The sequence below is a fragment of the Sulfitobacter sp. KMM 9851 genome (assembly GCF_057178245.1).
The window spans coordinates 849,311-1,759,922 of sequence record NZ_CM169991.1; the positions used below are offsets into that span (position 1 = coordinate 849,311).

872 protein-coding genes, 10 tRNA genes, 1 other RNA gene, 12 pseudogenes and 1 riboswitch (1 of these 896 only partly in view) are annotated in these 910,612 nt (G+C 60.6%); of the genes and pseudogenes, 477 read left to right on the forward strand and 418 right to left on the reverse strand.

Annotated features, from left to right (window positions below; all coding sequences use genetic code 11):
* The 5 genes from AC1965_RS04180 to AC1965_RS04200 all read right to left on the reverse strand — a co-directional run.
* On the reverse strand, positions 1-1,004 hold the 5' portion of the coding sequence (locus AC1965_RS04180; RefSeq protein WP_483886037.1) for an ABC transporter ATP-binding protein. The gene continues 634 nt to the left of window position 1, outside the view; the window shows 1,004 of its 1,638 coding nt (coding positions 1-1,004); it begins with the start codon at positions 1,002-1,004; the stop codon falls past the left edge of the window.
* A gap of 2 nt (positions 1,005-1,006) precedes the next feature.
* Positions 1,007-2,008, reverse strand: coding sequence for a BMP family lipoprotein (locus tag AC1965_RS04185; protein WP_483886038.1), 1,002 nt, complete (start codon positions 2,006-2,008; stop codon positions 1,007-1,009).
* A 139-nt stretch (positions 2,009-2,147) separates the two neighbouring features.
* A complete protein-coding gene (locus tag AC1965_RS04190; protein WP_483886039.1) occupies positions 2,148-2,576 on the reverse strand; it encodes a GNAT family N-acetyltransferase in 429 nt (142 codons plus the stop codon).
* Positions 2,573-3,196: a tRNA (adenosine(37)-N6)-threonylcarbamoyltransferase complex dimerization subunit type 1 TsaB gene (gene tsaB, locus AC1965_RS04195; protein ID WP_483886040.1), complete on the reverse strand. Its 624-nt coding sequence runs from the start codon at positions 3,194-3,196 to the stop codon at positions 2,573-2,575. Before tsaB ends, AC1965_RS04190 begins: the two co-directional genes overlap by 4 nt.
* The gene (locus tag AC1965_RS04200) at positions 3,189-3,749 is read right to left on the reverse strand and encodes a NifU family protein (RefSeq protein WP_483886041.1); all 561 of its coding nucleotides are present in this window, start codon (positions 3,747-3,749) and stop codon (positions 3,189-3,191) included. Before AC1965_RS04200 ends, tsaB begins: the two co-directional genes overlap by 8 nt.
* A gap of 227 nt (positions 3,750-3,976) precedes the next feature.
* On the opposite strand from AC1965_RS04200, the gene AC1965_RS04205 reads away from it, so the two are divergent.
* Positions 3,977-4,330 carry a hypothetical protein gene (locus AC1965_RS04205; protein ID WP_483886042.1) on the forward strand — a complete coding sequence of 118 codons (354 nt, stop codon included), beginning with the start codon at positions 3,977-3,979 and terminating at the stop codon, positions 4,328-4,330.
* 112 nt (positions 4,331-4,442) lie between these two features.
* On the opposite strand, the gene AC1965_RS04210 is transcribed toward AC1965_RS04205, so the two are convergent.
* The 3 genes from AC1965_RS04210 to AC1965_RS04220 all read right to left on the reverse strand — a co-directional run bounded on the left by AC1965_RS04210 (position 4,443) and on the right by AC1965_RS04220 (position 6,111).
* Positions 4,443-4,901, reverse strand: coding sequence for a universal stress protein (locus AC1965_RS04210; RefSeq protein WP_483886043.1), 459 nt, complete (start codon positions 4,899-4,901; stop codon positions 4,443-4,445).
* 89 nt (positions 4,902-4,990) lie between these two features.
* Positions 4,991-5,869 (reverse strand): branched-chain amino acid aminotransferase, encoded by an 879-nt coding sequence (locus AC1965_RS04215; RefSeq protein ID WP_483886044.1) that lies wholly within the window; start codon positions 5,867-5,869, stop codon positions 4,991-4,993.
* An 11-nt stretch (positions 5,870-5,880) separates the two neighbouring features.
* Positions 5,881-6,111 carry a hypothetical protein gene (locus tag AC1965_RS04220; protein WP_483886045.1) on the reverse strand — a complete coding sequence of 77 codons (231 nt, stop codon included), beginning with the start codon at positions 6,109-6,111 and terminating at the stop codon, positions 5,881-5,883.
* A 126-nt stretch (positions 6,112-6,237) separates the two neighbouring features.
* Here AC1965_RS04220 and AC1965_RS04225 point away from each other — a divergent pair, with 126 nt between their 5' ends.
* From AC1965_RS04225 to AC1965_RS04235, 3 genes are read left to right on the forward strand one after another with little or no spacing between them, the layout of a single operon-like run.
* Positions 6,238-6,951, forward strand: coding sequence for a M48 family metallopeptidase (locus AC1965_RS04225; RefSeq protein ID WP_483886046.1), 714 nt, complete (start codon positions 6,238-6,240; stop codon positions 6,949-6,951).
* A 57-nt stretch (positions 6,952-7,008) separates the two neighbouring features.
* The gene (gene lfb1, locus AC1965_RS04230) at positions 7,009-7,368 is read left to right on the forward strand and encodes an LIC10280 family protein (protein ID WP_483886047.1); all 360 of its coding nucleotides are present in this window, start codon (positions 7,009-7,011) and stop codon (positions 7,366-7,368) included.
* Positions 7,368-7,724 carry a YigZ family protein gene (locus AC1965_RS04235; RefSeq protein ID WP_483886048.1) on the forward strand — a complete coding sequence of 119 codons (357 nt, stop codon included), beginning with the start codon at positions 7,368-7,370 and terminating at the stop codon, positions 7,722-7,724. The genes lfb1 and AC1965_RS04235 overlap by 1 nt, the downstream gene beginning before the upstream one ends.
* Here the strand turns inward: AC1965_RS04235 and trhA are convergent.
* Both trhA and AC1965_RS04245 read right to left on the reverse strand, forming a co-directional pair.
* A complete protein-coding gene (gene trhA / locus AC1965_RS04240; RefSeq protein ID WP_483886049.1) occupies positions 7,721-8,341 on the reverse strand; it encodes a PAQR family membrane homeostasis protein TrhA in 621 nt (206 codons plus the stop codon). The genes AC1965_RS04235 and trhA overlap by 4 nt on opposite strands.
* A 61-nt stretch (positions 8,342-8,402) precedes the next feature.
* A complete protein-coding gene (locus tag AC1965_RS04245; protein ID WP_483886980.1) occupies positions 8,403-8,663 on the reverse strand; it encodes a hypothetical protein in 261 nt (86 codons plus the stop codon).
* A gap of 454 nt (positions 8,664-9,117) precedes the next feature.
* On the opposite strand from AC1965_RS04245, the gene AC1965_RS04250 reads away from it, so the two are divergent.
* Entirely contained in the window at positions 9,118-9,564 is a 447-nt protein-coding gene (locus AC1965_RS04250) for a hypothetical protein (protein ID WP_483886050.1), read from the forward strand.
* A gap of 1 nt (position 9,565) precedes the next feature.
* Here AC1965_RS04250 and rimO read toward each other — a convergent pair whose 3' ends face one another.
* Positions 9,566-10,954 (reverse strand): 30S ribosomal protein S12 methylthiotransferase RimO, encoded by a 1,389-nt coding sequence (gene rimO / locus AC1965_RS04255; protein ID WP_483886051.1) that lies wholly within the window; start codon positions 10,952-10,954, stop codon positions 9,566-9,568.
* 62 nt (positions 10,955-11,016) lie between these two features.
* On the opposite strand from rimO, the gene AC1965_RS04260 reads away from it, so the two are divergent.
* Together AC1965_RS04260 and trpB are read left to right on the forward strand one after the other, a co-directional pair.
* Positions 11,017-12,942 carry an AsmA family protein gene (locus tag AC1965_RS04260; protein WP_483886052.1) on the forward strand — a complete coding sequence of 642 codons (1,926 nt, stop codon included), beginning with the start codon at positions 11,017-11,019 and terminating at the stop codon, positions 12,940-12,942.
* A gap of 112 nt (positions 12,943-13,054) precedes the next feature.
* The gene (gene trpB, locus AC1965_RS04265; RefSeq protein WP_483886053.1) at positions 13,055-14,287 is read left to right on the forward strand and encodes a tryptophan synthase subunit beta; all 1,233 of its coding nucleotides are present in this window, start codon (positions 13,055-13,057) and stop codon (positions 14,285-14,287) included.
* Positions 14,288-14,385: 98 nt separating this feature from the next.
* Here trpB and AC1965_RS04270 read toward each other — a convergent pair whose 3' ends face one another.
* From AC1965_RS04270 to AC1965_RS04280, 3 genes are all read right to left on the reverse strand, one after another.
* Positions 14,386-15,399, reverse strand: coding sequence for a hypothetical protein (locus tag AC1965_RS04270; protein ID WP_483886054.1), 1,014 nt, complete (start codon positions 15,397-15,399; stop codon positions 14,386-14,388).
* Between the two features lie 68 nt (positions 15,400-15,467).
* Entirely contained in the window at positions 15,468-16,037 is a 570-nt protein-coding gene (locus AC1965_RS04275) for a HutD/Ves family protein (protein WP_483886055.1), read from the reverse strand.
* Between the two features lie 2 nt (positions 16,038-16,039).
* On the reverse strand, positions 16,040-17,668 hold the full coding sequence (locus tag AC1965_RS04280; RefSeq protein WP_483886056.1) for an AMP-binding protein: 1,629 nt from the start codon (positions 17,666-17,668) through the stop codon (positions 16,040-16,042).
* 107 nt (positions 17,669-17,775) lie between these two features.
* Here AC1965_RS04280 and AC1965_RS04285 point away from each other — a divergent pair, with 107 nt between their 5' ends.
* From AC1965_RS04285 to AC1965_RS04295, 3 genes are all read left to right on the forward strand, one after another.
* Positions 17,776-18,693 (forward strand): DMT family transporter, encoded by a 918-nt coding sequence (locus AC1965_RS04285; protein ID WP_483886057.1) that lies wholly within the window; start codon positions 17,776-17,778, stop codon positions 18,691-18,693.
* Positions 18,690-19,337 carry a sulfotransferase family 2 domain-containing protein gene (locus AC1965_RS04290; protein ID WP_483886058.1) on the forward strand — a complete coding sequence of 216 codons (648 nt, stop codon included), beginning with the start codon at positions 18,690-18,692 and terminating at the stop codon, positions 19,335-19,337. The genes AC1965_RS04285 and AC1965_RS04290 overlap by 4 nt, the downstream gene beginning before the upstream one ends.
* Positions 19,338-19,544: 207 nt before the next feature.
* Positions 19,545-20,207, forward strand: coding sequence for a Hint domain-containing protein (locus AC1965_RS04295; RefSeq protein ID WP_483886059.1), 663 nt, complete (start codon positions 19,545-19,547; stop codon positions 20,205-20,207).
* Between the two features lie 96 nt (positions 20,208-20,303).
* Here AC1965_RS04295 and AC1965_RS04300 read toward each other — a convergent pair whose 3' ends face one another.
* The 8 genes from AC1965_RS04300 to AC1965_RS04335 form a co-directional block, all read right to left on the reverse strand.
* On the reverse strand, positions 20,304-22,505 hold the full coding sequence (locus tag AC1965_RS04300) for a 3-hydroxyacyl-CoA dehydrogenase NAD-binding domain-containing protein (RefSeq protein ID WP_483886060.1): 2,202 nt from the start codon (positions 22,503-22,505) through the stop codon (positions 20,304-20,306).
* A 25-nt stretch (positions 22,506-22,530) separates the two neighbouring features.
* Positions 22,531-22,824, reverse strand: coding sequence for an acetyl-CoA acetyltransferase (locus AC1965_RS04305; RefSeq protein WP_483886061.1), 294 nt, complete (start codon positions 22,822-22,824; stop codon positions 22,531-22,533).
* Complete coding sequence (locus AC1965_RS04310) at positions 22,824-24,035, reverse strand: acetyl-CoA C-acetyltransferase (RefSeq protein ID WP_483886062.1); 1,212 nt, start codon at positions 24,033-24,035, stop codon at positions 22,824-22,826. The genes AC1965_RS04305 and AC1965_RS04310 overlap by 1 nt, the downstream gene beginning before the upstream one ends.
* A gap of 17 nt (positions 24,036-24,052) precedes the next feature.
* On the reverse strand, positions 24,053-24,691 hold the full coding sequence (locus AC1965_RS04315) for a glutathione S-transferase family protein (RefSeq protein ID WP_483886063.1): 639 nt from the start codon (positions 24,689-24,691) through the stop codon (positions 24,053-24,055).
* 136 nt (positions 24,692-24,827) lie between these two features.
* Positions 24,828-25,979 carry an acyl-CoA dehydrogenase family protein gene (locus AC1965_RS04320; protein WP_483886064.1) on the reverse strand — a complete coding sequence of 384 codons (1,152 nt, stop codon included), beginning with the start codon at positions 25,977-25,979 and terminating at the stop codon, positions 24,828-24,830.
* 19 nt (positions 25,980-25,998) lie between these two features.
* Positions 25,999-26,211, reverse strand: a complete 213-nt coding sequence (locus AC1965_RS04325) for a hypothetical protein (protein WP_483886065.1) — start codon at positions 26,209-26,211, stop codon at positions 25,999-26,001.
* A 51-nt stretch (positions 26,212-26,262) separates the two neighbouring features.
* On the reverse strand, positions 26,263-28,044 hold the full coding sequence (locus AC1965_RS04330; RefSeq protein WP_483886066.1) for an acyl-CoA dehydrogenase C-terminal domain-containing protein: 1,782 nt from the start codon (positions 28,042-28,044) through the stop codon (positions 26,263-26,265).
* Positions 28,045-28,124: 80 nt separating this feature from the next.
* On the reverse strand, positions 28,125-28,526 hold the full coding sequence (locus tag AC1965_RS04335; protein WP_483886067.1) for a MerR family transcriptional regulator: 402 nt from the start codon (positions 28,524-28,526) through the stop codon (positions 28,125-28,127).
* Between the two features lie 196 nt (positions 28,527-28,722).
* Between AC1965_RS04335 and AC1965_RS04340 the strand changes: the two genes are divergently transcribed.
* Both AC1965_RS04340 and AC1965_RS04345 read left to right on the forward strand, forming a co-directional pair.
* On the forward strand, positions 28,723-29,484 hold the full coding sequence (locus AC1965_RS04340) for a helix-turn-helix transcriptional regulator (protein ID WP_483886068.1): 762 nt from the start codon (positions 28,723-28,725) through the stop codon (positions 29,482-29,484).
* Positions 29,485-29,606: 122 nt separating this feature from the next.
* The gene (locus AC1965_RS04345; protein WP_483886069.1) at positions 29,607-29,858 is read left to right on the forward strand and encodes a hypothetical protein; all 252 of its coding nucleotides are present in this window, start codon (positions 29,607-29,609) and stop codon (positions 29,856-29,858) included.
* A gap of 2 nt (positions 29,859-29,860) precedes the next feature.
* Here AC1965_RS04345 and AC1965_RS04350 read toward each other — a convergent pair whose 3' ends face one another.
* Positions 29,861-30,241, reverse strand: a complete 381-nt coding sequence (locus tag AC1965_RS04350) for a MerR family transcriptional regulator (protein ID WP_483886070.1) — start codon at positions 30,239-30,241, stop codon at positions 29,861-29,863.
* 315 nt (positions 30,242-30,556) lie between these two features.
* Between AC1965_RS04350 and AC1965_RS04355 the strand changes: the two genes are divergently transcribed.
* The 3 genes from AC1965_RS04355 to AC1965_RS04365 are packed head-to-tail and all read left to right on the forward strand — an operon-like array spanning position 30,557 to position 32,857.
* Positions 30,557-30,979: a PaaI family thioesterase gene (locus AC1965_RS04355; RefSeq protein ID WP_483886071.1), complete on the forward strand. Its 423-nt coding sequence runs from the start codon at positions 30,557-30,559 to the stop codon at positions 30,977-30,979.
* Entirely contained in the window at positions 30,976-31,488 is a 513-nt protein-coding gene (locus AC1965_RS04360) for a PaaI family thioesterase (protein WP_483886072.1), read from the forward strand. The genes AC1965_RS04355 and AC1965_RS04360 overlap by 4 nt, the downstream gene beginning before the upstream one ends.
* 16 nt (positions 31,489-31,504) lie before the next feature.
* A complete protein-coding gene (locus AC1965_RS04365; RefSeq protein ID WP_483886981.1) occupies positions 31,505-32,857 on the forward strand; it encodes an MATE family efflux transporter in 1,353 nt (450 codons plus the stop codon).
* Positions 32,858-32,950: 93 nt separating this feature from the next.
* On the opposite strand, the gene arsC is transcribed toward AC1965_RS04365, so the two are convergent.
* The 3 genes and pseudogenes from arsC to AC1965_RS04380 all read right to left on the reverse strand — a co-directional run bounded on the left by arsC (position 32,951) and on the right by AC1965_RS04380 (position 34,698).
* Positions 32,951-33,295 (reverse strand): arsenate reductase (glutaredoxin), encoded by a 345-nt coding sequence (gene arsC, locus AC1965_RS04370; RefSeq protein ID WP_483886073.1) that lies wholly within the window; start codon positions 33,293-33,295, stop codon positions 32,951-32,953.
* A complete protein-coding gene (locus tag AC1965_RS04375; protein WP_483886982.1) occupies positions 33,292-34,332 on the reverse strand; it encodes a quinone-dependent dihydroorotate dehydrogenase in 1,041 nt (346 codons plus the stop codon). Before AC1965_RS04375 ends, arsC begins: the two co-directional genes overlap by 4 nt.
* A 16-nt stretch (positions 34,333-34,348) precedes the next feature.
* Positions 34,349-34,698: pseudogene (locus tag AC1965_RS04380) on the reverse strand (DUF952 domain-containing protein).
* Between the two features lie 116 nt (positions 34,699-34,814).
* Between AC1965_RS04380 and AC1965_RS04385 the strand changes: the two are divergent.
* Positions 34,815-36,371, forward strand: coding sequence for a bifunctional metallophosphatase/5'-nucleotidase (locus AC1965_RS04385; protein WP_483886074.1), 1,557 nt, complete (start codon positions 34,815-34,817; stop codon positions 36,369-36,371).
* A 141-nt stretch (positions 36,372-36,512) separates the two neighbouring features.
* A complete protein-coding gene (locus AC1965_RS04390) occupies positions 36,513-36,926 on the forward strand; it encodes a VOC family protein (RefSeq protein ID WP_483886075.1) in 414 nt (137 codons plus the stop codon).
* A gap of 34 nt (positions 36,927-36,960) precedes the next feature.
* Here the strand turns inward: AC1965_RS04390 and AC1965_RS04395 are convergent, their stop codons facing one another.
* The 4 genes from AC1965_RS04395 to AC1965_RS04410 all read right to left on the reverse strand — a co-directional run bounded on the left by AC1965_RS04395 (position 36,961) and on the right by AC1965_RS04410 (position 41,620).
* Entirely contained in the window at positions 36,961-38,253 is a 1,293-nt protein-coding gene (locus AC1965_RS04395; protein ID WP_483886076.1) for an MFS transporter, read from the reverse strand.
* A 106-nt stretch (positions 38,254-38,359) separates the two neighbouring features.
* Positions 38,360-40,132 (reverse strand): tetratricopeptide repeat-containing sulfotransferase family protein, encoded by a 1,773-nt coding sequence (locus AC1965_RS04400; RefSeq protein ID WP_483886077.1) that lies wholly within the window; start codon positions 40,130-40,132, stop codon positions 38,360-38,362.
* 137 nt (positions 40,133-40,269) lie between these two features.
* Positions 40,270-40,623 (reverse strand): cupredoxin domain-containing protein, encoded by a 354-nt coding sequence (locus tag AC1965_RS04405; RefSeq protein WP_483886078.1) that lies wholly within the window; start codon positions 40,621-40,623, stop codon positions 40,270-40,272.
* 88 nt (positions 40,624-40,711) lie between these two features.
* A complete protein-coding gene (locus tag AC1965_RS04410) occupies positions 40,712-41,620 on the reverse strand; it encodes a LysR substrate-binding domain-containing protein (RefSeq protein WP_483886079.1) in 909 nt (302 codons plus the stop codon).
* A gap of 99 nt (positions 41,621-41,719) precedes the next feature.
* Here AC1965_RS04410 and AC1965_RS04415 point away from each other — a divergent pair, with 99 nt between their 5' ends.
* Together AC1965_RS04415 and AC1965_RS04420 are read left to right on the forward strand one after the other, a co-directional pair.
* On the forward strand, positions 41,720-42,943 hold the full coding sequence (locus tag AC1965_RS04415) for an acyl-CoA dehydrogenase (RefSeq protein ID WP_483886080.1): 1,224 nt from the start codon (positions 41,720-41,722) through the stop codon (positions 42,941-42,943).
* Between the two features lie 135 nt (positions 42,944-43,078).
* Positions 43,079-45,253: a thiamine pyrophosphate-dependent enzyme gene (locus AC1965_RS04420; RefSeq protein WP_483886081.1), complete on the forward strand. Its 2,175-nt coding sequence runs from the start codon at positions 43,079-43,081 to the stop codon at positions 45,251-45,253.
* 65 nt (positions 45,254-45,318) lie between these two features.
* Here the strand turns inward: AC1965_RS04420 and AC1965_RS04425 are convergent, their stop codons facing one another.
* From AC1965_RS04425 to AC1965_RS04450, 6 genes are read right to left on the reverse strand one after another with little or no spacing between them, the layout of a single operon-like run.
* On the reverse strand, positions 45,319-46,551 hold the full coding sequence (locus tag AC1965_RS04425; protein ID WP_483886082.1) for a mandelate racemase/muconate lactonizing enzyme family protein: 1,233 nt from the start codon (positions 46,549-46,551) through the stop codon (positions 45,319-45,321).
* Between the two features lie 26 nt (positions 46,552-46,577).
* Complete coding sequence (locus tag AC1965_RS04430; RefSeq protein WP_483886083.1) at positions 46,578-47,420, reverse strand: NAD-dependent epimerase/dehydratase family protein; 843 nt, start codon at positions 47,418-47,420, stop codon at positions 46,578-46,580.
* A 19-nt stretch (positions 47,421-47,439) separates the two neighbouring features.
* The gene (locus tag AC1965_RS04435; RefSeq protein ID WP_483886084.1) at positions 47,440-48,213 is read right to left on the reverse strand and encodes an HpcH/HpaI aldolase family protein; all 774 of its coding nucleotides are present in this window, start codon (positions 48,211-48,213) and stop codon (positions 47,440-47,442) included.
* Positions 48,210-49,412: an NAD(P)/FAD-dependent oxidoreductase gene (locus AC1965_RS04440; RefSeq protein ID WP_483886085.1), complete on the reverse strand. Its 1,203-nt coding sequence runs from the start codon at positions 49,410-49,412 to the stop codon at positions 48,210-48,212. The genes AC1965_RS04435 and AC1965_RS04440 overlap by 4 nt, the downstream gene beginning before the upstream one ends.
* 9 nt (positions 49,413-49,421) lie before the next feature.
* Positions 49,422-50,021 (reverse strand): DsbA family protein, encoded by a 600-nt coding sequence (locus AC1965_RS04445; RefSeq protein WP_483886086.1) that lies wholly within the window; start codon positions 50,019-50,021, stop codon positions 49,422-49,424.
* Positions 50,014-51,030 (reverse strand): phosphotransferase family protein, encoded by a 1,017-nt coding sequence (locus AC1965_RS04450; RefSeq protein WP_483886087.1) that lies wholly within the window; start codon positions 51,028-51,030, stop codon positions 50,014-50,016. The genes AC1965_RS04445 and AC1965_RS04450 overlap by 8 nt, the downstream gene beginning before the upstream one ends.
* Before the next feature lie 104 nt (positions 51,031-51,134).
* On the opposite strand from AC1965_RS04450, the gene AC1965_RS04455 reads away from it, so the two are divergent.
* The 5 genes from AC1965_RS04455 to msrB all read left to right on the forward strand — a co-directional run bounded on the left by AC1965_RS04455 (position 51,135) and on the right by msrB (position 55,074).
* Positions 51,135-52,364 (forward strand): acyl-CoA dehydrogenase family protein, encoded by a 1,230-nt coding sequence (locus tag AC1965_RS04455; RefSeq protein ID WP_483886088.1) that lies wholly within the window; start codon positions 51,135-51,137, stop codon positions 52,362-52,364.
* Between the two features lie 87 nt (positions 52,365-52,451).
* The gene (locus AC1965_RS04460; protein ID WP_483886089.1) at positions 52,452-52,994 is read left to right on the forward strand and encodes a sigma-70 family RNA polymerase sigma factor; all 543 of its coding nucleotides are present in this window, start codon (positions 52,452-52,454) and stop codon (positions 52,992-52,994) included.
* Positions 52,991-53,680, forward strand: coding sequence for an anti-sigma factor (locus tag AC1965_RS04465; RefSeq protein ID WP_483886090.1), 690 nt, complete (start codon positions 52,991-52,993; stop codon positions 53,678-53,680). The genes AC1965_RS04460 and AC1965_RS04465 overlap by 4 nt, the downstream gene beginning before the upstream one ends.
* Before the next feature lie 244 nt (positions 53,681-53,924).
* Positions 53,925-54,479 (forward strand): fasciclin domain-containing protein, encoded by a 555-nt coding sequence (locus AC1965_RS04470; protein WP_483886091.1) that lies wholly within the window; start codon positions 53,925-53,927, stop codon positions 54,477-54,479.
* A 112-nt stretch (positions 54,480-54,591) separates the two neighbouring features.
* Positions 54,592-55,074: a peptide-methionine (R)-S-oxide reductase MsrB gene (gene msrB, locus AC1965_RS04475; protein ID WP_483886092.1), complete on the forward strand. Its 483-nt coding sequence runs from the start codon at positions 54,592-54,594 to the stop codon at positions 55,072-55,074.
* Between the two features lie 9 nt (positions 55,075-55,083).
* Here msrB and hrpB read toward each other — a convergent pair whose 3' ends face one another.
* Positions 55,084-57,507 carry an ATP-dependent helicase HrpB gene (hrpB, locus tag AC1965_RS04480; protein ID WP_483886983.1) on the reverse strand — a complete coding sequence of 808 codons (2,424 nt, stop codon included), beginning with the start codon at positions 57,505-57,507 and terminating at the stop codon, positions 55,084-55,086.
* Positions 57,508-57,586: 79 nt separating this feature from the next.
* On the opposite strand from hrpB, the gene meaB reads away from it, so the two are divergent.
* A complete protein-coding gene (gene meaB / locus AC1965_RS04485) occupies positions 57,587-58,555 on the forward strand; it encodes a methylmalonyl Co-A mutase-associated GTPase MeaB (RefSeq protein ID WP_483886093.1) in 969 nt (322 codons plus the stop codon).
* Here the strand turns inward: meaB and AC1965_RS04490 are convergent.
* From AC1965_RS04490 to AC1965_RS04500, 3 genes are all read right to left on the reverse strand, one after another.
* Positions 58,552-58,977, reverse strand: a complete 426-nt coding sequence (locus AC1965_RS04490; protein ID WP_483886094.1) for a PACE efflux transporter — start codon at positions 58,975-58,977, stop codon at positions 58,552-58,554. The two genes, meaB and AC1965_RS04490, sit on opposite strands and share 4 nt — an antisense overlap.
* 108 nt (positions 58,978-59,085) lie before the next feature.
* A complete protein-coding gene (locus tag AC1965_RS04495) occupies positions 59,086-60,027 on the reverse strand; it encodes a tyrosine recombinase XerC (RefSeq protein WP_483886095.1) in 942 nt (313 codons plus the stop codon).
* A complete protein-coding gene (locus tag AC1965_RS04500; RefSeq protein ID WP_483886096.1) occupies positions 60,024-60,731 on the reverse strand; it encodes a DUF484 family protein in 708 nt (235 codons plus the stop codon). The genes AC1965_RS04495 and AC1965_RS04500 overlap by 4 nt, the downstream gene beginning before the upstream one ends.
* A gap of 277 nt (positions 60,732-61,008) precedes the next feature.
* On the opposite strand from AC1965_RS04500, the gene AC1965_RS04505 reads away from it, so the two are divergent.
* A complete protein-coding gene (locus AC1965_RS04505; protein ID WP_483886097.1) occupies positions 61,009-61,929 on the forward strand; it encodes a nitrilase-related carbon-nitrogen hydrolase in 921 nt (306 codons plus the stop codon).
* A gap of 183 nt (positions 61,930-62,112) precedes the next feature.
* Here the strand turns inward: AC1965_RS04505 and fsa are convergent, their stop codons facing one another.
* Entirely contained in the window at positions 62,113-62,766 is a 654-nt protein-coding gene (fsa, locus tag AC1965_RS04510) for a fructose-6-phosphate aldolase (protein WP_483886098.1), read from the reverse strand.
* Between the two features lie 121 nt (positions 62,767-62,887).
* Between fsa and AC1965_RS04515 the strand changes: the two genes are divergently transcribed.
* From AC1965_RS04515 to AC1965_RS04530, 4 genes are all read left to right on the forward strand, one after another.
* On the forward strand, positions 62,888-65,077 hold the full coding sequence (locus AC1965_RS04515; protein WP_483886099.1) for a primosomal protein N': 2,190 nt from the start codon (positions 62,888-62,890) through the stop codon (positions 65,075-65,077).
* 151 nt (positions 65,078-65,228) lie between these two features.
* Positions 65,229-66,461 carry an MFS transporter gene (locus tag AC1965_RS04520; protein WP_483886100.1) on the forward strand — a complete coding sequence of 411 codons (1,233 nt, stop codon included), beginning with the start codon at positions 65,229-65,231 and terminating at the stop codon, positions 66,459-66,461.
* A gap of 84 nt (positions 66,462-66,545) precedes the next feature.
* A complete protein-coding gene (locus tag AC1965_RS04525; RefSeq protein WP_483886101.1) occupies positions 66,546-67,418 on the forward strand; it encodes a 50S ribosomal protein L11 methyltransferase in 873 nt (290 codons plus the stop codon).
* 109 nt (positions 67,419-67,527) lie between these two features.
* Positions 67,528-67,872 carry a hypothetical protein gene (locus AC1965_RS04530; RefSeq protein WP_483886102.1) on the forward strand — a complete coding sequence of 115 codons (345 nt, stop codon included), beginning with the start codon at positions 67,528-67,530 and terminating at the stop codon, positions 67,870-67,872.
* Positions 67,873-68,039: 167 nt separating this feature from the next.
* On the opposite strand, the gene AC1965_RS04535 is transcribed toward AC1965_RS04530, so the two are convergent.
* On the reverse strand, positions 68,040-68,258 hold the full coding sequence (locus AC1965_RS04535) for a DUF1127 domain-containing protein (RefSeq protein ID WP_483886103.1): 219 nt from the start codon (positions 68,256-68,258) through the stop codon (positions 68,040-68,042).
* Between the two features lie 334 nt (positions 68,259-68,592).
* Here AC1965_RS04535 and ruvC point away from each other — a divergent pair, with 334 nt between their 5' ends.
* The 16 genes from ruvC to folD all read left to right on the forward strand — a co-directional run bounded on the left by ruvC (position 68,593) and on the right by folD (position 84,027).
* Complete coding sequence (gene ruvC / locus AC1965_RS04540; protein ID WP_483886104.1) at positions 68,593-69,096, forward strand: crossover junction endodeoxyribonuclease RuvC; 504 nt, start codon at positions 68,593-68,595, stop codon at positions 69,094-69,096.
* Positions 69,093-69,770: a Holliday junction branch migration protein RuvA gene (ruvA, locus tag AC1965_RS04545; protein WP_483886105.1), complete on the forward strand. Its 678-nt coding sequence runs from the start codon at positions 69,093-69,095 to the stop codon at positions 69,768-69,770. Before ruvC ends, ruvA begins: the two co-directional genes overlap by 4 nt.
* A 76-nt stretch (positions 69,771-69,846) precedes the next feature.
* On the forward strand, positions 69,847-70,866 hold the full coding sequence (ruvB, locus tag AC1965_RS04550) for a Holliday junction branch migration DNA helicase RuvB (RefSeq protein WP_483886106.1): 1,020 nt from the start codon (positions 69,847-69,849) through the stop codon (positions 70,864-70,866).
* A gap of 28 nt (positions 70,867-70,894) precedes the next feature.
* Entirely contained in the window at positions 70,895-71,524 is a 630-nt protein-coding gene (locus AC1965_RS04555; RefSeq protein ID WP_483886107.1) for a hypothetical protein, read from the forward strand.
* On the forward strand, positions 71,524-71,919 hold the full coding sequence (locus AC1965_RS04560) for a YbgC/FadM family acyl-CoA thioesterase (protein WP_483886108.1): 396 nt from the start codon (positions 71,524-71,526) through the stop codon (positions 71,917-71,919). The genes AC1965_RS04555 and AC1965_RS04560 overlap by 1 nt, the downstream gene beginning before the upstream one ends.
* A gap of 120 nt (positions 71,920-72,039) precedes the next feature.
* Positions 72,040-72,735 (forward strand): protein TolQ, encoded by a 696-nt coding sequence (tolQ, locus tag AC1965_RS04565; protein WP_483886109.1) that lies wholly within the window; start codon positions 72,040-72,042, stop codon positions 72,733-72,735.
* A 3-nt stretch (positions 72,736-72,738) separates the two neighbouring features.
* Positions 72,739-73,212, forward strand: coding sequence for a protein TolR (gene tolR, locus AC1965_RS04570; RefSeq protein ID WP_483886110.1), 474 nt, complete (start codon positions 72,739-72,741; stop codon positions 73,210-73,212).
* 3 nt (positions 73,213-73,215) lie between these two features.
* Positions 73,216-74,388, forward strand: a complete 1,173-nt coding sequence (locus AC1965_RS04575; RefSeq protein WP_483886111.1) for an energy transducer TonB — start codon at positions 73,216-73,218, stop codon at positions 74,386-74,388.
* Between the two features lies 1 nt (position 74,389).
* The gene (gene tolB / locus AC1965_RS04580) at positions 74,390-75,733 is read left to right on the forward strand and encodes a Tol-Pal system beta propeller repeat protein TolB (RefSeq protein WP_483886112.1); all 1,344 of its coding nucleotides are present in this window, start codon (positions 74,390-74,392) and stop codon (positions 75,731-75,733) included.
* 91 nt (positions 75,734-75,824) lie between these two features.
* On the forward strand, positions 75,825-76,349 hold the full coding sequence (gene pal, locus AC1965_RS04585; RefSeq protein WP_483886113.1) for a peptidoglycan-associated lipoprotein Pal: 525 nt from the start codon (positions 75,825-75,827) through the stop codon (positions 76,347-76,349).
* A gap of 12 nt (positions 76,350-76,361) precedes the next feature.
* Positions 76,362-77,192 (forward strand): tol-pal system protein YbgF, encoded by an 831-nt coding sequence (ybgF, locus tag AC1965_RS04590; RefSeq protein ID WP_483886114.1) that lies wholly within the window; start codon positions 76,362-76,364, stop codon positions 77,190-77,192.
* Positions 77,193-77,198: 6 nt separating this feature from the next.
* Entirely contained in the window at positions 77,199-78,482 is a 1,284-nt protein-coding gene (tilS, locus tag AC1965_RS04595; protein WP_483886115.1) for a tRNA lysidine(34) synthetase TilS, read from the forward strand.
* A gap of 104 nt (positions 78,483-78,586) precedes the next feature.
* The gene (ftsH, locus tag AC1965_RS04600; RefSeq protein ID WP_483886116.1) at positions 78,587-80,503 is read left to right on the forward strand and encodes an ATP-dependent zinc metalloprotease FtsH; all 1,917 of its coding nucleotides are present in this window, start codon (positions 78,587-78,589) and stop codon (positions 80,501-80,503) included.
* Positions 80,504-80,619: 116 nt separating this feature from the next.
* Entirely contained in the window at positions 80,620-81,201 is a 582-nt protein-coding gene (locus AC1965_RS04605; RefSeq protein ID WP_483886117.1) for an MOSC domain-containing protein, read from the forward strand.
* Between the two features lie 158 nt (positions 81,202-81,359).
* Complete coding sequence (locus tag AC1965_RS04610) at positions 81,360-83,036, forward strand: formate--tetrahydrofolate ligase (protein ID WP_483886118.1); 1,677 nt, start codon at positions 81,360-81,362, stop codon at positions 83,034-83,036.
* Between the two features lie 100 nt (positions 83,037-83,136).
* Positions 83,137-84,027 carry a bifunctional methylenetetrahydrofolate dehydrogenase/methenyltetrahydrofolate cyclohydrolase FolD gene (folD, locus tag AC1965_RS04615; protein ID WP_483886119.1) on the forward strand — a complete coding sequence of 297 codons (891 nt, stop codon included), beginning with the start codon at positions 83,137-83,139 and terminating at the stop codon, positions 84,025-84,027.
* Here the strand turns inward: folD and AC1965_RS04620 are convergent.
* The 17 genes from AC1965_RS04620 to AC1965_RS04700 form a co-directional block, all read right to left on the reverse strand.
* Positions 84,024-84,446 carry a PaaI family thioesterase gene (locus tag AC1965_RS04620; RefSeq protein WP_483886120.1) on the reverse strand — a complete coding sequence of 141 codons (423 nt, stop codon included), beginning with the start codon at positions 84,444-84,446 and terminating at the stop codon, positions 84,024-84,026. The two genes, folD and AC1965_RS04620, sit on opposite strands and share 4 nt — an antisense overlap.
* Positions 84,446-85,117 (reverse strand): ligase-associated DNA damage response endonuclease PdeM, encoded by a 672-nt coding sequence (gene pdeM / locus AC1965_RS04625; RefSeq protein ID WP_483886121.1) that lies wholly within the window; start codon positions 85,115-85,117, stop codon positions 84,446-84,448. The genes AC1965_RS04620 and pdeM overlap by 1 nt, the downstream gene beginning before the upstream one ends.
* A 286-nt stretch (positions 85,118-85,403) precedes the next feature.
* Complete coding sequence (locus AC1965_RS04630) at positions 85,404-87,857, reverse strand: ligase-associated DNA damage response DEXH box helicase (RefSeq protein ID WP_483886122.1); 2,454 nt, start codon at positions 87,855-87,857, stop codon at positions 85,404-85,406.
* A 95-nt stretch (positions 87,858-87,952) separates the two neighbouring features.
* A complete protein-coding gene (locus tag AC1965_RS04635; RefSeq protein WP_483886123.1) occupies positions 87,953-88,738 on the reverse strand; it encodes an NAD(P)-dependent oxidoreductase in 786 nt (261 codons plus the stop codon).
* 10 nt (positions 88,739-88,748) lie between these two features.
* A complete protein-coding gene (locus AC1965_RS04640) occupies positions 88,749-90,056 on the reverse strand; it encodes an ATPase (protein ID WP_483886124.1) in 1,308 nt (435 codons plus the stop codon).
* A gap of 78 nt (positions 90,057-90,134) precedes the next feature.
* Positions 90,135-90,629, reverse strand: a complete 495-nt coding sequence (locus tag AC1965_RS04645; RefSeq protein ID WP_483886125.1) for a prepilin peptidase — start codon at positions 90,627-90,629, stop codon at positions 90,135-90,137.
* A 4-nt stretch (positions 90,630-90,633) separates the two neighbouring features.
* Positions 90,634-91,485, reverse strand: coding sequence for a tetratricopeptide repeat protein (locus AC1965_RS04650; RefSeq protein WP_483886126.1), 852 nt, complete (start codon positions 91,483-91,485; stop codon positions 90,634-90,636).
* A gap of 29 nt (positions 91,486-91,514) precedes the next feature.
* Positions 91,515-92,117 carry a tetratricopeptide repeat protein gene (locus AC1965_RS04655; protein WP_483886127.1) on the reverse strand — a complete coding sequence of 201 codons (603 nt, stop codon included), beginning with the start codon at positions 92,115-92,117 and terminating at the stop codon, positions 91,515-91,517.
* A complete protein-coding gene (locus AC1965_RS04660; protein WP_483886128.1) occupies positions 92,117-93,094 on the reverse strand; it encodes a type II secretion system F family protein in 978 nt (325 codons plus the stop codon). Before AC1965_RS04660 ends, AC1965_RS04655 begins: the two co-directional genes overlap by 1 nt.
* A gap of 12 nt (positions 93,095-93,106) precedes the next feature.
* On the reverse strand, positions 93,107-94,069 hold the full coding sequence (locus AC1965_RS04665; RefSeq protein WP_483886129.1) for a type II secretion system F family protein: 963 nt from the start codon (positions 94,067-94,069) through the stop codon (positions 93,107-93,109).
* Positions 94,070-94,133: 64 nt separating this feature from the next.
* Positions 94,134-95,573 (reverse strand): TadA family conjugal transfer-associated ATPase, encoded by a 1,440-nt coding sequence (locus tag AC1965_RS04670; protein WP_483886130.1) that lies wholly within the window; start codon positions 95,571-95,573, stop codon positions 94,134-94,136.
* Between the two features lie 24 nt (positions 95,574-95,597).
* Complete coding sequence (locus tag AC1965_RS04675) at positions 95,598-96,839, reverse strand: CpaE/TadZ family protein (RefSeq protein ID WP_483886131.1); 1,242 nt, start codon at positions 96,837-96,839, stop codon at positions 95,598-95,600.
* A gap of 297 nt (positions 96,840-97,136) precedes the next feature.
* Positions 97,137-97,835, reverse strand: coding sequence for an OmpA family protein (locus AC1965_RS04680; RefSeq protein ID WP_483886984.1), 699 nt, complete (start codon positions 97,833-97,835; stop codon positions 97,137-97,139).
* Complete coding sequence (locus tag AC1965_RS04685) at positions 97,822-99,258, reverse strand: type II and III secretion system protein family protein (RefSeq protein WP_483886132.1); 1,437 nt, start codon at positions 99,256-99,258, stop codon at positions 97,822-97,824. Before AC1965_RS04685 ends, AC1965_RS04680 begins: the two co-directional genes overlap by 14 nt.
* A 205-nt stretch (positions 99,259-99,463) precedes the next feature.
* On the reverse strand, positions 99,464-100,321 hold the full coding sequence (cpaB, locus tag AC1965_RS04690) for a Flp pilus assembly protein CpaB (protein WP_483886133.1): 858 nt from the start codon (positions 100,319-100,321) through the stop codon (positions 99,464-99,466).
* Between the two features lie 153 nt (positions 100,322-100,474).
* Positions 100,475-100,708: a hypothetical protein gene (locus tag AC1965_RS04695; protein WP_483886134.1), complete on the reverse strand. Its 234-nt coding sequence runs from the start codon at positions 100,706-100,708 to the stop codon at positions 100,475-100,477.
* 79 nt (positions 100,709-100,787) lie between these two features.
* On the reverse strand, positions 100,788-100,958 hold the full coding sequence (locus AC1965_RS04700) for a hypothetical protein (protein WP_483886135.1): 171 nt from the start codon (positions 100,956-100,958) through the stop codon (positions 100,788-100,790).
* 363 nt (positions 100,959-101,321) lie between these two features.
* Between AC1965_RS04700 and AC1965_RS04705 the strand changes: the two genes are divergently transcribed.
* Positions 101,322-102,134: a lytic transglycosylase domain-containing protein gene (locus AC1965_RS04705; protein WP_483886136.1), complete on the forward strand. Its 813-nt coding sequence runs from the start codon at positions 101,322-101,324 to the stop codon at positions 102,132-102,134.
* Between the two features lie 118 nt (positions 102,135-102,252).
* Here the strand turns inward: AC1965_RS04705 and AC1965_RS04710 are convergent, their stop codons facing one another.
* The 5 genes from AC1965_RS04710 to dprA all read right to left on the reverse strand — a co-directional run bounded on the left by AC1965_RS04710 (position 102,253) and on the right by dprA (position 108,419).
* Positions 102,253-102,891 (reverse strand): CoA transferase subunit B, encoded by a 639-nt coding sequence (locus AC1965_RS04710; protein ID WP_483886137.1) that lies wholly within the window; start codon positions 102,889-102,891, stop codon positions 102,253-102,255.
* Complete coding sequence (locus AC1965_RS04715; RefSeq protein WP_483886138.1) at positions 102,891-103,595, reverse strand: CoA transferase subunit A; 705 nt, start codon at positions 103,593-103,595, stop codon at positions 102,891-102,893. The genes AC1965_RS04710 and AC1965_RS04715 overlap by 1 nt, the downstream gene beginning before the upstream one ends.
* A 95-nt stretch (positions 103,596-103,690) precedes the next feature.
* Positions 103,691-104,278, reverse strand: coding sequence for a L,D-transpeptidase (locus tag AC1965_RS04720; protein WP_483886139.1), 588 nt, complete (start codon positions 104,276-104,278; stop codon positions 103,691-103,693).
* Positions 104,279-104,397: 119 nt separating this feature from the next.
* Entirely contained in the window at positions 104,398-107,046 is a 2,649-nt protein-coding gene (gene topA / locus AC1965_RS04725; RefSeq protein WP_483886140.1) for a type I DNA topoisomerase, read from the reverse strand.
* Between the two features lie 206 nt (positions 107,047-107,252).
* Complete coding sequence (dprA, locus tag AC1965_RS04730; RefSeq protein ID WP_483886141.1) at positions 107,253-108,419, reverse strand: DNA-processing protein DprA; 1,167 nt, start codon at positions 108,417-108,419, stop codon at positions 107,253-107,255.
* A 171-nt stretch (positions 108,420-108,590) separates the two neighbouring features.
* On the opposite strand from dprA, the gene AC1965_RS04735 reads away from it, so the two are divergent.
* Positions 108,591-109,856, forward strand: coding sequence for a hypothetical protein (locus AC1965_RS04735; RefSeq protein ID WP_483886142.1), 1,266 nt, complete (start codon positions 108,591-108,593; stop codon positions 109,854-109,856).
* Here the strand turns inward: AC1965_RS04735 and tldD are convergent.
* Entirely contained in the window at positions 109,849-111,270 is a 1,422-nt protein-coding gene (gene tldD / locus AC1965_RS04740) for a metalloprotease TldD (protein ID WP_483886143.1), read from the reverse strand. The two genes, AC1965_RS04735 and tldD, sit on opposite strands and share 8 nt — an antisense overlap.
* A 179-nt stretch (positions 111,271-111,449) precedes the next feature.
* On the opposite strand from tldD, the gene coxB reads away from it, so the two are divergent.
* The 10 genes from coxB to AC1965_RS04790 all read left to right on the forward strand — a co-directional run bounded on the left by coxB (position 111,450) and on the right by AC1965_RS04790 (position 120,446).
* Entirely contained in the window at positions 111,450-112,367 is a 918-nt protein-coding gene (gene coxB, locus AC1965_RS04745) for a cytochrome c oxidase subunit II (RefSeq protein WP_483886144.1), read from the forward strand.
* A gap of 70 nt (positions 112,368-112,437) precedes the next feature.
* On the forward strand, positions 112,438-113,376 hold the full coding sequence (gene cyoE, locus AC1965_RS04750; RefSeq protein ID WP_483886145.1) for a heme o synthase: 939 nt from the start codon (positions 112,438-112,440) through the stop codon (positions 113,374-113,376).
* Positions 113,373-113,540 (forward strand): cytochrome C oxidase assembly protein, encoded by a 168-nt coding sequence (locus AC1965_RS04755; RefSeq protein ID WP_483886146.1) that lies wholly within the window; start codon positions 113,373-113,375, stop codon positions 113,538-113,540. The genes cyoE and AC1965_RS04755 overlap by 4 nt, the downstream gene beginning before the upstream one ends.
* Positions 113,540-114,115, forward strand: a complete 576-nt coding sequence (locus AC1965_RS04760; protein WP_483886147.1) for a cytochrome c oxidase assembly protein — start codon at positions 113,540-113,542, stop codon at positions 114,113-114,115. Before AC1965_RS04755 ends, AC1965_RS04760 begins: the two co-directional genes overlap by 1 nt.
* Positions 114,116-114,150: 35 nt before the next feature.
* Positions 114,151-114,960, forward strand: a complete 810-nt coding sequence (locus AC1965_RS04765) for a cytochrome c oxidase subunit 3 (RefSeq protein WP_483886148.1) — start codon at positions 114,151-114,153, stop codon at positions 114,958-114,960.
* A 111-nt stretch (positions 114,961-115,071) separates the two neighbouring features.
* Positions 115,072-115,758: an SURF1 family protein gene (locus tag AC1965_RS04770; RefSeq protein WP_483886149.1), complete on the forward strand. Its 687-nt coding sequence runs from the start codon at positions 115,072-115,074 to the stop codon at positions 115,756-115,758.
* A 4-nt stretch (positions 115,759-115,762) separates the two neighbouring features.
* The gene (gene thrC / locus AC1965_RS04775) at positions 115,763-117,151 is read left to right on the forward strand and encodes a threonine synthase (RefSeq protein WP_483886150.1); all 1,389 of its coding nucleotides are present in this window, start codon (positions 115,763-115,765) and stop codon (positions 117,149-117,151) included.
* Complete coding sequence (locus AC1965_RS04780) at positions 117,148-118,410, forward strand: M16 family metallopeptidase (RefSeq protein ID WP_483886151.1); 1,263 nt, start codon at positions 117,148-117,150, stop codon at positions 118,408-118,410. The genes thrC and AC1965_RS04780 overlap by 4 nt, the downstream gene beginning before the upstream one ends.
* Entirely contained in the window at positions 118,410-118,994 is a 585-nt protein-coding gene (locus AC1965_RS04785) for a GNAT family N-acetyltransferase (RefSeq protein WP_483886152.1), read from the forward strand. Before AC1965_RS04780 ends, AC1965_RS04785 begins: the two co-directional genes overlap by 1 nt.
* A gap of 39 nt (positions 118,995-119,033) precedes the next feature.
* On the forward strand, positions 119,034-120,446 hold the full coding sequence (locus AC1965_RS04790; RefSeq protein WP_483886153.1) for an FAD-binding oxidoreductase: 1,413 nt from the start codon (positions 119,034-119,036) through the stop codon (positions 120,444-120,446).
* 51 nt (positions 120,447-120,497) lie between these two features.
* On the opposite strand, the gene AC1965_RS04795 is transcribed toward AC1965_RS04790, so the two are convergent.
* Together AC1965_RS04795 and AC1965_RS04800 are read right to left on the reverse strand one after the other, a co-directional pair.
* Complete coding sequence (locus tag AC1965_RS04795) at positions 120,498-121,028, reverse strand: adenine phosphoribosyltransferase (RefSeq protein WP_483886154.1); 531 nt, start codon at positions 121,026-121,028, stop codon at positions 120,498-120,500.
* A 125-nt stretch (positions 121,029-121,153) separates the two neighbouring features.
* Entirely contained in the window at positions 121,154-122,026 is an 873-nt protein-coding gene (locus AC1965_RS04800) for an S-methyl-5'-thioadenosine phosphorylase (protein WP_483886155.1), read from the reverse strand.
* 176 nt (positions 122,027-122,202) lie between these two features.
* On the opposite strand from AC1965_RS04800, the gene AC1965_RS04805 reads away from it, so the two are divergent.
* Positions 122,203-123,834 carry a SulP family inorganic anion transporter gene (locus tag AC1965_RS04805; protein WP_483886156.1) on the forward strand — a complete coding sequence of 544 codons (1,632 nt, stop codon included), beginning with the start codon at positions 122,203-122,205 and terminating at the stop codon, positions 123,832-123,834.
* Positions 123,835-123,920: 86 nt separating this feature from the next.
* On the opposite strand, the gene AC1965_RS04810 is transcribed toward AC1965_RS04805, so the two are convergent.
* Positions 123,921-124,526 (reverse strand): flavin reductase family protein, encoded by a 606-nt coding sequence (locus AC1965_RS04810; RefSeq protein ID WP_483886157.1) that lies wholly within the window; start codon positions 124,524-124,526, stop codon positions 123,921-123,923.
* Positions 124,527-124,607: 81 nt separating this feature from the next.
* On the opposite strand from AC1965_RS04810, the gene AC1965_RS04815 reads away from it, so the two are divergent.
* Entirely contained in the window at positions 124,608-125,108 is a 501-nt protein-coding gene (locus AC1965_RS04815; protein WP_483886158.1) for a GNAT family N-acetyltransferase, read from the forward strand.
* A gap of 48 nt (positions 125,109-125,156) precedes the next feature.
* Positions 125,157-125,924 (forward strand): EcsC family protein, encoded by a 768-nt coding sequence (locus tag AC1965_RS04820; RefSeq protein ID WP_483886159.1) that lies wholly within the window; start codon positions 125,157-125,159, stop codon positions 125,922-125,924.
* A gap of 97 nt (positions 125,925-126,021) precedes the next feature.
* Here AC1965_RS04820 and modC read toward each other — a convergent pair whose 3' ends face one another.
* Genes modC through modA form a run of 3 tightly spaced genes read right to left on the reverse strand, consistent with a single transcriptional unit; the run spans position 126,022 to position 128,527 of the window.
* Positions 126,022-127,110, reverse strand: a complete 1,089-nt coding sequence (gene modC / locus AC1965_RS04825) for a molybdenum ABC transporter ATP-binding protein (RefSeq protein WP_483886985.1) — start codon at positions 127,108-127,110, stop codon at positions 126,022-126,024.
* Positions 127,107-127,799: a molybdate ABC transporter permease subunit gene (gene modB, locus AC1965_RS04830; protein ID WP_483886160.1), complete on the reverse strand. Its 693-nt coding sequence runs from the start codon at positions 127,797-127,799 to the stop codon at positions 127,107-127,109. Before modB ends, modC begins: the two co-directional genes overlap by 4 nt.
* A complete protein-coding gene (gene modA, locus AC1965_RS04835; RefSeq protein WP_483886161.1) occupies positions 127,796-128,527 on the reverse strand; it encodes a molybdate ABC transporter substrate-binding protein in 732 nt (243 codons plus the stop codon). The genes modB and modA overlap by 4 nt, the downstream gene beginning before the upstream one ends.
* A 111-nt stretch (positions 128,528-128,638) precedes the next feature.
* Between modA and AC1965_RS04840 the strand changes: the two genes are divergently transcribed.
* From AC1965_RS04840 to ptsP, 4 genes and pseudogenes are all read left to right on the forward strand, one after another.
* Positions 128,639-129,109 (forward strand): NUDIX hydrolase, encoded by a 471-nt coding sequence (locus AC1965_RS04840; protein WP_483886162.1) that lies wholly within the window; start codon positions 128,639-128,641, stop codon positions 129,107-129,109.
* Between the two features lie 60 nt (positions 129,110-129,169).
* A complete protein-coding gene (locus tag AC1965_RS04845) occupies positions 129,170-129,616 on the forward strand; it encodes a DUF1178 family protein (RefSeq protein ID WP_483886163.1) in 447 nt (148 codons plus the stop codon).
* 136 nt (positions 129,617-129,752) lie between these two features.
* Positions 129,753-130,991: an aspartate kinase gene (locus AC1965_RS04850; RefSeq protein ID WP_483886164.1), complete on the forward strand. Its 1,239-nt coding sequence runs from the start codon at positions 129,753-129,755 to the stop codon at positions 130,989-130,991.
* Positions 130,992-131,133: 142 nt separating this feature from the next.
* Positions 131,134-133,378 (forward strand): annotated as a pseudogene (ptsP, locus tag AC1965_RS04855) (phosphoenolpyruvate--protein phosphotransferase).
* 181 nt (positions 133,379-133,559) lie between these two features.
* Here ptsP and AC1965_RS04860 read toward each other — a convergent pair.
* Together AC1965_RS04860 and AC1965_RS04865 are read right to left on the reverse strand one after the other, a co-directional pair.
* Positions 133,560-134,201, reverse strand: a complete 642-nt coding sequence (locus AC1965_RS04860; protein ID WP_483886165.1) for a GntR family transcriptional regulator — start codon at positions 134,199-134,201, stop codon at positions 133,560-133,562.
* The gene (locus AC1965_RS04865; protein WP_483886166.1) at positions 134,201-135,553 is read right to left on the reverse strand and encodes a formimidoylglutamate deiminase; all 1,353 of its coding nucleotides are present in this window, start codon (positions 135,551-135,553) and stop codon (positions 134,201-134,203) included. Before AC1965_RS04865 ends, AC1965_RS04860 begins: the two co-directional genes overlap by 1 nt.
* Before the next feature lie 82 nt (positions 135,554-135,635).
* On the opposite strand from AC1965_RS04865, the gene hutI reads away from it, so the two are divergent.
* From hutI to hutU, 4 genes are read left to right on the forward strand one after another with little or no spacing between them, the layout of a single operon-like run.
* The gene (hutI, locus tag AC1965_RS04870) at positions 135,636-136,829 is read left to right on the forward strand and encodes an imidazolonepropionase (RefSeq protein ID WP_483886167.1); all 1,194 of its coding nucleotides are present in this window, start codon (positions 135,636-135,638) and stop codon (positions 136,827-136,829) included.
* Positions 136,826-138,331 carry a histidine ammonia-lyase gene (gene hutH / locus AC1965_RS04875; RefSeq protein WP_483886168.1) on the forward strand — a complete coding sequence of 502 codons (1,506 nt, stop codon included), beginning with the start codon at positions 136,826-136,828 and terminating at the stop codon, positions 138,329-138,331. Before hutI ends, hutH begins: the two co-directional genes overlap by 4 nt.
* A complete protein-coding gene (hutG, locus tag AC1965_RS04880; RefSeq protein ID WP_483886169.1) occupies positions 138,328-139,122 on the forward strand; it encodes an N-formylglutamate deformylase in 795 nt (264 codons plus the stop codon). Before hutH ends, hutG begins: the two co-directional genes overlap by 4 nt.
* Complete coding sequence (gene hutU / locus AC1965_RS04885; protein WP_483886170.1) at positions 139,119-140,810, forward strand: urocanate hydratase; 1,692 nt, start codon at positions 139,119-139,121, stop codon at positions 140,808-140,810. Before hutG ends, hutU begins: the two co-directional genes overlap by 4 nt.
* A gap of 126 nt (positions 140,811-140,936) precedes the next feature.
* Here the strand turns inward: hutU and AC1965_RS04890 are convergent, their stop codons facing one another.
* From AC1965_RS04890 to AC1965_RS04935, 10 genes are all read right to left on the reverse strand, one after another.
* Entirely contained in the window at positions 140,937-142,001 is a 1,065-nt protein-coding gene (locus tag AC1965_RS04890; RefSeq protein WP_483886171.1) for a DUF1513 domain-containing protein, read from the reverse strand.
* Between the two features lie 2 nt (positions 142,002-142,003).
* Positions 142,004-143,038 carry an imelysin family protein gene (locus AC1965_RS04895; protein ID WP_483886172.1) on the reverse strand — a complete coding sequence of 345 codons (1,035 nt, stop codon included), beginning with the start codon at positions 143,036-143,038 and terminating at the stop codon, positions 142,004-142,006.
* Entirely contained in the window at positions 143,038-144,546 is a 1,509-nt protein-coding gene (locus AC1965_RS04900) for a di-heme oxidoreductase family protein (RefSeq protein WP_483886986.1), read from the reverse strand. The genes AC1965_RS04895 and AC1965_RS04900 overlap by 1 nt, the downstream gene beginning before the upstream one ends.
* 126 nt (positions 144,547-144,672) lie before the next feature.
* Positions 144,673-145,689, reverse strand: a complete 1,017-nt coding sequence (locus tag AC1965_RS04905) for a hypothetical protein (protein WP_483886173.1) — start codon at positions 145,687-145,689, stop codon at positions 144,673-144,675.
* An 81-nt stretch (positions 145,690-145,770) separates the two neighbouring features.
* The gene (locus AC1965_RS04910; RefSeq protein ID WP_483886174.1) at positions 145,771-147,030 is read right to left on the reverse strand and encodes an imelysin family protein; all 1,260 of its coding nucleotides are present in this window, start codon (positions 147,028-147,030) and stop codon (positions 145,771-145,773) included.
* A 12-nt stretch (positions 147,031-147,042) separates the two neighbouring features.
* Complete coding sequence (locus AC1965_RS04915) at positions 147,043-147,519, reverse strand: hypothetical protein (protein WP_483886175.1); 477 nt, start codon at positions 147,517-147,519, stop codon at positions 147,043-147,045.
* A complete protein-coding gene (gene hemP, locus AC1965_RS04920) occupies positions 147,516-147,683 on the reverse strand; it encodes a hemin uptake protein HemP (protein ID WP_483886176.1) in 168 nt (55 codons plus the stop codon). The genes AC1965_RS04915 and hemP overlap by 4 nt, the downstream gene beginning before the upstream one ends.
* Before the next feature lie 302 nt (positions 147,684-147,985).
* The gene (locus AC1965_RS04925) at positions 147,986-151,288 is read right to left on the reverse strand and encodes an error-prone DNA polymerase (RefSeq protein ID WP_483886177.1); all 3,303 of its coding nucleotides are present in this window, start codon (positions 151,286-151,288) and stop codon (positions 147,986-147,988) included.
* On the reverse strand, positions 151,288-152,754 hold the full coding sequence (locus AC1965_RS04930; RefSeq protein WP_483886987.1) for a Y-family DNA polymerase: 1,467 nt from the start codon (positions 152,752-152,754) through the stop codon (positions 151,288-151,290). Before AC1965_RS04930 ends, AC1965_RS04925 begins: the two co-directional genes overlap by 1 nt.
* On the reverse strand, positions 152,723-153,400 hold the full coding sequence (locus AC1965_RS04935) for an ImuA family protein (protein WP_483886178.1): 678 nt from the start codon (positions 153,398-153,400) through the stop codon (positions 152,723-152,725). The genes AC1965_RS04930 and AC1965_RS04935 overlap by 32 nt, the downstream gene beginning before the upstream one ends.
* A 567-nt stretch (positions 153,401-153,967) precedes the next feature.
* Here AC1965_RS04935 and AC1965_RS04940 point away from each other — a divergent pair.
* The 9 genes and pseudogenes from AC1965_RS04940 to AC1965_RS04980 all read left to right on the forward strand — a co-directional run.
* Positions 153,968-154,383, forward strand: a pseudogene (locus tag AC1965_RS04940) (transposase family protein); the annotation flags it as partial.
* 385 nt (positions 154,384-154,768) lie between these two features.
* Positions 154,769-155,137, forward strand: coding sequence for a helix-turn-helix domain-containing protein (locus AC1965_RS04945; protein WP_483886988.1), 369 nt, complete (start codon positions 154,769-154,771; stop codon positions 155,135-155,137).
* Positions 155,138-155,205: 68 nt separating this feature from the next.
* Positions 155,206-155,610, forward strand: a complete 405-nt coding sequence (locus AC1965_RS04950; protein ID WP_483886179.1) for a hypothetical protein — start codon at positions 155,206-155,208, stop codon at positions 155,608-155,610.
* Between the two features lie 41 nt (positions 155,611-155,651).
* Entirely contained in the window at positions 155,652-156,080 is a 429-nt protein-coding gene (locus AC1965_RS04955; RefSeq protein WP_483886180.1) for a plasmid mobilization protein, read from the forward strand.
* On the forward strand, positions 156,074-157,597 hold the full coding sequence (locus AC1965_RS04960) for a relaxase family protein (protein WP_483886181.1): 1,524 nt from the start codon (positions 156,074-156,076) through the stop codon (positions 157,595-157,597). Before AC1965_RS04955 ends, AC1965_RS04960 begins: the two co-directional genes overlap by 7 nt.
* A gap of 51 nt (positions 157,598-157,648) precedes the next feature.
* Positions 157,649-157,978, forward strand: a complete 330-nt coding sequence (locus AC1965_RS04965; protein WP_483886182.1) for a type II toxin-antitoxin system RelE/ParE family toxin — start codon at positions 157,649-157,651, stop codon at positions 157,976-157,978.
* A gap of 1 nt (position 157,979) precedes the next feature.
* Complete coding sequence (locus AC1965_RS04970; RefSeq protein WP_483886183.1) at positions 157,980-158,309, forward strand: helix-turn-helix domain-containing transcriptional regulator; 330 nt, start codon at positions 157,980-157,982, stop codon at positions 158,307-158,309.
* 115 nt (positions 158,310-158,424) lie between these two features.
* Complete coding sequence (locus tag AC1965_RS04975; RefSeq protein WP_483886184.1) at positions 158,425-158,646, forward strand: hypothetical protein; 222 nt, start codon at positions 158,425-158,427, stop codon at positions 158,644-158,646.
* Between the two features lie 52 nt (positions 158,647-158,698).
* Positions 158,699-159,456 (forward strand): IS5 family transposase gene (locus AC1965_RS04980; RefSeq protein ID WP_483886989.1). Its coding sequence is split into 2 segments (ribosomal slippage): positions 158,699-159,020 and positions 159,020-159,456, totalling 759 coding nucleotides; the frame shifts between segments, so codons are not numbered across the junction.
* Between the two features lie 122 nt (positions 159,457-159,578).
* Here the strand turns inward: AC1965_RS04980 and AC1965_RS04985 are convergent.
* On the reverse strand, positions 159,579-160,472 hold the full coding sequence (locus AC1965_RS04985; RefSeq protein WP_483884247.1) for a LysR family transcriptional regulator: 894 nt from the start codon (positions 160,470-160,472) through the stop codon (positions 159,579-159,581).
* A 168-nt stretch (positions 160,473-160,640) separates the two neighbouring features.
* Between AC1965_RS04985 and AC1965_RS04990 the strand changes: the two genes are divergently transcribed.
* The 5 genes and pseudogenes from AC1965_RS04990 to AC1965_RS05010 all read left to right on the forward strand — a co-directional run bounded on the left by AC1965_RS04990 (position 160,641) and on the right by AC1965_RS05010 (position 164,802).
* Entirely contained in the window at positions 160,641-161,489 is an 849-nt protein-coding gene (locus AC1965_RS04990; protein WP_483886185.1) for a sulfotransferase domain-containing protein, read from the forward strand.
* Between the two features lie 61 nt (positions 161,490-161,550).
* Positions 161,551-161,943 carry a hypothetical protein gene (locus AC1965_RS04995; protein ID WP_483886186.1) on the forward strand — a complete coding sequence of 131 codons (393 nt, stop codon included), beginning with the start codon at positions 161,551-161,553 and terminating at the stop codon, positions 161,941-161,943.
* A 173-nt stretch (positions 161,944-162,116) separates the two neighbouring features.
* Entirely contained in the window at positions 162,117-162,749 is a 633-nt protein-coding gene (locus AC1965_RS05000; RefSeq protein ID WP_483886187.1) for a tyrosine-type recombinase/integrase, read from the forward strand.
* Between the two features lie 443 nt (positions 162,750-163,192).
* Positions 163,193-163,600, forward strand: coding sequence for a hypothetical protein (locus tag AC1965_RS05005; RefSeq protein WP_483886188.1), 408 nt, complete (start codon positions 163,193-163,195; stop codon positions 163,598-163,600).
* Between the two features lie 183 nt (positions 163,601-163,783).
* Positions 163,784-164,802, forward strand: a pseudogene (locus AC1965_RS05010) (IS110 family RNA-guided transposase).
* 394 nt (positions 164,803-165,196) lie between these two features.
* Here AC1965_RS05010 and AC1965_RS05015 read toward each other — a convergent pair.
* Complete coding sequence (locus AC1965_RS05015) at positions 165,197-168,082, reverse strand: hybrid sensor histidine kinase/response regulator (RefSeq protein ID WP_483886189.1); 2,886 nt, start codon at positions 168,080-168,082, stop codon at positions 165,197-165,199.
* 709 nt (positions 168,083-168,791) lie between these two features.
* Positions 168,792-168,865, reverse strand: a tRNA-Cys gene (locus AC1965_RS05020).
* Positions 168,866-169,009: 144 nt separating this feature from the next.
* Here AC1965_RS05020 and AC1965_RS05025 point away from each other — a divergent pair.
* From AC1965_RS05025 to AC1965_RS05070, 10 genes are all read left to right on the forward strand, one after another.
* Entirely contained in the window at positions 169,010-169,663 is a 654-nt protein-coding gene (locus AC1965_RS05025) for a protein-L-isoaspartate O-methyltransferase family protein (RefSeq protein ID WP_483886190.1), read from the forward strand.
* 80 nt (positions 169,664-169,743) lie between these two features.
* A complete protein-coding gene (locus AC1965_RS05030) occupies positions 169,744-171,168 on the forward strand; it encodes a TolC family outer membrane protein (RefSeq protein WP_483886191.1) in 1,425 nt (474 codons plus the stop codon).
* Positions 171,169-171,242: 74 nt separating this feature from the next.
* The gene (locus AC1965_RS05035; RefSeq protein WP_483886192.1) at positions 171,243-172,307 is read left to right on the forward strand and encodes a hypothetical protein; all 1,065 of its coding nucleotides are present in this window, start codon (positions 171,243-171,245) and stop codon (positions 172,305-172,307) included.
* Between the two features lie 129 nt (positions 172,308-172,436).
* Entirely contained in the window at positions 172,437-172,895 is a 459-nt protein-coding gene (locus AC1965_RS05040; protein ID WP_483886193.1) for a (2Fe-2S)-binding protein, read from the forward strand.
* Positions 172,896-172,898: 3 nt separating this feature from the next.
* On the forward strand, positions 172,899-175,139 hold the full coding sequence (locus AC1965_RS05045; RefSeq protein ID WP_483886194.1) for a xanthine dehydrogenase family protein molybdopterin-binding subunit: 2,241 nt from the start codon (positions 172,899-172,901) through the stop codon (positions 175,137-175,139).
* The gene (locus AC1965_RS05050; protein WP_483886195.1) at positions 175,136-175,711 is read left to right on the forward strand and encodes a hypothetical protein; all 576 of its coding nucleotides are present in this window, start codon (positions 175,136-175,138) and stop codon (positions 175,709-175,711) included. Before AC1965_RS05045 ends, AC1965_RS05050 begins: the two co-directional genes overlap by 4 nt.
* 91 nt (positions 175,712-175,802) lie before the next feature.
* Positions 175,803-176,390: a uracil-DNA glycosylase family protein gene (locus tag AC1965_RS05055; protein ID WP_483886196.1), complete on the forward strand. Its 588-nt coding sequence runs from the start codon at positions 175,803-175,805 to the stop codon at positions 176,388-176,390.
* Positions 176,383-177,165: an SseB family protein gene (locus AC1965_RS05060; RefSeq protein WP_483886197.1), complete on the forward strand. Its 783-nt coding sequence runs from the start codon at positions 176,383-176,385 to the stop codon at positions 177,163-177,165. Before AC1965_RS05055 ends, AC1965_RS05060 begins: the two co-directional genes overlap by 8 nt.
* Before the next feature lie 120 nt (positions 177,166-177,285).
* Complete coding sequence (locus tag AC1965_RS05065; protein WP_483886198.1) at positions 177,286-177,810, forward strand: YHS domain-containing (seleno)protein; 525 nt, start codon at positions 177,286-177,288, stop codon at positions 177,808-177,810.
* A 50-nt stretch (positions 177,811-177,860) separates the two neighbouring features.
* Positions 177,861-178,295 (forward strand): rhodanese-like domain-containing protein, encoded by a 435-nt coding sequence (locus AC1965_RS05070; protein ID WP_483886199.1) that lies wholly within the window; start codon positions 177,861-177,863, stop codon positions 178,293-178,295.
* A gap of 3 nt (positions 178,296-178,298) precedes the next feature.
* Here the strand turns inward: AC1965_RS05070 and mdoH are convergent, their stop codons facing one another.
* The 8 genes and pseudogenes from mdoH to AC1965_RS05110 form a co-directional block, all read right to left on the reverse strand.
* The gene (gene mdoH / locus AC1965_RS05075; protein WP_483886200.1) at positions 178,299-180,215 is read right to left on the reverse strand and encodes a glucans biosynthesis glucosyltransferase MdoH; all 1,917 of its coding nucleotides are present in this window, start codon (positions 180,213-180,215) and stop codon (positions 178,299-178,301) included.
* Positions 180,212-181,737 (reverse strand): annotated as a pseudogene (locus AC1965_RS05080) (OpgD/OpgG family glucan biosynthesis protein). The gene mdoH and the pseudogene AC1965_RS05080 overlap by 4 nt, the downstream one beginning before the upstream one ends.
* Positions 181,737-183,005: an OpgC family protein gene (locus AC1965_RS05085; protein WP_483886201.1), complete on the reverse strand. Its 1,269-nt coding sequence runs from the start codon at positions 183,003-183,005 to the stop codon at positions 181,737-181,739. Before AC1965_RS05085 ends, AC1965_RS05080 begins: the two are co-directional and overlap by 1 nt.
* Before the next feature lie 29 nt (positions 183,006-183,034).
* Positions 183,035-184,384 (reverse strand): tetratricopeptide repeat protein, encoded by a 1,350-nt coding sequence (locus AC1965_RS05090; protein ID WP_483886202.1) that lies wholly within the window; start codon positions 184,382-184,384, stop codon positions 183,035-183,037.
* 153 nt (positions 184,385-184,537) lie between these two features.
* The gene (locus AC1965_RS05095) at positions 184,538-185,752 is read right to left on the reverse strand and encodes a CaiB/BaiF CoA transferase family protein (protein WP_483886203.1); all 1,215 of its coding nucleotides are present in this window, start codon (positions 185,750-185,752) and stop codon (positions 184,538-184,540) included.
* Positions 185,736-187,352: a thiamine pyrophosphate-binding protein gene (locus AC1965_RS05100; RefSeq protein WP_483886204.1), complete on the reverse strand. Its 1,617-nt coding sequence runs from the start codon at positions 187,350-187,352 to the stop codon at positions 185,736-185,738. The genes AC1965_RS05095 and AC1965_RS05100 overlap by 17 nt, the downstream gene beginning before the upstream one ends.
* 123 nt (positions 187,353-187,475) lie before the next feature.
* Positions 187,476-188,066 carry a GcrA family cell cycle regulator gene (locus AC1965_RS05105; RefSeq protein WP_483886205.1) on the reverse strand — a complete coding sequence of 197 codons (591 nt, stop codon included), beginning with the start codon at positions 188,064-188,066 and terminating at the stop codon, positions 187,476-187,478.
* A gap of 102 nt (positions 188,067-188,168) precedes the next feature.
* Positions 188,169-189,077, reverse strand: coding sequence for a DMT family transporter (locus AC1965_RS05110; RefSeq protein WP_483886206.1), 909 nt, complete (start codon positions 189,075-189,077; stop codon positions 188,169-188,171).
* A gap of 282 nt (positions 189,078-189,359) precedes the next feature.
* On the opposite strand from AC1965_RS05110, the gene AC1965_RS05115 reads away from it, so the two are divergent.
* From AC1965_RS05115 to AC1965_RS05125, 3 genes are all read left to right on the forward strand, one after another.
* Complete coding sequence (locus AC1965_RS05115; protein WP_483886207.1) at positions 189,360-190,535, forward strand: acetylornithine transaminase; 1,176 nt, start codon at positions 189,360-189,362, stop codon at positions 190,533-190,535.
* Positions 190,536-190,614: 79 nt separating this feature from the next.
* Positions 190,615-191,520, forward strand: coding sequence for an ornithine carbamoyltransferase (gene argF, locus AC1965_RS05120; protein WP_483886208.1), 906 nt, complete (start codon positions 190,615-190,617; stop codon positions 191,518-191,520).
* Positions 191,510-192,523, forward strand: a complete 1,014-nt coding sequence (locus AC1965_RS05125) for a 2-dehydropantoate 2-reductase (protein WP_483886209.1) — start codon at positions 191,510-191,512, stop codon at positions 192,521-192,523. The genes argF and AC1965_RS05125 overlap by 11 nt, the downstream gene beginning before the upstream one ends.
* On the opposite strand, the gene AC1965_RS05130 is transcribed toward AC1965_RS05125, so the two are convergent.
* The gene (locus AC1965_RS05130; protein WP_483886210.1) at positions 192,520-194,001 is read right to left on the reverse strand and encodes an inorganic phosphate transporter; all 1,482 of its coding nucleotides are present in this window, start codon (positions 193,999-194,001) and stop codon (positions 192,520-192,522) included. The two genes, AC1965_RS05125 and AC1965_RS05130, sit on opposite strands and share 4 nt — an antisense overlap.
* A 113-nt stretch (positions 194,002-194,114) precedes the next feature.
* Positions 194,115-194,573: an NUDIX hydrolase gene (locus tag AC1965_RS05135; RefSeq protein WP_483886211.1), complete on the reverse strand. Its 459-nt coding sequence runs from the start codon at positions 194,571-194,573 to the stop codon at positions 194,115-194,117.
* Positions 194,574-194,719: 146 nt separating this feature from the next.
* Here AC1965_RS05135 and gndA point away from each other — a divergent pair, with 146 nt between their 5' ends.
* Positions 194,720-196,150: an NADP-dependent phosphogluconate dehydrogenase gene (gene gndA, locus AC1965_RS05140; protein WP_483886212.1), complete on the forward strand. Its 1,431-nt coding sequence runs from the start codon at positions 194,720-194,722 to the stop codon at positions 196,148-196,150.
* Positions 196,151-196,222: 72 nt separating this feature from the next.
* Here the strand turns inward: gndA and truA are convergent, their stop codons facing one another.
* Positions 196,223-196,993 (reverse strand): tRNA pseudouridine(38-40) synthase TruA, encoded by a 771-nt coding sequence (truA, locus tag AC1965_RS05145; RefSeq protein ID WP_483886213.1) that lies wholly within the window; start codon positions 196,991-196,993, stop codon positions 196,223-196,225.
* 88 nt (positions 196,994-197,081) lie between these two features.
* Here truA and AC1965_RS05150 point away from each other — a divergent pair, with 88 nt between their 5' ends.
* From AC1965_RS05150 to AC1965_RS05185, 8 genes are all read left to right on the forward strand, one after another.
* On the forward strand, positions 197,082-198,509 hold the full coding sequence (locus AC1965_RS05150; protein ID WP_483886990.1) for a YcjX family GTP-binding protein: 1,428 nt from the start codon (positions 197,082-197,084) through the stop codon (positions 198,507-198,509).
* Positions 198,506-198,970, forward strand: a complete 465-nt coding sequence (locus AC1965_RS05155; RefSeq protein ID WP_483886214.1) for an N-acetyltransferase family protein — start codon at positions 198,506-198,508, stop codon at positions 198,968-198,970. The genes AC1965_RS05150 and AC1965_RS05155 overlap by 4 nt, the downstream gene beginning before the upstream one ends.
* The gene (locus AC1965_RS05160; RefSeq protein WP_483886215.1) at positions 198,970-199,968 is read left to right on the forward strand and encodes a YcjF family protein; all 999 of its coding nucleotides are present in this window, start codon (positions 198,970-198,972) and stop codon (positions 199,966-199,968) included. The genes AC1965_RS05155 and AC1965_RS05160 overlap by 1 nt, the downstream gene beginning before the upstream one ends.
* A 198-nt stretch (positions 199,969-200,166) precedes the next feature.
* A tRNA-Gly gene (locus AC1965_RS05165) sits at positions 200,167-200,240 on the forward strand.
* 127 nt (positions 200,241-200,367) lie between these two features.
* Complete coding sequence (locus AC1965_RS05170) at positions 200,368-202,176, forward strand: ABC transporter transmembrane domain-containing protein (protein ID WP_483886216.1); 1,809 nt, start codon at positions 200,368-200,370, stop codon at positions 202,174-202,176.
* Between the two features lie 70 nt (positions 202,177-202,246).
* The gene (gene lysM, locus AC1965_RS05175) at positions 202,247-202,678 is read left to right on the forward strand and encodes a peptidoglycan-binding protein LysM (RefSeq protein ID WP_483886217.1); all 432 of its coding nucleotides are present in this window, start codon (positions 202,247-202,249) and stop codon (positions 202,676-202,678) included.
* Between the two features lie 184 nt (positions 202,679-202,862).
* Complete coding sequence (locus AC1965_RS05180; protein WP_483886218.1) at positions 202,863-204,740, forward strand: acyl-CoA synthetase; 1,878 nt, start codon at positions 202,863-202,865, stop codon at positions 204,738-204,740.
* Complete coding sequence (locus AC1965_RS05185; protein WP_483886219.1) at positions 204,737-205,675, forward strand: alpha/beta hydrolase; 939 nt, start codon at positions 204,737-204,739, stop codon at positions 205,673-205,675. Before AC1965_RS05180 ends, AC1965_RS05185 begins: the two co-directional genes overlap by 4 nt.
* A 3-nt stretch (positions 205,676-205,678) precedes the next feature.
* Here AC1965_RS05185 and AC1965_RS05190 read toward each other — a convergent pair whose 3' ends face one another.
* Positions 205,679-206,515 carry an alkaline phosphatase family protein gene (locus AC1965_RS05190; protein WP_483886220.1) on the reverse strand — a complete coding sequence of 279 codons (837 nt, stop codon included), beginning with the start codon at positions 206,513-206,515 and terminating at the stop codon, positions 205,679-205,681.
* A 349-nt stretch (positions 206,516-206,864) separates the two neighbouring features.
* Between AC1965_RS05190 and AC1965_RS05195 the strand changes: the two genes are divergently transcribed.
* Together AC1965_RS05195 and AC1965_RS05200 are read left to right on the forward strand one after the other, a co-directional pair.
* Entirely contained in the window at positions 206,865-207,353 is a 489-nt protein-coding gene (locus tag AC1965_RS05195; RefSeq protein ID WP_483886221.1) for a hypothetical protein, read from the forward strand.
* Between the two features lie 266 nt (positions 207,354-207,619).
* Complete coding sequence (locus AC1965_RS05200; protein WP_483886222.1) at positions 207,620-208,588, forward strand: homocysteine S-methyltransferase family protein; 969 nt, start codon at positions 207,620-207,622, stop codon at positions 208,586-208,588.
* Between the two features lie 164 nt (positions 208,589-208,752).
* Here AC1965_RS05200 and AC1965_RS05205 read toward each other — a convergent pair whose 3' ends face one another.
* A complete protein-coding gene (locus AC1965_RS05205) occupies positions 208,753-209,664 on the reverse strand; it encodes a LysR family transcriptional regulator (protein WP_483886223.1) in 912 nt (303 codons plus the stop codon).
* Between the two features lie 131 nt (positions 209,665-209,795).
* Here AC1965_RS05205 and AC1965_RS05210 point away from each other — a divergent pair, with 131 nt between their 5' ends.
* On the forward strand, positions 209,796-210,044 hold the full coding sequence (locus AC1965_RS05210) for a DUF1127 domain-containing protein (RefSeq protein WP_483886224.1): 249 nt from the start codon (positions 209,796-209,798) through the stop codon (positions 210,042-210,044).
* A complete protein-coding gene (locus AC1965_RS05215; protein ID WP_483886225.1) occupies positions 210,031-210,294 on the forward strand; it encodes a hypothetical protein in 264 nt (87 codons plus the stop codon). The genes AC1965_RS05210 and AC1965_RS05215 overlap by 14 nt, the downstream gene beginning before the upstream one ends.
* A 207-nt stretch (positions 210,295-210,501) precedes the next feature.
* On the opposite strand, the gene AC1965_RS05220 is transcribed toward AC1965_RS05215, so the two are convergent.
* On the reverse strand, positions 210,502-210,957 hold the full coding sequence (locus tag AC1965_RS05220; protein WP_483886226.1) for a MarR family winged helix-turn-helix transcriptional regulator: 456 nt from the start codon (positions 210,955-210,957) through the stop codon (positions 210,502-210,504).
* Positions 210,958-211,027: 70 nt separating this feature from the next.
* On the opposite strand from AC1965_RS05220, the gene AC1965_RS05225 reads away from it, so the two are divergent.
* Positions 211,028-211,396 carry a DUF1428 domain-containing protein gene (locus AC1965_RS05225; RefSeq protein WP_483886227.1) on the forward strand — a complete coding sequence of 123 codons (369 nt, stop codon included), beginning with the start codon at positions 211,028-211,030 and terminating at the stop codon, positions 211,394-211,396.
* Entirely contained in the window at positions 211,393-212,043 is a 651-nt protein-coding gene (locus tag AC1965_RS05230; RefSeq protein ID WP_483886228.1) for a glutathione S-transferase family protein, read from the forward strand. Before AC1965_RS05225 ends, AC1965_RS05230 begins: the two co-directional genes overlap by 4 nt.
* An 18-nt stretch (positions 212,044-212,061) precedes the next feature.
* Here AC1965_RS05230 and AC1965_RS05235 read toward each other — a convergent pair whose 3' ends face one another.
* From AC1965_RS05235 to AC1965_RS05260, 6 genes are all read right to left on the reverse strand, one after another.
* A complete protein-coding gene (locus tag AC1965_RS05235) occupies positions 212,062-212,640 on the reverse strand; it encodes a CatB-related O-acetyltransferase (protein ID WP_483886229.1) in 579 nt (192 codons plus the stop codon).
* 27 nt (positions 212,641-212,667) lie between these two features.
* The gene (locus tag AC1965_RS05240; RefSeq protein WP_483886230.1) at positions 212,668-214,317 is read right to left on the reverse strand and encodes an ABC transporter ATP-binding protein; all 1,650 of its coding nucleotides are present in this window, start codon (positions 214,315-214,317) and stop codon (positions 212,668-212,670) included.
* The gene (locus AC1965_RS05245; protein ID WP_483886231.1) at positions 214,314-215,129 is read right to left on the reverse strand and encodes an ABC transporter permease; all 816 of its coding nucleotides are present in this window, start codon (positions 215,127-215,129) and stop codon (positions 214,314-214,316) included. The genes AC1965_RS05240 and AC1965_RS05245 overlap by 4 nt, the downstream gene beginning before the upstream one ends.
* Positions 215,130-215,208: 79 nt before the next feature.
* Complete coding sequence (locus tag AC1965_RS05250) at positions 215,209-216,228, reverse strand: ABC transporter permease (RefSeq protein WP_483886232.1); 1,020 nt, start codon at positions 216,226-216,228, stop codon at positions 215,209-215,211.
* 15 nt (positions 216,229-216,243) lie between these two features.
* Positions 216,244-217,848, reverse strand: a complete 1,605-nt coding sequence (locus AC1965_RS05255) for an ABC transporter substrate-binding protein (RefSeq protein WP_483886233.1) — start codon at positions 217,846-217,848, stop codon at positions 216,244-216,246.
* Between the two features lie 119 nt (positions 217,849-217,967).
* Complete coding sequence (locus tag AC1965_RS05260) at positions 217,968-219,962, reverse strand: CocE/NonD family hydrolase (RefSeq protein ID WP_483886234.1); 1,995 nt, start codon at positions 219,960-219,962, stop codon at positions 217,968-217,970.
* A 174-nt stretch (positions 219,963-220,136) separates the two neighbouring features.
* On the opposite strand from AC1965_RS05260, the gene pepT reads away from it, so the two are divergent.
* The 6 genes from pepT to AC1965_RS05290 all read left to right on the forward strand — a co-directional run bounded on the left by pepT (position 220,137) and on the right by AC1965_RS05290 (position 225,943).
* A complete protein-coding gene (gene pepT, locus AC1965_RS05265; RefSeq protein WP_483886235.1) occupies positions 220,137-221,378 on the forward strand; it encodes a peptidase T in 1,242 nt (413 codons plus the stop codon).
* A 189-nt stretch (positions 221,379-221,567) separates the two neighbouring features.
* A complete protein-coding gene (gene proS / locus AC1965_RS05270) occupies positions 221,568-222,908 on the forward strand; it encodes a proline--tRNA ligase (protein ID WP_483886236.1) in 1,341 nt (446 codons plus the stop codon).
* An 8-nt stretch (positions 222,909-222,916) separates the two neighbouring features.
* Entirely contained in the window at positions 222,917-223,420 is a 504-nt protein-coding gene (locus AC1965_RS05275; RefSeq protein ID WP_483886237.1) for a DUF2937 family protein, read from the forward strand.
* A 53-nt stretch (positions 223,421-223,473) separates the two neighbouring features.
* Positions 223,474-224,769, forward strand: coding sequence for a lipoprotein-releasing ABC transporter permease subunit (locus AC1965_RS05280; protein WP_483886238.1), 1,296 nt, complete (start codon positions 223,474-223,476; stop codon positions 224,767-224,769).
* The gene (locus AC1965_RS05285) at positions 224,762-225,445 is read left to right on the forward strand and encodes an ABC transporter ATP-binding protein (protein WP_483886239.1); all 684 of its coding nucleotides are present in this window, start codon (positions 224,762-224,764) and stop codon (positions 225,443-225,445) included. The genes AC1965_RS05280 and AC1965_RS05285 overlap by 8 nt, the downstream gene beginning before the upstream one ends.
* A gap of 84 nt (positions 225,446-225,529) precedes the next feature.
* Positions 225,530-225,943, forward strand: coding sequence for a c-type cytochrome (locus AC1965_RS05290; protein ID WP_483886240.1), 414 nt, complete (start codon positions 225,530-225,532; stop codon positions 225,941-225,943).
* Between the two features lie 15 nt (positions 225,944-225,958).
* Here the strand turns inward: AC1965_RS05290 and AC1965_RS05295 are convergent, their stop codons facing one another.
* The 7 genes from AC1965_RS05295 to AC1965_RS05325 form a co-directional block, all read right to left on the reverse strand.
* Positions 225,959-226,636 (reverse strand): hypothetical protein, encoded by a 678-nt coding sequence (locus AC1965_RS05295; RefSeq protein ID WP_483886241.1) that lies wholly within the window; start codon positions 226,634-226,636, stop codon positions 225,959-225,961.
* 119 nt (positions 226,637-226,755) lie between these two features.
* Entirely contained in the window at positions 226,756-227,157 is a 402-nt protein-coding gene (locus AC1965_RS05300) for a PaaI family thioesterase (protein ID WP_483886242.1), read from the reverse strand.
* 99 nt (positions 227,158-227,256) lie between these two features.
* Complete coding sequence (locus tag AC1965_RS05305; protein ID WP_483886243.1) at positions 227,257-227,385, reverse strand: hypothetical protein; 129 nt, start codon at positions 227,383-227,385, stop codon at positions 227,257-227,259.
* Positions 227,386-228,058: 673 nt separating this feature from the next.
* The gene (locus AC1965_RS05310) at positions 228,059-228,646 is read right to left on the reverse strand and encodes a hypothetical protein (RefSeq protein WP_483886244.1); all 588 of its coding nucleotides are present in this window, start codon (positions 228,644-228,646) and stop codon (positions 228,059-228,061) included.
* A 215-nt stretch (positions 228,647-228,861) separates the two neighbouring features.
* Positions 228,862-230,817 (reverse strand): DNA topoisomerase IV subunit B, encoded by a 1,956-nt coding sequence (gene parE / locus AC1965_RS05315; protein WP_483886245.1) that lies wholly within the window; start codon positions 230,815-230,817, stop codon positions 228,862-228,864.
* A 90-nt stretch (positions 230,818-230,907) separates the two neighbouring features.
* The gene (locus tag AC1965_RS05320; protein WP_483886246.1) at positions 230,908-231,798 is read right to left on the reverse strand and encodes an alpha/beta fold hydrolase; all 891 of its coding nucleotides are present in this window, start codon (positions 231,796-231,798) and stop codon (positions 230,908-230,910) included.
* A 52-nt stretch (positions 231,799-231,850) separates the two neighbouring features.
* Complete coding sequence (locus AC1965_RS05325) at positions 231,851-232,717, reverse strand: LysR family transcriptional regulator (RefSeq protein WP_483886247.1); 867 nt, start codon at positions 232,715-232,717, stop codon at positions 231,851-231,853.
* A 95-nt stretch (positions 232,718-232,812) separates the two neighbouring features.
* Between AC1965_RS05325 and AC1965_RS05330 the strand changes: the two genes are divergently transcribed.
* Both AC1965_RS05330 and AC1965_RS05335 read left to right on the forward strand, forming a co-directional pair.
* Positions 232,813-233,181 carry a DUF4260 domain-containing protein gene (locus AC1965_RS05330; RefSeq protein WP_483886248.1) on the forward strand — a complete coding sequence of 123 codons (369 nt, stop codon included), beginning with the start codon at positions 232,813-232,815 and terminating at the stop codon, positions 233,179-233,181.
* 60 nt (positions 233,182-233,241) lie between these two features.
* Positions 233,242-234,585 (forward strand): MATE family efflux transporter, encoded by a 1,344-nt coding sequence (locus AC1965_RS05335; RefSeq protein ID WP_483886249.1) that lies wholly within the window; start codon positions 233,242-233,244, stop codon positions 234,583-234,585.
* 92 nt (positions 234,586-234,677) lie between these two features.
* Here the strand turns inward: AC1965_RS05335 and AC1965_RS05340 are convergent, their stop codons facing one another.
* Both AC1965_RS05340 and AC1965_RS05345 read right to left on the reverse strand, forming a co-directional pair.
* Positions 234,678-235,079, reverse strand: coding sequence for a hypothetical protein (locus tag AC1965_RS05340; protein WP_483886250.1), 402 nt, complete (start codon positions 235,077-235,079; stop codon positions 234,678-234,680).
* 13 nt (positions 235,080-235,092) lie between these two features.
* Positions 235,093-236,295: a pyridoxal phosphate-dependent aminotransferase gene (locus tag AC1965_RS05345; RefSeq protein ID WP_483886251.1), complete on the reverse strand. Its 1,203-nt coding sequence runs from the start codon at positions 236,293-236,295 to the stop codon at positions 235,093-235,095.
* A 93-nt stretch (positions 236,296-236,388) separates the two neighbouring features.
* Here AC1965_RS05345 and AC1965_RS05350 point away from each other — a divergent pair.
* The 3 genes and pseudogenes from AC1965_RS05350 to AC1965_RS05360 all read left to right on the forward strand — a co-directional run bounded on the left by AC1965_RS05350 (position 236,389) and on the right by AC1965_RS05360 (position 237,628).
* Positions 236,389-236,788: pseudogene (locus AC1965_RS05350) on the forward strand (helix-turn-helix domain-containing protein).
* Entirely contained in the window at positions 236,781-237,053 is a 273-nt protein-coding gene (locus tag AC1965_RS05355; protein WP_483886252.1) for a succinate dehydrogenase assembly factor 2, read from the forward strand. The pseudogene AC1965_RS05350 and the gene AC1965_RS05355 overlap by 8 nt, the downstream one beginning before the upstream one ends.
* A gap of 74 nt (positions 237,054-237,127) precedes the next feature.
* Positions 237,128-237,628: a MarR family winged helix-turn-helix transcriptional regulator gene (locus AC1965_RS05360; protein WP_483886253.1), complete on the forward strand. Its 501-nt coding sequence runs from the start codon at positions 237,128-237,130 to the stop codon at positions 237,626-237,628.
* On the opposite strand, the gene AC1965_RS05365 is transcribed toward AC1965_RS05360, so the two are convergent.
* From AC1965_RS05365 to AC1965_RS05385, 5 genes are all read right to left on the reverse strand, one after another.
* Positions 237,622-238,356, reverse strand: a complete 735-nt coding sequence (locus AC1965_RS05365; RefSeq protein ID WP_483886254.1) for a DUF1194 domain-containing protein — start codon at positions 238,354-238,356, stop codon at positions 237,622-237,624. The genes AC1965_RS05360 and AC1965_RS05365 overlap by 7 nt on opposite strands.
* On the reverse strand, positions 238,353-239,078 hold the full coding sequence (locus AC1965_RS05370; RefSeq protein WP_483886255.1) for a DUF1194 domain-containing protein: 726 nt from the start codon (positions 239,076-239,078) through the stop codon (positions 238,353-238,355). The genes AC1965_RS05365 and AC1965_RS05370 overlap by 4 nt, the downstream gene beginning before the upstream one ends.
* Positions 239,072-239,506 (reverse strand): VOC family protein, encoded by a 435-nt coding sequence (locus AC1965_RS05375; RefSeq protein WP_483886256.1) that lies wholly within the window; start codon positions 239,504-239,506, stop codon positions 239,072-239,074. Before AC1965_RS05375 ends, AC1965_RS05370 begins: the two co-directional genes overlap by 7 nt.
* 66 nt (positions 239,507-239,572) lie before the next feature.
* Positions 239,573-240,952, reverse strand: coding sequence for a tetratricopeptide repeat protein (locus AC1965_RS05380; RefSeq protein WP_483886257.1), 1,380 nt, complete (start codon positions 240,950-240,952; stop codon positions 239,573-239,575).
* Between the two features lie 53 nt (positions 240,953-241,005).
* Entirely contained in the window at positions 241,006-241,929 is a 924-nt protein-coding gene (locus tag AC1965_RS05385; protein ID WP_483886258.1) for a thymidylate synthase, read from the reverse strand.
* Positions 241,930-242,238: 309 nt separating this feature from the next.
* Between AC1965_RS05385 and AC1965_RS05390 the strand changes: the two genes are divergently transcribed.
* From AC1965_RS05390 to AC1965_RS05400, 3 genes are read left to right on the forward strand one after another with little or no spacing between them, the layout of a single operon-like run.
* A complete protein-coding gene (locus AC1965_RS05390) occupies positions 242,239-243,072 on the forward strand; it encodes a thymidylate synthase (protein WP_483886259.1) in 834 nt (277 codons plus the stop codon).
* Position 243,073: 1 nt separating this feature from the next.
* Entirely contained in the window at positions 243,074-243,553 is a 480-nt protein-coding gene (locus tag AC1965_RS05395; RefSeq protein ID WP_483886260.1) for a dihydrofolate reductase, read from the forward strand.
* Positions 243,554-243,597: 44 nt separating this feature from the next.
* Entirely contained in the window at positions 243,598-244,785 is a 1,188-nt protein-coding gene (locus AC1965_RS05400) for a cytochrome P450 (RefSeq protein WP_483886261.1), read from the forward strand.
* Here the strand turns inward: AC1965_RS05400 and AC1965_RS05405 are convergent.
* Positions 244,775-245,035, reverse strand: coding sequence for a hypothetical protein (locus AC1965_RS05405; protein WP_483886262.1), 261 nt, complete (start codon positions 245,033-245,035; stop codon positions 244,775-244,777). The genes AC1965_RS05400 and AC1965_RS05405 overlap by 11 nt on opposite strands.
* 172 nt (positions 245,036-245,207) lie before the next feature.
* Between AC1965_RS05405 and AC1965_RS05410 the strand changes: the two genes are divergently transcribed.
* Positions 245,208-245,501, forward strand: a complete 294-nt coding sequence (locus AC1965_RS05410; protein ID WP_483886263.1) for a hypothetical protein — start codon at positions 245,208-245,210, stop codon at positions 245,499-245,501.
* Positions 245,502-245,560: 59 nt separating this feature from the next.
* Here AC1965_RS05410 and AC1965_RS05415 read toward each other — a convergent pair whose 3' ends face one another.
* The gene (locus tag AC1965_RS05415; protein ID WP_483886264.1) at positions 245,561-245,767 is read right to left on the reverse strand and encodes a cold-shock protein; all 207 of its coding nucleotides are present in this window, start codon (positions 245,765-245,767) and stop codon (positions 245,561-245,563) included.
* 174 nt (positions 245,768-245,941) lie between these two features.
* Here AC1965_RS05415 and AC1965_RS05420 point away from each other — a divergent pair, with 174 nt between their 5' ends.
* The gene (locus AC1965_RS05420; protein WP_483886265.1) at positions 245,942-246,262 is read left to right on the forward strand and encodes an arsenate reductase family protein; all 321 of its coding nucleotides are present in this window, start codon (positions 245,942-245,944) and stop codon (positions 246,260-246,262) included.
* A 7-nt stretch (positions 246,263-246,269) separates the two neighbouring features.
* On the opposite strand, the gene AC1965_RS05425 is transcribed toward AC1965_RS05420, so the two are convergent.
* From AC1965_RS05425 to thrS, 5 genes are all read right to left on the reverse strand, one after another.
* Entirely contained in the window at positions 246,270-246,812 is a 543-nt protein-coding gene (locus tag AC1965_RS05425) for a DoxX family protein (RefSeq protein WP_483886266.1), read from the reverse strand.
* Positions 246,809-247,567, reverse strand: coding sequence for an HvfC/BufC family peptide modification chaperone (locus AC1965_RS05430; protein WP_483886267.1), 759 nt, complete (start codon positions 247,565-247,567; stop codon positions 246,809-246,811). The genes AC1965_RS05425 and AC1965_RS05430 overlap by 4 nt, the downstream gene beginning before the upstream one ends.
* Positions 247,564-248,412 carry an MNIO family bufferin maturase gene (gene bufB / locus AC1965_RS05435; protein ID WP_483886268.1) on the reverse strand — a complete coding sequence of 283 codons (849 nt, stop codon included), beginning with the start codon at positions 248,410-248,412 and terminating at the stop codon, positions 247,564-247,566. Before bufB ends, AC1965_RS05430 begins: the two co-directional genes overlap by 4 nt.
* A gap of 65 nt (positions 248,413-248,477) precedes the next feature.
* Positions 248,478-248,780, reverse strand: a complete 303-nt coding sequence (locus AC1965_RS05440; RefSeq protein ID WP_483886269.1) for a BufA1 family periplasmic bufferin-type metallophore — start codon at positions 248,778-248,780, stop codon at positions 248,478-248,480.
* A gap of 224 nt (positions 248,781-249,004) precedes the next feature.
* Positions 249,005-250,951 (reverse strand): threonine--tRNA ligase, encoded by a 1,947-nt coding sequence (thrS, locus tag AC1965_RS05445; RefSeq protein ID WP_483886270.1) that lies wholly within the window; start codon positions 250,949-250,951, stop codon positions 249,005-249,007.
* Positions 250,952-251,178: 227 nt separating this feature from the next.
* On the opposite strand from thrS, the gene AC1965_RS05450 reads away from it, so the two are divergent.
* From AC1965_RS05450 to AC1965_RS05470, 5 genes are all read left to right on the forward strand, one after another.
* Positions 251,179-252,465 carry an MFS transporter gene (locus AC1965_RS05450; RefSeq protein WP_483886271.1) on the forward strand — a complete coding sequence of 429 codons (1,287 nt, stop codon included), beginning with the start codon at positions 251,179-251,181 and terminating at the stop codon, positions 252,463-252,465.
* 51 nt (positions 252,466-252,516) lie between these two features.
* Entirely contained in the window at positions 252,517-253,269 is a 753-nt protein-coding gene (locus AC1965_RS05455) for an alpha/beta fold hydrolase (RefSeq protein ID WP_483886272.1), read from the forward strand.
* A 4-nt stretch (positions 253,270-253,273) separates the two neighbouring features.
* On the forward strand, positions 253,274-253,702 hold the full coding sequence (locus tag AC1965_RS05460) for a VOC family protein (RefSeq protein WP_483886273.1): 429 nt from the start codon (positions 253,274-253,276) through the stop codon (positions 253,700-253,702).
* Positions 253,703-253,719: 17 nt separating this feature from the next.
* Entirely contained in the window at positions 253,720-254,343 is a 624-nt protein-coding gene (locus tag AC1965_RS05465; RefSeq protein ID WP_483886991.1) for a hypothetical protein, read from the forward strand.
* Between the two features lie 91 nt (positions 254,344-254,434).
* Entirely contained in the window at positions 254,435-255,145 is a 711-nt protein-coding gene (locus AC1965_RS05470) for an alpha/beta fold hydrolase (RefSeq protein WP_483886274.1), read from the forward strand.
* An 84-nt stretch (positions 255,146-255,229) separates the two neighbouring features.
* Here the strand turns inward: AC1965_RS05470 and AC1965_RS05475 are convergent, their stop codons facing one another.
* Both AC1965_RS05475 and phaZ read right to left on the reverse strand, forming a co-directional pair.
* On the reverse strand, positions 255,230-255,817 hold the full coding sequence (locus tag AC1965_RS05475; protein WP_483886275.1) for a DUF6151 family protein: 588 nt from the start codon (positions 255,815-255,817) through the stop codon (positions 255,230-255,232).
* A 5-nt stretch (positions 255,818-255,822) separates the two neighbouring features.
* Positions 255,823-257,094 carry a polyhydroxyalkanoate depolymerase gene (gene phaZ / locus AC1965_RS05480; protein WP_483886276.1) on the reverse strand — a complete coding sequence of 424 codons (1,272 nt, stop codon included), beginning with the start codon at positions 257,092-257,094 and terminating at the stop codon, positions 255,823-255,825.
* Between the two features lie 114 nt (positions 257,095-257,208).
* Between phaZ and AC1965_RS05485 the strand changes: the two genes are divergently transcribed.
* The 3 genes from AC1965_RS05485 (at position 257,209) to phaR (ending at position 260,303) form a co-directional block, all read left to right on the forward strand.
* Positions 257,209-259,014, forward strand: coding sequence for a PHA/PHB synthase family protein (locus AC1965_RS05485; protein ID WP_483886277.1), 1,806 nt, complete (start codon positions 257,209-257,211; stop codon positions 259,012-259,014).
* 140 nt (positions 259,015-259,154) lie between these two features.
* Entirely contained in the window at positions 259,155-259,598 is a 444-nt protein-coding gene (locus tag AC1965_RS05490; protein WP_483886278.1) for a phasin, PhaP, read from the forward strand.
* A 144-nt stretch (positions 259,599-259,742) separates the two neighbouring features.
* A complete protein-coding gene (gene phaR / locus AC1965_RS05495; RefSeq protein WP_483886279.1) occupies positions 259,743-260,303 on the forward strand; it encodes a polyhydroxyalkanoate synthesis repressor PhaR in 561 nt (186 codons plus the stop codon).
* Between the two features lie 98 nt (positions 260,304-260,401).
* Here phaR and AC1965_RS05500 read toward each other — a convergent pair whose 3' ends face one another.
* From AC1965_RS05500 to secG, 17 genes are all read right to left on the reverse strand, one after another.
* A complete protein-coding gene (locus tag AC1965_RS05500; protein ID WP_483886280.1) occupies positions 260,402-261,580 on the reverse strand; it encodes a DegT/DnrJ/EryC1/StrS family aminotransferase in 1,179 nt (392 codons plus the stop codon).
* 186 nt (positions 261,581-261,766) lie between these two features.
* Positions 261,767-263,071 (reverse strand): NAD(P)/FAD-dependent oxidoreductase, encoded by a 1,305-nt coding sequence (locus tag AC1965_RS05505; protein WP_483886281.1) that lies wholly within the window; start codon positions 263,069-263,071, stop codon positions 261,767-261,769.
* Positions 263,072-263,087: 16 nt separating this feature from the next.
* Positions 263,088-264,449 (reverse strand): glutamine synthetase family protein, encoded by a 1,362-nt coding sequence (locus AC1965_RS05510; protein ID WP_483886282.1) that lies wholly within the window; start codon positions 264,447-264,449, stop codon positions 263,088-263,090.
* The gene (locus tag AC1965_RS05515; RefSeq protein ID WP_483886283.1) at positions 264,449-265,138 is read right to left on the reverse strand and encodes a type 1 glutamine amidotransferase; all 690 of its coding nucleotides are present in this window, start codon (positions 265,136-265,138) and stop codon (positions 264,449-264,451) included. Before AC1965_RS05515 ends, AC1965_RS05510 begins: the two co-directional genes overlap by 1 nt.
* A 12-nt stretch (positions 265,139-265,150) precedes the next feature.
* Positions 265,151-266,485 (reverse strand): glutamine synthetase family protein, encoded by a 1,335-nt coding sequence (locus tag AC1965_RS05520; protein ID WP_483886284.1) that lies wholly within the window; start codon positions 266,483-266,485, stop codon positions 265,151-265,153.
* A gap of 100 nt (positions 266,486-266,585) precedes the next feature.
* On the reverse strand, positions 266,586-267,392 hold the full coding sequence (locus AC1965_RS05525; protein WP_483886285.1) for an ABC transporter permease: 807 nt from the start codon (positions 267,390-267,392) through the stop codon (positions 266,586-266,588).
* Positions 267,389-268,270 carry an ABC transporter permease gene (locus tag AC1965_RS05530; protein WP_483886286.1) on the reverse strand — a complete coding sequence of 294 codons (882 nt, stop codon included), beginning with the start codon at positions 268,268-268,270 and terminating at the stop codon, positions 267,389-267,391. The genes AC1965_RS05525 and AC1965_RS05530 overlap by 4 nt, the downstream gene beginning before the upstream one ends.
* Before the next feature lie 80 nt (positions 268,271-268,350).
* On the reverse strand, positions 268,351-269,088 hold the full coding sequence (locus tag AC1965_RS05535; protein WP_483886287.1) for a transporter substrate-binding domain-containing protein: 738 nt from the start codon (positions 269,086-269,088) through the stop codon (positions 268,351-268,353).
* A 26-nt stretch (positions 269,089-269,114) separates the two neighbouring features.
* Entirely contained in the window at positions 269,115-269,891 is a 777-nt protein-coding gene (locus AC1965_RS05540) for an ABC transporter ATP-binding protein (RefSeq protein WP_483886288.1), read from the reverse strand.
* Between the two features lie 95 nt (positions 269,892-269,986).
* The gene (locus tag AC1965_RS05545) at positions 269,987-270,427 is read right to left on the reverse strand and encodes a tellurite resistance TerB family protein (RefSeq protein ID WP_483886289.1); all 441 of its coding nucleotides are present in this window, start codon (positions 270,425-270,427) and stop codon (positions 269,987-269,989) included.
* A gap of 138 nt (positions 270,428-270,565) precedes the next feature.
* Entirely contained in the window at positions 270,566-271,003 is a 438-nt protein-coding gene (locus AC1965_RS05550; protein ID WP_483886290.1) for a tellurite resistance TerB family protein, read from the reverse strand.
* A gap of 9 nt (positions 271,004-271,012) precedes the next feature.
* A complete protein-coding gene (locus tag AC1965_RS05555; protein ID WP_483886291.1) occupies positions 271,013-271,663 on the reverse strand; it encodes a hypothetical protein in 651 nt (216 codons plus the stop codon).
* Between the two features lie 20 nt (positions 271,664-271,683).
* Positions 271,684-271,977, reverse strand: a complete 294-nt coding sequence (locus tag AC1965_RS05560) for a DUF1330 domain-containing protein (protein WP_483886292.1) — start codon at positions 271,975-271,977, stop codon at positions 271,684-271,686.
* 15 nt (positions 271,978-271,992) lie between these two features.
* Positions 271,993-272,772: a 23S rRNA (adenine(2030)-N(6))-methyltransferase RlmJ gene (rlmJ, locus tag AC1965_RS05565; RefSeq protein WP_483886293.1), complete on the reverse strand. Its 780-nt coding sequence runs from the start codon at positions 272,770-272,772 to the stop codon at positions 271,993-271,995.
* Positions 272,773-273,042: 270 nt separating this feature from the next.
* Positions 273,043-273,792, reverse strand: a complete 750-nt coding sequence (locus tag AC1965_RS05570) for a phytanoyl-CoA dioxygenase family protein (RefSeq protein WP_483886294.1) — start codon at positions 273,790-273,792, stop codon at positions 273,043-273,045.
* Positions 273,793-274,095: 303 nt separating this feature from the next.
* Positions 274,096-275,742 carry a CTP synthase gene (locus tag AC1965_RS05575; protein WP_483886295.1) on the reverse strand — a complete coding sequence of 549 codons (1,647 nt, stop codon included), beginning with the start codon at positions 275,740-275,742 and terminating at the stop codon, positions 274,096-274,098.
* 179 nt (positions 275,743-275,921) lie between these two features.
* Entirely contained in the window at positions 275,922-276,284 is a 363-nt protein-coding gene (gene secG, locus AC1965_RS05580) for a preprotein translocase subunit SecG (RefSeq protein ID WP_483886296.1), read from the reverse strand.
* A gap of 327 nt (positions 276,285-276,611) precedes the next feature.
* Between secG and nthA the strand changes: the two genes are divergently transcribed.
* From nthA to AC1965_RS05595, 3 genes are read left to right on the forward strand one after another with little or no spacing between them, the layout of a single operon-like run.
* Positions 276,612-277,220, forward strand: a complete 609-nt coding sequence (gene nthA / locus AC1965_RS05585) for a nitrile hydratase subunit alpha (RefSeq protein ID WP_483886297.1) — start codon at positions 276,612-276,614, stop codon at positions 277,218-277,220.
* Positions 277,221-277,251: 31 nt separating this feature from the next.
* On the forward strand, positions 277,252-277,926 hold the full coding sequence (nthB, locus tag AC1965_RS05590; protein WP_483886298.1) for a nitrile hydratase subunit beta: 675 nt from the start codon (positions 277,252-277,254) through the stop codon (positions 277,924-277,926).
* The gene (locus AC1965_RS05595) at positions 277,923-278,252 is read left to right on the forward strand and encodes a nitrile hydratase accessory protein (protein ID WP_483886299.1); all 330 of its coding nucleotides are present in this window, start codon (positions 277,923-277,925) and stop codon (positions 278,250-278,252) included. Before nthB ends, AC1965_RS05595 begins: the two co-directional genes overlap by 4 nt.
* Positions 278,253-278,255: 3 nt before the next feature.
* On the opposite strand, the gene AC1965_RS05600 is transcribed toward AC1965_RS05595, so the two are convergent.
* The gene (locus AC1965_RS05600; RefSeq protein WP_483886300.1) at positions 278,256-278,651 is read right to left on the reverse strand and encodes a DUF6524 family protein; all 396 of its coding nucleotides are present in this window, start codon (positions 278,649-278,651) and stop codon (positions 278,256-278,258) included.
* Between the two features lie 167 nt (positions 278,652-278,818).
* Here AC1965_RS05600 and AC1965_RS05605 point away from each other — a divergent pair, with 167 nt between their 5' ends.
* Complete coding sequence (locus AC1965_RS05605; protein ID WP_483886301.1) at positions 278,819-280,114, forward strand: adenylosuccinate synthase; 1,296 nt, start codon at positions 278,819-278,821, stop codon at positions 280,112-280,114.
* 4 nt (positions 280,115-280,118) lie between these two features.
* Positions 280,119-280,340 (forward strand): DUF2842 domain-containing protein, encoded by a 222-nt coding sequence (locus AC1965_RS05610; RefSeq protein WP_483886302.1) that lies wholly within the window; start codon positions 280,119-280,121, stop codon positions 280,338-280,340.
* Between the two features lie 68 nt (positions 280,341-280,408).
* Here the strand turns inward: AC1965_RS05610 and AC1965_RS05615 are convergent, their stop codons facing one another.
* Positions 280,409-282,616, reverse strand: coding sequence for a hypothetical protein (locus AC1965_RS05615; protein ID WP_483886303.1), 2,208 nt, complete (start codon positions 282,614-282,616; stop codon positions 280,409-280,411).
* 132 nt (positions 282,617-282,748) lie between these two features.
* Between AC1965_RS05615 and AC1965_RS05620 the strand changes: the two genes are divergently transcribed.
* Positions 282,749-283,444 (forward strand): thiamine diphosphokinase, encoded by a 696-nt coding sequence (locus tag AC1965_RS05620; protein ID WP_483886304.1) that lies wholly within the window; start codon positions 282,749-282,751, stop codon positions 283,442-283,444.
* On the opposite strand, the gene AC1965_RS05625 is transcribed toward AC1965_RS05620, so the two are convergent.
* Both AC1965_RS05625 and AC1965_RS05630 read right to left on the reverse strand, forming a co-directional pair.
* The gene (locus AC1965_RS05625; protein ID WP_483886305.1) at positions 283,380-284,306 is read right to left on the reverse strand and encodes a DMT family transporter; all 927 of its coding nucleotides are present in this window, start codon (positions 284,304-284,306) and stop codon (positions 283,380-283,382) included. The two genes, AC1965_RS05620 and AC1965_RS05625, sit on opposite strands and share 65 nt — an antisense overlap.
* Positions 284,307-284,519: 213 nt before the next feature.
* Positions 284,520-285,941, reverse strand: coding sequence for a diguanylate cyclase (locus tag AC1965_RS05630; protein WP_483886306.1), 1,422 nt, complete (start codon positions 285,939-285,941; stop codon positions 284,520-284,522).
* 96 nt (positions 285,942-286,037) lie between these two features.
* Between AC1965_RS05630 and AC1965_RS05635 the strand changes: the two genes are divergently transcribed.
* The 7 genes from AC1965_RS05635 (at position 286,038) to AC1965_RS05665 (ending at position 292,741) form a co-directional block, all read left to right on the forward strand.
* The gene (locus AC1965_RS05635; protein ID WP_483886307.1) at positions 286,038-286,322 is read left to right on the forward strand and encodes a DUF3572 domain-containing protein; all 285 of its coding nucleotides are present in this window, start codon (positions 286,038-286,040) and stop codon (positions 286,320-286,322) included.
* Entirely contained in the window at positions 286,319-287,020 is a 702-nt protein-coding gene (locus tag AC1965_RS05640; RefSeq protein WP_483886308.1) for an HAD family hydrolase, read from the forward strand. Before AC1965_RS05635 ends, AC1965_RS05640 begins: the two co-directional genes overlap by 4 nt.
* A 119-nt stretch (positions 287,021-287,139) precedes the next feature.
* Complete coding sequence (locus AC1965_RS05645; protein WP_483886309.1) at positions 287,140-288,699, forward strand: trimethylamine methyltransferase family protein; 1,560 nt, start codon at positions 287,140-287,142, stop codon at positions 288,697-288,699.
* Positions 288,700-289,009: 310 nt separating this feature from the next.
* Positions 289,010-289,597 carry a heme NO-binding domain-containing protein gene (locus AC1965_RS05650; RefSeq protein WP_483886310.1) on the forward strand — a complete coding sequence of 196 codons (588 nt, stop codon included), beginning with the start codon at positions 289,010-289,012 and terminating at the stop codon, positions 289,595-289,597.
* A complete protein-coding gene (locus tag AC1965_RS05655) occupies positions 289,594-290,694 on the forward strand; it encodes a diguanylate cyclase (RefSeq protein ID WP_483886311.1) in 1,101 nt (366 codons plus the stop codon). Before AC1965_RS05650 ends, AC1965_RS05655 begins: the two co-directional genes overlap by 4 nt.
* 68 nt (positions 290,695-290,762) lie before the next feature.
* Positions 290,763-291,812 (forward strand): glycosyltransferase family 2 protein, encoded by a 1,050-nt coding sequence (locus AC1965_RS05660; protein WP_483886312.1) that lies wholly within the window; start codon positions 290,763-290,765, stop codon positions 291,810-291,812.
* Positions 291,809-292,741, forward strand: coding sequence for a glycosyltransferase family 2 protein (locus AC1965_RS05665; RefSeq protein WP_483886313.1), 933 nt, complete (start codon positions 291,809-291,811; stop codon positions 292,739-292,741). Before AC1965_RS05660 ends, AC1965_RS05665 begins: the two co-directional genes overlap by 4 nt.
* Before the next feature lie 53 nt (positions 292,742-292,794).
* Here the strand turns inward: AC1965_RS05665 and AC1965_RS05670 are convergent, their stop codons facing one another.
* Complete coding sequence (locus AC1965_RS05670) at positions 292,795-293,541, reverse strand: WecB/TagA/CpsF family glycosyltransferase (protein WP_483886314.1); 747 nt, start codon at positions 293,539-293,541, stop codon at positions 292,795-292,797.
* Between the two features lie 225 nt (positions 293,542-293,766).
* On the opposite strand from AC1965_RS05670, the gene AC1965_RS05675 reads away from it, so the two are divergent.
* The 8 genes from AC1965_RS05675 (at position 293,767) to AC1965_RS05710 (ending at position 312,514) form a co-directional block, all read left to right on the forward strand.
* Positions 293,767-295,224, forward strand: a complete 1,458-nt coding sequence (locus AC1965_RS05675) for a hypothetical protein (protein WP_483886315.1) — start codon at positions 293,767-293,769, stop codon at positions 295,222-295,224.
* Positions 295,225-295,482: 258 nt separating this feature from the next.
* Positions 295,483-301,920, forward strand: coding sequence for a type I polyketide synthase (locus AC1965_RS05680; protein ID WP_483886316.1), 6,438 nt, complete (start codon positions 295,483-295,485; stop codon positions 301,918-301,920).
* Positions 301,921-301,922: 2 nt separating this feature from the next.
* Positions 301,923-302,927 carry a glycosyltransferase family 2 protein gene (locus AC1965_RS05685; protein WP_483886317.1) on the forward strand — a complete coding sequence of 335 codons (1,005 nt, stop codon included), beginning with the start codon at positions 301,923-301,925 and terminating at the stop codon, positions 302,925-302,927.
* Positions 302,924-307,501 (forward strand): MupA/Atu3671 family FMN-dependent luciferase-like monooxygenase, encoded by a 4,578-nt coding sequence (locus AC1965_RS05690; RefSeq protein ID WP_483886318.1) that lies wholly within the window; start codon positions 302,924-302,926, stop codon positions 307,499-307,501. Before AC1965_RS05685 ends, AC1965_RS05690 begins: the two co-directional genes overlap by 4 nt.
* The gene (locus AC1965_RS05695; RefSeq protein WP_483886319.1) at positions 307,498-308,178 is read left to right on the forward strand and encodes a 4'-phosphopantetheinyl transferase family protein; all 681 of its coding nucleotides are present in this window, start codon (positions 307,498-307,500) and stop codon (positions 308,176-308,178) included. The genes AC1965_RS05690 and AC1965_RS05695 overlap by 4 nt, the downstream gene beginning before the upstream one ends.
* A gap of 3 nt (positions 308,179-308,181) precedes the next feature.
* Complete coding sequence (locus AC1965_RS05700) at positions 308,182-309,126, forward strand: hypothetical protein (protein ID WP_483886320.1); 945 nt, start codon at positions 308,182-308,184, stop codon at positions 309,124-309,126.
* Positions 309,123-311,666: a hypothetical protein gene (locus AC1965_RS05705; protein ID WP_483886321.1), complete on the forward strand. Its 2,544-nt coding sequence runs from the start codon at positions 309,123-309,125 to the stop codon at positions 311,664-311,666. Before AC1965_RS05700 ends, AC1965_RS05705 begins: the two co-directional genes overlap by 4 nt.
* Positions 311,657-312,514 carry a glycosyltransferase family 2 protein gene (locus tag AC1965_RS05710; protein ID WP_483886322.1) on the forward strand — a complete coding sequence of 286 codons (858 nt, stop codon included), beginning with the start codon at positions 311,657-311,659 and terminating at the stop codon, positions 312,512-312,514. The genes AC1965_RS05705 and AC1965_RS05710 overlap by 10 nt, the downstream gene beginning before the upstream one ends.
* 8 nt (positions 312,515-312,522) lie before the next feature.
* Here AC1965_RS05710 and AC1965_RS05715 read toward each other — a convergent pair whose 3' ends face one another.
* A complete protein-coding gene (locus tag AC1965_RS05715; protein WP_483886323.1) occupies positions 312,523-313,719 on the reverse strand; it encodes a glycosyltransferase in 1,197 nt (398 codons plus the stop codon).
* A gap of 153 nt (positions 313,720-313,872) precedes the next feature.
* On the opposite strand from AC1965_RS05715, the gene AC1965_RS05720 reads away from it, so the two are divergent.
* Positions 313,873-315,183, forward strand: coding sequence for an oligosaccharide flippase family protein (locus AC1965_RS05720; protein WP_483886992.1), 1,311 nt, complete (start codon positions 313,873-313,875; stop codon positions 315,181-315,183).
* Between the two features lie 71 nt (positions 315,184-315,254).
* On the opposite strand, the gene AC1965_RS05725 is transcribed toward AC1965_RS05720, so the two are convergent.
* From AC1965_RS05725 to AC1965_RS05740, 4 genes are all read right to left on the reverse strand, one after another.
* Complete coding sequence (locus AC1965_RS05725) at positions 315,255-316,553, reverse strand: GumC domain-containing protein (protein ID WP_483886324.1); 1,299 nt, start codon at positions 316,551-316,553, stop codon at positions 315,255-315,257.
* A gap of 86 nt (positions 316,554-316,639) precedes the next feature.
* Complete coding sequence (locus tag AC1965_RS05730; protein ID WP_483886325.1) at positions 316,640-317,566, reverse strand: CpsD/CapB family tyrosine-protein kinase; 927 nt, start codon at positions 317,564-317,566, stop codon at positions 316,640-316,642.
* 88 nt (positions 317,567-317,654) lie between these two features.
* Positions 317,655-318,428 (reverse strand): sugar transferase, encoded by a 774-nt coding sequence (locus tag AC1965_RS05735; RefSeq protein ID WP_483886326.1) that lies wholly within the window; start codon positions 318,426-318,428, stop codon positions 317,655-317,657.
* 748 nt (positions 318,429-319,176) lie between these two features.
* Complete coding sequence (locus AC1965_RS05740) at positions 319,177-320,370, reverse strand: GAF domain-containing sensor histidine kinase (protein ID WP_483886327.1); 1,194 nt, start codon at positions 320,368-320,370, stop codon at positions 319,177-319,179.
* 368 nt (positions 320,371-320,738) lie between these two features.
* On the opposite strand from AC1965_RS05740, the gene AC1965_RS05745 reads away from it, so the two are divergent.
* From AC1965_RS05745 to AC1965_RS05785, 9 genes are all read left to right on the forward strand, one after another.
* Complete coding sequence (locus AC1965_RS05745) at positions 320,739-321,152, forward strand: hypothetical protein (RefSeq protein WP_483886328.1); 414 nt, start codon at positions 320,739-320,741, stop codon at positions 321,150-321,152.
* On the forward strand, positions 321,149-321,697 hold the full coding sequence (locus AC1965_RS05750; RefSeq protein WP_483886329.1) for a head-tail connector protein: 549 nt from the start codon (positions 321,149-321,151) through the stop codon (positions 321,695-321,697). The genes AC1965_RS05745 and AC1965_RS05750 overlap by 4 nt, the downstream gene beginning before the upstream one ends.
* Positions 321,694-321,924, forward strand: a complete 231-nt coding sequence (locus tag AC1965_RS05755; RefSeq protein ID WP_483886330.1) for a hypothetical protein — start codon at positions 321,694-321,696, stop codon at positions 321,922-321,924. Before AC1965_RS05750 ends, AC1965_RS05755 begins: the two co-directional genes overlap by 4 nt.
* 395 nt (positions 321,925-322,319) lie before the next feature.
* The gene (locus tag AC1965_RS05760) at positions 322,320-324,023 is read left to right on the forward strand and encodes a terminase TerL endonuclease subunit (RefSeq protein WP_483886331.1); all 1,704 of its coding nucleotides are present in this window, start codon (positions 322,320-322,322) and stop codon (positions 324,021-324,023) included.
* On the forward strand, positions 324,020-324,355 hold the full coding sequence (locus tag AC1965_RS05765) for a phage head closure protein (protein WP_483886993.1): 336 nt from the start codon (positions 324,020-324,022) through the stop codon (positions 324,353-324,355). Before AC1965_RS05760 ends, AC1965_RS05765 begins: the two co-directional genes overlap by 4 nt.
* A complete protein-coding gene (locus AC1965_RS05770; RefSeq protein WP_483886332.1) occupies positions 324,352-324,702 on the forward strand; it encodes an HNH endonuclease in 351 nt (116 codons plus the stop codon). The genes AC1965_RS05765 and AC1965_RS05770 overlap by 4 nt, the downstream gene beginning before the upstream one ends.
* A complete protein-coding gene (locus AC1965_RS05775; RefSeq protein ID WP_483886333.1) occupies positions 324,695-325,930 on the forward strand; it encodes a phage major capsid protein in 1,236 nt (411 codons plus the stop codon). The genes AC1965_RS05770 and AC1965_RS05775 overlap by 8 nt, the downstream gene beginning before the upstream one ends.
* The gene (locus AC1965_RS05780; protein WP_483886334.1) at positions 325,930-326,508 is read left to right on the forward strand and encodes an HK97 family phage prohead protease; all 579 of its coding nucleotides are present in this window, start codon (positions 325,930-325,932) and stop codon (positions 326,506-326,508) included. The genes AC1965_RS05775 and AC1965_RS05780 overlap by 1 nt, the downstream gene beginning before the upstream one ends.
* Positions 326,509-326,510: 2 nt before the next feature.
* Positions 326,511-327,575, forward strand: a complete 1,065-nt coding sequence (locus AC1965_RS05785; RefSeq protein WP_483886335.1) for a phage portal protein — start codon at positions 326,511-326,513, stop codon at positions 327,573-327,575.
* A gap of 114 nt (positions 327,576-327,689) precedes the next feature.
* On the opposite strand, the gene AC1965_RS05790 is transcribed toward AC1965_RS05785, so the two are convergent.
* Together AC1965_RS05790 and AC1965_RS05795 are read right to left on the reverse strand one after the other, a co-directional pair.
* Positions 327,690-328,247 carry a hypothetical protein gene (locus AC1965_RS05790; RefSeq protein ID WP_483886336.1) on the reverse strand — a complete coding sequence of 186 codons (558 nt, stop codon included), beginning with the start codon at positions 328,245-328,247 and terminating at the stop codon, positions 327,690-327,692.
* A complete protein-coding gene (locus AC1965_RS05795) occupies positions 328,244-328,474 on the reverse strand; it encodes a helix-turn-helix domain-containing protein (protein ID WP_483886337.1) in 231 nt (76 codons plus the stop codon). Before AC1965_RS05795 ends, AC1965_RS05790 begins: the two co-directional genes overlap by 4 nt.
* A gap of 74 nt (positions 328,475-328,548) precedes the next feature.
* Here AC1965_RS05795 and AC1965_RS05800 point away from each other — a divergent pair, with 74 nt between their 5' ends.
* From AC1965_RS05800 to AC1965_RS05815, 4 genes are all read left to right on the forward strand, one after another.
* Entirely contained in the window at positions 328,549-328,935 is a 387-nt protein-coding gene (locus AC1965_RS05800) for a hypothetical protein (protein ID WP_483886338.1), read from the forward strand.
* Between the two features lie 84 nt (positions 328,936-329,019).
* Complete coding sequence (locus tag AC1965_RS05805) at positions 329,020-329,514, forward strand: hypothetical protein (RefSeq protein ID WP_483886339.1); 495 nt, start codon at positions 329,020-329,022, stop codon at positions 329,512-329,514.
* Positions 329,515-329,524: 10 nt separating this feature from the next.
* Positions 329,525-329,707: a hypothetical protein gene (locus AC1965_RS05810; RefSeq protein ID WP_483886340.1), complete on the forward strand. Its 183-nt coding sequence runs from the start codon at positions 329,525-329,527 to the stop codon at positions 329,705-329,707.
* Positions 329,704-330,774 carry a tyrosine-type recombinase/integrase gene (locus AC1965_RS05815; RefSeq protein WP_483886341.1) on the forward strand — a complete coding sequence of 357 codons (1,071 nt, stop codon included), beginning with the start codon at positions 329,704-329,706 and terminating at the stop codon, positions 330,772-330,774. The genes AC1965_RS05810 and AC1965_RS05815 overlap by 4 nt, the downstream gene beginning before the upstream one ends.
* 20 nt (positions 330,775-330,794) lie before the next feature.
* Here the strand turns inward: AC1965_RS05815 and AC1965_RS05820 are convergent.
* The 5 genes from AC1965_RS05820 to AC1965_RS05840 form a co-directional block, all read right to left on the reverse strand.
* A tRNA-Glu gene (locus tag AC1965_RS05820) sits at positions 330,795-330,869 on the reverse strand.
* A 77-nt stretch (positions 330,870-330,946) separates the two neighbouring features.
* Entirely contained in the window at positions 330,947-332,686 is a 1,740-nt protein-coding gene (gene recJ / locus AC1965_RS05825) for a single-stranded-DNA-specific exonuclease RecJ (RefSeq protein WP_483886342.1), read from the reverse strand.
* Positions 332,687-332,747: 61 nt separating this feature from the next.
* Complete coding sequence (gene glpX / locus AC1965_RS05830) at positions 332,748-333,716, reverse strand: class II fructose-bisphosphatase (protein WP_483886343.1); 969 nt, start codon at positions 333,714-333,716, stop codon at positions 332,748-332,750.
* A gap of 175 nt (positions 333,717-333,891) precedes the next feature.
* Positions 333,892-335,178 (reverse strand): homoserine dehydrogenase, encoded by a 1,287-nt coding sequence (locus AC1965_RS05835; protein WP_483886344.1) that lies wholly within the window; start codon positions 335,176-335,178, stop codon positions 333,892-333,894.
* A 69-nt stretch (positions 335,179-335,247) separates the two neighbouring features.
* Positions 335,248-335,553, reverse strand: a complete 306-nt coding sequence (locus AC1965_RS05840) for a hypothetical protein (RefSeq protein WP_483886345.1) — start codon at positions 335,551-335,553, stop codon at positions 335,248-335,250.
* 75 nt (positions 335,554-335,628) lie between these two features.
* On the opposite strand from AC1965_RS05840, the gene AC1965_RS05845 reads away from it, so the two are divergent.
* The gene (locus AC1965_RS05845) at positions 335,629-336,213 is read left to right on the forward strand and encodes a TetR/AcrR family transcriptional regulator (RefSeq protein WP_483886346.1); all 585 of its coding nucleotides are present in this window, start codon (positions 335,629-335,631) and stop codon (positions 336,211-336,213) included.
* A gap of 391 nt (positions 336,214-336,604) precedes the next feature.
* Here the strand turns inward: AC1965_RS05845 and AC1965_RS05850 are convergent, their stop codons facing one another.
* Entirely contained in the window at positions 336,605-337,516 is a 912-nt protein-coding gene (locus AC1965_RS05850; protein ID WP_483886347.1) for a pirin family protein, read from the reverse strand.
* A 109-nt stretch (positions 337,517-337,625) separates the two neighbouring features.
* Between AC1965_RS05850 and AC1965_RS05855 the strand changes: the two genes are divergently transcribed.
* Both AC1965_RS05855 and AC1965_RS05860 read left to right on the forward strand, forming a co-directional pair.
* Positions 337,626-337,919 carry a hypothetical protein gene (locus AC1965_RS05855; protein WP_483886348.1) on the forward strand — a complete coding sequence of 98 codons (294 nt, stop codon included), beginning with the start codon at positions 337,626-337,628 and terminating at the stop codon, positions 337,917-337,919.
* Positions 337,920-337,987: 68 nt separating this feature from the next.
* Positions 337,988-338,926 (forward strand): NAD(P)-dependent oxidoreductase, encoded by a 939-nt coding sequence (locus AC1965_RS05860; protein WP_483886349.1) that lies wholly within the window; start codon positions 337,988-337,990, stop codon positions 338,924-338,926.
* A gap of 85 nt (positions 338,927-339,011) precedes the next feature.
* On the opposite strand, the gene AC1965_RS05865 is transcribed toward AC1965_RS05860, so the two are convergent.
* Together AC1965_RS05865 and AC1965_RS05870 are read right to left on the reverse strand one after the other, a co-directional pair.
* Entirely contained in the window at positions 339,012-340,385 is a 1,374-nt protein-coding gene (locus tag AC1965_RS05865) for an L-serine ammonia-lyase (protein WP_483886350.1), read from the reverse strand.
* Positions 340,385-341,083: a glutathione S-transferase family protein gene (locus AC1965_RS05870; protein WP_483886351.1), complete on the reverse strand. Its 699-nt coding sequence runs from the start codon at positions 341,081-341,083 to the stop codon at positions 340,385-340,387. The genes AC1965_RS05865 and AC1965_RS05870 overlap by 1 nt, the downstream gene beginning before the upstream one ends.
* A gap of 195 nt (positions 341,084-341,278) precedes the next feature.
* Here AC1965_RS05870 and rpiA point away from each other — a divergent pair, with 195 nt between their 5' ends.
* From rpiA to AC1965_RS05910, 8 genes are all read left to right on the forward strand, one after another.
* Positions 341,279-342,067, forward strand: coding sequence for a ribose-5-phosphate isomerase RpiA (gene rpiA / locus AC1965_RS05875; protein ID WP_483886352.1), 789 nt, complete (start codon positions 341,279-341,281; stop codon positions 342,065-342,067).
* Between the two features lie 28 nt (positions 342,068-342,095).
* Positions 342,096-343,478 (forward strand): glutathione-disulfide reductase, encoded by a 1,383-nt coding sequence (gorA, locus tag AC1965_RS05880; protein ID WP_483886353.1) that lies wholly within the window; start codon positions 342,096-342,098, stop codon positions 343,476-343,478.
* Positions 343,479-343,544: 66 nt separating this feature from the next.
* Entirely contained in the window at positions 343,545-344,762 is a 1,218-nt protein-coding gene (gene hflK / locus AC1965_RS05885; RefSeq protein ID WP_483886354.1) for an FtsH protease activity modulator HflK, read from the forward strand.
* Positions 344,762-345,661 (forward strand): protease modulator HflC, encoded by a 900-nt coding sequence (hflC, locus tag AC1965_RS05890; RefSeq protein ID WP_483886355.1) that lies wholly within the window; start codon positions 344,762-344,764, stop codon positions 345,659-345,661. Before hflK ends, hflC begins: the two co-directional genes overlap by 1 nt.
* The gene (locus tag AC1965_RS05895; RefSeq protein ID WP_483886356.1) at positions 345,658-345,852 is read left to right on the forward strand and encodes a DUF2065 family protein; all 195 of its coding nucleotides are present in this window, start codon (positions 345,658-345,660) and stop codon (positions 345,850-345,852) included. Before hflC ends, AC1965_RS05895 begins: the two co-directional genes overlap by 4 nt.
* 68 nt (positions 345,853-345,920) lie before the next feature.
* A complete protein-coding gene (blaOXA, locus tag AC1965_RS05900; RefSeq protein ID WP_483886357.1) occupies positions 345,921-346,745 on the forward strand; it encodes a class D beta-lactamase in 825 nt (274 codons plus the stop codon).
* 132 nt (positions 346,746-346,877) lie between these two features.
* Positions 346,878-348,362, forward strand: a complete 1,485-nt coding sequence (locus tag AC1965_RS05905) for a Do family serine endopeptidase (RefSeq protein ID WP_483886358.1) — start codon at positions 346,878-346,880, stop codon at positions 348,360-348,362.
* Between the two features lie 178 nt (positions 348,363-348,540).
* On the forward strand, positions 348,541-349,068 hold the full coding sequence (locus tag AC1965_RS05910) for an N-acetyltransferase family protein (RefSeq protein WP_483886359.1): 528 nt from the start codon (positions 348,541-348,543) through the stop codon (positions 349,066-349,068).
* A gap of 31 nt (positions 349,069-349,099) precedes the next feature.
* Here AC1965_RS05910 and AC1965_RS05915 read toward each other — a convergent pair whose 3' ends face one another.
* Positions 349,100-349,660 carry a peptidoglycan-binding domain-containing protein gene (locus tag AC1965_RS05915; RefSeq protein ID WP_483886360.1) on the reverse strand — a complete coding sequence of 187 codons (561 nt, stop codon included), beginning with the start codon at positions 349,658-349,660 and terminating at the stop codon, positions 349,100-349,102.
* 168 nt (positions 349,661-349,828) lie between these two features.
* Here AC1965_RS05915 and AC1965_RS05920 point away from each other — a divergent pair, with 168 nt between their 5' ends.
* From AC1965_RS05920 to AC1965_RS05930, 3 genes are read left to right on the forward strand one after another with little or no spacing between them, the layout of a single operon-like run.
* Positions 349,829-350,152, forward strand: coding sequence for a 2Fe-2S iron-sulfur cluster-binding protein (locus AC1965_RS05920; RefSeq protein ID WP_483886361.1), 324 nt, complete (start codon positions 349,829-349,831; stop codon positions 350,150-350,152).
* Positions 350,152-350,847 carry an FG-GAP repeat domain-containing protein gene (locus AC1965_RS05925; RefSeq protein ID WP_483886362.1) on the forward strand — a complete coding sequence of 232 codons (696 nt, stop codon included), beginning with the start codon at positions 350,152-350,154 and terminating at the stop codon, positions 350,845-350,847. The genes AC1965_RS05920 and AC1965_RS05925 overlap by 1 nt, the downstream gene beginning before the upstream one ends.
* Positions 350,844-351,233 carry a hypothetical protein gene (locus tag AC1965_RS05930; protein WP_483886363.1) on the forward strand — a complete coding sequence of 130 codons (390 nt, stop codon included), beginning with the start codon at positions 350,844-350,846 and terminating at the stop codon, positions 351,231-351,233. The genes AC1965_RS05925 and AC1965_RS05930 overlap by 4 nt, the downstream gene beginning before the upstream one ends.
* Positions 351,234-351,281: 48 nt before the next feature.
* Here AC1965_RS05930 and purD read toward each other — a convergent pair whose 3' ends face one another.
* Positions 351,282-352,544 (reverse strand): phosphoribosylamine--glycine ligase, encoded by a 1,263-nt coding sequence (gene purD / locus AC1965_RS05935; protein ID WP_483886364.1) that lies wholly within the window; start codon positions 352,542-352,544, stop codon positions 351,282-351,284.
* A gap of 76 nt (positions 352,545-352,620) precedes the next feature.
* Here purD and xseA point away from each other — a divergent pair, with 76 nt between their 5' ends.
* Positions 352,621-354,165: an exodeoxyribonuclease VII large subunit gene (xseA, locus tag AC1965_RS05940; protein WP_483886365.1), complete on the forward strand. Its 1,545-nt coding sequence runs from the start codon at positions 352,621-352,623 to the stop codon at positions 354,163-354,165.
* A 62-nt stretch (positions 354,166-354,227) separates the two neighbouring features.
* Here the strand turns inward: xseA and AC1965_RS05945 are convergent, their stop codons facing one another.
* Together AC1965_RS05945 and AC1965_RS05950 are read right to left on the reverse strand one after the other, a co-directional pair.
* A complete protein-coding gene (locus AC1965_RS05945) occupies positions 354,228-354,623 on the reverse strand; it encodes a hypothetical protein (protein ID WP_483886366.1) in 396 nt (131 codons plus the stop codon).
* 110 nt (positions 354,624-354,733) lie between these two features.
* Positions 354,734-355,744 (reverse strand): alkane 1-monooxygenase, encoded by a 1,011-nt coding sequence (locus tag AC1965_RS05950; RefSeq protein ID WP_483886367.1) that lies wholly within the window; start codon positions 355,742-355,744, stop codon positions 354,734-354,736.
* Positions 355,745-355,917: 173 nt separating this feature from the next.
* Here AC1965_RS05950 and AC1965_RS05955 point away from each other — a divergent pair, with 173 nt between their 5' ends.
* Positions 355,918-357,630 carry an NAD(P)H-dependent oxidoreductase subunit E gene (locus tag AC1965_RS05955; RefSeq protein ID WP_483886368.1) on the forward strand — a complete coding sequence of 571 codons (1,713 nt, stop codon included), beginning with the start codon at positions 355,918-355,920 and terminating at the stop codon, positions 357,628-357,630.
* 178 nt (positions 357,631-357,808) lie between these two features.
* Positions 357,809-359,200: a signal recognition particle-docking protein FtsY gene (gene ftsY, locus AC1965_RS05960; RefSeq protein WP_483886369.1), complete on the forward strand. Its 1,392-nt coding sequence runs from the start codon at positions 357,809-357,811 to the stop codon at positions 359,198-359,200.
* A gap of 20 nt (positions 359,201-359,220) precedes the next feature.
* Here the strand turns inward: ftsY and AC1965_RS05965 are convergent, their stop codons facing one another.
* Entirely contained in the window at positions 359,221-359,706 is a 486-nt protein-coding gene (locus AC1965_RS05965; protein ID WP_483886370.1) for an MgtC/SapB family protein, read from the reverse strand.
* A gap of 63 nt (positions 359,707-359,769) precedes the next feature.
* Between AC1965_RS05965 and AC1965_RS05970 the strand changes: the two genes are divergently transcribed.
* Positions 359,770-360,672 (forward strand): DMT family transporter, encoded by a 903-nt coding sequence (locus AC1965_RS05970; protein WP_483886371.1) that lies wholly within the window; start codon positions 359,770-359,772, stop codon positions 360,670-360,672.
* Between the two features lie 9 nt (positions 360,673-360,681).
* Positions 360,682-361,287: an inner membrane-spanning protein YciB gene (locus AC1965_RS05975; protein ID WP_483886372.1), complete on the forward strand. Its 606-nt coding sequence runs from the start codon at positions 360,682-360,684 to the stop codon at positions 361,285-361,287.
* Positions 361,288-361,344: 57 nt separating this feature from the next.
* On the opposite strand, the gene AC1965_RS05980 is transcribed toward AC1965_RS05975, so the two are convergent.
* Together AC1965_RS05980 and AC1965_RS05985 are read right to left on the reverse strand one after the other, a co-directional pair.
* The gene (locus AC1965_RS05980; RefSeq protein ID WP_483886373.1) at positions 361,345-362,046 is read right to left on the reverse strand and encodes a glutathione S-transferase N-terminal domain-containing protein; all 702 of its coding nucleotides are present in this window, start codon (positions 362,044-362,046) and stop codon (positions 361,345-361,347) included.
* Entirely contained in the window at positions 362,030-362,986 is a 957-nt protein-coding gene (locus tag AC1965_RS05985) for an alpha/beta hydrolase (RefSeq protein WP_483886374.1), read from the reverse strand. The genes AC1965_RS05980 and AC1965_RS05985 overlap by 17 nt, the downstream gene beginning before the upstream one ends.
* A gap of 101 nt (positions 362,987-363,087) precedes the next feature.
* Positions 363,088-363,164, forward strand: a riboswitch (SAM riboswitch).
* 64 nt (positions 363,165-363,228) lie between these two features.
* On the opposite strand from AC1965_RS05985, the gene metZ reads away from it, so the two are divergent.
* The 6 genes from metZ (at position 363,229) to AC1965_RS06015 (ending at position 369,643) form a co-directional block, all read left to right on the forward strand.
* Positions 363,229-364,410, forward strand: a complete 1,182-nt coding sequence (gene metZ, locus AC1965_RS05990; RefSeq protein ID WP_483886375.1) for an O-succinylhomoserine sulfhydrylase — start codon at positions 363,229-363,231, stop codon at positions 364,408-364,410.
* A 78-nt stretch (positions 364,411-364,488) separates the two neighbouring features.
* The gene (gene folE2 / locus AC1965_RS05995) at positions 364,489-365,580 is read left to right on the forward strand and encodes a GTP cyclohydrolase FolE2 (protein ID WP_483886376.1); all 1,092 of its coding nucleotides are present in this window, start codon (positions 364,489-364,491) and stop codon (positions 365,578-365,580) included.
* A gap of 107 nt (positions 365,581-365,687) precedes the next feature.
* Positions 365,688-366,167, forward strand: a complete 480-nt coding sequence (locus AC1965_RS06000) for a DUF2867 domain-containing protein (protein ID WP_483886377.1) — start codon at positions 365,688-365,690, stop codon at positions 366,165-366,167.
* 41 nt (positions 366,168-366,208) lie between these two features.
* Positions 366,209-366,520: a DUF1127 domain-containing protein gene (locus AC1965_RS06005; protein ID WP_483886378.1), complete on the forward strand. Its 312-nt coding sequence runs from the start codon at positions 366,209-366,211 to the stop codon at positions 366,518-366,520.
* An 82-nt stretch (positions 366,521-366,602) separates the two neighbouring features.
* Positions 366,603-368,051 (forward strand): TrkH family potassium uptake protein, encoded by a 1,449-nt coding sequence (locus AC1965_RS06010; RefSeq protein WP_483886379.1) that lies wholly within the window; start codon positions 366,603-366,605, stop codon positions 368,049-368,051.
* A complete protein-coding gene (locus AC1965_RS06015; RefSeq protein ID WP_483886380.1) occupies positions 368,051-369,643 on the forward strand; it encodes a 5-guanidino-2-oxopentanoate decarboxylase in 1,593 nt (530 codons plus the stop codon). The genes AC1965_RS06010 and AC1965_RS06015 overlap by 1 nt, the downstream gene beginning before the upstream one ends.
* A gap of 126 nt (positions 369,644-369,769) precedes the next feature.
* On the opposite strand, the gene AC1965_RS06020 is transcribed toward AC1965_RS06015, so the two are convergent.
* Positions 369,770-371,611: a serine protease gene (locus AC1965_RS06020; RefSeq protein ID WP_483886381.1), complete on the reverse strand. Its 1,842-nt coding sequence runs from the start codon at positions 371,609-371,611 to the stop codon at positions 369,770-369,772.
* Positions 371,612-371,803: 192 nt separating this feature from the next.
* Here AC1965_RS06020 and AC1965_RS06025 point away from each other — a divergent pair, with 192 nt between their 5' ends.
* From AC1965_RS06025 to glmM, 9 genes are all read left to right on the forward strand, one after another.
* Positions 371,804-372,769, forward strand: coding sequence for a glycine--tRNA ligase subunit alpha (locus tag AC1965_RS06025; RefSeq protein WP_483886382.1), 966 nt, complete (start codon positions 371,804-371,806; stop codon positions 372,767-372,769).
* Positions 372,766-373,281: a DUF6446 family protein gene (locus AC1965_RS06030; RefSeq protein ID WP_483886383.1), complete on the forward strand. Its 516-nt coding sequence runs from the start codon at positions 372,766-372,768 to the stop codon at positions 373,279-373,281. Before AC1965_RS06025 ends, AC1965_RS06030 begins: the two co-directional genes overlap by 4 nt.
* 79 nt (positions 373,282-373,360) lie before the next feature.
* Entirely contained in the window at positions 373,361-374,176 is an 816-nt protein-coding gene (locus AC1965_RS06035) for a DUF1206 domain-containing protein (protein WP_483886384.1), read from the forward strand.
* A 107-nt stretch (positions 374,177-374,283) separates the two neighbouring features.
* Positions 374,284-376,530: a glycine--tRNA ligase subunit beta gene (gene glyS / locus AC1965_RS06040; protein WP_483886385.1), complete on the forward strand. Its 2,247-nt coding sequence runs from the start codon at positions 374,284-374,286 to the stop codon at positions 376,528-376,530.
* Positions 376,531-376,858: 328 nt separating this feature from the next.
* Positions 376,859-379,396: a putative PEP-binding protein gene (locus AC1965_RS06045; RefSeq protein WP_483886386.1), complete on the forward strand. Its 2,538-nt coding sequence runs from the start codon at positions 376,859-376,861 to the stop codon at positions 379,394-379,396.
* 129 nt (positions 379,397-379,525) lie between these two features.
* A complete protein-coding gene (locus AC1965_RS06050) occupies positions 379,526-380,164 on the forward strand; it encodes a cell wall hydrolase (protein WP_483886387.1) in 639 nt (212 codons plus the stop codon).
* Positions 380,165-380,290: 126 nt separating this feature from the next.
* The gene (locus AC1965_RS06055) at positions 380,291-381,226 is read left to right on the forward strand and encodes a dihydroneopterin aldolase (RefSeq protein ID WP_483886388.1); all 936 of its coding nucleotides are present in this window, start codon (positions 380,291-380,293) and stop codon (positions 381,224-381,226) included.
* Between the two features lie 3 nt (positions 381,227-381,229).
* Positions 381,230-382,243: a dihydropteroate synthase gene (folP, locus tag AC1965_RS06060; protein ID WP_483886389.1), complete on the forward strand. Its 1,014-nt coding sequence runs from the start codon at positions 381,230-381,232 to the stop codon at positions 382,241-382,243.
* Positions 382,240-383,598 (forward strand): phosphoglucosamine mutase, encoded by a 1,359-nt coding sequence (glmM, locus tag AC1965_RS06065; RefSeq protein ID WP_483886390.1) that lies wholly within the window; start codon positions 382,240-382,242, stop codon positions 383,596-383,598. Before folP ends, glmM begins: the two co-directional genes overlap by 4 nt.
* Positions 383,599-383,635: 37 nt before the next feature.
* Here the strand turns inward: glmM and AC1965_RS06070 are convergent, their stop codons facing one another.
* Both AC1965_RS06070 and ilvC read right to left on the reverse strand, forming a co-directional pair.
* Positions 383,636-384,556, reverse strand: a complete 921-nt coding sequence (locus AC1965_RS06070; protein ID WP_483886391.1) for a DMT family transporter — start codon at positions 384,554-384,556, stop codon at positions 383,636-383,638.
* A gap of 84 nt (positions 384,557-384,640) precedes the next feature.
* Entirely contained in the window at positions 384,641-385,663 is a 1,023-nt protein-coding gene (gene ilvC / locus AC1965_RS06075; protein ID WP_483886392.1) for a ketol-acid reductoisomerase, read from the reverse strand.
* 136 nt (positions 385,664-385,799) lie between these two features.
* Here ilvC and AC1965_RS06080 point away from each other — a divergent pair, with 136 nt between their 5' ends.
* From AC1965_RS06080 to AC1965_RS06090, 3 genes are all read left to right on the forward strand, one after another.
* The gene (locus AC1965_RS06080) at positions 385,800-386,255 is read left to right on the forward strand and encodes an Lrp/AsnC family transcriptional regulator (RefSeq protein ID WP_483886393.1); all 456 of its coding nucleotides are present in this window, start codon (positions 385,800-385,802) and stop codon (positions 386,253-386,255) included.
* Entirely contained in the window at positions 386,252-386,707 is a 456-nt protein-coding gene (locus AC1965_RS06085; RefSeq protein ID WP_483886394.1) for an Lrp/AsnC family transcriptional regulator, read from the forward strand. Before AC1965_RS06080 ends, AC1965_RS06085 begins: the two co-directional genes overlap by 4 nt.
* Positions 386,708-386,847: 140 nt before the next feature.
* Positions 386,848-387,978, forward strand: a complete 1,131-nt coding sequence (locus AC1965_RS06090) for an aminotransferase class V-fold PLP-dependent enzyme (protein ID WP_483886395.1) — start codon at positions 386,848-386,850, stop codon at positions 387,976-387,978.
* On the opposite strand, the gene AC1965_RS06095 is transcribed toward AC1965_RS06090, so the two are convergent.
* Both AC1965_RS06095 and AC1965_RS06100 read right to left on the reverse strand, forming a co-directional pair.
* A complete protein-coding gene (locus AC1965_RS06095; protein WP_483886396.1) occupies positions 387,975-389,171 on the reverse strand; it encodes a UbiH/UbiF family hydroxylase in 1,197 nt (398 codons plus the stop codon). The two genes, AC1965_RS06090 and AC1965_RS06095, sit on opposite strands and share 4 nt — an antisense overlap.
* Position 389,172: 1 nt before the next feature.
* Complete coding sequence (locus tag AC1965_RS06100; protein WP_483886397.1) at positions 389,173-389,820, reverse strand: pyrimidine 5'-nucleotidase; 648 nt, start codon at positions 389,818-389,820, stop codon at positions 389,173-389,175.
* Positions 389,821-389,919: 99 nt separating this feature from the next.
* On the opposite strand from AC1965_RS06100, the gene AC1965_RS06105 reads away from it, so the two are divergent.
* The gene (locus tag AC1965_RS06105) at positions 389,920-390,573 is read left to right on the forward strand and encodes a GntR family transcriptional regulator (RefSeq protein ID WP_483886398.1); all 654 of its coding nucleotides are present in this window, start codon (positions 389,920-389,922) and stop codon (positions 390,571-390,573) included.
* On the opposite strand, the gene AC1965_RS06110 is transcribed toward AC1965_RS06105, so the two are convergent.
* On the reverse strand, positions 390,536-392,506 hold the full coding sequence (locus AC1965_RS06110) for a glycosyltransferase (protein WP_483886399.1): 1,971 nt from the start codon (positions 392,504-392,506) through the stop codon (positions 390,536-390,538). The two genes, AC1965_RS06105 and AC1965_RS06110, sit on opposite strands and share 38 nt — an antisense overlap.
* 98 nt (positions 392,507-392,604) lie before the next feature.
* The gene (carA, locus tag AC1965_RS06115) at positions 392,605-393,765 is read right to left on the reverse strand and encodes a glutamine-hydrolyzing carbamoyl-phosphate synthase small subunit (RefSeq protein ID WP_483886400.1); all 1,161 of its coding nucleotides are present in this window, start codon (positions 393,763-393,765) and stop codon (positions 392,605-392,607) included.
* Between the two features lie 195 nt (positions 393,766-393,960).
* Here carA and AC1965_RS06120 point away from each other — a divergent pair, with 195 nt between their 5' ends.
* Positions 393,961-394,419, forward strand: a complete 459-nt coding sequence (locus tag AC1965_RS06120) for a GatB/YqeY domain-containing protein (RefSeq protein ID WP_483886994.1) — start codon at positions 393,961-393,963, stop codon at positions 394,417-394,419.
* Positions 394,420-394,422: 3 nt separating this feature from the next.
* Here the strand turns inward: AC1965_RS06120 and AC1965_RS06125 are convergent, their stop codons facing one another.
* Entirely contained in the window at positions 394,423-395,016 is a 594-nt protein-coding gene (locus AC1965_RS06125; RefSeq protein ID WP_483886401.1) for a class I SAM-dependent methyltransferase, read from the reverse strand.
* A 139-nt stretch (positions 395,017-395,155) separates the two neighbouring features.
* Here AC1965_RS06125 and AC1965_RS06130 point away from each other — a divergent pair, with 139 nt between their 5' ends.
* Positions 395,156-396,040, forward strand: coding sequence for a LysR family transcriptional regulator (locus AC1965_RS06130; protein ID WP_483886402.1), 885 nt, complete (start codon positions 395,156-395,158; stop codon positions 396,038-396,040).
* Between the two features lie 10 nt (positions 396,041-396,050).
* Here AC1965_RS06130 and AC1965_RS06135 read toward each other — a convergent pair whose 3' ends face one another.
* From AC1965_RS06135 to AC1965_RS06150, 4 genes are all read right to left on the reverse strand, one after another.
* Complete coding sequence (locus AC1965_RS06135; RefSeq protein WP_483886403.1) at positions 396,051-396,527, reverse strand: DUF2244 domain-containing protein; 477 nt, start codon at positions 396,525-396,527, stop codon at positions 396,051-396,053.
* A gap of 490 nt (positions 396,528-397,017) precedes the next feature.
* Positions 397,018-400,458, reverse strand: a complete 3,441-nt coding sequence (locus AC1965_RS06140; protein WP_483886404.1) for a pyruvate carboxylase — start codon at positions 400,456-400,458, stop codon at positions 397,018-397,020.
* 127 nt (positions 400,459-400,585) lie between these two features.
* Positions 400,586-401,731 carry an alpha-hydroxy acid oxidase gene (locus AC1965_RS06145; protein ID WP_483886995.1) on the reverse strand — a complete coding sequence of 382 codons (1,146 nt, stop codon included), beginning with the start codon at positions 401,729-401,731 and terminating at the stop codon, positions 400,586-400,588.
* Between the two features lie 86 nt (positions 401,732-401,817).
* Positions 401,818-402,582, reverse strand: coding sequence for a PAS domain-containing protein (locus AC1965_RS06150; RefSeq protein ID WP_483886405.1), 765 nt, complete (start codon positions 402,580-402,582; stop codon positions 401,818-401,820).
* A 196-nt stretch (positions 402,583-402,778) separates the two neighbouring features.
* On the opposite strand from AC1965_RS06150, the gene AC1965_RS06155 reads away from it, so the two are divergent.
* Complete coding sequence (locus AC1965_RS06155; protein WP_483886406.1) at positions 402,779-405,196, forward strand: ATP-dependent helicase; 2,418 nt, start codon at positions 402,779-402,781, stop codon at positions 405,194-405,196.
* A 10-nt stretch (positions 405,197-405,206) separates the two neighbouring features.
* On the opposite strand, the gene AC1965_RS06160 is transcribed toward AC1965_RS06155, so the two are convergent.
* From AC1965_RS06160 to AC1965_RS06180, 5 genes are all read right to left on the reverse strand, one after another.
* Positions 405,207-405,548: a MerR family transcriptional regulator gene (locus AC1965_RS06160; protein WP_483886407.1), complete on the reverse strand. Its 342-nt coding sequence runs from the start codon at positions 405,546-405,548 to the stop codon at positions 405,207-405,209.
* A complete protein-coding gene (locus tag AC1965_RS06165; protein WP_483886408.1) occupies positions 405,545-406,483 on the reverse strand; it encodes a DnaJ C-terminal domain-containing protein in 939 nt (312 codons plus the stop codon). Before AC1965_RS06165 ends, AC1965_RS06160 begins: the two co-directional genes overlap by 4 nt.
* Positions 406,484-406,566: 83 nt before the next feature.
* Positions 406,567-407,253 (reverse strand): HTTM domain-containing protein, encoded by a 687-nt coding sequence (locus tag AC1965_RS06170; protein ID WP_483886409.1) that lies wholly within the window; start codon positions 407,251-407,253, stop codon positions 406,567-406,569.
* Positions 407,250-407,705: a hypothetical protein gene (locus AC1965_RS06175; protein ID WP_483886410.1), complete on the reverse strand. Its 456-nt coding sequence runs from the start codon at positions 407,703-407,705 to the stop codon at positions 407,250-407,252. The genes AC1965_RS06170 and AC1965_RS06175 overlap by 4 nt, the downstream gene beginning before the upstream one ends.
* A 280-nt stretch (positions 407,706-407,985) precedes the next feature.
* On the reverse strand, positions 407,986-408,198 hold the full coding sequence (locus AC1965_RS06180) for a DUF1127 domain-containing protein (RefSeq protein ID WP_483886411.1): 213 nt from the start codon (positions 408,196-408,198) through the stop codon (positions 407,986-407,988).
* 503 nt (positions 408,199-408,701) lie between these two features.
* Between AC1965_RS06180 and AC1965_RS06185 the strand changes: the two genes are divergently transcribed.
* Positions 408,702-409,766: an Mrp/NBP35 family ATP-binding protein gene (locus AC1965_RS06185; protein WP_483886412.1), complete on the forward strand. Its 1,065-nt coding sequence runs from the start codon at positions 408,702-408,704 to the stop codon at positions 409,764-409,766.
* Between the two features lie 63 nt (positions 409,767-409,829).
* Here the strand turns inward: AC1965_RS06185 and AC1965_RS06190 are convergent, their stop codons facing one another.
* Entirely contained in the window at positions 409,830-410,603 is a 774-nt protein-coding gene (locus AC1965_RS06190; RefSeq protein WP_483886413.1) for a hypothetical protein, read from the reverse strand.
* Positions 410,604-411,429: 826 nt separating this feature from the next.
* Here AC1965_RS06190 and mraZ point away from each other — a divergent pair.
* From mraZ to mraY, 7 genes are read left to right on the forward strand one after another with little or no spacing between them, the layout of a single operon-like run.
* Entirely contained in the window at positions 411,430-411,921 is a 492-nt protein-coding gene (gene mraZ, locus AC1965_RS06195) for a division/cell wall cluster transcriptional repressor MraZ (protein WP_483886414.1), read from the forward strand.
* A gap of 4 nt (positions 411,922-411,925) precedes the next feature.
* Positions 411,926-412,915, forward strand: a complete 990-nt coding sequence (gene rsmH / locus AC1965_RS06200) for a 16S rRNA (cytosine(1402)-N(4))-methyltransferase RsmH (protein WP_483886415.1) — start codon at positions 411,926-411,928, stop codon at positions 412,913-412,915.
* A 3-nt stretch (positions 412,916-412,918) separates the two neighbouring features.
* Positions 412,919-413,299: a cell division protein FtsL gene (ftsL, locus tag AC1965_RS06205; protein ID WP_483886416.1), complete on the forward strand. Its 381-nt coding sequence runs from the start codon at positions 412,919-412,921 to the stop codon at positions 413,297-413,299.
* Positions 413,296-415,083 (forward strand): peptidoglycan D,D-transpeptidase FtsI family protein, encoded by a 1,788-nt coding sequence (locus AC1965_RS06210; protein WP_483886417.1) that lies wholly within the window; start codon positions 413,296-413,298, stop codon positions 415,081-415,083. Before ftsL ends, AC1965_RS06210 begins: the two co-directional genes overlap by 4 nt.
* A gap of 14 nt (positions 415,084-415,097) precedes the next feature.
* Positions 415,098-416,579, forward strand: coding sequence for a UDP-N-acetylmuramoyl-L-alanyl-D-glutamate--2,6-diaminopimelate ligase (locus AC1965_RS06215; RefSeq protein WP_483886418.1), 1,482 nt, complete (start codon positions 415,098-415,100; stop codon positions 416,577-416,579).
* Positions 416,576-418,012, forward strand: a complete 1,437-nt coding sequence (locus tag AC1965_RS06220; protein ID WP_483886419.1) for a UDP-N-acetylmuramoyl-tripeptide--D-alanyl-D-alanine ligase — start codon at positions 416,576-416,578, stop codon at positions 418,010-418,012. Before AC1965_RS06215 ends, AC1965_RS06220 begins: the two co-directional genes overlap by 4 nt.
* Positions 418,013-418,056: 44 nt before the next feature.
* Positions 418,057-419,139, forward strand: a complete 1,083-nt coding sequence (gene mraY / locus AC1965_RS06225) for a phospho-N-acetylmuramoyl-pentapeptide-transferase (RefSeq protein ID WP_483886420.1) — start codon at positions 418,057-418,059, stop codon at positions 419,137-419,139.
* Positions 419,140-419,225: 86 nt separating this feature from the next.
* On the opposite strand, the gene AC1965_RS06230 is transcribed toward mraY, so the two are convergent.
* Positions 419,226-420,137 carry a glutaminase gene (locus AC1965_RS06230; protein WP_483886421.1) on the reverse strand — a complete coding sequence of 304 codons (912 nt, stop codon included), beginning with the start codon at positions 420,135-420,137 and terminating at the stop codon, positions 419,226-419,228.
* 85 nt (positions 420,138-420,222) lie between these two features.
* On the opposite strand from AC1965_RS06230, the gene murD reads away from it, so the two are divergent.
* Both murD and AC1965_RS06240 read left to right on the forward strand, forming a co-directional pair.
* Entirely contained in the window at positions 420,223-421,623 is a 1,401-nt protein-coding gene (gene murD, locus AC1965_RS06235) for a UDP-N-acetylmuramoyl-L-alanine--D-glutamate ligase (RefSeq protein WP_483886422.1), read from the forward strand.
* 174 nt (positions 421,624-421,797) lie between these two features.
* The gene (locus AC1965_RS06240) at positions 421,798-424,257 is read left to right on the forward strand and encodes a methyl-accepting chemotaxis protein (protein WP_483886423.1); all 2,460 of its coding nucleotides are present in this window, start codon (positions 421,798-421,800) and stop codon (positions 424,255-424,257) included.
* 67 nt (positions 424,258-424,324) lie between these two features.
* Here AC1965_RS06240 and AC1965_RS06245 read toward each other — a convergent pair whose 3' ends face one another.
* Positions 424,325-425,500, reverse strand: coding sequence for a BaiN/RdsA family NAD(P)/FAD-dependent oxidoreductase (locus tag AC1965_RS06245; RefSeq protein WP_483886424.1), 1,176 nt, complete (start codon positions 425,498-425,500; stop codon positions 424,325-424,327).
* 112 nt (positions 425,501-425,612) lie between these two features.
* Between AC1965_RS06245 and AC1965_RS06250 the strand changes: the two genes are divergently transcribed.
* From AC1965_RS06250 to AC1965_RS06325, 16 genes are all read left to right on the forward strand, one after another.
* Positions 425,613-426,140, forward strand: coding sequence for a peroxiredoxin-like family protein (locus AC1965_RS06250; RefSeq protein ID WP_483886425.1), 528 nt, complete (start codon positions 425,613-425,615; stop codon positions 426,138-426,140).
* 145 nt (positions 426,141-426,285) lie between these two features.
* Positions 426,286-427,455, forward strand: coding sequence for a putative lipid II flippase FtsW (ftsW, locus tag AC1965_RS06255; protein WP_483886426.1), 1,170 nt, complete (start codon positions 426,286-426,288; stop codon positions 427,453-427,455).
* Positions 427,452-428,552, forward strand: a complete 1,101-nt coding sequence (locus AC1965_RS06260; RefSeq protein WP_483886427.1) for a UDP-N-acetylglucosamine--N-acetylmuramyl-(pentapeptide) pyrophosphoryl-undecaprenol N-acetylglucosamine transferase — start codon at positions 427,452-427,454, stop codon at positions 428,550-428,552. Before ftsW ends, AC1965_RS06260 begins: the two co-directional genes overlap by 4 nt.
* Entirely contained in the window at positions 428,549-429,967 is a 1,419-nt protein-coding gene (gene murC / locus AC1965_RS06265) for a UDP-N-acetylmuramate--L-alanine ligase (RefSeq protein WP_483886428.1), read from the forward strand. Before AC1965_RS06260 ends, murC begins: the two co-directional genes overlap by 4 nt.
* Positions 429,964-430,215, forward strand: coding sequence for a DUF2484 family protein (locus AC1965_RS06270; RefSeq protein ID WP_483886429.1), 252 nt, complete (start codon positions 429,964-429,966; stop codon positions 430,213-430,215). The genes murC and AC1965_RS06270 overlap by 4 nt, the downstream gene beginning before the upstream one ends.
* Positions 430,212-430,478 carry a DUF2484 family protein gene (locus AC1965_RS06275; RefSeq protein WP_483886430.1) on the forward strand — a complete coding sequence of 89 codons (267 nt, stop codon included), beginning with the start codon at positions 430,212-430,214 and terminating at the stop codon, positions 430,476-430,478. Before AC1965_RS06270 ends, AC1965_RS06275 begins: the two co-directional genes overlap by 4 nt.
* A complete protein-coding gene (locus AC1965_RS06280) occupies positions 430,475-430,768 on the forward strand; it encodes a hypothetical protein (protein WP_483886431.1) in 294 nt (97 codons plus the stop codon). Before AC1965_RS06275 ends, AC1965_RS06280 begins: the two co-directional genes overlap by 4 nt.
* Positions 430,769-430,799: 31 nt before the next feature.
* Positions 430,800-431,747: a UDP-N-acetylmuramate dehydrogenase gene (gene murB, locus AC1965_RS06285; RefSeq protein WP_483886432.1), complete on the forward strand. Its 948-nt coding sequence runs from the start codon at positions 430,800-430,802 to the stop codon at positions 431,745-431,747.
* 117 nt (positions 431,748-431,864) lie between these two features.
* A complete protein-coding gene (locus tag AC1965_RS06290; protein ID WP_483886433.1) occupies positions 431,865-432,746 on the forward strand; it encodes a D-alanine--D-alanine ligase in 882 nt (293 codons plus the stop codon).
* Positions 432,734-433,615, forward strand: coding sequence for a cell division protein FtsQ/DivIB (locus AC1965_RS06295; protein WP_483886434.1), 882 nt, complete (start codon positions 432,734-432,736; stop codon positions 433,613-433,615). Before AC1965_RS06290 ends, AC1965_RS06295 begins: the two co-directional genes overlap by 13 nt.
* Before the next feature lie 30 nt (positions 433,616-433,645).
* On the forward strand, positions 433,646-434,980 hold the full coding sequence (gene ftsA / locus AC1965_RS06300; protein WP_483886435.1) for a cell division protein FtsA: 1,335 nt from the start codon (positions 433,646-433,648) through the stop codon (positions 434,978-434,980).
* A gap of 174 nt (positions 434,981-435,154) precedes the next feature.
* Positions 435,155-436,786 carry a cell division protein FtsZ gene (gene ftsZ / locus AC1965_RS06305; RefSeq protein ID WP_483886436.1) on the forward strand — a complete coding sequence of 544 codons (1,632 nt, stop codon included), beginning with the start codon at positions 435,155-435,157 and terminating at the stop codon, positions 436,784-436,786.
* Positions 436,787-436,993: 207 nt separating this feature from the next.
* Positions 436,994-437,917 carry a UDP-3-O-acyl-N-acetylglucosamine deacetylase gene (gene lpxC / locus AC1965_RS06310; protein WP_483886437.1) on the forward strand — a complete coding sequence of 308 codons (924 nt, stop codon included), beginning with the start codon at positions 436,994-436,996 and terminating at the stop codon, positions 437,915-437,917.
* A gap of 228 nt (positions 437,918-438,145) precedes the next feature.
* On the forward strand, positions 438,146-439,018 hold the full coding sequence (locus AC1965_RS06315; protein ID WP_483886438.1) for an outer membrane protein assembly factor BamD: 873 nt from the start codon (positions 438,146-438,148) through the stop codon (positions 439,016-439,018).
* 36 nt (positions 439,019-439,054) lie between these two features.
* A complete protein-coding gene (gene recN, locus AC1965_RS06320; protein ID WP_483886439.1) occupies positions 439,055-440,725 on the forward strand; it encodes a DNA repair protein RecN in 1,671 nt (556 codons plus the stop codon).
* A gap of 60 nt (positions 440,726-440,785) precedes the next feature.
* Positions 440,786-442,471, forward strand: coding sequence for a chloride channel protein (locus tag AC1965_RS06325; RefSeq protein WP_483886440.1), 1,686 nt, complete (start codon positions 440,786-440,788; stop codon positions 442,469-442,471).
* 4 nt (positions 442,472-442,475) lie between these two features.
* Here the strand turns inward: AC1965_RS06325 and AC1965_RS06330 are convergent, their stop codons facing one another.
* Genes AC1965_RS06330 through cobT form a run of 3 tightly spaced genes read right to left on the reverse strand, consistent with a single transcriptional unit; the run spans position 442,476 to position 446,560 of the window.
* Positions 442,476-442,820: a DUF427 domain-containing protein gene (locus AC1965_RS06330; protein WP_483886441.1), complete on the reverse strand. Its 345-nt coding sequence runs from the start codon at positions 442,818-442,820 to the stop codon at positions 442,476-442,478.
* 32 nt (positions 442,821-442,852) lie between these two features.
* Positions 442,853-444,643: an aminopeptidase P family protein gene (locus AC1965_RS06335; RefSeq protein ID WP_483886442.1), complete on the reverse strand. Its 1,791-nt coding sequence runs from the start codon at positions 444,641-444,643 to the stop codon at positions 442,853-442,855.
* A 42-nt stretch (positions 444,644-444,685) separates the two neighbouring features.
* Positions 444,686-446,560 (reverse strand): cobaltochelatase subunit CobT, encoded by a 1,875-nt coding sequence (cobT, locus tag AC1965_RS06340; protein WP_483886443.1) that lies wholly within the window; start codon positions 446,558-446,560, stop codon positions 444,686-444,688.
* 220 nt (positions 446,561-446,780) lie between these two features.
* Here cobT and AC1965_RS06345 point away from each other — a divergent pair, with 220 nt between their 5' ends.
* The gene (locus AC1965_RS06345) at positions 446,781-447,560 is read left to right on the forward strand and encodes a PRC-barrel domain-containing protein (RefSeq protein WP_483886444.1); all 780 of its coding nucleotides are present in this window, start codon (positions 446,781-446,783) and stop codon (positions 447,558-447,560) included.
* Positions 447,561-447,634: 74 nt separating this feature from the next.
* On the opposite strand, the gene cobS is transcribed toward AC1965_RS06345, so the two are convergent.
* Together cobS and AC1965_RS06355 are read right to left on the reverse strand one after the other, a co-directional pair.
* Entirely contained in the window at positions 447,635-448,621 is a 987-nt protein-coding gene (gene cobS, locus AC1965_RS06350) for a cobaltochelatase subunit CobS (RefSeq protein WP_483886445.1), read from the reverse strand.
* A 141-nt stretch (positions 448,622-448,762) separates the two neighbouring features.
* Positions 448,763-449,389 (reverse strand): molecular chaperone DnaJ, encoded by a 627-nt coding sequence (locus tag AC1965_RS06355; RefSeq protein WP_483886446.1) that lies wholly within the window; start codon positions 449,387-449,389, stop codon positions 448,763-448,765.
* A gap of 76 nt (positions 449,390-449,465) precedes the next feature.
* Here AC1965_RS06355 and AC1965_RS06360 point away from each other — a divergent pair, with 76 nt between their 5' ends.
* A complete protein-coding gene (locus tag AC1965_RS06360; RefSeq protein ID WP_483886447.1) occupies positions 449,466-449,723 on the forward strand; it encodes a BolA family protein in 258 nt (85 codons plus the stop codon).
* Positions 449,724-449,732: 9 nt separating this feature from the next.
* On the opposite strand, the gene AC1965_RS06365 is transcribed toward AC1965_RS06360, so the two are convergent.
* The gene (locus AC1965_RS06365) at positions 449,733-450,317 is read right to left on the reverse strand and encodes a DUF4177 domain-containing protein (protein WP_483886448.1); all 585 of its coding nucleotides are present in this window, start codon (positions 450,315-450,317) and stop codon (positions 449,733-449,735) included.
* 152 nt (positions 450,318-450,469) lie between these two features.
* Between AC1965_RS06365 and AC1965_RS06370 the strand changes: the two genes are divergently transcribed.
* Entirely contained in the window at positions 450,470-450,874 is a 405-nt protein-coding gene (locus AC1965_RS06370; protein ID WP_483886449.1) for a group III truncated hemoglobin, read from the forward strand.
* Positions 450,875-450,880: 6 nt separating this feature from the next.
* Here AC1965_RS06370 and gatB read toward each other — a convergent pair whose 3' ends face one another.
* Positions 450,881-452,392, reverse strand: a complete 1,512-nt coding sequence (gatB, locus tag AC1965_RS06375) for an Asp-tRNA(Asn)/Glu-tRNA(Gln) amidotransferase subunit GatB (RefSeq protein WP_483886996.1) — start codon at positions 452,390-452,392, stop codon at positions 450,881-450,883.
* A gap of 72 nt (positions 452,393-452,464) precedes the next feature.
* Positions 452,465-453,757 carry a hypothetical protein gene (locus AC1965_RS06380; protein ID WP_483886450.1) on the reverse strand — a complete coding sequence of 431 codons (1,293 nt, stop codon included), beginning with the start codon at positions 453,755-453,757 and terminating at the stop codon, positions 452,465-452,467.
* 272 nt (positions 453,758-454,029) lie between these two features.
* Here AC1965_RS06380 and AC1965_RS06385 point away from each other — a divergent pair, with 272 nt between their 5' ends.
* The gene (locus AC1965_RS06385; protein WP_483886451.1) at positions 454,030-454,806 is read left to right on the forward strand and encodes a transglycosylase SLT domain-containing protein; all 777 of its coding nucleotides are present in this window, start codon (positions 454,030-454,032) and stop codon (positions 454,804-454,806) included.
* A 78-nt stretch (positions 454,807-454,884) separates the two neighbouring features.
* Here the strand turns inward: AC1965_RS06385 and AC1965_RS06390 are convergent, their stop codons facing one another.
* From AC1965_RS06390 to pepN, 3 genes are read right to left on the reverse strand one after another with little or no spacing between them, the layout of a single operon-like run.
* Complete coding sequence (locus AC1965_RS06390; protein ID WP_483886452.1) at positions 454,885-455,319, reverse strand: hypothetical protein; 435 nt, start codon at positions 455,317-455,319, stop codon at positions 454,885-454,887.
* On the reverse strand, positions 455,316-456,056 hold the full coding sequence (locus tag AC1965_RS06395) for an SDR family oxidoreductase (protein ID WP_483886453.1): 741 nt from the start codon (positions 456,054-456,056) through the stop codon (positions 455,316-455,318). Before AC1965_RS06395 ends, AC1965_RS06390 begins: the two co-directional genes overlap by 4 nt.
* Positions 456,057-456,058: 2 nt before the next feature.
* Positions 456,059-458,611 (reverse strand): aminopeptidase N, encoded by a 2,553-nt coding sequence (gene pepN, locus AC1965_RS06400; protein WP_483886454.1) that lies wholly within the window; start codon positions 458,609-458,611, stop codon positions 456,059-456,061.
* A gap of 139 nt (positions 458,612-458,750) precedes the next feature.
* Here pepN and AC1965_RS06405 point away from each other — a divergent pair, with 139 nt between their 5' ends.
* From AC1965_RS06405 to AC1965_RS06415, 3 genes are all read left to right on the forward strand, one after another.
* Complete coding sequence (locus AC1965_RS06405) at positions 458,751-458,939, forward strand: hypothetical protein (protein WP_483886455.1); 189 nt, start codon at positions 458,751-458,753, stop codon at positions 458,937-458,939.
* A gap of 140 nt (positions 458,940-459,079) precedes the next feature.
* A complete protein-coding gene (locus AC1965_RS06410) occupies positions 459,080-461,233 on the forward strand; it encodes a malate synthase G (protein WP_483886456.1) in 2,154 nt (717 codons plus the stop codon).
* Positions 461,234-461,311: 78 nt separating this feature from the next.
* Entirely contained in the window at positions 461,312-462,094 is a 783-nt protein-coding gene (locus AC1965_RS06415; RefSeq protein ID WP_483886457.1) for a gamma-glutamyl-gamma-aminobutyrate hydrolase family protein, read from the forward strand.
* Positions 462,095-462,131: 37 nt separating this feature from the next.
* Here AC1965_RS06415 and AC1965_RS06420 read toward each other — a convergent pair whose 3' ends face one another.
* Entirely contained in the window at positions 462,132-462,710 is a 579-nt protein-coding gene (locus tag AC1965_RS06420) for an REP-associated tyrosine transposase (protein ID WP_483886458.1), read from the reverse strand.
* 60 nt (positions 462,711-462,770) lie between these two features.
* Entirely contained in the window at positions 462,771-463,523 is a 753-nt protein-coding gene (locus tag AC1965_RS06425; protein ID WP_483886459.1) for an SDR family NAD(P)-dependent oxidoreductase, read from the reverse strand.
* 247 nt (positions 463,524-463,770) lie between these two features.
* Between AC1965_RS06425 and AC1965_RS06430 the strand changes: the two genes are divergently transcribed.
* From AC1965_RS06430 to AC1965_RS06455, 6 genes are all read left to right on the forward strand, one after another.
* Positions 463,771-464,487: a hypothetical protein gene (locus AC1965_RS06430; RefSeq protein WP_483886460.1), complete on the forward strand. Its 717-nt coding sequence runs from the start codon at positions 463,771-463,773 to the stop codon at positions 464,485-464,487.
* Positions 464,488-464,751: 264 nt separating this feature from the next.
* The gene (locus tag AC1965_RS06435) at positions 464,752-466,326 is read left to right on the forward strand and encodes a Re/Si-specific NAD(P)(+) transhydrogenase subunit alpha (RefSeq protein WP_483886461.1); all 1,575 of its coding nucleotides are present in this window, start codon (positions 464,752-464,754) and stop codon (positions 466,324-466,326) included.
* 16 nt (positions 466,327-466,342) lie between these two features.
* A complete protein-coding gene (locus AC1965_RS06440) occupies positions 466,343-467,791 on the forward strand; it encodes an NAD(P)(+) transhydrogenase (Re/Si-specific) subunit beta (RefSeq protein WP_483886462.1) in 1,449 nt (482 codons plus the stop codon).
* 165 nt (positions 467,792-467,956) lie between these two features.
* On the forward strand, positions 467,957-468,331 hold the full coding sequence (locus AC1965_RS06445; protein WP_483886463.1) for a MerR family transcriptional regulator: 375 nt from the start codon (positions 467,957-467,959) through the stop codon (positions 468,329-468,331).
* Positions 468,328-468,711 (forward strand): carboxymuconolactone decarboxylase family protein, encoded by a 384-nt coding sequence (locus AC1965_RS06450; RefSeq protein WP_483886464.1) that lies wholly within the window; start codon positions 468,328-468,330, stop codon positions 468,709-468,711. Before AC1965_RS06445 ends, AC1965_RS06450 begins: the two co-directional genes overlap by 4 nt.
* Before the next feature lie 125 nt (positions 468,712-468,836).
* Positions 468,837-470,120, forward strand: a complete 1,284-nt coding sequence (locus AC1965_RS06455) for a DUF3422 family protein (RefSeq protein WP_483886465.1) — start codon at positions 468,837-468,839, stop codon at positions 470,118-470,120.
* On the opposite strand, the gene AC1965_RS06460 is transcribed toward AC1965_RS06455, so the two are convergent.
* The 4 genes from AC1965_RS06460 to AC1965_RS06475 all read right to left on the reverse strand — a co-directional run bounded on the left by AC1965_RS06460 (position 470,056) and on the right by AC1965_RS06475 (position 475,208).
* Entirely contained in the window at positions 470,056-471,129 is a 1,074-nt protein-coding gene (locus tag AC1965_RS06460; RefSeq protein WP_483886466.1) for a YeeE/YedE family protein, read from the reverse strand. The genes AC1965_RS06455 and AC1965_RS06460 overlap by 65 nt on opposite strands.
* Positions 471,130-471,336: 207 nt before the next feature.
* A complete protein-coding gene (locus AC1965_RS06465) occupies positions 471,337-472,335 on the reverse strand; it encodes an ABC transporter permease (RefSeq protein ID WP_483886467.1) in 999 nt (332 codons plus the stop codon).
* Positions 472,328-473,365 (reverse strand): ABC transporter permease, encoded by a 1,038-nt coding sequence (locus AC1965_RS06470; RefSeq protein WP_483886468.1) that lies wholly within the window; start codon positions 473,363-473,365, stop codon positions 472,328-472,330. Before AC1965_RS06470 ends, AC1965_RS06465 begins: the two co-directional genes overlap by 8 nt.
* A gap of 121 nt (positions 473,366-473,486) precedes the next feature.
* A complete protein-coding gene (locus AC1965_RS06475) occupies positions 473,487-475,208 on the reverse strand; it encodes a peptide ABC transporter substrate-binding protein (RefSeq protein WP_483886469.1) in 1,722 nt (573 codons plus the stop codon).
* Between the two features lie 321 nt (positions 475,209-475,529).
* Here AC1965_RS06475 and AC1965_RS06480 point away from each other — a divergent pair, with 321 nt between their 5' ends.
* The 5 genes from AC1965_RS06480 (at position 475,530) to AC1965_RS06500 (ending at position 482,430) form a co-directional block, all read left to right on the forward strand.
* Complete coding sequence (locus tag AC1965_RS06480) at positions 475,530-477,362, forward strand: ABC transporter ATP-binding protein (RefSeq protein ID WP_483886470.1); 1,833 nt, start codon at positions 475,530-475,532, stop codon at positions 477,360-477,362.
* Positions 477,363-477,375: 13 nt separating this feature from the next.
* Entirely contained in the window at positions 477,376-478,551 is a 1,176-nt protein-coding gene (gene argE / locus AC1965_RS06485; RefSeq protein WP_483886471.1) for an acetylornithine deacetylase, read from the forward strand.
* A 112-nt stretch (positions 478,552-478,663) separates the two neighbouring features.
* Positions 478,664-480,010: an NAD(P)/FAD-dependent oxidoreductase gene (locus tag AC1965_RS06490; RefSeq protein WP_483886472.1), complete on the forward strand. Its 1,347-nt coding sequence runs from the start codon at positions 478,664-478,666 to the stop codon at positions 480,008-480,010.
* A 24-nt stretch (positions 480,011-480,034) separates the two neighbouring features.
* On the forward strand, positions 480,035-481,201 hold the full coding sequence (locus tag AC1965_RS06495; protein ID WP_483886473.1) for a M20 aminoacylase family protein: 1,167 nt from the start codon (positions 480,035-480,037) through the stop codon (positions 481,199-481,201).
* A gap of 65 nt (positions 481,202-481,266) precedes the next feature.
* On the forward strand, positions 481,267-482,430 hold the full coding sequence (locus tag AC1965_RS06500; RefSeq protein WP_483886474.1) for a M20 aminoacylase family protein: 1,164 nt from the start codon (positions 481,267-481,269) through the stop codon (positions 482,428-482,430).
* Between the two features lie 128 nt (positions 482,431-482,558).
* Here AC1965_RS06500 and AC1965_RS06505 read toward each other — a convergent pair whose 3' ends face one another.
* From AC1965_RS06505 to moaA, 3 genes are read right to left on the reverse strand one after another with little or no spacing between them, the layout of a single operon-like run.
* Positions 482,559-483,602 (reverse strand): glycosyltransferase family 4 protein, encoded by a 1,044-nt coding sequence (locus AC1965_RS06505; RefSeq protein WP_483886475.1) that lies wholly within the window; start codon positions 483,600-483,602, stop codon positions 482,559-482,561.
* Positions 483,595-484,881: a 3-deoxy-D-manno-octulosonic acid transferase gene (locus tag AC1965_RS06510; protein WP_483886476.1), complete on the reverse strand. Its 1,287-nt coding sequence runs from the start codon at positions 484,879-484,881 to the stop codon at positions 483,595-483,597. Before AC1965_RS06510 ends, AC1965_RS06505 begins: the two co-directional genes overlap by 8 nt.
* Positions 484,882-484,885: 4 nt before the next feature.
* Complete coding sequence (gene moaA, locus AC1965_RS06515; protein WP_483886477.1) at positions 484,886-485,893, reverse strand: GTP 3',8-cyclase MoaA; 1,008 nt, start codon at positions 485,891-485,893, stop codon at positions 484,886-484,888.
* Between the two features lie 85 nt (positions 485,894-485,978).
* Between moaA and AC1965_RS06520 the strand changes: the two genes are divergently transcribed.
* Positions 485,979-486,491, forward strand: a complete 513-nt coding sequence (locus tag AC1965_RS06520; RefSeq protein WP_483886478.1) for a hypothetical protein — start codon at positions 485,979-485,981, stop codon at positions 486,489-486,491.
* 96 nt (positions 486,492-486,587) lie between these two features.
* Here the strand turns inward: AC1965_RS06520 and AC1965_RS06525 are convergent, their stop codons facing one another.
* Genes AC1965_RS06525 through glmU form a run of 3 tightly spaced genes read right to left on the reverse strand, consistent with a single transcriptional unit; the run spans position 486,588 to position 490,458 of the window.
* Complete coding sequence (locus tag AC1965_RS06525) at positions 486,588-487,286, reverse strand: DNA alkylation repair protein (RefSeq protein WP_483886479.1); 699 nt, start codon at positions 487,284-487,286, stop codon at positions 486,588-486,590.
* Positions 487,283-489,103, reverse strand: coding sequence for a glutamine--fructose-6-phosphate transaminase (isomerizing) (gene glmS, locus AC1965_RS06530; RefSeq protein ID WP_483886480.1), 1,821 nt, complete (start codon positions 489,101-489,103; stop codon positions 487,283-487,285). The genes AC1965_RS06525 and glmS overlap by 4 nt, the downstream gene beginning before the upstream one ends.
* A gap of 2 nt (positions 489,104-489,105) precedes the next feature.
* A complete protein-coding gene (gene glmU, locus AC1965_RS06535) occupies positions 489,106-490,458 on the reverse strand; it encodes a bifunctional UDP-N-acetylglucosamine diphosphorylase/glucosamine-1-phosphate N-acetyltransferase GlmU (protein ID WP_483886481.1) in 1,353 nt (450 codons plus the stop codon).
* Positions 490,459-490,598: 140 nt separating this feature from the next.
* Here glmU and AC1965_RS06540 point away from each other — a divergent pair, with 140 nt between their 5' ends.
* Positions 490,599-491,273 (forward strand): HAD-IIIA family hydrolase, encoded by a 675-nt coding sequence (locus tag AC1965_RS06540; RefSeq protein ID WP_483886482.1) that lies wholly within the window; start codon positions 490,599-490,601, stop codon positions 491,271-491,273.
* Positions 491,270-492,463, forward strand: a complete 1,194-nt coding sequence (locus AC1965_RS06545) for a DegT/DnrJ/EryC1/StrS family aminotransferase (protein ID WP_483886483.1) — start codon at positions 491,270-491,272, stop codon at positions 492,461-492,463. The genes AC1965_RS06540 and AC1965_RS06545 overlap by 4 nt, the downstream gene beginning before the upstream one ends.
* A gap of 202 nt (positions 492,464-492,665) precedes the next feature.
* Here AC1965_RS06545 and AC1965_RS06550 read toward each other — a convergent pair whose 3' ends face one another.
* Positions 492,666-493,142, reverse strand: coding sequence for a pyridoxamine 5'-phosphate oxidase family protein (locus tag AC1965_RS06550; RefSeq protein ID WP_483886484.1), 477 nt, complete (start codon positions 493,140-493,142; stop codon positions 492,666-492,668).
* Between the two features lie 139 nt (positions 493,143-493,281).
* Between AC1965_RS06550 and AC1965_RS06555 the strand changes: the two genes are divergently transcribed.
* The 36 genes from AC1965_RS06555 (at position 493,282) to AC1965_RS06730 (ending at position 526,636) form a co-directional block, all read left to right on the forward strand.
* On the forward strand, positions 493,282-494,442 hold the full coding sequence (locus AC1965_RS06555; protein WP_483886485.1) for an isovaleryl-CoA dehydrogenase: 1,161 nt from the start codon (positions 493,282-493,284) through the stop codon (positions 494,440-494,442).
* Positions 494,439-494,927, forward strand: coding sequence for a lysozyme inhibitor LprI family protein (locus tag AC1965_RS06560; RefSeq protein WP_483886486.1), 489 nt, complete (start codon positions 494,439-494,441; stop codon positions 494,925-494,927). The genes AC1965_RS06555 and AC1965_RS06560 overlap by 4 nt, the downstream gene beginning before the upstream one ends.
* A gap of 102 nt (positions 494,928-495,029) precedes the next feature.
* Positions 495,030-496,538 (forward strand): AMP-binding protein, encoded by a 1,509-nt coding sequence (locus AC1965_RS06565; RefSeq protein WP_483886487.1) that lies wholly within the window; start codon positions 495,030-495,032, stop codon positions 496,536-496,538.
* Complete coding sequence (locus AC1965_RS06570; RefSeq protein WP_483886488.1) at positions 496,535-498,139, forward strand: carboxyl transferase domain-containing protein; 1,605 nt, start codon at positions 496,535-496,537, stop codon at positions 498,137-498,139. The genes AC1965_RS06565 and AC1965_RS06570 overlap by 4 nt, the downstream gene beginning before the upstream one ends.
* A 10-nt stretch (positions 498,140-498,149) precedes the next feature.
* The gene (locus AC1965_RS06575) at positions 498,150-498,566 is read left to right on the forward strand and encodes an ASCH domain-containing protein (RefSeq protein WP_483886489.1); all 417 of its coding nucleotides are present in this window, start codon (positions 498,150-498,152) and stop codon (positions 498,564-498,566) included.
* Positions 498,566-500,512 carry an acetyl/propionyl/methylcrotonyl-CoA carboxylase subunit alpha gene (locus AC1965_RS06580; protein WP_483886490.1) on the forward strand — a complete coding sequence of 649 codons (1,947 nt, stop codon included), beginning with the start codon at positions 498,566-498,568 and terminating at the stop codon, positions 500,510-500,512. Before AC1965_RS06575 ends, AC1965_RS06580 begins: the two co-directional genes overlap by 1 nt.
* Complete coding sequence (locus tag AC1965_RS06585) at positions 500,509-501,174, forward strand: glutathione S-transferase family protein (RefSeq protein WP_483886491.1); 666 nt, start codon at positions 500,509-500,511, stop codon at positions 501,172-501,174. Before AC1965_RS06580 ends, AC1965_RS06585 begins: the two co-directional genes overlap by 4 nt.
* A gap of 49 nt (positions 501,175-501,223) precedes the next feature.
* Positions 501,224-502,078 carry a hydroxymethylglutaryl-CoA lyase gene (locus tag AC1965_RS06590; RefSeq protein WP_483886492.1) on the forward strand — a complete coding sequence of 285 codons (855 nt, stop codon included), beginning with the start codon at positions 501,224-501,226 and terminating at the stop codon, positions 502,076-502,078.
* A gap of 12 nt (positions 502,079-502,090) precedes the next feature.
* Positions 502,091-502,612 (forward strand): DUF6653 family protein, encoded by a 522-nt coding sequence (locus tag AC1965_RS06595; RefSeq protein WP_483886493.1) that lies wholly within the window; start codon positions 502,091-502,093, stop codon positions 502,610-502,612.
* The gene (locus AC1965_RS06600; RefSeq protein WP_483886494.1) at positions 502,605-503,387 is read left to right on the forward strand and encodes a crotonase/enoyl-CoA hydratase family protein; all 783 of its coding nucleotides are present in this window, start codon (positions 502,605-502,607) and stop codon (positions 503,385-503,387) included. The genes AC1965_RS06595 and AC1965_RS06600 overlap by 8 nt, the downstream gene beginning before the upstream one ends.
* A 346-nt stretch (positions 503,388-503,733) precedes the next feature.
* Positions 503,734-504,099 (forward strand): NADH-quinone oxidoreductase subunit A, encoded by a 366-nt coding sequence (locus AC1965_RS06605; protein WP_483886495.1) that lies wholly within the window; start codon positions 503,734-503,736, stop codon positions 504,097-504,099.
* Positions 504,090-504,623, forward strand: coding sequence for a NuoB/complex I 20 kDa subunit family protein (locus AC1965_RS06610; protein ID WP_483886496.1), 534 nt, complete (start codon positions 504,090-504,092; stop codon positions 504,621-504,623). Before AC1965_RS06605 ends, AC1965_RS06610 begins: the two co-directional genes overlap by 10 nt.
* 25 nt (positions 504,624-504,648) lie before the next feature.
* Positions 504,649-505,278: an NADH-quinone oxidoreductase subunit C gene (locus AC1965_RS06615; protein WP_483886497.1), complete on the forward strand. Its 630-nt coding sequence runs from the start codon at positions 504,649-504,651 to the stop codon at positions 505,276-505,278.
* An 8-nt stretch (positions 505,279-505,286) separates the two neighbouring features.
* On the forward strand, positions 505,287-505,451 hold the full coding sequence (locus tag AC1965_RS06620) for a hypothetical protein (protein WP_162798193.1): 165 nt from the start codon (positions 505,287-505,289) through the stop codon (positions 505,449-505,451).
* On the forward strand, positions 505,451-506,695 hold the full coding sequence (locus AC1965_RS06625) for an NADH-quinone oxidoreductase subunit D (protein WP_483886498.1): 1,245 nt from the start codon (positions 505,451-505,453) through the stop codon (positions 506,693-506,695). Before AC1965_RS06620 ends, AC1965_RS06625 begins: the two co-directional genes overlap by 1 nt.
* Before the next feature lie 85 nt (positions 506,696-506,780).
* A complete protein-coding gene (locus tag AC1965_RS06630; protein WP_483886499.1) occupies positions 506,781-508,007 on the forward strand; it encodes an NADH-quinone oxidoreductase subunit E in 1,227 nt (408 codons plus the stop codon).
* Positions 508,008-508,093: 86 nt separating this feature from the next.
* The gene (locus AC1965_RS06635; RefSeq protein WP_483886500.1) at positions 508,094-508,960 is read left to right on the forward strand and encodes a hypothetical protein; all 867 of its coding nucleotides are present in this window, start codon (positions 508,094-508,096) and stop codon (positions 508,958-508,960) included.
* 19 nt (positions 508,961-508,979) lie between these two features.
* The gene (locus AC1965_RS06640; protein WP_483886501.1) at positions 508,980-509,213 is read left to right on the forward strand and encodes a DUF5337 domain-containing protein; all 234 of its coding nucleotides are present in this window, start codon (positions 508,980-508,982) and stop codon (positions 509,211-509,213) included.
* A gap of 5 nt (positions 509,214-509,218) precedes the next feature.
* The gene (gene nuoF / locus AC1965_RS06645; protein WP_483886502.1) at positions 509,219-510,514 is read left to right on the forward strand and encodes an NADH-quinone oxidoreductase subunit NuoF; all 1,296 of its coding nucleotides are present in this window, start codon (positions 509,219-509,221) and stop codon (positions 510,512-510,514) included.
* A gap of 41 nt (positions 510,515-510,555) precedes the next feature.
* Complete coding sequence (locus AC1965_RS06650; protein ID WP_483886503.1) at positions 510,556-510,972, forward strand: MAPEG family protein; 417 nt, start codon at positions 510,556-510,558, stop codon at positions 510,970-510,972.
* Entirely contained in the window at positions 510,972-511,691 is a 720-nt protein-coding gene (locus AC1965_RS06655; protein ID WP_483886997.1) for a class I SAM-dependent methyltransferase, read from the forward strand. The genes AC1965_RS06650 and AC1965_RS06655 overlap by 1 nt, the downstream gene beginning before the upstream one ends.
* Before the next feature lie 159 nt (positions 511,692-511,850).
* A complete protein-coding gene (locus AC1965_RS06660) occupies positions 511,851-512,177 on the forward strand; it encodes a hypothetical protein (RefSeq protein WP_483886504.1) in 327 nt (108 codons plus the stop codon).
* A gap of 132 nt (positions 512,178-512,309) precedes the next feature.
* Entirely contained in the window at positions 512,310-512,720 is a 411-nt protein-coding gene (locus AC1965_RS06665; RefSeq protein WP_483886505.1) for a DUF5333 domain-containing protein, read from the forward strand.
* Positions 512,721-512,723: 3 nt separating this feature from the next.
* Positions 512,724-514,739 (forward strand): NADH-quinone oxidoreductase subunit NuoG, encoded by a 2,016-nt coding sequence (nuoG, locus tag AC1965_RS06670; protein ID WP_483886506.1) that lies wholly within the window; start codon positions 512,724-512,726, stop codon positions 514,737-514,739.
* A 5-nt stretch (positions 514,740-514,744) separates the two neighbouring features.
* The gene (locus tag AC1965_RS06675) at positions 514,745-515,119 is read left to right on the forward strand and encodes a hypothetical protein (protein ID WP_483886507.1); all 375 of its coding nucleotides are present in this window, start codon (positions 514,745-514,747) and stop codon (positions 515,117-515,119) included.
* Between the two features lie 6 nt (positions 515,120-515,125).
* Positions 515,126-516,166 (forward strand): NADH-quinone oxidoreductase subunit NuoH, encoded by a 1,041-nt coding sequence (gene nuoH / locus AC1965_RS06680; RefSeq protein ID WP_483886508.1) that lies wholly within the window; start codon positions 515,126-515,128, stop codon positions 516,164-516,166.
* A gap of 1 nt (position 516,167) precedes the next feature.
* The gene (nuoI, locus tag AC1965_RS06685; protein ID WP_483886509.1) at positions 516,168-516,662 is read left to right on the forward strand and encodes an NADH-quinone oxidoreductase subunit NuoI; all 495 of its coding nucleotides are present in this window, start codon (positions 516,168-516,170) and stop codon (positions 516,660-516,662) included.
* Entirely contained in the window at positions 516,659-517,075 is a 417-nt protein-coding gene (locus tag AC1965_RS06690) for a carboxymuconolactone decarboxylase family protein (protein WP_483886510.1), read from the forward strand. Before nuoI ends, AC1965_RS06690 begins: the two co-directional genes overlap by 4 nt.
* Positions 517,072-517,674 (forward strand): NADH-quinone oxidoreductase subunit J, encoded by a 603-nt coding sequence (locus AC1965_RS06695; protein WP_483886511.1) that lies wholly within the window; start codon positions 517,072-517,074, stop codon positions 517,672-517,674. The genes AC1965_RS06690 and AC1965_RS06695 overlap by 4 nt, the downstream gene beginning before the upstream one ends.
* A 232-nt stretch (positions 517,675-517,906) precedes the next feature.
* Positions 517,907-518,212: an NADH-quinone oxidoreductase subunit NuoK gene (gene nuoK / locus AC1965_RS06700; protein ID WP_008553673.1), complete on the forward strand. Its 306-nt coding sequence runs from the start codon at positions 517,907-517,909 to the stop codon at positions 518,210-518,212.
* Between the two features lie 4 nt (positions 518,213-518,216).
* Entirely contained in the window at positions 518,217-520,319 is a 2,103-nt protein-coding gene (nuoL, locus tag AC1965_RS06705; RefSeq protein ID WP_483886512.1) for an NADH-quinone oxidoreductase subunit L, read from the forward strand.
* On the forward strand, positions 520,319-521,881 hold the full coding sequence (locus AC1965_RS06710; protein ID WP_483886998.1) for an NADH-quinone oxidoreductase subunit M: 1,563 nt from the start codon (positions 520,319-520,321) through the stop codon (positions 521,879-521,881). Before nuoL ends, AC1965_RS06710 begins: the two co-directional genes overlap by 1 nt.
* Positions 521,882-521,896: 15 nt before the next feature.
* Positions 521,897-523,339, forward strand: a complete 1,443-nt coding sequence (gene nuoN / locus AC1965_RS06715; RefSeq protein ID WP_483886513.1) for an NADH-quinone oxidoreductase subunit NuoN — start codon at positions 521,897-521,899, stop codon at positions 523,337-523,339.
* Positions 523,340-523,437: 98 nt separating this feature from the next.
* Complete coding sequence (locus AC1965_RS06720) at positions 523,438-524,172, forward strand: biotin--[acetyl-CoA-carboxylase] ligase (protein ID WP_483886514.1); 735 nt, start codon at positions 523,438-523,440, stop codon at positions 524,170-524,172.
* 18 nt (positions 524,173-524,190) lie between these two features.
* Entirely contained in the window at positions 524,191-524,967 is a 777-nt protein-coding gene (locus AC1965_RS06725; RefSeq protein WP_483886515.1) for a type III pantothenate kinase, read from the forward strand.
* A 1-nt stretch (position 524,968) separates the two neighbouring features.
* On the forward strand, positions 524,969-526,636 hold the full coding sequence (locus tag AC1965_RS06730; RefSeq protein WP_483886516.1) for a ribonuclease J: 1,668 nt from the start codon (positions 524,969-524,971) through the stop codon (positions 526,634-526,636).
* Between the two features lie 85 nt (positions 526,637-526,721).
* On the opposite strand, the gene AC1965_RS06735 is transcribed toward AC1965_RS06730, so the two are convergent.
* From AC1965_RS06735 to AC1965_RS06755, 5 genes are all read right to left on the reverse strand, one after another.
* Positions 526,722-527,339 (reverse strand): hypothetical protein, encoded by a 618-nt coding sequence (locus tag AC1965_RS06735; protein WP_483886517.1) that lies wholly within the window; start codon positions 527,337-527,339, stop codon positions 526,722-526,724.
* A 109-nt stretch (positions 527,340-527,448) separates the two neighbouring features.
* Complete coding sequence (locus tag AC1965_RS06740; RefSeq protein ID WP_483886518.1) at positions 527,449-529,053, reverse strand: DEAD/DEAH box helicase; 1,605 nt, start codon at positions 529,051-529,053, stop codon at positions 527,449-527,451.
* 141 nt (positions 529,054-529,194) lie between these two features.
* Positions 529,195-530,151 carry a glycosyltransferase family 2 protein gene (locus AC1965_RS06745; protein WP_483886519.1) on the reverse strand — a complete coding sequence of 319 codons (957 nt, stop codon included), beginning with the start codon at positions 530,149-530,151 and terminating at the stop codon, positions 529,195-529,197.
* A complete protein-coding gene (locus AC1965_RS06750) occupies positions 530,151-530,894 on the reverse strand; it encodes a hypothetical protein (RefSeq protein ID WP_483886520.1) in 744 nt (247 codons plus the stop codon). Before AC1965_RS06750 ends, AC1965_RS06745 begins: the two co-directional genes overlap by 1 nt.
* A 13-nt stretch (positions 530,895-530,907) precedes the next feature.
* Positions 530,908-532,515: a peptide chain release factor 3 gene (locus AC1965_RS06755; RefSeq protein WP_483886521.1), complete on the reverse strand. Its 1,608-nt coding sequence runs from the start codon at positions 532,513-532,515 to the stop codon at positions 530,908-530,910.
* 155 nt (positions 532,516-532,670) lie between these two features.
* Here AC1965_RS06755 and AC1965_RS06760 point away from each other — a divergent pair, with 155 nt between their 5' ends.
* The 4 genes and pseudogenes from AC1965_RS06760 (at position 532,671) to AC1965_RS06775 (ending at position 538,120) form a co-directional block, all read left to right on the forward strand.
* Positions 532,671-533,387, forward strand: a complete 717-nt coding sequence (locus AC1965_RS06760) for an MgtC/SapB family protein (RefSeq protein ID WP_483886522.1) — start codon at positions 532,671-532,673, stop codon at positions 533,385-533,387.
* Between the two features lie 1,365 nt (positions 533,388-534,752).
* Positions 534,753-535,387: pseudogene (locus tag AC1965_RS06765) on the forward strand (DUF5765 domain-containing protein).
* Positions 535,388-535,704: 317 nt separating this feature from the next.
* The gene (locus AC1965_RS06770; protein ID WP_483886523.1) at positions 535,705-536,649 is read left to right on the forward strand and encodes an extracellular catalytic domain type 1 short-chain-length polyhydroxyalkanoate depolymerase; all 945 of its coding nucleotides are present in this window, start codon (positions 535,705-535,707) and stop codon (positions 536,647-536,649) included.
* 224 nt (positions 536,650-536,873) lie between these two features.
* Positions 536,874-538,120 (forward strand): annotated as a pseudogene (locus AC1965_RS06775) (DUF2254 domain-containing protein).
* Between the two features lie 132 nt (positions 538,121-538,252).
* Here the strand turns inward: AC1965_RS06775 and AC1965_RS06780 are convergent.
* Positions 538,253-538,489 carry a hypothetical protein gene (locus AC1965_RS06780; protein WP_483886524.1) on the reverse strand — a complete coding sequence of 79 codons (237 nt, stop codon included), beginning with the start codon at positions 538,487-538,489 and terminating at the stop codon, positions 538,253-538,255.
* A 152-nt stretch (positions 538,490-538,641) separates the two neighbouring features.
* Here AC1965_RS06780 and AC1965_RS06785 point away from each other — a divergent pair, with 152 nt between their 5' ends.
* Positions 538,642-539,376: a Crp/Fnr family transcriptional regulator gene (locus tag AC1965_RS06785; protein WP_483886525.1), complete on the forward strand. Its 735-nt coding sequence runs from the start codon at positions 538,642-538,644 to the stop codon at positions 539,374-539,376.
* Between the two features lie 334 nt (positions 539,377-539,710).
* Here AC1965_RS06785 and AC1965_RS06790 read toward each other — a convergent pair whose 3' ends face one another.
* Positions 539,711-540,733 carry a fatty acid desaturase gene (locus tag AC1965_RS06790; protein ID WP_483886999.1) on the reverse strand — a complete coding sequence of 341 codons (1,023 nt, stop codon included), beginning with the start codon at positions 540,731-540,733 and terminating at the stop codon, positions 539,711-539,713.
* Positions 540,734-540,994: 261 nt separating this feature from the next.
* Here AC1965_RS06790 and AC1965_RS06795 point away from each other — a divergent pair, with 261 nt between their 5' ends.
* Positions 540,995-541,936, forward strand: a complete 942-nt coding sequence (locus AC1965_RS06795) for a sensor histidine kinase (protein WP_483886526.1) — start codon at positions 540,995-540,997, stop codon at positions 541,934-541,936.
* A 376-nt stretch (positions 541,937-542,312) separates the two neighbouring features.
* On the opposite strand, the gene AC1965_RS06800 is transcribed toward AC1965_RS06795, so the two are convergent.
* Positions 542,313-543,326, reverse strand: a complete 1,014-nt coding sequence (locus AC1965_RS06800; protein ID WP_483886527.1) for a Hint domain-containing protein — start codon at positions 543,324-543,326, stop codon at positions 542,313-542,315.
* Between the two features lie 174 nt (positions 543,327-543,500).
* Between AC1965_RS06800 and AC1965_RS06805 the strand changes: the two genes are divergently transcribed.
* From AC1965_RS06805 to AC1965_RS06830, 6 genes are all read left to right on the forward strand, one after another.
* Positions 543,501-544,280, forward strand: a complete 780-nt coding sequence (locus tag AC1965_RS06805) for an SDR family oxidoreductase (RefSeq protein ID WP_483886528.1) — start codon at positions 543,501-543,503, stop codon at positions 544,278-544,280.
* A 9-nt stretch (positions 544,281-544,289) separates the two neighbouring features.
* The gene (locus AC1965_RS06810; protein WP_483886529.1) at positions 544,290-545,408 is read left to right on the forward strand and encodes a DNA alkylation repair protein; all 1,119 of its coding nucleotides are present in this window, start codon (positions 544,290-544,292) and stop codon (positions 545,406-545,408) included.
* Positions 545,409-545,723: 315 nt separating this feature from the next.
* Complete coding sequence (locus AC1965_RS06815; protein WP_483886530.1) at positions 545,724-547,082, forward strand: SLC5/6 family protein; 1,359 nt, start codon at positions 545,724-545,726, stop codon at positions 547,080-547,082.
* Between the two features lie 44 nt (positions 547,083-547,126).
* The gene (locus AC1965_RS06820) at positions 547,127-548,212 is read left to right on the forward strand and encodes an ABC transporter ATP-binding protein (RefSeq protein ID WP_483886531.1); all 1,086 of its coding nucleotides are present in this window, start codon (positions 547,127-547,129) and stop codon (positions 548,210-548,212) included.
* Positions 548,212-548,562: a Lin0512 family protein gene (locus AC1965_RS06825; protein WP_483887000.1), complete on the forward strand. Its 351-nt coding sequence runs from the start codon at positions 548,212-548,214 to the stop codon at positions 548,560-548,562. Before AC1965_RS06820 ends, AC1965_RS06825 begins: the two co-directional genes overlap by 1 nt.
* Positions 548,563-548,602: 40 nt before the next feature.
* A complete protein-coding gene (locus AC1965_RS06830) occupies positions 548,603-548,959 on the forward strand; it encodes a Lin0512 family protein (RefSeq protein ID WP_483887001.1) in 357 nt (118 codons plus the stop codon).
* A 25-nt stretch (positions 548,960-548,984) separates the two neighbouring features.
* On the opposite strand, the gene AC1965_RS06835 is transcribed toward AC1965_RS06830, so the two are convergent.
* The gene (locus AC1965_RS06835; RefSeq protein ID WP_483886532.1) at positions 548,985-549,650 is read right to left on the reverse strand and encodes a helix-turn-helix transcriptional regulator; all 666 of its coding nucleotides are present in this window, start codon (positions 549,648-549,650) and stop codon (positions 548,985-548,987) included.
* Between the two features lie 247 nt (positions 549,651-549,897).
* Here AC1965_RS06835 and AC1965_RS06840 point away from each other — a divergent pair, with 247 nt between their 5' ends.
* The 4 genes from AC1965_RS06840 to AC1965_RS06855 are packed head-to-tail and all read left to right on the forward strand — an operon-like array spanning position 549,898 to position 552,502.
* Entirely contained in the window at positions 549,898-550,149 is a 252-nt protein-coding gene (locus AC1965_RS06840) for a twin-arginine translocase TatA/TatE family subunit (RefSeq protein ID WP_483886533.1), read from the forward strand.
* Positions 550,150-550,153: 4 nt separating this feature from the next.
* The gene (gene tatB / locus AC1965_RS06845; protein WP_483886534.1) at positions 550,154-550,792 is read left to right on the forward strand and encodes a Sec-independent protein translocase protein TatB; all 639 of its coding nucleotides are present in this window, start codon (positions 550,154-550,156) and stop codon (positions 550,790-550,792) included.
* Positions 550,793-550,796: 4 nt separating this feature from the next.
* On the forward strand, positions 550,797-551,657 hold the full coding sequence (gene tatC / locus AC1965_RS06850) for a twin-arginine translocase subunit TatC (protein WP_483886535.1): 861 nt from the start codon (positions 550,797-550,799) through the stop codon (positions 551,655-551,657).
* On the forward strand, positions 551,654-552,502 hold the full coding sequence (locus tag AC1965_RS06855; RefSeq protein ID WP_483886536.1) for an ATP-binding protein: 849 nt from the start codon (positions 551,654-551,656) through the stop codon (positions 552,500-552,502). The genes tatC and AC1965_RS06855 overlap by 4 nt, the downstream gene beginning before the upstream one ends.
* Before the next feature lie 199 nt (positions 552,503-552,701).
* Here the strand turns inward: AC1965_RS06855 and AC1965_RS06860 are convergent, their stop codons facing one another.
* The 14 genes from AC1965_RS06860 to alr all read right to left on the reverse strand — a co-directional run bounded on the left by AC1965_RS06860 (position 552,702) and on the right by alr (position 565,620).
* Positions 552,702-553,745, reverse strand: coding sequence for a Hint domain-containing protein (locus AC1965_RS06860; RefSeq protein WP_483886537.1), 1,044 nt, complete (start codon positions 553,743-553,745; stop codon positions 552,702-552,704).
* 158 nt (positions 553,746-553,903) lie between these two features.
* On the reverse strand, positions 553,904-555,139 hold the full coding sequence (locus AC1965_RS06865; protein ID WP_483886538.1) for a peptidoglycan DD-metalloendopeptidase family protein: 1,236 nt from the start codon (positions 555,137-555,139) through the stop codon (positions 553,904-553,906).
* 55 nt (positions 555,140-555,194) lie between these two features.
* Entirely contained in the window at positions 555,195-555,848 is a 654-nt protein-coding gene (locus AC1965_RS06870; protein WP_483886539.1) for a protein-L-isoaspartate(D-aspartate) O-methyltransferase, read from the reverse strand.
* A complete protein-coding gene (gene surE, locus AC1965_RS06875; protein WP_483886540.1) occupies positions 555,845-556,630 on the reverse strand; it encodes a 5'/3'-nucleotidase SurE in 786 nt (261 codons plus the stop codon). The genes AC1965_RS06870 and surE overlap by 4 nt, the downstream gene beginning before the upstream one ends.
* A gap of 72 nt (positions 556,631-556,702) precedes the next feature.
* A complete protein-coding gene (locus AC1965_RS06880; protein WP_483886541.1) occupies positions 556,703-557,356 on the reverse strand; it encodes an SDR family NAD(P)-dependent oxidoreductase in 654 nt (217 codons plus the stop codon).
* A 62-nt stretch (positions 557,357-557,418) separates the two neighbouring features.
* Positions 557,419-557,679 carry a pilus assembly protein PilZ gene (locus AC1965_RS06885; RefSeq protein ID WP_483886542.1) on the reverse strand — a complete coding sequence of 87 codons (261 nt, stop codon included), beginning with the start codon at positions 557,677-557,679 and terminating at the stop codon, positions 557,419-557,421.
* 230 nt (positions 557,680-557,909) lie between these two features.
* Entirely contained in the window at positions 557,910-558,317 is a 408-nt protein-coding gene (locus AC1965_RS06890; protein ID WP_483886543.1) for a hypothetical protein, read from the reverse strand.
* A gap of 43 nt (positions 558,318-558,360) precedes the next feature.
* A complete protein-coding gene (gene purF, locus AC1965_RS06895; protein WP_483886544.1) occupies positions 558,361-559,845 on the reverse strand; it encodes an amidophosphoribosyltransferase in 1,485 nt (494 codons plus the stop codon).
* 145 nt (positions 559,846-559,990) lie between these two features.
* A complete protein-coding gene (locus AC1965_RS06900) occupies positions 559,991-561,118 on the reverse strand; it encodes a PAS domain-containing sensor histidine kinase (protein WP_483886545.1) in 1,128 nt (375 codons plus the stop codon).
* A gap of 71 nt (positions 561,119-561,189) precedes the next feature.
* Positions 561,190-561,744: a CvpA family protein gene (locus tag AC1965_RS06905; protein ID WP_483886546.1), complete on the reverse strand. Its 555-nt coding sequence runs from the start codon at positions 561,742-561,744 to the stop codon at positions 561,190-561,192.
* A 27-nt stretch (positions 561,745-561,771) separates the two neighbouring features.
* Positions 561,772-563,139, reverse strand: coding sequence for a DNA repair protein RadA (radA, locus tag AC1965_RS06910; RefSeq protein ID WP_483886547.1), 1,368 nt, complete (start codon positions 563,137-563,139; stop codon positions 561,772-561,774).
* A gap of 65 nt (positions 563,140-563,204) precedes the next feature.
* Positions 563,205-563,978: a DNA repair protein gene (locus AC1965_RS06915; RefSeq protein ID WP_483886548.1), complete on the reverse strand. Its 774-nt coding sequence runs from the start codon at positions 563,976-563,978 to the stop codon at positions 563,205-563,207.
* A 156-nt stretch (positions 563,979-564,134) separates the two neighbouring features.
* Positions 564,135-564,578, reverse strand: a complete 444-nt coding sequence (locus tag AC1965_RS06920) for a paraquat-inducible protein A (RefSeq protein WP_483886549.1) — start codon at positions 564,576-564,578, stop codon at positions 564,135-564,137.
* 7 nt (positions 564,579-564,585) lie between these two features.
* Entirely contained in the window at positions 564,586-565,620 is a 1,035-nt protein-coding gene (gene alr / locus AC1965_RS06925) for an alanine racemase (protein WP_483886550.1), read from the reverse strand.
* Positions 565,621-565,732: 112 nt separating this feature from the next.
* On the opposite strand from alr, the gene AC1965_RS06930 reads away from it, so the two are divergent.
* A complete protein-coding gene (locus AC1965_RS06930; protein WP_483886551.1) occupies positions 565,733-566,458 on the forward strand; it encodes a sterol desaturase family protein in 726 nt (241 codons plus the stop codon).
* Positions 566,459-566,544: 86 nt separating this feature from the next.
* The gene (locus AC1965_RS06935; RefSeq protein ID WP_483886552.1) at positions 566,545-567,867 is read left to right on the forward strand and encodes an alpha/beta hydrolase family protein; all 1,323 of its coding nucleotides are present in this window, start codon (positions 566,545-566,547) and stop codon (positions 567,865-567,867) included.
* 783 nt (positions 567,868-568,650) lie between these two features.
* Here AC1965_RS06935 and AC1965_RS06940 read toward each other — a convergent pair.
* The 8 genes from AC1965_RS06940 to AC1965_RS06975 form a co-directional block, all read right to left on the reverse strand.
* Complete coding sequence (locus tag AC1965_RS06940) at positions 568,651-570,153, reverse strand: replicative DNA helicase (RefSeq protein ID WP_483886553.1); 1,503 nt, start codon at positions 570,151-570,153, stop codon at positions 568,651-568,653.
* A 150-nt stretch (positions 570,154-570,303) separates the two neighbouring features.
* Positions 570,304-570,981 (reverse strand): orotate phosphoribosyltransferase, encoded by a 678-nt coding sequence (locus AC1965_RS06945; protein WP_483886554.1) that lies wholly within the window; start codon positions 570,979-570,981, stop codon positions 570,304-570,306.
* Between the two features lie 55 nt (positions 570,982-571,036).
* Positions 571,037-572,068, reverse strand: coding sequence for a dihydroorotase (gene pyrC, locus AC1965_RS06950; protein WP_483886555.1), 1,032 nt, complete (start codon positions 572,066-572,068; stop codon positions 571,037-571,039).
* Positions 572,069-572,113: 45 nt separating this feature from the next.
* Positions 572,114-573,073 carry a phosphoadenosine phosphosulfate reductase gene (locus AC1965_RS06955; protein ID WP_483886556.1) on the reverse strand — a complete coding sequence of 320 codons (960 nt, stop codon included), beginning with the start codon at positions 573,071-573,073 and terminating at the stop codon, positions 572,114-572,116.
* A 220-nt stretch (positions 573,074-573,293) separates the two neighbouring features.
* Positions 573,294-574,343 (reverse strand): glycosyltransferase family 2 protein, encoded by a 1,050-nt coding sequence (locus AC1965_RS06960; protein ID WP_483886557.1) that lies wholly within the window; start codon positions 574,341-574,343, stop codon positions 573,294-573,296.
* Between the two features lie 60 nt (positions 574,344-574,403).
* On the reverse strand, positions 574,404-576,746 hold the full coding sequence (locus tag AC1965_RS06965; RefSeq protein ID WP_483886558.1) for a glycosyltransferase family 2 protein: 2,343 nt from the start codon (positions 576,744-576,746) through the stop codon (positions 574,404-574,406).
* A gap of 15 nt (positions 576,747-576,761) precedes the next feature.
* Complete coding sequence (locus AC1965_RS06970; RefSeq protein WP_483886559.1) at positions 576,762-577,397, reverse strand: sulfotransferase; 636 nt, start codon at positions 577,395-577,397, stop codon at positions 576,762-576,764.
* Entirely contained in the window at positions 577,394-578,416 is a 1,023-nt protein-coding gene (locus AC1965_RS06975; protein WP_483886560.1) for a glycosyltransferase family 2 protein, read from the reverse strand. Before AC1965_RS06975 ends, AC1965_RS06970 begins: the two co-directional genes overlap by 4 nt.
* A 219-nt stretch (positions 578,417-578,635) precedes the next feature.
* Between AC1965_RS06975 and AC1965_RS06980 the strand changes: the two genes are divergently transcribed.
* Positions 578,636-579,544: an AAA family ATPase gene (locus AC1965_RS06980; protein WP_483886561.1), complete on the forward strand. Its 909-nt coding sequence runs from the start codon at positions 578,636-578,638 to the stop codon at positions 579,542-579,544.
* Between the two features lie 96 nt (positions 579,545-579,640).
* Positions 579,641-580,894, forward strand: coding sequence for a vWA domain-containing protein (locus tag AC1965_RS06985; RefSeq protein WP_483886562.1), 1,254 nt, complete (start codon positions 579,641-579,643; stop codon positions 580,892-580,894).
* Between the two features lie 31 nt (positions 580,895-580,925).
* On the opposite strand, the gene purL is transcribed toward AC1965_RS06985, so the two are convergent.
* Positions 580,926-583,085 carry a phosphoribosylformylglycinamidine synthase subunit PurL gene (gene purL / locus AC1965_RS06990; protein WP_483886563.1) on the reverse strand — a complete coding sequence of 720 codons (2,160 nt, stop codon included), beginning with the start codon at positions 583,083-583,085 and terminating at the stop codon, positions 580,926-580,928.
* Positions 583,086-583,402: 317 nt separating this feature from the next.
* Entirely contained in the window at positions 583,403-584,314 is a 912-nt protein-coding gene (locus AC1965_RS06995) for a LysR family transcriptional regulator (protein ID WP_483886564.1), read from the reverse strand.
* A gap of 171 nt (positions 584,315-584,485) precedes the next feature.
* Here AC1965_RS06995 and AC1965_RS07000 point away from each other — a divergent pair, with 171 nt between their 5' ends.
* The 10 genes from AC1965_RS07000 (at position 584,486) to AC1965_RS07045 (ending at position 595,818) form a co-directional block, all read left to right on the forward strand.
* On the forward strand, positions 584,486-587,899 hold the full coding sequence (locus tag AC1965_RS07000) for an indolepyruvate ferredoxin oxidoreductase family protein (RefSeq protein ID WP_483886565.1): 3,414 nt from the start codon (positions 584,486-584,488) through the stop codon (positions 587,897-587,899).
* Between the two features lie 90 nt (positions 587,900-587,989).
* The gene (locus tag AC1965_RS07005; protein ID WP_483886566.1) at positions 587,990-588,877 is read left to right on the forward strand and encodes a lysophospholipid acyltransferase family protein; all 888 of its coding nucleotides are present in this window, start codon (positions 587,990-587,992) and stop codon (positions 588,875-588,877) included.
* A 10-nt stretch (positions 588,878-588,887) separates the two neighbouring features.
* On the forward strand, positions 588,888-589,697 hold the full coding sequence (locus tag AC1965_RS07010; protein ID WP_483887002.1) for a glutamate racemase: 810 nt from the start codon (positions 588,888-588,890) through the stop codon (positions 589,695-589,697).
* 38 nt (positions 589,698-589,735) lie between these two features.
* Positions 589,736-590,764, forward strand: coding sequence for an N-acetyl-gamma-glutamyl-phosphate reductase (gene argC / locus AC1965_RS07015; RefSeq protein ID WP_483886567.1), 1,029 nt, complete (start codon positions 589,736-589,738; stop codon positions 590,762-590,764).
* A 7-nt stretch (positions 590,765-590,771) separates the two neighbouring features.
* Positions 590,772-591,215, forward strand: a complete 444-nt coding sequence (gene ccmE / locus AC1965_RS07020) for a cytochrome c maturation protein CcmE (protein ID WP_483886568.1) — start codon at positions 590,772-590,774, stop codon at positions 591,213-591,215.
* 78 nt (positions 591,216-591,293) lie between these two features.
* Positions 591,294-591,905 carry a holin-associated N-acetylmuramidase gene (locus AC1965_RS07025; RefSeq protein WP_483886569.1) on the forward strand — a complete coding sequence of 204 codons (612 nt, stop codon included), beginning with the start codon at positions 591,294-591,296 and terminating at the stop codon, positions 591,903-591,905.
* The gene (locus tag AC1965_RS07030) at positions 591,896-592,471 is read left to right on the forward strand and encodes a holin family protein (protein ID WP_483886570.1); all 576 of its coding nucleotides are present in this window, start codon (positions 591,896-591,898) and stop codon (positions 592,469-592,471) included. Before AC1965_RS07025 ends, AC1965_RS07030 begins: the two co-directional genes overlap by 10 nt.
* Before the next feature lie 74 nt (positions 592,472-592,545).
* Positions 592,546-594,510 (forward strand): heme lyase CcmF/NrfE family subunit, encoded by a 1,965-nt coding sequence (locus AC1965_RS07035; protein ID WP_483886571.1) that lies wholly within the window; start codon positions 592,546-592,548, stop codon positions 594,508-594,510.
* Positions 594,507-594,959: a cytochrome c-type biogenesis protein gene (locus tag AC1965_RS07040; protein WP_483886572.1), complete on the forward strand. Its 453-nt coding sequence runs from the start codon at positions 594,507-594,509 to the stop codon at positions 594,957-594,959. The genes AC1965_RS07035 and AC1965_RS07040 overlap by 4 nt, the downstream gene beginning before the upstream one ends.
* Positions 594,960-595,041: 82 nt before the next feature.
* Entirely contained in the window at positions 595,042-595,818 is a 777-nt protein-coding gene (locus AC1965_RS07045) for an enoyl-CoA hydratase-related protein (RefSeq protein WP_483886573.1), read from the forward strand.
* A gap of 15 nt (positions 595,819-595,833) precedes the next feature.
* On the opposite strand, the gene AC1965_RS07050 is transcribed toward AC1965_RS07045, so the two are convergent.
* The 3 genes from AC1965_RS07050 to gltX all read right to left on the reverse strand — a co-directional run bounded on the left by AC1965_RS07050 (position 595,834) and on the right by gltX (position 599,423).
* On the reverse strand, positions 595,834-596,133 hold the full coding sequence (locus AC1965_RS07050; RefSeq protein ID WP_483886574.1) for a hypothetical protein: 300 nt from the start codon (positions 596,131-596,133) through the stop codon (positions 595,834-595,836).
* A gap of 476 nt (positions 596,134-596,609) precedes the next feature.
* On the reverse strand, positions 596,610-597,905 hold the full coding sequence (locus tag AC1965_RS07055) for a citrate synthase (RefSeq protein WP_483886575.1): 1,296 nt from the start codon (positions 597,903-597,905) through the stop codon (positions 596,610-596,612).
* A gap of 117 nt (positions 597,906-598,022) precedes the next feature.
* Positions 598,023-599,423, reverse strand: a complete 1,401-nt coding sequence (gene gltX, locus AC1965_RS07060) for a glutamate--tRNA ligase (RefSeq protein ID WP_483886576.1) — start codon at positions 599,421-599,423, stop codon at positions 598,023-598,025.
* 113 nt (positions 599,424-599,536) lie between these two features.
* Between gltX and AC1965_RS07065 the strand changes: the two genes are divergently transcribed.
* Complete coding sequence (locus AC1965_RS07065) at positions 599,537-601,594, forward strand: ComEC/Rec2 family competence protein (protein ID WP_483886577.1); 2,058 nt, start codon at positions 599,537-599,539, stop codon at positions 601,592-601,594.
* Here the strand turns inward: AC1965_RS07065 and lexA are convergent.
* The 7 genes from lexA to AC1965_RS07100 all read right to left on the reverse strand — a co-directional run bounded on the left by lexA (position 601,588) and on the right by AC1965_RS07100 (position 607,068).
* Positions 601,588-602,289 carry a transcriptional repressor LexA gene (gene lexA, locus AC1965_RS07070; RefSeq protein WP_483886578.1) on the reverse strand — a complete coding sequence of 234 codons (702 nt, stop codon included), beginning with the start codon at positions 602,287-602,289 and terminating at the stop codon, positions 601,588-601,590. The two genes, AC1965_RS07065 and lexA, sit on opposite strands and share 7 nt — an antisense overlap.
* Positions 602,290-602,355: 66 nt before the next feature.
* A complete protein-coding gene (locus AC1965_RS07075) occupies positions 602,356-603,528 on the reverse strand; it encodes a molybdopterin molybdotransferase MoeA (protein WP_483886579.1) in 1,173 nt (390 codons plus the stop codon).
* Positions 603,525-603,998, reverse strand: coding sequence for a cyclic pyranopterin monophosphate synthase MoaC (gene moaC / locus AC1965_RS07080; RefSeq protein ID WP_483886580.1), 474 nt, complete (start codon positions 603,996-603,998; stop codon positions 603,525-603,527). The genes AC1965_RS07075 and moaC overlap by 4 nt, the downstream gene beginning before the upstream one ends.
* Entirely contained in the window at positions 603,998-604,810 is an 813-nt protein-coding gene (trpC, locus tag AC1965_RS07085; RefSeq protein ID WP_483886581.1) for an indole-3-glycerol phosphate synthase TrpC, read from the reverse strand. The genes moaC and trpC overlap by 1 nt, the downstream gene beginning before the upstream one ends.
* Positions 604,811-604,817: 7 nt before the next feature.
* Positions 604,818-605,477 (reverse strand): uracil-DNA glycosylase, encoded by a 660-nt coding sequence (locus AC1965_RS07090; protein WP_483886582.1) that lies wholly within the window; start codon positions 605,475-605,477, stop codon positions 604,818-604,820.
* Positions 605,474-606,490, reverse strand: a complete 1,017-nt coding sequence (gene trpD / locus AC1965_RS07095; protein WP_483886583.1) for an anthranilate phosphoribosyltransferase — start codon at positions 606,488-606,490, stop codon at positions 605,474-605,476. Before trpD ends, AC1965_RS07090 begins: the two co-directional genes overlap by 4 nt.
* Positions 606,487-607,068 carry an anthranilate synthase component II gene (locus AC1965_RS07100; RefSeq protein WP_483886584.1) on the reverse strand — a complete coding sequence of 194 codons (582 nt, stop codon included), beginning with the start codon at positions 607,066-607,068 and terminating at the stop codon, positions 606,487-606,489. Before AC1965_RS07100 ends, trpD begins: the two co-directional genes overlap by 4 nt.
* A 165-nt stretch (positions 607,069-607,233) precedes the next feature.
* Here AC1965_RS07100 and AC1965_RS07105 point away from each other — a divergent pair, with 165 nt between their 5' ends.
* Both AC1965_RS07105 and AC1965_RS07110 read left to right on the forward strand, forming a co-directional pair.
* Positions 607,234-608,796: a divergent polysaccharide deacetylase family protein gene (locus AC1965_RS07105; protein WP_483886585.1), complete on the forward strand. Its 1,563-nt coding sequence runs from the start codon at positions 607,234-607,236 to the stop codon at positions 608,794-608,796.
* A 245-nt stretch (positions 608,797-609,041) separates the two neighbouring features.
* A complete protein-coding gene (locus tag AC1965_RS07110; RefSeq protein ID WP_483886586.1) occupies positions 609,042-609,638 on the forward strand; it encodes a glutathione S-transferase family protein in 597 nt (198 codons plus the stop codon).
* Positions 609,639-609,683: 45 nt separating this feature from the next.
* On the opposite strand, the gene AC1965_RS07115 is transcribed toward AC1965_RS07110, so the two are convergent.
* The 6 genes from AC1965_RS07115 to fabI form a co-directional block, all read right to left on the reverse strand.
* Complete coding sequence (locus tag AC1965_RS07115; protein WP_483886587.1) at positions 609,684-610,724, reverse strand: succinylglutamate desuccinylase/aspartoacylase family protein; 1,041 nt, start codon at positions 610,722-610,724, stop codon at positions 609,684-609,686.
* 1 nt (position 610,725) lies between these two features.
* The gene (gene trpE / locus AC1965_RS07120; RefSeq protein ID WP_483886588.1) at positions 610,726-612,237 is read right to left on the reverse strand and encodes an anthranilate synthase component I; all 1,512 of its coding nucleotides are present in this window, start codon (positions 612,235-612,237) and stop codon (positions 610,726-610,728) included.
* A gap of 11 nt (positions 612,238-612,248) precedes the next feature.
* A complete protein-coding gene (locus AC1965_RS07125; RefSeq protein ID WP_483886589.1) occupies positions 612,249-614,093 on the reverse strand; it encodes a peptidyl-prolyl cis-trans isomerase in 1,845 nt (614 codons plus the stop codon).
* Positions 614,094-614,124: 31 nt separating this feature from the next.
* Positions 614,125-615,306 (reverse strand): aminotransferase, encoded by a 1,182-nt coding sequence (locus tag AC1965_RS07130; protein ID WP_483886590.1) that lies wholly within the window; start codon positions 615,304-615,306, stop codon positions 614,125-614,127.
* Between the two features lie 63 nt (positions 615,307-615,369).
* A complete protein-coding gene (gene gpt, locus AC1965_RS07135) occupies positions 615,370-615,888 on the reverse strand; it encodes a xanthine phosphoribosyltransferase (protein ID WP_483886591.1) in 519 nt (172 codons plus the stop codon).
* 24 nt (positions 615,889-615,912) lie between these two features.
* A complete protein-coding gene (gene fabI / locus AC1965_RS07140; RefSeq protein ID WP_483886592.1) occupies positions 615,913-616,719 on the reverse strand; it encodes an enoyl-ACP reductase FabI in 807 nt (268 codons plus the stop codon).
* A 235-nt stretch (positions 616,720-616,954) separates the two neighbouring features.
* On the opposite strand from fabI, the gene pdxH reads away from it, so the two are divergent.
* The 5 genes from pdxH (at position 616,955) to AC1965_RS07165 (ending at position 623,287) form a co-directional block, all read left to right on the forward strand.
* The gene (gene pdxH, locus AC1965_RS07145) at positions 616,955-617,560 is read left to right on the forward strand and encodes a pyridoxamine 5'-phosphate oxidase (RefSeq protein WP_483886593.1); all 606 of its coding nucleotides are present in this window, start codon (positions 616,955-616,957) and stop codon (positions 617,558-617,560) included.
* A gap of 101 nt (positions 617,561-617,661) precedes the next feature.
* A complete protein-coding gene (locus AC1965_RS07150; protein WP_483886594.1) occupies positions 617,662-618,207 on the forward strand; it encodes a cold-shock protein in 546 nt (181 codons plus the stop codon).
* Positions 618,165-618,674, forward strand: a complete 510-nt coding sequence (locus tag AC1965_RS07155) for a DUF192 domain-containing protein (RefSeq protein WP_483886595.1) — start codon at positions 618,165-618,167, stop codon at positions 618,672-618,674. The genes AC1965_RS07150 and AC1965_RS07155 overlap by 43 nt, the downstream gene beginning before the upstream one ends.
* A 145-nt stretch (positions 618,675-618,819) precedes the next feature.
* Positions 618,820-618,896: transfer RNA gene (locus AC1965_RS07160), tRNA-Pro, on the forward strand.
* 734 nt (positions 618,897-619,630) lie between these two features.
* Complete coding sequence (locus tag AC1965_RS07165) at positions 619,631-623,287, forward strand: vitamin B12-dependent ribonucleotide reductase (protein WP_483886596.1); 3,657 nt, start codon at positions 619,631-619,633, stop codon at positions 623,285-623,287.
* Between the two features lie 395 nt (positions 623,288-623,682).
* Here the strand turns inward: AC1965_RS07165 and AC1965_RS07170 are convergent, their stop codons facing one another.
* From AC1965_RS07170 to AC1965_RS07220, 11 genes are all read right to left on the reverse strand, one after another.
* Complete coding sequence (locus tag AC1965_RS07170; protein ID WP_483886597.1) at positions 623,683-624,540, reverse strand: NHL repeat-containing protein; 858 nt, start codon at positions 624,538-624,540, stop codon at positions 623,683-623,685.
* Complete coding sequence (locus AC1965_RS07175; protein WP_483886598.1) at positions 624,537-625,742, reverse strand: amidase family protein; 1,206 nt, start codon at positions 625,740-625,742, stop codon at positions 624,537-624,539. The genes AC1965_RS07170 and AC1965_RS07175 overlap by 4 nt, the downstream gene beginning before the upstream one ends.
* A gap of 11 nt (positions 625,743-625,753) precedes the next feature.
* Positions 625,754-627,052, reverse strand: coding sequence for a TRAP transporter large permease (locus AC1965_RS07180; RefSeq protein ID WP_483886599.1), 1,299 nt, complete (start codon positions 627,050-627,052; stop codon positions 625,754-625,756).
* 2 nt (positions 627,053-627,054) lie between these two features.
* Positions 627,055-627,525 carry a TRAP transporter small permease gene (locus AC1965_RS07185; protein ID WP_483886600.1) on the reverse strand — a complete coding sequence of 157 codons (471 nt, stop codon included), beginning with the start codon at positions 627,523-627,525 and terminating at the stop codon, positions 627,055-627,057.
* 136 nt (positions 627,526-627,661) lie between these two features.
* The gene (locus AC1965_RS07190) at positions 627,662-628,621 is read right to left on the reverse strand and encodes a TRAP transporter substrate-binding protein (protein WP_483886601.1); all 960 of its coding nucleotides are present in this window, start codon (positions 628,619-628,621) and stop codon (positions 627,662-627,664) included.
* A 70-nt stretch (positions 628,622-628,691) separates the two neighbouring features.
* Complete coding sequence (locus tag AC1965_RS07195; RefSeq protein WP_483886602.1) at positions 628,692-629,360, reverse strand: hypothetical protein; 669 nt, start codon at positions 629,358-629,360, stop codon at positions 628,692-628,694.
* A 186-nt stretch (positions 629,361-629,546) separates the two neighbouring features.
* Positions 629,547-630,425 carry a LysR family transcriptional regulator gene (locus AC1965_RS07200; RefSeq protein ID WP_483886603.1) on the reverse strand — a complete coding sequence of 293 codons (879 nt, stop codon included), beginning with the start codon at positions 630,423-630,425 and terminating at the stop codon, positions 629,547-629,549.
* A gap of 193 nt (positions 630,426-630,618) precedes the next feature.
* Complete coding sequence (locus AC1965_RS07205; RefSeq protein ID WP_483886604.1) at positions 630,619-631,635, reverse strand: proline racemase family protein; 1,017 nt, start codon at positions 631,633-631,635, stop codon at positions 630,619-630,621.
* A gap of 45 nt (positions 631,636-631,680) precedes the next feature.
* On the reverse strand, positions 631,681-632,961 hold the full coding sequence (locus tag AC1965_RS07210; RefSeq protein ID WP_483886605.1) for a TRAP transporter large permease: 1,281 nt from the start codon (positions 632,959-632,961) through the stop codon (positions 631,681-631,683).
* 18 nt (positions 632,962-632,979) lie between these two features.
* A complete protein-coding gene (locus tag AC1965_RS07215; RefSeq protein WP_483886606.1) occupies positions 632,980-633,483 on the reverse strand; it encodes a TRAP transporter small permease in 504 nt (167 codons plus the stop codon).
* 23 nt (positions 633,484-633,506) lie between these two features.
* Positions 633,507-634,496: a TRAP transporter substrate-binding protein gene (locus AC1965_RS07220; protein WP_483886607.1), complete on the reverse strand. Its 990-nt coding sequence runs from the start codon at positions 634,494-634,496 to the stop codon at positions 633,507-633,509.
* Between the two features lie 168 nt (positions 634,497-634,664).
* Between AC1965_RS07220 and AC1965_RS07225 the strand changes: the two genes are divergently transcribed.
* On the forward strand, positions 634,665-635,693 hold the full coding sequence (locus AC1965_RS07225; protein WP_483886608.1) for a GlxA family transcriptional regulator: 1,029 nt from the start codon (positions 634,665-634,667) through the stop codon (positions 635,691-635,693).
* Between the two features lie 31 nt (positions 635,694-635,724).
* On the opposite strand, the gene nagA is transcribed toward AC1965_RS07225, so the two are convergent.
* Genes nagA through AC1965_RS07245 form a run of 4 tightly spaced genes read right to left on the reverse strand, consistent with a single transcriptional unit; the run spans position 635,725 to position 639,552 of the window.
* Positions 635,725-636,870 carry an N-acetylglucosamine-6-phosphate deacetylase gene (gene nagA, locus AC1965_RS07230; RefSeq protein WP_483886609.1) on the reverse strand — a complete coding sequence of 382 codons (1,146 nt, stop codon included), beginning with the start codon at positions 636,868-636,870 and terminating at the stop codon, positions 635,725-635,727.
* Positions 636,867-637,898 (reverse strand): SIS domain-containing protein, encoded by a 1,032-nt coding sequence (locus tag AC1965_RS07235; protein WP_483886610.1) that lies wholly within the window; start codon positions 637,896-637,898, stop codon positions 636,867-636,869. The genes nagA and AC1965_RS07235 overlap by 4 nt, the downstream gene beginning before the upstream one ends.
* Positions 637,895-638,665, reverse strand: a complete 771-nt coding sequence (locus AC1965_RS07240; RefSeq protein ID WP_483886611.1) for a GntR family transcriptional regulator — start codon at positions 638,663-638,665, stop codon at positions 637,895-637,897. Before AC1965_RS07240 ends, AC1965_RS07235 begins: the two co-directional genes overlap by 4 nt.
* Positions 638,662-639,552, reverse strand: a complete 891-nt coding sequence (locus AC1965_RS07245) for a glucosamine kinase nucleotide-binding domain-containing protein (protein ID WP_483886612.1) — start codon at positions 639,550-639,552, stop codon at positions 638,662-638,664. Before AC1965_RS07245 ends, AC1965_RS07240 begins: the two co-directional genes overlap by 4 nt.
* Positions 639,553-639,704: 152 nt before the next feature.
* Here AC1965_RS07245 and AC1965_RS07250 point away from each other — a divergent pair, with 152 nt between their 5' ends.
* The 6 genes from AC1965_RS07250 to AC1965_RS07275 all read left to right on the forward strand — a co-directional run bounded on the left by AC1965_RS07250 (position 639,705) and on the right by AC1965_RS07275 (position 645,764).
* Positions 639,705-640,583 (forward strand): N-acetylmuramic acid 6-phosphate etherase, encoded by an 879-nt coding sequence (locus AC1965_RS07250; protein ID WP_483886613.1) that lies wholly within the window; start codon positions 639,705-639,707, stop codon positions 640,581-640,583.
* A gap of 42 nt (positions 640,584-640,625) precedes the next feature.
* A complete protein-coding gene (locus AC1965_RS07255; protein WP_483886614.1) occupies positions 640,626-641,879 on the forward strand; it encodes an ABC transporter substrate-binding protein in 1,254 nt (417 codons plus the stop codon).
* Positions 641,880-641,964: 85 nt separating this feature from the next.
* Positions 641,965-642,891, forward strand: coding sequence for a carbohydrate ABC transporter permease (locus tag AC1965_RS07260; RefSeq protein ID WP_483886615.1), 927 nt, complete (start codon positions 641,965-641,967; stop codon positions 642,889-642,891).
* 10 nt (positions 642,892-642,901) lie between these two features.
* Positions 642,902-643,741 (forward strand): carbohydrate ABC transporter permease, encoded by an 840-nt coding sequence (locus AC1965_RS07265; protein WP_483886616.1) that lies wholly within the window; start codon positions 642,902-642,904, stop codon positions 643,739-643,741.
* Positions 643,738-644,766 carry a Gfo/Idh/MocA family protein gene (locus tag AC1965_RS07270; RefSeq protein ID WP_483886617.1) on the forward strand — a complete coding sequence of 343 codons (1,029 nt, stop codon included), beginning with the start codon at positions 643,738-643,740 and terminating at the stop codon, positions 644,764-644,766. Before AC1965_RS07265 ends, AC1965_RS07270 begins: the two co-directional genes overlap by 4 nt.
* Positions 644,763-645,764, forward strand: coding sequence for an ABC transporter ATP-binding protein (locus AC1965_RS07275; protein ID WP_483886618.1), 1,002 nt, complete (start codon positions 644,763-644,765; stop codon positions 645,762-645,764). Before AC1965_RS07270 ends, AC1965_RS07275 begins: the two co-directional genes overlap by 4 nt.
* Here the strand turns inward: AC1965_RS07275 and AC1965_RS07280 are convergent.
* The 3 genes from AC1965_RS07280 to AC1965_RS07290 form a co-directional block, all read right to left on the reverse strand.
* Positions 645,761-646,471 (reverse strand): endonuclease/exonuclease/phosphatase family protein, encoded by a 711-nt coding sequence (locus AC1965_RS07280; protein WP_483886619.1) that lies wholly within the window; start codon positions 646,469-646,471, stop codon positions 645,761-645,763. The genes AC1965_RS07275 and AC1965_RS07280 overlap by 4 nt on opposite strands.
* Positions 646,468-647,835 carry a phospholipase D-like domain-containing protein gene (locus AC1965_RS07285; protein WP_483886620.1) on the reverse strand — a complete coding sequence of 456 codons (1,368 nt, stop codon included), beginning with the start codon at positions 647,833-647,835 and terminating at the stop codon, positions 646,468-646,470. The genes AC1965_RS07280 and AC1965_RS07285 overlap by 4 nt, the downstream gene beginning before the upstream one ends.
* A gap of 184 nt (positions 647,836-648,019) precedes the next feature.
* A complete protein-coding gene (locus AC1965_RS07290; RefSeq protein ID WP_483886621.1) occupies positions 648,020-648,514 on the reverse strand; it encodes an RNA polymerase sigma factor in 495 nt (164 codons plus the stop codon).
* Positions 648,515-648,758: 244 nt separating this feature from the next.
* Between AC1965_RS07290 and AC1965_RS07295 the strand changes: the two genes are divergently transcribed.
* The gene (locus AC1965_RS07295; protein WP_483886622.1) at positions 648,759-649,019 is read left to right on the forward strand and encodes an EF-hand domain-containing protein; all 261 of its coding nucleotides are present in this window, start codon (positions 648,759-648,761) and stop codon (positions 649,017-649,019) included.
* A gap of 134 nt (positions 649,020-649,153) precedes the next feature.
* On the opposite strand, the gene AC1965_RS07300 is transcribed toward AC1965_RS07295, so the two are convergent.
* Positions 649,154-650,692 (reverse strand): trimethylamine methyltransferase family protein, encoded by a 1,539-nt coding sequence (locus AC1965_RS07300; RefSeq protein WP_483886623.1) that lies wholly within the window; start codon positions 650,690-650,692, stop codon positions 649,154-649,156.
* Between the two features lie 395 nt (positions 650,693-651,087).
* Here AC1965_RS07300 and AC1965_RS07305 point away from each other — a divergent pair, with 395 nt between their 5' ends.
* The gene (locus AC1965_RS07305) at positions 651,088-651,690 is read left to right on the forward strand and encodes an outer membrane protein (protein ID WP_483886624.1); all 603 of its coding nucleotides are present in this window, start codon (positions 651,088-651,090) and stop codon (positions 651,688-651,690) included.
* Between the two features lie 145 nt (positions 651,691-651,835).
* Here the strand turns inward: AC1965_RS07305 and AC1965_RS07310 are convergent, their stop codons facing one another.
* Positions 651,836-653,017 carry a pyridoxal phosphate-dependent aminotransferase gene (locus AC1965_RS07310; protein WP_483886625.1) on the reverse strand — a complete coding sequence of 394 codons (1,182 nt, stop codon included), beginning with the start codon at positions 653,015-653,017 and terminating at the stop codon, positions 651,836-651,838.
* A 52-nt stretch (positions 653,018-653,069) separates the two neighbouring features.
* Positions 653,070-653,426 carry an MmcQ/YjbR family DNA-binding protein gene (locus AC1965_RS07315; protein WP_483886626.1) on the reverse strand — a complete coding sequence of 119 codons (357 nt, stop codon included), beginning with the start codon at positions 653,424-653,426 and terminating at the stop codon, positions 653,070-653,072.
* 208 nt (positions 653,427-653,634) lie between these two features.
* Here AC1965_RS07315 and cysS point away from each other — a divergent pair, with 208 nt between their 5' ends.
* The 4 genes from cysS to AC1965_RS07335 all read left to right on the forward strand — a co-directional run bounded on the left by cysS (position 653,635) and on the right by AC1965_RS07335 (position 658,364).
* Entirely contained in the window at positions 653,635-655,104 is a 1,470-nt protein-coding gene (gene cysS / locus AC1965_RS07320; RefSeq protein ID WP_483886627.1) for a cysteine--tRNA ligase, read from the forward strand.
* 169 nt (positions 655,105-655,273) lie between these two features.
* Positions 655,274-656,890 (forward strand): citramalate synthase, encoded by a 1,617-nt coding sequence (gene cimA, locus AC1965_RS07325; protein WP_483886628.1) that lies wholly within the window; start codon positions 655,274-655,276, stop codon positions 656,888-656,890.
* A complete protein-coding gene (locus tag AC1965_RS07330; RefSeq protein WP_483886629.1) occupies positions 656,887-657,603 on the forward strand; it encodes a class I SAM-dependent methyltransferase in 717 nt (238 codons plus the stop codon). The genes cimA and AC1965_RS07330 overlap by 4 nt, the downstream gene beginning before the upstream one ends.
* On the forward strand, positions 657,600-658,364 hold the full coding sequence (locus AC1965_RS07335) for a squalene/phytoene synthase family protein (RefSeq protein ID WP_483886630.1): 765 nt from the start codon (positions 657,600-657,602) through the stop codon (positions 658,362-658,364). The genes AC1965_RS07330 and AC1965_RS07335 overlap by 4 nt, the downstream gene beginning before the upstream one ends.
* Before the next feature lie 164 nt (positions 658,365-658,528).
* Here the strand turns inward: AC1965_RS07335 and AC1965_RS07340 are convergent, their stop codons facing one another.
* Positions 658,529-659,737 carry an MFS transporter gene (locus tag AC1965_RS07340; protein ID WP_483886631.1) on the reverse strand — a complete coding sequence of 403 codons (1,209 nt, stop codon included), beginning with the start codon at positions 659,735-659,737 and terminating at the stop codon, positions 658,529-658,531.
* A gap of 119 nt (positions 659,738-659,856) precedes the next feature.
* On the opposite strand from AC1965_RS07340, the gene AC1965_RS07345 reads away from it, so the two are divergent.
* The 4 genes from AC1965_RS07345 (at position 659,857) to AC1965_RS07360 (ending at position 662,606) form a co-directional block, all read left to right on the forward strand.
* On the forward strand, positions 659,857-660,591 hold the full coding sequence (locus tag AC1965_RS07345; RefSeq protein ID WP_483886632.1) for a precorrin-6A/cobalt-precorrin-6A reductase: 735 nt from the start codon (positions 659,857-659,859) through the stop codon (positions 660,589-660,591).
* The gene (locus AC1965_RS07350) at positions 660,573-661,223 is read left to right on the forward strand and encodes a DNA-3-methyladenine glycosylase family protein (RefSeq protein WP_483886633.1); all 651 of its coding nucleotides are present in this window, start codon (positions 660,573-660,575) and stop codon (positions 661,221-661,223) included. The genes AC1965_RS07345 and AC1965_RS07350 overlap by 19 nt, the downstream gene beginning before the upstream one ends.
* Positions 661,220-661,885 (forward strand): alpha/beta hydrolase, encoded by a 666-nt coding sequence (locus AC1965_RS07355; RefSeq protein ID WP_483886634.1) that lies wholly within the window; start codon positions 661,220-661,222, stop codon positions 661,883-661,885. Before AC1965_RS07350 ends, AC1965_RS07355 begins: the two co-directional genes overlap by 4 nt.
* 136 nt (positions 661,886-662,021) lie before the next feature.
* The gene (locus tag AC1965_RS07360; RefSeq protein WP_483886635.1) at positions 662,022-662,606 is read left to right on the forward strand and encodes an HNH endonuclease; all 585 of its coding nucleotides are present in this window, start codon (positions 662,022-662,024) and stop codon (positions 662,604-662,606) included.
* Positions 662,607-662,699: 93 nt separating this feature from the next.
* Here the strand turns inward: AC1965_RS07360 and xth are convergent, their stop codons facing one another.
* Positions 662,700-663,482, reverse strand: coding sequence for an exodeoxyribonuclease III (gene xth, locus AC1965_RS07365; RefSeq protein WP_483886636.1), 783 nt, complete (start codon positions 663,480-663,482; stop codon positions 662,700-662,702).
* A 369-nt stretch (positions 663,483-663,851) separates the two neighbouring features.
* Here xth and AC1965_RS07370 point away from each other — a divergent pair, with 369 nt between their 5' ends.
* Positions 663,852-664,121, forward strand: coding sequence for a hypothetical protein (locus tag AC1965_RS07370; protein WP_483886637.1), 270 nt, complete (start codon positions 663,852-663,854; stop codon positions 664,119-664,121).
* A gap of 60 nt (positions 664,122-664,181) precedes the next feature.
* Positions 664,182-665,249: a DUF6902 family protein gene (locus AC1965_RS07375; protein WP_483886638.1), complete on the forward strand. Its 1,068-nt coding sequence runs from the start codon at positions 664,182-664,184 to the stop codon at positions 665,247-665,249.
* Positions 665,250-665,362: 113 nt separating this feature from the next.
* Here AC1965_RS07375 and AC1965_RS07380 read toward each other — a convergent pair whose 3' ends face one another.
* Complete coding sequence (locus tag AC1965_RS07380) at positions 665,363-665,686, reverse strand: HesB/IscA family protein (RefSeq protein WP_483886639.1); 324 nt, start codon at positions 665,684-665,686, stop codon at positions 665,363-665,365.
* An 83-nt stretch (positions 665,687-665,769) separates the two neighbouring features.
* On the opposite strand from AC1965_RS07380, the gene AC1965_RS07385 reads away from it, so the two are divergent.
* The 8 genes from AC1965_RS07385 (at position 665,770) to AC1965_RS07420 (ending at position 673,249) form a co-directional block, all read left to right on the forward strand.
* Positions 665,770-666,930, forward strand: a complete 1,161-nt coding sequence (locus tag AC1965_RS07385; RefSeq protein WP_483886640.1) for a deoxyguanosinetriphosphate triphosphohydrolase — start codon at positions 665,770-665,772, stop codon at positions 666,928-666,930.
* A gap of 57 nt (positions 666,931-666,987) precedes the next feature.
* Positions 666,988-667,575: a Rossmann-fold NAD(P)-binding domain-containing protein gene (locus tag AC1965_RS07390; RefSeq protein ID WP_483886641.1), complete on the forward strand. Its 588-nt coding sequence runs from the start codon at positions 666,988-666,990 to the stop codon at positions 667,573-667,575.
* 126 nt (positions 667,576-667,701) lie between these two features.
* Positions 667,702-669,396, forward strand: coding sequence for an arginine--tRNA ligase (argS, locus tag AC1965_RS07395; RefSeq protein ID WP_483887003.1), 1,695 nt, complete (start codon positions 667,702-667,704; stop codon positions 669,394-669,396).
* Between the two features lie 79 nt (positions 669,397-669,475).
* Positions 669,476-670,462, forward strand: coding sequence for an SPOR domain-containing protein (locus AC1965_RS07400; RefSeq protein ID WP_483886642.1), 987 nt, complete (start codon positions 669,476-669,478; stop codon positions 670,460-670,462).
* On the forward strand, positions 670,462-671,469 hold the full coding sequence (gene nagZ, locus AC1965_RS07405; protein WP_483886643.1) for a beta-N-acetylhexosaminidase: 1,008 nt from the start codon (positions 670,462-670,464) through the stop codon (positions 671,467-671,469). The genes AC1965_RS07400 and nagZ overlap by 1 nt, the downstream gene beginning before the upstream one ends.
* Positions 671,462-672,244, forward strand: coding sequence for a segregation and condensation protein A (locus AC1965_RS07410; RefSeq protein ID WP_483886644.1), 783 nt, complete (start codon positions 671,462-671,464; stop codon positions 672,242-672,244). The genes nagZ and AC1965_RS07410 overlap by 8 nt, the downstream gene beginning before the upstream one ends.
* A 5-nt stretch (positions 672,245-672,249) precedes the next feature.
* Entirely contained in the window at positions 672,250-672,906 is a 657-nt protein-coding gene (scpB, locus tag AC1965_RS07415; RefSeq protein WP_483886645.1) for an SMC-Scp complex subunit ScpB, read from the forward strand.
* 82 nt (positions 672,907-672,988) lie between these two features.
* Positions 672,989-673,249 (forward strand): hypothetical protein, encoded by a 261-nt coding sequence (locus tag AC1965_RS07420; protein WP_483886646.1) that lies wholly within the window; start codon positions 672,989-672,991, stop codon positions 673,247-673,249.
* A gap of 50 nt (positions 673,250-673,299) precedes the next feature.
* On the opposite strand, the gene AC1965_RS07425 is transcribed toward AC1965_RS07420, so the two are convergent.
* The 8 genes from AC1965_RS07425 to AC1965_RS07460 form a co-directional block, all read right to left on the reverse strand.
* The gene (locus AC1965_RS07425) at positions 673,300-674,397 is read right to left on the reverse strand and encodes a 2'-deoxycytidine 5'-triphosphate deaminase (protein ID WP_483886647.1); all 1,098 of its coding nucleotides are present in this window, start codon (positions 674,395-674,397) and stop codon (positions 673,300-673,302) included.
* Between the two features lie 79 nt (positions 674,398-674,476).
* A tRNA-Pro gene (locus AC1965_RS07430) sits at positions 674,477-674,553 on the reverse strand.
* A gap of 66 nt (positions 674,554-674,619) precedes the next feature.
* Entirely contained in the window at positions 674,620-675,840 is a 1,221-nt protein-coding gene (locus AC1965_RS07435; protein WP_483886648.1) for a MerR family transcriptional regulator, read from the reverse strand.
* A gap of 3 nt (positions 675,841-675,843) precedes the next feature.
* Complete coding sequence (ihfA, locus tag AC1965_RS07440) at positions 675,844-676,146, reverse strand: integration host factor subunit alpha (protein WP_483886649.1); 303 nt, start codon at positions 676,144-676,146, stop codon at positions 675,844-675,846.
* Between the two features lie 109 nt (positions 676,147-676,255).
* Positions 676,256-677,227, reverse strand: a complete 972-nt coding sequence (locus AC1965_RS07445) for a beta-ketoacyl-ACP synthase III (protein ID WP_483886650.1) — start codon at positions 677,225-677,227, stop codon at positions 676,256-676,258.
* The gene (gene plsX, locus AC1965_RS07450; RefSeq protein WP_483886651.1) at positions 677,224-678,300 is read right to left on the reverse strand and encodes a phosphate acyltransferase PlsX; all 1,077 of its coding nucleotides are present in this window, start codon (positions 678,298-678,300) and stop codon (positions 677,224-677,226) included. The genes AC1965_RS07445 and plsX overlap by 4 nt, the downstream gene beginning before the upstream one ends.
* Before the next feature lie 39 nt (positions 678,301-678,339).
* Positions 678,340-678,546 carry a 50S ribosomal protein L32 gene (gene rpmF / locus AC1965_RS07455; protein WP_483886652.1) on the reverse strand — a complete coding sequence of 69 codons (207 nt, stop codon included), beginning with the start codon at positions 678,544-678,546 and terminating at the stop codon, positions 678,340-678,342.
* Between the two features lie 192 nt (positions 678,547-678,738).
* The gene (locus AC1965_RS07460; RefSeq protein WP_483886653.1) at positions 678,739-679,305 is read right to left on the reverse strand and encodes a YceD family protein; all 567 of its coding nucleotides are present in this window, start codon (positions 679,303-679,305) and stop codon (positions 678,739-678,741) included.
* A gap of 91 nt (positions 679,306-679,396) precedes the next feature.
* On the opposite strand from AC1965_RS07460, the gene AC1965_RS07465 reads away from it, so the two are divergent.
* The 3 genes from AC1965_RS07465 (at position 679,397) to AC1965_RS07475 (ending at position 682,559) form a co-directional block, all read left to right on the forward strand.
* On the forward strand, positions 679,397-679,861 hold the full coding sequence (locus AC1965_RS07465; RefSeq protein ID WP_483886654.1) for an outer membrane protein assembly factor BamE: 465 nt from the start codon (positions 679,397-679,399) through the stop codon (positions 679,859-679,861).
* An 85-nt stretch (positions 679,862-679,946) separates the two neighbouring features.
* Positions 679,947-680,672, forward strand: a complete 726-nt coding sequence (locus AC1965_RS07470) for a GNAT family N-acetyltransferase (protein WP_483886655.1) — start codon at positions 679,947-679,949, stop codon at positions 680,670-680,672.
* 78 nt (positions 680,673-680,750) lie between these two features.
* Complete coding sequence (locus AC1965_RS07475) at positions 680,751-682,559, forward strand: ABC-F family ATP-binding cassette domain-containing protein (protein WP_483886656.1); 1,809 nt, start codon at positions 680,751-680,753, stop codon at positions 682,557-682,559.
* An 83-nt stretch (positions 682,560-682,642) separates the two neighbouring features.
* Here the strand turns inward: AC1965_RS07475 and AC1965_RS07480 are convergent, their stop codons facing one another.
* From AC1965_RS07480 to tyrS, 3 genes are all read right to left on the reverse strand, one after another.
* Complete coding sequence (locus tag AC1965_RS07480) at positions 682,643-683,398, reverse strand: 3-hydroxyacyl-CoA dehydrogenase (RefSeq protein ID WP_483886657.1); 756 nt, start codon at positions 683,396-683,398, stop codon at positions 682,643-682,645.
* 62 nt (positions 683,399-683,460) lie between these two features.
* Positions 683,461-684,249: a GNAT family N-acetyltransferase gene (locus tag AC1965_RS07485; protein ID WP_483886658.1), complete on the reverse strand. Its 789-nt coding sequence runs from the start codon at positions 684,247-684,249 to the stop codon at positions 683,461-683,463.
* A gap of 397 nt (positions 684,250-684,646) precedes the next feature.
* A complete protein-coding gene (tyrS, locus tag AC1965_RS07490) occupies positions 684,647-685,897 on the reverse strand; it encodes a tyrosine--tRNA ligase (RefSeq protein WP_483886659.1) in 1,251 nt (416 codons plus the stop codon).
* A gap of 66 nt (positions 685,898-685,963) precedes the next feature.
* Here tyrS and AC1965_RS07495 point away from each other — a divergent pair, with 66 nt between their 5' ends.
* On the forward strand, positions 685,964-687,079 hold the full coding sequence (locus tag AC1965_RS07495; protein ID WP_483886660.1) for an anhydro-N-acetylmuramic acid kinase: 1,116 nt from the start codon (positions 685,964-685,966) through the stop codon (positions 687,077-687,079).
* 139 nt (positions 687,080-687,218) lie between these two features.
* Here the strand turns inward: AC1965_RS07495 and AC1965_RS07500 are convergent, their stop codons facing one another.
* From AC1965_RS07500 to AC1965_RS07510, 3 genes are read right to left on the reverse strand one after another with little or no spacing between them, the layout of a single operon-like run.
* On the reverse strand, positions 687,219-687,731 hold the full coding sequence (locus tag AC1965_RS07500; RefSeq protein WP_483886661.1) for an N-acetyltransferase family protein: 513 nt from the start codon (positions 687,729-687,731) through the stop codon (positions 687,219-687,221).
* Positions 687,731-689,008: a phosphopyruvate hydratase gene (gene eno / locus AC1965_RS07505; RefSeq protein ID WP_483886662.1), complete on the reverse strand. Its 1,278-nt coding sequence runs from the start codon at positions 689,006-689,008 to the stop codon at positions 687,731-687,733. The genes AC1965_RS07500 and eno overlap by 1 nt, the downstream gene beginning before the upstream one ends.
* 33 nt (positions 689,009-689,041) lie before the next feature.
* Positions 689,042-689,944: a DMT family transporter gene (locus AC1965_RS07510; RefSeq protein ID WP_483886663.1), complete on the reverse strand. Its 903-nt coding sequence runs from the start codon at positions 689,942-689,944 to the stop codon at positions 689,042-689,044.
* Between the two features lie 124 nt (positions 689,945-690,068).
* On the opposite strand from AC1965_RS07510, the gene AC1965_RS07515 reads away from it, so the two are divergent.
* Together AC1965_RS07515 and AC1965_RS07520 are read left to right on the forward strand one after the other, a co-directional pair.
* Complete coding sequence (locus tag AC1965_RS07515; RefSeq protein WP_483886664.1) at positions 690,069-691,127, forward strand: AbrB family transcriptional regulator; 1,059 nt, start codon at positions 690,069-690,071, stop codon at positions 691,125-691,127.
* Between the two features lie 43 nt (positions 691,128-691,170).
* Positions 691,171-691,713, forward strand: a complete 543-nt coding sequence (locus AC1965_RS07520) for a DUF421 domain-containing protein (protein WP_483886665.1) — start codon at positions 691,171-691,173, stop codon at positions 691,711-691,713.
* Here the strand turns inward: AC1965_RS07520 and AC1965_RS07525 are convergent, their stop codons facing one another.
* Positions 691,714-692,409, reverse strand: coding sequence for an NYN domain-containing protein (locus AC1965_RS07525; protein ID WP_483886666.1), 696 nt, complete (start codon positions 692,407-692,409; stop codon positions 691,714-691,716).
* On the reverse strand, positions 692,399-692,827 hold the full coding sequence (locus tag AC1965_RS07530; protein WP_483886667.1) for a Fur family transcriptional regulator: 429 nt from the start codon (positions 692,825-692,827) through the stop codon (positions 692,399-692,401). The genes AC1965_RS07525 and AC1965_RS07530 overlap by 11 nt, the downstream gene beginning before the upstream one ends.
* Positions 692,828-692,998: 171 nt before the next feature.
* Between AC1965_RS07530 and AC1965_RS07535 the strand changes: the two genes are divergently transcribed.
* The 3 genes from AC1965_RS07535 to AC1965_RS07545 all read left to right on the forward strand — a co-directional run bounded on the left by AC1965_RS07535 (position 692,999) and on the right by AC1965_RS07545 (position 695,461).
* The gene (locus tag AC1965_RS07535) at positions 692,999-693,169 is read left to right on the forward strand and encodes a hypothetical protein (protein ID WP_483886668.1); all 171 of its coding nucleotides are present in this window, start codon (positions 692,999-693,001) and stop codon (positions 693,167-693,169) included.
* A complete protein-coding gene (locus AC1965_RS07540; RefSeq protein ID WP_483886669.1) occupies positions 693,170-694,483 on the forward strand; it encodes a DEAD/DEAH box helicase in 1,314 nt (437 codons plus the stop codon).
* 87 nt (positions 694,484-694,570) lie between these two features.
* On the forward strand, positions 694,571-695,461 hold the full coding sequence (locus AC1965_RS07545; RefSeq protein WP_483886670.1) for a DMT family transporter: 891 nt from the start codon (positions 694,571-694,573) through the stop codon (positions 695,459-695,461).
* Here the strand turns inward: AC1965_RS07545 and AC1965_RS07550 are convergent.
* The 4 genes from AC1965_RS07550 to mazG form a co-directional block, all read right to left on the reverse strand.
* Complete coding sequence (locus tag AC1965_RS07550) at positions 695,458-696,867, reverse strand: protein adenylyltransferase SelO (RefSeq protein WP_483886671.1); 1,410 nt, start codon at positions 696,865-696,867, stop codon at positions 695,458-695,460. The genes AC1965_RS07545 and AC1965_RS07550 overlap by 4 nt on opposite strands.
* Positions 696,867-697,316: a GNAT family N-acetyltransferase gene (locus tag AC1965_RS07555; protein ID WP_483886672.1), complete on the reverse strand. Its 450-nt coding sequence runs from the start codon at positions 697,314-697,316 to the stop codon at positions 696,867-696,869. Before AC1965_RS07555 ends, AC1965_RS07550 begins: the two co-directional genes overlap by 1 nt.
* A complete protein-coding gene (locus tag AC1965_RS07560) occupies positions 697,313-698,254 on the reverse strand; it encodes a nucleoside hydrolase (protein WP_483886673.1) in 942 nt (313 codons plus the stop codon). The genes AC1965_RS07555 and AC1965_RS07560 overlap by 4 nt, the downstream gene beginning before the upstream one ends.
* Before the next feature lie 75 nt (positions 698,255-698,329).
* Positions 698,330-699,154 (reverse strand): nucleoside triphosphate pyrophosphohydrolase, encoded by an 825-nt coding sequence (gene mazG, locus AC1965_RS07565; protein ID WP_483886674.1) that lies wholly within the window; start codon positions 699,152-699,154, stop codon positions 698,330-698,332.
* Between the two features lie 64 nt (positions 699,155-699,218).
* On the opposite strand from mazG, the gene AC1965_RS07570 reads away from it, so the two are divergent.
* From AC1965_RS07570 to AC1965_RS07585, 4 genes are read left to right on the forward strand one after another with little or no spacing between them, the layout of a single operon-like run.
* Complete coding sequence (locus AC1965_RS07570) at positions 699,219-700,388, forward strand: M20 aminoacylase family protein (protein ID WP_483886675.1); 1,170 nt, start codon at positions 699,219-699,221, stop codon at positions 700,386-700,388.
* Positions 700,388-701,353 (forward strand): agmatinase, encoded by a 966-nt coding sequence (gene speB / locus AC1965_RS07575; protein WP_483886676.1) that lies wholly within the window; start codon positions 700,388-700,390, stop codon positions 701,351-701,353. Before AC1965_RS07570 ends, speB (AC1965_RS07575) begins: the two co-directional genes overlap by 1 nt.
* Positions 701,350-702,297: an agmatinase gene (gene speB / locus AC1965_RS07580; protein ID WP_483886677.1), complete on the forward strand. Its 948-nt coding sequence runs from the start codon at positions 701,350-701,352 to the stop codon at positions 702,295-702,297. Before speB (AC1965_RS07575) ends, speB (AC1965_RS07580) begins: the two co-directional genes overlap by 4 nt.
* A 50-nt stretch (positions 702,298-702,347) precedes the next feature.
* Complete coding sequence (locus AC1965_RS07585) at positions 702,348-702,776, forward strand: DUF1499 domain-containing protein (RefSeq protein WP_483886678.1); 429 nt, start codon at positions 702,348-702,350, stop codon at positions 702,774-702,776.
* Here AC1965_RS07585 and AC1965_RS07590 read toward each other — a convergent pair.
* Positions 702,711-702,998 carry a hypothetical protein gene (locus tag AC1965_RS07590; RefSeq protein WP_483886679.1) on the reverse strand — a complete coding sequence of 96 codons (288 nt, stop codon included), beginning with the start codon at positions 702,996-702,998 and terminating at the stop codon, positions 702,711-702,713. The genes AC1965_RS07585 and AC1965_RS07590 overlap by 66 nt on opposite strands.
* A 61-nt stretch (positions 702,999-703,059) precedes the next feature.
* On the opposite strand from AC1965_RS07590, the gene prfA reads away from it, so the two are divergent.
* The 3 genes from prfA (at position 703,060) to AC1965_RS07605 (ending at position 705,787) form a co-directional block, all read left to right on the forward strand.
* Positions 703,060-704,115, forward strand: a complete 1,056-nt coding sequence (prfA, locus tag AC1965_RS07595; RefSeq protein WP_483886680.1) for a peptide chain release factor 1 — start codon at positions 703,060-703,062, stop codon at positions 704,113-704,115.
* On the forward strand, positions 704,112-704,954 hold the full coding sequence (gene prmC / locus AC1965_RS07600; RefSeq protein ID WP_483886681.1) for a peptide chain release factor N(5)-glutamine methyltransferase: 843 nt from the start codon (positions 704,112-704,114) through the stop codon (positions 704,952-704,954). The genes prfA and prmC overlap by 4 nt, the downstream gene beginning before the upstream one ends.
* Positions 704,955-705,166: 212 nt before the next feature.
* On the forward strand, positions 705,167-705,787 hold the full coding sequence (locus AC1965_RS07605) for a DUF4167 domain-containing protein (protein ID WP_483886682.1): 621 nt from the start codon (positions 705,167-705,169) through the stop codon (positions 705,785-705,787).
* 73 nt (positions 705,788-705,860) lie between these two features.
* On the opposite strand, the gene AC1965_RS07610 is transcribed toward AC1965_RS07605, so the two are convergent.
* The 7 genes and pseudogenes from AC1965_RS07610 to lptF all read right to left on the reverse strand — a co-directional run.
* Positions 705,861-706,439 (reverse strand): hypothetical protein, encoded by a 579-nt coding sequence (locus tag AC1965_RS07610; RefSeq protein ID WP_483886683.1) that lies wholly within the window; start codon positions 706,437-706,439, stop codon positions 705,861-705,863.
* Positions 706,440-706,441: 2 nt separating this feature from the next.
* Positions 706,442-707,284, reverse strand: a complete 843-nt coding sequence (gene rsmA, locus AC1965_RS07615) for a 16S rRNA (adenine(1518)-N(6)/adenine(1519)-N(6))-dimethyltransferase RsmA (RefSeq protein ID WP_483886684.1) — start codon at positions 707,282-707,284, stop codon at positions 706,442-706,444.
* A pseudogene (gene pdxA, locus AC1965_RS07620) lies at positions 707,281-708,250 on the reverse strand (4-hydroxythreonine-4-phosphate dehydrogenase PdxA). Before pdxA ends, rsmA begins: the two are co-directional and overlap by 4 nt.
* On the reverse strand, positions 708,247-709,467 hold the full coding sequence (locus AC1965_RS07625; RefSeq protein ID WP_483886685.1) for a peptidylprolyl isomerase: 1,221 nt from the start codon (positions 709,465-709,467) through the stop codon (positions 708,247-708,249). The pseudogene pdxA and the gene AC1965_RS07625 overlap by 4 nt, the downstream one beginning before the upstream one ends.
* Positions 709,468-709,472: 5 nt before the next feature.
* Complete coding sequence (locus AC1965_RS07630; RefSeq protein ID WP_483886686.1) at positions 709,473-711,620, reverse strand: LPS-assembly protein LptD; 2,148 nt, start codon at positions 711,618-711,620, stop codon at positions 709,473-709,475.
* Positions 711,620-712,717 (reverse strand): LPS export ABC transporter permease LptG, encoded by a 1,098-nt coding sequence (gene lptG, locus AC1965_RS07635; protein ID WP_483887004.1) that lies wholly within the window; start codon positions 712,715-712,717, stop codon positions 711,620-711,622. Before lptG ends, AC1965_RS07630 begins: the two co-directional genes overlap by 1 nt.
* 111 nt (positions 712,718-712,828) lie before the next feature.
* Positions 712,829-713,821, reverse strand: a pseudogene (gene lptF, locus AC1965_RS07640) (LPS export ABC transporter permease LptF); the annotation flags it as partial.
* A 153-nt stretch (positions 713,822-713,974) separates the two neighbouring features.
* Between lptF and AC1965_RS07645 the strand changes: the two are divergent.
* Together AC1965_RS07645 and AC1965_RS07650 are read left to right on the forward strand one after the other, a co-directional pair.
* Positions 713,975-715,447, forward strand: a complete 1,473-nt coding sequence (locus AC1965_RS07645) for a leucyl aminopeptidase (RefSeq protein ID WP_483886687.1) — start codon at positions 713,975-713,977, stop codon at positions 715,445-715,447.
* A 6-nt stretch (positions 715,448-715,453) separates the two neighbouring features.
* Complete coding sequence (locus AC1965_RS07650; RefSeq protein ID WP_483886688.1) at positions 715,454-715,912, forward strand: DNA polymerase III subunit chi; 459 nt, start codon at positions 715,454-715,456, stop codon at positions 715,910-715,912.
* A gap of 113 nt (positions 715,913-716,025) precedes the next feature.
* On the opposite strand, the gene AC1965_RS07655 is transcribed toward AC1965_RS07650, so the two are convergent.
* From AC1965_RS07655 to AC1965_RS07665, 3 genes are all read right to left on the reverse strand, one after another.
* Positions 716,026-716,607 carry a retropepsin-like aspartic protease family protein gene (locus AC1965_RS07655; protein ID WP_483886689.1) on the reverse strand — a complete coding sequence of 194 codons (582 nt, stop codon included), beginning with the start codon at positions 716,605-716,607 and terminating at the stop codon, positions 716,026-716,028.
* 51 nt (positions 716,608-716,658) lie between these two features.
* Entirely contained in the window at positions 716,659-717,291 is a 633-nt protein-coding gene (locus AC1965_RS07660; RefSeq protein WP_483886690.1) for a MarC family protein, read from the reverse strand.
* A 79-nt stretch (positions 717,292-717,370) separates the two neighbouring features.
* Positions 717,371-719,230, reverse strand: coding sequence for an ABC-F family ATP-binding cassette domain-containing protein (locus AC1965_RS07665; RefSeq protein ID WP_483886691.1), 1,860 nt, complete (start codon positions 719,228-719,230; stop codon positions 717,371-717,373).
* Between the two features lie 106 nt (positions 719,231-719,336).
* Between AC1965_RS07665 and ndk the strand changes: the two genes are divergently transcribed.
* A complete protein-coding gene (gene ndk / locus AC1965_RS07670; protein ID WP_483886692.1) occupies positions 719,337-719,759 on the forward strand; it encodes a nucleoside-diphosphate kinase in 423 nt (140 codons plus the stop codon).
* Positions 719,760-719,813: 54 nt separating this feature from the next.
* Here ndk and AC1965_RS07675 read toward each other — a convergent pair whose 3' ends face one another.
* The 4 genes from AC1965_RS07675 to AC1965_RS07690 form a co-directional block, all read right to left on the reverse strand.
* Positions 719,814-720,236 (reverse strand): DUF4112 domain-containing protein, encoded by a 423-nt coding sequence (locus AC1965_RS07675; RefSeq protein WP_483886693.1) that lies wholly within the window; start codon positions 720,234-720,236, stop codon positions 719,814-719,816.
* 59 nt (positions 720,237-720,295) lie between these two features.
* A complete protein-coding gene (locus AC1965_RS07680; RefSeq protein ID WP_483886694.1) occupies positions 720,296-720,622 on the reverse strand; it encodes a TfoX/Sxy family DNA transformation protein in 327 nt (108 codons plus the stop codon).
* Between the two features lie 50 nt (positions 720,623-720,672).
* Entirely contained in the window at positions 720,673-720,801 is a 129-nt protein-coding gene (locus AC1965_RS07685) for a hypothetical protein (protein WP_483886695.1), read from the reverse strand.
* 152 nt (positions 720,802-720,953) lie between these two features.
* Complete coding sequence (locus AC1965_RS07690) at positions 720,954-721,865, reverse strand: MBL fold metallo-hydrolase (RefSeq protein ID WP_483886696.1); 912 nt, start codon at positions 721,863-721,865, stop codon at positions 720,954-720,956.
* 44 nt (positions 721,866-721,909) lie between these two features.
* On the opposite strand from AC1965_RS07690, the gene AC1965_RS07695 reads away from it, so the two are divergent.
* Together AC1965_RS07695 and AC1965_RS07700 are read left to right on the forward strand one after the other, a co-directional pair.
* Positions 721,910-723,232 carry an ATP-binding protein gene (locus AC1965_RS07695; RefSeq protein WP_483886697.1) on the forward strand — a complete coding sequence of 441 codons (1,323 nt, stop codon included), beginning with the start codon at positions 721,910-721,912 and terminating at the stop codon, positions 723,230-723,232.
* 102 nt (positions 723,233-723,334) lie between these two features.
* Complete coding sequence (locus tag AC1965_RS07700; RefSeq protein ID WP_483886698.1) at positions 723,335-723,784, forward strand: DUF4442 domain-containing protein; 450 nt, start codon at positions 723,335-723,337, stop codon at positions 723,782-723,784.
* Positions 723,785-723,804: 20 nt separating this feature from the next.
* Here the strand turns inward: AC1965_RS07700 and AC1965_RS07705 are convergent, their stop codons facing one another.
* Entirely contained in the window at positions 723,805-724,740 is a 936-nt protein-coding gene (locus AC1965_RS07705) for a glycosyltransferase family 2 protein (RefSeq protein ID WP_483886699.1), read from the reverse strand.
* A gap of 269 nt (positions 724,741-725,009) precedes the next feature.
* A tRNA-Ile gene (locus AC1965_RS07710) sits at positions 725,010-725,086 on the reverse strand.
* Between the two features lie 125 nt (positions 725,087-725,211).
* Between AC1965_RS07710 and purM the strand changes: the two genes are divergently transcribed.
* The 3 genes from purM to rnd all read left to right on the forward strand — a co-directional run bounded on the left by purM (position 725,212) and on the right by rnd (position 728,102).
* The gene (gene purM, locus AC1965_RS07715) at positions 725,212-726,258 is read left to right on the forward strand and encodes a phosphoribosylformylglycinamidine cyclo-ligase (RefSeq protein ID WP_483886700.1); all 1,047 of its coding nucleotides are present in this window, start codon (positions 725,212-725,214) and stop codon (positions 726,256-726,258) included.
* The gene (purN, locus tag AC1965_RS07720) at positions 726,255-726,860 is read left to right on the forward strand and encodes a phosphoribosylglycinamide formyltransferase (protein ID WP_483886701.1); all 606 of its coding nucleotides are present in this window, start codon (positions 726,255-726,257) and stop codon (positions 726,858-726,860) included. Before purM ends, purN begins: the two co-directional genes overlap by 4 nt.
* A gap of 84 nt (positions 726,861-726,944) precedes the next feature.
* Positions 726,945-728,102: a ribonuclease D gene (rnd, locus tag AC1965_RS07725; RefSeq protein WP_483886702.1), complete on the forward strand. Its 1,158-nt coding sequence runs from the start codon at positions 726,945-726,947 to the stop codon at positions 728,100-728,102.
* Positions 728,103-728,123: 21 nt separating this feature from the next.
* On the opposite strand, the gene AC1965_RS07730 is transcribed toward rnd, so the two are convergent.
* On the reverse strand, positions 728,124-728,642 hold the full coding sequence (locus tag AC1965_RS07730; RefSeq protein WP_483886703.1) for a hypothetical protein: 519 nt from the start codon (positions 728,640-728,642) through the stop codon (positions 728,124-728,126).
* Positions 728,643-728,768: 126 nt separating this feature from the next.
* Between AC1965_RS07730 and AC1965_RS07735 the strand changes: the two genes are divergently transcribed.
* Positions 728,769-729,179, forward strand: coding sequence for a SufE family protein (locus tag AC1965_RS07735; RefSeq protein ID WP_483886704.1), 411 nt, complete (start codon positions 728,769-728,771; stop codon positions 729,177-729,179).
* On the opposite strand, the gene AC1965_RS07740 is transcribed toward AC1965_RS07735, so the two are convergent.
* Both AC1965_RS07740 and AC1965_RS07745 read right to left on the reverse strand, forming a co-directional pair.
* Positions 729,180-729,824, reverse strand: coding sequence for a DUF1638 domain-containing protein (locus AC1965_RS07740; RefSeq protein ID WP_483886705.1), 645 nt, complete (start codon positions 729,822-729,824; stop codon positions 729,180-729,182).
* Between the two features lie 78 nt (positions 729,825-729,902).
* A complete protein-coding gene (locus AC1965_RS07745; RefSeq protein WP_483886706.1) occupies positions 729,903-730,604 on the reverse strand; it encodes a corrinoid protein in 702 nt (233 codons plus the stop codon).
* Between the two features lie 203 nt (positions 730,605-730,807).
* Between AC1965_RS07745 and AC1965_RS07750 the strand changes: the two genes are divergently transcribed.
* The gene (locus tag AC1965_RS07750) at positions 730,808-731,884 is read left to right on the forward strand and encodes a PA0069 family radical SAM protein (RefSeq protein WP_483886707.1); all 1,077 of its coding nucleotides are present in this window, start codon (positions 730,808-730,810) and stop codon (positions 731,882-731,884) included.
* Here AC1965_RS07750 and AC1965_RS07755 read toward each other — a convergent pair.
* From AC1965_RS07755 to AC1965_RS07770, 4 genes are all read right to left on the reverse strand, one after another.
* Positions 731,866-732,180: a hypothetical protein gene (locus tag AC1965_RS07755; protein WP_483886708.1), complete on the reverse strand. Its 315-nt coding sequence runs from the start codon at positions 732,178-732,180 to the stop codon at positions 731,866-731,868. The genes AC1965_RS07750 and AC1965_RS07755 overlap by 19 nt on opposite strands.
* Positions 732,173-733,186: a betaine--homocysteine S-methyltransferase gene (gene bmt, locus AC1965_RS07760; RefSeq protein WP_483886709.1), complete on the reverse strand. Its 1,014-nt coding sequence runs from the start codon at positions 733,184-733,186 to the stop codon at positions 732,173-732,175. Before bmt ends, AC1965_RS07755 begins: the two co-directional genes overlap by 8 nt.
* 39 nt (positions 733,187-733,225) lie before the next feature.
* Positions 733,226-735,109: a phosphatidylglycerol lysyltransferase domain-containing protein gene (locus AC1965_RS07765; protein ID WP_483886710.1), complete on the reverse strand. Its 1,884-nt coding sequence runs from the start codon at positions 735,107-735,109 to the stop codon at positions 733,226-733,228.
* Between the two features lie 157 nt (positions 735,110-735,266).
* On the reverse strand, positions 735,267-735,584 hold the full coding sequence (locus tag AC1965_RS07770) for a DUF1476 domain-containing protein (protein WP_483886711.1): 318 nt from the start codon (positions 735,582-735,584) through the stop codon (positions 735,267-735,269).
* A gap of 202 nt (positions 735,585-735,786) precedes the next feature.
* Here AC1965_RS07770 and purC point away from each other — a divergent pair, with 202 nt between their 5' ends.
* The 5 genes from purC to AC1965_RS07795 are packed head-to-tail and all read left to right on the forward strand — an operon-like array spanning position 735,787 to position 740,634.
* Positions 735,787-736,548, forward strand: a complete 762-nt coding sequence (gene purC / locus AC1965_RS07775; RefSeq protein ID WP_483886712.1) for a phosphoribosylaminoimidazolesuccinocarboxamide synthase — start codon at positions 735,787-735,789, stop codon at positions 736,546-736,548.
* A gap of 54 nt (positions 736,549-736,602) precedes the next feature.
* The gene (purS, locus tag AC1965_RS07780) at positions 736,603-736,833 is read left to right on the forward strand and encodes a phosphoribosylformylglycinamidine synthase subunit PurS (protein ID WP_483886713.1); all 231 of its coding nucleotides are present in this window, start codon (positions 736,603-736,605) and stop codon (positions 736,831-736,833) included.
* Entirely contained in the window at positions 736,833-737,501 is a 669-nt protein-coding gene (purQ, locus tag AC1965_RS07785) for a phosphoribosylformylglycinamidine synthase subunit PurQ (protein WP_483886714.1), read from the forward strand. The genes purS and purQ overlap by 1 nt, the downstream gene beginning before the upstream one ends.
* Before the next feature lie 36 nt (positions 737,502-737,537).
* Complete coding sequence (locus AC1965_RS07790) at positions 737,538-739,295, forward strand: sensor histidine kinase (protein WP_483886715.1); 1,758 nt, start codon at positions 737,538-737,540, stop codon at positions 739,293-739,295.
* A 4-nt stretch (positions 739,296-739,299) separates the two neighbouring features.
* Positions 739,300-740,634: a sigma-54-dependent transcriptional regulator gene (locus AC1965_RS07795; protein ID WP_483886716.1), complete on the forward strand. Its 1,335-nt coding sequence runs from the start codon at positions 739,300-739,302 to the stop codon at positions 740,632-740,634.
* 28 nt (positions 740,635-740,662) lie between these two features.
* Here AC1965_RS07795 and AC1965_RS07800 read toward each other — a convergent pair whose 3' ends face one another.
* Positions 740,663-740,953, reverse strand: a complete 291-nt coding sequence (locus AC1965_RS07800; RefSeq protein WP_483886717.1) for a hypothetical protein — start codon at positions 740,951-740,953, stop codon at positions 740,663-740,665.
* Positions 740,954-741,510: 557 nt separating this feature from the next.
* Here AC1965_RS07800 and AC1965_RS07805 point away from each other — a divergent pair.
* Positions 741,511-744,402: an Rne/Rng family ribonuclease gene (locus AC1965_RS07805; protein WP_483886718.1), complete on the forward strand. Its 2,892-nt coding sequence runs from the start codon at positions 741,511-741,513 to the stop codon at positions 744,400-744,402.
* A gap of 85 nt (positions 744,403-744,487) precedes the next feature.
* On the opposite strand, the gene AC1965_RS07810 is transcribed toward AC1965_RS07805, so the two are convergent.
* Positions 744,488-744,757, reverse strand: a complete 270-nt coding sequence (locus tag AC1965_RS07810; protein WP_483886719.1) for a sulfurtransferase TusA family protein — start codon at positions 744,755-744,757, stop codon at positions 744,488-744,490.
* Between the two features lie 65 nt (positions 744,758-744,822).
* Here AC1965_RS07810 and AC1965_RS07815 point away from each other — a divergent pair, with 65 nt between their 5' ends.
* The 4 genes from AC1965_RS07815 to AC1965_RS07830 all read left to right on the forward strand — a co-directional run bounded on the left by AC1965_RS07815 (position 744,823) and on the right by AC1965_RS07830 (position 749,171).
* Entirely contained in the window at positions 744,823-745,575 is a 753-nt protein-coding gene (locus AC1965_RS07815; protein WP_483886720.1) for a cytochrome c biogenesis CcdA family protein, read from the forward strand.
* Between the two features lie 55 nt (positions 745,576-745,630).
* The gene (locus tag AC1965_RS07820) at positions 745,631-746,857 is read left to right on the forward strand and encodes a hypothetical protein (RefSeq protein ID WP_483886721.1); all 1,227 of its coding nucleotides are present in this window, start codon (positions 745,631-745,633) and stop codon (positions 746,855-746,857) included.
* The gene (locus tag AC1965_RS07825; RefSeq protein WP_483886722.1) at positions 746,854-748,206 is read left to right on the forward strand and encodes a cytochrome P450; all 1,353 of its coding nucleotides are present in this window, start codon (positions 746,854-746,856) and stop codon (positions 748,204-748,206) included. The genes AC1965_RS07820 and AC1965_RS07825 overlap by 4 nt, the downstream gene beginning before the upstream one ends.
* A 71-nt stretch (positions 748,207-748,277) precedes the next feature.
* Positions 748,278-749,171: a fructose bisphosphate aldolase gene (locus tag AC1965_RS07830; RefSeq protein ID WP_483886723.1), complete on the forward strand. Its 894-nt coding sequence runs from the start codon at positions 748,278-748,280 to the stop codon at positions 749,169-749,171.
* Positions 749,172-749,218: 47 nt separating this feature from the next.
* On the opposite strand, the gene AC1965_RS07835 is transcribed toward AC1965_RS07830, so the two are convergent.
* From AC1965_RS07835 to AC1965_RS07880, 10 genes and pseudogenes are all read right to left on the reverse strand, one after another.
* Complete coding sequence (locus tag AC1965_RS07835; RefSeq protein ID WP_483886724.1) at positions 749,219-749,410, reverse strand: hypothetical protein; 192 nt, start codon at positions 749,408-749,410, stop codon at positions 749,219-749,221.
* A 48-nt stretch (positions 749,411-749,458) separates the two neighbouring features.
* Positions 749,459-749,707 (reverse strand): ribbon-helix-helix domain-containing protein, encoded by a 249-nt coding sequence (locus tag AC1965_RS07840; RefSeq protein ID WP_483886725.1) that lies wholly within the window; start codon positions 749,705-749,707, stop codon positions 749,459-749,461.
* On the reverse strand, positions 749,704-749,880 hold the full coding sequence (locus AC1965_RS07845) for a DUF4169 family protein (protein WP_483886726.1): 177 nt from the start codon (positions 749,878-749,880) through the stop codon (positions 749,704-749,706). The genes AC1965_RS07840 and AC1965_RS07845 overlap by 4 nt, the downstream gene beginning before the upstream one ends.
* Positions 749,877-751,268, reverse strand: coding sequence for a class II fumarate hydratase (gene fumC / locus AC1965_RS07850; RefSeq protein ID WP_483886727.1), 1,392 nt, complete (start codon positions 751,266-751,268; stop codon positions 749,877-749,879). The genes AC1965_RS07845 and fumC overlap by 4 nt, the downstream gene beginning before the upstream one ends.
* A 97-nt stretch (positions 751,269-751,365) precedes the next feature.
* Positions 751,366-751,848 carry an SspB family protein gene (locus tag AC1965_RS07855; RefSeq protein WP_483886728.1) on the reverse strand — a complete coding sequence of 161 codons (483 nt, stop codon included), beginning with the start codon at positions 751,846-751,848 and terminating at the stop codon, positions 751,366-751,368.
* A gap of 72 nt (positions 751,849-751,920) precedes the next feature.
* On the reverse strand, positions 751,921-753,168 hold the full coding sequence (chrA, locus tag AC1965_RS07860; protein WP_483886729.1) for a chromate efflux transporter: 1,248 nt from the start codon (positions 753,166-753,168) through the stop codon (positions 751,921-751,923).
* On the reverse strand, positions 753,165-753,980 hold the full coding sequence (locus AC1965_RS07865; RefSeq protein WP_483886730.1) for a chromate resistance protein ChrB domain-containing protein: 816 nt from the start codon (positions 753,978-753,980) through the stop codon (positions 753,165-753,167). Before AC1965_RS07865 ends, chrA begins: the two co-directional genes overlap by 4 nt.
* Positions 753,981-754,211: 231 nt before the next feature.
* Positions 754,212-754,355: pseudogene (locus AC1965_RS07870) on the reverse strand (hypothetical protein); the annotation flags it as partial.
* Positions 754,335-754,682, reverse strand: a transfer-messenger RNA (tmRNA) gene (ssrA, locus tag AC1965_RS07875). The pseudogene AC1965_RS07870 and the gene ssrA, both read right to left, overlap by 21 nt.
* A gap of 190 nt (positions 754,683-754,872) precedes the next feature.
* Positions 754,873-755,610 (reverse strand): FadR/GntR family transcriptional regulator, encoded by a 738-nt coding sequence (locus tag AC1965_RS07880; protein WP_483886731.1) that lies wholly within the window; start codon positions 755,608-755,610, stop codon positions 754,873-754,875.
* A gap of 79 nt (positions 755,611-755,689) precedes the next feature.
* On the opposite strand from AC1965_RS07880, the gene AC1965_RS07885 reads away from it, so the two are divergent.
* The 16 genes from AC1965_RS07885 (at position 755,690) to AC1965_RS07960 (ending at position 771,507) form a co-directional block, all read left to right on the forward strand.
* Positions 755,690-756,478 carry a DUF2182 domain-containing protein gene (locus AC1965_RS07885; RefSeq protein ID WP_483886732.1) on the forward strand — a complete coding sequence of 263 codons (789 nt, stop codon included), beginning with the start codon at positions 755,690-755,692 and terminating at the stop codon, positions 756,476-756,478.
* 1 nt (position 756,479) lies between these two features.
* The gene (locus tag AC1965_RS07890; RefSeq protein ID WP_483886733.1) at positions 756,480-757,127 is read left to right on the forward strand and encodes a DUF1326 domain-containing protein; all 648 of its coding nucleotides are present in this window, start codon (positions 756,480-756,482) and stop codon (positions 757,125-757,127) included.
* A 59-nt stretch (positions 757,128-757,186) separates the two neighbouring features.
* Positions 757,187-757,636 carry a DinB family protein gene (locus AC1965_RS07895; RefSeq protein ID WP_483886734.1) on the forward strand — a complete coding sequence of 150 codons (450 nt, stop codon included), beginning with the start codon at positions 757,187-757,189 and terminating at the stop codon, positions 757,634-757,636.
* An 80-nt stretch (positions 757,637-757,716) separates the two neighbouring features.
* Positions 757,717-758,703: an acryloyl-CoA reductase gene (gene acuI / locus AC1965_RS07900; protein ID WP_483886735.1), complete on the forward strand. Its 987-nt coding sequence runs from the start codon at positions 757,717-757,719 to the stop codon at positions 758,701-758,703.
* A 64-nt stretch (positions 758,704-758,767) separates the two neighbouring features.
* Positions 758,768-759,190 carry an HIT family protein gene (locus tag AC1965_RS07905; RefSeq protein ID WP_483886736.1) on the forward strand — a complete coding sequence of 141 codons (423 nt, stop codon included), beginning with the start codon at positions 758,768-758,770 and terminating at the stop codon, positions 759,188-759,190.
* Between the two features lie 181 nt (positions 759,191-759,371).
* Positions 759,372-761,015 carry a BCCT family transporter gene (locus AC1965_RS07910; protein WP_483886737.1) on the forward strand — a complete coding sequence of 548 codons (1,644 nt, stop codon included), beginning with the start codon at positions 759,372-759,374 and terminating at the stop codon, positions 761,013-761,015.
* A gap of 99 nt (positions 761,016-761,114) precedes the next feature.
* The gene (locus AC1965_RS07915; protein ID WP_483886738.1) at positions 761,115-762,338 is read left to right on the forward strand and encodes an aminotransferase class V-fold PLP-dependent enzyme; all 1,224 of its coding nucleotides are present in this window, start codon (positions 761,115-761,117) and stop codon (positions 762,336-762,338) included.
* A 59-nt stretch (positions 762,339-762,397) separates the two neighbouring features.
* Positions 762,398-763,822 (forward strand): cryptochrome/photolyase family protein, encoded by a 1,425-nt coding sequence (locus AC1965_RS07920; protein ID WP_483886739.1) that lies wholly within the window; start codon positions 762,398-762,400, stop codon positions 763,820-763,822.
* Between the two features lie 70 nt (positions 763,823-763,892).
* The gene (locus AC1965_RS07925; protein WP_483886740.1) at positions 763,893-765,110 is read left to right on the forward strand and encodes a class I SAM-dependent methyltransferase; all 1,218 of its coding nucleotides are present in this window, start codon (positions 763,893-763,895) and stop codon (positions 765,108-765,110) included.
* A 21-nt stretch (positions 765,111-765,131) separates the two neighbouring features.
* Positions 765,132-765,572 carry a TrgA family protein gene (locus AC1965_RS07930; RefSeq protein ID WP_483886741.1) on the forward strand — a complete coding sequence of 147 codons (441 nt, stop codon included), beginning with the start codon at positions 765,132-765,134 and terminating at the stop codon, positions 765,570-765,572.
* A 4-nt stretch (positions 765,573-765,576) separates the two neighbouring features.
* The gene (locus AC1965_RS07935; RefSeq protein WP_483886742.1) at positions 765,577-766,710 is read left to right on the forward strand and encodes an NUDIX domain-containing protein; all 1,134 of its coding nucleotides are present in this window, start codon (positions 765,577-765,579) and stop codon (positions 766,708-766,710) included.
* 13 nt (positions 766,711-766,723) lie between these two features.
* Positions 766,724-767,758, forward strand: coding sequence for a cysteine synthase A (locus AC1965_RS07940; RefSeq protein ID WP_483886743.1), 1,035 nt, complete (start codon positions 766,724-766,726; stop codon positions 767,756-767,758).
* The gene (locus tag AC1965_RS07945) at positions 767,755-770,091 is read left to right on the forward strand and encodes a DUF3772 domain-containing protein (RefSeq protein WP_483886744.1); all 2,337 of its coding nucleotides are present in this window, start codon (positions 767,755-767,757) and stop codon (positions 770,089-770,091) included. Before AC1965_RS07940 ends, AC1965_RS07945 begins: the two co-directional genes overlap by 4 nt.
* Positions 770,088-770,807: an alanyl-tRNA editing protein gene (locus AC1965_RS07950; RefSeq protein WP_483886745.1), complete on the forward strand. Its 720-nt coding sequence runs from the start codon at positions 770,088-770,090 to the stop codon at positions 770,805-770,807. Before AC1965_RS07945 ends, AC1965_RS07950 begins: the two co-directional genes overlap by 4 nt.
* Before the next feature lie 72 nt (positions 770,808-770,879).
* Positions 770,880-770,969: transfer RNA gene (locus AC1965_RS07955), tRNA-Ser, on the forward strand.
* Between the two features lie 280 nt (positions 770,970-771,249).
* Positions 771,250-771,507, forward strand: coding sequence for a hypothetical protein (locus AC1965_RS07960; protein WP_483886746.1), 258 nt, complete (start codon positions 771,250-771,252; stop codon positions 771,505-771,507).
* Between the two features lie 169 nt (positions 771,508-771,676).
* Here AC1965_RS07960 and mepK read toward each other — a convergent pair whose 3' ends face one another.
* Positions 771,677-772,246: a peptidoglycan L,D-endopeptidase MepK gene (gene mepK / locus AC1965_RS07965; RefSeq protein ID WP_483886747.1), complete on the reverse strand. Its 570-nt coding sequence runs from the start codon at positions 772,244-772,246 to the stop codon at positions 771,677-771,679.
* Between the two features lie 314 nt (positions 772,247-772,560).
* Between mepK and AC1965_RS07970 the strand changes: the two genes are divergently transcribed.
* From AC1965_RS07970 to AC1965_RS07985, 4 genes are read left to right on the forward strand one after another with little or no spacing between them, the layout of a single operon-like run.
* Positions 772,561-774,180, forward strand: coding sequence for a L,D-transpeptidase family protein (locus AC1965_RS07970; RefSeq protein WP_483886748.1), 1,620 nt, complete (start codon positions 772,561-772,563; stop codon positions 774,178-774,180).
* 30 nt (positions 774,181-774,210) lie between these two features.
* On the forward strand, positions 774,211-775,302 hold the full coding sequence (gene lpxD, locus AC1965_RS07975) for a UDP-3-O-(3-hydroxymyristoyl)glucosamine N-acyltransferase (RefSeq protein WP_483886749.1): 1,092 nt from the start codon (positions 774,211-774,213) through the stop codon (positions 775,300-775,302).
* A 34-nt stretch (positions 775,303-775,336) separates the two neighbouring features.
* The gene (locus tag AC1965_RS07980) at positions 775,337-775,594 is read left to right on the forward strand and encodes an acyl carrier protein (RefSeq protein ID WP_483886750.1); all 258 of its coding nucleotides are present in this window, start codon (positions 775,337-775,339) and stop codon (positions 775,592-775,594) included.
* A gap of 5 nt (positions 775,595-775,599) precedes the next feature.
* A complete protein-coding gene (locus AC1965_RS07985) occupies positions 775,600-776,808 on the forward strand; it encodes a beta-ketoacyl-[acyl-carrier-protein] synthase family protein (RefSeq protein ID WP_483886751.1) in 1,209 nt (402 codons plus the stop codon).
* Between the two features lie 71 nt (positions 776,809-776,879).
* On the opposite strand, the gene AC1965_RS07990 is transcribed toward AC1965_RS07985, so the two are convergent.
* Positions 776,880-777,548, reverse strand: coding sequence for an invasion associated locus B family protein (locus AC1965_RS07990; RefSeq protein WP_483886752.1), 669 nt, complete (start codon positions 777,546-777,548; stop codon positions 776,880-776,882).
* Between the two features lie 453 nt (positions 777,549-778,001).
* On the opposite strand from AC1965_RS07990, the gene AC1965_RS07995 reads away from it, so the two are divergent.
* Positions 778,002-779,540, forward strand: a complete 1,539-nt coding sequence (locus AC1965_RS07995) for a helicase HerA-like domain-containing protein (RefSeq protein ID WP_483886753.1) — start codon at positions 778,002-778,004, stop codon at positions 779,538-779,540.
* A gap of 113 nt (positions 779,541-779,653) precedes the next feature.
* Here AC1965_RS07995 and AC1965_RS08000 read toward each other — a convergent pair whose 3' ends face one another.
* The 5 genes from AC1965_RS08000 to AC1965_RS08020 form a co-directional block, all read right to left on the reverse strand.
* Positions 779,654-780,958: a branched-chain amino acid ABC transporter permease gene (locus AC1965_RS08000; RefSeq protein ID WP_483886754.1), complete on the reverse strand. Its 1,305-nt coding sequence runs from the start codon at positions 780,956-780,958 to the stop codon at positions 779,654-779,656.
* Positions 780,955-781,965: a branched-chain amino acid ABC transporter permease gene (locus AC1965_RS08005; RefSeq protein ID WP_483886755.1), complete on the reverse strand. Its 1,011-nt coding sequence runs from the start codon at positions 781,963-781,965 to the stop codon at positions 780,955-780,957. The genes AC1965_RS08000 and AC1965_RS08005 overlap by 4 nt, the downstream gene beginning before the upstream one ends.
* A 3-nt stretch (positions 781,966-781,968) precedes the next feature.
* Positions 781,969-782,790, reverse strand: coding sequence for an ABC transporter ATP-binding protein (locus AC1965_RS08010; RefSeq protein ID WP_483886756.1), 822 nt, complete (start codon positions 782,788-782,790; stop codon positions 781,969-781,971).
* The gene (locus tag AC1965_RS08015; RefSeq protein WP_483886757.1) at positions 782,787-783,569 is read right to left on the reverse strand and encodes an ABC transporter ATP-binding protein; all 783 of its coding nucleotides are present in this window, start codon (positions 783,567-783,569) and stop codon (positions 782,787-782,789) included. The genes AC1965_RS08010 and AC1965_RS08015 overlap by 4 nt, the downstream gene beginning before the upstream one ends.
* A gap of 118 nt (positions 783,570-783,687) precedes the next feature.
* Positions 783,688-784,878 (reverse strand): ABC transporter substrate-binding protein, encoded by a 1,191-nt coding sequence (locus tag AC1965_RS08020; protein ID WP_483886758.1) that lies wholly within the window; start codon positions 784,876-784,878, stop codon positions 783,688-783,690.
* A 233-nt stretch (positions 784,879-785,111) separates the two neighbouring features.
* Between AC1965_RS08020 and AC1965_RS08025 the strand changes: the two genes are divergently transcribed.
* A complete protein-coding gene (locus AC1965_RS08025; protein ID WP_483887005.1) occupies positions 785,112-786,158 on the forward strand; it encodes a PQQ-dependent sugar dehydrogenase in 1,047 nt (348 codons plus the stop codon).
* A 109-nt stretch (positions 786,159-786,267) separates the two neighbouring features.
* Here AC1965_RS08025 and AC1965_RS08030 read toward each other — a convergent pair whose 3' ends face one another.
* Positions 786,268-787,272: a GlxA family transcriptional regulator gene (locus tag AC1965_RS08030; RefSeq protein WP_483886759.1), complete on the reverse strand. Its 1,005-nt coding sequence runs from the start codon at positions 787,270-787,272 to the stop codon at positions 786,268-786,270.
* 195 nt (positions 787,273-787,467) lie between these two features.
* On the opposite strand from AC1965_RS08030, the gene AC1965_RS08035 reads away from it, so the two are divergent.
* Positions 787,468-788,838, forward strand: coding sequence for a class II 3-deoxy-7-phosphoheptulonate synthase (locus AC1965_RS08035; protein ID WP_483886760.1), 1,371 nt, complete (start codon positions 787,468-787,470; stop codon positions 788,836-788,838).
* A 78-nt stretch (positions 788,839-788,916) separates the two neighbouring features.
* On the opposite strand, the gene AC1965_RS08040 is transcribed toward AC1965_RS08035, so the two are convergent.
* Entirely contained in the window at positions 788,917-789,624 is a 708-nt protein-coding gene (locus tag AC1965_RS08040) for a PAS domain-containing protein (RefSeq protein WP_483886761.1), read from the reverse strand.
* A gap of 259 nt (positions 789,625-789,883) precedes the next feature.
* Between AC1965_RS08040 and AC1965_RS08045 the strand changes: the two genes are divergently transcribed.
* From AC1965_RS08045 to AC1965_RS08100, 12 genes are all read left to right on the forward strand, one after another.
* Positions 789,884-790,774: a YicC/YloC family endoribonuclease gene (locus AC1965_RS08045; RefSeq protein WP_483886762.1), complete on the forward strand. Its 891-nt coding sequence runs from the start codon at positions 789,884-789,886 to the stop codon at positions 790,772-790,774.
* A gap of 3 nt (positions 790,775-790,777) precedes the next feature.
* On the forward strand, positions 790,778-791,419 hold the full coding sequence (gmk, locus tag AC1965_RS08050; protein WP_483886763.1) for a guanylate kinase: 642 nt from the start codon (positions 790,778-790,780) through the stop codon (positions 791,417-791,419).
* Positions 791,416-791,937 (forward strand): gamma carbonic anhydrase family protein, encoded by a 522-nt coding sequence (locus AC1965_RS08055; RefSeq protein WP_483886764.1) that lies wholly within the window; start codon positions 791,416-791,418, stop codon positions 791,935-791,937. The genes gmk and AC1965_RS08055 overlap by 4 nt, the downstream gene beginning before the upstream one ends.
* Before the next feature lie 3 nt (positions 791,938-791,940).
* Positions 791,941-792,990 carry a sensor histidine kinase gene (locus tag AC1965_RS08060; RefSeq protein WP_483886765.1) on the forward strand — a complete coding sequence of 350 codons (1,050 nt, stop codon included), beginning with the start codon at positions 791,941-791,943 and terminating at the stop codon, positions 792,988-792,990.
* 142 nt (positions 792,991-793,132) lie between these two features.
* Complete coding sequence (locus AC1965_RS08065) at positions 793,133-794,188, forward strand: substrate-binding domain-containing protein (RefSeq protein WP_483886766.1); 1,056 nt, start codon at positions 793,133-793,135, stop codon at positions 794,186-794,188.
* A 149-nt stretch (positions 794,189-794,337) separates the two neighbouring features.
* The gene (pstC, locus tag AC1965_RS08070) at positions 794,338-795,756 is read left to right on the forward strand and encodes a phosphate ABC transporter permease subunit PstC (protein WP_483887006.1); all 1,419 of its coding nucleotides are present in this window, start codon (positions 794,338-794,340) and stop codon (positions 795,754-795,756) included.
* On the forward strand, positions 795,753-797,096 hold the full coding sequence (gene pstA / locus AC1965_RS08075) for a phosphate ABC transporter permease PstA (protein WP_483886767.1): 1,344 nt from the start codon (positions 795,753-795,755) through the stop codon (positions 797,094-797,096). The genes pstC and pstA overlap by 4 nt, the downstream gene beginning before the upstream one ends.
* 18 nt (positions 797,097-797,114) lie before the next feature.
* Positions 797,115-797,912, forward strand: a complete 798-nt coding sequence (gene pstB / locus AC1965_RS08080) for a phosphate ABC transporter ATP-binding protein PstB (protein WP_483886768.1) — start codon at positions 797,115-797,117, stop codon at positions 797,910-797,912.
* A gap of 4 nt (positions 797,913-797,916) precedes the next feature.
* Positions 797,917-798,624 carry a phosphate signaling complex protein PhoU gene (gene phoU, locus AC1965_RS08085; protein ID WP_483886769.1) on the forward strand — a complete coding sequence of 236 codons (708 nt, stop codon included), beginning with the start codon at positions 797,917-797,919 and terminating at the stop codon, positions 798,622-798,624.
* Between the two features lie 5 nt (positions 798,625-798,629).
* Positions 798,630-799,319 carry a phosphate regulon transcriptional regulator PhoB gene (phoB, locus tag AC1965_RS08090; protein ID WP_483886770.1) on the forward strand — a complete coding sequence of 230 codons (690 nt, stop codon included), beginning with the start codon at positions 798,630-798,632 and terminating at the stop codon, positions 799,317-799,319.
* A 195-nt stretch (positions 799,320-799,514) separates the two neighbouring features.
* Positions 799,515-799,955, forward strand: coding sequence for a type II 3-dehydroquinate dehydratase (aroQ, locus tag AC1965_RS08095; protein ID WP_483886771.1), 441 nt, complete (start codon positions 799,515-799,517; stop codon positions 799,953-799,955).
* On the forward strand, positions 799,952-800,707 hold the full coding sequence (locus AC1965_RS08100; RefSeq protein WP_483886772.1) for a LuxR family transcriptional regulator: 756 nt from the start codon (positions 799,952-799,954) through the stop codon (positions 800,705-800,707). The genes aroQ and AC1965_RS08100 overlap by 4 nt, the downstream gene beginning before the upstream one ends.
* Positions 800,708-801,114: 407 nt before the next feature.
* Here AC1965_RS08100 and tsf read toward each other — a convergent pair whose 3' ends face one another.
* The 5 genes from tsf to AC1965_RS08125 form a co-directional block, all read right to left on the reverse strand.
* Positions 801,115-801,990, reverse strand: coding sequence for a translation elongation factor Ts (gene tsf, locus AC1965_RS08105; protein ID WP_483886773.1), 876 nt, complete (start codon positions 801,988-801,990; stop codon positions 801,115-801,117).
* A 116-nt stretch (positions 801,991-802,106) separates the two neighbouring features.
* On the reverse strand, positions 802,107-802,973 hold the full coding sequence (gene rpsB / locus AC1965_RS08110; protein WP_483886774.1) for a 30S ribosomal protein S2: 867 nt from the start codon (positions 802,971-802,973) through the stop codon (positions 802,107-802,109).
* A 152-nt stretch (positions 802,974-803,125) separates the two neighbouring features.
* Complete coding sequence (gene olsA, locus AC1965_RS08115; protein WP_483886775.1) at positions 803,126-803,986, reverse strand: lyso-ornithine lipid O-acyltransferase; 861 nt, start codon at positions 803,984-803,986, stop codon at positions 803,126-803,128.
* Entirely contained in the window at positions 803,983-804,744 is a 762-nt protein-coding gene (olsB, locus tag AC1965_RS08120) for an L-ornithine N(alpha)-acyltransferase (RefSeq protein WP_483886776.1), read from the reverse strand. Before olsB ends, olsA begins: the two co-directional genes overlap by 4 nt.
* A 130-nt stretch (positions 804,745-804,874) precedes the next feature.
* Positions 804,875-805,078, reverse strand: a complete 204-nt coding sequence (locus AC1965_RS08125) for a DUF3553 domain-containing protein (protein WP_483886777.1) — start codon at positions 805,076-805,078, stop codon at positions 804,875-804,877.
* Positions 805,079-805,107: 29 nt separating this feature from the next.
* On the opposite strand from AC1965_RS08125, the gene AC1965_RS08130 reads away from it, so the two are divergent.
* The gene (locus AC1965_RS08130) at positions 805,108-805,704 is read left to right on the forward strand and encodes a histidine phosphotransferase family protein (RefSeq protein WP_483886778.1); all 597 of its coding nucleotides are present in this window, start codon (positions 805,108-805,110) and stop codon (positions 805,702-805,704) included.
* A gap of 1 nt (position 805,705) precedes the next feature.
* Here AC1965_RS08130 and AC1965_RS08135 read toward each other — a convergent pair whose 3' ends face one another.
* The 8 genes from AC1965_RS08135 to AC1965_RS08170 form a co-directional block, all read right to left on the reverse strand.
* On the reverse strand, positions 805,706-806,971 hold the full coding sequence (locus tag AC1965_RS08135; protein ID WP_483886779.1) for a glutamate-5-semialdehyde dehydrogenase: 1,266 nt from the start codon (positions 806,969-806,971) through the stop codon (positions 805,706-805,708).
* A gap of 46 nt (positions 806,972-807,017) precedes the next feature.
* Entirely contained in the window at positions 807,018-808,124 is a 1,107-nt protein-coding gene (gene proB / locus AC1965_RS08140; RefSeq protein ID WP_483886780.1) for a glutamate 5-kinase, read from the reverse strand.
* Positions 808,112-809,146 carry a GTPase ObgE gene (obgE, locus tag AC1965_RS08145; protein ID WP_483886781.1) on the reverse strand — a complete coding sequence of 345 codons (1,035 nt, stop codon included), beginning with the start codon at positions 809,144-809,146 and terminating at the stop codon, positions 808,112-808,114. The genes proB and obgE overlap by 13 nt, the downstream gene beginning before the upstream one ends.
* Before the next feature lie 30 nt (positions 809,147-809,176).
* Complete coding sequence (locus AC1965_RS08150) at positions 809,177-809,713, reverse strand: GNAT family N-acetyltransferase (protein WP_483887007.1); 537 nt, start codon at positions 809,711-809,713, stop codon at positions 809,177-809,179.
* 288 nt (positions 809,714-810,001) lie between these two features.
* Positions 810,002-810,271, reverse strand: coding sequence for a 50S ribosomal protein L27 (rpmA, locus tag AC1965_RS08155; RefSeq protein ID WP_483886782.1), 270 nt, complete (start codon positions 810,269-810,271; stop codon positions 810,002-810,004).
* Between the two features lie 12 nt (positions 810,272-810,283).
* Positions 810,284-810,994, reverse strand: a complete 711-nt coding sequence (locus AC1965_RS08160; RefSeq protein ID WP_483886783.1) for a 50S ribosomal protein L21 — start codon at positions 810,992-810,994, stop codon at positions 810,284-810,286.
* A gap of 208 nt (positions 810,995-811,202) precedes the next feature.
* Complete coding sequence (locus AC1965_RS08165; RefSeq protein WP_483886784.1) at positions 811,203-812,012, reverse strand: DUF2059 domain-containing protein; 810 nt, start codon at positions 812,010-812,012, stop codon at positions 811,203-811,205.
* Positions 812,012-812,797, reverse strand: coding sequence for a DUF2059 domain-containing protein (locus tag AC1965_RS08170; RefSeq protein WP_483886785.1), 786 nt, complete (start codon positions 812,795-812,797; stop codon positions 812,012-812,014). The genes AC1965_RS08165 and AC1965_RS08170 overlap by 1 nt, the downstream gene beginning before the upstream one ends.
* 197 nt (positions 812,798-812,994) lie before the next feature.
* Here AC1965_RS08170 and AC1965_RS08175 point away from each other — a divergent pair.
* Positions 812,995-813,084: transfer RNA gene (locus AC1965_RS08175), tRNA-Ser, on the forward strand.
* Between the two features lie 203 nt (positions 813,085-813,287).
* On the opposite strand, the gene AC1965_RS08180 is transcribed toward AC1965_RS08175, so the two are convergent.
* The 3 genes from AC1965_RS08180 to AC1965_RS08190 all read right to left on the reverse strand — a co-directional run bounded on the left by AC1965_RS08180 (position 813,288) and on the right by AC1965_RS08190 (position 816,997).
* Positions 813,288-813,728 carry a hypothetical protein gene (locus AC1965_RS08180; protein ID WP_483886786.1) on the reverse strand — a complete coding sequence of 147 codons (441 nt, stop codon included), beginning with the start codon at positions 813,726-813,728 and terminating at the stop codon, positions 813,288-813,290.
* Between the two features lie 80 nt (positions 813,729-813,808).
* A complete protein-coding gene (locus AC1965_RS08185) occupies positions 813,809-814,294 on the reverse strand; it encodes a hypothetical protein (protein ID WP_483886787.1) in 486 nt (161 codons plus the stop codon).
* 246 nt (positions 814,295-814,540) lie between these two features.
* Positions 814,541-816,997, reverse strand: coding sequence for a hypothetical protein (locus AC1965_RS08190; protein ID WP_483886788.1), 2,457 nt, complete (start codon positions 816,995-816,997; stop codon positions 814,541-814,543).
* 691 nt (positions 816,998-817,688) lie between these two features.
* Between AC1965_RS08190 and AC1965_RS08195 the strand changes: the two genes are divergently transcribed.
* From AC1965_RS08195 to AC1965_RS08205, 3 genes are all read left to right on the forward strand, one after another.
* Positions 817,689-818,912 carry a plasmid recombination protein gene (locus AC1965_RS08195; protein ID WP_483886789.1) on the forward strand — a complete coding sequence of 408 codons (1,224 nt, stop codon included), beginning with the start codon at positions 817,689-817,691 and terminating at the stop codon, positions 818,910-818,912.
* 209 nt (positions 818,913-819,121) lie between these two features.
* Complete coding sequence (locus tag AC1965_RS08200; RefSeq protein WP_483886790.1) at positions 819,122-819,544, forward strand: hypothetical protein; 423 nt, start codon at positions 819,122-819,124, stop codon at positions 819,542-819,544.
* 203 nt (positions 819,545-819,747) lie between these two features.
* Entirely contained in the window at positions 819,748-820,011 is a 264-nt protein-coding gene (locus AC1965_RS08205; RefSeq protein ID WP_483886791.1) for a hypothetical protein, read from the forward strand.
* A gap of 140 nt (positions 820,012-820,151) precedes the next feature.
* Here the strand turns inward: AC1965_RS08205 and AC1965_RS08210 are convergent, their stop codons facing one another.
* The 6 genes from AC1965_RS08210 to AC1965_RS08235 form a co-directional block, all read right to left on the reverse strand.
* A complete protein-coding gene (locus tag AC1965_RS08210) occupies positions 820,152-821,186 on the reverse strand; it encodes a M23 family metallopeptidase (RefSeq protein WP_483886792.1) in 1,035 nt (344 codons plus the stop codon).
* A 197-nt stretch (positions 821,187-821,383) separates the two neighbouring features.
* The gene (locus AC1965_RS08215) at positions 821,384-822,709 is read right to left on the reverse strand and encodes a DUF6538 domain-containing protein (RefSeq protein WP_483886793.1); all 1,326 of its coding nucleotides are present in this window, start codon (positions 822,707-822,709) and stop codon (positions 821,384-821,386) included.
* 307 nt (positions 822,710-823,016) lie between these two features.
* Positions 823,017-823,802 (reverse strand): hypothetical protein, encoded by a 786-nt coding sequence (locus tag AC1965_RS08220; protein WP_483886794.1) that lies wholly within the window; start codon positions 823,800-823,802, stop codon positions 823,017-823,019.
* A 266-nt stretch (positions 823,803-824,068) separates the two neighbouring features.
* Positions 824,069-825,127, reverse strand: a complete 1,059-nt coding sequence (locus AC1965_RS08225) for a M24 family metallopeptidase (protein WP_483887008.1) — start codon at positions 825,125-825,127, stop codon at positions 824,069-824,071.
* 111 nt (positions 825,128-825,238) lie between these two features.
* Positions 825,239-826,825 carry an ABC transporter substrate-binding protein gene (locus AC1965_RS08230; protein WP_483886795.1) on the reverse strand — a complete coding sequence of 529 codons (1,587 nt, stop codon included), beginning with the start codon at positions 826,823-826,825 and terminating at the stop codon, positions 825,239-825,241.
* A 39-nt stretch (positions 826,826-826,864) separates the two neighbouring features.
* Complete coding sequence (locus AC1965_RS08235) at positions 826,865-827,470, reverse strand: helix-turn-helix domain-containing protein (protein WP_483886796.1); 606 nt, start codon at positions 827,468-827,470, stop codon at positions 826,865-826,867.
* A 148-nt stretch (positions 827,471-827,618) separates the two neighbouring features.
* Between AC1965_RS08235 and AC1965_RS08240 the strand changes: the two genes are divergently transcribed.
* Genes AC1965_RS08240 through AC1965_RS08260 form a run of 5 tightly spaced genes read left to right on the forward strand, consistent with a single transcriptional unit; the run spans position 827,619 to position 831,639 of the window.
* The gene (locus AC1965_RS08240; RefSeq protein ID WP_483886797.1) at positions 827,619-828,665 is read left to right on the forward strand and encodes an ABC transporter permease; all 1,047 of its coding nucleotides are present in this window, start codon (positions 827,619-827,621) and stop codon (positions 828,663-828,665) included.
* Complete coding sequence (locus AC1965_RS08245; RefSeq protein WP_483886798.1) at positions 828,665-829,561, forward strand: ABC transporter permease; 897 nt, start codon at positions 828,665-828,667, stop codon at positions 829,559-829,561. The genes AC1965_RS08240 and AC1965_RS08245 overlap by 1 nt, the downstream gene beginning before the upstream one ends.
* Positions 829,558-830,394: an ABC transporter ATP-binding protein gene (locus AC1965_RS08250; protein ID WP_483886799.1), complete on the forward strand. Its 837-nt coding sequence runs from the start codon at positions 829,558-829,560 to the stop codon at positions 830,392-830,394. Before AC1965_RS08245 ends, AC1965_RS08250 begins: the two co-directional genes overlap by 4 nt.
* The gene (locus AC1965_RS08255) at positions 830,391-831,125 is read left to right on the forward strand and encodes an ABC transporter ATP-binding protein (RefSeq protein ID WP_483886800.1); all 735 of its coding nucleotides are present in this window, start codon (positions 830,391-830,393) and stop codon (positions 831,123-831,125) included. Before AC1965_RS08250 ends, AC1965_RS08255 begins: the two co-directional genes overlap by 4 nt.
* A 16-nt stretch (positions 831,126-831,141) precedes the next feature.
* Positions 831,142-831,639, forward strand: a complete 498-nt coding sequence (locus AC1965_RS08260; RefSeq protein ID WP_483886801.1) for a GAF domain-containing protein — start codon at positions 831,142-831,144, stop codon at positions 831,637-831,639.
* Between the two features lie 125 nt (positions 831,640-831,764).
* Here the strand turns inward: AC1965_RS08260 and AC1965_RS08265 are convergent, their stop codons facing one another.
* Complete coding sequence (locus tag AC1965_RS08265; RefSeq protein WP_483886802.1) at positions 831,765-833,024, reverse strand: urate hydroxylase PuuD; 1,260 nt, start codon at positions 833,022-833,024, stop codon at positions 831,765-831,767.
* A gap of 97 nt (positions 833,025-833,121) precedes the next feature.
* Between AC1965_RS08265 and AC1965_RS08270 the strand changes: the two genes are divergently transcribed.
* Positions 833,122-834,030, forward strand: coding sequence for a LysR family transcriptional regulator (locus AC1965_RS08270; RefSeq protein ID WP_483886803.1), 909 nt, complete (start codon positions 833,122-833,124; stop codon positions 834,028-834,030).
* A gap of 83 nt (positions 834,031-834,113) precedes the next feature.
* Here the strand turns inward: AC1965_RS08270 and uraH are convergent, their stop codons facing one another.
* The gene (gene uraH / locus AC1965_RS08275) at positions 834,114-834,467 is read right to left on the reverse strand and encodes a hydroxyisourate hydrolase (protein WP_483886804.1); all 354 of its coding nucleotides are present in this window, start codon (positions 834,465-834,467) and stop codon (positions 834,114-834,116) included.
* 143 nt (positions 834,468-834,610) lie between these two features.
* Between uraH and puuE the strand changes: the two genes are divergently transcribed.
* Genes puuE through AC1965_RS08290 form a run of 3 tightly spaced genes read left to right on the forward strand, consistent with a single transcriptional unit; the run spans position 834,611 to position 837,999 of the window.
* A complete protein-coding gene (puuE, locus tag AC1965_RS08280) occupies positions 834,611-836,020 on the forward strand; it encodes an allantoinase PuuE (RefSeq protein ID WP_483886805.1) in 1,410 nt (469 codons plus the stop codon).
* The gene (locus AC1965_RS08285; RefSeq protein ID WP_483886806.1) at positions 836,017-836,508 is read left to right on the forward strand and encodes an ureidoglycolate lyase; all 492 of its coding nucleotides are present in this window, start codon (positions 836,017-836,019) and stop codon (positions 836,506-836,508) included. Before puuE ends, AC1965_RS08285 begins: the two co-directional genes overlap by 4 nt.
* A gap of 54 nt (positions 836,509-836,562) precedes the next feature.
* On the forward strand, positions 836,563-837,999 hold the full coding sequence (locus tag AC1965_RS08290; protein WP_483886807.1) for a uracil-xanthine permease family protein: 1,437 nt from the start codon (positions 836,563-836,565) through the stop codon (positions 837,997-837,999).
* Between the two features lie 413 nt (positions 838,000-838,412).
* Here AC1965_RS08290 and AC1965_RS08295 read toward each other — a convergent pair whose 3' ends face one another.
* Complete coding sequence (locus AC1965_RS08295; RefSeq protein ID WP_483886808.1) at positions 838,413-839,234, reverse strand: bifunctional allantoicase/(S)-ureidoglycine aminohydrolase; 822 nt, start codon at positions 839,232-839,234, stop codon at positions 838,413-838,415.
* Positions 839,235-839,562: 328 nt separating this feature from the next.
* Between AC1965_RS08295 and AC1965_RS08300 the strand changes: the two genes are divergently transcribed.
* Positions 839,563-839,901: a hypothetical protein gene (locus AC1965_RS08300; protein ID WP_483886809.1), complete on the forward strand. Its 339-nt coding sequence runs from the start codon at positions 839,563-839,565 to the stop codon at positions 839,899-839,901.
* On the opposite strand, the gene AC1965_RS08305 is transcribed toward AC1965_RS08300, so the two are convergent.
* The 3 genes from AC1965_RS08305 to AC1965_RS08315 all read right to left on the reverse strand — a co-directional run bounded on the left by AC1965_RS08305 (position 839,814) and on the right by AC1965_RS08315 (position 842,319).
* The gene (locus AC1965_RS08305; protein ID WP_483886810.1) at positions 839,814-840,383 is read right to left on the reverse strand and encodes a hypothetical protein; all 570 of its coding nucleotides are present in this window, start codon (positions 840,381-840,383) and stop codon (positions 839,814-839,816) included. The genes AC1965_RS08300 and AC1965_RS08305 overlap by 88 nt on opposite strands.
* Before the next feature lie 83 nt (positions 840,384-840,466).
* The gene (locus tag AC1965_RS08310; protein ID WP_483886811.1) at positions 840,467-841,198 is read right to left on the reverse strand and encodes an RlmE family RNA methyltransferase; all 732 of its coding nucleotides are present in this window, start codon (positions 841,196-841,198) and stop codon (positions 840,467-840,469) included.
* Positions 841,198-842,319 carry a Ppx/GppA phosphatase family protein gene (locus AC1965_RS08315; RefSeq protein WP_483886812.1) on the reverse strand — a complete coding sequence of 374 codons (1,122 nt, stop codon included), beginning with the start codon at positions 842,317-842,319 and terminating at the stop codon, positions 841,198-841,200. Before AC1965_RS08315 ends, AC1965_RS08310 begins: the two co-directional genes overlap by 1 nt.
* A 286-nt stretch (positions 842,320-842,605) precedes the next feature.
* On the opposite strand from AC1965_RS08315, the gene AC1965_RS08320 reads away from it, so the two are divergent.
* From AC1965_RS08320 to AC1965_RS08365, 10 genes are all read left to right on the forward strand, one after another.
* Positions 842,606-842,902, forward strand: coding sequence for a virulence factor (locus AC1965_RS08320; protein ID WP_483886813.1), 297 nt, complete (start codon positions 842,606-842,608; stop codon positions 842,900-842,902).
* A gap of 54 nt (positions 842,903-842,956) precedes the next feature.
* Positions 842,957-843,886 carry a methylenetetrahydrofolate reductase gene (locus AC1965_RS08325; RefSeq protein WP_483886814.1) on the forward strand — a complete coding sequence of 310 codons (930 nt, stop codon included), beginning with the start codon at positions 842,957-842,959 and terminating at the stop codon, positions 843,884-843,886.
* A 13-nt stretch (positions 843,887-843,899) separates the two neighbouring features.
* Entirely contained in the window at positions 843,900-844,979 is a 1,080-nt protein-coding gene (locus tag AC1965_RS08330; protein ID WP_483886815.1) for a methyltetrahydrofolate cobalamin methyltransferase, read from the forward strand.
* Between the two features lie 261 nt (positions 844,980-845,240).
* Positions 845,241-845,513, forward strand: coding sequence for an STAS domain-containing protein (locus tag AC1965_RS08335; RefSeq protein WP_483886816.1), 273 nt, complete (start codon positions 845,241-845,243; stop codon positions 845,511-845,513).
* A complete protein-coding gene (locus AC1965_RS08340) occupies positions 845,513-845,878 on the forward strand; it encodes a response regulator (protein ID WP_483886817.1) in 366 nt (121 codons plus the stop codon). The genes AC1965_RS08335 and AC1965_RS08340 overlap by 1 nt, the downstream gene beginning before the upstream one ends.
* Before the next feature lie 32 nt (positions 845,879-845,910).
* Complete coding sequence (locus tag AC1965_RS08345; RefSeq protein WP_483887009.1) at positions 845,911-848,202, forward strand: chemotaxis protein CheA; 2,292 nt, start codon at positions 845,911-845,913, stop codon at positions 848,200-848,202.
* Positions 848,199-848,657: a chemotaxis protein CheW gene (locus AC1965_RS08350; protein ID WP_483886818.1), complete on the forward strand. Its 459-nt coding sequence runs from the start codon at positions 848,199-848,201 to the stop codon at positions 848,655-848,657. The genes AC1965_RS08345 and AC1965_RS08350 overlap by 4 nt, the downstream gene beginning before the upstream one ends.
* Positions 848,654-849,502 (forward strand): CheR family methyltransferase, encoded by an 849-nt coding sequence (locus AC1965_RS08355; protein WP_483886819.1) that lies wholly within the window; start codon positions 848,654-848,656, stop codon positions 849,500-849,502. Before AC1965_RS08350 ends, AC1965_RS08355 begins: the two co-directional genes overlap by 4 nt.
* A 48-nt stretch (positions 849,503-849,550) precedes the next feature.
* Positions 849,551-849,937 (forward strand): response regulator, encoded by a 387-nt coding sequence (locus AC1965_RS08360; RefSeq protein ID WP_483886820.1) that lies wholly within the window; start codon positions 849,551-849,553, stop codon positions 849,935-849,937.
* Entirely contained in the window at positions 849,937-850,326 is a 390-nt protein-coding gene (locus AC1965_RS08365) for a hypothetical protein (RefSeq protein ID WP_483886821.1), read from the forward strand. The genes AC1965_RS08360 and AC1965_RS08365 overlap by 1 nt, the downstream gene beginning before the upstream one ends.
* 184 nt (positions 850,327-850,510) lie before the next feature.
* On the opposite strand, the gene AC1965_RS08370 is transcribed toward AC1965_RS08365, so the two are convergent.
* From AC1965_RS08370 to iscR, 12 genes are all read right to left on the reverse strand, one after another.
* Positions 850,511-851,029 carry a chemotaxis protein CheD gene (locus tag AC1965_RS08370; RefSeq protein WP_483886822.1) on the reverse strand — a complete coding sequence of 173 codons (519 nt, stop codon included), beginning with the start codon at positions 851,027-851,029 and terminating at the stop codon, positions 850,511-850,513.
* Positions 851,026-852,126, reverse strand: coding sequence for a chemotaxis-specific protein-glutamate methyltransferase CheB (gene cheB, locus AC1965_RS08375; RefSeq protein ID WP_483886823.1), 1,101 nt, complete (start codon positions 852,124-852,126; stop codon positions 851,026-851,028). The genes AC1965_RS08370 and cheB overlap by 4 nt, the downstream gene beginning before the upstream one ends.
* A gap of 226 nt (positions 852,127-852,352) precedes the next feature.
* Positions 852,353-852,429 (reverse strand) — tRNA-Arg (locus tag AC1965_RS08380).
* Between the two features lie 59 nt (positions 852,430-852,488).
* Complete coding sequence (locus tag AC1965_RS08385) at positions 852,489-853,709, reverse strand: cysteine desulfurase (protein WP_483886824.1); 1,221 nt, start codon at positions 853,707-853,709, stop codon at positions 852,489-852,491.
* Positions 853,702-854,289 carry a YIP1 family protein gene (locus AC1965_RS08390; RefSeq protein WP_483886825.1) on the reverse strand — a complete coding sequence of 196 codons (588 nt, stop codon included), beginning with the start codon at positions 854,287-854,289 and terminating at the stop codon, positions 853,702-853,704. Before AC1965_RS08390 ends, AC1965_RS08385 begins: the two co-directional genes overlap by 8 nt.
* A gap of 4 nt (positions 854,290-854,293) precedes the next feature.
* On the reverse strand, positions 854,294-854,776 hold the full coding sequence (locus AC1965_RS08395) for a YIP1 family protein (protein ID WP_483886826.1): 483 nt from the start codon (positions 854,774-854,776) through the stop codon (positions 854,294-854,296).
* Entirely contained in the window at positions 854,776-856,056 is a 1,281-nt protein-coding gene (locus AC1965_RS08400; RefSeq protein ID WP_483886827.1) for a SufB/SufD family protein, read from the reverse strand. The genes AC1965_RS08395 and AC1965_RS08400 overlap by 1 nt, the downstream gene beginning before the upstream one ends.
* Positions 856,056-856,811: a Fe-S cluster assembly ATPase SufC gene (sufC, locus tag AC1965_RS08405; RefSeq protein WP_483886828.1), complete on the reverse strand. Its 756-nt coding sequence runs from the start codon at positions 856,809-856,811 to the stop codon at positions 856,056-856,058. Before sufC ends, AC1965_RS08400 begins: the two co-directional genes overlap by 1 nt.
* Before the next feature lie 91 nt (positions 856,812-856,902).
* On the reverse strand, positions 856,903-857,715 hold the full coding sequence (locus AC1965_RS08410; RefSeq protein ID WP_483886829.1) for a polysaccharide pyruvyl transferase family protein: 813 nt from the start codon (positions 857,713-857,715) through the stop codon (positions 856,903-856,905).
* Positions 857,716-857,819: 104 nt separating this feature from the next.
* The gene (sufB, locus tag AC1965_RS08415; RefSeq protein ID WP_483886830.1) at positions 857,820-859,343 is read right to left on the reverse strand and encodes a Fe-S cluster assembly protein SufB; all 1,524 of its coding nucleotides are present in this window, start codon (positions 859,341-859,343) and stop codon (positions 857,820-857,822) included.
* A 34-nt stretch (positions 859,344-859,377) separates the two neighbouring features.
* Positions 859,378-860,412 (reverse strand): cysteine desulfurase family protein, encoded by a 1,035-nt coding sequence (locus tag AC1965_RS08420; protein WP_483887010.1) that lies wholly within the window; start codon positions 860,410-860,412, stop codon positions 859,378-859,380.
* 56 nt (positions 860,413-860,468) lie between these two features.
* A complete protein-coding gene (iscR, locus tag AC1965_RS08425) occupies positions 860,469-860,930 on the reverse strand; it encodes a Fe-S cluster assembly transcriptional regulator IscR (protein ID WP_483886831.1) in 462 nt (153 codons plus the stop codon).
* A gap of 173 nt (positions 860,931-861,103) precedes the next feature.
* Here iscR and AC1965_RS08430 point away from each other — a divergent pair, with 173 nt between their 5' ends.
* The 4 genes from AC1965_RS08430 to AC1965_RS08445 all read left to right on the forward strand — a co-directional run bounded on the left by AC1965_RS08430 (position 861,104) and on the right by AC1965_RS08445 (position 863,903).
* Positions 861,104-861,757: an alpha/beta hydrolase gene (locus AC1965_RS08430; RefSeq protein ID WP_483886832.1), complete on the forward strand. Its 654-nt coding sequence runs from the start codon at positions 861,104-861,106 to the stop codon at positions 861,755-861,757.
* A complete protein-coding gene (locus tag AC1965_RS08435) occupies positions 861,757-862,011 on the forward strand; it encodes a hypothetical protein (protein WP_483886833.1) in 255 nt (84 codons plus the stop codon). Before AC1965_RS08430 ends, AC1965_RS08435 begins: the two co-directional genes overlap by 1 nt.
* Entirely contained in the window at positions 862,008-862,592 is a 585-nt protein-coding gene (locus tag AC1965_RS08440; RefSeq protein ID WP_483886834.1) for an HD domain-containing protein, read from the forward strand. The genes AC1965_RS08435 and AC1965_RS08440 overlap by 4 nt, the downstream gene beginning before the upstream one ends.
* 96 nt (positions 862,593-862,688) lie before the next feature.
* Positions 862,689-863,903, forward strand: coding sequence for an NADP-dependent isocitrate dehydrogenase (locus AC1965_RS08445; protein ID WP_483886835.1), 1,215 nt, complete (start codon positions 862,689-862,691; stop codon positions 863,901-863,903).
* Positions 863,904-863,962: 59 nt separating this feature from the next.
* Here AC1965_RS08445 and AC1965_RS08450 read toward each other — a convergent pair whose 3' ends face one another.
* Positions 863,963-864,169 carry a DUF6356 family protein gene (locus AC1965_RS08450; protein WP_483887011.1) on the reverse strand — a complete coding sequence of 69 codons (207 nt, stop codon included), beginning with the start codon at positions 864,167-864,169 and terminating at the stop codon, positions 863,963-863,965.
* 114 nt (positions 864,170-864,283) lie between these two features.
* Between AC1965_RS08450 and AC1965_RS08455 the strand changes: the two genes are divergently transcribed.
* From AC1965_RS08455 to typA, 3 genes are all read left to right on the forward strand, one after another.
* The gene (locus AC1965_RS08455) at positions 864,284-864,742 is read left to right on the forward strand and encodes an Lrp/AsnC family transcriptional regulator (RefSeq protein ID WP_483886836.1); all 459 of its coding nucleotides are present in this window, start codon (positions 864,284-864,286) and stop codon (positions 864,740-864,742) included.
* Positions 864,743-864,756: 14 nt separating this feature from the next.
* Positions 864,757-865,086: a DMT family transporter gene (locus AC1965_RS08460; protein ID WP_483886837.1), complete on the forward strand. Its 330-nt coding sequence runs from the start codon at positions 864,757-864,759 to the stop codon at positions 865,084-865,086.
* Positions 865,087-865,230: 144 nt separating this feature from the next.
* On the forward strand, positions 865,231-867,048 hold the full coding sequence (gene typA, locus AC1965_RS08465) for a translational GTPase TypA (RefSeq protein WP_483886838.1): 1,818 nt from the start codon (positions 865,231-865,233) through the stop codon (positions 867,046-867,048).
* An 81-nt stretch (positions 867,049-867,129) separates the two neighbouring features.
* On the opposite strand, the gene AC1965_RS08470 is transcribed toward typA, so the two are convergent.
* The 3 genes from AC1965_RS08470 to recA all read right to left on the reverse strand — a co-directional run bounded on the left by AC1965_RS08470 (position 867,130) and on the right by recA (position 871,279).
* Positions 867,130-867,417, reverse strand: coding sequence for a DUF1330 domain-containing protein (locus AC1965_RS08470; protein WP_483886839.1), 288 nt, complete (start codon positions 867,415-867,417; stop codon positions 867,130-867,132).
* 5 nt (positions 867,418-867,422) lie between these two features.
* The gene (gene alaS, locus AC1965_RS08475; RefSeq protein WP_483886840.1) at positions 867,423-870,080 is read right to left on the reverse strand and encodes an alanine--tRNA ligase; all 2,658 of its coding nucleotides are present in this window, start codon (positions 870,078-870,080) and stop codon (positions 867,423-867,425) included.
* Positions 870,081-870,208: 128 nt separating this feature from the next.
* Positions 870,209-871,279 carry a recombinase RecA gene (gene recA / locus AC1965_RS08480; RefSeq protein WP_483886841.1) on the reverse strand — a complete coding sequence of 357 codons (1,071 nt, stop codon included), beginning with the start codon at positions 871,277-871,279 and terminating at the stop codon, positions 870,209-870,211.
* A gap of 203 nt (positions 871,280-871,482) precedes the next feature.
* On the opposite strand from recA, the gene AC1965_RS08485 reads away from it, so the two are divergent.
* On the forward strand, positions 871,483-872,076 hold the full coding sequence (locus AC1965_RS08485) for a gamma-glutamyl kinase (RefSeq protein WP_483886842.1): 594 nt from the start codon (positions 871,483-871,485) through the stop codon (positions 872,074-872,076).
* A 45-nt stretch (positions 872,077-872,121) separates the two neighbouring features.
* Here AC1965_RS08485 and AC1965_RS08490 read toward each other — a convergent pair whose 3' ends face one another.
* The 3 genes from AC1965_RS08490 to guaB form a co-directional block, all read right to left on the reverse strand.
* A complete protein-coding gene (locus AC1965_RS08490) occupies positions 872,122-874,383 on the reverse strand; it encodes an ATP-binding protein (RefSeq protein WP_483887012.1) in 2,262 nt (753 codons plus the stop codon).
* A gap of 180 nt (positions 874,384-874,563) precedes the next feature.
* Positions 874,564-875,724 carry an RsmB/NOP family class I SAM-dependent RNA methyltransferase gene (locus AC1965_RS08495; protein ID WP_483886843.1) on the reverse strand — a complete coding sequence of 387 codons (1,161 nt, stop codon included), beginning with the start codon at positions 875,722-875,724 and terminating at the stop codon, positions 874,564-874,566.
* A gap of 48 nt (positions 875,725-875,772) precedes the next feature.
* Complete coding sequence (gene guaB, locus AC1965_RS08500) at positions 875,773-877,224, reverse strand: IMP dehydrogenase (RefSeq protein ID WP_483886844.1); 1,452 nt, start codon at positions 877,222-877,224, stop codon at positions 875,773-875,775.
* A 247-nt stretch (positions 877,225-877,471) separates the two neighbouring features.
* Here guaB and AC1965_RS08505 point away from each other — a divergent pair, with 247 nt between their 5' ends.
* From AC1965_RS08505 to AC1965_RS08520, 4 genes and pseudogenes are all read left to right on the forward strand, one after another.
* Positions 877,472-879,505, forward strand: a complete 2,034-nt coding sequence (locus AC1965_RS08505; protein WP_483886845.1) for an ASKHA domain-containing protein — start codon at positions 877,472-877,474, stop codon at positions 879,503-879,505.
* A 3-nt stretch (positions 879,506-879,508) separates the two neighbouring features.
* The gene (locus tag AC1965_RS08510; RefSeq protein WP_483886846.1) at positions 879,509-880,360 is read left to right on the forward strand and encodes a class I SAM-dependent methyltransferase; all 852 of its coding nucleotides are present in this window, start codon (positions 879,509-879,511) and stop codon (positions 880,358-880,360) included.
* Between the two features lie 41 nt (positions 880,361-880,401).
* Positions 880,402-880,475, forward strand: a tRNA-Gly gene (locus tag AC1965_RS08515).
* Between the two features lie 139 nt (positions 880,476-880,614).
* A pseudogene (locus tag AC1965_RS08520) lies at positions 880,615-880,731 on the forward strand (transposase); the annotation flags it as partial.
* A gap of 167 nt (positions 880,732-880,898) precedes the next feature.
* Here AC1965_RS08520 and AC1965_RS08525 read toward each other — a convergent pair.
* The 4 genes from AC1965_RS08525 to AC1965_RS08540 form a co-directional block, all read right to left on the reverse strand.
* Positions 880,899-881,765 (reverse strand): lysophospholipid acyltransferase family protein, encoded by an 867-nt coding sequence (locus AC1965_RS08525; RefSeq protein WP_483886847.1) that lies wholly within the window; start codon positions 881,763-881,765, stop codon positions 880,899-880,901.
* 820 nt (positions 881,766-882,585) lie between these two features.
* The gene (locus AC1965_RS08530) at positions 882,586-883,407 is read right to left on the reverse strand and encodes a phosphocholine cytidylyltransferase family protein (RefSeq protein ID WP_483886848.1); all 822 of its coding nucleotides are present in this window, start codon (positions 883,405-883,407) and stop codon (positions 882,586-882,588) included.
* Between the two features lie 33 nt (positions 883,408-883,440).
* The gene (locus AC1965_RS08535) at positions 883,441-884,208 is read right to left on the reverse strand and encodes a CDP-alcohol phosphatidyltransferase family protein (protein WP_483886849.1); all 768 of its coding nucleotides are present in this window, start codon (positions 884,206-884,208) and stop codon (positions 883,441-883,443) included.
* Positions 884,205-885,410, reverse strand: coding sequence for a pyridoxal-phosphate-dependent aminotransferase family protein (locus AC1965_RS08540; RefSeq protein ID WP_483886850.1), 1,206 nt, complete (start codon positions 885,408-885,410; stop codon positions 884,205-884,207). The genes AC1965_RS08535 and AC1965_RS08540 overlap by 4 nt, the downstream gene beginning before the upstream one ends.
* 426 nt (positions 885,411-885,836) lie before the next feature.
* On the opposite strand from AC1965_RS08540, the gene AC1965_RS08545 reads away from it, so the two are divergent.
* Positions 885,837-886,691 carry a TIGR01459 family HAD-type hydrolase gene (locus tag AC1965_RS08545; protein WP_483886851.1) on the forward strand — a complete coding sequence of 285 codons (855 nt, stop codon included), beginning with the start codon at positions 885,837-885,839 and terminating at the stop codon, positions 886,689-886,691.
* Between the two features lie 295 nt (positions 886,692-886,986).
* On the opposite strand, the gene AC1965_RS08550 is transcribed toward AC1965_RS08545, so the two are convergent.
* Complete coding sequence (locus tag AC1965_RS08550) at positions 886,987-888,606, reverse strand: long-chain-fatty-acid--CoA ligase (protein ID WP_483886852.1); 1,620 nt, start codon at positions 888,604-888,606, stop codon at positions 886,987-886,989.
* Positions 888,607-888,711: 105 nt separating this feature from the next.
* On the opposite strand from AC1965_RS08550, the gene AC1965_RS08555 reads away from it, so the two are divergent.
* Positions 888,712-889,191, forward strand: a complete 480-nt coding sequence (locus AC1965_RS08555; protein WP_483886853.1) for an acyl-CoA thioesterase — start codon at positions 888,712-888,714, stop codon at positions 889,189-889,191.
* A 44-nt stretch (positions 889,192-889,235) separates the two neighbouring features.
* Complete coding sequence (locus AC1965_RS08560; protein ID WP_483886854.1) at positions 889,236-890,492, forward strand: cation:proton antiporter; 1,257 nt, start codon at positions 889,236-889,238, stop codon at positions 890,490-890,492.
* A 94-nt stretch (positions 890,493-890,586) separates the two neighbouring features.
* Here the strand turns inward: AC1965_RS08560 and pgi are convergent, their stop codons facing one another.
* From pgi to zwf, 3 genes are read right to left on the reverse strand one after another with little or no spacing between them, the layout of a single operon-like run.
* Entirely contained in the window at positions 890,587-892,179 is a 1,593-nt protein-coding gene (pgi, locus tag AC1965_RS08565) for a glucose-6-phosphate isomerase (protein WP_483886855.1), read from the reverse strand.
* A complete protein-coding gene (pgl, locus tag AC1965_RS08570; protein WP_483886856.1) occupies positions 892,176-892,847 on the reverse strand; it encodes a 6-phosphogluconolactonase in 672 nt (223 codons plus the stop codon). Before pgl ends, pgi begins: the two co-directional genes overlap by 4 nt.
* Positions 892,844-894,307 carry a glucose-6-phosphate dehydrogenase gene (gene zwf / locus AC1965_RS08575; RefSeq protein WP_483886857.1) on the reverse strand — a complete coding sequence of 488 codons (1,464 nt, stop codon included), beginning with the start codon at positions 894,305-894,307 and terminating at the stop codon, positions 892,844-892,846. The genes pgl and zwf overlap by 4 nt, the downstream gene beginning before the upstream one ends.
* A 161-nt stretch (positions 894,308-894,468) precedes the next feature.
* Here zwf and AC1965_RS08580 point away from each other — a divergent pair, with 161 nt between their 5' ends.
* Positions 894,469-895,416 (forward strand): radical SAM protein, encoded by a 948-nt coding sequence (locus tag AC1965_RS08580; protein WP_483886858.1) that lies wholly within the window; start codon positions 894,469-894,471, stop codon positions 895,414-895,416.
* Positions 895,417-895,513: 97 nt separating this feature from the next.
* On the opposite strand, the gene AC1965_RS08585 is transcribed toward AC1965_RS08580, so the two are convergent.
* Positions 895,514-895,783, reverse strand: coding sequence for an usg protein (locus AC1965_RS08585; protein WP_483886859.1), 270 nt, complete (start codon positions 895,781-895,783; stop codon positions 895,514-895,516).
* Positions 895,784-895,972: 189 nt separating this feature from the next.
* Between AC1965_RS08585 and gyrA the strand changes: the two genes are divergently transcribed.
* A complete protein-coding gene (gene gyrA, locus AC1965_RS08590; protein ID WP_483886860.1) occupies positions 895,973-898,726 on the forward strand; it encodes a DNA gyrase subunit A in 2,754 nt (917 codons plus the stop codon).
* A 125-nt stretch (positions 898,727-898,851) separates the two neighbouring features.
* Here the strand turns inward: gyrA and AC1965_RS08595 are convergent, their stop codons facing one another.
* The 4 genes from AC1965_RS08595 to AC1965_RS08610 form a co-directional block, all read right to left on the reverse strand.
* On the reverse strand, positions 898,852-899,196 hold the full coding sequence (locus AC1965_RS08595; RefSeq protein ID WP_483886861.1) for a hypothetical protein: 345 nt from the start codon (positions 899,194-899,196) through the stop codon (positions 898,852-898,854).
* A 181-nt stretch (positions 899,197-899,377) separates the two neighbouring features.
* Positions 899,378-900,859 carry a carboxypeptidase M32 gene (locus AC1965_RS08600; protein ID WP_483886862.1) on the reverse strand — a complete coding sequence of 494 codons (1,482 nt, stop codon included), beginning with the start codon at positions 900,857-900,859 and terminating at the stop codon, positions 899,378-899,380.
* The gene (gene ctaA, locus AC1965_RS08605) at positions 900,856-902,010 is read right to left on the reverse strand and encodes a heme A synthase (protein ID WP_483886863.1); all 1,155 of its coding nucleotides are present in this window, start codon (positions 902,008-902,010) and stop codon (positions 900,856-900,858) included. The genes AC1965_RS08600 and ctaA overlap by 4 nt, the downstream gene beginning before the upstream one ends.
* Before the next feature lie 185 nt (positions 902,011-902,195).
* The gene (locus AC1965_RS08610) at positions 902,196-902,966 is read right to left on the reverse strand and encodes an RNA methyltransferase (protein WP_483886864.1); all 771 of its coding nucleotides are present in this window, start codon (positions 902,964-902,966) and stop codon (positions 902,196-902,198) included.
* 140 nt (positions 902,967-903,106) lie between these two features.
* On the opposite strand from AC1965_RS08610, the gene AC1965_RS08615 reads away from it, so the two are divergent.
* Positions 903,107-903,727: a thiamine phosphate synthase gene (locus tag AC1965_RS08615; protein WP_483886865.1), complete on the forward strand. Its 621-nt coding sequence runs from the start codon at positions 903,107-903,109 to the stop codon at positions 903,725-903,727.
* Between the two features lie 62 nt (positions 903,728-903,789).
* On the opposite strand, the gene AC1965_RS08620 is transcribed toward AC1965_RS08615, so the two are convergent.
* A complete protein-coding gene (locus AC1965_RS08620) occupies positions 903,790-904,923 on the reverse strand; it encodes a HupE/UreJ family protein (RefSeq protein WP_483886866.1) in 1,134 nt (377 codons plus the stop codon).
* Between the two features lie 25 nt (positions 904,924-904,948).
* On the opposite strand from AC1965_RS08620, the gene AC1965_RS08625 reads away from it, so the two are divergent.
* From AC1965_RS08625 to AC1965_RS08640, 4 genes are all read left to right on the forward strand, one after another.
* A complete protein-coding gene (locus AC1965_RS08625; protein WP_483886867.1) occupies positions 904,949-905,749 on the forward strand; it encodes a DUF4198 domain-containing protein in 801 nt (266 codons plus the stop codon).
* A gap of 43 nt (positions 905,750-905,792) precedes the next feature.
* On the forward strand, positions 905,793-906,677 hold the full coding sequence (locus AC1965_RS08630; RefSeq protein WP_483886868.1) for a PfkB family carbohydrate kinase: 885 nt from the start codon (positions 905,793-905,795) through the stop codon (positions 906,675-906,677).
* The gene (locus AC1965_RS08635) at positions 906,674-907,600 is read left to right on the forward strand and encodes a pseudouridine-5'-phosphate glycosidase (protein ID WP_483886869.1); all 927 of its coding nucleotides are present in this window, start codon (positions 906,674-906,676) and stop codon (positions 907,598-907,600) included. The genes AC1965_RS08630 and AC1965_RS08635 overlap by 4 nt, the downstream gene beginning before the upstream one ends.
* An 84-nt stretch (positions 907,601-907,684) precedes the next feature.
* The gene (locus AC1965_RS08640; protein WP_483886870.1) at positions 907,685-908,440 is read left to right on the forward strand and encodes a DUF502 domain-containing protein; all 756 of its coding nucleotides are present in this window, start codon (positions 907,685-907,687) and stop codon (positions 908,438-908,440) included.
* A gap of 3 nt (positions 908,441-908,443) precedes the next feature.
* Here the strand turns inward: AC1965_RS08640 and AC1965_RS08645 are convergent, their stop codons facing one another.
* Together AC1965_RS08645 and AC1965_RS08650 are read right to left on the reverse strand one after the other, a co-directional pair.
* Complete coding sequence (locus AC1965_RS08645; RefSeq protein WP_483886871.1) at positions 908,444-909,475, reverse strand: patatin-like phospholipase family protein; 1,032 nt, start codon at positions 909,473-909,475, stop codon at positions 908,444-908,446.
* Positions 909,475-910,260 (reverse strand): 3-hydroxybutyrate dehydrogenase, encoded by a 786-nt coding sequence (locus AC1965_RS08650; RefSeq protein ID WP_483886872.1) that lies wholly within the window; start codon positions 910,258-910,260, stop codon positions 909,475-909,477. Before AC1965_RS08650 ends, AC1965_RS08645 begins: the two co-directional genes overlap by 1 nt.
* Between the last annotated feature and the right edge of the window lie 352 nt (positions 910,261-910,612).

The window sequence follows — 910,612 nt, forward strand, 5'->3', positions numbered from 1 at the left end:
TCCTGACCGTTCAGGGTGACCGTTCCGGTACCGTCCTCATAGCCGCCCAATACCTCAAGCAGTTCGGATTGGCCGTTGCCGGCAACCCCCGCCAGCCCCAGCACCTCACCCGCGCGTACCTGTAGATCGACGCCGCGCAGGCGCTCGACGCCCTTGTCATCAACCACGCGCAGCCCTTTGACATCCAGCACCACTTCGCCGGGGGTGGCTGGTTTTTTATCCACCCGTAACAAGACCTTACGGCCTACCATTAATTCTGCCAGTTCGGCGGGCGATGTGTCTTCGGTCTTGACAGTGGCGGTCATTTCGCCGCGCCGCATGACGGATACGGTGTCGGTGATCTCCATGATCTCGCGCAGCTTGTGGGTGATCAGGATGATGGTTTTCCCCTCAGAGCGCAGACGCCCGAGAATACGGAACAGTTGGTCGGCCTCTGCCGGGGTCAGCACCCCGGTGGGTTCGTCCAAAATAAGGATGTCGGCCTGTCGATACAGCGCCTTCAGAATCTCTACGCGCTGCTGCATCCCCACGCCGATGTCCTGCACAAGCGCGTCGGGTTCGACGTTCAGCCCGTAATCTGCGGCCAGTTCGACCAGTGACTTGCGCGCTTTCGCCAGGGAGGGTTTCAACAGGCGGCCATCTTCGGCGCCCAGAATGATATTTTCCAGAACCGTAAAGTTTTCGACCAGCTTGAAGTGTTGGAACACCATGCCGATGCCCGCCGCGATGGCCGCCTGGCTGTCGGGGATGTCTGTCTTTTGGCCGGCGATAAAAATCGTGCCTTTGTCTGCTTTGTAAAAGCCGTAGAGGATCGACATCAAGGTCGACTTACCCGCCCCATTTTCGCCGATGATGCCGTGGATCGTGCCAGGCATGACCCGGATCGAGATGTCCTTGTTGGCCTGCACCGGTCCAAACGCCTTTGAAATGCCCTTCAGCTCAATGGCCGGAAAGGCATCGGGGGCGGCAGTTGCCTGCCGCCCCTTATGGTCATCTGCCGTCACGCTTAGAAGTCCAGTGCGGGGCAGCTGTCGTTGGCGTAATAGGAGACCACCTCAATTTCGCCGTTAATGATCTTTTGACGCGCTTCTTCAATCGCCGTTTTCATCTCTTCGGTGACTAGATCTGCGTTGTTTTCGTCAAGTGCTACGCCCACACCGTCGTCGGCCAGGCCCAAGGTCACGACGGTGCCGGTCTCAAGCTCTTCGCCTGCCTTCATGGCATTATACACGGCCACATCGACGCGCTTCAGCATGGATGTCAGAACCTTGCCCGGGTGCAGGTGGTTCTGGTTGCTGTCCACGCCGATCGAAAGGATGTTTTCATCGGCGGCTGTTTGCAGCACGCCCACGCCGGTCCCGCCTGCGGCAGCAAAGACAACATCAGCGCCTTGACTGATCTGCGCCTTGGTGATTTCGGAACCCTTGACCGGGTCGTTCCACGCGGCAGGGGTGGTGCCTGTCATGTTGGCGATGATCTTGGCGTCAGGGTTCACTGCCTTGACGCCCTGCGCGTAGCCACAGCCAAAGTGACGGATCAGCGGCACGTCCATGCCGCCGACAAAACCGACGGTGCCGGTCTTGGAGGCCATCGCGGCCATCATGCCAACGAGGTAGGAGCCTTCATGCTCGGCAAAGCTGATCTGGCGGACGTTCGGAATGTCGAGCCAGCTGACGTCGATGACGGCAAATTTTGTGTCCGGGTAATCAGGAGCGACGGTGGACAGCGGATCGGCCATGGCAAAGCCCATGGTGATGATCGGGTTTGCGCCTGACTCGGCAAAGCGGCGCAGCGCCTGTTCACGCTGAGCTTCGGACTGCATTTCGATTTCGGCAAAGGTGCCGCCGGTTTCTTCGGCCCAACGTGTCGCACCGTTAAAGGCAGCTTCGTTAAAGCTTTTGTCGAATTTGCCGCCAAGGTCAAAGATCAGGGCGGGCTCGGCCAGCGCGGCACCTGCCGTCAGGGCCAGGCCAGCGGCTGCGCCGAGGAATTTGGTCATAAGGGTCATTAGATGTCTCCCAGTGTTGATATGTCGGATGGTCGGGCGCAGGGGCCCGCCGAACCGGCGTTGATTGGATCAGATGATCAGATGTAATTTAGGGCGCAGGCGGGGGGGAGGGTCAACCGCTTTCTGTTGCCGGGGGGGCTTATTGACGTGGCTGACCATGGGTCAAGTCACGCCGCAGGATCAGCGCATCGACTGCCGGACCGGATGTGCGCGCGTAATATGCCTTGCGTGTGGCGATGCGGTCAAAGCCCATTTGAGCGTAAAGCGCGATGGCAGGGGCGTTATCTGCTGCCACCTCAAGAAAAGCGCTGTCGGCGTCCTGGGGCCGGGTTGAGAGCCAGTGCTGCATCAGGCCACGCGCGATGCCCTGCCGCTGGTGCGCGGGGTCGACGGCGATGGTCAGCAGCTCTGATTCTCGTGCAACGGTGCGGGTCAGGGCAAAACCATGGTCGACTGCAATGCGCAGCACCAGGGGGCTGTCCATCAGGCTGGCAAATTCGGCGGCCTGCCACGGCCGATCAAGGGTGAAAGCAGCGGCATGCAGCCGCGCCATGTCTTGTGGGGTCACGGCAGCAGCACCGGTGCGGCGTCGCGCGCGGGCGCCGCGTCGGCCGGGCGCAGGTAGAGCGGTTTCGGGCGCGGCGGGTGGCTGGCGTAGCGCGCCGCCGTGAGGTAGCAAATCGCGTCGGCCACCGGATGGGCCGGGGCGCGGCCATGCGCGCCGATGAGCGGACCATCAAAGGCGGGCAGTGCCGCGATATCACAAAGTGACGGCGTTGAAATGCCAGGATTATCAAATCCTTGCAGGAATATTTGGTCGCGCCGCGCGTCCACGGCGCAGGCACAAGGGCCGGTCTGGCCAAACCGGAGGGCATCAAAGTTTGAGACGCCGACCGCGGGCACGCCAAGCCCCAACGCCAGTCCACGCGCCGCCGACACGGCAATGCGGATGCCGGTGAAATTTCCCGGCCCGATGCCCACACCAATCGCCGTCAGCGCGTCATATCCAACCCCTGCTTCAGCCAGCACGTCGGCGCATAGGCCCATCAGACGTTCCGCCTGTCCTTTTGCCATCGGCTCGACCACGCTGTGCAAAATCTTGTCACCCGACAGCAAAGCGGCCGCGCAATGCGCGGCCGATGTGTCAAAGGCAAGGATCAACGGCCCATTGCCCGATATATCAGGCAACCGGGCGCACCTCGGTCACTTCGGGGATGTAGTGGCGCAGCAGGTTTTCGATACCCATTTTAAGCGTCAGCGTAGACGAGGGGCAGCCAGCGCAGGCGCCCTGCATATGCAGGTACACGATCCCGCGGTCGAACCCGTGGAATGTGATGTCGCCACCATCCTGAGCCACGGCGGGACGTACGCGGCTGTCCAGCAACTCTTTGATCTGGCCGACAATCTCACCATCTTCGCCGTCATGCGCGGCGTGGCCCGAACTGGGCTGGTGGTCGGTTGCCATTACCGCATCGCCGGATTGGAAATGTTCCATGATCGCGCCCAGCAGGGCGGGTTTCACGTGATCCCACTCGACCGCGTCCTGTTTGGTGACGGTAACAAAATCGGCGCCAAAGAACACGCCGGTAACCCCTTCGACGGCAAAAAGGCGGGTCGCCAAGGGCGAGGTCGCGGCGGTGTCGGACGTCGGGAAATCGGCTGTGCCGACCTCAAGCACGGTCTGACCGGGCAGGAATTTCAGAGTAGCTGGATTCGGGGTGGATTCGGTCTGGATGAACATGGCGTTTACCTCGCTTGGCGCTATAAAGGATATGCGGGTCCGGGACCGCCAAGTCAAGGTTTGGAATGATTCTAAGTCTGAGTGCGCGTGAAACGGCGCAGGTCTAGCGGGTGCAAAAATACCGCTTAGCAGAACCTAAACCGCCACGTAATAATGCGCCATTGATGCATGAGTCGCCGGGCCGGAAACCCGCACCGACTGCGCTGCATCCTTCCACGGAGACAGGAATGGATATTCTACTTGGGGTCGGCACATTGGCTGTGACCGCCCTGATTTTTGCTTGGGGTTTTGCGGCGCATCGCCGTCCAACGCCCGCCCGCTGGACCCGTATGGCGGGCGGCAGCATGTTGTTTTGCGTTGCAATGACACTGGCGCTCCCTATCGGAATTGGCTTTTTGATCAAAGCCGTGGCGACTCCGTCCGCGCAACTGATGGGCTTGGGCCTGGCGCCTGCCGCGGTGGTTGCTGCACTTGTCGCGCTGGCAATTCTTGGGGTGCCGATGATGCTGCGCTCGGTGCGTGCAGGCCAAGTTGCTCAAGTGGTCACAGTGCCAGACGCCGGGGGCGCCACCCCCGCCTGAGCGCGGCCTTTGGCAGAACCAACTACAATCGACGATACCGATCCTTTGCAGTTGTCGCGCAGATGCGGCGCGGGTGCTGCAAGAGACCGGTGTTCAATTGTCGATAACGCGCTCAGGTTATCGCTTCCAGACGTTCTTTGCTCAGGTCGCCAGGAACGATGGTGATCGGCACGGGCAGCGAACCTGCTGCGCGGGATAGCTGTGTCACCAACGGACCGGGGCCCTTCTTGCTGTCGCCACTCGCCCCCAGCACCAATACGCCAATTTCCGGGTCGTCGGCGATCTGCTGAATGATCTCATCGGTTGGCACACCCTCGCGGATCACCAATTCCGGGTCGACACCCTGTTTGTCGCGCATCCATTTGGCAAAGACCTCAAAATGCACTTCGATCCGTTCACGGGCCTCGGCGCGCATGATGTCACCAACGCCGATCCAGTGGTTGAACTCGTCCGGCGGGATCACTGACAGGACGGCCACGCCCCCGCCTGTGCGGGCTGCCCGCAGCGCGGCAAAGCGCATTGCGTTGAGACATTCTGTGCTGTCATCCAGCACCACCAGAAATTTCCGCATCCGAATACTCCTTGGCCCATGGGCCTGCGCGCGATCATGGCGCGGCGCCGGGCGGCTTGCAATTTCTTTTGGCAGAGGCGGTGCGCGCCCTAGCTGCGTTCGGACGCCGCCCAGTCCCAATACATTTCGCGCACCCGGCGCGTCACCGGATTGCCGTTGTCCCCAATGGCATACTTGGTGTCGTCAAAGGCGCTGACCGGGGTGACCTTCATCATATTGCCCGACAGAAAGACCTCATCGGCGGCATGAAAATCGTCAAAGCTCAGCACTGCTTCGTGCACCTTCATACCATCCGCGCGCATGTTGATCATGTGGCGCGCGCGCGTGATGCCGGCCAGAAACGTGCCGTTGGGGATCGGCGTAAAAACTTCTCCGTCTTTGACCATGAACACGTTGGCCGACGCGCTTTCGGCCACGTTGCCCATGGCATCGGCCACCAGCGCATTGCCAAACCCCTTACTGCGGGCCTCGACCATCATCCGGGCATTGTTTGGATAAAGGCAGCCCGCCTTGGCGTTGACCACGTTGTCTTCTAGCACCGGACGGCGAAAGCGGGTGCGAGTCAGGGTGGTGGCGGCCTCTGGCGGGGCCATCGGAATCGCCTCAAGGCTGATGGCAAAGCCGGTGGCCCCAGCCAGCGGCACGATACCCAGTTCATCCCCTGCCAGCGCCCAATACATCGGACGGATATAAACGGCCTGATCGCGGCCATAGCTCTGCAGCCCGTCGCGGACCATTGCTACCATGTCTTGGGTTTCGACAGTGGGCGTGATCATCAGCGCGCGGGCAGAGCGGTTGATCCGGGCGCAATGCGCCTCAAGGTCGGGGGCCAGGCCGTCAAACAGACGCGCCCCGTCAAACACGGTGGTGCCCAGCCAGGCGCCGTGATCGGCAGCCTTGATGGTGGGCAGATCGCCGTCATGCCATGCGCCATTGAAATAGGTTTTGATGTCGGTGCCAGTGGCCATGTCTGCGGTCCTTAGGTGTTGCTGCGGTATATGCCTTCGGGCAGGTTCAGCGCCGCCGTCAGATCACTAAGCTGGGCAGGCGACAGGGTGATCTTGACCACATTGTCGGTGCGCGCGTCCCATTGTTCAAAGGTGATCTGCCCGGCAAAAGCCTGCACGATGACATCCTCGCGCAAGGGCGCGTTGGATTCGTCGATCAGGGTGATGACAGTGGCGTCGAATTCGTGCTCGATGGTAAACATATTCGCACATTAGGCTTTCGGCGGAAGAGCGCAAGACCAGCCGTCAAACTGGCGTGATCGGGGTGGCACCCCCAGACAGGCGTGCTAAAACAAGCTCTACAAACGCTTGGGGAAGGAATTGCCGAGATGTTGAGAAATACCCTGTGCGCGATGGGGGCGGCCGTTCTTTTGTCGGCTTGCGAGGTGGTGACGATGGTCCCTGGCCCGCTGCCAACCAATCCGGCGCAGCCCAACAGCGCCCAAGTGTCAGCAAGTGCTGCCGCGCGCAGCTTTGTGCGGGTGGTTCAAACGTTGGAGCCGGTGGCCGAACGCGAGTGTCGCAACCGTACAACCGGCGTGAACTGTGATTTCAATATTGTGGTGGACGACCGTCCCGGCCAACCTGCCAACGCGTTTCAAACCCTCGACAAACAGGGGCGTCCTATTGTCGCCTTTACGCTGGCCCTGATCGCGGATGCCCGCAACGAAGACGAACTTGCCTTTGTTATGGGCCATGAGGCTGCGCATCATATTGCGGGACACATCGGGCGACAGCAGCAAAACGCGGTTGCAGGGGCGGTGGTCGCCGGGGCGGCAGCGGTATTGCTGGGGGGCAGCACACAGACAATCGAGGCGGCACAGCGCACGGGGGCCGAAGTTGGCGCGCGGCGTTACTCCAAGGATTTCGAGCTTGAGGCGGATGCGCTGGGCACAATAATCACTGCGCGTGCGGGTTATGACCCTTTGCGCGGGGCAGAATTTTTCACGCGCATCCCTGATCCGGGTGATAAATTTCTGGGCACGCACCCACCCAACACCCAACGGCTTGAGACGGTTCGCCGAACGGCGGCGGGGCTGTAGCGCCGCGCGTCTGGATCAGATAAGATGCAGGGTATTGTACCCACATAGGATTTGACCATGCGTTCATTTGTAATCCCCGGCCGCCGTGCCATTCTGGCGGGCCTGGTCGCCCTTTGCCTGCCTCTGGTTGCGATGGCGCAGCAGGCTGATATCAGCGGCAGCTATCTGGCTGAGGGGCGCAATCCCGATGGGTCCGCCTATCAAGGGGTGGCGCAGATCGCCGAGCGCGATGGATCGGTGCAGATTGACTGGACGGTGGGCGGTCAGAACTATTCGGGCAGCGGCGTGCGCGACGGGCTGGTTGTTGTGGTCAACTGGGGCGAAAGCGCGCCGGTGGTCTATGTCGTCATGGCCAACGGGGATCTGCATGGTACATGGAACAACGGCACCGCGTTGGAACGGTTGTCCCGGCGCTGATGAGGCTGCGTAAACTAGGCAAGGTGCTGAGCGATCGGGGGTCGAAATATGCGGTTTCGGGCTGTCTGGTATCGGACCGGGCAGAGGTCGACGCGGCGCTGAAGCAGCTCAAGCGCGAAAAATCTTACGCCAAAGCGACCCATAACACCTGGGCGGTGCTGCTGTCAGAGGGCGGCGCGCTGAAGGGCGATGACGGGGAGGCCGGGGCCGGGATGGTGATCGTCCGGATGCTCGAGCGGGAAGAGCTTGAGGATCATCTGGTCATCGTTACCCGATGGTTCGGGGGCAAACATCTGGGTGGGGATCGGTTCCGCCATGTGCAGAGCTGCGTGCGCGCCTATCTTGATGCGATTTAGACGCTGATGGCGATGGCGGCGAAAAAGCAGACCGTGGCGGCCAGCACAAATACATGCCAGATCGCGTTTTGATAGCGCATGCCGGGGTGGGCATAAATAAGTGTCCCCAGCGAGTATGTCAGACCGCCTGCCGCCACCAGCGCCAGTGCGACACCGGGCAGCTTGTGCCACATCGGATAAATCAGCAGCAACGACAGCCACCCCATCCCAAGATAAAGCGCCAGAGATCCGCGCCCATCGGTCCGCCAAAACCAAAGTTTGGCCACCGCACCAATGACCGCAAGCGCCCAGATCACGCCAAGAATTCCGTAGGCAAAACCCGAACCGATGACCATGACGAGGGGCGTGTAGGTGCCTGCGATCTTGAAATAAATTGCGGCATGGTCGATGCGGCCCAGCAGAGCGCGGCTGCGGTCGAAGGGCAGCAGATGATAGATTGCTGACGCGGTGAAGGACAGCAGGATTGAACTGGCATAGATCGCGGTCGCGGTCAGCGCAGCCTCTTGACCGGCGGCGTGCATGATCAGCATGACGCTGGCAGGAATGGCAAACAGCAGCCCGGCGATATGCACCGTGCCATCAGCAAGTGTTTCAGCAGTGGAGGTTGGATAGGCCATGACGCTAGATTAGCAGAGCGGAGTTAACCCATCATCTCTGACCTGACGTCAGGCAGTTATCCTAGCGCGGTTTATTGCCGTCGATCCAGCGCGACATCAGGGTCTTGTCGCGGAAACATTCCTGCGGCACATCGCGGCGTTTCAGTCGGGCGATCCGTTCGGCAAAGGCGACTTGTTTCGACGATGGATAATTGGCAAAGGGCCCATCCATCGGGCGCGGTTTATGCGCGTCAATCCATGCCGAAAGCGCCGCACGATCCTGGCCGATATCCTTGGGCAACTTCTGCCCGGACTTAAGCGCCAGCGATTGCGCATACTGCATTTGTTTTTCGGTCGCGGGCAGGGATGTGTCCCCACGCGCAGGCCGCGCCCCCTGTTCGGGAGAGAAGATGCCGGGAAACTGAGGCTGAAAAGACATGATGCCATTCCTTGTTCTACTGTGTTCCACATATAGAACATAAAGGGAACATTTACAAGTCCTACAGCGTCCCCCGATGCTCTATGGGGTATATGTAGTGGTGCGGCGGCATCTTTCCACCATATGAGCGGTTTTGTGCATGGGGCAGGCGGGCTCGTCGTGGTGCTCTGGGGGCAGTGCCCGCCACGAGGCCGAGGTAATAGTTGAGGCTAGAAAGGAAACTGCCAGAGGGGCTCGGGGCTTAGGTGGGATCAGGCCAAGCGTGCAGTCGTTAGGTTGCCTTACCAAATTATGATAAGGGGAAGCGACGGGGGTGAATTTTGCACACTCGGGATGACACGCTTGGATAGGATATTTTATGATTGGGTTTGAATTAAAGGCATTTGGATCAAACGGGTTCAAAGCCAGCAGCGGCGCCTGGACCGAGGGCGACATGACATCGTTGAAATTCGCGGCCTCTTTGCCCAAGTTGAACCCCGCATCGTCGGGCAAGGGCAGCCGCAGCATGATTTCTCAAGTGGAGGCAAGTTTTGGAAAAATCCGCGCGGCTTTGGTCCGCCAGATTTGCACGCCGGGGTTTTCCTTTGGGGTGGTGATGACGCGCAACATCAAGATGAAGTACTACTTTGATGTGTCCAAGACCGCCGAACAGACCCAAAGCGAGTTCATGGGGGCACTTGCCGGAGCAAAGGGGGCGATCGGGGATCAGGTGATGATCCACCTTTGCCGAATGATCATGGATTTCATCATGCACGACCTGACCAACCCCGGGCCGCATTTCATAACGATCGACGTGGATCTTTAGGTTAGCGCACCAGCCGCCCCCAAAGATCGTATTCGCCGGCTTCTTCGACTTCGACAGCTACAATGTCGCCTACGGACAGGTTTTTGAAATCTTCGTCGATGAACAGGTTGCCGTCAATTTCGGGCGCGTCGGCCTTGGTGCGGCAGGTGGCGGCATCGTCGTCGATTTCATCCACGATCACGTCGATGACTTTTCCCACCTTGGCGGCGAGCTTCGCTTCGGAAATCGCTTGGGCCTTGGCCATGAAACGGTCCCAGCGGTCTTGCTTGACTGCTGCATCGACGTGATCGGGCAGCGCATTTGAGCGCGCCCCGGCGACGTTTTCGTATTGGAAACAACCCACACGGTCCAATTGTGCCTCGTCAAGCCAATCCAACAGAGTCTGGAATTCGGCCTCAGTTTCGCCCGGATAGCCAACGATGAAGGTTGAGCGCAGGGTGATATCGGGGCAGGCGGCGCGCCATGCGGTGATTTCATCCAGCGTTTTGGCCGCCGCCGCCGGGCGTGCCATGCGTTTGAGCACATCAGGGTGGGCATGTTGGAACGGGATGTCGAGGTAGGGCAACACCATGCCGCCCGCCTGCGACATCTGATCCATCAGCGGGATCAGGTTGCGCACGTGTGGGTAGGGATAGACGTAATGCAGCCGCACCCATGCACCAAGCGTGCCCAGATCGCGGGCCAGATCGGTGATATGGGCCCGGTGGCCGCGGTCTTCGGCGTGTTTGATGTCAACGCCGTAGGCTGAGGTATCCTGTGAGATCACCAGCAGTTCCTTGACGCCTCCCGCGACCAGCCTTTCGGCCTCGCGCACTACGGCGTGGGCGGGGCGCGACTGCAGGCGGCCGCGCATGTCGGGGATGATGCAGAACTTGCACTTGTGGTTGCAGCCCTCGGAAATCTTTAGATAACTGTAGTGGCGCGGGGTCAGGCTGACCTGCTGGGTTGGCAGAAGGTCAATAAAGGGGTCCGGGCTGGGTGGCACGGCGCTGTGAACGGCGTCGAGCACCTGTTCGTATTGGTGTGGCCCGGTGACGGCGAGGATTTTGGGGTGATGTTCGCGGATGTAGTCCGGTTCTGCCCCCAGACAGCCTGTTACAATCACGCGGCCGTTTTCCGCCAATGCCTCGCCGATGGCGTCCAGGCTTTCCGCTTTGGCCGAATCAAGAAAACCACAGGTATTGACGATGACGGCGTCAGCACCGGCGTAATCTGGCGACACGCCATAGCCTTCGGCGCGCAGGCGCGTGAGGATTCTTTCGCTGTCCACCAATGCTTTGGGGCAACCAAGGCTGACCATGCCGATTGTCGGCTGGCCCGGGCGGGGGCGGTCGCCGATTTTTGCGGCTGGGGCAAGGTCGGGGCGCAGATTGGGTGGGTTTGTGCTCATGACTTGGGCTATAAGCCATGCAACAAAGCGGGGGAAGAGCCACCGCGCAGGAGGAGACAGGCATGAAATGGATTTTTCGGGGAATCGGGATACTGGGGCTGATCATTTTGATCGCTGCGGGGTCTTTGATGCTGTTGCCGGCGGATCGGATTGCGCGGATTGCCAGCGATCAGCTGCGCAAGGTGACCGGGCGCGATGTGACGATTTCTGGCGATGTGAAGATGACCTTTTGGCCGGTCTTGGGTGTCACCGCAGGCGGGCTTGAGGTTGGCAATGCCGATTGGGCAGATGAAGGCGCGATGCTGACGGCGGCCAATGCGGCGATTGGGGTTGATGCCGGTGCCTTGCTGCGCGGTGAAATCCGCATCACCAACATCGAGGCACAAAGCCCGGTAATCCGGCTTGAGCAGCGCCGTGACGGCCGCGCCAGCTGGCAGTTTACCGACAGCGCGAGTGGCGCACAGATCGAAACCGAAACCACTCCGGCCCGTGCCGCCCGCCCGGTGACGATCCAAAAGCTGACGGTACGTGATGCGACGCTGATTTATGACGCCGAAGGTGCCGATCTAGTGTCGTACCAAGGCGTTGATCTGGCGCTGGACTGGCCTGAACATACAGGTGCTGCGGATATCGTTGCCAGCCTCAGCCCCGCCGGGTCGCGGGTGACGCTGACAAGCAAGGTTGAACGGTTTGACCGGTTCCTTGCCGGTGACGTGCAGCCGCTGCGCCTGCGGCTTGAGGCCAAGGGGGGCGGGCTGACTGTCACCGGGCGCGGATCGCTGAAAGGGGCGGTGGCAGGTGATTTGTGGCTAAAGACCAGCGATACCGGGGCATTTCTGGCGGCGTTGGGCGCGGGTGTCATTGACGTGCCTCAAGGGTTGGGGCGTAAGGCGGATATCAAGGCGCAGGTAACTCTGACGCCCGACCGCCGACTGGCCCTGCGTGAATTGGTCGCTGATCTGGGCGGCAATAGCTTGCGGGGTGGGGCCGATGTCACGCTCAATGGGACGCCGCAGGTCAACGCGCAGTTCACGGCGGGCGCGTTGGATTTGTCAGGCGTGACGGGGGCCAACGCGGGCGCATCGGGAGGTGCCGCTGCCACAGCCGGGTGGTCAAAGACCCCGATTGATGCAAGCGGTCTGGCTGCATTCAACGGTGATATCGCGTTGACAGCGGACAGTATTGACCTGGGCGGTCTTACGTTGGGGGCCTCGCGCGTGGTCCTGCGCAATGACCGGTCGCGGATGGTGTTCGATCTACGCGAGATGCAAGCCTACGGTGGACGGTTCGTGGGTGAGTTCGTGATGAACAACCGAGGTGGTCTGTCGGTGGGCGGCAAGCTACAGGCGCTGGGGGTCGAGATGCAGCCGTTGTTGCGCGATACGGCCGGGCTGACCCGGTTTTCCGGCAAGGGAGACGCCGAGTTGTCATTCCTTGGTGCCGGGCAGTCCATTGACGCAATCATCAAATCCCTCAAGGGGGACGGCGCGGTCAAGATCGGGCGTGGCACAATCGAGGGCATCGACCTCGACGCGCTGCTGGGGTCGGTTGACGTAAAGGGCGGCAGCACGGTGTTCGACTCGTTGGGCGCGAATTTCACCATTCAGGACGGTATCCTGCGAAACGACGACTTGCTGATGTTGCTGCCCAATTTCAATGCCACCGGCAAGGGACTGGTTAATCTTGGCGCGCAGACCATTGACTATACGGTAACGCCCAAGGCGCTGCGGGTGAATGTGTCTCGTGGGGGGCTGGCTGTGCCAGTGCGCATTGTCGGCCCCTGGGCCGACCCGGCAATCAAGCCCGATTTGAAAGCGGCGCTTGATCTGAACTTTGCCGAAGAGAAAAAGCGTGCGGAAGATCGGGTGCGGCAAAAGCTGCAAGAGGAGCTGAACATCGCGCCGGGTGATACCCGATCGACCGAAGAAGTCGTACGGGACGAATTGGAGGATCGCCTGAAGCGCGAGTTGTTCAAGCTGCTGGAGTAGCCGGGGCGTTTGGCGTCGGCGATGACCCGCGTCGTCGGCGCCAGATAAAACTCATGGTGGCGGAGGCGGGCGGGCTGCGATAAAGCTGACGGAATATTTCAGGAGACCCCCAATGGCCAACGATCTTTTCAACTCTTTCATGAACGGCCCCGACGAAAACGGGCGCTTTGGCGATTTTGGTGGGCGGTTTGTCTCGGAAACGCTGATGCCGCTGATCCTTGAACTGCAAGAGCAGTATGAACGCGCCAAGACGGACGATAGTTTCTGGGCCGAGATGCATGATCTGTGGACCCACTATGTAGGGCGACCCAGCCCGCTGTATTTTGCTGAGCGGCTGACCGATCATCTGGGCGGGGCCAAGGTTTACCTCAAGCGGGACGAGCTGAACCACACGGGCGCGCATAAAATCAACAATGTGCTGGGTCAGATCATTCTGGCGCGGCGCATGGGCAAGAAACGTATCATTGCGGAAACCGGGGCGGGCCAGCACGGCGTTGCGACGGCGACCGTCTGTGCCAAGTTCGGCCTGAAATGTGTGGTCTACATGGGCGCGCATGATGTGGAGCGTCAGGCCCCCAATGTGTTCCGCATGCGTCTGCTGGGCGCCGAGGTTGTGCCGGTTACGTCGGGCCGTGGCACGCTGAAGGACGCGATGAACGATGCGCTGCGCGACTGGGTGACCAATGTGCGTGATACCTTCTATTGCATCGGCACAGTTGCCGGGCCGCACCCCTATCCGGCGATGGTCCGCGATTTCCAAAGCATCATCGGCAAGGAAGTGCGCGAGCAGATGCAGGCCGCCGAAGGCCGTCTGCCCGATACGTTGATCGCCGCCATCGGTGGTGGGTCCAACGCGATGGGGTTGTTTCATCCGTTCCTCGACGACACATCGGTCAACATCATCGGGGTCGAGGCCGGCGGTAAGGGTGTGAACGCCAAGATGGAGCATTGTGCCTCCCTCACCGGTGGGCGGCCCGGCGTGTTGCATGGCAACCGGACCTATCTGTTGCAGGATGACGATGGCCAGATTCTGGAGGGGTTCTCGATCTCGGCGGGGCTGGATTATCCGGGCATCGGGCCAGAACATGCCTGGCTGCATGAGATCGGTCGTGCGAAATATGTCTCCATCACCGATGTAGAGGCGCTGGAGGCGTTTCAGCTGTCTTGCGCGCTTGAAGGTATCATTCCAGCGCTGGAACCGTCACACGCGCTGGCGCATGTCATGAAGATTGCACCGACGCTGCCCAAAGATCACCTGATCTGCATGAACATGTGTGGGCGGGGCGACAAGGACATCTTTACCGTGGCGCGCGCGCTGGGGTTCGAGATGGGCGAGTTTGCCTGACGGAGCCGATCAAGGGGGGCTTTGCCCCCCGGTGGCGCTGCGCGCCTCCGCCCCCCAAGGGTATTTTTGACCCGGAAAAGTAACAGAGTGCCTGACTGTCAGCCGCCGCAGATGCTTTGCAGGCGCAGCCAGTCGGCGTCTGACAGCAGGGGCGCAGTCAGGCGGCCATTCATCGGATCACCTTCGATCAGGGGCAGTGTGGTTTCGCCGGTGATGTCGCGCGCATAGGCATAGGGCGTGCTGCGCAACTCTGCCTTGTCAAAGCGGGCGAGCTGCTTTTGCAGGTTGGGTGTGGCACGTGGGCGGGTAAGCAATTGTTCGGCGTAGGCATCAAGGGCTGCGGGTGCGACATCACCGGTGGTCAGCAGACGGAAGTTTTCCCGCAGGCCCACCCCTTCGAGCAGGGCGCGCAACGGATCATAGGCGGCGCGCATGACATCTTCTGTCAGGGCATAGCCGGCGGCGACATCGGGTTCTTCATAATCTTCGATGACACTGCGATTTAACACGGTCACCCGGCCGGGCAGGTGCAGACTGGGCATCGTCATGGCAGGCAGGATCACCAGCCGCCCGGCCTCAAGCCTTGTCGCCAAGCGGTTGAGTGCGGCGGTGCCGCTGGTGCTGGCGCAGGTCGTTCCTGATACCCGTTCGACCCGTTTGAGCAATGCCGCCCCCAGTGAGGCGCGTTTGACGTTTGGCACGACCTTTAATGTGTGGTCGCGCAAGGCATCGGGCAGCCAGAACACGGTCAATGCCGTGACCGCCGCCGCCGAGGCCAGTAACCCCAACCAGCGCAAACGACCGGGCCGCGGGCGGCCCCTGTTGACGGCGTGGCGCAGTTTTTCGATGGCCTCGACCATCTGCACTTCGTCCTCGGGCAGTTCCAGGGTTTCGCCGGGGTCGCCGTCGGGAAAATATACTGCGGGCCGCTGGCCTGCGTTTGCCCGTTCCACCGCCGCCAGCGACCAATGGGTCAGCGCCTGATCCTTTAGGTCGCTGATCACCAGCGTTGCATCGCCAATGGATACAATAACCTCGCGCCGCTGCGCATCCGGCGTCGCACGCCACAGGCCCGTCGCTTCGAGGCGGGCATATTTTTTCAAGGCGGTCATGAAGTCTGCTGCGGGGCCCAGTTGGTTTTCTGTAGTCTAGCACGCAGGCCGGGATCGGCAATGGCGCGTTACATAATAGAGGGTATGATCGAGATCAGTTTGCGATGGTGCAATCGCACGACAAGGGCTGTGGCATCGGCGGTGTCGATGGGGCCGGTATTGGGGCCAAGCAGTGCGCAGTCGCCCTGTCGCAGGTCGCTGTCGGCCAGTGCCAAAGTGCCGCTGACGCAGATCACAGCGATTACATCGGCCCCCCCGGCGGCAATTGTCGCGCCATCTGCCAAAATGCTGACTGTGCCGGTACAAAGCAGAGGGTCAAAAATCAGGTTCAGATCTTCCAGCGGGCCCTGGGTCAGCGTCGCCTTGATCGGCGTGGCCCCGTCGAACGTCACCGGTACCAGTCGTGGCGCGTGCATAGCGGTATCTGGGCTGTGTAGAACCATCCCGTTACCGCGGATCACTGTCAGAATCCTTTGGTATCCGCTGAAATCTGAAAACGCGCCGTCCTGTGCAACTTCGGCCATGCTTAATCGCCATGCCATGCGGCCAGTGTGGTCACCGCGCGCGATTTCGCGCGTGACACCGCCGCCGTTTTTCCAGACGCTGGCGGGCAGGTCGCGGTAGCGCAATATGTGCATGGTCACAGCAGGGCGGCCTGTTTGCGCAGCTCATATTTCTGGATTTTCCCGGTCGAGGTTTTGGGCAATTCGCAGAACACCACCACCTTGGGTGTCTTGAACCCGGCGAGGGCGGCGCGCGCGAAGGTAATGAGCGCGGTAGCGTCTTCTGTCGCCCCCGGTTTCAGTTCCACAAAGGCACAAGGCACCTCGCCCCATTTGTCATCCGGCTTGGCGACTACGGCGGCGAGGTTTACATCCGGGTGGGCCATCAGCACACCTTCGATCTCGACGCTGGAGATGTTTTCGCCGCCGGAGATAATGATATCCTTGGCGCGGTCTGCGATCTGGATATAGCCGTCGGGGTGTTGCACTGCGATGTCGCCGGAGTGAAAGTAACCGCCCGCAAAGGCCGCGTGGGTTGCGTCAGGATTTTTCAGGTAGCCTTTCATCACCGAATTGCCGCGGATCATGATTTCGCCCAACGTCTTGCCATCCATTGGAGTCTGGCTCAGGTTCGCATCGGTCACGGTGATGTCGTCCATCATCGGCATCGCGACCCCCTGGCGGGCCTTGATATTGGCGCGATCGGCTTCGGTCAGCGCGTCCCATTCGCCCGCTTGCCAGAGGCATTCTGTGACGTGGCCGTAGGTTTCTGTAAGCCCGTAGACCTGGGTCACGTTGAAGCCAAGCTTTTCGATCTTGGACAGGGTTGCGGGTGCGGGGGGCGCGCCGGCGGTGAAAACCTCAACCAGATGATCAAAGGTGCGGCGATCGCTTGCCGGAGCGTTCACCAGCATGTTGAGCACGATCGGCGCGCCGCCGAAATGGGTGACGCCGTGATCGGCGATCGCGTTGTAGATAGCCGAGGCTGTGACATCGCGGCAGCAAACCAACGTGCCGCCGATCAACGGCATCATCCAAGTGTGGTTCCAACCGTTGCAGTGGAACAGCGGCACGATCTGCATGAACACCGGATGCAGCACCATGCGCCAGCTGACCACGGTGCCCATGGTCATGAGGTATGCACCGCGATGGTGGTAGACCACGCCCTTGGGCCGCCCGGTGGTGCCGGAGGTATAGTTGAGCGCGAGGCTTTCCCATTCGTCTTGGGGCATGAACCAGTCAAAGCTGGGATCGGCTTGCGCCAACCGATCTTCGTACGCGGGGTGGCGGCCGGTGGCGGGATATCCGGCGGCAGGGTCGGGGACTTCGATGATCTGCGGGGCGGGACCGTCCATTGCGGCGCAGGCGGCTTCGGCAAGGTCGAGGAACTGCGTGTCGACCAGCAGCACTTTTGCGCCGCCGTGTTCAAGGATATAGGCGACGGTGCCGGGTTCCAGCCGCACATTGATGGTGTTCAGCACGGCCCCGCAGGCGGGAACGCCAAAGTGTGCTTCGGCTTGGGCGGGCAGGTTCGGGATGAGGGTGGCGACGACATCCCCCGGCACCACGCCCATGCCAGCAAGGGCCGAGGCCAGACGCGTGCAACGGTCGTGATATTGCGCATAGGTGACGCGGTGATCGCCGTAGATGACGGCGGTATGCTTGGCAAAGACCTGTGCCGCGCGGCGCAGGTGAGACAGCGGCGTGAGGGGCACAAAATTGGCGGTGCATTTGTCCAACCCGGTTTCGTCACTCATCCAGCCCATGCAACCCTCCCCTGATGCGAAAACTTTAGGGGTTGAGTATTGCGGCGATGGCATGACTTTGGGAAGAGGGTGATGGTAAAAAGAGGTGGTAAGTGGAGAGTAACAGTATGAAATCCGGCCTGGCGGCTGTTTTTGTGGTCGCGGGGATGGCGACTTTGGGGCTGACGGACAACTTTGTGCCTTTCATCACCGAACGCGGATCGCTTTGGCAGTTTCACATGCTGCGTGGGATTATGGCCGTGGCGATATTGGCCGTGATTGCGGCGCTGGGATTGGGCATATTGCGACCCCGGCGGGTTTTGGCAGTGGTGGGGCGCAGCCTGTTTCAGTCGGGGGCGATGCTGATCTACTTTGGCTGTCTGGCGTTTATGCCGATTGGCGTGGTGGTGGCGGGGTTGTTCACCTCGCCACTTTTCGTATTGCTGATTTCCGTTATTTTTCAAGGTAAACGCGTCGGGCGCTGGCGTTGGGCGGCGGTGGCCGTGGGGTTTGTGGGCGCGGTGCTGGTGATCCGCCCGGACCCTGCGGCGCTGGACCCGGTGGCGTTTTTGCCTGTTTTGGCCGGGGTGTTCTACGCCATTGGGGCTGTTGCCACACGGGCGTGGTGCGAAGGCGAAAGCACGGTGACGCTGACGGCGGGGTTCTTTGGGATGTTGGCGGTGATGGGGGCTATTGGGGTGTTGATCATGCCGGCGACCGGGCCTGCGGGGCCAGAGGGGTTTGTCGCGCGCGGCTGGGCCCCGCTGGACGGTGCGATGTGGTTCTGGATCACGGTGCAGGCGGTGGGATCGTTGATCGGGATCGGGTTTCTGGTGCGGGGCTATCAGATTGGGGAGGCGGGCCAGGTGGCGGTGTTTGAATATTCGCTGCTGGTGTTTGCCAGTTTCTGGGCCTGGGCACTGTGGGGGCAAACCATTGGCCCGCTGGCCTTTTTTGGTATGGGGCTGATTGCCTTGGCCGGAACCATCATCGCGCTGCGAAGTGATGAACCCGTGCCGCTGCGCGCACCGGGGGCGGCGGAATGATCCTCAGCCGAGGCCGTCGCTATGCCTTTGTGCATATTCCCAAAACCGGCGGTACGTCACTGGCGTTGGCGCTGGAGGCGCGGGCGATGAAGGACGACATCATGCTGGGCGACACGCCCAAGGCGCTGAAAAGGCGGCGGCGGTACAAGAACGTGCAGGCGGCAGGGCGGCTATGGAAACACGCAACGCTCGCAGATGTGGACGGGCTGATCAGCACAGCAGACCTGGCGGGCATGTTTACCTTCACGATGGTACGCAACCCCTGGGATCGCGCGGTGAGCTATTATTACTGGCTGCGGGGGCAAGATTTCGATCATCCCGCTGTCACCTTGGCCAAAGCGCTGACGTTTGACAGTTTTCTGACCACGCCGGAAACCCGCGCCAGTCTGCGTGACTGGCCAGCGCGACGGTATATGACCGATATCAACGGCGAGGAACGCTGTAGCGCTTATATCCGGCTGGAGTATTTTGCCACCGATGCGGCACCTCTGTTTGATCATCTGGGGTTTGAACTGACCCTGTCGCGCAGCAATGCGTCTGAGCGCGCGGCGGGGTATCGCGACTATTATACCCCAATTTTGCGCAATATCGTGGCTGAAGACTGTGCCGAAGACATTGCGCGATTCGCGTATCAGTTCGAATAAGGCGTCATCGTTAACCGACATCGGGGTTATTGTCGGCGGTTTGGCCATTAATCTTGGCCAATCATCCGGAATTGTCTCAAAAACCCTTACCAATGCCCCAATCCCGCCGTTTTGTGACCCACCCAGCGCCATGGGAATCGCCGCAAATCTTAACATGAACTGCAAACGCGCCACTGCCACTGGCGCTTCACCATGGGGATGGATGATATGTTTGGATGGAACACTAAACCGACGACACCGCATCACCGTGGTGTGGAAACCAGCGGCGCTTACGATGGCGGGCTGGCATTGAGAACATATGGGCTGCTGGCCGGAACGCGGGTCGCGTCGAACCTGGGCTGGCGCGCAGTCGAGGCGCTGGCGGTGGGCGATATGGTGCTGACGTTTGACAATGGGATGCAGGAAATCGTTGAGGTGAGACGGGCGTCTATCTGGCTCGACGCCCCTGATACAGTTGCTGCACAATGGCCCGTCGTGGTGCCTGTCGGCGCGCTTGATAACCGTGAGGAGCTGACATTGCTGGCCGATCAGGGTGTGCTCGTCGAAAGCGATGCGGCGGCGGATATCTACGGTGACCCCTTTGCGATTGTGCCCGCAGCGGCACTGGTGGGCCTGCGCGGCATACACCGCGCAGCGCCAAGCCAGTACGTCGAATTGATCATGATCTATTTCGCTGAGGAACAGGTGATCTATGCCGAGGGCGGCGCACTGATCCATTGCCCGCTGCGTCGCATGGCGCTGGATTGCTATATCGGCAACGACCAAGCGGGCTATGACGTGCTGGCGCTGGAGGACGCGGCGCATCTCGCGGACTGTCTGGCGATCGAGGACCGGATCGTTGCCGGTGGGGGTGTTGCCGGATATTGCTGAAGGGCGGCGCGGTCTGGGGGTTGCACGGACCAGGGCGGTTGTTCGGTTCAGGGTTCACAGCAGTAAAAAGGGGCGCCGAAGCGCCCCTTTTGTCGTTCAAGCTGCTTTGACTTCAGGGTCAAACCGCCCGTAAAAGCTTTGACCCTTTGCTGCCATTTCGCGCAGCAGATCGGGGCAGGCGAAACGGTCGCCGAACTTCTCGGTCAACTGGTCGCAACGCTCAGCCGCATAGGGCGCGCCGATCATGTCGAGCCATGACAGCGGGCCACCGGACCATGGGGCAAAACCCCAGCCAAGGATCGCGCCGACGTCGCCTTCGCGGATGTCCATCAGTACGCCTTCTTCCAGCGCGCGGACGGCCTCGAGGACTTGGCTGAACAGCAGACGGTGCTGCACTTCGATCAGGTCGGGCTGGTCGTCGGCCACGGGGTATTTATCGCCCAAGCCTGCCCACAGCCCTTCGCGTTTGCCCTTGGCGTCGTAGCTGTAGAACCCGGCGTTGGCCTTGCGGCCCAGACGGCCCTCGGCCTCCATCCAGAACACCAGCGGGTCGATGTCGTCGTTGGGATAGTCCGCACCCATTGCCGCCTTGGTGGCGCGGGCAATCTTGGCCCCCAGATCGATGGAGGTTTCATCCATCAATTGCAGTGGCCCCAGCGGCATGCCGACCAGTTTGGCGGCGTTTTCGATCAGCGCGGGTTCGACCCCTTCTTGGACCATGCGCACCCCTTCGTTGATGTAGGGGATGATACAGCGGTTGGCATAGAAGAAACGCGCGTCATTGACCACGATGGGCGTCTTGCGGATCTGGCGCACGTAATCGAGCGCCTTGGCCACGGCGCGGTCACCGGTTTGCTTGCCCTTGATGATCTCCACCAGCAGCATTTTTTCGACCGGGGAGAAGAAGTGGATGCCGATGAATTGTTCCTGACGGCTGGATGCCTTGGCCAGATCGGTGATCGGCAGGGTCGAGGTGTTGGAGGCGAAGATGCAATCGTCGGGGATCACCGCTTCGACCTTTTTGGTCATCTCGGCTTTGACTTTGGGGTCCTCAAACACCGCTTCGATGATCAGATCACAGCCTTTCAGCGCGTCCAGATCGGTGGTGGCGTTGATGAGGTTCAGCGCCGCTTCTTTCTTTTCCGCGGTGGATTTCCTGCGGGCGATGCCCTTGTCGAAATAGCTGGCGGCATAGGACTTGCCCTTGTCGGCGGCCTCTTGGGTTTGGTCGATCAAGACGACTTCGATGCCCGCCTGAACGGAAACAAGCGTGATGCCTGCGCCCATCATGCCCGCGCCCAAGACGCCAAGTTTCTTGACGCGCTGGTCTGGCACGCCTTCGGGGCGCACGGCCCCTTTTTCCAGCGCTTCCTTGTTCAGGAAAAGCGAGCGGATCATGTTGCCGGACGAGGGGTTCATCAGCACGTTGGTAAACCAGCGCGCTTCGATCTTTAGGGCTGTGTCGAAGGGGACCATTGCGCCTTCGTATACGGCAGACAGCAGGGCCTTGGCCGCCGGGTAGACGCCTTGGGTCTTGCCGTTGACCATGGCGGAGGCACCGACGAAGGTCATGAAACCGGCGGGGTGATAGGGCGCGCCGCCGGGCATTTTATAGCCCTTTGCATCCCATGGTTTCACCAGATCGGCGTCCTTGGCGGACAGCACCCAAGCGCGGGCGGCGGCCATTGGATCGTCTGAAACTTCGTCCAGTATACCGGCTTTTACGGCGGCGTCGGGCGCGACCATCTTGCCCTCAAGCAGATAGGGAGAGGCGCCCATGGCTCCAAGTTTGCGCACCATACGGGTGGTGCCGCCCGCGCCGGGGAAGATACCGACGAGGATTTCGGGCAGGCCGATGCGGGCCTTGGGGTTATTGGCGGCAAAGGTGCGGTGGGTGGCCAGTGGCAGTTCCAGGCCAATGCCCGCAGCGGTGCCGGGGATCACACAGGCGACGGGTTTGCCGCCTTTCTGGGTTTTCGGGTCCATGCCCGCCAGTTCGATTTTGCGCAGCAGAGCGTGCATCTGCATCGTGCCCTCAAACAGGCCCTTTGCGGGGTCGTCGCCTGCGTCATCTTTCATCTTGGCCAGCAGGTTCAGGTCCATGCCGCCGGCGAATGATCCCTCTTTGCCCGAGGTGATAATGATGCCTTTTACGGCGTCATCAGCCAGCGCCGCGTCGATGTGTTTTTCCAGATCGCGCAACCCGTCAAAGGACATGACGTTCATGGATTTGTCGGCGACGTCCCAAGTGATGGTGGCGATGCCTTCGGCGTCTGTTTTTGATGTGAAATCAGTCATTTATCTCTCCCGTTCATGGGTTAGGTCAGCTGCGCTGAAATTTGTAATCAGCGAATTTTTCCAGCAGGCTTTCGATCAGGGCCAATGTTTGATTGGTGCCTGCGTCGCAGTCTTCGGCGCTGAGCAGGATGCGTTTGGATTGGCCAAAGGCTTCGCGGTCAAAGCTGTCGCTGGGATCGTCGCGGTGTTTGAAAAACAGCGCCGGATCATTGCTGTAAAGGCGCACGTAATCGCCGTCGCGTTCGACCTTGATATGCAGGTCGATTTTGCGGTTGGCGGCGAGGGTGGCAATGGCGTGGAAGGGATGATTTTGTGCCATTATACGCGCTCGATGATGGTGGCGGCACCCATGCCGGAGGCGATGCAAAGCGTGGCAAGGCCGACCTCTTTGTCGGCGCGTTCAAGTTCATCCAACAGGGTGCCGATGATCATGGCACCGGTGGCGCCCAAGGGGTGGCCCATGGCGATGGAACCGCCGTTGACGTTCACCTTAGCGTCGTCGACATCGAATGCCTGCATAAAGCGCATAACGACGGCGGCGAAAGCTTCGTTAACCTCGAACAGGTCAATATCGCCGATGGTCATGCCGTTGTCGCGCAGGATCTTTTCGGTCACGGGTACCGGGCCGGTCAGCATGATGGTCGGATCGGTGCCGATTTTCGCGGTGGCGCGGATGCGGGCGCGGGGTTTGAGGCCGTATTTTTCGCCAAATTCCTTGTTGCCGATCAACACGGCGGCAGCACCATCAACGATGCCGGATGAGTTGCCCGCGTGGTGGATGTGGTTGATCCGCTCAAGGTGGGGGTATTTCATGATCGCAATCTTGTCGAAGCCGGGCATGACCTCGCCCATCGCCTGAAACGCGGGGTTTAGGCTGCCAAGCGACTGCATGTCGGTCTGGGGGCGCATGTATTCGTCGCGGTCCAGGATGGTCAGGCCGTTCTGATCGCGGATGGTGATGACGGAGTTGTCAAAGCGGCCTTCGTCCCAGGCCAGTTTGGCGCGGCGTTGCGATTCCACCGCCAGTTGGTCGGCCTGATCGCGGGTAAAGCCGTATTCGGTGGCGATGATATCGGCCGAGATGCCTTGGGGGACAAAGTATTTCTCCATCGCGAGCGTTGGGTCGACGGCAATTGCCGCGCCATCGCTGCCCATGGGGACGCGGCCCATCATTTCGACACCGCCTGCGATATAGGCCATGCCAGCGCCGCCTTTGATCTGGTTGGCGGCGAGGTTCACGGCCTCCATACCCGACGCGCAGAAGCGGTTGATGGCGAGGCCGGGGATGCGTTCATCAAGGTCAGACGCCAGCACGGCAGAGCGGGCCAGACAGCCCCCCTGTTCCATGACTTGCGTGACATTGCCCCAGATCACGTCTTCGACGGCATGGCCTTCGAGGTTGTTGCGTTCTTTCACGGCGTTCAGGGTCTGGGCCGAGAGGCGCAGGGCGGTCACCTCGTGCAGGGCGCCGTCCTTGCGGCCTTTGCCACGGGGGGTGCGCAGGGCGTCGTAGATATAGGCTTCGGTCATGTTTATGTCCTCCGGGTTCAGGCGCGGTCAGCAGGGCTGCCGGGCATCAGGTCGTAAGGGGCTTTCCAGCCCGGTGTTTCAGACAGACGCGTGAGCCATCTGTCGATATGGGGCCATTCGGCGCGGTCGAACCCGAAAGGTTCGGGGTAATAAAGATACCCGCAGCACGACAGGTCGGCGTTGGTCAGGGCATCGCCCACGATCCAGTCGCGGGTGGCGAGGTGGTCGTTCAGCACGGCATAGGCGGCTTTTAGGCGACCTTGGTTAAAGGCGATGACTTCCGCAGGGCGTTTGTCCTCTGGCAGAAAGTTCATCAAGAAGCGGGTCAGCCCGGCGGTGGAGCTGAGTTTGTGGTTGTCCCATAACACCCAACGCAGGATTTCGCGGCGTTCCGTCGCGTCGCGGCCGCCGAATTTGCCGGATTTTTCCGCAACGTAATCCTGGATCACGCCTGATTGGGTAAGCCGCAGATCGCCATCGATCATCACTGGCGCTTCGCCCATGTTGTTGATTTGTGTGCGGTAATCGGGCTGGCGCGTCTGGCCGCCGAAAAAGTCGACTTTGACCGGCTCCCAGTCCAGTCCCGACAGTTCCAAGGCCAGCGCCGCTTTGTAGGCGTTGCCGGATTCGCCAAAACAATAAAGCTGAATGGTCACGTCTCTCTCCTTTTAAATCTGTCTGCGCCCGCTGCGCCGTCGGAAGGTATTTGTAATTGGATGAAGGGGGCAGGTGGGGCCTTGTCTTCATCCTTTCTTAAATACCTCTGCGCGGCGGGCGGGGCCGGGGGCGCGGTTAGAGGCTGCGCGCAATCAGTTCCTTCATGATCTCATTGGTGCCACCGTAGATGCGTTGCACGCGGGCGTCGGCCCACATTTCGCCGATGGCGTATTCTTGCATATAGCCATAGCCGCCGTGCATTTGTAGGCAGACGTCCAGCACCTCGCCTTGGGTGTCTGTCAGCCAGTACTTTTGCATCGCGGCCTTTTCGACCGTCAGTTCGCCGCGCAAGTGGTCGGCGATGCATTCATCAAGAAACGCGCGTGCGACTGTGGTTTTTGTTTTGCATTCGGCCAGTTGGAAGCGCGTGTTCTGGAACTGGGTCAGCGGACCGCCGAAGGCTTCGCGTTCCTTGCAATAGGCGATGGTGCGTTCAACCGCGCCTTCCATGGCACCCACGGCACCGCAGCCGATGATCAAGCGTTCTTGCGGAAGTTGCTGCATCATCTGATAGAACCCTTGGCCTTCCTGCTGGCCGAGGATGTTTTCGGGTGGGATTTCGACGTTGTCGAAGAAAAGCTCCGACGTATCGGCGGCGTGCAGGCCGATCTTGTCGAGGTTGCGGCCACGTTGGAAACCCTGTGCGCCGTCGGTTTCGACCACCACCATGGACACGCCTTTGGCGCCTTCCTTGGGGTCGGTTTTGGCGGCGACGATGATCAGGTTGGCGTGTTGGCCGTTGGTGATAAAGGTTTTCTGCCCCGACAGGCGGTAAGCATTGCCGTCGCGCACCGCTTTGGTTTTGATGCGCTGCACGTCTGATCCGGTGGAGGGTTCGGTCATCGCCAGCGCGCCGACCAATTCGCCCGAGACCATTTTAGGCAGCCAGCGTTTTTTCTGGTCTTCGGTGCCGTAGGCCAGAATGTAATGCGCCACGATGCCTGAGTGGATGCCGTGGCCCCAAGAGGCGAGATTGGCACGCGAGCCTTCGATCAAGATTGCGGCTTCGTGGCCGAAATCACCGCCGGGGCCGCCGTATGCTTCGGGGACGGAGGGGCAGAGCAGGCCCAATTCGCCTGCTTGCGCCCATATTTCGCGGTCCATCTGGCCCTGTTTGCGCCATGTCTCAAACTTGGGGGCCCATTCGGTATTGATGAAATTGGCCGTCATTTCCGCAATCATACGGTGTTCGTCGGTCATCCAGTTTGATCTTGGCTGGTCTGTCATCTGGCCCCTCCCCAAGGGTTCATCGTTTGCGGTCGTCGAGTTCTGAATTGAACAGGCGCAGGCGCGCTGTCAGGTTTTCTTGGTTGATGACGCTGTTGAAATTCTCAAAGAGAAACGACAGCGCCTCGCCTTCGTCCAGACCTGCCTCGGCACTGAATTTCTTGAGCTTTCGGTAGCCATCTTCGGTCATGGCGACGGGAAAACGGCGGGTCAGGCGAAAGCGTTTTGGCATCGGTCCTCCGGGTGTTGGGGTGGGGTGGGCGCGTGGCCCACCGCCCCTTTCTTAGAAGTTCGCGGCCTCCAACGCCATGACTGTGTCGGCACCCGATGAGATGCGCGTCAGGTGCAGGGCGGTCGCGGGCAGTTGGCGCGCCATGTAATAGCGCCCGGTGGCCAGCTTGGTCTCGTAGAAAGCGGCGTCGGTGGTGCCGGCCGCCAGCGCCTTGCGTGCGGCCAGGCCCATTTTGGCCCACATCAGGCCAAGGCAGACATGGCCGAACATATGCATGAAGTCGTTGGACCCGGCCAGCGCGTGATTGGGGTTTTTCATGCCGTTTTGCATGAAGTACATGCCTGCCGCTTGCAGGTCTTTGGAGGCGGCCTTGAGCGGGTCGAGGAAGTCCTTATCGTAATCGGCGTCCTGGCCTGCGTTGTCTTTGATGAAGGTTTTGACCAGATCAAAGAAGGCCATCACGTGCTTGCCGCCATCCTGGGCCAGTTTGCGGCCCACGAGGTCGAGCGCCTGCACGCCATTGGCCCCTTCGTAGATCATGGCGATGCGGGCGTCGCGGGTGAATTGGGACATGCCCCATTCTTCGATGTAACCGTGGCCGCCGTAGATCTGCTGCGCTTTGACCGTCATGTCGTAGCCCTGATCGGTCAGGAAACCTTTGATCACGGGTGTCAGCAGGGACACGAGGCCGTCGGCGTCTTTGTCATCGGCACGGTGGGCGGCGTCGATCATGGTGGCCCCCCAGAGGATAAAGGCGCGGGCGGCTTCAACAAATGATTTCTGATCCATCAGGCTGCGGCGGATATCGGGGTGTACGATCAGTGGGTCGGCGGGTTTGTCGGGGTGTTCTGCCCCAGTCACGGCGCGCCCTTGCAGGCGGTCGTTGGCGTAGATCACGGCGTTTTGATAGGCGACTTCGGCCTGTGCCAGCCCCTGCATGCCGACGCCAACACGCGCTTCGTTCATCATGGTGAACATGGCGCGCATGCCTTTGTGTTCGGTGCCCAGCAGGAAACCAGTGGCATCGTCGTAGTTCATCACGCAGGTGGAGTTGCCGTGAATGCCCATTTTCTCCTCGATGGAGCCGACGGAAACGCCGTTGCGTTCGCCAAGGCTGCCATCGTCGTTCACCATGAATTTCGGCACGATGAACAGGGACACGCCCTTGATGCCATCGGGGCCGCCTTCGATTTTGGCGAGTACCAGATGGATGATATTGTCGGCCATGTCGTGTTCGCCGGATGAGATAAAGATTTTCTGACCGGTGATTTTATAGCTGCCGTTATCCTGTGGCACGGCTTTGGTGCGCATCAGGCCCAGATCGGTGCCGCAGTGCGGTTCGGTCAGGTTCATGGTGCCGGTCCAGTCGCAGGACACCATATTGGGCAGGTAGGTGTCTTTCTGGGCGTCGGTGCCATGGGCGAGGATGGCGCTGGCGGCGCCATGGGTCAGGCCCTGGTACATGGTAAACGCTTGGTTCGCGGCGGAAAACATCTCGCCCACGGCGGTGCCGATGACGTACGGCATGTTCTGGCCACCGTATTGTTCGGGCATGTCCAGACCGGGCCAGCCGCCTTCTTTAACCTTGTCGAACGCCTCTTTGAAACCTTTGGGGGTATAAACCACACCGTTTTCCAGACGACAGCCCTCTTGGTCGCCCACCACGTTAAGCGGGGCGAGGACTTCGGAAGTCAGCTTGCCCGCTTCTTCGAGGATGGCAGAGGTAAAATCGGCCTCAAGCTCATCGTAACCCGGTGTTTTGCTTGCGGTGACATTCAACACGTCATGCAGGACGAATTGCAGGTCTTTGGTGGGGGCGACATAGCTGGGCATTTTTTGCTCTCCGGGGTTGGTCGTGTCTTTTTATTGTAGCGGTGTGTCAGGTTTTAGACGTGACGGGCGGCTGTGACCGGTTATTCGGCGGCGCGGCGTGGCTGGTTCATGGAGGCGATCATCTTTTCTCCCCATTTCAATTGGTCTTTCAGGTCGTCGATTGCTTCGTTCAGCTCGTCACGTTCCGCCTCAAGCGCCTCAAGGCGGGCGCGGGCGATGTCATAGGTGCGTGCAATCTGGGTCTGTTGCTGGTCGCCCATGTGATACAGATCAAGCAGTTGGCGGATTTCCTCAAGGCTGAAGCCAAAGCGTTTGCCGCGAATGATCAGTTTCAGCCGGGCGCGGTCGCGCTTGGTGAATAGGCGCTTCTGGCCTTCACGAATTGGGAACAGCAGCTCCTTGGCCTCGTAAAACCGCAAGGTGCGCGGGGTGACATCAAAGGTGTCACACATTTGGCGGATGGTCAGGGTGTCGGTAGTCATCTCATCACTTTCCAATTGTTGTTTCACGACTTCAGGTGGGGCTCTGGACTGGCATTACAATGGAACTATATGTTGACGTAAGTGATACGTTACGTCACTTTTATGGTTTGGATTTGGTGGAGCAGGCATTGAGCGAATTGCTACCGCAAACCGAGATCATCCTAGAAGGAACGCCACCAACCAGATCGGAAATTAGATGCCTGAGCAGATGTCGCTAGATGATTTTGCCCTTGCCTGTGGCGTTGCCGAAACGCCTGCGGCCTTGTGGTGGATGTCGTTGGATTACTTTCAGGGGCGAGGGATCGGGAGGGTAAGCTATCACGCCAATTCGCCCGATGGTCCGGCCATCGAAGGGCAGGACCGGCGGTCGCAAGAGTATGGCGAAGGATGGCATTGCACATACCTTGATGCGGATCTGCGGCGTGTCAGTCCGATCGACCCACTGGCGCGGCGGCGCGGTCAACCGTTTCGCTGGTCTGAGGTCGCCCGGCTGACCCGGCTGACCAAGAAAGAGGCCCGGTATATGCAGGATTTGGCGCTGCAATGTCCCTATGACGGATTGGCGATGCAGGTTTACGGGCCGCGCGACGAGGCAGCGGTGGTCGGCCTTGGGTTTGGTCCGCGCAACGGCGCACCGGATGCCGTCGAGATATTTGAACTGCATTGTGCAGCGCAGATCGCGCAGTTGCGTTTTTGCGCACTGACCGAAGCAGCGGCACCGCGCGACGTGGCTTTGTCGCCGCGCGAGGTCGAGGTATTGGAATGGATCGCAAGGGGCAAAAGCAATACTGTCATTGCTGATATTCTGGGCATTTCGCGCCACACCGTCGATACCATCGTGCGCCGCGTGTTCTCCAAGCTGGACGTGCACGACCGCACCACTGCCGCCATACGCGGCCTTGGCGCCGGACTGCTTCACGCCATGCCAAATGACCCCAGCGGGCCAGATCAAGCCTAAGGTGTCTCACTGCCCGCGACGTCGCCATGTCGCCGGGCGGGTTGTCGCGTAACTGCGTGACATGCGATTAACCATAAATCACAATAGGTCAGCAAGTCTAACCTATATAGGGCGCAAAACGCATGTCTGGAAATTCCGAAGATAAACCGAGCCGCGGGGGCCATGCCCATGATGGCGGCTGTTCGGTGCTTGTCGCGGACGATCAGACAAGCGCTGCTGCATTGGCAGATATCGACACAGCGGCGGCATTGGTCGAACGCTGCGCCTATAATCTGGCCGGTGTTGAATCGGTCGCTACCGTGTCGGAGTTGATCCGAATTGCCGCCGATCTGCAACTGTTGTCGAAGCAGGTCAGGGTTGGAACGCGTCACTGAACTTAGTGACTTTTCTGCCCGATTGCTGTCGCGGTGTCATCGCGCAGCTTTCGCAGCTCTGCCATCGCCTCGTCCAGTTGCGCCCGCTGTTCGGCCAGTTCCGCCAACTGCCCGTCGGCCATTTTCACCCAAGCTTTCATTTGCGCTTCGGTGCCTTCTTTTTCGTAGATCAGCAACCACTGGCGGATGTCTTCTAGGGCAAACCCGAATTTTCGGCCCCGCATGATCAACTTCATCCGCGCGCTTTCGCGTGGCCCGTAATAACGGGCCCGGCCTTCGCGGTCAGGTTGTAGCAGCTCAATGTATTCGTAATAGCGCAAGGTGCGCGGAGTCACGTCGAACGTGGCGCACATCTGTTTGAATGTCAGGCGTGTATCGGCCATGGCGTGTCTCCTTACGCTCCAAGCTATTGCCGCGCGCGCGGATGCGCAACAGGTGGTATTGCCTGTTAAAGATCAGACATAACCGTCCCGTCGGATTGGTCAAATTTTCAGAGCGATGACGTTCAATTTGGGGCGGCCTGCGCCATGCTTTGCGCAACTGGCCACCGCGCCTGTCCGCGGACTTAACCAGATCGCGCAGGGATAGCGTGCCTTGGCACGGTGCGGCGGCGACACGAAGTGTTTGCCGAGGTTTCACATTGCCCTTTCCGGCGCCCCCCTTGATAAAGGGCCAAACCAGCCACGAGGACCTGCACAATGTCGGACAAGTTGAAACTGGCCAGTCAGTTCATTCAGGCGCTGCCCCATTCTGTGGCGCTGGGGATGGAGTTGCGCGAGTTGGGGGACGGGTCTGCCGAGATCACCATGCCCTATTCCGAAAAGCTGATTGGCGACCCCAAGACGGGGGTGGTGCATGGCGGGGCGGTGTCCGCGCTGATGGACACCTGTTGCGGGGCGGCAGTGATGAGCCACCCGAGCAACCCGGCAGGCACGGCGACGATGGATTTGCGCATCGAATATCTGCGCGCCGCGACGCCCGGTCAAGCGATCACAACCCGCGCCACCTGTTATCACGTCACGCGGTCGGTCGCCTTTGTACGCGCCACGGCCAGCGACGAGGACGCGGACAACCCGGTGGCCACCGCTACCGGCACCTTCACAGTGGAGGGCAAACGATGAACAAGCGACCACAGCCAGAGCCGGTTCAGGTGATCAAGCAGCGCCGCGATGGCGTGCTGCGCGCCATGGTTGAAGGCGTGCCCTATATTCAGTTTCTGGGCATCCAATTTGAACGTCGCGGTGACGAATTGACGGGCGTGATGCCCTATGCCGACAAGCTGATCGGAAACCCTATGCTGCCTGCACTGCACGGCGGGGCCACGGCGGCGTTTCTGGAAGTGACGGCGATTATCACCCTAAGCTGGGGGTTGATCTGGGAGGATATGGAAAGCGGGGCACTGGATCTGAACTCTCTGGATCATGATCACCTGCCGCGTCTGCCTAAAACAATTGATTTCACGGTGGATTACCTGCGCTCTGGTCTGCCGCGCGATGCCTACGCGCGGGCGCGGATCAACCGGTCTGGGCGGCGCTATGCCTCGGTGCATGTGGAGGCCTGGCAGGACAACCGTGCCAAGCTTTTTGCGCAGGCCACCGGGCATTTCGTGATGCCGCAAAAACGTGACTGACACCGCCGCAGAAGGGCTGACCAATGCCGAGGTGCGCGCCGTAAAGCGCGGCACCTTAGCGCCGCGCGATGTAGTGACGCACCGTCGGGTCCTGAACATTGCCCTGCCGATCGTGATCTCAAACGCCACGATCCCAATACTGGGGGCGGTGGATACGGGCGTGGTGGGTCAACTGGGGCTTGCTGCCCCCATCGGGGCTGTCGGCCTCGGCGCGATCATCTTGTCAGCGATTTACTGGATATTTGGGTTCCTGCGCATGGGGACCGTGGGTCTGACCGCGCAGGCGGCGGGCAATGACGACACCGCCGAGGTCGCAGCCCTTTTGACGCGGGGCCTGCTGATCGGGGCCGGGGCCGGGCTGGTGATCGTACTGCTTCAGGTGCCGCTGTTCTGGCTGTCGTTCAAGGCCGCGCCGGGATCACCCGAGGTAGAAGGGCTGGCGCGCGAGTATATGGCCATTCGGGTCTGGTCCGCGCCTGCCGCCATATCGCTTTATGCCATCACCGGCTGGTTAATCGCGCAGGAACGTACCCGTGCGGTGCTGGTCATTCAGGTTTGGATGAACGGGTTGAACATCGCGCTGGATCTGTGGTTCGTGCTGGGCCTCGACTGGGGCGTGCAGGGGGTGGCATTTGCCACATTCATCGCGGAATGGAGCGGGGCCGCGTTGGGCTTGTGGTTTTGCCGCGCGGCCTTTGCCCAGCCCGCATGGCGTAATTGGGTGCAGGTCTTTGATGGGCCACGCTGGCGACGCATGATGCTGCTGAACACCGACATATTGATCCGCTCGCTGCTGCTGGAGGCGATCTTTGTATCGTTCCTGTTCATGGGAGCGGGGCAGGGGGATGTGACGCTGGCCGCCAATCAGGTGTTGTTGCAGTTCCTAATGATCACGGCCTACGGACTGGATGGGTTTGCCTTTGCTGCCGAAGCGATTGTGGGTCGGGCATACGGTGCGGGTCAGCGCGCCGTTTTACGGCGCGGGGTGGTGCTCACCTCTGGCTGGGGCGTGTTGACGTGTCTCTGCATGACGCTTGGCTTTGCCCTCGCGGGGGGGATGATCATTGATGTCATGGCCAAATCATCCGAGGTCCAGCAGATCGCGCGGGTCTATCTGCCCTATATGGTGGCGGCCCCCTTGGCGGGCTGTGCGGCATGGATGTTTGATGGTGTATTCATCGGGGCCACACGGTCGCGCGATATGCGCAATATGATGGTGGCGTCGTTTATCGTCTATTGTGTCGTTGCTGCCGTTTTGGTGCCGTGGCTCGGCAATCACGGTCTGTGGGTGTCGCTGCTGGTGTCGTTTGTGGTGCGGGGGATCACGCTGGGGCTGCGTTATCCGGCGTTGGAGCGGTCGGCGGGGTAATGTATGGGGGACTGCCCCACCAGCCCAAGAATTTCTACTGGGGGGCCAGCCCCCCAGCCCCCCCGAGGGTATTTTGGTCCAAAAAAGCTGCGATTATAAAAGCAAGGTTTTGACGGCTTCGGGGGGGCGGCCGATGACCGCGCGGGACCCGGCAAAGGCGATGGGGCGTTCGATCAAAATTGGGTGGGCGGCCATGGCAGCAATGAGGTCGTCCGCAGAGGTGGCTTTGCTGAGGCCCAGCTCTTTGAACTGCTTTTCGCCAGTGCGCATCATGTCGATCTCGGGCAGGTCGAGCGCTTTGAGTGCAGTTCTGATTTCAGCTTCAGTAGGGGCGTCTTCGAGGTATTTGCGCACGGTCACGTCTGCGCCCGCAGCGTGAACCAGCGCGAGGGTTTCGCGCGATTTGGAACAGCGCGGGTTGTGCCAGAGCGTGATCATATCCAATCCTCGCGTTTGCTGCCCACGGCCTGTGACATAGTGTTAAATCCGTCGCGTTTGAGCAATGCGTCGAGGCCTGAAGTGATTTCGCTCACCAATGACAGCCCGCCATAAACAAGCGCTGTGTAGAGTTGCACGGCTGAGGCACCGGCGCAGATTTTCGCATAGGCTTGCTCAGCGGTGCTGATGCCGCCAACGCCGATCAGGGGGATATCCGTAAGGCCGGCGAGGCGGGCAAGGACGCGGGTGGATTTTTCAAATAGCGGCGCACCCGACAGGCCGCCCATTTGGGTCGCATGGCGACTGGCAAGCCCGCTGCGGTCAAGCGTGGTATTGGTGGTGATAATGGCGGCGATGCGGGCCTGCGCGGCGACCTCGGCGATGTCTGCGATATCGGCATCGGTCAGGTCGGGCGCGATTTTCAGGAAAACGGGGGTGGCACCGCGGACCTCCATCACACCATCCAGCAGCGCCGCAAGGGCGTCTTTGCCTTGTAAGTCGCGCAGCTTTTCTGTGTTGGGTGAAGAGACATTGACCGTAGCAAAATCAACATGGTTGCGGGCGGCGGTCATAACTTTGGCAAAGTCGCCCGCGCGGTCGGTGCTGGTTTTATTGGCGCCCAGGTTCAGCCCCACCGGCACCCCGATGCCACGCTGAGCGAGCCGGGTGCAGATCGCCTCCATCCCGTCGTTGTTAAAGCCGAAGCGGTTGATCGCGGCGCGGTCTTCGGTCAGGCGAAACAGGCGGGGGCGTGGGTTGCCGGGCTGGGGCAGCGGCGTGGCCGCGCCCACTTCGATAAAGCCGAAACCGGCGCGTGACAGCGGCGCGATGGCGGTGGCATTTTTGTCAAAGCCCGCGGCAAGCCCAACGGGGTTTGGCAGGTGCAGCCCGGCAAGGGTGGTTTCCAGCCGGGGCGAGGTGGCGGGGCCGGGGGCGGGGGCCAAATGCGCGCGCAACGCGCGGATCGCCAGCCCGTGGGCCGCTTCGGGGTCAACGCGGTGCAGGGCCATCAGGCCCAAGCGTTCCAGCAGGGCCATCATGGCCGCAGACCCGTCATGCACTGGCCTCGCGCAGGCCGGCAGGGAATTGATGGGTGCCGTTTTCAAGCGGCAACGGCTGCGCCCAGACGATATCTGCCAGCGTCAGCGGGCGATAGAGATGCGGAAATAGTGCCCCCCACGCGAAGGCTCCCACGTGAGCGCGTCGCCCAAGTCTTCGCTGTCGGCGGCCAGAAGGAACAGACCGTCGGCCCCGGCGAAATGTTTAGCGGCGGTTTCGGCGGCCTGATCGGCTGTCGAAAAATGAATATAGCCATCGCTCACATCGATCGGCGCGCCAGGGGTTTCACCGTTACGGCGCAGGGTCGCCCATTCGTCGGCGCGGAATATCTTGTAAATCAGCATGGCGTCCGTGATGCCCCCACGCGCCCGTGCGGTCAAGGGGGGGACGTAACATCACCTTTGACTCCCTTAGCCACCCGCGCCACGATGCGGACAGAACAACCAATAGGGGAACTACCATGAAGCGATTCCTGACAGCTACGGCGGCCCTTGCGCTGACCAGTGGCATGGCGGCGGCAGATTACAATCTGACCATTCTGCACACCAATGATTTTCATGCCCGGTTTGAGCCAATCAGCAAATATGACGGCCCATGTTCGGCAGAGGACAACACCGCGGGCGAATGTTTTGGCGGGTCTGGCCGTCTGGTAACCGCCATTGAGCAAGCGCGCGCGCGGTCCAACAATGCCATTCTGGTGGATGGCGGCGACCAGTTTCAGGGCACCTTGTTCTATACGTACTACAAGGGCGCGTTGGCGGCCGAGATGATGAACAAGATGGGCTATGACGCAATGACCGTGGGCAACCACGAGTTTGACGATGGCCCCGAGGTTCTCAGCGGCTTCATGGATGCGGTGAACTTCCCCGTCTTGATGTCCAACGCTGATGTCTCGGCTGAGCCTTTGCTGGCAGACAAGCTGGCAAAATCCACTGTGATCGAACGCGGCGGTGAGAAAATCGGCCTGATCGGATTGACCCCGCAGGACACAGCCGAGTTGGCCAGCCCCGGAGAAAACATCACCTTTTCCGATCCAGTAGCGGCCGTGCAGGCCGAGGTCGACAAGCTGACCGCCGAGGGGGTTAACAAGATCATCGTTCTCAGCCACTCGGGCTATGGCACCGATCAGAAGGTGGCGGCGGAAACCACCGGTGTCGATGTGATTGTGGGGGGGCATTCCAACACGTTGCTCAGCAACACCAATGACCGCGCCGAAGGCCCTTACCCGACGATGGTGAACACCACTGCCATCGTGCAGGCCTATGCCTACGGCAAGTTTTTGGGCGAATTGAATGTGACGTTTGACGACGACGGCAACGTGACCGAAGCCAAGGGTGAACCGCTGATCATGGATGCAGCAGTGGCCGAAGACGATGCCACCGTTGGCCGCGTCGCAGAGGCCGCCGCCCCGCTGGAAGAGATCCGCAACAAGGTCGTGGCCGAAACGTCAGAGGCGATTGACGGCGACCGCAACAATTGCCGTGCGCAGGAATGCACCATGGGCAATCTGGTGGCTGATGCCATGCTGGACCGGGTAAAGGATCAGGGCATCGAGGTGGCGATCGCCAACTCCGGTGGTCTGCGGTCGTCGATCGACGCGGGCGAAGTCACGATGGGTGAAGTCCTGACAGTGCTGCCGTTCCAGAACACCCTATCGACGTTCCAGGTAGACGGCGCCACGCTGCTGGCCGCGCTTGAAAACGGGGTCAGCCAGCACGAGGAAGCCGCCGGGCGCTTCCCGCAGGTCGCGGGTATGACCTTCGCCTTTGATCCAAAGGCCGAAGCTGGCAGCCGCATCAGCGATGTCACGGTTGGCGGTGCGCCTTTGGACGAGGCCAAGGTATACGGCGTTGTGTCCAACAACTATGTGCGCAACGGTGGTGACGGCTACGAGATGTTCAAATCAGCGGCAAATGCCTATGATTTTGGCCCTGATCTGGCCGATGTCACGGCAGAGTTTCTGGCCAAAGACGGGGCCTATACGCCCTATACCGATGGGCGGATCGTAATGAAATAACGGCTGGTTTTAAGCGGGTAGTAAGGGGCGTGCCTGTCATAGGCGCGCCCCTTTTTTATACAATCAATATCCGGGATACGCACGGCTTCCGCTCCGCCTCTGGACGCGCTAGGAAGCCGCAACTGTATCAGGAGAACTGCCATGCTGACCCCGTTCCATCTCGCTTATAATGTTCGTGACCTTGACCAGACCCGCGCCTTTTACGGTGATGTTCTGGGCTGTACCGAGGGGCGGTCGACTGACACCTGGGTCGATTATTCGTTCTTTGGCCACCAAATTTCGCTGCATCTGGGCGAGCCTTTTGCGACGCAGGCCACCGGAAAAGTGGGCGATCACATGGTCCCGATGCCACATCTGGGCGTCGTTTTGCGTATGGCGGATTGGAAGGTGTTGGCCGAACGGCTTGAGACGGCGGAGGTTGATTTCGTGATCAAACCAGCGCTGCGGTTCGAAGGGCAGCCAGGCGAGCAGGCGACGATGTTTTTCCGCGACCCATCGGGCAACCCGATCGAGATCAAGGGATTTTCTGACATGGACAAGGTTTTTGCGAGCTAGGGGCCTGACCCCACTCCGCATATAGCAAAGAACACTACTCGCGCGCCTTGAGGTTCCGCGCCTTTGTGACCTCACGGATGGAACGGGGCTCAGTGCTGAACCCGGTATGGCTGCCTGACGCGGTTTGCAGGCTTGACGTGCGCCCGGCGTTGATTGGCTGGAAGGTCGATTTCTCTTCTTCCGCCACAGCATCACGCTTCGCAATCCGCCACAGGGTGTAGCAGATCACCATGGCATGAGAGCAGGAGGTTACCAAAAACAACGCCCGGATGCCGACTTCTTCCATGGCAAAGCCCGCGACCAGTGGCCCCAGGATCGATCCGAGGCCATATGTCAGCAGCAGCCCGCCCGAGATCTGAATCGCCGTGCCCGGTTCTGCGTGATCATTGGCGTGGGCCACGATCACCGGATACATCGCATAGATTGATCCACCCAGCAGTGCTGCAAGGGCGAGGTTGACCATACGGCTTTCGGGAGCGAGCAGGATAAACGCGAGATCCGCCAGCAGCGCCAGCGCCGCGACCCCCACCAGCACGCGGCGCCGGTCCATCCGATCAGACATCAGGCCAACCGGCATCTGCATCAGCGCGCCCGCCAGAATAGGCACCGAGGTAAACAGCGCGATTGTAGTCAGCACCAGACCTACCTTTTGCGCATATACCGCCGCCAGCGTGCCGAAAGCGGCATTGGACACCCCCACCCAAAACACGGCAAAGACCGCCACGGGCGAGTTGCGCCACAGGCTGCGCAGGTTCAGTTTGACCGACACCAGAGGTGCGGGCGTCGAGGTCGACGACAGCGCAGTCGGGACCAGCGCCATGCAGTAAAAGATCGCCCCAAGCGCAAAGAACACGAACCCGTTGGGATCGCCCAATGTCAGCAGCATTTGCCCGGCCGTGGTAGCCCCAAGGTTGACCATCGTGTAGACGCCAAAGACACGGCCACGCGCCTCTGGCGCGGTTCGTTCGCTAAGCCAGCTTTCCACGATCATCGCGGCACCGGCAAAGCAAAATCCGCAGACCCCGCGCAGCACGATCCACGAGATCGGGTCGATCATGATGGCACTGAACAGGATCGAGATAGCCGCGATTGCCGCCATCGCGCCAAACGCCCGTATGTGGCCCACCCGTGCCACGAGACCTGATGTCATGATGCAACCCGACACATACCCCAAGGCCCAGCCGGTGCCGAGCAGACCCAGCGAAATATCAGAAAAACCCTCGTTGGTGCCGCGCAGGGGCAGGATCAACCCGTTGATACCCCCGGCAAAAAGCAAAAACGCAGACCCAAGCAAAAGCGCGCTGACCGGAAGGAAGGTTCTGATCATTAGGGTGGTCCTTGGATGGGGCAGGTGATGTTACGGGCGCAGATATGCACCGCTAGGGAAATATGCCAGAACCACGCCTGCAAGGGAACCGCAAGACCGGTTTGGCCTATCCTTGCTGCAATACCGGCCAAAGAGCGGGATCAAGCGCATCGGTCAGCGGCGTGAGGAACTCCGCCTTGTCACGCCATTTGCCGAGCGATTGCCGGTGCACCGGCGCGCGTACCTGCTGCGCGCTTGCGGTCAGTATACTGGCGGCAGTGCGTTCGGGATGCAGCATATCGGGGTGCCAGCCCAGTCCGCAAAGATCAGCCAACTGGCGCGCCGTTGCTTCGAGGTCTGTGACCAGATCGGCATAGGCCACGGCATGCACCTGTGCGGGGTACAGATTGCGCCAGCGCTGCATCGTATCGGCATAGATGTTCATGTGCTGTGCCATCGCCGTCAGATCATTGGCATAGGCGTGGGCGCTGGTGGGAAAGAGATCGGCCCACATCGACAAGGCCACATCGCGCGGGTCGCGCTGCATTTCAATGATCGTGGCATCGGGAAAGGCATTTAGCAGATAGCCGATTACCCGAAAGTTATCGGGCATCTTGTCGACGAAATGTTGGGTGCCGTCGGGCAGGGGCGGCAGCACTGCGCGGTACGCTTCGGCAAAGGCGCGTGCATCCGGTGCCGTACCCGCTTCGCCAAAGGCGGTCGCTTGGGTGTCGGCCAACTGGCGCGCGCGGGAAAGTTCACCCAAACCTGCCACTTGCGGATGGCTGGCCAGCACCTGTTCCGCCAACGTGGTGCCAGACCGGATCAGTCCCAGAATGAAAATCGGCGCAGCGGTGCTGTCATTTTCTTGTCGTGGCGCCTGCGCCGTCGCCGCGCGGGCCAAAAATGGTGCGAGCAGCCGATCCTGTGCCGCGATTTCGGCCTTGCCATCATAGGGGAGCAGGCGTGCCGCAGCGGCATTGGCGCGCGCCAGCAACTGCGGTGCATCGGTGGCTTTCACGCGCGCCGCCAGTGCCGCCCGCGCAAAACCCAACAAAACCTTGGTTTCACCGCCGGTTTTCTTGTCTGCCCCCACGCGTTGCAATCGGTCAAGCAACGCGGGCGCTGCCGCCGTATCACAAAGGTAGGCCAGGCCGTTCAGTGCCAGCGGGTGATCCGGTATTAGCTTTAGCAGGCGCTCGTACTGTGCAACGGCGCTTGTAATATCGCCACTGGCTTGGGCCAGGCGCGCCGCCTGCTGCAACAGACCGGCGTGGTCTGGGTGGGCGGCCAGCCCGGCGTCGATCTGCGCCATTGCCTCGTCCGACCGGGCATGGTGCGCCAGGAAATCGGCAAAGGCTATTCGGTTGGCGGCATCCTGCGGGGCCAACGCCACGGCCCGCTGAAAATCTGCATCTGCCGCACGACTGTCACCCAGTGCCACGTGGGCCAGTGCGCGCAGGTAAAATAGCGCCCCTGATCCTGGGGCTAGGGCGATTGCATCCGTTGCGGCGGCCACCGCGCTCTGGTCATCGCCAGCTTGCTGCATGGCCCGTGCCCGCAGCAAAAGCAGGCCCACATCGGTGGGCCATTTTTCACATGCGGCAGCCAGTACGGTCAGCGCCTTGTCGGGCGCCCCCAATTGCATCAGAGCCTGTGCTAGATTGTGCCGCGCCTCGCGGTGATCGGGGTCGGCGCGCATGGCCAATTCGAAATAGCCCGCAGCCCCACGCGCATCACCGCTCTGCGCGCAGGCCAGTCCGGCCAGATTTGCGAGTTGTACCTGCGCGGGAAACGCCTTTAGCCCCACCCGGGCCAGTTTAAGCGCAGACGAAAAACGCCCCTGACGCAGGGCGTCTGCGGCTTTTTGAACCTGCTGGCTTAAGCTGGAAACCTTCATAGATGCGCGCTTTTCAGGTGTAAGAACAGCGGCACCAAATCACAGATCAGCGCAAGAAAACAAGCGGCAACTGTGGGTTAGGCGCGAACGCAGACCCCGCGTTTATGGCGGGGTCTGTGAGGCCAGCCTGTGCTGGCTTATTCGGTCGCCACCGCTCCATCAAGGAGCAGCGTGCCTTCCATGGCCACATCACCTGCACCCATCCCACCAAAGCTGGTCGGGGTTTCATCGGTGATGTCCAGGGTAAAGCTTGCCTCAACACCAATCGGGCCACTTGTCCATGCGTCGCCTGCGCCGGAAATGGTATGCGTTATCGTGCTGTTGTTGGTAAAGGTAACGTCATCGCCCAAAGCCACATTCAGCAGTGGCGGAAAATAGGCGCCATCCACGATCAGGACGTTATGGGTTTCGGCAAATGCCGCCGAAGCTCCGGCGACAGTCATGGCAGCAGCAAGGGCGCATGCGCCGTTGCGGAATGAAATAAGCATCATAGTGCTCCTTGTAACGGCCCCACCCGGATACAGATGCACTTTTTTAGCGGTAAATTGCGGCAGAAATGGGGCGGTGCGGGAAAATTAACTACGTTGCGGTCTGGGGCAGGGCTGGGTCGGCCTGCTGTGCCAGCCAATTTCGAAACGACACAAGCGCTGCGGTTTCATCGCGATCGTCGGGCCAGACGAGATAGTAGTTGCCGATGCTCTGTGTGGTTTGGGTGGCGGCCAGCACCAGTTGCCCGTCGCGCAGGTAGGGGCGCGCAAAGAACGTAGGCAGCAGCGCCACGCCAAGGCCATGAATCGCCGCCTGCGCCATGGTCGAGAATTGGTCAAACATCATGCCGACAGGCGGTTCCGCCTCAACCCCGAGTGCGGCCAGCCAGCGGGCCCAGCCACGCGGGCGGGTTTCGAGGTGCAGCAGGGGCTGTCGCAACATCTCAGCAGCGTCTGCCAGCGGCGCCGCCAGCAGGTCGGGAGCACAGACCGGCACCACCGTTTCCGGAAGGAGTGGAAGATAGCGCACGCCGGGCCAGTCCTCATGACCAAAATGAATGGCTGCGTCAAAGCGGCTGGTGGCAAAGGCAAAGGGGTGCAGCCGTGTCGACAGATTGACAGTGACCTCCGGATGGGTGCGGGCAAATTCACGCAGGCGCGGCGCAAGCCAATGCATGCCAAAGGCGGGCAGGATCGCCAGGTTCAGGGTGCCGCCGCCTGGATTCGTGCGGGCCGACACCGACGCCTGTGCCAAACGGTGCAGGATATCGCGAACCTGCACCACATAGTCCTGACCTGCTTGCGTCAGGGTCAACCGGCGCCCGTGCCGCGCCATCAGCGCCACACCAAGCTGTTCCTCAAGCGTTTTGATCTGGCGGCTGATCGCGCTTTGCGTCAGCGCCAGCTCATGTGCCGCTTCGGTGGCCGTCCCCAGCCGCGCCACCGCCTCGAACGCCAACAGGGCCGAGATTGATGGCAGGAAACGACGGGGGGCAATCATATGACTTTTTCTCATGTGTTCAGTATAAAGCAGCGATAGAGTTCTCGGCGTCGATTTGCAATACTGCGCCAAATCTTCACTCATCCGAAAGGAACCGCCATGTCTGCCGACAAACCTGCGCTGCGCGCCAAAGATGCCCCCGATCTGGGCAACTTCGATTGGTCCGACCCATTTCGTCTGGCCGATCAGTTGACCGAAGACGAACGCATGATTCAGGACAGCGCCCGTGCCTATGCGCAGGAAAAGCTGCAACCGCGCGTGATCGAGGCCTTCGCGGAGGAAAAGACCGATGCCGCAATCTTTCGTGAAATGGGAGAGATGGGCCTGATGGGGGTGACCATCCCCGAAGAATACGGTGGGCTGGGCGGCGGCTATGTCTCTTACGGGCTGGTCGCGCGCGAGGTGGAACGTGTGGACAGCGGTTACCGGTCGATGATGTCGGTGCAGGCCAGCCTCGTGATGTACCCGATCTATGCCTATGGCTCAGAAGAGCAGCGCAAGAAATATCTGCCAAAGCTGTGTTCCGGTGAATGGATCGGCTGCTTTGGCCTGACAGAACCGGACGCCGGTTCCGACCCCGCCGGCATGAAAACCCGCGCCGTGAAAACCGCCAATGGCTACAAGTTGACCGGGTCCAAGATGTGGATCTCCAACTCCCCTATCGCGGATGTGTTTGTGGTCTGGGCCAAATCCGAAGAGCATGGCGGCAAGATCCGCGGTTTTGTGCTGGAAAAAGGCATGAAGGGGCTGAGCGCGCCGAAAATCGGAAACAAACTGTCTCTGCGCGCGTCGATTACCGGCGAAATCGTTATGAAGGACGTTGAAGTCGGCGACGACGCGCTGTTGCCGCATGTCGAAGGGCTGAAAGGTCCATTCGGCTGTCTGAACCGCGCCCGCTACGGCATCAGCTGGGGCGCGATGGGAGCTGCTGAATTCTGCTGGCACGCGTCACGCCAGTACGGGCTGGACCGCAAGCAGTTCAACAAACCGCTGGCGCAGACCCAGTTGTTCCAAAAGAAACTGGCCGACATGATGACCGAGATTTCGCTGGGTTTGCAGGCATCTTTGCAGGTTGGACGTTTGATGGACAAGGCCAATGCCGCGCCCGAAATGATTTCGATCGTCAAGCGTAACAACTGTGGCAAGGCGCTGGACATTGCGCGCATGGCCCGCGACATGCACGGCGGCAACGGTATTTCAGGCGAATTTCAGGTTATCCGACACATGATGAACCTTGAAACGGTAAATACCTATGAGGGCACCCACGACGTTCACGCGCTCATCCTGGGTCGCGCCCAGACCGGTCTGCAGGCGTTTTTCTGAGAACTAAGGCGGGGGCGTTCCGCCCCCGCACCCCCTGAGGAATAATTAGGACCAAAAAGAGAAAGTTGAGTGGCTTTCTTTCTGGTCTTAAATATTCCTCGCCGAAGGCATTAAATTCTTATCCCAAGGGGCCCTATGGACCGCGTCGCCATCGTTCACGAAAACTTCCTCTCCCGCGTTGCGGCAGAGGATTTTCCCGTTTCTATCTCCAGCGCAAAATCCTTGGGTAAGGATGAGTTGCTGCAACTCTACAAGGCACAGGTGCTCAGCCGCGCCCTTGACCTGCAAAGTCGGGTCATGCAGCGCGAGGGGCAGGGGTTTTATACCATCGGTTCGTCGGGTCATGAGGGCATGGCGGCAGTGGCTGCGGCGCTGCGGGTCGATGATATTGCTTTTCTGCATTACCGCGATGCGGCGTTTCAGATTGCGCGGGCCGACCAGAAGGCGGGACAGGACATGCTGCGAGACATGCTGCTCAGCTTTGCGTGTTCTGCGGATGATCCAATCAGCGGCGGGCGGCACAAGGTCTTGGGCTCACGCCCATTGATGATCCCGCCGCAGACCTCGACCATTGCCAGCCATTTGCCAAAGGCGGTGGGGGCCGCCCATTCCATTGGGATGGCGCGACGCAATCGACCTGAGCACGCTATTCTACCGCGTGATGCGATTGCGATGTGCAGTTTTGGCGATGCGTCGGCCAATCATTCCACTGCGCAAGGGGCGATCAATGCCGCCTGTTGGACCTCTGTGCAGGGCGTGCCCTTGCCGTTGCTGTTCGTCTGCGAGGACAACGGTATCGGCATTTCGACTAAAACTCCGACGGGCTGGATCAAGGCGTCGATGTCGGCGCGTCCCGGCCTGAAATATTTTGAAGGTGATGGGCTGGACCTACACGCCGCCTTTGCTGCCGCCAAGGAAGCGGCGGATTGGGTGCGGGTGCACCGCAAACCTGCATTCCTGCATCTGCGTACCGTGCGGCTTTATGGCCATGCCGGGGCGGATGTGGCGACCTCGTATCTGCCGCGCGCCGATGTGGAGGCGGATGAGGCAAATGATCCCTTGCTGCATTCCGCCCGGCTGCTGGTTGAGGCCGGCATCGACAGTGCCGAGGCGCTTGCGATTTACCGTGACACCCAGACAGCGGTGGCCGAAGCCGCAGCCGAAGTGGTCAAACGCCCGCGCCTGAAATCGGCGCCGGATGTGATGGCCAGCCTGATCCCCCCGGCGCGGGCCTGCGCACCCAGCAATGGGCCAAGCGCAGAGGCACGGGCAGAGATATTCGGCAGCGACGCCGCACAGATGGATGCCCCGCAGCCGATGTCGCGGCTGATCAACTGGGCGCTGCATGACCTGATGCTTAGCTATCCCGAGACCATGCTGATGGGCGAAGACGTGGGCCGTAAGGGCGGTGTTTACGGCGTGACGCAAAAATTGCTGGGCCGCTTTGGTCCGGGTCGCGTGATCGACACGCTGCTGGATGAACAAAGCATTCTGGGCTTGGCCATTGGTATGGCGCACAACGGTTATGTACCGATGCCTGAAATCCAGTTTCTGGCCTATCTTCACAACGCCGAGGATCAGCTGCGCGGTGAAGCAGCGACGTTGCCGTTCTTCTCCAACGGGCAGTGGACGAACCCGATGGTGTTGCGCATCGCAGGACTTGGCTATCAAAAGGGCTTTGGCGGGCATTTCCACAATGACAATTCGCTGGCCGTGCTCCGCGATATTCCGGGGATCATCATTGCCTGCCCGTCGTCCGGCGACGAGGCTGCGATGATGCTGCGCGAGGCGCATCGTTTGGCGCGCGAAGAGCAGCGGGTGGTGGTCTTTGTCGAGCCAATCGCGCTCTATCCTATGCGCGATTTGCTTGAGGCGGGCGACGGTGGCTGGATGCGCAGCTATCCCGCGCCGGACAAGCGGATTGCGCTGGGCGAGGTTGGCGTCTCGGGTGATGGGAATGATCTGGCGATCGTGACCTACGGCAATGGGCATTACCTAAGTCGGCAGGCGGCGCATGATCTGGCAGAGCAGGGCGTGCAGGCGCGGGTGATTGATCTGCGCTGGCTGGCGCCCATGCCCGATGCGGCATTGATCGCCGCGATCGGGGAACGGCCTGTGTTGATCGTCGATGAGTGTCGCCGGACCGGTGGGCAGGCAGAGGCGCTGATGGCTTTGATGGCAGAGCACGGTGTGGTGCAGTTTGCGCGGCTCACGGCGGAGGACAGTTTCATTGCCACGGGCCCAGCTTATGCGGCGACCTTGCCATCGCGAGAGGGGATTGTGGCGGCGGCGCGGGATTTGCTGGGGTAGAGCCACGCACGGAATCAAGTGCACCACGCGCCGGGTCATTGCCAGCTCACAGGCTGGCGATGGCCCTAGTGCTCTGTTGCAGGCGCGCCGCCTTGGAAATCATTGCCGTTCACGTAGTCGCACGGCTCTTCGCGCATTTCCAGATGCAGATGATCCCCGGTGAAGGGATGCGCGCGGGCCAGGTCCTCGTCGACCTCTATCCCCAGACCGGGGGCGGTGGGGGCGGTGATAAAACCGTCTTCAACCCGGATAGAACCCTTGATCAGCTGATCGTGGAAAGGGGTTTCGATACATTCGCACATCAGGATGTTGGGGATCGACACGGCGAGCTGAATGTTTGCCGCCCATTCAATCGGTCCGGCATAAAGATGCGGTGCCATCTGGGCGTTATATACCTCGGCCATCGCCGCAACCTTTTTCATCTCCCAGATGCCACCTGCACGACCGAGGGCGGGTTGCAGGATTGTCGCCGCGCCGCTGCGCAACACAGGGGCAAACTCGGCTTTGGTGGTCAACCGCTCGCCCGTGGCGATGGGGATACGGACGCCGCGGGCGACTTTCGCCATTTCTTCAACAGCGTCTGGTGGCACCGGTTCTTCGTACCACAGTGGGCTGTAGGGTTCGATGGCCTGGCCAAGGCGGATCGCGCCGGCGGTCGTGAATTGGCCGTGAGTGCCGAACAGCAGATCGGCGCGGTCGCCCACCGCCTCGCGGATGGCTTTGCAAAAGGCAACGGATTGCGTGATGTCCGACATGGCGGGCATATGGCCGCCGCGCAGGGTGTAGGGGCCAGCGGGGTCAAATTTTACAGCCGTATAGCCGCGCGCGACGCAATCGCTGGCTGCTTCGGCCGCCATTTCGGGTGAGGTCCAGAAATCCGCCATCGGGTGATGCGGCAGCGGGTAAAGGTATGTATAGGCGCGCACCCGTTGGTTGGTACGGCCCCCCAGCAGCGCATACACCGGGCGGTCGCGGTCCTTGCCCAATATGTCCCAGCACGCAATTTCCAGCCCTGAAAATGCGCCCATTACCGTAAGGTCGGGGCGCTGGGTAAAGCCGGAGGAATAGGCGCGGCGGAACATCAATTCGATGTTTTCGGGGTTTTCGTCTCGCATGTGCCGGGCGAAAACGTCTTCGATGACCGCTGTCATCGCTTTGGGTCCGACGCTGGACGCATAACATTCGCCCCAGCCCGTGATCCCGCTGTCGGTGGTCAGCTTGATCAAAATCCAATAGCGCCCACCCCAGCCAGGGGCGGGTGGGGCCGTTATGATCACTTCAAGGTCTTGCAGCTTCATAACGGTCCCCCCTGGTAGAGCCCGGTTCAGGTCTCTTTTTTGTCATTCACGATGGTCATTTGTGCCAGCCCGCTTTCGCCCAAGTCAACCTTGGCGAAGGGGCCACCGTGGCACATCTGGCCGGGGTCGGTGATGTCGACCGGGCCTTCATTGGCGAGCACCTCTGCCGCGAATTGCTCGGCGTTGTCCTTGGGGCGGTAGCCCAGAAAAGCGGCCTTGGCGTTATCCACCGGGGCGCGGTCGTTGTTGGAAACACCGTAGATGATCGAGAAACCAACCGAGGGCGTATCGACCGCGCGGGTCACAAGCTGGATCAGGTCATCATAGCTAAGCCATGAGCCAAGCGCGCGAGAGTTGTTGACCTGCGCGGCACTTAGGATGCGCAAGTGTACGGATTCGAGCTGGCGTTTGTCCCAATACATGCTGCCGAGGTCTTCGGTGAAGCATTTGGCCAGCCCGTAGAACGTGTCGGGCTTGTGCGGGGCGTCGATGCCGATGAAATCGGATTTCTTGTGCATGCCGACGGCGTGGATCGACGACGCGTAGACGACCCGGCGCGCGCCGGCCTGATAGGCCGCTTCCCAGACGTTGTATGAGCCGACAAAGTTTGGCCCCAGCAGTTCCATAAATGGTTTTTCGTCGACGATGGCACCGAAGTGCACAACCATATCGGCGCCTTCGATCAGCGGCGCGATCTGGTCGTATTCCGCCAGATCGGCGCGGGCATAGGTTTCGCCGGGGTACAGTTTGCCGATGTCATCGGCGATGTCGGTGCTGACCAGTTCGTCACACATCGCAGCCAGAGGTTCGCGCAGGTAAGAGCCCAGCCGTCCGGCGGCACCTGTGAGGACAAGTTTCTTGAATTTCATAGCATTTCCTTTCAGGGAGTTAGGCCAGTTTGTCGCGCATGGTTTGGCGCAGGGTATCAGCGCCTTTGGCAAGCAGGCCCGCGTCAGTGCCGCAGGCCACAAAGCTGAAGCCCTCACGCAGAAGTTGGGCCGCAAATTCAGGATCGGTGACCAGCGTGCCGACCGGAATTCCGCGATCCATCAGGATGCGGGCGGCGGGGCGGATCAGATCCCAGATGTCGGGGTGCATGGTTTCGCCCAGCAGCCCCATGTCAGCGCCGATATCTGCGGGGCCAAAGAAGATACCGTCGATCCCTTCGACGTCGGCGAAGGCAGCGGCATTTTCCACGGCGGCGCGGGTTTCCAGCTGGATCAGGATTGCCGTCTGATTTTCCACCTCGGCATAATAATCCTTGATCCGGCCAAAGCGATTGGCGCGGGTCGTGCCGGCCACGCCGCGTATGCCGCGCGGCGGATAGCGGCATGCGGCCACGGCAGCGCGGGCTTCCTCCACGTTTTGAACCATTGGAAACAGTAACCCCGGTGCGCCGAGATCAAGCAGTCGTTTCACTTTGACGGGATCGTTCCAGTCGGGTCGCACAAGCGCTGTCGTGTCGCTGCCTTCAAAGGCTTGCAATTGGCCCAGCAGGCTGCCGAGTTCATTGGGGGAATGTTCCATGTCCAGCATCACCCAATCGTAGCCAGCGTGGGCTACGATTTCGGCGGAATAGCCGTGGCTGAGCGAAACCCAAAGCCCGATCTGGCGCTGCCCAGCACGGATTGCGGATAGAAATTTGTTTTCGGTCAAGTTCATATGACGGCCCTTTCGATGAATTTTTCGTTGCGGGCAAGGCGGCTGTGATCCAGCGGAGCCAGGTCCAGACTGCGGTAGGCACCATGGGTAATCAGTTCGGCAATGCCGCGTCCGATGGCCGGCGATTGCTGCAACCCGTGGCCGGAAAAACCGTTCATGAAAACGAAGTTTGAGACCTTGTCGTGAAACCCGAGAATCGCGTTCTGATCGACCGTATTATAGGCGTAGTGCCCAACCCATTCATTGATGACCTTGACCTGTTCAAAGGCTGGCACGCGGGTGGCGATGATCGGCCATACCTTTTGTTCCCAAAGGGAATGATCAAAGGTAAAGTCGTCATAGGCCGCGTCGTAATCATCGTCCGGCGGGCAGCCGGCCATGTAATACTTGCCCTCTTGCCGCATGTGGACGCCGCTGGGGTCGATGGTCAGCGGCAGCACCTGATCCAACGGTTTGGCGGCGTCAAATACGTAGGTGTAGCGTTTGCGCGGCACCACGGGCAGGGTGATGCCCGCCATGGCGGCAGTGGCGGCGGCGCGGGGGCCAGAGGCGTTCACGACGGTGCCACAGCTAACGGTGCCGCCTGATTTCAGGGTGACACTGTCGACTACCGAACCCGGCGCATTCAATGTCATGCCGACCACTTCATCGTGGATGTATTCAACGCCACGCCGACGGGCCATACGCTTGAACCAATCGAACATGGTGCCGCCGTCAAAGTAGCCTTCGTCGACCTTGTTATGGTTGCCCGCGATAATGTCGTCTAGCATGTAGAAGGGATAATCTGCGGCGATTTCGTCGACCGACATGTGCCGTGTATGCGCGCCGTTGGCCGCCTGAACCTGTTGCGCGGCCTGCAGTTGCCCTGCGAATTCTGTGGTATCAGCAAGGTACAGGTAGCCAAAGCTTTGCAATACCAATTCTGGCACATCAGCATCGCCCATGAACTGCCTGAAATTCTTGATGAATTCTGCGCCGAACTGCGAGATTTTGATGTTGGTCGGGGTGCTAAACTGTTGACGGATGCAAGAGTTGGTATGGCTGGTCGAGGCGAATTCGTAGGTGGGGTCACGTTCAACCACCAGCACCGAGCCATCAAAACCCGGAGTATTGGTTAACCACCATGCCAGGGCAGAGCCATAAATTGCCCCCCCAATGATTACGACGTCGTAATTTGTCTGGCTTGGCGGGTTGCTCATCGTGTGTTCCTACGGCGAAAAAGGTTTGCTCAACGCCCGTTCCACCATGAACAGATGGTCTTGTCCATAAAACATGTCACCGCCCGCAAAATAGGTGGGCGATCCGAAAATATTACGCTGAATGGCCTCTTGGGTATTGGCGATATGCTGCTTTTGCACGTCCTCGCTTTGAGCGGCATCCAGCAATCGTTCTGGGTCTTGCCCAGCTGCACGCGCAAGACCGGCCAGTACATTTGGGTTTGCTATATCGGCGTCATCGCGCCAATGCGCTTGCAGGATTTCCCAGCTCATCCTGCCGGGGTCATCGCTGGCGATGATCATGCCGTTGGGCAAGGCCAGCGGATTGTCGTGATAGGTGGGGCGAAACCGCACCATCGGCAGATCGCGTAATTCGGCCCAGCGGTACATGTCTCGACCAAAGAAATAGTCGACATGGGCCTGCGTGCGCTGTTTGATTGTTTTGCCCCCGGCGGCGGCCATGACGGGGGCAAAATCGAATGGGCGATGCACAATGCGCGCCCCATGATCGGCGGCTATGCGTTCCAGCTCTTGTGCGCCCAGATAGGCATAGGCGGAATGGGCGGAATAGAAATATTCGATATCAGTCATCTGCAAGACTCCGGGCGGCCTGGGCCATATGGGCGATTACCTGCCGCAGCATGTCGGTGTCGCGTGGGTTGGATGCATTGCCGTCAATCCCCCGCTTCAGCACGCCTTGCAGGATTGCCAGCAGGCGGAAGTATGAAAACGCCACGTAAAAGTTCCAGTTGTCCGGCCTGGAAATGCCACGCCGTTCGCAATAGCGCGCGACATATGCGTCCTCTGTGGGCAGGCCCATGTCGGCGCGGTCGACGCCTGCCAATCCGCGAAAATGCCCAGCATGCGGGAGCCGCCAGTGCATGCATTGATAGGCCAGATCGGCAAACGGATGCCCCAGGGTGCTAAGTTCCCAATCCAGCAGCGCAGCGAGGCTTTCGTCGTTGGGTGAAAAGATCATGTTATCAATGCGGAAATCGCCGTGCACGATGGCGCTTGCACCGTCGTCGGCCACCATGTTGGCGGCCAGCCAATCCATCAGCCAGTCAGCATCAGGCAGGGCGTCTGTCTCGGCGTCGCGGTATTGTTGCGACCAGCGGGTGACCTGACGCTCAAAATAATTGCCGGGTTTGCCGTAGTCGCCCAAGCCCACCGCCGCCGGGTCAACCGTATGCAGGGCGGCAAGCGTGGCATTCATCGTGTCGTAGATGCGCGCACGTGCGGACCTGTCCAACTCAGGCAGGGCCGGGTCCCAAAAGATGCGGCCGCGCACCATATCCATAACGAAAAACTGCGTGCCAAGCGGGCTGTCGTCGCCCGAAAGGTGCAGAACCTTTGGCACGGGTACATCCGTGTCTGCCAGCGCCTGCATGACGCGGTACTCGCGGTCGACCGCATGTGCCGACTTCAACAACTTGCCGGGCGGTTTGGCGCGCAGAACAAACTGGCGCCCGCCCGATGTGAGTTTGTAGGTGGGATTTGATTGCCCGTCGGAAAATTTCTCGATGGTATCAAGCGTCTCGAAGCCCGGCACATGTTGCGTCAGATACCGCGCCAAGTCGGCTTTGTCGTAGATGTGCACGTAACGTTCCCTCCAAGGGCGATGGACAGCCCCGGCAATCTAAGCAAGTCTGACGGTGCAGGGAAAGCCCCTGCGTGACGTTGCAGGCAGGGAGGCCCCAGGCGATGAACTTTGAAATGCGCCCCGAAAACCGGGAATTGCTGGATCGGGTGGTGGCTATGATCCGTGACGAGGTGATGCCGCTCGAAGCAGAATACCATGCCGAGATCGGCCAAGGGGACCGCTGGACCTATACCGAACGACAGGCCGAGATTCTTGAAGGGCTCAAGTCCAAGGCCAAAGCGGCGGGGTTGTGGAATTTCTGGCTGACGGATTCGGCGCGCGGGATCGGGCTTTCGACTGTTGAATACGCGCATTTCGCCGAAGAAATGGGCAAGACGCCCCTAGGGGCTGAGGTGTTCAACTGCTCTGCCCCCGACACCGGCAACATGGAAGTGTTCGAGCGCTACGGCACGCAGCCGATGAAGGACAAATGGCTGGCGCCGTTATTGGCGGGGGAAATCCGGTCGGCATATTTGATGACAGAGCCCGATGTGGCCTCGTCCGACGCAACGAACATCCGCATGTCTTGCGTGCGGGATGGCGACGAATACGTGCTGAACGGGGAAAAGTGGTGGGCCAGCGGGGCCGGTGACCCGCGCTGCAAGGTCTATATCGTGATGGTCAAGACCGGGGGTGATGATCTGCCCAAACATGCGCGCCAGTCGATGATCGTGGTCGACGCCGCCATGCCGGGGATCGAGATATTGCGCCCGATGCAGGTTTACGGCCATGACGACGCGCCACATGGCCACATGCATATCCGCTTTACAGATGTGCGCGTGCCTGCAGAAGGATTGCTGCTGGGCGAAGGGCGAGGCTTTGAAATTGCCCAAGGGCGTTTGGGGCCGGGGCGTATTCACCATTGTATGCGCGCCATCGGGCAAGCCGAGGCGGCGTTGGAACAGATGTGCCGCCGGTCGCTGGCGCGCGAGGCGTTTGGCAAGCCGTTGGCGGCCTTGGGCGCGAACTATGACATTATCGCGGAATGCCGGATGGAGATCGAAATGGCCCGGTTGCTGTGCCTCAAGGCCGCTTGGTATATGGATCAGGGCGACAAACGCGCCGCGGCGCCCTGGATTAGCCAGATCAAGGTGATCGCGCCGCGCGTCGCGCTGAAGGTGATTGACGAGGCGGTGCAGATGTTTGGCGCGCAGGGCATCAGCCAAGATACACCGCTGGCAAATGCATGGACACATGTGCGCACACTGCGGCTGGCCGACGGCCCGGATGCGGTGCACCGCCGACAGGTGGCGCGCGCCGAATTGCGGCGCTACACGCAAGAGGCCGTTTGACTTTCGCGGACTCGGTGCCACTTCACTGCAGAAGCGGACAGGGGGCCGACGCCCGCTGCGGCCCGATGCACGGAGACGCACTAAGATATGGACCGTGACGAGATTGAAGCATTGATCGCGCGCACCGCCCTGGGCGACCGTGCGGCGTTTGAGGCCCTCTATGATCGGGTCTCTGCGAAACTATTTGGGGTTTGTCTGCGTGTGTTGGGTAAACGCGCTGCCGCAGAGGATGCCATGCAAGACACGTTCGTCAAAATCTGGAAGAGCGCCGGGCGCTATCAGGCCAACGGGCTGTCGCCGATGACTTGGCTGATAACAATAGCGCGCAACACGTCGATCGACCGTCTGCGCGCCCGCCGCAAGGGGCACCAAGATATCAATGCGCCGGGCTTTGAATTGGCGGCACCGGGGTTGAACCCCGAACAGTTTGCCGTCGCATCATCGGAGGCCGGCAGGCTGGGCGCGTGCCTAGAAGCGCTTGAGGCTGACAAAGGGGCGGCCATACGCGGCGCTTATCTTGACGGCGAAACCTATGCCGATCTGGCCGCGCGGTTCAGCGTCCCGTTGAACACCATGCGCACCTGGCTGCGCCGTGGTTTGCTGTCCCTGCGGGAGTGTATGAGCCAATGAGTGATGCGCCCCTGACCCCCGAAGATGACGACACCCTGCTTGCCGCTGAATATGCGCTGGGCCTGATCGACGGCGAGGAACTGTCGGTCGCGCACACCCGTGCGGCCCGAGATGCAGGTTTTGCGGCGCATGTTGCGCGCTGGCAGGAAAGACTGGTTGCCATGACCGATGGGATTGCACCGGTGGCACCCCCTAAACGTGCGAAAAAGACACTGATGGCACGGTTGTTCGCCAAAGAGCGGGTGCCGTTTCTACAGCGCCTCTGGGTCTGGAAGGGTATCAGCTTTGCTGCGATAGCGCTGCTGGCGTATGTTGCGATGCCTCTGCTGCGCCCGGCACCAGACCAACCTGGCGCGGTTTACGCGACCAGCATGGCCGCCGAGGACAGCACATTGCAGATGCTGGCCGTGGTCGATCCTGCGCGCGGTGATATTGCCCTGCGCCGGGTGGCCGGTGGTGCTCCTGCTGGCCGCGTGCTTGAGCTGTGGGCGATACTGCCAGAGCGCGCGCCGATCTCACTTGGCGTCCTACCGGAAGGCGATGTGGCGCGCGTCGCGTTGCCTGCCGACCTCGCCGCCGACATAGCGCAGATTACACTGGCCGTTACTGATGAGCCGACGGGCGGCGCGCCCGAGGGGGTGCCAACCGGGACGATCCTTGCCGTTGGCGCTGTTGCCGAACTGTAGGATAACTTTAGCAATGATCAGATATTTCGTGGTGCAAGAGTTCGACCGGGACAACATTCAACCCCTGATTGACATCTGGCATTTCGTCAGGCATTTTCAGCGGTGAATTTGTTAAAAATATGCCTATTAAACAATCCGTTAAAAGTTTTTCGGTTTTCGTGAGGGTTCTATTGAAACTTTCGCATCTCCCTACGCGTGTCTGCTGCACACCCCCACAAGCAGGGCGGCGTTCAGGAGAAAAACCATGACTTGTTTCAAAAAGTTCACGATTGCCACGGCCACCGCTGCCGCTTTGGCCACCGGCGCATTTGCGGCCAATCCCGAAGTAGGGGGCGCGGCGATGTTCGAAAACAAGACCATCGTTGAAAATGCTGTAAACTCTGCTGATCACACGACGCTGGTGGCTGCGGTAAAAGCTGCGGGGCTGGTTGATACGCTGTCGTCGGAAGGCCCGTTTACGGTGTTCGCCCCGGTAAATGCGGCGTTCGCGGCGTTGCCGGAGGGCACCGTTGACACGCTCTTGAAGTCGGAAAACAGCGAGATGCTGACCAAGGTTCTGACCGCACATGTGGTGGCGGGAGACTGGTCTGCCGCGACGATAGCGACAAAAGCCAAGGTGTCGCCGGACGGTTTCTATCACTTCAACGCGGTATCGGGTGATGCGCTTTCGGCTCAGGTCAAGGGTGGCAATGTCTACATCCTTGACGAAAGCGGCAATGCGGCGCGGGTGACCATTTCCGACGTCAAGCAGTCCAACGGTGTCATTCATGTGATTGATAGCGTGCTTGTACCGAAATAAGTTTGTTAACCAGTGAGGTCGGGCTGGCCCCGATGTGACGAGTGGCAGCGGGTCAGTGTGTTTTGCATACTGGCCCGCTGTATTTTTACACCTGAAATCAAGGAGTAATGCTATGAATAGACGTTCCTTTATGACCACGGCACTGACGGGTGCGAGCGCCATTGCTTTGGGCGCGCGCGCGGCACAGGCTGCCTATGTCAAAGGTGATTTCGAGGTAACCCGCAGCGATGCGGACTGGCGTGCGCTGCTCAGTGACGCAGAATTCGCCGTGATGCGAGAGGGCGACACCGAGCGCCCGTTTACCAGCCCGCTTAACAATGAATCCCGCCCAGGCACCTTTATCTGCAAGGGCTGTGATCAGCCGCTTTATGACGCGGCGACCAAGTACGACAGCGGCACAGGCTGGCCCAGCTTCGATCAGGCGTTGGATGACGCGGTGGAAACCATGCCGGATAACAGTCTGTTCTCGCGCCGCACCGAGGTGCATTGCGACCGCTGTGGCAGCCATCTTGGCCATATTTTTGACGACGGTCCCAAGCCGACCGGCAAACGGCATTGCCTGAATGGGGTGTCGCTGAAACTTACCCCGGCATGAGGGCGCAGATCATGTCCCGCGCGGTTTGGCGCGAAGTGTAGGATCTGCAACTGTCGGGTCTTCTGGCCAGGGGTGACGCGGATAGCGCCCGCGCATGTCTTTGCGTACGTCTGCATATGAACTGGCCCAGAAGCCCGGCAGGTCGGTGGTGACCTGAACCGGACGTTGGGCGGGCGACAGCAGGGTGATCTGCAATGGTCGCCCCGCCACCATAGGATGCCGGGTGACCCCAAACATTTCCTGGAGGCGCAGGGTGATGCCGGGCTGGTCGCCTGCGTAGTCAACCGCCACGCGGCGGCCCAGCGGGGTTTCGAAATGCGCAGGTGCCGCGCGGTCGAGCGCTTGTTGCTGATCCCAATCAAGCCGCGCGCGTAGGGCGGGCAATTGGTCAAACCCCTTCCAATCGCCAGTGCTGCGCACGCCAGACAGATGTGGCAGCAGCCAGTCCTCGACGGTGTCCATCAGGTGCCCATCCGAAAAGTCTGGAAAGGGCTGTGGCATCAACCGGGCGCGGGCCAGAAACAGCGCTGCCGCCTTGCCGGGGTTCAGGCCCAGTTGCCGCACGCCGTCCAGCATGGCGCGCGCAACGGCATCTGCGGGGGCGTCGGGCCAGGTGCGGTCCTCAAGCACCAGCGCGCCAAAGACCTCTTGGCGGCGGGTCAGCACGCGCCCCTCGCGGCGGGACCAAATGCAAACATTCTGCCAGCGGATCAGATCGACAAATGTCGCGCGCAGGTCGGCATCTGACAGTTGGGCGGCCTGCCGGATGCGTGCTTCGCGGGGGTCGCCGTCCAGATCGGTTGCCACGATCAATCGCGCGCCCGCCAGCGGGTCGGTGTCGGGCAGGACCGCGCCTTTGCCACCTGACAGAACGAACCGCGGGGCGTCGCCGTTGCGGCGCAGCCCGATGCGGTCGGGATAGGCGAGCGCTGCCAGAACGCCGAGGCTGTCAGGCCCATCAGCATTGCCGCCGCGCGACAGACGTTTGGCCTCTTGTTTAATCCGCGCCATGGTCGGGGCGTGCGGCGCTGTGGTGGTGCGTTTGCCCTCTAGTGCGTCCATGCGCAGCGACAGGTCCACCGATGCCCCACGCATCGGATCGCGTTCGGCCAGCAGTGCCGCCAGCACTGGCGCACGCGGGCCGCCACGCGCCACCATATGCCCCAGTCGCGGGTGCAGCGGCAGTTTGGCCAGCACGCGGCCATGGGGGGTAATCTGCCCCCGCTCGTCAAGCGCGCCCAGCATCGTCAGCACCGATTGCGCCTCGGCCAGCCGCCCTGCGTGGGGTGGTGTGACAAAGCTCAGGCTGTCTGCCTGCGCCCCCCAGAGCGCCAGTTCAAGGGCAAAGCCCGTAAGATCGCCCACTTCGATTTCCGCCGGCGGATAGGCGGCCAGCGCGCCTTCTTCGCCGCGTGTCCAAAGTTTGTAGGCATGACCCGCATCCAGCCGCCCGGCCCGGCCCGCACGTTGTGTGGCCTCGGCGCGGGTGACACGTTCTGTCACCAGCCGCGCCATGCCGGAGGACGGATCGAACAGTGCCCGGCGCGCGCGGCCGCCGTCCACGACGATGCGGATGCCTTCGATGGTCAGCGAGGTTTCGGCGATGGATGTGGCAAGCACCACTTTGCGCCCTGTTTTCACTGGGGCAATTGCGGCCTGCTGTGCCTTGAAATCGAGAGCGCCGAACAGCGGGGCCAGGGTGCAATCCGCTGGTAGGTTGGGCCGCAGCAGGGCCTCGACACGTCTGATCTCGCCTTCGCCGGGCAGGAACACGAGAACGGAACCGGGCGCGTCGGACAGGGCTTGCAACGTCAGGTCGGCGATAGCTTTTTCAAAGCGTTGATTGCCCATGGGGCGGTCGAGCCAGTGGGGCGTCACGTCAAAACTGCGCCCTTCGGAGGTGACAATCGGCGCCTCCATCAGCGCAGCCACCGGAGCAGCGTCAAGGGTGGCGGACATGGCCACCAACATCAGATCATCCCGCAGCGCGCCAGCGACCTCAAGGCACAGCGCGAGCCCCAGATCGGCGTTGAGTGAGCGTTCGTGAAATTCGTCAAAGATCACCGCACCGATGCCGGGCAGATCGGGGTTGTCTTGCAACATCCGGGTCAGGATGCCTTCGGTTACGACCTCGATGCGGGTGCTTTTGGATACAGCCGATGCGCCGCGCACGCGAAAGCCGATCGTCTGACCTGTGTCTTCTCCCCGCGTGTCCGCCATGCGCGCAGCGGCGGCGCGCGCGGCCAGGCGGCGCGGTTCCAGCATCAGGATGCGCCCCTGCGTCAGCCCGGCATCGAGGATCGCCAGCGGCACGCGGGTGGTTTTGCCGGCACCGGGGGGCGCTTGCAGCACGACACGACCCGTATCGCGTAAGGCTGCGATGACCTGCGGCAGCACAGCGTCGATGGGCAAGGTAAAGGGCGTGTTGGACATATGGGTGTTATCGGGCAAAGCGCGTGCCGCGCCAAGGGTGGGGATGGACAATTCCGCGCCCGCCCCCCAAAAGTTGGCCATGGATATTAAGGATCTGGCCAAGGGCATTGTTGCAGGGGAGCGCCGCGCGTTGGCGCGGGCGATCACATTGGTGGAATCGGGCCGTGCCGATCACCGGATCGCGGCGGCGGAATTGCTGGCGGCATTGCCCGTCGACCGCCAAGCGCTGCGCATCGGGCTGTCGGGGACACCGGGGGTTGGCAAATCCACCTTTATCGAGAGTTTTGGCATGATGCTGACGGCGCAGAAGCTGCGCGTGGCTGTGCTGGCGGTCGACCCCAGTTCGACCCGCTCGGGCGGGTCTATCCTGGGCGACAAGACGCGGATGGACCGGCTTAGCCGTGATCCGCTGGCGTTTATTCGCCCGTCGCCCAGCCAGACGCATCTCGGCGGCGTCGCACGCCGATCTCGCGAGGCGGTGCGCCTTTGCGAGGCTGCGGGGTTCGACGTGGTGTTGATCGAAACCGTGGGCGTGGGGCAATCCGAAACCGTCGTGGCAGAGATGTCGGATGTCTTTGTGCTGCTGCTGGCCCCGGCGGGAGGCGACGAATTGCAGGGCGTCAAGCGCGGTATCATGGAAATGGCCGATCTCGTTGTCGTCAACAAAGCAGATGGTGATCTGAAATCGGCGGCGTCCCGAACGCGGGCGGATTACGCGGGTGCCTTGCGGCTGCTGCGCAAGCGGGCACAAGACCCCGACGGGTTTCCACGCGCCACGGCAGTATCCGCGTTGCAAGAGGATGGTCTGGCCGAGACATGGAGCGCGGTGCAGGCCTTGATCCAGTGGCGGCGCGAAAACGGATTCTGGGACGCCACCCGCGCAGCACAGGCACGCTATTGGTTTGAACAGGATGTAAAACAGGCATTGCTGGCGCAACTGGACACACCAGAGGCACGCCGTGCCTTGGCCGACCTGGGAGATGATGTGGCCAAGGGTCTGGACCCCGCCGCAGCGGCGGCGCAATTCGTCGCCGGGTTGAAAGCTTAGGCAGTCTGATCGTCAGGGATGGGAAAGACCACGTCATATGTCCAGTTAAAGACAAAGGCATAAACGAGGTAGAACACCGCGAATGACACGTCGATCAAAAAGGCCTCAAGCAGGCTGATGCCCAGATACCACGCGATGAACGGCATCAGCACAAACAGCAGGCCCAGCTCAAAGCTGATGGCATGCAGCACCCGGAACGTCACGGTTTTATGGACCGATCCGCGCAGGTGTTTCATGGCGTGGTCAAAGCCGAGGTTAAAGACATAGTTCCACGCCGTAGCGATGGTGGCGCTGACCACGGTGACGACGCCGATCTCGCTTAGCGGCAGGTGAAACAGCCATGCGCCCAGTGGCGTGACAATCAGCAGGGCAATGATTTCAAAGCTGAGGGCGTGGCGGATACGGTCGGCGGTCTTGCGCATTGGGGGGCCTCGTCTGGCTCGGGCCGTCCCGCATCGCTTGTCCCGGTTGGGGGAGGTCGTCCTCGCTTGCGATGTTAGCTAAGGGATGTCGCGGGGGGCTTCAAGGGTTTAGCCAGCCTTAGGGTGCGCGGCATTGTAGACCTCCATCAGGCGGGCGGTGTCGACGGCGGTATAGGCCTGTGTCGTCGACAGCGAGGCATGGCCCAGCAGTTCTTGTATCGCGCGTAGGTCGCCCCCGGCATCCAGCAGATGTGTGGCAAAGCTGTGGCGCATGGCATGGGGCGTGGCCGTTGCGGGCAGGCCCAGTTGCATCCGCGCATTGGCCATCACCTGTGCCACCGCCCGTGCCCCCAAGGCGCCGCCCCGGACGGCGCGGAACAGCGGCGATTGCGCCGTTTGCGGATGCGGACAGTGGCCCAGATAATCCTGTACAGCGCTGCGGGCGGCGGGCAGCACCGGCACCACACGTTCCTTGCCGCCCTTACCGGTGATGCGCAGCACCTGCGCCAACGGCGCGTCTGCGCCTTTGAGCGCCAGCGCCTCGGAAATGCGCAGACCGCACCCCCAGAGCAGGGTCAGCACCGCAACATCGCGCGCGGCGACCCAAGGCTGGCGGGCCTGTAGTTCGACGCAGTCGATCAGGGCATGGGCCGCGTCGACTGCCAGCGGGCGGGGCAGCTTTTTCTGAAACTTCGGTGATCGGGTCAGCAGCACAGCAGTCGGTTCAAATCCCTCGCGTTCGGCCAGCCAACGATAAAACGCTTTGACCGCCGACAGTTTGCGCGCCATCGACCGCGCGCCGATCCCCGTGCCACGGGTCTGTGCCATCCACGACCGCATGTCGCTGATCGTGATCTTAGCCAGCGCGCCCAGTCCTTGGGTGTCGCCCTTGTGCAGGGTGATGAAGGCCAGAAAATCGGTCACGTCGCTTTGGTAGGCAGTGATCGTGTTGGCGGCTGCACCTTTCAAGGCGCGTTGGTGGTCAAGCCAAGTCTGAAGCGCGTCCCGTGCCGCAGGGCTGATCAACAGGGTGTTGGGTGCTGCGCTCAAGACAGCCAGCGGCGCATCGCGCGCTCGAACACGCCGGTGAAGAAGGTCAGCAGATCGGTGCCTTGCTGTGGGCCAAACATATGTGGGTCTTCTGCGCCCATGACCAGCAAGCCGGGCAAGCGACCCGCACCGAAATCAAGTTTCAGACAGGCCTCGGACCTGATCCAGTCGGCCTTGTCCCCATAAAGTGTTTCCGAAGCATCCTGAACCGCGCGCAGGGTCACCTGCCGCACCGATCCGCCGCGCCCTTGGGACAGGTAATCGTCGATATACCCCGGTTCAGCCACGCTAAGCACATCGCCGAGGCGCTGCACGGCAGGGTCATTGTCATTCTGTACCGATTCCAACACCAGCCGTACGGCATCGACGCGCAGGATTTCGGCGACTTCGCCACCAAGATTGCGTAGGAAGGGTTCGAATTCGACCGGGTCTAACATGCGCAGTATCGCGCGGTGAATCTGGTTCGTACCCGCGAGGTTTTCATAGGCCGCCGCAATCACGCTGCGGTGGGTGTCCTCGAGCCGGTCGAGCCGCGTTTCCAGCCGTTCCATGGCAATGCCGCGCAGATCGACGATATTGCCGCCCATCGCCTTTTCATTGGCGGCGATCAGCGCCTGCATTACGTCACTGTCATCCAAGATCACATCGGGCTTGGAGATGATCGCTTCGCGCAGGGCGTCGTCGATTTTGGGGCTGCTGCTCATGTAGGTCTCTTTTTGATTTGCGGTGTCTTAACACGGGGGATCGCTAAAATCTGCCCTAAAGTTGGTTAACGAATGGCTAAGATGGTCGTTTTGTTGCCGAGCTGCGTCATGCGGGTACTAAGAGGTACACCAAATGCGATTGGGAACAAAAGACTTCATAGCGGGTTGGGCCGTGTTGTTTGCAGATTGTCGCCTAGGCGTCGAAACGTGGGCAGGCTGCCCGCTGCATGTGCCCGATGCAGCATGAGGGGTCAGGTTCGGGCGGGGAATTTTCGTTTTGGAAACCGTATCTGCCGATCTTTGGGCTGCCAATCTACAGGTGGTGCCTGACAGCCTGTCAACGTGGTTGTCGCATGTGCGCAGCCGTATGGATGCCGCCGCTGCGCGTGGGGTGGACCTGCTGGTCATACCCGAGTTCTGTTGTGCACAATGGCTGAATTTTGCCCCCGCCGATCTGCCTGCGGCGTCGCAGCTGGGGTGGTTGGCCGATACATCACTGCTGGCGCGCGACGCGTTGGTCGAGATGGCGGCGCAGACTGGTGTCGCCATTGTGCCCGGCACATTCCCGGTGTTTGTCGAGACCGACGCAGGCGCCCAAGGTTTTCTGAATCAGGCATGGTTTATTACGCCCGATGGTGCGTTTCATGTTCAGAACAAGTTGAGCCTGACGCCTCTAGAGGCGAATGGTGCAAGTGGTATCACCATCGCGGGGACGGAGATAAATGTCTTTGAATGGAACGGCTTGCGCTGCGTCATCGCGATATGTCTCGATTCCGAATATACCGCGCTTTGGTCCATTTTGGGGGCGCTCGACCTTGATCTGGTGATCATCCCGGCCAAGACCGACATGATCACTGGATACAACCGCGTCTTCGGGTGTGCGCGGGCGCGGGCCATCGAACTTCAGACTGTGGTGTGTTGCGTTGGTGCCGTGGGTGCGCCGCTGACCCCCTGGCAAGACGATACAGGCGTTGGCGGGGCCAGCGTCTTTTTGCCTTGCGATGTATCGGTTGCACTCGATGGCCTACACGCCGGGTTGCCACCGCATGATGCAGCAAGCGGTATTGATCCTGTGTTGATGGCCGTGGCGATCCCGGTAGGGCAATGTCGCCGTATCCGTCAGGGTGGGGCAGAAGCCGAACTGCGGCCAGCGCTTTGGTCCGCCGATCATCTGACTGTCAGTGCTGCCGCCCAGTAACGGCTTTACGCATTGTATGGACGGTCGGCGTCTGGCAGGTCGGCTAGGCCTATCCGACCCGGCGGTGATCGCCGTCGCGGCGCGGGCACAAAACCTTATTGGCAAAGCAACGCCGGATCAGCGCCAGAATCCCCGGCAGGCGGGGGTCTTCTGGCGCGCAGTGTTCCGGCGTTGTGACCGATATCAGAGAATGTTCTGACCGGTCTTCTTCCAATCCGCCATGAACTGCTCAAGCCCTTTGTCAGTCAGCGGGTGGGATGCCAGTTTCTTGATCACCTCTGGCGGCGCGGTCATGACATCTGCGCCGATGCGCGCGGCTTCAAGCACGTGGTTCACAGTGCGGATTGAGGCGGCAAGAATCTGGGTGTCGAAACCGTAGTTGTCATAGATGATGCGGATGTCTTGGATCAGCTCCATCCCGTCGATGTTAATGTCATCAAGGCGACCAATAAAGGGCGAGATGAAAGTCGCGCCCGCTTTGGCGGCCAGCAAGGCCTGATTGGCAGAGAAGCACAGGGTCACGTTGACCATGTGACCGTCGCCAGACAGCACTTTGCAGGCTTTCAACCCGTCCCATGTCAGTGGCAGCTTGATGGTGATGTTATCCGCTATTTCAGCCAGCTTGCGACCTTCGGCGATCATCGCATCGGCCTCAAGAGCCACAACTTCGGCAGAGACGGGGCCATCGACCAGATCGCAAATTTCTTTGGTCACTTCGATGATGTCGCGCCCTGATTTCAGGATCAGCGACGGGTTGGTGGTAACACCATCCACCATGCCAAGATCATTAAGTTCGGCAATGGCGTCGATCTCGGCGGTATCTACGAAAAATTTCATGGGCTTTCCTTCCGGGTTGGAACGTGATCGCTAACAGCGGTATCGGTTGCCTTGGCTTTACCGCATGATCTGCGATGCTTAAAGCCTGAAATCCCGAACAGGCAGGGAGTGCGCGGCGGACATGGCTGAATTCTACCATCATGGCGATTTGCTGTCAGTGATGACAACGCAGCCCTTGGGCCGCGCGCTGGATTACCGCGCGCCGGAAGGGGGATGCCATGCCGGCGCCTTTGTCGAAGTGCCATTGGGGCCGCGCAAGGTGATTGGCGTCGTCTGGGGGCCGGGGGCGGGGGACTATGATCTGGCCAAAGTGCGCCACGTGATCAGGGCGCTGGACGTGGCACCGATGCGCGACGAGATGCGCGATTTTCTGATCCGCTCTGCCGCCTATACGCTGACACCCATGCCCGCGATGCTGCGGCTGGCGACGCGGGCGCCGGGGCTGGGTGATCCGCCGTCGATGCGCAAAATTTTTCGCGCGGGTGAGGGGGTGCCGACACGTATGACCGATGCGCGCCAGCGGGTGATGGCGGTGCTTGAGGAATACGGCGACTTGGCCTTTACGCTGAAAGAACTGTCGGACATGGCCGGGGTTACGGCATCGGTGATCAAGGGGTTGGTGGGCCAGGGCGCTGTGCGCGAGGAAGACAGCCCGCGCGACCTGCCGTTTCGCCGCCTTGATCCTGATTTGCCAGGCAAGCCTTTGACGCCCGATCAGGCGGCAGCGGCGGCGGTGCTGACAGAGGGTATCGCGGCACAAAAGTATGGCACCACTTTGCTGCGTGGCGTTACCGGGTCGGGCAAGACGGAGGTGTACCTAGAAGCCGTGGCCGCTGCGGTGCGGGCCGGACGGCAAGCGCTGGTCCTGCTGCCAGAGATCGCCCTGACCGAGCAGTTTCTGACGCGGGTCGAGGAACGCTTTGGCGCAAAGCCGGCGGAATGGCATTCGGGGGCCACGATGACCGAACGCCGCCGCATCTGGCGCATGGTCGGCGAGGGCAATGCGCAACTGGTGATCGGCGCGCGATCGGCACTGTTTCTGCCGTTTCAGAACCTTGGCCTGATTGTCGTCGATGAAGAACATGACACGTCTTATAAGCAAGAAGATGGTGTGCTTTATAATGCGCGCGATATGGCGGTGCTACGGGCGTCGATCTGCGGGGCGCAGGTGGTGCTGGCCAGTGCCACGCCCAGCCTTGAAACCTGGGCCAATGCGGAGGCGGGCAAATACCGACGGCTTGAGCTGACCTCGCGCTTTGGGCCTGCGGTAATGCCGCAGATGGGCGCGATCGACATGCGCGAGGCGGGGCTGGCCAGCGACAAATGGGTGTCGCCAGAACTTAAACGCGAGGTGGATGCGCGATTGGAACGCGGCGAGCAGGCGATGCTGTTCATAAACCGACGAGGCTATGCACCGATCACCCTTTGCCGGGCCTGTGGCGAACAAATCGGCTGTGATCACTGTGATGCGCGGATGGTCGAGCACCGGTTCTTGAAACGTCTGGTCTGCCATCAATGCGGAGAGACGAAGCCGATGCCGGAGGTTTGCCCGTCGTGTCAGGTCGAGGGTAAGCTGGCGCCGATCGGGCCGGGGGTCGAACGGCTGGGCGAGGAGGCGGCAGCCCTCTGGCCCGACGCGCGGATCGCGACGCTGAGCTCTGACATGTACGGCTCGGCGCGCGCGTTGAAAGCCGAGATTGCGGCGATTGCCGAGGGGGCAGCGGATATCATCATCGGCACGCAGTTGGTGGCGAAAGGGCACAACTTTCCCAAGCTGACGCTGGTGGGCGTGATTGACGCGGATCTGGGGCTGACCGGGTCAGACCTGCGTGCGGCGGAACGCACCTTTCAATTGATGCGGCAGGTAGCGGGCCGCGCCGGGCGGGCCGAGGCACCCGGTGCGGCCCTGCTGCAAACCTATCAGCCAGAGCATCCGGTGATCCGCGCGATCCTTGCCGGCGAAGAGGAAAAATTCTGGGCGGCAGAGGCAGGCGAGCGGCGGCAGGCCGGCGTGCCGCCTTATGGTCGGATGGCGGGGATCATCCTGAGCGGCAGTGACGCGGCGGCTGTGTTTGAGCTGGGCAACCAGTTGGCGCGGCGCGACGGGCCGTTGCGGGCGGTGGGCGCGCAGGTATTTGGCCCCGCACCGGCCCCCATTGCACGGGTGCGCGGGCGGCATCGGGTGCGGTTGTTGGTCAAGGCTGAGAAATCCGTGGCGCTGCAGGAGGCACTTAGCCGTTGGGTGGGGCAGGTGCGGTTGACCGGGGATTTGCGTCTCGCTGTTGATATTGATCCGCAGAGTTTTTATTGACCCGCCGGGGCGCTGCCCCGGACCCCGAGGGTATTTCTGACTCAAAAAAGTAAAACATCTGCATATTTGGGCAGGGTGATCTGTGTATTTGCACATAGATTATGTGCTTTGCATCTCGTCAATCTCGTGGTGGGGGCGTATTGCAAATCGGATGAGCCGATTAGTGACCCTTGACGATGCCAAGCATCTGCCGTTCTGGCGCCGCCCGGTGGCGTTATTGTTTTTGATGGCTTTGGCGATGCCCATTGCCTTTAACACCTGGTCGGCGCTGCTGAACAACTTTGTCATCGACGTGGCGGATTTTGACGGGGCAGATATTGGCTTGCTGCACACGGTGCGCGAAATTCCAGGGTTTCTGGCCGTTGGTGTGATCGCGATTATCATGTTCGTGCGCGAGCAGGTCTTGGGACTCGTTGCGCTGATCCTTTTGGGGGCAGCCACGGCGGTAACGGCGTGGTTCCCTTCGATGGGCGGAATTTTGACCATCACGATGCTGAGCTCAATCGGATTTCATTATTATGAGACGGTGAATCAGTCGTTGCAATTGCAATGGCTCAAAATCGAAGACGCGCCACGGATGATTGGTTGGTTGATGGCCGCAGGGTCCGCTGCAACTCTGGTGGCTTATCTGGTGATCATGGCGCTGTGGGAGACGTTGAGCCTGAGCTATAATATTGTCTACCTGATCGGCGGCGGGGTGACGGTGCTGATCGCGATGGTGGCGATGCTGGCTTATCCACAGTTTGAAGCGCCCACCGTGCAGAACAAGACGATGGTGTTGCGCCGCCGGTATTGGCTGTATTACGCGCTGCAATTCATGTCAGGCGCGCGGCGGCAGATTTTTGTCGTCTTTGCCGGCTTTATGATGGTCGAACGCTTTGGCTATGACGTGCATGAGATTACGCTGCTTTATCTCATCAACCTTGTGGCGAATATGATTTTTGCCCCGCTGATGGGGCGCGCTGTGGGGTATTTCGGCGAACGCCGTGCGTTGGGGTTCGAATATATCGGGTTGATCATCGTTTTTCTCGCCTATGGTGGTGTATACTATCTGGGCTGGGGTGTGGTGATTGCAGCAGCGCTTTATGTGCTGGATCATATGTTCTTTGCGTTGGCGCTGGCGCTAAAAACCTATTTTCAGAAAATTGCTGATCCGGCGGATATTGCACCCACGGCGGCGGTGGCGTTTACCATCAACCACATTGCGGCAGTGTTTCTGCCGGTGGGTCTGGGGCTGCTCTGGCTGATCTCGCCCGCGGCGGTGTTTTTTCTCGCGGCGGGGATGGCAGCAGTGTCTTTCGTGCTCGCCATGCTGATCCCGCGCCACCCGGCACCCGGGCATGAAACGATCCTGAAACGTGCCCTGCCACAGGTGGCGGAATAACGCGGGACGGCGCGCAGCGCTTGACCCCGGCGCCCTGTCGCCCTACCGGATGCGCAACGCCGACCGTATCAGATAGGACGCCCCATGCCGACTTTTACCGCCCTTACGACCCTTGCAGGCCGCGACCCCGCCTATGCGCTGGGTGACGCGATGGAGCGGTTAAACCCGGAACCAACCGGCGTGGGCGTATTCGAGATGGAAGATGGCTCAGGTCTATGGGAGGTCGGCGGCTATTTTGAGGAGACACCGGATGCGGCCGCGCTGGCGGTGCTGGCAGCGGCGATGGGGGCCAAGCCCTTTGTGGTTTCGGAATTGCCGGAAACGGACTGGGTCGCTCATGTGCGCCGCGAACTTTCCCCGGTCGAAGCGGGGAGGTTCTTTGTTTATGGCAGCCATGATGCCGACAAAGTACCCGACGACTGCGAGCCATTGCTGATTGAGGCTGCAATGGCCTTTGGCACGGGCCACCACGGCACGACGTTGGGCTGCTTGCGCGCGTTGGATAGGTTGGCAACCGATGGGTTCCAGGGCCGCAGGGTCGCTGACATTGGCTGTGGTACGGCGGTGCTGGCGATGGCGGCGGCGCGGATCTGGCCCGACACCGTGCTGGCCAGCGATATCGACGAAGTTGCCGTTGACGTGGCGCAGGCGAATGTCGATGCAAACGGGCTGACCGGGCGCGTGGACTGTGTCGAGGCGGCAGGCTTTGACCATCCGCAACTGGCCGTAGCAGCGCCGTTTGATCTGATCTTTGCCAATATCCTGAAGGGGCCATTGGTCGCGCTGGCGCCGGACATGGCGCAGGTCCTGCAGCCGGGGGGATATGCGATTCTGTCTGGCATTTTAAACGAACAGGCGAACGAGGTGATCGCGGTTTATGCCGAAGCTGGCATCAATCTGGTACAGCGCGATAGCATTGTTGACTGGACGACGTTAACGCTTCAGAAAAAGACATAATCTCGTACTCATTTTGGGTGCATTTGGGGCAATTGCCCAGAAATTGCCACAATTCAAATGTATTCAATTGTTAGCAAACGGTGGGGGCCGATTGTTATTCGAGGCTGTCATGGTTGAAACACATGCGCATTTTGTAAAACGTCTGAACCTGCTCGGGCGCAAGCATCAGCAGATGACCCACGGCTATGTCACCAAGGTGGGTCGCGATGGGTTGATCACGGTCACACCCAAACGTCAGAGCCGGAGTTTTCCGATCAAAGGTCTGTTGCTGATCGTGCTTGGGTTCTTTGCATTCAAGGCGTTCACATTATCGGCGGTCGGCCCGGTGACATATAATGAACGGCTGTCCGAACTTGGACGCGGCACCGTGGTGGAAAAAGTGGGCGCGAAGGCGTTGGCGATTGACCCGGTGACGCAGTCGATGGCAAATGTCGTCGGTCCGGTTTTGCGCTGAACCGTCGCGGAAAAAACAAATTCACGCGCCTCGTCAGGGGCGCGTATCACGGCCCTCCAAAGACAAAGCCGTAGCTGATAATCAGCTACGGCTTTGTCTTTTTGCACTGTTCGGTAGGGTCGTTGGACCCACCGGGTTGCGGCAGGCCGTGACCTGCCGTAGCGCCCTTAGCGGATAAAGTGGCTTTGAGCGACGTGGTCGATGTCACCGCGGATCAGGCCGATGTCGTCGAGTTCGCGGTCGGTCAGTGAGGCCAATGCCTTGCGGGTGACGCGGGAATCGTTCCATGCGATAACCGATGCGGTCATGTCACCAAAGAATGCGACGATGCGGTAGACGGCCGATGATGTGCCGTATGCTGTGCGGGTGGTGTCGAAAGCAGCCATTTGAGCCGTCCTTTATATTGATCGTTAAGTCAGTTTCCCTGACAAGATGAGCGGCAGATAGGCGCAGATTGCGGCCCGCGCAATCCCCATAAACGCATGTGTGTCCTGCGCTTTTTGCATAGGTCAAAAACCGCCTGATACCCTAATAAAATATAGCTAAGATTGGCTTGTTTCGGTGTCGGTTTTGGCGTCACAGCAGGCGCATTTGTGCCGCGTGGTTTGGATGCGACATTGCTGATGTCGCAATTGATCCGCATGCGGAAAGGCTTGGCGGATGTTCGCCTTTCGTGCTAGTGCATCAAAAAAGCAACAAAATTTAGCGAGGCGGCAAAAGATGCGGGTGATTGGCATAGATCCGGGGCTGCGGAACCTTGGCTGGGGCGTGATTGACGTGGCAGGCAGCCGGTTGACCCATGTGGCGAATGGGGTCTGCACCTCTGAGGGTGATGATCTGGGCGAGCGGCTGTTGTCGCTGCACGGGCAGTTGACGCGGGTCTTGGCCACATGGCGGCCGCAGGCAGCGGCGGTCGAGCAGACATTTGTGAACAAGGACGGGGCCGGTACGCTGAAGCTGGGTCAAGCGCGCGGCATTGCCATGCTTGTGCCAGCGCAGTTTGGCCTAACGGTGGGTGAATATGCCCCCAATACCGTCAAGAAGACGGTGGTGGGCGTGGGCCATGCAGATAAGGGGCAGGTCGCGCATATGGTGCGCATGCAGATGCCGGGGATCGACATCGCGGGGCCGGACGCGGCGGATGCTTTGGCAATTGCGATCTGTCACGCCCATCACGGCGGGGCCAGCACGCTGGCGCAAGCGGTGGCGAGGGCGAGCGCATGATTGGCAAGATTACGGGCCGCATTGATTACCGCGCCTCAGACCATGTGCTGATTGACGTGCGAGGGGTCGGTTATCTTGTCTACGTCTCTGACCGAACAATGGCGGCACTGCCGGGTGTGGGCGATGTTGTGGCGCTGTTCACCGATCTGGTGGTGCGCGAGGATTTGATGCAGTTGTTTGGCTTTCAGACGCTGGTGGAAAAGGAATGGCACCGGTTGCTGACGTCGGTGCAAGGCGTCGGGGCAAAGGCGTCGCTGGCGATCCTAGGTACGCTGGGGCCGGACGGGGTCAGCAGGGCCATTGCCCTGGGCGATTGGAATGCGGTCAAGGCTGCAAAGGGTGTCGGCCCCAAGATCGCGCAGCGTGTGGTGTTGGATCTCAAGGACAAGGCACCCGGTGTGATGGCAATGACCGGTACGCTGGCAGAGGCCCACGGCGAGGCAGCAGCGGCGGTCGATGAAAGCGTGATAGAGGCCGCCACACCGCGCCGCGCGCCCAAGGCTCCCGCACCCAATGCATCGGCTCAGTCCGAGGCGTTGTCGGCACTTGGCAATCTTGGCTATGGCCCCGGCGATGCGGCAGGGGCCGTGGCGCAGGCGGCGGGCGATGATCCGGGGGCAGATACCAAAACGTTGATCCGCGCGGCCCTCAAGCTGCTGGCCCCGAAAGGGTGAGGGTATGTGCGGGCAGTCGGCATTGGCTGAACCTTCCTCTGGAAGAACGATCAACCCTCCGGCATAACGGGACGACATGACTGATATAGACCCCACCTTGCGGCCCGACCCGCTGCCCGAAGATTTTGACCGCGCCTTGCGACCGCAGATGCTGTCGGAATTTGTCGGTCAGGCAGAGGCGCGGGCAAATCTGGCGGTGTTCATCCAGTCTGCCAAGCAACGTGGCGAGGCGATGGACCACACACTGTTTCATGGCCCGCCCGGATTGGGCAAGACGACGCTGGCGCAGATCATGTCACGCGAACTGGGGGTCGGCTTTCGCATGACCTCGGGGCCGGTATTGGCCAAGGCGGGTGATCTGGCCGCGATCCTGACCAACCTTGAGGCGCGAGATGTTTTGTTCATCGACGAAATTCATCGGCTGAACCCGGCGGTGGAAGAAGTGCTGTATCCCGCCTTGGAGGATTTCGAGCTTGATCTGGTGATTGGCGAAGGGCCAGCGGCGCGCACGGTGCGCATTGAGCTTCAGCCCTTCACCCTGGTTGGGGCGACGACGCGGATGGGGTTGCTGACCACACCGCTGCGCGATCGTTTTGGCATTCCCACCCGGTTGCAGTTCTATACCGAGGACGAGCTGTTTATCATCGTGGATCGCAACGCGCGCAAACTGGGCGCGCCCGCAGATGAGGGCGGCGCACGCGAGATCGCGCGGCGCGCCCGTGGCACGCCTCGTATTGCGGGGCGGCTGTTGCGCCGCGTGGTGGATTTTGCGGTGGTTGAGGGCGATGGCCGGGTGACGCGGGACTTGGCGGATATGGCGTTGACCCGCCTAGGCGTCGATCATCTGGGCCTTGATGGGGCGGACCGGCGGTACCTGGCGTTGATTGCCGAAAATTATCAGGGTGGCCCAGTGGGGATCGAGACGTTATCAGCGGCGCTGAGCGAGAGCCGGGATGCATTGGAAGAGGTGATCGAGCCGTTTTTGTTGCAGCAGGGGCTGATCCAGCGCACCCCGCGCGGGCGGATGTTGGCGGCCAAGGCCTGGACCCATCTGGGGCTTTCCGCGCCCAAGGGGCAAAACGATCTGTTTGGTTGATGGGTCAAAATTGAGTTTATTTGGCAAGATGAAGATGGACGCAGAGCAGATAGAAACCTTGTTTACCCGCCGCGACGGGCAGTTTGCCTTTGCACGTTGGGGGCGGCCAATTGCACCGGTGGTCTTTGGTATCGAAGATGATGCGCTGCCAGTGGTCAAAGGCGCGCTTGAGGCCGTCGTGAACTTGGCCGGGCATGAATTGGCCGAGATGGACGCCGAGCTTGGCAGCAACCTGATGATGTTCTTTTTTTCCGAATGGTCGGAATTGCCCGAGGTGCCGGGCATGGACAAGCTGGTGCCGGAATTGGGCCCCTTGGTCGATCGGCTGGAGACGGCAGGGGCCAACCAATACCGGTTTTTCCGCTTTGACGCGCAAGGCGCGATCAAGGCCTGTTTCGTATTTTTGCGTATGGATGATGCGTTGCGCGATATGTCGGCGCAGGTTCTGGCGTTAAGTCAGGCCGTACAGGTGATTTTGCTGTGGTCAGATGCGGCGTTTAAAGAGCAATCGCCGCTGGCGCTGGCCGATGATACCTTGGTGTTGCGGCCTGAAGTCGCTGATCTGATCCGCGCTGCCTATGACCCGGTGATGCCGCCTGCGGCCAATGACGCCGCCCATGCCTTGCGTTTGGCGGCGCGGGTTGCGGTGCGTGGGTAATGCATAAGTTTCCGGTTCGCATCTTTTACGAAGACACCGATATGGCGGGCATTGTCTATTACGCCAATTACCTGCGTTACATCGAACGGGCGCGGTCGGACATCGTGGAACAGTTGGGGCTTGATCAGCGTGCGATGCGCGAGACGGGTATCGTCTTTGCTGTGACGCGGGTTGAGGCGGATTATCTTGGCGTGGCGCGATTTGGCGACCGGCTGGAGGTACGCACGACTCACGCGGCGACCGGCGCAGTGCGCTGGGTCTTTAATCAAGACGTTTACCGCGACGACCAGCTGATTTTTCGCGCCAAGGTGACAGCAGTTTGCATGTCCACAGCTGGTAAACCTATGCGTTTGCCAGCGAAACTTCGCTTAAGTGGCGATGATCTGGCGGATTGATACCATAATCCTAGCAATCCCAGTTGCAGTCAGATAGTTTTGCCCCAAATGGAGCCTTGGAAAACAAGGCCTTTGAGGCAGATCGCCCCGTAAAGGGCAGCAGAAAAAGAGCATATTTAGATGGAAGCAGAGACGCTGGCATTGGCGCAGGGGATTGATTTCTCCATGTGGGGGTTGTTCGCGAAGGCAACACTGACCGTAAAATTGGTGATGATAATGTTGATCGGGGCCTCATTCTGGTCCTGGTCGATCATCGTTCAGAAATACATTCAATACCGCAAGGCACGCGCCGAGGCGACGCAGTTCGATCAGGCGTTCTGGTCAGGCGAACCGCTGGACGGGCTGTTTGACACCATTGGGGCCGATCCTGAGGGGCCAGCCGAAAAGATTTTTGCGTCCGGCATGTCGGAATGGCGGCGGTCGCACCGCGAGGACGGCGGTCTGATCCCTGGCGCGACAGCGCGCATTGACCGCAGCATGGATGTGGCGATTGCCAAGGAAGCCGAGCGGCTTCAAAAGGGCCTGCCGGTCCTCGCCACCGTCGGTTCCACCGCGCCTTTTGTGGGCCTGTTCGGCACGGTGTTCGGCATCATGAACGCCTTTATCGAGATTGCGGCGCAGCAGAATACAAACCTTGCTGTTGTGGCGCCCGGTATCGCAGAGGCGCTGCTGGCCACCGGTATGGGCCTGATGGCCGCGATCCCGGCGGTTATCTTTTACAACAAATACAGCGCCGACAGTGACCGCATCCTCGGCAGCTATGAGGCGTTTTCAGATGAGTTTGCCACCATCCTCAGCCGCCAGTTGGACAGCTGACCCATGGGCGCAGGTGTAATCAAGAAACAAGGCGGGCGAGGGCGCAGACGCGGCCGCAGCCAGCCAATGGCTGAAATCAACGTCACACCTTTTGTAGACGTGATGCTGGTCTTGCTGATCATCTTTATGGTGGCAGCGCCGCTGTTGACCGTGGGTGTGCCCGTTGAACTGCCCAAGACTGCGGCCAGCGCCTTGCCGTCAGAGCCGGAAGAGCCGCTGACCGTGACCGTCAGCGTCGATGGCACTATTCAGATCCAGACCACAGACACCCCGCGTGACCAATTGGTGACCAAGCTGCTTGCGATAGCGGCGGAACGTGCCAGCGATCGCGTCTATCTGCGTGCAGATGGCAAAGTACCCTATGCCGTTGTCATGGAAGTCATGGGCGCGTTGAACAAGGGCGGTTTTTCCAACATTGGTCTGGTGACCGACATCGGCGGCCCGGCGCTGGATGGCCGCGACACGTCGGGTGGCTGAGCCGTGGATACAGGGCATTACATATCGGGTGCGGGCCATCTGGCCCTGATCGGCTGGCTGTTGTTTGGCGGTATTTTTAAGCCCGATCATTTGCCGGTTGAGATGACCGAAGTGTCTGTCATCTCCAGCGAACAATACGCCGCCCTCGTGGCGGCGCAGCAGCCGCCTGCTTCGACCAGCGAGGTGGCGCAACCCACCCCCCCCGAAGCGACCCCCGACGTACCAGAGGTGACGCCAGAGCCGGATGCGGTCATCGAGCAGCCGGAACCTGTGCAGACTGAAACCCCGCCGGAAGATACGCCGCCCGAGGTGACAGAGCAGACATTGCCGCCGCAGACCGAGGTCGAAGATACGCCGCCGGAGCTAAACGAACCGGTAGGCGATACCGCCGTGCTGGTCCCCGAGGTCGCACCGCGCCCAATCCCCCGCCCGGTGCCCCGCGTGGCCCCTGAACCCGTTGTGCAGCCGGAACCCGAGGTCAAACCCGACACCGAAGAGCAGCCTGCCGTGGCCCCCGATGCCGAAGGCGAAACTGTGGTTGAAGAGCCACAAGCGGCACAAACGCCCGAGGACAGTACAACTGAAATCGTAACCGAGGCCGACAAGGCCCCGAAAGCGTCGCCGCGCCCGCCGGGCAAGCGCCCCGCAGCGCCCAAGCCGACTGTGGTTGCAGAAAAGCCAGCTGCAAAGCCGACAGAGACCCCTGCGGCCAAACCTACAGAGAAACCTGCTGAGGCGCCCGCCGAGACGCCAACGCCGAAGCCTGCTGAACCAGCGACCGCGGACAGTGGCGCCATCAATGACGCCCTCAGTGAGGCATTGGCAGGCGCAGTGAACGAGGCGCCGGTTCCAAGCGGTCCGCCGCTGTCATCGGGGGAACGCGAGGCACTGCGCGTTGCGGTCTCTGCGTGCTGGAACATTGGGGCCCTGTCCACCGACGCCTCGCGCACTACAATCATTGTGGGCGTGAACATGAACAGTGACGGGACCCCGGTTGCCGGTTCGATCAAGCTTCTAAGCGCGACCGGCGGTTCTGACGCTGCTGCGAAACAGGCGTTTGAGGCGGCTAAGCGCGCAATTATTCGCTGTGGCGGCAAGGGCTATTCCCTGCCGCAGGAGAAATATAGCCAATGGCAAGACATCGAGATGACATTCGATCCAACGAGGAGCCGATAACATGATGACACGAATTCTGGGACTGCTGGCCGTTTGTGCGGCCACGGCGCTGATGATGACCGCGCCCACCGCGCGGGCAGAGCCGCTGCGGATCGTGATTGACGATCCGACGATCGAACCGCTGCCCTTTGCCGTGCCAAGCTTTCAGCCTGAAACCGGCGAAGCGGGGCAGATGGCGGTCGATCTGGCGCGTGTGGTGTCAGACGATTTGGTTGGTACGGGGTTGTTCCGTGAAATTCCGGCCAGTGCGTTTATCTCTTCGGTCAGCGATTTCAACGCCCCAGTGCAATACGCAGATTGGAAGGCCATCAACGCACAGGCGCTGGTGACCGGCGCTGTCAATGTCACCGGCAACACGGTGAACGTAAAGTTCCGCGTCTATGACGTCTTTTCCGGCGCCGAATTGACGGATACCAACGGGCAGGGCGGTTTGCAGTTTTCCGGCACTGTCGATGGTTGGCGCCGTATGGCACATAAAGTGGCCGATGCAGTTTACAGCCGGATCACCGGCGAAGGCGGCTATTTCGACAGCCGGGTCGCCTATGTTTCGGAAACCGGACCTAAGGATGCGCGACAAAAGCGGCTGGCGATCATGGATTACGACGGGGCCAATGTGCAGTACCTGACGGGATCAGGTTCCATCGTCCTGGCGCCGCGATTCTCGCCCGCGGGTGACCGTGTGCTTTACACCAGCTACGAAAGCGGATTTCCGCGCATCTATGTGCTGGATATCGGTACCGTTCAGCGCCGGGTGCTGGAAAGCGCCGAAGGCACGATGAGCTTTGCACCGCGCTTTTCGCCCAGCGGTCAGACGGTGGTTTATTCGCTGTCGCAAGGGGGTAATACCGACATCTACTCCATGGATATTGCATCCGGGCAGTCTGTGCGCTTGACGAATACGCCGGCCATTGAAACTGCGCCCAGCTATTCGCCAGACGGCAGCCGCATTGTGTTTGAAAGCGACCGTTCCGGCAGCCAGCAGTTGTACGTCATGCCTGCAACCGGCGGCGAAGCGACTAGAATTTCCTTTGGAGAAGGGCGTTATGGCACGCCGGTATGGTCGCCGCGTGGCGATCTGGTGGCCTTTACCAAACAGAACAAGGGTCGGTTTCACATCGGTGTTATGCGGTTGGATGGATCGGAAGAACGGCTGCTGACGGCGTCGTTTCTGGACGAAGGTCCGACGTGGGCCCCCAACGGGCGTGTGATTATGTTTGCCCGTGAAACCCAAGGGGCAGGCGGCGCATCGTCACTGTATTCCGTGGATATTTCGGGCCGCAACCTGCGTCCGATAAGCACCCCTGAGGGTGGGTCTGACCCGTCGTGGTCGCCCTTGCAAAAGTAAACATAATAACAGGTCTGAGACATTTCCAAACGTCACAGGCCTGTGGTAAAGAACGCACATAAGAAACGCCACCATCTGAGAGGCAGTAGCAATGAAACGTATTCTGACAAGCACTATTCTGGTTGCGGCGCTCGCCGTGTCGGCCTGTACCAACCCCAATCGTTTCGGCGCCGGTGACGGCGTGAATGCAGGCGCGGGCGCCGGCGTGGGGGCGGGCGGCATCGTACCGGGTAGCGCAAGTGATCCGACTTCAACCGCGTATTTCCAGCAGGCCATCGGCGATCGTGTCCTGTTCGAGGTCGACCAGTCCACGCTGACCGAAACCGGCCGTGCCACCCTGAACGGGCAGGCGGGCTGGCTGTTGACCAATTCCGATTATCAGGCCGTGATCGAAGGTCACGCCGATGAACAAGGCACCCGCGAATACAACATTGCGCTGGGGGGACGTCGCGCCAATGCGGTGCGTGAGTATCTGCTGTCGCAGGGGGTGCCTGCCGCACGCCTCAAGACCATCAGCTACGGTAAGGAACGCCCAATCGAGATTTGTTCCGAAGAATCCTGTTATGCCAAGAACCGGCGCGCCGTGACGGTGCTTGCCGGTGGTTTGACCAGCTAAAGGGTGAAAACCATGGTGTTTAAACGGTTCGTTTTTGTGATGGTTCTGGGGCTGCTCGCCAGCCCCGGTGCCGTCTTGGCGCAAGATGATCAGACGCTGGCGGATATCCGTCAGCAACTGACAATCCTCAACGTCGAAGTGCAAAAGCTGCGGCGCGAGCTGTCGACGACGGGCGGGGCCACGGTCGAAGCTACCGGCGGATCGGTGCTCGAACGGGTCAACACAATGGAAAGCGAGCTTCAGCGCCTGACGTCGAAAAGTGAGGAGTTGGAGAACCGGATCAACCGGGTCGTTGCCGATGGCACCAACCGCATCGGCGATCTGGAATACCGTTTGGTCGAACTTGAAGGCGGCGATGTTTCAACACTTGGCACAACCTCGACGCTGGGTGGCGGCGACCAGACGTCTGTTGCTGCACCGATCACGGCCCCGGCCACGCCGACCAACCAGTCTGAACTGGCGGTCAGCGAAGAGGCTGACTTCAAGCGGGCGCAGGAGGCGCTCGCATCCAGTGACTTTCGCAGCGCCGCAGACCTCTTTGCGACCTTCAATCAGACCTACCCCGGCGGTCCGCTAGCCGCCGAGGCGGAACTGCGACGCGGTGAAGCCTTGAACGGCATGGGCGACACCCGCGAGGCTGCGCGCGCCTTTCTTGCCAGCTTCAGCAGTGACCCGGTTGGTCCGGTGGCCCCACAAGCTTTGTTCGAGCTTGGCCGGGCGTTGGGTGTCTTGGGCCAGACCCAAGAGGCCTGCGTCACCCTCGGCGAAGTGGCTGTGCGGTTCCCTGCCAACGCCATCGTTGCCCAAGCAGAGAGCCAGCGCCAAAGTCTGGCCTGTTCCTGAGTTTGGATGGCTGGCTCAGCTGATAGCACCCTTGACCGGCTAAAGCGCCAGATTGCTGAAGCTTTTGTGTCGCACCCGCCTGATGTGCTGGGTGTGGCGGTGTCGGGGGGCGGCGATTCTATCGCCTTACTGCATCTGCTGCATAAATTTTGTGCACCAAACGACTGCCAGCTGCGCGCGGTCACCGTAAATCATGGGTTACGTCCAGAGGCCGCGAAAGAAGCTGAATTTGTCGCAGATCAATGCGCTCGGCTCAATATCCCACATGATACGCTGCACTGGCGCGGGTGGGATGGTCAGGGCAATTTGCAGAACGCGGCACGCAAGGCCCGCTATGAGCTGATTGCAGACTGGGCAAGCACGCGTGACCTCAAAACGGTGGCGCTGGGACATACGGCTGATGATCAGGCAGAGACGCTGCTGATGCGGCTGGCGCGGCAGTCGGGCGTTGACGGTCTGTCGGGGATGGCCCGACGCAGCCCGCGCAACGGTATCACCCTTTTGCGGCCGTTGCTGGGGGCGATGCGCGCGGATCTGCGAACATTTCTCGCTGACCAAGGCATCGACTGGTGCGATGACCCCAGCAATGAAGATCCAACATATGACCGTATTCGTGCGCGTCAGGCGCTAGATGTGCTTGGCCCTCTTGGCATCGACGCATCGGGTCTGGCCGAGGTTGCGGCGAATATGGCGCAGGCGCGTACCGCACTGGACTGGCAGAGTTTTCTGGCTGCCCGGGAAATTGTGAAGATTGATGGCGGCGCGGTGGTTATCGACGATCGGGGGCTGCGCATCTTGCCTGACGAAATCCAGCGTCGGCTGTTTATCCATGCGCTAAACTGGGTCAGTGGCAGCAGCTATCCGCCCCGCCGTCGGGCCGTGGCCGATATGATCTTGGCCCTGCGCCGTGGCGAAGCAGCGACCCTTGATGGCTGTCACGCGCGGCGCGTCAACGGCCGCATCTGGGTATTCCGTGAACTCAACGCCGTGCGTGACCTAAAGGGCGGCCTCGATTGCCTGTGGGACGGCCGCTGGCGCGTGTTGCGCCGCGATGAACCCGACGCTATGCTGCAGCAGGATGTCACGGTGCGTGTCTTGGGCAGCGAGGGGCTGAAACAATGCCCCGACTGGCGGTCAACGGGGCGGCCCCATACAATGCTTTTATCGTCGCCTGCGATCTGGCAGGGTGACGTTGTACTGGCTGCGCCCCTTGCCGGGCACGGCGAGAAGTGGCATGTGCAAGTCGACGGCGGTGAAGAGACCTTCTTTGCTGCGATATTATCGCATTGAACATGGGCGCATCATGTCTATCTTAATGGGGCGGTGGCCCGGTTAGGGTGCGCCCCATCGGCTGCGGGCCTTGCCTGCGGCTTTCTAGATTTAGGAGAATGTCCTTGGGCAATGTACGTAACCTAGCGTTTTGGGTTGTCTTGCTGCTGCTGGTTTTGGCGCTGTTCAATCTGTTCAGCGGCTCTGGTGGGTCGCTACAGAACAACGAAATCAGCTATTCCGAGTTTGTGAAGTCGATCAAACAGGGCGAGGTTCGCAATGTTACGCTGGATGGCGAACAGGTGCGGTTCCGCAAGACTGATGGGGCCGATTACGTTGCCGTTAAACCGGACGACGCCGAGTTGACAACGCTGCTGATCGACAATGATGTTGCTGTAAAAGTGCGTCCACAGCAGCAGTCGGGTTTTCAAACTTTCTTGATGTCGCTGCTGCCCATCGCGCTGCTGATCGGGGTTTGGATTTATTTCATGAACCGCATGCAGGGCGGCGGCAAGGGCGGGGCCATGGGCTTTGGCAAGTCGAAGGCCAAGATGCTGACCGAAAAGCAGGGCCGCGTGACCTTTGATGACGTCGCAGGCATTGATGAAGCCAAGGAAGAGTTGGAAGAGATCGTGGAATTCCTGCGCAACCCGCAGAAATTCTCGCGTCTTGGCGGTAAAATCCCCAAAGGGGCGCTGCTTGTGGGCCCTCCGGGTACGGGTAAAACGCTGCTGGCGCGTGCTATCGCAGGCGAGGCGGGCGTGCCGTTCTTTACCATCTCCGGTTCTGACTTTGTTGAGATGTTTGTCGGTGTCGGCGCAAGCCGTGTGCGCGACATGTTTGAACAGGCCAAGAAAAACGCACCTTGTATCGTGTTTATTGACGAAATTGATGCCGTCGGTCGCCACCGTGGCGCCGGCTATGGCGGTGGCAATGACGAACGTGAACAGACGCTGAACCAGTTGCTGGTCGAAATGGACGGTTTTGAAGCCAACGAAGGCGTCATTATCCTTGCCGCGACCAACCGCCGCGACGTTCTGGACCCTGCGTTGCTGCGCCCCGGTCGATTTGACCGTCAGGTGACAGTACCAAATCCAGACATCAAAGGCCGCGAGAAGATCTTGGGCGTGCACGCGCGCAAGACACCGCTTGGCCCCGATGTTGACCTGCGCATCATCGCGCGCGGCACGCCCGGTTTCTCGGGCGCTGATCTGGCTAACCTCGTGAACGAAGCGGCCTTGACGGCTGCGCGTGTCGGACGCCGTTTTGTGACGATGATTGATTTCGAACAGGCCAAAGACAAAGTTATGATGGGGCCCGAGCGCCGCTCCATGGTGATGACGGCCGAACAGAAAGAGATGACAGCCTATCACGAGGCGGGACATGCGCTGGTGGGGATGTCCCTGCCAAAATGTGATCCGGTCTATAAGGCCACGATCATCCCGCGCGGTGGGGCGCTCGGCATGGTGATGAGCCTGCCCGAGATTGACCGGCTGAACATGTTCAAGGACGAATGCCACCAGCGTTTGGCCATGGCGATGGCGGGCAAGGCGGCTGAGGTCCATAAATATGGCCCCGATTCCGTGTCCAATGGCCCGGCCGGTGACATCCAACAGGCCAGTGCGCTGGCCCGTGCGATGGTGCTGCAATGGGGCATGTCTGACAAGGTCGGCAACATCGACTATTCCGAGGCTGCTCAAGGTTATCAGGGCAGCACAGGCGGGTTCTCTGTGTCGGCCAGCACCAAGGAATTGGTTGAAAAAGAAGTTCAGAAGTTCATTCAGGATGGCTATGAACATGCTGCAAAGATCATCGACGAAAAGAATGTCGAGTTTGAGCGGCTGGCCCAGGGTTTGCTTGAGTATGAAACGCTGACTGGTGACGAGATCAAACGTGTGATGGACGGGTTGCCTCCGGCCGAAGATCCGGGCGAAGACAAGTCTGATTCCGGGAGCGCGCCGAGCGTGACAGCCGTGCCTAAGGCTAAAGGCAAAAAGACCCCGCCCAAAGGTGGCGGGTTGGAGCCAGAACCTTCGATCTGATCGCGCAATGTGATCGTAACGGCACAAAATATCATCAGGCCCTGCTTTAGCGGGGCCTTTTCTTTCGGGGGCGGGCCTGCCTTAACTGCACCGACAACGATGACGAGGAAGCAACGATGGCTGAATTTCGATCTACTGATTTCACGGGCACGATCACCTGGCTCGGAAGCGTCCCTTTGAAACGGGAAAATATCCGCTCTGCTTCGATCACATCGGCCTTCGCCAGTTTTGCAGGGTTCGAGGCGGATTTTCACGGCGGGCTAACGCGAGAGTCCTGCGTGCGTGTTAAAAACCTGTATCCCAAAGGCACCGAAATCCGGAATACCCGACAGCTTTCGATCCTGTCAGCCGAAGAGATGCGCCAGGTTGCAGCAGATATCGGTGTGGAGACCCTTGACCCGATCCTGCTGGGTGCATCGATCGTGATCGAAGGGATACCCGATTTCACGCTCGTGCCGCCCGGATCGCGCCTGCAAAACGCTGACGGGACCACCGTGGTCGTTGATGTCGAAAACGGCCCCTGCAACCTGCCTGCCCGAGAGATCGAAAATGATGCCCCCGGTCATGGTAAGGCGTTCAAGTCGGCGGCGCGGCGCAAGCGGGGTGTCACCGCCTGGGTGGAACGCGAGGGGATGTTGCGCGTCGGTGACGAGATGCGGCTCTTTGTGCCGAACCAGCCTGCCTGGCGCCACCTCTAGGCGGCTTGGCGCGCCACGAGTTTTCGGAAAGAGATTTCCGGTTCCTACCTGCGCCGCATCGAGCGTTGGAAATGTCGGAAACGCGACCTCGGGTACTGGCCTTGCACATGTATGACGGGGCAAGCAACATGGCCGACAGACGGCAACAGGGGATTCTCATGGCTTTCAAGACCGACATTCAAATCGCACGCGAAGCATCCAAACGTCCAATCCAGGAGATTGGCGAAAAGCTGGGTATCACCAGCGATGATCTTTTGCCCTATGGCCATGACAAGGCCAAGGTCAGCCAGTCGTTCATCAACTCCGTACAGGACCGAAAAGACGGCAAGCTGATCCTCGTCACCGCGATCAACCCAACGCCCGCAGGCGAAGGCAAGACAACCACAACTGTTGGTCTGGGCGACGGTCTGAACCGCATCGGCAAGAAAGCTGCAGTGTGTATTCGCGAAGCATCGCTTGGCCCGAACTTTGGGATGAAGGGCGGTGCCGCAGGCGGTGGCTACGCGCAAATCGTGCCAATGGAAGAGATGAACCTGCACTTCACAGGCGACTTCCACGCCATCACCTCGGCGCATTCGTTGCTGAGCGCGATGATCGACAACCACATCTACTGGGGCAATGAGTTGGACATCGACACCCGCCGCGTCGTGTGGCGCCGTGTTGTCGACATGAACGACCGTGCCCTGCGCCAGATCACTGCGTCGCTGGGGGGGGTGTCAAACGGTTTCCCGCGTGAGACCGGGTTTGATATTACTGTCGCTTCCGAGGTCATGGCGATCCTATGTCTGGCACGCAACCTTGACGACTTGCAGCAGCGTCTGGGCGACATGATCGTGGCCTACCGCCGCGACCGCACCCCTGTCTTTGCCCGCGATATCAAAGCCGACGGTGCAATGACGGTTCTGCTGAAAGACGCTATGCAGCCTAATCTGGTGCAGACGCTAGAAAATAACCCAGCCTTTGTGCATGGCGGCCCGTTTGCCAATATCGCGCATGGCTGTAACTCTGTCATTGCGACCACCACGGCGTTGAAACTGGCAGATTACGTGGTGACCGAAGCAGGCTTTGGCGCCGATCTCGGTGCCGAGAAGTTCATGAACATCAAATGCCGCAAGGCCGGTCTGTCCCCATCCTGCGTGGTGGTGGTCGCGACTGTGCGCGCAATGAAGATGAACGGCGGCATCGCCAAGGCCGACCTGGGCACCGAGAATGTCGATGCGGTGAAAAAAGGCTGTGCAAACCTTGGTCGTCACATCGAAAATATGAAATCTTTTGGCGTGCCGGTCGTGGTTGCGATCAACCACTTCGTCACCGACACCGACGCCGAAGTGCAAGCCGTCAAGGATTACGTGGCCAGCCAAGGTTCCGAGGCGATCCTGTCGCGCCATTGGGAATTGGGGTCCGAAGGGGCTGCCGATCTGGCGACCCGCGTGGCCGAAATTGCTGATGGTGACAGCGCCAATTTCGCGCCGATCTATCCTGATGACATGCCGCTTTTCAAAAAGATCGAAACCATCGCCAAGCGCATCTACCGCGCCGACGAAGTTTTGGCCGATCAAAAGATCCGCAATCAACTGAAAGACTGGGAAGAGCAGGGATATGGCCATCTGCCCGTCTGTATGGCCAAGACGCAATACAGCTTTACCACCGACCCGGACCGCCGCGGCGCGCCTACCGGTTTCAGTGTGCCGGTGCGCGAAGTGCGTCTGTCTGCCGGTGCCGGTTTCGTGGTGGTGATCTGCGGTGAGATCATGACAATGCCGGGCCTGCCACGGGTGCCATCTGCGGAAAACATCAAGCTTAACGCCGATGGCGACGTCGAAGGCTTGTTCTAAATCCTGCGGCGTGAGACCACGCAACCTACTGTAGATATTGATACCGGTAGGGTGCGTGGTCTCCACGCACCTTTGCCATTTCAAGAGATAGGAAATTCGGATGACAGCAACGATCATTGACGGCAAAGCCTTTGCGGCGAAAGTGCGCGCTAAGGTTGGGGAACATGTCGCAAAGCTTAAGGCTGATCACGGCATCACGCCGGGGCTGGCGGTGGTATTGGTCGGTGAAGACCCTGCCAGTCAGGTCTACGTGCGCTCCAAAGGTAAGATGACCGTCGAGGTCGGCATGAAGTCGGTTGAACATAAACTCAGCGTCGATACTGCCGAAGCTGATCTTCTGGCGCTGATCGACCAGTTGAACAATGATGCTGAAATTCATGGTATTCTGGTGCAGCTGCCCTTGCCTGATCATCTTGACGAAGATCTGGTAATCAACTCAATCAGCCCGGCCAAAGACGTCGACGGGTTTCATATCTCCAACGTTGGGCTGCTGGGAACGGGGCAAAAGTCGATGGTGCCCTGCACGCCGCTGGGCTGTCTGATGATGCTGCGCGAACATCATGGATCGCTCTCGGGCATGAACGCGGTGGTGATCGGGCGCTCAAATATCGTGGGCAAGCCGATGGCGCAGCTGCTGTTGGGTGACAGTTGTACGGTTACAATTGCGCATAGCCGTACCAAGGACCTACCCGATGTCGTGCGCCGTGCCGATATCGTGGTGGCCGCCGTTGGGCGACCCCAGATGGTGCCGGGTGACTGGATCAAGGAGGGCGCGACCGTGATCGACGTCGGGATCAACCGCATTGAACGCGACGGCGCGAATAAACTGGTCGGCGATGTGGATTTCGACAGCTGTGCTGCGCGGGCAGGGGCAATTACGCCAGTGCCGGGTGGGGTGGGGCCGATGACGATTGCCTGCCTCTTGGCCAACACCGTCACCGCCTGTTGTCGCGCCAACGGCTTGGCGGAGCCCGAGGGGCTGACCGCTTAGACTAGGGGAACGGGCGCCATGGTGCCTTGCAAAATGGCGATCAGGGTAGATGTGCCCTGATCCTCGGCATGAACCTCGGCTGTGACGACACATAGCCGCTTGCCCGACTTAATGACGCGCCCCGTGGCAATGAGCCGGTCACCACGCGCAGGCGCCAGCAGGTTGATCTTGATCTCGGCGGTAACGATATCAAGGTCTTGTGGCAGAAGGCTCAGCGCGGCATAGCCAGCGGCACTGTCGCCGATCGAAAAGGTAAGCCCCGCGTGACCAAAACCCTGTTGCTGTCGCGCGCCGGGTAAGACAGGCGCGCTGATGCGGATCAAGCCCGGAGCGACTTCGATCAATTCGGCGCCCAGGGTAGTCATCATCGTCTGATTGGAAAAACTGGTGTGAATACGGGTGCGTGCAGCATCGTCCATCAGGGGGTCTCTCTTGGCATGGGTATGGCCACGGGGCGCGGGCCGGTCAGGATGGCGCAGGCTTCGGCGCGCATCAGCGATGTGAGGGTTGAGGACCGGCTGCGCAGCCCGCCTGTGTAGGTGCCGTAAGCCGGCAGGATTAGCCGGTCGTTGTCATAAAGAAATGCAGGCCGGGTGATGCTGCGGCCTCTGGCACTGATGCTGGCCTTGGGGTGGTAATGTCCCGATACCTCGCCACGGCTGCCCGGCTGGGCGATGTGGCGAAATGTCAGCGGCGCCCGCGGCAGTTCGGCCAGATGCGATCCGCCAAGGGCGACCGGGCCCGGATCATGGTTGCCCTCGATCCAGACCCAGCGCCGCCCGGCCTGCAGGCCGATGATCCACAGCCGTTCCTTCTCGGGGAGGGCGTCTGCGGCACCGAGATCGTCGAAACTGTCGCCGAGGCAGATCACGTTGCGCGCGTGGGTCAATGCCAGATCGGCGGCGAGACGCGTCAGTGTATCGCGGCTGTCATAGGGGGGCAGTATAGTGCCGCCACGTCGCGCGATGCGTTCAGACTTGCCCAGATGCAGGTCACTGACGCAAAGCAATGCGTGTTCCGGCCACCAGAGCGCGCCAGAGCCAAGCGCGGTTAGCTGCGCCCCCGCGAGCGTGAAATCGTATCCGTTCATATTTTGTTCATCAGCATTTGCAGCTGATTTGGCAAGGGGGCAAACGCCAGTGGCGCGGCTGCGGAAATCGAGTGCAAAGGTATTTGAAAAAGGATGAAGATCAGAAAGCGCACCCGCGGGCAAGCGAAGCCTGTCCATCGAGCGCGCCTTCATCCTTTACGGTCATCGGCTCCTCAGCCTGGACCGCAGCGCCATGCTGGGCCAAAAGTGGTTAACATTGCTTTAACCCCTTCATCCTTTTTCAAATACCTTTGCGCAGCCGGGATGACGGTGCGGCGCTGCTGGGTCACGATCTGGCCCGCCATCGTGGTTTGTTTGATGGCGGCGGGGTGATATCGGCGAGCCCGGCGGTTTGCATAAGTCGCTCGGCCTCGCGGGCCAGCAGGTCTTCTTCGGCCACACCTTTGATCGGCACGCGGCCCATTTCCAAAAACAACGGCGCCGAGAGGGGGCTGACGCGGGGCAAGGTGCGGTGGTCTATGCGCCCGGCGATACGGGACAGCATATCCTCGATGCGGCCAAAGTCGACCAGCCCGCGCATCGCCTCTTCGCGGGTGATTTGCAGCATTAAATGGTCCGGGTCGTATCGGTGCAGCGTGTCATAGAGGATGTCACTGGTGAAGGTCGCCTGCCGCCCCGACTTGCGCGCCTGCGGCGTGTTGCGTTCGATCAGCCCAGCAATGGTGGCAGCGGCACGAAAGGTGCGTTTCATCACCGCATTGCCCGCCAGCCAGCTTTCGAGCCCGTCGTGCAGCGCAAGAGGGTCGAGCAATGGAGCTGGGTCTGTCACCGCGTCCAATCCCCATATCAGCGTTGCATAATCGGTTGCGACAAATCCCAAGGGGCGCAGGCCCATATCCTCCATCCGCTTGGTCAGCAGCAGCCCCAGGGTCTGCTGCCCGTTACGCCCGGCAAAGCCATAGAAAACCGTCTGTTCGGCGCCATCGTGGGGGAAGCTTTCGACCAGCAGGCGACCGGGTTGGGGCAATTGGCTGACTTCGCGCTGCAATGCCAGCCATTTGGCCGTGTGCGGCGGCAGTTCGGGCCAGCTGTCCTTGGTGAACATTTGCTGCACCCGCGCGGACAGTTGGGTCGAGGTGGCGAATTTCGTACCCATAAAGGTAGCGACGCGCGGCTTTTTTGCGGCGTTGCGCGACACTTCGACGGTCATCTCGCGCAGGCCTTCGAAACGCACAATCTGTCCGCCGATCAGAAAGGTATCACCGGCAGATAGGGTCGCGGCAAAGCCTTCTTCGATCTCGCCGAGCGGTTTGCCGCCGCGCTGACGTTTCAGGCGCACCTTGAGCGTGTCGCTGTCCTGGATCGTGCCGATGTTCATGCGGATGCGTTGCGCGCTGCGCGGGTCACGTAGGTGCCACTGGCCGTCGGGGCGCTGGATCAGCCGTTGCCAACGGTCGTAAGCGCGCAGGGCGTAGCCGCCAGTGGCGCAGAAGTCGAGACAGGCGTCAAAATCCCGGCGTGGCAGCGTGGCGTAGGCCCCGGCAGAGGTGACTTCGGCAAAAAGGTCGTCCGCGTGAAACGGACCTGCGCAGGCGGTGATCAGGATATGCTGGCACAAGACATCACGCGGGCCGGGGCCGCGCGGGTCGCCATCCAGGGCCCCAGCCAGCACCGCCTGAAGGGCAGCAACACATTCGACCACCTCAAACCGATTGGCGGGCACCAACAGGGCCTTTGAGGGGGCGTTGTAGCGGTGGTTGGCACGCCCAATGCGCTGGACCAGACGTTTGACGTTCTTCGGCGCGCCGATCTGGATGATCAGATCCACATCACCCCAGTCGATCCCCAGATCCAGCGTGCCGGTGCAGACGATGGCGCGGAGGTCGCCGCGCACCATTGCCGCCTCGACCCTTTCCCGCTGGGAGCGGTCCAAGCTGCCGTGATGGATGGCGATGGGCAAGCTGTCATCGTTGGCGAGCCAGAGCTTGTGAAAAAAGATCTCGGCCTGCGCGCGGGTGTTGTGAAAAATAAGCGTCGTCCGGTGTTGGCGGACCTGTTCCAATACCGCGGGTATCGCATAGGCGGCACCACCCCCGGCCCAGGGCGGGGCCTCATCGGTGGTCAGCATCTGGATGTCGGGGGCCGGACCGGGATCCGCCAACAGCACCGCGCAGGGGTCGGGGTGTCGTGCCATCAGATGGGCGATGGCGGCGGGGTCTTCGACCGTGGCTGAAAGGCCCACGCGTTTCAGGCCGGGGCAGAGCGTTTGCAACCGTGCCAGCGCCAGCATCAACTGATCGCCGCGCTTGCTTTCGGCCAATGCGTGGATTTCGTCGATGACAATGCGTTTGAGCCCCCGGAAGGTGCGTGCCGCATCTTCGTAGGAGGTCAGCAATGCGAGGCTTTCGGGGGTGGTCAGCAGGATGTGCGGCGGGTCTGCGCGCTGGCGGCGGCGGCGCGATTGAGGGGTGTCGCCGGTGCGGTCGTCAATGCGGATTGGCAAGCCCATTTCTGTGACTGGTGTCGTCAGGTTACGTTTGATATCCGCAGCCAGCGCTTTGAGGGGTGACACGTAGAGCGTGTGCATTCCGTCGTGGGTGCCCTCGGCCAGATCTATAAGACTGGGCAGGAAGCCGGCCAATGTTTTGCCCCCGCCAGTGGGCGCGATCAACAGCAGGGCAGGGTCGTCGGCACGGTTCAACATGTCATGCTGGTGCGGGTGCAGGGACCAGCCTTTGGAAGCGAACCAATCGGAGAATTTAGGGGGTAAATCGCGCATGTTGGGCAATGTAGCACCGCAGCATAAAGCGGCCAGCCCCCATCGCCCCTTCTGGGCAATTCCCCATTGGTTTATCTTGTGACGTGAAGCCCGGATCAGCCGCGCGACTTGAGAGCGCGGAGTGCTTTCTGCACGGTTTCCGGCAGGGACGTGTCCGCCGCATCCGGCGCGGCATCAAGGGCGCTGGCAACGTCCTTGACCAGAATACCGATGCTGTTGTCCGTGCGCAGTCCATCACGGGCAAATTCTATGTCGTCAAAGCCCGAAGCAAACCAGTTTTGTCCCGATGAGGTATGGATCAGTGCCAGCAGTTTTTCTGGGTCAAGCCCTGCGGCGTCGCCCCAGTCCAGCACCAGCCGTGTCATTGCGGTATGCGAAGCGGCCAAAAGATTGTTTAACACCTTTGCCTGCATGCCTGCGCCAAAATCGCCCATGTGGTGAAAGTATGTGCCCATTGCAGCAAGCAACGGCTGCGCGTTGTTCAATGCTGCGGCGTCGCCGCCGAGCATAAAGGACAGGCGCGCCTCGCGGGCGGCCACCTGTGCGCCGGACATCGGGGCGTCGATGAGAGTAACATGCGGTGCAACACGCGCACGCAGGCCGACGACATACCGCGGTGACAGGGTCGAACAAATGATCACGCGGGTCAGGTTTGGTGCATCAAGAAAATGCTGCGCGCCGAACAAGACGTCTTCGGTCTCGTCGATGTCGCGCACTACGGTGATGAGCGTAGCAATCTGGCTGCGGAATGCCTCAGGGTCGGTGATGATGCCGGGGTGCGCGACGGGGCGTACGTCAAATCCTTTGGCGTCGAAACCTGCAGCGCGCAGGGCGGTCAGCATCGGCGCGCCCATGCGGCCACAGCCTGCCAGCCCGATCATTGAATGACGATCAATTAACGATTGCCTCGTCTTTGACAAACATGTTCGCCCAGGCGCGATCGACCAGATCGGGGGTCATTTGATAAGGGATGCCCTCGAATTCGCAGATCGAAATCATCTGGTCGATTAGAAAGATCGGCTGATAGTTGGCATAAATATTGTCGATGGTCGGATATTTCACCTTAAGCAGGTGCACCAGTGTCGCCTCGTCCAGTGGCATCTTGCGTTTGCGGGCCACCATGGCGAAGATTTTCAGGAAGTTTTCTTGGTTTGGCCCGTCAATCTTGATCTTGAAAAAGATCCGGCGCAGTGCCGCTTGGTCAAAAATCTTGTTTGGGTGGAAGTTGGTGGAGAAAATCACCAGCGTATCGAAAGGGACTTCGAATTTTTCACCCGATTGCAGGGCAAGAATGTCTTTGCTTTCTTCCAGTGGTACGATCCAGCGGTTCACCAAACTTTGGGGTGATTCCGCTTGGCGGCCAAGGTCATCGACGATGAAGATGCCGCCGGTCGATTTCAACTGCAACGGCGCCTGATAAGTGCGTGCCGTGGGGTTGTAGACCAGATCAAGCATCGACAGAGACAATTCGCCGCCTGTAATTACCGTAGGGCGCTCGCAGCAGACATACCGACTGTCATAGCGCGTCACGCGGCGCAGAGATGTCGGATCCTGCACTTCGTTTTCGGCGGCGGAATGTACGATGGGGTCATAGACCGTGATCACCTGCGACGCATATTCAATCGCGCGGGGTACATAGACTCGGTCCCCTAGTGCATCTCGTATCCCGTTGGAAATACTTGATTTTCCGTTGCCCGGAGGGCCGTACATCAGAATGGATCGACCGGCAGAGACCGCAGGCCCAAGGTGGTCCAGAAGGCTGTCGGGCAGCACAAGGTGGCCCATTGCGCCGGTCAGTTGTTCGCGGGTGATTTGCAGGTTGCGCACAGATTGGCGTTTGACCTGTTCGCTGTACACTTCCAACGGCACCGGCATGGCGCCAAAATATTCAGACTGCGCCAAAGCATCCAGCGCACGCGCCTTGCCCGCATCGGTCAGCTGATAGCCCATCTCGTTGCCATTGTTGGCGTTGAGAGTGCCGGTCGCCTCGATCAGGCGCTGGGTACGGGCCATATCGACCAGTTCCTGAGTGACCTGGATGGGAAGACAAACGGCGGCTGCCAATTCGCTGACCATGTCGACGTTCTTGCGAAAGATGGTTTTCAACAGAATGTCGCGCATCATTACGATGGGCAACTTCATGTCTTCCAGACGCTTGGGCGGCGGCGGGGCGACCACGGTAGAGGTCTGCATATTCATCTGACTGCTCCATGCGAAAACCGGCGGGGCGCGCTGTTTGCGCTCAGACTGCATAATAAACACTGAATATGGCGTGAATCAGGCACCATAGAGTGCGCCCATGATAAGATAGATTGCCAGTGTCGGCCCCAAGGCGAGGCCCATCGGAAACTTCTTGACTACATGCCAGCTTTTCCAGTCTGGGGCGAGACGGCGCAGGGGGCTATGTTTCGCGCCGCGATGGGCGGCAACGGCGGCCAGCAGGACGGCCATATACAGCACCAGCAGCACCCACAGATCGCCAAGGGCCACATAGGGCGCAGCGGCGGCGGCAAATTTGGCGTCGCCTGCGCCCATGGCGCCGACAGTGTTCAGCGCAACGCCAGCGACAAGCACGATAACCATGCCCAGCAAGCGCCAGAGATATGTGTCAAAGGGAAGCACGAAGAGCCCCAGAATGATGAACACCAAAGCCAGAGCGACGACCGCCTGGTTGGTGATGCGCATCTGAGCCATATCCGTGAACGCGACGTAGAGACAGATCGGCAAGACAAAGGGCAGAAACCACAGAGCGGCGGTGGCGGTGATCGCCATCGCCCTAGCCGTTTTCCAGCGCGCGAAGCGACCGCACGGCGGCTTCGAAATGCTGCGGATGGGTGTCTATCGCCTCACGCAACAGACCCTTGCCGGTCTCCACATCGCCCTTTTTGATCGCCGAAAGAGCCATCGTGTGCAGCAGCAGTGCGCGTTCGGTTTGATCCATCGAGATTACGGGCAACGTATAGTCGCGCTGCGCGGCTCGCGCCAAGACGAGGTTGTTCTTGGCCGTGAACAGGGACGGGTCCTGCCGGATTGCTTCAGAGAACAGGCGTTCGGCGTCGTTGTAATCGCCGCGCGTCAGCTTGGAATAGCCCCAGTTGTTCATGACCGATGCAGGTGTGGTGGTCAGCCCAACAGCAATTTCATAGAAACTGTCGGATTTTTTCCAGTCTTGCTTGCTGTCCGAAACCAGAGCCTCGAGCCGGTAGCGCGAAAATGTCTCGTGCGTGGGCGGGATCGTATTCAGAACTTTTTCCGCTGTCGCCCAGTCACCCGAGCGGATCAGAGCGTCCGCATGTTCGACACTGTCGTCAGGCGTTGCGTCCTTCATTTTGGTCACTTTTGACCATTCGACGACACCTTCCGTGACCCTCTTGGCGCGGATCAGCGACGAGGCTAGACCCCGCTGGTGATCAATGCGTGTCGGGTCCTGCTTTGCTGAACGTGCGAAATAGGTCACCGCTTCGTTCGGGTCCGCGACGGTCAGCATCACATCGGAAAGGTTGGTTTCATCCACCACGTTCACGTCTTTAAAGGCGCGTTCGACGGTGGCGTTTGCGTTCTTTTCGCCGCAGCCTGCTACAGCGGTGACGCCTGCAATGCAGACGGCCAGAATATAGGGATGGCGCATTTTTGCGTCCTTTTACTGCTCTGCCTTGATTATGATGCTGACCGGATCAGATAATCGCCTGCGCCGCGCCGCATCAATTTATAATTATTGGTGTCGTCAAGCTCTGTGATAGCAGAATTTTCAGATTTTGCGAGTGCTAAGCGCAGATTGTCCCGGATTGCGTCACTTTCGCCATTGTCCAGCGCATAGGCTTTGCGAAAAATCTGCTCGGCTTCGGCGTTTTTTCCGCGCTCCATCAGCACCACGCCCAGGTTGTTCCAGTCTTCCGGGCTGGTTTCCTCTTGCTCTACCGCGCGCCGTAGCAAGGTTTCGGCCTGTCCCAGCCGACCAAGCCCGAGGTTGGCGGTGCCAAGCGCAGACAGGATTTCGGCGTCCAAGCCCTGATCCAACGCTGCCCTGTTAAAGGATTTGATGGCCAGTTCATATTGACCGGCCGCCATCAGGCGATGCCCCACCTCAACCCCGTCTTCGGCAGATTTGCGTTGGTTTACACCGGGGGCGTAAGGGTTGTCGCGGTCTTTGGCAAAACCGGATGCGGAAAAGCCGCCCGGAGAACAGGCGGCCAAACCAAAGGCCAAGAAGAGGCCCGGTAGGACGGCGCAGAACGGGTTGCGCCGGAATATTAAAGCCATTATTGCCCCATGGTGCCTAGGTCTGCGATCCCTTTTGCCGACGGCCCGACCAGAATGATCAAGAGCGGCGGCACGGTCAGGCCCATTGTGGCAAGGGTCATCTTGGTTGGCAACTTGTTTGCGGCCTCTTCGGCGCGCATCACACGTTTGTCGCGCATTTCCTCGGCGTAGACGCGCAACGCATCGGAAATCGACGTACCAAAGGCGGCCGATTGTACCAGAACGGTCACGAACGACTGGACATCCTGCACACCACACCGTTCGCCCATGTCGTTGAGCACGGTAATCTTGTCCTTACCGGCCTTCATTTCGTAGGCGACGATTTCAAATTCTTCGGACAGGGCCAGGTAGGAGGCGCGCAATTCACGTGCCACGCGCACGATACACTGGTCCAGCGACTGACCGGCCTCAACACAGACCAGCATCATGTCCAACGCATCGGGGAAACCACGGGTAATCTCTTCTTTGCGTGCTTCGACGCGGCGGGTGACCCAGTATTTCGGCAGGTAGTACCCGATGGCACCCGGACCGATGGTATACATCATCGTCTTTTGGGTGCTCAGCCCTTCGCCGCCGCCCAGAAAATTGACGTAGACCACACCGGCGACCAAGCCGAAAATCCCCAACAGAAACTGCGCAAAGTAAAAGATGCGCACCGCATCACGCGATTGATAGCCCGCTTGACGCAACAACAGTTGTTTGGCGCTTAACTCGGCCACGTTATCAGGTTCAAGGAATTTGGCGAATTTCTGCAACTGCTCGTTGTGATCAGACTGGCGCAGCTTCTTGCGGGGATCGACGCCCGAGGGGCTTGCGCTGGCGCGCTTGAGCTTGGTCAGCGGGTCTTCGGGTTGGCGCAACATCATGGCGACTGTGATCGCCACCAGCGCAAGCCCAAGAACGCCGACGATGATAATCAGGCCCATCGGCCCAAGCGTGGCGCTGATGCTGGCATTGATATTGGTCAGGAAATCCATTTCGGTTGCCCCTTACACTTTGATATTTGTGAGAATGCGCATCACGAACAGGTTCGCCGCAAGGAAGATGCCGACGACAAAACATGCGGGGATGAACCAAGGGTGATCACGTACGCCATCGTAATAGTGCGGATCGCCCAGGTTGATCACCACCAATGCCATCAGTGGGAAACCGGACAGGAATTTGCCCGACCATTTGGCCTCGGCCGTGATCGCCTTGACCCGGCGGAACAGTCGGAACCGCGCCCGGATCACCTTGGCCAGACCGGCCAGAATTTCGGCAAGGTTACCGCCTGATTGCTGCTGGATCGTGACCGCCACCGCAAGAAAGCGCAAATCCTGCATGTCGAGCCGTTCGGCCATGTCCTTGAGCGCCTCACCGACGTCGCGGCCATAGGCAGCTTCGTCGGCGATCACGCCAAACTCTGAGGCCAGCGGGTCCTGGATCTCTTTGGACACGATGGAGATCGCGTTGGTGAACGGGTGTCCCACCTTGAGCGAGCGCACCATCAGTTCGACCGCATCGGGCAGTTGTTCTTCGATCATGCCCATGCGTTTGCCGGCCTTCATAGACACCCAGATAAAGACGGCCCCAACCCCGATGGCGACCGACAACAGCGCGCGCACGGGTGCATCGGTTTCGGTGCCGATCGTCAGGCCCAAAAATGCGATGACCGCCAGCGCCCCCATGATCATGATCAGCTGTTTAGGCGTAAAGGCTATCGCGGCTTTCTGGGCACGTTCGGACAGAAGCGAATACAGCGGGATGGAGCGCGCATTCATGTGCTGCTGCATTTCCTTGCGCAGCTTGTCCAACACTTCTTCGCGGCGGGTGCCCTTTTCCAGCATCTCAAGCCGCCGGTTTACCCGGCTGTTGAGGCTGATAGATTTCCCGAAAGCAACCAGATAGATGCCTTCGACCAGCACCAGCACGCCGACGAAGATCAGCCCATAAATAATTGGTTCGGCACTCATGTCATCATTCCTTTTTGCGCCTTAGGCGCATGGAGCTTGTCGCGCCCAAAGCGCATGGTTTGCGCTACTGGGCGGCGATGGGTTCGTAGATGGACGCAGGCAAATCGTAGCCCCACATCCGGAACCGTTCTGCATAGTGGCTGCGCACACCCGTAGCGGTAAAATGGCCAATGATCTTGTTGTCCGGTGTCAGGCCAACCCGCTGATAGCGAAAGATTTCCTGCATCGAGATCACTTCACCTTCCATCCCGGTGATTTCGGTGATCGACGTCATGCGGCGTGAACCGTCCTGCAAGCGACTGGCCTGCACGATCAGATTAACGGCCGATGAAATCTGGCTGCGGACCGCCTTGAGTGGCATTTCGATACCGGCCATGGCGATCATGTTTTCCAGACGCGACACACCGTCCCGAGCAGAGTTCGCGTGGATCGTCGTCATGGAACCGTCATGGCCAGTGTTCATGGCCTGAAGCATGTCGATCACTTCCTCGCCACGTGTTTCGCCAACGATGATCCGGTCAGGGCGCATCCGCAGGGCGTTTTTCAAACAGTCGCGCGGCGATACTTCGCCTTTGCCTTCGACGTTGGGCGGGCGGCTTTCCATCCGGCCGACGTGGGTCTGTTGCAGCTGAAGTTCGGCGGTGTCTTCGATCGTCAGAATGCGTTCGGCGTTGTCGATAAACGACGACAGCGCGTTGAGCGTGGTTGTCTTACCCGACCCTGTACCACCCGACACGATGATATTCAGGCGGGTCGCCACGGCGGCCTGCAAATAGGCGGCCATTTCTTCAGTGAAGGCGCCAAAGTTGACCAGATCGTCGATGCCGAGCTTGTCCTTTTTGAACTTACGAATGGAGACAAGGCTGCCATCCACCGCAACCGGGGGCACCATGGCGTTAAAGCGTGACCCGTCTTTCAGGCGCGCATCGACATAGGGGTTGGATTCGTCAACGCGACGACCCACGGCCGACACGATCTTGTCGATGATGCGCAGCAGGTGACGTTCGTCCTTGAACGTCACATCCGTCAGTTCCAGCTTGCCAGCGCGTTCGACAAAAATCTGCTGTGGGCCGTTGACCAGAATATCGTTGACGGTTTCATCTTTCAGCAAGGTTTCCAACGGGCCAAGACCCGTCACCTCGTCATAAAGTTCGGAGTTCAGCGTCATCCGGTCTTCGCGGTTCAGGACGATGCTTTTCTCTTCGAGAATTTCGACCGCGATTTCGTTGATTTCCTGACGCAAATCGGCTTCGGTGGCATGTTCAAGCGCGGCCAGGTTCAGGTTATCAAGCAGTGCGCGGTGCAATTCCAGCTTGATCTCAGACATGCGCTGCTTGCGCTTCACCTCTTTGTCCACGGGTGCCGCCGCCGCAGGTTTCAGTGCTCTGCGCATTGATGCGGGCTTGGGGGCATCGACCTTGGGCTTCGGGGCGGCCGCAGCCAACTTCGTGACATTGGCCGCTTCAGCTTTGACGTCTGCTGATTTTTTATACTTTGAAAACATCGGAACGCTCTTTCAATGCGAGGATCAGGCAGCCTGCGCCTGATCACCCTTGAGGTCATGGATGGAGGCCGCCAGTTTGGCGATCTCACGCCGCAGCGGGCTTTTCGGGGCGGAGCTGGCCAGCGGCAGACCGTGGTCGTTGGCTTGCGTGATCGGTTTACCGCCGTCCGGCAATTGTACGTCAATCGAGATGCTCAGCGATTCCGCCATACGCTTGACCCGGCTCTTGGCATTCAGATCAGTGAATTTTGGCGCGCGGTTCATGACATACCGCAGCTTCTCTACGGGCAGTTCTTCGGATTGCAGGGCGCGCTTGAACCGCAAAGCATTCTGCGCCGAGCGCATGTCGAGTTCCAGCATCGCGAAATACACATGTGCGTTGCTCAGCACCGTTTCGGACCATTGCACCAGCGTCGAGGGCATATCGACGATGACGTAATCGAACTGATTGCGCGCGATATCCAGAATACGGTTCACGTCCTCGGAGGTGATCAGATCCAGCGGCAGCATGTCGGCAGGGGCGGTGAGCACGTGAAGCTTTTCATCAAAGGTCTGCAACGCCTGGCCAAAAATCTCTTCGTCCATCGTTTCAGTGTCTGACAGCATGTCATAGACAACTTCGCGGCGTGGCAGATCAAGGAAGGTCGCGACGGCGCCAAATTGCAGATCAAGATCCAGCAGGCAGACGGATGGCGGGTTTTTCTTATCTACATTTGCCAGTTCCCACGCCAGGTTGACGGCAAGTGTGGTCGCCCCGGTGCCACCGGCAAGACCATGCACCACGATCATCGCGCCATCCTTGTGTGCGCCGGCCTTGAGGGTCGGAGCCTTGGCAACTTCTGCCGGTTCCGGTGCCTGATCGGTAGCGCGGACGCGGGCGATAGCCTGAGCCAGTTCACCTTCGGGCAGCGGGTAGGGGACGAATTCGTCCGCGCCTTGGCGAAGCAGGGAATGAAGTGCGGCTGGCGTCACGTCCTCGGCGATCAGGATCACCTTGATGTCACGCGATTTGGCCTGGCTGATGATCTCGCTCATCAAGACAAGGTTTTCCTCGTCAGTTTCGTCGATTGCGAGGGCGACAAATTCCATCGCCTCCGCCTCTGGCTGACTGAAAAAGGCCAAAGCTTCGGCAAAACCGAGATCGCCCCAGCTTTCACCCAAGGTCGCTTCCATGTCCTCGATCAACAGGTCAAAGTTTTGCACATCACGGCTGATCGTACAGGCGACGATGGGCGCCGTCTCCGGCTGTGGCATACTGCTGCTCATGACCTTTTATCCTTTACTGTTCAACGGCTTGGCAAAAGGGGGCTGATATCTGATGCACCAATCCCTGCCTTCTGCGGCTTGCATGCCCGACCATCAGGTCGGACACATCTGTCCTATTGAAGCTAATATCACACCGAACTTGGGCGAGATTGGGGCCAAAAAGCTTCGATTGTTGGGTATCTTGAAACGATAAGCAAAAAGAAGCGGGATTGGACAGCGGGGCAAAGCGGCGGATGGCCCCAAAACGAGAAGCGCCGCATCAAGGACGCGGCGCTTCTTTCGAGATGTCTCTTTGCGTTATTCGGTGCCGGCGCCAGCAGTCAGCCCGTCACTCAATGTGGAAACAGGTACGGCGCTGGCAATGTATTCGCGGTAGATGATCTGTGCGTATTTACCATCCAGCACGGTGGGATGGCGCCCAACGAAACCGCTCACTTCGGTCACGGTGCGCCGGTTCCGGCGTTCGCGACCTTGGGTGACGATCAGTGGCTGGGTTTCGCCAAAGGAAACAACGGCCTCCAGACGGCTTCGGCTGATGCCCAAGCCCGACAAATAGGCAACGACGGCGTTGGCGCGTTTCAGTCCCAAAGAGCGGTTGTATGCGTTTGATCCAACCAGATCGGTATGACCAAAGACACGGAAGCGAATTTCCGGGAATTGTCTGATCCAGGTTGCTTGCTGTCGTAGGACCGCCTGGGCGTTTGCATCCAACTGCGCTGAGTTGAACGCAAAGGTCACGGTCGAATTGACTTCTGCCGCGAAACGCTTGGCCAGATCCAGCGTGTACTGCTTTTCACCGGTCATGATCTGGCGGTTGTTCAATGTCGCGTTGCCGAAATTGCCGGTGTCGGTGATCGAACCGGCTTCGCGATAGAATTGAGTGTAAACCGGATCGTTGCTGGGCGAGCAGGCCGCAAGGCCTAATGCCCCCGTCAGAGTGCCGATGCTGAAAATTTTCCGGGCTGTCGCGCTTTTCATGGGATCAATCCAGTACATAGCCATAGGAGCCACCAAAATCTTGCTTTGCCACTTCACCTGCTGCGCCTTTTTTCGGGGCCCGGGTGCCGTCGGCGGTGCGCCCGTACAGGAACAGGTCTTTTTCCGTGGGTGGTTTGATCCGGTCCGTCGGCAGAGCCAAGGCTTCGCCGCGGGTAGGGGTGACCAGATGCGCCGTGACAATAATCACAAGTTCCGTCTGGCTGCGCTGATAGTCCGCCGACCGGAACAACGCGCCAAGGACCGGCACATCACCAATCCAAGGCAACTGCCGCGAATTGTCGGTAAAGTCGTCGGTCAGCAGCCCCGCAATGGCAAAGCTTTCGCCGTCGCGCATTTCTACGGTTGTAGATGTCTCGCGCCGGGTAAAGGCAGAAATCTCGATCCCGTTGCCGAGCGAGATACTATTGGTTGGGTCGATCGCCGACACGGCTGCGTTCATTTCAAGATTGATCAGATCTTTGTCGACCACACGGGGGACAAAGGTAAGTTCAACACCGAAAGGCTTGAATTCAATGGAAATTCTGTCGCCAGTTTGGGCCACCGGCACCGGGTATTCGCCCCCCGCAAGGAACCGCGCCTCTTGGCCGGACAGCGCAACGAGGTTTGGTTCGGCCAGAAACCTAACAACACCTTTTTGCTCCAACGCTTCCAGCAAGATGCCCACCTGGGTCGACCCTGCGTTAAAGCCAAAGAGCACGGCGCCGGTATTCTGGTTTGTGGTGGGGATCGTGCCACCCAATGACCCGGCGACGCCGCCGGCTGTGTTGGTTGTGCCGGTCCCGCCATTGATGCCGGTGCCGCCGATGGCACCATTTAACGCAAGCGACGCGCCGAGTGATTTCGACACGTTTCGCTGCATTTCGGCAAAGCGTACCTTCATCATGACCTGTTGAATGCCGCCAACGCTCATCAAGTTGGAGACACGTTCAGGGGCGTAGCGCTCGGCCAAATCAAGCGCGCGCTGCAACCGCTGTGTCGATGACACGATGCCTGACAAGACGATGCCGTCGTTTGCCGTGCGTACTTCGATATTCTCGCCGGGCAAAATTTGCCGCAGCCGTTCTTTGAATTCGGAAACATCTGCCGCGACCCGCACGTCAACGTTGGTGATCAACTGACCCCCGGCGTCCAGCAACGTCAGCGTCGTCAGCCCCGGCGACTTGCCCAGGACATAGATTGTGCGATCGGACAAAGATGAAATATCTGCGATGCCCGGATTTGCGATACTGAGTTCTGCAAAAGGAATGTCGCTTTCAACCACGACTGCCCGGTTCATCGGGACGTCGAGGGTGGAGTTGGTGCCCTTCTTCACGATCCGCAGCGTGTCCGCAAATGCCGGTGCTGGTACCGTTAGTGCCAATGGCACGGCACTCAATGTCAACCCAACAAGGGCTGCTCTTAGAAATCTATCGATTTTCATGTGACCTGCCTTTTTGATCACGCCTCGGAATAGGGTCTTAGCGCCCGTCGTTTGGAACACTCTGCGGCAATTCCATTTTTATTGCAAGAATCATGGTGCCGGGCAGAGGTGGCTATGTGGGCAATTGGCAACATAACCCTGACGTAGAAAACGCCGCGGAGCCCGCGGCGTTTGATTTAGTGGTTTGTAACAGTTTGATTTTAATTCAGTTTGTGCAGGCGATTGGCACTTCGACCACTTCGGCACCGCGGCGGGTGCGGATAGTGCATACCTTCTCTTGGGCCACTTCAGCGATGGTTTCTTGCGCGGCAATGCCCAAGAGCGACCGCTGATCTACCTCAATCGCTTCGGCAATCGTATCGTCGTATGCACCGACCAGCGACAATGACAAATTGCCTGTCGACTGGGCTTGGGCGAAGGCAGCAACCTGTTGTGGGCTGACGGCCACGGTGACAGTTTTTGCGATAGATGCCTCGTCGACCAGCGAATTGGCGCTTTGGTCGATGGCGATCAGTTTGACGCCCGCCTCGATCAGCTTGGTGACCTCACCACTTCTTGTCTGGCCGCCCAGATTGACTTGACCGGTCCAATAGACGTCGACCTTGTCACCAGGACGCAGAAATCCAGAAACGCCGCTGGAGACGTCAACTTTGATGGTAAAGGCACGCATGCCGCGTTCCAGGCGCGATGTCAGGCCGGAATCTTCGCCGGGTTCTGTCACCTTGACCGCCATGATGGCCTCGTCCTTTTCGATGCTTCGCAAGACGACGCGCAGCTCTGCGGTATTTTCGGGGAAAAGGGTCGCTTCTTCAAGGAAGGTGCCTTCGGGAATGGCGTTTTCGGGCCATGCCACTTCGCGCACATCCTCACGCGTCAACTGCTGGCCATACTTCAGCGGCTTGTCGGCCACCCAGACGGTTTTGGTTGGCACAACCTTTGCCAGCGCAGCCTGCGCTTGGGCATTGGCTGCCTGATATTGAGCGATCTGGTCTTTCGCCAGATAAACGGCCCCACCGGCAAGTGCGATACCCACCAAAAGGACCAATCCAAATACGGCCCGCATTTTGTCACCTCATTGTTTCTGGTCTGCCGGGGAATACCCGAACCTTTTCATTACTCCCAATGGTATAGCGTCGGACTATGGCGACATTAGGTCGTGAGAAGGGCGATTGTTCGCAAATTCGCACCAGCAAGCGGTGCGTGGCGTACTCTCAGGTTAACCTGGGAAGAACCGCGCCATCAGCATCGTGCCAAGGGAGTCGCCCGCGCCGACGGATGCCGTTTGCAATGCACTTACAAGCAGAAGCGCCAGGCCAACAACCGCAGCAGTTAGCACAACCCAGTCCACGGTAACCGCGCCGGTTTCATCTTTTAAAAAAAGCTTGAGCGAGGTTTGCATAATCTTCTCCAGGTGGCAGTAGTCTTGTGAAAAAAAAGGGGCCACATCCATTTGCTGGAAGTGGCCCCCTAGGATCGAGATCGGAAGGACCGCTGGGGCCGTTCCTATGTTTCGATCAAATCAGACCGAATTACTCGAGGTCGATGATCGCAGCTGTACGACCGGTCAGAGCTGTCGCGCTTGTTTCGATCGAGGAATAGGCAGCAACGGCCAGGCCAACAACGGCGGCGGTCAGCACAACCCAGTCAACTGTTACGGCGCCGTCTTCGTCGTTACGAAAGTTTTTGATAAAGTTCATCATGGTATGTCCCTCCAAGGATCATTAAGTTTTAAGTTCTAACCCCGTCGTCCGTTTGGTGCCTCACTCTCAATCAGCACCTGTTCGACTTGGTATGACGCTATATAGCCGGGTGAATGGGGCGTGAATTTGGCGTCAAATATGACATTTGAGCTTGAAGCAGTTTTTTTAAGATATTTTTCGCAAGGCGTTGAAAAGAAACGAAATTAATCAATTATAAACTTTTGGACTAACTGAAAACCTGAATTTCAGACGGCAAATATGGCGAAAATGCCATGATTGCTGCCTTGATTTGTTGGTTTGAGAGGGTCTTTCATGAGATATTAGCGGGCAAAAGCGCATAAGACGCAGAGCAGGACAGGCAAAATGATACGTTTTCTGGCATCGGGGCTGATTGCAGGCCTGCTGGCGATAGGCCAGGGGGCTGATGCAGGGCCAAAACCGTTTGCGGATTTCGCGGCCAAACGTATCTCGCCGCCCAAACCGGGCGCCAAACGCATTACCATTCAGATCGACCCCGCCGCCCAGGCCAAACCTGCGCCCGCGCCTGCGGCGGTGCTTACCCCATCGGGGGCCATCGCCCCGCTGGCACCGGGGCAGTTCGATTGGTTCTGGGACAAGGTATCACCCACAGCGGCCAAGGCGGGGCCGGGCCGATTGGAACTGGCGATGGCGACCTTGGCTGGCGGCACATCGCCTGTGCCTGCCCCACGTTTGCAACAAATGCAGGATATCGCCCGCGCCAATGGCATCGACATCCTGCGCGCGACGATCGGGACCGAAGTGTCGCCCGCACTGGTGCTGGCCGTGATAACGGTGGAATCAGCCGGCCGTGTCGATGCCGTCAGCAAGGCTGGGGCACAGGGGCTGATGCAACTGATGCCCGACACCGCCGCGCGGTTTGGCGTGACTGACAGTCTGGTGGCGACGCAGAACATCGGCGGCGGGGTCAAATACCTGAACTGGCTCATGGGGCATTTCGACCGTGATCCGATCCTGGTGCTGGCAGGGTATAATGCCGGCGAGGGCTCGGTTCGCAAACACGATGGCGTGCCGCCCTTTGCCGAAACCCGCGATTATGTGCCCAAGGTGCTGGCCGCGTTCCAGGTTGCCAAGGGGCTGTGCCTGACACCGCCAGAGCTGATCAGCGATGGCTGCGTCTTTGCCGCCCTGAACTGACCCGTTGTCGCCTGCACGATGTCGAACGCGTCGTGCAGGTGGGGTTGTCCCCCGGCCTTTATTGATGCGTACGGCTAAAACATGGTGCGCATAGCGGAAGTGCCGGGAGATGCTTCTATTAGATGATGGTGGCGTCAGTTGCGGCGCGCAGTTCGTCTTCGGTGACGCCATCGGCACATTCAACGATGCGCAGGCCACCCTCGACGACGTCGAGCACACCAAGGTTGGTGATGATACGATCAACCACGGCCTTGCCCGTCAGCGGCAGCGTGCATTCCTTTAGCACCTTGCTCTCACCGTGCTTGTTGGTGTGATCCATCACAACGATCACACGACCAACACCTGCCACCAGATCCATAGCGCCGCCCATGCCCTTGACCAGCTTGCCGGGGATCATCCAATTGGCCAGATCGCCGTTTTCGGCCACTTCCATCGCGCCCAGGATCGCTGCGGCGATTTTACCGCCCCTGATCATGCCAAATGACGTGGCGCTGTCGAAATAGGCGGTGCGGGACAATTCGGTAATCGTCTGCTTGCCCGCGTTGATCAGGTCGGGGTCTTCGTCGCCTTCAAAGGGGAAGGGACCCATGCCCAACATGCCGTTTTCAGACTGCAGCGTGATGTCCTTGTCGCCGACATAGTTGGCAACCAGCGTCGGGATGCCGATGCCTAGGTTCACATACCAGCCGTCTTCAAGCTCTTGTGCGGCACGTGCCGCCATCTGGTTGCGGTCCCAGCCTTTTGCTTCAATCGACATTATACATCCTCCCGCTTGCGCGTCGTACGTTGTTCGATGCGTTTCTCATGGGTGCCCTGCACGATGCGGTGCACATAGATGCCAGGCAAGTGGATGTGATCAGGGTCCAAGGACCCGCGCGGCACGATCTCTTCGACCTCGGCGATACACACTTTGCCGCACATGGCGGCGGGCGGGTTAAAGTTGCGCGCGGTCTTGCGGAAGATCAGGTTGCCAGTGTCATCGGCCTTCCAGGCTTTGACGATGCTGAGATCGGCAAAGATACCCTCTTCGAGAATGTACTCTTCACCATTAAAGGTTTTGACTTCCTTACCCTCGGCAATCTGGGTGCCGACGCCGGTTTTGGTGTAAAATCCCGGGATACCGCAACCGCCGGCGCGCATCCGTTCGGCCAGCGTGCCTTGTGGGTTGAACTCGAGCTCAAGCTCGCCCGACAGATACTGGCGCATGAACTCGGCGTTTTCGCCAACGTAGGAGGAGATCATTTTCTTGACCTGTCGCGTCTGCAACAAAATCCCGATGCCGAAATCATCCACGCCCGCGTTGTTCGAGGCAAACGTGAGGTTCTTTGCGCCGTTTTCCTTGATCGCCTGCAACAGCAATTCCGGAATGCCACAGAGACCAAAGCCCCCTGCGGCGATCAACATGCCATCCGACAGAACACCTTCCAGCGCTTCGGTGGCGGACCCAAATATCTTCTTCACGGTGACCTCCCCTTGAAATTATCGCCCATGTGTGACGCCGCACTGCGGCAAAGTCAATTACGTGGTGTTACGATAGGGGAGGCCGCCTTGGCGTGTCAGACGATGCGCACTTGTGTGCCGACAGGCGCAATCTGGAAAAGTGCCTCGATCATGTGGTTGTATAGACCGATACAGCCATCCGACGACTGACGCCCGATCTTGCGGGTGTCATGCGTGCCGTGGATAAGGTAAGCGGGCCAGCTAAGATACATAGCATGTGTGCCCAGCGGGTTGTCGGGGCCGGGTGGCATGTATTTCAGCTCCGGGTCACGCTCGATCATCGAAGAGGTCGGTGTCCAGTCGGGGCCAATCTTCTTGCGTACAATCTCAGTATAGCCGCGCTTGGTCAGTTCGTCGCTGCGCGGCACGGATGTCGGGTAAACATTGTAGGTCTGACCATCGCCGCTCCAGAAGTGCAGAGCACGGCTGGTGGTGTCGGCAACAATCGCCGCCTTGCCCAGCGTATCGAAGTGATCCTGCCAGCGTTGCTTTACAAAGCTGGACGCGTTGTGGCGCACGGGCGCTTCGTTGGAATGTTCGCGGGGGGCCTGTCCCAGTTCCTGCGCGCGCAGGATGGTCGGAGTCAAAAGTGCCGCGCCACTGGCCGCAATCAATCCGCGTCGTGTGAAAACTGTGCCTGACATGTCTCTGCCTTTCATTGAGGTCTTGGTGGGACCCTGATCCGAAACCGGGCAGTAAAACGCAAATCACATATTCATGATGTGCGATGTGATGTCGCAGGATACGCGCATGTCCGCCGCACCTACTCTGGTGCGGCAGGTTTTTTGGCGGCGGGCTTCTTTGTGGCAGTTTTCTTGGCGGCCGGCTTTTTCGCAGGGGTCTTCTTGGCAGTGGCTTTCTTAGCCGGAGCTTTTTTCTTCGTTGCGGCTTTGCGCTTGGCCGGGGACTTTGCCAGCTTTTCTTCGATCAGCTCGACCGCGCGCTCCATCGTCAGGTCTGCGGGTTCCACTTCTTTGGGGATTGTCGCGTTGACCTTTTCCCACTTCACGTATGGCCCGTATTTGCCCTCCATGATGTTCACTTCGCCGCCCATATCGGGATGTTCGCCCATCTCGCGGATCGGTTTGGCGGCCTTGCCCCGCCCGCCTCGGCTGGCGACCTTTTCGGCCAAGAGCTGCACTGCGCGGTTCATGCCCACCGTAAACACCTCATCCAGCCCTTCGAGGTTGGCATTGGTGCCGCCCCGGTCAGACGTGCTTTCGGCGTGTTTGATATAAGGGCCATAGCGCCCGATATTGGCCCAAACCATAATTCCATCTTCGGGGTGCGGACCAACCTGGCGGGGCAGGGACAGCAGGCGCAAGGCAGTTTCCAGCTCAAGCTCTTCTGCGGGCCATTCTTTCGGCACCGACTGGCGCGGCGGCTTTTTGTTGTCTTCCGTCACTGGGCCGCGCTGCACGTAGGGTCCAAAGCGACCTTTGAAAACGCGGATCTCGTCACCTGCATCTTCGCCCAAGAGCTTGCCATCGGGGGGGATAGCACTGGCCTCTGCTTCTGGGTCGGGTGGACCAAAAGGACGGGTGTAGCGGCATTCCGGATAGTTAGAACAGCCAATAAATGCCCCGCCCGAACGCGCCGTGCGCATGCTGAGGCGGCCCAGTTCACAATTGGGACACAGACGCGGGTCGCCGCCGTCTTCGGTGGGTGGAAACAGATGCGGTTCAAGCACCTCGTTGATCTTTTCCAACACTTCGGTGATCCGCAGTTCAGAAGTTTCCGCAATCGCGGCAGAGAAATCACGCCAGAAACGCCGCAGCACTTCTTTATAGGCGGCATCCCCGGCGCTGACTTTATCAAGCTGGTCTTCCAGATCGGCAGTGAAATCATAGCCGACATATTTGCGGAAATAGTTTTCCAGAAACGCTGTGACCAATCGCCCCTTGTCCTCGGGGATCAGGCGGTTGCCCTCTTTGCGGACATATTCACGATCCTGGATGGTCGTCACGATGCTGGCATAGGTTGACGGCCGACCAATGCCCAACTCTTCCATGCGTTTGACCAGCGTCGCTTCGGTATAGCGGGGTGGCGGTTGGGTGAAATGCTGCTCTGGGGTGACGGCGCGCTTGTCCATAGGATCGCCGTCATTGATCTGCGGCAGGCGCTTGTCGTCTTCGTCGACCACATCATCGCGGCCTTCTTCGTAGACGCGCAGGAACCCGTCGAACAGCACGACCTGACCATTGGCGCGCAGGCCGACCTGGCCATCCTTGCTGCCGATTTCGACGGTGGTACGCTCCAGACGCGCGCTTTCCATCTGACAGGCCAGCGTGCGCTTCCAGATCAGATCATACAGTTTCGCTTGATCGCTATCGAGCTTGAGCGCTGCCGCATCCTTGGTCATATCCGTGGGGCGGATACATTCGTGCGCTTCCTGGGCGTTCTTGGCCTTGTTCTTGTATATCCGTGGTTCGCCCGGCACGTAATCGGCGCCAAATCGGTCCTTGATCGCATCGCGCGCCATGGTCACGGCTTCGGGGGCCATGTCGATACCATCGGTTCGCATATAGGTAATGTGCCCGGCTTCATACAGACGCTGGGCTGTGCTCATGGTCTGGCGCGCGCCCATGCCAAACTTGCGGCTGGCCTCTTGTTGCAGGGTCGATGTCATAAAGGGCGCAGACGGGTTGCGGCTGGCCGGTTTGGCCTCGACGCTCATGACTTTCAGATCACGGCTGGTGATCGCCTGCACGGCCATTTCGGCCTGTGTTGCGTCGGCCAGATCAAAACGCTCCAGCTTTTTGCCCGCTAGGGATACAAGGCGTGCGTCAAATTCCTGACCGCGCGGCGTGGCCAGCAGCGCTTTGACGCTCCAATATTCGCGGGCGCGAAATGCCTCGACCTCCATCTCGCGCTCAACAATGATCCGCAGGGTCACCGATTGAACCCGTCCCGCAGATTTGGCGCCCGGCAATTTGCGCCACAGCACCGGCGACAGATTGAACCCCACCAGATAATCCAAGGCCCGGCGCGCGAGGTATGCCTCGACCAGCGGCATGTCGACCTGGCGGGGGTTCGCCATCGCCTCGGTCACGGCTTTCTTGGTGATCTGGTTGAACACCACGCGGCTGACGGGTGTGTCTTTCTTAATGGATTTGCGCTTGGTCAGCGCCTCTTGCAAATGCCAGCTGATCGCCTCGCCTTCGCGGTCGGGGTCAGTCGCGAGGATCAGTTCGTTGTCTTTCGCCAGCGCATCGGCAATCGCTTTGACATGTTTTTTGCTGTCGCTGGCGATCTCCCACAACATGTCAAAATCATTGTCGGTATCGACTGAGCCATCTTTCGGCGGCAGATCACGGACGTGGCCATAAGATGCCAAAACCGTAAAGTTATCCCCCAGATACTTGTTGATCGTTTTGGCCTTGGCAGGGGATTCGACAACAACAACTGGCATAAATTCAGGCACCTTAGGTCAAAATATCGGGCTAACTCGCGTTGTCACATGTGGGATGGTGGGGGGGATTGTCAATGCGCAGTGCGGCCTGTGACGTCAAAGACAAGGGATAGGCACCTGGATTGGGCCACTGTATCGATAGCCTTTACGGGGTCGGCTTCGACAGCCTCGGCAGCCTGATCCACGACGTCATTTTCCGACAGACATCACGCTTTGCGGATCAGCAAACCACCTGGGTCGCGTGCGATCTCGCCTTCCAGCTCAAGGTCCAGCAGTGCCGGGCTGATATCGGCGGAGGGGACTTGCAAGTCGCGGATCAACTGATCCTCCGCCAGGGGCGAGGGGCCAAGGCGCGACAGGATTTGCAGATGCAGCGCTGCCGTGTCGCGCAGCCTGCGGCGTTGGCGGGGTGGATGGGGCGGGGGTGTCGGCCGGCCGATCGCTGCGTGATCTGGCGTAGGCGCAGGTTTGGACAAGGCAGGCAGCGCCTCCAATATATCTGCTGCCGAGCGTATCAGCACAGCACCATCCCTGATTAACATGTTACACCCCGCAGCGCGCGCATCCATCGGGTGACCGGGCACAGCCAGAACGTCGCGGCCTTGATCCAGCGCATCGCGCGCCGTGATCAAACTGCCTGATCTCGCTGCCGCTTCTACCACCACGGTTGCCCGGCTCAACCCCGCGATGATCCGGTTTCGGCTGGGGAAATGCCGTGCCATCGGTTGCAACCCCATAGGTTGCTCTGACACGCGCAATCCACGCTTTTCAATCTCTCTTGCCAGATCAGTATTCTCGGTAGGGTATATGACGTTCACCCCGCCTGCCTGCACCGCAACCGTGCCAGTTGCCAGCGCCGCGTGATGGGCCGCGGCGTCAATACCCCGCGCCAGCCCCGACACCACGACATATCCTGCGGCCCCTAGATCATGCGCCAGCGTCTGGGCCATGCGCCGCCCCAGCGACGATGCATTGCGCGCGCCAACCAGAGAGATCATCGGCCGCATCAAAAGCGTCACATCGCCGATAGCCCATAGAAATGGTGGCGCATCGGACAGATCGTTCAGGATATCAGGGTAAGATGGCGTTCCTTGGATCAGCAGCCGCGCACCAGCGTTACGGGCGGATTTCAACTCGGCGCGGATCACCCCATCAGGGCAGATTTGGTAATCCGAAACGCCCGCGGCGCGCGCCACCTCCGGCAGCGCGGCCAGCGCATTTTGCGCAGTGCCATATTCAGTCAGCAGTCGTTTATACGTCGAAACGCCAACTCGGCGCGAGCGCAACAGACGGAGGCGGGCAAACTGTTCGTCTTCCGGGGTGGGTGGGAGTGGGGGGTGAGTGGAAGAAGGATGTAGGTCCTTGTCAGTCATCCGAAGCTCCGTCCGTTGCAGAATCAGGTATAGAACCTGGTGGTTAACAACGCGTGAATCTATTGGAGCCGATTTTGGCTAAAACCACCGGATCATGTTCGCGGCACGGGAATCAGGGAAATATGCTATCGTCCAGCCCATCGTTTGTTTGATATTAGCGAGGATTCTGAGATGAAGTTATTTGCAATCACTCTATTCGCTCTGACCCTGCCCATTAATGTTGTGCCCGCGCATGCTGAAGCCAGCTTCAGCATGTTGGTGGCCGTACACCCTGACCATAATTATGAAACAAGCAGGATCGGTAAGGTTCTTGGTATCTTCCGCAAGAATATGTCGGCGGCATGTGGGCCCATGTCATTCGCCTTGGCGCAGCGCGTTGAGCTGTCAGATGACTTGTCTGCCACGGTTGATGGTTCGGATCAGACCGTCTTGGCGAAATTCGCCGCCACCGGCACATCTATCCAGATTGTCCCATTTATATCCGCCTGTGGGACTGCACCTGTGACAGGCACGATCGGTGGATGTGCCAGACCCTATGGACCGATACTGGTGGTGCCGTTCAACGGCAGGGCGCTTGAAGCGCAGATATGGGCGCATGAAATTGGGCACGCTCAGCGGCTGAATGCGAGTTACGCCGCCTATGGCGGCCTGTCGCATTCAGGTCTGGCCAAGGCGCTGATGCGTGCACAGGCGAATGCGAAGAATTGGAAAATGACACAGGAGGAATGTACTCTTTATTATAAAGCACAGACGTTTCCCCCGAATGGATCAGGGGCGGCAATTGTGATTGAAGAGCCGGATCCTGCGGCGGTAGGGCCCGAAGCCCGAGGCGCTGCTTATGATTACCTGTCGGCAGCCTGGCCCGAAGGGCTCGATTTTGAGCTGTTTGAGCAGAACGAAGAGGCCATCACCACACTGGCGCTGGCGGCCTTTGAAACAAACGACACCGAACTCTGGGCAAATGCGGTGCTTGTGCTGGCCTATGCCAATCGGCCATCGGCATCAGATGTCATCCAGCGCGTGTTGCGCGAAACCACGGATGATGATGCTGAAACAGCCTTCCAGATTAACGCGGCCAAAATCAATGCGGCCTTGGCCTTGGGATATCTTGTACATCACGGGCAGGAGGGGCCCTTTCCCCTGCTCGTTGAACTCATCTCGCCCAAACGGGTTCCCAGCGTGGTTGAATTTGCCCCAGATGGCCGTGACAGTCAGATATTGGCGCAATCCCTGTCGATAATGGCAACGGTCGGTCTTGCCATAGCTGCAGGGCAGTCCGACGAAGCGGCAGCCGTGTTAAAGCAACATCGCTTTGCACAGCAGGCCGGGGCTTATGACCTTGGCGTTTCCGACAGCTATTTTGACACTTTGGAGACCACGACCGAACGATTTCGTTCAGATAGTCTGAGGGATGCGCTTTCGGCAGGTATCAAGTAGCAGCACCGCCCACGGTCAACCCACCGATCATGAGCGTCGGTTGACCCACACCCACAGGCACCCATTGTCCCTGCTTGCCGCAGTTTCCCATGCCGGGGTCCAGGGCAGGATCATTGCCAATTGCCCTGATTTGCTGCAGCGCGGTGGCCCCATCACCGATCAGGGTCGCCCCTTTGACTGGTGCGCCAACCTTGCCGTCTATGACGCGGTAGGCTTCGGTACAGGAGAACACGAATTTACCATTGGTGATATCCACTTGGCCGCCGCCAAAGCCCACGGCGTAAATGCCATCCTTCAGATCCGCAACAATATCACCGGGGGCCACATCGCCGCCCAGCATATAGGTGTTGGTCATGCGCGGCATCGGGATATGCGCGTAGGACTGCCGCCGCCCGTTTCCGGTAGAGGCTGTCCCCATCAATCGCCCGTTCTGGCGGTCCTGCATATAACCCACCAACACACCATCTTCGATCAGCACATTACGCGCCGACGGTGTACCTTCATCATCCACACTAATCGACCCACGCCGATCCGGGATCGTGCCGTCATCCAGAACCGTCACACCCTTGGAAGCAATCCGTTGCCCCATCAACCCGGCAAAGGCGCTGCTGCCCTTGCGGTTGAAATCGCCCTCTAGCCCATGGCCTATGGCCTCGTGCAGCAAAATACCGGGCCAGCCGGGGCCAAGCACGACATCCATCACGCCTGCCGGGGCAGGGACGGCCTCCAGGTTGACGCAGGCAATGCGCAACGCCTCGCGCGCCTTGGCCTGCCAGTCCTCAGGGGCCAGCATGCCGTCAAGACCGATGCGCCCGCCGCCGCCCACGCTGCCGCTTTCGCGTCGCCCGTCTTGCTCTACGATGACAGAGATGTTCACCCGCGTCATCGGCCGCACATCACGCACCGACGTGCCTTCAGGACGCAATATCTCGATCTCTTGCAGGCTGGCAGCGATGGTGGCGCTGACCTGTACCACACGACGGTCCAGCCCGCGGGCATAGGCGTCCATCTCGCGTAACGTCTCGACCTTGACGGGAAAACCATGCCCCGCAATCGGGTCTTCGTCGGTGTATAGTCGCTGGTTGGTGGCGGTTGGTGCATCGGCCCAGGTGCCGCCGCCTTCGCCCACCGCCAGGCGCGCGGTCTCTGCCGCCCGGCGCAGCGACGCTTCGGACAGTTCCGTGGAATGGGCGTATCCCGCCACTTCACCGCGCACCGCACGCAGGCCGAATCCCTCTGATGCGTCATAACTTGCGGTCTTGAGGCGGCCATCGTCGAACATCAGCGCCTCGGACCGACGCCTTTCAAGAAATAATTCACCGTCATCGGCCCCCGCCACCGCTTCGCGCAGCACGCCAAGGGCGGTTTCGCGGTCCAGATCGGCCTCAAAAGGGGCAAAAGGGGCGGTGCTCATGTGGATCATCCTCAATTGATGTCACAAAATTGGGTATAGCGTCTGATTGACGCAAGCATGTGACTTTATCTTGAACTCAGAATATGATTGTAAGCACAAGGATTACAACGGCACCGAACCGCATCCGCGGCACGGTGGCCTTTTTCGACTACAAAATGGTCACAAGATCAGGACGATATATGAAACATCTTCTCTCCCTTTCTGGTCTCATGGCCAGCTTTGCCGCCCTGCCAGCCATGGCCCAAGACAGCCTGCGCATTGATGGGCTCGATGTCGTTGGCAGGCCGATCGACGGCAAAATGGGCTTCCAGCCTGCCGTGACCCGCGTGGCGCAGGACATTCACGACCTTGATTACCTGATCCTCGTGATCATCACCGTCATCACGGTCTTCGTGACGGGGCTGATCATCTGGGTGATGATCCGCTACAATAAAAAGCGCAATCCAACGCCGTCTTCGTTTACGCACCACACCCCGATCGAAGTGTTGTGGACGGTCGGGCCGATCCTGATTCTGGTGCTGATCGGGGCCTATTCGCTGCCGATCCTGTTCCGTCAGCAGGAAATTCCGCAGGCTGACATCACGATCAAAGCCACAGGCAACCAATGGTATTGGTCCTACGAATATGTCGACGAAGAGTTCGGCTTTGACAGCTATATGATCGGCGCCCCGGCCACGCTGGGTGATGGTGACGACGACGTGACCCCCTTTGTGCTGGACGATGCGATGGTGACCAAGCTTGAAAGCGCCGGCTATGCCCGCGAAGATTTTCTGCTGGCTACCGACACTTCTGTCGTGATCCCGGTTGGCAAGACCGTGGTGGTACAGGTCACCGCCAGCGATGTGATCCACGCCTGGACCGTGCCCGCCTTTGGCGTAAAGCAAGACGGCGTGCCAGGTCGTCTGGCTGAACTGTGGTTCACCGCCGAGCAAGAGGGCGTTTACTACGGCCAGTGTTCCGAACTGTGCGGCCAGGCCCACGCCTATATGCCCATCACCGTCAAGGTTGTGTCCGAAGCGGCCTATGCGGAATGGCTGGGCAAGGCCAAAGCGGAATATGCCGACATCGGCACGCCGCTGACCGTCGCGTCCAACTAAGTCGCCTCCAACTAAACAGCATTGGGCGGGTATTACGCCCGCCCAATGACCGCTTTGAAAGGCCCCTGTGATGACCGACATCACCAATACACCAACAACTGAATACGAGACGCAGCTGGGTGATTACTTTGCCCTGTTGAAACCGCGCGTGATGTCGCTTGTGGTGTTTACGGCCTTGGTCGGCATGTTGGCCGCGCCCGTGGGGGTGAACCCGGTTGTGGGCTTTGCCGCGATTCTGTTCATCGCCATCGGGGCCGGGGCTTCTGGCGCGCTGAATATGTGGTGGGACGCAGATATCGACGCCGTGATGCGCCGCACCCAAAGCCGTCCGATCCCATCGGGCCGGGTACAGCCGGGCGAGGCATTGGCGCTGGGTGTTGCCCTGTCGGGCCTGTCGGTGATGATGCTGGGGCTGGCGGCAAATCTTCTGGCGGCAGCGATGCTGCTGTTTACGATCCTGTATTACGCCGTTTTCTACACGATGTGGCTCAAACGCCTGACGCCGCAGAACATCGTCATCGGCGGCGCCGCCGGGGCCTTCCCGCCCGTGATCGGCTGGGTCGCCGCCACCGGCAGCTTTTCCGTCGAGGCATGGCTGATGTTCGCGCTGATCTTCATGTGGACACCCCCGCATTTCTGGGCGCTGGCGCTGTTCATGCGCTCGGATTACGACGACGCGGGCGTGCCGATGCTGACGGTCACCCATGGCCGCCCGGCCACGCGCCGCCATATCATGATTTACACCGTGCTGCTGGCCGCCTTGGCCATCGCCACCGGCTTTACCGCCATCGGCGGCTGGATCTATCTGGCCGTGGCCGTGGTGCTGAACGCGCTGTTTTTGCTCGGCGCATGGCGCATCTGGCACCGCGACGAAGACGATTCCGAAGCCGACAACTTTGCCGTGGAACGCCGTTTCTTCCGGCTTTCGCTGCTGTATCTTTTCTTGCACTTCGGCGCGATCCTCGCCGAAGCGGCATTGCGCCCATGGGGCCTGGGAGGTTGGGGATGAGCATTCGTGCTGAACATGAACTGCACACACGTCGCCGGGGCCGCAACCTGGGCGTCGGATTGATGCTGGGCGCTTTTGTGGTGTTGGTGATGGCGCTGACATTCGTCAAGATCACGCAGACCGACTTTGAACTGCCGCCTGAAACGCGTGAGGTGACACAGTAATGGCCCTCACCGGACCACAGAAAACCGTCATGCAAACCGTCAGCGTTGTGGTGTTGATGGGCGGACTGGCCTGGGCGTCGGTACCTTTCTACGACTGGTTCTGCCGCGTCACGGGTTTTGGCGGGACGCCGGGGCAGGCCGATGGCGCGTATGGCGAAGTGTTGGACCAGACTGTCAAGGTGCGCTTTGACGGATCGTTGAACGCGGGGATGCCGTGGGAATTCAAACCTGTTGTCCGCGAGATGGAAATCCGCATCGGGGATACCGGGCTTGCCTTCTATGAGGCCTATAATCCTACCGACAAACCTGTCGCAGGCCAGGCCAGCTATAACGTGACGCCCTACACCGCGGGCGCCTTCTTTGAGAAAATTGACTGTTTCTGCTTTACCGAACAGGTGCTTGCACCGGGTGAACGGGTGCAGATGCCGGTCAGCTTTTTTGTAGACCCGGAAATCGTAAATGACCGCGATGGGAAGTTTGTACATACCATCACACTATCCTATACGTTCTACGAGATTGACCTGCCCGAAGGCTATGCCGCCCTCGAACAGGACAGCAGCACAAACCTGAATTAACGACCTGATTGAACAAAGGTGAGGGACCCCAAACCATGGCCCATGCAAAGAACCACGATTACCACATCCTAGCGCCCTCTTCCTGGCCGCTGCTTGGCTCGCTTGCGGGCTGTGCCATGCTGTTTGGCGCCGTGCTCTGGATGCACGATGTCACGCCCTTCCTGTTCCTCGGTGGGCTGGTTGCGGTGCTTTATGTCATGTTCGGATGGTGGTCCGAAGTCGTGACCGAAAGCGAAGTCGGTGATCACACCGGCGTGGTGCGCATCGGCCTGCGCTACGGCTTTATTCTGTTCATCATGTCCGAAGTGATGTTCTTTGTCGTCTGGTTCTGGACCTTCTTCAAACAGGCGATCTATCCGATGTACGACTATGTCGGCACCGAATATGTAAAGCCCGAGATCATTCCCGTCGACGCCTTTCACCTGCCGCTGATCAACACGCTGGTTCTGCTGCTGTCGGGCTGTGCCGTCACATGGGCACACCACGCGTTGGTGCATGAAAACAACCGCAAAGACCTGATTGTTGGCCTTGCCATCTCGGTTGTGCTGGGCGTCGCCTTCACCGCATTGCAGGCGTTTGAATATTATGAACTGCTGGTGCATGACGACTGGACCTTTGGCGGCGACATGTTCTTTTCCGCCTTCTTCATGGCCACAGGCTTTCACGGCTTTCACGTGATCATCGGGACAATCTTTTTGTTCATCTGCATGATGCGCGCGATCAAGGGGCACTTCACCCCCGAACGCCACGTGGGGTTTGAGGCCGCAGCTTGGTACTGGCACTTCGTTGACGTTGTCTGGCTCTTCCTCTTCTTCGCCGTCTATATGTGGGGCGTGCCGGGCTGATCCAAACGTCAGGCCAAAAGACCGGGGGTTGCATCCGCACCCCTAACACGTAAAACCCAAAGCGCGCGAAGCCCCCTTCGCGCGCTTGTCGTTTCACCCAGAGAGATCCGAATGCGGCGCACGCTATTTTTGTTGATCATCGGCCTAGGCGGCGCGGGCATCCTGCTGGCGCTGGGTATCTGGCAAATGCAGCGCCTTGACTGGAAGCAATCCATCATCGCCGACATCAATACCCGCATCACCGCCGCACCCGTTGATCTGCCCGCCAGTCCCGATCCCGAACGTGACGCCTATCTACCGGTTTCGGTGACAGGCACCTTGGGGGAAAAATCACTGCATGTGCTGGTCTCGCAAAAGGATCTCGGCGCAGGCTACCGCGTCATTGCGCCCTTCGTGCTCAAGGATGGCCGTCGCATCCTCGTCGATCTGGGCTTCGTGCTCGCGGGCAATAAGAAAAAGCTGCACACCGCAGGCCCGGCCACGCTGACGGGGAATCTGCAATGGCCGCAGGAAACCGACAATTTCACCCCGGAACCTGACCGGGCTGCCAATATCTGGTTCGCCCGCGATGTGCCCATCATGGCCGCCGCGCTGAAAACCGCGCCGGTGCTGCTGGTCGTGCGCTCCGGCTCGCAGCCAGACCCGCACGTGACGCCGCTGCCCGTCGACACGGCCCGCATCCCCAATGATCACTTGCAATATGCTATCACGTGGTTTTCCCTCGCCGCCATCTGGCTGGCCATGACCGCCCTTTTCCTACGCCGCCGCCGTGCGACACCAACGCCGAAAGCAGATTAACCTCATGCGCTATATCTCCACCCGTGGCACCGCGCCCGTCCTGACATTTGAACAAGCGATGCTGACTGGGCTTGCCCGCGACGGCGGCCTTTATGTGCCAGAAACGATCCCAACGCTGACACCTGACCAGATCACCGCCATGCAGGGCCAATCTTACGAAGAGGTCGCCTTTACTGTCATGCGCCCGTTTATCGGTGACACTTTCACCGACGACGAATTCCGGGCTATCATCGCGCGTGCCTACGCTGGCTTCGGCCACACCGCCCGCGCGCCCATGGTGCAGCTAGCCCCAAACCACTTCCTGCTTGAACTGTTCCACGGCCCCACACTGGCGTTCAAAGACTTCGCCATGCAGCTCATCGGCCAGATGTTTCAGGCCGCCTTGGGCCGCAAGGGCGACCGCGTGACCATCGTCGGCGCCACCTCAGGCGACACCGGATCGGCCGCGATCGAAGCCTTCCGCGGGCTTGATAACGTCGATGTCTTCATCCTCTACCCCCATGGCCGGGTCAGCGACGTCCAGCGCCGCCAGATGACCACGCCATCGGAATCCAACGTGCATGCGCTCGCCGTCGATGGTGATTTCGACGATTGCCAGGCGCGGCTCAAGGACATGTTCAACGATTTTGACTTCCGCGATTCGGTGAAACTGGCGGGCGTGAATTCAATCAACTGGGGCCGCGTGCTGGCCCAAGTCGTCTATTACTTCACCGCCGCCACCAGCCTCGGCTCCCCGGCGCGCGAGATCAGCTTTACCGTGCCCACCGGCAACTTTGGCGACATCTTTGCGGGCTACATCGCCAAGCGTATGGGCCTGCCAATCGCCGATTTGATCGTGGCTACCAACCAAAACGACATCCTGCACCGCTGCCTGTCCGGCCAAGGCTACCACAAGGGCACCGTGCATCCCTCCATCAGCCCCTCGATGGATATCCAAGTCTCCTCCAACTTTGAACGCGCGTTGTTTGACGCCTATGACCGTGACGGGGGTGCCGTGGCGCAGCTGATGCTTGAGCTGGGGCAGGGCGGCTTTGACGTGTCCCAAGGGGCGATGCAGGTGCTGCAATCCACCTACCGTTCGGGCCGCGTGTCCGAGGATGAAACCTCCGCCACCATCACCAACCGCCGACAAACCACCGGCGAATTGCTGTGTCCGCATTCTGCCGTCGGTGTGAAGGTTGCCGATGATCTGCGCGACCCATCCACACCGATGGTCACATTGGCCACGGCCCACCCCGCAAAATTTCCCGACGCGGTCGAGGCCGCTACCGGCATCCGTCCCCCGCTGCCGCCGCGCATGGCGGACCTTTTTGACCGGCCCGAGCGTTTCACCCGTGTCGCAAATGACCTCGACGCGCTCAAGGCGCATATCAAAGGAAACCTACCCGCGTGAGCTTGAACCAAACCACATTGCCCAACGGCTTTCGCATCGTCACCGAACATATGGAGGGGCTGGCCTCTGCGTCCATCGGGATATGGGTCAACGCCGGTGCGCGCCACGAAACTCCGCTGCAAAACGGCATTGCGCATTTTCTTGAACATATGGCGTTCAAAGGCACCGCCACCCGCACATCGCTTCAAATTGCCGAAGCGATCGAGGACGTGGGCGGCTATATTAACGCCTATACCTCGCGCGAAGTGACGGCCTATTACGTGCGCGTGCTGGAAAATGACGTGGCGCTGGGGCTGGACGTGATCGCCGATATCCTGCGCAATCCAGTGCTGGACCCGGCAGAGGTCGAGGTTGAACGCGGTGTGATCCTGCAAGAGATCGGTCAGGCGCTCGACACGCCCGACGATGTGATCTTTGACTGGTTGCAGGAACAGGCGTACCCCGATCAGCCGATTGGCCGCACGATCCTTGGGCCGACCGAACGTGTCTCCAATTTTTCGCGCGACGACCTACGCACCTTTATCGCCGATCACTACGGTCCCGAACAGATGATCCTGTCTGCCGCAGGGGCAGTGGATCATGACCAGATCGTGAAACTGGCAGAACAGCTTTTTGGCGACATGCCCGCCAAGAAACTCTACCAGATGGACGCCGCCCGCTTTGGCGGCGGTGAGATGCGCCAGATCAAGCCACTCGAACAGGCGCATTTTGCGCTTGGCTTTGAAAGCCCCGGCTACCGCGCTGATGATATCTACATCGCGCAGATTTACGCCTCTGCCCTCGGCGGCGGTATGTCCTCGCGCCTGTTTCAGGAAATTCGCGAAAACCGCGGGCTGTGCTATACCATCTTTGCCCAAGCAGGGGCCTACGCCGATACCGGCATGACCACGATCTACGCCGGCACCAGCGCCGAACAACTGCCCGAACTGGCAGAAATTACCATCGACGAAATGAAACGCGCCGCCTCCGATATGTCCCCTGCCGAAGTCGCCCGCGCCCGCGCGCAGATGAAGGCCGGCCTGCTGATGGGGCTCGAATCGCCGTCTAACCGCGCCGAACGTCTGGCCCGGCTTATCCAGATCTGGGACCGGGTGCCGCCGCTGGAAGAAACCGTTGCCCAGATTGATGCCGTGACAACTGGCGATGTGCGCGATTATGCGGAACGTATGGCCGCCTCTGCCCCTGCGGCACTGGCGCTCTATGGCCCGGTCGACGGGGCCCCCACGTTGGACGATCTGCAAAAACGCCGCGCTGCCTGATGCTTCTGGGCAAGCGTAAACTCAGGATCGAAACCGAACGGCTGACCCTACGCCCGCCGATCCATTCTGATTTCCGTGCCTGGTCGGCGCTGCGCGTGGCCAGCACCGATTACCTGCGCCCGTGGGAGCCGGCATGGGCGGACGATCATTTGACGCGCAAGGCGTTCTCCAACCGGGTTTATTGGGCGCAACGCTCGGTCTCTGGCGGCACCGCACTGCCGTTGTTTCTGATCCGGCGATCAGATCAGAACCTCGTCGGGGCCATTACGCTGGACAACATCCGCCGTGGCCCCGCGCAATCGGGGACATTGGGCTATTGGACGGGCGAACCTTTCGCCCGCCGAGGTTACATGCGCGAAGCGATCGAGGCTGCGGTGCATCAGGCTTTTACCCGCCTCGACCTCAGCCGGATCGAAGCGGCCTGCCTGCCCGAGAACGCTGCCTCGCGCGGGCTGCTGGAAAAGACTGGCTTCAAATACGAAGGCGTCGCGCAAAGCTATCTGCAAATCGACGGGCGCTGGCGCACACATGTGCTCTATGCGTCGCTGCGCGGCGACCGACGGGGGCGCACGGCGGCGGGTTAACCCTTGCAATCATCTGCGCCGCATCTAATCAATGCTGTCATGACATTGAACCCTGCCGATACCGTATTTGCCGACATTCTGCGGTCGCAATTACCCGCCGATATCCTGCGCGACGCCGACGCGCGCTACCTCGAAGAACCGCGTGGGCGTTATGCGGGCCGGGCGGGCCTGCTGGCCCTGCCACGCGATGTCGAACAGGTCGCCACCCTGATCCGCGCCGCCGCCGCAGCCCGCGTGCCGGTGGTGCCCTACGGCGGTGGTACTGGGTTGGTCGGCGGGCAGGTTGCCCCCGACGGCCCGGCGCCGCTGATCCTGTCACTTGAACGCATGAACCGCATCCGCGCGGTCTATCCCGATGAAAACGTGCTGGTTGCCGAAGCGGGTGCAATCCTTGCTGATGTACAAACCGCCGCCGATGACGCAGGCCGGCTGTTTCCCCTGTCGCTGGCCGCCGAAGGTTCCGCGCGCATCGGCGGCAACCTGTCGACCAACGCCGGCGGCACCGGCGTGCTCCGCTACGGCAACGCCCGTGATCTGTGCCTGGGGCTCGAGGCCGTGTTGCCCGATGGCCAGATATGGAACGGCCTGACCCGCCTGCGCAAAAACAACACCGGCTATGACCTGCGCCACCTGCTGATAGGGGCCGAAGGCACGCTGGGCGTGATCACTGCCGCTGCCCTCAAGCTGTTTTCCCGCCCCGCCCAAAGCAATACAGCGCTGCTGGTGGTCAACAGCCCCGCCGCCGCGCTTTCGCTGCTGTCACTGGCCCGCGACCAACTGGGCGAGATGGTCAGCGCCTTTGAACTAATACATCGCCAAGGTTTTGAATTTCTTTCGGAAACATTGCCCGATGTTCGCCAGCCGTTTACCTCCGCGCCCGAATGGTGCGTGCTGATCGAGATCGGCACCACAGGCGGGATCGACGGGGCGGGGGCGCTCGAAACCCTGTTTGGCACAGCGCTTGAGGGCGGTCTGGTCTCCGACGGGTTGATCGCGCAGAACCGCCAGCAGGCCGATGATTTCTGGCGCATCCGCGAAATGATCCCCGAGGCCAACCGCTTGATTGGGTCGGTCTCTAGCCACGACATCTCGGTCCCTTTGGGCGCACTGGCCGAATTTATCACCCGCGCCGGGGAAAGCATTGCCGCGTTAGGCGAATTCCGCATCAACTGCTTTGGGCACGTCGGTGACGGCAACCTGCACTACAATGTTTTCCCCACCCGCGGGCGGTCGCGCAGCGACCACGATGCCCAACGCGGCGCGATCAAGGCCGTCGTTCATGATCTGGTGCACGCGCTTGGAGGCTCCTTCAGCGCGGAACATGGGGTGGGCCGACTGAAGGTGGCCGACCTGGAACACTATGGCGATCCGGCAAAACTGTTCGCGATGCGCGCGATCAAAGCGGCACTTGACCCGCTCGGCATCATGAACCCCGGGGCGGTCTTGCGCTAGACGGGCATCTTCACCGCCTGCAATCGGCCCGCCCGGCAGATCGGCCTCATCCTAAGCGCCGTCAAAGGCGCAAAGCGCGTGCACTTCCATGCCCAAAGCTTCGAGCCGCTTGCGCCCGCCCAGTTCGGGCAGATCAATGATAAAGGCGCAGGAAACAATCTCGCCGCCCAAACGCTCGATCAGTTTGATCCCCGCCTCGGCGGTGCCGCCGGTGGCCAGCAAATCATCGACCACCAGCACCTTTTCACCGGGCAGGATGGCGTCGTCGTGAATTTCCACAATCGCCTCGCCATATTCCAACGTATAGTCCTGCGATATCGTGCGCCCTGGCAGCTTGCCCTTCTTGCGGATCGGCACGAACCCCACGCTCAGCTGATGCGCAATCGCCCCGCCCAAGATAAAGCCGCGCGCCTCTAGGCCCACGACCTTGTCGATGTCGATGCCCGCATAGGGATGCAACATCTGGTCAATCGCCATGCGAAAGCCGCGCGGATCGGCGAAAAGCGTCGTCACATCGCGAAACATGATCCCTTCGTGGGGGAAATCGACAATCGTGCGAATGTAATCCTGAACCTGTTTCATGCTGCCCTTTCGCGTAAATCAACCCGACAAGTCTTAGCGTGCCGTGGCCATAGGGCGCAAACCCCCATCTTCACCTCACCAAATAAACTCATGCCCCACCGCAGTGTCACCACATCAGGCATGTGTCAGATCACCCGCCCCGCCACCGCATCCAGCTTGGCCATCAACGCGGGATCGCGGGCATCCGGCTGGGTCAGAATCGCAAACTCCAAGGCGCGGTCGCAGCCGTGGGGGCAGGGGGCGCGGCTCTTGCCCAGCAGGGCGGGCAGACGTGCCACCATCGCGCGGCCCTTGTCGGCGTTGCCCATGAGCGTGGCAATGATCTGGGTCACATCCACCTCGCCGTGTTCGGGATGCCAGCTGTCATAATCGGTAATCATTGCAATCGACGCATAACACAGCTCCGCTTCGCGGGCGAGTTTCGCCTCGGGCATATTGGTCATGCCAATCACATCGGCGCCCCAACTTTCGCGGTACATTTTCGATTCCGCCAAGGTCGAGAATTGTGGCCCTTCCATCGCCAGATAGGTGCCACCACGATGCACCTTGATCCCGGCATCCCTTGCAGCCGTTTCGCACGCATCGCCAAGCCGCGGACAGGTCGGATGCGCCACCGACACATGGGCCACGCAGCCGGTGCCAAAAAACGATTTATCACGTGCAAAAGTTCGGTCAATGAACTGATCTACAACGACAAAGTCACCAGGCGCCATCTCCTCGCGGAATGATCCGCAGGCAGAGACAGAGATTACATCGGTACATCCCAACCGCTTGAGCGCGTCGATATTGGCGCGGTAAGGCACGGTGGAGGGGCTATGCACATGACCCCGCCCATGGCGGGGCAAAAACACCATGCCCACGCCGTCTAATGTGCCCGTCAAAACCTGATCTGACGGCGCGCCCCATGGCGTTTCTACTGTCACCCAGTCGGCATCTTGCAACCCGTCGATGTTATAAATGCCGGAGCCACCGATCACGGCGATTTTGGTGTCAGTCATGGGAGCCTCTTGCCTGTTGCCTCTGCGAAACCTGCCGCGAAGCTGCGCCAGTTGCAACGCATGAAACCCGCCTACGGGTTTCCATCTTGGGAAAACTGTTCTAGGTGCAGCGAAATCCCGCTCTACCTTTGGTCAGAGCGCAGTTATCCGATCCCGCAAGTCAAAAGGATGCCCCAATGCGCGCCACGCTGCACAGCTTTACCAAGAACCTGGACGTGACCGATTTGCGCTGGATGCCTGATGACGGCTTCTCCATCGGACGGCTGCGCATCGAATTGTTGTCTGGGTTGACCGTTGCTCTGGCGCTGGTGCCCGAGGCGGTGGCCTTTGCCTTTGTCGCCGGGGTGCATCCGCTGGTCGGGCTTTACGCCGCTTTCCTCGTCGGGCTGATCACCGCGCTGATCGGCGGACGGCCGGGGATGATCTCGGGCGCTACGGGCGCTTTGGCCGTGGTCATGGTGGCGTTGGTCGCGCAACACGGGGTGGAGTATCTATTTGCCACCGTCGTCCTGATGGGGCTGATGCAGATTTTCGCAGGCGTCATGCAATGGGGCAAATTCATCCGGCTGGTGCCGCATCCGGTCATGCTTGGCTTTGTAAACGGTCTGGCGATTGTGATTTTCTTGGCGCAGATGAGCCAGTTCAAGGTGCCGGGCACCATGGTGGATACCGGGCACGGCATGGGCGGCGGCGAATGGCTGTCGGGCCAGCCCTTGCTGTTGATGTTGGCACTGGTGGCTGCAACCATGGCGATCATTTGGGTCATGCCGCGCATCACCCGCATTATTCCGGCCCCTCTGGCCGGCATCGGCATCGTGGCTGCGGTGGTCATCGGCTTTGGCATGGATGTGCCACGGGTTGGTGATCTTGCCTCGATCCAAGGTGGGCTGCCGCAATGGCATATTCCGACCGTGCCGCTGACCTTTGAAACCTTCCAAATCATCTTGCCCTATGCGGTGATCCTCGCCGCTATTGGCCTGATTGAATCGCTGCTGACGCTGAACCTTGTGGGGGATATCACCAACAAACGCGGCGGGGCGTCACAGGAATGTATCGCTCAGGGTGTCGCCAATACCGTAACCGGATTTTTCGGCGGCATGGGCGGTTGTGCGATGATCGGCCAGTCGATGATCAACGTGAAATCCGGCGGGCGCACCCGCGTGGCAGGCATCGCCGCGGCAGTGTTTTTGTTGCTGTTCATTCTGGTCGGCTCCTCGATTATCGAACTGATCCCGCTGGCCGCCTTGGTCGGTGTGATGTTCATGGTGGTCATCGGCACCTTTGCCTGGAACAGCCTGACCATCCTGCGCAAAGTGCCCCTGATGGACGCCTTTGTGATCTTGCTGGTGACCGTTGTGACCGTAATGGAAGATCTTGCCGTTGCGGTTGTGGTGGGCGTGATCGTCTCCGCTTTGGCCTATGCCTGGAACAACGCACGGCGCATCCATGCCACCACCCGCGAATCCACCAAACTGGCCGGGGCCAAGGTTTACGAGATTCACGGGCCACTGTTTTTCGGGTCCAGCGACGGCTTTGCCGAGCTTTTCACCGTAGAGGCCGACCCCGATGTTGTGATCGTCGATTTTGCTGACAGCCGGGTGGTCGACCAATCCGCATTGCAAGCGATCGAGGCGATGGCCACGAAATACGAAGAGGCAGGCAAACGCCTGCAACTGCGCCATCTGAGCCGCGATTGTCACCGTCTGCTGACCAAGGCAGGCCACCTGATGGTCGATAGTGACGATGATCCAGACTACGAATTGGCAGTCGACTACGATGTGCGCACCGGGGTGCTTGGCGGGCACTAAGCCCGCCACCTTGGTGCGGACAAAATCCGCAGGCCCCTGCCAGTTGCCTTCCCGTCCCGCGGGGAGGCGACGGCGCTCAGGTCCGATCAGTCGTCGGGGCGCACCATCTCGAATACCTCGCGCACGACGGTATAATCACGGTACCCCATGCGCGACAGCGGTTGATACTGCGTCACGTCAAACCGCCCATCGATGACGCAATCGTCGCGCAGATGCACGCCCACGACCTCGCCAAACACCACGAAATTCGCAGCACCTTCGATCTGCACGATCTGTGTCACCTTGCATTCCAGATTGGCAGGCGCATCGGCCACCCGGGCGCAGTCGATCTGGTCGCAGCCAGCTTTGGCCACAGACGCACGGACAAATTCATCCTCGTCATGGGGTAGGGTGGCCGAAGTTATGTTCATCGCCTCGCGCGCGGCATATTCCACCACGTTCACACAAAACACCCCGGTGTCGCGGATGTTGGCCACGGAATCTTTGGTCCCGTCCACATCATCCTTCACCCCGGTCGAGGCAAACATCACCTGCGGCGGGGTATAGGCGACGCCGTTGAAAAATGAATAAGGGGCCAGATTGTCGCGCCCATGCCCGTCACGGGTAGAGATCCAGCCGATAGGGCGCGGCGTGACGATGGCGTTGAACGGGTTGTGTGGCAGGCCGTGGCCGTGCTCTGGGCGATAGAACATGATCTCTCCTTGTGTTTGCGCATAGGGCTAACGCCATGCTAGGGGCAATGCCACCGCAATTCCGATCTGAAAGCGCGCGCTTTGCATCCATCCCCCTATCAGATTAGCCCAGAAGCCCGCGATGACCACTGGGAGGTCGAGGCGCTTTATGACACCTGTTTTGCACCTGGCCGCGAGGCGCTGTCGTCTTACCGGCTGCGTGACGGTGTGCCGCCGGTCGAAGGTCTTAGCCATGTGGCGCGCGACAGGGGTGGGATTTTGGCAGGGGCAATCCGCTATTGGCCGATCCGCATCGGCAGGTTTGAGGCGCTGCTGCTTGGCCCCGTGGCGGTCCACCCCACGCGGCAAGGCGAAGGACTGGGCGCGCATCTGGTCGAAACCTCGCTGGCCTGTGCTGCACCGCTGGGCTGGCAACGGGTCATGCTGGTAGGAGATGCACCTTACTACAACCGGTTCGGCTTTACCCTGCTGCGCGGTGTGGTGATGCCCCCGCCCACCAACCCCGCTCGCGTACTGGGTCGCGAACTGAATCCTGGGGCTTGGGCAGGCGTCAAAGGCAAGGTTCGCCGCTGGAAAGATTGATTTCTCATGCAGTCCGGCCCACATATAAGCCAAGGAAAGGGCCAGCCCATGCAGATCGAAAGCAATCTTCCCGCCACCGTTGATGTCGAGGCGCGCCTTGACGCTATCGCACGTCGCTACAAGCAGGCAGGCGGTGTCGGCATTCATGTGCTCAACCTTATCGGTGGCAGCGCCGAGGGGCTGATCGACCGGCTGCCCGGTGCCGTGCGCCGCAATCTTGAGGCGGCGACGATGAAGGCGCTCAACCATGCCATGAAAGCCGCCCATTCCAGCCGCGGCTATGTGAAAGACCAGAAAAGCTGGCTTAACCAGGCTGTCAGTGCGGCCATGGGCGCGGCAGGCGGTGCTGGTGGGCTGCCCACGGCGCTGGCCGAACTGCCCGTGACCACGACACTACTCCTGCGCGTGATCCAGGGGGTGGCAGCCGAGCATGGCTTTGATCCGGCGGCAGAGAATGTGCAATTTGACTGCGTGCATGTCTTTACCGCCGCCGGACCGCTGGCCAATGATGACAGCGCCGATATGGCATTCCTCACGGTGCGCGTGGCACTGACCGGGCGCGCGATGCAGGCCGTGATCGCCCGCGTCGCACCGCGCCTTGCTGTTGTGTTGGGGCAAAAACTCGCCGCTCAGGCAGTGCCGGTGCTTGGTGCCGTTGCAGGTGCTGCGACAAATTATGCTTATACCAGTTACTATCAAGACATGGCGCATGTGCACTTTGGTCTGCGTAAACTCGCGATCGATGCGGACATCCCACAAGAACAACTGGTCGCCCGCCTGCGCGAGAAAATGGGCAAAAGCCCGGCCAAGACCTGATCCTCTTTCTTTTTGGTCATAATATTCCCGGGGGACGGGGGGCTGGCCCCCCGATAGCGCGCGTGAGGGGGGGAGCCCCCCCAAAAAAAGAAATATGTCATCGACCGATGCTGCCGGGCGCCACTGTTGTGGCTTTGATGATCGCAAAACACTGCAGCCCTTTACGCAGCCGCAGATCGCGCACCGCCCGGCCCGTGACCCGCGCCAGTAGCCGGTCCTTGCCCGCGCGCAACGCAATCGCCGCACCGGGTCCGTCGCCGGGATGTACGGCTTCAATCTGTACGGGCAAGACATTGACCGACGACAACGCATCAGGACGGTCCAGCGACAGGATCACATCCTGCGCCAGCACCCTGATCCGCACCCGCGCACCCACCTCGGCTTGCACACCCGGCAGCTCAAGCTGCCCAGCCGATATCGCCAGCGTCGACAGCCCATCTTCGGCATGGGCAAGCACATCCGCCTCCAGCACGGCACCCGCCTCGCGCACCCCCAGCAACGGCACGGCTGCGGGATCTGCCATCACGTCGAACAGGGCGCCTTGCGCGCGCAGCTTGCCCTGGTGCAGCAAGACCAGCGTATCGGCCAGCCGCGCCACCTCGTCTACCGCGTGGCTGACATAGAGGATCGGCAGGCCAAGCGGCCCCTCGCGCAGGCGCTCAAGATAGGGCAGGATTTCCTGCTTGCGCGGCCCGTCCAGTCCGGCCAACGGTTCATCCATCAGCAACAGGCGCGGATGGCACAGCAAGGCGCGCCCCAGCGCCACGCGCTGTTTTTCGCCGCCTGATAGGGTGCCGGGCGCACGGGCCAACAGGGCGGAAAGACCCAGCAGTTCCACCACATCGTCAAAGCCCGCGCCGCGGCTGCCCTTCGGCGCATACCGCGCGCCGAATTCAAGGTTCTCGCGGACATTCAGATGCGGAAACAGCCGCGCATCCTGAAAGACATAGCCCAGACGCCGCTGGTGCGGTGGCACAAAACGGCCCTTGGGGGTATCAAGCAGAACCTCACCGTCCAGCACCACACGGCCCGCGTCGGGGCGCAGCAACCCCGCCACGGCGTTGATCACCGTGGTCTTGCCCGCGCCCGAGCGGCCAAACAGCGCCGTGATTCCCGGCCCGGCCTCAAAGGCTAGGTCTAAATCAAACCCGTCAAAACCGTGGCGCAGCGACACCTCTAACATCAGCGCAGCCCCGCGATCCGTGCCGCCACGCGCCGCGCCAGCGCCTCAGAAATCAGCACAGCCCCCAGTGCCACGACACAGGCAAGCGCGGCCATTGAAAGCGCCTGGCCCTCGCCGCCGGGAATTTGCAGGGCGGTCCAGATCGCACTGGGCAGGGTTTGGGTCTGGCCGGGAATATTGGCGACAAAGGTGATTGTGGCCCCAAACTCGCCCATGGCCTTGGCAAAGCCCATCACCGCGCCCGCCAGTATCCCCGGCAGGATCAGCGGCAACGTCACCCGGATAAACACGCTCCAGCGCGGTGCGCCCAGGGTGGCGGCGGCCTCTTCCAACTTGGGGTCCACCGCCTCGATCGCCAGCCGCATGGCGCGCACCATTAGCGGAAACCCCATGATGATCGCTGCCAGCACGGCACCAGACCAATGAAAGGCAAGGCCAAGCCCAAGGTTGTCCAACAGGCGCCCCAAGGGTGCGCTGCGGCCAAAGGCTAAAAGCAGCAGATAACCCGTGACCACCGGCGGTAGCACAAGCGGCAGGTGCACCAGGGCGCTGAGCAGGCCCTTGCCCCAGAAATTCTTGCGCGCCAGCACCCATGCTACCCAAAGCGCCAGCGGCAGGGCCAGCACCATCGCCCATGTTGCAACCCATAGCGACAGGATCAGCGCCTCCCAGGCCGCGGCGTCTAGGCTCATTGGATCACCGGGGTAAATCCGTGGCGGGCAAATACCGCCTGGGCGGGGGCGCTGGTCAGATAGTCGACCACAGCGGCGCCGCCCTCGCTCAACGCGCCGGCGGGGTAGGTGATTGGGTCATGGGCGTCGGCGGGGATGGCCCAAACCACGCTTACCGCAGGTTCAGCCAGCGCATCGCTGGCATAGACCACCCCAAATGGCGCATCGCCCCGCGCCACCAGCGCCAGGGCCGCTTGCACATTGTCAGTTTCGGCCAACTGCCCCCGCAGCGCGTCCCACAGGCGCGCGTCGATCAACCATTGCCGGGCATAGCTGCCCGCAGGCACGGCATCACGCTGGCCCATCGCCAACCGCCCGCCCGCGAGACGCGCCGTCAGGTCGCCCGCCTGCTTTAACGGCGCGCTGCCATCAGGGGCGATCACCACCAGCCGGTTGCGGGCCACGTCGCGGGGGGCGTCCGCCATGGGCGCCCCTTGGCCCACCAGCCACAGCATCCAGTCGGCACTGGCCAAAATCACCACATCCGCAGGGGCACCTGCCGCTACTTGCCGCGCCATCGTGCCGGAACCGCCAAAGGCCAGCGTCAGGGGCATCGGGGCGACCTCCGCCAGATCCTCCAGCACGCCGCGCAGGCTGGCGGCGGCGAAAACCGTGGCCGAACTGTCCTGCGCTTTGGCGGGCAGTGCCAAGCCGCAAAGGGCGATCAAAAAGATGCTGAAACGGGTCATGTCCGGCACTATCTTTGATGCAACGGAATGGAGCAAGCGCATATGGCCTTTGTCACGCTGCGCGATTAGGCTGGCATTACGGACCACACAGACGCCAACCACAGGTCACCCATGATCAAACAACTGCCGATATCGCTGAACGGGGCCCGCAAGGGCGACGTGCGGTCGCAGTTTGCCGCCCTGTGTTATCGGATCAAGCGCGGCAAGGTGCAGGTGCTGTTGGTGACGTCGCGCGGCTCCAAACGCTGGATCGTGCCAAAGGGCTGGCCGATGGAAGGCAAAACGCCCGCCGCGTCGGCCCAGATTGAAGCATGGGAAGAAGCGGGCGTGATCGGGCGGGCCGAGGATCGCTGTCTTGGGGTCTTTTCGTATGCCAAGGACGTGGGCAGCATGGATGATCTGCCCTGTCTGGCATTGCTCTATCCGGTGCGGGTCAAATCACTGGCCAAGACATACCCCGAAAGCGGGCAGCGCCGTCGCCGCTGGGCGGGGCGCAAGAAGGCGTCGAAATTGGTGTCAGAGCCCGAGCTCGCGCGCATGATCCTCGACTTCGATCCCCGCCCACGTCCTGCACCCGCTTGACCTTGTCCCGGTGCCACCCCATTTTTACATCAATGACCCCAATCGCTAAGGCGGCAACAGATGATCCGATACGCGTTGAAATGTGAGGCCGGACACGGTTTCGATAGCTGGTTTCAGTCGGCGGCGGCTTTTGACAGTTTGTCCAAGGCGGGGCATCTTTCCTGTGCGGTCTGCGGATCAGACGACGTGTCGAAATCGCTGATGGCGCCGCGCGTCACTTCGGGCGATGCCGTCGCGGCGCCGACCGTAACAGACAAGAGGGCGCCGACCCTGTCCAAACCGCAAAATGATGTGGAAAAGGCGGTCGAAGCTCTGCGCCTCAAGGTCGAGGGGTCGTCGGATTATGTCGGCAAGAACTTCGTGAAAGAAGCCCGTGCGATGCACGAGGGCAAAAGCCCCGAACGGTCGATTTACGGCGAAGCGCGGCTGGATCAGGCCCGTGCGTTGGTCGACGAGGGTGTGCCGCTCATCCCGCTGCCCTTCCGGCCGAGGCAGAAACTTTCATAAGCCGGACCAGCGCCCGCGGCTTGGTTCCGGGCCGGGCGTAGACGCACCTGCACAAATATCCACTGCCTCGCGCCTTTCTCTTGCCCTTGCCGCACCTTACGCGTAAACCCCCGCCCGTATTACAAGGCGAGGGACCATGCCCGTATTGGTGATGAAATTTGGCGGCACCTCCGTCGCCACACTGGACCGTATCCGCCGCGCCGCGAAACGTGTCGGCGTCGAAGTGGCCAAGGGATATGACGTCATTGTCATCGTCTCTGCCATGTCGGGCGAGACCAACAAGCTGGTTGGCTTTGTCAGTGAAACCTCGCCCCTCTATGACGCGCGGGAATATGATGCCATCGTGTCCAGCGGCGAAAACGTCACTGCCGGTCTGATGGCGCTGACATTGCAGGAAATGGATATTCCGGCGCGTAGCTGGCAGGGCTGGCAGGTGCCAGTGCGCACCACCGATGCCCATTCCGCCGCCCGGATCGAAGAAATCCCCACTGACAACATCACCGCCAAATTTGCCGAAGGCATGAAAGTGGCCGTGGTTGCAGGCTTTCAGGGCGTCAGCCCGCAGGGCCGCATCACCACGTTGGGCCGAGGTGGATCAGACACCACCGCCGTCGCCTTCGCCGCCGCCTTCGACGCCGAACGCTGCGACATCTACACCGATGTGGACGGGGTCTATACCACCGACCCACGCGTCGAATCCAAGGCCCGCAAGCTTGATAAGATCGCGTTCGAGGAAATGCTCGAACTGGCCTCGCTGGGGGCCAAGGTCCTGCAAACCCGCTCGGTCGAGCTGGCGATGCGCTACAAGGTGAAACTGCGCGTGCTTAGCAGTTTCGAGGAACCGTCGGACACAGCAGGGACGCTGGTCTGCGATGAGGAGGAAATCATGGAAAGCAATGTCGTCGCAGGGGTCGCATTCAGCCGCGACGAAGCGAAAATGACGCTGGTCTCGGTCGCTGACCGCCCCGGCATCGCCGCCAGCATCTTTACCGCGCTCAGCGAAGGCGGCGTGAACGTCGACATGATCGTGCAGAACATCGCCGAAGAAGGCCGCACCGACATGACCTGGTCCTGCCCTGTCGATCAGGTGATCCGGGCCGACAAGGCGATGCAAAAGGCGCATGACGACGGTGTGATCAACTACCAGGAACTGATCGCGGACAAGGACGTGGCCAAAGTATCGGTCGTGGGCATCGGCATGCGCAGCCATACCGGCGTTGCCGCCAAGATGTTCAAGGTGCTGTCGGACGAGGGCATCAACATCAAGGTGATCACCACGTCGGAAATCAAAATTTCGGTGTTGATTGACCGCAAGTACATGGAACTGGCCGTGCAGGCGTTGCACGACGCCTTTGAACTGGACAAGGCGGGCTAAGCCGGGGTGCTGTCCGGCAATGCGTAAATTCACGGCAACAGGCAGTAATTTGCGGGTCCACGGCCGCCACGCGGACAAATTGCGTTTCTATCTCTGCGCGAGTGCGTTACACCCGGCACCATAGGGACGGGGACCAATTGACATGGCCGAACGTATTGAAACAGAAAGCCGAAAGCTGCTGGGGCGTCTGCGCGATGCCATGGCAGGTGATGACGCAGGTCAGGCCCGGCTGGACAAGATCACGCATCTTATCGCCAACTCGATGGGTTGCGAAGTCTGCTCAATCTACCTGTTTCGCGATGAAGACACACTGGAGCTTTGTGCCACCGAAGGGCTGAACAAGGCGGCGGTGCACGAAACCCGGATGAAACTGGGCGAAGGTCTGGTGGGCCGGGTCGCCAAACGCCGCGCCGTGATCAACACGCCCGATGCGCCCCAGGCCGCGGGTTTTCGCTTTATGCCCGAAACAGGCGAGGAGATTTTCTCGTCATTCCTTGGTGTTCCGGTGCAGCGTCTGGGCGAAACACTGGGCGTTCTGGTCGTGCAATCGAAAGCGGCGCGCGAATTTTCCGCCGATGAAATCTATGCCCTCGAAGTGGTGGCCATGGTGCTCGCCGAGATGACGGAACTGGGCGCCTTCGTTGGCGAAGGGGCGGCAATGTCTGCCCGTCACATGCAGCCCGTGCTGCTGCGCGGTACCGTGGGTCAGGAAGGCGTGGCTGAAGGCCATGTCTGGCTGCACGAACCGCGCGTGGTCGTATCAAACCCCATCGCAGATGACCCCGACCGCGAGACTGAACGCCTGACTGAGGCGGTAGAACAACTGCGCGTCAGCGTGGACCAACTGGTCACCATGGCCGCCGACAAGGAACAGCAGCAGGTGCTGCAAGCCTACCGCATGTTTGCCAATTCCAAAGGCTGGATGCGGCGCATGGTCGAAGATATCCAAAGTGGGCTGAGCGCCGAAGCCGCGGTGGAAAAAGAGCAATCAATGGCCCGCGCGCGCATGGGGCAGGTATCTGATGCCTACCTGCGTGAACGGCTGTCGGATCTTTGATGATCTGTCCAACCGCCTATTGCGGCACCTGACCGGCCAAGGCTCTGACACCGGGGCGGAAATGCCCGCAGACCCGATCCTGGTGGCGCGCAACATCGGGCCCGCTGAACTGTTGGACTATGGACGCAGCTTGCGCGGTATTGTGCTTGAAGGTGGCTCTGTCGGGTCGCACGCCGCCATCGTCGCACGGGCGCTGGCGATCCCGCTGATTGTCCATGCGGGGCGCATCACCAATGACGCGCTGAACGGCGATCACATCATGGTGGATGGTGAACAAGGCATTGTGCACCTGCGCCCGGACGAAAACGTCGCCACCGCCTTTCGTGACAAGATTGCGATGCAGGCCGAGGCACAGGAACGCTATTCCTCGATCCGCGACAAACCCGCCGAAACAAAATGTGGAAAAGTGATCAGCCTGCAAATGAACGCGGGGCTGATGGCCGATCTGCCATCGCTTGCCGGGTCGGGTGCCGAAGGCGTGGGGCTGTTCCGCACCGAACTGCAATTCCTTGTGCGCAATCAGATGCCGCGACGTACCGAACTGGCCGCGCTCTACTCGCGGGTGCTGGATGCGGCGCAAGGCAAACGGGTGGTGTTCCGGACACTCGACATCGGGTCGGACAAGGTGCTGCCCTATATGAAGCCCAACGACGAACCGAACCCCGCGCTGGGGTGGCGTGCGATCCGCGTGGGGCTGGACAAGCCCGGCGTGATGCGGATGCAACTTCAAGCGCTGCTGCGCGCGGCCAATGGGCGGCCCTTGTCGGTGATGTTTCCCTTTGTTGCGCAATTCGAGGAATTCCGCGCGGCGCGTGCCGAGATGGACAAGGCGCTGGCGCGCGAGCGTATCCTGGGCCACCCGGTGCCGGAAAAGCTGGAAATCGGTGCGATGCTCGAAACCCCCAGCCTTGCTTTTGCGCCCCGCCAGTTTTTCGAAGAGGTCGAGTTTCTGTCGATCGGGGGCAATGATCTCAAGCAGTTCTTCTTTGCAGCCGACCGCGAAAACGAACGGGTGCGCAAACGGTATGACACGCTGAATGTCTCATTTCTGACCTTTCTTGAGGGCATCGTGGCGCGCTGTGCCGAGACAAACACCGCGCTGTCGTTCTGCGGTGAGGATGCCGGCAGGCCAGTGGAGGCACTGTGTTTTGCCGCCATAGGTCTGCACACGCTGTCGATGCGACCAGCCTCCATCGGGCCGGTCAAAAGCCTGCTGCGGCGGTGTAATCTGGATGACGTGCGCCGCGTGATCAACGAGGCCCGCGACCGGGGTGACATGTCGGTGCGAGACTCAGTTATGGATTATATCCGCACGCAGCATCAGGGCTAGGTGCGCGGGGGCGATCCGATATGGGGGACGCTGTCCCCCAGACCCCCTGAGGGTATTTGTGACCCGAAAAATCAAAAGAGGGTGGTTTGGTCAGGTTTCGTTTACCTGTCACCCGGCGCGCCGGGTTGCGGTACGCGCGGTGTACGTTCCGTGTACGCGCGGTGCATAACAGTTTTGCGGTTCAGATACGCAATTTGACCGCATGACCGGGCGCGTAGGCCAGCCGCATTTTGGTGATGCGGCCCGTTTCACTGAAGGTCTCGCGCAGCAGGATCAGCAGGGGCGTGTGTAGCGGGCAGGCCAGATACCTGGCTTCAAAGCCGCCTGCATCTTCGGCCAGATAAGCCATCGTGCCATGGTCAAACGGGGCGTTCTGTACTAGCCATTCATTGGCGCTGATCGCGCTAAAATCTATCTCTTCTGCGACTGGAAGTTGGATCAGGTCTATCTCTCGATCTTCAAGGGCATAGGGGGCAGCGCCGCATAGGTGAAGCGTGTGAAGTGACAGGGTTTTTCCGTTGACGCTTTGATGTAATATCTTGTGATCATAGGGTTTTCCCGTCGTCTCAATTTCGCGCCGCAGCACCGGAACAACCATCTGCGCGCGCCGCTGTGGTGACAGTGCTACCCGTGTCCCGGCCCTGCGCCGCCGCTCCAGCCAGCCGTCTTCGGCCAGGGCCCGCAGTGCGCGGTTGACCGTGGCGCGGGCGCAGCCCAACTCGCGGGCCAGTTCCACCTCGTTTGGGATCAATGCGCCGGGGGCCCATTCACGGCTTTGGATACGGCGCAGCGCCTCGGCTTGGATGTCTTGCCAGCCTTGCATCACATCACGTCCCGCAGACGGTAAAGCGTATCTCGGTAAGCCTTTGTAATCTCGTCACGTTTATGGTGTTTTCCATCGACAACCACATGCCGCCCGGCGGCCCATACATCGCAGATTGCCGCATCGGTTCCCGCAAAGATCCATGTGTCGAGAAGGCTGTCGCCCGTCCGACCAATAAAATCAGTCGCATCGCCACCAAGAGCCACTAGGTCGGCCCACATCCCATTGGCAATGGCACCGCTGTCGCGCCCCGCAGCCTGAGCACCGCCCGCGCAGGCACCCTCCAGCAACGCACGCCCGGTGGAGCGGTCAGCGTCGGCAAAAACGGCACGCTCATGGCGGACAAGTCGCTGGGAGTATTCCAATGTCTGTAGCTCTTGTTTCAAGGAAATCAGGATGTTGCTGTCTGACCCAATGCCCCAAGCGCCGCCCGCAGCCTGCCAGTCTTCGCCCATGAATATCCCGTCGCCAAGCGAGCTTTCGGTCAGCGGGCACAGCCCCGCCACCGCACCGCTTTGGGCCAAACCGCGCGCCTCGCCCTTGGTCATCTGCGTGCAGTGGACCATGCACCAGCGGGCGTCGACCTCCAGATTGTCCAGCGCCCACGTCACAGGGCGGGCATTGTATGCGGCTTTGATCTCGTCCACTTCGGCCCGCTGTTCAGCCAAATGCATGTGGATAGGTCCCTGGAACTCCTGAAGTTTTTTCAGAGCGTCGGGGGTTACGGCACGCAGTGAATGCGGCGCCACACCTAGACGGGTATCGTGGGGCAGAGCATCGACGGCATGTTGCGCCGCACCCATTATGTGCATGTACCTATCCATGTCATTGCCAAAACGGTCCTGACCGGCGGTCAGAGCACGGCCATCAACACCGCCTTGCATATAAAGGACCGGCAGCAAGGTGAGGCCGATACCGGTCTGCTGTGCCGCCGCGCAGACACGTTCAGACATTTCACCTTCATTTTCATAGGCTTGACCGCCAGGGGCATGGTGCAGGTAGTGAAACTCCGCGCAGGCGGCGAAACCGGATTCAAGCATCTCCATCTGTACCTGCGCCGTGATAGACTGAACGTCGTGGGGCGTGAGTTGGCCAAGGAACTGGTACATCAACTGCCGCCAGGTCCAAAAACTGTCACTGCTGCCGGCGCCGCGCCGTTCAGTGAGCCCGGCCATTGCCCGTTGAAACGCATGGCTGTGCAGATTGGTGGGGGCGGGCAGCAGAATATCAACGGTCGCGGCGGTCTGCACATCGCGCGTCACCGCCGAAATGCGTCCATCGGTGATCGTCACGGTCACATCGCGCGCCCAACCGTCGGGGAGCAAAGCATGCTGTGCGTGAATTTGGGTCATGGTTTGCCTCTTGACGACTCAGGGAAGGGCTGAATATGTCTATACATAATAAGATTCTTGCTGGGAAACAAAGGAAAACTTGATGGGCAACGTCCTTTGCAATGCGCAGATCGCTACTGTGGTTGGGGCTGACTATGGGCTGATATCCAACGCGTCGATCGCGGTAGAGGGCGGCAAAATCGCCTGGGTCGGTACCGATCTGCCAAACGAATACGCTCAGTGGCCTTGCGACGACATGCACGGGCGTCTGATCACGCCTGGGCTGATTGATTGTCATACCCATTTGATCCACGGCGGTAACCGCGCGCGGGAATTTGAGATGCGCTTGCAGGGTGCCAGCTATGAACAGGTGGCGCGGGCTGGGGGCGGGATTGTATCAACCGTCAATGCCACGCGCGGCGCTGACGAAAGCGGACTGGTGGCCGCCGCATTGCCCCGATTGGATGCGTTACTTGCCGAAGGTGTTTGTACGGTTGAGGTGAAATCGGGCTACGGGCTCGATCTTGAGACCGAGTTGCGGATGTTGCGCGCGGCGCGCGCCCTGCAAGCGCTGAGGCCGGTGCGGGTTGTGACGACCTTCCTAGGAGCACACGCCGTTCCGCCCGAGTATAAAGGTGACGCCGACCGCTATATCGACAGGGTCTGCATCCCGGCGCTGCGGGCCGCCCACGCCGAAGGGCTGGTTGATATGGTGGATGGTTTCTGCGAGGGAATCGCGTTTGATATCAAGCAGATGGAGCGCGTATTTAATGTGGCGCACGAACTTGACTTGCCGGTGAAACTGCATGCCGAACAGTTGTCGAATATCGGAGGAACTCGACTTGCCGCGCGCCATGGGGCGCTATCGGCAGATCATGTGGAATACGCTACCGCAGATGACGCCGCGGCACTGGCAAAGGCCGGAACGGTCGCAGTTTTGCTGCCGGGTGCCTTTTATACGTTACATGAAACCCAAGCCCCCCCCATCGATGCCTTTCGCGATGCGGGCGTGGCAATGGCACTGGCGACGGATTGCAACCCCGGCTCTTCGCCGCTTGCGTCGATATTGTTGGCAATGAACATGGGCTGCACTCTGTTTCGGCTAACGCCAGAAGAGGCGCTGCGGGGGGTGACGCATCATGCAGCCAAGGCATTGGGTCTGACAGACTGCGGCCAGATCGCGCCGGGCCTGCGCGCGGATCTGTGTGTTTGGGATGTGCAGCATCCGTCAGAGCTGGCTTACCGCATCGGGTTCAACCCGCTGTTCAAACGTATTTTTTCAGGAGAGCCGATATGATCGTGACCCCCGGCGCGGTGCGCCTTGAAGAATTGGAAGCCATCTGGCGTCACTCGGACGAGATTACCCTGGATCGGGGCGCGCAGCCTGCGATTGAAAAAGCCGCCATGATGGTGGCCAAGGCAGCGGCGGGGTCTGACGCTGTCTACGGCGTCAATACCGGATTTGGTAAGCTGGCCAGCCGCAAGATCGCGCCACAAGATACTGAAACATTGCAAAGAAACCTGATCCTGTCGCATTGCTGCGGGGTGGGCGAGGCGCTGTCGCCCGAACTGACCCGGCTGATGATGGTGCTCAAATTGATGTCGCTGGGGCGTGGTGCATCGGGCGTCCGCTGGGAGGTCTGTGCGCTGATCGAGGCGATGGTAAACGCCGGTGTGATGCCCGTGATCCCTGCGCAGGGATCGGTCGGGGCTTCGGGTGATCTAGCGCCGCTTGCGCATATGGCGGCGGCGATGATTGGTGCCGGGCGCGCGACCTATCAGGGCGTGGAGATGGATGGCGGCGAGGCATTGTCGCAGGCCGGGTTGACCCCTGTGGTGTTGGGCCCGAAAGAAGGGTTGGCGCTGATTAACGGCACGCAGTTCTCTTGTGCATGTGCGCTAGCCGGCCTTTTCAACGCGCAGAACGCGGTTCGCAATTCGATGGTGATTGCGGCGCTCAGCACTGATGCGATCATGGGGTCCACCGCGCCGCTGGTGGCCGAAATCCACAGTCTGCGCGGCCATGCAGGCCAGATCGACGTCGCCTCCGAGATGCGCGCGCTGATGGAGGGGTCCGAAATTCGAGAAAGCCACCGCGACGGTGATGCGCGGGTGCAAGACCCCTATTGCATCCGCTGCCAGCCACAGGTTCTGGGCGCGGCGTGGGATGTGATCCGCCAAGCGGGCCAGACGCTTGAGATCGAGGCAAACGCCGTTACCGATAACCCCTTGGTATTGGTCGGGGAAAACCTGATCGTGTCAGGTGGGAATTTCCACGCAGAGCCGGTGGGTTTTGCCGCCGATATGATTGCGCTTGCACTGGCCGAGATTGGCGCAATTGGGCAAAGGCGTGTGGCCTTGATGGTTGATCCGACGCTCAGCCACGATTTGCCGCCCTTCCTGACGCCTGATCCCGGCCTGAATTCAGGTTTTATGATCGCAGAGGTGACGACAGCGGCATTGATGAGTGAAAACAAGCATTTGGCCAACCCTTGCGTGACCGACAGCACGCCAACATCCGCCAATCAAGAGGACCATGTCAGTATGGCTGCCCATGGTGCGTATCGTCTGGCACGGATGAACCGAAACCTCAGTGTCATTCAGTCAGTGGAGGCGATGTGCGCCGCCCAAGGCATCGAGGCGCGCGCGCCTTTGTCGACCTCGCCACGGTTGAGCAATGTGGTCGCGCGGCTGCGGCAAGACGTGGCAACGCTAGGCAAGGATCGCTATCTGGCCCCCGACATCGAACGAACCGCTGAACTGGTACGCAGTGGCGCATTGGTGGAGGCCGCCCGATGATTGATGTGGTGCAGGGCGGTGGACCTATTGTACTTGGCCTTCCGCATACGGGCACAGACGTGCCGCCCGAGATTTGGGAGCGGTTTAACGAGACTGGACGCGCGCTGGCCGATACAGACTGGCATATCGACCGACTGTATCAAGGGCTTGGGCATGACGTGACCACTGTCCGCACGCCGGTGCATCGCTATGTGATCGACGTGAACCGAGGGCCAGATGACGCGAGCCTATACCCCGGTCAGAACACCACCGGACTGTGCCCGTTAACAGACTTTGATGGACGGCCCATTTACGAGACCGGACAGGAACCGGATGCCGACGAGATCGCGCATAGACGCGAGGCGTATCACCGGCCGTATCATGCGGCATTGGAATCGGAAATCGCGCGTGTGAGGGCGAAACATGGCGCGGCGATACTTTACGATTGTCACTCAATTCGGTCTGTTATCCCTCATCTTTTTGCCGATCGCTTGCCGGATTTCAACATTGGGACCAATCTATCCACAAGTTGCGCGAAGCTGATTGAAAAGACAGTTCACACCCGGTGTCGGGCCGCATCAGACTATTCGACCGTGCTGAACGGGAGATTCAAGGGCGGTTGGACCACACGGCACTACGGGCAACCCACTGATAAGATTCACGCAATCCAAATGGAGTTGGCCCAATCCACTTACATGGAGGAGATGCCGCCGTGGCGCTGGCGACCTGACAAAGCTGAGCGGTTGAGACCCATTTTATATAAGATCCTCAACGATTTGACAGAGCTAGTTAATGAAAGGCAGTTGCCATGACACAGACCCCAGGACCGCGCCACAATAGCCGCGACATTTATCCGGCAACCGGCACCACGCTGACCGCCAAAAGCTGGATGACTGAAGCGCCATTGCGCATGTTGATGAACAACCTGCACCCGGATGTCGCTGAAAATCCTCACGAATTGGTGGTGTATGGCGGTATTGGCCGGGCGGCACGAACGTGGCAGGATTTTGACCGGATCGTTGCGGCTCTGACCGACCTGGAAGGCGATGAGACGCTTCTGGTACAGTCAGGCAAGCCTGTTGGTGTATTTAAAACCCACGAAAATGCGCCTAGAGTTTTGATTGCGAACAGTAATCTGGTACCGCATTGGGCCAATTGGGACCACTTTAACGAATTGGATAAGAAGGGTCTGGCGATGTATGGCCAGATGACCGCCGGATCGTGGATTTACATTGGCACGCAAGGGATTGTGCAGGGAACTTACGAGACTTTTGTTGAGGCGGGCCGCCAGCATTACGAAGGTGATTTGACAGGTAAGTGGATACTGACCGGTGGCCTAGGTGGTATGGGCGGGGCTCAACCGCTGGCGGCTGTGATGGCCGGGGCCTGCTGCTTGGCCGTCGAATGTAATCCTGATTCAATTGATTTCCGTCTACGCACAAAATACTTAGACGAAAAGGCTGAGACGCTGGATGAGGCGCTGGCCATGATTGACCAATGGACGGCGGCGGGCGAGGCGAAATCCGTCGGCCTGCTGGGGAACGCGGCAGATGTTTTCCCTGAATTGGTAAAACGCATGCAGGCCGGTGGGCCGCGCCCGGACATCGTTACGGATCAAACCAGTGCCCATGACCCGCTGAACGGCTATCTGCCACAGGGCTGGGGCATGGCCGAATGGCGGGCCAAGCGTGAAAGTGACCCCAAGTCCGTCGAACGTGCCGCGCGCGCCAGCATGAAGACCCATGTCGCAGCCATGGTTGATTTCTGGAATGCGGGTGTACCAACGCTGGATTACGGTAATAACATCAGGCAGGTAGCACTGGACGAAGGGTTGGAAAACGCCTTTGCCTTTCCCGGCTTTGTGCCTGCCTATATCCGCCCATTGTTCTGCCGTGGCGTCGGCCCGTTCCGGTGGTGCGCGCTGTCAGGCGATCCGGAAGATATTTACAAGACAGATCAGAAGGTTAAGGAATTAATCCCCGACGACGAGCACCTGCACCAATGGCTCGATATGGCGCGCGAACGGATCAGCTTTCAGGGGTTGCCTGCGCGGATTTGCTGGGTCGGTCTGGGGCTGCGCGACAAGTTGGGGCTGGCATTCAATGAAATGGTCCGCACCGGCGAGTTGAGCGCGCCGATCGTGATTGGCCGCGACCATCTCGACAGCGGGTCCGTAGCCAGCCCGAACCGCGAAACCGAGGCGATGAAGGATGGCTCTGACGCCGTCAGCGACTGGCCGTTGCTGAATGCATTGCTCAATACTGCCAGCGGCGCCACTTGGGTATCTTTGCACCACGGCGGCGGTGTCGGGATGGGGTTTTCCCAGCATTCTGGCATGGTCATCTGCTGCGACGGGTCTGCCGAGGCCGACAAGCGCATCGCGCGGGTGCTGTGGAACGATCCCGCGACGGGTGTGATGCGCCATGCGGATGCAGGATATGATATCGCATTGGATTGCGCGCGTGAAAAGGGGCTGAACCTTCCCGGAATATTGGGGTAGCGCGGAATGATGCCTGTCGAATCTGCCCTGTTTTGCCAACAGGTTACGTGGTTGAGTTGAATTTTCGGGGGTTTGCAGGGTTGTTAAATCCTCACTCCTCCGCATGCGTTGATTGGGGGCATGACGCTAGATCGCGATAAGGTGATTGTCCCACATTAGCGGCGCCTGACGTGGGGTGAGACCAGCGGTCACGTTCAACAGCGCGCCGGTGCCTGTCGTAGCGATAAATCCTGCGTCGGTGGCGGCAATGCCACACACATCGGCCCGCGCCGTGCGCCCTGTCTGCACCCCGCTTGCCGTGTCAAAGCGCAGCAACAGCCCGCCGCGCGGCGAGGTTACTGCAATTTCTGAGCCGTCGCGGAACATGGCGATGGAGCCTACATAGCCGGCCATCGCGTCCCATGTCTGCGCCTCTGCGTGCATAAGTCGGATTGCGTCGCCTTGATGGTGCAGACCGACCAGCGGCGGTGGTCGGTCGTCGCCCTGCCACTGCATCCCCAGCGCCACGCTGCCATCCTGCGCCACGGCGAGGTGCCGGACGGAGTTCATATGCTGGTCTGCGTCAAGTTCTACAGTTTCAATGATCTGGCCGTCGCGCAGATAGGTCAAATTCGGGCGCATAGTGGGGAGGTTCAGCTTGGTTCGACCCGATCCCGGGTGGGTGTCTATCCCGCCGTTGGCGACGGCGAATGTATTGCTGCCGGGCAGCCGCTTTATGTCATGAGGACCAATGCCACCGCTGGCGAATTCCCCGATCCGGGCATAGCCGCGTGTGGCATCCCATAAGCCGACGCGCCCCTGACCGTTTTCAAAGTCATTCTCGGTCGTTAATAAGGTGCGGCCATCCTTGGTAAATGCCCCATGACCGTAAAAATGTCGCCCCTGTGGTGCCTCCAGCCATGCTTTTGACGTGCCAGTACGGCAGTCCATGACGACGGCAAAGGTGCCGGGACGGCGGGCAAAGGCCACGGCCTCGGGCTTCTGAGGGTGCGCTGCCGCGGCATGACCACGCGCGGGCAGGGGGATGCGAAAAATCACGTTTAGCGTCGCATCGATTCCACAAAGGACAAAGCTGCCATCCGGCAGGCCAGCGGCGGCGAGGAACGCGGGGTCGCCTACGTCGGCCCAAGTTGGTGCCGGGATGATCCCTGCTGCCAAAAGCCCGGTCAAGAAATGGCGGCGGCTGGACATGATCAGTCCCCGTCCAGCGCGTTGAACCCTGCAGCAACACCTAACGTCGGGCCAAGCTGCATGTTAACGGTTTCACGAATGTCACCAATGGTCTGTTGCAGCGCTTCGACATGCAGGCGACCCTGCGGTGATGCGACCTCGGCAAAGATCGGATCGTCCAGTGTGCTGGCTCGGTCGAGACTGATCGCAAATTGCGCGCGAAGATCGTCCGCCAACGCCGGGTGGCCTGCCGCCAGACGCGCGGCTAGATCGTCAAGCGATTGCAGCGACAGTGTGACATGACGCAGCGACCGGCCCGACCGCCACGCTTCGGCGCGGGTGGGACGGGGGCGCTCAAACGTGCCCATAGGGCGGCCCAGCCGGGTGTCGGCGGTAAACTCCAGTCCGGTGGAGAGCGCCTTGAACAACTCCTGTGCCGCCTCGTCGGTGTTGCGGTAGGGGCTGTTTTCGCCCGGCTCTCGCATGTGCGTGGCATAGACTCTTTCCCAACCGTCGTGCATGGCGCTGGTCAGCCGGGCGATATCGGCGGTTATGGCTTGCATCAATCGGCAGCGATATGCCGTGTCACCCATGGTGTTGATCTGATCATCGTACAGCAGGAATTCGAGCGCATAAAAACCGCGCCCGGCAATGGAAACATCCGCGTAGCCATCTGCCGAGCCTACGACGGGGTCGCTGTCGCCGATCATCCGCGCCAAGGTCTTGGGCGTAGCCCCGCGCGCGTCGGGCCAAAAGGCCAAGGCAAACGCACGGTTCTCGGTCTCACTGGGGCCAAAGCGCAGATGGCTTACCGCGACCCAGGCATCAAACGCGCTGGCGTAGCCTTCGTGCAGGTCCGGGGCCATGCAATCGGTCTGTGCTGTCTCTGCCAGCGCGGCACTGCTCTGCGCCAGTATGGCGTAGCGCGGCATGATATGGCCCGTGACCACATCGTCGACAATGGCGGGCTTGTCTTGTGCGGCAAGGGTGCAGGGCAGGATCAAGGCTAGGATCAAGGCTAGGATCAAGGCGGGCATCAAATCGGGCAGGCGGGGCATCACAGGCTCTCCAGAAATCGGATCAGGGCGGCGCGGTCTTTGGCGGGCATATCTGTCACTGCTTTGCGGGCGGGCTCTGCCTCGCCCCCATGCCACAGGATCGCTTCCAGAAGGCTACGGGCGCGGCCATCATGCAGGAAATAGCTATGCCCCGATACCTGGCTGGTCAAACCAATTCCCCACAGTGGTGGGGTGCGCCATTCACGCCCGGTGGCGCGCGCCTCGGGGCGGTTGTCGGCCAGACCTTCGCCCATGTCGTGTAGCAGCATGTCGGTATAGGGCCAGATCAATTGAAAGCTTTGCGCCGGCTGGTCCTGAAGGCGGTGGGTGACAAAACTGGGCTGATGGCAATCGGCGCATCCCGACTGATAAAAGATTTCCTTGCCGCGCAGCACCTGCGGATCGCCTACATCGGCGCGGGCAGGCACAGCAAGATTGCCGCTGTAGAACGTCACCAGATCGAGCCCTTCGGCGTCAATTTCAAACCCCCGATCATCACCTGCCCCATGGGGTGCGCCGACACAGGCGTCCTGGATGCCTGTGCAATCGCCAAAGGGGTCAGCGAAGAGCGGGTTGGAAATGCCGATGTCCCCGGCAAAAGCCCCAGCGGATTGTTCGCGGATGGTGGGCATTCCGGCCTTAAGTCCAAAGCGCCCCAGCATCGGCATGCCGTACTCCACCGACCACACGATATTGGTGCGCCCTGAAATGCCGTTGCCGTTTGTATCCTCAGGGTCTGCCAGCGCCAAGATATCCGCGGCCGGGATTGCTTCGAGCAGGCCAAGGCCGATCATTTGGGGCGCCACACGCGGGCTAAGCATCGCGTCGGGGTGTAAAGGGCCATAGCCGAGATCGGCGGCGGTATAGGTCGGTATCCGTAGGCTGGCGGTTTCGCCCCCCGACAGCGGCACTGCGCGCTCGGTATACTCGATATGCAGACGGTATTCGGCCCGTTGCCCTGCCACGCCGAAATCCTGCAACTGTGTGCCGTAGGTCGGTTCTGGAATGGTGGCGAGGTATTCGGCAATTTCGGCGATGCCGTCATCCGCCGTACCTGGAATGGACACGCGCAAGAACATCGAGATGGCGTTGTCGGTCGGCCCCTCTGGCGGGTGTCCGCGCCCGTCCTTGATGTGGCAACGCTGGCAGGAACGGGCATTAAAGAGCGGCCCCAACCCGTCCGAGGCCAGCGTCGAGGCGGGCGACGATACCCAGAGTTTGCGAAACAGCCCGTTGCCGACTTTGAAGGTCAGTTCATCTTCAAACGGCAGATTGGCCGACGGCTGTGAAAAAGCATCGGCATTGCCGCGCCGCCGCACGGTCGCGGCACCGCCGGCGTTTTCCTCGAACTTCTGCGGTGTGCTGAAATCCACCGGCGGCGCGGTAACCCGCGCGATGCGGGTCGCTTCCTCCGCCGTGCGGGGGATGATGGGCAGATGCGGCTCGTCCAAAGGCGCGGCCATGGCCACCCCTGACACAAGTGCCAAGACCGCCCCCGCCCTGATCATCGCTGAACCGATACGCAGATTGCGGGGCGATAGGAGGAGGCGGTACATCGTGTTGGTCCTGTGATTTGTCAAAGCCGTCATTTGTGGTGCGTGATGTCGCGAAACACGACCCGCGACCAGTCACAACTAGCCGCCCAGCGGGATAACTACTGCCATGCCGACATTGCGCGACTTCACACCGCCTATGTCGGTAAAGCCAACCCCGCCGCCCAATTCGATACCACTGGAGAACGTATAATCGACGCCTAGCGCAATCAGGTTGTCACTGTTGCCGCCCGCGTTGTCGATCCCCGTGGCCGAGGCGGAATAGGCCCAGTCGCCCCTACCATAGCTGGCGCCAAGCGTGGCATAGGTGGCGTCTGTGCCGCCGCCGCCAAACCCGTCGAAATGCGCCACTTCTGTGATCACCTCGACACCATTGGCAAACCCGTACTTCAGCCCGGCCACCGCGCCCGTTTCATCCGAAACATCGCCGACGCCAGCGGAGAGGTGCCGCATGCCGACCCACCAGGTTGTATCGCCGGTTTCCTGCGTGAACTGCAGCGCGAGGTTGTTCAGTTTGCCTGTGTTGCCCGCTCCGCCTGCTGCCGTGGTGTTACGTCCACGATCGGTGCCGAATGACCGGCTCAGCGCGGTATCATCGGCATAGAACACCGCCAGGCTCAATGTTGCGCCACTGCTGCCCACTGGATAATCTAGCTGTGCCCCGATAGCCTCGGACAGCTCGTAATCTTCGGCCAGTGCGGTGCCATAAAACCCAGGAGTTTCATCCCAGGCATAGGCAAAGCTGGGGCTGATCTTGCCCACAGACAGATCGGCGCCACCGAGATCAAACCGCAGCCCCAGTTCGCCCACATAGATGCCCATGTCATCAAACTGACGCGAGAGCGCCGGGTCAGTGACGGATTCCATCGTCAGCGCACCAAAAGCTGTGATGCGCGGCGCGAGCGTGGCCTCGAACCCCAGATCCAGCGCGCCGTAAGTATCGGTCAGCTCGGCCGTCGGATCATCGGAACGGACCGTGCTGTCCACGCCGATCTCAAGACTGCCGTTCCAGGTAAACCCGGTGCCTTCCGCTCCGGCATTGCCCGCAGCAAGGATCAACATACCGGCCCAACCGGCTATGTATCGTGTCGTCGTCATAGTCTTGTCCATCTGTGTGTAACTGGCGGGCTAGGCCGATCCGGCGTGGCTGGCGAGAAAGGGGGGGGGGGAAGGCGTGTGTTATTCAAACACTGCGCCGGGGTTATCAAGGCTGTCTGAGCCTTCGAACGCGAGCCCATCAAGACCGAAAGTTGTGACAATACGCTCTATCGTTTTGGTCTGATCAATCAGCGCGTTTACACCGCCCATCACCAGCGCCTCGCCGCCAGCATTGCCGCGCTCGAGCATCTGATCATATGCGAAACCGGCTTCAGCCGCGGATTTGATCCTGCCAAGGCTGTGCATCGTTGCGGCCAGTTTGAGCCGCATTTCGCTGTCGATTGCCGCGTCCTGTGCCGCGACCAGATCGGCAAGCGACCCACCCGATACCAGCGTGCCATCGATCCGCACGTATTCGCCCAGATAGACGTTTTGCACGCCCAGTCCATCGTAATAATGGCTGTTGTGGGTGTTGTCCGAAAAACAGTCATGCTCTTCTTCCGGATCGTTCAGCATCAGGCCCAAGCGCATCCGCTCGCCTGCCTGTTCGCCATAAGACAGCGATCCCATACCGGTCAGCATCGCAGTGATTCCAGCATTTTCATCGGCCATCAGGGTGCTGCGCGCGTCCCCATCTGGGGCCCACGCACCGGCCATATATTCAAGGTCCGACACCAAAAGCTCTGTCGCGGCGCGCAGATAGTCGCCCCGGCGGTCGCAGTGGCCATTGGTGCAGGCGTCACCCATCGCGAAATCCGTCCAGGGGCGGTTGCCCGCGCCGGTACCATGTCCGTTCAGATCCTGCCCCCAAAGCAGAAATTCGATGGCGTGATAGCCCGTGGCGACATTGGCCTCGACCCCGTCCGCCTCTTGCAGGGTGTCGGATAGCAGGGCGGGGGTGATCTTGCCTGCGTCCACGCTTTGACCGGATAGGTCAAATTGGGGATTGGCGATGACATTCAGCGCGGCCAGCGCGTTCTCATCCGATGCCCCGCCATAGCTGGCATCAACATAGTCGATCAAACCTTCATCCAGTGGCCAGGCATTCACCTTACCTTCCCAATCATCGACAATGGCATTACCAAAGCGGAAGACCTCGGTCTGCTGATAGGGTACACGGGCCGCCAGCCAGGCGGCTTTTGCAGTTTGCAACGCCTCAGCCGAAGGCGCCTCAATCAGGGCGGACACTGCATCCCGAAGGCGCTGCGCCGTTGTCAGGCTATCCTCATATCCTGCTGCCGCAATATCGGCATAAGTGGCCAGCACCTCGGATTTTTCTACGGCCCAAGCGGGCGCGGCAAGGCAGAGTGCAATGGCGGTGGTGGCGAAAATACGTGTCATGCAGATAGTCCTTTAGTGCAATGTGGATGAGTGAGGGTGATGGCCAAGGTCGCGCGGGGCGCGCAGCCGCATCTGTTTCAGGCATAAGCCAAAGTCGGTCGCCAAATCAGCGACCAGAGCGGCCATGTCGGGGCGCACCAAGAGCGTAGCGAATATCATCGCGTCCTCATGTGCACAGTCGGCCGCCGCCCCAATGAAATTTGCAAAACATGCCTCGTCGGCGCCCAGACACTTGCAGGTCAGCGCGTGGCGCATCAGGGGGCGGCGGCCATGACGGGCGCAATGGTCGATCAGAGTTTCAAAAGTTTCGATTGCGCGGGCGCCGCGCGATGGCCCAAGCAGGGAGACAAAATCGGCCCGCATGCCCGATTGGGCGGCCGGACCATCGGACCAAAGGCGCAGATAGACCACAGCAGCGGCTTCGATACTGTCCAGTTCGGTGATGAACCCGACCGGCGCGCCACCACGATTTTCGGACGGAGGCGTCATTTGGTCAGGATCAATTTGCCCGCGCGCGTGATGCGCAGGGTGTAGGTCTTTTCGTCAAAGATGATCTGCGCCTGATCGCCGCCTTTTGTCAGGTCTTTGGCATTATAGGCCGGGGAGGTGCCCTGCGGTGCGCTGCGTGTTTCTGGAAGGCGATGCGCCGACATCGTCATGATCCTTTTCGTTGATGACGCCCGTCTTGAGCGACCTTCGCATAACCTGACCAAAATAGTCGGAATAGTCAACCTGACTAATTTACTTGGGTATAATTTTTGCGCTGCATAATTTCGCGCCGATTTTGCATACACACAATCTTGAGCCCCGAATTAACGGCGGTTCAGCACGCAGGTTTCAGGCGTCCAACGGTGTATGAACGCTGCAAGCCGTCTGCCGCACGCACAATTGGCCTTAAATTTTGGGTGTTGGGTTGCCGTGGACTGGTTTGTCGCAAATAGAAAGGTATCCGATTTTAATGAAAATCTCGCGACTTCGGGATTAAACGCTCATTTCGGGGGTGACCGTGGGTGCTGTTTCGCTGGGCTTTCTTCACCTCGTCGGCGCGAGCCAAGGGAACTTGCATCACATCGTTCGACAGCCGATCCAAGGCATCGCTGCGGTCTTTTAGGTGATGGGCGACAACATGGATCACGTCATCTGTGCGTTGCACCATGCCTGTAACATCAATGATCCGCGCCCCCATGATGACCTTGCGAAACACCTGCATGACCTTGGGCCAGACGACGAGGTTGGCGACGCCGGTTTCGTCTTCCAGCGTGATGAAACACACACCTTTGGCGCTGCCGGGACGTTGGCGGATAAGCACGATCCCCGCCAGCTTGACGGACTGTCCGTTGCGCATGTCTTTGAGGGATATGGCCGCGCGATAGCCCTGCTTTGCCATGCTGGCGCGCAGGAATGACATTGGGTGAGCTTTGAGCGACAAGCGGGTGGTTTGGTAGTCAGCGACGACATGTTCGCAAACTGGCATTTCGGGCAGATCGTATCGCGCCTCCGGGCCTTCATCCCGGTTTTTTTGGAAAAGGGGCAGGTCCGGCGCATCTCGTAGGGTGCGGGTATCCCAAAGCGCCTGCCGCCTATCCAACTGCATGGATCGCATCGCATCGGCAGCCGCCAGTTTACGCATAGTGCCTGCGTCAAGACGCGCGCGTTTTTTCAGATTGACCAAATCTACATACGGTTCTTGACGCGCATTCATCACACGCTGCGCCATCTCTTTTCGCAAACCATCAATTTGCCGCAACCCCAGCCGCACGGCAAAGACACCGCGTTCAACAGGTTCCAGCACGTTGTCCCAATAGCTGTAATTCACGTCAGGCGCGCGCACGATAATTCCATGATCTCGAACGTCGCGCACAATCTGGGCGGGGGCGTAAAACCCCATCGGTTGGGAATTGAGCAGGGCTGCACAGAACACGTCGGGGTAGTGGCATTTGATCCAGCTTGAGACATAGACCAGATGTGCGAAGCTGGCGGCGTGGCTTTCGGGAAAGCCGTAATCACCAAAACCTTTGATCTGATTGAAACAGCGGCTGGCAAATTCGGGGTCGTAGCCGCGTTTGATCATGCGACCAACCATTTTTTCCTCAAGTTCTCCGATCGTGCCGCGTGATCGGAATGTTGCCATTGCCTTGCGCAACTGGTTCGCTTCATCGGGTGAGAATTCGGCGGCGACCATGGCGACTTTCATCGCTTGTTCCTGAAAAATCGGAACACCTTTGGTGCGCTTCAAGACATTTCGCAGCTCATCAGGATCATGCGGAGGATCAGGGGACGGGTAGTCCTCGATCTCTTTCCCGCTGCGTCTGCGTAAATAGGGGTGAACCATGTCACCTTGGATCGGGCCGGGGCGTACAATGGCAACCTGTATAACCAGATCATAAAACTCGCGGGGTTTCAGCCGTGGCAGCATATTCATCTGTGCACGGCTTTCGACCTGAAAGACGCCAAGGCTGTCGCCTTTACACAGCATATCGTAGGTGGCTGTATCCTCCTGCGGAATGTTTGCAAGCGTCAGTTTCGGCCCGTAATGCGCTTCGATCATGTCAAATGCCTTGTGGATACAGGTCAGCATTCCGAGCGCGAGCACATCGACCTTGAGGATACGCAATTCGTCAATGTCATCTTTGTCCCATTCGATGAAAGTGCGATCAGCCATCGCGCCGTTGCCAATTGGCACGGTCTGCGTCAGCGGGTTTTCAGTCAGGATGAACCCACCGACATGCTGGCCCAGATGGCGGGGCATCCCGATCATTTGATCCGCAATCTTGATGGTCCGAGCCGTCAATTGATCGTTCAGGTCAATCCCTGCCTCTTTCGCCTCGCGCGCGCCGATCTCTCGGCCCCACGATCCCCAGATGGTTTTCGCAAGAGCGGTGGTTATGTCTTCTGACAAGCCCATCACCTTTCCAACCTCGCGTACGGCCATGCGCGGGCGATAATGGATCACTGTCGCACAAAGGGCGGCACGGTCGCGGCCGTATTTCTCGTAGATATGTTGGATCACCTCTTCACGCCGTTCATGTTCGAAATCAACGTCGATATCGGGTGGTTCCTTGCGTTCCTCAGAGATGAACCGTTCAAACAAAAGATCGTTTGTTGCGGGGTCAACGGCAGTGATGCCAAGCACATAGCAGACTGCGGAATTTGCAGCTGACCCGCGCCCTTGGCATAGAATCGGGGGCTTGCATTCGTATCGCGCGAAATTGACGATGTTCTGGATTGTGAGGAAATACTGGGCCATCCCAAGCTTTCCGATAAGTGCCAGTTCTTTTTGTAATGTGGCTGTAACTGCATCGGGGACGCCATCAGGATAGCGCCATGTTGCGCCTTGCCATGTCTGCTCTTCCAGATACTCCTGTGAAGCGCGCCCCGCTGGGAGTGTCTCTTTTGGGTATTCGTACGAAAGCTCACGCAGGTCAAAGGTGCAGGCATCCGCGACGGTGCGTGTTGCACGGATTGCATGGGGCCACTCGGCAAAAAGCGTTTTCATCTGCGAGGGAGATTTCAGGTGCCGTTCGGCATTGGCGTTCAGCAAATATCCAGCCTTCTGGATCGTCGTCTTGTGCAGGATGCAGGTCATTACGTCCTGCAAAGGGCGCATTTCGGGGGCGTGATAATGCACGTCATTTGTCGCCATAATGGAAAGACCATTCGCATTGGCAAGTGCATCCAGACGGTTGATCCGGGCGCGATCATCGCCGCGATACAGATAGTTGGCCGCGATGTGTTTCAGAGTAGGGAGCGCAAATGTCAGGCGGCGCAGGCCTGCGCTGAAATGGTTCAAATCAGCGCCAGGAATGACGATCAGTTGCACGCCCGCGCTGTACTGCGCCAAATCATCTAAGGTGATGTCACAGGCCCCTTTCACCTGCCATGATCCATCGTTTTTTCGCATTTTGCCTTTGGACAGCAAAGTGCACAGCCTGCCATAAGCGGCCCTGTTACACGGGTAGGCCAGAAACATATCGCCGCTTACCAACTGTAAACGACAACCAATGACAGGCACGACCTGCGCCTTATGCGCTTCGGCGTGCAGGCGAACGACGCCCGCCATTGTATTCAGGTCTGCGCAGCCAATTTTGTCATACCCCAACGCGTTCGCCGTTGTCGCCAGATCAATAGCGTCAGAAGCGCCGCGCAAAAAAGAAAAACACGTGCTTATCCCCAGTTCGACAAAATCGCTGACCGGATTGCGGATGAAATCACCTTCTTCAATCGTGCGCTTTGGGCGCTGGTTGTCGATTTCGGGCATCAGGCGAACATTCCATGCACAAACCAGCGCGGGTCCCCGCCGCGCCCGTCCTCGTGCAAGCCTTCACGGTAGAGCCAGATCCGGCGACCTGTCTGATCCTCGACCTTGAAATAATCACGCAGTCGTGTGCCTTGGCGGTCTTTCCACCACTCGGGCGCGATCCGCTCGGGCCCTTCATAACGGGTGACCCGATGGGTTTGTCTACGCCAGATGAATTGTGCGGGCGGGCCTTCCGGGACGGCGAATAGCACGCGCACTTCTTCTGGGCGATCCAGCAGACGGATGGGCCGCTGTTTTGTCATTATCGTGGCAGTTGGCGATATCATGGCAAAAGCAGCGATACGCCTCTGTGCCCTTTCAGGCACATGGCTTTCGTGGATGATCGGTCGCGACACCGCCTGCGCGCCAAACTTTGCCGTCAACCGGTCCACCAGCAGCGTCAGATGTAGATCGTCATCACTCGCTCCCTCCAGATTATTCTGGATAATCTGCATCGGCTCTACGCCGCCGGCGGCCAATGTGATCAGGTCAAAACCAAAGCCGGGATTGATCCGCTCAATCTTGTCACGAAACAGAGTGTGCAGATGAGCAGGGTCGCGGGTGCTGGCTGAGGTTGCCATATCGACATAACTGACATCGCCGTCGGTTCGGTAAACAGTCAGACGCAAGCGTCGGCACCCCATACCAGCCTTTTGCAAGGCATCGCACAAGGTTTCGCAGAGTTCGGGTAGATAGGGTGTCGGGTCAAAGATAGGTTCGGCCAAGCGGCTTTGCACAGAAAACCGTGGCTTTGCATCCACGCTCGCCACGGGTTCTGCCAGCTTGCCCAAAGCTTGATCCAGCCGCATCAGCGGGTTAGCCGTCAACGCTGCCTTTACAAAACGCCGCGTTAACGACAGGCGCGGCACATCTATCACCGCCCCGATGGTTTTCAGCCCCAACCGTTGCAAAAGCAGCAGGGTTTCACCGTCCAGTCGTAGCCCCGCCACGGGCAAGTTGCCAAGCTTCAACGCGACCTCGTCATCTGCACATATGGCCCGCACAGGTCCAAACCGCGCCAAGGCCCATGCAGCACCCCATGTCGGGGCAACGGCCAGTTGCGATGTCAGACCAAGCAGGGACAACTGCGTCTCCATCTCAATCAGCATCTGTGCCTCGCCACCTAATAGATGTGCCGAACCCGTCGTGTCTAAAATCATCCCATTGTCGCCGTCTCGTACCGTCCAAGGGCACCAGCGCCGCGCCCAAAGAACGAGTCGGTCCAAAGCGGCAATGTCTCCCGCCTGATCTGCATGTGAGACCTGCAATTCGGGGTAGATTGCGCGTATGTCTACGACCCGTACCCCAACCGGGATTTCCATCGTGCGCGCCACACGATTGACTGCATGGATTACTGGGCCATGTTGTCCCTCACGCGCCAGCACAAGCGGGATATCATCCAGTGGCGCGTTGCCCTGCCGATCCATCATGCGCTCCCACCGCTCCATCGCGAAATGAGGTAACGTGATCGAGACGATCCGCCGCCCTGTCATATGTCACCGTCCATTGACCCGGTTTGGTTTGGCGCGACCGAAACAGATCGAGCGACCAGCGCGGCATCCCCGGCGCCTGCGCATCGTAAGGATGTAAGGTCGATGGGACCGATCCAACTCTCCAGCGGTCGCGGGCTGCACTTAAGTTTGGTGCAGCGGCATGACGGATTAACCAACACGGCACATTCGCGGCTTCGGACCTGAGCGCCAACCGTTTGGTCGCGGTGAAACCCAATGCCGCCGGGTCCCCCCAAACCTCCCCGATCACCGCAGCGAGCGCGCGGCAGCGCAACCCGTCTTCCAGCGCCCACAAGACATCGGCTGCGCGGGACAAGTTGACCATGATGATGGACTGTGCCGTGTTCAGCCCTGCCAGATAAGGTCGCCCCGTTTCGCGTTGTGAGAGTCGATCCTGCACCCATAAAATTGGGGCGTCGGTGGGTGGCAAACGCGCAATCATATACCCAACCGCAGCGGCATCCGTTACAGTTTGAGGGAAGATTTCCGACAGCGTATACTTGGTCAGCTCCGGCTGCCGCGCCTGTGCAAACTGGTATTTCTGCTGAGAGAGCGACTTCATACACGACACCGAATCCTAACTATGTTCACTCTTTGTTCTATATCAGGGTTAGCATTTGTCAATTTGGTCCCTGCCTCGCAGGACAGAGGATTACCTATTCGGCGTAGCCATCTCAGATGGCGAAACGGAAGATGCTTATGGTGCAGGTAGGAAAAACTTTGATATGTGTCATGTCGACAGGTCACTTCGTTTTTCTCAAGAAAGCCATTATCTGCTATGCTTTCCCGCCTCGATGAATTGGCGGCTGAACTTCTCCCCGTCGCGCAGAGGGATCAGCATCTCACCGGTTTCAGGATCGCCGACACAGCCGATGCCAAGGGCGTTTTGAGACCAGAATTCCTAGAAGGGTAGCGTTTTGATGTCGGCATCGCGGACATATTTTGCTGCGCACAATCAGCAGGCTGAAATGGGTTGCCAGCACTGACATGCGTGGCCCCCATTTAGTGTGTTGGCACTAGAAACCTATCACCAGCCAAAGCTGATCTACTACAACTCTGACCGCTGCCATCTGACGCACGCCATATCGCCCCCCTGATGAGGCCTACGCCAGCAAAATGGGAGCAATGAGAGTACGCGTTTGTGGCAGAGCATCGGCGCGTATTCTCGGTGCGCAGGATGTGCCGTTGCCTCAGTATCCATCCGAGCGGATTCTACGCATGGGTAAAGAATCCGTTAAGCCACAGTGCGCGTGAGGATGCATGGAAAGATAGCGGCAAGGTCTATGGCCGTCGCAAGCTGCCTGACGATCTTGTGGAACTGGGCGAGACCAGTTGCCCAAACCGCGTTTCTAGCTTGACCCGCCTGGCAGGCATCCGCGCTGAGATCGGCTACAGCCGTCGACCGGGCAAGTATGGCGGCAAACCATCTGTCGGGGTCGACAGTACGCTGGATCGGCAGTTTGATGTCGTTGACCCCGATACTACTTGGGTACCAGATATTACCTACATCAAAACCTATCAGGCTTCATCTATCTAGCCGTCGTCCGTCGACTTTGAGAACAGACGGCACAACGTGAACCAATATGATGTCTAGGAAACTTGGGGCTATTCAAAGCCCAGCGATGGTCTTGCACTATACCAAGAAGGTTAGGCAGAAGATCAGAGCGATTCAGGCGCAGCAAAACAGAACGGGACAAAAGCAGAATGTTTAGGCATTTGTTTAGTCTTTCACAGACATCAACGCGGGAAAGCTAAGTCATTGAAAGTAAATGGAGGCGAGTAGGAGAATCGAACTCCTGTACACGGATTTGCAATCCAGTGTATTTCGTCCCGAAAACAAACCCTTAGGGCCAAAAAAGTATAAGGACATTTGTCGAACAAGTTGTGAACCTGATACCCGTGTTTTGGCAGGTTCAAAGCCATGAGCGGCATGGCGTTGATCTGGGCCGCGAACGTCAAAGGGTTGAAACCCGCCGCTAAGATTGTGTTGATTCAGCTGGCGGATTTTCACAACAAAGAAACCGGCCAATGTAACCCTAGCGCGCAGCGGTTGGCTGACGAATGCGAGATGGGCCGGGCCACGTTGTTCCGGCACATGACGACCTTGGAAGAATGCGGTCTCGTTACACGCCATGCCCGTGGCGATGGCGAAGGCGGGCGCGGGTCCAATCAGTATGAGTTACACCTCGACATCACCCTCGGTCCGAGTGCGCGCCCGAAGGGGGGTGGCAGCGGTCCCAACGGGGTTGAGTCTCAAAATGAGACGGGGGGAAACGTCTCAAGGGTGAGACGGGGGTAGTCTCAAATCGGGACAGGAACCTTACCATTGAACCTAAGAAAGAACCTCCTTCGCGCAAGCACGAGGCGGTGGAGGCTGAGAAGATTCTGGGAGCCTATCCGCCCGACCGATTGCGCGGCAAAGCGGCCTGTCTCGCCCAGATCGAAGGAGCCATGAAGGACGGAATTGAACCGGAGGATTTGCTGCAGGCGGTCCAAGCCTACGCGACCGACAGCGCAGGGTTTACCCGCTCCAAGGTCTGTTTTTCTGACAACTGGTTTCAGTCGCGGCGCTGGCAGGCCTATGTCGAGAAGCAGGCGGAAGACCGGGAGAAGGCGGCAGCGTTGCAGGCTGACCACCATGCGCGGCTGGCGTGCTGGATCAGTGATCGCAGCCCGATGTGCAAACACATCACGGCCAAGCAGATCGAGGGATTGCTAGCCACGCACCTAGTAACCGAAGCGCAAATCCAAGCCGCAGGCCTCGGATCATGACCGCAACCGATCCCACAGAAAAGCAAACAGCAAGGCGACCCATGTCATACGCTGGCGCTGCTGACACGGGACCTTGCGAGGGGTGGCACGCCTCCCCTTCGAACCCCACCGGCGCGGGCAAACCCCGCACCAAAGAGCCGCTGACCGAGACATTCGTCTTCCGGTGCACAGCGGCAGAGAAGGCCCAGTTGCGCACCAAGGCCGAGGCCGCTGGCTTACCTGCCGCGACCCTCCTGCGCGAGGCGCTTGGCCTGACGGAAGCCCGCCATCGCAAGCCCATCCCCCGCGTCGATCCCGCACTGGTGCTGGCCGTTGGACGCATTGGCAGCAACCTCAACCAGATCGCCCGCGGGTTGAACCGCGCGATGCTGGCGGGGCGCGTTGATCTTGACGCGCTCACCGTTGCCCGTCGCCTGCTGACCATCGAACGCCAGCTTGCCCAGATCGTCGAGGCGTCCCGCCGATGCTGATCAAGTTCTTCCGCAACGGCAAAGGCGCGGGTGTGGGGCCGGTCGGCTACCTCGTCGCGGACAAGGTGCTGGCCTACGACGATAACCGCGACCTGATCCGCGATGCAGACGGCCAGCCGATGACCGTCACCCGCGAGCCTTTGCCGGAAGTCCTGCGTGGTAATCCCGACCGCACCGAAGCCCTGATCGACGCGAGCCGCCACCAGTGGACCTACCGCGCGGGCGTGATCAGCTTTGCTGCCACCGACGCCCCGACCGAGGAACAGCAGGCCGAGGTCATGGACCACTTCGAGCGTCTGGCCTTTGCGGGGCTGGACCCGACGCAATATGACGTGCTCTGGGTCCGACATACCCACGAAGACCGTGTCGAGCTTCACTTCTGCACACCGCGTTTGGAGCTGACCTCAGGCCGAAGCCTGAACATTGCGCCGCCCGGCTATCAGTACGCATACGACAGCTTGCGTGACGTGATGAACCAGCGCCACGGCTGGGCCGACCCAATGGAGCTGGAGCGCACCCAAGAGGTCCGCGACACCATTGAGACCCCAACCCGCGCTCAAGGCCGTGACGAGCTGCACGCGTGGCTGCAAGGCCAGATCAGCGTCGGCCTGATTACTGACCGCGCTAGCATGCTCGATGCCCTTACCGATGCTGGCTTCGACATCCCCCGCGCAGGCAAAGCCTACCTAACCGCCCAAGATCCAGACACCGGCGAGCGCTGGCGTTTGAAAGGAGAGATTTTCCATGAAAACTGGCAAGCCGACCCGGCTGAGCGAGAAGTTGAACACGGAACTGGACACGATCCGGCAGGACTACGCCGCCTCGATGGCATCCCAACTGGAGAGCTTCAAGACCGATTTGAACAGCATTGCGACCAACGCGCAGCGTACAATCGAGATCGATACCCGCACCTTTCTGCGACAGAGCAAGAGCTGGCTGACGATCTCGCCCTGGCTGATCATGGGGACGTTCTTGGCGGGGATCGTCTCGATGATGGCCGCGAGCTTGCTCTGGACGCTGATGCTGGCGAACTCGGAACTGACGGAGTTGGGGCTAACGCGGATCGACAGGGAGGACGGGATATGGCTGGTGCTGGACCCGACCAAGACACGCCTGAGGACCTGCACGCTGGGCGGCAGATCAGTGACCTGCATCAAGATCGAGGAGGATTAGATGACGACACCCCTGACAGCCTTGGAACGCGACTTGCTCGCCTGCGTCGAGCGGTTGGTGACGGCCTGCGAGGTCTCAGCAAAGGAATTGAGCGGGTTAGAGGCACGCTCGACGAGCAGGATGCAGAGCCAGATGGATGGATTGGCCGCTTGCGTGTCGGTGCTCATTCAATCGCAAGTGGCGTCCGTGGCTGCGTTGCACGGCTTGTTGAGCGAGGGCTCGAATTACGGGAAGCTGCGCACGCAACTCGAGACCAGCTTGAAATTAGTGAAAGCCGCCGAAGTGAGGCTGAGACAGAGCTAGAAGCGCGAGAGGTTGAGATGGATCGGGGGATGACGCATTGACGTGGCAAAGCGGATTGACAAATGGTAACGTATGTGTCACCAACAGATCCAATGAATAAGCTTGTTGTCTATGTCACAGAGGCGGGGAAAACACCGTTTGAAGATTGGTTCAATGGTCTTGATACGACGGCGGCGTTGAAGGTGCGAACGGCGCTTGCACGGATCGAGACGGGTAATCTGGGCGATGTAAAGCCAGTCGGCCAAGGCGTGTCGGAGCGGCGCATCACCTTCGGCCCCGGCTACCGCGTCTATTTTGGGCAAGACGGCGATACGCTTGTGATCTTGCTCTGTGGGGGCACGAAGAAGCGCCAGTCCAAAGATATCGAGCAGGCCAAAGCATATTGGGACGACTACAAGACCCGCAAAGAGAAAGGCGACTGACATGCCCCTGACGAAAGACTTTAAAAATACGATCAAAGCCCGCGCTGAGCGCGATCCTGAGTTTCGTGCGGGCCTGTTTCGCGAAGCCATCGAGGCGATGCTCAGCGACGATCTGGAGACGGGTAAGGTCTTGTTGCGCGACTACGTGAACGCCACAGTGGGGTTTGAAGCCTTGGCGCAAGACATGGACAAAGACCCCAAGAGCCTGATGCGGATGCTCAGCGCGAAGGGAAACCCGCGCGCTGATAATCTTCTGGCCATGGTGTCGCGGCTGAAGCAACGCGAAGGCGTGTCGTTTTCAATCACTCAGAGTACTGAATTTCGCGCGTAGCTGCGGTTTAGGTGTTTGCAATACAACGCTTGCGTGCGACGCTCTGCGCAAGCTTGGCCCATTTTGACTTGAGAAATTATTGATGAATAACGGATGTTTCGACCTTACCAGTAGCGTGTTTCATATTTTAAAAGCAGGCTACGACGCCGATAGATCAGACATCGCCGAATTAGTTGAAGATGCCGAGTTTGATGAAGTTTTCGAGCCTCAAAAAATCCAACGCGCACAGCAAAGCCTATTGGCCCCAAATGCTCGGCTCGAACAAGAAATCTCATGGCTGCCAGAGTTGAGCCAAGCTCAAACGTCCAATGTTCTAGGGTCAGGACCTATTAACTAGTTGAGCTTGTCGCGTTGCCATGATTCACAATGTCCAGTTGTTGGAGGATATCATGAGCAATTTGTATTGGCTGACTGAGGCGCAGATGCAGCGGCTGCGGCCGTACTTCCCAAAAAGCCGAGGTCGTGCCCGCGTGAATGACCGTCGTGTACTGAGTGGCATTATATTCATAAATCGCAATGGGTTAAGCTGGTGTGATGCACCTGTCGAGTATGGGCCGCCGAAGACACTGTATAATCGCTGGAAGCGCTGGAGTGATATGGGCGTGTTCGCTCGGATCATGATGGGACTGGCCGAACAAGCCCCGGACAATAAGACTATCTCTATTGATGCCACATACCTCAAAGCACATCGTACGGCGTCCAGCCTACGGTTAAAAAGGGGGGGAAAGGCCGCCTGATCGGACTGACCAAGGGCGGCATGAATACCAAACTGCATGCGATCACAGACACCAGCGGGCGCCCCATCCGCTTCTTTATCACAGCAGGGCAAGTCAGTGATTATACTGGCGCTGCCGCCTTAATGAATGGCTTACCGGAGGCTGAATGGCTCCTTGCTGACAGAGGGTATGATGCTGACTGGTTCCGCGAAGCCCTTATAGACAAGGGCACAAAGCCCTGCATTCCTGGGCGAAAGTCGCGCAAGAAAGCCGTCAAGTATGACAAGAGACGCTACAAACGACGCAACCGTATCGAGAGAATGTTTGGGAGGCTCAAGGACTGGGGGCGGGTCGCAACACGCTATGACAGATCACCAACCGTCTTCCTCTCGGCAATCGCACTCGCTGCAACCGTCATATTCTGGTTATGAGTCCTGAGCCTAGCAATCCACCTCTCAATTCAGCTTTTTTTTGGCCCGGGTAAATCTCTGGCCAGATCAATTTTAAAGATCTTCGAAGAATTGCCTCCTGTGCAATGGCTTTGTTACTGCTTTTAGAAATTTGCCTTACTGCCATCCTGCGGAAATTTTTCGGCAACAAATTTCATGAATTTGCGTACACGTGGTTCCTGGTACGCCTCCTTAGATGCAACAAGCCAAAGCCCGCTTTGCATTTGATTGTCTGTGAAACACATTAAAAGCTCGGACGATTGATCACCTTCGACACAGGGAAGCGCTCCGACCGCCTCTTCAGTGCGAAGCGATGCAGCCATGGATACAACAGAATCCACGGTGCTAACAATTTTTGATTTATCCATATGCTGATCTACATAACTCATAGCTTGGACGCCATTCACCATTGCATCAGGGAAACGCAGGTAGGGGTGTTCCTTTAGCTCTTCAATGGAGCGCGGAATGCCGTTGGCAGCCAAATATGACTTGCTACAGTAAATGCCCCACCTGACCGGGGGAAGTTTTCTGGCAACCAATGTGTCGCCCGATATTTTGTCAGCGGCACGCAAAGCAACATCTGCTTCGCCATTTTCCAATGATATGTAGCTCTCGGCTGAATTCGTCTCAAATTGCAGGTCTGGATTTTTTTTATGATACTCGGATATTAGCGGAAGCATCCAATGCGCCATACTTGAGTGGGCTGCAGTCACGCGTATTTTTCCGCTTGATGCCCTTCCGAGTTGATTGGCCCGCGTTTTGACGCTTTCGGCTGCTTCACCCATGCTTGCAGTCACTTCCAGCATGTTTCTGCCCTGAGCAGTGAGTGTGTACCCTCTGGTATCGCGCTCGAACAGCGTCAGCCCAAGCGCCGCTTCCAGCGCCTGCATGCGCCGTCCAACCGTCGTCTGGTTGATGTTCAATTTTCTTGAAGCCGCCAAAGTAGAGCCTTCTCGCGCGACAGCAAGGAAGATGCGGATGTCGTTCCAGTCCAGCATTGTTGCTTACCCCTAAGAGCATCCTGCACGGATGCCTAACCACTCTGCAAGTGCAGACATACCCACGACCGCTGGCCGTGGCTCATATTGTCCATGCGACACTTTCAACAAAGGAAATTAAACATGGACGCCTTACCCACCAAAACCCGCGAAATTCACAACCACCATATGGACAGTACGGTCTGGAACGATATCGATTTCCGTGACGATGACATCGTTATCGCGACCTATGCAAAGTCGGGCACCTCCTGGATGCAGCAGATCGTAAGCCAGCTGATCTTTCAGGGTCAGACGGACTTACCCATCTCGGAAATGTCGCCTTGGGTTGACCTTCGTGTGCCACCGAAAGAGGTTAAGCTTCCGGCAATTGCCGCACAGACGCATCGCCGGTTTCTGAAAACCCATTTGCCGGTTGATGCCTTGGTCTTCTCGCAAAAGGCCAAATACATCTATGTCGGGCGCGACGCCCGGGATTTGGTGTGGTCCTTGCACAATCACCACAGCAACGCGAACGCGATGTGGTACGAGACTCTAAACAACACGCCCGGGCGGGTCGGCCCCGAGATTGGAGTCCCGCCCAAAAGGGCTGCAGCATATTTCACGCATTGGCTGGACAATGACGGAGCGCCATTCTGGCCCTATTGGGAGAATGTCCGCAGCTGGTGGGAGTTGCGCGATCAACCCAACGTGAAACTCGTTCACTTTGCAGATCTCAAGCATGATTTGCGTGGTCAGATTGCCCAAATAGCCGCATTCCTCGACATCGAGGTGACGCCCGACCTGATGGAGAAAATTCTACATCATTGTTCATTCGACTACATGAAAAACCATGCCGCAGATTCTGTACCACTGGGCGGTGCTTTCTGGGATGGCGGTGCGAAAACATTCATTCACAAAGGTACAAACGGGCGCTGGAAAGACACACTGTCAGGAGAAACAAGCGAACGTTATGAGCAAAATGCTGTCAAGGAACTTGGTGAGCCTTGCGCCGCCTGGCTCAAAAACGGCGCGCTGTAAGCCTGCGTCTGGTGCGTCGGTCTGAGCCGCCGCTGTCATTCAAAAAGGAAGTTATGAGTAAATGGCACATTCAATCATCAACTCAATGTCATTGGCGACTACCCTTTCCCTCGGTCATTGTCAGATCGGCGCCGCGCAAGACGCAATAATGATCGTTCAGCATCAAGTTGCTGACTACGTGGACTGGAAATCCGTTTTCGACGCCGGTCTAGCAACTCGGCAAAGCGTCGGCGAAGTTGCATACAAAATCTTGTTAGATCCGGCTGACAGAAATTCCGTGACGGTTATTCTTCAATGGGACACGGTTATACGCGCCCAGACGTTCGCTGCGGATCCTATTCTCGAAAACGGAATGCGAGGTGCCAGAGTTGTTTCCGAGCCACAATTCACCTTCTGTAAGATATCGGATGGCTGGGAACTGCTAGCGGAAAGGCGTCCCGAAATTGGGGAGTGATGGGCATTTTGCATGTAGTCAGCATTTCAATAGCCGCCGTTCGCCGCAAACCCGCGATATGGTCAATTTGGGCTCGGAGCTGACTTCAGATGCGCCGCAGCATTTCATGATATAGTGCAGTGTCAACGTCGGGTTGTCGATGTGGGAGGGCATGGCGGACCGGAGGAACTGTCATGCAAACACCAAACTTACCGGCCATTCGCACACTTCGCCCCGCGTGGAATAAAGGGCGCATCGTTGGTCAAAAGCGACCACTGAAGCCCAAACATGTCTGGGCGATCCGTGTCCGGCTGGAACTGGCCGAGAACCATCGCGATCTGGCTCTGTTCAATATGGCCATCGATAGCAAATTGCGCGGGTGTGACCTCGTCCGCATGAAAGTCGTCGATGTCATGGCTTCTGGACAGATCAAGGAACGGGCATCGGTGCTGCAAAGCAAAACCCAAAAACCGGTGCGGTTCGAGATTTCCGAGGGCACTCGCGCCTCGGTGGGGAAGTGGATGGAAGATCCGTTGATGGTCGGATCCGAATATCTCTGGCCAGGGCGTTTTCACAAGCGGCTTCATATCTCAACGCGCCAATATGCCCGCATTGTGCGGGAATGGGTTTCGTCCATCGGGCTTGAAGTGATCGCCTATGGCACCCATTCGATGCGACGCACGAAGGTCACCCAGATTTATAAGAAGACGGGCAACTTGCGTGCCGTTCAGCTTCTGTTGGGGCATACGAAGATGGACAGTACAGTTCGTTATCTGGGCGTTGAACTTGAAGATGCGTTAGCGATTTCCGAAGCTATTGAAATCTAAGCGTTTGGGCCGTTCGACAAGGACGGCCCAAAGCCGACCTTAGCACGGCCTGCAGCTAACGGCGGCTTCGGGCCAAACCTCAAGAGGCTGTGCTGTATGACGACCCACGGAGTGAGAATTGGACAAAGCTGCCCGAAGGGATTTCGAGCACTGAAACAACACCAGTACTTCAGAAAGCGCATCGGAAATTCACACCATTTTCGCAGTTCCGCCTACCAAAATAACGGTCGAGAGTTTTGGTAACTTGTCAGCTATATTTCTGCTGAGACCACCAACTTGCTGAGGCGGGCCTGGTGACCCGTCCAACCTTGGGCGGATTAAGTGATGTAGCAGTTAGCCTGCGTTCGAAGCGATCGAACAGATAGGAACAATTAGTTTTGTAGACTGCGGCCCATCTGGCATAGTCTTGGCTTTTGCTCTCTGAACTCAAAAGGAGCTTTGCGATGTCGGGACTATCTATTGCGATTACAGGAGATGGGCAGTTGTTCCAGATCTGGCCTACTCACGCGATGAGTAGGTTCCCCAGGGCGACCATCTACGACCGCAGTGCTGCGGTTACAGCGTTCCGACAGGCTGAGGTCAAATTAGGTCAACAGGGATGGTTGGACAGAACTGGGCAGACCGCTACACAGCGAACGGCACAGAACCTCGCCAACCCTCCAGTTGTTGATGCCACACTGACTTTCGCGGGACCGATCCAGAACGGCACCGTGACGGTCAAATGCAAGGGCGGCAACGAAAAGGTTTTCCAAGTGCGCCTCACTGGTTTGGAGGAGAAGGCGATTAAACAGGCATTTTTCCATGTCGATGCGGCCATCAACCGTTGCAAGGCAGCCGGTTCATTGGTCTGAATCCTTGCTTACTCAATATTGGTTAATGCAAGCCGATGACGGCCCTTAGCGGACCTTGACTGATCCCGACGGTGCCGCGTTGCAGATTTCCTGAAGCGGATGGGGTGGATAGCTCCTGCTCCAACCGGCGCCGTATTGCGCCGTACTGCAGTTGTCTATCACTGCTTTGAGAGGAGCTACCCAATGCAAGTTACAACAGTCGGTATCGATCTGGCCAAACATGTTTTTCAAGTCCACGGAATTACCGAGGATGGGGAGGTTGTTTTCAATCGAGCTATCCGGCGCGCACAACTCATGCAATTCTTTACCAAATTGGCGCCCTGCTTGATCGGCATGCAGGCATGCGGGTTCAGCCATTATTGGGCGCGAGAACTCAACAAGCTTGGGCACGATGTTCGCTTGATCCCAGCCAATTATGTGAAGCCCTAAGTCAAACGCGGCAAATCTGACGCCAATGATGCCGAAGCTAATTGCGAAGCGGTGACACGACCGACGATGCGGTTTGTTGCGCCCATGTCCGAGGAACAGGAAGCCGTCTTGTTCTTGCATCGCGCGCGCGATTTGATTGTCCGGCAGCGGACGCAACTGAGCAACATGTTTCGCAGCCTGCTCGCCGAGTTTGGTGTCATCATTCCACAAGGAACTGGAGCGGCGATCAAATACGCCAAAGGTGCTCTCGAGGGAGAGAAGCCCGCCCTACCGCAGATCCCAGTAGATGTTCTGAGACAACTCAGCCACCAACTTGTTGCGATGTATCTCCGGTTCCGTTGGTACGAGATGCGCATGCGGCTTCATTCGAGATTGGACAAACGCGTTATGTTGTTGCGCGCGATACCAGGCCTTGGGCCTGTCACCGCGTCAGCTATTGTTGCCACAGTCGGCGACGCGAAGCAGTTCAAGAATGGCCGACAATTTGCGGCATGGTTAGGTTTGACACCGTTGAACTTATCCAGTGGCGGAAAGGAAAGATTAGGGCGGATCACGAAAATGGGCGACCGTTACATTCGGCGTCTTTTGGTGACCGGGATGACAGCGCGATTGCGACAGATGGAAGTAAACCCTAACGCGTCGATCCATGGGCCATCGGCCTTCTTGAGCGCAAGCCAGCTTGACTGGCGACCGTCGCAATGGCGAACAAGACCGCACGAATAGTCTGGGCGGTACTGACGAAGAACGAATACTATCGGCCTCACACAGCTTGATAAAAGGAACACCCGCGACAGCAAGACCTTTGAAATGATGGCGTACAGTCAGCCCGCCAATCAAGACACCCCGTCAAATGTCCAGGACACATTGTTGTTCGATAGGCCGTTTGGGACTTGGTCTGCGGAAACCATCAGGGCCCGCGGCTACGAGTGCCGCGCAAACAGGCCGGACGCACGTCTGCTTCTGACCAGTGCAAAATTACTTCAACTATGTCTTGCCATGCAGGGGCTATCCACACAGGACTTTCGCTATCGCTGCACATTGCCGGATTAGGTGAATTTACTCAGTGGGGGACGACGCAGGCATTGGCAGAGAACACACTAATAAGCGCGAGCGCCAGGCCTCTCTTGAGCGAGGTAAGGGACAATAGATTAACATTTTAGAACTCTGCTAACTTTTGACCATGACTGATTGGATCGCAGCCAGCAAAACGGTGTCACCGAAGGGTTTGCTCAACACTTTGCAGTTTCCCAATGTGGCAGCGGAGGGGACGTCGACGCCGCCGGTCGCGAAGATTACCGGCAGATTTTTATTAAGATCCCTGGCATCCTGGGCAAGTTCTTCACCCGTACGATCGGGCAAACCGACATCGGTGACCAAAACATCTACAATTTCTGTTCTTAAAATATCGAGCGCATTGCCCACGCTTGCCGCCTCAAAAACGCTATGTCCCGCATCACGCAACACTTCTGAAATATCCAGCCGGATCAAAGCGTCATCCTCGCAGATCAGAATGCTTAGACCGTCTCGACTTTTCTTGGTTTCCGATCTGGATTGCATGGGTAACGCCGCCGTTTCGTTCGAAAGCTTCGTGAGTGCGGTTCCTTCGCATCCAAGAACATCCCGCACCTTTTGGGCCAATTCATCCTGCGTGTATGGCTTGCCGATCAATTGAACCCCTTCAACCAAACGGCCGTCATGCACCACTGCATCTTGTACAAACCCGGACGTGAATAGCACCGGTATGTCAGGGCGTAAATTGTGCATTTGTTGCGCGAGCTCGTACCCGTTCATCTTGCCAGGCATGACCACGTCGGTGAACAAGAGGTCTACGTCATGCCCATCTTCCAACATGCTCAACGCCCGCTCTGCGTCAGATGCTTGAAGAACAGTGTAGCCAAGGTCGGTCAGCAAGTGAAAAGCGGTTTCGCGTACTTCATGGTCGTCTTCGACCAGCAGGATTGTTTCGAACCCACCAGACAGCCCGTGATGTGCTGTGGGCTCTATGGTCTGTTCAGCCTCATGCGAGCGGGGCAGGTAGATGTACATTGTGGTGCCTTGGCCGACCTTGCTGTCGAGCGCCATGTGACCGCCTGATTGCTTTGCGAAACCATAAACCATCGACAGACCAAGCCCGGTCCCGTGACCATTTGCCTTAGTAGTGAAAAACGGCTCGAATATGCGATCAGCGGTTTCTTTTGACATGCCGCATCCCGTGTCGGTTACGGCCAGCCTGATATATTGGCCAACCTTGACGTCTGGATGGGCCTGCGCAAAGGCTTCATCCAGCGACACATTGGACGCATGTATCGTTAGCTTCCCTTTCCCCTCCATCGCGTCGCGCGCATTTATCGCGAGGTTCAGCAGCGCATTTTCCATGCTGTTGGGGTCAATGCTGGTATTCCACAGATCGTCTTCAAACTGGGTCTCAAGCTCGACCCCCTCGCCGACGGCGCTGTGCAAGAATTCCGAGGTATTTTCAATCAGCCGGCCCAGCTTGATGACCACAGGGGCAAGAGGCTGCTTGCGCGCAAAGGACAAAAGCTGCGAGGCCAGTGTCGCCCCACGCTTCACGCTTGTCACCGCCTGGTCCAGCCGTTTGTGAACGGTCGAATCCTCTGGCATACCGCGCATCGCGATCTGCAAGTTGCCCATCACAACCTGAAGAAGGTTGTTGAAATCATGTGCAATCCCCCCCGCCAAGCTGCCAATCGCTTCGAGTTTTTGGCTTTGGCGCAACTCTGCGTGCAACTCTTCAAGTTCACGGTTGCGTTTTGCCACCCGATCTTCAAGCGTCGAATTGATCCTCGCGATCTCAGCTTCGGTATTCTTGTGGTCCTCAATATCCGTGTTCGTACCAACCCAACCTGTCAACGTCCCGTCGTCGTCGCGCAAAGGGCTTGCTCGCACGAGGTGCCACCGGAAACTACCATCGGCTTTACGGATGCGAAATTCGGTTTCGTAAGCTTTGCCTGTTTGAATGGCGTCGGTCCATTCTTCCACCGCTGCGTTCAGATCGTCAGGATGGAGGACACGAACCCAATCCGCTCCGAAAAGCTCTCCCTCAGAGTGACCGGTAAATTCATAGACTCGAACGTTCAGCCAGTTCAGGCCACCATCCTTGTCAGCCGTCCAGACATGCACTGGCATCGTCTGGGCCATCGTCCGGAATTTTTCGCGCGTAGCAGCCAGCGCAGCTTCAGCGTTTTTCTGGTCGGTTATATCGTGTCCCTGGACAAAGATGCCCATTGGCGCGCCGGTGTCATTCTTCAAAGGGTAAAAGATGAAGTCAACGAAATGCTGCTCAGCCGGCGCGTCAGGCGAGACGCGGAGCTTCGCCGACATCGACTTGACCGAGACCGGCTCACCCGACTGAAACACCTGATCCAGTAACTCAAAAAAGCCTTGTCCTTCGATGTCTGGCAGTGCTTCTCGCACTGGCAACCCAACAACATCACGGGCACCGATCAAGTCGTTATAGGCCTGATTCACGAACCGAAAGACGTGTTTGGGTCCATTCAGGACCGCCATGAAACCAGGTGCTTGGTCGAAGGCTGCCTGGAAAAACTCTGTGATCTTACCAAGTGCCAAGTTCTCGGTTGCAACAGCTTCCGCGCGTCGCAACAGCCCCGCGTTGCGTGAGATATCTTCAGGGGCCGTGGCATGTGCGCCGCGATATAAATCTGTCACATCAACAGTATTCTGCAGGATGAATTCGACGCGACCTTCTTCATTCAGAACGGGCGTATGAGTCGCGCTCCAGAAGCGTTCAACAAAGTGACCATCCGCAGCCTTGATTGGATAGGGGATTAACGGAAGGTGATCAGCTTTTCCGTTCATCAACACACGTCGGAAAGATCCACGCAGCATTTCGTCAGAGACGGAATCGGACGGAGCGGGGAATTCCTCGGTCATCAGTCGACCAATTATTGACTCGCGGCTTCGCCCCGTAACTTCGAGATAGGCCTTATTGGCCCAAAGCATCCTAAGATCAGCATCCAGCAGAATATAGGGTGACGGCGCATTCGCGAAGACTGCTTCCAGATCAATATTCATGGCGTAGATCTACAGAGCTTGTACACTTGAGAGCTTTCACAACAAATTGCGGTTATCGAGAACTTTACTATGATAAATTACGCCTAAGAATGATCAAGATGTAATCCCGGCCCTGCGGGGCGCTGTCACGGTCCCGAGCCGTGAGCTGAGGAGCTGTGGCGAATGACCGGTTTCCGCCCTTCGTGTCTGCGAATTTGACGGGTCATTTCCGTCTTTGATCAAGGACCGCTAAGCAACATGTTCGACCAGATGTAAGCCTATCTGGTTCATTGGCGTAGAGCTACAGTGCTAAGGACCCCAACTGGACGATATGCGCCATGCACGATGACAGGAAGAAAATCATTATTGAACGAAGCCAGACGCCGGTCTCTCCGGCACCGAAGATCAAAGGCATCTGAAGTTCTAGAATAGGGGCGAGCGGTGCCCAATTTGGAAGTGGACGCCTAAGGGTGATTTTTGGAACCATACCGTTGGCCCTCGGTTCAAGTGGTTTGATTTGAGGTCGTTTCCGGCGGACCCGCCGTTGGTGGTGGCGAGGTCACGTACCCGATCATAAATTCACCGAACAGCAAGTTTTGTCAGATGTCAGGCGGGGAGATAGAGGGACCAGCGGGCAGCGAACTGGGGTAATTTGTCCCCCAGGTGTCCCCTGACGCGGAAGTTTTAGGCGTGGGATTTGAAAATTATTAGCTAAGTCATTGAAAGTAAATGGAGGCGAGTAGGAGAATCGAACTCCTGTACACGGATTTGCAATCCGCTGCGTAACCACTCCGCCAACTCGCCAACCGGTGGTGTGGCGCACTGCTATCGGATCATGCTGACCGCTGCAAGACCCATCAGATCATGAAAATGCGCGAGGGCCGTTGCCGCTGGCTATTTGATGTGGCACATCTATTGCGAAAGAATCTGAACGGATGAGTTTAGCTGATGACCGATTTCGCGACGCGCCGCACGACGATGGTTGATACACAGGTCCGCCCGTCGGATGTGACCAAGTTCCCGATCATTGACGCCATGCTCACTATTCGGCGCGAGGATTTTGTGCCCGCGGCGCAGCGAGAGGCGGCTTATCTGGGTGAAAACATCAACTTAGGGCAATCCCGCGTGTTGTTAGAGCCGCGGACATTGGCCAAGATGCTTGACGGGTTGGCGATCGGAAATGGTGAACTTGTGCTCGATGTGGGCTCTGCTCTGGGCTATTCCAGCGCCGTAATTGCCCGCATGGCAGAGGCCGTTGTCGCCGTCGAAGAAGACGAAGCGATGGCGATTGAGGCGCAGGAGGCGCTGGCTGCTGCGGGCGCTGATAATGTCGTCATACATGTCGGCCCATTGGCTGAAGGCGCGCCGCAGCACGGGCCCTATGATGTGATTCTGGTGCAAGGTGGCGTCAACGACGTCCCGCAGTCATTGATCGACCAGCTAAAGCAGGGGGGGCGTATTGCCTGCCTGTTCATGCAGGGCGCACTGGGTGAAGTGCGCATTGGTTATAAACGTGATGACCAAGTGAGCTGGCGTAGCGAATTCAATGCTGGCGCGCCCGTGCTGCCGGGGTTTGAGCGACAGGCGGCTTTCCAGCTTTAAGGCGTGCGGCTGATGGCACATGTGATCACTGATCAGCGATGGTTCATGACGACCTAAATCCGACAAAGGGCAAAGATGTAATGACTGCGATGACATTTCCCATGGCCCTGCGACGTATTGGTGCTGCGGTCGGCGTTGCTTTGGTGCTGACATTGCCGCGTCCGGCCTTGGCGGAAACCTTGGCCGATGCGTTGGTCGGCGCTTATACCCATTCGGGGCTGCTGGATCAGAACCGCGCCCTGTTGCGTGCTGCGGATGAAGACGTGGCTGCTGCAGGGGCGGCGCTAAAGCCGATTTTGCGGTGGTCGGCGGACCTGACGCAGAGCTTTGGCACCCAGCGGGGGGCGGGATCGCCCTTTTCCCAGTCGGCCGAAAGTCTGCGTGCGTCGATCAACCTGATTGGTGAGATGCTGCTTTACGATTTTGGGACCAGCCAGTTTCGCATCGAAGCGGCCAAAGAAACCGTTCTAGCGACCCGTCAATCGCTGACCGACATCGAACAACGCATCCTGCTGCGCGCCGTCAGCGCCTATATGGGCGTTATCGAGGCGTCTGAGTTTGTGGCCCTGCGCAATAACAATCTGCGTCTGCTGACCCAAGAGCTGCGTGCGGCGCGTGATCGGTTCGAGGTGGGCGAGGTAACCCGCACAGATGTAGCACTGGCCGAGGCACAACTGGCACAGGCGCGCTCTGGCCTGGCTGGGGCCGAAGGTAATCTGCTGCGCGCCGTAGAGGAATACCGCAACGCCGTGGGGCGCAAGCCCGGTGCATTGAGCGCGCCGCCCAGCCTGCCGGATGTCAGCGGCAATCTCGACGCAGCCAAGGCGCTTGCCGTGCGCCGCCACCCGGCAATGCTGGCCGCGCAGCACCAAGTTGCAGCAGCGGATTTGGCAATCCGTTCAAACGAGGCGGCGATGTCGCCCAGGGTCAAACTGACCGGACGCTATGGGCTTTCGGAAACCTATGGCAGCAACAGCTATTCACACACTGGCAGTGTCGGCGTCGAGGTGGGGCAGACCATCTATCAAGGTGGGGCACTGTCATCGGCTGTTCGCAAGAGCATGGCACAGCGTGATGCGCAGCGGGCAAATCTACACGTGGTGAAAAATAATATCCAGCAGGACGTCGGTAACGCCTATGCGGCACTGGCCTCTGCACGGGCGCAGTTGGAAGCTTCTGATCGCCAGATTCGCGCCGCGCGCATTGCCTTTCGCGGTGTGCGCGAAGAGGCGACGCTGGGTGCCCGGACCACGCTTGATGTGCTTGATGCCGAACAGGCCCTCCTTGATGCGGAATCAACACGGGTGTCTGCGCGGTCGAACCTCTATGTCGCAGCCTACACTGTGCTTGCGGCCACCGGGCGTCTAACAGCGCAGGAACTGCGTCTGCCGGTGCAGATTTACGACGCTGGTGCCTATTATGATCTGGTCAAAGATAGCCCGGCGAAAGTATCTAAGCAGGGGCAGAAGCTGGACCGTGTGTTGCGCGCTTTGCAAAAAGACTGACAATTTTCGACGCCCCATTGTGAGAATCCCCGCAGGCGGTTAAACTGTCTGGTGAGGAAAGAGTGGTAAAAGATATGTCCGAGCCCGTCACGAACGCGGATGTTGAGGATGTTCTGTCTTCGATTCGCCGTCTGGTGTCAGAAGACAAGCGTCCCAAGCCGTCTGCGAAACCTGTGTCAGAGAATGATCGTCTGGTATTGACGCCCGCCCTGCGCGTGGCAAGTCCGCTGCCGGATGCGCAGGTCGATGACGATGGCGAGGACGACATACAGGTTCAGCCTGATGCCCTAGTGCACCGCCCCCGCCAGACATCGCAGCGCTACGACGACAGCAGCTATATTGAGCGTGCAGAGCCGACAGCGGAACGTACCGAAGCACCAAACGACCGACGCAATCCCGCTGAGGATTACGCCAGCGATCCTTATGATTTCGAGGATGATACCGCAGATGATGTCGATGCGCCGGACCTGCGCGCTGCCGACAATGATTCCGTCAGTCAGGAGGCACGTGACGATGCCCCCGACATGGCCCTTTCCATGGCTATTGAAGACGAAGACGAAGATGATGAAGATGATCACGTCGATGCGCTGCGTCTGGACGACCCGGTTGATGTGCAGGATGACGGTGTCCCTGTGGATGACGACATTGCTTTGCCTAACGACGCTGCCGCCGCAGAAAACCCTGCGAAGCCGGCGAAACTGGAAATGTTACGTCCCTCCGGCAGGCTGAGCGACAAATTCGCGGCGCTTGAAACTGCCATTGGCAAGATTTCCGACCGTTGGGAGCCAGACAGTGTCGGTGCGGACGATTACTCCGGCACCGAAGCACCGGCAATGGCCTGGGAGGACGACATCGAACGCGATGCCACGGGCGCGCGCATGATGGATAGCGACGAGGCTGAAGTCCCGAATGCGGCGCAGGAGCAACCTGTGGCAGATGACGCCGCCGAGGCAGACACCAGCAACCCGGGTATCAATGCCGATGACCAGTTTCTAGACGAAGACGCCCTGCGCGACTTGGTATCGGAAATTGTACGCGCTGAATTGCAGGGCGCCTTGGGCGAACGCATCACCCGCAACGTTCGCAAGCTGGTGCGGCGCGAAATTCACCGTGCCTTGACGGCACAGGAACTCGAATAATCCTGCCATGACAATTTCGGTATAGCTCGGCCCGATCTGCGGTTGACCTGGGCGCGTTCCTTAACGTCGGCCCTTGTAACCACGACCGGGGTGATTAGTCTAAACCGAACGGTTCGGTAGGGGGCGCAGATGCAGCTGACAGTAAATGGCACGGACCACGATGTGGATGTCGAAGACGACATGCCGCTGTTGTGGGTGCTGCGCGATGTTCTGGGCATCACGGGTCCGAAGTACGGCTGCGGCATTGCGCAATGCGGTGCCTGTACCGTCCATGTCGACGGTATCGCGGTGCGGTCGTGCCAGTTGGCGGCAGGCGATGTCGATGGTGCGGTAACCACCATCGAAGGGTTGGGAACGCCCGAGGCGCTGCATGTGGTGCAGGCGGCCTGGGTTGAACATCAGGTCGCGCAGTGTGGCTACTGCCAGTCAGGTCAGATTATGCAGGCGGCGTCATTTCTCGACTTAAACCCCGATCCAACCGACGACCAGATTGACGCCGCGATGAGCGGCAACCTATGTCGCTGTGGCACCTATCCCCGCATTCGCGCCGCCGTACATACGGCTGCGACCAAGCTGCGGCGGGCCTGAGACATGGGGCGTTTGCGTACCATCACCCGCCGGTCCTTTCTGATTGGCTCTGCGGCGATCGCCGGGGGCGTGGCATTTGGCACCTATCTTTATAAACGGGACGTGACCAATCCGCTGTTGGCGGGACTGGCGCCGGGTGAGGCGGCGATCACACCTTTCGTGAAGATCGACGCGGACGGCGTGACCCTCATTACCCCGCGTGCGGACGTGGGGCAGGGTGCCTATTCTGTTCAGGCCCATCTGATCGCCGAGGAACTGGATGTCGACCTTGACGCGGTGCGCATTGATCCCGGCCCACCGTCGCCCGCTTATTACAACGGCGTCGTCGCGGTAGAAGGCATGCCGATTGCCGCCACGTCAGACACATTTCTGGCGAACATGGGGCGGGGCGCATCCGATGTTGCTGGTAAATTGTTGGGCCTGCAACTGACGGGCGGTTCGTCAACCGTACCGGATATGTATGATCGCTTGCGTCTGGCAGGGGCGGTGGCGCGTGAGACATTGGTCGCTGCCGCCATGGCGCAGACCGGGCTGGACCGTGACCAGCTAAAGACCGAGACGGGTGCCGTTGTGCTGCCTGATGGCGTGCGGTTGGCCTACGAAGATCTGGCCGCCACGGCGGCAGAGCTGACCCCGGTCGATGATGTGGCGCTGCGTGATCCTGCGCAGTGGCGTTATCTGGGCAAGTCACAGATGCGCACCGATATTCTGGCAAAGTCTACCGGCACGCAGACCTATGGCATCGACATGGTGATGGACGGCATGGTTTACGCCACGACCCGCACCAACCCGGCCCAAGGGGGGGCGATCTTGGGTTTTGACGCCGGTGCAGCCGAGAAAATGCGCGGCGTACAGGCTGTTGTGCCCGTGACGGGCGGTATAGCTGTCGTGGCGGACAATACCTGGCGGGCTTTTCAGGCAGCGGCAGCGGTGGAGTGTGATTGGGGCCCGTCACCCTATACCGGCGATACCGCCGCCCAGTTCGAGGCCGTGGCCGCATCGTTTCACGAAGATTTCCGCGATAATCAATTTCGCAACGATGGGGATATTGAGGCGGCACTGGGCGAAGGCGAGCTGCTTGAGGCCGAATATCGCATTCCCTACCTTGCGCACGCCCCGCTTGAGCCCATGAGCGTCGTGGTGAAACTGACGCAGGACCGGATCGACGTCTGGACCGGCACGCAGATACCGCGTTTCATGCAGGCCAATGTGGCCGCGCTGACTGGACTAGACGTCGACAATGTCCATATTCACGTGCTGATGTCCGGCGGCAGTTTCGGGCGACGGTTGGAAGACGACTATGTCCTGCGCGCGGTAGAGATTGCTCAGCAGATGCCCGATACTGCGATCAAGATGGTCTGGTCGCGCGAAGAGGATTTTACCCACGACTTTCCCCGCCCATTGGCGATGTCGCGCGCGCGGGGCAAGGTCAGCGGCGCGGGCATTGCCGCTTATGACCTGTCCATTGCAACACCCTCTGTGGCGGAATCGCAATTTGGGCGGCTGAACCAGCCTGCTGTTGGCCCCGATGTGGCGATTGTCGCTGGTGCCTGGGATCAACCTTTTGCCATTCCAGACTACCGCGTCACGGGGTACCGCACGCCCGCCATGGTGCCGGTCAGTTCCTGGCGATCGGTCGGGGCATCGGGCAACGGGTTTCTGCATGAATGCTTCATGGATGAAATGTGCCAGGCCGCCGGGTTGGACCCGCTCGCTGAGCGGCTGCGGCTGTGTACTCATGATCTATCGCGCACGGTGCTTGAGACAGTGGGCGAGATGGCTGATTGGGGCAGTGACCTTGGACCTGACCGGGGGAGGGGGCTGGCCTTTACGCTCGCCTTTGGGGTGCCGGTGGCACAGGTGGTCGACGTCACCAAGACCGAGGCAGGCATTCGCATCGACAAGGTATTTGTGGCGGCCGAAGTGGGCCGCATCCTGGATCCGATAAATTTCGAGGCGCAGCTTTCGGGTGGTGTGATCTGGGGTTTGGGTCACGCGATGAATTGCGAGCTGACCTACAAGGACGGTGTGCCGCAGCAGGACAATTATCACCTCTACGAGGGGCTGCGCCTGTACCAGACGCCGCAGATCATGGTGCGCGGGCTTGAGAACGGTGAGGCGCTGCGCGGGATCGGGGAACCGGGGGTGCCGCCCGCGGCCCCAGCATTGGCCAATGCGATCTTTGCCGCGACGGGCCAGCGGATACGCGAATTGCCACTGTCCAAATCAGTGGATTTTGTATGAGATATCTTGCCTTCTGTCTGGCCCTCATGGCCAGCCCGCTTGCAGCGCAGGACGCCCAGGTGCCGCGCGCGGAGGGGTTGGCGGCGTGGGACCGGATATTTGAGGTGGCATCGCATCCGCGCTGTACCAACTGCCACGTGGGAGACAGCGGCGTGCCGATGTGGCAGGCGTTGGGCTATGGCGCGGAGCGGGTGCATGGAATGACCGTAAGGGCCGACGACAGTCGCATTGGGGCACAAAGCGTGCCCTGCCGGACCTGCCACGTGACCTCTGCCGTACCCAATACAGTGCCTCACGCGCCGCCTCATATTGACGACGCCTGGCGCTTGCCACCGGTTGAGCTTGCCTGGTTGGGCAAGACCAGCGCCGAAGTCTGCGCCCAGATGCGCGACCCCGAAACCAATGATGGCAACACCATTGAGGAACTGGTTGAGCATCTGCGCAGTTCTGCCTTTGTGAACTGGGGTTTCACGCCCGGCGCAGGGCGGTCTGCACCGGAAGGGACAGTGGTGACGGTGGCGGCGGATGTGGCGCTTTGGGGGGCTGCGGGCACTCCTTGTAGCAGCGACTGATCTTGGGGGCTTTGCCCCCAAACCCCCAGGAATATTGGAACCAAAAAGAGAGGGGTGGGGCGCTGTGACCGACGGGGTCAGTGAAAAGCCTATGACGGGTCTTCGTGGTGATTTGCAGGCCTGCCGTATCTGTGCGGCACGTTTCGCGGCCACGGCGACGCAGCACCAGCCGCGGCCGGTCGTCTGGTTTGACTCAGGCGCGCGCATTTTGATTGCCGGGCAGGCACCGGGGATCAGGGTACATGAGGCGGGCAAACCGTTCTGGGATGCGTCCGGCAACCGGCTGCGCGATTGGCTGGGGCTGGACGAGGCCGCGTTTTATGACCGCTCAAAGGTGGCTGTGATGCCGATGGCCTTTTGTTTTCCCGGCTATGACGCCAAGGGCAGCGACCTGCCGCCGCCACCGATCTGTGCACAGACCTGGCGGGCCGACGCGCTGGCGATCTTGCCGGATATTAAGGTGACAGTGCTGATCGGGGCCTATGCGATGCGCTGGCATTTGCCGGAATTTCGATCCGTGCGCGATGCCGTGGCGCGCTGGCGCGACCATCCGCCGGGCGTCTTTGCCTTGCCTCATCCGTCTTGGCGCAATACCGGATGGTTAAAGAAAAATCCGTGGTTCGAACAGGAGGTCCTGCCGCCCCTTCGTGCCGCTGTGTCAGAGGTGATGAATGACTGATCCAACCCCGCTTGATCTGGCCCATGCCGCCATGCAGGCCGCCCCAGATGATGATGCCGCACGTCTGCGGTTTTATGAACGCATTGCCGACGTGGAGTTATTCATGTTGCTTGAGGCAGAGCCGGTGGCGGATCAGGTCAATCCGGTGGTGTTAGACGACAGTTATGTGGTGGTCTTTGACCGTGCGTCGCGATTGGCGGCCTACGTCGGCGACGCGGCGCCCTATGTGGCACTGTCGGGGCGTGCGATTGCGGGGATGTTGGCGGATCAACCCTTGGGGTTTGCGGTGAATATCGGTGTCGCGCCATCTGAAATTTTGTTGCCTGCCGAGGCGTTGGCATGGCTACGTGAGACATTGGCCCATGAGGCGGACGCGCTGGAAACGGGGATTAGCCGTGTATTTCCGCCACAGGGCCTGCCGGAACATCTGATTGCTGCGATAGACGCCAAACTGGCGACCGCGACCGGCATGGCGGCGGGCGCATTTCTGGTGGGGGTCGAATACAGCGGCGGGGGGCGTGGGCACCTGCTGGGTTTTGTTGGGGCGATTACGCGGGCGCAGGACGCGCTGGTGCGTGCCGCATCTGAGGCGCTGACGTTTTCCGGGGTTGAGGCCGGGGCGATGGACGTGGGATTTTTTGCACCAGCTGATCCCGTTGTTGAACGTCTTGCCCGCGTGGGCCTGCGGTTTGACCTGCCTCAGCCGGAACCATTGCAACACACGCCGCGCATGGCGCCGGGCAGCGACCCCGCAAAACCGCCGATTTTGAAATAATCGGGCGGAATGTGGCGCGGATTGCTGCGCTGGCGTCACATCGGCGCGAGATCACGCGCTCGTGGGGTGCGCAGGCGTCCCTGCTTGCCTAGCTTTAGACGAAGCCAGAGGAGCCAGACCATGAACCGCATTCCCTTGATCATTTCCGCCGCCGCCACCGCATTGACACTTGCCGGGGTTGCTTTTGCTGGACCGCAGTATGTTGATGAAACCGGCTATGCTGCGTCGGGGTACGATGTGGTCGCCTATTTTGACCTGCCGCAGAATCCGGTGGGGCAGTCGCAGCCCGAAGGCCAGCCGGGAAACAAATCCATTACCGCAGAATACAACGGTGCGACATTTGCCTTTGCCAGTGACCAGAACAAGGCAAAGTTTGAGGCTGATCCAGCTAGATATGCACCACAGTACGACGGGCACTGCGCCTACGGGGTCAGCAAGGGCGGCAAAGTGCCGGGAAACCCCAACCTGTGGCGGGTCGTAGATGGCAAGCTGTATCTTAATATCACCAAGAACGTCGTGGGGTTCTGGGAAGAAGACATCCCCGGCAATCTCGACTTGGCCGAAGGGAATTGGGCCAAGATTGAACCACAGCCGCAGTCGACCAGCACGATCCCGCAGTTCTCCAGTACGGCCCCCGTCAACTGACCCGGCACCACCACATTTCTGAGCCCAAGCGGCCTGAACCACCGTCGCGGATGTCGCGGCGGGTGTTTGTCGTTGGCGGGCTTGTCGCGGTTGGCGGCGCGTATTGGTCTGGGAGGGAAGCAAAAGGCGTCGCTGCTGGGATAATCAGCGCCGAAGACGCTTTGGCCGGGGTGGTGGCCGGTACGCTGGTCTTAATCGACATTCGCCGACCCGATGAATGGGCGCGCACCGGTATCGCGCGCGGCGCGCAGCCGCTGGACATGCGGCGCGATGATTTCGACAGGGCGTTGCTGGAACTGGTCGGCGGCGCGCGCGACATGCCGATTGCGCTGATCTGTGCGCGCGGTGTCAGGTCGCATAGGATGATGCGGCGATTAACGCGGGCAGGATTTACGGATGTGCTTGATGTCAGCGAAGGCATGCTCGGTAGTGCTGCCGGGCCGGGGTGGCTGGCACGCGGGCTACCCGTAGAGCAGCCCGCGTAGACGTTACTCGGCCGGAATTTCTTCGACCATTGTCAGTTGTTTACGCAGGTCTTCACGGGCGCGCCGGGCGCGTGCGACGATCGCCGGTTCGCGCAAGGTGTGCGGGCTGTCAAGGCGCCAGCCGCGTGGCAGCAGGCCGGTGATATCCAGCGCCGACAGAGCCGATAAGGGGATCGCCAAGACGAGGCTGAACACGATCGGCACCAGCCAATACGATATCAGCCCGGCAGCCAAACCAGCGGCCAGAACTAGCCCTAACAGTGTTTCTATCCAGTGAAATGCAATCAAGGTCCGCAGGGGGTATCCTTGCGCCTTGCGACACTGTGGCGACCATGCGTCCGAGCGGGTAAAGGTGGCGCGCAGCACGGCTTTGGTCTGCTGGATCATGAGGATCGGTGCATAGGCGATCGACAAAAGCACCTCGACGACAAATGCACTCAGAAAGGCCAGCCGCCCGCCAAAGACGCGCGTTGCCTTGGGGTAGGCTGCGATGATGCCCGCGCCTGCGATCTTGGGGGTCAGCAACAGCGCGTACATGATCACCAGGAACACGGCACTGTCGATGTGGCTCATTGCCGGGGGCCAATCGGGGAACAGCGGGTTTGCCTCGTTGAAATAGCGGATGACGTTGGTTTCGGCATCTTTGCCCAGCAGCGCCCAGACCACCAGCAGCACAAACCATGCGGGCGACAGCAGATAGCTGACCGCGCCGTGAAACAGATGAAACCGTGACACTGGGTGCAGCCCGGCGGTGCCCAGAAGACGCAGGTGTTGCAGATTGCCACGGCACCAGCGGCGGTCGCGCAGAACATAGTCGATCAACGTGCCGGGGGTTTCTTCGAAACTGCCTGACACACGGGGCAGGAACCGCACACCCCATCCAGCGCGGCGCAGCAGGCCTGCCTCTACGAAATCGTGGCTGAGGATCAATTCGTTTCGCCCGCCAAAGCCCGGCAGATGCGGCAGCCCGGCACATTCGGCAAAGGCTGAGGTGCGGATAATGGCGTTGTGACCCCAGTAATTGCCCTCGCGCCGCGCCCAGAGCGCAAGGCCTTCTGCCAGCAGCCAGCCATAGGCGATGTTGGAGAACTGTTGCAGGCGGGCAAAAAGCGTGTTGGCTCCGATCAGCATCGGGAAGGTCTGTATCAACCCTGCATCGGGATCGGCAGACAGCTCTGACGCCAGTCGGTCAATGGCACGTCCGGCCATCAGGCTGTCGGCATCCAAGACCACCATGCCCTCATACGCGGCCCCCCAGCCGGTGATCCAATCCAGCAGATTGCCCACCTTCTTGTCGGTATTGGCAGTGCGGCGCCGGTAGTGCACGGCAAAACCGGCCGGGGCCACGCTGCGCAGTCGGACAAAAGCCTGCCATTCCTGTGCCGCAATGGCGTCGTCACGGGTATCAGAGAGGATGAACAGGCTATAACGATGCGCGCCCCGGCGCTGTGCCAGATCAGCGAGCATTGCGGCGGCGTTGCCAAAAACGTCCACTGGTTCCTCGTTATAGACCGGCACCAGCAGTGCGATGTCGATCGGACGTACGGCGGCCGGCGGGCGGCTGTCCGCATCTTCGCGGGCCAGAATGCCCGCTACGGCCACGCCAACGGTGCTGACGGACAAGGTGACCCAGACAAAGGTCGCGCCGATCATCGTCAGCAACGCCCATTCCAGCCCGGTCATCCCGGCCCCGGCCAACCAGCCGTAAAGCCCGTAAAGCAGCAGCGCGGTGCCAATCAGCGCTGGGCCGAACACGGCCAGGCGCCAGCCATAAGACCGACGCGGTCTTTGGCCAGCGGCGGATTGTGGACCAGCCTGAACCCGGCGCTGCGGCGCGCGCGACAAATCCTGCGCCACCATCGTCAGCGGGGCGGCGGGGGGCATGTCTTGGGCGCGGGTTGTGGGGATAGGGTGCGTCATTCTTTGGTCCAACGGTAAAGCCATATTTCGCTCAACGGGGTGCCGGAATGGCGCAGTTGCGCGCGGAACTCGGCCAAGGTGGCCTCGCCCGGCTTGAAGGTAAATGCCAGTCTCGGGCCATTTGTTTCGGGATTGCGCTGAACGATGCCGGGGGTCACTTCTCCGGTGCTATTGCGCAGGACGATTTCCAGCTCTGACAGGTCGTCGGGCAGGTTTGGCGCGTCGGAAAAGTCTACCACGACGATCTGGCCGCCTTCGGGGCGTCCGCCTATGGCGGTATTCAACACCCGCAATGGCATATTATCCGATACTGCAATTGGGTCCGCGCCCCATTCGAGCGTATAGGTCATCCGGTGTTCCGCCCCCTCAGGCAGTGGGGTAGCGGGACGCCAATAGGCGACAATGTTATCATAGACCTCAAGATCGGCAGGATCTCGACGAGCGTGACCGCGCCTGCGCCCCAATCTTCGCCCGGTGTCACCCAAACGGCCGGTCGCTTGTGGTACAGGGCCTCAAGATCGTTGAAGTCAGAGAATGCACGCTTGCGCTGCATCAGGCCGAAACCGCGTGGGCTGGTGTCGCCAAAGGCACTGACTTGCAGGGTTTTGGGGTTGTGCAGCGCACGCCAAAGAACCTCGCCCGCGCCATTGTGCATCAGCAAACCGTCACTGTCGTGCACGGCAGGCCGGAAATCGGAAAACCGCTGCCGCATTGTGTCGTCGAACAGGAACATCGAGGTCAGCGGCGCGATGCCTAGATGCGTCAGCTCTTCGCGCGCAAAGATATGTGCGCTGATCTGCATCCGCAGCACTTGGCCATGGGTGATGTCAAACCGAAACGCACCTGTGCAGCTAGGGCTATCGAGAAGCGCGTGCAGAATGACATTTTCTGCCCCCGGCGCGGGGGCTTCCAGCCAGAAGGCGGTGAAGTCGGGAAACTCCTCGCCCATCGGATCGGCGGTTTTCAGCGCCAGGCCACGAGCAGACAGTCCGTAAGTTTCGCCGGTGCCGATGCCGCGGAAATAGCTGGCGCCCTGGAACACGGCGTATTCTTGGAAGATACCCGGTTTTTCCAATTCGGCGCGCAGGCGCAGTCCCGAGTACCCCAGCGTGTCATCGACAGGAAGATCCGGGAATGTGTCGGTGGTGTCAAAGACGCCCATGTCAAACTTGACCGCGCGTGCCTGACCGTCTTCGACAACGTGCAGCGCCACCGCTTGCGGGAAATACAGACCCGCAGGAAAAACATCGACGCGCTGGGGACTGTCGCTGCCGTTCCAAAGCGCGTTGCGTCCATCAAACCATATTTGGCGGTACTGGTCATAGGTCAACTTGCGCCACGCCTCGGGAATTTTGGGGCGGGGTGCATAGTTTTCGGCTGCCAACGCGCGGGCGCGTTCGACCAATGTATCGGTATCAAAGGGCGTGGCGGCGCCCAATTGCAGCCCCGGTTCCTGTGCAAAGGCGGCAGAGGGCAGAGCGGCCAAGGCGGCCAGTGATTTCAAAACGTCGCGACGCAGCATCAGGCACCTGTCTTTCTGCGCCAGGGGTGTGATTTGAACCACCCGGCGCCATACGCCACGGCAATCAAAACGGCCACCCCGGCAATATTTATGATCCAGACCACGGCCACGTCGCGGTCGGTTCGGTCCATCACAAAGCCCATGACACGGGCAAGAAACATCGACGTGATGAACACCGCGAGCGATTGCTGGCCAACCTTGAGGATCATCGCCAAAAGCGCGCCCCACGCCCGCGACAACATACCCGAGCCGGACGCCAGCAGCCGCGCGCCCCTGTCACCGGCGATGACCCAAGCAAGGTAGGCGAGGCTGAGGAAATGTACGTAGCGCAGCAGCCCAAAGTTTGATTTGTCTATCAATCCGCCCAAGGCGATGCGGGCATCAGTGATCGGGTTGCCGCTGAGGGTGTCAAAAAACCAGTCACGTTCGATGGCGCGTACGCCCAAGTTGCTAATTGGAATATTGGCCAGCACCAAGGCGGCGGCAATCGCAATCAAAACCGGCGTCACCGGAGGCTTGGGGAGCCAGCCGCGCATAAGGGCAAAGCCCGTGAAGAAGATCAGCTGCCAACCAAAGGGGTTAAAGAACCAGCGCCGCTCTGACCAGGGTTCGGCGGGAAGAGCGAGATGCAAATCCCCCAAGCCGAGGCGCAGCAAAAGCGCCTTTTGTGCCAATATCCACAACGAGATAACCAGGATCGCGACCAACCCCAGATGTACCCGCGCCAGCGCCATGACCACCGGCAGCAACAGCAGCACAACCATATACATCGGCAGGATATCAAAATAGTTCGGCACATAGGTCAGGCTCAGCAGGCCAACCAGTTGCGGACCGGGATCGGCAAAGAATTTCCACAGATTGAGCGACCCAATGTAATGGGTGTCAAAGCCGCCGTAGATGTCAAACGCCGCCATCAATGTGGCGATGGCGACAAACAGCCCGATATGCGCCCAATAGACCTGCCACACCCGAAATCCGATCCGCGCTGTGCCCAAACGCCAACCCATCCGGTCATAGGCACTGCCGAACGCAATCGCGCTGGCCATGCCGGAGCAGAACACGAAGATTTCAGTCGCATCAGAAAAACCCCAGCGGGCCGGAATCCAAGAAGACAGGAAATTCCCCGGCGTGTGGGAGATCAGGATGATGAACATCGCTATGCCGCGAAAGAAATCCAGCCGCAGGTCGCGGATTCGCCCTGAACTGGACGCGCCGAGTGCCGTCACCGGGCGGGACGCGATATATGTCGATGGGTCGGCAAGTGTCATGGCCGTGGATATTTCCAGTAAAAATAGGGCTATTGAGCGGGAATCCGGCGCGCGAGAGACAGGCGTTCTAGCCGGGTGGTGGTAAATCGGTCACGGTGACCTGCGCGCAAGGCAAGACGCTCCAGCAAGATGGATTCAGTTTCGTCGAAATGGCCCGCACGCAGACCCGCGTCAATGGTCATACGTTCAAAAACATCGCGTTGCGCATGACTTCCGCCGATTGTGGGCATGGATGGGCGGGCTTTCGCCAACTGGGTGAAGGCGTCGCCGTAACGTCCTTCTGCAAAAGCATTTAATCCCGACAGTGCCGCGCACCCCGGATCGGCCACACGCGCCGCCAGATCGCCCGATTGGTGCGCCTCGCGGGCAAATCGCGCCGCCAGTGCGCGGCGTGGTGCGTCGCGTTCCGCGCCACTCAGCGCCAGCATGTAATGCAGATCCGCAAACACCAGACAGCCGTCCTCCACCCGATTTTCCGACAGTTGGGCAAGCTCGTCCCAGCGGGCGCCGACGGCCACACCTTCCAGTTCGAGGCGCATCAGCAAAGACGTGGCGTTTGCGATATCGCGGTAATCGTCCGACCTCTCGGCGCGGATCTGGGCATCGTAAAGCGCCAGTGCCACGTCCAGTTCGCCCCGGTCCAGATGCAGCAGCGCCTTGTGCCACCAGACATGATACCGAAAGTTGTTTGATTGACCCCAGGCGGCGATATGACTTTCGATCAGGGCGATCCCGGCGTCCGGTTCGGCGCGCATGTCATGTACATGCGCCACGGCATGCAACCCCCAGGCATCATCCGGGGAAAGAAGTAGGCCCGCGCGCCCGGCGGCTTCGGCAGCGGTGTAGTCGCCGGTTTCCTCCAGCGTGAAGGCGTGACAGCCCAGCATATATCCTCTGAGGGGATGGTCGTGCCCATGGGCGGGCAGCACCCGTTCGATCGACGCACGCATCCCGCGCACATCGCCCAGGATGAACCGGATGGCATGGCTTAGCTTGGCCGTGAACGTGTCCTGGGGGCAGTCGACCAACACAGTCTCCAGCGCTATGACCGCCGCCGTCGGACTGCCTGCCAGCCAGCGCTCCAACGCGGTGACCCAACCCGCCTCGCGCGCGCTCGGTGGTGCTGCCCGTGTCGCGGCCTGCGCCGCAACAGCGGCCGCCTCGGCAACCGGCCACATCTCTGCGCGGCCCAGCAGCAGTGAAAACAACCCCTGCGCGGCATGACCAATCGCCAGATCGGGGGCGGCGTCCAACACTGCGGCCAAATGTTGTGGGGTCTGCGTGCCATGCGCCAGAAAGGCACGCACCATCGCGTTCCAATGCGCGAGCACGGCCGTATCCACGAGAGAGACAGGGGCATTGCAGATGTCGTTTTTCATGGCAGAGCCTTTCAGCGGCAAGTTCTCCGCAAAGTGATACCTTGAAAAACCTCAGTTTATGAACGCCTGAGCGGCCATCACACATCAACGTGACGGGTGCGCCCTGTTTCGTGAGCGATTGTGTCAATGGCGCTGCGGCGCATTTGGGGCGGGTCAGTCATCGCCTTTGGTTTGGGCAAACTCGGCCCGCACAGCATCGGTGTCCTGACCGAAATGCGGCGGTGGGCGGCGATAACGCACCGGTGTACGCGAAAATTTAAGGGGATTCCCCAGTAGTTTTACGGCGCCACCTGCAATATTTTCATGAGGCACCGACACGACTGCGCCCCGTGCCTGCGCCTGATCCGAATTCAGTGCTTCGCCAATGGTGTTGATTGGCCCAGCGGGTACTTTTACAGCATTCAGCCGCGCCAAAATGTCTGATTTGGCCAATGACTTGAGGGCGGGATTGAGATGCGTCATCAGCGCCTCGCGGTTCTCGATCCGGCCCAGGTTGGTGGTGAAGCGGGGGTCCTCGGCCAGACCGTCCAGCCCGATCGCGTCGCAGAATCGCGCAAATTGCGCGTCGTTGCCAACCGCCAGCAGGAAATGACCATCGGCACATTCAAAGGCGTCATAGGGCACGATATTGGGGTGCGCATTGCCCCGGCGCAGTGGCAACTGGCCAGAGGTTAGGTAATTGGTTCCCTCATTCACCAGCCAGGCCATCTGGCTGTCGACCAGCGACAGATCGACATGTTGTCCGTCGCCTGTTGCATCGCGGTGGCGAAGTGCGGCAAGCACGCCGATGGTGGCATACATGCCGCACATCACGTCAGCGATGCCGACACCGACCTTCATCGGTGCTCCGTCGGGCGTGCCCGTGATTGACATGATCCCACCAAACCCCTGCGCCATCAGATCATAGCCGGGCAGGGCGCTGTTCGGGCCGGTCTGGCCGTAGCCCGAGATCGAACAATAAACCAAACCGGGATGCGCGGCGCAAAGCGTGGCAGCATCCAACCCGTATTTTGCCAGTCCGCCGGGCTTGAAGTTTTCCACCACCACGTCAGCGCGCGCTGCAATTCGGCGCAGCAGCTCTTGGCCCTCAGTGCTGGCAATATCCACGGCGACAGAGCGCTTGTTACGGTTAGCGGCCATGAAATAGGCGGATAGATCAGTAGGCGTGCCTGCCGCATCGCGCGCATAGTTCGGCCCCCAGCCGCGGGTGTCGTCACCCTTGGTCAGCGGGCTTTCAATCTTGATGATCTCGGCCCCCAGATCGCCCAGCATCTGCGTGCAGGTCGGCCCTGCCAGAATGCGCGTGAGGTCCAGCACGACCAGCCCGTCAAGCGCGCCCATGGTTTTGTTTTTAGATCCGTCCGTCATACGCTTCCTTGTCGATCACGGCTGCAATTACGGTGAATGTCTCTGCCAGCTGGGCATCTGCGAGTGCCGTTTGCAGTTCGGCCCGGTTGCGCACGGTGACACCCGCTCCGCCAAAAGCCAGCCCGATGGCTGCAAAATTGTGCTGCGCGAAATCGACTCCTACATTGGACAACTGACGCTCGCGCTGCTTCTTTTCGATCAGGGCGAGCGACGCATCAACAAAGACGACAAAAATCGGTGCGAGGTCCAGCTCGGCGGCGGTGGCCAATTCGCCTGCCACCATGAGAAAGCCCGCATCGCCCGAAAATGAAACGACAGTACGTTTCGGTTCGGCAAGTTTGGCACCAATGGCCAGCGGGACGGCACAGCCCATGGTGCAAAGCGCCGACGATTGCATAAGGTCGCGCGGGGCAAAGCATTCCCACATCTGGCTCAGCAATATCCGGTGCGCGCCGCTGTCTGCGCTGGCGATCGTGTCGGGCGGCAGCAGCCTGCGGCAGGTGTCGATGACGGCGGCTGGCCCCCAGACGTCATCGCGCGGAAAGGTGGCCGAGAGCGCGGATTTGACCTTGTACACCTCGCCGTCCGGCCATGTCTCTTGCGCCACGATTCCGTCGGAAAGGGCGCGCAGCGTTGCAGCACAATCTGTAATGAAGTTCAGGTTCGACTGGTGCATATAATGGTGATTGGGTTCGGCGGTGATGTCGATCACGTTCTGGCGGTCGGGCAGCCAGACATTGCGCCAGCCGGGGCGCATCTCGATCGGGTCATAGCCGACGCAGAGGACCAGATCGGCGGCGCGCACAAGCGGCAGAAAATGCGTGTCGGCCAAGGGCGACAGGCCCGCGCCGCCCAACGCCAACGCGTGATCCTCGGGGATCATGCCCTTGGCCTTGTAGGTGGTGATGACCGGGATGTTGTGGTCCTCGGCCATATCCAGAATGGCATCACCGGCGCGCTGGTTCATCGCGTCGACGCCCACGATCATCACCGGCCGTTTCGCAGCAGCGAGCCAGCCGCGCGCGGTTTCCAGATCGGCCCCGCTGGGCGCACTGGGCGACGCGGGAACGCGCGGCAGGGGGGCAGTGGCAGGCACCTGCGCGTTGGCGACCTCCACAGGAACGTCGATATGCACCGGTCCCATGCGCCCCTCAAGGGCGATGGTGACGGCCTTGTCGGCGATGATATGTGCCGCCCCGGCGGACAGACAAAAACTGGCTTTGGTCAGGGGGCGAAACACCGCCTGCTGATCGACAACTTGATGGGTATACTGCGCGGCCTCGTCGGCATCGACACAGCCCGACAGCACGATCATGGGCACCTGATCCTGCAACGCGTTGGCGACGACATTAACGCCGTTGAGGGTGCCCGGCCCGATGGTGCCGACCAGGATCGCAGGGGCAAGATCGCGGTGATGCACCCCTTCCGCCATAAAGCCGGCTGCGTTTTCATGCTTGGCTAGGACAAAACGAATGCCCGCAGCCCGCAGCGCGTCAATCAGGGTAAGAACTTCGCCGCCGGGCATGCCAAAGGCGGTGCGGCACCCCGCAGCATAGAGGCGTCGGGCAAGGGCATCGGCGGCGCGGATGGTATCGGTCATCGGGCAGGGCCTTTCAGGTGCAAGAGTGTCCCATGCCAGAAACCACGCGCGCGGGCGCGGTGCAACTCACTGTGTTGTAGAAAATGGTGCAAAACAGCGCAGGCGGTTTGCCTGCGCCGTGCGTTACCGCCGCCGGTCGCGCCGTGCGCTCATCGGTTGGAACGCGACACCGACATGGGCCTCGCAATAGGGTTTGCCCTGTTGCACGGGCAGGCCGCAGAACCAAAAATCATCGGTTGCTGGGTCGCCCACAGGCCATTTACAGGTCCGTTCGGTCAACTCCATCAAGCTGATGCGCTTGGCTTTCTTCTCGATCTCGCTGACTTTGGCCAGTGCCTCGGGGCTGATCTCATTGGCTGAAGGCTGCGGCGGCAGGGGCTGGCCTGCGGGAATGATCTGCTTGCGCGCAGGCAGGTTCGGCCGTGGCGGCGTCTCAGGCTCTGCCGGTGCGGCTGCGGCAGGTTCGGGCGCGGCGGCCGATTTAGGCGCTGCCTTGGGCTTTGCTTCGGCCTTGGGGGCTGTCGGCTTGACCTTCGGTTCCGCGGCCTTGGGGGCCGCGCCTGCGGTCGTGCGGTTCGATAGGCCCAGGCGGTGCACCTTGCCGATGACGGCGTTGCGGGTCACGCCGCCCAGTTCCTTGGCGATCTGGCTGGCGGACTGGCCTTCGCCCCACATCTTTTTCAGTGTCTCTACGCGCTCATCAGTCCAGGACATATGGGGTTCCCCAGTTAAAAAGCGGCCCATTAGCCCGGACCGCTTTGTCATTTATCAGCCCCCATTTTACCCCCTGAGGCGGCGGGTGCAAGCGGCGATCCGTTATGCGCTGGTATGCGGGTGCGGTGGCTGTGGTTTCAGCCGCGCCTCGCGCAGGGCCAGCAGCGCTGCCCCGGCTATGATAATGCCCGCCCCGATCCATGTCACCCCATCCGGCAACACGTTATAGAATAGCATGTCGTAGAAGGCGGCAAAGATCAGCGTGGCATAGCTAAAGGGCGCAACAAAGCTGGCATCCGCACGCGCCATCGCGTTGACAAAACAGGTCTGAGCCACGGCCATACAGGCACCGATGCCCGCCAGTGTCGCCCATTGCAGCGCGTTTGGCATCTGCCAGACCGCCAGAACCGCAATACTCGCTATGATAAGGCCCAGACCGTTGTTGAAAAGTAATATCTGGAAAGGGCTCTCGCGCCCGGCAAGCCGCTTGATAAAGATGAGTTCGAGCCCCATTACCACCGCCGCCGTCAGCGCCAGCAGCGCTGCGGGCTGAAAGCTGGCCGGGGTGGGTCGCAACAGGATCAACGCCCCCAACATGGCAAGTGCCGCCGCGGACCACCTGATGCGGCCCACCTTTTCACCGAGCATTGGAATGGCCAGCATCATGCCGAAAACCGGATTGAGAAAGGAAATGGCCGTGGCGTCGGCCAATGGAATATAGGCCACAGCGGCAAACATACAGGTCACGCCGCCCCAGCCGCAAACCGTACGCGCAATATGCCAGCGCCAATGCGGGGCGGCCAGCGCCGGTCGCAGTACCGCCGCCGCACTGCTAAACAGAATAAAGGCAAACAGGAACCGCCCGTGGCTGATTTGCAGCGGGTGCAGGGGCGTACCAAAGGTGTCCGTCCCCAGCGCCTTGGCCATCAGCGTAGTCGCGGCGATAAAGCTCGTGGCCAACAGGATCAGTGCGGCGGCCAGCGCGTTATTTTGGGTCTTAGCGACATACATGCGGCAGATATGGCGGGTTTGGGTGCCCCGAACAAGTTGCGAATTTGGGGTTTACCCCCGTGCAGGTTGGCGGCTATCAAAGGTCCATGATCACACGCGCAAAATATTGTATCCGACGACGCTTCGTCTGAGTTTCGTCTGAAATCCCGCGTGGCCCTGTGGGGCTGATCAAGTGCCTGTTGCGGCACGCAAATCCAAAAACCACCGCAAATCCCATTGACCCTGCGCCAACCTCATGCCCATTTGTGGACGTGACATGGCCACCCCAAAAGGACGATCCCGATGATCCCATCTGTTCTGCCGACCTATAATCGCGCCCCTCTGACCTTTGTCAAAGGCGAGGGCAGCTGGCTGATCGAGGCAGATGGGCGACGGTTTCTCGACCTTGGGGCGGGCATTGCAGTAAACGCTCTGGGCCATGCCCATCCCACATTGGTCAAGGCGCTGACCGATCAAGCGCAAGCGCTCTGGCACACGTCAAACCTCTACCAGATCCCGCAGCAGCAGGCGCTGGCCGACCGGCTTGTCGAACATACCTTTGCAGATACCGTGTTTTTCACCAACTCCGGGACAGAGTCCTGCGAACTGGCGGTCAAGATGGCGCGCAAGCATTTTTACGAAAAAGGCCAGCCAGAACGTACCGATATCATCACCTTCTCTGGCTCATTCCACGGCCGATCCTCTGCCGGTATTGCCGCAGCCGGATCGGAAAAGATGACCAAGGGCTTCGGCCCGCTGCTGCCGGGATTTGTCCACCTCGACTTTGGCGATATGGCAGCACTCGAAGATGCGATCACCCCGAACACGGCGGCGATCCTCATCGAGCCCGTTCAGGGCGAGGGCGGCATCCGACCTGTACCCGATGCCGACCTCAAGACCATGCGCGCACTGTGCGATGCACATGGCATGCTGCTGATCTTCGACGAGGTGCAATGTGGCATGGGCCGGACCGGCAGGCTCTTTGCCCATGAATGGGCAGGGGTGAGCCCGGATATCATGATGGTCGCCAAGGGCATCGGCGGGGGGTTCCCGCTGGGTGCTGTGCTCGCCACTGAACAGGCCGCTGCGGCGATGACCGCGGGCAGCCACGGCTCTACGTATGGTGGTAACCCGCTGGGCTGTGCTGTCGGCTGTGCTGTTGTCGATGTTATCTCAGACCCGGATTTCCTGGCCGACGTGAACCGCAAGGCGGGCCTGATGCGCCAGAAACTCGAGGGGCTGGTCGCCGATCACCCCGACATCTTTGAAGACGTGCGCGGGTCCGGCCTGATGTTGGGTCTGAAATGCAAGGCGACCAACAGCGACGTGGTCGCTTCGGGATACGCGCATCTGGTCATCACCGTGCCCGCCGCCGACAACGTCATCCGGCTGTTGCCGCCCCTGACAATCAGCGACGATGAAATTGCCCAGGCAACCGACCGCCTCAGCGAGGCCGCCAGCAGCCTGCGCGCCTCGTAATACTTCCTTTATAGACCAAAATATTCCTCGGGGGTCCGGGGGCCGACAGCCCCCGACACTCTCCAAGAAGAGATACGCTATGAACCATTTTCTCGATATTCACCAAACCTCTCCAACCGATTTGCGGTCAATCATCGACGATGCCGCCGCAATGAAGACCGCGCGCCTTGGCCGCCCGCGCGGCGCGCCTGATGATGATCAACCCCTAAAGGACCACATGGTCGCGCTGATCTTTGAAAAGCCGTCAACACGCACGCGGGTGTCGTTTGATGTTGGGGTGCGCCAGATGGGCGGGCAAACCATGGTGCTGTCGGGCGCTGACATGCAGCTGGGCCACGGCGAAACCATCGCCGATACTGCGCGGGTTCTATCCCGCTATGTCGATCTGATTATGATCCGCACCTTCGAGGAACAGACCCTGCTGGACATGGCCGAATACGCCACTGTGCCGGTGATCAACGGGCTGACGAACCGCACACATCCGTGTCAGATCATGGCCGATATCATGACGTTCGAGGAACACAACGGACCGATCAAGGGCCGCAAAGTGGTCTGGTCAGGGGATGGCAACAACGTCTTTGCCAGCCTCGCCCATGCGGCACAGCAGTTCGAGTTTGATCTGACCTTCACCGGGCCGCCCACGCTCGACCCTGAACCGGCACTTGACGGGCTCTATACCATTGAGCGTGATCCGAACAAAGCGGTCCAGGGCGCGGACCTCGTGGTGACAGACACGTGGGTGTCGATGCATGATCCGCAATCGGCCCGCGAGCGTCGTCACAATCAACTACGTGGATACCAGGTGAACGATGCGCTGATGGCGCAGGCGAAACCGGACGCCTTGTTCATGCATTGCCTGCCCGCGCACCGTGATGACGAGGCGACAAGCAGCGTCATGGATGGCCCTCATTCGGTGATTTTTGACGAGGCCGAGAACCGCCTGCACGCGCAAAAGGCTGTCATGCGCTGGTGCCTTGGAAAGTAAACCACATATCGTGGTCGCCGGGGCAGGGGCTGTCGGCTGTTTTGTCGGCGGCGCGCTGGCCGCCGGGGGTCATGATGTCACATTGTTGGCCCGTCCTCGGATCGCTCAAGAAATCCGCGCGCACGGGCTGACGCTGACAGATTTTTCCGGCATGGCGCAAAAGGTCAGTGGCGACACTCTCACGCTGGCGGAACATCCTGCCTGCCTGTCGCGCGCCGATGTTGTACTGGTCACCGTGAAATCTCATGACACGGCCGACATGGCCGCAACGATCGCAGCCCATGCCCGACTTGGCAGCCGCGTGGTTAGCCTGCAAAACGGCACCGGTAACGCAAATACGCTGTCGGCGGCCCTGTCGGGATTTGACCTGCGCGCAGGTATGGTTCCCTTTAACGTGGTTCCGCTGGGCCAAGGTTGTTTTCACCGTGCGAGTAGCGGCGATATCATGGTGGCCGCAGGGCCGGGGGATCTGGCGACGCGCCTAAGCGTGGCGCATCTGCGCATGGTCGAGACACGTGACATCGAAGGCGTGCTTTGGGGCAAGTTTCTGATCAACCTTAACAATGCCCTCAACGCGCTGAGCGGTTTGCCCCTGTACCGGCAATTGCACAGCCGCGACTGGCGGCGATTGATGGCCGAGCAGTGGGTCGAAGCCCTCAAAGTTCTGCGCGCACGCGGCATCCGCCCTGTATCAACCACGCCAGTCGGCGTCGGGATCATCCCGCATATCCTGCGCCTGCCGACCCCTCTGTTTAGCCGCATCGCGGCATCCATGCTGACACTCGACGCGCAGGCGCGCACGTCGATGGCGCATGATCTGATGGCGCACCGCCCGACAGAGATTGACGCCCTCCAAGGGGAGGTGCAGCGCATGGGTATTGCAGCGGGGCTGCCAACGCCCATTGCTGATATGGTGCTGCGGGTCATGGCCATGGCTGAACTGGCTGACGAGGGCCTGCCGCATCTGCCGGTCAAGGCGCTACGCGGCGAAATCTGGCGCTAGCTTACCAACCCGTTCAGCAACCAAAAGACTACAGCAGACATCAGGGCGGCCGCAGGCACAGTGATCACCCAGGCGGCGACGATGGTCATAAAATGTGATCGACGCACCAGTTTGCGGCGGCGGCGCTCCTCGGGTGCGATACGTTTGACTTCGCTCGCGGTGACACCGGGGCGCCGCAGCCGCCGTTCCATGTGCCATTCGCGGTAGAACCCCACCCCAAACACACCCCCGACGGCAATGTGGGTCGATGAAACGGGCAGGCCCAGCCAGGATGCAATGATCACCGTGACAGCTGCCGATAGTGCCACGCAATAAGCGCGCATGGGGTTCAGTTTGGTAATCTGGCTACCAACCATGCGGATCAGTTTTGGCCCGAACAGGAACAGGCCAAAGGAAATGCCAAAGGCCCCGATGATCATCACCCAGGTGGGGATCAACACCCTATCTTCAAAGCCTCCAAATTCAGTCGCGTGCACAATCGCCGCCAGCGGTCCGACCGCATTGGCGACGTCATTTGCACCGTGTGCAAAGCTTAGCAAAGCGGCGGAAAACACCAGCGGCAGCCCAAACAGCACCTTGACCGATTTGTTGCGGTTCTCCATGCCGACCGACGCGCGTCGGATCAGCGGGGCGGAAATCGCATAGGTCAGCGCGCCAACACACACGCCGACGATCAGCGCGGTTGGCATGTCGACCGAAATGACTTTCTTGAGCCCCTTGAGCGATAGATAGACCGCGAAAACCCCGGCCATCAGCCCCACCAGCACGGGCACCCAGGTGCGCGCGGCGGCGATTTTGTCTTCTTGGTAGAGGATGCGTGCCTTGATAAAGGCCAGCAACATCGCCGCCACCGCCCCGCCCAACACCGGCGAAATGACCCAGCTGGCGGCGATTGTGCCCATCGATGGCCAGTTCACCGCGCCGAGCCCTGCCGCCGCGATGCCTGCCCCCATGACACCGCCCACGACGGAGTGTGTGGTCGACACCGGCGCGCCAACCCAAGTGGCCAGGTTCACCCAAAGCGCCGAGGAAATCAGCGCCGCCATCATCGCCCAGATGAACACCTGCGTATCGGCGATACTGGCGGGATCAATGATGCCCTTGGAAATGGTCGACACCACATCGCCCCCGGCCAGCAGGGCGCCCGCGCTTTCGCACAACGCCGCGATGACGATGGCCCCGCCCATGGTCAGGGCGTTCGCCCCGACGGCCGGCCCCATGTTGTTTGCCACATCGTTGGCGCCGATGTTGACTGCCATATAGGCCCCGAACACCGCCGCCGCGACGACCACAAAGCTGACGGGCGTCTGGCCAAAGAACATCGCCGCCATGACCCCGGCCACAACGATGAATGCCAACGCAATGCCCGGCCCCACCAGGGGGCGCGCCACATAGGCGGTCGCCAATTCTACCTGTGAAATACGGTTAAGGTCGGTGTCCAGCGTCTTCCACTGGCTGCCCTGCGGTGCCTTGCCCATGCTGTCGTGATCCCCCAAGATCGCTTTTCAATCGCGGTCAGGTGACATAAGCACAGCCTTGGTGCAAGCCGTTCTGTCACAAAACGGTTACGTTAATCCGGGTCGGTGGTCGCTTACAGCGCGTTCAGAATAGCTTTGAGATCGGGTTCATCCACCAATTTGGCAGCTTCCTTGGGTGAAAACCAAGCGCGTTTGCGCAAGCTGGCTTCCGGGTATTCCTCGCTCAGGTCGCGCACTTTGGTCAGATACACCTGCGCGGTGACCGGCACGGTCAGCCCTTCACCAAGTCCCTTGGCATACTCGTAAATGCCCATCGGCTCGGATTCGATATCTGCTTTGGTCACGCCGGCCTCTTCCCAGGCCTCTTGCAGCGCCGCGCCGGCGCCGTCCAGCCCGTCGATGGGCCAACCTTTGGGTACGATCCAGCGCCCGGTATCCCGGCTGGTGATCAAGAGCACGCGTTTGCCGTCTTCTGTATCGCGGAAACACAGTGCCGCAACCTGCACGCGTTTAGGACGCTGAAGGATGGGGAGGACCATGTCCGCCCAGGCGCGTTTGAAAACGTGTGTCATGATTTCTAAATGCCTCAGAAGTGTGTTTTTATTATTAAGATCACAAGATATAGTAATTTTTAATCGAAATCAAATTGTTACGCGTACCCTTAACGCGCGGGTAAGATGGGACATTTGAATGGGCAGAGCGCGAGGCACGCAGTGATATGACCAAAGCCGCCAAAATCAAAGCAGGTGCAGACATCGGTGTCTACGGGCTTGGCACCATGGGGTCGGCGCTGGCGCTCAACCTCGCGGATCATGGATTTGACGTAGCGGTCTGCAACCGAGAAGCAGATTGGATCGCCCCCTTTCTCGCCGAGGCGGGGCCGCTGGCCGCGCGTTTAACGGGGTCGGCGACGTTGCAGGCCTTCGTAATGGCGATTGCGCAGCCTCGCACGATCCTCTTCATGATCCCGTCGGGCGCACCGATGGATGCGATGATCGCTGCGATTACCCCGCTGCTCAATGAAGGCGATACGCTGATTGACGGCGGCAATGCCGATTTCCACGACACCCGCCGCCGCTCTGCTGCGCTGTCGGGGACGGGTCTGCATTTCGTCGGCATGGGCGTGTCGGGCGGAGAGGACGGCGCACGACACGGGCCTTCAATGATGGTAGGTGGCAGCGAACACAGCTGGCAGCAGCTGCAACCCATGGCCGAAGCCATCGCCGCGAAATTCGACGGTACGCCCTGCGTGGCCCATCTTGGCCCCGATGGCGCCGGACATTTCGTAAAGACGGTGCACAACGGCATCGAATATGCCGACATGCAGATGATCGCCGAAATATACGGCCTGTTGCGCGATGCAGGTGGTCAAACAGCGCCGCAGATCGGCAGCCTGTTTGAACGCTGGCAGAAGGGGCCACTCAGCTCTTATCTGATCGAAGTTTCTGCCGCGGCGCTGCTCTCCGTAGATGCCCGCACCGGCGCGCCGATGGTCGATGTGATCCGCGACCAGGCGGGGCAGAAAGGCACCGGACGCTGGACCTTGATCGAAGCGTTGAAAATGGGCCAATCCGCCAACACGATCGAGGCCGCAGTCGGCGCGCGCGGCTGGTCGAGCGAAAAGGAAACCCGCGAACTGGCAGAACCGCTGCTGCCTGCCGGGATTCAGAATGCCGCCCTGCCGGGCGACGGTGATCTGGAAATGGCAATGCTGGCAGGGCGTATCTTGGCCCACGCGCAGGGGTTCCGCATCCTGTCTGCGGCCTCTGATGAATTTGGGTGGTCACTGGATATGGCAAAGATATCCGAAATCTGGCGTGCGGGGTGTATCATAAGATCAGCGCTGCTGGATGAGTTCGCCGATGCCTTCCGCGGCGATCTGCCCGGCGATCACCTGATCCTTGCCCCCGCGATGCGCGCGCGCCTGGGCGACAGCATACCGGGGCTGCGCCGGGTGGTCGCGGCAGCAGCAAGTCTGGGCGTTGCTCTGCCTGCTCTGTCGGCGGCGCTGGCATGGTACGACACGATGCGCCGGGCACGCGGATCGGCCAATCTTATTCAGGCACAGCGCGATTTCTTTGGCGCGCACGGATTTGAACGCACCGACGCGCCGGGCAAATTCCACGGCGACTGGAACCGTCTGGCCTGACGCAGCCATTCTCTCTTTTTGGTCAAAAATATTCCTCGGGGGTCCGGGGGTGGAAAACCCCCGGTGCTGGCCCTAGCTGCCGAACGGATCGTTGGCATATTGCACATGCGCCAGATATAACCCATGCGGCGGGCAGACTGGTCCACAGGCCGCCCGGTCCCGTGCCGCCAGCGCATGTGCCATGTCGTCCACTGTCCATGATCCCGCGCCAACCCGCTCCAGCGACCCGACAAAGCTGCGGACCTGGTTGTGCAGGAACGACCGGGCGCGCACGTCAAAATGATATTCACGCCCGGTGGGTGTATCCACCGCCATGATATCCAGCCGATCCAGCGTTTTAACAGGGCTTTCCGCCTGACAGATGGTCGAGCGGAAAGTGGTAAAGTCATGCCTTCCCAACAGCACCTTTGCGGCGGCGTGCATCGCATCCAGATCAAGATCCTGTTTGACCTGCCAGACCAGTCCGTCCTGATGGGTGGCCGGGGCGCGGCGCGCCAGAATGCGAAACAGATACCGTCGCTCAAGCGCTGAGAAGCGGGCGTGGAATTCATCGGGTACGGCCGCGCAATCAACAATCGCGATGGGGCGGGGTTTTAGATGAAAGTTCAACGCCTCTGACAGGCGGAACGGCTCCCAGATCCGGTCCATGTCGCAGTGTGCGACCTGCGCCAGACCGTGCACCCCTTTGTCCGTGCGCCCGGCGGCGGCGATATTGTGCACGCCCGGCTGCAATTTGCTCAGGGCGTCCTCGATCGCGCCCTGCACGGACGGCAGACCGACCTGTCGTTGCCAGCCGTGGAACGGCGCGCCGTGGTATTCAATTTTCAAGGCATAGCGGGGCATGGCTGCCCTCTAGCGCGCAGGCGCGGTTCTGGCAATCCCCGGTGGCAATGCCTATGTTGCGCAAAGATTGATGAGGACGGGCGCAGCATTGGGTATTACGGGCATTGCCGATGGCATATGGCGGCAGGTTGAAAATGTTACTGACACCGTCAGCGAGACCTTGTTCGAACCGGTGATCCGGCTCGGAGTGACCGGGCTTGCCCGGTCGGGCAAGACGGTGTTCATCACCTCACTTGTGGCAAATCTGCTCGATCGGGGGCGGATGCCGGGGCTGCTTGCGGCGTCCGAAGGGCGGATCGAGGCGGCTTTCCTGCAACCGCAGCCCGACGATACCGTGCCACGGTTCGACTATGAAACCCACCTTGCGGCACTCACAGGCGCCACACCCCATTGGCCCGACAGCACCCGTGCGATTTCAGAATTGCGCCTGTCGCTCAAGGTGCGGCCCACGGGGCTGCTTGCCGGGTTGAAGGGGCCGCGGACCGTGCATCTGGATATCGTCGATTATCCGGGCGAATGGCTGCTGGATCTGGCACTGCTAGACATCAGTTATACCGCTTGGTCGAAACTGGTCTTGGCGCGCATCGAAAACCGTGACGAGGCAGTGGCTTACCGCACGCTGGTGGCCGCCACGGACCCGCAGGCGGCGTTGGAGGAACCCACCGCGCGCGCCTTGGCTGGCCACTTTGCCGATTATCTGAAAACCGCCCGTGCCAATGGGTATTCCGACTGCACGCCGGGGCGTTTTTTGTTGCCGGGCGATCTTGCCGGGTCGCCGGTTCTGACCTTTGCCCCGTTACCGGGAGACGACATCGGACCGCGCAGATCACTGATCCGCGAAATGGCCCGGCGGTTCGAAGCCTATAAGAAACAGGTGGTGCAGCCGTTCTTTCGGGATCATTTTTCCCGGATCGACAGACAGGTCGTGCTGGTCGATGCCTTGGGCGCGATTCATCAGGGGCCGCGCGCGGTCGAGGATCTGCGCGCCGGCATGGGGGATATCCTGTCGGCCTTTCGTCCGGGCCGCAACAACATGCTGACGACGCTCTTGCGCGGCAAGCGGGTCGAGAAAATTCTGTTTGCTGCGACCAAGGCCGACCATCTGCATCACAGCCAGCACCCCCGCCTGAGCGCGATCATGCAGGCGCTGACCCGTGATGCCCGCGACCGCGCGCAATATGCCGGGGCCGGGACACGCGCGATGGCGCTTGCGTCGTTGCGGGCCACGACGGAGGATCAGATGATCCATGATGGCACCGCGCTCGACGTGGTGCGGGGCACCTTGCTGAACACCGACGGCACACGTGGCAAACAGGCGGCGTTTTACCCCGGAGAACTGCCCGAAGACCCCGCACATCTGCTGACCCCGGCGCGGCAGGGGGCACAGAAATGGCTGAGTGCTGATTATCAGATCATGCGCTTTGCGCCCTCGGTGTTGTCGCGCCGACCTGGAGACGGGCTGCCACATATCCGGTTGGACCGGGCTGCGGAATTCCTGATCGGGGATCGGCTGTGAGGGGTGGAGATGTCACCCAAGTGGTGATTCACCCCGCGCGGGTGCTGGACGCCGGGGCGGTCGGGGCCGTGATGGGCAAGGCAATGGATGCGCAGCCCTGGCTGCCGCGCGTGCATTCGCGCGCTCAGGACGTGGCCCATGTAGGTGCGATGATCGACGCGGGCTGGGTCAAGGTGGCCCGTCTAGAAGATGACATTGTGGGCTTTCTTGCCCGTGCGGGCAGCGAGATACACGCGCTTTATCTGCATCCGGCGGCACAAGGACGCGGTATCGCGCGTCGGTTGCTGCAAGAGGCCAAGGCGACGCGCACGCACCTTGGTCTGTGGAGCTTTCAGGCCAATGCCCGCGCCGCGCGGTTTTACCGCCGTGCCGGGTTTGCCGAGGTGACACGCACCAACGGGCTGCGCAATGATCAGCGTTTGCCCGATATCCGATTTGAATGGCAAAAGGAGGTCGCGTAATGGCCCATGGTCCAGTCTTGTTTGATCTGGAGGATGACAGCGGCCCGCAGCCGTCGGTTGCGGATGCCCCGATGGTGCCCGATCTCGACAGCGCCGCCCCGCAGGGGCAGGCCATGCAGGTCGCCGCCCGGCTGGCAGCGCGCAAGCCGTCGCTTTTGGGGCGGTTGTTCTGGTGGCTGGCGGGGGCATTGGTCGGGGCCATGGTGTCAATCACGGCTTGGTCGTTTGTGATGGATCTGCTGGCACGCTACCCGTTGCTGGGATGGGCTATGACGGTGCTGTTTGCCATGTTCCTGTTGGTTCTGGCGCTACTGTCGATCCGGGAGATGGCAGCGTTCGGGCGTCTGGCGCGGCTGGACGGATTGCGCCATGACGCGGGCGAGGCGCTGGCGCAGGATGATCTGGCCGCGGCGCGGCACGTCACTGTGCGACTGGCCGCACTCTACAAGGGTCGCGAGGACACCCGTTGGGGCCGCGACCGTTTCGCGGACCTGCAAGGTGATCAGTTGGACGCCATTGGCGTTCTCGCTTTGGCCGAGGGCGAGGTGCTGGGCCCGCTGGATCAGGCTGCAACGCGCGAGGTAGAGGCCGCGGCGCGTCAAGTGGCGGCGGTCACGGCGCTGGTGCCGCTGGCTCTGGCAGATGTCGCGGCGGCCCTGACGAGCAATCTGCGCATGATCCGCCGCATCGCCGAGATTTACGGCGGTCGGTCGGGGTTCTTTGGCTCGTGGCGGCTGACACGGGCGGTATTGTCGCATCTGGTTGCTACGGGCGCCGTGGCGGTGGGGGACGATCTTCTGGAGCCGGTGCTTGGTGGGTCGCTTCTGGGCAAGCTCAGCCGTCGGTTCGGCGAAGGTTTGGTCAATGGTGCGCTGACGGCACGTGTGGGCGTCGCCGCGATTGAGGTATGTCGACCGTTGCCTTTTGTCGCCAAGAAGCGACCCAGTGTGCGCGGCATCATCCGGCGCGCGCTGACAGGGTTGTTCGGCAAGGGATGATGTCGCGCTGATTGCGCCCGCTGGGGGACCAGCCCCCCAGACCCCCCGAGGGTATTTATGACTCAAAAAAGCACAAGAGTGTTTGGCGCGGTTGTTTGCATGCCGCACTAGAATTTAACGCCATACGTGAAGCGGCACAGGGCGGGCAGGGTGGTCTTGACCTGCTCAAGGGGATCACATAGATCACCGGTACAGCGCGCGGGCGTTGTGTAATGGTAAGACCTCAGCCTTCCAAGCTGATGATGCGGGTTCGATTCCCGCCGCCCGCTCCATTTCCCCGTTAATTCCCAACTCGAATTGCGTCCCACAGGGGCGGCAGATTGTCCAAAGCGGCAGGGCGATGCTTGACCCCGGCGAATGGGCGCGCCATGACCAAAGGCGAACGATAAAGGATAGCCCATGGCCCGCACACCAACCCCCGCCACCACAGCAAAAGAAGAGCGCGAAAAATCGCGGCGTATCGGGGCTTTGGGTGCGCTGGCGCCCTTTATGCGCCCCTACAAGATGCTGATGTTGGCGGCTGCCATGGCGCTGACATTGACGGCGGTGATTTCGCTGACACTGCCCTTGGCGGTGCGCCGGGTGATTGACAACTTTGGCACCGGAGAGACGGCATTGCTGGACCAGTATTTCGTCGCGGCGCTGGCGATCGCGGCGCTGTTGGCGGTTGGCACGGGGCTGCGCTATGCGCTTGTCACGCGGTTGGGCGAACGGGTGGTGGCCGATATTCGCCGCGCCGTGTTCGACCGGGTGATCGGCATGAGCCCCGCCTTTTACGAGCGCATCATGACGGGGGAGGTGCTGAGCCGTATCACCACGGATACGACGCTGATCCTGTCGGTGATCGGGTCGTCCGTCTCCATCGCCCTGCGCAATGCACTGATCTTTTCAGGCGGGCTTGTGCTGATGATGCTTACGTCGGCGAAACTGACGGGGATGGTGCTGCTGATCGTGCCGGCGGTTGTGATCCCGATTTTGACGCTGGGCCGCCGTCTGCGCGTGATCAGCCGCGAAAACCAAGATTGGATCGCTGCCAGTTCCGGCAATGCATCGGAATCGCTGAGCGCGGTGCAGACAGTTCAGGCCTTTACACATGAGGCGGCCAGCCGCAGCCAATTTGCCCAGATGACCGAAGCGTCTTTTGATGCCGCCCGGCGCCGGATCAAAACCCGCGCGGCAATGACTGTGATTGTCATCTTTTTGGTGTTTTCCGGGGTGGTCGGCGTGTTGTGGATTGGGGCGCGCGATGTGCGCGCAGGCGACATGAGCGCGGGCGCGCTCGTTCAGTTTGTGATCTATGCCGTGATGGTAGCAGGCGCCGTGGCGGCGCTGTCGGAAATCTGGAGCGAGTTGCAACGCGCAGCGGGTGCGACCGAACGGTTGATCGACCTGCTGCAATCCGAAGACAGCGTGAACGACCCGGAGCCCGAGCGCGCGAAGTCGCTGCCGCAATTCGTGACGGGGCATCTTGCCTTTGAGAATGTACATTTTACCTATCCCGCGCGCCCAGATGTGGCGGCCCTTGACGGTATTGATCTGGACATCAAGCCGGGTGAAACCGTCGCTTTTGTCGGGCCATCAGGCGCGGGCAAGACGACGATCATTCAGCTAATCCTGCGCTTTTACGACCCGGACAGTGGTAATATCACCCTTGATGGGCGTAACCTGCGTGACCTGACGCGCGACCAGTTCCGCCGCCACGTGGCGTTGGTGCCGCAGGACCCGGTGATCTTTGCCGCGTCGGCAGCCGAGAACATCCGCTTTGGTCGTCCCGATGCAAGCGACGAAGATGTCCGGGCTGCGGCCCGTGCGGCGGCGGCGCATGATTTCATCTCGGCTCTGCCCGAAGGTTATGAAAGCTATCTTGGGGAACGCGGCGTCATGCTGTCGGGCGGTCAAAAACAGCGTATTGCAATCGCCCGTGCCATTCTGCGCGACGCGCCCGTGCTGCTGTTGGACGAGGCCACCAGCGCCCTGGATGCCGAAAGCGAACGTGCGGTGCAGCAGGCCGTTGATCATCTGAGCAAGGACCGCACCACCTTGATCGTGGCGCACAGGCTGGCAACCGTGAAAAAAGCCGACCGAATTGTGGTGCTTGAGGCGGGGCGTATCGTTGCCATGGGCACGCATGATGAACTCGTGGCAAAAGGCGGGCTTTATGGCCGGTTGGCGCGGCTCCAGTTTACCGAAGGGCACGCGGCGGAATAGTTCTGCTGAATGATGGCATCGGTCGGAACCAATGCCGCGTCCGCGCATTATACACGAAAGGAGAACCAACATGGGTTTGTGGAATTTCGTAAAAGATGCTGGCAAAAAGATTTTTGGCGGCGAGGATGATGCGGCGCTTTCGGGCAGCGCACTCAAGGATGAACTGAAGGGTCTTGGGCTGGATTCCGATGATCTGGATATCTCGGTCGAGGGTGACAAGGTCAAGGTCAGCGGCAATGCCGCCAGCCAAGAACTGCGCGAGAAAGTCATCTTGGCTGTTGGCAACGTCAAGGGTGTCGCCAAGGTCGAGGACGACGTAAGCGGCGGCGAGGGCGAGCCTAAGTTTCATACGGTTGAAAAGGGCGATACGCTTTGGGCCGTTGCCGAAAAGACCATGGGCAATGGCGCGAAATACAAAGAGATTTTCGAGGCCAACAAGCCGATGTTAAGCGACCCTGACAAAATCTATCCAGGTCAGATGCTGCGCATTCCGAATTCTTGAAGGCGCGATCTACAATTCTTTCAAGGTAACGGGCGTGCAGCGAACTGCGCGCCCGTTTTGCATTAGTTTTTTTCAATGACGCTGGGTCGCGTCGCCTGCCAGTTACTTGCCAACAGGACCAATTAACCGCATCCTTTCCCACAAGAGGAAAAGCCGGATAACCGGCATATGGGGAGGACGTGCCATGGGTTTTACCGGGATGGAAGATCGCAACGCAATCGAGGCGGAGATGCCGTGGGAGGATCGCCATTCCACCAAGACGCTGTATGGGTTGCTCAGCGGTACGGCGGCGAAATTTCCCAATCATAATGCCGTAAGCTATCAGATTTTCTCGGGACCCAAGGACAAGGCCGAAACCCTGACATGGCAGCAGTTGCACGGCCGCGTGACGCAGGCCGCGAACCTGTTTCGCGGTCTTGGCATCGGCCCAAAAGACGTGGTTGCCTATGTGCTGCCCAACTGTAACGAGACCACAATCACGCTGCTGGGTGGCGCGGTCGCTGGTATTGCAAATCCAATCAACCCCTTGCTGGACGCTGAACAGATTGGCGGTATCCTGCGCGAGACAGGGGCGTCGGTGGTTGTAACATTGCGGCCCTTTCCGAAAACCGATGTCGCACAGAAAACCGCCGAGGCGGTCAAGCTGGCGCCCGGCGTACACACGGTGCTTGAGGTCGATCTTGTCCGATATCTGACGCCGCCAAAATCCTGGATCGTGCCGCTGATCCGCCCAAAGGGTCTGGCAGGGAATCAGGCCAAGTATTTGAATTTCAACGCAGAGGTCGCCAAGCAGAATACCACGCTGGATTTCGAGGACGTGCAGGAAGACCGTGTGGCGTGCTATTTCCACACCGGCGGCACGACGGGGATGCCCAAGGTCGCGCAGCACCGCTATTCGGGGCTGCTGTATAACGGCTGGTTGGGGCATAAACTGCTGTTTACGGAACAGGACAACATCATGTGTCCGCTGCCGCTTTTCCATGTGTTTGCCTGCCACGTCATCTTGATGGCCGCCGTACATTCCGGTGCGCATGTGGTCTTCCCGACGCCACAGGGATATCGCGGTGAGGGGGTATTCGATAACTTTTGGAAGCTTGTTGAGCGCTGGAAAATCACCTTTATCATCACGGTACCCACCGCTATTTCGGCCAAGATGCAGCGGCCCATTGATGCCGATGTCAGCACCGTCAAAACTGCCTTTTCAGGCTCGGCCCCCTTGCCGCTGGAACTGTTCCGTCGCTTTGAAAAGGCCACTGGCGTGACGCTTGTCGAAGGTTACGGGCTGACCGAGGCGACCTGTCTGGTGTCTTGTAATCCGACGGATGGGCTGAAGAAAGTCGGCTCTATCGGCATTCCATTCCCCTATACGGACGTGCGCATCATCAAGGGCACGGCAGACGGGCCAATTGATGCGGCGGTGGACGAGATCGGCGAAATTTGTGTTTCGAATCCGGGGGTTTATGCCGGGCATACCTATGCCGAAGCGGACAAAAACAAGGATCTCTACTATCACGAGAAATACCTGCGCACCGGCGATCTGGGGCGGATTGATCCTGATGGCTATGTGTGGATTACGGGCCGTGCGAAAGATCTGATCATCCGCGGCGGTCACAACATTGATCCTGCCGAGATCGAAGAGGCGCTGCTGGGCCACGAGGCCGTGGCTTTTGCCGGGGCGATCGGCCAGCCGGATGCCCATGCAGGCGAAGTGCCTTGTGCGTTTGTCGAGCTGGTCGATGGCGCCAGCGTGACCGAAGAAGAACTGCTCGAATTCTGCCGCGATAAAGTTCAAGAACGCGCGGCGCAGCCCAAGCATATGACGATCATGGACGAGTTGCCAAAAACCGCCGTGGGCAAGATTTTTAAACCTGATCTGCGCAAAAATGCGATCACGCGGGTCTACAATGGCTGTCTGGAAAAGGCCGGCTGCGCGGCGCGGGTGACCTCGGTGAACGACGATAAGAAACGCGGTCTTGTGGCACAGGTGACGATGAACGGTGCCGCCCATACCGAGGTCGGCAAGGTGTTGAACGTCTTTACCCGTCCGTGGGAGCCTGCGTGACAGAGACCCCTGATTACAAAGAGATAATCGACCCGGAAGTCTGGGCTTATATTGACAGGCTTGACAGTTTTTACCCACCGGATGCGGTGGGTAAAGACATTCACGATCAGCGCCGCGTTTACAATCGGATGGCGGCGGCGTTTCATCAGGGGCGACCCGATGGAGTTGTTGTCTCTGACGGACCCTTTGGCGCGGTCAACTGCCGACGGTATGAGGTGGCGCCGTCCGATGTGACGGTTGTCTATTACCACGGCGGCGGCTTTGTCGTGGGTGGGTTGGACAGCCATGACGACGTTTGTGCCGAAATCTGCGCGCGCACCGGATATCGTGTTATTTCAGTGGATTACGGCCTAGCGCCTGAGGTGGTTTTCCCCGGATGTTTCAACGATGCTTGGGCTGCATTCGATGCGATAGCGCGCCAATACATCGGGCCACTGGTGCTGTCAGGCGACAGTGCGGGAGGCAACTTGGCAGCGGCGGTCACGCATCACGCTCGGCAGGCCGCACCGGGGCGGGTGACGGGCCAGGTATTGATCTATCCCGGGTTGGGCGGTGATCCGACCAAAGGCAGTTATGTCACCCACGCACATGCGCCGCATCTGACCACGGCAGACATGGAGTTTTACAAGGCGGTACGCACGGGCGGGGTGGAGATTCCACAGGGTGATGCACGGTACGCACCGCTGCAAGATACTGATTTTACAGAGCTTCCACCTGTGGTTTTGGTCACGGCAGGGTGCGATCCCTTGTCCAGCGACGGCGAAGCCTACCGTGATGCGATGCTGGCGGCAGGGGGGCGGGCCGTGTGGTTTGATGCGCCGGGGCTGGTGCATGGCTGTATGCGCGCGCGCGGGACGTCGGTGCGTGCGGCGCGCTTTTTCGACAAGGTGGTTGAGGGCATCGCCGCCTTGGGGCGCGGCGACTGGCCCTATTGATTTCTAGCTAAGAAAACTCTTTGCTTTCATTGTGTTGGCCGCAGGTGCGCCGAGGCGGTGCAGGATCGTCGGGGCCAGTTGCAACTGGTCGATCACCGTATCTGTCGGTGGGCCGTCGGCCGGGCCAAAATAGTACAGTGCTGCCTCTTGCTGGAGCGGGTCACGACCGCCGTGATGGCCGCGCGCGTCCTGACCGTGATCGGCGGTCACAATGATCTCATATCCTGCTTGCATCCACTTGTGGATAAAGGGTGCCAGCATCTCGTCCATCACGGCGCAGGCATGATCCATTTCCTGACAATCGTGGAAAAACCGGTGCCCCATACTGTCGAGCGTGCAGGTATGCAGCATTCCGTAGTTGAGCCCGAAGCGCAGGCAGAGATTGGTCAGCGTCGCAAAGAGATCGACATCGGACGGCGTCATCTGGTTGATCTGCCCATAGCCCGTCATCGTGTGAAAGCGGCCATGGTTGATGGTGTCGCTGTCGGATTCGTCGTATTCTATATCTCTAACGTAATCAAAGGGATGCCGGTTGAAAAACTCGGACCAGAAAGAATGGGCGACCGCGCCCGTCACGCCGCCCCCAGCGCGGACCTGGGCAAAAACATCCTTTTGTTTGAGGCGGAAAACATTACCGTTTCCGGTGCAGCCATGTTCTGCCGGGGCGACTCCGGTGTGGATCGACGCATAGCATGAGGCCGAGATCGAGGGCAGCACCGAACGGATTTTCCACACGCGGGCATCGCCGCTATCGACCCAGCCTTCGAGGTTGCCAAACAGCCTGCGCCAGTTGCGATAAGGCACACCGTCAAGGATGATGAGCAGCAGTTTATTGTCCATGGTGACCCCCTGAATTTGCCCCTTCAGATGACCCGAAGTGCAGCCTACGCGCAACGGCAAATGGCGTGAAATGCGAATCAGGACCAAAACCCATGGTTAACGCCATGAAATAAGGGGTTTGGGGCATACACAACCCGTACAGCGCCCGTACAGCAGCTGTACAGCGGGCGTGCAGCAGATGCGGGGTTAACAGGGCGTGCGCTGCGGTTTGTGAACACAGGGTTAAGTGCTGCGTCGAAGCGGTGGTGCTGGCCGCTTTTCAGCGGTTTTCGGTCAAGTTTGCCGATCGCGCCCCTATCATTCTCTGCCGCTTAGCTTAAGGGGGATGGGACATTATGGAGAATGACCGATGGAAGCTTCACAAAGCCTGCCTGAACTGGTGGCCGCGGCGCGCGCCAATGCAGATGTACATGAACAGCAGATTGCGGAAATTGGGGCTGTGACAGGCGATGCGCCGAACGATCAGGCCGAGGCCTTGCGGGCGGCGACCAGCGCGATTGAGCTGTTGGCCGTCGATATCTATGCGGTTTTCGAAGCGCGGATGCAGCACCATTTCAAACGCGGGCCATTTTCACGCAAGTTGAAGGCGCTGCTGACAGGCGCGGGCCAGCCGGACCTGGCGTATCGGATTTATCAGTATTACCTGGCGGTCAACGTGTTGAAACATGGCATAGGGGTGAGTCATCGGGAGCTGTTGAAGGGCGACACCCATCTGTTTGGGGTGCGCACTGTTGAGGAGGCCGAGGTGGGGGATAGCCTGATCGACGTCACCGCGCCGGGGTTCTTCGACGGGCTGACGACGGCTATTCTGGAGGCCTATCGGTTTTTGGAAAGGTGATGGGTGTTTGTGGGGGCGTCGTCGGGAACTGGATGCGGGGCCGGCATAAGACGAGGGTGGGTGGACTGATTTCAATGGTGGCTATGCCGGACGAAGTGTAAATTCGCAGCGGCTGCCCCAATAACCGATTTCGTGACGACAGCCAAAAGGACAATTTTCGCTTGTAACAGAACCGTAGAAGTTTTGGAAAATCCCAGCACTATAGGCATAACGCTGTCAGCCCGTTAGTGTTTGCGAATATTCACAGCGGGGGAATAGCGTATCTCATGGCAATTCATCGAAGCAATCCACCTCAATTAAAAGGTGACCTGTATGTGGCCTACACTGGCATGGAAACCGATCTCATGTTCACCCAAAGTGTCAACCTTCCGGGGTTTGCCTCTTACCCGCTGCTGGAATCCAAAGTGGGACGTGCTCAACTGAATGGCTATTACCGTGATTTGATCGCTGTAGGCAAAGAGCATGGCCTTGGCGTCATCCTCGAAAGCCCAACATGGGTCGCCAATCGGGATCGCGGTGCCGCCGTTGGTTACTCACCCGAACAATTGATTGACCTGAACAAGAAAGCCATAGCCCACATGTGTGCCGCGAGGGACGAGTTGGGCGATCTACCGACGGTGATAAGCGCCAATGTCGGACCGCGCGCCGATGCCTACGCGCCCAGCGAACAAATGAACGCAGTTGAAGCTGAGGCCTATCATGTTGAGCAAATCACGGCTTTGGCAGAGACGCATGTGGATTTGATCAGCGGCTACACACTCGCCTATCCTGCCGAGGCTGTCGGAATCGTACGAGCAGCGAAGCTCTTTGGCCTCCCGGTCGTCATCGCTTTCACAGTTGAGACCGACGGCTGCCTTCCAACAGGCGCTTCACTTGAAGAGGCGATCACTCAGGTAGACGCGGCAACGGGCGGTTATGCCGCATATTTCATGATCAATTGCGCGCATCCTGACCACTTTGGGAATGTGTTGACCGATGCCCCATGGATGCAACGCGTACGCGGCATCGTCGCCAATGCATCGCGATGCAGTCACGCAGAGCTGGATGAGGCCGAAGAGCTTGACGACGGCAATCCCTATGAACTCGGACAGCAACTCGCGGAAATTCGGCGTAGGTTCCCGCATATTAACGTTCTTGGAGGATGTTGTGGGACGGACATGCGCCACATGTCCAGTATTGCGAGAGCTGCCAAAGCCACTGAAGCCGACATTCGCCGCATTGCAAAAAAATCGTAAAAACGGGCTCTAACCGGTCATTTGCTGCACATGCTCGGCCTTTCTGACCCTCCCCTTTGTTACGCGGTTCAATCTGCGAACAGACTTGGGACTAGTTTCTGTTATCGGCACCGACGCACACAATGCCGGTGTCACCATTGTGTGCGTCCATCAGCGCGGCCTGTTCACCTCTCCCGGCCCACACGCTGGCCCTGCAAAAACTGCTGCACGAGAAAATCGACAAACACCCGCGTCTTGGGCGACAGGTTGCGTTTGTCGGCGAAGGTGGCGGTGACGTCGGCGTGTTTCTGGGCATAGGCGGGAAACAGGTGCACCAGCGCGCCGGCGGCGATTTTATCGGCCACCAGATAAGTCGACAGCCGGGCGATGCCTAGGCCGGCGAGGGCGGCCTGATAGACGGCATCGGCGCTGTTGCCGACAAAATTGCCGGTGGCGTCAACGGTATGGGCGATGCCGTCAATTTCGGCCTGCCAGGCGTTGCGGTTGACGGCGTTGGAAATGCGCAGGCAATTGAAATTCGCCAGATCGGCAAAGCTTTTGGGCATGCCATGGGCGGCAATGTAATCCGGCGCGGCGCATAGGATGCGGTCGTTGTTCATGATCTTGCGGGCGACGACATTGGGGTTGGTCAATTGTTCGGCAAAGTTGATCGCCACGTCAAAATTCTCATCTTCGATATCGACTTGTCGATCGGTCAGTTCGAGCGAGAGGGTGATGGCGGGATAGCGCGCGAGAAACTGTGGGAGCACCGAGATGAGTTGGGCCTTGCCGAAGGCCACACTGGACGCGACCCGCAGGGTGCCGCGTGGGGTGCGGTCGTCGCCTGCGAAATGTTCCTGGGCTTCCAGAAACTTGTCCGCTGCAGCGCGGCATTTTACATAGAAATCGAGACCATCATCCGTCAATGATACGCCGGATTTGGTGCGGTGAAGCAGCCGGTGATGCACGCGGTCTTCGAGGTGGCCGATCTGTTTGCTGAGTGACGAAGGCGTGACCCCCATCGCCCTTGACGCAGCGGAAATACTGCCTAGTTCCACCACCTTAACGAAAACGAGCATCTGTGCTGAGACGTCCATTGAAACGCATCCTTTCCGAAATGGCATAGCCCCTATGCAAAAATGTCGGGTTTAAATGTACGGGTGCCAGCGCTATCTCTGCATTGCAGCATTGATACTGCATCGCAGCAATAACAAAAGGAGTTGCATCAATGACAATGACCATTGCGCAGAGCAACAACTGGCTGGCTGCCTCATTTGATGGCATGCGCAAAAGTGCCGCATCCCTGTGGGCGACTGGCAAAGACCGCCGCGCCCGCCGCGCCGCCTATCGCCGCACAAGCAGCGAACTGAATGCGCTTTCCAACCGTGAGCTGGCAGATATTGGTATCTGCCGCGCCGAGATCCACCGCGTCGCGATGGACGAATATTCAAAGGATCAGAACAATGAAGCTTACTAACACACTCAATACGCCGGCGTCCCTACCACAGCTTCGCGACGTTTTTGGCCCGGTTGGTGCGACGCTGGGTCGTGGTGCCAAGGCCGTGGGCCGTGGTCTGTCCCGGGCGCTGTACCGGATGCAAATGGCGCGGATGCAATCCGTTCTGCACGCAATGAGCGATGAGCAACTGGCGCAGGCCGGCACCACGCGCTGCGAGATCCCGCAGCACGCGGCGTTTCTGGTGGGTTACAAATACGACGGGCTTTGATCAGCCCGACCTGCCTTTCGCAGGGTGTACGAAATCAATGACCTGCCCCTGCTGGGCGGCATTGTCAGGTGTCGGACCTCGCTCCTCCCAGCGTTTATCTGACGCCGTATTTTAACGGTCCTTCCTCCCGGAACCCGTTAAACTGGGCCGGCAAGCTCACCTCCTCCCGAGCTTGCTGGCCTCAACTTCCATTTTAAGAACCGAGCTTTAGCGCCCGGCGAGGGCGTTTAGCCCCACGCGCAGGTCTTGTGGATCCAGCGGGGCAATACCTGCATCAATGGCGTCGTGGGTGGCCCGCCAGACCGGCAGCGCGTCGATCAGCACCTTATGGCCTGCCTCGGTCAAGCGCAGCCGTTTTGCGCGGGCGTCATGTTCGTCAGAAGCGGCGTGAACCAGGCCACGTCGCTCAAGCGGTTTCAGCGCGGCGGTCAGTGTGGTGCGGTCGATCCCGAGGAACGGCACCAGATCGCTGATCCGTGGCCCCGGACCCGGCCGGTTCAGCGACATCAGCAGGCAAAACTGTCCGTTGTTCACGCCAAAGGGGCGCAGCACATCGTCAAAACGGCGCGCAAGGATGCGCGCGGCACGCTGTACATGCAGGCAAAGGCATCGATCGCGGACTTCGACGGTGGCGGGAAATGGCAATTTTTTGTCTGAGGTCATAATTTAAGTTGATATCAACTTAAAGCATTGTCAACCTCACGTTAGTGATTCTGAAAAAAGGGAGAGAGAGATGTCTTATTTTGTCGGGTTCCTGCTGGCCGTGCCCACAGCAAAGAAAGCGGCGTACAAGGATATTGCCGAGAAAACCTGGGAGATTTTCGAGGAGCTCGGTTGCCTCGGGAATTATGAAAACTGGGGGGTGAACGTGCCTGACGGCAAGGTAACGTCGTTTCCCATGGCCGTGAAAAAGAAGGACGACGAGACGGTTGTGTTTTCCTGGATGGAGTGGCCGGACAAGGAAACCGCCGACAAAGGGTTTGCCGCGATGATGGAAGACCCGCGCATGAAGGACATGACCGATATGCCCTTTGATGGGCAACGGATGATTTGGGGCGGGTTCGAGCCGCTGACCCATAAGACCGCAAAGGCGAAGGTGTGACGCTTCAGATCAGCGCTTTTGACTGGGTGCCGCCGCTGCCGCAGGGCTATGTGCGTGACCTGCGGCCGCGTTGGGCGCTGGAAGAGGCGGGGCTGCCGTATGAGGTCACGCTTGTGACGATGGCCGGGTCAAAGGAGGCTGCCTATCGTGCCTGGCAGCCCTTTGGGCAGGTGCCTGCCTGTCGGGACGGAGAGGTCAGCCTGTTCGAGACGGGCGCGATCCTGCTGCATATCGCGGAGGCGTCAGACGTGCTGCGCCCCCGTACGGCGGCGGAACGGGCAGCGGTACATTCATGGGTCTTTGCCGCCCTGAATACGATCGAGGTCTATACGCTGCACCTTGTCCAGCCGGGGGAGTTTTTCCCTGACGCGGACTGGGTGCCGGGGGCGCGCAGGTGGCTTGAGAAGCTCGTGGGCGACAGATTTGAGGCGCTGGCGCAGCATGTCTGGAACGAGACATGGCTGACCGGGCGTTTTGGTGTTGCGGATATTGCCATGGTCACGGTGTTGCGGGACATGGGCGATGATCCGGTGCTGGCAAAGTTTCCTGTGCTGGAGGAATATGTCAGACGCGGCACCGAGCGCCCGGCGTTTCAGGCGGCGTTGCAGGCGCAGTTGGATACATTTGCGGCACATGCGCCGACGTAGTGGCGTAGGCGGTGATCCCTACACAGACTTGCGGGTAAGGGCGGCGATGGTCTGTGCAGCGGCATCGCGGTCCTGATCCCACCACTTGCTGGCGAGTATTTCTGTCGCCACTTCGGGGGTCACGCGGTTGCGGATGACCCGGGCAGGGCTGCCTGCGACGACGTCAAACGGGGCGACGTCGCGGGTGACGACAGAATTGGCGCCGACAACCGCGCCATCACCGATGGTCACGCCGCGCAGGATCAAGCTTTGGGCGCCGATCCAGACGTCGTTGCCGATGGTGCAGGGTTTACGGGTGAGCTCGGCAAAGGCGGACTGGCTGAATTCCGTCGAGGTCGAGATGCCGTCCATATTGTGTTCACCCGGTCCGATGACGACGTTGTCCCCGATGGAGCAGTAGCGCCCGATCTTGGCCGCCGTGACCGAGCAGTGGTTGCCCAGATAGCTGTAGCCTCCGATGCTGCTGTGTTTGTCGACATGGGTGCCGCGCTGAATTTTAACGCCGCGCCCGATCTGGCCACGCAAAGAGACCCCGGTGCTTTTGATCCGGGTGGCGTTGCGGCGGTTGAAAAGCTGCATCGCGAGATATTTGATCACTGCAATTTCCTTTGACGTAGCGGTGCGTTAGTTGCCGGCGCTTTCCATTTTGCGGTGCGCGATGACCTCTTCGAGCCAGCCAAGTTTCATTTCGGGCACGGAAGATAGCAACAGGTCGGTGTAGTCGTCGAAGGGTGGGGACAGCACCTGTGACTTGCCACCATAGCGCACAACCTTGCCCTGGAACATCACCGCGATACTGTCTGCGATGGCGCGCACGGTGGCCAGATCGTGGGTGATGAAAAGGTAGGACACGTCTTCGATCTTTTGTAGCTTTAGCAGCAATTTCAGGATGCCATCGGCCACCAGCGGATCAAGCGCCGAGGTCACCTCGTCGCAGATGATCAGCTTGGGTTTGGCTGCAAGGGCGCGGGCGATGCAGACGCGCTGTTTCTGTCCGCCGGACAGTTCCGCCGGATAGCGGTCCTGAAAGCCGTCACCGAGTTCAATCTCGTCAAGCAATTCTTGGATGCGGGTCTGTTTGGCGCGGCCCTTGAGGCCGAAGTAGAATTCAAGCGGGCGGCCGATGATGGTGCCGACGGTCTGGCGCGGGTTCATCGCAGTGTCGGCCATCTGGTAGATCATCTGCAATTCGCGCAGGTCGTCGAGCGCGCGTGTCGGAAGGTCGGGCGACAATATACGCCCGTCAAAGGTGATCTGGCCCGCGCTGGGCGGCAAGAGCCCAGTGATGACGCGCGCCAGTGTGGATTTACCCGATCCGCTTTCCCCGACGATGGCGAGGGTCTGACCGGGGTGCAGGTCGACGCTGATGTCTTTCAATACGTCGAAATCGGTGCCCTTGTAGCGCGCGGTGATGTTCTCGACGCGCAGCAGGGGGGTGTCCGTCGGGTGCTTTTCTTCGTGTTTGATGGATCGGACCGACACCAGCGCCTGAGTGTATTCCTCGCGCGGGGTGTTGATGATCTGGTCGGTGGTGCCGTATTCGACCATCGCGCCCTGTTGCAGCACCATGATGTGATCAGAGACCTGTGCCACGACCGCAAGGTCGTGGGTGATATAAAGAGCGGCCACGCCCGTGTCGCGGATGGCGTCCTTGATCGCGGCCAGCACGTCGATCTGGGTGGTCACGTCCAGCGCGGTGGTGGGTTCGTCAAAGACCACGAGATCGGGTTCGGGGCAGAGCGCGAGGGCGGTCATGCAGCGTTGCAGCTGGCCCCCCGAGACCTGATGCGGATAGCGGTCACCGATGGTTTCGGGGTTGGGCAGGCCCAGCTTGTCAAAAAGCGCCACGGCGCGGGCCTCGGCGTCGGATTTTGAGAACTTGTTTTGGTAAATTGCCGCTTCGGTGACCTGTTCGAGGATCTTTTTCGCCGGGTTGAAGGAGGCGGCAGCCGATTGGCTGACATAGGTCACTTCGGCCCCGCGCAAACGGCGCACGTCGCGCAGGCCGGATTTCAGGATGTCGCGGCCATTGACCCAGACCTCGCCGCCGGTGATCTCGACCCCGCCGCGCCCGTAGGCCATGGCGGACAGGCCGATGGTGGATTTGCCCGCGCCGGATTCACCGATCAGGCCCAGCACTTTGCCCGGCGCCAGATCAAAATCCACGCCATGCACGATTTCGATGTCACGGGGCCGTTCGCCGGGGGGATAGATCGTGGCCCCGATTTTCAGGTTGCGCACCTTGAGAAGTGGTTCGGTTTGCATGTCGGTCATCCTCGGCCCCCCTTGAGCGATGTGGTGCGATTTAGAATCCAATCCGCCACCAGATTGATCGAGATGCACAGCGTCGCGATGGCGTAGGCCGGGTAAAGCGCCGCCTGTATGCCGTAGTTGATGCCTTCCTTGTTCTCTTTCACGATGCCGCCCCAATCGGCCAATGGTGGCTGCACGCCAAGGCCGAGGAATGACAGGGTCGAGATGAACAGCACCATAAAGATAAACCGCAGGCCCATTTCGGCCACCAGCGGTGACAGGGCGTTGGGCAGGGTTTCGCGAAAGATGATCCAGCCGATCTTTTCGCCGCGCAGGCGGGCGGCTTCGACGTAGTCCATCACCGTGATGTCGACGGCAACGGCACGGGCCAGCCGGAACACGCGGGTGGAATCGAGCAGGCCCATCAGAAGGATCAGGATCGGCATGGTGGTGGGCATGACTGACAGGACCACCAGTGCAAAGATCAGCGAGGGGATCGACATGATCAAATCAACAAAGCGCGAGATCGCCTGATCGACCCAGCCGCCAGACACGGCAGCGAAAAAGCCGAGCACCGATCCGGTGACAAAGCTGAGGATCGTGGCCATGGTTGCGATGAAGATGGTGGTGCGCCCGCCATAGATCAGACGCGTCAGCAGATCGCGCCCGATGCTGTCGGTGCCCAGCAGGAACTCGGAACTGGACGGCTCCCAGACATCGCCGACGATTTCGGACATGCCGTAGGGCGAAATGACAGGGGCCAGAATGGCCATGACGAAAAACAACCCGGTGAAAAACAGGCCGATGAGGGCGGAGATGGGAATGTTTTTCATGGTGCGACCCCTTTCGATGTTTGGGGTTCCAAGGGGTGTGGCGACGCGGTGCCGATTTTCACGGATGAATACGCGGGCCTCATTTGGGGTGCCTCAGCCGTGGGTTGGCAAGGATCGAAACCACATCGGCAACCAGGTTCAGACCGATATAGACCGCGGCAAAGATCAGACCGCAGGCCTGTACCACCGGCACGTCGCGCTTGGACACGTGATCGACCAGATACTGCCCCATGCCGGGATAGGCAAAAACGACTTCGATCACCACAACGCCGACGACGAGATAGGCGAGGTTGAGCATGACGACGTTGACGATCGGCGCAATGGCATTGGGAAAGGCGTGTTTGCGGATGATTTTCAGCATCCCCAGCCCTTTGAGTTCGGCGGTTTCGATATAGGCCGATTGCATCACGTTCAGGATCGCCGCGCGGGTCATGCGCATCATATGCGCGAGCACAACCAGCGTCAGAACGATGATCGGCAGCGTGATCGACTTGATCTTTTCGATCAGGGTCATGCTGTCGTTCATCAGGGCGACGGATGAAAACCGCAGATTGCTCAGCAGCCAGCTTTGGGTGCCGTCACCCAGAAATTCCATCGAGTTGATTAGGAGCGGCAGTTGGATGGCGAGCAGGAAGATCAGCACGTAGCCGATCATGAATTCCGGGATCGAGATCGTGGTAAGGGTGATTGCCGAGATCAGTTTGTCCGGCCAGCGGTCTTTGTAGCGCACGGCCAGCAGACCTAGCGTGATCGCCAGTGGCACAGCGACGATTGCGGCCCAGAAGGCGAGGAAAAGCGTATTCTTGAGCCGTCCGCCTAGGCTTTCTGCGATGTCGCGGCCATTGGTCAGCGCGGTGCCCAGATCGCCCTGCACAAAGTTGCCAAGCCATGTGAAATAGCGGGTGAGGGCCGGTTCGTTCAGCCCCAGTTCGCGGCGCATATTGGCCAGCGCTTCGGGGGTGGCCGATTGTCCGAGGATGGACTGTGCAACGTCCCCGGGCAAGATCGACGTGCCCGCGAAGATCAATATTGAGGCTGCGAATAAGAGCAGCAAGCCCAGCGCGAGACGCTGGGCAAGCAGTTTGACGATGGGGTGCATCTGTTCAGATGCCCCTTACGCGTCCGCAATCCAGCATTTGATGCTGGCTTTGTTGTTCATCACTTCGCCGTTAGGGTCTTTTTCCCAGCCGCCGACATTGGTGGCCACGCCCGAGATAAAGTCGTTGAACATAGGCAGGATCAACCCGCCTTCTTCGCGCAGCATCTGTCCCATCTTGGAGTAGATTTCCTTGCGCTTGGCCTCGTCCAGTTCGGCGCGCGCTGCCAGCAGCATGTCGTCGAATTCGGGGCGTTTCCATCGGGTGTCGTTCCAGTCTGCCGTCGACAGGTAGGCTGTCGAATACATCTGGTCCTGCACCGGACGGCCACCCCAGTAGGAGGCACAGAAGGGCTGGACGTTCCAGACCTCGGACCAGTAGCCGTCGTTTGGCTCGCGCTTGATTTCCAGCGGGATACCGGCGGCCTTGGCGCTTTCCTGGAACAGCGATGCGGCATCGACCGCACCGGGGAAGGCACCATCGGACACGCGCAGGATGATCGGGCTGCCGTCGTGACCGGACGCGGCGTAATGCTCCTTGGCCTTGTCGACGGAATATTCGCGCTGTGGGATGCTGTCGTCGAAGAGCGGATAGCTTTCGTTGATCGGCATGTCGTTCCCGACCGAGCCATAGCCGCGCAGGATCTTGTCGACCATTTCCTCGCGGTTGATTGCATATTTCAGCGCCAGACGCAGGTCGTTGTTGTCGAATGGTGCGCTGTCGATATGGGCGATGAACACGTAATGGCCACGGCCCGCGACAGATTCGACGTTGACGTTGGGCGCGCGTGCCAGCAGGCCCGCGACCTTGGGGTCAACGCGGTTGATCATATGGACCTGGCCTGATTGCAGCGCAGCGGTCCGGGCGGTGGCGTCGTTCAACACCAGCACCTCGGAAAACTCGGCAAAGCCGCGTTTGTCGGCGTTCCAGTAGTTGTCGCGGCGTTTGAAGCCGTGGCGCACGCCGGGTTCGTCGAATTCAATGGTATAGGCGCCTGTGCCGATGCCGGCACCAGCATTGTCCATGCCGCCGTCGGGCTGGATCATCAGGTGATAGTCGGCCATCAGGTAGGGAAGGTCAGCGTTGGCGGTTTCAAGTTCGACCACAAAGTTGTCGCCGTCCACTTTCATGTCCGAGATGCCCCGCATGATGCCCAAGGCGCCCGATTGGCTGTCTTCGTTCGAGTGGCGCTGCATGGTTTTCAGCACGTCATCCGCTGTCATCGTCTTGCCGTTGGAGAATTCGATGCCTTGGCGGATCTTGAAGGTCCATGTCTTGGCATCGGCCGAGGCTTCGACGCTTTCGGCGAGCCAGTTTTCCAGCGACCCGTCGGCGTTCACTTCGGTCAGGGTTTCGCCCCAATGGCGGATGTTGGCCAGCGGCACTTCGGAGGCGGTCAGGGCCGGGTCCATCGTATTGGTGGATTCGCCACCCGAGGAGCCGAGCTTGATCGTGCCACCGCGCACAGGCGTGGCATGGGCGTCGGCGCGGGCGGTGTTGGCCAGCATCGAATTCGCCACGGCGGCGGTCACACCAAGGGCGGCGGCGCGGCCGACAAATTCGCGGCGCGTCATCAGGCCCTTGCTAACATCCGCTGTCATATTCTTGAGTTGGTCGTTCATCTGGTATCTCCCGTTATGATTTTTGCGTCTTAGAGCGCGTTTTATTGATTGATGAGTCAAGTTTGCGCATTTCTTTCTTTGTCGCAAGAGGTAATACCTGCGACGATCCGACGGTTTTTCTACATGAAGTGTCGCGGAATGCTATCCATCAGGTCGCGTTCATGGATCAGCTCATCGTTCTCATAGGCCTCGATCCGGGCGGTCAGGTGGAAATGCGTGGCATCGCTGGTCATGGTGCAAAACGTCTCGGTGCGCAGGCGGATATCACCGCGCTGCATCTCGTCGCTCCAGTGGCAGGTGCCGCGCGCGCTGAGCGGGTCGTCTGGGTGAATGTCCCAGCGTTCGCGGGCGATAGAGCCGGCAATCAGGCCATGGTCGGCATCGCGCTGTTTGCCAAAGTCGTCTTCGATGATCAGAGACACGACACCGCTGTTCATATCTACCTCGCGGCGGCGCACATGCGCGGGGTCGCGCAGGTCTTCGACGTTCCAGGGGGCGGCGGCGGTCGGGGGCGCAAACAGGTATTCGTCAGCGCCGGTCGTGGGCCGCTGCGGCAAGGCGATCTGGCCTGCGGTAAGGGTCAGCGTGGCGGCATCGGGCGCGGGCCAGATCAGTGGCCAATAGGCGGATGAGATCGCGACCCGCAGGCGGTGACCCGCAGGCAGGCGGTAGGCGATATGATCAAGGTCCAGCGTGATTTGCTGTGGCTGGTCCGGCGGCATGTCGCAGGGGGCCGCGTGGCTGTGGCGGTGGCTGAGGTTCAGCACGCCGTAAGTGATGCGGGTGCTGGCGCCATCGGGGTGGATATGGTTCAGGCGCACGGCGATCTGCGCCTGTGGCCGGTCGGCACAGAGGGTCAAGGTGAGGCGGGGCGCGCCGACAATATCCATATCCTGCGCCAGTGGCCCGGTGTCGAAACAGGCGGACAGCGCATCGTCGGCGCGTTGATCGCCCGGTTGCTCTGGCCCCAGCCAGATTGCACAATATTCGCCGCCCTCGGCCCCGCAACTGGCGGGAGAGGCGATGGTTTGCGTAAGGGGGGACGCGGCATCTGTCAGGCCCTGTTCGCTGAGGTGTAGCATCTGGCAGGACAGGTGGCTGGTGGCGCCTGTGGGTTCAGCGATCCAGCGGCCGGGGCGTTCTGCGTACGAGGTGGCGGGGCGCACGCCGTCCATCAGGTAGGCGCGGTAATCGGGATCGTCCTCTACCCCGGTGTCGATGTCCTTGAGCCACCGATCCCACCAGCGCAGCGCCTCTTGCAGGAAACCGATGCGCGGTTCCGGCACCGCGAAATGCGGGTATTTGTGGACCCATGGCCCCACGATTCCCTTGGCCCCCGGCAAGGCCTCGACCAGTTGCGGGACCGCGTTCTTATAGCTGTCGCCCCAGCCGCCGATGGCCAGCACCTTGGCCTTGATGGCGCTATAGTCTTCGATCACCGATCCGTGCTGCCAATAGGCATCGCGGGATTGGTGGCGCAGCCAGAGGGTCGGCAGGAAGGGGTCGTTCTCCAGCCGTTGCAGCCATAGGTCGCGCCAGTTGTCGCGTAAAGCGGGGTCAGGTGCGCGGGAGGAGTAGGACCACATCGTCGCCCCCCAGCCGAGGTTTTCATTCAGCAGGCAGCCGCCCTTATAGTGGATGTCGTCGGCATAGCGGTCGACGGTAGAGCACAGGGTGATCACAGCCTTGAGCGGTTCAGGGGCCAGCGCCGCGACCTGTAGCCCGTTAAACCCGCCCCAGCTTATGCCCATCATGCCAACGCGGCCATTGCACCAGTCCTGCGCCGCAAGCCAGTTGATGATTTCGACGCAATCGGCCTGTTCCTGCGCGGTGTATTCGTCCTCCATCAGCCCTTCGCTATCGCCATTGCCGCGCATGTCGACGCGGATGCAGGCGTAGCCGCGTTCGGCGAACCACGGGTGTGTCAGCGCATCACGCGCGCAGGTGCCGTCGCGTTTGCGGTAGGGCAGGTATTCGAGGATCACCGGGACCGGGCCCGCCTGCGCGGGATCGGGCCGCCAGACGCGCGCCGAAAGGCGGCAGCCATCGGAGAGGGTGATAATAAGATCGGGGTCTTCGGTGATGTCGAAGAGGGCATTTTGGGGGGTGTTCATGGGCGCAGGGTCGGGGGCGCGGCGCGGATTGTCAACGGCGTGTGTGGTGCGCGCGCCGGGGGACGCCATCCCCCGGACCCCCTGAGGGTATTTGTGGCCCGAAAAAGCGGGGGCGGGCGGACTTGACACCCGCCGCGCGGCGGGTGTGATTGGGAGCAGCAAAAGGAGCCGGTGATGCGCAGTGATTTTGATGATGAATTGGAACAGCGTTTGCTGCGGTATGCGGCGATTGACAGCCAGAGCGATGCAGACAGCCCGACATCACCCAGCACCGAGATTCAGTTGGATATGTCGCGTCTGCTGGTTGAGGAGTTGCGTGCCATGGGGGCGCAGGACGTGCAGTTGACCGACTATGGAGTGGTGTTGGCGACGGTGCCTGCCACGGTGGAGGGCGCGCCAGTGATGGGTTGGGTGGCGCATGTGGATACTGCGCCGCAGTTCAACGCCGTTGGGGTGAAACCGGTGGTGCATCGGCGGTATAATGGCGGGGATATTACCTTTGCTGATGCGCCTGAGTTAAAACTGTCGCCGGAAAATTCCCCGTTTCTGGGGGAAAAGATGGGCGAGGATATCATCACTGCCAGCGGCACCACCCTGTTGGGCGGCGATGACAAGGCCGGCGTGGCGATTGCCATGACCGCCGCGCGGCATCTGATCGAGAACCCGGATATCCCTCATGGCAAGATCCGTCTGGCCTTTACCCCCGATGAAGAGATCGGGCGCGGGGTGGATGCGCGGCTGCCTGCCGATCTGGGCTGTGATTTTGCCTATACCTTTGACGGCGGCAAGCCCGGCGAGATTGAGTTTGAGACGTTTTCGGCTGATGGGGCGGTGGTGAAGGTTGTGGGCGTGTCGGCGCATCCGGGCTTTGCCAAGGTCAAGATGGTCAATGCGCTGCATCTGGCGGCCAAGATCGTCATGACCTTGCCGCATGTGACGCTGACACCGGAAACCACCGAAGGGCGGGAGGGATTTATCCATGTGTCAGAGCTGAATGGCGGGTCATCTGAGGCGGTGATCAAGCTGATCCTGCGGGATTTTGAGCGTGAGGGGCTGGAGGCCAAGGGTGCCTTGTTGCGTCAGGTGTGCGATGCAGTGGCGGCGGGGGAACCGCGGGCGCAGATCAGCGTGGACATTCAGCCGCAGTACCGCAACATGCGCTATTGGCTGGAAAATGACATGACCCCGGTGGAGTTGGTGCGCGGGGCGGTGGCCGCCGTGGGGCTGGAACCTGTGTCGGTGCCGATCCGGGGCGGTACGGATGGGTCGCGCCTGACGGAAATGGGGGTGCCGTGCCCAAATGTCTTTACCGGGATGCAGGAAATCCACGGGCCGTTGGAATGGATTTCGGTGCAGGACATGGCGCTGGCGACGCGGGTCGCGGTTGAACTGGCGCAGCGGGCGGCCAAGGGCTGACGTTTTGGGGGCGGTGCGGGGTGGCAGGGGGGCTTTGCCCCCCAGTGCCGCTGCGCGTCCCTTCCCCCCAAGGGTATTTATGACCCGGAAAAGCGATGGGCGGCGGTGCCGCCATGGGGGCAGCGTTGGTGATTGTCTCGACGCTTGCTTTGCACTAGTCAGGGGGCAATTCGTCAATGAGGAAACACCATGCGTCTGAGCCAATATTTTCTGCCCGTGCTGAAAGAAAACCCTGCCGAGGCGCAGATTGTCAGCCATCGGCTGATGTTGCGGGCGGGGATGATCAAGCAGGCCAGCGCCGGGATCTATTCCTGGCTGCCCTTGGGGTTCAAGGTGCTGCGCAAGATCGAGAATATCGTGCATGAAGAGCAGCAGCGCGTGGGGCATATTCCGATGCTGATGCCGACGCTGCAATCGGCGGATCTGTGGAAGGAATCGGGGCGGTATGACGCCTATGGCCCCGAGATGCTGCGCATCCGCGACCGGCAGGACCGGGATATGCTGTATGGCCCGACCAACGAGGAAATGATTACGGATATTTTCCGCAGCCATGTGGGATCGTACAAGGATCTGCCGCTGACGCTTTACCATATCCAGTGGAAATTCCGCGATGAAATCCGCCCGCGTTTCGGCGTGATGCGGGGGCGCGAATTCCTGATGAAGGACGGCTATAACTTTGACCTGACCAAGGAAGACGCGCTGCACGCCTATAACCGCCATCTGGTCAGCTATCTGCGCACCTATGAGCGGATGGGGCTTCAGGCGATTCCGATGCGGGCGGATTCCGGGCCGATTGGCGGCGATGATACGCATGAGTTCCTTGTGCTGGCCGAGACCGGTGAATCGGAGGTGTTTTATGACAGTGAGATCACCGATCTGACTTTTGGCGACCGTGAGGTTGACCCGACCGATCACGACGCCTGCCGCGCGGTGCTGGATGAGTTCACATCGCGTTATGCGCGCACTGATGAAACCCATGACGAAGACCTATTCGCGCAGGTGCCGGCCGAACGGCAGCGCACGGCGCGGGGGATCGAAGTGGGGCAGATTTTCTATTTCGGTACCAAGTATTCCGATGCGATGGGGGCCAAGGTGCAAGGGCCGGATGGCAAACCCACCGCCGTGCATATGGGCAGCCACGGTATTGGCGTCAGCCGTCTGCTTGGCGCGATCATTGAGGCCAGCCATGACGACAATGGCATTATCTGGCCAGAAGGAGTGACGCCGTTCCATGCCGGTATCGTGAACCTGAAACAGGGTGACGAAGAAGCCGATGCAGCCTGTGAGGCGCTTTATGCCAGCCTCAAGGCGCTGGGGCTTGATCCGCTTTATGATGATCGCAAGGGGGGCGCGGGCATGAAATTTGCCACGATGGACCTGATTGGTCTGCCATGGCGGATCACCGTGGGGCCGCGCGGGTTGAAAAACGGTGTGGTTGAACTGACCAGCCGCCGCACGGGCGAAAGCGAAGAATTGCCACCGGAACAGGCCGTTGAACGTCTGGCGCAAATCTATGCCGGGATCGCCTGAGCGGCACGATGATCTTGCGGGCGCTGACATTGGCAGGCGGATTGGCAGGGGCTGCGGCGGTGTCGCAGTTCCCCGAATTTTCGCAGCAATATGTGCAGCGATTGGGCGGTGCGGTTGATGCATTGGCCGAGGTGGTGGCGGATTTTGACGCCTCTGCCGCTGCCGTGGGGCTAAGCCGTGACGATGCGCTGGCGCAGTTGCGGGGGTCTGAGTTCCTTGAGCGGCGGCGTTCCGACATGACGCGTACCATGGTGCGCCATGCCACCCTTAAGCGTGATCTGGCCGAGATCGAAGGCGCGGGGCCCTTTATGCGAGCCTATCACCTGCAACACCTCAGCGATACGGACGTGGCGCAGGCGGCCTGGGCGGCATATCAGCCGGCGCTGCCGCTGAATTTTGCGGGCGCCCTTTTTGGCGGGTTCGGATTTGTGGCGGGGCTGCTGGGCGTGGGGCTGATCCTGCGGCTGCTGGCCTGGCCGTTCAGGCGGCAGCGCGGGGCAATGGGCGCTTGACCCTGTCGGGGCAAAGCCCCAGTTTGCGCGCACCTTTAACCGGAGCCTTAGACATGGCAAAAACCCCCAACCGCACAGTGCCATTTGCGGCATTTGAATGGATGATCGCCTGGCGATACCTGCGCGCGCGCCGGGCGGAGGGCGGGGTCAGTGTGATGACCTGGATCAGCCTTATCGGGATCACGCTGGCGGTGTTTGCGCTGATTGCGACGCTGTCTGTCCGGTCGGGGTTTCGCGCGGAATTTGTCGATACGATCCTTGGCGCGAACGCCCATGTGACGGTCTATACGTTGGGTGAGGTCGCGCCGAACGGGCAGATCGACCGGTCGATCAGCAATTACACAGAAATGGCGGCAGAGGTGGCCCGCGTGCCGGGCGTCACCCGTGTGGCACCGCTGGTGCGCCAACAGGTGATGGCGAACAAAGGGCAATCCAACGCAGGCGTCGAGGTGTTTGGCATTGCGGCAGACGACCTGATGACCATCCCGCGCGTTGCCAATACTGATCAGGCACAGGGCGACATCACCCGGTTTGACGAGGGTATCGCGATCGGTAGCGGCGTGGCGCAGACGTTGGGCGTGGGCGTGGGCGACATGATCAAGCTGATATCGCCCAATGGTGTAAAGACGGCTTTTGGCACCAGTCCGCGCGTCAATGGCTATGAGGTGGTCTATATCTTTACCGCCGGGCGCTATGACATCGACAGGACACGGGCCTATTTGCCGCTGTCCGAAGCGCAGACGTTCTTTAACCGGGAGGGGGTCGCGGATGAGCTTGAGGTCATGGTTGAAGACCCCGAATCCGTGGATGCCATGGCGGGGGCGCTGCTGCAGGCTGCGGGCGACCGGGGACAGGTCTGGACATGGCGCGACGCGTCGGGGTCGTTCCTGAATGCGCTGGATATCGAAGACCGGGTGATGTTCGTGATCCTGTCGGTCCTGGTGTTGATCGCTGCGATGAACATCGTGTCGGGGCTGATCATGCTGGTCAAGAACAAGGGCCGCGACATTGGCATTCTGCGCACCATGGGGCTGACCGAGGGATCAGTGCTGCGGGTGTTTTTCATCTGTGGGGCATTTACCGGCATCATCGGCACTGCGATGGGGGTGATCCTAGGCTGCCTCTTTGCGCTTTATGTGGATTACGTCTTTGCCTTTGTGAATTACCTGAGCGGTGGCACCGCATGGGACGCCTCGATCCGGGGGATCTATTTCTTGCCGGCCAAGTTGCAATTGGGTGATGTGCTATCGGCGGTGGCGCTGTCGCTGGGGCTGTCCTTTGTTGTTACAATCTTTCCTGCCCGCCGTGCGGCGCGCATGAACCCCGTGGAGGCCCTGCGCTATGAGTGATCCAGTGTTGCGCCTGACGGGCATTACCAAAGCCTATAATCCGGGCAAGCCGAACGAGGTGCATGTCCTGCGTGGCATCGACCTGAGCGTGGCTCCGGGAGAGGTGGTGGCGCTGGTGGCCCCTTCGGGCGCGGGCAAATCAACCTTGCTGCATATCGCAGGGCTGCTGGATACGCCGGACGCGGGTCAGGTGCATATCGCGGGCGATGATATGACCGGGCAGGGCGATCGGCGGCGCACCGCGATCCGGCGGGCGGATGTCGGATTTATCTATCAATTTCACCACCTTCTGCCCGAATTTACGGCGTTGGAAAACATCGTTCTGCCGCAGCTTGCCAATGGTGTGGCGCGCAGCGCTGCCGAGGCGCGGGGGCAGGAATTGCTGGCCGAAGTGGGGATCGCGGAGCGGGCTGACCATCGGCCTGCGGCGATGTCGGGCGGTGAACAGCAGCGGGTGGCGTTCTGCCGGGCGCTGGCCAACCAACCGCGTCTGTTGCTGGCGGATGAGCCGACGGGCAACCTTGATCCCGCGACGTCGGACCAGGTGTTTGGCGCGCTGATGGCACTGGTGCGTGGCACCGGATTGTCGGCGGTGATTGCCACGCATAATCTGGAGCTTGCTGCCCGAATGGACCGGCAGATCAGGCTGGACGCTGGCCATCTGGCGCCGGTCTAGGCGCGACACTTTGCTGTTTGCCCCGCCGTTATGTCGGGGGTAAGACTGAGGGACAGATCGTCCCGCACCACCACAGGAGCCTTTATGCCCATTCCCCGTTTGCCTTTTGTCCTTCTTGGTCTGGTGGGCGTTATCGGTGTTGCCTGCACCGTGCCGTCAATGCCCGAAGCCCCTGATGGCGCTGCATTTTTCGCGGATAACTGCGTATCATGCCACGGCACATCCGGGCGCGGCAACGGACCTGTGGCGGCGGGGCTGAAACCGGCCCCGGCGGATATCACGCTGCTAAGTCGCAGCAACGGTGGCAGTTTCCCCCGCGCGCGCGCGCTGAGCTATATCTACGGCGACCCGCAGCAGGGGCACCTGGCGCGCGTCATGCCGCAATTTGGCGGGGTCATGGCGGATGATCTGGTGCCGATTGAGGTGGACGGTGTAATGACGCCCACGCCGCGCGTTCTGGCCGGGTTGCTGGCCTATATGGAAAGCATCCAGCGCTGAGCAGGCGGGCAAAAACTAGCCGCAAATTCCTTTGAGTTCGACCCCGTCCCAGGGCAGTCCCACGTTGGATTGGGGGCTTTGGGGCAGGGGCGCGACGGGCATGACCTGACGCAACAGCGCGTGCAGCCGTTTGGTGCGCGGCGCCTGAGGTGCAAGGGCGCGGCAGCAGACGAATTCCTCGACAATCGAGCCTTGTTGTTCATAGGCGAAAGCAAGGAAACGGGGCTGCTTTTCGATATCAAAAAGATAGGGGTCATCGCCCCAGCCGTGTTCGGATGCGGCGCGCAGGGGGGAGTAGCCTGTGGTGGCGCGGTTCTGCCATTGCCAGACGTGCGTGACCTCATGTGCCAGCAGCATCGCGGCGATCAGACCAATGCGGTCTGGGTAGTCGGGCAGGTAGTCATCCAAGTACCAGTCACGGTCAAAAAGCACACGATTCCAAAGCGATACCGCCGCAGGTTTGGAGGTGACCGTTTCGCCGGTGGCGGGGGGCAGGATCAACTCGCGGCAAGTGGTGCGGGGGCGCGGTTTGCGGGTGAAGGTCACGGCGCGGGTGGGGGCGCCGTCGATCAGGCGCACCTTGTCGGCGTTCAATGTGGCGCCGTGTATAGTGGCCATGAAACTGCGCTCATTCTCCGTCAGCGGGCGACCGCAGGCGGCAAGGAAAACGAGGAGGAGGAGGGCGCGAAACATGAGCAGAGTTAGGACCGCCGCAAGCCGCAGATCAAGGGGTAAAAACGGCCAGATGTTACCAAAGCATTAAATGTCACACAGCGTACACCGGGCGTACACTGCGCGTGCATACACGCGATTCAGCGTGCGAACGTGGCAGTGGCGAGCGCGACGGGCTTTTCCGACGGGCAAGAGATGAGGGTACAGCGCGCAAAGATCATGGATTTGCCGGCACGGGTGACCTGCGCTTCGGCACGGATTTCGGTGCCGGAGGCGGGGCGCAGGAATTGGGTGTCTAGGGTGACCGTCCCGACAGGCACCATGGCGCCCAGATGGCCGCCGATGGCCAGCACCATGGCGGTGTCGGCCAGCGCGGTAAGCGCCTGACCCGAGACAATCCCCCCGGTGCGGTTGAGCGCGTCGGTGATCGGGATGGTAAGGGTGGTCTGATCGGGCGAAATGTCGGTGACCGTGATGTTCAAAGCGCGGACCCAAGCGGCGAAGTTGTCGTCGAGGAAGGCCTGGGCGGTGGCGGGGGTCATGGGGGCGTCCGTTTCTAAGGTGTGTGCAGAGCACAGACCCTACCGCGGGATTTGTCCGAAGCCAAGATGGCGGGGTGGGCGCGCACCCCGCCTAAGGGGTTACTTGACCTTTTTGCCCGCGATCACGGTGCCATCCTTGGCGCCGCTGTTGGCGGTGGCCGAGACCTTGGGCTTTTCTTTTTTCGGTTTCTTGGTTTCGCGGTTGCCGCGGTTTTTGTCCTTGGACATGGGGATGCTCCTTTGCACGGATTCCCGAACGGCGGTTGCCCATCGGGTGGATGCTCAGGGGGGGCACGGGGCGCGACTTGGCGCGATGTCACCAGTGAGGCAGCAGGCGGCACGCGGAAGGCGTGGGGGCCTGTGGGTGTAAGGTGGGCTTGTTTGGGGTGTTATGCAAGTGGGGAGGGGTGAGGGCCGTCTTGGAAACCTTCCGGGGGAAGGTTTCAGGGTTGGACGTGCGGAGTGGTAGGGTTGAACGCGGGCGGGGTGGGTAACTGATGTTGCGGTTCCGACCTGTCGTTGTGTCGTAGCCCCTTCCCCATGGGGGGGAGGGAAGGGGCTATGCGCCAGAGGCGCATGGGATACGGAACGGATGTGGCTGGGAAAGCGTGCTGCGATACGGTGAGGGCCGCGCCCGACCTCGGGCCGGAGGCCGTCTTGCAAAGGCTCCTGTGAAGCCTTTGAGGCCGTAGGGGGGCGTTAGCCCCGGGGGGCACGTAGGTGCGCCGTCCCGTCGCACCAGAGGTGCGCCAATATTCTATGGCACGCCTTCGGCGTGACGGGGAGGGTGAGACCCGTCTTGGAAACCTTCCGGGGGAAGGTTTCAGGGTTGAACGGGCGGAGCCCCGGACAGGCGCGGCCCGGGACGGGGTCCCGGGCGGGGGTGTTGGTGTGGATAAGCTTAACGCCAGATTTGCACAAATGTGGCGAAAGCAATTACTCCTGTCAGCCAGACCAGCCATCTTGACTGTTTGTCACTATCTTGATGCCTTGATTTTTCTATTTCGACCTCGGAGAGCGTTTGCAGTGCTTTAGGAGCAATCTCATAGTTCGAGATGTCATTGGCATTCTTTTTCAAATCACCATTTTTAACTAGAGCGTCCAGTGTGAGCTTAAACCGCACAATGAAAAAGTTATTTTCGCCATGACCCCATATTTGAGGTGGGTACAACGCATCTAAGGCGTCCAAATGATGGAAGTTCCAATGCCACTCTAAATCACCTTTTTCTTTGGCTTTTTCCTCTTGCCAATGAACAAGTTTTTTTAGCGTTTCTGCCAACTCAGCACTAAATTGAAAACTCTTATTAAAATACCGTTGGTCTCGTTTTTGCCGTCCGAAGAGACGAACGTGCGCCATGGTTAAAGATTTAAACAAGAACTCGGCTGTTGAATCATAATCTATTTGGAGGGGGCCGTAGACACGAGTAATCCTTATTTTTGGATTCATTAGCCAAGCAAGAGAAATACACGCTTCAACCGACTCGGTCATACCTTTTTCGTAGTAGCGGCCCTGAAACCTTGAGAGACTCCTCCCCGTTCGATTTTGAATTATGAAGCGTAGTTTTGGCGCAACTTCATCTTCTATTGCGATCCCGATAAAATGTTGTGATCGTGGTTCGTTTACCTCAAGACTGTATCGACTTGGCATCGGGCGATGTGCGGTAATGAATAGCGCAATCTGAAGCAAAATTTTGCTATGTAGCCTCAAACATCCAACTCCTCCACAAACTGCGCGTTCTGCTGAATATACTCGAACCGCAATTCCGGCTTTTTGCCCATCAAACGCTCCACCAGATCGCTGGTTTCGCCCGGCGTATCCTCGTCCACGGTCACGCGGATCAGTTTGCGGCTGGCGGGGTCCATGGTGGTTTCTTTCAAATCCTTCGCGTCCATCTCGCCCAGACCTTTGAATCGGCTGACGTCGATCTTGCCCTTGCCGCCGATGCCTTTCTCAAGCCACATGTTTTTCTCTTCCTCATCAATGCAATAGACCCGTTTGGCCCCCTGGGTCAGGCGGAACAGCGGCGGGCAGGCGAGGTAGAGGTGGCCTGCATCGATCAGCGGGCGCATTTGGGTAAAGAAGAACGTCATCAGCAGCGCCGCGATATGGGCGCCGTCGACGTCGGCGTCGGTCATGATGATGATCTTGTCATAGCGCAGGTCATCAAGGTTGAATTTCGTGCCCATGCCGACGCCAAGGGCCTCGCATAGATCGGATATTTCGGCGTTGGTGGTCAGCTTGCCAGAGGCGGCGCCGAGCACGTTCAGGATCTTGCCCTTGAGCGGCAGCAGCGCCTGGGTGTTGCGGTTGCGCGCGCCCTTGCCAGAGCCGCCCGCTGAGTCACCCTCGACGATGAACAGCTCTGTGCCTTCGCGGGTCTTGCTGGTGCAGTCGGTCAGCTTGCCGGGCAGGCGCAGTTTCTTGGTGGCGGTCTTGCGTTGGGTTTCTTTTTCCTGACGGCGGCGCAGGCGTTCTTCGGCGCGCAGGACAAGGAAATCAAGGATCGCGCCTGCGGATTTGGTGTCGGCGGCCAGCCAGTTGTCAAAGTGGTCGCGCACGGCGTTTTCGACCAGACGGGCGGCCTCGGTCGTGGCAAGGCGGTCTTTGGTTTGGCCGACAAATTCCGGTTCGCGGATAAAGCAGGAGACCAGTGCGCAGCCGCCGGTGATCAGGTCTTCGCGGGTGATGTCCTTGGCCTTGCGATTGCTGGCCAGTTCGCCGTAGGCGCGGATGCCTTTGAGGATCGCAGCCCAAAAGCCGCCCTCATGGGTGCCGCCTTCTGGGGTGGGGACAGTGTTACAGTAAGACTGGATGAAGCCGTCGCGGGCGGGCGTCCAGTTGATGGCCCATTCGACCTTGCCCGGCACGCCAAAGCGTTCCTGAAATTCGACTGTGCCCGCGAATGGGTTTTCGGCGTATGTGGTTGATTTACCTAGGGTTTCGCGCAGGTAGTCGGCCAGGCCGCCGGGGAAGTGAAAGGTCGCCTCGGTCGGGGTTTCGCCGTCGTTAATCTCGGTTTTCCAGCGGATTTCGACGCCGGAGAAGAGGTAGGCCTTGGAGCGGACCATGGCCAGCAGGCGCGCGGGTTTGAAGCGGTGGGCGCCAAAGATTTGTTCGTCGGCGTGGAAGGTGACGGTGGTGCCGCGCCGGTTGGGGGCAGCACCGATTTTGCGCACCGGCCCTTGCGGGATGCCGCGCGAGAAGCTTTGTTCAAACAGTTCTTTGTTGCGCGCGACTTGGACCACCATGCTGTCGCTGAGGGCGTTGACCACGGATGCGCCGACGCCGTGCAGACCGCCCGAGGTTTCATAGGCCTTGCCCGAGAATTTACCGCCCGCGTGCAGGGTACACAGGATGACTTCGAGCGCGGATTTGTCGGGGAATTTCGGGTGCGGGTCGATCGGGATGCCGCGGCCATTGTCGCGGATGGTGACGGAGTAATCCGCGTTCAGCTCGACCTCGATCCGCGTGGCGTGGCCTGCGACCGCTTCGTCCATGGAGTTGTCGAGCACTTCGGCGACAAGGTGGTGCAGGGCGCGTTCATCGGTGCCGCCGATGTACATGCCGGGGCGTTTACGGACGGGTTCCAGCCCTTCCAGCACTTCGATGGAGGAGGCGTCGTAGTCTGTGGGTTCCTGGCCGGACAGAAGATCGGTCATGCGGGTGCTGCTCTTTCTTTTGATTGGCGCTATTTTGACAGGCGCGCGCGCCGGGGGCAATCGGCTGAATGGCGCAGAGAGGTGTATTTGTCAGCCGTGTTGTCCGATGGCGGCCCAGTCCAGGATCGCGCGCGCCACTTCTTTCGGCTTTTGGTGGTGCAGCCAGTGATCCGCGCCTGCGATCTGCACGCGGGTCAGATCGGGGGCGAAGGATTCGAGGTTCTCGGTGCTTTCGGGCAGCAGAGCCGTATCATCCGCGCCCCAGATCAGCAGATGTGGGCAGCGGATTTGCAGTTTCTCGACCGGATAGTCCGGCAGATCGGTGATTGGGACACCGGGGTCGGCCACCCGCAGCGGCGACGCGCGATACCAGTTGATCATGGCGCACAGCCGTCCCGGACGCGCCCATTCGGTGCGGTAGGCGCACAGGCGGTCAGGGGTGAGCCAGCCCAAGTCCATATTGGCCGAGAACAGGGCCAAAAGCCGGGCAAAATCATCCTGAGCGAGGTGGTTTTCTGATCCGTCGCGGCGCAGGGCGGTGATGTATTGCGATGCGGCAGTTTGCGCCCCGCCCGCCGCCATGGCGCGTTGAAACGGCACGGGATGTACCCCGTTGAGGATGATCAGTCGCGTGACCAGATCGGGGCGGAACATCGCCAGGGCATAGCCAACGGATGCGCCCCAATCGTGGGCCAGCACGGTCAGGGGCGCATCGCCGATCAGCGCGGCCATATCGGCCACCAGATGACCCATGGCATAGGGGGCGACCCCCTCGGGCGCGCTGCTTTGGCCATAGCCGCGCTGGTCTGGGGCGATGCAGTGAAAGCGGTGGCAAAGAAGCGGGGCCAGATCGGCCCACGCGCCGCCGTATTCTGGAAAACCGTGCAGCATGAGAAGCTTGGGCAGGGCCTCATCGCCCCAATGGCGGACAAAGATGTGCTGGTCGTTAATCTGGCGTGTTTCGGTGCGGGTGGGCTGCATGGCGTTCCTCCGGTGCGGGCAGTTTTGCTGCTGGGGAAGGCGCTGGCAAGGGCTACATCAGGTCGGGCAAGGTGGTCTTGAGGTGGTCGAACACATGGCGCAGGCGCGGTGTGCGGGCCTGATCCTCGTGCATGACCAGCCAGGCGGGCATCTGGAAGGCCATATCGGGCAGGGCGCGCCGCAGGCCCAGACGCGCGGCCAGCTTGACCTGACAAAAGCCAAGCCCGAAGCCCGCCTGAATATGGGTGATCTGGGTCAGCGGGTCATCGCAGCGCAGCACCACGTTCTGCGGCAGAGGCAGGCCAAAGCGGGCCATGGCAGGGGCGATGATGCCTTCGCGATCGTCGAGGATCATGGGCATGTCGCCCAGCGCGCAGGCCCTGTCCGGCAGCGCCACACCGGGGGCGGCAAACAGGCCCACCGCCACATCGGGCAGTCGTTGCGCGATCAAGGTTTGCTGCGCAGGGGCGGTAAATCGCAGGGCAATGTCAGCGGCGCGGCGTGCGAGGTTTTCGGGGCGGTCGGTGGCGGCAATTTCAAACCGAAGCCCCGGCGCGCTGTCACGCAGCGGGGCAAGGGCGAGCGGAAAGACATGGGCGGCGGCGACGCGGCTCGTGGTCAGGCGGACTACGCCCGCCAATGTGTCGCGACGGGCCGAGGCAGCGCGGTGCAGCGCGGCGGCTTCGTCCAGCACCGATTGCGCCATGGGCAGCAGGTCGTGGGCCACGTCGGTCGGGGTCAGCCCATTGGCGGCGCGGGTGAATAGCGCGGTGTTCAATTCGGCCTCAAGCGCGTCGATATGGCGGCGCACGGTGGGCTGGGCAAGAGACAATGCGCGGGCGGCCCCGGACAGGCTGCCGTGGGTCATGACGGCGGCAAAGGACGGGATATAGTCGAGTGAGGCAAAAGGGCTGCTCATCAAAGTATGATAGCTGGTGATACGCTTTTGGACAATTTATTTCAGGTGAGGATTGGGGGAAGCTTGGCGCGAACATCTGCAAAAGGAGAGGTGACGTGACATATTTCAACGCCAGCCCGCAACGGGTGACGCTTCAGGTGGAGGGCGCTGCGATCGCGGCGCTGGCGCTGCTGGCCTATGGTCAGATTGGTTTTGGCTGGGGGGCGGCGGCGCTGTTGGCGCTGGCGCCCGATCTGTTCATGCTGGGCTATCTCGGCGGCAGGCGCCGGGGGGCCGCGCTTTATAATCTTGGCCACAGTTACCTGATGCCGCTTGCCCTCTGGGGTGCCGCCGACCTGCTGGGCGCCCCGGCGGCGCAGGCGGTGGCGCTGATCTGGGTGGCGCATATCGGGGTGGACCGCGCGCTTGGCTATGGGTTGAAGTACCGCGATGGTTTTAAATCCACACATCTGGGCCGGGTGTAGCAGTGGGGGAAAACCGTACTTTCCCTTTTGAATGCCCGGGCGTAAGGCTGGGCGATGCAGATGACGAACAAAAATCATGTCAGGGCGATCCTGACGCTGGGGCTGCCGCTGATTGGCGGGCATTTGGGGCAGATGGCCATCGGGGTGACCGATACGGTCATGCTGGGCTGGTACGGGGTCGAGGCGCTGGCCGCCGTTGTGCTGGCGAGCACCTTTTTCTTTGTGCTTTTCATCTTTGGATCAGGTTTTGCCTTTGCCGTGATGCCGCTGGTTGCGTCCTACGCCGCCGAAGATGACGAGGTGGGCGTGCGCCGTGCTACGCGCATGGGGTTGTGGCTGTCGCTGGGCTTTGGCGTGATCGCGCTGCCTGCGATGCTGTGGTCCGCCCCCATATTGACGCTTCTTGGGCAGGGGCCGGAGCTGGCCGCGATGGCGGGGCAGTATCTGGCGATTGCAGGCTGGGGCATCGTGCCCGCACTGCTTGTCATGGTGATCAAATCTTATCTCGCTGCGCTGGAGCGGACGCAGATCGTGTTGTGGATCACATTGCTGGCGGCACTGGTCAACGGGCTGGCGAATTACGCGCTGATCTTTGGCAACTGGGGCGCGCCGGAAATGGGTGTGGCGGGGGCGGCGATTGCGTCGGTCGCAACGCAGCTCGTGGCGCTGGTGGGGGTGGTGATCTATGTTCTGGTGGCGCTGCCGCAGCATCATCTGTTTCAGCGCATCTGGCGGGTCGATCCGCAGATGCTGGTCCGCGTCTTCACGCTGGGCCTGCCAATCGGACTTACCACGCTGAGCGAAGTGGGGCTGTTTGCGGCCTCTGCGATGATGATGGGATGGCTGGGGACAATCCCGCTGGCGGCCCATGGTATCGCGGTCCAACTCGCCTCGATCACCTTTATGGTGCACCTGGGGTTAAGCAACGTGGCCACGATCCGGGCCGGCAACGCCTACGGGCGGCGCGATGTGCCGCATATGGCACGCGGCGCGTTGATCGTGATGGTGATGTCGCTGGTCTTTGCCGCCGTGACGGTGGTCGGCTTTGTCGGCTGGCCCGAGCCGATGATCTCGCTCTTTATGCAGCGCGATGAACCGGCGCGCGCGGATATTCTGGCGGTGGGCGTCGGTCTGTTGGTCATGGCGGCGCTGTTTCAACTGGTCGATGGCGCGCAGGCGATTGCGCTGGGCGTCCTGCGCGGGGTGCAGGACACCAAGGTGCCGATGGTGCTGGCCGCGATCAGCTATTGGGCCATCGGCGTGCCATGCTCGTACCTGCTGGGGTTTACCTATGGGTTTGGCGGCATTGGGGTCTGGTCGGGGCTGGTGATCGGCCTCGGCGTCGCCGCCGTGTTGCTTAACGCCCGCTTTTGGGGCGTGACGATCAAAGCCCTCGCGCGCTGAACTTTTCGCTTTTTCGGGTCAAAAATACCCTCGGGGCCTTGGGGCAGAGCCCCAACGCGCCCGCAGGGCGCCATGCAGACTCAAAAACCGGATCAGTCCCGCGTCAACCGATCCGATTTCTTGCGCACCAGCGTGCTGCGCAGATCATGCATGGCCAGCAGCAGCCCGTCGGTCACGGCGTCAAGCTGTTCGTCGGTGGCTTTCGATTGCACCCACTGCGTTGTGAGATTCAGGTAATCCACCGCGCGGTAGATATCGTCGATATCGCGGTGCGCCAATATTTGCAGGCGGGTCTCCATCCAGGTGCGGATTTCGGTCAGGTCGGCGTCAGACAGGGTGCGGTCGCCCTGGGGCTTGATCTCGCCGTTGCGGATGTTGACGACGGCGATCTGGTCCATCTCGATCCGGCGCTGGCGGTTTTCGGTATCTAGTCGAAACACCGCCGCACCGTTGTCGCGCACCCTGAAATAATAGTCCGGTAGCTCGCCTGCCATCAGTTCTTGCCCTTCACGTCAGCCCGGCACAGAAAGTCTGGATGCGGGTGCATGCCTCTTTCAGTGCCGTGTCAGAGGTAGCGTAGCTGACGCGGAAATTGGGTGAAAGGCCGAATGCCGCGCCAAAGACAACGGCGACGCCGGTTTCTTCCAGCAGGGCGGTGGCAAAGGTCTCGTCATCCGTGATCTTGGTGCCCGCCGCCGAGGTCTTGCCGATCAGCCCGGCGATGGAGGGGTAGACGTAGAACGCGCCTTCGGGGGTTGGGCAGGTCACGCCGGGGATGGCGTTCAGCATCTCGACCACCAGATTACGGCGGCGCACGAACATGGCGTTGTTTTCGGGGATGTAATCCTGCGTGCCATTGAGCGCCTCGACCGCCGCCCATTGGCTGACCGTGCAGGGATTTGAGGTGCTTTGCGACTGGACCTTGCGCATGGCGCCGATCAGTTTTTCCGGCCCCGCGGCATAGCCGATGCGCCAGCCGGTCATGGCATAGGCTTTGGACACACCATTGGTGGTCAGTGTGCGGTCATACAGCGCCGGTTCCACCTCGGCTGGGGTGCAAAATTCGAACCCGTCGTAGCACAGGTGTTCGTACATATCGTCGCTCATCACCCAGACATGCGGATGGCGCATCAGCACATCGGTCAGCGCCTTCAGTTCCGCGCGGCTATAGCCCGCCCCGGTGGGGTTGGAGGGCGAGTTAAAGATGAACCATTTGGTCTTGGGCGTGATCGCCGCCTCAAGCGCCTCTGGCGTCAGTTTGAAATCATTTTCCAGCGTTGCGGGTGCTATGACCGGGGTGCCACCGGCCAGCAGAACCATGTCGGGATAACTGACCCAATAGGGGGCGGGGATCACCACCTCTTCGCCGGGGTTCATGGTGGCCATCAGCGCGTTATAGAGGATCTGCTTGCCACCCGTACCGACACTGACCTGCGCGGGGGTGTACTCCAGACCGTTGTCGCGCTTGAATTTGGCGCAGATCGCCTGTTTCAGTTCTGCAATCCCGTCCACAGCGGTATATTTTGTTTTGCCGGCCGTGATGGCGGCAATGGCTGCGTCCTTGATATTCTGGGGCGTATCGAAATCCGGCTCACCGGCGCCAAGGCCGATAATATCGCGCCCGGCGGCCTTGAGTTCGGCGGCTTTGGTTGTCACGGCGATGGTGGGCGATGGTTTGACGCGGGTCAGGGTCGCGGACAGCAGTTCCATTTTGGCCTCGAGTTGCTTATGAGTACGCACACACTCATAGGGGTCACCCCCGCACCCGACAAGAGCGAAGGGTGTCAGGTAGGAGACGATACGATGAATGATGATGTAGACTGGTATGGCCCGGATGCGGCCACCTTTGGCGACCGCGTGGCCGCAGCGCGTGAACAATCGGGGATGACACAAGCAATGTTGGCCAAGCGGCTGGGCGTGCGCGTGGCCACCTTGCGCGGCTGGGAGGAAGACCTGTCTGAACCACGCGCCAACCGGCTGTCGATGCTGGCGGGGCTGCTGAACGTGTCGATGATGTGGCTGATCAATGGAGAAGGCGAAGGCGTCGATGCGCCCGATGAAGCCGTAGCCGCAAACGACGATCTGGTTCATATCCTGTCTGAAATTCGTGCCGTGCGCACGGATTCTACTGAAGAAAGCCGAAACCATGGGCCGCCTTGAGAAAAGGCTGCGCCGCGTCCTGACGGAGCCTGTCGATGCCTGACGCCGAATCCCAAGCCCACCAGATCAAGCGGTTGCACATGCGGTCGATGCGGCGTGGCATCAAAGAGATGGACCTGATCCTGTCGGCCTATGCCGGCGACCGCCTGGCGGGCATGGATGCGGCGGGTCTGGCGCTGTATGATGAGATGCTGAATGAGAATGACCACGACCTGTATCTATGGGTCAGCGGACAGGCCGCAGGGCCAGAGAAATATGCCGCCTTGGTCGCCGATATTCGGGGGCATCTGACGCCGATTGCGCGCTGAGCCGGCGGGTTTAACGAAATATTCTGATTTTTTCGCCAGTTTCCGGGTCAAGATGATTGAGTCGGAGAAACTGAATGACCATTCAAGACCCCGCTGCCCAGCCTTTGGTGATCAAAGGTTTCATGGTCGGCTACCTAGAGGCGCTGTCGCTGGTTGAACGGCTGCACCGCCTGCTGCTGGATGTGATCAAGGATGAGTTCGAGCGCGTAGGCGTGCTCGAGATCAACGCGGTGCAGGCGCTGCTTTTGTTCAACATCGGCGACAACGAGGTCACCGCCGGCGAATTGAAAAGCCGGGGGTACTATCAGGGCAGCAACGTCAGCTATAATCTGAAAAAGCTGGTCGAGATGGGGTATATGCACCATCAGCGCTGCGAGATCGACCGCCGATCGGTGCGTGTGCGCCTGACAGAAGATGGCCGTTATATTCGCGATGTGGTTGCGGAACTGTTCGCCCGTCACGCTGATGGGCTGGAAAACAAGGGCGTGCTGGGTGATGCCGGGATCGTGGATATCACCAGCTCACTCAAGCGGATGGAACGCTATTGGACCGATCAAATCCGTTATATCTACTGATAAACAGGTGGCCGGGTGCCGCCCTGTTGTGACAGCACCAGACCGTCCAGTTCGCGCAGCAGCTTTTCCGTCATCGCGCGGGCATAGTCAGTGAACCCCAGTGCGGTCTGCACAAATGCCTCTGGCCCCAGGATCACCTCGGCGCGGTAATAGGCAGACAGATCTGTGATCTCGGTCTGGCGAATGTCACCGATGGCAGGGTCGATGGTGCCGATCACCAGCCCATTAATGGTGATGCCCGCCGCCAAGGTGGGGCTGACATCGCGCGGGCGCGGGCCAAGGTTTGATTTGCCGTCCCCCGAGATATCCAACGTATGTTTTCGGCACTCCGGACGCTGCGCCAGAAAGGCGGCCCCGGCCATCATGGCGTGACCAAGAGCGGTGCCGGGGCTGGTCACGCGCCGTTCAGTCTGGCGCAGGGTCGTGACGGCATCACGCAGGGTTGTGGCATCGGTGATGGCGCGCCATGGCAGCAGGACGGCCAGATCATCTACGCCACTCCATTCATAGACCATCAATTGCACCGGATTGCCCGGCTGCGCCAGAAGTGCGTCCTGCACACGCGGGTCTTCTAATGCGGCGGCGAGGCCCGACAGTTGCAGCCGATATTCCCGCGCATCGACTGAACCAGAGACATCCAGCCCCAAGGCGAGCGCCTGACGACACTGGGCCTGCGCCATGGGCGCGAGGCAGGCAAGCACCAGCGCAAGGGCGCAGCGCCGGATCATCCCTCGGGCCGTGCCCGGAGTGGCAGCGCGCCGATGGCCTTGGGCGACACCTCGCGGATCAGCTTGCGGCGGAAGGCGCGTTCGTAGTCTTCAAACCCGGACGCGATTTCCATGAAGGCGCCCGGCCCATGAAGTACCTCGTTGCGGTAAAAGTCGATGAGGCCCAGCTCGCCTTCGAAATCGGCGGCATTGACCACCAGCCCGTTCACCGTCACGTCGGCAAAGGCAAATTCGCGGTAGGCGGTCTGGGGGCCGAAACCTTCGTTGTTCTGGCCGTCGCCTGCCATATCAAGTGTCTGCGCCGTGCACCCCGGCGCGCGGGCCAGCATCGCGGCGCCGTAGCCCAGCGCGTAGCCCATAGCGGTCGGAAATTCGGTGTGGCTTCGCCTGCTGGTCGCCACGATCTCGGCGGCGCTGATCAGGTCGGCGGGGGTGTCGATCACGGTCCAATCCAACACGACCTGCTGGTTATAGCGGCCAGACCATTCGTATATTGCCAGCGCCACCGGAACATCGGCGGCAAAAAAGGCATCGGCCACATCGGGGTGGGTCAGTGCGGCCACGACGCCGCCGCGCTGAAGCCGGTCTTCGGCGGGATCAACCGAACTGGAGATATCCAGCGCCAATACCAGCGCCAGACGGCACCCCTGCGCCGCAGCGGGCCATGGCAGCGCAATGAGCGCGGCCAGTCCCAATGCGGCGAGGGGGGCGGATCTTACCAATGTCCGGTGTTTTCCATGCTGGCCCAGGGTTCTGCCGGGGGCAGATCGTCGCCCTCTTGCAGCAATTCGACCGAGATATTATCGGGCGAGCGGACAAAGGCCATGTGACCGTCCCGCGGAGGGCGGTTGATGGTAACGCCATTGTCCATCAGAGTTTGGCAGGCTTCGTAAATGTTATCAACGCGGTAGGCGAGGTGGCCGAAGTGGCGGCTGTCGCTGGGCAGGCCATCGTCGCCGTCCCAGTTATAGGTCAGTTCCACATCTGCGGTGCCATCGGCCTGACCCGGAGGGCACAGAAACACCAGCGTAAAGCGGCCCTTGTCGTTTTCCATGCGGTGCCGTTCGACCAGACCCAGCAATTTGTAAAATGCGATGGATTTTTCCAGGTCTTTCACGCGCACCATGGTGTGCAGATATTTGATCGGCATGTCGGTTCCTTTGTATTGTGGATTGCCTCGATACCTAGCATGTCAGGACGACGTTGCCAGCATCTGTCAGAATTTTGACTGCACGCCGAGCGAGACCGCCAGTTCGCGGGTGTCAAAGCGGCTGACGTTGGAAAACTTGCGCCCGGTGCTGATCTGAACGGTGGGGGCAAAACCGGCGTAATCGACATCGGGGAAGAACAGGCTCACGTTGGCATAGACGGATTTATCCTGACGCCCGCCCGGCACAGCAAACAGGGCGACGTAGTCGGGGTAGTCGGAATAGCCCAACACGACCCCGGCCGACACCCGCGCGGGGCCAATCATATCGCCAAAGGCATAGCGAGCGCCCAGGGTGGCAGCGCCTGTGCGGGCATTGCGAAAGTCGCTATCGGTGTGTTGCAGGTTCAGCGTAAAGGACAGCCGGTCACCGTTTTCCAGCCCGCGCTGCACCCCGGCTTGCACGGCCAAGACATTGGAATCCATAAAAGAAGACACCGCAGAGTGGCGCATTTCAACCGACGCGCCAAGGCTGACTTTGGTGGTGTCGCCCAGGCGCCAGTTATGGTTCGCCTCAAACTTGGCAAAGTCATAACTGCGATCCCCGCCGGACCAGAACTGCCCCAATGATACGTCCAGTTCGGCCGAATTTCCCTGCGCGCCGACGGCGAATATGTGGTTCAGGTTCAGCGCGCCATAGGTGCTGGCAAAATCGCTGTTGCTGCTGGTGGGGGCCTGCGCGCGGGCATCTGAATCCAGCGCCACCCGTTTGTGATAGAACCGCGCGCCAAGTTCGGTGCGGCTGCGTTTGTCGCCGCGCAACCGATAGCTTAGGCTGGCGTCGATGTGGCCAACGATGCCCGACAGCGCCTGCGCGTCACCGCTCAGAAAGCCGGTAAAGGGCAGGCCGTCGATGATCTGCACGGCGGTATCGGCGCCGTTGTTGACGTTGTTGGAGGGACGCAAACCGCCACGGATCGAAAAGGACAACGGGTTTTCTGCGCGCACGCGGGCAAAATCGCGGCCGAGTTGGGTTTCGATCTGTTTGGTGGGGGCATTTTGCACGGCGCGGCGCAGCCAGAGCTGGGTCGCGGTGGGGCGTTTTTCGGCATAGGAGATGCGGGCGGCAAATTCGGCGGCTTCGAACCGTTGCGGCGCGCTTTCTGCCAGTCGATACGCACGCCGTGCGGCGCGCCTTGCCTGTGGATGGCGGCCCATCTGGCCCTCGGCACGGGCAAGAGTGTAATAGGCGAAGGGAGACTTGGGATCGGCCTTTATCAGCCCGAACGACAGGTGCCGCGCCAGTTGCGGTTGGCCAGACGCCAATGCGCGCACGGCCAGATCACGGACCTGCGGCAAGGTCAGTTCGATTTCGCCCTGAGGGGCGGGGCGGGGCGTGGGTGCATCCTGTCCGCCCGCCAGACCGGGCAAGATGCAGATAACCAGCACTGCCGCAGACCGCGCAGCACCTTTGAAAGGAGTGTTAGAGGCCAAGGCCGTGCCTATGGGACCGGCTGATTACAGACCGGATCGGCACCGGGGGTGCCACATTGTGCCAGCACGAACACACCGTATTCTTCGATGCGATCCAATCCGACGATATGGTCCTCCGCATGGACCACGCCAGCCACTTCGGTCGCGCCATCGCCACCAAAAATCCCGCCGTATTGACCGACCGGCTGGGTGTCCACAGCCGAATCGCCAAAGAAAGTGCCGTCTGCGGCGATGGCCGTCGGGGCCAGATCGAGGTCGGCAACGGCCACCCCGGGCGCGTCAACAATTTGGCGGTTGGTGATCGTGCCATTCACTGTACCATCAGAGAAGCTGGCGTTGATCAGCATGTATCCGGTCACTTCGGCAGCCTGGCTGGGACGGAAACCCGGTGGTGTCGTGGGATCGACCGGCGTCAGGTCGCCGCCATCGCCAGCCACGTTCAGCAGTCCGACGTAGTTGCCTGCATAACTTACCAGCCCACCGTCATCCTCCGATCCGGGTTCAACCGGAGCGGTATAGCTGGTGTTGGAATAGGCGCCGCCCGCAAAGAAATAGCTGAACTGGCCGCCGGTTACGGCGATTGCTGCGCGGGTGCCGCGAATGTCGCGGACATAGGCCGTCGAGTGACGGTCGAGCGATCCATCCTGGGCGGTGAAGGCTTCGTAGCCGCCACGGTCAAGGCCGGGGCGGCGGCGGTAGGTTTCTTCGAACGGGCCATCTTCGAGGTCGACGCCCCGGATTGTCAGGGTCGGCCCGCCTGTAGCATTGGGATTATAGGTGAAACTGTCGAGATTTTTTGCAAGGGCTTCGGGAATGGCGGCGGCGCCACCGCTGCCATCCGTCGGCGTTTCCGTGCCGCCACCAAAAGGGGGTGTGCCACTGCAGGCACCGAGGCTAAATGCGAGGGCGAGGCCCATCCAAACACGTGTCACGATTATCTGCCCTCAAATTATCTTTGTTTCCGGCACAGTTTCAAACCGGGCGTCACATTGTCAACGATCATGGCGGGGGGGCGCAGACTTCACGCAAAAGTGCTACCGAAAAACAATACCGTATTTAGTCGGGGTGGGGGTGGGTTGCGCAAATCTTGTGGTACGCCGCAAGATACCTTTGATCGGCGTCGTTTGACCCGCATCCGGCGCGCGTGTCTGTTGCCGGCTCGCAGGTGGTTGAGGCGGGGCGTCAGGGCGGGTATGTCAGGGACAAGGTCACGGCCACAGGCCGTCGCAGAGGGGAATGTGATGCAACAATATCTGGACGCCTTACAGACGGTTCTGGACCAGGGGGTCAGGTCAACCGACCGCACGGGAACGGGCACGATATCGCATTTTGGTCTGCAATGCCGCTATCCGATGGCGGATGGATTTCCACTGGTCACCACCAAGAAATTGCATTTGAAATCCATCGTGCACGAACTTCTTTGGTTTCTCGCCGGGGATACGAATATCAAGTATCTCAAGGACAACGGGGTTTCCATCTGGAACGAGTGGGCCGATGAAAATGGTGATCTGGGTCCTGTTTACGGTCATCAGTGGCGGCGGTTTCCCAGCCTTGGCGAAGCCGTGGCGCAGCCCGACGGGGGGGCGCTGTACATGGCTGAAAGCGTTGATCAGATTGAGAAACTCGTCGCCGCCATTCGCGCAACGCCGGACAGCCGCCGGTTGATCGTATCGGCCTGGAACCCCGGTGAAGTCGACCAGATGGCGCTGCCGCCCTGTCATACGCTGTGGCAGGTCCGCATTGCAGGCGGCAAGCTGCATTTGCAGCTTTATCAACGCTCCGCCGACATGTTTCTGGGCGTACCTTTCAACATCGCCTCTTACGCGCTGCTGCTGGAAATGCTGGCACATGTCACGGGCTATGCGCCGGGGGATTTTGTGCATTCAATTGGGGATGCGCATATCTATTCCAACCATCTGGAGCAGGTAGACACGCAATTGGCACGCCAGCCAAAGCCGCTGCCAAGGTTACGGATCACGCGGCAGGTCGCGTCAATTTTTGATTTCAAGTTCGAGGATTTCGAGTTTGAAGGCTATGATCCTGATCCGGCGATCAAAGCGCCGGTGGCGGTGTAATATGCTGACATTGATCGTAGCACGGGCGCAAAACGGCGCCATCGGCAAGGACAATCAAATCCCATGGTCGCTGCCCGAAGACCTGGCGTTTTTCCAACGCGAGACGACCGGGGGCGCGATCATCATGGGGCGGTTGACATGGGAAAGCCTGCCCTACAAGCCATTGAAAAACAGGCTGAATTGCGTGGTGTCACGCAGTGATATCGCGGATGTCGCCACGTTTCGCGACCCACGTGATGCCTTGGCGCATTGTGCAGAGGCGGGGCATCGACGGGTTTACGGCATTGGTGGTGCGGGCATCTACCGCGCGATGCTGCCGCTGGCGGATCGGCTTTTGGTGACCGAAGTAGAAACTGAGGTCGCCGAGGCGGATGCGTTTTTTCCGGCCTTTGATCCGGCGGAGTGGGTGGATATCGGGCAGTTGGCGTTGCGCACCGAAGGGCCGCGCGCGGTGGCGCATGAATGGATGCGCCGACGCTAGAGCAGCCCCATTGACTTGCGCGGCGCGCCGGGCAGACTGCGCATATGTTCACACTTGCCGCACCTCCTGCCGGGTTTGTCGATGACCCGTTTCCACATTACGATCAATTGCTGGCCGAAACGCCGGTATTGGCGCAGCCCGACGGGTCTGTCCTGCTGTGCCGCCATGCAGATCTAAACGTGATCTACCGCGATACCGATCTCTATATCTCTGACAAGAAACAGGCATTTGCGCCGAAATTCGGGCCGGGAAGCCCGTTGTTCGAGCATCACACCACAAGTCTGGTGTTCAACGATCCGCCGCTGCACACCCGCGTGCGGCGTATTATGACATCGGCACTGACCCCCAAGGCGTTGGCGCGGATGGAACCGGGGCTGATCGCCACGGTGGATCATCTGCTGGATGGGTTGCCACCAAAAGCGGATCTGATCGAAGACTTTGCCAGTTCAATCCCGATCCAGATCATCGGCAATCTGCTGGATATCCCGATGGCAGAGCGCGGCCCCTTGCGGGACTGGTCACTGGCCATCCTCGGCGCGCTGGAACCGGTGTTGGACGATGCGCAACTACAGCGCGGCCATGTGGCGGTGGCGGAGTTCAAAGCCTATCTGCAAGACCTTGTTGCCCGTAGGCGGGCAGCGCCGGGCGACCCGGAAACGGATGTTCTGACCCGGCTGATCATGGGCGATGACAGCGGCCAGCTCAGCGAGATTGAGTTGATCCAGAACTGTATCTTCATTTTGAACGCGGGCCATGAGACGACCACCAATCTGATCGGCAGTGCGCTGGCCTTGCTGCATGATTTCCCGGCGCAGAAGGCACGGTTGCAGGCCAACGCGGCGCTGCTGAACCCGTGTATCGAAGAAGTGTTGCGGTTTCGGTCGCCCAACCAGTTCGGCAACCGCGAAGTCACTGCGGATGTGACGTTTGGCGATCTGCGCGTTGCCCGGGGCAGCACGCTGCACCTGTGCATCGGTGCCGCCAACCGAGACCCGGATGTGTTTGATAACCCAACGGAATTTGACATCTCCCGCCATCCGAACCGGCATCTCGCTTTTGCCGGGGGGCCGCACGTCTGTGTCGGGCTGACGCTGGCGCGGATGGAAGGGCGGATTGCGGTGCAGCGGTTTCTAGAGCGCTATCCAGATTATCAGATTACGTCGGGCAGGCAGGGCGGTGGGCGCATCCGCTTTCACGGCTTTGCGCAACTGCCTGCAATCCTTAATGGCTGACGCGGGCGCGCAGGTCTGCGACGAGTTGCTGATTTTCACTTTCCCAGCGTTTGAAGCGGGTGAAGGCGAGGTTGGACGTTGTGCTGCGGTCCTGGCTGCTGGCGGGAGGCGGTAGATCGGTGACAAAGTGTGACTTCACCGCGTTATAGTGCCCCATGCAGGCGGCCACCTCGGCCGCGGTCAGCGGGCGTAGGGCGGCGGCGTGATCACAGGCATAGTATACGGCCAAGAGGCGCAGAAATTCTGACATGGCAAGTTTCCTCTGATAAACTTTCAAAGGGTAGTCACATTAGGTTTTTGAATTTCTTAAACCGCCGCACGTGGCATCCGGCGCATTTGGCGCAAAAACGCTGGACTTGGCCCGGATGGCTGGGCAAGGTTGGTGCAATCAAATTTATTGGTACGAAGAAACGAGGGATATTATGCATTTGAAATCAGTGGTTACCGCCGGATTTGGCCTGCTGGCCGCGAACCTGCTACCTGGGCAGGCGGCAGCGGATGTAAAAATCTACTCCTATTCTACCAGCGCAAATTATTGCCCAGCCGGATCGCAGCCGATCACCATTTCTGGGGTCATCTGCTGCGGAACACCCAACCAGTCCATGAGCTATCAACAGGTGAAATCGGCGCCCGCGCCGCGTGTCCGCCGGGTGAAACAGCGCCGCTCGGCGCGCCCGACATGCCAGATCGGGACAAAGGGATGTACCTTCGACTGATCGGCGATCATTTTCGCGAGTTGAAAACCCGGTGTCTGTCGACGCCGGGTTTTTTGTCTTCACAACAGTTTTAGATCGGTCGCAATCTGGCGGCCGTCGCGCCCTTCGGCCAAGTCAAAACTGACCTTTTGATCATCGGTCAGCCCGGTCAAGCCAGAGCTTTCGATTGCTGAGATATGTACAAATACGTCAGTGCCGCCGCCTTCCGGGGCAATAAAGCCGTAGCCTTTGGTAGTGTTAAACCATTTCACGGTGCCTGTTGGCATGATATCCGCGCCTCCTTTGTCTTTGACGTGCCTGCCAGAGGCAGGGTGGCCACATGTGCACAGGGCACCAGGGTCGCCACAGGAAAAAAGATTGCGCAGGAGGTTGAAAAATCAAGCGATTCATGGCGAGCCTTTTCAAGAATTTGCCTGCGGGTTTTGGAATGAGGTGGGGATATGCAGATTTACGGACTTAAGAATTGCGATACCTGCCGCAAGGCGATCAAGGCGTTGCCAGACGCCGCGTTGGTTGACGTGCGCCAAGACGGGGTGCCTGACGCCGTGCTGACGGCGGCCTGGGATAAGTATGGTGCGGCCTTGCTCAACACGCGGTCAACGACGTGGCGGGGGCTGGACGATGCCGCCCGCGCTGAGGCGCCCCTGACGTTGATCAAGGCGCATCCGGCGCTGATGAAGCGGCCCCTGATCGTCGTCGAAGATCAGATTTTTCTAGGTTGGAACAAAGAGGTAGAGGGCGATCTTAAGGTATTGCTTTAATGCCGTATCACCCGTGCGCTGGCTTGAGCGCGCGGTCAAATGACAGCGGGCCGGCACCTTTGATCACCAATGCGATGAGCAAAAAGATCCACAGCGCGCGCTGATCCAATATGGTGCCGTCCGCAAAGCGATCGAACCAGGTACCAAGCGCATCCCACTGGCCGTGGCCGTAAATATCGGTCAGCGATTGCAGAAAGACAAAGCCGATCATACCCAGTGCAGCAAGGCGCGTGAGCAGGCCCAGCACAATCAGGGTGGGTAGAATGAACTCTGCCAGTGTGCCGGCCACAACCATTCCCCAATGCAGCACGCCCATGGCGTCACTGTCATAACCCACGGCCTCAAAGGTTTTGGGGAAAATTTGCGCATAGGCCCCAGCCGAAGGGGTAAGAATGCCCAGCAGGCCATCGCCCAGCTTTGTCATGCCGGAATTGAGGAAGTAGATCAGCAGAACCGCAGCAAACACCAGCCGCGCCAGCGTCGGGATCACCCAATCGAGCGCGCCAAGACGGGCGGTTGTGTTTGCATAAGCTTGAAAAAGCGTAGTCATTTCAATTCCTTGTCAGTAACGGCGACAATCGCATGGGTGGTCAGGGCAAGGGTCAGGCAAGTGCCAAGATCGAAGTCGGGCATTTTGGCCAAGGTTGCATCGTGGGCGGTGTCGATGCTGTGACCCGCGGCCAGATGATCCAGCCAGTCGGCCGCGCCGGGGGGCAACGGATGGGGCTGGGGATCAAATTCGGGACGGGTGATCAGGACGTCCTGCGCAACAGCACGCGGTTTGGGCGCCTCGGGCTGATGGTTGAACCGCCAAATATCATAAAGCGGCCAGTTTGAGCGGATCGTTCGCACCGACGGGGCCAAGATGACGCGGGAGGCCAGCAGCTTGGCGTGCGGCAGCGATTGAAGCTGTGACAGATCAAGCGGCGGCGCATCGGAGGCGTGGTAGGCGGCGCGCATCGCCAGATCAAGGCGTGCGGCATCGTCAAGGTAGCCGATGTGAGAAAGGGGCGCAAAGCCTGCCAGAAAGTCAGGAAATTCAACGCCATAGTGCATCATCATAGGCGATTTTGGCGGGTGGTCGCGGACATAAAGCGGCGCCAGATTGGCGAGGTTCTGATCGCCGATCAGTTTTCGGACCAGTGGAAAGGCTGTTGTGAGGGCCTCGATCAGGGACTGGGTGACATTGTTGCGATAGACGGCATACCGCGCCGTTGCAGGGGTACCCTTTGGCCCAATCAGCCCGTCCGGCACCGGGCGACCCGCGTCGAGCAAGCCCGCCCGAAAGTCAGCCTGTCGCGTCATAGGGCCATGACCTGCGCTGCGCGCGCGGCCTCGTCGCGCAAAACGGGCCAATCGGGCACGTCGTTGTCCCATTCAACCAACACCGGCTTTGGCCCGGTTTGTGCCAATGTATACCCCAGTAAATCCCAGACAGGATCGACGACCGGCTTGCCATGGCTGTCGATCAGCAGCGGCGCACCGTTTTCATCGGTATCGTGATCATGGCCACCCACATGTAATTCGCCGACATGGTCGGTCGGGAAGGCATCAATATAGGCCTGCGTCGACATCCCAAGGTTTGTCGCTGAGATGAAGACATTATTGACATCAAGCAAGAGACCGCAGGAAGTTCGGTGTATAACTTCTGCTAAAAAGTCAGTTTCGGATAAGTCAGATTCGACAAAGGCGAGGTAGCTAGAGGGGTTTTCCAGAAGCATTTGGCGGCCCAACGTGTTCTGAACCTGATCAATATGTTCTGCCACCAGCGCCAGCGTATTTTTGGTATAGGGCAGGGGCAGCAGATCGTTAAGATACTCCGCCCCATGGGTGGACCAGGCCAGATGTTCGGAAAAGCTTGCTGGTTGCATCCGGTCGCAAAGCTGTTTCAATCGGGCAAGGTGGTCCCGGTTCAGCGGGCCTTGGCCACCGATGGACAGGCCAACGCCGTGGATCGACAGGGCAAAGCGTTCTGACAGGGCATTCAACTGCGCCTGCGGGCGACCGCCGTCGCCCATGTAATTCTCGGCATGGACCTCGACCCATTCAACTGGGCCCGCGTCTTGCATCAACGCATTGAAATGTTGCGGCTTATAGCCAACGCCGGGGGCGTTGGGCAGGGCGTTGAACTGATGTGGGGTGTCGCGCATGGGGGCCTCCGGCATGTTGCGGGGCGCGGGGTGTCTCAGGCGGGGAGCGCCTGAGACAATTGGGATCACGCTGGCAGATCGCGCGGCAGCGCTTCGAGCGAGCCTTGGCGCGCTGTGCCGTCGGCCATTACAGGCAGGTCGATTTCGGTGCAGGTGCCTGCATCGACTAATGTCCATGCGTTGCCCTGATAATCCTTGACCGAGGTACCTGCGCAGGTGGTGCCTGGACCGGCGGCGCAATCATTGGCCCCTGCCAGCGACACGCCATAACATTTCTCTTTCGAGGCGGCCTGCGCAGTGGTGGTCTGGGCGGCCATCGCGGCGGCAACGGCACCGGCGATTGCAACGGTCTTCATAGTCGTGGACATATCAATCTTCCTTCTTAAATCAGGGTAAAACGATGATGGCATCACTAAAGCATTGCCTGACTTCAAATGCCATTCACGAGCCAGTGTGTCACATTCGCGTTAGAAATCACGCGAAAAATTCTGGAAAAACCCGCGCGTTGACGGGGTCCCGTGGTTGTTTGTTACAAATTCCGGCGTCAGGGGACGCGCGTTGTTTCACGGCGCGGCCCCTGATTTTACAATTGTTACAGCAAATCCGGCGGCGTCGCTTCGCGGCCGAGCTGTACTGTCATTTCTGCCAGCGACTGCACCGAGGTCTGCTTTTCGCCCAAGCGACGAACAGAGACGGTTTTTTCTTCGACTTCGCGGGCGCCGACGGCCAGGATCACCGGCACTTTACCGACCGAATGTTCACGAACTTTGTAGTTGATCTTTTCGTTACGCATGTCCGCCTCGGCGCGCACACCAGCAGCCTTGAGCGTTTCGACCACCTCGGCCACGTAGTCGTCTGCCTCGGAGGTGATCGAAGCGACAACCACCTGACGCGGGGCCAGCCAGAAAGGCAGTTTGCCAGCGTGTTCTTCGATCAGGATACCGATGAAACGCTCAAAGCTGCCTAAGGTTGCACGGTGCAGCATGACGGGGCGGTGTTTGTTGCCATCGGCACCGATATAGGTCGCGTCCAGCCGTTCGGGCAGTACGAAATCGACCTGATGTGTCCCGCACTGCCAGTCGCGTCCAATGGCATCGGTCAGAACGAACTCGAGCTTGGGGCCATAGAAAGCACCTTCGCCGGGGTTCAGTTCAGGCTCAATCCCTGCCGCGCGTGTGGCCGAGAGTAGGGCGGCTTCGGCCTTGTCCCAGACCTCATCCGACCCGGCACGCTTTTCCGGGCGGTCAGAGAATTTGACCTTGAAGTTTTCAAACCCAAGATCGCGGTAAATCTCGCTTAGGAACTCGATGAACTTGGCGGTTTCGACCTCGATCTGATCCTCGGCGCAGAAGATGTGGCCGTCATCTTGGGTAAAGCCGCGCACCCGCATGATGCCGTGCAGCGCACCCGAGGGTTCGTAGCGGTTGCACGACCCGAATTCGGCCATGCGCAGCGGCAGATCGCGGTACGATTTCAGACCCTGATTGAAAATCTGCACGTGGCAGGGGCAGTTCATCGGCTTGAGCGCATTGACGGCCTTTTCACGGGCATGTTCCTCATCCACTTCGACGATGAACATGTGATCTTGATACTTTTCCCAGTGACCGGAGGCTTCCCAGAGTTTGCGGTCAACGACCTGCGGGGTGTTTACCTCGACATAGCCGCCTTTGCGTTGCTGGCGGCGCATGTAATCTTGCAACTGGGTATAGATCGACCAGCCGTTGGGGTGCCAAAAGACCTGACCGGGCGCTTCTTCTTGCATGTGAAACAGGTTCATCTCGCGGCCCAGCTTGCGGTGGTCGCGTTTGGCGGCCTCTTCGAGCATGTTAAGATGCGCGCGCAGCTTTTCCTTGCCAGTAAAGGCCACGCCGTAGATGCGTTGCAACATCGCGCGGCTGCTGTCACCGCGCCAATAGGCACCGGCGATGGACATCAGCTTGAACGCGTCGCCCGGCACTTGGCCGGTATGTTGCAGGTGCGGGCCACGGCACAGATCCTGCCAGTCGCCGTGCCAATACATGCGCAGCGGCTCATCACCTGGGATGGAATTGATCAACTCGACCTTATAGGGCTCATTCAGGTCTTCGTAGTGTTTGATCGCGCGGGGGCGGTCCCAGACTTCGGTGCGCACGGCATCACGGGCGTTGATGATGTCTTTCATCTTTTTCTCGATCGCGCCGAGGTCTTCTGGGGTGAAGGGCTCTTTGCGGTCAAAATCGTAGTACCAGCCGTCTTTGATCACCGGGCCGATGGTCACCTTGGTGTCGGGCCATAGGTCCTGCACAGCGCGGGCCATGATATGCGCAAGGTCGTGGCGCACCAGTTCATTGGCCTGCGGTTCATCCGCCATGGTGTGAATGGCGATTTGCGCGTCGCCGTCGATGGGCCATGCCAGATCAAAATGGGCGCCGTTCACAGTGGCGCTGATGGCCTTTTTGCCCAGCGATTTTGAGATGTCGTTCGCCACCTCGCCAGCGGTGATACCGGCGTCATATTGGCGGCTGTTGCCATCGGGGAAAGTAAGGGAGACTTGGGCCATCTGGGGCACTCCTCGTCGGTTTGGCGCCCACGAGACGCCCGGTTGCGGGTTTGGTTCAAGGCGGTGTTTGGCGGGGACGCGCGCCCTTGTCAATCTTTGGCCGCGCGACCGGGGTTAAGTGTCGTAGTTTGGGAACAGCCGGGGCGGGACGTGTCGGGGTATGAATGGTTGAGGATCCAGCGCGGCGGTCTATCTTGGGCCAGTACGTTGCGGCGAAAGGATAAAAGATGCAGGACAAGTTGGCGGAACATGCGTTTGATCGGATTTCCGGGCGCGATGACCCTGCAGAAGGATTGAGTGACGCCGCACAGGACGCCGAAGCGCGCAATGGTTTGCGCCATGTGTTTTCCTTGTCGATGACCAAGGTGGCGGATGGGCTGATTGACCCCAAGCTGGTCCTGGCGTGGCTGCTGACTGCGCTGGGGGCCCCGGCCGTGTTTGCCGGTGCTCTGGTGCCGATCCGCGAGGCGGGATCGTTGTTGCCGCAGATATTGCTGGCCGGATGGGTTCAGCGCATGGCGCGGCGCAAATGGGCCTGGGTCTGGGGCAGTGCGGGCCAAGGGGCGGCGGCGGCGCTGGTTGTTCTGGCCGGGATGTCGCTCAGCGGGGCGGCGGCGGGGGTTGCGATCTGCGGCGCCTTGGCGGTACTGGCGCTGTGCCGCGCGGCCTGTTCGGTGTCGTACAAGGACATCCTGGGTAAAACCGTCGGCCAAGCCCGCCGTGGGTCGGTCACCGGCTTGGCCGGGTCCGTTGCGGCCTTGGGTGTCGTGGTCTTTGCCCTGCTGCTGATCTCTGGGTTGTTCGAAAGCCGCACGGTGGTGCTGGCGGCGATTGCGCTGGCGGCGGCACTCTGGGCGTCGGCGGCGATGTTGTTTTCGCGCGTAGAAGAGGAGCCAAGCACCGACGCGCAGCGCACCGGCGTCGATTTCGGCCTGTTGCGGGGCAACCGCGACCTGTGGCTGTTCATTCTGGTGCGCGGGCTGTTGGTGTCGACCGCGCTGGCGCCGCCCTATCTGGTGATCCTTGCAGGGCAGGCCGGGGCCGATGGTTTGGGGCAGTTGGGGGCGCTGGTGTTGGCGTCGGCCTGCGCGTCTTTCGCCAGTTCTTATGTCTGGGGGCGGCTGTCGGATAGATCAAGCCGCTGGGTATTGATCCTGACAGGGATCGTCGGCGCGGTGGCGATGCTGGCCGGGCTCGGCCTTTGGGCGCTGGGGCTGGCGCAACAGGTCTGGGCGATGCCTGCGGTGTTATTTGTGCTGATGATTGCCTATCACGGCGTGCGGCAGGGGCGATCGATTTATCTGGTTGATATGGCCCCGGCAGAACAGCGGGCGGCCTATACGGCGGTGAGCAATACGGTCATTGGCGTGCTGTTGCTGATGGCTGGTGTGCTGGGCGGCGGAGCGGCGTTGATCGGGCCGCAGGTGACTTTGGCCCTTTTTGCCGTGATGGCGCTGGCTGCGGCGCTGACCGCGCGCTGGTTGCCAGAGGTCGGTGAGGCCGCCGAGCGGTGACTTGCCCTTGGCCCCGCCCGCGCGCATGATCGCCGCAAAGACGGAGATCATATGACACAAGCGACATTCATCGAGACCGCGCAGGGGCGGCGCATTGCGTATCATTTTACGCCGGGGCAAGGCCCCTGTGTCGTGTTTCTGGGCGGGCTGAAATCCGATATGATGGGCACCAAAGCGGTGTATCTGGAGGACTGGGCGCGCGCCGAGGGACGCGCATTTTTGCGGTTTGACTATTCGGGGCATGGCGAATCGTCAGGCACCTTTACAGAAGGCTGTATCGGCGATTGGGCCGAGGACACGCGCGCGGCCGTGACGGCCCTGACGCAAGGGCCGCTGGTGATTGTCGGATCGTCGATGGGCGGCTGGCAGGCGCTGTTGCTGGCGCGGGCGATGCCAGAGCGGATCGCCGGGCTGGTCGGGATCGCGGCGGCACCGGATTTCACCGAAGATGGGTATTGGGCAAATTTTAGCGATGCCCAAAAGCAGACGTTGGCCGAGGCGGGGCAGGTGGAGTTGCCGTCAGACTATATGGACCCTTATGTGATCACCCGCCGGATGATCGAGGATGGCCGCAATCAGCTGGTGTTGCGCACGCCGCTTACTCTGCCGTTCCCGGTGCGATTCCTGCAAGGCACGGCGGACACGGCCGTGAGCGTTGCGACGGCGGTGCGCCTATTGGAACATGCCAGCGGCTCGGACATGCAGTTACGGCTGGTTAAGGATGCGGATCACCGGTTTTCGGATGGGCCTTGTCTGGATTTGATTGTTGAGGCGATAGGTGAAGTATCACCTGTAATGGATTGATATTATGGAACAACGAATATCACTGGTAACGCTGGGGGCACGAGATTCAGACGCGCTGGCAGCGTTTTATGACGCATTGGGTTGGGCGCGGGTGGACAGCCCGGATGGGGTGATTGCCTATGATCTTCTGGGCCAATGCCTGGGCATTTACCCGATTGGGAAACTGGCAGAAGACATCGGCGTGCCGGTAGACTCGCTTGGGCATGGGGCGGCAACCTATGCGTATAACGTCAGGGGAAAAGATGATGTCGCAGCCGTCTTGGCCCAGGCTGAAGCGGCGGGGGGGCGTATTTTGCGCCCAGCAAGCGATGTGTTCTGGGGCGGGCACATCGGCTATTTTTCGGACCCCGAAGGCCATATCTGGGAGGTGGCGTATAACCCGTTTTCGCCCCTAGGACCGGATGGTGCCTTTCGTTGGAATGGCCACCCCTGATGCGCAAACCGGCCAGCATGTGGAGCCTTGAGACATTGGGCCGCGTGCGGTTGTCGCAGCATTTCTACATGCGGGATTTTCTGTATTCCGAGATTTCGGCGTTTCACGGGGTGCCGAATGTGCCGACCAATCCCGACCTCGTGATCGAGAATGGTCGGGCCTTTTGCACCGCGCTATTGGACCCGCTGGAGGAGACTTTTGGTCGGATTGCGGTGCGGTCGGGCTATCGGTCGCCGGAGCTGAACCGCTATGGCAACGAGAACCGGCTGAACTGCGCGCGCAACGACAACCCGGTCGAGTGCCATATCTGGGACCGTGACAGCGGCGAGACTGCCATCGCAGGGGCGAGCATCGTGGTGCCGTGGTTTGCCGATCAATATGACAAGGGGCGCGATTGGCGCGATCTGGCGTGGTGGATACATGATCATCTGCCCTATTCAGAGCAGTGGTACTTCCCCAAGCTGTCAGCGCTGAACCTTGTGTGGCGGCCCCGGCCCCTGCGCACGATCTCAAGCTATATCGCGCCAAAGGGCATGTTGTTGCGCGCAGGCATGACGCCGGATGAACCATTGCCGCAACGCCAAGCCCGCTACCGTGATTTTCCGCCGCTGCGCGGCATCGCCTATCCGTCGGCGCCGTGATGTTGCACGATGCAATCGCCGTGATATAGATAAGGCCGACGGGCCGTTGGGTACATGATGAAATGTTTTGAAATCAATAGGATGTGCCGCAATGGCTGAACCGCTGGTCCTGCTGCCGGGGATGATGTGTGATGCGCGGCTGTTTGGGCCGCAGATCGCGGAAATGTCGGCGGATACTGCCGTGATGGTGGCGCCCATAACGCAGGGCGAACGGATCGAAGAGATTGCATCAGGCTTGCTGGATCAACTGCCGGCGCGCTTTGCCCTTGCGGGGTTGAGCATGGGTGGCATCGTGGCGATGGAGTTGCTGCGCCGCGCGCCTGATCGGATCACACGGATCGCGCTGATGGACACCAACCCGCTGGCCGAAACCCCGGTGATCGCCGCCAACCGTGAACCGCAGATCGTCAAGGCGCGGTCGGGGCGGTTGGGCGAGGTGATGCGGGAAGAGATGAAACCGTCCTATCTGGCACCGGGGCCGCAGCGCAATGACGTATTGGCCTTGGTGATGGATATGGCTGAAACGCTGGGGCCGGAGGTGTTTATTCGCCAATCCCGCGCCTTGCAGCGCCGCCGGGATCAACAGGCGACGTTGCGGCGCTGCAAGGTGCCGACCTTGATCTTATGTGGCGAACATGATGCGCTGTGCCCGGTAAAGCGCCATTCATTTATGGCGGAGCTGATCCCCTATGCAAAGCTGGTGGTGCTGGCTGATGCTGGGCATCTGCCAACGCTGGAGCAACCCGGGGCCACGACGGCGGCGCTGCGTGACTGGATGAAGCAGCCGCTTGTTCTGCAATAGCGCGGTACGCGCTTGTTGCACGGTTGAGGGGCAATTTGCGCTCTCGAACTCCCCTGCGGACCATATCTGGCTAGAAAGAGCAGCTTAGTGCAGGCGTTTGAGCAGAGCCTTGCGCGCGTCTTTGGGGACAAGCTGAATTGGTGCAATTGGCTGGCCGGTGGTCACGTCAAAGAGCGGTGTTTCCCGCCAGCGGCCGGTGATCCGGGCCAGCAGACTGCGTTTGATCATGCCCCAGACGAATGTGGCGGTGCCGGTGTGTTTGGTCCGGCCTTGCGCACCGGGCACAAAGGCATAGCCGCGCAGGCGGCCCAGTGCCTCGGGCGCAGTCAGGCGTTGGGTGTGCAGGCCGACGAACGATATCTTGGGATTACGCAGCGTGTTGAACATAGGCGCACCGCAGCAGCCCGCCCGCCAGCGCAGGATGTTTTTGGGGCCAAAGGAAAACACTTCGAGCCGGTCGAGACCGCTATCGAACCGAAGTTGCGCGGGCGTGGTCTGGTAAAGTGGTACGGGATCTGGCGCCGGATCGGGCTGGTCACAATAGACCATAGCGGCGCGGCAATCTACGCAATGGCACGCTATATGGGTGCCGTTGGCCGGGCAGGCGGCCAACAGCGTTCCGGTGATCGTACCGCAAGCGCACCCGAAAGGGATATCCGTGCCGCGCCCCATTGGGATCAAGCCGCCGCGTTTTTGTTTGCGGGCTTCTTGGCTGCGCCACCATCATTGGCGTCAATGAAGTTCAGCACCAGCGGGCGGATGTTGTTGCGCCAGCTTTTGCCGGCGAAGATGCCATAGTGTCCTGCACCATCCTCAAGATGGCTGGCTTTTTTGCTGTCGGGCAGGCCCGTCAGCAGATCAAGAGCGGCGATGCACTGGCCCGGGGCCGAAATGTCATCCTTGCTGCCTTCGACAGTTTTCACCGCGACGGTTGTGATCTTTCCGATGTCGACTTTCTTTCCCGCCACGGTGAAATCATTGCGCGCGATTTCGCGGTCTTTGAAGATACGCTCGACAGTGGAGAGGTAGAATTCGGCAGGCATGTCCATGACGGCGAGATATTCGTCGTAGAACTTGTTGTGCTTGTCATGTTCGTGCGCCTTATTCTGCGCAACGCGGGTGATCTGGTTGGTAAACGCCTCGCGGTGGGTGTCGTTGTTCATCGAAATGAAAGACGCCAGTTGCAAGAGGCCCGGGTAGACTTTGCGGCCCACGCCCTGATGTTTAAACCCGACGCGTTGGATCATGGAGTGTTCCAACTGGCCCATGGTGACACGGTGGCCAAAGTCGGTGACATCTGTGGGCGTGGCGTCGGGGTCGATCGGCCCGCCGATAAGGGTCAGGCTGCGCGGCTGCGCGTCGGGGTCTTCTTCGGCGAGATAGGCAGTTGCGGCCAATGTCAGCGGCGCGGGCTGGCAAACGGCAATCACATGGATGTCAGGCCCAAGATGGCGCATGAATTCCACCAGATAGAGGGTATAGTCCTCGATATCGAATTTTCCTGCACTGACTGGAATATCGCGCGCGTTGTGCCAGTCTGTAATATAGACGTCGCAATCTGGCAGCAGGGAGATGACAGTGGAGCGCAGAAGGGTGGCATAGTGACCGGACATCGGGGCAACCAGCAACACTTTGCGTTTGGTCGGCTTGCGCCCCTGAACGGAGAAGTGGACCAGATCGCCAAAAGGGCGCGCCAGTTCGACATCTGCGCTGACCACGCGGTCCTGACCCTTGTCGCCGATCACCGGGGGGATATTCCAATCGGGTTTGACCACCATGCGGGCAAAAGTACGTTCCGTCACTTCGCCCCAGGCTGCCATCCATTCCATCGCAGGGTTTGGAAACATTGAAAAAGACGGGTAAGATGCAACGGCAAGCGCCGACGCGCCGAGCCACTGATTGGTGTTCCGGATGGATTCCATCAGGTCGTAAGTTGCCATGTAGCGCACGAGGGGTCTCCTTTTTGGTGGCCGCTCGGGCCTTTATCTGGACACGTCCGTCGCGCCCCTCCCGGATGGGGCGACGTAATGCTGCAAGTGCGAAGATAGGAGCAAAAGGTTAAGATGACAACAGAATCCCGCCAGCAAGGGTTAACCGACGACGCAGCGCTGTCACGCATGACCGAAAATCTGAAAAAAGTCGAAGCGCTGACCGAGCGATTGACACAGGTTATGGCCAACAAAAAAGGGCATCAGCCCGCATTGGATGGGCCTAACCAAGAGCTATTTGCCAAGGCGGCGCACTCCTATTGGGCAGAGGCGTCCAACAACCCGGCCAAGCTGATGGAACATCAGATGGGGTACTGGACCAAGACGGTGACGCATTTTGTGCAGGCGCAGCAATCGCTCGCAAAGGGCAGTTTCGCCGCCCCCGAGGACAATTCTCCTCCCGACAAACGCTTTGCCAACCCGCTGTGGCAAACGCACCCGTATTTCAATTTCGTCAAACAGCAGTACCTGATCAACACCGAAGCGCTGAAGCAGGCCGTGGAAGATGCGCAGGACATGGACCCGGCGGAAAAGAATCGGCTGAATTATTTCAGCCAGCAGATCATCGCAATGATGAGCCCGACCAATTTTCTGGCCACGAATCCCGATGCACTGGAACGGGCGGTGGCGACCGAAGGGGCGAGCCTGATCAAGGGCCTGGAGAACCTGATCGCGGACCTTGAGGCGAACGACGGTGAACTGGTGGTCAAACTGGCCGACGAAAGCGCGTTTGAGCTGGGCCGCAACATCGCCACCAGCCCTGGCAAGGTGGTGTACCGCAACCGGATGTTCGAACTGATCCAATATACGCCGACCACCGACAAGGTGCACAAAACGCCGCTGCTGATTTTTCCGCCATGGATCAACAAGTTCTACATTCTCGACCTCAAGGCGCAAAACTCTATGGTCAAATGGCTGGTCGATCAGGGGCACACGCTGTTTATCGTGTCCTGGGTCAATCCTGATGCCACCTATGCCGATGTTGGGATGGAGGATTATGTCGAGGATGGCTACCTGGCGGCGATCCGCGAGGTCAAGGCGATCACCGGCGAAGACCGGATCAACGCCGTGGGCTATTGCATCGCAGGCACCACGCTGTCGCTGACATTGTCCCTGCTCAAGCAACGCGGCGATACGTCGATCAAATCTGCGACCTTCTTTACCGCGCTCACGGATTTCTCAGATCAGGGGGAGTTTCAGCCGTTTCTGACCAATGATTTCATCGACGGGGTCGAGGCCGAGGTGGCGGACAAGGGCGTGCTGCCGTCGGTGGTGATGGCGCGTACCTTCTCGTTCCTACGCTCCAACGATCTGGTCTATGGGCCTGCGGTGAAAAGCTATATGATGGGCGAGGCGCCTCCGGCCTTTGATTTGCTGTACTGGAACGGGGACGGGGCCAATCTGCCGGGTCGGATGGCGATGCAGTACCTGCGCGGGCTGTGCCAGCGCAATGAACTGGCAGACGGCGGGTTCGACCTGCTGGGGCATCATCTGGAATTGGGCGACATTGACGTGCCGGTTTGTGCCATCGCATGCGAGACTGATCACATCGCACCTTGGAAAGACTGCTACCGCGGGGTGCAGCAGATGGGGTCAAAGGATAAGACATTCTTTATGACGCAGTCCGGCCATATCGCGGGCATTGTGAACCCGCCCAGCCGTAACAAGTATGGCCACTATACCAATAACGACCTGACGATGGACAATGACGCCTGGCAGGAAACGGCAAAATTCCACGAAGGGTCGTGGTGGCCGCGCTGGGGGGGGTGGCTGAAAAAGCGAGCGGGCAAGCAGATCAATGCCCGATTCCCCGGCGATGAGGGTCGAAAAATTTTAGCCGATGCACCGGGCTCTTACGTGGCCAAAAAGGCAAGGCTCTGATTTTGCTTGCCCATTCAAGTTACGTAACAGAATTGCTGCAGTGCAGAAAAAGCTTGAAATGCTGCGGTGCAGCATCTATATTCCTTTCAGACGCAGAAAAGGCGGGACGACCCGCACCAACGCAATAAAGGATATGAGACATGACAAAGACACCTGACATGACCGCAATGTTCAAAGACGTACTTGGCGCATTCCCGGTCGATACCGCTTCCATGGAAGACGCATTCAAGACAACCGCGACGCTGAACGAAAAGCTGTCCGGCGTGGCACTGAGCGCGGCTGAGAAATCTGCCGATATCTCGTCCAAGTGGACCAAAGAAACACTGGCCCGCATGAGCGACATGGCGAAAACCAAAGCCGAGCCTGCCGACTATGCAAAAGCGATGACCGATTTCGCGTCGGCCTCTGCCGAAGTTGCAGCCGAGCACATGGCTGCTTTCGCCGAAGTTGCGAAAAAGGTTCAGATGGACACGGTTGAGCTGATGATGGCTGCTGGCAAAGACATCCAAGAAGATGCAAGCGCCGCTGTCAAAAAGGCGACAAACGACGTGCAGACCGCTGCGAAAAAAGCGACCACGAAGTAAGCGACACTTTGCACCGCTCGCCTCCCTGAGCGATGTGAAAATGAGGGCGGGTCCATTCGGGCCTGCCCTTTTTCTTTGCGCCCTTCCTTTTTATTCAGGGCTGCCCTAAGCTGCAATGCAGCACGATATCCGGGGAGGTAAATTGTGGCGGACAAACCGAAACCATTGCTGATCAAGCGCTACGCCAGCCGCAGGTTGTACAATACCGAAACCAGCGATTACGTGACATTGGAAGACATTGCCGGATTTATCCGCGATGGGCGCGAAGTACAGATCGTTGATCTGAAATCAGGCGATGACCTGACGCGGCAATACCTGCTGCAAATTATCGCTGAACACGAAAGCCGCGGTGAATCTGTTCTGCCGGTCGACGTACTGAACGATCTGGTGCGCAGCTATATGTCGGGCAATGTTTCGGTCGTTCCGCAATTCTTGCAGGCATCGTTTGACATGCTGCGCAACGGGCAGGCCAAGGTGGTTGAAAATATGACCACGATCAATCCGATGGCGAAAATGCCGGGTCTTGAGGTCATGCAGGCCCAGCAAGAGGCATTCATGAAAGCCATGACCGGCGGCTGGACCCGGAACGCCGGGGGCACAACGCCAGAGGCCGAACCAGCACCAGCCGCCGAAAAAAGCGAAGACTTGGACGCGATCAAAAAACAGCTCTCCGAATTGCAGGACAAGCTGTCAAAGCTCAAGTAGCGCAGTCGGACCAGTCCCCGATGGGTCTGGCCTTTCTATTTAGCCATAATATTCCCTGCGCGGTTGATGGGGCAAACAGCCCCCTCAACGGCCTGGGCTCACGCAGCCTTGGCGTTTGTCACCTGCGCCAGTGCCGTCAGGATCACCTCTGCTATCGCGTCGATGTCCTCAAGGCTCAGTTGTACGGGCAGGCGTACATCACAGGCCCGCATCAGCATCGCGCGGGTCTGCGGAAGTTCGGGCAGATCGGGGATGAATTTCCAGTTCCAGAAGGCCCGCGCGTTGTCTTGGCTCTGACCAAAGACCTGCACCTTGACGCCTGCCGCATCGGCGGCTGCGGCAAAAGCGCGGATTGTAGCGTCGGACATCCCGTTCAGATTGAACTGGATCGAATCCGGGGCACGCACCTCGCCGCTTAGGGGGGCGGGCACGGTGATCAGGGGTGATACCGACAGGCGCGCGGCCATGTAATCGTAATTGCGCAGCCCATCAGCCACACGGCGCGGCAATTCCGCCAGTTGCGGGCGGATCACCACCGCCGACAAGTTGGACATGCGCAGGTTATAGAGCGGCAGTTGGTTCTGCCACTTGGCAAAGGCACTTTGCAGGGCGCTATGTTTCTTCCAGTTATGCTCGTAAGCGCCGGACATGATGATGGCGCGCGCCATCAGGTCGGCATCATCGGTGATCATGATACCGCCTTCGCCGGCGTTAATCATCTTGTAGGACTGAAAGGAAAAGCAGCCGATGTCGGCGATGGTGCCGATCTTGCGCCCTTGCCACTGGGTGCCGAGCGAATGGGCGGCGTCTTCGATCACTGGGATGTCGGCGGCGCTGCATAGCGCCATGATCGCATCCATATCAGAGGTGTGTCCGCGCATGTGGCTGATGATCACTGCATCTACATCGCCCAGCTTGGCGGCGAAATCATCCAGGTCGATCCGATAGTTTTCGCCAACCTCGCACAGCACCGGCAGGCAATTGGCATGTAGCACAGCAGAAGGTACGGCGGCAAAAGTGAAGCCGGGGATCAAAACACGCGCATCTTTTTTAAGGTCCAGCGCCAGCAGCGACAGAAACAGCGCGGCCGAACAGGACGATACTGCCAGCGCGTATTTCACACCCATCATATCGGCGAATTCAGCCTCAAGCAGCGATACCGGCGCATCCTTGGTCGCCGTGTAGCGAAACAGGTCGCCGCTTTGCAGCAGATCTTCGATCGCGGCTTTTGCGCTGGCGGGGATGGGTTCAGCCTTGTGGATATCGGGGAGTGCCATATTTCATATTCCTGAATAATGGTTTTCGATATTGTAAAACAAGGGGCCGCTCAGGCCAAGGGTTTTCGCCATGACCAAAGGTTAAGTTATTGTGATGCGGACAGACCTTTGTGAAAATCAAAGGTCATTGAGCTAAGGCAGGAAAGGGCTGTGTACGCCGCCAGAGGGCAGCATGACACTCGGGTCCTAAAATCCCAGCCGGTCGCGCGTGGCGTACCACAGCATCGCCATCACCAATAGGGGGCTGCGCAGCGCCGCGCCGCCGGGGAAGGGCGTCGTGGGTATCGCGCTGAGGCTGTCAAACCCATCGCCATCGCCTTCGATCGCGCGGGCCATCAGGTATCCTGCGTGGGTGGCGGTGCCGACCCCGTGGCCGGAATATCCCGATGCCGACAGGATATTGGGCGCGACCCGCGCCACATAGGGTAGGCGTTTCATCGTGATGCCCAATGTGCCGCCCCAAGCGTAGTCAATTTTTACGTCGCTCAAGTGTGGAAAGACCACCGACATTGGTTTGCGCACCTTGGCGGCGATGTCGGACGGAAAGCGATAGCCATAGCTTTCGCCGCCGCCGAAAAGCAGGCGCCCGTCATGCGATAAACGAAAGTAGTTCACCACAAAGCGGCTGTCGGCCACCGCCACATCACGCGGCAGCACGTCTTTCACGCGGTCGCCCAGCGGTTCGGTGGCGGCAATGAAGTTGTTGATTGGCATCACCCGTGCGGCAACTTTGCGGTTCAGCGCGCCAAGATACCCGTTGCATGCCAGCACGACGTGACCTGCGGTGATGCTACCACTCTTGGTCTGCACAATCGGCTTGGCGCCTTCGACAATATGCTCTGCGCCGCTGCGTTCGTAGATCCGCACACCGGCCGCCGATGCGGCGCGGGCGAGGCCCAGAGCATAGTTCAGCGGATGCAGATGTGCTGCCCCCATGTCCAAAACGCCGCCCTTGTAGTCGGGCGAGGGGCAGACCGATTGCAGGGCAGCATGATCAAGCGTTTCGATCTGATCATACCCGTAGTGCCGTTGCAGATGTTCGGCATAGTCGTGCAGGTGGCGTACATCGCCTGCGGTGGATGCGGTCCAGGCCACGCCCGGTTTCAGATGACAGTCGATCTGATGCTTGGAGATCAGGGATTTGACCAGATTTTTGGCCTCTTCTCCCATCTCCCACAGGTGCCTTGCGTGGTCTTCGCCCAGCATCTTTTCCAGCGCATCCTGTTCGACGCGCTGGCCACTGCCCAACTGCCCGCCATTGCGCCCCGAGGCGCCAAAACCCACACGCTGCGCGTCAATCAGCACCACGTCGCGTCCGGCCTCAGCAAGGTGAAGCGCCGCTGACAACCCGGTATAGCCAGCGCCGACAACGCAGACATCCGCCGTCACATCGGCATCGAGCGCCGGATAGGCGTCATGGGGCGTGGCGGTGGCGGCGTACCAGCTTGGCGGGTAGGCACCGGCGGTGTCGTTGGCGTAAAGCAGGTTCAAGGCTGGCCCCCTAGGATCAGACGTTCATCAGCAGGTGTTCGCGTTCCCAAGGCGAGATTACTTGCAGGAATTCGTCATATTCCGCCCGTTTCACGATGGAATAGACGCGGGCAAATTCAGGCCCCAGAACATCGTGCAGGTCTTTGGCTTCTTCGAACAGGTCCAGCGCCTCGCCCAGGACGCGGGGAATATCGCCGTCGCCGTCATAGGCGTCGCCTTTGAATTCGGCCATGGGCGCTTTGGCCTCAACCAGACCCAAATAGCCGCAGGCCAGGCTGGCGGCGATGCCCAGATAGGGGTTGCAATCCATCCCGGCCAAGCGGTTTTCCACCCGGCGGGAATTAGTCCCTGACAGCGGCACGCGGATACCGGTGGTGCGGTTGTCGCGGCCCCATTCAAGGTTGATCGGTGCTGCGTGGTCTTTCACATAGCGGCGGTATGAATTCACATAAGGGGCGATCACGGCCAGCGCGTCGGGCATATGGTTTTGCAGTCCGGCGATGAAATGCATGAAGGCGTCGGTTTCGCTGCCGTCGACATTGGAAAAGATGTTCTTGCCCGTGTTCACGTCCAATACCGAATGGTGGATGTGCATCGCACTGCCGGGTTCGTCCGCGATCGGTTTCGCCATGAAGGTGGCATAACAATCGTGCCGCAATGCGGCCTCGCGGATCAGACGTTTGAAATAGAACACCTCGTCCGCCAGCTTCACCGGATCGCCGTGGATCAGGTTGATCTCCAACTGACCTGCGCCGCCTTCCTGGGTGATACCGTCAATCTCGAAACCCTGCGCCTCGGCAAAGTCATAGATGTCGTCGATCACCGGGCCGAATTCATCGACGGCGGTCATTGAATAGGCCTGCCGTGCGGCGGCGGGGCGGCCAGAGCGGCCCATCATCGGCTTGATCTCATGCGCAGGGTCGAGGTTGCGCGCCACGAGAAAGAATTCCATCTCGGGCGCGACCACCGGTTCCCAACCTCTGGCCCGGTACAGTTCGACCACACGTTTCAGCACGTTGCGCGGCGAATATGGCACCGGTTCGCCATCGCGGTCATAGGCGTCGTGGATCACTTGCAGCGTCCAGTCGCCAGTCCAGGGTGCCGCGGTGGCGGTCGACATGTCGGGGCGCAGGATCATGTCCCGCTCGACAAAGCCGTCTTCACCCGCCGCCTCGCCCCATTCGCCGGTGATGGTCTGGTAAAAGATGCTGTCGGGCAGGTGGAAGTATTCCTGCCGCGCGAATTTGGTGGCTGGCACCGCCTTGCCGCGCGCGATGCCGGGCAGGTCGGGGATAATACATTCCACTTCATCAAGGCGGCGTCCCTCCAGGTATGCGCGCGCCGATTCAGGTAACGTGTCAGTCCAGTCGTTGGCCATCAGGCCCTCTCTTTCCTGTTGGTTTTAAAGAATGCGGCCATTTGGCCTGCGATTTTTTTGTTGTCGATCGGGTCGTCCAGTGCCGCGGTGGCCTGCTGCAACTGGTGGTCAGGCACCACGCCTTTGCCCCGCGTCTTGATCAGCCCGTCGATGAAATCGTGACCGAATTCGGGGTGCGGTTGGATCGTCCAGATGCGGGTGCCATAGGCCAGTGCGGCATAGGCGCAGAAATCCGACGAAGCGACAACCTCGGCACCTTTCGGCAGTTCGACAATCTGATCTTGATGCCAAGCGTTGAGCGCCAGCTTTTCACCGCCCATGTCATATTCGGTGCGGCCAACCGACCAGCCGCCATTGAATTTCTGGACCTTGCCACCCAGCGCCTGTGCGATGATCTGGTGGCCAAAGCAGACCCCGATCAGCGGCCGCCCGTCGGCATAAATGTCGCGGATCATGTCCTCTAGCGGTGGAATCCATGCATGATCTTCGTAAGAGCCATGTTTGGACCCGGTGATCAACCACCCGTCAGCGTCGGTGATGGCGCCTGGGAAAATGCCGTCAACGACCGACCAGATCTGAAACTCAAAATCATGGCCATCCAATAGTTTGGTGAACATCTCGCCATAATCGCCCAACTCCTGTGCGAAGCCGTCGGGGGAGTGGCCAGTTTGCAAAATGCCGATCTTCATGGAGGTCACCTGTTACACGGTGTCGAGGTAAATCTCGACCTGTTCCTGTGGGGTCAGTTCCTGCATGTAATGCAATTCCTGACGCTTGGTCAGTACAAAGTTGCGGATTAATTCGGGCGCAAAGATGCGTGCGACTGACGGGTCGGTCTCAAACAGATCAATCGCTGATTTCCAATCGCCCGGGATCTGCGGCAGATCGGCGGCGTAGGCGTTGCCAGTGATGGGCGCGGGCGGCTCCACCCCGTCCTCGATCCCGTTGATCGCGGCGCCCAGCACGGCGGCCAGCATCAGATAGGGGTTCACGTCGCCGCCCGACACCCGGTGTTCAATCCGGCGCGCCTTGTGGTTGCCCGACGGGATGCGAATGGAAGAGGTGCGGTTTTCATAGGCCCAGGACACGCCAGTGGGCGCATGGGCGCCCGGCACCATCCGGTCAAAGCTGTTGGCATGGGGGCAAAACACCAGCGCAGAGCCGGGCATCGCCTGCATACAGCCCGCAACAGCGTGCCGCATCACATCGGTGCCTTCCGGCCCGCCGTTGTCAAAGATGTTTTCGCCGTCGGCATCCAGGACCGAGAAGTGTGTGTGCAGGCCAGACCCGGGGTAATCCTTATAGGGTTTCGCCATGAACGACGCGGCAAAGCCGTGGCGGCGTGCCAGTCCCTTGACCAACATCTTGAACAGCCAGGCATCATCGGCGGCGCGCAGGGCGTCGTCGCAATGCATCAGGTTGATTTCAAACTGCCCCAGACCCGCTTCGGAAATGGCGGTATCGGCAGGGATATCCATCTCTTCGCAGGCGTCATACAGATCGGTAAAGAATTCGTCGAACTGGTCCAGCGCGCGGATCGACAGGGTTTCCGCAGCCTTGCGCCGCTTGCCCGAGTTTGGCGAGATTGGCACCTGTAGCTTGCGCCCAGAATCGTCGATCAGGAAAAATTCCAACTCGACCGCGCAGACGGGTGTCAGGCCACGCGCCTTGAATCTGTCCAGCACCGCGCGCAAGGCATGGCGCGGATCACCCGGATAGGGGCGGCCATCTTCGCGAAACATCCAGATCGGCAGCAGCGCTGAAGGCGCTTCGAGCCATGGCATTGGCATAAAGCCCCGTTCGGTGGGTTTCAGCACCCCATCGGCATCGCCGCTGTCAAACACCAAGGGGCTGTCATCGATATCTTCGCCCCAGATATCGAGGTTCAGCACCGATACAGGAAACCGCGTGCCTTCGGTTGCAACCTTATCAGCGAACCGGCTGGGAATGCGTTTGCCGCGTGGCTGGCCATTAAGGTCAGCAGCGGCAACACGAATCGTTCGAACCTGTGGATGTTTGCGTAGCCAGTTGTTCATACGTCACCTGCAAGGGCGGTGGGCATGTTACAGGCGGTCTGCCGGGGGGCAAAATGCGGTCGACGCCCACGCGCCGGAAAATTTGATCAAATCTTGGATACTACCGGATCAGATTGGGACGCAAGCGAATTCTACGGCGTTGTTCCTGGGGTAGATGCCGGTTCAGGCGGGAATTGATCAAACCAAAGACGGCGACGATACAGACCGTCAGTGCGATGAAATAGCCCGCAAGGATCGGGTAGGGGACAAAGGGGTTAAACGTCTTGTCGGCAAAGTAACTGGCGTAATAGAGCGCGTCACCGCGTTGCTGCCAGGCTGGGAAGCCCGAAAAGAACACCAGCGTCGTGGCATGAAACAAGAAAATCGCCTCGTTGGTATAGGCAGGCCATGCCAGCCGCAGCGAGGTCGGCCAGATCACCCGACGAAAGCGCGTCCAGCCCGAGAGACCATAAGCATCCGCTGCCTCAACATCACCTTTGGGAATGGATTGCAGGGCGCCATAGAAAATCTCGGCCGAATAGGCGGCGGTGTTGAAAAACAGCACAATCAGCGCCCCCAGCCATGCGGCGGTGAAGGGGGCGAAAAAGGCGTATTGCGATTTCAGCGTAAGGAACAGGAAGTAGCCAAAGAAGAACTGGATAAACAGCGGTGAGCCACGGAAGATGAAGATGAACCAAGTGGAAGGTTTGCGGAACCACGGGTTCGCGCTTGCCTTGCCGACACCCAAAGCGGTGGCAAAGATAAACCCCGCCGCCAGCGCCACGACGCCAAAATAGATGTTCCAGATCATGCCAGAGCCGATCAGCGTGACCTGTTCGCAAAGCGTGAAGTCGGAGCGCGGCAACAGCCGTTCGCCGATGCCGAGGGACCGCAGACCATAGTCTTGAATTGTCTGAAGGCAGCTCATGCCGCTTTCCTTTGCGCTTCGCCGCCTGTCGTTGCCTGGCCGCGTGTCAATCGGTTCATCACTTTGTCCAATGCCACTTCGGACACCCGTGTGAAACACAGGTAAAATACCAGCAGCGCGAGGAAGTACCACATACGCCAATCGGGGTGCGGATAGTCGGTAAAGCGCGGCGTCTTGGTCCCGCCAAGCTCACGCGCCCAATACACAATGTCTTCGACGCCCAGCAAAAACAGCAGCGGCGTGGCCTTGATCAGCACCATCCACAGGTTGCTGAGGCCGGGCAGGGCATAGACCCACATCTGCGGCACCAGCACCCGCCAAAACGTCTGGCGGCGCGACATGCCATAGGCTTCGGCGGTTTCAAGTTGGGCACGCGGTACCGCCCGCATGGCACCAAACAGCACATTGGCAGCAAAAGCACCAAAAACGATGGCAAAGGTGATGACCGCAAGCGCAAAGCCATAGGTCTCGTGCACCCATTGCGCGGAATTGCCCAGTGGCATCTTGGCGGCCTGACAGACCACGAAATCACTGCCCTGGCGGATGGGCATATCCCAATCAGCACATAGCGCCTTGTGGCGCAGGTATTCTATCGCCTGGTCTAACGCGATGACAAAAAACAGGAAAAACGCGATATCCGGCACGCCGCGCACCAGCGCGATATAGGTCTTGCCGATCCAACTGACGGGGGCGAAATGCGCCCGCGCCGCCATTGCGCCGCCAAAGCCAAAGGCCAGTGCGACAGGGGCCGTCACCGCCAGCAGCGCAAGCACCTTCAGAAAGGACATATAGAACGACATATGTACGCCTGTGGTCAGGTAACAGGCGAGCCAGGACAGGCCATCAAGTGTCGAAGGATCAGTGCAATATAAAAACATGAGGCCCCATGGGCTGTACTGCAACAGAGGGCTGCGCAGTGAAGATCAGGCGCGCCACGATGGGCGCGCCTGACAAAGGATCACTCGTAAGTAACTGTCTCGTCGCCGAACCACTTTTTCAACATGGTGTTCAACGAACCATCCTCTTTCATCGCGGTGATGGCCGCGTCGAACTTCTCTTGCAGCTCGGCGTCGCTTTCGCGCAGGCCCAGGCCGATGCCACCACCAAGTGGCACATCTTCGCCCACGAACATCAGGGCGCCGCCGGATTCTTCGACGATTGGCGCAAGGTAGTCCTTGTCGGCGAATACCGCGTCCGCTTCACCGTTGCGCACGGCGGCGACGGTTTCTTCGGGGGTTGCGAATTCAACCAATGTGGCGCCACTTTCCGCGACATAGCCTGCTTGGATGGTCGCGGTCTGACCTGCGACTACGCCGCCTTCCAGATCGACATCATTTGATGCCGCAACATAGGCAGAGGCGGTGGGCGGAAAATAGTCCTGTGTGAAATCAATGACTTCGTCACGTTCGTCGGTGATGCTCATGCCGGCCATGATGGTGTCATAGTTGCCCGACACCAGGTTGGGGATGATGCTGTCCCAGTCGTTCTTGACCCACTCGCAGGTCAGTTCGGCGCGCTTGCACAGCTCATCGCCCAACTCGCGCTCGAACCCATCAACTTCGCCTGCGTCGTTGATAAAGTTATAGGGGGGGTAGGCGCCTTCGGTGCCCATGCGGATGGTCTTGCCGTGGGCATCGGCCATCGCGAAACCGGCGCTCAGGCTCAGGGCGGCGGTTGCCAGTAGGAACTTCTTCATTTTTGTACTCCCGTTGTGTTTATAGTTTACGCAGGCTGGGTTGCCGACAGGAACCCTTGCAGACGTTCTGATTTGGGTGCGCCGAACAACTGTTCTGGTGCCCCTTGTTCTTCGATCAGGCCCTGATGCAGGAAGACAACGTGGTCCGATACATCGGCGGCCAGTTTCATGTCATGGGTCACGATCATCATCGTGCGCCCCTCTGCGGCCAAGTCCTTGATAACCTTGACAACTTCTTGCTCAAGCTCTGGGTCCAGCGCCGATGTAGGCTCATCGAACAGCAGGGCCTCAGGCTCCATGCACAGCGCCCGCGCAATCGCCGCGCGTTGCTGCTGGCCACCCGAAAGCTGCGCCGGGTAGGCATCACATTTGTCGCCGATCCCCACTTTGTCGAGATAGCCGCGCGCGGCCTTTTCCACTTCGGCACGGTCGCGGCCCAACACAGTCAGCGGCGCTTCCATTACGTTTTGCAGAATCGACATATGTGCCCACAGGTTGAACTGTTGAAACACCATGCTCAGGTTGGTGCGAATGCGCAGAACCTGTTTGGCATCGGCGGGGCGGCGGTGGTGGTTCTTGCCCTTCCACAAGACCGGTTCACCCTTAAAGATGACTTCGCCCTGCTGGCTGTCTTCCAAAAGGTTGCAGCACCGCAGCAATGTCGATTTGCCCGACCCTGACGACCCGATCAGCGATACAACATGCCCGCGCGGTGCGCTCAGGCTGACGCCCTTGAGAACCTCCAGCGCACCATAGGCTTTGTGCAGGTCTTGGATCTGGATGACGGGTGTCTCTGTGCTCACGTGGGGGCTGCCGATCTATCGTTTCAATGCGCCATAAAGCGACAAATTGCCGATGATTGCAACGCAGAGTTTTGCAACATTTGTTTGACCCAAAGTCAACAGTCGCGGGCTACCCGCTGCCGTGCCATGGCACTGTCGGTATCGCTGACACCTAGCAGGTTTGACACCAATCGCAGCAGCGCGTCTTCCTCGTCGGCGCGGGTGCCGTCGGCCAGAACCACCTGCCACAGTGCTTCGATCACGCCTAGGCGTTGCTCGTAAGGCACCGCATCCTTGATCGCGCGGGTGAACCGCACAGTGTCGGGGGCCTGTTGCTCAAGGGTTTCCGCCTCGGCCCGCAGGGCCTGGGCCGCGTCGGCCGTCAACGCGTATCGCTTGGCCGCGATCTGGTCGATCAGGTTGCGTTCGCTCATGGCGTAGTCGTTGTCGGACCGTGCAATGCGCACCAATAGGGCGGTCAACGCCAGCCGGGCATCGCCATCGGTCAGCGGATCAGGATCGGGCTGCGTCAGCCGCTTTAGGAAATCACCAAACATGGTTTCGCATATAGACCGCCCTTGAGCAAAGGCCAACCCAAGACAGACAGGTGCCATGCGACCACGTTTACAGGCCAAAATACCCGATGGGGACGGTGCCCTACGTGCCGATGTGCAGTGGCCACTTAGGTCAGCCTGCTATAGCGCCTTCAGCGCGTTTTCGCGGGCGGCTGCCATGTCGGCGTCGGTCAGCCCCAGCGCGGTTTCGATCGCAATCAGTTGAATTTCTTCATCTTCGTTGCGATCCCCGTCCGACAGGGCCACCTGCCACATGGCATCGCCCAGCGATTTGCGGTCCGCATAGGCCACCTCTTCGCGCAGGATGCGGGTGAATTCCGGCGTGCCGGGGGCATCGCGTTCAAGCGCCTCGCAAGCGGCGCGCAGTTTTGCGGCCTCGAGCGGTTTCAACCCAAAGGTGCGCGCCAGAATACGGTCGATCTGGCCCACTTCGGAGGCACGGTAATTACGGTCAGCCATCGCAACGCGGACCAGAAGCGCGCCAAGTGCCAGTTGGGCATTGGGTTGCGGCAGCAGTTTCGGCTGGGGCTTGCGGCGGGGAAAGAGGCGTTCAAACATGGCCGTCACTTAGCTCATGTCGGGCGGATTTCCAAAGCGTAAAGTGTCGATTGCCAGCCCTTGGGGATCGGTATTTGTGACAACTATGCCCGCAATGTCACGGATACCGCCCGTGCGCAGGAATCCAACCGAAAATTCGCCCGTCGGTTGCACCGGGACATGGGTGATCGTGCTGCCGTCGCGGCGCAGGAACAGGACCAGCGCCGCGCCTTTTTCGCCGCCGCGCAGATCAAAGGCGAGAGCAGACTGATCGGCGTCAAACAGCACCGCGATGGCGCCTTCGCCCTGGGCGTCGCGGTTGGGAAACCCCTTGTGGCCATAGCCGTTCAGCACTGTGTTACCAGAGAATCGCACGACTGACAGGTTCTGCCCGGGCGCGCCGGGCAGCAGGGTCAGCGGGGCAAATGCAGTGCCAGAGATACCGTCGTGTGATCCGTCGTAAGTCACTGTTTGACCAGCAAAATATTCGCCAAAGGACGCGCCGGACAGCGCCAGTAGATCGTCAACCCGCAGCCCCGGACCACCGCCGCTGGCGATGTCGTCAAAGGTGATGAGGCGTGGCAGGTTTAGCGCGTCTGGATCAACAATACAGACCTGCGCGCCACAGGCCAGCGCGCTGTGGGGCAGGAGGGCAAAGCAGATCGGGCGCAAGATCGACATGGCTGATCATAGCACGGTTTTTAGCTGTCGTAGCCCTCTACAATCGCCAGCGATCCGTCGGCGACGTTCAGGCGGATGTCCTTGGCGCGCTGGTATGCGGGGCTTTCGTAGCAGGCCACGGCATCGGCGTAGCTGGGAAATTCCAGCACCACGGTACGGGCGCGCATCTTGCCTTCGCGAACCTGCTGGGTGCCGCCGCGCACCAGAAACCGCGCGCCGAAATCGGCAAAGGGTTTGGCATTCGCTGCGCGATATTTATCATATATTTCAACGTTGTGGATATCCACTGTGGCGATCCAGTAGCCCTTGGGCATTCTTGAGTTCCTCTGTTAGGTGAGTTTTGCAAAACGGGCGGCAAGCGCTTTGGCTTCGGCCTCCAACCCGTAGGGTGGATTGATGACAAACAGCCCCGAGCCGACCATGCCGTGACCCGGCCGCGCGGGGGGGAAGCGGACCTCGTGGCGCAGGGCATCGGGGTGGGCGGCGGCGAGGGCGTCAAGCATTGGCAGATGCGCCTTGCTGGTCAAAATGGGATACCAAAGAACGATGACGCCGACATTCCAAGCGCGGGCCAGTTTGCCCATATGTTTGGGTATGTCACTGTAATCGCTTTTGATTTCATAGCTCGGGTCGATCAGCATAAGGCCACGGCGCGGGGTGGGCGGTGTCAGGGCAAAGGCCATGTCGAAACCGTCGCGCAGGTGGCATTTGGCCGGGTAGGGCGACATCGCCAGATCAAGGGCGGCGTGTTCGCGGGGGTGCAGTTCGGCCAGATGTATCTGATCCTGCGGGCGCAGCAGATGCGCGGCCAACAAGGGCGAACCGGGATAGGAGTGCGCACCGTGGGTGGCACGGACATCGGACAGCACCTGCGCATAAGGGTGATCAGGGTTGAACCAATTTTCAACCTTCTCAATGCCTTGTCGCGCCTCGCCGGTCTTGAGCGCGGCGGCATCTGTCAGATCATACAGCGCCCGGCCCGCGTGAGTTTCCAGATAGCTGATCGGTTTGTCCTTGGCGGTCATATAGTCGAGCATCCACGCCAGAAGGCTGTGTTTATGCACGTCTGCAAGGTTTCCGGCGTGGTAGATATGTTGATAGCTGAGCATGGCGGTAGGTGTAGCGGATGGGGTGGCACGCGCAACGGGGAAATTAAATTCGGCGACCTGATACGCGAATCGGGGGGTTAACGCCTTGCGGATAAGGGGTTTGGGCGATGCACTACCCGTACAGAAGCTGTACAGCGCCCGTACAGCGGGCGTGCAGCGTTGGCTGGATTAATGGGGCGTGCGGTGGGGTTTGTTAAGGAGAGGTTAATGGGAGCAGGCTGAGGTTGGCAGTGCGGGAGGAAGCGGCCCTTCGTTTCTTGGTAACGAAAGTCATGTATCGGAAGATTGCTCGCTCCATAACAAAGGCGGCGGTAGCTGCGACGGAGAAAAATCTATTCGCAATACCCTGCGGCGGGACGGCACCCGTGCTGGCTTTGAGGAGTGCAACGTCAGCATCTTTAGTATCAACACATCGCCGCGCTTGGCCGCGCATGTCTCAATTGGATAAGTGTTTGCTACTTCTTCTGCGGTTGCCGAAGGAATAACCCCAACTGAATGGCTTCCCACGGCAATTTCCATCGCGCCATTGGGTTGATCAGTGTCATCTAGGTGAAGGCGAACAAAAAGCATTTCATCCAAGACCGACTGTGGCGGCTCGCAATGCCAAGTGCCTGACTTGTTGGTCCAATTGTAGTATCCAGCGACCTCGGCCTTATCGGCTACTGCGATGACCCGGTCTTGATGCCAAGGAACTCTCCAGTTAGCGCTTTCGGACTTGTTGAACGCGACAATTCGCACAGGCACAGCTTCGGGTGCGAGACGTCGCACAGCACGCAGCAGCGAGCCTTCCGCTGATAAAGCGGCCCTCAAAGACATTGATATATCAAGTCTTTGTCCTGCTTTCGCAGAGACGGTAATCGTATTATCGAATAGCGCTAGGTCCTCTTCTGAAACGGCGTTTCTGAGCCAAACACGGCCACTATATTCAAATTCGTTGCTAAGCGATTGCGCTGTTACCATGTTTTCCCGCTCTTCGTCGTCATCGAAGCTGACATTGGCTGCGTTGCAGAAAATTTGCAACGCGACCTCAAAGCCGCCATTGGCATGATCGCAATAAATACCAAGTCCGACCCATGTTACTCTTATACGATGCCCGCGAAATCCGGGCCAGCGCTTGCCCGTGGGGGGCGATGTGGAACAGGTGTTCGTCCCACTTTATGGGGCAGCGGTATCGCGCCTTATCAGAGATGCGCCCAGCCTTGCTATATCGCCTCCCCGTGGGGCGGGCAGGCGATGGCCCGGCGCGCTTTGCGCTTGTTCCGGGCCGGGTGGCGGGAGGGGCGTTAGAAGGGGTGAAACGGTGAGAGCGACCGGCCCGGCGCCTCACACCAGCCGCGACACTTCTTTGGCTGCGCGCACAAAATCCTTGAACAGCGGATGCGGCTCAAAGGGCTTTGACTTCAGCTCGGGGTGGAACTGCACGCCGATGAACCACGGGTGATCCGACCATTCCACGATCTCGGGTAGTTTGCCGTCCGGCGACATGCCCGAAAACTTGAGCCCGACGGCCTCAAGCTTGTCTTTATAGGCGATATCAACTTCGTAGCGGTGGCGGTGACGCTCATCAATCGTGGTTTTGCCGTAGGCTTCGGCCACGCGCGAACCGGGGGTCAGCACGGCATCATAGGCGCCAAGACGCATGGTGCCGCCCTTGTCGTCACCGACCTTGCGCTCGACCTTGTGATTGCCCTGCACCCATTCCTTGAGGTGATAGACAACGGGTTCAAAGCGTTTCTTGCCCGCTTCATGATCAAATTCCTCGGAGCCGGCGGTTTTCAGGCCCGCAACATTGCGCGCCGCCTCGATCACGGCCATTTGCATGCCCAGACAGATGCCAAGGTAAGGCACCTTATGCTCGCGGGCATATTGCGCCGCTTTGATCTTGCCTTCGGTACCGCGTTCGCCAAAACCGCCGGGCACGAGAATGGCGTGGAAGCCTTCAAGATGCGTGCCAAGGTCTTGGGCCTTATCGAAAATCTCGGCGTCGACCCATTCGATTTTCACCTTCACGCGGTTGGCCATGCCACCGTGGGTCAGCGCCTCTGCAATGGATTTATAGGCGTCTTCAAGCTGGGTGTACTTGCCGACAATGGCGATTTTGACCTCGCCTTCGGGGTTGTAAACGCGGTCGGCCACATCTTCCCAGCGGGTCAGGTTCGGTTTTGGCGCGGGGGTGATTTGGAAGGCGTCGAGGACGGCTTGATCAAGGCCCTCGCGGTGATAGGCCAGCGGGGCCTCGTAGATGGATTTGAGATCAAGCGCTGCAATCACGCTGTCGGGGCGCACGTTGCAGAACAGCGCCAGCTTTTCGCGTTCCTTGGCCGGGATCGGCCCTTCGGAGCGGCAAACGAGGATGTCAGGCGCGATGCCGATGCTGCGCAATTCCTTGACGGAGTGCTGCGTGGGTTTGGTTTTCAATTCGCCAGACGCTTTGACAAAGGGCAGCAGCGTGAGGTGCATGAAAATACACTGGCCGCGCGGTTTGTCCTGGCTGAACTGGCGGATCGCCTCAAAGAACGGCAATCCTTCGATGTCGCCCACGGTGCCGCCAATTTCGCACAGCATGAAATCAACTTCATCATCGCCGATGTCGATGAAGTCTTTGATTTCATTGGTGACGTGGGGGATCACCTGAATGGTTTTGCCCAGATAATCGCCGCGGCGTTCCTTTTCCAGCACGTTGGAATAGACCCGGCCAGAGCTGATACTGTCGGTCTTGCGCGCAGCGACCCCGGTAAATCGTTCGTAGTGGCCAAGGTCGAGATCGGTTTCGGCGCCATCGTCGGTGACGAAGACTTCGCCATGTTCAAAGGGCGACATCGTGCCGGGATCGACGTTCAGGTAGGGATCAAGTTTGCGCAGACGCACGGAAAAGCCACGGGCCTGAAGCAATGCGCCAAGTGCGGCCGATGCCAGCCCTTTGCCCAAAGACGAGACCACACCGCCGGTGATGAAAATATAGCGTGCCATGTGATCGAAGACCCCCGTGAGTTTTGAGTTTATTGCGGGCAAAAACCAGCCAAACGCGTTGCAGAAAACCGCAACACCACGGGATTTAAGCCTAACAGGATTCGGATGTTCAAGGCAAGGCTTACCGCAACATGATGTTGCGAAATTCAGCCTTTCCTCAAGGTATTGTGTTCGTTGGGTTAATCAGCCGCGGGAACCAGCGGTGCGTTGCCACCCTCGGTAGGGGGCAGCAGATCGTCACCAGTGGGCAAGGCGGGGCTGGTGGGTTGGTTCAGGGCGGGGGGTGTCGCGCTCAGCCGGTCAATGACCGACGAGCCAGCGGACTTTTCCGCCGCAATGATGGTCAGTGTGATGGATGTCGCGATAAAGCCGATCGCAAGGATCCAGGTCATCTTGCTCATCGCGGTGGCTGCGGCACGGCCCGATACGGCCCCGCCACCGCCGCCCATGCCTAGCCCACCCCCTTCAGAGCGTTGCAACAGGACGACGCCGATCAGGCCCAGTGCCAGAAACAGGTGAATGATCAGAACGACGTTTTCCATGGAGCATGCTTTCGGTTTTGGTTGGCGGGTATCTATTCATCTTTGCCCATGGGGGCAAGGGTGGATTGGCGTAAGCGGGGAGATTGGCGGCATGATCGTTGTCATTGCCACAAGCAAAGACCGCCGCATGGGGACGACGGTCTTTTGAAGCAGTACTCTACCACATTTTGTAAGAGGGCTATCCTGGAATTAAGGTGGTGCAGACTCGCTTCGTAGTCTCAGTATATCATAAATCCGGGCCGTTCGGGCATGGAATATTTTCAAGCAATTGAACGCCCTAGCGCGTGGCCACTGGACAGGGGCCAAAACCTGCGGCACTTTGCGGCCATGCCACATGATCACGCCGACCACCCGCACGCGCTTTTGCCTTCTGATCCCGCCCTGCGTGTCAAGGCGCTGGAGACGTTGTTGACCGCCAAGGGGCTGGTTGATCCCGCCGCGCTGGACGAGATTATCGACACCTATGAAAACCGCATCGGCCCGCGCAACGGCGCGCGGGTGGTGGCGCGGGCCTGGGCCGATCCGGCATTCCGCGCGGCCTTGCTTGACGATGCCACGGCGGTGGTGGCCGAGATGGGGTTCTATGGCCGTCAGGGCGAACATATGGTCGCGGTGGAGAATACGGACGCGGTGCATAACATGGTCGTCTGCACGCTGTGCTCTTGCTACCCTTGGCCGCTGCTGGGTACTCCGCCGGGCTGGTACAAATCCGACGCCTACCGCGCACGTGTGGTGCGTGAACCGCGCAAGGTGCTGGCGGAATTTGGTGTGACGTTGCCCGAAGACACCGCCGTGCGTGTCTGGGATTCCACCGCCGAGGTGCGATATCTGGTGATCCCGCAGCGCCCTGCGGGGACCGAAGGGTTGGACGAAGAAGCGCTGATGTCGCTGGTCAGCCGTGACAGTATGATCGGCACCGGGCTGGCGGGCGCATGACCCGCGTCCACACGATATTAGGCGCGTACGCATGACCCGCGTACACGACATGGGCGGGCGTTTCGGCGATGGTGCGGTGACGCCCGAGCCCGAAGATGTGATCTTCCACGCCGACTGGCACCCGCGCGCGCTGGCCATCACGCTGGCCGCCGGGTCGCTTGGCAAATGGAACATCGACGTGTCGCGCCATGCGCGGGAATGTCTGGACCCCACGGATTACGCCAGCTTTTCCTATTACGAAAAATGGCTCGCCGGGTTGGCCGATATGCTGGTGACACGCGGGGTTGTCACGGCAGAGGAATTGGCAGGGCAGGCGGCACCCACCCCCAGCCCGCTGACGGAAAAAACGCTGAAACGCGATCAGGTGGCGGCAGTGCTGGCGCGCGGCGGCCCGGCGGATCGGCCCAGTGGCGTGGCCACAGCCTTTGCCCCCGGTGATGCGGTCGTGACCCGAAAGCTGGCGGAAAATATCCATGTGCAAGGCGGGCATACGCGGCTGCCCACCTATGCCGCCGGGGCGCGGGGCCGCATCCTGCGCCTGCACGGCAGCCATGTGCTGCCCGACAGCAACGCACATGGCCTTGGCGAGGCACCCGAGCCGCTTTATGCCGTGGCGTTCCGCGCATCCGAGCTTTGGGCGCAGCCGGAACATCCCAATGACGAAGTGGTGCTGGACCTGTGGCAAAGCTATTTGAGCGCGCCATGACCGCCACCACAACCACCACGGCCCCCGACCCGGTATTCGAGGCCCCCTGGCACGCGCAGGTCTTTGCCCTGACGGTGCATCTGAACGAGGCGGGGCATCTGGACTGGCCCGATTGGGCGGCGCGGTTCGGCGCGACATTGGCGCGGCACGGTCTGACGCGCGACCTCAACGGTGGCGAAGATTACTTCTCGGCCTGGCTGGAAACGCTGGAAACCCTGCTGGCCGAGCGCGAGATCGCCGCACCCGGTGAGGTCGCCAGTTTGCGCGCAGCATGGGAGGCGGCATATCTCGCGACACCCCACGGCGCGCCGGTAAAACTCGCCTAGGTGCTATTCGTCCACGTCATCCATATCGGCCTGACCGGACAAGGCGCGGCGCACGTGGCTCCAGCTTAGCCCGATGCCCAGCACGAAACTCAGCGCGACCAGCGCCATCCAGAGGTTCATGCTGGCATTGTCGAGCCTGAGCACATGAAGATCATAGAGCACCCAAAGCGAGGCGGCGACGACGGCCAGCACCAAAAGCATCCCGAAACTGCCGATCGACCGCAGCGTGGCACGCAGGTAGATAATATAGCCGATAAGCAGCAGCAGCCCAAAAAGCACGGCAATCGACAGGTTCTGGCCGCCGTAGTCGCGCAGCCAGTTCACATAGTTGAACTCCGTCGGGTTGAAGGTGGCGGCCAAGAGCGCAAAGGCACAAAGCCAGCGTAGTACAAATCCCATCGTGTTCCCCGTTTCCAATCTTATGTTTTCTTTTTAGCCCTAAATATTCCGCGCCGGAGGCAAAAAGCAAAAAAGAAATTGCGTCAGCGCGGGATTCGCGTTTTTTCGAGTTTCACCTCGGCACCTGCACCGCTATACGGGCGCGGGACATCGCAAAGGAATAGCAAATGGCCAATGTCGTTGTAGTCGGCGCCCAGTGGGGTGACGAGGGAAAAGGCAAGATCGTGGACTGGCTCAGCGAACGCGCTGATGTGATCGCGCGTTTCCAAGGCGGTCATAACGCCGGGCATACGCTGGTCATCGACGGCGAGGTATTCAAACTGCACGCGCTGCCTTCGGGTGTGGTGCGTGGCGGCAAGCTGTCGGTCATCGGCAATGGCGTGGTGCTGGACCCCTGGCACCTGCTGAAAGAGATCGCGACGATCGAAGCGCAGGGGGTTGTGATCAACCCCGAGAACCTGATGATCGCCGAAAACGCGCCGCTGATCCTGCCGTTCCACGGCGAATTGGACCGCGCCCGCGAAGAGGCCGCGAGCAAGGGCACCAAGATCGGCACAACCGGTCGCGGCATCGGCCCCTGCTATGAAGACAAGGTTGGCCGCCGCGCCATCCGTGTGGCCGATCTGGCCGATCCCGCCACGCTGGAGGCGCGGGTTGATCGCGCGTTGCAGCACCACGATCCACTGCGTAAGGGTTTGGGCGTCGAAGCCATTGACCGCGATGCGCTGATTGCACAACTGCTGGAAATCGCACCGAAAATCCTGCCCTATGCCGCCCCCGTCTGGAAGGTGCTGGCCGAGAAGCGCAAGGCCGGCAAACGCATCCTCTTTGAGGGCGCGCAGGGTGCATTGCTCGACATTGACTTCGGGACGTATCCCTTTGTCACCTCGTCCAACGTGATTGCGGGGCAGGCGGCGACCGGTGTGGGCCTTGGCCCTACGGCGATCAATTATGTGCTGGGCATCGTCAAAGCCTATACCACGCGGGTGGGCGAAGGCCCGTTCCCGACCGAACTGGAAGACGCCGATGGTCAGCGTCTGGGCGAGCGGGGCCATGAGTTTGGTACCACCACCGGGCGCAAGCGGCGGTGCGGTTGGTTTGACGCGGCGCTGCTGCGCCAGACCTGTGCGACCTCTGGCATCACCGGCATCTGCCTGACCAAGCTTGACGTGCTGGATGGGTTTGAGACGCTCAAGATCTGCGTCGCCTATGATCTGGACGGCAAGCGGTTGGAATATCTGCCCACCGCCGCCGACCAACAGGCCCGCTGCACCCCGATCTATGAGGAAATGCCCGGTTGGTCCGAATCCACCGAAGGCGCGCGCAGCTGGGCGGATTTGCCTGCCAATGCCATCAAATACGTGCGCCGGGTCGAAGAGCTGATCGACTGCCCGGTAGCGCTGGTGTCGACCTCGCCAGAGCGGGAGGACACCATTCTGGTGACCGACCCGTTTGCGGATTGATCTCTTGGCGTTGAGCTATAAAGCACGGCGGCGCTGGGCGCTGGTGATCCTGCTGGTGGGGTTGCCCACCTACATTGCCGTATCGGTCTGGGCCGTGGCGCAGTTCGAGCGGCCGCCAATCTGGGTTGAACTGGCGATTTATGTGGCGCTGGGGATTGTCTGGGCGATCCCGTTCCGCTTTGTCTTTCGCGGCATCGGGCAGGCCGACCCGGACGCAGATAAATAAACGCTTGGTAGAACACAAAAACAGCGCCTCTAGGGGCGCTGTTTTTCGGTGTGCAGTCGGCGGCGGTGTCAGCCGGCGGCGCGCTGATCGGGGCGAAAGCCGATTTCCTCGGACACAGTGAAACGCCCGCCTTTGATCTTTTCGATCTTGCCCGCGCGCAACAGCTGCCCGAACGACCGCAGCCCGTCTTCGCGGGTGAAACCCTCAAGCCCGACCTGACGGACCTTGCCCATCAACTGCGGACGCGAGAATTGATCGCGGCCTTCGACAAAAGACATAAAGGCGGCGGCGGCTTCCAGGACTTCGGGCAGCTTTGTCGCGCCCATGTCGGCGGCAAACTCGGCAAAGCTGGCACCATCCACGGCAGTGGTGTTGTCGGTCACGGCGGCCACGCGGCGCGGACGAACCGGGCCTGCGGTGCGGGGGCGGTCAACGTCGATGCGCTGCTCGGCCACCAGTTTGAGGGGGGCGGGGCGCTGTTCGCTGACCGGGCGCGGTGTGCTGCGGTCGCTGGCGACAGGCCGGCGCGGGCGCACCACTTCGGCCAGATCGTCGCGGTAGGCGTTGTCGGCGCTGTCAGGTGCCGGCGTATTGCCCATGGCGTCGTCCGCCTTTTTGGCGGCAACGGCCGCACGCAGATGGGCAAAGGCGTGGCGGCGCGTGGCGCTTTCAGGCTCGTCCATCTGGTGATCGGTTTCGGACATCAGCCGCGATGTTTCGGTGCTGGCCTCGTCGTCAATCGCGGGCAGGACGCTGCGGGCGGCGCGGATCGTATCGCGAACCTGCTCTGCGCCGACGTCTGCGTCGTGCTGCGCATCGGTGTCGTTTTCCTGTGCGTCGATGTCGGCCAGCGCGGCGTCCAGATCATCGGCGTCGTCCTCGATCTGGTCGTCGCTGTCTGCACTGGCGTCGTCATCGAGGTCGTCATCGAGGTCGTCGCTGATGTCGTCGTCGATATCGTCCATGTCGGCCTCAAGCGCGGCAAGCTCGCGGGCGAGTTCGGCCTCGTCCTCTTCTGACAGGGTCGAGGGGCGCGCGTTGGATTTGGGCGTCTGAAGTGGGGCGTCGACCTCTTCGAGGTCACCGTTGGCGATGGCCTCTTCAAGGGCGGCGCGTTTGATCTTGATCACGCGGGCACGGCGCATTTCGGGGGCGTCGTGATGTTCGGCCTCTTTGGCCTCCGCTTCGGCATCGAACAGGTTGTTCACGGCGGCATCGGTGCTGTCGTCTTCGGCGCTGTCGTCGTCGATGCTGTCGTCATCGGATGCATCTGCCACCACGTCCACATCGGACATGTCATCTTGCGCCGCGTCGTCTTGGCTGTTTGCACGCTCCAGACGGCTGAGGATGTCCGAGATATCGTCGTCGTCCTGTTCATCCTGCACAGCCTCTGCCGCTTCGTCTTCGGCATCGTCGGCGGCAAGCGCGTCTTCGATGTCGCGGCGCGCGGTTTCGATATGGTCGTCGGCGGCGCTGTCGTCGGCCTCATCTTCTGCCATCTCCATCGCGGGGGCAGATGTCTCAGCGTAGGTGTCTTCGTCCTCGTCGTAACCCTCATCGCCATCGTCTTCGTCGTGCTGGGCCACCACGGCGCGGATGCGCTGGAGCTTTGCGGCAATGCTGTCGGCGGGGGCTGTTTCGGCAGGGGCGACCTCTTCGGCGGTTTGCACCGCGTCGTCTTCGTCATAGGTGCTGTCGCTTGGGGCTGCGTCGGCAAAGAAGGCTTCGACGTCGGCGTCGGGCTGGCCCGGAACGATGTCGTTCTCTTCTGTGTCAGCGTCTTGTGCAACGGCCGCTTCGGTGTCCGCGTCTGCGGCGACTTCGGCTGCCGCTTCAGCAATGGGGGCAGGTTCGGGCTGTGGTTCTGCGACGGGGGCCGGGGCATCTGCAACAGGCGCTTTTGCAACGGGCGCTTCTGCAACGGGCGCTTGTGCAACAGGCTCTTGTGCAACGGGTGCGGCTTGCGGCTGTGCCGCTGCGGCAAGCGGGGGTACGGGCTGCGGCGTCGGTGCGGCGTGATCGGCAAGCGCGCTCAGCACGATCTTGCCCTCATGCTCGCGGGCCTCGACCCGGCGGGAAATTTCCTTTTGCGCAATGCGTGTCAGCATCTCGGCGTCGGGCTGCGGCGGTTCGGCGCCGAAGTACCGGTCATCCGAGGCCAGATCGCGGAAATACTCCGCAATTGCTTTCATCGTGCCAAACGAATCGTCAAAGCCTTCCAACGTGCACGAAAAAGTGCCATAGGAGACCGTCAGAATTTTATTGTTACTCATCATCGGATGCTCGTCCTCTGCGGTTTTCTAGCTTACCGTTTACCACGATGCCCAAGACCAAAGCGGCCCGAATCTGTGCCAACTAACGTATCATTTCAAGGCGAGATTGTGGCAGGTTTCCAAAAGGGGCAGTAATTGACAGGTTCAGACTACATTGTTCACAGTTCAACTCCAATCACCCTTGTGGGTGGCGGGCAGGCTAGCGCAGCAGACCTGCACAAAGCGTTAAAGCTGGCCCCCCGCTGTGTCGCGGCGGATGGCGGGGCGGTGCTGGCGGTGGAGGCCGGGGTTGAACTGGCGGCGGTGATCGGGGATTTCGACTCTGTCCCGGCGGAGGTACTGGCGCAGGTGCCTGCGGACCGTGTGCATCACATTGCCGAACAAAACAGCACGGATTTTGAAAAGGCGTTGCGCCTGGTCGATGCGCCGGTGATTGTCGGCGTCGGCTTTACCGGGGGGCGCCTGGATCACCAATTGGCGGCGCTGCACGCATTGGCGCGGTATGCGCATCGGCCCTGCGTGCTGCTGGGCGAGAGTGAGATCGTCTTGCTCGCCCCGCCGATAATCACGCTGCCGTGCAAGGCGGGGGATGTGGTATCGTTGGTGCCGCTGGCGCCTGTGACGGGGCATAGCACGGGGTTGTGCTGGCCGATCGCGGGGCTCGACTTTGCCCCTGGTGGGCAGAATGGCACGTCGAACCGGGCCGAGGGGCCAGTGACGCTGACAATGGACGCCGCGCATATGCTGCTGATCCTGCCGCGGGCGCTTATGCCACCGGTGGTGGCACAGTTGTTGCGGCCAGATCACGCGCGGTGGCCCGTTCGCGCATGATAATATAAAGCCCCGACGCTATCGTGATCGCTATGCCGACAGCGGCCAGCGGGTTGGGCAGATCGCCAAACACCAGCAGCCCGAGCAGCGTGGCGAGCGGAATTTCAAGGTATTGCATCGGGGCCAGCGTCGCCGAGGGCGCATAGCGCAGCGACCACGTCATCAGCAGATGCGCGCCGGTACCCAACAGGCCAATGGCAACCAGCAGCGCCCAATCATAAGCGTCGGGCCGGATGGTCAGCAGGGGGGCGAAGCTGCTCCGCGCGCCAAGGGCCAGCAGCGGCACCATGACAGCCACGGCCATTACGCCGCTGACTGTCTGAAGGCCGATCGGATCTGTCTCTTTTGCGATCTGGCGGGTGATCAGCATAAAGACGGAGAAATTCACCGCCACGAAAACCGGCAAAAGTGCGGGCCAGCCGACGGTTGCAAAACTAGGCTGCACCACCAGCAGCGTGCCGATAAAACCCACGACGCAGGCCATCAGGCGACGCGGGCCGACTTCTTCTTGCAGGACGTATTTGCCCAGCAGCAGCATGAAAAACGGCATCACGAACGCAATTGCCACGGCATCGGCCAGCGGCAGGTATTTCAGCGCGGTGAACATCGCGGCGATGCCCGCGATGTGCAGCAGGGTGCGCAGGAAGGTCAGCCGCAGCACCCGGCCTTGCATCTGCCAGCGCCGCCCCGTGAACCAGACCAGCGGGATCAGCACCAGCGCCTGTAGGGCAAAGCGGATCATCACGACCTGGCCCAGCGGCACCGAGGCGCCAAGGATTTTGGCCACCGCGTCGCCCATCGGTGCGACGATGCAAAAGCCCAGCATGAGGGCGATGCCGAGTATGGGTTTGTCTTGGGTCATGGGGGCAGGCTAGGTCGCGGGCGGGGGCTGTGCAATCGCTGGCTGTACCTCGGGGGCAAAAAAATAGGTCTGTGGGCGCGGTGACTGTGGAGGGGTGGCACGCCCCGGCGTATGTGGGTCATCGCGCGGCGGCCGCGGGGCTTGGGGCGTGGGGGCCTGCTGTCGGGTTTCGGTCACATTCGCCAGGGCGCGGCGTCCGCACGGCAGCGCGGATCACGCCGCCGGTCGGCTGAGCGTGACCTGATTGCGGCCGTGGTTTTTGGCAGAGTAGAGGGCCTTGTCCACCCGGTCGAGCAGGCTTTCGACTGTTTCACGCGGGCATCGTCGTTCGGACAGGGACGCACCCGACGCGGCATCTGCCGGGCCGATGGCCATGCCGATGCTGATTGTCACGCTGATCGGGGCGGCGGCGGTCGGCAGGTTGAACGGGTGGTTGCCGATGTCATTGCACAAGCGCACGGCGGCGGCTTGTGCCTCTTGCAGACTAGTGCCGGGCATCACGATCAGAAACTCCTCCCCCCCGATGCGGGCGACCAGATCGGTCCCGCGCAGATTGGTGCGCAGCCGTTTGGCGGTTTCGACCAATACGGCATCCCCGGCAGCATGGCCGTGTATATCGTTGATGCGTTTGAAGTGATCCAGATCGGCCAGCATCACCGCAAAGGGGCGCGCGGTGTCCTGCGCCCGTTCTGCGATGCGTTGCAGATGCGGCATCGCGTAACGGCGGTTGTGCAGGCCGGTCAGCGGATCAAACACCGCCGCTTTCAGACCAGTGCGCACCGTAGCGCGCAGTTGGTCCGCCATCCGCTTGCGCCGCAGCAGCGCATGCAGTCGCAGCGCGAGTTCGGCCGCGTCAAAGCCGTCGGTCATAAGATCGTCTGCGCCCAGATCAAGCGCGGTTGCGGCAAGGGCCGCGTCGGGTTGCGTCTGCAAGACCAGCAGCCCGGCGTGGCGGGTGCTGGCGTTGGCCCGGAGCGTTGAGATCAGCCGCAGGCTGGCGTTGGCACCGCCCGAATCCCGGGGCAGGGCCAGCACGTAGATGTCCGGGGGCGCCTTTGGTTGTTCGTCGCGGATGGCCTCTGTTGGTTTGGCCAGCGTCAACCGCGCCTGCAGCAGGGGCCGCAACTGGCTCGCCCAGCCCAGGCCCGCGGCTGCGTCGGGGTGGATAAGCACACATTCCCCCTGCTGCGCGTAGGCGGTCGAGGGTTCAGCCAGCCCCAGCGCCCGGCTGGTGTCGTCGCGCATCTGCCATTCGGCGGCAGCATTGTGGGCCCGGATCAGGCTGCGCGCCCGGCCTAACAGCAGCGCGTCGTCCAGGGGTTTAAGCAGCACGTCATGCACGCCCGCCTCAAGCGCGGCAAGCCTGCTGTCGGCATGCGGACGGCAGCCAATCGCCATGATCGGGATATGTTCTGTTGCCGGATCGGTTTTCAAGCGCCGGCACAGGTCGGCGGCGCTGCCATCGGGCAGGGTGAGGGCGCAGATCACGAGGTCAGGCAATTCGGCGCCGGTCACTGCGACGGCCTGATCAAGCCCCTCGGACTGCAGAACCTGGTAATAGGCAGCAGCCAGCTTGACCTTGAGGACAATCCGATTTGTCGCGATCGCATCCACGATGAGGACCTTACCCTGCAATACGTCCGCCTTCCTGAACAAAGCCTATTTGATAGGGCAGTCTTTGCCTCTAATGGTTAACAAAGTGTTTCTAGATGGCCGGGATTGATAAAAACTATGGCGTATACGCAAGAAGCCGCTGAAACGCTGGCGCTCAGGGCGCTGGCGTGGCTGGCGGCCAATGATGATCTGTTGCCCGTGTTCCTCGGCAGCACCGGCGCGTCCGAGGCAGACGTCAAGGCGCAGGCGGCAGAGCCTGAATTTCTGGGGGCGGTGTTGGACTTTTTGATGATGGATGATGCGTGGGTCATGGCCTTTTGCGATCAGGCGATGATGCCTTACGATAAGATTATGGTGGCCCGCGCAGCACTGCCGGGCGGTGGAGAGGTGAATTGGACATGACTGAAATCAAAGGCTTGTTGTTCGACAAGGACGGTACATTGTTCGACTTTGCCGCCACATGGGTGGCTTGGGCCGAGGCCTTTTTGTTGCGTGCCAGTGACGGTGACCGCGACCTTGCGGTCCGGGTGGGGCAGGACATCGGCTTTGACCTTGATACCCGTCAGTTTGCCCGCGACAGTATCGTGATCGCGGGCACACCGGGCGAGGTGACCACCGCGCTGCTGCCGCATTTCCCCGCGATGGATCACGCCGCCCTGCTGGTGATGCTGAACGAAGAAGCCAGCGCCGCGCCGCAGCGTGAAGCGGTGCCGCTGATGCCGCTTTTGCAGGGCTTTCGCAGCCGTGGGTTGGCGCTGGGCGTCGCGACCAATGATGCCGAAGCGCCCGCGCGCGCGCATCTGGGCAGCGCCGGCGTGACGCAGATGTTCGATTTCATCGCCGGGTTCGACAGCGGCCATGGCGGTAAACCTGCACCGGGGCAGATGTTGGCCTTTGCGGCGCAGGTGGGCTTGCCTGCGGGTGCCATCGCGATGGTGGGCGACAGCACCCATGACCTGCACGCCGGCCGCGCCGCCGGGATGATCTGCGTTGCCGTGCTGACCGGGCTGGCCACGGCCGATGAACTGGGCCCTTTTGCGGATGTGGTGCTGCCTGATATCGGGCATCTGCCCGGCTGGCTGGACGGCCGGGCGGGCTAAGAGCGACGCGGCCGCGTTTACCAAGCGGGCTGATTTGAAAGCGACACATATCGTCGCGAATGGGCAGGCCGGGACGACCGGCATCGGGCCTTCTGGTGCTATGCTTCAGGAGAGTGCAGATGTCAGACGCCCCCAAACGCAGAACCCGTCACGGTGGCCGCTCAGGTGCGAAGGATCGGCGCGGCACCGCGGTGATCGAGCAGATGCCATGGAACCCGCCGATCAACATCGACCGCCCGACTGAGCCGCTGGACCCGGAAGGGGTGGAGGCGATCCATGATGGGGCGATGCGCATCCTCGAAGAGATCGGTATCGAGTTTCTGAATCACGAGGCACTGGATATCCTGCGCAAGGCGGGCTGCACCGTGAACGGCGAAAACGTCCGCATGGGGCGCGATTTCGTGATGGAATGGATCGGCAAGGCCCCGTCGGAGTTCACCCTGACCCCGCGCAACCCTGACCGCCAGATCACCATCGGCGGCAAGAACATGGTCTTTGGCAACGTGTCGTCGCCGCCCAACTACTGGGACATGGCGATTGGCAAAAAGGTGCCCGGTACCCGCGAGATGTGTCGCGACCTGTTGCGGCTGACACAGTACTTCAACTGCATCCATTTTGCCGGCGGCTATCCGGTGGAGCCTTGCGATATCCACGCCTCTGTCCGCCACCTTGATGTGCTTTATGACAAGCTGACGCTGACCGACAAGGTGATGCATGCCTATTCGCTGGGGACCGAGCGGGTCGAGGACGTGATGGAGATGGTGCGGATCGCGGGCGGGCTGAGCCACGCCGAGTTCGATGCCAGCCCGCGCATGTATACCAACATCAACTCGACCTCGCCGTTAAAACACGACATTCCGATGCTGGACGGCTGGATGCGGCTGGCGCGGCGCGGGCAGGGGTTGGTGGTGACACCGTTCACGCTGGCCGGCGCGATGGCCCCGGTCACCATGTCGGGGGCTGTTGCACAATCCCTGGCCGAGGCGCTGTGTGCTGTGGTGCTGGCGCAGATCATCAACCCCGGCTGCCCCTGTGCCATCGGCACCTTTACCTCGAACGTCGACATGAAATCGGGTGCGCCGGCCTTTGGCACGCCGGAGTACATGCGCGCGACCCAGATGACCGGGCAGTTGGCGCGGTTCTACAACCTGCCGCTGCGGTCGTCGGGGGTCTGTGCGGCCAACGTGCCGGACGGGCAGGCGATGTGGGAAACGTCAAACAGTCTTTGGGCGGCGGTGCAGTCGGGGACCAACATGGTCTATCACGCGGCTGGTTGGCTGGAGGGCGGGCTGATCGCCAGCCCAGAGAAGTTCGTCATGGATTGCGAGATATTGCAGCAGATCCAGCGCTATATGCAGCCCGAAATCTGCGCCACCGGGCCGGATGAAATTGCGCTGGACGCGATTAAATCGGTGGGCAGTGCCGGGCATTTCTTTGGCATCCAGCACACACAGGACCGATACACGACGGCGTTTTATCAGCCGTTCCTGTCGGACTGGAAAAACTACGAGGGCTGGGAGGTCGCAGGCGGCATCTGGACGGCGGAACGCGCGCATCACATGTTCAAAGAGATCGTCGGCAGCTTTGAGGAGCCGCCGATGGATATCGCGATCCGCGACGAGCTGGCGGATTTTGTCGCGCGGCGCAAGGCAGAGGGCGGCGCGCCGACGGATTTTTAGGGTGATCTGCCCCGGAATAACGGGCGTCAGCCCGCTGGGCCGCGCGTGCCTACGTGGATCATGGGGGTGCCGCTGCGGTGCGCCGGAAGAGGCGATCTGGCGAGGCTGAACGCAGGCAGTGGATAAGCCGCGCCTTGGCTGAGGGCCAATTTGGCACGCATAGATGTGCCAATCGCCACCCTACAGGCAGGCGGTGGCCCTCTGTTGCGCCGCCTTTAGTTCCCGAATTTACCTACAATTGCGATCATTGGGCTTATCTTAACCCCTCTGCGCCCATGCTGATGACGGGAAAAATGGGAATGAGACAGCTATGCACGGGCTTATAAACCGCAGCATCCAGAGCTATGTTTGCAACAGCTATGGCACGTCCGCCTGGGCCGAGGCGGCACAGCGCGCCGGGCTGGATTTCACCGATTTCGAGGCAATGCTGAGCTATGACGATGCCATCACGCCACGCGTCCTTGATGCTGTGTCTGATCTGCTGGACCGGCCCCGCGCCGACGTGATGGAAGACATCGGCGCCTATCTGGTGTCGCACCCCAGCCACGAACCCCTGCGGCGGCTGTTGCGCTTTGGCGGGGTCAATTTCTGCGATTTCCTGCATTCACTGGATGATCTGCCGGACCGGGCCAAACTGGCCTTGCCCGATCTGCATCTGCCGCGCATCGAACTGCGTGACCACGCCAATGGTCATTTCTGTCTGATCTGCGAGGCGCCTGTCGTGGGCTATGGGCATGTGATGATGGGCATCCTGCGGGTCATGGCCGATGACTATGGCGCGCTGGTTCTACTGGATCATACCGGGATCGAGGCGGGCGTCGAAACCCTGTCTATCACCCTGGTCGAAGCGGAGTTTTCAGCCGGTCGCCACTTTGATCTGGGGGCGCGGGCAGGATGAGCGTTTTGGCTGATACCGATGTGCTGGACGTTCTGTGCCCAATGCATCTGGTGCTGAACGCGACGGGCCATATCCTGCACGCTGGCCCGACGATCCAGAAACTGCGACCGGACCAGCCGCTGATCGGCAAACGCTTTCTTGAGGTCTTTGCGGTGCAACGTCCCCGCGCCATCACCTGCATGGCAGACCTGAGCCGTGCGGCCAACATCAAGCTGCATCTGCAAATGCGTGATGCACCGCGCACCGCGCTCAAGGGCATCTTGGTGCCGATGCTGGGGCAGGGGCCACGACCCGCTGATACGATGCACGTTGATACGATGTCCGCTGATACGCCGCCCGCTGACATGATAATCGTGAACCTCAGCTTTGGCATTTCGATCCTCGACGGGGTGCGCGACTACTCGCTTAGCAATGCGGATTTTGCCGCCACCGATCTGGCCATCGAAATGCTCTATCTGATGGAGGCGAAATCCGCCGCGATGGAGGCGTCGCGCCGGTTGAACCTGCGCCTGCAGGGGGCCAAGATCGCCGCCGAGGAACAGGCCTATACCGACACGCTGACAGGGCTCAAGAACCGCCGCGCGCTCGACACTGTGCTGACCCGGCTGATTGCCGGGCAGGGGTCGTTCGCGGTGATGCAGATCGACCTTGATTATTTCAAGGCCGTGAATGACACGCTGGGCCATGCCGCAGGCGATCATGTCTTGCAGGTGGTCGCGCGCATCATGGTCGAAGAAACCCGAGATACCGATATGGTGGCGCGGGTGGGGGGCGATGAATTCACCGTCGTCCTGCCCGATGTGCGCAGCGACGAGGTCTTGTGCAGCGTCGGTCGCCGCATCATTGCCCGCCTCGAAGAGCCGATCATGTTTAACGACACCCTGTGTGAGATATCGGCCAGCATCGGCACTGTCTGGATACAGGGCGGCGTGCGGCCGTCGATGGAGGGGTTGTTGGCGGATGCCGATGTGGCGCTTTATGCTTCCAAACACGCGGGCCGGGCGCAGCAGACTTTTTATTCCCCGGCCCTGCGCCAATCCGATGTCAATCTTGCGCCGGTACCGGGGCGGGTCGCGGCGGATCACCTGTCAAAATAACGCGCGGGCTGCGCCCGGGGGGGTGCATCCCTGTGGACCGCGCGCACGCCCTGTCGTATCACCCAAGTATGAAAACACCTCTGCATCTTCTGCGCCGACTGTCGCAGCGCCTGCGCACTGCCCGCCGCCGGGCGCGCTTTGCCGCGGCCCTGCATCACCTGCACGGACCAAAGCATCTGGATGTGGCCCCCGGCGATGTGGTGCTGATCGCCCTGGTGCGCGACGGCAGCTATTATCTGGATGCGTTTTTCCGCCACTACCGCGCCATGGGCATCCGGCATTTCGTGTTCATGGACAACGGTTCGACCGATGACACGATCGCCCGGATCAAGAAACATAAGGGCACGGTCATCGACCAGTGCAAACTGCCGCTGGCGGGGTATGAGGATCTGATCCGGCAATATCCGGCCCAGACCTATGGGCGCAACCGCTGGTGTCTTTATGTCGACATGGACGAGATGTTTGACTTCGAAGGCCGCAACGCCATCGGCATTGCCGGGCTGACCGCCTATCTGGCCGAACGCGGCTATAGCGCCATGGCCGCGCAAATGCTTGAGATGTTCCCGAAATCCAGCCTCGCCGCAGCCGCCGGGCTGCCCTATAAACAGGCGCTGCAAGAGTTCCTTTATTACGACATCAGCCATCTTCAGCGGGTTGATTACCACAGCCCAGAAATCCCGTTTTCCGCCCTGCTGCGCGACAATCTGCTTGCCACAACAGACGTGGCGTTTCTGTTCGGCGGGGTGCGCGGCAAGGTCTTTGGCGAAGACTGCTGCCTGACGAAACACCCGCTGATCTACAACGGTCCGGGCGTCACGCCGGCGCCGCATCCGCATCTGTCCAGCGGCGTGCGGGTGGCAGATGTGACGGGGGTGATCAAACATTACAAGTTCGCCAATGACCCTAGCGCACGCGATGCCGCCTCGCTGGCGGCAGGTGATCTGGCGCATGGCGAAGACGCGCAGCGTATGGCGGTGATGGGTGCCAATCCCGATGTGTCGCTGTTCTCGCTTGATGCACGCCGCTGGAACCGTGTCGAAATGCTCTACCGTGCTGAATTTCTGGTGCCGTCGGCGGCCTATAGCGCCCATGTCACCAGTTGGAAGGCCACCGCATGAGCCTTGCTGCCGTGGTCATCGGCCGCAACGAAGGTGCGCGGCTGCGCGCCTGTCTGTCGGCGCTCAAGGGGCAGGTGCGGCAGATTATCTATGTCGACAGCGGGTCGACCGATGGGTCGGTGCTGGCGGCAGAGGCCTTGGGCGCGCAGGTGGTGTCGCTTGACATGACACAGCCCTTTACCGCGGCACGGGCGCGCAACGCGGGCCTCGCGGCGCTGGCCGAGGGGGTGACGCTGGTGCAGTTCGTCGATGGTGATTGTGTTGTGCAGAACGGGTGGCTGGCGGCGGCCGAGGCCCATCTTGCCGCCCATGCGGACGTGGCGGTGGTCTGTGGACGGCGGCGCGAGGAACACGCCGACGCCTCGCTATATAATGCGCTGATCGACCGCGAATGGGACACGCCGGTGGGGCAGGCGCTGGCCTGTGGCGGTGACGCGATGATGCGGGTGGCCCCGCTGCGCGCGGTGGGCGGCTATCGCGATAGCCTGATCGCGGGCGAAGAACCCGAGCTGTGCCTGCGCCTGCGCCGCGCGGGCTGGACGATCTGGCGTCTGGACGCCGAGATGACAGCCCATGACGCGAAGATCACGCGCTTTGGCCAATGGTGGCGGCGCAGCCTGCGGGCGGGCCATGCCTTTGCCGAAGGGGCGGCACTGCACGGCAAGGAGCCGGAACGCCACTGGGTGCGTGAGACGCGCCGCGCGCTGGTCTGGGGGGCGGCGCTGCCGCTGCTGGTCCTGCTGCTGGCGGTCTTTGTGTCACCCTGGGCGTTGATGCTATCACTGATTTACCCCGCGCAGATGCTGCGGCTCGCCCGGCGCGGCGGCGCGGCCTGGGGGGTCTTCAGCGTGCTTGGCAAATTCCCCGAGGCGCTGGGCGCGCTGAAATACCACCTGCGCCGGGATGGCCGGATTATCGAATACCGCTGACCCCCCCGCAGATCTACGTCGCCAAATGAACGTCCCGCCGGACGCTCGCGTCCTCACCGCTGACGCAACGCCTGCGCGACAAGCGCGGGCAATATCGCAAAACACTTTGCATATCGCGGCACCATGCGCGCCGGGCTTTGCAGGGCCCGCCACAGCCACTCCAACGCCAGCATCCGCATGAGGCGCGGTGCGCGCTGTTGATGTCCGGCAAGAAAATCCAACCCCGCCCCGATAGAGGCAAACCCGACCTGCGGCGCGACCACGCGGCCCCGCGCCGCCAGCATTTCTTGTTTCGGCGCGCCAAGCGCCAGAAAACACAGGCCCGCACCGCTGTCTGCGATCGCGCGCAGCGCCGCGTCGGCTTGCGCGCCATTGGGGTCAAACCCCATCGGCGGGGCCGCGCGGTGGCAGATGACCAGCCCCGGCACCCGGTCCTGCAAGGCCGTAGCAGCGCCCGCCAGCGCCGCATCGTTACTGCCGAAAAAAGCCACCGAAACGCCCAATTCTGCCGCCAATTCGCAGATCGGCACGATCAGATCAGAGCCGGGCATCAACGCGACCGGCCTGCGCGCCAGCCGCGACAACCACACGACGGGGCGGCCATCGGCCACCACCAGATCATGGGCGCGGTACGCGGCGGCAAAGCCGGGGTCACTGGGCAATTTGGTAAGGTGATCGAGGTTCAGCGTGGCCAACGCGAATCCTCTGCGCGCCGACATTCGGTCGCGCAGGGCGCGAAACAATGCCGCGCGGGTTGGGATATTGACCACCACCACCGCGCTATTATGCCCAAATTTCACGCCCGAGCCCCCGGCGTACCAGCGCAATTATCGCAGCCATGGCCGCTGACGCGTAAAAATTTCCGTTTGTTTTCAATGTTCATCTGCCACCCGGGCCTTTGCTGGCTTGCACTGCCGGGAAAACTAGCGGGATGACAGGGGGCAGACCAGATGGTAATTTGCCCCGCCTCACCTCAGACCGCCCCAATCGTGCCTTGCACACCACCCGCGCGCCCCAAGGACCACATGCCAAATCCCATTGCCTATCTGATGTTGCTGATCTGGCCTTTTGCCTGTCTCGTGATGTTTCGCAACATGGCGCTGCAACGGGCGCTGATCTGGTCGATCCTTGGTGGCTATCTGCTGTTGCCGCCCCTGACGGAATTCAACCTGCCGCTGGTGCCCGCGCTCGACAAGGTGTCGATCCCGAACCTGAGTGTGGTGCTGATCATCGCCTTTGCGATGAAGCAAAAGCTGCACCTGTGGCCCGACGGCTGGACTGCGCGTGTGCTGGTGGCGGGACTGGTGCTGTCGGCGGTGCCGACGGTGATGACGAATGGCGACCCGATTCTGTTTCAGGAGTTGCGCGGTGTTGCCCCCATTACCTTTATTGTCGATGCCCTGCCGGGTCAGTCGATCCGCGATGTAGGGTCGGTGCTGATTGCGCAGATGCTGATGCTGGTGCCGTTCCTGCTGGCGCGTCAGTTTCTGGCCGATGAAAAAGGTCTGCGCGAACTGTTGCTGGCCTTTATGGTGGGGGGGCTGATCTATTCGGTGCCCGCGCTGATCGAAATCCGCTTTTCGCCGCAGATCAACGTCTGGATCTACGGGTTCTTTCAACATTCGTTTGAACAGATGATGCGCGACGGCGGTTTCCGCCCGATTGTGTTTTTGCCCCATGCCCTGTGGCTGGCGCTGTTCATGTGTACCGCATTGCTGTCGGCCTGCGCGCTGGCACGGCAGACACCGCAGCTTGACCGCTGGAAGGCGCTGCTGTTGGCGGGTTACCTCGCGGTTATCCTGTACCTGTGCAAAAGCCTGGCCTCGCAGGCCTATGCGCTGCTGCTGGTGCCGATGGTGTTGCTGACCCCGCCGCGCTGGCAGATCCGGCTTGCACTGGCCTTTGGGATTGTGGCCGTGGTCTATCCGATGCTTCGCAATGCCGGGTTGGTGCCACTGGACGCGATCCTGGCACAGGCCGAAGCGATCAGCGCCGACCGTGCGCAGTCGCTCGGCTATCGTTTTGGCAACGAGGAACAACTGTTGGCGCGCGCGGCAGAGAAACCACTGTTTGGCTGGGGCGGCTGGGGCCGCAGCCTGATCCGGGATGCGCAGACCGGCACGATCCTGTCTATCCCCGATGGGCGCTGGATCATCATTTTTGGCACCTTTGGCTGGCTTGGGTATCTGTGCGAATTTGGCCTGCTGGCGCTGCCACTGTTGCTGATCTGGCTTTCCCTGCGCAGTGCGCCCGGCGTTGCGCTGTCACCCTGGGTGGCACCGCTGACGCTGATCCTGGGCATCACCATGATGGACATGCTGCTGAACGCGACGCTGACGCCGCTAACCTGGCTTACGGCTGGGGCGATCCTGGGCCATGCCGAGGCGCGGTTTCCCGCGCGCCGACGCGGGCCGCGCCATGCCCTGACGGGGGCTGTGTTGTCCCAAAAACAAGGCGGTCACAAAAAACGCACAATTTTATAGGCGCGGTGCTGTTCCGATCCAAATACGGCGATATTGTTTCGAATGCTGCTAGAATCCTAGCACCGGGGGCGTACTGTTGTGGTAGATTGCGGAATGTCCGCGCCTACCATCGCTAAAATCCGTTGAAAATTGCGAGGAAAGGTGAGGTTTCGGCTCATTTTTGCCAGATTTGTCTGTTGAAAACGCGGGCATGATCTTAAGTTCACCAAGGGGGCTCATACTTGTTTTTGGACGGGGTATGGGATGATTTGTAGACCAATGAACACCACCAAGAGCCGCTCTTTCACAGGTGAGGACATTGCTATTGTTGGCATGTCCGTGAATGTGCCGGGTGCCGTCACCACGGATGCCTATTGGGCAAACCTGCGCGCCGGTGTGAGCGCCATCAAACGGTTGAGCGAGGACGATCTGCGCGCCGCTGGCGAGAGCGCCGAGACCATGGCGCGCGCCAACTATGTGCCGTTCGCCGCCAGACTTGACGGGTTCGACACCTTTGATGCCGAGTTCTTTGGCTTTTCCCCCAAGGATGCCGCCATCCTAGACCCGCAGCACCGCAAATTCCTTGAGGTTGCTTGGGAGGCGATGGAGCAGGCGGGGCATGTGCCGGAAACCATCCCCGGCCCGGTGGGCGTCTATGCCGGCTGTGGTATGGGTAGCTATTTCTATTTCAACATCTGCTCAAACCCCGATCTGGTCGAGGATGTGGGCATGTTTCTGTTGCGCCACACGGGCAACGACAAGGATTTTCTGTCGACACGTGTCAGCCACGTCTTTGACCTGAAAGGTCCGTCGATCAATCTGCAAACGGCCTGCTCCACCTCGCTTGTGGCGATCCATTATGCCTGTCAGGCCCTGCGCGCCGGCGAAGTGGATATGGCGCTGGCCGGCGGGGTTACGATCGAGCTGCCGCAGGGGCGCGGTTATGTGTTCAAGGAAAATGAAATCCTGTCGCCGGATGGGGAATGTCACGCCTTTGACCACCGCGCGCAGGGCACTGTCTTTGGCTCGGGTGCGGGGGCTGTTGCGCTGCGGCGGCTGAGCGATGCGATTGCCGATGGCGATCATATCTGGGCCGTGATCAAGGGGTCGGCGGTCAACAACGATGGCGCGGCCAAGGCGGGGTATCTGGCCCCGTCCGTCGATGGCCAGGTTTCTGCGATTGCACGCGCACTTGACGCCGCAGGGGTCGCGGCGCAGAGCATCGGCATGGTCGAATGCCACGGCACCGGCACCTATCTGGGTGACCCGATCGAGGTCGCGGCACTGACCGAAGCCTACCGCGCCGAGACGGACGCAGAGGATTTCTGCCGCATCGGATCGGTCAAAACCAACATCGGCCATCTGGACACGGCGGCGGGTGTGGCGGGGTTGGCCAAGGCCACGCTGGCGCTGCATCACCGCCAAATCCCGCCCTCGCTGGGCTATGAGGCACCCAACCCCGCGATCCCCTTCGACGGGTCGCCCTTTCGCGTAAATGACGCGCTGTATGACTGGCCCGCGCAGGACACACCGCGCCGGGCGGCGGTGAACGCCTTGGGCGTCGGCGGCACCAATGCCCATATGATATTGGAAGAAGCGCCCGCGCGCGCCGCGTCGGAAGACAGCGATTTCCCCTTTCACGTGCTCTGTGTCTCTGGCCGCAGCAAAGCCGCTCTTGACGCCAACAGCGCGGCACTGGCCGCCCACCTGCGCGCACATTCCGACCAACCGCTGGCCGATGTGGCCCATACGTTGAAAAACGGGCGGCGCGGGTTTGATAAGCGGCGCGTGCTGGTGGCAGAAAGCCATGAAGAAGCGGCCACCCTGCTGGAAGGCGGTGATACCCGCCGCGTCTTTAGCCATGATTTTCTAGGCGATGATCCAGATGTGGTGTTCATGTTCCCCGGCGGAGGCGCGCAATATGCCGATATGGCGCGCGACCTATACGAGACAGAACCGGTCTTTGCCGACTGGATGGACCGTGGGCTTGACCATCTTGAGCCGCAGTTGGACTACGACATTCGCGCGCTCTGGCTGCCCGGACCGGATGACCGCGCCGCAGCCGATGCCGCGCTGAAGCAACCGTCGGCGCAATTGCCGCTGATCATGATTGTGGAATACGCGCTGGCGCAGCTTTGGCTGTCCTGGGGTGTGAAACCTGCCGCGATGGTGGGTCATTCCATGGGTGAAAACGTCGCTGCCTGTCTGGCGGGGGTGATGCGGTTTGAGGATTGCATTGATCTGGTGCTGCTGCGCGGGCGGCTGTTCGACGAGGTACCGGCGGGCGGCATGATCAGTATTTCCGCTCCACTTGCGGTGATCACGCCCTTGCTGGGCGATGATCTGGACATCGCCAGCGTCAACGGCCCCGAACTTATCGCGGTGTCCGGCCCTGACGCGGCGCTGGAGGCGCTGCAAACGCGGCTGATGGGGGCGGATGTGGACTATCAGCGCATCGCCATCGACATCGCGGCACATTCCCGGATGCTGGCGCCGATCCTCGCCCGTTATCGCGCGTTTCTCGCCGCATTAGATTTGCAGGCGCCCACCATACCGTTCCTGTCAAACCGCAGCGGCGATTTTATTACGGCCGCCATGGCCACGGACCCTGATTACTGGGTTGATCAGCTGCGCAACACGGTGAACTTTGCCGATTGCATCACCCGGCTGTCCGCCGGGCGCAAATCGGTCTTTCTTGAGGTTGGTCCGGGCAAGGCGCTTTCGGCGCTGGCGCAGATGAATGCTGATGTGGCGCCCGCGCAGGTTTTGTCGTCGCTGCGCCACCCTGAACAGGATATCGCGGATGACGCCTATTTTCTTGGCGTGATCGGGCGGCTCTGGGCCTGCGGTGTTGAGGCCGACTGGAGCCAGATATGGGGCGAGGCGCGGCGCAACCGGGTCATCCTGCCGACCTATCAGTTCCAGCGCGCGCGCTATTTTATCGAACCCGGGCAGGCGGTGCAGACCAGCACCGCGCCTGCGCTGCTGCGCGAGAATGACATCGGAAAATGGGGCGCGCTGCCGCATTGGCAGCCGCGCTATGCCGAAGAAGGTCCTGACCTGAACACGCCGCTGACATGGCTCGTCTTTGCCGATGCTGCCGGGCTGGCGGATGACGCCATCATTCGGTTGCTGGATGCAGGCCACAAGATCGTGCGTGTCACGGCAGGTGACGGGTTTGCCCAAGTGGCACCGCAGCACTTTACACTGGCCGCCGAACAGGGCCGCGCGGGCTATGATCAGCTGATCGCGGGGTTGCAGGCGGCGGGGCAGATGCCGGACCGGATCGCGCATTTCTGGCTGACCGATGATCAGGTCGCGCCGCGCCCCGGTTCCAGCACCTTTGACCGCAACATCGAACAGGGGTTCTGGAGCCTGACGTGGCTGGCGCAGGCGCTCACCGACGCGGGGCTGGACGCGCCGCTGCATCTGAGCGTGTTCACCACCGGTGCCGCGCTGGTGCAAGACGCGGCGCTGACACATCCCGAAAAGGCGCTGATCAGCGGCCCGGTCGGGGTCTTTGCCCGCGAAATGCCGGGGCTGACCTGTGCGCAGATTGATCTTGACCCGGCGGTGCCGCCGGTCGCGCCGCGTTGGTTCGCCAAGGCGGCTGCGCCCGCGCCGGACCCGCGCCTTGATGGCGTGATCGACGATTTGTTGGCCCGCCCGGCCAATACCCAAGCCGCCCACCGGGGCGCGCGGCGCTATGAACTAAATTACCGCCCGGTTTCCCTGCCGCAGGATGATTTGCTCCAGTGGCGCAGCGGTGGCACATATCTGATCACCGGTGGCTTTGGTGGCATCGGCATGACGCTGGCCGCCGATATTCTGGCCACGCCAGAGGCCCGGGTGGTGCTGCTTAGCCGGGTGGCGCTGCCACCGCGCGAGGCATGGGAGGGCTATCTGTCTGCCCATGGTCCCGCCGACGCCACCGTGCGGCGTATTCGGGCGGTGATGCGCCTTGATGCCGTGGCCGCAGCACATGGCGGCGCGCTGGAACTGGCGCAGGCCAATGTCGCCAACGTCGCGCAGATGCGCCGGGTGGTTGATGATGTGCAGGCCCGCCATGGTGCCATCACCGGGGTGATCCACGCGGCAGGTGTGCTGGATGACGCGCCGCTGCTGGCCAAGAGCGATGCCGCCATCGACGCGGTGCTGGCCCCCAAGGTACAGGGCCTGAGGGTGCTTGACCAATTGCTGCCCGATGGGGCGGTGGAATTGATGGTGCTGTTCTCGTCGACCTCCACCGCCACGCGCAGTGCGGGGCAGGTGGATTATGTGGCGGCGAATGCCTGGCTCAATGCCTTTGCCCAGGCGCGGCGCGGGGGGAAAACCCGCGTGGTTGCCGTGAACTGGGGCGTGTGGGCCGATGTCGGCATGGCGGCCGACAGCCTGTCTGGGGGCGGCGCTGCCGTGCTGCCGACCCGTCCGATCACTGCCGCCCTGCTGCGCGGTGCCGGGGCTGGCGCTACGGGCGAGCCTGAGTTCACCACCGAGATTTCCAGCGCGGATTGGCTGCTGGACCAGCACCGCACCGGCGATGGCCGCGCCGTCATGCCTGGCACCGGCTATATCGAACTGCTGGCCGAGGCGGCCGAGGCGCAGGGGTTGGGCACCGGTTTTGTGCTGCGCGATCTGTATTTCCTGCGCGCGTTGCCGCTGGCAGATGGTGCGACACGGGCGATGCGCGTGACCTTGCGGGCCGAGGGCGCGGGATTTGCCGCCGAATTGCGCAGTGCCTGTGTGCTGAATGGCAAACCCGGCTGGCAATTACATGCGCAGGCCACGTTGCTGCCGGCCGAGGGCGCACCCGCGCCCCTTGATCTGACCAACATCGAAGCGCGTTGTAAGACGGTGGCCGAAGCCGCCCAAGGCGACCGCCTGCGCGCCGCGCAAGAGGCGCATCTGACATTCGGACCGCGTTGGCATGTCTTGCACCGCACCGCGTTGGGCACGGGCGAGGGACTGGCCGATCTGCACCTGCCAGACGCCGTCCGGGGTGATCTTGAGGCCGGGCATATCCTGCATCCGGGCTTGATGGACATCGCAACCGGCTGGGCGATGCCGCTGGTGCCGGGCTACGGTGCGCGCCATCTCTGGGTGCCGCTGTCTTATGGTGAAATCCGTGTTTATGCCCCGCTGCCTGCGCAGGTGCGCTCTTATGCGAAGCTGTCCCAGGGGGCGGCAGCCGACGGGTTTGCCCGCTTTGACGTGACGATCTGTGATCCCGCTGGCCGGGTGCTGGTCGAGGTGCGCGATTTTGCGATGAAACGGCTTCAGGGCGCGTTGGGGGACACGCCGCCGCTGGACGCGCGCGAAGTGACGTTCGACGATGCCAGCAGCACCGACAGCCGCAGCCCTGCCGAGGAACGTCTGGCGCATCTGGTGCGTCAGGGCATCCGCGCGGGCGAGGGGCCAGAGGCGCTGCGCCGGGCGCTGGCGCTGGGGCAGCCACAGGTCATGGTCTCTTCCCTGCCGCTGGCGGCGTTGATCGCACAGGCCGACACGCCCGTGGTCGAAGCGGTACACAGTGGTCAAAGCTTTGAACGGCCCGATCTGGACGGCACCTATGTGGCACCCCGCAACGGGATCGAAGAAAAGCTCGCTGCGATCTGGGGCAATCTCTTGGGCGTCAGCCCGGTCGGCGTCGAGGACAGTTTCTTTGACCTTGGGGGGCATTCGCTGATCGCGGTGCGCCTGTTCGCCGCCGTGAAACGCGAATTCAAGGTCGAGTTCCCGATCTCGGTGCTGTTCGAAGCGCCGACAATTGCCAAATGCGCCGCCCTGATCGCGGCAGAAACCGGCGAAATCGACGGTGCGGATGACAGTGCAGCCCCCGCTGAACCGGCGCGTCGTTTCACCTATCTGGTGCCGTTGAACCAGTCGCCGCGCCAGACCGCGCCGCTGTTCATCGTGGCGGGGATGTTTGGCAACGTGCTGAACCTGCGGCACCTGGCGCTGCCTTTCTATGATGAACGCCCGGTGATGGGTGTTCAGGCGCGCGGGTTGGTTGGCGATGACGCGCCGCATACTGACGTGACCGAGGCGGCGGCGGATTACCTGTCTGAAATCCGCGCCATGCAGCCGGAAGGGCCATACCTGCTGGCCGGCTATTCGGGCGGCGGGATCACGGCCTATGAGATGGCGTGCCAACTTAGGGCGGCGGGGCAGGAGGTTGCCGTTCTGGCGATGCTCGACACGCCCTTGCCCGTTCGCCCCAGCCTGTCGCGCCGTGACAAAGCGTTGATCAAGCTGGCGGAACTGCGCCACAAGGGGCCGGGATATCTGATCGAATGGGCCCGCAACCGCTGGAACTGGGAAATCGAGCGCCGCCGCACCCCTGAGGGCGCGATCACCACTGCACCGGGGGCGGAGTTCAACGACCTCAAGATTCAAGGCGCCTTTCTGGCCGCCGTAGGGGCATATGAAACCCCCGACTGGGACGGCCCAATGGCCCTGTTCCGACCGCCGCTGGACTTGCATTGGCAGGTGTCGCAGGGGCGGTGGGTCAGCGCAGAGCGGGAATATGTCTTTGAAGACAACGATTGGCGGCAGTACGCCCCCAATATGCAGGTGATCGAAGTGCCGGGCGACCATGTGAGCATGGTTTTGGCCCCGAATGTCACGGTGCTAGCGCAGGATCTGGCCGAGGTGATCGCGGCGGCATTGCCCGCTGACGAGGCCAGCGAGCACCCCCGTGCCACGGCGGCGGAATGACCGTGTCTGAGCCCCCAAGCCTGCTGGTCGTGGTGCTGAACTACCGCACCGCCGCGATGACCCTGCGCGCGACCGAAGCGGCGCTGGCGGATATGCCGCGCGACACGGCCGAGTTGATCATCGTCGACAATGCCAGCGGCGACGGGTCGGCGGCGGTGCTGCAACAGGCCATCACGAAACGCGGCTGGGACAAAGACGACCGCGTTCGGCTGATCCTGTCAGAGGTCAACGGGGGTTTTGGCGCGGGCAATAACATCGGCATCCGTGCGGGTATGACCGACGGGCGCGCGCCGGATTTTGTCTATGTGGTCAACTCAGACGCCTTTGCCGATCCGGGTTGCATCGCTGCGCTGATGGCGCATCTTCAGGGGCATCCCCGCGCCGGAATTGCGGGCAGTCATGTGCGCGGCCAGGACGGTGCGCCGCATGTCACCGCCTTTCGCTTTCCCAGCGTCGCGGGCGAATTTGAAGGGGCGGTGCGCCTCGGCCCGGTGTCGCGGCTTCTGGCGCGGTCCATCGTGGCACCACCTCTGCCCGAGACCACGCAGCGTGTCGATTGGGTCGCCGGGGCGTCAGTGCTGCTGCGCGGTGACATGCTGCGCCAGATCGGGTTGTTCGACGAGGCCTATTTCCTTTACTTTGAGGAAACCGACCTGTGCCTGCGTGCCGCGCGTGCGGGATGGGAGTGTTGGTATGTGCCCGACAGCCGTGTGGTGCATATCGGCTCGGTGTCGACGGGCATGAAGACCTGGCAGCGGATGCCGCGCTATTGGTTTGACAGCCGTCAGAGGTATTTCGCCAAGAACCACGGCGCGTCTTACTGCACAATGGCGCTGCTGGCGCGGATGACGGGCGGCATGCTGCACCGCTTGCGCTGCCTGCTGACGGGGCGCGCGTCGCAAGACCCGCCGGGTTTCCTGCGCGACCTGCTGGGCCATGCGTTCACCGGGCCCCGCCGCGCCGCGCCACCCCCCATCCGCCAAACCGCCTGCGAGGATCACCCATGACCGCCACCGTCAACGCCGCTGCGTTCTCTGCCCTGCTGGTGGGGGACGAATCCCTGACCATCGCCTGCGGTGACATGCTGCTGGCGGGCGGGCACAGCATTGCCTGCGTGGTGACGCGCGACGCCGATGTGCGCGGCTGGGCCGAAGGGCAGGGGCTGGCGGTGGCGCGCGACGCGGATGATCTGCTGGGACGCGGCGTGCAGGCGGATTGGCTGCTAAGCATCGCAAACCTGCGGTTGATACCGGACGCGGTGCTGGCACTGCCCACACGCGGGGCGGTCAATTTTCACGACGGCCCTCTGCCGCGCTACGCCGGTCTGAACACGCCCGCCTGGGCGATCATCAACGGCGAGGTGCTGCACGGCGTGAGCTGGCATGTGATCGCATCCGGCGTCGATACCGGCGATCTGCTGGCGCAGGTGACGGTCGATATCGCGGCGGATGAGACCGCCTTCAGCCTCAATTCAAAATGCTACGCGGCGGGGATGGAGAGCTTTGCCAGCGTGCTGGCGCAGTTGGAACGGGGCACGCTGGACACCACGGCGCAGGACCTGAGCCAGCGCAGCTATTTCGCGCGCGACAAGCGGCCTGCGCAGGGCGGTGTGATTGATTTTAGCGCTGACACGGCGACGATTGACGCGTTGATCCGGGGCCTTGATTTTGGCGATTACTGGAACCCGCTGACCACGGCCAAGATAATCACGCCCGCAGGCGCCATCTGGCGCGTGGGCCGGGCCGAGATGGGGCCGCGCGACGGTATCGCCCCCGGTCAGATCGCCCCCGGCCAGATCGTCAACTTGGCCCCAGATCATTTGACCGTCGGCACTGCAGACGGCACCATCGCCCTGCGCGACCTTACGGACCTCAGCGGCGCGGCGGTGGACCTTTCGTCGCTGACTGTGGGCGGCGTGTTGAGCAGCGGTGCCGGGCCGTTGCCTGACGTGGCAGAAGAAGGTCACTGGCGCCAGGCGCTGCGTGGATTTGACCCGCTGCCAGTGCCGTTGGCGCGGCCTGCTGCTGACAAGGCGCCTGAATTTCAGCGCAAACCCATCACCTTGCCTGTCGGCCTGTCGCCGGAACAACAGGTCGCGGCTGCGGCGCTTTGCGCCCTGCGCGGCGCTGCGGCAGAAAACGGCGGTATCGCTCTTGCCTGCGCCCGCGATGCCGCCCCGCTGTTGGCCGATTGGGTGCCACTGACCGTTGTCGCCCGGGCCGATACGCCGATCGCCGATCTGCGCAACAGCCTGATCCCACAGATTGCCCGCGCGCAAAGCAGCGTTGGTTTTGCCAGTGATCTGCCGCTGCGCGATACGACGCTTGCCCCGCTTTCCACACCGGATTTTGCCCTGTCGTTCGGAGCCGACCCGCTGCCCGGTGCGGCGTTGACGCTTTGCGTCGCGCAGGAGGCCGCGACGCTGATCTATGACAGCACCCGGATTGACAGCGCCGCGGTTGATCTGCTGGCAGGGCGTCTGACCGCGGCCCTTGCGGCCATCACCGACGCCGAAACCTGCGGTGCCGTTTGGGCGCTGCCCGAGGCCGAAATCACTGCGCTGGCCCAGATCAACGCCACCGACCGTGCCTATGACGCCACCCCGATTCACGCCGCATTTGAGGCACAGGTCGCCGCCACACCGGATGCCACCGCGCTGGTGTTTGAGGGTGAAACGCTGAGCTACGGCGCGCTTAACGCGCGCGCCAACAGGCTGGCCCATGTGTTGCGCGACATGGGCGTGCGCCCCGGCACGCCGGTCGCGATCTGTACGGCGCGGGGGCTTGACCTGCTGGTCGGCACATTGGGGATACTCAAGGCCGGGGGGGCCTATGTGCCGCTTGATCCCGGCTATCCCGCTGACCGTCTGGCGCATTACCTGACCGACAGTGCCGCACCCATCGTGGTGACCCAATCCGCGCTCTCTGCCAGCCTGCCAACCCACGGCGCGCAGGTGCTGGAGATTGACCGCGATCCCCGCCTTGATGGCGCAAGCGACGCCAATCCAACCGGCGCCGCCGGGCCGGACGATCTGGCCTATCTGATCTATACGTCCGGTTCCACCGGGACGCCCAAGGGGGTGATGGTCAGCCACGGCAATGTCGCCAACTTCTTTGCCGGGATGGACGACCGGATTGATCATGGTGCGGGCGCGGTCTGGTTGGCGGTCACCAGCCTGAGTTTTGACATTTCGGTGCTTGAGCTGTTCTGGACCCTCGCGCGCGGATTCAAGCTGGTGCTGGCGGGCGACGACAGCCGCGCGGTGATGTCCAACGGTCCGATCGCCACCTCGGATCGCAAGATTGATTTCAACCTGTTTTACTGGGGCAACGACGATGGTGTCGGGCCCAAGAAATACGAGCTGTTGCTCGAAGGCGCAAAATTTGCTGATGCCCACGGTTTTAACGCCGTCTGGACGCCCGAACGGCATTTCCATGCCTTTGGCGGGCCGTACCCCAACCCGTCCGTCACAGGGGCGGCAGTGGCTGCCGTGACGCAGAACCTCGACGTGCGCGCAGGTTCTTGCGTGGCGCCGCTGCACCACCCTGCGCGGATCGCCGAGGAATGGGCGGTGATCGACAATCTGACCAATGGGCGCGTGGGGCTGGCCATCGCCAGCGGCTGGCAGCCCGATGATTTTGTCCTGCGTCCCGAAAACACACCACCCGATAACAAGCCGGCGATGTACGCCGCCATCGACCAGTTGCGCCGCCTTTGGGCGGGTGAGCCGGTGGAGTTTCCCACCAAAGACGGCACCCCCTTTGCCGTGGTCACGCAGCCGCGCCCCGTGTCCCGCGTGCTGCCGATTTGGGTCACAACGGCAGGCAACCCGCAAACATGGAAAGAAGCGGGCGAGATTGGCGCGAATGTGCTGACGCACCTGCTGGGGCAATCGGTGGCTGAGGTCGCGGATAAGATCAAGATTTACCACGCCGCCCTGCGCGACGCGGGCCATGATCCGGCGGATCACAAGGTCACGGTGATGCTGCACAGCTATCTGGCCGACAGCCGTGCCGAGGCTGAGGCAGTCGCGCGTGAGCCGATGAAGGACTACCTGCGTTCTGCCGCCGGGCTGATCAAACAATACGCATGGGCCTTTCCCGCGTTCAAGAAACCGGCTGGGGCCACCAATCCGTTTGAGATCAATCTTGACGGTCTGTCGGACGCGGAAATGGACGCGATCCTTGAATTCGCCTTTCAGCGCTATTTCAACGACAGCGGCATGTTCGGCACCATCGAGGATGGTTTGGCGCGTACCGAAGAGCTTAAACGCATTGGCGTGGATGAGGTCGCCTGCCTGATTGATTACGGTATTGCCACCGACAAGGTGTTGGCGGGATTAAAACCGCTGGCCGACGTATTGGCCCGTGCCAATGCCGGGGCGGAACTGCCCGATGATGATCATTCGATCGCGGCCGAGATCATCCGCCACGGGGTCACGCATGTGCAATGCACCCCGTCGATGGCGCAGATGATGGTGATGAACGACGAGGCGCGCGGCGCGCTGGCCCGTGTCAAATCACTGATGGTCGGCGGTGAAGCCTTGCCCGGAACGCTGCTGCGCGCGCTGCGGCAGGCGACCTCGGCGCAGATCCAGAATATGTACGGCCCGACCGAGACAACCATTTGGTCCACAACGCAAATTCAGGATGGTCTTGGCCTGACGACGGCCCCCATCGGCACGCCCATCGCGAATACGCAGGTGTATGTTCTTGACGCGGATCACCAGCCGTTGCCGATTGGCGCTGCGGGTGAGTTGTGGATCGGCGGCGACGGGGTGACGCAGGGCTATTGGCAGCGCGCGGCGCTGACCGCCGAACGCTTTATCGCCAACCCGTTTGGACCGGGACGGATCTATGGCACCGGCGATCTTGCGGCGCTCGACGCGCAAGGCGTGCTCCATTTCCAAGGCCGCGCCGATGCGCAGGTCAAGCTGCGCGGGCACCGGATTGAACTGGGCGAAGTTGAGGCGCGCCTGGCAGATCTGCCTGGCGTCACTCAGGCCGTTGCCGTGGTGCGCGATGGGGCGGCGGGTGCGCAATTGCTGGGCTATGTCACCGCCTCTGCGCCTGTGGATTACGCTAGCGCGCGGGCGCATTTGGCGGCACATCTGCCCGATATCATGGTGCCCAGTGCCATCGTGACACTGGGCGCGATGCCTTTGACCCCAAACAAGAAGATCGACCGCAAGGCCCTGCCTGATCCCAAACCGCAAAGCGCCCCGCGCGGTGCTGCCACTGTGGCCCCGGTTTCGGGCACGCAGGCGGCGATTGCGCAGATCTGGACGGGGCTGTTGGGTGTGGCAGATATTCGCGGCGGCGATAATTTCTTTGCGCTGGGGGGGCATTCGTTGCTGGCCGTGCAGGCGCACCGCGACATCAAGGCGGCCCTTGGCGCGGATCGTCTGTCGATCACAGACATCTTCCGCTTTCCCACATTGGAAGCACTGGCGGCGCATATCGACAAAACACCCGGTGCAGCGCCTGCCGCAGAGGCCACAGCCGCACCGGACCCCGCGCGTCAGGCGACCATGTCCAAACGCCGGATGATGCGCGCCGGGCGCGGCCGCAGCGGCGCGTGAGCGTGCAGGCGATTGCGCAGGCCGCGCGCGGGCTGTTTGATCTGCCGCTTGCGGTCGGTGTCACCCGACCCATCGACGTGCAGCCCGATCTGTTGCCAGGCGAGGCGGCAGTCATTGCACAGGCGGTGCCAGGCCGACGCGCAGAATTCCGGGCCGGGCGGGCGGCAGCGCGGCAGGCGATGGTGGCTCTCGGGGGGGCACCGCAGGCGGTCCTTGCCGCGCCTGACCGCGCGCCGATCTGGCCCGCGGGGCTGGTGGGCTCAATCAGCCATAACGCAGACTATTGCGTCGCCGTTCTGGCGCTGGCGCAGGATGCCGCCGCTTTGGGTATCGACATTGAGGATGACAGCCCGTTGCCCCACGATCTGTTGCACGAAGTCTGCGCAGCGGACGAACGCGCGCGTATCGCCGGGCCAGATGCCGCACATCTGGCGAAACGCATTTTCTGCGCCAAGGAAGCCACTTACAAGGCGCAGTACCCATTGACGGGGCTGCTATTCGGCTTTGATCAGATCGAGGTGACGCTGGACGAGGACGCGGGTAGCTTTACCGCGCGTTTCGCTAAACCGACCGGGCGCTTCGCGGTCGGCGACTGCTTGCCGGGGCGCATAGCGCAGGTGGCGGGACACCTTGTAACCGGGGTGGCAATTGGGCAGATTACCGCCAAAGGAGCCTGATTTATGCCGCCAATGACCCGCCGACTGGCCTTGGGCGGACTTGCGCTTGCCACCCTTGGGGCGGGCGGCTGGTTTGGGCAGGGAATTCGGCGTGAAAATGCGGCCGAGGCCCTCTATGCGCGGCCCTTGAAGGCACCGGATGCACCCCTCAGAGTTTACCATCTGGGGCATTCGCTGGTGGGGCATGACATGCCCACGATGTTGGAACAACTGGCCGGGCCGGGACATGATTTTCACTCTCAGTTGGGCTGGGGCACATCGCTGCGGGAACACTGGGAACCGGACGTGCGGATCAATGGCTTTGCCGTGGCCAATGACCATTCCAGCCATCGCCCGGCGACCGCCGCGCTTGCTGCTGGCGGGTATGACGCCGTTGTGCTGACCGAGATGGTCGAGATTGCCGATGCCATCCGCCACCACGACAGCGCCGACTATCTGGCGCGTTGGGCCGAACTGGTGCATGGGGCGCAGCCTGACACGCGGTTGTATCTGTATGAAACATGGCACCATACCGACGACGGCAATGGCTGGCTGGCGCGGATCGACCGCGACCTGGACAAATACTGGCGGCGGCGCGTACTTTATCCCGCGTTGGCCAAAGCGCAGGTGCCGATCCATTTGATCCCGGCGGGGCAGGCCATGGCGGCCTTTGTCCGGGCGGTCGACGATGCGGGCGGTGTGGGCGGCGTCAACAGTCTGCATGACCTGTTTGCGCGCCACGACAACGGCCGCCCCGATACCATTCATTTTAACGATCAGGGGGCCTATCTCGTGGCACTGACCCATTACGCCGTTTTGTACCACCGCAGCCCGTTGGGCCTGCCCCATGCGCTGCGCCGCGCCGACGGCAGCCCTGCGCGCGGCCCCAGCGCCGAAGCGGCGCGGCTGATGCAGCGGGTGGTCTGGGACGTGGTGCGCGCCCATCCAGATACGGGGGTCGCGGCATGAGCGGGCTGGGGTCGCTGTTTTCGGTGATGATGATTGGCCACAGCCTGTTTGGCCAGACGGCGCCAGACATGTTGCAAGAGGCCCTGCGCGCAGGCCAAGGACAGGGCAACGTCGCCGCCCAGATCATCAACGGTGCGCCGCTGCGCTATAACTGGGAGGAATCCCATACCGCCGAGGGCGTCGACGCCCGCGCGGTGCTGCCCGATGGGCGCACAACGCATATGATCCTGACCGAAGCGATCCCGCTGGCCAACCACACCCAGTGGTCGGATACCGAAGTCTATGCACAGGCGTTTTTTGGTCTTGCCGTCGCCGCCAACCCCGAGGTCAAAGTCTATCTGCAAGAGACCTGGCATTCGCTGAAAAGTGGCACCGGCGAGACGGTGGAGAACGACGAAGGTGCCGGCATATCCTGGCGGCAACGGCTGGACGATGATCTACCCGCTTGGGAAGGGATCGTGACAGCGGTGGCGGCGGGCAACACCTCTGACACGGCCAGTGTGACGCTGATCCCGGCCGGGCAGGCGATGGCACGGCTATATGACGAGATCGAAGCGGATCTGGTGCCGGGGCTGGACGACATCGCGCAGGTCTTTTCGGACGATATCCACCTCAATGACACCGGCCATTACTTTGTCACGATGGTGCAATATGTGGCGCTGACGGGGCAAAGCCCGCTGGGCCTGCCCACCGATTTCAATGACAGATGGGGCAAGGCCTTTGACACGCCAGACGGTGATCTGGCCCGCGAATTGCAGCGCGTGGCCTTTGCCGCGGTGCAATCATATCAAGGTGCTGACGTGGTGCCTGTTCCGCCACCTAAACCCGCACCAACGCCGGTTCCCGCGCAGGCACAGCAGCAGGCCGCGCCGATCGTGGCCACCGGCACGCCAGTTGACACAACACCGCCCAAAGATGCGGTGCCCGGCAGCCGCGACGTCGCCGTGGGGCTGGCCCCCATCGCGGATTGGAGCGTGCAACAGCCGTTTATCGACCTGATGAAAACATCACGGCCCTGGCTGGGGCATCTGCCGGGGCAGTTTGGCGGTATGGACTATGACGTGCTGCTGGCGGGCGGGTATCTCGACGCTGCGGGCTGGCCGGTAAAAATGCCGCCCGAACTGGGCAGCATCGGCACGCTGATCCTGACGGATATGCCCGAGGCGGCAGTGGGGCTTGAGGGGCGATACCTGCTGCGGTTTGACGGGGCCGGGGTGATCGAGGTGACAGGGCGCGCCACCCGTGTGCGCTATGGCAAGGGCGAGGTCAGTTTTGACTATGTGCCGGGGCCGGGCAGCGTGGATATTCGTATCCAGCGCGTCAATGTCACCGATCCGCCGCGCAACATCACGGTAATGCGCGCCGATCATGCCAAACGCTTTGCCGATGGGGCGCTGTTTAACCCCGCCTGGACCAGCCGTATCGGTCAGTTTGACGCGCTGCGGTTCATGGATTGGATGGCAACCAACGACAGTTCCGTCACGTCCTGGGATGACCGCCCGCAGCTTGACGATGTGACCTATGCCCGTCGCGGTGTCCCGGTTGAGGTGCTGGTGGCACTGGCCAACGAGCTCGAGATCGCGCCTTGGTTCAACATGCCGCACTTGGGGGATGATGCCTATGTGCGGGCCTTTGCCACGCAGGTCGCAGAACAGCTTGACCGGGCGCTGCCCGCCTACGTCGAATTTTCCAACGAGGTCTGGAATTGGCAGTTCACCCAAACCCATTGGGCGGATGAGATGGCGCAGGCGCGTTGGGAGGAAAAGGACAAGGGCATGCAGTTCTACGGGATGCGCGCCGCTGAGGTCGCCCGTATCTGGACAGAGGTCTTTGGCGATGCGGCGAACGCGCGGCTGGTCAATGTGATCTCGACCCAGACCGGCTGGCTGGGGCTGGAAACCGAAAGCTTGAATGCGCCGCTGTACATCGGCGAAGCCCCCGGCAACGCCGCCCCCGCCACCGCCTTTGATGCCTATGCCGTCAGCGGCTATTTTGGTGGGGTTCTGGGGTTAGAGGACCGCAAGGCGCTGGTCGACGGCTGGCTGTCAGGCAGTGCCACCGCCGCCCGGGCCAAGGGCGAGGCGGACGGGCTGAGCGGTGCCGCGCTGGATCGTTTCAGCGAGGATCACAAATATGACGCAGCGACGGCGTTGGCGGCGCAGGAATTGCGCGATGGCAGTGTCAGTGGAAATGCCGAGGACACGCTGAGCGATCTGATTGGCCGGGTCTGGCCCTATCACGCGGCGGTGGCCCGCGCCCATGGGCTTGATCTGGTGATGTACGAAGGCGGCAGTCATGTTGTGGGCCTTGGCGCGCAAGTCGAAGATGCGGCGCTGACCGGGTTTTTTCACCACCTGAATTATACCGCCGAGATGGGCGCGCTTTATGAGACGTTGCTGACCGGGTGGCAGGCCGTGGGCGGGCAGATGTTCAACGCTTATTCCGATGTCTATGCTCCGACCAAATGGGGATCATGGGGCGCGTTGCGACATCTTGATGACGCCAATCCCCGCTGGGATGCGCTGGTGACATGGCAGTGACCCGCCCGGCGGCAAGCGTGCTGATCCCGGCCCATAATGAGGCCGACTGGCTGCCTGCCTGCCTTGCGGAATTGCTGAAGTCAGATCCGGTGTCGGCTGGGGGGGGTGGTGACGTGCAGGTGATCGTCATGGCCAATGGTTGCAGTGATGATACCGCTGATCTGGCCCGTGTGCAGGCGTCTGAATTTGCCGCGCGGGGCTGGATGCTTGAGGTGATCGAGCTTGCCCAGGGCGGCAAGCTGGGCGCGCTGAACGCGGGCGAGGCGGCGGCGCGAGGGGACGTGCTGATCTATCTGGATGCCGATGTTCTGGTCTCGCCACCGCTGATTGCGCAACTGGCGGAGGCGCTGGCGGGCGATGCGCCGCGGTATGGCAGCGGCCAACCCCGCGTCACCACGGCGGGCAATTGGGTGACGCGCCACTACACTCGGTTCTGGTGCACCACGCCGTTCATGCAGCGTGGCGTGCCGGGGTTTGGCGTCTTTGCGATGAACCGGGCCGGGCGCGCGCGTTGGTCGGGCTGGCCCGATATCATTTCGGACGATACTTTTGCCAGGCTGAATTTCACCCCCGACGAACGTATTGCTGTGCCCGCAACCTATGATTGGCCGATGATCGAAGGATTCGGCCCGCTGGTGCGCGTGCGCAGACGGCAGGATGTCGGCGTGGCCGAGGTGGCAGCACTTTATCCCGCGCTGATGGGCAATGACGATGATCACAGCGACACAGTGCCGATGTGGCGCCGGGCGTTGCGTGATCCGCTGGGGTTTGTGGTCTTTGCCGCCGTGCGCAGCGCCATTCACCTGCCGGTGATGCGCAGCGCCGACCGCTGGGTGCGTGGGCGGTAGGGGGTGGCCTAGCCCCGCATGTATCCCGCCAGCTTGGCCGCTTCGCGTGCCACGTCGTGACGCGCCAGCACGCGTTTTCGGCCCGACTTGCCCATGTTGGTCAGTTTGTTCAACGGGGCTTCGGCCAGGTCGGCCATAGCATCGGCTAGCGCGTCAATGTCACCGGCGGGCACCAGCCAGCCGTTGACCTCGGGCTGCACCAGTTCGGGGGTGCCTGCGATATAGGTGGCGATCACCGGGCGGGCGGCGGCCATCGCCTCCATCACCACCATCGGCAAGCCCTCGGCAAAGCTGGGCATGACCAGCGCGTGTGCAGCGGCAAGTTCGGCCGCGATGCGGTCCTCGTCGACCCAGCCGGTGAGGGTGATTTGGCCGGACAGCCCGTGATCTGCAATCGCACGCTCGATTGCGTGGCGCATCTCGCCGTCGCCGATCAGGGTCAGGTGCAGGTCGGGATGGCTGGGCTTCAGCCGCGCCATCGCGGCGACCAGCGCCAACTGCCCCTTTTGTTCGACAAAGCGCCCGATGGCGACCATCCTGCGAGGCCCCTTGGGCAGCGGTGCGATCTCGGCAAACTTGGCAGGTTCGATGCCGCAGTGCACGACCTTGATCTTGTCCCAGTCGCCGGGTGCGGCCCAGCGGCAAAGCTGGCTGCGGCCAAACTGACTGATTGCCACGGCAAAGCTGGCATGGCGGATCTTTTCTCTCAGCGCCAATGCGCGGGGGCTGTCAAATTCTTCTGGGCCGTGGGTGGTGAAACTATAGCGCGGCCCGCCTAAGGCGTGGCACAACATCGCGACCATCGCCGCATTGGTGCCAAAATGCGCATGGGCATGGGTTACGCCGGCGGCGCGCATCCGGGGCACCAGATAACACGCCTCGGCCAGATAAATCAGATGCCGCACCACCCCGGTTTCCGAGCCGCGCCCGCAGCGCCAGACCAGCCGCAGCGCCTGCGCAAATCGGCCCGGTGCCGCCATCAGCGCGCGTGCGGTATCCCCCAGCAAAGCAGGCGGCCCGGCAGGCAGCACATAACGGGTCTTTGCAGCCTCTTGCCGGTCCTGTGGATCGACCAAGGCCTCGCCGCTGCTGCGCATGGCAAAGCGGTGCAGGCTGTGGCCTGCCGCCTCAAGCGCGTTGATTTCGCGCCGGATAAAGGAATGCGACGGCTGCGGATAGGTATTGAGGATATAGGCGATCTGCACGGGCGGGCCTTTGTTGGGGCGATAAACCTAAGTAGCCGCGCGCTTGCCACTGGCACAAGGGCGCACAAGCGATTAACCTGCCTGCCAAGAGTGACAAAGGCGATTTTCCCGGTGTTTGCAAAGGTATCCCGAGCGGTGAAAGACAATCGCCTGATGGCCCGCGTCATCCGGTCAACCTCGTGGATCGTGCTGGGATACGGGGCATCACAGGCGATCCGGCTGGCGTCGAACCTGATCCTGACCCGGCTGCTGTTCCCCGAAGCCTTTGGCCTGATGGCGCTGATATCTGTGGTCACCGTGGGGCTGACCCTGTTTTCTGACGTCGGCATCGCGCCGTCGATCGCGCAGAGCAAGCGGGGTGATGACCCTGATTTCCTGAACACCGCCTGGACCATCCAAGTGGGACGTGGCCTGGGCCTGTGGCTCGCGGCCTGTGCGCTGGCCTGGCCGGTGGCACAGTTCTATGATCAGCCGCTGCTGTTGAGCTATCTGCCGCTTGCGGCCCTGACGCTGCTGGTGTCTGGGTTTAACCCCACGCGGATCGAAACCGCGCACCGGCATCTCCAGATGGGGCGGCTGACGGCGCTCGACCTTGGTAGCCAGATCATCGGCATCGCGGCGATGGTAGTGGGGGCAATGATCTGGCAATCGGTCGCGGCGCTGGTGGTGGGCGGGGTGATCGGCGCGCTGGCCAAGCTGGCGCTGACGCATCTGTACCTGCCGGGAGTGCGCAATCATTTCCGTTGGGAAAAAACCGCCGCGCATGAGCTGGTGCATTTCGGAAAATGGATATTCCTATCGACGATGTTCTGGTTCTTTGCCAGTCAGGGCGACAAGGCCGTGCTGGGCAAGTTTCTGACGCTCGATGCGCTGGGTATCTACAACATTGGCTATTTTCTGGCCAGTTTTCCGCTGCTGCTGGGCCTGAGTGTCACGGGCCGGGTGATGATCCCGATCTACCGCGAGGCGGGCGGTGGTGATCAGGCGCGGCTGGTGCGGATGCGTTATGGCATGACCGGGGTGGTGCTTGTCCTGCTGGGGGTCATGGCGTTGATGGGCCCGTGGCTGGTGTCGATGCTATATGACGCGCGGTATGCTGCCAGCGGGGCGATTGTGGTGCTGCTGGCGCTGGCGCTGATGCCGCAGGTGATTGGTATGACCTATGATCAGGCGGCACTGGCGGCGGGGGATTCGCGGCGGTTTTTTGTTTATTCCGCGGCCCGGTCGAGCCTGCAGATGGCGTTGTTGCTGGCGGGCGTGATCTGGGCCGGGTTGCCGGGTGCGATCCTGGGTATGTGGCTGGCGATGGCGCTGTCACATTTGGTGCTGATCTGGCTGGCGCGCGCGCATCATGTCTGGGATGCACGGCATGATCTGACCTTTGGCACTCTGGCTGTTGCAATTGGTGCGGGGGCGCTGTGGCTGCATTGGGATGTGGTTATGGCGATGGGCCGCGTCGGCTGAGCTGTCTTGGGGCTCTGCCCCAAACCCCGAGGGTATTTTTGACTCAGAAAAGCAAAAGAGGGGCGTTTAGGTCAGCCCTTTTGAGCGTTGCGGGCCAGTCTGGCCGCGCGGCCGCGTTGGCCTGCGGAGCGGCGGGCCTGCTGGATCTGGCGCAGGCTGCGGCGGCGATTGGGCATGTCTGGGATCGAGACCACCGGCATCAGCCCGGTTTCACGCTGCATCTGGCGCGCGCTGCGGATCACCGGGCGGCGAAGTTCCAGCAGGAAGGCGATCAGCAGGGCCAGCCCGCCGCTGGCCACAGCCCCCATCATCGCGCGTTTCTTGCGGCTCATCGTGACGGGGAAATCAGGCAGCGGGGCGGATTCGATGGTGATCAGCTTTTCGCCGCGTTCCGCGCTTTCCAGCGAAAACCCGACTTCGGCTTCGTTGCGGCGGGTCGATATGACGTCAAGCTGGCCTTGCAACTGGGTCATACGGCGGTCGAACTTGGCCAATTCACGCTCCACCTCGGGGGTGGTTTGCAGGCTGGCGGTCAGGTCGGTGCGTTGCTCGCTCAGCAGGCTGCGCTGGGTGGTGAGGCTGTTCAGGGTGGCGTCGATCTCGGCCTGTTCGCGGGCTACTGTGGCGGCACGTGCATCGGGGGCGATACGGTCGCGGGCCAGGCGGGCGGCGATGATCTCGCGGTCAAGCTCGAGGATCGCGTCGTTCAGGCTCGATATTTCGCCCCGGCGAAATTCAAGGCTCCCTGCGATCGACAGGTCATTGGCGCTGCGAAAGACGGCCAGCTCGGCCTCGAGTGCGGCGATGTCGCGGGTCAGGTTATCTTCTTGGCGCTGAAAGAACTCCAGCGTTTCGCGGGTCTGGTCCTGACGCTGCGCTGCCGACAGGGCGCGCGTGCGTTCGGCAAATTCATGCGCGACGGATTGTGCGTCTTGGGCATTGTCCATCTCGGCGGTGAAGGTCAGCACCGAAATGGTGCCGTCGTCGCCAAACCCTTCGCGCGGGGCGGCAACGCCGGTGATGGTCACCGACCGTCGCAGCAGATCGACCTTTTCGGACAGGCGCAGCGCGGTCAGATTATCGTAGAGGTCATATTTTTCGATCATTTCGGTCAGGCTGGCACGGGCCATGAGCTGCTGTTCGATCAGTTGCAGCCGCCGGGCCGAAGACCCTTCGACGGTCGAGGGCGCCAGATCATTGGCAATCTTGGGCTGTTCGATCTGGATCACCTCGGACGAGCTGTACAGATGTGGATGCGACAGTGCCCAATAAACAGAGGCAACGCAGCCCATCAGGACAACCAGCACCAGCACCACCGCGCGGCGACGCAGCATGTCGGTAAAATCATCCCAATTGTAGATCGGACCCATTCGTGGCTTTCCCTAAGTTCTGCGCGTTATTCCCCGCGTCTAGACCAAAACATTCGGGCGACAATAGGGCAAATTGCAGAGCGGCTTTAGCTATAACGTCGAATGCTGGACGGACGCGCCCGGTTCAGTACGACGCCCAGCAGAGGCACCTGACCGTCCAGCATCCGTTCACATTCTATCAGATGGCGGGCCATGGTCTGGGTGCCGTCGGATACCAGCAACACGCCGTCAAGCTGCGGCAGGAAGGCCGAGACATCGTCGTGGGCCAGCATGGCGGGCATGTCGTAGATCACGATCTGCGGGCGCAGGGCGGCGCGCATCCGCGTCAGGGTCTCGGCGGTGCTGGCGTCCTGCAATATTTCGGCGGCGGTGGGGGCGGCGTGCCCGTTCAGCCCTACGGCCAATGTGTCACTGACGCGCAGCAGGTGGTCACCCATCGCCACATCCCCGCGCAGCACATCGGCCAGGTCACCCGGAGCGTCAATATCCAGCCCCTGTGCCAGGCCGGGCGCGCGCAGGTTGAAATCCATCAACAGGGTGCGCGACCCTGCCACCCGCGACAGGCTCAGCGCGAGATTGGCGGCGGTAAAGGTATTGCCGCAGCCCGAGGTCGGCGCGGTCACGGCGATATTGACCCAGCCGTGTTCGAGCGTGGTCTGGCGCAACCTTGTACGCAGCAGGTCAAAGGCGCGCGCGGCGGCGCTGTCACGTTCGCTGTCGCCCAGAAACAGATCGGCGTTCGGGCCGATGTCCGCCAGTGGCAGGTCGTGCCAGCGCGGCGCATTGGTATCGGGCATAAGGCGTCCGATGGGGTCTGCTACCGTGCTGTCGATGGCCCGCATGACCGCAGGCGCGGCAATTGGCGCCGCATCGGCCTGCGTTTGGGTCAGATCGCGCTGTTCGGCCTGCAACAGTATCTTGCGGCGCGGGCGAATGCTGTGGCGCATGCCCTCGCTGCCAACATAATCGGCACGGTCAGACCGCGGGGCGTCAGATGTATAGCTGTCTCTCATCTGTTCCCCCTTGGCGCGGCTAAAGAAACGGGGTTTTCTGAACATGAGACCAGTGTATCCCGCTTTTTGGCTGTGAAACAACGCATGATCAATACCCCGTGCGGCGCAGGACAACGCCGACGGTTTTAACCAGAATCGTCATGTCCATGCCAAAGGAAAACGCGCGTTTGTAGGCGGCATCGACTTCGTTGCGATAGACAAATTTGTTGTTGTTGCGCGCCGAGACTTGCCACAGGCCGGTAATGCCCGGACGCAGGGCGAAATACGCGCTTGGGTCGCCGTATAGGTCCAACTGATCGGGCATCATCGGGCGTGGGCCGATAAGGCTCATGTCGCCGGTCAAGACGTTGAACAGCTGTGGCAGCTCATCCAGCGAGGTGGCGCGCAGGAACTTACCCACCGGCGTGATGCGCGGATCTTCCTTGAGCTTTTGAATTTCGTCCCATTCGGCGCGCATGGCCGGGTTGGCCGCCAGATAGCCTTCGAGCACGGCATCGGCATCGCGTACCATCGTGCGCAGCTTGAGGATGGAAAAGCGACTGCCGTCACGGCCCAGACGCGGCTGGGTGTAAAACGGCGCGCCACCTTCGATCCACAGCGCCAGTGCAGCAAGCGCGATCACCGGCAGGGCAAAGGGCAGGGCCAGCATAATCAACACGATATCGAGCACGCGTTTGCCAAACCGGCCATATAGACCGGCACGCGGCGCAGCGGTTGTCTGTGCCTCGTCGTGCAGCGGAAAGGCCGCAGCATAGAGATTGGGAAACCGCTCTGCATAGGCAAGCGAAGGTTTCAGATCGGATCTGGGCGTGGCAAACTCGAACAGCCCATATCCAGGTCTGTCCGCATCGAATTTCTTCATTACAACCCCCCCGGGGTTTAATCGTACTCTTGAACATTCGCCAACGAAGAGCATCCCCGTGGCGATAACTATACCTGTCTCCGCGCCGTCTTGTGTCAGGGTGGCAGCCCCGTTTCGTCAGCATGTCGATCCACCCGTCGGGCAAGGGATCAACGGTCTTGTTGCGTCTGGACTGCACCGCAGACCTGACAGGCGGAACAGCGCGGCGAACAGGCCAGTGATTGTCCCGCCTATGCCATACCATTTTTTAGCCTTATTTGAGCCTTTTTCTCAGAAACAAACTGTTTCCCGTGGCGGCGTTTTGGCGTCCTTGTCGCCATGTGGCAGGCCGACGTTTTGCGGCCGTTGCCGGGGTTGTTGTACTGTTATGGCATATTTAAGCCGTTTCTGATGGCAGTGCAATTGGGGCTACGCGCAGTATGTGGCGGTGCGGCAGTCAGGCGTATCTATCTTAACATACCTAAATATAAGGAAAAATCACGTTTTTGCGAGGCCCCTGATGCACAGGATCGGGCCGACCGCGGGGTGGCAGAGCGGGTGCAATAATCCCTTAACGGGCTGAGACTTTGTAACGGCGGGGACGGTCAGTGCGGGCTGCAAGCCTAGGGCATTGGGGCGGCACCGGGCGCGTATGGCGGCGCGTCACCGTGCGCGTATCGGGCAGGCGGGAGATCGCAGTAATGGGCCGACAGTTTGGCGCATTGCGGCCACTTGTTGCCTCAATCTGCCTGCGGCTATTTGGTCGACACTAGTCGTCCAGCGGCATCCGAAAGGTAAACTCGGTCTGTCCGTCTTCGGACGTGACGCTCAGCGTACCGCCATGGGCTTTGGCGATCTCTGACGCAATATAAAGTCCAAGGCCCAGCCCCTCGCGCCGCTTTTCCGAGGTGCCCTGATGGAACGGCAGAAACAGATCGGACAGTTGGGCGGGGGGGAGCATCGCGCCTTCGTTGCGGACGGACAAAAGAAACGCGCCGCCGTCAAGTTTTGCGTTGACCCAGATCGTCCGGCCCGTGGTCCCGTGGGCGATGGCATTGCCAACAAGGTTGGATACCATCTGTGCGATCCGGTCGCGGTCGCAGTCGATGTTTTCGGGAAGGTCGATATCATATTCGATGTCTTGATCGGGCGATATCGCCTTGAATTCAGCGATGATTTGCAAAATCACCGGCGCAAGCGGTTCTGCGGCATCACGGACAACAACAATACCACCGTCATGCTGTTGCCGGGCGCGGCTAAGAAGGTTTTCGATCAAATTGTGCATCCGGCCCAGCGATGCCTTCATCAACGACACCACATGTGCCGTCGATTCGTCGGTGTCCTGTCGCCCGATCATGCGTAGCCCGGCATCCAGGGCGCTGACAGGGTTGCGCAGGTCATGTGCGAGGATGGCGATGAATTCCTGCTGAATTTCGCCCAGCTTGCGCTCTTTCTGCACGGCCAATTCGCTTTCCAGCAGCTTGGCATCGGTTTCCAGACTGTCACCGATCATCGTGGCGAACAGACGAAACATGTCCAGCACCTGCGGATTCTTCAGCTTGTGCGGGTGCGGGTCGATTGCGCAGAGCGTGCCAAAGAACGATCCGTCCTGCCGGCGGATCGGAATCGAGATATAGCTCTGGATGCCGTAGGTCGCGGGGGTGTGATGGCTGCAAAACTCCGGGTCGTTCTTGACGTCGTCGATGACGATTTCCGCATCAGAAAGCCGGACCTCGTGGCACAGTGTGCTTTCAACATCCAACTCGTCGCCCGGTTCAAGCCCAAAGGAAATCTTGTCCACTGCGCGGCAGGTCACCCAGCGCGATTCAGTCACCCGCGCCACCGCGGCAAACCCCATGCCGGTGGCCATCGTCACCGTTTCCAGAAGGGTGGGCACCAGCGTGCTGCGCCCGATTTCGTCAATGTCATCCTGAAAGTCGTGGCGTTCGGTTTGCTGTCTCAAATCGTGCTCATCGCTTTTCTAGAAACTAGGTCTAATGGTCATGGTGCCAATAGGGCGGTCTGATGGGTCGGGAAAACCGGTTTCGCCTTATGCGGGAACGTGGACCAGAACTTTGCCCCGCTGTCAATATTTGCACCGCCCCGGCCTCGGGGACAGCACCTATATCGCCCAGCACCCCGCAGCGCGTGGATCGCCCGGGCAGTTGCGGATTACATGGCAGTATCCCCATCGGGATCGTCCAGCCTTATCAAATGGATATGGGGGAAGTGGCAGCCCGTAGGGTTGTTTCAGTTTCCAGCGATAACAAGGGCATAGGTTGTCCAACCGGAGCCAATACGCCCATTGATAACAAAGCGGAAATTCGCGCTTTGTCCAACCCGAAAAAGCGGTCCAACCTCGGCAATTTCATGAAGCCGGAACACAAGCGCATGTCGCGCGTGATCGGCTACACTTTGACCGTCGGCAATGCAGACGCATGGGCCGGTTTCACGACCGTAGCAAGGGCGCGTCTGACCGTCGAGGAGCGCGCCGCTCTCGCGTGGGCTGTCCTTCGGTCGCTGGATACCCCGGAACAGGCCGAGCTGGTCGCCGAAGCGGTCCTGACCTTTGCCGACTATCCGCTGCCGACCTTCCTCAATCCAATGGACGATGCGCGCTGGTGGGCGTCCTTCGCCTCTTTGAAAGAGCGCAAGGCGTATGCGCTGGCGGCTTACGAGGCACTGCCCATTCAGGAGCAGATGGCGTTCCGCAACCATGTCTCGGAAGTGGAGATCGCCGCATGAAAATGCTTGTGAACCGCACTGCGCTCGGCACTGCGTTGCCTTTCGCCCTCGATGAACTCAAGTCCCATATCCGCGTAGAAGATAACGCTGACGTTTTGGCAATCACGAACATGGGCCACACGGCGGCAGCGGAGATTGAACAGTTTGCCCAGATCGCCCTGCTGACTCAGACGATCCGCGTGACAATCTTCAACCCTGCGCAAGAGTTTGGCCTGATCCTTCCCATTGGGCCGGTCGCCGATGGGGACGTGCCGACCGTCACAATCGACGGCGCGGCTTTTACAGACTTCAACTTTCTGGGCGGTATACGGCCCTTCATTCAATGGCTGGACAGCTACTACAACCTGACCCCCATCAAGATGACTGTCGAGTATCAGGCAGGGTTTGGCGAGGGTGCATCTGACATTCCCCACGACCTTGCCCAAGCCCTCATGGATCAAGCCGCACTTCATTATGACGGGCGGTCCCCCATGGACGCCAAGTCACTCACCACGTCGCCGCACATGGCCCGCATCGGCGCGCGCTATCGCGGGGTGCAGGTATGACCGACTGCGAGTTGGATGAAATCCTGACGTTCCGCTGGCCCATGGTTGTGCGGCGCGTGATGGCAGAGGGCACAGACGATTGGCTCAAGGGCTTCGTCAGGTCCATCTCCCGACACGGCAAGCGGGCAGCGTGGCGTCCCTCTGGAAAGCAAGAACAGATCATGCGGCGGCTGGTGTCCGAGTTGGGCACCACACCCGAGCCGGACATTGATCTGATCGAGAGGTGAGAAAGAAGAAAGCCCGCCGGTGACACGGCGGGCCTATGCGGCAGATGGCGTTCACGGGTTAGCCGGGTCTGCCGCATCACAGTGCTACCGGGTAACGGGCCACAGCACAAGGGCAGCTATTCCGCGTCTCGCGGTCTCTCCAAGCCCCAAGGCCCCACTGCCACCCTCTACGGCGGTGAACATGGGAGAGCGGACCGAGTCGAGGGAAAGGCAGGTCTGACCTAATGCTGGGGCTCGTCTGAATTGGCAGGGCAACATGGCGGCGGTCAGGGCGGGAGGCGGGTTTTCAACCCCGCTGGACTAACCCGCTTTCTGACCGTCAACCGGGGTCTGAACTGATTGGCAGGGGCAGATAGAGCAACGATTGAACGAAGAGATACGCGAGAGGCTGGACGATGACCGAGGCAACAACGAAACAAAGAACATGGTGCAAGGCCGATGGCTCGATCATCCCGCCTGCGCCGCGCCGTTCCGAGCGTGAACAGTCTGACCTCTTCGATTTAGGTACCAATGCCGCGACTTTGACAGACACGCGGGACCGGGGAGGAGAGTTGTCAATTTTCGCGCCCGGCGGGGAACTGGAAAATGCGGCCCCGGCAGAGCGAGCTATGCAATTCATGCATAGCCTGCACATCCCCGAGGGGCCGAACGCCGGAAAACCCGTCACGCTCGCACCCTTTCAGCGTCAATTCATTGAGGGCGCTATGGCCGACGACACCGCCAACGCCATTCTAAGCATCGGGCGCGGCAACGGGAAATCAGCTATCACGGCGGGCCTTGCGCTCGGCGGTCTGATCGGCATCTGGGATCGCCAGCCCCGGCGCGAGATCATCGCAGCGGCGCGGACGCGCGATCAGGGGCGCATCATCTGGGATTTTGTGGCGGGCTTCATCGCCAGCCTGCCCTTGGAAATTCGGCGGCACTTTATTTTCCGGCGCGCACCCCGGCTAGAGATCGAATATGAGGGCGACGGCGGCGGGCATATCCTGCGCGTGATCGCGGCAGACGGCAAATCAGCCCTTGGCGGTGCGCCGACGATGGCAATCCTTGACGAGCGCGGGCATTGGGCGCTGGATCGCGGCGACGAACTGGAACACGCCCTGCTGTCTGGTCTGGGCAAGCGTGAAGGCCGGGCCTTCCTGATCAGCACAAGCGCCAGCGATGACACGCATCCGTTTTCCCGCTGGATCGACGATCCGTCGCCGGGTTCCTACGTTCAAGAGCATCGCCCTGCGCCGGGCCTTCCTGCCGATGACGCCGAAAGCCTGCTGATCGCCAACCCCGGCGCGCCTCATGGCATCGGCGGTTCTCTGGAATGGCTGGAAGCTCAAGCCAAGCGGGCCATTGCGCGAGGCGGATCGAGCCTCACAAGTTTCCGGCTCTACAATCGCAATGAGCGCGTGTCCGGTGAATCGCGTGATCTGCTAATCACCCTGGACGAATGGCTCGGCTGCGAAACCGACGCATTACCCCCCCGAGAGGGCGGCGTTGTGATCGGGATCGACCTTGGCGGCTCGGCTTCGATGACGGCGGCGGCGTTCTACTGGCCCGAGACGGGGCGGCTGGAATGCAAAGGCACCTTTCCATCCATGCCCAGTCTTTTGGATCGCGGGCAATCTGACGGAGTGGCCGGGCGATACGTCGAGATGCACGACCGGGGCGAGCTTTCCGTTCTCGGCGATAAGACCGTTCCCGTCGCGCCGTGGCTGGTCGAGGTGATGCGCCATGTTGAGGATCAGCCCGTCATTGCGATCACGATGGACCGATACAAGCAAGCCGAGCTGGGCGAAGCGATTAGCCGCGCGGGCATCCGCGCCCCTCTGGTCTGGCGCGGTCAGGGCTTCCGGGATGGTGGTGAAGATGCGGAACGGTTCCGGCGCGCCTGTTACGATGGGCTTGTGAAGGCCAAACCGTCCCTGCTGCTGCGCGCGGCGTTCGGCGACACGGTATGCCTGCGCGACCCCGCCAACAACATCAAGATTGCCAAGGCGCGATCCACTGGCCGGATCGACGCTGCGGCCGCATCGGTGCTGGCAATTGCCCAAGGTGCGCGGATCGCAGCTCAACCCAAATCGAAAGCGAGGATGCAATGGTTTTGAATGCCGGGAAACTGGATCGACGGGTGCAATTCCGCCGTGCCGTTCTGGTCGACGATGGTTTCGGCCAAGTCGAGGAATGGCACGATCACGGCGAGCCTGTTTTCGCTGCAAAGCGTGACATCAGTGATGCGGAACGGTTCAGCGCGGGCGAGGTGCAAGCCACGATCACGACGCGGTTCACTGTCCGGTGGAGCGGTTTCACTGCTGACCTTGACCCAACTGATCGGCTGACCTGCGAGGGCCGCGAATTCAACATCACCGGAATTAAGGAAACGCCGGACCGTCGCCGCCGAATGTTGGAACTGACCTGTTCCGCGAGGGCCGATCAATGAGCATTCGCCGCGATCATCACCGCTATTCTAAACGCATCACCCGCACCAAACGCTGGCAGGTGCTGCGCGCCGAAATCCTTGAGCGTGACCGCTATCGCTGCTGTTCCTGCGGCTGCGGCGGGCGCTTGGAAGTGGATCACATCAAGCCCGTCAGGACGCACCCCGAGCTGTCCTATGAGCCGCGCAACCTTCAGGCGCTTTGCCCGAGTTGCCACACCAGAAAAACAAGGATCGAGTGCGGGCATCCCCCGCCCCGAGAGGCCCGCCAAGATTGGCGGCAAGCTGTCGAGTCGCTGTCGCGGCCCGATAAACGAGGCATCATGCAAAAGGAAAATAAGGATGCTTGATAGTGTGAAGATCGCCCGGCGTCAGTCGGAAATCCGGCAGTCGCTGGCAGAGCTGGCGGGCAAGGAAAGCCCGTCCGAGGATGAAATCCGAAAGATGGACGAACAGGACCGGGAATATCGCTCGAATGAGACACGGTATCGCGCAGCCCTGACCGCCGAGGATACTGAACGCCGTGAGGCAGGCGACGAGCTGGAAACCCGCTCGGATCGTGAATGGGCCGAAGTGATGGGCCGTTTCGAGCTGCGCCAAGTCGCCTTTGCGCTGGACGAGGGCAGGGCGCTGGACGGTGCAACTAAAGAGATCATCGACGAGATGCGCAGTCTCGGCGGTTATCAGGGCATCCCGGTTCCGCTGGCAGCTCTGGAAACCCGCGCGGGCGAAACCATTGCAAGCGGTGTTCCTGATCCGAAGGCAATCCGCCCGATCATCGACCGCATTTTCCCCGGCTCTGTTGCCGAGCGGCTGGGCATCGAGCGGATCAGCATCGCACAAGGGTCACTGGCCTTTCCTGTCGCGACTTCGGGCGCAATATTTGGCTGGCAAACGACCGAGCTGGGCGACGTTGGGGCGCAAAAGAAATATGCCACGACCGAGCGCAGCCTGTCCCCTGATCACACCGGCGGTGCGCAGATGGTCATCAGCCGCAAGGCGATGAAGCAAAGCGGCGAAGGGCTTGAGGCAGCCATCCGGCGGGATCTGAATGCAGTGATCGGGGCCGAGCTGGACCGCGTGGTTATCAATGGCAGCGGCGCGACCGGCGAGCCTATGGGCGTCATCCCCGGCGCGGCGACCTACGGCATCCAGTCCACCGCAGTCACGGCTGCGGCGACGTGGGGCGCGTTCCGTGCCGAGATCGTCGCCTTCATGGAAGCCAACGCGATCACGTCCGCCAGCCAAGTCAATCTTGCCTTTGATCCGGCGATCTGGGCCGATCTGGACGAGGCTCTGATCGCTGGCACCGCTGTTTCGGAATGGGACCGTCTGACAAAGCATGTCGGCACCCCGGCGATCAGCAACGTCATCCCCGACGCCGCGGCGATCATGACTGCCAATGTGCAGGGCGTGGCACCGGGTTATCTGGGCATCTACGGCGGCGTTGACCTGATCCGCGACCCCTACACGAAAGCGGGTTCCGGTTCGCTGGTTCTGACGGGGCTGGTGACGGCTGACTTTACCGTGCCGCGCGGTTTGCAAACCCGCATCCTGACCGGGCTGGCGGGCGCATAATGCTCTGGGGTGCTCACACCGGCAGCCTTGAGCTGCGCACCGAGGGCGGAGAAATCCGCCTTCGGGCAACCTTCCCATATGGCCGGGAAACGGTGCTGGCCGAGCGCATGGGCGCGGGGCGTGAGCGTCGAGAGATGATTGCAGCCCGCGCCTTTGCGGATCGGCTGGACCGGGGCGAGGATGTGCATTTCCTTTCCGGCCATGACTTCAACAAACCTCTGGCGTCACGATCAGCCGGCAGTCTGTCTTTGACGGAAACCGACGACGCCTTGACCATTGAGGCGACGATCGGCGCCGACATGGGGCAAGTGTCCTATGTTCGCGACTTTCTGTCGGCACATTCCGCCGGACTGGTTCGGGGCCTGTCACCGGGCTTTCGGGTCCGCCCAGGTGGAGAGACGGTCGAAGAGCGCGGCGATGCGATCCTGCGCACGATCCGCGCGGCTGACCTGATCGAGATCAGCGCCGTCACGAAACCGGCCTATCCGCAAGCCCAGATCGAGGCTCGCAATTGGCAACCCGTGGCGAAAGTCGCGCAACGCGTGGTGGATCGTCACCCCGCAATCCGATGGAGGTGAATATGCTCGGATGGTTCAAGAACAAGCTGCGCCCGATCGAGGCACGGGCGAATGGTTCAAGCTACACCGCGCAAGTGATGACTGCGCGCGATGGCTATATCACCGGACGGCGCGGCGTGGCCGAGCTGACGGCGACCGTGCAGAGCTGCGTTTCGCTCTGGGAAGGCGGTTTCGCGATGGCAGACGTGACCGGCACCAACCTGCTGACACGGCAGAGCATGGCGATGATCGCCCGCGCCGTCGCGCTTAATGGTGAAGCTGTTTTTCTGATTACCGAGCTGGGCCTCGTGCCTGCGACCGATTGGGACGTGACCACACGCGACGGACGCCCGCGCGCCTATCGCCTGACACTGCCTGAGGCAACCGGCGGGCGGTCGCAGACGGCACTTGCGGCAGAGGTGCTGCACCTGCGCATCGGTTCGGATAACCTGACGCCATGGGCAGGCAGCGCGCCCTTGCGACGGTCGAGCCTGACCGGTGGAATGCTTCATGCGGTGGAAACGGCTCTTTCAGAGACTTTCGAGAATGCCCCGCTCGGCAGCCTGATCGTGCCGTTGCCCGACACCGGCGCCGATGACATGGCATCCATGCGAGGCGCGTTCAAAGGGCGGCGCGGTTCAACTCTTGTAATCGAGGGCGTTGCTCAAGCGACGGCGGCAGGGATGAACCCAACGATAGGTCAGAAACCTGATCAGCTTTCGCCGGACCTGTCGAAATCAATGACAGCCGAGACACTGGCGGCAGCCCGCGAGGGCATCGGGATGGCCTACGGCGTTTTGCCGTCATTCTTCAATCGAGCGGCAACCGGCCCGGTGGTCCGCGAAGCGCAACGCCAGCTCGCAATCTGGACCTTGCAGCCCATCGCATCCCTGCTGGCAGACGAGGCGACGGCTAAACTCGGCGCACAGGTGACAATTGACACGATCCGGCCCTTGCAAGCCTTCGACGCAGGCGGACGCGCACGCGCGCTTTCAGCGATCATCAAGACACTGGCCGAGGCGAAAGCCGCTGACATTGCCCCGGCTGATGTTTCCGGGGCAATGCGCATGGTTGATTGGGAGAGATAAGGCGATCACCCTTGGCTGTCTTTCGCCATGTGATCCGGTTTAGTCGGCGAGTACCGCAACAACCCCGACAGCGCGCGGCCCGGCGTCCAAATTACCGGGCGCGGCGCGCGCTCTCTAGGTTTGTACCCAGCGAAATACGGCCAAGATTAAAACGCCAACGAATGTAACACCTGATGTTATCAAAAACCACCCCAAACGGTTTACCCAATTTGGAAATTGTCGTTTTGGAACGAGGTTCCATTGCTTTCCAATTCCGGACCTGCTTCGTATTCCAGATACCCATGGTAGCTCTGGACGCTGGGTTTCGAGGAGCGCAATCGTAAACTGATCTTGCCCAGCCAAGTATGAGAACTTTAAGACCATCCGGCCGTCAGGAAGCACGGTTTCTTCGTATTGGCGAGGTTGCCATATTTCATAATGCTGCGGCTTAAAATTGAAAACTACTTCAACGTCATCGATGACCGCTCTGCCTGAATTCAGTACCCAAATTTGCTGCGTAAGAACTAGAGCATTTGACTCGTCTAAATTGCGCAGACGGTAATTAAAGCCTTGGGAAAAACCATAACGAAGGCGACCGCGAGACCTAAAGACTACCGCAGCTATCGATGTGAGAAAAAAAATAAGAATTGCTTGCCAAAACTGTGAATCTACGATGCTGCTTAGGAAGCTCATTTCACTAACCTCACGCCTGCACCTTTGCCATTCTCAGCAATAAATTCGATTCCATCAGCCTCGAGGGATGCACGAATTGCTGCGATTGCTGCTTCCGATGCGGGCGGCTGAATTGTTCCTTCTGCTCGCTTCAGAGTGGACACTGACACACCTGCATCTCGGGCGGTGGCTGTCTGTGATTTCCCTATCAAGGAGCGAGCGGCGCGTAACTGAGCTGCAATTGTCATATTTCCTCTTGATCTAATTAGACCAAAACGAGTATGGTCTAATTAGATCATACTCGTAAATGGAGACCCTGACAATGACCAAAGAACGCGTTTGCGCGACCAGCCCCGCCATGTCCCGCCGCAGCCTTCTGGCCGCTTTTCCGGTGGCGGGGATCTCCATGACCATGCCGTCCGTCGCGCGCCCTGCAAGCGGGGCGCTCCTTGATGTGATCCAAGAGCTAGAAACATGGCAGGGCTGGGAGGCTTCAAACATTATCGCAGCTAAAGCCTACGCTGCATACCGGATGCGCGAGGCTATGGCGCTGGACCTTCCCAATCCGAAATACGCCCAACTGCACATTGACGGGCAGGTGAGTGGGTTCGAGAGGTACGAGAAATCTGTCTGGTTTGAGCGGGACAGGGCAGAGGGGAAGGTCATTAACGCTCCGCGCCACCGCTATCTAGGTGACTTTCCCGCGTGATTTTGGCCTAGCGAACTTCGCTATTGACTTACCCGGCAGGCAATCGCTATTTGTTATTGCATAACGCGTCAACGGAGTGAGAGAATGACTTTGAAAAAATTGCCTACATCTGCGGCATGCGACGTGGTCGGATTGGACCGCCAGCGTCTGAACGAGGATATCGCGAGCGGCATCTACCAATGCGCGCCCCAAGCACAGGCATCTATCGGGCGGTTTTGGGACAATGCGGATCTGTGCGGCCTTTTTGTCTACGCCTTCCTGTTGCGGGTCTATGGCGCAAGCGGTCATGACGCATTGAAGCCCGGTGATCGGAAGCCCGCGTTGAGCAAGAAGGTTGCCGCCATGTACGCGTGCCAGATTGCAGCGGCGATGCGCTCTGGGCTGGAAGATGGGGAGACCCGTATCGACTTTCCGTTGAGCGGTTTTAACGACGATTGGAGCGCAAACCACGCCGACCAACCCCCATCGTTTTTCGCAGGGCAGGTAGGCTCCGAGATCGCCACGATCTGTTTTAGCCTGAACGGTATTCAAGCAGGATTAAATGCGCGTCTGAAAGTTTGGTCTGGCGAAAGCGCCTGAGGAGAGAAGCATGACAGCCCGCCGCACAATTGTGTCACAGTCCGAAATCAAGCGTACATTGCAAGCCGCATTGTCTGCCGGGCTGCGCATTGGCAGGGTCGAGGTTGATCACGCCACGGGTCGCGTTGCCGTGTTTCCCGAAGGCGCGGCGGCTCAATCCGCTGGCCCTGATCCCGACGAGCTGCTGAAATGACGCGCCGCAAGAATAAATATCCGGGCGTCCGCAAGAACGTGGTCAAAGGCCGCATCTATTGGAAATTTGAGCGTGGTGATTTCCGCATCAACATTTCCGGCCCTTACGGCTCGCCTGAATTTCTGGCGGCATACGAGGCCGCGCTTGCCGGTTCCAAGTCCTCGAATGCATCGACCGCCCTTGCAGGCACCCTCGCATGGCTGATCGAGCAATACTTGCGCAGCCTGCGTTTTCAGAACCTGTCAGACAGCCGCAAGCGGACGATCCGGCTTGAGCTGGATTGGCTGCGTAATGAGGCTGGCAAGTATCAATTCGAGCGGTTGGAAGTTCGGCACGTCGAAGCCCTAATGTCGAAGAAGAGCGGCCCAACCGCCGCGAACACGGTCAAGAAAAACCTGTCGATGCTGTTCAACTTTGCGGCAAAAAAGCTCGGCTACACTGGCCCTAACCCGGCCCGTCATGCCGAACGGATGAAAACGAACCCGGACGGCTTCCACACATGGACGGATGATGAGGTTAGCCGCTTCCTTGATCGGCACGGCCCGACCACGAAGGCGCGGCTGGTGATGTTGTTGGCCCTCAATACCGGCATGGCGCGTCAAGACCTTGCCCGCGTCGGTCGCCAGCACGTCAAGGATGGTCGGATTGCCTATCGCAGGCACAAGACCGCCGTTGCTGCTGACATGCCGATCCTGTCGGAATTGGCCGAAGAATTGCGCCACGTCCCTAAGGACCGTCTGCTATTCGTCACCCAGGACAAGAGCGACAAGCCATATGCCATCGCATCGCTGGGCAATTGGTTCCGCGACAGATGCGCCGAGGCCGGTGTCCCCGGATCGCTGCACGGCCTGCGGAAGGCCGGGGCCACCAGACTTGCAGACGCCGGGGCATCGGAATGGGAGATCGCGTCTTACCTTGCGCACGCCGACACGACACAGGCGGCAGTCTACACCAAAAAGGCAAATCGCGCGCGTCTTGCCGACAGTGGGTTTGCGAAACTGAATTCTGGGAAAGTGTCCAACCTACCCACCGAGTTGGACAGGAAGGAAGGAAAAGCTAATGAATAACAACGCATTAGCGGAACAAGTGGCAGCCCGTAGGGGAGTCGAACCCCTCTTTTCAGGTTGAAAACCTGACGTCCTAACCGATAGACGAACGGGCCACTGTTGTGTGCGGTTCATTAGGCAATTGCCCCAGAGGGCGCAAGTGGAAATTTCGAAAAAAGTGCAGAAAAATGCTTCAGGCCGGTGCGGCGTCTTCCAGACGCAGCTGTACCGACTGCCGTCCGCGCCATGTGTTGATGTCCAGCCGCCCCGCCAGATGAAACCGGGCGCCGCCATGGTTTTCCAATGCGGGGCCAAGCGGCCCGTCAAAGGCGCCAAAGGCGATGGCGTCAAGGGTGGCACCCAGACCATCACCAAAGCTGATCTTGAGGTGGTTTTCGCCGACGCGCTTGGCAAATTTGATCTGCATGTCGGCAAAGACATAGCGCGGGGCCGAGGCGCTGGCGCCAAACGGCCCGGCCTGTTCAACCATCTCGGCCAGTTCCACCGTGGCGGCACCGGGCATCAGCATGCCGGTGACACTCAGGTCGGCGGGGCCTGCCAGATGGGCGCCTTGATTGGCCAGCAGCTCGCCCAAGCGCGCCATCGCCGCGTCGATCTTGTCTTCCGCCACGCTGAGGCCTGCGGCCATCTTGTGCCCGCCGCCTTTGATCAGCAGCCCTTCGGCTGCGAGCCGCTGGATCGGTGCGCCCAGGTCGATACCGCTGACCGAGCGGCCCGAGCCTTTTCCGATGCCGTCCTCAACGCCGATCACCACGGCAGGGCGGTTTGATGCCTCTTTCAGACGCGCGGCGACAATGCCGACCACGCCGGGGTGCCAGCCGGGGCCGACCGCCCAGACCAGCGGTGCGTCAAAGCCACGCGTCTCGGCCTGATCCAGCGCGCTTGCCCGCACGGCAGCCTCAACCTCGCGGCGTTCCGTGTTCAGCTGATCCAGCCGTTCGGCCAGAGCGGCGGCCTCATGCGGGTCATCGGTCGCCAGCAGCCGGGCGCCCAGATCGGCCTGCCCGATACGCCCGCCCGCGTTGATGCGCGGCCCCAGCAGAAAGCCAAGGTGATAGGCGGCAGGCGCGGTGTCCATGCGGGCGACATCGGCCAGCGCCGCCAGTCCGACACGTTCGCGCCGGGCCATCACCCGCAAGCCCTGACGCACAAAAGCGCGGTTGACGCCGATCAGCGGGGCCACGTCGGCCACAGTGGCCAGCCCCACCAGATCCAGCAGCGCCATCAGGTCGGGGCCTTTGTCACCTGCGTCGCGCAACTGGCGACCCGCTTCGACCAGCATCAGAAATACGACTGCCGCGGCGCAGAGGTGTGACAGGTTGCCGTCTTCGTCCTGGCGGTTGGGGTTTACCACCGCAAGCGCGTCGGGCAGGGTTTCCCCGCCCAGGTGGTGATCCAGCACGATCACATCGGCGCCTTTGGCGGCAGCGATCGGGCCATGAGACAGCGTGCCGCAATCGACGCAGACGATCAGGTCGTGATCCGCCGCCAGTGCCGCCATCGCCTCGTCGTTGGGGCCATAACCTTCGTCGATGCGGTCGGGGATATAAAGCGTTGCCCGGTGCTCCATGTCGCGCAGCCAGACCAGCAGCAGCGCGGCGGACGATCCGCCGTCGACGTCGTAGTCGGCAAAGATGGCAATGCGCTGGCGGGATTTAAAGGCGGCGAGGAAACGCTTCGCCGCTTTCTCCATGTCGCGCAGGCTGCGCGGGTCAGGCATCAGATCGCGCAGAGCAGGGGCGAGGAAACCCGCCGCCTCGTCTGGGGTCACGCCGCGACGGGCCAGCACCTGACAAACCGGGGCGGGCAGGCCTGCGCGTTGCACCAGCAGTTCCGCTGCGCGCTCCACCTCGATGCCGGGGCCGACCCAGCGCCGACCCGTCAAAGATGTCTCAACGCCGAGAAAGCTCATGTCCCACCCCGTTTTATGATGATGTCACCCGTGCCCGGCCACCGATGGTGGCCGAATGCGCTCAGAGCTTGTCGACGGGTGTGCGGTAGTTGATCCGCCGTACTGAGCCGGTGCGTGACCGCATGATCAGGGTTTCGGTGGTCAGCCAGCCGGGTTCGCGTTTGACGCCGGGCAGGATGGTGCCGCCGGTCACACCGGTGGCGGCAAAGATCACATCCTGGGTGACCATTTCGTCGCGGGTATAAACGCGGTCGAAATCGGTGATACCGGCCTTGGTGGCGCGGCCTTTTTCGTCATCGTTGCGGAACAGCAGGCGGCCGTACATCTGCCCGCCCATACATTTCAGCGCGGCGGCAGCCAGCACGCCTTCGGGCGCGCCGCCGGCACCCATGTACATGTCGATACCCGTCGCCGGATCGGCGCAATGCATGACGCCTGCGACGTCCCCATCGGTGATCAGGCGAATCGCGGCGCCGGTGGCGCGGACTTCGGCAATCATTTCCTCGTGGCGCGGGCGTTCAAGAATGCAGACGGTGATGTCAGAGGCGGCGCAACCCTTGGCGCGGGCCAGCGCATGTACCCGTTCACCGGGCGACATCGCCAGTGTCACGGTGTCGATGTCAAAGCCCGGGCCGATGGCCAGTTTGTCCATATAGGTGTCGGGCGCGTGCAACATTGAACCGCGCGGCCCCATAGCGATTACGGTCAGGGCGTTGGGCATGTCCTTGGCGGTCAGTGTGGTGCCTTCCAGCGGGTCCAGCGCGATGTCGACACCGGGGCCGTTGCCGGTGCCAACCTCTTCGCCGATATAAAGCATCGGTGCCTCGTCGCGTTCGCCTTCGCCGATCACCACGACCCCTGCGATGTCCAGCAGGTTGAGCTGTTCGCGCATGGCGTTGACGGCGGCCTGATCAGCGGCTTTTTCGTCACCCTTGCCGATCAGTTTGGCCGAGGCCAGTGCGGCGGCTTCGGACACGCGGGCGAGGCCCAGCGACAACATGCGGTCTTGGAATGTGGCAGTAGCGGTCATGGACGGGATCCTTGTTGATAAGCGCGTTGCGCCCCCCTGTAACGCTGCGCGGGCAAAGGCACAAGTTTTGGGTGGGGGCGGGTCTGCGGAGCCCGCACGCGGCTGGCCGCTGTGCACTGGGCGCTTGCGGAGTTGGTCAGGCCGAACGTGTGGTCCAAAAAAGCGGGAGCAGTTTTTATACTTCTTCGATCCGAAGGGCCACAGGCGCGCCGGCCAGCACGCCAGTCTTGTCCATCTTGGACAGGGCATCGTCCAGCGCGCTGCGGCTGGTCTTGTGCGTGACGATCAGCACCGGGGCCGATACATCGGCGTGTTCGTATTGCCGCATCCGGTAGATGCTGACACCGGCTTCGCCCAGAGCTGTGGCGATCTTGGCCAGCGCGCCGGGTTTGTCGACCAGGGCCATACGCAAGTAGTAAGGGGCGGGGCGCTGGCTGAGCGCTGCGGTGGCGTGCTCAAGGGTTGTCGCGGGCTGGCCAAAGACCGGGCCGCGCAACCCGCGTGCGATGTCGCAGACGTCGGCCATCACGGCACTGGCAGTTGGGCCTTCGCCCGCACCGGCGCCGCGCAGCACGATCTGACCCACGGCGTCGCCGTCGATCACCACCATGTTGGTGCCGCCATCCAACTGACCCAAGGGCGAGCTGTCGGGCACGAGGCAGGGCATCATGCGCTGTTCCAGCCCACGCCCGGTTTTCTGGGTCACGCCCAGCAGTTTGATCTTGTACCCCATGTCGGCGGCGGCGCGGATGTCTTCGATGGCCACCCGCTCGATCCCCTCAAGCTGGATACCGTCAAAATCCACACGCGTACCAAAGGCGATGGCAGACAGGATCGCGAGCTTGTGCGCGGCGTCGATACCGCCCACGTCAAGCTGCGGATCGGCTTCGAGATAGCCCAGCCCATCAGCTTCGGCAAAGATTTCCTGATAGGTTTTGCCCGAGTTCTCCATCCGCGTCAGGATGTAATTGCACGACCCGTTCATCACACCCATGATCCGGGTGATACTATTGCCCGCCAACCCTTCCATCAGGGTCTTGATCACCGGGATGCCGCCCGCGACAGCGGCTTCGTAGCGCAGGGCGCAGCCCGCGGCCTCGGCCTGTTCGGCCAAGGCCTGTCCGTGAATGGCCAGCATCGCCTTGTTCGCTGTTACCACATGTTTACCCGCTGCAAGGGCTGCTTCGGTTGCCGCCTTGGCCGGGCCATCAGCGCCACCCATCAGTTCAACAAAGACATCCACATCATCGCGCACCGCCAGTTTGACCGGATCATCCTCCCAGGCGTAGCCCGACAGCGATACGCCGCGGTCCCGGTCGCGGGTGCGGGCCGATACGGCACTGATCTGGATGGCACGTCCGGTGCGCGCCTCAAGCAATGCAGCCTGCTGTCTGATGATGCGCAGCACGCCCACGCCCACAGTTCCCAATCCGGCGATCCCAAGGCGAAGCGGGTCTGACATGCGTGTGGTCCTTTTGATCTGAGGTTTGGGGCGATGTAGCGGGTTCGGCGCGGGCGTGCAACGCGGGGTTTACACCGCGGGGCGCAGCCCTTCCGTCAGGCGCACCCGTTCGGCCCCGGTAATCACCGATCCGCGCAGCCGTGCCGCGCGGGCGCGCAGGCGGGCCACACGGGCACTCAGGGCCGCCTCGGTCTGAACAGGGTCGATGCGCCCGGCCTCGGCCTGTGCCAGCAGCGGGTCAAGCGGGACCAGCGCGGGGTAATCGGCGGCCTCAAGTTCGGGGGTGATCGTGGCGTCCAGTGCCGGGAACTGCGTGCAGGCCGTCAGCGACCCAAGGGTCAGCAGCAGGACAATGGGGGCAAGGGCGCGGATCATGACTTGTTTTGCACCAGCAATAAGGGTTGCGCAAGCGGGGTTTGCTTTTGAACAATTGTTCATTAATTTGCCGCCATGGCACGTACCACAGGTTCACATTCCGACATCACAGGCCCGCGCGTGCGCGCCGCAGCACTGCGTCTGTTTGCACGCGGCGGATATGCCGCCGTGTCGATGCGCGCGATTGCGGCCGAGGTCGGCGTGCAGGCAGGCGCGCTTTATAACTACACGCCGGACAAGCAAAGTCTGCTGTTCGACCTGATGCAGGTGCATATGGGTGATCTGCTGGACGAAGCGCCGGACAATGCAGCGCAAGACGCACCGCAGCGGCTGCATGATTTTGTCGAATTCCACATCCGTTTTCACGCCGATCGCCCGGACGAGGTGTTCATCGCCTATATGGAACTGCGTAACCTCACGCCCCAAAACTTTACGGTGATCGAGGGGCTGCGCCGCCAGTACGAAGACCGGCTGGAAGCAATTCTGCGCGCCGGGGTTGCGTCGGGCGATTTCGCCGTGGCCGATACCAAGATCGTGACGCTGGCGATCATCGCCATGCTGACCGGCGTCAATACGTGGTTCCGCGCGGGCGGGCGGCTGTCGCTCGATGAGGTGGTGGCGCAGTATTGGGATATGGTGCGCAAATCCGTCGCCGCGTAGGTGCCTTTTGCTGCCAGGTCATGACACAAGTCCGGTTGACCCCGGCCATGCGTTTTGGCCCGCGCGGAGTATTCTCCGGCGGTGGCTGTAAGTTCGACATGTCTGGATCGTCAAGGGCCGTTAAAAAAGGCGGCGCCGCCAGATCGGAGTGGTGAGACGGGGTTTCCCCCGCATTTCTGAACCGGTCAGAGATGGCCCGATGGTTTGGGCCTCTGCTCCTGCCTTAGGATGCCGCAGGGGTGAAAGCCCTTTGGCGTGTCATGACAGGGCAGAGTTTTAGGCCAGCGGGGTTAAGGACCGCTGACCCGAGCGTGCGCAGGGCGCGCAACGGTTTTTCGGTCCGCAGAATGCGCAACAGTCTTCAGTGCGCCGGTTTAATGCGCAACAGTCTTCAGTGCGCCGGTTTAATGAACGTCCCATTGTTCAGATCCCGCATCGCCTGTTGCAGCTCGGCGCGGGTGTTCATCACGATGGGGCCGTGCCATGCCACGGGCTCTTCGATCGGCGCGCCGGAAATCAGCAGAAACCGGATGCCCTCGGGCCCGGCCTGCACCGTGACTTCATCGCCTGTGCCAAAACGGATCAGCGTACGGTCGCCCGACATATCGCGGATGTTGACCTCTTCACCCGCCACTTCTTTTTCCAGCAGCACGCCAGATGGGGCCGAGGCATCGGCAAAAGCACCGGCCCCCTGAAACACATAGGCAAAGGCGCGTCGGTAGGTATCGACGCGGAATGTCTTTCTCACGCCCGCCGGGACAAATATATCAAGATACTGCGGATCAGCCGCGATACCATCGACCGGGCCACGCTTGCCCCAGAATTCTCCGGTAATCACCTTAACGCGGGTGCCATCATCGTCGGTGACCACCGGGATATCGGCCGATTTCATATCCTGATAGCGCGGGGCGGTCATCTTCTGCGCGCTTGGCAGATTGCCCCAGAGCTGAAAACCATGCATTTGCCCCGCCGCATTCCCGCGCGGCATTTCCTGATGCAGGATGCCCGATCCGGCGGTCATCCATTGCACATCACCTGCTGTCAGGTCGCCGGTATTGCCCAGCGAATCCGCATGCGCAACCGTGCCTTCCAGCACATAGGTGATGGTCTCAATCCCGCGGTGCGGGTGCCACGGGAACCCCTTTTCGAAATCTGCCGGATGATCGTTGCGAAAGTCGTCGAACAGCAGAAAGGGGTCCAGCTCGGACGGGTTTTGAAAGCCAAAGGCGCGGTGCAGTTTGACCCCGGCACCTTCCATCGTAGGGACGGCGCGGCGGGTCTCCAATGTGGGTCTGAGGGACATGGGTCGTCTCCTTGTTTGCGTACAGCATAGATAGGCGCGGCAGGGACAGGCGGCAATGACGCGGGCGCGAACGATGCCTGTGCGCAGATGCGCAGATAGATCACGTTCCGTGAAGCTATATCAAACAAACATTCGTTTTACTTATGGTGCGACGCAGATCACCTTTGCGCATCACCAATTGCTCAAGAAGGGGCGCACCATGACTTACTACAGCTCTAACGAAACACCTCTCACTTATTCGCACAAATGGCGCGGCCTGAGTGCGGCGACACTTGTCGTTCTCATCGTGCTTGGCCTTATCGCGATGACACCTGCGTTGATCTCCCCGGCAGGAACGGGCGACATCGTCATTCCCGGCCAAGACTGGCATGGCAATGTGCGCCGGAGCACACCGCCGCAATAGGTCGCAAATGGACGCGACCGGCCTGACGTGACGCGCTGAACTGGGCCAAACCGCAAGGGAGGCACGTCATGCAGGTAGGGTTTATCGGGCTGGGCAACGTCGGTGGCAAACTGTCAGGCAGTCTGCTGCGCAACGGGGTGGCGTTGCAGGTATATGATCTGGACGCGGGCCTTGTCGCCGCCAAATGCGCAGGCGGCGCGACGCCCGGCCAGAGCCCGGCGCAAATGATGCAAGGCTGCGACGTGGTGATCACCTGCCTGCCCAGCCCGGCGGCCTGTGCGGCGGTGCTTGACCAGATGCTCCCGTATGTGGGACCGGGCAAGACCTGGCTGGAAATGTCGACCACCGATGCAGACGAGGTGCAGCGCCTCGCAAAAGACGTCATCGCGCGGGGTGGCGCTGCGGTGGACTGTCCGGTGTCGGGCGGCTGCCACCGGGCCGATACCGGCAACATCAGCATCTTTGCCGGATGTGACCGGGCCACATTCGACCAGGTGCTGCCGCTGCTGACCATCATGGGCCGCCGTGTGCTGCACACCGGGCCACTGGGCAGTGCCAGCACGCTCAAGGTGATGACGAACTACCTTGCCACCACCCATCTGGTCGCGCTTTGCGAGGCGCTGACAGTGATGAAGGCGGCGGGGATGGACCTTGCCACGACCTACCACGCCATCGCCATGTCGTCTGGCACGTCGTTTGTGCATGAAACCGAAAGCCAGCTGATCCTGTCGGGCAACCGGGACGTGAACTTTACCATGGACCTTGTGCAAAAGGACATCGGCCTGTTCCAGAAAATCGCCGACAGCCACGCCGTGCCGCTGGAACTCTCACCCCTGGTGATCGACATCATGACCGACGGCCAGACCCGCTATGGCCCACGCGCCCAATCCGACCGCATCATCGAACGGCTGGAAGACGCCACGGGCCTTGATATCACCGCACCGGGATTCGCAACGGAACTGATCGACACCGAACCCGAAGAGCGCGGCTATGAGGTCAAACCCTGACTCTCTCTCTTTTTGGTCAAAATATTCCTCGGGGGGAGTTTGAGGGGGAGGAATGCCCCCTCAACCCCTCAACGACGCCCGACGCTTAACAATTGGGCACATTCACCGCCAAGCCGCCCAGCGAGGTTTCCTTGTATTTCTCGCTCATGTCTTCGCCGGTCTGGCGCATGGTTTCGATACAGGCATCCAGCGGCACCAGATGGGTGCCGTCGCCGCGCAACGCCAGTGACGCTGCAGAAACCGCCTTGATCGCGCCCAGCCCGTTGCGTTCGATGCAAGGCACCTGCACCAGCCCGCGCACCGGATCGCAGGTCATGCCCAGATGATGCTCCAGCGCGATTTCTGCTGCATTTTCAATCTGCTCCGGGCTGCCGCCCATCACGGCGCAGAGACCTGCGGCTGACATGGCGGCGGCCGATCCGACTTCGGCCTGACAACCCGCCTCGGCCCCCGAAATCGACGCGTTGTATTTCACCAGCCCGCCGATGGCGGCAGCGGTCAGCAGGAAATCCTCAATATGTGCCTCGGATGCGCCGGGCACGTGATCAAGATAATAGCGCAACGTCGCGGGCATGACGCCTGCCGCCCCGTTGGTGGGGGCGGTCACAACCTGGCCACCAGCGGCGTTTTCCTCGTTCACGGCCATGGCATAGACGCTCATCCAGTCGTTGATGGTATGCGGCGGCGACTGGTTCTGTCCGCGTTCGGCCAGCAGGGCGTCGTAAATCCCCTTGGCGCGGCGTTTCACGCTCAGGCCGCCGGGCAGGATGCCATCTGTGACCAGCCCGCGGTTGATGCAGTCGTTCATCACCTGCCACAGCCGCTTTGACCCCTCGCGCAGGTTGTCGGCCCCGCCGCGAGATTCCTCGTTAGCGCGTTTCATCGCCGCGATGGTTTTGCCGGACTTTGCCGCCATTTCAAGCATTTCCGCGGCGGACTTAAAGGGGAAAGGCACCGGGGCGCCTTCGTCTGTATCCTTGCCTGCGGCCAGCTCTTTTTCGGTCATAACGAAACCGCCGCCGATCGAATAATAGGTCTCGCGCAGCACCACGTCGCCCTGGGCATCGGTCGCCATCAACATCATGCCATTGGCGTGGCCAGCCAGCTTGGTGTCGTAGTCGAAAATCATATCCGCCTTGGGGTCGAACCGCAGTTCCGGCAGGCCCTCAACGGTAATAGTGCGGGTGTCGTTGATCTGGGCCAGTACCGCCTCAGCCGTTTCGGCGTCGTAGTCCTGCGGGGTGAACCCGGCGAGGCCCAGGATCGTCGCGCGGTCGGTGGCGTGGCCAACGCCGGTAAAGGCGAGGCTGCCATGCAGCGAGGCGCGCAGCCCTGCAAATTTGAACGGCGAGGCGCGCATCTGGTCCAGGAACCGCGCGGCGGCCACCATGGGCCCCATGGTGTGCGAGGATGAGGGGCCAATGCCCACTTTGAACATGTCGAAGACCGAGAGAAACATCAGGTCGCGCTTCCTTCTGGAGGGGTAGGGGGCTGCGGTGCGGTAAAGGGGGTATCGCCCAGACCTTCGGCGCTTTGCAAGTCGTGCGTTGCCGGCAGGGCTTCTAATGCTGCGCAAAGCCGTGCGAGGGCGGGGTACTGTGACAGCACAAACCAGTCGCGCGGCTGATCGCTGGGGTATAGCGCGGGCCAGCGCAGCAAGGCGCCCGCGTAGAAATCAAGGCAGCTTGGCCCGTCACCGCCCAGCAGCCAGCCCGGGCCGCGTGCCGCCTGCGCATCCAATGTGGCATAGTGCCGACGCAGGTCCGCCAGCGTCCCGGCGTGCAGGGCCGCGACATGATCGGGGGCGATGTAATTTTGCGGATAGAACAGTCGCCGCAGGCCGGGGTGCACCGTATTGGCCAGAAAGAACAGCCACTTGAGGAAATCACCGCGTCCGGCATCGCCCGGCGCAGGGCCAAGCCCGCCATGGGTATCGGCCAGCCACAGCAGGATCGCCCCGGTTTCGAACAACGCCCCATCGGGGGTTTCCAGCACCGGGATCAACCCATTGGGATTAAGCGCGCGAAAGGCATCGCTTTGTTGCGCGCGGGTGCGCCGCTCGACCAAAGCGGCGCGGAACGGCACCCCCAGATGATCCAGCGCCATGCGGATGATCAGCGATGCATTGTCGGGGGCGTAGTGCAGGATATAGGTCATATCGCGGTGATAGCGGTTCTATTGTAGGCTGTGCAGTCAAAAGCGACCTGTTGTGCGGTGAAACGCGCGACACCGCCTGCGATACACAAAGCGCGCGAGTCTGCGATGCTTTGATCCAAAAACCGCGCCATTGCCCCTCGCACCCTATGCCGATTGCGCCTATAACCCCTTCAAACATCTCAAGGGAGCTGCCTCATGTCCGGAGAACTGTCGCCCATCGACAAGGCCAAGTTTGTCGCTGCCAAACGCGCGGCAGAGTTTGTTGAGGACGGGATGCGCGTGGGTCTGGGAACAGGGTCGACGGCGGCCTGGCTGGTGCGCTGCTTGGGTGAGATGGTACGTGAGGACGGTTTGCGGATCAAAGGCGTGCCAACGTCGACGCGCACCGCGGAACTGGCGCGCAACGTCGGCATCGAGGTGATTTCGCTGGATGAGGCCAAGTGGCTGGACCTGACGATCGACGGGGCCGATGAATTTGACGGCGATTTGAACCTGATCAAGGGCGGCGGCGGTGCGCTGTTGCAGGAAAAAATCGTGGCCACCGCCAGCGATCAGATGGTGGTGATCGCCGATATTGGCAAAGAGGTCGAGACGCTGGGCCATTTCCCGCTGCCCATCGAGGTGATTCCGTTTGGCTGGCAGACCACGCAGGCGCTGGTTGAGGAAACCCTGATTTCGATGGATGTGCTGGGGCGGACGTCCACCCTGCGGATGAACGGGCAGGTGCCTTTCATTACCGACGAGGGCAATCACATTCTGGACCTGCATCTGCACCGCATCGGCAATGCGCGCCAACTGGCGCTTGTGTTGAACCAGATGCCCGGTGTCGTCGAAAACGGCCTGTTCATTGATATTTGTGACGCGGTTGTGATCGGCTACGGGGATGGCAGGGTCGAGGTGCGCGACATAAATGAAGGCACGGTGGCGACAGACCGGCTGGAATTTGTCGAGACCGACAACCTGTTTTCCGACCTGAGCGACTAACGACTGACTGACCAAAGAAAGACGACCCATGGCTAAGACTGAATTCGATTATGATCTGTTTGTTATCGGCGGCGGATCGGGCGGCGTGCGCGCGGCCCGTGTGGCGGCGGGCGAACATGAGGCACGCGTCGGCCTGGCCGAAGAAGACCGCTATGGCGGCACTTGTGTAATCCGGGGCTGCGTGCCCAAAAAGCTGATGGTCTTTGCGTCTGAATATGCCGGGGTGGTGGATGAGGCCAAGGCCTATGGATGGGATCTTAAGGCCGGGCCGTTTGACTGGCATGACTTTCGCGGCCGTCTGAACACCGAATTGGATCGGCTTGAAGGGGTTTATCGCAACCTGCTGAAGGGGTCTGGCGTTGATACGTTCGACGCGCGCGCGCGGATCAAGGATGCCCATACGGTGGCCCTGTCGGATGGCACCGAAAAGACCGCCAAGCATATCCTCATCGCCAGCGGCGGGCGCCCGGTACGGCCCGATCTGCCCAACGCCGATCTGGGGCTGGTGTCGGACGATCTGTTTCACCTAGATCAGTTGCCCAAGTCGATCCTGATCATCGGTGGCGGCTATATTGCCTGTGAATTTGCCTGTATCCTCAATGGCCTTGGTGTCGAGGTGACGCAGTATTACCGGGGTGCGCAGATTCTGCGCGGCTTTGACGAAGAAGCGCGCGGTCTGGTGTCCGAATCGATGCGCGAAAGCGGCATTGATCTGCATATGGGCACCAATATCGTTGAAATGGCGCTGACCGATGCGGACAATACGCGTGGCCCGATCCGGGTGAAATCGACCAACGGCGGCGAAAAGGTCTTTGACACGGTGCTCTTTGCCACCGGGCGCAAACCCAACAGCGACGACATGGGTCTTGAGGACGTGGGCGTGAAACTGGGCCGCGGCGGTGCGATCGAGGTGGATGAATATAGCCAGACCGCCGTGCCGTCGATCTATGCCATTGGCGATGTCACCGACCGGGTGAACCTGACCCCGGTGGCGATCCGCGAAGGCATGGCCTTTGTCGCGACAGTGTTTGGCGGCGATCCGACGCCGGTGGATCACGAATTGATCCCCTCGGCCATTTTTACCCAGCCCGAAATGGGCACTGTGGGGTTGAGTGAGGAGGACGCACGTGAAAAGGGACCGATTGAGGTTTATGCCACGTCGTTCCGGCCGATGCAGACGGCCTTTGCCGGTAAACCGAACCGGGTGCTGATGAAACTGATCGTGGATGCCGAGAACCGCAAGGTGCTGGGCTGTCATATTGTCGCACCGGGTGCGGGCGAGCTGATCCAGATGGTTGGCATCGCGGTCAAGATGGGCGCGACAAAAGAACAATTCGACGCCACCTGTGCGGTACATCCCACGATGTCCGAAGAGCTGGTGACAATGCGCAAACCACTGCGCACCGCTTGAATTCTGCGCAATAGCGTACAAGTTTGAGGTAACAGGCTGCACAAGCAGTCCGAGAGGGGAATATATATGGCTGGCAATTCAGGAGGTCCCTGGGGCGGGGGCGGCAACAAGGGCAATGGCGGCGATGGTGCCGGCGGCGGGCGCGACGATCGGCCAACGGGCAATCGGGGCGGCGGGCGTGGCCCGGGCGGTGATAAACCGCAAATGCCGGAAATCGACGAACTGGTTCGCAAGGGTCAGGAACAGCTGCGCGTCCTGATGGGCGGTCGCGGTGGTGACCGCGGTGACGGCACCGGTGGCGGCACGGGCTCGGGTGGTCCGGGTCTGACACGCGGCACCGTTGGGCTTGCCTTGTTGGCGGGCGTTGGCCTTTGGGCGTTTACCAGTTTCTACACCGTGCGGCCGGAGCAGCAGTCAATTGAGCTGTTCTTGGGCGAATTTTCCGGTGTCGGCACGGAGGGTCTGAACTTTGCCCCTTGGCCGTTGGTCACTGCCGAAGTGTTTGACGTGACGACCAACCGCACCGAAGAACTCGGCGTGCGCAAGGGCAACAGCGACAACGAAGGGCTGATGCTGACCACCGATGAAAACATCGTGGACATTGATTTTCAGGTGGTCTGGAACATCAAGAACGCCAAGGATTTCAAATTCTCGCTGCGCGACCCTGAGGCTGCGGTGCGCGCAATTTCCGAATCCGCCATGCGCGAGGTTATTGCGCAATCCGAACTGGCACCGATCCTGAACCGGGATCGTGGTGCCGTGTCGGACCGGGTCAAGGAACTGATCCAACTGACTTTGGACAACCGCAACACCGGGATCAATATCTTGCGTGTGAACGTGAACAAGGTCGACCCGCCCAGCCAGACGGTCACCGTCACCAATTCTGCGGGTCAAACCACTACGCAGTCGGTTGTTGACGCCTTCCGCGATGTGCAGGCCGCCGAACAGGAACGCGACCGGGTGGAACGCCAGGCCGATGCCTATGCCAACAAACGCACCGCCGAGGCGCGTGGTGAATCCGCGCAACTTCTTGAAGCGGCCGAAGGTTACCGTGCCCGTCTGGTTAACGACGCTGTGGGTGAGGCAAGCCGGTTTGAGGCCGTGCTGACCGAATACCAAGCGGCGCCAGAGGTGACGCGCAAACGCCTGTACCTTGAGACAATGGAACGGGTGCTGAGCGATGTGGACAAGATCATCCTCGAAGACATGGGTGAAAACGGCGGTCAGGGCATCGTACCTTACCTGCCCTTGAATGAGCTGCGGCGCAGCGGAGGGTCGAACTAATGCGGAAAACAGGTTTTCTGATCCCGATAATTGTTATTGCCCTCGTGGGGGTGCTGTCGTCGATCTTTGTGGTGGATGAACGTGAAAAGGTCCTGGTGCTGCGCTTTGGCCAGATCAAACAGGTGCGCGATGAACCCGGTTTGGGTTTCAAAGTGCCGCTGCTGGACGAGGTGGTGCGGTTCGAGGACCGTATCCTGTCGCTGGAAACCCCGGTGATTGAAGTTACGCCCGCGGATGATCGGCGGCTTGAGATTGACGCCTTTGTCTTGTTCCGCATTGACGACATCGTGCAGTATCGTCAGGCGATTGGTGCCGGCGGCGAACGTGTCTCCGAAAGCGAATTGCGCGGTATTTTGGAAAGCCAGATTCGTGCCGTGCTTGGCTCGCAAGGGGTGACATCGAACACCATCCTGTCGCCGGAACGCTCGGCCCTGATGGACCAGATCCGAGAACGCTCTGACGCGCGTGCGCAGGCCCTTGGCCTCAAGGTGGTGGACGTGCGTTTGCGCCAGACCAACCTGCCCGAGCAGAACTTTGACGCGACACTGCAACGGATGATCGCCGAGCGGGAGCGTGAAGCCACCGACGAGCGCGCCCGTGGCCGTGAAGCGGCACAGCGCGTGACCGCTCTGGCCGACCGTACCTACGAAGAGATCCTGTCCGAAGCGCGCCGGGATGCCAAGATCATCGAAGGTGAGGCAGATGCCGAGCGCAACAAGATCTTTGCCCAAGCCTACAGCAAGGACAGCGAGTTCTTTGAATTCTACCGGTCGTTGACGGCTTACGAACTGTCCTTGCAGGGCAAGAATTCGACCATGGTGATGTCGCCAGACAGTGAATTCTTTAACTACCTGCTGTCGGACCAGGGCCGCCGTTCTGACGAGGGCGAACTGGAATGAGCCTCGCGCTGCTGGCCTTTGGGTTGGTATTGATTATCGAGGGGCTGGTGTACGCACTGGCCCCTTCCTATTTGGAGCAGATGCTGGAAATGCTGCGCCGGATGCCCGCCGCGGCGGTGCGCCAGATCGGGGCGCTGGTGGTGGTGGCCGGGGTGCTGTTGGTCTGGTTGGCCCTACAACTCGGCGTCTGAACCGGCGCGCGGCGCTTGTTCATATGTTCTGAATGACGGGCTTTGCGCCCCAAGCTCCCCGGAAACCTATGGCTGAAAAAACAAAAGTGATGATGCGGCTGGCAGTGGTGGCATGTATCTGGGCCGGCGCGGCAGGGCCGGGGCAGGCGACGGAGGTCTGCACGCTGATCGCGCAGGCCGACAGCGGCGTGATCGCGGTAGAGCGCGGGGCCTGCGACCGCCGCGTGACCCCCGCCTCGACATTTAAACTGGCGCTGGCGGTGATGGGGTATGACAATGGAATGCTGGTGGATGCCAGGCACCCGGTGTTCGACTATGCGCCGGGTGACCCTGATTGGGGCGGGGCAGACTGGACCCGCGCCACCACACCTACCCGTTGGCTGCGCTATTCAGTGGTGTGGTATTCGCAGCGGATCACGCGCGCGATGGGGGCCGATGACCTCACCAGATATGCCCGCGCATTTTCCTATGGCAACGCGGATTTTTCGGGTGATGCGGGATTCGATAACGGATTGGAACGTGCTTGGATCGCATCGTCTTTGCAGATTTCCCCGCGCGAACAGGTGGCGTTCCTGCGCGCGTTGATCGCCGATGATTTGCCCGTTTCGCCGCGCGCGATGGCGCAGGTGCGCGCGATCACCCAACACCACGAGGCCGCGGGTTGGCGCATCAGTGGCAAGACCGGTGCGGCCTATCCGCGCCGGGCGGACCGCACATTCTACTATGACCGCGGCTGGGGCTGGTACGTGGGTTGGGCTGAAAAAGACGGCACCCAGATCGTCTTTGCGCGTCTGACCCAGGATGCGGGGCGTCAGGACGGATCACCGGGCAGCCGCCTGCGGGCGCAGACTTTGGCCAGTTGGCCCGCGCTGATGGCAGCGGCCGGGTTTTGAACGGTTTGACGCACAAACAGCCGCGCGCGCGTTGAAATGCGCGTGATTGGCCCCATCTTTGATGTTGCAGCGCAGGCCGTGGGGATGCACTCTGTCCCGATAGGCGACAACAGGCTATTTCAGGAGACGATAATGCAGGCTCAGGCGGTTTCCCTGTCCCGGACAGCTCAAGACACTTTTTGGATCAAAGCCGTGGCCATGGGCCTGATGGCGCTGACCATGCTGATCTTGCAGGCCACACTGGCCTTTGCGAAACCCGAAAGTCTGGCACCGCTGGCCGAAAAGATCAGCCCGTCGGTCGTCAACATCACCACCTCGACGGTGGTGGAGGGGCGCACCGGCCCGCAGGGGATCGTTCCCGAAGGATCGCCCTTCGAAGATTTCTTTCGCGAGTTTCAAGACCGCAACAATGACGGCGAAGGCCCGCGGCCACGCCGGTCATCGGCCCTTGGATCGGGCTTTGTCATATCCGAAGACGGCTATGTCGTGACCAACAATCACGTGATCGAAGGCGCCGATGAGATCACGATCGAATTTTTCTCGGGTCAGGAACTGGTGGCCAAGGTCATCGGCACAGACCCCAAGACCGATATTGCCCTGCTCAAGGTCGAAGCCACCACGCCGCTGCCCTTTGTCAGCTTTGGCGACAGCAATGGGGCGCGTGTCGGTGACTGGGTCATCGCCATGGGTAACCCGCTGGGGCAGGGATTTTCGGTCTCTGCCGGGATCGTCTCGGCCCGCAACCGCGCGCTAAGCGGCACCTACGATGATTACATCCAGACCGACGCGGCGATCAACCGGGGCAACTCTGGCGGGCCGCTGTTCAACATGGACGGAGAAGTGATCGGCGTGAACACGGCGATCCTGTCGCCTAACGGCGGCTCCATCGGGATCGGCTTTTCGATGGCGTCGAACGTGGTGACGCGGGTGATTGATCAGCTCAAGGAATTTGGCGAAACCCGGCGCGGCTGGCTGGGCGTGCGTATTCAGGACGTGACCGACGATGTTGCCGACGCCATGGGCCTCAAGAAGGCAGTGGGCGCATTGATCACCGATGTACCGGATGGCCCGGCCAAGGATGCGGGTCTGAAAACCGGCGATGTGATCATGTCGTTTGACGGGGTCGATGTGGCTGATACGCGCGGACTGGTGCGTCAGGTCGGTAACAGCCCCGTTGGCGCAACCGTGCGTGTGACCGTATTGCGCGAGGGCAAGAGCCAGACCATCAAGGTTGTGCTGGGCCGCCGCGAGGATGCGGATGGCGATACCGCGCCTGCCGCCGAAGAAGACAGCGGCGAAGACAAGGCACCGGCGCAGACCACATCGTTGCTGGGCCTCACCCTCACGCCTCTGACGGATGCGCTGCGCGAGGAACTGGGGGCGGACGCCAATATGGTGGGCCTTGCAGTGACCCAAGTTGACGAAAGCACCGAAGCCTTTGAAAAAGGGCTGCGCATGGGCGATGTCATCACCGAGGCGGGCCAGCAAAAGGTCGCCAGCATTGCCGATCTTGAAGAGCGCGTGAAGGCGGCCAAGGATGCGGGCCGCAAGTCTTTGCTTCTGCTGGTTCGCCGGGCGGGTGACCCACGGTTTGTGGCCCTGTCGCTGGGCGACTGAGGCGCGAAACATCGCTACGACGAGATAGCAAAGGGCGCCTGCGGGCGCCCTTTTTGCGCGTTTGGAATGACGGCTGCGCGGCGCAGTCTGCACGATATCAATGACATCCGGCGCTAGGAACGCGCACCGCAATCGCCTAGCCTAGGGCAGAATGTGTATCCATAGGCGAGTGCGCGGCATGTCGAACGTCCCATCCATCACCGTCCGCCCGCTGGTGCGTGGCGAGGGTGATCTGTACCGCAAGATCCGATTACGAGCTTTGCAAACGGCCCCTGACGCCTTTGGGTCCACTTATGAGGTAGAAGCGGCTTGGCCGCACTCTCAGTTCGAGGATCGTGTGGCATCGGGGTTTGTTGTCGGGGCGTTTGACGGTGGGCAGATCATTGGCATGGCCGGGTTCTATCAACAATCCGGGTCAAAGCAGTGCCACAAGGGCGTGTTGTGGGGCATGTATGTCGATCCGCGCAACCGCAACTCCGGGGCGGGCAGGCGGCTTGTTCAGGCCGTTATTGACCACGCCACAGGACTTGTTGATCTGCTGACGCTTTCCGTGGTCGAGGGAAACGCATCTGCCGTCGCACTCTATGCAGCGATGGGGTTTCGCGTCTACGGGACCGAACCACGCGCCTTGAAATCCGGTGGACGGTACTTTGCAGAGGTGCTGATGGTCCGCGATCTGGACCTGATCAGCGCACCGCGAACCTAAGCCCGTGACGCACGTCAGCCCGTGACGCACCTCAGCCCGGTGTGCGCGGCACTGCCACCAACCCCAGGCTGCGCGCGGCTTCTAGCGACAGAACGCCGCTGTTTGGCCCCCCGGCGCGCTGATAGCGCTGCACCGCATCACGCGTGGCGCCGTCCATCACGCCGTTGATCGGACCTTTGTAAATACCGCGCGCCTGCAAGGCCCGTTGCAGCGAGCTGTTGAATTCGGCCGTCAGAACCTCGGCGCAGGGGGTCTCAAACCAGTTATCGACGCGCGCCCGCACGATGTCCTGCCGCGTCTCGGTCCGATAGACGGGCGGTTTGGCAATGCTGCCATCGGGGTTCATCTTGGCGGGTTTAACCTGCACCTGTTCGGTCACAGTTTCGATGATGGCCGGCGCGACGGTGCGGCCCCAGCAACTGCCCGCAGGCGCGCCGGTCGGGCCATTGCGGGTGGCTTCAATCACGCCCGGTTCGGGGGCTGCCTTGACCGCTCTGTCGGCGTCGGCCACCGGATCGCAACCTGCCAGCGCAATTGCCAGCAGCGCCGCGATGCCTGCTGCCGAAATCCGGGAAATGGGTGCCTGTGTCATTGCCCAACGCCTCTTGGGTCTGCCTTGGCACACACGATAGCGGTATTCGCAGGTGATGCCCACAGGGATTGTACGGCAGCCCATGCAGACGCTGGCGCAAAAGGGGCTGGAACCCCCCGCCACGGCCCGCTAAACAGAGCCGAACTTCAGGTATGAAAGGGCGCTCGTATGGCCAAAATCACCTATGTCGAACACAGCGGCACCGAACATGTGGTCGAGGTTGCCAATGGGCTGACCGTCATGGAAGGCGCGCGCGATAACAATATCCCCGGCATCGAGGCGGATTGCGGCGGGGCCTGCGCCTGTTCGACCTGCCACGTCTACGTGGACCCCGCCTGGGTCGAAAAAATCCCCGCCAAGGACGACATGGAAGAAGACATGCTGGATTTCGCCTATGAGCCTGATCCCGCCCGGTCGCGCCTGACCTGCCAGATCAAGGTGACAGACGCGCTGGACGGTCTGCGCGTGCAGATGCCGGAAAAACAGATCTGATGCGCGCGGTCGGTGCAGCCCTGCTGGCACTGATCGCAACAGGCGCTGCGGCGGACACCATCACCGCCGCACGCTTTTCGGCCCCTACGACGCGCTATGCCCATGGTATTCTGGGTGACGCAGTGGAATGGGGCGCGCTGGAAATTGACCTGGCGGGCGGCGCAAGCCGCAGTTTCACACTCCCCCTTGATCACGTGTTCGAAGACATCGCACCACGGCTTGTCGATGTCAGCGGCGATGGTGTGCCCGAGGTAATCGTGGTTGAAACCGATGTCGCCCTCGGCGCGGCGCTGGCGATCTACGCAGCGCAGGGTAAACTGGCGGAAACCCCGCATATCGGTCAGCCCAACCGCTGGCTGGCCCCGATTGGCGCCGCTGATCTGGACGGCGACGGGCATATCGAAATCGCCTATATTGACCGCCCGCATCTGGCCAAAGTGCTGCGCGTTTGGCGATATCAGGCGGGCCGGTTAAGCGAGGTCGCCGCCGCCTCTGGCCTGACAAACCACCGCATTGGCGAAAGCGATATCGCGGGGGGCATCCGCACCTGCGCCGGCCGGGCCGAGATGATCGTGGCCAGCGCCGATTGGGCGCGGATGATGGCGGTGACCGTGACAGATGGGGCGCTGGTCGCGCGCGACATCGGGCCACACAAGGGGCGGGCGGGCTTTGCCGCCGCACTGGCCTGCGAATGAAGCGGCTCTGCGCAATATTTCTGCTGGTGGCAGCACCCGTCGCGGCGCAGACAATCCTGACCCCTGATGAATTTCTGGACCGGGCCGAGGGCCGCACGCTGACGTTTGAAAACTTTCCCGGCGGCGGGCTGGTGGGCGTGGAAGAGTTCCTGTCACGCAGCCGCACACGCTGGGTGCATGCCGATGGTCACTGCACCACTGGCCAAATGGAAAAACGCCCGCCGTTCCTGTGCTTTACCTACTCGGATGATCCCAGCCGCGAACACTGCTGGGTGCCTTATGACCACCCCGAAGGCCTGCTGGTGCGGTCGCCCGAAGGCGATACGCAGCGGGTGACCGAGATTACGGATATACCGCTGGTCTGTGGCGACCCGCCGATGTCTTGAGGTGGGTCACCGGCCCGGGATCGAGCAACAGCCGCTTGTGATTGAAGCTTACAAAGCCCGCCAGCCAATATCGCGCCGACAGAACCCCTGCGGCCAGTCGACCCCATCGACCATTGCATAGGCCCGCGCCTGTGCCTCGGCCAATGTCGCCCCGCGTGCGGTCACGTTCAATACGCGCCCCCCGGCGGCACGGATCGCCCCGTCTTGCTCAACTGTTCCGGCATGAAACACCATGTTCGAGCTGTCCTCGGGAAGTGCATTTAACCCTTTAATGACGCTGCCCTTTTCATAGGCGCCGGGATACCCGTTTGCCGCCATCACGACGGTCAATGCGTGATCCTCGGCCCAGTTCACCCGCATCTCGCCCAGCGTGCCTTTGGCCGTGGCCTGGATCAGATCGAACGCCTGCGCGCCAAGGCGCATCATCAGTACCTGACATTCAGGATCGCCAAAGCGCACGTTGTATTCGACCAAACGCGGCGCACCGTCCTTGATCATCAGACCGGCATATAGAACCCCCTGATAGGGCATGCCGCGCTTCACCATCTCGGCCATGCAGGGCTTGATAATTTCATCAATCGCACGCTGGGCAATCGCGTCGGTCAACACCGGAGCCGGCGAATAGGCCCCCATGCCACCGGTGTTTGGACCGGTATCGCCATCGCCCACCCGCTTGTGGTCCTGCGCCGTGCCGATTGGCAGCACGGTGTCGCCATCGCAGAGCAGGAAGAACGACGCTTCTTCGCCCTCCATAAATTCCTCGATCACCACCTCGGTGCCGGCATCGCCAAAAGCCCCGTCAAACATCTCATCTACCGCCGCCAATGCTTCGGCATCCGTCATGGCGATGATCACACCCTTGCCCGCGGCCAGACCGTCGGCCTTGATCACGATCGGCGCGCCCTGCGTCTGTACATAGGCGCGCGCCGCGGCGGCATCGGTGAAATGCCCATAGGCCGCCGTGGGGGCGTTGCAGGCATCGCAAATCTCTTTGGTAAAGGCTTTGGATGCCTCAAGCGCCGCCGCCGCCTGCGAGGGGCCAAAGACATCAAACCCCGCCGCGCGCAGATCATCGCCCACGCCGGCGGCCAATGGCGCTTCTGGCCCAATGATCACGAAATCAATGTTATTGCCTTCGCAGAACGACACAACCGCCGCCCCATCCATGATGTCGAGTGCCGCACATTGCGCAATCGCAGCGATGCCTGCGTTGCCCGGTGCCACGATCAGCTTGTCACACTTGGGGTTCTGCATCACGGCCCAGGCGAGGGAATGTTCGCGCCCGCCACTGCCCAAAATCAGGATATTCATGCCGCACACTCCCTTGGCCTTCGGTTGCGCGCGTTCTAAGCTGGGGGTCGCTCAGACACAAGGACAACTGCCCCCGATGGACCTGCTTGACGATCCCGCCGCCGCTGGCAACAGCCCCGAATTCACCGTCACCGAACTGTCGGGGGCGATCAAACGGGTGATCGAGGGCGAATTTAGCCATGTGCGGATTCGCGCAGAGGTGGGCCGCGTCAGCCGCCCGCGTTCGGGCCATGTCTATCTGGATCTGAAAGACGACAAATCCGTGATCTCCGGTGTGATCTGGAAAGGGGTGACAGCACGTCTTGAAACCCAACCCGAAGAGGGGATGGAGGTGATCGCCACCGGACGCATCACCACCTTTGGCGGCCAGTCAAAATATCAGATCGTCATCGAAGATATCAAACCCGCAGGCATGGGCGCGCTAATGGCGTTGCTGGAGAAGCGCAAGAAATTGCTGGCCGCCGAAGGGCTGTTTGATGCGCAGCGCAAACGCCCGCTGCCCTATCTGCCGGATGTGATCGGGGTGATCACCTCACCTTCCGGTGCCGTAATCCGCGACATCCTGCACCGGCTACGAGACCGGTTCCCGCGCAAGGTGCTGATCTGGCCTGTGGCGGTACAGGGGGCCAAATGCGCGCCCGAAGTGGCCAATGCCATCGCAGGCTTCAACGCCCTGACCCCCGGCGGTGCGCTGCCCCGACCTGATCTGTTGATCGTGGCACGTGGCGGTGGCTCGGTCGAAGACCTTTGGGGCTTTAACGAAGAAATCGTGGCGCGGGCCGCCGCCGCCTCTGACATTCCGCTGATTTCGGCGGTGGGGCACGAAACGGACACCACGCTGATTGATTTCGTGTCGGACAAGCGCGCGCCGACACCAACTGCCGCCGCCGAACTCGCGGTGCCGGTGCGGCACGAACTGGCCGCGTGGCTCGACGGGCAGGGCGCGCGGATGCGCCAGGCGCTCAGCCAGGGGCTCACCCGCCGCGACCAGCGCCTGCGCGATGTCTCCCGTGCCTTGCCGCGCGCCGATACCCTGCTGGACGGACCGCGCCAAAGGCTCGACAGGGCTGCCGAAAAGCTTGAGCCAGCGTTGATTGCCGGCGTGCAGCGCCGCCGGGTGCGGCTGGCCGATATGTCCGGCGCGCTGCGTCCGGGCACGCTGCGCCGCCAGTTGGAGGCCGACCGCGCGCGACTGGCGCAACTCTCCGCCCGGCTTGGCCCCGCCCTGACACGCAGCGTCAGCACCAAACGCGACCGCCTGATCGCGCGGGCGGATCGGTTCCGCCCCGCCGTGCTGGCCCGCGACATCACGAAACAACGTCAGCGCATGACGGACCTCGTGGCGCGCCTGTCCCATGCCGCCAAATCCGCCGACGACCGCCGCCGCACCCGTCTGGCGGCCCTTGGTAGGACGCTCTCGACCTTGGGCTATCACGAAACCCTCGCGCGCGGCTTTGCCGTGGTGCGCGGCGACGGCGATGTGGTGACCACAGCCCAAGCCGCCAAAACCGCCACGGCACTGGAAATTGAATTTGCCGATGGCCGCCTGCAACTCGGCAGCAAATCCCCAACAAAACCCGAAAAGCCGGACGCCCCGCCCGAACAGGGCTCACTTCTTTAAACTTTTCCGGGTTTAAAATACTCTCGGGGGGAGACGCCGTAGGCGGCGGGGGGCAGCGCCCCCTAAACGCCTACCTTGGGGCCCAGACACAGCATTTCCTGACCGTTCTCGCCCGCTTCGTACAATTCCGTCGTGCCGGGATCATTTTCGAACCGCGCGACCAGCCCGCCTGACTGTCTGACGAAGCTCCAGCATTGCGGGTCGGGGTTGTTTTCATAAACGAAACAGATCAGCCCCGCCTCTTCGTACCAACGCCCTTCCTTACAGTCGCCATCAAGAAACGACCATTCGACGCGGCGGTTGTCGTGGTAAATTTCTGCGCCATAGGCCTCCCCACCTCGCCCATAAAACAGGGTCTTGCCACGGGTATACGCATCAAATTCTGCCGCCGACATCGTGGTGTCAGCGCTGGCGGACAAGGCCGCAAGGGCGCTCAGAAGCAGGGCGATAAATCTCATGGCGTCAGAGTGCCAGAAAGCGATGCGCGGTGCCAGTGGCTTGGCGTGGGATTGAGGGGCCAGCCCCTCAAACTCCCCGAGGGTATTTGAAACTCCGAAAAGGCAAAGGATCAGTGCTTTTCCTGCCAGCGTTGCACCCGGGTATCCATGACCCGGCGCCAAAGCGGTGGCACCAGCGCGATCACCGCCATCACCGGCAGAGAATGCGGCAGTTGCGGCATGTCCTGCGTGACCTCGAGCGCCGGAAAGGCGCGGGTGGGGCGCAGATGGTGATCAGAGTGGTGCGGGGCATTCAGCATCATCGCGGCAGAGTACCACTTTGGCGCGTTCCAGCTGTGCTGCGCGCCCATGGGTTCATAGCGGCCATCGGGACGCAGGCGGCGGCGCAGCCCGTAGTGCTGCACGTAGTCGGACAGCAACAATTGCATCTGTGCATAGGCCGTAAGGCCGATATAGGCGGCAAGCCCGATTGGGCCACCAAGCAGGGCGGCTGAGATCAGGGACAGTGCCGCGCCGGCAATATAGGCGACATAAGGATGGCTGAGCGGGGCGGGTGCGGTTTGCGCCCGCGCCCGCTGGGCGGTGTCGGCGCGCCAGCCTGCCTGAAATTCACCAAGACTGGCTGCGGCGACAAAGCGCCAGAACCCGACGCCGCGCCGGGCCGAATTTGGATCAGCCGAGGTGGCAGCGGCGGGGTGGTGCACCCGCAGGTGGGCCGAAACGTGGTGGCCGTGCAGCAGCGATATGTAAATGGCAGCGCCGATGCGGCGCGGCAGTCGGGCGCCGGCGTGGATCATCTCATGCGCGTTCGAATTGCTGATTTGGCCTAGGAACAGGCCAAGAGCCCCAAAAATCAACATCTTATCAAGCGACGTTAAGGCAGTATTGAGGCCGATTGCCCAGACACCGAGCGGCAAGACAATGAAATGTGCGGCGGCCAGTGTCAGGCAAAGGGGCTGACCGCTGGACGCCTGAGGCGGCAATTTGCGCGCCAGTTTGTCCATGCAAAACACATGCCCCGTAATTGACACCAGCGCGAGCAGCGGCAGGGGCCCGCCCAGAAGGCAGGCCAGCGCGACAAGCACGGCGGGGGTCAGGCTGGCGACGGCATACCACAGCATTGGCGGGCTCTCTCAACGGTTTCGGGCGGGTCCTACGCGCAGATTATGGCCGAAGAATGGACAGCACCGGGCAGCAGGGCAACGCAAAGGCTTCCGCGATTGTCGCTTTTTGATCGCCGGGTGGGGGCAGTGTTTGATAGGTTCGGCCCAACTGTGCAGATAAGGGGACCACGATGGCGCTGGACGATCACGAAAAATCCGCAGGCAAAGGCCTGCAAAAAGGCGTCTGGAAATCGGGCAAGGGCAAGGGGCGGCACCATCCCAAGGGGCGGCAGCTGCTTGACGGGCCTTGGGGCGAAGTCCTTGCTTTGCTGGGAGACGGGCCGCGTCGGCGTGATCTTTTGATCGAGTATCTGCACCTTATTCAGGATGAATTTGGCCATCTGTCGGCGGCGCATCTGCGCGCGTTGGCCGAGGAAATGCGGATATCGATGGCCGAGGTTTACGAGGTGGCAACGTTTTACGCCCATTTCGACGTCGTGAAAGAGGACGAGGCACCGCCCCCGGCGCTGACAATCCGGGTTTGCGATTCGCTGTCATGTGAACTGGCGGGCGCGCAGGCGTTGAAATCGGCGCTGGAAACCGGGCTGGACCCGGCCCAGGTTCGGGTGCTGCGCGCGCCCTGCATGGGGCGTTGTGATAGCGCCCCGGTGCTTGAGATTGGCCATAACCACATCGACTGTGCCACGCCCGACAAGGTGCAGGTGGCAATTGCGGCGGGTGATACACATGCGCATATTCCCGAATATGAAACCTATGATAGTTACAAAAAATCAGGCGGTTACGCAGCGCTGTTAAAGCTGCGCGAAAGCGGCAACTGGGAAGAGGTGCAGGCGCAGGTTCTGGACGCCGGGCTGCGGGGTCTTGGCGGTGCCGGGTTTCCGTCGGGCAAGAAATGGGGATTTGTGCGCGCTAATGCCGGTCCGCGCTATATGGCGGTCAACGGCGATGAGGGCGAGCCGGGCACGTTTAAGGACCGCTGGTATCTCGAACGCACGCCGCATCTGTTCCTTGAGGGTATGTTGATTGCGGCCTGGGCCGTCGAGGCCGAAAAGGTGTTCCTTTACATGCGTGATGAATATCCGGCGGTGCTGGAGATTTTGCGCCGCGAGATCAGCGCGTTGGAGGAGGCGGGCATTGTCGCCCCCGGCTATGTCGATCTGCGCCGTGGCGCCGGGGCCTATATCTGTGGCGAAGAATCCGCGATGATCGAAAGCATCGAGGGCAAGCGCGGCTTGCCCCGGCACCGCCCGCCCTTTGTGGCGCAGGTCGGTATTTTTGGCTGCCCGACGCTGGTGCATAATATCGAGACGTTGCATTGGGTGGCGCGCATCTGCCGCGAGGGGCCGCAGGTGTTGTCGTCGACTGAATTGAACGGCCGCAAGGGCTTGCGCAGCTATTCGGTGTCAGGGCGCGTGGCGAAACCGGGGATGTATCTGCTGCCCGCAGGGTCGACCATCACAGATGTGATCGCGGCGGCAGGCGGCATGGCGGCGGGCGAGGTGTTCAAGGCATATCAGCCCGGCGGGCCGTCGTCGGGTCTGTTGCCGGCGTCGATGGCCGATATCCCGCTCGATTTCGACACGCTACAGCCACATGGGTCATTCATCGGTTCGGCGGCGGTGGTTGTGCTGTCGGAACGTGACAGCGCGCGGGCGGCGGCGCTGAATATGCTGCGGTTCTTTGAGGATGAAAGCTGTGGTCAATGCACGCCCTGTCGGGTGGGTTGCGAAAAGGCGGTCAAGCTGATGCAGCAGGACCGCTGGGATCAGGCGCTGCTGGAGGAGCTGAGCACGGCAATGGTTGATGCGTCGATCTGCGGCTTGGGGCAGGCGGCGCCGAACCCGATCCGTCTGGTGATGAAGCATTTCCCTGATGAGGTATGACGGCCATCGCGCCGTATTGGGGCCGTGTTGGCGCTGCGGGAAAAGGGCGCGGGGGCAGCGACCCTGCGCGCCCTGTTGGCTGGCGGCGGGAATTTATCTGGCAAGATGAAGCAGGGCCCGCCCTTTCATCTTGTGAGGGGACGCTATAGATCAGGGTCAAACGTCAACGGAGGCGGCATTGGCTTTTTTCTCGAAACTCAAAGAGCGGTTGTTCAAATCATCGTCCAAGATCGACGAAGGCTTGGAGGCGATTGTCAGCGATGGGGGTGCTGAGGACATTGAGGGTGCGCCTGTCGCAGCGCCCGATCCGGCGCCTGAGCATGTGCCCGACCCTATGCCCGCGCCTGCGCCGGTAGACCCCACACCCGCGCCGGAACCCGTGCAGGTGCCACATCCGGTTGATCCGACACCCACGCCAGAGCCGATATCGGTGCCGGACACTACACCGCAGCCCGCGCCCGAACCTGCGCCGCAGCCAGCGCCGGAACCCGCGCCGCTGCCCAAGCCGGAACCAGCTCCGCAGCCAGAGCCGCTACCTGAGCCGACGCCAGAACCCGCGCCAAAACCCTCGCCTGACCCCGCGCCGACGCCGGTGGAAATCCCTGACCCGCAGCCGCTGCGCGAGGCGATGACGCCGGTAGCCCCACAACTGGCGGACGTACCAGAGGCGCCCGTAACGGAAAAGCCGGGCATATTGGGCCGTCTGATGGGCCGGGCGGCCCCGCGAACGGTGGTGCGCCGGGTGCTGGACGACGACATGCTCGAGCAGCTCGAAGAGTTGCTGATCAGTGCCGACATGGGGGTCGACACCGCCCTGCGCGTCACTGCAAATATGGCCGAGGGGCGTCTGGGCAAGAAGCTGTCGGTGGACGAGATCAAGCGTTTGATGGTCGATGAGATCGCCCGCATCATGGAGCCGGTGGCGCGCCCGCTGCCGATCTATGCCAAAACACCGCAGGTCGTGTTGGTGGTGGGCGTGAACGGGTCGGGCAAGACGACGACGATTGGCAAACTCGCCAGCCAATTCCGCGCCGCTGGCAAATCCGTGGTCATCGCGGCGGGCGATACCTTTCGCGCCGCAGCGGTAGAGCAGTTGCAGGTCTGGGGCGACCGAGCGGGCGTGCCTGTGCTGACCGCGCCGCAGGGCTCTGACCCCGCCAGTCTGGCCTTTGACGCCATGACCCGCGCCGAGGCCGATGGCGCTGATCTGTTGTTAATCGACACCGCCGGGCGGTTGCAGAATCGCGGTGATCTGATGGAAGAACTGGGCAAGATCGTGCGGGTGATCCGCAAGAAAGACGCCAGCGCGCCGCATAACACCTTGCTGGTGCTGGATGCCACAACCGGGCAGAACGCGCTGAACCAGGTCAAGGTATTTCAAGAGATTTCAGACGTCAGCGGCCTGGTGATGACCAAGCTGGATGGCACCGCCAAGGGCGGCGTGCTGGTGGCGCTGGCAGATAAATTTGGCCTGCCGATCCATGCTGTCGGGGTGGGTGAACAGATCGACGATCTGCAACCCTTTGACCCTGATGAATTTGCTGCCGCCCTCGTGGGGGTCGATCTTTGACATGGCGGGCGCAGGGGCGGTCAGTCGTGGGTGCCCAGATACCGTTCGAGCTGGCGCAGCAGGGTTAATACGATGACCACAACCAATGCGGCCAGACAGGCCAGCAGTATCTGTCCCGCACCGCAGGCCAGCCCGATTGCACCGGCCAGCCACATTGACGCGCCTGTGGTGATGTTGCGCACCTCACCGCCCGAGGTAAAAATGATCCCTGCCGCCAGAAACGCGACCCCGGCGGTCACCGCTTCGATCAGGCGCAAGGGGTCAAACTGCATCTGGTCTGCATTGCCGAACGGTAGGCTGCCCAACTCTTGTCCGATGATGATGAACAGACAAGCGGCAATCGACACGAGAATATGCGTGCGCAACCCGGCAGGTTTGTTGCGCCGCTCGCGTTCAAACCCGACGATGCCTGCCAGAACAGCCGCCATCGTCAACCGTGCGGCAGCGACCTGCACCGGCACGGCAGAGAAGTTGTTGGTCAGATCGTTTAGCAGGCTTTCGAACATGGCGGTCCTGTCGCGCTTTGGGGTGTTGCTTGATCAACCCGCAACCCCACGCCGGGTTCCGCGATGACGGATTGGCTGTTAAGCATCGAAGGCACGCCAGCGGGCCATACCGCAGCGCTTTGGCTGGCACTGTCGGCGGCGTTCTTACATGCCGTATTCGGCGCGCTGCAAAAGGGGCGGCACGACCCTTGGCTGACCCGCGGCGCGATTGATTTTTCCTATGGTCTGATGGCCGCGCCCTTTGCGCTGTTCGTGGTGCCCTGGCCCGAACCGCATATGTGGCTGATCTTTCTCGGGGCCTTTGTGATCCACGTGATCTACAAGCTGTTGCAAGCTTGGGCCTATACCAAAGGCGCCTATACGGTTGTCTATCCGGTGGTGCGTGGCACCGGGCCGCTGTTTGCGGTGGTCGGTGCCTATCTGATCTTTGATGAGCAGTTCAATCTGGTGCAATGGTTGGGCGTGGCGGTGCTCTTGTCCGGCATCTTCGGGCTTGCGCTTTATAACCTGCGCAATCTGGTCGCCGCGCGCGACACGCTGAACGCGGCGCTGGGGATTGCGGTGCTGACGGGCTTGTTCGTGGCGCTTTACACCACATATGACGCCTACGGTATCCGGGCCACGGAAAACCCGTTTACCTTTCTGGCATGGTTTTTCATGATCGACGGGCTGGTCATGCCGGTGATCGCATGGCGGCGCTGGCACGCAATGGAAAACCCGCCCGCCGTGCCGCCGCTGATGCTGCGCGGGGTGTTTGGCGGGATCATTGCCTTTCTCAGCTTTGGGTCGATCATGATGGCGACGCGGCTGGACAAAGTGGGCGAGGCAGCGGTGCTGCGCGAAACCTCGACCGTGTTTGCCGCCGTCATTGGCGTGCTGGTGTTAAAGGAAACCGTAGGCCCCCGCCGCATCGCGCTGATGGCGCTGATCGCGGCTGGGGCGGTGATTGTTGAAATGGGCGGCTGAGGAACCAAAATGGCAGAGCAACGTGAAATTAATCCGATCCTGAAAACGGCGCTGGAATATGGCCCCGTTCTGATTTTCTTTATCGCCTATCTAAAGTTCAAAGATCAGGTTTTTAACTTCAACGGCACCGATTACGAAGGCTTTATTGTGGTGACCGCGGGTTTTGTGCCGCTGCTGGTGCTGGCGACAGGCGCGCTTTGGGCGCTGACCGGCAAGATCAGCAAGATGCAGGTGGCGACGGTGGTGCTGGTGGTGGTTTTTGGCGGGCTGTCGGTCTGGCTGAACGATCCCCGCTTTTTCAAAATCAAACCGACGTTGATCTATTTGCTGTTCGGCGGGCTGCTTTTGGTCGGCCTGCTGCGCGGGAAATCCTATCTGAAATATGTGATGGAAGACATGATGCCGCTACAGGACGCCGGCTGGATGATCCTAACCCGCCGTCTGATGCTTTGTTTCTTTGCGCTGGCGCTGGCAAACGAGGTGGTCTGGCGGTTTTTCTCGACCGAGACTTGGGTTTACTTCAAGACCTTCGGCCTGACAGCGGTGGTTTTTGTGTTCTTCATGACCCAAGGCAGGCTGTTTCAGGCTTACGGGCTGGAAAAGGACGACGGGTAGGGGGCCAGCGGTCTGGCATCAAGCGGCAGGCGCTGAGGCGTCGCCAGCCCTCAGCATCTACCGCTTGAACAGGTTATCCTGCGCGCCCTTGTCCTTGGCGATATCCCCACGTTTCTCGGCAAACAGCGCGCGGCCCGCCTGCACGCCGGGCCGCGCAGCCATCTGATCCAGCCAGCGGGTCATATGCGGTTTGTCCTCCAGCGTTTGCCGCTGACCCTCCCACAACGACGCCCAGCCCCAGATCGAAAAATCTGCGATCGACACAAAATTCCCCGCAACAAATTCATGCCGGGCCAACTGCCGATCCAGCACAGCATAAAGCCGCGCAACCTCGTTGCGGTAGCGGTCCTTGGCATAGGGCAGATCATTGGGCGGCGTCATCGCCGGGGCATATTTCAGGAAATGATGCGCCTGACCCGCCATCGGCCCAAGGCCCCCCATCTGCCACATCAGCCATTCATCCACGGCGATCCGGTCACGTTCGGTGTCGCCGTAAAACAGCCCGGTCTTGCGCGCGAGATAGTGCAGGATTGCCCCGGATTCGAAAACCGACACCGGCGCGCCGTCCGGGCCATCGGGGTCGACGATGGCAGGCATCCGGTTGTTAGGGGAAATCTTTAGGAATTCGGGCGCAAATTGGTCGCCCTTGCCGATATCCACCAGATGGGTGGTATAGGGCAGGCCCATTTCCTCAAGGGCGATAGAGATTTTCCAGCCGTTTGGCGTGGGCCAGAAATACAGATCAATTGGCACGCTCATATAGGGTATCCCGCATTTCTATTGTGGGCATCATGTGGGTTTTTACGGCTTTGCCAAGGCCCAGCCGTGACCAGCGTGCATCGGTCTGCTGGGGCAGGGCGCGGCGCAGCTCTGACAGGGGCAGGCTGGCGGGGCGGCGCAGGAACCGCGCATATAGGTCCATCGCGCCTGGGCGTGTATAGCTTGACCAATGGCAGACACGGCGGTTCGGCGCACTTAGCGCACAGCCCATCGCGGCCAGCCGTTGCAGTGTTTCGGCGCAGTCCAGTTGCAGCGTCAGCGCGTTGCCCGCCCACAAGCCCTGACCCAGTGCGCGGTCATTGGCGCCGTCTGGCCGGATCAGCCGTTCAAAGGCGAAATCGAAAATGTCGTTTTCCCGGCTGACCACATTCAGCAGCTCGGCATGTCTGCCTGCGGGGCTGTCCAGCGCCGCGCGGGCATGGCTTAGATAGCTGGCACCGGTCAGCAAAACCACGCGGCCCACGCTTTTGGCAGGCGCCTGTGCCAGCGCCGACAATGCCAGTTCCGCCCCCAGCGAATGTGCCATCAGATGCACCGGGCGCTGAGGCGCAGCCTTGTGCAGCGTCGTGATCACCCGCGCCAGATCGGCCCCCAGCAGCCCGGCGGTGCGATAGGCGGCAGCGAAACGGCCCCGCGCGCGCCAGCCGATCGTGATGCCAAGCGCATGGTCGTCGCGCAGCAGCCCCAGTGCCGCAGGCCAGCCGTGCGCGGCGCCTGGGCCAAAAATCAGGGCCTGCGGGCAATGGCGTGGGATGAAGGGGTCGTATTTATAGCCATGTATCATCAGGATGATCGGCCCCGTACCCGCCGCCGCCCGCCGCAGGGCCCGTGCCGTGCATTGCCGACTGCCATGCAATTGCACTGGGTCCGATGGCGCACTGAGGTTCAGCCTGATCACCGACATCGGGTCGCCCTTCATCCATATGTTGTGTGTGCTTGATGCTCCATACATATGACAGTGCTGTGAATTTCACGTTAAGCCATCGTGACGGTGTTGACGAAGGTCCGCATCGGGCGTAACGCTGCCAGCGTGGCGATTTGTTACCGGATTGCGGGCCACGTAAAATATTCCGCTAAAAGGTCAGGATGAAAGCCCCCTTTCGCTTGACCGCGTCTGGGGTTTTTTTTATGCCCGCAAGTCGGGCCAGAAGGATGAATACAATGAGCAACGACTGGCAATCGCGCACCAAGGCCGTCCATGCAGGCACCCGCCGCAGCCAATACGGCGAGGTCAGCGAAGCGATCTTTCTCACCCAAGGGTTTGTCTACGACAGCGCAGAACAGGCCGAAGCCCGGTTCGAGGAAACCGGCCCGGATGAATTCATCTATGCCCGCTACGGCAACCCCACCGTCGCCATGTTCGAAGACCGGATCGCAGCCCTCGAAGGGGCCGAAGACGCTTTTGCCACCGCCAGCGGCATGGCGGCAGTCTCGGGCGCGCTGATCTCGATGCTGCGCGCAGGCGACCACGTCGTCTCGGCCCGCGCGCTGTTCGGCTCCTGTCTTTATGTCCTCGAAGAAATCCTCGGTCGCTATGGCGTCGAGGTCACCTTTGTCGACGGCTGCAACCTGTCCGAATGGGACGCTGCGATCCGCCCCGACACCAAGGCTGTGTTCTTTGAATCCGTCGCAAACCCGACCCTTGATGTCATCGACATCGAAGCGGTGGCAAAACTCGCCCATGCCAAGGGCGCGCTGGTGGTGGTCGATAACGTCTTTGCCACGCCGGTCTTTTCGCGCGCCATCGCACAGGGTGCCGATGTGGTGGTCTATTCCGCGACCAAACACATCGACGGGCAGGGCCGTGCCCTAGGGGGTGTGGTGCTGGGCAGCCGCGACTTCATCCGCGGCACGCTTGAGCCCTACATGAAACACACCGGCGGCTCGATGAGCCCGTTCACCGCGTGGATCATGCTCAAAGGCCTGGAAACCATGAGCCTGCGCGTGCGCGCCCAAGCCGCGAGTGCCCTGGAACTGGCGCAGGCGCTGGAGGGCCACGCCGGACTGGCGCGCGTGATCTATCCGGGCCTCGATACGCATCCACAGGCCGAACTGGTCGCGCGTCAAACGGGGTCGGGCGGCACCGTGCTGTCCATCGACCTTGCAGGCGGCAAACCGGCGGCTTTTGCCTTTCTCAATGCGCTAAAGGTTGCGATTATCTCGAACAATCTGGGGGATGCCAAAACCATTCTGACCCATCCCGCCACCACCACCCACCAGCGCCTGCCACAGGATCAAAAAGACCTGCTGGGCATCACGCCGGGGCTGGTACGGATCAGCATCGGGTTGGAAGATGTGGCCGATCTCAAGGCCGATGTGATGCAGGCGCTGGCGCAGGTTTAATCCGATGTGTCGCAGGTGCAGTGGCATTTTGCGCGGCACCACCTTACATTGAATGAGGTAAGCCAAAGGGGTGGGGCCATGAATATCGTCACACAGGTGCCAAGCGCACCGGACAAAGACGCAGCCGCGGCAGCGCTTGCCACCCTGCGTGCATGGGCGGCCACCGCCAGCCCTGCTGAAATAGCGGCACTCGACCCCGCCGTGGCGCGCCTGCTGGCGGGCGAAGGATATCCGACGTTTAACCGTGAATATCCCACCGACTTCACCGTTGGTGACAACTACAAAGCCACGCTTCCCGATCTGCAAAATGGCCCCGCCAGCCTGATTCGGGGATCAAAACAACTGATCCAGCACGTCGGCATTTCCAATTTTCGCCTGCCAATCCGCTATCACACCCGTGACGGCGACGACCTGACGCTGGAAACCTCCGTCACCGGCTCCGTCTCGCTTGATGCTGAAAAGAAGGGCATCAATATGTCGCGCATCATGCGCAGCTTTTACAATCACGCCGAGGCGACATTCAGCTTTGAGGTGATCGAAGCGGCGCTGGACGACTACAAGGCCGACCTCGAAAGCCTCGATGCCCGCATCCAGATGCGCTTTTCCTTTCCGATGAAGATCGAAAGCCTGCGCTCGGGCCTGTCCGGCTACCAATATTACGACATCGCGCTTGAACTGATCGAACAGGACGGTGTGCGCAAAAAGATCGTGCATCTCGATTACGTCTATTCCAGCACGTGCCCCTGTTCGCTGGAGCTGTCCGAGCACGCCCGCGCCACGCGTGGGCAACTGGCCACACCACATTCCCAACGCTCTGTGGCGCGGGTATCGGTCGCGGTGAACTGCGCCGCAGATTGTCTGTGGTTCGAAGATCTGATCGATATGTGCCGCCGCGCCGTGCCGACCGAAACGCAGGTCATGGTGAAACGCGAGGACGAACAGGCCTTTGCCGAGCTGAACGCCGCCAACCCGATCTTTGTCGAAGACGCCGCGCGGCTGTTTTGCGAGCAACTGCTGGCCGACGCGCGGGTGGGCGATTTTCGCATCGTCGCCAGCCACCAAGAAAGCCTGCACAGCCATGACGCCATCAGCCTGCTGACCCAAGGCGATACATTCGCGGCGCAAAGCATTGATCCAAAGCTGTTCAATACGCTGTTTCATGTGGGATGACGCAGGTTCTGAATAGGGTCCCGTGGACCCTTTCAGCGCCAATCGGGCACGGCTCTGCAACCTTTTGTCACACGGACAGCGTGGATCGCGCCCGCTAACCTCAAAACATGTCCCATGTCCCCGTCCGCGAAACCGGTCTACCTGCCCACAGTGCCCTGTGGCGTCACATCGCGCCTGGGGATTTCGTGGACTGCTTTGCGGTGCAAAGCGATGCGCCACCCCGCCGCGCCGCAGAAATCATCACGCAGTTTCCGGGCTGGGCGCAGGGCCTCGTCGCGCTGCGCCGCATCGTTACCACGCCGTTCGGACTGTCCCAGGACGGCCCCAAAGCGGCTGATAAAATCGGCCCCTTTCCGGTCACGCATGACACCCCTGACGAAATCATCGCAGGCTTCAATGACCGGCACCTGGATTTTCGCGTCGCGGTGCTGCGCCAGGACGGCCAGGTTTTCCTAGCCACTTGGGTACACCGCCACAACATCGGCGGGCGCCTGTATTTAAGGCTAATAATGCCGTTTCACCGACTGATCGTGCGCAACGCGCTGGCGCGGGTGTACCGGGCCGGCGCGCTGACACCGGCGGACTAGCGCCCAAAGCCCTGCGCTCCACACCCAGCGGCTATGCATTTTTGTCGGTTCTGCTGCGCTGCGGCATTGCCTATTTAGGGGGCATCGGAACACGGAATTGCAAAGGCAATCAAATGACTTATCAAAACACCGCACATCCCGCTCCCTTGAGCCACTTCGCTCAGCGTGCAGGTGCCGGTCTGCGCCGCTTTTTCGCTGGCATCGGCAACGGGCTGATCAACGGTTCAACCGCGCATCGCCGCTACGAGCAGGTGCAGTACCTGCAAGGCAAAACAGACGCGCAGCTGGCCGACTTGGGCCTGACCCGCGATGCCATCGTGCACCACGTCTTCAAAGACCTCTACTACATCTGATAAGCCACTCTAGGCTTGTCAATTTGGCCCGCTGGCCTGTCATTGCTTGACACCGGCCAGCGGCCAAGCCAACGCTGCGGCCATGTTGGATATACGACCCGTCGGATATGTCGTGGGCCTGTTGGTGGCCGTGCTCGGCCTTGCCATGATCGTCCCGATCCTGGTCGACCTCGCCGAAGGCCGTGGCCACTGGCGCGTCTTTGTCGAATCCGCCTTGATCACTACCCTCGGCGGCTCCATGATCGCGCTGGCCAGTTCCAACGGCATCAAAGAGGGGCTGACGATCCAGCAGACCTTCTTGCTGACCACGGGCGTCTGGCTGATGCTGCCACTGTTTGGCGCGCTGCCGTTCATTTTGGGGGCAACCAACGCCTCTGTGACCGATGCGGTGTTCGAGGCGATGTCGGGGCTGACCACCACCGGTTCCACAGTGTTTGTGGGGCTCGAAGACCTTCCCAAGGGCCTGCTGATCTGGCGCGGCATCCTGCAATGGCTTGGCGGCATCGGTATCATCGTTGTCGCCATGGTTTTTCTGCCCGAATTGCGTGTCGGCGGGATGCAGATTTTCAAATCCGAAGCCTTTGATACATTTGGTAAAATCCTACCCCGCGCCGGTCAGATCGCCACCCAGATTTCGGTCATTTACGTCTGGCTGACACTGGCTTGCGTGCTGAGCTATCTTGCCGTGGGGATGAACACCTTTGACGCCACGGTCCACGCGCTGACCACGGTCTCGACGGGTGGATTTTCCAACTACGATGCATCCTTTGGCACGTTTTCCGGCCCCGCCGAATATGTGTCCAGCATCTACATGATCCTCGCGGCACTGCCCTTCGTACGCTATGTGCAATTGATCAACGGCAATCCCTTTGCCTTGCACCGTGACCCACAGGTGCGTGGCTTTATCCTGACCGTTGCGGTGCTGGTGGTGGTGGTATTCCTGTCGCTGCGCAGCGTGTTTCCGACCCACTGGGAACAAATGCTGCGCGAAGCGCTGTTCAACATCACCTCGATCATCTCGGGCACTGGCTATGCGTCGGTGGATTACATGACATGGGGGGCCTTCCCCGTGGCGCTGTTTTTCTTCATCGGGCTGATCGGCGGCTGCGCGGGCTCGACCGCGTGTTCGATCAAGATTTTCCGCTACCAACTGCTGTTTGCCTCAATCCGCGCCCAACTGCGCCGCATCCGCTCGCCGCATGGTATCTTTACCCCGCGCTACGATGGCCGCCCGGTGGGCGGCGATGTGCTTAGCTCGGTGATGTCGTTCTTTATGTTCTTCGTGGTCACGCTTGGCCTTGTCGCCGTCGCCCTCAGCCTGACGGGGCTGGATTTCATCACCTCTTTGTCGGGCGCGGCGGCGGCACTCGCCAACATCGGCCCCGGCCTTGGCCCGATCATCGGCCCGGCCGGTAATTTCAGCAGCCTCAACGACACCGCCAAATGGATACTGACCGCCGCGATGCTGATCGGGCGTTTGGAACTGATGGCCGTCTACGTCATTCTCACCGCTAAATTCTGGAGGGCCTAATGGCTGACACCACACGACCGCTCGGCGCACAAATCTCTCACATGCTCAAGGATCGCGGTGTGGATTGCGTCTTTGGCATCCCAGGCGTGCACAACCAGGAAATGTACCGCGGCATCGAAGAGGCGGGCATCACCCACGTCCTCGCGCGCCATGAACAGGGCGCAGGCTTCATGGCCGATGGCTATGCCCGCGCCACGGGTAAGCCCGGCGTTGCCTATGTGATCACCGGGCCGGGCGTCTGCAATGTGATGACCCCGATGGGGCAGGCCTATAGCGATTCTGTGTCGCTGCTGGTGATCTCGTCCTGCCTTGATGAAACATCCGCCCGGCGCGGGCAGTTGCACCAGATGAAGGATCAGGAAATTGCGGCCGGCACCGTCTGCGACTGGTCCGAAACCGCGTTGAGCGCGCAGGCCACCTATACGCTGGTCGACCGCGCCCTGTCCGAATTCACCAGCCAGCGCCGACGCAGCAAACACATTCAGGTGCCGATTGCGCAGTTGCAGGGGCAGGCGGCCCCGGCCCCCGCAGCGCTGGCCCCGCCGGTGACGCGGGCCGCGCCAGCCGCCGCCGCGGCGCAGGCCGCCGACCTGCTGCGCGCCGCGCAAAAGCCGATGTTCATCTTTGGCGGTGGCGCTGTGGGGGCGGCTGACGTGGCGCGCCCCTTGCTGCGCCAACTGGCCGCCGCCAGCGCCACCACCTACGCCGGGCGCGGTATCATCACCGCCGACGATCCGCTGCACTTTGGCGCCTGCCTCGCGCGCGCCGACAGCGCTGCCGTCATCGCCGAAGCGGACCTCATCATCGCCATCGGCACCGAACTGGCCGAAGTCGACATCTGGCGCGCCCATCTGGGCCATACCGCCCCGATGATCCGTGTCGACATCGACCCCGAAGTGCTGTGCGACCCACAGCGCGCCGAATACCCGGTGCTGGCTGACGCCACCGCCTTTGTGTCGGCGCTCACCGAGGCACTACAGGGGCAGGGCGCCAAGACCGGCTGGCAGCCTGACCGCGTCACCGCCGCCCGCAGGCGCTGGCGCAGCGATACCGATGCAGAACGCCCCGGCATCGTGCCGATCTGCGACGCCCTGCGCGCCGCGGTGCCTGCCGATACGATGATCTACTCCGACATGACGCAATTCGCCTATGTCGCAAAAGAGGTCTGGGACATGGACCGCCCGGGCCACTGGCACCATCCATACGGCTTCGGCACGCTGGGCTACGCCACCCCGGCCGCTATCGGCGGCGCGGTGGCGCGGCGCGGCAAGCCGACGCTGGCGATCATTGGTGACTATGGTTTCCATTACACGCTTCAGGAACTGGGCGTGGCGGTCGAACTGGGGCTTAGCCTGCCGATCATCCTGTGGGACAACGGCAAACTGAAAGAAATCGAAGACAGCATGGTCCGCGCCCAGATCGCGCCGAATGCGGTGATCGCGCAGAACCCGGATTTCTGCAAACTGGCCGAAGCCTTTGGCGCCAAAGCAGCGGCACCCGACACTCTCGACGCGCTGCAACAGGCAGTCACAGACGCCTTTTCGGCTGATGGTCCCACGCTGATCTACGTGACCCCGGCCATCACCGGCTAACGTGGCCACCGGCCCGGCATTCCGGGACGCTGAAACGAAAAAGGGGCGGTGCCAAAAACACCGCCCCCCAACTTTTTTGAGTCGTAAATACCCTCGGGGTTTGGGGCAGAGCCCCAAGAGCACCCGTTACTCCCAGCAGCTTACCAATACGGTCATCCCCTGCGCCTGCAACGTCAGATCACGCGGCGCGATCACCCCTGCGGCATCTCCGGCATCCAGCGTCACCCCGGCAGCAGACGCCGCCGCGGTGATCGCCGCGCGGTCCACGGCAAAGCTTACGTCGTCTGGCAGCTTCTTGTCGCCCGCTGCACGCGGCAGCAACATGCCAACGACATGGCCGCCTTCGTCAAACACAGGCCCCCCGGCGTCGCCCGGCTGCGCCTTCAGCGACAGACGGTTCATGCCGTCCTCGCCCTCTAGGCCGCGCAGGTCCGACAGTGTGCCAAAGGTCAACGTCGCCGCAGACAAAACACCTTCATAGGAATAACCGGCCACCGACACCTCGGATTGCAGACGTGGTGTGGTGGTGGCAAAACGCGCCCGCGCCACCGGCACCAGATCCGCGCGCGGTTTCAGCAGGGCCACCCCGCGCGCCGCGTCATCGGCAATCACATCCGCCTCGGTATCGCCATCAATGGTCAGCCGCCCACAGGCTTGCACAACCTCGGATGTCGTCACCACCGTGCCCTTGCCATCGACAAAAAACCCGCTGCGCGCAATCTTAGGCTGGCGGATTTGCAGACCCGACACCAGATCAATCGCCTGCTCTGCCGTGTTGCCCGCCGCCGCGTCCAGCACACCGGGCAGGCGCACGAGGCTCTTGGACATCTCCGCAATCACCCGGCGGCGGCGCTCTTCGTCGCCTGCGGGCCAGATCAGGGTGAACCCCTTGATATGTCCATCCTGCAAAGACACCTGTGTCTGGCTCACGATGCTGCCGTTTTCGCCGATCAACTCAAAGGAATTGTTCTTGCGCTCACGCGGGCCTTCGACGGGCACGATCTCCAGCGTCTGCATGATGTCATAGAGCCCGAACAGCGTGTCCTGATCCCCGGCCTGACTGATCAACAGAATCCGCGCACCCACGTTGCCGATATCGTTGTAATGCGCGAACGGCGGCTCGTATTTGTCAAAGGCGACCTCGGCGGTGGGCATCATGATCTCGATCCCGGCCTGCGCGTCCCGGACAACCTCCAGACCCAACCCTTCCAGCACAGCGTTATACTGCTTGATCAGGGCCGCGCGCTGGCGCGTGGTCAGAATGCCCGTGACGTCATAGCTATTGGCCTCTTGCCAGGCCGCCATGGAATTGCGCGTCCCCCGGCCAAAGGCGCCGTCGATGGCTGAATTGTAAAACCCGGCCCACTGCAGGGCGATCTGCAGGTCCTTGCGCCCCTGTTCCGTCAGGTCACGCTCGCTGTTGCGCGCTTCCTGCGGGGTCTCGTCGGCAGGCTCAGGCAGGACGGGCTCGGGCAGGGCGGGCACCTCGGCGACCTCCGCTTCCGGCTCCGCCTCGGTTTGCGGCCCAGCTTCGGATGTCTGTTCTGTCGCGGCCTCGTCCACCGGGTCCAGCGGTGTCGTCTCGACCTGCGGCGTCTCGCGGTTTTCGCCCGCGTCGACCGATGTGGGTGCATCGATCACACCAGTTTCCAGCACATTGGCCCCGACGGGCCAGAACTGCTGGCGAAACCGGCTCGACAGTTGGATGAAACTGTCCCGCGGCACCAGACCGTCGCGCACATAGCTGCGCAGCACCAGTTCCGCATCACCACGGGCGTAGGGGCCAACGGCAATGCCGTACCACCCGCCACCCAGCGCAAAGCCGTTCACATCGTCCAGCAGGGTCTCATAGGCCCGCGCGCGGTCTGTCGCTTCAGCCAGACTGGGCTGCGCCTCGATCTGCACCCAGACCACATCATCGGCAGATTGCGCCCGCGCCGCCCCGCTCACTCCCGCAATCACAGTCATAATCAGTGCCAAACGGGCAAAAAGAATCCGCATCATCGTGCCGTGTACTCTCGTAAAACCAAATCCGGGGCAGATTAAGCAGGAAACCGCTGCAAATGCCATGGGCAAGGGGCCGAAAATGTAACAATCGTGCGATTGACCCCCCCGCGCTGCCCCCGTAGGAATGGCGCGCATCATCAAGGGTCTCTCGCCATGTCCGACGCCGCGCAAAAACCGCAGTCTTTTCAGGAAATCATCCTCGCCTTGCAAAGCTATTGGGCAGCACAAGGCTGTGCGATCCTGCAACCCTACGACATGGAGGTGGGGGCAGGCACCTTCCACCCCGCCACGACCCTGCGCAGCCTTGGCACGCAACCCTGGGCCGCCGCCTATGTGCAACCCTCGCGCCGCCCCACCGATGGCCGCTACGGCGAAAACCCCAACCGCCTGCAACATTACTATCAGTACCAAGTGCTGATCAAACCCAGCCCGCCCAACCTGCAGGAACTCTACCTCGGCTCCCTGCGCGCCATCGGCGTGGACATGGATCTGCACGACATCCGCTTTGTCGAAGACGATTGGGAAAGCCCGACACTGGGCGCTTGGGGGCTGGGCTGGGAAGTCTGGTGTGACGGCATGGAAGTGTCGCAGTTTACCTATTTCCAGCAGGTCGGCGGCCATGACTGCCACCCGGTTTCAGGCGAATTGACCTATGGGCTGGAACGTCTGGCCATGTATATCCTCGGCGTCGATCACGTCATGGACATGCCCTTTAACAATCCCGCCTCTCCGATCCCGCTGACCTACGGCGACATCTTCAAACAGACCGAAGAAGAATTCGCCCGCTGGAATTTCGACACCGCCAATACCGAGGTGTTGCTGCGCCAGTTCGACGAGGCCGAAGCCCACTGCCAGTTCATCCTCGACCAACCGGACATGGACCCCAAGACCGGCAAACGCATTGTCATGGCCCACCCAGCCTATGACCAATGCATCAAGGCCAGCCACATCTTTAACCTGCTCGACGCACGCGGCGTGATTTCCGTCACCGAACGCCAAGCCTACATCGGCCGCGTCCGCACCCTGTCGAAACGCTGCGCCGATGCCTTTGTGCAAACCCGCGCAGGCGGATGGACGCCGGATGCAGGCGCTACCCCAAACACCGCAGTCGCCCAATGAACGGCAAGATCGCCGGGATCGTCATCATGCTTTCTGCCCTGATCGCCGGCGCGGGCCTCTACTACCTGCAAATCTACGGCTACTACCGCGAGGTGCCGGGGGCAGCCGTCCGGCTGGTCTCCGTCGTGTCCGAACAACCCGAAGACATCGCCGCCACCAACCTGCGCGCCATCGACGCCGACAGCTCCCCCATCCGCTACCGCGCGTGTTTTGACACGGACCTGAGCCTCGCCATGGCCTCTGAGACTTACACCCTGTCCGACCACGACACCCCCCGCAACGCGCCGGGCTGGTTCGACTGCTTCGATGCCGAAAAACTGGGTGCCGAAATCGAAGCCGGCACAGCGCTCACCTTTCTCGGCACGAAAAACATCCACTACGGCGTCGATAGTATCGTGGCCATCACAGACGACGGGCGTGGCTATGTCTGGCACGACCTCAACGAATGTGGCGAAAAATCCTACGACGGCACCGTGATCGGCGAAGCCTGCCCAGAGCGCCCCAGCGAATAAACCACGCCACCGCCCGCTTTGTGCGGAACCTTTTGCCCCGCCCCGGCGCTTGTCCCCTGACAGCAGCGGGGGAACCACCATGTCAGAAAACGCACACGAAGGCCTGAAATGGATCATGCGGGCGGGCTACGGCTCGCGCGGGGTGATCTACACGATTGTGGGCGGGCTCGCCTTTCTCGCCGCCTTCAAATCGACTCAGGCCGCCGGCACCAAGGACGCCCTTGCCGCCCTGCGCGATGAACCCTTCGGCGTGCCCGCCCTTATTGCCATCGGCATCGGCCTGCTGGCCTATCTTGTCTGGCGCGTCGCCGCTGGCATCAAGGACGTCGAAGACCACGGCACCGATGCCAAGGGCCTGATTGCGCGCATCGGGCAGGTCACCACCGGGCTGATCCACGGCGGCATCGGCATCTCGGTGCTGGCCCTGGCCCTCAGCGGCAAAGGCAGCGGCGGCGATTCCGCTCAGGACTGGACCCAGAAACTCATGTCCATGCCGATGGGCCGCTATATCGTGGCCGCAGGGGCGCTGATCTTGCTGGGCGCGGGCCTCTACTACGCGCAAAAAGGCTGGCGCGGCACCTATAAATCCCACCTCGCGCGTTCGCAGTTTACCGAAACCATCGACCCGGTGCTGACCGCGGGCCTCGTGATCTACGGCGCGATGCTGGCGCTTGTGGCAGGCTCGCTTGGCTATGCCGCGCTCACGGCTGACCCGTCGCAAGCGGGCGGCTTGGGCAAAGCGCTGCAAGACCTGCGCGGCATGATGTTTGGCCGCGTCTTGCTGGGCGGGGCAGGGCTGGGGCTGATCGGCTTTGCCATCTATAACTTCGTCGAGGCAGGCTTTCGCGTGATCCCCAAATTCAGCGACCAGGAAATCGCCACCCTGCTGGACTAACATCGCGCCCCGGCTCCGACCCCAAAGGGGGCTGGACCCTCGCGCCCCCGCCCGTTATCCAAGCCCGCAAACATGCGCCGCTTGCGCGACAAGATTTGGGGGCCCCGGTGCCAGACCTGCTGATTGAACTTTTCTCCGAAGAAATCCCCGCGCGGATGCAAAAACGCGCGGGCGAGGACCTGCTGAAACTCGTGACCAATGGCTTGGTCGACGCTGGGCTGACCTACGCCAGCGCCGGGGCCTTTACTACGCCGCGCCGGTTGTGCCTCACGCTCAACGACATGCTCGCCGCCAGCCCCCGCCAAGTCGAAGAACGCAAAGGCCCCAAGGCCGACGCCCCCGAAAAAGCCATCGAAGGGTTCCTGCGCGGTGTCGGCCTGACGCGAGATCAGCTTGAGGAACGCGACACCCCCAAAGGCAAAATCCTCTTCGCCAAGATCGAAAAGCCGGGCCGCCCCGCCGCCGATATTGTGGCCGAAGTGCTCGAACACACCATTCGCAATTTCCCATGGCCCAAATCCATGCGCTGGGGCACGGGATCGCTGAAATGGGTCCGCCCGCTGCACTCCATCCTCTGCCTGATCAGCGACGAAGCCGGGGCCGAAGTTGTCCCGCTCACCCTCGATGGCATCACCGCAGGCGACACCACCCGCGGCCACCGCTTCCTTGCCCCCGACACGATCAAGGTCACCGGGTTTGAGGATTACCAAACCAAACTCGCCCGCGCCTTCGTGGTGCTGGACCCGGCCGCGCGCGCCGACACCATCTGGCACGACGCCACCACCATGGCCTTCGCCGCAGGGCTAGAGGTGGTCGAAGACGCAGGCCTGCTGGCCGAGGTCGCGGGCCTTGTCGAATACCCCGTCGTCCTGATGGGCCGGATCGGCGATGATTTCCTTGGCCTGCCGCCCGAAGTGCTGCAAACCTCGATGAAAGAACACCAAAAGTTCTTCTCGGTACGCGACCCCAAATCAGGCCGGATTGAGCGTTTCATCACCGTCGCCAACCGCACCACCGCCGACGATGGTGCCACGATCCTCGCGGGCAATGAAAAAGTCCTCGGCGCACGCCTGTCAGACGCGAAATTCTTCTGGGACAACGACCTGCGCACCGTCACCACAGGCGACGGCATGCAAACATGGGTCAAATCGCTGGAAAACGTGACTTTCCACAACAAACTCGGCACCCAGGCCGAATTGATCACCCGCATGGCAACCCTTGCCCGCGAACTGGCCCCCATGGTCGGCGCCGACCCGGATGAGGCCGAACAGGCCGCCCGCATCGCCAAGGCCGACCTGTCGTCGGAAATGGTCTATGAATTCCCCGAACTACAGGGGCTGATGGGCAGCTACTACGCCAAAGCGGCTGGCCATTCCGACGCCATCGCCAACGCCGCGCGCGACCACTACGCGCCGCTGGGGCCATCCGATGACGTGCCAACTGACCCAGTTTCAATTGCCGTGGCACTGGCCGAGAAAATCGACAAGCTGACCGGCTTCTGGGCGATTGATGAAAAACCCACCGGCAGCAAAGACCCCTTTGCGCTACGCCGCGCCGCGCTGGGGGTTATTCGGATATTGGTTGAGAATGAGATCTCTGTAGATATCACAGATGTCTTGGTTAACGGTTTTACGCTTCATATGCTGTATAAGCACGATAAGCTTCGCAAGATGCGGCAAGTGAAGGCATCAGCCGTCAGAGAAATCTTTGATGAATATTATGACGGGCAAAAACTCGATGTTGAAGGCGCGGCCACAGCAATCGAGCTGTCAGGAAAAGAATTTTGGAAAGACTTCGAAGAAGTATTCCGGGACAGTGACGGTAAGCAAGCCAACCTCATCTCCTTCCTTCAAGACCGTCTAAAAGTCTATTTAAAAGAGCAAGGCACTCGCCATGATATCGCTGAGAGCTTTGTGCTACTAAAGGGAGAAGAAACGCTGGCAACCCAGATACATCGCGCCAAAGCACTTTCTGATATGCTCAAAACCGATGACGGCGAAAACCTGATCCAAGGCTTCAAACGCGCCAACAACATCCTCTCCCAAGCAGAAGAGGCCGATGGCGTCGAATACTCCTATGGCGCAGACATCAAATTCACCGAGGTCGAGGCCGAAAAATCCCTCTTCACCGCCCTCGACACCGCAGAGGCAAAGATCAAACCGGCGATGGAACAGCAGGACTTCACCACCGCCATGGCCGCAATGGCCACCCTGCGCACCCCGATCGACGCCTTCTTCGACGCGGTGCAGGTAAACTCGGACAACCCCACCGTGCGCCGCAACCGCCTCAACCTGCTCAGCCGCATCCGCAGCATCTGCACCTCAGTCGCGGACTTGACCAAACTCGACGGCTGATCCGCCTTCATCTTTTTTGAGTCGTAAATACCTCGGGGGGGCCGGGGGGGCTGGCCCGCCCGAGGTACGCAAGCCACGGACGATCACCCGGCCGTCACCGCACGTTGCGCCACGCAACGTCCGCGCCGTTAACCCCCGCCCAAATTCGCCGCAATTTACCCGCCCGTGTACGCCCAGTGTACGCGCCGTGTACAATCTGTGACTCGCGTTTCCCCGCAAAATAACGCGGTTAACCATCGAATCAGCAAAACCCCGGTCATATCCCCACATTTTCTTGCCAGTGCGCGCCCAAGCCCTATGCTGCGCCTGAACGCAGGAAGGTGCCGCAGTGCAGAATAACCCCAACACCACTCTGGTGACGCCCACCGCCCCGATCGCCAATGACACCCACGGCGGGCGCGCCAAATGCCTGCAAAGACTGGTCCGTCTTGACCTGCCGGTCCCGCGCACCGTGGCGCTTTCCTTTGACGCGGTGCAGCAAATCGCGCGCGGCCAGATGCCCGACCTGCAAGCGGTGGTGGATCAATTCTCCAAACACGCCCTGCTTTGTGTGCGGCCCTCCAGCCAAGACCCGGACTGGGGCGGTCCCGGTGCCGTGCTCAACATCGGCATCAACGACGCGCTTTTCGACAGCTTCTCCAAAACCATGGGCGAGGGCCCGGCGGCCGCGCTTTATTCTCGTTTTGTGCAGTCCTACGCGGTCAATGTGGCCCGTCTTGATCCTGATATGTTTGACGATGTATCGGGCGATGGCCGCGCGGCGCTGATGGCGTCGCTTCGCGCCTATGAGGCTGAAACAGAAGAGAAATTTCCCCAAGACCCCGCAACCCAATTGGCCGCCGTGCTGCGCTCGATGGCGCGGGCGTGGAACGGCACCTCGGCCCGTCTGCTGCGTCAGGCCAAAGGGGCGCCGCTGGACGCAGGACTGGGGCTGATCGTACAGGAAATGGCCTTTGGCGTCGGCACCGGGCAATGTGGCTCTGGCGTGCTGCAACTGGTCGACAGCGACACCGGCCTGCCACAGATTACCGGGCGCTATCTTAGCCAATCGCAAGGCCGCGACGCGCTCGAAGGCGACGCCGCCGCGATGTACCTCACCCGCGATCCCCGCGGCCCCTCGCTCGAAGAACTGGTGCCCGAGGCATTTGCCACGCTCACAGCCCACGCCGCCTTGATGCGCAAACGCCTGCGGGCCGAGATGCAGGTGGAATTTGTCATTCAGGACGGTAACTTACACATTCTCGACGGGGTGCGGGTCGCGCGGTCCTCGCGCGCCTCGGTGCGCATCGCCGTGGCGCTGGCCGACGAGGGTATCATCAGCCGCGAAGAAGCCCTGATGCGGGTCCAGCCGCGCACCCTGACCGAACTGCTGCACCGCCAGGTCGACCCGCGCGCCAAACGCGACCGCATCGGGCGCGGCATCGCCGCCAGCCCCGGGGCCGCCACGGGCAAGATCGTCTTTTCCGCCAGCGAAGCACAGGCCAGCGCCTCGCGCGGAGAGCCTTGCATCCTCGTGCGCCGCGAAACCAGCCCCGAGGATATTCGCGGCATGCACGCAGCCCAGGCCGTGCTGACCGAACGCGGCGGCATCACCAGCCACGCCGCCGTGATCGGGCGCGGCATGGGCCTGCCGTGCGTTGTCGGCGCCTCCAACATGCGCTTTATCGTGTCAAAGGGGCAGATCATCGCCGCCGATGGCCGGGTTTTTGGGGCAGGTGATCAGATCACCGTCGACGGCACCAAAGGCGAAATCCTCGCCGGTGCCGCCGCCATGCAGGAGGCCGCGCTGGATGATACGTTCAACCGTCTGATGTGCTGGGCCGAGGATGTCGCCGACATCGGCATCCGCGCCAACGCCGACACCCCCGCCGACGCCCAGACCGCGCGCAATTTCAACGCGCACGGCATCGGGCTGTGCCGCACCGAGCATATGTTCTTTGAGCCTGGCCGCCTGACCGTGATGCGCGAAATGATCTTTGCTGAAACCAGCGAAGACCGCCGCGCCGTGCTGGAACGGCTGTTGCCCATGCAACGCGATGATTTTACACAGCTTTTCCGCATCATGCAGGGGCAACCCGTGTGCATCCGCCTGTTTGACCCGCCCCTGCACGAATTCCTGCCCTCTGACAAGGCAGGCCAGCGCGAACTGGCCGAGGCCCTCAGCCTGCCGTTGTCCGATGTGACACGTCGGATCGACGCCATGACGGAATACAACCCGATGCTGGGCCTGCGCGGTGTGCGGTTGGGCGTGACGGTGCCCGAAATCTACGAAATGCAGGCGCGCGCGATTTTCGAGGCCACGATCGAGGCCAGCCGCGATGGCGACCCCGTGGTGCCTGAAATCATGATCCCCCTGGTCAGCGCGCGGCGCGAGGTTGAACTGGTCAAGGCGTCGGTCGATGCCGTCGCCGCGGCCGTGCGCACCGAACGCGATGCCAGCTTTACCTACCGTCTTGGCGTCATGGTCGAAACCCCGCGTGCCGCCCTGCGCGCCGCCGAAATCGCCCCCCACTGCGCCTTTCTCAGTTTTGGCACAAACGACCTGACACAGATGACCTATGGGCTGTCGCGCGACGATGCCGGCCGGTTCATGTCGAACTACGTGCAGCAGGGTGTCTACCCTGAGGACCCGTTTCATGTGCTCGATACCGACGGTGTGGGCGAGCTGTTGCAGCTGGGGGCGGCACGCGGCCGCAAAGCGCAGCCAGGCATCACCCTGTCGATCTGCGGCGAACATGGCGGCAACCCGGAGTCCATCGCATTCTGCCGCGAATCGGGGTTCGACTATGTTTCCTGCTCGCCGTTTCGCGTTCCAGTAGCAAGGCTGGCCGCAGCACAACTCGCCATCGCACACAAGATCGGGTAAGATTTTGCCTTGCTGACGCAATTCTTGGGTCTAATGGGCGGGATTTTGCGTAAAAAGGCCCCCAGAGTTTACTCTTGGGAACAAAATAGGTAGGCGCCCCAAGTCAGTAACAACGATGCGAGGCGCGGAATGCGTTTTCTACGGGTAACTTCTTTTGCGCTGCTTCTTGCACTTGGCAGCAGCATGCCGATCATGGCAACGGCCAACGAAAATGCGGGCGACCTCGCCCGGATCGAAGCTCAGGGTCTTAAATCTGCAGGTTCGGCACGGCTCAAAGACATGATCAAGGAACCTGAGAGCAACGTCACCGCGATCCAATATTCGCGCAGCTGGATCGACAGCCAGCCCAAGGCGCAGGGCAGTGATGAATTCCGCTGCCTGGCAGAGGCGCTGTATTTCGAAGCGCGCGGCGAAACCATCAAGGGCCAGTTTGCCGTGGCCGAAGTGATCATGAACCGCGTGAAATCCGCCCGTTTCCCGGGTTCGCTCTGCGGCGTGATCAAACAGGGGACGGGGCGCAAGTATCAGTGCCAGTTCACCTATACCTGCGATGGCAACAAGGAAGTGATCGCCGAGCCGCTGGCCTTTGCCCGCGTGTCCAAGGTTGCACGTGCGATGATCGACGGCACCGCGCCCAGACTGACCGATGGCGCCACACATTACCACACGACGGCGGTGAACCCACGCTGGGCGCGCGTCTATACCAAAACAGCGCGCATCGGCGATCATCTGTTTTACCGCCACACCTGGAAGACCGCCTCTAACTAAGGCCGTAGACCCCCAAGGCGACGCGCGCGCCGCTTTCCGGCGCTGGTCTGCCGCCACTGGGGCTGTTAAATTCGCGGACTTGCGGCTAGGTTGGCCGCAAATCTGTCCCACCTAGGCGCTGTTCCCATGTCCAACGAAATCCGTCTTGCCTTTGCGCATCCCTCAGAGCGCGCCGAGGCGATGGCCGGGCCGGTGCCACTGGACCGAATTTCCCTGCGCGATCACATCGTCACGGTCGAAATCGGTGCCTTTCAGGCCGAACGCGGCGTCACGCAACGCATCTGCTTTAACGTCGTGGTCGAGGTGCAGCCGTTGACCGGGCCGATCGACGACGATGTCGATCGCATCCTGTCCTATGACCGCGTAACCGAAGCGATTGCGGCGGAACTGGCGGATGAACGGCTCAACCTGTTGGAAACATTGGCCGAACGGGTCGCGGAACGGATACTGCTGGAACCGCAGGCAATGCGCGCCTTTGTGCGTATCGAAAAGCTGGATCGCGGCCCCGGTGCGCTGGGGGTCGAAATCGTACGCGCCCGCGACGGCGCGCCGCCGCCCGAGGTCCATGCCGATGACACACCTCATCCCGAACTTGTATATCTCAGCAATGCCGCCATTGCGTCGCCGCATCTGCGCGGCTGGCTGGACCAGCTTGAAGCCTTGGGCCGTCCCTTGATCTTATGTGTCGGCGCGCCCGACGCCCCGGCGCCCCAGCTTACACACCGGATGGCGCAGCGGCGGATCGACCTTCTGGCGATTGAACAGAATGCCTGGGTGCTGGCCGCGCGGGATGATCGCTGCGTCGTGGTCGAAACCCGGACAGAGCTGAACTGGGCGATGAAAAACGGCCAGACCTGTGTTTGGGCACCGTCCAAGATCGTGCTCGACGCGGTTGAAACCCCCTCGGCGCGGCCGCGAGATCCGCTGGCGCTGGCGGCGTGGTTTGCCGGCACATTTGATGCGCAAGAGATGCTGGTGATTGGGGCCGATCTGCCGGTTGAGATGTCCAATAACGCCGACGTGCCACTGCGTGCGGTATCGGCAGATCACGCGACGCTATAGCCTATGCAGAAGTATTATCGCCCCTTGGTTCAGGTCGGGCCGCAGCGTCCTGATGCCGCATTGCCGCTGGCAGGCGGCTGGGGCTGGTTTACCCATGTCGAAGTGTTGGACCGCGGGCACGACCCCAGGGTCATACCGGCCGGTGATCTGCCATCCGACGCCGCCGCCCGACTGACCACGCCGCGCCCGGATATCGCGGGGCTGAGCTTTGATCGTCCGCGGGTGATGGGCATCCTGAACGCGACGCCCGACAGTTTTTCAGATGGCGGGCGGCACGCCGACCCGGATGCCGCCATTGCAGCAGGTATAGCAATGCGCGCGGCGGGGGTTGATATGCTCGACGTGGGCGGCGAATCCACCCGTCCTGGGGCGGACGACGTGTCACAGGCGGATGAGATCGCCCGCGTCGTCCCAGTGATCGCGGGGTTGCACGCGGCGGGGGCCGGGGCAATTTCCATCGACACGCGCAAGGCACAGGTGGCGCAGGCAGCGGTGGCGGCAGGGGCCAATCTGGTCAACGATGTGGCCGGATTTACCTATGATCCTGATCTTGCACCCTTTTGTGCTGCCAATAACCTGCCTGTCTGCGTGATGCACGCACAGGGCGACCCGGCCACGATGCAGCGCGATCCGCGCTACGACGACGTGCTTTTAGATGTGTTTGACCACCTCGCGGAGCGGGTTGCGGCGCTTGAGGCGATAGGCATCGCGCGCGCGCGTATCATTGCCGATCCGGGGATTGGATTTGGCAAGACGCTGGCGCATAATCTGGCTTTGCTCGGGCGGCTTAGCCTGTTTCACGACCTGGGTGTGCCGATCCTATTGGGGGCCTCGCGCAAGCGGTTTATCGGCACCCTTAGCGGTGCGGAACAGGCGGAGGACCGCGCGCCGGGGTCAATTGGCGTGGCGTTGGCCGCATTGGCCCATGGCATACAACTGGTTCGTGTGCATGATGTACCCCAAACCATTCAAGCGATTGCGCTGTGGCAGGCTGCCATGGCAGGAAGACAGACATGACAAAACTATTTGGTACAGACGGCGTGCGCGGCACGGCCAACATTCATCCGATGACGGCCGAAATGGCCCTGCGGATTGGCGCGGCCGTGGGCCGCTATTTCCGCCGCGACAAGGGCGGCGTGCACCGGGTGGTGATCGGCAAGGACACCCGGCTATCGGGTTACATGTTTGAAAACGCGCTGACGGCGGGGCTGACCAGTACCGGTATGAACGTGCTGCTGCTGGGGCCGGTGCCGACACCTGCGGTCGGGCTGCTGACCCGGTCGATGCGCGCCGACCTGGGGGTGATGATTTCGGCCAGCCACAACCCGGCGCATGACAACGGCATCAAGTTTTTCGGCCCCGATGGATACAAGCTGTCTGATCAGGTCGAGGCCGAGATCGAGGCGCTGGTCGAGCAAGGGGTCGAGCCAACGGACGCGGGCGAGATTGGCCGGGCCAAGCGCATCGACGACAGCCGGTTTCGCTATATCGAACGGGTGAAGTCGTCATTTCCACGGCAGATGCGTCTTGACGGTTTGAAGGTGGTGATCGACTGCGCAAATGGCGCCGCTTACCATGTGGCCCCAATGGCGCTGTGGGAATTGGGCGCAACGGTGATCCCGGTGGGCGTGTCGCCAAACGGGTTCAACATCAACGATGGCTGCGGATCAACACATCCGCAATCGGCAGCGGAAACTGTCGTGGCGCATGGGGCGGATGTGGGCATCTGTCTGGACGGCGACGCCGACCGTGTGATTCTGATCGACCAGAATGGCCGTGTCGGTGACGGGGATCAGTTCATGGCCCTGATGGCGTCCCGCTGGGCCGAAGACAAGCGCCTGAAGGGCGGTGCCTTGGTGGCCACGGTGATGAGCAATCTTGGCCTTGAGCGGTTCTTGGGCGCGCGCGGCGTGGCGCTGGAGCGTACGGCGGTCGGCGACCGTTATGTGGTCGAGCGGATGCGTGCAGGGGGCTTTAACCTTGGCGGCGAGCAATCGGGCCATATCGTGATGACGGACTATGCCACCACTGGCGACGGTTTCATGGCGGGCCTTCAGTTTCTCGCCGAGATGGTGCGCAGCGGCAAACCGGCCTCTGAACTACTGTACCAGTTCGACCCGGTGCCGCAGCTCTTGAAAAACGTGCGTTACGGGGCGGATCAGACCCCGCTGGAGGATGCGCAAGTGCAAGCGGCGATTGCGCAGGCCGAGGCCGATCTGGCCGATGGCGGGCGGTTGTTGATCCGCAAGTCGGGCACCGAACCTTTGGTGCGGGTCATGGCCGAACATGAGGACGCGGCATTGCTGGAACGCGCCGTTGACAGTGTGGTTGATGCCGTGGCGGACGCGGTTTCGGTGCCTGCGGCTGGATGAGCCGGACGTGCCATGCGGGGCGACGATAAGTCGGCCGTCAGGTGTGACCAAACAAACGCCGCAGCGCGCCATATTGGCTAAGCCCGACCCCCGCCAGAATCAGTGCCATCGCGTAGATGAGCGAGGGCGGCAGCGGTTCGTTCAGGATCATCGCGCCCATCAACACCGACCAGAGCGGCACCTGATAATTCACCAGTGACATGAACACCGGTCCGGCGCTGCGCACCACCAGCACGCGCAGAAAACTGGCGGCGGCGGTGGGCACAAGACCTAGAAAGGCCAGCACAGCCAATGTGGTGGGCGCGGGCAGGGGCGGTGGGCCTTCGACTGTCAGGGCCGCCGGCAACATCACCGCCGCACCGATCAGCATGAGTACAGTGGCGAGGCCAACAGGATCGACCGGGGGCAGGCGGCGCATCAGGATCGAACCGACGGCATAGCAGCTTGCCGCAGCGATACAGGCAATGCGACCTGGTGCTTCCATCGCCGCGCCCGTGCTTTCGAAGGCTTGGCCACCGATCAGGACCACGACGCCGACAAACCCGATCAAGAAACCGCCGATCTTGCGCGGTGTCAGCCGCTCACCCGGCACGAGAAAATGCGCCAAGGGCAACACAATCAGCGCGACCGACGCCATGGAAACGCCGGCGAACCCGGAGGTGACGAATTGTTGCCCCCAGGCCAGCAGGGAAAATGGCAGCGCCGAGCTGATCACGCCGATGACGATCATGGTGACGATCTGGCCACGGTCGGGCGGTGTGTGAAACAGGCCAAACCCGCGCATCCCCCAGATTGTCAGCATCACAACCGCGGCAAAGCAGATGCGTGACGCCGCCAGCCAGAAGGGCGTGATCCCGGTCAGGGCCACCTCGGTGACCAGAAAAGTGCCACCCCAGACAAACCCAAGCAAGGCAACCAAAAGCCAACTCGTGAGGGTGATTTTCGGTTGCTGGGTCATTGTTTCTCCCGGGGGGGGTAAAGCGCAAAAGACCCCGACGGGATGTCGGGGTCAATCGCTATGGTCATGGCTGAGCTAGATGGCTCAGTTTTTGGCTTTGTCCACCATTTTGCCTGCGGAAATCCACGGCATCATCTCGCGCAGCTTGGCGCCGACCTGTTCGATCTGGTGTTCGTCGTTGATGCGACGCGTGGCCTTGAACGACGGCTGACCGACGGAATTTTCCTGCATGAAGTCGCGCACGAACTTGCCGTTCTGAATGTCTGTCAGAACTGCTTTCATCTTCGCCTTGGTTTCGTCGTAAGGCAGGATGCGCGGACCGGAGACATATTCGCCGTATTCGGCAGTGTTGGAGATCGAATAGTTCATGTTGGCGATGCCGCCTTCATAGATCAGGTCGACGATCAGTTTTACTTCGTGCAGACATTCGAAATAAGCCATTTCGGGTGCATAGCCCGCTTCGACCAGTGTCTCGAAACCCATGCGGATCAGTTCAACCAGACCACCACAGAGCACGGCCTGCTCACCAAAGAGATCGGTTTCGCATTCTTCGCGGAAGTTGGTCTCAATAATGCCGGAGCGGCCGCCACCGATGGCGGAGCAATAGGACAGACCGATTTCCAGCGCCTTGCCGGAAGCGTCCTTGTCCACAGCCACGAGGCAGGGCACGCCGCCGCCTTTGGTGTATTCGCCGCGCACGGTGTGACCGGGGCCTTTGGGGGCCATCATGATCACGTCGATGCCCTCTTTGGGTTCGATCAGGCCGAAGTGGACGTTCAGACCGTGGGCAAATGCGATGGCGGCGCCTTCGCGGATGTTGTCATGGACATATTTCTTGTAGGTTTCGGCCTGCAATTCATCGGGCATGGTAAACATGATCAGATCGGCCCAGGCGGCAGCTTCGGCGATGCCCATAACCTTGAGGCCTTCGCCTTCGGCTTTGGCGGCAGAGGCAGAGCCTTCGCGCAGAGCAACGACGAGATTCTTGGCGCCGCTGTCGCGCAGGTTCAGCGCGTGGGCGTGGCCCTGGCTGCCGTAGCCCAGAATGGCGACCTTTTTGTCTTTGATCAGGTTCACATCGCAGTCACGGTCATAATAAACGCGCATTGTCTCGGTCCTTTGGTTTATTTGTTCTCTAGGGGGCAAGATAGCCAATGGGCCGTGATTGGCCATCGGTGTTTTCCGAGTTTATTTCGTCAAATGAAGATGCTAATGCGTGGTTTCGTAAAAAAACGGAAAAATCATGCTTGATGATCTGGATCGCCGCCTGTTGCGGTATTGGCAGGCCGAACCGACCTTGAGCCCCGGCGAATTAGCCGAGCGGTGCAGTATCACGCCGGGCAAGGCGGCGCGGCGGATCGCGCGGCTGCAAGACGTCGGGATCGTGCAGGGGGTCGGGGCGGTGATCGACTGGTCCGCCCTTGGCTATGCGGTTGAAGTGTCTCTGCGCGTGACGCTCGATAAGACGCAACCGAACGCCTTTGACGCGTTTATGGCGGCGGCGCGCAAGGTGCCGCAGGTGATCGAGATGCAGACCTTTCTGGGCCGTGTTGATCTGCGCCTGTCGATCATTGCGCGCGACATGGCCGATTATCAACAGGTCTATCGCCATCAGATTCTGACCCTGCCGCATATCGCTGAGATTGAGGCCTTGATGCATGTGGCGCGGATCAAGACGCAGGAAGGATTGCCGCTGTGATTGATCTGGACGACATCGACCGCGCCCTGCTGCGCGCGTTGGCGCGTGACGCCAGCCAGAGTGCCTCTGCGCTGGGTCGGCGGTTGGGGTTGTCTCAACCTGCCACCTGGCGGCGAATTCGTCGGTTGGAAGAAGCCGGGGCCTTTGCCGGGCGGAAATTGCGTCTGAACGCCGAGGCGTTGGGATTTGGGGTGACGGTGTTTCTGGGGATCAAGCTGGCGACGCGGGGCCGTGTCAGCCTGGATGACTTCGAGCGTGCGGTCAGTGCGATACCCGAAGTGCAGACGGTTGAGCATGTGCTGGGCCTATACGATTACCGCCTGCGCGTCGTTGCGCGGGATCTGCCGGATTTCGAACGCGTGTTGCGGCGGCGGATCATGACCTTGCCCGGCGCGGGGGAAGTCGAGGCCAATGTGCTGCTGAGCGAAGAGCGCTTGCCGGGTCCGATCTAGCGGCGACCTATGCCCGTTCTTGCGCTGAGTTGCGTTAAACTGGTGCGGATTAAAGTTGGCATTTTCAATGGGTCAAAGCGGGTCTTTCTCGGGCCGGGCAGAAACGCTATATGCAGGAAGACCTTGCAAGGAGCACCCCGATGAGCACAGCCATGAAAACCCCGGTCGACCCCGGCGGACTCGATGAATTTTCGGTGGTCTTTACCGACCGGTCGTTGAACCATATGTCGGCAGCGTTTCAACACGTGATGCGCGACATCTCGGGCCTGTTGGCCGAGGTTTACAACGCAGACGCGGTGGCGCTGGTCCCCGGTGGCGGCACCTATGCGATGGAGGCCGTCGCGCGCCAGTTCGCCCGCGACCGGGATGTTCTGGTGGTGCGTAACGGCTGGTTTTCCTACCGCTGGAGCCAGATAATCGAAACCGGCGGGCTGACGGCCAGCGCCGAGGTGCTGAAGGCACGGATGCAGGGCAACAGCACGCCCGCCCCCTTTGCGCCTGCGCCAATCGAAGAGGTGACGGCGGCAATCCGCGATCGTAAGCCACAGGTCGTCTTTGCTCCGCACGTCGAGACCAGTTCGGGCATGATCCTGCCCGACGATTACATCGCGGCCATGGCGGCGGCGGCGCATGAGGTCGGTGCGTTGATGGTGCTGGATTGCATCGCGTCGGGTTGTGTCTGGGTGGATATGAAAGCGTCGGGCGTCGATGTGTTGATCTCGGCACCGCAAAAAGGCTGGAGCGCGTCGCCCTCCGCCGGGTTGGTGATGCTGTCGGCGCGCGCCGAAGCGCGTCTGGCCGAGACAAAATCAGACAGTTTTGCCATGGACCTGGCCAAGTGGCGCGACATCATGAAAGCCTATGAAAACGGTGGCCATGCCTATCACGCGACGATGCCCACCGATGCCCTGCGCGCCTTTCGCGATACGATGCTCGAGACCAAGAATTACGGCTTTGACCGTCTGAAAGAGGCGCAGTGGCGACTGGGCGAGGCCGTGCGCGCGATGCTGTCGGAACGCGGTGTGACCTCTGTCGCTGCACCGGGGTTTGCAGCGCCGGGTGTGGTGGTCAGTTATACCGCTGACCCGGATGTGCAAAACGGCAAGGCCTTTGCCGCCAAGGGCATGCAGATCGCCGCCGGTGTACCGCTGCAAGTGGGCGAGCCGGATGATTTCCGCACCTTCCGGCTGGGGCTTTTTGGGTTGGACAAGCTTTATGATGTGGATGCCACGCTGGCCCGTCTGGCCAAGGTGCTGGACGAGGTCCTTTAGCGCAGGCCAAGGCCCAACTGCATCAGCAGCCGCCGCACCTGCGGCAGCGCATATAGCGCGTTCAGGCCCGCCGCGCGGGCCTCGCGGGCGAGCGGCGTGCGGGACTGACTGGCGCGGTTCAGCAAGTCGATACCGCGCACCCGCAGCGCGATGTCGGCGTGGCGGGCCTTGTGATAGGCGTTAAGCATAGGCGCGCCGCCCAACGCATCCGGGTCGGCGCGGGCCAGATCCAGCAGGGCCGACATATCGGCCAACGACATGTTCAACCCCTGCGCCCCGATTGGTGGCACCACATGTGCGGCTTCCGCAATCAGGGCAATACGCTCACCGCTTAGCCGTGCTGCATGTTGACTGATAATCGGCCAGAGCGCCCGGCGGCTGGCCAGCGTAAGCGGGCCGAACATATTGCACGACCGCGCAGTGGCCTCGGCCTCGAACGTCGCTGGGTCGTGATTGGCGCGGGCCGCGGTTGCGGGGCCATCGTCCATCCAGACCACAGCAGAGCAGGGCATGCCGTCGCGGTCCGGCAGCGGCACCAGCGTAAACGGGCCCCCCGACATATGCACTTCGGTCGAGACATTCTCATGAGGGATCGGGTGGGTGACGCAAAACGCCAGCGCCTTTTGCCCATATCGGCGGGTGGTTACCGCGATGCCGGCCGCCTGCCGCATCGGGCTGTCGCGACCATCGGCGGCGATGACCAGACGGCTCTTGATCCGGCTGCCGTCACTCAACCCCACGCGCGCCTCGGCTTGCCGTGTGAACAGGCTTGTGGTGCCGGTGCCGGGGCGAAAATCGACATTTGGTAACTCGCTGAGCCGGGCCAGTAATTCGCGCCGCAACAGCCAGTTCGGGAAATTCCAGCCAAAGGGGGCATCAGAGATGTCAGCCGCGTCAAACTCGCGGATGACCTGCGGCGCCGCGTCATCACCGCCTGCATCCACGATGCGCATGATCTGCAAAGGGGCGGCGTGCGGGATCAGCCGCGTCCACAGCCCTGCATCCTCCAGCACCGCGCGGGCGGGTTGCAACAAGGCGGTGGAGCGCATGTCGGCCCCGGCCGCCGCACCATCTGTGACAGGCGGTGTCGGGTCCACGCAGATCACACTGAATCCCGCGCTGCCAAAAGCGGCGGCGGCGGTCAGTCCGGCGATGCCCCCACCCGAGATGATGATATCGCAGTCGAAATTCATGTTACCCCACCACCCGTTTTAGAAAATCACACAGATCGTCCGTGTGGTAATGAATGTGGTCGCCCGCCCCACGGGTTGGGGCGACATGCACCGTGCGCATCCCCAACGCATGAGGCACGGCAAGGTTGCGGGGGTCGTCTTCGAACATGGCGGCGGCGTCGGTGGCAAAGCCGTCTGCCGCAAAGACCTTGTCAAAGGCCGCGCGTTCCGGTTTGGGCAGAAAATCGGCATGTTCAACGCCGTAGACCGCATCGAACAACCCCGTTAGCCCGCGCGCGGCCAGCACCCGTTCGGCATAGGGCGCGCAGCCATTGGTATAGACGATACGCCGCCCCGGAAGGGCGCGGATCGCCGTGGCCAAGGCCGGGTCCGGGGTCAGCCGGTCCATCGGAATGTCATGCACATCGGTCAGATAGGGGGCGGGATCGACGCCATGTTCGCGCATCAACCCGGCCAGCGTTGTGCCATAGGTCTGCCAATAGTGGTGCCGTAGGTGGTTGGCCTTTTCGCGGTCAACGCCGATGGCTTTCATCACCCAGTCGACCATGCGCGCCTCGATCAGGTCAAACAGGCGGGCAGACGGCGGGTAAAGCGTCTGATCCAGATCAAACACCCAAGTGGAAACATGTGAGAAAGCATCGCGTGGCATGGCGACTTGGTAGGCGCAGCGCGCGCGCGGCGCAAGGGCTGCGGCCTTGCGCATATGGTCGCGGTGGGTAAGGTAGCGCAACCAGAAGGATATTTGCCAATGCCTGCCCCTAAACCCGGCCCTACCGACGCCTATTCCATGATTCTTGAGGCGATCGACATTGGCACCTACCGCCCCGGTGATCGGCTGGTCGAAAGTGAATTGGCCGAACGCTTTGGCGTGTCGCGTACCCCGGTGCGCGAGGCGTTGCAGCGGCTGGAAACCCAGTCATTGTTGGCGCGTGACGGGCGTAGCCTGATCGTGGCGTCACTGGATCATAACCAGATGGCCGAGCTTTACGTGGTACGCGGCGAGTTGGAGGGGCTGGCCGCGCGGCTGGCCGCACGTCACGCCACTGCCGAAGAGGTGCGTGTTCTGCGCGAGATGGTGGATGCGGACAATGTGCTGGCGGGGAACCCCGGCGCGCTGGCGCGGGCCAATCGGCGGTTTCACAAGCAGATTCATCTGGCGTCGCACAACCGTTATCTGGTGCAGCAACTGGACCTTGTGCATCGGTCGATGGCGCTGATGGCCACGTCATCGCTGGCGGTGGAGGGGCGCGGCACGATTGCCCAGCAGGAGCATGATCAGATCGTGCAGCGGATCGAAGCGCGCGATGAAGATGGCGCCGATGACGCTCTTCGCACGCATATTTCCGTGGCATTCATCACGCGGCTCAAGCAAGAGGCCGCGCGGCGCGAAGAGGAATACTAGTCTCGGGCTGATCAGGTCGCGCCAATGGGCAGGGCGCCTTGAGATCACAGGGTTCTTCTTCAATAGTTGTGGTTTGTCCGTGGGCGGTTTTATCCCAATAAAACGGACGGCTGACAAATTCGTATAGGCCTTTCAGCGCGGCCAGCACGCCCAAGGGGAAATAGAGCGGCAGGGTCAATACCCAAGGCAACAAGTGCCGGTGGCTGCGGCCAGAAACGGCAACCATCGAAATGCCAAGGTTAACCGCCTCAGCGACAACGAAAAAACCGGCCATGAGCCACATAACCTGCGGCCCCAGGGTGGTCGCCACAGGGTGCGGCATACCCAACAATGCCAGCCAGAACGACCACAGCAACGGCGCCATGGCAAACTGAGAGACTGTCGCCAGAAACATGGTCTGCACGCCCATAAACCTTAGAAACCCCAAATCTTTCAGCAGCGCGCGCGGGGCGCGCATGTGCACGCACCAGGTGATCAGGAATCCCTTGAGCCAGCGCGATCGTTGCCGCACCCAAGGCCAGGCCCGGCAGTTTGCCTCCTCAAAGGTGACGGTCGACAGTAATTCAGTCACATAGCCATGACGCGCCAGCCGCAGGCCGAGATCGGCGTCTTCGGTGACGTTATGGGCATCCCAGCCGCCGAGCCGGGTTAGGATGTCGCGCCGGAAAAACAACGTCGTCCCCCCCAGTGGCACCACCAGCCCCAGACGCGCCACGCCGGGCAGGATGACGCGCCACCAGGTGGCGTATTCTATGGTAAAACAGCGCGCCAACCAGTTGCTGCGGCTGTTATAGTAATCCAGCATCCCTTGCAGGCAGGCCACATTTGCCGGGGCGCTGTGGAAACGGGTCACGACCTTTTCGATCTGGTCCGGTTCGGGGGCGTCTTCGGCGTCCCAGACGCCGATGATACTGCCGCGGCAGAAATCCAACGCATAGTTCAGCGCACGTGGCTTTGTGGTCAGGCCGTTGGCCTCTGGCACCTCTATAACATTGATCCAATGGGGCAATTTGGTGCGCGTGATGGTGTCGCGGGTGACATGATCGCCCTCTTCCAAGACCAAGACGACCTGCAACAATGACTTGGGATAGGTCAGCCGTGACAGGCGCTTGAATAATGAGTCGGCGATTTCTTTTTCGCGCAGCAGCGGCACCAGCACGGACACGCGCGGCAGGCGGTACTGCGGCGGTGACAGGGCCGCGCCGTCGGTTCGCGCCGGAGTGTGATGGGTCAGTTGCGACCAAAACGCGGCGGCCTTGAGTGTGGTCGTCATCGTCAGGGTGATCAGCGCCCAGATCATCGCGATCGAAAGCACCCAAAGCGGCGCAAGAACCAGCGCAAGTAAAAGCAGCGAAAGCGTGAAGATGGCCCAGAAACGTCGACGTGCCGGGCTTGTTTCCCAACTGCGACAACTTAGGGCCGCAGGGACGCGCGTCGCGGCTTTTTGCGCCAGCTCCGATCTGTAAAGCTGTGACAGATGCGTGTGAATATGCCGCTCATCCGCGATCACCGGCAGCATCCGGCGCCCCGTCGACCCCATGCACGTGCGCAGGTGGTCAAAATGATCGGGGCGGCTGGTCGCGACCATCAGAGCACCACCAACCTCAAGCCAGGGCAGTACGCCAAATTGCTGGCATACCGCGACGGGCAGGTGGCGCGCACAGCGCGGATCAGGGGGGCTGCGGTTCAGATCGACCAGCTGTGCCCCATGTTGGCGTGACAGGGCCAGCAGGATATCATCGCGGTCAATCAGCCCCTCCGCGACCATGATTTCGCCCAGCGGGGCGTCGATGCGCCGTTGCAGGTCAAGTGCGTGCAGCAGATCGGCTTGGGTAATGGTACCTTCGTTCACCAGATATCGGCCGAACGGCAAGGGCTGCGCCACCTGGATGGCACCCTGAGGGTCGGACAGATAAAGAAACTGATTGCTCAAACCGGCGCGGCCCCCTGCAAAATACAAGGGAGAGCCTGAAGATATAGGGTTAAAGCAAGGTTAACAGCGCCGAAATCCCGGCCGCGGTTACCGGGCCGTTAAACGGCCCGGCTTGCCATCGCTTCGGCAAACCGCTCGAACAAATAGAAGCTGTCTTGCGGGCCGGGGCTGGCTTCGGGGTGGTGCTGCACGGACCAGACCGGGCGGCCATCCACGCGGATGCCACAGTTGGAGCCATCGAACAGCGACACATGTGTCTCGACCACGCCGGCGGGCAGCGTCTGTGCATCGACCGCAAAGCCATGGTTCATCGAGGTAATCTCGACCTTGCCGGTGTCGTTGTCCTTGACCGGATGGTTGGCACCGTGGTGGCCGTGGCTCATCTTGGTGGTCTTGGCGCCGAGGGCCAGTGCCAACATCTGATGGCCCAGGCAGATGCCAAAGACCGGCAGATCCGTCTTGTCCAGCACATCGCGGATCATCGGCACGGCATAAACGCCTGTCGCCGCCGGATCACCCGGACCGTTGGACAGGAAAACCCCGTCCGGCTGATGCGCCATGATGTCCTCATAGGTGGCACTTGCGGGCAAGACGGTCACGTCACAGCCCGCCGAGGCGAGGCAGCGCAGGATATTGCGTTTCGCGCCGTAATCTACGGCGACAACCTTGTGCTTGGCCGCAGTCTGGGTGGGATAGCCATCGGGCCAGGCCCACCGCATTTCATCCCAGCGATAGGACTGCGCACAGGTCACGTCCTTGGCCAGATCCATCCCTTCGAGCCCGGCAAAACCGCGCGCGGCGGCGACCAGCGCCTCGATGTCGAAAACACCGTCAGGGCTGTGGGCAAGGGCGGCATGGGGCGCGCCTTGGTGGCGGATGGCGCGAGTCAGACGCCGGGTGTCGATGCCGCCAATGGCGATGCGCCCGCGCGCGGCCAGCCAATCTGACAGCGGCTGCACATTGCGCCAACTGCTGGGCGTGGTTGGCATCCATTTCACCACCATACCCGCGGCGACCGGATCACCGGTCTCGTCATCCTGCGGGTTGGTGCCGACATTGCCGACATGGGGGAAAGTAAAGGTGACGATCTGCCCGGCGTAGGACGGATCAGTCATGATTTCCTGATACCCGGTCATTGCGGTGTTGAAACACAGTTCCGCGACTGTCTGGCCTGTGGCACCAAAGCCCATACCGTAGAATAACGACCCGTCCGCAAGAGCAAGGCAGGCGGTCGGGAGAGGGCGAGCGGGCGCGGACATGGGGCAGCCTCCGGGCGTGAGAATGGGCGGATAAACGGGGGCAACCTACTGCCGGCAGCCGGGCGGGTCAAGGCTTTGGCGGAAATGAGATTTCGTTTTAATTCAGTGTGTTACCCCAGGTCGTCCCCCATTGCTCGTGGCCCACAGAGCAGGTATGGTGCAAGGCTTGAAATGAGCGAACACGGGGAAAACACCATGTCATTGCGGATGCGCATATCGGACGCCTTGAAACAGGCCATGAAAGACAAGGCCGCAGAGCGGTTGTCGACCCTGCGGTTGATCAACGCGGCGATCAAGGACAAGGACATTGCCGCACGTGCCGGAGGCAATGACGATGGGGTGCCCGAGGCCGAAGTGCTGTCTATCCTCAGCAAGATGTCGAAACAGCGTCTGGAATCGGCGCGCGCCTATGAAGAAGGCGGGCGGTTGGACCTGGCAGACCGGGAACGCAGTGAGATCGAAGTCATCGAAGAATTCCTGCCGCGTCAGTTGAGCGCCGAGGAAACCACCGCAGCCGTCGACGCCGCCGTGGCCGAGATCGGGGCCACGTCGATCCGCGACATGGGCAAGGTCATGGGCCTTCTCAAAGAGCGTTATACCGGTCAGATGGATTTTGGCACTGTCGGGCCGATGATCAAAGACCGGTTGAGCTGAGCCTCACCCGGGTTTGCGCGCGATGACGAAGAACGCGCTTTTGGGGCCGGGGCGCCAGTGGGTCAGTGTCTCGAACCCCGCCGTCGCCATATCATTCAACAGCGTATCCGCCCGAAAATAGCTCAGGTATGGCAACAATCCAAGCGCGTGGCCGGGCACTGAGATGACCTTGAACGCGGGCATCATGTCGGCCATGCAAACCGTGCTGGTCACCAAATAGCCGCCCGGTTTCATCAACCCATGCAGCTTGGTCAGCGTGGCACGGTGATCTTGCACCAGATGCAGCACGGACAGCGCGAGGATCATGTCGTAACTCTCTGGTTCGGCGCGATATTCCTCGGCTGAGGACTGGGTGAAGGTGATATTGTCGATACCCGCCACGCGGGCTTTCTCGGCGCCGATATCCAGCATGTTCTGCGACAGATCCACGGCGTCGATCCGCGCCACATACGGGGCATGAACGAGCGCGGTGCTACAGGTGCCGGCACCGATTTCCAACAGCGTCATATCGGGCCGCAGCAGCGCGCGGGTCTCGTCCAGTTTACGGTCATAGCTGGCCTGATCTGCGATCTGGCTTTTGGCATAGCGTCTGGCCATGAAATTCCAGAAACGGGTGTTTTTTCGGCTTGGAATGGCGGCGGGCATCGGGGTTTCTCCGGCTTGGGTTGGGTGAGTGTATCCTTGTGCGTTTGTGAATGAAATTGACCAGACCCGCCTATCTGATATGCAAATCTGCATGGATTGGCGCTCTGTTACTTTTGACTGGAATCGCGCGCGGGCCTTTTTGGTCACCGCCGAAGAAGGCTCGCTGTCGGCGGCGGCGCAGGCGTTAGGGCTGGCGCAGCCGACGCTGGGGCGGCAGGTGACGGCGCTGGAAGAAGAGTTGGGCGTGGCGTTGTTCGAACGCGCGGGGCGGGGGCTGGTCCTGACACCTGCGGGTCAGGATATGCTGGAGCATGTGCGTGCTATGGGGCAGGCGGCAACGGGATTATCGCGGATTGCCTCGGGGCAGGCGCAGTCCGTCGAGGGCAATGTCAGTATCACGGCAAGCGAGGTGTCATCTGCCTATGTCCTGCCACCGATCATCGCGGCGCTGCGGGCGCAACACCCTGGAATTACGGTAGAAATTGTCTCTAGCAACGGGTTGCGCGATCTGCGTCGGCGCGAGGCCGATATTGCCTTGCGGCATGTGCAGCCGACGGAACCTGACCTCATTGCGCGCAAATTACGGCCGGGCGTGGCGCGGTTCTATGCCGAGGAACGCTATCTGGAAAAGGCCGGGCCGTTTGCGACGGCAGATGAACTGGCGCAGGCGGATTTTGTCGGGTTTGACGACAATGCGCAACTGCTGGCGGCGCTGAACGGGATGGGGGTGCCTGTCACGTCCGATCGGTGCCGTATCGTGTCGGCATCGCATCTGGTGCAGTGGCAGATGGTGCAACAAGGGCTGGGCATCGGTGTGATGACCGCGGATGTCGGTGATGTGACAGCGGGTGTGGCGCTGGCGGCACCTTGGTTGCCGCCGTTCGAATATGACATCTGGGCGGTGGCGCACCGCGATTTGCGGACCTCTCAACGGATGCGGATTGTTTTTGATTTTCTTGTGAAATCATTAGGTTGAGGTTCGTAGCTCACCCGTTACGTCGCAATGCAATACGCAGTTCATCATAAAGCGCGATGCGTTCTTCTTCGCTGAGGAATGCGCCGATTTCGACCTCGCGGCCATCGCCGCGCAGGGTCACGTAATGCGGCACAGGTCCGTCGGTGTCATATTTGAAAACCTGAACCCAGTACCGGTTGCACCGCCACTCTTTGGCCGGGCCGGAGGCCGGCCTATGGGTGAGGTGTACCCAAGTGTCATCGAGGGTCAGAACCTCGGTCAGGCGGCGGCTGTGGTGGTTGTGCCGAAGGGCAAAGTAGAGGGCGGAAAATACAGCGATTACAAAGGGTAACAACCCCCATAGCAGAACCGTGCCAAGAACGGCGAGCAGGGGGATCAGCGACAAGCAAAAGCTGATGCCGACGAAGGCCACAAAGCCGTGCGGGGGCAGGGATTGGTGTGGCCAGAGCTGTAGCGTCTGGTCCGGGACTGTCCATCTGTAGGGCATTAGGTGGCTCTGAACTTGGGGTGAGGCAAAGATAGCGGCATGGCGCACCGTTGCAATGCGGCGCGCCGACGCGGGTGGCACGCAACGGTCGGCGGGGGAGATTTGGGGCGAGAGCGCGAATCGGGGGTTAACGGCTGTTTTTCAGGGCTGAAACAGAGTCCCAACCTGTACACCGGGCGTACACCGCGCGTGCATGCGCAGGACGCGCGGCAGGTGGATTAACGGAGCGCGCGGCGGGGTTTGTTAAAGAAGGGTAAACCAAGGTCGCGCAGGCTGTGCCTGTGGCTGGAGATTGGTGTGCGAAACCGCATGGGGCCAGCGGCGGGTGCAGGTGTTGGGGGGGGCAAACCGGGTGATAACAGAGGAGCTGGCGCCCCAACCAAGTGATGAATGGGGGGCTGGCCCCCCAAACCCCAACCCCTAATGGGGGGCCAGCCCCCCAAACCCCCCGGGAATATTTAGGACCAAAAAGAGAGGAGGGGGCGGCGCCCTATTCCAACTCGACCATCAGGTCTTTGGCGTCAATCTGGCTGCCGGCCTGCACGTGTACGGCTTTGACCACCGCGTCGCGTTCGGCGTGGATGCCGGTTTCCATCTTCATCGCTTCGATGGTCAGCAGAAGATCGCCCGCCTTGACGGTTTGGCCCACGGTTGCCCCGACAGAGGCCACAACCCCCGGCATCGGCGCGCCGATGTGGTTGTCGTTGCCGACCTCGGCCTTGGGCCGCTGCGCGGTCGATGCTTTGGCGAGGCGGTTGGCCACCCGGATGACGCGGGGCTGGCCGTTGAGTTCAAAGAAGACTTTGACCTCGCCATCTTCGCCAGTTTCAGAGGCCGCCTGCATGCGGATTTCCAAAGTTTTGCCGGGGTCGATTTCTGCCGAGATTTCGGCGCCGGGTTCCATACCATAGAAGAACGTATGGGTTGGCAAGGTGCGCACCGGGCCGTAGATGCGGTGGCGGCCCATGTAATCGAGGAAAACCTTGGGGTACATCAGGTAGCCGCAGAGGTCTTCGTCGTCGATTTCCTTGCCTTCCAGCAGGTCCGAGAGCTCCTTGCGGGTTGCCTCCAGATCGACGGGGGCGAGGTGTTTGCCGGGGCGTTCCAGATTGGGTTTTTCGCCCTTTAGCACCTTATCCACGATGCCAACGGGGAACCCGCCGGGAGGTTGGCCAAGATTGCCGCGCATCATGTCGATGACGCTGTCGGGGAAGGCCACATCGGTTTTTGGGTCTTCGACCTGGGCGCGGGTCAGGCCCTGGCTGACCATCATCAGCGCCATGTCACCCACGACCTTGGACGACGGTGTGACCTTGACGATATCGCCAAACATCTGGTTGACGTCGGCATAGGTGCGCGCGACTTCGGGCCAGCGGTCATCAAGGCCAAGGCTGGCGGCCTGTGCCTTGAGGTTGGTGAACTGGCCGCCGGGCATTTCGTGCAGGTACACCTCGGAGGATGGCGCCTGCATGCCGGTCTCGAAGGCGGCGTAGTGGTTGCGCACTTCTTCCCAGTAATCAGAGACTTCGCGTACGGCCTTCATGTCGATTCCGGTGTCGCGGTCGGTGTGTTTCAGCGCCGAGACCACGGTGCCGAGGGTGGCCTGGGATGTGTTGCCGCTGAGCGCGTCCATGGCGCAATCAACCGCGTCGACGCCGGCCTCTGATGCCGCCAGGATCGTGGCGCAGGCGCTACCGGCCGTGTCATGGGTGTGGAAGTGGATCGGCAGACCGACCTCGGATTTCAGCGCTTTGACCAGCACGCGGGCCTGTGCGGGTTTCAAAAGCCCCGCCATGTCTTTGAGGCCCAGCACATGGGCGCCTGCGGCTTTGAGTTCTTTGCCCATGGCGACGTAGTATTTCAGGTCGTATTTGGCGCGGTCGGGGTCAAAGATGTCACCCGTGTAGCAGATGGTGCCTTCGCAGACCTTGCCCGCGTCGATCACCGCGTCCATGGCGACGCGCATGTTTTCGACCCAGTTCAGGCTGTCGAACACGCGAAAGACATCGACCCCCGTGTTGGCGGCGGTGGCGACGAATTTCTGCACCACGTTGTCGGGGTAATTGGTATAGCCGACGCCGTTGGAGGCGCGCAGCAACATCTGTGTCATGACGTTGGGCATGCGGGCGCGCAGATCGCGCAGGCGCTGCCAAGGACATTCCTGCAAGAAGCGGTAGGCGACATCAAAGGTCGCACCACCCCAGCATTCGACGGAAAACAGTTGTGGCAGGTTGGCGGCGTAGGCGGGGGCGACCTTGATCATATCAAGGCTGCGCATGCGGGTGGCGAGCAGGGATTGGTGGCCGTCGCGCATCGTGGTGTCGGTGATCAGCAACTGGCGCTGCTGGCCCATCCAGTCGGCCACGGCTTGGGGGCCTTTTTGTTCGAGCAGGTTGCGGGTGCCCATTTGCGGCTCGCCGCGCGCGGCCGGGGGCTTTGGATCGCGTACATGGGCGGCGGGCAGGGCGTGGCCCTTGGTTTCGGGGTGCCCGTTCACGGTGATGTCGGCGATATAGGTTAGCACCTTGGTGGCGCGGTCGCGGCGCTTTTTGAAGACAAACAGCTCGGGCGTTTGGTCGATGAATTTGGTGTGGTAGGTGTTGTCGAGGAAGGTAGGGTGTTTGAGCAGGTTTTCGACAAAGGCGATGTTGGTCGACACGCCGCGCACGCGGAATTCGCGCAGGGCGCGGTCCATCCGGGCGATAGCCATTTCGGGGGTCGGTGCCTTGGCGGTCACTTTGGTCAGCAGGCTGTCGTAGTAGCGCGTGATGACGCCGCCCGCGTAAGCAGTGCCGCCATCGAGGCGGATGCCCATCCCGGTGGCCGAGCGGTAGGCGGTGATGCGGCCATAATCGGGGATAAAGTTGTTTTGCGGGTCTTCGGTTGTCACGCGGGTTTGCAGCGCGTGGCCGGTGAGGGTGATGTCTTCTTGGCGGGCTTTGCCGGTGGCCTCGGCCAGTGATTTGCCCTCGGCGATGAGGATTTGAGCGCGCACGATGTCGATGCCGGTGACCTCTTCGGTGACGGTGTGTTCGACCTGCACGCGGGGGTTCACTTCGATGAAGTAGAATTTGTTGTCGTCCATATCCATCAGGAATTCGACAGTGCCGGCGCATTCATAGTTTACATGGGCGCAGATTTTGCGGCCCAATTCGCAGATTTCGGCGCGTTGGTCTTCGGTCAGGTAGGGGGCGGGGGCGCGCTCAACCACCTTTTGGTTGCGGCGCTGGACAGAACAATCGCGTTCAAACAGGTGATAGATTTCGCCGTGTTTGTCGCCGAGGATCTGGACCTCGACATGGCGGGCCTTGAGGATCATCTTTTCCAGATACCCTTCGCCGTTGCCAAAGGCGGCTTCGGCCTCGCGGCGGCCTTCGAGGACTTTTTCCTCAAGTTCGGATTCTTGCATGATCGGGCGCATGCCGCGTCCGCCGCCGCCCCAGGACGCCTTGAGCATCAGGGGGTAACCGACTTCGGCGGCTTCTTTTTTGATCGCGGCCATGTCGGTGCCCAGCACCTCGGTGGCGGGGATGACGGGCACGCCGGCGGCCATGGCGACGCGGCGCGCGCTGGCCTTGTCACCCAGCGCGCGCATGGTTTCGGCGCGGGGCCCGATGAAAGTGATGCCGTTTTGTTCGCAGGCGTCGACAAATTCGGGGTTTTCCGACAGCAGGCCATAGCCGGGGTGGATCGCGTCGGCGCCGGCTGCTTTGGCGACGCGGATCATCTCGTCGATGCTGAGGTAGGCGGCCACAGGGCCGAGGCCCGCGCCGATGCGGTAGGCCTCGTCCGCTTTGAAGCGGTGCAGACCGAGCTTGTCCTCTTCGGCGTAGACCGCCACCGTTTTCTTGCCCATCTCGTTGGCGGCGCGCATGATGCGGATGGCAATTTCACCGCGGTTGGCGATCAGGATCTTGGAAAATTCGGTCATGAAGTGGTTCTCCCCCAGCTTATCGTAGCGGCACCTTAGGGATGCTGCGGTGCAGCGCAAGGCCCGGTTTGGTGCTGTCTTAACATTTCTGCAATAGTCGGCCGTATGATAGCGGTAACCTGAGAGGTCAGGGCGCAGTGAGGTCGAAAGCCGGGGGCAGGGAGCGCAGATCGCGTGCGCCAAGCTGGCCCATGTTGGCGGTCAGATCACGGGCCAGCATGTCGATCAGGTGGTCGATGCCGACCGGGCCAAGGGCGGCGAGGGCAAAGTGGAACGCGCGGCCGAGCATGACGAAATCGGCGCCGAGCGCCAGGGCGCGCAGGATGTCCAGGCCGCCTTCGATGCCGCTGTCAAAGATCAGCGGCAGGGTGGTGGCAGCGCGGATGGCGGGCAGGGCGTCAATGCTGGCGGGGGCCGCGTCAAACTGGCGGCCGGCGTGGTTGGACACCCAGATCGCATCGACACCTTCGTTTTGCAGCGCGGTTGCATCCTCGGGGCGCAACACGCCCTTGATCACCAGCGGCCCCGCCCAGTGATCGCGCAGCCAGCGCAGGTATTCCCAATCCGGCGCGGTCCGCAGCAGATAGCCGATGTGGGCGGTTGGCGGCAGGTTGGCCTGCGTCGCGGGAGTGTATTTGTCGAGCGTGGCCATATGTGGCAAGCCGCGGCGCGCCATGCCGAGTGCCCAGGCGGGGCGGCAGGCGACCTGCGCCAGCAGACGCGGCGTGAGGCGCGGCGGGCTGGTCAGGCCCGAACGGGTCTGGCGTTCGCGGCGGCTGGCCACCGGGACATCGACGGTCAGCACCAGCGTGGAAAACCCCGCATCTCGGGCGCGGGCCAGCATATCGGCGCGAATCTCGGGGTCGCGGGGCGGGTACATCTGAAACCACGCCTGGGGGCCAAGATGCGGTGCGAGGTCTTCGGGGCTTTGGGCCGCGACGGTGGACAGGCCGTAGGGGATATTTGCGCGGGCGGCGGCGCGGGCCAGATGCCCTTCGGCATCGGGCCAGATCAGCCCGGACATGCCCAGCGGCGCGATGCCAAAGGGCAGCGGCACAGACTGACCCATCAATTTCGTGGAAAGGTCAGGGGTAAATTCGCCGTGCAGGATCGAGGGCATCAACCCGATGCGATCCAGTGCGCGGCGGTTGCGGTGTTTGGTAGCCTCGGTCCCGGTCGCAGAATCGAGGTATTCCCAGACAAATTTAGGCAGACGCGCGCGGGCGCGGCGGCGTAGGTCGGCAAGGCCGGGATAGGTTGCGTGCAGGTCCATCGCGGTATTTGCCTGCAAGGCGCGGCGATTGTCCAGCACCAGAAAGCCTGCGCAGCGGCAATTTACCCATGCAGTGGGGCGCGCGATCAGTTGTGTTTGCGCGCCTGTGCCATAGGCGGTGGAATCACCTCATCAAGCGGCGCGGTGGGCAGGTTACCTGCAAGGTCGACAAGGGCAGCAATCGCGGCCTCAACTTCGTCTGTACGGCCGTTACCTTGTGGTTCGATCAGGTTAACGGTTGGATTGGGCGTGGCATCAAGCCGTTCCTGCGCAATAGACCGCAGTTCCTGCATGGTGCTGTCAATCGCGCGGCACAGCCCGGCCAGCATCCCCGCCGATCCGGTCAATCTGGAGGGGTCGATCAGACCCTTTTCCGCCGCGTCGAGCACGGTGGAAATCTGTTCAAGTTTGCATGATGAGGTGGCCGCGAAATAGCGCACGTCCTCAAACGCCAGAGTATCGCGGTTGTCGCGCTGCACACGTTCGACGACGACGGCGCTGCCGATGACGCGGTCAGTGCCGTCATAGGACAGGATATGGTGCAATGTGGTGTCCCAGATCATCGAACCGCGCGGCATATGCAGCATTTCGCGGTAGCGTTGTTGCTGGCCCTGCGCGATACAGCGGGCATAGCGCCGGTTCACCTGATCAGCCTGATCCGGCGGCAACACCTCGGCCAGGGGGCGGCAGATAACGGCGTCCATCATCATGCCGCTTTGGGTTTCGTGTTCGGCATTCAGCGCCAGCAGGTGAAAGCCAGAGGAGTCATCTGCCAATTCGGCGATGAACATCGGCACGTTGAATCGATCCAACTGGCGACGCAACGCTGCCGTATCGTTGTTTCTGAACATAGTCTTCTTCCCACTCGAGGCATATGTTGGGCCACATTGGCGATAAAGAATTATCAACGGGTTAAATATCGCCGGTTAAGTAAATTCCGGTTGGTTTTATTGCCGGTATCTTAGCCATGCTCGCCCCGGTTGAATGGGGCGGAACATTCTGCGAACGTCTCTTTATCTCGTCCCCGCGCCGCGCTAGACTGCGCGGATGAGCAGTTATGATGATACACGCGCGCCGGCAGGCGTACCTTTGTCGGCCCGCGCAATGGCAGCCCGGCCGCAGCCCTATCTGGATGGGTTGAACCCGGCGCAGCGCACGGCGGTTGAAACGCTGGATGGGCCGTTATTGATGCTGGCCGGGGCGGGCACCGGTAAAACGAAAGCTTTGATGGCGCGTGTCGCGCATCTTATTTCCCTTAGTAGAGCGCAGCCGAATGAGATACTTGCGGTAACTTTTACAAACAAAGCCGCGAAGGAAATGCAGCATCGGTTGGGGAAAACGCCTTTCAATATGAGAGCACCTGTCAAATGGATGGGAACCTTTCACTCCATTTGCGCAAAACTGCTGCGGCGACATGCCGAATTGGTAGGCCTGAAGAGCAATTTCACGATTCTTGATACCGATGATCAATTGCGCCTGTTGAAGCAATTGGTGGCGGCAGAGAACATCGACGACAAACGCTGGCCCGCGCGGATGCTGGCGGGGATCATCGACGGCTGGAAGAACCGCGCATTGACGCCTGATAAGGTGCCGGCCGCCGATGCAGGGCTATACAACAACCGCGGAACAGAGATTTACGACCAGTATCAGCGCCGCCTGATCGAGCTGAACGCTGTGGATTTTGGTGATCTGCTGCTGCATATGGTCACGATTTTCCAAAAACACCCCGATGTGCTGGGGCAGTATCAGCGCGGTTTCAAATACATCCTGGTGGACGAGTATCAAGATACCAACGTGGCGCAGTATCTGTGGCTGCGGCTGCTGGCGCAGGGGCACAAGAACATCTGCTGCGTGGGCGACGATGATCAGTCGATCTATGGCTGGCGGGGTGCCGAGGTGGGCAACATCTTGCGCTTTGAGAGCGATTTTCCCGGCGCGCATGTGGTCAAGCTGGAGCAGAACTATCGCTCGACCCCGCATATTCTGGCGGCGGCATCAGGCGTGATTGCGGGCAATGAGGGGCGGCTGGGCAAGACGCTGTGGACCGACCGTCAGGAAGGCGAGAAGGTTCGGCTGATCGGGCATTGGGACGGCGAGGAAGAGGCACGCTGGATCGGGGATGAGATAGAGGCCAGCCAGCGGGGCGCGCGGGGCATGGCGCCTATTTCGCTGGACGACATGGCGATTCTCGTACGGGCCAGCCATCAGATGCGGGCCTTTGAGGATCGGTTTTTGACGATCGGACTGCCGTATAAGGTGATCGGCGGCCCGCGTTTCTATGAGCGGTTGGAAATACGCGATGCGATGGCCTATTTCCGGGTGGTGACCAGCCCGGATGATGATCTGGCCTTTGAGCGGATCGTGAACACGCCCAAGCGGGGCCTTGGCGATGTGGCACAGCAAAAGATCCAGCGCACGGCGCGCGAGCATGGTGTGAATCTGGTCGAGGGCGCGCGGATTTTGCTGGCCCATGACGGGATCGGCGGCAAGGGGGCGGCACAGTTGCGCCAGTTGGTCGAGGGGATCGACCGCTGGGCGTCCAAGCTGCACGGCCCGCGGATCGAGTTTAGCGAGGATGACGGCGTGCTGGATGATGGCGTGGCCCCGCTGCGGGTGGATTACGCCCCGCCCGAGATCAGCCATGTGGAACTGGCCGAGATCATTCTGGACGAAAGCGGCTATACTGGCATGTGGCAGAACGACAAGACGCCCGAGGGGCCGGGGCGTCTGGAGAACCTCAAGGAGCTGGTCAAGGCGTTGGAGCAGTTCGAGAACCTTCAGGGGTTTTTGGAGCATGTCAGCCTGATCATGGACAATGAGCAGGAAGGCGACGGCGAGAAAGTGTCGATCATGACGCTGCACGCGGCCAAGGGGCTGGAATTTCCGGCGGTGTTTCTGCCGGGCTGGGAGGACGGGCTGTTTCCATCACAGCGGTCGATGGATGAAAGCGGCATCAAGGGGTTGGAGGAAGAACGGCGGCTGGCCTATGTCGGGATCACGCGGGCGGAAGAGCTGTGCACGATATCCTTTGCGGCGAACCGGCGGGTGTTTGGGCAGTGGCAAAACGCGCTGCCATCGCGGTTCATTGATGAATTGCCCGAAGAACATGTCGATGTGCTGACCCCGCCCGGACTATATGGGGGCGGCTATGGTGCGGCGGCCCCGGTGTCGCATCTGCATGACCGCGCGGCCGAGGCAAATGTCTATAACTCCCCCGGTTGGCGGCGCTTGCAGGCGCGCAGCAGCGCGCGGGGGGTCAGCCAGCCCAGCGAGGCGCGCAATGTCACGATCGACATGCAGGCGGTGGCGGCGTTCGAGATGGGCGAACGGGTGTTTCACCAGAAGTTCGGCTATGGTGATGTGATCGGGATCGAGGGGGACAAGATCGAGGTCGCGTTTGAAAAGGCGGGGACCAAGAAGGTCGTCTCGCGCTTTTTGAGCGGCTGCGACGATGTGCCGTTCTAAGGCCGGCTGTTCAGTCTGACGTGCCGAGCTCTTGCAGGCGCTGCGACAGGCGCAGCTTGATCTCGCTCGGCTCTGCCGCGATGGCCTGCACCATCTGATCCAGCCTGCTTTGCGCGCCATGCAGTTGATCGAGCAGCGACATGATGATGACGAGGGCATCTTCGTTGACATCGAAATCATCGCTCAATTCGCACAGCAGCGTGATGCGGCGCAGGTCCAGCGTGTGATAGCGCGGGCCATCGGCTGTCATCACCGGGGTGACGATACGCAGGTGTTCGAAATGGCGCAGGCGGTCGGCGGTCAGCGATGTGACGCGTGCGATCAACTGGTCTGGGGCATAGGCCTCGGTCATGATCTTTGGTTTCCCTTGCGGGGGTTATAGGCGTGTTTGTCACGCCAACCTTGCATGAAGTCTTTCAGCGCGTTGTCTATACTAGGCGGGCTGACGATGCGCAGAGTGATGCGCTGATCGCCCGTGCCTGTGCGGCCGCTGACGCCGCGCCCCTTTAGCCGCAGCACCTGACCGGAACTGGCACCGGGTGGGATGGTGACGTTGACCGGGCCGGTCACGGTGTCGACCGGCACCTTGCCGCCCAATATGGCCTCGTCGATGGATATCGGCAGTGTCACGACAATATCATCCCCGTCGCGTTCGAAATCGGGGTTCGGGGTGACGGTCAGCGTGATATAGGCGTCACCGGGTTTGCCCGCGCCATGACCCTTGTCGCCTTTGCCGCGCAGCCGCAATGTCTGGCCGTCGCGCGCGCCTTGGGGGATCGTGACCTCAAGCGTTGCGCCGTCAGGCAGGGTGATCGGCGCCTTGGCCCCGCGCACGGCATCCAGAAAAGACACCTCGAGGCGGTATTGCGTGTCCTGCCCGGGCACATCACCGGGGGTCGCCCCGCCAAAGCCGCCACCCTGCCTGCGGGCAAAGCGAGAAAAGAAATCGTCGGCATCAAAGTCTTGCGCAAATGGGTTGCGCTGCGCCGCGCCGCCGCGATTGGTATAGGGGTTTTCCGGGCGGCGTGCCTCGTCACGGTAATATCCGCGCGGCGCCTGTTCGGCACCGGACGCGTCGATCTCGCCCGCGTCAAAGCGGCGGCGCTGATCAGGGTCTTTCAGCAGATCGTAAGCGCGGCCCGCGGCCTTGAACCGGGCCTCGGCGCGCGTATCATCCGGGTGAAGATCGGGATGATCGGTGCGCGCGATCTTGCGATAGGCTTTCTTGATCTCGTCCGCCGTGGCGGTTCTGGTCAGGCCAAGTGCGGCATATGGGTCTTTGGTCATCGGTGGCTCCGCATTGGGTCGCGTCTGTACGTTAGATGTCACGGGTTTCAACTCTGCGCCACAGACGATTGGCCGCGCGCCGTTTAAAGCGGCGCAATGCGCCCCTGTAGCCATAGAATCGATGGATAAGCCGCCAGCCAGAACCAGACAAAGCGGTTCAATCCAAAGAGGCAGGCATTGGCGAGGTGAAACAGCGCCGCCACAATCAGGGCCAAGATCAGCGCGGCGGGGTGCAGCAGGCTAAGCGGGAAGGCCAGTTCAAACAGCATTACCGCCCACGACACCACCCAAAGCAGATGCGTGCGGTCGGCCAAGACGCGCAAATTCTCGCTGATCGGATAGGCCGAAAAGGCAAAGACATCCCGCAGGGCTTGCCCGCTGCGCCAACTGGTGTTGGCGACCTTGACCTGACCAGAGATGAAATACGACAGGATCACCTGAAGCCCGAGATAGCCAAAGGCGGTTTCGCGGCCAATGCCGGGCGGCAGGATATGCGCCAAACAAAGACAATACAGCGTGAGCAGGCCCATCCGGTCGCTGCCCCCGTTGTAGGGCCCCGCATAGCGGTGCAGCACGATCAGGCTGTGCAGGGCAAGCGCACCCAGCACGAGGCTGGTTTGGAGGTCGGCCAACAGCAGCAGGCACAGCAGGGCGCGCGGCAAAAACAGCAGCCGGTCGCGCGGCGACCCGGCCATATGCTCGGCGCATTGTTGCAAAAAGGCGAGGGCAAGCAGGATTTCGGTGGCCCGCAGCGCGCTGTCGAGGGTCAATTGAGCGTCTCTTTAGTGGCCCTAAACGGGGCGGATAGGAAAACGACGTGTTGGGTGAGACCCCCACCGTCGTGCGGTGTCCCATCACCTTGCGTCTGTTTGCGCTGGATAAAGATCAGGCGGAATTGCAGGACAGCGTTAGGCAGATCATCGGCCAAATGCGCGCGCACGCGGCGGCGAATTTCAGTAATGCTGTGGTCGGTCGGGCGCTGCTGGATGCGTTCGGCGCAGCTGACAAGAAACAGAGTATCGTTCCACGCAGGGTTCCAGAACAGGCGCAGCAGGCATTGCAATGGCGTCACGGCCTGCGGACGCGGTCGAAACTCTCGCCATTCTGGCGTGCCGTGCCCATGCAATTGCGCCCATTGCACCCTCGGAGACGGCTCGACCGTCTGAAAAAACCGCCAGGACGGAATCACGACGGGCAGAACCAGAGCCAGTGTTTTCAACATGTGGCGAGTTAACGGGGGCGTGGTTAATACCGGGTGAACGGCTTTGGCGGCGCGCCCCTGACCGTTTGGGCGCCGGGTGCGCGATACACACCCCCAAAAAAAAACGACGACACCTTGGGAGGAAGGTGCCGCCGTTTCTATGTCGGCCCGAAGCGTCGAGGGAGGGTCGGCTTCGGGTCTAGTGCAGGGTTCGCCCCATCAGGGAGGAGGAAAGTGAGCCGAACCCCGGCTTCAGACGGCGGACAGGGAGGTGCCCGGCGCGTCCGATTTCATGTGCGGTTTAACCGCGGGAAGATTCCCAGGAAACCCGGCGCAGTTCGGAGCGGCTCAGCCCCAGGTCTGCCAGTTCGCGGTTGCTCAGCGCGCTGAGGCCATCGAATGTTTCACGGTACAGGCGGTGCTGCTTGTAGCGGGTTGCCAGAGCATCAAGGGCATTGCCGATGCGGGCAAAGAAGGAAGGTGTCGTTGCGGATGTCGAATTTACATATGCCATTTTGGCGCCTCATGTCTTTCGGTTACGTCGTTTCGTTGAGGGGTATGTACGCCCTTTTGATCACCTTACAACGTGCATTTTGACAATGCCGCTATGCAGCAATTGCATAGGAGAATTTTAACCAAGTATTTGTTTCAGTTGGGGAAACCTCAAATGATGAAGTTTCGCCCTGTCATAAATCTGTCGTATTTTGGCGGGTGAAGAGGAAAATGGGCGACGACATCAGGGAGGAGGAAGATGTCGCCGCCAATAACAGACATATCCGGGAGGAGGATGAATATGTCTGGTCTTTCCTTAGGCGTGGCCACTGGCCCGCCCATGACCTAAATTTGCGACAAATGCTGCGTCTGCACAATATCGGATTTTGCAATGCTGCTATGCAGCAATATCATGGGCGCTGCGGTTGAATTTTTCATCGGTGCCCCAAAAGGCAAATCCGCGCGCCCCCCTTGTGATTTGGGCAGAACCTGCCATGTCAAATGACAAGCAAGAGGAGCCCTGTCATGCCTATCACCCGTGCCGACGTCGAAGCCGCCCTTGAGCGGGTCACCCTGCCAGATGGTAAGAGCCTGCTGGCCCATGATCTGGTGCGTGCGCTGACCGTCGAGGGCGACAGCGTGCGCTTTGTCATTGAGGCACCCAATGCCGATGTGGCCCGCCAGATGGCCCCGTTGCGCGATGCCGCCGAACAGGTGGTGCGTGATTTGCCGGGGATAGGCACCGTGTCGGTCGCGCTGACGGCGCATGGTCCGGCGGCAAAGCCACCCAGCCTCAAGATCGGCGGGCACCCCAAGCCGCAGGACGGGCCAACCAAGCCCAGCGGTGTGCAGCGTATTCTGGCCATCGGGTCGGGCAAGGGCGGTGTTGGCAAATCCACGGTCAGTTCAAACCTCGCCGTGGCCTTGGCGCGGGCCGGGCGCAAGGTGGGGCTGCTTGATGCGGATATCTACGGCCCCAGCCAGCCGCGCATGATGGGGGTGAACAAACGCCCCGCCAGCCCGGATGGCAAAACGATTATCCCGCTGCACGCGCATGGCGTCACACTGATGTCCATCGGGTTCATGATGGAAGAGGGCAAGGCCGTTGTCTGGCGCGGGCCGATGCTGATGGGGGCGCTGCAGCAGATGCTGGGGCAGGTGCAATGGGGCGAGCTGGACGTGCTGCTGGTCGATCTGCCGCCCGGCACAGGGGATGTGCAGTTGACGCTGTGTACCAAGTCAGAGCTGACGGGGGCGATTGTCGTGTCCACGCCGCAGGACGTGGCGCTGATTGATGCGCGCAAGGCGTTGGATATGTTTGCCACGTTGAAAACCCCGGTTCTGGGGCTGATCGAAAACATGTCGATGTTTGTCTGCCCTGATTGCGGATCAGAACATGAGATATTCGGCCACGGCGGCGTCGCGGCCGAGGCCGAGAAGATGGGCGTGCCGCTGTTGGGCAGCCTGCCGATTGATCTGGACACGCGGCTTGCGGGGGATGGCGGGACGCCGATCGCCGCCGGGGACAGCCCGGCCGCCGAAGCCTATGCGCGCATTGCCCAAGGGTTGATCAAAGGTGGTATGGCCTGATGGGTCGGATGCCCTTGGCTTTTTGGGACCATAAATACCTTCAAGATATGCCGCGTTGGCAGGTCAGCCGAGGGTGCGGCCCTGTACCAAATGGCCATAGAGTGTGGTGAGCACCGAGATGAACACCAGCCCCTCTATTATATAGAGTGCGGAATCCAGGATCAGCCGGGCGCTGGCGGCCTCGGCCAGCAGGGCGCCTGACAGCAGGGTGAGCACGCCATTGACCAGCGCCAGCATGACCGCAAGCCCCCAGAGCGCCTGAGCGGCGGGGGCGGTTGCCTCCCAGCTTTCGCGCAGGCGCATGGTGTGGCCCAAGGCGGCGGCGGGCAAAACGAGGCTGAGGCGCAGGGCAACCCAGAGAAACACGATACCCGCTACCAGACCCAAAAGCACCAACCCGGCCATGCTGCCGCCGCTGACCGCGCCCAGCACGCCCACCGCGATCACGATGGGGATGGCGATGAGAAACTGCGCAAAGCCCAGAACGATGGTGCGCCAGACGTAGCCCCAGAACAGCGATGCATCCGGGCGCAGGCCCGCGTCATGGTCGGGACCGTTCAGCAGCACATGGCGGTGCCACAGGATTGCCAGCAGCACATAACCCGCCAGACCGATCAACCCGCAGAGCATCACGATCAGCACCTGTCCGCCATCGGGCACCGGCATGTCTTCGGGCGCAGCCTGGATCAGCGCCAAAGTGTCGCCTGCCAGGACCACCGCCGCAAGGGCCGCGCCCATGACGCAGATAAGGGCGGGCAGGATCACCCGGATCGTGCTGCCGATGTCGGCGACCAACATGCGCAGGGCATGGGTCAGCAGGGCGAGGGCGCTGGTCATTGGTCTGTCTCCTAATAAAGCCGTAGTGCGTTCATGGCCCCGGATCGTCGCGGGGGCAAGACGTGGCGTTGTCGGCAGTGTGGGCACTGTGGGCCGTCTGGTGTTTTAGGCCATGGGATCAGATGGGACGGGATTGGGATGGGATTAGATGGGACGGGTCGCGGGATTTTATGGGTCGTGGCATGGGACGGGTCGGCATTCTCGGCCAGATATGGCCGATTCCGAATCAATTTTCTGCGTCTGGCCTTGAATATTTGCACATAATCCACTCAAGGTGAGGAACAAGTCGGGAACATGCCCTGTGGATAACTCTGTGGTCGAAAATTACTGGGAAATCGTGGGACGTATTTCTGTGACTTTTGGGTCGCCTATATATTGTGTTTATTCACAATTGAGGCCCAAATTAAGCTAAAATTCGCTGATTTTCGAGTACCACATGTTGCATGGCGTGCCTGTGCAAAACAAAATATTGTGGATATCGGAAAGAAAAATGTAGACGCCCATCAATTCCCATGGCATCCCTAGTGCATCGGATGAGAACGGGACACGGGGCAACAAACGACCCCAAAAATAAAATCAAAACCTAGCAGGTTTCATACAGGCACCTCGCTTTCATCAGACCAACGAGATCCGGCGCGCGAGCGAGCAGACATCCCCCCAGGTGGCGCGCGCAGTCGGACTTCCCCGCCAAGCTGCGGGACGAGGGCGGCGGGTTGATCAGTGGCAGCAGATCAACCCGCCGTTTCCAATTCCAGACACCGGAGTTTTTAGGGCCGGGGCCTGAGACAAGATCAAAGCGCGCAGGCGCATGAGGCAGGGACAACACGTGAGCCGCAGGTTCAGAGGCGAGAGCCAACACAAGGTCGATACGAAGGGGCGGGTGTCTATCCCAGCCTCTTTTCGGCGTGTGTTGGAAGCTGGCGATCCGAACTGGAAAAACGGCGACAACCCTGAACTGGTGATTGTCTACGGCGACCAGCGTCGCAACTACCTTGAATGTTACACGATGGAGGCGATCGACGAAGTTGATGCCAAGATCGACCGTATGCCGCGCGGCTCGATGCAGCGCAAAGCTTTGCAGCGCCTGTTTCACGGCCAGTCTTTCCCGACCACGGTAGACGAGACAGGCCGTTTGGTGCTGCCCGCGAAACTGCGCAACAAGATTGATCTGGACGGCGAAGCGTTTTTCATTGCCGCCGGTGATACGTTCCAGATTTGGAAACCCGAAACCTACGAGACCGAGGAAGAGGCCTGGCAGGAAGAACTGCCGGATGACGTCGACCCGCTGTCGTTCCTGGATGGCGATACGGAGGTCTGACGACATGGCTGCTGCGGCCTCTCAACCACCTGCTGCCCCCCATACCCCTGTTTTGCTGCGTCCGATCCTGTCAGCCGTGGCCCCGGTAACGGGTGTCTGGCTTGACGGTACATTCGGGGCTGGCGGCTATACCCGTGGGTTTCTTGAGGCCGGTGCCGAGCGTGTAATCGCGGTGGACCGCGACCCGCTGGCATTCGAGATGGCCGCCGACTGGGCCGCTGATTATGGCGACCGGATCACCATGCAGCAGGGTGTCTTCTCCAAAATGGACGAATACGCGCAGGGTCTGGACGGTGTTGTGCTGGATCTGGGGGTTTCCTCGATGCAGCTTGATCTGGCTGAACGCGGATTTTCGTTCATGCGCGATGGGCCGCTGGACATGCGGATGAGCCAGGACGGGCCATCGGCCGCCGATTTGGTCAATGAGGCTGAAGAAGAGATACTGGCCAATATCCTGTTTCAATATGGTGAAGAGCGTGCAAGTCGGCGGATTGCCAAGGCCATCGTGCGCGCACGCGACGAGGCGCCGATCACCACGACGTTGCAGTTGGCGGGTCTGGTCGAGGGCTGTCTGCCGCGATCAAAGCCGGGGCAAAGCCATCCGGCCACGCGCAGTTTTCAGGCGTTGCGGATTGCGGTTAACAACGAATATGGCGAGTTGTTTCAGGGGCTTATGGCCGCTGAACGGGCGCTAAAGCCGGGTGGCCAGTTGGCGGTTGTGACCTTTCATTCGGTAGAGGACCGCATGGTTAAGCGGTTTTTGACCGCGCGGGCAGGGGCGGGCGGAAATGCAAATCGCTTTGCCCCGGAACTTGTGCAAGAAGCGCCGCAATTCACGCTGAAATCCCGCAAGGCCATCGGTCCTGACAAGCAGGAACTGGCAGACAACCCGCGCAGCCGGTCGGCCAAGCTGCGTGTGGCGACACGGACGGACGCGCCCAGCGGCGAAATTGATGCAAAATCCGTCGGGATGCCGATGGTCAAGGGAATCTGAGTGATGCGCACGGTGCTGTATATTCTGACAACCATCGCCGTTGTCGGGCTGGCCTTTTGGGCCTACCGTGAAAACTATGCGACCCAGCAGACGTTGAGCGAGGCAGACAAACTGCACGCCAACATCCGTGCCGCCCATGCGCGTCTGGCCGTGTTGCGTGCCGAATGGGCATTTCAGAACCGTCCCGACCGCCTGCGCGATCTGGCGGACCTGAATTTTGATCGCCTTGGATTGTTGCCGCTGCATCCGGGGCAGTTTGGTCAGGTGGATCAGGTCGCCTATCCGCCCGCACCGTTGTTGCCGATCACCGACCCTGTTGATGTATCGAGCATGAATGCCGACAGCCTGGACGATTCCGGTCTGACCCAGGAGGACGTTCAATGATCCGCACGCCCCTGCGCCCGCTGGCGCGCATTCTGGAGGCCCGCCAAAAGGGCGAAAACCCCGATGCGATCGAACGTGAAAACAAGCGTATTCGCCACGAGCAGATGCGCGATCATTCCCGGATGCGCGCCGAGGGGCGTTTGCTGGTCTTGGGGGTGTTCTTTTTCTGTGCGTTTGGTGTTGTGGGGGCCCGTATGGGCATGTTGGCGACATCTGAGCCGTCAGAGCCGCGCGCGCAAGCACCCGGATCGGTGATGTCCGCCTCGCGGGCGGATATTGTCGATCGCAACGGCAATCTGCTGGCGACGAATTTCGATACACATGCGCTGTACGCGCAGCCGCGTCATATGATCGACCCGGCAGCGGCGGCGAAAAAGCTGGTCCGGGTGTTCCCGGATCTGGATGAAAAACGCCTGCTTGAGGATTTTACCGGCAAGCGCAAGTTCTTGTGGATCAAGCGGAAAATCAGCCCCGAGCAGATGCAGGCGGTGCATGACATCGGTGATCCGGGTCTGTTGTTCGCGCCGCGCGACATGCGGCTTTATCCCAATGGTCATCTGGCGGCCCATGTCATGGGCGGCGCCAGCTATGGCCGTGAGGGGGTGCATGCCGCCGAGGTGATCGGCGTTGCAGGGATCGAAAAATACTTTGACACCTACCTGCGCGATCCCGCCAACGGGGCCAAGCCGCTGGAGCTGTCGCTGGACCTGACGGTGCAGGCCGCCTCTGAACGCGTGCTGTACGGCGGGATGAAGCTGATGAACGCCAAGGGCGCCACCAGCATCTTGATGGATGTGCACACGGGCGAGGTGATCAGCGTGGCATCCTTGCCCGACTTCGATCCCAACGACCGCCCGCGCCCCATGCTGGAAGGTGACGCGTCCGACAGCCCGCTGTTCAACCGTTCGGTGCAGGGGGTTTACGAGCTGGGGTCGACCTTTAAGATATTTACGGCGGCGCAGGCCATTGAATTGGGTCTGGTCAACAAGGACACGGTTATCGACACCGCCGGGCCGATGAAGGTTGGCGGGTTCAAGATCGGTGAATTCAACAACAAGAACTATGGCAAATTGTCGGTAAGCGACATCATCGTGCAGTCCTCGAACCGAGGCACGGGGCGGATGGCGTTGCAGATCGGGATCGAGCGCCAGCAAGAGTTTCTAAAGAGCCTTGGTTTCTTTGAGCCGACAGGTTTTGAGATTGTCGAAGCATCGGGCGGCAAGCCCCTGTTGCCAAAGCGCTGGACCGAACTGTCCAGCGTGACAATTTCCTATGGGCATGGCCTGTCGAGCAGCCCGATGCATTTGGCGGCGGCCTATGCGGCCATTGCCAATGGTGGCCGGGTGGTGAAACCCACGTTGCTGAAACAAGATGGCCCGCAGATGGGCGAACGTGTGATGTCAGAGCAGACGGCGGCGGACGCGCGGATGATGTTGCGCAAAGTTGTGACCGAAGGCACCGCCAGCTTTGGCGAGGTGCCAGGCTATAGCATCGCGGGCAAGACCGGCACGGCGGACAAGCCACGGCCCAAGGGTGGGTATTACGACGACAAGGTGATCAATACATTCGCCAGCATCTTTCCCATTGATGATCCTAAATATGTGCTGATCGTGACGCTGGACGAACCGGTCGAGACATCCGGCCCCAAGCCACGCCGAACCGCTGGCTGGACGGCGGTGCCGGTGGCCGCGGAAATGGTGCGCCGCATTGCGCCACTGCTGGGGCTGCGACCCACTGTTGAACCTGTGAACGCGGCTGTGATAACGCTGACCAGCAGCAACTAAAAAAGACGTATATCATGGGTAGCCGGGCCGTTTCACTTTCCTCTCTTGGGTTGACCGCCCGGGCAGGGGCCAACCCCGAAATCACTGGCCTTGCCGTGGACAGCCGCCAGGTGCGCGAGGGCACGCTGTTTGCCGCCCTGCCGGGCAGCAAGGTGCATGGGGCCGAATTCATTCAATATGCCCTGCGCATGGGCGCGGCGGCGGTGCTGACCGATGCCGCAGGCGCCGCCATCGCCGCCGAAGTGCTGGCCGCGTCGGGTGCTGCGTTGGTGATCACCGATTCCCCGCGCGAAGCCTTGGCGCGCACCGCAGCCCTGTGGTTTGGGGCTCAGCCTGCAACCATGGTGGCCGTGACCGGCACCAATGGCAAAACATCCGTATCAACCTTTGTGCGCCAAATCTGGATCGAGATGGGGCTGGCGGCCGTCAACCTTGGCACCACGGGTGTTGAGGGCGCATGGGCCGCGCCCTTGGCCCATACTACGCCAGAGCCGATCACCCTGCACCGCACGCTGGCCGGTGCGGTCGAGGCCGGCATCACCCATGCGGCGATGGAAGCATCAAGCCACGGGTTGGACCAGCGGCGGCTGGACGGTGTCAGCCTGCGCGCAGCAGGCTTCACGAACTTTACGCAGGATCATCTGGATTATCACGAGACCTTCGAGGCCTATTTCGATGCCAAGGCGGCGCTGTTTGCCCGTGTTCTGCCCGAAGACGGGACGGCCGTGGTCAATATTGATGATGCCAAGGGCGTCGACATTGCGGCGATTGCCCGTGCGCGCGGCTGCGAGGTGATCACAGTGGGCCGCGACGGCGGCGATCTGCATCTGACCGGTCAACGCTTTGACGCGACCGGGCAGGACCTGCGGTTTGAATGGCGCGGCAAGGCGTTTCAAAAGCGGCTGGAGCTGATTGGCGGGTTTCAGGGCGACAATGTCTTGCTGGCCGCCGGGTTGGTCATCGCTTGTGGTGCGGACCCGGCAGAGGTGTTTGACACGCTGCCACATCTGACCACGGTGCGCGGCAGGATGCAGTTGGCCGCGACCCGCGACAATGGCGCGGCGGTGTTTGTTGATTACGCCCATACCCCTGATGCGGTGGCGACAGCACTGGCTGCGATGCGCCCACATGTGATGGGGCGGCTGGTGGCGATTGTCGGCGCGGGTGGCGACCGTGACCGCGCCAAACGGCCCCTGATGGGGCAGGCGGCGGCGCAGAATGCGGATCTGGTCATCGTGACGGACGACAACCCGCGCACCGAAAACCCCGCCGACATCCGCGCCGCCGTTATGGCTGGTGCGCCGGACGCGACCGAAGTGGGCGACCGCGCCGAGGCGATTCTGCGCGGGGTGGATGCGCTGGGGCCGGGGGACGCGCTACTGATAGCGGGCAAGGGCCATGAAAGCGGGCAGGTTGTGGGCGAAGATATCCTGCCCTTTGATGATGTAGAACAGGCCAGCGTGGCGGTGGCGGCATTGGACGGGAGACTGGCATGAGCCATTTGTGGACAGCAGCAGAGGCCGCAGCGGCAACCGGGGGCCGGGTGCAGGGCGACTGGGCCTGCGACGGTGTGTCGATCGACACGCGCAGCTTGCAGAAGGGTGATTTGTTTGTCGCGCTCAAAGCGGCGCGGGACGGTCATGAGTTTGTGGCCCAGGCGCTGGGCAAGGGGGCGGCAGCGGCGCTGGTGACCCATGCGCCCGACGGGGTGGCTGACGACGCACCGCTGTTGATCGTTGATGATGTGCTGGCCGCACTTGAAGAGTTGGGCCGGGCCGGGCGTGCGCGTCTGGGCCCGCAGGCCAAGGTGGCGGCGGTGACGGGCTCTGTGGGCAAGACGTCGACCAAGGAAATGCTGCTGGCGATCTTTGCGGATCAGGGCCGGGCGCATGCCAGTGTCGACAGCTATAACAATCACTGGGGCGTGCCGCTGACCCTGGCGCGGATGCCGCGCGATACCGAGTATGCGGTGATCGAGATCGGCATGAACCACCCCGGAGAGATTGCGCCACTTGCAAAAATGGCGCGTCCGGATGTGGCGATGATTACCAATGTCGCCGCCGTGCATTTGGAAGCCTTTGCCGATGTGGCGGCCATTGCGGTGGAAAAGGCCAGCATCTTTGACGGGATGCAGCCCGGCGGTGTGGCGGTGATCAATGCAGACGACGAACACGCCGCGATTGTCATGGCCAAGGCGGTGGATCTCCGGTTGCGCGATGTCGAATTCGGCCGCCATGGGCATCACTATAAATTGGGCGATGTGCAGGTCCAGTCTGATACCACGGTGGCCCGCGCCGAGGTTGAAGGCGCGCCGCTGTTATTCAAAATCGCCTCGCCGGGGCGGCATTTTGCGATGAACGCGCTGGGGGCGGTGGCGGTGGCCGACGCGATGGGCGCAGACCGCGCGCTGGCGGTGGCTGCGCTGGGGCGCTGGTCGCCCTACCGGGGACGCGGCGTGCGCGAAACGATCGTGTTGGACCGGGTCGACACCCATCTGGCGCTGGAATTGATCGACGACAGCTATAACGCCAATCCGACGTCGATGGCGGCGGCCCTTGAGGTGCTGGCGGCCTCTGCCGTGACCCACGATATAGGCCGCGTCAGCAAGGGCCGACGCATTGCGTTTCTGGGTGATATGAAGGAACTCGGCCCCGACGCAATTGCGCTGCACGCGGGCCTTGCGCATCTTGAGGCGACCCAGACCCTTGATGTGGTACATTGCATCGGGCCGTTGATGCGGTCGCTTTATGATTTGTTGCCCGAACATCAGCGTGGCGATTGGACGCAAACCGCCGACGAGATGCTGGTGGGCATGCGCGGACGGCTCGACAGTGGCGATGTTGTGCTTGCCAAGGGGTCGCTGTCGATGAATCTGGGGGCGATTGTTGACGCCATCCGTAAAATGGGCCATCCGGTGGATGAGGCCTGAACCCACGGGCCCTTGCCCCAAGATGATGAGTTAGGACGCTTTACATGCTCTATTGGTTGACGCTGCTGTCGGATGGCGGCGATTTTTTTAACCTGTTCCGCTACATCACCTTTCGGGCCGGTGGGGCGTTTCTGACGGCTCTGATCTTTGGGTTTTTGTTTGGCAAACCGCTGATCGCGGTGCTGCGCCGCCGGCAGGGCAAGGGCCAGCCGATCCGCACGGACGGGCCTGAAGGGCATTTCGCCAAAGCCGGTACGCCGACCATGGGCGGGCTGCTGATTGTGGGGGCATTGCTGACATCGACCCTGCTTTGGGCGCGGTTGGATAACCCGTTTGTCTGGCTGATACTCTTTGTCACCATGAGCTTTGCCGCCATCGGCTTTGCCGATGACTATGCCAAGGTCAGCAAGCAAAATGTGAATGGTGTGTCCGGTAAGCTCCGGCTTTTGCTGGGGTTTCTGATTGCGGGGATCGCCGGATACTGGGCTGCGCAATACCATCCCGAGGGGCTGCAATACCAGCTGGCCCTGCCGGTTTTCAAAGATACGCTGATCAACCTTGGCATCTTGTTTGTGCCGTTTTCGATCATCGTGATCGTGGGGGCTGCCAATGCCGTGAACCTGACCGATGGGTTGGACGGGCTGGCGATCATGCCGGTAATGATTGCCGCCGGGGCGCTGGGTGTAATCGCCTACGCCGTCGGGCGGGTCGATTTCACCGACTATCTTGATGTGCATTATGTGCCGGGGACGGGTGAAATCCTGATCTTCACCGCTGGGCTGTTTGGTGGGGGCTTGGGCTTTCTTTGGTACAACGCCCCACCGGCGGCGGTGTTCATGGGCGATACCGGGTCGCTGGCGCTGGGCGGTGCCCTGGGGGCCATCGCGGTGGCCACCAAACACGAATTGGTGCTGGCCATCGTTGGTGGTTTGTTTGTGGTCGAGGCGCTGAGCGTGATCATTCAGGTGCTTTATTTCAAGCGCACCGGTAAGCGGGTGTTTCTGATGGCGCCGATCCATCATCACTATGAGAAAAAGGGCTGGGCCGAGCCACAGATCGTGATCCGGTTCTGGATTATTTCCCTGATCCTGGCGATGATCGGTCTGGCGACGCTCAAGGTGCGGTAAAGGGCGCGTGCCGCGGGCGGGATGGGGGGCGCTGCCCTCCGCCGCCTGCGGCGTCTCCCCCCGATGGTATTTAAGACCCGAAAAAGTTAGAAGATCGACCAGTCCATCTGACGCGCCAAAATGGCCAGCGCCTCGGTGCCTTTGTGCGAATTGCCATAGCGGTTAAGCCCGGGCGACCAGACCGCGATGCTGGCACGGCCCGGCACGATGGCAAGGATGCCGCCCCCCACACCTGATTTCCCCGGCAGGCCGACGCGGTAGGCAAAGTCGCCCGATCCGTCGTAATGCCCGCAGGTTAGCATCAGCGCATTCAGCCGCCGGATGCGACCCGGCGAGACCAGGCGGGGAAGGCCGGGCGCTTCGACCAGAAAACGGCCCGCCATGGCCAGTTGCCGGGCCGACATCTCCAGCGCGCAGTGATGGAAATAGGTGCCAAGGGTCAGCTCAGGCGCGTTCTTGAGGTTGCCGTAGGACGCCAGAAAATGCGCCAACGCAAAGTTGCGGTGGCCAAAGTCGGTTTCGGAGGCGGCGACGGCATCGTTGATGTGAATGTCGTCAGTCCCGGCAGCTTCGCGGACAAAACGCACGATCTCAGCCAGCGCCTCGCGCGGCTCTCGGTTGCCCAAGACTTCATCTGTGGTGACAATGGCACCCGCGTTGATAAATGGGTTGCGGGGGCGGCCTTGTTCCTGTTCCAACTGCACGATGGAGTTGAACGCCCGGCCGGAGGGTTCGCGACCGACGCGCTGCCAGAGCTGATCACCGGAGCGGCCGAGCGCGATGGCGAGGGTGAAAACCTTGGTAATGGATTGCACCGAAAATGGTACATCACAGTCACCAGCGGTGTGGCAGGTGCCATCGGCGGTGACCACAGCGATGCCGAATTGCGCCGGGTCCACATATGCCAGTTGCGGGATATAGGCGGCGACCTCGCCCCATTCGCCCTGCTCGCGCATCTGGGCGTCAAGCTGGGGCAAAAGGGTTGTCAGGTCGGACATGCGCATCGGCATTGGCGGCGGCCTTTGGCTTGTGATAGGCGCAGGATGCGCCCATTCTTGGGCTAGGGTTAACAGGGGTTTTGCAATGATTCCAGTACAGGGCTTGGAGGGCGCGCGCGTTGCGGTGCTGGGATTGGGACGGTCGGGCATCAGTGCCGCGCGCGCATTGGCTGCGGGCGGCGCCAAGGTCATCTGCTGGGATGACAACCCCGCCGCACGCGCCAAAGCCGAGGTCGAAGGTTTTGCCTGTGTGGACCTGAAGGCGTCGGGCGCGATGGATAAGGTCGCGCGGCTGATCGTCAGCCCCGGTATCCCACATCTTTATCCCGCGCCCAATCCGGTGATCGCTGCCGCCTGGGAGGCGGGCGTGCCGGTGGACAATGACATCGGCCTGTTCTTTCAAAGCTTTGCGACCCTTGCCTGGGATAATTATGACACCGCGCCGCGGGTCGTGGCGGTCACCGGATCGAACGGCAAGTCGACGACATCGGCGTTGATCCATCACATCCTCAGACATGTCGGGCGACCTTGCCAATTGGCGGGCAACATCGGGCGCGGGGTGCTGGACATGGACCCGGCGGTGGATGGCGAGGTGGTGGTGCTGGAACTCAGCAGCTATCAGACCGATTTGGCGCGGGCGCTGACGCCGGATGTGGCCGTCTTCACCAATCTGACGCCCGATCATCTGGACCGTCATTGCGGCAAGGGCGGCTATTTTGCCGCCAAACGCCGATTGTTTGCCGAAGGCGGGCCGGACCGCGCGGTGATCGGCGTGGACGAAGACGAAGGCCGTTTTCTGGCCGGGCAGCTAAGCGAGGGTGCCGCCGACGACCGGGTGATCCGCGTCAGCGCGGCGCGAAAGTTGACCGGGCCGGGCTGGCAGGTCTTTGCCCGTAAGGGGTTCCTTAGCGAATACCGACGCGGCAAACAGGTGGCGTCAATTGATCTGCGCGGGATTCAGGGGCTGCCGGGGGCACACAACCACCAGAATGCCTGTGCCGCTTATGCTGCCTGCCGCGCGCTGGGCCTGGCGCCCAAGGTGATCGAGGCCGCGTTCCACAGCTTTGGCGGGCTGCCGCACCGCTCGCAAACCGTGGCTGAACTGGGCGGTGTGCGTTATGTGAACGACAGCAAGGCCACCAATGTCGACAGTGCCGCGAAAGCACTCGCGGCATTTGACAAGATCCGCTGGATCTGTGGCGGGCTGGAAAAAGAGGGCGGGCTGGACGGGTTGGCCAAGGCGCAATTGTCGGTGCGCAAGGCCTATGTGATCGGGCGCGAGGCGGCGCAATTTGCCATGCAGTTACACGTCGAGGCAGTGGTCTGCACCACAATGGCCGAGGCGGTGGCGCGCGCGGCACAGGAGGCCGAGGCAGGTGACGTGGTGCTGTTGGCCCCGGCGGCGGCGAGTTTTGATCAGTACGACAATTTCGAGCGGCGCGGCGAGGATTTCATCAAACAGGTGGAGAAACTATCTGCGCCTTGAGCGCCTGGCGCGGGCGGCGCGACGATCAGGAAAGGCGCGGTTTGGTCGCAGGATGAGACGACCTAACCCAAGGCGGGTATGACTTAACCATATTCTCACGAATTTTGCCTAGGTGAGTTGTGCAAACGGTTTTTGCACAAGGATCTGCCTGTGAAACTAAGCCAAAGAATATTCATGATGATCGCGGGTCTTGTCGCGGCCTCGACGCTTGCCGTTTCACTGTCAGTTTACATTTTGCAGCGCGGGACGTTGAATGAAATGATCGTGAACCGCCTGAATAGCGAACGTGATGCGGCAATGGCGGGGTTTGAAAAATACCTTGATAGCATTCAGCAGGAACTTTCGCTTTGGTCCGATCTGCCCTCTACCGCCACTGCGCTGAACACGTTTGCGTCGGCTTGGGATGCCCTGCAGGGCGACAAGAAGGCGCAGCTGCAAAAAAGCTATATTTCGGACAACCCCCATCCGCTTGGTGAAAAAGATCGGTTAGACGCAGGTGCGGATTCCAGTAGATATTCGCGGGTCCACAAGACCTACCACGCCTATTTCAAATCCCTGAAAGATACGCGGGGCTATTACGACGTTTTCCTGATCGATACGCGGGGGAATATTGTATATTCCGTCTATAAAGAGCTGGATTTCGCGACAAATCTTGCCAACGGCGACTATGCGGATTCCGGGTTGGGACAGGTGTTTCGTGCGGCGCGTGATGAGAAGAACGGCGCGCCTACGTTTGTCGATTTCGCGTCCTATGCGCCCAGTGCTGGCGCACCGGCCAGTTTTATCGCCAAGAAAGTGATGTCACCGGACGGCGTGTTCCTGGGTGTCATTGCGTTCCAAATGCCTATTGACCGGCTAGATGTCCTTGTTGGCGACATGGGCGAAGGCGAATTTGCAATGGTGGTGGGGGCCGATGATCTGCTGCGCAACAACGATGCCCGGTTTGGCGATGACGCGATACTTAATCAGATCATTCATAGCCCGGCTGCAAAGGCGGCGCTGTCTGGGACAGAAGCCGTCGCCACCACGGAGCGCGGCGGTGTAAACTATCTGCAATCGGCTGCGCCGCTGCATTTTCTGGGGACTCATTGGGCCTTTGTCGTGGAGCTGGACAGGGCGCTGGCGTTTTCGCCATTGGCGCGGTTGCGCAACACAGTCATTGCGATGTCCCTGGGGTGCCTGATGCTGGCGGCGCTGGCGGCAGCTTTGCTCGGGCGATCTATTTCACGGCCGATAACGATCCTGTCTGCAACGCTCAGAAACCTGGTGGATGGGAACCGTGACGCTGAGGTGGACTATCAAAACCGCCAGGATGAGATTGGCGCGGTGGCGACCAGTGTCGTTTACATCAAGACCAAGTTGATCGAGATGGATGATCTGAAGGTGGCGACTGAAGCCGCGGCAAAACGCGAACGCGACGCCGAAAAAGAGCGGCACAATGCCTTGGAGGCGAAGCGGAAAGAAAAGCGGGAAAGCGACGAGGCAGACCAACTGGCCCAGTCGGAGCAACGTGATAAAGAGGCGCGCATCGCAGCAGAAATATCTGAAGTCGTCGAAGCCTGCGCAGCGGGGGAATTCTCGCGGCGGCTGGATCTTGACGGTAAGCAGGGCATCTTTGCCGAGCTGTGCAAGGGCGTTAATCAGATTGGTGAAGTGACCGAAAATGGTCTGCGCCAGATATCTGAGGCCATGATGGCGCTGGCGCGGGGCGATCTGACTTATCGTCTGGACATGAAGGCGAAAGGCACGTTTGAGAGTATTGCCAATGATGTGAACGTGACGATGGACAGCCTGACGAAGGTCATCATCACGATACGCGATGGTGGGGAAATCTCCGGCACCCTGATGAAAGAGATAGCGGCAAGCGCGGTGAGCCTGTCGCGTCGTACAGAAGGCAATGCCGTGGCGCTGGAGGAAACATCGGCCGCGCTGACGGAAATGGAGCAGTCGGTGCGCAGCGCCAGCGAATCGGCGCAGGTCGCCAAAACCGAAGTTGCAGAAGTTGTCACCTGCGCGCAGAGCGGCATCGAGAAAGTGCAGCAAACCATGTCTGCTATGGAAAAGATCCAAGAGAGCTCGGTGGAAATATCCAAGATTGTCGATTTGATAGACGGGATCGCATTCCAGACCAATCTTCTGGCGTTGAACGCTGGCGTTGAGGCGGCGCGCGCGGGTGAGGCCGGGCGTGGCTTTGCCGTGGTGGCAAACGAAGTGCGTGAGCTTGCCGCGCGGTCGGCGGATGCTGCCCGGGAGATTGCCGTGCTCATTTCAGAGAGTGGAACCCGAGTTGGAAAAGGCGTGGCCTATTCAGAAGATAGTATGCGCGTGCTTGAAACGATTGGGACCTCGGTGCGCCAGGTTGCGCAGCAGGTTGACGATCTGGCCGTCGCCAGTTCAGAGCAGCTGAGCGGTATTGCGGAAATCACCACCGCCGTCACGACGCTGGACAGCTCCACCCAACACAATGCAGCGATGTTCGAAGAGAGCACGGCAGTGACCAAGCAGATGGAACATGAAATTGAGGCGTTGATGAGTGCGGTCGGAACATTTGAGGTCGGCGACGCAGGTCAACTGGCAGGTCAACTGGCTGCAGATGCACCGACGGATACATCGGCGCCAGCGCAAGCCGCGTAAGCTGCCGACATTTGCGATGACCAATGCGCGCGCCGGTCAGTCGGGCGCGCAATGTGCCAGGGTATTTCTAGCCGGCGATCGCTCGGGCGGCGGCCATGGCGGATGACCACGCCCACTGAAAGTTGTAGCCCCCCAACCAGCCGGTAACATCAACCGCTTCACCGATGAAATACAGGCCCGGCACCGATTTGGACACCATGGATTTGGACGACAGCGCATCGGTATCCACCCCGCCAAGGGTGACTTCAGCGGTGCGGTAGCCTTCGGTCCCGCTGGGGTGCAGCACCCAATCCTTCAAATGATCCACCAATGCGGATAGCCGCGCGTCGGACCAATCGGCGAGGTTGCCTGTCAGGTCCATTTGCGTGGCCAGATGATCGACCAGCCGCGCGGGCAGATGTTGTGCGAGGATGGTGGTCAGGTTGCGTCGGCCCGATTGCTGGCGCTGCGCGCGCAGCGCGGCCAGAAGATCGCCCTGGGGTGCAATATTGACCCTGATCGCATCGCCGTCGCGCCAATAAGAGGACGCCTGCAGCACAGCAGGCCCCGACAGCCCGCGATGGGTGAAAAGCAGCGCCTCGGTGAATGTGGCTTCACCGGCGGTAACGGCGGCCGGGGTGGCAACACCTGCCAGAGGGGCGAAACGGCTTTCGGCAAAGGTGAAAGGCACAAGTGCGGCACGCGTGGCCGTGACCGGCAGATCGAAATGCCGCGCGATATCATAGGCCAATCCGGTGGCACCCATCTTGGGGATGGATTTGCCGCCACTGGCGATGACCAGGTTGCGGGCGGAGATTTGCAACGTCTTTTCGGGTGTCTTCAGGTCAAAGGTAAACAGATTGTTGTTCTTTGCAAAGTTGCTTGCACTGCTTTGCAAATGGAGGGTGACCCCCGCCTGCTGCATCATCGCGCGCAGCATCGCCACGATCTCCTTGGCGCTGTTATCGCAGAACAACTGGCCGAGGGTTTTTTCATGCCAGCCAATGCCATGGCGACCGATTAGATCAATGAAATCCCACTGGGTATAGCGGGCAAGGGCGGATTTGGCGAAATGAGGGTTCTGGCTGAGGAACGCTTCGGGGGCGCAGTGCAGATTGGTGAAATTGCACCGACCGCCGCCGGAAATCCGAATTTTTTCGCCCGGCGCCTTGGCATGGTCGACCACTATCACGCGCCCGCCCGCATGTGCGGCGCACATCATGCCCGCGGCACCCCCGCCTATGATTGCTGTGTCAAACTGCATGCTGCGGCTCTGCCCGAAGGGCGCGGCGCGGTCAAGAAGATGTGAGGAGCGTTGTCGCAGGGGGCAAGGCGATTAGGTGGGTGGTAACCGATAAATCCAAGAGGAGTAGACCATGAGCCACCTGACAGCAGGCACCACATTTCCAAAACAGGACGTATCGAAACTGGGCGGCGGCACGCTGACCCTTGGCGCGCCGCAGGGCGGGCACGATTGGCAGTTGGTCGTCGTATACCGCGGCTTGCATTGCCCGATTTGCAAGACCTACCTAAGCGCGCTGCAAGATCTGCGTGATGATTTTCATGCCATCGGCGTTGATATCGTTGCCGTGTCAGGCGATCCCGAAGCCAAGGCGCAGTCGATGGCGGATGAAAAGGAACTGAGCCTTCCGATCGGCTATGACCTGTCGCTGGAGCAGATGGCGGCGCTGGGGCTTTATATTTCCGACCCGCGCAGCCCGCAGGAAACCGACCGGCCCTTTGCCGAGCCCGGCGTTTTTGTCATCAATGCAGAGGGTAATATTCAGATCGTCGACATCTCGAATGCGCCTTTTGCGCGGCCGGACCTGAATGGGCTGCTCAAGGGTATCACCTTTGTGCGCGATAAGGACTATCCGGTGCGTGGCACCCACAAGGCTGCCTAAGCGCCCGCGCAGCGCCACCGGGGCCGTGCACGCCTCGGTGGAAATGCACTAGCCTGCCCATGAAAATCAAGCTATCATGCGATTTGAGACCCCGAAAAGGGGCGCCCGGAAACGGGATTTTTGAGGCAGTGCAAGGCAGATACCCATGACAGAGATGGTCTATGGTGCCGTTCCGGTACGGGATGGCGAACCGATCCTTCCAAAATGGTGGCGCACGGTGGATCGCTGGACATTGTCCTGCATCCTGATGCTGTTTGCCGTTGGCATGTTGCTCGGGTTGGCGGCGTCGCCCCCCTTGGCAGCTAAAAACGGGTTTGATCCGTTCCACTATGTGCATCGGCAGGCATTTTTTGGCGGTATGGCGATGGTCGCGATGCTGCTGACCTCGATGATGTCGCCCACGGTGGTGCGGCGCCTGGCGGTGCTGGGGTTTGTGCTGTCCTTTGTTGCGCTGGTATTCCTGCCGTTTTTTGGCACGGATTTTGGCAAGGGTGCGATGCGCTGGTATTCGCTTGGCTTTGCTTCGTTCCAGCCGTCCGAATTTCTCAAACCCGGTTTTGTCGTCGTGGCGGCTTGGATGATGGCCGCGGCCCTTGAAATCAACGGACCTCCGGGTAAAACATGGTCTTTTGCGCTGTGCATCGCGATTGTGCTGATGCTGGCGATGCAACCTGACTTTGGTCAGGCCTGTCTGGTGTTGTTCGGCTGGGGCGTGATGTATTTTGTTGCCGGTGCGCCGATCGTGCTGTTGGTCGGCATGGCGGGGCTGGTTGTGCTGGCAGGTACGGTCGCCTATTCGAATTCGGAACACTTTGCGCGCCGTATTGATGGTTTCCTAAGCGTCGATGTCGACCCGACCACGCAGCTTGGCTATGCCACCAACGCGATCCGCGAGGGCGGGCTTTTTGGTGTCGGCGTCGGCGAGGGCGAGGTGAAATGGTCGCTGCCCGATGCGCATACCGATTTCATCATTGCCGTTGCCGCCGAGGAATACGGTCTGGTTCTGGTGATGTGCATCATCGGGCTTTATACTGTGGTCGCGGTCCGGTCGCTGCTGCGGCTGGTGCGTGAACGTGATCCTTTCATCCGGCTGGCCGGTACCGGGCTGGCATGTACATTCGGAGTGCAGGCAATGATCAACATGGGCGTGGCCGTGCGGCTGCTGCCGGCCAAGGGCATGACCCTGCCGTTTGTCAGCTATGGTGGGTCGTCGGTGATCGCCAGTGGCATCGCCGTTGGCATGTTGCTGGCCTTTACCCGCACGCGGCCACAGGGTGAAATCAGCGATATTCTGGGCCGGGGCCGGGCGCGGTGACAGCACCGCTATTGATCATCGCCGCAGGCGGCACCGGGGGTCATATGTTCCCTGCGCAGGCCTTGGCCGAGGTCATGCTGGCGCGCGGATGGCGCGTCAAGCTGAGCACAGATGCACGCGGCGCACGCTATACCGGCGGTTTTCCGCAGGCGGTCGAGATCAATCATATCAGCAGTGCCACCTTTGCCCGCGGCGGGTTGGCGGCCAAGGCGATGGTGCCGTTTCGTATTGCGTCAGGCGTGCTGGGCGCTGGCTGGCGGATGCTGCGCGACCGGCCAACGGTCGTTGTGGGCTTTGGTGGGTATCCGTCGATTCCTGCTTTGGGGGCGGCCTGGGCCTTGCGGCTGCCGCGGATGATCCATGAACAGAACGGTGTGCTGGGCCGCGTGAACGAGGTCTTTGCCAACCGCGTGGATGCGGTGGCCTGTGGCACTTGGCCCACGACATTGCCCGAGGGTGTGACGGGCGTGCATGTGGGCAACCCGGTGCGTGCCGCCGTGCTGGACCGGGCAGGGGCGGGGTATATCCCCCCCGGTGATTATCCGATGGAAATTCTGGTGATGGGCGGCAGTCAAGGCGCGCGCATCCTGAGCGATCTGGTGCCCCCCGCACTGGCCGCCTTGCCGATGGAGATGCTGCGCAACATTCGTGTCAGTCACCAAGCGCGGGACGAAGACGGTCAGCGCGTGGCGGATTTTTACGCCGAGGCCGGGATCGACGCCGATGTGCAGCCCTTCTTTGACGATGTGCCGCGCCGCATGTCCGAGGCGCAACTGGTGATCAGCCGGGCGGGTGCCTCGAGCGTGGCCGACCTGTCGGTGATCGGGCGGCCCTCGATCCTGATCCCCTTTGCCGCAGCCGCAGGCGACCACCAAAGCGCCAACGCGCGCGGGCTGGTGGATGCCGGGGCGGCGATCATGGTGCCAGAGGCGGCCGCGACACCCGAAAGCCTGACAGAACAGATCATGTCGGTGCTGGAACACTCAAAGGGGGCGTTGTTGATGGCAAATGCTGCTCTATCTGTCGGCAAACCAGAAGCTGCGCAGACGCTGGCCGATATGGTGCAAGAACTGGGCGAACAAGGAAAACACACATGAATGCTGCTGCCACGAAACTGCCGACCGACGTTGGCCCGATCCATTTCGTCGGCATTGGTGGCATTGGCATGTCGGGCATTGCCGAAGTCCTGCTGAACCACGGCTACCGGGTGCAGGGGTCCGACCTCAAGGCGACGAAGATTACTGACCGTCTGGCCGAACTTGGGGCCACGATCTTTGAGGGGCAGGCCGCCGAGAACATCGAAAACGCCGAGGTTGTCGTTATCTCTTCGGCCATCAAACCGGGCAATGCTGAATTGGACGCCGCGCGCCGCGCCGGGCTGCCGATTGTGCGCCGGGCCGAGATGCTGGCCGAACTGATGCGTTTGAAATCCAACATTGCGGTGGCGGGCACCCATGGCAAGACAACCACCACAACACTGGTGGCGGAGTTGCTGGTGGCCGGTGGCATTGACCCCACGGTGATCAACGGCGGGATCATTCACGCCTATGGCTCCAACGCGCGCATGGGGCAGGGCGAATGGATGGTGGTTGAGGCCGACGAGAGCGACGGCACCTTTAACCGTCTGCCCGCCACCATCGCGATCGTCACCAATATCGACCCGGAGCATATGGAGCACTGGGGCGACTTTGACACCCTGCGCCAAGGCTTTGTTGATTTCGTGTCGAACATTCCATTTTACGGATTGGCGGTTTGCTGCACCGATCACGCCGAGGTGCAGGCGTTGGTGGGCAAGATTACCGACCGCCGCGTCGTGACCTATGGGTTCAATGCCCAGGCTGATGTGCGCGCGCGCAACTTGCATTACGAAGCGGGGGTGGCGCATTTCGACATCCACCTACAAGCCGAGGATAAGGTGATTGAGGGCTGTTCACTGCCGATGCCGGGGGATCACAACGTGTCCAACGCGCTGGCGGCTGTCGCGGTCTCGCGGCACCTGGGCATGAAGATTGACGAAATCCGCACCGCGCTGGCGGCCTTTGGCGGGGTCAACCGCCGCTTTACCAAAGTGGGCGAAGTGGACGGGGTGACCATCATTGATGATTACGGTCACCACCCGGTCGAAATCACCGCCGTGCTGAAAGCGGCGCGTCAGGCGACGCAAGGCCGCGTAATCGCGGTGCACCAGCCGCACCGCTACAGCCGTCTGCACCACCATTTCGACGAGTTCTGCGCCTGTTTCAACGACGCTGATGTCGTGGGCATTGCCGACGTCTATTCCGCAGGCGAAGACCCGATTGCCGGTGCTGACCGTGATGGGTTGGTCGCCGGGCTGATCCAGCATGGCCACCGCCATGCCCGCCCGGTCACCGATGCCGATGATCTGGCACGGCTGGTGCGCGAACAGGCGCGCCCCGGTGATATGGTTGTCTGCCTTGGGGCCGGTACGATCAGCGCCTGGGCAAATGGGTTGCCTGCTGCGTTGCAGGCGCTGAAAGAGGCCGCCGCGTGACGCTGGTCTGGGCATCCATCCTCTGGGTGTTTCTGGCCGTGACTGTCGCAATGTTGCCGATGCGGCAGCAATATGTTCCTGGGGTGGTGCTGCTGCTGGCGGCGCCGGTTCTGATTGTGATGATCGGGATCAACCATTCGTGGCTGTTGGCGTTGCTGGCGCTGGCTGCCTTTGTGTCCATGTTCCGCAACCCGCTGCGCTATATTTGGGCGCGGCTGCGCGGACAAAAGCCACAGGTGCCTAAATGAGCATTTCGATCACGCTGGCCTGCCTTTGGGCGGTCATAGCCAATATCCTTGCCATGACGCCCAGCAAGGATTTTCACTGGCGCAACGCCTATATCCTGATTGCCGTCGGCATTCCGATCCTGGGCTATGTCACGGTACAGCATGGGCCGTGGCTGGGGCTGTTGGTGCTTGCGGCGGGCTGTTCGGTCTTGCGTTGGCCGGTGATTTACCTCGGCCGCTGGCTGCGTCGAAGCGCGGGGCAGATCAAGGGCCCGGCTGAGTGACGCTTACGCTGGTGGCGCTGTTGGCGGTTTTCGCGTTTTGGATGCTGGTATGCGGCTGGTGCGGGTTCCGCGCGCGGGCGCTGGCATTCTTTGGTGTTCTGCTGGTGGGGCTGGCATTGAATGCGGCCTGGATGGTCCTTGGATTGGACGCGCGGGTGTTTGAACCCTATGCGTTGGTCGCGCAGGTGTCGTTGATCCTGTACGGCGTGGGTGGGTTTGGCGTGGGATGGCTGATCGGGCGCTTTATGCGGCGCTGGCGCGACAGTCAGGTGGATGACAACACGGTTTGACCACAGCCGAAAATGTCACTAGTCGGATGGTATGATAACACTCGATATTCCCGACCTGCGTGGCAAGCTGACGCCGATGCGCCCGCTGCGTGATCTAACATGGCTGCGTGTGGGTGGGCCTGCCGATTACCTTTTTCAGCCGACCGATCTGGACGATCTTTGCACCCTTATGCGCCAGTTACCGCCGCAGGTGGCGGTTTTCCCCATGGGGGTCGGCAGCAACCTGATCGTTCGGGATGGCGGGCTGCGTGCCGTCGTAATTCGGCTGGGGCGTGGGTTTAACGGGATCGAGATTTCAGGCGACCGCGTGACCGCCGGGGCGGCGGCGCTGGATGCGCATGTGGCACGCCGCGCGGCGGATGCGGGGCTGGACCTGACATTCCTGCGCACCATTCCGGGCAGCATCGGCGGCGCGGTGCGGATGAATGCCGGCTGCTATGGCAGCTATACTGCGGATCATTTCGTGAGCGCACAGGCCGTTACGCGCAGTGGCGAGGTGATAACCCTGACCGCTGATGATCTGAATTTTTCCTATCGTCAGAGCGACTTGGCTGATGGTGCCATTATCGTCTCGGCCACATTCTTGGCGCCCCAAGGCGCGCCTGCGGCGTTGCACGAGCGGATGGAAGCGCAACTGGCCAAGCGGGACGAGACACAGCCGACCAAGGACCGCAGCGCCGGCAGTACCTTTCGCAATCCGGCTGGTTTCTCCAGCACCGGAAAGGACGACGATGTGCATGACCTGAAAGCCTGGAAGGTGATCGACGACGCAGGCATGCGCGGCGCCACACGGGGCGGCGCGCAGATGAGCCCGAAACATTCCAACTTTCTGATCAACACCGGCGCGGCGACGGCGGATGATTTGGAAACATTGGGTGAAGAGGTGCGAAAAAAGGTTTACGATTCAAGCGGTATAAGGCTAGAATGGGAAATCAAGCGCATCGGTGAGAAATTGGGCGATCCGGTGCCTGAGGCATAAGCCGCACAGCGGCCAAAAACGACAAACGGCAAAAATAACAGGGGCCACAAAGGCCCGAGGCAAAGAGGCACTCCGGTGGGTACGTCGAGCAGACACACCCCGACAGTGGCGGTATTGATGGGTGGCCCCTCGGCTGAGCGCGAGGTGTCTCTGTCCAGCGGGCGCGCATGCGCCGCCGCATTGCGGGAACATGGCGGATACAAGGTGGTCGAGGTCGATGCAGGCCGCGACCTTTGTGACGTTTTACAGAATATGAAACCTGATGCCGTTCTGAATTGCCTGCATGGGCGCTGGGGCGAGGACGGCTGCGTTCAGGGCCTGCTTGAATGGTTGGCGATCCCTTACAGCCATTCCGGCGTTCTGGCCTCCGCACTTGCGATGGACAAGCAGCGCAGCAAGGGTGTGTTCCGCAACGCAGGTCTTCCCGTGTTGGAAAGCGTGATCTGCGCCAAGGCCGATGTGATGGCCGACCATGTCATGGCCCCGCCCTATGTGGTCAAGCCGAACAATGAAGGGTCTTCCGTCGGGGTCTATTTGGTAGGGGCGGAAAACAACGGTCCGCCGCAGTTGTCAGATGACATGCCAGCGTATGTGATGGTCGAAACCTTTGCGCCGGGGCGGGAATTGACCACCACGGTGGTGGGCGACCGCGCGCTGACGGTGACCGATATCCTCACGACCGGCTGGTATGATTACGATGCCAAGTACAAGCCCGGCGGGTCACGTCATGTGTTGCCTGCGGACCTGCCGGACGAGATTTTCCAGCTGTGCATGGACTATGCCAAGCGGGCCCATGACGCGCTGGGGTGCCGCGGTATCAGCCGCACCGATTTTCGCTGGGACGAAAGCCGGGGTGCGGCGGGATTGATCCTGCTTGAGACCAACACCCAGCCCGGCATGACCGCCACATCGCTGACGCCCGAACAGGGTATGCATTGCGGTATCAGCTTTCCCGATCTGTGTGCCTGGATGGTGGAGGATGCGTCATGCGATCGCTGATCCGCCGCAGCCCCAGCACCGCCAAGATTGATCCGGCACCGTCGCGTTGGGCGTGGCGGATGCAGCGCTTGATGCTGACGCCGGGCTTTCGCTTTGCCTTGCGGGTTGCGGCGCCGTTTTCGTTGACCTTGTTGGTGGGCACGATCTACCTCGCGGACGAGGGCCGCAGGACTGCTATCACGCAAGCGGTGGCCGACACCCGTGCCAGCATCGAGGAACGGCCCGAGTTCATGGTCAAGCTGATGGCGATTGACGGGGCAGATGGCGCGCTTGCGGGTGATATCCGCACGGCGGTACCGCTGGAGTTCCCGATCAGTTCCTTCGATCTGGATTTGCCCGATATCCGGGCCAAGATTACCGCGCTGCATGGTGTGAAACAGGCCAATATCCGCATCCGCCCAGGTGGTGTGTTGCAGGTCGATGTCACCCCGCGCATCCCCGTGGTTGTCTGGCGCAGCGACGACGGTCTGACGCTGGTGGACGAAGTCGGCGCGCATGTCGCGGACATTGGCGCGCGTACCGAATTTGGCGATCTGCCGCTGATCGCGGGGCAGGGGGCAACACTGCATGTACCCGAAGCGCTGAGCCTCATTGCGACGGCCAGTGTTCTGGGCGGGCGCCTGCGCGGGCTGGTGCGGATGGGCGAACGCCGCTGGGATGTGGTTCTCGACCGTGACCAGCGCATTCTGCTGCCCGAACAGGGGGCATTGCAGGCACTGGAACGGGTGATCGCGCTGGAAGGCGCGCAAGAGGTTTTGACCCGCGACGTGGCGCGGGTTGATATGCGGTTGGCATCACGCCCAACCGTGCGAATGAACGAAGAGGCCACCCGCGAATGGTGGCACATCAGGCAGCTTTCAGGCCAGTGAATAGGCCGGCGGAATTGGGACAGTAACGAGATGATGGATTTATACGACAGCCAAAGATCGATGCGTCACATGCGCAAGCTGGCAATGCAGCGCGGTGTGGTCGCCATTCTGGACGTGGGCAGTTCAAAGATTGCTTGCCTCGTCCTGCGCTTTGATGGGCTGACCCATGATGGCGACGATGGCGAAATCGGATCGCTGGCCGGTCAATCGGGATTCCGCGTCATCGGAGCCGCCACCACACGGTCGCGCGGTGTCCGCTTTGGCGAGATCTGCGCCATGGGCGAAACCGAACGCGCCATTCGAACCGCGCTGCAAGCGGCGCAAAAGATGGCCGGTATCCGGGTCGATCATGTTATCGCCTGTTTCTCGGGCGGCGAGCCGCGCAGTTATGGCCTGGATGCGCAGGTCGAACTGGAAGGACAGGTTGTCTCTGAACAGGACGTGGCGCGGGTGCTGGCGGGCTGCGACGTACCGGAATACGGCGAGGGCCGCGAAGTCTTGCACGCCCAGCCGGTGAATTTTGCGCTCGATCACCGCTCTGGCCTTGCTGATCCGCGTGGCCAGTTGGGCAACAGCCTGTCGGTGGACATGCACATGCTGACCGTTGATGCCGACACGGTGCAGCACCTGGCGCATTGCATCAAACGCTGTGATCTGGAGCTGGCGGGCATTGCGTCGTCTTCTTATGCGTCGGGGATTTCCGCGCTGGTCGAGGACGAACAGGAACTGGGCGCGGCCTGTATTGATCTGGGCGGCGGCACCACGGGCATTTCGATCTTTATCAAGAAACACATGATCTACGCCGACACCGTGCGCATGGGCGGGGATCACGTCACATCCGACATCTCGATGGGGTTGCAGGTGCCCACCGCCAATGCCGAACGGATCAAGACATTTTACGGCGGCGTGCATGCCACCGGGATGGATGATCGTGAAATGATCGAGATCGGCGGCGACACGGGCGACTATGAACACGACCGCCGCACCGCCAGCCGCGCTGAGCTGATTGGCATCATGCGGCCCCGCGTCGAGGAAATCCTTGAAGAGGTCCGGGTTCGGCTGGATGCCGCGGGATTTGACCACCTGCCGAGCCAGCAGATTGTATTGACGGGCGGGGGCAGTCAGATCCCCGGTCTCGACGGGCTGGCAAGCAAGATACTGGGCCAGCAGGTACGCCTCGGGCGCCCCTTGCGCGTACATGGCCTGCCGCAGGCCGCCACCGGCCCCAGCTTTGCCTCCGCTGTCGGCCTCGCGCTCTTTGCGGCGCATCCACAGGACGAATGGTGGGACTTTGACATTCCCGCTGACCGTTACCCATCCAGATCGCTCAAAAGGGCGGTAAAATGGTTTCGAGACAACTGGTGACCCCAATATCGGGTGTCAGACCCGATATACGGGCTAAACCAGCAAGAATTTGCCCATATTTAGCGGCAAAATGATGTTTTTTAGGTGACGACCCCGCCCTAGGCGGGTAGGATTATGGGAATTTAGTCAAAAAAACTCCCGCTGGGACGCGGGCAATAGACAGGCGGACAGCACATGACACTTAACCTTTCGATGCCCGGACAAGACGACCTGAAGCCCCGTATCACCGTATTCGGTGTTGGTGGTGCTGGCGGGAACGCGGTCAATAATATGATCGAAAAACAACTGGATGGCGTCGATTTTGTCGTGGCCAACACCGACGCGCAGGCGCTGCAACAGGCCCGCGCGGAAAACCGGGTCCAGCTGGGTATCAAGGTTACCGAAGGTCTGGGTGCGGGCGCACGCGCCAGTGTCGGGGCTGCCGCTGCCGAAGAATCGATTGAACAGATCGTTGACCATCTAGCCGGCGCACACATGTGCTTTATCACCGCTGGCATGGGCGGCGGCACTGGCACAGGTGCAGCCCCCATCATCGCGCAGGCCGCGCGTGAACTGGGTGTTCTGACCGTTGGTGTTGTGACCAAGCCGTTCCAGTTTGAGGGTGCCAAGCGCATGCGTCAGGCCGAGGACGGCGTCGAGGCGCTGCAAAAGGTCGTTGATACGCTGATCATCATCCCCAACCAGAACCTGTTCCGTCTGGCCAATGAAAAAACCACCTTCACCGAAGCCTTCTCGATGGCTGACGATGTGCTGTACCAGGGTGTGAAGGGCGTTACCGATCTGATGGTCCGTCCCGGCCTGATCAACCTCGACTTTGCCGACGTTCGCGCCGTGATGGATGAAATGGGCAAGGCGATGATGGGTACCGGCGAGGCCGAAGGCGAAGATCGCGCCATCCAGGCCGCCGAAAAGGCGATTGCCAACCCTCTGCTGGACGAAATCAGCCTGCGCGGGGCCAAGGGTGTGTTGATCAACATCACCGGCGGGGCCGATCTGACGTTGTTCGAACTGGACGAAGCCGCCAACCGCATCCGCGAAGAGGTGGACCCAGAGGCGAACATCATCGTCGGCTCCACGCTGGATGAAAGCCTTGGTGGGTTTATGCGCGTCAGCGTTGTGGCAACCGGTATCGACGCCACCGATGTGAACACCGAAATGCCGGTGCCGCGCCGTTCCATGAGCCAGCCGCTGCGCCAAAACGTGTCTGCCGAGGACGTGGCACCAGCGGTTGCAGCAACCGTCGCCGCCGAAGCACCGCGGGAAGTCGAGCAGGCACCATTGTTCAACGAAATGGAGACGCAGCAGGCCTCAGCGCATGACATGGCCGACGATATCTTTGCCGATGACAGCGCCGCTGATACCGACGAAGACGGCCTGCCAGCACCAGCCTACCAGCCACAGGTCGCAGCATTCGAGCCGCGTCAGGAAGAAAGCCTGGAGGCCGAGCCTGATACATTTGTCGCGCCGCGCGCCCCAGCCCCCGGCACCCCATCGCCCGAGGCCCTGGCCCGTCTGCGCGCCGCAGCGCAAAAGGCCGCGCCTGAGCACCAGCAGCGTCAGGCCCAGCACCAACAGCAGCAGCAGCAGCAGGGCCAGCAGGCCGGTGACAAACCGCGCTTTGGGATCAATTCGCTGATCAACCGGATGACCGGTCACGGCGAAGGTGAGGTGCAGCAGCGTCCCACACGGCAGCAGCCCCCGGTGCAGACACGCGCGTCCGCCGCGGCGCCACAGCCGCAGGAAAGCCACGATCCAGACCAGGAACGGATCGAAATTCCTGCCTTCCTGCGCCGTCAGGCCAACTGATCTAAGTCACATTTGTTAATGAAAGGGCTGCCTTCGGGTGGCCCTTTCTGAATTTAAAACAACTACTTATAAAGCGCTAAGCGTCATTGCGCCCAATTGTTACGGGCATGTTTCAGTCGGTTACAAAGATTGAGTTGAGCATTTTGAACCACCCGCTTACTTCAGGGTTCAACTTAGACAATGATCTATGAACCTTGAGGATGCCCCGTGCAGACCACGATTAAAACACCGATCAGCTTTAGCGGCAAAGGCCTGCACTCCGGTGCGCCTGCCACGGTGACCGTGCGCCCTGCGGGTGTTCATCACGGCATCTGGTTCTCGCGCAGTGATGTGGCCGTCGGCGACCGGATGATCCCGGCGCGCTGGGATGCCGTCAACCGTTCGCCGCTCTGCACCAAACTGGAAAACGCCTCTGGTCTGTCCGTCTCTACGGTCGAACACCTGATGGCGGCGCTGGCCGGCTGCGGGATCCACAACGCCCTGATCGAGATTGATGGCCCCGAAGTGCCGATCCTTGACGGGTCCGCAATCCCCTTCGTACGCGGTTTCATGCAGCGCGGCATCCGGGCGCTGGCAGCACCCGTTATGGCGTTTGAAGTGTTGAAGACCGTGACAGTCACCGACGGCGACGCAAGTGCCACGCTGTCCCCCTCCAACACGCTGCGGATTGATTTCGAGATTGATTTCGTCGATGCGGCCATTGGTCACCAGCAAAAGTCACTGGTAATGAACAACGGCTCCTTTGCGCGCGAGCTGTGCGACAGCCGCACCTTCTGCCGTCAGGCGGATGTGGATGCGATGCAGGCCAATGGCCTGGCCCTTGGTGGTACGCCCGGTGAAAACGCTGTGGTGTTTGACGGTGACCGCGTGCTGAGCCCTGGCGGGTTGCGCCATGCGGACGAGCCTGTGCGCCACAAGATGCTGGATGCCCTAGGCGATCTGGCACTGGCTGGCGCGCCATTGCTGGGCCACTACAAAGGCACACGGGCCGGGCATTCGCTGACCAACACCTTGCTGCGCAAGCTTTTTGCGACCGAAGGTGCCGTGCGCCTGGTGACCTGTGATGCCGAAATGGCCGCGCGTTTGCCCGGCTATGGTCTGGTCTGGGACGAAATTCCACAGGTCGCCTGAGGCGGGCCGCCGCGACTGGCACCGCCTGCTGGCAAAGGGCCATTGTAGGCACGGCCAAGTCCTTGTATTCCCTTGGATGAAGTGAAAAGCCTAAGGCAGACTATCGCTTTTGCGTTACGTATGCTTACCAAGTGTGGAATGGGCGTTTTGCAACGCAAATTATTGTGCTAGTCACATGCGCAAGAGGGGTCATATGACCATGGGTTGGACGATGCGAAGGGTGCAGGCATGACAGTAGCGGGATCGCGTAAGCGACTGATCGGTGCGGTGCTGGTCGTGGCGGTACTTGGCGCATGCGGCGCTGCGCGCGACACCGGCCGTTTCACTGCCAACTTTTTTAACCCGCAGGAAATCCCGCTTGAGACCTATTCAGCCGAGCAGATTTTTGAACGCGGCGAGTTTGAACTGAACCGCCGTAAGCCGGATCAGGCGGCCTTCTACTTTTCCGAGATCGAGCGGCTTTATCCTTATTCGGAATGGGCCAAGCGCGCGCTGATCATGCAGGCCTTTGCCTATCACAAGGATCAGGATTACCCCAACAGCCGCTCGGCGGCGCAGCGTTTCATTGATTTCTACCCCGATGACGACGATGCCGCCTATGCCCAGTATCTGCTGGCGCTCAGCTATTACGATCAAATCGACGAGGTCGGACGCGATCAGGGGCTCACCTTTCAGGCGCTGCAATCGCTGCGCCAGGTGATCGAAAACTACCCTGACAGTGAATACGCCAAATCCGCCATACTGAAGTTTGATCTGGCCTTTGACCACCTTGCAGGCAAGGAAATGGAGATCGGGCGCTATTACCTGCGCCGCGATCACTATACCGCCGCGATCAACCGTTTCCGCGTCGTCGTCGAGGAATTCCAGACAACCACACATACCGCAGAGGCGCTGCACCGGCTGGTAGAATCCTACCTATCGCTGGGTCTGAACAAGGAAGCGCAGACTGCCGGGGCCATTCTGGGCTACAATTACCGGTCCTCTGACTGGTACGAGGACAGCTACAAGCTGCTGACCGGTCGCGGGCTTGCCCCTGCCTTCTACAAAGACAACTGGCTGGGGGCGGTCTATCGCCAGACCATCAAGGGCGAGTGGTTGTAAGCGCGGCAGGCGCCACCCAGTTCACGGATATGTGCCATGCTACGCGGGCTTGATATATCGGATATGCTGATCATTGACCGGTTGGAACTTGGGTTTCAGCCGGGCCTGAACGTGCTGACCGGGGAAACCGGGGCAGGCAAATCTATCCTTCTTGACAGTCTGGGCTTTGTGCTGGGCTGGCGCGGACGCGCTGATCTGGTGCGGCAGGGGGCGGAGCAGGGCGAGGTCACGGCCTGGTTCGATCTGCCGGATGGCCACCCCGCCCATGCGGTGCTTGAGGACGCGGGCCTGCCTGCAAGTGACGAGTTGATCCTGCGCCGCATCAACACGGCTGACGGGCGCAAGACAGCTTGGGTCAACGACCGCCGCTGTTCGGGTGAAGTATTGCGTCGCCTGTCCGAAACGCTGGTCGAACTGCACGGTCAGCACGACGATCGCGGCCTGCTGAACCCGCGCGGGCACCGCGACATTCTGGATAGCTTTGCGGGTAATGATGCCGCACGCGGCGCCGTGCGCAAGGCCTGGGGCGATCTGGCGCAGGCGCGCAAAGCCGCCCGCGCCGCTGCCGAGACCCGTGCCGCGATCGAAGCCGAAGAAGAATTCCTGCGACACGCCGTGGCCGAGTTGGACAAACTGTCGCCCGAAGCTGGCGAGGAAGCAACGCTCGACACCCGCCGCCGCGTGATGCAGGTCGCCGAAAAGATCCGGCGTGATGTGGTCAACGCCTATGAACTGCTGGGTCAGGGCGGGGCCGAGACCGCCATGGGCGACGCTCTGCGCTGGCTTGACGGCGTGGCCGACAAGGCAGACGGCGCGTTGGAAGCGCCCCTGGCGGCGCTGAATCGCGCCATGGTCGAGTTGGACGACGCGATGAGCGGCGTGGCGGATGCCATTGATGGTATGTCCTTTGATCCTTACGAGCTGGAAAGTTGCGAAGAGCGGCTTTTTGCAATTCGCGGGCTGGCGCGCAAACATGATGTGGCGCCCGATGATCTGGCGGGTTTTGCCGATACCCTGCGCGCCAAACTCGACGCGCTTGATGCAGGCGAGGCGGCGCAGCCCGCGCTCGAAGCGGCTGTGCGAGCTGCTGAAGCCACCTATGACGCTGCGGCGTCCGCGCTGAGCACGGCGCGGGCCAAGGCCGCAACCCGGCTGGACCGCGCCGTGGCCGCCGAATTGGCCCCACTCAAGATGGAGCGTGCGGTGTTCGCTACCCAGATCACTGAAGACAGCGCCGGGCCGGAAGGGCGCGATGCCGTGTCCTTTACCGTGGCGACCAACCCCGGTGCGCCCGCCGGGCCATTGGGCAAGATCGCGTCGGGCGGTGAACTCAGCCGTTTCCTGTTGGCGCTCAAGGTTTGTCTGACCCAAGGACAGTCCGGCTTGACCCTGATCTTTGACGAGATCGACCGTGGTGTTGGCGGGGCCACCGCCGACGCCGTGGGGCGTCGTTTGCAGGCGCTGGCCGAAGGTGGGCAGATTTTGGTCGTCACACATTCCCCACAGGTCGCCGCCTTAGGCGCACACCATTGGCGGGTTGAAAAATCGGTGGCCAAGGGCATGACGACGTCCACGGTTGTACCGCTGGCGGCAGAGCAACGGGTCGACGAGGTGGCGCGGATGCTGGCGGGGGATGTGATCACCGACGCAGCACGCGGTGCGGCGCAAGTGTTGCTGCAAGGGCAACGTGTTGTGCCTGCGTCATAAACCGGGTGTTCCCGCGCGGCGGCTTGGCCTACACAGAAAGGGTACAGCGATTGAACCCCCATGTCCGAGCCCGAAAATTCCTTTTTTGCACAGCAATTTGACCAGGCGCTAAGCGGCTGCAAAAAGGGTTGGCATATATTGCGCAAACAGGGACCGGGCAAGGTGACCTTTTGGTTCATCGCGCTGCTGGTCGGGATCGCTGCGGGCTTTGCTGCGCTGTTTTTTCGCAAGGGGATCAACTGGTTACAGGCCGTTCTTTACGGCACGGATGACGTCCAGTTTCTGCATAGCTTCATTTCGGGCCTTGCGTGGTATTGGGTGATCGTGATCCCGACGGTCGGTGGATTGGTGGTGGGGCTGATCCTGCACCGCTTTACCCGTGACGGGCGCGCGCGCACCGTGGGCGATGTGATCCTCGGGGCCGCGATGCACGAAGGCCGGGTCGAGACGAAGGCCGGGCTTGCCTCGGCGCTGGCGTCACTGATTACACTGTCGACCGGTGGGTCATCGGGCCGCGAAGGGCCGGTGGTACATCTGGCGGCAGTGATTTCGACTTGGGTCAGTCGGCTCATCAAGGCCGATGGCATCACCGGGCGCGATTTGCTGGGCTGCGCCGTGGCCGCCGCCGTATCGGCCAGCTTCAACGCCCCCATCGCGGGTGCGCTTTTCGCGCTCGAGGTGGTGTTGCGGCATTTTGCGGTTCATGCTTTTGCGCCCATCGTGATTGCCTCGGTGGCGGGCACTGTGATCAACCGTTTGGAATTCGGTGGGCTGACCGAATTTGTGCTGCCCAGCTACGGTGCATTTCAGTTCTATGCGGAACTGCCCGCCTTTCTGTTGTTGGGTCTGACCTGCGGGCTGGTCGCGGTGGCCTTGATGCGGGCGATTTTCTGGGCCGAGGATTTTGGCAACTACGTACAGGCCCGGACCGGGTTGGTGCGCTGGCTGCGTCCGGCGGTGGCAGGGGCCTTGCTGGGGGTCATTGCCCTGTGGTTCCCGCACATCATTGGGGTGGGGTACGAAACCACATCAATGGCGCTGACGGGCGAGTTGATGTTGAACGAGGCGATCGTGTTTACCGTGCTCAAGGTTGCTGCCGTGGCGATCACTTTGGGCGGGCGCATGGGCGGTGGGGTGTTTTCCCCATCGCTGATGATCGGGGCGCTGACGGGCCTTGGCTTTGGCATCATCGCAACGGGGGTGTTTCCCGACGTCTCAGGCTCCTCCTCGCTTTATGCGCTCGCTGGGATGGGGGCGGTCGCCGCCGCCGTGTTGGGTGCGCCGATTTCCACGACCCTGATTGTGTTCGAAATGACCGGAGACTGGCAGACCGGGTTGGCCGTGATGGTGGCGGTCAGCATGTCCACCGCGCTCGCGTCACGCATTGTCGACCGCAGCTTTTTCCTGACCCAGATGGAACGGCGCGGGCTGCATCTGGCCGCTGGGCCACAGGCCTATCTGTTGTCGATGTTCATTGTGGCGCGCATCATGCGCCGCCCTGACGATGAATTCGCCGCCCCCGAAGAGGCCTGTTGGGATCTCATCAACGAAGGCACCTATATTGACGGATCGGCCACACTGGAATCAGCGCTGCCGGTGTTCGACCAATCGGGTGCGCGGTTCATACCTGTGGTGGCCCTCAGCGCAGATGCGCCGCCCGAATTGCTGGGCGCACTGTTCCACGTTGACGCGCTCAAGGCCTATAACCGGGCCCTGGCCGCCACCGCGGCCGAGGAACATTCGTAACAGGTTAGATCTGTTCGACGGCAATCTCGTCCATCGGATAAAAGGCCAGATGCCCCTTGATCGCCTTGACCGTGTCCTTGGGGTCCTCGTAGGACCATACCGCGTCTTGCAATGTGCGGCTTTTGGTGACGACAGAATAATAGCGCGCATCGCCCTTATGCGGGCAATAGCTGGTCTTGTCAGAGACATCCAGAAAGGCCATCGCGATGTCACCACGCGGGAAATAGATCACCGGGGGATAGTCGCCTTCGACCAGTTGCAACGCCTGCGTAGATTCGCCCAGAACGGCCCCGCCTGCGCGCACAACCCAGGTGCCTTCGGTCTTGGTGATCTTGATATGGTCGGCCATGATGTTCCCCTCGAACAGATGCGCTGTGGCGCCTAAATCGGCGCCGTTGCCGCATCCAACCACAGTTTTGTTGCAGGGGATAGGCGGGGACCGATTTTTTCCGAAACCTCGCGGTGGTAGGCGTTCAGCCACGCGCGCGCGGGCCCATCCAGAGCGGTTTCGTCAATCAACCGCCGATCAATCGGGGCAAAGCTGAGCGTGCGCCAATTCAGGAAATGCCGCTGCGGATCGCCGCCCGGCAGCGCCGGGGCGTCTTGCACGACCAGCAGGTTTTCGATGCGGATACCAAAAGCGCCTTCGCGGTAATATCCCGGCTCATTGCTCAGGATCATACCCGCAAGCAGTGGCACATGGCTGAGTTTGCTCAACCGCTGTGGACCTTCGTGCACCGACAGATACGCGCCGACGCCGTGGCCCAGCCCGTGATCAAAATCCTGCCCCGCCATCCACAGAGGCAGGCGGCCCAGCATCTCGATGTCGCGCCCGGCCAGCCCCTTGGGCCAGCGCAGGCGGCTCACCGCGATCATGCCTGCAAGGACGCGGGTAAAGGCGGTGCGCGCCTCGGCGTCGGGCGTGCCAATGGCGATGGTGCGCGTGATGTCGGTGGTGCCGTCCAGATATTGCCCGCCACTGTCGAGCACGAGCAGGTGACCGTCCTCCAGCCGCGTGTCGGTTTCTTCGGTCACGCGGTAGTGGATGATAGCGCCATTGGGGCCGGTTCCCGCGATCGTCTCAAAACTGATGTCTTGCAGCGCGTTGTCGCTGCGGCGGAACCCTTCGAGTTTGCTGACCACTTGGGTTTCGGTCACGCTGCCGATGGGCTGGGCATCAAGCCAGGCCAGCAGCTCCACCAGTGCCGCCCCATCGCGCAGATGTGCTTCGGCTGATCCGGCGATTTCGGCGGGGTTCTTGCAGGCTTTGGGCAGGGCGCAGGGGTCATCGCCCCATACCACACGGTCGCCCAGGATATCGGCCACCAGCACCGGCGCTGACTGTTTGTCCAATCGCACCGGGCCGGGCAGGGTGCTTAGAAAGCCGGGCATGTCGGCAGGATCGTGCAGGGTCACGTCGGCCCCCAGATGATCCTCAAGCCCTGCCAGCTTGGCCGGCGCCATAAACAAATCGACCTTGCCAGAGCCGTGCAGCACGGCAAAACCATGCGCAACCGGGTTCCGTGCGATGTCAGTTCCGCGAATGTTCAGCAGCCAGTTGTGGCTGTCGGGCAGGGTGATCACGGCGGCATTCTGGCCTGCGTCGCGCAGGGTCTGGCCCAGCCGGGCGCGTTTGTCGTCGTGGCTGTCACCCGCAAATTCAATCGGATGCGGCCGTGCCTTGGCGCTGGGTGGGGCCGGTTGATCGGGCCAGATCCGGTCCACCAGATTGTCACAGCGGCGCATTTCGATACCGCTGCCCGCCAGCGCCTCTTCCAGCGTTTCCATCTGGCCGGGGGTGTGCAGCCAGGGGTCAAACCCGACGATGCCGCCCTGCGGCAGGTGATCGCGCAGCCAATCGGCCAATGACACCTCGGGCCAAGGCACGGGGGAATAGACATCTGCGACCTGCGACTTAACCTGCGTGCGATAGCGCCCGTCGATGAACACCCCCGCCACATCGCGCAGCGCGGCACAGAACCCCGCCGACCCGGTAAACCCGGTCAGCCAGCGCAGCCGGTCGTCACGCGGGGCGACATATTCGCCCTGATGCGCGTCGGCGCGCGGGATCAGAAAACCGTCCAGCCCCTCGCGGTCCAGTTCCCCCCGCAGCGCCTGCAATCGCGGCGGGCCTTGTTCCGGCCGGGCGGTGATCTCGAAACTCTGGAACAAACGCCCCTCCTTCATCCTTTTTCAAATACCTTGCACGGCGTTTCAGCTGGCGCGCCGCAGGCCCATGGCACGGGCCCGTTTGCGCGGATCGCTGTCAAACAAGGCCGCCAGTTGTTCGGTCATCGCCCCGGCCAGTTGATCCACATCCGTGATCGTCACTGCGCGGTCGTAATAGCGGGTCACATCATGGCCGATGCCGATGGCCAGCAATTCTACCGCCCGGCGTTTTTCGACCATGGCGATGACGTCGCGCAGATGTTTTTCCAGATAGTTGGCCGGGTTCACCGACAGGGTGCTGTCATCCACGGGCGCACCATCCGAAATCACCATCAGGATCTTGCGCGCCTCTGGCCGTGCGATCATGCGCCGGTGCGCCCATTCCAGCGCCTCACCGTCGATGTTTTCCTTCAGCAGACCCTCTTTCATCATCAGCCCCAGATGATCACGCGTGCGCCGCCATGGCGCGTCGGCTGATTTATAGATGATGTGGCGCAGGTCGTTTAACCGCCCCGGCTGCACTGGGCGGCCATCGTTCAACCAGGTCTCGCGGGCCTGACCGCCCTTCCAGGCGCGGGTCGTGAAACCCAATATCTCCACCTTTACGTTGCACCGCTCGAGCGTGCGCGCCAGAACATCGGCGCAGATCGCAGCGATGGAAATCGGCCGCCCCCGCATTGACCCCGAATTGTCCAGCAGCAGCGTCACCACGGTATCGCGGAATTCGGTGTCTTTCTCGATCTTGAAGCTCAGCGGGGTTGTGGGGTTTGCCACCACCCGAGCCAGACGGCCCGCATCAAGCGTGCCTTCTTCAAGGTCAAACTCCCACGAGCGGTTCTGCTGCGCCTGCAACCGGCGCTGCAATTTATTTGCCAGACGGCTCACGGCCCCTTTCAGCGGTTCCAACTGCTGATCAAGATAGGCGCGCAGGCGCTCCAACTCGACGGGTTCGGCCAGTTCCTCGGCACCGATGATTTCATCGTGGTCGGACTTATAGACCAGATAGTTCGGGTCCGCATCGGACACGGGCGGCGGCGGCGGCGGCTCCATCGGGGCGTCGCCTTCGGGCATCTCTGCTTCGTCGCCCAGTTCCTGATCCGCCATATCGTCCATGGAGACCTGGGCCTGGCTGTCGTCTTGCTGTTCTTCCTGGCTGTTCTCGGGAGAGCCTTCGGCCTCTTCCTCGTCCTGTTCGTCCTGGCCGGTGCTATCGGGGTCTTGGTCTTCCTCGGCGCCTTCTTCGGCCTCGTCTTCCTGATCTTCGTCGATCTGATCGGGGTCATCGCCCAGCTGATCACCATACCCCAAATCAGAGATCATCTGCCGTGCAAAGCGGGCAAAGGCGGCCTGATCGGCCAGTGTCTCGTCTAGGTTTTCCAGCGTGCCACCGGCCTGATCCTCGATAAATCCGCGCCACAGGTCCATCGCATTGGCCGCAGCGGCAGGCAGTTCGCGCCCGGTCGCCAGATGACGCACAAGATACCCCGCCGCCGTCGCCAGCGGCACATCGCTGGCCTGCGACGCCTGATCATAGCCCTTGCGCAGGGCGTCGTGTTTGATTTTGACGTCGATATTGCCCGCTGTGCCGGGCATGTCGCGCGCGCCCATTGCCTCGCAGCGGGCTGTTTCCATCGCCTCGTAAAGGTCGCGCGCCATGTCGCCTTGCGGGACATAGCGGGCATGGGTGGCATCATTGTGATAGCGGCGGTGCAGGGCCAGCGCATCTGCCGTGCCGCGTGCCAACAACACCTCTTCGCGCGTCATCCGGCGGCTCACTTGGGGCAGGCGCATTGCATCACCCGAAAGCCCAGCAGGATCAACGGAGTATGTGACGTTCAGTTCCGGATCATTGGCCATCACCTTGGTCGCTTCGGCGAGCGCTTTTTTGAAGGCGTCTGCGGGGTTGTCGGATTTTTTCATGGCACATGCCTTTGTCAACTTGCGAGCCTTGGTTTGGCAGGTTTTGCCCCCAGCGTCAAAGGGCAAGCCCGCAGGTATCATGCGCCAAATCCTGCCGATCTCTCCACCATGACGGGAACTGAATGGCCGGGATCGGCATTTCCTACTTACACCGACGCTGCTGCTGCCTCCCCCACACAACTGGCTCGACCGCGTCACATCACAAACGAGGAGAGAGACCATGACAAATCTGATGCAACATGCCAGCCGTCTGGCGTTGATCGCCACGCTGAGTGCGACGCCATTTGTGCTATCCGCTCAGGATACCGCTGTGAAACCGGTTGATGATGGAACAAACGTCGAAGCAGAGGCCGACGCGTCTGTGACCGATGGCAACGCCACCGTGACCACCGATACGACGGTTGGAAGTGACACCGCGACAGACAGTGCCGAGGCGCCCGTGACCAATGAAACCACGGCCACTGACGCGCCCAGTGACACTGCGGCGGCCCCTATGGCTGATGACGCCACGTCGACCGACACCGCCGAGGCGCCCCTGACGGATGATGCTGGGACAACCGACACAGTGGCCGACGCCCCAGCCGACGAAGTGGCAAAGCCCGTCGAAGGCCAGATCGCGATGCAAAGCGAGAATACCATCCTTGCTGACGACCTCATTGGCAGCAACATCTACTCCGAAACCGGTGAGAAAATCGGCGAAGTCGACGACCTGATCGTGCACCTGAATGGGTCGATCGAGGGCGTAGTGATCGGCGTTGGCGGGTTCCTTGGGATTGGCGAAAAATGGGTGGCCCTTGAAATGGCCAGCCTATCGACCGCCACCGACGAATCCGGCACGCTGCGTCTGGTGACGTCTGCCACCAAGATCGACATGGAAGCGGCAGATCCTTTCCTGACCGCGCAAGATCTGGCGATGGCCAAGCAATCGCTCGAGACCATGCCACCACAAGATCCGAATGCGGCCCCCGTGGACGGGACCGTGCCTGCGCCGTCTAACTAACGGACCCACAGATCACATAGAAAAAGGGGCGCTGATCACAGCGCCCCTTTTTGAATGTCCCACATCGGCCGCTCTCAACCCAAGCTGAGGCTCGCAGCACTTTCGGGCAGTTCTTCATCAAACAGGCGCTGATAAAACTCGGCCACGGTCTGACGCTCAAGCTCATCACATTTGTTGAGGAACGACAGACGGAAGGCATAGCCCACATTGCGGAATATCTCGGCGTTCTGCGCCCAGTTGATCACGGTACGCGGGCTCATCACTGTCGACAATTCGCCGTTCATAAAGGCGGTGCGCGTCAGGTCTGCGACGGTGACCATCTGCTTGATGGTCTTGCGGCCCTTGTCGGTGTTGTAATGCGGGTTCTTGGACAGCACGATCGCTGTTTCCGCATCAATTGACAGGTAGTTCAACGTCGCGACAAGGGACCAACGGTCCATCTGCGCTTGGTTAATCTGCTGCGTGCCGTGGTACAGCCCGGTTGTATCACCCAGACCCACGGTATTGGCGGTGGCGAACAGGCGGAAATAGGGGTGCGGCGTGATGATTTCGTTCTGATCCATCAAGGTCAGTTTGCCGTCATGCTCCAGCACGCGCTGGATCACAAACATCACGTCAGCGCGGCCGGCGTCATATTCATCAAACACGATCGCGGTGGGGTTGCGCAGCGCCCAAGGCAGGATGCCTTCGTGGAATTCCGTCACCTGCATCCCGTCGCGCAGTTTGATCGCATCCTTACCGATCAGGTCGATCCGGCTGATGTGGCTGTCCAAGTTCACGCGTACGGTCGGCCAGTTCAGCAAGGCGGCGACCTGTTCGATGTGGGTCGATTTACCTGTGCCGTGATAGCCTTGGATCATCACCCGACGGTTGTGGGTAAAACCAGCGAGGATCGCCAATGTCGTATCAGGGTCAAATTTATAGGTGCTGTCGATGTCCGGCACGCGGCTGGTGCGCTGCTCGAACCGTTTGACGACCATATCGGTGTCGATGCCAAATACTTCGCGCACGGAAATCTCTTCGGTGGGCTTTGTATTGAGTTCCAATGCGCCGTCAGCCATCGCTTTGTCATCCTTTTATCACTGCACGCGGCTGAGAAAACCGCGCGCGTATCTGGTGCAACATATCCGCAAGAGGCGCAAGGGCAAGGCGCGGGTCACGACAAAATCGCCGCAGCCGGGGTGGCGAGGGCGCTGGCGCGTTCAGTCCTTGAAGTTGCGGCTGCCCTTGATTTGGTCCCAGGCCCAGACAACCTGCTGCAACTGGTCCTCTTGGCTTCGGTCGCCGCCGTTCATGTCGGGGTGCAGGACTTTGATCAGCGACTTATAGACCTTGCGCACCTCGGGTTTGGTCCATGTATCTTTGGCCTCGAGAATTTCCAGCGCGCGGCGTTCGGTCGGGGGCAGGCGGCGACCGGCTTGGGGGCCTTTGCCGGGGTTCTGTGTGGCGTTCTTGCCCAAGACCTGATGCGGGTCCTCGATGCCAAGCCGCGCCCAGGCGCGCGCTTCTGGGTCGCCCAGCGGCTTGGTGGTGCGTTCCCAAACCTTGTCCTTGGACTGCTGAGCGTTCAGTTCGGCTTCTGTGGTGCCATCAAAGAAGTTCCATTTCAGATTATAGTCGCGCACGTGCTGCTGGCAGAACCAGAAATAGTCGTCCAGCACATCCGGCGCTTTTGGCGCGCGGTACTTGCCTGCTTCTTCGCAGCCCTCGTGATCGCAGATGCGGGTCGACGTTTCGGACGCACCGGACATGCCGCGACGGCCCCGTGGGTTTTTCTTTTTGGACGACGACACAGACATGTCGAATCCGAAGGGATCAGCTTTGGGCATGGGATTAAGACCTTTCCGACTCAGGCCGGTCAGTTTAGACCTTGCAGCGCGAGATTGAAGGGGCTGGGCCAAATAAATGTCTGTGACACAAGAGATTGCCGATCGGTTGGAAACGGCCTTTGCGCCACGCGAATTGAATGTGGTGGACGATAGCGAAAGCCACCGAGGTCATGGCGGCTTTCGCGAGGGCGGTGAGAGCCATTTTAACCTGTATATTCGGTCAGCGGCATTCAAGGGCCAAAGCCGGATTGCGCGCCACCGTGCCATTCACGCGGCGCTGGGGGCCGAGCTGATGGGGCGGATACACGCGCTGGCGGTTGATGTAGACGTTTAAGCTCGCGCCTTAACCCTTTGAAGACGCGTTCTTTCGTGACTTGGAGAGCGTTTCCAGCGGTGAGGCGACATCTGATACGTCATTGGTATCTTCGACACCGTTGTCGGCATCGTCTTTGTCTGTGTCAGCGTTGTCGGTGTCGCCACCTTTTCCTGTCTTGTTGACTGTCGCGTGGACGTCTTCGGTGTTGCCTTTGGGCGCGTTGTCGTCGCCTGCGCTGGTTTGCGGTGCCGTCGTGGTATCATCGCCGGGGGTATCCACAATCGCAACTGCCTCAGGTTTTTCAGGGGTTTCCGGCGTGTCGCTCATCTGTTCGGTGGGTGCGGGCAGCAGTTCGGGTGCAAAGCCTGTGACATCGGCATCGACGGGTTTGCGAAAAACCAGAACATTGCGCCATTCCGTCGTCGTGGACGTCAGACCGGACCGTTCGACCGACGGCAGGGTTTCGGCGCGCTGATACTCCCACCCGGCGGCCGAAAGCTGGTTCATAAGCTGCTCTATCGCATTGGAAAATCGCGCTTCGGGCCCTCTGATGCCCTTGCCCTTCACGCCTTTGCTCGGGGCAGGTACAACTTTGTATTCGTAACGGGGCATAGGGGCCTCTTGGGTTCTGCAAAAGGCTCTTATACCAAGCGGGTTGACCCGGCGAAAGGTGGCGCGCAGGTTACGCGGAAAAATGTCGGGTGGGAACGATGCGCTGTTTTGGCGCAGTCGCGGCGCGGTGGCTTTCATGGTTAAGTCCGGGCATGACCATACCCCCAAGATTCGCCATTACAGCGCCCGAGATTGATCAGGTCGTGCGGCACTTCTACGCCGCCGTGCGCCGCGACCCTGTATTGGGACCTATTTTTTCCGCCCATGTCACGCAGTGGCCAACGCATGAGAAAAAGATCGCAAGCTTTTGGCGGAACGCGATTTTAAGTGAACGTGTCTACGACGGAAATCCGATGCGCAAGCATCTTGAGGCGGGCAATGTTGCCCCCGAACACTTTGCCATCTGGCTTGCGTTATTCGATGAGGTGCTGGCGCAGAACCTCGCGCCAGATGTCGCGCGTCAGTGGTCGGCGCTTGCGCATCGCATCGGCGCGGGGTTGCGGTCGGGCGTCTTGCTGCAACAGGGCCGGTTTGACGGCGTGCCCGACCTGGGCTGACGGCGCTTATTCCGCCAGCTTTTTCGCCACAATGTCGTTTACCGCCTTGGGGTTGGCCTTGCCGCCCGTGGCTTTCATCACCTGACCGACAAACCAGCCTGCCAGTTTGGGGTTCTGCTTTGCCTTGGCAACCTGATCGGGGTTGGCCGCGATGATGTCATCAACAGCGGTTTCGATCGCACCGGTATCGGTGACCTGTTTCATGCCTTCGGTTTCGACAATCTCGGCCGGGTCGCGCCCGGTTGTGTAAGATATTTCAAAGACATCCTTGGCTATCTTGCCTGAAATCGCGTCTGAGGCAATCAGATCGACGATCGCGCCCAGATGCGCCGGAGTGACCGGGCTGTCCACGATGGTCTTGTCGTCTTTCTTCAGCCGGCCAAACAATTCGTTGATCACCCAGTTCGCCGCCATCTTGCCATCGCGCCCCTGCGCTACGGCTTCGAAATAGCCAGCAGAATCAAGGTCGGCGGTCAGGACCGAGGCATCATAATCACTAAGCCCGAAGTCACCGATAAACCGCGCCTTTTTGGCGTCTGGCAGTTCGGGCAGGTTGGCGGCGATATCGTCTACCCAGGCTTGCTCAATCTCCAGCGGCAGCAGATCAGGGTCGGGGAAATAGCGGTAATCATGCGCTTCTTCCTTGGAACGCATGGACCGGGTTTCCTGTTTGTCGGGATCAAACAGGCGTGTTTCCTGCACAACCTCGCCGCCGTTCTCGACAATCGCGATCTGGCGTTTTGCTTCGACTTCAATGGCTTGCTGGATGAACCTCATTGAGTTCATGTTTTTGATCTCGCAGCGCGTGCCCAGATGCGAAAAGTCCTGCGTCGCCTGATACTTTTCATATTGGCCCACGCGGCAGATCGACACGTTTACATCAGCACGCATCGACCCCGACTGCATGTTGCCGTCGCAGGTGCCGAGATAGCGCAGGATCTGGCGCAGTTTTGCCAGATAGGCGGCGGCCTCTTCGGGGCCGCGAATGTCGGGGCGGCTGACGATCTCCATCAGGCAGACGCCGGTGCGGTTCAAATCGACAAAGGACATGTTTGGGTCCATGTCGTGAATGGATTTGCCCGCGTCCTGTTCCATGTGGATACGTTCCACCCGTACCAGGCGCGCGGTGCCATCGCCAAGTTCGACCAGCACTTCGCCTTCGCCCACAATGGGGTGGTAAAGTTGGCTGATCTGATAGCCCTGCGGCAGATCGGGGTAAAAGTAGTTCTTGCGGTCAAAGGCAGATTTGAGGTTGATCTGCGCCTTCAGGCCCAACCCGGTGCGCACGGCCTGTTCGATGCAATATTCGTTGATCACAGGCAGCATGCCCGGCATCGCAGCGTCGACAAAGGCGACGTTTGAATTGGGCTCTGCGCCAAAGGTGGTGGAGGCGCCGGAGAAAAGCTTGGCGTTGGAAGAGACCTGCGCATGCACCTCCATCCCGATGACGAGTTCCCAATCGTGTTTCGCACCTGCAATCACACGCGGTTTCGGGGTGTCATAGGTCAGATCAAGCATCAAGGCCGCCTTGGAATAAATGTGGTCAAGGCGGTTCATACTGGAGCGGTCAGCCCGCTTCAAGAGGCAGGCTTAGCCCGCTTGGGCCACAGGGCCGGTATCGGTGAAGACGATCCGCTTGCCCGCCGCGATTTCGCGCTGGAAAAGCGAGGTGATGATGCGCATGGCATCGTCGCGGCCGGAGGCGGCAAAACGGCTGGGGGAATGGACGCGCAGGTTGTTGTCGAACCCCCGCGCGGCATGGGCCCAAAGCATCGGGTGCAGTTCAGTCATATGTTCGCGCACGATCCAGCGGGCGCAGTCGGCGATCTGGCTGCGCACCTGATCCGCTTCGTCATTGCCCGACATCGCCTGACCGATGGAATTGGCGCAATAGGCCGCCAGCAGATTTGTCGTATAGGCGTCTGGGCTGCGGGCAAGGATATCATGCAGGCCTTCGATGAAAAACGGCAGGTCCAGGTTGGCGCAAGCGATATCGTCGCAGGAAATAGCATCGAATTGGACCCAGGTGTATCCGCCCGCACCCCAGGTGGCTTGGGTACGCGACGCGGTGCGGCGGGCCTCCAGCTCCAACTCGGCGTAAGAGCCGTACCAGCGCGGCAGCAGGTGGTTGCCCATCGCCCGCATCGGGCGGGGGTTGGCAGGGTTCAGGTCGATCAGCGTTTCATACCGGTCGGCAACGCGGCGGCGGCCCTTGGCGGTGCCGCCCAACAGGGTGCAGGCGGTGGTGGCCAAAAGCGGGGATTGCAGTTTTTGGTTGTCAAACGGGGCAAGGATATCAGTGGCGCGGTCGAAATGCGCGGCAAAGGCGTCCTTGTTGCGCGTCGGCACTTCGGCGTCCCAGCCGGTGCCGCGCCACGCCCAGCCGATGTCCATATGCGCTTGTGCCACGATACAGGCAATCGCATAGTCCTCTGGGAAATCGGCAAGCACATGTTCCAGCGCTTCGATCCCTGCAAGCAGGGGCGCATCGCGGGCGGGTTTGCCGTCGAACAGGGCATGTTCGGCGGCCAGTACCACATCTGCACGCGCGCCGTAGGCCATCAATTCGGCCACAGGCATCGCACCTGGTGTCATCTCGCGGGTCTTGTCGGCGGCTTGCAACGCGGCCGAGACCTCGTGCCAGCGTTCTTGGCGCACCAACCATTGCGCGCGATGCTGGTGACGGTCGCGCAGCTCTTCTTCGCTGGTGGGATTGGGGCAGGTGATGCGCAGCATTTCAGGGTTCAGCGCCTGCTGATCGCTAGATGCCCGGCGGCGTAGCAGAATCGGGTGGGCCAGCGGTTCGGTGACCTCGGTGCGGTCGGCGGACCCCATAAGAAGCGGCCGCAGGCGGGTCTGAATAAGGCTGGTGATCGTTTTCATGGAAATCCCGTTTGCTGTGCGGTGCTGCAACTGTCCTGACAGGATCGCCGTTCAATGGGGCGGAACCGTGGCTAGCTTGCGGAGATATCGCGATAACTTTGCAGCTTTGACGTGTGCGGCTCAGGTGGATGCGCAGCATGGGTGTGATTGTTCGTACTTTCGGGACATTGCGCCATCGCCACGTCGCTTGTTTCCAAAATCGGAGGGAATACGCCGATATGCGCGGGGCCGGTGTCTTGCCAACCCCATTTGGGCGCGATCATATGGCCGACATGAAACAAGTCGTCTTCATCCTGGCATTGGCAAGCCTCCCGGCAGCGGGCCTTGCAGAGCTGCCGCAACTCGCATTTCCTGCCGAGGAGCAGATCGAGGTCACTCAACCAAGGGTTGGGTCGGCGGTTCCGATGCCGGTTGCGGCGCCACTTGCGCTGCCGGATGGGGAAACAGTCGCCATCGACATCAGCCCAAGGGTGCCTGCCTTTGTCACCACGGTCCGCCCGCCCGCGCGCAGCGGATCGGTGCCACGCACACGCTGGCAGCATATGCAGGGGCACACTTTGTGGACACGCGCGGCGCTGTCAGCGCTCAAAAGTCATGGCAAGGGATTGGTTGATCTGGTGCCAGGCGATATCGACACTTGGTGCCCCGCTTATCGCAATGCGCCCGAGGACCAGCGCCGCGAATTCTGGGTCGGGTTCCTGTCGGCGCTGGCCAAGCACGAAAGTACCTACAAGCCCTGGGCCGTGGGCGGTGGTGGCCGCTGGTACGGTCTGTTGCAGATTTTGCCCGGCACGGCGCGGGGATACAAGTGTCACGCGGGGACGGGTGAGGCCCTGAAAAGCGGGGCAGCTAATCTGAGTTGTGCGGTCAGAATCATGGCGGTCACCGTGCCGCGTGACGGGGTGATCTACGGGCCGGGCGGGCGCGGCGTGGCGGCGGATTGGGGCCCAATGCGCAGCGCATCCAAGCGGCGCGATATGTCGGGCTGGTTGCGGCGGCAGAACTATTGCAAGCCGCTGGATGATACCCGCCCCCGCGCGCGCCCCTGAACGGTTGCGCGCCTTTGGCGCCCCCGTGCCGGGGCCGCCATGCCTCCGGCGGGGAATATATAAGACCAAAAAGAAGCGCTATTGCATCAGGGTAAAGTGATGGCGCTGGGTGGCGATGCCGCGGGCGGTGAGGGCGTTTTCGAAGGCCTGATGCGGCGGCGTCGATTCGAAGGGCAAGCGTAGTTTGCGCCCTGTGGTCAGGACGGCAGTCGCACGTACCGAAAAATCCAGCCGGGTATCGAGGCGGATGTGGTCGATTTCGTCGTGGCGCAGCCGGGCGTGGCGGTTGCCCGAGAACCATGCAAGCCTATGATCGTCCAGCGTCAGGCCGCTTTGTGGGTTGGTGATGATGTCCCATAGGGCGGGCAGGGTGAAGAGTGTCAGAAACCCCACGATCCAGAGCGCGGCATCAAGCCAGAGCCAGAGGGCGCCCAGGGCGGCCCATGTAAGCGCGAGGGTAATATAGGTGGCAGGGCTGCGCGCGCTGCGGTGGTAGGTGAAATCAGCGCTCATCGCCCGCCGGTGACATCAAGGGTGGAGCCGGTGATATAGCTCGCATCGTCCGACAACAGCCAGAGTGCCGCGCGCGCCACTTCTTCGGCGCTGCCTGCGCGCTTCATTGGCACCTGATCGCTAAGCAGGGTGGCGCGGTCGGGGATGCCACCCTTGGCATGTATTCCGGTTTCGATCAGGCCGGGGCGCAGCGACATCACGCGGATGCCCGATCCTGCGACCTCGTCCGACAGGCCTTTGGTAAAGATGTCTATCGCAGCTTTCGAGGCGGCATAGTCGACGTATTGGTTTGCTGATCCCAGCCGGGCTGCGGCAGAGGATATGTTGACGATGGCGCCCCCATCGCCCTGTGCCAACATGCGCTGCACCGCTTCGCTGGCGACCAGAAACGGGCCGATCACATTGGTGTCGAACATGCGGCGCAGGCGCCCATGGCTCATGCTGGTGACCGGGCTGGGCTGATCGACGATGCCTGCGTTATTGATGAGCGCGTCTAATTGGCCAAATTCGGCGTCGATCAAGGCGAACATATCGGCGATGGCGTCCGGGTCTGACACATCGGCGGGGCACAGCAGGGTCCGCGCCCCCGTTGCCTCGGCCCGATCCGCGACATCTTGCGCGGCATCGTGACTGCGGCGGTAATTCAGCGCCAGATCATAGCCTTGGCGTGCCGCCAGCTCTGCGCAGGCGGCACCGATGCCCGTAGATGCGCCCGTGATCAGCAGCACCGGGCGCACCGCTATGCCTCCTTGATGCGGCTAAGCATCTCGGTCGTGTCGCGGCTGAGGCCCGGCGTGGCGAGGATGCGGTCCAATTCGGCCCCGATCAGTGACTGCCGCGCTGCATCATAGCGCCGCCATGTCTGAAAGGCCGAGCAGAGCCGGGCGGTGGTTTGCGGATTGACCGGGTCCAGTGCGATCAGCCAGTCTGCCAGCAGACGGTAGCCCTTGCCCCCGGCGTGGTGGAAGCCGGCGTGGTGCATGGCAAGACTGCCGAACACGGCGCGAAAGCGGTTGGGGTTCTTCCAGTTGAAGTCGGGGTGTTTGGTCAGCCGCTCGGCCACAGTGGCGGCGTCCTGCGGTTCGGCCTGAATCACCTGAAGCCCAAACCACTTGTCCATCACCAGACGGTCGTCCTTCCACTGGGCCTCGAACGCGGCGAGGGCGGTGGTGCCTTGGCCTGCGCGGATCAGGTTGGCCAGCGCGTTTAGCTGTTGGGTCATATTATCGGCGGCATCATATTGCGCCTGTGCGAGCGCCCCGCCATCACGGCGGGTGATCAGCCCAAGTGCCGTATTGCCAAGCGCGCGCTGGCCGGATTGGTCAGCATCGGGGCTGTAGGGTGCGTCGACGGTATGCTGTTGGTAAAGCGCCGTCAGCGTATCGGCAAATGTGCGGGCCATGGCGTCGCGGGTGGTCTCGATCGCGGTGTGAATGGCCTCGGGGTCGGGCACCTCGCCCGCGTCATAAAGCGTGGTCGCCAGATCGGATTGGCTGGGCAGGCCCAACATGAGCGCCCGGTAGGCGGGTTCAAGGGTTTCGTCGGCAATGACAGCGCCGAGGCCCGCAAGCCAGTTGCTGTCCGGTGCGGTGCCCTTGCGGATCGTCGCCAGCAGCGACTGCCGCGCCAGAATACGACCCGATTCCCAGCGGTTGAAGGGGTCGGTGTCATGGGCCAGCAAATGCGCACGGTCGGCATCGGACAGATCATGGGTCAATACGACCGGGGCCGAAAACCCGCGCAGCACCGAGGCCACAGGCCGCGCGGCCAGCCCTTCGAACGCAAAGCTTTGCTTGGCTTGGGTCATTTCTAACACCTTGGTTGGATGCACCTCGATCCCGTCGCGGCCGATCAGGCCCACGGCAATGGGCAGCACCTGTGGCATCGGGGCCGGGGTGGCGGTGCTGGGGGGCAGCTTTTGTTCGAAGTGAAGGGTCAGGGTGCCGTCGGACCAATCTTCGCGCAGGCTCAACCGGGGGGTGCCTGCCTGAGAGTACCAGCGTTTGAACTGCGACAGGTCGCGGCCTGTGACCTGCTCGAACACGGCCAGCCAATCTTCGATGGTGGCGGCGTCGCCATCGTGGCGGTCGAAATACAGCGCCAGCGCCTGATCATAGGCGTCATCGCCCACCAGAAGCTTTAGCATCCCGATCACCTCGGCGCCCTTTTCATAGACGGTCGCGGTATAGAAATTATTGATTTCCTGAAAGCTTTCAGGCCGAACGGGGTGGGCTAATGGGCCTTGGTCCTCGGCAAACTGGCGGCCGCGCAGGTCGATGACATCACCTATGCGCTTGACCGGGGCTGATCGCATGTCCGAGGTGAACTGGCTGTCGCGGTAGACGGTCAGCCCTTCCTTAAGACATAGCTGAAACCAATCGCGGCAGGTGATGCGGTTGCCGGTCCAGTTGTGGAAATACTCATGTGCGATGATCGCCTCGATACGCTCAAAATTGTCATCGGTCGAGGTGGCGGGCGAGGCAAGAACGGCAGAGGAGTTGAAGATGTTCAGCCCTTTGTTCTCCATTGCGCCCATGTTGAAATCGTCGACCGCAACAATGTTGAACAGATCAAGGTCATATTCGCGGCCGTAAACCTCTTCATCCCAGCGCATAGACGCCTTGAGCGCCTGCATCCCAAAGGCGCATTTATCTTCGTCGCCTGGGCGCACGTACAGGTTCAGATCAACGTCACGGCCATTCATCGTGGTGAAACGGTCGGCATGGGCAACAAGATCCCCCGCCACGAGCGCAAAGAGGTAGGCGGGCTTGGGCCAGGGATCGTGCCAGACGGCGACGCCATCGCCGACGGCTGTGGGGTTGCCATTGCTTAGCAGGACAGGGTGCGGGCCGTTGATCGTGACGCTGAACACGCTCATTACATCGGGGCGGTCCGGGTAGTAGGTGATCTTGCGAAATCCTTCGGCCTCGCATTGGGTGCAATACATGCCATTCGACATATAAAGCCCCTCCAGCGCTGTGTTGCCCTTGGGATCAATCTCGACCTCCGCCTCAAAGACGAAAGGCGCGTCAGGCACCGGGCAAGACAGCCCTTCGTCAGTCAGCGTGGGCGTGATGGACACGCCGTCAATCTGGGCCGTGATCAGCGTCAGCCCTTCCCCATGCAAAAAGAACGTCCGGTCGGTGGTATCAGGGTTGGGGGCAAAGGAAATGCGGCTTTTTACCCGCGTCTTATGTGGGTCAAGATCGAACGTCAGGGCGACCTCAGTCACAAGGAAGCCGAAGGGCGCATAGTCTTTGAGATAGATGGTTTTGGGGGCAGCGTCGCGCATTTGGTTTCCTTGCAGGTGGAACGATTGAAGTTGTCACAGGTTAAGTATGCAAGTGACGACCTGCAAGCCGGGACGTCAATCGCCGGGTTCGGTCCAATGTGCCAGACTTAGTAATACGTTGTATAACGAGGAACATGCCATGTCCGCGCCTGAAACCGATCCCTACAAACGACCAAGGCGGCGCAAGCCCCTCGTGCTCGGTATCAAGGGTGTTTTGGTGATCGGCGCGTTGTTGATGATCGTCGTGGTATTTGTTGCAGTGGTGCGCAGCACCGACGGCCGAACAGATATCGCACCGATGTTTGACGCCACCCAGCAACAGGACTGAAATCTTGTTACAGCCCGCCGACTTTGAACCGATGACGTCTGGGGGTGGCCGCGGCTTTGGTAAAGATACTTTACCGCGCCTTGAACAGTGTCAGGGTTCTTCGTAAGCTCTGCGCCAAACACACAGAACGGAGATGCGGCATGACGGGCAGAATTGACAAGAGCGGTTTGCAGGTTGACCCCCGGCTGGTCACATTCGTCGAACAGTCCGCTTTGCCCGGAACAGGGGTTGCCAGCGATGTTTTTTGGTCTGGTTTCAGTGGGTTGGTGCACGACCTTGGACCAAGGAACCGCGATCTTCTGGCCAAGCGGGCGGCGTTGCAGGGGCAGATTGACGCTTGGCATCTGGCGCACCGTGGTCAGCAGCACGACGATGCCGCCTACGAAGATTTCCTGCGCGAAATCGGCTATCTTCTGCCCGATGGCCCGGCGTTCGAGATCGAGACGGATAACGTCGATCCTGAAATTGCACAGGTGCCGGGGCCGCAGCTTGTCGTGCCGATCACAAATGCACGCTTTGCACTGAATGCCGCGAACGCGCGCTGGGGCAGCTTGTATGATGCGCTTTATGGCACTGACGCCTTGGGCGATTTGCCCAGCGGCAAGGGGTACGATGCCGCGCGCGGTGCGCGTGTGGTCGCCTGGGCCAAGGCGTTTTTGGATGATGCCGTACCGCTGGCAGTGGGCAGCCACGCCGATGCGGCGGGATACCGTATCGAAGATGGTGCACTGGTTGCAGCGGTCGGGGACGGTGTGCCGCTGGCCGATCCGTCGCAATTCGTAGGCTATCAGGGCGCTGCCGCCGCACCTACTTCGATCTTGTTTAAAAACAATGGGCTGCACATTGACGTTCATGTTGATGATGCGCACCCGATTGGCCGTGATGACCCCGGCCATGTCAGCGATATCTGGCTTGAATCCGCTATGTCGACGATCATGGATTGCGAAGACAGCGTCGCCGCAGTGGATGCCGAGGACAAGGTGCTGGCCTACGGAAACTGGCTGGGCCTGATGAAAGGCGATCTGGTCGAAAGCTTTGACAAGGGCGGCAAGACTGTCACCCGCGCCATGAATCCCGACCGCAGCTATACCGCGCCCGATGGCGGCACGCTGACGCTCAAGGGGCGGTCGCTGATGCTGGTCCGAAACGTCGGCCACCTGATGACCAACCCGGCGGTTCTGGACCGCGACGGGAACGAGGTCGGCGAGGGGCTGATGGACGCCATGGTGACGACAATGATCGCAATGCACGATTTGCAGCGCGAGGGCGGCAATTCGGTGACGGGCAGTGTCTATGTCGTCAAACCCAAGATGCACGGCCCCGAAGAGGTCGCCTTTGCTGACGAGATTTTCACCCATGTCGAAGCGGCGCTGGGCTTGCCACGTAACACCGTAAAATTGGGCATCATGGACGAAGAGCGCCGCACCTCGGTCAACCTTGCCGAATGTATCCGCGCCGCGAAACAGCGTGTGGCCTTTATCAACACCGGCTTCCTTGACCGGACAGGGGACGAGATTCACACCTCGATGGAAGCCGGACCGATGATCCCCAAGGGCGATATGAAAAACACCGCGTGGATCGCTGCTTACGAGGACCGCAATGTCGACATCGGGCTGGCCTGTGGCCTTCAGGGGCGCGCGCAGATCGGCAAGGGGATGTGGGCAATGCCTGACCTCATGGCCGACATGCTGAAAGCCAAGATCACGCATCCGCGCGCTGGGGCGAATTGCGCCTGGGTGCCATCGCCCACAGCCGCCACGCTGCACGCCACACATTATCACAGCGTTGACGTGCTGGCGCGTCAAGACGAGATCAAGGACGGCGGCGCGCGTGGTACGTTGCGCGATTTGCTGACAATTCCCGTCATGGCGGGCCGCAATCTGGGTGCCGAAGAAATCACCCGGGAGATTGAAAATAACGCGCAGGGCATCCTGGGCTATGTTGTGCGCTGGGTCGATCAGGGCGTGGGCTGTTCCAAGGTGCCAGACATCCACGACGTTGGCCTGATGGAAGACCGCGCCACCTGCCGCATCTCGGCGCAGGCATTGGCGAATTGGTTGCACCACGGGCTGATCAGCAAAGCCGAGGTGCTGGGCGCGCTACAAAAGATGGCGGCGGTGGTGGACCGGCAGAATGCGGGTGATCCGCTGTATCAGCCTATGGCACCCGGATTTGACGGCATCGCCTTTCAGGCCGCCTGCGATCTGGTGCTCAAAGGTGTCGAGCAGCCCTCTGGGTACACCGAACCCGTGCTGCACGCGCGGCGGTTGGAGTTGAAGCGTCAGGCGGGGTAGCGGCGTCGCCGGGCAAGAGGTGTTGAGCCTGTAGCAATAGCACCCTATGTTGGCGGTAAATGACTATTGAGGTGTTTCATGGCCCGACCCGTCGTTGGCATTATCGGCAATTCCTACCTGTTGAACGATCAATACCCGGTGCACGCGGGTGGCCAGATGAACACCGTGGCCATATCGGCGGTGTCGGACTGCATCCCGCTGATCATCCCCAGTGATCCGCGCTATGTCAGCGTCGATGAACTGCTCGACGTCTGCGACGGGTTCTTGCTGACCGGCGGGCGGCCCAACGTGCATCCCGAAGAATACGGCGAGGCCGAAACAGAGGCGCATGGCGCGTTTGACCGGGCGCGCGACGCTATTGCGCTGCCGCTGGTACGGGCCTGTGTGGCGCGCGGCCAACCGGTGTTGGGCCTGTGCCGCGGGTTTCAGGAGGTCAATGTCGCTATGGGCGGATCGCTCTACCCCGAAATCCGCGATCTGCCGGGACGGATGAACCACCGGATGCCCCCCGATGGCACGCTGGAGGAAAAGTTCGAACTGCGCCACGATGTGACCTTTACCGAAGGCGGTGTTTTTCACCGCGTGATGGGGGCTGCCAAGGTGCGCACCAACACATTGCACGGGCAGGGGATCAAACAGCCCGGCCCGCGCGTTGTGATTGATGGCCATGCCGACGATGGCACGCCCGAAGCAATCTATATCGACGACGCGCCGGGCTTTACGCTGGCGGTGCAGTGGCACCCTGAGTGGGAGGCGGCGAAAGACCCTGTCTCCAGACCCTTGTTCGAACATTTCGGGGCTGCCGTGCGGGCCTGGGCCGCTGATGGCTCGGCGCTGCCGATGTTGACTGCCGCACAATAGCGCGGCATGGGGCGCTGCGCCGTCTGGGCCCCCGACCTCAGGCCAGCCGCCGTTCCTGTGTCGCGCGTGGAGGATGCGTAAGGTGCAGGGGGGCCGCACCACCCCGTGTGGTCAGATCGGGCATTTGTGCCGTGCCAAGGGCAAGGTCGCGGTGCAGCGAGGTAAATTGCCAATCCTGCGGGCGTGGGCATAGCCCGGCATGCACCGGGCTGAGATAGATCAGATCGCGATGGCGGGCAAAATCGGCGGCATCGCGGATCTGATGCTGCCAATATCGCCGCTGCCAGATGCCTTTTTCACCACGCTTGATCTGGGCCAGACTGCGGTGCGCAGGCATTGGCACCCCGCGCGAAAACCGCGATTTCCACATGCCGATGCGGTTGGGATAACCGCTGTCTCCAGCGGGCAGTGTCCAGATGGTATGGATCACATCGGGCAGCACGGCGATGGCATTTATCTGAAACGGGTGGCGCGCCAATGTCTCGCGCATCGCGCGGCGCAGCAGGGCGATACGCTGCACCAGCAGGTCACCGCCCCGCTCCGCCAGGCGGAGGGTCAGGAAATATGTGCCACCGGGGGTGCGTTTGGGGCTGCGTTTGGGAGCGTCGAAAGCCATGGCACCAGAGTGGCGCGGTTTGGTTAAGGCAAGCTTAACGCCGCAGAAAATGCCCCGCCGCTACATCTGCCCGCCGGCGATTTCAATGCACTGGCCGTTGATGCTGCCCGACCCATCGCCGACCAGCCAGGCCGCGGCGGTGGCCACCTCATCTGGTGTGATCAGCCGCTTGTGGCGGTTGGAGTTGATCATGATGTCGCGCGCCTTTTGCTCGGTCAGCCCGGCGCGTTTGGCAATCGACGCCGTGTTCCGCGTGACAATCGGCGTGTCGACATAGCCCGGACATAGGGCGTTAAAGGTATAGGGCTGGCCCATGTAATCTTCGCTCAGGGATCGGATCAGCCCGATCATCCCGTGTTTGGATGCCGAATAGCACGCCGCCCCCGGCAGGCCGCGCAACCCCGCCATCGACGACACCGCGATCACCCGGCCCCAGTCGGTCTGCCGCATCGACGTCAGGCTCTCGCGGATGGTCAGAAACGCCCCGTCCAGATTGGTGGCCATCATGTTGCGCCAGAACTCCAGGTCGGTCTTGTGCAGCGCACGCCCCTCGGCGATGCCTGCATTGGCGATACAGATCTGCACCGGGCCACGCGCCTCCACCGCCTGCGCGATCGTGGCCACCACGTCAGCTTCGTCGCGCACGTCCATTGCCATCCCGGTAATGCCGTCCCCCGCAACGGCGTCCAGTACCTCTTGCCGCCGCCCGGTGATGGTCACCTGCGCCCCTTTGGCGGCAAGGTCCTGGGCGATGGCCAAGCCGATCCCGGTTCCGCCGCCCGTGATAATCGCGTGTTTGCCTTTAACGGTCATAAAGCCTCCATTGTTTGGGGCATGGTTGCGCGGGTCAGCTCAAAGCGCAATCATTGTCGTGCTTTGACGGGGCGTCATTACGCGGTGATCGAGTCCGACGGCGGATCGCCGCGTGCTTTATCCGTCACAAATCCGGTCAGCGCATCGCGGCCACCTGTTGCCGCCTTGTCGCCGCTTCTGAATTCCCTCAAGAGGGGAAAAGGTAACCAGAAAACTGGACCCCAGACCTTAACAATTGGAGCAGTAAATGACCCCCCTGAATAGCTTTTCCCTTTTCCTCGCAGCCGGTGCGCTGCTCGTCTCGCAGCCTGCGCACGCCGTTGAAATTACTGGCGGATCGGTGGGGCTGTCGTATTCTGCCTTTGCTGACAACACCGATTTCAGCCGCCTTGGGCTCGACGGATCGGTTGAACTGGGTTTCAACCGCAATCTGAGCGTTCAGGCCGATCTGGGCTATAGCGATTTCAACGCCTCGGGGCTGGACAGCAAATCGCTGGGTTTGCACGGGATCTACCACATGGACGACGCGACCTCTTTTGGTGCGTTCTACACGATGGAAGACAGCGGCGGCGATGATCTGGATATCTTTGGTCTGGAAGCGGGTTTTGAAACCGGTGTCTGGGACTTCGAAGGATATCTTGCGAATGCCGACGGCGCGACCGACGATGCAACAATGGTCGGTATCATGGGCCGTTTCGAATTGGCAGGCGGCCTTGGCATCACTGGCTCCTACGATCGGCTTGATATGAATGGCGGCGATCTGTCGCGCACCGCGCTGCGGCTTGACCGTGACGTGGCACCCAACGCCAATATGTTCGTCGAAGTGGGGGCCGCCCGCGCCAGCGCTGCCGGGATGAGCAATTCCGAAGCCTTTGTCGGCTTTGGCGGCAAAATCTCGTTTGGCGCAGACCGGGGTGCGACCTTTAGCGCCCGTGACACCGCGCGCCTTGTGCCCGGCCTTTGATCTGATCACAGGTTCCAAGGGGCGTTGGCCCTTGTCTGGCGGCACGCATCATGCGTGCCGCCTTTCCTGTCCAAAAATGCGGCAGGAGCGTTGTTCTGAAATCCAATCCGATACGAAAAAACCGTCCCGCAGTCGGGCATAAACGACACTTTTGCTGCGTTAGCGCTGTCGGCCTGCTTGTACTATTGCTGCGCGCGCGCTATCGCTCAGCCTAACAAAGTTGCGCCTTTTGGGGGCAACTGGCCAGCATAGGGGATTCAGGGTTTGAAGATCGGCACACCGAAAGAGATTTTTGACGGCGAAAACCGGGTCGCAATGACGCCGGAAAGCGCGCTGCAATTGCAAAAACTGGGCCATGAATGTGTGATCGAAACCGGGGCGGGTGCCGCTGCCGGATTCGATGATGCAGCGTATCAAGCCGCAGGCGTCACCGTGGCCAAGACAACGGCCGCCCTGTGGAAAGCCGCAGATGTGATCGCCAAGGTGCGCGCGCCGTCTGATGCCGAGGTCAAACGCCTGCGGGCCGACCAGACGCTGATTTCCTTCTTCAACCCCGCCGGCAACACCGATCTGATGGAGGCCGCCGCCAAGAAAGGTGCCACCGTCATCGCCATGGACATGGTGCCGCGCATTTCGCGTGCCCAGAAAATGGACGCGCTGTCGTCGATGGCCAATATCGCGGGCTACCGTGCGGTGATCGAGGCGGGCAACAACTTTGGCCGCTTCTTTACCGGCCAGATCACGGCAGCGGGCAAGGTGCCCCCGGCCAAGGTGCTGGTTGTGGGTGCCGGTGTGGCGGGCCTTGCGGCCATTGGTACATCGACATCGCTGGGGGCTATTACGCTGGCCTTTGACGTGCGTCCCGAAGTGGCTGAACAGGTCGAAAGCATGGGCGCTGAATTTGTCTATCTCGACTTTGAAGAAGAGCAGGCCGACGGGTCCGCCTCTGGCGGCTATGCCTCTGTTTCTTCGCCTGAATTCCGCGAGGCGCAGCTGGCCAAGTTCCGCGAATTGGCCCCTGAGGTCGATATCGTGATCACCACCGCGCTGATCCCCAACCGCGAAGCGCCCGAGCTGTGGACCGAAGACATGGTCGCGGCGATGAAGCCGGGCTCGGTCATCATTGACCTTGCGGCGGAAAAAGGCGGCAACTGCAAGCTGACCGTGATGGATCAAAAGGTTGTCACCCCGAACGGCGTGACCATCATCGGCTATACCGATTTCCCATCGCGCATGGCGGCGCAGGCATCGACACTTTATGCCACCAACATCCGGCATATGCTGACCGATCTGACACCGGAAAAAGACGGCGTGATCAATCACAACATGGAAGACGACGTGATCCGGGGGGCCACCATTACCCACGCCAACGCCGTCACCTTCCCGCCGCCACCGCCGAAAGTGGCCGCGATCGCCGCCCAGCCCAAGAAAGAGGCGGCCAAGGTCCTGACGCCGGAAGAAAAGAAAGCCGCCGAAGTGGCCGCGTTCAAACAGGCAACCAAATCGCAGGTCACCCTGTTGGTTGTCGGGGCGGCGGTGATGCTGGTGATCGGTGCCTTTGCACCGGCCAGCTTCATGCAGCACTTTATCGTTTTCGCGCTGGCCTGTTTCATCGGCTTCCAAGTGATCTGGAACGTCAGCCACGCCCTGCACACGCCGCTGATGGCTGTCACCAACGCGATTTCCGGTATCGTGATCATCGGCGCGCTGTTGCAGATCGGATCGGGCAATTGGCTGGTGGTTTTCCTCAGCTTCATTGCGGTACTTATCGCCTCCATCAACGTGGTGGGTGGCTTCCTTGTGACACGGCGCATGCTCGCCATGTTCCAGAAATCTTAAGAAGGGGGCTGATCTGATGTTCTCACTTGGTCTGACCTCTGCCGCCTATATCGCGGCTTCTGTATTGTTCATCCTCTCGCTTGGCGGGCTGTCCAACCAAGAAAGCGCAAAACGCGCCGTCTGGTATGGCATAGTCGGTATGGGCGTGGCGGTGTTTGCCACGGTCTTTGGCCCCGGCACCTATAACGTCTTCCTGATCCTGATCGCCATCGCGGCAGGCGGCTATGCGGGCTACTACGTCGCGGGCCGTGTCCAGATGACGGAAATGCCGCAACTTGTGGCGGCGCTGCACAGTTTCGTGGGCCTCGCGGCGGTCTTTATCGGGCTGAATGCCGATATGATGCTGACAAGCGTGATCGCGCTGCGCGAAAGCGGGATCTCGATGGCTGATGCCCAGTTGACGGGCTTTGGCGAAAAGCTGTGGTACAAGGACGGCGTCGAAATCGCGATCCTCAAGGTCGAAGTTTTCCTTGGTATCTTCATTGGTGCCGTTACCTTTACCGGATCGGTCATTGCCTTTGGCAAATTGGCCGGCAAGGTCGATGGCAAGCCGACGCAACTGCCCGGTGGTCACATGCTTAACGCGGCGGCGCTGATTGTGGCGCTGGTGCTGGGTGTCATGTATTTCAACGGGGCAGGCATCTGGACGATGGTTCTGGTGACGCTGATCGCGGGCTTTATCGGCTGGCATCTGATCCTGGGCATCGGCGGCGCGGACATGCCTGTCGTGGTGTCCATGCTTAACAGCTACTCTGGCTGGGCGGCGGCGGCGATTGGTTTCACGCTGGGTAATGATCTGTTGATCGTGACCGGCGCGCTGGTCGGTTCTTCGGGTGCGATCCTCAGCTACATCATGTGCAAGGCGATGAACCGCAAGTTCATCAACGTGATCCTGGGCGGCTTTGGCGGCACCTCTGGCCCGCAGATGGCCGTTGAGGGCGAGCAGATCGCGATTGAGGCCGACGGTGTGGCACAGGCGCTGAACGATGCTGAATCGGTCATCATCATCCCCGGCTATGGCATGGCAGTGGCGCAGGCACAGCAATCGGTCAGCGAACTGGTCCGCAAGCTGCGCGCGGCGGGCAAGACGGTACGTTTCGCCATCCACCCGGTTGCGGGGCGTCTGCCCGGCCACATGAACGTGCTGCTGGCCGAAGCCAAGGTGCCGTATGACATCGTGATGGAGATGGACGAGATCAACGACGATTTCCCCACCACCGACGTGGCGATTGTCATCGGGTCCAACGACATCGTGAACCCGGCGGCACAGGACGATCCCAACAGCCCCATCGCCGGGATGCCGGTGCTGGAATGCTGGAAGGCCAAAACGGTGTTCGTGTCCAAACGCGGGCAGGGGACTGGCTATTCCGGGATCGAAAATCCGCTGTTCTTTAAGGACAACACGCGCATGTTCTACGGCGATGCCAAGGCATCCTTGGACAAATTGATCCCGTTGATCGACTGATCCCGTTTTCTTTTAAAGAAAACGGTCCGGAATTTTCAAAAAATTCCTGCACTGACTAGAAATGAAACACCCCACCGCAACCGGTGGGGTGTTTTGCATTTTAGGGCTTGAGCTGGAGCGTGCTCCAGCTTGTAGAGTTGATTCGTAGCACAAAAGGACAGGCCAATGCAGATAGGCGAAGTGGCGCAGAAATCGGGGCTAAGCGTGGATACCTTGCGGTTTTACGAAAAGATCGGGCTAATCGCCCCGCCGATGCGCAATGATGCAGGTCGCCGGATCTATGGCGCGGACGTGCTGGGCTGGATCGGCTTTCTGGAACAACTCAACGCTACCGGTATGAAACAGGCCGACCGCGTGCGCTATGCCGCCCTGCGCCAGCAAGGCGACAGCACCCTGCGCGCCCGGCGCGAGATGCTGGAGGCACACCGGGAGGTCATCGCGCAGAAACTGGCGCTGATGCAGGACACAATGGCGCTGATGGACCGCAAAGTGGCGGCCTATCACGCGCTGGAAACCCAATCAAAAGGATGCACACAATGACTGAAACAAACCTGGACCGCGCCCGTGCCCATATGGCCAAGATGAACCCCGGCCTGGAGGAGGTGCTCTCGGCACGCTATGACGCGGCGGTGCCGGGCATGGCCGAAAGCCTGATCGAATGGGCTTATGGTCGGCACTATACCCGCGAGGGGCTGGACAGCCGCACGCGGCAGCTTTGTACTGTGGCGGCGCTGACGGCAATGGGCGGGCAGACCGGGCCGCAGCTAAAGATCAACATCGTCCACACGCGCGCGGCGGGCGCGAGCGAACGCGAGATACTGGAAGCGATCTGGCAGATGTCGGTTTATGCCGGCCTGCCGGCTGCGATTAACGGGTTGAATGCGGCATTGGAGGTATTTGCCGAAGATGCAGCGGCCTAGAATTGGGTTCGGTATACATCCGTACACTGCAACCTGCTGAAAGATATTGATTTTTTATCTGTTCTTGAACAAAAACTTGTCTATGGTCACTGTTTAACGCGCAACCACTCCAGCGGAACGCAGCTATGGCCCCGATCAAAGACCACCCGCAACGACTTGCCCTGACCGGGGAATTGCACGCGCGCCCGTTTCCACAGATCTCCGCCCCTTCGCGGGTGGCGTTTCTGGCGGTCAAGCAGGGGGCAGGCAGCGCGCCTGAACCCGGTGCCGAGCAGGACCAGCTGAACCGGTTGCTGGACCACTACGGCGCGCCGCGTGCGGATGCCAGGGCCACGCATTACTACGGCGAGCTGGGTCGCTTTGTACTGAAATGGGAGCAGCATACTGAATTTGTCACCTACACGGTGTTCTATGAGGCGGGGCAGACGCGCCCCTTTGACCCGGTGGATTTCGACGTCTTTCCTGACGTGTGGCTCAGCGGCACGCAGGGCGAAAGGATCACCTCGGCCTTGTTGACGGTCATGGCCAAACCCGCCGAAGAGGCCGCCATCGCAGCACACCTGCGCGACTGGTTCGTGCCAGAGAGTCTGGCAGTGGCGGATGTGTTGGATGGGGCCGCCGTGGTGGCGAGCGATTTTCGCGTTGATCCCGCCGGGCATCTGCGCATCGCGCTGTTTGCTGATGCCAGCACCGGCGCGCGGCGCATCGGGCGCATCGTGCAGCGCCTGTGCGAGATTGAGACGTATAAGGCGATGTCGATGCTGGGCTTTATGCAGGCCCGCGCCATGGCCGCGCAGCTCAGCGATTATGACCTGCAACTGACCACGCTGATGGGCGACATGCGCGGCGGCTCTGGCACCGCAGCAGAGGACACGCTGCACGCGTTGCTCGACGTTTCTGTGGCGCTCGAGACGTTGACGGCGCAGACGGCCTACCGTTTTGCCGCAACAGGGGCCTATGAGGCAATTGTCTATCAAAGGATCGCGGCGCTGCGCGAGGCGCGGTTCATGGGGCGGCAGGGCTTTGGAGAGTTCATGATGCGCCGCTACGAGCCTGCGATGCGCACGGTGAAATCCACCGAAACCCGGCTACAGACCATATCGGCGCGCGCCCTACGGGCCGCTGACTTGCTGCGGACGCGCGTGGATGTAGAACGCTCGGCGCAGAACCAGGCAATTCTGGCCAGCATGGACCGGCGCGCCGACCTTCAACTGCGGCTACAGCACACGGTTGAGGGGCTGTCGGTGGTCGCAATCAGCTACTATGCCGTTTCTTTGGTGGGCTATCTTCTGTATCCACTGGCGGCGTATTTTGCAGTCAGCAAGGGGGTGCTGACCGCTGTTGTCACTCTGCCGGTTGTACTAAGTGTGTGGTGGATGTTGCGCCGTCTGCGTCGGCGGATCGGCTGAGCAGCGCCTGCATGGCCAGCGCACCAAGCGCGATCATCACAATCGCCTCAATCGCCGCCAGCGACAGCGTCGGCACACCTGACAGACCCGCGCCCAGCGTACAGCCGCCCGCCAGCACACCGCCGACGCCCATCATCGCAGCACCGGTCAGGTAGCGACCGGTCTGGCGAGGGGCGTCAAAGCTCTGCCACTGAAACTCTCGTGACAGCAGGCTTGCCAACAGCGCGCCAACAAATACACCACCCAAAAGCCCGGTGCCAAAGCCTGCGGGGATCGAGGAACTGGCGATGCTCCAGAACAGGGTTTCGGCAGATGGCGAGGTAAAGCTAAGGCTTTCCATCGCGATTGGGTCAAATTCGTCAAACAGGATGAACCCGGTACCGACCCATGCCAGCGGCACCAGTAGGCCAATCGCGCCCGCCATCACCAACTGCCCCGCACGATTGCCCGAGCGCAGCGCATAGACCAGCGCCGCCACTGCGATCACGCCCGCCCAGATCAAGGCACCGCCGGGCAGGGCGGCAAGGCTGACATTCTCGCCCAACTCAACTGTAACCGATCCCAGCGCGACCCGCAGCGGGGCCAACACCCCCTTGAGCGTGGCATGGGCGACCACGGCAAAGACCAGCACCACAAGTGCCGCACGCAGGTTGCCACTGCCGCTCAACACCGTCAGCCGCGAAATGCAGCCGCGTGTCAGCACCATGCCCGCGCCAAACAGTAGCCCGCCGATTGCAATCGCCAGAACCGGCACCGCGCTGGCCATAAAGCGGTGGTCGTCAAAGTTGATCCAGCCTGCCACCACGGCGGCCTGCGTGCCGATCACGGCAAAGGCAAGCGCCGTCAGCCAGACACCCAGCGCCTGCTTGCGGTCGTCGCCCACAAGGCTGCGGCGAAAGCAAAAGCGCGTCCGCTGTGCCAGCACCCCAAAGGTCATGCCAATCACCAGCGCCAGCAGAACAGAAATCTGTCGGGCAGTGGTCTCTTCAAAGCCAAAGGACTCAAACATCAGGAAAACCCTCAAATACGGAATTATTTTCCATTTGAGGTGTGCCACGCCCATAATCAAGCGTCGGCCATTGGTGGGAAAGGTCGAGCACCGGAACATTATTCTGCGGCGTTGAGTAAAGGGATGACAGTGTTCATCCAGGCGCTGGCAAACGAAACGCCCCGCCCCGTTGCGGGGGCGGGGCGGGCCGCGTGGTTCTTATTTGCGTTAGCGGCCGCGAATGCGCGGATCAAGCGCATCGCGCAGCCCGTCACCCAAATAGTTCACTGCCAGCACCGTCAGCGAGATCGCAATCCCGGGCAGCATCACACGTTCGGGAAACTCTTGCATCCGGTCCACCGCATCGGCCAATTGCTTGCCCCAAGTGGGGAAATCCGACGGAAAACCGACGCCGAGGAAGCTAAGCGCGCTTTCGGTAATGATCGCGGTGGCGAGGCCCAGCGTGGCCGATACCATGATGGGCGAGATCACGTTCGGCAGCAGGTGCCGCCGGATGATCTTGGCCGGGGTGGTGCCGATCGACCGCGCGGCAAGGATGAATTCACGTTCCTTGAGGGCAAGAATGTCGCCGCGCACAATCCGCGCGGTTTGCATCCAGGACGTCAGGCTGATCACCGACACGATAAGGATGAACATACCGCCTTCGGGTCCGAACTTGGACCGCAGCGGTTGGCCAAACAACGTCACGGCCAGCAGCACCAGCGGCAGGATTGGCAGACTGAGGATCAAATCGGTAAAGCGCATCAGCCAGAAATCCATCCGCCGGAAGAAACCCGACAGCACGCCGATGGTGGTGCCAATCAGCAGCGCCAGCGCCATGGCCAGCCAACCCACCGCCATCGACACCCGGCCGCCAAACAGCATCTGCGCCAGGATATCTCGGCCCAGCTGGTCGGTGCCAAACGGGTGAATCCAGCCCGCCTTGGCCTCATTGTCCCACAGCAGGGTATAGATCGGGCGCCAGTCCTTGTTCCGAATATCAAGCTTTTTCGCGTCGATATCCCAGATGTAGGGGCCAAAGATCACCGCCAGCGTGATGAAGATCAGGAACCCGCCGCCAAACAGCGCGCCCTTGTGCTTGCGGAACTGGTCCCAGACGTCACGCCATTGACTGCGCGGCGGCTTTTGCGGCTCCTTGTCTTGCAGGGCTTTGAGGAATTCCAGATCGGCCTCAATCGGGCTCGCAGGGATTGCTTGTTCAGTCATAACGGATCCTCGGGTCTAGCAGGCCGTACAGGATGTCTGCGATCAGGTTGAACAGCACGATCAGGATGGCAAAGATGAACGTCAGCGTCATCACCATCGGCAGATCGTTGGCGCGCAGGGCGGTCAGCAGCAGCTGGCCGATGCCGTTCACCTTGAACACGTTTTCGGTGATGATCGCGCCGCCAAAGATGGCAGGCATCCCCAGCGCGATTACGGTCACCACAGGGATCATCGAGTTGCGCAGCACATGTACCATGACGACAACGCCTTCGCGCAGCCCCTTGGCGCGGGCGGTGCGCACATAATCCTGATTGAGGTTGTCCAGCATCGCGCCGCGCATATAGCGGCTGATCTGCGCCGTGGTTTGCAGCGCCAGCACCATCACCGGCATGATCATCTGGTAAAACTGCACCTTAAAACTGGCCCAGTCGGTCACCACATGGGTGGTGTCATAGATCGACGGCAACCAGCCCAGATAGACAGAAAAGATGACGATCAACAGCGGCCCGGTAAAGAAGGGTGGAATGGAAAAGCCGATCATCGTGATGAATGTACCAGCCTGATCAAACACCGAATAGTGCCGGTAGGCCGAATAAATGCCGATGGGAATGGCGATGACGATGCCCACGATATAGCTCAGGCCGACGACCCACAGGGTTTGCGGCATCCGCTGCACCACGATGTCCATCACCGGGCTGCGGGTCTGCCAACTGATTACACGCAGCTGCCCTTGGGAAAAGTTGGTGTCGGGCAGCCAGCCGAACAGGGATGACCGATTGGTCAGATAGTCGATGAAAACCTGCGGTTCGATCCAGAAAAACTGTACCAGCCACTTCCAGTACTGCACATGTATCGGCTGTCCCAGCCCCAGCGCCTCGCGCATCTTTTGCTTTACTTCCGGCGGCACGGTCAGGGGCACCTGCGCCATAGGGTCGCCGGGGGCAAGCTGAAGCAGCAGGAAAATAACAAGGCTGATAAACAAAAGCGTCGGGATCGACAGGAACAGTCGTCGGATGGTGAAGGTCAACATGGGCGTCGCCTTTGTATGTCAGTCTTAGGGTAGGGGGTGAAAGTCAGGATGTGCAAAGGACGCACATCCTGAAGTAATCAGACGGCCAGGGTGCGTGGTTTCCCACGCACCCGACGCGACGTTACTCTTTAATGCGATACCAGTCTGCGACGTTCCACAGCTCGGAATCCCATGTGTTCAGCACCACACCACCAAGCGTGTTGGAGGCAGCAGACACACGGCCACGGTCAACCAGCGGCACGATTGTCATCGTGTCTTTGGTGATGAGGTCGTTCAGCTTTTTGCCGAGTTCGCCACGCTTTTCCAACTCGCCGGTGCGGGACAATTCGTCCAGCAGCGCGTCGTACTCTTCGTTACAGAAGCGGTTGATGTTTTCACCCTGCCACTGGCTGGATGGTTTTGGTTCGTTGCCACAGCGGTACATCGACAGGTAGGTCTGTGGATCGGTGCCATCAAAGTTGTTGGCATACATTTCAACGTCTGCATAGAAACGCTGGAACGTATCGGTCGAACCGGGGTCACCACCAAAGAAGACCGACGCGTCAATGTTGCGCAGTTCGACTTCGACGCCGATCTGGTTCCACCAATCCTTGATCAGCGCCTGGAAATCCTGACGTACGGCGTTGGTCGATGTTTGATACAGGATCGCCAGTTTCTTGCCGTCCTTATCGCGCACGCCGTCGCCATCACTGTCGGTCCAGCCCGCTTCGTCCAGCAGCGCTTTGGCGCCTTCCAGATCCTGGGTCAGACACTCTGTGTTGTCAGAGGCATAAAGTGCCGGCGCTGGCACCAGATTACAGGTCGGACGACCGGCCTGACCATATCCCACTTCGACCAGCAGTTCACGGTCGATCGCCATGGAAAGCGCTTTGCGGACTTTGAAATCGGACAGGAAGGGGTGCGGATGCATGACCGTGCCGCGTTCACCTTCAGGCAAATCGGGCGATGGATCGGTCAGGTTCATTTCCAGCCGCTCAACCAGCGTACCGAAAGCCGAGATTGGCGTGCCTTTGCCGCCTTCGGCCATTTTGGCCAGCACATCGGGTGCCAACTGCATGTTCCAGGCGTAATCAAACTCGCCTGTCTCCATGACGGCACGACCCGCTGCCGTGGCATCGCCACCGCCTTTGAATGTCAGCGATGCAAAGGCGGGTTTGCCTTCTTCGCGGTAGTTTTCGTTGGCGACCATCGTGATCACGTCATTGGGACGGAAATCGGACACTACAAATGGGCCGGTGCCGATGGGGCCAAAGTTGGCTTCGGTGCATTCGGGCGCTTTGGCCCCGGTGCACTCGGCAAACTGAGCGGCCTGAATGATGGGCGACTGACCACCAACCAGCGGGTTATAAGGGTTCGGTTTGGCTTCGTTGAAGTGAACGGTGACGGTCAGGTCATCAACGATCTCGACGTCTTTCACGCCATCGAATTTTGCAGCCTGGGCGCAGCCGCCTTCGGGGTGCATACAGTAATCAGCGGTGAATTTAAGGTCGGCTGAGGTGACGGGTGAACCATCAGACCACACCAGACCCTCTTTCAGTTTCCATGTTACAGACTTCAGATCTTCGCTGACACCGCCGTTTTCGACGGTCGGGATGTCGGCCGCCAAATAAGGAACCAGCGCACCGGTTTCGTCAAAGCGTGCCAGAGGTTCAATTATCAAAGAGGACGCTTCGATATCCTTTGTACCACTGGACAGATAGGGGTTCAGAATCGAGGCGGCCTGCCAATAGATAATCTTGACTTCGCCGTCCCGCCCGCGCTCGCCTTCGTGTCCGTCAGCAAGGGCCATAGGGGCAAATGCGGCAGATGCCACAGCCCCCATCAAAAGGGTTCTTAGTTTCATAACTTACTCCATGTTGGACACGTGGACGTGCCGCGTTTTTATAGCAGGGTTTTGCCCTGCCTTGATGTTATCACTCCGGGGGAAACTCAATGCTACGGCTAACTCAGCGTAATCACGCAAAATTTCGCCGCAGCCTGTTTGTTGCCCCCAAAGCGCATGGCGGTATCGAAACAGGTTTCGCAAGAAATGCAAGCCCAGAGATTTTGATTTTCCGGTAAAGCGTCCTGCGCCCCGCCGCGTTTGACAGGGGCGGCATATTGGCCGTAGCGTCTGGCAAAGCCTGCGGCCAAAAACGACGCGGCGATAATAACGGGGAATGCCATGTTGGACCACTCAGCCGATGCGCCGATTGCACGAATCGAACAGCTGCGCGTTGAATTTCAGACCAAGGATGGCCCAGTTATAGGGGTTGAAGACGTCAGTTTTGATATCAAACCGGGCGAGACTGTCTGCGTGGTGGGCGAATCCGGGTCTGGCAAATCGGTCTCTTCCCTGTCGTTGATGCGGCTGGTGGAATATGGCGGTGGCGAAATATCCGGCGGGCGGATCATGTTCGACACTGGTGAAGGCGTCGAAATTGACCTTGCGACCTCGAATCAAAGCCAGATGCGGCACATCCGGGGCAATGAAATCGGCATGATCTTTCAGGAGCCGATGACGGCGCTGAACCCGGTTTTTACCGTTGGCAAACAGATGACCGAAGGGTTGCGCCTGCACCGGGGGCTCACCCGTAAACAGGCCGACGCCCGCGCGCTTGAACTGATGCGTCAGGTCCGCATCCCCGAACCTGAGCGGCGGTTGAAACAATACCCACATGAGCTGTCGGGCGGGATGCGCCAGCGTGTGGTGATCGCGATGGCCCTGGCCTGCGAGCCGCGCTTGCTGATCGCGGATGAACCGACCACAGCCCTCGACGTGACGATTCAGGCCGAGATCCTGGCCCTGATGGACCGTCTTAAGCGCGAAACTGGCACGGCAGTGATGTTTATCACCCACGACATGGCCGTGGTGGCGCAGATGGCCGACCGCGTGGTGGTGATGTTCCGCGGCAAAAAAGTCGAAGAGGGCACGGTCGAAGAGATTTTTGAGAACCCGAAACACGCCTATACCAAGGCGCTGCTTGCCGCTGTGCCAAAGCTGGGCGAGATGACGGGCAAGGCTTATCCCGAACCGATGAAACTGCTGGGCACCAAAGACGATGCCATCGTGCCGATCAAAGGCACCAACGAGGTGCTGCTGACGGTCAAGAACCTGACCACGCGCTTTGCTGTCACCGGGGGCTTTATGCGCCGCACGGTGGCGAATGTGCACGCGGTCGAAGACCTGTCGTTTTCGATCAACAAGGGGCAGACCCTGAGCCTCGTGGGCGAATCCGGTTGCGGCAAATCCACGGCGGGGCGTTCGATTCTGCGGTTGGTCGAACCGATGTCGGGCGAGGTGACACTTGATGGCGTCGACATCATGGCGCTGAACCCGCGCGACCTGCGCACGGCGCGGCTCGACATGCAGATGATCTTTCAAGATCCCTTTGCCTCGCTCAACCCGCAGATGCAGTTGTCAGATCAGGTGGCTGAACCAATCCACAATTTCGACACCCTGCGCGGAGGCGACGTTACCAAACGCGTCGAGATGCTGTTTGACCGGGTCGAGTTGCCGCGCAGCTTCATGCGACGTTTTCCCCATGAATTGTCGGGTGGCCAGCGCCAGCGCGTCGCCATCGCCCGCGCCCTCGCGCTGAACCCCAAACTCATCATCGCGGATGAGGCAGTGTCGGCGTTGGATGTCTCGGTGCAGGCACAGGTGCTGAACCTGATGCTAGAACTTCAGGCCGAGATGGAACTGTCGTTCCTCTTTATCAGTCACGACATGGCCGTGGTCGAACGTGTCAGCCATCAGGTCGGCGTGATGTACCTGGGCCGGATTGTCGAACTGGGCTCGCGCGCCCGCGTGTTCGAAAACCCGCAACACCCCTATACTCAGGCCCTGATGAAGGCGGTGCCAATCGCCGACCCGCGCCAGCGTAAAAAGGAACGAGACCTGAACTTCAAACCGATTCCGTCCCCGATCCACCCGGCCAGCTATGTCGCTGAACCTTCGGTTTACAAAGAGGTCGAACCGGGCCATCACGTGCTGATCACAGACAGCGGTTACTAAAGGAACGCGCCCCATGTCGGCCTCGACGTCAGACCATATGACCCCCTTTGAGCTGATGGTAAAACTCATCAGCTTTCCAACCGTATCGCGCGACAGCAATATCCCCCTGATCGACTGGGTCGCCGACTACCTTGCCGGGCACGGCATCGACAGCCACCGCTACATCGACCCCGACCAGCCGAAACATGCGCTCTTTGCCCATGTCGGCCCTTGGGAAGAGGGCGCCGTGGTCCTGTCCGGCCACACCGATGTGGTGCCCGTCGATGGCCAGCCGTGGGACAGCGATCCCTTCACCGTGACCGAACGCAACGGCCGCTACTATGGCCGCGGCACCTGCGACATGAAAGGGTTTGACGCGCTGGCGATCTGGGCGCTGGTAGAGGCACATCGAAGCGGCGTGAAACGCCCGCTGCAAATCGCGCTCAGCTTTGACGAGGAAATCGGCTGCACCGGGGCGCCACCGATGATCCAGGCGATGCAGGGCGTCGTGCCCAAGGGGGCGGCGGTGATCGTGGGCGAGCCGTCGACCATGCAGGCCGTCACCGGCCATAAGGGCGGCATCGGCTTTAACACCCATCTGGTCGGGTTCGAGGTGCATTCCTCGCTGCTGCACACCGGGGTCAATGCGATTATGGCGGGGGCCAAGCTGATCGAATGGGCCAATGACGTGAACAGCGACAACATGGCCCACAAGCCCACCGATCTTGCCGCCATGTTTGACCCGCCTTTCACCACCGCCCATGTCGGCGTGATCGAGGGCGGCACCGCCCATAACATCACGGCCAAGGACTGCAAATTCGCCATGGATTTCCGCGTTGTCCCGGGCGAGGACAAGGATAAATGGGGCACCGCATACCTCAAGAAAGTCCGCGAGGTCGAAAAACAGATGCAAGCGGTGGTGCCTGAGACATACATCGAAACCTCCACCCGATTCGATGTGCCGGCGCTGCAACCCGAGAAGGACGGCGAGGCCGAACATATCGTGCGCCAAATCACGGGCGACAACGCCAGCCACAAGGTCAGCTACGGCACCGAAGCAGGGCAGTTTCAGGAGGCGGGGTATTCCGCTGTCATCTGCGGCCCCGGCGACATCGCTCAGGCGCATCAGCCCAATGAATATATCGAAGTTGCACAATTCGAGGCAGGCCATGATTTCATGCGCAAACTGCTTGCTCGACTGGCCAGCTAACCCCCCGGATCAGGGGGGCCTGCGCCCCCTGTTTCACCTCACCATATAAATTTTGTCCCACAGCCGCCACCGGGTGGCGGGCCTGCGGCCCTTGCGCGAAAACGCCCAGATCATGACTCCATTCCCCATCACCATGTCCAGCCCCATCACCTATCCCGGCCCGGCGCGTGCGCAGGCCGATGTGGTGGTGATTGGCGGCGGCGTGATTGGAATCTGCACTGCCCTTTTTCTCGCGCGGGCGGGGCAACGCGTCACCGTGTTGGAAAAGGGCCGCATCGCAGGCGAACAATCCAGCCGCAACTGGGGCTGGATTCGCCAGCAGGGCCGCGACCCGGACGAACTGCCCATCATGATCGAAGCGGCGGAGCACTGGCGCGATCTGGCCCCGCAGCTTGACCGCGACATCGGGCTGCACCGGGGCGGTGTCACCTACCTGGCCGATACCGACGAAAAGATGCAGGGCTACGCCGCCTGGCTGCCCTTTGCGCAGGCGCAGGGCCTCGATACCCGATTGCTCGACACTGCTGAGACGGCCCGCGCATTCCCCGGCCTGAACCGCCGCTATGCCGGTGCGCTGATCACACCGTCGGACATGCGCGCCGAACCTTGGGCGGCGGTCCCGGCGCTGGCCGCCTTGGCCGCCGGGGCCGGGGTGCAGATCGTTGAAAACTGCGCCGTGCGCGGCCTCGATATCGCCGCAGGCCGGGTGGCCGGCGTGGTGACCGAGGCGGGCGAGATAAGGACCGCTGCCGTGGTGCTGGCGGGTGGTGCGTGGTCGGCGCTGTTCCTGCGCGCCCATGGGGTCAATCTGCCGCAGCTATCGGTGCGCGAATCCGTGGTTGCCACCACTGCGCTGCCACAGGTCCACGCCGGTGCCGCTGCTGATGCGCGCGTGGCCTTTCGCCGCCGCGCCGATGGCGGTTATACACTGGCCCCTCCCGGCGCGCCCGACCTCTATGTTGGCCCTGACGCCTTTCGCGCCCTGCCGCACTACTTGCCACAGCTTCGCGCCAATCCCCTTGGCCAGCGCCTGCGCCCGATTGCCCCGCGCGGTTTTCCCGATGCCTGGACCACGCCGCGCCACTGGGCCGTCGATGCGCCCGGACCTTTCGAGACGATGCGCATCCTTGATCCGAAGCCGGACATGGCGCGCCTGCGCAAGGTCTTGCGCAGCTTTGCCACGCTCTATCCCGATCTGCCGCCGGTCACGGTCAAATCCGCATGGGCGGGCATGATCGACACCATGCCCGATATCGTCCCTGTCGTGGATCACTGCGCGCAGATTCCGGGGCTGACCATCGGCACCGGCATGTCAGGGCATGGCTTTGGGATCGGGCCGGGCATGGGCCGGGTGCTGGCCGCTCTGGTCATGGGCGACGCGCCGGGGCATGATCTGCGCAGGTTCCGCGCCAGCCGCTTTTCCGACGGGTCTGCCATCCGGCTTGGCCCGGCGCTCTGACACTCACCTTCCGGGAGGCCCCCCATGCCGATCAAGAACCGCTTTGCCGAAACCCATGCCGAGATCACCGCGTGGCGCCGCCACCTGCACCAACACCCGGAATTACAGTTCGACGTGCACGAGACCGCGAAGTTCGTCGAAGACAAGCTGCGCAGCTTTGGCATCACTGACATCACCACCGGCGTCGGCAAGACCGGCGTCGTGGCCGTGATCGAAGGGCAGAGCAACACATCAGGCCGCACCATCGGGCTGCGCGCCGATATGGACGCGCTGCCAATTCACGAGGCGACGGGCCTGCCGCATGCCTCAAAGACGCCCGGAAAGATGCACGCCTGCGGCCATGACGGCCATACCGCGATGCTGCTGGGGGCCGCGCAATACCTTCAGGAGACCCGCAATTTTGATGGCCGTGTCGCGCTGATCTTTCAACCCGCCGAAGAAGACGGCGGTGGCGGCAATGAGATGGTCAAGGACGGCATGATGGACCGCTGGGCCATCGACGAAGTTTACGGGATGCACAATATGCCGGGCCACCCGGTTGGCCATTTCGCAATCCGCGAAGGTGCGCTGCTGGCGGCGGCGGATGAGGTGACCATCACGTTGACCGGGCAGGGTGGCCACGCCGCCGCCCCGCACGAGGCGATCGACACCAATCTTGCCGCCGCTCACGTGCTGATCGCGCTGCAATCCATCGCCAGCCGCAATGTTGACCCGCTCAAACAGGTTGTCGTCTCGATCTGCACGCTGCGCAGCGATACCGACAGCCACAACGTCTTGCCGCAGCAGGTCAAATTGCGCGGCACGGTGCGCACCCTCGCGCCCGAGGTCCGCGATCTGGCGGAAGCGCGGCTGCACGACATCATCACCCATACCGCCGCCGCCCATCAATGCCGTGCCGAAATCGACTACGCGCGCGGCTATCCCGTCACCATCAACCACGCCGACCACACCCGCTTTGCCGCTGACGCCGCGGATCAGATCACCCCCGGCACTGACCGCCACACGCCCCCGATCATGGCGGGCGAGGATTTCTCTTACATGCTCAACGTTCGGCCGGGCGCATATATGATGATCGGCAATGGCGACGGGGCCACAGTACACCACCCCGAATACGATTTTAACGATGACGCCATCCCGGCGGGGTGTTCGTGGTTTGCACAGATGGTTGAGGACCGCCTGCCAAGAGCGTAAGCATGGGACAGATATGTGCAGCTGCATCCAAGCTGAGCTGCCAATGACGCATCAAAGGACACCCAATGCCTGTAAAGAACCGCTTTGCCGAACTGCACGACGACATCACCGCATGGCGCCGCGACCTGCATGAAAACCCCGAAATCCTGTTCGAGACACACCGCACGTCTGGCATCGTGGCCGACAAGCTGCGCGCCTTTGGGTGTGACGAAGTCGTCGAGGGCATTGGCCGCACCGGCGTTGTTGGCGTGATCAAGGGCAAGAACACCGGTTCGGGCAAGGTCATCGGGCTTCGCGCGGATATGGACGCGCTGCCGATCCATGAACAGACGGGCGTGGAATACGCCTCCAAAACGCCAAATGCGATGCACGCCTGCGGACATGATGGCCACACCGCCATGCTGCTGGGCGCCGCGCAGTATCTGGCCGAAACCCGCAATTTCGACGGCACGGTCGTGGTCATCTTTCAACCCGCCGAAGAAGGTGGCGGCGGGGGCCGTGAGATGTGCAAAGACGGCATGATGGACCGCTGGGGCATTCAGGAAGTCTACGGTATGCACAATTGGCCCGGCATGCCTGCCGGCAGCTTTGGCATCCGCCCCGGTCCATTCTTTGCCGCCACCGACCTGCTGGAAATCGAAGTCGAAGGCCTGGGCGGTCACGCCGCCAAACCACATGAGACCATCGACACGATGGTGGTCACCGCCCATATGATCACCGCGCTGCAATCCATCGTCAGCCGCAACGCCGACCCGATTGGCAATATCGTCGTTTCGATCACGTCAATCGAATCTTCGTCCAAGGCGTTCAACGTGATTCCGCAGCGGGTGAACCTGCTGGGCACCGTGCGCACGCTGTCGCTGGAACTGCGCGATCTGGCGGAAAAGCGCGTGACCGAAATCTGCGAAGGTGTGGCTGCCACTTTCGGTGCCACGGCACGGGTGAAATACATCCGTAACTATCCGGTCATGGTTAATCACGATGCGCAGACGGAATTCGCCGCAGATGTGGCGCGCTCTGTATCTGGTGACTGTGTCGAGGCACCGCTGGTGATGGGCGGCGAAGATTTTGCCTTCATGCTCGAAGAGCGCCCCGGCGCTTATATTCTGGTCGGCAATGGCGACACCGCGATGGTTCACCACCCGATGTACAACTTTAACGATGATGTCATCCCGGCAGGCTGTAGCTGGTGGGCAGGGATAGTTGAACAACGCATGCCAGCGGCTTGAAAACATCTGAGAAATACCCATCGCGCGTCCCTTGGCTGGGGCGCGCGAATTCGTTAAGGTATTGTAAATAGGTCAGAAACGCTGAATTTTATTGTCAGCTGACAATTTTTGCGCCGCGCCCTGCGCGATCAGCCCTGCCGCCACAATTGCTGATAGACCGCCTCGATCCCATCGGCCTCGGCCCGCGCGCTGAACTGCGTTTGGGCCGCCGCACGCGCCGCCTTTGCCAACCCGGTAAAATCATCGCGCGACAACACTGCAAGTGCGGCATCGGCGGCCTGCTCTGGGGCGTCCTGCGGGACAATCTGCCCCACGCGCCCGGCGCCCGAAAAGACGCTGTAATAGCCCGCCTGACTGCCGACAAAAGGCACGCCCGACGCAAGCCCCTCCAGCGGCACCATCCCGTATCCCTCATAGCGCGGCAGTTGCACCACCAGCGACAGCGCGCGCATCAACCGCGGCAGGTCGGCGGCGGGCCATTCACCGACAAACAGCAGCCGATCCGCCAGCCCGGCGGCCACCACTTGGGCCTTGAGGCGGTTCAGAAATGCCTCATGCTTGCCACCCGCACGCCCCACCACCAGTGCCACGGCACCGGGGCGCTGCGGCAAAAGGCGCAGCATCGCTTGAACAAACAGATCGGTGCCTTTTTCCGGGCGGATACGGCCAACGGTGGCGATCCCCTCGGTGCCGCCAAAGCCAAGCGCATCCCAAGCGGCACGCCGGTCAGAGGCGGGGGTAAAGACATCGGTATCGACCCCATGTGGCACCACGGCGCGCACATGCGGCACAAACTCTGCCGCTTTGTCGGTGGTGGCAATCACGGCGTCCATGCGGGAAATCAGCCAGCGCGGATAGGCCGAATGCAACCGCTGCGCGGCAGACGTGAACACGATTTTGATCTTGGCGCGGCGCATGTCTCGCAGCCAGATCGCGCTGCGCATTTCGGGGTTGCGGCGTACGTGCCAGATGGCAAAGGGTTTTTCCTCGGGCGGGTGGTTCAGCGCCACACGCGCGGCGGCCACACGGGTCAGCGGGGTCGGGCAGCCGGGCAGGGGCTGTCCAACCAGCGCCAGATCGCGCCGCTGCATCTGCTGGCGCACCACATTTGCCGCCGTCGCTGAAACGCCGGTGAAATGCGGGTTGTAGTTGGTAACATAAAGCTCAGGCATCCTGGCCCAGCCGTAATGCGCGGATCAGGCGGATGGCTATACTGTCCAGCTTGTCGGCCTGACCTTCGGCAAATTTCTGCGCTGCATCTGCCGCAGCTTGACGCGCCTGATCATCGCCCAGCAGCACAGCCAGCCTGTCTGCCAGATCGTCCTGCCCAGAGACCAGCCGTGCGGCCCCGAGCATTTCCATCTCGGCAAATGTTTCCGCGAAATTCGCCACATGGGTCCCCGACAGCACGGATGCGCCGGATTGGGCGACTTCGTAGGGGTTATGACCGCCGATGGGCAGCAGTGAGCCGCCCAGAAACACCACATCGCTCAATGCATACCAGGTGCCAAGCTCGCCCAGCGTATCGGCCAGAAACACTTGCCCCCCCGGCATGTCGCCCCGCGTGCGCCGCGTCAGGCTCAGCCCGGCGCCCGCGATCAGCCCGGTCACCTCGTCGCCGCGTTCAGGATGACGGGGGGCGAGAATCAGGCACAGGTCGGGAAAGCGTTCGAGCAACTGCCCATGCGCATGCAAGACCGCGCGCTCTTCGCCCTCATGGGTTGACGACGCGATCCAGACCGGGCGGTGACCAAGGGCCGCACGGGCCTCGAATAGCGTGTCTTCGTCCACCGGCAGCGGGCCTGCCATCGACTTGAGGTTGATCCCCCGTGCCACCCGGTCGACGGGGGCGTTGATCGCGACCATCGCCTCGGCCATGGCGTCATTCTGGGTGAGGATCAGGTCAAACACGCCAAACAGATACCGCGCCAGATCGGGACGCTTTTGCCAACTGGCAATGGATTTTTCGGACAACCGCGCATTGATCAGCGCCATCGGGGTGCCGCGGTCGTGGGTGCGGCGCAGCATCTGGGGCCACAGTTCGCTTTCGACAAAAATCGCGGCATCAGGGCGCCAGTGTTTCAAAAAGCGTTTCAGCGGCCCGGGCGCGTCAAGCGGAGCAAACTGGTGACGGGTGCGCGGCGGCAGACGTTGGTCGACCAGCCGTGCAGAGGTGGCGGTGCCAGAGGTGATCAGGAAGTGGGTGTCGGGCAGGGCGCGGCCCATTCGGTCGATCAGCGCCAGCACCGACAGACTTTCGCCAACCGAGGCGGCGTGAAACCAGATCAGCGGCCCGGCCGGTCGCGGTGTCGATGCATTGCCCAGCTTTTCATGGGCGCGCGGCACGGAGACCCCGGCGCGGCGCAGTTTTTTCATGGTAAAATGGGCAGCGAAAGGCACCAGCAGGGTGCTGGCCGCAACCCATGCCCGGTAGAGAAACGGGGCGGCCATGGCGTTAGCCGCCTGTATGGCTCATGTGGCGCGGCATTTGCCCGTCGGCGCGCTGGCGGGAGTAGTCGAAATCATGGCCCTTGGGCTTGCGTGCAATGGCGGCGCGGATCGCCTCTTGCAATGGCAGGTCGGTGTCGGGGTGATCGCGCAGCGGCGCGCGCAGGTCGGCGACGTCCTCCTGCCCCAGACACATAAAGATCTCGCCGGTGCAGGTGATCCGCACGCGGTTGCAGGTTTCGCAGAAATTATGGCTCAGCGGGGTAATGAAACCGATCTTCTGGCCGGTTTCCTCTAGGCGCACATAGCGCGCAGGCCCGCCGGTGCGTTCGGTCAGATCGGTGACGGTGTAATGTTCGGCGTAGCGCGCGCGCACGTCTTTGAGTGACCAGTATTGGGCCAACCGATCTTCGTTGCCCAGATCGCCCATCGGCATGACCTCGATCCAGGTCAGATCGATGCCCCGCTCGGCACACCAGGCGGTGATTGTCGGAAGTTCGTCTTCGTTGAACCCCTTGAGCGCCACTGCGTTGATCTTGACCCGCATCCCCGCCCGCTGCGCCGCATCGACGCCGCGCAGCACCTGTGGCAAGCGGCCCCAGCGGGTGATCTCGGCAAACTTGGCCTCGTCCAGCGTGTCGAGCGAGATGTTCACCCGGCGCACGCCTGCGGCATAAAGATCGTCGGCGAAGCGTTCAAGCTGACTGCCGTTGGTGGTCAGTGTCAGCTCCTTGAGTGTGCCTGCGTCGAGATGCCGGGCCATGGCGTTGAAAAACGTCATGATGCCGCGCCGCACCAAAGGCTCGCCCCCCGTGATGCGCAGCTTTTCGACGCCCAGAGTGACGAAGGTGCTGCAGAGCCGGTCAAGCTCTTCCAGCGTGAGCAGCTCCTTCTTGGGCAGAAAGGTCATGTTTTCCGACATGCAATAGACACAGCGGAAGTCGCAACGGTCCGTTACGGAGACACGCAGGTAATTGATGGCGCGTTGAAATGGGTCGATGAGAGGCGCATTCATGACCTATAGGTAATGTGCCGCCCATGCCGGGGCAAGCGGCATTTGGGGAATTGATGTGCACCGTGGCGGCGGCTAAGACTGGGGCATGATTAAACATGTAATGATAGCTACGCTGGTTCTGGGCACGGCTGCCTGTGGTGACATGGGGGCCCGTCTGGGGTTGGGACAGGCGCGTAAAGACGCGCCCGCCGCCCCTGCTGCCCCTACTGCCGCGTCAGAATCGATGACCGCGCTGACACCGGCGGCGGCCCCGGTGCCGTCGTCATCCGCCACCACGGTCGAGGCGCTGGACACCACCACGCCGGAACAGCGCGCAGCGGCGACGCGGGCACCCAGCACGGCGGGCAAGGCCTTGGGCAAGACCGTGGTCAGTCTGGGCAGTCCGACCGAACCGGGGTTGTGGTTGAAAACGCCACTGGTGCGGGCCGAAACGGCGGGACGGGTGACAAACCCGGCCAATGGCAAATCCGCGGCTGTGATGCTGATCCCGATTGAGGGGCCGGCCACTGCGGGCAGCCGGATGTCTCTGGCGGCTTTGCGATTGATCGACGCGTCGCTGGCCGATCTTACGACTGTCGAGGTGTCGACGGGGGAATAGGACGGCGGAATAGATCGCAACGCTTGCGCGCTGCGATCTGTCGGGGCTCTGCCCCGAACCCCGAGGGTATTTATGACCCAAAAAAGTAAAGGGGGACTAGGCTGCGCTGTCGGATTTCTTCAGCAGGCGCAGCGCTTCTTTGACCGCGAAAGGCTTCATGCCTGCGCCGTGGGCGTCGATAAAGGCCAACGTGCGGTCCGGGTCGTGTTTGGACAGGTCGCGCAGCCAGGAGCCGATGGCCTTCTGGATGAACCATTTATGATCAGGCACCAATGTGGCGGCCCAGCCGAGGATGCGGTCGCGTGCGGCCAGATCGTCAGGTTTTGGGTTGTTTTGTTTGGTCCAAGGCAGCGTAGAGACCAAAGCGGCGCGGCGGGTCCATAGGTGGTCGGACGTGATCCAGGTCTCGACCTCGTCCAGACGGGACGGGTCGGCCACCAGCCGTTTTTGCGCCGCCATGCTGGCGTGATCGGCGATGGCCCAACTGTCAAACTCGGGCGTCCAACTGGCGATCAGCGCCCATGCGGCGCTGTCGTCGGGGCGGATGCGGGCCTGAGTCAGTATTTTCGCGGCAGCGAGGCGCGCCTCGAAAATATCGGTCTGCCACAGCGCCTCGGCCAAGGCCACACGCGCCTCTGGGTCCAGCGTGTCACGCCAGCCTTGGGCCAGGTCGTTGATCTGCGGATTGGTCAGCCCCAGATAGACGCGGTCCGCCTTGTGGTAGGCGCGCATCTGTTCGGCGCGCGCCGGGTCCGTCAGGGCGTGTAATTCTTCCAGGGCTGGCTCAAACATCATTCCACCGTGACTGATTTTGCAAGGTTGCGGGGTTGGTCCACGTCCGTACCCTTTGCGACGGCGGTATGATAGGCCAAAAGCTGTGCCGGCACCGCGTAGAGGATCGGGGCGAGCGCATCGAAGATGGCGGGCATTTCGATGCTGGCCCAGACGCCTTCGCTGGCCTCGGCCAGACCTTTGGCATCAGAGATCAGGATCACCTTGCCTTTGCGCGCCATGACTTCTTGCATGTTGCTGACCGTTTTGTCGAACAGCGCATCGCGCGGGGCCATGACCACCACGGGCACGTTTTCATCGACCAGCGCGATCGGTCCGTGTTTCAATTCACCCGACGCATAAGCTTCGGCGTGGATATAGCTGATTTCTTTGAGTTTTAGCGCGCCTTCGAGGGCGAGTGGAAACATCTGGCCGCGCCCCAGGAACAGCACATCGCGGGCGTGGGACAGCTTGAGGGCGGCGGCGCGCATGGTCTCGTTCTGCTCCAGCGCGAGGCTGATCACGGCGGGCAGGCCGCGCAGGGCAGAGATGTGATCGGCCAATGTGTCATCGGTCAACGTGCCCCGGTCGCGCGCGGCCTTGAGCACGAGCATGAAAAGCACCGACAACTGGCAGGTGAAGGCTTTGGTCGAAGCCACGCCGACTTCGACGCCCGCGTGGATCGGCAAGGCCAGATCGCTTTCGCGCGCGATGGAGCTTTCCGGCACATTGACCACCGAAAGTATTTTCGCCGCTTTGCCATCGCAATAGCGCAGGGCCGCCAGCGTATCTGCGGTTTCGCCGGATTGGCTGACAAAAACCGCCAGCGTCCTGCCCGGAATCGGTGGCTCGCGGTAGCGGAACTCAGAGGCCACGTCGACCTCGACCGGCAGGCGGGCGATCTGTTCAAACCAGTATTTCGCGGTCAGGCAGGCATAAGAGGCGGTACCGCAGGCGACCATGGTGATGCGGTCGAAGTCATTGAAATCAATGCCATCGCCGGGCAAGGTGATGGTGCCGTCATGGGTCAGGTAATGACCCAAGGCCTGACCAATCACAGAGGGTTGTTCGGCAATTTCCTTGGCCATGAAATGCTTGTGCCCGGCCTTGTCTATCCGGGTGTTGTCGATCTGGATCGTCTTGATCGCACGGTTGGCAAGCGCTCCGTTCTGGTCCGTAATTTCGACCGTGGTGCGGGTGATGACGGCGCAGTCCCCTTCCTCAAGATAGGATATGCGGTTGGTCAGCGGGGCCAACGCAATCGCGTCGCTGCCGACGAACATTTCGCCGGTGCCATAGCCGATGGCCAGCGGCGAACCTTTGCGCGCGGCGATCATCAGGTCATCATGGCCGTCAAACAGGAATGCCAGGGCAAAGGCCCCGTCGAGCCGGGCGAGGGTTTGCTTGGCCGCGGTGATGGGATCAGCCCCTTGCGACATATAGTGCTGGGTCAGCAGGGCAACGGTTTCGGTATCGGTTTCGGTGACAAACTTTGTGCCATATTCTGCCAGCTCGGCGCGCAGCTCGCGGAAATTTTCGATGATGCCGTTGTGGACCACGGCAACCGGACCTGCCTGATGCGGGTGCGCGTTGGTGACGCTGGGCGCGCCGTGGGTGGCCCAGCGGGTGTGGCCAATGCCCGCTTTGCCTGCCAGCGGATCGTGGACCAGCAGATCGCTGAGGTTGACCAGCTTGCCCACAGCGCGACGCCGCGCCAAGGTGCCGTCATTTACCGTAGCGATCCCGGCACTGTCATAGCCGCGATATTCCAACCGTTTAAGCGCTTCGACCAAGATGGGGGCCGCTTCGTGATTTCCCAGTACCCCGACAATTCCACACATTTTTAGCTGCCTCTTTGTAGTTTGGCCTTTTTGGCCTTTAACATTTCGAACAATTTTTGCGCCATGCCCGGTTTTTCGATCTGCGGCGCGCGCGACAGCGCCAGCGCGTGCGGCTCTACGTCCGAGGTGATGACAGAGCCGCTGCCCGTCATCGCACCGGCGCCGATGGAAACCGGCGCGACCAGCATGGTATTCGACCCGATGAAAGCGCCCGCACCGATGTGGGTGTGGTGTTTCATCACCCCGTCATAATTGCAGGTGATCGTGCCCGCGCCGATATTGCTGCGCGCGCCGATGGTGGCGTCGCCGATATAGCTCAGGTGGTTGACCTTGGCCCCTTCGGATATCTGCGCGTTCTTGATTTCGACAAAATTTCCGATGCGCACGTCTTCGGCCAGTTCGGCGCCCGGTCGCAGGCGGGCGTAAGGGCCGACGATGCCGCCGCGCGAGACATGGCAGCCTTCCAGATGTGAAAAGGCGCGGATCGTGGCGCCGGATTCGACTGTCACGCCGGGGCCGAAAAACACGTTCGGCTCAATCAGCGTATCGCGGCCGATATAGGTGTCGCGGGCCAGGAACACTGTGTCGGGGGCCATCAGCGTCACGCCGTCTTCCATCAGCAGGGCGCGGGCGCGGGATTGAAAGGCGGCCTCGGCCATCGCCAGATCGGCGCGGGAGTTGACGCCCATGGTTTCTGCCTCGGGGCAGGTGACAACGGTGGCGCTGCGGCCTTCGGCACGGGCCAGCGCGATGATGTCCGTGAGGTAGTATTCCTGCGACGCATTGTCGTTGCCAACCTTGTCGATCAGGGCGAACAGCAGCTTGGCGTTACAGGCAATCACGCCTGAGTTACAAAGGGTTATGGCGCGCTCTTCGGCGCTGGCGTCCTTGAATTCGACAATCCGTTCCAGCGCATCGCCTTGCATCACCAGCCGCCCATAGCGGCCCGGATCAGCGGCGTCGAACCCCAGCACAACCACATCGTGATTGGCCAACGCCTCTTGCATCTTTTCCAGCGTTTCGGGCTGCACGAAAGGCGTATCACCGTAGAGCACCAGCGCCATGCCATCGAAATCGTTCAGCGCGTCGCGCGCCTGTGCAACGGCGTGGGCGGTGCCGAGCTGTTCGGTTTGTTCGACCACTTGGGCATCTTCGTCAAAGGTGGTGGCGGCGGCGCGCACCAGATCAGCACCGTGGCCTGCCACGACAACTGTATGGCGCGGGGCCAACGTGGCGCCGGCGGCCATCGCGTGATCTAGCATCGGGGCCGAGGCGACCCGGTGCAGCACCTTGGGCAGGTCCGAATTCATCCGCGTGCCCTTGCCTGCGGCGAGGATGATCAGTGCAGTTTCCATGTATCTCTCTTTATGCTCACTCTTGCCTTCTCTTTACGCGCTTCGCACAAAGGCGCAAGGCGGCAGCCCATCAAACAAGATTGCGGGTTGCAACATCGCGGCAGTATTCATTGGCGGGCATCCGCCCAAAGGAGCATCCCTTGAAGACAGTGGTTTTTGATCTCGACGGCACATTGGCCGACACATCCGGCGATTTGATTGCGGCGGCGAACGCGTGCTTTCGCGACATGGGCGAGGGCGACGTATTGGTTCATGCCGAGGACGCAGGCACAGCGCTGCGCGGCGGGCGGGCGATGCTGACGCTGGGGATGCAGCGGCTGGGCCGCGCGGACGACACGGCGACGATTGATCAGTATTACCCCATGTTGCTGGAGGCCTACGCCCGCGACATCGACACCCATACCATCATGTATCCCGGCGCGATGGAGGCCGTGGCGGCGCTGAAGACTGCTGGTTACCGTGTGGCAATCTGCACCAACAAGCCCGAGGCGCTGGCGGAGCTGCTGCTGACGCGGTTGGGCGTGCGCGATGCCTTCGAGGCGATGCTGGGGGCCGATAGTATTGCGGTGCGCAAGCCTGATCCGGAGCATTTATTTGAAACCGCGCGCCGGGCGGGCGGTGATCCGGCGCAATGTGTGTTGATCGGCGACAGCGACACCGACCGCAACACCGCTAAGGCGGCGGGTGTGCCTTGTGTGCTGGTCACCTTTGGGCCGGCGGGGGGTGATATGGCGGCGTTGGAGCCAGAGGCCCTGTTGGATGATTTTGCGGATTTGCCTGCCCTCATCGAACGGTTGATCGGGCGCGCGGCGTGACAGAGGTTTTCAAGGGCAGTTTCACGCAGCAAGAGCCGATCCCCGAAGAGGCGATCGAGGCGGCGGTGGCTGTGATGCGCCATGGGCGTTTGCACCGCTACAACACGCTGCCCGGTGAAGTGGCCGAGGTGGCGCTGCTGGAGCAGGAATTTGCCGCGATGATGGGGGCGAAATACTGTCTTGCCGTGGCATCGGGTGGTTATGCGATGGCCACAGCCCTGCGCGCGGTGGGGGTTAAACCGGGCGACAAGGTGCTGACCAATGCCTTTACGCTGGCCCCGGTGCCGGGGGCGATTGCGGGGGTCGGGGCGGTGCCGGTGTTCGTGGGTGTGACCGATCAATTGGTGATTGATCTGAATGATCTGGCTGCCAAGGCCGATCAGGCGGATGTGCTGCTGCTAAGCCATATGCGCGGCCATCTGGCGGATATGGAGGCACTGATGGCGATCTGTGATCAGGCAGGGATCACGGTGATCGAGGATTGCGCGCATACGATGGGCGCGGCGTGGAACGGTGTGCCCTCGGGGACGCAGGGCAAGCTGGGGTGCTATTCCTGCCAGACCTATAAACATGTCAATTCTGGCGAGGGCGGGCTGTTGATCACGGATGACGCCGAGGTGGCGGCGCGGGCGATCATGCTGTCGGGGTCTTATATGTTGTACGACCGGCACGCGGCTGGGCCGGCGCCGGAGGTGTTTGCGACGATCCGGTACGAGACGCCCAATATCTCTGGGCGCATGGACAATCTGCGTGCGGCGATCCTGCGGCCGCAGTTGCGGGCATTGGACCAACAGCGCGTGCGGTGGAACGAACGCTATTCAGCGGTTGAGGCAGGGCTGCGCGACACGCCGGGCCTGACGGTGATAGAGCGGCCAGAGGCGGAAACCTATGTCGGATCGTCGATCCAGTTTCTGTTGAAAGGCTGGTCTGGCGAGGCGGTGGGCGACGTCTTGGGCCGCTGCGCGGCGCGGGGGGTTGAGCTGAAGTGGTTTGGCGGCGCGGAGCCGGTGGGCTTTACCAGCCGCTATGACAGCTGGCGCTATGTCGATGCCCCTGTGATGCCTGAGAGTGACGCGGTTTTGGCGGGGATTGTCGACATGCGGGTGCCGCTGACCTTTAGCCTTGAGGATTGCGCGCTGATTGCGCGGATCATTCGGGCGGAAGTATCGGCGGTGTATCAGGCGGGGTGAAAAAGGGAAAAAGGGGCTCTGGCTCACCATCCCCTCTGGTCTGGAGCCGCCATCACCTGAACCCGGCCTGTCAGCGGGCGCGCCGTTTGACCAGTAAAATCAACGTATCCCCGCGATGCGGGGCCCCGCGTGGATTTTTCTGGACAACCGCCGCGCCCGCTGCCCGTTGAGGCTCAGGCGACGGCGGCTCCAGACCAGAGGGTTAGAAACGTATCGTGCCGTGCTGGCCCATGTCGGGCTTTTCATCGGTCAGATGCGCCTTGGCGATCTCGTAGAGGAATTTCAGGCTGCCGTCGGTGGCCCAAACCTCGGCTTCGGTCAGGTCAAAGCGAACCAGTTGCACATCATTGTCCTGTTTGCCGTCTTCGAACCAGGCGCCCGCGATGGCATTCCAGATTTTGTCGAGTTCGGTCGGGTTTGTCACCGCCGATACATACCCGTCAATGCGCGCGTAGAGGGATTCGTCCTTGCTGGCGACGATATACTGCGCCGCCGTCCGGTTGTTGGCCGACTTGGCGATGTCGGTGCCCTTGGCAGTGATGAACCACAACGACGATGCTTTGTCGTCTTCGTCGATGTAGTGGCTCATCGGGACAGCGCGGGCGCCCTCGGTCGACAACATCCCGGCGCGGGTGTCTTCAAGGCGATCCCAAAACGTGTTTTTCAGGTCATCAGTCATTGCGTTCTCACTTTGTCATTCATGTTATAGCTGTTGAATGGCCAACACCGCAGAGGGCCTGCCGGTTCCAAAATGCTTGACGGAATCGGGGGGGCGCAGTAACTAATGAACAAGTGTTCAATAAATCGGGGGAGAAGACATGTTCAACGCCAGTATGAGTTTCGATCTGGGCGAAGATGTAGATGCGCTGCGCGATCTGGTGCACCGCTGGGCGCAGGAGCGGGTCAAGCCGATGGCGGCTGCGATCGACACCAACAATGAATTCCCTCCCGAGCTGTGGACCGAAATGGGCGAGTTGGGCCTTTTGGGGATGACCGTGGATGAGGAATTTGGCGGCACCGGCATGGGTTACGTCGCCCATACCGTGGCGGTGGAAGAAATCGCACGGGCGTCGGCATCGGTGTCGCTGTCTTATGGCGCGCATTCTAACCTTTGCGTCAACCAGATCAGCCTGAACGGCACACCTGAGCAAAAAGCGCAGTTCTTGCCCAAACTGTGTTCGGGTGAACATGTCGGCGCGCTGGCGATGTCCGAAGCGGGGGCAGGCTCGGACGTTGTGTCGATGAAGCTGCACGCTGAAAAGCGGAATGACCACTACCGGTTGAATGGTAATAAATACTGGATCACCAATGGTCCCGATGCCGACACGCTGGTGGTTTACGCAAAGACGGACCCGGACGCCGGATCAAAGGGGATCACCGCCTTTCTGATTGAGAAGTCGATGAAAGGTTTCAGCACGTCCAAGCATTTTGACAAGCTGGGGATGCGCGGTTCGAACACCGCCGAGCTGATCTTTGACGATTGTGAAGTGCCGTTTGAAAACGTGCTGGGCGAAGAAGGCAAAGGCGTGCGGGTGCTGATGTCGGGTCTGGATTATGAACGTGTGGTTCTGGCGGGCATCGGTCTGGGGATCATGGCGGCCTGTCTGGATGAAATCATGCCCTATATGGCCGAGCGCAAGCAGTTCGGGCAGCGGATTGGTGACTTTCAGCTGATGCAGGGCAAGATGGCGGATATGTACACCGCGATGAATTCGGCGCGGGCCTATGTCTATAGCGTGGCCAAAGCCTGCGACCGGGGCGATGTGACGCGCTCTGATGCGGCGGCGTGCTGTCTTTATGCGTCGGAACAGGCGATGGTGCAGGCGCATCAGGCGGTGCAGGCCATGGGTGGCGCAGGGTATCTGAGCGACAATCCAGTGGGCCGTATTTTCCGCGACGCCAAGTTGATGGAGATCGGGGCGGGTACGTCGGAAATTCGGCGCATGTTGGTGGGCCGCGAGATGATGGGGTCGATGTGAGGCGCTTTTTCCTGATTGCGGCGGTCCTGTGCGCCGGGCCTCTGGCGGCGCAGGATCTGGCGTATTCGGATGATCAGACGGCAAGCTGTCTGGCTGGTGCCAGTGATTTTGAGGCGCGCCGTGCTTGTATCGGGCTGTCGGCAAATGCCTGTATGGAGACCCCAGAAGGCGCAAGCACCGTGGGTATGGGGGGCTGCTTGAACTACGAATTGTCATTTTGGGACAAGCTGCTGAACGAAAATTACAGCGCGCGGATGGCACAGGCCAAAGCGGCGGATGCCGAGGCCGAGACCTATCAGCCCAACCTTGCGATACAGGCCGAGGCGTTGCGTGACATGCAGCGTGCTTGGATCGGCTTTCGCGATGCTGCCTGCGACTATGAGCGTAGCCAATGGGGGGGCGGCACCGGGGCTGGCCCCGCGACGCTGGGCTGTCTGATGCAGATGACCGGTGAACAGGCGCTGCATCTGGGGGCCGCCTATTAACAGGGCTCGCAACACGGTAGGAGACTGACATGACAGAACATTCCGACCTCATGGTGCATTGCATCACCTGCGCCCCGACCAGAGCCGGAGCCTAGGCACACGATGGGCGATTGGAACGCAGAGTGGCCTGTCTGGCAGGGCAATATGGCGGGGCAATGTCTGGCGCAGCCTGACGAGGCACTGGCGATTATTGATCTGACAGGGGCCGCGCGGCGCGATGTGAGCTTTGGCGCGCTGGGTGAGATGGTCGATGGTCTGGCGCGCGCGCTGAGGGCCAAGGTACAGCCGGGCGACCGCGTGGGTGTCTTGCTCAGCCAGTCGCCCTGGTGTGCGGCGGCGCATCTGGCGATCTGGAAAATCGGTGCAATTTCAGTGCCTTTGTTCAAACTCTTCAAGCGTGACGCCTTGGCCAGCCGGATTGGCGATGCGGGCTGTGTGTTGGTTCTGACAGACGCAGAAGGCGCTGACCTGTTGGGCGATTTGGCGATGCCCTGGATGGCGGCAGAGGTTGGCGTGCCGGGCGATCCGGTGGCATTTGCCGAGGTGGGGCCGGAAGATCCGGCGGTACTGATCTACACATCCGGCACCACGGGCACGCCCAAGGGCGCGCTGCATGGGCACCGGGTGTTGTCGGGGCATTTGCCGGGGGTTGCGATCAGCCACGACCATTTGGGGCAGCCGGGCGATTGCCTGTGGACGCCGGCGGATTGGGCATGGATTGGCGGGCTGTTTGACGTGGCGATGCCCGCGCTTGCGCTGGGGGTGCCGGTGGTGGCCGCGCGGATGGCCAAGTTCACCGTGGAGGGCTGTGCCGGGGTGATTGAGCAAGGCGACGTGCGCAACGTGTTCTTTCCGCCCACCGCCTTGCGGATGCTGAAGGCGGCGGATGTATCGCTGCCCGGTCTGCGGTCGGTGGCGAGCGGGGGGGAGCCCCTGGGCGCGGAAATGCTGGCCTGGGGCAGGCGCGCTTTTGGTTTGGATATCAACGAGTTCTATGGTCAGACCGAATGCAATATGGTCGCGTCGAGCTGTGGTGTGGATTTCCCCGCGCGGCCCGGCTGCATCGGCAAAGCGGTGCCGGGGCATGTGGTGGCGGTGATTGATGAGGCGGGCCAGTTGACGGATGGCGAGGGCGACGTGGCGGTGCGTATTGGCTCGCCTTCGATGATGCTGCGGTACTGGCAGAGGCCGGAGGAAACAGCGGCGAAGTTTCGCGGGGATTGGCTGGTGACCGGCGACCGTGGCGTCTGGGAGGGCGACTATCTGCGCTTTGTCGGGCGCGAGGATGATGTGATCACCTCGGCGGGGTATCGCATCGGCCCGGCCGAGATTGAGGACTGTCTGCTGACCCATCCGGGCGTTGCGACCTGCGGCGTGGTCGGCAAGCCCGACGCGCTGCGCACCGAGATCGTGAAGGCCTATGTGGTGCTGAAAGCGGGCGCGGACGTGGACGCGCGCGCCTTACAGGATTGGGTTAAAGAACGGCTGGCAAGCTACTCTTATCCAAGAGAAATATCGTTTGTGGAGACCCTGCCGATGACGGTGACGGGCAAGGTGATCCGCAAGGAATTAAAGCGTCTGGCGGCGCAGGAAAATGAGGACGTAATATGAAGTTAACATCACAGGCCCTGCCATCGTCGGAAAGCTATAAAGCCAATGAAATGGCGCATCTGGCGGCGCTGACTGAGGTCCGCGACGCGGCTGAGGCGGCCGCAATGGGTGGCGGAGAGAAATCGCGTGCCCGCCATGAAAGCCGGGGCAAGATGTTGCCGCGCGAACGGGTGGCGAACCTGCTCGATCCCGGCAGCCCGTTTCTGGAAATCGGGGCCACGGCGGCGCATGGGCTATATGACGGCGCCGCCCCCTGTGCCGGCGTGATCGCTGGCATTGGCCGGGTTCAGGGCCATGAGGTTATGGTCGTTTGCAACGATGCCACGGTGAAGGGGGGGACGTATTACCCCATGACCGTCAAAAAACACCTAAGGGCGCAGGAGGTTGCGGAAGCGAACCATCTGCCTTGCGTTTACCTGGTGGATTCCGGTGGGGCGAACCTGCCCAACCAAGACGAGGTATTCCCGGACCGGGACCATTTTGGTGCGATTTTCTACAATCAGGCGCGGATGAGCGCCAAGGGGATTGCGCAGATCGCGGTTGTGATGGGGTCGTGTACGGCGGGCGGGGCCTATGTGCCGGCGATGTCAGATGTGACGATCATCGTGAAAGAACAGGGGACCATTTTTCTGGCCGGGCCGCCGTTGGTCAAGGCGGCGACGGGCGAGGTTGTAACAGCCGAGGATTTGGGCGGCGGTGATGTGCATACGCGCCTGTCAGGCGTGGCCGATTATCTGGCCGAAGACGACGCTCATGCGCTGGCGCTGGCGCGCCGGGCGGTGGGGCAGTTGAACCGCAAGTTGCCAACCACGGTGGATTGGGCCAGCCCCGAAGAGCCTGCCTATGACCCCGCAGAGATGCTTGGCGTGGTGCCTGCGGACCTGCGCACGCCCTATGACATCCGCGAGGTGATCATGCGGCTGGTCGATGGCAGCCGGTTTGATGAATTCAAGGCCCGCTTTGGCGAGACTTTGGTGACGGGTTTTGCCCATGTCAAAGGCTGCCCGGTCGGGATCATCGCCAACAATGGGGTGCTGTTTTCCGAGGCGGCCCAGAAGGGCGCGCATTTCGTGGAGCTTTGTAGCCAGCGCAATATCCCGCTGGTTTTCTTGCAAAATATCACCGGTTTTATGGTGGGCCGGAAGTATGAAAACGAAGGCATCGCGCGCCATGGGGCCAAGATGGTGACAGCGGTGGCCACCACCAACGTGCCGAAGATCACCATGCTGGTGGGCGGGTCGTTTGGGGCGGGCAACTATGGCATGTCGGGGCGGGCTTATCGCCCCCGGTTCCTGTGGACATGGCCCAATTCACGAATTTCCGTGATGGGCGGCGCGCAGGCTGCGGGGGTTCTGGCGACTGTGAAACGTGATGCGATCGAGCGGGCGGGCGATACGTGGAGCGTGGAGGACGAGGCCAAGTTCAAACAGCCAACGATTGATATGTTCGAGGAACAGAGCCATCCGCTTTATGCCTCTGCGCGGCTATGGGATGATGGGATCATTGATCCGCGCAAGAGCCGCGATGTGTTGTTCCTGAGCCTGAGCGCCAGCCTGAATGCGCCGATCGAGCCGACGAAATTCGGCCTGTTCAGAATGTGAGGATGCACAAATGACACAGAGCTTGCAGCAGATCATCGACGCAAACCCCGAGGCGGAAACTTTTCGGTTCGGGGACAAGCCCGCGTTATGCGCCGAAATCCTGACCTTGGTCCGCAGCGGCAAAAAGACCGCCACCTGTGAGGCGGCGTCGGCCTATGGCAAGGGCGGCGATGCCTGGCCTGAGGTCGGCCGTCGCGACATCGCGTTGAACTGGGACGGCACACCTGCCGTCATGCTCGAAACGGTCGAGGTCACAACCCGCCGGTTTGATGAGATGGACGAAGAATTTGTCGCCGCACAAGGCGAATTTCGCGATCTGGCGCATTGGCGCGCCGGGTATGAGGCATATTTTCGCCGCACGGGTGCGTTCGCCCCGGACATGAAAATCATGTGTGAACGCTTTAAGCTGATAGAGGACTACGCCTGATGTTTGACACGATCCTGATTGCGAACCGGGGCGAGATTGCCTGCCGGGTAATGGAAACGGCGCGTGCTATGGGCGTGCGCTGTGTGGCGGTGTATTCCGATGCCGATGCGGGTGCGAAACATGTGCAGATGGCGGATGCAGCGGTGCATATCGGCGGCTCAGCCCCGGCGCAGAGCTATCTGCGCGGCGATGTGATCATTCAGGCGGCCTTGGACAGTGGCGCACAGGCGATCCATCCGGGCTATGGGTTTCTGAGCGAAAACCCGGAATTCGTGGATGCGGTGGAAAAGGCGGGGTTGGTCTTTATCGGGCCGTCCTCCAGCGCGATCAGGGCGATGGGGCTCAAGGATGCGGCCAAGGCGCTGATGATCGAAGCCGGGGTGCCGGTGGTGCCGGGCTATCACGGGGCGGATCAGGACGATGCGCTGCTGGCCGAGGAAGCGGGCAAGATCGGCTATCCGGTCTTGATCAAGGCCGTGGCCGGGGGCGGCGGCAAGGGGATGCGGTTGGTTGAGGAGGCATCGGGCTTTCAGGCGGCGCTGGACTCGGCCCGGTCAGAGGCCAAGACGGCCTTTGGCAATGCGGATGTCTTGGTTGAGAAGTTCGTGACCAAGCCGCGCCATATCGAGGTGCAGGTGTTTGGCGATGGCACCCGAGCGGTGCATTTGTTTGAGCGCGATTGTTCGTTGCAGCGGCGCCATCAGAAGGTGATTGAGGAAGCCCCCGCGCCGGGGATGACAGAAGAAATGCGCGCGGCGATGGGGGCGGCAGCGGTGCGTGCGGCAGAGGCGATTGGCTATGCCGGGGCCGGGACGGTGGAATTCATCGTTGACGGGTCGGGCGGGCTCACGGCCGATGGGTTTTTCTTTATGGAGATGAACACGCGCTTGCAGGTCGAGCATCCGGTGACGGAGCTGATCACCGGGGTTGATCTGGTGGAATGGCAGTTGCGCGTGGCGGCGGGGGAGGCTTTGCCGAAGCGGCAGGAGGACTTGGCGATTGACGGCCATGCCTTTGAGGCGCGGCTTTATGCCGAGGATGTACCGAAGGGGTTTTTGCCTGCGACGGGGACATTGACGCATCTGGAATTTACGCCGCAGACGCGGGCCGACAGTGGCGTGCGCGCAGGCGATACGATCAGCCCGTTTTATGACCCGATGATTGCCAAGGTGATTGTGCACGGGCCTACGCGTGATGTGGCCTTGTCGCGGCTGCGTGCGGCACTGGCGGGCTGTCAGGTCGGCGGCACCGTGACCAATCTGGCGTTTTTGGGCGCGCTGGCGGGGCATCGGGGGTTCGCGGCGGGCGATGTCGATACCGGGCTGATTGCGCGTGATATTGACGCACTGACAGCGCAGCCCGAGGTGCCGGCACGTCATGTGGCGCTCGCCGGTATGGCGGCGCTGGATCTTTTGGCGCCTGAGGGCGAGGCCGGGTTCAGCCTGTGGCGGCCTTTGCGGCGGCAGGTGATGTTGGGCTGGGGCGAGGATGAGCAACTTTTGAAAGTGCGGGTTCTATCGGCGGACAGCCAACTGTGGACCGTCGAGGGGACGGAGGTGCGCGCCGAGCGCATTGGCGGGCGTTGGCAACTGGACGGTCATGTGGCACCAGTGGTCACGCGGGCAGGGGATGTTGTCACGGTCTTTGACGCCTATGGGCTGGTCTTTGATGTGATTGACCCGCTGGCCCGTGCGGCGGGCGCCCATGGGGATGGCAATATCATCGAGGCCCCGATGCCGGGGTTGCTGCGCGCCGTGGATGCAAAAGTAGGGCAGAAGGTCGCCAAGGGCGACCGTCTGGCCGTATTGGAGGCGATGAAGATGGAACATGCGTTATTGGCCGCGCGCGATGGTGTCGTGGCCGAGGTTCTGGCGGCAGCAGGCGATCAGGTTGAGGCGGGCGCGGCATTGGTGCGTCTGGAAGCGGAGGCGGAGGCTGCGGCATGATCACCTTGCATCACTGCCCGCAGACCCGATCTATGCGCACGCTCTGGCTGCTGAATGAGCTGGATATCGAATTCCAGGTCAAGATGCACGCCTTTGACCGCAGCCTGCGCGACCCGGAATTTCTAAGCCTGTCACCTGCAGGGCGGGTGCCGGCGCTGGAGATTGACGGTGAACGGATGTTCGAGACCGGGGCGATCACGCAGTATCTGTGCGAGCGCTACAGCCCCGATCGCATGGGGCGTTCGGTCGGCAGCCCCGACCGGATGGCCTGGCTGGTTTGGGTGCATTTTGCCGAAACCGTGAGCCAGCACACGGCGGCCCTGACCCAGCAGCATATTGCGCTGTATGATGATGCCATGCGCAGCCCCATTGTGATGAAGCTGGAGGCGGCGCGGATTGCAAAATGCTACGATGCGCTTGAGGCGCGCCTGAGCACCCCGGTGGAGAACCGCGATTACCTGCTGACCAGCGGCTTTTCGGCGGCGGATATCTCCGTCGGGCAGGCGGTGTATATGGCGCGCCATTTCGTAAGCCTGGAAAATCACCCTTCGGTCGCGGAATGGTATGAACGGATTACGGAGCGTGCTAGCTTTGGAAAATCGCTGCCTGAGGGAGCAGGGCTTTACGAGCGTGATTTTTATCCTCCTTGGCCGGTGGAGTGAGACGGGCTGGGGGCGAGTTTATTTAGCAAGATGAAGGGGAGAGCAGCGTATGAACCTAGGACCATGTGAGATTTTTGAGGTGGGCCCGCGCGATGGGTTGCAGAACGAGGCGCGCGAGATACCTGTGGCCGAGAAGGTCGCGCTGGTGGATTGTCTGAGCGAGGCCGGGTTCAGCCGTATTGAATGCGCCAGTTTCGTCAGCCCCAAGTGGGTGCCGCAGATGGCCGGATCGGCAGAGGTTCTGGCCGGGATCAAACGGGCCGATGGCGTGCGCTATGCGGCGCTTGCGCCCAATATGCAGGGCTATGAGGCTGCTGTGGCCGCCGGGGCCGATGAGATCGCGATTTTTGCGTCTGCGTCGGAAGGGTTCAGCAAGAAAAACATCAACGCAAGCATCGCTGAGGCGTTTGAGCGTTTCGCGCCGATTCTCGAAGAGGCGCGTCATGTGGATATTCCGGTGCGCGGCTATGTCTCTTGCGTGGTGGAATGCCCCTACGATGGCAAAGTCGCGCCCTCGGCCGTAGCGGCGGTGGCGGACAGGCTGTTTTCGATGGGGTGTTACGAGATATCGCTGGGCGACACGATAGGGGCCGGCACGCCGGACAGTATCGCGCGGATGTTGCTGGCGGTGCGCGATGTGGTGCCGGTGGGGCGTCTGGCGGGGCATTATCACGACACCCATGGTCGGGCGATGGCGAATATTGATGCGTCCTTGTCGATGGGGGTGCGGGTGTTTGATGCCGCTGTTGGCGGTTTGGGCGGTTGCCCCTTTGCGCCCGGTGCGGCGGGGAACGTGGCCACCGAGGCGGTGAACAAGCATCTGGTCGCGCTGGGCTATCAGACTGGGGTTGATCAGGCCGTGGTCGACAAAGCCGCCGCGATGGCGCGGGCGATGCGGGGCTGAAATGGAAATAGTGTGGGTATTGCAAGTGTAGCCGAACGGGTGATGGGCATGAGCGACGATGTCTGGCGCCGTCATGCGAACCCTTGGTCGGGGTGGTCGCGGGCAACGGCGCTGCCATTGTTTGCGCTGGCAATCTGGAGCCGGGTCTGGCTGGGCTGGGGCGCATGGGTGCCTGTGGTGCTGGTGTTGATCTGGATATGGGTGAACCCCCGTTTGTTTAAGTGCCCAGAGCGGGTCAACAATTGGATGAGCAGGGGGGTGTTGGGTGAATATATTTACCTCAACCACGCGGCCGAATTGCCCGCGCATCAGATGCGGGCCGCTCAGGTGCTGGGCTGGATGGCGCTACCCGGTATTGTTGTGATGGTCCTCGGCCTGATCCTGCTGTGGTGGGAAGGCGTGGTATTTGGCACGGTGTTTGCCGTTCTGCCCAAATTTTGGTTTCTGGACCGGATGGTTTGGATCTACGACAATTGGATGCGCAGTGGCCACGAGGTGCTGGGGATCAAAAATAACGGAATATCAGATGTTTGAAACGATCACCATCGAAACCGACGCGCGCGGGGTGGCGGTGCTGACCTTGAACCGTCCTGAAAAACACAATGCCATGTCGGGCCAGATGTTGGCCGATCTGACAGCCGCCGCAGCAGCGCTGGGCGCGGATGATGCCGTGCGCGTGGTCGTATTGACCGGGGCGGGCAAGTCGTTTTGCGCGGGCGGTGATCTGGGTTGGATGCGCGATCAGGCGGATATGGATGCGGCAACGCGGTCTGCCGAGGCGGGCAAGCTGGCTGCGATGCTGGGGGCGCTGAATGCGCTGCCCAAGCCGCTGATCGGGCGGGTGCAGGGCAATGCCTTTGGCGGCGGCGTTGGCATGGCGTCGGTCTGCGATGTGGCCGTGGGGGTGGACAGCTTGAAGATGGGGTTCACTGAGACGCGGCTGGGGATCATTCCGGCCACGATCGGCCCATACGTGCTGGCGCGGATGGGAGAGGGGCGCGCGCGGCGTGTGTTTATGTCGGCGCGGCTGTTTGATGCGGGGGAAGCAGTTGATCTGGGTCTGCTGGCCAAGGCGGTCCCGGCAGAGCAGTTGGACGCGGCGGTAGAGGCCGAAGTGGTGCCCTATCTGTCCTGCGCGCCGGGGGCGGTTGCGGCGGCCAAGAAGCTGGCGCAGGACCTGGGCGGGATTGCCACGCCGCAGGCGGTGGAGATGTCGATCGCGGCCTTGGCGGCGCGTTGGGAGACGGAGGAGGCCGCCGAGGGGATTGGCGCGTTTTTTGACAAGCGCAAGGCGGCTTGGGTGGTTTGAGGCGTGACGGAGCCGGGCAGGGGCAGGCCGTGGAGTGGCGCTGATGACTTCGCAAATTGGGAGTTTATGGCGCACCTTATCAAGCAGCAACCCAGCGTTTGATTAAGCGCCAGCCCGTCCGGACGGGCTGGCGCTGCCCGGCGGGCTGCGCCCTTGATTCCGGGCGGGAGGCGAAATGTGGGGCGGACGCATACCCGAAACCCCATCATCCAGCCCCCAAATCCCCCACCTTTCCGGTCAACCGCCCGTTGACCCCACCCACCGCCACAGTTAAACCCGTTTCAAGTCTGTCTGCGCGGGCCTTTGGCCTTTGCCTCATGCCGCGCACCGCAAAAGGAGCATCCCCTTGGACGACATGCTGCGGGAATACCTGCCTATCCTCGTTTTTCTGGCCGTGGCCATTGGCTTGGGGGTCGTTCTGATCCTTGCCGCTGTGGTTTTGGCTGTGCGCAATCCGGACCCTGAAAAGGTGTCGGCCTATGAATGTGGGTTCAACGCCTTTGACGATGCGCGCATGAAGTTTGATGTGCGGTTCTACCTGGTGTCGATCCTGTTCATCATCTTTGATCTGGAAATCGCTTTCCTGTTCCCCTGGGCCGTGGCCTTTAAGGATGTGAGCATGGTGGGCTTCTGGTCGATGATGGTGTTCCTGGGTGTGCTGACCGCAGGCTTTGCATACGAATGGAAAAAGGGAGCGCTGGAATGGCAGTAGCCGCCGGAGCCGCGACAGCGGGGCCTGACCGCGAGGTCGCCACGCAATCGCTGAACGCCGAGTTGCAGGATAAGGGTTTCCTTGTCACCTCGACCGCCGACATGATCAATTGGGCGCGCACCGGGTCGCTGCACTGGATGACCTTTGGTCTGGCCTGCTGCGCCGTCGAAATGATGCACACCTCGATGCCGCGCTATGACCTTGAGCGTTTTGGCACCGCCCCGCGCGCCAGCCCGCGCCAGTCGGACCTGATGATCGTGGCCGGCACGCTGACCAACAAGATGGCCCCGGCGCTGCGCAAGGTGTACGACCAGATGCCGGAGCCGCGCTATGTGATCTCGATGGGGTCCTGCGCCAACGGCGGCGGCTATTACCACTACAGCTATTCCGTGGTGCGTGGCTGTGACCGCATCGTGCCAGTAGATATCTACGTGCCGGGCTGCCCGCCCACGGCAGAGGCCCTGCTATATGGTATCTTGCAGCTGCAACGGAAAATCCGCCGGACGGGGACGATCGTGCGATGACCCGCACGTGGAAGGAAATGATCAGATGAGCGAACAACTGCAAGAACTTGGTGGCTATATCGAGGCCAAGCGCCCCGATTGCGTGCTGGCATGGGACGTCACCAAGGGTGAGCTGAACATGGATGTAACGCTGGCCAATATCGCCGGGCTGGTGGAGTTTCTGAAAAACGATCCGACCTGCCGGTTTTCCACCCTCGTGGACATCACGGCGGTGGATTACACGGGCCGGGCCAAACGCTTTGACGTGGTTTATCATTTCCTGTCGATGTTCCAGAACCACCGCATCCGCCTGCGGGTCGCCACGCGTGAGCGTGACATGGTGCCGTCGATCACCGCCGTGCACCCCAGTGCCGACTGGTTCGAGCGTGAAGTCTTTGACATGTTCGGCATTATCTTTTCCGGCCACCCGGACCTGCGCCGCATCCTGACCGACTACGGGTTCCGCGGCCATCCGCTGCGCAAGGATTTCCCGACCACGGGCTATACCGAAGTGCGCTATGACGAGGTCGAAAAGCGGGTGGTCTATGAACCCGTGAGCCTTGTGCAAGAGTACCGCCAGTTTGATTTCATGTCCCCCTGGGAGGGCGCGGAATACATCCTGCCGGGTGACGACAAAGCGGCACCTGACGGCCATGTGAGCAAGGGTTCAAAATAATGGGCGGTATGTGGTGGCTTATCCTGTCGGCCCTGACAGCCATTCCGATGGTCAAGCTGCTGCCGTTCTTTGGCATTAATAAATACTGGGCGGCGGCCTGCCTTGTCCCCTTTGGCACGATTGCGTTGCTGTGGTGGATGGGGATGAAACTGCAAGAGTTGGAGAAGCTGTGATGGACGGCAACATTCGCACAAATCGCTATGATGACGGATCGACCGACGCCAAGACCGGCGAACAGAAGATCCGCAATTTCAACATCAACTTTGGCCCGCAACACCCTGCGGCCCACGGCGTGTTGCGTCTGGTACTGGAGCTGGACGGCGAAATCGTCGAACGCTGTGACCCGCATATTGGCCTGCTGCACCGTGGCACTGAAAAGCTGATGGAAAGCCGGACCTACCTGCAAAACCTGCCCTATTTCGACCGGCTGGATTACGTGGCCCCGATGAACCAGGAACATGCCTGGTGTCTGGCGATTGAAAAGCTGACCGGCGTCGAGGTGCCGCGTCGCGCTTCGCTGATCCGGGTCTTGTTCTGCGAGATCGGTCGGGTACTGAACCACCTGCTGAACATCACCACGCAGGCGCTGGATGTGGGCGCGCTGACGCCGCCGCTCTGGGGTTTCGAAGAGCGTGAGAGCCTGATGATTTTCTACGAACGGGCCTGCGGGGCGCGGCTGCACGCCGCCTATTTCCGCCCCGGCGGGGTCCATCAGGATCTGACACCTGCACTGCTTGATGATATCGAGGCGTGGAGCAAGCAGTTCATGACCAAGTTCATGGTCGACATCGACGACCTGCTGACGGAAAACCGGATTTTCAAACAGCGTAACGTCGACATCTGCATCATCACCGAACAGGATATCCTTGATTACGGGTTCTCTGGTGTGATGGTGCGCGGGTCCGGCATGGCCTGGGATTTGCGCCGTTCGCAGCCCTATGAATGTTATGACGAATTTGATTTCCAAATTCCGGTCGGCAAGAACGGCGATTGCTATGATCGCTATCTCTGCCGGATGGAAGAAATGCGGCAGTCCGTTCACATCATCCAGCAGGCGATCGAAAAGCTGCGGGCGCCCGAGGGGCAGGGCCCGGTGCTGGCGCGCGGCAAGATCACGCCGCCGACACGTGCCGCGATGAAGACCGACATGGAAAGCCTGATCCACCACTTCAAGCTTTATACCGAAGGGTTCCACGTGCCCGAGGGCGAAGTGTATTGCGCCGTCGAGGCCCCCAAGGGCGAATTTGGTGTCTATCTGGTGGCGGACGGGACCAACAAACCCTACCGCGCCAAGATCCGCGCGCCGGGGTTCCTGCATCTGCAGGCGATGGATCACATCAGCCGGGGTCACCAACTGGCCGATGTGGCCGCGATCATCGGCACGCTGGACGTGGTGTTCGGGGAGATCGACCGCTGATGTGCGCTGTCGTCCCATTCCACCTTGCCAAGAAAATTCCCGCCGGAGGCTACCGCAGTCTCTGCCAGACCATAGGTTTGATCTAATGCTTCGCCGTCTCCACGCTGACCAACCCGCTTCTTTTGCCTTTACCCCTGCCAACCAGAAATGGGCCGAGGCGCAGATCACCAAATACCCCGAAGGCCGTCAGGCATCGGCGATTATCCCGCTGCTGTGGCGCGCGCAGGAACAAGAAGGTTGGCTGACGCGGCCGGCCATCGAACATGTGTCGCAAATGCTGGGCATGGCGTATATCCGTGGTCTTGAGGTGGCGACATTCTACTTTATGTTTCAGCTACAACCTGTTGGTTCTGTTGCACATATTCAAGTTTGTGGCACCACGTCCTGTATGATCTGCGGGGCCGAGGATCTGGTGGCGGTCTGTCGTGAACGGATCGCGGATAAACCGCATCAGCTGTCATCGGATGGCAGGTTTTCATGGGAAGAGGTCGAATGTCTGGGGGCCTGTTCCAACGCGCCGATGGCCCAGATCGGCAAGGACTACTATGAGGATTTGACCACCGCCCGTCTGAATGAAATCCTCGATGAGCTAAGCGATGGCCGCGTGCCGGTGCCGGGGCCACAGAACGGGCGCTATGCGTCCGAACCTCTGTCCGGGCTAAGCAGCCTCAAGGAACATGACAGCGGCAAGACGCAGTATAACGCCAGTGCGCAGTTCGCCGTGGATATCGGCGACACGGTCAAGCGTATCGACGGCACAGAGGTGCCTTTGCTGACGCCCTGGCAGGGCAAGCCTGCGAATACATCGGCCAAGCCGATGGGCAAGGCGTCCAAAGGCGCAAGTGAGCCGCGCCCGTCCAAGGGCAAGCCTGCGGACAAGACCGGCGTGACCGAACAGCAAGCCGAAGCGGCCTCGACCGCCAAGCCCCGTTCAAAAGATGATCCGGCAGGCGAAAGCGGTGATGCGGCCGGTGCAGCGCGCGGTGCGGGCAAGGCCCCAGCCGCGACAGCATCCAGCGGCCCGGGCAAGAAACCGGGCCAGTTAAAGGCGCCGCGCACGTCGGGTGCCGATAATCTGAAATTGATCAAGGGCGTTGGGCCAAAGCTTGAGGCCATGCTCAACTCCATGGGTTTTTATCATTTTGACCAGATCGCCGAATGGGGTGCCGATGAGGTGTCCTGGGTGGATCAGAACCTCGAAGGATTTAAGGGCCGGGTGAGCCGCGACAATTGGGTCGCTCAGGCCGCGCAGCTTGCCACTGGTACACAGACTGAGTTTTCCAAACGGGCAGATAAAGACGGCATCAAATAACAGCCGCATTGCCCCCAACATTCGGGAGAGGGACAACCAAGATGGATATTTCGGAGCGTGAGGCTTGCACTAAACGGTGCTGGTACATGGGTGGCGGCATTGGTCTGCTGCTGGCTTTCATCTTGCTGGCGTTTGCCGGTTGGGGGTTCTTGTCCGCGGTGTTTGCCGGGATCGTGGTTGCGGTGATTGCGGGCGCGCTCTTGGGCTATTTCATGTGCAAGGATGTTGAAAATACGACGACGGCCTCGGCTGCTGAGATGCAGCATGGCGCGGCCCCGGCGGCTGCCATGCCGTCGTCCCCGGCAAGTGCGGCCAGCGCGCCTGTAACACCAACGCCAACGCCAACGCCTCCGTCAACACCAGCGGCGGCTTCCGTGTCCAGCGCTGCTGCAACCGGTGTCGCCACGGCGGAAAAGGCGCCGGCCAAGAAACCGGCCGCGAAGAAGCCAGCGGTAAAGAAAGCAGCGGCCAAAGCGGCACCTGCGACCGGCGCCGCAGGTGCGGCCAAACCCGCACCGAAAAAGGCCCCCGCTAAAAAGACAGCTGCCAAGGCCAGTGCAGCGGCGACTGCCGCATCTGCCCCGGTCGCACCCGACACAGTGACACCCGCCGCGCAAAAGGCACCTGCCAAGCCCGCGAAAGCCAAGGCACCGGCCCGCAAGGCAGTTGCCGCCGATGGTATGCCCGACCTGCTGAGCGCACCGCGGGCCGGTGGGGCGGATGATCTGAAATTGATCAGCGGCGTCGGCCCCAAGCTGGAGCAGACGCTGAACGAGCTTGGCATCTACCACTATGATCAGGTGGCGGGGCTGCGCAAAAAGGAAATCGAATGGGTCGATCAGCGCTTGCGTTTCAAGGGCCGGATCGAACGCGACGACTGGACGGGGCAGGCCAAGATCCTGGCCAAGGGCGGCGAGACTGAATTCTCTAAAGCCAAGAAGAAAAAGACCTAAGACCGGAGCGACCTGACAGATGAGCGACGCCGAAGACAAAGCCCTTGCACGCAAAGGCCAGACCGCCGGTCTGGTCATTGCCGTGACAATGGTGATCTGGCTTGGCGGACAGTGGCTTGGGGCGGCGATGGGCCTGCCGGAACGCTATGTGTTCCTGCTGGACTTTGCCGCCCTGGCCGCGCTGATCTGGGTGCTGGTCGTGATATATCAGATGTGGCAGGCCCGTCGGGCCGCCAAAGAAAACCAAAGGTAGGCATCATGCTTCAGGACAAAGACCGCATTTTTACCAACATTTACGGTATGCATGACCGCACCCTGAAAGGCGCGCAGGCGCGGGGCCATTGGGATGGCACGGCGGGTATCATTCAGAAGGGCCGCGATTGGATCGTGGACCAGATGAAAGCATCCGGCCTGCGGGGCCGGGGTGGCGCGGGCTTTCCGACCGGCTTGAAATGGTCGTTCATGCCCAAGGAAAGCGATGGTCGCCCATCCTATCTGGTGGTCAATGCCGACGAATCCGAGCCGGGCACCTGCAAAGACCGCGAGATCATGCGCCACGATCCGCACACGTTGATCGAAGGCTGTCTGATCGCGTCTTTCGCGATGAATGCGCATGCCTGCTATATCTACATCCGGGGTGAATACATCCGCGAGCGCGAAGCCCTTCAGGCCGCGATCGACGAGGCTTATGACGCCGGTCTGGTGGGCAAGAATGCCTGCAAATCGGGCTGGGATTTTGACATCTACGTGGCCCACGGTGCGGGCGCCTATATCTGCGGCGAGGAAACCGCGCTGCTGGAAAGCCTTGAGGGCAAGAAAGGCATGCCGCGTATGAAGCCGCCGTTCCCTGCGGGTGCCGGGCTTTATGGCTGTCCGACCACGGTGAACAACGTCGAATCTATCGCTGTGGTGCCGACGATCTTGCGCCGGGGGCCGGAATGGTTTGCCGGTTTTGGCCGCGCCAACAACGCAGGCACCAAGCTGTTTGCGATCTCGGGCCATGTCAACAACCCCTGCGTTGTCGAAGAGGCGATGAGTATTTCGTTCGAGGAGCTGATCGAAACCCATTGCGGCGGTATTCGCGGCGGCTGGGACAATCTTAAGGCCGTGATCCCCGGCGGGTCATCGGTGCCGATGATCCCCGGCGCGCAGATGCGCGATGCGATCATGGATTTCGATTACCTGCGCGAACAGCGCTCGGGCCTTGGCACGGCGGCGGTGATCGTGATGGACAATTCCACCGATGTGATCAAGGCGATCTGGCGTCTGGCCAAGTTCTATAAACACGAAAGCTGTGGCCAGTGTACGCCTTGCCGTGAAGGCACGGGCTGGATGATGCGGGTGATGGACCGTCTGGTGACAGGCGACGCGGAGCCCGAAGAGATCGACATGCTGCTCGATGTGACCAAACAGGTCGAGGGCCACACGATCTGTGCGCTTGGGGATGCGGCGGCCTGGCCAATTCAGGGCCTGATCCGGCATTTCCGCGACGAGATCGAGGACCGGATCAAGCACAAGCGCACGGGTCGTGTCAGCGCGGTGGCGGCGGAATAAGGACCGGCGTTTCGTCTGGTTCAATGCGAGGGGGTTCCGATATGGAACAGTTTTCTGACTACGGCCATGCGATCATGTCTTTGGCATTGTTCGCCATCATTGCCTTGTTGCTCAGCCCGATCTCGGCGGCGCGCAAATCTGCGGATGGGGTGACGGCAGGCGATTTGCCTGCGGCGGACTACGCCAATGCCAGCTATCGCCTAAGCCGCGCCTATCTTAACGCGATGGAAATGTGCGGTATGTTCACCGCCGTGACCGTCGCCGCAATTCTGGCCGGTGCCAGCCCATTCTGGGTGAACCTGCTGGCGTCGCTGTTCCTGCTCAGCCGCATTGCGGTCGCCTTTGTGCATATCAAAGGCATCGGTCGTGAAAACATGGGCCCACGCACCGCGATCTACACCTTTGGCTGGGCGTGCTGTCTGATCCTTGGGGTGATGGCGGTTGTGGCTGTTTTGTGATGCAAGACGGGGCCGTGCAGACTGGGATCAGGGCCAAGCTGGCGCTTGAAAACCCTTTTGATACCTATGTGCACGACCCTGCGCGGGTCGATAAACAGGGCTGGAATTCGCGGCATGGTTTCTTTGAAACGGTGATCGCGGCCACTCAGCCAAAACTGGTGATTGAACTGGGTGTCTGGAAGGGCATGTCGGCGATCCACATGGCCGGTTTGATGCAGGCGCAGGGCATCGACGGCGAGGTGCTGGCGATTGATACGTTTCTAGGGTCATCGGCACATCTGTCCACGCCGGGGCGGCGTGCCGAATTGTTGCCAAAAGATGGTTATCCGACGTTGTATCAGACCTTTCTGGCCAATGTGCATGACACAGGAATGCAGGGCCGGATCGTGCCACTGCCGATGGATGGCAATTCGGCGGCCTATGCGCTGGCGCGGCTGGGGGTCAAGGCCGATCTGATCCATATCGACGCCAGCCATGAATACGAAAGCTGCCTTGCCGATCTGCGCAACTACTGGCCCCTGTTGGCGGATGACGGGATATTGCTGGCCGATGACTATGGCACCTGGCCTGGGGTGACGCGCGCGGTGTGCCAATTCTGCGCCGAGGTAGACCGCCCGTTGTTTGGCACCATGGCCAAGGCAATTGTGCCAAAAGGCCCCAATCAGGGGTTTGTCATGCGCGCGGTCAAGGAAAAGTCCTATCGCCGGGGGGCAGCATGATGCCGGGCACCTGCTGGTCAAACCGGGATGCGCCACAGGCAAGGCTTGACCATTTGCGCGACAATGGCGATAGCGAATTTGCCTTTGGCGCGTGCTATCTGAAACAGGCGACAGGGGGGTGCTGCACCATCTGCACCCCGCCCGCTGCGGAGTGATATTATGAAATATGCGATTTCCATCTTGCTGGCGGCGGGGCTGCTGGCCGGCTGCGGCAACAAGAGCGACCGGATTGCCTTTGATGGCAAATATTTCCGCGTGAAGGTCAGCAAGGTCGACCGTCAGATCGACGTGTTTCAGGTGACGGTAAAAGACGCGGCCCAGTCGATTGACGGTGCCCGTGCCGCGGCACGTTACGAGGCGACGAAATACTGCGTCGGCACCTATGGCAGTTCCGATATCGTCTGGACCGTCGGCCCCGACACCCCGCCCGAACAGCTGCGGCTGGTCGATGGCGCGTTGACCTTTCAAGGCACATGCCCGCAGTGAAAAACTGCGCGACATATCGCGTGTTTAGCACGCAAAAGGGGGGTGATATTGCATATCATGCCCCGGAAACTCCATCTGACGGGTGGGCCAGTGCGCACGAGCGCATGCCCAATCGCATGAAGGAGAATTGAGATGCGCAAGATGATGATCGCCCTGATGGGGCTGAGCCTGCTGACCGCCGCCGCGACAAGTGCCGCCGCCAAACCGCCGCTGCGCGAGGTCGCGGCGATTGATGATGCGCTGCTGGACATGGGCGTGGCCGATATCATCCGCAAAAACTGTCCCGACATCAACGCGCGCATGTTGCGGGCGGTGAAGATGGCGTGGGATCTGAAGGCAAAGGCGAACGATCTGGGCTATTCCGATGCCGAGGTTGACGCCTACATCGACAGCGACACCGAAAAAGCGCGCATGAAAAAGCGCGGAGCGGCGTTTTTCAAGGCAAAGGGGGTCGATACTTCGGACCCGCAAAGCTATTGTGCGCTTGGGCGCGACGAGATTCAAAAATCGAGCCGGATCGGTTCGTTACTGAAGGCAAAGTGAACTATGAGCGATATCCGCAAGATCATCATTGACGGCAAGGAAATCGAAGTCGAGGGGGCGATGACGCTCATTCAGGCTTGCGAGCAGGTGGGCGTGGAAGTGCCGCGTTTCTGCTACCATGAACGGCTGTCGATTGCCGGCAACTGCCGGATGTGTCTTGTGGAGGTCGTGGGCGGCCCACCGAAACCGGCGGCAAGCTGTGCCATGCAGGTGCGCGATCTGCGCCCCGGCCCCGAAGGCCAGCCGCCGGTGGTGAAAACCAATTCGCCCATGGTCAAAAAGGCCCGCGAGGGCGTGATGGAATTCCTGCTGATCAATCACCCTCTGGACTGCCCGATCTGCGATCAGGGTGGCGAATGTGATTTGCAGGATCAGGCGATGGCCTATGGCGTCGACTTTAGCCGCTACCGCGAACCCAAGCGTGCCACGGAAGATCTGGACATCGGCCCGTTGATCGAAACCCATATGACGCGCTGCATTTCCTGTACGCGCTGCGTGCGTTTCACCACAGAGGTGGCGGGCCAGCACGTGATGGGGCAGACTGGCAGGGGCGAAGACGCCGAGATCACGACCTATCTGGGCGCGGTGATCGACAGCAACCTGTCGGGTAACATCATTGATCTGTGCCCGGTTGGCGCGCTGGTCTCCAAACCTTACGCCTTTACCGCGCGGCCATGGGAATTGACCAAGACCGAAAGCATTGATGTGATGGACGCGCTGGGGTCGAACATCCGTGTCGACACCAAAGGCCGCGAAGTCATGCGATTCCTGCCGCGCAACCACGATGGCGTGAACGAGGAATGGATTTCGGACAAAACGCGTTTCGTGTGGGACGGTCTGCGCCGTCAGCGGCTCGATACGCCTTACATCCGTGAAAACGGCAAACTGCGCCCGGCGGACTGGCCCGAGGCGCTGGCCGCTGCTGCGGCCGCGATGAAGGGCAAGAAAGTTGCCGGGATTGTCGGTGATTTGGCCCCCGTCGAAGCGGCATTTGCACTAAAGCAGATGATCGAAGGTCTGGGCGGCGTTGTGGAATGTCGCACCGATGGCGCGAAGCTGCCTGCGGGCAACCGATCGGGTTATGTCGGCACCGCCACGATCGAAGACATCGACAACGCCAAGATGATCCAACTGATCGGCACCAACCCGGCGGTCGAAGCGCCGGTGCTGAACGCACGGATTCGCAAGGCCTGGAGCAAGGGCGCTGATATCGGTGTGATCGGCCAGCCGTCTGATCTGACCTATGACCATTACCATCTGGGCGACGACCGTGCCGCACTCGACAAACTGCTGAACAAGGATTTCGACGAGGTGCTGGATGCGCCATCCGTGGTGATCGTCGGGCAGGGCGCGCTGCGCGAGGCCGATGGCGCCGCGGTGTTGGCTGCCGCGATGGAGCTGGCCGAGAAAACCAAGAGTAAGCTGATGATCCTGCACACTGCCGCCAGCCGTGTGGGTGCGATGGATATCGGCGCGGTTGCGCCAAACGGTATGGATGATGTGGGCGCTGCGGATGTGATCTATAACCTTGGTGCCGATGAGGTCGACATCGCCGAGGGGCCGTTTGTGATTTATCAGGGCAGCCATGGGGACCGCGGCGCGCATCGTGCCGATATCATCCTGCCCGGTGCCGCCTATACCGAAGAAGCGGGGCTGTTCGTGAACACCGAAGGGCGGCCGCAGATTGCACAGCGCGCCAGCTTTGCGCCCGGTCAGGCCAAGGAAAACTGGGCGATCCTGCGCGCGCTGAGCGCGGAGACAGGTGCCGCGCTGGCATACGATTCCCTCGCGGCCCTGCGCCGTGCGCTGGTAAAAGAGGTGCCGCATCTGGGCAAGACAGACGTTGTGCCGGAAAACGCGTGGCAGGCCGTGCCCAAAGCCAAGCTGGGCAAGGCGGCGTTCGTGCCAGCGGTCAAGGATTTCTATCTGTCCAACCCGATTGCACGCGCCAGCCAGTTGATGGCGGAACTGTCGGCAGGTGCCGCAGCACGCCGCGCAAAGCCTTTGGCGGCAGAGTGAGATCAATGGCGGTTCTTGCCCTTGTATTGTTGGCCGCTTGCGAGCCGCAGGTGCCAACGGCAGAGGATTTTATCCCTGATTACAAGGGCGTAGAGACCGTTTTGCTGGACGGCGATCTGGTGCAATTCAACGTGGCGATGACCAAGGCCCTGTCGACGCGCGATGTCGAGGATTATGCCGAATGTGCGGCTGCGCAATATACGCTGATCCGGGGCTACGGTTTTGCACGTCATGTGCGGACAAATGTGAGCCAAGAGGGTGGCATATGGCGGGCAGATGCTGTTTACACAATCTCGCCGAGCCTGCCACGAGGCTTGAAGACAATTGATGCCGAAGTAACCGTGTTTGAATGCACGGAACGCGGCATTCCGACGGTGTGAGGACGTATGGCTGATTTCTTTTACAACACCGGGCTGGGCATTGCCCTGCTGACCATCGGGCAGGTTCTGCTGCTGGTGGTGCCGCTTTTGCTGGCGCTGGCATTCCTGATGTACGCGGACCGCAAAATCTGGGCGGCGGTAATGATGCGGCGCGGGCCAAACGTGGTCGGCGTCTTTGGGCTGCTGCAATCCTTTGCGGATTTCCTGAAATACATCGTCAAGGAAGTGGTGGTCCCTGCGGGTGCCGACCGGCCGGTGTTTTTCCTCGCGCCGATGATTTCCTTTGTCATGGCAATGGTGGCCTGGGCGGTGATCCCCTTTAACGAAGGCTGGATCCTGTCAGACATCAACGTGGCGATCCTCTATGTCTTCGCTGTCTCCTCGCTCGAGGTTTACGGCGTGATCATGGGCGGGTGGGCGTCGAATTCGAAATACCCTTTCCTTGGCTCGCTGCGGTCTGCCGCGCAGATGATTTCCTACGAAGTGTCGATCGGTCTGATCATCATTGGTGTGATCCTGTCGACCGGGTCGATGAACTTTTCGTCGATCGTGGCGGCGCAGGACGGCGACTGGGGTCTGCTGAACTGGTATTTCCTGCCGCATTTCCCGATGCTGATCTTGTTTTTCATCTCGGCGCTGGCCGAAACAAACCGCCCACCATTCGACCTTCCCGAAGCGGAATCGGAACTGGTGGCGGGCTATCAGGTTGAATACTCCTCCACGCCGTTCCTGCTGTTCATGATCGGCGAACTGGTCGCTGTGGTGTTGATGTGCGCGCTGGTGTCGCTGATGTTCTTTGGCGGATGGCTGTCGCCGGTGCCGTTCCTGCCCGATGGCTTCTTCTGGATGTTCATCAAGATGCTGATGGTCTTCTTCATGTTCTCCATGGTGAAGGCGATCACGCCGCGCTACCGCTATGACCAGCTGATGCGTCTGGGGTGGAAAGTGTTCCTGCCGTTCTCGCTGTTCTGGGTTGTGTTCGTGGCGTTCGCTGCAAAGTTTGACTGGTTCTGGGGCATCTATGCCCGTTGGACCGTAGGGGGCTGATATGGCACAGATGGATTACACCCGCGCCGCGAAATACTTTCTGCTGGCAGATTACGCCAAGGCGTTCATGCTGGGGATGCGCTATTTCTTTGCGCCAAAATCCACCATCAACTACCCGCACGAAAAGGGGCCGCTCAGCCCTCGTTTCCGTGGTGAACACGCGCTGCGTCGCTATCCCAATGGCGAAGAGCGGTGCATTGCATGTAAACTGTGCGAGGCGATTTGCCCCGCGCAGGCCATCACAATCGATGCCGAAGCGCGCGAGGATGGCAGCCGCCGCACGACGCGTTATGACATCGACATGACCAAATGCATCTACTGCGGCTTCTGTCAGGAAGCCTGTCCGGTGGATGCTATCGTCGAAGGCCCGAATTTCGAATTCTCGACCGAAACCCGCGAAGAGCTGTATTACGACAAGACCAAGCTTTTGGACAACGGCGAACGCTGGGAAGCCGAGATCGCGCGCAATCTGGAAATGGATGCACCCTACCGATGAGTGATCCCACCAACCCTTTTGAGGCGATGCTGAAGCAGGCGCAGGAAATGGCCAAGGCCTTTCCGGCGATGGATGCCTTTTCGCCCAAGGGGTTTGAGGCGATGATGGGCACCATGCCCAAAGACATGATGGACATGATGTTTGGCGACAAGCTGAACGCGGGCGGCTTGGATGCGCGCACGCGGCTGTTGCTAACGCTGGCGGGGCTGACCATGCAGGGCGCGCAGAACGATGTGGCGCTGCGCCAGACCGTGCGCCACGCGCTGGAGGCCGGTGCCACCAAACAGCATATCGTTGAAACTATTGGCCAGATGTCGGTGTTTGCCGGCATTCCGGCGATGACCCGCGCGCTGGAACTGGCGCAGGCGGTTCTGGATGAAAAATCAGATACCAAGAAGGAAGACGGGGCATGACGGTCTTTGCATTTTACCTGTTTGCGATCAGCGTGATCACCGGCGGGCTGTTCACCGTGATAAGCCGCAACCCGGTGCATTCGGTGCTGTGGCTGATCCTGTCGTTTCTGTCGGCGGCGGGGCTGTTTGTGCTGCTGGGTGCGGAATTTGTCGCGATGCTGCTGGTGATCGTCTATGTCGGCGCGGTGGCCGTGTTGTTCCTGTTTGTGGTGATGATGCTCGACGTCGACTTTGCCGAGCTGAAGGCCGAAATGGCGCGCTATATGCCGCTGGCGCTGCTGATCGCCTTGGTGATCCTGATGCAGTTCATCATGGCCTTTGGCGCATGGGAACAAAACGCGGCGGCCGAGGGGCTGCGCAGCAATGTGACCGACCCGACGAAATTCAACACCGAGGCGCTGGGGCTGATCCTTTATGATCAGTATTTCCTGCTGTTCCAATTGGCAGGTCTGATCCTGCTGGTGGCGATGATCGGGGCGATCGTACTGACGCTGCGCCACCGCAAGGATGTGAAACGTCAGGACGTGGTGGCGCAGATGATGCGTGACCCGAAACTGGCGATGGAACTGCGGGATGTGAAATCGGGGCAGGGGCTGTAGGCATCGGGATTTTTTGAAAATCCCGGACCGTGTTCTTTAAAAGAAAACGGGTTGGCGAAATGAAAGAGGGACAACGATATGTCGAGAACAACAATTGTGGTGCTTGTAGTGGTGCTGATCGTCGTCTTTGGCGGCTATAACATTATGGGGTAACACGCCCCAAACGATCCCGGTGGCAGCCGGGAAAGACAACGACCAAAAGCCCATCAACGGGCGGAACGTAAGGGACGACATGATCGGACTGGAACATTACCTGACAGTGGCGGCGACGCTGTTTGTCATTGGCATCTTCGGGCTTTTCCTGAACCGCAAGAACGTGATCATCCTGCTGATGAGCATCGAATTGATGCTGCTGGCGGTGAACATCAACCTTGTGGCGTTCTCCAGCTTTCTGGGCGATCTGGTGGGGCAGGTGTTTACGCTGTTCGTGCTGACCGTCGCCGCTGCTGAGGCCGCCATCGGGCTGGCCATTCTGGTCTGTTTCTTCCGCAACCGCGGCACGATCGCGGTGGAAGATGTTAACGTGATGAAGGGCTGAGGCAATGGAAACCACGATCCTGTTTGCCCCGCTGATCGGGGCCATCCTTTGCGGGTTTGGCTATAAGATCACCGGCGAAAAGGCCGCGCAATGGGTGGCCACGGGGCTGCTGTTTCTGGCGGCGTTCCTGTCTTGGGTGGTATTCCTCACCTTCGACGGCCCAACCGAGCAGATACAGATCCTGCGGTTCATCGAATCCGGGACGCTGAGCACCGACTGGGCCATTCGTCTGGACCGCTTGACCGCGATCATGCTGATCGTGATCACCACGGTATCGAGCCTCGTACACCTCTATTCCTTTGGGTACATGGCGCACGATGCGAATTTCCGCGACGACGAAAGCTATCGCCCACGGTTCTTTGCCTATCTGTCCTTCTTTACCTTTGCGATGTTGATGCTGGTGACGGCGGACAACCTGATCCAGATGTTCTTTGGCTGGGAAGGGGTTGGCGTCGCGTCTTACCTGCTGATCGGCTTTTACTTCCGCAAGCCAAGCGCCAATGCAGCCGCGATCAAGGCCTTTGTCGTCAACCGGGTCGGGGACTTTGCGTTCCTGCTGGGTATCTTTGGGCTGTATATGTTGACGGATTCGATCCGGTTCGATGATATTTTTGCCGCAGCACCTGATCTGGCGCAGCAATCGGTGACCTTCCTGTGGAACGACTGGAATGCCGCAAACCTGATCGCGGTTCTGCTGTTTATCGGTGCGATGGGTAAATCGGCGCAGTTGTTCCTGCACACCTGGTTGCCCGACGCGATGGAGGGCCCGACGCCGGTGTCGGCGCTGATCCACGCCGCGACGATGGTGACGGCGGGCGTGTTCCTGGTTTGCCGCATGTCGCCGCTGATGGAATTTGCCCCAGAGGCGATGACCTTTGTCACCGTTATCGGTGCCACCACGGCCTTTGTCGCCGCAACCATCGGCCTGGTGCAGACTGACATCAAACGTGTCATCGCCTATTCGACCATGTCGCAGCTGGGCTATATGTTCGTGGCGGCGGGCGTCGGCATGTATTCGGCGGCGATGTTCCACCTGTTCACGCACGCGTTCTTCAAGGCGATGCTGTTCCTTGGGGCCGGGTCGGTCATCCACGCGATGCACCACGAGCAGGACATGACCAACTATGGCGGTCTGCGCAAAAAGATCCCCTATACCTTTGCCGCGATGATGATCGGCACGCTGGCGATCACCGGTGTCGGCATTCCGCTGACACATATCGGTTTTGCCGGGTTCCTGTCCAAGGACGCGATTATCGAATCCGCCTGGGGCGGTGGGTCCATGTATGGGTTCTGGTTGCTGGTGATTGCCGCTGCGATGACCAGTTTCTACAGCTGGCGTTTGATGTTCCTGACGTTCTACGGCACGGCACGGGGCGACAAACACACCCATGAGCACGCGCACGAAAGCCCGATGACCATGCTGATCCCGCTGGGTGTTCTGGCGATTGGGTCGGTTTTTGCCGGGATGGTCTGGTACGGCAGCTTTTTCGGCCATGCCGATGAAATTGCCGATTTCTACGATATTCCGATGGCCGAAATGGCAGGCGAGGGCGCGACCCATGTGCAAGGTGCCGAAACCAGCCATGACACGGCTGCCGGCGACGACCACGCGGCAGAGGCGGGTGAACACAACGCAGGCTTTGGCGGGGCTCCGGGCGAAGGGGCGTTGTACTTTGGCGATGACAATCACGTGCTGGACGCGGCTCATGCTGCCCCGGTCTGGGTCAAGGTGGCACCTTTTGTTGCCATGCTCTTTGGCTTTGTGATGGCGATGTGGTTCTACATCTGGAACCCAAGCCTGCCTGCACGTCTGGCGGCCAACCAACAGCCGCTTTACCTGTTCCTGAAAAATAAATGGTACTTCGATGAGGTTTACGACGTGATTTTTGTGCGTCCCGCCAAAGCGATCGGGCGTTTCCTGTGGAAACGTGGCGATGGCAATGTGATTGACGGCACGCTGAATGGCGTTGCTATGGGGATTGTGCCCTTTCTGACCCGCCTCGCGGGCAAGGCGCAGTCGGGTTATATCTTTACCTATGCCTTTGCCATGGTGATCGGCATCGCGGTTCTGGTGACGTGGATGACGATGAGCGGGGGGGCAAACTAATGGACCACCACTTGCTCTCCATCATCACCTTCATGCCCGCCTTTGCGGCGCTGATCCTTGCCGTGTTCCTGCGGGGCGACGATGCCGCCGCCGGGCGCAATGCCAAATGGCTGGCGCTGATCACCACATCGGTGACCTTCCTGATTTCGCTGTTCATTCTGTTTGATTTCGACCCCAACAACACAGGGTTTCAGTTTCTGGACGAGGCCAATTGGCTGCTGGGCCTGAAGTACCGGTTGGGCGTCGATGGCATTTCGATCCTGTTTGTGATGCTGACGACCTTCATGATGCCGCTGGTCATCGCGGCCAGCTGGAATGTCGAGCACCGTATCAAGGAATACATGATCGCCTTCCTGCTGCTGGAAACGCTGATGCTGGGCGTGTTCATGGCGCTCGATCTGGTGCTGTTCTATCTGTTCTTCGAGGCCGGGTTGATCCCGATGTTCCTGATCATCGGCATTTGGGGCGGCAAAGAGCGTATCTATGCCAGCTTCAAGTTCTTCCTCTATACCTTCCTCGGCTCCGTGCTGATGCTGGTCGCCATGGTGGCGATGTTCACCGAAGCGGGCACAACCTGTATCGGCGGATGCGAGATCAGTCTGCTGACCCATAACTTTGGCTCCGAGAACTTTGACGTGCTGGGCATTCAGATTGTCGGCGGGATGCAGACGCTGATGTTCATCGCCTTCTTTGCCAGCTTTGCGGTCAAGATGCCGATGTGGCCGGTGCACACATGGCTGCCCGATGCCCACGTTCAGGCCCCGACTGCGGGTTCCGTTGTGCTGGCGGCGATCCTGTTGAAAATGGGCGGCTACGGCTTCCTGCGGTTCAGCCTGCCGATGTTCCCGGTGGGGGCCGATGTGATGGCACCGCTGATCCTGTGGATGTCGGCAATTGCGATTGTCTATACCTCGCTGGTGGCGCTGGTACAGGAAGACATGAAAAAGCTGATTGCCTATTCGTCGGTTGCGCACATGGGTTTTGTGACCATGGGCATCTTTGCCGCCAATCAGCAGGGCATCGACGGGGCGATTTTCCAGATGATCAGCCACGGCTTTATCTCGGGTGCACTTTTCTTGTGTGTTGGCGTGATCTATGACCGCATGCATACCCGCGAGATCGACGCCTATGGCGGGTTGGTAAACCGGATGCCGGCCTATGCGCTGATTTTCATGCTGTTCACCATGGCCAACGTCGGCCTGCCTGGGACCTCGGGCTTTGTCGGTGAATTCCTGACGCTGATGGCTGTCTTTCAGGTCAACACCTGGGTGGCGGCAGTGGCGACCACGGGCGTGATCTTTTCGGCGGGCTATGCGCTGTGGCTCTATCGCCGCGTGGTGATGGGCGATCTGATCAAGGAAAGCCTGAGATCCATTACCGACATGACCGCACGCGAACGCTGGATATTTGCACCGCTGGTGGTGATGACACTGCTGCTGGGTGTCTACCCGGCGCTGGTGCTCGATATGATCGGGCCGTCAGTGGCAGCCCTCGTTGACAATTACGATATGGCGCTGGAGGCGGCAGGCGCCGCCCTACAGACCGCCGACGCATCGCATTAAGAAGGACCGTGGCGCATGATATCCGCTGATCTGAACATCATCCTGCCCGAGATTGTGCTGGCGATTTTCGCCATGCTGGGGCTTTTGGGTGCGGTCTATACCAAAAAGGATGGGGCCGCTGGGCTGCTGGTGTGGTCCATGGCGGTTGTCATGGCACTGCTTGGCGCATGGATCGGCCTGACCGGCGAAGGCACGCACCGCGCCTTTGGCGGCATGTTCATCGAAGACGGGTTTGCCCGTTTTGCCAAGGTCGTGATCCTGCTCTCTGCGGCCGCGGTTCTGGTGATGTCTGAAAGCTATATGAAAGCGCGCGGGCTGCTGCGGTTTGAATATCCCATTCTGGTGGCCCTGTCGGTCGTCGGTATGATGATGATGGTCAGTGCGGGCGATCTGATGGCGCTCTACATGGGTTTGGAACTGCAATCGCTGGCGCTTTATGTGATTGCCGCGCTGCGCCGGGATTCGGTGAAATCAACCGAGGCCGGGCTGAAGTATTTCGTGCTGGGCGCGCTCAGCTCGGGCCTGCTGCTGTATGGCGCGTCGCTGATCTATGGTTATGCCGGGACCACGCTGTTTTCGGGGATCATCACCACGGCGCAATCGGGTGGCACCTCCATCGGGTTGCTGTTGGGACTGGTGTTCCTGATCTCGGGCCTGGCGTTCAAGGTCTCGGCCGTGCCGTTCCACATGTGGACGCCGGACGTCTACGAGGGCGCGCCGACACCCATCACGGCCTTTTTTGCCACCGCGCCCAAGATGGCGGCGATGGGGCTGTTTGCCCGTGTCATGCACGACGCCTTTGGCAATGCCGTTGCCGACTGGAGCCAGATCGTCGCCCTGCTGTCGGTGCTGTCCATGTTCCTTGGCGCGATTGCGGCGATCGGGCAGACCAACATCAAGCGGCTGATGGCGTTTTCGTCGATTGCGCATATGGGCTATGCCCTGATGGGTCTGGCTGCCGGCACTGCCTTTGGTGTGCAGGCGATGCTGGTCTATATGGCGATCTATGTCACGATGAACGTCGGTACATTTGCCTTTATCCTGCTGATGCAGAAAGACGGCGCGCCGGTCACCGATATTGCCACGCTGAACATGTATTCCAAACATCACCCCGGTCGGGCGCTGGCGATGCTGGTGCTGTTGTTCAGCCTGGCGGGCGTCCCGCCGATGCTGGGCTTTTTCGGCAAATTCTACGTGTTGCGCGCGGCCTATGAGGCCGACATGGCCTGGCTGGCCGTGGCGGGCGTGGTCGCGTCCGTTATTGGTGCCTATTACTACTTGCGGATCGTGTTCTACATGTATTTTGGCGAAGAACGGTCTGACACGCTCGACACCCAGCGCGGTGGTATCCTGGGCGTGTTCCTGGTGGGCGCTGCGGTTGTGATGGTCGTGGGCATCGCCAATATGTTCGGCGTTGAAGGCGTGGCGGCTGCTGCGGCGGCGGCGCTGGTAAACTAAGGTTTGGCATGCGCGGTGCGGCCGACAGGCGGCGCCCGCAGGTGGCATCTCATGCCACAGGCCGGGGGATTGAGTATATTTGGCAAAGTGAAGAAACCATGATGGGGTGGCCAGCCGGGTACGACCGGCGCGTCTATGACGTGTTGGATTCCACCCTGTCAGAGGCGGCGCGGGTGCAGTCCGATCTGGCGGGCCCGACTTGGTTTCTGGCGCTGGAACAGACCGCAGCACGCGGGCGGCGCGGGCGGGCCTGGGCCACGCCGCGCGGGAATTTTGCAGCCACATTGATGATGCCGCGACGCGAGGCACCGGGGGTGGCGGCATTGCGGTCCTTTGTGACGTCACTGGCGTTGTTGCGCAGTTTTGTCGCGGTGACGGGACGGGCGGATCATTTTGCCCTGAAGTGGCCCAATGACGTGTTGCTGAAAGGTGGCAAGGTTGCGGGGATACTGCTGGAAAGCGTGGGCGATCATCTGGCAATAGGGATCGGCGTCAACTTGGCCCAGGCCCCTGATGCCAGCGCACTAGAGCCGGGGGCATTGCCGGCGGTGACCCTGCAATCGGCCACCGGAATCGCGCTTGCGCCAGAAGATTTCCTGAATGTGCTCGCAGCCGAATATGCCAAGCTTGAAGACCAATTCGTGACCTATGGTTTTGCCCCGATCCGCACCGCTTGGCTGGCCCATGCCGCACGTCTGGGCGAGGTGATCACCGCACGCACGATGCGCGACGAGATCAGTGGCGTGTTTGAGGATGTGGACGCGTCTGGTAGTCTGATCCTGCGCACCGCCAAGGGGCTGGAACCTGTCACCGCGGCAGATGTGTTTTTCTGACGAGCAAGGAGGGCGATCATGCTTTTGGCGGTTGATTGCGGCAATACCAACACGGTGTTTTCGATCTGGGACGGCAGTGAGTTTGTCGCCACTTGGCGCACGTCGACTGAATGGCAGCGCACGGCGGACCAGTATTACGTCTGGCTCAGCACGCTGATGCGGCTGCAAAACATTGATGCCGAGATCACCGATATGATCATCAGCTCTACCGTGCCGCGGGTGGTGTTCAACCTGCGTGTGCTGGCAGACCGTTATTTCAACACCCGGCCCTTTGTGGTGGGCAAACCCGAATGCGCGCTGCCGGTGGATGTGCGCGTTGATGCGGGCACTGCCGTGGGGCCGGACCGTCTGGTCAATACCGTGGCGGGGTTCGATCTGTTTGGCGGTGATCTGATCGTGGTGGATTTTGGCACCGCCACCACGTTTGATGTGGTCAGCGACGATGGCGCCTATATCGGCGGCGTGATCGCACCGGGCGTGAACCTGAGCCTTGAGGCCCTGCACCATGCCGCCGCCGCCCTGCCGCATGTCGATATCGCCAAGCCACAGGCGGTTATCGGCACCAATACTGTGGCCTGCATGCAATCGGGCGTCTTTTGGGGTTATGTCGGGCTCGTTCGTGAGATATGTGCACGGATAAAGGCGGAGCGCGGCAAAGAGATGCGCGTGATCGCCACAGGTGGCCTTGCGCCGCTGTTTCAACAGGCCGTGGACCTGTTCGATGAATATCAAGATGACCTGACAATGCACGGCCTGACCGTGATTTACAAATATAACAAGGACAAAGCTGAATAATATGAGCAGCGAACGATTGATCTATCTGCCCCTCGGTGGGGCGGGTGAAATTGGCATGAATGCCTATGTCTATGGCTACGGTAAGCCCGGTAAGGAACGGCTGATCGTCGTCGATATCGGCGTGGCGTTTCCTGATATGGACACGACACCGGGTGTGGACCTGATCCTGCCCGACATCACATGGCTAAAAGACCGCCGCGACCGGATTGACGCGATTTTCATCACGCACGCACATGAGGACCACGTCGGAGCGATTGCGCATTCCTACGGCGCTCTCAAGGCGCCGGTCTATGCGCGCAAATTTACTGCCAACATCGCGCGGCGCAAGATGGCCGAACATGGCCATCCCGAAGACGCCGTGACGGTTGTGGGCGCCTGGCCCGAGCAGATTACAGCGGGGCCGTTTACCCTTGGCTTTATGCCAATCTCGCACTCTATCCCTGAATCGTCTGCGATGATAATCGACAGCCCGGCGGGCCGCGTGATCCACTCTGGCGACTTCAAGATCGACCGCACACCGGGCGTCGGCGAAGCCTTTGACGACGCGCTGTGGGCCGAGGTCTGCAAGGACGGCATTAAGGCGCTGGTCTGCGATTTAACCAATGTGTTCTCGCCACTGCCCGGCCGGTCCGAGGCCAGCGTTGGCCCCGAGATCGAAAAGCTGGTGAGCGCCCACGACGGTATGGTTGTCGCCACGACATTCGCTTCCAACGTTGCGCGTGTGAAAACGCTGGCGGTGGCAGGTGACCGGGCAGGGCGGTCGATTGTCCTGCTGGGCCGGTCGATGAACCGCATGGTCGAAGCGGCGCTGGAAAGCGGCGTGATGAAAGATTTTCCGACCCGCGTCAGCCCCGAAGAGGCCCGCGGCATTCCCCGCGAAAACCTGATGCTGCTGGTAACGGGGTCGCAAGGCGAACGCCGGGCAGCGTCGGCACAGCTGGCCAACGGCAAATTTCAGGGGATCGAGATGAAAGAGGGCGACCTGTTCCTCTTTTCCTCCAAGACCATCCCCGGCAACGAGCGTGGCGTGATCAAGATCATCAACCAGTTCTCTGAAAAGGGTGTGGATGTTGTCGACGATTCGTCCGGCCTGTACCACGTGTCGGGCCACGCCAACCGCCCCGATCTGGAAGAGCTGCACGACGTCGTAAAGCCGCAGATTCTGATCCCGATGCACGGCGAACACCGCCACCTGCGCGAACACGTCAAGATCGCCGATGCCAAGGGCATCAAAGGTGTGCTGGCCGTGAACGGCATGATGATTGATCTGTCCGGCAACACGCCCAAGATCGTCGAATATGTCGACAGCGGGCGCATGTACCTCGACGGCTCCGTACAGGTAGGTGCGCTTGATGGTGTGGTGCGTGATCGTATCCGCATGGCATTGAACGGCCATGTGACCGTGACCGTGATCATGGACGCCGATGACGAGCCGTTGGGCGACCCTTGGGTGGATATCATGGGTCTGCCAGAGAATGGCAAATCCGGCGCGCCGCTGGCCGATGTACTGGAAGAAGACCTGAGCCAGTGGTTGAACCGCGCCGGCGCCAAGACCCTGCGTGACGATGACAAGCTTAACGATGGGCTTAAACGCGTCGCGCGCCAGTCCGGTTATAATGAAATCGGTAAAAAGCCCGAAGTGACAGTGGTCGTCAGCCGTCTCAGCTGACGCAAATTGCACTGTCGGAATTAACGGCATCCCTTAACGCTAGACGTTAAGGGATGTGCGTTATTTTATAACCTCCGAGAATGGGTTATTTCCCACTGCACATGTAAACGGCGCCGCCCACGGCGACCACGCTGACCCCTGTTGCCGCAAGCGCGGCGGGGGTTGATAGCGCCGTAACGACGGTGCCGCCTGTCGCGGCCAAATTCGCGCTCAGCGCGCTGGCCCCGCCGGTCAAGATCATCGCCCCTGACTTATGCGCCACCGCGCGCAGGTTTTCGGGCTGCATCGCGGTTTGCGCAATGCTTTTGGTGATATTCACTGTTTCCTGCTTGGTTGTGTTCACCCGTTCACAGAATGTCCTTCGGCAACTGCCCCTAAAATTCCGCGTGCCGGGGATTAGGAAATAGCCGTCGTCGCGGGTGTTGGTCAGGCAATAGCCGTCGATCTGATCGTCCGGGACGGTGGTAGCAAGATAGTCAAACAAGACGCCGCTGTTACACGCGGGTGGGGTGCCCCATGCACTGTTCCACTTGCGCGACGGCCAGTTCAGCAGCCTTTCACGGCGGCCAACCTGATCGCGGAAGTTGGAAAAGTTTTCTGCCTCGATCACGACATCGCTGCCGTTAACCACAGCGCGACAGCGGTCGGCGCTGGCCTGTGTGGCAAGGATAATGAAAAGCGGCACCAGAAGATTTCGCAACATGTAACACCCGGGTTTATATGACATCCCCCGGTCTATCCCGCGCGTGAAAAAGCCGCCAATCACAATGTGACTGGCGGCTTTGGATCGGCATAGATTGGCCCGTGGGGGCTTAGTCGCGTTCTTTAAAGCTTAAACCGATGAAGTCGGGCGTGTGATCGCCCAAGCCCACGACGCGGTTGCCACCTTTGTCATTGTTGTTGCGGCTGCGGGACGAGCTGTTGTTCGACCTGCTATTGCTATTGGCCGTGCTGTCGTTGCGGTTACTACTGCTATTGGCCTTGCCGTCGTTGCGGTTGCTGTTGCGCGGCGATTGGTTGTTGTCATCACGCGGCGCGGGGGCGGCTTTGGCTTCGGGGGCCGGTGTCGCCTCGGGTGCCGCTGCGGCGGGTGTGTCCTGCTGCACGCGTTCGGCCGTCACGACTTCAGCCTTGGGCGTTGCCGGCTTGCGGCTGCGCGACCGGCTGCGCTTGGGCTTTTCGCTTTCGTCAGCCTGTCTATCAGCGGCGGGCGCCGCGTCTTTAGGCTTGGACGCAGTCGGCGCGGGGGCAGGCGTGTCGGCCTTGCCGCCCAGCGGATTGTCCAAACGTGGGATCGGGCGTTGCACCAGACGTTCCACATCTTCGAGGTTCTTTTCGTCGCGCGGCACGCAGATCATGATCGCCTTGCCATCACGCCCGGCGCGGCCGGTGCGGCCGATGCGGTGCACATAGTCTTCGGCATGGCTGGGCACGTCAAAGTTGAACACATGGCTGACCGATGGCACGTCGAGCCCGCGCGCGGCCACATCAGAGGCCACAAGAAAGCGCAGATCGCCATTGCGGAAACCGTCCAGCGTGCGGGTGCGCTGGCTTTGCTCCAGATCACCGTGGATCGGGGCGGCGTCATAACCGTATTTTTTCAACGACTTGGCAACGGTATCGACATCCATCTTGCGGTTGCAAAAGATGATGGCGTTGGTGCATTTGTCGCCTTCGGCGTCGATCAGCATCCGCAGAACCTGACGCTTTTCCGTCGCTTCGCGGTCCTTGCGCCCGGCCTTGAACATCACCACGCCTTGGGTGATGTTTTCGCCAGTGGTCGCCTGACGGGCGACCTCGATCCGCTCAGGGTTGCTGAGGAATGTATTGGTAATCCGTTCAATCTCGGGCGCCATGGTGGCCGAAAAGAACAACGTCTGGCGGGTAAAGGGCGTGAGGCCAAAGATGCGTTCGATGTCGGGGATGAACCCCATATCGAGCATACGGTCGGCCTCGTCCACCACCATGACCTTGACGTCAGACAGGATCAGCTTGCCGCGTTCAAAATGGTCAAGCAGACGGCCCGGCGTGGCGATTAGAACGTCAACGCCCTTGTCGATCAGCTTGTCCTGTTCCTTGAACGACACGCCGCCGATCAGCAGCGCCTTGGTCAGTTTCAGGTGTTTGGCATAGGTGTCAAAGTTTTCGGCGACCTGTGCGGCCAATTCACGTGTCGGGCACAGCACCAGCGACCGCGGCATGCGCGCGCGCGCCCGGCCACGCGCCAAAAGCGTGATCATGGGCAGCACAAAGCTGGCGGTCTTGCCGGTGCCCGTCTGGGCGATTCCCAGAACATCGCGGCCCTGAAGGGCGGGGGGAATGGCACCTGCCTGGATTGGCGTGGGGGATGTATACCCGGCCTCTTCAATAGCTTTGAGGACCTTGGGATTCAGGTTTAGATCGATAAATTTTGTCATGTGCGTCCGGTTTGAGCGGACACTGACTTGGCCCGCGGCAACAATACATGCCGGCCCGCATGGCCCAAAAGGCGGCATGGGGCCGCGGCAAGGTCAGCACCGCATAGCAACTTAGCACTGCGGCGTCAAATGGTTGTGCGGTCAGGGGGGTGGTCGGGTAAAATTGCGCGACAATACGCGGTCCAGATCCAGATTGACCACGCGCAAGTAACCATGTTCGGCCAGTGCCGCGCGCAGGCGGGGCGTATCGGCGCAAACTTCGTCGAAAAACGCCCTCAGGCCTGCTTCGCCACGTTCGGATTCGATCTGGGTGAACAAATCATGCATCGACACCCCGCCTTTGTCGCGCGGCTTGTTCGGCCCCAATTCGGCCCGGTACGACCCTTTGGCCAACCGGTAGCGGTAGGCGGCAATCCAGTCGTCCCATGTCTTGGCGTGTAAATGCGCGAGGTCAATGCCCGGCTGCTGGTCGGGGCCGTCGATGGCGCTACCTGATTGAAACACATTGTGAATCTGCACCCTGACATCGGGCAGACCGGTGCGTGCAAAAACCTTGCCCGCCAGATGGCTGAGAAACCCACCGCGCACGCGGTCGCCATAGGTCGGATAAAGATCGCGGGTGATGGCAGCGCGTTTCGGGCCCGTGGGTATAAAGGTTTTGAATGCAGTGCCATCGCCCGAAAGCTGCTCCATCGGGCGGATGCGCGCGATGTTCTGGTCGTCGGGCAGGGCGGCCAATATATCGGCAACCGGCACGTCAGAGACCAGAAACTCGTCGGCATCCACATGGATCAGCCAATCGACCTCGGCCGGGCGGTTATAGGCATGGGTGGCGTTGACCGTCTGGCGGACCTGATGTTTGGCCGGACGGTTTGATGCCTGCCGCTCCCAATAGCTGGCGTCGCAGGTGGTGACCCGGACCTTTGGATGCGCCTTGAGCGCCTCATAGGCGGAGGGATTTTCAGCGTCGAGATAAATATAAATCCGGTGCGCTCCAGCCTCAAGATGGTAGGCGGCAAAGCGCAGGATGTCGTGCGTGGGGGCCAGAATGGTCGCCGCCAGACCCCAGCGCGTATCAGAAGGTCCCTTCGCTGCCATCAGCCCTTTTTCCGTTGTTTTTTTAGTTCCTGCACCCGGCCAAAGATGCTGCGCGGGTCGCCCATGACCATAAACAGCATCGCCATGCCCAGTGGGCGGATCGTGGCATCCCGTTCGCAAAGCTGCCAGATGCGCGCCAGCATGATCTTGTCCAGATCACCACCGACAAAGGCATATGGCTCCATCCCAAAGGGCAGCGGAAGCGGCTTGCGGTCCGGTCCGGCGCGAAACGGCGTGCGGCCCGGCTGGCCGGAAATGCGGCGTTCGCTGTCGTGCAGTTTCATCATGTCGAACAGGATCGACAGCGCCATGCCGCAGGCGCGCTGGTCGCCGGTCTGCCCAATATCGGAAAAGCTGGTGGCGGCCGATATCATCCAGCGCACATTCAACAGCGCGACCATCTGACTGCCATGTTCAGCCCAGATACGGTGAAACAGCGTGACGGCATTGGCGGGCGGATCATCGCGGCGGGATACGGCGATCAGCATGGCGTGCAGGTGCAGGATTTCGGGCTGGCCCTGAAATTCCTGTTGCAGTTCCAACCACTTGCGGTGGGCGGTGTAGCGGTCGGCGTCTTCAAAGTGGGTCGTGGGAGGCGCGGTAAGGCGCGTAAACAACGGGGTCAGATCAATATCGGCAGCGGGCAGTGCATCGTCGAGTGCCAGAAACCGCCGCTGGCGCTTTTCCTGCCGCCGCAGCAGGCCAGCAAAACCACCATGATAAAGATCGGCCTTTTCCGTCATTCGGGCATCTGCCTCACACCATCATTTCCTTTGTCGCTGTCAGCCGCACGTCAGGATAATCGCGCTCTACGCGGTCGATGTCCCATTGCAGCCGGGTCAGGAAAACAATGTCGCCATCATGATCCAGCGCGATATGCTGCTTGTTGGTTTCCGTAAACTTATCAACAGCTTGTTTGGCGCCGTTCACCCAGCGGGCTGAGGTGAATTGCGACTGCTCAAACCGGACAGGAAGACCGTATTCCAGCTCAATCCGGGATGCGAGAACCTCAAACTGCAGTTGGCCCACAACCCCCACGATAAAGCCCGATCCAAAGGTCGGTTTGAACACTTTTGCGGCGCCTTCCTCGGCAAATTGCATCAGTGCCTTTTCAAGGTGTTTCGCCTTGAGCGGATCACCGGCGCGCACGGTTTGCAGCAGTTCGGGCGCGAAGGACGGGATGCCGGTGACGCGCAGGGCTTCGCCTTCGGTCAATGTATCACCGATGCGCAGCTGGCCGTGGTTGGGAATGCCGATGATATCGCCGGCCCAGGCTTCTTCGGCCAGCTCGCGGTCTGACGCGAGGAACATCACCGGGTTGGAAATGGTCATCGGTTTCTTGGTCCGCACATGGGTCATTTTCATGCCGCGCAGAAAGTGGCCTGACGCCAGCCGGACAAAGGCGACGCGGTCCCGGTGCTTTGGGTCCATGTTGGCCTGTACCTTAAAGACAAATCCCGAAACCTTTGTTTCTTCGGGCAAAATCTCGCGCGGGGTGGCGGCTTGAATCTGTGGTTCTGGCCCGTATTTGGCGATCCCTTCCATCAATTCGCGCACCCCAAACGAGTTGATGGCAGAGCCGAACCAGATCGGGGTCAACGTGCCTTCGTGCATCGCCTTGAGGTCCAGAGGCGGCAGCAGTTCGCGCGCCATCTCAAGGTCTTCGCGCAGCTTTTCCAGTAGGGCGGCGGGCACGTGCTGCGCCAGCTTGGGGTCGTCCAGCCCTTCGATGCTGATACTGTCGGCGACCTTGTTACGATCCGCGCGGTCCATCAGTTCCAGACGGTCGCGCAAAATGTCGTAGCAGCCGATAAAGTCGCGACCCACACCGATGGGCCAACTTGCGGGCGTTACATCAATGGCAAGGTTTTCTTGAATTTCATCAATGATCTCAAACGTATCGCGGCTTTCGCGGTCCATTTTGTTACAAAATGTCAGGATCGGCAGGTCGCGCATACGGCAGACTTCGAACAGTTTCTGCGTCTGGCTTTCCACGCCCTTTGCCCCGTCGATGACCATCACAGCGGCATCCACTGCCGTCAGCGTTCGGTAGGTGTCTTCCGAAAAATCAGAGTGGCCCGGCGTGTCGACAAGGTTGAACCGGAACTCTTTGAAGTCAAACGACATCGCCGATGCCGAAACCGAGATGCCCCGGTCCTTTTCCATCGCCATAAAGTCGGACCGCGTGCGCCGCGCTTCGCCTTTGGCACGGACCTGTCCGGCCATCTGGATCGCACCGCCGAACAGCAGGAATTTTTCCGTCAGCGTGGTCTTGCCCGCGTCAGGGTGGCTGATGATCGCAAAGGTGCGGCGGCGCGCAATCTCGGCAGGCAGTGCGGGGCGGTTTTGGGGCATGTCCAACATGAAATCGCGTATAGACGGGGCGCGGGCAGGCGGCAAGTGGCGCTGTGCCGGCCAGCACAGAATGAGCCGCGGTGGCGCCTTAGCGGGTCGGTTATGGCGCGTGGCCCGTCGCGGCGTGGATGGACAGTTGCCGTGGTTGCCGCCAGTGTGGCGCGATGAACGAACTTGCAGACCTTCCCATCACATTATCTGCCGCCACAGTGAACCTGATGCTGGCGCTGGTTTGTGGTGGGCTGATCGGATCGGAACGGCAGGTGCGGCAACGCATGGCCGGGCTGCGCACCAATGCGCTGGTGGCGTTGGGGGCCGCAAGTTTCGTGGTATTTTCCGGCCTGTTCCCGGATGAGTTGAGCCCGACGCGGGTTGGCGCGCAGGTGGTATCGGGCATCGGCTTTCTGGGCGCCGGGATCATCTTTCGCCACGGGTTCACTGTGCATGGGTTGAACACTGCGGCGACGCTGTGGTGTTCGGCGTCGGTCGGACTGCTGGCAGGCGCGGGGGCGCCGCTGTTTGCGGTGTTGGTGACGGGGTTGATCATCTTCATCAATCTGGGGCTGCGCCCGATTGTGAAATTCATCAAATCGCACACCCGCGCCGGGTTGCCGGTAACCACCGAGGCCCGGGTGATCGCCACCTGTGCCTCCAAGCGCGAGGGTGATGTGCGCACGTTGCTGCTGTCGCGCCTGCCTGCGCCTACGTTCCACGTGACAGGGTTGGAGCGGACGCGCGACAAAGACAGCGGGCCCGTGACATTGGAACTGACCGTTGCCGTGCTGGGCCCACCCGACGCAATGCTGAAACCCGCGCTGGCCCCATTGTTGTTGGACACCAAGCTGAGCAGCCTGCGCTGGGACGTGCCTGAGGATCTGTAGGGGGTGAGGTGGGGGGGGCGGATGGGTCTGGTGGTTGGTGCCAGCCCAAAGCAGACATGGCCGTTCTACACATTGGGCGGAGAGCGGTCATTCGCTGCGATACACACTAAGGTCGGCTAGGCGGAAAATCCCGTCTTTCGCTGCAACTGCGAAAACTTGTGCGTTTTAAGTCCAGCTCTGTCAGGCGGCGGAAACCAGTCATTCGCTGCGGTCTACAGCACAAGATTTTCCGAACATATGTTTACGCGGAAATTGCTCACGAAGCATCCCTTCGTACAAGCAGAAAGGTTTTCTGCGACGCACATCGTGTCGTCAAGTCGGCCTTTGAACACGTCATAGGATGCCGAACCCAATCTGCTGCTTCGCTGGGTTCGATCTGCACCGGAAAGTGGATAGCCGAAGCGGTCGTGTAAAAATACAGATGCAATTACAGAGTTTCAAGATGGTTTTGTCCGAAACTGGTAGCGATATCAATGCTTTATTAGAAATGACAAGCGCGCGGTAGGCTGTGTTGTTCCGAAGCGGAGGCGATGCCAGACCCAGTGCATCACCACCAGACAAACCAAAATTATAGGGACTGATGCGCTGATCTGGATTAGCACACGAACGGTCGGGGTGGTTTACGGTCCAGGAGAACACCAAGGCATAGGGGAATGTCTCGTGAAGGATCGTTGCGGGCATCCTTGTGCCGTAGTCGCGCGTGGTCGGTAACGAGTGATGGACCGTGAAATCCGATTGGCCCACGGCGCTGTCTCGCTATGCGTGGACCACCTTTGAAGGGAACGAATACATGACATGCCAGGAGAAACCTTCAGGATCGCCGGAAGCGACTAATCATTGCAAAAGTTAATCCCTGACAAACCGGATCAAAACGAGCCCCGTACGCGCGACAGCAGCAATCGAAAGATCGACCGTCCCGGCTTTGATCTGGGCGGGTCTTCTGGGGACTCCCAAGCAGGTTTAGAATTGGACCTCGGCAATGATGCCTTCGACAAATCGGGCGATAGAAGACTGCCCGGAGGTCGTCTTGACAACACGCGGACAATCCCGCGCTGGGGTGGGCCTGAACCCCGCGCAACGGACGGTTCTCGCAAGACACTCTCGGTCCTGCAAACCCCCTCTGCTAAACAGCCTAAAAGAGTGGGTTGATCCAGGCGTATGACTGGTGTTTCCGACGGGCCACAACGCCCAATCATGAAGTTGTAAAGTTTGCTTAACCATTCTTCTTATTGAGAAAGAGACCTGATGTGTTGGAGCGGTGAAGCGTCGGCAGTGCTCGGCGTTATAGGTCTTGGTACAACTGTGTATGCGGCCTACAGGAAAGAACCTGCGCCGCTGTGGATGGCGCTGGGATATTTTTCGTCGATGGAAGTGCTGCAGGCTTTCACATATTCGGTGATCGACCAATGTGCGCTGCCTTCAAATCAAATCGCCACCCTGCTGGGCTATCTGCACATCGTATTCCAGCCGTTCTTCATCAACAGCTGTCGATGTACTTCATTCCGAGTACTGTGCGCGAGAAGATCCAGTGGCCGGTTTATGCCGTCTGTTTCGCTTCGGCCATCATCATGCTGCTGCAGCTTTATCCGTTTGAATGGGCCGGATCATGTCCGCTGGGAAAAAAACTCTGTGCTGAGCGACTGTGCTCCGTTTCCGGAAACTGGCATATCGCTTGGGAGATACCGACCAACGGAATGTTAAATTTCATCACAGTCGATTCCTGGGCATCTTTCCTGAGTACCTATCCCAGCTACTTCTTCGCGGCCTTCCTGATGCCCCTCATCTACGGATCCTGGCGACTGACCGTCTACCACTTTCTGGTTGGACCACAATTGGCCATGCTCCTGACCAGCAACCCCAATGAAGTGGCTGCAATCTGGTGCCTGCTGTCCATAGGCATCCTGCTGCTTGTCGTCAAAACACCATTAAGACAGTTCATGTTCGTGAAATCCTGGTGGTTGTGGCCAAAACAAATTCTCCGAAAGCGCAGCGACCCATGATCAGTTCTTCTTTCCCGAGAAGGGCAAAGGCTGAGCGACCGCGCCTAGCTGGCGTTCGGCTCCAAGGAAAAACTGCTCACAACTATTAACGCGTGGACTAACCTGCGTTTGTGCGCACGGGCGGAGAAACCTTCACTGTGCAAGATAATCACCGGGACACTTCGCCTGAGCGTCTGATGAAACCCACCTGACGCGGGCGACAAAGGCCTCTTCATGTCCGCCTCGAAGCACAGACATTCACATCGCGCCCGACCCAAATAATTTGGGTCGGCGGGTTATCTTACGTAGCCAATACCGTTTCACGTACAGGAGTTACTATGCCAGCATCTTCAATTACCAGCGATCGCCTTTCCGCCCTTGAAAAGTTCGGAACCGATCCCGGCTCGCTGAGTGCGGATATCTATATTCCGGAGAGCTTCCCGAAGGACGGCCCGCTTGTTGTCGTGCTGCATGGCAGCACCCAGTCGGCGGAAAGCTATAATCTCGGATCGGGGTGGTCCACCCTCGCAGACGAATGCGGGATGGCGCTCCTGTTTCCGGGGCAAAGACTGACCAACAACGTCCTTGGTAGCTTCAACTGGTTCGAGAGCGGCGACAGCGAGCGCGGCGGGGGCGAGCCGTTGTCTATTCGTCAGATGATCAAACAGGTCGTTGATGACCATGCAATCGACCCATCGCGTATCTTCATTACGGGGATGTCCTCAGGCGGTGCCATGACATCTGTGATGCTTGCGACCTATCCGGAAGTGTTCGCGGGAGGCGCAATCATTGCAGGGCTGCCATACCGCAGCGCGAATAACATGATGGAGGCAATCATTCGCATGAATGGTTTTGGCAGCCCATCGGTCAGCGCGCTTGACGCCTCCGTCCGTGAAGCCTCAGATTCCACAGGTCCCTGGCCGACAATCTCTGTCTGGCATGGTGGCAGCGATACGACCGTCGACAGTTCCAACGCCGGTGATATCGTCGGCCAGTGGCAGAAGATCCACAACGTTGAAGGACCGCCGACACGTGTCGAAACCGTCGACAGCATTCCCCGGAAAGTCTGGTCCGATGCGGAGGGGCGCGTGGTGATCGAGGAATACATTATCGAGGCAATGGGCCACGGCACACCTATCAGTGCCGGAGGTGATGAAGGGCTTGGGGAAGAAGGCAAATTTATGCTGGAAGTTGGCATTTCGTCGACCCGCCACATAGCGGATTTCTGGGGTTTGACGCGAACCAGTGCCACGAACCGGGAGAAACCGAAAACCGCAGCTTAGCGCGGGCGGGGGCAGTAGCCGCAAGATAAGAAAAACGGACAGTCGTTTTTGCGAGCCCACACCAATTTACTGCTGATTGAGCCTGTCTGCAGGTTCAAGGCGCATAATTTCCTCGGACTGCACCTGACCGGAAGGAGCGACGCTTGACGATGTCATTTTCAATCACACGCATCGCCGTGATCTGGGCACGCCTGAATTCGAGTTTCTGGTTCGTTCCTGCCGTGATGTGCGCGGTTGCGGTGGGGCTGTCATTCTTGCTGATCGAGGTCGATACCCGGCTGGGTGTGGGACGTGTGAGCGATTTCGGCTTGCTCTATACCTTCGGGCCGGAAGGTGCCCGGGCAATCCTGTCAGTCATCGCGAGTTCGATGATAACGGTGGCCAGCCTGATTTTCTCCATCACCATGCTGTCGCTGCAACTCGCGTCCTCGCAGTTCGGGCCGAGGGTTCTGGAAAACTTCATGCGCGACCGCAGCAATCAGATTGTGCTCGGAACTTTTGTGGCGACGTTTCTTTACTGTCTTGTTGTGCTGCGTTCGGTGCGGGGTACGGCGGACTCCAGCTTCGTTCCGCACCTGACCGTTGCGTTTGCAGTGGTTCTTGCTGCTGTCGGTGTCGCGGTCCTAATCTACTTTATCCATCACATCGCCACCTCGATCCGCATCGAAACGCTGCTCGATTTGCTCGCCAAAGATGGGTGCGACGCCGTGGATCGGCTCTTTCCTGAACAGCGTGACGATGCGCTGCTGCAAGATGAAGACGGGAAAGTTACTGTTCCGCTTCCTGGCAATTTCAACAATGGGTCCGGTCAGGCTCGTGCAGCGGCCAGCGGATACGTGCAGAATGTCGGTATGGATGCAATCATGCAAATTGCCACCGAACATGATCTCGTTTTGCGGGTCGAGGCCCCGCCCGGCCAATTTGTTACCGAAGGCGAATGCCTGATCACTGTATATCCGCGTAATCGCGTGACGGAAGAGATCGCCAACAGACTGCGTGGCGCAATTGTCATCGGACGCAACCGGACGATCAACCAAGACCTCGAATTCTCGATCCGGCGTATTGTAGAACTGGCCCAGCGATCCTTGTCGTCTGGCATAAACGACCCCACCACCGCGCTTTACTGCATCGACCGCCTCGGAGAGGTGTTAGGTCGGTTGGCCGGTCGGATCTCCCATCGCCGATCCACTATGACGAGACCGGGGAGTTGCGTATCGTGACTGAAGCCATCGTTGTTGAGGAATTGGCATGTAAGGCCTTTTCGGCAATAGCCCGCTACGGAATATCCGACGCCGATGTGGCTGCGCGGCTGGTAAACACGATGGACAAAGTGGCCCGTTCTCTTTCACCCTCAGCAGGTGAAGCAATAACGGCATTATGCGAACAGCTGCTCATTGCCAGTGCGAATAGCGCTTCATTAGATTTTGATCGGGACGCACTTCAGGAACTGCTGGACCGTCAGAGATTCTGATCCGTTGTCGTGCGAGATCATTTTGAAACGCAGCTTGGCCCCAAGCCATATGGAGGCGAAAGGGCCAAACTGCTTCCCTTAGCCTGGCGCGCCATCCAAACCGATACAGGCCAGTTCCGCGCCCCACCTGCGTCATGGTCGCCGCACCGAATTTCCGCCTGCGATGATGCGATTTATCAGCGCCGCGACTGCCCGGTGGGTTTCCATCTCACTGTGCGAGCCGACCCCATTCTCATGCGTCTCAGCGGAATCGCGCAACACGCCTACAATTTCGTTTTCGGGCAGGAGTTTATGGTCGTTCATGGCCAGAAGAAGCGCCTCGCATATCGTGAGCGCCGCTATTCCTGAATGATCGTTATGTTCGGACATTGCAGTCTGTCCCTCCTAAAGAGGTTTCAGGACCCGAAATAGGGCACCTGATCGTCATTAGTATCCTTTCAGTAAATGACGTAAGCTGGACTGATCTGAAGCAGTGCCTGCAACGATGGTCTCGGCAATCAGACCCAAACGCGGAGAAATCTTTGAACGCCGTAGAAAACAGCCCTCTCACCCGAAAACTATCTGCCTTCGTCACGTTGTCGTCGAATGAGCTGACTGTTTTGGAACGTTTGCATCAACGCCGCCGGTCCTTCGTGGCCGGCCGTGATCTTGTACACCAAGGTCAGACGGATCAGGCCGCCTACATTCTTGCGTCGGGATGGGTGTGCTCCTACAAGCTCCAACCCGACGGGACGCGACAGATCGTCGATTTCCAAATAGCGGGGGATTTTCTGGGGTTGCGCAGCGTCCTTTTGCGGACATCCGATCATAGTTTTGAACCCATAGTGGACATTCAAGCGGTCGAGGTGATGGCCAGCGACCTGCTTGACGCCTTCGAAGAGACACCGCGCCTTGCAACGGCGATACTCTGGGCGGCATCCCGCGACGAGGCGATGGTGGTCGAACATCTTGTGGGAATGGGACAGCGCGACGCGGACGCGCGGGTGGCGCACTTCTTGCTCGAGCTTGGCGCCAAGCTGGCTCTGGTCGGATTGGGCAGCAAGGCAGGCTATGCCTGTCCACTGACCCAGTATCATCTCGCGGACGCGCTGGGGCTCAGTTCAGTGCATGTGAATCGCGTCTTGCGCAAGTTGCGGGAGGACGGGTTGGCGACGTTTCGCAATGGCCTTGTGACGTTCCACGACATCGATCGTTTGGCTGAATTGGCAGAGTTCGATCCGGCCTATCTGGACCATACTGGCCCGCTTATCAAATGATGTGCGACCATTCCCAGACCGATAGGCATCCGATCCGGTCGGTCCTGTCGCCTGGGGGCACAGGATTGTCGTCAGGGAATATCCGGATAATCGAAGCGCGCGCGATCGGGCACATTGAGGGACAAAAATCCCGCGCGCTTCGGTAGTACTCATGAAAATGCCCTCCAGATCTTCGGCGGGCATATCTTAGTTAACAGGCAGAGGTGCCGTGATGCACTGACCCAGGTTAGCCCAAAGCCAAGTATCAGAGTATTTTAGGTAGGTGTCTGGGCCAACATCGTCACAGACTAAAGGGAAATTTCTTTTCAAGTGGACAACGGAAAGCCATAGGATCTCAGGCGCGCTGTGCCTCGGCAAAGGAAAGGAGCTTTCGGCTGTTCTCGTCCCAAAGATGTCGGCGCGCGCAGTCCAGGCTTTGACTCAGTGTCAGGCGCTGTGCGCCAGCGAGCGCGTGATGGTCACGGAGGACCTCAGACAAACGGTAGAACGGAATCCGGTTGTAAAGGTGATGAACATGGTGAATTCCGATATTGGCGGTAAACCATCCCAGAACAGGTGGCAGGACGTAATGTGAACTGCCTTTGAGTGCTGCATCGTGCAGTACCCAGTCGGGTGCCCGGTCCCAGGAAGTCTCTTCGAACTGATGCTGGACATAGAACAACCATACGCCAGCCGTAGCACCGACCAGCGCCGTGGGCAGAACCGTGACCAGCACGGGAACGATCCCGGCCATCCAGATTGCCGCACCAATGAGGGTTGCAAGTGCGACGTTTGTCGCCATGACACTGAGCCAGGCTGACACTGACCCCATCGACCCGAGAGGAACGCGGTTCTCCAGAAAAAACAGATAGGCTGGCACGATACCGAACATGAAGAGCGGGTGGCGGTAGAGCCAGTACCCGATCCGCCCGGCCCGCGACAGGCTACGATACTCGGCAATGGTCAGTGTCTTCACGTCGCCGATACCGCGCCTGTCGAGGTTCCCGGCCGAGGCATGGTGAATCGAATGTTTTTTCCGCCAGACATCGTAGGGCGTCATCGTGAATACGCCGAGAGCCCGCCCTGTCCAATCATTGGTCTGTCTGTTGTGAAAGAATGATCCATGGCCACAGTCGTGCTGAATCACGAAAAGGCGCAACAAAAACGCGCCGTTCAAGGTAGAGATGATCGCGGCAAGGGCATAGCTGATAGACAGCGACCACCATGCCAGCGCCATGAGCAGGGTGAATGGACCAAGCGTGATCAGAAGTTCGAAAACGCTGCGCTGTGGCGACGGCTCGCGATAGTGCGCAAGGATTCGCACCCAGTCCCGCCCATTCTCTGGCGTAGGCGAGGTATTATCAGCCGAAGATATCATTTTGCGACCTTTCTTGTGCGGTGTTGGGGTCAATGTGCACTCCCTACATGGGCCATGCAGACGTAGTGTATTCGACAGTTTTGCCAGTATGCATTGACGCGGATTAGGTCAGAGAAAGCTCAAAAAAATCTTTCGGAAAGGTTCCATCCGATGCAAGCAAAGCTCTCCGGCAAACGCCCGATTCTGGAATCTGCGGACCAATGCCAGCAAACATGATCCACGACCCCAAATGCGGTTGTCGTTGCTTAATCGTCGGGGTTTTTGAATTTTGACCAGACAAGCCGAAAGATAGAGCTGCAACCGGTCATCTGCCCTGATCTGTATCAGTGCGCAGCAGTCGACTTTTGTCATAGTTATGTACTTGCGACAGGGAAGGTCCGGTCACGCCCCACCTTCGCAGGCGCGACTTGCCATTATCAATTGTTACTTTGGGGCGGCGCGATCCGGATTGGTATGAATTTGAAACATGAGACAACTGATCTTGAACCGGAGACGATCGCCAACAGCATCGCTGAAGCGGATCATCGCATTGCTAACCATCTGACGATGCTGGCCAGCTACGTTCGCCTTAAGGGGGCGGGGATGGCTCAGCGCGATGCGCCGCTGGATACCCATGACGTCCAAATTCTGATCCGAATGATTGTTGCCCAGATCGACGCGATTTCGAACTTGCACCGTATCCTTTCAGTCAAGGAGAACGCGGCCACTCTGAACCTGAGTGCTTCCTTGTCCAAGATGTGCGACGCGATGAATACCAGTGTCGCCAGCGAGATCAAAATAATCCAAACACTTGAGAAGGACTGTAATGTTGCGTCGCAATGCATATTGCCAGTTACGCAGATTTGCGCCGAGATCATCACAAACGCACTGAAGCATGGATGCACCTCCGACGCCCCAGGCGAAATCCGGGTCGCATGCCGCAAAAGCTCTGCTGGTGCCGTCATCGTCGAGATCAGCGACACCGGACCCGGCCTCCCCCAAAGGTCGACAGAAACCGTACAAGTTGGCCTTGGAACTCGCCTGATCGATGCGCTGATCCAGCAGGTAAATGGACGCATCGAATATCTTTCGACTCCCCAAGGTTTGACAGCCCGCGTGACATTGCCTGCGGCTCTGGAAACAGCCGGCGACCGAACAAGCACCCCATCACCAAATCGCCAAGGTCATTCGACCGTTTCACGACTGCCAACATCGAGTAGGTGATGACCCGTTCTTAACGGGATGCCACCTGAGGGTTCTTACGCCGATCGCTCAGGCCTTCTGCCGCCTGGTCGTTACCGTTCTCGCTTTGTCGGCGAATTTTTGTACTCGGCAGCTATTCGCACTGCACCGCTGATTTCTGCTGCTTCGCAGCGATGAAAACTCCAAATGTGCTCGGAAGATGTTTCGGATTCGTACTCGGAACTTTTTTGGATTCGTATCGGCTCAAAAGCCGCCATTATTCGCAAATGTCACCGAGGTCAGCAGTGGGCCGTTCGCATGACTTTGCAAAGTACACTACCTGCACACAGCCGCCGTTCACACACAGCGCGGCATCCTACCGGCTGCCTTCCCCCAGCCATCCCGCACCACCCCCTGCCTACCGCGTACTCGCCTTGCGCAGCAGTGCCGCCGCGTCGGGGCGTTTCAGCAGGGCTTCGGCCACATCCAGCCCGGCGTGCGGCAGATCGGAATGGCCGGGGATGACATCGCCCAGGGCGGCGGACAGATCGTCGGGCAGCACCGATTTGGTGCGGCTGTCGATCAGCATTGATTCCGCCGCGATCCCTTCGGCATAGATAATCTGATGCCCGTCAAAAAGCAGCTGGAAATAATCGACAAACCCGCCGTCCTGCAGCACCACGCTGTCGCCATTGACCAGATGCCGCGCCTTGACCAGCAGCTCGGACCGGCCTGCGCCGACCTCGTCACTGCGCTGATAGATGAACAATCGGTGATCGGGGCTGACAATCAGGTCGTTCTCATTGTTCAACGTGCCCGCACGAATACAGATCGGGGCAAAATCGCCCACCGCCCGCAACGTGCTTTGCCCGATCCAGCGCAGCACCTGCACCCCGTCATCGCGGGTCAGGATACGGTCGCCGACGCGCAGGTCTTCGATGCGGCGCTGTTCGCCCGAGGCCAGTGCGATGTGGGTGCCACGGGTGAAAGACACACAGGCGACCTGTCCAAATTTCTGCCGCGCAGCCTTGGCGTCAATGCCAACCAGCCGGTATTCCGTCCGCGCTGTCAGGGCACTAAGCGGCAGCAGGTAAATCTCGGCGGCATTGCCATCGGCATCGACCTCGACCAGCAGCAACGCCTCGCCGGTCTGGCCATCGAAGGTCATTAACGTCACCGCGCAATCAAGGTGCAGTTCAGCACCCGGCGTCCCGGTGGCGGTGTCCTCGGCAATGCGAAAGCGGTTGCCATCCACGGTCAGCAGCGACAGGCGCTTGCTGCTCGCGTCATGTGACAATTCATAGACATCATCCAGCATGATATCGGCGCCAAAGGAGATGGCATCGCCCATGTTGGCCCCATTGGTAACGCGAAACATTTCGGCCGCAAAAACCGGGATGCTTTGAGCAGGGGCAGGGCGGGTGCGGGTCATGGCGGGCCTTTGGTTGGGGTGGGGGCGTGATTGGCAAGTGCCATGCAAGCGGTGCGGGTGTCGCCAGCGGTATAAGGTAGAATTGTGGCTGGGGTGGGTCAAGCCTTGGGTGATTTGCTGGCATCGGCCAACCAGCATGGTAGGCATGTGCAAACGCATGAAAGGAATCGCGATATGGATCTGGGAATCAAGGGTAAAAAGGCGCTGGTCTGCGCATCATCCAAGGGGCTGGGGCTGGGCTGTGCCGAGGCATTGGCCGCCGCTGGCGTCAATCTGGTCATGAACGCCCGCGGCGCTGAGGCGCTGGAGGCATCCGCCGAGCGCATCCGTCAGGCGCATGGCGTCGAGGTGGTGACCGTGGCCGCCGATGTGGCGACCCAAGAGGGTCAGGCGCTGGTGATCAAGGCCGCCGAGGGTTGTGATATTCTGGTCAACAACGCCGGTGGCCCACCCCCCGGCATGTGGCACGACTGGGACCGTGACGATTTTATCAAGGCGCTGGATGCCAACATGCTGGCCCCGATTGCGTTGATCAAAGCGCTGGTTCCAGCCATGATGGATCGGGGCTGGGGCCGGGTCGTGAACATCACCAGCCAATCCGTGCGCGCGCCGATCGGGGTGCTGGGGCTCAGTAACTCGGCCCGCACCGGGCTTACGGGCTATGTCGCGGGCACCTCGCGGCAGGTGGCGGGCAAAGGCGTGACGATCAACAACCTGCTGCCGGGTATTCATGCCACGGACCGTGCAGATTCGCTTGATGCCGGTGTGGTCAAGGCCAAGGGCATCACGCTGGACGAGGCGCGCGCCGAACGGCAGGCGGGCATCCCGGCCGGGCGCTATGGCACGCGCGATGAATTTGGCGCCGCTTGTGCCTTCTTGTGCTCGCAACATGCCGGTTTCATCGTGGGTCAGAACCTGCTGATGGATGGCGGTGCCACGAACGTCACGATGTAACCGACGAGAATGGCTGAGAAGTTTTCGCTCAAGGATCATTTGTTCAATGAACAATCGGTGGGGCGGCTGGCGGGTGAATATGCCGCCGCCCTGCCGGGGTTCGACGCCACACGCTTTGAAGCAGAGGCGCTGGCAGGCTTTGCTGAGCGCGAATTGATGGCGCGGATGGAGTGGATGGCCGATTGCCTGCAGGGGCAATTGGCGGAGGATTTCCCGACCATGGCCGCACAACTGCACGCCGCGATGCCCGCACCGTTGGACCCGGCGCGGCGCGACGACGATTTTGGCCATTTCATCCATGCCATGCCGGGGATTTTGGCCGTGCGGCACGGGTTGGAGGACCACCGCGACCGTGCGCTTGATCTGCTTTACGACGCGACGCAGCGGTTCTCGATGGAGTTTTACATCCGCGCTTTCCTGAACCGTTGGCCCGACGAAACGCTGGCGCGGATGCGGGACTGGGCGGCGGATGACAATTATCATGTCCGGCGTCTGGTCAGCGAAGGCACACGGCCCAAACTGCCTTGGGCGCGGGCGGTATCGCTGCGGGTTGACCAGACACTGCCGCTGCTGGAACGGCTGCACGCCGACGGCACGCGCTATGTCACGCGGTCGGTCGCCAACCATTTGAACGATATTGCAAAAACGCAACCTGATCTGGTGGTGGATACCTTGCATGGCTGGGCAGAGGCCGGGCGGCAGGACACGCGCGAAATGGCGTGGATGACGCGCCATGCCCTGCGGGTCTTGGTGAAGCAGGGGCATGTGGGGGCGCTGGCGTTGCTGGGCTATCGCGGCGACGTGCCGGTAAAGGCCGAGCTGCGGCTTGGCGCGCGCGCGGTGCAGATCGGGGACGTGTTGGAGATCACCTGCACGCTGCGCGCCGATCAAGCGCTGCCAGTGATGGTGGATTACCGCATCCGCTTTGCCCGGCCCGGCGGGAAACAGGCCGACAAGGTGTTCAAGCTCAAGGTGGCCGATCTGGCGGCGGGCAAGGCGCTGACGCTAAGCAAACGCCATCGGTTAAAGGGGGATGCGACGACATTTACCCTGCATCCGGGGGCGCATTCGGTGGTGCTGCAGGTCAATGGGGTGGATGTGGCGACGGCGGATTTTGTGCTGAGATAGGGCCAGCGCCTGCCCGACGCACCAAAGGTGCGCCGTTCATGTTGGCACGCTTTTGGCGTGACGGGTGGCGATTACTCGGGTTATTCGTGGCCCTTTATGGTGCAGCCTTGGTGGGAGTTTCAAAGGTGCGCCCAGCCTACCTAAATCGCCTCCCCGTGGGGCGGGCAGGCGATGGCACGGCGCGTAGCCTCGTTGTTCCGGGCTGTGACGCGCTCACCCGCAGTTCACATTCTTGACAGATGCTGCGTCGGCGGTGGCGAAGGCATCCGGGCAGCGCTAATTCTTGCGAGGATACCCACCCGAAAAGGCCGCGCCATGCAAACCACCGTTTTGATTGCTCTGTTCGGGCTTGTCGTGCTTGCCAGCCTCTGGGCGGCACCGCGCCGCGCCACGGTCGACGGGTTCTTTGGCGGTGCGGGGCCGGACGGGCGCGCGCCGGGCCTTTGGGTGCTGGTGCTAAGCCAAGTCACCACATGGATTTTCGCGCGCAGTCTGATGAATGCCGCGATCCTGGGCTACTACTACGGGATCGCGGGGACGCTGGCCTATGCGGGCTATTACGGGTCATTCCTGACGGGCGGATATATCGTTGGGCATCTGCGGCGTGGCGGGGCGCGATCGGTGCAGGACTGGCTGGGCGCGCAATTCGGGCGCAGCGGCACGGCGGCTTATAATCTGGTAATCGCGCTGCGGCTCTTGTCCGAGGTTTTTGCAAATCTGCTGGTGGTTGCCCTGATATTTGAGGCGGTTCTGCCGGGGTCAGGCACGGCGGCGGTGCTGATCGTTGCCGCCCTTGGGCTGGGCTATTCCGCCTGGGGCGGGCTGTCGGCCGCGCTGCGCACCGACGTGGTGCAGATGCTGGTGTTTCTGGGTGTCTTCGGCGTGGCGCTGGGGGCTTTGGTGCTCAGCCCCGGTTTTGATCTGGGCGCGGTGATCACGGCGCCGGGGGTGGCGGGGCCTTACAATGGCTGGGTCTTGCTGGCGGTGGCGCTGCTTCAGGTGTTTTCCTACCCGGCACATGATCCTGTGATGATGGACCGCGGCTTTCTGGCGGATGAAGCGACCACGCGGGCGTCGTTCCTGCATGCGTTTTGGCTGTCGACGCTTTGCATCATCGGGTTCGGGTTCTTTGGCATTCAGGCCAGCCTGACCGGGGCGGCCTATGAGGGCGAGCTGATCGGCACTTGGGAGCAGATGTTTCCCGCCTGGATCTTTGTCGCGCTGATGCTGTCGCTGCTGGTCTCGGCGCTCAGCACGCTCGATTCGGCGCTGGCCTCGGCGGCGCGGCTGATGGTCGAGGAATGGCGCGTAGCACCGCGCAGCCTGATGGGCGGGCGGCTGGTGATGGGTGCGTTCATGGCGCTGGGGGCGGCGCTGACGCTCTGGGGCAACGCCACGCTGTTTGATGCCGTAGCAGTCAGCGGCACCGCGTCGATGTTTCTGACGCCGGTGTTGCTGGTGGGACTGATCGGTGGGCGCACCGTTGCGCCATGGGCTTACCTCGCGGCCTTTGGCGCCGCGATGGCGGGCGCGCTGGTGTATTTCGGGCGCGGCTGGGGGCCGATTGCCGCGCTGCTGCGCGACGGGCACAAATATGAACAGCTTCTGGTGATCTGCGTGCTGGTTCTGGCGGTTGGGTTCGCGGCGGTGCTTGCGGGGGCGCGGCGGGGCTGATAGCCGTGGTTTCCGAGTGATTTGATCGGATACCGCCCCGCCTTATGCCTGAAATTCCCCCCCGACTTGAGATCAAGAACCTGCGACGCAGCTATGGCGGGCGCAAGGTCGTCGATGATGTGTCTTTGCAGATCATGCCGGGGCAGGTGACCTGCCTGCTGGGGCCGTCGGGCTGCGGCAAATCCACGACGCTGCGGATGATTGCAGGGGTCGAGATGCAGGACAGCGGCACGATCCATGTAGATGGCAAGCTGATCTGCGACACCGTGTTCCGCGTCCCCCCAGAGCGGCGCGAAATTGGCCTGATGTTTCAAGACTTTGCCCTGTTTCCGCACCTCAGCGTGGCCGACAATGTGGGCTTTGGTCTGAAGAAGGGCACCAAAGCCCAAAAACGCGCCCGGATCGAAGAACTGCTCGACCGGGTGGACCTTAAACGCTTTATCGACGGCTATCCGCACCAACTGTCGGGTGGCGAACAGCAGCGCGTGGCACTGGCGCGCGCACTGGCCCCGCAGCCGCGCATCATGCTGATGGATGAACCGTTTTCAGGTCTCGACAACAGGCTGCGCGACGGCATCCGTGACGAAACACTCAGCATCCTCAAGGAAGAAGACACCGCCGTGCTGCTGGTCACACATGAGCCGGACGAGGCCATGCGCATGGCCGATGAAATAGCCCTGATGCGCGACGGCAAGATCGTGCAGCAGGGCGCGCCCTATAACGTCTACACACGGCCTATTGACCGCGCCTCGGTGGCGTTTTTCAGCGATGCCAATGTTGTGCACGCGACGGTCACAGGGGCCTTGGCGGAAACGGTCTTTGGTCAGTTCCTGGCCCCCGGCGTGCCCGATGGCACCAGGGTCAGCATTGTGTTCCGCCCGCAGCATCTGCGCATCGACTTTGACCGCGCGGGCCAAGGCCCACGGCCCACCGCCACCGATGGCACAGCCGCGCGCGCCGTGGTGGCGCGGGCGCGGTTTATGGGCAACGAAAGTCTGGTTGAATTTGTGATGGACCACGATGGCTCGACCCTCAAGGCCACGGTGCCAAACGTGTTTCTGCCCAGCCCCGGTGCTGTGATGTGGCTGACCGTCCGGCGTGACCGCTGTTTTGTATTTCCGGTGAAATGATGCAGACATTGATGGTGGAATTCGGCATGGGGTCGTCACTGCGGCGCGGTGATTATACCCAGGCGGCGGTGCGCGCGGTGCAGGACGCCCTGTGGCACAATTCGATCAATCTGGCAGAGCTGTTTGGTTTTGATAAATCCGACATGCAGATCACGCTCGATGTCGGCGTGCAGCGCCCCGATCTGGTGGATGAGGCCGCGTTGCGCGCCGTCTTTCCCTATGGTGCGGTAACGGTGAACCTGCACCACGGCGGCCTGGACGTGCCGCGCCCCGACGGCGAGGGCAACCCAACGGTGATGGCCAACGTCGCGCTGTCCGTGGGTTTTGAGATGGAGCGGGCCAATGACTGAGCGCACGACTGAACCCAGGGCTGAACCCAAGACTGACCCCATAACTGAACAACGTGTGATCATCGAGATGGGTATGGGCAATGACCTGCACGGGATGGATTACACCAAAGCCTGCGCGCGCGCGATCGAAGACGCGTTGCGCCATTCGTCATTGCCCCTGTTTGGCGTGCTCAAGCTTGGCCACGATACGATGCGCGTGCAGGTGACGGTGGCCGTGCAAGAGCCTGATAAGGTAGATACCGACGCGCTTGTCGCCAGGCTGCCGCGCGGTCGGGCCGACGTCCGCGCCGTCAAAGGCGGGCTGAACGTGCCGAGCGGTGATGAGGTGATCGTGGTGGCACAGGCAAGTGTCGAGGCGTTTTTGCCGCCGCAAACCGGCTGGAAAACAACGCGATAATCAGGATCACAGCGTTGATCGCGGGCTAGGGCGCGTAGTCGTCAATCGTCTTTCCCGGCTCATCGACAAACAACTCCGGCAGCGCTTCCGCGCTTTCAATCAGATCCAGCCGAAACACCCGAAACCCCGCGCGCAACTCGCACCACGCCGTCAGGGTCCAGACCCGGCCCCAATGCTCCATCAGCAATGGGCGCACGGTGCGGGTCGTCACCATTTCGTCCTTATTGGTGTAGACCAGCCGCAGCTTCTGTCGTGCTTTGATCGCGGCGCGCAACACCGGCAGATGGGTAAACACGTGGGTGGCATCGCCAAAGGAGTAGCGTGCAAATTTCCACATGTCGGCCTCTGCGGCGCTCTGGGTCGGCAGTACCGCGTCAATCTTGTCGGCCAGACTGTCGGCGGCGGCCTGCAAATCGCCATCGGCCACCTGCGCCGCCACGGCCAGCCCGAGGTTCAGCGCCTCAAGCTCGGCCGGGGTCAGGGTCAGCGGGGGCAGGGTGATCGCCCCGGTGATCCTATAGCCAACGCCGCGCGCCCCCGCGACCGGCACACCCGACGCCACCAGCGTATCCATGTCCCGGTAGATCGTCCGGGGCGAAACCGCCATCCGCGCGGCAATATCCTGCGCCCGGTGCAACTGCCCGTCGCGCAGAATCTGCATGATATCAAAAAGGCGGTCCGAGCGGCGCATGACCGAAAGATCGCACCCGTCCCGCGCCGTTGCAATGTGATCTTTGTCGATTTGACGGCTTGCACAGGTCCGCCCGCAACTGACATAAACCTGTCAGTTGCATTTCTGTGCCTGCGAAAAACGTCGGGTGTAGCGGCGGTGGACCGGCTTTGACCCGCTTTGCCCCTTCAACGGGCGTCTGTGCGGGGCTAGACAGGGATAAATGACAGCCCGCTTGGGGCACGAAAGATATAATGGGAGAAACGACATGTTGAACAATATTGGTTTGCCGGGCCTGCTGCTCATTGCGGTTGTGGTGCTGGTGCTTTTCGGTCGCGGCAAAATCTCGTCGTTGATGGGTGAAGTCGGCAAAGGCATCACCAGCTTTAAAAAGGGCATCAGCGAGGGCGAAGAAGACGTGACCAAGGTTGAAAACCTGCACGACGCTGACCTGCCAGAGCACACCGACATCGGCACGGACCCCAAGACGAACCTGAAGGCCGACAAGGACCAGGTGTAACCTCATGTTCGATCTGGGTTGGACAGAACTGCTGCTCATCGGCATTGTCGCGCTGATCGTGGTCGGCCCCAAGGACCTGCCGGTGTTGTTTCGCCGCGTCGGTCAGTTTGTGGGCAAGGCCAAGGGGATGGCGCGCGAATTCAGTCAGGCGATGAACGACGCTGCTGATGACAGTGGCATGCGCGAAATGTCGTCGTCGCTGACCAAGACGTTGAAAACCGCGTCCAACCCGCTGGGCAGTGCGATGGACGGGGTCAAGGACGCCGCGAAATCGCTGACAAACCTCGATCCGGGTAGTGAAACCGGCAAGCTCGCGGCGCAAAAGGCCGAAGATATCAAGAAGATACAGGCCGGCACCGCCCGCGCCGCAGCCGAGCGTAAACAGCGCGAAGCAGCTGAGGCGATGACACAGGCCGAGGCGGCAGAGGCCAAGCTGACGCCGCCCCCTGCGGCAAAGAAAGCCCCGGCCAAGCCGAAAGCTGCTGCCAAAGTCGCTGCGCCAAAGGCAACTGCGCCCAAGACAACTGCGCCAAAAACAGCCGCCCCCAAGAAAGCGACTGCGAAAACGCCAGCCACCAAACCCGCCGCCAAATCTGTCGCCAAGAAACCCGCAGCCAAAAAGCCAGCGGCGAAAAAAGAGTGATTAAATGAGCACCACCGACGACATTGACGACATCGACGACAGCTCAGCCCCGCTGATCGAACATCTGGCCGAGCTGCGCACGCGGCTCATTCATTCGGTGATCGTCTTCATCATCGGCATGATCATCTGTTTCACCGTCTGGAACCCGATCTTCAACTTTCTGACCAACCCGCTCTGCTCGGCCATGGCCGAACGCGGGCAGGACGATTGCGGGCTGATCCTGATCAAGCTTCAGGAAGGTTTCTTTGTCGCCATTTCGATTTCGCTTCTCGGCGGTCTGGTCCTTGGGTTCCCCTATATCAGCTACCAGTTGTGGCGCTTCGTTGCACCGGGCCTCTACAAGAACGAAAAGGGCGCGTTCCTGCCCTTCCTGATCTCCTCGCCGTTGATGTTCTTCCTTGGCGCTGCCTTTGCCTTTTACGTCGTCACGCCGCTGGCCTTTGATTTCTTCCTTGGATTTCAACAGGCTGGCACATTGGTCGGTGAGGGGCCGGAGGGCGAAAACGGCATTGCCGCCATCGCCTTTCAGGGGTCTGCCCAGGAATACCTGTCGCTGACGATCAAGTTTATCGTGGCCTTTGGCCTGTGTTTCCAACTGCCCGTCCTGCTGACGTTGATGGGCAAGGCCGGGCTGGTCAGCTCCGAGGGGCTTGGCAATGTGCGCAAATACGCGGTTGTCGGGATTCTGTTGCTGGCAGCGCTGGTCACCCCCCCCGATGTGATCACCCAAGTGATCCTCTTCGTGGTGGTCTACGGGCTTTATGAAATTTCGATCCTCCTGGTGCGCCGCGTCGAGACCAAGCGTGAAGAAAAACTGCGCGCAGAAGGCTACTACGACGACGAAGACGAGGAAGACCTGCTGTGATAGACGACCCCATGGACCGGATTGCGGCGGCGCTGGAGCGGATGGCCCCGGCACCGCTGGCCGCCCCGGACTTTGACGCGGCGACCGCCTTTGTCTGGCACACCGACCCTGACCGTCTGGTGCCGGTGGCACAGGTGGCCCGGGTCGATCTGCCGCTGCTGATCGGCATCGACCGGGCGCGCGACACGCTGCTGGCCAACACACGCCAGTTCGCCGCCGGGCTGCCCGCCAATAACGCCCTGCTCTGGGGCGCGCGCGGCATGGGAAAGTCCAGCCTGGTCAAAGCCATACACGCCGATGTTCACGCGTCACATGACGGGCTGCGCATCGTCGAGCTGCAACGCGAAGACCTGCCGTCGGTGGGCCGCCTGCTGGCCCTGCTGCGCGGGGCGCAGCAGCGGTTTATCCTGTTTTGTGACGACCTCAGCTTTGGCCATGACGACGCGCATTACAAATCGCTCAAGGCGGTGTTGGATGGTGGTATCGAAGGGCGGCCTGACAACGTGGTGCTTTATGCCACGTCAAATCGCCGCCACCTGATGCCGCGCGACATGATTGAAAACGAACGCGGCAGCGCGATCAATCCGTCGGAAGCCGTCGAGGAGAAGGTATCGCTGTCGGACCGCTTTGGCCTCTGGCTCGGGTTTCACCCCTGCGACCAGGATCAATATCTGGCAATGATCCGCGGCTATTGCGACGCCTTTGGCGTCACGATCGACGACGCGACGCTGCGCAGTGAGGCGGTGGAATGGCAAGCCACCCGCGGCGCGCGATCGGGCCGTGTTGCATGGCAGTATTTTGTCGATCTCGCCGGCCGCAAAGGCGTTGCCGTCAAAGGCGGATAACGCCCTTTGTCATACTTTTCTGAGTTTCAAATACCCTCGGGGGGTCTGGGGGGCTGGCCCCCCAGATGTATCGCTCGGGTCTGGGGGCTGGCCCCCCAGGAGTATCGCTCGGGTCTGGGGGGCGGGCCCCCCCGGGCGTACCGCTCAGGTCCGGCGGGGGCCGCCTGTCAGACCGCGCAGCCATCCGGTTAATCCTGCCCTAGGCCAGACACACCGCCTCAAACGGCCGGATACAGGGCACAACCTTGGGCCCGTAGCTGCCAAGGTCCGGAAACAACGCCAAAATCTCGTCCCGCGCCGCTGTGTTCACGGTCTGCAGTGTCATGTCACCGGGATAGAGACTTTCGCTCCACACCCCTTCGGAACGCACAAGGTGATGGGCCTCTAGCAGCAGGTGTACATAGGTGACGCTGCCGCCGGGCTTGCGGTAAACTCCGTCATGGCCCAGCAGGTCAACCGCCCGCACCAGCACCTCATCCTGGCCAAAGAAGAACTCGGCGCGCCAGTCGTCCAGCAGGATAGCATGCTGGGGCGACACGACCAGATCTTCATCGTTGCCCAACGTGCCCTTGCGGATCACGATCGGGGCCAGATCGCCCTTGGCAGGCACGGTAGTCTGGCCGATCCAGACGATCGGTTGAAGCCCGCCGTCTCGGGTCTTGACCCGGTCACCCAGGGCAAGAGTGTCAATCGACACGCGTCCCTCTGCGGTGGAAATCAGGGTATCCGCCGCGAAACAGACCACGCTGCCCCCCATCGTCGAGTGCAGGACGCTGTCGCTGTTGTCGCTGATACCGACAACGCTCAGGTCGGTGTCGGCAGGGGGCATTCCATTGGGGAAAACCAGGTAAAAGCCGTTTTCTGTGGTGCCTGAGATCGTGTCGTTGTTGTCAAGATCGACGTCGATCACCGCGACATCCCAGGTGGTGACGCCATCTGTGACCTGAAAGGTGTAATCATAGATCAATTGGCGGTCGACGCCGTCAATCGTGGTGGTCTGCTGCCACGCCCCGCCGATGCGCTCTTGGGCGCCGACCTCTTCGTTGGTGGCGTCGCCGTTGAAATTCGTGGCGCCGGTGTTTTCATCGACCACAAAATAGGTGTCCGGCCCGGAATAGCGCCAATCCGCGCCTGTTGCGGGACCATAGGCATAGTTGTGGGCTACGCCGTCCACCGTCGACTGGCTGCCGAAAATTGTGTTGGTATAGCCAAAATGCTCGGGCATGAACTGTCCAATCGCCATCTATTGCGTTGGACTGTTTCTAATTTGGCAACGGGGCGTCGGTGCGGCAGAAACCGTTCGTTTTAGACAAATGCAAGGCAATTTAGAGATAGTTGAGGGCGCACCACAGCGGTGCGCCTTGTTCTCACCACAGTCATGCAGTCATGGGTTCAGGGGCGTTATTGGATGTAGGGCGTGGGATCGACGCTGTCGAAACCCTTACGGACCTCAAAGTGGACATGCGAATCGTCGCCTGCCCGCAGTTTGGCAATCTGCTGACCCCGGCTGACGCTGTCACCCTTGGCGACCGACACATTGGCCACGTTGGCATAGACCGTGAGCAGGTTGTCGGCGTGGCGGACCACCACAATCGGGATGCCATCGGCGCTTTTGGTGATCGCGGCGACAGTGCCGGCGTTCGCGGCCTTAACGGCGCCACCGGGGCTGCCCTTGATGTTGATGCCTTCATTCTTGCCTTTGGAATAGGCCCGGATGATCGGCCCTTGCACGGGCGCCTGCATCTTGCTGGCTTTCGCGGGGGTGGTGGTCTTGCCGACATCGGCGGCAGGTTTGGCCGGGGCTGTCGCAGCGGGCAGAGGTTTGGCGGTGTCGTCCTTGGGCAGAGGTTTCGCGGCCGAAGGGGGCGTGGGTGTGGGGCTGCCGGTGCCAGGGGCAGTTGTGGCCGGTGCCGGTGCGGCAGGTGCGGCGGCAGCGGTTGCAGTGCGCGGTGGGTTTTGCTGGGCCACGGGGATCAGCAGGAACTGCCCCTCGCGAATGGCAAAGTCCGGACCAAGGCCGTTCCATTCGGCCAGCGATTTGACCGGCACATTATAGAGCCGCGCCACGGTATAGGCCGTCTCGCCCCGTTCAACGCGGTGACGCACAGGTTCCTTGCCGGTCTGGGTGGCAGGCGCGGGGGCGACCGTTGCCGGGGGCAGGGCTGCGGTTTGCACGCCGGGGGTGGCCGGAGCGCGGTTGATCGCCCCACCCGCAAGGCCCGCGATATCAACACCGCCGCTGCTGTTGCTGCTGTTGCCGCTGGGGGCCACGGCCACACGATTTGGCAGGGCGATGATTTCACCTTTGCGCAGCCGCGCGTCGGGGGCGATGCCGTTGTAGCGCGCCAGCGTGCCTGCATCCGCGCCGACCCGTGCGGCGACATCCCCCAGCGTGTCATCGCGCTGCGCAACGACAACTTGATAATTCGGGTAGGAAATCACGCCACGACTGTCAGGCTGGGGCCGGTCCGCCAGCGGCGCCGTGGCCGCCTGAGCGGTGCTGAACCCATCGCCGAACCCGCCGCGCAGATCAAAATCCAGTGGCTGGCCTTCGCAGCCGGCCAGAACGATGGCGCTGCTGCCTGCCAGCAGGGTCAACCGCGCATGGCGGCGAAAGGAAGGGTGACGCATCTGCATGTCCTCATCATCATATCCCGTGTGGTCCGGGATTTTCGCTACTATAGCGCATTTATCAGTCTTTGCCCAACCCTTCCAGTAGGGGAACAAAGCGGACGGCCCGCATTTCGTCGTATTCAAGGCCCTCTGCGGTTTTCCGCACCCGGATCAGGTGCTGCACGGTGTCGGATTGCCCGACTGGCAGCACCATGATGCCACCTTCCTTGAGCTGGGCCAGAAGCGGGCCGGGCGGGTCCTCGGCGGCTGCGGTCACGATAATGCGGTCAAACGGGGCCTGTTCCGACAACCCATAGCTGCCGTCGGCGGTAATGGCGGTGATGTTGGACAGATCCAGCGCCTCGAACACCACGCGGGCCTCGCGCACCAGACGGCTGTGCCGGTCGATGGTATAGACCCGGCGCGCCAGTTTGCTGAGGATCGCGGCCTGATAGCCCGATCCGGTCCCGATCTCGAGCACCTTGTCACGGGGCGAGACCTGCAACGCCTGCGTCATCAGTCCCACCACCGACGGCTGGCTGATGGTCTGGCCACAGGCGATGGGCAGGGGCATGTCCTCATAGGCGCGGTTGGCAAAGAGGCCGCGGATAAAGGGGCCGCGGTCGACGGCCTCCATCGCGGTCAGCACGCGCGCGTCCGTCACCCCCTTGGACCGCAGCGCATAAAGAAACTGCATCTTGCGTTCCGCCTCGGAGATTGGCGGTTCGTTCATGTGTCAATGCCCGTGAGGCTGGCCAGCGCGGCATGATCGGTCAGGTCACAGCGCATCGGTGTGACCGAGACATAGCCGTCAAGGTTGACGCAGGCATCGCTGCCCGGTGCGGTCTGCACACGCTGGTCGCCGCCCTTGATCCATAAGAACCGCCGCCCGGACGGGGACAGATGCGGTTCGGTGCTGAAATTGGTATCGGGCCGCAGCCCCTGTGCCGCCAGCCGAATGCCACGCACATCCGCTGCCGCGACGGGAGGGAAATTCACGTTGAAAAACAGGCGGTAGCCTGACGCATGGTCGGGCATATTGTCGAGGATACGGCGGCAGGTTTCGACGCCATATGCGGCGGCGGCCTCGAACGGGTTTTCCAGATCGCGGTTGGCAGGGCCGTAGTATTGCGACAGCGCGATGGCCGGCAACCCCTGCAAGGCCGCTTCGATCGCAGCACCAATGGTGCCGGAGTACAGCGTGTTTTCGGCGGCGTTGTTGCCCCGGTTCACGCCCGACAGCAGCAGATCAGGCGGTGCGGCCGTCATCGCATCATGCAGCGCGGCCAACACGCAATCGGCGGGCGATCCTTCAGTGGCAAAGACGCGCGGGGCCAGTTCGGTGATCATCATCGGCTTGGTATAGCTGATGCAATGGCCGACGCCGGATTGTTCAAAGGCGGGGGCAACGGTCCAGACTTCGCCCTTGGGGCCTGCAAGTTCGGTGGCGATGTCACGCAGTACGGCCAGACCCGGCGCGTTGATGCCGTCGTCATTGGTGATCAGAATACGCATGAATGGCCCCTTTTTGCCTTGATAGGCGAGGGGCCGCGCGGCGGCAAGCGGTGTGGGCCGCCGACGGGGTGTTTAGGGGGCAGTGATGTCTGAAAGTTGCGCCAATACCGCAGCCGCCTGCGCCGCCGGATCGGCCAGCGGCGCACGGTCTTCGCCGGGAAAGAAACGGGCGCGGGTCGCTGTGGGCATCGCATCAGGCGTCAGGATCGCAACGCGCGGCCCGATCTGCGCTGTTTCGGCCTGCCACGACCGCGCCAACGCGATCTGTGCCGCCTTGGTGGCACCGTAGCTGCCAAAGAACTTGGCCCCGGCGCGCGGGTCGTCAAAGAATACGGCCTGACCTGATTGCCCCAGCAATGGCGCGACAAAGGTGATCAGCCGGGCGGTGGCGGTGATGTTGCAGGCGATGGATTTGTCCATGTCCTTGGGGTCGATATGATCGCTGGGCGTCAAAGGGGCCGCGTGGACGGCACAGTGCAGCCACAGGTCCAGCCTGCCCCAGCGGTCGTGAATGCCCCGGCAAAGCACCGCCATTGCATCGGCGTTGGTGACATCCATTGGTGCCAGCGTGGCGCTGCCGCCGCCCGCCTGAATGCGGTCGTCGAGCTCTTCCAGCGCGCCCGTGGTACGGGCAACGGCGATAATGTGATGGGTGGGGGCCAGCGCCGTGGCCAGCGCGGCACCAAGGCCGCGTGACGCGCCGGTGATCAGTGCAGTTTTTATCATGGCTGGGATGTGCACCGCGCGGCGGGGCGCGTCAAGTCTTTGGGTGGGCCAGCGGCCCAACCTCAGCTTTTGGGCAGGCGCAAGACCTTGTTGCCAGAGCGGCTGGACAGCACCAGTGCGTCTTCTCCGATTGCGGCCACAACGCCGCCTGCCACGCGGTCGCCGATGCCGACGCGGCTGACCTTGCCGCCGCGTTCCAGAACCAGCGCGCCGGGGGCGGCGCTGTTGCCAAATACCCCGATCAGTGCCGTACGGGGAAGGGCGGCGCGTTCGGTCGCCAGTTGGGTCACCTTGTCAGGGGTGGGTGTGCCATCGCTTGCCATATTCGTCCTTTCGCATTCGGGTGCGGGCGCGACTCGTGAAGGGCGCGCAAGCCGATCAGCTATGCGGTGCTGCACCGCCGCGAAAGGGGGGTGGGTCTGGCTGGGCAAAACCCTGCCGCAGGGTCGGCGGGGCATGGCCGATGAGGCCGCCGCGGAGGGGCGGAGGTTCAGGGGATGTAAGGAATTTAGCGCCTCAGAATGCCGGGATAGCGGGAGCGTGCCGATCTTGCTCAGCTGCGCGGGGCGCGGTGGTAGCAAAAGGTCATCTCGGCCAAATGGCTGATTGCGTCATCTGGCAGCGGTGCGGCAAGAGATACCGCAATGCGGCGACGGCCATCGTTGGCAGGCAGGTCGGGGTACAGATGCTGCATCCGGGCGGCGATATCGGTTTTGCAATCGACAAAGAACGCCAGATCACCGGGCTGCTGTTCGTCCCAGAGCAGGCGCAGTGTCGAACCGGTACGCGGGCGTTTGGGCCGCCAGGAGGGCTGATTCCACTTTAGCGCCTCGTCCAGCGGGCCGATGTCGTCACGTTTGGCGATGTCATGAAACCATGCCCGACACGTCCACAGCGCGTGCTGCGCGGGCGCGGGCCAGGTGGCGATGCGGGCCAAAAGGGCGGCAGGGGCGTTTTGCATCCCGTCGGTATAGCGGGCCGTGCTGACAGAAAGCGGCAGCAGATTACTCTGCTGCCGGCTTCATCTGAAACCCCTGATCAATTTGATCTGCCGGGGTGACCGGGTATTCACCCGAGAAACAGGCATCACAATACTGCGGGCATTTGGCGTTGCGGCCCTCGGCCTCGCCGACGGCGCGGTAAAGCCCGTCGAGCGAGATAAACTTGAGGCTGTCGACCTGTAGATGATCGCGCATTTCGTCCTCGGACATCGTCGCGGCCAGCAGCTTTTCGCGCTGGGGCGTATCGACACCGTAAAAGCACGGCCAGGCGGTGGGCGGCGACGCGATGCGAAAGTGGACCTCGGCCGCCCCGGCATCAAGGATCATTTCCTTGATCTTGCGAGAGGTGGTGCCGCGGACCACGGAATCGTCCACCAATATCACCCGCTTGCCCTTGATCAGGGCGCGGTTGACGTTGAGTTTCAGACGCACGCCCATGTTGCGGATCTGTTCGGTGGGTTCGATAAAGGTTCGGCCCATATATTGATTGCGGATGATCCCCATGGCGTAGGGGATACCCGATTGCAGGCTGTATCCGATCGCCGCAGGGGTCCCGCTGTCGGGGACCGGGCAGACCAGATCGGCATCTACCGGGCTTTCCTTCGCCAGTTCGCGGCCAATTGCCTCGCGGGTTTCATAGACGCTGCGGCCCCCCAGGATGCTGTCGGGGCGCGAGAAATAGACATGTTCAAAGATGCAGAAACGCGGCTCCATCCGGCGGAAGGGGAAGTGGCTTTCGACACCTTTGGTCGTGATCACCACCATTTCGCCCGGTGCGATTTCGCGCACAAACTCTGCCCCGATGATATCCAGCGCACAGGTTTCAGACGACAGCGCCCAGCCATCACCGACGCGGCCCAGCACCAGCGGGCGTACGCCCAGCGGGTCGCGCACGCCAATCAGCTTGGTGCGGGTCATGGCAACGATGGAAAACGCGCCTTCGACCCGGCGCAGGGCGTCTTCCATGCGTTCGGGAATGTTGCGTTGCAGTGAACGGGCCATCAGGTGAATGATACATTCACTGTCTGAGGAGGACTGAAAAATGCTGCCGCGTTCGATCAATTCGCGGCGCAGGGCATTGGCATTGGTGATATTGCCGTTATGGGCAATCGCGGCCCCGCCCATGGCAAACTCGCCAAAGAACGGCTGCACGTCGCGGATCGCTGTCGGCCCCTTGGAGCCGGAAGTGGAATAGCGCACATGGCCGATGGCCAATTCGCCGGGCAGGGTTTCCATCACCGATTGCGAGGTAAAGTTATCGCGCACATAGCCAAAGCGGCGGGCGGATTGAAAACCGACTTCGGGGTCATAGCTGACGATACCGCCGGCCTCTTGCCCGCGGTGTTGCAGCGCGTGCAGGCCAAGCGCCACAAAGTTGGAGGCATCGGCGACGCCGATCACGCCGAACACCCCGCATTCTTCCTTGAGTTTGTCACCGTCATCTGCGTCGCGCAGATAGGATGTGTCGAAAGGATGGGCGGGGGGCATGATCTTGGACAACGGGGCAGCTCCGAATCCGGGTGTGGGGTCGGTGCCTATGTAGGCGCTAAGCGCGCCCCTGTCACCCCGCAGGTGACAGGGATGTGACAGGAAACATGCGCGGGGCCACCGTGGTCTGCGAAAGACCTTGCAGTTAAGGGGTTTGGCGGCCTTCGGTTGGGGTGATTTCATCTATCTGTGGCAAAGACAGCGCAGTGTCGCCCAGCGATGCGGTTGCGCCGGCCCATGTTCCGGGCAGGGTAAAGCGGATCACGGCACCGCCGGTTTCGGAATTGGTGGCGCAGATTTCGCCCTGTCGCGCGGCGATCAGGCGGCGGACACCCAACAGGCCATAACCGCTGTCGATCTTGAGCGCGCCACCGTCAAGGAACACGATCGCCGGGTCGGAAAAGCCGACCCCGTTGTCGGTTAGCGTCACGGCAATTGTACCCTCCGCCGCGCCGCGGACCGTGATGTCGATCTCCAGCGCCGCGCGGCCGCCGTATTTGATGGCATTGTCGAGCAGGTTGCGCAGCACGATTTGCAGGGCCGTGCGGTCTGTCGTCAGATCCGCCTGAGTTGCCGTGATTTTATGGTGGCCCTGCGGATCGAGCACATCACAGATGTCAAGACACAGGGCGGCAAAATTGAAGGTGGCAGCGGCGCTTTCGTTGGGCGCACCGGCGCGGGCGTGTGACAGCACGTCAGAGATCAGCGCCATGGACTTGGTGGCGACGTCTTCCATCATCGTGATGAGTTCCAGTTTGCCGTCGCCGTAATCGACAAAATCCTCGCGCAGCATGTCGGCCAGCAGGGCAATGTTGCGCATCGGCGCGCGCAGGTCATGGGCGGCGAGGGCGATAAACTGCTCCATCTCGGCCATGACGGTTTCATAACTGATCCGCGCCTCATGGGTGGCACGGTCGGCGGTGACATCATGGGAGGTGCCGTAAAGATAGCGCACCGCGCCTGTGTCGTCGCGGCAAGGCACCAGCGTCGTGCGAATTGCGCGGGTGACGCCGCCAAGCGGCAGGTCAAGTTCATAGGTCATGGCAGCACCCTTGTCGGCGACCTCGCAGTGGCGGGCATAGGCGGTGCGACCAAAGGCGCCGGGATAGATGTCGAGCGCGGAGCGGCCCATAAAATCGCTCAGCGGGCGTTTGGCAATGGCACGGCCAAAGGCGTTCAGGGTGATATAGACTGGCACCCCGTCATCGCGCACGACGAGCACGAAAACGGGGAACTGGACATAATCCAGATGTGTAAAATCGGGCGTTTCCAAGATCAGGGCCTCATGCTCGGCCCCGATGTTAACTGGTTAACCCCTAACGAGTTGCTAATCCGTACGCGGTGTTATTCGCCGCAATAGCCCACCAGCGCCTCATAGCGTGTGGTGATCCAGCCCAGTGCCTGTTCGGGGTCTTGCTCTTCGATCTGCCCGGTAAAGCGGGAAAACACGGTGGCAGAGCGGCTTTCGTCGACCATGGTGATGCGTTCGCCGGTGATCACGGTGTCATAGACAAAAAACGCAATCGCCACGAGCAGGATACCGCGCGCGACGCCAAAGACAAAACCTAGTCCCTGATCGATACCCCCCAGCACCGACCGCTGCACCAGCGACGAAAACAGCGGGGTAAACAGCGACACCACAATCAGCGCCACGGCAAAGACCAGCGCAAACGCCCCGATCACCGACAATTCGCAGCTATCGGCAAGGAATTCCCCCACTACAGGCAATTCACGCACCAGCGGTTCGACCTGCGGGGCAAAGAGGAATGCCAGAACGGCGGCGGCGATCCAGCCGACAATGGCCATCATTTCGCGTACCAGCCCGCGGCCATAGGCCAACAGGGCAGATAGGACGATGACCAAAGCCACAACCCCGTCGATAATGGTAAAACCTTCCATGCGCGTCTTGCCCTTATGTTGGGGGGATCAACCCGCCCCGAAAATTTCGCCTACAAATCCGGTCAGATCGCTCATCGTGTTCAGCGCAATTCCGGTCGCGCCCACGGCTTTTCCGCCACTGGGTGCAATGGCGGAGGTAAAACCAAGTTTTTGCGCTTCTTTCAACCTGTTTTCGGTCTGGGTGGCGGGACGCAGCGCGCCGGACAGGCTGATTTCGCCAAAAACAACGGTTTCGGCGGGTAATGCCACGTCTTCGCGCGCAGAAAGAATGGCCGCTGCAACCGCCAGATCGGCTGCGGGCTCGGATATCTTGAGCCCGCCTGCGACGTTGAGATAGACATCAAGGCCCGCAAACGGGATGCCGCAGCGCGCTTCGAGCACGGCGAGGATCATCGCCAGGCGGCCCTGATCCCAGCCGACAACCGTGCGGCGGGCCTGTGAGTGGGGCGAAGGGGCGACAAGCGCCTGCAATTCCACCAGCACGGGCCGGGTGCCTTCGATACCTGCAAACACCACGGATCCGGGCGAGGGTTGGCCACGCTCAGACAGGAACAGTGCAGAGGGGTTCGTCACCTCGGCCAGTCCCGAACCGGTCATTTCGAACACGCCGATTTCATCCGCCGGGCCAAAGCGGTTCTTGACCGCGCGCAGAATGCGGAATTGGTGGCCGCGCTCGCCCTCAAAATAAAGCACCGTATCGACCATATGTTCGACAACGCGCGGCCCTGCGATCTGACCGTCCTTGGTCACGTGACCAACAAGGATCACGGACACGCCGCGCCGTTTGGCAAAGCTGGTCAGCTCATGCGCCGCCGCGCGGACCTGGCTGACAGAGCCGGGGGCGCTTTCGACGTTGTCGGCCCACATGGTCTGGATCGAATTGATGATGGCCAGCTGCGGGCGCTCGGCCTCGAGCGTGGTCAGGATGTCGCGCAGATTGGTCTCGGCCGCCAGTTTTACCGGGGCGTCCGACAGGCCCAGACGCGCGGCGCGCATACGGACCTGCGCACTGGCCTCTTCGCCACTGACATAGATGGTTTTCAGACCTGAATTGGCGAAATGTGCCGCCGCCTGCAACAAAAGGGTCGATTTACCGATGCCGGGATCGCCGCCCACCAGAATGGCCGAGGCAGGGACCAACCCACCGCCCAGAACGCGATCCAACTCGGCGATGCCGGAATTGGCACGCGGTGGCGGGGTTTCCTGCGTCGCCAGATCGGTCAGCACCATGGCGCTGCCGCGTTTCGCACCCAGCGATTTGCTGGGCGGCCCGGCAGAGATGCCTTTATCTTCGGTGATGGAATTCCACGCGCCACAGGCGTCGCAACGCCCGGACCATTTGGTGTGATGCGCGCCACATTCAGCGCAGGAGAAGGACGCGGTTGATTTGGCCATGGGGACTTGTGAAGCAGGGGGCAGGCGGCGTCAAAGCAAAAACCGCCCCGCCACGCATTTGCAGATTACTCGGCGGCTTTCGGCATTTCGACGACACCGTTGTCGAGGCGGGTCACCTCGGCGGTGTGACGGTGCTCCATGCCCAGTTCGGGCATCATCTCGCGCATCTGGGTGCGCAGGCGTTCCAACTGTGCGGCGGCTACGCTTTCTTCCAGCTCGACCTCGTGCAGCCAGTGGCGCATTTCGTTCGAGATACCCTTGGCCTGATCAAGACGGCTGTTGAACAATTCGACTTCTTCCTGGCGCTGCTTGAGGAAATTGCGGGCGCGCTCGATCTTGGTGTCGGAATAGACATCTGCCAGTTCGCGCGAGATGTGGCTCATCTGCGACGCAACTTCGAGAACGGCAGGTTCCAGTGTCGACAGGTCTGGGTGATCGCGCAGGTAGGTCAGCCGTTCGCGCACTGCGTCGAATTCCGAGCTCATCTGAAAGATCGCGGCGCGGTCGGCGGCATGTACGGCGGCATAGGCGCGGGCGACGTCCTGCATCCCGATGGCGAATGTGCGGTGCGAGTTTTCAAGCTGCATAATCCGGCTGTTCGACGGCAGGAAGAAACACAGGCCGATGGCCAGTGCCGTCAGACCAAGTTGGGCATACATCCCGGCATTTTCGACAGGCTGGCCCTGATATTGGACCGCCAGACTGATCCATTGCCACTGGCCCAGTGCCGCCATCACGCTGGCACCCCCCAAGACCAGTGCCGCGACGACGAAAAGCGCGATCGCCAGACGCTGCAGGACATATTGAACGAGATAGGCAAATGCGCGCAGTTGTGACATCAAGACTTCCCCCACCGGAAAACTAATCCAACACCTGTATAGGCGAGTTTATGCCGACTAACGTGCGTTTCTACATATTAGTTCCACAGTAAGGCCGAAATGTGCGGACGGGGCATGTTTGCCACAGATTTTGCAGCGATTGTTGCGCGATCCGCGTCAATCACTGCTGTTGGGCGATGATTGTTCGGTGCGCCATGCGATCAGCAGGGACGCGAGGATGCAGAAGGTGAACAGGTATAGGCCCCACGCGACTTCGATCCGGCCCACACCGATGCCTTTGCTGAGCGTGATATATAGTGCGATGAGGAAAATATCCGCCATCGCCAGCTTGCCCAAGGCGTGCAGCGCGGGAAGCGTGCTGCGGCTGAGCAGGCCAAACTGCACCAGCGCCAGGCCCAGCGTTTTCACATAGGGTGCCACGAGCGCAAAGACGGTGACGACGAGGGCCAGAAAGATATCCGTCGCCCAAAGCGATTGCAGCCCGGTCAGAACCGAAATTTCGCTGAGCGAAAACAGCGGCAGCAGGCCCGCGCGCAGCAGGGGCGCCGCCCAGGCGACGGGGTAGAGGACCAGCAGCGTCAGGTTGAGGATGTGCAGCATCACGCCATCAGATGCGGTATTCGCGCTGGTAGCGTGCCCCCAGCGCGGTCAGCACCTCGTACCCGATGGTGTCGGCGAAATCTGCGACGTCGTCGATTTTCTGATGTCGGCCAATCAGTTGAACTTTGGCCGGGGCGTCGGGCAGGCTGCTGATATCGACGGTGATCAGATCCATGGATATGCGGCCCAGCACCGGCAGGGTCTGGCCCAGATGGGTAAAGGTGGCCTTGCCCCCCATCGCGCGCAGCAGCCCGTCAGCATAGCCGCCTGCAACGGTGGCGACATGGGTGGGCGCGGTGGCGGTCCAGCTATTGCCATAGCCCACGGTTTCACCGGGCAAGACTTCGCGGGTCTGGATCACGGGTACATCCAGCGTGACGACCGGTGCGGCATCGGCAAAGGGTTGGCCGCCGTAGAGGCCGACACCGGGGCGCGTGAGGTCAAAGTGGTAGTCGCGGCCCAGCAGGATGCCCCCGGTGGCGGCCAGCGAGCGCGGCGTGTCGATGCCTTGGGTCATGTCGCGGAACGTGCGCAACTGGGTGTCGTTCATGGCGTGGTCGGGTTCGTCCGCGCAGGCCAGATGCGACATGATCAGACTGGGCTGCTGCGCCAGCGCGATGTCACGCACGGCGGCCCATTCGGCAGGCTCCATCCCCAAGCGGTTCATGCCACTGTCAAGCTGGATGCCAAAGGGGTGGCCGGGCAGGGTTTCGACATGCATCAGCAACTGTGGTGTGGAATTGATCATCGGGGTCAGATCGGCACTGCGGATCAGGTCGGCGTCGCCGGGCATATGACCGGAAAACACGCTGATCACCGGACCATGGCCCAGCGTGCGGCGCAGGGCGGCGCCCTCTTCGGCGACGGCAACAAAGAACTGCCGCGCGCCAGCTTTGGCAAGTGCCTGCGACACTTTGGCAGCGCCCAGCCCATAGCCATCGGCCTTGACCACTGCGGCGGTTTCGCAGTCGGTCATCCGGTCCAGTGCCTGCCAGTTCGCCGCAATGGCAGACAGATCAATCGTAAGGGTTGCAGTGCTCATGCGCAGGGTTTTGACAGGAAGTGTGGGCCAGTCAAGCGCGCAGTGGCAACGCGACGTCAGCCGAGACAGCGGCGTTCTTGATTTGATACACTATGTAACGGGGGAAATCGCAATGACACGGATCAAGATCATGTTCAGCCATGCCGGGGTCAGCCTGATGGCGTTGGCCTGTCTGGTGGCAATTGTCGCGATGATCTGGGGGGCGCCGGTATGGGCGTGGGCGCTGGTGCCGCTGGGCGTCGCGGCGCAGATGCTGAATGAATATAACCTGCACCGGCATGTGTTCCACCTTGATCCGCCGCGCCGGCAATGGGCCTTTGACCTGCTGTACCGGGCACATTACGGGCATCATGATTTTCCCACCAACCACGGGCTGTTTTTTGTCCCTCTTTGGGTGGCGCTGCCGATGCTGGTGGGGAATTTCTGCCTGGTCTGGGGGATCGTGGCGCTGCTGGGGGTCGATGCGGCCATCTGGGTGGCCACGGCGATCGTGCCGCTGGGCGGGGTGCTGACCTTTTTGGGGTACGAGTGGTTTCACATGACGGCGCATCTGACGCTGCCGAAAACGGCTGTCGAGCGGCATGTGACGCGGCTGCACAACCAGCACCATTTCCGGGACTTCAATAAATGGTTCCACGTCAGCCCCGGCGGCATGATCATCGACCGCGCCATGGGCACCGACATCGACACGGAGGCGCTGAAAAAGCAGCAGCGTGTCGCGTTTATCCGCACGCTGGGGATGCAGCCGGACGACGCCAGACTGGTGTCGGCGCGGGCCAGATTTGCAGGTAAGTATGGGCTGAGCGATGCCGAGATCGCCCAGGCCGCGCGTGTGTGAAACTTCCGCAACGTCACAGGGTTGTCACTTGTTCGGGGCGGGGTTGTGTCTAGGCTTTGCCCATACACAAGGGGAGAGGATGAACCATGCAGAACCGCGTCATGAAAACTGCCGGGGCGTTGGCCATCGGTCTGGCGGCCAACACCGTGCAAGCTGAGAACCGGATCGACACGCAATTGCCAAGCGCGCCGGAACTGGCCGCCTATGGTGATCTGCCTGTGGGGGTGCGCACACTTGAGATGGTCAACCCGGATCAGATTGATATCCTGGCCATTGATCCCAGCACTGACAAACCCGCGGAACTGCCGCGCTATGACCGCGCCTTGACGGTGGAAATGTGGTATCCGGCGGCGGCAGGGGCCAGCGGGGAGACGACACTCAAGGCGTTCTTGCGCGACGGCACCACCGAGGTTGAATTGCAGGGCCAAGCCCGGCGCGACGCGGAGCCGGCGGCGGATGAAACCTATCCTTTGGTCCTGATTAGCCATGGCTATCCGGGCAACCGGTTCCTGCTGTCGCATCTGGCGGAAAACATCGCCTCGAAGGGCTATGTCGTGGCGTCGATTGACCATACCGACAGCACCTATCGCACGCAGGCGGCGTTTGGATCAACACTGGTGAACCGGTCGCTGGACCAGTTGTTCGTGTTGGAGCAGATGGCGCAGATGGCCGCCGAGGGCGGCGCGTTTGCCGGGCTTTATGATGCCCAGAACACCGGGCTGATCGGTTATTCCATGGGGGGGTATGGCGCGATCATCACTGCGGGCGGGGGCGTGACCGAAGCATCGGTCGGCTATGCCTGGGGCGGGCCGCATGGCACGCTGGGGATACATCAGGCGGGGTCGGACACGCATAAGGCGCTGCCCGACGCGCGGATCAAAACCGCCATCGCCTTTGGCCCCTGGGGGATGAACACCGGGTTCTGGGATGCCGATGGGCTGGCGGGCGTGCAGATACCGATGCTGTTTATCGCCGGGTCGCAGGACGATGTATCGCTGTATGAAAAAGGCGTGCGCGCCATCTGGGAGAACGCGGTGAACGTGGACCGGGCGCTGCTGACCTATGTGAATGGCGGCCATAACGCCGGCGCGCCGATGCCCGCCCCGGCAGAGGCGTATTATTTCAACGACGACAAGGGCTTTGACATTTCGGAGCACTATACCGATCCGGTCTGGGATACGGCGCGGATGAACAATATCGCGCAGCACTTCGTGACCGCATGGTTGGACAACCATCTGAAGGGGCAGACCGAAAAGGCCGCGTATCTGGAACTGGTCGAGAATTCCAACGACGGGGTCTGGTCGGTCGAAGAGGACGGGACCGAGAAAACAGACCACAGCCATTGGAAGGGTTTTGCCGAGGGCACGGCCAAAGGGCTGATGTACGAGGTGAGACCAGCGGCCAAGTGAGGTGGCGACTGATACGGGGTATGGCTGCGCTGGGGAAACCCGGCGCAGTTTGTCTGTGTGGTTTGTTGTGGATCGTTGGGTAGCCCGTTAAAAAGGCGGCGCCGCCAGATCGGATATATGAGACAGGATTTTATCCCTGCATGTCTGAACCGTTCAGATATGGCGCATCGTGGGCGCGCCTCTGGTCCTTGGGTAGGCGTGTTGCAACGGGGGTAAAGGTGCCGCGTGGGGGTTAAGATCGGGTGATAGCACCGCACGGTAGGGCCAGCGGCTGCGCGTCGCACCGAAGGTGCGCGATGAATCGTTACACCGAAGGTGCGCGATGAATCGTTACACCGAAGGTGCGCGATGAATCGTTACACCGAAGGTGCGCGATGAATCGTTACACCGAAGGTGCGCGATGGATCGTTACACCGAAGGTGCGCCGTAATAATTGGCGTGACGGGGGGGGCGATTGAAACTAGACGATAAGGGCCAGCGGCTGCCCGTGGGGTGGCGATCCAATACGCTGATCCGTCCCACTTTATGGTGCAGCCTTGGCGCGACAAATCAAACTTGATCCCTGCCTAGCTAAATCGCCAGCCCTGGGGACGGGCAGGCGATGGCCCGGCGCCTGCGGCTTGTTCCGGGCCGGTGGCAGGATCAGCATTGCAGAAGGTTGAGCGGTAAGAGGGTGCGCGTAATCGCCTCCCCGTCGCACCGAAGGTGCGCATAAAACCACTTCGCGGGCAGGCGATGGCCTGGCGCTACGCTTGATTCCGGGCCGGTGGCAGGACGTGCCGATCAGAACTCCTGATCGTCTCCGCCGCTACCTTGCTGCCAGGGCTGCACAAGGTTGCCGAACCGGGTGAACCGCCCTTCAAAGCTGAGGTCGACCGTGCCAATCGGGCCGTGACGCTGCTTGCCAATCACCACTTCGGCGCGGCCGTGCAGGCGTTCCATTTCTTCCTGCCAGGCGGCCATCTTGTCCAACTCGTGATCGCCGGGCTTTTCACGTTCTTTGTAGTATTCCTCGCGGAACACGAACATCACCACGTCGGCATCCTGTTCGATCGACCCGGATTCGCGCAAATCGCTAAGCTGCGGGCGTTTATCTTCGCGGTTTTCCACCTGACGCGAGAGCTGCGACAGCGCGATGACGGGGATATCAAGCTCTTTGGCGATGGCCTTGAGCCCCATGGTGATCTCGGAAATCTCGTTCACCCGGTTTTCCGATTTGCCTGTCCCGCGTACCAGTTGCAGGTAGTCAATGATCAGCAGATCAAGCCCATGCGTCCGTTTCAGACGCCGCGCGCGCGCCGCCAGTTGGCTGATTGGCAGGGCGGGGGTGTCGTCAATGAACAGTGGGCAGGCCTCGAGCGCCTTGGCGGCATCGACAAAACGGCGGAACTCGGTTTCGGTCATGTCGCCCGAGCGGATTTGCTGGCTGGGAATCTCGGCCGCCTCGGACAGAATACGCGCGGCAAGCTGTTCGGCGCTCATTTCGAGCGAGTAGAACCCGACCACGCCGCCATCCACGGCCCCTTCGGAGCCGTCATGTTTCAGGCCGCGCTTATAGGCTTTGGCGACATTGAAGGCGATGTTGGTCGCAAGCGAGGTTTTCCCCATCGACGGACGACCCGCAAGGATCAGAAGGTCAGAGCGGTGCAGCCCGCCCAGTTTCTTGTCCATGTCGATCAGCCCGGTCGATACGCCGGACAGGCCGCCGTCACGCTGATAGGCGGCGTTGGCAACATTAACTGCGTCGGTTACCGCCTTGAGAAAGCTTTGAAATCCGCTTTCGACTTGGCCCTGTTCGGCAAGGCGGTACAGCTCTTGTTCGGCCTCGACGATCTGTTCGCGCGGTTCTGATGACACGTCAACCTGCGCCGCTTTGGCGGCGATGTCGCGGCCCAGTAGGATCAACTCGCGGCGCACCGCGAGGTCATAGATCATCTGGGCGTAATCGCGCACGGCAAAGGCGCTGATCGCGGCACCGGCGAGGCGGGCCAGATAGGCCGGGCCGCCAAGCTCCTTAAGGCCGTCATCGTCTTCCATAAACGCCTTGAGCGTCACGGGTGAGGCGAGATTGTTTTTAGCAATGCGCGCGCTGGCGATATCAAAGATGCGCGCGTGTACGGGTTCGTAGAAATGCTTGGGTCCGATGATGGAAGCGACGCGGTCATAGATGTCGTTATTGGTGAGGATCGCACCGAGCAACTGCTGTTCCGCCTCAATCGAATGGGGCATGGATTCAGGGGCCTGCACGGCCAGTTGGTTCGCGTTCAATGACGTAATTTCGTTCATGATCTCACCCTTTGCTGCCCCGGTGCTGTCATAGCCAGCGGGGCGGCCTGGCGCAAATTGTATATCCTGTGGATATGTCGCGATCTGTGCGGCGCCCACCACATCTTGCCTTGTGGTGGGTGCTCACGTCAACATTTGGTTGTGGCGAGGTCAAGTTTTGCGGGATTCTTGCCACTCGCGGGGGGCGTTCAAAAACTTTTCGACTTCGGCCAGTGTGGCCGCGTCAAATGCACCCTGCGCCTTGGCTTCGGCCAGCACGTCCCACCAGGTGCACAGCGCGTGCAGCGCAACCCCATGATCGCCCAACGTCTTTTCCGTCTGCGGGAAAATCCCGTAATAGAAGATCACGGCGGTATGCGCGCAGGTGGCGCCGGTTTCGCGAATCGCATCGACAAAGGACAGTTTCGAGCCGCCATCGGTGGTCAGGTCTTCGACCAGCAGCACGCGCTGGCCGGGCGTCATGTCGCCCTCGATGCGGGCGTTGCGGCCATAGCCTTTGGGTTTTTTACGCACATAGGTCATTGGCAGAGCCATGCGTTCCGCGACCAATGCGGCAAAGGGGATGCCGGCGGTTTCACCGCCTGCGATATTGTCAAACGCTTCGAACCCTGCGTTGCGCATCACGGTGACGGTCAGGAAATCCATCAGGGTCGCGCGGATACGCGGGTATGAGATCAGCTTGCGGCAGTCGATATAGGTGGGGCTTGGCAGACCGGAGGCGAGCGTGAAGGGGTCTTCGGCGTTGAAGTGTACGGCCTTGATTTCCAGTAGCATCCGGGCGGTGAGGCGGGCCATTTCGGTGGCGTCGGGGTAGCTGGTGGGGATCATGGCTGGCGTCCTTGGCTGGAGAGAGGTCGGGGAGGTATTTGAGAAAGGATGAAGATCAGGCAGACCAGTGCAGGTCCATTGCCGGATCGAATATCGTGACCGGTCCATCGGGCGTGTCGATGTGGCTGGGAAACTGCGGTGTCTGGCGGGTAAGGGTGAGCGTGGTTTCATTCACCGGCAGGCCATAGAAGGCTGGGCCGTTGAGCGAGGCAAACGCTTCGAGCCGGTCGAGCGCGCCGTCTTGTTCAAAGACTTCCGCGAGGATCGACATGGTGTTGGGTGCGGTGAAGCAGCCGGCGCAGCCGCAGGGCAGCAGTTTGTTGGCATCCGTGTGTGGCGCGCTGTCGGTGCCGAGAAAGAAGCGCGCGTCGCCCGAGGTCGCCGCCGCGCGCAGGGCGAGGCGATGGGATTCGCGTTTGGCAACCGGCAGGCAGTAGTAATGTGGTTTGATGCCACCCGCGAGGATGTGATTGCGGTTAATCACCAGATGATGCGTGGTGATCGTGGCGCCAAGGCCGCTGTCAGCGCTGCGCACGTAATCGGCGGCCTGAGAGGTTGTGATGTGTTCCATGATCACGCGCAGGCCGGGGTGCTGGCGGCGGATCGGGTCGAGCACGCGGTCGATGAACACGGCCTCGCGGTCGAAGATGTCGACGTCGGGGTCGGTGACTTCGCCGTGGGTGCAAAGCGGCAGGCCGATCTGCGCCATTTTTTCGAGCACCGGTGCCACGTTGTCAAAGTTGGCAACGCCGCTGGCGGAATTGGTTGTGGCCCCGGCTGGGTAGAGTTTGACCGCGTGGATCAGCCCGTCGGCGTGGGCTTGGGCGACATCGGTCGGATCGCTGTCTTCGGTCAGGTAGAGTGTCATCAGCGGGGTGAAATCGGCGCTGGCGGGCAGGGCGGCGAGGATACGGTCGCGGTAGGCGCGCGCCTGCGCGGCGGTCACGACGGGGGGGACCAGATTGGGCATGATGATGGCGCGGGCGAAATGCGCGGCGGTATGGGGCAGCACGGCGCGCAGCATGTCGCCGTCGCGCAGGTGCAGGTGCCAGTCATCGGGGCGGCGGATGGTGATGTTTTGGGTCATGGCGCGGGGCTAGCACAGCCCGGTGCATCGCGCCAGAATGAAAACCTATTCGGCGCTGTCCAACGCCTTTTGGGCGGCGGCCTTTTGTTCGGCCCGCAGCGCCGACAGGCGGCGGGCAAAACGCGGTGCGCGCATCCGGCTGGTTACATTGCGGCAGAGCCCTTCGAGCAGGGTGTCGCGGCCTTGGGAATCGAGTGTCGATAACATGTTGCGCAGATAGGGCAGATAGTCGCGCCGCGCGCGGTAAAGCTGGGCAAAGCGGTTTTCGTCAAGTGTGCCGTCTTCGGCGGCGCAGAGCAGGGGTTCGAATTGGTCCATTTCCAGCAGGTCGGTTTGCAGGGCATCGCCCATATTGCGCATCCGCAGCTTGGTCACGTTGGGCCGGGTGAAAAGCGCCGCATGCATCGCATCAAAGCTTTGACGGGGGTCATAGAGCACATAGGCCCTGTCGGCGCCATCGAGCATGTCGGGGGCATAGCCATAGCGGGTGGTGAAATCACGCGCGCGCATGTCGGTGAAACGGTCGTCCCATTCCGTGATGCGCGGATCAAGCGTGGCCTGCGGTTGAATCGCAATCACGCGCGCACCTGGGGCGGCGACGGAGTAGGCACAGGCGGCATAGCCACACGGACCGGCGCCGTAGAACAGCACTTGATCGAATTCGTCGAAAAAACCGTCGTCAATCAGCCGGTCGATATAGGCATAGACCGCCGGGTCGCGAAACCAGGTGTCGCCATCGCTGGCCAGGCACAGGTGCGACCAGTTCTCATTGCGCACCAGATCCCAGCCCAGCGGCTGTGCCTTGTCCGACAAGGCGTGCATGCCTTGGATGGTTTCAAAGGTCACCAGCAGGGTCGAATCGCGTTCGATAAAGGCTGCAAAATGCCGTTTTCCCAGGGTTTGAAAATAGCCGTCTTCCTCGGCCACATCTTCGATCGCTTTCAGCCATTGTGCCTTGGGCAAATCGGCCAGAGAGCTATCAATTGTGGGCGTTTCACGCGGCATGGGATGTCCTTGGGTTGCACTGTATTGGATTGGTTTTAGCACCAGTTGCACTCGGTCTAACGCGATATTAAGGCAAAAATGCGGAGAATGCGTGCGAAATTGAAGGGGTTTTCGGGCTGCGGCGGCACAGCGGCGTGGTGCGCAGTGCGGCGGGCCACGGTCCCGTGCTGCGCGTGCGGCCAGGGGTAATATAGGTATTTAAGGTCCGAAAAAGTTGACGTTAGTCGGTGCCGTCTGATTGGCCCCGCATTGCGTGGCGCAGCATGAAACGGGCGGCCTGCGGCGTGACGGGCAGGCTGCCGGGTGTCATCAGCAGGCGGCCAAAAAGTGCCCGGAACGGCTCTTGTTGCATCAGCGCGTCAAAGCGTGCCGCGCGCCAGGCCACGGCGGCGGTATGCAATGCGGCAAGGGTTGGGTCGGCTTTGAGCCGCGCAAGTTCACGCTGACGGGCCGGGGCAGTGGCGGAAATTGTGGTGTCGCTGTCGGTGTTAAAATTCCGCTCGACCCAATAGTCGAGCCCCAGCATGTGATCGCTGTGCACCGCGCGGCCGCGATCGACCTTGAGAACATAGGTCTCCATCGCGCCAAGCGGGTAGTGGTTGATCTGGGCCAACCCGTAATTGTCACGGCCATAGGTCGAAAAGATGCGTTTTGTTTTGAATAGATCAGGCAGCTCGCGGCCGTGGCCATCATACCAATGCGCATCGGCCAGCCGCGTCTTGTCAGGGTCACGGGGACGGTGCACGCCGGGTTTTCGGTAGGTGCCGTCGTTGCGATAAAGCGTCTTGAACATCGCCGCACGCCAGGGCCAGTGCATGACGGAGGGCGCACATTTGGTGAAAGTCTCGGTCACCGGTTCGTCAGCGTAGCGCACCTGACCCCCATTGCCGAACAGCCGCCATGTGAGGGTGATCGCCGTGGCATCCGGCAGGGCGTCGTGCAGGGCGGTCAGGGTGTGATCGCCGCAGTGGATGTTGACAAATTCATCGACGTCCAGCGGCAAGACCCAATTCGCGCGGCGCAGCACGTCCAACTTGGCCGCGGATTTGAGGGCCGTGAACTGGATACCGCCCTTGTCGTAGGGGCCGTCGTTGCGCAGATGGGTGACCCCGCCCCGTTCCTGAAGGTGATCCAGCATCACATCGGTGCCATCCTCGCAATCGTTCGAGAAGATGATGAAGTGGTCGAACCCGATGGCACGGTGATGGGCGAGCCATTCCAGAAGAAAGGCGGCCTCGTTTCGGATGCAGAGAATGGCGATATGTGTCAATGGCTTACCAACCGTGTCTAAAGCGGGTGACGTTGCTTCGCGCGACAGTTTCGGCCATGCTCAGCTTTCCATGTCGAGCGACAGGGCGTAGGCCACGCGTTCGGTTTCGTCCAGCTTGACCGCCAATGCCTGATGGTAGAGGTCGCGGAATTCAGGCATCTGGTGCAACTCGTCAGCCTTGGCGCGGTGCCACGCCAACCCGCCCTGATGGTGCGCGCGCAGGGTGTCGTCAGTCATCAACCGATCATATTCCGCGCGCAGGCGGGGCAGGTTACGCTTGATCGTGACATCCTGAAAATCGCTCCAGTCCATGCGGATCCAGTAGTTGATCCCGATCGAGCGGTCGACATGCAGCGCGCGGCCCCGTTGGCGTTTGATCAGAAAGGATTCCGCCGAGCGCAGGGCGTAGTGGTTCAGTTGCAGCAGGTCATAACCGATATTTTTCTTGGATGACCGCCAGCCGTTATGGGCTGCGTCGCGGGTCATGTCCTGGCCCGATCCGTTGACCCATTTGATTTTGTCGGCAAAGTTTTCGTCAAGTTTGTTCGGGCGGTGGCACGAAATTTTCTCATAAGCGCCGATGTTGCGGAACATGGTCTTGAACCCCCAGACGGTGTGCGGTTTGGGGCAGAATTTCGGGGCGCAGTGGTCGAATTGGTCGATGACGAAATCGTCGCTGAGGTCGGTCACGCCGTTATGGCCAAACAGCCGCCATGTCATTGCGACATTGGTGGCATCGGGCACGGCGGCAAAGAAATCATCCAGACTGCCGTTGCCGGTGCGGATGTTCATGAATTCATCCACGTCGATGTGGATGATCCAATCCGCGTTCTTGATCACCTGTTCGTTCAAGGATTGGTTCAGCGCGTATTGCTGCGGTGAATTGCCTTTCCAGTTGTCATTGTTGCGGTGCTGCACGATCCCCATCTCTTGCAGTCGGCCCAGCACCTCGTCGGTGCCGTCGGTGCAATCGTTGGTATAGATCAGGAAGTTGTCGACCCCGATGGCGCGGTGATAGGCGATCCATTCGACGATATAGGGGGCTTCGTTCTTCATGCAGCCCACGATGACGTTGCCGCTGCTGCCCGGCGGCAGGTCGCGCGGCGCGTTCGGTAGGTAGGGGTCGCCCAGTTCGTCCTCGTTCTGCGGACCGATGTCGTTGTGAGGTTTGAACTGGGTGCCGAGGATCATCTGGTGGTTGACCTTGACGCGGTTCAGCAGGCGCGCGTTGGCGGCCTTCTGATCGGGGTCTACGCTGTCGTCGGTCAGCAGATCGTCGAATTTGGCCGATGCCTGTTCAGCCTGCGCGGCCTCGGCGCGTTTCTGGGACACCGGGATCGAGGTGGAGCGTATCCGAAAGGCGGCGGCGGCAAGGTATTGCGTGGCGCGAAAGCCGAAACCGGGATCGGCCTCTGACCAGAGCGGCAGTTTGGCATCGGGTTTCAGCGCGGGCTTTAGGGCGGAAAAGCGTTTGATCAGCGCGGCGTTCTCGGATTTGAACCGGTCCGAGACCGGGAAAAGCGCCCCCGGGGCCAGAGGGGCGCCGTTGACGTGGAGCGATTGCAGCAACTGGCCCCAGGTGTCGCGGGGGCAGATCAGGTCACGTACCTGTACATAGCGGATCAGCACATCGTTCATCTGCCGCATCCGGGTCAGCCAAGCGGCCGGCATCGGTGGCGGGTTCCGCCCCGGTTCGACCTTGCCGAGTGGTGTGCCGAGGCCGAGCACAGAGGCCAGTTCATCGCCGCCACGGGGGCTGCGTAGGTTTGCCATGTCCAGCGGACAGAATGTGACATTGCCCGCGCCAAAGGCGGCTTCCCAATGGGTCAGAAGGGTTTTGTAATCCAGCCAGAAGGGCGGGTTCTGAACATCCGGGAACAGACCGAACAGCGGCGCATCCTCGCCACTGTCCGTCTGTGCTGCCTGCCACCAGTCGGTGCCGTTGGCCAGTGCCAGTTCGCGGTCAAGCGGGTTGCGGCGGCCTTCGGTCACCGCTTCGGCGTAATGGGCGCAGAGCAGACGTGCCTGTTCGTCCAAATGGGCGACGATCTGAATATCGTCAAAATGCGGTGTCAGCAGGGCGTGCAGGCGCGCAATTTCGCTGGGGCGCGACAACAGACTGCCCAGTTGCGCGGCGAAAACAACGACGTGTTTGGCCTCGGTTGCGGCCAGATCCTTGACGATCAAGCTGTGAAATTCGTGGCGTAGGGTGGTCGGCACCAAGGGGCTGTCCAGACCCCGGCGATACCGCAAGACGCCCACGGCCTCAGGCTCTGCACAGGCCGCATAAAGCCGCATGTGGTTCCATTCCGGGGCCAGAACGCCCTGTTTGAGTAGGGCTGCGGATTTCTCCTGTGCGATGCTGCGAAACCGGGCGGCGGCGTTTTCGGTGGGGCCTATCATCAGGGTGAGGCGCATCTAATTACTTTCCAGCTTTATCGGTTTGCCCGTATTGCTTTGGCCCCACCACGGCAGGTCGATGCCCAGAAAATCCGCTATCCGGTCACGGGCATCGCCATCTTCGATGTCGAATTCAAGAAAGCTGTCACAGCCCTGAAACACCTGACGCACAAAAGCAAAATGCCCCTCAAGCCAGCGCGCCAGTTCGGCTTCGGTGGTGCCAAAGCCGCGCGGCAGGCCGGGCACATCCGCGCGCGGCAGGCGCGTTTTGCCCAAATTGTTCCAGCGCATCATGCTGTTGGCCGTTTTGGCGGGGTCGCGGTGGGACAGTAGAAACTTGACCTGAGGATGATGGCGTCGGATGGCGCTGATCACGCCCCAGTCGGTCTGCGGCCAAAGGCTGTGGTCGTGGCGTACACAGCTCATTTCGTTGATGAAATCGAATTCACCCAGGCGCGCCAGCGGGTCGCCGCTGTCGTAGTAATCGGCATAGATCATCTTGCCGACAAACTGCCCGACAAGGTCTTGGTGCGCGGTTTCCCCGCTGCGGATGCGCCAATCGGCAACCGTCAGCCCGGCGTGGCGCAGCGCATCGGTCAGCGTGGTGGTGCCCGTCTTGGGCAGCCCAAGGTTGATACCGCGCAGCGTTTTCATGCGACGCCGATCTCATCGCGGATGGCGGCTTCGGCAACGCTAAAGGGGCTGGAGCTGCGTAGCTGCTCGCGTAATTTGCGGAAATCGGGCTGCGCCAGCAAAGTATCGCGTTTGGCACGGTGCAAAGCCACCGCTTCGGCGTGCAGGTCCGCCACACCCGGCAACGCCGCCAGCCGCGCCATTTCCGCGCGCAAGTCCGTTTCATACCGCAGGATGCTGTCGTCTCGCCAAGCGGCATCATTGCGGTCGCGCCAATAGGTTTCGTCAAAGGTGCGGTGTTCGCGGTTCACGTCGCCGCGGTCGTTCTTGACCAGAAAACTGTCCAGCGACCGCAGGGCATAGTGGTTGAGCGTGGCAAAATTGCGCGCGCCGCGTGCCAGAAAGGCCCGGATGCGCCGCTTGGTCACGCGCTTGCGGAAAGGCGGCGGCACGGGGCGGCCCGACCCATCGGTCCAATGGGGTCGACCGCTTTTCTCTTCGTCGTGGAAGGGGCGATGCGCGCCGTAGTATTCTAGTGGAAAGTCTTTTCGCACCAGTGACTTGACCTCAATCGCGGTGTCGGTGCAGCAGATGTCGGGGTTGTGACTGTGCACGAACTGCGTGATCACAGGGGCATCGACATAGGTTTCAACGTCGCCACTGGCAAAAAACTGAAAGGTGACCGAAATCGCCTGCGGATCTTTGCAGGCGGCAACCAGCGCCGGGATGGTGTGATCGCCGACATGGATATTGAGAAATTCGTCGACATCGGCGATCCAGACCCAATCGGCGTCAGTGACTATAGGCTGACGGCGGGCGTGTTTCAGCGCCTGCATCTGATAATTGCGGTTCTTGGCGGGATTGGGCAGGTGGGTGACGATGCCGTGGTCCTGCAACCGGTCGAGCAAACGGTCAGTCGCATCGGTGCAATCATTTGAATAGAAAAGAAAATCCGTCACGCCAATGACGCGGTTATAGGCAATCCATTCCAGCAGGAAGGGGCCTTCGTTCTTGACGCAGGTCACAGCCGTAATGCGCATATCAGCCGTTTCCACGCAAATTGGCACTCGTGGTCTTCTGTCTCATGTCCGCCTCTGTGGTCCCGGTTCATCATGTCCGGTGACCTATATTTATACGTTAAGACTATGTCAGTGGTGGGCAAACGCGTCAATCTATGCGCCGCGCGGGGCTGCTGTCGCGTGACAAATCGGCACGACGTTCCCCTTGACGTGGCGTGGCAGTGATGCACCTTTGATAAGATGCAGCAACCAGACAATATCGACGCCGTAAGAGACATGTTGGCCGCCCAAGGGTACGTATGCGACCGCGCACTTGGGGTTGTCGTGTTTCTCAGCCTGAAACTGGGTCGCCCGCTGTTTTTGGAGGGCGAGGCGGGGGTTGGCAAAACCGAGATCGCCAAGGCGCTTGCGGCGGGGCTGGGGCGGCGACTGATCCGGTTGCAATGCTACGAGGGGCTGGATGCCAGCACGGCGGTCTATGAATGGAATTTCCCGGCACAGATGGTCGCGATCCGTACAGCAGAGGCCAGCGGTGCGGCAGAGCGAAAGGCCCTGACGGCGGAGCTGTTCAGCGATGCGTACCTGATTGAGCGCCCCCTGTTGCAGGCGCTGCGCCCCGATGAAAACGGCGCGCCGGTGCTGCTGATCGACGAATTGGACCGAACCGACGCCCCCTTCGAGGCCTTCCTGCTGGAAGCGCTGAGCGATTTTCAGGTGACGATCCCCGAACTCGGGACCATCCGCGCGCCTGAGCCGCCGATTGTGATCCTGACGTCCAACCGCACGCGCGAGGTGCATGACGCCCTGAAACGTCGTTGCCTCTACCATTGGGTCGACTACCCCGATTTCGACCGTGAAATGGCAATCCTTGCCGCCCGCGCGCCGGAAGCAGCCAATGCGCTCAGCCGCGAGGTGGTCAGTTTTGTGCAGCAGTTGCGCACCGAGGATTTGTTCAAAAAGCCGGGTGTGGCGGAAACCATTGATTGGGCCAAATGCCTGCTGGCGCTGGATGTCACCACGCTTAGCCCCGCCGTCATCGCTGACACATTGGGCGCGATCCTCAAGTATCAGGACGACATCGCCAAGCTGCACGGCTCTGAGGCCGCGCGGATATTGGAACAAGCCCGCACTGCACTTGCCCCGGCATGATCCTTTTATTGGTGCCAGCATTCCCAAAGGTTTGGAGGCACCCTCAGTCTGCACCATTGTTCATATCCCAATGGCAGCGCCTTTATTGGGCGAACCATGGCTGAGCAAATTCCCATAGAGTTGCCCGACGATCCGCGCCTCGCCGGCAACATCACCCATTTTGCCCGCGCCTTGCGCCGTGCCGGACTGCCGATCGGGCCGGGGCGGGTGATAGAGGCAATCCGCGCGGTCGCTGCTGTGGGCTTTACCAGCCGCCATGACTTTTATTGGACGCTGCACGCCTGTTTTGTGAACCGCCCCGAACATGCCCGTGTTTTTGCCCAGCTCTTCCGCCTTTACTGGCGCGACCCGCGCTATCTGGAACATATGATGGCTGCGATGCTGCCTGCGATGCGTGGCGTACAGGAGGACCGCGCCGCACAGCCCGCCGAAAAACGCGCCGCTGAGGCGCTGCTGGATGGGGCCGAGGGGCCACAGCCCGACGAAAGCCCGCCCCAGCAGGAAAGCCTGATCGAGGTGGACGCAAGCCTGACGACGTCACACCGCGAAAGGCTGCGCAGTCTGGATTTCGAGCAGATGAGCCTGAGCGAGATGGCCGAGGCCAAGCGTATGCTGGCAAAGCTGCATTTGCCTGTGCCGCCGATGCGCAGCAGGCGCAATATGGTTGCGGCACAGGGGCGCGTCGACGTGGCACGCACGATGCGCAGCGCGCTGCGGCGTGGGGGCGAGATGGACAGGCTTGTCTGGAAGAAACCGCGGCTGCGCTATCCCAATCTGGTGGTGCTGTGCGATATTTCCGGCTCCATGAGCCAATACAGTCGCGCGATCCTGCATTTCCTACATGCGGTCAGCAACCGGCAGGGCGCGGGCTGGGCGCAGGTGCATGGGTTTACCTTTGGCACGCGGTTGACGAATATTACCCGGCATCTGGCCACGCGGGATGTAGATGCTGCACTCGCCGCTGCTGGCGCGCAGGCGCAGGATTGGGAGGGGGGCACGCGCATTGGTGCGTCAATCGCGGCCTTTAACCGCGACTGGTCGCGGCGGGTGATGGGACAGGGCGCGGTGGTTTTGCTGATCACCGATGGGTTGGACCGCGACGCACCCGAAGAACTGGCGCGCCAGATGCAGCGGCTGCATTTGAGTGCGCGGCGTGTGATCTGGCTGAACCCTCTGCTGCGCTGGGACGGCTTTGCCCCAAAGGCGGCAGGCATCCGCGCGATGCTGCCGCATGTGGACAGTTTTCGCGCGGGCCATTCGATTGCGTCGCTTGAAGCATTGGCCGAGGCGCTATCGCGGCCCGACGACAGTGGTGAGAAAGCCCGGTTGATGGGGGCGCTCAATGGGTAGGGGCGCGGGTCTGTCTAAAACCAAATGATGCTTAGGCAAACGTCGCGCCAAAGGTGGTGGCGAAGGTGACGCGCAGATCGGCGAGCGGTGCGGTGCTGGTGCCGAAGCTGACACGGTCGCCGCCGAAAGTGCCGACTTGGGCCGCGGGAATGCCTTTGGCCTCGGCGGCGGCAATCAGGGTGGCGGCTTGGTCGCTGGAACAGGCCAGCAGATAGCGGGCCTGGTCTTCGCCAAAGAGCGTCGCGGTGTCGTCGCTGTCCAGCGTGACGCCCATATCTGCGGCTTCGGCCATTTCGAACGCGGCCAGTGCCAGCCCGCCATCGCTGAGGTCGGTACAGGCAGTAACCTTGCCCGCCAGCGCACGCACGAAATCGCCGTGGCGGCGTTCGACCGCCAGATCGACATGCGGGGCATCGCCCTCGGCGCGGCCAAAGGCCTCGGACAGCAGGGCGGATTGGCCCAGGTGACCAGTGGTGGTGCCGATCAGCACGGCAACATCGCCGCTTTTCAAGGTTTGGGTGATGATCTTGTCCGTGTGATCCAGCAGGCCAACGGCGCCGATAGTGGGCGTGGGCAGAATGCCTTTGCCGTCGGTTTCGTTATATAGTGATACGTTGCCCGACACGATCGGCATGTCGAGCGCCAACACAGCTTCGCCAATGCCTTTGATGGCGCCGACAAACTGCCCCATGATCTCGGGCTTTTCGGGATTGCCGAAGTTCATGTTGTCTGTGGTGGCCAATGGTTTGGCCCCAACGGCGCAGAGGTTGCGGTAGGCTTCGGCCACGGCCTGCTTGCCGCCCTCGACCGGGTTCGCCTTGACGTAGCGCGGGGTCACATCGGAGGTAAAGGCCAGCGCCTTGTCGGTGCCGTGTACACGCACGATGCCAGCACCCCAGCCCGGTGTGCGGGCGCTGTCGCCCATGACCATGGTGTCATACTGCTCGTACACCCACGCTTTCGACGTGTGATTCACACTGCCGATCAGGGCGCGCAGCCCTTCGATTGCGTCAATCTGGGGGGCATCCGTCAGCGGCGTGGCGGCGGGGGTTTCGACCCAGGGGCGGTCGTATTCGGGTGCGGTGCTGGCCAGTTTGGACAGCGGCAGGTCCGCTTTGACCTCGCCGTTGAGGCAGATCAGAAAGCGGTCTTCGGGCAGTGTTTCACCGACGATGGCAAAATCGAGGTCCCATTTGTCAAACACGGCCTTCGCTTCGGCCTCAAGCTCTGGCCGCAGGACCATCAGCATACGTTCCTGCGATTCCGATAGCATCATTTCATAGGCGGTCATGTTCAGTTCGCGCGTTGGCACCTTTTCGAGGTCCAATCGTACGCCGAGGCCGCCCTTGTCACCCATTTCGACGGCAGAACAGGTCAGGCCCGCAGCGCCCATATCTTGAATGGAGATCACGGCACCGGTCGCCATCAGTTCGAGCGTCGCTTCCATCAGGCGCTTTTCGGTGAAGGGGTCGCCGACCTGGACGGTGGGGCGTTTTTCCTCGATCGTGTCGTCGAACTCGGCGCTTGCCATGGTGGCACCGCCAACGCCGTCACGCCCGGTTTTGGCACCAAGGTACACAACAGGCATGCCCACACCGGAAGCAGCGGAGTAGAAAATCTTGTCGGCATCCGCGAGGCCGGCCGCGAAGGCGTTGACCAGGCAATTGCCGTCATAGGCCGCGTCAAAGCGGACTTCGCCGCCGACAGTCGGCACGCCAAAACAATTGCCATAGCCGCCGACGCCCGCCACGACGCCGTGTACCAGTTGCCGTGTCTTGGGGTGGTCAGGGCGGCCAAAACTGAGCGAGTTCATCGCCGCGATGGGGCGTGCGCCCATGGTAAAGACATCGCGCAGGATGCCGCCCACGCCGGTGGCCGCGCCCTGATAGGGTTCGATGTAGGAAGGATGGTTGTGGCTTTCCATCTTGAAGACCAGCGCCTGACCATCACCGATATCGACCACGCCGGCGTTTTCGCCGGGGCCGCAGATGACCTGCGGGCCGGTCGTGGGCAGGGTGCGCAGCCATTTCTTAGACGACTTGTAGGAGCAGTGTTCGTTCCACATCGCCGAAAAGATACCCATCTCGGTATAGTTCGGTTCACGCCCCAGAATGTTCACGACTTCTTTGAATTCGTCAGGGGTGAAGCCATGGCTGGCGATCAGTTCTGGCGTGATGGCAGGTTCTTGCATGGTTTGGTCCCCGACTGGCGCATTTGCGCCCTCATACAAGGGGTACGGCGTGGGGGAAAGGGGGTATGGACGTTGAGTGTGTGCGCAGGCCGACAATCAAGCAGCGGGATATGGCGCTTGCGGTTGGCGCAAAAAAAAAGGCCGAGCTAAAAGCTCGGCCAAGTCCAACAGGGAGGTATGAAGCGACGCACCCTCGGGCGGTCAATCTTCATAATGATGAAATAGGGGGCAGGGGTGCACGGATCAAGGCAGAAAAGCCAAGCAATACGGCATGGCGGATATGCGCCTAGCGCATGGCTAACTGTGCTTGCCGATGACTACGTCTGGGTATTTGTCTTTTCGCGCAATTGCTTACGGTACGAAATGATCTCATCTTGGACGAAATCCTTAAAGGCGGCGACGCGTTTTGATTGCCGCAATTCCTCAGGGTAGGCGAGATAGACAGGGACATCGGCCGACTCGACCTCGGGCATGACCAGCACCAGATCAGGAAAATCCTGCGTCAGGTAGTCTGGCAACACACCGATGCCCAGATTGTGCAGCACGCCCTGCAACACACCGAAATAGTTGTTCACAGTCAGCAAAGAGCGCACGTCATGCAGCATCAGTTCTTTGACCAATTGCAGCCCCGCGCCGACTTGATCGCTTTCCGTATTTTGGCAAATCAGCCGGTGTTCCGACATATCTTCCATACGTTTCGGCGTGCCATTGGCGGCCAGATAGGTCGGACTGGCGTACATGCACATGCGCACCGTCATCAGCCGTTTGCGGATCAGATCGGCCTGCGAGGGTTCTTTCATGCGAATGGCGACATCGGCCTCGCGCATCGGGAGGTCGAGGACACGTTCCTCAAGCATCAGGTCAACCTTGAGGTCGGGGTATTTCTCGTAAAGTTTGGGCAGGCGCGGGGCCAGCCAGAGCGTGCCGAAGCCGGTAGTGGTAGTGACGCGCAATTCGCCAAACACTTCTTCTTCGCTGTCGCGGATGCGTGCGGCGGCGGCATCAAGGCGTTTGGTCATCGCGGTGGTGGCGTCGAACAACAATTCGCCCTGTTCGGTCAGGATCAGCCCGCGGGCATGGCGATGGAATAGATTCGTGTTAAGCTGCTCTTCCAGTCCGCGGATCTGGCGGCTGACGGCGGATTGCGACAGGTTCAGCTTGTCGCCGGCATGGGTCAGAGACCCGGCATCGGCCACGGCGTGAAAAATCCTTAGTTTGTCCCAATCCATCGTGCTTCTTTCCTTAGCTGGCCTCTCTCCTATCGCAATTGCAGGAAAAAGACAGGGGAAAGCGGTGCGCCAGGGACCGCCAGCGCACAAAATATTTGCTATACAGGTCAGCAATGGTGACCTATATACGTCTCAAACCATGCAAGACTGACGTGACCAGGGAGGCCCGCCATGACGACGCAAAAGATTTCACTCAATGATCGTTTCGACCTAGAGAAAAGCCCGGTGCTGTTGAACGGCACGCAGGCGCTGGTGCGGTTGATGATGATGCAGTCGGCCCGCGACAAGGCGGCGGGGCTGAATACGGCGGGATATGTCACAGGCTATCGCGGTAGCCCTCTGGGTGCCGTCGATCTTCAGATGCAGCGGTCCGAGAAAAAGCTGGCCGAGCATAACGTTAGGTTTGAGCCGGGTCTGAACGAAGATCTGGCCGCTACGATGCTCTGGGGGGCACAGCAGGCTGAGTTGCGCGGCGAGGGCAAGTACGACGGTGTCTTTGGTCTGTGGTACGGCAAGGGGCCGGGCGTCGACCGCACCGGCGACGTCATGCGGCACGCCAATATGGCGGGCACGTCGCAGCATGGTGGTGTGCTCATGGCGATGGGCGATGACCACACCGGCGAATCCTCGACAGTGCTGCACCAGTCCGAATGGGCGATGGTGGATGCCTATATGCCCGTGGTGTCACCCGCAGGCGTGCAGGAAATTCTGGACTACGGCATTTACGGCTGGGCGTTGTCACGTTTCTCTGGGCTTTGGGTCGGTCTTAAGACGATGAAAGACACGGTTGAGGCAACCAGCGTCGTTAACGGTGATCCGAACCGCATGAAGCTGGTGATCCCTGAGTTTGACATGCCGCAGGGCGGGCTGAACATCCGTTTGGGCGATACGCCGCACCTGCAAGAGGCGCGGATGATCGACTACAAGCGTTTCGCGGCAGAGGCGTTCAGCCATGCCAACAAGATGGACAAGCGGATGTGGGGCAAACGCGGGGCCAAGATCGGTTTTGCCGCGGCGGGCAAGAACTGGCTCGACCTCGTGCATGCGCTGAGCCTGCTGAACATCGACGAAAACGAAGCCGAGCGGCTGGGGATCACGACCTATAAGATTGGTCAGACCTTTCCGCTGGACATGCATGGCTTTCACGACTGGGCCGATGGGCTGGATTTGATCGTGGTGGTCGAGGAAAAGCGCAAGCTCATCGAGATTCAGATCAAAGAGGCGCTTTTCTCTGACACCCATCGCCGCGTTTATGGCTGGCACAAGGGGGGTGCGGGTATGGAACATGGCGAAGAGCTGTTCCCGACCCGTGGCGCGTTGGACCCGATCCTTATTGCCGAAAAGATTGGCGGTATCCTGTTGGAGGAAGGCCGCGAGACCGATGGTATTCGCGCCGGGCTCGAAGCGCTGAGCGAGGCGCGCCGGTCGGACAACGCCGAGGACATCGCGGCACGGCTGCCGTATTACTGTGCAGGCTGCCCGCATAACTCATCGACCAAAGTGCCCGAGGGCAGCCGCGCCTATGCCGGTATCGGCTGTCACTATATGGTGCAGTGGATGGACCGCGAGACCACAGGCTTTACCCATATGGGGGGCGAAGGGGCAAACTGGATCGGCGAAGCACCATTTTCCAACACCAAGCATGTGTTCCAGAACCTTGGCGATGGCACCTACAACCACTCGGGCGTGCAGGCGATCCGCGCTGCGTTGGCGGCGGGCACCAACATCACCTACAAAATCCTGTACAATGATGCTGTTGCCATGACCGGCGGGCAGCACAACGAAGGTGATTTGGACGCCTACCGCATCGTTAAGGAATTGCAGGCGATGGGGGTAAAGCACCTTGCCGTTGTCTATGACGAAAAAGAAGATGTCGATCTGGCGCGGTTCAAAGGCGTGGAGGTGCATGAACGCGCCGAAATGCCAAATGTGCAAAAGGCCTTTCGCGAGCATGAGGGCGTCAGTGCGATTGTTTATATCCAGACCTGCGCCGCCGAAAAGCGCCGCCGTCGCAAACGTGGGCTGTTCCCCGACCCGGACAAGCGTGTGTTCATCAACGAAGACGTTTGCGAAGGCTGCGGCGATTGTGGCGTGCAGTCGAATTGTGTGGCCATCGTCCCCAATGAAACGGAGCTGGGCCGCAAGCGCGCGATTGATCAGTCGTCGTGCAACAAAGACTATTCCTGCGTGAACGGCTTCTGCCCGTCTTTTGTGACCTTGGAAGGTGCCAAGATCCGCAAAGATCCGACAACCGAGATCGTGCTCCCCGATCTGCCACTGCCGCAATTGCCTAAGATTGACGGCACGCACAACGTGGTGATCACGGGTGTGGGCGGAACCGGTGTGGTGACCATCGGCGCGCTGCTGGCGCAGGCAGCACAGCTTGATGGCAAAGGTGCCGGCATGATGGAAATGGCGGGCCTCGCGCAAAAGGGTGGCGCGGTGCATATCCACTGCCGTCTGGCCGAACGTCCCGAAGATATCAGCGCGATCCGGGTCGCCACGGGCGAAGCCCATGCGCTGATCGGTGGCGATCTGGTGGTGTCTGCCGGGCACAAGACATTGGGGCTGACCCGCGCTGGGCGCACCGGAGCGGTTGTGAATTCGCACCAGATCATCACGGGGGATTTCACCCGCGATACCGAATTCCAATTGCCCTATGACCGTCTGACACTGGCGCTGGAGGCACGGCTGAAAGACGATGTGGCGATGTTTGATGCCTCTGATCTGGCAAAGGCAGCGCTGGGCGATTCCATCTACTCCAACATGATGATCTTTGGCGCGGCGTGGCAGCGCGGCCTGCTGCCGCTGACCCTGGAAAGCCTGCAAGAAGCGATCCGTATGAACGGCGCCGCGGTCGAGCGTAACCTGCGTGCCTTTGACATCGGGCGCTGGGCGGTGCTGTACCCTCAGGATGCCCTGAAGGTCAGCCAACCCAAGGTGATTGACCTGCCAAAATCCCCGGTGGACAAGATCGCCTACCGGATTGATCACCTGAAAGCCTATCAGGGCAAAGGGCTGGCCAAACGCTATGCCAAGATGCTGGATGGGATTGCCGATGGCACGGTAAAGGCCGCCGTGGCGCAGGGCTATCACAAGCTGTTGTCCTACAAGGATGAATATGAGGTTGCCCGCCTGCTGATCACCAGCCGCGACAAGGCGCGCGCCGAGTTTGATGGCGACTTCAAGATGACGTTTCACATGGCACCGCCGCTGATTTCGCGCATGGGGCCAAACGGCCGCCCGCAAAAGCGCGAATTTGGTCAGTGGCTCGAAGGTCCGTTGCGGGTGATGGCGCGGTTGAAGCCGCTGCGCGGCACACCGTTCGATCCCTTCGGCTATACCGCTGAGCGCAAGATGGAACGGTCGCTGATCAAGCAATATGAAGGCGACATGGCCGAAGTGCTGCCAAAGCTGACCGATCAAACCCGCGATGCCATCGTGGCGCTGGCCGAACTGCCGCTGCAAATCCGCGGCTTTGGCCCGGTGAAACAGGCAAACGAGGCCAAGGCCGCAAAGCGCCGCGAAGAACTGCTGGCCGTGATCCGCGCAGGCGGGACGGCCACGGCGCAGGCGGCTGAGTAACGCACGACGTCCTTTGTCACACAGGCGTTGCAGAACTGCCATAAAGGGGTCAGGGCAAACCTGCCTTGGCCCCTAACGCCGGAGACAGCAGTGAAATCGCAGTCGTTGAGAACCGCACGTGACATCAGCTATGCCCATTCTGCCCGATCCAAGGGGGGGCGGGCGCTGATCCGAGCGATGGAGAATACGACGGGGCGCCTGTCGTTGGTCAAACGCGCGCGCGGCTATGAGGATGCGGTTGCGCGCGGAGAGAGCTTTTTCGACGTCATGGTCGACCGATATGGGCTTAGCCTTGAGGTTGTGGGCGGCACCCTCGACAATATCCCAAGTGACGGACCGCTGATTGTCATTGCCAATCACCCTTACGGCATTCTGGACGGGCTGATGTTAGGCCACATCCTTTCGCGCACGCGCGGAGATTTCCGCATCATGGCCAATTCGGTATTCAACCGCGCGCCCGATCTCATACGCAACCTTCTTCCGATCAGCTTTGACACCGACAAGGCGGCGCTGGCGCTGAACCTTGAGACCCGCAAGACCGCGCTGGCATATCTGGGGCAGGGCGGCGTCGTGGGCATCTTCCCGGGTGGCACCGTCAGCACCGGGGCCACGCCGTTTGGGCCGCCGATGGACCCGCGCTGGCGCAGCTTTACCGCGCGGATGATTGCCAAATCGAACGCCACAGTCGTGCCGATTTATTTCGATGGCCACACGGGCCGGTTGTTTCAGATCGCGAGCCACCTGCATGCCAACCTGCGCATGGGGTTGCTGATCAAGGAATTTCGCAAACGGGTCGACACCCCGGTGCGCGTGGCGATCGGCACAGCCATCCCGCGCGGCGCGTTGCAGCCTATGGTGGGCGACGCAAAAGGGATGATGGATTTCCTGCGCAAAGCCACTTATGAGTTGTCACCGAACCCCGACAAACGCTTTGATCTGGGGTATGAATTTGAGGATCGGCATCGCGCCGACAGGTGACGGAAAAGCCATGGCAGTCGGTATTTTTGATTCGGGATTGGGCGGGCTGACCGTCTGGGAAAAGGTGCAGGAACGTCTGCCAGAGGTGGAGTTTGTCTATCTCGCCGACAGCGCCCATGCGCCCTACGGTGTGCGCACGGCGGATGACATCTATAACCTGACCTGCGCGGCGGTGCAGCGGCTGTTCGATGCGGGCTGTGATCTGGTGATCCTGGCCTGCAACACTGCCTCGGCGGCGGCGTTGCGCCGGATGCAGGAAGGCTGGGTGCCGCAGGGCAAACGCGTCTTGGGTGTGTTTGTCCCGCTGATCGAGGCAATGACCGAACGCCAGTGGGGCGATAATTCGCCGCCCCGCGAAGTTGCGGTGAAACATGTGGCGCTCTTTGCCACGCCGGCCACCGTGGCCACCCGCGCGTTCCAGCGCGAACTGGCGTTTCGCGCCATCGGGGTCGACGTTGAGGCGCAGGCCTGTGGTGGTGTTGTCGATGCCATCGAAGACGGCGATTTCATTCTGGCCGAAGCGTTGGTGCGCAGCCATGTGGATGCGCTGAAACGCAAGATGCCGGAACCGCAGGCGGCTGTGCTGGGCTGTACCCATTATCCGCTGGTGCAGGAGGTGTTTCAGGAGGCATTGGGCCCGCAGGTGCAGGTGTTCAGTCAGGCATCGCTGGTTGCCGCGTCGCTGGCCGACTACCTTGAACGGCATCCGGGCATGATGGGCGAGGGGCAGGCCGCGTTTCTGACGACGGGAGACCCCGTTCGTGTCAGCACCCGAGCGACACAGTTCCTGCGACGACAAATCACATTTGCTGCCGCCTGACCTTGCGCTAACCTGATATGATATCGACGGAAATTGACATGACACATAACATCGCCATCCTTGGCGCCTCTGGCTATACCGGGGCAGAATTGATCCGGCTGATCGCTGGACACTCATCTATGAAAATCAAGGCCTTGGGGGGCAACTCCAAGGCCGGGCAAAGCATGGCAGAGGTGTTTCCACACCTGCGCCATATGGACCTGCCGCCGCTGGTCACCATCGAGGATATCGACTTTTCACAGATCGATCTGTGTTTCTGCGCATTGCCGCATAAGACGTCTCAAGAGGTTATCGCGGCGCTGCCTGCGGACCTGAAGATCGTCGATCTTTCCGCCGATTTCCGCCTGCGCGATCCCGAAGATTATGCCAAGTGGTACGGTAACAAACATGCCGCCCTCAAACAGCAGGAAGAAGCTGTTTACGGGCTGACCGAATTTTACCGCGACGAAATCGCCAAGGCCCGTCTGGTGGCGGGCACGGGCTGTAACGCGGCGACGGGGCAATTTGCCCTGCGCCCGTTGATCAGCGCCGGGGTGATTGATCTGGACGAGATCATCATGGACTTGAAATGCGCCGTTTCTGGCGCGGGGCGGTCATTGAAGGAAAACCTGCTGCATGCCGAGCTGAGCGAGGGCTATCACGCCTATGCATTGGGTGGTACACATCGGCACCTGGGCGAATTTGATCAGGAATTTTCCGCACTGGCAGGGCGGCCGGTAAAGGTGCAATTCACCCCACATCTGGTGCCTGCCAACCGCGGAATCCTTGCGACCTGCTATGTTAAGGGTGACGCGCAAGCCATTCATAATGCGTTGAATTCAGCCTATGAGAGTGAACCGTTCATCGAAGTGCTGCCCATGGGCGAAGCCCCCAGCACGCGACATATCCGCGGGTCGAACTTTTGCCACATCGGTGTTGTCGCAGACCGGATCGAGGGGCGGGCGATCGTGGTGGCGGCGTTGGACAACCTGACCAAAGGGTCCAGTGGTCAGGCCCTTCAGAACGCCAACCTTATGCTGGGTCTGGACGAAACAGACGGCCTTATGATGGCGCCGTTGTTCCCATGAGGATGTCATGAAGAGCCTAAAAAAACAGCGCCGTATTCAGGTGATCGCCGTTGCGGTGGTGGCCTTGACGCTGTCCAGCGTGCTGATCGGCTATGCCCTGCGCGACGGCATCAACTATTTCCGTGCTCCCAGTCAGGTGATCGCCGAGCCGCCCGGCCCGGCAGAGGTGTTTCGCATCGGTGGTCTGGTCGAAGAAGGCACGCTGGTACGCGGCGAAAGCGAGACGATCCGCTTTAGCGTGACCGACGGCGGGGCGACGGTGCCGGTGATCTACAAGGGTGTGTTGCCTGACCTCTTCGAGGAGAACCAGGGCATGGTCGGCACCGGTAGCTACATTAACGGTGTCTTTGAAGCCACTGAAATACTTGCCAAACATGATGAAACATACATGCCTAAAGAAGTCGTTGACGCGTTGAAGGAACAAGGCGTCTACCGCGAAAACGACAGCTGACAGCGTACGCTGTCTATCGTCATCGTTAACGAAGTTCTGCCCAGACTTGCCGCATAGAAACGGTAAGGAGCGGTGGAAATGCAGTCTGTTCATGACATTGCGCAAGGCATCGTGGCCCGCGAGGGTGGCTTTGTGAATGATCGCGATGATCCGGGCGGCGCCACGAATTTTGGTGTCACGATCCACACGATGCGGCGGTTGGGGCTGGATCTGACCGGGGATGGCCGGGTCGACGTGTCGGATGTGCGCAGCCTGACGCGGGCGCAGGCGGTCGAGATATTTATCAAACACTATTTCGACGCACCGCTGATTGCGGAGTTGCCGGAACCGCTGCACGCGACGGTGTTTGATATGTATGTCAACGCGGGCGGCAACGCGGTGAAAATTCTGCAACGGCTGCTGCGCGACATGGGCCATGATATCGCGGTCGACGGTGCGCTGGGGCCGCAGAGCATTGCCGCCGCCCATGCCGCGATGCGCGCGGCACCAGATCATCTGGTTGATGCCTACGGGATCGCGCGGCGAAACTACTACTTTCGTCTGGCCGACAGACGCCCCGCCAGCCGCAAATATGCCCGCAACCGTGCGGGCGGCAAGGGGGGCTGGATCAGGCGAGCCGAGGAATTCATCACACCGCAGTACCATCTGAGCAAGGCGGCATTTGAGCAAAGGGTGGCAGAATGGCGATGATCGAACGGATTTTTAGCATGATATTTGGCGGCAACCGCAACGTCGTGCGCGAAACCGTCGAGGTGTTTCGCGAAAACGCCGAGGCAGGTGCGCAACGCGCGCAGGTGGTGCAGGGGCAGGCTATGGCACAATATGGCGCCGAATTTGCCGTTGCCCGGCAGGGCGGGTTTGATCGGTTCATGGATGGGGTGAACCGTCTGCCGCGCCCGATGCTGGCGCTTGGCACGCTGGGCCTGTTTGTTTCGGCCATGGTAAATCCGCTGTGGTTTTCTGAACGGATGCAGGGAATTGCGCTGGTGCCAGAACCGCTGTGGTGGCTGCTGGGGGTGATCGTATCGTTCTACTTTGGCGCGCGGCATCAGGCCAAGGCGCAGGATTTTCAGGCCGCGATCGTGGGCAGTATGGCGCGGGTGCCGCAGGTGGTAGAGAACATCGAAACGCTGCGCGACTTACGCGCCGATGCGGTGCGCGCGGCTGCGACGGGCAAGGACGCGCGGCTGACATTGGCTGTGGTTCAGCCTGACGCCAACGCAGCCCTTGCGGCCTGGCGCAGGCGGGAACTCTGACTGCGACGCTTTGCGCAGTCAGGCGGCGCAGATTGGCATGGCTTAGGGGGCTTCGGCCCCCTATAGTTTGCGCTATGATTACAGAACTTGGACATTTCGCACTGGTGCTGGCCTTTGGGGTCGCGCTGATACAGATGGTGGTGCCCATGTGGGGCGCCCAGCGGCGCAATGCGGCCCTGATGGCGGTGGCCGAACCTGCTGCGGGGGCGCAGTTTGCCCTGATCGCGCTGGCCTTTGGGGCGTTGATGTGGGGATTCATTTCGTCGGATTTCAGCCTGCGCCTGGTGGTTGCCAACAGTCATTCGGCCAAGCCGCTGTTGTACAAGATCAGTGGCACCTGGGGGAATCACGAGGGGTCGATGCTGCTGTGGGTGCTGATTGTGGCCCTGTTTGGCGCGATGGCGGCGTGGTTTGGTGGAAATCTGCCGCCAAGTCTGCGGGCGCGGGTACTGTCGGTGCAGGCGGCAATTGGCGTGGCCTTTCTGGCCTTTATCCTGTTCACGTCGAACCCGTTTTTGCGTATGGCGACGCCGCCTTTTGATGGGCAGGATCTGAACCCGCTGCTGCAGGACCCAGGTTTGGCCTTTCACCCGCCATTCTTGTATCTCGGATATGTGGGGCTAAGCATGTCGTTCAGCTTTGCCGTGGCGGCGCTGATCGAGGGGCGTGTGGATGCCGCATGGGGGCGCTGGGTGCGGCCCTGGACCTTGGCCGCGTGGATATTCCTGACCATCGGCATCGCACTGGGATCGTGGTGGGCCTATTACGAATTGGGCTGGGGCGGTTTCTGGTTCTGGGACCCGGTGGAAAACGCATCGTTCATGCCTTGGCTCTTGGCGGCGGCGCTGCTCCACTCGGCCATCGTCGTGGAAAAGCGCGAAAGCTTGAAAAGCTGGACGATCCTGCTTGCGATCCTTGCCTTTGGGTTTTCGCTGATCGGTACGTTCATCGTGCGCTCGGGCCTGCTGACGTCGGTACATGCCTTTGCCAACGATCCCGAACGCGGGCTGTTCATTCTGGCCATTCTGGGTCTGTTCACCGGCGGGGCGCTGATCCTATTCAGCCTGCGCGCCGGTGCGCTGGAGGCGCGTGGGGTTTTTGGCCTCGTCAGCCGGGAATCTGCGTTGATTGTGAACAACTTGCTGCTGGCGGTGGCCTGTTTCGTGGTCTTTGTCGGCACCATGTGGCCGTTGCTGGCCGAGATGTTCTTTGACCGCAAACTGAGCGTTGGACCACCGTTCTTTAACGCTGCCTTTACGCCTTTTATGGTGGTGCTGGGGCTGGTGTTGCCAGTCGGCAGTGCGATGCCTTGGAAACGGGCGCGGATCGGGCGGGCGCTGTATCCGCTGCGCTATGTGTTTGTGCTGGCGGTGGCGCTGGGGGGGCTGGTCTTTGCGATACAGTCGGGTCGCGGGCTGTTAGGGCCTGTGGGCATGTTCCTGGGGGCCTGGCTGATCATGGGTACAGGCGTGGACGTGATGCAGCGGTTGGGCCGTGGGCCGGGGCGTTGGGGTCGGTTGCGGCGCCTGCGACGTGCCGATTGGGGCAAGGCGACCGCGCATGCCGGTCTTGGCGTGACGATGGCGGGCATTTCGGGCCTGATGGCCTGGGCGGTGGACGATATTCGCGTCGCGCGCATTGGCGAGGCCTTTGATGTGGGCGCCTATACGCTGACACTGACGGGGGTCAACGAGGAACGGGGACCCAATTACCTGACGACGATGGCGCAGGTGACGCTGGCCCGTGACGGACAGGAAATCGCGCAACTGCGGCCTGAGAAACGGTTTTACCCGGTGGCGCAGATGCCGACCACGGAGGCCGCCATTGACTACAATCTCGCGCGCGACGTCTATGTGGTGATTGGTGATGCGCAGGATGGCGGTGGCTGGGCGGTGCGGACCTATATCAAACCGATGACGATCTGGATCTGGATTGGCTGCGCTATGATGGCGCTTGGCGGGTTGCTGAGCCTGAGTGACCGACGTTTCCGTATTGCTGCCGGGGCGCGCAAGGACGCAGCGGCGGTGGCGGCAGAATGAAACGTCTGGTTTTGATTCTAATGCTGCTGGCCGCGCCGCTGATGGCGGTAGAGCCGGACGAGGTGTTGGATAACCCGGTGCTTGAAGCGCGGGCGCGTGAACTGTCTCAGGGGCTGCGCTGTCTGGTTTGCCGCAACGAAAACATCGACGAAAGCAATGCCAGCCTGGCGCGCGACTTGCGTCTGCTGCTGCGCGAGCGGCTGGTCGAAGGCGATAGCGATGCCGAAGCGGTCGACTTTATCGTGGCACGTTACGGCGAATATGTTTTGCTGAACCCGCCGGTTACCGGGGCCAACTGGCTGCTGTGGGCTGCGGGGCCGCTGATGTTGCTGCTTGCTGGGGGGCTTGGCGGGTTCTATTTGCGGGGTCGCGCCCGCGGTCAGAATGCCGCCGAGATACCGCTTAGCCCCGAGGAAGAGGCACGTTTGCGCGACATTCTCGATCCGTGACGTGCGGTTTTACTGGCAGTGCAGCACTGCTTTGATATGAAGTGGCAAGCCCAATCCCAAGCCACAGGCCAAGGAACCCGAGATGGATTATAGTACTCTCACCTATGCGCTGAGCGACGGCATCGCATTGATCACCCTTAACCGGCCAGACAAGATGAACGCGCTCACCACCCAGATGCGCGCCGAAATCACCCACGCGGTCAAGCGGGGCGGCAAGGAGGCGCGCGTGGTGGTGCTGACGGGCGCTGGCCGGGCATTTTGTTCGGGTCAGGATTTGGGCGACCGTGCCACGGCGGCCTCGGTCGATCTGGAACGCACCCTGCGGGACGAATACGCGCCAATGCTGCGCGCCATTGTGGAATGTCCGGTGCCGACGATTGCGGCAGTGAATGGCGCTGCGGCCGGGGCGGGGGCCAATCTGGCCCTGGCAGCGGATGTGGTTTTTGCCACTGAATCTGCTTACTTCATGCAGGCGTTTACCCGGATCGGGTTGATCCCTGACGCGGGCGGCACCTATGCACTGCCACGTCAGATGGGCATGGCCAAGGCAATGGGTGCCGCGCTGTTCGCCGACAAGATCAGCGCCCGGCAGGCCGATGACTGGGGCATGATCTGGCAAGCGGTGCCGGATGCCGATTTCGATGCGCATTGGCGGGCCAAGGTGGCACAGCTTGCGGCAGGCCCGACGGCGGCCTACGCGGCGGCCAAGACCGCACTGCGGGCAAGCTGGGACAATGGGTTTGAGGATCAGCTGACGCTGGAGGCCCAGGAACAGGGCAAATGCGGCAAGTCGCGCGATTTCAAGGAAGGCGTCATGGCCTTTACAGAAAAACGCAGCCCAAAGTTCGAGGGCCGCTAATCGGTCTGGAGTGTTTCAGGTCGACCGTTCGATCAATAACACGTCATCGACCGACGGCGCAGGGCCCGTGGCCCGCGCCACAACCGCCACAGCCACGCCATCAGCCAGCACAGTATGGACGGTGCCGGACACTTTGGTGATGGTGATTTCGGGCGGCCTCTGTCCCTTGTCATAGACAACGGCAATTTGATCGCGGTCATGCAGAGTATCGGGGATCAACGCGCCGTGTGGTCCCTCGTCAGAGGGGTCGGAGCGCGGCATCAGGGACGCTGCGCAGTCAAGTCGTCGGCCCTTGCCGGATCGAAAGGTGTTCATCGTTTACTCCTTCCGGTGTTATGCGGACTTGGCAGTACACCCATTGAGTGTGCCACAAGTGGCATCAAAATCAAAGTGGTCATGGCGCGGCCAGACACTCGGCTAACCATCGGAACGACACCTGCGAAATCCATTTTACCACTCCAGACCTTTGATACAGGCAAACTATCTGCGAAGTGTTCAACCGGTCAAGCAGGTGCGTGTCATTGTGCGGTGGGGCGAAACAATGCCATAATTCTGCCATGTTTCCAGAGGGTATGTTTCGATACCGTCACAGACCGCTGCAACAGTCCTGTCCAGAAACGATGATTTTGCAATGATCGCATACGGTAACGGCGCAGGCGATTCGCGGTTCTGACCTTTGCCGTGCCAGTTGCAGGTGCCGCCGCAGGCGCTGATTGTTGCCCTTACGTCAACAGCGGCGACGTCGGGGGTAATAGCAAAACGCCCCGGCAGGACCGGGGCGTTGTAGGTTGTTAGCGGTTTTCGATGTCGGTGTAATCGCGCTGGGTTTCGCCCAAGTACAACTGGCGCGGACGGCCAATTTTGTTCTGTGGGTCGGCGATCATTTCCTTCCACTGCGAAATCCAGCCGACGGTGCGCGACAGTGCAAAGATCGGGGTGAACATCGACGTCGGGAAACCCATCGCTTCGAGGATGATGCCCGAATAGAAATCTACGTTCGGGAACAGTTTCTTTTCCGCGAAATACGGATCTTCGAGCGCCTGTTTTTCCAACTCTTTGGCAACCTGAAGGATCGGGTTGTTCTCGACACCCAAAAGCTCAAGCACCTCATCGGCGCTTTCCTTCATCACGGTCGCGCGCGGATCGTGGTTTTTGTACACGCGGTGGCCAAAGCCCATCAGGCGGAACGGATCGCTCTTGTCCTTGGCGCGGGCAATGAATTCGGGGATGCGGTCGGGCGTGCCAATTTCCTTGAGCATCTCGAGGCAGGCCTGGTTGGCGCCGCCATGGGCAGGGCCCCAGAGGCAGGCAATACCCGCCGCGATACAGGCAAACGGGTTGGCCCCCGAAGAGGACGCCAGACGCACTGTCGAGGTCGACGCGTTCTGTTCGTGATCGGCGTGCAGCGTGAAAATCCGGTCCATCGCGCGGCTGAGGATCGGGTTGACCTCGTATTCCTCGGCAGGCACGGCGAAACACATGCGCAGAAAGTTCGACGCATAATCCAGATCGTTGCGCGGGTACACAAACGGCTGGCCGACCGTGTACTTATACGCCATCGCGGCAATTGTCGGCATCTTGGCGATCAGGCGGATCGACGCGACCTCGCGCTGGTGCTCGTCAGCGATATCGGTGCTGTCGTGGTAGAATGCGCTCATCGCGCCAACGACACCGACCATCACGGCCATCGGGTGCGCATCCCGGCGGAAACCACGGAAGAAGTACATCATCTGCTCGTGCAGCATGGTGTGGTTGGTCACGAGCGCTTCGAAATCTTCCAGCTCTTTGGGGGAGGGCAGCTCGCCGTACAGCAGCAGGAAGCAGACTTCGAGGTAATGGGATTTACCTGCCAATTGTTCAATCGGGTAGCCCCGGTGCAGCAGCACGCCCTTGTCACCATCAATAAAGGTGATGGTGCTGTCGCATGCGGCAGTCGACGTGAACCCGGGATCATAGGTAAAGACATTGGCCTGCGCATAGAGCTTTCGAATGTCCACCACATCCGGGCCGGCGGACGGCGTATAGATCGGCAGTTCGTAGTCGGTGCCGTCAATTGTCAGTGTCGCGGATTTATCGCTTTTGGTCATGGAATCCCTTCCCGAATGTTGGCTGCGGGGCGCGCCCGCCGTCTGGGCTTTGCCCCGAAACGGGGGGCAGTCCCTGTCTGTTATATCCGGCCACGTTGAGAAGTGGTTAACCAAATCTCAGAGTGCAGCCTCCGTCAGGCGGGCAAGGGTTTCATCGCGCCCCAGCACCAGCATCATGTCAAAAACCGATGGGGTGACTGCCCGGCCAGCAAGAGCCGCGCGCAGGGGCCCCGCCAGCTTGCCGAATTTGGTGTCATGAGCGGCGGCAAAGCCGTTCAGCACCTCCTCCAGCGTTTCTTTGTTCCAGCTAGCATTTTGCAACTGCGGCGTCAATTCCGACAGTATGCCACGGGATACCGAATCAAGATTCTTGGCTGCTTTCTCGTCTGGGGTGATCGGGCGGCTGGCCAGAACAAACTCTGCTTTTTCAAGGAGTTCTGGGAATGTTTTGGCCCGTTCCTTGAGGCAGTACATGCCTTGCTCCAACAGGTCCGCTTGCGCTTCCGTCAGGGCAGGCTGTCCTGCGGCGGCAAGGTAGGTCTGGATCTCATGCCGCAGCGCGGCATCATCGGCCGCAGCGATATGCTGCCCGCAGATATTTTCCAGCTTTTTCAGGTCGAATTGCGCCGGGCTGCGCCGAATACCGTCCAGATCAAACCATGCCTGGGCCTGGGCGTCGGTAAAGAATTCATCGTCGCCATGGCTCCAGCCCAGACGCGCCAGATAGTTGCGCATACCTGCCGCAGGATAGCCCATGGCCTGATATTCCTGCGCCCCCAGCGCGCCGTGGCGTTTGCTTAGTTTCTTGCCGTCCGACCCGTGAATCAGCGGGATATGCGCCCAGACCGGGACGTTCCAGCCCATCGCGTCATAGATCATCATCTGGCGTGCGGCGTTGTTGAGGTGATCATCGCCCCGCACCACATGTGTCACGCCCATGTCATGATCATCCACCACCACAGCCAGCATATAGACAGGGGTGCCATCGGAACGTAACAGCACCATGTCATCCAGTTGATCGTTGCGGATCGTGACATCGCCCTGCACCTGATCGCGGATCACGGTGCTGCCCTCTAGCGGTGCTTTGATGCGGACCACAAACGGCGCGTCGGGATGTGTGTCTTCTGGCGCGTCGCGCCAGGGCGAGCGGTAGAGCGTGCTGCGCCCCTCGGCCTTTGCGGTGTCGCGAAAAGCGGTGATCTCGTCCTGAGTGGCGAAACATTTGTAGGCTTTGCCCGCGGCCAGCAGCTCATAGGCCACGGCGGCGTGGCGGGGGGCGTTTTCGAATTGGCTGACGATCTCGCCGTCGTGGTCAAGACCCAGCCAAGCCATGCCCTGTAGGATCGCGGCGGTCGCCTCGGGCGTAGATCGCGCGCGGTCGGTGTCTTCGATCCGCAGCAGGAACTTGCCGCCGCGGCCCCGCGCATAAAGCCAGTTGAACAGCGCGGTGCGCGCGCCGCCGATGTGCAGGAACCCGGTGGGCGAAGGGGCAAATCGGGTGACGACGGGGGCGTTCATGGCAGGGCCTTTCGGTCAGAGATACGGACGGGGCCGGGGCGCGTTTACCTTTTGCTAACCATCGGCTCATTAAGCTGTCGCCTATCTACCCAGTGCGATCCGCGGGGGCAAGCATGGGCCTGGCACAGCAACTGCGCGACATGATGTCAAACCAGCGAGGGCACCTGATGGGCTGGGTGCCTGTCTGTCTTGCGACGGGGATTGGCAGCTATTTCAGCATCGGGTTTGAACCCGTGTTGACGCTGCTGATCGCAGTGGCGGGCGGGGCTGTTGCCCTGACCCTGTTGGCGTGGCGACTGCCTGAAAATATTGCACCTATGATCATCGCGCTGGCCCTTGTGGCGACCGGGTTTTTACTGGCGGGGATGCGGGCGCACAGCGTGGCCGAACCGGTGCTGGGCTGGCGGTATTATGGTCCGGTCGAGGGGCGGGTGGTGGCGATCGACCGCAGCCAGTCCGACGCGCTGCGGCTGACGCTGGATCAGGTGCGGCTGGCGCGCGTACCGCCTGCGCGCACCCCTCATCAGGTGCGGATTTCACTCCACGGCGCCGCTGAAGGCAGTATCGCGGCAACGCCGGGACTGCGGGTGATGACGACCGCCCATCTGTCGCCTCCCAGCGGTCCAGTCGAACCGGGGGGCTTTGATTTTCAACGCCATGCGTGGTTTGCCCGGTTAGGCGCGGTCGGCTATACCCGCGTGCCGCTGTTAGGCGTGTCCCCGGCGCACGAGGGACACGCAGGGCTGGCGATGTTCCGGCTGCGCATGGCGGCCTCGGCGCGGATACGGGCGCAGCTGCCCGGCGATGTCGGCGGGTTCGCCGCCGCAATCACCACCGGCGACCGCAGCGCCATATCCCAAAAGGCCTTGATGGATTTGCGGGCCAGCAATCTTGCGCATCTGCTGGCCATTTCGGGCCTGCATATGGGGCTGCTCAGCGCGGTGGTCTTTGGTGCGGTCCGGGTGCTGTTGGCGCTGCACCCGTTCACCGCCCTGCGCTGGCCCTGTCGGGGTATCGCCGCGGTGGCGGCGCTGATCGCGGCGACAGGGTATCTGGGCCTGTCGGGTGGCAATGTGGCGACGGAACGGGCCTATATCATGGTGGCGGTGGCACTGGGTGCGCTGATCATCGGGCGGCGGGCCTTGTCGCTGCGCGCAGTCGCGGTGGCGGCGACGCTGGTGCTTGTGCTGCGGCCAGAGGCGCTGATGGGGCCAGGATTTCAGATGTCGTTTGCCGCCACCACGGCGCTGGTGGCCGTCTTTGGCGTGCTGCGCGATATCAAAAGCGATGCTGTCCCCCGCGCCCTGCGCCCGGCGCTGGCCGTTGTGCTTTCCTCTGCCGTGGCGGGGTTTGCCACAGCGCCCATCGCCGCGGCGCATTTCAACACGATTGCGCATTTCGGTCTGGTGGCAAACCTGCTGTCGGTGCCGCTGATGGGGGTCTTGGTGATCCCGGCGGCCGTGCTGGCCCTGGTGCTGTCGGTACTGGGGCTGGATGGGGTGGGTCTTTGGGCAATGGGGCTGGGGCTGCAATGGATACTTGGTGTCGCAGATCAGGTGGCGGCGCTGCCCGGCGCCCGCGGCCATGTGCCGGGGCCGGGGGCCTGGGTTCTGCCGCTGCTGACGTTGGGTTTTTTGGTGCTGATCCTGTGGCAAGGACGGTTGCGCTGGGTTGGGGTGCCGATGATGGTCGCATCATTCGGCCTGTGGCACGGGGCCGAGCGTCCGACGGTACTGATTGCCGATACCGGCACGCTTGTCGGGGTTATGACGCCCCAAGGCCGTGCGTTGAGCAAAGCCAAGGGCGCCGGTTTCGTGGCCCGCAATTGGCTGGAGAACGACGGCGATGGCGCGGCGCAGGATCAAGCTGCAGCGCGCTGGCTGAACGACGCGGGCGCAGTGATCCACTTGTCAGGCAAACGCGCGGTGGCGGCATTTATCGAAGGCGGGCAGGGGTGCGCGGCAGGGCAGATCATCGTGGCATCGGTCGAGGTGCCAAAGGACACATCGGCCGACTGCGTGATATACGATGCGCTGCGTCTGCGCGGTACAGGTTCGATTGCGCTGTCACCAAAAGTTGGCGGCACAGGGTGGCACATCGTCACCGCCCGCGAAAAGGCAGGCGCGCGGCTGTGGAACAGCCCGCCGCGCCGCCATAGGGGTGATCAATAAGTGCGGATCAACCCGACAAGACGCCCCTGAACCTTGACTTGATCGGCACGGAAGACGCGGGTTTCATAAGCGGGATTAGCCGCCTCAAGCGCGATGGAGCTGCCTTGGCGCTTAAACCGCTTCAGCGTTGCCTCGTGGTCTTCGACCAAGGCGACGACGATATCGCCGTTATCCGCCACGGATGTTTCACGAATTACCACCACATCGCCATCGTTGATCCCGGCCTCGATCATCGAATCGCCTTTGACCTCAAGGGCATAGTGTTCCCCTTTGCCCGAAATCATCCCCCCCGGCACCGTGACAGAATGGGACGCCTGAGAAATGGCTTCGATCGGGACACCGGCGGCGATGCGCCCCATCACGGGCACCTCGTATGACTGGCCCGCCTGAACGGTGATGGCGTGGGGTGGTGGCGGTGTGTCGGGCCGGTCGCCATCAATGACCCGTGGGCTAAAGCCGGGGTTGGGCGCGCCGCCCAGGCTTTCGGGCAATTTCACGATTTCGATGGCGCGGGCGCGATGCGCCAGACGGCGGATAAAGCCGCGTTCCTCAAGCGCCGTGATCAGCCGGTGAATGCCAGATTTGGACCGCAGATCAAGCGCGAGTTTCATCTCATCAAAGCTGGGCGGTACCCCGTCGCGCTGCACCCGCTTGTGGATAAACGCCAAAAGATCGAGTTGTTTTTTGGTCAGCATTCGGGGGCCCCCTGGAACATTTATGTCGCTTTGTTCTAGGGATGTTCTTGTTTTGTGTCAACACAATCAGAGAGCGATATAATCCTGTGTCTCACCTTTGCCGCGAGGCCCGTCGCCCGGCGGGCGCAGCAGCAACACGTCTGCCCCGGCCAAGACAGACAGCAGCGACGAATCCTGTCGGTCTTCGGGCCAAAGCTGCCCGTCGCGCAACTGGGCGCGCATGTAATGAGCGCGGGGGCCGTTAGCTGCAACGTCTCGGCCAAGCGGGGCGCTGTGGCGCGCGGCATGGGCCGTGCCCAACCCCAGCATCTTGCGCAGCATCGGCACCACAAAGACCACGCCGCAGACCATCGCCGACACTGGATTGCCCGGCAGGCCGATCATCGCCGCGTCGCGCAGCCGCCCGGCCATCAGGGGTTTTCCGGGACGCATGGCGACCTTGTAGAAGGCCGGTTCCATGCCCAGTTCTGCCGCGACCGGCGCCACCAGATCGTGATCCCCGACAGAGGCGCCGCCGATGGTGATAATCAGGTCAGATCCGCGTGCGAGATCAAATGCTTGGGTCAGCGAAGCGGTGGTGTCGCGCGCGATGGGCAGCAGACGCACCTCGGCCCCGGCCTGCTCCAGCATCGCGGCGAGGCCATAGCTGTTGGAGGCGATGATCTGGTCCGGGCCGGGGGTTTCGCCCGGTTGCACCAATTCGTCGCCAGTGGCGAGGATCGCAACCTTGGGTTTACGGGTGACGGGCACGGCAGCCACGTTCATCGCGGCCAGAAGGGCGATGTCGGCGGGGCGCAAAAGACGCGGGGTAGACATTGCATCGCCGACCTTAAAATCGCCACCTGCGGGCCGAATATTGTCTTTGTTACCAATGCGGTGGCCAAGGGTGATCAGATCGCCGCGGCGGGTAACGTCCTCTTGGATCACCACGAAATCGGCGCCGTCTGGCACCGGCGCGCCGGTAAAGATGCGAACGGCTTGCCCGGCACGCAGCGTGCCTGCATAGCGGTGGCCGGCTGCTGATTCACCCACCACCTTGAACATCGCATCTGGTTCGACCTCGGCCCGGCGCAGGGCGTAGCCATCCATCGACGACGCGGCAAAGGGCGGCTGTGTGCGGGTGGCGGTGACGGTCTGCGCCAGGACCCGGCCTACCGCCGCGCGCAAAGGCACCTCTTGGACCGGCAGCACAGTGACCAGATCAAACAATGCATCGAGGGCGGCTTCTACGGTGATCATGGCGCCTCGTAACGGCCTGATTTTCCGCCATCTTTCAGGACAACACGCAGCCCGCCGACTTCCATCCCCTTGTCCACCGCCTTGGCCATGTCATAGACGGTGAGTGCGGTGACGGACGCTGCGGTCAGTGCCTCCATCTCGACGCCCGTCTGGCCCGTGGTTTTGACCGTGGCCGTGATGCGAAGTCCCGGCAGGTCACTGTCGGGCGCCAATTCCACCGCAACCTTGGTGATCGGCAGCGGGTGGCACAGTGGGATCAGTTCGGAAGTACGTTTGGCCGCCATGATCCCAGCCAACCGCGCCACGCCTAAAACGTCACCCTTTTTGGCGCGGCCTTGGGTAATGATATCAAGGGTTTCTGGTAGCATCTTGATGTGACACTCGGCCACGGCCACGCGCGCGGTTACGGCTTTGTCCGAGACGTCGACCATGTGGGCGTCGCCCTTGGCATCAAAATGCGTCAGCGCCATCACATACCTCCGGGGATTAGCGGGTTGGCCAGCAGATCACGGGTGGCCTGTTCGACATCCGCCTGCCGCATCAGGCTTTCTCCGATGAGGAACGAACGTGCGCCATAGATGGCCATATCGGCAAGGTCGGCCGGGGTCGACAGACCAGACTCGCACACCATCAGGCGGTCAGGTGGCACCGCCTGTGACAGCTCACGCGTTACATCAAGAGATGTCTCGAACGTATTGAGATTGCGGTTGTTTATGCCGATCATGCGGCTGGATAGCTTGGCCGCACGTTCCAGTTCGGCGGCGTTATGGACTTCGACCAGAACATCCATCTCCCAGTCATGCGCGGCGCCTTCCAGTTCGGCGGCCTGCGCGTCGGAAACCGAGGCCATGATGATCAGGATGCAATCCGCCCCCATGCTTCGTGCCTCGGCCACTTGGTAGGTGTCGTACATGAAATCCTTGCGCAGCACCGGCAGATCGCAGGCCGCGCGGGCCTCGATCAGAAAATCCTTGGCACCCTGAAAGCTGGGCGTGTCCGTCAGCACCGAAAGACAGGTGGCACCGCCAGCGGCATAGGCGCGTGCCAGCGCCGCAGGGTCAAAGTCGGCGCGGATCAAGCCCTTGGACGGGCTGGCTTTCTTAATCTCGGCGATCAGGCCGTACCCCTCTCGCGCGGCTTCGTGCAGGCGATCGGCGAAATGACGCACCGGGGATGCCGCGCGGGCTGCGGCTTCGACCTCGGCCAGGGGCATCGCGGCCTTGTCGGCGGCAATTTCTTCCAGCTTGTAGGCTTTGATCTTGTCCAGAATTGTGGCGGTCATGGCATCCTCAGGGGTTGGTCCAGTTTATCGCGGGTTTGCCCTGTTCGTACAGCCAGCCGTTGACCTTTGAAAAGGGCCGCGCGCCAAAGAATCCGCGATGCGCCGACAAGGGTGATGGGTGTACGGTTTCAATCTTGAGATTTCGGTCTGCATCAACCCCGGCGGCGACCTTTTGGGCCTGATCGCCCCATAGCAGATAGGCGCGCGGACGGTCTGACAGGCGGTCAAGAACCTGCGCGGTCAACACCTGCCAACCCAGCTTTTCATGGCCCTTTGCCTCGCCCGCGGGCACGGTCAGAACGGTGTTCAGCAGCAGAACCCCCTGATCGGCCCAAAACCTTAGATCGGCAGTGTCGGGCGCGGCGCCCAGATCGCTTTTCAATTCCTTAAAGATATTGGCGAGGGATTTGGGCAGGGGCCGCGTATCTTCGGATGCGGAAAAGGCATAGCCATGGGCGTAATCGGCTGTCGGATAGGGGTCCTGGCCCAGGATAACCACCTCGACCGCGTCGGGCTGGACGTGCTCCAGCGCTGCGAAGATCTGATTTGCGGGGGGGTACACCTCTCGCTTTTCTGCCGCAAGGGCAGCGGCGATGCCGGGCCACGTGGTGTTGAAGAACGGCAGGTCGGCCCAGGGGCCAAGGGCGGCGCGGTCGAATTTGATCATTTGGTCTGACTTATCCTTGCAACCTGTGCAATTTTATCGCGGGCGGCGCCGCTGTCGATACTGGTGCGGGCCATGTCGACCCCGGTTTTGAGATCAGGTGCGGCATCGGCCACCACCAGTGCCGCGGCGGCGTTCAGCAGCACAGCATCGCGGTAGCCCGATGGGACGCCGTCCAGCAAGGCTTTGAAATGGGCGGTGTTTTCTTCGGGGGAACCGCCCTCAATGGCGCTAAACGGATGCACGGGCAGGCCTGCGTCTTCGGGGTGCAATTCGCGCAGCGTGACGGTGTCATTCTCGAGCGCGGCAACCCAGCTGACGCCAGTGATCGTCAACTCGTCGGTGCCGTCAGAGCCGTGCACAAGCCAGGCCTTTTCCGACCCAAGCCGCTGTAGTGTTTCGGCCATCGGGTGTATGAGGTCGCGATGATACGCCCCGGTCAGTTGGCGCGTTACACCCGCAGGGTTGGTCAGGGGCCCGAGGATGTTGAAAATCGTGCGGGTGCCCAGCTCTGACCGGGTGGGCATGACGTGGGCCACCGCGGGGTGGTGCATCGGGGCCATCATAAACCCGATGCCGGCCTCGGCCAATTCGCGCTCGACCACGGCTGCGCCGACCATCACGTTAATGCCAAGCTGGGTCAGCGCGTCGGAAGCGCCTGATTTAGAGCTTAGATTCCTGTTGCCGTGTTTGGCCACGATCACGCCCGCGCCTGCGGTAACAAAGGCGGCGGCAGTTGAGATGTTGAGCGTGCCCTTACCATCGCCGCCGGTGCCAACGATGTCGATCGCGCCCTTGGGCGCGCGCACGGCGTGGCATTTGGCGCGCATCACCTGCGCGGCGGCGGCATATTCATCGACGGTTTCGCCGCGGGTCCGCAGGGCCATCAAAAAGCCGCCGATCTGGCTGGGCGTCGCTTCGCCGTCGAACAGGATTTCAAAGGCCTCAACGGCCTGTTCCGGGGTCAGCGGCCCATTGGCGGCGGCGTCGATCAGGGGTTTCAGCGCGTCGCTCATGCCGGGACTTTCATGTCGTTCAGGAAGTTTTGCAGCAGGGCGTGCCCGTGGTCAGACCGGATCGATTCAGGGTGAAACTGGACCCCGTGCAGCGGCAGTTCGCGGTGTTGCAGGCCCATTATCGTGCCATCCTCAAGGGCGGCGGTGACATGCAGGCAATCGGGCAAACTGGCGCGTTCGACCACCAGTGAATGATAGCGGGTCGCGGCAAAGGGTGTCGGCAGACCCGCGAAAACGCCAGTGCCGTCGTGGTGCATCTGGCCCAGTTTGCCGTGCACGATGTCGTCCGCGCGCACAACCTTGCCGCCAAAGGCCTGGCCCAGGGTCTGATGGCCCAGACAGACGCCCAGCAGCGGCAGTCGTGCGTCAGCGGCAGCGCGGGTCAATTCCAGGCAGATGCCCGCCTGATCGGGGTCACAGGGGCCGGGCGACAGCAAGATGCCCGCAGGGTTCATTGCCATCGCATCCGCCACGCTTAGCGCGTCATTGCGGTGCACCTGCACATCTGCGCCCAGGCTGCCCAGATAATGAACCAGATTGTAGGTAAAGCTGTCGTAGTTATCGATAAGCAGCAACACAGGCGGGCATTTCTTTGTATTAGGACTAGAGAAACCACGCGGGGACGCGGTATAGGTTGCGCATACATGTTCAGGCTTGAACCCTATCGTCAAGAGTGCGGGGCATGCCATGTGAGGGGAAATGCCGCGCCGATGGTGCGGTGGCAGACAGCAGGAGAATGGAACATGGCGCGCGGATTTCTGAGCGGTGTCCTATGGGGCGGAGTTGTTAGCATTGGTGTGGCCGGTGTGGTGTCAGTATTGGCACCGTTGCCGATGCCGCCAGAGGTAGGCGATGCTGCACCCGGCGCGGCCCAGGCACCCGACAGTGCGCCCCCGGTCGTAGGCGCCACCAAGGCCAGCCGCGACGCCGATACGGCCCCTGACAGCAGCCAGCCGGTACCGCAGGCCGCTGCCCCGGCGCCGGATGCGCTGCAATTGGATGCCGATGTGACGACCCCTGCGGGACAGCCCGAAACCGGTTCGGCGGATGGGCTGCAAACCCCTGCCGCAGCGGGCGATGTGTCCCAAACGGCACCAGAGGCGGAAGAGCCGGTTTTGCCGAACCCGCAGGCGCTGGCCCCGATGGCGCCGCAGCCGGTTGAGGAGCTGTCGATCAGTACCGAACCGGCGCAGCCGCCTGCGCCCGACGTGGCCGAAATCGAAGGCGCATTTGACAACCCTGAAATGCCGCAGGCACCCGAGGCGGAGCCTGAATTGGCGGGTGAACCGCAGAGTGAAATCGCGGTGGCGCCTGTGACGGAGGCACCGGCCGAGGCCGCGATTGAGCCTGCCGCCCCAGATGCCCCAGGCGCGCCACAGGTCGACGCGCCCGTGGTGGCAGAGGTGCCGAGCGAGGCCGAGGCCACACCGGAGGCTGTGCCACTGCCCGACGTGGCGGACCGCGATACCGACAGCACCCGTCCGGCCATTGGCACGCCTGCCGTGCGGCTGACGGATCGGTCATCTGGCGTGGCGGTGAACCGCCTGACAACTGGCAGCACAACTGTGGAAGTGGCCGAGGAAGCCGTGGTGGAAGAGACCCCCGCAGCGGAAGAAGACCCACGTCCGTTGGTCGAAAATAGCGTTACATTTGAGGGGGATAGCGATAAACCCCTGATGGCCGTGGTGCTGATTGACGATGGCACGTCGGTCACTGCTGGGGCGGCCGGGTTGGCGGCGCTGCGCAGTTTTCCCTATCCGCTGAGCTTTGCCGTGGATAGCGCCCTGCCGGATGCGGCGCAGCGTGTAGAGACATACCGCGCTGCCGGGTTTGAAGTCTTGGTGATGATCGACCTGCCCGAAGGCGCGCAGCCGAGTGATGCGGAAACCGCCTTTGGTGTGACATTGGATAAGATCGACGGTGTTGTGGGCGTCCTGGAAGGCACCAGGGGCGGCTTTCAGGGCTCGCGCGATGTGTCGGATCAGGTGACGGAAATCCTGGCGCGGTCAGGTCACGGGCTGGTGACGCAGGATAAGGGATTGAATACAATGCCGAAACTGGCGCGCAAGGCCGGGGTGCCTGCTGATCCGGTGTTCCGCGATTTTGACAGCAAGGACCAGTCCGCCACGGTGATCCGCCGTTTCCTGGATCAGGCGGCCTTTAAGGCGGGCCAAGAGGGTGCGGTGATTATGCTGGGCCGGTTGCGGCCTGATACGGTGTCGGCCCTGTTGTTGTGGGGGTTGCAGGACCGGGCCGGGCAGGTGGCGCTGGCGCCGGTTTCAACGGTGCTGCTGCGCGCGGAATGACGCCGCGCCGCGGACGCCTGTCGATTGCTATGCGAATCAAAGGTAAACGGCTGAAAAGACGCTGAAATCGCATGTCACACTTTGTGCACCGGGCGTACACTGGGCGTACACTGGCGCGGAAGGGTCGGCCGCAGTAACGGGGCGGGCGCCGAAACTACCAATTGTTAACGGCGCGCCGGCTCCTGCCAGAAACTGACAAGAGCGGCGGTTAGGACGACACCAGTCTTAACCAAAGGAGCTATTTCATGCCCACGCTTTACCACGCCCCCAATTCGCGTTCATCCGGCCTTGTTGCGCTGGTCGATGAACTGGGGGCGGATATCGACATTCAGCAGGTCACGGTTACACGGCAGGATGGGTCAGGTGGCCCGGACCCGATCAACCCTCATCCGGAAAAGAAAGTGCCCTATCTGGTCGATGGTGACGAACATATCCGGGAGCGGGGTGCGATCGTTGCCTATCTGACGGACAAATACCCGCAGGCCGGGCTGGGCCCGTTGCCGGGCACGGCAGGACGGGGGGCCTATCTGTCGTGGTTGTTCTACTATCAGGGGGTGATGGAGCCGGTGATCATTCTGCATTGGGCGCAGATATCGCACCCGGCGGTGCAGGCAAATCTGCGTGATTTCGACACGATGATTGCGCAATTGGCAGAGGCTTTGGCAGGTCAGCCGTATTTGCTGGGGCAGGACTATTCCGCCGCCGACCTGCTGTGCAGCAGCCCGTTTGTGTGGATGCCTGACCTGTTGCAGGATCATCCGGTGATCGCAGATTGGGTGGCGCGGTGCAGCGATCGTGCGTCGATCAGGCGTGTGGCGACACGTGACGGGATTGCTGCCTGAAACTGGGCTGGGGGGCGGCGGCGGCGCGCGGTGCGGCGCTGCCCCTTAGATGATTTCGTCTTCGTCGAACAGCGGGTCGGCAATCAGTTGTTCGACCATTTCGTCGACGGTATCGGCCACCGCCTTTGGCAGCAGTTTGGCAAGGTGAAACACTGCGTCGCCTTCATTGACGACGGGCAGGATCGCGCGCCCGATCAAAATGCCTGCGTTGGGGGCCACGACATTGGCCTCGCTTTTGCCAAAGGGGTCGGACACGGTGGCGAGCACATCGCCTTCGGCCACCATTTCGCCTTCGGCACGGAAGGTGCGCAGCAGCCCCCCCACTGGCGCGCGCAGCCAAGTGGACGAGGAACACACATGTGGCAAGCGCCGCGAGGGGGCGATGCCCTTGCGCGGCAGCATCTCGTGCGTGTGCATCACCCGCAGGATACCAGCCAGCCCGGCCCGCACGGCCATTTCATCAAAGCGCAGACCTTCGCCTGCCTCGTAGAGCAGGACGGGCGTGCCGTTGGCGCTGGCGACCGCGCGCAGGCTGCCGTCACGCAGGGGCGAGGTCAGCACCACGGGCGCGCCAAAGGCCATCGCCATGGCACGCGTCACCGGATCTGAGGGCGAGATGCGCACCTGCGGCAGGTTGGTGCGGTGGATCGCGGCGGAGTGCAGATCAATGCCGAAATCGCAGCGCAGCACGACTTCGTGCAAGAAGATATACGCGAGCCGCGCGCCCAGCGAGCCGGAGGGGTGGCCGGGAAAACAGCGGTTGAGATCGCGCCGGTCGGGCAGGTAGCGCGACCGATTGAGAAAGCCGAAGGAGTTGACCACCGGCACCACGATCAGCGTGCCGCGCAGGGAATTCAGTTGCGGCGCGCGCAGCAGGCGGCGCACGATTTCGACGCCGATAACCTCGTCGCCGTGGACAGCGGCAGAGACGAACATCGTGGGGCCGGGTTTGCGCCCGTGAAACACCTCGACCGAGAGATGCACCGGCGTGTGATCGGGCAGGATCGACACCGGCAGATCAATCTCGAGGCTGCTGCCGGGGGCCACGACGTGCCCCGCAATCTCAAAGGGGGCACGGTTTGGCATGTCAGTTGTTCCCTTTGCCGCCAAAGCGTGCGGCCTCGGCTGCGGCGCGGCGGATGGCACCGGATTTATGCACGGTTTCCATATATTCGGCCTCTGGGTCGCTGTCATAGACAACACCGCCGCCGGCCTGAATATACAGGGTTTCATCCTTGATCACCGCGGTGCGCAGGGCGATGCACATGTCCATGTCGCCGCCCGCACTAAAATAGCCGACACCCCCACCGTAGACGCCGCGCTTTTCGGGCTCAAGTTCGTCGATGATCTGCATGGCACGGACCTTGGGGGCACCTGAAACGGTGCCTGCGGGCATCCCGGCAAAGAAGGCATCAAGGGCGTCGCAGCCGTCTTTCAACTCGCCCACCACGTTGGACACGATGTGCATCACGTGGCTGTAGCGTTCGACGATGAATTCTTCCGTAGGGCGCACGGTGCCGATTTTGGCGACGCGGCCCACGTCGTTGCGGCCCAGATCAAGCAGCATCAGGTGTTCTGCCAGCTCTTTGGGATCGCTGAGCAGATCGGCCTCCAGTGCGCGGTCTTCTTCCGGCGTGGCGCCGCGTTTGCGGGTGCCTGCGATTGGTCGGATCGTGACCTCGTTACCGAACACCCGGACGAGGATTTCGGGGGAGGCACCGACCACGTGAAAGCCGCCGAAGTTGAAGTAGAACATGAAGGGGGACGGATTCGTCCGGCGCAACGAGCGGTAAAGCGCGAAGGGCGGCTGTGTGAAACCCTGCGCCCAGCGTTGGCTGGGAACAACCTGAAAGATATCGCCCGCAACGATGTAATCGCGCGCTTTTTCCACGGCGGCTTTGTAGCCATCGCGGGTGAAGTTGCAGGTCGGTTCGGCCGGTTCGACCGCGTCGCCCAGATCACGCGAGGTGCCGGGGGGGCTGCGTTCCAGATCGCGCACCGCGTCCATCACGCGTTCGGCGGCCTGAGCATAGGCCGCGCGCGCGCTTTGCCCGTCAGAGGCCCATGCCGGGGCGACGATGGTCACCTCGCCCTTGACCCCATCCAGCACGGCAACAATCGAGGGGCGCAGCATCACGGCATCCGGCAGGCCAAGCGGGTCGGGGTTCACGTGGGGCAGGTGTTCGACGAGCCGGATCATGTCATAGCCGAGATAGCCAAAGAGGCCAGCGGCAGCCTGAGGCAGGTCGTCGGGCAGGGTGATGCGCGATTCCGCGATGAGGCTGCGCAGGGTATCGAGCGGATTGCCCGGCATCGGGGCAAAGGCATCGGCATCGTAGCGGGCCGCGCGGTTGACCTCAGCCTGTTCGCCCCGGCAGCGCCAGATCAGATCGGGTTTCATTCCGATGATGGAGTAGCGCCCGCGCACCTCGCCGCCGGTGACCGATTCCAGCACAAAGCCGTTTTCGGCGGCCCCGGTCAGTTTCAGCATCAAGGACACCGGCGTGTCGAGATCGGCGGCGAGGCGGGTATAGACGACCTGATTTTCCCCCGCCGCGTGGGCGCGGGCGAATGTGTCAAAGTCCGGGGTCAGGGCCATCAGCTTGCCTTTTAGGGGAAGTTTACGTGTACGGCGTTGACGGCCTGCTGGTCGATCTGCGGTTTGGCACCGGCGACAACGGCATCGGCGTAGATGCTAAAGAGATCCTGCGCCAGCGCCTGATCAAGCTGTTCACCAAGTCGGTCCATCAGTTGCGCGGTGGCGTCGTCGTCGGCGGCAGGGGTGATGGCATCAAGGCGCACGATCACCACGGATTCAGCGGCAGGCAGCACGGCGACATGGCCTTCTTCGAGGTCAAAGACCTGCTCCATAAAGCCTTCGGGGGTGCCTTCGACGTAGGCGTCGCGGGTCATGCCTTCGTTGATCTGCGGGATCAGGCTGGCCGCCTCAAAGGATGCTTCGGTGCCTAGGGTGGCTGTCAGGGTTGCGGCCTTGGATACCAGACGGTCGACGGTCTGATCGGCACGCCATGCGGTGCGCACCTCGGCGCGGGCGGCGTCAAAGGGGTTGGGCCGCGCGGGCAGTTCTTCGTCCAGACGCATGGCAAAGACACCGCCATCGTCGAGCTGTTCGATCTTGGGGAAATCGCTGGTTTTCAGCGCGGCGGCAGCCTGACGGAAACCGGCATAGGCGGCGATGTCGTCGGAGCTGTCGGCGGTCCAGTCGATTGTGCCAAGGCGCATCTTGGTGGTTTCTGCCAGGTCTTCCAGTTTGGCACCGCCGGCCAGAAGATCGTCCAGCTCGGCTGCTTTTGCCTCGACCATGCGGATGGCGCGGGACCGGGCGAGGGTCTCGTTCAAGGTTTCGCGGACGTCTTCAAAGCTGGTGTTCTGCGCGGGCAGCACGCCATTCACACGAAACAGGGCAGGCCCCAGACCGGTGGGCAATGGGCCTACGATATCGCCCGCTTCGGCGGCAAAGACCGCTTCGCCTGCGGCGTCAAGTTCAAGGCGGCCTACATCGCCCATATCGACATCGGCAAGGGCCAGACCGCGTTCTTCTACCAGCGCCTCGAATGTGGTGCCGTCGACTTCGAGCGCGGCTGCGGCCTGATCGGCAGATTCAGCGTCGGCAAAGACCAGACGTTCCACAAGGCGGCGTTCGGGTTTGATGTATTCATCGGCGCGGGCGTCATATTCGGCGCGCAGTTCTTCTTCGGGGACGTCGACCTCGTCCAGCAGATCATCGGGCGAGAGCCAAGCATAGGTGATCCGCTTGGTCAGGGGCAGCATGAACGCGTCGGCGTTGGCGTCGTAATAGGCGCGCAGGTCGTCATCGCTGGCGGCGGGCAGCGGCGTGTCGAGATTGCTGGCGTCCAGCACGGCCCAGGTAAAGCTCCGCTTTTCGGCCACGTAATCGACCAGCGTGCGGGCATAGGTGTCGGGCATGGCAACACCGCCGAGGATCGCGCCCTGAAGCAGGGTGCGGGCGGCTTCTTCGCGCAGGGTGGTTTCAAACTCGGCCTCGCTGATGCCGCCCTGTTGCAGGGCAAAGCGGTAGCCTTCGCGGTCGAATTTGCCGTCGATGCCCTGAAAGGCGCTGATGCTGAGAATGTCATCGCGCAGGGTTTCGTCGCCAATGGAGATGCCCATTTCGTCGGCTTCGTGATCCAGCGCGCGGTTGCGCACGATGCGTTGCAGCACGGCCCGGTCAAGGCCCATTTCCTGCGCGCGGGCAAAGGGAACGGACTGGCCTGCCTGCGCCTCGATCGCGCGGATTTCCTGCTGAAGCTGGCGGGCGTATTGATCGACCGAGATAGTCTTGTCACCCACGGTGCCGATGCTGCGGATATTGCCGCTGAGATTGATCGCGCCAAAGCCGCCGAGGCCGAGGATCAAAAGGCCCATCAGAATCCAGACGGCGGTCTTTGAAATGCTAGAGCCTTTTTTGGCCATGGTGACGGTCCCTCGTTAAATTTGGACCTGTCTATGCGTTGCGTGGCAGCGCTGCAAGCCTCTCGAAAAGCTGAGTTATGCCCGCCGCGTCGAGGTTGGCAAAGGCGATGCGCAACTGGCGCGTGCCGCTGTCATCACCCTCGGGCGCGAACATGGTGCCGGGCAGGCAAAGCACGCCTGCGTCGCGCACCAGTTTCGGCGCCAGATCAGCCGATGACATGGCAAAAGGGTGCTGCATATAAGCGAAATAGCCGCCAAGACCGAGCAGTTTCCATCCCAGTGCGCTGAGTTTTGGCATCTGTGCTGTGATCGCGGCGCGCCGGGCCAGAATCTCGTCGCGTTCCGCTGCCAGCCAAGGGCCGAGGTTCTGCATGCCCCAAAGCGCGGCATACTGGCCGATCTGGGCCGGGCAAATCGCAACGGTGTCGAGGAATTTCTCGACCTCGGCCAGACGCGCGGCGCTGGAGACCATCGCCCCGACGCGGTGCCCGGTCAGGCGGTAGGCCTTGGAAAAGGAATAGAGGTGGATCAGGGTGTCGTGCCAATCGGGGTCTTGGAACAGCCGATGCGGCGGGCCGGTGCGGCTGTCGAAATCACGGTAGGTTTCATCGAGGATCAGCGCGATGCCGTGTCGGCGTGCGAGGTCAAAGAAGGCCTGCACCAGATCGGCGGGATATTCGACGCCGCTGGGGTTGTTGGGCGTGACCAGTGCGATGGCGCGGGTGCGTGGTGTGATCAGCGCCTCGGCGCGGGCGGGGTCAGGCAGCAAATCTGCTTCGGTTGGCAGGGGCACGGCGTGTAAACCGCTCATGTCCAGCCACATTTTATGGTTGAAATACCATGGTGTTGGAAGAATTACTTCATCCGATTCGGTACACAGCATGGCGATGGCTGCTGCAAAAGCCTGATTGCAGCCTGACGTGATGCAGACCTGATCCGGCGTGACGGTGCCTGCGTAATGCGCGCCGGTCTGCGCGGCCAGTTCGACGCGCAATTCCGGCAAGCCCAACACCGGGCCGTAGAGATGCGCATCGTCATTGTTCAGCGCCACATCTGCCATCACCTGTCGCAGCGCGGCGGGCGGCGGATCAACCGGGGCGGCCTGGCTCACGTTGATCAGCGGGCGGTCAGGCGTAAAGGTGACGCCGTTGAGCCAGCGGCGCGCCTCCATCACGGGCGGGGCGAAAGTGGTGGCGGTGCGTGAAAGAGACATTGGTGGAATCCGGATAAAAAGGCGGATGGAAATACAGGACCAAAGAGAGGCCGCGTTGTGCGATCAGTCCTTGCCGCGATAGGGTTCGACGTATTGCAGCGCCATGTCCCAGGGGAAGAAAATCCAGGTGTCCTGGCTGACCTCGGTGATAAAGGTATCGACCTGCGGGCGGCCTTTTGGCTTGGCATAGACGGTGGCGAAATGCGCTTTGGGGTACATCGCGCGCACCACCTCAAGGGTTTTGCCGCTGTCGACCAAATCGTCGATGATCAGGATACCTGTGCCGTCACCCATGAGGGCTTTGTCCGGGGATTTCAGCACCTTGGCTTCGGCCTGATCCTGATGGTCGTAGGATTTGATCGAGATGGTATCGACGGTGCGAATGTCCAGCTCGCGCGCGGCGATCATGGCGGGCGCCATGCCGCCACGGGTGATGGCCACAACGGCGCGCCATGCGCCGTCATCCGGGCCTTGGCCATCCAGCCGCCAGGCCAGCGCGCGGCTGTCGCGGTGAATCTGGTCCCAGGAGATGTGAAAGCCTTTCTCGTGGGGCAGGCGGCTGTCGTCTTTTGTATCGCTCATGTGATCGTCCCTCGGGGCAGGTGCTTATTCTTTCGACATGTCAGGCGCGTCCACGGCCTTCATGCCTACCACGTGATAGCCCGCGTCGACGTGCAGATTTTCGCCCGTGGTGCCCGAGCCGAGATCCGACAGCAGATAGAGCGCGGCCTTGCCGACTTCTTGGATTGTGACATTGCGGCGCAGGGGTGAATTGTATTCATTCCACTTCATGATGTAGCGGAAATCACCGATACCGGAGGCGGCCAGTGTCTTGATCGGCCCGGCGGAGATTGCGTTGACGCGGATGCCATCCTTGCCCAGATCTTCGGCCAGGTATTTCACCGATGCCTCTAGCGCGGCCTTGGCCACACCCATCACGTTATAGTGCGGCATGACTTTTTCCGCACCGTAGTAGGTGAGGGTCACGGCGCTGCCGCCTGGGTTCATCATCTTTTCGGCCCGCTGCATAATGGCGGTGAAAGAATAGACGGAGATGTCCATCGACATGGCGAAATTGCCGCGGCTGGTGTCGACATAGCGTCCACGCAGTTCATTCTTGTCGGAAAAGCCGATGGCGTGCACGACAAAATCAAGCGAGTCCCAGCGCGATTTCAGGCCGTCAAACAGCGCGTCAATCGACGCTTCGTCGCCCACGTCGCAGGGCAGGACGATATCACTGCCCAGTTGCGCCGCCAGCGGGTCGACGCGTTTCTTCAAGGCGTCGCCCTGATAGGAAAAGGCCAGATCCGCCCCGGCATCCGCCAGCGCCTGCGCCACACCCCATGCGATGGACTTGTCATTGGCGAGGCCCATGATCAGCCCCCGCTTGCCCTTCATCAGTTCATTTCCCATTCCGCACCGTGCCCCATATTCTAATTTACTGAACTTTGGTTTAGGCGATTGCGCGGGTGCCAGCAAGACTACTGCGCACCGGGGGCGTCTGGTCGCGGTTTTGGCCGGCGTTCGGCAGAGGCTGACCGGATTTGGGTCAGCGGTGACGTTTTTGTTGTTGGACTAATTCTTATGATATAGCGCTGTATGCGATTGCTAGGCGGGGGCCATGCGACGATAGGGGACGTAGAGCGCGATGGAAGTACGCAAGGGGATTTTTGCCGGGGATGATCCGTTTGAGATCGCGCAGCGCTGGCTGAGCGAGGCCGAAGCAAGTGAGCCGAATGATCCCAACGCCATTGCATTATCTACTGTTGATGCAGACGGTCTGCCAAATGCGCGGATGGTTCTGCTGAAGGAAATCGAGGCGGCGGCGTTTGTGTTCTATACAAACTACGGCAGCGCCAAGGCGGTCGAGCTGGACGGAGCGGGCAAAGCGGCCTTTGTCATGCATTGGAAATCGCTGCGCCGTCAGGTCAGGGTCCGCGGGCTGATCAGCCGCGAAGAAGGGCGCCAGGCAGATGCCTATTACGCGTCACGATCGCTCAAAAGCCGTTTGGGGGCCTGGGCGTCAAAGCAGTCGCAGCCCCTGTCGGGACGCAGTGCATTGATGGCTGAGGTGGCCAAGGTGACGGCCCGTCACGGCACGGCACCGACGCGGCCACCGTTCTGGGGCGGCTACCGGGTGACCCCTGTAGAGATTGAATTTTGGGCGGATGGCGAATTTCGGCTGCATGATCGTTTCCAGTGGCGTCGCACCGATCCGCAAGCGCCCTGGCAGATCACGCGCCTGAACCCATAGCGCGGGGCAGATGCGGTGCCGGTGCCCGGTAGGGCCTACGGCGCCTGGTATCTGTGGCCTGTAAGACTACTGAAACACTATTGACCAATCGAAGGACCGACGTGTCAGAGCTCGAAGAAGATAAGCAAGCGCTCAAGGGTGTGGTAAAGTGGTTTGATCCCATCAAGGGGTTCGGTTTTGTGGTGTCTGACACCGGCGGACCGGATGTATTGCTGCACGTCAATGTCCTGCGCAACTTTGGCCAAAGTTCGGTTGCCGACGGGGCGCGGGTGGAATTGTTTGCCCAGCAGACCGATCGCGGGGTGCAGGCGACGACGATCGTGTCGATCCAGCCGCCCGAAGGCACCCAAGCCGCTGTGCTGAGCGATATTGCTGGTCTTGATGCGGCAGCAGTGGCGGCAGAGCCGTTGCAGCCAGCGCGGGTCAAGTGGTTTGACAAGACCAAGGGTTTTGGGTTTGCAAATGTCTTTGGCAGCCGCGAAGATGTTTTTCTGCATGTCGAAGTGCTGCGCCAGTCCGGTCTGTCAGACCTGCAACCGGGCGAAGCCTTGGCGATGCGGGTCATCGAGGGCAAGCGCGGCCATATGGCTGCTGAGGTACAGGCATGGGAAACAGTGCAGATCGACAAGCCCGAGGGCAGCATCTGATCGCCATGGCCCTTGTGGTGCTGGCCACGGGGGGGGCAGGGGCCGCGCAGGCGGCCGCAGGTGCGTGCCGCGACGATGCAGTCATGCTGCGGGGCGACTGGGGCAAGGCGCGGTTTTCCATCGAAGTGGCGGATGAACCCGAAGAACAGGCGCGCGGGCTGATGCATCGTACCTCGCTGCCGGGCAGTGCGGGCATGTTGTTCATCTACGCGTCGCCCCGGCGGCTGAGCTTTTGGATGCGCGACACACTGATTCCACTCGACATGCTGTTCATCGATGCGCGCGGGGTGGTGCAATACATCCATCACCGGGCGGTGCCGCTGGACGAATCCCCGATTCCGGGCGGTGACGATCTATTGTCGGTGCTTGAGATCAACGGCGGCATGTCCGAGCGATTGGGCATCACCGTCGGCACCCAGCTGCGTCACCCGGCGTTTGCGACATATGATCCGGCCTGGCCCTGCTGAGAGGCGCGTTTCGTCGGGTTTTTTCCAGCTTTTGCGCCACAGGCAGACCGCGCAGAGCGGCGCGGCAGATAAATTGCGGATAATCACAGGATCGGGCCAAACAGGGCTTTTCAATTCCTTTGCTAATGGCTAAAGAAGCCCCAGTCGGAGCGTGGCGCAGCCTGGTAGCGCACCTGTTTTGGGTACAGGGGGTCGGAGGTTCGAATCCTCTCGCTCCGACCACTTTCACCAGCATTGAAGTCTTGGTCGGTTCGCGCCGTTTGGCGTGTGACGCGGCGCGCGGTGATCTGCATGGTGCCAACACCCCCCCCCTCATTTAAACACAAGATATAGCGTTGGCGCGCTGGCGTGCTGCTGTCCGTAGCGGTAAGTGCCGGGGGAATGGTTGCAATTCTGCCATTTCGCTTGCGCGCCACGATGCGCCGCTGCGGCCCGGTGACAATTTATTTTGCGCGCCGGATCTGCCCTCCAACGGGTTGTGGAAAACCGGTCTAGCCTGTGGATGAATTCAAGTGACGGGTGAAGAAATCTGCCTAAGCCCGCACCATCGTTTGATTATTCCGAACCGGGAGCAATGCCACCCCTGCGGGTATCTTTGGGGATATCGTGGGGCTGAATCGGTTGGCGTCTGACGGACCCAAAGATGAGGGACGTGGTCAACCGCAAGAATGAGAAAAAAGCGTAAAAAAAGCGTTGACCAAATAGGGTCGGATACGTCAGTTTGTATGGACCGACGATGACGCCACAAGATGTAGTGGTTAACGCTCGAAAGGCGCATCGCGGTGCAGAGACAGGCAAACGACATAATTCGTTCCGTATTTTGGTCATCACCGGGCATTTGCAAGGTCGATGAGCGGTGTTTCTGCGCCTTGCACGGTGACGAGAATTTGGTGGAGGCGGCCTGCAATGACAGGAACGGCTTCGAGTTTGAAATTGCTGGATATGAGGCAGCGACAATGAAAATTGAACGTAAATTTACCAAAGCCGGGCAGGATGCCTATGCGGATCTGGATTTCATCACAACGGTGTCGGAAATCCGCAACCCTGACGGATCGGTTGTGTTCAAACTCGACAATGTTGAAGTGCCCAAAAGCTGGAGCCAAGTCGCCAGCGACGTGATTGCACAGAAGTATTTCCGCAAGGCGGGCGTGCCGTCAGCGGTGAAGAAGGTCAAGGAAAAGGACGTGCCGGAGTTCCTGTGGCGTTCGGTCCCTGCCGAAGGCGCCACCATGGGCGGCGAGACGTCTTCCAAGCAGGTGTTTGACCGTCTGGCCGGTGCCTGGGCCTATTGGGGTTGGAAAGGTGGCTATTTCACCACCGAAGCCGACGCCAAATCCTATTACGACGAAATGCGTCACATGTTGGCCAGCCAACGATCCGCGCCCAACAGCCCGCAGTGGTTCAACACCGGTCTGCACTGGGCCTACGGCATCGACGGCCCGGCGCAGGGGCATTACTATGTGGATCACAAGACCGGCAAGCTGACGCGCTCCAAATCCTCGTACGAGCACCCACAGCCGCACGCCTGTTTCATTCAGTCGGTTGCTGATGATCTGGTGGGTGACGGCGGTATCATGGACCTGTGGGTGCGTGAGGCGCGTCTGTTCAAGTACGGCTCGGGTACGGGCACCAACTTTTCCAGCCTGCGCGCAGCCGGCGAAAGCCTGTCGGGTGGCGGCAAATCATCCGGCCTGATGGGGTTCTTGAAAATTGGTGACCGCGCAGCGGGCGCGATTAAATCGGGTGGCACGACGCGCCGCGCGGCCAAGATGGTGATCGTCGATGCCGACCACCCCGATATTCAGGAATTCATCAACTGGAAGGTGCTGGAAGAGCAGAAAGTGGCGTCGATCGTCGCAGGCTCTAAAATGCACGAGCAAAAGCTGAACCTGATCTTCAAGGCAATTGCCGCCTGGGATGGGCTGGAAGAAGATGCCTATGACCCAGCCAAAAACGACCAGCTGAAACAGGCGATCCGCGAGGCCAAAAAGGTCGCGATCCCAGAGACTTATGTCAAGCGCGTGTTGGATTATGCCAAGCAGGGCCACACCAGCATCGAATTTCCGACCTATGATACCGACTGGGATTCCGAAGCTTATAATTCGGTATCGGGCCAGAACTCCAACAACTCGATCCGCGTCACCAATGCGTTTCTGACGGCTGTTGAAAAAGACGCCGATTGGGAATTGTTGGACCGCACGACGGGGCGCGTGTCCAAGACCATCCGCGCCCGTGATCTGTGGGATCAAGTCGGTCACGCCGCATGGGCCTGTGCCGATCCGGGCATCCAGTACCACGACACCGTGAACGACTGGCACACCTGCCCAGAAGACGGCGCGATCCGGGGGTCAAACCCTTGTTCGGAATATATGTTCCTGGATGACACCGCCTGTAACCTCGCATCGATGAACCTGCTGACGTTCTTGCAGGACGGCGAATTCATGGTCGAAGACTACATGCACGCCTCGCGTTTGTGGACCGTGACACTGGAAATCAGCGTGATGATGGCACAGTTCCCGTCCAAGGAAATCGCGCAGCGGTCGTATGATTTCCGCACGCTGGGTCTGGGCTATGCAAACATCGGCGGGTTGCTGATGAACATGGGCTATTCCTATGACAGTGACGAGGGCCGCGCGCTTTGTGGTGCGCTGACTGCGATCATGACCGGTGTGGCCTATGCCACCTCTGCCGAAATGGCGGGTGAGCTGGGGCCATTCCCCGGCTACAAGAAAAACAGCGCCCATATGCTGCGTGTCATCCGCAACCACCGCAATGCCGCTTATGGCAACACAGGTGGCTATGAGGCGCTGTCGGTGAAACCCGTCGCACTGGATCACGGCAACTGTCCGCAGCCCGGTCTGGTCGATGTGGCGATGTCATGCTGGGATGAGGCGCTGAAGCTGGGCGAAACGCACGGCTATCGCAACGCGCAGACATCGGTGATTGCGCCTACGGGCACCATCGGTCTGGTAATGGATTGTGACACCACGGGTATCGAGCCTGACTTTGCGCTGGTGAAGTTCAAGAAGCTGGCGGGCGGTGGTTATTTCAAGATCATCAACCAATCCGTGCCTGCGGCGCTGGAAAAGCTGGGCTATGGTTCGGCCCAGATCGAAGAGATTGTCGGCTATGCGGTCGGTCACGGCACCATCGGCAACGCGCCGGGGATCAACCACACCACACTGATGGGGCACGGTTTTGGCGCCAATGAGCTGGCCAAGGTCGATGCCGCGCTCAAGCAGGCGTTTGATATCCGGTTCGTGTTCAACCAGTGGACGCTGGGCGAAGAGTTCTGCACGCAGGTCTTGGGCATCCCTACGGAAAAGCTGAACGATCCGACCTTTGATCTGCTGAAATCCCTGGGATTTTCGCGCAAGGACATCGAGGCCGCCAACGATCACGTCTGCGGTACGATGACCCTGGAAGGCGCGCCGCACCTGCGCGAAGAGCACTACAGCATCTTTGATTGCGCCAATCCATGTGGCAAAAAAGGCAAGCGGTTCCTTGGGGTTAACAGCCACATCACCATGATGGCCGCGGCACAGTCGTTCATTTCGGGGGCGATTTCCAAGACCATCAACATGGCCAATGACGCGACCATCGAAGATTGTCTGAAAGCCTATGAGCTAAGCTGGTCGTTGGGCATCAAGGCCAACGCGCTGTACCGCGATGGGTCGAAGCTGAGCCAGCCACTGGCAGCGTCGCTGGTCGAGGACGACGAGGAAGCAGCCGAGACGCTGGAAAGCGGCAATCCGCATGAAAAGGCCAAGGTTCTGGCCGAAAAGATCGTGGAAAAGATCATCGTCAAGGAGATCATCAAGTCGCACCGCGAAAAGATGCCACAGCGCCGCAAGGGCTATACCCAAAAGGCGAATGTCGGCGGGCATAAGGTCTATCTGCGCACGGGCGAATACGAAGACGGCAAGCTGGGTGAGATTTTCATCGACATGCACAAGGAAGGTGCGGGTTTCCGCGCCATGATGAACAACTTTGCCATCGCCGTGTCGGTGGGTCTGCAATACGGTGTGCCGCTGGAAGAGTTCGTTGACGCCTTTACCTTTACCAAGTTCGAGCCTGCCGGCATGGTGCAGGGCAACGACAGCATCAAGCAGGCGACCTCGATCCTGGATTACATCTTCCGCGAATTGGCAGTGTCTTACCTCGACCGGACCGATCTGGCGCATGTGAAACCCGAAGGGGCCACATTTGATGATCTGGGCAAGGGCGAAGAAGAGAACGTCGCCAATGTGACCGAGTTGAGCGAACGGGCCGCCAGCAATTCGCTGGAAGTGCTGCGCCAGATCAGCTCGACCGGGTATCTGCGTAACCGTTTGCCGCAGGAACTGGTGGTGTTGCAGGGTGGCCAGATGCGCAGTGCGAGTGCGGCATTGGAAACGCTGGTGCCTGATGTGTCGGCCAGTGGCGGTGTCGCGGTGGCAATGGCGTCCACCACGGCAGTGTCGTCCGGCGCGGTTGGGCTGGACGCCCGCACCAAGGCCAAGATGCAGGGCTATGAGGGCGAGGCCTGCGGCGAATGTGGCAACTACACGCTGGTGCGCAACGGCACCTGTATGAAGTGCAACACCTGTGGTGGGACATCTGGGTGTAGCTGAGGGGATCGCGTGCCGGGAAGGGGCGTGTAGGGCAGGGCCGCAAGGCCCGCCCGACGAGATACGGGGGGGCGCTGGTTATTGCGCTCCACAAGTTACCGGGGTGGCTCTCATCGTTCCCAAGTGGAACGACTGCCGCCACCTCGTCGCCCCGGTCGTTGGCCGGGACGACGTACACGGGGCGGGTGCGCTCGCCCCCTGACGACGTTCAGGCCGCAGGCAAAATATTACCGAGCGGTTAACATACTGAGCCTGAACGGCGAAACTAGCGGAGCGCTTTGGCGCTCCGTTTTTTTTGTGGGATGAGGAGGTGGGTCGGCGCGACCCTGAGGAAGAACAAGGCTGCTCTCAGGTGCCTGTGCAGGCTGCGCCCAGCTTTGCTGCCGGGCAAAGGGTTTTCATGCAGCGGGGGCCACCGGGATCAGAAGTGTCACGCGGTCGGGGTTCATGTCGGCGATGACGATGGTCCCGTCAGGCTGCACCGCCAAGCCATGTCCGTAGGTCGAAAATGTGCGGCAACGACCGACCAAAGCGCCGTTCGGGGCATATGCCGACAGGCGTGGGGTCTGATCGGTGACAAGAAACGTGCCATCGGGCGTCACGGCCACCGCCATCGGTTTGTGCAGCCCGTCGATCTGGGCCAGCCAGGTGCCGTCGCCGTCAAATAGCTGAACACGGTTGTTTTCCCGGTCTGCCACGCAGAGCCTGCCTTGGGTGTCGAACACGATGCTGTGCGGCGTTGAAAATGCGCCGGGTCCGGCACCGGGGTAGCCGAAGCTGTCGAGGTGGCGCAGGTCGGCGTCGAAAATATGCACGGCGCTGTTGCCATAGCCGTCGGCGATGTAATATCGGCCATCCGGTCCCTGCACACAGTCGCATGGGTGGTTGAACGGGCGTCCAAGGCCGGGCCTTTCGCCACAGTCCAGGCGCGCGACCTCTTGCAGGGCGCCATCAAGCAGCACGATCTTGTGCCCATCCATATCCGTGGCGGCCAGCCGATCAGTGCCGAGGCTGCGCAGCCCATGACCGCAGACAAATTGCGGCAAGGGCGCGGCTTGGGTCAGGACTGTACCGTCGAGGGTCAGCGTGACCAGATCGGGTGCATGCCGTCTGAGGGCCACGATCCTGTCGCTCTGCACAGCCACATCTGTGATGCCGGACAAAGCCGCATCAGTAACATGCTGCACACGGTAGCGCTGCGGCCCCAGCGCCACGTAAGCGCTGGGGCGATTGGGGGGCGTGGCGGATGCGATCACAGCACGCCGTGCAGTGTTTCGGCCATGTTCAGCAGCATCGCGTCGGCGCCACCTGCGGCGGTCAGCATCAGGCCTGCGCCCGGATATTGCGTCAGCGGAATGCTCACCGAACAGCCGTCAATCACATTGCCGAAACTGGTGTTTCGCAGCGCCAGCAGGTTGATGCGGTCATAGGTGGCATCGTCGCTCAGCGCGTCGAGCTTGGGCGGCATGATGGCCACGCTGGGCAGTGCCAGAGGCGTGTCGCCAAACAGGTGCGCGGCCTGCGCGATCAGTGCCTCGCGGGCGACCAATGTGCGGGCATAGTCGGTGGCTGCAACACCATCGGCGCGCGCCATGCGCGATGCGACGCGCGGGTCCAGCGCCTCGCGTGCCGTGTCGAAGTGGGCGCCGTGATGCGCGCGCGATTCCACCGCCGAGAACTGCCAGACCGGCAGGGCGCGGTAGCGATCAAAGATATCGAGCGAAAGCCGCCGCACCGCCACACCAGCGGCCGCGAGGGCGCTCAGGCCCGCCTCGAACGCCTCGGCCACCTCTGCGTCCAACTCGTCCATGCCAAAGTTTTCTGGCACGATGACCGCGCGGGGCATGGCGGTATCGGGCAGGGCGGTGTCACGCAGCACATTCAATGCCGGGCGCAGCAGGCCAGCCTCGCGGGTCAGAACGCCCACGCTGTCGAGGGAGTGCGACAGCGCCACAGCCCCGTCGCGCGGAATGGTGTGTGCCGTCGGTTTGAACCCGAACAGACCGCAAAACGCCGCCGGGATACGGACGGAACCGCCAGTGTCTGTTCCCAGCGCGATATCGGCGACGCCACGCGCCACGGCAGAGGCCCCACCCGAGGTCGACCCGCCCGCGATACAGCCCGCGCGCAGCGGGGTCAGCGGGGTGCCGTAATGTGGGTTCAACCCAAGGCCGGAATAGGCAAATTCGGTCATGTTGGCGTGACCGATCAGCCCCGCCCCGGCGTTGCGCAGGCGGGCGACTGCCACGGCATCTTGGGGGGCGGGGGATGTGTCCTTGCGCACGACGGTGCCAGCGCGGGTGGCATAGCCGCGTACATCAAACAGATCCTTGACCGCGACGTTCAGCCCGGACAAACAGCCTTCGCCTTGGACCGGGTCATCAAAGACCTGGGTGAAGTCGGGCGCTGCGGCCTCGGCGCGGGCGGCGTCGAGCAGGGATTGGGGGGTGGTGTTCATGTTCTCAACCTTCATAGGGTTTTCTGTACAAGCCAGGTTGCGATGCCGGGAAAGGCGGTCAGCAAGACAACGGCAAGCACAAGGATCAGGAAATATGGGACGACCATGCGGGTAATCTCGAAGATCGACTTGCCGGTCAAGTTCTGGATCACAAACAGATTAAACCCCAGTGGCGGCGTGATCTGCGCCATTTCCACCACGATGATCAGGTAGATGCCGAACCAGACCGGATCAATACCCACGGCGGCCACGGCGGGCATGACGACCGACGTCGTCAGCACCACGATCGAGATCCCGTCAAGGAAACAGCCCAGCAGCACGAAGAACACGGTCAGCACGGCGATCAGCCCGTTTGCGCTAAGCCCGCTTGCCGAAATGATTTCGGCCAATTGGCCGGGCAGGCCGGAAAAGCTCATTGCTGAGGTCAGGAATGCGGCCCCCAGCAGGATCAGCCCGATCATGGCAGAGGTGCGGGTGGCGCCCAGAAGGGAATCGATGAAGGTTTCGATGCTGAGTGATCTGCCGAAGGCTGCGATGATCAGCGCGCCTGCGACACCGATGGCGGCAGCTTCGGTTGCGGTGGCGACACCGGCGTAGATTGACCCGATCACCCCGATGATCAGCCCGACCACGGGCAGCAACATGCGCAGGCGGCGCAGGCGTTCGCCCACGGAAACGCGCGGTTCGGGGGCAGGCACGCCGTCCGGGTTCAGTTTGGACCACAGCGCGATATAGCCTGAAAACAGCGCCATCAGCATCAGCCCCGGCACCACACCCGCAATGAACAGGCGGTTGACCGAAACCTGGGCCGCGACGCCGTAGACGATCATCACGATGGACGGCGGGATCAGCAGGCCCAATGTCCCCGACCCGGCCAGTGACCCGATCGCCAGACGATCAGCGTAGCCGCGCGCCTTTAGTTCGGGCAGTGAGATGCGCCCCACGGTCGCCGTTGTCGCGGCCGAAGAGCCTGAAACGGCGGCAAAGATCCCGCAGCCGACGACATTTACATGCGCCAGGCCACCCGGCAGGCGGCCAACCCAAGGCGCCAGCCCGGAAAACAGGTCTTCGGCCAGACGGGTGCGGTACAGGATTTCGCCCATCCAGATGAAGAGCGGCAGCGCGGTTAGTGTCCAACTGGCCGAATTGACCCACATGGTGGTGCCCAGAATGGCATCCACCGGGGTTGAGGTGAACAGCATAAAGATCACGACGCCCGAGGCCATCAGCGCGACGCCAACCCAGACGCCGAGCCCCAAAAGCACCAGCAGTGTAAAGACCAGCACGGCAGATTGTGTAATGATATCCATGGTTATTCTCCGCGTGCCTGTTCTTGGGTGTCGTCAAGTTCGACCGGCAGGCTGAGGATCAGGCGCAGGCTGCGTTCGGCAAAGGCCAGTGCAAACAGCACCGATCCGAGCACCATCGCCGACTGCGGTATCCAAAGCGGCACTGCCACCACGCCTTGGCTGACTTCGTTGTAGGTCCAGCTTTCGGCGACATAGCCAAAGATCGCCCAGGCAACCCACCCCATCAATGCGGTGGCAAAGAGTGCCGACATGACATCGGCGGCGTGGCCCAGCCCCACAGGCATCAACTGCCGCAGGGAGGTGACGCGAATATGGTCGCCGCGCACCAAGGTGGCGGGCAGCGCGAGGAAGATCGAAGCGCTTAGACCCCAGGCGGCAAAATCGTCAGCCGAGGGGATCTGACTGCCCATCAAGCGCAGACCGATTTGCGACAGGATCAGCACCGCAATCCCCAACAGGGAAAGCGCGGCCAAAGCTCCGCAAAAGTTAAATATATAGCGTGTCAACAACATGATGGCGGGCTCCAAAACAGGACGGCGGCCGGGGTGCGCGCATCCCGGCCAGTTTGCAAAACGGCCCGGGGCATCACGTACCCCGGGCCTGTCTGGATCACTTCATCGCGTCGACGATTATCTGACCTTCGTTGCCGGCCTGTTCCAGCCATTCGGCCCGCATTGTCGCGGCGATGGTGTCAAAGTCGGTTACAAGGCCTTCGGGCGTCGGCAGCACCTTCATGCCGTTTTCAGCCATCGTTGCGGTCGCTTCGCCGGTGGCGGTTTCGGCCATCTCAAAGCCGCGTGTTTCAGCCAGTTCGGCGGCCTCTTGCAGGGCTGTCTGGACCTCGGGGGACAGGCCGTCGTAGGCGGATTTGTTCACGATCACCATGTTTTTGGGCAGGAAGGCCTGAACATCATAGTAGTGCGAGACGAAATCCCACGCCTGGCTGTCAACGCCGGTCGAGGGTGAGGTGATCATGCCGTTGATCACACCTGTCGAAAACGCCTGGCTGATTTCGGCTGTGGCGATGGTGGCAGGCACGGCGCCCAGCAGTTCGGCCAGACGGGCCGTGGACGGGTTATAGGCGCGGAATTTGACGCCATTGAACGATGTGGCATCGGTCACTTCTTGATTCATGTAGATGCCCTGTGGCGGCCAAGGTGCGGCGTAGAGCAGAACAAGCCCGTCTGCGGCCAGCTTTTCCTCGTAGATCGGGCGCGACGCTTCCCATAGCTTGCGTGCCTCGTCAAAGTTGGTGGCCAGAAGCGGCACCGCGTCGGCAGAATAGACTGCATCTTCGTTGCCAAGTGCGGAAATCAGCACTTCGCCAATCGGAACGATGCCACGCTGGACGCCGCGCTTGAGATCGGGGCGTTTCAGCAGGACTGAGTTCGACACCACGTCGATTTCCAGCGCGCCGTCCGACAAACGGGCCACATCTTGGGCGAACTCACGGATGTTTTTGGTCAAGTAGTTGCCGTCCGGGGCGTCGGCGGACATCTTCCAGGTTTCGGCGTGGGCAAGGCCGGCGGTCAGCGCGGCGATGGCAGTTCCGATAAGAAAAGTCTTCATGTCAGGTATCTCCTTGTTGGGTCGCTTGTTGTCCCCGTCTTGCGGAACTCGCAAGACAGGGTGGTTGGTTTTAGTCTTCCAATGCGGGCAGATCGTGTTCGTCCAGCGCCCACATCAGGCGGAAGGTCTCGGCCTCGCGCACGGCGCTGCCCAACTCTTCGGTCAACTGGCGCAGCGTGGCCTCTGCGATCGGTTCGGACGATACGTCCACGGCGATGCAGGGGGCCAGAACGCGGCCTTGGGTGTCCTCGGAGGGCAGGGGTGTGGAGAGGGTTTCATCCGGGATCATGTGGTGCACACGCAGGACGCCGTCTTTGTCCAACAGGGTGCTGAGCACCTTGCCGACGGCGTCATTTTCAAGGGCACCAGGTTTCAGTTCAATCAGAACAAGCGCGCTGCCCCAGCCAAACCCGCCTTCCTGTGCGACATGCATGACGCGGCGACGGGTGTTGGACATGCGGCCAAAATTTGTGACCGACCACTGGGTCTGTTTGGTAAAGGCCTTTTGATAGGCCGCCGATGTGAAATCGGCCAGGCTGCTGGCCCGGTACAGCGCGAGGTAGCGGCGGGCAGAACCTGACACAGAACGGTAGCGTCGTGCGCCGGTGAAACCGGGGATGCGCACGCGTTCTTCCATATGTTCACGATCGTACCACTGGTTGAAATCGGCCTCGTGATCAGGGTCGATGTCGCTCCAGACAAAGAGCTGCGCCTGATCTGTGTTACGTATCTTGGTCATTCGGCATCCCGATCTTTGGACAGAACTCTGCCGGCACGTGGCGGGCATGTCCCGCCGCCGTCAAAGCGCGGTAAGGCTCTGTCGATTGCTGTTAGCGGCAACCTCGGGCAGATGCGGGATATCCACAAACGGGATTATTCATGGGGGGGTGATCGGGTTTTCCGATCATGCCACGCGGCGCAGGGATCACGTCAGTTTCTGGTGACGCTTTGCGCAGGCGCGTGCCAGTTCGGCAATGGCCTTGTAGGTGGCCGCGTCTGAGCTGCGCCGCCAGACGCAGTACAGCGGCAGAGCAGGTAATTTTGCAGCTACATCAAGCTCGTACAGGCCCGGCCCAGCCAGATCGCAGGCCAGTGGCAGTGTCGCAATGCCCAGGCCGCGCCTTGTCAATCTGGCGATCGCGGCCATTGAGGTGATGCAATGCACGATTGAGGGTCGCAGCCCGCGTTCACTGAACAGCGCAAGGACATTGGCGTGGGGGCGGGAATTGCGGGTAAATGTGATCAGCGGGCTGCTGACCACATCGGACAGCGACAACGATTCGTCGCGCATCCCTTCGGGTCCGAACCAACCCATTGCCAGCGGTGGAAGGTCTGCGCAGACGCAGGTTTCATCATGCCGTTCGTCGGTTGTCAGCAGCATGTCCAGCGCCCCGCGTTCAAAGGCGGCGGCGATGTTTGGCGTGGGTTCGACCGTCAGTTCCAGCTCAAGCCGGGGATAGCAGCGCGCAACTTCCTCGATCAGATCACACAGCCATGTGTGGACCACGGACGACACCAGCCCCAGACGAACACGCCCGACGGCCGTCGTTGGATCAGACAGGGTTTCGCGCAGTTTGCGTTCGGTGGTCAGGATATCCTGCGCCTTGTCGAGTATCAGCGCGCCGGCGACGGTGATCCGGGTGGCATGAAATTCGCGGTCAAACAGATCGACCCGCAGTTCCGTTTCCAGGGATGAGATGCGGCTGGAAACCGTTGCCTGGCTGACATTCAACTGCTGGGCGGCGGCACGAAAGCTGCCCAGATTTGCGACCGTAACGAAGGTTTCCAAAAAACGCGTGTTCACCGTGATTGTGTCCCTGTTCGTTGCGGTTGCGAAGGATGAGGGTACGGTTTGCCAGCACCGAAGTCACTATGGTGTGCATCGCGGCACACGGGCAGTGCAGGTCCGTCGCAGTTTCTGGATACAGTGGGCCTAGGGGGGGGGCAGCGCAACAAGAGAAACCCCTGCTGCGCTGGTCCGTTTCAAAGCCAGATGCTTAGGTGATGGTGAACCCGCGACCAACCGGATCGGTTTCATCAATCAGCCATTTGGCGTAGCCGACAACTTTGGCGGTGCCTTTTACCGTGGGGATCACGGCGCGTTGGCTGCCCAGCATCGTCTCGCCCAGCAGTTGACCTTCAAAGCGGCCCTGGCCAAGCAGGCCCTCGGACTTGATGGTTTCGCCGATTTTCATTTTTCCGCGTGCTTCGAACATCGCCATCATCATCGACGTCCCGGTGCCGCCTGGTGAGCGATCCAGTTTACCGTCACTGAACACGTGGACGTTACGGTACAGGCTGTCAGCGTGATCGGGTTCCTGCCAGAATGTTGTGAAATTCAGGCCCTGAATGTGCTTTTCGGTGGGGTGCTGGATTCTCATTTTGGCGTTGATCTGGTCTTTGACCAACACACCCATTTCCGACAACAGCTTGCCGTTCTGGGGGCCGATCGGGCGCGCGTTGTCCGGCCATTTCACCACGGCGAAAAAGTTGCCGCCAAAGGTAATGTCGGCCGTCAGGTCACCGTAGCCGGGCAGGGTGATGGGCACGTCCTGTTCCAGCACAAAGGCGGGCACGTTCTGGAATTTGGTCCAGGCAATCTGCCCGTTCTCGCGGCCGACTTCTGATGTCACGTCGCCTGCGGGTGTTTCAAAGCGGATCTTGGTCACGTCGCCGCCGGCATCGTGGACAAGCCCGTGTGACACCAGTGCCATCGACAGCGCGATCGTGCCATGGCCGCACATTTCCATGAAGTCGTCCCCGTCGCACCACAGCATCCCGGCGTCGTAATCCGGGCTGGAGGGGGGCGTGACAAAAACGCCGACCATATCGTGATGGCCGCGCGGTTCGCGCAGCAGGGCGGTGCGGACAAAATCATAGTTATCGCGGATGAACTGGCGCTTTTCAGTCACGCTCAGCCCATGCGGGTAGGGAATGCCGCCATGGATGATGCAGGTGGGTTCACCATCGGTGTGAGTGTAGATCACATCGACGAAACGGTTGTTGGTCATCATTGGACAGAGTCCTCCTGTAGGTTTTCTTTAGGATTGGAAAAATTGTCAGAGTCCGAGGGCGCGCGGGATCAGCAGGACCAGTTGATCGGGAAAGGCGATCACAGCACCGAGAACAAGGAACATCACCGCGATGAAGGGCAGATTGGCGCGGGTCAGCGAGAGAATATCCACCTTGGCAATCACGCTGGTGATGAAAAGGGCGGCACCCACCGGCGGCGTCTGTTGCCCGATCCCCCAGCACAGCACCACGACCATGCCAAAGTGGATGGGGTCGATGCCCAGCAGTTTGACCGCGGGGATGAACAGCGGCACGATGATAAAGATCATCGCGATCCCGTCCAGAAAGGTGCCTGCGATAATCATGATCGCGCTGAGCATGATCAGGAACATGGTGGGCGACATTTCCATCTGCGCCAGAGGGGCGAGGATGCTGTCAGCCAGTTGCTCAAAGGTAAAGGCAAAGCCCATGACATGCGCGGTGGCTGTCACCAGCATCACGGCACCCGACAGGACCGCCGCCTCGCAGAAGGTCTGATAGAGGACGCGAATTTTCAGCGTGCGGTAATAGAACATCCCGACGCAGATGCCGTAAACCACGGCCACGGCGGAGGCTTCGGTGGGGGTAAACACACCGCCCAGGATGCCGCCCAGAATGATCGCGGGCATCAGCAACGCGGGCAGCGCCTTGCCAAAGGCAAAAACCATGCGTTTGCCACTGAACGGTGCCTCGACAGGGTAGCCTTCGCGCACCGAGATGATCCAAGCGACGATGATCAGCGCGACACCCAGCAGCAGACCGGCCATAAGCCCTGCGGCAAACAGCGCACCGGTGGAGATGCCGAGGTAGGCGCCCAGGATAACCATCGGAACACTGGGCGGGATGATGATGCCGATGGTCGAGGACGCAGCGGTGACGGCGGCGGTAAAGGGGCGGCTGTAGCCACGTTTGATCATCGGGTCGATAATCATGCCGCCGACCGCTGCCGTGTCGGACATGGATGTGCCGCTCATCCCGGCAAAGAACATGGACGTGACGACGTTCACCGCCGCCAGACCGCCGCGCATCTGCCCCACGAGGGTTTTGGCAAATTCGATCAGATGGCCGGAGATCCCGCTGCGGCTCATGATCTGGCCTGCCAAAATGAACAGTGGCACGGCGAGCAACGGGAAGCTTTGAACGCCGCGGTACAGCCGTTGGGCGACGATCAGTTGGTCGACGTCGCCCATCCAGAAGATGCCGATGGCGATGCAGACCAGCGCAAAGGCGATGGGCAGTCCTATCCCGATCAACCCCAGGAGGATGCAGAGGATCAAAAGCAGTTCCATATGTGTCTTATCCTGTGGTCAAAGATCGAAGGGGGCAGAATTGGTGTCGCTGCGGCTGTCGGGGTCGATACCCTGCCGGATACGCGGCAGGCTGCGCGCAAACTGCACCACAGCATCAACGCAGATCAGCGCGCCGGCCAGCGGGATGGCGGCATAGAGCCACGCGCTTGATATTTCCAATACGTTGGTTGTCTGTTCGGCAAAGCGCACGACCTGCCGACCGCCGTACCATGCCATGATCGCGCCGACGCCGCCGATCAGCACCTGGTTGAACAGGAACAATACACCCTGCGCCCAGTTTGGCAGGTAGCGCACAAATACATCCACTTTCAGATGCGCCCCGCGCCGCAGCGCCAGATAGCTGCCCAGAAATGTAATGTAGGTGAGCAGGGCCAGCGACACCTCAAAGCTCCAACTTAGGGCATTATCGAGGAGATAGCGGTATATCACTGCCAGAAATGCGACGCTCACGGCTGCGAGCAGCAAGGCCGCGATGATCGCTTCGAGTATCCGGTTGATCATGGCTATCTCCTCGGGGCCTGGGTTTACTTGTCCGCGTCGCGGATAAGGTCGATCAGCTGTTGCGCCTCTGGGCCTTGCTCTGCCGCCCAGTCTGTCCAGATCTGGCCGGATTTGGCAGTGAACGCAGCAATGTCGGCCTTGTTAACTTCCATACCTTCTTCGATCAGATAGTCGACGATTTCGGCATCCGCCTTGATCCCCAGTTCGACAGAGCGCAGTTCAGCCGCTTCGCCCGCCTCAAGCACTGCTTGTTTCTGCGCATCGGTCAGGGCCTGGAATTTGTCCTCGGCCATCAGCAGATATGTCACCGTGTAAAGGTGGTTGGTCAGCGACAGGTATTTCTGCACTTCGTAAAATTTGGTGCTTTGTGCCCAGATGACCGGGTTTTCCTGCCCGTCAAACACGCCGGTTTGCAGTGCTGAATAGAGTTCACTGAACGGCAGGGGGGAGGCATTGGCACCGTAATGGTTAAAGATGGCGATGCGCAGGGCGCTGCCGGGTGTGCGGATCTTGATGCCCTTCAGGTCTTGGGGTGTCACCACGGGGCGTACATTGTTCGTGATCTGGCGAAACCCGCCTTCGAGAAACCCGACGACGCGCAGACCCTTTTCGGCAAGAAGGGCTTCGATCATCTCTCCCGCTTCGCCGTCCATCGCGGCCTTGACGTGTTCGCGGCTTGAAAAGATATACGGCAGCGCGGTTGCGCCCAGCACAGGAGCGACCGCTGTGATCGGTGTTTCGATCGTTGCCATGTCCAGAATCGATGATTGCATGGCCTCGATCGAGCTTTCCTGATCGCCAAGCGCGCTGGAGTGGAACAGTTTTACGTCAAGCGCGCCTTGGGTTTTTTCGGACAACACATCGGAGAAGTGTTCAACCGAGCGATATGCGATACCGTCTTCGTTTCCCGGCACGTTGACGCGGAATGTTGCATCTTGGGCCAGCACTGGTGCGGTGGCCAATGCGCTGACCGATGTTGCCAAGGCCAGCGCGACTAAAGTTCTGCGATTCATTATTCATCTCCCTATCTGCATCCCGTCGTATACGCGGGACTGACATTGACGTTAGACAGCTATGGACCGCCGTTATAGAATGGTTCAGACGCATAGGTGGATATTTCAGACATATCCGTTTGAAAATCTGCTTATCTGATCACGCCGATGTAGCAATAGGGACTTCACGTGCGCCGCAATCAACAAAAGCTTCGGGTTGGATTCGTGCTGCTGGACAGTTTCACCCTCAACGCGTTTTCGGGATTTGTAGAGGCGATCCGGCTTGCTGCCGATCACGGGGGCCGCAGCCGACAGGTCGCCTGTGGCTGGGAAGTCATGGGCGAAGGCAAGATCACGGCGAGTTGTGGTCTGACCGTCGCGCCGACGGCACCTCTGATCAGCCCGTCCGAAATGGACTATATCGCGGTCTGTGGCGGGAACGGGTATCGCACGCGGTCGCAACCGGCGTGGCTGGACAGCTACCTGTCCAAGGCAGCCGGGGCCAGTGTGCCGTTGATTGGCCTGTGTACCGGCACGTTCAACATTGCGCGCGCGGGGTTGATGCAGGGATATCCTGCCTGCGTGCATTGGAACGTCGTGGACGAGTTTCACGACCAGTTTCCGCAGATTGACGCATTGACCGATCGTATTTTCCTGGACGCAGGTGCGCGCATCACCTGTGCTGGATCGACCGGGGCCTCCGATCTGGCCTTGCATCTGATCGACCGTCACTGCGGCAGTGTCTATGCGCAGCAGGCGATCCGTCACATGATGTTGCAGGGGCAACGGGCAGCGACCTTTCCCCAAGCGCATTTTTCGCAGAATATCCAGCATGTGAAGGACGAGGCGGTGCGCCGCTGTGTCGCCCTCATGGAGCAAAAGATCAACACGCCGACCCAGATTGACGTGCTGGCCACCCAAGTGGGCCTGAGCGCGCGCCAGTTGGACCGACGTTTTAACCGCGCCCTTGGCCAGTCGCCTGCACGCTATTTCCGTGCCATGCGGTTGAGCTATGCCTTGTGGAGATTAACCCACACCACCGACACCATTGCGCAGATCGCGGCAGATGCGGGGTTTTCGGACGCCGCCCATTTTCACCGGGAGTTCAGGAAAACCCATGGCGTCGCGCCGCGGCAGTATCAGAATACCGCCGAGCGCCCCATACAAGTCGGCGGGGCCGCGGGTTTGGCGCGTGAAGGGGGAGCAACAGCACCTTAGTCTCGGATGTCGTCTGTCGCGGCGGCAGTTGCTAGAGCGCTGAGAGCGGCACGACGCCGCTGCACGTCGCGTCAATATGAATCATTCCATCCACACGGCCCGAAAACCGGCCCCAGCCGCTGTTGTCCCCAAGCACCGCCGCTGGCAGGCTGGTGGCCCGCGCCACGGCGCTTTGGGGGGCATGGCCCAGGTCACGGACAAGATACCCAATCGCCCCGGCCAGCTCAAGATCGGCGCCGGCCAGCGTGCCGTCGGCAAGCGTCAGGCGGGCATCCCGGCGCTGCACCTCGCGGCCGTTGAGGGTAAAGTGTGAGATGTCGGACCCCGCGGTGGCCATGGCGTCGGTCACCAGAAAGATGCGCGGATTGCCCTGTTCTGCGGCAAAGGCGGTGGCCATGCTGGCGGGGTGCACATGGATGCCATCGGCGATCAACCCGCAATGCACGCCGCCGTGATGCAAGGCGGCACCCACCAGCCCCGGCGCACGGTTGCCCATCTGGCTCATCGCGTTGAACAGATGCGTGACACAGCGCGCCCCGGCGTCGAAACTGGCCATGCAGATGTCATAGCTGGCATTGGTATGTCCCAGCGACACGATCACCCCGGCCTGCGCCAATACCTTGATCTGCGCAGGCGTGGCGTTTTCGGGGGCCAGCGTCAGCATCACATGCGGCAGCCGTTGCGCGGCATCGAGATAAAGAGTGAGGTCATCGTCGTCCAATGGGCGGATCAGATCGGCGCTATGCGCCCCCTTGCGCGACACCGACAGATGCGGCCCCTCCAGGTGGATGCCGATAATGCCCGGCACCCGCGCCGCAATTGCCTGTTCCACTGCGGCAATCGCGGCGCGACTATGGGCCGGCGTGTCGGTGATCAGAGTCGGCATCAGGGCGGCAGTGCCGATACGCGCGTGCGCTTCGGCCATGCGGCGAAGGGTGTCTACCGATTGGTCATCGTTGAACATCACCCCGCCGCCGCCGTTCAGTTGCAGATCGACAAATCCCGGTGCGATGATCCCCCCCGCAAGCGCCTGCTGCGCCACACCGCCGGGCAGGTCTGCAACGGGTATGATCTGCGCCGTGCCATCACCGGGCAGCAGCAGGGCGGCATCGGCGTGCAGGGTAGTGCCGTCGTGAATGGCGGCATCGGTCAGGGCTTTGGGGGCCTGCTGGGTCATATGGTTTCGGTGACCTTTTTCAGGTGCCGAGGGGCGTCAGGGTTGATGCCACGGGCGGTGGCGACACGTTCGACCATGGCATAGAAACTGGCAATCAGGGCAATTGGATCGGTCAGCGGGTGATCGGTGCGCACAGTCTCAAGCCGGTTTGCGGTCTGCACCTTGCCCGTGGTGGCAAAGACCGCCGCACCCTTGGTCGCGATGTCATCCGCCACCCCGGCCAGTGCCGCTTCTGCCGCGTCGGCAGAGGCCAGCGCGATCACCGGAAAACCTGCATCCACAATTGACACCGGGCCGTGCAACACCTCGGCCGAGGAATAGGATTCGGCGTGGATTTGGCAGGTTTCCTTGAATTTCAGCGCTGCCTCATTTGATATGGCATAAGCAGGCCCGCGCCCCAGACAAAAGATCGACTCACGGTCGCCCAAAGCTGCGCGTGCCTGCGGCCAATCCTGCGCCACGGCCTGTTCCAATTGCCCAGGCAAGGCGCGAATGGCACGGCGCAGGTCATCATCATCGGCCCATTCCGCCAAAAGCCAGACGCCCACCACGGCAGAGTTCACAAAGGTCTTGGTCGCCGCCACGCTCAATTCATCCCCGGCGTCGAGGTAAAGCGTGTGATCGGCCACCTCGGCCAGTGGGGATCCAGGCGTGTTGGTCATGGCAATCGACAGCGCGCCGCCCGCCTGCGCCATGCGCGCCATCTCGACGATATCGGGGCTTTTGCCTGACTGTGACACCGACAGGCAGGCACTGCCTGCGAGGTTCAGCTTGCGCTTGTAGACCGACGCAATCGACGGCCCGACAGAGGCGATGGGCGTGCCGGTCAGCAGTTCCGACACATATTTCAGGTAGGTTGCCACATGATCCGACGATCCGCGCGCGACGCTGATCATATAGGCTGGATCGCGATCGCGCAGGGCGGCGGCGGCGCGGATGACGGCGGCGTGCTGGCTGGTCAGCAGCCTGTCGACCGCGTCGGGGATTTCTAGCACTTCGCGGCGCATCTGGGTTTCGGAAGGGGTCATGTCACGTCCTGTTCCTTGAGCAGCGAAAGTTCGGCGACGAAGTTATAGGCGTCGCCGCGATAGATGGATTGGGTGAATTCTGCCACCCGACCATCGGCAAGGTACGATGTCCGTTCGATCCGCAGCCCTGCATCACCCTGGGCCACCTCAAGCAGGCGGGCATCGTCTTCGCCCAGATTGATCGCGGATATTTTTTGCAGGGCGCGCACCGGGCGCAGGCCGGCCTCATCCAGAATGGCATAGAGCGAGGTTTCCACCAGCAGCGGGTTGGGCAGGATATCGACGGGCAGCGAGGCGCGTTCAATCGCCATTGGTTTGTCGTCGGCGGTGCGCAGCCGCGCGATGCGCGAGACGGACGCATCAGGGGCAAGGCCAAGCGCTTCGACCTCCGCCTCGGCGGGCATAAAGACGCCGCGTTCCAACCAGCGGCTGCTCGACACCATGCCCCGGTTCGACATGTCTTCGGTAAAAGATGTCAGCCGCGACAGGGATTGTTCTATGCGCGGTGCGGTGCTGGCGACAAATGATCCAGACCCTTGTTTCTGGACGATGATGCCTTCTTCGGCCAGCGACTGGATCGCCTTGCGCACGGTCACGCGCGACAGCCCCGTGATTGCTGCGATTTCACGTTCAGGCGGCAGGGAAGACCCGGTTTTCAAGATGCCCTGCGCGATGCCATCGGTCAGGCGTTGGCGCAGTTGCACATAGCGCGGTCCGCCGTCGGGTTGAAGCCATACGGCCGGGGCGAGAAAGTCTGCGACGTTCATGGCCGTACCTCGGTTCCAAGCGCGCGCAGGGCCATCTGAAACGCCCCCTGTGCAGCACTGTGTTTTGGCGGTTGAACATTGCTGGTGAGAGCATCGGGCAGAAAGGGTGCATAGTGCGGACCCACGCCCCCCGAGAGGCACAGCAGATCGCCGGGGCGGAACCCCAATGCGTGCAAACCACGCGCGATGAAATCGGACCCCTGTGCCATCAGCGCGCAACCCAGTTCATCGCCATCGGTTGCGGCGCGCAGCACATCGGGGACAAAGCTGGCGTAATCGCCTGGCTGTGCCGTGGCGCTGAAGCGGACCATTTCGCTGGGGTCATTCTGGAATTGCATCAACAGCGCCCGCGTCATGGTCGAAAACGGCATCATGCCGTCATGGCATTGCAGCGTCCAGTCAAGCGCAGCGCGACCCAGCCAGGCGCCGGAGCCATGATCGGACAGTTGGAACCCGCGCCCGCTGACAAAGCGCAGATTGCCATCCTGACTGGTCGCGATGATCGTGCCGGTGCCGATGGCAACAAGGTATCCGTCAGCGCCATCGAGCGCGCCGGTGATCGCGGTGGCGCGGTCGTCGGTCACGGTGCAGTTCTGATAGGGCAGGGCGGCAGACAGGGCGGCGGCGTCTGCCGGGGTCACGATCCCTGCCAGGCCCAGATGCACCTGCGCGCCGTGCAGCGCCGAAACGGGCTTGCCCGCCTTTTGCGCTGCTGCCTCGATTGCTGTGGTGATGTTGCGGACGGTATCGGCCAAATCGGTGCGTGCATTTGCGCGCCCGCCTGAGGCTTCGGCCAATATGCCTGCTGCCTGCGTGCCAAGCGTAATCCGGCAGCCGGTGCCGCCGCCATCCACGCCGATAACTAGGGTTTCCGGTGAAGTGCTCATGCAATACCTATATAATACCTATTGGCGAAATGAAAGACCTATTTGCCCACTTTTTGGGGTATTGGTGCTGTTTTAGCCGAATATATGGCGTATTAAAGATTTATATGGACAATAGGTATCTAATAGGTATTGTCGAACGTGGGGAGAATCGAATGTCGCTGCTGCACACTGAAATGCAATCTGATCATCATGCGATCGACGCCGTGACGGCCGAGCGCGGCGTGGCGCTGATATTGGACGGGCAGGCCGCTGCCGTTGACGCCGCAAGGCGCGCCACGTTCGATCTTGCCGCCGGCGCGGCGCTGATGGCCGAAGCGCTGCGGGCAGGTGGGTCATTGATTTATGCCGCTGCGGGCAGTTCGGGGCTGATGGCGCTGTCTGATGGTTGCGAGTTGCCCGGCACCTTTGGGGTGTCGGCGCGGCAAATCCAGATCCATATGGCAGGCGGTGTGCCTGCGGATGGCGTGATGCCCGGCGATGTCGAAGACGACGCCGAGGCCACGAAAAACATCGTGATCCGCCGCAGCGATGCCGTGATCGTGCTGAGCGCCAGCGGGGCCACGCCCTATGCACTGGCTGTGGTGGCGCGGGCGCGGGCGGCAGGGGCCAAGGTGATCGCGATTACCAACAACCCCGGCACACCCCTGCTAGCGATGGCGGATGTGGCGATTTACCTGAACACCCCGCCAGAAGTGATCGCAGGGTCCACGCGCATGGCCGCAGGAACCGCGCAAAAGGCGGCATTGAATGTGATGTCGACACTGATGGGTGTGCAACTGGGCCATGTCTATCAGGGGCTTATGGTCAATCTGGTGGCCGACAACGCCAAGCTGCGCCAACGCGCCAATGGCATCGTGCGCCAGATATCAAACGTCACATCGGATGAGGCCGCAACCGCGCTGGCCACGGCGAAAGGGGCGGTAAAGCTGGCCATTCTGTTGGCCAAGGGGCTGCCCGAGGACCACGCGCAGGCGTTGCTGGACCGGCACGCAGGCCACCTTGGCCCCTGTCTGATAGATACGTCCAAATGAATACGACACCAAAAAAAACGAGAAACTGAAAGGGAGACCAACATGAAACTTCGCAATGTTACAACCGCCCTGCTGGCCAGCACGATGCTGGCGGGTATGGCCCAGGCCGAAGACGCCACGCTGACCATCGAAAGCTGGCGCAACGACGACCTTGCCATCTGGCAGGACAAGATCATCCCCGCCTTTGAAGCCGCAAACCCCGGTATCAAGGTGAAATTCACGCCGTCTGCTCCGGCGGAATACAATGCGGTGCTGAATTCGAAACTCGACGCTGGGTCAGCGGGCGATATCATCACCTGCCGCCCCTTCGACGCTTCGCTGGCGTTGTTTGAGGCCGGGCATCTGGCAGATGTGACCGATCTGGAAGGGATGGGCAACTTTTCCCCCGTCGCCAAATCGGGCTGGAGCACGGATGACGGTGCCACGCAGTTCTGCGTTCCGATGGCCTCGGTGATCCACGGATTTATCTATAACAAAGACGCCTTTGCCGAATTGGGCCTTGAGGTGCCAAAGACCGAAGCTGATTTCTTTGCCGCACTCGACAAGATCAAAGAGGACGGCACCTATATCCCGATGTCGATGGGCACCAGCGACCAGTGGGAAGCGGCGACCATGGGCTATAACAACATCGGCCCGAACTATTGGAAAGGCGAAGAGGGCCGTCTGGCGTTGATGGCGGGTGACCAGAAGCTGACCGACGATGCATGGGTCGCACCGTACCGCCAGTTGGCAAAGTGGGGTGAATACCTGGGTGACGGGTTCGAGGCGCAGACCTATCCTGACAGCCAGAACATCTTTACCCTGGGCCGGGCCGCGATCTATCCTGCCGGGTCTTGGGAAGTGTCGGGTTTCAACAACCTGGTCGATTTCGAAATGGGCGCGTTTTATCCACCCGTTCAGGCCGAAGGCGACACCTGCTATATCTCGGATCACACCGACATCGGCATCGGCATGAACGCCAAGACGGCGCATCCAGAGGCGGCCAAGACCTTCCTCAACTGGGTCGGCTCGGAAGAGTTCGCAACGCTTTATGCCAACGCGCTGCCGGGCTTCTTCCCGCTGTCCAAAGGCGAGGTCGCGCTGGAAGATCCGCTGGCGCAAGAGTTCATCTCTTGGCGTGGTGAGTGCGAAAGCACAATCCGGTCGACCTATCAGGTGCTGTCACGCGGCACGCCGAACCTTGAGAACGAAACCTGGAACGCTTCTGCCGCTGTGATTAAAGGCGAGGAAACCCCAGAAGACGCAGGCGCACGTCTGCAAGAGGGTCTGGCAAGCTGGTACGAACGCCAGCAGTAAACGCCCATCCCAACCGCGCGCCCTATGGCCTTATTATCGGGGCGCGCGGACCCTTTCCATCGTCCATAGCCCGCAGGATATCGCCATGACTGATCGCCCCGGAAAAAGCAAAATCAGGTGGCACATCGTGGTGTTTTTGGCCCCGGCCGTGCTGGTTTACACCGCCGTCATGATCTATCCGCTGTTCAACACCCTGCGGCTGTCGCTGTTTACCGAAGTGGGCAATGAACGGGTTTTTGTGTGGTTGCAGAATTTCCGCACGTTGTTTGGCAACCCCAATTGGTCGGGGCAGTTCTGGAACGCCCTTGGCAACAACTTTTGGTTCTTCATCATTCACATGCTGGTGCAAAACCCCATCGGCATCGCGCTGGCCGCGATCCTCAGCCATCCACGCCTGCGCTTTGCGGGCTTTTACCGCTCGGCCATCTTTATCCCCACCATCCTGTCCTTTGTCATCGTCGGCTTTGCCTGGAAGCTGATCCTGTCGCCGATCTGGGGTATTGCGCCGGGAATGCTGGATGCGGTGGGGCTGAAATCGCTTTACGCGCCCTGGCTGGGCAAACAGGAATATGCCCTGACCACGCTGGCGCTGGTGTCGGTCTGGCAATTTGTCGGCATCCCGATGATGCTGATCTACGCCGCCCTGCTGTCGATCCCCGACGAGATACTTGAGGCCGCCGAGGTTGAGGGTATCACCGGATTTGCCGCCTTCTGGAAGATCAAGCTGCCGCTTATCTTGCCCTCAATCGGCATCATCTCGGTGCTGACCTTTGTCGCCAACTTCAACGCCTTTGATCTGATCTATGCCGCCCAGGGGGCGCTGGCGGGGCCGGATTTCAGCACCGACATTCTGGGCACCTTCATGTACCGCACTTTCTTTGGCTTTCAGCTGCAACTGGGCGATCCGCATATGGGGTCAACCATCGCCAGCGCCATGTTTGCGGTGATCCTCGTGGGGGTATGTGTTTACCTCTTTGGCATCCAGTCGCGCATGCGCCGCTATCAGTTCTAAGGGGATGACCATGAACCGCGCCCGCCAAAACCCGCTCAACACCGCCGCCGCCCATGGCGCGCTGATCCTCTATACGTTGATCGCGCTGTTCCCGGTGTTTGTGATCGTGATCAACAGCTTCAAAACCCGCAAGGCGATCTTTCGCGATCCGATGGCGCTGCCCGATACCGACAGTTTTTCGCTGATCGGCTATCAGACGGTGCTGAAACAAGGGGATTTTTTCCTCTACTTCCAGAACTCGATGATCGTAACCGTCGGCTCGCTGTTTTTCATCCTGTTGTTCGGGGCCATGGCGGCCTTTGCGCTGGCCGAATACCGGTTTCGCGGCAATCTGATCATGGGGCTGTATCTGGCGCTGGGGATCATGATCCCGATCCGCATCGGCACGGTGGCGATTTTGGAAATGATGGTGCAGACAGGGCTGGTCAACACGCTTTGGGCGTTGATCCTTGTATATACTGCGCAGGGGCTGCCGTTGGCGGTGTTCATCCTGTCCGAATTCATGCGGCAGGTCAGTGATGATCTGAAAAATGCGGGCCGCATAGACGGGCTGAGCGAATACCGCATCTTTTTCCGCCTCGTGCTGCCGCTGGTGCGCCCGGCGATGGCGACAGTGGCCGTGTTCAATATGATCCCGATTTGGAATGATCTGTGGTTCCCGCTGATCCTGGCCCCGGCAGAAGAGGTGAAAACCCTCACACTGGGATCGCAGGTGTTTATCGGGCAGTTCGTCACCGACTGGAACGCGGTGCTGTCTGCGCTGTCGCTGGCGATCCTGCCTGTCATGGCGCTGTACGTAATTTTCTCGCGGCAGTTGATCCGTGGTATCACATCAGGAGCCGTGAAATGAGGGTTCTTATCGCCGGTCTGGGCAATATGGGGCTAAGCCATGCGCTGGCCCATCACAACCATCCCGACGCGCAGATTGTCGGCCTCGTGAACCGTTCGGGCACAGTCGACCACCCCGATCTACAAGGCTATCCAGTGTTTACCGATTTCCATTCGGCCCTCGCTGAGGTGACGCCGGATCTGGCCGTGATCGCCACCTATTCAGACAGCCATGCCGATTATGCCGTGGCCGCGATGGAGCAGGGCGCACATGTCTTTGTCGAAAAACCGCTGGCGACCACGGTCGCAGATGCAAAACGCGTCGTCGATACTGCCACCCGGCTGAACTGCAAGTTGGTCGTTGGGTACATCCTGCGCCATCACCCAAGCTGGCAGCGACTGGTGGCCGAGGCGCGCGGGCTTGGCGGGCCTTATGTGTTCCGCATGAACCTGAACCAGCAGTCAGACGGTGCCACTTGGGAAACCCATAAGGCGCTGATGCAGACCACCAGCCCGATCGTGGACTGCGGTGTGCATTACGTTGATGTCATGTGCCAGATCACCGATGCCAAACCGCTGCGTGTGTCGGGCATCGGCCTGCGCCTGTCCGATGAAATCGCACCCGATATGTACAACTACGGGCAGTTGCAGGTCGTGTTCGATGACGGCTCGGTTGGTTGGTACGAGGCCGGATGGGGGCCGATGATGTCGGAAACCGCGTTCTTTGTAAAAGACGTGGTATCACCCAATGGGGCCGTGTCGATCAGCGATGGCGACAAGGCGGATTCCGATGATGTGGATGGCCACACCCGCGTCGGCAGCATCCTTGTGCACCGCCCCGGCAACGACCAACGCATTGATATGCCCGATGAACCCGGCCACCAGCAGCTTTGCGATGCCGAACAGGCGCACACTATCCGCGCTATCAGTGAAAACCTTGATCTGACCCGTCACATGGACGACGCGGTACAATCGCTGCGCATTTGTCTGGCGGCGGATGAAAGTATCCGTTCCGGCCAGCCCGTGACATTGGGAGACCCCGCATGACCGCCCTCAAACTTGAAAACCTGCATAAATCCTTTGGCACCGTCGAAGTGCTGAAGGACATCAATCTGACGGTCGAGGAGGGGGAGTTTGTCGTGTTCGTCGGCCCGTCAGGCTGTGGCAAATCCACCCTGCTGCGGGTAATTGCGGGGCTTGAGGACGCGACCTCGGGGGATATTTCCATTGGCGGGGATCGGGTGAACACGGTGCCGCCGGCCAAGCGCGGCATCGCAATGGTGTTCCAGTCTTATGCGCTTTATCCGCATCTAAGCGTGCGCGATAACATGACCCTCGCGCTCAAGCAGGAAAAACAGCCCAAGGACGAGATTTCGGCGCGTGTGGGCAAGGCGATCAATATGCTGGATCTGGCCGCCTATGTGGACCGCCGACCGGCCGATCTGTCGGGTGGCCAGCGCCAGCGTGTCGCCATTGGGCGGGCAATTGTGCGCGAACCTAAGTTGTTTCTGTTCGACGAACCGCTGTCCAACCTTGATGCGGCCCTGCGGATGAACACCCGAATTGAAATCGCCGATCTGCACCGCAAGCTGAGCGCGTCGATGATCTATGTCACCCACGACCAGACCGAAGCGATGACACTGGCCGACAAGATCGTCGTGTTGCGCGATGGCCGGGTCGAACAGGTCGGCTCGCCCATGGACCTTTACAATAATCCTGTGAACCGTTTTGTCGCAGGTTTCCTTGGATCGCCCGCAATGAATTTCCTGGCCAAGGTCCAAGGGGTTGGCCCGGTCGGCGCGACCCTGGGCATTCGGCCCGAACACCTGCGCCTGACCGACAATGGACCGATCCGCGGCCAGGTCACCCATGTGGAACGCCTGGGCAGTGACACCAATCTTCTGGTGCGCAGCACGGCGGACGAGGCGCTGACGGTGCGGCTGTTTGGCCAGCACAGCGCGCAGGTGGGGGATGCGGTCACGCTTGATTTCGACCGATCTGCCGCGTTTTTCTTTGACCGCAATCAGGCGCGCATCGCCGTCTAACGGTGCCGCACATCTACCCAAATTGGCAGGTGGTCTGACGCCCGCCGGGTTTGCGGTGTTTCCAGCACGCCGCCATGATGGCTTTCCAATTGGTCGTTCAGCGCGATCCGGTCGAGCGCGGCCATCGGCAGTCGCGCGTGATAACTCTTACCCGGTGCATGGATCGAAAAACGTTTCGCCAGACGCCCCAGCCCCGCCTTGCGAGACCATTCGTTCAGATCACCTGCGATGGCGGTGGGGCAGGCGGCACAGCTTTCCAGATGTGCAAAGAGCGCCGAAAGCTGTTCCTTGCGCGAGGGCCGCAGCAGCCCCAGATGTGAGGCAATGATGCGCAGCGGTTTGCCGCCCAGGTCAAGATCGGCCACCATGGCACCGCGCGGCTCTACGCCCGGCAGGGTCAGATGTTCGACCGTGCCGATCGTGGCGTCGGCGCGCACCAGCACCGCGTTGCCGTGCCAGCCGATGCTGACGTCACCGGGCACCGGCACCGCGCGCATCCCGGTGATTTCGGTGACCATCGCCAGCGGAAGGGCAGAGGGGCGCGCGCCCAGACGGCGGTCGGCCTCTTGCAGGACCACCACATCGGCGCGCAGGCCCTTGATGATGCGCAGGATGCGTTCGGGGTCGCGGCGGCGGTCGGTGCCGACCGCTTTGCGAATGTTGTAGCTGGCGATGCGAAGGGTATCGTTTGCAGGCAGGGTGATCACAGGATTGGCGCCCCCAGACGAAACAGACCTTCGGCCACCCGGCGCAACAGACCGGCGGGAGGCTTCTCCATCGTGCAGTGTTCGGACAGATGTTCGAACCAGTTGGTCAATTCGACCACCGTGCCGGCATCATAGACAAACAGCGATATCTCAAAGTTCAGCAACATGCTGCGCACATCAAAATTGGCCGATCCGACGAAAGCCATATCGTCGATGATGCCGGCCTTGGCGTGGATCATGCCCGGCTGATAGTACAAGACCTTGCCACCCGCATCCTGAAGGTCGCGCAGATAAGCCCCGCGCGCAAAATCGGCCAGCCGTTGGTTGGACCGGGCCGGCACCAGCACCTGCACATCAACCCCGCGCCGCGCCGCGATGGCCAGCGCATTTCCAAGTGCTTCGGTCGGAACAAAATAGGGGGTGACCAGCAGGATACGCGCCTCGGCCATATGCAGCGCGCGGATCAACCCGTCATGCAGCGGATCTTCCAGCACATCGGGGCCAGAGGGTACCAGTTGCACCGTGGCATTGCCCGCCGTATCGGACGAAATCGCCGGGGCCGGCTCCGCCTCGACGCCGCTGGCGACGCTCCAGTCGGAGCGGAACACATTGGCAAAACTCTGCACCGCACGGCCCTCAAGCTCAAACGCCAGATCGACCCAGCCGTCTTTCTGCTTCACCGGGCTTAGGTAATGCGCGGCGATGTTCATGCCGCCCGAAAACACCCGTGCGCCATCGGCAATGATCATTTTGCGGTGATTGCGCAAATTCAGATGCCCCGAGCCGGGCAATTGCAGAAGGGGCGAGTAGAACAGCGTCTCACCGCCCGCGTCGCGCAGCTTGCGCAATTCTGCCGCGGGTCCGCGCATCGTGCCAAGGCGGTCCATCAGCAGTCGCACCTTCACCCCGTCGCGCGCGCGCGCCGCAAGGGCCTCGACAAAAGCGCGGCCGGTGGAATCGTTGGCGACGATGTAAAACAGCACGTCCAGGCTCTCTTGCGCCTCTGCTACCAGCTGCATAGCGGTCTTGTACGCGGCGTCAGGTGCGGTCAGCAGGCTCAGATGTTGCCCTGCCGCTGCCGCCGGCAGTCCGAAATGCTGCATCGTCGCGTCAAGCGGGTGGGCCGGGCCGGGCGGGGCGGTTGCGCCGTCTTGTGGGAAATGAACCGGGTCATAGCGCGTCGATTGCTTGCGAAAGCCCAGACCGAGGAACAGTGGCACCGCTACCCAAGGCAAGGCGATGATGAACAACAGCCATGCAGCGGTCGACTGCGGCGTGCGGCGCTGCTGCAAGATCACAATCGCGGCCAACAACGTCAGCACCACGATGATGACGATCTCCAGATGGGTCGTGATCCAGTACATTCCGGTGTCTTCCTACCAAGTGTTCAGCCCGCCTGATGCAGATAACCCATTCACCGCAAGGAACAAGGATTTTGCAAATCGAGCTGAAACGCGCCGGCTGCCAGATGGTTCTTCCTGCTGCTTTTTTGGACTAAAAATACCCTCGGGGTTTGGGGCAGCGCCCCTACGCGCCCCAATGGCGCTACTACAACATCTCCGCGACCGAACTGTCGGCGTCCAAACCCAGATCCGCGCGCAACCGGGCGCGGGCGCGGGACAGGCGCGACATCACGGTCCCCAGCGGCAGCCCCGTCTGAGTGGCCAGCACCCGTGGGCTGGTTTCGCCCCCCTGCACCAGCGTCATCAGTAGGGCCTGATCATCGGGCAGGCGGGTGATGGCCGCACGCAGTTCGCGGCAGGCCAGTCGGGCCGGGCCTTCGGGGTCGGTCAGGGCCATTTCATCTGAAAGCTCAACCATCTCGCGCCGCTGGCGCCAGCGCTGGCGTGCCAGATTGTGCAGCATGATCATCGCATAGCGGTCGGGTGTGTCGATCCGGGTCTTCCCGCGCAGCACCTGCAACAGCCGGACCGCGACCTCCTGGGCCAGATCGTCGGCGTCGTCGGCGGTGCGGCACAGACGGCGGGCGCGGCGGGTCAGGCGGGGCAGTAGCTGTCGGAGGATGTCAGTCTGCTTGGTCATGGGTATCGCCTCATATTGTTGTTTTGGCGCAGATTGCCCAGTTTCGCCGGTTCAACCAGTGGGGGAGTTTTCGCCGATCCGCGGTACCGGGGCTTTTTGGGCGACGCCCCGCCCAAGCGGATCGTCCAGATCGGCAGGCAACCGCGTGCCGCAACCGCGCCGGGACGCAAAGCGCCGTTACCGCATCTGTCTAGGGGAAGGCCGAGAACGCCTTCATATCAGAACCAAGAAATGGAGTATCCAAATGACACGACTGAACAAATTCGCCGCTGTCGCGATCACGACCCTGTGTGTGCCTGCCTATGCGATGGGCTCGGGAGCGTCTGAGGTGGACGCAAATGGCGATGGCCTGCTGAGCGTGACCGAAGTTCAGGCGGTGTATCCAGAAGTCACCGCCGAACAGTTCTCGGCCATGGATCTGAACGCCGATGGTGCACTTGACGATGCCGAAGTGCAGGCAGCGACAGAGGCCGGCATGATCCCCGCCGCCCCAACCGAAGGCTAAGGCATGTCGCGCACTTTCCCGAAGGTGCCGTAAGAACAGCCGGGGGATGTTACCTCGTGTCCCCCGCCGCTGTTTCAGGGCCCGGTTTCCCACAACCGGGCCCTGTTGTTATCTGGTCAGGACGAGGCTGCCCATCATGTCGGCAGGTGGATATTGAACCGGGCCCGAATGGCGTGATCTACGGCCGGATCAAACCGCGCCGCCGCAGGTTGGCTCAGAATATCCTCCTTGCGCGCGGTGGCCCGCGCCAGCAGGTCCGGCTTGCCCTTTTCCACCCATTCCTTGGGTGACGTCCGGTCGCCCAATTTGGGATATACGTGGTCCAGTTCCATCCGGCTGAGTGTTTCGTCGGTGCCCAGATAATGCCCCGGCCCCCCCATGCAGACCGCGCGCATCTGGTCCAGCGCAAGCGTGTCGTCATTCACCTCGATCCCCCGCACGCAGCGCAGGGCCTGACCGATCAGGTCATCACCCAAGATCAGGCTTTCGTGGCAGAAGCCCAGCAGTGACGCATGCATGCCCGCCGCTTCATAGACCATGTTCAACCCCGACAGCCCTGCCATGACGTTGGAACACATCTGTTCCCATCCTGCCTGCATGTCGGGCAGCTTGCTGTCGGCGATGCCAGCGGCTGCACCGCCGGGCAGGTCGTAATAGTGGTGCATCTGCGCACAACCCGCCGTCAGCAGTGCCTGTTCGCCCGATCCACCCGTCATTGCGCCAGACCGCAGGTCAAGCCCGAAGGGCCAGGTACCAAAGACGGCCGGATGCCCCGGCTTGACCGCATTAACATAGACCAGCCCCGCAAGGCATTCCGCCACCGCCTGCACAATGGCGCCCGCTATGGTCGAAGGTGCGGTGGCTCCGGCCATGCCAGCCGACAGCAGCAGTACGGGCATCCCACCGGCTATCACATGCTCCATCACCTGACAGGATTCGGTGGCGAATTTCATCGGCGGCACGACAAAGCAGTTGGAGTTGCTGACAAATGGCCGTTCGCGCCACTTGTCCTCGCCGCCTGCGATCATGTGCAGCAGTTCCAAGCCATCTGCGACAAACGCGGGTTCGCTGAACGACACGCCCACATGTTTGCGGGTGCCGGCACAGCAGGCATAGATCGAATTGACGTCCATCTCGCGGTTGTCGGGGATGTCGCGACAGACCATGGGGCGTTGCAGGAAATGGATATTGTCCAGCACGTCGGCGATCCGTGCGGCATCGTGCAGATCCTGTACCCCACATTCGCGGTAATTGCGCCCCTGTGCGTCAACCAGATGCACCGCCGCCCCGGCGGTGCCGTAGTGCACGCGGGTGCCAGACAGGTCCAGATCATGCGCCGGGTCGCGGCCATGCAGGGTGACGCTTCGGTTGGCGCGCGCGATGGTGTCTTCGACCAAGGCGCGCGGAAAACGGATGCGGCCATCGTCACCTAGAATCGCGCCCGCCCCCGTCAGATGTTCAACGCCCGAAGGCGGGGCATCGGCAAGCCCGATTTCCTCTAGCGCCCGTAACGCTGCGTGGTGAATGTTGTCCATATCCGCGGCAGTCAGAGGGGTATAGGTGCCGCCCGACATGCCGGGGCGCACGGGGCGTAGATGGGCGGCAAGTGGGGCCGCACGGGCAGCGCGCCGCGCGGCGCGGCCACCGGTGCGGGCGGGAGATTGATCAGTCATGGTATGGGTCCGGGAAAAAGGGTCAGGGCAGGTGGCGCACTTGCTATAGATGCGCAGGTGCTCCGCGTGCGGCGCGACCGCGTTCTGCTCCGATGGTGCGCTTCACACGCGCAATGATGCACAAATCAACGTTCAATCGCCCACTCCTACATGGGATCATGCTGCAAAGCCTGCCGGCTACCGTCTGTCCTGTTTGCGACGCGGCGCTTGGTTTGCGACCCATGCGCACACAGTAAGGAACGGCGGCGATTGGCCGATCAGTCGTGACAAATGTGCAGCATCCTGCCCATCGCGATTCCGTGATGGGCAATCTGTGAAACCCAAGCCTAAGTCAGGCGTTGCGTGAATGACCCCGCCAACGTGCGGGTGTTTCAAATGTAACGAAGGAGCAGAATATGAAACGTACGACAACGCTTGCCGCAATCGCTTTGATGTCCACAACAGCTATGGCTGGCACAGCATTTGCAGGTTCGCTGCAAGAGCCAGTGGTGGAAGCGCCCGTATATACACCCGCGCCAGAGCCAGTGGCTTACGGCGGCGACTGGACTGGTTTCTACACCGGTCTTCAGTTGGGCTATGCCGACGTCGACAGCAACGGTGCCGGTCTTGACGGCAGCGACAACACATACGGTTTCCACGCCGGTTACGACTATGACTTCGGTCAGTTCGTTCTGGGTGGTGAGCTTGACTACGACAAGGGCGATATCGACCTTGGCGGCGGCGCAGCCACAATCGATTCCGTGGCCCGTGCCAAAATCAAGGGCGGTTACGACCTTGGCAACACGCTGATCTACGCAACAGCAGGTGCGGCACGTGCCGACACCAGCGGTGGCGACGAGTCGGGTGCCTTTGCTGGCCTCGGCATGACCTACAAAGTAACTGAGCGTTACACCGTGGGTGCCGAAGTTCTGCAGCACAAGTTTGACGACGTCGGCGGCGTGGCCGGTAACGACCTGGATGCGACCACCTTGTCGCTTCGCGGTTCGCTGCGGTTCTGATCTGCTCCTAGCTTGGCACCCGGCAGACGGGTGCCACCAGACACTGTAGCGGCGGGGCTGGCATGTAATGTGCCAGCCCCGTTCTTTGTTGGGTCACGCGATGTTGGGTCACGCGATATCGTAAAGCTTGGGGCGCGCCCGGATCCTACGTGCGCACGACCGCCAGTTCTTTGGCAAAGGCGCATAGTGTCTCTAGCGCCGCGGCAAAGGCCGTATCGTCGACCGTCATCGCCACGCGCACATGCCCCGCCGCCGCTTGACCAAAGCTTTCGCCCGGCATCACGGCAATATGGTGGGCGTCCAGCAGGGCATAGGCAAACTCTTGGCCCGTCATCCCGGTCGCACGTACATCCAGCATCAGATACATCGCGCCCTGTGCGGGGACGAGGGTCACGGTATTTTGCTTGGCCAATGCTTTCTTTGCCATCAGACGGCGGCGGGCAAAGGGCGCGCCAATTTCTTCCTCCAGTGGGTTCCCCTGCTGGAGCGCAAAGACAGATGCATCCTGAATGAAGCCCGGCACGCCATAAGTCGTGTGGGTGGCAAGATTAATCAGATCACCGATGATATCCTCTGGCCCCACGATCCAGCCACAGCGCGATCCGGTCATGGCGTGCGATTTCGACATCGACCCAATCACCAGCGTGCGGTCGGCCATGCCCGGCAGCGCGCGGGGACTGATGTGCGCGCCCTCCCAGATCTGGGTGTCATATACCTCGTCAGAAATCAGCCAAAGGTCATGTTTCTGGCAGACATCTGCAATGCCTTGCAGCGTGTCGCGGGAATAGACGACGCCAGTGGGGTTGTTGGGCGAATTGACCAGCAGCGAAACGGCCCCTGCCGCCTGCGTGTCGATATCCGCTGCGCGCGGTTGAAAAGCATCCTCGGCGCGGGTCTGGATGGCGACGGGTACACCGCCGGCCGCGCGGATCGTGCCGGGGTAGGTGGCATAGAAGGGATCAAGGTACAGCGCCCGATCTCCACTGTCGCAACAGGCTACATGCGCGGCAAAAAGCGCCGCCTGCCCGCCGGGGGTGATCATTACGTTGGCGCGGGTCGTGGCGACGCCGGTGCGCGCCTCAACCCGTCGGGCGACGGTATCGCGCAGCGCGTCGGTGCCTGGTACAGCGGCATAACCTGTATGCCCAGCCATTGCGGCGCGATGCATGTCTTGCAAAATCGGTGCGGCGGTGCGGATGTCATGTTCGCCAATGGTCAGTTCGGTCACCGCGACACCATCGGCAATCATCTGGCGGGCGCGGTTGAACACTTCCCAGCCGTCTGACCCGCCGCCCAGCAATCCCGTGATACGTTCTGATTTTTTCATGACATGCCCCATTTAGATGATCCGGGCAGGGGCGCAGAGCCGATCTGATTCGTCAATCGGCCCTGATGGCGCGTGCAGGCAAAGCGGCCTGGGCCTTTTTCGTCATGCCCGCGCGGATCAGATCATAAGAGTGTTCCAACCGGTGGCGCAGATCGTCGTGCGGCGTGTCCCAGTCCAGTAAGACCCAGCTCTTGTGGAAATAGGGCGCGCGGGCGGCCGCCCCGACGTCGATCAGCATCTGCGCGGTCTCGACGTCCGGTGTTTTCACCGAAACGCCTGTGCCCAACGAACCGATACAGGCAAACATCTTGCCGCCGACCTTCCAGGCGTCATGGCCGCCGCCCCACGGGTCCGACACCTCGGCCCCCGGAAACGGGTGGCAGATACCATTTACGATCTCGCGGGTCATGGCATGCAGGATGCCAATAGCGCCCCGCGCTGACAAGAGGCTTGGCGATCTGGCCCCGGCTTGCTACAACCACCCTATGAACACAACAACGCTCATTATTTGCTGCATTACCCGCTGAGACATCCTCGCGGGCCGCTGTTCACGTCATTCCCATTCTGACAAAACTATGCCAAGCCCGCGCGACACCCGCGTAAGGACGCCTGCCTCCATGACCCAAGAACAGACCCGTGATCTGACGATCAAGCTGCACAACACCGCCACGCGGCGCAAAGAAGAATTTGTGCCAATCGACCCGGACAATGTGCGCATGTATGTCTGTGGGCCCACAGTGTACGACCGCGCCCATATCGGCAACGCGCGCCCCGTTATCGTTTTTGACGTGCTGTATCGCCTTCTGCGTTATCGGTACGGCGACGATCACGTGACCTATGTGCGCAATTTCACCGATGTGGACGACAAGATCAACGCACGCGCGGCCGAGAGTGGGCGCTCCATTGGCGACATCACGGCAGAGACAACCCAGTGGTATCTGGATGACATGGCCGCCGTGGGCGCACTGGAGCCGTCGATCAAAGATGGTGAGCATCAACGCGCCATGCCGCGCGCGACGCAGTATATCCCCCAGATGGTCACGATGATCGGCGGGCTGATCGCGGATGGCTACGCCTATCCGGCAGAGGGCCACGTTCTATTCCGTGTGCGCAAATATGCAGAATATGGCGCGCTGTCGGGGCGGTCTGTTGACGATATGATTGCTGGCGCGCGGGTCGAAGTGGCCCCCTACAAAGAAGACCCGATGGATTTTGTCCTGTGGAAGCCGTCAGACGAGAACTCACCGGGGTGGGACAGCCCCTGGGGTAAGGGGCGTCCGGGCTGGCACATCGAATGTTCGGCCATGGCACATGATCTGCTGGGCGAGACATTTGACATCCACGGCGGCGGTCTGGATCTGCAATTCCCGCATCATGAGAACGAGATCGCCCAATCCAAATGCGCTGGGCACGGCTTTGCCAACTATTGGCTGCACAACGAGATGTTGCAGGTCGAGGGCAAGAAGATGTCCAAAAGCCTGGGCAATTTCTTTACCGTGCGGGATTTGTTGGAGCAGGGGGTGCCGGGTGAGGTGATCCGGTTTGTGATGCTGAGCACGCATTACCGCAAGCCGATGGATTGGACAGAGAAGAAGCGGGCGGAGGCGGAGAAGACGTTGCGGAAGTGGCGTGCCTTGGTCAATGCTGCACAAGGCACTGGAAAACCAAATGCTGATTTTTTGGGGGCCTTAGTGGATGATCTAAATACATCCAAGGCAATCACCGTGTTGAAGGTGCTTGGTAAGGCGATCGAACAGCAGCAACGTGGTGATGTTTCCCAAACCCAAATTGAAGAATTTGCGGCGAGCGCCCGACTACTCGGTTTGCTGGAAGATAACGCTGAGATGGGTGCCTGGATATTAGATGGTGCGGTAGAGCGGTTAGCCAATGCCGCTACGCTGGAAGATTTACAAAAAGCTCTCATCGTTGCGCGGCAAGAGGCACTTGATAGTAAAGACTTTACTACTGTGGATAGGTTAAAGGGGCTATTACTCGACGCCGGGGTGAACGTGCAGATGAGTAAAACAGAAGTGATTTTGGCGCCCGGCCCCAACTTCGACCCCGCTAAACTGGACGCCCTCAAATGACCTCTCTCCAACATAAGAACACCGCCCGGCCCTGGGGGGGCGAGAAGCGCCCTCCGTCAAACCACAGGTTTGCCTTCGGCAAAACGGGGGTGGTTGGGCGCTGTTCGTGCAAAGGGCACGAACGGGTGTTTGATGCGGCTGTCCGCCTGAATATCATCGGAGGTCAGCCATGACCCGCGAACGCCTCTACCTCTATGACACCACCCTGCGCGACGGGCAGCAAACCCAGGGCGTGCAATTTTCCACGGATGAAAAACGCCAGATCGCCAGTGCCCTCGACGCGCTGGGCGTGGACTATATCGAAGGCGGTTGGCCCGGCGCCAACCCCACCGATAGCGCCTTTTTCGACGCCGCCCCCCAGACCCGCGCGCGCCTCACCGCCTTTGGCATGACCAAACGCAATGGCATGTCGGCCCAGAACGATGACGTCCTGGCCGCCGTGCTGAACGCGGGCACAAAATCTGTCTGCCTCGTCGGCAAAACCCATGATTTCCACGTCAAAACCGCGCTGGGCATCGCGCTTGATGAAAATACCGATAACATCGCCAAATCCGTCGCCCATCTGGTCGCTCAAGACCGGGAAGCGCTGTTTGACGCAGAACATTTCTTTGACGGCTACAAGGCCAACCGCGACTACGCGCTGCAAACCATCCGCGCCGCCTATGATGCAGGCGCGCGCTGGATCGTGCTGTGTGACACCAATGGCGGCACCCTGCCTGCGGAAGTGGGGCTGATCACCGCCGCCATCATCGCGTCGGGCATCCCCGGCAGCCACATCGGTATCCACACCCATGACGACACCGAAAACGCGGTGGCTTGCACGCTGGCGGCGATCGACGCAGGCGCGCGGCAAATCCAGGGCACGCTGAACGGTTTGGGCGAACGCTGTGGCAATGCCAACCTCACAGCGCTGATCCCGATCCTGCTGCTGAAAGACCCCTACGCCAGCCGCTTTGACATCGGTGTTTCGATGCAATCGCTTGCCGGGCTGACCCGCACCAGCCGGATGCTGGATGAAATCCTCAACCGGGTGCCGATGAAACAGGCGGGGTTTGTCGGGTCGTCTGCCTTTGCCCACAAGGCGGGCCTGCACGCCAGCGCTATCGCCAAAGACCCCACAACCTATGAACACATCGACCCCGCGCTGGTCGGCAATACGCGCATCATTCCGATGTCCAACCAAGCCGGCCAATCCAACCTGCGTAATCGGCTCGAAGCTGCGGGCCTCACTGTGGCCAAAGATGACCCCGCGCTGGGGCGCATCTTGGACGAGGTCAAGGACCGCGAGGCGTTGGGCTACGCCTATGACACCGCGCAGGCAAGTTTCGAGCTGCTGGCGCGCAAGGTGCTGGGGCAGTTGCCCGATCTTTTCGAGGTCAAACGCTACCGGGTCACGGTGGAGCGGCGCAAAAACAAATATGATCAGATGATCAGTCTGTCCGAGGCGGTGGTCGTGGTCAAAGTCGACGGCGAAAAACGCCTGTCGGTGTCCGAGAGCATGGACGAAGACGGCTCTGACCGCGGCCCCGTCAACGCGCTGGCCAAGGCGCTGGCGAAAGACCTTGGGCAATATTCCACGCTGCTCGATGATATGCGCCTCGTCGACTTCAAGGTGCGTATCACGCAAGGCGGAACCGAAGCTGTGACCCGCGTCATCATCGACAGTGAAGACGGGCAGGGGCGGCGCTGGTCCACCGTGGGCGTCAGCGCCAACATCATCGACGCGTCGTTCGAGGCGTTGCTCGACGCGATCCGCTGGAAACTCATCCGGGACAGTGCCACATGACCGATACAACCGCGTTTTTCACCCTGCACCGTGATCTGCCCCGCGAAGGACCGGGCGAGGCGGCGGATGTCGTCTGGGCCGTTGCCCAAGCCGCTTTGCCGCCCAAACCCGATATTGCCGACGTCGCCTGTGGCCCCGGTGGTGATATCGCCGCCCTGCGCGCTGCGGCCCCAAGTGGCCATGTCACCGCATTGGACAAAACCGCGCATTTTGTCGATGCCGCGCGGGCCCAGTTTGCCAGTGATCCTAACGTCACCGTGCTGCGCGCCGACATGGGGGCCATCGCCAACCAATACGACATGATCTGGTGCGCGGGCGCTGTATATTTCCTCGGCGTGACCGAGGCCCTGACGCGCTGGCGCAAGTCGCTGCGCCCCGGCGGGGTCGTGGCCTTTTCCGAACCGTGTTATTTCACTGATACGCCTTCGGAGGCCGCCCGCGCGCTTTGGTCCGACTACCCGGCCATGGGCACCGAGGCCGACATCGCGGCACGCGTCACCACCGCCGGCTACGACGTGCTGGCCACCCGCCGCCTCGCCCCCGCAGCATGGGAGGCCTATTACACCCCACTCCAAGCACGCATTGCGCAACTGCGCCCCGGCGCAGATGCGGCTTTGGGTCAAGTGCTCGACGAGACCGAAGCCGAGATCGCCAATTGGCGCGCGCATGGCGACGCCTACGGGTATCTGCTGACGGTGGCCCGGCCCACATGAGCTTTGACGCCGACCTGACCGCCTGCGCTGCCATGGTTGAACGTGCCGATCCCTGGCGGTTTCGCGCGACGATGGCGGCACCGCTTGCCGCACGTCATTTGCTGTTTCCGCTCTATGCGTTCAATGTTGAAGTAGCCCGCGCGCCCTGGGTCACCCAAGAGCCGATGATCGCAGAGATGCGCCTGCAATGGTGGCGCGACATCTGCGAAGAGATCGCCCAAGACCGCTCTGTGCGCCGTCACGAGGTCGCGACCCCGCTGGCCCGCGTCATCACACCTGCTGATGCGCTGCTCCTGGATGAGCTGGTCACGGCAAGACGGTGGGATGTTTACCAAGATCCGTTTGAGGACGAAACGCATTTTGCGCAGTATATCGACCGCACTGCTGGCCACCTGATGGTGATCGCCGCGCGCCGTTTGGGACAGGTCGACGAAGCAGTCGTGCGCGATGCCGCTTATGCCGCAGGCATCGCCGCCTGGCTGGCCGCCATCCCCACCCTCGAAGAAAAGGGGCGTATTCCCTTGCTGGATGGCACTGCCAAAGCGGTGGCCGCCATGGCCGACACCGCGCTGCAGCGTCTGGCCAAAGCCCGCAAGGCCCGCCACAAAATCTCACGCAACGCCGCCCCGGCGCTTCTCCCAGCCGCGATGGCAGGCCCTGTACTGCGCGCCGCGCGCCGTGATCCGGGACGCGTCGCCGCGGGTCAGTTGCCAGACCCACGCCAGCATTTTGCCCTTCGGGCCTTGTTCACCCGCTGGTAACCCTTTCTTTTTGGTTCTAAATATTCCTGGGGGAGGAGCCGAAGGCGCCCGGGGGCAAAGCCCCCGATCAAATTGACGGTGCGGGCAAAGCCCCCGATCAAATTGACGGTTTGGGCAAAGCCCCCGATCAAATTGATGGTGCGGGCAAAGCCTCCGTTCAGCGGCTAGCTTAGCTGCGTCACTTTGGACCGTGTCATCAGCCAGACCAATGCCCCGCCTGCCAGTAACAAAAACGGCACCATGGCGATATTGACTGCGGCCCAACCCTCAACGGCCGTGCCGCCGGAGCAGTTCATCAAGCCGCCAGAGGCCAACGATGCCACGGTCACGCCACCAAAGACCAGCAGGTCGTTCAACCCCTGCATCCGCCCGCGCTCGTGTGGCTCATGGGCGCCCGCCAGCATCGTGGTCGCACCAATAAAACCAAAGTTCCAGCCCAGCCCCAGCAGAATGAGTGCGACAAAGAAATTACCCAGGTCGACCCCTTGCAGGGCGACAAGCCCGGCAGCCGCCAAAATGACAAGCCCCAGCCCCATGATCTTTTCCACACCAAAGCGTGCGATCAGGTGGCCGGTGAAAAACGACGGTGCAAACATCGCCAACACATGGCCGGTCACGACATAGCCCGCACTGTCTTGCGAGTAACCGCAGCCGACCACCGCCAGTGGTGTCGAGGTCATCACAAGGTTCATTAGCGCATAGGACACCATCCCACAGATCACCGCCACGGCGATGCGCGGCGTCGTCAGCAATTCCCAGCGGGTGCGGCCCTTGGGGGCGTCGACGGAAGGTACTGGCGGGGCGGGGATATTGATGAACAGAAACAATAACGATCCCACGGCATTCAGAACGACAACTGCCAAATATGTCCCCAAGAATGGCACAACGAGGCTGGTCGAGGTGGCACTGGCGAGTTGTGGCCCCAGCACGGCAGAGACAAGCCCCCCCGCCATGACATATGAAATCGCCTTGGGCCTGAAATCATCCGAGGCGGTATCGGCAGCGGCAAAGCGGTAAAACCCCTGCGCTGACATGTAGACACCCGTCAAAAGCGACCCCAACAGGAAAACTGGGAATGACGCAAGATACAGCCCGTAGGCTGCGACAGCGGCCCCCGTAGCCCCGCCAGCGGCGCCCACAAAGAAACCGGCGCGGCGTCCGAAACGTTGCATAATCGCCGAGATTGGCGTCGCCGACAGCATGGACCCTAGCACGATCATGGAAATCGGCAGCGTCGCCAGACAAACGTTGCTGGCCAGGGATTGCCCCGCCAGACCGCCGACGAGAAATATCATCGGCATCTGCGCCCCTAGAAATGCCTGTGCTGCCACCAGCACCGCCACATTGCGCTTAGCGCGGCCGTCGTCGATCATACGAAACATCCTACTTTATCGCCAAGGCGTAGCCCCGCACCCGGCCAAGAGCAACCCCCCACGCGCCGCCGCGCCAACTGGCTCTTGCGTCTGGCCCGCGCGTGCCTAATGTCGCGCAGATGGGGCATGGTCTTGATATTCTTTTGCTGGCGGGCAGTGCCGAGGCGCGTCAGATTGCACAGCAGTTGGTGGCACAGGGGCACCGCGTCAGGGCATGGCTGTCCGAGCCGCCGCGCGGGACCAGCCCGATGCCCGTGCCCTTTGACATGCAGCGGTTTGATGATCCGGCGCAGGTCGCAGCGGATATGGCGCGGTTCGACGCCGTGATTGATGCCAGTCACGGTTTTGATGGCACGATGAGCGCCGCAGGGTTCGCAGCGGCACAGGTACGTGGCTTGCCGTTTGTCACATACGCGCGACCCGGCTGGCCGATTGATGACCCTTTGCTGCGCGCAGTGCCGGATGTCGCGGCGGCGGCCCGTGCGGTGCGCCCCGGCGCGCGGGTTTTCTGCGCGACGGGCTGGACCAGCCTGCCTGCCTTTACCCCGTTTCCCGGTGCGCGCCTCTTGCTGCGCCAGACCAGCCACCACAACCGCCCCGCACCCTATGATTTTGTCGATCTCGTCTTTGGCGACCCACCCTTTACCCAGAACGGCGAGGAGGCGCTGTTTCGCGGGTTGCAGGTCGACCAACTGATCTGCCGCAATCTGGGCGGAGAGGCCAGCCGCCCCAAGGTCGACGCGGCGTTGGCGATGGGGATCGACGTGATCTTGATTGATCGCCCGGCATTGCCGCAGGGTGCGGCGCAGGTTTGGAGCATCACTGATGTTTTTGATTGGGTGGCGCACCTGTGACGCCGCCGGGCCGGGTCATCACCTGCGACGCCGATGTGGCCGAAGCCGCCGCGTGGCTCGGTTCCGCCGAGCCGCGCTTTTCACATGCGCTTGCCCAGACGGGTCCGCTGCCGCTGCGCCTGCGCCCACCGGGGTTTGCCGCCCTGCTCGACATCATCATCAGCCAGCAGGTCAGCGTTGCATCTGCGGATGCGATACGGGCACGGCTGGCCGCCGCTGGACTGACCACGCCAGCGGCGGTGACCGCTGCGGGAGAGGCGGGGCTGCGCGCAGCGGGGTTGAGCCGACCCAAGATCCGCTATGCCCTTGCGCTGGCAGAGGCTGGTTTTGATTTCAACGCGCTTGGGAGCAAAGAAGATGACGCCGTTCTAGCCGACCTGGTCGCGCTGCCCGGCATCGGCCCATGGAGTGCGCAGATCTATGCGATGTTCTGTCTGGGCCGTGCCGATGTGTTTCCGTCCGGCGATCTGGCCTTGCAGGAATCGGCGCGGGTGTTGTTTGATCTGCCATCCCGCCCCACACCACAGGACCTCGCACAGATGGCCGCCGCATGGTCACCCTGGCGGTCGGTTGCAGCACGGCTGCTCTTTGCCTACTACCGGACTATAAAACAACGGGAAGGATTAACATGACACGGGTTTTGAACGCTGAGCGCCGCGCGCCGCTGTCTGGGGACGTGCGGTCGGTCGTGGTCTTTCTACACGGATACGGTGCCAATGGCGCCGATCTGCTGGGCTTGGCCGATCCGCTGGCCGAACATCTGCCGGACACGCTGTTTGTCGCACCCGATGCGCCCGAAGCCTGCGCCGGCGCGCCGATGGGGTTTCAGTGGTTTCCCATTCCCTGGATCGACGGATCCTCAGAGGAAGAATCGATGCGCGGCATGTCCAGTGCCGTCGAAGATCTGAATGCCTTTCTTGATGCCCTGATGGTTGATGAAGACGTGATGCCGGAACAGGTTGTTCTGTTCGGCTTTTCCCAAGGTACGATGATGGCCCTGCATGTTGCCCCGCGCCGCGAAGATGCGGTGGCCGGCGTTGTGGCGTTTTCCGGGCGCCTGCTGGACCCCGAGGCGCTGGCCACTGACGCCCTGGTCAGGCCCCCGGTGCTGCTGGTGCATGGCGATCAGGACGATGTGGTGCCGCCACAATCGCTGCCGCAGGCCGCCGAGGCCCTACAGGAAGCGGGCTGGAAAGACGTCTTTGCCCATGTGATGAAGGGCACGGGCCACGGCATCGCACCGGATGGGCTCAGCGTCGCACTGGCCTTTATGCGCGACAAACTGAGCCTTTAGCGACGCCGCGGAACAGACTGTCATCTGCCTGTAACTTCTGCGCGCCATCACTGGCGCATCTAGTGGTCCACCTTTGGCTTGCCAGAGCGAAACCACGAGATATAGTAGATACAAACGGGCAGAGGACGCACCCCAGATGGATGGTGATTTCAGGACCGAATTTACCCGCCATCCGGCGGGGCTCAAACACCGGCCAGCGCTGGTGTTGAATGCGGATTACCGACCGCTCTCCTATTATCCGCTGTCGCTTTGGCCCTGGCAGGAAGCGATCAAGGCGAAATGGCTCGACCGGGTCGATATCGTTGCCGAATACGACGACGTGGTGCGCAGCCCTTCGACGGTGATCCGAATACCGTCGGTCGTGGTGCTGAAAGACTATGTAAAACCTCAAAAGCGCGTGGCCTTCACGCGCTTTAATTTATTTCTGCGCGATGAATTCTGCTGCCAATACTGTGGCGCGCGCGGCGAACTTACCTTTGACCACGTGGTGCCACGGGCCTCTGGCGGGGTGACAAGCTGGCAGAATGTGGTCGCCGCCTGTAGCCCGTGCAACCTGCGCAAGGGCTGTCGTCCGCTGCATCAAACCGGGCTGAACCTGCGCAAACCGCCGCGCCAGCCCGGTGCCGAGGAATTGCGCAACATGGGCCGCAAATTCCCGCCCGGTCACCTGCACGAAAGCTGGATGGATTTTCTGTATTGGGATGCCGAACTTCAGGCCTGACTTGTATTTGGCCGACATATCCCTTGATGGGCAGGTGTGACACAGGCCATCGTGGGCCGAAAGCGCCATGCAGCACCGCAAGAGGTGCGTATCTCAGATATCCAGATCAACCCAGACCGGAACGTGGTCTGACGGTTTGTCACGCCCGCGCACATCCTTGTCGATCTGGCAGTCGCGCAGGGTATCGGCGCAGGCCGGTGACAGTAGGAAATGGTCGATACGAATACCATTGTTACGGTTCCACGCGCCTGCTTGGTAATCCCAAAAGGAATAATGTCCCGGCCCTTGGGTACGGGCGCGGAAAGCTTCGGTCAGTCCGAGGTTTAGCAGACGCCGCCAAGCAGCGCGCGATTGCGGCAGGAACAGCGCGTCATCGCGCCAGCTGTCGGGTTTGGCCGCGTCTTCGGGCTGTGGGATGATATTGTAGTCACCCGCCATCAGGAACGGGATTTCCTCGGCCAGCAGCGCCTCGGCACGGGCCTGCAAGCGTTGCATCCATGCGAGTTTGTAGTCGTACTTCGGCCCCGGGGCAGGGTTGCCATTTGGCAGGTACAGCCCGCAGACCCGCAGCGGGCCCTTATCGCCGATAACCGTGGCCTCAATCCAGCGGGCCTGGTCGTCATCATCATCGCCCGGCAGCCCGCGAGTGACATCCTCAAGCGGCAGTTTGGACAGGATCGCGACGCCGTTAAATGATTTCTGCCCGTGCGTCTCAAGGTTATAGCCCCGGTCCTCGAAAATCTCGCGGGGGAAGTTTTCGTCCACCGATTTGATTTCCTGTAACACCACAACGTCAGGCTGCGCCTCGTCCAGCCATTGCGGTAACGCCTCGGCGCGCGCCTTGATGCCGTTGATGTTAAAACTGGCGATTTTCATGGTAGCGGCCCCCGGCTGATTATCCCATCTGCTATCGCGCAATCACGGCGCTGGGGCAAGGGTCGCGGTGACGACCGTAGGGGGATTCGCGGCCACGAAAATCAACTATACCGGGATTAAGTTTCAAGGCAGAACCGAACTTTGGCATGATTTAGCCCTGTTAATAACAAATTTATGATGCTGTGCACAACTTTAGGTAGATCGCTGATTGCGGGGGGTTAGCCGACGATGTGGATGTGGATAAGCGTTTGACATCAATTGGTTAATCAAATTTTCAGTTGGCATAACACCTTTAAGCTGCATCAATTGCTTCACTACACTTCTAGATTGCATCGCCGAAAGGCATCCACCTTCAGAAAGGACGTAACAATGACAGCCGTTGCATATTCCCAGCCCCCCCTGAGCCGCGCACAGTCTCGCTTTGACGACACTATGTTGATGGGGGACGGCACTGACCTGTTCACCTCCGGTTCTGCGCCCTGCGGGTCTGATTTGATGATGGGCGACGGGACCGCGTTGTTCACCACAAGTTGCCTGTCAGACGGCGACGCCGTCCAGCTCTTTACGACCTCGTGCCAGGAGGCGGGCCGGTTGATGGGCGTGGGCGACGGGGTCGCGCTGTTCACCACCAGCTGCTGAGACAATCTGTCGGACAGCGGTGGTGCATGCCGCTGTCTGCCCCAAAGGATGGAGTTGAGAATGACCAATGTCGTTGCACTAAGACCGCCAGCACATCAGCCCGACGACCACCGCCTCGCGGCGCTGATCGACGGATTTGCCTGCCAGCGCCGCGCGCGACAAGACGTTTTTTGGCTAAAGGAAAATGCCGAGTTGCTGGGGGCTCTCGCCAGCGGTGGCACCGACGTGCCGCTGGGTGCGCTGGCCCCATGGCACGACTATTACACTCAAATTGAACGCAGCTTGCGCGATTTTCCACAGTATTACCGCTTTATTCTCTCCATCGGGCTGGATCTTGAGGCGCTGGGTATGCCCGGCACCCGTGCAGAGGCGCTTTGCGCGCAGACGGTGTCGGCGGGGCTGGCAGAGGCGGAACTGTCTGATCTGCAACGCGCAGAGGCGCGGCGTCTGTTGACCCGGCGCGGCCAGGCGATGCCCGTCGGCCATGGCGCGCTTGGCGCGCGGCTGCGCCGTTTCATCACCCGCAGCGAGACATTTGCCACGCCCAACAAGAAAGCGGCCTACGAGCTAACGCACATTGTTTTCTATCTTTCAGATTACGGGCGCATCACGCCAGAGTTAGACGCCGCCGTATCGGTGAGCCTGGAATATGCCGGGTTGTTGGCCTTTCTTGACCGCAACATGGATCTGCTGGCCGAGGTCTGTGCCGCGCTGCGCTTTGCCGGGCAGGTGCCAAGCCCGGTATGGGAGGCGGCGGTCGCGGCGGCGCATGGCGCCTTTGTGCTGCGCGACGACGCGGGCGCCGATTTGAATGACGGTTATCACGAGTGGTTGCTGACCGGTTGGTCCGCGCAGATTGCGCAGCGCGGTGGATTGCAAGCACCGGTGCCGGGCGGTGCGCTGCGTTTTGGTCGGCTGGGGCAGGGCGCCCGCGATTCTGCGCTGCGTCCGATGGCTGCCTGTATCTGCGACATGGGCCCGCGCCGCAGCGGGGATTGGGGCCGGATGCGTCCGCATGTCATGAGCTATCTTGGCGCCGAAGCGCATGCGGTGCTGGTTGAAGCTGAAGGCTCAACCACGCGATTTGACAGCTTCTTTGAGGGGTTCGCGCGCGCCGAAGCGGTCTAGCGGCCCCTTGCGGCGCAACAGATTTCAATACACGTCACACCCTTTGGGTGTGACGCGCCTCCAACGGGACGTTTATCTGGCAAAGTGCGCAGGATCACATCGAAAAGACAGGATCACATCGAAAAGGATGTGCCACAGCCGCAGGCCGCCGTGGCGTTGGGGTTTTCGATGGTAAAGCGCGCGCCGATCAGCTCTTCGGAAAAATCGATGACAGCATTGGCGAGGAAGGGCAGCGACACCGCATCAACCACGACCTTTTGCCCCGACCCTTCGAGGATCAGGTCATCGTCGGCGGGTTCATCCAGCGCGATATCGTATTGAAAGCCTGAACATCCGCCGCCTTCGACGGCGACGCGCAGGGCTTTGCCATTATCGGCGGCGCCGATCTCGGCGAGCCGCTCAAAGGCGCGGGGGGTTACTTTTGGTGGCAAGTTCATTCGCGGGCTCCGATGCATCGGTTTCCATCTGGTCTAGTCTATCATATAGAAAGCGTAAGGACAGGCCACAAGGACCAGCCGCAATGCGCGCATCTTTTGCCTCTGATCCGGCCACAGCCAGGGGACGGTTGGTGCCGGAGGAGGAAAGCACGTTTCGATCCTGCTATCAGCGGGACCGGGACAGGATTATTCACGCCTCCGCCTTTCGGCGGCTCAAGCACAAGACGCAGGTCTTTGTGGAGCATGAGGGCGATTATTTTCGCACCCGTCTGACCCATTCCATCGAGGTGGCGCAGGTTGCGCGTACCATTGCGGGGGCGCTGGGGTTGAACGGTGAGCTGACCGAGGCAGTGGCGCTGGCGCATGATCTGGGACACACGCCCTTTGGCCACACCGGAGAAGACGCATTACATGCGTTGATGGCGCCCTATGGCGGCTTTGACCACAACGCGCAGGCGATCAAGATCGTCACCGATCTGGAACGGCACTATGCAGAATTTGACGGGCTGAACCTGACCTGGGACACGCTGGAGGGCATTGCCAAGCATAATGGCCCGGTAAAGGGCGATCTGCCTCATGCCTTGGCGAATTATAACCTGCGCCATGATCTTGAACTGCACACCCATGCCAGTGCGGAGGCGCAGGTGGCAGCACTGTCGGACGATATTGCCTATAACAACCATGATCTGCACGACGGTCTGCGCGCCGGGCTGTTCACCGAAGCCGAGATTGCCGAGCTGCCAATGGTGGGTGCGGCCTATCATGAGGTGGACCGGCTTTATCCCGATACCAACAGCTATCGACGCAGGCACGAGGCGTTGCGCCGCGTGTTCGGGGTAATGGTCGCCGATGTGATCGAAACCTCGCGCGGAATACTGGCGGCGTCGGGGGCGCACTCGGCGGCGGAGATACGGCATCTGGGTTATCCGGTTATCCGGTTTTCTGACACCGTTTTCAATGATCTGCGCGCGATCCGCACGTTCCTCTTTACCCGCATGTACCGCGCACCATCGGTGATGGAAAACCGCGCCAAGGTGACAAAGGTTGTCGAGGACCTGTTTCCGCTGTTCCTGTCGCAGCCCGACCTGCTGCCGCGTCATTGGGCCGATGCCATTGCCGCCGCCGCGCAGGACGAGACCACGCTGGCACGGATGGTGTCAGATTACATCGCCGGCATGACCGACCGCTTTGCCCTGCAAGAACATGCGCGGCTCTTTGGCAGCGATCTGCGCGACTTTCGCTAGGGCGACAAAAGTGCTATCGCGGATGGCGAACAAGCCGGTGCAATACTCATGATACAGATGCCCATCCTTCAAGAGACGACCATTGCCATTTTCGCGGCCAGCCGTGGACCGGGGCCTGCCGTGGCTCATGAGGCGGCCCAGCAGGGGGCGCGTATCGTGGCGATAGATGGCAACCCCGTGGCGCTGAGTGAAATCGCGGGGCTGCACCCGGTCAAGATTGAGACGCTGGTGATGAGCGGTGATCAGTTGGAAAACCTGCGGCAATTGAAAGACAGTTGGGGGGCGGTGCCGACGGACCTGGTGCTGAACCTGCTGCCGCTTGATCCGCGGGTCGAGATCACGGCGCAGATGCGCGGGCTGTCGGCCCTGGTACAGGCGATGGGCCGTGGCGTGGTGGCCGGTAAAGGCGCCATCGTGACCGTGGTCGAACGCCCACGCGAGGCCCTGTCGCTAACGGCGCAGGGCATGCTCGGGGCTGTGGATCATGCATGCGCTGCATTGGGCCGTGAACTGGCCGCCTGGTCGGTGCGGGTACATGTGGTCACTGTGCCGCAGGGCCAGGCCGAGATGGCCATGAAAACCGTGCTCTATCTTGGGTCTGACGCGGGGCGTTCGGTGCAAAGCGGGCGCATTGATCTGGGCTAGATCGGGCTGTGCCGACCCGGCTGATTGACTGCACCTTCCCAAGTGATACATGAGCGGGGAACAAGGATACCCGAAATGAACTTATTTGCTGAAATTCGCAACCTGATCGTCGCCACGCTGGAAAGAATGGTGGCACAGGAAGCACTGCCTCCAACCCTGAATTTTGACGCGATCACAGCCGAGCCGCCGCGCGATGCCTCCCACGGCGACATGGCGACAAACGCGGCGATGGTACTGGCAAAGCCCGCAGGCATGAAACCACGCGACATTGCCGAGGCATTGGCAGCGCAATTGCTGGCCGATCCGCGCATCATCTTTGCCGATGTGGCGGGGCCGGGGTTCTTGAACTTGCGGTTGGCGCCGTCGGTCTGGCAGTCGGTTGCGGGTCAGGTGCTGGCGCAGGGGACAGATTTTGGCCGCGCCTTGCTGGGCACCGGCCAGCGTGTGAACGTGGAATATGTCTCGGCCAACCCGACCGGGCCGCTGCATGTGGGCCATACCCGTGGCGCAGTTTTTGGTGATGCGCTTGCCAGCCTGCTGGATTTTGCGGGCTATGACGTGACGCGTGAATATTACATCAACGACGGCGGCGCGCAGGTCGATGTGTTGGCGCGCTCCGTCTATCTGCGGTATCTTGAGGCAAACGGCCAAGAGGTCGCCTTTCCCGATGGGACATATCCCGGTGATTATCTGGTCCCGCTGGGTCAGGCACTGGCGAAAATGCACGGCGATGCTCTGGTTGGCCAACCCGAAAGCGAATGGCTGGACGATATCCGCGACTTTGCCACCGATGCGATGATGAACCTGATCCGTGATGATCTGGCCTCGCTGGGTGTGGAAATGGATGTGTTCTACAGTGAAAAGTCGCTTTACGGCACCGGACAGATTGAGGCCGCCATTGCCTCTCTCGAAGCCAAGGGGCTGATCTATGAGGGTGTATTAGAGCCGCCAAAGGGCAAGAAGCCCGAAGATTGGGAGCCGCGCGAGCAGACGCTCTTTAAGTCCACGCAACACGGCGACGACGTGGACCGTCCGGTCAAGAAGTCGGACGGCTCCTGGACCTATTTCGCGCCCGACATCGCCTATCACTATGATAAGGTGCAGCGCGACTTTGACATGCTGATTGATGTTTTTGGCGCCGACCACGGTGGTTATGTCAAACGTATGAAGGCGGCGGTTTCGGCGCTGAGCGACGGGCATGTGCCGCTCGATATCAAGCTGACGCAACTGGTGAAGCTGTACAAAAATGGCGAGCCTTTCAAGATGTCCAAGCGGGCAGGGACGTTTGTCACCCTGCGCGATGTGGTCGAACAGGTGGGCCCCGATGTAACCCGCTTTGTCATGCTGACGCGCAAAAACGATGCGATGCTGGATTTCGACTTTGACAAGGTGATGGAGCAGAGCCGCGAAAACCCGGTGTTCTACGTGCAATATGCCCATGCGCGTGTGGCGTCGGTGCTGCGCAAGGCGGCAGAAGCCGGGATTGCGGTGGATGATGCCACGCTGCGGGACGCTGATCTGAGCATGTTGGATCATGACGCCGAAATCGGGCTGCTGCGCAAGCTGGCGGAATGGCCGCGTTTGGTGGAAACCGCTGCGCGCAGCAATGAGCCGCACCGTGTGGCCTTCTATCTTTATGAACTGGCGTCGGATTTTCACAGTCTCTACCACCTTGGCCGGTCCGAAGACGGGCTGCGCGCGGTGCAGGAGGACGATCCGGCCACCAGTCAGGCGAAAATCGCCCTGTCGCGTGCCGTGGCGATTGTAATTGCGGCAGGTCTTGGTATTCTTGGGGTCACTCCGGCGCAGGAGATGCGGTAAACGCACCAGCGCGCCGATACAGGCTAACCCCAAGACCAGACCCGCATGGCGATGTACCGTGCCGGGCAGTGAGGCATAAATGGCAGATTTCACCTCGTCCCCGATGATGGGGGCGTATGACCCCGATTCACACGCCGGAGAGATCGGCGCGGCTTCTTCCAATAGATTGACAACGCTGACAAATGTCGCGGGCGCAGTGGTGTCGCTGGTGCTGGTGGCGGGCATTGGCGTCTGGGGCTATAAACTGCTGGTGCGCGACGTTACGGGCATCCCGGTGGTGCGTGCCATTCAAGGTGACATGCGGGTGCGCCCCGAAGAGCCGGGCGGTGAATTGGCTCAGCATCAGGGATTGTCGGTCAATGTGGTCGCTGCCGAAGGATCCGCAGGCCAGCCCGCCGATCAGTTGCGTCTGGCGCCGCGTCCGATTGATCTGCTGGACGAGGATCAACCCATTCAGGCGTCGATGGTGGCCCAGACGCCACAACAGATCACGACACCTGCGCCCATCGACGCGGCCGCTGCGATCAAGTCTGGCAATGTTGACGATCTGGTTGCGCAGTTGACCGATGGGGTGGCACCGATGGAGGAAGTCACCGTGGAGGACGCCGTTGAACAGGCCGTATCCGAAGTCTTGATCGAAGAAGCCGAGGCCGCAGAGCCGCTGGTTGTTGCGGCCGTTCTGGACGCCCCCGGTATTCGCCACTCGCTGCGCCCCCGCAACCGCCCCGCCAACGCGCCCGCCGTGGTAAAGGCGTCGATGATGGTTGAGACCGCAGACAGCAGCACCAAGGAAATTGACGCCGACAGCCTGCCCGTTGGGACACGTCTGGCTCAGCTGGGCGCCTTTGACAGCCCCGAGGTGGCGCGTGAACAGTGGACACGTCTTCAGGGCCGCTTTGGCGCGTACCTGCAAGACAAGGACCGCATCGTGCAAAAAGCCACCAGCGGTGGTCGCGTATTCTACCGGCTGCGGGCCATGGGATTTGAAGACATCGCCGATGCGCGGCGCTTCTGTTCGGCGCTTGTCGCGGAAAACGCGGATTGTATTCCGGTGGTGACACGCTGATGCCGCCCTTTGGGGCCACGGTCCTTGATGCGACAGGGCACCGGCTGAGCGCGGATGAAAAGGCGTTCTTCCGGGATGTTCGGCCCTTTGGCTTTATCCTCTTTGCGCGCAACATCGACACGCCGGACCAGCTGCGCGCGCTATGCCACGACATGCGCGAGGCGGCGGGCCATGAGGCGGTGATTACCATTGATCAGGAAGGCGGGCGCGTGCAACGGATGCGCCGACCGGCATGGCGTGACTGGTTGCCGCCGCTGGATCTGGTGCAGAAGGCGGGGGACCGTGCGCCGCAGGCGGCCTATGCAATGTACCGGTTGATTGCGGACGAACTGGCAGCGGTGGGCATCGACAGCAACTGTGCGCCCTTGCTGGACGTGGCGCTGCCCGAAACCCATGCCTTTCTGCGCAACCGTTGTTACGGTGGAGATGCCGGTCAGGTGGCCGTCATTGGCCGCGCGGTGGCCGATGGGCTGCTGGCGGGCGGCGTGCTGCCGGTGATGAAACATCTGCCCGGCCACGGCCGCGCCACGCTGGACAGCCACCATGACCTGCCAAGGGTCGCGGCACCGCGCACAGACCTCGAAGCCGTGGATTTTGCGCCCTTTAAACAGCTGAATGATCTGCCAATGGCGATGACAGCACATCTCGTTTATGACGCGCTGGACAATTGCCCCGCGACCCTGTCCCCCACGGTGATGCGCGTAATCCGCGAGGAGATCGGTTTTGACAACCTGATTATGACCGATGACATTTCGATGAAGGCCCTGCCACACGCCCCTGCCGACAGTGCGCGTGCGGCGATTGCGGCAGGCTGTGACGCCGTGCTGTATTGCAATGCGCCGCTGCACGACCGTGCCAAGGTGGCCGAGGCCGCGGGCGAGATGACCCCGGCGGCCCAGACCCGCGCACACCGCGCCCTGGCAGCGCGCAGAGCACCCGAAGATGTTGACATTGCCGCCTTGGAGGCCCAGCTTGGGGCGCTTCTGGGCGGGGATGCACATGGCTGACACCACATTCGAAGAGGATCAAAGCTCGGTCGCCGAACGGCTGGCCGCAGAGGCGTTGATCATCGACGTGGACGGCTTTGAAGGGCCGCTGGACCTGCTGCTGACACTCAGCCGGACTCAAAAGGTTGATCTGCGCAAGATATCGGTGCTGCAACTGGCGCGACAATATCTTGCCTTTGTGGAAAAGGCCAAGGCGCTGCGGCTGGAACTTGCGGCGGATTATCTTGTCATGGCCGCTTGGCTGGCGTTCTTGAAATCGCGTCTGCTGTTGCCCCCAGACCCAAGCGAAGAAGGCCCCTCGGGCGAGGAACTGGCAGCACATCTGGCGTTTCAGCTGGAACGCCTGCAAGCGATGCGCGATGCCGCCGCGCGGCTGATGGCGCGGGATCAGTTGGGGCGCGATTTCTTTGCGCGTGGTCAGACACACGAAGTCACGCGGATCAAGCGGGTGACCTATACCGCCACGCTGCTGGACCTGATGCAGGGCTATGCGCGTATCCGCACCCGCGACGATTTCCGTCCCTTCGTAATGGACCGCGATTCTGTCTATACGATGGAGCAGGCGCTGGAGCGGATGCGGGGCCTGATCGGTTTTGCCGGTGACTGGGGCGATCTGATGAGCTTTCTACCCGAAGGCTGGGAGACTGATCCGGTCAGGCGGCGATCTGCGACGGCGGCAACCTTTGCCGCGTCGCTAGAACTGGTCAAGGAAGGCCACTTAGAGATCAGGCAATCGGAACTATTTGCCCCGATCCAGTTGCGAAAGAAGGATTGAGCCTCTTGTCCGAAGATATTGAAGAAAAAGAAGAAAGCCTGTTCGAGGCGCCGGTGATGGCGGAACAGGAGCGCATGATCGAAGCCGTTCTTTTTGCCGCGTCAGAACCGGTGTCGCTGCGCGAACTGGAAGCCCGGATGCCGCATGGCTGTGACGCGGGCGAGGCGATGGTCCATCTGCGCAAACGCTACGAAGGGCGCGGTGTACAGGTCATGAAAATCGGCGATGCCTATGCCCTGCGCACGGCACCCGACCTGGGGTTTCTGATGCAGAAGGAGACGGTGGAAACCCGCAAGCTGAGCCGGGCTGCCATCGAAACGCTTGCGATCATTGCCTATCATCAGCCGGTGACGCGCGCAGAAATCGAAGAAATCCGGGGCGTTTCGGTGTCGCGCGGCACGGTGGATCAGTTGTTGGAGATGGAGTGGATACGCTTTGGCCGACGCAAGATGACACCGGGTCGACCAGTGACATTTGTTGTGACGCAGGGGTTCCTCGATCACTTTGGTCTGGAAAGCGCACGTGACTTGCCGGGGCTTAAGGAGTTGCGGTCGGCGGGATTGCTGGAAAACCGGCCCCCTGCGGGTCTATTGCCCGCGCTTGGCGATGGCGAGCACGAGGAAGAGGCCACCGAGGGGCAGAGCGAACTTTTTGAAGATTGATGCAGGCCGATGTAATCGGACCTGAAAATTGCCGCAATGAACACTATATATGTAGCAGCAGTCGAGCATAAGAGGCAGACCCATGAACCAGATTATCAACATGATTATCCGCCAGGTGATGCGGCAAGTGGTCAATCGCGGCGTTAGGGCGGGGTTTGACCAGGCGGGCAAGCTGGGCAAGTCGCGCGGCAAACAGGCACCGCAGGGCGAGATTGACGATTACGGCAATCCGGTGCAGCCGCAGATGACCCGTGAGGAACGCCAGGCCAAGCGGCAGGCGCGACAGAATGCGGGAAATGCCGGCAAGTCGATGAAGGTCTTGCGGCGGATGTCAAAGTTCTGACGAGGGCGCAGGTGCCCGATGGGGGCTTTGCCCCCAAACCCCTAGGAATATTATGACCAAAAAGAGGGAGGGGCGGCCATCTTGAAGTGTTTTGATAGCTTCAGCCCCTGGCCCTGATAATTTGAAGCAATGCCAGTGCCGTAAAGCTGGCTGGGCACCTCGGCCATTTTTTCATAAACCAGACGGCCCACGACCTGACCGTGTTCCAGCACGAAAGGCGCTTCGTGGCAGCGGACCTCGAGCACGCCGCGCGAGCCTGCACCACCGGCATCGGCAAAGCCAAAACCGGGGTCGAAAAAGCCCGCGTAGTGCACGCGAAATTCTCCCACCATCGCCAGATAGGGTGCCATTTCGGCGGCATATGCCGGGGGGATCGTCACAGATTCGCGGCTGACCAAAATATAGAATGCGCCGGGATCGAGGATGATCTGGCCGTTGTCGCTGTGAACTTCCTCCCAGAAATCCGCCGGGGCGTAGTGGTTGAGCTTGTCCAGATCAATAACGCCGGTATGGGGTTTGGCGCGGTAACCGACCAACGTGCTGCCGGGCAGTTTCAGGTCGACGGAAAAGCCCAGCCCATCGTCGATCACAGCCGCGCCGTCGACCAGGGGGGTGTCATCGTGCAGGGCGCGCAGCGCGTCGTCGTTCAATGTGGCGTTGCCTTGGCCAAATCGGATCTGGTTGAGCCGCATGCCCGGGCGCACCAGCACGGAGAATGAGCGCGGGCAGATTTCGGCGTAGAGCGGGCCGGTGTAGCCTGCGACGATGCGATCAAATTCGGTGCCGTCATCGGTGATGGTTCGGGTCAGTAGATCGAGCCTGCCGGTCGAGCTTTTGGCATTTGCGACGGCGGCTACTCCCTCGGGCAGGGCCAGGCTTTCCATCAGCGGCACAACATAGACGCAGCCCTTTTCCAGCACGGCGCCGTTGTTCAGATCGACCCGGTGCATTTCGAACTCGGCCAGGCGATCTGCGACTTTGGCGCCTTGGCCCGTCAGGAACGACGCCCGCACACGGTAGGCGATTGTGCCGAGGCGCAGATCAAGGCTGGCGGGTTGGATCTGTGCGGGGATCACGGCCGGGCTGGCAGAGATTGCGCCGCTGTCGATCATCGCAGAAATCTGTTGGTTGGGGAGAACGCCGTTCATCGCGTTGTGCATGACATCTGGCCTTTCGCAATGACAAACGCCCGCACCAAACTGGCGCGGGCGTTTTGTGTTAGTCGGTTGGTCGGGCTAGCAGGACTCGAACCTGCGACCTTCCGTCCCCCAGACGGACGCGCTACCAGGCTGCGCCATAGCCCGACTACGGCTGGTACATACCCGATCTTGGCGGGCGTGCAAGAGGGAATTGCCGTTCCGGGCATGGCTTTAGGATTTGGCTGCAGGGCTGTTCCGGCGCGCAGACATTTGATCGCGCAGGGCAGTGAGTTGTTTCAGCAGTGTGGCGATCTGCGGGATGTTCTCCGCGGGCAGGCTGCGCACATTCCAGGCGGCGCTGAGCGCGGCCGGGCTGACGGCAAAATCGGATTCGGCTGCGAGCGGCGGCAGATCGAGGATGCGCGGCCTGGGCCGGGCTGGCTCTGCGGCGACGGGGGCCGGCTCGTGCGTTTCCGCAGGCTGCGGTTCAGGGTCTGAGGTGTCGTTGGTATCATCCTCGGTCGGCGCGGGCGCATCCGGAGGTGCAACGGGATCGGCGTCGGGCGGGGTATTGTCGGTGGGGTGCCCAGCGGGTTCAGGCGGTGTTTCTGTCAGCGGTTGGCGCAGAAAGGCGGGCAGGTCTTCTTTCGGAGCCGGGGCCGCATCCTGTGTCTTGGGGGTATCGGGCTGTGGCGCGGGTTCAGGCGATGACTGTGCGGCGTCCACGCGCGGTTCAGCCCCGTCATGTGCTGCCCCGTCGTCTGTTGCAGCGTCGTCTGCTGCCACGTCGTCTGCTGCCACGTCGTCTGTTGCGGCGTGATCTGCTGCCACGTCATCGGGTGCAGGAGTGGCAAGGCGCGGTGCATCTTCGGTGCTATCCGCACCCAGCGGGTCTGGGCTGGCAGTTGGCGTTGTGTCCTGCGGGGGCTGCGGCGGTGCGGCAACCAATGGTTCGTCGATCTGTGGCGCCTGCGGCGCATCCGCAGTGTCATCTGAGACAAAATCAATCGTGACCGATGTGCGCGGCGGTTCGGCGGGGTGTTCCGGTTCCGGGGCGGTGGCGGTGGCGGTGGGCGTGTCAAAGGTTAGCACGACGCCGGTTTCGGGCTTAGGCACGACTGGTTTTGGCTGCGCCTGCGCGGCAGCGGGGTCGCCCAGTTCCGACAGGGTCAGCTCGTCCAGCGATGCGGACAGGTCGGACACATGGTTCATGCCTTCTTCGCGAAGGATTTTCTGCACGCCTTTAATGGTCAGACCGTCATCATGCAGCAATTTCTTGATGCCACCCAGCAGCAGCATATCGGCGGGCCGGTAATAGCGGCGGCCCCCGGCGCGCTTGATCGGTTTGACTTGGGTGAACTTGCTTTCCCAGAAACGCAGCACATGCGCCTGGATTCCAAGCCAGTCAGCGACTTCGGAGATTGTGCGAAAGGCGTCTGGCGACTTGGCCATGCTTTACGACTTGTTGCCGTCCGCAACCCGGTCTTTCATCAGGTGCGAGGGCCGGAAGGTCAGCACGCGGCGTGGGTTGATCGGGACCTCTTCGCCGGTCTTGGGGTTGCGACCGACGCGGGCGGTCTTGTCGCGGACTGAAAAGGTGCCGAAGGACGAAATTTTTACTTGTTCGCCCTCAACCAGCGCGTCAGACATATGTTCGAGCACAGCTTCGACCAGAAGGGCGCTTTCGTTGCGCGACAGGCCCACTTCACGAAAGACGGCCTCGCTCAGGTCCATACGCGTCAAGGTCTTGTTAGACATCTTATCCCCCATGTTTTGAGGCAGCATAGGCTGCTGTGAAATTCGGAGTCAATATCAATGGCTTGCGGCGGTCGCTTTAGGCGGAAATTTTGCGCGTTTGGTCAGGCACTTACCAGCGCAGCACCACCGCACCCCAGGCTAGGCCGCCGCCAATGGCCTCGGTCACAATCAGGTCGCCATCCTTGATCTGGCCGCGCTGACGACCCACCGACATCGCCAGAGGGATCGACGCCGCAGAGGTGTTGCCGTGGTCCTGCACGGTGACAACAACCTGATCCATCGACAGGTGCAGCTTTTTCGCGGTGCCTTGAATGATGCGGATATTGGCCTGATGTGGCACGATCCAATCGACGTCTTGCGCCGTCACGCCTGCACGCTCCATCGCGGTATTGGCGGTCGCTGCGAGCTTTTCGACCGCGTGGCGGAATACTTGATTGCCCTGCATGCGCAGATAGCCTGTCGTGCCTGTGCTGACACCGCCATCGACATAAAGCAGATCGCGGTAGCGCCCGTCTGAGTTCAGGTCCGTGGCCAGAATGCCGCGGTCTTGCGGCGTACCGGCACCTTGCTGCGCTTCCAGCAGCAGCGCACCGGCACCGTCGCCAAACAACACGCATGTCGATCGGTCGGTCCAGTCCATGATGCGGCTGAAGGTTTCGGCGCCGATCACCAGCACACGTTTGGCCTGACCCGACACAATAAGCGCGTTGGCGTTGGTAAGCGCATAGACGAAACCGGCACAAACCGCTTGGATATCAAAGGCAAAGCCGTGGTTCATGCCCAGTTCGGCCTGCACCATCGTGGCGGCTGACGGAAAGGTCAGATCCGGCGTGGACGTGGCAACAATGATCGCGTCCACATCGTTGATATCACAGTTGGCATCCGCAAGTGCGCCACGAGCAGCGGCGGCCGCCATGGTCGATGTCGTCTCGCCTTCGGCGGCGAAATGGCGGCGCTCGATGCCAGAGCGCGACTTGATCCATTCGTCATTGGTGTCCAGCGTTGTTTCAAACTCGGCGTTTTCTACAACACGGGATGGCAGGTAATGGCCACAGCCAGTGACAACAGCGCGCAGGCTCATTCTGTCGACTCCTCGGCGGGCAGCGTCGCGGCGACGCGGGCTGCCAGCTTGTCATTGAATTTGTTCTGCGACAGTTGCGCGGCCAGTTTTATTGCTGCCGAAACACCCATTGCATCGGCTGAACCATGGGATTTTACCACGGTGCCGTTCAACCCTAAAAAGACACCGCCGTTCACACGACGCGGGTCGATTTTCTTGCTCAACCGGCGCAACGACGTATAGGCCAGCACAGAGGCCAGGCGCGACAACGGTGAATATTTGAACGCTTCGCGCAGGCGCTTGCCGATCAGGCTTGCCGTGCCTTCGCCGGTTTTGATCGCGACATTGCCGGTGAAACCGTCGGTCACGATGACATCTGCGCGGTTGCCGGAAATATCGCCGCCTTCGACAAAACCGACGAATTCGAAACCGGTGGCGTCGCCTTGGGCGCGAATCAGATCATAGGCTTCTTTAAGTTCGCTGCGGCCTTTGTGCTCTTCGGTGCCGACGTTCAGCAGGCCGACGCGCGGGCGCGCCAGATCCATGCCGTTGCGGGCATAGGACGTGCCCATCAAGGCAAAGCGCAGCAGGTCGTCGGCATCGGCGCGCACGTCGGCGCCGACATCAAGCATCACATTGAAGCCATGCGGATTGGATGATGGATAGAGCACAGCAATGGCCGGGCGGTTCACACCGGGCAGTTTGCGCAGCCGAATCATCGACACGGCCATCAGCGCGCCAGTGTTGCCGCAGGATACTGCCACGGCGGCCTCGCCCGTGCGCACACATTCGATGGCAGACCACATCGACGTGTCCTTGCCATTGCGTACCACTTGGCTGGGTTTGTCATCCATGGTGACGACATCGGTTGCGTGGCGCACCTCGCAGCGGCCGGACAGCTCGCGGCGCTTGGCCACAAGCGGATCAAGCTGGTCACGGGGACCATGCAGGATAAACCCGATGTCAGGATTTGCGCGCGCGGAAAGGGCACACCCGGCAATTACAATTGCCGGGCCCTGATCACCCCCCATCGCATCGACGGAGATAAGGGTGTGTCTGGCCTTCGCTTTGGTGTGATCGGTCTGTGCCGTCATCGGTGCGAGTGCCTCATCTGCCTGTGGTTGACGGTCAGCTTATGCCGCGTCGTCTTCCAGGTCTACTTCTTCGGTCAGGGCAACAACTTCTGTGTCGTCGTAGTGACCGCAAGCAGCGCAGATGTGGTGTGGGCGCTTCAGCTCACCACAGTTGGAACATTCGTTCGGATTCGCTGCTGTGAGCGAATTGTGCGCGCGACGGTTGTTGCGACGCGATTTGGATACTTTATTCTGTTGGACAGCCATGTCTGGTGCCTTTGCCTTCGGGGTTGCAGACCTGCATAGGCAAGTAACAACCGTGTTTCATTTCGGACCCCGGTTTGGGCGTGACGTGCGTTTAGGCCCGGAGCCACACAATGTCCAACCTTAATTGGGGTGAGGGGCGCAAAATACTGCGAACGCGCGCCGATGCAAGCAGGTATTTGCCTGCAACAGGCGCTATTCGTTCTTGTCGTCATCGCCGCCCTGCGTCAACCCGTCACGCAGCCCGGCCAATCCGGCAAAGGGGCGGGCATCATCATCGGTCATCGGCGCCTTGCCGGGTTCCGTGTAAACGATCTGCCCCACGGCGGCTTCGTCCTTGCGCGGGTAATCGGGAACTTCCAACGCCAAAGCTTCGACCATGACGCGGGCAGGGTCGATCCACTGGCCCAGCGGTTCGCTGGTATCATCCTGAGGCATCTCTACCTCGGGTTCTGTGGGCAGGTCGTAATTGCGGATGAACTGGCGCAGAATGTCGACATCAACGCGGGTGGTAACAGGGTCCAGCGTGACAACGCAGGGCTGGACGACAGTTGCCCCCAGCCGCCCTTCGAGACGCCAGTCCTGATTGCCGACTGGCAGGATGCGACCGCTAAAGCTGAGCTTGCGCAATGCGGACACGTCCAATTCTATGGCGATCCGTGCCATTTCTGCGGCGTCAGGGCGCAGGGAAAAGCTATTTTCGTCGTTCTGGGCCAGTTCGGCAACAGAAATGGCAGTTGGTGATGGTGGTGTGCGAGACATGGGTCTGATACTTTCGTTTCTTGAACCCAAGGGGTCCCTTGGTGTATGCGGAATAAAAGCCATAATCCGTCAGGGCAAGAGGGCAGACCAAATGCGCAACATCAAACGATCCAGCACAGGGGTGCTTTGCGCCGTCGGACTGGGCGCTTTCCTGTTCATCGGGGCCTGTACGCCGCAGTACGAAAACCATGGCTATGTCCCACCCGAAGACCAGTTGCAACAGATTGTCGTGGGCAGTGATACCAAGGAAACTGTTGCTGAAAAGATCGGCGTGCCTGCCTCGTCGGGCGTGTTGGGCGACGGAGGCTACTACTATGTGCGGATGCGGCAACGGGCCGTAGGCTTTATGGCGCCGCGCGAAATCGACCGCGAAGTGGTTGCCATCAGCTTTTCCGACGCCGGTGTCGTGCAGAACGTCGAACGCTTTGGCCTGGAGCGCGGCCAGATGGTTACACTGTCGCGCCGCGTGACGTCCTCGCCGGTGTCGGACAAGACCTTCTTGCGTCAATTGCTGGGCAACCTTGGTCGGTTCAGCCCTGCGGGCCTTGGCGGATAGGTTTTTACTTCGTTATTTTACATCATGTGGTTACATGACATCGACCATGGTTGCATGAACCGTGGTGGATGATGTGGATGGCCTTATGGATGCCCCTACACAAGGTAGATTTTGTGCGCGCGAAGCGATCAGCGGTGCTGATGTTGCGGCGGCACAGGCGCTGCGCGCCCTGTGTTTCAAGCTGTCAAAGCCGCATGATATCGACGATTTCGACGGACGCGCGCGACATTTCGTGATCGAAGACCGCACCAGCGGTACTTTGGTGTGCTGTTTTCGCCTGATGGCGCTGCACGGCGCTGACCTGCCCCAGAGTTATGCCGCGCAGTTCTACGAACTTAGCCCGTTGCACAGCTACGAAGGGCTGATGATGGAACTGGGGCGATTCTGCGTGCATCCTGATTGGCATGACCCTGATATCCTGCGTGTGGCCTGGGCTGCGCTGACAGCCTTTGTCGACGCGCGTGACGTTCAGATGCTGTTTGGCTGCTCTTCCTTTGCAGGGGTCAACACGGACGAATATCTGGATGCCTTTGCTGTGCTCAAGGCGCGCCACCTGGCGCCAAAACGCTGGCTGCCACGGGTCAAGGCGCCGGATGTGTTTCGCTACGCGGCACGGCTGCGGCGCAAGCCGGATATGAAAAAAGCGATGCTGCGGATGCCGCCCTTGCTGCGCAGTTACCTGATGATGGGTGGCTGGGTCAGTGATCACGCCGTGGTCGATCACCAGATGAACACGCTGCATGTCTTTACCGGACTTGAGATCGGGGCGATCCCCGACAGCCGCAAGCGCCTGCTGCGTGCGTTGGTCTAAGGTATTTAAGGTCCAAAAAAGCGGGGGGCTGATCGAGGGGTCATTGACCTTGATCGCGCGCCCGGATAGCTGGCAGCCATGGCACGTGCACCCCTATTACAACTCACCGATATTTCGCTGACCTTTGGCGGCGATCCCGTATTTGAAGACCTGTCGCTGGTGGTACAAGCCGGCGACCGCGTGGCGCTGGTGGGGCGCAACGGGTCAGGCAAATCAACACTGATGAAGGTCATGGCCGGGTTGGTGGAAGCCGACAGCGGTGCCGTGATTGCGGGGCCGGGTGTTTCCGTCGGCTATATGGAACAGGACCCTGATCTGGCTGGGTTTGAAACGCTGGGCGACTTTGCGGCGCATGGGCTGGACCCGGGCGAGATGTATAAGGTCGAGCGTGCTGGCGAGGGGCTGAAATTTGACCCGGATCGGCCTGTGGCCACAGCCAGTGGCGGTGAACGCCGTCGCGCGGCCCTGGCGCGGCTGATGGCACAAGAGCCGGAGCTGATGCTTCTTGACGAGCCGACCAACCACTTGGACATCGAGGCGATTGCCTGGCTCGAGGATGAGCTGAAATCGACGCGGACGGCTTTTGTCATCATCAGCCATGACCGCGCATTTTTGCGTGAACTTACCCGCGCAACCCTTTGGATTGATAGAGGATCTGTGAAACGCCAAGAAACTGGATTCGCCGGATTTGAAGCGTGGCGTGACCAGATATGGGAAGAAGAAGACACCCAGCGGCACAAGCTGAACCGCAAGATCAAAGCCGAGGCGCGTTGGGCTGTTGAAGGCATTTCGGCGCGGCGCAAGCGCAACCAGGGCCGGGTGCGCGCTTTGCAGGAGCTGCGCGCGGAGCGCAGTTCGCAGATCGCCCGCCAGGGCACCGCCGCTATGGCCTTGGACGCGGGGCCAAAATCGGGCCGCAAGGTGATGGAAGCCTTCGGCATTTCGAAAGCTTTTGGCGGCAAACAGATCCTTAGCGATTTTTCGATAACCGTGCAGCGTGGGGACCGGATTGCGCTTGTCGGGCCCAATGGTGTGGGTAAGACGACGCTGCTTAACATGTTGATTGGAAAGGAAGAACCTGACGCTGGTGAGATCAAGCTGGGCACCAACCTGGAGCTGGCGTTGTTCGATCAGGCACGGGCGCAGTTGGACGGCGACATGACCTTGTGGGAAAGCCTGACGGGCGACCCGGACATGCGGGTGTCGGGCAAGGCGGATCAGGTATTGGTGCGCGGACAGCCGAAACATGTGGTGGGCTACCTGAAGGAATTCCTGTTTGACGAAGGCCAGGCGCGTGCGCCGGTGCGGTCGCTATCGGGCGGTGAAAAGGCGCGCCTGCTGCTGGCCAAGATCATGGCGCGGTCATCGAACCTGCTGGTATTGGACGAGCCGACCAATGATCTGGACGTAGAAACCCTTGATTTGATGCAGGAATTGCTGGGCACCTATGATGGCACGGTGCTGTTGGTCAGCCACGACCGGGACTTTTTGGACCGGGTTGCGGCCACGACGATTGCCATGGAAGGCGACGGTAAAGCCACGGTTTATGCGGGCGGGTGGAGCGATTATCTGGCCCAACGCGGGCAGGATGATTTTAGCGAAAGCGTTGCCAAATCCAAACCCTCGAAGGCCGAGGCAAAGGCGGAAAAAACGCGTCAGACCGGGCTGAGCTTTACCGAAAAACATCGGCTGGAGGCGCTGCCTGGAGAGATTTCACAGCTCGAAGCGGAGATCGGCAAGCTGGAAGGGCTGCTGAGCGATGCGGAGCTGTTCACGCGCGAGCCGATGAAGTTTAAGAAAGCCACGCAAGCCCTTGTAGAACGTCAGAAAAAGCTGAGCTCGGCAGAAGATGAATGGCTAAAACTGGAAGAGAAAAGCGCAGGCTGAGCCGCGCTTTTCTTAACAATCTGTAAATTGTCACACAGCGTACACTGCACGTGCACCGGGCGTACATATCGCGCGCGGGGCGGTCATCGCATGCGCAGCGCCCCATCGAGGCGGATCACTTCGCCGTTCAGATAACCCATTTCGACGATGAACCCGGCCAGCCGCCCGTATTCGGCGGGGTCACCCAGACGTGCGGGGTTTGGCACATCGGCGGCCAGTGACGCCTGGACTTCTTCGGGCAGGCCCGCCAGCATCGGGGTTTTAAAGATGCCGGGCGCAATGGTCATCACGCGGATGCCCGATTGCGCCAGATCGCGCGCCATGGGCAGGGTCATGCCAACAATCCCACCTTTGGACGCGGCATAGGCGGCCTGACCCTTTTGCCCGTCAAATGCGGCGATGGAAGCGGTGTTGATGATCACGCCGCGCGCGCCATCAAGTTCGGGGGTGTTTGTGGCCATAGCCACAGCGGCCAGACGGGCAACATTGAAACTGCCGACAAGGTTGATGTCGATGCTGCGCTGGAAGGCGTCGAGCGGATGCGCGCCATCGCGGCCCACGGTTTTGATGCCAAGCGCGATCCCGGCGCAATTAACGGCGGCGGTGATCTGGCCCATCTTTTCGGTGGCAAAGGTAATGGCGGCCTGTACCGACGCCTCATCTGTCACGTCGGTTTTGACAAAATGCCCGCCGATGTCAGCGGCCACATCGGGGCCGCGGGTGTCGTCGCGGTCCAGCAGGGTGACCTGTGCACCTTGGCTGGCGAAATACCGCGCCGTGGCTTCGCCAAGGCCCGAAGCCCCGCCAGTGATGATGGCGGCTGTGGTGTTGAGGTGCATCTGCGGCTCTCCCGATATGAACGTTTGTTCATTTCAGCACGGCGCAGCGATTTTCGCAAGTTTTATCGCGCCAGCGGGGTCCAGCGCAGCCAAGTGCCGCCGGTCATCTGGACCTGCGCCCCGGCGCGTCGTTTGAACCGAGTCAGTCCGGGCGAACCGCTGTGCAACAGCCCCAGATCGACCTGCGAGAACCCGCGATCGGCCAAACAGTCAGACGCGTGCCACAGCAACAGGTTATGCGCGCAGACGGCCCTGCCGGCAGGTGAGATATGGCCGATATGATAGGTGGCACTGCGGCCGTGGCACAAAAACAGCATATGCGCGATGGGTATGCGCCCCTGCCAGGCGGTAAACAGATGGGTCTGCGCAGGGGCCATGCGGGCAAAGGCGGCAGTGAGAGGCGCGGGCCAATTGGCATAGCGGCGGCTGCGTGCCTGTGCGGCCTCGGCCATCAGCAGGGGGTGGCGCGGATCGGGTGGCAGGGCGGCTTGGGTGAGGCGTAGATTTGCGGCTTCGGCGCGGCGCAGTTGGTTGCGCCATTTGGGATGCAATGCCGCGCGGCGGGTGGCGGTGGGCGCTGTGAGGTCGATCACGGCGATGGGTTGCGGGGCGCGCAGGCGCAGGGCGCGCGGCAGCGCCACGGGTGTGGGCGGCGAGAGGATCAGCGCGGTGCGGTGCAGGCCGAGGGCGCGCAGATCATCTGACAGGGTCGACGGTGGGTGCGCGCGGGGCAGCATCGCCACGGGCAGGCCGCAGATGCGGCGGTGCAGCAGGGTCAGGCCGCTGCTGGGCAAGGTGCGGGGCTGTTCGCCGCAGTCGCGCAGGGCGGCGGCAAAAGCGGGATCTTGCATCAATGCGGCAGGTGTGGGGAGAGCGGCATCAAACATGCGCTATTAGGCACGCAGGATGGTTAATGTGAGGTTAAGTGGGGGAGGTTGAGGGCCAGCGGCTGCCCGTCGCACCAAAGGTGCGCCGTGAATCGCGCACCAAAGGTGCGCCGTGAATCGCGCACCAAAGGTGCGCCGTGAATTGTGGCAGGCCTTTGGCGTGACCGGGGCGATTGAAGGCTGAGGGCCGTCGGCTGCCCGTGGGGTGGCGATTGAAACGGTTGTTCATGCCACTTTATGGTGCAGCGATACTGCGACTTATCAGGGTTGCGCCCAGCCTTGATAAATCGCCAGCCCGCCGGGACGGGCGGGCGATGGCCCGGCGCTGCGCTTGATTCCGGGCGGGTGGCAGGATGGGCCTTTACCCCAGTTGCACTAGCGCATGGCGTTTTTTGCCGGCGCTGAGCTTGATCGGCGAAGACAGCGCGGCGGCGTCGAGCATCAACCCGGCGTCCGTCAGTGGCTGGTCGTCGATGCGCGCGCCGTTTTCAGCAATCAGGCGCTTGGCCTCTTTGCCCGATCCGGCGAGGCCGGATTTCACGATCAGCTGCACAATGGAAATGCCATCGCCCACATCGGCCGCCGTCAGGGTCAGGGTCGGCAGGTCATCGCCCACGCCGCCTTTTTCAAAGACTTCGCGCGATGTGGCTTCGGCGGCTTGTGCGGCGTCGGTACCGTGCAGCAGGCCGGTGACTTCGTTGGCGAGGCGCACTTTGGCCTCGTTGATCTCGGACCCGGCCAGCGCGCCGAGGCGGTCACATTCATCCACCGGCAGTTCGGTATATAGTTTGAGGAAACGCCCGACATCGGCATCGGTGGTGTTGCGCCAGAACTGCCAAAATTCGTAGGGCGACAGCATGTCACCATTCAGCCAGATCGCACCCGACTGCGATTTGCCCATCTTCTTGCCGTCCGACGTGGTCAGCAGCGGCGATGTCAGCCCGTAGACTTCGCCGTCGATCACCCGGCGGGTGAGGTCGATGCCGTTGACGATATTGCCCCATTGATCAGAGCCGCCCATTTGCAGCACACAGCCATAGCGGCGGTGAAGCTCCATGAAATCATAGGCTTGCAGGATCATGTAGTTGAATTCGAGGAATGACAGGGACTGTTCGCGGTCGAGCCGGGATTTTACGGATTCGAATGACAACATGCGGTTGATCGAGAAATGCCGCCCGATGTCGCGCAGGAAATCGAGGTAGTTGAGTTCATCCAGCCATTCAGCGTTGTTGATCATCATCGCATCCGACGGACCATCGCCATAGGTCAGGTAGGCGCTGAACACGCGTTTGATGCCTGCGATATTGTCGTCGATCTGTTCGGGGCCAAGCAGGGGGCGTTCATCGGCGCGGAACGATGGATCACCCACCTTGGTGGTGCCGCCGCCCATCAGGGTGATCGGCTTGCCGCCCGTTTTTTGCAACCAGCGCAGCATCATGATCTGAATGAGCGAGCCGACGTGCAGCGATTTTGCGGTGGCGTCAAAGCCGATATAACCGGGTTGCCCACCCTTGAGCAGGGCCTCATCCAGGCCCTGATAATCGGTGCAATCGGCCAGAAACCCGCGTTGCATCATCGTGTGGATGAATTCCGATTTGGGATGGTATGTCATACTGGCTTGCCTCATGGGGGGATTGCGGGGCAATCTATAGGCGCTGAGCAGTCAAAGGAAAAGGCCATGAATAAGGCCATGGGCATGAGCATCGCAAAAACAGGGGTTGTGAGCGCGCTGGGGGCAATGTCTGGCACGTCGCTGGACGGGGTCGACGCGGCGGTGCTGCGCACTGATGGGCATGAGATTTCGGGCTTTGGGCCGACGGGGTATCGCGGGTACAGCGCGGCTGAACGGGCGGTGATTGCCGCCGGGTTTGGCAAGTGGTCGGGGCCAGAGGTCGCGGCGGCGGCGGAGGTCGTTGAGGTGGCGCATCTGGCGCTGCTGCGTGATTTTGCGCCCGTTGACCTGATCGGGTTTCACGGTCAGACGCTGGCCCATGCGCCGCGGATGCAAGGCACGTTGCAGGTGGGTGACGGGGCGCTGTTGGCGCGGGAACTGGGGCTGCCTGTGGTGTGGGATTTTCGCAGTGCGGATGTGGAACTGGGCGGTGAGGGCGCGCCGCTGGCGCCGTTTTTCCACCACGCCTGCGCGCGGTATGCGGGGCTGAGCGCGCCGGTGGCGTTTTTGAACCTGGGCGGTGTTGGCAACCTGACATGGGTGGACCCCGGGGTGATACGGCCCGAGGCGGAGGGCGCGCTGCTGGCGTTTGACACCGGGCCCGCCAATGCGCCGATCAACGATCTGATGCAGTCGCGGTTGGGGCAGGTGTATGACAAGGGCGGCAGGCTGGCTGCACGGGGGCAGGTGGAACAGGGCGCGCTGGAGCTATTTCTGGCGGAGCCCTATTTTGCACGTATCCCGCCAAAGTCGCTGGACCGTAACGATTTTTCAGAGATGATTGCGCTGGTGGGCGAGCTGTCGGACGCGGATGCCTGTGCCACGTTGACGGCGATGTGTGCAGCCGGGGTGGCCGAAGCGATGCAGCATTGTCCGGCCCCGCCCAGCCGCGTGTTGGTGACCGGGGGGGGGCGGCTGAACCCGGTGCTGATGCGGATGCTGGATGTCAGTCTGGATTGTCCGGTGGCCCCGGTCGAAGAGATCGGGCTGGACGGCGATATGCTGGAGGCGCAGGCCTTTGCCTATCTCGCGGTGCGCGTGGCGCGGGGGTTGCCGACGTCCTGTCCGGGCACCACCGGTGTGCGTGCGGCCGTGGGCGGCGGTACGGTCAGCAGGCCGTGAGGTGTGAGAGGTTGGGAGGGGCTGCGGGACTGTCCATCCCAGTGGTCCCGACCTCCCCCTTTTGATTGATCTCTGTCTTGCCCGCCCGAGGTCAAGCAAGGGCGGCTCCAGACCAGTGGGAGGGCTTAGGGTCAGGACCCTAGAGCGGCATTTCGTAGAAACAGATCGCGTCTTTGGCCATGTCGGGCATGGGTTGGTAGGGGCCGCATTCGGCAAATCCTAGTGACTGATAAAGCGCGCGGGCTGGCGCAAAGGCCACAGAGGTGTCCAGCAGCACCCGTTTGAAACCATCGGCGCGGGCCTGTGCAATCAGCGCGGCGCAAAGCGCGCGGCCGGCACCGGTGCCACGGGCAGCATCGGTAACAAAGACGCGTTTGATCTCGCTGTCGGTCGGGGTCAACGCGTGGGACATACCGCAGCCGACGGGCTGGTCGTCCCGCATGGCCAGCAAGATGATGCCCTTTGGACGGGCATGTTCCTGCGGAAGGCGGGCCATCAGGGCCGCGTATTTGTCCTGCGGATAGAAGGTTTCGGTGATCAGGCGTTCCGCCGGGCCGAAATTCAGCAGGAAATCGCGGTAGGCCCAGCACAGGTCAACCACCGCCGCGATATCAGCGGCGGTGGTTGCAGGGCGTAGCGTCAGCACGGTCATCAGCGGCGCAGGATGGACCGGCCCGCGTATTCGGCGGTTTCACCCAGCATCTCTTCGATGCGGATCAGCTGGTTGTATTTCGCCAGCCGGTCAGAGCGCGCGAGGCTGCCGGTTTTGATCTGTCCGCAGTTGGTGGCGACGGCGAGATCGGCAATCGTCGCATCTTCGGTTTCGCCCGAGCGATGCGACATCACGTTGGTATAGCCCGCACGGTGGGCCATATCGACCGCTTTAAGAGTCTCGGTCAAGGTGCCGATTTGATTGACTTTTACCAGCATCGAGTTGGCGCAGCGGCGCTCGATGCCCTGGGACAGACGCACGGGGTTGGTCACAAACAGATCGTCACCGACCAATTGCACCTTGTCACCTAGCAGGTCGGTCAGCGCCTTCCAGCCCTCCCAATCGTCCTCGGACATGCCGTCTTCGATCGAGATGATGGGGTAGTCGTTGACCAGTGCGGCCAGATAGTCGGTGTTTTCGGCGCTGGAGAGTGTTTTTCCTTCGCCTGAAAGGACATATTTGCCATCCTTAAAGTATTCCGTGGCGGCGCAATCCAGTGCGAGATAGATTTCCTCGCCGGGTTTGTAGCCTGCTTTTTCGATGGATTTCAAAATAAAATCAAGGGCATCGCGTGTGGAGCTAATGTTGGGGGCAAAGCCGCCTTCGTCACCGATGCCGGTGGACAGGCCTGCCGCGGACAGTTCTTTTTTCAGGGTATGGAACACTTCGGAGCCCATGCGCACGGCGTCGCGGATGTTTTCCGCAGCGACAGGCATGATCATGAATTCCTGAATGTCGATCGGGTTATCGGCATGTTCGCCACCGTTGATGATGTTCATCATCGGCACCGGCAGGATACGCGCAGAGGTGCCGCCGATATAGCGGTACAGCGGTTGTGTGCAGTAGTCTGCGGCGGCTTTGGCGGCGGCCATTGATACGCCCAGAATGGCATTGGCGCCGAGGCGGGATTTGTTGTCGGTGCCATCCAGTTCAATCATGATCTCGTCGATCTCGACCTGTTCGGTGGCGTCGATGCCGACCAGCGTCTCGGCGATTTCGCCGTTGACGGCGGCGCAGGCTTCAAGAACGCCCTTACCCATGTAGCGCGATGCGTCACCGTCGCGGCGCTCGACGGCCTCGTAGGCGCCGGTGGAGGCCCCCGACGGTACGGCGGCGCGGCCCATGGTGCCGTCTTCGAGGATGACGTCAACTTCGACCGTGGGGTTGCCCCGGCTGTCGAGGATTTCGCGGGCGTGAATGTCGATGATCGTGCTCATGGCTATGTCCTTTGGCGGCGGGTTTGGTGCGGTTTACCCCGAGATACCGGGCTTGGAAAGACTGGCGGCAGCGGCGGGGCGGATTTTACGTTCCCGCCAGATCGTGTAGACACCCGAGGCGATGATGATGGCGGCGCCGATCAAGGTCATGCTGTCGGGGGATTCGCCAAAGACAGCGATGCCCAGGATCAGCGCAAAGAGCATCCTGAAATAGCGGAACGGCGTGACAAAGCTGACCTCGCCCACGCGCATCGCGGCGACGATCCCGTAATAGGCAAAGACGCCGATCAGCATGGCGCAGATCAGGTAGGTCCATTGCGCGCGGGCAGGTGCCACTGCGTCAGTGCCGGTGGCCAGCATCAGCACGATCCCCGCCGGAATGAGCACGACAAATGCCAGAAAGCTAAGCTGCATCGAACTGATTGTGGGCGGCACGCGGCGGGTGGCCAGATCGCGCAGTGCCAGGCCAAAGACGCCAAAGACAGCAAAAAGCGACAGGGCGTTAAAGCCTTCGAGCCCCGGCCGCACGATCAGCAGGACGCCGCAGAAACCAACGATGATCGCGCTCCAGCGTCGCCAGCCGACCGGTTCGCCGAGAAACAGCGCGGCACCCAGCGTGACCGCCAGCGGCGTGGCCTGCAAGATGGCCGACGCCGAGGAAAGCGGGGTCAAGACGATGGCGGTGACAAAGCACAAGGTGCCGAGGACCTCGCCCACCGCGCGCAGCAGGATCGGTGCGGTCAGCATGTCGGGTGAGAACAGCCGCCGGCCCTGTGCGACGAGGACAACGGCAAAAATGGCGCCGCCGCCCGCGCCCAGCATCGCGATCATCTGGCCCACGGGCACCGCATCGCTGGCCAGCTTGATGAACATGTCCTCGAGGGCAAAGCCAGCCATGGCCAGCACCATCAGCAACGCGCCGCGCATATTGTCCATCGGGTATGTCCTTTGACATGGGGTAGTTAGTGGGAAGGTAAGTTGTGGGCACGCTTGGACCTTTTGCGCCGCAAGGGCAAGGGGGTCTGGCCACTGTCGGGGCGCGGTGCTAGCTCTTGCACCTATGAGATGGCCAACCCTTTCCCACGCGCCGCGTGACACGTTGCTGACCCTGGGTGCGGGCACGGCAGGTGCCGCTGTTTTCTGGCTGATCGGCGCGCCGGTCTACATGTTGCTGGGGCCGGTTGTCGCGGTCAGTCTGCTGGGTCTTGGCGGGGTGCGCACCGCCATTGACCCCGCGCTGCGCAACGGCTGTTTTGTGGTGCTGGGCATCGCCGTGGGGGCGGGGTTCAACGCTGATGCGGTCGATGCGATGGTGCGCTGGCCGCTGGCATTTGTGTTCATGACGCTTGTGATCTGGGCGATCATGGCGCTGTGCCGCTGGCTGCTCGGCCGCTTTTTCGGGTTTGACGCGCGATCGGCGCTGCTGGCCTCGGCGCCGGGGCATCTGAGTTTCGTGATTGCCATGGCCAGTGATACCGGGTCTGACGTGGCGCGGATTTCGATCACCCAGTCGGTGCGTCTGTTGGCGCTGACCATCGTGGTGCCGTTTGTGGCGCTGGCGATGGGGGTGGATATGACCGGAAACATCGCGCCGCAGGGGGCCGGGATGGGCTGGCTGCCGATGGCGGTGCTGATTGCGGCGTCGGTGGTGGTTGGCCTTGTCTTTGGTCGGCTGTCAGTGCCGGCGCCGTTGCTGCTGGGTGCGATGGTGGCCTCTGCGCTGGCCCATCTGAGCGGGGCAGAGACCGGTGTTTTGCCCGGCTGGCTGACGCTGGCGGCCTATCTGGTGCTGGGCTGTCTGATCGGCACGCGGTTTTCGGGGATCACGCCCGCGCTGCTGGCCCGCGGGCTGGGGGCGGGGCTGGCGATTACCGGGGTTGCCGTGGGGCTGGCGGGGCTGGGGGCGGTGCCGGTGGCCTGGGCGCTGGGGATGCCGCTGGCGCATGTGCTGGTGGCCTTTGCGCCGGGCGGGCTGGAGACGATGATCGCACTTGGTGCTATTCTGGCGGTGGTGCCGGGGTTCGTTGCGGCCTGCCATATCATGCGGTTGGTGGTGCTGAGCGTGCTGCTGCCTGCGATGCTGGCGCGCATCAATCGGCGGGACCGGCGGGCAGGCTGAACCAAACCGGCGCTGCCGCGTTGGCCTTGCAGGAGGTCGACACATGAATACACCCATTTTCTTTGACGGTTATGAAGGATTGCTGCGGGTTCTGATCAGCGCGCCAATACTTTACGTGATGGTGATCCTGTTCATCCGCATCAGCGGCAAGCGATCTACATCGCAGATGAACAACTTTGACTGGGTCGTGACGGTCGCTCTGGGGTCTCTTATGGGGTCCGGCATCCTGCTGCGCGATGTGACGCTGGCCGAGGCGGGGCTGGCCATCGGATTGCTGCTGTTGCTGCAATGGTTGCTGACCAAGGCGATGGTGATGTTTCCCGTCGTCAGCCGGACGGTTCGCGCCACGCCCACGGTGCTGTATCACAACGACGCCTATATCACGCAGGCCATGCGCCGCGAACGCGTCACCGAATACGAAATGCTGTCGGCCCTGCGTGAACAGGGTGTGGCCGATCTGGCCGAGGTTCAAAGTGTCATCCTTGAGGCGGACGCGGCGATGAGCGTGCTGCTGAAATCGGACCGGACAATCCAGAAACCGGCAGTGCAGGACGTGCAGGGGCTGAGCGCGTCTTCGATCCGCTGATCAGGGTTTCAGGCGCACCATCAGGCGGTTGCCGCTTTTGCGGGTCTCCAACGCCTTTAGGTTGGCCGCGAGCGCGCTGAGCTTGCCGTGGCCGTAGGTGCGGCTGTCGAAATCGGGGTGCGCGGCCTGAATGGTCTGGCCGATTTGGCCGAGGTTGTACCAGTCGTCTTCGGATTCGATCTTGGCCATCGCGGCCTTGAACAGGGGCAGGGCGCTGGCGACCTTGGCGCTGGTGCCAGAAGGGGTTTCATCCTCGGCCCCGTCGAGGTTTTCGATCAGGATAAAGCGGTTGTAGACATTGCGCAGGGATTCATGGGTCTTTTTCTCGCCAATGCCGATGACGGTCAGACCATCTTCGCGCAGACGGTTCACCAGCGCGGTGAAATCGCTGTCAGAGGACACGATCACCACGATGTCAAAGCGGCGGCTGTGCAGAATGTCCATCGCGTGGATCACCAGACCGATATCGCTGGCGTTCTTGCCCTTGGTATTGGCGGTTTCCTGATGCGCGACCAGACCCAATTCGCGGATCGGGGTTTTCCAGCCCTTGAGGTGATCGTTCGACCAGTCACCATACACCCGGCGCAGGGCGGGTTCGCCAATGGTCGTGATCTCGCGCATGATGGCGGCGGCATGTTTGGCGGGCACGTTGTCAGCATCGACCAAGACGGCCAGAAGGGGGCGTTCACGATTCATGTGTTTGTCCCTTTTTCAGCGGCACACCGTATAGCTCCATCCGATGCCCGCGCAGGGTATACCCCAGCTTGCGCGCGATCTTTTCCTGCAGCTCTTCGATCTCTTCGTCGACGAATTCGATCACTTCGCCAGAATTCATGTCGATGAGGTGGTCGTGATGTTCGCGTTCGGCATCTTCGTAGCGGGCGCGCCCGTCGCCAAATTCAAGCTTGTCGAGAATCCCTGCCTCTTCGAAGAGTTTGACGGTGCGGTAGACGGTGGCGATCGAAATGCCACTGTCGATCGCCATGGCGCGGGCCAGCAGCTCTTCGACGTCGGGGTGGTCGTCGCTGTCTTCGATAACCTGCGCAATGATGCGGCGCTGGCCGGTCATGCGCAGGCCCATGGCCTCGCAGCGTTTCATGATCGGATTGCGCATGTCAGTGGCCTTTGGTCGGTCGGGCTTTTGGTTTAGCGGCAATTCGCGCGCGGTGCCACCGCATTTGGAGGCCAGTGGTTGACTTTTGCGCGCTCAGAGGTCATGTGGGGGTCAAGCGATGCCTTCTGCCGCGTGAGCAGTATCAGCCATATGCCCAAATTGGGCCTCTGAATGCTGACGACAAGGCCCGCCGATGTTCCCAAAATCACGCGTGGGGCCAAGCGCGACAGACGGGTGTCTGGCATGTGGCCACTGCCCGCGATCTGCTTTGCGCACCCTGCGGCGTCTTCGGGCGCGGCGCAAGACTATGGCGCGGGCGATCCGCGTCGGAAAGACGAATGAATGAGCGATTTTGACATGATGGGCCTGCCCAAGAAATTGGTACAGCGGCTGCATGAAATGGGTCTGAAAGATCCGACACCGATTCAGAAACAAGCGATCCCGCATGGGATGAATGGCCGCGACGTGATGGGCCTGGCCCAGACCGGCACCGGTAAAACGGCGGCCTTTGGTGTGCCGCTGGTGGCACAGATGATGGCCATGCCGGGCCGTCCCAACCCGCGCTGTGTGCGCGGTCTGGTGCTGGCCCCGACACGCGAGTTGGCGACCCAGATTTCCGTCAACCTGCGCGACTATGCCAAGGGATCGTCCTTGCAGGTGGCGATGGTTGTCGGCGGGCAGTCGATCAACACCCAGATCAAACGGCTGGGCGGCGGTGTTGACCTTTTGGTTGCCACACCGGGCCGTCTGCTTGACCTGATGGACCGCCGCGCGGTGCGTCTGGACGAAGCATCGTTTCTGGTGCTCGACGAGGCGGATCAGATGCTGGACATGGGGTTCATCCATGACCTGCGCAAAATCGCCAGCGTGATCCCGAAGAACCGTCAGACGATGCTGTTCTCGGCCACGATGCCAAAATTGATGAGCGAAATTGCAAACACCTATTTGCAAAGTCCGATCCGGATCGAAGTCTCGCCTCCCGGCAAGGCGGCGGACAAAGTGACGCAAGAGGTGCATTTCATCGCCAAAGCCGAGAAAACCGAGCTGCTGAAGGAGCTGCTGGGCAAGCACAAGGGCGAACGGGCGCTGGTGTTTGGCCGCACGAAGCACGGGTCGGAAAAGCTGATGAAGACGTTGGTGAAGGCAGGTTTTGACGCCGCGTCGATCCACGGCAACAAGAGCCAGGGCCAGCGCGACCGCGCGATTGCGGGTTTCAAAGCCGGTCAGGTGACCGTGCTGGTGGCCACGGATGTGGCGGCGCGGGGCCTTGATATCCCCGATGTGAAACACGTCTATAACTACGAATTGCCGAACGTGCCTGACAACTATGTCCACCGTATTGGCCGGACCGCCCGCGCCGGCAAGGATGGGGCCGCTGTTGCGTTCTGCGCGCCTGACGAGATGGGCGAATTGAAGGCAATTCAAAAGACCATGGGCGTTGCGATCCCCGTGGCGTCGGGCCGTCCGTGGGAAGTGATGGATGATCCTGCGGCCAAGCCCAAAGGGCGCGGTCGCGGTCGCGGTGGCCGCCCTGGCGGCGGCGGTGGCGGACGTCCCGGTGGCGGCGGCGGCAATGGCGATGCCAAGCCGGGTGCCGGTCGGCGTCGGCGCAGTGGCGGCGGTGGCGGCAAGCCGGGCGGCCAGCAAGCGGCGTAAACTGCTGAACACATAAATCCATGGCGCGCCGGTGAATTCATCCGGCGCGCCATTGACTTCCCCCCGGCGCAGGGCATTCCTGACGGGATGGAGCGTAAATCCCACATTGATACCTTTGGCGCGGTGGCACTGGTGCTGTTTGCGCTGAACCTTGCCTTTAACCAGGTGGTGATCAAGGTCACGACAGGCGGGATGAACCCGATCTTTATTGCGGGGCTGCGGTCTGCGGGGGCGGTGATTGTCCTGCTGATCTGGATGCATCTGCGCGGGATCAGCCTGCGGTTGCCGCGTGCCGCCTGGCCTGCGGGCGTCGGGGTTGGCGTGCTCTTTGCCCTTGAGTTCATGTGCCTTTTCACCGCGCTCGACCTAACGACCGTCAGCCGCGCCTCGGTGATATTCTATTCGATGCCGGTCTGGCTGGCGCTGGCGGCGCATCTTGTGCTGCCGGGCGAACGGTTGAACGGGATGCGCGTGGGCGGGTTGGCGTTGGCGATGGCGGGGGTCGCGCTGGCGCTAAGTGACCGCAGCGGTGGGCAGGTCAGCTGGGCCGGCGATCTGCTGGCGCTTTTGTCGGCGTTCTGCTGGGCGGGTATCGCGCTATGTGTGCGGATAACGCCTCTGGCCAAGGTGCCGCCGGCGCAGCAATTGATGATGCAGGTGGTGATTTCTGCGCCGATCCTGCTGCTGCTGGCGCCGCTGACTGGGCCATTGCTGCGCGATGTGCAGGTGATTCACTTGGCGGCGCTGCTGTACCAGATCATCGCGGTGGCCAGTCTGGGGTTTCTGGCGTGGTTCTGGCTGATGACGATCTATCCGGCGGCCTCGGTCGCGTCCTTCAGCTTTCTCTCTCCGGTGTTTTCGGTGCTGTTGGGCTGGCTTTTGTTGTCGGAAAGCGTGGCACCGTCGGTCTGGGGGGCGCTGGTGCTGGTCGCGGCTGGGATATACCTGATCAACCGCAAACCCCGCGTGACCGTTTAGGTGCCACAAAAAGTTGCTGGCACGATCTCGGCCTCTGTGGGGGGACGGTGCAGGTCGGGGTCGGTTTCGACATAGGGTGTGGCAAGCGCTTTCATCAGACGCTCAAACGGGGCCATGTCGCCTGCCACGGCGGCGTCGATCATCTGTTCGACACGGTGATTGCGCGGAATTACGGCGGGGTTTGCACTTTGCATCAATGCGGCGGAATCAGGTTCCGACTGAAGCCGCGATTGCCATTTTTCCGACCAGAGATCAAAGGCTTCACGGTTTGCAAACTGATCGCGTGCGTCAGCTTTGCAAAGTGATCGGAAAGTATTTGCAAAATCGGCGCCATCCGTCTGCATTAGATTGAGCAAGTCATTGACCAAGGTCACATCATCGGGCCGGGGGGTGCTGATGCCGATCTTGGCGGCGAAACGGCGCAACCATGCGGATTCCAATTGGTCAGGCATCGCGTGCACGATCGCGGTTGCCTCTTCGATGGCGGCGTCTTTGTCATCAAGCTGCTGGATCAGTGAGGTGGCAAGCTGTGCCATGTTCCATACGACGATATTTGGTTGATTGCCAAAGGCATAGCGCCCCTGCCTGTCGATCGAGCTGAACACGCGGCCTTGATGAAAGGCGTCCATGAAGGCGCAGGGGCCGTAATCAATCGTTTCGCCCGAGATCGCGCAATTGTCGGTGTTCATCACCCCGTGAATAAAACCCACCGACATCCACTGTGCGACCAGTTCTGCTTGCGCCGCGCAGACCTCGCGCAGCAGACCCATGGGGCCGTCGGCATCGGGGTAATGGCGCGCTATGGCGTAATCGGTGAGGGTCTTGAGATGGTCTATGTCGCCCCGGTGGGCAAAGACCTGAAAGGTGCCAACCCGCAGGTGGCTGCGCGCCACGCGCGTCACGATGGCGCCGGGCAGCGCGCCCTGTTCGCGGAAAATCGGTTCGCCCGTGGCAACGGCGGCCAGCGCGCGCGTTGTGGGGATGCCGAGGGCATGCATCGCCTCGCTGATCAGGTATTCACGCAGCACCGGTCCCATCCAGGCGCGCCCGTCACCCATGCGCGAATAAGGCGTGGGACCCGCGCCTTTCAGGTGAATGTCGCGGCGTATGTCATTGGAATCTATGACTTCACCCAGCAGAATAGCGCGACCATCACCAAGCTGCGGGTTGAAATTTCCAAACTGATGCCCGGCATAAAGCTGGGCCAGAGGGTCGGCGCCTGCGGGCACCGTGTTACCCGCGAATACCTGTGCCAATTCATCGGTGTCGGCGGCGGAAATACCCAACAGCCGGGCAAGACCATCGTTATAGGCCATCAGTTTGGGCGCTTTTACCGGGGTGGGGTTCTGCCGGGTGTAGAACCCATCGGGCAGGCGCGCATAGCTGTTGTCAAAGGGGATTTGCATCACAGCGGCCGGGACATGAACATATACTGCGCGCGGGGTTTGAAACCGGCGCGGGTATAGAGCTTGAGCGCGGCGGCGTTGTCGCGGTCGACCTCGAGGTGGATGGCGCGCAGCCCACCTGCGGCCAGTGCCCGCGGCAAGGCGACCAGCGCCTCAGACGCAATGCCGCGCCCGCGCACGCCGGGGCGGATGTAAAGTTCGTCGATGATGGCGTCCAGCCCGCCAAATTCGACAGACCAGCCAAAACAGATCACGATATAGCCGATTGGCGCACGCGGCGGACCAATCAGATAGGCCGCACCATGGGGGATGCCTTCGAGCAGCGGAGTCAAACCGCGCCGCCGCTGTTCGTCTGACATTTCAATGCCTTCTTCGGCGTGAAAGGCGGTGACCAGCGCCACCAGACGGTCCAGGTGTTCTGGCGCGCCAAGGGTGAGAACAGCGCTCATAGCCGGGCCAATCGGTCGGTCAGCAGGGCAAAGAAGCCGTCGGCATCCACATCGCCGATGAATGTCGCATTGGGGGCGCGATCGGTAACGCCCCACCAGTCGGCCACGGTCATGCCCATGGTCAGCTCTGATGTGGTTTCAATCTCGACGTTGATGTGTCGACCGCTGAACAGATCGGGGTTGATCAGATAGGCCGTGACGCAGGGATCATGCAGCGGCGCGCCATCAGAGCCGTATTTTTCGCGGTCAAACCGTTCAAAGAAATCAGTCATCTGGGCCACGGCGATACCCACCGGGCTACCGATGGCGCGAAAGGCGTCGTTGCGCGCCTTGGTGACCAGCGCCTTATGTGTCACGTCCAGCGGCATGACCACAATCGGAGCGCCTGATTTAAACACGATATCAGCAGCTTGTGGATCGACGTAAATGTTAAACTCTGCCGTGGGGGTGATGTTTCCCCCTTCAAAATAGCCACCGCCCATAAGCACGATCTTGGCAATGCGTGCGGCAATGTCCGGGGCCTTTTGCAGCGCTGTGGCGATGTTGGTCAGCGGCCCCAAAGGGCAAAGCGTGACGGTGCCGGGCGCATGGGCGCGCAGTTGGTCGATGATGAAATCCACGGCGTGACCGGGCGACAATGGCATCGTGGGATCGGGCAGGTCAGGTCCATCAAGGCCGGACTTGCCGTGCACATGCTCCGCCGTGACCAGATCGCGGCCCAAGGGGCGATCGCAGCCGGCAAAAACCTTGATATCGGGCCGTTTGGCCAATTCGCAGATGATGCGCGCGTTTTTTGAGGTCAGATCAAGCGGCACGTTACCTGCGACACAGGTGATGCCCAGCAGGTCAATCTCGTCCGGGCTGGCCAGCGCCAGCAGGATCGCCACGGCGTCGTCCTGGCCGGGGTCGGTGTCGATGATGATCTTGCGCGGTTGCATGGGTATTCCTGTCGTTATGTGTTGCCCAGAGCCTTGCCGGAGGGCGCGCCGCTTGTCCAGCCTTGCGCCGATGGGTTAGCTGCGTTCCGCCACTTTGACCGCATCCCAAAGCGCGTCCATCTCTGCCAGATCGCTTTGTTTTGGCGTTTTCCCCATGGCGGCAAGCCGCGCTTCGACGGCCTCAAAGCGGCGGGTGAACTTGGCGTTTGCTGCGCGCAGGGCGGCTTCGGGATCTAGGTTCAGGTGACGGCCCAAATTGGCCATGACAAACAGAAGGTCGCCGTATTCCTCTTCGATTTCGGCTTGGCTGAGGGTGTCGCGCGCCTCTACCAGTTCGGCGGCTTCTTCGGTGATCTTGTCCAGTACCTCGTCGGTGTGGGGCCAGTCGAACCCCACACGCGCGGCGCGGTTTTGCAGTTTCAGCGCGCGCAGCAGGGCGGGCAGGCCGATGGCAACGCCGTCCAGCGTGCCGCGCTGCGCCTTGCCTGCGCGTTCCTTGGCTTTGATCGCTTCCCAATCGGCGGTCTGTTGTTCGGCGGATTTGTCGCGCGATTCATCGCCAAAGACATGCGGGTGGCGGGCGACCATCTTGTCGCTGATGTTGCGCACCACTGTGGCAAAGCTGAAATGCCCGGCCTCTTCGCCCATGGCGGTGTGGTAGACGGTTTGCAGCAGCAGATCGCCCAGCTCGCCTTCCAGCTCTGCCCAGTCGCGCCGCTGAATGGCGTCGGCGACTTCGTAAGCCTCTTCAATGGTATAGGGGGCGATACTGTCGAAATTCTGCTCGATGTCCCAGGGGCAGCCACTGTCGGGGTCGCGCAGGCGGCGCATGATTTCCAGCAATCGTTCGATGCCGGCCCCGGTGTCGTGAATGAGGTCGGAATTTGTGTCGTCTGGCATTGCAGCCCCCGCATGTCTGGTGTCAGATGCGACCTGATCAAACCTGCACCAAGGAGTCCAGCCCATGCCAGTGGTCAACCGCATTGCCGCCTTTGCCGAGGATATGACCGGATGGCGCAGGCATCTTCATACGATCCCCGAATTGGGGGTCGACTGCCATGACACGGCGGCGTTCGTGGCAGAGCGGTTGCGCGAATTCGGGGTGGATGAACTGCACGAGGGTATTGCCACAACGGGTATGGTGGCGATCATCAACGGGCAGGGTGCGGGGCCAACCATCGGGCTGCGCGCCGACATGGATGCGCTGCCGATCAATGAGGCGACGGGGGTCGATTATGCCAGCACGCGGCCGGGCAAGATGCATGCCTGCGGCCACGACGGGCACACCACGATGTTGCTGGGTGCGGCGCGCTATCTGGCGGAGACGCGGAATTTTGCAGGAAGGGTCGCGCTGATCTTTCAGCCGGCCGAGGAAACCGGCGGCGGGGCCGAGGTGATGGTGCAGGCAGGCGTCATGGAGCAGTTCGACATCGCCGAGGTCTATGCGCTGCACAATGCGCCGGGGTTTGAGCATGGGGCGTTTTTCACCACGCCGGGGCCAATTATGGCGGCGGTGGACACGTTTCACATTCACATCAAGGGCAAGGGCGGTCATGGCGCGATGCCCCATGATACCCGCGATCCGGTGGTGGCGGCCTGTGGCATGGCGCAGGCGATCCAGACGATTGTCAGTCGCAATCACATGGCAACGCAGGATCTGGTGGTGTCTGTGACGCAGATCCACACCGGGTCAGCCGATAATGTCGTCCCTGATACCGCCTATATCAATGGCACCGTACGTACCTTTGACCGCGAGGTGCAGGCCATGGTGATGCGCCGATTGCAGCAGATCGTCGACGGGCAGGCGGCCAGCTATGATGTGACGGCAAAGCTGGACTATGACGTGGGGTATCCTGCTACCATCAATGATGCGTCCAAGACCGAATTCGCCGTAGATGTGGCGCGTGATGTGGTGGGCGAGGCCAATGTACACGGCGACTACGGTCGGGAGATGGGGGCGGAGGATTTCAGTTACATGCTGGAGAAACGCCCCGGCGCCTATCTGTTTCTGGGCCAAGGCGAAGGCGCGGGACTGCACCATCCCGAATATAACTTTGATGACGAGATCGCACCGGTCGGGGCGTCGTTCTTTGCCCGGATCGTAGAGCGGGCGCTGCCAGTGGGGGGCAAATAATGGCATTGGAGGATGCGGCCAAGCAGATGGACATGGCCTTTACCCGTGACTCGTTGAAAGGCCCCAGTTTCGAGCTGACCTTTGCCGGGGCCACGTCGTTTCTGCGGCGAAAATATACCAAGGATCTGACCGGTGTTGATATCGCCGTGACCGGGGTGCCGTTTGATCAGGCAGTGACGAACCGCCCCGGCACGCGGCTTGGCCCGCGGGCGATCCGCGAGGCCAGCACGTTGCAGGCCCCCGACGCGCCTTATGGCTGGGATTTTGATGTGCTCAGCGAGTTTGCTATCGCCGATTATGGTGATCTGGCGTTTGATTATGGGCATGTGAGCCAGTTTCCCGCAGCGTTGACCGCGCATATCAAGGGGATTCTAGACGCAGGTGCAGCGAGCGTGGTGCTGGGGGGGGATCACTATATCACCTTCCCGATCCTCAAGGCCTATGCCGAGAAATACGGGCCAATCAGTCTGCTGCAATTCGATGCACATTCCGACACATGGGTCGATGACGACATGGACCGGATCGACCACGGTACGATGTTCTATAAGGCGGTGAAAACTGGGATCGTGGACCCCAAGACCAGCGTCCAGGTCGGTATTCGCACCACCAACGCAGACACGCTCGGGGTGACGGTGATTGATGCGCGCGAGGTTCATGAAATTGGCGCGCAGGCGACGGTGGCCAAGATCAAGGCCGTGTTGGGCGACCGGCCAACCTATCTGACCTTTGACATTGACGCGCTTGACCCTGCCTTTGCGCCCGGCACAGGTACGCCGGTCTGGGGCGGGTTGACGTCGTCGCAATGCGCGATCATGCTTCGCGATCTGGCGGGGATCAACATTATGGGCGGGGACGTTGTCGAAGTGTCGCCGCCGTTTGATACAACGGGCGCCACCGCGATTGCGGGCGCTCATGTGGCGACGGAAATCCTGTCGTTGCTAGGCCATAGGATGCGCAGCACATGAGCGACAAGAACCAACCCATCAGCGGTAACGATCTGGCGCGGTTTTCCGGGCCAAATACCTTTATGCGCCTGCCTTTCGCCAATGATTTGAAGGGGCTGGACGTCGCAATCTTGGGCGTGCCGATGGACATCGGTACCTCGTGGCGGTCTGGAACGCGTTTTGGCCCCAAACAGGTGCGCAGTGAAAGTGCGATGATCCGGCCCTATAACCTTGCCACTGGGGCGGCGCCCTTTGACGGGTTGCAGGTGGCGGATATTGGCGATCTGGCAATCAATACTTTTTCTCTGAGCGATTCATTGCGCATTATTTCAGAGAGTTACGATGCGATCTTAAAGTATGATGCGACGCCTATGGCTATCGGTGGCGACCATTCGATGACGCTGCCGATCCTGCGGGCCATGGCGCGGCGGCATGGTCCGGTGGCGTTGGTTCATGTCGATGCCCATGCCGACGTCAACGACGAGATGTTTGGCGAACGGGAAACGCACGGGACCTTCCTGCGCCGTGCGTATGAAGAGGGCCTCGTAAACCCTTCGAAAACATACCAAATTGGTCTGCGCGGTTCGGGATATTCCGCCGAAGATTTTACCGAGGCGGCTGGCTGGGGATTTCAGCAGTTCCCGGCGCATGAGCTTTGGGGGCGCAACCTGTCGGCGATGGCCGCCGAAATCAGGCGCGATATCGGGGATCTGCCCACTTATGTGACCTATGATATCGACAGTCTTGATCCGGCCTATGCGCCTGGGACCGGCACGCCAGAAATTGGCGGGCTGACCACGCCGCAGGCGCTGGAACTGATCCGCAGTCTAAAGGGCGCAAATATCGTTGGCTGTGATCTGGTCGAAGTGTCACCGCCCTATGACACATCGGGCAATACTGCGCTGACAGCGGCCAATATTCTGTTTGAACTGCTGTGCGTATTGCCCGGCGTGGTCTACCGCTGAAGGTCGGCGATACTTATATTGAGGATAATCAACGCGGTGGGGTGCGCAGGATGATTTTTTGGATTTTAGCGATCATTGTGGTGGCGGTGCTGGCCTATATCAGGCTTGCCCCATCAGATTTGGCGCGCTGGCATGTTCAGGCCAGCGGCAGCGAGATCGGTGACTATCCGCGCACGGGTGGCCGCGTCTGGCGCCAAGAGATCGTTGGCAATGGCCGTGATCAACTGCGCGATCTGGACCGCATCATTTTGGATACGCCGCGCACGACACGACTGACCGGATCGGTGGATGCCGGGCAGGTGACCTATGTCACGCGCAGTGCCGTCATGGGATTTCCCGATTATACGACGGTGGGCGTTTACGGCGACAGTCCACGGTATCTGGAGATTTACGGCCGCCTGCGCTTTGGCCGATCAGATCTTGGGGTAAACGCCAAGCGGATTGAAGGCTGGCTCGCCGCCTTTGAGGCTGGAGGATAGACAGCCCTTTTGCACCTCGCGCCACATCGGCACATTCAGTGACATCTGGCATTGCGCCATGAACATGCGCCCGTCGACCTGCAAACATATCGTTTCGCCCAGTTCTACGCGGCTGCCTGACCGGTCGGTGCAATAGCAATCAATTGTCTTGCCGCCGGGGGCTTTGACATCGGCCAGCGCCGGGCTGGCCATCAGGGCGATAAGGGCGAACGCAGGTTTCATGGCCCTACGATAGCATGTCACGCCTCTTGACCAAAGCCTTTGCATAGGCGACAGGAAACCCATGATCCCAATGGACCGCCTTGAGCAGATTTCACAACGCTTTCAGTTTCTGGAGGCGACAATGGCTGTTGGCTCGGACGGGGCGGATTTTGCCAAATTGGCCAAGGAATATGCCGATCTGCGCCCAGTTGTAGATCAGATCGACGCCTATAAGCAGTTGCAGCGCGATATGGCTGACGCCAAGGCGATGCTGAACGATCCTGAGATGGCCGAACTGGCGCAGGAAGAATTGCCACGGCTCAAGGCGGCGCTGCCTGCGGCCGAGGCGGCGTTGCAATTGGCGCTGCTGCCCCGCGACCTGGCGGATGCCAAGCCTGCGATGCTGGAAATTCGGCCCGGCACCGGTGGCGATGAGGCGGCGTTGTTTGCCGCCGATTTGTTGCGCATGTATCAGCGCTATGCCGAGGCGCGGGGCTGGGGCTTTGATTTGATCGAGGCGCAGATGACCGAGCTGGGGGGCGTCAAGGAAGTGGTGGCCCATATCACCGGGCAAAACGTCTTTGCCCGGCTGAAGTACGAAAGTGGCGTGCACCGGGTGCAGCGTGTGCCGAGTACCGAAAGCGGCGGGCGCATTCACACGTCGGCGGCCACGGTGGCGGTTTTGCCAGAGGCCGAGGATGTGGATATCGAGATCAACGCGAATGATCTGCGCATTGATACGATGCGGTCGTCTGGGGCCGGTGGCCAGCACGTGAACACCACTGATTCTGCCGTGCGGATCACCCATATTCCGACCGGGATTGTGGTGACGAGTTCGGAAAAATCGCAGCACCGCAACCGCGACAAGGCGATGCAGGTACTCAAAGCGCGGTTATATGACATGGAGCGCAGCCGGATGGACAGCGAACGGTCGGCCAGCCGTGCAGCACAGGTGGGGTCGGGCGATCGGTCCGAGCGTATCAGGACCTATAATTTCCCGCAGGGGCGGATGACCGACCACCGGATTAACCTGACGCTCTATCGTTTGGATGCGGTGATGCAGGGCGATCTGGACGAGATCGTGGATGCGTTGACCGCTGATGCACAGGCGCAGATGATGGCGGAAATGGGCGTATGAGCCCGCCGACCGCAGCACAGGCGATGGCCGCGGCGGCAGGGCGATTGCGTGCGGCGGGCGTGCCTGATCCCGCCCGCGATGCACGGCTGCTGCTGGCGCATGCCGCATCTGTCGATGCCGCACGGGTGACATTGATCGCACCAGAGGAAATTGCCCCCGATGTGGCCGAACGGTTTGAGCATCTGGTGGCCCTGCGCGCCGTGCGGGTGCCGGTGTCGCATTTATTGGGACGGCGGGCGTTTTATGGCCGTGATTTCCGTATTAGCCGGGATGTGCTCGACCCGCGCCCGGAAACCGAGACCCTGATCGAGCTGGCGTTGAACGCGCCGTTTACACGGGTTTTGGACCTTGGCACCGGATCGGGATGTATTCTGGTGACGCTGCTGGCTGAACGGGGTGATGCCACTGGTCTTGGGGTCGATCTGTCCGAGGCCGCCTGCCTGCAGGCCAGCGCAAATGCGGTGCAGCACGGGGTCGCAGAACGCGCTGACGTCCGCCAGTCGGATTGGTTTGCCGCCGTCGACGGGCGGTTTGATCTGATCGTGTCGAACCCGCCCTATCTGGCCGCGTCCGAAATGGACGCAATCGCGCCCGAGTTGCGCGATCATGAGCCGTCGATCGCGCTGACGGATGGGCGCGACGGGCTGAGCGCCTATCGGATCATTGCCGCCGAGGCGCAGGGCTATCTGACCGCCGCGGGTCAGGTGATGGTCGAGATTGGCTGGCAACAGGGTGCCGCTGTCTGTGAGATTTTTGAACGGGCCGGATGGGGGCAGGTGCGGCTGGCGCAGGATCTGGATGGTCGTGCGCGTGTGGTCAGCGCGGCCAATCCGGCATGAATTCGCACAAAAATGAGGTCAAGGCCCGGATCGGGTGCAGTTTCTTCTTGCCGTGGGGCTTCTGGCGTGTTTATTCAAAGATGTTGCAGCGGTGGATGCCTATGGTGGTCCCGCGCGGCGTTAAGCCCAACATATCGCTTTGGCCGGGTATAACACGGTGCGGTTGCGCCTCCGGTATTACGACTAACAGCACTAAAGGCTGACATCATTTCATGAACTCTCCCAGATCACGTTCCCGATCGAAGAATAATCGCAAGCGTTCGCCCCAGAGCGGCGGCAATGTCGTCAACCGGGTGTTCGACAGCTCCGGCCCTGAGGGCAAGGTGCGCGGCACGCCACAGCAGGTTATCGAAAAGTATAACCAGTTGGCGCGTGACGCACAGCTGAGTAACGACCGCGTTGCGGCCGAGAATTTCCAGCAGCACGCAGAACATTACCTGCGGATGCTAAGCGAGGCGCAGCGCGAAGTTGACCAGCGCCGCGAAGAGCAGGAACGCCAGAACCGCGAACGTCAGGCCGAACGCGACCGCGAGCGTGCCGAGCGCCAAGAGCGTGATGGCAGTCAAGGTGGCGATCCACGACAGCAGAACGACCAGCGCCCGCCGAACGATCAGCGCCAGCAGAACGATCACGGCGACCAGTCTGGCGATTCTCATCAGGAGCCACAGCCCGATGTTCAGGTCGAAGCCGAGGCAGAGAGCGGTCTGGTGGAAACACCCGAAAGCAAGCCAAAGCCCAAGCGCGCCCCACGTCGCAAACCCAAGCCAAAGGGTGACGACGAGGCGTCGCAGCCCGCAGAGGGTGGCGGCGACCAGCCCAAGGCAGCAGAATAAGATTAGGCCCCGCATGATGCGGGGCTTTTCTTTTGTACGGTGAGAATTTTCTGCTCAGGCCCGCGCGGCCCGGCTATTCCGTCATGCCGGCACGCACATAGCGTACCTTGCCGTAGCGGCGCATGACGGTTTCGCGTTCTTCCCAATCATAGCGGCGGTCCTGTGCCACCGTTGACCAGAACAGGACGCCGCCCTTGCGCCAGGGGTCCAGCACAATACCTGCCTGCATGGGCGCGCCTGCGGCGCTGATCACAGCAGTGGAATGGTCGATCAGCAGCGCGTTGTCGCCATTGGCAATCGCCCGGTGCAGATCGAGCGTGGCAAAGTTTTCGGCTTTCAGGCGCTGTTCCATGTCTTCGGCCCAATGCCAGCACAACCCGCGCGCGCGTCTGCCGCTGTTGACCTTGGCGTTATGTACCAGCGGTGGATCGGTGATCTGATAGGCGATGGCGAGGTCGTGGGTATAGCGATAGGCAATCTGTGCGGCGCGGTTGGCCTCGGCGGGATCAACGCTGGGTGACAGACGCAGGATCGCGGCACTTAGCCCTGCGATGTCGTCGGCGCTGCCGGGCGGCGGCGGGCCATTGCGGGTGACGCCGCAAGCCGACAGCGCCAGCAGGGCGGACAGGACAATCCAGCGCATCGCGGCCATGGTCAGGCTCCGGCCACTTCGCGGGCAAGGGCGCAGAAGCCCTCAAGCGGCACCTGTTCGGCCCGGTCGGTGGGGCTAAGCCCAGCCGCGCGCAGGCGGTCTTCGATGTCGGGGGTCAGCCCCTTGAGCGCCGAGCGCAGCATCTTGCGGCGCTGGTTGAACGCCATGGCGACCACGCGGTTCAGCACGGCCGGATCAGCGGGAAAGCGTGGTTGCGGCAGGGCCGTGAGATGTACAACAGCAGAAGATACCTTGGGCGGCGGGGTGAAGGCACCGGGCGGCAAATGCATGACGATGCGCGCATCGCAGCGCCACTGTGCCAGCAGCGCCAGTCGACCATACGCCTTGGAGCCGGGGGTGGCCACGATGCGTTCCGCCACCTCGCGCTGAAACATCAGTGTCAGGCTTTGCCAGAAGGGGGGCCATGCGGGCGGGGTCAGCCAGCGTACCAGCAATTCGGTGCCGACGTTATAAGGCAGGTTTGCCGCCACGCGGATCGGCGGTGTCAGATGTGCCAATGGGTCGATGTCGAGCGCGTCACCTTCGATCACGGTTAAACGGCCAGGGTAATGTGCGGCGATTTCGGCCAGCGCCGGCAGGCAGCGGGCGTCCTTTTCGATGGCCAGCACATGACGCGCCCCCTGGGCCAGAAGGCCGCGGGTCAGACCGCCCGGACCGGGGCCGATTTCCAGCACATCGCAGTCCGCCACATCCCCGGCCTGCCGCGCGATCTTGGCGGTCAGGTTCAGGTCGAGCAGGAAGTTCTGGCCGAGCGATTTGCGCGCGGCCAGATCATGGGTGGTGATGACCTCGCGCAGCGGGGGCAGATCGTCGATACCGCTCATGCCATGCCTGCCATCCGGTGTGCCAGCTTGATCGCCTCGATCATGCTGGTGGGGTTGGCCAGCCCGCGCCCGGCGATGTCAAAGGCCGTGCCGTGGTCGGGTGATGTGCGCACGAAAGGCAGGCCCAGCGTTACGTTCACGCCGCGGTCGAAATCCAGCGTCTTGATCGGGATCAGCGCCTGATCATGGTACATCGCGATCGCGGCATCATAGCGCGCGCGGGCGGCGGCGTGAAACATGGTGTCGGCGGGCAAGGGGCCTGTCAGATCAAACCCTTCGCCCTGCATCTGGGTGATCAGCGGTGCGATCCAGTCGATTTCCTGCCGACCCATGGCGCCGCCTTCGCCAGCGTGGGGGTTCAGCCCGGCCACGGCGATGCGGGGGCTGGCGATGCCAAAGCGGTCGCGCAGTCCGGCGGCGGTAATTTCGATCGTGCGGCGCAGGCGGGCGGGGGTAAGGTGCAGCGGCACCTGATCCAGCGCGATGTGGATCGTGGCGGGCACGACGCGCAGTTGATCAGAGGCCAGCATCATCACCACGTCATCCACCCCGGCCAGAGCGGCAAGGTATTCGGTGTGGCCCGGATAAGCGAAGGCGGCGCCGTCCTTTAGCGCCTTTTTGTGGATCGGGGCGGTACACAGCGCACAGGCCTGACCGGCACGGACCAGATCGACCCCGCGTGCGATAGCGTCAATCACGCCGTGGGCGTGGCCCGGTTGAGGTATGCCGGGTGTTGCGGCGCTGCCGAAATCATGGGCCAGAACGGGCAGGGCGCCGGTGCAGATGGCGGCGGCCTCAGAGGGGTCGTTGATCTGCTGGACAGGCAGATCGGCGGGCAGGTGACGCGGATTCTCCGATCCAGAACATCGGCACGTCCGCCGCAAGCGCCGCCCAGGCGCGGGCGGCCACTTCTGGCCCGATCCCTGCGGGCTCACCGCAGGAAATGGCAACTGGCAGAGAGGTCATAGGCGCGTGATGCGAGCATCTGCGCGGGCCTGTTCGATCATCTGCTTGGAATAGCCTTCCAGCTTGCGCTGGCGCAGTGCGTTGATGACTGCCTCCCGGTCGACCTCGGCATTGGCTTCGGCGGTGCGTTTGCACAGCATCAAAAAGACAAGGGTCTGACCGTTGGAGCGGGTGAGCGCCGTGGACACTTCACCGGGGTCAAGTTTGGCGAGTTCGATAGCCACATCCTGTGGAATCTCGCCCGGTGCCTTGGCACCACGGTCGAGTACCTGGGCAGGCTGGCCTTTGGCGGTGGCGTAAAGGTCGTCACAGGTATCAACCTCGCCGCGCAGCTTGGCGGCCTGTGCAAGTGCGGCGTCAGAGCGGCCACCGGGAATGTAGTAGGCGGCATAGTCGATCTTGGAATAGGCGATGCTGGGTTTGCCGGTTTCCTCGATGCCGCGCAGCTGGAACAGCGCCACTGCATTGGGGATCGGCAGCGGCGGGGTCACTTCGCCGGGGGACAACGCCAGGATGATCGGGTGCAGGGAGGCGGGCAGTTTGTCCAGCTCGGTCCAGGGCATCTGTCCACCGCGCCCGCGCGAGGCCGTTGCAGAATACTGGCGGGCATAGTTGGAGAACTCGGCCTCGGAACGGCTTTGCGCGATGCGCTCGGCCAAGGCGTTGACCTGCGCGGCGTTCTGTGGCGGTGCGGGGATGATAATTTCGGACAGCAGCACGCGGATGCCGCCGCGTGACGTGGACGTGCCCAGGGCGCGGTCCACTTCGGCGTCGGTGATGTTGACGCTGCTGTTATAGCGCCCCCGGATCAGATCGCGCCAGGCCAGGCTGATCACCACAAAATCGCGGAAAGTTTCTTGTTCCACACCGGATTGAGCCAGTGCGGTAATGAATTCTTCGGCTGTCAGATTGGCGCGGGCGGCAAATTCCGTCATCCCGGCCTGGATCGTTTCGGGGGTGGTTTCCAGACCAAACCCCTTGAGGATTTCACCGCGCAACCGATCCTCGATCAGCGCGTCGATCACGCTTTCGCGGTCCGTGCCGGGAGCGTTCAGAACTTGGAGAAAGCGCTGGCGCTGCTGGATCTCGTATTCTGTGATCACGGCGTCGTTCACCTTGGCCACCGGCGCAAAAAGGTTCTGCGCCACCGCCGCTTGCCCGATCAGCATCACGAAAACGAGGGCGGCAAGCCTGCGAAGGGCTGCGCGGATATTCATTCTGGTTACTTCCGACATGAGCGCACGTATCTTTCTGTTCCGTTGGATGCGGCAAAGCCCCGCAGGCCGATGTTAAAGCCGATATTGGTTGAGGGCTCAACACTTGTTGAAGAGGAATAGCGCCGCCGGACCGAAAGGTCGACCGTCACACATTCATTATTATAGGCCAGACCCAGCCCCGCAGTGGCGGCACGGTCGTCCGCCACGTCGAAACGCCAGTCGGCACTGGCCTGCCATTGGCTGTTGATGTCGTAGCTGCCGTCAAAAGTAATCTCCGAGACCGCCTGTGTGCGTTCTTCGGCGGGATCAACGCCAAGCCAGACATAGCTCCCGCCGATCTGCCCGCGCTTGAAATCCCAAAGGCCGCGAAATTCGGCCTTGGACACCTGGAAATCTTCGTTGATCAGTCCGCGCCCGATGAGCGCCAGACCGTTGTCCGATTTTACCTGTGCCGCGACGAGGAAATCAGACTGCGTGCCGGTCAGGCCGGATGTGGTGGTAAAGGCAGGATCTGCCTGGCCGCGCAGCACCTGTCCCAGGGTTAGATAGGTATCCCACCCGCCCGGATTGATCCGTGCCCAGTTGACCCCAAGGGCAACCACGGCATTGCGTTCTCGCCGGTCGGGGCGGGGAAAGCGGCTGAGCGCCAACAGGTTGCCTTCGTCAAATTCGACGCGGGTGCTTTCCTCATTGGGGATGTTCAGACGGTTGCCGCCCATCCAGCCCAACTGCACCACCGGCTCCAGCGTCTGTACGATATTGCCCGATCGCCGGACCATGGGATAGCGCAGCGCCAGCGCCGCGTTTGGCACCGCATCGGCGTGGTTTTGATCGAACGTGCTGTCTTGGGTGATGTTGAAGACGCTAAAGTTCAAACCGGCGCGCAGATCGGTCACCAAGCCGCTGCCAAAGGTCAGACGGTGCAGCCATTCGACCTGTCCATTTATCCGCGCCACATCGCGACCATCGACCAGCAGGTCCGCGTCCGGCCCGTCGACGCCCAAATCGGAATTTCGGCGGTGGGCATGGGCCTGAAGCCCCAGCCGAAATTCGCCGACAAGCCCGTCGGGAAAATAGCGCCGCTCATATTCGCCATCCAGCACAAGGGTGGGCAGGTTGTCGTTGATATCGCCGTCGCGCAGGGATTCGTAGTTGATCATGCTGGCGCGCACATATTGATCGCGGCGCGCGCGGCTGACTGTCAATTCACTGGTCAGCCGGTCCTCGCCGGAATAGCCGTATTCGGTCAGATAGGCACGGTCGCCGGTCGTTTCGATTTCAAAATGCAGCTTGTAGTCACGTCTGAGATCAAAATCACCGTTGCCAAAAAGGTAGCCGCGCAATTCGCCGGGGCGCTGGTCGTCGCTGGAGATGGCGGCGTCAAATTGGATGCGCCCGGTGCGAAACGCCTGCCGATAGCGCAGCTCCAGCGTGCGGGTTGCGCTCGACAGATAGGGGGTGAGCGTCAGATCGCGGTGATCGCCGATCTTGATAAAATAGGGTAGTTTGAACCCGGTGCCGAGCTGCGAGGTGCTGCGGATCGCCGGTGTCAGAAAGCCGGTGGCGCGGTCCAATGTCGGATCAGGCAGGCGCAGGCGCGGAATATAGAAGACCGGCACGTTCTTGATCAGGAACTTGGCTTCGTCGAAATATAGCTGCTGTTCTTGCTGGTCGTGCACCACGCGTTTGGCACGAATTTGCCACAGCGGCGCTTCGCCGTCCTCGCAGACTTTGCACGAGGTCACCGCAGTTTTGTAAAGCTGGCTATAGCGCCCCTCGACGCGGTTGATCTGGACCGCGGCCAATTGCAATTGTTGATCAAGGATCAGGCGGGCCCCGGTCAGCAGGCCCGATTGCAGATCGGCGTCCAGCGCGGCGGCATCGGCCAGAATGGTTGTTGCGTCGCCTTCGGACAGCACAATCGGTCCGGTGATGCTGAGCGAGCCTGTGGCCTGATCATAGCGGATTTCTGCCGCGCGCAGGCGGGTGTCGCCCTGAAATGCCTCGACATTGCCACGTGCCACCAGCACCCGGTCACGGGTGATGAACAGGTTATCGGCCACCAGTATGGCGGGCTTTGCCGGTTGATCCTGTGCCGTAAGCGCGCCGGGGCAAAATAGTGCCAGCGCAAGTGCAAAGCCAAACCCGCGCATCAGCCATCCTCCGCATGGAGCAGCAGGCCAAGGGCGAGCAGAATCGCCGCAAGCGGTGGCGCCCAAGCGGCCAGCGCCACGGGGATCTGCCCGTTCTCGCCCAAAATCTGTGCAAAACTGCGAATGAAATACAAACCAAACCCCAGCAGGACCGAGGCCAAGACCGCCACGCCTGTCCCTCCGAAACGGGTATGGCGCATGGTGAATGCGCTCGCAACCAGAACCATCGCGACCAGAAAGAACGGCCGCGCCAGTTCGGTTTGCAGCCATACCTTGTGGCGGCGCGGGCTGAAGCCGGCCTGTTCGAGCTGGCGGATGAACTCGGGCAGGTCGTAGATCGACACGGCTGCGGGTTTGCCGATGCTTTCGCGGATACGCTCCAGCGTCAGGGAGGACGGGATTTCCAGGGTCTCGTGGACCTCGGCGTTGCCTTCGGCGTTGACACCAGCCTTGAGCGGCCAGGATTTGGCATTGCGCAGCGACCAGACCCCGTCGAGCAGTGCGGCAGATGCGGCTTCGATGCGGCGCACCGGGCCGGTGCCGGGGTCGTAGCTGATGATCGTGACATCATAGAGCACCGAGGCGTCGGCATTGGACCGCCAGGCGCGGATCACCGACTGCCCTTCAGCATTGCCTTGCCGCAGCCACAGGCCTTCGTCGCTGATCGACAGGGCGGCACGGCCCCCGGCGCGGTAGGTTTCAGACAGTTGCAGATAGCGTTTGCCACTGGCCGCGACGATGGGGTTCAACATGCCCACGGCCATCACGCCGATGGCCAGCGCCACCACGACGGGGGCAATCAATGCGCGCAACGCAGATCGCCCGGCAGCGCGCGTCACCACCAGCTCTGACGAGCGTGCAAGTGCCAAAAACAGCGCCACTGTCGCGAGGATCATGATCAGTGGCAGGATCAGGTTGATGGTCTGCGGCATGTTGAGCAGGGTCAGGCCCAGAATCTTTTGCCAGCCGATGTCGAAACTGGCAAAGCGTCGCGCCTGATCGACACCGTCCACCAAGAGCACCAGCGCCGTTAGCACCATGGTGATCACCGCAAAGGCGATGGCAAAGCGCCGCGCGAAGTAGAAATGCAGGATCATGCGTGCGTCCCCCCGGCGCATGCGCCGCAGCCAACCGGGATGTGCGGCCTGCCATAGCATTGCCAGCACCAGCACGGCCCCGACAAGAGATGGCAGATAAATCAGCGGCCAAAGCGTCGCATCCGCCCGCACCTGCGCCACGAGCGTGCCGCGCATCCCGTCGATGGCGATCAGCAGTGCAAAGGCCAGCAGCGCCTCGCGCCAGACGCCAAAGCGCGAATACCCCCCCAGCAGCAGCGTTGCAAAACCTACCAGCGCCGCGATGATACAGAACAGCGGCTGGGCAAACCGTGCATGCAGCTCTTCTGCGACCACGCCGGGGCTGTCGCCTGTCAGGGCCGCGACATCGGTCCAATTTGCGATCAGCGCGGGGGTCGTCATGTTTTCGACCGTCAGATATTCATCCGCCTGTTTGGTGACGAGCGATGAGATATCAAAGGAAAAATCCCGAAATTTGGCGGTGGCGAGGCGGTTGTCCTGCGCATTAAGCCGCTGTGCCATCCCGTCGACCATGATCAGCGTGGTCGCATCGCCATTGCGCAGCAGATAGGCCTCGGCGGCGGTGTAGATCACGCCTTCTTTGGCGTTGCGCCGGTCCGACAGGAATACATCGCGCAGCACGCCGTCGGCACCAATGGCGCGGGTATAGAATGTGACCTGATTGCCCGGATGCAGGAATGTGCCCTCGGTCAACAGGCGCGCCGTGACATTCTGTGAAATCTCGGCTTGGCGTTGTTGCAACTGGCCTTGGGCCATAGGCACCAGAAAGTGGCTGAGCACTGTCATCATCGCCGCCACGCACAGGCCAAACACCACCACAGGCCGTACCAGACGCCAAGGGCTGGTGCCGGTGGCCTGTAACACCGTCATCTCGGATTCGCCTGACATCCTGTTGGTGACGTAGACCGCCGCCGAAAAGGCCGCAATCGGCAACACCGTGGTGATCAGTTTTGGCAGGCCCAATGTCGTGAATTCCAGAAACACCATCGCCGACTGGCCGTCGCCGATCAGCCGGTCAAACAGCACCACCGCCCGGTTGATCCAAAACAGCGCAACCAAGACGAGGGCGAAAAAGCCAAACAACACAAGGAACTGCGACAGCATGTAGCGGTCTATTCTGGCCACTGCGTTCCCCCAATGTGCTCTGACGGCGTTTCGGGCGATGTTAAAGCAATTTTGCGCCCGGGAAAACTGCTATCTGGTCATGCTCGCCACAGCAGGCTAGGTCTGGTCGAAATCACAAAATGAGGTATCCGCATGACCGATCTGACCCCAATCACATTTGCCGCCGTCGATATTGACCAAATTGCGGGCCACGCGGGCCGCGTGGTGGTTTTTCTCGATCCCGCAGGGCGGATGGACACCGGGGCGCGTCGGGTCAACAAATTGATGCGCGGTGCATTGGCGCGGTTGGCCAGTAGCGACCGATTTGGCGATCTCAAACCCGGCGATGCGATCAGCATGGCCTATCCGTCGGGCATGGCGGCCGAGGCCGTGGATGTTGTGCGCCTGCCGCGCCGCGCCGATGTCGCGACGGCCCGCAAGGCAGGTGCCGCGTTGGCCAAGGTGCGCGGGCAGGCGGATATGCTGCTGCTGGCCGCCGGACTGCGCCGTGTGGGACAAGTGGCTTATGGTTTGGCCATGCGTGACTATGGGTTTCAAGATCACAAGACAGCGGCCAAACCCCGCAAGGGCGCCGTCACAGTCATGTGCGCCAAACCGGACGAGGCCACCGCCGCCGCCGCCCCATTGCTGGCAATTGCCGAAGGCGCGTTTATGACGCGCGATCTGACCAATATGCCTGCCAACGTGCTGACCACCACCGCCTTTGCCGACCGTCTGCGCGAGATGGAAACCTTGGGGCTAAAGGTTGAAGTTCTGGATGAAGAAGATCTCGCAAGCCTAGGAATGAGAACGCTTCTGTCCGTTGGCCAAGGGTCGGATAGCCCGTCGAAAGTAGTGGTTATGCGTTGGGAAGGCGGCGCCAAGGACGCAGCCCCGCTGGCGTTGGTGGGCAAAGGCGTCGTTTTCGATACCGGGGGCATCAGCCTTAAGCCAGGCCTTGGCATGGAAGACATGACGATGGACATGGGCGGTGCCGGCGTGGTGGCCGGTGTCATGCGGTCCTTGGCACTGCGCGGCGCGCGCGCGAATGTGGTGGGGCTGGTTGGCATCGTGGAAAACATGCCTTCGGGCAACGCGACGCGGCCCGGTGATGTCATCACCACGATGAAGGGTGATACGGTTGAGGTGATCAACACAGATGCCGAGGGGCGTTTGGTGCTCTGTGACGTGATGTGGTACGCACAGGACCGGTTCAAACCCGCCGCGATGATCGATCTGGCGACCTTGACTGGCGCGATCATCATCGGGTTGGGCCATGAAAACGCCGGTGTATTCTCCAACGACGACGCTTTGTGCGACGCCTTCCTCAAGGCCGCACAGGCCGAAGGCGAAGGGGCGTGGCGGATGCCATTGGGGCAGGGCTATGACGATCTGCTCAAAAGCCGCATCGCGGATATGAAGAACATCGGCGGCCGGGCGGCGGGGTCGATCAGTGCAGCGCAGTTCCTCAAGCGGTTCGTCAAAGACGACATGCCGTGGATTCACCTGGACATCGCAGGGGTCGCTTCGGTCAAGTCCGAGACGGCATTGGCCCCGGTGGGTGCGACGGGCTGGGGTGTCGCCGCATTGAACCGGTTGATCTCTGACCGTTTCGAAGAGGCATAAATCGCCATGGGGGCTGCCTATTTCTATCATCTGACGCGCAGGCCTCTGGTCGATACGCTGATGATGTTGCTGGAAAAATCGCTGGAAAACGGCTGGCGGGTGGCGGTACGGGGCACCGATCAGATGGCCCTGACCGCCATCGACCGGGCGCTGTGGCTGCGGCCTGCGGATGGATTTCTGCCGCATGGGATGGCGGGCGGGCCGCAGGACGCGGACCAGCCTGTGCTACTCACGCTGGACGCTGCCGCCGCCAATGACGCCAATTGCGTGATGGCAATCCATGGTGCCGAGGTAACAGCCCAGGAAGTTGCCGCACTTGATCGGGTCTGTATCCTGTTTGACGGCGATGATCCGCCCGCGCTCGACAAGGCGCGGGCGCAGTGGAAAGCCCTCAAAGACGCCGGCGCCTCCGCGCAATATTGGTCAGAAGAAAGCGGCCGCTGGGAGAAAAAAGCGCAAACGTGACCCCGACCTGTTCCTAACTTTTTTGGACCTTAAATACCCTCGGGGGGGGCCGGGGGCCTGGCCCCCCGGATTGCACGTCGCGGGTCGGAAGGCCCTCACACCTGGTCCACCGGTCACCGCGTCAGGATCAATTCACCCTGTGAAATTTCGATCCTACCCCAGCGTTGCAGATACCCCATGCCCAGCAGCGATTGGTCCATCCGACCCTGATTGACCACCGCCGCCACATCGTTGTCGCGCACGCTCCCCAGTTGAACGGTATCGAGCCGTACAAACGCGGTGCGTACCTCGCCATTGGCAGTGCCTGCGCGTCCCAGATATTGCAGCGTGTCGGGTGCAAATCCGGCTCTGGCGGCATCGGCCTGCGATAAAACGATGTCGGTAGCACCGGTGTCGACAACAAAGCGGATAGGCGCATCGTTCACGCGAGCGGTCAGGTAATAATGCCCGTCACGGCTGCGCGGAACGATGATCTGGCCCTGATCCGTGACGCCGATCTGCTGACGCGCGCCGTCGCGGGCGATGTCTTGCCACAGGCCAACGCCGGCCGCGCCCCCGACAAAGATCATTCCCCAGACCGCCGCCTGTTGCAGCGTCTTGTTCCACCGTTCGCGGCCTTGCATGAAAAACCAGCCGGCGACCATGGCCAGCAACACAATCAGGTAAATCAATCGCCCGGTTTCAATCTCTGCCATGGTGTGCCTCGCGTTGCGCTATGGGGCATATAGGCGGGCGGGCGGGTTTTGTCAGCCCGGACCGGGGCCAAAACCAAAGGCAGACAGCCCATCCAGCACGAATTGCACCGACAAGGCGGCCAGCAACATCCCCAGAAGGCGGGTAACAATGTTGATGCCGGTCTTACCCATGACACGTTCCAGCGATCCGCTGACCTGCATCGTCAGGCCCATCACGACCAGCGTCAGGGCGGTGATGACGATAATGGTTATCAGCCCCTCGGCGCCGGGTTTTTCGCCGGTCAGCAGAATGACCGAGGCAATGGCCCCGGGACCGGCAATCAGCGGGATCGCGAGGGGAAAGACTGAAGGGTCTTCGTGGTCATCCTCATCAGCGCGGTCTTCGCGACGTTTGGTACGGCGTTCAAACAACATGTCGAGCGCTGTAATGAACAGCAAGATGCCACCCGCCACCCGAAACGCAGCCATGGATATCCCAATGAACCCCAGCACGGCCTCGCCGAAGGCGGCAAAAATCAGCAACACCAGCCCGGCCACAAACACCGCACGCCATGCAATGCGACGGCGTTGGGCGGTCGACATGCCAGTGGTCAACGCCAAAAACAGCGGTGCTATCGCGATCGGGTCGATCACGACAAACATCGTGACGAGGGCTGTGATCATATAGGCGGTGTCGAGTGTCATCTGCTGTTCCTTGGGGACCAGCCCCCAAACCCCCGCGGTATTTGTCGTCCAAAAAAGCGGGACAGACCACGTATCAGGTTCAGGCGGTGGCCTTTTCCAGTTTTTCCTGTGCGCCGACCCAAAGGCCCTCGGCGCGTTCCAGCGCGTCCATCACTTCGGCGTACTTCTTGTTCCAGACTTCAAGTTCGCCGTTTTTTCCGTCTTCGTAAAGGGCAGGATCAGCCAGCTTGCTTGCAAGCTTGTCGCGCATCTCGTTGATCTTCTCCATGCGCGCCTCTGCCTTGCGGACTTCGCTGCGCAGGGCCAGCACCTCATCGCGGCTGGCGCGTTTGGGTTTTGGAGCCTCTTTCGGCTTGGCGGCCTTGCTTACCGGCTTTTCCGGGGTCAGCAGCATCTTGCGGTAGGCCTCAAGGTCATCCTCGTAGGGTTCGACCGTACCGTTCGATACCAACCAGAGCCGATCTGCCACCATCGACAGCAGGTGCATGTCGTGGCTGACGAGGATCACCGCGCCGGAATAGCGGGTCAGCGCCTCGACCAGCGCTTCGCGCGATTCGATATCAAGGTGGTTGGTCGGTTCATCGAGGATCAGCAGATGCGGCGCATGCAAGGTGGCCAGCAGCAGCGACAAGCGTGCCTTTTGCCCACCGGACAGGCGGCCTACCTCGGTTTCGGCCTGTTCAGGGCCAAGGCCAAAGCCCGCGAGCTGCGCGCGCAGTTTCGATTGCATCACGCCGGGGCGCGCGCTGATCATATGCTGAAGCGGCGTTTCCTCGACGATCAGTTCATCCACCTGATGCTGGGCAAAGAAACCCACGCGCAGCTTGCTGGAGTTGATCTGTTTGCCCGCCATCAGCGGCAAACGATCCGACAGCAGTTTCGCCAGTGTCGATTTGCCCTGACCGTTCTTGCCCAGCAGGGCGATGCGGTCGTCCTGATCAATGCGCAGGTTCAGGCGCGTCAGCACGGGGTTGTCGGCGGTATAGCCGACCGAGCCGTTTTCGATGTTGATGATCGGGGGCGACAGTTCCTCCGGCTCGGGGAAGGTGAAGACCTTGCGCGCCACATCCTCGGGCGCGGTGATCATGTCCATTTTTTCGATCATCTTGAGACGCGATTGCGCCTGTTTCGCCTTGGATGCCTTGGCCTTGAAACGGTCCACGAAGGATTGCATGTGGTCGCGCCGGGCCTGCTGTTTTTTGGCCATGGCCGTCAACAAGGCGCGTTTTTCGGCACGCTGGCGGGCGAATTGGTCGTAGGGACCCTGATAATAGGTCAATTTGCGGTCTTCGAGGTGCAAAATGCCGCCCACCGCGCGGTTCAACAGGCCACGGTCGTGGCTGATGATCAGCACGGTATGGGGGTATTTCGCCAGATAGCTTTCCAGCCAAAGCGCGCCTTCGAGGTCGAGATAGTTGGTCGGTTCATCCAAGAGCAGCAGATCAGGCTGCGCGAACAGCACGGCGGCCAGTGCCACCCGCATCCGCCAACCGCCCGAAAAGGCCGAGCAGGGCATGATCTGTTCGGCGTCATCAAAGCCAAGACCCTTGAGGATTGCCGCGGCGCGCCCTTCGGCAGACCAGGCGTCGATATCGGCCAGACGGGTTTGGATGTCGGCGATGCGATGGGCGTCGGTGGCGGTTTCAGCCTCGACCATCAGTTCGGCGCGTTCGGTATCGGCGGCCAGTACCGTGTCGATCAGTGATGTGGCAGAGGAGGGTACCTCTTGGGCCACGCCGCCAATGCGCGCGCGCGAGGGCATGGAAAACTCGCCACTGTCCAGCGACAGCTCGCCCCGGATGATTTTGAATAGCGTGGTTTTACCCGCGCCGTTGCGCCCGACGATGCCCACTTTGTGGCCTTCGGGGATCACGGCGGAGGCTTCCTCAAACAGAGGGCGGCCTTCGACGGAATAATTGATTTCTGACATGCGTAACATGGGCGCGGTGTGGACCAAGTAACAGGCGGGGTCAATCACGGCTTTTCATGGCCCATGCCCCATGTTAGGGAGCGCCCAAATCAACACCCCCAAAGGAGCAAGCCCAATGGCCCTCGAACGCACTTTTTCGATCATCAAACCCGACGCAACACGTCGCAACCTGACCGGCGCGATCAACAAGAAATTCGAAGACGCAGGTCTGCGCGTCGTCGCGCAAAAGCGTATTCACCTGACAAAAGCCCAAGCCGGTGAGTTCTACAAGGTGCACGCCGAGCGTCCGTTCTATGACGAACTGTGCGAATTCATGGCGTCCGCGCCGATTGTTGCTCAGGTTCTCGAAGGCGAAGGCGCCATCGCGAAGAACCGCGAAGTCATGGGTGCAACGAACCCAGCAGACGCGGCAGCAGGCACCATCCGCGCCGATTTCGCTGAAAGCGTTGGCGAAAACTCCGTTCACGGGTCCGATGCCCCTGAAACGGCTGCGGTTGAAATCGCTTACTTCTTCTCCGGTCTTGAACTGGTTGGCTAAGCCAATCCATCCCGGATTATGACGAACAAAAGGGCTGCCTTAGGGCGGCCCTTTTTAGTTATTGAGGGTAGGGTGGTGCGACGAAAGTTGCCCTTCAACAGTCCGCGTGCTTGGCGCACGGGCCGCCTCGCGCTTGAGGTGGCGTTCCAATAGGTCGACGTTGCGCATCTTGGACTTCCAGCCGATGTCAAAGAGATCACCTACCAGCGGAACCGACCCGATGACGTAGTCTATGCCCGTGTTGACCAGCATCCGACCCAGCAGCGGCTTGGAAGCGCCCATCCTGTGTGATTCTTTCAAGATAATAGCGGAGGGGATCAGTGCCAGCGTGTCGCCTACCACCGGTACGAGCCCCAGAATCGCATCCCAGCCCAGACGGACCCCGACGATGGGTAGACGGTAGGCGCTGTCCATTGTCTGCGCGAGTTTGCGCAGGCGCGCGAGGTCGGCGGCGTGGGGGTGTTCGTCAAACTGCATGCTGTGCCCTGAGATGATGTAAGTTACATCCCAACGCGCGCGCAGCGTTGTGGGTTCCCTTAGCTGTCGCGCACGCCGATGACGTTCATCATGCGCTCGAATTCGGATGTAGCTGGATCGTGGTGCCGTGCCTTGAGCGCGTCAAACGTCACCCGAAGGGCTTTTTTCTCGGCTCCTTTGCAATCGTTCCACGGCCGACCCATCAGGCCCATGACCAACACGTAATACCCAATAAAATGCGGTTTTGTGCCAGCAGCGAGCAGACGTGCATAGGCGGCATCCGCGCCTATCGCGCGCAACGTCTCGGCGTCGGGGATGCCGGCGTTGATGCAGGCGGCCTCGAACGCGGGGCCAAGATTGCGGATGGTGGAAATCGCAGCACTCATACCCCTAAAATACCGGGGCAGGGCGGATTTGTCACGCTGGGATCGCGGCCTTACAGGCTGGCGTAGTCCGTGATCAGCGGTGTTGGTTTTGGTGCCGGTTTGGACGCGGCGATAACGGGTGCGGTCGGCTTTTGCGACGCAGGTTTCTGAGGTTGCGAAGATTTGTCAAGACGGGCCATTTGAAAGCTCCTTGCTGCTCTGAGCGGGCAGATGCAACGCAACTGCCGCAATGCCAAGGGTGGATGACGAATGGGCCGTCAGATGGGCGTAATTGTGCCGATATTGTGACAGGTAAGCGGAGAGGCGCAGCCTTTTTACCGCGCGGGCGCTGTCAGCGCTGTTCGAACCGCGCGTCGGCCCGCAGCGGGCCAATCGGGGCCGCCAGCGATTTGCCGGTCAGATCTACCAAATGTGCCAGAACATTGCGGGTGGCCGCCCCCAGAAGTGCGGCAGGCACATCAGTATAGATCGCGGCGGCCAGGGCGGCAGCATCAGCGGGGCCTTGGGAAAGCTGATCCAGTATCGCAGCCTCGCGGCTTTTGCGATGGGCCACCAGCCAGCCCAGCCGTGCGGCAGGATCGGCTATAGGCCCGCCGTGACCGGGATAGAAAATGCGCCAGCTCCGCGTCGCCAACCGGTCGCAGGAAGTCATGAAATCGGTCAGGTCCCCGTCGGGGGGAGACACCAGCGAGGTGGCCCAGCCCATGACGTGATCGGCCGTCAGGCAGGCGTCGCCAATGGCGAGGCATAGGTGGTTGCCGATATGGCCGGGCGTGTGCAGCGCCTCGACCTGCCAGGTGTCGCCTATCAGTGTCTCACCATCCGCGAGCCTGTGGTCCGGTACAAAATCGGCATCAATGCCTTCGCCCCCCCCCAGCATCCCGGCCTGTGCCAGCTGTTGCATCACCGGCGACCGCCCGGCTGTCGCATCGCCAAAGGCCCAGACCGGCGCGTCACAGCGTTGGGACAGGGCGCGCGCCAGTGGTGAATGGTCCAGATGCGTGTGGGTCACGATGATGTGGCTGATGTGCTGGCCGGGGGTGAGGGCGGCAAGGATCGCCTCAAGATGGGGCGCGCTGTCGGGGCCGGGGTCGACCACGGCGATGTCGCGCGTGCCCAGCAGATAGGTATTGGTGCCGCGATAGGTCATTGGCGACGGGTTCGGGGCCACGATCCGGCGCAGGCCTGTTTCCAGCGTTTCGGCCACCCCGATGGGTGGATTGAAGTTATCGGGTGGCAGCATGGTTTGGCCTTTCGCAGGGGCAGGGGGCTGGCTAAGGTCTAGCCATGATTTTTGTCTGGCTCAAACGATATATGCCGCGGGGGATCTATGGCCGCGCCGCCTTGATCCTGCTGTTGCCGGTGGTGTTTTTGCAGCTTGTCGTCACAGTGATTTTTGCCCAGAGGCATTTCGAAGGCGTGACCAACCAGATGACGGACACGGTGCTGCGCGAATTGTCGTTGGTGATGATTGCCGCAGCCGAGGCCCCGAATGCCGCTGCCGTGCCAGAGGCAGTACAGGCCCGTGCCGCGCCCCTGGATATTGCCGTAATAGCTGCCGTGCCGCCGTTGCCGCAGGTCAATCGCTTGCGGTGGTATGACTATTCCGGTCGGGTGCTGATCGCCCGGTTGACGTCAAAGCTGCCGTTGCTGCGCACCGTTGATCTGAGCGATGGTGATTATGTCGTGCTATACGTCGACAGCCCGAACGGCCCTTTGCAAATTCAGTTCGACAGGCGTCGAATTTCCGCGTCAAACCCGCATCAGTTGTTTGTTTATACTGTATTTTTCGGCGTGCTGTTGTCGCTCATCGCATCCATTTATCTGCGCAACCAATTGCGCCCGATCAAGCGGTTGGCCCGCGCCGCCGAAGCCTTTGGCCGAGGGCGGCACGAGCCCTATACCCCCGCAGGTGCGGTCGAAGTGCGCGCGGCGGGCAATGCCTTTATTGACATGCGTGCCCGGATTGAACGGCAGATTGAACAGCGTACCCTGATGTTGTCAGGCGTCAGCCACGATCTGCGCACGCCCCTGACGCGGATGCGGTTGGGCCTGTCGATGATGGACGACGACGAGGCGGCACCGCTGCGCGATGATGTCGATGATATGCAGCGCATGTTAGACGAATTCCTGAACTTCGCCAAAGGGGCCGCAGAGGGCGAGCCTGAAAAAGTCGACCCACATGATTTCGTCGCCACCATCGTGGCCGATGCGCAGCGCGCCGGGCGGGCCGTTGTCGTGCTGCCGCCAGAAGGCGAAGGCACCGGCACGGTGAAACTGCGCAAGGTGGCGATGCGGCGGGCGGTTGATAACCTGATTTCCAACGCGGTGCGCTATGGCGCGCGCGCCGAGGTCTCGGTGTTGTTGACAGATAAGACGCTGCGCATTCGGGTAGAAGACGATGGCCCCGGTATCCCCGAAGACCGCCGGAACGAGGCAACGCGCCCCTTTGCGCGCCTTGACCCTGCCCGCAATCAAGACAAGGGCGGCGGTGTGGGCCTGGGTTTGGCAATTGCCACCGACATCGCCCGCGCCCACGGCGGGGTGTTGCGGCTGGGCGAATCTGCCCGGATGGGGGGCTTGCGCGCTGACATCGTCATCGCCCGGTGACCCTGCGGCACGATTGTGCCACTGCGGCCCATTTGCCAGACTGGCCGAAACCCCAGACTGGCCGAAACCCCAGACTGGCCGAAACCAATGCGGAGCACACCGATGACGCCTTATGACATGATCAAATCCCATCTCGACACGGCGGTCCCTTTTGCCACCCATGTGGGGGTCAAGCTGTTGGAGGTGGGCGACGGCACGGCGCGCGCTGAACTGGCGCAGCGGCCCGAGACAAGCAATCACATCGACACGCAGCACGCCGGTGCGATGTTCACGCTGGGCGAGGCCGCATCGGGGGCGGCGATGGCTGGCGCGATGGCGCCGGTGATAATGAACATGCGGCCTGTGGCAGCGATGGGCCAGATCGCGTTCAAGCGCATCGCCAAGGGCACGCTTACGGCAAGCGCGCGCACATCGCAGCCAGGCGCGGATTTGCTAACGGCCTTGCACGACAACGGCAAGGTCGCCTTTGACGTGATGGTTGATATTCAGGACGCGGCGGGTGAAACTGTCGTTGAGATGACGATGAATTGGCACGTCAGCGCTTCCCGCTGAAACCGCCGGGGGCAGATGGCTTATCCGACCATCCGCTGCGCGATTTCAACCTCTGCCGAAAAATGATGCGCAAATTGGGCGTGCTGTCCCATATCCATCCCCAGACAGGCCTTGGCGCGTTCAAGCGTCGTCAGTCGCGTGTGGTCAAAGACGAACATCGCGTCATAGATGCGCCGCAGATCATGTTCTGGCGTCGGGGAATTGACCGCCTCCAACAGAATGTCGCGCATTGTCCCGCGATAGCCCCAGGACGACAGCCGCCAATCAAGTTTTGAACGCCAGGCATCGAACCCCTGATCAATGAAATGTAGCAGATAGGCCCCATTCTCGGGCCCCAGAATGACATCGACATGCGCGTCACCCTCGGCAGAGCGCAGATAATGCTGGCGCACCCGATGGGTCGCTAAACCCGTCCGGGTGACCGATTTCCCGATCCAATGACCGCTTAGGCCGCGCCGCTTTTGCATTGCTTCGCTCAGATCGCGGTAAACCGAATTGCAACACCAGCGCGGCATTGCAGTGCGAAACTGGATCGTTCCCGGCCTGTCCGGGCTTTGGATGCGTTCGGCGGGGCGGATCAGGATGGCACTGACCTGATCTGGCTGTGCCGAAACCTCTTGTTTTAGGGTTCGACCTTGAAGATAGGCCAATTCATCGCCGTCGACATTCAGGAACCAACCGACGGGCAGGCCATCATATATATGCTGCATGGCTGCGTTTTGCCGCAGCGTGAAGCGCTTTCTAGGCCGGATGCCGATGCCGAGCCAGAACGCGCGGGTGCAGGGGATGCAACGGACCTTGTCGTGATCCTTGAGCAGGGCAATGGCCGGGTCATCAGGATCGTCAAAGCACAAGACGATCTGATCGACGCCTTGATCAAGGTACCAACTGACAAACCGCAGCGTGACGTCGACCGGTTCTCGCAGAATGGCGCCCACAACTAACAAGGCGCGCACTGCGCCACACGAATGTATGCCTCAAATTCGACCATCTATTTCGCAGTCTTTGTTTCAGATAAAAATCTTAATCAATTGCGGTCAATTAGTTGCAAAAGATCGGGAATCGCGAAAGCCGGGATGTCGCATTGTTCTGAATTTGTTGTATTTCCGCTACGTCGAGGCGGGTGATGTTGGATTTCAACATCAGACCAAGAGGCAAAAAGGGGTGCGCCCACAAGCGGTGTAAAGACCGACGCGGGGGCGTCCAACACATACTAGGCGGAGTTTGGTAGGCCCGGCAGGACTTGAACCCGCAACCAAAGCGTTATGAGCGCTCTGCTCTAACCAATTGAGCTACAGGCCCGCCATGGGCGTTTGGGTATGACGCGCGCGGCGGGGCGTCAAGGGAATACCTGCACCATTTGATTGCAGAACGCGACGCAATACTCTAACCCGCGCGCAAGGGAATTGCGCGCCGGGGGCCAGACCATGACAAAATCCAAAAACGGGATCACCTATGCTGAGGCAGGGGTGGATATTGACGCCGGCAACGCGCTGGTGGAGCGGATCAAACCTGCGGCCAAGGCCACGGCGCGGCCCGGCGTGATGTCGGGCCTGGGCGGTTTTGGCGCGTTGTTCGACCTCAAAGGTGCTGGTTTTACGGACCCGGTGCTGGTGGCGGCGACCGATGGGGTCGGCACCAAGCTGCGGATCGCCATTGATACGGGCAACGTCGACAGTATCGGCATCGACCTAGTGGCAATGTGCGTCAATGATCTAGTCTGTCAGGGTGCCGAGCCACTGTTCTTCCTGGATTATTTTGCGACGGGCAAGCTTGAGCTGGATCAGGCGACGCGCATCATCGAAGGCATCGCGGCGGGCTGTGCGCAGTCGGGTTGCGCGCTGATCGGTGGCGAAACGGCGGAAATGCCGGGGATGTATCATGCGGGCGATTTTGATCTGGCGGGCTTTGCCGTGGGTGCGATGGAACGTGGCACTGAACTGCCCCGCGCCGTGGCGGCGGGCGATGTGCTGCTGGGTCTGCCCAGCGACGGGGTACATTCCAACGGCTACAGCCTTGTGCGAAAAATTGTCGACCTTAGCGGGTTGGGCTGGGATGATGCCTGTCCTTGGGGAGACGGCACTTTGGGGGCCGCACTGCTGACGCCCACCCGCCTGTATGTCAAAGGGGCGGTTGCGGCCCTGCGCGCCGATGCGGTCAGTGCGCTGGCGCATATCACGGGCGGTGGGTTGACAGAAAATCTGCCACGGGTGCTGCCCGAGGGGCTGGGTGCCGACATTGATCTGGGGGCTTGGGATTTGCCGCCGGTGTTCAAATGGCTGGCCGCCCAAGGTGGCATGGCCGAGGCGGAACTGCTGAAGACCTTTAACGCCGGGCTGGGCATGGTTGCGGTCGTTCCCGCCGCACAGCTACAGGCGGCCAAGGATGCCTTTGCCGCCGAAGGCCACGACGCGGTCGAAATTGGCCATATCACAAAGGGTGCGGGCGTGCGTTACACAGGCGCGCTGCTTTGACCAAACGGGTTGCGATCTTTGTGTCTGGCGGCGGGTCTAACATGCGCGCGCTGGTGGCGGACATGACGGGCGACCATGCGGCGCGCCCGGCTGTCGTGGTGTCCAATAATGCGGATGCAGGCGGTATTGCCTGGGCGCAGGGGCAGGGGATCGCGACCGAAATTGTCGATCACCGCCCCTTCGGTGCCGACCGTCCGGCGTTTGAGGCAGCACTTGGCGCAGCACTTGCCCCGCATGCGCCTGATATTATTTGTCTGGCGGGGTTCATGCGCAAGCTGACGGGCGGTTTTACCGATGCCTGGGCCGGCCGGATGATCAACATACACCCATCGCTTTTGCCAAAATATCGCGGGCTTCATACCCATGCCCGCGCGCTTGAGGCTGGTGACCGGGTGCACGGCTGCACGGTGCATGAGGTGACAGCAGCGCTGGATGATGGGCCTGTTCTGGGTCAAGCGCAGATCGCGGTTCATCCGGGTGACACGCCCGAGACATTGGCCGCGCGCGTGTTGGTTCAGGAACATCTGCTCTACCCGGCCGTCTTGCGACGCTTTGCTGCTGGGGATCGCCAACCGGTGATGTTGTCAGCGACCATGGGTTAGGCCGACACTGGTCAATAGCGGGCGTCTGTTGTACCCCTTGTCATTAGAACCCATGCGGGCCTGTCAACGTCGCAAAGAGCATCTATGAAAACCATCACAACCACCGCCGATCTTGCCCAGTTTTGTGAGGAGGCGGCGCAACATGCCTATGTGACCGTCGACACCGAATTTCTGCGCGAACGTACCTATTATTCCAAACTTTGCCTTGTGCAGTTGGCTATGCCCGGCACGGATGACAGCAAGGCCGTTCTTGTTGATCCGCTGGCTGACGGCATTTCGCTTGAGCCGCTGTATACGCTGTTTCGCGACACATCGGTGGTAAAGGTTTTTCACGCCGCCCGGCAGGACCTGGAAATTTTCTATGTCGATGCGCAGGTGTTTCCCGAGCCGCTGTTTGATACGCAGGTCGCGGCGATGGTCTGTGGCTTTGGCGAACAGGTGGGCTACGAGACTTTGGTGCGCAAGATCGCGCATCAGCCGCTCGACAAGACATCCCGCTTTACCGATTGGTCGCGCCGCCCATTGACGGACGCGCAGAAAACCTATGCCTTGGCCGATGTGACGCATCTGCGCCAGATCTATGAATTTCTGGCCACGAAACTGGAAGAGTCCGGGCGCAGCCATTGGGTCGCAGAAGAGCTGGAAATTCTGACCAATCCCGACACCTATATTACCCTGCCGCAGGACGCATGGAAACGGGTCAAGACCCGGACCAATTCTTCCAAGTTTCTGGCGATCGTGCGTGAATTAGCGGCCTTCCGCGAGGAATTTGCCCAGAGCCGCAACATCCCACGCAGCCGCGTTTACAAAGATGATGCGCTGGTTGAACTCGCGAGTCTGAAACCCAAGAACACCGAGGAATTGGGCCGCGCACGTCTGCTGCTGCGCGAGGGCCGCAAGGGCGAGATCGCTGATGGTATCCTCAAAGCGGTGGCTGCGGGACAGGCCTGCAAGGCCGATGATATGCCCCAGCCTGACCGAAGCCGCGACAAATTGCAGGTCAACCCGGCACTGTCTGATCTGTTGCGGGTTCTGCTGAAGGCCAAGACCGAAAGTGCCGGCGTTGCGGCCAAGCTGATCGCGCCTGCGGCGGATCTGGATGCGCTGGCGGCTGGGCTGCGTGATGTTCAAGCCTTGCAGGGCTGGCGGCGCGAAGTCTTTGGCGACGATGCGCTGCTGCTGTGCGAGGGCAAGATCGCGCTGGCTGCCGTTGGCAATGATGTAAAAGTTGTAAAGGTCTGAACCAGCCTGCGGGCGTGGCGCTTAGCGCCGCGCGACCAATGCGTTCAATGCACCCTCGACACGGATCGTGCGCACACCGCGCAGGGTCTGGTCAGTGACGCGGCGCGCCGCAATCACTTCGCGCGTTGGTTTAGCGCCTTGCGGTGTCTGCGTTTCGGGGCGGACCCCTTCGATGCGGTAGGTCAAAACCCCGTCCACCGGCAGTTCATCATCGTTCTGCGGGGTCAGGCGCACCGAATAGATACCCTGACGCGCTGCCAGACCAGTGGCACGGATCAGCGCACCACCCGGAACACGTTCGATGGTCAACTCGGTAACCTGTTCAAACGGGCGCCCTTCATAGGTTTCCTCAGCCGCACGGCGGTTGGCGAACAGCCCGCCTTTCTTGGGGATCAGCGGGTTGGTGCTGGCCGTTTGCTCGACTGCAACGGAACGCGAGTTGCCGAACCAGTTGAACGGGTTGACGCGGCTATCGCGCACGGCACCGCAGGCGGTGAGCAGGAGGGTCGATGCCGTTAAGGCTAGGATGGTCTTGCGCATAGGATCCGCCGTGGAATTTCGATTGCCTTTTGACTAACCCATCACGTGACACTTGGGAAGGGGGTGGACCTTTGTCAGCCCGCATCCTACCTGTTTGACAGCAATTTCCACCGGAGACGATACCAGATGGCCACGCCCGCCTTTGAAGACCTTGTTGAGGATTTCGAGTTTCTTGAGGACTGGGAAGACCGATACCGGCATGTGATTGATCTGGGCAAGGCGATGGTGCCACTGCCAGAGGCGCTGCGTGTGCCTGCGACCAAGGTGGACGGTTGCGCAAGTCAGGTCTGGCTGCATGCCCAATTCGAGGGCGGTAAGCTGCATTTTGATGGTGCCAGCGACGCGATGATCGTATCCGGGCTTATCGCCGTTTTACGACATCTTTACAACGGCTTGACCCCGGTTGAGGTGGGCCGTGTCGATGCGCGTGCGGAAATGGCGCGGTTGGGATTGAACGATCACCTGTCGGCACAGCGGTCAAACGGGCTGCGCGCGATGATTGAACGTATCCGCGAAACGGCAGCGGCCGAAGCGTGATCAGAGCTGTGCCAGCGCGGTGGTCAGGTCACCATAACCGGTAAAGCGACGCTCGAACGCCAGACCTAGACGTTCGGCACATTTGCGCGCCTTGTCGGTTAGGGCCGGATCGTCGGTTTGCGCCTGATAGACCAGCTTTTCATAATTGCCAAAATACATGTCGCGCAATTCGGGGTGGCGGTCGAGGCCCAGTGGTTTGATCACAAAGGCCTCGAACTGTCGCACCAGAAAATCCGTGAGATAAAAGGCCGTTATCTCGTCTTGCGCAGTTTTGGCGAAACTGTCGTTGCCCTGGAAAAAGCTGTAGCAATGCGGGCCTGCCACCATTTGCACGCCCATCTCGTCGCAGGCCGCCTGCAACTGCCCGCCGGTGCCACAGTCCGCGTAGACGACAAAGAATTCGTCGTAATCATCGCGGTGTTTGGTCACGCAGTCGCGCACGGCGTCCGTGATCTTTTCCGGGTAGATATGCAGATTGGCAGGCAGGCACGTCAGATCAAGGTGGGTCCAGCCATTTGCCTGCTTCAGGTCCAAAATCTCGCGCGCCAATGCGCCACAGGCGATCAGCAGGATGCGCCCGCTTTTCGCGGGTGCGAGACCCGTTGTGGTCAAGGTGTCGCTATCTGGAAGGCGGGGCTGTGACATAGGTACAGTTTGCCATCATTTGGTGGCATTGGCCATGCCGGCTCCGCGCCGCCGTTACGGCGCGGAACGACAGTAGGCTTATGCCGATTGCATGGAGTTGTGCTTGCGCCCCATCCATTCTTTGGCGGTTTCCACCGCCACGGCGGCATCGCGGCAATAGGCATCGGCACCGATGGCCTTGCCAAATTCCTCGTTCAGGGGCGCACCACCGACGAGAACGATGTAATCGTCGCGGATACCTTGTTCGATCATCGTGTCGATCACGACTTTCATATAGGGCATCGTCGTGGTCAGAAGGGCGGACATTCCAAGGATATCAGGCCCTTCGGTTTCCATCGCCGCAAGATATTTCTCGACAGAGTTATTGATCCCCAGGTCGACCACCTCGAACCCGGCACCTTCCATCATCATGCCGACAAGGTTTTTGCCGATGTCGTGAATGTCACCTTTGACAGTGCCGATTACCATCTTGCCCACACGCGGTGCGCCGGTTTCGGCCAGCAGCGGCTTTAGAATGAACATACCACCCTTCATCGCATTGGCGGCCAGCAGCACTTCGGGCACGAATAGGATGCCGTCGCGGAAATCGGCGCCGACAATTGTCATCCCGCCAACAAGCGCTTTGGTCAGGATGTCGTAAGGCTCCCACTTGCGTTCCAGCAGAATGTTCACACCTTCCTCGATCTCTTCCTTGAGGCCATCGTAAAGGTCATCGAACATTTGTTGGACAAGTTCTTCGTCGTCCAGATCGGCCAGGATGATTTCTTCTTCGTCGGACATGGTCTTTCCTTCTGCTGGGCTTTGCAGGTGCATGGCACTTGCGCCCTTTTGTCACGTAACGCGTCATTCGGTTGAACATTTTGCGACATTGGCCGCACATTGCGCGACGCGCTGGTGCAAAAGCTACTTCCCAATGCGGTGCAAGGACAAGGTGTTGACGGCATTTACTTGCATATGTTCCTGATTTGTTCTAGCTGATTTAAATGGATAGGGAAGATCAGCGTTTTCGTGTGTTGGGCCGGGCGGCAGCGACCAACCATGCGGGCCGGTTTGAACGACACGCGCGGGCGGCGGTCGATGATGGCTGGGCGCGCGATGACGACCTGCCGGTGCTCCGCACGCGGACCAGCATTGAGGTGCCGCGCAGTGTGATCACTTATAACAAGTCGCCTGATCTGCCCTTTGATCGGTCGATCAACCCGTACCGGGGCTGTGAACACGGATGTGTCTACTGCTTTGCGCGGCCCAGCCACGCCTATCTTGGTCTGTCACCGGGGCTGGATTTTGAAACGAAACTGGTGGCGCGGCCCGAAGCGCCACAGATCTTGCGGCGGGAACTGGCCGCCAAACGGTACAGCGTGGCACCCATTGCAATCGGCACCAATACCGATCCCTATCAGCCGATTGAAAAGACCCACGAGATCATGCGCCGCTGCTTGCAGGTTCTGTCAGATGCCAATCACCCCGTCGCGATTGTTACCAAGGGCAGCCTGATTGAGCGCGACATTGATATCCTTGCTGACATGGCGCGGCGAGGGCTGGCGGCGGTGGGGATATCCGTCACGACGCTAAATTCAACGCTTAGTCGTTTGATGGAACCGCGCGCGCCAGCGCCACAGCGCCGCCTACAGATCATCCGCCGATTGTCAGAGGCGGGTATACCCGTGCGCATCATGGCGTCGCCGATGATCCCAGCGCTGACCGATCCCGAACTTGAGACAATCCTTGCCGCCGGGCGCGATGCCGGGGCCCGCTGGGCCAGCTGGATCATGCTACGCCTGCCGCGCGAGGTGTCGCCGTTGGTGCAGGACTGGTTGGCGCAGCATTTTCCCGACCGGGCAGAGCGGATCATGGGCCATCTGCGCGACATGCATGGCGGCAAGGAATACGACGCGACCTGGCACCGGCGGATGCGCGGCAGCGGGCCTTACGCGGATCTGGTCGCCCGGCGCTATGAGGTCGCGATCAAACGGTTGGGGTTATCCAAAGCGGGCGCACCCCTGCGCCGCGACCTGTTTCAGGCGCCTGTGCCGGTGACCGATCAGCTCAGCTTGTTCTGATCCGTGATCGGGCGTGCAAAGGCGCGCCCGATCAGCCATGTGACAATAAACACCAGCGCCACAATCGCCCCCGGCCCATAGACCAGAAATTGCAGGTCTTCGCCGCGTAATTCCCATGGCATCCGCATCCAGCAGCCGCCGTTCACACTGCCAAAAGCGCAGGCCATACCCATCACCTGCACATAGCCCAAGCCCCACAGAAACAGCGCCCCAAGGCGCAAAAACCACAGGAAGACATTCAATCCGGTTGGTACTTTGGTCTGGATCACCTGCGGCGTCGCCCGCGGTTCAGCCACGGCGACGGCCGCGGCGTTCGGCGCGCACTGGTCCCTTGCCGTCGGTGCCATCGCTGGCCGAAGAAAACGGGCCGATTTCGGCGACGATTTCATCCAGCGTGGGCGCAGGGCCTTTTTCGGTACTGTCGAGTGCAGCACGCATGGCCACCAGATGTTCCGGCATGGTGCCACAGCAGCCGCCGATGATGCTTGCGCCCGCGTTGCGTGCCATGACGGCGTAGCGGCCCATCAATTCGGGCGTGCCATCGTAATGGATGTGGCCCTCAACATACTTCGGAATGCCGGCGTTGCCCTTTGAGATGATCGGCAGCGTGCCACCCTTGGCGGAAAAACCCAAGACCGTACGCAGCAGGTCAGACGCCCCGGTGCCGCAGTTGGCGCCGTAGGCCATCGGGGCGTTGTCCAGTTCATGCACCATATCGACCATGCCTTCAGAGGTCAGGCCCATCATGGTCCGACCGGCGGTATCAAAGCTCATGGTGCCGCACCAGTCCAGCCCGGCCAGCGCAAAGCCTTCGGCAGCGGCGCGGTATTCTTCGGGGGCGCTGATGGTTTCCAGCCAGCCGATATCAGCCCCACCAGCCTTGAGCCCGTCGGCGGTTTCGTGAAACATCTCGACGGCCAGCGCATGGGTCAGGGGGCCGACCGGCTCCATTATTTCGCCGGTGGGGCCGACAGACCCTGCAACGATGACCTTGCGCCCGGCAGTGTCTGCCACGTCGCGGGCCAGTTCGGCGGAAACGCGGCTGAGTTCACGCACGCGTTTTTGCGCGCCGTGCAGTTTCAGCCGCGAGGCATTGGCGCCAAATGAGTTTGTCAGGAACAGGTCGCTGCCGGAATCGACGGCGAATTTGTAGAGTTTGATGATCTTTTTCGGCTCATCGGTGTTCCACATCTCGGGCGCATCGCCCGACATCAGCCCCATGTTGAAAAGGTTTGTGCCGGTGGCACCATCGGCCAACAGTGTGCCTTTTTCGGCCAGAAGATCGGTGAAAACATTAGACATGGGGTATGCTCCTGCAGGGGCGTGGAATTGGGCCTCATCTCATGATGGTAAATGCAGGGCAACCTCATATTTTTCATCTTGTTTATGAAGCGGATCGTTGTGAGCGGGCGTCTGGCCCGGTTTGTGCACTGCCAGCGCGATGTCGACCAGTGACAGGATCAGCCCCGCCCAATTGGAACTTGCGGCATATAGCGGCTGCCATCGGGGGCCAAAGCTGTCTTTAAACTGGCGCAACCCGGCGTGAGCATGGCGTGCCGACAGCCAGCCATAGAGGAGCGTGGTCGCGCGGTTCACGGGGACAGGGCAGGCGGGTACGGCGGCAAGGCTAAGGCGTGGGATGTCGGCGATGGCCGCGTCGTGCAGTGCGTGCAGGATCATGGCGTGGTTGGTGCCGTCAGGCATGTCAAAGGCGCTGCGCATCAGGTCGAGGCACCATTCTTGGCGGCTGCTGTGAAAAGTGACAAAGGCGACCAAACGGTCGTTCTGATGGGCTAGAAAGACCCGTTGTTCGGCGACGTACGCGCCGCAGAATCGCCCCATCGTGCCGGCACGTGCGCCGCCACGGCGCGCCTGCCAGCATTGGTCGAGGGCCTGCATCTCGGTCAGAGGCAATTCCGGCGGGGACGTGACGATGATACCTGCCTTTTCGGCTTGTCGCAGCTTTCGGCGCAGCCCCCGGCAGGCCGGGCGCGACAGATCAAAATTTGCCGGGCTTAGCACCGCCTCGTCTGCGATATGGGTCACGCGCCATCGGGCTTGGCGCGCGGCAAGCGCGTTGCGAGCGGTGGTTTTGTACAGGCAAGCAAGGCGATTTTGCTGCCGGGCCGCGCGTTGCAGGGGCGTGAGAAGATTGGCCATTTTGCCATGCAGCGGATCAGACAATGCGACCAGTGTCTGCGCCGTTGGCCAGACCGCCAGCGTGCCGCCGTCGCTGTAAAGCAGTCGCCCGCCGTTTTGACGGATCACGCCCACTTCGGCGCGCGGCGCTTGGCAAAGTTGCTGCGGGGGAGGCTGGCGTCGGGCAGAGGTCGCAGGATATGGCCGCATGCAGCCCATCAGCGCCAGAACGGCAGGAAATGCGTAGTAAAGCGCGCGAAACATCACGATCCCGGCCAGCAGGTCAGGCGCAGGCACTTGCGGTAAAAGCCCCAGAAGCACCAATTCAAACGGTCCGACACCGCCCGGCGCACCCGAAAGCAGTGCCGCCCCCAGCGCCAGCAGATAGACCGGCAGGAAGGTGGCAAACCCCGGCTCGATGCCCGGAACCAGTAGGTAAAGCACCAGTGCCGCCGCCGTTGTATCCACCGTGGCCCAGAGCAGGATGGCCGCGCCCGCTCGCAAGCTTGGCGCGCGCGCGGTAAACCGCCCCAGCCGTAATGTCGGGTGCCGGACCATCATCCAAAGCAGCAGCGGCAGCGCAATCAGAACCCCGCATGAAAACGCCACAGTACCGGGCGGCGGCGTCAGCGTCAGGCAGGCCAGAGCTAAGATAACGGCAAGCGCCGACAGGAATGACAGGCACACGAAACCGGACAGGCGCAGGGCATCTGCCATTCCCAACCCCGGCAGCATCCGCCAACGCACCAGCGCACCGGTGAACAGACCAAAGCCCAGCGTCTGGGCCAGTGATACCGCCATCATCCCTGTGATATGCGCCTGTCGATGGGGAATATCCGTGCCGAGATGTCGGTGCGCGACAACGTCGTAGCGGCCCACGGCCCAGAGGCTGAGCCAAGTAAGCAATGCCGCAAGCAGCAAAGTTGCCGGCGTGATCCGGGTCAGCGAGGAGAGCAGCCCGCCGAGGTCTGACGCTGAGATTTTCTGGCTGAGAAACCAAAGCGCCACAAGGCTGGCAGAGAGCGGCAGCGCAACCCGCAGTGCGAGCACCGGCGCCAGCCGCGCTGAAAACCGAAAACGTGACATGATGCCCCCAGACCGTAGCCGACACGAGGCTAGGCCAAGGGGGATGCCAAAGGATTAACGCGAGTAGCCAAAAACGCGAAACGCGCCCTTTGACCAGTCAAAAGGCGCGTCAGATTTTCCGCGATATTACCGCGAATTGTCGCATGTTTGTACGGGCTTATTTGATCTCGGTCATCAGCTGGGCCTTGGCTTCGGCCATCAGCGCCAGCATCTTTGCACGAATCGTGGCCTCGTCGGCCTTGTCGCCCAGATCGCCTGAAACCTTGCGGTAAACATCTTCGTCGCCGGCCTCTTCGAAATCCGATTTGATGACTTCCTTGGCATAGTCTTCGGCATCGCTGCCGGATTTGCCCAGCAGCGCTGCGGCCCAGAGGCCCAGCAGCTTGTTGCGCCGTGCCTCGGCCCGGAACTGCATCTCGGCATCATGGGCGAATTTGTTTTCAAAGGCGTTTTCGCGGTCGTCAAAGCTGCTCATCATAGTCTCCGGTGTGTCGGTTGTTCACTTATGATATGCGGTCAAAGCGATCCTTTCGCAAGAGGCGCGGCAGCCGGGCTGCGCAATCGGCACACCACAGGGGCGGAATTTCCGCCTATGCTTGCAGCGTACCCCCCCTTGCACTATGAGAAGCGCCATGTGGCGGGGATACTCCCCAGCCCTCTGTGTGGAAAGGACGCCCATGGCCCGGCGCAAGAAGATTTACGAAGGCAAGGCAAAAGTCCTTTATGAAGGCCCAGAGCCCGGCACCATCGTGCAATATTTCAAAGACGACGCGACGGCCTTTAACGCAGAGAAAAAAGCCACGATTGAAGGCAAAGGCGTGTTGAACAACCGCTTGTCTGAATATTTTATGACCGGCCTGAACAACATCGGCGTGCCGACGCATTTCATTCGCCGCCTGAACATGCGCGAACAATTGGTGCGTCAGGTCGAGATCATTCCGTTGGAAGTGATCGTGCGCAACTATGCCGCCGGGTCAATGTCCAAACGGTTGGGCATCGAAGAAGGCACGCAACTGCCGCGCCCGATTGTCGAATATTGCTACAAGGATGACGCCTTGGGTGATCCGCTGGTCACCGAGGAACATATCGCCGCTTTTGGCTGGGCCAGCCAGCAGGACATGGACGATATCCTGAGCCTCGCGCTGCGGGTCAACGATTTCTTGTCCGGCGTGATGATGGCCGTGGGGATCAAGTTGGTAGATTTCAAGATCGAGATCGGCCGGGTTTATGACGGTGATTTCCAGCGTCTGATCGTGGCCGACGAAATCAGCCCCGATTCTTGCCGCCTGTGGGATATAGAGACCGGTCAGAAGTTGGATAAGGACGTGTTCCGACGCGATCTGGGGTCGCTTACCGATGCCTATACCGAAGTTGCGCGGCGGCTGGGTGTGATGCCCAAGACAAGTTCGCCAGTGACCAAGCCAACACTTATCAACTGACGCAGCCGTCGGTTCGATGTTATTTTGCAAGATGAAACAGGGGAGTGTCGCGCCATGAAAGCACGGGTGCATGTGATGCTGAAGAACGGCGTGTTGGACCCACAGGGCGAGGCCGTGCGCCATGCGCTTGGGGCCATGGGCTTTGACAAGGTGAACGGCGTGCGCCAGGGCAAGGTGATCGAGCTTGACCTGGCCGAGGGTGCTACCGAAGCGGACGTCAACGCGATGTGCGAAAAGCTCTTGGCGAACACGGTGATCGAATCCTATTCGGTGGAGATGGCCTGATGCACGCAGCGGTGGTTGTCTTTCCGGGGTCCAATTGTGACCGCGATCTTGCCGTGGCCTTTGAAGCTGCGGGTGCCAAAGTGTCGATGGTCTGGCACAAGGACAGCGAGCTGCCGCAAGGCGTTGATATCGTGGGTATTCCCGGCGGGTTTTCCTATGGTGATTACCTGCGCTGTGGGGCGATTGCCGCGAACTCTCCGATCTGCCGGTCGGTGGCGGCACATGCGGAACGGGGCGGCTATGTGATGGGCATCTGTAATGGTTTCCAGGTTCTGACCGAAACCGGCCTGCTGCCGGGGGCGTTGCTGCGCAATGCCGGGCTGAAGTATATCTGCAAGACTGTCGGGTTGAAGGTTGAAACTTCGGCCAGCGATTTCACCCAAGGGTATAATGCGGGCGATGTGATCAACATTCCGATTGCGCATCACGATGGCAATTATTTTGCCGATGCCGAAACGCTGGCGCGGCTCAAGGGCGAGGACCGTGTGGCGTTTTCGTACGTGGATAATCCCAACGGAGCGCAGGCCGACATTGCCGGTATCCTGTCGGAGAACCGTCGGGTTCTGGGCATGATGCCTCATCCCGAGCGGGCAGCCGACGCAGGCCATGGTGGCACTGACGGGGCGGCGCTCTTTCGCGCATTGGCGGGGGCTCTTGTCACGGCGTGACTTGAGTGCATGAGGCGCAGGGCGTAGATTGCTGCAATGAGCGACGCCCCCGACGACAATAGAAACTTGACCGTGTCATGGCGGGTTCGGCTGGCCATTGGCCTGTTGATGGTGCTTGCCGTTGTCACGATTTCGGTCACGAACAGGCTGCTGACTGACCGCTTCACCGAAAGCACCCGCAACCGTGCCGAGCTTCGGATCGCGCTGTATAGTGGGAACCTGCTGGCCGAATTGCGCCAGAACGCCATTGTGCCACAACTGCTGGCGCGTGACCCCACATTGATCGGGGCGCTGCAGTCTGCGGATTATTCGCTTTCTACTCAGCGGCTTATTTCCTTTGTCGAGGAGATTGGTGCCGCGTCGCTGATGCTCTATGACATCGACGGGCGCACGGTGGCGGCAACGGATCGCAACAGGCTCGGCTCCGCCCATAAGTCGGAGCAATATTTTGTCGATGCCATCCGCTCCAACGCGACCATCTTCAGCACCATCAAGCGCGAGCAGGGCGGCTACCGATTTCTGTACTCGCGGCGCATCCAGTCGGGCGGCACCACCCTTGGGGTGATCGCGGTCGAGGTCGATCTGCAAAAGTTTGAACGCGCTTGGGCGGGGATTTCCGACGCAGTGATCGTGATGGACAGCACCGGCCAGATCATTCTGGCCACTGAATCGCGCTGGCGTGGCCTGACAGAGCCCGAAGCGCTGGCCAACCACACACCGCAAAGCGCCATTGAACGGGCCATTCAGGCCACCGCCGATTGGACGGCACTGCCACCTGACGCTTACCTTCAAGGCGAGGCCGTGATGCGACTAGAAAGCCGCATCCCCTTCCGTGGTTGGCGGATGAGCAGCTACACCACCTATGCCTCCGTGCGCGAACGCGTGAACGGGGTTTTGGCATTGGAGGTCATGGGCTTTGCGATTCTTCTGGCCCTGGCGTTTTACTTCCTCAGCCGCCGGACGGCGGGGCGGCTGGCGATCTTCCAACGAGAGTCGGCCAAACTTCGCGCATTGAACCTTGCTTTGCAGCGGGAAATCGCCGAACGCAAACGCGTGCAGCAGACCCTCGCGGTGGCTGAACAGACGCTGGAACAGTCCAGTAAACTGGCCGCCCTTGGCGAGATGTCGGCCGCAGTAAGTCACGAGTTGAACCAACCCCTTGCCGCGATGAAGACCTATCTGGCGGGCGCGCGTTTGCTGCTGCGACGCAACCGGCCTGAGGAGGCGTTGTCGTCTTTCGGGCGCATCGACGACCTGATCGAGCGTATGGGGGCGATTACCCGGCAGCTCAAATCTTATGCCCGCAAGGGGCAGCAGGCGTTTTCCCCTGTAGATATGGGTGCGGCGCTTGCCTCCTCCTTGTCTATGATGGAACCACAGCTGCGCCAACGGCAGGTGCAGATCAGCCGGATTATGCCCGATACACCGGTGCTGGTGATGGGCGATCAGATGCGCATTGAGCAGGTTTTGGTCAACCTGCTGCGCAACGCCCTGGACGCAACTAAATCGGAACGAAACCCGCAGGTGGACATTATACTATCAGCGGGTGAGACGGCGACGATTACTGTGCGTGACAATGGCCCCGGTATCGAGGACTTGGATGCGCTGTTCGAACCTTTCTACACGACCAAGCAGCCCGGCGATGGTGTCGGGCTGGGTCTTGCCATCTCCTCAGGGATCGTAAACGACCTCGGCGGACGGCTCACGGCGCGCAACGGTCAGGCCGGTGGTGCTGTATTTGAAATGCAACTGCCTATATTGGCAGATGAAACAAAGATAGAAGCGGCGGAGTAAACTCATGGCTCAGGCAATGAAGATCGCGATTGTAGACGACGAACAAGATATGCGGCAATCCATCAGCCAATGGCTGGCCCTGTCAGGTTATGACACGGAAACTTTTGGCAGCGCCGAAGACGCGCTCAAGACCTTGGGGCCCGATTACCCCGGCATCGTCATCTCGGACATCAAGATGCCGGGTATGGACGGCATGCAGTTCCTGAAAAAGCTGATGGGCAGCGACAGCGCCTTGCCGGTGATCATGATCACGGGGCATGGCGATGTGCCTATGGCGGTTGAGGCGATGCGCGTCGGCGCGTTTGATTTTCTTGAAAAGCCGTTCAACCCGGACCGGATGAGCGAGCTGGCCAAGAAAGCCACCAACGCGCGCCGTCTGGTGATGGACAACCGCGCCCTGCGCCGGGAACTGTCCGACGGTGGCCAGCTGATGAAAAAGCTGATCGGGCAGTCGCCCGTGATGGAGCGTCTGCGCGAAGATATTCTTGATCTGGGTCAGGCCGACGGTCACGTGCTGATTGACGGTGAAACCGGCACCGGCAAGACGTTGGTCGCACACGCGCTGCACGCCGTGGGCAGCCGCGCGGGCAAGAAATTCGTGCTCGTGAGCTGTGGCGCGCTGGAAGAGGACGCACTGGCGAAACGTCTGTTTGGCCCGATGCAGCCTGAGGACGCGCAACTGCCCGCCATCGAAGAGGCGCGCGGCGGCACACTGGTGCTTGAAGATATCGAAGCGCTGTCAGAAAGTCTTCAGGCGCGCCTGCTGAGCGTCATCAACGAACAAGGCACCCCTGCGGAAACCCGGATTGTTGCCATCTCGAACCTGCAAGAGGCGGGCCGCACGTCGGAGGATGCCCTGCGGTCTGATCTGTTTTACCGTCTGGCGGCGCTGCGCATCACCGTGCCACCGCTGCGCCAGCGCGGTGAGGATATTTTGACGCTGTTTACGCGCCTGTCCGACCAGTTCGCAGATGAATACGGCTGCGAGGCGCCGCAGGTGTCAGCACAGGAAGCAGCCCAGCTTTTGCAGGCCCCGTGGCCGGGCAATGTGCGCCAGTTGATCAATGTTGCCGAACGCGCTGTGCTGCAATCGCGCCGTGGGTCGGGCACCATCGCATCCCTGTTGATGAGCGATCACGACGAGATGCAGCCGGTCATGACCACCGAAGGCAAGCCGCTGAAGGAATATGTAGAGGCGTTTGAGCGGATGTTGATCGACAACACCATGCGCCGCCACAAAGGGTCGATCGCATCTGTGATGGATGAACTTTGCCTGCCGCGACGCACGTTGAATGAAAAGATGGCGAAATACGGCTTACAGCGGTCAGATTACCTCTGACCGCCGCAAAGAATTCGGCAGATCGGCGTCAGCCGGTCTGCTGGTTAACAATCTCGACAGCGTTTCCGTTGGCATCTGTGATGCAGGTCCACAGGCCAGATTTCGGCGCGCTGACGATATAGCGGTTCAATTCGACGACGGGGATTGCGGCGTTGATTGCGGCGCCCGGCTCTTGGGACTCTTTGGCGACGGCGGAAACACAGCTTTTCTGACCGCGCACATCCGCCAGCGCTGCCGGGTCGCCCGCCACCGCCATTTCGTCACAGGCGGCAATGGTCAGCAAGCTTAGGCAGAGCGCGGGGCGCAGAAAATATCGCATTGAGAAAGTCCTTTGACTACAGGTGCCGCCACGGGCACCCGACGGGTTGGCAGAATTTTTCCGGGCAGGGCGTCCTGCACGTCGGTGCGAATGTTTCCAAGCCCATGGCCCTTGTCAAGCGCCCGGCAATATTGCGCATTTGAGTGTTGCCGTTTCGATTGACCATTGTCATTTGCCCTGCAAAGCCCTTAACTAGGCAGATGGGTGCTTTGATGCCAAGCGGCGTCAGTGGCTACCTTTGACAGTTTCGCTGCCTTTGCAGACCCGGATACGGGGGGCAAGGCAGACCGATTGGGCCGGAAACGGCCGAAGAACCGCTGACGGTCGCGATGGGCAACACCCGGATAGAACGCAGCTAATTAATGGATGTGACAGGTGGCGACATCTTCACATCGGAGAAGAACCGCGATGACGCGCGCAGATGCACTACGCAGACACACCGAGGCCGCTTTCGGCCTTGCTGTTGCCGCGTCCCCTATCGCCCTGACAAGACACAGCCCCCAGCCCGAGGCCCCACCAGGGGCGGCGCGCGCGCGGGTATTGTGCATAATGGATCTATGCCTAAGAAAATGCTTATCGATGCCACCCACGCCGAGGAAACTCGGGTTGTGGTCGTGGATGGAAACAAGGTTGAGGAATTTGACTTTGAATCCGAGAATAAACGCCAGCTTGCTGGCAACATCTACCTTGCAAAAGTAACACGGGTTGAGCCGTCGCTTCAGGCGGCTTTTGTCGATTACGGCGGAAACCGTCATGGTTTTCTGGCCTTTTCGGAAATTCACCCCGATTACTATCAAATCCCCGTAGCCGACCGTCAGGCGCTGCTGGAAGAAGAGCGCGCCTATGCCGAAGCACAGGCCGCCAAGGAAGATGAAGACGAGAAACCCAAACGCTCGACCCGGTCGCGGTCGCGTAGCCGGTCCAAATCCAAGGCCGCCGATGTGGCCAGCGATGACGCTGTAACCACCAGCGCCGAGATCGACGAGGAAAATTCGGATCAGATCGCGGGTATGGAAACCGTCGATCTGGACGATGATGAAGGATCTTCGCCGATGGAGCGGGTGGCCGAAACGCCCGTCGAGGAACCCAGCGATGATACCGACGGCGATGACACGGACGGCGCTGACGCCTCTGATGGTGTCGATGCGGCGACCAAAGACGATTCCATCGAATCCGTCGCCGAGGAAGACGATAGCGAAGACATCCGCCCGGCGCGCAAGCCACGGCCCAAGCGCTATAAGATTCAAGAAGTTGTCAAAGTTCGCCAGATCCTGCTGGTTCAGGTCGTCAAAGAAGAACGTGGCAACAAGGGCGCAGCCCTGACCACATACCTGTCGCTGGCGGGTCGTTACTGCGTCTTGATGCCCAACACGGCACGTGGCGGTGGCATCAGCCGCAAGATCACCAATGCCGTTGACCGCAAGAAGCTGAAAGAGATCGCCAACGAGATCGAAGTGCCAAAAGGTGCCGGTCTGATCGTGCGCACCGCCGGTGCCAAGCGCACCAAGGCCGAAATCAAGCGCGACTATGAATATCTGCAACGGCTGTGGGAGCAGATCCGCGAGCTGACGCTGAAATCCATCGCGCCGGCCAAGATTTACGAAGAAGGCGACCTGATCAAACGGTCGATCCGCGATTTGTATAACCGCGACATCGACGAGGTGTTTGTCGAAGGCGAACGCGGCTACCGCATCGCCAAAGACTTCATGAAGATGATCATGCCGTCGCATGCGAAAAACGTGAAGCTTTATAACGAAAACCTGCCGCTCTTTGCGCGCTATCAGGTCGAAAGCTATCTGTCGGGCATGTTCAACCCCACGGTTCAACTGCCCTCTGGCGGCTATATCGTGATCGGCGTGACCGAAGCCTTGGTGGCGATTGACGTCAACTCTGGCCGTGCGACCAAAGAAGGGTCGATCGAACAAACCGCGTTGAAAACCAACCTCGAAGCCTCGGACGAGGTGGCCCGCCAGCTGCGTCTGCGCGACTTGGCCGGGTTGATCGTGATCGACTATATCGACATGGACGAGCGCAAAAACAACGCCGCCGTCGAAAAGCGCATGAAAGACAAGCTCAAGACCGACCGCGCGCGCATTCAGGTGGGCCGCATTTCGGGCTTTGGCCTGATGGAAATGTCACGCCAGCGTCTGCGCCCCGGTATGATCGAGGCGACAACACAGCCTTGCCACGCCTGCCACGGCACCGGTTTGGTACGCTCAGACGACAACCTTGCGCTGTCGATCATTCGCCAGATCGAAGAAGAAGGCACCCGCCGCCGCTCACGCGAAGTGCTGGTGCGCGCCCCTGTGGGCATCGCCAACTTCTTGATGAACCAGAAACGCGAACATATCGCGCAGATCGAGGCGCGCTATGGCATGTCGGTCCGGATTGAGGGTGACCCAACCCTGATCAGCCCTGATTTCAGCATTGAAAAGTTCAAGACAGCCACCCGCGCCGTACCACCTGCGCCGACCCATGTGGTGTCTGTTGATACTTCGCTGATGGATCAGATCGACGAGGATGACAGCGACGTCGAAGAGGATGACGCCGAGGCCGAGGATGATGCAGCCGATACACAGGGCGGCAATTCCGGTCAGTCCAGTAGCAATGGTGCATCGCATAACGGCAATGGCTCCGAGGATGGCGATGGTAAACCAAAGCGTCGGCGTCGGCGTCGGCGCAGCCGGGGTGGCCGTGGCAAATCGAACGGTGCTGACGGCCAAAATGGCGACAACCAGAACGGTGAACACCAGAACGGTGAAACCACTGTTAATGGGTCGGCTCAACAAAATGATGGTGCCGAAACCGCCTCCTCCGCTGATGATGCCGCCCCTGCAGAGATGGCAGATAACAGCGCCGCTGGGGAAAAGCCAAAGCCCACGACGCGCAGCCGTTCGCGCAGCAGCACAAGCAAAGCCAAGTCCAAGGTTGAAGCCAGCCAAGCGGCAGATGCGGATGTAAAAGCCACCGCACCCGCTGCCGGAGCCGACGCGCCAGAAGCAGAGGCCCCCAAGCCAAAGCCCAAGAGCACCCGTTCGCGCAGCACCAAGGCAAAGACAACCACCGCGAAAGCGGCTGAGGCTAAGGCATCTGACGCAGCAGCGGCAGAAGCACCTGGGGCAGAGACACCGGCGGAAGATGCGCCCAAGCCAAAAGCCAAGCCCAAGGCAACGCGCAGCCGTGCCAAGCCAAAGCCCAAGGCCGACGCACCAGCCGCAGTCGCTGATGCAGAAGCATCAGTGCCTGCCGCTCAACCTGCACCGACCCCGGCGGCAGAAGTTGCGCCAACCCCGGTTGTTGTCGAAGCTGCCCCGGCACCGCAGCCTGTACCGCAGCCTGAGCCGCAGCCTGAACCCGTATCGGCTGCCAAGCCGGAGCCGGTGGCGGAAAAGGCCGCCACAGAGAAACCCAAGCCCAAGCGCAAGGGCTGGTGGTCGCTCGGGGGCTGATGGCCGCCACCGATGACGATTACGAACAACGGCGGACCTTCGGGTTCGCCGTTTGCTTTTGTCGCCTGCGTCGAGGTGACACCGCTCAGGCGCGGGTGGGTTTTGCGCCCTTGGTGATCAGATAAATGTGATCGGCACCGTTTTGCACCATCTCGACAAGATCATGGCCGGCTTCAGCGCAGAAATGCGGCACGTCGATCACCGCTGCCGGGTCATCCGCCCGCAGCCGCAACTGATCGCCAATATCCAGCGCCAACAGCCGTTTACGGGCTTTTAACACGGGCAGGGGGCACAAAAGCCCAGTGGCATCCAGTTCTTCGATTTTCATATCGTTGAGATATCCAACATGTTTCATCCCGTCCACAACCTTGTGACAATATGACAGGTGACGCGGGCCCGTGGGGGCGATAGGTATCGGGCATGTTTGGAATTGAACTTATCGACGCGGGCCTGCTTCCTGCCATGATCATCGCACTGATTGCGGGGATCGTGAGTTTCCTGTCACCCTGCGTCCTGCCCATTGTGCCGCCCTATCTGGCCTATATGAGCGGCGTGTCGATCAATGATATGTCGAGCCAGACAACCGCGCGCCGCCGCGCCATCGTGGCCGCGTTGTTCTTTGTTTTGGGGCTGAGCACGGTTTTTCTGATCCTTGGTTTCACCGCCTCGGCCTTTGGCATGTTCTTTTTGCAGAACCAGATCCTGTTTGCCCGGATTTCCGGCGTGGTCATCATCGTGTTTGGCCTGCATTTTCTGGGCGTCTTTCGCATACCGTTCTTGGACCAAGAGGCGCGTCTGGATGCCGGGGACAAGGGCGGATCAAGCTTTGGCGCCTATGTCTTGGGGCTGGCCTTTGCCTTTGGGTGGACGCCCTGTATCGGTCCGCAACTGGGCGCGATTCTCAGCCTCGCGGCCTCCGAATCCTCGGTGGCTCGGGGCACTATGCTGCTGGGTATCTACGCGGCAGGCCTTGGCATTCCGTTTTTGCTGGCGGCCATGTTCATCACCCGCGCGATGCATCTGATGAACCGGATCAAACCGCATATGAAACTGATCGAGCGTATCATGGGCGGGCTGCTGATTTTGGTCGGACTGGCCCTGCTCACAGGGGCCTTCACCAGCTTCTCCTTTTGGCTGCTAGAGACATTCCCAATTCTATCTACTCTGGGATAAAGCCTTAATCTTGCCCCGAAATACGGCTAGAGTGTGCCGGACCAAGAGGTGGGGCATGCGCAGAGAATCCGCAGGACAGGTGGCAAAACGCCGGGTGTTTTACATTCCCGGCTATGACCCCATTCATCCCCGCCGCTACCGCGAGCTGTACCGCAAGGAAGGCAGCGCGCAGGCGGCTATTTCAGGCTATGACATCGCGCTGAAACCCAAGGCGGGCAACGGAAACTACGGCTGGAATGTCAGCAGCGTGATCGACGGGTCAGAGGTATCGGCGCAGGTCGAGGTGCTGGTCTGGTCCGATATCGTACGCGATAGCATGAGCAACTCGATACCTGCCACCTATCTGCAACTGATCCGCACCGCTTGGGTCTATATCGCGTCGGGCGCGCTGTGGCGATTGATGCGGCTGCGCAAGGGGCCGGTGATCGCCGCGCTTTACCCGGTGGGCATGCTGCTGACGCAGTTGATACTGGCGGTGGGGCTGGGGGCAGGGGTCTTTGCCGCGCTGGCGTTTTTGTCTGACAATATCCTGCTCAGGACGGCCTTTGCCGTGGTGGCTGTCGCCTGCGCCATCGCCCTGCTGCGCTGGTTCAAAAAGAAAGACGGCAAGTTTTTCGCCTATTACCTCATGCATGATTACGCCTATTCCGCCGCCACGCGCGGGGCAAACACGCCCGCGCTTGAGACGCGGATGGCCCGCTTTACCGACGACATTGCCGAAGCGCTGAACAGCGACACAGACGAAGTGCTGGTCGTCGGCCATTCCTCAGGCGCGCATCTGGCGGTGTCAGTTCTGGCCGATCTGATCCGCGCCGGGCGGGTGCCCGCAAGCGGCCCGGCGCTTGGCTTTTTGTCGCTGGGGCAGGTGGTGCCGATGGTGTCTTTCTTGCCTCGGGCGCACCGCCTTCGGGCGGATTTGCAGTATCTTTCGGCGCGCGATGAACTGACTTGGGTCGACGTCACCGCGCCGGGCGACGGCTGCGCCTTTGCACTATGTGATCCGGTGTCGGTATCGGGCGTGGCCCCGACGGACAAAAAATGGCCGCTGGTCTTTTCTGCCGCCTTCACCCAATCGCTGAGCGCCGCACGCTGGAAAGAGCTGCGCTGGCGGTTTTTCCGGCTGCATTTCCAGTATCTCTGCGCCTTTGACCGGCCGCGCGATTATGATTATTTCCAGATCACAGCCGGGCCGCAGAGTTTGGGCGCACGATATGCCGGCCGTCCGCCATCGAAATCCCGCATCGACAGGTCGGTCAGTAAATACACGTCGGTCGCGGCATGACACTGCCGCCAAAGCCGCCCAGCCGACCGGATAAGGTGTCGCTCTGGCGCTACGCCAAGCTGTTTCGTAGCGATATCCTGTCGGCCCAACCTGCGCGGCTGTATCGGGCATGGATGGCCGAATTCAAAACCCCATTTTTCCGCAGCTACCTGATGAACCAGCCTGACCTGGTGAAAACCGTCCTCAAGGATCGCCCTGATGATTTCCCAAAATCGGACCGCATCGGCGAAGGCCTGCGGCCCTTGCTGGGCAATTCGGTGTTCCTGACCAATGGCGAGACGTGGAAACGCCAGCGCCGCATCATTGACCCGGCATTCGAAGGTGGGCGCCTGCGCGAGACATTTCCAGCCATGTGGGACGCCGCCGAAGCCGCCGCTGCGCGGCTGGACGCGCAGGCAGGCAATGTGGTCGAGATCGAGGCCGAAACCAGCCATGCCGCCGCCGATGTCATTTTTCGCACGCTGTTTTCGCTGCCCATTGAACACCACTTGGCACGGGCCGTGTTTGACGAATTTCGCACTTATCAGCGGTCTCAGCCGATCCTGAACCTTGGGGCGTTTATCCCACTGCCGCGCTGGATGCCGCGCCTGTTCAGCAAGGGCACGCGCAACAGCGCCGCCAAAATCCGACGCCTGATCATCGAACTGACCCAGCACCGCATGGCCGAGATCGCCGCAGGCACCGCCCCAGACGATCTGGCGACCAAGATCATGACAACCGTCGACCCGGTGACGGGCGACAGGTTCAGCGCCGATGAAATGGTCGACCAAGTGGCGATATTCTTTCTTGCCGGGCATGAAACCAGCGCCTCTGCACTGGCGTGGGCGCTGTATCTGATGGCCACGCATCCCGAATGGCAAGACAGATTGGCCGAGGAAGCCAAGGCGCTTGAAACCTGCGATTTTTCCGTGATGTCCAAGCTGCGGATCAGCCGAGATGTCTTCCGCGAGACCCTGCGCCTGTATCCGCCCGTGCCGATGATGGTGCGCGAAACCACCTGCCCAGAGCGGTTTCGCGACCGCGACGTGAAACCCGGCGCGCAACTGGTCATCAGCCCCTGGCACCTGCACCGACACGCGCGGCTGTGGGACAATCCTGATGGGTTTGACCCGGACCGCTGGAAAACCGAAAACGGCAAAACCTGTCAGCGCGAGGCCTATATCCCGTTTTCCGCCGGGCCACGGGTCTGCACCGGTGCGGGGTTCGCCATGGTGGAGGGGCCGTTGATCCTGTCGCGCATCCTGCGTGACTTTCGCATTGAGGCTGTGCCGGGCAAAGTGCCCGTTCCCGTGGCGCATCTGACTGTGCGCTCTGACAAAGGCATTTGGTTGCACCTTGTCCGACGCTAACCTTCTATCATCGCCGCGGCGTTTGAATTAGACATCGAGCAAACGGAATCAGACAGAAAGTGGAAAGTCACATGGGGATCAACGGCGCACAGAAAATTCAGATGGCCAGCGGCAAAGGCTTTATCGCGGCGTTGGACCAGTCGGGCGGTTCAACCCCCAAGGCACTGAGCCTTTATGGGGTTGAGCCTGACGATTACAGCGGTGAGGCCGCTATGTTCCAGGCGATGCACGACATGCGCGCGCGGATCATTCTGGCCGAAGATTTCACCAGCGACAAAGTGATCGGCGCGATTTTATTCGAACGTACGATGGACGACGCGATCAACGGTACGCCTGTGGCCGAGCTGCTGTGGAAGGACCGGGGCGTTGTGCCGTTTCTGAAGATCGACAAGGGCCTGGAAGAAACTGGTTTTGGCGTTCAGATGATGAAACCGATGCCCGATCTGGACGCGCTGCTGCAACGTGCGGCCAATGCAGGGATTTTCGGTACCAAGGAACGATCCGTCATTCATGAGGCCAACGCCGAAGGCATCGCGGCCTTGGTGAAACAGCAGTTCGAGGTCGCCAAACAGGTTTCTGCGGCGGGCCTCGTGCCGATCATTGAGCCGGAAGTGAACATCCATTCCGATAGCAAGGCAGAAGCGGAAGACCTGTTGGCACAAGAGCTGATGAAGCACCTCAATGATCTGCCAGAGGGCGAGATGGTGATGCTGAAGCTGACACTGCCGGAAAAGGCGGGGCGCTATGATGAACTGGCGGCGCATACCAATGTGCTGCGTGTGGTGGCCCTGTCGGGCGGCTATTCTACAGACGACGCCTGCGCGCGGTTGGCGCAAAATTCGAGCATGATCGCGAGCTTTAGCCGCGCCTTGACCGAAGGGTTGAATGTGAAAATGTCGGATGAAGAGTTCAACACCGCATTGGGTACAAACATCGACAAGATTTACAAAGCATCGGTGGCTTAAGCGGAATTTTTTGAAAATTCCGGGCCGTTTTCTTTAAAAGAAAACGGTTACACCCAGCGGGTGATCGTTTCGGTATTACACAGGATGATCACCTGACCTGCATTTTCAATGGCTTGAAAGCCGCGCCTGCGTACCTCAGCCTCAAACGCGGCGCGGCCCACAAACCGTTCGATATCGCGGGCATTGCGGCGGATAACCCGCCCAGACGCCGCCGCTTTCGATGCGAAAATATCGTTCATCCAAACGTCAGGCGACAAAGGTGAGGGGCGCAGGTTCATGCGCAAAACCTACCCGTTCTTTGGTAAACGATCTTTTAACGCCTGATCTTTTAAGTCTCGCAAGACATAAAGCCTGATCGCGCTTGCCAGCCCAATCTCAATGCCGCGTTCGGCATCAATTTCGGCGACCAAAGCATTGATCGGCATGTCTTTTGCATCCGCAATTGCGCGGAATTCGGCCCAAAATTCATCTTCCAATGATACAGACGTCCGGTGACCCCGCAGGGTCACCGAGTGTTTGCGGGGCCGCGCACTCATTTGTCGCGCTTATGCGCTTCCAGATTGCTGGCGATTTTGGCCAGACGGGCCTTTAGCACGTCTTTTTCGACCTTGGATTGGCCAAATTGCACCGCGTTTTCATCGGCGCGGGCCTTGCGAGAGGCGCGGTTGCGCTCTTTCTTCACTTTGCTGAGGTTTATGGGCGCGCTCATTTTGGTCCTATCATGTTTTCAGGCCGCACGACCCGTTCAAAGGTTTCTTCGTCAACATAGCCCAGTGCGATGGCTTCTTCTTTTAGCGTTGTACCATTTTTATGCGCGGTTTTGGCAACTTTGGTGGCGTTGTCATAGCCAATTTCAGGCGCCAGTGCCGTCACCAGCATCAGGGATTCGCGCATCAGTTTTTCGATCCGAACCGGATCGGCCTTGAGGCCCGCCATCAGGTTATCGGTAAAGGCCGAGGCCGCATCACCCAAAAGCTGCATGGATTGCAAGACGTTATAGGCCATCATTGGCTTGTAGACGTTCAATTCGAAATGCCCCTGCGACCCGGCAAACCCCACGGCGGCATCGTTGCCCATCACGTGGATACAAACCTGCGTCAGCGCCTCGCACTGTGTCGGGTTCACCTTGCCCGGCATGATCGACGAACCCGGCTCATTCTCCGGCAGGACCAATTCACCCAAGCCACAGCGCGGGCCAGAGCCCAGTAGGCGGATGTCATTGGCGATTTTGAACAGCGACGCGGCGGTGGTTTTCAGATGGCCCGAGATTTCGACCATCGCGTCATGCGCCGCCAGCGCCTCAAATTTATTGGGCGCAGTCACAAAGGGCAGGCCGGTGATCTCAGCCATGTTATGCGCCACGGTTTCGGCCCAGCCTTTACGGGTGTTCAGACCGGTGCCGACAGCGGTGCCGCCCTGTGCCAGCTCGTAAATCCGGCCCAGACCGTCGCGTACGCGTGCGATGCTCATGGCGACCTGATGCGCGTAACCGGAAAACTCCTGGCTCAGCGTCAGGGGTGTCGCATCCTGGGTGTGGGTCCGGCCGATCTTGATGATGCCGTCGAACTCGGCCACCTTGTCCTGCAATGATCCATGCAGCTTTTCCAGACCGGGCAGCAGAACGTCACGCGCCATCATGGCGGTGGCGATATGCATGGCGGTGGGGAAGGTATCGTTGGACGATTGGCCCATGTTGCAGTGGTCATTGGGGTGAACGGGATCTTTCGATCCGATCACGCCGCCCATCAGTTCGATCGCGCGGTTCGCGATGACTTCGTTGGCGTTCATGTTGGACTGCGTGCCAGAACCGGTCTGCCAGACCACCAGCGGGAAATTGTCGTCAAACTTGCCCTCAACCACTTCACCCGCCGCCTGAATGATCGCGTCTCCGCGCGCCTGGTCCAGCGACCCTTGAGCGATGTTGGCCTGCGCGCAGGCTTTCTTGATCACGCCAAGGGCGCGGACGATGGCGATAGGCTGCTTTTCCCAACCAATGGGGAAGTTGATGATCGACCGCTGGGTCTGCGCCCCCCAGTATTTATCGGAAGGGACCTCAAGCGGGCCAAAGCTGTCGGTTTCGGTGCGGGTATCGGCCATAATGCGGCTCCTGATGTGGCAAATGCGTCGCCCAGCGGTGTAACCGCACGAAGGCCGCTGCGCAATGAACGGTTGGCGCTAACGCCAATTTGAAATGCTATTTGCGAAAGGAATCGAGCGAGACGATTTCGGCATCCTTGACGCGGGTTTCGGCCACTTCCAACTCGTGTTCGTGGATCTGGGCCAGGCTTGGTTCGTCGTCCTCTGCGTCATCCACGGCTTCGGGTTCCTGTTGCTCGAACCGCAGGCCAAATTCCACCGATGGGTCAACAAACGTGCGGATCGCATCATAGGGAATATACAGGGGCTCGGGTGCGTCGCCAAAGTTCAGCGTGACAGAAAACCCTTCTTCCGTGACCTCAAGCCCATCATACCAGTGCTGCATCACCACCGTCATCTCGCCGGGATAGCGATCGGACAACCAATCAGCCAATTCCGCATCGGGGTGGGCGGTGTCGAAGGTGATGAAAAAATGGTGACTGCCGGGCAGACCGTTGTCGCGCACATCAATCAACACCTTGCGGATAAGCCCGCGCATGGCATCGTGCATCAGGTTGCCATAATCAATGCTGCGGCTCATTCATTCTCTCCGGTCTGGCCCATGGGCAGGATCAGCATAGCCCAATTGTCGGCGAGTAAAAGGGGGCTTTGGCTAAATCGCGCTCAAGGTGAGGGCTGCCAGCGCCAGCAGGAACATCGTCAGCACAAAGCCGCGTTTGAACACCATCATCAGCAGCGCCGCGGCCAGGGTAAAGATGGCAGCGGGCAGGTTGAAACTGGCCAAATCGGGGGCGGGCAGGGCCATCCAGACGCGCGGCGTAACCTTGTCGAAAAGCACATGCAGGGCAAACCAGACCGACAGGTTTGCGATGACACCGACAACCGCGGCCGTGATGGCCCGCAGGGCGCCCGCGATGCGCGGCTGGGCAGAGATCCGTTCAAGATAGGGGCCTGCTAGAAATATCCATAGAAAACAGGGGGTAAAGGTGACCCAAACGGCCAGCATTCCAGCCGCAACCGCGCCCCAGACCCCGCTGTGGGCAAAACCAGCCAGCATGGCGACGAATTCAGTCACCAGAATCAGCGGCCCCGGTGTGGTTTCGGCCAGCCCCAGCGCGTCGATCATCTGATCCGTGGTGATCCAACCGTAATCCTGCACGACGGTCTGGGTCATATAGGCCAGCACGGCATAGGCCCCGCCGAAGGTGACAACCGCGAGTTTGGAGAAAAACAGCCCCAGTTGCAGCAGAAAATCCTGCCCGAGCAGCGCCAGCACCAGTAAGGGGGCCGCCCAGAGCGTACCCCAGATCAGCAGGGTGCGCAGCGTATGCGCGGGGGCTGCGGGGGCGGTTTCGGGTATCGCTTCGGGGCCCGCACGCTGGACCAGCCCCAGCAGTGCGGCGCACAGGATGATCAGCGGAAACGGCAGGCCCAGCACAAAAAGAGCCATGAAAGACGCCAGCGCCAGCGCCCAGCCTTGCGCCCCATGCAGCGCCTTGGCGGCCACCTTGCGCAGGGCCTGAAACACCACGACGATGACCGCCGCCTTGATGCCCAGAAACGCCGCCTGGACCAGTGGCAATTGCCCGTACCATGCGTATCCCAGCGCCAATGCGGCAATCACCAGCGCGCCGGGGACCACGAAGAGCAGCCCCGCCAGCAGCCCACCGGCCACGCCCCGCTTGCGCCAGCCGGCATAGGTGGCCAGTTGCATCGCCTCTGGCCCCGGCAGCAGCATGCACAGCGACAGGGCGCGCAGATAGGCTTGCTCAGACAGCCAGGGGCGCAGTTCGACCAGTTCGCGGTGCATCACTGCGATCTGGGCTGCGGGGCCGCCAAAGGACAGCAAGCCAATGCGGCCAAAGACGCGGGTCATTTCCCGCCAACTGGGGGCAGTCATTGGGCGCGCCCAGCGGGCCAATCGTGGCCTTCACCGGCACCATCCCGCGCCCACCGATAAAGCGCGTCATAGATCACCATGCCGGCCTCAAGCTGGGCCAGATCATCGCGGTATTGGCGCGACAGCCCCACGGAAAGGGCCAGCAGCCCGGCCGCCTCGGGGGCGAGGTCGTGGCGGTTGGTGTCGGCGGCGCGGATCACCTGCGCCATCTGGTCAAGTGCCTCTGTCTGAAGGCCGAATTCGGCCAGCATCGTGTCAAATGTGCACATCTCGCCGCGGTGCGACCAGAAGGTATCTTCGACGTCAAAGGGCGTGGCGCCATAGCGGTCGGCCACGCCCAAGACTTCGGGCGGCGACACAAAGAGAAAACGGGCATCGGGGTCGACAAACCGCCGGATCAGCCAGGGGCAGGCGATGCGGTCAATCTTGGGCCGGTGGCGCGTGACCCAAAGGGTTGCACCATCAACCGGCGGCGGTAGTGCAGCGGCGGGAATACGGGGGGCGCCCGCGTGATCACGCCAGGCGTACATGCCGCCCGAGAGGTATTCTGCTACCAGCCCGTCGGCGCGCAGCCGGGCGGCCAGACCCTGGCTCAACTTGATACCGCGCTGACAGGTGACGACGCAGGATCGCCCCGCAAGCCGCTGTTTCAGAGTGGCTATTTCCGAATGCGGGTGGCGAAAGGAACCAGGTATCAGAAAGGGGTCGTCGGCAAAATCCGGGTCGATGGAGATATCGACAATCACGGGCGCATCGGGTGTGCCGATCAGGCGCAGCAGTTGCGGGACGGTGATTTCATTGGGCGCAGGCATAAGGGCATCCTTTGTTGGCTACAGGATGCGATCTTTGGGCCGGAGCCTCACGGGGCAATCGCTGTCCCCATGAGGCAGAGATACGGCACTGCGCCAATTGGGTCAAGCCGGGGCGACGATCACAACACCGCCGGTTTCGCCTTGCAGAACGCCATGTTCCGCCGAGGTGGGTTTGGTCAATGCGTCAAGCAGCACAGGCACTGGCGTCCAATAAGGAACGTACCATTCCTGGTCGACTTCGAGGATCAGAACCGCGTCCTTTTCGGCGTCATATGCACCGATGAGCGAGACATGCGGGCCGTCCCAATCACCCGTAATATGGAAAAATCTGGGGCGTAATGGTGAGGGGAGGTAAGTGCAGGTTTCTGTTGCCAGGTACCTGCGAACCCCGCCTTAAGTCGCTAAACCCAAGGACTTAGATTTCAGTCACTGAAACCGCTTACGCGGCCATCGCAACTGGAGCACGATTGTCATTTGCAATTGTACATTTTGTACCGATAACGGTGGTAACTCACCGAGACAAAGCAACACCTTTAGACGTTCGTCGATCCTGTTTCGACCCCATGATCCCCAAATGAAGGATGTTTGGTGGAGTCGCCGGGTACCGCCCCCGGGTCCGATCCGCTTATTACGAGCGCGTTTATGTCCATAGTCCCGAAGGACAAGAATAAGGTAGGGCTGAAGGGGGCGAATTGCAAGGGGCGTGATGTGGAAAATTCGCGATGAGCTGTGCGCTACAGGTCGTTGTTAACAAACAAAATTAACAAAAGGTAAAATGTCACAAGTTGTACACTGCGCGTACACCCGGCGTACACGGACCATCGCGTCTGGGGCAGAATGGCACGGGGTTAACCCACCGCGCCCCAATCCGAAGGCGGATTGGCAACGGCAGTCAGCCGACCGACTTGGCGCGGCGGGCGGCAAAGACGCTTTCGGCAAGGGCCTGGGTTTCGGCCTCGAGCGCGGTCAGACCGGCGGTGACGGCGGCGCCGTCGCTGGCCTCGACTGCGTCGGCGATATCGGTGTGCAGCGCGATGATTTGCGCACGGTCGCGGGCGGTGAAGGTGATCATGTTCATCAGGGGCTGCATCGCCTCGACCGCGCCGGCGAGTTGATAGCTGAGCACCGGATTGCCCGCGCCATCGACCAGCGCGCGGTGAAACGCGACGTCAGAGGCACAAAACGCCTCGTCGGTCAGGCCGGGCTGCGCCTGGCGGTGGATTTCGGCGCGCATGGTGGCCAGATGATCAGCGCTTCGGCGCGCGGCGGACAGCGGGGCGCAGGCACGTTCAAGTGCATAACGTGCCTCGCAGGCGGTCTCGAAACTGATGGCGTTCATCGACAGCAACAGGGTCGAGGTGGTGATCTGCTGGACATAGGCCTCTTCAAAGCTGAGGCGGTTGACGAAGGCGCCGCCCGTGGCACCCCGCTGGGTCCGGATCAGCGATTGCGCAGCCAAGCGTTTGAGCGCTTCGCGCACGGTGGGACGCGAGACGTTGAACTGGTCCGAAAGCTCTGCCTCGGACGGCAGCCGCTGGTCGACAATGAGCCGCCCCTCAACGATGGCATCGCGGATCGCAGCGGCGATTTGCGCGGAAAGATCGGCGGGGTTGGTGGGGTCAATTTTCATATGTCTTACATTTATTGTTTGCCGGAACTTTAAATGTCTGACATTAATTTCGCAAGTCCGAGTCGTGGAGGAACGCCGAATGACATCACTTATCCGATCCACCCTGTGGCTGGGTTTTTTCGGCCTCGTGCTGGCGGCATGGTGGATGATGTATGCCATGGCGATGCAGATGGATGTCGACCTGTTGGGCCGTCCGGGCGCGATGGGCGACGTGATGCGCTGGATGGACCCCGGCATGGATATGGACATGCCGATGGCGCGGTTCGGGCCGCTGTTTGTGATGTGGGGCGCGATGATGGCGGCCATGATGGTGCCCACCATGGTACCGACCATGCGCGCCTACGAAGACCTGATTACATCAGCCAATGGCACGCGGGCGGGGTGGTTGGCGGTGCTGGCGGGCTACTTTGCCGTCTGGCTGGCGTTTGCCGCCGCGATCGCGGCGCTGCAACTGGCGCTGTTGCATGGCGGGCTGATCGACATGTTGGGCATCGCGCGGTCGCGCTGGCTGGCGGCGGCGCTGCTGCTGGCGGTGGGGCTGTTCCAATTCACCCGCGCAAAGGAGATTTGCCACGGGGTATGCCATTCGCCAATGATGTATTTTCTGGGCCATTGGCGGCCCGGCGCAGCGGGTGGATTTCGCATGGGGCTGGGGCTGGGCGCGTTTTGTGTCGGCTGCTGCTGGGGCTTTATGGTGCTGGGGTTCGCGGGCGGTGTGATGAACCTGGCCTGGATGGGGTTGGCGACGCTTTTCATGGTGGTCGAAAAACTGCCGCAAATCGGACATTACGTAACAAAACCAATGGGTTTTGCCTTGATATTCGGCGCTTGCGTCGTGGCGGGCTGGCCCGTGATCGCAGGAGGATAAGATGACGGATAAACAAGCAAGCAAACCGGGCAAGGCCCCGGAGTGGGCAATCAAGGGAGAGCTGTTTTTGAACTGTTCCTGCACCGTGTTCTGTCCCTGCGTGGTCAGCCTTGGCGCGCATCCCCCGACCGAGGGGCATTGCCACGCCTGGATGGCGATTGCGGTCGACGAGGGCCATTACGAAGGCGAAGACCTGTCGGGGCTGAATGTGGGGCTGTTGGTCGATATTCCGGGTCGGATGGGCGAAGGCAATTGGAAGGTTGCGGCCTATGTGGATGAGCGCGCCAGCGAGGCGGCGTATAACGGGCTGTTGCAGATTTTCAGCGGCGCGGCGGGGGGCACCACCGGGCTGTTTACCATGCTGGTGAGCGAGATTATCGGCGCGGAACGTGCGCCCGTAGAAATTGTACGCGAGGGCACCAAACGCAGCATCATGATTGGCCGCAAGATTCAGGGCGAGATTGAAATGCTGACAGGCAAATCACCGGACCATCCGGTGATGGTAAGCAATTCCAAATATTGGATGGGGCCTGATATCATCGCCGCCAAGGGGCTGAAAAGCCGGGTACGTGATTACGGCCGGGTCTGGGATTTCGGCGGTATGTCGGCAGAGATTTGTCCAATTGACTGGCAGGGTCCGAACCCGTGATTACCCCCGGCTACGTTCAGATGATGGCGCGTTATAATGCGTGGCAAAACAATCAGTTGATGCGCGTTGTTGACGTGATGGATCAAGCGGAGCTGGACGCGGAACGTGGGGCGTTTTTTGGGTCAATTCAAAAGACCTTGAACCATTTGCTGTGGGGTGATCTGGCGTGGCTTTCACGGTTTGACAGCCGCCGTCCGATGCCGCCAAGCGAGGGCGGTATCGCGGCCTCCACGGGGTTTTGTGCGGATAAGGCCGACTGGGCCGTGGCGCGTGATCGCTGTGATCGCGAGATTGAGCAATGGGCCAAGGGGATCAAGCAGTTCGACCTGGCGGGGGATTTGACGTGGTATTCCGGAAGCGTTGGGCATGACATGACGATGCCCATGGCCATTTGCGTGGCGCATTTGTTTAACCACCAGACCCATCACCGCGGTCAGGTGCATGCCATGCTGACCGCCGCCGGGCAGGAGGCGCCGGTGTCGGATCTGCCGTTCATGCCTGAGGGTTAAGTCGCGTCGAAAGGTGGGACCGAGGGGCCGGCCTGATGGGCACCCCTGAGATATATTTGGTAAGATGAAAGGGATGAAGAATGTCGTTTAACGCATTGGTTGTGAACAAGAATGACGAAGGAAAAACCTCGGCTGAGGTGGTGCAGATGACCGAGGATCAGCTGCCCAATGCGGAGGTGACCGTGGCGGTCGAATATTCGACGGTGAACTATAAAGACGGGCTGTGCATCGGGCCTGGGGGCGGTTTGGTGCGGAACTATCCACATGTGCCGGGCATTGATTTTGCCGGTACGGTCGAGGCATCGGACGACGACCGCTACAAGCCCGGCGATAAGGTGGTGTTGACTGGATGGCGTGTGGGCGAGGCGCATTGGGGTGGCTATTCGCAGAAGGCGCGGGTCAAGGCTGACTGGCTGGTGCCGCTGCCCAAGGGGCTGGACACACGGCAGGCGATGGCCGTCGGCACGGCGGGATTTACCGCGATGCTGGCTGTTATGGCGCTGGAAGATCACGGCATCAAGGCGGGGCCGGTTTTGGTGACGGGGGCCGCAGGTGGTGTGGGATCTGTCGCGACGGCGATATTGGCGAACCTTGGCTATAAAGTGGCCGGGGTGACCGGGCGGCCCGAGACGGCGGATTATCTGACGTCCCTTGGGGCCAGTCAGATCGTGGCGCGCGACGAGATTAATGAGACCGTCAAACGCCCGCTGGAGGGCGAGACCTGGGGCGGCTGTGTTGATGCAGTGGGCGGGGCGATGTTGGCGCGGGTGCTGGGGCAGATGGAGTATGGCGCAAGCGTTGCTGCCGTCGGCTTGGCCGGTGGTGCAGGTTTGCCCGCGACGGTGATCCCGTTCCTGCTGCGCGGGGTGAACCTGCTGGGCATCGATTCCGTGATGCAGCCCTATGACAACCGTCTGCGCGCCTGGGAGCGGATTGCAAAAGACCTGCCGATGGACAAGCTGGAGGCGATGATTACCCCTGCGGTGCTGTCGGATCTGCCCAAGCTGGGGGCGGATATTCTGGCGGGGCAGGTCAAGGGGCGCGTCGTGGTTGATGTGAACGGCTGATATTGCGCAGGCTTCGGGCGGTGTGGTTAATAGCGCCAACCGCCCGAACCCAAAGGAGAGCGTGATGACCGCCTATGACGACGACAATATCTTTGCCAAGATTCTGCGCGGTGAAATCCCCAGTTTCAAGGTTTATGAGGACGACGAGACCTATTGTTTCATGGACATCATGCCCCGCAGCGATGGCCATTGTCTGGTGATCCCAAAGACGCCTTGCCGCAACATGCTGGATGCCAGCCCGGCACAATTGGCGGCCTGTATGGTGACGGTGAACAAGGTGGCCAATGCCGCGATGCGGGCGTTTGGCGCCGATGGCATTACGTTGCAGCAGTTCAATGAGGCGGCAGGCGGGCAGGAGGTGTTTCACCTGCATTTCCACATCTTGCCGCGCCACGAGGGGCAGACCATGCGCGTACCGGGCACGATGGGCGATATGGAGAGAATCAAGGCCCATGCCGAGGCGATAACCGCCGCATTGGACGTCTGAACGCGAGATATTCGTCCCGATTTGTTCGTATGTACGTCGTTTCGGGACGGATCGGCCCGGATCAGAGGCAAATGGTTGCCCCTGTGGTCTAAGCCCCTATGCTAACCCCTACCATACACAAGAGAAATGGGTCTGCTGCCCTGCGGGTGGCACGACGCATCACATATGGAGGGACAAATCCATGAGCGATACGACCTCGCACGGGATACCGGAACCTGACGGTATCGCCGATGTCATTGATACAGATTATGAAATTGGACAGGACAATTTCGAGGCCACCATTGGCCCCTTCGGGATGGACATTCACAACCCGGTCTTTGCGATTTCGGGGGCCGCGATCGTGGCCTTTGTTTTCTATACCATCGCCTTGCCGGAACAGGCGTCGGGCATCTTTAAGGCGATGTTTAACTTTACCACCAAGAATTTCGACTGGTTCCTGCTGGGGGCTGCGGACATTGCGGTAATCTTTGCGCTGTTGCTGATCGTGACGCCCTTGGGCAAGGTCCGGTTGGGCGGTGACGAAGCGGTGCCAGATTACACCTACGCCGGCTGGTTTTCGATGCTGTTTGCCGCGGGTATGGGCATTGGCCTGATGTTTTACGGCGTGTCCGAACCGCTGACGCATTTCTCGACCTCGTTGGGCGAGACGGCGATTGGCGAAAACGGGCTGCGCACCGATTGGGCACCTTTGGGCGCTGCGTCGGGTGATGAGGCGGGGTCTGTCCGGTTGGGCATGGCCGCGACGATCTTTCACTGGGGTCTGCACCCTTGGGCGATCTATGCGATTGTTGCGCTGGCGCTGGCGCTGTTCACCTATAACAAGGGTCTGCCGTTGACCATCCGGTCGGCGTTTTACCCGATACTGGGCGAACGTGTTTGGGGCTGGCCGGGGCATATCATTGATATCATCGCGGTTTTTGCCACGCTCTTTGGTCTGGCGACATCGCTGGGTCTGGGTGCGACACAGGCCAACGCGGGGCTGAACGAATTGTTCGGCGTGCCAATGGGGCAAACCTCGCAGGTGGTGCTGATCACGATCATTACCGCCATTGCGCTGGTGTCGGTGTTGCGTGGCCTTGATGGCGGTGTGAAGGTGCTGAGCGAGATCAACATGGGTCTGGCGGCATTGCTGGCGGTGTTCACGTTGATCGTCGGGCCGACCGTGTTCCTGATCACGTTCTTTTGGGATTCGCTGGTCGCGTATGTGCAATATCTGCCGCAATTGGCAAATCCATTTGGCCGCGAGGATGTGAACTTTTCCCAAGGCTGGACATCGTTCTATTGGGCGTGGTGGATTAGCTGGTCACCTTTTGTGGGCATGTTTATCGCCCGGATCAGCCGGGGCCGCACGGTGCGTGAGTTTATCACCTGCGTTCTGTTGATCCCGTCGATTGTCTGCGTGATGTGGATGTCGATCTTTGGCGGTACTGCGATCCATCAGGTGCTGGCAGACAGCTATACCGGTGCGCAGGATGCAGAGCTGCCGTTGCAGTTGTTCCGCATGTTGGATCAATTGCCGCTGGCGTCGATCACATCCTTCATCGGGATTGTTCTGGTTGTGGTGTTCTTTGTCACCTCGTCGGATTCCGGGTCGCTGGTGATTGATACCATCACCGCCGGGGGCAAGGTTGACGCACCTGTGCCACAGCGTGTGTTCTGGTGCATCTTTGAAGGTGCCGTGGCCATTGCGCTGCTGATTGGCGGCGGGTTGGCGGCCTTGCAATCCATGGTGATTTCCACCGGGTTGCTGTTCACCGTGCTGTTGATGTTCATGTGCTGGTGCATCTTCCGCGGCTTGCAGGATGAACGCGCCAAGGCCAAATAGGCCTGCAAGATATGATGTTTTTGACGGCGGCCTTTCGGGGCCGCCGTTTTTCGTTTTCAATGGCTTGACCTTGGCGCGGTGGCGATGGACGCTCTGCCCATGACAGTTGATTCAGAATGGGTCCGGGCCCAATTTCCCGCCTTCGCTGAGCCGTCCCTTCAGGGGCAGGCTTTCTTTGAAAACGCGGGCGGGTCCTATACCTGCAAGCCGGTGATTGATCGGTTGTTCCGCTTTTACACCCAGCGCAAGGTGCAGCCCTATGCGCCTTATGCCGCGAGCACGCTGGGCGGGGCCGAGATGGACGAGGCGCGCGCGCGGATGGCGGCGATCCTCGGCGTGGACACGGATGAGCTGTCTTTTGGCCCGTCGACGACGCAGAACACCTATGTTCTGGCGCAGGCCTTTGGCCAGATGATGCAGCCCGGCGAGGCGATCATCGTGACCAATCAGGACCATGAGGCCAACACCGGCCCCTGGCGGCGGCTGGCCGAGCGCGGGATCGAGGTGCGCGAGTGGCAGATTGACCCCGAAACCGGGCATCTGGACACCGACAAGCTGGAAAACCTGCTGGACGACAAGGTGCGGCTGGTGTGTTTCCCGCATTGTTCCAACGTGGTGGGTGAGATCAACCCGGTGACGGAGATCACGGCGCTGGCCCATGCGGCGGGCGCCTTTGTCTGTGTCGATGGGGTGTCATACGCGCCGCATGGCTTTGCCGATGTGGGCGGGCTGGGGCCGGATATCTACCTGTTCTCGGCCTACAAGACGTTTGGGCCGCATCAGGGGGTGATGGTGATCCGCCGGGCGTTGGGGGAATTGCTGCCGAACCAGGGGCATGTGTTCAACGGTGACACGCTTTATAAACGGTTTACACCTGCGGGGCCGGACCATGCGCAGGTCGCGGCCTGTGCCGGGATGGCCGATTATGTCGACGCGTTTTATGCGCATCATGTCGGTGGTGCGGCTGATGCCCGGGGGCGTGGTGTGGCGGTGCATGATCTGATGCGCGACCATGAGGTTGCGCTGTTGCAGCCGCTGCTGGATGGCTTGTCTGCGCGCAATTCGGTGCGGGTGATCGGGCCGACCGATGCGCGCAAGCGTGCCCCGACCGTGGCGCTGGCGCTGAACCAGCCGGGCGAGGACGTGGCGCGCCAGCTTGCCGATCATGGCATCATGGCGGGGGGCGGCGATTTCTATGCGGGCCGTGCGCTGGGGGCCATGGGCGTGGACGAGGACCGTGGCGTGCTGCGGTTGAGTTTCACCCATTACACGACCAAGGCGGAGGTGGATCAGCTGCTGAATGCGCTGGATGCGGTGCTGTAACGCTTGACCTGAGCGGGGGCGCGCTATGTTTCGATGTCATGCCAAGAGGTTGACACGACATGACAAATGCTGCCCCCATTCTGGTCTGGTTTCGCCGTGACCTGCGCCAGAGCGACCACGCGGCACTGACCGCAGCCTGCGAGAGCGGGCGGCCTGTGATCCCGGTTTTTGTCCACGACGATCTGGTGGGCGGGCTTGGGGCTGCGCCTAAATGGCGGCTGGGGCTGGGGATTAGCTGCTTTGCCGAGGCGCTGGCGGAAAAGGGCAGCCGGTTGATCCTGCGCCGTGCGCCGGGGGCGTTGGCTGCGTTGCGGCAGTTGATTGCGGACACAGGCGCGGAGGCGGTTTATTGGTCGCGGCTCTATGATCCTGACAGTGTGGCACGCGACAGTGAGATCAAGGACGCTTTGAGCGAGGACGGCATCGAGGCGCGCAGTTTCGGCGGGCATCTGATGTTTGAGCCTTGGACGGTGCAGACCAAGACCGGCGGGCCTTACAAGGTTTATACCCCCTTTTGGAAGGCGGTGCGCGGGGTGGGGGTGGATGCGCCGCGCAGCGCGCCGGGCAAGATACCGGCCCCCGAAAGCTGGCCCCAAAGCGATGATCTGGACGATTGGCAGATGGGGGCCGCGATGCAGCGGGGCGCAGATGTGGTGCGACCGTTCGTGCAACTGGGCGAGGAGTCAGCGCAGGCGCGGCTGGGGGCATTCATTGCGCATATCATCGACGGATACGGCGAAAGCCGCGATATACCGGGGCAGGATGGCACATCGAACCTGTCGGAGAACCTCGCCTTGGGCGAGATCAGCCCGCACCAATGCTGGCACGCGGCGAAGCGCGCGATGGAGGAGGGCAAACGCGGGGCCGAGACCTTTGCCAAGGAGTTGGTCTGGCGCGAGTTTGCCTATCATCTGATGCACCATACGCCGCGCATATTGACGGAAAACTGGCGCGAGGAATGGCAGGCGTTCCCATGGAACGAGGACGAGCGCCGCGCCGAAGTAAAGGCGTGGAAGCAGGGGCGCACCGGGGTGCAGTTCGTCGATGCCGCGATGCGCGAGATGTATGTCACCGGGCGGATGCACAACCGGGGGCGGATGATTGTGGCGAGCTATTTGACGAAACATCTGATGTGCCACTGGCGGATCGGGCAGAAATGGTTTGAGCACTGTCTGATCGACTGGGACCCGGCCAGCAACGCGATGGGCTGGCAATGGTCGGCGGGGTCGGGGCCGGATGCGACGCCCTATTTCCGCGTGTTCAACCCCGATACACAACTGGATCGGTTCGACAAACAGCGCGACTATGTCAGCCGGTGGATCGCCGAGGACCGTGCCAATCCGCACGCCGACGCGCTGGCCTATTTTGACGCGATCCCACAGCAATGGAGCCTGTCAAAAAGTGATCCATATCCCGCGCCCATCGTATCCCTTTCACAGGGTCGTAAACGTGCCCTCGCGGCCTATGAAAACCGCGACTTTTAAAAGTTTGTTAATCTGTGAGCCGGGGGTAAACTGAACCCGCTCACCAAAACCAAAGACCGGGGTCATGGGCATGATACTGACTACAATTGACAGACAGCAGGGGCTGCCGCGCTATTTCGCACAGGTCTATGCCAAGGCGCAGCAGTTGCAGCGCGGGCGTATCGATTTTGTCTTGGCCGATGGGCGGGTGTTTCGCGCCGAAGGGACATGGCCCGGTCCGGTCGCCGAAGTGCAAATCCATAACAACGATCTGTTTGCCCGGCTGATCCGTGAAGGCGATCTGGGGTTTTGCGACGCCTATCTGGATGAATGGTGGTCGACGCCCGATTTGCAGGCGTTCATGGATCTGGTTCATGCGGGGAACGAAGACATTTATGACGGGTTTCCGGGTCAGGGGCTGGTGCGGATGTTCGAGAAGTTCCGCTTTTGGCTGCAACGCAACAACCGTGCTCAGGCGCGGCGCAACATCAGCCACCATTATGATCTGGGAAATGAATTTTACCGGCTGTGGCTAGACGATACGATGACCTATTCGTCGGCCTTGTTCGAGGATGGTGCGCAGTTGTCGCTGGAGGCAGCGCAGCGGGCCAAATACAAGTCGATGGTAGATCAGATGGGGGTGAAACCGGGCGATCATGTGTTGGAAATCGGCTGTGGCTGGGGCGGCTTTGCCGAATATGCCGCTGGCGAGCGGGGCCTGCGGGTGACGGCGCTGACGATCAGTCAGGAGCAGTTTAACTACGCGGTGGAACGTATTGAAAAGGCGGGACTTTCCGATAAGGTTCTGTTCAAGATGCAGGATTACCGCGATGAGACCGGCAGCTATGACGGCATCGCCAGCATCGAGATGTTCGAGGCGGTGGGCGAGCAGTATTGGCCGGTCTATTTCGACACGCTGCGTGCGCGGCTGAAGCCGGGCCGGGCGGCGACCTTGCAGATCATCACGGTGCAGCACCGGCGTTGGAAAGTGTACAAGCGCGGCGTCGATTTCATTCAAAAGTACATTTTTCCGGGGGGCATGTTGCCCAGCCCGGAGGTGTTGCGCGGTCAGGTGGAGCGCGCAGGGCTTATCGTGGATCGGTCAGTGGAATTTGGCAAAAGCTATGATCTGACGCTGCGGCGCTGGCACGAGACCTTCAACGAAAAATGGGATCAGATCACGGCCCTCGGCTTTGACGAGCGGTTTCGCCGGATGTGGAATTTTTACCTCACTTCCTGTGCAGCGACATTTGACAGTGGAAATTGTGACGTTACGCAGATTACGGTAAGGCGACCCATTTCGGGGTGAGTAACCTCTAGGAGCCGATCCATGCCTACCGCTGCACGTCTGATGGCGGCTTTCTGCCTTGCCGTATTGGCCTTTGTCCTGTCGGGCATGGTGATGCCGCTGATGCCCGAAAGTACTGATTTTGGCTATTTCACCCCGGTGAATATGGTTCTGGGGTTGGCAGTTGGCTGGATCGTGATGGGCCGGCGCGCGGGGCGTGGCACCACATCGGCGATCAATAACGGGCTGACGGGGGTGTTTGTTCTGGTGCTTTGGGGGGTTGCGGTGCAGGCCACCAACGAAATGATCCGTCTGGCGATGCGCCACCGGTATGACAACGCCTTTGAGGCGCTGATCGCGATTGTGCAGATCGGGGCGGAATATGCCGTGATAATTGCCACTGTGCCCATCGGTATTGCGATGCTCGTGGGCGCTGTGGTGTCGGGTCTGATGGTCGAAATGGCCCACAACCGCTGGCGTTGACGGTATGATAAATCTGTTTTGCTACGGCACATTGCGGCATTTGCCGCTGTTGCAGATCGTGCTTGGCCGCGCGCCCGACGATCTGGATGCGCGGCCGGCGCAATTGCGGGGTTATGCCGTGTCGGCGGTGGCCGAGGGGCCGTTTCCGACGATCGAGGTCAGGGAGGGGGCCAGCGCCGAAGGGATCGTGGTCGCGGGCTTGAGCGCGCGCGATATCGAACGATTGGATTTTTACGAGGGCGCTTTTGACTATGATCTGGCGGCGGTGACGCTGGCCGATGGATCGCAGGCGCAGGTCTATCTGCCGCAGCCCGGCCGCTGGACGGCGCGAGGGCCATGGGTGCTGGCGGACTGGGCGAATGACTGGGGCGAGATATCGTGCCACGCGGCGCATGAGGTCATGGGCTATCTGGGCCACAAGAGCCGTAACGCGGTTGACGCCATGTTTCCGATGATACGGGCGCGGGCGGCATCCAAGGTAAACGCGGCACAGTCGCGGCATGGGGCGGGGACAAAGCAGGGCAAGGTCGAGGTGATCGAGAGCACCCGCAGCTATGCGAATTTCTTTGCGCTGGATGACATGCGCCTGCGGCATGAGCGGTTTGACGGGGCAATGTCGGCAGAGGTGTTGCGCGCGGTGTTCATCGCGGCGGATGCAGCGCTGGTGTTGCCGTATGATCCGGTGCGTGACCGGGTACTGCTGGTCGAGCAGTTCCGCATGGGGCCGCTGGCGCGGGGCGACCGCGCGTGTTGGCAACTGGAGCCGATTGCAGGGCGGATGGATGCAGGCGAAACACCCGAAGAGACCGCCCGGCGCGAGGCGCGCGAGGAGGCGGGGATCACCTTGGGGGCGCTGGAACGGGTGGCCGAAGTCTATGCCAGCCCCGGCAACTCGACGGAATTCTATCACATTTTCGTGGGCTTGGCTGATCTGCCTGACAGCGCGGCGGGCCTGGGCGGACTGGACAGTGAAGACGAGGATATCCGGTCGCATGTGATCGGGTTCGACGCGCTGATGGATCTGGTGGACGGATTGCACGCTGCCAATGCGCCGCTGGTTCTGGCCGCTTATTGGCTGGCGCGGCACCGGGAACGCTTGAGGTTGGCGGGGGCTGGGGCTACACCAGTATCAGTTTAATCTGGGGGCAAATATGCAGGTTGCATCTGATCTGGCCGAGGCCATTGGTAACACGCCGTTGATCCGGCTGCGCGCGGCGAGCGAAGCGACGGGCTGCGAGATTCTCGGCAAGGCCGAATTCATGAACCCCGGACAATCGGTCAAAGACCGTGCGGCGCTGTTCATCATCCGCGACGCCATCGCGCGCGGTGATCTGAAGCCCGGCGGGACGATTGTAGAAGGCACCGCCGGGAACACCGGGATCGGGCTGGCGCTGGTGGGGGCCTCTATGGGGTTCAAGACGGTGATCGTGATCCCCGAAACCCAGAGCCAGGAAAAAAAGGACATGCTGCGGCTTGCCGGGGCGGAGCTGGTGCAGGTGCCGGCGGCGCCTTACCGCAACCCCAACAACTTTGTGCGCTATTCCGAACGGCTGGCCAAGGAGCTGGCGCGGACCACAAATGAGGGTGTGATCTGGGCCAACCAGTTTGACAACACCGCCAACCGGCAGGCGCATATCGAGACAACTGGCCCGGAAATCTGGGAACAGACCGGTGGCAAGGTCGACGGATTTTGCTGCGCTGTGGGGTCGGGCGGGACATTGGCGGGTGTGGCGATGGCGTTGCAGCCCAAGGGCGTAAAGATCGCGCTGGCCGATCCTGATGGCGCCGCGTTGCACAATTTTTATACCAAGGGCGAGCTGACCGCCGAGGGCAGTTCAATCGCCGAGGGTATCGGGCAGGCGCGGATCACCGCGAACCTTGAGGGGTTCACCCCTGATTTCAGTTATAACATCCCCGACGCCGAAGCGCTGCCGGTGGTGTTCGATCTGCTGAAGAACGAGGGTCTGTGTCTGGGTGCGTCGTCGGGCGTGAACGTGGCCGGTGCCGTGCGCATGGCGCGCGACATGGGGCCGGGGCATACCATCGTGACGGTGCTGTGCGACTTTGGCACGCGGTACCAGTCGAAACTGTTCAATCCCGACTTCCTGCGCGAAAAGGGCCTGCCGACACCTGGCTGGCTTGAGAGCGCACCAGCGTCGATCCCGGGTGTGTTCGAGGACGTATGACCATTTTTCTTCGGCACTGTCTGGGCCTGCTGGCGATCACTGTCTGGCTGGCGGGGGCGGCTTTTGCGCAGGATGCGGGACTGCCTGACTTTGAGCGCTGGAACACGCTGGCAAAATCCGCAGAGAATGCGGTGGACACCGGCGCGGACAGTGACGAGGTGCTGGATATCCTGCGCAAGCGGATGGTCGGATACCGTCAGGAGTTCGACGCCGCGCGCAGCATGAACGACGGGCGCATCGCGATCCTGCGCGAACAATTGGCGGCGCTTGGCCCGCTGCCCGACGGCGAAGGGTCCGAGCCCGAAGCCCCCGATGTGGCGGCCAAACGCGAAGAGCTGACCCGGCAGTTGAACGGTTTTCTGGCCCCGGTGCAGCGCGCCGAGGCGGAATTTCTGCGCGCCAACGGGTTGATCGGCCAGATCGACAAGATGATCCGCGACCGCCAGACGGAAAAGCTTTTGACGGTCACGCCCACGCCGCTGAACCCGGCCCATTGGTGGCCTGCGATTGCCGATTTTCGGGCTGCCGCGTCGGCGATCTGGGTCGAAAATCAGCCGGGTGACGGCGCGGACATCTGGCCGCGCTTGCGTGAAAACCTGCCTGCTGTGCTGTTGCTGACCGCCTTTGGGCTGGTGTTGATCCTGCGCGGGCGGCGGTGGTCGGCCAATATCGTGCAGCGGCTGCAACGCTTTGGCGCGCGGGGGTTTGGCATCTGGCGCTTTGCGGTGTCGTTGCTGCGTATCATCCTGCCCACAATCGGGCTGGTGCTGTTGTCGATGGCGGTTCTGGCGACCGATCTGGTGGGGCCGTTGGGCACATCGGTGGTGTTGCTGATCCCGGTGCTGGGCGGGGCGATGCTGGGCTTTCGCTGGGTCGCAGAGCGGGTGTTTTCGCGCGATGACGACGAGGCGCTGATCCTGCTGCCGGAAGCCGAACGCAAGCGGGTGCGGTTTTATGTCAGCGTGATTACCGTGACCATTGTGCTGGGCGTGCTGATCAGCACGATCCTGGATGCGGGCAATCCGGCGCCGGCCACCGAGGGTGTGCTGCGCCTGCCGGTGATGCTGCTGACCGCCTTTTCGCTGTTCAACATTGGCCGCATCCTGCGCGGCTTTGTCGATCCGCGCGACGAAAGTGACAGCGCCGCAGAGGTGCGCGTGTCAACGCTGAGCCGGTTTGTGAACGGGCTGGGGCTGGGGGCGATTGTGGTGTCGGTGCTGGCACCGCTGCTGTTGATCAGCGGCTATTTCTCGGCTGCGGATGCGCTGCTGCCGCCCTATGTGTCAACGCTGGTCCTGCTGGGGCTGGTGATGGTGCTGCAACGGTTTTCCGCTGACGTTTACGGCGCAATCACCGGGCAGGGCGTGCAGGCCCGCGAGGCGTTGATGCCGGTGCTGTTCGGGCTGGTGCTAATCCTGATGGCGCTGCCGGTCGGGGCGCTGGCCTGGGGCGCGCGCGTGACGGACCTGACAGAGCTTTGGGCGCTGTTCAGCCGCGGTTTTGCCGTGGGTGACAGCCGCATTTCGCCCACTGATTTCCTGACCTTCGCAATCATCTTTATCATCGGCTATGCCGTGACGCGACTGGTTCAGGGGGCGCTGCGCAGCAACGTCCTGCCCAAGACGCGCATGGACATTGGCGGGCAGAACGCCATCGTGTCGGGCCTGGGCTATGTCGGGATTTTCCTTGCTGCCTTGCTGGCGATCACCGGGGCGGGCATCAATCTGAGCGCGCTGGCCTATGTGGCAGGTGCGCTGTCGGTTGGTATCGGTTTTGGTCTGCAAAACGTGGTGTCAAACTTTGTCTCGGGCATCATTCTGTTGATCGAACGACCGATTTCCGAGGGGGACTGGATCGAGGTCGGGGGGCAGATGGGCTATGTCCGCGATATTTCGGTACGCTCGACCCGGATCGAGACCTTTGACCGTACCGACGTGATCGTGCCTAACGCCGATCTGATCAGTGGCACGGTGACGAACTATACACGCGGCAATACCGTGGGGCGGCTGATTGTGACCGTGGGCGTGGCGTATGGCACGGATACCAAACGGGTCGAGGGGCTGTTGCGCGAGATCGCGCAGGCGCAGCCGATCGTGCTGACCAACCCGCCGCCCAATGTGTTGTTCGTGAATTTCGGGGCCGATGCGCTGGAATTCGAGGTGCGTTGTTATCTGCGCGATATCAACTGGATGATGGTTGTCAAAAATGACATCAACCACGCCATCGCCGCAAAGTTCAAGGAAGAGGGGATCGAAATACCCTTTGCCCAGCGTGATCTGTGGCTGCGCAACCCCGAGGCGCTGCGCAGCACACCGACGGAGCCGTCCGAGTGACGCGTCTGTTGTTTCGCGACGATCCCTATATGCGCGAGGCCCCGGCACGGGTGGCCGGGCATACCGCCGAGGGCGGTGTGGTGCTGGACAGCAGCCTGTTCTATCCGGTGGGCGGCGGGCAGCCCGGTGACAGCGGCTGGATCACCTGGGATGGCCAGCGCCTGCCGATTGCCACGGCGATCAAGGACCACAATGGTCATATTGCCCTGGTGCCGTCAGAGCCGGTGCCGTTGCCGCCGATTGGGGCGCATGTGGTGCAGGGGCTGGACTGGGACCGCCGACACCGGCACATGCGGGTGCATACGGCGCTGCATCTGCTGTCGGTGGTGGTGCCCTTTGGCGTGACAGGCGGACAGGTGTCAGCCAGTCATGGGCGGCTGGATTTCGACATGCCAGATGCGCCGCAGGACCGGGACGCATTGGAACAGGCGCTGAACGGATATGTGTCGATCGACGCGCGGGTGAACGAGCTGTGGATCAGCGCCGCTGATCTGGCCGCTGCACCGCATCTGGTCAAGACGATGGCAGTGCAGCCGCCACGTGGCGCAGCCGACATCCGGCTGGTGCGGATCGGTGAGGACACCAATTGGATTGATTTGCAGCCCTGTGGCGGCACCCATGTGGCGCGGACCGGTGAAATTGGGGCCTTGCGTCTGGGTAAGATCGAGAAAAAGGGCCGATTAAGCCGTCGGATTTATGTTCATCTGGACAGCTAATTGATTTAACCGAAAAATGCGGGATTTCCCTCTTGCAACTGGGGCGCAGGCCAAGCTAAACCCGCGCTCAACGGATCGGTGGCCGAGTGGTCGAAGGCGCACGCCTGGAAAGTGTGTAGGCGGGAGACCGTCTCCAGGGTTCGAATCCCTGTCGATCCGCCAATATACCTTTGTGCGACCTTAGGGCGCGCGATTGGTTGTTAAATATCTCGATTATTGATGGCTTGGGATCTGCGTGATTGCGCGGGGTCGCGCATTTTGCGTGCCGGGGTTTTAGTCCTGCCGTTTTGGGGCAGGCGCGTCTTTCCATGTGTCTTGACGTCGGACAAGGTGGTTCGCGCCCGTGGTGCAAGGTTTATTTGATCCTGGCGACCGGGCGGCTATTGCGCGGCGTAGATGCACAGCACACATATAGGGTCTGCGCTGTATCGGAGGATCCAAAATGCGCCTATTCATCGTGCCTGCACTGTTAAGCACCCTGTTGTCCGCTCCCGCCTTTGCGGACCAGACATCGGGTGAGATCGTCGCCTATGACCGTTTGGCCAATGTCATTGTTCTGGCTGATAAATCTGTTTGGCGGCTGGATGCCAAAACGCTTGTTCCGTCTGACCTGATGGCCGGAGACAAGGTCACGTTGACGTTTACATCTGACGGGGACAACGGAGCCAAACCGGCGACTGCGTTGACGCGCAGCGAGTGACAAGATGTCCTCCGACCCGGTCGGAGGACAATCGTGATGCGCGATGGGGCCGCGTCAGCCGCGTGGCGTGCAATGCGAGATATGGCCGTGGGACGGTTCAGCGTCGGTCAAAGAAAAAGGCACCCGGAAGGTGCCTGTTTTTCCATGTGTCTGGTAAGGAGGGGGGCGTTTAGCCGCCCCAGCTGCGCACTACGCCGCAATCCATATGGGTAAAGTTGGACCCGGAGTAACGACCGACGCCGCCGCCGTGGCAGGCGATTGCCGCGCGGGACACCTGACTGACCGACCGCGACCCGAGCCGCAAATCAGCCGCCTGGCCTTTCATGTGCAGCGAGTTCTTGGCCACACCACGTGAACGAGAGCGCAGCATCGCATTGGTTTGTGGGCTGCGGTAGCCGGACAGGAGCATGTAAGGTTCGTTGACGTCCAGCAGGTTATGCGCGGCGGCCATGATGTCGACGGTGCGCAGATCAATGTTGATGGCGTCATCCGTGCGCCAGTCGCGCATGAAATAATTAACTTCTTTGATTGCGTCCTTGATGTACTGACCTTCGATCCAATAGATCATATCAAGCCGTTCACCGGTGCGCCCCGAATACATGCGGATGCGGCGGATGTCGCCGGCGCCGCGCAGGAAACCTGCTGCATTTGCGAAAGTAGGAGCTGCTGCCACGGTCGTTGCTGCGAAGGCACCCAAAAGGGCGCGCCGGGTCATACCCGTAGTGCTTTTGCCTGTCATGTCTCTGTCCCGTCGTCTGCCAAAATGCTCAAGATGTTACTTGGGCGGTTCATCTCATCCCCAGATGCATCTTGGTTATTACATAGCGAAATAAATGAACCAAGTATTGAATCCCGCGGGTTCCATGTAATTGCAAATTTAGGCGATTTTTTGCGCAGAGGCCGTTAGGTTTGTCATAATACTAAGGGAAAGAGGTGCCTTTTCGGCATCATATACCACTAAGATTATCGCTCACGGGAAATGTGAATGGACTTGTGCTGCGGCAGTTTGGCAATGCTTGGTTCAACGCCTGTTGTCTGTTCATGGGGAAAATAATGACATTAAACGGTTCACTTATGCGCTGGATTTCGGCTTTGATGGTTGGTCTGGCAGTGTTGCTGGCAGGGGTCGCCGTGCCCGTACCCGCGCAGGCGCAGGTTACTGCGTTCAAGCAGGCGGTGGCCGAAGCTGCGGCCCGTGATGACGATATCGCTGCGTTTTACCGTACCACCAATTACGCCCCAATCTGGACCGGGCCGGGCGATGCCGATCGGGCGCGCCGTGCCGAACTGCTGCGTGCCATCAGCACTGCGGATGCCCATGGTTTGCCGATCGCACGCTATGACCCAGACGCGGTGATGGCGCTGTTGCAGTCGGTGCGCAGCCCCCGTGATCAGGGGCTGGCCGAAGTCGAACTGAGCCGTGTGTTCTTGCAGTACGCCCGTGACATTCAGACTGGCGTGCTCATCCCCAACCGTATCGACAGGGCCATCGTGCGTGAGATTCCCTATCGCGACCGGGGCGCGTATCTGACCGGGCTGGCCGCATCTGCGGCACCGGCGGCGTTCTTTCGGGCACTGCCGCCGCGCAGTCTGGAATACAATGCGTTGCTGAAAGAAAAGATCACGATGGAGCGGTTGTTGTCGCGGGGCGGCTGGGGACCTAGCGTGCCCGCGTCGGTGCTGAAGCCGGGCGAAAGCGGCAGTGCCGTGGTGGCCTTGCGCAATCGGCTGATCGCGATGGAATATCTGGCGCGCTCTAACACGCAGGTCTATGACGCCGCGTTGCAGGACGCCGTGCAGCAGTTCCAGATTGACCACGGGTTGAACGCCGACGGTGTGGCCGGTGCCGCAACAATGGATCAGATCAACGTCGGCGTCGAACAGCGTCTGCAATCGGTGATGGTCGCGCTGGAGCGGGAGCGCTGGTTCAACACCGAACGGGGTAAGCGGCATATCCTGGTCAATATCCCGGATTTCACCGCCCGCGTCATTGACGATGGCAAGATCACGTTTGAGACCCGGTCGGTTGTCGGGGCGCGCAGCGAAGACCGCCCGACGCCAGAGTTCTCGGACATGATGGAGCATATGGTGGTGAACCCAAGCTGGTACGTGCCGCGGTCGATCGTGACCAAGGAATATCTGCCGGCTCTTCAGCGCAACAGCAATGCCGTGAGCCATATCGAGATCACCGATCGTCGGGGCCGCAAAGTGAACCGGGGGGCGGTAAACTTTGGCGCCTATACCGCGCGGACCTTTCCGTTTTCGATGCGCCAGCCGCCCAGCAAGGGCAACGCGCTGGGGCTGGTGAAATTCATGTTCCCGAACAAGCATAACATCTATCTGCACGACACCCCGTCAAAAAGCCTTTTTGCCAAGGACGTGCGCGCCTTTAGCCACGGCTGTGTGCGTCTGGCCGATCCGTTTGATTTTGCCTACACGCTTCTGGCGCGGCAGACAGACGATCCGCAGGGTGTGTTCAAGGCAGCGCTGAATTCTGGCCGCGAGCAGAAGATCGTTCTGGAAGAGCCGGTGCCGGTGCATCTGATCTACCGCACTGCGGTAACCAATGCCCGTGGCCACACCGAATACCGCGCCGATGTCTATGGCCGGGATGCGCGCATCTGGGATGCCTTGGCCAAGGCAGGGGTGGCCATGCGCGGCGTTCAGGGGTAACTCTGGCCCCGGATCAACCGGGGGGCCGACATGGCATATACCGTCAAACAGATTGCTGAAGCCGTTGGCGCCGTCGCTGAGGGCGATCTTGGGGTGCGGGTGGCCGGTGTGGCAGAGCCAGCAAGCGCCAAGCCGGATGAGTTGGCGATCGCGATGGACCCGAAATATGCCAGCGAACTGTCGCAAGGTGGCGCGCAGGTTGCGATGCTGTGGGAAGGGGCGGATTGGCAGGCGCTTGGCCTGAAGGCCGCCATTCTGCCGCCGCGTCCACGATATGCGCTGTCGGGTGTTACCAAGATGCTGGACAAGGGCCAGGGCTTTGCCCCCGGTATTCACCCCAGCGCGGTGATCGACCCGGATGCACAGCTGGGGCCTGATGTGTCGGTCGGGCCGCTGGCAGTGATTTCAGCCGGGGCCAAAATCGGCGCGGGCAGTGTCATCGGGCCTTTGTGTTTCATCGGTGTTGATGCGCAGATCGGGCCGGACGCCTTTTTGCGCGAACACGTCAGCATCGGCGCGCGCGTCAGCATTGGGGCAAGGTTCATTGCGCAGTCGGGTGTGCGCCTCGGCGGTGACGGATTTTCCTTTGTCACGGCAGAGCTGAGCACCGTCGAGGCCGCGCGCAAGACGCTGGGCGATCGGGGCGATACCCAGGCGCAGCCCTGGACACGTATTCATTCGCTGGGCGCGGTCAGCATTGGCGATGACGTCGAAATGGGCATGGGGTCGACCATCGACAACGGCACTGTGCGCGACACATCGGTCGGCAGCGGCACCAAGATCGACAACTTGGTCCACATTGGTCACAACGCCCGCGTCGGGCGCAATTGCCTGCTGTGTGGGCAATGTGGCGTTGGCGGGTCATCACAGGTGGGCGACAACGTGGTGCTGGGCGGCCAAGTGGGTGTCAGCGACAATATCTTTATCGGTGACGGTGTGATTGCGGGCGGTGGCACGGTCATTTTGTCGAACGTGCCTGCGGGCCGCACCATGCTGGGCTATCCCGCGACACAGATGGACCGGCAGATGGACATCTACAAGGCCCTGCGGCGTTTGCCCGGTTTGCTGCGCGATGTGGCAAAGTTGAAAAAGGCGGTTTCCGAATCCGACAAGGGTGGCTAAGCCTTGCGCAACCGAACCTTTGGGAGTTTGCCGGATGAGCATCAAGGATCAGGTGATCGCGATTATTGCGGAACAGGCGGTGCTGGAACCTGAGGACGTCGCGATGGACAGCACGTTGGAAAGCCTCGGCATCGACAGCCTTGGGCTGGTTGAAAGCATCTTTGCCATCGAAGAGACCTTTGACATTTCAGTGCCCTTCAACGCCAACAACCCGGCGGAATCGGATTTCGATATCTCGACCGTGGCCAGCATTGTCGCGGGCATTGAACGGCTGAAAGCCGAACAGGGATAGCCGTCATGAAACGTGTGGTCATCACCGGCGCTGGCACCATCAACGCATTGGGCCATTCGGTGGCTGACACGATGGCCGCCATGCAGGTCGGCACCTGCGGCATCGGGCAGTTGGAGTTCCGCGATGTGGAGCGTCTGTCGATCCAGATTGGCGGGCAGGTGCGCGGTTTCGAGGCGCAAGGCCGCTACAATCGTCAGCAGATGGCGCTTTATGACCGCTACACCCAATTCACCCTTGCCGCCGCACAGGAGGCGATTGGACAATCAGGTCTCAGCTTTCACGGGGATCTGTCGGCGCGGTCGGGGGTCGTACTCGGCACGGCGGGCGGTGGTGTGTCGACCTGGGACGACAATTACCGCGCTGTGTACGAAGAAGGCAAAAACCGGGTGCATCCCTTTGTGGTCCCCAAACTGATGAACAACGCCGCCGCCGCCCATGTCAGCATGGAATACAACCTCAAGGGTCCGTCATTTACCGTGTCCACCGCCTGTGCGTCGTCCAATCATGCGATGGCGCAGGCGTTTTCGATGGTGCGGTCCGGCATGGCGCCCGCGATGGTGACGGGGGGCTCTGAATCCATGCTGTGCTTTGGCGGGGTCAAGGCCTGGGAAGGGCTGCGTGTGATGAGCCGTGATGCCTGCCGCCCGTTTTCGGCCAATCGCAACGGCATGGTGCAGGGCGAGGGCGCGGGGGTTTTTGTGTTCGAAGAATATGAACACGCCAAGAAACGCGGCGCGGAAATTCTGTGCGAGGTGGCGGGTTTTGCCATGTCGTCGGACGCCAGCGACATCGTGATGCCGTCCAAGGCAGGGGCCGCGCGGGCGATGGCGGGGGCGCTGTCCGATGCCGGGATCAACCGCGACGAGGTCGGCTATATTAACGCCCATGGCACCGGAACTGCGGCCAATGACAAGACCGAATGCGCGGCGGTGGCCGATGTGTTCGGACCCCATGCGGACCGGTTGATGATCTCGTCGACCAAATCCATGCACGGGCATCTGATCGGGGGGACGGGCGCGGTGGAATTGCTGGCCTGTATCATGGCGCTGCGGGACGGGGTGATCGCGCCGACCATCGGCTATGAAGAACCCGATCCTGAATGTGCGTTGGATGTGGTTCCCAATGAGGCGCGTGACGCCAAGGTGACGGTCGCCCTCAGCAATGCCTTTGCCTTTGGTGGGATGAACGCCGTGATTGCGCTGCGCAAAATCTGATCAACGCCGCAGAATGCAAAACGCCGCCCCCGGACAGGGGCGGCGTTTCAAATCTGGTATCGCGGCAGGATTTACTGCTCGATCACCGATACCTTGTCATAGCTGCCGGTAAAGCCGTCCAGCGACAGCGCCAGTTCAACTTTCTGATCGGGTGCCAGTGCAGGCACGATGGTGATCACCGCCGCCTTGCCACGTTTGAACGCGGCGACATCCGCGGCCGTTAGGCCCAGGCGTACGTAACAGCCAACCGGGTTGCAGAAGGCATAGGGATAGCGGCGGGCCTTGCCACCATCGACAGCGATTGTCAGTTGCGCGGGCAGGGCGGTTTCAAGCGGTACAACGATCGTAGCCCCTGCTTCGGCCTTGCCACCTGCGGGCAGACGGAACAGCGAGACTTCTGCAACGGGGGCGCCTTCGCCATCGTCCAGCAATTGATACATCTGGCAGGGGTCAACCTCTTCGCCGGTCTTGATGCAGCGCATTTCCCAGGCGCCGATCACTTCCTTGGTATAGGGTTTGCCCAGTTCCGGGTCCTTGTCCGCATCTTCGCCAAGGCTCAGCTGCTCTTCGACCTCGGCGGCGGTACCGCTGGCGCCGGCCTGTGGCTTGGGTTCTGCTGCGTCGGTAGTTGTGGGGGCGGTTGGGGTGGTTTCGGTCGTCGCCGTTTGCGCAAAGGCTGCCATGGGCGCCATCAATGCAAGTGCAGCACACAGCGGCAGGGCGGTCATAAACTTGGTCATGTCAAATCCACGTTGGTTTCGTTAGTCGCCCTCTACCACGCCAACATCCAGATGTCAGCGGTCATGGCCTTGATTTATAGGAATGACACGCGATTTCATGCCGATACGGCCCGCAGATCGACCTGCATGATCGGCCACAAAAAGGGGCATGGCGCTGCCCCTTTCTATTCGTTCTCCCCGTCGGACTGGGCCGACTTATTAGCGCCACGTTACGGCAAGCGCGCGATGCCGGTCAACCGGAAAAATGCGACATTTCAGCCCTCTTTCACGCCATGATCCAAAGTCGTGAAAAAAGGGCCGCACCCTAAGGCGCGGCCAGTCTGACAGGGAGGAAGTCATCCGCGCCAGGAGGACATGTCGGCGCGGAATAACAATGACTATGGCGCGCAAAGGTTAAGTTTGTATGCTCGAACGGAACGGACATTATCGAATTTTACTGAAAAAGGGCCTTTCGTGAGCAATGACATCTTTATAGGCGGCGGTGGTGAAGACTACGCCACACAGCAATTTCTGCCTTTGGGCTATGCCAACCGGCACGGTCTGATTGCCGGGGCGACCGGCACGGGCAAGACCGTGACACTGCAAATTCTGGCCGAAGGTTTTGCCAACGCCGGGGTGCCGGTATTTCTGTCTGACGTAAAGGGAGACCTGTCGGGTCTGGCCAAAGCCGGCAGCGCCGAGGGCAAGCTGCATGTGCCATTTACAGAACGTGCGGAAAAGATCGGGTTCACCGATTACCGCTACGAGGCCTTTCCGGTTACCTTTTGGGATTTGTTTGGCAAACAGGGCCACCCGGTGCGCACCACCGTATCAGAGATGGGCCCGCTGCTGCTGTCGCAATTGCTGGACCTCAGCGAGGCGCAGGAAGGCATTTTGAATATCGTGTTCCGTGTGGCGGATGAAGACGGGCTGCCGCTGCTGGATCTGAAGGATTTGCAGGCGCTTCTGGTCTGGGTCGGCGAAAACGCCAAGGATCTGTCACTGCGCTATGGCAATGTATCCCCGGCGTCTGTCGGCACCATTCAGCGACGGCTTTTGGTGTTGGAGAACCAAGGTGCTGCCGAGCTATTTGGCGAGCCGGCGCTGGCGCTGTCGGACCTGATGCGTACCGATGCCGATGGCCGGGGCAGGATCAACATCCTGGCGGCAGATCAACTGATGGCCTCGCCCAAGCTATATGCCACGTTCCTGCTGTGGTTGCTGTCGGAATTGTTCGAGGACCTGCCAGAGGTCGGTGACCCCGACAAACCCAAGCTGGTGTTCTTTTTCGACGAGGCGCATCTGTTGTTCGATGACGCCCCCAAGGCGTTGGTCGATAAGGTGGAACAGGTGGCGCGGCTGATCCGGTCCAAGGGTGTAGGCGTTTATTTCATCACGCAGAACCCGGCAGATGTGCCGGAGGATATTCTGGGCCAGCTTGGCAACCGGGTACAGCACGCGCTGCGCGCCTTTACCGCGAAGGACCGCAAGGAATTGCGCATGGCCGCACAGACCTATCGCGAGAACCCGCGTTTCGACACCGAAGAGGCGATCCGCGAGGTGGGTGTGGGCGAGGCGGTGACGTCCTTTTTGCAAAAGAAGGGCGTGCCCGGGATCGTGGAGCGCACATTGATCAGACCGCCGTCTTCGCAATTGGGGCCGATCACGGTGCAAGAACGCGCTGCGGTTTTGGCGGCATCGGATATGGCCGGGAAATACGATGCCATGCAGGACCGCGAGTCAGCGTTTGAGATGCTCAAGGCCCGCGCCGAGGCTGCGGCAAAGGAAGCCGAAGCCGCCGAGGCCAAGATCGACGCCGAGGAAGAGGCGCAGCGCGAGTTTCAGAAGGCCCGCCGCTATGGCGGGGCGCGCAGCACCAGCCGCCGCACCAAGAAAGACAGCTCTGACGGCTTTGGCGGTGCCATCGCCAGCGTTGTGATGAAGGAGTTGAAAGGCACCACAGGCCGACGCATCGTGCGCGGTATTCTGGGCGGTCTGTTCAAGGGCCGTTGACCCGGACAAGGGGCGTTAACATAGACAAGGGCCGTTGACATGGACAAGGGGCGCGGGATTTCTCCCGCGCCCCTTTTTTGGTCTCAAGTCATGCGCGTTGCGGCGCGGGTGCGTCACCGCTCTGGGATCAACCCGCGCGGACTGAACCGCAGCACCAGCAGCAGCACCAGCCCCATCGTCATCAGCCGCATATGGGCGGCGCTGTCGATCAGGTGATCCTTTAGCGCAGAGCCATCGGCCATGCCTGCCGTGATCAGGTTCATCAGCCACAGGCCCATTGGTTCGACCTGCACCCACAGGAACCAGATCAGGAAGCCGCCCAGGACCGCCCCAAAGTTATTGCCCGATCCGCCAACGATCACCATCACCCAGACAAGGAAGGTAAAGCGCAGCGGCTGGTAAGTGCCGGGTGTTAGCTGGCTGTCCATCGTGGTCATCATCGCACCGGCGATGCCGCAGATGGCAGAGCCGAGGATGAAGACTTGCAGGTGCCGTGCGGTGACATCCTTGCCCATGGCTTCGGCGGCCACTTCGTTGTCGCGGATCGCGCGCAACATGCGGCCCCAGGGCGAATGCAGCGCGCGTTGGCTCATCCACAAGAGCAGCAGCAGCACGACACCAAAGAGGCCGATATACAGCACCTTGACCCAGAGCGTCGACGCTTCGACCGGGTTAAAGCCAAAGCCAGCAGCCGTTTCCACAAAGGACGCGCTGTTTTGCAGGTCGATTTCGTAGGGCACGGGGCGCGGCACGCCGATCACGTTCTTCACGCCGCGGGTTAGCCAGTCTTCGTTCTTGAGGATCGCGATGATGATTTCGGCAATGCCCAGTGTGGCGATGGCCAGGTAATCCGACCGCAGGCCCAAGGCGGTTTTGCCGATCAGCCAAGCCGCGGCAGCGGCAAAGAGCCCTCCAACCGGCCAGGCCAACAGAACCGGCAGCCCCAACCCGCCAAGATAACCAGTCTGTGCAGGATTGATCGCCTCGACCGCCGATACCGACGGGTCAAGCAGGGCGCGAAACGCGAAGAAGCCGACAATCAGCACGGCAACCACCGTGAGGTTGCGAACCGTGCCGCCCTTCATCCGTTTCATCAGCACAACGGCCACAACAACCGTGCCGGCCCCCAAAAGCAGGGCGCCAACAATACCGAAACCACCGGCCGCCCAGGCGCCTTCGGTGGGGGGCATACCGATCAAGACCGCTGCCAAGCCACCAAGGGCGACAAAGCCCATGATGCCCACGTTAAACAGGCCGGCAAAACCCCATTGCAGATTCACCCCAAGCGCCATGATTGATGAAATCAACCCCATCGCGATGATCAGCAACGCGGAGTTCCAACTGCTGGTGACACCGACATAGATAATCATCACCGCGATAACGGCAAAGAGGATTGTATTTTTCAATATGTGGTTCATGTCGACTGCCCCTTGAACAGGCCTGTGGGCTTGATCAGCAGCACAATCAGGAGAATGACAAAGCTGACCGCGAATTTGTAATCCGTGCTCATCAACTGCACGAGGCCGTCAGGCCCCATGCCGTCGGGCATGACGTAGCCGAGCACCTTTTTCCACGCATAGGTGATCGTGACTTCGGAAAAGGCGATCACAAAGCCGCCCGCGATGGCACCTACCGGGTTGCCAAGGCCGCCCACGATGGCGCTGGCGAAAATCGGCAGCAACAGTTGGAAATAGGTGAAAGGTTTGAAGGATTTATCAAGCCCGTAGAGCACACCTGCGGTTGTGGCGAGGGCGGCGACGATCAGCCAGGTGATCATCACCACACGTTCGGGATTGATGCCCGACAGCAGCGCCAGATCCTCGTTATCGGAATAGGCGCGCATGGATTTGCCCGACCGTGTCTTGTTGAGGAACCAAAACAGCAGCGCCACCACGATAATCGCGGTCACGATGGTGATGGCTTGGGTGGTTTTGAATGCCAGACCTTCCTCGAGCCCCGTCATTTCCTTAAAAGTGCGGGCCGAGATGATAAAGCGTTCACCATCGAGGAAATTCTGGTCATCCGCGCCGATGATAAAGCGGGTAATGCCGTTGTAGATAAAGGTGACGCCCAGTGACACAATTACGAGGATCACCGGTTTGGCCTTTTGCACCCGGTAGAATTTGTACACCACGCGGTCCGTGCCCAGCAGCAAAAGACAGGTAAAGGCGATACCAAACGGCAGGGCCAAGAGGGCCGTGGGCAGCACACCCAGGCTGATCCCCATCGACTGGAACCACCAGGTGATCAGCACCGTGGACATCGCCCCCAGCGCCATCGTGTCGCCATGGGCAAAGTTGGAAAACCGCAGAATGCCGTAAACCAGCGTCACCCCAAGCGCGCCGAGGGCCAGCTGTGATCCATAGGCGATGCCGGGGATCAGAACGTAGTTGGCGAGGGTAATGAATGCGTTGAGTAGGTCCATTGATCAGCCCCCCAAGAAAGATTTGCGCACTTCGGGATCGTTCAGCAATTCCTTGCCAGTCCCGGTAAATGCATTCGCGCCTTGTACCAGGACAAACCCTTTGTCCGCGATTTCAAGCGCTTGGCGGGCGTTCTGTTCGACCATCAGGATCGGGATGCCGGTGCGGGCCACCTCGATGATGCGGTCAAAAAGTTCATCCATCACGATGGGGCTGACCCCGGCGGTGGGTTCATCCAGCATCAAAACCTTGGGCTGCGTCATCAGGGCGCGACCCACGGCAACCTGCTGACGCTGGCCGCCTGACAATTCGCCCGCGGCCTGTAGCCGTTTGTCCTTGAGGATCGGAAACAGGTCATAGACCTGCGCCAGCGTATCGCGGAAATCGTCGCGGCGGATAAAGGCGCCCATCTCCAGATTTTCCTCGACTGTCATCGAGGTAAAGATGTTGGACGTCTGCGGCACGAACCCCATACCCTTGGCCACGCGGTCTTGCGGCGACAGATGTGTGATGTCTTCACCATCAAGCCGCACATGGCCCTTGCGCATATCGAGCATGCCGAACACGGCCTTCATGCCCGTCGATTTGCCCGCGCCATTGGGGCCGACGATGACGGCGATTTCACCCTTTTCCACCGCAATGGTGCAATCATGCAAGATATCGGGGCCGTTGCCGTAGCCCGCCGTCATGCTGTCACCGATCAAGAAAGGGCCACCGGGGGCGGGAAAGGATTTGCCGCTGGCCTTGGGCATTACGCTGCCCATGCCTTTGGGGTTGGCGATCGACACATCTTTGTTGCCGCGGTCGCCGTAAGGATCACTGCTCATGCGCCCACCTTTGATTTGTTCTTGAGACCGGTGCCGAGGTACGCCTCGATCACCTGTTCGTTTGCCTTGATCTCGTCCAGCGTGCCCTGAGCCAGCACGTGACCTTCGGCCATGCAGATCACCGGATCGCAGAGGCGGCCGATGAAATCCATGTCATGTTCAATCACGACAAAGGTATAATTGCGTTCTTTGTTCAGGCGAATGATCGCGTCACCGATGGTGTTGAGCAGGGTGCGGTTCACGCCGGCGCCTACTTCGTCCAAGAACACGATCTTGGCGTCCACCATCATGGTGCGCCCCAGTTCCAGCAGTTTTTTCTGCCCGCCCGAGATTTGGCCCGCCTTCTGGTCGGCCAGATGTTCAATGGTCAGAAATTCCAGCACCTCGTCGGCCTTGGCCGCCAGCGCGCGTTCCTCGTCGGCGATGCGTTTGGCGCCAAACCAAGTGTTCCACAGGGTCTCGCCCGATTGGTTGCCCGGCACCATCATCAGGTTTTCGCGGCATGTCATCGACGAAAATTCATGTGCGATTTGGAAGGTGCGCAGCAGTCCTTTGTGAAACAACTCGTGCGGGGGCAGGCCGGTGATGTCTTCGCCGTCCATGGTCACACGCCCGGAAGTCGGTTTAAGAACGCCAGCGATTACGTTGAAAAGAGTGGTCTTTCCCGCCCCGTTTGGCCCGATCAACCCCGTGATCGACCCCTTTTCGATTGACAGGCTTGCCCCGTCAACGGCGTGAAACCCGCCGAAGTGTTTGTGTACGTCGTGAACGACGATCATATGTCCATCCCCGTGTCTGCCAGCAATGTGGCGGATCTGTTTTTTGATCTTTATGTAGCAATTCAGCCCGGATTGCTCCGGGCTGTATTGTCTGTCTCATATCGCTGTCGCGACGGATTTACTTGAAACCGATGGTTTCGTTCTTGCCGTCTTTGACTTCGATCATGCGGTAGGTGCCTGCAGATTCACCTGGGCCGATCAGCTCGACCGCAGAGGCGCCGACGTAATCGATGTCAGTGCCTGCTTTGAGCAGCTCAAGCGCTTTGCCAAGCTCACCGGGATAGATTTTCTCGCCGGGCGCGTTGGCCACTTCGAGGATCTTTTCCTTGTACTCTGCCGGATCGGTGGAGTTTGCCGCCTGCATCGCCAGCATAAACAGCGCCGCCGCATCATAGCTTTCGGGGGTGTAAGGCGAGGTCGCATCAAATGCATCGCCTGCCATTTCGACAAGTTTGTCGATGCCTTCGCCCTCGGAACCCGCGATTTGGCCGTAAGAACCGTTCAGATCGTCGCCGATGGTGGTGGGCAGGTTGTCACCAATCATGCCGCCTGGCAGACCAAACTGATCCCATGCGCCCGAATCCAGCGCTGCCTTGATGATGCCAGCGCCACCTTGGTCAAGGTAACCCGCAACAACCAGCAGATCACCACCAGCCGAGGCCAGCGCGCCCATTTCGGCGGAATAGTCGGCTTTGCCATCTTCGTGTGCGGCAACGATGGTCACTTCACCACCGGCAGCTTTGAACGACGATTCAATCGCGTCTGCCAAACCTTTGCCATAGTCGTTGTTGGTATAGGTCAGGGCGATGGATTTGACGCCACGCTCCGTCAGAATTTCCGCCATGACTTCGCCTTCGCGCGCGTCAGATGGCGAGGTACGGAAGAACAGGCCGTTGTCTTCCATTGTGGTCAGGCCGGGTGATGTGGCCGATGGCGAAATCATGACCATGCCGTTCGGAATGGCGACGTTTTGCAGGATCGCACCAGTCACACCAGAACAGTCGCCACCGATGATGCCGCTGACGCCTTCGGCGATCAGACGTTCGGCACCGGCCACAGCCATACCGTTGTCGATGCAGCCGTCATCGGCGCGGATCGACACAACTTTGGCACCATCAAGCAACATGCCGCTGTCGGTCACTTCTTTCATCGCCAATTCGGCGCCGGCAGCCATGGGGCCGGTCAGTGATTCAATCGGGCCGGTAAAACCGAATTCAATCCCAAGTTTCACTTCCTTAGCGTGGGCATCAGCCCATGCGTTGCCCGCCAGCAGAGCCGCAGCCGTTGTGGCCATAAGCATCTTTTTCATTGTTTTCTCCCTAGTTGGAACATCATGTTCAAAACGAAGGTTAGGGGCTGGTCTGGTAAAAGAAAAGTAGATTTTTGCCCCGTTGTCAGGCGTGTCGGTCGGGGTGCGGGGGCGTTGCGATGGAAAATTTGACCACGCTTCCTACATTTACTGAAATGAGTTCGCAAATCAGGAGGATGAACGTGAGATTCCCGAAAAATTTTGCCAAAGTCCTGCTTGGCGCCGTCCCGATCATTATTTCGCTTCAGGTGGCACAGGCGCAGGAACCGCCTGATATTCAACCTGTGATTGCGGGATTGGAGACCCCTTGGGCCATCGCGCCACTGCCGTCGGGTGGGGTGTTGGTGACGCAAAGGGCCGGGCAATTGCTGCTGGTGCAGGGGGATCAACGGGTCGAGGTGGCCGGCCTGCCAGAGATTGAGGTCGGCGGGCAGGGCGGCTTGCTCGATATCACACTGGCGCGTGATTTTTCACAAAGTCGGCGGCTTTTCCTGACCTACGCCAAAGCCCAGCGTGGGGGTGGGTCTGGGACGGCGCTGGCGGCGGCGCGCCTGTCGGAAGACGGGCGTCAGCTCTTGGATGTTGTGCAGCTTTTCGAAATGCGTCCGGGCAGTTCGGGTGGCCAGCATTTTGGCTCGCGAGTGGTGGAGGGGACCGACGGCAGCTTGTTCTTGACCCTTGGTGAACGTGGTGACCGCGCGGCGGCCCAGGACCGCAGCAGGCATAATGGCAGTGTCATACGCATCAATCCCGACGGCAGTGTGCCTGCCGATAACCCGTTTCTGGGGGTGCCTGAGGTGCTGCCGGAAATCTGGAGCTTTGGTCACCGCAATCCGCAAGGGGCGGGGTTGGACCTGAACGGCAATCTTTGGGTGTCCGAGCATGGGGCCAAGGGCGGTGACGAGGTGAACCGCATTGAAAAAGGTGCCAACTATGGCTGGCCCGTCATTTCCTATGGGCGACATTACTCAGGTTTCAAGATTGGTGAGGGTACGGCGAAACCGGGAATGGAACAGCCACAGTTCTATTGGGACCCGTCGATCGCACCGTCGGGGCTGATGATCTATTCCGGTGCCGGATTTGCCGCTTGGCGCGGCGATATATTTGTGGGCTCGTTGAAGTTTGACTATATCTCGCGTCTCAGCGGTGACCCGCTGCAGGAGGTTGAACAGATCAAGACCGAGGCCACAAAACGCGTACGTGATATTGTCGAGGCGTCTGATGGGTCTATCTGGTTCATTTCGGAAACCAACGGCACGGTTTACCGCATCGGCCCTTGATTTTCACCTTGCCGGATGAACCTCGGGCTGGCGGCGCTGGCCCCGGTCCTGCGGTGGTACAACGCGCGCGGACTTGGTCAAATGGGCGTTTGGTCAGGTGGGCGCTTGGTCAGATCGACAACCGCGCGGCATGTGACCCACGTTCGCGGTAGGGCGTCGTGTCATAATGCGCCCGGTAGCATTTCGAAAAATGCGACGGCGAGGCAAAACCACAGGCCAGCGCCACGTTGATCACGCTCATATCCGTCTGCATCAACAGGTTACGGGCCTTTTGCAGGCGCAGTTCCATGTAGTATCTTTTGGGCGACCGGTTAAGATAGCGCCGGAACAGCCGTTCCAGCTGTCGCGTCGACATGCCGACATCGCGCGCCAGGACCGACGGGCTGATCGGCTCTTCGATATTGGTCTCCATCATCTGAATGACCTGGCTCAGCTTGGGATGGCGCACGCCGATCCGCGTGGGCACGGACAGACGCTGGGTGTCCTGATCGGTACGGATCGACGAATAGATCAGTTGGTCGGCCACGGCGTTTGCCAGATCCTCGCCCAGATCGTCGGCAATCAGCTTGAGCATCAGGTCAATGGAGGATGTACCCCCAGCAGTGGTCAGACGGTTGCCATCGGCGACAAAGACCGATTTGGTCAGCGTCACCTCTTCGAATTCCTCTGAAAAGCTATCCTGGTTCTCCCAGTAAATCGTCGCTTTCTTACCGTCGAGCAGACCGGCCTTGGCCAGTGTATAGGCTGCGGTGCATAACCCGCCCACAATCAGCCCTTTGCGGGATTCGCGGCGCAACCAGCCTAACAGTTTCTTGGTGGTGGCCGCCTGAACGTCAATGCCGCCGCAGATCATGACTGTGTCATCGCGGGTCAACTCATCCAAGTCGCCATCGAGCGCAAACACAGCGCCCGATGAACTGGCCGCCGTGTCCCCGCTTTCGCCTACGATGCGCCACGAATAGGCGTCACGGCCGGCCATGCGATTGGCAATGCGCAGGCACTCCACTGCCGAAGCAAAGCTGAGCAGTGTGAAATTGTCGAGCAGGACAAAGACAAACCGACGCGGTTTGTCGCTTTGCGGCATTGTGCGGGCGGCCTGGCGCGGTTCTGACATCGCGGCATCTTTCTATTCTTGATCGTACTGTGTCGCCATGAGCCATAGGCGACAAGACTTGCCGCAAACCTTGCTCATGCGTCTGGCCCAAGGTCAAGGGTCCGAATTTCGGTTCTGGTCTCTTAGCCCATGCTTTTGTATAGGAAAGGTTCACGATAGCGCCAACATGCGGCGCAACGTAGCGGAGTAGAGATTATGAACGACTGGAGCAAATCAAGCTGGCGCAGCAAACCGCGTATTCAGATGCCTGATTATCCCGATCAGGCAGCGTTGAATGCGGTTGAGGCCCAATTGGCGCGATATCCCGTTCTGGTCTTTGCAGGCGAAGCGCGGCGTCTGAAAAAGCACCTGGCGGCAGCCGGACGGGGCGAGGCATTTTTGTTGCAGGGCGGCGATTGCGCCGAAAGCTTTGAACAATTCAGCTCGGACGGCATCCGCGATACGTTTAAGGTGATGTTGCAGATGGCCATCGTGCTGACCCACGGTGCCAAGGTGCCGGTGATCAAGCTGGGCCGGATGGCGGGCCAATTTGCCAAGCCGCGCAGTGCGCCGACTGAAGTGGTCGACGGTGTGGAACTGCCCAGTTACCGTGGCGATATCATCAACGAGCTTGAATTCACCCCGGCGGCCCGCATCCCGGACCCCGCCAAGATGCTGCGCGCCTATACGCAGGCCGCCGCGACGCTGAACCTGATCCGCGCGTTTTCGACGGGTGGTTATGCTGACGTGCACCAAGTGCATGGCTGGACGCTGGGCTTTACCGACGGAGAGAAGGCGCAGAAATACCGCGAGATTGCCAACCGCATCTCGGACACGCTGGATTTCATGGCTGCGGCAGGGGTTACCTCTGACACCGCGCATACGTTGCAATCGGTCGAATTCTACACCAGCCATGAATCGCTGCTGCTGGAATACGAAGAGGCGCTGTGCCGTCAGGACAGCCAGACCGGTAAATGGCTGGCCGGTTCCGGCCACATGATCTGGATCGGTGACCGCACCCGTCAGCCCGACGGCGCGCATGTCGAATTTGCCCGTGGCGTGCAGAACCCCATCGGTCTGAAATGCGGCCCTTCCATGACCAGCGAAGACCTCAAGCGTCTGATGACGACCCTGAACCCCGACAACGAAGCCGGGCGCCTTACCCTGATTGCGCGTTTTGGCGCAGGCAGCGTTGGTGATCATCTGCCGCAGCTGATCAAGACGGTGCAGGAAGAGGGGGCGAACGTCGTCTGGACCTGCGATGCGATGCACGGCAACACGATCAAATCTTCGACCGGCTACAAGACGCGGCCGTTCGATTCCGTGCTGCGCGAAGTGCGTGAATTTTTTGGCGTGCATCAGGCCGAAGGCACCGTGCCGGGTGGGGTGCATTTCGAGATGACAGGCCAAGATGTGACCGAATGTACCGGTGGTGTGCGCGCGGTCAGCGATGAAGACCTGTCAGATCGCTATCACACCGCCTGCGATCCACGTCTGAACGCCAGTCAGTCGCTGGAACTGGCATTCCTGGTGGCCGAGGAGCTTTCGGCACGCCGGGGTGCACAGATGTCGCAAGCGGCCAGTTGATCAAACGATGCCGCAGGCGCTGTGCCTGCGGCATCGCGCTTTGGCCGCCGGTATCGGGATCAGCCGGGCGCGGCGGCGTTAATCGTCGGATTTGATCAGGCGCAGATAGGGGGGGCGGCGTTTGTCGTCTGAGCCCTCAAACCGTCTCGCGGCCTCTGCCATGCCCGGAACAATATCAAGCGGCCGCTTTGGTCGATCAACCGTGGCCGGGGTCACCGGTTGGGGCAGGGGGGCCGTGCGGCCCATGCTTGACCGCAGGTCTTGGCGCGTCACAGAGAAACGGCGCGGAGAATGCCCGATATCGCCGCGTGACACGATACACCCCAGCGCGCGGCTGACATCGCCCAGATCGCTTTTGAGGGGCAAGATCAGCATCCTCGCCTCCAGTGGCGGGCGGCCCTGACCAGATTGGGCCGACAGGTGCATGGTGCATTGACCGGGCAGTTGAAACAGGCTCTCGACGGTGGCCGCGACGGCGCGCCGTGCCTCGGGAACAAAGAACGTCGTGACGGGCATGCCCCGCACCTCCATGCCCATCAGATCGCGCAGATGGCTGCCAGCAATGCGCATTCTGGCAACCCCGGGCGAGATGCGTTCAAGGATAAAGGCATATTCCAACGCCAGTTCGATCCCGCGCGGGTCGATCTCTGACCGCTTGGGCATCAAACGATTGCCACGCAGCGCTTCCCAATAGGCTTCGATCTGGGCGACAGCCGCATAGCCGGTATCTGGCTGATAATCTGACATTGAGACTACATTTTGCGCGTTCTGGGTGAACTTGTCCATCGACGACCGCCTTACCTATGTTGCGGGCCACATTTCAACGACACGGACGGCCAAAGCCACGTATGGGCGCGTACAGCCCGTGCCGAAATACTTACCAAAACATTAATACGCCTATTTGACCTTGGTTTGTGCATAAACCGCGCCTTTGGTTAACCGATAGAGCGCGCGCAGCCGGCCCCGACGCGCGGCGGGGGGCTTGCCCCTTGCGGGGGATTCGCCGTAAGGCAGGACGTATCTGAACACGCAGGGGGCACGGCCAATGATCCGTTCGATGACAGGTTTCGCGTCGGCCAGCGGGGCGATGGCGCCTTATTCGTGGGGCTGGGAACTGCGGTCGGTCAACGGCAAGGGGCAGGATCTGCGCCTGCGGGTACCCGATTGGATTGACGGGCTGGAGACGGCGTTGCGCAAGCAACTGGGCGCCGGAACAGCGCGCGGAAACATCACCTGCAATCTGCGGATCAGCCGCGACGAGGGCGGTGGCGCGGTGCAGGTCAATACCGATCAATTGGATCTGTTGCTTGACGCGCTGCACACCATCGAAGCGCGCGCAATGGATGCCGGGGTGTCGCTGGCACCGTCCAAAGCAACCGATATCGTCACCATGCGCGGCATCCTTGAGCAGGGCGAGGTCGATGAGGACAGTAGCGCCTTGGCAGCAACTCTTTTGGCCGAATTCCCCAGTGTGCTGGACGATTTCAACGATATGCGTGTCCGCGAGGGGGCGGCATTGGCGCAGGTGATGCAGGCCCAACTGACCGAGATCGAGGCGCTGAGTGCCCAAGCTGCATCGCTGGCCGTGGCCCGCAAGGACGAGATGGCCGCTAATCTGCGCCGCAATCTGGCGCGTGTGATGGACAATGCAGAGGGCGCGGACCCGGCCCGGGTGGCGCAGGAACTGGCGTTGATTGCCGTTAAATCAGACGTGACCGAAGAAATAGACCGGCTTGCCGCGCATGTCGCGGCAGCACGGGCGTTGATCGCGCAGGGCGGTGCCGTGGGGCGCAAGCTGGATTTCCTGATGCAGGAGTTCAACCGCGAGGCTAACACCCTATGCTCCAAGGCGCAGAATACCGAGTTAACCAATGTCGGGCTGGCGTTGAAGGCCGTCATCGACCAGATGCGCGAGCAAGTACAGAATGTGGAGTAAGACATGAGTGACCGACTTGGCCTGCTGATCATTCTCAGCTCACCCTCGGGGGCTGGCAAATCGACGCTGGCACGAAAGCTGCGCGAATGGGATGCCTCGTTGCAGTTCTCGGTGTCTGCCACGACCCGCGCGCCGCGGCCCGGCGAGGTCGAAGCGCAGGATTACTACTTTTTGTCTCAGGACCAGTTCCGAGCGTCGGTCAATCAGGGCGACATGCTGGAACATGCCCGCGTGTTCGGCAATTACTATGGATCGCCGCGCGAACCCGTCCAAAAGGCCATCGACAACGGCCGCGACGTGCTTTTTGACGTTGATTGGCAGGGGGCCCAGCAAATCAGCAATTCGACGATGAAACAGCACGTTTTGTCGATTTTCATTCTGCCGCCCTCGATTGCCGAATTAAAGCGCCGGTTGGTGTCTCGCGGCCAGGACAGTGCCGAAACCATCGCCCTGCGTATGTCGGAATGCTGGGACGAGATCAGCCATTGGGATGGTTACGATTATGTGCTGATCAACGATGATCTGGTCGATACCGAAGCGCGCCTGAAGGCGATTATTACCGCCGAACGCTTTCGCCGCTCACAACAGCCCAAACTGCTGGACCACGTGCGCAAACTGCAATCCGAATTCGAGGATCCGTCATGACCCTATACGCCCTTGCCGCAGCCCGCCCCGATGTGCACCCAGACGCCTGGGTTGCCCCCGATGCCAATATCATCGGCAAGGTGGTTCTGGCCGCCGAAAGTTCGGTCTGGTTTGGCGCGACCCTGCGTGGCGACAACGAGGTGATCACCGTAGGGACCGGCAGCAATGTGCAGGAAAACTGCGTGTTTCACGCCGATATGGGGTTTCCGCTGACGATCGGGGAAAACTGCACGATCGGGCACAAGGTCATGCTGCACGGGTGCACCATTGGTGACAATTCCCTGATCGGCATGGGCGCGACCGTTCTGAACGGGGCCAAGATCGGTAACAACTGCCTGATCGGGGCAGGGGCGCTGATTACGGAAAACAAGGTGATTCCGGATGGGAGCCTTGTGATGGGGGCGCCGGGCAAGGTGGTGCGCATGCTCGATGATGCGGCGATCCAGATGCTGACCGCCAGCGCCAAGCATTACAGCGAAAACGCCCGCCGATTTCGGCGCGACCTAGAGCCGATCTGACCAATGGCGCAGCCCGGCCTTTTGCAGGATCTGGTGGCGGCGTTGTCGTTGCCGAGCGTGGCGATTGATCGCGGCGAAAGGATCGTGGCCCTGAATGCCGCGGCAGAGCCGCTGCTTGGCAAGGGCGCGTTGGGGCGGCATTTCATCACCGTGTTGCGCCAGCCTACGCTGGTCGAAGCGGTGGAAAAATGTCTTGCCGGGCAGGGTGACCAACTGGCGCGGTTTCTGGCCAGCGAGGGCGAGAACAACACCAGCTATGATGTCAGTCTGCGCGCCGTTGGGGACAGCGGTGTCGCCTTGTTAAGCTTTCGCGATGTCACAGATCTGGCGCAGGCCGGGCAGATGCGCCGCGATTTTGTTGCCAACGTCAGCCACGAACTACGCACGCCTCTGACGGCGCTGATGGGCTTTATCGAGACGCTGCGCGGTCCGGCACGCGATGACGCGGCTGTCAGGGATCGGTTTCTGGGCATTATGGCGGGCGAGGCCGAGCGGATGAACCGTCTGGTGGGTGATCTGCTGTCGCTCAGCCGGGTCGAAGCGGAAGAGCGCGTGCGCCCGGTGTCGGAAGTCAACCTGCGCGATGTGCTGGAGCGTACCCTGCGCAATCTGACCCCGCTGGCCAGCGACAACAACGTGACGCTTCACGCCAGGTTCGGTAACGCAGCGTTGCCAGTGCTGGGGGATGCCGATCAATTGTTGCAGGTCTTTACCAATCTGGTGGAGAACGCGATTAAATATGGGGGCGCGGACAGGGCGGTGGAGGTCGACGTGACGACTGACCCCCATGATCAGGCGATGCGCGGCCCCGGCGTGCGCGTTACGGTCACTGACCACGGTCCGGGAATCGACCCGTTACATCTGCCGCGCCTGACCGAGCGGTTCTACCGTGCCGACAGCCACCGCAGCCGCGCCCTCGGCGGCACCGGGCTGGGCCTTGCCATCGTCAAGCATATCCTGAACCGTCACCGGGGACGGCTGAAAATTACCAGCTCGCTGGGTGAGGGGGCGCAATTTCATGTGATATTGCCGCTGGAACCCGCCGTGCCATGATTTTGTGACAGTTTTTCTTGCCAAAGCGACCCCTGTCATAAAACTGTAACATGCGTGTCACAAAAGCTCAGCACAGGCCCCATAGACGGGCGGCAAGATCACCATGGGGGTGATCATCAATTCGCAACTGACAGGAGACATCATGTCACTCGCAAAACTCACCACATCCGCGCTGGCCATTGCCGCCGTTTCTGCCACTGCCGCCGCTGCGCGCGATCAGGTGCAGGTTGCAGGCTCGTCCACCGTGCTGCCCTACGCCTCCATCGTCGCCGAAGCTTTTGGCGAGAACTTTGATTTCCCGACACCGGTCGTGGAATCGGGCGGCTCCTCTGCCGGTCTCAAGCGGTTTTGCGAAGGCGTGGGTGAAAACACCATCGACGTGGCCAACGCGAGCCGCAAAATCAAGGACAAGGAAGTCGCGGTCTGCGCCGAGAATGGTGTTACCGACATCATCGAAGTGCGCGTCGGCTATGATGGCATCGTGTTCGCCTCTGACATCGCGGGCAACGCCTTTGAATTCACCCCGACCGATTGGTACAAAGCCCTGAGCGCCAATGTGGTTGTCGACGGCAAAGTGACCGCCAATCCCTACACCACATGGGATCAGGTGAACCCCGCGTTCCCGGCCCAGCCGATCCAGGCGTTCATCCCCGGCACCAAGCACGGCACACGTGAAGTGTTTGAGGAAAAAGTGATCCTCGCCGGTTGCGAAGCCACGGGTGATTTCGAAAAGTTCCTCGAAGTGGCAACAGGCGAAGATGACAAAGCCAAGGGCAAGGCCGCCGAGAAAGAGTGCATCGCGCTGCGCAGCGATGGCAAATCCGTGGACATCGACGGTGACTATACCGAAACGCTGGCCCGGATCGAAAGCAACAAGGACGGTATCGGCGTGTTCGGCCTGGCGTTTTACGAAAACAACACTGACAAGCTTCAGGTTGCCACCATGGGCGGCGTCGTGCCATCGACCGAAAGCATCGCCGCCGGCGATTACCCGGTGTCACGCCCGCTGTATTTCTATGTCAAGAAAGCGCATATCGGCGTTATCCCTGGCCTGAAAGAATACGCTGAATTCTTCGTTGCCGACGAGATTGCAGGCCCCGATGGCCCCTTGGCCGAATACGGTCTGGTATCCGACCCCGAGTTGGCCGACACGCAAGCGGTTGTAGCTGACGAGACCATTCTGGGCGGCGGTTCCTGAACCAAAACGATTGTGACCGGAGGCAGGTAGCTGCCCCCGGTCACACCTATTTTTGATCCGCTGGGGGATATGTGGGACAAATTCTGACATCTGCATCGGTGCTGCTGCTGGTGATCGTGGTCGCAGGTCTGGCCGTGCTAGGATACGTGATGGCGCGCCGCAGGGCCATCGCCTCTGCCGGGGGCGACGTCCGAAAACTTCATTCTTTGCCAGGATATTATGGCTACAATGCTGCGATGTGCGTGGCGATCCCGTCGCTTTTGGTGCTGGTTCTCTGGCTGCTGGTGCAGCCGGTGATCGTGCAGAACGCCGTGGTGGACATGATCCCCGACACGGCGGTCGCTGAAGGGTCTTCAATCAACCTCGTAATGAGCGATGTGCGCCGTCTGGCCGATGGGTTGGACGGGGCCGTGGCAGCCGGTGTGCTGACGCGGGACGAAGCCGTGACGCTGGACGCACAGACCGATTTGCGTGCCCGCCTGGCCAAGCGCGGCGTGGCATTGGGTGGTGATGTGAACGCTGCGGTGCTGAAAGCGGCGCAGAAATACCGCACGCTGAACGCCACCGGGCATTTGTGGCGCACTGTTATCGTGGCCGCGCTGGCGCTGGCCGGGCTGATCCTGGCCCTGCGCCGCAGCACAGCCGATTTTCGGGCCCGCAACATGGTTGAAAGCGGCATCAAGGCCCTTTTGATCCTCGCTGCATCGCTCGCCATTCTGACGACCGTGGGCATCGTGCTGTCGATGTTGTTTGAATCAATCAATTTCTTCCGCTTGCACCCCTGGCAAGATTTCTTTTTCGGATCAGCTTGGGCTCCGAATTTCCGTGGTGACAGTGATCTGTCGATCCTGCCGCTGCTTTGGGGCACGATTTATATCTCGGTCATTGCGTTGATCGTGGCGGTGCCGATCGGGCTGTTTGCCGCGATCTACCTTAGCGAATATGCCGGGCCCAAGGTGCGCGCCATTGCCAAACCTTTGCTGGAAATCCTCGCCGGTATCCCAACCATCGTTTATGGTCTGTTTGCCCTGCTGACGGTTGGCCCCGCGCTGGTCAAAGTGTTTGGCCGGGGTGACGACGGGCTCTTGGGCGTAGAATGGATGTCTGGGGCTACGTCGGTGCTGACGGCCGGGTTGGTCATGGGCATCATGTTGATCCCTTTCGTTTCTTCGCTGTCGGATGACATCATCAACGCGGTTCCACAGACGATGCGCGACGGGTCTTTCGGGCTGGGAGCTACCCATTCGGAGACCATTCGGCAGGTGGTGATCCCCGCAGCATTGCCGGGGATCGTGGGCGCCGTATTGCTGGCGGCCAGCCGTGCCATCGGCGAGACCATGATCGTGGTGCTGGGGGCAGGGGCGATTGCCCGCATTTCCGGCAACCCGTTGGAAGCCATGACAACAATCACCACCCGCATTGTCAGCCAACTGACGGGCGACGGCGATTTCTCAAGCCCTGAAACGCTGGTGGCCTTTGCCCTCGGTCTTACGCTTTTTGTCCTGACACTGGGGCTGAACGTGATGGCCCTATATATCGTGCGCAAATACCGGGAGCAGTACGAATGACCGATATCCCCAACCTCGCCACCCCAAGCGGTGCCTCGCTGCTGGTGCAAGACGCGCGCACGAAACGCCGCAATGCGGCTGAGACGCGGTTCAAGTTCTACGGCGTCGCGGCCATCGGGATCGGCCTGATGATGCTGATGGTTCTGTTGTTCACAATTGTGTCGCGTGGCACGGGCGCATTTCAGCAGACCTATGTCAGCCTGCCGGTGCAATTGCTTGCCGCCAAGCTGGACAAAAACGGCAATCGCAACCTTGACGAGATCAAGAAGGTATCGACCTTTGGGTATGCGCCTCTGATGCAGCAGGCTTTTGAAACCAAGATTGAAGCCGCCGGGATTGAAACAACTCTCAAGCCCAAGGCCATGGCCGATCTCTTGTCCAAGGACGCCGCCGCCACGCTGCGTGATTTTGTTCTAGCCAACCCAGAACTGATCGGCACGTCGGTTGACTTCGAGTTTTTGACCAACAGCCGGGTCGACGGCTATCTCAAGGGCCGTGTGACCCGCGACAGTATCGCCAACGATAAGAACATCAATATTGACCAATTGGATCTGGTCGACGCCCTGGTGACGGATGGCAGCCTGCGCAAACGCTTTAACCTTGATTTCATTACTGGCGGCGACGCATCGGACCAGCGGCCCGAGGCGGCCGGTATCGGCGTGGCGATGGTCGGGTCGTTTTTCATGATGTTGGTGGTGCTGGCGCTCGCCCTGCCCATCGGCGTTGCCGCCTCGATCTATCTTGAGGAATTTGCCCCGAAGAATTGGATCACAGACATCATCGAGGTAAACATCTCGAACCTCGCAGCGGTGCCATCCATCGTTTTCGGTATCCTCGGGCTGGCCGTGTTTATCAACTACATGCACCTGCCCAATTCCGCCCCGCTGGTCGGGGGGCTGGTGCTGACGCTGATGACCCTGCCAACCATCATCATCTCGACACGCGCCTCGTTGAAATCCGTGCCGCCGTCGATCCGTGACGCGGCGCTGGGGGTAGGGGCGTCGAAAATGCAATCGGTGTTCCATCATGTCCTGCCACTCGCCGCACCTGGCATTCTAACCGGGACCATCATCGGGCTGGCGCAGGCATTGGGGGAAACCGCACCACTGCTGCTGATCGGCATGGTCGGTTTCATCGCCTCCAACCCCCCCGACAGCATTGCCTCGGGGTTGATGTCCCCGAACTCTGCCATGCCGGCCCAGATCTACGAATGGGCCAAACGCGCCGACCCCGCCTTTTACGAACGGGCCTGGGGCGGTATCATCATCCTGCTGGTGTTTCTGATCTCGATGAACGCCATCGCCGTACTGCTGCGCCGCCGGTTTGAGCGGCGCTGGTAAATTCAGAGGACGGGACCCATGAAAGACAACAGAATTTCGGAGAATGACGTGACAACGCACCCCGTCAAGATCGCGGCCCGCAATGTGCAGGTCTATTACGGCGACACCCATGCCATCAAGGACGTGAACGTCGATATCAGCGCCAATACTGTGACCGCATTTATCGGGCCATCGGGCTGTGGCAAGTCGACATTCCTGCGCTGTATCAACAGGATGAACGACACAATTGATGTATGCCGGGTAACTGGTGACATCCGCATCGACGGCGAAGATATCTATGACCGCAAAGTCGACCCTGTCCAGCTGCGGGCCAAGGTGGGCATGGTTTTTCAAAAACCGAACCCGTTTCCAAAGTCGATCTATGACAACGTCGCCTACGGTCCACGTATTCACGGGTTGGCACGCAACAAGACCGAATTGGACGAAATCGTCGAACGCGCTTTGCGGCGTGGCGCGATCTGGAACGAGGTTAAGGATCGGCTGCACGCACCCGGAACCGGACTGTCGGGTGGCCAACAACAGCGGCTGTGCATCGCACGCGCGGTGGCGACGGAACCCGAGGTGCTGCTGATGGATGAACCCTGTTCCGCGCTGGACCCGATTGCAACGGCACAAGTCGAGGAATTGATCGACGAATTGCGGAAGAACTTTTCGGTGGTGATCGTGACCCACTCGATGCAGCAGGCCGCGCGGGTCAGCCAGAAAACCGCCTTTTTCCACCTTGGTAATCTGGTCGAATTTGGCGACACCGACGACATTTTCACCAACCCCAAAGACCCCCGCACCGAGAGCTACATTACCGGCCGGATTGGATAATATCATGTCAGATCAACACATTGCATCAGCTTTTGACCGCGACCTAGAAGGCGTCCAGGCCCAGATCATGAAGATGGGCGGCCTGGTCGAAGATGCCATTAGGCTGGGCGCGCAATCACTGGAAACCCGCGACGAAGAACTCGCACTTCAGGTTAGGAACGGCGACCAAGCCATTGATGGGCTTGAAGAATTAATCAACGAAAGTGCTGCGCGAGTGATCGCCTTGCGGGCGCCCACAGCCGTCGATCTGCGCCTGACGTTGAGCGTGATCAAGATTAGTGCCAACCTGGAACGTATTGGCGACTATGCGAAAAATATGGCCAAGCGCACCAGTGTCTTGGCCCAGATGCCGCCCGTGAGCGACAGCACCGGTGCCATCCGCCGCATGGCGCGCACCGTCGAGGGTATGCTGAAAGACGCGCTGGACGCCTATATTCAACGCGACGCCAGCCTGGCGCTGGATGTGATCAGCCGCGACGAAGATGTCGACCAGATGTACAATGCGCTGTTCCGGGAATTCCTGACTTTTATGATGGAAGATCCGCGCAACATTACGGCCTGCATGCATCTGCACTTCATTGCCAAAAACGTTGAACGCATGGGCGACCATGTGACGGCCATTGCCGAGCAGGTGGTCTATCTGGTTACCGGCCAACATCCTGATGACGCGCGGCCAAAAGCCGATCAAACGTCTGTAAATACAAAGGGTTGAACAGTATGTCCGTGACACAGCCACAGGTTCTACTGGTCGAAGACGAACCGGCCCAACGTGAGGTGCTGGCCTATAATCTGGAGGCAGAAGGTTTTGCTGTGCGCCGTGCCGAGAATGGCGAGGAAGCGATGCTGCTCGTTGCTGAGGCGCTGCCGGATCTGGTGATCCTTGACTGGATGATGCCGCTGATGAGTGGGATTGAAGTGTGCCGACAGCTCAAAACGCGTGAGGACACGCGCAGTATTCCGATCATCATGCTGTCAGCGCGGTCCGAAGAGGTCGATACCGTGCGTGGGCTTGAGACCGGCGCGGATGATTATGTGATCAAGCCCTATAACCTGCGCGAACTGATGGCGCGGGTACGGACCCAGTTGCGGCGCACACGTCCTGCGGCGTCAGGGGCGATGCTGAGCTTTGATGATATCAACCTCGATCCTGAGCGTCACCGCGTCAGCCGTGCTGATCAGGAACTAAAGCTGGGACCGACGGAATACCGCTTGCTGATTACCTTGTTGGAAAAGCCCGGCCGGGTGTTCAGCCGCGATCAATTGCTGGACCACGTGTGGGGCCGTGACATCTATGTGGACACGCGGACGGTCGATGTTCACATCGCGCGGCTTAGAAAAGCGCTGACGCGTCATGGGGGTGGTGATCCCATCCGAACGGTGCGCGGTGCGGGCTACGCCTTGGGTTAGCACGCGGAACCGCGTGATTTCAAAGGTTTAGGCATAGGTTTTATTTACATAATACTGATTATAGGTATTGTGTAGATCTGTCAGGTGATATCACACTGCGCCCCTCTCGCCACAGTAAGGGTTGAATGACGGCTGACGCTGGACAGCAGCAGCCTTGCTCCGTTAACAATAATCAACCAATGAAAGTGCGCGCTGATGTCCTCCGTCCTGATCCTGAACGGTCCGAACCTGAACCTGCTCGGTTCCCGTCAGCCCGACGTCTACGGCACAACAACCCTGGCTGATGTTGAAGCGCTCTGCGTGACCGAGGCCACGCGTCTGGGTCAGAGCATTCAGTTCGAGCAAAGCAACCACGAAGGCGTGCTGATCGATCTCATTCATGCGGCCAAGGGCAAGCACGATGCGATCGTGCTGAATGCCGGTGCATATACCCACACCTCCGTGGCGCTAATGGATGCTATTTCGTCAGTCGAATTGCCCGTGATTGAAGTGCATCTGAGCAATATCCACGCGCGCGAGAGTTTTCGTCACAAGTCCTATATAGCGGCGGTGGCTGTTGGGCAGATTTGCGGCTTTGGCGCCTTTGGCTATGTCATGGCGCTGCAGGCGCTTAAAGATAGGCTTGTAAGTAAATGAATTTACGGGATTATCTCCATTTTGTGGCACATGCCCCAACGATCGAGGAACTGTGGGACGCGCATCTTGAGCGGATGGCGGAATTTGGGTTTGACCGACTGATCTATGGGTTTACCCGGTACCGCACATCGACGTCGTTGGGTGACCCTGAGGATTTCATCATCCTTAGCAATCACAAGCATGAATACCTCGATATGTTTCTTGGGGGTGGTCTGTATTTCCATGCGCCGATGGTTCGCTGGGCACTGGCGAATGAAGGTGCCTGTAGCTGGACGGTACTGCATGACATGTCGCGCGAGCGGGCCATGACACCTGCGGAGGCGCGGGTGCTGGATTTTAACCGTCGCATGGGCGTCACTGCGGGCTATACGGTGAGTTTCAAGTCGATTTCTGCCCGGTCTAAGGGCGCCATCGCGTTGACCGCGCGTGCGGGCACTACACAGGCCGAGGTCGACGAGATATGGGCGGAGCACGGCGGTGATATTCAACTGATGAACGAGATTGCGCATCTCAAGATCCTCACCCTGCCCTATAGCACTCCCAGTCGCGCCCTGACGCGGCGGCAGCGCGAGGCGCTTGAATGGGTCGGTGATGGCAAGACAATGCAGGATATCGCTGTGTTGATGGGTTTGACCTCAGCGACCGTGGAAAAGCATCTGCGCCTGGCGCGCGAGGCGCTGTCTGTCGAAACAACCGCGCAGGCCGTGCTCAAGGCGGCATTTGCCAATCAGATGTTTGTATTGGACGTCTGACGAGCAGTTTCCGGCAAAAATCGTATCGAAGGTATGGAATCCCTTACTAGCGATTTGGAAAAGGTTAACGCAAGGTAACCTTGCTTCTGCTGGTTGGTTTGGCCACTTGAGCAACGGCGCCTAAATCTTTGCAATTTCAAGGCTCTTTGGCGCCGCCGGGTTCAGCTGGGCCTATTTATCGGCCTGGTTGACCGGGGTAATTGTGTCCCCGCTCCTCCCCGAGCACCCCGTCGCGGGACGCATGTGGGATCATCGCCGTGTGGTGATCCCGCCTTTCCTGCCTGCGGCAGAAAATGAGGGACGCTGTCCCTCAAACTCCCTGAGGGTATTTGCGACCCGAAAAAGCAGGCAAGAAAAAAGGCGATGCATCAAAATACACCGCCTCGTTTCAAGATTTATTAGGGTGTTTAGCCTTTGGCGGCTTTGGCCACTTCGGCGGCGAAATCTTCCTTGATGACTTCGATGCCTTCGCCCACTTCGAGACGAATGAAACCGGTGATTGTTGCACCTGCTTCTTCGGCGGCTTTGCCGACTGTAAGGTCAGGGTTAACAACGAAGGACTGGTTCAGCAGCGTCACTTCGGACATGTACTTTTGCATACGCCCAACGATCATCATTTCGATCACGGCCTCTGGCTTGCCGCTTTCGCGGGCGATATCCATCTGAACCTGCTTTTCTTTTTCCACAACCGCTGGATCAAGATCGGCCTCGGACAGGGACGCAGGGTTCACGGCGGCGATGTGCATGGCAACCTGTTTGCCAAACTCTTCGTTGCCACCGGTCATTGCGACCAGAACACCGATTTTGCCCATCCCGGGTGCGGCAGCGTTGTGTACGTAGGACACAACTGTATCACCGTCGATGGTGGCCATGCGGCGGACCGACATGTTTTCACCGATCACGGCAACCGCGTCTGTCACGGTCTGCTCGACGGTCTTGCCGTTCATGTCAGCCGCTTTCAGCGCGTCGATGTCGGCGGCCTTAACGGCCACGTTCGCGATACCGGCCACCATTTTCTGGAAGTCGGCGTTTTTGCCCACGAAATCGGTTTCGGAGTTCACTTCGACAGCGGCGCCATGGCCGCCTTCGACCTTAACAGCCACGAGGCCTTCGGCTGCTGTGCGGCCGGATTTCTTGGCGGCTTTGGCGAGGCCTTTGGTGCGCAGCCAGTCAACGGCCGCTTCCATGTCGCCATCGGTTTCTGTCAGCGCCTTTTTGGCGTCCATCATGCCTGCGCCAGTGCTGTCGCGCAGTTCTTTGACCATAGATGCGGTGATTGCCATCTGTAGGTTCTCCTTTTGGGAATCGGGGTCGGGCATAGGCCCGTCATTCATAAAAATTTGAGCGGTGAAACATGGGGCAGGATATCCCTGCCCCATGTTTCAGGACCGTGACAGAATTAGCTTTGCGCTTTTTCGACGGTCTCTTTGGTGGATTCGATATCCAGTGGCGCATCTTTGGCCATAGCATCGTTGTGCACGGTCTCGTTAGATGCATTGCCGACTTCGACGCCTTCGCTCAGCGCTTCTTCTTCGGGCGCTTGTTCCATGGCACCCAGATCGACACCGGCGGCGCCCAGCTGTGCGGACATGCCGTCAAGTGCGGCGCGCGCGGCCAGATCGCAATACAGCGCGATGGCACGGGCAGCGTCGTCGTTGCCCGGGATGATATAGTCAATGCCGTCGGGCGGGCAGTTGGTGTCGACAACCGCAACAACCGGGATACCCAGTTTGTTGGCTTCGGCGATGGCCAGCTGTTCTTTTTTCACGTCGATGACGAAGATCAGGTCAGGGCGACCGCCCATTTCGCGAATACCGCCCAGCGATGCTTCCAGTTTGAACTGGTCGCGTTCCATGCCCAGACGCTCTTTCTTGGTCAGACCTTCAAAGCCGCGCTCGGACTGTTCGTCGATGGATTTCAGGCGCTGAATCGATTTGGACACGGTCTGCCAGTTGGTCAGCGTGCCGCCAAGCCAGCGGTGGTTCATGTAATACTGTGCGCATTTTTCGGCGGCGTCGGCGATCGGCTGTGCGGCCTGACGCTTGGTCCCGACGAACAGGATGCTGCCGCCTTTGGCGACGGTGTCACGGATGACCTGCAGGGCCTGGTCCAGCATTGGAACAGTCTGTGTCAGGTCCATGATGTGGATGCCGTTGCGTGCGCCGTAGATATACGGGCCCATGCGGGGGTTCCAGCGCTGTGTCTGGTGACCAAAGTGTACGCCTGCTTCGAGCAATTGGCGCATGGAGAACTCAGGAAGAGCCATGTCTTTATACCTTTCCGGTTTAGCCTCATCGGGGGTATGACAGCATGTGCTGCCAACCGGCGGACGCTTTGGGATTTCTCCCCAAAAGGCCCAACCCCGACTGCGGGTTTAAGTGGGGCGCGTATAGGCGTTATTTGTCAGGCGTGCAAGGGCTATTGCTCATCGACCACCAGGGGTGCGGTTGGGGTGGCCTGCGCGGCGCTGTGTCCGGCGCGCACCTGATCCTCGCAGGCCTTTGCCAGTGCTTTGCGGTTAGGGAAATCGGCGACGCTGAGAGGGGTGTGGTAAACGACCGTCACCGCCCCTTGCCGGGCCGGCGCCAGCGTGGCCAGCAGATGTGCGCCAAATGACATGTCACCCCACCAGCCATAAAACCGTACGTCGGCCCCCGGTGGGGCGTGATAGGCCACGCTGACCGGCTGCACTGCGATGACATCGCGCAGATCGGGGGCAAAGAAAGCTTCGAACAGGGTCGTTTTGAACGTGATCACCTGTTGCCCATCGGTGCTGGTGCCTTCGGGAAAGAACAGCAGCTTGTGACCGGCCAGCAGGCGGGCCTGAAACAGGTCTTTTTGCCTGCGCGCCTGTGCCGGTTCGCGCCGGATGAATACCGTGCCCGTGGCGCGTGCCAGCCAGCCGATACCGGGCCAACCTGCGACTTCGGACTTGGACACGAAATATATGCGTTTGACCGCATTCAGCGCAAAGATATCCAGCCAGGAGGTGTGGTTGGCCACCACCGCCCCCCGCCCTTGCATCGGCCGACCCTGCACGATGTGGCCAATCCCGAGGATGCAAAAGGCGGTCCGGCAGACCGCTTGTGTGATATGCGGGGTAACCGGTCGGTGCAGCCCGCAAAGCGGGCGTTCGAATAGTCTGATTGCCAGAAGCACCAGTAGGCCACCAAATACCAATACCCCCAGCGACAGGCCCCGTAGGACGACCCTGAGCCATCCCCTCGCTGTGATCTTCGTCGGCGGCGGTGGCGTGTTGCTGTCCCAGGTGATGGTCACGGGGCGCCACCGTAAATCCGCGCCTGACGGGCATTCATCTGGTTAGTGTCCATGATCAGGCAGACATCGGTGGTATTGAACGCGCGGTCGATAAAGGCCCCTTCGCCCACGCAGCCCCCCAGCCGCAGGTAGGCCTTGATCAGGCTGGGCATCTGCAACATCGCGGCGCGGCGGTCTAGATCGGCCTCGGCTATCAGGTTCATCGGTTGAAAACAGTCCGCATGGGCACGCACCCGCAATTCAGGCGGCGCCAGATGCCGGTGGTGCAGCATCGACAGCGGCTGGGCCAGTGACGCCGTATCGGTGCCATGAAAACTGGCAACGCCGAACAGCACCTCGATCTTGTGATCGGCCACATACTGCGCCAACGCACCCCAGAGGTAATGCATCGCCATGCCGCCGCGATAAGCCGGATCAAGGCAGGAACGCCCCAGTTCAAGTACCCGGCGGCCCGATCCAGTGAGTTTTGACAGGTCGTATTCTGCCTCGGAGTAAAAGCCCCCTGCCCGCGCGGCCATGTCGGCGCGCATCAGCCGATACACGCCCACCACGTCGCCGCTGCGCAAATCCCTCAGCAGCAGGTGATCGAAGTAAGGGTCAAAGCGATCCTGCTCAATCCGCTGATCATGGTCGACCATTGTACCGCCGCCGCCCAACTCTTCGACAAACACACGGTAGCGCAACTGCTGCGCCGCACGCAGGTCCTGTGGCGTCTCGGCCAAGGTCACCTGAAAATCTGTTGCCGGGCCGCGGGACATGGGCGGGTTCTGTGCCTTTGGTGCAATTGGCTGCGTGATAGGCAATTGCCCGATGCAGCGCAACACTTGCTATTTCCGCCCAACCGCCGCTAAACTATCTTTGGTTGTGTTAAGAAAACTTTTTCTATCGTTAAGATTTTGACAAGGATGATCCGGCATCAAAGACGGGTATCAACCCTAAGCGAAAGCTGTCTATGACAATCTTGCCCTGGTCGCGAAAATTGACTGTCACTTTGCCGCCCACGTTGCTTTGCACTTGGCCGACGCCCCAATCGGGCTGGTCGGGGTGGCGCACCAACATGCCGGGTACCAGCACTGCGTTCAAATCATCCATTTGTCGTCCTGCCATCATAGGGGGCCAGCATGGGCCAAAGTCATCTTAACCTATCTGCCTTGATCGGCAGTCGCATCTGCCACGATCTGATATCTCCGGTCGGTGCAATCAACAACGGGTTAGAATTGCTGAACATGTCTGGTGTGGTGCAGGGACCTGAACTGGACCTGATCGGCCAAAGCGTCGGCAGCGCCACCGCCCGCATCCGTTTCTTTCGCATCGCCTTTGGCGCGGCAGGTGAACAATCGGTTGGCCGAGCCGAGGTGGTTTCGATCCTGCGCGATCTTTACAGCGGTGGGCGCCTATCGGTGGACTGGACCCCTGAAGAACCACAATCCCGCAATATCACGCGTTTAGTGTTTCTGGCAATCTTGTGCCTTGAAACGGCGATGCCTTACGGGGGGCGCATCGCGATAGAGGTTCAAGACGGCCATTGGAAACTGCGGGCCACGGCCGACAAGATTTCCGTCGATCCCGACCTATGGGCCCTGTTGGAAAACCCCGATCAAAGCGACAAACTGCAACCGGCGCATGTGCAATTCGTGCTGCTGCCGATGATTGCATCGGACATCGGGCGGCTGGTGGGGTCGCAGTCAGATGAGACCACCCTCACGATCCGGTTTTAGGCTAGCTCCGCACCGTTCCATCGCCACGCACAAGGTATTTAAAGCTGGTCAACTGCGCGGCACCAACCGGCCCGCGGGCATGCATTTTGCCCGTGGCAATACCGATCTCGGCGCCCATGCCAAACTCACCGCCATCGGCAAATTGGGTTGAGGCGTTGTGCATGAGGATCGCTGAATCCAATTCATTCATGAACCGCGCTGCCGCACCCGCGTCTTCCGTCAGGATGCAGTCGGTGTGGTTCGATCCGAACTGCCTGATATGGGCGATCGCCGCGTCGATGTCTGGCACCACCCGCGCGGCGATGATCATGTCCAGATATTCGCGGCCCCAATCATCGTCTTGCGCTGGCGTGGCGCCGGGCACTGTGGTCAGGGCGCTGTCCACACGGACTTCGACGCCGGCATCGATCAAAGCACGGATAACCCCCTGCCCGATTGTTTTGGCCACTTTTTCATGGATCAGCAGGCATTCCGCAGCACCACAGATGCCGGTGCGGCGGGTCTTGGCATTCAGGACAACCTTGAGCGCCTTTTCGGGGTCCGCTTCGGCGTCGATGTAGATATGCACGATGCCTTCGAGATGCGCAAAAACCGGCACGCGCGCCTCGCGTTGCACCAGACCAACCAAACCCTTGCCGCCCCGTGGCACGATCACGTCGATGGTATCGGTCATCGTCAGCATCTCGCGCACGGCGGCGCGGTCGCGCGTTGGCACCAGTTGCACCGCGTCTTCGGGCAGACCGGCGTCGCGCAGCCCCTGTTGCAGGCAGGCGTGAATGGCACGCGATGAATGAAAACTTTCCGATCCGCCACGCAGGATCACGGCGTTGCCAGCCTTGAGGCAAAGCGCGCCCGCATCGGCGGTCACATTGGGGCGCGATTCATAGATCACGCCGATCACGCCGAGCGGTGTGCGCACGCGCTGTATATTGAGCCCCGACGGCTGATCCCAATCGGCCAAGACCTCGCCCACCGGATCGGGCTGTTCCGCAACACTGCGCAACCCGTCAACCATGCTGCGGATGCGGTCTTCGTCCAGTGTCAAACGGTCCATCATCGCGTCCGACAGGCCCTTGTCGCGGCCAAAGTCGAGATCCTTGGCGTTTGCGGCGAGAATATCACTGCGGTTTGCCCAGACTGCGTCGGCGGCACTGATCAGGGCGGCATGTTTACGCTCGGCAGAGGCAGTGGCCAAACGCGCTGCCGCAATGCGGGCGCGCGCGCCGATGTCGGCCATAAGTTCGGGGATATTTTCAAAGTCTTTCATAGCCCTACACCCTTTTGTTAAAGTCAGTCAGGCCGAAACCGGCCCGTTACAGTGCCATATCATCGCGGTGAATCAAAGCAGCCCGACCCGGATAGCCCAAAAGCCGCTCGATTTCGGCGCTTTGGTGGCCTTTGATCTGTGCTGCCTCAACCGAGGAATAGCGGCACAGCCCATAGCCAATTGCACGGCCCGCAGGATCAAGCAACGCCACGCTGTCACCGCGTTCGAACGGGCCGGTGACGGCAGTTATGCCCGCAGGCAACAGCGATTTTCCCCGCGCCATCGCCGCCACGGCACCGGCATCAAGTGTAACTGATCCGCGTGGTTTCATGGCCGCGATCCAGCGTTTGCGCGCGGCTTGTGGATCGGTCTGGGCGGTGAACCATGTGGCGTTAGCCCCGCCTTCCAAAGCAGACAAGGGGCGCATGATTGACCCTTCGGTGATCGCCATGGCGCAGCCGGCCGCCGTGGCCGTGCGGGCCGCCATCAATTTGGTCTTCATGCCGCCCTTGGACAGGCCAGATCCCGCATCGCCCGCCATCGCCTCAATCTCGGGGGTGATTTCATCAATGATGTCATAGCGTTGCGCTGATGGGTCTTCGGATGGGTTGGCGCTGTAGAATCCATCGACATCCGACAGCAGGATCAACTGATCCGCCCCCACCGTCACCGCGATTTGTGCCGCCAAACGGTCATTGTCACCAAAGCGGATTTCATCGGTCGCCACGGTGTCATTTTCGTTGACGATCGGGACCACGCCCAGCGACAGCAACTGCTCCATCGTGGCACGGCTATTGAGGTAGCGGCGGCGGTTGGCGCTGTCTTCGAGCGTGACAAGCACCTGTGCGGTGGTGATGCCATGCGGGGCGAGAATTTCCTCATAGGCGCGGGCCAGTCTGATCTGGCCCACCGCCGCAGCGGCCTGCGCCTGTTCCAACGCCAGCGTCGTCATCGGCAGGCCCAGTACGCCGCGCCCCAGCGCGATAGAACCGGAGGAAACGAGCACAACGTCGATCCCCAAGCCCTTGAGCCACACGACATCAAGCGCCAGCCCTTTCAGCCAGTCGTGTCGCAATGCTCCGGTGTTGCGGTCCACCAACAGGGCGGAGCCGATCTTGACCACGACACGGGTGGCGCGACTTAGGGTTGCCAAGGTGCTTCTTCCTCGGCCGGACGATGGCGCAGGCGGTCTTCGTCGATGTTCTGGCGCAGGGTCCGCAGCACTTCGACGACACCTTCGCGCGCCACACCGGACATCATCATCACATCGCCGCCGCAGGCTTTTTCCAATTCTTTCCGCTTGGTTACGCGTTCTTCTTCATCCAACGCATCAACTTTGTTCAGGACAGTAACCCGTGGCTTGTCAGCCAAATCGCCACCGTAGGCTTCGAGTTCGGTGATGATGGTCTGATAGTCCTCGGCGACGGTTTCCGAGGTGCCATCGACCAGATGCAGCAGGACCGCGCAGCGTTCCACATGGCCTAAGAACAGATCGCCCAGACCCCGCCCTTCGGACGCGCCTTCGATCAGGCCGGGAATGTCGGCGACGACAAATTCGGTGTTGTCCACGCCGACCACACCCAGGTTGGGGTGCAGGGTGGTGAAGGGGTAATCGGCTATTTTTGGTCGCGCGTTTGAGGTCGCCGCCAGAAAGGTGGATTTGCCCGCATTGGGCAGACCCAGCAGTCCAACATCTGCAATCAGTTTCAGCCGCAGCCAAAGCGTGCGTTCCACGCCCTCCTGCCCTGGGTTGGCCCGGCGCGGGGCCTGATTGGTGGCGGATTTGAAATGCAGGTTGCCCCAACCGCCGTTACCGCCACGTGCAAGTTGCACGCGCTGGCCCAGCTCTGTCAGGTCTGCGATCACTGTTTCCTGATCCTCATCAAGGATCTCGGTGCCGACAGGCACGCGCAGGATGATGTCCTCGCCATCTTTGCCGGTGCGCTGCTTGCCCATGCCTGGCTGGCCGCTTTTGGCAAAGAAGTGTTGCTGATAGCGAAAGTCGATCAACGTGTTCAACCCATCCACGGCCTCGGCCCAGACAGAACCGCCGCCACCGCCATCGCCGCCATCCGGACCACCGTATTCGATGAATTTCTCACGCCGGAACGATATACAACCGCCCCCGCCCCCGCCGGAACGGATATAGACTTTGCACAGGTCGAGAAATTTCATGGGCTTGCCTTTCGGGGGCGGATAATGGGCCTAAAGCTTGCGGCTATAGGTCCATGTGGGTACGGCAGCATCGCGCGCCAGACAATAGATTTCGGCATCCCCGAGGTACACAAATCCCGCATTTGTCAGCACCTTGGCCGAGGCCGGGTTGTCGTGAAACACCGACGCGAACATAGCATCGTTTTTCAACGGGTTGGCCTGAACCATTGCCAGCACGGCGTCGGACGCCAAATGGGTGTTCCAAAAGGCCGGTGCCACCCAATAGCCGACTTCAGATTGGTTGCGGTCCAGCCGGGTCAGGGAAATTACGCCCATCACCTCGGAGCTGCCGGATTTTGTGCCATCCATGACCCAGACGTCTTCTTCGCGCGGCTCTGCCATGGCCCGGGTCACAAAGGCTTCGATCGTGCCGGGTGGCAAAGGGTGTGGGATGGAAGCGGTAGTCATCGCCACGCGCGGGTCGCTGGCGTACATTTCGATCAGACCTTGATCAGACCGGCGCGTCGGGCGCAGGTCAAAGCGGTCGGTTTCGATCACCGGTTGGTTCACAATGGGTTCCATTTGCATCGTCATGTTCCTCCTCCGAACAGCACGAACGCGGCATTGGCCCCAAGAGGCGTTGCCAAAGTCCACATTAGATAAGTCGTCGCGCGGCGTGATGCCAGTGCGGTGCGCCCTGCATCGCTGCAAAATGTAACACCACAGTGAATTCGCATCGCCACTAGGGCCGCCAATGGCGACAGCCGCAGCGTGCCGGGACGGGATACATCACACATGAAAACAATCCGTAAAAACAAAAATGGGACCGGCGGTAGCGCCGATCCCAGAATTTTTTCAAACCTTACAGGGTACGGCTTATTCAGCGGCCTCCGCGCGCGGCAGAACCGAAATAAACGTACGGTTTTTAAGGCCTTTGTGGAATTGGACATTGCCATCCACCACGGCAAAGATCGTGTGATCCTTACCCATGCCCACACCTGCGCCCGGCCAGAACTTGGTACCGCGCTGACGCACGACGATATTGCCTGGGATGACGGATTCGCCACCGTATTTTTTCACGCCAAGGCGACGACCAGCTGAGTCGCGCCCGTTACGGGATGAACCGCCTGCTTTTTTATGTGCCATCTCGGTCTCTCCTTAGCCTTTGGTCTTTTCTTTGGCCTGTTCGATCCAGCCTTCACGCTCGATCCGGCCTTTGAAAGACAGTTTCTCGTCCATCTCGGCGATGTCCGCTTCGGTCCATGCTGCGACTTGAGCGAATGTGGTGATACCCGCTTCGTGCAGTTTCTTCTCAAGTGCCGGGCCAACGCCGCTCAGCTCTTTAAGATCGTCCGCGCCCGCGTCGGCTTTTTTCGCCTTGGGGGCTGCTTTTTCTGCTTTCGCCTTAGGGGCGGCCGCTTTTTCAGCTTTTGGCGCTTTCTTGGCCTTGGCTTGCTTGGTGATGCCATCGACGGTCTTGGCGGTGATCGCTGCCACGGCGGCGGCGCTCACGGAACCGGTGCCGATGGCCGCAGCCACGCCCGACTTGTCCGCGCCAGAGGCGAGGATGTCAGTGATCTTGACCAGTGTCAGTTTCTGACGGTGGCCTTTGGTGCGCTTGGAAGAGTGCTTCCGGCGGCGCTTGACGAAGTGGATGACTTTCTCGCCCTTGATCTGGTCCACGACCTCGGCCTGAACGCCTGCGTCCTTGACCATAGGTGCGCCGAGAACCGGCTTGTCGCCGCCCAGCATCAGAACTTCGTTGAACTGGATCTTTTCGCCAGCATTGGCCGCAATACGTTCAACCCGCAGCATATCGCCGGATTGTACCTTGTATTGCTTGCCGCCTGTCTTGATGACCGCAAACATGCGTCTTCCTTTTCTGTCATCCGCGTTCTGTGGCCCCCGTGTCTGGGAGTTCATGGAAAAGCCTGTCGACCACTCCGCCTCGAACAGCGCGCCCTGGGGCGTCATTGCATATCAATCCCAAAGACGGATGATCCGCCGGGATGCGGGCTTATGTGCGGATCAGCGGGCCAAGTCAAGCAGGTTTTGACCGGTTTGGTGGGCGCAGGGGCTAAAGGTCCTGCGCTGTCATGTTCATCGCTACGGCGCGACCCAGGGCATAGGAAATATCCTCGTAGGTCTGGCCAAAACCGTCAAAGAGTGCCGCGTTTACCGCGCGCCCGGCGTCAGTGTTGGAAAAGGCCACATAGCCCGACAGGTCATCGGCATCCAGCGGGGAATAGGCCATCAGCATATAACCGTAAAGCCATGACACTGTATCTTGTGTCACGCTGTCGATGTCCGCAGTGACGTCGCCCAGCAACTCTTCATCGCCGCCGCGCAGGGCGTCGCCATCGCGCAGACCCCGCATGAATTCAAAATTGGCGTTCAGCGCATTGGTGACATTGCGGTTGATCATGTCGCCGCTCTCAACCAACTCGGTGATCTGGGCGAGCCTCGGGGCGTCGCTGCCTTCGATTTCTGCATAGCTGGTGCGGGCCGCCGCTTCGACGTCGGGATGCGAAATGGCGGCGCGGGCGGTGTTTTCAAGCGTCACGATCTGCCGCCCAAGGTCCGATGCGTAAAACGCGATGGCGGCGTCCAGAGTGTCTGTGGTCAAATGCTCTTCGAGGGCGCCGCGCACCTGTTCAACCATTCGTCCGGTGTCATAGATCACCTCGACCTGCACCTCCCAGCCGGGGCCACCCTGCCCGCCCAGCATATCGGTGTTCAGCTCCTGGGCGTGGTCCATCCCCTCAGCGCGCATGATCTGAGCGGCGTTCTGCACACCCAGCAGGTCGACCAACACGGTCATGCGGGCGTCGGCAAGGGCGGGCCCTGCCATCAGCCACAGCAGCGCAGCCGCGACCAGCGCGCGCATCACAGGTCCTGACTGGGCTGCATCGCCGACAGGCGCGCCGCAACCGCCTCAAACCGGTTGGCCATGATTTCGTATTGTACCGCGTTCATGAGGGCATACACCTTTTGCATCTTGGGGTTTTCCAACGCTTCGGCATAGGCCAGCACCTCGTCATCCGAGAACGCCTGATATGTATAGGCGGCATTGGCCAGCGCATTGGCAGCGATAGAACGGCGCAGCGCGCCTTCTTGTTCGCGCATGGCCTCGCGCAGATCGGGTTCGTCCATCTGCAATTCGATGATCCCTGCCCCGGCTGCGGCCATCAGAAATCTGATCTGCACCTCCTGTATCGCCTTGATCGAGATGTCTTCCACATCGCTGGCAGTGTTGAGCCGCTGTAGCGCCTCCACCCGGTCGGAGCCGATGCGCACCAGACCGGCGATGATCTCGGCACCGACCTCGGCCTTCAGCCCGTCTTCCTCGACCATATGGGCCTTGTTTTCGACCGTAACGAGCCGCTGTCCCAGGTCACCGGCATAGAAATCTGCGGCATGATCGAGCAAATCATCGGCCAGGGTTTCGCCAAGGATATCCATCGCCATGTCGTGCATGTGGTCGGTATCGAACACCTCGGCCACCAACCGCGACCATTCCGATCCGAAATCTTCCGCCTCCAGCCCCAGCATTTGCGGTGCAGAATCAGCCGACAGGCGAATACTGTCGAGAGCGACATCAAAACCCGTTACCTCAAGAAACTGTTCCAGACGCATCTTGTCGGCCGCCTGCGCGGGCAGGCTAAGCGCCATTACGCATAGAAGAACAAGGGGAGCGGCAAGGCGACGGGTGAACATGCGCATGTTGGGGTCCAGTATAAGGGGTTTGTTCTGAACTTAGGCCATCATGGTGCAGGCGCAATGAAAATTCCCGTGTGACGCTTTCATTGGCAAAACCCCTCTTGCCAGTGCGGGCAATCGCGACTAAACGGGCCATCCTAGACCCCCGCGGAGAGGTGCCGGAGTGGTCGAACGGGGCGGTCTCGAAAACCGTTGAGCCTTCACGGGTTCCCAGGGTTCGAATCCCTGTCTCTCCGCCATTTCACCCTTACCGGTGCGGCAAAAAATTTCATTAAATCAATATATTAGACTCAGATCATAGCAAAGAGATGCGCAAAATTGCTACACATTTTGCTACACATTTTCTGATTTTTGCTGCGATTGAAGGCGGCGCGCTGACATCTGTAGCAGCAGAAGGGTCGCCAGCGCGCCTGATGCGGGGTGTCTAAACCTGCATGTTCGGTCAGGCTGCGGCGCGCAGCACTTGCAGAGCCTTCTCGGCACGAAGGAGGTCGTGCACAGCCGAAAGCGTTATGTAGAGCTCGATTAGCACTCCCAGTGCGTTGGTTAGCCGATCGGCCTCCGGCGTCAGACGTTCCATTCCGTATTCCTGTGTGTCGGACACGTTCTCCGCGCTGTGATCGTAATGCGTTTCAACATATGTCCCTTCGATGATCTCGGCATCGAGCACGCCCACCAGATCGTGCAGCTTTGCGAGAACGCCTTTGTCGAAGATCGCCCCACGCTGAAGGAGCGCCGCGAGCGCTTGGGCCTCGCGTTTAGGCTTCGGGGCAATGAGGTCGAGAACATCCTGTTCGATGCCCGTCGCAGCGGCGCGCGCAAGCGGGTAGCACGCGGCGGCCATTGGGGTAAGTTCTGTGCCCGAATTGAGTGGTAGTTCCATAGTCTTTATCCTTTGATGTTTGGGGGTGCGGGGTCGCTCGAAGGCGCGGTTCCCAAAAGGAAACCGCGAACTACGCGCGACTATCGTGCCCGATCTTCCCGGCGTTCTTCGTGCGCGGCTGCCTTTATATCAGCGTCGGCTTGTAATCGCGCGCGCACGGCATTCATCCGCTCGATCAGTGGCGGATCAAGACGGCCGATGAGCGTTCCGCTATCGTCGTCGTCATCGAAACCAGAATGATTAACGCTGACGATGATCCGACGGGCGCAGACAAAGCGCGACGGCCGCTTCAGGCCAGCTGCGTGGCAGGACCCCTTCTCCCCTACCCTGACTTCGTAACCGCGGTTAGCTTTGGTCGGCGCTGAGGTTCCATAGGCGAGTTCGATGAAGCAGGTTCCGCCTATGGTAAAGACGTCGAGAACCAAGCAGGGGCGACGTTTTGGCCTCGTGTCCGTTGATGCGTCGTATTCGACCGCGAGAGGATACCGGAACAAGACGACATCGCCGCGTTCGACAAGGTTCTGCCAATCAAATGCTGGCACGAAGGGTTGAGTGGATTGATACATCTGGGGTCTCCTGTGATGCGATTGGAAATCGACACCAGCTTTGGAGACCTAAAATGGCTCCAGTTTTGCTGCGCGTCACAAAGACCGCGCAGCAAAACTGGAGGCAAAATCCGGGAGAGCGGCGAGAGGGTAGGCCCTCTCGTCAAAATACGTTTAGAGGGCAAAGTGGGCGGAAAGCAGACCTTCGCTACAAAAGCAAAAAGGTCTCCTACAAGATGTAGATTATCTGGTTGTCGATCTAATGGCCTAAGTTCTTCTGAGGAATCGTTCAACAAGCCTAAAAGATTGATCTCCCACCTTCTGAACGGTCTGAAAATCGTAGTAGGCCGGAACCAAGGAAGATGCAGTCCAGCAATCGTGTAGATAGTCCCTGAATAGTGTTGACCGTTCAAAACGGTCCGATATCGATGATGAAGACGCGATTGATTGTATGGAGTCGCGAGCATTTTCATCAAAAATAGGTGTGTCAGTCGACATAGCATCCAAAAATGCGAACGTTCCGGACCATTGCCTGATATGGTAGTTGCCAATGGAAGTTGTACGAAAATGAAATGCGGACGGCGATACCTCGGGACCTACTGAAATCTCTCGATAGTGAGCATGGGGAGTTTCGATTAGTCTTTTCTCTGCAAGCGACCGCAATCGATGACTCGTTTGATCAGATGAAAATCCAAGCCCTCCCATTTCGTCGATGATCGCTTCACCATAGGTAAATCCATCATTATCACGTTTGCCAGAGTCTGAATTCAGGTAAGCAGTAATCAGACTGCCCAAAAAATGTTCTCTTGGGTCTGAAAAGGCAATGTCGTATAAATTTAGTGCATACAAAGAAGATCGCGGAGAATAGTAGGCATATTCACCCAGCAGCGCGTGCTTTGTAAACTCATGCAACGGGACCTTGTAGTCTCCAGATCGCTCTTCAATTTCTACGATCTTTCTTGAGTCAACATTTGGACTCCCAACAAAACTCGACACCAACTCCACAACTGATCGGGTGTTTCCTCCAGAGATATTTGATAGAAAATGCCGTATCTCTTGATTTGATTTAATTGCTCTCAGAGTTGCTTTTAAGAACGCAACAACGCTGGTTAAATTAAGTCGAACATTAGCCAAGCCTTGGAATTTTTGTGTTCCATCTGCGATACGTAGCGCGAATTCAATTCGTTTTTGGATCACCCTGTCGGCCGGGGGTGGCGAAATTGTTAGGACTTTGTTCCTGTAGCCGGAAAGCGCCCCTTTCTCCTTTGATTGCAAAAACGTGCTGGGACGTAAAGAAATGAAGACCAGCACACCTTTCAGTGTTGCTAACTCTTGAGCTATCAGAAATGCTTCCTGTTGTGTTTCAAATTTTCGTTGGTCAGAGTTGTCAACAAAAACGATAATTTGTTTATTTTGCTTTCCCGCCAAGAATTGCAAACATCGTGAAACGTATGTTTCAATCTTGTCAATATGGTCCTGCATGAATTTTAGTCTGGATTTCCGGTAGTCCATTTCATCAACGGACTTTAATTGGCCTGCCGGGCTCCTATCAAATTGTTCTAACTCTTTGCTCAAAACGCTCTCAGCAAATTTTGCGTCAAGGATTGAGATGCCATAAAGGGTTGAAAGATATTCTGGAATTGCATCAAGAACAAAGTCCTTAACACTTTTTGTTAGGTTAGCCTTAATCCCTAAATTCAAATGTAGCGTGATCGTATTTGACGTTTTTTCCTCCGAAAGGCCCATCATCAAGTTCTCGAAAAATGAGGTTTTTCCTACACCAACATCGCCCAAAAGAATGATTGGCTTGTTTGATGTAGCACCTAGCAATCCCCCATCTGAAATTGAAATGTCGCTTCTTCCCGAGGGCTTTTTGACCACTTCGAAAGCAGACAGAGAGCCTTGATCTGAATTTGCTCTTTGGTATCGCGCGTCGATGATATTGCGGCTAAGCATTAGATGTCTGTTGTTAGCCTCAATGGGCACATAACACTCATTGTAAAATGCTTTTTTTAACTCTGGCTCATCTTCGAGTTCTTCTAACAGCAATGAACTAATCGATTGGAGTTCTTGTTGTAGTGCATTGCGATAGCGAACTTTGAATGGTTCAGTAATGGAATCAGAAGCCTTAGGCGGAATCCTAAGATTCTTGTGAGCCTGAAGTTCGCGATTTGCCCTATTTTCCTGAACCCCTTCAGGCGATAGCACAGTCCAAAGGGTATGAAAGTTAGTCTTCATGTTCTCAAAGCCATTAAAAAAGAAGCAGTTTCCATCAAGTGGAGATGCCCCAGAGTTAAATGTTTGAAAAATCAAGATTTGTGGCCCGTTGCAAACAACAGAACACTGAGCTCCAAGCATCGTCGAGTATCCGATGACTTGAGTCATGGCCTCTTTGAGTTTTTTGGATGCGGCAACAAGAGGTGCTATTTTTCTGATCGAAACGTCCTTGCCTATTGGCAGATCACCGAAGTGAACGGATTGCTTTTTGGCCTCTAAGACAACCTTTGCCGGAGTTCCAAGGGTATAGTCGGCCCAGCCGTCGGCTCCATCTTTCATCTCAACGTTGAGGTCAGGCTTAGACCATCCAAGACACTCCATCAGTAATCGATCAACAAAGTGAAATCGGTTCTGAGCTTCGTTCCAGAAATTGGATTCTGAGGGCAATTCCTCAAGTATTTTTGATAGGTTAGCTAAACCATCGGTCATTTCAAACTTTGCCTGCATGGAAACCTCTTATTCTGAAATGACACGGTTAGGATGATACCCGCTCCCCGCTTAACTTAAAGTTATACCTTTGCATAAGGCACGTCACCCATATTAATCACAACTGCTAAGATGGGATGGTGATCGCAATTATGCTGTTTATCAGTATGTTAGAATGGCTTGCAAACGCCGCCTAAGAACACTCATTCATGAATTCTGCACTACCGCATCATTTTGGGGTTGTATATCCGGTTTGGGCCGTTTGCGCCTGCGCTAGCAAGTTCCGAATGACCGTCGGAGACGCCTGAGAGGGTGCAGGGACAGACGGCGAGTGGTCCTTGCCTTGGAGCGTCCAGAGAGGGAAGTCCCCTCTTTGGTCCCAGACGGACAGGCTGCCAGGGGGTGCAGGGGGAGTGGCGAACGACGACCCTGCGAGTGGGGATGAAAGGGGTGGGCGAAACCTCCCTTTCTCTGGCTGAAAGCCCCTTGAGGGTTTGGGAGAGTTGGACGTCTCCCAAGGTCGCCGCAGGCGGCCAGGGTCCAGGGGCTTGCCCCTGGCGAACGGCAGGCCGAACAGAGGTGCCGTAGGCGCCGGAGTGCGGGCTGTTTAGTGAGTAATCTCCCTCCTCCCCCGCTGAACTTTCTGCTCAAGATTCCTCACGACGCCGGAATCATCGACCGATGTTCTGATCTCATAGTCTGGAGATCAAAAATGGCGGCGAAAAAACACCCTGTAGTCTTGCGGTATGCGGGGATGGGTCCAAGCGATATCAGCGGATACGAGGCCCATCGCCATCGCAAGTATGGGGATCTTGGGCACATTGACCGCGACAAGCCAAAGCCACGGCTTCTGATCGGAACAGAAACCTGGGCGGAGGAAGCGCTGGCCGAAATCAAGCTGATCAAGATGGAAACCTTTGCCGCAGAGCTGACCGACTTGGATCGTCGCAACCGACGCAAAGACTTGAAGAAGCGCCGCATCGAAGGGCCGCGTGATCCTTGGCGCGCATCCCGGCATGGCCCGTTGCGGGAAGTCCTACTGACCGCCAACAAGGACTGGTTCGAAGAAACCGAGGACAGTGCTGAGCTATTCAATACAGCTCGAGAGAAGCAGTTCGAGGAGCGCGCTGTTGCTTGGTTGAAAGCGAATTTCGGTGATGATGTCATCCACGCCCGGGCGGATACAGATGAACAGGCGTATCACATCCATGCGGTGATCATGCCCCGCGCGACCGTGCATAAACACGGGGTGGAGTGCCGTGTGCTCCAACCCTCCATTCATCCGCTGATCAAGGATTACGAGGCGGCACAAGACAGCGTTGGCGCTTGGTTCAGCGAAATCGGCCTGGTGCGCGGGGAAGCCCGCAAGCAGGCGATCCGTGAGGCGCTGAACAACGGGAAAACCCCACCGGAAAAACGGCGCCATGTTCGCCCTGCGGAATGGCGGGCAAAGGAAGAGTTGCGGCTCGCGAAAGAGGCCGCCGATCTCGAAGTGCGCCGCCGTGAGTTGGAGGAGCGTGAAGACATCGCGGAAGACGTGATCGCCTATGCCGAAGCCGTCTCCGCTGGAGATATTGACGAGTTTGGCAAGCCGATCAAACCATCGACAAAGACAGGATCACCAATCACGCCCGACCGCAGGACCGGGTTCGGGTTTGCCAAAGCGCGAAAAGCATTTCGGGCTGTCGCAAAGAAGCTGGCGCTGAAAGCGACTGTCAAAGCGGAGAAGGCAGCGGAGGCGCGGCTTGCGACCGAGATTTCCGAGATCAAAAAAGCCGACGACACCATTCTCGAAATCGCCCGGCATCTACCAAAAGGGCGTCGCGGAAAGATTGCGGATTTGCGGCGCAAACTGACCGCCAGCATTATGGCGCTGGACCCTGCGTGTAAGGGAAGAGGACGCAAATCGGGACAGGAGCAAAGTGGGCCGGAATGATCGGGTTGAAGTATGAATTCGTCACATAAAAACTATCAAAATTTGTGTATTACCATTTAATATCAGTTGCTTGCAATTTTATACAAAAAACATGGCTTGAGAATTATCGTGCCGAAAAATGCGTTCCAATATTAAGGGTAATCGGAAGCAGCGGGACGGAAAACCCAAGGCTCCGGTTGAACGTAAACACTTAAACTGGAGCCCCAGATATGACCAAGAAACTGTCGAAGAAATCGTCCCGCAAAGTCAACAAAACGAAATTCGTTATGACTGAGGCAATGCAGCGCCGTATGGAATCCGCAATGAACACGGTCGCGCGCCATGCCGACAAAGATGCCCGCAAGCATGACAAAACACAGCGCGAGGCACGTGCCGCTTTTGGAGCCACGCTCGATGTCTGGATTGACTGTATGATGGAAGAAAATGTCGAAAAAATCGAAGATATTTTCTTCGAGTTCGCCTGCTTTGCAACGGCCACTAACCGTAACCGCATGCTGAAACACGCGCAAACGCCTGAAGGCGTTGCTAACCGTATCGACGCGCAGCTTGAGATCTGGAAAGCCGACGACGAGGCTGAGCGAGCTGCGGCTGCTGAAGCTGAACTGTCCGGTGGCGATCACAAGGGCGAATGAGCGTGCCGCCCCGTGTGCAAGGTCTCACGGGGCCACCTCCCATCGTTCAACGCGATGAACAGACTGTTTCCAGATGAAAGCATTATCAATTGCACCCTCAGCGCCTAAATATGCCTAACGAGCAACGGAGTCCGACATGTAGCCAGCCATTCCCCCGCCCCCGAAACCAGCCGCAAATCTGCGGTGGTGGGGTATGGAGTGCTATGTCTCAGAGACACACCGCGCGGACGACGGTTACCGAAATCGCCCACATCCACCCCGTTCGAAATTCCGCCGTGGAAATCCAGATCGACCGGGTCAAACGCGCCAGACAACAGATCGCTCAACAGATCACCAACGGCGAAGAATGGATGCTCCCCCTGCTCAAACGCTTCAACGCAGATCTCGAAGCGCTCGAAGAAAAACAAGACCTGCTCTTCCAAGCCGCCCAAATTGCAAACCACGCCGCCCCCATCAGGGCGGCGTGATGCGTTTTGTGAGATGAGGTGAAGGACGGCTCAGCGGGAAAAGATTGCTGATTTCTGAGATTACACCATTTGAGCTGGCTCACTGAAATACGCGATACTAATGAGAAACATATTTCACCAATATATATGATGGGCGACCTCTATTGATATTCCCCAGGGGAGAAACATTGCCTGTTGTCTCCAACGCATAGCGTTCCTACATCCATATCGTCTTTTAGCACTACGTACTTTCCATCTGGCGCAAGAGAGTGTCCTTCTGGGCTAATGTGCGTAACGTGAATATGATTTGGGACAGTAGTATCATACCCCCCCGTCACATGGAGGTCTTGAGCCGTGCCGATGCGCTGCCCTCTCAAAACACTTTCACCTACTTTAATGCTGCTTGAAGCGTATAGAATTCGAGAAATTATACCTTGGTTATTTCGAACCTCCACGAGCGCGAAGGGTTTGCTCGACATCTGCCGAACGCCGACGATCACACCGCTTACCGGAGATAAAACTGCATCGCCTGAGGCCGTGGAGTAGTCAGTTCCTCGATGCAGCCCGTATTGCGTACCTCGGGTTCTTCTGACGCCGACGATTTGCTGTATCCCTCGGTCGCTTCTGATCGCACCTTCTGATGTTACGTTACCAGGAAGAGTTGAAAACCATGTGATATCTTCTGGTAGCGCAGTTCCTCTTGGTGCTAAGATTATACCACCGATCGCCCACTTTTCATTTTCTTCTTCGGTATCTTGCCATTCCTCAAATGCTAGGTCAGTTTCCCAGCCAAAGATATCGGGTTGAGCCTCAGGAATTTCGGACGGTACTCCCTGACCGTCAGTTGCGGTTGTGCTTCCGTCATCGCCTACAGTTACGCCACCAGAAACGTTGCATCCCTCTCCGTCCTCCTTCCCTACAACTGTACAGATGAACTCGGAAAACTCTTCGCCAGTTTGAGTGATTATGTGAATAGTGTCATCAGCGGCTTCGTCTACGACGTCAGCGACGTCTTCGACAGCTTCATCAACAATATCGGCAGAATCCTCTATTACGCCCCCGATTGTCCCACCTATCTCGCCGCCGAGGTCTCTTATGGGGGCTGTTACACAATGATGTGGATGGCTCCATTTACAGTGGGCCAAAGAAGTATTTGGAGAAAGTGAGAGAATGGCAATTAGAAAAAAATATCGCACCGATTATCCTTCCATATAAAATTTAGTGATGTCTATTATTGGGAAAGTCTATCACGAACTAGATTTCTCACCAACCTAAACGAGAAACTCGGGCTATGAAGGGGCTGACATTGGCGCTCAATACGACTTCCGCTACTTGGAGCCGAAATATTTTTATCCCTGTACCGTTTGCTGGCGGGTAGTCTTGTTCTCTGCGATTAGTTCAAGTGCTCCGGCACTTTCAGCATGACGCTCTGAGCAAGCTCCTGCTTTCGCGCTAAATCCATTGCGTCCCCATATACGGGGCGACCGCGGATGACCTTCACGCTGTGACCCATCATTTCACCGCTGACGTCCATACGCTTTGTCGCGTTCAATATTCGGCTCTCCCAAGTGTGGCGCACTCCCCCGATTGTATGCCGATCGGACGGCAGCAGGCCATTGCTGCGAAGGAATTTGTTCATCGTGCCTGAGTAGTTGCTCTTACCTCTGTATCGCGGAAATCCGTTCGGATGGCGCTTGGCTGCCGCGAGGGCGACGCCGACGAGAGGCACCAACCGCGCGGATGAACTGTTCTTTATCTCTCTCCGGTCTTCACCCTCTTCAAATGCGAGTTGTAGGTGGGGTATAGGGTGATCCAGCACAATAGCACTTGCCGGAAGGTCGTGGATTTCAGACTGCCGGCACCCGGTTTCGATAGAGATCAGCAGGATGTCCCGCGCCTCCGGATTCGTGGCGTCGAAAGCGCCTGGCGCAAACCACTTCTCGGTAATCCAATCTATCGGGATTTCCAATTTTCGTGTTTCAACCTTGTATCGATCCTTGAGGTTTACACGACGGTATGGCTCTGGCGGATTGGGTTTCGCGATGCCCTCGTAGTAACGACGAAGCATCCCGGCCATGTTTGCGAAGTCCTTGTTGGCACTTTCCATAGAAAGCCCCTCGGCGGTGATCTTCTTTTGCCACCAAGCCTTGTGCTTTAGGGCCGCAGAGTGGTCGATCTCTGACACAAACACATCCTTGCCACCCAGAGCCGTCATCAGGTTGGCAACGGCACGTTTGCGCGGATTGCGCCACAAGCGCAGCTGGTTTTCGCTTTTGTATCGGTTCTCGTGTGCCGCAAGGCTTTCAACTTCATCGACAAGCCCCGAGAGCATCAGCGCGGGCTCCTCAATCGCCCCAAGGAGGGCTTTTACCGTCTCGGTGGCAGGATCGGCGCTGGCAGTTTCTACGCGGCCCAAAATCTCATCCAGTGGTGCGTTCAGGAGATCGGAGAGCGGGCGGTAGGCAAACCCTCTCGCTTGCGCAATCTTCTGCGCTGCGCGGTAAGCGCTGGCCTCGTCTGGTCGCTCTTTTATGACTGTCATTTCTTCAAGCTCGGCAAGCAGTCTTGCTTTCATATCGGGCAACATCTCACGGGCACGCCGTTCACTATCGGTCTCGAGGCTGCGATGAATTTCTTTGCGACCGGCGACTGCGAGATACCGTTTCGGCACCCGCATCCGAAAGTGCCAAGTGTTCCCCCGTTTGATCAATCCAGCCATTTGTGCCACTCGCTTGTATTATTGCTGCCGCGTGTCACGGATCAGCGCATTGCAACACAATTTGCTACACTTTCTTGCTGGCCGTTGAAATGGGTAAATGACCTAAGTGCACTGAAATTATAGTATTATTTGGAGATTAGAGATTAAGTATGAATCCCTGTCTCTCCGCCACAATTCCGGTTAAGGAATTGTATTTATTTCAAGATTTAAGGGCGGATTGTCGTTTGCATGTCGCGAGAATGGCTAGAAACAAGGGATCGTCGATTTAAGTCGATCACGCATTCGTGAGGTTCACTAGCGATGCAGGTCATACCTCTCCGTCAAGAGTTCCAATCTTTCGTATGGAACGACGCAGTTTCTTGTGCATCAACTTCATACCCGCAGGATCACCGTCAATAGAATTTGGGGCGTTGGCACGTAAGACGACCCGAAATTCATTCTCCGGTGAAAAGTGCTTGGGCTTTGTGAACATAGTTCTCAGATAGTCTTCAGTAGTCACATCCATCCCGCTGCCTTCATAAACCGACGGAATGGAAATTAACTTTTCTGTTTGCCCATATTTGACAAGGCTATGAAGCAAATACTCTTTTGCTGGAAGTGTAGTGTTCCATAACGGTGTTCTTGGTGCCTCCAAACTGACAGCGTCTAAGAAATCAATCAATTCGATTTCTGCAAAATGCGTAAGCTTTGAATTTCCTTCGTATTGTGTTTCACCCACACTAATCGCACCATTTTTTATATCTAGGTGCTGCTGACGAGAATATGCTCCCCACGAAGCACAAAAGACAAAATCGTTGAATTCGTGCGTCAATATTATGTCGGTCCCATTGCCCTCGAAGTGGCCGTCGGTAATGGTTATGCCACCTATTTTGACGCTCTTGGCATGACCCGTTTCAAAATTATGTGTAAGTTCGACCATGCCCTCTCGCCTATCAGAGAAGCGCGGCTCCACTACCACATCATCCTCTTTTTTCTCAATCATGCGGTATCGCTTTAATGTGCCAAACCAAAAACTTCCGCGCTGATAATTCTCCAACATGTCTGCTTCGAAAAATTTGGTTATTTTGGGCCGAACAAACGGCGGCTTTGGCATTAGATTTTCCCCTTCGAACACGGCGTGTGGCTAAAGATAGGCTAAGCTAGCGGCTATGAGAACGCACTAAATCGTCGAAATTTGCCGCCAACGACAGGTAAGATGCCATCAAAGGTGCAGACCAACGGAGGAAGCAAATCGGTGAACGCCCCCTGTACAACGACAGACATGTTGCGTTTAGGCGGGGGCGGTGTGCGTGGGGCAAACCCACACGCAACCTAGTCCAAGACTAAAGCCCCTCGCAGTGAGACGATCAATTTTTCGGGTTACGTCACTTTGACGATATCGCGCGAGAGGCCGGACAAAATTTCTGGCCCGCTGTCGCGGAGGATCACAATATCCTCAAGACGAATGCCGAAATCCCCATCCAGATAGATCCCCGGCTCGATCGAGAACACATTGCCTGCCCGCATCTCGGTGGTGGCGGTCGCGCTGATATAGGGGGGCTCGTGAATGTCGACGCCAAGGCCATGACCGGTGCGGTGCAGAAACCTGTCGCCATACCCCGCAGCCGCAATCGTATCTCGCGCGGCGCGATCAATGCGCGATGCGATGGTACCGGGGTGAGACGCCGCAAGTGCTGCTTGCACCGCGTCCTCGACGATCTCTGCAACCTTGAGAAATTCTGGCGACGGTGTGTCGCCAAACCAGCCGCAGCGGGTCATATCAGACGGCGCGCCGTTCAGGCGGCATCCGGTGTCGATCAACACGGCCATCTCGCGCGTCAGTTTGGTATCACCGGTATGGTGGTGTGGATACGCCGCATTTCGGCCAAATCCAACGATGGTGAACTCTGGTCGCGCGCCGTTTGCCTTGTAATGGGCATGGATTGCAGCCTGCACGTCGCGCTCGGTCACACCTTCGGCCAGGGCAGCAAATCCGGCCATGGCGGCGGCGTCGTTCAGGCGCGCGCTGGCGCGCAAGGCCTCGTATTCTTCATCATCCTTTATTTGCCGCAGCAGCCCCACTGTTTCGGCCGCAAAGCTGCGGCGCGGTGCGTCTAGCGCATCGAGCAGCAACAGGGCAAAATCCGCACGCATGGCTTCGTCTATGGCAACAGACAGGCCCGCGACAGTGGCCCCGCACTTGTTCAGCAGCGCGGCCAGTGCCGTGTCCGGGCCGGTGTCGTCGGCCCAAGTATGAAATGGCAGGTCTGTGTCCTTGCGCGCCGCGTCGGCGTTCAGGCCAGGCATAAGAAACCCGGCGTAATCCTGTGACACCAGCAACATCACCGGGCGCTCATCGCCGTGGGGGTCCAGCCCGGTCAACCAACGCATGTGGCTGGTCGGGCCAATCGCTACGAGATCGGTGCCGGTGTCGCGCATTTTGGCGCGCAGGTTCTTCAGGCGGATGGTCACGGGGGATGTTCCAGTTCATTGATATTGGCGTTCAAAGGGGCCACTCGGAAAAGCGGCCCCCCGTTGGTCACGACATGATCAGTCTTTTTCGACCAGGCGGTAGAACACGAAGTCCGACGTTGCGCCGTTGACATAGCCGGAGACGTCACTGTCCATCGCCACCTGATAGGCGGCCTGGAACATGATCACGATTGGGCTTTCTTTCTGCACGGCCTTTTGCAGTTCGACGTACTGGCCCAGACGCGCATCAGGATCAGGCTCGGTCAGGGCGCCCATGGTCAGCTTGTTCAGCTCTTCAGGCACCGCCCAAGCGTTCCGCCAGGTGGTCGTTGCCTGATAATTCTCGTCCGAGTTGTCGGAATTATAGGCAAAGGCCTTGGCATTGGAATGCGGGTCCATGAAGTCGGGGCCCCAGTAAAGCAGCATCGCGGCGTGGGTCCGCTCGCGGTACTTGGTAATGACCTGTGCGCCTGTGCCCGGCAGAATCTCAAAATTGATCCCTGCGTCAGCAAAGCTCGCCTGAAGCGATTGCGCCATGTCGGTAAAGGGCGCGGCGTTGATCACGTCAAGTTCAACGGTGATCGGCAGTTCGACGCCGGCATCTGCCAGAATCTGTTCGGCTTTTGCAGGATCATAGCTGTAGGGCGTTTCCTCAAGCGCGCCGGGGAAGCCTTTGGGCCAGAACGCCTGATGAATTTCCATCTGACCAGCAAGGAAGCTGTCGGTCATGCCGGAGTAATTCACAAGATAGCGGGCAGCTTCCCAGACGGCGGGATCGGTCAGCTTGTCGTTCTTTTGGTTGAACGACAGGAAATGCACGGCGGCCTGCGGGAACGACGCAACAGTGATGTCGTCGCTGGTCATCCCGGCGATCTGGTCTGGCGTCAGGTTGCGCGCCATGTCGACGTCGCCCTGCTCCAACAACAGCTGCTGGGTCGCGGCCTCGGCCACGTGCTGCAAGATCACCCCTTCCATCTGGGGCGCGCCCTTGAAGTAATCCGGATTGGCGGCCAGACGTACCAGCTCCGCAGGGCGGAAGGTCTGGAGCGAAAACGGGCCAGACCCGGCGCTGTTTTCGTTCAGCCAGGCGTTGCCCATATCACCGTCGACCTCATTGGCCATGACGGTTTCCATATCGACAATGGAGGCCGGCCGCGCGGCCAGCACGTTCAGCACAAAGGCGGGGGAAAAGTCGCCTTCATATTTAACCGTGACCGTATTGCCCTCGGCTGTGATCATCGCGTCGACGTTCTCGGGCGTCCAGCCGAGTTGTGCCAGAATGAACGCCGGCGTCAGGTCAAGCTTGATGACACGCGCAAGGCTGCCGGTCACGTCCTCTGGGCGCACCGGATTGCCGGAATGGAACGTGGCACCTTCGCGCAGGGTAAAGGTGACAGTTTTGGCGTCGGCGTCGGTTTCCCAGCTTTCCGCAAGGCCTGCGGCCAGCACGGTTGGATCTTCGGCGTCGTATTGGACCAGCCGATCATAGATGTTGGTGACCAGTTCACCGCTGGTGAATTCATAAGCCTGTGCGGGGTCAATCGCGACGATGTCGTCGATGTTCTGCGCCACGACGAGCAGGTTTGGCGGGGTTTCCGCCAAGACCGGTGCAGCCAATGGCAGGGCCATTACGCTGGCCAGTAGGGCAGTTCTCAAGGTTTTCATTGTGTCTCTCCTGTTGGGTTCGTTTTACGGGTTTTTAACTCACTTGCGCATCAGCACGCTTAGCGTGCCGGTCCAGATCAGCCGTGCGGGCGTGTCGCTGCGGTTGGCCCAGCTGTGCGGGGTGGCGCCGCTGTAGTGCAGCGCGTCCCCTGCCCCCATCGTCAGCGTTTCAGTGCCAAGGGTCTGTTCGATCTCGCCCTCCAGCACCATGACGATCTCTTCGCCTTCATGGGTTGCCACCTCGGACTCGTAGCCAGGCGGCACCATCATGATAAAACTGCTCAGTTCAGAGCCCGGATAATCGTTGCTGATTGCCTCATAAGACATGGCCGATCCGGGCAGGGAAAATTGCGCTCTCTCGCTGGCGCGCGACAGGGCGGTTGCGGCGCGCGGGGTCGTGATGAAATAATCCAGATCAACATCAAGCGCCTGCGCGATCTGCGCCAAAGTGCCAAGCGATGGCACCGCCTTGTCGGTTTCGACCTGACTGAGATAGCCCACGGACAAACCAGACAGCTCGGCCACCGTCTTTAGCGTCAGCGACAATTTGCGCCGCCGTCCGCGGATGCGGGGGCCCAGCACGGCTGGCGTCTGCCGCGATGGGTTGAGCGCGCGATTCTCGGCTTTGTCCGGCTGATCCTTCACACATCGCCCCCCTTTTTATGGTTTCAGTCAAAAAACTTTTTTAGATGTAAGCAAAACTTTTTGCATTTGCCAAGTGATTTCCCTAACGTCCGGCAAAACTGACCTTGGCCCCAATCGACGGGGCCGGACCAATGAGGACCGTCGCGCCATGTCATCCACTTTCAATTCTTCGCTGACGCGACTGGCAGAGTTTGCCCGCTCTCTCGGCGGGTTTGCGGTGATCACGGCGCTGACCTTTTTAGGCCTGCTGGCGATCACCTTTTTCATTGGGCGGGTGGTGCCGATTGACCCGGTTTTGGCCGTCGTCGGAGACCGTGCCACCAATGCGCAATATGAAACGGCGCGCATTGCCATGGGACTGGATCGCCCCTTGTTCGTGCAGTTCCTTTCCTACGTGGGCGATGTTTTGCAGGGTGATCTGGGCACATCGGTGTCTACCGGACGCCCCGTGGCCCAAGACTTGATCCGCGTCTTTCCCGCCACGCTTGAGATGGCAACAATCGGCATCATTATCGGCGTTCTGCTTGGCGTGCCGATGGGCGTCTATGCCGCCGCCCGTGCCGGAAGCTGGTCGGACCAGATCATCCGGGTATTGGCGCTGCTGGGCTATTCGGTTCCGGCTTTCTGGCTGGGTCTGGTTGGCTTGGCCGTGTTTTATGCCGGGCTCGGTTGGGTCGGCGGGCCGGGTCGAATCGACGTGTTCTATGACGGGCTGGTGAAACCGGTCACGGGTCTGCTGCTGGTCGATTCGCTGCTGGACGGAAATATGCAGGTGTTCCGCAACGCGCTGCACCGCATCATCCTGCCCGCCACGATCCTCGGCTTCTTTTCCCTTGCTTATATCGCGCGGATGACACGCAGTTTCATGCTGGACCAACTTAATCAGGAATACGTCACCACCGCCCGTGTCAAAGGCGTCAGCGAAACGCGCGTGATCTGGGCCCACGCCTTTGGTCCCATCCGCGTGCCTCTTATCACCGTCATCGGCCTCAGCTATGCGGGATTGCTCGAAGGATCGGTGATGATCGAAACCGTGTTCTCATGGCCGGGCATCGGTAATTATCTGACCACCGCCCTGTTCAATGCCGACATGAACGCCGTTCTGGGCGCCACCCTCGTGATTGGCGCGGTATTTATTCTGATCAACAAAGTGTCGGACGTGCTTTACCGCGTTCTCGACCCGAGGAGCCGATAATGCACGCATGGTTAACCTCTGACAGCCCCGTATCGCGGATGCAGGCCAACGCCGGGCGCGCCTATCTCGCGGGCGGTCTGATGTTGCGCAATCCTTTGGCGGTAACGGGTGCTGTGATCATCGGGCTGCTGATCTTTACCGCGATTGCAGCCCCCCTGATTGCCCCCGAAAGCCCGGTGGGTCAGAACCTCGCCGACCGTCTACTGCCCCCCTCCTCCGATCACTGGATGGGCACTGATGAGTTGGGCCGTGATATCTTCTCCCGCGTCGTCTACGGCTCGCGCATTACCTTGATGATCGTGGCGTTGGTCGCGGTGATCTCAGCGCCGCTGGGGCTCGTGATTGGGGCGATTTCGGGCTACTTTGGCGGCTGGACCGACCGGATCCTGATGGGGCTGACGGATGTGTTTCTGTCGATGCCCAAGCTGATTATGGCGCTGGCTTTTGTCGCCGCCCTTGGCCCGGGTATCGAAAACGCGATCATCGCCATCGCGATCACCGCCTGGCCCGCCTATGCGCGCATCGCACGGGCCGAGACGTTGACCTTTCGCAACGCTGAATTTGTCTCGGCAACCCGTCTTTTGGGGGCGTCGCATACGCGGATCATCTTTGCCCATGTGCTGCCGCTGTGCACCTCGTCGATGATTGTTCGGGTGACACTGGACATGGCGGGGATCATCTTGACGGCGGCGGGCCTTGGCTTTCTCGGCTTGGGTGCGCAGCCACCCCTGCCCGAATGGGGCGCGATGATCTCGCGTGGGCGGGTGTTCATCCTTGACCAGTGGTGGGTTGCGACGATGCCGGGGCTGGCGATTATTCTTGTCTCGTTGGGCTTTTGTTTCCTCGGCGACGGGCTGCGCGATGTCCTTGATCCCAAATCAGCGGGGAAATCATGACCAAACCCCTCCTCTCGGTGCGCGATCTGCGCGTAAATTTCCCGACCCCGCAGGGCCGCGTTGATGTGGTCAAGGGCGTATCGTTTGATCTGGGGCAAGAGCGCCTTGGCATCGTGGGCGAAAGTGGCTCGGGTAAATCCATGACAGGCCGCGCGATCCTGCGGCTGATCCGGCCGCCGGGCCGTGTCACAGCCGAAAAAATGGAGTTTCAGGGACAGGACCTTTTGTCCCTGTCCGAGCGCAAAATGCGCGCCCTGCGCGGCGCCCGCATTTCCATGGTCATGCAAGACCCGCGCTATTCGCTTAATCCGGTGATGACCATCGGACGCCAGATCGCAGAAGCCTTGCGCGTCCATGAAAAGCTGTCGCACAGCGCGACCCGCGGGCGGGTGCGCGATATGCTTGAGGCGGTGCAGATCAACGATCCCGACCATGTGGCCAATATGTATCCGCACGAAGTGTCGGGCGGCATGGGCCAGCGGGTAATGATCGCGATGATGTTGATCCCGAAGCCGAAGATACTGATCGCGGATGAGCCGACCAGCGCGCTGGACGTCAGTGTTCAGGCGCAGGTGCTGGACTTGATTGATAATTTGGTGCGCGAACAGGGCATGGGGTTGATCCTGATCAGCCACGATCTTCAACTGGTCGCCCGCTACTGTGACCAGATCCTGGTGATGAACGCAGGCCGCGTGGTTGAACGCTGCGCCGCCCGAGAGTTGGACCGCGCAACACATCCTTATACCCGCGGCCTATTGGCCGCCGTGCCGCGCATGAATGAAACGCGCGACACATTGCCGACACTGGACCGCACCACGTGGGAGGGCACATGACAGCCGCGATTTCACTCAACAACCTCGATATTTCCTACAGCGGCAAACGCGTCGTCCAAGGCGTCAGCTTTGACGTGGCCAAAGGCGAAAGTTTTGCTTTGGTCGGCGAAAGCGGCTCTGGCAAATCGACTGTGCTGAAAGCCATCGCAGGGCTTGCGCCGGAATGGTCCGGCAGCATGTCGATCCTTGGCAAACCGCGCGGGCACGGGCCAGACAAGGGGCTGGCCACGACGTGCCAGATGGTATTCCAGGACCCTTACGGCTCTTTGCATCCACGTAAAACCGTCGATGCGGTGTTGTCGGAACCACTGGCGATTCACGGGCTGGGCAACCGTTCGGAGCGGATTGAAAAGGCGCTCAGCGATGTCGGGCTTGATCGGCGCTTTCGCTTTCGCTTTCCGCACCAGATGTCGGGCGGTCAACGCCAGCGCGTCGCAATCGCCCGCGCCCTGATGCTTGAGCCGAAGATCATGCTGTTGGACGAACCCACCAGCGCGCTGGATGTCAGCGTGCAGGCCGAAATCCTGAACCTGTTGAAAAGACTGCGGGCCGAACAGAACCTGACCTATCTTCTGGTCAGCCATGATTTGCCCGTCGTCGGTTTTATGTGTGACCGCGTGGCAGTAATGACCAAGGGTCAGATTGTCGAAATCGCCCCCGTTTCGGCGCTGCACCACGGCGAATTCACCCACAGTTATTCACGAAGCCTCTATGCCGCCAGCGGCGGCTGACCCGAAGGATGCCCCTATGACGACCTCCCCCCTTACGCAGTTCAATGACGCCCTGTCCGCCGCGACAACCGCTGACGCAGCACAGGCCGCGTTGCACAAGCTGGCCGATACGCTGATCGGCGCCAAGCTGTTTACGGTAATGACCGTAGACATGGCCACCGAACTGGCCAGCCGGTCCTACACCAGTGACCCGAAAAACTACCCCACCTCGGGCACCAAACCGATCACCCGCAACAGCTGGTTCAATCAGGTGCATGACGGGCACGAGATGTTTGTGGCAAACACCCTCGCCGACATCGCCGACGTGTTCCCCGACCACGAGTTGATCGGCAGCCTGGGCTGTGGTGCGGTCATCAACCTGCCGGTGATCCACAAGGGCGAATTGATTGCGACGGCCAATATGCTTGACGCTGAACATCACTACACGCCCGAACGCCAGAAGATTGCCGCAGATCAGTTGACGCTGCCCGCATTGGCGACCCTGCTTACCGTCGCCCAGCTTGCCGCGACATGAGGGATGCACATCGTTCCGTGCAGCACCACTGAGGCGGGTCGCTTACGTTCATATCAAAGCCAAAAACGCCGCATGTGATGCGGCGTTTTCGCGTTTGTCTGGTCGGCGGGGTTCAGCATCTGCGCTTACTTGGCCGCCAGAAAAAACGGCAGCCGAGCAGCAGCGTTTCTGTACCATGTCACGACCTTGCGGCGTTCATCTTCTTCCATAAAGGACACGTTTGCGGGCGGCATTGCGTTGGTCACGCCGGCCTGCAAGTAGATCTGCCGCGCGGCGCGGGCGATGTCTGACGGCGTTTCCAACAGCAGCCCCTTGGGCGCGCGACGGATGCCGTCGTAGAACGGTTCGCGCGCGTGGCACATGGCGCAGCGGCCCGGCACGATATCTGTCACCTCCGCAAAGCCATCGGCGCTGGCAAAAACCTGTTCAAGGTCGGTCAGCGGGCGCGCCTCCGCCTCCTCCAAACTGGGCTGCATCAAGGGTGCTGTGGACAGCCACATGATGGCCACAAACAACAGCGCGGTGGCCCCCCATGTCCAATGCGGCCCTTTGCCTGTGGCGTGCATGGTGTTGAAATAATGCCGGATCGTGACCCCCATCAGAAACACCAACGCTGCGATGAGCCAGTTGTATTCTGTGGCAAATGCCAGCGGGTAGTGGTTCGACAGCATCAGGAAGATGACAGGCAACGTCAGGTAGTTGTTGTGGGTCGATCGCAGCTTGGCAATCTTGCCGTATTTCTGGTCTGGGGTGCGGCCCTCTTGCAGGTCCTTCACCACGATGCGTTGGTTGGGCATGATGATAAAGAACACATTTGCCGTCATGATCGTGGCGGTAAACGCGCCAAGATGCAGCAAGGCCGCGCGGCCTGTGAAGACCTGATTATACCCCCAGGCCATGGCCACCAGCAGCACGAATAGCAGCACCATCAGCACAGTTGGTTTGTCGCCCAGGCGCGATTTGCACAGGTAATCATAGATGATCCAGCCCAGCGTGAGCGAGCCTGCGGAGATCAGGATGGCCTGTACGGTGGTCAGATCAGCCTTGGCCAGATCAATCAGGTAAAGCTCGGCCCCCGCCCAGTAGACCACCATCAGCAGCGCGGCACCTGATAGCCATGTCGAATAGCTTTGCCATTTGTGCCAGATCAAGTGGTCGGGCATGTTTTCAGGCGCCACCAGATATTTCTGGATGTGATAAAATCCGCCGCCATGCACCTGCCATTCCTCGCCAAAGGCGCCGACGGGCAGATGCGGTACCTTACGCAGCCCCAGATCCAGCGCGATAAAGTAGAATGACGCCCCGATCCAAGCCATTGCGGTGATCACATGCACCCAGCGGATGGCAAAACCGATCCAGTCCCACATGATGGCGATGTCGTTCATAGTGCATGTCCTCCTTGATATCACGGGCAGACTATTCAATCGGCGATTTTAACGCTACGTTTGTCATTCAGCAAACTCTATCAAAAGTTCCCGATAAATGTCCTACCTCGATAACATCCGCACCTTTGTCCGTATTTACGAGCTGGGTAGCATGTCAGCGGCTGCGCGGGACCAGCGGATATCGCCCGCCGTGGCCTCGGCCCGGATCACCCAGCTGGAGGCACATCTGGGGGTGCGGTTGTTTCAGCGCACCACGCGCAGCCTGTCGCCCACGGAACAGGGCACAATTTTCTATGCGGGGGCCTGCAATATTCTCACGTCGGTTGAAGAGGCCGAGGCCGGGATTGACGATGTCACCGAAAACCCGCGGGGGACGCTGCATATCGCGGCCCCCTTAGGTGTCGGACGGCGGTTGATCGCGCCGCATATGATGGAGTTTGGTGCCACCTATCCGCTGGTGGACGTGCGCCTGCGGCTGAGTGACCGTAAACTGGATCTGACCGCCGAAGGATTGGACGTCGCGTTTTTCCTTGGGCGGCCCGAGGATTCGACGCTGCGCATCCGCAAGGTGGCGGAATGTGAACGGGTGCTTTGCGCCAGCCCGGCCTATATCGCGGCACATGGTCACCCCAAGGCGGGCAAGGACATTGACCGCGGCCAGCACAATTGTCTGAACCTGCGCTTTCCGGGGGCAACAGAGTTTCAATGGCAGTTGCAGGGGCCTGAGGGGGCCGTGAAATATGATGTGCGCGGACGGTTTGAAAGCGACGACGGTGATGTTCTGACCGACTGGGCGCTGGCGGGTGCCGGCATCGCGATGAAGCCGCTGTTCGAGGTCGCCGACCATATCCGCAGCGGTGCGTTGGTGCGGGTGGTGGAGGACACGCCCCCCCTGCCCGTGCAGATGGCCTGCCTTTACACCCACCGCCGCCACCAAGACCCCAAGGCCCGGCTGTTCATGGAGTTCATGATCGCGCGGATGGAGGATGCGTTGAAGGCGCGGTGAGGTGTCTGGACATGAGACGTTGCGCGCGCTGTGAGGGCGCGCAGAGGTATTTTTGACTCAAAAAAGTGAAAGAGTGCCGCGCATTAGCTGCCGCGGTAGGTAGAATAGCCGAAGGGCGAGAGCAGCAGGGGCACGTGGTAATGTGCGGCTTCCGACATGCCAAAGCGCAGCGGTACAACATCCAGGAAACGCGGGGTTTCGGGCGGTGTGCCGCAGGCGTCGAGGTAGGCACCGCAGTGGAACAGCAACTCGTAGGTGCCGGTCTGGAAGTCGTCAGCGGGCAGGATTTGTTCATCGGTGCGGCCATCGGCATTGGTGATCAGGCAGCGCAAGTGGGTGCGGGTCTCGCCGTCGATGCGGTAGAGGTCGATCTTGAGCCCTTCGGCCGGGCGCCCCAGTGCCGTGTCGAGGACATGTGTGGTCAAATAGCCGGTCATTGTCACCTCCCGTTGGTATGCTGCCTTGATCGCGCAAGCGTCCCGGCAGGGAAAGCCGAGATTTTACGATAGTCTTTCACAAATTAATTGAAAACAAATCATCATCTTCTGGTCTACTCAGAGCAAGGATAATGGAGGACCCTATGACACGATACCCCCGTGATATGCAGGGATACGGGCAGACACCCCCCGACGCGCAATGGCCCGGTGGTGCCAGGATCGCTGTCCAGCTGGTTCTGAACTACGAAGAAGGCGGCGAAAACAACATCTTGCACGGTGATGCGGGGTCTGAGGCGTTTTTGTCAGAGATCGTGGGCGCTGCGGCATGGCCAGGTCAGCGCCATGCAAACATGGAATCGATTTACGAATATGGCGCGCGCGCGGGGTTCTGGCGGCTGCACCGGTTGCTCAAGGGGGTGCCGATTACCGTCTACGCCGTGGCCACGGCGCTGGCGCGGTCGCCGGTGCAGGTCGCGGCGATGATGGATGCGGGTTGGGAACTCGCCAGTCACGGCCTAAAGTGGATTGAACACAAGGACATGGCCGAAGCGCACGAACGGGCGGCGATTGCTGAGGCGATCCGACTGCACACCGAAGTCACCGGCACCCCGCCGCGTGGGTTCTACTGCGGGCGCAGTTCCGAAAACACGATACGGCTGGCGGCGGAAACCGGGCAATTTTCCTATGTCGCAGACGCCTATGCTGATGATTTGCCCTATTGGATGGAATTTGGGGATACCGATCAGTTGATCGTACCCTACACGCTAGATTGCAACGACATGCGTTTTGCCACGCCGCAGGGGTTTAACGCTGGCGCACAGTTTCTTGACTACCTCAAGGCCAGTTTTGATGCGCTCTACCGCGAAGGTGCCGATGGGGCGGCCAAGATGCTGTCCGTGGGGTTGCATTGCCGCCTCATCGGGCGGCCCGGCCGGGTCGAGGCGCTACGGCAATTTATCGAGTATGCCCAAGGGCATGAAGGGGTCTGGTTTGCCACGCGCGACCAGATTGCGGCGCATTGGGCCGCCACGCATCCGCATCGGCGGCGGGAGCGCCCCAGCACGATGGACCGCGCAACTTTCGTCAGCACATACGGCGGCATCTTTGAACATTCCGCTTGGATTGCCGAAGGGGCATTTGAGTTGGAGCTGGGCGTGGGCCATGATACCGGCGTGGGGCTGCATAATGCGCTGGCGCGGGTGTTCCGCAGCGCCACCGACGGTCAGCGATTGGGCGTGCTGACGGCGCACCCGGATCTGGCGGGCAAGCTGGCGCAGGCCAAGCGCCTGACGGCAGAGAGCACATCCGAACAGGCGGCAGCGGGACTGGATGCGCTGACCGATGCAGAGCGTCAGCGCTTTACCTCGCTAAACGATGCCTATGTCGCAAAACACGGATTCCCATTTATTATCGCAGTGCGGGACCATAACAAGGACGGCATTCTCGCGGCCTTCAAACGGCGCATCGACAACGACCGCGACACCGAGTTTGCCGAAGCCTGCAGTCAGGTGGAGCGCATTGCGATGCTGCGTTTAAAGGATGTCCTGCCATGAGCCGCACGGTGGCAACCAGACCCCTGACAGCAGAAGATTTTGCACCCTTTGGTGACGTTCTGGAAGCAAGGGGCGCACCGGAAAAGCTTATTAATCAAGGGCTTTGCGGGCGGTTTCACGATCGTGCCGCACTTGATTTCAGCGATGGCCGCGCAGGTGTCAGCGTCTTTGACGCAACCCCGCGCACCCTACCCTTTTCCCTTGATATGATGGAGCGGCATCCGCAGGGGTCGCAGGCGTTTATCCCTATGCATCAAAACCCCTATCTGGTGGTCGTGGCGCCAGACGCGGCGGGCAAGCCGGGGACACCTGCGGCGTTTCTGGCGGCACCCGGTCAGGGGGTGAATTTATACCGGAATATTTGGCACGGGGTCTGTTGCCCGCTGGCGGCACCGGGGCTCTTTGCCGTGGTGGACCGCATCGGCAGCGGCACCAATCTGGAGGAACATTGGTTTGACGACCCCTGGGAGGTGACGGGGGAGACATGAGGTAACCCGACCGCAAAGATGCGGCAGGATCACACGGTCATAAGGGAGAGAGACATGACTGATACTTCGCTGGGCACGCCCGAGCAATTGCGCGACCCGAATTATACGCCGGCCCTGGCGCAGGCGGTGCCGCTGGGCATTCAGCATGTGCTGGCGATGTTCGTATCCAACGTGACCCCGGCGATCATCATCGCCGGCGCTGCGGGCTTTGGATTTGGGTCTGACGCGGGCGCCCAGGGGTTTCCCGATATGACCTATCTCATTCAGATGTCGATGCTTTTTGCCGGGATCGCGACCTTGTTTCAGACCATCGGCATGGGACCTGTCGGGGCGCGGTTGCCGATTGTTCAGGGCACTAGTTTTGCCTTTATCCCGATCATGATTCCGCTGGTCGCTGGCAAGGGGGTGGAGGCCCTGCCGGCACTTTTTGGCGGGGTTCTGATTGGCGGGTTGTTTCATACGTTGCTGGGATCGGTGATCGGTAAAATCCGCTTTGCGCTGCCGCCTCTGGTGACGGGATTGGTCGTGACGATGATCGGTCTGGCACTGGTAAAAGTGGGCATTCAATACGCCGCTGGCGGCGTGCCTGCGATTGACCAGCCGGAGTATGGCAGCCTGCTGAACTGGTCCGCCGCGCTGGTGGTCATCTTTGTTACCTTGGGGCTGAAGTTCTTTGCTCGCGGGATGATGTCGGTCTCGGCTGTCGTGATCGGGATTCTTGTGGGCTATGTCTATGCGCTGGCGATGGGGATGGTCACCTTCGACGGCATCGCAGGCAGTTGGAGCCGCTCTGCCGCCTTTGCCTTTCCGGTGCCGTTCAAATACGGGTTCGAATTCAGTCTTGCGGCGGCCGTTGGGTTTTGCCTGATGGCCTTTGTCTCGGCGGTGGAAACCGTCGGCGATGTGTCGGGGATCACCAAGGGGGGCGCCGGACGCGAGGCAACAGACGCCGAGATCACCGGCGCCACCTATGCCGATGGTCTGGGCAGTGCTGTGGCCGGGATTTTTGGTGGATTGCCAAACACTTCGTTCAGTCAGAACGTTGGGCTGATCGCCATGACGGGGGTGATGAGCCGCCATGTGGTGACCATTGGCGCGCTGTTTTTGATCCTCTGCGGACTGGTGCCCAAGGTTGGCGCGGTGATCCGCACGATCCCAATCGAGGTGCTGGGCGGCGGGGTTATCGTGATGTTTGGCATGGTTGTCGCGGCGGGGATTTCGATGCTGTCGGACGTCAACTGGAACCGGCGGAACATGGTGATTTTCGCCATTGCCCTATCGGTGGGTCTGGGGCTGCAACTGGACCCGAAAGCGGTGCAGTATCTGCCCGATACATGGCGCATTCTGATGACATCGGGATTGCTGCCCGCGGCGCTGATCGCGATTGTGCTGAACCTGTTGCTGCCGGAAGAATTGTCCGATGAATCGACCGAGGAAGTGTCGGGTGGGCTGTCGGGTAATGGCAGTGGATCATTGCAAAAACGCGGCTGATGTCGGAGCCTGACGCAAATGATGAGGGGGCGTTCCGCCGGGGCGCCCTTTGCGGTTTTGAGGGCCTGCGCAACGGTCGCTAGGGGCGCGCAACGGCACCGGGGGCGAATCGGCGCTGAATGGCTGGGTTAACGGCGTGTTTTGAGGGGGTTGGGCCTGTCACTTCATGTACACCCGGCGTACACTGGGCGTACACCGATGGATACGGGGCGGCGTGATGCAGGCGTGTTTAACGCAGCACGCGCTGAGGATTGTTAAAAGGTGGTTAAAGGGGGCTCTACAATCGGCCCCTTCCGCGCGCCCGGCCCGTGCAGGATGATTTGCCTGCGCCCTTCCCCATTTCTCGCTTTTTTGAGTCGTAAATACCCTCGGGGGGTCCGGGGGGCTGGCCCCCCGGCTACGTGGCCCCATACTCAGCGCAGCTTCATATGCCGGTTCACATCCTTGTAAAGCAGGTAACGAAACGGTCCCGGCCCGCCGGCATAACAGGCTTGTGGGCAGAAGGCGCGCAGCCACATGAAATCGCCCGCTTCAACCTCGACCCAATCCTGATTGAGCCGATAGACCGCCTTGCCCTCAAGCACGTAAAGCCCGTGTTCCATCACGTGCGTTTCGCAAAACGGGATCACACCACCGGGTTGCAGCGTTACGATCGTCACGTGCATGTCGTGTCTTAGATCGGTCGGATCGACAAAGCGGGTGGTGGCCCAGACACCATTGGTGTCGGGCATCACATTTGGCGCGATGTCCTGTTCGTTCAGCACCAGCGGGTCGGGATGATTCAGGCCCTCGACAGCTTCGTAGGATTTGCGCACCCAGTGGAACCGCGTGACCGCGCCGCTGGTGTTGCGCAGGGTCCAGGGCGCGCCGGCGGGGATATAGGCATAGCTGCCTTCACGCATGTCGTGTTCGGTGCCGTCGATGGTCAGGCTAAAACCACCTTCAACGACAAAGAGCACCCCTTGGGCCTGTGCGTCCAGTTCTGGCCGGTCAGAGCCGCCACCGGGCTGAACCTCCATGATATACTGCGAAAATGTTTCGGCGAAGCCGCTGAGCGGGCGGGCGATGACCCAAAGCCGGGTGCCCTCCCAGAACGGCAAGAAGGAGGTTACGATATCGCGCATCGTGCCTTTGGGCAAAACGGCATAAGCATCGGTAAAGACCGCGCGGTCGGACAGCAGGGTTTTTTGATCCGGGTGGCCGCCCTGGGGGGCGTAGTAGCTGGGGGATGTCATCGGGCGCTCCGTCCTTTTGATGTGGCACTCAGGATGGCCGTAACGGCGCGCCGCGCCAAGATGGCGGATGGCTGAAAGATTGTATCGGAATATTTGATAGTGGATGCGGGACTGACGCTGCCGTGGTGTGGGCTGCGCCGGTGCGGAGGTATTTTTAATCCAAAAAAGGAACGGTGGCACAGTCCGCGGCGCGATTTGGCTAAAACCTAGCGACAATTGCACTGAAATGCCGTGGGTCGGCCCAAGTGTGACCCCGCAGATGCCGCAATCCGCGCGCAGTCTGATGGTTGGGGTAGCCGGATATGGACCCCGGAGGAGGACCGTTCGCATGGTGCAATCGCCACAGCCTGCCCTGCCGCCGCGCCACCTGCAGCTGTTTGAACTGCTGCGGCACGCCAATCAGGGTGCAACTACCACACGCCGACTGGCACGGCCGGGCCACCGCGTGTTGGAACAGGCCACGGCACTGGATATTCAGCAGCGTGCGATTGCGTCGCTAAAGGCCGTGGCCCCCGCGCCTATGCTGGCGGCATCGCCCGATGGCTGGCACCGGGCGATACACGGCATGTTCTGGTGGCGTCAGAAGAACGCGCTCGCATCCAGCCCGATGGTGATGGCGCCGATGACATTCCCGCTGGCCGGATCGGTAACCGCAACCGAAACCTGACCCTGATAGGTTTGGGTGCTTTCATCAAAATCGACCTGGTCGATAAAGACGGTGCCGGCACCTTTCGGGTAGGTATTTTTGAACTTGGCTTCGTCGCCCTGCCAGTAGTCTGAGGTGACGGCGCTGGCGGCGACGTTGAGGCCATGATTGTCCATGATGAACACTTCAGTGATGCGTCCGCCTGATGCGGCGACCTGTTGTTTGAGGAAATCCGCGACCGGGGCCGAGAGCACCGCATCGACCAGCGGTCGGTTTGCGGTGCCGACCTGGGCGCGCCACTCCTTGTCCCTCGCGTCGATATCGGCCTGGGTGAGAGCGCTGTGCGCGGTGTTCTGGGCAATGATGGCGTCGACGATCTGGGCGTCATTGACCCAGGTAAGAATATCGCTGTCGACATAGGCGGACATCGCTGGCGGCGCTTCGGCAGCGATGAGAGAGGTGGCGGCGATCAGTGGCAGGGCAGTCAGCAGGTGTTTCAGCATCGAGGGTGTCCTTTGTGGCTGGTCACCCCCCGGCGTGGGCGGTGAAAACTAGCGGCACCCTAGAATGTCATTCTTAACAGGCTCTAAATGCTGTCGTCAGACCCTTTGAACCCTGTTGCCACCACGAATTTCTCTGATGAATCCTGTCGGCTGGCCGGGGGTTTGATGTTGGCCACTTTGGTAAAGCGCTGTTTGAGTAGTTTTTGCAGATCACCCTCGGCGCCGCCGGCGAGTACCTTGGCGACAAAGGTGCCGCCTTCCTCCAAAACGTCAAAGGCGAAATAGGCAGCGGCCTCGCACAGCGCGATGATGCGCAGGTGGTCGGTTTGTTTGTGCCCCGAGGCAGAGGCGGCCATGTCGGACATGACCACATCGGCCTTGCCGCCCAGCCATTCCTTGACCTTGAGATCGGCGTCGTCTTCCATAAAGTCGAGCTGATGCAGTTCGCAGCCGGCAATCGGCTCCATTTCTTGCAGGTCAACGCCAAGGATCGTGCCGACCGCCTTGCCGCCGCGTTCCGCCAGTACGTTGCAGCGTTTGACCGCGACCTGACACCAGCCGCCGGGGGCGCAGCCCAGATCAACGATGCGGGCACCGGGGACAAGAAAGCGGAACTTATCGTCCAATTCCAGTATTTTATAGGCCGCGCGCCCACGATAGCCTTCGGCCTTGGCGCGTTTCACGTAAGGGTCGTTCAACTGGCGCTGCAACCAGCGGGTCGAGCTGAGTTTGCGGCCGCGGGCCGATTTCACTTTGACCTTGAGGTCGCGTTGTCCGCGCCCGGATGTGTTTTTTCCGTCCGGTATCTTGGCCATCAAAAGGTCCCTTCTTCCAATACGCCATCGGCGCTCATTTGGGCGTATAGCAGCCCTTCGCGCAGACCGCGATCAGCAACTGACAGTCTGTCGGTCGGCCAGCATCGCATGAGTGCTTGCAGGATGGCGGCCCCCGACATGATCAGCGCCGAGCGGTCCTGCCCGATGCGCGGATCGGCGCGACGCCCCCCCGGCCCCATCGCGAGATAGGAGTGGATCACCTTGTCGATCTGCTGGCTGGTCATGCGCAGCCCGTCAACTTTGGTTCGGTCATAGCGTTTGAGGTTGAGGTGGCTGGCCGCCACGGTGGTGACCGTGCCCGAGGTGCCAACGATCTGGAACCGCTTTTTCGACTGGATCGACTGATAGGGCGTGAAATCGGTGAGGTTTTCCTCAAAGAACCAGCTCATCAGGGCAAAACGGGCGGCGTCGTCTTCGACGTCGGAGAATTGATCGCGCAGGGTGGCGACGCCAAGCGGTACGGAAATCCAATCCACCACGCGGGCGGCGGGGATATCGGTGATTGCCTGTTTGAAGCCGCCGTGCAGGCGCATGATGGATTGGGCGCGGTCGGCCATCGGCACATGGGCGATGTCGATCCAGACCAGTTCGGTCGAGCCGCCGCCGATGTCGACCACCAGCAGGTTTTCGGTTTTGCGGCTGACCAGCGGGGCGCAGGAAATCACGGCAAGCTGGGCTTCTTCCTCGGGGCGGATGATGTCGAGCCGCAGACCGGTTTCGCGGTGAATGCGGTTCATGAATTCTTCGCCGTTGAGCGCGCGGCGGCAGGCCTCGGTGGCGACCAGCCGCATGTTGCGGACTTTGTTGCGGCGGAGTTTCTGCTGGCAGATGCGCAGCGCCTGAATGGTGCGCGCCATTGATCCGCGCGACAAACGCCCGGTTTTTTCTAAACCGGCGCCAAGCTGGACCGATTTCGAAAAACTGTCCACCACATGAAAACCGCTGCCACGAGGCTGGGCGATCAACATGCGGCAGCTATTTGTACCCAGATCAAGGGCCGCATAAAGCTCGTTTGATCTGGGCGGAACTGGCGCGGGGCTCAGAGCCGGTATCTTGTCCTTATCGAGCGCACCCGCACCTTTGGGACGCTGTGGCGCCATGGGTTGCGCCTTTCATATCGAGTTGCCCCCAAGGTATTCGCCCTGCCCTCCCGGCGCAAGTGGTCGCGTTGGATTGGCGGTATTTGGGCGGCAATCAGCGGGGGTAACTGCGGGTCACCTCACTATCATCTTGAGAATTATGAAGCCGCGCTGCCCTCGTTCCGGGCCGGGCGATGCGCTATGACCGACGCCAAGTCGCGGATGGGACGTGTTTCGTCGAAAAACGTCACCGATCCCTGCACGGCTGCCGTTAGACAGGCTCAAACCGGATCAGAGGAATCAGCCCATGCCCGATGTTACGATAGTTTACTGGCGCGATATTCCTGCACAGGTGATCGTGGGCAAAGGGCGCCGTGCGTCCAAGCGGCAATTGGCAGAACGTTTTGAACAGGCGATTGACCGCGCTGCGATGAAAACCGGCTCGGGCGACACCGACGCGTATCTGGCGGAGTGGCGCAAAGCCGAACCCGTCGAGATGGAAGGTGACGCTGACGCCATCGCGGATGCGGAGGCCGCGCGGCTTGACGCAGAGTACGACCGCGACCGGCTCAAGACACTGATCAACAACGACGGGTGGGCGTGATCCGCTCCACTCCCTTTATATCTGGCCCTGCCTCACATGATTAAGGACACGCTCATGGCTTTGCTGAATTTCCGCAAGAAAGAGACCCCTGCCCCTCAGGCCCCCACAGCCGAGGTCGAGGCGTTTCTCAAGGATTTTTCGATAGAGGTGATGCCACGCACCGCCGAGAAAGTTGAGGATTTTCGTGATCTGCTGCCAGAAGGTACGCGCGTTTATATTGCCCATATCGAAGGGACGCCGATCGAAGATATGGTTGCCACTGCGGCGCGGTTGAACGCTGGCGGCTATAAGGTGATGCCGCATTTCCCGGCGCGCATCATCAAGGATCGGGCCACGCTGGCCAATTGGATCGCCATGTATCAGGGCGAAGCGGATGTGAAACAGGCGTTGCTGCTGGCCGGTGGCGTGGCCACGCCGCATGGAGATTTCAGCGATTCCATGCAGTTGATGGAAACCGGGTTGTTTGACGAGGCCGGATTTGAGCGGCTGCACGTCGCAGGCCACCCCGAGGGGAACCGCGACATTGACACTGACGGCCAGCGCCTGAAGGTCGATGCGGCGCTGAAGTGGAAAAACGAGTTTCAAACCCGCACAGACGCCGAGATGGCAATTGCCACACAGTTTGCCTTTGAGGCGCAGCCGATCATCGAATGGGCCGACAGCCTGAAATACGCAGGCATCACCCTGCCGATCCACATCGGCATTGCCGGGCCTGCCAAATTGCAGACGCTAATCAAGTTTGCCATCGCCTGCGGTGTCGGCCCGTCGCTGAAGGTGCTGCAAAAGCGCGCGATGGATGTGACCAAGCTGCTGTTGCCCTATGAGCCGACAGATGTGATTACTGCGCTTGCCGCGCATAAGGCGCTAAACCCCGATTTTAACATCAGCCATGTGCATTTCTTCCCGCTGGGGGGGATCAAGACCAATGCCACATGGGCCCAAGACAACGGCGGCACCTCTGCCGTGCCCGCAAACGCAGCCTGAAGGACCAAGTTACATGACCAGAACCGTCGTCGAATCCAAAACCAAAACCGCGATCATCGGCTTTGACCAGCCGTTTTGCGTGATTGGGGAGCGGATCAACCCCACCGGCCGCAAGATCCTGTCCGAAGAGTTGGAGCGCGGTGATTTCAGCCGTGTCGAGGCGGATGCGATTGCACAGGTTGCTGCGGGTGCCACGATTCTGGACGTGAATTCGGGCGCGGTGTTTTCCAACAAGATGGGCGAAGACCCGCGCTATGCCGACAACAACTTTGTCGAGCCGATGCTGATGCCAGAGCTGATCAAAGTGGTGCAATCGGTGGTCGATGCGCCGATTTGCATCGACAGTTCTGTGCCCGGCGCGCTGGAGGCGGGTCTTGAGGCCTGCGAGGGTCGACCGCTGCTGAATTCGGTCACGGGCGAAGAAGAACGGCTGGAACTGGTGCTACCGCTGGTCAAAAAATACAACGTGCCGGTGGTGGCGATTTCCAACGATGACACTGGGATTTCCGAAGACCCCGATGTGCGGTTCAACGTGGCCAAAAAGATCGTCGAGCGCGCGGCAGATTTCGGCATTCCAGCGCATGACATCGTGGTTGATCCGCTGGTGATGCCGATCGGCGCGATGGCGACAGCCGGGCATCAGGTGTTTACGCTGGTGCGGCGTCTGCGCGAGGAATTGGGCGTGAACACGACCTGCGGCGCGTCAAACATCAGTTTTGGCCTGCCCAACCGCCACGGCATCAACAATGCGTTTTTGCCTATGGCGATGGGGGCCGGGATGACCTCGGCGATCATGAACCCGGTGGCGGTGCCGCTGAACGCGGTCAAGATTGCGGAAAAGCGTGCTGAAATCCTGGCGGCAGGGATTATTCTGCCCGAGGAAATGGACGACGAAACTTTCCTGACGCTGTTCAACCTTGGATCGACCCAGGCGCGCGCGGGCAAGGAAATGGAAGCCATCCGCGCCGCCAACTTTCTGTTTGACCGCGACCCCCATGGCACCGAATGGATCAAGTTCAACAAGGTGGTGCCAAAGGCAGGCCACGAGGGCCGCGGGCGCGCAGGCCGCGTGGGTGGCCGCCGCCGCGGCTGATACCCGCTGACATGTTTCCAGACCGGGGATCTGGAAAACGGTCTTCAGACAGTGACCCAAGACAGTGACCCCAGACATCGACCTCGCCCAGAAATGGGCGGGGTCTTTTTCGTTATGGGGGGATTGGGTGAAATTCCACGCCAACGGCCGATCAAGGTAACGCAGAATTAACGCTCCGCCCTTTAGAACAGCAACAACACCTGTCTGAACCCGGAGGGCCGCTGCGTTGTATATTTTTATTTCATGCCTCAGGCCCCTCCGATGACGGAGGTGATCATGCTCGAAGGCAAGCTGGATCTATCTGCGGTGTCAGACCTTTACGCAAAGTTGTCCGGGGTCACGGATGCGGTGACAATGGTGGATATGCACAAGGTTACCCACCTGGGTGCATTGGCAATGCAGGTACTGATCGCCGCGGCGCAGGCAACACGCGGCAGCGGTAAAACATTCACCCTCAGAAACACGTCAGACCGGGTTTTGGCCCAGATGGCGGCGATGGGCATGACCCCCGAAATGATAGCGGAGACGCGTTGATGACTTTGGAAATTCTGGCGGTCGATGACAGCCGTACGATGCGTGATATGATCCGGCTGGCGCTGCTGCCTGCGGGTTTTACCGTACATACCGCTGATGATGGGGTCCACGGGGTTGAGGTGCTTGATGGCATCGAACCGGATGCGATCATCACCGATATCAACATGCCGCGCATGGATGGGTTTGGATTTATCGACGCGGTGCGCGGCCAGGACAAGCACCGCGCTACGCCCATCCTAGTGCTGACCACCGAAGCCGCGCCCGAACTCAAGGCCCGCGCCCGCGAAGCCGGGGCAACCGGTTGGATCGTGAAACCTTTTGACCCCAACAAGCTGGTCAAGGCCCTGCAGATGGTCACCGGATAAGGAGCGCCGACGTGAGCACCGAAAATGATCCAATGGCCGAAATCCGGGCCTCCTTTTTCATCGAATGTGAGGAATTGCTGGAGGCGTTGCAGGACGGGCTACAGACGATGGACGATGGGGAGGACGACTCTGAGACCATCAACGTCGTGTTCCGCGCGGTGCATTCGATCAAGGGCGGCGCCGGGGCGTTTGGTCTGGAGGGGCTTGTCCGGTTTGCGCATCGGTTTGAAACCGTGCTGGACGAAATCCGGGCAGGTCGGATGCACGCCGACGCTGACGCGCTGAAGATCTTTTTTCAATGCGCCGATCACCTATCTGATCTTGTGCGGATCAGCCGCGATGGGGGGGACCTGCCGACCGAAGAAACTGCCGATCTGCTGACCCGCCTTGATGCGCTTTTGGGCGATGACGCCCCGGCGGAGGATGAACCCGAAGCGGACATCGAATTTCAGCCGATGGGGCTGGCGCTGGATTTGGCCCCACTGGATGACGCAGATCCGGGCGATCTGACCGATCTGCCGGACCTTGATGATCTGCCGCCGCTTCCCGATCTTTCTGCGCTAGACCAGGATGCCGCTACTACCTTTGTGATCCATTTTACCCCGCTGGCCGAAATGTTCGAGACCGGCAATGAGCCTTTCATGTTGCTGCGCAACCTGCAGGAACTGGGCGAAACCAAGGTTGTCTGTGACACGTCGCAGATACCGCCCTTTGAGAGTCTCGCCCCGGACCTGCCGCATCTGAGTTGGACAGTTCACCTTAAAACAATGGCGCAAGCGGCCGAAATCACTTCTGTTTTTGAATTTGTCGAAGGGCTTTGCACCCTGCGCATCAGCACAGAGGAGGGCGACGTCGTGGACGACGGTGCCGACTTTCGGCCTCTTCCTCCCCTGAGTGATGCAGAATCAAGTGAAGAGAGCGCCGCCGGTGAGGAGGCCGCCGAAGGCCTGACGCCGGAGCTGGCACCTGCCGCAGATCCCGTGGCCCCGGCCCAGTCGCAGCCAGCCACGGCCGCCAACAACACATCTGCCAAAGTGCCGCAGCCCGCGCCCCAAACCGCGGCAAAACCACCAGCGAAACCCGGCCCATCCACAAGCGCGGCGCCCGCTGCCAAAGGCGTGGTGCGGGTTGATCTGGACCGGATTGAACGGCTGGTGAACTTGGTCGGCGAATTGGTGATCAATCAGGCGATGCTTAGCCAGAGCTTAGAACAATCGGGCCTGTCGCCCCATTCTGACGCGATGAACGGATTGGAAGAATTCCAGCGCCTCACCCGGGATATCCAGGATTCGGTGATGATGATCCGCGCGCAGCCGGTTAAATCGCTGTTTCAGCGGATGTCGCGCATTGTTCGGGAATCGTCTGCTGCGGTGGAAAAAGACGTGCGCCTGCATACCGAGGGTGAGTCGACAGAAGTCGACAAAACCGTGATCGAACGGCTGGCCGACCCGCTGACTCATATGATTCGAAATGCCGTCGATCATGGCTTGGAGACCGCCCAAGACCGTGTCGCAGCCGGGAAGCCGCCGCAAGGCCGCGTGAACCTGAGCGCGGCACACCGCTCGGGCCGGGTGGTGATCGAAATTTCCGATGACGGTGCCGGGATCAACCGCCCCAGGGTGCAGCAGATCGCCATCGACAAGGGTCTGATCGCCGCCGATGCACAGCTGAGCGACAGTGAAATTGACAACCTGTTGTTCTTGCCGGGGTTTTCTACCGCCTCTGTGGTGTCTGATCTGTCCGGTCGCGGGGTCGGCATGGACGTGGTGCGCACCGCGATCCAGGCCCTTGGCGGGCGGATCACCACCACTTCGGTGCCAGGCCAGGGTACGACATTTTCCATCTCGCTACCGCTGACCCTGGCGGTGCTGGATGGCATGGTGGTGCAGGTCGCGCAGGAAACGCTGGTTCTGCCGCTGAACCTTGTGATCGAAACGCTGACGCTGGAACGCGGTGACGTCGAGATGGTACGGCCCGGGCACAATGTGGTGCGGGTGCGTGGCGGGTTTGTGCCGCTTTTTGATCTGGGTGTCGAACTGGGCTATCGCGCGCCGCTGCGGGATTTTGCCGGGTCGGTTGTGCTGCTGATCGCGCATGAGGACGGCTCGCGCGCCGCGCTTGTCATCGACAATATCCTTGATCAGCGACAGGTCGTAATCAAGGGGCTGGACGATAGTTTTTACCGCGCACCCGGCATTGCTGCAGCGACGATCCTTGGTGATGGCCAGATCGCGCTGATCCTTGATCCCTCTGACATCATTACCAATGCGATGCAGAACCCGGCGCAGACCCCAATTGCAATCGAAGCAGGAGTTTCGGCATGAGCGATAAAGACAGTCCCACCACCATTGAACTTTTGACCTTCCGGCTCGCGGATCAGGAGTATTCGCTGGATATCATGTCTGTGCGCGAGATCCGCGGCTGGACACGGGCGACGCCCCTGCCCCACGCTCCGCGCTATATGAAAGGTGTGATCAATCTGCGCGGTACCGTATTGCCGGTGATGGATCTGGGCGAACGACTGGGCCTGCCACCGCGCGAACAAAGCGACCGAAATGTCATTATCGTGGTCAAACACGAGGATGCTATGACGGGGCTGTTGGTGGACGCGGTGTCGGATATCATCGCGCTGACCGCGGATGATCTGCAACCGCCGCCGGACATGTCGGGCGGCAATGCGGCGGGTGTCGTCAGCGCGCTGACGTTGATCGACGAACGCATGATCCGCGTGCTTGACCTCGCCGCCACCATCAGCCTGTCCGAAAGCATTGCCGCATGACACTGAGCGATCGCGCCCCATTGACCCTTGATGCCGTCAGCTTTCGCGAGATTGCCGATTTGGCCTACCGTGAAAGTGGGCTGACGCTGGTCGAAGAAAAGGCGATGATGATCCAGTCGCGGCTGCGCCACAGGTTGCGGGCCCTGGGGCTAACGGATTTTGGTCAATATAGTGCTTATGTCAGCTCGGACGCCGGGCGTGACGAGCGCAAGCAACTGATCTCTGCCCTGACGACGAATGTTTCGCATTTTTTCCGCGAAAGCCATCATTTTGACAGTCTGAAAGAGATGCTGGATGCGCGCCTGCCCAATCTGCGGGCGGGCGGGCGGATGCGGATCTGGTCCGCAGGCTGTTCGAACGGCCAGGAAGCACTGTCAGCTGCGGTGGCGCTGCTGGATCACTGCCCCGAGGTGAGCAGGCTAAACCTGCGTATCCTTGCGACGGACATCGACCCCAAGGTGGTCGAATTTGCCCGCCAGGGGCGCTATGATACGCGGCTGACCGATGGCATCCCCAAGGCCCTGATCAACCAATATTTCGACGCGGATACCGAGGGAGCCGACACGGTGTTCAGCCCAAAATCGCTGGTGCGCAACATGATCAGCTTTAACGAGCTGAACCTGCTGGCCGACTGGCCGATGAAGGGCCGCTTTGACGTGATATTCTGTCGAAACGTTGTCATCTACTTTGATTTGGCCACACAGAACGCCCTCTGGCCGCGCTTTCATAGTCTATTGGCGCCGGACGGTGTCTTGTTTCTCGGCCACTCTGAACGGATTGCCGACCCTGCGGCCTTCGGCTTTGTCTGTACCGGCCCCACGACCTATCGGCATACCGCCCACTGACCCCCCCCGCGTCCGCCCGGGTTCGGACCAACAGCAAGGAAAAAGAAAATGGCATTGCGCGATCAAATTCGGATCATGGTGGTGGACGATATGTCGACCAGCCGGGGCCTTATCACGCAGGCTCTCGATGCTTTCGGGGTGCGCAGTGTGGCCACGGCAGAGAACGGCAAACAGGCACTTCAGGCCCTCGCGACGCGGCCGGTGCATCTGGTGATTTCTGATTACAACATGCCAGAGATGGATGGGCTGCAATTGCTGCATTACCTGCGTGCCTCGCCCAAGACCAAGGGCGTGGGTTTTGTGTTGGTCACCGGGCGGGCCGAGCAGCAGATAATTGATCATGGCAAGAAGCTGGGCATGAATAACTACCTGAAGAAGCCGTTTCAGGCAGAGGAATTGCGCAATTGTATCGAAGCGGTCGTTGGCCGTCTTTGATGTCTGCCCTACCGCCCTTACCCTGCCTGCTGACGCTCGAGGAATTGATGAAGCGCCTGTCAGGGCATCTGGATGGACTGGCGTCTGAGGTGCACCGCGTCGAGCATGCGATCGGCGAAGACATGTTTCCGTCACAGGTGATTGGTGGGGCGGCTATTACACAACTTCAAAGCCTTGATTACCTGCGCCAATCGCTGGAAGATCTCGCGCTGCTGACGCATTTTCTGGGGCAGAATGATGTCGAGGGTGATGGTCGGTCCGGCTGGCAAGACCCGTCGCGGGTCAGTGGACAGCTACGTCTGCACAGCACGCGCGCCCTGTTTGGCGCGGCACGTCAGGACAGTGGTGCCCGAGCCACTGGTGTCGTGGGAGAGGTCGATCTGTTCTGATTGGACAACGCCAGCGCAGATCGTGATTCTGCCACAGAGGCTCCGCCCTTTTGACCCATAGACAGACGGTGCAGTCGGCTGCGCCACATCTTGTGGTTTGTTCGTTCTTGCCGCCGCAAATACATATTTTTCAAGGTGATGTTAAGGCTGTGCGCAGCGGGCCATAGGGCGCCTGATCCCTGCGTTAGAACAGCTCCAGCCCGTTTCCGACGGGTACGACGGGGCGCGCGACGCGCGGTTCTGCGACCGTTTCATGGCGCGTGATTTTCTGGCGTGCCGCGCCGGTACTGGGCCAGAACAACAATTGCCGCGCGGAGGTGCCGCCAAGCGATTGCGCCACACATTCGATGCCTTCGCGTGCCAGAAATTCAATGGTAAAGGTGCAGTTTGTTGCCCCGATGACTGACAGGCCCGATACCATCTGTGCGCCGCCAAAGGCCTTGGCCAAAAGCCGGTCCCGCCGCGCGCCAAGTTTGAGCAGATCATTGATCAGCAATTCCATGGCGTTGACACCTGCCATATCGCAATGCCCATTGGCCTGCGTGGAGTTGGTGAGCAACATGTGGTTCATCCCGCCAACCCCGACCAAAGGATCCCACAGGCAGCAGGCCACACAGGAGCCCAGCAAAGTCGAAATTGCTATATCCGGGTCAGCAGAGACCGAATGTTCTCCTTGGGTGATGACGACGCGATTTTCGGTCATGACAGGCTCCGTCTTGCGCGGGCGGAATGATTTAGAACCGCAGTGTTTACCGCGTGACCGATGGCGGTAAGAGGCAATTGGTGGTCGATTGCGCCGATCTCCCACGCCGCTTTGGGCATGCCGTAGACGACGCTGCTGGCGGCGTCCTGACCGATGGTCAGCGCGCCCGAACGGTGCAGCAGTTCCATGCCCTCGGACCCGTCGCGGCCCAGCCCCGTGAGGATGACCGCGATTACGTCATGGCCAAAGGGGGCTGCGGACGAAAACAGGGAATCGACCGAAGGGCAATGCAGCGCACGTTCGGTATTGGGGCGCAGTTGCGCCTGCCAGATGTTGTTGCGCCGTGTCAGTTCGGTCTGTTGCCCCAACGCCGGCGCGAGGCGGACCTGGCCACGGCCAAGCGGCGTCTGATTGTCGGCCAAGCGCACATCCTGCGGTAACGTCCGGTCCAGCATCTGGGAAAAACTGATCAGGAAGTTCGCTGGCATATGCTGTACCACCAGCACAGGTGGGCCATCGGGGGCCATGTCCGCCAGCACGGTTGCGAGCGCGGTAACGCCGCCCGTGGAGGCGCCAATGAGCACGATCGGTTCGGCAATGCCGTTTGCATATTGCGGTGAGGCCCGGACAACGGATGGCCTGGGTGGCGCGCTATGGGTCCGGCTGCAGGCGGCCGAAAACACCCTGCGGGCGATATCGTGACATGTGGCCGGATTGGACGCAGACATTGGTTTCACGATGCAATCGACCGCACCAAGCGACAGTGCCCGGATCGCTGCCGCTGACCCGCGTGGGGTTGTGCCCGACACCATTACAACCGGCATGGGCCGCAGTGCCATCAACCGGGCAAGAAAATCCAGCCCGCTCATCCCCGGCATTTCGATGTCGAGCGTCAGCACGTCCGGCTGGGTTTCCTTGATCACCTGACGCGCCTGTACGGCGTCTGACGCTTCGCCCACCACGCAGAGCCGCGAATCCTGTTTCAGGATGCTGCGCAACCACAGACGGATGCTGCGGGAGTCGTCGACAATGACCACGCGTTTAACAACTGGGGCATCGGGGGGCGCGGCCTGGAAGGACGAAGAATAGTCCGTCATCGGGCGCAATTGCGCCTGTCACGCTCTGCCAGAGCATCTCTGCCGTGTCGCGCGGTCAGCATATGCCGCTGTCTCCTTTGCTGCCGGTTCCGGGCCGTCGCCTCCTCTATGCGACAGAGCCGTAAACGCGGGATTAAGGAGCGCCGGGTGGATGTAGAATTTTTGACCGGATGCCAGAAGTTCTGCCGCTAACGAAGGCGGCATCGGGCGGATGATATGGGGAGAGTGGTGAACCCAGCTGGATTCGAACCAGCGACCTCTGCCTTCGGAGGGCAGCGCTCTATCCAGCTGAGCTATGGGTCCACTGCGGGCGGGTATAGACAGCCTGTAGCACGGCTGCAATCGGAAATCTTGTTGGTCTGTCAGGCAAAAAGATCATGGGCCAATTCAAGGGCATCAACAAGCACGTCGACCTCTGCCTGCGTGTTGTAGAGGCCAAAGGACGCGCGGCAGGTGGCGGAGACGCCAAAATGGGCCATCAGGGGCGCGGCACAGTGGTGGCCCGCGCGCACGGCGACGCCTTTCTTGTCCAGAATGGTCGAAATATCATGGGCATGCGCCGCACCGTCCAGCGTAAAGCTGAAGATCGCGGCCTTGTCAGCTGTGGTGCCTTGTATCTGCAACCAGTTCAGCCCGCCAAGACGCGTGACGGCGTAATCGCGCAGGGCGTCTTCGTGGGCGGCGATGTTGTGCATGCCGAGGTCCATCATGTAGTCGAGCGCCACGCCCATGCCGATGGTCTGCACGATGCCGGGGGTCCCGGCCTCGAACTTCATCGGCGGATCATTGTAGGTAACGCTGTCTTTGGTGACTTCGCGGATCATGTCGCCGCCGCCGAAAAACGGGCGCATCTCGGCCATGCGGTCGGCCTTGATATAGATCGCGCCAGATCCGGAGGGCCCGTAGAGCTTGTGCCCGGTGATGGCATAGAAATCGCAGCCCAGATCAGCAACGTCCACCGGCATATGCACCGACGCCTGCGAGCCATCTACAAGGACGGGAACGCCCTTGGCATGGGCGGCGGCGGTGATGGTTTTTACATCAACTTTGGTGCCCAAGACATTGGAAAGATGGGTTATCGCAACGAGTTTGGTCTTTGGCCCGATGGCGTCGATCACGGCCTGCGGATCAAGCGCGCCGGTGCTGTCGACATCAACCCATTTCAGCACGACACCTTGGCGTTCGCGCAGGAAGTGCCAAGGCACGATATTGGCGTGGTGCTCCATCACGCTGAGCACGATTTCGTCGCCTGCCTGCATCCGCGGCATGGCCCAGCCATAGGCGACGGTATTGATCCCCATTGTGGTGCCTGTGTTCAGGACAATCTCGTCCTCCGAGGCGGCATTGAGGAACCGCGCGACCGTGGCGCGGACACCTTCGTACTTGTCCGTTGCTAGATTAGAAAGGTAGTGCAAGCCCCTATGAACGTTGGAGTATTCCATCGAGTAGGCTTGGGTGATCGCGTCGATCACCACCTGTGGCTTTTGCGCAGAGGCACCGTTGTCGAGATAGGTGAGCGGCTTGCCGTTGACCTGTCTTGACAGAATAGGGAACTGCGCCCGGATTGCGTCGACATCATACATTGTTCACTACTCCTTGGGCGGCTAGCCCAATCAATGTCAGCAGAATTCCCAGTCCCAGCACCAGCCCGACGGCTGACAGGAAGAGGACGGCGCCTGCGTGCAACAGGCTGGGCAGGGCAAGCACCTGCGCGATAAAGCTGAGCAATATCCACAGGCCCCAGATTGAGGCGGCGACGGACAGCAACAGGGCCAGCGGCGGCACCAGAATGGTCAGTACCAGCACACCGATCTGCGCCAGCGTACGCAGCAGTTGTAGCCAGACGATCACGCTGAGCATGGCGTTAAGCGAGCCCTGCCCGCCGATCGCCAGCCCGGCCCAGTAAATCGCATGAACATAGACCACCATCAGCCCGGCAAGCAGCACGAACATCACCAGCGGTGCACCAAAATAATGCGGCAACGCGATGCTCGGGGGCGCGATGGTAATCAGCAGATAAATGACCAAAGTATTGACTGCCGCCACCAGCATCAGCGCGGTCCAGAGCGCGTCACGGCTTAGCGGGAATTGCACCACGGCATCTGCGGCGATGCGGGGCTGCATCAACGTGGTGCGCGCCAGTGGAAAGAGTGCGGAAACCATGCCCCTAGCCCTGCTCAGCCGAGAGTAAGCCGCTGACCCAGAACCAGAAAAACACGGCCAGCCAGAGCGCACCGATGATCTGTGCCTGCACGCCCGGCCCGATAAAGCCGAGCACCAGACCCAGCAAGAGAAGCAAGGGAGCGCTGGCCAGCAGCGACCAGACCAGCGTCAGTCGGATGGCATAGCCGCTGATCTGGCGTCTTGCGACACGCGACAGACCCCAGACCAGCGCGGCAAAGAGATAGAGCACCAGCGGCATGACAAAGACCCAGAAAAACGCGCTCCAGTACTGGCGCACGGCCAGCGGGCCGTCCGGGTCCAGATGGGCGGCGCGGGCCTGGTAGGGCGACATGGCGACAAAGATCAGCACGCCCGCCATCAGAGCGAACATCAGCACACGCACTTCGTTGCGGCCCTGTGCCAGCAGGGTCTGCATCACCCTTCCGGGGCCACGGTAGGTCGCCAATATGTCGCTGCTGACCGCCATCAGTCGCGACGCCGATCAAGCCAGGCCGCCAAGCGGCCGTTGATTTCCTCGCGCAGGTCCTCGGCGGCGATTTCTTCGACCGCTTCAGCAAGGAAGGCCAGTGTCAACAGATCGGTCGCTTCAGATTTGGTCACACCGCGCGCACGAAGGTAGAACAGCCCGTCTTCGTCGATCGCGCCGGAGGTGGACCCGTGCGAGCAGATCACATCGTCGGCGTAGATCTCAAGCTCGGGCTTGGCCAGAAACTGGCTGTCGCCGTCCAGCAGCAGCGATTGACTGATCTGGTAGCCATCGGTCTTTTGCGCCCCTGCCTTGACCAGAATTTTGCCCTGGAACACACCGGTGGCCCCATTGCGCAGCACCTTTTTGAACACCTGACGGCTTTCGCAGTTCACCGCATCATGGGTGACAAAAACCGTGTCGTCGTGGTGAAAATCGCCATCCCCGACACAGGCGCCGGCCACGTGGGCCGAGGCATCGTCGCCCGTCAGTTCGATCACACATTCGTTGCGCGTCATCCGGCCGTTGACCGTGACAGTGAAGGATTTGAACTGCGATTCCGTGCCAAGGCGGGCAAAGATATGCGTGGCGGCGCGGCGTTCGTGGTCGCGGCCCTGGGCGCGGACATGGTGGAACCGCGCCCGATCGGCGACATCAACTTCCATCACCTTGTTAAAGCGCGCGGCAGCGGGACCGTTTTCCAGCAGGGTCATTTCGGCCCCGGCATCCAGCTTGATCACATGGTGTAGCATCGCGTCAGAAGTATCGGATTCGTGGCGATAAATCAGATTGACGGGTTTGCTGGGCGTGCCCGTGACATGGATCAGCACGCCATCGTGGGCAAAGGCTGTGTTCAGGGTGGCCAGCGGGCGGGCAACCGGGGTCTGACCGCGGGTTTCCAGCGCGCCATACAGATCGCGCGCCCAGTGCAGGTCGCTGTCGGCAGCGGCGAGGCGTTCGATGCTGATCCCTTCAAGCGTCAGATCGTCGGAGGCGGCTGCGTCAAACACCCCGTCGACAAAGACGATTTTCAGCCGATCGACCGCGTCGAACAGCGGCGCCTCGTCGTGCGTCAGAACGGCGGCGGGCTGGGCCTCGGGCTGGATCAGGCTGTCGGGCCGGGTGAATTTCCAGTATTCGTCGCGCCGTTCGGGCAGTCCCATGGTGCGCAAGCGTGACAGCGCGTCGGCGCGCGCGGGCGCCGACCAGCCGCCCTGGGGCAGGCTGTGCCGTGCGATCATCGCCTCGGTCGGGGTCTGTTTCAGTGTTGCCTGGGCCATTATACCACCTCGGCGAGGATATCGGTGTAGCCGTTGTTTTCCACCTCAAGCGCCAGTTCCGGCCCGCCGGTTTTGACGATGCGACCATCGGCCATGATGTGAACCACATCCGGTTTGATGTGATCAAGAAGACGCTGGTAGTGGGTGATGACCAGAAAACCGCGACCTTCGGAGCGCAGGGCGTTCACGCCCTCTGAGACCAGTTTCATCGCGTCCACGTCAAGCCCGCTGTCGGTCTCGTCGAGGATGCACATTTTGGGTTCAAGCATGGCCATCTGCAAGATTTCATTGCGCTTTTTCTCGCCGCCGGAAAAGCCCATGTTGACCGGGCGTTTCAGCATTTCGGCGTCGATTTTTAGGTCTTTGGCGCGGGCGCGGATCACCTTGAGGAACTCGGCCGCCGACATTTCGTCTTCGCCACGTGCCTTGCGCTGCGCGTTCACTGCGGTGCGCAGGAAGGTCATATTACCCACACCCGGAATTTCTACCGGGTACTGGAACGCTAAAAAGAGGCCGGCTGCGGCACGTTCTTCGGGCTCCATGTCGAGCAGATCATTACCTTCAAGCGTGGCGCTGCCTTCGGTGACTTCGTAGCCGCCCTTGCCAGACAGCACATAGCTTAGCGTGGATTTGCCCGAACCGTTGGGCCCCATGATCGCGTGTACCTTGCCGGCTTCGACCTCAAGGTTGACGCCTTTGAGGATCTGCTTGTCCTCTTCTTCGAGTTTCACGTGCAGGTTTTTGATGCTCAGCATGTCGGTCTCCTTCTGGCGCAGGGCTGCGCCGCAATGACAGTATATTTTTGGAATGAACAGGCCCCGCTAAGGGCCTTGGTGATGGGGTGGCTCATGCGGGCCCCCGTTCGGCGCACAGATACGCCGGGAAAGAGGTGCGCAGCGCGACACGGCAGGCGTCGATGCCATCCTGATACGGCAGCGCGCGGCCTGTGGGTTTGGGCGCCGTTGCAATCTGGTCCAGCGTGATTGGCAGGCGCATGGCGCGGCCAACTGAGGCGGCGTAGTCGTAAAACTTCAGCCACCCCTGCCCGTCGGGTGCGACCCATGTGTTGGGCACGCCGTAGGCGTCAGCGGTGATCAGCCCGTGCAACGACGAGGCAAAGATATGCGCGCAGGCGGCGATCTGGGCGCAGACCAGTTCGGCCGGGTTGCGCGGGTCGATCAGCACATAGGCGTCATCCGCGTCAATCAGCGCCAACAGCGCCGGATCATCGGCCAGCGTGTGGTGCGGCACGATGCCGATCACGTCGCTGGGGTCTTCCTCGGCGGGCAATACGTCGTTGACCAGCAGACCAGGATCGCCAAATTCGGTCGTTTCGATATTCAACAGAGCAGCGGTGATCGGCCCGCGCAGCAGCGCGATGTCGATGTTATCAAGGAATTTGAAGCCCGCAGGCGGGTGTAGCAGGCCACTGCCCCAGATCACCGGCTTGGCCCCGTCGCGCGGGTGATGAAAGCTGCGCCGCACCACCTGCATGAGAGACCCAAGCGCAAAGACATCCGCGGTATCCGCCTTGGCATGTTTGACGACACGCCCCGACACATGCGCCAGCAGCAGCGGGCTGAGCGCGTCGCCGAAATTCGGCTTGGCCTTCCACCAGTGCAGACGCAGGGGGGCCGTATAGGGGGCGGTATTGGTCATATGCTGTGCGTTTCAGTGCATCAATTGATGCGACGGGCGAAACGGTCGGTCTTTCTTTGATTGCGGTTGTTGACGGATGCACCCCCCGTCCGGGGGGCGCAATTTTACCCGACGCTGCCCTCCAACGAGATTGCGACGAGCGCCTGTGCTTCCATGGCAAATTCCATTGGCAGCGCTTGCAGTACGTCCTTGCAGAACCCGTTGACAACCAGTGCCACGGCTTCTTCCTCGTCCATCCCGCGCGAGCGGCAGTAGAACAACTGATCGTCGTCCACCTTGGAGGTCGTCGCTTCGTGCTCTACCCGGCTGCTGTTGTTCTTGACCTCGATGTAAGGCACCGTATGCGCCCCACATTCGCTGCCAATGAGCAGGCTGTCACACTGGGTATAGTTGCGCGATTCCTTGGCTTTGGGGTGCATCGACACCAGGCCGCGATAGGTGTTCTGGGCCTTGCCCGCCGATATGCCCTTGGAGACGATGCGCGATTTCGTACGCTTGCCCAAGTGGATCATCTTAGTGCCGGTGTCGGCCTGCTGCATGTTGTTGGCGATGGCGATGGAGTAGAATTCACCCTGTGAATCGTCGCCGCGCAGGATGCAGGACGGGTATTTCCACGTCACAGCAGAGCCGGTTTCGACCTGCGTCCACATCACCTTGGCCCGGTCGCCCCGGCAATCGGCGCGTTTAGTCACGAAGTTATAGATGCCGCCCTTGCCGTTTTCATCGCCGGGATACCAGTTCTGAACGGTGGAATATTTCACTTCGGCGTCTTCTTCGATGATAATCTCGACCACCGCTGCGTGCAATTGCGACTCGTCGCGTTGCGGCGCGGTGCAGCCTTCGAGGTAGGATACATAGCTGCCCTTGTCAGCGATGATCAGCGTGCGTTCGAACTGGCCGGTGTTTTCGGCGTTGATGCGGAAATAGGTCGACAGTTCCATCGGGCAGCGCACGCCCGGTGGCACGTAAACAAACGACCCGTCAGAGAATACGGCCGAGTTCAACGTGGCATAAAAGTTGTCAGACACCGGCACGACAGAGCCGAGGTATTTTCGCACGAGTTCGGGGTGTTCGCGGATCGCTTCGGAGATCGAGCAGAAGATCACCCCGGCCTTGAGCAGTTCATCCTGAAAGGTCGTGCCGACGGAAACGGAATCAAACACCGCGTCAACGGCGACCTTGCGGCCCTCGGCGGGGGCATTTTCGGCGCCCTCGACACCGGCGAGGATCATCTGTTCCTTCAGCGGGATACCCAGTTTCTTGTAAGTGTCCAGCAGCTTGGGGTCGACGTCATCCAGCGACTTGGGCTTGACAGCCATGCTCTTGGGGCGGGCGTAGTAATATTGGTTCTGAAAATCGATTTCGGGGTAGTCGACCATCGCCCAATCGGGTTCTTTCTTGGTCAGCCAGCGGTCGTATGCCGCCAGCCGCCAGTCGGTCATCCACTGCGGCTCTTCGTTTTTCTCAGAGATCAGGCGCACGATGTCGGGGTTCAGCCCCATCGGCGCATAATCCATCTCGATGTCAGTGGACCAGCCATGTTTGTAGGCCCCGCCGACTTCGCGCACGGCATCCACGGTGTCTTGATCGACGCCCTCTTTGACGCCATCATTCTCTGTCAGGGTCATGTTTTCCAAGGTCTCGTTCCTTTCCCGTGGGCGCTTAAGCGGCCCGCTGTTCGTGCTTTTTCAATTTTTCGGCCCAGCTTGTTGCGAACCGTAGTATCTCATCCCGGGTGGTGTTCAGGCCCAGCGACACCCGGATCGCGCTGGCGGCCTCTGTTTCATCAAAGCCCATCGCGCGCAACACGGCACTGGCCCGAACCTTGCCGCTGGAACATGCCGATCCGGCGGAAACGGCATGTCCGGCGAGATCCATTTGCATCACTTGCGTCTCGCCCTTCCAGCCCGGCGTCAGCAGGCAAGAGGTGTTGGGCAAACGCGGCGAGTCTTTCCCTACAAAAATAGTCATCTTTGTTGCATCCTCAAGGGTTGCTTCCAGCAAATCGCGCAGGGCAGCGACGTCGTCCCACCGCCCGGACGCCACATCTGCCGCCGCCGCTTCTGCCGCCGCGCCAAAACCGGCAATGCCGACGATATTTTCGGTGCCCGAACGGCGGCCCATTTCCTGCCCGCCACCCCGCAGCTGTGCTGCCACGTCAATGCCGCGTTTGACGATCAAAGCGCCGACGCCCTTTGGGCCGCCGAACTTATGCGCCGAACACAGGATGAAATCCGCGCCGCTGGTGGCCATGGTAAATCGTGTCTTGCCAAGGGCTTGCGCCGCGTCGACCAGAACAAATGGCGACTGGTCCATCGTCCAGCACTGCTGTGCCAGCGGCATGGTCTGTTGCAGAACGCCGGTTTCGCTGTTGGCGGCCTGAAGGGCCACGACATCGGCACCCTGCGCCGGGGCCAGATCACCCGTCCATTGTCCGTCCGGTGTGACGGACAGCCGGGCGCCCTGCCCCCAGGACAGAACGGCATCATGTTCTACCGCCGAAGTTGTTACCTGCGCGCCAGCCGGGATCGCCAGCGCTGCCGCTTCGGTCGCGCCGGAGGTAAAAATCACATCAACGGGATCGCAGCCAACCAGCGCCGCCACCTGCGCGCGGGCGCGTTCGACCAATGTCTTGGCTGCGCGCCCCTCGGCGTGAACGGACGACGGGTTGCCCGTCACATCCAACGCCGCCTGCATCGCGGCGCGGGCCTCGGGGCGCAGCGGCGTGGTGGCATTATGATCGAGATAGGTTCTCACGCGTCGTCCACCACGGCAAATAGGTTCGGCACGGCAGGGCATGGCGCCAGTTCGTTCGCCACCACATCTGAAAGGCGGGTCTGGTGCAAATAAACATAGACATGCGCGCTTAACCCTTCCCACAGGCGGTTGGTCAGCGACTGCGCCCGACTGCCGGACGAGCCGCCGGACGCGCCTGCGCCCTTGTGCATAGCGTCAAGCATTTCATCCACGGCAGCCAGTACGTCGACGACCCGAATTTCAGAGGCTGGCCGGGCAAGCCGATACCCGCCACCGGGGCCACGCACAGACGTGACGAGTTCGGCGCGCCGCAGTTTGACAAAGAGCTGTTCCAGATAGGGCAAGGACACTGACTGGCGATCTGCGATGTCGCCCAGCGACACCAATGATCCCGCGGGTTGCAAGGCGATATCGGCCAATGCGACCATGGCGTAACGCCCTTTGGTTGACAGCTTCATCGTTTCTCCCCTGCCCAAAGACGCCATTTGATTGACGCGGGCGCACGAAATGCCTAAGTGCAATGTCTGACCCGCGCAGCAATGCACGACAACAGATTAGAACCGTTCTAAGGTGCCTTAGCGAATTCGTCAACTATTCGCAGACAGCTTTGAACCACCAGACAGGGACACCCATGCCCGAGGTTATTTTTCCCGGACCCGAAGGCCGCCTTGAGGGCCGCTATCATCCACAAAAAGAACGTGACGCACCGATTGCCATCGTGCTTCATCCGCACCCGCAGTTTGGCGGCACGATGAATCACAAGGTGGTCTATAACTTGCATTACGCCTTCTACAACATGGGGTTCACCGTTCTGCGGTTCAACTTCCGTGGCGTTGGGCGCAGCCAAGGTGAATACGATCAAGGCATTGGCGAATTGTCCGATGCGGCCTCGGCGCTGGATTATCTGCAGTCGATGAACAACAACTCTAAACACTGCTGGGTTGCTGGTTTTTCGTTCGGCGCATGGATCGGTATGCAATTGCTGATGCGGCGGCCCGAGATCACCGGGTTCATTTCGGTCGCACCACCGGCGAATATGTATGACTTTTCGTTCCTTGCACCCTGCCCGGCCTCTGGTCTGGTAATCAACGGCACCGCCGACCGCGTGGCGCCGCCCGCCGATACCGTAAATTTGGTCAGCAAGCTGCACGAACAAAAAGGCATTACGATTACCCATCAGGAAGTCGAAGGTGCCGGGCATTTCTTTGAAGAGCCGCATATGGACACGCTGATCACGTCCAGCACTGAATACGTGAAGCGTCGCCTGACCGAGACCACGCGGTAATGGCCGATCCGGTTGTCATCGAATTGGCCAACCGACTGGCCGAAGACTGCCTGAAGGTACAGGACGAGACCGGTGCAGACCGATTGTTCATGGAGGTCGGCGACGTGCTGGGTGCCTCGTCACAGACGCTGGAAGAGGCGTTTATGACGGCGGTGCGCACACGGATGGCGAACGACAAGGCGCGTGCGTTCCTGGCCCGCAAGCTCAAGGAACACCGCGCCACGGTCGGTACACCCGGTGGCACGGCGGGATGACTGAACGGCTGGATCGTCAGATTGCGTTTCTTAATGAGGCGGACAAGCTGAAATCCATCATGCGCGGCACCACCCTATGCGATGGCAGCCGCGCAGAGAATTCGGCAGAACATTCCTGGCATCTGACGCTCTACGCGCTGGTTCTGGCCGATCAGGCCGGGCCGGGCGTGGACATCAACCGTGTGATCAAGATGTTGATCCTGCATGATCTGGTCGAGATCGACGCAGGCGACAACCCGATCTTTGGCGACTACGACGCGGCCGCGATGGCCGCGCAGGAGCAGATCGCGGCAGACCGAATTTTTGGACTTCTTCCCAATGACTTGCGTGACGACCTTCGCGCAGTTTGGGAGGAATTCGAGGCGGCGCAATCGCCCTCTGCCCAATTTGCCAAATCGCTGGACAGGTTCCAACCCCCGATGCAGAACTTGGCATCGGGCGGCGGCAGTTGGACTGACTATAACGTCAGCGAAGCCCAGATCGAAGAGAAAGTGGGCCGCAAGATCGCTATCGGTGCTCCGACACTCTGGGCCTACGCCAAAACGCGCATCGCGGTGTTTTTTGCCGGGATCAATGCCTGACCGCAGGTTTCGGCATACAATTGCATACCGTCTTTCCCTTTGCGCGGAGATAGGCTAGACCTCGCGCAAATTCCCACCAACCCAAAGGATTCCGCCATGTCCAAGATTAAGGTAGAAAACCCCATCGTCGAGCTTGATGGCGATGAAATGACCCGCATCATCTGGGATTTCATAAAGAAAAAGCTGATCACGCCCTATCTGGACGTGGACCTCAAGTATTACGATCTGGGCATCGAGGCCCGCGACGAGACCGACGATCAAATCACCGTCGACGCGGCCCATGCTATCCAGAAATACGGCGTTGGCGTGAAATGTGCGACCATCACCCCAGATGAGGACCGCGTTGAGGAATTCGGCCTCAAGCGTATGTACCGCAGCCCCAACGGGACCATCCGCAACATTCTGGGCGGCGTTATCTTTCGCGAGCCGATCATCTGCAAGAACGTGCCGCGCCTTGTGCCGGGCTGGACCCAGCCGATCGTCGTGGGCCGTCACGCCTTTGGTGATCAGTACCGCGCCACCGATTTCCGCTTTCCGGGCAAGGGCAAGCTGACGATCAAGTTTGTTGGCGACGACGGTGAAGTGATCGAAAAAGAAGTGTTCGATGCCCCATCCGCTGGCGTGACTATGGCGATGTACAACTTGGACGATTCGATCCGCGATTTTGCCCGCGCGTCGATGAACTATGGCTTGGCGCGTGGCTGGCCTGTGTACTTGTCGACCAAAAACACCATTTTGAAAGCCTATGATGGCCGTTTCAAAGACATCTTCCAGGAAATCTTTGACGCCGAATTTGCCGACGCGTTCAAGAAAAAGGGCATCACCTACGAACACCGCCTGATTGACGACATGGTCGCCGCGGCGATGAAATGGTCGGGTGGCTATGTATGGGCTTGCAAAAACTACGATGGCGACGTGCAGTCGGACACCGTGGCACAGGGCTTTGGCTCGCTTGGTCTGATGACCAGCCAGTTGATGACCCCCGATGGCAAAATTGTCGAAGCCGAAGCAGCCCACGGCACCGTGACGCGTCACTATCGCCAGCACCAGAAAGGCGAGGAGACATCGACCAACTCTATCGCGTCAATCTACGCCTGGACCGGCGGTTTGAAGCACCGTGGCAAGCTGGACAGCAACACCGCGCTGATCAACTTTGCTGAGACACTGGAGAAGGTCGTCGTGGACACGGTTGAATCCGGCGACATGACCAAGGATCTGGCACTGCTGGTTGGGCCCGATCAAAAGTGGCTGACCACCATGGGCTTCCTCGAGAAAGTCGATGAAAACCTGAACAACGCCCTCAAGGGCTAAACAAAAAAGGGGCCGCAGCGATGCGGCCCCTTTCTTTTATCGGTAACCTGCCCCGATCCCTACTGACCGCGGTTGTGGGTCTTAGCATATAGTTTGGCGATGATGCCGCTGGCGGTTTTTTCGAACAGGCACGGGATCAGCGCGTGAACAAGTGCGGCACCTGCGGCGGCAAACAGCAGCCCAGAGAATTTCAGCGCAAAGGCCATATGTTCAAAAAACGTTTCGTCCACCTTTGCGGGGTGGTCGAGAAAGATACGTGCGATCATCATGTGCTCCTGCTGTGCGGTTTTTCCCAATATATACCAGCGGCTGTGTGAAGATCTCTCAATATTCGCTTCAAATTGCTTGTCTGTGGGAATGTTTCCCGTCAGATTGACGAAATGACAACATTTGATGATATAGATCGGCGCATTCTGGTGGAATTGCAGCGCGACGCCGCGCAGTCGCTTGAGGCGCTCGGTGAATGCGTGAACCTGTCGCGCAACGCGTGCTGGCGGCGCATAAAGGCGCTTGAGGCGGCGGGGGTGATCACGGGGCGCGTGACTTTGCTGGACGCCGCCAAGCTGGGCTTGGGGTTGACGGTTTTTATGCAGATCCGCACCAATGCCCACGCTCCAGACTGGCTGGAGACGTTTTCAAGGGCCACCAAATCTATGCCCGAGATCCTGGGTGTGTACCGGATGACCGGTGATCTGGACTATTTGATCCGGGCCAAGGTTGCGGATATGGCCGGGTACGATCAATTGTATCAAAACCTGATCCGTCGGGTGCCCCTGTCGGATGTCTCGGCCAGTTTTGTGATGGAAGAGATCAAGGAAACCACGCAATTGCCGCTTTGAGTAAGGTTTTTCCCATGCACTATCTCTGGCTTTTTATCGCGATCATCGCGGAAACGATCGGCACGACCGCCCTGCAAGCATCGCATCAGTTTACGCGGCTCTGGCCATCGGTTGCGGTGTTGGTTTTTTACCTGATTTCCTTTTACTTTATGGCGCTCGCGCTCAAGGTGATGCCGGTCGGCATCGTTTATGCGATCTGGTCGGGGCTGGGGATCGTCTGCATTGCCGGCATCGGCTTTGTTATGTTCAACCAACGGCTTGACCTTGCCGCGGTGCTGGGACTTTCGTTGATTATCTGCGGCATTCTGGTGATCCACCTGTTTTCGGCCAGCACGACCCACTAACCGGCGGAAAATGTTGCGCGGACGCCCGGCTTGTTGCCTGTTTTGGCTTTTGTGCTGGCGTTTATGGCGCAGGCACGGTATGCGCGGCGCAAATCCCGCGCCGCCTCGGGCTGGCGCGTCCTTCCCCTATCAAAGGCTTAACCTATGGACCTGCGCAACATCGCAATTATCGCCCACGTTGACCACGGCAAAACGACGCTGGTGGATGAACTGCTGAAACAATCCGGCACCTACCGGGAAAACCAGGCGACCACCGAGCGCGCCATGGACAGCAACGATCTGGAGCGCGAGCGCGGCATCACGATTTTCGCCAAGCCAACTTCGGTTGAGTGGAAAGGCACCCGCGTTAATATCGTCGACACCCCCGGCCACGCCGACTTTGGTGGCGAAGTGGAACGCATCCTGTCGATGGTGGATGGTGTGGTGTTGCTGGTCGATGCCGCCGAAGGCCCAATGCCACAGACCAAATTTGTGACCTCCAAGGCGCTGAAACTGGGCCTGCGCCCGATTGTTGTGATCAATAAGGTCGACAAGCCCGATGGCGAACCTGACCGTGCGTTGGACGAAGTGTTCGACCTTTTCGCCAATCTTGACGCTACCGAAGAGCAGCTTGATTTCCCGATGATGTACGCCTCCGGCCGCGCCGGTTGGGCAGATCACACGCTTGATGGCCCCCGCAAAGGGTTGGATGAGTTGTTTGAACTGATCCTCAAGCATGTCCCTGCCCCGAAACAAATCGCGGACACAGACAAGCCGTTCACCATGCTGGCCACCACGTTGGGCGGCGATCCCTTTTTGGGCCGTTTGCTGACGGGCCGTGTGGAGTTGGGCACATTGAAAGCGGGCCAGACAATCAAAGCGATGTCGCGCGATGGCACGTTGATTGAGAACTTCCGCGCCACGAAAATTCTGGCCTATCGCGGCTTGGATCAGGTTGGGATCGAACTGGCCGAAGCGGGCGATATTGTCTCCATCGCGGGGATGTCCAAGGCAACCGTGGCCGATACATTGGCCGAACAATCAGTAACCGTGGCGATCCCGGCCCAGCCGATCGACCCGCCCACCATCACCGTCACCTTTGGCATCAACGACAGCCCACTGGCCGGCCGCGATGGCAAAAAAGTACAGTCGCGCGTCATCCGCGAACGTCTCAACAAAGAGGCCGAATCCAACGTCGCGATTAAGATCAGCGATACACCGGGCGGCGAAGCCTTTGAGGTTGCGGGCCGCGGCGAATTGCAGATGGGTGTGTTGATTGAAAACATGCGCCGCGAGGGTTTCGAGCTGTCGATCTCGCGCCCGCAAGTTTTGTTCCGCGACATTGACGGCGTGCGTCATGAGCCGATCGAAGAAGCCACCATCGACGTGGATGATGAATACTCGGGCGCCGTGATCGAAAAGATCACCGGCCCTCGCAAAGGCGAGCTGATCGAGATGAAGCCAGCGGGTGCCGGCAAGACACGCATCGTGGCACATGTGCCGTCGCGCGGGCTAATCGGCTATCATGGCGAATTCCTGACCGACACGCGCGGTACAGGCGTGCTGAACCGCGTGTTCCACGACTGGGCCCCGCACAAGGGCGCCATTCCGGGCCGTCGGGCCGGTGTTCTGATTTCGATGGAAAACGGCACTGCCGTATCCTACGCGCTGTGGAAGCTTGAAGACCGTGGCAAGTTCTTTATCGGGGCGCAGACGGATGTCTATCAGGGCATGATCATTGGCGAACACAGCCGTGAGAACGATCTGGAAGTGAACCCACTGAAGGGCAAGCAATTGACCAACGTGCGGGCCTCCGGCACCGACGAAGCGGTCCGTCTGACCACGCCGGTAACCTTGTCGCTGGAGCAGGCGATTGCCTATATCGACGACGATGAACTGGTCGAAGTGACGCCAAACGCGATCCGTCTGCGCAAGCGTTTCCTTGACCCGCATGAGCGTAAGCGGATGTCAAAAGCAGGCTAAGCGCCTGTCATAGACATGAAAAAAGGCCGGTCCCTGCGAAGGGGCCGGCCTTTTTTTTGTCGGTGTAACGCGGAACTTGGGTTATTCGCTTGTCTCGATGATCATCAATTCGCGCTCTGATGCGCCCCGCGCAAAGTTCAGTGCCGCCTGATACGCATCTGAATGATAACACTTTTCCGCAGTTTCGACGTCGGGGAAACGCGCCACGACATTACGGGGACGTTCCTTGCCTTCAAGCTGAACAAACCGCCCACCGCGCGCGATAAACTCGCCGCCGTGCTCGGCAATGGCGACAGTCGCGCCCGCAGCGTATTTCTTGTAGGCTTCTTCATCGGTGACGGTGACATGTGCAATCCAGAGTGCGCCCATGGGTTTTATCCTTTCAAAATTGTTTCAGCTGCGGCGATGGCCGCGTCAGCATTATCAACGCTCGCGCCGCCGCCCTGCGCCATATCAGGCCGACCACCGCCACCTTTGCCGCCCAGTTCCGCCACAGCAGCCTTGACGATATCGACAGCCGACACACGGTCGGTCAAATCTGCTGTCACGCCGCCGGCGACAGCGGCCTTGCCACCCGCATCTGCGATGAGCAGCACCACGCCAGAGCCAATATTGGCCTTATGCTCATCCACCAGCGCGGGCAGATCTTTTCCTGTCACGCCGCTGAGCACCTGTGCCATAAACTTGACGCCGCCCACCTCGCGGGCTTCGGGGGCTGCGGCACCACCACCCGACATCGCGAGTTCGCGGCGCAGTTGGGCCACTTCGTTGGCGAGGCTGCGGCGTTCGTCCATCAGCGCACGCACCCGGTCCGGCACGTCAGCGGTAGAGGTCTTTAACTCGGCCGCCACACGGCTTAGCGCCGCTTCTTGGCCGCGCAACCATGTCAGGGCTTCGGCCCCGGTCAGCGCCTCGATGCGCCGCACGCCCGCGCTGCTGGCGCTGTCGCCAAGCAGAACAAAGGCCCCGATGTCACCGGTTTGGCGCACATGGGTGCCGCCGCAAAGCTCTAGCGAATAGGTGGTTTTGTCCGCGCCCTTGCCCGAACCGTCCTCGCGCCCCATCGACACGACGCGCACTTCGTCGCCGTATTTTTCGCCAAATAGTGCCTGAGCGCCTAGGGCGCGGGCATCGTCCGGTGTCATGATCCGGGTTTCAACGGCGGTGTTTTGGCGGATGTAGTCGTTCACCTCGCGTTCGACCTTGGCCAGATCGTCGGCACTGAGGGCGGCGTTGTGCGAGAAGTCAAACCGCAGACGGTCCGCTGCGTTCAACGATCCGCGTTGTGCCACGTGATCGCCCAAGGCACCGCGCAGCGCTTCGTGCAGCAAGTGCGTGGCCGAGTGATTGGCGCGGATGGCGGTGCGGCGCGTATGGTCAACCGTCAGCACGCCGCTTTGACCCGCAGTTACCTCGCCCTCGATGACATGGCCAAAATGCACAAAAACGCCCGCCGATTTGCGGGTGTCGGTGATATTTACCGTGCCGGTTGCGGTGCGGATAACGCCGGTGTCCCCGACCTGCCCGCCACTTTCGGCGTAAAATGGCGTCTGGTTCAGCGCGATCTGGACGTCACTGCCCAGTTTGACCGCAGGCACGGTTGCGCCACCTTGCACGAGGGCGACAAGCTGCCCCTCGGCGGTTTCGGTGTCGTAGCCCAAAAATTCAGTTGGCCCGTATTTGTCGGCCACGTCGAACCACACGGTCGCATCGGCTGCTTCGCCTGATCCGGACCAGGCGGCACGCGCCTTGGCTTTCTGTGCCTCCATCGCGGTGTCAAAACCATCGGTATCGACTTTGCGGCCCTTTTCGCGCAGCGCGTCCTGTGTGAGGTCGAGCGGAAAGCCGAATGTGTCGTAGAGTTTGAACGCAGCAGCCCCCGGCAGCGTCGCGCCTTCGGGAAGTGTGCTGAGTTCATCGTCGAGTAGTTTCAGCCCACGTTCCAGCGTCTGACGGAACCGGGTTTCCTCCGACAGCAGGGTTTCGCGGATCATGGATTGCGCCTGACCCAGTTCGGGATAGGCCGCGCCCATTTGTTGCACCAATGCGGGCACCAATTGATGCATCAACGGGTCTTTGACCCCCAGCAAATGCGCATGGCGCATCGCCCGGCGCATGATCCGGCGCAGCACGTACCCGCGCCCTTCGTTCGAGGGCATCACCCCGTCCGCAATCAAGAAGGAAGTAGAGCGCAGATGGTCCGCGATCACGCGGTGATGCGTCTTGCCGGGGCCGTCTGGATCGGTGGAGGACGCATGTGCGCTGGCCTCGATCAGGCTGCGCATCAGATCGGTCGAATAGTTGTCGTTGGTGCCTTGCAACAGCGCTGCGACCCGTTCGATCCCCATGCCAGTGTCGATCGACTGATTGGGCAGTGGGCGGCGCGTGCCATCCTCGAACTGTTCATATTGCATGAACACGAGGTTCCAAATCTCGACAAAACGGTCGCCATCTTCATCGGGTGAACCGGGAGGACCACCCCAGATATGGTCGCCGTGGTCATAGAAAATCTCGGTGCATGGACCGCAGGGGCCTGTGGGACCGGCAGACCAAAAGTTGTCATCGGTGGCGATGCGGATGATCCGTTCGTCCGGGAGCCCGGTGTGGGCCTTCCATATTTTCACCGCCTCTTCGTCGGTATGATAGACGGTCACCAGCAGGCGGTTAGGATCGATGCCGAACTCCTTGGTCAGCAGATCCCAGGCAAAGGGGATTGCCTCGGCCTTGAAGTAGTCGCCAAAGCTGAAGTTACCGAGCATCTCGAAAAACGTGTGATGGCGCGCGGTATAGCCGACGTTGTCCAGATCGTTGTGTTTGCCGCCGGCGCGCACGCATTTTTGCGCCGTGGCCGCACGGGTGTAATCGCGGTGTTCTACCCCGGTGAACAGGTTCTTGAACTGCACCATGCCTGCCGCAGTGAACATAAGCGTCGGATCATTGCGTGGCACCAGCGGGCTGGAGGGCACGATCTGATGCCCCTGCGCGTCGAAATAGGACAGAAAGGAGGATCGGATGTCGTTCAACGTCTTCATGTGCGGGGCCTTCCGGGGCAGATTGGGTCGGTTTCAAATACCCTTGCACCCGCGCACTGTCCACCGTTTGCCCACATGAAAAAGGGGCCGCCCAATGGCAGCCCCCCCTTTGTCACCCGATCCGAGTACTACGCTTCGAGAATGTCGGCATCGTCTTTGTTGGACCCGTGGAAATCCAGGCCGTGTGCGGCACGGATCTTGTCTTCAATCTCATTTGCCATGGCGGTGTTTTCCTTCAGGAAGGTCTTGGCGTTTTCACGCCCCTGCCCGATCCGTTCGTCGCCATAGCTGAACCAAGAGCCAGATTTATCGACCACGCCGGCCTTGACGCCAAGGTCCAGCAGCTCGCCCATCTTGGAAATGCCTTCGCCATACATGATGTCGAATTCGACCTGTTTGAACGGCGCCGCGACCTTGTTTTTCACGACCTTGACGCGGGTGGCGTTGCCCACCACTTCATCGCGGTCTTTCAGCGCGCCAATCCGGCGGATATCCAGACGCACGGACGAGTAGAACTTCAAGGCGTTGCCACCCGATGTGGTCTCGGGCGAGCCGAACATAACGCCGATTTTCATACGGATTTGATTGATGAAAATTACCATGCAGTTGCTGCGGCTGATGGAGCCGGTCAGTTTGCGCATCGCTTGGCTCATCAGGCGGGCCTGTACGCCCACGCTGCTGTCGCCCATTTCACCTTCAAGTTCGGATTTTGGTGTCAACGCGGCCACGGAATCGACGATCACCATGTTCACGGCACCCGAGCGCACCAGCGTATCGGTGATTTCGAGCGCCTGTTCACCGGTGTCTGGCTGGGAAATCAGCAATTCGTCGATGTCGACGCCTAGCTTTTTGGCGTACTGCGGGTCCAGCGCATGCTCGGCGTCAACAAAGGCACAGACGCCGCCCGCCTTTTGCTGTTCTGCGACACAGTGCAGGGTTAGCGTTGTCTTGCCCGAGGATTCGGGGCCATAAATCTCGATGATACGCCCCATCGGCAGACCGCCGATGCCAAGGGCGATGTCCAGTCCGAGCGAGCCTGTTGAGCTGGCCGTAATATCCTGTATCGCGCCTTCCGCGCCCAGCTTCATGATCGACCCCTTGCCGAACTGACGTTCGATCTGGGCCAAGGCACTGTCGAGCGCCTTTTGCTTTTCCGCTGCTTTTTTGCTGTCCATTGTCAAAAGATCTGCCGTTGCCATTATGATTATCCCTTAGTGTCACAGTGGCGGACCGGCGGCAATCGCCAGCTGTGCCACGCTGCTGATGTTCCTCTAATGTTCCATATGGGGCTAAAACGAGAACATTTCAATCAAATTATCGATGTTTCATCTTTTTACCAGATTGGTTAAAAAGTGGTTTACGATTGCGCGTTATGGTCTAATTCGGCTGCCGGGGGAATTAAGTGCTTGTATTCTTTCAGGAACGTCTGGCGTTCCTTTCTGTGCCCAAGACGGGGACGACAGCCTATGAAACGGCGCTGGCGCCGCGCGCTGACATGGTCATTTCAGAGCCACCGATGTTGAAACACGCGCCGGTCTATCGGTACAATCGATTCATCAGGCCGATGTTTCTCAAGGTCTGTGACGTCGAACTGGAACTTATGGCCGTCATGCGCGAGCCGATCTCATGGTTGGGCAGTTGGTATCGCTACCGTCAGCGCCCGTTCATGAAGGACAAACCCAACAATACCTTCGGGATCAGTTTTGACGACTTCATCCTTGCTTATATGAAGGGCAGCAAGCCTGGATTTGCGGATGTGGGCAGCCAGTTGAAGTTCATGGAGAGCCAACCCAACGGCACCGGCATCACCCATTATTTTCGCTATGAAGACCAACCTCGCCTGCAAGGGTTTTTGTGCGACCGTCTGGGGGTTTCGCTGGATCTGAAACGCGAGAACGTGTCGCCAGAGATGGCGTTGAACTTGTCCGCAGATGTCGAAGCGCGCTTTCGTCGAAAGTTTTCCGATGAGTTCGACCTTTATGCCTCGATCCCTTGAGGATTGTGGCCTCGCCGACCTTGCGTCGCAGGGTAAACAGACCGCTTAGTGCAGTTGATTGTGCACGGTTTCCGTCAGATCATTGAGCGAAAATGGTTTGGGCAGGAAGACCGAATTCGGTATCTTGCTCTGCGCTTCGCCAAAGCTGTCCTCGGCATAGCCTGACACGAACACCACTCGAACGCCGGGCCGCATCTTAAGCGCTTCTCGAACCCAACTGGGTCCGTCCATTCCCGGCATCACCACGTCCGTTACAAACACGTCAATGTTCAGGCTCTCGTCCTCAAGCGTCTTCAGCGCCGCTTCGGCGGATTCGGCTTCGAGGACCGTATACCCCCGCAACCGCAGTGCCCGGCTGGCAAAAGCGCGCACCGGGGCCTCGTCTTCGACCAGAAGGATCACGCCATCGTCATGTTTGATCGGGCTCCTCTCTGTCTTGGGAATGGACGCGCGTGGGGGTGGCAGGGGCTGTGCCTCCAACACCGGAAAATAAAGCGAAAAAGACGTGCCTGCGCCAAGAACGCTGTCGACAAAAATAAAGCCGCCGGTTTGTTTTACGATGCCGTAGGCGGTGGACAGGCCCAGCCCGGTGCCTTCGCCGGTGCGTTTGGTGGTGTAGAACGGTTCGAACACTTTTTGCAGCTTGTCCGACGGAATCCCCTCGCCGTCATCATTGACCTGCACAGTAACATATTGCCCTGCCGGGACGGTCACACGGTCGCGCAGCAGAGGCTCCTTAAGGTCTGTCACCTCTGTGATGATGCGGATCTCGCCCCCGGCAGGCATGGCGTCGCGGGCATTGACAACGAGGTTCATCAGCACCTGTTCCAACTGCCTCTTGTCTGCGCGGATCGGCGATAGCACCGGATCGTGGCTAAGGGTTAGCGTGACCTTTTCACCGACAAGCCGGTTCAACAGATGCGTCAGATCGGCCATCGTATCGCGCATGTCCAGTGTTTCGGGGCGCAGGGTCTGTTTGCGGGAAAAGGCCAGCAGTTGCCCGACCAGGGCCGCGGCGCGGTTGGCGTTTTGATTGATTTGGACCAGATCGCTGTAATCGGGATCACCCTGGTCATGGCGCAACAACAGCAGATCGCAATGGCCAGAAATAGCTGTCAAAAGATTGTTGAAATCATGCGCCACGCCACCTGCCAGTTGCCCGATCGCCTGCATCTTCTGACTTTGGACAAACTGCGCTTCGAGAGATTTCAGTTCCGTCGCGTCGTTCAGCACCGCGATCAACGCCGGCGTCCCGGCTTCTGTTACGCGGTTCAGGGTCACCTGCACGAATACTTCCCGGTCGGTCCGTTTCAGCCGCAGGAATTCGGACTTTTGGATGAGCCGACCGGCAATTGTATCATCCAGCCAGTCGGTGATCGACCGGCCAAGCCCTTCCATCAGATCGGAAAGATGGACCTCTTGCGTCAATGAAACCCCGATCAACTTGGCCGCCATCCGGTTAAAGGATCGCACCATGCCGTCCGGCCCGACCTTGATCAACGGGACCGGCAGATCCTGAAAGACCTGCCAGCTTTGATCCTCGTTCCCGTGTCTGCCCCCGCTTTGCGGACTTAGCCCTTCGGCGGGCGGCAAAAGGTAAAGAGCACGGCGGCCCGCACCGCCATTCACTTCGGCAACCAATACATTTTGATTGCCATCGGGGGTGGAAATCTCGGCGATTGTTCCATTGGCAACAGGCATCGAAATGAACAAACGGTCGAGCGATTTGATGCGCCCCCCGGCCAACAGCCGTGCGGCGTCGTTCATGAACAAGATCGCGCCGCTGCGCCCGACCATCAGCATCGGCAGGCTCAGCCCCTCTTGTGCGGCGCGGGTGGGCTGGCGTTCGGCCATCGGTTCAACCCGCCAGACGAAACTATCAGGAGATAGTTCATGTACGCAAAGCCGGATATGGCCACTGCGGGTCACGATATCTTCGCGCGCGGCGCCGGTCGCTTCGGCACGCGATTGCAGTCGGTAGATGATCCCGGTCGGGTTGGCAAAACTATCCCCCAGTGCCGCCGCAAGCGTCCCCGTTTCGGACCCCTTAAAGCGGGTTTGGGCGGCCTGATTGTGCGTTTTGATCTGGCCATCGCGGCTGACGACAAAGCTGGGCGTGGAATCCTTGGCAATGAAATCTGAGATATTGTCGCTTGCTACATTCTTGGTACGGGTGGCGCGCCTGTTGATCAGCCACAGCGGCAATGCCATGAAAATAAGCGTCGCAGAGGCCGCGCCAAGCCCAAGCGCAACCATCTGATGCGGCGCGATCAGCGCCAACACCCCAAGCACCAGCGCCATCAGCATCACGCCTTGCAACCGCCGCGGCGGTTGCCGGTTCAGCCCCGCTGGAACGGTTAAATCTGTCGCGTTTTGCTGCACGTCTGCTCCCGAAAATCGCGAATCGTCCGACCATTACGCGCAATTAGGGTTAAGCAAGGTTTAAGCAGTCACCGCTTTACACGCCTTAGTTGAGTATGCGCGTGTTTACTTCCGCGTCAAGTGTGCTGAGTAGAAGCCGTCGCCATCAGGGGTGATGTCAAATCGCTTGCTGCAACCCACCTGCCAGTCGGGATGGCGCGACAAAAAGGCGTCAACGCGGTCTTCGTTCTCTGTGCGCAGTACGGAGCAGGTTGCATAGGCCAACACGCCCTCGGGTGCTGTTAACGCGGCAGCTTGATCCAAAATCTGATCTTGGATCGTGGTCAGTTCGGCCAGCCTGTCGGCGGTCAGGGCCCATTTCCCCTCGGCCGCGCGACGCCATGCGCCGGAACCCGAACACGGGGCATCGCACAGAACGATGTCATAGGGCGCGCCCTGCCCCAGATCGTCGGTCTTGCGCAGCTCAATCGCGGCACCCGCGCGTTCGGCGCGCAAAGGCAGGTCGTTCATGCGGCGTGGATCAATGTCGTGGGCGAACACGATACGCCCCTCATCCATGGCAAGGGCCAGCGCCTTTCCGCCCCCGCCGGCGCAGTAATCCAACACGCGGCCACCGGGCGGCAAGGCGGCGACTACCGCCTGGCTTGCGGCATCCTGCAATTCGACGAAACCCTCGGTATAGGCCGCGGACCCGCGCAGCCGCCGCGTGCCTTCGCCGACAGTCAGCGCGGTGTCGGCCAGCGGGTTTGCCGCGGTCTCAACGCCCTCATCGGCCAGCATCGCCTGCGCCGCGTCGCGGTCAGCCTTGATCAGGTTCACGCGCAGGCAGATTGGCGCGCGTTGTTGCAAGGCCATCGCAGTCGCATCAGCCGTGTCACCAAGTGCTGCGTCAAACAGTGGCATCAGCCAATCAGGCAGGTTTAGGCGGGTGGCGCGGTCGGTTGGTGCGGCGGGGAAAGCGGTCTCAGCGTCGGTCAGGGGCGCAGGTGAATGCCCTTCACCGTTGAAAAGGGCCGCAAGGTCAGCCTCTTGGCTATGCAGCAGGCCGATCATCAGGGCGCGCCCACTGTCGCCCTGACCGTAGTGCGATGCGGTGCGCAATTGGCGTTGTACCTCAAATACATGGTCACGCACCGCAGCACGGTCCTTGGACCCGGCAAAACGGCTGCCCCGCGACCAGCGGGTCAGCGCCTGTTCGACGGCCAACCCCTCAGAAATGGCGTCAAGGATCTCGATTGCTGCCGATACGCGTGCGCCGGGGGTCATGGCCGTTCCTTAATAGTTGAAGAGTGGTTTGTAAGCCATTGTTACGGCTTACGAACTCACTCGGTAGTTGGGCGACTCGCGGGTGATCTGCACGTCATGCACATGGCTTTCCTTCAGCCCGGCACCGGTGATTTTCACAAAGGTGCAATTCTTGCGCATCTCTTCGACGGTGGCGCAGCCAGTATAGCCCATGGCGGCGCGCAGGCCACCGACCAATTGGTGCAACACATTGTTCGCGCTGCCCTTGTAGGGGACCTGCCCTTCGATGCCTTCGGGCACCAATTTGTCGCTGGCGGCGTCTTTTTGAAAATAGCGATCGGCAGAGCCGCGCGCCATTGCGCCGATGCTGCCCATGCCACGGTAGCTTTTGAAGCTGCGGCCTTGGTACAGGATGACTTCGCCGGGGCTTTCGTCGGTGCCTGCGATCATGCTGCCGACCATCGCACAGGAGGCACCGGCGGCAATCGCCTTGGCAAAGTCGCCGGAGAATTTGATGCCACCATCAGCAATGACCGGAATATCGCCCGCAGCCTGTGCGCAATCCATGATCGCGGTCAGTTGCGGCACGCCGACGCCGGCGACCATGCGTGTGGTGCAGATCGACCCCGGGCCGATGCCGACCTTGATCGCATCGGCGCCCGCATCAATCAGCGCCCGCGTGGCACTGGCTGTGGCGACGTTGCCTGCCACGACCTGTATGTCATTGCTCAGCTTTTTGACCCGGGCCACGGCAATCGCCACGCCCTCGGAATGGCCATGCGCGGTGTCGATCACGATCATGTCGACGCCCGCGTCAACCAGCGCCTCGGAGCGTTCAAAACCGGCGTCGCCAACGGTGGTGGCGGCGGCGACCCGTAGACGGCCAAGCGCATCCTTGCACGCCGTTGGGTTCAGCACAGCCTGTTCGGTGTCACGCAGGGTCAGCAGCCCCGTCAGCTTGCCGTTTTTGTCGGTCACCAGCAGCTTTTCGATCCGGCGCGATTTCATCAGGCTGATCGCCTCGTCGCGGTCGGCGGGTTCATGCAAGATGGCAAGGTTGTCAGAGGACATCATCACCGACACAGGGGTGCGGTCGTCGCTGGCAAAGCGCATGTCACGGTTGGTCACGATGCCAACCACACGGCCCATATCATCTACAACAGGAAAGCCGGTGACGCGGTAGCGTTCCTGCAAGACCTTTGCGTCGGCCAATGTCTGGTCCGCACGCAGGGTAATCGGATTGTAGACGATGCCGGATTCAAACCGTTTGACGCGGCGCACTTCGCGGGCCTGTTCGTCGGTGGTCAGGTTGCGGTGAACCACCCCCATGCCACCCGCCTGTGCCAGCGCAATCGCCATACGGCCTTCGGTCACTGTATCCATGGCGGAACTTAGCAACGGTATGTTCAACGCGATGGATTTGGTCACGCGCGTGCGGGTATCTGCGGTGGACGGTAACACAGACGACGCTGCGGGAACGAGCAATACATCGTCAAAGGTCAGAGCCTCACGAATCTCCATTTTGCACCTCGGCTTGGATGGGTTCATTTGGCGGTTTCATATTTCACGGATGGCCGAGATTGGAAAGACCTATTGCGCGGCCTTTGGCCAATCTGCCGAACGCGGGTATCTGGGCAGGGTATCTGGCCGCCGCCAGCCGCGACAACTGCGCGCAAATGACGCCCAGCAGTCATTAATTGCCGCCCTTTGGCTTTCACCTTTTGCTTTGGCCGCTATGGTGACCAAAAGTAGTTAAGGACGGCACGAGATGAGCAGCGACCCCCTGGTGATCTTCACCCCCTCTGGCAAGCGGGGAAATTTTCCTGTCGGCACACCCATTCTGACAGCGGCACGTCAGCTTGGCGTTGATCTGGATTCGGTCTGTGGCGGGCGCGGCATCTGTTCGAAATGTCAGATCACACCCAGCTATGGCGAATTCTCCAAACATGGTGTCACCGTAGCCCCTGACGCGCTGAGCGAATGGAACTCGGTCGAGCAGCGCTATAAGGACAAGCGCGGATTGATCGACGGGCGGCGTCTGGGGTGTCAGGCTGCGGTGCAGGGCGATGTGGTCATTGACGTGCCGCCCGAAAGCCAGGTGCACAAACAGGTCGTGCGCAAACGCGCCGAGGCGCGCGAGATTGTCCTCAACCCGTCGACCAAGCTATTTTACATTGAGGTGGCAGAGCCGGACATGCACGACCCCTCGGGCGATCTGGAACGGCTGCGCGATGCGCTGCGTGACCAATGGGCGTTGGAAAAGGTCAACGCTGATCTGCACATCTTGCAGATGATGCAGCCCATCCTGCGCAAGGGGGATTGGAAGGTCACGGTGGCGGTGCATCTGGGCGACGCCGAGAACCCGCCGCGCATCATGCATATTTGGCCAGGGTATTACGACGGCACCGTCTATGGGCTTGCGGTTGATCTCGGCTCGACCACCATTGCCGCGCATCTGTGTGACTTGCAGACGGGGGTTGTTCTGGCATCCTCAGGTGTGATGAACCCGCAGATCCGTTTTGGCGAGGATCTGATGAGCCGGGTCAGTTATTCGATGATGAACCCAAAGGGCGCGGATGAGATGACGCGCGCGGTGCGCGAAGGGATGAATGCGCTCTTTACCCAGATCGCGACCGAAGCCAACGTGGACAAGAACCTGATCGTCGACACGGTGTTTGTTTGCAATCCGGTGATGCACCACCTGTTCCTCGGGATCGACCCGTTCGAACTGGGCCAGGCCCCCTTTGCGCTGACCACCTCAAGTGCAATGCGTCTGCGCGCGGATGATCTTGACCTGAACATCCACCCCTCGGCGCGGGTGTATATCCTGCCGTGCATTGCGGGCCACGTGGGGGCGGATGCTGCTGCGGTGGCCCTGTCCGAAGCGCCTGAAAAGTCCGAGGACCTGGTGTTGGTGGTCGATGTGGGTACCAACGCGGAAATCCTGCTGGGCAACAAGGAAAAGGTGCTGGCCTGTTCCTCGCCCACCGGCCCGGCGTTTGAAGGCGCACAAATCAGCAGCGGCCAACGCGCGGCCCCCGGCGCGATTGAGCGGGTCGAGATTGATCCTGTGACCAAGATTGCGCGGTTCAAGGTCATTGGCAGTGACCTTTGGTCAGACGAGGACGGGTTTGATGCCGCAACGGCCCAGACCGGGATCACCGGTATCTGCGGGTCCGGGATCATCGAGATGGTTGCGGAAATGCGGATGCACGGCATCGTGGACGCGCCCGGTCTGATCGGTACGGCGGAACAGACCGGCTCGCCCAATGTCTTTGCCGATGGGCGCACCAATTCATATATGGTGCATGACGGCACGGCCACAGGCGGGCCACGCATTACTGTGACCAACCGCGATATCCGCGAGATTCAGATGGCCAAAGCGGCGCTATACTCTGGCGCGCGGCTGTTGATGGACAAGTTCGGTGTCGACAAGGTGGACCGGATCGTGCTGGCCGGCGCCTTTGGCGCGCATATCTCCCCGAAACACGCAATGGTGCTGGGCATGATCCCGGACGCGCCGCTGGATAAGGTGACATCGGCCGGAAATGCCGCAGGCACTGGCGCGCGGATTGCACTGCTGAACACCGATGCGCGGGCCGAGATCGAACAAACAGTGCATGAGATCCACAAGATCGAGACCGCGATTGAACCGCGCTTTCAAGAGCATTTTGTGAATGCCTCGGCGATGCCCAACGCGGTCGAGCCGTTCCCGATTCTGAACTCCATCGTCACCTTGCCCACCGCGACATTCAACACCGGCGGTGGCGAAGGCGGCGGCAGACGGCGGCGGCGGGGATAGTATATGGTGCCATATCAGGACAACAGCGACCAGGCGGCGTTCTGGTCTGACAATGCCGGGCCAAAGTGGGTGGCGCGTCAGGCAGGGCTTGATGCCCTGATGCAGCCGGTGCTGGACGGTGTTCTGGCGCGGGCCGACCTGCGCGCGGGCCACCGGGTGCTGGATATCGGCTGCGGCACGGGGGCGAGCAGTCTACGAGCCGCGCAGGCCGTGGGGCCAGATGGCGCTGTGCAGGGTGTCGATATCTCGGCCCCGCTGCTGGCAATGGCGCAAAAGCGGGCAGGCACCCTGCCCCATGTACGCTTTGATCTGGGCGATGCCGCCAGCCACGATCTGCCGACTGCCGCGTTTGATCGCCTGATCTCGCGCTTTGGCGTGATGTTCTTTGCCGATCCGGTGGCGGCATTTGCCCATATGACCCATGCGCTGCGCCCTGACGCGATTGTCAGTTTTGCCACTTGGGGCGAGATACCTGAAAACCCGTTTTTCACCCTGCCCGCCCGCATTGCGCGCGGCGTGCTGGGGCCCGTCCCCAAAAGTGATCCTGACCTGCCCGGCCCTTTCGCCTTTCGCGATCCCGCGCGGGTCATGCAGATTTTGCAGGACGCTGGACTTCGGGGTGTAAGTTGCGACGTTGAAACGCTTAATCTGACCCCGGAGGGCAGCCGCGCCGAACTTGCGTCACAGATGTGTGATATCGGCCCGGCCCGCGCTGCGATCAACCATCACGCGGCCACGCAGGTGCAGGTTGCCACGGTACAAACCGCGCTGGCGGACGCATTGCGGGAATACGATGCAGATGGGCAGTTGCGGTTGCCCGCGCAGATCAATTTCTACCGCGCGGTCAATCCCTGACTTGACGCTGGCGACCGGGCCGCTTATCCCAGCCTTGGCGCGCGGGTATGGTGAAAAGGTATCACGGCAGCTTCCCAAGCTTTAGTTACGAGTTCGATTCTCGTTACCCGCTCCAGTCGCAAAATTCATTATGGGTAATATAAATAAGGCTTTTGGGCCTATTTTTGAATTGAATTTTGCTGTTGGGATTGACCAGCTCCCCTGAAATGTCCGGCGTTTAGGGTTTGCCTGTTCTCCAACTGAGGAGACGGCCGATGAAGAGAAGCCGTTTCAGCGAAGAACAGATCATTGGGATATTGAAAGAGCATCAGGCGGGGCTTGGCGCAAAAGAGCTATGCCGCAAGCACGGTGTCAGCGATGCGACGTTTTATTAATGCCGGTCCAAGTCAAACGTGATGGAGAGCCGCCGCTACCCGACGCGGAGTACGGCCCCGAGCGGGCTTTGGTGAAAATGACAGCAACGGTCGAATAGCGGCCAATTGCTGATGGTCGCGCTGCGAGGGGGCTTTTTATTCGAAAGTGCAGAGCTGGTGTAATGTCACTGATCGTCCCAGCGCCTCAGCATCCAATACCATTGCTCGGGATTTTTAAGAATTCGCGCAGATAGGCTATCGTTGAACGCACGAGTCATCGTTCTGCTGTCAGTATGCGGGATGGGTGACTCAAATTCGACGCTAAATAGATTTCCGTCTTCTGTACGAAGGCCATATGCCGGGATTACGGGCAGATCGTATTTGAGGGCAAGCTGGGCCACCGACAGAGATGTGAGAGCCTCTTGCCCAAGAAACGGTAGCCGTTCCCCTCCAGCGTGTTTCTCGTCCAGCAGAATAGAAATTATACCACCATTGCGAAGATGCCGCACAAGTGCCCGTGTTCCCACGCGGCCCGTTGCCAAAATCGGCCTTCCCCCAGCTTCGATGCCAGCTCTGATCAAGCGCTCGTAATGGTAGTTCTTGTGCGGGCGATACACAGCCCCGCTTTCAAAGCCATGCATCTTAATCGCGGCGCGCACAGCTTCCCATTGCCCAAAATGTCCGGAGACGACAATGACACCTTTGCCTGCTGCCTGCGCCTCTTTCAGTGCGCCAAGACCCGGACCCGTAATCTTGAATTTCCAGTGTTGTGTTTGAAACTCGGCGTTGTGATAAATCTCGAAAAGAGTCCGGCCCATTTGTCGGCCCATCTCTTGACCGAGTTTAGCGCGATTGCTGCGCTTCATGTCTGGAAATATCCGTTTGGTCTCACGGTCAAATCGCAGCACTGCTGGCGGAAACCATCGCATGACCGCCGCGAACGTCGTGCCCAACGCACGTGACCGCGCATCAAAGTCACGTCGGCGAACTATTGTCAGCGCCAACCACAGCGGAAGATAACGAGCTCCGGCCAGCAGTGGAAGACCAGTCATAAGCGTCGGAGTGACGCAGAGAGCTGGATCATTGTAGTGCCGCTTGGTTGGCAAATATCAATTGGGACAACCGAACCATGACCGGCGATACCTGCCGATCTAACATCGCCCCCAGCAGGGTTGGCTGAAGGGGCATGTCTGATGAACGGGGTACAACGCACTAAATTATGTCTCGTTTTCTACGGGCGGGGACTTTGCGTCGTCGGTACTTAGTGCATGTTCGGCGTCGCTCTCATGTCGTGCCTTGCGAAGACGCGCATTTTTTTCTCGCCGTTTATCTGTTTCCTGCTCAGTGATTTCCTTAACTACGCGGCTTGTTTTTTCCAACGTTGTTTCAGATCGCGGCTTTGCGGCTGTAAAATGGGATGATTTTGTGAGCTTGGCGATAACGAAATTTCCCTTTAGGTCATATTTATCATATTAAGCAGCCGTACCGCGCAACAGACCAGATTTTACAGGGGATGCTGAATCGACAGGCTACCAATATAGGTGTTTGGCAGTTCAAACGTACTATGCCAATTCCATTGGCTTTGCAAAGGTTGATGCCCCCGCCAAGCCAACGCTCATTCCAGCGCAGCGAAGGGCCGTTTCCCGCCTTTGATGAAGGGTGCCGCTTTCGGCCCATACGGGACCTTGATGCATTTCGCAGCTAACGGCGGGGATGAGTCCAACCTACCCGACGCAGCGGAGCCAGAGAATGTCCACCATCGGCGTTTAAGTTCGAGCCCAGCCAAGGGTCGACCGACGCTTGCTGGGATTTTGTGGTGTTGGCACGTGTTAGAAGAGCCGGCAAACACGCGCAATTAATTCTTTTGTGCGCCTACTTTGACCGCGACGGGTGCGCATTCGCCTCGTCCGATGCCCTTTCCTGTCCGCGCGATACTGTCGTGATTGGAGTGCCGAACATTTCGTTTGCAGCAGCAAAATCTTCAGCCGTATCAATCTCGGTCCATTTCATTCCTGTGATGTCCAGCGCGTGAAACGGTACCCCTTTGTCAACCAGCCGCGTGTAGGCCGCTTCATAGTAGTCCTGCGCATGTGCGGGGCTTTCCATCATCTCTTTTAGTTCCGCAAACAGCATTGGACCTGTAGCCGCGGAGATTTTTTCGATCCCGATGGATTCACCCAGTGCGGTTGCTGGGTCGACGGATTTTCCAATCTCGCTCACGCGCATTTCGTCATCTGCGATCACTTTGACCTCTTCATCAGCCAGCGCGATATTGCGGTCAATGCACAAGACATTGGGCAAATTGCTGTCGACCAGTGCGCGAAGGATCTTGGTGTCAAACACTACATCTGCATCGAATTTGATGAACTCTGCCGCGCCGACGGCGCTTGATGCCAGCATCAAGGAATAGCCTGTGTTGGTATCGCGGTACCGGTCATTGATCACATAGGTGACGCGGATTCCACGAAACGTCTTGTCGACGAACTGCTTGATCTCGTCTGCACGGTGGCCCAGCACCAATACGAACTGGGAGATCCCACAACTCAAGCAGTTGCGGATCATACGTTCGAGAATAACTGATCCGCCGACAGACAGGAGGCTTTTGGCACTTTTGTCTGTCAACGGGCTGAGGCGTGACCCAATGCCTGCGGCCAGAATTACGGCCATGGGTGGGCGATTATTGTCATATTTCATAGTTTTTCCTGACTTTATCAACGATACTGGATACTATTTTTGGATCGAAAGCTTTTGGTTTGCGTCAATGCTCGCGCCGCGCTGCCATGCTTTGGTTGTGCCCAAAAACATCTGACTTGCTGCGAAAATCCACAGCATTGGGGTCAGTTGGTCAAAGATGAGAGCGGCTGAAAGCATGAAGATGAACACGCCCTCGTCAAATGCGAGAACCTTTTGCTGTTCCTTGAGAAACCATTTGAAGTTGGCAAGGATGCCAAAGCCCAATCCAGCCACGGGCTCCCGTCGCTTTCGTTGCGCCATCTTCGCGGGGTATTCGGGATCAAGCGCTGTCTCGATTTCCAGCGCGACGTACTTCACATAGCCGCGCAGCCCATAAAAAGAGATGCCGATCAGGGCGAGAAATACTGGCACGACACTGAGCGATTGAGAATAGGCCGCAAAGCCCGCTGCCCCGAACCAAAGGGTCACCTGCACCTGATCTGTGACACGGTCATAATAGCTGCCAATGGCTGACGACACTTTGCGATAGCGCGCCATTTGTCCGTCCATGCAATCAAGAATGTGGCTCAGATGGATGAGAACAGCCGCAGCGATGAATCCGCCGAAACCACCGACCAAAATACCAATGGTCGCGATGACAGCGACAACAAAGGATGCGGCAGTGATGCGGTTCGGTGTGATCGCTGGAACGTCGACGGCCCAATAATTTGCAACGATGCCAAGAGGTGCTGTCACAAATGAAGACCACCATTCGTCATCGGCGGTTTTCGTCGCCCAAAGCCGCATGAATTTATCCCTCATAATCTGACCGTTACCAGTTCTGGCTTTGGACGTGCCTGGATGGTTGGATTGACGATCTTCGGTCGGATCGGGGAAACATCGCCCGCCACCTCTGCCTTCAGTTTCACCAATACGTCCCTCAAGGTGCTCAGGAAAAACCGGATATCGAGATCCGACAACTCGCCGATGTTGCCAACCTGAAAGACTTTCCCGGCAAAACAACCTTTGCCCTCGTAGATGATGATTGATGTCTCACGCAGCCTGTCTCGCAAGTCTCGGACCAGGATCGACGGAGGCACCCTGACTGTCGTCAGGACCGCGCACATGTCTGCTTCATCCAGTACGAATTCAAGGTTCAGCTTGCGCATCCCCAATCGAAGCTGGTCAGCACGGCGGCGTATCCGTGCGATACGGTTGGCGAGACCCTCGGACAGAATATTCGTGAGCGCTTGTTCGAGGGCAAAAAACAGGGGAACAGCGGGCGTATTGGGCGTTTGGCTATGCTGCTTGAGAAAGCGATAGAACGTCGCAAGGTTGAGATACGTTGTCTTGGCGGCATGACGTTTCAGCTTCTTGAACTGCTTCTTGCGCCCGATTACGAATGACAGACCGGGGTAGGACCCGATCGCCTTGGAGCTGGAACTGGAACAGAAGGCAATATTGCAGCCCTCCATATCAACGACTTCCGCACCAACCGAACTGACACCGTCGACCACAAAGATCGCGCCATGATCCTTGGCCAGTGCCCCGATCACATCAAGCGGGTTCAACATACCCGAGCAAGTCTCGTGGTGAACCATTGCCACAACATCGATTTTATGGGCCGCAAGATAGGCTGCAATCCGGTCTGCGTCGAAAGGCACCCCCCAAGGCTGCTGCAGTAGATGGGTGCGTTTGTTGTGAATAAGCGAGGTCTTGTGCAATCGCTCTCCAAACTCGCCATTCGACAGGATCAGAATTGCGCCGTCGCCGACAACCGATGACAGGATCGCCTCATTTGCGGCAGTGCCTGATCCAGTGATGACAACGGCGCGATAGCGATTGCGTTTCTTGATCTCAAATAGCGTGAGCAGCTTGTGCTCAATGCTGGCCAAAAGACTATCAAAGTCCGCTTCGCGGTGACAGATATCTTCTTTGCAGATTGCGTGGCGAAGAGATGCGGCCACATTCACAGGACCGGGGGTAAAAAGCAGGTATTTATCCAAAATAGGTTCAATCTTCATCGACCTTCCCCCCTTGAGGGTAAAGCCGCTACGCCCATGATATCTTCACACGCGAGGGGCGCGTATGAACATCGAGAGGGCACAAATCGATTTCGAGAAAACGGCTCGAAAAGTTGCCGTTCACATGTCGTCCGAAAATTGAACGCGGGCAGAACTGAAAATAGCGTAACACCACACGAAGTGTGCTTCAGGCGGTTCGTGCGCACCGAAATCCAGCGCCCGTGAGCCGCAAAAAGAATAATATTCAAGTGTCGTGATAGGCGGACAAGGCATGTCGCTGCAGGTTGCCTTGTCTTGAGTTCTCCGCAGGCATTTTTACCGCGAAGATGCATCACTATCCAGCAAATACACAAATAGCAAGGGACCTCTGCCGCAGTTGACTGCGCGGTCGCATATGCATAGGCCACAGGTCTTATGGTCAAACTCATGTCACTCAGTGACCTTGCACCACACTATGACGGCTTGCTCTGCGATATCTGGGGCGTCCTGCACAACGGCATTGCCGCCTTCCCGGACGCCGTTGATGCCCTGTGCAAATATCGCGCACAAGGCGGGGTCGTCATTCTGATCACCAACGCGCCGCGATCCAACCAAGTCATCTATCCGCAATTGGCGCGTTTGGGGGTGCCGCACGCGGCATTCGATGCTGTCGTCACTTCAGGCGATGCGGCGAACCGCTTGCTGCAAGAGCAGCCCGACACGGCCCTGTTTCATTTCGGTCCGCCGCGGGATCAGTCGATCTTGGATGGTCTGACCCACGCGATGGTTGGCAGTAGGGACGCTAAAATCTGTCTGTTAACCGGCCCATTGGATGATGGGATCGAAAGCGCTGAAATATATCAGCCTGCATTGCTTGAAATGCGTGACAACCTGGTCGACATGATCTGCGCCAACCCTGATCTGGTCGTGAAAAGCGGCGACCGCACGGTGCTCTGTGCGGGCTCAATTGCGCAGTTGTATGCCCACCTCGGTGGCAAGGTGATCTACGCGGGCAAGCCAGAGGCCTCAATCTACGACGCGGCCATGACGCAAATTACGATCGCTGCAGGGGAAAAGATGTCAAAAAGTCGAATACTTGTTGTGGGTGATGGCTTGCTGACAGATATCAAGGGTGCTGCTCAGAATGGTTTTGACGCTTACTTTGTCACGGATGGCGTTCATTCTAAAGAAGTGGGTGTCCTGCGAACCCCCGAGGACTTAGGGCGTGCTTACGGCATGATCAGGCGCCAGTGTCCCAAGGTCAAACTTGCCGGGATCTGTGATCAATTGCGCTGGACCTGAACGAAGAAGATAGAATAGCAGATCAGCCTGCTAACCTTCGGCACAAACGGATTCACTTTGCTGTATACGGTCGCAATGTCCCGAAACCCGTCATTGGCGCAACCGTAGCGAATTCGCTCCTTGTTCGGCGTAGCGGACCTCGGAGCAAATTGCGGCGAAGGTCGCCGCCCCCGCCCTGCTCTCCCAGAAAATCTCCCCGACTTCGAACAAATACCCTTAGTTGCCTGACGCTGCGCATTTCTTCCGAAGCTTTAGTTGCGAGTTCGATTCCCGTTACCCGTTCCAGCCCATCAGATCAGCGCAGTAGAACGTCACCATACTGGTCCCGCAAGTTGCGCTTTAGCACCTTGCCCGTGGCGTTGCGCGGCAGCACGTCTGTGAACACGACCTTGTCGGGCACCTGCCATGTCGCGATCTTGCCGTCGAAGATTGTTAGTATCTCCTGTTCGGTAGGATTGGCCCCGTCGGCCCGGACCGCAACCAGCACCGGGCGCTCATCCCATTTTGGATGTTTCGCGCCGATGACGGCGGCGTCTGACAGCAAGGGATGCGCAATGGCGATATTTTCGAGCTCGACCGAGCTGATCCATTCCCCCCCTGATTTGATGATGTCCTTGGAACGGTCACGGATGGTGACATAACCGTCGGCGTCCATCGTGGCGATATCGCCGGTGTCGAACCAGCCATCGGTCAGCGTTGCCGCGCGGTCAGAACGGAAGTAGGCGTCCAATATCCAATGCCCACGTGTGACCAGATCGCCCTGGCTCTTGCCATCATGGGGCAACGGCTGGCGGTTTTCGTCCCAGATTTCCAGTTCGACCCCAAATACCGGACGCCCCTGATTTTCGCGTAGCTTGTGCTGCGCGCCTGACGGCAGATCGGTGTGTTTTGCCAGTGGTTTGTTGACGGTACCCACTGGCGACATTTCCGTCATCCCCCACGCGTGGATGGTTTCGACGCCGTAAGTTTCCCGAAACGCGGTGATCATCGATGGCGGGCAGGCAGAGCCGCCGACCACGGTCCGCCTTAGGCTGGCGAGCGTGCTGCCGGCCTGTTTTGCAGCCCCCAGCAACCCCAGCCAGATGGTCGGCACACCGAGTGCCAAAGTCACCTTGCAGCGGTCGATCAGCCCGACCAGCGATGCGCCGTCAAGGTTCGGCCCCGGCAGCACCATCCGCGCGCCGACCATGGCGCTGGCATAGGGGCAGCCCCAGGCGTTGACGTGGAACATCGGGACGACAGACAGCACCACATCCTTGGCTGAAATGGCGATGCTGTCGGCCATATTGATGCCGAATGAATGCAGGACGGTCGACCGATGAGAATAGAGAACGCCTTTGGGATTTCCCGTAGTTCCCGATGTATAACAAAGACTTGACGCAGTTTGTTCATCCAGTTCTGGCCAGGCGAAATCCGCCGATCCTGTGGCAAGCAGATCATCGTAGAACATCAAACCGGGTAGCGTTTCCGCTGCTTGCTTGTCTGTGCCGGACATCAGAACAATGTGCTTGAGATGCTCCAGCTTGTCGCGGATGGCGGCCACCAGCGGCACAAATGTCTTATCAATAAAAAGCACCTCGTCGGCGGCGTGGTTCAGGATATAGACAAGTTGCTCGGGAAAGAGCCGCGGATTGATGGTGTGACAGACAAACCCGGCCCCCGACGTGCCAAAGTAAATTTCAAGGTGCCGCCGGTTGTTCCAGGCGATGGTGCCGCAGCGGGCTTGGGCCGACAGACCAAGCGCCGTCAGCGCCGAGCCCAGCCGCCGGGCATTGGCGGCGACCTGGCCCCAGGTGACCTCTTCTACCGTGCCATCGGTGGATACCGAAAATATCTGCCCATCCGGATGATACCGTTGTGCGTGGGTGATCAGACTGGAAATCAGCAGCGGTTTCGTCATCATCTGGCCAAGCATACGCAGGTATCCTTTTGTTACGTCGAATTTGTTAATTGGATCTGCATCAGACTGGTCAATGTGCGTTACACTTGCAAGCCTCACGCGCGGGAACTAACAGACGCCATGACCATGATTTATCACACCCCGCTTGATGTCGGCGCGCAACAGGTCTTGGGCATTTCGCCGCCACAGCCGCTTGCCATGGGCGACCGGGTACGGTTTTCCGAACTGGACGCGCTGCGCCACGTCAACAATGCCGTCTATATGGAATGGTTCGAACGGCTGCGCGTGCGTTACGTGCAGGATTGGGGGCTGTCGGGCTACGACGCCGCGACCGACCCGCGTATCGTGATCCGATCTGGGCAGATCCATTACCGGCAAGAAATGCTGATGGACGAAGATTACGTGGTGACCTGCGGCTGTCTTGCCTATCGCAACACGTCATTCACGCTGCGCCAGCAATTGTGGTCGGGTGGCGGTTTGCGGGCGACCTTTGACTGTGTCATCGTCCTGCTAACCCCCGATGGCGCAGCCCGCAGCGCGATCCCTGCGGCGGTGCGGGCACGGTTCGACACGATTGACGGGGCCAAGCCCGAAGGCTGAGCCAACGCCCGCGGCCCCTGCCCGGTCATTGCAAAGGACGACAGATGAATTTTCTTCAGATTACTTCGCTTTTGATCGTTATGGCCGGTGCCTTTGGCGCGATCAATTACCTGTTTCTGAAACTGCCCTCGGCCATCGGTATCCTGGTCGTGGCGCTGCTGGCGTCTTTTGCCCTGCTGGGGGTCGATCTGATCTGGCCGCAGTTGCTGATCGCCGACACGGTGCGCGCTATCGTGACCAGCATCGACTTTTCCGAGGCGCTGCTGGAGGGGATGTTGGGGCTGCTGCTGTTTGCCGGCGCGCTGCATGTCAAGCTGAGCGACCTGCGCGAGGAATGGGTGACCGTCTTCCTGATGGCGACACTGGGCATTGCGCTGTCGACGGTGATCGTCGGATTTGGCTTTTCCTGGCTGACGGGCATGCCGATCATGCTGGCGCTGGTTTTTGGCGCACTGATTTCGCCGACCGATCCGGTGGCGGTGCTGGGTGTGCTGCGCGAAGCCGACCTGCCCAAAGCGCTGGAGACCAAGATCGCGGGCGAGAGCCTGTTTAACGACGGTGTTGGCTATGTGGTGTTTTTGGTGCTTGTCGGGCTGGCATTTGGTGCCACCGGCGATCATGGCCCGGCCGAAAGCCCGCTGATCGGTGCGGCGCTGCTGTTTGTGCAAGAAGCGCTGGGGGGCGCTGCTCTGGGGGTGACGCTGGGCTGGCTGACGTTCCGCGTGATGCGGTTGATCGACGATTATTCGCTGGAGGTGCTCTTGACGCTGGGCCTGGCGTTTGGCGGATATGAGTTGGCGGTGGCGCTGCACGTATCGGCGCCAATTATGGCTGTCTGTGCGGGGCTTTTGATCGGCGACGTCGGTGCGGCGCGCGGCATGTCCGAGGTCACCCGCCGCTACGTCGAGGCGTTCTGGAAGCTGATCGATGAAATCCTGAACGCGGTTTTGTTCCTGCTGATCGGGTTCGAGGTCTTTGCCATCGCCTTTTCCCAAGACATGATCCTGACGGGGATTGCCACAATCGCACTGGCGCTGCTGGCGCGGCTGGCGGCGGTGGCAGTGCCGATCGGTCTGTTGAAGCCATTTCGCAGTTTCAGCGCGGGGGTGACGCCGATCATGACCTGGGGCGGACTGAAGGGTGGGATTTCGGTGGCTTTGGCGTTGTCGCTGCCCGAGGGCGAGTGGAAGCCGCTGATCCTGACATGTACCTACATCGTGGTGGTGTTTTCGATCATCGTGCAGGGGTTGACCGTGGGGCGCCTGGCCAATCGGCTGGGGCGCGCGCCTGACTTAAGGTGATCGCCTGTTTCGGGCGTCGGATTGAGGGGTGCGTTCCGCCCCCCTCAAACTCCCCCCTGAGGAATATTAGGACCAAAAAGAAAGCTAAGAGTGTCTAGCCTTGATGGGTGTGGACGTAGTTGATCATCGCGGCGGTTGAACCGTCCTTGCCATCCGGGGGCGCGCTGCCATCGACCACGGGGTGCAGTGATGTGGCCAGTTCCTTGCCCAGTTCGACGCCCCACTGATCAAACGAGTTTATGTCCAGGATCACCCCTTCGACAAAGACGCGGTGTTCATAAAGCGCAATTATCTGGCCCAGTGTGAAGGGATCAAGCTGCGGATAAAGCAGCGTCGTCGAGGGGCGGTTGCCGGGGAAAACGCGGTGGCGGGCCTGACGGTCAAGCTCGGCCCCGGTGAGGCCCTTGGCGGCCATGATCTTGCGCGCCTCGTCAAGCGAGCGGCCCCGCATCAGGGCTTCGGACTGGGCGAGGCAATTGGCGATCAGCAGTTGGTGGTGGTGCGCAAGTTCATCCTCGTGGCCCTTGGCGGCCAGCAGGAATTCGCAGGGAATGACGCGGGTGCCTTGGTGGATCAACTGATAGAAGGCGTGCTGGCCGTTGGTGCCTGCGGCACCCCAGACCACCGGGCCCGTGTGGCGCGGGCTGGCGCTGCCATCCATGCACACGCCCTTGCCGTTGGATTCCATTTCCAGCTGTTGCAGGTAGTCGGGCAGCAGCGCGAGGCGTTGGTCATAGGGCAGGACGGCGCGCGTGGCATAACCGCAGATCTGGTTGTGCCAGATGCCGACCAGCGCCAGCATGACGGGCAGGTTTTCATGCAGCGCGGCGGCCTGAAAATGACGGTCCATCGCCTGACCCCCGCGCAGAAAGGCATCAAACCCCTTGGGTCCAATGGCGATCATCAGCGACAGACCGATGGGTCCCCAGACGGAATACCGACCGCCGACCCAATCTTCAAAGCCAAAGACCTGCGTCGCGTCGATGCCAAAATCGGCAGTCTTGTCCTCGGCAGTACTGAGCGCCGCAAACTGCGTTTTCGGGTCACCGCCGTGGTCGAGCATCCAGGCGCGCGCCGTGCGGGCGTTGGTCATGGTCTCGACCGTGGTAAAGGTCTTGGACGCGACGATGACCAGCGTCGTCTTAGCGTCCAACCCACGCAGCGTATCGGCAATATGCGCGCCATCTACGTTCGAGACAAAATGGCAGCGCGGTCCATCGTGGTAGGGCGACAGCGCCCGAACCGCCATCGCCGGGCCGAGGTCGGAGCCGCCGATGCCGATGTTCACCACATCCGTAATGGCACTGGCGCGGATACGCTCGGCAAAGGCGCGCATCCGGTCAAGTGCTGCGTGGACAACTGGCATTACATCGGCGCCGTCGACCAGCACTGGCCCACCATCAAGGTTGCGCAGCGCAGTGTGCAGCACCGCGCGCCCTTCAGTCTGGTTGATTTTTTCGCCTGCAAACATCGCGTCCCGCCGCGCCGTCACGTCTTGGGCAGTTGCCAGCGCAATCAGGGTGTCACGCGTGTTTGCGTCAATGTTTGTCTTGGCATAGTCAAACCGCATGTTTTCGATCTGGATCGAAAAAGCATCAGCGCGGTCGGTGCCGTCGAACAGTGACAGCAACGCGCGGTCGGCCACGGCCAAGTGTTGGTCTTGCAGGATGGTCCAGATATTCATCATGCGGCCCAAAATACTTCCAAATCGTTGAGAACCGCGGCGATTGGTGCCTCGTCGGGGGACAGGCTGGCGGCGCGTTCAATTGCTGCGCGCTTTTGATCGCCAAAGATGACAAGATGTTTGTTCATCGCCCCATTCAGCACATGCGCAGGCAGGGTGACGCGCGGCGTGGGTTGGCCCGCCGGGTAAACCGGGCAGAGCAGCGGTGCATCTGGCGCAAGGGCGGCGGCGAGCCCCGCATCACCAGGAAACATCGAGGCCGTGTGCATGTCGTCGCCCATGCCCAGCAGCAGCACAGAGATCGGCAACGCCTCGGCCAGACCGGGTGCGACCTGTTCGGCACCCTCGCCCACCGACAACCCCTCGCGGAAGTACGGGATGAACCGGGCGGCGGCCGCGTGATCTGTCAGCAGATGCTGGCGCACCAGACGCGCATTTGAGCGGTGGTCGTCCTCGGACACCCAGCGTTCGTCGGTCAGCAGGACATTCACCTTGTGCCAGTCCATCGCCGTGGCGCTGAGCATTTCAAAGATCGGGCCAGGCGTGGTGCCGCCCGGCACGGCAAAGGTCACCGCGTCATTGCCTGACATGGCTGATTTCAACTTGCCTGCCAGTATATTGGCGACATTCATGCACAGCATTTCACGGTCAGCATATTCGACGATGTTCATGGGGTAACCTTTCGCCACTCTCGGCCATCGCGCCGCATCAGTTCGGTGGAATCTGTCGGCCCTTCGGAGCCGCTGTCGTAGGGTTTAGGCACGTCGTTGCGCGCCTCCCAGCCCTGAATGATCGGATCGGTCCAGGCCCAGGCCGCTTCGACCTCGTCGCCGCGCATGAACAGGGTCTGGTTGCCGCGGATCACGTCCATGATCAACCGCTCATAGGCGTCAACCTGATCGGCCCCTTCCGGCCCCAGCGCATCGGCAAATGTCATGTCGAGCGGCACATCGACGAGACGCATACCGCCCGGCCCCGGTTCCTTGATTGTCACGCCCAATGTGATGCCCTCATTGGGTTGCAGGCGGATCGACAGCACATTGCGATGGCGGCCCGCGTCGTCGCCAAAGATCGAATGTGGCGTGTCCTTGAACACCACGGTGATTTCGCTCGACCGCGCCGCCATCCGCTTGCCGGTGCGCAGATAGAACGGCGTGCCGGCCCACCGCCAATTGCTGATATGGGTCTTGAGCGCGACAAAGCTTTCGGTGCGCGAGCGTGGATCGTCCACGGCGGTGCGGTAGCCGGGCATGTCGGCCTCGTTGCACGGTTCGGCCTGATATTGGCCGCGGGTAATGTGATGCGGCAAGACGGGGTCGAGCGCGCGGATGACCTTGAGTTTTTCATCGCGCACCGCGTCGGGATCAAAGCGCGCGGGCGGCTCCATCGCGATCAGACACAAAAGCTGCATCAGGTGGTTCTGCACCATATCACGCATGGCGCCCGATTTATCGTAGTAATCGCCCCTGCCCCCAACGCCCACGGTTTCGGCCACAGTGATCTGGATATGATCAACGTATTGCGCGTTCCACAGCGGCTCAAACAGCATGTTGCCAAAGCGCACGGCCATCAGGTTTTGCACCGTTTCCTTGCCGAGGTAATGGTCGATCCGGTAGATTTGTGCTTCCTTGAAATAAGTCGCAAGCGTCGCGTTCAGCGCACGGGCTGTTTCAAGGTCGCGACCAAAGGGTTTTTCGACCACGATGCGGCTGTCCTCATCGGCCATGCCCCACTGCTGCAAACGCTCGGCCAGATCGCCAAAGAGCGAGGGCGAGACCGAGAAATAATAGGCTTCGATCCTGCCCTTGCCGGCCATCTTGGCCTGCAAATCTGCCCAGCCGGTATCGCCCCGCGCGTCAATGGCGATGTAATCAAGCTGTTTGAGGAAGGCATCCAGATGGTCCCGGTCGTCGGTGCCGCCGAACTCCTCAATCGCGTCGGCGACCATCTCGCGGTAGCCCTTATCGTCCATCTCGGAGCGTGCCGCGCCGATGATACGGGCGTCAGATGGCATCTGGCCGGCACAAAAACGGCGGTACAGCCCCGGCAGAATCTTGCGCCGGGCCAGATCGCCGGTGCCGCCAAAGATCACCAGATCGAATGTGTCGACGGGAATAACGCGCGAGACCATATGCTATCCTTTGTGTGTCTGGATCAGACTTCTTGACACTGTTAGCGCAAACATAGCCACATTTCCCTGCTTCACAAGACTGTGCATACCTGTGCTTGGACTTTTCATAGCCAGACAATAGTTTACAGCCACGACCAAAGGCAATCGTGCAAGGAACCGCAATGAAAGATCTCGCGCAGGCGAACAATGGCAAGTTTGAAGACCCGCAGGTGACCGCCAAAGGCGCGCGTCGCGCCAGCGTTGCGTTGCGCGATCCTCAGACTTTATGGTTTAATACCGGTACCTTGTGCAATATCGAATGTGTGAATTGCTATATCGCGTCCAGCCCCAGCAATGATGCGCTGGTGTACATCACCGCCGACGAGGTGCGCGATTACCTTGATCAGATCGAGGCGCGCAATTGGCCAGTGCGCGAGATTGCCTTTACCGGGGGCGAACCGTTCATGAATCCGCAGATGGTCGACATGGCCGAGGCGGCGCTGGCGCGTGGATACGCAGTGCTGATCCTGACAAATGCCATGCGCCCGATGATGCGAAAATCTATGCAAAACGGTCTGTTACGCCTGAAAGACAGCTATCCTGGCATGCTGAGCTTGCGGATATCGGTCGATCATTACCGACGCGACCTGCACGATGCGGAACGTGGCGATGGGGCGTTTGACAAGACGCTTATTGGTATGGAATGGCTGCGCGATCATGGATTTTCGATGGCTGTGGCGGGGCGGTCCGTGTTTGGCGACAGCGATGCCGACAGCCGCGCGGGCTATGCGGCGTTTTATGCGGAACACGGGTTTGATATTGATGCCTATGATCCCGGTCAGACCGTGCTGTTTCCCGAGATGGACGAAAATATAGAAGTGCCTGAAATTACAACCGATTGCTGGGGTATCCTGAACATATCGCCTGATGCTGTCATGTGTGCGTCGTCGCGTATGGTGGTCAAACGTAAAGGGGCGAAAAAGCCTGCGGTTCTGGCCTGTACCCTGCTGCCCTATGATGCGGAATTTGAATTGGGCACGACATTGGAAGAAGCCGAGCGCGATGTGGCGCTGAACCATCCGCATTGTGCGAAATTCTGTGTGCTGGGCGGGGCGAGCTGTTCCGCCTGAGGCACTGAAACGGTGATGCACCGCGTGTACACCGGATGTACACCGCGCGTGCATACGCCGACCCAGAACCGGACGAAAGCCTGCCCATCAGACCAATTTAGTGCAGGGTAAACTCCCCCACCTGATTTTGCCATTCACCGGGCCCGATCATCTTGCGGTGGGTAAAGCGGACCGAATGCAGCGGGCCTTCGATCTCAGTTTGCCAAAACTCGACAAATTTGAACAAGCGGGGATGATCCGGTGCGATGTCGTAATCTTGCCAGATATAGCTGTTCAGCACATGGGTATAGTCGGGCATCCGGTAGAAGAACTCCGCCGTTGTCAGCCCATATCCCTTGAGCATCAGTTCTGTTTCACTACGGGGCATGTTGCGCCTCCTTTTCTGCCTCTGTACAAGCAGCTTGGCAGGCAATATTTACTTTTCAATGAAAACAGTATGTTGGCACTTTCACCCGAGTGCTGCCAGTGCGTTTTGGCCACAGGCATTGCACCTGATATGCCCATTCTGCTATAGAAAACCCCAAGATATAGAACCAAGAAAAGCTGGGCAGAACACGTGAACGATACGCCGGAAACCCCTGAAAACGAAGAAGAAAACACGCCGCAGCGGCCCGTATACGACGGGCCATCGGTGACCATCGAACATGAGATGCGCACATCCTATCTGGATTACGCCATGTCGGTCATCGTCAGCCGGGCGATCCCTGATCTGCGCGACGGGCTGAAACCCGTGCACCGGCGGATCATCTATTCGATGTATGAAAAGGGTATCACCCACGACAAGACCTATCGTAAATCGGCGAAGTCTGTGGGTGATGTGATGGGTTCGTACCACCCGCACGGCGACAGCGCGATCTACGATGCGCTGGTGCGGATGGCGCAGGATTTCTCGATGTCGCTGCCTCTGATCGACGGTCAGGGCAACTTTGGCTCGATGGACGGCGATAGCGCTGCGGCAATGCGTTATACGGAATCGCGGCTCGACAAGGTCACGTCTTTCATGACCAGCGATCTCGACAAAGAGACCGTTGATTTCATGGACAACTATGACGGCAAGGAACGCGAACCTGCGGTTCTGCCTGCCCGTTTTCCCAACATGTTGGTCAATGGTGCGGGCGGTATTGCCGTCGGCATGGCGACCAATATTCCGCCGCACAATCTGGGCGAAGTGATTGACGCCTGTCAGGCACTGATCGAAGAACCTGATCTGACGTCGGAACAACTGATCGACTATATCCCCGGCCCCGATTTCCCCACCGGTGGCATCATGCTGGGCCGGACTGGCGCACGCAAAGCCTATCTGGAAGGACGCGGCAGTGTCATCATCCGCGCCAAGACGCGGGTAGAGGAAATTCGCAAGGACCGCTGGGCGATCGTCATCGACGAAATTCCTTATCAGGTGAACAAGGCCAGCATGATCGAAAAGATTGCGGAACAGGTCCGCGAGAAAAAGATCGACGGCATTGCCCACGTGCAGGACGAAAGCGACCGCAATGGCGTGCGCGTGGTGATTGAGTTGAAACGCGATGCCACCGCTGAAGTGGTGATGAACCAGCTGTTCCGCTTTACCCAGATGCAGACCTATTTCGGCTGCAACATGCTGGCGCTGAACGGTGGCCGGCCCGAAACACTGACGCTGCGCGGTTTCCTTACTGCCTTTATCGACTTCCGCGAGGATGTCGTGGCGCGCCGTACGGCCTATCTGTTGCGCAAGGCGCGCGAACGCAGCCACATCCTGTGCGGTCTGGCCGTTGCGGTTACCAATATCGACGAGGTCGTGGCGACGATCCGGTCGTCCGCCGATGCCGCCGAGGCGCGCGAAAAGCTGATGACACGGCGCTGGCCCGCGGCGGAAATTCTGCCCTATATCGCGCTGATCGACGATCCGACCCACACCGCCAATGATGATGGCACCTATAACCTTTCTGAGGTGCAGGCGCGTGCGATTCTGGAACTGCGGTTGCAGCGTCTGACCCAGATCGGCGTCAAGGAAGTGACGGACGAGTTGGAAGAACTGGCCGCCAAGATCAAGGAATACCTTGATATTCTTGGTAGCCGCGAACGCATCATGTCGATTATCTCGGACGAGTTGAAAGAGGTACGCGACCAGTTTGCCGTGCCCCGCCGTACCGAGATCGTCGACTGGTCTGGCGACATGGACGATGAAGACCTGATTGCGCGCGAAGACATGGTCGTGACCGTGACCTCGGGCGGCTACATCAAGCGCACGCCGCTGGTCGATTTCCGCAGCCAACGTCGCGGAGGCAAGGGCGTTTCGGGGATGCAAACCAAGGAAGAGGATGTCGTCACGACCCTTTTCGTGGCCAACACCCACACGCAGCTGTTGTTTTTCACCACCGACGGCATGGTTTACAAGCTGAAAACATGGCGTTTGCCCCAAGGCGGGCGCACATCCAAGGGTAAGGCGATTGTGAACATCCTGCCGATCCCGGTGGGTGTGTCGATTGCTGCCATCATGCCAGTAGACCGCGACGAGGCCGAATGGGACGATTTGCAGGTGGTCTTTGCCACCTCGGCCGGCACCGTGCGGCGCAACAAACTGTCGGATTTCACCAACGTCATGCGAAATGGCAAGATCGCGATGAAATTCGAGGATGATCATGCAAATACGACGCTGATCAATGCGCGCATTGCCAGCCATGATGACGATGTGATGCTGGTCACCAATTCGGGTCGGGCGATCCGGTTTCCGGCGACCGATGTGCGGGTGTTCAACAGCCGCGCATCTGTCGGGGTGCGCGGTATCCGTCTGAACGGCGATGACAAGGTCGTGTCGATGTCGATCATTCGCCACTTTGATGCAACATCGGACGAACGGCAGGCCTATCTCAAGATGCGCCGCGCGATGGCCGGTTTGGCGGATGACGCCGAAGGCGCCGCAACCGACGACGAAGAAGCCAACGCCAATGCCACCATTTCGCAGGAACGCTATGCCGAGATGTCGGCGGCGGAAAATCTGCTGCTGACCATCACCGCCAAAGGTGCGGGCAAGCTGAGCAGCAGCCATGATTACCCGGTGCGTGGGCGTGGCGGCATGGGCGTGACCGCGATGGACAAGGCGATGCGCGGTGGCGAGATCGTGGCCTCCTTCCCGGTCGAGCTTGACGATCAGATCATGCTGGCGACGTCCAAGGGCCAATCCATCCGGGTGCCTGTCGAGGGGATTTCATTCCGCTCGCGTTCTGCCGGCGGGGTCAAGGTGTTTGACACGGGACGCGGCGAAATTGTTGTGAGCGTGGCGTGGATTGCAGATCAGGGCGACGACGCCGAAGACTTGCCAGAGGCGTGATGCCTTCGCCCTGCCCGTTTGCGGGCGGGGCAACGAGACGTAAAAAAACCGGGCCTGATCATTCAGGCCCGGTTTCTTTTTGTGTTTGGTATCGTTCGCAGCAGTAGCCGCGAACGATGGTAGGTTTAGGAATCCGGAGTCGATGTGGTGGTCGACGTGCCGTCGGAACCGGCTGCAATTGCAACGATGACCAGAGCGGCGGCACCGATGATTGCGCCATTGCCCAGACCCGCGCCCGCGTTGGTCAGACCGCCAGCATTAGGATCAATGCAGCGACGTGCTGTCAGGCCGTTAATCTGTACCAGTTCGGGCTTACAGTTATACACAACGCCGTTGGCGCCCTGAACCTGCAGCGAATACACCGCGTCGCCCGAGTTACCAAGAACTCCGGCCTGTGTTGTGGTTTGTGCAGTCGCGGCGCCTGCAAGCATGACGGCGGCGGCGGCGGTGACTGATGCCAGTTTGTTCATCGTAGGTTAACTCCTGAATTATGGGCAGTGCGTGGATCATGTACCACAGTCGCATACCATAGCGACCCACGCAGGCGAGAATTTATGGATAGGCAAAGCATGGCCTATCTCTGTCCAACTAACTGTTTTGAGCGGCGTTTGGTTCCGCCCGGTTTCAGATAATGACGCCTTGGCGCGACAATCACAAGTGGTAGAGATCGGAAAATTTGGTCTGTAGATAGTCAAGGAGCGGTCTTTCGCTCGGTTCGGCTCCGCTGGCACGTTTAATCACCTCGCGTGGTTCGAAAAGGCCACCGTGGGTCTGCACGTTGCTGCGCAGCCATCCAGTCGCCGCAGAGGTGTCGCCCTGGGCCAGATCATCGTCGAGGCTGGGATGCGCCTTGCGCAGGGCCTCGTGCAGACAGCCGGCATAGACATTGCCAAGGCTGTAGGTCGGGAAATAGCCGAACAGGCCGACCGACCAATGCACATCCTGCAAGACGCCGTTGGAGGGGCGGTCTACGGCATATCCGAAATCAGCTTTGAAACGGTCATTCCAGGCGGCCTCAAGATCGCCAACCTGAAGGTCCCCGGCCATCAGCGCACGTTCCAGATCAAAGCGCAGCAGCACATGGAGATTGTATTGCAATTCATCCGCTTCGGTGCGGATAAACCCGTCGGACACGCGGTTCACGATGCGGTAAAATGTGTCGGCATCCGCCACGCCGAAGTCACCAAAGGCGTCTTTCATCTGGCCGTAAAGCCAGCCGGTAAAGGCGCGGCTGCGGCCAAGCTGGTTCTCGTAGATGCGGCTTTGGCTTTCGTGCACACCCATCGACACGCCGCTGCCCAGCGGGGTCAGCAGATAGGCGGCGTCGATACCTTGTTCATAGGCGGCGTGGCCGACCTCATGAACGGTGGAGTAAAAGCAGTTGAACGGGTCAAGCGCATTGGTGCGGGTGGTGATGCGCACATCAAGTCCCGAGCCGGACGAAAACGGATGTACCGCCTTGTCGACGCGGCCCATCGACATGTCGTAGCCGAATGTCTTGGCCAACTGGCGCGTCAGCTTCATCTGGGCACCTTCGTCAAAGATGCCTTCCAGCACCGGGGGGGCCTCGGCGTCGCGTACTGCGGCGCGCAGATCGCTGAGTTCGGGGCGCAGCGCGCCAAACATCGCCTCCAGCTCGGCCCCGGTTGTGCCGGGTTCATAATCTGCAAGCATGGCGTCATAGACGCTGATGCCGCTGCCTGCCGCCAACGCGGCACCCTCTTCGCGTTTGAGGGCGATCACCTCTTCCAGCGTGGGGGCAAAGGCGGCAAAATCATCCGCCGCGCGGGCTTCGGCCCAAATGCCCTGCGCGGCCGACGTGACGCGGGCGATGCGCGCAGCCAGTGCGGCGGGCACTTTGCTCGCGCGGTCAAAATCGCGCTGGATATGGCGCAGGTTCGCGCGGCCTACGTCGTCCAGGGTATCGACGTCGATCTGATCCAGCCAGCCGGCGATACGGCTATCAAGCCGGCGCGCATGCAGCACCCCTTCCATGGCGGCCATTTCCTCGGCGCGTTGGGGGGCGGCGCCACGGGGCATCATTGTTTCCTGATCCCAGCCAAGGCGGCCTGCGACCTGCGATAGGGCTTCGGTGTCGCGTTGAAACGCCATTAGGTCATTATAGGCCGTCATTGTGCAGAACCTCGCAGGGATGTGGGAACAGGATAGGCAGACAGGTAGCGTGCGCGCAGGATCAACACCCACAGGATCACGGCAAGTGCCTGATGCGCCAAGGCAAAATGTACCGGCGCGGCATATAGAACGGTGGTGATGCCCAAACCGATCTGCACCGCAAGTGCGGCCATCACGGCGTTGAATGCCGTGCGCGTATGCGGATGCGCTGACCGGCGACCGCGCAGCCAAACCACGACACCAAAGATCGCCAGCAGATACCCCGCCATGCGGTGCATGAACTGCACCAGACCGGGGTTTTCAAAGAAGTTGCGCCAGATGGGCGTGATGTCAAAGGCATCTGGCGGAAAGAACTGCCCCTGCATCAACGGCCAATCGACAAAATAGCGCCCGGCGTCGATGCCTGCGACCAATGCCCCCAGAAGGATCTGCAAAAAGGCGAAATGCAGCAACCCGGTGGCAAGGCCAAATTGCTTGGCCTCTTTGGCGCGGCGGGCCTGTATCAGATCACGTTCCGTACGACCCAGCAGCAGCGCGTACCAGGTGATGAACCCCAAGATGACAAAGGCCAGCCCCAGATGCGTGGCAAGCCGGTATGAGGCCACGGCGGTAACCCCTTCGCCGGCGGTCACGCCCGAGGCGACCATCCACCAGCCAATTGCCCCCTGCGCGCCGCCAAGCGCGCCGATGAACAGCAACCGTGGGGTCCAGCCCGTGGGGATTTGGCGCCGGACGAGGAAATAGAGAAACCCAACTGCCCAGACCAGACCGATGACGCGACCCAGCTGGCGGTGGCCCCATTCCCACCAGTATATACTTTTGAAATCAGACAGTTGCATCCACGAGTGCTGTAGCTGGAACTGGTCGATTTGCTTGTATTTGTCGAATTCCGACTGCCAGTCGGCATCGTTCAAGGGCGGGATGGACCCGGTCACGGGGCGCCATTCTGTGATACTCAGCCCGCTGTCGGTAAGACGCGTAAGCCCGCCCACGGCGATCATCACAAACACCAGCACAAAGAGCAACATCAGCCAGATGCGTATCGCCCCGCGCGCCCCGCCCCGGCCACGGTCAATGCCGCCGGTTTGCAGCGGTGTCCGGTTGGGTTGGTCGCTCCCGACCTCTTCGAAAAGTTTGCGTTTTTCCGCCATGACGCGCCTCTTTTTCCGTTTGGTCAGAGTGGTATGGCATGGGACGCAAAAGGTCTAGGACACTTGTTCGTATGCCGCACGTCCTGCGCCGTGCCGCGCCCCCGCACTTTACCTTGCCCAGTGAAATCCTGGCCGGGAGGCTGGGGGGCAAAATCCCCGGTGCCTGCTGCTGGGGGCGCCGACGCTCAGCCGCGTTCTTTCCACCGCACCATCTGGCGCATCATGCCGTGCAGCATCTGGACATCGGCGCGGGTCAGCGGCATCCGCGACCACATATTGCGCAGGTTGATCTTCATCGAAGCGGCCTTGTGATCGGGATAAAAGAACCCCGCCTCCTCCAGCCGTTCCTCAAAGTGTTTGCCCAGATGTTCAACCTCGGCCCCCTGGGCCCAGTCGGTACCCGCCATTTCGGTGACCTCACCCACCACATCACCCTGTGCGCGCATCCATTCATAGCCCATCAGCAGCACACATTGCGCCAGATTGAGCGAGGCAAACGCAGGGTTGACCGGGACCGAGACGATGGCATTGGCACGCGCGATGTCGTCATTCTCCAGCCCCGCACGTTCAGGGCCAAAGAGCACGGCAACCCGCTGACCCGCCGCGATTTTTTCGACCGCGAGCCGCATTGCCGCTTCGGGTGAATAGACCGGTTTGGTCAGATCGCGCCCGCGTGCCGTGGTGGCAAAGGTGAAATCGACGTCCGCCAGGGCGTCGGGCAGATCGGAACACAGCCGCGCCGCGTCCAGCAGACGGCCTGCACCCGATGCCATGGCCACGGCTGATGGGTTCGGCCAGCCGTCACGCGGGGCAACCACACGCATGTGATCAAGGCCAAAGTTCCACATGGCGCGCGCGGCGGCACCGATGTTTTCGCCCATCTGGGGGCGGACCAGCACGATGGCGGGAATTTGGGCGGGGGCGATCGGTTGGGCGGGGGCGATAGGGTTTGTCATGGCAGCCTCTTACGCCCTGCCCGTCTGCACCGCAAGAATGGCTATAGGCATTAAGAAAGGCTGCGGGCATTGCGCATATCCGTTTTCTTTTGTCGCACCTTGCGCTAGTCACAGCGATGATACCGAGCAAGGATAGACCCATGAGTGCGCCAGAACAGCCGCAGATTTACCTGATTACCCCGCCCGAGTTGGAGCTGAGCCAGTTTCCCGCGCAATTGGCCGCCGTGCTGGATGCGCATCCCGTCGCCTGCGTGCGTATGGCGCTGTCGACGCGCGATGAAGACCGGCTGGCCCGTGCCGGCGATGCCCTGCGCGAGGTGACCCATGCGCGCGATGTGGCGCTGGTGATGTCGGATCATCTGTTGCTGGTCGACCGGCTGGGGCTGGACGGGGTGCATCTGAGCGACGGCGCGCGGACGGTGCGCCATGCCCGCAAGGAACTTGGCGAAGACGCAATCATTGGCAGCTATTGCGCCGGGTCGCGCCATGACGGGATGGCCGCCGGCGAGGCCGGGGCGGATTACGTCAGCTTTGGCCCGGTGCAGGCGAGCGCGCTTGGCGATGGCAGCTTTGCGGAACATGACCTGTTTCAGTGGTGGTCAGAGGTGATCGAAGTGCCTGTGGTGGCCGAAGGGGCGTTGGATGTGGAGATGATCCGCAAGCTGGCCCCCTGCACCGACTTCTTCGGCATCGGGTCCGAGATATGGGACAGTGAAGATCCGGTGGCGGGTTTGGGTGTTTTGATCGCGGCCATGGTTTAAGTAATCGAGGCTGGGGGACGCTGTCCCCCAGACCCCCTGAGGGTATTTAAGACTCGAAAAAGTTAAAGAAAGACGCGTTCGACGAACCAATAGGCACCAACCGCCGCAATGATGCAGGAGGCGGGGACCGCGATGTAGCTGCGGTACCATGTGCGGCGTATGGCCCAGCCGACCAGCACAAAGGCGATGGCGATGACGGTCAGCTGACCAAACTCGACGCCAATGTTAAAGCCGATCAATGCAGGAATGAACTGGTCTTCGGGCAGGCCAAAATCGGCCAGCACCGAAGCAAAGCCCAGACCGTGCAGCAGGCCAAAGCCAAAGATCACCAGCGGGCGCCAGCGGCTGAGACCGGAGGTAAAGATATTTTCCACCGCGACATAGGTGATGGAGGCGGCGATCAACGGCTCCACAATCGCGCCGGGTACGCTGACCCAGCCCATCGCGCCCAAGGCCAGTGTGACTGTATGTGCCAGCGTGAAGGCCGAGACCTGCCAGATCAGCGGACGTAAGTGGGTCGACAGGAAAAACAGCCCCAGCACAAAGAGGATATGATCCAGCCCCTTGGGCAGGATATGGTCGAACCCAACGGGGATATAGCTGATGAAAGCCTGCAGCGGGGACTGCGCGTCGCCGCCGCCCAGTGTGATTTCAGGACTGGTTTCGCCACCAGAGAGATACCCCGTATAGGGGTCGTCGACACCTTGCTGGCGCAGCACCAGCGCGCCGGCACCCTTGGGCCAGCTAAGGGTAACGCGAGACGCCGTTGCGGGAACGTCGGCGGTGAGCGTCCAGAGCGACGCGCGCGGCAGTTCCGGGTCAATGCCCTGCGGTACGTCGATTGTGGCGCTGGTCAACGGCACCGCATCGCCATCGGCGTGCAGCATCGGCAAGGCGTTCCAGCCGGGCAGCAAGTCGGGCGCGCGCGCGGAGATGCGGTCAGCGGGCAAGGCGCGCAGGCTGTCGTAGTCATCGGCGTTTTCGGCATTGTCGGTGTCGTCCACCGCGTCGAGGTCGATTCCGGCCAGCAGCGCCTCGAGGTTCACGCGCAGGATCAGCGCCGCCTTGCCATCGGCCACTGTGAGGTCGGCGATGGTTGGCTGTACTTCATGCGCCACCGTGGCGGTGGTCAGTATGCTTGACAAACCTGCAGCAAGCATCAGCTTGAGCAGTAGCTTATAGAGAGAATGCGCCATGGTCCCGTCCCGTCTTTTACAATTATTGTTACTCGCACTGCCACTTGGTCCGGCGCTTGGACATGAATACTGGATTTCCGCGCAGAAGTATCAAGTGGAAACCGACGAAACCGCGCTTGCCGATTTTCGCAACGGTCAGGATTTTGTCGGGTCAAGCTTTTCTTACCTGCCCAACCGCAGCACGCGGTTTGATATGATCGTGGACGGTGTGACCACCCCGGTGCCTGCACGTGCGGGCGATACGCCAGCCTTTCAGGTGACGGCGCCTGATCACGATGCGCTGATGGTGGTGGTGACCGAAGCCGCGACGTCGACGGTGACCTACAAGGAGTGGGAAAAGTTCCTGGCGTTTGCCAAGCATAAGGATTTCCCCACCGCAGGTGAGGATCACATCGCTTGGGGTTGGCCGCAGGATCGCTTTAAGGAAAGCTATACCCGCCATGTCAAAGCGTTGATCGCCGTGGGTGACGGGCGTGGGGCGGATGCGGCGACCGGCATGGAAACCGAATTTGTCGCCCTGACCAATCCCTATGACGCGGAATTCGATGATATGATGCGGGTGCAGTTGCTGTACCAGGGCGCCCCCCGCCCAGACGCGCAGATCGAGGTCTTTGACCGCGCGCCCGACGATAGCGTGACTGTGACGATGCACCGCACTGACGCGGCAGGGATTGGTGCAATCCCGGTGACGTCGGGGCATGAATATCTGTTTGATGCTGTGGTGTTACGCCCCGTTCCTGATGTGGGGCGTGGGGATGCGGTGGATGCCAATAAACCGATCTGGCGCACCCTGTGGGCAGCCCTGACATTTGCCGTGCCGCAGTAACGCGGGCTTGCGCCGACCCCAGTTGGGCGGCTAGACGCAGGGGATGAAAAACACCGCTGACATTCTGTGTATTGGTTCTGTCCTATGGGACGTGATTGGGCGTTCTGAAAACGCGATGCGGCAAGGCTCTGACATGCCGGGGCGGATCACGCGGCTGCCGGGTGGCGTGGCGCTGAACATCGGCATGGCGCTGGCGCGCTTTGGTCTGACGCCTGCGCTGTTGTCAGCCGTGGGGCGTGATGCCGAAGGGGACGAACTGATCGCTGCCTGCGCGCGGCGCGGCCTGATCACCGATCACATTTACCGTTCCGACGATCTGCCGACTGATCGCTACATGGCGGTCGAGGGGGCCAATGGGCTGATTGCGGCGATTGCCGACGCGCATTCGCTTGAGGCCGCGGGCGACAAAATTCTGCGCCCCTTGTCCGATGGCAGTTTGCCTGCGCCCTATCGCGGTGCCGTGGCGCTGGATGGCAACCTGACTGTGGACCTGTTGGCGCAGATGGCGCAAAGCCCCCTGTTGGCGCAGGCCGATCTGCGGGTGGCACCCGCATCACCGGGCAAGGCGTTGCGGTTGAACCCATTTTTACAGGCCGGTCGCGGCACCCTATACGTCAATCTGGAGGAAGCGGGCCTGCTGTGTCAGACCGGGTTCGATACATCAGCGGCGGCGGCCGAGGGTCTGCTGGCGCGCGGTGCCAGGCGCGCGGTTGTGACCGATGGCGGCAACCCGGCAACCGTCGGCAGTGCCGACGGGCTGACCATCCAAGACCCGCCAAAAGTACATGTGGCGCGGGTTACGGGCGCAGGGGATACATTCATGGCGGCCCATGTGGCGGCTGAAATTCGCGGTGCTGCCCCCGAGGCGGCGCTGGCACAAGCGCTGCAAGCCGCAGCCCTTTACGTTTCTGGAGAGACCAAGATATGACCACGCCCACCCTGCCCCTGACCTTCAGCGCCGAAGTGGCGAAGGCCCGCAAGGAAGGCGCGCCGATTGTGGCGCTTGAAAGCACGATCATTACCCATGGCATGCCCTATCCGCAGAATCTGGACGTGGCGCGGCAGGTCGAGGATGACATCCGCCAGGCCGGCGCTGTGCCCGCCACCATCGCGGTGATCGACGGGGCGCTGCACATCGGGCTGGATGATGATCAGCTCAGCACCCTGGCGCAGGCCAAGGGCGTGGCGAAACTGTCGCGCGCGGATATGGCGGTCTGCATTGCCACGGGCGGTACCGGTGCCACCACGGTGGCCGCAACCATGATTGCGGCGCATCTGGCGGGTATCTCGGTTTTTGCCACCGGCGGTATTGGTGGTGTCCACAAGGGCGCGGAGGATACGTTCGATATCTCTGCCGATCTGTTGGAACTGGCGCAGACCCCGGTGACCGTGGTCGCCGCTGGCGCCAAGGCAATACTCGACGTGGCCAAAACACTTGAAGTGCTGGAAACCCAAGGCGTTCCCGTGATTGCTTACGGCCAAGATAGTTTCCCGGCCTTCTGGAGCAGCACTTCACCGTTGAAATCGCCCCTGCGTCTGGACGATGCGGCGCTGATCGCGCGCGCCCACCGCACCCGTGCCGCGATGGGCCTGCCCGGCGGGCAGCTTGTGGCCAACCCAATCCCCAAAGAGGATGAAATCGCCGCCAGCGCTCTGGCCCCGGTGATTGCCAAGGCACAGGCCGACGCTGTGCAGCACGGTATCAGCGGCAAAGGCGTGACCCCCTACCTGTTGCAGCGCATTTTTGAGCTGACCGAGGGGCGTTCGCTGATCGCAAATATCGCGCTGGTGCGTAACAATGCCCGTCTGGGTGCTGCGATTGCCCGGTCATTGGTCGACACCAAGATCTAAACGGCGAAAATTACGGTCAAACCATTGTCGGGGCGGGGCAAACGCCCTAGCTATGTTTCGATCTCATTTTCGGACTATGCCCTGATGAATACGCCTTTTGATCCCGATCCGGCCCCGCCACAGGCCCGGCGCAGCCTTGTGGCGCGTCTGCGGGCATCGTTTCTGACCGGGTTGGTGGTGATTGCCCCCGTTGGCCTGACGATCTGGCTGATCTGGAGCGTCGTGGGCTGGATCGACGGTTTTGTGCTGCCGCTGGTGCCCAAGGCGTATCACCCGGACCGGATGTTGCAGGATTTTCTGGGGCTTGACCCGTCGATGCAGATCAATGTGCGCGGGCTTGGCGTTGTCATATTTCTGATTTTCACGATCATCGTCGGTTGGATGGCCAAGGGGATCATCGGCCGCTCGACCATCCGTTTCGCCGAAAGCCTGTTGGCCCGCACGCCGGTGGTGCGCACGATCTATTCCGGAATCAAACAGATATCGGAAACCATCTTTGCCCAGTCAGAGCGCAGTTTCGAGACAGCCTGCCTGATCGAATACCCGCGTCGCGGTATCTGGGCACTTGGCTTTATCTCGACCGATGCCAAAGGCGAAATACTGTCGCGCACTGACCCGAGTGGCGAGATGATGTCGGTGTTCTTGCCCACGACACCGAACCCGACATCGGGTTTTCTGTTGTTTGTGCCAAAACGCGATGTGATCGAGCTGGACATGAGCGTTGAGGATGCCGCCAAACTGGTGATCTCGGCGGGGCTGGTATATCCCAACATGCCCGGCCCCAACATGCCCGGACAAGACACGCCCGAGGCGTTGAAACTGTCCGACCCACAAAGTTAGGGATCAGCCGAACATGCCCGGCAGGTCGACGGTGCTGCGTTGGTTCAGATCGTCGAAATGATCGGTCAGGAACTGCTCTGCCGCCGCCTCGCCTGCGGCCTTGAGTGCGGCAATCACAGCCGGGTTCGGCATTGTCTTGGTCGCCACCGACAGCTTTGCCATCAGGTCGTCATCGGCAATCATATGCATATTGATCCGCTTCATGGTGCCGGGGCGCAGGCTGCCGTCACTCAACAGGCGCTGCACAAACTCAATCGCCCGCATTTCGCGCAGCAGACTTGAGTTAAAGCTGATCTCGTTGATCCGGTTCTGGATCTGCTGTGGCGTTGTGGGAATGCCCTCGCGTTCCAGCGGATTGATGTTCACGACCACGATGTCAGGCGGCAGATCGGCGTCAAACAGCGGGAACAGCGCCGGATTGCCGGTATAGCCGCCATCCCAGAACGCCTCGCGGCGGCCCGTCGTGGCGTCGTCGATCTCGACCGCTTGGAACATCGTGGGCAGACAGGCCGAGGCCAGCAGCGCGTCGGGGCCAATTTCGTCGCCCTGAAACACCCGGATTTTGCCGTTGCGCACACGGGTGGCGCAGACAAAAAACAGCGGCGGGTGGTTGTCGGCCACGCGGTCATAGTCAAACCGGGCAACGATATCCGCCAGCGGGTTACGGTACATTGGGCCGTAGGAATAGGGTGAAATCATCCGCGTCATTGCGTCGGACATCGCAAATGGCAGCGAATATTCCATGGCCTGGCTCAGCTTGGCCAGCCCAAAGGGTGCCATCCAATGCGTCATCGCCAGATCAGAGACCCCTGCCACCTGCCCCCAGAGCCAATCGAGGTTTTCGCGGGCCCCTTCCCGCCCGCCGGTGATCATCCCCGCCTTCAGCGCTGCCCCATTCAGCGCACCCGCCGAGGTGCCGGATATGCCGCAAATCTCGATCGCGTCGGATTGCAGGAGATGATCCAGCACCCCCCAGGTGAAGGCGCCGTGCGCGCCACCACCCTGAAGCGCGAGGTTGATTTTTTTGACCGCCATTACAAGGCCGTCCAGCCGCCATCGACGCTGATGGTGGTGCCGGTGATCTGTGCGGCCGCGTCAGAACACAGGAAGGTCGCGGTGCCGCCCATCTGTTCGACCGTCGCAAACTCGCGGCTGGGCTGGCGTGTCAGCATGACGTTCTCGATCACCTCTTCGCGGGTCATGTTGTATTCTTTCATCGTGTCGGGGATTTGCTTTTCCACGATGGGGGTCAGCACATAGCCCGGACAGATGGCATTGCAGGTGATCGGTTCCTTTGCGGTCTCGAGCGCCGTTGTCTTGCTCAGGCCCACGATGCCATGTTTCGCCGCGATGTATGCCGATTTATAAGGCGAGGCCGTCAGCCCGTGCGCCGAAGCGATGTTAATCACCCGGCCCCAGCCAGAGGCGCGCATCATCGGCAGGGCAACGGCGGTGGTGTGAAATGCCGAGCTGAGGTTGATCGCGATGATGGCATCCCATTTCTCGACCGGGAAGTCGGGGATTGCCGCGACATGCTGGATGCCCGCGTTGTTCACGAGGATGTCACAGCGGCCCGCGTCGGCAACCAGACGCCGACAGTCGTCACCCTTGGACATATCGGCCTTGATGTAGCGGGCGTTTACAGCGCATTCATCGGCGATCTGTCGGGCCAGCGCATGGTCTGCGTCGTCATCGGTAAAGGAGTTGAGCACGATGTCCGCCCCCGCCCGCGCCAGTTCCCATGCGATGCCAAGCCCGATGCCGGAGTTCGATCCGGTGATGACGGCGGTCTTGCCGGAGAGGTCGATTGTAAAAGCCATTGCGGGTCTCCTTATTCATGCTGCGGCTGCATCATGTAGCGCCGCGCGCGCAAAGGAAACGGGGTATTCGTGCTGATCGGTTATCGCACTGTCACGCGGCCAACACCCGGCCAAAAAAAAACGCCCGCACGAAGCGGGCGTTAAGTTATTGAGGCAGGTTTCATACAGGCAAGAAACCTATCGAGCAGTGACCCTGTTATATGCAATCTGCCGCGATATTCCAAGCTAAAAGTTTGATAAGGCGGGAAACCGCAGGTAAGCATTGCCTTAATAAAATAAGGGCAGAGCGGGATTGTTTCAAAAATGACGTCGGATTTTTTCCAGAAAGCACGGGGCGTTGCGGCGCTTTCTT

Excerpts from the sequence above, each read along its gene's own strand:
- hemP (WP_483886176.1), bottom strand. The coding sequence starts at position 147,683 with ATGTCGGCGCATCGCCTTCCAGAAACACGCAGCGCACCGCAGGGCACC.
- AC1965_RS08490 (WP_483887012.1), bottom strand. The coding sequence starts at position 874,383 with ATGCTGATGGCGCTGGTGCTTGGGGTGTTGGCGCTGATCGCGCCGCAT.
- AC1965_RS05475 (WP_483886275.1), bottom strand. The coding sequence starts at position 255,817 with ATGGGGCGCGGCACGGATATCCCTTTCGGGTGCGCTTGCGGTACGATC.
- AC1965_RS06425 (WP_483886459.1), bottom strand. The coding sequence starts at position 463,523 with ATGACCGTTAAAGGCAAACACGCGATTATCACGGGCGGCGGAACCGGG.
- prfA (WP_483886680.1), top strand. The coding sequence starts at position 703,060 with ATGATCCCAATGGACCGCCTTGAGCAGATTTCACAACGCTTTCAGTTT.
- AC1965_RS04695 (WP_483886134.1), bottom strand. The coding sequence starts at position 100,708 with ATGGATGTGGCCCCTTTTTTTTCACAAGACTACTGCCACCTGGAGAAG.
- eno (WP_483886662.1), bottom strand. The coding sequence starts at position 689,008 with ATGAGCACGATCATCGACATTCACGCCCGCGAAATCCTCGACAGCCGG.
- AC1965_RS04405 (WP_483886078.1), bottom strand. The coding sequence starts at position 40,623 with ATGATGCTTATTTCATTCCGCAACGGCGCATGCGCCCTTGCTGCTGCC.
- AC1965_RS08530 (WP_483886848.1), bottom strand. The coding sequence starts at position 883,407 with ATGAAATATGACAATAATCGCCCACCCATGGCCGTAATTCTGGCCGCA.
- rimO (WP_483886051.1), bottom strand. The coding sequence starts at position 10,954 with ATGAGCACAAACCCACCCAATCTGCGCCCCGACCTTGCCCCAGCCGCA.
- AC1965_RS04925 (WP_483886177.1), bottom strand. The coding sequence starts at position 151,288 with ATGCCCGAAATCGACAACCAGCGCCCAAAGCGCACGATTGAAGAAGGT.
- AC1965_RS07835 (WP_483886724.1), bottom strand. The coding sequence starts at position 749,410 with ATGAACGATATTTTCGCATCGAAAGCGGCGGCGTCTGGGCGGGTTATC.
- AC1965_RS04665 (WP_483886129.1), bottom strand. The coding sequence starts at position 94,069 with ATGAGTGCCGAACCAATTATTTATGGGCTGATCTTCGTCGGCGTGCTG.
- AC1965_RS07420 (WP_483886646.1), top strand. The coding sequence starts at position 672,989 with ATGAACCAGATTATCAACATGATTATCCGCCAGGTGATGCGGCAAGTG.
- AC1965_RS08505 (WP_483886845.1), top strand. The coding sequence starts at position 877,472 with ATGAGCAGCGACCCCCTGGTGATCTTCACCCCCTCTGGCAAGCGGGGA.
- AC1965_RS05790 (WP_483886336.1), bottom strand. The coding sequence starts at position 328,247 with ATGAGCTTCCTAAGCAGCATCGTAGATTCACAGTTTTGGCAAGCAATT.
- cyoE (WP_483886145.1), top strand. The coding sequence starts at position 112,438 with ATGACCGACATCACCAATACACCAACAACTGAATACGAGACGCAGCTG.
- AC1965_RS05870 (WP_483886351.1), bottom strand. The coding sequence starts at position 341,083 with ATGACCTATATCCTGCACTACGCCCCCGACAATGCATCGCTGATCATC.
- AC1965_RS06825 (WP_483887000.1), top strand. The coding sequence starts at position 548,212 with ATGCAGACATTGATGGTGGAATTCGGCATGGGGTCGTCACTGCGGCGC.
- AC1965_RS07695 (WP_483886697.1), top strand. The coding sequence starts at position 721,910 with ATGATTTTTGTCTGGCTCAAACGATATATGCCGCGGGGGATCTATGGC.
- AC1965_RS08220 (WP_483886794.1), bottom strand. The coding sequence starts at position 823,802 with ATGCCAAAGCCGCCGTTTGTTCGGCCCAAAATAACCAAATTTTTCGAA.
- tldD (WP_483886143.1), bottom strand. The coding sequence starts at position 111,270 with ATGAGCACCGCCCCTTTTGCCCCTTTTGAGGCCGATCTGGACCGCGAA.
- AC1965_RS06240 (WP_483886423.1), top strand. The coding sequence starts at position 421,798 with ATGATGATCGCGGGTCTTGTCGCGGCCTCGACGCTTGCCGTTTCACTG.
- pdxH (WP_483886593.1), top strand. The coding sequence starts at position 616,955 with ATGGAAGTACGCAAGGGGATTTTTGCCGGGGATGATCCGTTTGAGATC.
- AC1965_RS05425 (WP_483886266.1), bottom strand. The coding sequence starts at position 246,812 with ATGACTACGCTTTTTCAAGCTTATGCAAACACAACCGCCCGTCTTGGC.
- AC1965_RS06050 (WP_483886387.1), top strand. The coding sequence starts at position 379,526 with ATGCGTTTTCTACGGGTAACTTCTTTTGCGCTGCTTCTTGCACTTGGC.
- AC1965_RS06880 (WP_483886541.1), bottom strand. The coding sequence starts at position 557,356 with ATGATAAAAACTGCACTGATCACCGGCGCGTCACGCGGCCTTGGTGCC.
- AC1965_RS04325 (WP_483886065.1), bottom strand. The coding sequence starts at position 26,211 with ATGCCAAAACGCTTTCGCCTGACCCGCCGTTTTCCCGTCGCCATGACC.
- AC1965_RS08585 (WP_483886859.1), bottom strand. The coding sequence starts at position 895,783 with ATGCCCCGTAGTGAAACAGAACTGATGCTCAAGGGATATGGGCTGACA.
- AC1965_RS08300 (WP_483886809.1), top strand. The coding sequence starts at position 839,563 with ATGGTGCAATCGCCACAGCCTGCCCTGCCGCCGCGCCACCTGCAGCTG.
- AC1965_RS04955 (WP_483886180.1), top strand. The coding sequence starts at position 155,652 with ATGTCATACGCTGGCGCTGCTGACACGGGACCTTGCGAGGGGTGGCAC.
- AC1965_RS04280 (WP_483886056.1), bottom strand. The coding sequence starts at position 17,668 with ATGGGCTGGATGAGTGACGAAACCGGGTTGGACAAATGCACCGCCAAT.
- AC1965_RS07550 (WP_483886671.1), bottom strand. The coding sequence starts at position 696,867 with ATGCAAATCCCCTTTGACAACAGCTATGCGCGCCTGCCCGATGGGTTC.
- AC1965_RS04330 (WP_483886066.1), bottom strand. The coding sequence starts at position 28,044 with ATGCCCAGCTATGTCGCCCCCACCAAAGACCTGCAATTCGTCCTGCAT.
- AC1965_RS07895 (WP_483886734.1), top strand. The coding sequence starts at position 757,187 with ATGCGCGTTGTTGACGTGATGGATCAAGCGGAGCTGGACGCGGAACGT.
- chrA (WP_483886729.1), bottom strand. The coding sequence starts at position 753,168 with ATGACTGCCCCCAGTTGGCGGGAAATGACCCGCGTCTTTGGCCGCATT.
- AC1965_RS06790 (WP_483886999.1), bottom strand. The coding sequence starts at position 540,733 with ATGATATCTTCGGCTGATAATACCTCGCCTACGCCAGAGAATGGGCGG.
- AC1965_RS05205 (WP_483886223.1), bottom strand. The coding sequence starts at position 209,664 with ATGGACGTCTCAGCACAGATGCTCGTTTTCGTTAAGGTGGTGGAACTA.
- AC1965_RS04820 (WP_483886159.1), top strand. The coding sequence starts at position 125,157 with ATGCAGATCGAAAGCAATCTTCCCGCCACCGTTGATGTCGAGGCGCGC.
- AC1965_RS06755 (WP_483886521.1), bottom strand. The coding sequence starts at position 532,515 with ATGTTGGACATGCCCCAAAACCGCCCCGCACTGCCTGCCGAGATTGCG.
- AC1965_RS04530 (WP_483886102.1), top strand. The coding sequence starts at position 67,528 with ATGGTTGAAACACATGCGCATTTTGTAAAACGTCTGAACCTGCTCGGG.
- AC1965_RS07925 (WP_483886740.1), top strand. The coding sequence starts at position 763,893 with ATGATACTGACTACAATTGACAGACAGCAGGGGCTGCCGCGCTATTTC.
- AC1965_RS06860 (WP_483886537.1), bottom strand. The coding sequence starts at position 553,745 with ATGGCGATTGGACAGTTCATGCCCGAGCATTTTGGCTATACCAACACA.
- AC1965_RS06275 (WP_483886430.1), top strand. The coding sequence starts at position 430,212 with ATGAGCATTTCGATCACGCTGGCCTGCCTTTGGGCGGTCATAGCCAAT.
- AC1965_RS07205 (WP_483886604.1), bottom strand. The coding sequence starts at position 631,635 with ATGATGACCAACAACCGTTTCGTCGATGTGATCTACACTCACACCGAT.
- AC1965_RS08560 (WP_483886854.1), top strand. The coding sequence starts at position 889,236 with ATGAATTTTCTTCAGATTACTTCGCTTTTGATCGTTATGGCCGGTGCC.
- guaB (WP_483886844.1), bottom strand. The coding sequence starts at position 877,224 with ATGGAGATTCGTGAGGCTCTGACCTTTGACGATGTATTGCTCGTTCCC.
- AC1965_RS07245 (WP_483886612.1), bottom strand. The coding sequence starts at position 639,552 with ATGAGCACTTCACCGGAAACCCTAGTTATCGGCGTGGATGGCGGCGGC.
- parE (WP_483886245.1), bottom strand. The coding sequence starts at position 230,817 with ATGACCGATCTTCTGTCCGGCCAGGAACCCACAGACTACGACGCCTCC.
- speB (WP_483886677.1), top strand. The coding sequence starts at position 701,350 with ATGAGCGACAAGAACCAACCCATCAGCGGTAACGATCTGGCGCGGTTT.
- AC1965_RS05920 (WP_483886361.1), top strand. The coding sequence starts at position 349,829 with ATGGCCAAAATCACCTATGTCGAACACAGCGGCACCGAACATGTGGTC.
- AC1965_RS04860 (WP_483886165.1), bottom strand. The coding sequence starts at position 134,201 with ATGCAAGGCTGGCAAGACATCCAAGCCGAGGCGCTGCGCCGTATCCAA.
- AC1965_RS05225 (WP_483886227.1), top strand. The coding sequence starts at position 211,028 with ATGTCTTATTTTGTCGGGTTCCTGCTGGCCGTGCCCACAGCAAAGAAA.
- metZ (WP_483886375.1), top strand. The coding sequence starts at position 363,229 with ATGAGCAACGACTGGCAATCGCGCACCAAGGCCGTCCATGCAGGCACC.
- glmM (WP_483886390.1), top strand. The coding sequence starts at position 382,240 with ATGACAAAACTATTTGGTACAGACGGCGTGCGCGGCACGGCCAACATT.
- ndk (WP_483886692.1), top strand. The coding sequence starts at position 719,337 with ATGGCCCTCGAACGCACTTTTTCGATCATCAAACCCGACGCAACACGT.
- AC1965_RS05810 (WP_483886340.1), top strand. The coding sequence starts at position 329,525 with ATGACAGCCCGCCGCACAATTGTGTCACAGTCCGAAATCAAGCGTACA.
- AC1965_RS04995 (WP_483886186.1), top strand. The coding sequence starts at position 161,551 with ATGGCACATTCAATCATCAACTCAATGTCATTGGCGACTACCCTTTCC.
- rpsB (WP_483886774.1), bottom strand. The coding sequence starts at position 802,973 with ATGGCTCTTCCTGAGTTCTCCATGCGCCAATTGCTCGAAGCAGGCGTA.
- AC1965_RS06185 (WP_483886412.1), top strand. The coding sequence starts at position 408,702 with ATGCCTATCACCCGTGCCGACGTCGAAGCCGCCCTTGAGCGGGTCACC.
- AC1965_RS08310 (WP_483886811.1), bottom strand. The coding sequence starts at position 841,198 with ATGGCCAAGATACCGGACGGAAAAAACACATCCGGGCGCGGACAACGC.
- AC1965_RS05735 (WP_483886326.1), bottom strand. The coding sequence starts at position 318,428 with ATGAAGAAATTCGATGCGGACAGACCTGGATATGGGCTGTTCGAGTTT.
- pgl (WP_483886856.1), bottom strand. The coding sequence starts at position 892,847 with ATGAACATCGTCGAATATGCTGACCGTGAAATGCTGTGCATGAATGTC.
- AC1965_RS06420 (WP_483886458.1), bottom strand. The coding sequence starts at position 462,710 with ATGGCTTTCGACGCTCCCAAACGCAGCCCCAAACGCACCCCCGGTGGC.
- lexA (WP_483886578.1), bottom strand. The coding sequence starts at position 602,289 with ATGCTGACCAAAAAACAACTCGATCTTTTGGCGTTTATCCACAAGCGG.
- AC1965_RS07560 (WP_483886673.1), bottom strand. The coding sequence starts at position 698,254 with ATGCAACCGCGCAAGATCATCATCGACACCGACCCCGGCCAGGACGAC.
- AC1965_RS05160 (WP_483886215.1), top strand. The coding sequence starts at position 198,970 with ATGGCCCATGGTCCAGTCTTGTTTGATCTGGAGGATGACAGCGGCCCG.
- AC1965_RS07180 (WP_483886599.1), bottom strand. The coding sequence starts at position 627,052 with ATGGATATCATTACACAATCTGCCGTGCTGGTCTTTACACTGCTGGTG.
- AC1965_RS06820 (WP_483886531.1), top strand. The coding sequence starts at position 547,127 with ATGCCTGAAATTCCCCCCCGACTTGAGATCAAGAACCTGCGACGCAGC.
- hutI (WP_483886167.1), top strand. The coding sequence starts at position 135,636 with ATGGGCAACGTCCTTTGCAATGCGCAGATCGCTACTGTGGTTGGGGCT.
- AC1965_RS05055 (WP_483886196.1), top strand. The coding sequence starts at position 175,803 with ATGACGGGTCTTCGTGGTGATTTGCAGGCCTGCCGTATCTGTGCGGCA.
- bufB (WP_483886268.1), bottom strand. The coding sequence starts at position 248,412 with ATGCGCGACACCCCACATCAGTTCAACGCCCTGCCCAACGCCCCCGGC.
- AC1965_RS05335 (WP_483886249.1), top strand. The coding sequence starts at position 233,242 with ATGACGAACAAAAATCATGTCAGGGCGATCCTGACGCTGGGGCTGCCG.
- AC1965_RS07400 (WP_483886642.1), top strand. The coding sequence starts at position 669,476 with ATGGCAGATTTCACCTCGTCCCCGATGATGGGGGCGTATGACCCCGAT.
- AC1965_RS05360 (WP_483886253.1), top strand. The coding sequence starts at position 237,128 with ATGACCATTCAAGACCCCGCTGCCCAGCCTTTGGTGATCAAAGGTTTC.
- AC1965_RS07980 (WP_483886750.1), top strand. The coding sequence starts at position 775,337 with ATGAGCATCAAGGATCAGGTGATCGCGATTATTGCGGAACAGGCGGTG.
- AC1965_RS04465 (WP_483886090.1), top strand. The coding sequence starts at position 52,991 with ATGAGTGATGCGCCCCTGACCCCCGAAGATGACGACACCCTGCTTGCC.
- AC1965_RS07265 (WP_483886616.1), top strand. The coding sequence starts at position 642,902 with ATGAACCGCGCCCGCCAAAACCCGCTCAACACCGCCGCCGCCCATGGC.
- tatB (WP_483886534.1), top strand. The coding sequence starts at position 550,154 with ATGTTCGATCTGGGTTGGACAGAACTGCTGCTCATCGGCATTGTCGCG.
- bmt (WP_483886709.1), bottom strand. The coding sequence starts at position 733,186 with ATGTCTAATGTTTTCACCGATCTTCTGGCCGAAAAAGGCACACTGTTG.
- AC1965_RS04455 (WP_483886088.1), top strand. The coding sequence starts at position 51,135 with ATGAACTTTGAAATGCGCCCCGAAAACCGGGAATTGCTGGATCGGGTG.
- AC1965_RS08595 (WP_483886861.1), bottom strand. The coding sequence starts at position 899,196 with ATGAACAAACTGGCATCAGTCACCGCCGCCGCCGCCGTCATGCTTGCA.
- AC1965_RS05285 (WP_483886239.1), top strand. The coding sequence starts at position 224,762 with ATGAGTGATCCAGTGTTGCGCCTGACGGGCATTACCAAAGCCTATAAT.
- AC1965_RS08420 (WP_483887010.1), bottom strand. The coding sequence starts at position 860,412 with ATGCAGGCGGCGTTGGATGTGACGGGCAACCCGTCGTCCGTTCACGCC.
- hflC (WP_483886355.1), top strand. The coding sequence starts at position 344,762 with ATGCGGAAAACAGGTTTTCTGATCCCGATAATTGTTATTGCCCTCGTG.
- AC1965_RS05595 (WP_483886299.1), top strand. The coding sequence starts at position 277,923 with ATGACCGCCACCACAACCACCACGGCCCCCGACCCGGTATTCGAGGCC.
- AC1965_RS07105 (WP_483886585.1), top strand. The coding sequence starts at position 607,234 with ATGGCGCGCGGATTTCTGAGCGGTGTCCTATGGGGCGGAGTTGTTAGC.
- AC1965_RS07830 (WP_483886723.1), top strand. The coding sequence starts at position 748,278 with ATGGGGATCAACGGCGCACAGAAAATTCAGATGGCCAGCGGCAAAGGC.
- AC1965_RS05865 (WP_483886350.1), bottom strand. The coding sequence starts at position 340,385 with ATGTTTCTCTCGGTCTTCGACATGTTCAAAGTGGGCATTGGCCCCTCA.
- AC1965_RS06650 (WP_483886503.1), top strand. The coding sequence starts at position 510,556 with ATGGAACAGTTTTCTGACTACGGCCATGCGATCATGTCTTTGGCATTG.
- AC1965_RS07295 (WP_483886622.1), top strand. The coding sequence starts at position 648,759 with ATGACACGACTGAACAAATTCGCCGCTGTCGCGATCACGACCCTGTGT.
- AC1965_RS06020 (WP_483886381.1), bottom strand. The coding sequence starts at position 371,611 with ATGACTGTGATTGCGGGAGTGAGCGGGGCGGCGCGGGCGCAATCTGCC.
- AC1965_RS06905 (WP_483886546.1), bottom strand. The coding sequence starts at position 561,744 with ATGGAAGGTTTTACCATTATCGACGGGGTTGTGGCTTTGGTCATCGTC.
- murD (WP_483886422.1), top strand. The coding sequence starts at position 420,223 with ATGATTCCAGTACAGGGCTTGGAGGGCGCGCGCGTTGCGGTGCTGGGA.
- cobT (WP_483886443.1), bottom strand. The coding sequence starts at position 446,560 with ATGAAAAAATCCGACAACCCCGCAGACGCCTTCAAAAAAGCGCTCGCC.
- tolQ (WP_483886109.1), top strand. The coding sequence starts at position 72,040 with ATGGAAGCAGAGACGCTGGCATTGGCGCAGGGGATTGATTTCTCCATG.
- AC1965_RS07370 (WP_483886637.1), top strand. The coding sequence starts at position 663,852 with ATGACAGCCGTTGCATATTCCCAGCCCCCCCTGAGCCGCGCACAGTCT.
- nuoF (WP_483886502.1), top strand. The coding sequence starts at position 509,219 with ATGCTTCAGGACAAAGACCGCATTTTTACCAACATTTACGGTATGCAT.
- AC1965_RS06180 (WP_483886411.1), bottom strand. The coding sequence starts at position 408,198 with ATGGCATATGTAAATTCGACATCCGCAACGACACCTTCCTTCTTTGCC.
- AC1965_RS07050 (WP_483886574.1), bottom strand. The coding sequence starts at position 596,133 with ATGAACACCTTTCGATCCGGCAAGGGCCGACGACTTGACTGCGCAGCG.
- AC1965_RS05470 (WP_483886274.1), top strand. The coding sequence starts at position 254,435 with ATGGCTGAACCGCTGGTCCTGCTGCCGGGGATGATGTGTGATGCGCGG.
- AC1965_RS05200 (WP_483886222.1), top strand. The coding sequence starts at position 207,620 with ATGGCAATTCATCGAAGCAATCCACCTCAATTAAAAGGTGACCTGTAT.
- speB (WP_483886676.1), top strand. The coding sequence starts at position 700,388 with ATGGCATTGGAGGATGCGGCCAAGCAGATGGACATGGCCTTTACCCGT.
- meaB (WP_483886093.1), top strand. The coding sequence starts at position 57,587 with ATGGATATTAAGGATCTGGCCAAGGGCATTGTTGCAGGGGAGCGCCGC.
- AC1965_RS08535 (WP_483886849.1), bottom strand. The coding sequence starts at position 884,208 with ATGAGGGATAAATTCATGCGGCTTTGGGCGACGAAAACCGCCGATGAC.
- AC1965_RS05985 (WP_483886374.1), bottom strand. The coding sequence starts at position 362,986 with ATGAAGGGCGACCCGATGTCGGTGATCAGGCTGAACCTCAGTGCGCCA.
- AC1965_RS04460 (WP_483886089.1), top strand. The coding sequence starts at position 52,452 with ATGGACCGTGACGAGATTGAAGCATTGATCGCGCGCACCGCCCTGGGC.
- AC1965_RS07210 (WP_483886605.1), bottom strand. The coding sequence starts at position 632,961 with ATGGAACTGCTTTTGATCCTCTGCATCCTCCTGGGGTTGATCGGGATA.
- AC1965_RS04425 (WP_483886082.1), bottom strand. The coding sequence starts at position 46,551 with ATGAAGCTGCAAGACCTTGAAGTGATCATAACGGCCCCACCCGCCCCT.
- AC1965_RS06770 (WP_483886523.1), top strand. The coding sequence starts at position 535,705 with ATGCCAGCATCTTCAATTACCAGCGATCGCCTTTCCGCCCTTGAAAAG.
- blaOXA (WP_483886357.1), top strand. The coding sequence starts at position 345,921 with ATGGCTGAAAAAACAAAAGTGATGATGCGGCTGGCAGTGGTGGCATGT.
- AC1965_RS05210 (WP_483886224.1), top strand. The coding sequence starts at position 209,796 with ATGACAATGACCATTGCGCAGAGCAACAACTGGCTGGCTGCCTCATTT.
- AC1965_RS08365 (WP_483886821.1), top strand. The coding sequence starts at position 849,937 with ATGTCTGCCCTACCGCCCTTACCCTGCCTGCTGACGCTCGAGGAATTG.
- AC1965_RS04810 (WP_483886157.1), bottom strand. The coding sequence starts at position 124,526 with ATGTTCTATCGCCCAGAGCACGGCCACGGCCTGCCACACAACCCGTTC.
- murC (WP_483886428.1), top strand. The coding sequence starts at position 428,549 with ATGAATGCTGCTGCCACGAAACTGCCGACCGACGTTGGCCCGATCCAT.
- AC1965_RS07610 (WP_483886683.1), bottom strand. The coding sequence starts at position 706,439 with ATGGCCGCGATGCGCTGGATTGTCCTGTCCGCCCTGCTGGCGCTGTCG.
- AC1965_RS07960 (WP_483886746.1), top strand. The coding sequence starts at position 771,250 with ATGCGCCTATTCATCGTGCCTGCACTGTTAAGCACCCTGTTGTCCGCT.
- AC1965_RS05905 (WP_483886358.1), top strand. The coding sequence starts at position 346,878 with ATGCAGGCTCAGGCGGTTTCCCTGTCCCGGACAGCTCAAGACACTTTT.
- AC1965_RS05760 (WP_483886331.1), top strand. The coding sequence starts at position 322,320 with ATGACCGAGGCAACAACGAAACAAAGAACATGGTGCAAGGCCGATGGC.
- rpmA (WP_483886782.1), bottom strand. The coding sequence starts at position 810,271 with ATGGCACATAAAAAAGCAGGCGGTTCATCCCGTAACGGGCGCGACTCA.
- AC1965_RS08010 (WP_483886756.1), bottom strand. The coding sequence starts at position 782,790 with ATGAGCAGTGATCCTTACGGCGACCGCGGCAACAAAGATGTGTCGATC.
- tatC (WP_483886535.1), top strand. The coding sequence starts at position 550,797 with ATGAGCACCACCGACGACATTGACGACATCGACGACAGCTCAGCCCCG.
- AC1965_RS08645 (WP_483886871.1), bottom strand. The coding sequence starts at position 909,475 with ATGGCGGTCAAAAAAATCAACCTCGCGCTTCAGGGTGGTGGCGCGCAC.
- AC1965_RS06620 (WP_162798193.1), top strand. The coding sequence starts at position 505,287 with ATGTGGTGGCTTATCCTGTCGGCCCTGACAGCCATTCCGATGGTCAAG.
- AC1965_RS08165 (WP_483886784.1), bottom strand. The coding sequence starts at position 812,012 with ATGCGCGCGCTGGTCGCGGCTGCGCTGCTGTGGCTGATGGCAGGGCCC.
- AC1965_RS07770 (WP_483886711.1), bottom strand. The coding sequence starts at position 735,584 with ATGAGCAGCTTTGACGACCGCGAAAACGCCTTTGAAAACAAATTCGCC.
- AC1965_RS05260 (WP_483886234.1), bottom strand. The coding sequence starts at position 219,962 with ATGAACACCCCCCAAAATGCCCTCTTCGACATCACCGAAGACCCCGAT.
- AC1965_RS08450 (WP_483887011.1), bottom strand. The coding sequence starts at position 864,169 with ATGATCGCACGTATCTTTCTCGACCACCCCGCAAAGGTGGACGAAACG.
- AC1965_RS08370 (WP_483886822.1), bottom strand. The coding sequence starts at position 851,029 with ATGACCGAAAATCGCGTCGTCATCACCCAAGGAGAACATTCGGTCTCT.
- AC1965_RS08435 (WP_483886833.1), top strand. The coding sequence starts at position 861,757 with ATGGCCGATCCGGTTGTCATCGAATTGGCCAACCGACTGGCCGAAGAC.
- AC1965_RS05035 (WP_483886192.1), top strand. The coding sequence starts at position 171,243 with ATGTCCGAGCCCGTCACGAACGCGGATGTTGAGGATGTTCTGTCTTCG.
- AC1965_RS05895 (WP_483886356.1), top strand. The coding sequence starts at position 345,658 with ATGAGCCTCGCGCTGCTGGCCTTTGGGTTGGTATTGATTATCGAGGGG.
- AC1965_RS06250 (WP_483886425.1), top strand. The coding sequence starts at position 425,613 with ATGAGCCACCTGACAGCAGGCACCACATTTCCAAAACAGGACGTATCG.
- AC1965_RS05005 (WP_483886188.1), top strand. The coding sequence starts at position 163,193 with ATGTCGGGACTATCTATTGCGATTACAGGAGATGGGCAGTTGTTCCAG.
- AC1965_RS07890 (WP_483886733.1), top strand. The coding sequence starts at position 756,480 with ATGACGGATAAACAAGCAAGCAAACCGGGCAAGGCCCCGGAGTGGGCA.
- AC1965_RS05730 (WP_483886325.1), bottom strand. The coding sequence starts at position 317,566 with ATGAGAGACAGCTATACATCTGACGCCCCGCGGTCTGACCGTGCCGAT.
- rnd (WP_483886702.1), top strand. The coding sequence starts at position 726,945 with ATGAAAACCATCACAACCACCGCCGATCTTGCCCAGTTTTGTGAGGAG.
- AC1965_RS04225 (WP_483886046.1), top strand. The coding sequence starts at position 6,238 with ATGTTGAGAAATACCCTGTGCGCGATGGGGGCGGCCGTTCTTTTGTCG.
- AC1965_RS05180 (WP_483886218.1), top strand. The coding sequence starts at position 202,863 with ATGGGTTTTACCGGGATGGAAGATCGCAACGCAATCGAGGCGGAGATG.
- AC1965_RS07700 (WP_483886698.1), top strand. The coding sequence starts at position 723,335 with ATGACGCCTTATGACATGATCAAATCCCATCTCGACACGGCGGTCCCT.
- uraH (WP_483886804.1), bottom strand. The coding sequence starts at position 834,467 with ATGACCGGCTATTTGACCACACATGTCCTCGACACGGCACTGGGGCGC.
- AC1965_RS08160 (WP_483886783.1), bottom strand. The coding sequence starts at position 810,994 with ATGTTTGCGGTCATCAAGACAGGCGGCAAGCAATACAAGGTACAATCC.
- AC1965_RS04335 (WP_483886067.1), bottom strand. The coding sequence starts at position 28,526 with ATGACTACCGACACCCTGACCATCCGCCAAATGTGTGACACCTTTGAT.
- AC1965_RS08035 (WP_483886760.1), top strand. The coding sequence starts at position 787,468 with ATGAACGACTGGAGCAAATCAAGCTGGCGCAGCAAACCGCGTATTCAG.
- obgE (WP_483886781.1), bottom strand. The coding sequence starts at position 809,146 with ATGAAATTTCTCGACCTGTGCAAAGTCTATATCCGTTCCGGCGGGGGC.
- rsmA (WP_483886684.1), bottom strand. The coding sequence starts at position 707,284 with ATGAGCGGTATCGACGATCTGCCCCCGCTGCGCGAGGTCATCACCACC.
- AC1965_RS07355 (WP_483886634.1), top strand. The coding sequence starts at position 661,220 with ATGACACGGGTTTTGAACGCTGAGCGCCGCGCGCCGCTGTCTGGGGAC.
- AC1965_RS07340 (WP_483886631.1), bottom strand. The coding sequence starts at position 659,737 with ATGATCGACGACGGCCGCGCTAAGCGCAATGTGGCGGTGCTGGTGGCA.
- pepT (WP_483886235.1), top strand. The coding sequence starts at position 220,137 with ATGCGCAGTGATTTTGATGATGAATTGGAACAGCGTTTGCTGCGGTAT.
- phoU (WP_483886769.1), top strand. The coding sequence starts at position 797,917 with ATGTCAGATCAACACATTGCATCAGCTTTTGACCGCGACCTAGAAGGC.
- AC1965_RS06135 (WP_483886403.1), bottom strand. The coding sequence starts at position 396,527 with ATGCCCTACAGATGGACAGTCCCGGACCAGACGCTACAGCTCTGGCCA.
- AC1965_RS05615 (WP_483886303.1), bottom strand. The coding sequence starts at position 282,616 with ATGATGAGTAACAATAAAATTCTGACGGTCTCCTATGGCACTTTTTCG.
- AC1965_RS07465 (WP_483886654.1), top strand. The coding sequence starts at position 679,397 with ATGCGCAACATCAAACGATCCAGCACAGGGGTGCTTTGCGCCGTCGGA.
- AC1965_RS04340 (WP_483886068.1), top strand. The coding sequence starts at position 28,723 with ATGCCTGAGCAGATGTCGCTAGATGATTTTGCCCTTGCCTGTGGCGTT.
- argS (WP_483887003.1), top strand. The coding sequence starts at position 667,702 with ATGGTGGCACAGGAAGCACTGCCTCCAACCCTGAATTTTGACGCGATC.
- AC1965_RS05925 (WP_483886362.1), top strand. The coding sequence starts at position 350,152 with ATGCGCGCGGTCGGTGCAGCCCTGCTGGCACTGATCGCAACAGGCGCT.
- AC1965_RS05780 (WP_483886334.1), top strand. The coding sequence starts at position 325,930 with ATGCTCTGGGGTGCTCACACCGGCAGCCTTGAGCTGCGCACCGAGGGC.
- AC1965_RS05025 (WP_483886190.1), top strand. The coding sequence starts at position 169,010 with ATGACCGATTTCGCGACGCGCCGCACGACGATGGTTGATACACAGGTC.
- AC1965_RS07165 (WP_483886596.1), top strand. The coding sequence starts at position 619,631 with ATGAAAATTGAACGTAAATTTACCAAAGCCGGGCAGGATGCCTATGCG.
- coxB (WP_483886144.1), top strand. The coding sequence starts at position 111,450 with ATGAAACATCTTCTCTCCCTTTCTGGTCTCATGGCCAGCTTTGCCGCC.
- purM (WP_483886700.1), top strand. The coding sequence starts at position 725,212 with ATGACAAAATCCAAAAACGGGATCACCTATGCTGAGGCAGGGGTGGAT.
- hutU (WP_483886170.1), top strand. The coding sequence starts at position 139,119 with ATGACACAGACCCCAGGACCGCGCCACAATAGCCGCGACATTTATCCG.
- gndA (WP_483886212.1), top strand. The coding sequence starts at position 194,720 with ATGACCAAAGCCGCCAAAATCAAAGCAGGTGCAGACATCGGTGTCTAC.
- AC1965_RS06160 (WP_483886407.1), bottom strand. The coding sequence starts at position 405,548 with ATGACCGAGGCCTATGCCCCAGACCAGTTGATCGCACGCGTCACATCG.
- AC1965_RS06415 (WP_483886457.1), top strand. The coding sequence starts at position 461,312 with ATGGCCCGACCCGTCGTTGGCATTATCGGCAATTCCTACCTGTTGAAC.
- AC1965_RS07510 (WP_483886663.1), bottom strand. The coding sequence starts at position 689,944 with ATGGACAATATGCGCGGCGCGTTGCTGATGGTGCTGGCCATGGCTGGC.
- tyrS (WP_483886659.1), bottom strand. The coding sequence starts at position 685,897 with ATGACATACCATCCCAAATCGGAATTCATCCACACGATGATGCAACGC.
- AC1965_RS06245 (WP_483886424.1), bottom strand. The coding sequence starts at position 425,500 with ATGCAGTTTGACACAGCAATCATAGGCGGGGGTGCCGCGGGCATGATG.
- AC1965_RS04960 (WP_483886181.1), top strand. The coding sequence starts at position 156,074 with ATGCTGATCAAGTTCTTCCGCAACGGCAAAGGCGCGGGTGTGGGGCCG.
- AC1965_RS07345 (WP_483886632.1), top strand. The coding sequence starts at position 659,857 with ATGGGGCATGGTCTTGATATTCTTTTGCTGGCGGGCAGTGCCGAGGCG.
- xseA (WP_483886365.1), top strand. The coding sequence starts at position 352,621 with ATGGACCTGCTTGACGATCCCGCCGCCGCTGGCAACAGCCCCGAATTC.
- AC1965_RS05465 (WP_483886991.1), top strand. The coding sequence starts at position 253,720 with ATGTGGAGCCTTGAGACATTGGGCCGCGTGCGGTTGTCGCAGCATTTC.
- AC1965_RS08510 (WP_483886846.1), top strand. The coding sequence starts at position 879,509 with ATGGTGCCATATCAGGACAACAGCGACCAGGCGGCGTTCTGGTCTGAC.
- AC1965_RS06565 (WP_483886487.1), top strand. The coding sequence starts at position 495,030 with ATGGGCGATTGGAACGCAGAGTGGCCTGTCTGGCAGGGCAATATGGCG.
- rpmF (WP_483886652.1), bottom strand. The coding sequence starts at position 678,546 with ATGGCTGTCCAACAGAATAAAGTATCCAAATCGCGTCGCAACAACCGT.
- AC1965_RS05645 (WP_483886309.1), top strand. The coding sequence starts at position 287,140 with ATGTCAGACGCCCCCAAACGCAGAACCCGTCACGGTGGCCGCTCAGGT.
- AC1965_RS05295 (WP_483886241.1), bottom strand. The coding sequence starts at position 226,636 with ATGTTTCGCGCCCTCCTCCTCCTCGTTTTCCTTGCCGCCTGCGGTCGC.
- AC1965_RS08345 (WP_483887009.1), top strand. The coding sequence starts at position 845,911 with ATGGCCGAAATCCGGGCCTCCTTTTTCATCGAATGTGAGGAATTGCTG.
- modB (WP_483886160.1), bottom strand. The coding sequence starts at position 127,799 with ATGAGCCTAGACGCCGCGGCCTGGGAGGCGCTGATCCTGTCGCTATGG.
- AC1965_RS07130 (WP_483886590.1), bottom strand. The coding sequence starts at position 615,306 with ATGTCTCTTTCACGCACCGCCACCACTTTCGCCCCGCCCGTGATGGAG.
- AC1965_RS05400 (WP_483886261.1), top strand. The coding sequence starts at position 243,598 with ATGTTCACACTTGCCGCACCTCCTGCCGGGTTTGTCGATGACCCGTTT.
- gmk (WP_483886763.1), top strand. The coding sequence starts at position 790,778 with ATGAGTGACCGACTTGGCCTGCTGATCATTCTCAGCTCACCCTCGGGG.
- AC1965_RS04390 (WP_483886075.1), top strand. The coding sequence starts at position 36,513 with ATGCTGACCCCGTTCCATCTCGCTTATAATGTTCGTGACCTTGACCAG.
- AC1965_RS04345 (WP_483886069.1), top strand. The coding sequence starts at position 29,607 with ATGTCTGGAAATTCCGAAGATAAACCGAGCCGCGGGGGCCATGCCCAT.
- AC1965_RS05290 (WP_483886240.1), top strand. The coding sequence starts at position 225,530 with ATGCCCATTCCCCGTTTGCCTTTTGTCCTTCTTGGTCTGGTGGGCGTT.
- AC1965_RS08385 (WP_483886824.1), bottom strand. The coding sequence starts at position 853,709 with ATGTATGATGTCGACGCAATCCGGGCGCAGTTCCCTATTCTGTCAAGA.
- AC1965_RS07535 (WP_483886668.1), top strand. The coding sequence starts at position 692,999 with ATGCTGACGACAAGGCCCGCCGATGTTCCCAAAATCACGCGTGGGGCC.
- AC1965_RS06405 (WP_483886455.1), top strand. The coding sequence starts at position 458,751 with ATGTCCGCGCCTGAAACCGATCCCTACAAACGACCAAGGCGGCGCAAG.
- AC1965_RS06580 (WP_483886490.1), top strand. The coding sequence starts at position 498,566 with ATGTTTGACACGATCCTGATTGCGAACCGGGGCGAGATTGCCTGCCGG.
- AC1965_RS07745 (WP_483886706.1), bottom strand. The coding sequence starts at position 730,604 with ATGTCCGACGAAGAAGAAATCATCCTGGCCGATCTGGACGACGAAGAA.
- AC1965_RS05305 (WP_483886243.1), bottom strand. The coding sequence starts at position 227,385 with ATGTCCAAGGACAAAAACCGCGGCAACCGCGAAACCAAGAAACCGAAA.
- AC1965_RS04440 (WP_483886085.1), bottom strand. The coding sequence starts at position 49,412 with ATGAGCAACCCGCCAAGCCAGACAAATTACGACGTCGTAATCATTGGG.
- gorA (WP_483886353.1), top strand. The coding sequence starts at position 342,096 with ATGGCTAAGACTGAATTCGATTATGATCTGTTTGTTATCGGCGGCGGA.
- AC1965_RS05635 (WP_483886307.1), top strand. The coding sequence starts at position 286,038 with ATGGCGTATACGCAAGAAGCCGCTGAAACGCTGGCGCTCAGGGCGCTG.
- AC1965_RS05550 (WP_483886290.1), bottom strand. The coding sequence starts at position 271,003 with ATGTTTGAACGCCTCTTTCCCCGCCGCAAGCCCCAGCCGAAACTGCTG.
- AC1965_RS05045 (WP_483886194.1), top strand. The coding sequence starts at position 172,899 with ATGGGGCGTTTGCGTACCATCACCCGCCGGTCCTTTCTGATTGGCTCT.
- AC1965_RS05415 (WP_483886264.1), bottom strand. The coding sequence starts at position 245,767 with ATGCCAACAGGCACCGTGAAATGGTTTAACACTACCAAAGGCTACGGC.
- nuoK (WP_008553673.1), top strand. The coding sequence starts at position 517,907 with ATGATCGGACTGGAACATTACCTGACAGTGGCGGCGACGCTGTTTGTC.
- AC1965_RS07905 (WP_483886736.1), top strand. The coding sequence starts at position 758,768 with ATGACCGCCTATGACGACGACAATATCTTTGCCAAGATTCTGCGCGGT.
- AC1965_RS05950 (WP_483886367.1), bottom strand. The coding sequence starts at position 355,744 with ATGCTGTGGTATGCCGTCGCCAGCCTGACCCCCGCCGTGCTTGTCGCG.
- AC1965_RS05965 (WP_483886370.1), bottom strand. The coding sequence starts at position 359,706 with ATGTTCGAAAGCCTGCTAAACGATCTGACCAACAACTTCTCTGCCGTG.
- AC1965_RS07300 (WP_483886623.1), bottom strand. The coding sequence starts at position 650,692 with ATGACTGATCAATCTCCCGCCCGCACCGGTGGCCGCGCCGCGCGGCGC.
- AC1965_RS04645 (WP_483886125.1), bottom strand. The coding sequence starts at position 90,629 with ATGGCGATCACCGCCACCGCCGCTCTGTGGTTTCTGCCCTTTGTCTTG.
- cpaB (WP_483886133.1), bottom strand. The coding sequence starts at position 100,321 with ATGCGGGCCGTATTTGGATTGGTCCTTTTGGTGGGTATCGCACTTGCC.
- AC1965_RS06380 (WP_483886450.1), bottom strand. The coding sequence starts at position 453,757 with ATGAAAACGATCACCAGCCTTATTCAGACCCGCCTGCGGCCGCTTCTT.
- AC1965_RS06865 (WP_483886538.1), bottom strand. The coding sequence starts at position 555,139 with ATGCAGATGCGTCACCCTTCCTTTCGCCGCCATGCGCGGTTGACCCTG.
- AC1965_RS07255 (WP_483886614.1), top strand. The coding sequence starts at position 640,626 with ATGAAACTTCGCAATGTTACAACCGCCCTGCTGGCCAGCACGATGCTG.
- trpE (WP_483886588.1), bottom strand. The coding sequence starts at position 612,237 with ATGGCCCTGACCCCGGACTTTGACACATTCGCCCGCGCCCACGCGGCG.
- AC1965_RS04470 (WP_483886091.1), top strand. The coding sequence starts at position 53,925 with ATGACTTGTTTCAAAAAGTTCACGATTGCCACGGCCACCGCTGCCGCT.
- AC1965_RS08270 (WP_483886803.1), top strand. The coding sequence starts at position 833,122 with ATGTCCTACCTCGATAACATCCGCACCTTTGTCCGTATTTACGAGCTG.
- AC1965_RS06055 (WP_483886388.1), top strand. The coding sequence starts at position 380,291 with ATGTCCAACGAAATCCGTCTTGCCTTTGCGCATCCCTCAGAGCGCGCC.
- glmU (WP_483886481.1), bottom strand. The coding sequence starts at position 490,458 with ATGGAAACTGCACTGATCATCCTCGCCGCAGGCAAGGGCACGCGGATG.
- AC1965_RS07360 (WP_483886635.1), top strand. The coding sequence starts at position 662,022 with ATGGATGGTGATTTCAGGACCGAATTTACCCGCCATCCGGCGGGGCTC.
- AC1965_RS07065 (WP_483886577.1), top strand. The coding sequence starts at position 599,537 with ATGGGCCTGGCACAGCAACTGCGCGACATGATGTCAAACCAGCGAGGG.
- AC1965_RS05680 (WP_483886316.1), top strand. The coding sequence starts at position 295,483 with ATGAACACCACCAAGAGCCGCTCTTTCACAGGTGAGGACATTGCTATT.
- AC1965_RS07985 (WP_483886751.1), top strand. The coding sequence starts at position 775,600 with ATGAAACGTGTGGTCATCACCGGCGCTGGCACCATCAACGCATTGGGC.
- AC1965_RS04490 (WP_483886094.1), bottom strand. The coding sequence starts at position 58,977 with ATGCGCAAGACCGCCGACCGTATCCGCCACGCCCTCAGCTTTGAAATC.
- AC1965_RS04260 (WP_483886052.1), top strand. The coding sequence starts at position 11,017 with ATGAAATGGATTTTTCGGGGAATCGGGATACTGGGGCTGATCATTTTG.
- AC1965_RS04685 (WP_483886132.1), bottom strand. The coding sequence starts at position 99,258 with ATGAAAATCGATAGATTTCTAAGAGCAGCCCTTGTTGGGTTGACATTG.
- AC1965_RS05390 (WP_483886259.1), top strand. The coding sequence starts at position 242,239 with ATGCAACAATATCTGGACGCCTTACAGACGGTTCTGGACCAGGGGGTC.
- AC1965_RS05310 (WP_483886244.1), bottom strand. The coding sequence starts at position 228,646 with ATGACCGAGTCGGTTGAAGCGTGTATTTCTCTTGCTTGGCTAATGAAT.
- AC1965_RS08350 (WP_483886818.1), top strand. The coding sequence starts at position 848,199 with ATGAGCGATAAAGACAGTCCCACCACCATTGAACTTTTGACCTTCCGG.
- ctaA (WP_483886863.1), bottom strand. The coding sequence starts at position 902,010 with ATGGCGGAAAAACGCAAACTTTTCGAAGAGGTCGGGAGCGACCAACCC.
- AC1965_RS07240 (WP_483886611.1), bottom strand. The coding sequence starts at position 638,665 with ATGAACGTCGCAGACTTTCTCGCCCCGGCCGTATGGCTTCAACCCGAC.
- AC1965_RS07470 (WP_483886655.1), top strand. The coding sequence starts at position 679,947 with ATGGATGCCCCTACACAAGGTAGATTTTGTGCGCGCGAAGCGATCAGC.
- AC1965_RS05255 (WP_483886233.1), bottom strand. The coding sequence starts at position 217,848 with ATGAACGACCAACTCAAGAATATGACAGCGGATGTTAGCAAGGGCCTG.
- AC1965_RS05955 (WP_483886368.1), top strand. The coding sequence starts at position 355,918 with ATGGCGCTGGACGATCACGAAAAATCCGCAGGCAAAGGCCTGCAAAAA.
- AC1965_RS07625 (WP_483886685.1), bottom strand. The coding sequence starts at position 709,467 with ATGAATATCCGCGCAGCCCTTCGCAGGCTTGCCGCCCTCGTTTTCGTG.
- AC1965_RS05450 (WP_483886271.1), top strand. The coding sequence starts at position 251,179 with ATGCAGGACAAGTTGGCGGAACATGCGTTTGATCGGATTTCCGGGCGC.
- AC1965_RS05655 (WP_483886311.1), top strand. The coding sequence starts at position 289,594 with ATGAGCGTTTTGGCTGATACCGATGTGCTGGACGTTCTGTGCCCAATG.
- AC1965_RS04915 (WP_483886175.1), bottom strand. The coding sequence starts at position 147,519 with ATGACGCCTCCGTCCGAAAATCGTGGTGGCGCGCCGGTCGGGTTCATC.
- AC1965_RS08395 (WP_483886826.1), bottom strand. The coding sequence starts at position 854,776 with ATGGCGGTCAGCAGCGACATATTGGCGACCTACCGTGGCCCCGGAAGG.
- hrpB (WP_483886983.1), bottom strand. The coding sequence starts at position 57,507 with ATGTCCAACACGCCCTTTACCTTGCCCATCGACGCTGTGCTGCCGCAG.
- AC1965_RS04435 (WP_483886084.1), bottom strand. The coding sequence starts at position 48,213 with ATGAACTTGACCGAAAACAAATTTCTATCCGCAATCCGTGCTGGGCAG.
- pstB (WP_483886768.1), top strand. The coding sequence starts at position 797,115 with ATGAAAGACAACAGAATTTCGGAGAATGACGTGACAACGCACCCCGTC.
- AC1965_RS05485 (WP_483886277.1), top strand. The coding sequence starts at position 257,209 with ATGACAACAGAATCCCGCCAGCAAGGGTTAACCGACGACGCAGCGCTG.
- AC1965_RS05375 (WP_483886256.1), bottom strand. The coding sequence starts at position 239,506 with ATGCCGATCAAATATCTGCACACCATGGTGCGCGTGAAAGACCTGGAA.
- AC1965_RS04895 (WP_483886172.1), bottom strand. The coding sequence starts at position 143,038 with ATGCCCCGCCTGCCCGATTTGATGCCCGCCTTGATCCTAGCCTTGATC.
- AC1965_RS08260 (WP_483886801.1), top strand. The coding sequence starts at position 831,142 with ATGACGACCTCCCCCCTTACGCAGTTCAATGACGCCCTGTCCGCCGCG.
- AC1965_RS05665 (WP_483886313.1), top strand. The coding sequence starts at position 291,809 with ATGAGCCTTGCTGCCGTGGTCATCGGCCGCAACGAAGGTGCGCGGCTG.
- AC1965_RS08305 (WP_483886810.1), bottom strand. The coding sequence starts at position 840,383 with ATGCTGAAACACCTGCTGACTGCCCTGCCACTGATCGCCGCCACCTCT.
- AC1965_RS06000 (WP_483886377.1), top strand. The coding sequence starts at position 365,688 with ATGTCCCATGTCCCCGTCCGCGAAACCGGTCTACCTGCCCACAGTGCC.
- AC1965_RS04515 (WP_483886099.1), top strand. The coding sequence starts at position 62,888 with ATGGCTGAATTCTACCATCATGGCGATTTGCTGTCAGTGATGACAACG.
- AC1965_RS06150 (WP_483886405.1), bottom strand. The coding sequence starts at position 402,582 with ATGTTCAGAAACAACGATACGGCAGCGTTGCGTCGCCAGTTGGATCGA.
- AC1965_RS06720 (WP_483886514.1), top strand. The coding sequence starts at position 523,438 with ATGATGGGGTGGCCAGCCGGGTACGACCGGCGCGTCTATGACGTGTTG.
- AC1965_RS08455 (WP_483886836.1), top strand. The coding sequence starts at position 864,284 with ATGACAACATTTGATGATATAGATCGGCGCATTCTGGTGGAATTGCAG.
- AC1965_RS06995 (WP_483886564.1), bottom strand. The coding sequence starts at position 584,314 with ATGGATTGGGACAAACTAAGGATTTTTCACGCCGTGGCCGATGCCGGG.
- AC1965_RS06640 (WP_483886501.1), top strand. The coding sequence starts at position 508,980 with ATGAGCGACGCCGAAGACAAAGCCCTTGCACGCAAAGGCCAGACCGCC.
- AC1965_RS07590 (WP_483886679.1), bottom strand. The coding sequence starts at position 702,998 with ATGAAACCTGCGTTCGCCCTTATCGCCCTGATGGCCAGCCCGGCGCTG.
- AC1965_RS08040 (WP_483886761.1), bottom strand. The coding sequence starts at position 789,624 with ATGGACAAGTTCACCCAGAACGCGCAAAATGTAGTCTCAATGTCAGAT.
- AC1965_RS07375 (WP_483886638.1), top strand. The coding sequence starts at position 664,182 with ATGACCAATGTCGTTGCACTAAGACCGCCAGCACATCAGCCCGACGAC.
- AC1965_RS06810 (WP_483886529.1), top strand. The coding sequence starts at position 544,290 with ATGGCTGAGAAGTTTTCGCTCAAGGATCATTTGTTCAATGAACAATCG.
- AC1965_RS05395 (WP_483886260.1), top strand. The coding sequence starts at position 243,074 with ATGCTGACATTGATCGTAGCACGGGCGCAAAACGGCGCCATCGGCAAG.
- AC1965_RS04910 (WP_483886174.1), bottom strand. The coding sequence starts at position 147,030 with ATGACACGTATTTTCGCCACCACCGCCATTGCACTCTGCCTTGCCGCG.
- AC1965_RS04535 (WP_483886103.1), bottom strand. The coding sequence starts at position 68,258 with ATGGCTGCTTTCGACACCACCCGCACAGCATACGGCACATCATCGGCC.
- AC1965_RS06035 (WP_483886384.1), top strand. The coding sequence starts at position 373,361 with ATGTCAGAAAACGCACACGAAGGCCTGAAATGGATCATGCGGGCGGGC.
- AC1965_RS04890 (WP_483886171.1), bottom strand. The coding sequence starts at position 142,001 with ATGTCCAGCCGCCGCCATTTCTTGACCGGGCTTTTGGCAGCAGGGATC.
- AC1965_RS06220 (WP_483886419.1), top strand. The coding sequence starts at position 416,576 with ATGAGCCATTTGTGGACAGCAGCAGAGGCCGCAGCGGCAACCGGGGGC.
- AC1965_RS06095 (WP_483886396.1), bottom strand. The coding sequence starts at position 389,171 with ATGAATTTCGACTGCGATATCATCATCTCGGGTGGGGGCATCGCCGGA.
- ftsZ (WP_483886436.1), top strand. The coding sequence starts at position 435,155 with ATGACACTTAACCTTTCGATGCCCGGACAAGACGACCTGAAGCCCCGT.
- lpxD (WP_483886749.1), top strand. The coding sequence starts at position 774,211 with ATGGCATATACCGTCAAACAGATTGCTGAAGCCGTTGGCGCCGTCGCT.
- AC1965_RS07665 (WP_483886691.1), bottom strand. The coding sequence starts at position 719,230 with ATGTTACGCATGTCAGAAATCAATTATTCCGTCGAAGGCCGCCCTCTG.
- AC1965_RS05405 (WP_483886262.1), bottom strand. The coding sequence starts at position 245,035 with ATGTCAGAATTTCTGCGCCTCTTGGCCGTATACTATGCCTGTGATCAC.
- mepK (WP_483886747.1), bottom strand. The coding sequence starts at position 772,246 with ATGACAGGCAAAAGCACTACGGGTATGACCCGGCGCGCCCTTTTGGGT.
- AC1965_RS05500 (WP_483886280.1), bottom strand. The coding sequence starts at position 261,580 with ATGGCACTCCCCGATATCCACAAGGCTGAACCCATCCCCGCCAGCGCA.
- AC1965_RS05850 (WP_483886347.1), bottom strand. The coding sequence starts at position 337,516 with ATGTCCCTCAGACCCACATTGGAGACCCGCCGCGCCGTCCCTACGATG.
- AC1965_RS05560 (WP_483886292.1), bottom strand. The coding sequence starts at position 271,977 with ATGCCCAAGGGCTACTGGATCGCCACAGTGGATATCCACAACGTTGAA.
- AC1965_RS06090 (WP_483886395.1), top strand. The coding sequence starts at position 386,848 with ATGAGCACAGCCATGAAAACCCCGGTCGACCCCGGCGGACTCGATGAA.
- AC1965_RS05490 (WP_483886278.1), top strand. The coding sequence starts at position 259,155 with ATGACAAAGACACCTGACATGACCGCAATGTTCAAAGACGTACTTGGC.
- AC1965_RS04965 (WP_483886182.1), top strand. The coding sequence starts at position 157,649 with ATGAATAAGCTTGTTGTCTATGTCACAGAGGCGGGGAAAACACCGTTT.
- AC1965_RS06430 (WP_483886460.1), top strand. The coding sequence starts at position 463,771 with ATGACCCCCCTGAATAGCTTTTCCCTTTTCCTCGCAGCCGGTGCGCTG.
- AC1965_RS07655 (WP_483886689.1), bottom strand. The coding sequence starts at position 716,607 with ATGGCAGAGATTGAAACCGGGCGATTGATTTACCTGATTGTGTTGCTG.
- AC1965_RS04555 (WP_483886107.1), top strand. The coding sequence starts at position 70,895 with ATGAAGATGGACGCAGAGCAGATAGAAACCTTGTTTACCCGCCGCGAC.
- AC1965_RS04385 (WP_483886074.1), top strand. The coding sequence starts at position 34,815 with ATGAAGCGATTCCTGACAGCTACGGCGGCCCTTGCGCTGACCAGTGGC.
- AC1965_RS08390 (WP_483886825.1), bottom strand. The coding sequence starts at position 854,289 with ATGGTTTCCGCACTCTTTCCACTGGCGCGCACCACGTTGATGCAGCCC.
- AC1965_RS06345 (WP_483886444.1), top strand. The coding sequence starts at position 446,781 with ATGACAAATCTGATGCAACATGCCAGCCGTCTGGCGTTGATCGCCACG.
- AC1965_RS04350 (WP_483886070.1), bottom strand. The coding sequence starts at position 30,241 with ATGGCCGATACACGCCTGACATTCAAACAGATGTGCGCCACGTTCGAC.
- AC1965_RS08355 (WP_483886819.1), top strand. The coding sequence starts at position 848,654 with ATGACACTGAGCGATCGCGCCCCATTGACCCTTGATGCCGTCAGCTTT.
- AC1965_RS05555 (WP_483886291.1), bottom strand. The coding sequence starts at position 271,663 with ATGTCGATCTTGCGCCCGATCTGCTTTGCCCTCCTGCCCCACAGCGCG.
- AC1965_RS04935 (WP_483886178.1), bottom strand. The coding sequence starts at position 153,400 with ATGAAGTCGCTCTCTCAGCAGAAATACCAGTTTGCACAGGCGCGGCAG.
- AC1965_RS08440 (WP_483886834.1), top strand. The coding sequence starts at position 862,008 with ATGACTGAACGGCTGGATCGTCAGATTGCGTTTCTTAATGAGGCGGAC.
- AC1965_RS04355 (WP_483886071.1), top strand. The coding sequence starts at position 30,557 with ATGTCGGACAAGTTGAAACTGGCCAGTCAGTTCATTCAGGCGCTGCCC.
- AC1965_RS08410 (WP_483886829.1), bottom strand. The coding sequence starts at position 857,715 with ATGACCAATACCGCCCCCTATACGGCCCCCCTGCGTCTGCACTGGTGG.
- AC1965_RS04675 (WP_483886131.1), bottom strand. The coding sequence starts at position 96,839 with ATGAGCAGCAGTATGCCACAGCCGGAGACGGCGCCCATCGTCGCCTGT.
- AC1965_RS04415 (WP_483886080.1), top strand. The coding sequence starts at position 41,720 with ATGTCTGCCGACAAACCTGCGCTGCGCGCCAAAGATGCCCCCGATCTG.
- AC1965_RS05915 (WP_483886360.1), bottom strand. The coding sequence starts at position 349,660 with ATGACACAGGCACCCATTTCCCGGATTTCGGCAGCAGGCATCGCGGCG.
- AC1965_RS05250 (WP_483886232.1), bottom strand. The coding sequence starts at position 216,228 with ATGCACCCCATCGTCAAACTGCTTGCCCAGCGTCTCGCGCTGGGCTTG.
- moaC (WP_483886580.1), bottom strand. The coding sequence starts at position 603,998 with ATGGCGCTGACGCATTTTGATGCCAAGGGCGACGCCCACATGGTCGAC.
- AC1965_RS07285 (WP_483886620.1), bottom strand. The coding sequence starts at position 647,835 with ATGTACTGGATCACGACCCATCTGGAGATCGTCATCATCGTGGTGCTG.
- AC1965_RS04840 (WP_483886162.1), top strand. The coding sequence starts at position 128,639 with ATGATCAAACAACTGCCGATATCGCTGAACGGGGCCCGCAAGGGCGAC.
- AC1965_RS06145 (WP_483886995.1), bottom strand. The coding sequence starts at position 401,731 with ATGGACCTGCACGCAACCTATCCCGGCCTTGCCGACCTACGCCGCCGC.
- AC1965_RS08285 (WP_483886806.1), top strand. The coding sequence starts at position 836,017 with ATGAGCCGCACGGTGGCAACCAGACCCCTGACAGCAGAAGATTTTGCA.
- AC1965_RS05090 (WP_483886202.1), bottom strand. The coding sequence starts at position 184,384 with ATGAAAAACGACATCTGCAATGCCCCTGTCTCTCTCGTGGATACGGCC.
- AC1965_RS06885 (WP_483886542.1), bottom strand. The coding sequence starts at position 557,679 with ATGGCAAGCGATGGCACACCCACCCCTGACAAGGTGACCCAACTGGCG.
- AC1965_RS06930 (WP_483886551.1), top strand. The coding sequence starts at position 565,733 with ATGACACGGATCAAGATCATGTTCAGCCATGCCGGGGTCAGCCTGATG.
- AC1965_RS04525 (WP_483886101.1), top strand. The coding sequence starts at position 66,546 with ATGCCGACTTTTACCGCCCTTACGACCCTTGCAGGCCGCGACCCCGCC.
- nagZ (WP_483886643.1), top strand. The coding sequence starts at position 670,462 with ATGCCGCCCTTTGGGGCCACGGTCCTTGATGCGACAGGGCACCGGCTG.
- AC1965_RS04735 (WP_483886142.1), top strand. The coding sequence starts at position 108,591 with ATGAAGTTATTTGCAATCACTCTATTCGCTCTGACCCTGCCCATTAAT.
- AC1965_RS04805 (WP_483886156.1), top strand. The coding sequence starts at position 122,203 with ATGCGCGCCACGCTGCACAGCTTTACCAAGAACCTGGACGTGACCGAT.
- AC1965_RS07500 (WP_483886661.1), bottom strand. The coding sequence starts at position 687,731 with ATGACCGTGCTGACGCTACGCCCTGCAACCACCGCCGCTGATATCGCG.
- AC1965_RS06550 (WP_483886484.1), bottom strand. The coding sequence starts at position 493,142 with ATGACTGATGACCTGAAAAACACGTTTTGGGATCGCCTTGAAGACACC.
- AC1965_RS07645 (WP_483886687.1), top strand. The coding sequence starts at position 713,975 with ATGACCGATCTGACCCCAATCACATTTGCCGCCGTCGATATTGACCAA.
- AC1965_RS04200 (WP_483886041.1), bottom strand. The coding sequence starts at position 3,749 with ATGTTCATCCAGACCGAATCCACCCCGAATCCAGCTACTCTGAAATTC.
- AC1965_RS07750 (WP_483886707.1), top strand. The coding sequence starts at position 730,808 with ATGGATAGGGAAGATCAGCGTTTTCGTGTGTTGGGCCGGGCGGCAGCG.
- AC1965_RS07460 (WP_483886653.1), bottom strand. The coding sequence starts at position 679,305 with ATGTCTCGCACACCACCATCACCAACTGCCATTTCTGTTGCCGAACTG.
- AC1965_RS08295 (WP_483886808.1), bottom strand. The coding sequence starts at position 839,234 with ATGACATCCCCCAGCTACTACGCCCCCCAGGGCGGCCACCCGGATCAA.
- AC1965_RS06520 (WP_483886478.1), top strand. The coding sequence starts at position 485,979 with ATGATTAAACATGTAATGATAGCTACGCTGGTTCTGGGCACGGCTGCC.
- AC1965_RS07660 (WP_483886690.1), bottom strand. The coding sequence starts at position 717,291 with ATGACACTCGACACCGCCTATATGATCACAGCCCTCGTCACGATGTTT.
- AC1965_RS05675 (WP_483886315.1), top strand. The coding sequence starts at position 293,767 with ATGCCAAATCCCATTGCCTATCTGATGTTGCTGATCTGGCCTTTTGCC.
- AC1965_RS07815 (WP_483886720.1), top strand. The coding sequence starts at position 744,823 with ATGTTTGGAATTGAACTTATCGACGCGGGCCTGCTTCCTGCCATGATC.
- AC1965_RS07315 (WP_483886626.1), bottom strand. The coding sequence starts at position 653,426 with ATGACCCGCGAGATCGTAAATGGTATCTGCCACCCGTTTCCGGGGGCC.
- AC1965_RS06445 (WP_483886463.1), top strand. The coding sequence starts at position 467,957 with ATGCAGATAGGCGAAGTGGCGCAGAAATCGGGGCTAAGCGTGGATACC.
- AC1965_RS07845 (WP_483886726.1), bottom strand. The coding sequence starts at position 749,880 with ATGAGCGCGCCCATAAACCTCAGCAAAGTGAAGAAAGAGCGCAACCGC.
- ybgF (WP_483886114.1), top strand. The coding sequence starts at position 76,362 with ATGGTGTTTAAACGGTTCGTTTTTGTGATGGTTCTGGGGCTGCTCGCC.
- AC1965_RS07855 (WP_483886728.1), bottom strand. The coding sequence starts at position 751,848 with ATGAGCCGCAGCATTGATTATGGCAACCTGATGCACGATGCCATGCGC.
- AC1965_RS08525 (WP_483886847.1), bottom strand. The coding sequence starts at position 881,765 with ATGACTGGTCTTCCACTGCTGGCCGGAGCTCGTTATCTTCCGCTGTGG.
- AC1965_RS07435 (WP_483886648.1), bottom strand. The coding sequence starts at position 675,840 with ATGGCCAAGTCGCCAGACGCCTTTCGCACAATCTCCGAAGTCGCTGAC.
- AC1965_RS05460 (WP_483886273.1), top strand. The coding sequence starts at position 253,274 with ATGGAACAACGAATATCACTGGTAACGCTGGGGGCACGAGATTCAGAC.
- rlmJ (WP_483886293.1), bottom strand. The coding sequence starts at position 272,772 with ATGCTCAGCTATCAACATATCTACCACGCCGGAAACCTTGCAGACGTG.
- AC1965_RS08015 (WP_483886757.1), bottom strand. The coding sequence starts at position 783,569 with ATGATCGTCGTTCACGACGTACACAAACACTTCGGCGGGTTTCACGCC.
- AC1965_RS08330 (WP_483886815.1), top strand. The coding sequence starts at position 843,900 with ATGACCAGAACCGTCGTCGAATCCAAAACCAAAACCGCGATCATCGGC.
- AC1965_RS05070 (WP_483886199.1), top strand. The coding sequence starts at position 177,861 with ATGTCGCGGCGGGTGTTTGTCGTTGGCGGGCTTGTCGCGGTTGGCGGC.
- AC1965_RS08630 (WP_483886868.1), top strand. The coding sequence starts at position 905,793 with ATGAAAAACACCGCTGACATTCTGTGTATTGGTTCTGTCCTATGGGAC.
- AC1965_RS06370 (WP_483886449.1), top strand. The coding sequence starts at position 450,470 with ATGACCATACCCCCAAGATTCGCCATTACAGCGCCCGAGATTGATCAG.
- pal (WP_483886113.1), top strand. The coding sequence starts at position 75,825 with ATGAAACGTATTCTGACAAGCACTATTCTGGTTGCGGCGCTCGCCGTG.
- AC1965_RS06780 (WP_483886524.1), bottom strand. The coding sequence starts at position 538,489 with ATGTCCGAACATAACGATCATTCAGGAATAGCGGCGCTCACGATATGC.
- truA (WP_483886213.1), bottom strand. The coding sequence starts at position 196,993 with ATGCCCCGCTATGCCTTGAAAATTGAATACCACGGCGCGCCGTTCCAC.
- AC1965_RS06105 (WP_483886398.1), top strand. The coding sequence starts at position 389,920 with ATGCCTGCCCCTAAACCCGGCCCTACCGACGCCTATTCCATGATTCTT.
- AC1965_RS05340 (WP_483886250.1), bottom strand. The coding sequence starts at position 235,079 with ATGGCAGGCGAGCTACCGGACTATTATTTCAGGGTGCGCGACAACGGT.
- AC1965_RS06625 (WP_483886498.1), top strand. The coding sequence starts at position 505,451 with ATGGACGGCAACATTCGCACAAATCGCTATGATGACGGATCGACCGAC.
- fsa (WP_483886098.1), bottom strand. The coding sequence starts at position 62,766 with ATGAAATTTTTCGTAGATACCGCCGAGATCGACGCCATTGCCGAACTT.
- AC1965_RS05050 (WP_483886195.1), top strand. The coding sequence starts at position 175,136 with ATGAGATATCTTGCCTTCTGTCTGGCCCTCATGGCCAGCCCGCTTGCA.
- AC1965_RS05110 (WP_483886206.1), bottom strand. The coding sequence starts at position 189,077 with ATGTATGTCGCTAAGACCCAAAATAACGCGCTGGCCGCCGCACTGATC.
- nagA (WP_483886609.1), bottom strand. The coding sequence starts at position 636,870 with ATGACCCAGCAGGCCCCCAAAGCCCTGACCGATGCCGCCATTCACGAC.
- thrS (WP_483886270.1), bottom strand. The coding sequence starts at position 250,951 with ATGGCCCAAGTCTCCCTTACTTTCCCCGATGGCAACAGCCGCCAATAT.
- AC1965_RS07025 (WP_483886569.1), top strand. The coding sequence starts at position 591,294 with ATGCAGTCTGTTCATGACATTGCGCAAGGCATCGTGGCCCGCGAGGGT.
- AC1965_RS07250 (WP_483886613.1), top strand. The coding sequence starts at position 639,705 with ATGTCGCTGCTGCACACTGAAATGCAATCTGATCATCATGCGATCGAC.
- AC1965_RS04375 (WP_483886982.1), bottom strand. The coding sequence starts at position 34,332 with ATGGCCCTGCTGGAACGCTTGGGCCTGATGGCCCTGCACCGCGTTGAC.
- AC1965_RS07920 (WP_483886739.1), top strand. The coding sequence starts at position 762,398 with ATGACAAATGCTGCCCCCATTCTGGTCTGGTTTCGCCGTGACCTGCGC.
- AC1965_RS06750 (WP_483886520.1), bottom strand. The coding sequence starts at position 530,894 with ATGACGGAAAAGGCCGATCTTTATCATGGTGGTTTTGCTGGCCTGCTG.
- AC1965_RS05130 (WP_483886210.1), bottom strand. The coding sequence starts at position 194,001 with ATGGGCAAGGCACCGCAGGGCAGCCAGTGGAAGACGCTGGACACCGAC.
- trhA (WP_483886049.1), bottom strand. The coding sequence starts at position 8,341 with ATGGCCTATCCAACCTCCACTGCTGAAACACTTGCTGATGGCACGGTG.
- dprA (WP_483886141.1), bottom strand. The coding sequence starts at position 108,419 with ATGACTGACAAGGACCTACATCCTTCTTCCACTCACCCCCCACTCCCA.
- AC1965_RS04930 (WP_483886987.1), bottom strand. The coding sequence starts at position 152,754 with ATGGATCGGCAGGGCAACGCGCCACTGGATGATATCCCGCTTGTGCTG.
- gltX (WP_483886576.1), bottom strand. The coding sequence starts at position 599,423 with ATGAACGCCCCCGTCGTCACCCGATTTGCCCCTTCGCCCACCGGGTTC.
- AC1965_RS08185 (WP_483886787.1), bottom strand. The coding sequence starts at position 814,294 with ATGTATCAATCCACTCAACCCTTCGTGCCAGCATTTGATTGGCAGAAC.
- AC1965_RS07630 (WP_483886686.1), bottom strand. The coding sequence starts at position 711,620 with ATGCGCGGGTTTGGCTTTGCACTTGCGCTGGCACTATTTTGCCCCGGC.
- AC1965_RS08540 (WP_483886850.1), bottom strand. The coding sequence starts at position 885,410 with ATGAAGATTGAACCTATTTTGGATAAATACCTGCTTTTTACCCCCGGT.
- AC1965_RS04790 (WP_483886153.1), top strand. The coding sequence starts at position 119,034 with ATGACATTGAACCCTGCCGATACCGTATTTGCCGACATTCTGCGGTCG.
- AC1965_RS08470 (WP_483886839.1), bottom strand. The coding sequence starts at position 867,417 with ATGGGCGCACTCTGGATTGCACATGTCACCGTCACCGATGAAGAAGCC.
- fabI (WP_483886592.1), bottom strand. The coding sequence starts at position 616,719 with ATGGGAAATGAACTGATGAAGGGCAAGCGGGGGCTGATCATGGGCCTC.
- AC1965_RS07735 (WP_483886704.1), top strand. The coding sequence starts at position 728,769 with ATGGCCACGCCCGCCTTTGAAGACCTTGTTGAGGATTTCGAGTTTCTT.
- AC1965_RS06575 (WP_483886489.1), top strand. The coding sequence starts at position 498,150 with ATGACACAGAGCTTGCAGCAGATCATCGACGCAAACCCCGAGGCGGAA.
- AC1965_RS07410 (WP_483886644.1), top strand. The coding sequence starts at position 671,462 with ATGGCTGACACCACATTCGAAGAGGATCAAAGCTCGGTCGCCGAACGG.
- AC1965_RS07075 (WP_483886579.1), bottom strand. The coding sequence starts at position 603,528 with ATGATCACCGTAGAAGCCGCCCTCGATGCATTGTTTGATCTGGTCACT.
- AC1965_RS07275 (WP_483886618.1), top strand. The coding sequence starts at position 644,763 with ATGACCGCCCTCAAACTTGAAAACCTGCATAAATCCTTTGGCACCGTC.
- AC1965_RS04640 (WP_483886124.1), bottom strand. The coding sequence starts at position 90,056 with ATGAATATGCAGACCTCTACCGTGGTCGCCCCGCCGCCGCCCAAGCGT.
- AC1965_RS04295 (WP_483886059.1), top strand. The coding sequence starts at position 19,545 with ATGTTTGGATGGAACACTAAACCGACGACACCGCATCACCGTGGTGTG.
- AC1965_RS05785 (WP_483886335.1), top strand. The coding sequence starts at position 326,511 with ATGCTCGGATGGTTCAAGAACAAGCTGCGCCCGATCGAGGCACGGGCG.
- AC1965_RS06600 (WP_483886494.1), top strand. The coding sequence starts at position 502,605 with ATGTTTGAAACGATCACCATCGAAACCGACGCGCGCGGGGTGGCGGTG.
- pdeM (WP_483886121.1), bottom strand. The coding sequence starts at position 85,117 with ATGAACGGATACGATTTCACGCTCGCGGGGGCGCAGCTAACCGCGCTT.
- argC (WP_483886567.1), top strand. The coding sequence starts at position 589,736 with ATGACACATAACATCGCCATCCTTGGCGCCTCTGGCTATACCGGGGCA.
- AC1965_RS06585 (WP_483886491.1), top strand. The coding sequence starts at position 500,509 with ATGATCACCTTGCATCACTGCCCGCAGACCCGATCTATGCGCACGCTC.
- AC1965_RS06805 (WP_483886528.1), top strand. The coding sequence starts at position 543,501 with ATGGATCTGGGAATCAAGGGTAAAAAGGCGCTGGTCTGCGCATCATCC.
- AC1965_RS05300 (WP_483886242.1), bottom strand. The coding sequence starts at position 227,157 with ATGACCCCCGCCACCGCCCAGGCCTTCCTCGACGACAACTTCGCCGCT.
- AC1965_RS06330 (WP_483886441.1), bottom strand. The coding sequence starts at position 442,820 with ATGGCCGACCATATCAAGATCACCAAGACCGAAGGCACCTGGGTTGTG.
- folE2 (WP_483886376.1), top strand. The coding sequence starts at position 364,489 with ATGAATATCGTCACACAGGTGCCAAGCGCACCGGACAAAGACGCAGCC.
- AC1965_RS04245 (WP_483886980.1), bottom strand. The coding sequence starts at position 8,663 with ATGCAGTATGCGCAATCGCTGGCGCTTAAGTCCGGGCAGAAGTTGCCC.
- AC1965_RS06615 (WP_483886497.1), top strand. The coding sequence starts at position 504,649 with ATGAGCGAACAACTGCAAGAACTTGGTGGCTATATCGAGGCCAAGCGC.
- AC1965_RS07585 (WP_483886678.1), top strand. The coding sequence starts at position 702,348 with ATGATTTTTTGGATTTTAGCGATCATTGTGGTGGCGGTGCTGGCCTAT.
- AC1965_RS04610 (WP_483886118.1), top strand. The coding sequence starts at position 81,360 with ATGGCTTTCAAGACCGACATTCAAATCGCACGCGAAGCATCCAAACGT.
- AC1965_RS06945 (WP_483886554.1), bottom strand. The coding sequence starts at position 570,981 with ATGATCCCCACCAGCTACCCCGACGCCACCGAAATGGCCCGCCTCACC.
- AC1965_RS07795 (WP_483886716.1), top strand. The coding sequence starts at position 739,300 with ATGGCTCAGGCAATGAAGATCGCGATTGTAGACGACGAACAAGATATG.
- ruvA (WP_483886105.1), top strand. The coding sequence starts at position 69,093 with ATGATTGGCAAGATTACGGGCCGCATTGATTACCGCGCCTCAGACCAT.
- argE (WP_483886471.1), top strand. The coding sequence starts at position 477,376 with ATGTCGGCCTCGACGTCAGACCATATGACCCCCTTTGAGCTGATGGTA.
- AC1965_RS05805 (WP_483886339.1), top strand. The coding sequence starts at position 329,020 with ATGACTTTGAAAAAATTGCCTACATCTGCGGCATGCGACGTGGTCGGA.
- tolB (WP_483886112.1), top strand. The coding sequence starts at position 74,390 with ATGATGACACGAATTCTGGGACTGCTGGCCGTTTGTGCGGCCACGGCG.
- AC1965_RS07730 (WP_483886703.1), bottom strand. The coding sequence starts at position 728,642 with ATGCGCAAGACCATCCTAGCCTTAACGGCATCGACCCTCCTGCTCACC.
- nuoI (WP_483886509.1), top strand. The coding sequence starts at position 516,168 with ATGGCACAGATGGATTACACCCGCGCCGCGAAATACTTTCTGCTGGCA.
- AC1965_RS06315 (WP_483886438.1), top strand. The coding sequence starts at position 438,146 with ATGACAGTAGCGGGATCGCGTAAGCGACTGATCGGTGCGGTGCTGGTC.
- AC1965_RS05365 (WP_483886254.1), bottom strand. The coding sequence starts at position 238,356 with ATGATCCGGCGCTGCGCCCTTGCGCTGGTGCTTGCCTGCCTCGCGCCC.
- nthA (WP_483886297.1), top strand. The coding sequence starts at position 276,612 with ATGCCACATGATCACGCCGACCACCCGCACGCGCTTTTGCCTTCTGAT.
- AC1965_RS07220 (WP_483886607.1), bottom strand. The coding sequence starts at position 634,496 with ATGAATCGCAGAACTTTAGTCGCGCTGGCCTTGGCAACATCGGTCAGC.
- AC1965_RS08555 (WP_483886853.1), top strand. The coding sequence starts at position 888,712 with ATGACCATGATTTATCACACCCCGCTTGATGTCGGCGCGCAACAGGTC.
- radA (WP_483886547.1), bottom strand. The coding sequence starts at position 563,139 with ATGGCCAAATCAACCGCGTCCTTCTCCTGCGCTGAATGTGGCGCGCAT.
- AC1965_RS06710 (WP_483886998.1), top strand. The coding sequence starts at position 520,319 with ATGGACCACCACTTGCTCTCCATCATCACCTTCATGCCCGCCTTTGCG.
- alr (WP_483886550.1), bottom strand. The coding sequence starts at position 565,620 with ATGAGCACTGCAACCCTTACGATTGATCTGTCTGCCATTGCGGCGAAC.
- folD (WP_483886119.1), top strand. The coding sequence starts at position 83,137 with ATGACAGCAACGATCATTGACGGCAAAGCCTTTGCGGCGAAAGTGCGC.
- AC1965_RS05195 (WP_483886221.1), top strand. The coding sequence starts at position 206,865 with ATGGAAGCTTCACAAAGCCTGCCTGAACTGGTGGCCGCGGCGCGCGCC.
- AC1965_RS06695 (WP_483886511.1), top strand. The coding sequence starts at position 517,072 with ATGACGGTCTTTGCATTTTACCTGTTTGCGATCAGCGTGATCACCGGC.
- nuoL (WP_483886512.1), top strand. The coding sequence starts at position 518,217 with ATGGAAACCACGATCCTGTTTGCCCCGCTGATCGGGGCCATCCTTTGC.
- cobS (WP_483886445.1), bottom strand. The coding sequence starts at position 448,621 with ATGGCTGACGGCGCATTGGAACTCAATACAAAGCCCACCGAAGAGATT.
- AC1965_RS04360 (WP_483886072.1), top strand. The coding sequence starts at position 30,976 with ATGAACAAGCGACCACAGCCAGAGCCGGTTCAGGTGATCAAGCAGCGC.
- AC1965_RS08430 (WP_483886832.1), top strand. The coding sequence starts at position 861,104 with ATGCCCGAGGTTATTTTTCCCGGACCCGAAGGCCGCCTTGAGGGCCGC.
- AC1965_RS05775 (WP_483886333.1), top strand. The coding sequence starts at position 324,695 with ATGCTTGATAGTGTGAAGATCGCCCGGCGTCAGTCGGAAATCCGGCAG.
- AC1965_RS06840 (WP_483886533.1), top strand. The coding sequence starts at position 549,898 with ATGTTGAACAATATTGGTTTGCCGGGCCTGCTGCTCATTGCGGTTGTG.
- AC1965_RS06940 (WP_483886553.1), bottom strand. The coding sequence starts at position 570,153 with ATGAACGAAATTACGTCATTGAACGCGAACCAACTGGCCGTGCAGGCC.
- AC1965_RS04420 (WP_483886081.1), top strand. The coding sequence starts at position 43,079 with ATGGACCGCGTCGCCATCGTTCACGAAAACTTCCTCTCCCGCGTTGCG.
- AC1965_RS08580 (WP_483886858.1), top strand. The coding sequence starts at position 894,469 with ATGAAAGATCTCGCGCAGGCGAACAATGGCAAGTTTGAAGACCCGCAG.
- AC1965_RS05220 (WP_483886226.1), bottom strand. The coding sequence starts at position 210,957 with ATGACCTCAGACAAAAAATTGCCATTTCCCGCCACCGTCGAAGTCCGC.
- AC1965_RS07820 (WP_483886721.1), top strand. The coding sequence starts at position 745,631 with ATGCGCAGAGAATCCGCAGGACAGGTGGCAAAACGCCGGGTGTTTTAC.
- AC1965_RS07115 (WP_483886587.1), bottom strand. The coding sequence starts at position 610,724 with ATGCCAAACCGTGCCCCCTTTGAGATTGCGGGGCACGTCGTGGCCCCC.
- AC1965_RS07385 (WP_483886640.1), top strand. The coding sequence starts at position 665,770 with ATGCGCGCATCTTTTGCCTCTGATCCGGCCACAGCCAGGGGACGGTTG.
- AC1965_RS07765 (WP_483886710.1), bottom strand. The coding sequence starts at position 735,109 with ATGTCACGTTTTCGGTTTTCAGCGCGGCTGGCGCCGGTGCTCGCACTG.
- AC1965_RS06965 (WP_483886558.1), bottom strand. The coding sequence starts at position 576,746 with ATGATAGGCCCCACCGAAAACGCCGCCGCCCGGTTTCGCAGCATCGCA.
- AC1965_RS05530 (WP_483886286.1), bottom strand. The coding sequence starts at position 268,270 with ATGTTTTTATATTGCACTGATCCTTCGACACTTGATGGCCTGTCCTGG.
- AC1965_RS08030 (WP_483886759.1), bottom strand. The coding sequence starts at position 787,272 with ATGTCAGAACCGCGCCAGGCCGCCCGCACAATGCCGCAAAGCGACAAA.
- AC1965_RS05650 (WP_483886310.1), top strand. The coding sequence starts at position 289,010 with ATGCACGGGCTTATAAACCGCAGCATCCAGAGCTATGTTTGCAACAGC.
- AC1965_RS04445 (WP_483886086.1), bottom strand. The coding sequence starts at position 50,021 with ATGACTGATATCGAATATTTCTATTCCGCCCATTCCGCCTATGCCTAT.
- cimA (WP_483886628.1), top strand. The coding sequence starts at position 655,274 with ATGACCCGCGAACGCCTCTACCTCTATGACACCACCCTGCGCGACGGG.
- proS (WP_483886236.1), top strand. The coding sequence starts at position 221,568 with ATGCGTCTGAGCCAATATTTTCTGCCCGTGCTGAAAGAAAACCCTGCC.
- AC1965_RS04720 (WP_483886139.1), bottom strand. The coding sequence starts at position 104,278 with ATGTCAGGCACAGTTTTCACACGACGCGGATTGATTGCGGCCAGTGGC.
- AC1965_RS05085 (WP_483886201.1), bottom strand. The coding sequence starts at position 183,005 with ATGACACTTGCCGACCCATCGACATATATCGCGTCCCGCCCGGTGACG.
- AC1965_RS06555 (WP_483886485.1), top strand. The coding sequence starts at position 493,282 with ATGTTCAACGCCAGTATGAGTTTCGATCTGGGCGAAGATGTAGATGCG.
- AC1965_RS05640 (WP_483886308.1), top strand. The coding sequence starts at position 286,319 with ATGACTGAAATCAAAGGCTTGTTGTTCGACAAGGACGGTACATTGTTC.
- gatB (WP_483886996.1), bottom strand. The coding sequence starts at position 452,392 with ATGCTTGATCTGACCTATGACACCCCGAAACCGCGTGTGATTGCAGGT.
- AC1965_RS06730 (WP_483886516.1), top strand. The coding sequence starts at position 524,969 with ATGAGCAGCGAACGATTGATCTATCTGCCCCTCGGTGGGGCGGGTGAA.
- AC1965_RS07045 (WP_483886573.1), top strand. The coding sequence starts at position 595,042 with ATGGATTATAGTACTCTCACCTATGCGCTGAGCGACGGCATCGCATTG.
- AC1965_RS07035 (WP_483886571.1), top strand. The coding sequence starts at position 592,546 with ATGATTACAGAACTTGGACATTTCGCACTGGTGCTGGCCTTTGGGGTC.
- lptG (WP_483887004.1), bottom strand. The coding sequence starts at position 712,717 with ATGATCCTGCATTTCTACTTCGCGCGGCGCTTTGCCATCGCCTTTGCG.
- AC1965_RS05700 (WP_483886320.1), top strand. The coding sequence starts at position 308,182 with ATGCCGCCAATGACCCGCCGACTGGCCTTGGGCGGACTTGCGCTTGCC.
- AC1965_RS04755 (WP_483886146.1), top strand. The coding sequence starts at position 113,373 with ATGAGCATTCGTGCTGAACATGAACTGCACACACGTCGCCGGGGCCGC.
- AC1965_RS07790 (WP_483886715.1), top strand. The coding sequence starts at position 737,538 with ATGAGCGACGCCCCCGACGACAATAGAAACTTGACCGTGTCATGGCGG.
- AC1965_RS04270 (WP_483886054.1), bottom strand. The coding sequence starts at position 15,399 with ATGACCGCCTTGAAAAAATATGCCCGCCTCGAAGCGACGGGCCTGTGG.
- nthB (WP_483886298.1), top strand. The coding sequence starts at position 277,252 with ATGACCCGCGTACACGACATGGGCGGGCGTTTCGGCGATGGTGCGGTG.
- AC1965_RS04620 (WP_483886120.1), bottom strand. The coding sequence starts at position 84,446 with ATGGACGATGCTGCACGCACCCGTATTCACACCAGTTTTTCCAATCAG.
- AC1965_RS07290 (WP_483886621.1), bottom strand. The coding sequence starts at position 648,514 with ATGACCAAGCAGACTGACATCCTCCGACAGCTACTGCCCCGCCTGACC.
- AC1965_RS07880 (WP_483886731.1), bottom strand. The coding sequence starts at position 755,610 with ATGAAAATTGACCCCACCAACCCCGCCGATCTTTCCGCGCAAATCGCC.
- AC1965_RS04185 (WP_483886038.1), bottom strand. The coding sequence starts at position 2,008 with ATGACCCTTATGACCAAATTCCTCGGCGCAGCCGCTGGCCTGGCCCTG.
- AC1965_RS05345 (WP_483886251.1), bottom strand. The coding sequence starts at position 236,295 with ATGGAACTGCTGTCCGCGACCCTGACCCGCGTCAAACCATCGCCCACC.
- AC1965_RS04670 (WP_483886130.1), bottom strand. The coding sequence starts at position 95,573 with ATGTTTTCAAAGTATAAAAAATCAGCAGACGTCAAAGCTGAAGCGGCC.
- AC1965_RS06140 (WP_483886404.1), bottom strand. The coding sequence starts at position 400,458 with ATGACCGAATTTTCCAAGATCCTGATCGCCAACCGCGGTGAAATTGCC.
- lysM (WP_483886217.1), top strand. The coding sequence starts at position 202,247 with ATGGGTTTGTGGAATTTCGTAAAAGATGCTGGCAAAAAGATTTTTGGC.
- AC1965_RS04430 (WP_483886083.1), bottom strand. The coding sequence starts at position 47,420 with ATGAAATTCAAGAAACTTGTCCTCACAGGTGCCGCCGGACGGCTGGGC.
- AC1965_RS05430 (WP_483886267.1), bottom strand. The coding sequence starts at position 247,567 with ATGACGCGACAGGCTGACTTTCGGGCGGGCTTGCTCGACGCGGGTCGC.
- AC1965_RS04320 (WP_483886064.1), bottom strand. The coding sequence starts at position 25,979 with ATGACAGACCAGCCAAGATCAAACTGGATGACCGACGAACACCGTATG.
- AC1965_RS05625 (WP_483886305.1), bottom strand. The coding sequence starts at position 284,306 with ATGACCCAAGACAAACCCATACTCGGCATCGCCCTCATGCTGGGCTTT.
- AC1965_RS05095 (WP_483886203.1), bottom strand. The coding sequence starts at position 185,752 with ATGACGGACGGATCTAAAAACAAAACCATGGGCGCGCTTGACGGGCTG.
- AC1965_RS04395 (WP_483886076.1), bottom strand. The coding sequence starts at position 38,253 with ATGATCAGAACCTTCCTTCCGGTCAGCGCGCTTTTGCTTGGGTCTGCG.
- glmS (WP_483886480.1), bottom strand. The coding sequence starts at position 489,103 with ATGTGTGGAATTGTCGGGGTACTGGGAAATCACGAAGCGGCCCCCATC.
- AC1965_RS04210 (WP_483886043.1), bottom strand. The coding sequence starts at position 4,901 with ATGCGGAAATTTCTGGTGGTGCTGGATGACAGCACAGAATGTCTCAAC.
- AC1965_RS06525 (WP_483886479.1), bottom strand. The coding sequence starts at position 487,286 with ATGATGTTTGAGCCAGCCCTGGAAGAATTACACGCCCTGACGGACCCG.
- trpB (WP_483886053.1), top strand. The coding sequence starts at position 13,055 with ATGGCCAACGATCTTTTCAACTCTTTCATGAACGGCCCCGACGAAAAC.
- AC1965_RS06870 (WP_483886539.1), bottom strand. The coding sequence starts at position 555,848 with ATGAACGAACCGCCAATCTCCGAGGCGGAACGCAAGATGCAGTTTCTT.
- modA (WP_483886161.1), bottom strand. The coding sequence starts at position 128,527 with ATGACCCGTTTCAGCATCTTTTTGATCGCCCTTTGCGGCTTGGCACTG.
- AC1965_RS08340 (WP_483886817.1), top strand. The coding sequence starts at position 845,513 with ATGACTTTGGAAATTCTGGCGGTCGATGACAGCCGTACGATGCGTGAT.
- AC1965_RS06360 (WP_483886447.1), top strand. The coding sequence starts at position 449,466 with ATGTCTGTGACACAAGAGATTGCCGATCGGTTGGAAACGGCCTTTGCG.
- AC1965_RS08545 (WP_483886851.1), top strand. The coding sequence starts at position 885,837 with ATGTCACTCAGTGACCTTGCACCACACTATGACGGCTTGCTCTGCGAT.
- AC1965_RS04800 (WP_483886155.1), bottom strand. The coding sequence starts at position 122,026 with ATGACTGACACCAAAATCGCCGTGATCGGTGGCTCCGGCATTTATAAC.
- AC1965_RS06100 (WP_483886397.1), bottom strand. The coding sequence starts at position 389,820 with ATGCCACGCGATGCTTTCTCACATGTTTCCACTTGGGTGTTTGATCTG.
- AC1965_RS08005 (WP_483886755.1), bottom strand. The coding sequence starts at position 781,965 with ATGGACCTACTCAACGCATTCATTACCCTCGCCAACTACGTTCTGATC.
- AC1965_RS04905 (WP_483886173.1), bottom strand. The coding sequence starts at position 145,689 with ATGACGACGACACGATACATAGCCGGTTGGGCCGGTATGTTGATCCTT.
- AC1965_RS07805 (WP_483886718.1), top strand. The coding sequence starts at position 741,511 with ATGCCTAAGAAAATGCTTATCGATGCCACCCACGCCGAGGAAACTCGG.
- puuE (WP_483886805.1), top strand. The coding sequence starts at position 834,611 with ATGACACGATACCCCCGTGATATGCAGGGATACGGGCAGACACCCCCC.
- AC1965_RS07650 (WP_483886688.1), top strand. The coding sequence starts at position 715,454 with ATGGGGGCTGCCTATTTCTATCATCTGACGCGCAGGCCTCTGGTCGAT.
- AC1965_RS05660 (WP_483886312.1), top strand. The coding sequence starts at position 290,763 with ATGAAAACACCTCTGCATCTTCTGCGCCGACTGTCGCAGCGCCTGCGC.
- nuoG (WP_483886506.1), top strand. The coding sequence starts at position 512,724 with ATGAGCGATATCCGCAAGATCATCATTGACGGCAAGGAAATCGAAGTC.
- AC1965_RS06660 (WP_483886504.1), top strand. The coding sequence starts at position 511,851 with ATGAAATATGCGATTTCCATCTTGCTGGCGGCGGGGCTGCTGGCCGGC.
- AC1965_RS07155 (WP_483886595.1), top strand. The coding sequence starts at position 618,165 with ATGGGAAACAGTGCAGATCGACAAGCCCGAGGGCAGCATCTGATCGCC.
- ftsL (WP_483886416.1), top strand. The coding sequence starts at position 412,919 with ATGCGCACGGTGCTGTATATTCTGACAACCATCGCCGTTGTCGGGCTG.
- AC1965_RS07530 (WP_483886667.1), bottom strand. The coding sequence starts at position 692,827 with ATGCGCAATCCGATCATGAAACGCTGCGAGGCCATGGGCCTGCGCATG.
- AC1965_RS05105 (WP_483886205.1), bottom strand. The coding sequence starts at position 188,066 with ATGTCCTGGACTGATGAGCGCGTAGAGACACTGAAAAAGATGTGGGGC.
- AC1965_RS06570 (WP_483886488.1), top strand. The coding sequence starts at position 496,535 with ATGAAGTTAACATCACAGGCCCTGCCATCGTCGGAAAGCTATAAAGCC.
- AC1965_RS08225 (WP_483887008.1), bottom strand. The coding sequence starts at position 825,127 with ATGCGCGACACCGGCACCGATCTCGTAGCGATTGGCCCGACCAGCCAC.
- AC1965_RS07990 (WP_483886752.1), bottom strand. The coding sequence starts at position 777,548 with ATGACCAAGTTTATGACCGCCCTGCCGCTGTGTGCTGCACTTGCATTG.
- topA (WP_483886140.1), bottom strand. The coding sequence starts at position 107,046 with ATGCCAGTTGTTGTTGTCGAATCCCCTGCCAAGGCCAAAACGATCAAC.
- AC1965_RS06920 (WP_483886549.1), bottom strand. The coding sequence starts at position 564,578 with ATGCTGCACATCCTCAACCTGACGCTGCTGGTCCTCTACCCCGTCGCC.
- AC1965_RS08195 (WP_483886789.1), top strand. The coding sequence starts at position 817,689 with ATGGCGGCGAAAAAACACCCTGTAGTCTTGCGGTATGCGGGGATGGGT.
- murB (WP_483886432.1), top strand. The coding sequence starts at position 430,800 with ATGATAACACTCGATATTCCCGACCTGCGTGGCAAGCTGACGCCGATG.
- AC1965_RS06325 (WP_483886440.1), top strand. The coding sequence starts at position 440,786 with ATGTCCGAGCCCGAAAATTCCTTTTTTGCACAGCAATTTGACCAGGCG.
- AC1965_RS06155 (WP_483886406.1), top strand. The coding sequence starts at position 402,779 with ATGAGCAGTTATGATGATACACGCGCGCCGGCAGGCGTACCTTTGTCG.
- ruvC (WP_483886104.1), top strand. The coding sequence starts at position 68,593 with ATGCGGGTGATTGGCATAGATCCGGGGCTGCGGAACCTTGGCTGGGGC.
- AC1965_RS08360 (WP_483886820.1), top strand. The coding sequence starts at position 849,551 with ATGGCATTGCGCGATCAAATTCGGATCATGGTGGTGGACGATATGTCG.
- AC1965_RS05280 (WP_483886238.1), top strand. The coding sequence starts at position 223,474 with ATGGCAAAAACCCCCAACCGCACAGTGCCATTTGCGGCATTTGAATGG.
- AC1965_RS05535 (WP_483886287.1), bottom strand. The coding sequence starts at position 269,088 with ATGAAGAAGTTCCTACTGGCAACCGCCGCCCTGAGCCTGAGCGCCGGT.
- AC1965_RS04990 (WP_483886185.1), top strand. The coding sequence starts at position 160,641 with ATGGACAGTACGGTCTGGAACGATATCGATTTCCGTGACGATGACATC.
- AC1965_RS05190 (WP_483886220.1), bottom strand. The coding sequence starts at position 206,515 with ATGGACAATAAACTGCTGCTCATCATCCTTGACGGTGTGCCTTATCGC.
- purD (WP_483886364.1), bottom strand. The coding sequence starts at position 352,544 with ATGAATATCCTGATTTTGGGCAGTGGCGGGCGCGAACATTCCCTCGCC.
- AC1965_RS07570 (WP_483886675.1), top strand. The coding sequence starts at position 699,219 with ATGCCAGTGGTCAACCGCATTGCCGCCTTTGCCGAGGATATGACCGGA.
- AC1965_RS06735 (WP_483886517.1), bottom strand. The coding sequence starts at position 527,339 with ATGTTGCGAAATCTTCTGGTGCCGCTTTTCATTATCCTTGCCACACAG.
- AC1965_RS07840 (WP_483886725.1), bottom strand. The coding sequence starts at position 749,707 with ATGAGTGCGCGGCCCCGCAAACACTCGGTGACCCTGCGGGGTCACCGG.
- trpD (WP_483886583.1), bottom strand. The coding sequence starts at position 606,490 with ATGAGCGACGCGCTGAAACCCCTGATCGACGCCGCCGCCAATGGGCCG.
- AC1965_RS07330 (WP_483886629.1), top strand. The coding sequence starts at position 656,887 with ATGACCGATACAACCGCGTTTTTCACCCTGCACCGTGATCTGCCCCGC.
- AC1965_RS06465 (WP_483886467.1), bottom strand. The coding sequence starts at position 472,335 with ATGACTGAACAAGCAATCCCTGCGAGCCCGATTGAGGCCGATCTGGAA.
- AC1965_RS04765 (WP_483886148.1), top strand. The coding sequence starts at position 114,151 with ATGGCCCATGCAAAGAACCACGATTACCACATCCTAGCGCCCTCTTCC.
- purL (WP_483886563.1), bottom strand. The coding sequence starts at position 583,085 with ATGCAAGAACCTGCCATCACGCCAGAACTGATCGCCAGCCATGGCTTC.
- AC1965_RS07110 (WP_483886586.1), top strand. The coding sequence starts at position 609,042 with ATGCCCACGCTTTACCACGCCCCCAATTCGCGTTCATCCGGCCTTGTT.
- AC1965_RS04310 (WP_483886062.1), bottom strand. The coding sequence starts at position 24,035 with ATGACCGAAGCCTATATCTACGACGCCCTGCGCACCCCCCGTGGCAAA.
- AC1965_RS08190 (WP_483886788.1), bottom strand. The coding sequence starts at position 816,997 with ATGCAGGCAAAGTTTGAAATGACCGATGGTTTAGCTAACCTATCAAAA.
- AC1965_RS07680 (WP_483886694.1), bottom strand. The coding sequence starts at position 720,622 with ATGAGTGCTGCGATTTCCACCATCCGCAATCTTGGCCCCGCGTTCGAG.
- AC1965_RS08400 (WP_483886827.1), bottom strand. The coding sequence starts at position 856,056 with ATGGCCCAGGCAACACTGAAACAGACCCCGACCGAGGCGATGATCGCA.
- AC1965_RS04760 (WP_483886147.1), top strand. The coding sequence starts at position 113,540 with ATGGCCCTCACCGGACCACAGAAAACCGTCATGCAAACCGTCAGCGTT.
- AC1965_RS05605 (WP_483886301.1), top strand. The coding sequence starts at position 278,819 with ATGGCCAATGTCGTTGTAGTCGGCGCCCAGTGGGGTGACGAGGGAAAA.
- AC1965_RS04660 (WP_483886128.1), bottom strand. The coding sequence starts at position 93,094 with ATGGATTTCCTGACCAATATCAATGCCAGCATCAGCGCCACGCTTGGG.
- AC1965_RS04635 (WP_483886123.1), bottom strand. The coding sequence starts at position 88,738 with ATGATCGGGCTGGCAGGCTGTGGCCGCATGGGCGCGCCGATGCTGACC.
- AC1965_RS05545 (WP_483886289.1), bottom strand. The coding sequence starts at position 270,427 with ATGTTTGGTGATTTCCTAAAGCGGCTGACGCAGCCCGATCCTGATCCG.
- AC1965_RS08150 (WP_483887007.1), bottom strand. The coding sequence starts at position 809,713 with ATGCAAATGGAACCCATTGTGAACCAACCGGTGATCGAAACCGACCGC.
- AC1965_RS08620 (WP_483886866.1), bottom strand. The coding sequence starts at position 904,923 with ATGGCGCATTCTCTCTATAAGCTACTGCTCAAGCTGATGCTTGCTGCA.
- AC1965_RS06985 (WP_483886562.1), top strand. The coding sequence starts at position 579,641 with ATGGCTGAGCAAATTCCCATAGAGTTGCCCGACGATCCGCGCCTCGCC.
- AC1965_RS07480 (WP_483886657.1), bottom strand. The coding sequence starts at position 683,398 with ATGCACCTCAACACCACAGCCGCCATCATCACTGGCGGGGCTTCGGGC.
- AC1965_RS04865 (WP_483886166.1), bottom strand. The coding sequence starts at position 135,553 with ATGACCCAAATTCACGCACAGCATGCTTTGCTCCCCGACGGTTGGGCG.
- AC1965_RS08180 (WP_483886786.1), bottom strand. The coding sequence starts at position 813,728 with ATGGAACTACCACTCAATTCGGGCACAGAACTTACCCCAATGGCCGCC.
- AC1965_RS06025 (WP_483886382.1), top strand. The coding sequence starts at position 371,804 with ATGTCCGACGCCGCGCAAAAACCGCAGTCTTTTCAGGAAATCATCCTC.
- AC1965_RS08335 (WP_483886816.1), top strand. The coding sequence starts at position 845,241 with ATGACGGAGGTGATCATGCTCGAAGGCAAGCTGGATCTATCTGCGGTG.
- rpiA (WP_483886352.1), top strand. The coding sequence starts at position 341,279 with ATGTCCGGAGAACTGTCGCCCATCGACAAGGCCAAGTTTGTCGCTGCC.
- AC1965_RS05970 (WP_483886371.1), top strand. The coding sequence starts at position 359,770 with ATGACGGATTGGCTGTTAAGCATCGAAGGCACGCCAGCGGGCCATACC.
- AC1965_RS05410 (WP_483886263.1), top strand. The coding sequence starts at position 245,208 with ATGCATTTGAAATCAGTGGTTACCGCCGGATTTGGCCTGCTGGCCGCG.
- AC1965_RS06760 (WP_483886522.1), top strand. The coding sequence starts at position 532,671 with ATGAACGAACTTGCAGACCTTCCCATCACATTATCTGCCGCCACAGTG.
- AC1965_RS05420 (WP_483886265.1), top strand. The coding sequence starts at position 245,942 with ATGCAGATTTACGGACTTAAGAATTGCGATACCTGCCGCAAGGCGATC.
- AC1965_RS04220 (WP_483886045.1), bottom strand. The coding sequence starts at position 6,111 with ATGTTTACCATCGAGCACGAATTCGACGCCACTGTCATCACCCTGATC.
- olsB (WP_483886776.1), bottom strand. The coding sequence starts at position 804,744 with ATGTCCCGCGGCCCGGCAACAGATTTTCAGGTGACCTTGGCCGAGACG.
- prmC (WP_483886681.1), top strand. The coding sequence starts at position 704,112 with ATGAGCCCGCCGACCGCAGCACAGGCGATGGCCGCGGCGGCAGGGCGA.
- pepN (WP_483886454.1), bottom strand. The coding sequence starts at position 458,611 with ATGCGCGACGCTGCCCCCAAAACCATCTATCTCAAAGACTATGCGCCC.
- AC1965_RS07090 (WP_483886582.1), bottom strand. The coding sequence starts at position 605,477 with ATGATCAAATTCGACCGCGCCGCCCTTGGCCCCTGGGCCGACCTGCCG.
- argF (WP_483886208.1), top strand. The coding sequence starts at position 190,615 with ATGAACCATTTTCTCGATATTCACCAAACCTCTCCAACCGATTTGCGG.
- AC1965_RS06890 (WP_483886543.1), bottom strand. The coding sequence starts at position 558,317 with ATGCAAAACGCCCCTGCCGCCCTTTTGGCCCGCATCGCCACCTGGCCC.
- AC1965_RS06490 (WP_483886472.1), top strand. The coding sequence starts at position 478,664 with ATGACTCCATTCCCCATCACCATGTCCAGCCCCATCACCTATCCCGGC.
- AC1965_RS04680 (WP_483886984.1), bottom strand. The coding sequence starts at position 97,835 with ATGTACTGGATTGATCCCATGAAAAGCGCGACAGCCCGGAAAATTTTC.
- AC1965_RS07475 (WP_483886656.1), top strand. The coding sequence starts at position 680,751 with ATGGCACGTGCACCCCTATTACAACTCACCGATATTTCGCTGACCTTT.
- AC1965_RS04845 (WP_483886163.1), top strand. The coding sequence starts at position 129,170 with ATGATCCGATACGCGTTGAAATGTGAGGCCGGACACGGTTTCGATAGC.
- AC1965_RS08325 (WP_483886814.1), top strand. The coding sequence starts at position 842,957 with ATGGCTTTGCTGAATTTCCGCAAGAAAGAGACCCCTGCCCCTCAGGCC.
- AC1965_RS07425 (WP_483886647.1), bottom strand. The coding sequence starts at position 674,397 with ATGAACGGCGTTCTCCCCAACCAACAGATTTCTGCGATGATCGACAGC.
- AC1965_RS06725 (WP_483886515.1), top strand. The coding sequence starts at position 524,191 with ATGCTTTTGGCGGTTGATTGCGGCAATACCAACACGGTGTTTTCGATC.
- AC1965_RS05750 (WP_483886329.1), top strand. The coding sequence starts at position 321,149 with ATGAAAATGCTTGTGAACCGCACTGCGCTCGGCACTGCGTTGCCTTTC.
- AC1965_RS04970 (WP_483886183.1), top strand. The coding sequence starts at position 157,980 with ATGCCCCTGACGAAAGACTTTAAAAATACGATCAAAGCCCGCGCTGAG.
- AC1965_RS06015 (WP_483886380.1), top strand. The coding sequence starts at position 368,051 with ATGGCTGACACCACACGACCGCTCGGCGCACAAATCTCTCACATGCTC.
- AC1965_RS05755 (WP_483886330.1), top strand. The coding sequence starts at position 321,694 with ATGACCGACTGCGAGTTGGATGAAATCCTGACGTTCCGCTGGCCCATG.
- AC1965_RS05525 (WP_483886285.1), bottom strand. The coding sequence starts at position 267,392 with ATGAGCTGCCTTCAGACAATTCAAGACTATGGTCTGCGGTCCCTCGGC.
- AC1965_RS07175 (WP_483886598.1), bottom strand. The coding sequence starts at position 625,742 with ATGAACACCACCCCCCAATCCCTGCTCGACGCCGCCCGCGCCGAGGCC.
- AC1965_RS08495 (WP_483886843.1), bottom strand. The coding sequence starts at position 875,724 with ATGACCCCCGGCGCACGCGTATCGGCAGCAATCGAGATCCTTGACGCC.
- recJ (WP_483886342.1), bottom strand. The coding sequence starts at position 332,686 with ATGAGCTTTCTCGGCGTTGAGACATCTTTGACGGGTCGGCGCTGGGTC.
- purF (WP_483886544.1), bottom strand. The coding sequence starts at position 559,845 with ATGCCCCCCGCCCATCCTTTCGACACATCCTATCTGCGCGACGCAGAT.
- AC1965_RS06215 (WP_483886418.1), top strand. The coding sequence starts at position 415,098 with ATGGGTAGCCGGGCCGTTTCACTTTCCTCTCTTGGGTTGACCGCCCGG.
- AC1965_RS05240 (WP_483886230.1), bottom strand. The coding sequence starts at position 214,317 with ATGACCGACATGCAAACCGAACCACTTCTCAAGGTGCGCAACCTGAAA.
- AC1965_RS07125 (WP_483886589.1), bottom strand. The coding sequence starts at position 614,093 with ATGGCCAAAAAAGGCTCTAGCATTTCAAAGACCGCCGTCTGGATTCTG.
- AC1965_RS05115 (WP_483886207.1), top strand. The coding sequence starts at position 189,360 with ATGATCCCATCTGTTCTGCCGACCTATAATCGCGCCCCTCTGACCTTT.
- AC1965_RS06355 (WP_483886446.1), bottom strand. The coding sequence starts at position 449,389 with ATGCCCAAAGCTGATCCCTTCGGATTCGACATGTCTGTGTCGTCGTCC.
- AC1965_RS06230 (WP_483886421.1), bottom strand. The coding sequence starts at position 420,137 with ATGTCCGACCTGACAACCCTTTTGCCCCAGCTTGACGCCCAGATGCGC.
- folP (WP_483886389.1), top strand. The coding sequence starts at position 381,230 with ATGCAGAAGTATTATCGCCCCTTGGTTCAGGTCGGGCCGCAGCGTCCT.
- arsC (WP_483886073.1), bottom strand. The coding sequence starts at position 33,295 with ATGATCACGCTCTGGCACAACCCGCGCTGTTCCAAATCGCGCGAAACC.
- msrB (WP_483886092.1), top strand. The coding sequence starts at position 54,592 with ATGAATAGACGTTCCTTTATGACCACGGCACTGACGGGTGCGAGCGCC.
- thrC (WP_483886150.1), top strand. The coding sequence starts at position 115,763 with ATGCGCTATATCTCCACCCGTGGCACCGCGCCCGTCCTGACATTTGAA.
- AC1965_RS05135 (WP_483886211.1), bottom strand. The coding sequence starts at position 194,573 with ATGACACACGTTTTCAAACGCGCCTGGGCGGACATGGTCCTCCCCATC.
- AC1965_RS05325 (WP_483886247.1), bottom strand. The coding sequence starts at position 232,717 with ATGAGCAGCCCTTTTGCCTCACTCGACTATATCCCGTCCTTTGCCGCC.
- AC1965_RS08065 (WP_483886766.1), top strand. The coding sequence starts at position 793,133 with ATGTCACTCGCAAAACTCACCACATCCGCGCTGGCCATTGCCGCCGTT.
- AC1965_RS07555 (WP_483886672.1), bottom strand. The coding sequence starts at position 697,316 with ATGAGCGCTGTTCTCACCCTTGGCGCGCCAGAACACCTGGACCGTCTG.
- AC1965_RS04795 (WP_483886154.1), bottom strand. The coding sequence starts at position 121,028 with ATGAAACAGGTTCAGGATTACATTCGCACGATTGTCGATTTCCCCCAC.
- ihfA (WP_483886649.1), bottom strand. The coding sequence starts at position 676,146 with ATGTCTAACAAGACCTTGACGCGTATGGACCTGAGCGAGGCCGTCTTT.
- AC1965_RS04235 (WP_483886048.1), top strand. The coding sequence starts at position 7,368 with ATGAGGCTGCGTAAACTAGGCAAGGTGCTGAGCGATCGGGGGTCGAAA.
- AC1965_RS07740 (WP_483886705.1), bottom strand. The coding sequence starts at position 729,824 with ATGTCACAGCCCCGCCTTCCAGATAGCGACACCTTGACCACAACGGGT.
- cheB (WP_483886823.1), bottom strand. The coding sequence starts at position 852,126 with ATGACGGACTATTCTTCGTCCTTCCAGGCCGCGCCCCCCGATGCCCCA.
- AC1965_RS06410 (WP_483886456.1), top strand. The coding sequence starts at position 459,080 with ATGACGGGCAGAATTGACAAGAGCGGTTTGCAGGTTGACCCCCGGCTG.
- AC1965_RS08635 (WP_483886869.1), top strand. The coding sequence starts at position 906,674 with ATGACCACGCCCACCCTGCCCCTGACCTTCAGCGCCGAAGTGGCGAAG.
- ftsW (WP_483886426.1), top strand. The coding sequence starts at position 426,286 with ATGACAGAGATGGTCTATGGTGCCGTTCCGGTACGGGATGGCGAACCG.
- AC1965_RS06480 (WP_483886470.1), top strand. The coding sequence starts at position 475,530 with ATGTTGGACCACTCAGCCGATGCGCCGATTGCACGAATCGAACAGCTG.
- mazG (WP_483886674.1), bottom strand. The coding sequence starts at position 699,154 with ATGCCAGACGACACAAATTCCGACCTCATTCACGACACCGGGGCCGGC.
- AC1965_RS07260 (WP_483886615.1), top strand. The coding sequence starts at position 641,965 with ATGACTGATCGCCCCGGAAAAAGCAAAATCAGGTGGCACATCGTGGTG.
- AC1965_RS06080 (WP_483886393.1), top strand. The coding sequence starts at position 385,800 with ATGCTTGATGATCTGGATCGCCGCCTGTTGCGGTATTGGCAGGCCGAA.
- AC1965_RS06390 (WP_483886452.1), bottom strand. The coding sequence starts at position 455,319 with ATGAGCGCTGATTTCACCTACCACCGCAGCGCGCGCAGCCCTGCCACC.
- ccmE (WP_483886568.1), top strand. The coding sequence starts at position 590,772 with ATGAAGAGCCTAAAAAAACAGCGCCGTATTCAGGTGATCGCCGTTGCG.
- AC1965_RS06740 (WP_483886518.1), bottom strand. The coding sequence starts at position 529,053 with ATGACAAAATTTATCGATCTAAACCTGAATCCCAAGGTCCTCAAAGCT.
- AC1965_RS08610 (WP_483886864.1), bottom strand. The coding sequence starts at position 902,966 with ATGACAAACCCTATCGCCCCCGCCCAACCGATCGCCCCCGCCCAAATT.
- AC1965_RS05455 (WP_483886272.1), top strand. The coding sequence starts at position 252,517 with ATGACACAAGCGACATTCATCGAGACCGCGCAGGGGCGGCGCATTGCG.
- phoB (WP_483886770.1), top strand. The coding sequence starts at position 798,630 with ATGTCCGTGACACAGCCACAGGTTCTACTGGTCGAAGACGAACCGGCC.
- AC1965_RS06175 (WP_483886410.1), bottom strand. The coding sequence starts at position 407,705 with ATGTTGAAAACACTGGCTCTGGTTCTGCCCGTCGTGATTCCGTCCTGG.
- AC1965_RS07195 (WP_483886602.1), bottom strand. The coding sequence starts at position 629,360 with ATGACCAAGATACGTAACACAGATCAGGCGCAGCTCTTTGTCTGGAGC.
- AC1965_RS08250 (WP_483886799.1), top strand. The coding sequence starts at position 829,558 with ATGACCAAACCCCTCCTCTCGGTGCGCGATCTGCGCGTAAATTTCCCG.
- AC1965_RS05440 (WP_483886269.1), bottom strand. The coding sequence starts at position 248,780 with ATGTCCACGACTATGAAGACCGTTGCAATCGCCGGTGCCGTTGCCGCC.
- recN (WP_483886439.1), top strand. The coding sequence starts at position 439,055 with ATGCTACGCGGGCTTGATATATCGGATATGCTGATCATTGACCGGTTG.
- carA (WP_483886400.1), bottom strand. The coding sequence starts at position 393,765 with ATGTCCGCGCCCGCTCGCCCTCTCCCGACCGCCTGCCTTGCTCTTGCG.
- AC1965_RS05800 (WP_483886338.1), top strand. The coding sequence starts at position 328,549 with ATGACCAAAGAACGCGTTTGCGCGACCAGCCCCGCCATGTCCCGCCGC.
- AC1965_RS08615 (WP_483886865.1), top strand. The coding sequence starts at position 903,107 with ATGAGTGCGCCAGAACAGCCGCAGATTTACCTGATTACCCCGCCCGAG.
- AC1965_RS07800 (WP_483886717.1), bottom strand. The coding sequence starts at position 740,953 with ATGCGATATTTTCTGCGCCCCGCGCTCTGCCTAAGCTTGCTGACCATT.
- AC1965_RS08200 (WP_483886790.1), top strand. The coding sequence starts at position 819,122 with ATGACCAAGAAACTGTCGAAGAAATCGTCCCGCAAAGTCAACAAAACG.
- AC1965_RS08265 (WP_483886802.1), bottom strand. The coding sequence starts at position 833,024 with ATGAACGACATCGCCATCATGTGGGACTGGATCGGTTTTGCCATCCGC.
- AC1965_RS07520 (WP_483886665.1), top strand. The coding sequence starts at position 691,171 with ATGAATACACCCATTTTCTTTGACGGTTATGAAGGATTGCTGCGGGTT.
- AC1965_RS08130 (WP_483886778.1), top strand. The coding sequence starts at position 805,108 with ATGGGCCAAAGTCATCTTAACCTATCTGCCTTGATCGGCAGTCGCATC.
- xth (WP_483886636.1), bottom strand. The coding sequence starts at position 663,482 with ATGAAAATCGCCAGTTTTAACATCAACGGCATCAAGGCGCGCGCCGAG.
- AC1965_RS04520 (WP_483886100.1), top strand. The coding sequence starts at position 65,229 with ATGAGCCGATTAGTGACCCTTGACGATGCCAAGCATCTGCCGTTCTGG.
- AC1965_RS04770 (WP_483886149.1), top strand. The coding sequence starts at position 115,072 with ATGCGGCGCACGCTATTTTTGTTGATCATCGGCCTAGGCGGCGCGGGC.
- AC1965_RS08640 (WP_483886870.1), top strand. The coding sequence starts at position 907,685 with ATGAATACGCCTTTTGATCCCGATCCGGCCCCGCCACAGGCCCGGCGC.
- AC1965_RS07235 (WP_483886610.1), bottom strand. The coding sequence starts at position 637,898 with ATGACCCCTTCCGAAACCCAGATGCGCCGCGAAGTGCTAGAAATCCCC.
- AC1965_RS07810 (WP_483886719.1), bottom strand. The coding sequence starts at position 744,757 with ATGAAACATGTTGGATATCTCAACGATATGAAAATCGAAGAACTGGAT.
- AC1965_RS08600 (WP_483886862.1), bottom strand. The coding sequence starts at position 900,859 with ATGACGGCCTATAATGACCTAATGGCGTTTCAACGCGACACCGAAGCC.
- AC1965_RS04275 (WP_483886055.1), bottom strand. The coding sequence starts at position 16,037 with ATGCACATATTGCGCTACCGCGACCTGCCCGCCAGCGTCTGGAAAAAC.
- zwf (WP_483886857.1), bottom strand. The coding sequence starts at position 894,307 with ATGGTCTCGCGCGTTATTCCCGTCGACACATTCGATCTGGTGATCTTT.
- AC1965_RS07930 (WP_483886741.1), top strand. The coding sequence starts at position 765,132 with ATGCCTACCGCTGCACGTCTGATGGCGGCTTTCTGCCTTGCCGTATTG.
- AC1965_RS06165 (WP_483886408.1), bottom strand. The coding sequence starts at position 406,483 with ATGACCAAAGACCCATATGCCGCACTTGGCCTGACCAGAACCGCCACG.
- AC1965_RS07545 (WP_483886670.1), top strand. The coding sequence starts at position 694,571 with ATGGAGCGTAAATCCCACATTGATACCTTTGGCGCGGTGGCACTGGTG.
- AC1965_RS05720 (WP_483886992.1), top strand. The coding sequence starts at position 313,873 with ATGGCCCGCGTCATCCGGTCAACCTCGTGGATCGTGCTGGGATACGGG.
- cysS (WP_483886627.1), top strand. The coding sequence starts at position 653,635 with ATGACCCAAGAACAGACCCGTGATCTGACGATCAAGCTGCACAACACC.
- AC1965_RS05860 (WP_483886349.1), top strand. The coding sequence starts at position 337,988 with ATGCAGGTAGGGTTTATCGGGCTGGGCAACGTCGGTGGCAAACTGTCA.
- AC1965_RS04305 (WP_483886061.1), bottom strand. The coding sequence starts at position 22,824 with ATGGCACAAAATCATCCCTTCCACGCCATTGCCACCCTCGCCGCCAAC.
- AC1965_RS05520 (WP_483886284.1), bottom strand. The coding sequence starts at position 266,485 with ATGAACAACTGGCTACGCAAACATCCACAGGTTCGAACGATTCGTGTT.
- iscR (WP_483886831.1), bottom strand. The coding sequence starts at position 860,930 with ATGAAGCTGTCAACCAAAGGGCGTTACGCCATGGTCGCATTGGCCGAT.
- pstC (WP_483887006.1), top strand. The coding sequence starts at position 794,338 with ATGGCGCGCCGCAGGGCCATCGCCTCTGCCGGGGGCGACGTCCGAAAA.
- AC1965_RS07605 (WP_483886682.1), top strand. The coding sequence starts at position 705,167 with ATGAACTCTCCCAGATCACGTTCCCGATCGAAGAATAATCGCAAGCGT.
- AC1965_RS07675 (WP_483886693.1), bottom strand. The coding sequence starts at position 720,236 with ATGCAGTTTGACGAACACCCCCACGCCGCCGACCTCGCGCGCCTGCGC.
- AC1965_RS05910 (WP_483886359.1), top strand. The coding sequence starts at position 348,541 with ATGTCGAACGTCCCATCCATCACCGTCCGCCCGCTGGTGCGTGGCGAG.
- AC1965_RS07515 (WP_483886664.1), top strand. The coding sequence starts at position 690,069 with ATGAGATGGCCAACCCTTTCCCACGCGCCGCGTGACACGTTGCTGACC.
- gpt (WP_483886591.1), bottom strand. The coding sequence starts at position 615,888 with ATGAGCGATACAAAAGACGACAGCCGCCTGCCCCACGAGAAAGGCTTT.
- AC1965_RS07825 (WP_483886722.1), top strand. The coding sequence starts at position 746,854 with ATGACACTGCCGCCAAAGCCGCCCAGCCGACCGGATAAGGTGTCGCTC.
- AC1965_RS05040 (WP_483886193.1), top strand. The coding sequence starts at position 172,437 with ATGCAGCTGACAGTAAATGGCACGGACCACGATGTGGATGTCGAAGAC.
- hflK (WP_483886354.1), top strand. The coding sequence starts at position 343,545 with ATGGCTGGCAATTCAGGAGGTCCCTGGGGCGGGGGCGGCAACAAGGGC.
- tolR (WP_483886110.1), top strand. The coding sequence starts at position 72,739 with ATGGGCGCAGGTGTAATCAAGAAACAAGGCGGGCGAGGGCGCAGACGC.
- AC1965_RS06130 (WP_483886402.1), top strand. The coding sequence starts at position 395,156 with ATGGATTGGCGCTCTGTTACTTTTGACTGGAATCGCGCGCGGGCCTTT.
- AC1965_RS06630 (WP_483886499.1), top strand. The coding sequence starts at position 506,781 with ATGCTTCGCCGTCTCCACGCTGACCAACCCGCTTCTTTTGCCTTTACC.
- AC1965_RS05515 (WP_483886283.1), bottom strand. The coding sequence starts at position 265,138 with ATGAAGATCGGCATTTTGCAAACTGGCCACTCCCCCGACGGCTTCGCA.
- AC1965_RS05930 (WP_483886363.1), top strand. The coding sequence starts at position 350,844 with ATGAAGCGGCTCTGCGCAATATTTCTGCTGGTGGCAGCACCCGTCGCG.
- AC1965_RS08240 (WP_483886797.1), top strand. The coding sequence starts at position 827,619 with ATGTCATCCACTTTCAATTCTTCGCTGACGCGACTGGCAGAGTTTGCC.
- purQ (WP_483886714.1), top strand. The coding sequence starts at position 736,833 with ATGCACGCAGCGGTGGTTGTCTTTCCGGGGTCCAATTGTGACCGCGAT.
- AC1965_RS06510 (WP_483886476.1), bottom strand. The coding sequence starts at position 484,881 with ATGGCCGCCCCGTTTCTCTACCGGGCATGGGTTGCGGCCAGCACCCTG.
- surE (WP_483886540.1), bottom strand. The coding sequence starts at position 556,630 with ATGCGTATTCTGATCACCAATGACGACGGCATCAACGCGCCGGGTCTG.
- AC1965_RS06120 (WP_483886994.1), top strand. The coding sequence starts at position 393,961 with ATGTCATTGCGGATGCGCATATCGGACGCCTTGAAACAGGCCATGAAA.
- mdoH (WP_483886200.1), bottom strand. The coding sequence starts at position 180,215 with ATGACGCACCCTATCCCCACAACCCGCGCCCAAGACATGCCCCCCGCC.
- AC1965_RS07495 (WP_483886660.1), top strand. The coding sequence starts at position 685,964 with ATGAATAAGGCCATGGGCATGAGCATCGCAAAAACAGGGGTTGTGAGC.
- AC1965_RS08100 (WP_483886772.1), top strand. The coding sequence starts at position 799,952 with ATGAATTTACGGGATTATCTCCATTTTGTGGCACATGCCCCAACGATC.
- fumC (WP_483886727.1), bottom strand. The coding sequence starts at position 751,268 with ATGGCCGATACCCGCACCGAAACCGACAGCTTTGGCCCGCTTGAGGTC.
- AC1965_RS08215 (WP_483886793.1), bottom strand. The coding sequence starts at position 822,709 with ATGGCTGGATTGATCAAACGGGGGAACACTTGGCACTTTCGGATGCGG.
- lfb1 (WP_483886047.1), top strand. The coding sequence starts at position 7,009 with ATGCGTTCATTTGTAATCCCCGGCCGCCGTGCCATTCTGGCGGGCCTG.
- ruvB (WP_483886106.1), top strand. The coding sequence starts at position 69,847 with ATGACTGATATAGACCCCACCTTGCGGCCCGACCCGCTGCCCGAAGAT.
- AC1965_RS08445 (WP_483886835.1), top strand. The coding sequence starts at position 862,689 with ATGTCCAAGATTAAGGTAGAAAACCCCATCGTCGAGCTTGATGGCGAT.
- AC1965_RS07935 (WP_483886742.1), top strand. The coding sequence starts at position 765,577 with ATGATAAATCTGTTTTGCTACGGCACATTGCGGCATTTGCCGCTGTTG.
- AC1965_RS05065 (WP_483886198.1), top strand. The coding sequence starts at position 177,286 with ATGAACCGCATTCCCTTGATCATTTCCGCCGCCGCCACCGCATTGACA.
- AC1965_RS05030 (WP_483886191.1), top strand. The coding sequence starts at position 169,744 with ATGACTGCGATGACATTTCCCATGGCCCTGCGACGTATTGGTGCTGCG.
- pyrC (WP_483886555.1), bottom strand. The coding sequence starts at position 572,068 with ATGACCCAAAACATCACCATCCGCCGCCCCGATGACTGGCACCTGCAC.
- AC1965_RS04655 (WP_483886127.1), bottom strand. The coding sequence starts at position 92,117 with ATGGCTTTAATATTCCGGCGCAACCCGTTCTGCGCCGTCCTACCGGGC.
- AC1965_RS07690 (WP_483886696.1), bottom strand. The coding sequence starts at position 721,865 with ATGCTGCCACCCGATAACTTCAATCCACCCATCGGGGTGGCCGAAACG.
- AC1965_RS04285 (WP_483886057.1), top strand. The coding sequence starts at position 17,776 with ATGAAATCCGGCCTGGCGGCTGTTTTTGTGGTCGCGGGGATGGCGACT.
- tsf (WP_483886773.1), bottom strand. The coding sequence starts at position 801,990 with ATGGCAATCACCGCATCTATGGTCAAAGAACTGCGCGACAGCACTGGC.
- AC1965_RS07940 (WP_483886743.1), top strand. The coding sequence starts at position 766,724 with ATGCAGGTTGCATCTGATCTGGCCGAGGCCATTGGTAACACGCCGTTG.
- AC1965_RS05600 (WP_483886300.1), bottom strand. The coding sequence starts at position 278,651 with ATGGGATTTGTACTACGCTGGCTTTGTGCCTTTGCGCTCTTGGCCGCC.
- AC1965_RS06460 (WP_483886466.1), bottom strand. The coding sequence starts at position 471,129 with ATGTTTGAGTCCTTTGGCTTTGAAGAGACCACTGCCCGACAGATTTCT.
- AC1965_RS07270 (WP_483886617.1), top strand. The coding sequence starts at position 643,738 with ATGAGGGTTCTTATCGCCGGTCTGGGCAATATGGGGCTAAGCCATGCG.
- AC1965_RS07000 (WP_483886565.1), top strand. The coding sequence starts at position 584,486 with ATGACGACGCAAAAGATTTCACTCAATGATCGTTTCGACCTAGAGAAA.
- hutG (WP_483886169.1), top strand. The coding sequence starts at position 138,328 with ATGATTGATGTGGTGCAGGGCGGTGGACCTATTGTACTTGGCCTTCCG.
- AC1965_RS07945 (WP_483886744.1), top strand. The coding sequence starts at position 767,755 with ATGACCATTTTTCTTCGGCACTGTCTGGGCCTGCTGGCGATCACTGTC.
- AC1965_RS08020 (WP_483886758.1), bottom strand. The coding sequence starts at position 784,878 with ATGAAAAAGATGCTTATGGCCACAACGGCTGCGGCTCTGCTGGCGGGC.
- AC1965_RS08315 (WP_483886812.1), bottom strand. The coding sequence starts at position 842,319 with ATGGCGCCACAGCGTCCCAAAGGTGCGGGTGCGCTCGATAAGGACAAG.
- AC1965_RS06440 (WP_483886462.1), top strand. The coding sequence starts at position 466,343 with ATGTTCTCACTTGGTCTGACCTCTGCCGCCTATATCGCGGCTTCTGTA.
- AC1965_RS07885 (WP_483886732.1), top strand. The coding sequence starts at position 755,690 with ATGACATCACTTATCCGATCCACCCTGTGGCTGGGTTTTTTCGGCCTC.
- plsX (WP_483886651.1), bottom strand. The coding sequence starts at position 678,300 with ATGACGGCACAGACCGATCACACCAAAGCGAAGGCCAGACACACCCTT.
- ilvC (WP_483886392.1), bottom strand. The coding sequence starts at position 385,663 with ATGCGCGTTTATTATGACCGTGACTGCGATGTGAACCTGATCAAAGAC.
- AC1965_RS06190 (WP_483886413.1), bottom strand. The coding sequence starts at position 410,603 with ATGACCAGCGCCCTCGCCCTGCTGACCCATGCCCTGCGCATGTTGGTC.
- AC1965_RS06975 (WP_483886560.1), bottom strand. The coding sequence starts at position 578,416 with ATGCGCATTACGGCTGTGACCTGCGTCAAGAACGAAGGCCCCTTCCTG.
- AC1965_RS05275 (WP_483886237.1), top strand. The coding sequence starts at position 222,917 with ATGATCTTGCGGGCGCTGACATTGGCAGGCGGATTGGCAGGGGCTGCG.
- AC1965_RS06590 (WP_483886492.1), top strand. The coding sequence starts at position 501,224 with ATGAACCTAGGACCATGTGAGATTTTTGAGGTGGGCCCGCGCGATGGG.
- AC1965_RS04250 (WP_483886050.1), top strand. The coding sequence starts at position 9,118 with ATGATTGGGTTTGAATTAAAGGCATTTGGATCAAACGGGTTCAAAGCC.
- purC (WP_483886712.1), top strand. The coding sequence starts at position 735,787 with ATGGCCCGGCGCAAGAAGATTTACGAAGGCAAGGCAAAAGTCCTTTAT.
- AC1965_RS04850 (WP_483886164.1), top strand. The coding sequence starts at position 129,753 with ATGCCCGTATTGGTGATGAAATTTGGCGGCACCTCCGTCGCCACACTG.
- AC1965_RS04705 (WP_483886136.1), top strand. The coding sequence starts at position 101,322 with ATGATACGTTTTCTGGCATCGGGGCTGATTGCAGGCCTGCTGGCGATA.
- AC1965_RS08205 (WP_483886791.1), top strand. The coding sequence starts at position 819,748 with ATGTCTCAGAGACACACCGCGCGGACGACGGTTACCGAAATCGCCCAC.
- AC1965_RS07910 (WP_483886737.1), top strand. The coding sequence starts at position 759,372 with ATGAGCGATACGACCTCGCACGGGATACCGGAACCTGACGGTATCGCC.
- AC1965_RS05795 (WP_483886337.1), bottom strand. The coding sequence starts at position 328,474 with ATGACAATTGCAGCTCAGTTACGCGCCGCTCGCTCCTTGATAGGGAAA.
- AC1965_RS08320 (WP_483886813.1), top strand. The coding sequence starts at position 842,606 with ATGCCCGATGTTACGATAGTTTACTGGCGCGATATTCCTGCACAGGTG.
- AC1965_RS08045 (WP_483886762.1), top strand. The coding sequence starts at position 789,884 with ATGATCCGTTCGATGACAGGTTTCGCGTCGGCCAGCGGGGCGATGGCG.
- AC1965_RS06455 (WP_483886465.1), top strand. The coding sequence starts at position 468,837 with ATGGCCCCGATCAAAGACCACCCGCAACGACTTGCCCTGACCGGGGAA.
- pgi (WP_483886855.1), bottom strand. The coding sequence starts at position 892,179 with ATGATGAATATCTGGACCATCCTGCAAGACCAACACTTGGCCGTGGCC.
- mraY (WP_483886420.1), top strand. The coding sequence starts at position 418,057 with ATGCTCTATTGGTTGACGCTGCTGTCGGATGGCGGCGATTTTTTTAAC.
- AC1965_RS06675 (WP_483886507.1), top strand. The coding sequence starts at position 514,745 with ATGGCGGTTCTTGCCCTTGTATTGTTGGCCGCTTGCGAGCCGCAGGTG.
- AC1965_RS05510 (WP_483886282.1), bottom strand. The coding sequence starts at position 264,449 with ATGGCCAACGACTGGACTGACACGTTACCTGAATCGGCGCGCGCATAC.
- purS (WP_483886713.1), top strand. The coding sequence starts at position 736,603 with ATGAAAGCACGGGTGCATGTGATGCTGAAGAACGGCGTGTTGGACCCA.
- AC1965_RS07335 (WP_483886630.1), top strand. The coding sequence starts at position 657,600 with ATGAGCTTTGACGCCGACCTGACCGCCTGCGCTGCCATGGTTGAACGT.
- AC1965_RS07390 (WP_483886641.1), top strand. The coding sequence starts at position 666,988 with ATGCCCATCCTTCAAGAGACGACCATTGCCATTTTCGCGGCCAGCCGT.
- ftsA (WP_483886435.1), top strand. The coding sequence starts at position 433,646 with ATGATGGATTTATACGACAGCCAAAGATCGATGCGTCACATGCGCAAG.
- AC1965_RS06500 (WP_483886474.1), top strand. The coding sequence starts at position 481,267 with ATGCCTGTAAAGAACCGCTTTGCCGAACTGCACGACGACATCACCGCA.
- AC1965_RS06665 (WP_483886505.1), top strand. The coding sequence starts at position 512,310 with ATGCGCAAGATGATGATCGCCCTGATGGGGCTGAGCCTGCTGACCGCC.
- AC1965_RS04700 (WP_483886135.1), bottom strand. The coding sequence starts at position 100,958 with ATGATGAACTTTATCAAAAACTTTCGTAACGACGAAGACGGCGCCGTA.
- trpC (WP_483886581.1), bottom strand. The coding sequence starts at position 604,810 with ATGACCGCCACAATTCTGGACAAGATCAAAGCCTACAAGCTGGAAGAA.
- AC1965_RS06030 (WP_483886383.1), top strand. The coding sequence starts at position 372,766 with ATGAACGGCAAGATCGCCGGGATCGTCATCATGCTTTCTGCCCTGATC.
- AC1965_RS05725 (WP_483886324.1), bottom strand. The coding sequence starts at position 316,553 with ATGGGTCCGATCTACAATTGGGATGATTTTACCGACATGCTGCGTCGC.
- AC1965_RS06495 (WP_483886473.1), top strand. The coding sequence starts at position 480,035 with ATGCCGATCAAGAACCGCTTTGCCGAAACCCATGCCGAGATCACCGCG.
- AC1965_RS06635 (WP_483886500.1), top strand. The coding sequence starts at position 508,094 with ATGGGTGGCGGCATTGGTCTGCTGCTGGCTTTCATCTTGCTGGCGTTT.
- AC1965_RS08255 (WP_483886800.1), top strand. The coding sequence starts at position 830,391 with ATGACAGCCGCGATTTCACTCAACAACCTCGATATTTCCTACAGCGGC.
- AC1965_RS04945 (WP_483886988.1), top strand. The coding sequence starts at position 154,769 with ATGGCGTTGATCTGGGCCGCGAACGTCAAAGGGTTGAAACCCGCCGCT.
- AC1965_RS06915 (WP_483886548.1), bottom strand. The coding sequence starts at position 563,978 with ATGTCACAACTGCGCGCATTTGCCTATCTCGTTCAATATGTCCTGCAG.
- AC1965_RS06935 (WP_483886552.1), top strand. The coding sequence starts at position 566,545 with ATGCAGAACCGCGTCATGAAAACTGCCGGGGCGTTGGCCATCGGTCTG.
- AC1965_RS05710 (WP_483886322.1), top strand. The coding sequence starts at position 311,657 with ATGGCAGTGACCCGCCCGGCGGCAAGCGTGCTGATCCCGGCCCATAAT.
- nuoN (WP_483886513.1), top strand. The coding sequence starts at position 521,897 with ATGATATCCGCTGATCTGAACATCATCCTGCCCGAGATTGTGCTGGCG.
- AC1965_RS06505 (WP_483886475.1), bottom strand. The coding sequence starts at position 483,602 with ATGCCTGAGCTTTATGTTACCAACTACAACCCGCATTTCACCGGCGTT.
- AC1965_RS04785 (WP_483886152.1), top strand. The coding sequence starts at position 118,410 with ATGCTTCTGGGCAAGCGTAAACTCAGGATCGAAACCGAACGGCTGACC.
- AC1965_RS08245 (WP_483886798.1), top strand. The coding sequence starts at position 828,665 with ATGCACGCATGGTTAACCTCTGACAGCCCCGTATCGCGGATGCAGGCC.
- sufB (WP_483886830.1), bottom strand. The coding sequence starts at position 859,343 with ATGACCCTGACAGAGAATGATGGCGTCAAAGAGGGCGTCGATCAAGAC.
- aroQ (WP_483886771.1), top strand. The coding sequence starts at position 799,515 with ATGTCCTCCGTCCTGATCCTGAACGGTCCGAACCTGAACCTGCTCGGT.
- AC1965_RS05320 (WP_483886246.1), bottom strand. The coding sequence starts at position 231,798 with ATGCAGCCCACCCGCACCGAAACACGCCAGATTAACGACCAGCACATC.
- AC1965_RS06470 (WP_483886468.1), bottom strand. The coding sequence starts at position 473,365 with ATGTTGACCTTCACCATCCGACGACTGTTCCTGTCGATCCCGACGCTT.
- AC1965_RS08170 (WP_483886785.1), bottom strand. The coding sequence starts at position 812,797 with ATGGCGCTTAGCCTGCCCGCGCAGGCGGCCGACAAGATGCGTCTGGAA.
- AC1965_RS07310 (WP_483886625.1), bottom strand. The coding sequence starts at position 653,017 with ATGAAAAAATCAGAACGTATCACGGGATTGCTGGGCGGCGGGTCAGAC.
- sufC (WP_483886828.1), bottom strand. The coding sequence starts at position 856,811 with ATGCTGAGCATCAAAAACCTGCACGTGAAACTCGAAGAAGAGGACAAG.
- AC1965_RS04290 (WP_483886058.1), top strand. The coding sequence starts at position 18,690 with ATGATCCTCAGCCGAGGCCGTCGCTATGCCTTTGTGCATATTCCCAAA.
- tilS (WP_483886115.1), top strand. The coding sequence starts at position 77,199 with ATGGCTGGCTCAGCTGATAGCACCCTTGACCGGCTAAAGCGCCAGATT.
- AC1965_RS05170 (WP_483886216.1), top strand. The coding sequence starts at position 200,368 with ATGGCCCGCACACCAACCCCCGCCACCACAGCAAAAGAAGAGCGCGAA.
- AC1965_RS06450 (WP_483886464.1), top strand. The coding sequence starts at position 468,328 with ATGACTGAAACAAACCTGGACCGCGCCCGTGCCCATATGGCCAAGATG.
- AC1965_RS05215 (WP_483886225.1), top strand. The coding sequence starts at position 210,031 with ATGAAGCTTACTAACACACTCAATACGCCGGCGTCCCTACCACAGCTT.
- AC1965_RS08460 (WP_483886837.1), top strand. The coding sequence starts at position 864,757 with ATGCACTATCTCTGGCTTTTTATCGCGATCATCGCGGAAACGATCGGC.
- AC1965_RS04900 (WP_483886986.1), bottom strand. The coding sequence starts at position 144,546 with ATGATCAGGGCGGGGGCGGTCTTGGCACTTGTGTCAGGGGTGGCCATG.
- AC1965_RS05355 (WP_483886252.1), top strand. The coding sequence starts at position 236,781 with ATGCCTGACGCCGAATCCCAAGCCCACCAGATCAAGCGGTTGCACATG.
- AC1965_RS08000 (WP_483886754.1), bottom strand. The coding sequence starts at position 780,958 with ATGAACCACATATTGAAAAATACAATCCTCTTTGCCGTTATCGCGGTG.
- AC1965_RS05845 (WP_483886346.1), top strand. The coding sequence starts at position 335,629 with ATGGCACGTACCACAGGTTCACATTCCGACATCACAGGCCCGCGCGTG.
- AC1965_RS06955 (WP_483886556.1), bottom strand. The coding sequence starts at position 573,073 with ATGCCGCGTGAAACGCCCACAATTGATAGCTCTCTGGCCGATTTGCCC.
- AC1965_RS07190 (WP_483886601.1), bottom strand. The coding sequence starts at position 628,621 with ATGAAGACTTTTCTTATCGGAACTGCCATCGCCGCGCTGACCGCCGGC.
- AC1965_RS05000 (WP_483886187.1), top strand. The coding sequence starts at position 162,117 with ATGCAAACACCAAACTTACCGGCCATTCGCACACTTCGCCCCGCGTGG.
- AC1965_RS06070 (WP_483886391.1), bottom strand. The coding sequence starts at position 384,556 with ATGACCCAGCAACCGAAAATCACCCTCACGAGTTGGCTTTTGGTTGCC.
- AC1965_RS04205 (WP_483886042.1), top strand. The coding sequence starts at position 3,977 with ATGGATATTCTACTTGGGGTCGGCACATTGGCTGTGACCGCCCTGATT.
- AC1965_RS08060 (WP_483886765.1), top strand. The coding sequence starts at position 791,941 with ATGGCGCAGCCCGGCCTTTTGCAGGATCTGGTGGCGGCGTTGTCGTTG.
- hutH (WP_483886168.1), top strand. The coding sequence starts at position 136,826 with ATGATCGTGACCCCCGGCGCGGTGCGCCTTGAAGAATTGGAAGCCATC.
- AC1965_RS04410 (WP_483886079.1), bottom strand. The coding sequence starts at position 41,620 with ATGATTGCCCCCCGTCGTTTCCTGCCATCAATCTCGGCCCTGTTGGCG.
- AC1965_RS04400 (WP_483886077.1), bottom strand. The coding sequence starts at position 40,132 with ATGAAGGTTTCCAGCTTAAGCCAGCAGGTTCAAAAAGCCGCAGACGCC.
- AC1965_RS05815 (WP_483886341.1), top strand. The coding sequence starts at position 329,704 with ATGACGCGCCGCAAGAATAAATATCCGGGCGTCCGCAAGAACGTGGTC.
- AC1965_RS04710 (WP_483886137.1), bottom strand. The coding sequence starts at position 102,891 with ATGTCGATTGAAGCAAAAGGCTGGGACCGCAACCAGATGGCGGCACGT.
- AC1965_RS08550 (WP_483886852.1), bottom strand. The coding sequence starts at position 888,606 with ATGCTTGGCCAGATGATGACGAAACCGCTGCTGATTTCCAGTCTGATC.
- AC1965_RS07445 (WP_483886650.1), bottom strand. The coding sequence starts at position 677,227 with ATGAGCCTGCGCGCTGTTGTCACTGGCTGTGGCCATTACCTGCCATCC.
- AC1965_RS04650 (WP_483886126.1), bottom strand. The coding sequence starts at position 91,485 with ATGCGCCATCCCTATATTCTGGCCGTCTGCATTGCAGGCGTCACCGCT.
- alaS (WP_483886840.1), bottom strand. The coding sequence starts at position 870,080 with ATGAAGACGTTGAACGACATCCGATCCTCCTTTCTGTCCTATTTCGAC.
- AC1965_RS07305 (WP_483886624.1), top strand. The coding sequence starts at position 651,088 with ATGAAACGTACGACAACGCTTGCCGCAATCGCTTTGATGTCCACAACA.
- AC1965_RS05060 (WP_483886197.1), top strand. The coding sequence starts at position 176,383 with ATGACTGATCCAACCCCGCTTGATCTGGCCCATGCCGCCATGCAGGCC.
- AC1965_RS05705 (WP_483886321.1), top strand. The coding sequence starts at position 309,123 with ATGAGCGGGCTGGGGTCGCTGTTTTCGGTGATGATGATTGGCCACAGC.
- AC1965_RS06970 (WP_483886559.1), bottom strand. The coding sequence starts at position 577,397 with ATGAAAACGCTGCGCGGTATCAACCTTGGGCTGCCCAAGACGGGCACC.
- AC1965_RS07970 (WP_483886748.1), top strand. The coding sequence starts at position 772,561 with ATGACATTAAACGGTTCACTTATGCGCTGGATTTCGGCTTTGATGGTT.
- AC1965_RS05245 (WP_483886231.1), bottom strand. The coding sequence starts at position 215,129 with ATGAAAAACATTCCCATCTCCGCCCTCATCGGCCTGTTTTTCACCGGG.
- AC1965_RS06125 (WP_483886401.1), bottom strand. The coding sequence starts at position 395,016 with ATGGCCAGACGCTATGCCAAAAGCCAGATCGCAGATCAGGCCAGCTAT.
- nuoH (WP_483886508.1), top strand. The coding sequence starts at position 515,126 with ATGGCTGATTTCTTTTACAACACCGGGCTGGGCATTGCCCTGCTGACC.
- AC1965_RS06290 (WP_483886433.1), top strand. The coding sequence starts at position 431,865 with ATGGGTGGCCCCTCGGCTGAGCGCGAGGTGTCTCTGTCCAGCGGGCGC.
- AC1965_RS08055 (WP_483886764.1), top strand. The coding sequence starts at position 791,416 with ATGACCCTATACGCCCTTGCCGCAGCCCGCCCCGATGTGCACCCAGAC.
- AC1965_RS08230 (WP_483886795.1), bottom strand. The coding sequence starts at position 826,825 with ATGAAAACCTTGAGAACTGCCCTACTGGCCAGCGTAATGGCCCTGCCA.
- AC1965_RS07685 (WP_483886695.1), bottom strand. The coding sequence starts at position 720,801 with ATGGCCCGTCTTGACAAATCTTCGCAACCTCAGAAACCTGCGTCGCAA.
- AC1965_RS06980 (WP_483886561.1), top strand. The coding sequence starts at position 578,636 with ATGCAGCAACCAGACAATATCGACGCCGTAAGAGACATGTTGGCCGCC.
- AC1965_RS07055 (WP_483886575.1), bottom strand. The coding sequence starts at position 597,905 with ATGACCAAAAGCGATAAATCCGCGACACTGACAATTGACGGCACCGAC.
- AC1965_RS07215 (WP_483886606.1), bottom strand. The coding sequence starts at position 633,483 with ATGATCAACCGGATACTCGAAGCGATCATCGCGGCCTTGCTGCTCGCA.
- AC1965_RS07525 (WP_483886666.1), bottom strand. The coding sequence starts at position 692,409 with ATGAATCGTGAACGCCCCCTTCTGGCCGTCTTGGTCGATGCTGACAAC.
- AC1965_RS08135 (WP_483886779.1), bottom strand. The coding sequence starts at position 806,971 with ATGAAAGACTTTGAAAATATCCCCGAACTTATGGCCGACATCGGCGCG.
- acuI (WP_483886735.1), top strand. The coding sequence starts at position 757,717 with ATGTCGTTTAACGCATTGGTTGTGAACAAGAATGACGAAGGAAAAACC.
- AC1965_RS05770 (WP_483886332.1), top strand. The coding sequence starts at position 324,352 with ATGAGCATTCGCCGCGATCATCACCGCTATTCTAAACGCATCACCCGC.
- rsmH (WP_483886415.1), top strand. The coding sequence starts at position 411,926 with ATGGCTGCTGCGGCCTCTCAACCACCTGCTGCCCCCCATACCCCTGTT.
- AC1965_RS06010 (WP_483886379.1), top strand. The coding sequence starts at position 366,603 with ATGTTGGATATACGACCCGTCGGATATGTCGTGGGCCTGTTGGTGGCC.
- AC1965_RS08125 (WP_483886777.1), bottom strand. The coding sequence starts at position 805,078 with ATGGATGATTTGAACGCAGTGCTGGTACCCGGCATGTTGGTGCGCCAC.
- AC1965_RS05690 (WP_483886318.1), top strand. The coding sequence starts at position 302,924 with ATGACCGCCACCGTCAACGCCGCTGCGTTCTCTGCCCTGCTGGTGGGG.
- AC1965_RS07915 (WP_483886738.1), top strand. The coding sequence starts at position 761,115 with ATGACAGTTGATTCAGAATGGGTCCGGGCCCAATTTCCCGCCTTCGCT.
- AC1965_RS07010 (WP_483887002.1), top strand. The coding sequence starts at position 588,888 with ATGGCAGTCGGTATTTTTGATTCGGGATTGGGCGGGCTGACCGTCTGG.
- AC1965_RS04630 (WP_483886122.1), bottom strand. The coding sequence starts at position 87,857 with ATGCGCGATTTACCCCCTAAATTCTCCGATTGGTTCGCTTCCAAAGGC.
- moaA (WP_483886477.1), bottom strand. The coding sequence starts at position 485,893 with ATGAATGCGCCTCTCATCGACCCATTTCAACGCGCCATCAATTACCTG.
- secG (WP_483886296.1), bottom strand. The coding sequence starts at position 276,284 with ATGGAAAACGTCGTTCTGATCATTCACCTGTTTCTGGCACTGGGCCTG.
- AC1965_RS05980 (WP_483886373.1), bottom strand. The coding sequence starts at position 362,046 with ATGAGCGTGCCAATTGATCTGTATTTCTGGCCCACGCCAAACGGCTGG.
- recA (WP_483886841.1), bottom strand. The coding sequence starts at position 871,279 with ATGGCAACGGCAGATCTTTTGACAATGGACAGCAAAAAAGCAGCGGAA.
- AC1965_RS05015 (WP_483886189.1), bottom strand. The coding sequence starts at position 168,082 with ATGAATATTGATCTGGAAGCAGTCTTCGCGAATGCGCCGTCACCCTAT.
- pstA (WP_483886767.1), top strand. The coding sequence starts at position 795,753 with ATGACCGATATCCCCAACCTCGCCACCCCAAGCGGTGCCTCGCTGCTG.
- AC1965_RS07030 (WP_483886570.1), top strand. The coding sequence starts at position 591,896 with ATGGCGATGATCGAACGGATTTTTAGCATGATATTTGGCGGCAACCGC.
- AC1965_RS06745 (WP_483886519.1), bottom strand. The coding sequence starts at position 530,151 with ATGGCAGCGAAGGGACCTTCTGATACGCGCTGGGGTCTGGCGGCGACC.
- AC1965_RS05975 (WP_483886372.1), top strand. The coding sequence starts at position 360,682 with ATGGCAGAGCAACGTGAAATTAATCCGATCCTGAAAACGGCGCTGGAA.
- AC1965_RS06690 (WP_483886510.1), top strand. The coding sequence starts at position 516,659 with ATGAGTGATCCCACCAACCCTTTTGAGGCGATGCTGAAGCAGGCGCAG.
- AC1965_RS07040 (WP_483886572.1), top strand. The coding sequence starts at position 594,507 with ATGAAACGTCTGGTTTTGATTCTAATGCTGCTGGCCGCGCCGCTGATG.
- AC1965_RS05575 (WP_483886295.1), bottom strand. The coding sequence starts at position 275,742 with ATGGCACGCTATATTTTCATCACCGGCGGTGTGGTCTCGTCTTTGGGC.
- AC1965_RS06655 (WP_483886997.1), top strand. The coding sequence starts at position 510,972 with ATGCAAGACGGGGCCGTGCAGACTGGGATCAGGGCCAAGCTGGCGCTT.
- AC1965_RS07540 (WP_483886669.1), top strand. The coding sequence starts at position 693,170 with ATGAGCGATTTTGACATGATGGGCCTGCCCAAGAAATTGGTACAGCGG.
- AC1965_RS05100 (WP_483886204.1), bottom strand. The coding sequence starts at position 187,352 with ATGACCGATACCATCCGCGCCGCCGATGCCCTTGCCCGACGCCTCTAT.
- AC1965_RS07485 (WP_483886658.1), bottom strand. The coding sequence starts at position 684,249 with ATGCAAGATCCCGCTTTTGCCGCCGCCCTGCGCGACTGCGGCGAACAG.
- AC1965_RS07380 (WP_483886639.1), bottom strand. The coding sequence starts at position 665,686 with ATGAACTTGCCACCAAAAGTAACCCCCCGCGCCTTTGAGCGGCTCGCC.
- AC1965_RS06210 (WP_483886417.1), top strand. The coding sequence starts at position 413,296 with ATGATCCGCACGCCCCTGCGCCCGCTGGCGCGCATTCTGGAGGCCCGC.
- AC1965_RS04560 (WP_483886108.1), top strand. The coding sequence starts at position 71,524 with ATGCATAAGTTTCCGGTTCGCATCTTTTACGAAGACACCGATATGGCG.
- AC1965_RS06365 (WP_483886448.1), bottom strand. The coding sequence starts at position 450,317 with ATGCCCCGTTACGAATACAAAGTTGTACCTGCCCCGAGCAAAGGCGTG.
- AC1965_RS05840 (WP_483886345.1), bottom strand. The coding sequence starts at position 335,553 with ATGATCCGCGCCCTTGCCCCCATTGTCCTGCTGCTGACCCTTGGGTCG.
- AC1965_RS08650 (WP_483886872.1), bottom strand. The coding sequence starts at position 910,260 with ATGGCTTTTACAATCGACCTCTCCGGCAAGACCGCCGTCATCACCGGA.
- AC1965_RS04985 (WP_483884247.1), bottom strand. The coding sequence starts at position 160,472 with ATGCTGGACTGGAACGACATCCGCATCTTCCTTGCTGTCGCGCGAGAA.
- AC1965_RS06385 (WP_483886451.1), top strand. The coding sequence starts at position 454,030 with ATGAAACAAGTCGTCTTCATCCTGGCATTGGCAAGCCTCCCGGCAGCG.
- AC1965_RS06800 (WP_483886527.1), bottom strand. The coding sequence starts at position 543,326 with ATGACCCGCACCCGCCCTGCCCCTGCTCAAAGCATCCCGGTTTTTGCG.
- AC1965_RS06295 (WP_483886434.1), top strand. The coding sequence starts at position 432,734 with ATGCGATCGCTGATCCGCCGCAGCCCCAGCACCGCCAAGATTGATCCG.
- AC1965_RS04605 (WP_483886117.1), top strand. The coding sequence starts at position 80,620 with ATGGCTGAATTTCGATCTACTGATTTCACGGGCACGATCACCTGGCTC.
- AC1965_RS04215 (WP_483886044.1), bottom strand. The coding sequence starts at position 5,869 with ATGGCCACTGGCACCGACATCAAAACCTATTTCAATGGCGCATGGCAT.
- AC1965_RS06835 (WP_483886532.1), bottom strand. The coding sequence starts at position 549,650 with ATGCGCCGCTCGGACCGCCTTTTTGATATCATGCAGATTCTGCGCGAC.
- AC1965_RS06475 (WP_483886469.1), bottom strand. The coding sequence starts at position 475,208 with ATGAAACTAAGAACCCTTTTGATGGGGGCTGTGGCATCTGCCGCATTT.
- AC1965_RS07865 (WP_483886730.1), bottom strand. The coding sequence starts at position 753,980 with ATGCCTGCGCCCAATGAAATCACCGTCCCGCAACTGCTGCGCCTGATC.
- AC1965_RS06610 (WP_483886496.1), top strand. The coding sequence starts at position 504,090 with ATGGCAGTAGCCGCCGGAGCCGCGACAGCGGGGCCTGACCGCGAGGTC.
- typA (WP_483886838.1), top strand. The coding sequence starts at position 865,231 with ATGGACCTGCGCAACATCGCAATTATCGCCCACGTTGACCACGGCAAA.
- AC1965_RS05835 (WP_483886344.1), bottom strand. The coding sequence starts at position 335,178 with ATGTCAGACCCGCTTCGCCTTGGGATCGCCGGATTGGGAACTGTGGGC.
- AC1965_RS04300 (WP_483886060.1), bottom strand. The coding sequence starts at position 22,505 with ATGACTGATTTCACATCAAAAACAGACGCCGAAGGCATCGCCACCATC.
- AC1965_RS04500 (WP_483886096.1), bottom strand. The coding sequence starts at position 60,731 with ATGAGCAGCAGCCCCAAAATCGACGACGCCCTGCGCGAAGCGATCATC.
- AC1965_RS08290 (WP_483886807.1), top strand. The coding sequence starts at position 836,563 with ATGACTGATACTTCGCTGGGCACGCCCGAGCAATTGCGCGACCCGAAT.
- AC1965_RS06815 (WP_483886530.1), top strand. The coding sequence starts at position 545,724 with ATGCAAACCACCGTTTTGATTGCTCTGTTCGGGCTTGTCGTGCTTGCC.
- glpX (WP_483886343.1), bottom strand. The coding sequence starts at position 333,716 with ATGACCGCTACTGCCACATTCCAAGACCGCATGTTGTCGCTGGGCCTC.
- AC1965_RS05945 (WP_483886366.1), bottom strand. The coding sequence starts at position 354,623 with ATGAGATTTATCGCCCTGCTTCTGAGCGCCCTTGCGGCCTTGTCCGCC.